The organism is Paenibacillus sp. FSL R7-0216 (genome assembly GCF_037969915.1).
Taxonomy (GTDB): domain Bacteria; phylum Bacillota; class Bacilli; order Paenibacillales; family Paenibacillaceae; genus Fontibacillus; species Fontibacillus rhizolycopersici.
The window spans coordinates 1,045,109-1,967,854 of the sequence record NZ_CP150222.1 but is presented as its reverse complement, the minus strand read 5'-3'; the positions used below and the strand labels follow the sequence as shown (position 1 = coordinate 1,967,854).

The 922,746-nt window shown below is 53.1% G+C and carries 845 protein-coding genes, 10 tRNA genes, 1 other RNA gene, 4 pseudogenes, 7 riboswitches and 1 other annotated feature (2 of these 868 only partly in view); of the genes and pseudogenes, 252 read left to right on the top strand and 608 right to left on the bottom strand.

From position 1 onward, the window contains the following. Positions 1-102, top strand: the 3' portion of a protein-coding gene (locus MKZ15_RS08730; protein ID WP_339821255.1) for an alpha-glucosidase/alpha-galactosidase. It extends 1,197 nt beyond the left edge of the window; the window shows 102 of its 1,299 coding nt (coding positions 1,198-1,299); its start codon lies off the left edge, out of view; its stop codon occupies positions 100-102. A gap of 14 nt (positions 103-116) precedes the next feature. Here the strand turns inward: MKZ15_RS08730 and MKZ15_RS08725 are convergent, their stop codons facing one another. From MKZ15_RS08725 to MKZ15_RS08700, 6 genes are all read right to left on the bottom strand, one after another. Then, the gene (locus MKZ15_RS08725) at positions 117-941 is read right to left on the bottom strand and encodes a carbohydrate ABC transporter permease (protein ID WP_339822364.1); all 825 of its coding nucleotides are present in this window, start codon (positions 939-941) and stop codon (positions 117-119) included. Then, positions 934-1,824: a sugar ABC transporter permease gene (locus tag MKZ15_RS08720; RefSeq protein ID WP_193415370.1), complete on the bottom strand. Its 891-nt coding sequence runs from the start codon at positions 1,822-1,824 to the stop codon at positions 934-936. The genes MKZ15_RS08725 and MKZ15_RS08720 overlap by 8 nt, the downstream gene beginning before the upstream one ends. Next, positions 1,824-3,176: an extracellular solute-binding protein gene (locus MKZ15_RS08715; protein ID WP_339821253.1), complete on the bottom strand. Its 1,353-nt coding sequence runs from the start codon at positions 3,174-3,176 to the stop codon at positions 1,824-1,826. Before MKZ15_RS08715 ends, MKZ15_RS08720 begins: the two co-directional genes overlap by 1 nt. A 191-nt stretch (positions 3,177-3,367) precedes the next feature. Next, positions 3,368-5,158: a sensor histidine kinase gene (locus MKZ15_RS08710; protein WP_213621867.1), complete on the bottom strand. Its 1,791-nt coding sequence runs from the start codon at positions 5,156-5,158 to the stop codon at positions 3,368-3,370. A gap of 3 nt (positions 5,159-5,161) precedes the next feature. Next, positions 5,162-6,730 (bottom strand): response regulator transcription factor, encoded by a 1,569-nt coding sequence (locus MKZ15_RS08705; RefSeq protein WP_339821250.1) that lies wholly within the window; start codon positions 6,728-6,730, stop codon positions 5,162-5,164. Positions 6,731-6,820: 90 nt separating this feature from the next. Then, positions 6,821-7,723, bottom strand: a complete 903-nt coding sequence (locus MKZ15_RS08700; protein WP_339821248.1) for a GNAT family N-acetyltransferase — start codon at positions 7,721-7,723, stop codon at positions 6,821-6,823. 80 nt (positions 7,724-7,803) lie between these two features. Between MKZ15_RS08700 and MKZ15_RS08695 the strand changes: the two genes are divergently transcribed. After that, entirely contained in the window at positions 7,804-8,763 is a 960-nt protein-coding gene (locus tag MKZ15_RS08695; protein WP_339821246.1) for a hypothetical protein, read from the top strand. Here the strand turns inward: MKZ15_RS08695 and MKZ15_RS08690 are convergent. Next, positions 8,746-8,943 carry a hypothetical protein gene (locus MKZ15_RS08690; protein ID WP_339821244.1) on the bottom strand — a complete coding sequence of 66 codons (198 nt, stop codon included), beginning with the start codon at positions 8,941-8,943 and terminating at the stop codon, positions 8,746-8,748. The genes MKZ15_RS08695 and MKZ15_RS08690 overlap by 18 nt on opposite strands. Before the next feature lie 123 nt (positions 8,944-9,066). Between MKZ15_RS08690 and MKZ15_RS08685 the strand changes: the two genes are divergently transcribed. Next, entirely contained in the window at positions 9,067-9,852 is a 786-nt protein-coding gene (locus MKZ15_RS08685) for a lipase family protein (protein WP_339821242.1), read from the top strand. Positions 9,853-9,916: 64 nt separating this feature from the next. Here MKZ15_RS08685 and MKZ15_RS08680 read toward each other — a convergent pair whose 3' ends face one another. The 13 genes from MKZ15_RS08680 to MKZ15_RS08620 all read right to left on the bottom strand — a co-directional run bounded on the left by MKZ15_RS08680 (position 9,917) and on the right by MKZ15_RS08620 (position 26,878). Beyond that, positions 9,917-11,971, bottom strand: a complete 2,055-nt coding sequence (locus MKZ15_RS08680; protein WP_339821240.1) for a serine hydrolase domain-containing protein — start codon at positions 11,969-11,971, stop codon at positions 9,917-9,919. A 96-nt stretch (positions 11,972-12,067) separates the two neighbouring features. Then, on the bottom strand, positions 12,068-13,348 hold the full coding sequence (locus tag MKZ15_RS08675; protein ID WP_339821238.1) for an ATP-binding protein: 1,281 nt from the start codon (positions 13,346-13,348) through the stop codon (positions 12,068-12,070). After that, entirely contained in the window at positions 13,345-14,088 is a 744-nt protein-coding gene (locus MKZ15_RS08670; protein WP_213621873.1) for a LytTR family DNA-binding domain-containing protein, read from the bottom strand. The genes MKZ15_RS08675 and MKZ15_RS08670 overlap by 4 nt, the downstream gene beginning before the upstream one ends. A gap of 322 nt (positions 14,089-14,410) precedes the next feature. Further along, entirely contained in the window at positions 14,411-15,298 is an 888-nt protein-coding gene (locus MKZ15_RS08665; RefSeq protein ID WP_339821235.1) for a class I SAM-dependent methyltransferase, read from the bottom strand. 22 nt (positions 15,299-15,320) lie between these two features. Then, positions 15,321-16,772, bottom strand: coding sequence for an MDR family MFS transporter (locus MKZ15_RS08660; protein WP_339821234.1), 1,452 nt, complete (start codon positions 16,770-16,772; stop codon positions 15,321-15,323). Between the two features lie 398 nt (positions 16,773-17,170). Continuing rightward, positions 17,171-17,258 (bottom strand) — tRNA-Leu (locus MKZ15_RS08655). 89 nt (positions 17,259-17,347) lie between these two features. After that, a complete protein-coding gene (locus MKZ15_RS08650; protein WP_339821232.1) occupies positions 17,348-18,964 on the bottom strand; it encodes a cellulase family glycosylhydrolase in 1,617 nt (538 codons plus the stop codon). A gap of 143 nt (positions 18,965-19,107) precedes the next feature. Further along, positions 19,108-20,481, bottom strand: coding sequence for a glycoside hydrolase family 28 protein (locus tag MKZ15_RS08645; protein ID WP_339821230.1), 1,374 nt, complete (start codon positions 20,479-20,481; stop codon positions 19,108-19,110). Beyond that, positions 20,468-21,595: a glycoside hydrolase family 88 protein gene (locus MKZ15_RS08640; RefSeq protein ID WP_339821228.1), complete on the bottom strand. Its 1,128-nt coding sequence runs from the start codon at positions 21,593-21,595 to the stop codon at positions 20,468-20,470. Before MKZ15_RS08640 ends, MKZ15_RS08645 begins: the two co-directional genes overlap by 14 nt. 59 nt (positions 21,596-21,654) lie before the next feature. Next, complete coding sequence (locus tag MKZ15_RS08635; protein WP_155605081.1) at positions 21,655-22,530, bottom strand: carbohydrate ABC transporter permease; 876 nt, start codon at positions 22,528-22,530, stop codon at positions 21,655-21,657. Next, complete coding sequence (locus MKZ15_RS08630) at positions 22,530-23,498, bottom strand: sugar ABC transporter permease (protein WP_339821226.1); 969 nt, start codon at positions 23,496-23,498, stop codon at positions 22,530-22,532. The genes MKZ15_RS08635 and MKZ15_RS08630 overlap by 1 nt, the downstream gene beginning before the upstream one ends. A gap of 196 nt (positions 23,499-23,694) precedes the next feature. After that, entirely contained in the window at positions 23,695-25,251 is a 1,557-nt protein-coding gene (locus tag MKZ15_RS08625) for an extracellular solute-binding protein (protein WP_339821224.1), read from the bottom strand. A 118-nt stretch (positions 25,252-25,369) separates the two neighbouring features. Next, entirely contained in the window at positions 25,370-26,878 is a 1,509-nt protein-coding gene (locus MKZ15_RS08620; protein WP_339821222.1) for an extracellular solute-binding protein, read from the bottom strand. 134 nt (positions 26,879-27,012) lie between these two features. Between MKZ15_RS08620 and MKZ15_RS08615 the strand changes: the two genes are divergently transcribed. Further along, the gene (locus tag MKZ15_RS08615) at positions 27,013-29,355 is read left to right on the top strand and encodes a helix-turn-helix domain-containing protein (protein ID WP_339821220.1); all 2,343 of its coding nucleotides are present in this window, start codon (positions 27,013-27,015) and stop codon (positions 29,353-29,355) included. 124 nt (positions 29,356-29,479) lie between these two features. On the opposite strand, the gene MKZ15_RS08610 is transcribed toward MKZ15_RS08615, so the two are convergent. The 4 genes from MKZ15_RS08610 to MKZ15_RS08595 form a co-directional block, all read right to left on the bottom strand. Further along, the gene (locus MKZ15_RS08610; RefSeq protein ID WP_193415019.1) at positions 29,480-30,514 is read right to left on the bottom strand and encodes a zinc-binding alcohol dehydrogenase family protein; all 1,035 of its coding nucleotides are present in this window, start codon (positions 30,512-30,514) and stop codon (positions 29,480-29,482) included. A 116-nt stretch (positions 30,515-30,630) separates the two neighbouring features. Beyond that, complete coding sequence (locus tag MKZ15_RS08605; protein ID WP_213621883.1) at positions 30,631-31,590, bottom strand: LacI family DNA-binding transcriptional regulator; 960 nt, start codon at positions 31,588-31,590, stop codon at positions 30,631-30,633. Next, complete coding sequence (locus MKZ15_RS08600) at positions 31,587-32,924, bottom strand: alpha/beta hydrolase-fold protein (protein ID WP_339821217.1); 1,338 nt, start codon at positions 32,922-32,924, stop codon at positions 31,587-31,589. Before MKZ15_RS08600 ends, MKZ15_RS08605 begins: the two co-directional genes overlap by 4 nt. Before the next feature lie 161 nt (positions 32,925-33,085). After that, a tRNA-Leu gene (locus MKZ15_RS08595) sits at positions 33,086-33,170 on the bottom strand. A gap of 162 nt (positions 33,171-33,332) precedes the next feature. Between MKZ15_RS08595 and MKZ15_RS08590 the strand changes: the two genes are divergently transcribed. Further along, a complete protein-coding gene (locus MKZ15_RS08590; protein WP_339821215.1) occupies positions 33,333-33,788 on the top strand; it encodes a hypothetical protein in 456 nt (151 codons plus the stop codon). On the opposite strand, the gene MKZ15_RS08585 is transcribed toward MKZ15_RS08590, so the two are convergent. The 4 genes from MKZ15_RS08585 to xpt form a co-directional block, all read right to left on the bottom strand. Then, positions 33,782-34,126: a carboxymuconolactone decarboxylase family protein gene (locus MKZ15_RS08585; protein ID WP_155605073.1), complete on the bottom strand. Its 345-nt coding sequence runs from the start codon at positions 34,124-34,126 to the stop codon at positions 33,782-33,784. The two genes, MKZ15_RS08590 and MKZ15_RS08585, sit on opposite strands and share 7 nt — an antisense overlap. Before the next feature lie 66 nt (positions 34,127-34,192). Beyond that, the gene (locus tag MKZ15_RS08580; protein WP_339821213.1) at positions 34,193-34,408 is read right to left on the bottom strand and encodes a hypothetical protein; all 216 of its coding nucleotides are present in this window, start codon (positions 34,406-34,408) and stop codon (positions 34,193-34,195) included. A 189-nt stretch (positions 34,409-34,597) separates the two neighbouring features. Beyond that, complete coding sequence (locus MKZ15_RS08575) at positions 34,598-34,930, bottom strand: hypothetical protein (RefSeq protein WP_155605071.1); 333 nt, start codon at positions 34,928-34,930, stop codon at positions 34,598-34,600. Positions 34,931-35,031: 101 nt separating this feature from the next. After that, on the bottom strand, positions 35,032-35,604 hold the full coding sequence (gene xpt / locus MKZ15_RS08570; protein ID WP_155605070.1) for a xanthine phosphoribosyltransferase: 573 nt from the start codon (positions 35,602-35,604) through the stop codon (positions 35,032-35,034). 1,150 nt (positions 35,605-36,754) lie between these two features. Between xpt and MKZ15_RS08565 the strand changes: the two genes are divergently transcribed. Further along, complete coding sequence (locus tag MKZ15_RS08565) at positions 36,755-37,801, top strand: hypothetical protein (protein ID WP_339821211.1); 1,047 nt, start codon at positions 36,755-36,757, stop codon at positions 37,799-37,801. Between the two features lie 44 nt (positions 37,802-37,845). Here MKZ15_RS08565 and MKZ15_RS08560 read toward each other — a convergent pair whose 3' ends face one another. The 3 genes from MKZ15_RS08560 to MKZ15_RS08550 are packed head-to-tail and all read right to left on the bottom strand — an operon-like array spanning position 37,846 to position 43,530. Beyond that, on the bottom strand, positions 37,846-41,043 hold the full coding sequence (locus tag MKZ15_RS08560; protein WP_339821210.1) for an AAA family ATPase: 3,198 nt from the start codon (positions 41,041-41,043) through the stop codon (positions 37,846-37,848). Next, entirely contained in the window at positions 41,040-42,389 is a 1,350-nt protein-coding gene (locus tag MKZ15_RS08555; protein WP_213621888.1) for a DNA repair exonuclease, read from the bottom strand. The genes MKZ15_RS08560 and MKZ15_RS08555 overlap by 4 nt, the downstream gene beginning before the upstream one ends. A 19-nt stretch (positions 42,390-42,408) precedes the next feature. Then, positions 42,409-43,530 carry a glycosyltransferase family 4 protein gene (locus MKZ15_RS08550; protein ID WP_155605066.1) on the bottom strand — a complete coding sequence of 374 codons (1,122 nt, stop codon included), beginning with the start codon at positions 43,528-43,530 and terminating at the stop codon, positions 42,409-42,411. Between the two features lie 166 nt (positions 43,531-43,696). Between MKZ15_RS08550 and MKZ15_RS08545 the strand changes: the two genes are divergently transcribed. From MKZ15_RS08545 to MKZ15_RS08530, 4 genes are all read left to right on the top strand, one after another. After that, positions 43,697-45,130: an RsmB/NOP family class I SAM-dependent RNA methyltransferase gene (locus tag MKZ15_RS08545; protein ID WP_339821208.1), complete on the top strand. Its 1,434-nt coding sequence runs from the start codon at positions 43,697-43,699 to the stop codon at positions 45,128-45,130. 119 nt (positions 45,131-45,249) lie between these two features. Further along, the gene (locus tag MKZ15_RS08540) at positions 45,250-45,345 is read left to right on the top strand and encodes a sporulation protein YjcZ (protein ID WP_193415011.1); all 96 of its coding nucleotides are present in this window, start codon (positions 45,250-45,252) and stop codon (positions 45,343-45,345) included. A gap of 141 nt (positions 45,346-45,486) precedes the next feature. Next, positions 45,487-46,071 (top strand): metalloregulator ArsR/SmtB family transcription factor, encoded by a 585-nt coding sequence (locus tag MKZ15_RS08535; RefSeq protein ID WP_155605064.1) that lies wholly within the window; start codon positions 45,487-45,489, stop codon positions 46,069-46,071. Positions 46,072-46,213: 142 nt separating this feature from the next. Then, positions 46,214-47,497 (top strand): MFS transporter, encoded by a 1,284-nt coding sequence (locus tag MKZ15_RS08530; protein WP_339821205.1) that lies wholly within the window; start codon positions 46,214-46,216, stop codon positions 47,495-47,497. Here MKZ15_RS08530 and MKZ15_RS08525 read toward each other — a convergent pair. The 6 genes from MKZ15_RS08525 to MKZ15_RS08500 form a co-directional block, all read right to left on the bottom strand. Further along, positions 47,489-48,304, bottom strand: a complete 816-nt coding sequence (locus tag MKZ15_RS08525; protein ID WP_155605062.1) for a Cof-type HAD-IIB family hydrolase — start codon at positions 48,302-48,304, stop codon at positions 47,489-47,491. The genes MKZ15_RS08530 and MKZ15_RS08525 overlap by 9 nt on opposite strands. 514 nt (positions 48,305-48,818) lie before the next feature. After that, entirely contained in the window at positions 48,819-49,592 is a 774-nt protein-coding gene (locus MKZ15_RS08520; RefSeq protein WP_339821203.1) for a pseudouridine synthase, read from the bottom strand. A 1-nt stretch (position 49,593) separates the two neighbouring features. Continuing rightward, entirely contained in the window at positions 49,594-51,135 is a 1,542-nt protein-coding gene (locus MKZ15_RS08515; protein ID WP_339821201.1) for an RsmB/NOP family class I SAM-dependent RNA methyltransferase, read from the bottom strand. Between the two features lie 94 nt (positions 51,136-51,229). Continuing rightward, on the bottom strand, positions 51,230-51,712 hold the full coding sequence (locus MKZ15_RS08510) for a DUF309 domain-containing protein (RefSeq protein ID WP_213621893.1): 483 nt from the start codon (positions 51,710-51,712) through the stop codon (positions 51,230-51,232). Next, positions 51,702-52,517, bottom strand: coding sequence for a GTP pyrophosphokinase family protein (locus MKZ15_RS08505; RefSeq protein WP_193415006.1), 816 nt, complete (start codon positions 52,515-52,517; stop codon positions 51,702-51,704). The genes MKZ15_RS08510 and MKZ15_RS08505 overlap by 11 nt, the downstream gene beginning before the upstream one ends. 49 nt (positions 52,518-52,566) lie before the next feature. Continuing rightward, positions 52,567-53,661, bottom strand: coding sequence for a quinone-dependent dihydroorotate dehydrogenase (locus MKZ15_RS08500; protein ID WP_213621894.1), 1,095 nt, complete (start codon positions 53,659-53,661; stop codon positions 52,567-52,569). A gap of 196 nt (positions 53,662-53,857) precedes the next feature. Here MKZ15_RS08500 and MKZ15_RS08495 point away from each other — a divergent pair, with 196 nt between their 5' ends. After that, the gene (locus MKZ15_RS08495) at positions 53,858-53,989 is read left to right on the top strand and encodes a hypothetical protein (RefSeq protein WP_272491417.1); all 132 of its coding nucleotides are present in this window, start codon (positions 53,858-53,860) and stop codon (positions 53,987-53,989) included. Position 53,990: 1 nt separating this feature from the next. On the opposite strand, the gene MKZ15_RS08490 is transcribed toward MKZ15_RS08495, so the two are convergent. Continuing rightward, positions 53,991-55,430 (bottom strand): L,D-transpeptidase family protein, encoded by a 1,440-nt coding sequence (locus MKZ15_RS08490; protein ID WP_339821195.1) that lies wholly within the window; start codon positions 55,428-55,430, stop codon positions 53,991-53,993. A 378-nt stretch (positions 55,431-55,808) separates the two neighbouring features. Here MKZ15_RS08490 and MKZ15_RS08485 point away from each other — a divergent pair, with 378 nt between their 5' ends. Further along, complete coding sequence (locus MKZ15_RS08485; RefSeq protein ID WP_339821193.1) at positions 55,809-56,717, top strand: IS1595 family transposase; 909 nt, start codon at positions 55,809-55,811, stop codon at positions 56,715-56,717. 339 nt (positions 56,718-57,056) lie between these two features. On the opposite strand, the gene MKZ15_RS08480 is transcribed toward MKZ15_RS08485, so the two are convergent. The 3 genes from MKZ15_RS08480 to MKZ15_RS08470 all read right to left on the bottom strand — a co-directional run bounded on the left by MKZ15_RS08480 (position 57,057) and on the right by MKZ15_RS08470 (position 59,636). Next, positions 57,057-57,797: a Bax inhibitor-1/YccA family protein gene (locus MKZ15_RS08480; protein ID WP_155605055.1), complete on the bottom strand. Its 741-nt coding sequence runs from the start codon at positions 57,795-57,797 to the stop codon at positions 57,057-57,059. Between the two features lie 141 nt (positions 57,798-57,938). Beyond that, complete coding sequence (locus tag MKZ15_RS08475) at positions 57,939-58,181, bottom strand: ferredoxin (RefSeq protein WP_155605054.1); 243 nt, start codon at positions 58,179-58,181, stop codon at positions 57,939-57,941. Between the two features lie 138 nt (positions 58,182-58,319). Continuing rightward, on the bottom strand, positions 58,320-59,636 hold the full coding sequence (locus tag MKZ15_RS08470) for a DNA polymerase IV (protein ID WP_339821190.1): 1,317 nt from the start codon (positions 59,634-59,636) through the stop codon (positions 58,320-58,322). 199 nt (positions 59,637-59,835) lie between these two features. Between MKZ15_RS08470 and cimA the strand changes: the two genes are divergently transcribed. Further along, a complete protein-coding gene (cimA, locus tag MKZ15_RS08465) occupies positions 59,836-61,455 on the top strand; it encodes a citramalate synthase (RefSeq protein WP_193415001.1) in 1,620 nt (539 codons plus the stop codon). A gap of 71 nt (positions 61,456-61,526) precedes the next feature. On the opposite strand, the gene MKZ15_RS08460 is transcribed toward cimA, so the two are convergent. Then, complete coding sequence (locus tag MKZ15_RS08460) at positions 61,527-62,105, bottom strand: TlpA disulfide reductase family protein (RefSeq protein ID WP_339821188.1); 579 nt, start codon at positions 62,103-62,105, stop codon at positions 61,527-61,529. A 141-nt stretch (positions 62,106-62,246) separates the two neighbouring features. Here MKZ15_RS08460 and MKZ15_RS08455 point away from each other — a divergent pair, with 141 nt between their 5' ends. After that, positions 62,247-62,711, top strand: a complete 465-nt coding sequence (locus tag MKZ15_RS08455; protein WP_193414999.1) for a Mov34/MPN/PAD-1 family protein — start codon at positions 62,247-62,249, stop codon at positions 62,709-62,711. A 23-nt stretch (positions 62,712-62,734) separates the two neighbouring features. Here the strand turns inward: MKZ15_RS08455 and MKZ15_RS08450 are convergent, their stop codons facing one another. Genes MKZ15_RS08450 through MKZ15_RS08440 form a run of 3 tightly spaced genes read right to left on the bottom strand, consistent with a single transcriptional unit; the run spans position 62,735 to position 65,986 of the window. Further along, positions 62,735-63,472, bottom strand: a complete 738-nt coding sequence (locus tag MKZ15_RS08450; protein WP_339821185.1) for an exonuclease domain-containing protein — start codon at positions 63,470-63,472, stop codon at positions 62,735-62,737. Next, the gene (locus MKZ15_RS08445; RefSeq protein WP_339821183.1) at positions 63,469-64,560 is read right to left on the bottom strand and encodes a DUF294 nucleotidyltransferase-like domain-containing protein; all 1,092 of its coding nucleotides are present in this window, start codon (positions 64,558-64,560) and stop codon (positions 63,469-63,471) included. Before MKZ15_RS08445 ends, MKZ15_RS08450 begins: the two co-directional genes overlap by 4 nt. A 25-nt stretch (positions 64,561-64,585) precedes the next feature. Then, entirely contained in the window at positions 64,586-65,986 is a 1,401-nt protein-coding gene (locus MKZ15_RS08440) for an ammonium transporter (protein ID WP_155605047.1), read from the bottom strand. 276 nt (positions 65,987-66,262) lie between these two features. Here MKZ15_RS08440 and MKZ15_RS08435 point away from each other — a divergent pair, with 276 nt between their 5' ends. After that, the gene (locus MKZ15_RS08435) at positions 66,263-66,703 is read left to right on the top strand and encodes a MerR family transcriptional regulator (protein ID WP_193415369.1); all 441 of its coding nucleotides are present in this window, start codon (positions 66,263-66,265) and stop codon (positions 66,701-66,703) included. 63 nt (positions 66,704-66,766) lie between these two features. Then, a complete protein-coding gene (locus tag MKZ15_RS08430; RefSeq protein ID WP_155605045.1) occupies positions 66,767-67,447 on the top strand; it encodes a zinc metallopeptidase in 681 nt (226 codons plus the stop codon). Between the two features lie 109 nt (positions 67,448-67,556). On the opposite strand, the gene MKZ15_RS08425 is transcribed toward MKZ15_RS08430, so the two are convergent. Both MKZ15_RS08425 and MKZ15_RS08420 read right to left on the bottom strand, forming a co-directional pair. Continuing rightward, positions 67,557-68,468 (bottom strand): LysR family transcriptional regulator, encoded by a 912-nt coding sequence (locus MKZ15_RS08425; protein ID WP_193414996.1) that lies wholly within the window; start codon positions 68,466-68,468, stop codon positions 67,557-67,559. A 72-nt stretch (positions 68,469-68,540) separates the two neighbouring features. After that, positions 68,541-69,155: a rhomboid family intramembrane serine protease gene (locus tag MKZ15_RS08420; RefSeq protein ID WP_339821181.1), complete on the bottom strand. Its 615-nt coding sequence runs from the start codon at positions 69,153-69,155 to the stop codon at positions 68,541-68,543. Between the two features lie 107 nt (positions 69,156-69,262). Here MKZ15_RS08420 and tpx point away from each other — a divergent pair, with 107 nt between their 5' ends. Further along, positions 69,263-69,784, top strand: coding sequence for a thiol peroxidase (tpx, locus tag MKZ15_RS08415; RefSeq protein ID WP_213621902.1), 522 nt, complete (start codon positions 69,263-69,265; stop codon positions 69,782-69,784). 74 nt (positions 69,785-69,858) lie between these two features. Here tpx and MKZ15_RS08410 read toward each other — a convergent pair whose 3' ends face one another. From MKZ15_RS08410 to MKZ15_RS08400, 3 genes are all read right to left on the bottom strand, one after another. Beyond that, positions 69,859-70,257: a DUF1499 domain-containing protein gene (locus MKZ15_RS08410; RefSeq protein WP_155605041.1), complete on the bottom strand. Its 399-nt coding sequence runs from the start codon at positions 70,255-70,257 to the stop codon at positions 69,859-69,861. 179 nt (positions 70,258-70,436) lie between these two features. Continuing rightward, a non-coding RNA gene (ssrS, locus tag MKZ15_RS08405) (6S RNA) lies at positions 70,437-70,626 on the bottom strand. Between the two features lie 76 nt (positions 70,627-70,702). Next, complete coding sequence (locus MKZ15_RS08400) at positions 70,703-71,509, bottom strand: DUF624 domain-containing protein (protein ID WP_155605040.1); 807 nt, start codon at positions 71,507-71,509, stop codon at positions 70,703-70,705. Positions 71,510-71,696: 187 nt separating this feature from the next. On the opposite strand from MKZ15_RS08400, the gene MKZ15_RS08395 reads away from it, so the two are divergent. Next, positions 71,697-71,798 (top strand): sporulation protein YjcZ, encoded by a 102-nt coding sequence (locus MKZ15_RS08395; RefSeq protein ID WP_082691542.1) that lies wholly within the window; start codon positions 71,697-71,699, stop codon positions 71,796-71,798. Positions 71,799-71,864: 66 nt separating this feature from the next. On the opposite strand, the gene MKZ15_RS08390 is transcribed toward MKZ15_RS08395, so the two are convergent. Then, positions 71,865-73,454, bottom strand: coding sequence for a DEAD/DEAH box helicase (locus MKZ15_RS08390; protein ID WP_339821177.1), 1,590 nt, complete (start codon positions 73,452-73,454; stop codon positions 71,865-71,867). A gap of 270 nt (positions 73,455-73,724) precedes the next feature. On the opposite strand from MKZ15_RS08390, the gene MKZ15_RS08385 reads away from it, so the two are divergent. The 4 genes from MKZ15_RS08385 to MKZ15_RS08370 all read left to right on the top strand — a co-directional run bounded on the left by MKZ15_RS08385 (position 73,725) and on the right by MKZ15_RS08370 (position 77,769). Beyond that, positions 73,725-74,552, top strand: a complete 828-nt coding sequence (locus MKZ15_RS08385; RefSeq protein WP_193414993.1) for a YitT family protein — start codon at positions 73,725-73,727, stop codon at positions 74,550-74,552. A gap of 183 nt (positions 74,553-74,735) precedes the next feature. Next, on the top strand, positions 74,736-74,930 hold the full coding sequence (locus MKZ15_RS08380; RefSeq protein WP_155605250.1) for a hypothetical protein: 195 nt from the start codon (positions 74,736-74,738) through the stop codon (positions 74,928-74,930). Positions 74,931-75,111: 181 nt separating this feature from the next. After that, entirely contained in the window at positions 75,112-76,299 is a 1,188-nt protein-coding gene (locus MKZ15_RS08375; RefSeq protein WP_193414992.1) for a putative glycoside hydrolase, read from the top strand. 96 nt (positions 76,300-76,395) lie between these two features. Further along, positions 76,396-77,769 (top strand): MATE family efflux transporter, encoded by a 1,374-nt coding sequence (locus MKZ15_RS08370; RefSeq protein ID WP_213621905.1) that lies wholly within the window; start codon positions 76,396-76,398, stop codon positions 77,767-77,769. Between the two features lie 45 nt (positions 77,770-77,814). On the opposite strand, the gene MKZ15_RS08365 is transcribed toward MKZ15_RS08370, so the two are convergent. The 4 genes from MKZ15_RS08365 to MKZ15_RS08350 form a co-directional block, all read right to left on the bottom strand. Further along, complete coding sequence (locus MKZ15_RS08365) at positions 77,815-78,030, bottom strand: DUF3906 family protein (RefSeq protein ID WP_339821172.1); 216 nt, start codon at positions 78,028-78,030, stop codon at positions 77,815-77,817. 213 nt (positions 78,031-78,243) lie between these two features. Next, complete coding sequence (pfkA, locus tag MKZ15_RS08360) at positions 78,244-79,215, bottom strand: 6-phosphofructokinase (RefSeq protein WP_155605035.1); 972 nt, start codon at positions 79,213-79,215, stop codon at positions 78,244-78,246. Positions 79,216-79,266: 51 nt separating this feature from the next. After that, entirely contained in the window at positions 79,267-80,346 is a 1,080-nt protein-coding gene (locus MKZ15_RS08355; RefSeq protein WP_155605034.1) for a tetraprenyl-beta-curcumene synthase family protein, read from the bottom strand. Positions 80,347-80,438: 92 nt separating this feature from the next. Further along, entirely contained in the window at positions 80,439-80,756 is a 318-nt protein-coding gene (locus MKZ15_RS08350) for a hypothetical protein (protein ID WP_155605033.1), read from the bottom strand. 159 nt (positions 80,757-80,915) lie between these two features. Between MKZ15_RS08350 and MKZ15_RS08345 the strand changes: the two genes are divergently transcribed. Continuing rightward, on the top strand, positions 80,916-82,109 hold the full coding sequence (locus MKZ15_RS08345; RefSeq protein ID WP_213621907.1) for an MFS transporter: 1,194 nt from the start codon (positions 80,916-80,918) through the stop codon (positions 82,107-82,109). Between the two features lie 409 nt (positions 82,110-82,518). Next, positions 82,519-83,166 carry a nitroreductase family protein gene (locus tag MKZ15_RS08340; protein ID WP_339821169.1) on the top strand — a complete coding sequence of 216 codons (648 nt, stop codon included), beginning with the start codon at positions 82,519-82,521 and terminating at the stop codon, positions 83,164-83,166. A 63-nt stretch (positions 83,167-83,229) separates the two neighbouring features. On the opposite strand, the gene MKZ15_RS08335 is transcribed toward MKZ15_RS08340, so the two are convergent. The 4 genes from MKZ15_RS08335 to MKZ15_RS08320 all read right to left on the bottom strand — a co-directional run bounded on the left by MKZ15_RS08335 (position 83,230) and on the right by MKZ15_RS08320 (position 85,935). Next, complete coding sequence (locus MKZ15_RS08335) at positions 83,230-84,117, bottom strand: prenyltransferase/squalene oxidase repeat-containing protein (protein WP_339821167.1); 888 nt, start codon at positions 84,115-84,117, stop codon at positions 83,230-83,232. Between the two features lie 21 nt (positions 84,118-84,138). Continuing rightward, positions 84,139-84,561 (bottom strand): VOC family protein, encoded by a 423-nt coding sequence (locus tag MKZ15_RS08330; protein ID WP_213622106.1) that lies wholly within the window; start codon positions 84,559-84,561, stop codon positions 84,139-84,141. Beyond that, the gene (locus tag MKZ15_RS08325) at positions 84,551-85,570 is read right to left on the bottom strand and encodes a WYL domain-containing protein (protein WP_339821164.1); all 1,020 of its coding nucleotides are present in this window, start codon (positions 85,568-85,570) and stop codon (positions 84,551-84,553) included. Before MKZ15_RS08325 ends, MKZ15_RS08330 begins: the two co-directional genes overlap by 11 nt. A gap of 167 nt (positions 85,571-85,737) precedes the next feature. After that, positions 85,738-85,935 carry a cold shock domain-containing protein gene (locus MKZ15_RS08320; protein WP_018750471.1) on the bottom strand — a complete coding sequence of 66 codons (198 nt, stop codon included), beginning with the start codon at positions 85,933-85,935 and terminating at the stop codon, positions 85,738-85,740. Between the two features lie 237 nt (positions 85,936-86,172). Here MKZ15_RS08320 and MKZ15_RS08315 point away from each other — a divergent pair, with 237 nt between their 5' ends. The 6 genes from MKZ15_RS08315 to MKZ15_RS08290 all read left to right on the top strand — a co-directional run bounded on the left by MKZ15_RS08315 (position 86,173) and on the right by MKZ15_RS08290 (position 90,956). After that, positions 86,173-86,406: a hypothetical protein gene (locus MKZ15_RS08315; protein WP_155605027.1), complete on the top strand. Its 234-nt coding sequence runs from the start codon at positions 86,173-86,175 to the stop codon at positions 86,404-86,406. Positions 86,407-86,449: 43 nt separating this feature from the next. Then, complete coding sequence (locus MKZ15_RS08310; RefSeq protein WP_193415408.1) at positions 86,450-86,623, top strand: hypothetical protein; 174 nt, start codon at positions 86,450-86,452, stop codon at positions 86,621-86,623. Between the two features lie 249 nt (positions 86,624-86,872). Then, positions 86,873-88,663 (top strand): oligoendopeptidase F, encoded by a 1,791-nt coding sequence (gene pepF / locus MKZ15_RS08305; protein WP_213622107.1) that lies wholly within the window; start codon positions 86,873-86,875, stop codon positions 88,661-88,663. An 81-nt stretch (positions 88,664-88,744) separates the two neighbouring features. Then, complete coding sequence (locus MKZ15_RS08300; RefSeq protein WP_339821161.1) at positions 88,745-89,116, top strand: lipopolysaccharide assembly protein LapA domain-containing protein; 372 nt, start codon at positions 88,745-88,747, stop codon at positions 89,114-89,116. A 45-nt stretch (positions 89,117-89,161) separates the two neighbouring features. After that, positions 89,162-90,199 (top strand): M42 family metallopeptidase, encoded by a 1,038-nt coding sequence (locus MKZ15_RS08295; RefSeq protein WP_339821160.1) that lies wholly within the window; start codon positions 89,162-89,164, stop codon positions 90,197-90,199. After that, positions 90,186-90,956 (top strand): hypothetical protein, encoded by a 771-nt coding sequence (locus tag MKZ15_RS08290; RefSeq protein WP_339821158.1) that lies wholly within the window; start codon positions 90,186-90,188, stop codon positions 90,954-90,956. Before MKZ15_RS08295 ends, MKZ15_RS08290 begins: the two co-directional genes overlap by 14 nt. A gap of 382 nt (positions 90,957-91,338) precedes the next feature. Here MKZ15_RS08290 and MKZ15_RS08285 read toward each other — a convergent pair whose 3' ends face one another. The 6 genes from MKZ15_RS08285 to MKZ15_RS08260 form a co-directional block, all read right to left on the bottom strand. Further along, positions 91,339-92,667: a helix-turn-helix transcriptional regulator gene (locus tag MKZ15_RS08285; protein WP_239483667.1), complete on the bottom strand. Its 1,329-nt coding sequence runs from the start codon at positions 92,665-92,667 to the stop codon at positions 91,339-91,341. 199 nt (positions 92,668-92,866) lie between these two features. Further along, complete coding sequence (locus MKZ15_RS08280; RefSeq protein ID WP_339821156.1) at positions 92,867-93,616, bottom strand: ABC transporter permease; 750 nt, start codon at positions 93,614-93,616, stop codon at positions 92,867-92,869. Then, positions 93,617-94,378, bottom strand: a complete 762-nt coding sequence (locus tag MKZ15_RS08275; protein ID WP_213622108.1) for an ATP-binding cassette domain-containing protein — start codon at positions 94,376-94,378, stop codon at positions 93,617-93,619. It lies immediately after the preceding gene. A 142-nt stretch (positions 94,379-94,520) separates the two neighbouring features. Continuing rightward, the gene (locus MKZ15_RS08270) at positions 94,521-94,841 is read right to left on the bottom strand and encodes a PadR family transcriptional regulator (RefSeq protein WP_213621914.1); all 321 of its coding nucleotides are present in this window, start codon (positions 94,839-94,841) and stop codon (positions 94,521-94,523) included. Between the two features lie 18 nt (positions 94,842-94,859). Further along, the gene (locus MKZ15_RS08265; RefSeq protein ID WP_155605019.1) at positions 94,860-95,207 is read right to left on the bottom strand and encodes a DUF1048 domain-containing protein; all 348 of its coding nucleotides are present in this window, start codon (positions 95,205-95,207) and stop codon (positions 94,860-94,862) included. A gap of 10 nt (positions 95,208-95,217) precedes the next feature. Beyond that, the gene (locus tag MKZ15_RS08260) at positions 95,218-95,565 is read right to left on the bottom strand and encodes a DUF1048 domain-containing protein (RefSeq protein ID WP_339821153.1); all 348 of its coding nucleotides are present in this window, start codon (positions 95,563-95,565) and stop codon (positions 95,218-95,220) included. A 337-nt stretch (positions 95,566-95,902) separates the two neighbouring features. Between MKZ15_RS08260 and MKZ15_RS08255 the strand changes: the two genes are divergently transcribed. Both MKZ15_RS08255 and MKZ15_RS08250 read left to right on the top strand, forming a co-directional pair. Continuing rightward, on the top strand, positions 95,903-96,376 hold the full coding sequence (locus MKZ15_RS08255; protein WP_339822357.1) for a MarR family winged helix-turn-helix transcriptional regulator: 474 nt from the start codon (positions 95,903-95,905) through the stop codon (positions 96,374-96,376). Next, a complete protein-coding gene (locus tag MKZ15_RS08250; protein WP_339821151.1) occupies positions 96,354-100,565 on the top strand; it encodes an acyl-CoA dehydratase activase-related protein in 4,212 nt (1,403 codons plus the stop codon). The genes MKZ15_RS08255 and MKZ15_RS08250 overlap by 23 nt, the downstream gene beginning before the upstream one ends. Before the next feature lie 240 nt (positions 100,566-100,805). Here the strand turns inward: MKZ15_RS08250 and MKZ15_RS08245 are convergent, their stop codons facing one another. The 9 genes from MKZ15_RS08245 to hemE form a co-directional block, all read right to left on the bottom strand. Continuing rightward, positions 100,806-102,134, bottom strand: a complete 1,329-nt coding sequence (locus MKZ15_RS08245; RefSeq protein ID WP_339822355.1) for an MATE family efflux transporter — start codon at positions 102,132-102,134, stop codon at positions 100,806-100,808. A 391-nt stretch (positions 102,135-102,525) separates the two neighbouring features. Further along, positions 102,526-104,496 carry an ABC-F family ATP-binding cassette domain-containing protein gene (locus MKZ15_RS08240; protein ID WP_339821149.1) on the bottom strand — a complete coding sequence of 657 codons (1,971 nt, stop codon included), beginning with the start codon at positions 104,494-104,496 and terminating at the stop codon, positions 102,526-102,528. 15 nt (positions 104,497-104,511) lie between these two features. Continuing rightward, on the bottom strand, positions 104,512-105,345 hold the full coding sequence (locus MKZ15_RS08235; RefSeq protein ID WP_339821147.1) for a DUF92 domain-containing protein: 834 nt from the start codon (positions 105,343-105,345) through the stop codon (positions 104,512-104,514). Further along, positions 105,342-105,983 carry a fumarylacetoacetate hydrolase family protein gene (locus tag MKZ15_RS08230; RefSeq protein ID WP_339821145.1) on the bottom strand — a complete coding sequence of 214 codons (642 nt, stop codon included), beginning with the start codon at positions 105,981-105,983 and terminating at the stop codon, positions 105,342-105,344. The genes MKZ15_RS08235 and MKZ15_RS08230 overlap by 4 nt, the downstream gene beginning before the upstream one ends. Next, positions 105,964-106,764, bottom strand: coding sequence for a glycerophosphodiester phosphodiesterase family protein (locus MKZ15_RS08225; RefSeq protein WP_339821143.1), 801 nt, complete (start codon positions 106,762-106,764; stop codon positions 105,964-105,966). The genes MKZ15_RS08230 and MKZ15_RS08225 overlap by 20 nt, the downstream gene beginning before the upstream one ends. A gap of 36 nt (positions 106,765-106,800) precedes the next feature. Then, complete coding sequence (locus tag MKZ15_RS08220; protein WP_339821142.1) at positions 106,801-108,222, bottom strand: CapA family protein; 1,422 nt, start codon at positions 108,220-108,222, stop codon at positions 106,801-106,803. Between the two features lie 220 nt (positions 108,223-108,442). Further along, on the bottom strand, positions 108,443-109,867 hold the full coding sequence (gene hemG, locus MKZ15_RS08215) for a protoporphyrinogen oxidase (protein WP_155605011.1): 1,425 nt from the start codon (positions 109,865-109,867) through the stop codon (positions 108,443-108,445). 6 nt (positions 109,868-109,873) lie between these two features. Further along, positions 109,874-110,815 carry a ferrochelatase gene (hemH, locus tag MKZ15_RS08210; RefSeq protein ID WP_213621922.1) on the bottom strand — a complete coding sequence of 314 codons (942 nt, stop codon included), beginning with the start codon at positions 110,813-110,815 and terminating at the stop codon, positions 109,874-109,876. Between the two features lie 56 nt (positions 110,816-110,871). Next, positions 110,872-111,933, bottom strand: a complete 1,062-nt coding sequence (gene hemE / locus MKZ15_RS08205) for a uroporphyrinogen decarboxylase (protein ID WP_339821138.1) — start codon at positions 111,931-111,933, stop codon at positions 110,872-110,874. Positions 111,934-112,191: 258 nt separating this feature from the next. On the opposite strand from hemE, the gene MKZ15_RS08200 reads away from it, so the two are divergent. After that, positions 112,192-113,409, top strand: a complete 1,218-nt coding sequence (locus MKZ15_RS08200; RefSeq protein WP_155605009.1) for an MFS transporter — start codon at positions 112,192-112,194, stop codon at positions 113,407-113,409. A 120-nt stretch (positions 113,410-113,529) separates the two neighbouring features. On the opposite strand, the gene MKZ15_RS08195 is transcribed toward MKZ15_RS08200, so the two are convergent. Beyond that, positions 113,530-114,696, bottom strand: coding sequence for a DHHA1 domain-containing protein (locus tag MKZ15_RS08195; protein WP_213621924.1), 1,167 nt, complete (start codon positions 114,694-114,696; stop codon positions 113,530-113,532). Between the two features lie 168 nt (positions 114,697-114,864). Between MKZ15_RS08195 and shc the strand changes: the two genes are divergently transcribed. From shc to MKZ15_RS08180, 3 genes are all read left to right on the top strand, one after another. Next, positions 114,865-116,808, top strand: coding sequence for a squalene--hopene cyclase (gene shc, locus MKZ15_RS08190; protein WP_339821134.1), 1,944 nt, complete (start codon positions 114,865-114,867; stop codon positions 116,806-116,808). A gap of 279 nt (positions 116,809-117,087) precedes the next feature. Continuing rightward, the gene (locus MKZ15_RS08185) at positions 117,088-117,756 is read left to right on the top strand and encodes a DUF559 domain-containing protein (protein ID WP_339822352.1); all 669 of its coding nucleotides are present in this window, start codon (positions 117,088-117,090) and stop codon (positions 117,754-117,756) included. A 330-nt stretch (positions 117,757-118,086) separates the two neighbouring features. Continuing rightward, a complete protein-coding gene (locus tag MKZ15_RS08180) occupies positions 118,087-118,587 on the top strand; it encodes a GNAT family N-acetyltransferase (RefSeq protein WP_193418400.1) in 501 nt (166 codons plus the stop codon). 42 nt (positions 118,588-118,629) lie between these two features. Here the strand turns inward: MKZ15_RS08180 and MKZ15_RS08175 are convergent, their stop codons facing one another. After that, on the bottom strand, positions 118,630-119,952 hold the full coding sequence (locus MKZ15_RS08175) for an amino acid permease (RefSeq protein ID WP_339821131.1): 1,323 nt from the start codon (positions 119,950-119,952) through the stop codon (positions 118,630-118,632). 270 nt (positions 119,953-120,222) lie between these two features. Between MKZ15_RS08175 and MKZ15_RS08170 the strand changes: the two genes are divergently transcribed. Then, positions 120,223-120,936, top strand: a complete 714-nt coding sequence (locus tag MKZ15_RS08170) for a cupin domain-containing protein (protein ID WP_193418404.1) — start codon at positions 120,223-120,225, stop codon at positions 120,934-120,936. 66 nt (positions 120,937-121,002) lie between these two features. On the opposite strand, the gene pfkB is transcribed toward MKZ15_RS08170, so the two are convergent. The 3 genes from pfkB to MKZ15_RS08155 form a co-directional block, all read right to left on the bottom strand. Beyond that, on the bottom strand, positions 121,003-121,923 hold the full coding sequence (gene pfkB, locus MKZ15_RS08165; protein WP_339821130.1) for a 1-phosphofructokinase: 921 nt from the start codon (positions 121,921-121,923) through the stop codon (positions 121,003-121,005). A gap of 4 nt (positions 121,924-121,927) precedes the next feature. After that, on the bottom strand, positions 121,928-122,677 hold the full coding sequence (locus MKZ15_RS08160; protein ID WP_339822349.1) for a DeoR/GlpR family DNA-binding transcription regulator: 750 nt from the start codon (positions 122,675-122,677) through the stop codon (positions 121,928-121,930). Positions 122,678-122,826: 149 nt separating this feature from the next. After that, entirely contained in the window at positions 122,827-123,423 is a 597-nt protein-coding gene (locus MKZ15_RS08155) for a TetR/AcrR family transcriptional regulator (RefSeq protein ID WP_155605003.1), read from the bottom strand. 322 nt (positions 123,424-123,745) lie between these two features. Here MKZ15_RS08155 and MKZ15_RS08150 point away from each other — a divergent pair, with 322 nt between their 5' ends. Next, positions 123,746-124,627 (top strand): ABC transporter ATP-binding protein, encoded by an 882-nt coding sequence (locus MKZ15_RS08150; protein WP_339821128.1) that lies wholly within the window; start codon positions 123,746-123,748, stop codon positions 124,625-124,627. 23 nt (positions 124,628-124,650) lie between these two features. Then, the gene (locus MKZ15_RS08145; protein ID WP_339821126.1) at positions 124,651-126,264 is read left to right on the top strand and encodes a tetronasin resistance protein; all 1,614 of its coding nucleotides are present in this window, start codon (positions 124,651-124,653) and stop codon (positions 126,262-126,264) included. 53 nt (positions 126,265-126,317) lie between these two features. Here MKZ15_RS08145 and MKZ15_RS08140 read toward each other — a convergent pair whose 3' ends face one another. Continuing rightward, a complete protein-coding gene (locus MKZ15_RS08140) occupies positions 126,318-126,947 on the bottom strand; it encodes an O-methyltransferase (protein WP_193418414.1) in 630 nt (209 codons plus the stop codon). A 134-nt stretch (positions 126,948-127,081) separates the two neighbouring features. Here MKZ15_RS08140 and MKZ15_RS08135 point away from each other — a divergent pair, with 134 nt between their 5' ends. After that, complete coding sequence (locus MKZ15_RS08135) at positions 127,082-128,227, top strand: class I SAM-dependent RNA methyltransferase (protein ID WP_155604999.1); 1,146 nt, start codon at positions 127,082-127,084, stop codon at positions 128,225-128,227. A gap of 71 nt (positions 128,228-128,298) precedes the next feature. Beyond that, positions 128,299-130,347: an LTA synthase family protein gene (locus MKZ15_RS08130; RefSeq protein ID WP_339821124.1), complete on the top strand. Its 2,049-nt coding sequence runs from the start codon at positions 128,299-128,301 to the stop codon at positions 130,345-130,347. Here MKZ15_RS08130 and MKZ15_RS08125 read toward each other — a convergent pair. The 17 genes from MKZ15_RS08125 to MKZ15_RS08045 form a co-directional block, all read right to left on the bottom strand. Further along, positions 130,329-131,351, bottom strand: a complete 1,023-nt coding sequence (locus MKZ15_RS08125; protein WP_193418417.1) for a LacI family DNA-binding transcriptional regulator — start codon at positions 131,349-131,351, stop codon at positions 130,329-130,331. The two genes, MKZ15_RS08130 and MKZ15_RS08125, sit on opposite strands and share 19 nt — an antisense overlap. A 122-nt stretch (positions 131,352-131,473) precedes the next feature. Then, complete coding sequence (locus tag MKZ15_RS08120) at positions 131,474-132,583, bottom strand: glycoside hydrolase family 172 protein (RefSeq protein WP_339821123.1); 1,110 nt, start codon at positions 132,581-132,583, stop codon at positions 131,474-131,476. A 54-nt stretch (positions 132,584-132,637) separates the two neighbouring features. Beyond that, positions 132,638-133,555 (bottom strand): ribokinase, encoded by a 918-nt coding sequence (gene rbsK, locus MKZ15_RS08115; RefSeq protein WP_339821122.1) that lies wholly within the window; start codon positions 133,553-133,555, stop codon positions 132,638-132,640. A 14-nt stretch (positions 133,556-133,569) separates the two neighbouring features. Further along, positions 133,570-134,181, bottom strand: a complete 612-nt coding sequence (locus MKZ15_RS08110) for an SIS domain-containing protein (protein ID WP_213621936.1) — start codon at positions 134,179-134,181, stop codon at positions 133,570-133,572. A gap of 290 nt (positions 134,182-134,471) precedes the next feature. Then, positions 134,472-135,284 carry a carbohydrate ABC transporter permease gene (locus MKZ15_RS08105; RefSeq protein ID WP_213621937.1) on the bottom strand — a complete coding sequence of 271 codons (813 nt, stop codon included), beginning with the start codon at positions 135,282-135,284 and terminating at the stop codon, positions 134,472-134,474. Between the two features lie 13 nt (positions 135,285-135,297). Next, complete coding sequence (locus MKZ15_RS08100; RefSeq protein WP_213621938.1) at positions 135,298-136,185, bottom strand: sugar ABC transporter permease; 888 nt, start codon at positions 136,183-136,185, stop codon at positions 135,298-135,300. Between the two features lie 91 nt (positions 136,186-136,276). Further along, the gene (locus MKZ15_RS08095) at positions 136,277-137,593 is read right to left on the bottom strand and encodes a sugar ABC transporter substrate-binding protein (RefSeq protein ID WP_193418426.1); all 1,317 of its coding nucleotides are present in this window, start codon (positions 137,591-137,593) and stop codon (positions 136,277-136,279) included. An 89-nt stretch (positions 137,594-137,682) separates the two neighbouring features. Further along, a complete protein-coding gene (locus tag MKZ15_RS08090) occupies positions 137,683-139,011 on the bottom strand; it encodes an extracellular solute-binding protein (protein WP_339821118.1) in 1,329 nt (442 codons plus the stop codon). Then, positions 139,001-140,587 (bottom strand): response regulator, encoded by a 1,587-nt coding sequence (locus MKZ15_RS08085; RefSeq protein ID WP_339821116.1) that lies wholly within the window; start codon positions 140,585-140,587, stop codon positions 139,001-139,003. Before MKZ15_RS08085 ends, MKZ15_RS08090 begins: the two co-directional genes overlap by 11 nt. 39 nt (positions 140,588-140,626) lie before the next feature. Beyond that, positions 140,627-142,399 (bottom strand): sensor histidine kinase, encoded by a 1,773-nt coding sequence (locus MKZ15_RS08080; RefSeq protein WP_193418429.1) that lies wholly within the window; start codon positions 142,397-142,399, stop codon positions 140,627-140,629. Positions 142,400-142,562: 163 nt separating this feature from the next. Beyond that, positions 142,563-144,569: a hypothetical protein gene (locus MKZ15_RS08075; RefSeq protein ID WP_339821114.1), complete on the bottom strand. Its 2,007-nt coding sequence runs from the start codon at positions 144,567-144,569 to the stop codon at positions 142,563-142,565. A 22-nt stretch (positions 144,570-144,591) separates the two neighbouring features. Next, positions 144,592-145,674, bottom strand: a complete 1,083-nt coding sequence (locus tag MKZ15_RS08070) for a glycoside hydrolase family 172 protein (protein WP_339821112.1) — start codon at positions 145,672-145,674, stop codon at positions 144,592-144,594. Between the two features lie 447 nt (positions 145,675-146,121). Beyond that, positions 146,122-148,371, bottom strand: coding sequence for a DUF6259 domain-containing protein (locus tag MKZ15_RS08065; RefSeq protein ID WP_339821110.1), 2,250 nt, complete (start codon positions 148,369-148,371; stop codon positions 146,122-146,124). Positions 148,372-148,395: 24 nt separating this feature from the next. Continuing rightward, the gene (locus MKZ15_RS08060) at positions 148,396-149,223 is read right to left on the bottom strand and encodes a carbohydrate ABC transporter permease (RefSeq protein WP_193418435.1); all 828 of its coding nucleotides are present in this window, start codon (positions 149,221-149,223) and stop codon (positions 148,396-148,398) included. Between the two features lie 29 nt (positions 149,224-149,252). Further along, positions 149,253-150,140 carry a sugar ABC transporter permease gene (locus tag MKZ15_RS08055; protein WP_339821108.1) on the bottom strand — a complete coding sequence of 296 codons (888 nt, stop codon included), beginning with the start codon at positions 150,138-150,140 and terminating at the stop codon, positions 149,253-149,255. A 2-nt stretch (positions 150,141-150,142) separates the two neighbouring features. Continuing rightward, the gene (locus MKZ15_RS08050) at positions 150,143-151,567 is read right to left on the bottom strand and encodes a sugar ABC transporter substrate-binding protein (protein ID WP_339821106.1); all 1,425 of its coding nucleotides are present in this window, start codon (positions 151,565-151,567) and stop codon (positions 150,143-150,145) included. Positions 151,568-151,652: 85 nt separating this feature from the next. Continuing rightward, positions 151,653-152,786 (bottom strand): DUF4185 domain-containing protein, encoded by a 1,134-nt coding sequence (locus MKZ15_RS08045; protein ID WP_339821104.1) that lies wholly within the window; start codon positions 152,784-152,786, stop codon positions 151,653-151,655. Between the two features lie 387 nt (positions 152,787-153,173). Here MKZ15_RS08045 and MKZ15_RS08040 point away from each other — a divergent pair, with 387 nt between their 5' ends. After that, complete coding sequence (locus tag MKZ15_RS08040) at positions 153,174-154,073, top strand: AraC family transcriptional regulator (protein WP_193418441.1); 900 nt, start codon at positions 153,174-153,176, stop codon at positions 154,071-154,073. A 77-nt stretch (positions 154,074-154,150) separates the two neighbouring features. Here the strand turns inward: MKZ15_RS08040 and MKZ15_RS08035 are convergent, their stop codons facing one another. The 5 genes from MKZ15_RS08035 to MKZ15_RS08015 form a co-directional block, all read right to left on the bottom strand. After that, positions 154,151-155,116 (bottom strand): acetylxylan esterase, encoded by a 966-nt coding sequence (locus MKZ15_RS08035; RefSeq protein WP_193418443.1) that lies wholly within the window; start codon positions 155,114-155,116, stop codon positions 154,151-154,153. Between the two features lie 120 nt (positions 155,117-155,236). Beyond that, complete coding sequence (locus MKZ15_RS08030) at positions 155,237-155,467, bottom strand: DUF1450 domain-containing protein (protein ID WP_155604996.1); 231 nt, start codon at positions 155,465-155,467, stop codon at positions 155,237-155,239. 31 nt (positions 155,468-155,498) lie between these two features. Continuing rightward, positions 155,499-155,801, bottom strand: a complete 303-nt coding sequence (locus MKZ15_RS08025) for an iron-sulfur cluster assembly accessory protein (protein ID WP_155604995.1) — start codon at positions 155,799-155,801, stop codon at positions 155,499-155,501. 82 nt (positions 155,802-155,883) lie between these two features. Next, the gene (locus MKZ15_RS08020) at positions 155,884-156,123 is read right to left on the bottom strand and encodes a hypothetical protein (RefSeq protein WP_155604994.1); all 240 of its coding nucleotides are present in this window, start codon (positions 156,121-156,123) and stop codon (positions 155,884-155,886) included. A gap of 129 nt (positions 156,124-156,252) precedes the next feature. Continuing rightward, positions 156,253-156,876, bottom strand: a complete 624-nt coding sequence (locus tag MKZ15_RS08015; protein WP_155604993.1) for a TraX family protein — start codon at positions 156,874-156,876, stop codon at positions 156,253-156,255. Positions 156,877-156,997: 121 nt separating this feature from the next. Between MKZ15_RS08015 and MKZ15_RS08010 the strand changes: the two genes are divergently transcribed. Continuing rightward, positions 156,998-157,909 carry a diacylglycerol kinase family protein gene (locus MKZ15_RS08010; protein ID WP_339821100.1) on the top strand — a complete coding sequence of 304 codons (912 nt, stop codon included), beginning with the start codon at positions 156,998-157,000 and terminating at the stop codon, positions 157,907-157,909. Positions 157,910-157,980: 71 nt separating this feature from the next. Here MKZ15_RS08010 and racE read toward each other — a convergent pair whose 3' ends face one another. From racE to MKZ15_RS07990, 4 genes are all read right to left on the bottom strand, one after another. Next, complete coding sequence (gene racE / locus MKZ15_RS08005; protein WP_155604991.1) at positions 157,981-158,799, bottom strand: glutamate racemase; 819 nt, start codon at positions 158,797-158,799, stop codon at positions 157,981-157,983. A gap of 175 nt (positions 158,800-158,974) precedes the next feature. Then, entirely contained in the window at positions 158,975-159,409 is a 435-nt protein-coding gene (locus MKZ15_RS08000) for a YtxH domain-containing protein (protein WP_193418449.1), read from the bottom strand. A 120-nt stretch (positions 159,410-159,529) separates the two neighbouring features. Then, positions 159,530-159,949: a HepT-like ribonuclease domain-containing protein gene (locus tag MKZ15_RS07995; RefSeq protein ID WP_339821098.1), complete on the bottom strand. Its 420-nt coding sequence runs from the start codon at positions 159,947-159,949 to the stop codon at positions 159,530-159,532. A 24-nt stretch (positions 159,950-159,973) separates the two neighbouring features. After that, a complete protein-coding gene (locus MKZ15_RS07990) occupies positions 159,974-160,261 on the bottom strand; it encodes a Dabb family protein (protein WP_155604990.1) in 288 nt (95 codons plus the stop codon). A gap of 164 nt (positions 160,262-160,425) precedes the next feature. Between MKZ15_RS07990 and MKZ15_RS07985 the strand changes: the two genes are divergently transcribed. Together MKZ15_RS07985 and MKZ15_RS07980 are read left to right on the top strand one after the other, a co-directional pair. Beyond that, positions 160,426-160,734 carry a hypothetical protein gene (locus tag MKZ15_RS07985; protein WP_193418453.1) on the top strand — a complete coding sequence of 103 codons (309 nt, stop codon included), beginning with the start codon at positions 160,426-160,428 and terminating at the stop codon, positions 160,732-160,734. 126 nt (positions 160,735-160,860) lie between these two features. After that, positions 160,861-160,936, top strand: a tRNA-Ala gene (locus MKZ15_RS07980). 121 nt (positions 160,937-161,057) lie between these two features. On the opposite strand, the gene MKZ15_RS07975 is transcribed toward MKZ15_RS07980, so the two are convergent. Then, positions 161,058-161,765: a MerR family DNA-binding transcriptional regulator gene (locus tag MKZ15_RS07975; protein ID WP_339821095.1), complete on the bottom strand. Its 708-nt coding sequence runs from the start codon at positions 161,763-161,765 to the stop codon at positions 161,058-161,060. A 138-nt stretch (positions 161,766-161,903) separates the two neighbouring features. Between MKZ15_RS07975 and MKZ15_RS07970 the strand changes: the two genes are divergently transcribed. The 3 genes from MKZ15_RS07970 to MKZ15_RS07960 are packed head-to-tail and all read left to right on the top strand — an operon-like array spanning position 161,904 to position 163,531. After that, on the top strand, positions 161,904-162,398 hold the full coding sequence (locus MKZ15_RS07970; RefSeq protein ID WP_339821093.1) for a DUF6022 family protein: 495 nt from the start codon (positions 161,904-161,906) through the stop codon (positions 162,396-162,398). Between the two features lie 21 nt (positions 162,399-162,419). Beyond that, positions 162,420-163,058, top strand: a complete 639-nt coding sequence (gene vat(I), locus MKZ15_RS07965) for a streptogramin A O-acetyltransferase Vat(I) (protein WP_339821091.1) — start codon at positions 162,420-162,422, stop codon at positions 163,056-163,058. Positions 163,059-163,117: 59 nt separating this feature from the next. Next, the gene (locus MKZ15_RS07960) at positions 163,118-163,531 is read left to right on the top strand and encodes a DoxX family protein (protein WP_306433124.1); all 414 of its coding nucleotides are present in this window, start codon (positions 163,118-163,120) and stop codon (positions 163,529-163,531) included. A gap of 139 nt (positions 163,532-163,670) precedes the next feature. Here MKZ15_RS07960 and MKZ15_RS07955 read toward each other — a convergent pair whose 3' ends face one another. The 3 genes from MKZ15_RS07955 to MKZ15_RS07945 all read right to left on the bottom strand — a co-directional run bounded on the left by MKZ15_RS07955 (position 163,671) and on the right by MKZ15_RS07945 (position 166,597). Beyond that, entirely contained in the window at positions 163,671-164,579 is a 909-nt protein-coding gene (locus tag MKZ15_RS07955; protein WP_339821088.1) for a VOC family protein, read from the bottom strand. A gap of 620 nt (positions 164,580-165,199) precedes the next feature. Beyond that, positions 165,200-165,856 (bottom strand): transcriptional regulator, encoded by a 657-nt coding sequence (locus MKZ15_RS07950; RefSeq protein WP_155604984.1) that lies wholly within the window; start codon positions 165,854-165,856, stop codon positions 165,200-165,202. Positions 165,857-166,018: 162 nt separating this feature from the next. After that, positions 166,019-166,597, bottom strand: coding sequence for a TetR/AcrR family transcriptional regulator (locus MKZ15_RS07945; protein WP_339821086.1), 579 nt, complete (start codon positions 166,595-166,597; stop codon positions 166,019-166,021). Positions 166,598-166,761: 164 nt separating this feature from the next. Between MKZ15_RS07945 and MKZ15_RS07940 the strand changes: the two genes are divergently transcribed. Then, positions 166,762-168,006, top strand: a complete 1,245-nt coding sequence (locus MKZ15_RS07940; RefSeq protein ID WP_339821084.1) for an MFS transporter — start codon at positions 166,762-166,764, stop codon at positions 168,004-168,006. 194 nt (positions 168,007-168,200) lie between these two features. Here the strand turns inward: MKZ15_RS07940 and MKZ15_RS07935 are convergent, their stop codons facing one another. The 4 genes from MKZ15_RS07935 to MKZ15_RS07920 all read right to left on the bottom strand — a co-directional run bounded on the left by MKZ15_RS07935 (position 168,201) and on the right by MKZ15_RS07920 (position 172,226). Beyond that, on the bottom strand, positions 168,201-169,313 hold the full coding sequence (locus MKZ15_RS07935) for an endospore germination permease (RefSeq protein WP_339821083.1): 1,113 nt from the start codon (positions 169,311-169,313) through the stop codon (positions 168,201-168,203). 11 nt (positions 169,314-169,324) lie between these two features. After that, positions 169,325-169,495 (bottom strand): hypothetical protein, encoded by a 171-nt coding sequence (locus tag MKZ15_RS07930; RefSeq protein ID WP_193418468.1) that lies wholly within the window; start codon positions 169,493-169,495, stop codon positions 169,325-169,327. Positions 169,496-169,560: 65 nt separating this feature from the next. After that, a complete protein-coding gene (locus MKZ15_RS07925; protein WP_193418470.1) occupies positions 169,561-170,778 on the bottom strand; it encodes a Ger(x)C family spore germination protein in 1,218 nt (405 codons plus the stop codon). A 20-nt stretch (positions 170,779-170,798) separates the two neighbouring features. Beyond that, positions 170,799-172,226 (bottom strand): spore germination protein, encoded by a 1,428-nt coding sequence (locus MKZ15_RS07920; protein WP_339821079.1) that lies wholly within the window; start codon positions 172,224-172,226, stop codon positions 170,799-170,801. 128 nt (positions 172,227-172,354) lie between these two features. Then, positions 172,355-172,575 (top strand) — a binding site (T-box leader). Positions 172,576-172,618: 43 nt separating this feature from the next. Here MKZ15_RS07920 and argS point away from each other — a divergent pair. After that, positions 172,619-174,487 (top strand): arginine--tRNA ligase, encoded by a 1,869-nt coding sequence (argS, locus tag MKZ15_RS07915; protein WP_339821077.1) that lies wholly within the window; start codon positions 172,619-172,621, stop codon positions 174,485-174,487. A gap of 105 nt (positions 174,488-174,592) precedes the next feature. Here argS and MKZ15_RS07910 read toward each other — a convergent pair whose 3' ends face one another. From MKZ15_RS07910 to MKZ15_RS07895, 4 genes are read right to left on the bottom strand one after another with little or no spacing between them, the layout of a single operon-like run. Beyond that, positions 174,593-175,387 carry an ABC transporter permease subunit gene (locus MKZ15_RS07910; protein WP_339821075.1) on the bottom strand — a complete coding sequence of 265 codons (795 nt, stop codon included), beginning with the start codon at positions 175,385-175,387 and terminating at the stop codon, positions 174,593-174,595. A gap of 38 nt (positions 175,388-175,425) precedes the next feature. Then, complete coding sequence (locus tag MKZ15_RS07905) at positions 175,426-176,229, bottom strand: ABC transporter permease subunit (protein ID WP_339821074.1); 804 nt, start codon at positions 176,227-176,229, stop codon at positions 175,426-175,428. Positions 176,230-176,234: 5 nt separating this feature from the next. After that, complete coding sequence (locus MKZ15_RS07900; protein WP_339821072.1) at positions 176,235-177,116, bottom strand: ABC transporter ATP-binding protein; 882 nt, start codon at positions 177,114-177,116, stop codon at positions 176,235-176,237. A gap of 34 nt (positions 177,117-177,150) precedes the next feature. Further along, positions 177,151-177,765, bottom strand: a complete 615-nt coding sequence (locus tag MKZ15_RS07895) for a TetR/AcrR family transcriptional regulator (RefSeq protein ID WP_213621954.1) — start codon at positions 177,763-177,765, stop codon at positions 177,151-177,153. 216 nt (positions 177,766-177,981) lie between these two features. Here MKZ15_RS07895 and MKZ15_RS07890 point away from each other — a divergent pair, with 216 nt between their 5' ends. From MKZ15_RS07890 to MKZ15_RS07880, 3 genes are read left to right on the top strand one after another with little or no spacing between them, the layout of a single operon-like run. Further along, positions 177,982-179,361, top strand: a complete 1,380-nt coding sequence (locus MKZ15_RS07890) for an ABC transporter substrate-binding protein (RefSeq protein ID WP_155604974.1) — start codon at positions 177,982-177,984, stop codon at positions 179,359-179,361. After that, a complete protein-coding gene (locus MKZ15_RS07885) occupies positions 179,358-180,245 on the top strand; it encodes a sugar ABC transporter permease (RefSeq protein ID WP_193419098.1) in 888 nt (295 codons plus the stop codon). The genes MKZ15_RS07890 and MKZ15_RS07885 overlap by 4 nt, the downstream gene beginning before the upstream one ends. 23 nt (positions 180,246-180,268) lie before the next feature. Next, on the top strand, positions 180,269-181,102 hold the full coding sequence (locus MKZ15_RS07880) for a carbohydrate ABC transporter permease (RefSeq protein ID WP_155604972.1): 834 nt from the start codon (positions 180,269-180,271) through the stop codon (positions 181,100-181,102). A gap of 15 nt (positions 181,103-181,117) precedes the next feature. Here MKZ15_RS07880 and MKZ15_RS07875 read toward each other — a convergent pair whose 3' ends face one another. The 3 genes from MKZ15_RS07875 to MKZ15_RS07865 form a co-directional block, all read right to left on the bottom strand. Further along, a complete protein-coding gene (locus MKZ15_RS07875) occupies positions 181,118-182,113 on the bottom strand; it encodes a YafY family protein (RefSeq protein ID WP_155604971.1) in 996 nt (331 codons plus the stop codon). A 54-nt stretch (positions 182,114-182,167) separates the two neighbouring features. After that, positions 182,168-182,665, bottom strand: a complete 498-nt coding sequence (locus tag MKZ15_RS07870) for a DinB family protein (protein ID WP_339821068.1) — start codon at positions 182,663-182,665, stop codon at positions 182,168-182,170. 128 nt (positions 182,666-182,793) lie between these two features. Next, a complete protein-coding gene (locus MKZ15_RS07865) occupies positions 182,794-182,913 on the bottom strand; it encodes a sporulation protein YjcZ (RefSeq protein WP_193419096.1) in 120 nt (39 codons plus the stop codon). A gap of 205 nt (positions 182,914-183,118) precedes the next feature. On the opposite strand from MKZ15_RS07865, the gene MKZ15_RS07860 reads away from it, so the two are divergent. Further along, positions 183,119-183,376 carry a hypothetical protein gene (locus MKZ15_RS07860; RefSeq protein ID WP_244868363.1) on the top strand — a complete coding sequence of 86 codons (258 nt, stop codon included), beginning with the start codon at positions 183,119-183,121 and terminating at the stop codon, positions 183,374-183,376. A 37-nt stretch (positions 183,377-183,413) separates the two neighbouring features. Here MKZ15_RS07860 and MKZ15_RS07855 read toward each other — a convergent pair whose 3' ends face one another. From MKZ15_RS07855 to nrdR, 6 genes are all read right to left on the bottom strand, one after another. Then, positions 183,414-184,037, bottom strand: coding sequence for a DedA family protein (locus tag MKZ15_RS07855; protein ID WP_155604968.1), 624 nt, complete (start codon positions 184,035-184,037; stop codon positions 183,414-183,416). A gap of 219 nt (positions 184,038-184,256) precedes the next feature. Further along, positions 184,257-185,015 carry a phosphate ABC transporter ATP-binding protein PstB gene (pstB, locus tag MKZ15_RS07850; RefSeq protein WP_193419092.1) on the bottom strand — a complete coding sequence of 253 codons (759 nt, stop codon included), beginning with the start codon at positions 185,013-185,015 and terminating at the stop codon, positions 184,257-184,259. Positions 185,016-185,029: 14 nt separating this feature from the next. Then, entirely contained in the window at positions 185,030-185,917 is an 888-nt protein-coding gene (gene pstA, locus MKZ15_RS07845; protein WP_193419090.1) for a phosphate ABC transporter permease PstA, read from the bottom strand. Further along, positions 185,914-186,816: a phosphate ABC transporter permease subunit PstC gene (pstC, locus tag MKZ15_RS07840; RefSeq protein WP_339821065.1), complete on the bottom strand. Its 903-nt coding sequence runs from the start codon at positions 186,814-186,816 to the stop codon at positions 185,914-185,916. Before pstC ends, pstA begins: the two co-directional genes overlap by 4 nt. A gap of 87 nt (positions 186,817-186,903) precedes the next feature. Then, positions 186,904-187,863, bottom strand: coding sequence for a phosphate ABC transporter substrate-binding protein (locus MKZ15_RS07835; protein WP_339821063.1), 960 nt, complete (start codon positions 187,861-187,863; stop codon positions 186,904-186,906). A 187-nt stretch (positions 187,864-188,050) separates the two neighbouring features. Further along, a complete protein-coding gene (gene nrdR, locus MKZ15_RS07830; RefSeq protein WP_068786490.1) occupies positions 188,051-188,521 on the bottom strand; it encodes a transcriptional regulator NrdR in 471 nt (156 codons plus the stop codon). Positions 188,522-188,657: 136 nt separating this feature from the next. On the opposite strand from nrdR, the gene MKZ15_RS07825 reads away from it, so the two are divergent. After that, positions 188,658-188,879, top strand: a complete 222-nt coding sequence (locus MKZ15_RS07825) for an alpha/beta-type small acid-soluble spore protein (RefSeq protein WP_059046046.1) — start codon at positions 188,658-188,660, stop codon at positions 188,877-188,879. A 73-nt stretch (positions 188,880-188,952) separates the two neighbouring features. Here the strand turns inward: MKZ15_RS07825 and MKZ15_RS07820 are convergent, their stop codons facing one another. From MKZ15_RS07820 to MKZ15_RS07775, 10 genes are all read right to left on the bottom strand, one after another. Further along, a complete protein-coding gene (locus MKZ15_RS07820; protein WP_155604963.1) occupies positions 188,953-189,516 on the bottom strand; it encodes a lytic transglycosylase domain-containing protein in 564 nt (187 codons plus the stop codon). Then, a complete protein-coding gene (gene coaE / locus MKZ15_RS07815; RefSeq protein WP_339821060.1) occupies positions 189,513-190,109 on the bottom strand; it encodes a dephospho-CoA kinase in 597 nt (198 codons plus the stop codon). Before coaE ends, MKZ15_RS07820 begins: the two co-directional genes overlap by 4 nt. Before the next feature lie 38 nt (positions 190,110-190,147). Beyond that, positions 190,148-191,026, bottom strand: a complete 879-nt coding sequence (gene mutM / locus MKZ15_RS07810) for a DNA-formamidopyrimidine glycosylase (RefSeq protein WP_155604961.1) — start codon at positions 191,024-191,026, stop codon at positions 190,148-190,150. 37 nt (positions 191,027-191,063) lie between these two features. Then, complete coding sequence (gene polA / locus MKZ15_RS07805; protein WP_339821059.1) at positions 191,064-193,721, bottom strand: DNA polymerase I; 2,658 nt, start codon at positions 193,719-193,721, stop codon at positions 191,064-191,066. Between the two features lie 148 nt (positions 193,722-193,869). Then, positions 193,870-194,529 (bottom strand): phosphate signaling complex protein PhoU, encoded by a 660-nt coding sequence (gene phoU / locus MKZ15_RS07800; RefSeq protein WP_155604959.1) that lies wholly within the window; start codon positions 194,527-194,529, stop codon positions 193,870-193,872. 18 nt (positions 194,530-194,547) lie between these two features. Continuing rightward, positions 194,548-195,303 (bottom strand): phosphate ABC transporter ATP-binding protein PstB, encoded by a 756-nt coding sequence (pstB, locus tag MKZ15_RS07795; protein ID WP_155604958.1) that lies wholly within the window; start codon positions 195,301-195,303, stop codon positions 194,548-194,550. Positions 195,304-195,540: 237 nt separating this feature from the next. Continuing rightward, entirely contained in the window at positions 195,541-196,758 is a 1,218-nt protein-coding gene (locus MKZ15_RS07790; RefSeq protein ID WP_339821056.1) for a methyl-accepting chemotaxis protein, read from the bottom strand. A gap of 122 nt (positions 196,759-196,880) precedes the next feature. Continuing rightward, a complete protein-coding gene (locus MKZ15_RS07785) occupies positions 196,881-197,606 on the bottom strand; it encodes a response regulator transcription factor (RefSeq protein WP_155604957.1) in 726 nt (241 codons plus the stop codon). A gap of 148 nt (positions 197,607-197,754) precedes the next feature. Then, entirely contained in the window at positions 197,755-199,551 is a 1,797-nt protein-coding gene (locus MKZ15_RS07780; RefSeq protein WP_193419083.1) for an ATP-binding protein, read from the bottom strand. Between the two features lie 2 nt (positions 199,552-199,553). Next, positions 199,554-201,104 (bottom strand): fumarate hydratase, encoded by a 1,551-nt coding sequence (locus MKZ15_RS07775; RefSeq protein ID WP_339821054.1) that lies wholly within the window; start codon positions 201,102-201,104, stop codon positions 199,554-199,556. 141 nt (positions 201,105-201,245) lie between these two features. On the opposite strand from MKZ15_RS07775, the gene yfbR reads away from it, so the two are divergent. Then, positions 201,246-201,866: a 5'-deoxynucleotidase gene (yfbR, locus tag MKZ15_RS07770; protein WP_193419079.1), complete on the top strand. Its 621-nt coding sequence runs from the start codon at positions 201,246-201,248 to the stop codon at positions 201,864-201,866. Positions 201,867-201,955: 89 nt separating this feature from the next. Here the strand turns inward: yfbR and MKZ15_RS07765 are convergent, their stop codons facing one another. Continuing rightward, positions 201,956-202,825: an SDR family oxidoreductase gene (locus MKZ15_RS07765; RefSeq protein ID WP_339821051.1), complete on the bottom strand. Its 870-nt coding sequence runs from the start codon at positions 202,823-202,825 to the stop codon at positions 201,956-201,958. Between the two features lie 101 nt (positions 202,826-202,926). Next, on the bottom strand, positions 202,927-203,811 hold the full coding sequence (locus tag MKZ15_RS07760) for a glycosyltransferase family 2 protein (protein ID WP_193419075.1): 885 nt from the start codon (positions 203,809-203,811) through the stop codon (positions 202,927-202,929). A 162-nt stretch (positions 203,812-203,973) separates the two neighbouring features. On the opposite strand from MKZ15_RS07760, the gene MKZ15_RS07755 reads away from it, so the two are divergent. Further along, positions 203,974-204,327 carry a helix-turn-helix transcriptional regulator gene (locus MKZ15_RS07755; RefSeq protein ID WP_155604951.1) on the top strand — a complete coding sequence of 118 codons (354 nt, stop codon included), beginning with the start codon at positions 203,974-203,976 and terminating at the stop codon, positions 204,325-204,327. An 86-nt stretch (positions 204,328-204,413) separates the two neighbouring features. On the opposite strand, the gene MKZ15_RS07750 is transcribed toward MKZ15_RS07755, so the two are convergent. From MKZ15_RS07750 to citZ, 3 genes are all read right to left on the bottom strand, one after another. Next, the gene (locus MKZ15_RS07750) at positions 204,414-204,839 is read right to left on the bottom strand and encodes a hypothetical protein (protein ID WP_155604950.1); all 426 of its coding nucleotides are present in this window, start codon (positions 204,837-204,839) and stop codon (positions 204,414-204,416) included. An 808-nt stretch (positions 204,840-205,647) separates the two neighbouring features. Further along, positions 205,648-206,943 carry an NADP-dependent isocitrate dehydrogenase gene (gene icd, locus MKZ15_RS07745; protein WP_339821049.1) on the bottom strand — a complete coding sequence of 432 codons (1,296 nt, stop codon included), beginning with the start codon at positions 206,941-206,943 and terminating at the stop codon, positions 205,648-205,650. Positions 206,944-207,029: 86 nt separating this feature from the next. After that, positions 207,030-208,142: a citrate synthase gene (gene citZ / locus MKZ15_RS07740; RefSeq protein WP_155604948.1), complete on the bottom strand. Its 1,113-nt coding sequence runs from the start codon at positions 208,140-208,142 to the stop codon at positions 207,030-207,032. Between the two features lie 350 nt (positions 208,143-208,492). Between citZ and ytvI the strand changes: the two genes are divergently transcribed. Continuing rightward, positions 208,493-209,611, top strand: coding sequence for a sporulation integral membrane protein YtvI (ytvI, locus tag MKZ15_RS07735; RefSeq protein WP_339821047.1), 1,119 nt, complete (start codon positions 208,493-208,495; stop codon positions 209,609-209,611). Between the two features lie 51 nt (positions 209,612-209,662). Here ytvI and MKZ15_RS07730 read toward each other — a convergent pair whose 3' ends face one another. The 8 genes from MKZ15_RS07730 to MKZ15_RS07695 all read right to left on the bottom strand — a co-directional run bounded on the left by MKZ15_RS07730 (position 209,663) and on the right by MKZ15_RS07695 (position 219,689). Then, positions 209,663-210,055 (bottom strand): FxsA family protein, encoded by a 393-nt coding sequence (locus MKZ15_RS07730; protein WP_339821045.1) that lies wholly within the window; start codon positions 210,053-210,055, stop codon positions 209,663-209,665. 65 nt (positions 210,056-210,120) lie between these two features. Further along, positions 210,121-210,540, bottom strand: coding sequence for a thioesterase family protein (locus tag MKZ15_RS07725; protein ID WP_193418182.1), 420 nt, complete (start codon positions 210,538-210,540; stop codon positions 210,121-210,123). A gap of 129 nt (positions 210,541-210,669) precedes the next feature. Then, the gene (gene pyk / locus MKZ15_RS07720; protein ID WP_155604945.1) at positions 210,670-212,091 is read right to left on the bottom strand and encodes a pyruvate kinase; all 1,422 of its coding nucleotides are present in this window, start codon (positions 212,089-212,091) and stop codon (positions 210,670-210,672) included. Between the two features lie 247 nt (positions 212,092-212,338). Beyond that, positions 212,339-213,424: an acetyl-CoA carboxylase carboxyltransferase subunit alpha gene (locus MKZ15_RS07715; protein WP_213621966.1), complete on the bottom strand. Its 1,086-nt coding sequence runs from the start codon at positions 213,422-213,424 to the stop codon at positions 212,339-212,341. Further along, positions 213,425-214,318 (bottom strand): acetyl-CoA carboxylase, carboxyltransferase subunit beta, encoded by an 894-nt coding sequence (gene accD, locus MKZ15_RS07710; RefSeq protein ID WP_193418186.1) that lies wholly within the window; start codon positions 214,316-214,318, stop codon positions 213,425-213,427. A 119-nt stretch (positions 214,319-214,437) separates the two neighbouring features. Further along, on the bottom strand, positions 214,438-214,626 hold the full coding sequence (locus tag MKZ15_RS07705; protein ID WP_036624401.1) for a hypothetical protein: 189 nt from the start codon (positions 214,624-214,626) through the stop codon (positions 214,438-214,440). A 203-nt stretch (positions 214,627-214,829) separates the two neighbouring features. Beyond that, positions 214,830-215,324: a phosphatidylglycerophosphatase A gene (locus MKZ15_RS07700; protein ID WP_155604943.1), complete on the bottom strand. Its 495-nt coding sequence runs from the start codon at positions 215,322-215,324 to the stop codon at positions 214,830-214,832. Between the two features lie 582 nt (positions 215,325-215,906). After that, positions 215,907-219,689, bottom strand: coding sequence for a DNA polymerase III subunit alpha (locus tag MKZ15_RS07695; protein WP_339821038.1), 3,783 nt, complete (start codon positions 219,687-219,689; stop codon positions 215,907-215,909). A gap of 159 nt (positions 219,690-219,848) precedes the next feature. Between MKZ15_RS07695 and MKZ15_RS07690 the strand changes: the two genes are divergently transcribed. From MKZ15_RS07690 to MKZ15_RS07680, 3 genes are all read left to right on the top strand, one after another. Beyond that, the gene (locus MKZ15_RS07690; RefSeq protein WP_059046083.1) at positions 219,849-220,178 is read left to right on the top strand and encodes a YtrH family sporulation protein; all 330 of its coding nucleotides are present in this window, start codon (positions 219,849-219,851) and stop codon (positions 220,176-220,178) included. Beyond that, positions 220,175-220,675 carry a hypothetical protein gene (locus MKZ15_RS07685; protein ID WP_155607179.1) on the top strand — a complete coding sequence of 167 codons (501 nt, stop codon included), beginning with the start codon at positions 220,175-220,177 and terminating at the stop codon, positions 220,673-220,675. The genes MKZ15_RS07690 and MKZ15_RS07685 overlap by 4 nt, the downstream gene beginning before the upstream one ends. 220 nt (positions 220,676-220,895) lie before the next feature. Continuing rightward, on the top strand, positions 220,896-221,195 hold the full coding sequence (locus MKZ15_RS07680) for a YtpI family protein (RefSeq protein WP_155607178.1): 300 nt from the start codon (positions 220,896-220,898) through the stop codon (positions 221,193-221,195). A 56-nt stretch (positions 221,196-221,251) separates the two neighbouring features. Here the strand turns inward: MKZ15_RS07680 and MKZ15_RS07675 are convergent, their stop codons facing one another. Next, entirely contained in the window at positions 221,252-222,586 is a 1,335-nt protein-coding gene (locus MKZ15_RS07675) for a DRTGG domain-containing protein (protein ID WP_155607177.1), read from the bottom strand. 52 nt (positions 222,587-222,638) lie between these two features. Next, positions 222,639-223,361 (bottom strand): YwiC-like family protein, encoded by a 723-nt coding sequence (locus tag MKZ15_RS07670; protein WP_213621968.1) that lies wholly within the window; start codon positions 223,359-223,361, stop codon positions 222,639-222,641. A gap of 228 nt (positions 223,362-223,589) precedes the next feature. Between MKZ15_RS07670 and MKZ15_RS07665 the strand changes: the two genes are divergently transcribed. The 3 genes from MKZ15_RS07665 to MKZ15_RS07655 are packed head-to-tail and all read left to right on the top strand — an operon-like array spanning position 223,590 to position 224,437. Further along, entirely contained in the window at positions 223,590-223,823 is a 234-nt protein-coding gene (locus tag MKZ15_RS07665; protein WP_155607176.1) for a DUF2249 domain-containing protein, read from the top strand. 17 nt (positions 223,824-223,840) lie between these two features. Beyond that, complete coding sequence (locus MKZ15_RS07660) at positions 223,841-224,200, top strand: hypothetical protein (protein WP_155607175.1); 360 nt, start codon at positions 223,841-223,843, stop codon at positions 224,198-224,200. Then, on the top strand, positions 224,201-224,437 hold the full coding sequence (locus MKZ15_RS07655; protein ID WP_155607174.1) for a DUF2249 domain-containing protein: 237 nt from the start codon (positions 224,201-224,203) through the stop codon (positions 224,435-224,437). A 72-nt stretch (positions 224,438-224,509) separates the two neighbouring features. On the opposite strand, the gene MKZ15_RS07650 is transcribed toward MKZ15_RS07655, so the two are convergent. After that, a complete protein-coding gene (locus tag MKZ15_RS07650) occupies positions 224,510-225,616 on the bottom strand; it encodes a TIGR04053 family radical SAM/SPASM domain-containing protein (protein WP_155607173.1) in 1,107 nt (368 codons plus the stop codon). Continuing rightward, the gene (hemG, locus tag MKZ15_RS07645) at positions 225,607-227,046 is read right to left on the bottom strand and encodes a protoporphyrinogen oxidase (RefSeq protein WP_339821032.1); all 1,440 of its coding nucleotides are present in this window, start codon (positions 227,044-227,046) and stop codon (positions 225,607-225,609) included. Before hemG (MKZ15_RS07645) ends, MKZ15_RS07650 begins: the two co-directional genes overlap by 10 nt. A gap of 173 nt (positions 227,047-227,219) precedes the next feature. On the opposite strand from hemG (MKZ15_RS07645), the gene ilvB (MKZ15_RS07640) reads away from it, so the two are divergent. After that, positions 227,220-228,938: a biosynthetic-type acetolactate synthase large subunit gene (gene ilvB, locus MKZ15_RS07640; protein ID WP_339821031.1), complete on the top strand. Its 1,719-nt coding sequence runs from the start codon at positions 227,220-227,222 to the stop codon at positions 228,936-228,938. Positions 228,939-229,047: 109 nt separating this feature from the next. On the opposite strand, the gene MKZ15_RS07635 is transcribed toward ilvB (MKZ15_RS07640), so the two are convergent. The 3 genes from MKZ15_RS07635 to MKZ15_RS07625 all read right to left on the bottom strand — a co-directional run bounded on the left by MKZ15_RS07635 (position 229,048) and on the right by MKZ15_RS07625 (position 231,425). Then, entirely contained in the window at positions 229,048-229,341 is a 294-nt protein-coding gene (locus tag MKZ15_RS07635; protein ID WP_193418199.1) for a hypothetical protein, read from the bottom strand. Between the two features lie 138 nt (positions 229,342-229,479). Next, positions 229,480-229,824, bottom strand: coding sequence for a YlbF family regulator (locus tag MKZ15_RS07630; RefSeq protein WP_155607169.1), 345 nt, complete (start codon positions 229,822-229,824; stop codon positions 229,480-229,482). Positions 229,825-230,261: 437 nt separating this feature from the next. Beyond that, complete coding sequence (locus tag MKZ15_RS07625) at positions 230,262-231,425, bottom strand: DUF445 family protein (RefSeq protein WP_193418201.1); 1,164 nt, start codon at positions 231,423-231,425, stop codon at positions 230,262-230,264. A 240-nt stretch (positions 231,426-231,665) separates the two neighbouring features. Between MKZ15_RS07625 and MKZ15_RS07620 the strand changes: the two genes are divergently transcribed. From MKZ15_RS07620 to MKZ15_RS07595, 6 genes are read left to right on the top strand one after another with little or no spacing between them, the layout of a single operon-like run. Next, positions 231,666-233,033, top strand: coding sequence for a YheC/YheD family protein (locus MKZ15_RS07620; RefSeq protein WP_193418203.1), 1,368 nt, complete (start codon positions 231,666-231,668; stop codon positions 233,031-233,033). 38 nt (positions 233,034-233,071) lie between these two features. Then, positions 233,072-234,184: a YheC/YheD family protein gene (locus MKZ15_RS07615; protein ID WP_339821029.1), complete on the top strand. Its 1,113-nt coding sequence runs from the start codon at positions 233,072-233,074 to the stop codon at positions 234,182-234,184. Between the two features lie 23 nt (positions 234,185-234,207). Next, on the top strand, positions 234,208-235,584 hold the full coding sequence (locus MKZ15_RS07610; protein WP_155607165.1) for a YheC/YheD family protein: 1,377 nt from the start codon (positions 234,208-234,210) through the stop codon (positions 235,582-235,584). Continuing rightward, positions 235,581-236,705 (top strand): YheC/YheD family protein, encoded by a 1,125-nt coding sequence (locus MKZ15_RS07605; RefSeq protein WP_193418207.1) that lies wholly within the window; start codon positions 235,581-235,583, stop codon positions 236,703-236,705. The genes MKZ15_RS07610 and MKZ15_RS07605 overlap by 4 nt, the downstream gene beginning before the upstream one ends. A gap of 37 nt (positions 236,706-236,742) precedes the next feature. Continuing rightward, positions 236,743-237,297, top strand: a complete 555-nt coding sequence (locus MKZ15_RS07600) for a GNAT family N-acetyltransferase (protein WP_193418209.1) — start codon at positions 236,743-236,745, stop codon at positions 237,295-237,297. Continuing rightward, positions 237,254-238,363, top strand: a complete 1,110-nt coding sequence (locus tag MKZ15_RS07595) for a YheC/YheD family protein (RefSeq protein WP_193418211.1) — start codon at positions 237,254-237,256, stop codon at positions 238,361-238,363. Before MKZ15_RS07600 ends, MKZ15_RS07595 begins: the two co-directional genes overlap by 44 nt. A gap of 41 nt (positions 238,364-238,404) precedes the next feature. Here the strand turns inward: MKZ15_RS07595 and MKZ15_RS07590 are convergent, their stop codons facing one another. The 9 genes from MKZ15_RS07590 to MKZ15_RS07550 all read right to left on the bottom strand — a co-directional run bounded on the left by MKZ15_RS07590 (position 238,405) and on the right by MKZ15_RS07550 (position 247,466). Next, the gene (locus MKZ15_RS07590; protein WP_339821026.1) at positions 238,405-239,100 is read right to left on the bottom strand and encodes an HAD family hydrolase; all 696 of its coding nucleotides are present in this window, start codon (positions 239,098-239,100) and stop codon (positions 238,405-238,407) included. Positions 239,101-239,173: 73 nt separating this feature from the next. Then, positions 239,174-240,271, bottom strand: a complete 1,098-nt coding sequence (locus MKZ15_RS07585) for an endospore germination permease (protein ID WP_339821024.1) — start codon at positions 240,269-240,271, stop codon at positions 239,174-239,176. A gap of 21 nt (positions 240,272-240,292) precedes the next feature. Continuing rightward, on the bottom strand, positions 240,293-240,502 hold the full coding sequence (locus MKZ15_RS07580; RefSeq protein ID WP_193418214.1) for a hypothetical protein: 210 nt from the start codon (positions 240,500-240,502) through the stop codon (positions 240,293-240,295). Beyond that, on the bottom strand, positions 240,502-241,668 hold the full coding sequence (locus MKZ15_RS07575; protein WP_339821022.1) for a Ger(x)C family spore germination protein: 1,167 nt from the start codon (positions 241,666-241,668) through the stop codon (positions 240,502-240,504). The genes MKZ15_RS07580 and MKZ15_RS07575 overlap by 1 nt, the downstream gene beginning before the upstream one ends. A 6-nt stretch (positions 241,669-241,674) precedes the next feature. Next, the gene (locus tag MKZ15_RS07570) at positions 241,675-243,153 is read right to left on the bottom strand and encodes a spore germination protein (RefSeq protein ID WP_213621974.1); all 1,479 of its coding nucleotides are present in this window, start codon (positions 243,151-243,153) and stop codon (positions 241,675-241,677) included. A gap of 285 nt (positions 243,154-243,438) precedes the next feature. After that, on the bottom strand, positions 243,439-244,533 hold the full coding sequence (locus MKZ15_RS07565) for a GIY-YIG nuclease family protein (RefSeq protein WP_339821020.1): 1,095 nt from the start codon (positions 244,531-244,533) through the stop codon (positions 243,439-243,441). Then, positions 244,530-245,078, bottom strand: coding sequence for a phosphodiesterase (gene yfcE / locus MKZ15_RS07560; protein ID WP_155607155.1), 549 nt, complete (start codon positions 245,076-245,078; stop codon positions 244,530-244,532). Before yfcE ends, MKZ15_RS07565 begins: the two co-directional genes overlap by 4 nt. 73 nt (positions 245,079-245,151) lie before the next feature. Further along, positions 245,152-246,234 (bottom strand): FAD:protein FMN transferase, encoded by a 1,083-nt coding sequence (locus tag MKZ15_RS07555; RefSeq protein ID WP_193418218.1) that lies wholly within the window; start codon positions 246,232-246,234, stop codon positions 245,152-245,154. A 335-nt stretch (positions 246,235-246,569) separates the two neighbouring features. Then, positions 246,570-247,466, bottom strand: coding sequence for a LysR family transcriptional regulator (locus MKZ15_RS07550; protein ID WP_193418231.1), 897 nt, complete (start codon positions 247,464-247,466; stop codon positions 246,570-246,572). 130 nt (positions 247,467-247,596) lie between these two features. On the opposite strand from MKZ15_RS07550, the gene MKZ15_RS07545 reads away from it, so the two are divergent. Together MKZ15_RS07545 and MKZ15_RS07540 are read left to right on the top strand one after the other, a co-directional pair. Next, positions 247,597-249,075, top strand: coding sequence for a carboxylesterase family protein (locus tag MKZ15_RS07545; RefSeq protein WP_339822347.1), 1,479 nt, complete (start codon positions 247,597-247,599; stop codon positions 249,073-249,075). Next, positions 249,075-249,842, top strand: a complete 768-nt coding sequence (locus MKZ15_RS07540) for a sulfite exporter TauE/SafE family protein (RefSeq protein WP_339822344.1) — start codon at positions 249,075-249,077, stop codon at positions 249,840-249,842. The genes MKZ15_RS07545 and MKZ15_RS07540 overlap by 1 nt, the downstream gene beginning before the upstream one ends. 69 nt (positions 249,843-249,911) lie before the next feature. Here MKZ15_RS07540 and MKZ15_RS07535 read toward each other — a convergent pair whose 3' ends face one another. The 21 genes from MKZ15_RS07535 to MKZ15_RS07435 all read right to left on the bottom strand — a co-directional run bounded on the left by MKZ15_RS07535 (position 249,912) and on the right by MKZ15_RS07435 (position 269,970). Continuing rightward, positions 249,912-250,460 (bottom strand): CueP family metal-binding protein, encoded by a 549-nt coding sequence (locus tag MKZ15_RS07535; protein ID WP_213621978.1) that lies wholly within the window; start codon positions 250,458-250,460, stop codon positions 249,912-249,914. An 86-nt stretch (positions 250,461-250,546) separates the two neighbouring features. Then, entirely contained in the window at positions 250,547-250,768 is a 222-nt protein-coding gene (locus MKZ15_RS07530) for a hypothetical protein (protein ID WP_339821016.1), read from the bottom strand. Between the two features lie 117 nt (positions 250,769-250,885). After that, on the bottom strand, positions 250,886-251,695 hold the full coding sequence (locus MKZ15_RS07525; RefSeq protein WP_155607137.1) for an alpha/beta hydrolase family protein: 810 nt from the start codon (positions 251,693-251,695) through the stop codon (positions 250,886-250,888). A gap of 31 nt (positions 251,696-251,726) precedes the next feature. Continuing rightward, positions 251,727-253,190 carry a sucrose phosphorylase gene (gene gtfA, locus MKZ15_RS07520; protein WP_339821014.1) on the bottom strand — a complete coding sequence of 488 codons (1,464 nt, stop codon included), beginning with the start codon at positions 253,188-253,190 and terminating at the stop codon, positions 251,727-251,729. A gap of 13 nt (positions 253,191-253,203) precedes the next feature. Beyond that, a complete protein-coding gene (locus tag MKZ15_RS07515; RefSeq protein WP_213621981.1) occupies positions 253,204-254,160 on the bottom strand; it encodes a sugar kinase in 957 nt (318 codons plus the stop codon). 24 nt (positions 254,161-254,184) lie between these two features. Continuing rightward, positions 254,185-255,117: an alpha/beta hydrolase gene (locus tag MKZ15_RS07510; protein WP_213622116.1), complete on the bottom strand. Its 933-nt coding sequence runs from the start codon at positions 255,115-255,117 to the stop codon at positions 254,185-254,187. A 9-nt stretch (positions 255,118-255,126) separates the two neighbouring features. After that, positions 255,127-256,602 carry a serine hydrolase gene (locus tag MKZ15_RS07505; protein WP_339821012.1) on the bottom strand — a complete coding sequence of 492 codons (1,476 nt, stop codon included), beginning with the start codon at positions 256,600-256,602 and terminating at the stop codon, positions 255,127-255,129. Positions 256,603-256,730: 128 nt separating this feature from the next. Further along, positions 256,731-257,720, bottom strand: a complete 990-nt coding sequence (locus MKZ15_RS07500; protein WP_193418255.1) for a LacI family DNA-binding transcriptional regulator — start codon at positions 257,718-257,720, stop codon at positions 256,731-256,733. 76 nt (positions 257,721-257,796) lie between these two features. Continuing rightward, positions 257,797-258,621, bottom strand: coding sequence for a carbohydrate ABC transporter permease (locus tag MKZ15_RS07495; RefSeq protein WP_155607132.1), 825 nt, complete (start codon positions 258,619-258,621; stop codon positions 257,797-257,799). Continuing rightward, positions 258,621-259,502 (bottom strand): sugar ABC transporter permease, encoded by an 882-nt coding sequence (locus MKZ15_RS07490; RefSeq protein ID WP_155607131.1) that lies wholly within the window; start codon positions 259,500-259,502, stop codon positions 258,621-258,623. Before MKZ15_RS07490 ends, MKZ15_RS07495 begins: the two co-directional genes overlap by 1 nt. 102 nt (positions 259,503-259,604) lie before the next feature. Next, positions 259,605-260,972, bottom strand: a complete 1,368-nt coding sequence (locus MKZ15_RS07485) for an ABC transporter substrate-binding protein (protein ID WP_239484018.1) — start codon at positions 260,970-260,972, stop codon at positions 259,605-259,607. 206 nt (positions 260,973-261,178) lie between these two features. Further along, positions 261,179-262,267 carry an AI-2E family transporter gene (locus MKZ15_RS07480; protein ID WP_339821008.1) on the bottom strand — a complete coding sequence of 363 codons (1,089 nt, stop codon included), beginning with the start codon at positions 262,265-262,267 and terminating at the stop codon, positions 261,179-261,181. 136 nt (positions 262,268-262,403) lie between these two features. Next, on the bottom strand, positions 262,404-262,601 hold the full coding sequence (locus tag MKZ15_RS07475) for a hypothetical protein (RefSeq protein ID WP_239484017.1): 198 nt from the start codon (positions 262,599-262,601) through the stop codon (positions 262,404-262,406). A gap of 41 nt (positions 262,602-262,642) precedes the next feature. Further along, the gene (locus MKZ15_RS07470) at positions 262,643-263,212 is read right to left on the bottom strand and encodes a manganese catalase family protein (RefSeq protein ID WP_009227053.1); all 570 of its coding nucleotides are present in this window, start codon (positions 263,210-263,212) and stop codon (positions 262,643-262,645) included. A gap of 51 nt (positions 263,213-263,263) precedes the next feature. Beyond that, positions 263,264-263,542, bottom strand: coding sequence for a spore coat protein CotJB (locus MKZ15_RS07465; RefSeq protein ID WP_155607128.1), 279 nt, complete (start codon positions 263,540-263,542; stop codon positions 263,264-263,266). A 4-nt stretch (positions 263,543-263,546) separates the two neighbouring features. Then, a complete protein-coding gene (locus tag MKZ15_RS07460; RefSeq protein WP_155607127.1) occupies positions 263,547-263,765 on the bottom strand; it encodes a spore coat associated protein CotJA in 219 nt (72 codons plus the stop codon). A gap of 184 nt (positions 263,766-263,949) precedes the next feature. After that, the gene (locus MKZ15_RS07455; protein WP_155607126.1) at positions 263,950-265,314 is read right to left on the bottom strand and encodes a hemolysin family protein; all 1,365 of its coding nucleotides are present in this window, start codon (positions 265,312-265,314) and stop codon (positions 263,950-263,952) included. Positions 265,315-265,347: 33 nt separating this feature from the next. Further along, complete coding sequence (gene yfkAB / locus MKZ15_RS07450; protein WP_339822341.1) at positions 265,348-266,487, bottom strand: radical SAM/CxCxxxxC motif protein YfkAB; 1,140 nt, start codon at positions 266,485-266,487, stop codon at positions 265,348-265,350. Next, positions 266,487-267,587: an HD-GYP domain-containing protein gene (locus tag MKZ15_RS07445; protein ID WP_339821006.1), complete on the bottom strand. Its 1,101-nt coding sequence runs from the start codon at positions 267,585-267,587 to the stop codon at positions 266,487-266,489. The genes yfkAB and MKZ15_RS07445 overlap by 1 nt, the downstream gene beginning before the upstream one ends. Before the next feature lie 84 nt (positions 267,588-267,671). Beyond that, positions 267,672-268,499, bottom strand: coding sequence for an undecaprenyl-diphosphate phosphatase (locus MKZ15_RS07440; RefSeq protein WP_155607123.1), 828 nt, complete (start codon positions 268,497-268,499; stop codon positions 267,672-267,674). 37 nt (positions 268,500-268,536) lie between these two features. Next, entirely contained in the window at positions 268,537-269,970 is a 1,434-nt protein-coding gene (locus MKZ15_RS07435; RefSeq protein WP_339821004.1) for a bifunctional UDP-sugar hydrolase/5'-nucleotidase, read from the bottom strand. Between the two features lie 137 nt (positions 269,971-270,107). On the opposite strand from MKZ15_RS07435, the gene MKZ15_RS07430 reads away from it, so the two are divergent. The 3 genes from MKZ15_RS07430 (at position 270,108) to MKZ15_RS07420 (ending at position 272,474) form a co-directional block, all read left to right on the top strand. Beyond that, complete coding sequence (locus MKZ15_RS07430) at positions 270,108-270,860, top strand: molybdenum cofactor biosynthesis protein MoaE (protein WP_213621984.1); 753 nt, start codon at positions 270,108-270,110, stop codon at positions 270,858-270,860. A gap of 81 nt (positions 270,861-270,941) precedes the next feature. After that, positions 270,942-271,973 (top strand): HD-GYP domain-containing protein, encoded by a 1,032-nt coding sequence (locus tag MKZ15_RS07425; RefSeq protein WP_193418265.1) that lies wholly within the window; start codon positions 270,942-270,944, stop codon positions 271,971-271,973. 162 nt (positions 271,974-272,135) lie between these two features. Next, positions 272,136-272,474 (top strand): L,D-transpeptidase, encoded by a 339-nt coding sequence (locus tag MKZ15_RS07420; RefSeq protein WP_193418268.1) that lies wholly within the window; start codon positions 272,136-272,138, stop codon positions 272,472-272,474. 126 nt (positions 272,475-272,600) lie between these two features. Here the strand turns inward: MKZ15_RS07420 and sufB are convergent, their stop codons facing one another. The 6 genes from sufB to MKZ15_RS07390 form a co-directional block, all read right to left on the bottom strand. Next, on the bottom strand, positions 272,601-273,998 hold the full coding sequence (gene sufB / locus MKZ15_RS07415) for a Fe-S cluster assembly protein SufB (protein WP_339821002.1): 1,398 nt from the start codon (positions 273,996-273,998) through the stop codon (positions 272,601-272,603). Positions 273,999-274,020: 22 nt separating this feature from the next. Then, positions 274,021-274,443 carry a Fe-S cluster assembly sulfur transfer protein SufU gene (gene sufU, locus MKZ15_RS07410; protein WP_155607189.1) on the bottom strand — a complete coding sequence of 141 codons (423 nt, stop codon included), beginning with the start codon at positions 274,441-274,443 and terminating at the stop codon, positions 274,021-274,023. Continuing rightward, complete coding sequence (locus tag MKZ15_RS07405) at positions 274,443-275,657, bottom strand: cysteine desulfurase (RefSeq protein WP_339822338.1); 1,215 nt, start codon at positions 275,655-275,657, stop codon at positions 274,443-274,445. Before MKZ15_RS07405 ends, sufU begins: the two co-directional genes overlap by 1 nt. Positions 275,658-275,659: 2 nt before the next feature. Continuing rightward, a complete protein-coding gene (sufD, locus tag MKZ15_RS07400) occupies positions 275,660-276,961 on the bottom strand; it encodes a Fe-S cluster assembly protein SufD (RefSeq protein ID WP_339821000.1) in 1,302 nt (433 codons plus the stop codon). Positions 276,962-276,980: 19 nt separating this feature from the next. Continuing rightward, positions 276,981-277,763 (bottom strand): Fe-S cluster assembly ATPase SufC, encoded by a 783-nt coding sequence (gene sufC / locus MKZ15_RS07395; protein ID WP_213621989.1) that lies wholly within the window; start codon positions 277,761-277,763, stop codon positions 276,981-276,983. A gap of 311 nt (positions 277,764-278,074) precedes the next feature. Continuing rightward, the gene (locus MKZ15_RS07390) at positions 278,075-278,548 is read right to left on the bottom strand and encodes a DNA starvation/stationary phase protection protein (protein WP_213621990.1); all 474 of its coding nucleotides are present in this window, start codon (positions 278,546-278,548) and stop codon (positions 278,075-278,077) included. A gap of 249 nt (positions 278,549-278,797) precedes the next feature. Between MKZ15_RS07390 and MKZ15_RS07385 the strand changes: the two genes are divergently transcribed. Beyond that, positions 278,798-279,349, top strand: coding sequence for a hypothetical protein (locus MKZ15_RS07385; protein ID WP_155607113.1), 552 nt, complete (start codon positions 278,798-278,800; stop codon positions 279,347-279,349). Between the two features lie 92 nt (positions 279,350-279,441). Here MKZ15_RS07385 and MKZ15_RS07380 read toward each other — a convergent pair whose 3' ends face one another. Further along, positions 279,442-279,879, bottom strand: coding sequence for a DUF423 domain-containing protein (locus MKZ15_RS07380; protein ID WP_239484060.1), 438 nt, complete (start codon positions 279,877-279,879; stop codon positions 279,442-279,444). A gap of 128 nt (positions 279,880-280,007) precedes the next feature. Here MKZ15_RS07380 and MKZ15_RS07375 point away from each other — a divergent pair, with 128 nt between their 5' ends. From MKZ15_RS07375 to MKZ15_RS07365, 3 genes are all read left to right on the top strand, one after another. After that, positions 280,008-280,421 carry a hypothetical protein gene (locus MKZ15_RS07375; RefSeq protein WP_155607112.1) on the top strand — a complete coding sequence of 138 codons (414 nt, stop codon included), beginning with the start codon at positions 280,008-280,010 and terminating at the stop codon, positions 280,419-280,421. Between the two features lie 158 nt (positions 280,422-280,579). Next, a complete protein-coding gene (locus tag MKZ15_RS07370; RefSeq protein ID WP_339820996.1) occupies positions 280,580-281,440 on the top strand; it encodes a DegV family protein in 861 nt (286 codons plus the stop codon). A gap of 38 nt (positions 281,441-281,478) precedes the next feature. Continuing rightward, positions 281,479-282,333, top strand: a complete 855-nt coding sequence (locus MKZ15_RS07365; RefSeq protein WP_339820994.1) for a DegV family protein — start codon at positions 281,479-281,481, stop codon at positions 282,331-282,333. Positions 282,334-282,414: 81 nt separating this feature from the next. Here MKZ15_RS07365 and narI read toward each other — a convergent pair whose 3' ends face one another. Genes narI through MKZ15_RS07330 form a run of 7 tightly spaced genes read right to left on the bottom strand, consistent with a single transcriptional unit; the run spans position 282,415 to position 290,014 of the window. Next, positions 282,415-283,104, bottom strand: a complete 690-nt coding sequence (gene narI, locus MKZ15_RS07360; RefSeq protein WP_155607109.1) for a respiratory nitrate reductase subunit gamma — start codon at positions 283,102-283,104, stop codon at positions 282,415-282,417. 20 nt (positions 283,105-283,124) lie between these two features. Beyond that, positions 283,125-283,787, bottom strand: a complete 663-nt coding sequence (gene narJ, locus MKZ15_RS07355) for a nitrate reductase molybdenum cofactor assembly chaperone (RefSeq protein WP_339820991.1) — start codon at positions 283,785-283,787, stop codon at positions 283,125-283,127. Positions 283,788-283,793: 6 nt separating this feature from the next. Next, a complete protein-coding gene (gene narH / locus MKZ15_RS07350; RefSeq protein WP_339820990.1) occupies positions 283,794-285,293 on the bottom strand; it encodes a nitrate reductase subunit beta in 1,500 nt (499 codons plus the stop codon). After that, positions 285,283-288,966: a nitrate reductase subunit alpha gene (locus tag MKZ15_RS07345; protein WP_339820988.1), complete on the bottom strand. Its 3,684-nt coding sequence runs from the start codon at positions 288,964-288,966 to the stop codon at positions 285,283-285,285. The genes narH and MKZ15_RS07345 overlap by 11 nt, the downstream gene beginning before the upstream one ends. Further along, complete coding sequence (locus MKZ15_RS07340) at positions 288,967-289,251, bottom strand: hypothetical protein (protein ID WP_155607107.1); 285 nt, start codon at positions 289,249-289,251, stop codon at positions 288,967-288,969. A 6-nt stretch (positions 289,252-289,257) separates the two neighbouring features. Further along, positions 289,258-289,581, bottom strand: a complete 324-nt coding sequence (locus MKZ15_RS07335) for a hypothetical protein (RefSeq protein ID WP_339820985.1) — start codon at positions 289,579-289,581, stop codon at positions 289,258-289,260. Further along, on the bottom strand, positions 289,535-290,014 hold the full coding sequence (locus tag MKZ15_RS07330; protein ID WP_339820983.1) for a hemerythrin domain-containing protein: 480 nt from the start codon (positions 290,012-290,014) through the stop codon (positions 289,535-289,537). The genes MKZ15_RS07335 and MKZ15_RS07330 overlap by 47 nt, the downstream gene beginning before the upstream one ends. Positions 290,015-290,381: 367 nt before the next feature. Here MKZ15_RS07330 and yhbH point away from each other — a divergent pair, with 367 nt between their 5' ends. Together yhbH and MKZ15_RS07320 are read left to right on the top strand one after the other, a co-directional pair. Beyond that, complete coding sequence (gene yhbH, locus MKZ15_RS07325; RefSeq protein ID WP_339820982.1) at positions 290,382-291,551, top strand: sporulation protein YhbH; 1,170 nt, start codon at positions 290,382-290,384, stop codon at positions 291,549-291,551. Further along, entirely contained in the window at positions 291,548-292,987 is a 1,440-nt protein-coding gene (locus MKZ15_RS07320; RefSeq protein ID WP_155607103.1) for a SpoVR family protein, read from the top strand. The genes yhbH and MKZ15_RS07320 overlap by 4 nt, the downstream gene beginning before the upstream one ends. Before the next feature lies 1 nt (position 292,988). On the opposite strand, the gene MKZ15_RS07315 is transcribed toward MKZ15_RS07320, so the two are convergent. The 3 genes from MKZ15_RS07315 to MKZ15_RS07305 all read right to left on the bottom strand — a co-directional run bounded on the left by MKZ15_RS07315 (position 292,989) and on the right by MKZ15_RS07305 (position 296,059). After that, the gene (locus MKZ15_RS07315) at positions 292,989-293,492 is read right to left on the bottom strand and encodes a hypothetical protein (RefSeq protein ID WP_339820980.1); all 504 of its coding nucleotides are present in this window, start codon (positions 293,490-293,492) and stop codon (positions 292,989-292,991) included. Between the two features lie 120 nt (positions 293,493-293,612). Continuing rightward, positions 293,613-293,939, bottom strand: a complete 327-nt coding sequence (locus MKZ15_RS07310; protein WP_339820978.1) for a hypothetical protein — start codon at positions 293,937-293,939, stop codon at positions 293,613-293,615. A 224-nt stretch (positions 293,940-294,163) separates the two neighbouring features. Continuing rightward, a complete protein-coding gene (locus tag MKZ15_RS07305) occupies positions 294,164-296,059 on the bottom strand; it encodes a PrkA family serine protein kinase (RefSeq protein ID WP_155607100.1) in 1,896 nt (631 codons plus the stop codon). Between the two features lie 229 nt (positions 296,060-296,288). Between MKZ15_RS07305 and MKZ15_RS07300 the strand changes: the two genes are divergently transcribed. Beyond that, positions 296,289-297,047 (top strand): DUF2161 family putative PD-(D/E)XK-type phosphodiesterase, encoded by a 759-nt coding sequence (locus MKZ15_RS07300; protein ID WP_339820975.1) that lies wholly within the window; start codon positions 296,289-296,291, stop codon positions 297,045-297,047. Between the two features lie 62 nt (positions 297,048-297,109). Here the strand turns inward: MKZ15_RS07300 and MKZ15_RS07295 are convergent, their stop codons facing one another. Together MKZ15_RS07295 and MKZ15_RS07290 are read right to left on the bottom strand one after the other, a co-directional pair. After that, positions 297,110-297,250 (bottom strand): hypothetical protein, encoded by a 141-nt coding sequence (locus tag MKZ15_RS07295; RefSeq protein WP_155607098.1) that lies wholly within the window; start codon positions 297,248-297,250, stop codon positions 297,110-297,112. A gap of 34 nt (positions 297,251-297,284) precedes the next feature. After that, complete coding sequence (locus tag MKZ15_RS07290) at positions 297,285-298,655, bottom strand: aminotransferase class I/II-fold pyridoxal phosphate-dependent enzyme (protein WP_339820973.1); 1,371 nt, start codon at positions 298,653-298,655, stop codon at positions 297,285-297,287. 198 nt (positions 298,656-298,853) lie between these two features. Between MKZ15_RS07290 and MKZ15_RS07285 the strand changes: the two genes are divergently transcribed. Together MKZ15_RS07285 and MKZ15_RS07280 are read left to right on the top strand one after the other, a co-directional pair. Further along, positions 298,854-299,264 (top strand): hypothetical protein, encoded by a 411-nt coding sequence (locus MKZ15_RS07285; protein ID WP_339820971.1) that lies wholly within the window; start codon positions 298,854-298,856, stop codon positions 299,262-299,264. Continuing rightward, positions 299,261-300,328 carry a phosphodiester glycosidase family protein gene (locus MKZ15_RS07280; protein ID WP_193418311.1) on the top strand — a complete coding sequence of 356 codons (1,068 nt, stop codon included), beginning with the start codon at positions 299,261-299,263 and terminating at the stop codon, positions 300,326-300,328. Before MKZ15_RS07285 ends, MKZ15_RS07280 begins: the two co-directional genes overlap by 4 nt. Positions 300,329-301,303: 975 nt before the next feature. On the opposite strand, the gene MKZ15_RS07275 is transcribed toward MKZ15_RS07280, so the two are convergent. From MKZ15_RS07275 to MKZ15_RS07250, 6 genes and pseudogenes are all read right to left on the bottom strand, one after another. Next, positions 301,304-301,549 (bottom strand): AbrB/MazE/SpoVT family DNA-binding domain-containing protein, encoded by a 246-nt coding sequence (locus MKZ15_RS07275; protein WP_155607094.1) that lies wholly within the window; start codon positions 301,547-301,549, stop codon positions 301,304-301,306. Positions 301,550-301,640: 91 nt separating this feature from the next. Then, positions 301,641-301,934 (bottom strand): annotated as a pseudogene (locus MKZ15_RS07270) (DapH/DapD/GlmU-related protein); the annotation flags it as partial. Positions 301,935-301,960: 26 nt separating this feature from the next. Next, positions 301,961-302,425: a tRNA (uridine(34)/cytosine(34)/5-carboxymethylaminomethyluridine(34)-2'-O)-methyltransferase TrmL gene (gene trmL, locus MKZ15_RS07265; RefSeq protein ID WP_155607093.1), complete on the bottom strand. Its 465-nt coding sequence runs from the start codon at positions 302,423-302,425 to the stop codon at positions 301,961-301,963. A 168-nt stretch (positions 302,426-302,593) separates the two neighbouring features. Continuing rightward, complete coding sequence (gene serC / locus MKZ15_RS07260) at positions 302,594-303,682, bottom strand: 3-phosphoserine/phosphohydroxythreonine transaminase (protein ID WP_339820967.1); 1,089 nt, start codon at positions 303,680-303,682, stop codon at positions 302,594-302,596. Positions 303,683-303,844: 162 nt separating this feature from the next. Continuing rightward, entirely contained in the window at positions 303,845-304,729 is an 885-nt protein-coding gene (locus MKZ15_RS07255; RefSeq protein WP_339820965.1) for a hypothetical protein, read from the bottom strand. 20 nt (positions 304,730-304,749) lie between these two features. Beyond that, entirely contained in the window at positions 304,750-307,479 is a 2,730-nt protein-coding gene (locus tag MKZ15_RS07250) for a cellobiose phosphorylase (protein ID WP_339820964.1), read from the bottom strand. Positions 307,480-307,733: 254 nt separating this feature from the next. Between MKZ15_RS07250 and MKZ15_RS07245 the strand changes: the two genes are divergently transcribed. Continuing rightward, positions 307,734-308,750, top strand: a complete 1,017-nt coding sequence (locus tag MKZ15_RS07245) for a LacI family DNA-binding transcriptional regulator (protein ID WP_213622003.1) — start codon at positions 307,734-307,736, stop codon at positions 308,748-308,750. Positions 308,751-308,821: 71 nt separating this feature from the next. Here MKZ15_RS07245 and glnA read toward each other — a convergent pair whose 3' ends face one another. The 18 genes from glnA to metA all read right to left on the bottom strand — a co-directional run bounded on the left by glnA (position 308,822) and on the right by metA (position 329,979). Next, positions 308,822-310,246 carry a type I glutamate--ammonia ligase gene (gene glnA / locus MKZ15_RS07240; RefSeq protein ID WP_193418319.1) on the bottom strand — a complete coding sequence of 475 codons (1,425 nt, stop codon included), beginning with the start codon at positions 310,244-310,246 and terminating at the stop codon, positions 308,822-308,824. A gap of 228 nt (positions 310,247-310,474) precedes the next feature. Beyond that, positions 310,475-311,518, bottom strand: coding sequence for a 3-deoxy-7-phosphoheptulonate synthase (gene aroF, locus MKZ15_RS07235; RefSeq protein ID WP_339820960.1), 1,044 nt, complete (start codon positions 311,516-311,518; stop codon positions 310,475-310,477). Between the two features lie 413 nt (positions 311,519-311,931). Next, a complete protein-coding gene (locus MKZ15_RS07230) occupies positions 311,932-312,612 on the bottom strand; it encodes a CAP domain-containing protein (protein ID WP_339820959.1) in 681 nt (226 codons plus the stop codon). A gap of 157 nt (positions 312,613-312,769) precedes the next feature. After that, positions 312,770-313,729 (bottom strand): 4-hydroxy-3-methylbut-2-enyl diphosphate reductase, encoded by a 960-nt coding sequence (locus MKZ15_RS07225; protein ID WP_339820957.1) that lies wholly within the window; start codon positions 313,727-313,729, stop codon positions 312,770-312,772. Between the two features lie 65 nt (positions 313,730-313,794). Then, positions 313,795-315,252 carry a HAMP domain-containing sensor histidine kinase gene (locus MKZ15_RS07220; RefSeq protein ID WP_155607084.1) on the bottom strand — a complete coding sequence of 486 codons (1,458 nt, stop codon included), beginning with the start codon at positions 315,250-315,252 and terminating at the stop codon, positions 313,795-313,797. A gap of 2 nt (positions 315,253-315,254) precedes the next feature. Continuing rightward, positions 315,255-315,944: a response regulator transcription factor gene (locus MKZ15_RS07215; RefSeq protein WP_193418325.1), complete on the bottom strand. Its 690-nt coding sequence runs from the start codon at positions 315,942-315,944 to the stop codon at positions 315,255-315,257. A gap of 151 nt (positions 315,945-316,095) precedes the next feature. After that, the gene (locus tag MKZ15_RS07210; RefSeq protein WP_339820955.1) at positions 316,096-317,721 is read right to left on the bottom strand and encodes a trypsin-like peptidase domain-containing protein; all 1,626 of its coding nucleotides are present in this window, start codon (positions 317,719-317,721) and stop codon (positions 316,096-316,098) included. A gap of 127 nt (positions 317,722-317,848) precedes the next feature. Further along, complete coding sequence (locus MKZ15_RS07205; RefSeq protein WP_155607082.1) at positions 317,849-318,502, bottom strand: response regulator transcription factor; 654 nt, start codon at positions 318,500-318,502, stop codon at positions 317,849-317,851. Next, entirely contained in the window at positions 318,499-319,542 is a 1,044-nt protein-coding gene (locus tag MKZ15_RS07200; protein WP_339820953.1) for a sensor histidine kinase, read from the bottom strand. The genes MKZ15_RS07205 and MKZ15_RS07200 overlap by 4 nt, the downstream gene beginning before the upstream one ends. Positions 319,543-319,546: 4 nt before the next feature. After that, positions 319,547-320,506 carry a cell wall-active antibiotics response protein LiaF gene (gene liaF / locus MKZ15_RS07195; protein ID WP_339820951.1) on the bottom strand — a complete coding sequence of 320 codons (960 nt, stop codon included), beginning with the start codon at positions 320,504-320,506 and terminating at the stop codon, positions 319,547-319,549. A gap of 167 nt (positions 320,507-320,673) precedes the next feature. Continuing rightward, entirely contained in the window at positions 320,674-320,823 is a 150-nt protein-coding gene (locus MKZ15_RS07190) for a hypothetical protein (protein WP_016312938.1), read from the bottom strand. Positions 320,824-320,952: 129 nt separating this feature from the next. Continuing rightward, complete coding sequence (locus tag MKZ15_RS07185; RefSeq protein WP_244868369.1) at positions 320,953-321,639, bottom strand: 3D domain-containing protein; 687 nt, start codon at positions 321,637-321,639, stop codon at positions 320,953-320,955. 328 nt (positions 321,640-321,967) lie between these two features. After that, positions 321,968-323,905: a threonine--tRNA ligase gene (gene thrS, locus MKZ15_RS07180; protein WP_193418333.1), complete on the bottom strand. Its 1,938-nt coding sequence runs from the start codon at positions 323,903-323,905 to the stop codon at positions 321,968-321,970. Between the two features lie 445 nt (positions 323,906-324,350). After that, positions 324,351-325,259: a putative sporulation protein YtxC gene (locus MKZ15_RS07175; protein WP_193418335.1), complete on the bottom strand. Its 909-nt coding sequence runs from the start codon at positions 325,257-325,259 to the stop codon at positions 324,351-324,353. A gap of 116 nt (positions 325,260-325,375) precedes the next feature. After that, positions 325,376-326,512, bottom strand: a complete 1,137-nt coding sequence (mqnC, locus tag MKZ15_RS07170) for a cyclic dehypoxanthinyl futalosine synthase (RefSeq protein ID WP_193418337.1) — start codon at positions 326,510-326,512, stop codon at positions 325,376-325,378. A gap of 164 nt (positions 326,513-326,676) precedes the next feature. After that, entirely contained in the window at positions 326,677-327,840 is a 1,164-nt protein-coding gene (locus tag MKZ15_RS07165; protein WP_155607076.1) for an aminotransferase class I/II-fold pyridoxal phosphate-dependent enzyme, read from the bottom strand. Further along, the gene (locus tag MKZ15_RS07160; RefSeq protein ID WP_193418341.1) at positions 327,837-329,054 is read right to left on the bottom strand and encodes an aminotransferase class I/II-fold pyridoxal phosphate-dependent enzyme; all 1,218 of its coding nucleotides are present in this window, start codon (positions 329,052-329,054) and stop codon (positions 327,837-327,839) included. The genes MKZ15_RS07165 and MKZ15_RS07160 overlap by 4 nt, the downstream gene beginning before the upstream one ends. Further along, positions 329,044-329,979 (bottom strand): homoserine O-succinyltransferase, encoded by a 936-nt coding sequence (metA, locus tag MKZ15_RS07155; protein ID WP_155607074.1) that lies wholly within the window; start codon positions 329,977-329,979, stop codon positions 329,044-329,046. The genes MKZ15_RS07160 and metA overlap by 11 nt, the downstream gene beginning before the upstream one ends. A gap of 118 nt (positions 329,980-330,097) precedes the next feature. Next, positions 330,098-330,231: riboswitch (SAM riboswitch) on the bottom strand. Between the two features lie 487 nt (positions 330,232-330,718). Between metA and corA the strand changes: the two genes are divergently transcribed. Further along, positions 330,719-331,654, top strand: a complete 936-nt coding sequence (gene corA, locus MKZ15_RS07150; RefSeq protein ID WP_155607073.1) for a magnesium/cobalt transporter CorA — start codon at positions 330,719-330,721, stop codon at positions 331,652-331,654. Positions 331,655-332,105: 451 nt separating this feature from the next. Here the strand turns inward: corA and MKZ15_RS07145 are convergent, their stop codons facing one another. After that, entirely contained in the window at positions 332,106-333,110 is a 1,005-nt protein-coding gene (locus tag MKZ15_RS07145; RefSeq protein WP_339820945.1) for an HRDC domain-containing protein, read from the bottom strand. Positions 333,111-333,348: 238 nt separating this feature from the next. On the opposite strand from MKZ15_RS07145, the gene MKZ15_RS07140 reads away from it, so the two are divergent. Beyond that, entirely contained in the window at positions 333,349-333,651 is a 303-nt protein-coding gene (locus tag MKZ15_RS07140; protein WP_155607071.1) for a DUF3055 domain-containing protein, read from the top strand. A 203-nt stretch (positions 333,652-333,854) separates the two neighbouring features. Here the strand turns inward: MKZ15_RS07140 and MKZ15_RS07135 are convergent, their stop codons facing one another. The 9 genes from MKZ15_RS07135 to MKZ15_RS07095 form a co-directional block, all read right to left on the bottom strand. Beyond that, entirely contained in the window at positions 333,855-334,736 is an 882-nt protein-coding gene (locus MKZ15_RS07135; RefSeq protein ID WP_339822334.1) for a 5'-3' exonuclease H3TH domain-containing protein, read from the bottom strand. Between the two features lie 37 nt (positions 334,737-334,773). Continuing rightward, positions 334,774-335,136 carry an arsenate reductase family protein gene (locus tag MKZ15_RS07130; RefSeq protein ID WP_339820943.1) on the bottom strand — a complete coding sequence of 121 codons (363 nt, stop codon included), beginning with the start codon at positions 335,134-335,136 and terminating at the stop codon, positions 334,774-334,776. Between the two features lie 13 nt (positions 335,137-335,149). Continuing rightward, complete coding sequence (locus MKZ15_RS07125) at positions 335,150-336,133, bottom strand: RluA family pseudouridine synthase (RefSeq protein WP_339820941.1); 984 nt, start codon at positions 336,131-336,133, stop codon at positions 335,150-335,152. After that, positions 336,130-336,696 carry a cob(I)yrinic acid a,c-diamide adenosyltransferase gene (locus tag MKZ15_RS07120; RefSeq protein WP_155607069.1) on the bottom strand — a complete coding sequence of 189 codons (567 nt, stop codon included), beginning with the start codon at positions 336,694-336,696 and terminating at the stop codon, positions 336,130-336,132. Before MKZ15_RS07120 ends, MKZ15_RS07125 begins: the two co-directional genes overlap by 4 nt. Positions 336,697-336,823: 127 nt before the next feature. Next, complete coding sequence (locus tag MKZ15_RS07115) at positions 336,824-337,042, bottom strand: aspartyl-phosphate phosphatase Spo0E family protein (protein ID WP_193418380.1); 219 nt, start codon at positions 337,040-337,042, stop codon at positions 336,824-336,826. Between the two features lie 198 nt (positions 337,043-337,240). Beyond that, positions 337,241-338,449: an aminotransferase class I/II-fold pyridoxal phosphate-dependent enzyme gene (locus tag MKZ15_RS07110; protein ID WP_339820938.1), complete on the bottom strand. Its 1,209-nt coding sequence runs from the start codon at positions 338,447-338,449 to the stop codon at positions 337,241-337,243. A gap of 13 nt (positions 338,450-338,462) precedes the next feature. Beyond that, the gene (locus MKZ15_RS07105; RefSeq protein ID WP_155607067.1) at positions 338,463-338,963 is read right to left on the bottom strand and encodes an Lrp/AsnC family transcriptional regulator; all 501 of its coding nucleotides are present in this window, start codon (positions 338,961-338,963) and stop codon (positions 338,463-338,465) included. Between the two features lie 147 nt (positions 338,964-339,110). After that, positions 339,111-339,497 (bottom strand): spore coat protein, encoded by a 387-nt coding sequence (locus MKZ15_RS07100; protein WP_339820936.1) that lies wholly within the window; start codon positions 339,495-339,497, stop codon positions 339,111-339,113. Between the two features lie 27 nt (positions 339,498-339,524). Beyond that, a complete protein-coding gene (locus MKZ15_RS07095) occupies positions 339,525-339,758 on the bottom strand; it encodes a hypothetical protein (protein ID WP_339820934.1) in 234 nt (77 codons plus the stop codon). A 185-nt stretch (positions 339,759-339,943) separates the two neighbouring features. Between MKZ15_RS07095 and MKZ15_RS07090 the strand changes: the two genes are divergently transcribed. Beyond that, positions 339,944-341,185, top strand: coding sequence for an FAD-dependent oxidoreductase (locus MKZ15_RS07090; protein ID WP_339820932.1), 1,242 nt, complete (start codon positions 339,944-339,946; stop codon positions 341,183-341,185). Positions 341,186-341,190: 5 nt separating this feature from the next. On the opposite strand, the gene MKZ15_RS07085 is transcribed toward MKZ15_RS07090, so the two are convergent. From MKZ15_RS07085 to MKZ15_RS07070, 4 genes are all read right to left on the bottom strand, one after another. After that, positions 341,191-342,393, bottom strand: coding sequence for an MFS transporter (locus MKZ15_RS07085; protein WP_339820931.1), 1,203 nt, complete (start codon positions 342,391-342,393; stop codon positions 341,191-341,193). A gap of 171 nt (positions 342,394-342,564) precedes the next feature. Continuing rightward, positions 342,565-343,155: a hypothetical protein gene (locus MKZ15_RS07080; RefSeq protein WP_339820928.1), complete on the bottom strand. Its 591-nt coding sequence runs from the start codon at positions 343,153-343,155 to the stop codon at positions 342,565-342,567. Positions 343,156-343,293: 138 nt separating this feature from the next. Then, a complete protein-coding gene (locus MKZ15_RS07075; RefSeq protein ID WP_155607061.1) occupies positions 343,294-343,710 on the bottom strand; it encodes a DUF350 domain-containing protein in 417 nt (138 codons plus the stop codon). A 36-nt stretch (positions 343,711-343,746) separates the two neighbouring features. Further along, the gene (locus tag MKZ15_RS07070; RefSeq protein WP_155607060.1) at positions 343,747-346,113 is read right to left on the bottom strand and encodes an endonuclease MutS2; all 2,367 of its coding nucleotides are present in this window, start codon (positions 346,111-346,113) and stop codon (positions 343,747-343,749) included. 154 nt (positions 346,114-346,267) lie between these two features. On the opposite strand from MKZ15_RS07070, the gene MKZ15_RS07065 reads away from it, so the two are divergent. Both MKZ15_RS07065 and MKZ15_RS07060 read left to right on the top strand, forming a co-directional pair. Continuing rightward, entirely contained in the window at positions 346,268-346,630 is a 363-nt protein-coding gene (locus MKZ15_RS07065) for a phage holin family protein (protein WP_155607059.1), read from the top strand. Positions 346,631-346,851: 221 nt separating this feature from the next. Then, positions 346,852-347,238, top strand: a complete 387-nt coding sequence (locus MKZ15_RS07060; protein WP_339820924.1) for a cytochrome C oxidase subunit II — start codon at positions 346,852-346,854, stop codon at positions 347,236-347,238. A 75-nt stretch (positions 347,239-347,313) separates the two neighbouring features. On the opposite strand, the gene zapA is transcribed toward MKZ15_RS07060, so the two are convergent. The 3 genes from zapA to pheS form a co-directional block, all read right to left on the bottom strand. Then, positions 347,314-348,861 (bottom strand): cell division protein ZapA, encoded by a 1,548-nt coding sequence (gene zapA, locus MKZ15_RS07055; protein ID WP_339820922.1) that lies wholly within the window; start codon positions 348,859-348,861, stop codon positions 347,314-347,316. Between the two features lie 115 nt (positions 348,862-348,976). Continuing rightward, entirely contained in the window at positions 348,977-351,418 is a 2,442-nt protein-coding gene (pheT, locus tag MKZ15_RS07050; protein ID WP_339820919.1) for a phenylalanine--tRNA ligase subunit beta, read from the bottom strand. A gap of 29 nt (positions 351,419-351,447) precedes the next feature. Beyond that, entirely contained in the window at positions 351,448-352,482 is a 1,035-nt protein-coding gene (pheS, locus tag MKZ15_RS07045) for a phenylalanine--tRNA ligase subunit alpha (RefSeq protein WP_155607055.1), read from the bottom strand. Positions 352,483-352,962: 480 nt separating this feature from the next. Between pheS and MKZ15_RS07040 the strand changes: the two genes are divergently transcribed. Continuing rightward, the gene (locus MKZ15_RS07040; RefSeq protein WP_155607054.1) at positions 352,963-353,169 is read left to right on the top strand and encodes a YwbE family protein; all 207 of its coding nucleotides are present in this window, start codon (positions 352,963-352,965) and stop codon (positions 353,167-353,169) included. A 17-nt stretch (positions 353,170-353,186) separates the two neighbouring features. Here the strand turns inward: MKZ15_RS07040 and MKZ15_RS07035 are convergent, their stop codons facing one another. The 9 genes from MKZ15_RS07035 to MKZ15_RS06995 form a co-directional block, all read right to left on the bottom strand. Further along, entirely contained in the window at positions 353,187-353,819 is a 633-nt protein-coding gene (locus MKZ15_RS07035) for a GyrI-like domain-containing protein (RefSeq protein WP_339822330.1), read from the bottom strand. Between the two features lie 13 nt (positions 353,820-353,832). Then, on the bottom strand, positions 353,833-354,114 hold the full coding sequence (locus MKZ15_RS07030; protein ID WP_239484046.1) for a zinc ribbon domain-containing protein: 282 nt from the start codon (positions 354,112-354,114) through the stop codon (positions 353,833-353,835). A 65-nt stretch (positions 354,115-354,179) separates the two neighbouring features. Further along, on the bottom strand, positions 354,180-355,094 hold the full coding sequence (locus MKZ15_RS07025; RefSeq protein WP_239484053.1) for a YafY family protein: 915 nt from the start codon (positions 355,092-355,094) through the stop codon (positions 354,180-354,182). A 115-nt stretch (positions 355,095-355,209) separates the two neighbouring features. Then, a complete protein-coding gene (locus tag MKZ15_RS07020) occupies positions 355,210-355,749 on the bottom strand; it encodes a DoxX family protein (RefSeq protein ID WP_339820914.1) in 540 nt (179 codons plus the stop codon). A 205-nt stretch (positions 355,750-355,954) separates the two neighbouring features. Further along, a tRNA-Gly gene (locus tag MKZ15_RS07015) sits at positions 355,955-356,028 on the bottom strand. A 34-nt stretch (positions 356,029-356,062) separates the two neighbouring features. Then, positions 356,063-356,136, bottom strand: a tRNA-Pro gene (locus MKZ15_RS07010). Positions 356,137-356,264: 128 nt separating this feature from the next. Further along, the gene (locus MKZ15_RS07005) at positions 356,265-357,809 is read right to left on the bottom strand and encodes an EAL domain-containing protein (protein WP_339820912.1); all 1,545 of its coding nucleotides are present in this window, start codon (positions 357,807-357,809) and stop codon (positions 356,265-356,267) included. A 38-nt stretch (positions 357,810-357,847) separates the two neighbouring features. Continuing rightward, positions 357,848-358,366 (bottom strand): MASE3 domain-containing protein, encoded by a 519-nt coding sequence (locus MKZ15_RS07000; RefSeq protein WP_339820909.1) that lies wholly within the window; start codon positions 358,364-358,366, stop codon positions 357,848-357,850. A gap of 136 nt (positions 358,367-358,502) precedes the next feature. Beyond that, on the bottom strand, positions 358,503-359,468 hold the full coding sequence (locus tag MKZ15_RS06995) for an aldolase catalytic domain-containing protein (RefSeq protein WP_155607516.1): 966 nt from the start codon (positions 359,466-359,468) through the stop codon (positions 358,503-358,505). Positions 359,469-360,112: 644 nt separating this feature from the next. Between MKZ15_RS06995 and MKZ15_RS06990 the strand changes: the two genes are divergently transcribed. From MKZ15_RS06990 to MKZ15_RS06980, 3 genes are read left to right on the top strand one after another with little or no spacing between them, the layout of a single operon-like run. Further along, a complete protein-coding gene (locus MKZ15_RS06990) occupies positions 360,113-360,355 on the top strand; it encodes a FeoA family protein (protein WP_155607517.1) in 243 nt (80 codons plus the stop codon). Further along, positions 360,352-362,382, top strand: coding sequence for a ferrous iron transport protein B (feoB, locus tag MKZ15_RS06985; RefSeq protein ID WP_155607518.1), 2,031 nt, complete (start codon positions 360,352-360,354; stop codon positions 362,380-362,382). The genes MKZ15_RS06990 and feoB overlap by 4 nt, the downstream gene beginning before the upstream one ends. A gap of 31 nt (positions 362,383-362,413) precedes the next feature. Beyond that, positions 362,414-362,602, top strand: a complete 189-nt coding sequence (locus MKZ15_RS06980) for a FeoB-associated Cys-rich membrane protein (RefSeq protein WP_193415810.1) — start codon at positions 362,414-362,416, stop codon at positions 362,600-362,602. 2 nt (positions 362,603-362,604) lie between these two features. Here the strand turns inward: MKZ15_RS06980 and MKZ15_RS06975 are convergent, their stop codons facing one another. From MKZ15_RS06975 to ilvB (MKZ15_RS06945), 7 genes are all read right to left on the bottom strand, one after another. Next, a complete protein-coding gene (locus MKZ15_RS06975) occupies positions 362,605-363,711 on the bottom strand; it encodes an ATP-binding protein (RefSeq protein ID WP_155607520.1) in 1,107 nt (368 codons plus the stop codon). Positions 363,712-364,009: 298 nt separating this feature from the next. After that, positions 364,010-364,420 carry a hypothetical protein gene (locus MKZ15_RS06970; protein WP_155607521.1) on the bottom strand — a complete coding sequence of 137 codons (411 nt, stop codon included), beginning with the start codon at positions 364,418-364,420 and terminating at the stop codon, positions 364,010-364,012. A 265-nt stretch (positions 364,421-364,685) separates the two neighbouring features. Next, the gene (leuB, locus tag MKZ15_RS06965) at positions 364,686-365,765 is read right to left on the bottom strand and encodes a 3-isopropylmalate dehydrogenase (RefSeq protein ID WP_339820902.1); all 1,080 of its coding nucleotides are present in this window, start codon (positions 365,763-365,765) and stop codon (positions 364,686-364,688) included. 166 nt (positions 365,766-365,931) lie between these two features. Further along, entirely contained in the window at positions 365,932-367,464 is a 1,533-nt protein-coding gene (locus tag MKZ15_RS06960) for a 2-isopropylmalate synthase (protein WP_339820900.1), read from the bottom strand. Between the two features lie 109 nt (positions 367,465-367,573). Then, positions 367,574-368,566 (bottom strand): ketol-acid reductoisomerase, encoded by a 993-nt coding sequence (gene ilvC, locus MKZ15_RS06955; protein WP_155607524.1) that lies wholly within the window; start codon positions 368,564-368,566, stop codon positions 367,574-367,576. A gap of 218 nt (positions 368,567-368,784) precedes the next feature. Beyond that, complete coding sequence (gene ilvN / locus MKZ15_RS06950; RefSeq protein WP_339820898.1) at positions 368,785-369,273, bottom strand: acetolactate synthase small subunit; 489 nt, start codon at positions 369,271-369,273, stop codon at positions 368,785-368,787. Further along, complete coding sequence (gene ilvB, locus MKZ15_RS06945) at positions 369,270-371,015, bottom strand: biosynthetic-type acetolactate synthase large subunit (protein ID WP_155607525.1); 1,746 nt, start codon at positions 371,013-371,015, stop codon at positions 369,270-369,272. Before ilvB (MKZ15_RS06945) ends, ilvN begins: the two co-directional genes overlap by 4 nt. Before the next feature lie 696 nt (positions 371,016-371,711). Between ilvB (MKZ15_RS06945) and MKZ15_RS06940 the strand changes: the two genes are divergently transcribed. Then, a complete protein-coding gene (locus MKZ15_RS06940) occupies positions 371,712-372,167 on the top strand; it encodes a GNAT family N-acetyltransferase (RefSeq protein WP_155607526.1) in 456 nt (151 codons plus the stop codon). 5 nt (positions 372,168-372,172) lie between these two features. On the opposite strand, the gene MKZ15_RS06935 is transcribed toward MKZ15_RS06940, so the two are convergent. The 9 genes from MKZ15_RS06935 to MKZ15_RS06895 form a co-directional block, all read right to left on the bottom strand. After that, the gene (locus tag MKZ15_RS06935) at positions 372,173-372,472 is read right to left on the bottom strand and encodes a hypothetical protein (protein ID WP_339820895.1); all 300 of its coding nucleotides are present in this window, start codon (positions 372,470-372,472) and stop codon (positions 372,173-372,175) included. A gap of 209 nt (positions 372,473-372,681) precedes the next feature. Beyond that, positions 372,682-373,641, bottom strand: coding sequence for an ABC transporter permease (locus MKZ15_RS06930; protein ID WP_339820893.1), 960 nt, complete (start codon positions 373,639-373,641; stop codon positions 372,682-372,684). 1 nt (position 373,642) lies between these two features. Beyond that, positions 373,643-374,716 (bottom strand): ABC transporter permease, encoded by a 1,074-nt coding sequence (locus MKZ15_RS06925; RefSeq protein ID WP_193415415.1) that lies wholly within the window; start codon positions 374,714-374,716, stop codon positions 373,643-373,645. Next, positions 374,709-376,247, bottom strand: coding sequence for an ABC transporter ATP-binding protein (locus MKZ15_RS06920; RefSeq protein WP_339820890.1), 1,539 nt, complete (start codon positions 376,245-376,247; stop codon positions 374,709-374,711). The genes MKZ15_RS06925 and MKZ15_RS06920 overlap by 8 nt, the downstream gene beginning before the upstream one ends. 127 nt (positions 376,248-376,374) lie before the next feature. Beyond that, positions 376,375-377,463, bottom strand: a complete 1,089-nt coding sequence (locus MKZ15_RS06915) for a BMP family ABC transporter substrate-binding protein (RefSeq protein WP_193415417.1) — start codon at positions 377,461-377,463, stop codon at positions 376,375-376,377. 516 nt (positions 377,464-377,979) lie between these two features. Then, positions 377,980-378,339, bottom strand: coding sequence for a 50S ribosomal protein L20 (rplT, locus tag MKZ15_RS06910; protein WP_193415418.1), 360 nt, complete (start codon positions 378,337-378,339; stop codon positions 377,980-377,982). 43 nt (positions 378,340-378,382) lie between these two features. Beyond that, complete coding sequence (gene rpmI, locus MKZ15_RS06905; protein WP_059046389.1) at positions 378,383-378,583, bottom strand: 50S ribosomal protein L35; 201 nt, start codon at positions 378,581-378,583, stop codon at positions 378,383-378,385. Positions 378,584-378,670: 87 nt separating this feature from the next. After that, positions 378,671-379,165, bottom strand: a complete 495-nt coding sequence (infC, locus tag MKZ15_RS06900) for a translation initiation factor IF-3 (protein WP_155607533.1) — start codon at positions 379,163-379,165, stop codon at positions 378,671-378,673. 631 nt (positions 379,166-379,796) lie between these two features. After that, positions 379,797-381,038, bottom strand: a complete 1,242-nt coding sequence (locus MKZ15_RS06895) for a glycosyltransferase family 2 protein (RefSeq protein ID WP_155607534.1) — start codon at positions 381,036-381,038, stop codon at positions 379,797-379,799. Between the two features lie 613 nt (positions 381,039-381,651). Between MKZ15_RS06895 and MKZ15_RS06890 the strand changes: the two genes are divergently transcribed. After that, complete coding sequence (locus tag MKZ15_RS06890; protein WP_155607535.1) at positions 381,652-382,179, top strand: phosphatase PAP2 family protein; 528 nt, start codon at positions 381,652-381,654, stop codon at positions 382,177-382,179. Between the two features lie 49 nt (positions 382,180-382,228). Continuing rightward, complete coding sequence (locus MKZ15_RS06885; RefSeq protein WP_193415419.1) at positions 382,229-383,368, top strand: glycosyltransferase; 1,140 nt, start codon at positions 382,229-382,231, stop codon at positions 383,366-383,368. Between the two features lie 71 nt (positions 383,369-383,439). On the opposite strand, the gene trmB is transcribed toward MKZ15_RS06885, so the two are convergent. Beyond that, a complete protein-coding gene (gene trmB / locus MKZ15_RS06880; protein ID WP_155607537.1) occupies positions 383,440-384,150 on the bottom strand; it encodes a tRNA (guanosine(46)-N7)-methyltransferase TrmB in 711 nt (236 codons plus the stop codon). A 333-nt stretch (positions 384,151-384,483) separates the two neighbouring features. On the opposite strand from trmB, the gene MKZ15_RS06875 reads away from it, so the two are divergent. The 4 genes from MKZ15_RS06875 to MKZ15_RS06860 all read left to right on the top strand — a co-directional run bounded on the left by MKZ15_RS06875 (position 384,484) and on the right by MKZ15_RS06860 (position 387,666). Further along, positions 384,484-385,437, top strand: a complete 954-nt coding sequence (locus tag MKZ15_RS06875; RefSeq protein WP_155607538.1) for a TIGR01212 family radical SAM protein — start codon at positions 384,484-384,486, stop codon at positions 385,435-385,437. A gap of 6 nt (positions 385,438-385,443) precedes the next feature. Then, complete coding sequence (locus MKZ15_RS06870; RefSeq protein ID WP_213622026.1) at positions 385,444-386,025, top strand: class I SAM-dependent methyltransferase; 582 nt, start codon at positions 385,444-385,446, stop codon at positions 386,023-386,025. Positions 386,026-386,054: 29 nt separating this feature from the next. Beyond that, positions 386,055-386,453 carry a VOC family protein gene (locus tag MKZ15_RS06865; protein ID WP_339820878.1) on the top strand — a complete coding sequence of 133 codons (399 nt, stop codon included), beginning with the start codon at positions 386,055-386,057 and terminating at the stop codon, positions 386,451-386,453. 262 nt (positions 386,454-386,715) lie between these two features. Beyond that, positions 386,716-387,666 carry an alpha/beta hydrolase gene (locus MKZ15_RS06860; protein ID WP_213622027.1) on the top strand — a complete coding sequence of 317 codons (951 nt, stop codon included), beginning with the start codon at positions 386,716-386,718 and terminating at the stop codon, positions 387,664-387,666. Between the two features lie 77 nt (positions 387,667-387,743). On the opposite strand, the gene MKZ15_RS06855 is transcribed toward MKZ15_RS06860, so the two are convergent. The 6 genes from MKZ15_RS06855 to recQ form a co-directional block, all read right to left on the bottom strand. Beyond that, on the bottom strand, positions 387,744-389,693 hold the full coding sequence (locus MKZ15_RS06855; RefSeq protein ID WP_339820874.1) for an ABC transporter permease: 1,950 nt from the start codon (positions 389,691-389,693) through the stop codon (positions 387,744-387,746). Continuing rightward, complete coding sequence (locus MKZ15_RS06850) at positions 389,668-390,438, bottom strand: ABC transporter ATP-binding protein (protein ID WP_155607543.1); 771 nt, start codon at positions 390,436-390,438, stop codon at positions 389,668-389,670. Before MKZ15_RS06850 ends, MKZ15_RS06855 begins: the two co-directional genes overlap by 26 nt. Positions 390,439-390,650: 212 nt before the next feature. Then, a complete protein-coding gene (locus tag MKZ15_RS06845; protein WP_339820871.1) occupies positions 390,651-391,658 on the bottom strand; it encodes a sensor histidine kinase in 1,008 nt (335 codons plus the stop codon). Beyond that, entirely contained in the window at positions 391,655-392,371 is a 717-nt protein-coding gene (locus MKZ15_RS06840; RefSeq protein WP_155607545.1) for a response regulator transcription factor, read from the bottom strand. Before MKZ15_RS06840 ends, MKZ15_RS06845 begins: the two co-directional genes overlap by 4 nt. Positions 392,372-392,386: 15 nt before the next feature. Then, on the bottom strand, positions 392,387-394,198 hold the full coding sequence (locus tag MKZ15_RS06835; RefSeq protein WP_339820868.1) for a B12-binding domain-containing radical SAM protein: 1,812 nt from the start codon (positions 394,196-394,198) through the stop codon (positions 392,387-392,389). Positions 394,199-394,210: 12 nt separating this feature from the next. Next, complete coding sequence (gene recQ / locus MKZ15_RS06830; protein WP_339820866.1) at positions 394,211-396,043, bottom strand: DNA helicase RecQ; 1,833 nt, start codon at positions 396,041-396,043, stop codon at positions 394,211-394,213. Positions 396,044-396,228: 185 nt separating this feature from the next. Here recQ and MKZ15_RS06825 point away from each other — a divergent pair, with 185 nt between their 5' ends. The 6 genes from MKZ15_RS06825 to MKZ15_RS06800 all read left to right on the top strand — a co-directional run bounded on the left by MKZ15_RS06825 (position 396,229) and on the right by MKZ15_RS06800 (position 402,690). Then, complete coding sequence (locus tag MKZ15_RS06825; protein WP_339820865.1) at positions 396,229-397,923, top strand: spore germination protein; 1,695 nt, start codon at positions 396,229-396,231, stop codon at positions 397,921-397,923. After that, the gene (locus tag MKZ15_RS06820; RefSeq protein ID WP_167521262.1) at positions 397,871-398,968 is read left to right on the top strand and encodes an endospore germination permease; all 1,098 of its coding nucleotides are present in this window, start codon (positions 397,871-397,873) and stop codon (positions 398,966-398,968) included. The genes MKZ15_RS06825 and MKZ15_RS06820 overlap by 53 nt, the downstream gene beginning before the upstream one ends. Next, positions 398,961-400,184 carry a Ger(x)C family spore germination protein gene (locus MKZ15_RS06815; RefSeq protein WP_339820863.1) on the top strand — a complete coding sequence of 408 codons (1,224 nt, stop codon included), beginning with the start codon at positions 398,961-398,963 and terminating at the stop codon, positions 400,182-400,184. The genes MKZ15_RS06820 and MKZ15_RS06815 overlap by 8 nt, the downstream gene beginning before the upstream one ends. A gap of 12 nt (positions 400,185-400,196) precedes the next feature. Then, on the top strand, positions 400,197-400,382 hold the full coding sequence (locus tag MKZ15_RS06810; protein ID WP_193415428.1) for a CLC_0170 family protein: 186 nt from the start codon (positions 400,197-400,199) through the stop codon (positions 400,380-400,382). Between the two features lie 93 nt (positions 400,383-400,475). Then, on the top strand, positions 400,476-401,921 hold the full coding sequence (gene rlmD / locus MKZ15_RS06805; RefSeq protein WP_339820861.1) for a 23S rRNA (uracil(1939)-C(5))-methyltransferase RlmD: 1,446 nt from the start codon (positions 400,476-400,478) through the stop codon (positions 401,919-401,921). A gap of 19 nt (positions 401,922-401,940) precedes the next feature. Then, positions 401,941-402,690, top strand: a complete 750-nt coding sequence (locus tag MKZ15_RS06800) for a GNAT family N-acetyltransferase (RefSeq protein WP_155607552.1) — start codon at positions 401,941-401,943, stop codon at positions 402,688-402,690. Positions 402,691-402,721: 31 nt separating this feature from the next. On the opposite strand, the gene MKZ15_RS06795 is transcribed toward MKZ15_RS06800, so the two are convergent. Continuing rightward, the gene (locus MKZ15_RS06795) at positions 402,722-403,756 is read right to left on the bottom strand and encodes an ATP-binding protein (protein ID WP_339820859.1); all 1,035 of its coding nucleotides are present in this window, start codon (positions 403,754-403,756) and stop codon (positions 402,722-402,724) included. Then, positions 403,753-404,463: a response regulator transcription factor gene (locus MKZ15_RS06790; protein WP_339820857.1), complete on the bottom strand. Its 711-nt coding sequence runs from the start codon at positions 404,461-404,463 to the stop codon at positions 403,753-403,755. The genes MKZ15_RS06795 and MKZ15_RS06790 overlap by 4 nt, the downstream gene beginning before the upstream one ends. A gap of 182 nt (positions 404,464-404,645) precedes the next feature. Between MKZ15_RS06790 and MKZ15_RS06785 the strand changes: the two genes are divergently transcribed. The 5 genes from MKZ15_RS06785 (at position 404,646) to MKZ15_RS06765 (ending at position 408,894) form a co-directional block, all read left to right on the top strand. Next, positions 404,646-404,930: a thioredoxin family protein gene (locus MKZ15_RS06785; RefSeq protein ID WP_193415813.1), complete on the top strand. Its 285-nt coding sequence runs from the start codon at positions 404,646-404,648 to the stop codon at positions 404,928-404,930. Then, positions 404,930-405,622 carry a cytochrome c biogenesis CcdA family protein gene (locus MKZ15_RS06780; RefSeq protein ID WP_155607556.1) on the top strand — a complete coding sequence of 231 codons (693 nt, stop codon included), beginning with the start codon at positions 404,930-404,932 and terminating at the stop codon, positions 405,620-405,622. The genes MKZ15_RS06785 and MKZ15_RS06780 overlap by 1 nt, the downstream gene beginning before the upstream one ends. Before the next feature lie 185 nt (positions 405,623-405,807). Then, complete coding sequence (locus MKZ15_RS06775; RefSeq protein WP_155607557.1) at positions 405,808-406,977, top strand: DUF4317 domain-containing protein; 1,170 nt, start codon at positions 405,808-405,810, stop codon at positions 406,975-406,977. Between the two features lie 33 nt (positions 406,978-407,010). Continuing rightward, positions 407,011-407,577, top strand: a complete 567-nt coding sequence (locus tag MKZ15_RS06770) for a DUF4256 domain-containing protein (protein WP_339820854.1) — start codon at positions 407,011-407,013, stop codon at positions 407,575-407,577. Between the two features lie 417 nt (positions 407,578-407,994). After that, on the top strand, positions 407,995-408,894 hold the full coding sequence (locus MKZ15_RS06765; protein WP_339820852.1) for a hypothetical protein: 900 nt from the start codon (positions 407,995-407,997) through the stop codon (positions 408,892-408,894). 46 nt (positions 408,895-408,940) lie between these two features. Here MKZ15_RS06765 and MKZ15_RS06760 read toward each other — a convergent pair whose 3' ends face one another. Then, positions 408,941-409,441, bottom strand: a complete 501-nt coding sequence (locus MKZ15_RS06760; protein WP_155607560.1) for a CarD family transcriptional regulator — start codon at positions 409,439-409,441, stop codon at positions 408,941-408,943. A gap of 149 nt (positions 409,442-409,590) precedes the next feature. Here MKZ15_RS06760 and MKZ15_RS06755 point away from each other — a divergent pair, with 149 nt between their 5' ends. Then, positions 409,591-410,031, top strand: coding sequence for a winged helix DNA-binding protein (locus tag MKZ15_RS06755; RefSeq protein WP_244868371.1), 441 nt, complete (start codon positions 409,591-409,593; stop codon positions 410,029-410,031). A gap of 40 nt (positions 410,032-410,071) precedes the next feature. Here the strand turns inward: MKZ15_RS06755 and MKZ15_RS06750 are convergent, their stop codons facing one another. Next, entirely contained in the window at positions 410,072-410,449 is a 378-nt protein-coding gene (locus MKZ15_RS06750) for a hypothetical protein (RefSeq protein WP_339820847.1), read from the bottom strand. A gap of 137 nt (positions 410,450-410,586) precedes the next feature. After that, on the bottom strand, positions 410,587-411,465 hold the full coding sequence (locus MKZ15_RS06745) for a LysR family transcriptional regulator (RefSeq protein ID WP_339820845.1): 879 nt from the start codon (positions 411,463-411,465) through the stop codon (positions 410,587-410,589). Between the two features lie 185 nt (positions 411,466-411,650). On the opposite strand from MKZ15_RS06745, the gene zwf reads away from it, so the two are divergent. The 3 genes from zwf to gndA all read left to right on the top strand — a co-directional run bounded on the left by zwf (position 411,651) and on the right by gndA (position 415,557). Further along, positions 411,651-413,183, top strand: coding sequence for a glucose-6-phosphate dehydrogenase (gene zwf, locus MKZ15_RS06740; protein ID WP_339820844.1), 1,533 nt, complete (start codon positions 411,651-411,653; stop codon positions 413,181-413,183). A 67-nt stretch (positions 413,184-413,250) separates the two neighbouring features. Further along, on the top strand, positions 413,251-413,913 hold the full coding sequence (gene fsa, locus MKZ15_RS06735; RefSeq protein ID WP_339820843.1) for a fructose-6-phosphate aldolase: 663 nt from the start codon (positions 413,251-413,253) through the stop codon (positions 413,911-413,913). 231 nt (positions 413,914-414,144) lie between these two features. Next, a complete protein-coding gene (gene gndA / locus MKZ15_RS06730; protein ID WP_155607565.1) occupies positions 414,145-415,557 on the top strand; it encodes an NADP-dependent phosphogluconate dehydrogenase in 1,413 nt (470 codons plus the stop codon). 44 nt (positions 415,558-415,601) lie between these two features. Here the strand turns inward: gndA and MKZ15_RS06725 are convergent, their stop codons facing one another. Then, complete coding sequence (locus MKZ15_RS06725) at positions 415,602-417,011, bottom strand: MDR family MFS transporter (protein ID WP_339820840.1); 1,410 nt, start codon at positions 417,009-417,011, stop codon at positions 415,602-415,604. Positions 417,012-417,181: 170 nt separating this feature from the next. After that, positions 417,182-417,649, bottom strand: coding sequence for a MarR family transcriptional regulator (locus MKZ15_RS06720; RefSeq protein ID WP_155607567.1), 468 nt, complete (start codon positions 417,647-417,649; stop codon positions 417,182-417,184). 161 nt (positions 417,650-417,810) lie between these two features. On the opposite strand from MKZ15_RS06720, the gene MKZ15_RS06715 reads away from it, so the two are divergent. After that, entirely contained in the window at positions 417,811-418,494 is a 684-nt protein-coding gene (locus MKZ15_RS06715; protein WP_155607568.1) for a uracil-DNA glycosylase, read from the top strand. A gap of 1 nt (position 418,495) precedes the next feature. Further along, on the top strand, positions 418,496-419,026 hold the full coding sequence (locus MKZ15_RS06710) for a CDP-alcohol phosphatidyltransferase family protein (protein ID WP_339820837.1): 531 nt from the start codon (positions 418,496-418,498) through the stop codon (positions 419,024-419,026). A gap of 49 nt (positions 419,027-419,075) precedes the next feature. On the opposite strand, the gene MKZ15_RS06705 is transcribed toward MKZ15_RS06710, so the two are convergent. After that, entirely contained in the window at positions 419,076-419,639 is a 564-nt protein-coding gene (locus MKZ15_RS06705; RefSeq protein WP_213622045.1) for a DUF1697 domain-containing protein, read from the bottom strand. Positions 419,640-419,655: 16 nt separating this feature from the next. Beyond that, positions 419,656-420,807 (bottom strand): MFS transporter, encoded by a 1,152-nt coding sequence (locus tag MKZ15_RS06700; RefSeq protein WP_339820834.1) that lies wholly within the window; start codon positions 420,805-420,807, stop codon positions 419,656-419,658. Between the two features lie 184 nt (positions 420,808-420,991). Here MKZ15_RS06700 and MKZ15_RS06695 point away from each other — a divergent pair, with 184 nt between their 5' ends. Beyond that, the gene (locus MKZ15_RS06695; RefSeq protein ID WP_339820833.1) at positions 420,992-421,669 is read left to right on the top strand and encodes a LysM peptidoglycan-binding domain-containing protein; all 678 of its coding nucleotides are present in this window, start codon (positions 420,992-420,994) and stop codon (positions 421,667-421,669) included. A 67-nt stretch (positions 421,670-421,736) separates the two neighbouring features. Here MKZ15_RS06695 and MKZ15_RS06690 read toward each other — a convergent pair whose 3' ends face one another. From MKZ15_RS06690 to MKZ15_RS06680, 3 genes are all read right to left on the bottom strand, one after another. Further along, entirely contained in the window at positions 421,737-422,480 is a 744-nt protein-coding gene (locus MKZ15_RS06690; RefSeq protein WP_339820831.1) for an amino acid ABC transporter ATP-binding protein, read from the bottom strand. A gap of 18 nt (positions 422,481-422,498) precedes the next feature. Beyond that, positions 422,499-423,212 (bottom strand): amino acid ABC transporter permease, encoded by a 714-nt coding sequence (locus MKZ15_RS06685; RefSeq protein ID WP_193415447.1) that lies wholly within the window; start codon positions 423,210-423,212, stop codon positions 422,499-422,501. A gap of 77 nt (positions 423,213-423,289) precedes the next feature. Next, the gene (locus MKZ15_RS06680) at positions 423,290-424,108 is read right to left on the bottom strand and encodes a transporter substrate-binding domain-containing protein (RefSeq protein WP_339820828.1); all 819 of its coding nucleotides are present in this window, start codon (positions 424,106-424,108) and stop codon (positions 423,290-423,292) included. Between the two features lie 116 nt (positions 424,109-424,224). Beyond that, a riboswitch (Lysine riboswitch) is annotated at positions 424,225-424,407 on the bottom strand. A gap of 193 nt (positions 424,408-424,600) precedes the next feature. On the opposite strand from MKZ15_RS06680, the gene MKZ15_RS06675 reads away from it, so the two are divergent. Together MKZ15_RS06675 and speD are read left to right on the top strand one after the other, a co-directional pair. After that, the gene (locus MKZ15_RS06675) at positions 424,601-424,906 is read left to right on the top strand and encodes a DUF2087 domain-containing protein (protein ID WP_339820826.1); all 306 of its coding nucleotides are present in this window, start codon (positions 424,601-424,603) and stop codon (positions 424,904-424,906) included. Positions 424,907-424,977: 71 nt separating this feature from the next. Next, positions 424,978-425,805 carry an adenosylmethionine decarboxylase gene (gene speD / locus MKZ15_RS06670; protein ID WP_339820825.1) on the top strand — a complete coding sequence of 276 codons (828 nt, stop codon included), beginning with the start codon at positions 424,978-424,980 and terminating at the stop codon, positions 425,803-425,805. A gap of 79 nt (positions 425,806-425,884) precedes the next feature. On the opposite strand, the gene MKZ15_RS06665 is transcribed toward speD, so the two are convergent. From MKZ15_RS06665 to MKZ15_RS06645, 5 genes are all read right to left on the bottom strand, one after another. Beyond that, entirely contained in the window at positions 425,885-426,976 is a 1,092-nt protein-coding gene (locus MKZ15_RS06665) for a metal ABC transporter substrate-binding protein (protein WP_339820822.1), read from the bottom strand. Positions 426,977-426,991: 15 nt separating this feature from the next. After that, positions 426,992-427,894 (bottom strand): metal ABC transporter permease, encoded by a 903-nt coding sequence (locus MKZ15_RS06660; RefSeq protein ID WP_193415450.1) that lies wholly within the window; start codon positions 427,892-427,894, stop codon positions 426,992-426,994. Beyond that, positions 427,840-428,547, bottom strand: coding sequence for a metal ABC transporter ATP-binding protein (locus tag MKZ15_RS06655; RefSeq protein ID WP_339820820.1), 708 nt, complete (start codon positions 428,545-428,547; stop codon positions 427,840-427,842). Before MKZ15_RS06655 ends, MKZ15_RS06660 begins: the two co-directional genes overlap by 55 nt. Before the next feature lie 77 nt (positions 428,548-428,624). Then, on the bottom strand, positions 428,625-428,774 hold the full coding sequence (gene rpmG, locus MKZ15_RS06650; RefSeq protein ID WP_059046469.1) for a 50S ribosomal protein L33: 150 nt from the start codon (positions 428,772-428,774) through the stop codon (positions 428,625-428,627). Between the two features lie 25 nt (positions 428,775-428,799). Beyond that, a complete protein-coding gene (locus MKZ15_RS06645; RefSeq protein ID WP_339820818.1) occupies positions 428,800-430,020 on the bottom strand; it encodes a GTP-binding protein in 1,221 nt (406 codons plus the stop codon). 228 nt (positions 430,021-430,248) lie between these two features. Between MKZ15_RS06645 and MKZ15_RS06640 the strand changes: the two genes are divergently transcribed. Together MKZ15_RS06640 and MKZ15_RS06635 are read left to right on the top strand one after the other, a co-directional pair. After that, on the top strand, positions 430,249-431,256 hold the full coding sequence (locus MKZ15_RS06640) for a permease (protein ID WP_339820816.1): 1,008 nt from the start codon (positions 430,249-430,251) through the stop codon (positions 431,254-431,256). Positions 431,257-431,313: 57 nt separating this feature from the next. Next, positions 431,314-432,204: a TIGR03943 family protein gene (locus MKZ15_RS06635; protein WP_339820814.1), complete on the top strand. Its 891-nt coding sequence runs from the start codon at positions 431,314-431,316 to the stop codon at positions 432,202-432,204. A gap of 36 nt (positions 432,205-432,240) precedes the next feature. Here the strand turns inward: MKZ15_RS06635 and MKZ15_RS06630 are convergent, their stop codons facing one another. Beyond that, the gene (locus tag MKZ15_RS06630; protein WP_193415454.1) at positions 432,241-432,648 is read right to left on the bottom strand and encodes a NusG domain II-containing protein; all 408 of its coding nucleotides are present in this window, start codon (positions 432,646-432,648) and stop codon (positions 432,241-432,243) included. Positions 432,649-432,757: 109 nt separating this feature from the next. On the opposite strand from MKZ15_RS06630, the gene MKZ15_RS06625 reads away from it, so the two are divergent. Then, the gene (locus MKZ15_RS06625) at positions 432,758-433,810 is read left to right on the top strand and encodes a GTP-binding protein (protein ID WP_339820810.1); all 1,053 of its coding nucleotides are present in this window, start codon (positions 432,758-432,760) and stop codon (positions 433,808-433,810) included. 98 nt (positions 433,811-433,908) lie between these two features. Beyond that, positions 433,909-434,403, top strand: coding sequence for a flavodoxin domain-containing protein (locus tag MKZ15_RS06620; protein ID WP_167521265.1), 495 nt, complete (start codon positions 433,909-433,911; stop codon positions 434,401-434,403). 83 nt (positions 434,404-434,486) lie between these two features. Here MKZ15_RS06620 and MKZ15_RS06615 read toward each other — a convergent pair whose 3' ends face one another. Both MKZ15_RS06615 and MKZ15_RS06610 read right to left on the bottom strand, forming a co-directional pair. After that, on the bottom strand, positions 434,487-435,518 hold the full coding sequence (locus MKZ15_RS06615; protein WP_339820807.1) for an ABC transporter substrate-binding protein: 1,032 nt from the start codon (positions 435,516-435,518) through the stop codon (positions 434,487-434,489). 158 nt (positions 435,519-435,676) lie between these two features. Beyond that, entirely contained in the window at positions 435,677-437,191 is a 1,515-nt protein-coding gene (locus MKZ15_RS06610; protein ID WP_155607588.1) for a copper amine oxidase N-terminal domain-containing protein, read from the bottom strand. A gap of 217 nt (positions 437,192-437,408) precedes the next feature. After that, a riboswitch (PreQ1 riboswitch) is annotated at positions 437,409-437,452 on the top strand. Between the two features lie 197 nt (positions 437,453-437,649). On the opposite strand from MKZ15_RS06610, the gene queC reads away from it, so the two are divergent. The 5 genes from queC to MKZ15_RS06585 all read left to right on the top strand — a co-directional run bounded on the left by queC (position 437,650) and on the right by MKZ15_RS06585 (position 441,991). Next, positions 437,650-438,318 (top strand): 7-cyano-7-deazaguanine synthase QueC, encoded by a 669-nt coding sequence (gene queC, locus MKZ15_RS06605; RefSeq protein ID WP_339820804.1) that lies wholly within the window; start codon positions 437,650-437,652, stop codon positions 438,316-438,318. Further along, complete coding sequence (queD, locus tag MKZ15_RS06600; RefSeq protein WP_193415459.1) at positions 438,315-438,809, top strand: 6-carboxytetrahydropterin synthase QueD; 495 nt, start codon at positions 438,315-438,317, stop codon at positions 438,807-438,809. The genes queC and queD overlap by 4 nt, the downstream gene beginning before the upstream one ends. After that, entirely contained in the window at positions 438,802-439,611 is an 810-nt protein-coding gene (queE, locus tag MKZ15_RS06595; protein WP_339820801.1) for a 7-carboxy-7-deazaguanine synthase QueE, read from the top strand. Before queD ends, queE begins: the two co-directional genes overlap by 8 nt. Positions 439,612-440,464: 853 nt before the next feature. Then, the gene (gene queF, locus MKZ15_RS06590) at positions 440,465-440,962 is read left to right on the top strand and encodes a preQ(1) synthase (protein ID WP_193415461.1); all 498 of its coding nucleotides are present in this window, start codon (positions 440,465-440,467) and stop codon (positions 440,960-440,962) included. 54 nt (positions 440,963-441,016) lie between these two features. After that, entirely contained in the window at positions 441,017-441,991 is a 975-nt protein-coding gene (locus MKZ15_RS06585; RefSeq protein WP_339820799.1) for a D-glycerate dehydrogenase, read from the top strand. 142 nt (positions 441,992-442,133) lie between these two features. Here MKZ15_RS06585 and MKZ15_RS06580 read toward each other — a convergent pair whose 3' ends face one another. After that, positions 442,134-442,715 carry a PadR family transcriptional regulator gene (locus tag MKZ15_RS06580; RefSeq protein ID WP_213622060.1) on the bottom strand — a complete coding sequence of 194 codons (582 nt, stop codon included), beginning with the start codon at positions 442,713-442,715 and terminating at the stop codon, positions 442,134-442,136. A 6-nt stretch (positions 442,716-442,721) separates the two neighbouring features. Next, positions 442,722-444,242, bottom strand: coding sequence for an MDR family MFS transporter (locus MKZ15_RS06575; RefSeq protein WP_272491395.1), 1,521 nt, complete (start codon positions 444,240-444,242; stop codon positions 442,722-442,724). Positions 444,243-444,388: 146 nt separating this feature from the next. Here MKZ15_RS06575 and MKZ15_RS06570 point away from each other — a divergent pair, with 146 nt between their 5' ends. Together MKZ15_RS06570 and MKZ15_RS06565 are read left to right on the top strand one after the other, a co-directional pair. Then, positions 444,389-445,474 (top strand): Xaa-Pro peptidase family protein, encoded by a 1,086-nt coding sequence (locus tag MKZ15_RS06570; RefSeq protein ID WP_213622061.1) that lies wholly within the window; start codon positions 444,389-444,391, stop codon positions 445,472-445,474. Between the two features lie 266 nt (positions 445,475-445,740). Beyond that, on the top strand, positions 445,741-447,432 hold the full coding sequence (locus MKZ15_RS06565) for a HAMP domain-containing methyl-accepting chemotaxis protein (RefSeq protein ID WP_339820796.1): 1,692 nt from the start codon (positions 445,741-445,743) through the stop codon (positions 447,430-447,432). 74 nt (positions 447,433-447,506) lie between these two features. Here the strand turns inward: MKZ15_RS06565 and MKZ15_RS06560 are convergent, their stop codons facing one another. From MKZ15_RS06560 to MKZ15_RS06520, 9 genes are all read right to left on the bottom strand, one after another. After that, positions 447,507-448,658, bottom strand: coding sequence for a KamA family radical SAM protein (locus MKZ15_RS06560; RefSeq protein WP_193415465.1), 1,152 nt, complete (start codon positions 448,656-448,658; stop codon positions 447,507-447,509). A gap of 167 nt (positions 448,659-448,825) precedes the next feature. Further along, positions 448,826-448,968, bottom strand: a riboswitch (cyclic di-AMP (ydaO/yuaA leader). Positions 448,969-448,991: 23 nt separating this feature from the next. After that, complete coding sequence (locus MKZ15_RS06555; RefSeq protein ID WP_339822323.1) at positions 448,992-450,569, bottom strand: cobyric acid synthase; 1,578 nt, start codon at positions 450,567-450,569, stop codon at positions 448,992-448,994. A gap of 259 nt (positions 450,570-450,828) precedes the next feature. Then, positions 450,829-451,683 (bottom strand): adenosylcobinamide-GDP ribazoletransferase, encoded by an 855-nt coding sequence (gene cobS / locus MKZ15_RS06550; RefSeq protein WP_213622063.1) that lies wholly within the window; start codon positions 451,681-451,683, stop codon positions 450,829-450,831. Then, positions 451,680-452,273 (bottom strand): bifunctional adenosylcobinamide kinase/adenosylcobinamide-phosphate guanylyltransferase, encoded by a 594-nt coding sequence (cobU, locus tag MKZ15_RS06545; protein WP_213622064.1) that lies wholly within the window; start codon positions 452,271-452,273, stop codon positions 451,680-451,682. The genes cobS and cobU overlap by 4 nt, the downstream gene beginning before the upstream one ends. Next, positions 452,270-453,358 (bottom strand): nicotinate-nucleotide--dimethylbenzimidazole phosphoribosyltransferase, encoded by a 1,089-nt coding sequence (gene cobT, locus MKZ15_RS06540; protein ID WP_339820791.1) that lies wholly within the window; start codon positions 453,356-453,358, stop codon positions 452,270-452,272. Before cobT ends, cobU begins: the two co-directional genes overlap by 4 nt. Before the next feature lie 78 nt (positions 453,359-453,436). Next, complete coding sequence (locus MKZ15_RS06535) at positions 453,437-454,225, bottom strand: ABC transporter ATP-binding protein (RefSeq protein WP_339820790.1); 789 nt, start codon at positions 454,223-454,225, stop codon at positions 453,437-453,439. After that, a complete protein-coding gene (locus tag MKZ15_RS06530) occupies positions 454,222-455,271 on the bottom strand; it encodes an iron ABC transporter permease (protein WP_155607600.1) in 1,050 nt (349 codons plus the stop codon). Before MKZ15_RS06530 ends, MKZ15_RS06535 begins: the two co-directional genes overlap by 4 nt. Then, complete coding sequence (locus tag MKZ15_RS06525; RefSeq protein ID WP_213622067.1) at positions 455,268-456,275, bottom strand: ABC transporter substrate-binding protein; 1,008 nt, start codon at positions 456,273-456,275, stop codon at positions 455,268-455,270. The genes MKZ15_RS06530 and MKZ15_RS06525 overlap by 4 nt, the downstream gene beginning before the upstream one ends. Positions 456,276-456,516: 241 nt before the next feature. Further along, positions 456,517-456,700: riboswitch (cobalamin riboswitch) on the bottom strand. A 114-nt stretch (positions 456,701-456,814) separates the two neighbouring features. After that, entirely contained in the window at positions 456,815-458,392 is a 1,578-nt protein-coding gene (locus tag MKZ15_RS06520) for a methyl-accepting chemotaxis protein (RefSeq protein WP_339820788.1), read from the bottom strand. Positions 458,393-458,650: 258 nt separating this feature from the next. Here MKZ15_RS06520 and MKZ15_RS06515 point away from each other — a divergent pair, with 258 nt between their 5' ends. Continuing rightward, complete coding sequence (locus MKZ15_RS06515; RefSeq protein ID WP_213622069.1) at positions 458,651-459,439, top strand: nucleotidyltransferase domain-containing protein; 789 nt, start codon at positions 458,651-458,653, stop codon at positions 459,437-459,439. A gap of 94 nt (positions 459,440-459,533) precedes the next feature. Here the strand turns inward: MKZ15_RS06515 and MKZ15_RS06510 are convergent, their stop codons facing one another. The 13 genes from MKZ15_RS06510 to MKZ15_RS06450 form a co-directional block, all read right to left on the bottom strand. Further along, positions 459,534-460,415, bottom strand: coding sequence for a methyltransferase domain-containing protein (locus MKZ15_RS06510; RefSeq protein ID WP_213622070.1), 882 nt, complete (start codon positions 460,413-460,415; stop codon positions 459,534-459,536). A gap of 135 nt (positions 460,416-460,550) precedes the next feature. After that, complete coding sequence (locus MKZ15_RS06505) at positions 460,551-461,321, bottom strand: TIGR03915 family putative DNA repair protein (RefSeq protein WP_213622071.1); 771 nt, start codon at positions 461,319-461,321, stop codon at positions 460,551-460,553. Next, a complete protein-coding gene (locus tag MKZ15_RS06500) occupies positions 461,306-462,631 on the bottom strand; it encodes a putative DNA modification/repair radical SAM protein (protein ID WP_155607605.1) in 1,326 nt (441 codons plus the stop codon). The genes MKZ15_RS06505 and MKZ15_RS06500 overlap by 16 nt, the downstream gene beginning before the upstream one ends. 344 nt (positions 462,632-462,975) lie before the next feature. Further along, positions 462,976-464,196 (bottom strand): response regulator, encoded by a 1,221-nt coding sequence (locus MKZ15_RS06495; protein ID WP_339820782.1) that lies wholly within the window; start codon positions 464,194-464,196, stop codon positions 462,976-462,978. After that, the gene (locus MKZ15_RS06490; protein WP_155607607.1) at positions 464,196-465,965 is read right to left on the bottom strand and encodes a sensor histidine kinase; all 1,770 of its coding nucleotides are present in this window, start codon (positions 465,963-465,965) and stop codon (positions 464,196-464,198) included. The genes MKZ15_RS06495 and MKZ15_RS06490 overlap by 1 nt, the downstream gene beginning before the upstream one ends. 78 nt (positions 465,966-466,043) lie before the next feature. Next, positions 466,044-466,868 (bottom strand): carbohydrate ABC transporter permease, encoded by an 825-nt coding sequence (locus tag MKZ15_RS06485; RefSeq protein ID WP_155607608.1) that lies wholly within the window; start codon positions 466,866-466,868, stop codon positions 466,044-466,046. 17 nt (positions 466,869-466,885) lie between these two features. Next, positions 466,886-467,776, bottom strand: coding sequence for a sugar ABC transporter permease (locus MKZ15_RS06480; protein ID WP_155607609.1), 891 nt, complete (start codon positions 467,774-467,776; stop codon positions 466,886-466,888). Between the two features lie 118 nt (positions 467,777-467,894). After that, a complete protein-coding gene (locus MKZ15_RS06475) occupies positions 467,895-469,250 on the bottom strand; it encodes an extracellular solute-binding protein (RefSeq protein ID WP_155607610.1) in 1,356 nt (451 codons plus the stop codon). A gap of 597 nt (positions 469,251-469,847) precedes the next feature. Next, positions 469,848-470,783, bottom strand: a complete 936-nt coding sequence (locus MKZ15_RS06470) for an LLM class flavin-dependent oxidoreductase (RefSeq protein WP_339820779.1) — start codon at positions 470,781-470,783, stop codon at positions 469,848-469,850. Further along, entirely contained in the window at positions 470,776-471,507 is a 732-nt protein-coding gene (locus MKZ15_RS06465; RefSeq protein ID WP_193415477.1) for a histidine phosphatase family protein, read from the bottom strand. The genes MKZ15_RS06470 and MKZ15_RS06465 overlap by 8 nt, the downstream gene beginning before the upstream one ends. Positions 471,508-471,596: 89 nt before the next feature. Then, positions 471,597-472,565: an adenosylcobinamide-phosphate synthase CbiB gene (gene cbiB / locus MKZ15_RS06460; protein ID WP_213623529.1), complete on the bottom strand. Its 969-nt coding sequence runs from the start codon at positions 472,563-472,565 to the stop codon at positions 471,597-471,599. Next, on the bottom strand, positions 472,565-473,308 hold the full coding sequence (locus tag MKZ15_RS06455) for an adenosylcobinamide amidohydrolase (RefSeq protein WP_339820777.1): 744 nt from the start codon (positions 473,306-473,308) through the stop codon (positions 472,565-472,567). The genes cbiB and MKZ15_RS06455 overlap by 1 nt, the downstream gene beginning before the upstream one ends. Before the next feature lie 130 nt (positions 473,309-473,438). Continuing rightward, complete coding sequence (locus MKZ15_RS06450) at positions 473,439-474,533, bottom strand: threonine-phosphate decarboxylase (RefSeq protein ID WP_339820775.1); 1,095 nt, start codon at positions 474,531-474,533, stop codon at positions 473,439-473,441. A gap of 258 nt (positions 474,534-474,791) precedes the next feature. On the opposite strand from MKZ15_RS06450, the gene MKZ15_RS06445 reads away from it, so the two are divergent. Genes MKZ15_RS06445 through MKZ15_RS06435 form a run of 3 tightly spaced genes read left to right on the top strand, consistent with a single transcriptional unit; the run spans position 474,792 to position 477,554 of the window. After that, positions 474,792-475,796 (top strand): lipoate--protein ligase, encoded by a 1,005-nt coding sequence (locus tag MKZ15_RS06445; RefSeq protein ID WP_155606527.1) that lies wholly within the window; start codon positions 474,792-474,794, stop codon positions 475,794-475,796. Between the two features lie 31 nt (positions 475,797-475,827). Next, positions 475,828-476,721: a DMT family transporter gene (locus MKZ15_RS06440; RefSeq protein WP_339822320.1), complete on the top strand. Its 894-nt coding sequence runs from the start codon at positions 475,828-475,830 to the stop codon at positions 476,719-476,721. 29 nt (positions 476,722-476,750) lie between these two features. After that, positions 476,751-477,554 (top strand): Cof-type HAD-IIB family hydrolase, encoded by an 804-nt coding sequence (locus MKZ15_RS06435; RefSeq protein WP_193415481.1) that lies wholly within the window; start codon positions 476,751-476,753, stop codon positions 477,552-477,554. 433 nt (positions 477,555-477,987) lie between these two features. On the opposite strand, the gene MKZ15_RS06430 is transcribed toward MKZ15_RS06435, so the two are convergent. The 3 genes from MKZ15_RS06430 to MKZ15_RS06420 all read right to left on the bottom strand — a co-directional run bounded on the left by MKZ15_RS06430 (position 477,988) and on the right by MKZ15_RS06420 (position 480,399). Beyond that, the gene (locus MKZ15_RS06430) at positions 477,988-478,773 is read right to left on the bottom strand and encodes an MBL fold metallo-hydrolase (protein WP_339820772.1); all 786 of its coding nucleotides are present in this window, start codon (positions 478,771-478,773) and stop codon (positions 477,988-477,990) included. 107 nt (positions 478,774-478,880) lie between these two features. Further along, positions 478,881-479,813: an anti-sigma factor gene (locus tag MKZ15_RS06425; protein WP_339820771.1), complete on the bottom strand. Its 933-nt coding sequence runs from the start codon at positions 479,811-479,813 to the stop codon at positions 478,881-478,883. Further along, positions 479,791-480,399 carry a sigma-70 family RNA polymerase sigma factor gene (locus MKZ15_RS06420; RefSeq protein ID WP_339820769.1) on the bottom strand — a complete coding sequence of 203 codons (609 nt, stop codon included), beginning with the start codon at positions 480,397-480,399 and terminating at the stop codon, positions 479,791-479,793. Before MKZ15_RS06420 ends, MKZ15_RS06425 begins: the two co-directional genes overlap by 23 nt. Before the next feature lie 157 nt (positions 480,400-480,556). Between MKZ15_RS06420 and MKZ15_RS06415 the strand changes: the two genes are divergently transcribed. From MKZ15_RS06415 to MKZ15_RS06405, 3 genes are read left to right on the top strand one after another with little or no spacing between them, the layout of a single operon-like run. After that, a complete protein-coding gene (locus MKZ15_RS06415; RefSeq protein ID WP_155606521.1) occupies positions 480,557-481,714 on the top strand; it encodes an NEW3 domain-containing protein in 1,158 nt (385 codons plus the stop codon). A 3-nt stretch (positions 481,715-481,717) separates the two neighbouring features. Beyond that, entirely contained in the window at positions 481,718-482,737 is a 1,020-nt protein-coding gene (locus MKZ15_RS06410; RefSeq protein ID WP_339820765.1) for an ABC transporter ATP-binding protein, read from the top strand. Then, entirely contained in the window at positions 482,734-483,831 is a 1,098-nt protein-coding gene (locus MKZ15_RS06405; protein ID WP_339820763.1) for an ABC transporter permease, read from the top strand. Before MKZ15_RS06410 ends, MKZ15_RS06405 begins: the two co-directional genes overlap by 4 nt. Before the next feature lie 278 nt (positions 483,832-484,109). On the opposite strand, the gene cysA is transcribed toward MKZ15_RS06405, so the two are convergent. The 4 genes from cysA to MKZ15_RS06385 all read right to left on the bottom strand — a co-directional run bounded on the left by cysA (position 484,110) and on the right by MKZ15_RS06385 (position 488,166). After that, on the bottom strand, positions 484,110-485,174 hold the full coding sequence (gene cysA, locus MKZ15_RS06400; protein WP_339820760.1) for a sulfate ABC transporter ATP-binding protein: 1,065 nt from the start codon (positions 485,172-485,174) through the stop codon (positions 484,110-484,112). 294 nt (positions 485,175-485,468) lie between these two features. Beyond that, positions 485,469-486,065 (bottom strand): TetR/AcrR family transcriptional regulator, encoded by a 597-nt coding sequence (locus tag MKZ15_RS06395; RefSeq protein WP_339820758.1) that lies wholly within the window; start codon positions 486,063-486,065, stop codon positions 485,469-485,471. 5 nt (positions 486,066-486,070) lie between these two features. Continuing rightward, positions 486,071-486,703 (bottom strand): YigZ family protein, encoded by a 633-nt coding sequence (locus MKZ15_RS06390; RefSeq protein ID WP_155606512.1) that lies wholly within the window; start codon positions 486,701-486,703, stop codon positions 486,071-486,073. Positions 486,704-486,810: 107 nt separating this feature from the next. Continuing rightward, entirely contained in the window at positions 486,811-488,166 is a 1,356-nt protein-coding gene (locus MKZ15_RS06385) for a glucose-6-phosphate isomerase (protein WP_155606511.1), read from the bottom strand. A gap of 226 nt (positions 488,167-488,392) precedes the next feature. Here MKZ15_RS06385 and MKZ15_RS06380 point away from each other — a divergent pair, with 226 nt between their 5' ends. Further along, the gene (locus MKZ15_RS06380) at positions 488,393-489,280 is read left to right on the top strand and encodes an NAD(P)-dependent oxidoreductase (protein WP_339820756.1); all 888 of its coding nucleotides are present in this window, start codon (positions 488,393-488,395) and stop codon (positions 489,278-489,280) included. A 77-nt stretch (positions 489,281-489,357) separates the two neighbouring features. Here MKZ15_RS06380 and MKZ15_RS06375 read toward each other — a convergent pair whose 3' ends face one another. Beyond that, positions 489,358-489,681 carry a pyrimidine/purine nucleoside phosphorylase gene (locus MKZ15_RS06375; protein ID WP_213623410.1) on the bottom strand — a complete coding sequence of 108 codons (324 nt, stop codon included), beginning with the start codon at positions 489,679-489,681 and terminating at the stop codon, positions 489,358-489,360. A 102-nt stretch (positions 489,682-489,783) separates the two neighbouring features. Beyond that, on the bottom strand, positions 489,784-491,808 hold the full coding sequence (tkt, locus tag MKZ15_RS06370; protein ID WP_339820752.1) for a transketolase: 2,025 nt from the start codon (positions 491,806-491,808) through the stop codon (positions 489,784-489,786). Between the two features lie 293 nt (positions 491,809-492,101). Here tkt and MKZ15_RS06365 point away from each other — a divergent pair, with 293 nt between their 5' ends. Beyond that, the gene (locus MKZ15_RS06365; protein WP_213623411.1) at positions 492,102-492,449 is read left to right on the top strand and encodes a RidA family protein; all 348 of its coding nucleotides are present in this window, start codon (positions 492,102-492,104) and stop codon (positions 492,447-492,449) included. A 79-nt stretch (positions 492,450-492,528) separates the two neighbouring features. On the opposite strand, the gene purU is transcribed toward MKZ15_RS06365, so the two are convergent. Beyond that, the gene (purU, locus tag MKZ15_RS06360) at positions 492,529-493,428 is read right to left on the bottom strand and encodes a formyltetrahydrofolate deformylase (protein WP_339820749.1); all 900 of its coding nucleotides are present in this window, start codon (positions 493,426-493,428) and stop codon (positions 492,529-492,531) included. Positions 493,429-493,465: 37 nt separating this feature from the next. Next, positions 493,466-494,581 (bottom strand): deoxyribonuclease IV, encoded by a 1,116-nt coding sequence (locus MKZ15_RS06355; RefSeq protein ID WP_339820747.1) that lies wholly within the window; start codon positions 494,579-494,581, stop codon positions 493,466-493,468. Between the two features lie 185 nt (positions 494,582-494,766). Here MKZ15_RS06355 and MKZ15_RS06350 point away from each other — a divergent pair, with 185 nt between their 5' ends. Next, positions 494,767-495,231 carry a DUF2621 domain-containing protein gene (locus MKZ15_RS06350; RefSeq protein ID WP_155606556.1) on the top strand — a complete coding sequence of 155 codons (465 nt, stop codon included), beginning with the start codon at positions 494,767-494,769 and terminating at the stop codon, positions 495,229-495,231. Between the two features lie 82 nt (positions 495,232-495,313). Further along, positions 495,314-496,240 (top strand): TIGR01777 family oxidoreductase, encoded by a 927-nt coding sequence (locus tag MKZ15_RS06345; protein ID WP_339820746.1) that lies wholly within the window; start codon positions 495,314-495,316, stop codon positions 496,238-496,240. Positions 496,241-496,306: 66 nt separating this feature from the next. On the opposite strand, the gene MKZ15_RS06340 is transcribed toward MKZ15_RS06345, so the two are convergent. The 17 genes and pseudogenes from MKZ15_RS06340 to MKZ15_RS06260 all read right to left on the bottom strand — a co-directional run bounded on the left by MKZ15_RS06340 (position 496,307) and on the right by MKZ15_RS06260 (position 512,756). Further along, the gene (locus tag MKZ15_RS06340) at positions 496,307-497,341 is read right to left on the bottom strand and encodes an iron ABC transporter permease (protein ID WP_339820744.1); all 1,035 of its coding nucleotides are present in this window, start codon (positions 497,339-497,341) and stop codon (positions 496,307-496,309) included. Then, positions 497,338-498,375: an iron ABC transporter permease gene (locus tag MKZ15_RS06335; protein WP_240908708.1), complete on the bottom strand. Its 1,038-nt coding sequence runs from the start codon at positions 498,373-498,375 to the stop codon at positions 497,338-497,340. The genes MKZ15_RS06340 and MKZ15_RS06335 overlap by 4 nt, the downstream gene beginning before the upstream one ends. Before the next feature lie 172 nt (positions 498,376-498,547). Next, positions 498,548-500,170, bottom strand: a complete 1,623-nt coding sequence (locus tag MKZ15_RS06330) for a DUF6382 domain-containing protein (protein WP_339820743.1) — start codon at positions 500,168-500,170, stop codon at positions 498,548-498,550. 20 nt (positions 500,171-500,190) lie between these two features. Continuing rightward, positions 500,191-500,667, bottom strand: coding sequence for an A24 family peptidase (locus MKZ15_RS06325; protein WP_239483498.1), 477 nt, complete (start codon positions 500,665-500,667; stop codon positions 500,191-500,193). Positions 500,668-500,713: 46 nt separating this feature from the next. Next, entirely contained in the window at positions 500,714-501,706 is a 993-nt protein-coding gene (locus tag MKZ15_RS06320) for a pilus assembly protein (RefSeq protein ID WP_339820741.1), read from the bottom strand. Positions 501,707-501,758: 52 nt separating this feature from the next. Continuing rightward, entirely contained in the window at positions 501,759-503,993 is a 2,235-nt protein-coding gene (locus MKZ15_RS06315; protein ID WP_339820738.1) for a hypothetical protein, read from the bottom strand. A gap of 12 nt (positions 503,994-504,005) precedes the next feature. After that, positions 504,006-504,674 carry a TadE family protein gene (locus MKZ15_RS06310; RefSeq protein WP_155606498.1) on the bottom strand — a complete coding sequence of 223 codons (669 nt, stop codon included), beginning with the start codon at positions 504,672-504,674 and terminating at the stop codon, positions 504,006-504,008. Positions 504,675-504,676: 2 nt separating this feature from the next. Beyond that, positions 504,677-504,871, bottom strand: coding sequence for a Flp1 family type IVb pilin (locus MKZ15_RS06305; RefSeq protein ID WP_155606497.1), 195 nt, complete (start codon positions 504,869-504,871; stop codon positions 504,677-504,679). A gap of 23 nt (positions 504,872-504,894) precedes the next feature. Further along, complete coding sequence (locus tag MKZ15_RS06300; protein ID WP_155606496.1) at positions 504,895-505,770, bottom strand: type II secretion system F family protein; 876 nt, start codon at positions 505,768-505,770, stop codon at positions 504,895-504,897. Between the two features lie 17 nt (positions 505,771-505,787). Beyond that, positions 505,788-506,477 carry a type II secretion system F family protein gene (locus MKZ15_RS06295; protein ID WP_240908705.1) on the bottom strand — a complete coding sequence of 230 codons (690 nt, stop codon included), beginning with the start codon at positions 506,475-506,477 and terminating at the stop codon, positions 505,788-505,790. Positions 506,478-506,624: 147 nt separating this feature from the next. Next, positions 506,625-507,005: pseudogene (locus MKZ15_RS06290) on the bottom strand (ATPase, T2SS/T4P/T4SS family); the annotation flags it as partial. Positions 507,006-507,048: 43 nt separating this feature from the next. Continuing rightward, positions 507,049-508,776 (bottom strand): recombinase family protein, encoded by a 1,728-nt coding sequence (locus tag MKZ15_RS06285; protein WP_339820730.1) that lies wholly within the window; start codon positions 508,774-508,776, stop codon positions 507,049-507,051. Positions 508,777-509,079: 303 nt separating this feature from the next. Next, a complete protein-coding gene (locus MKZ15_RS06280) occupies positions 509,080-509,403 on the bottom strand; it encodes a hypothetical protein (protein ID WP_339820727.1) in 324 nt (107 codons plus the stop codon). A 40-nt stretch (positions 509,404-509,443) separates the two neighbouring features. Beyond that, complete coding sequence (locus MKZ15_RS06275) at positions 509,444-510,001, bottom strand: GIY-YIG nuclease family protein (RefSeq protein ID WP_339820725.1); 558 nt, start codon at positions 509,999-510,001, stop codon at positions 509,444-509,446. Between the two features lie 493 nt (positions 510,002-510,494). Then, entirely contained in the window at positions 510,495-511,076 is a 582-nt protein-coding gene (locus MKZ15_RS06270) for a recombinase family protein (RefSeq protein WP_339820721.1), read from the bottom strand. A 371-nt stretch (positions 511,077-511,447) separates the two neighbouring features. Beyond that, on the bottom strand, positions 511,448-512,080 hold the full coding sequence (locus tag MKZ15_RS06265; protein ID WP_339820718.1) for a hypothetical protein: 633 nt from the start codon (positions 512,078-512,080) through the stop codon (positions 511,448-511,450). A gap of 70 nt (positions 512,081-512,150) precedes the next feature. Then, positions 512,151-512,756 carry a hypothetical protein gene (locus MKZ15_RS06260; RefSeq protein WP_339820715.1) on the bottom strand — a complete coding sequence of 202 codons (606 nt, stop codon included), beginning with the start codon at positions 512,754-512,756 and terminating at the stop codon, positions 512,151-512,153. Between the two features lie 842 nt (positions 512,757-513,598). Here MKZ15_RS06260 and MKZ15_RS06255 point away from each other — a divergent pair. Continuing rightward, positions 513,599-514,639, top strand: coding sequence for an MBL fold metallo-hydrolase (locus MKZ15_RS06255; protein WP_339820713.1), 1,041 nt, complete (start codon positions 513,599-513,601; stop codon positions 514,637-514,639). A 766-nt stretch (positions 514,640-515,405) separates the two neighbouring features. Here MKZ15_RS06255 and MKZ15_RS06250 read toward each other — a convergent pair. The 4 genes from MKZ15_RS06250 to MKZ15_RS06235 form a co-directional block, all read right to left on the bottom strand. Further along, positions 515,406-516,026: a hypothetical protein gene (locus MKZ15_RS06250; protein WP_339820709.1), complete on the bottom strand. Its 621-nt coding sequence runs from the start codon at positions 516,024-516,026 to the stop codon at positions 515,406-515,408. Positions 516,027-516,139: 113 nt separating this feature from the next. Then, a complete protein-coding gene (locus tag MKZ15_RS06245; protein WP_339820706.1) occupies positions 516,140-517,099 on the bottom strand; it encodes a hypothetical protein in 960 nt (319 codons plus the stop codon). Between the two features lie 98 nt (positions 517,100-517,197). Then, on the bottom strand, positions 517,198-518,043 hold the full coding sequence (locus MKZ15_RS06240; RefSeq protein WP_339820703.1) for a hypothetical protein: 846 nt from the start codon (positions 518,041-518,043) through the stop codon (positions 517,198-517,200). A gap of 168 nt (positions 518,044-518,211) precedes the next feature. Further along, a complete protein-coding gene (locus MKZ15_RS06235) occupies positions 518,212-518,925 on the bottom strand; it encodes a helix-turn-helix transcriptional regulator (RefSeq protein WP_339820700.1) in 714 nt (237 codons plus the stop codon). A gap of 377 nt (positions 518,926-519,302) precedes the next feature. On the opposite strand from MKZ15_RS06235, the gene MKZ15_RS06230 reads away from it, so the two are divergent. Further along, positions 519,303-519,509, top strand: coding sequence for a hypothetical protein (locus MKZ15_RS06230; RefSeq protein WP_339820697.1), 207 nt, complete (start codon positions 519,303-519,305; stop codon positions 519,507-519,509). Positions 519,510-519,801: 292 nt separating this feature from the next. Here MKZ15_RS06230 and MKZ15_RS06225 read toward each other — a convergent pair whose 3' ends face one another. Further along, positions 519,802-520,197, bottom strand: coding sequence for a hypothetical protein (locus MKZ15_RS06225; RefSeq protein ID WP_339820694.1), 396 nt, complete (start codon positions 520,195-520,197; stop codon positions 519,802-519,804). A gap of 163 nt (positions 520,198-520,360) precedes the next feature. Between MKZ15_RS06225 and MKZ15_RS06220 the strand changes: the two genes are divergently transcribed. Both MKZ15_RS06220 and MKZ15_RS06215 read left to right on the top strand, forming a co-directional pair. Beyond that, on the top strand, positions 520,361-520,567 hold the full coding sequence (locus MKZ15_RS06220; RefSeq protein WP_339820691.1) for a helix-turn-helix transcriptional regulator: 207 nt from the start codon (positions 520,361-520,363) through the stop codon (positions 520,565-520,567). A 120-nt stretch (positions 520,568-520,687) separates the two neighbouring features. Continuing rightward, positions 520,688-521,365 (top strand): hypothetical protein, encoded by a 678-nt coding sequence (locus MKZ15_RS06215; protein WP_339820689.1) that lies wholly within the window; start codon positions 520,688-520,690, stop codon positions 521,363-521,365. A 63-nt stretch (positions 521,366-521,428) separates the two neighbouring features. Here the strand turns inward: MKZ15_RS06215 and MKZ15_RS06210 are convergent, their stop codons facing one another. The 15 genes and pseudogenes from MKZ15_RS06210 to MKZ15_RS06140 form a co-directional block, all read right to left on the bottom strand. Next, positions 521,429-522,055 (bottom strand): hypothetical protein, encoded by a 627-nt coding sequence (locus MKZ15_RS06210; RefSeq protein ID WP_339820686.1) that lies wholly within the window; start codon positions 522,053-522,055, stop codon positions 521,429-521,431. Positions 522,056-522,076: 21 nt separating this feature from the next. Continuing rightward, on the bottom strand, positions 522,077-522,451 hold the full coding sequence (locus tag MKZ15_RS06205) for a hypothetical protein (protein WP_339820683.1): 375 nt from the start codon (positions 522,449-522,451) through the stop codon (positions 522,077-522,079). A 295-nt stretch (positions 522,452-522,746) separates the two neighbouring features. After that, positions 522,747-523,124, bottom strand: a complete 378-nt coding sequence (locus tag MKZ15_RS06200) for a helix-turn-helix transcriptional regulator (RefSeq protein WP_339820680.1) — start codon at positions 523,122-523,124, stop codon at positions 522,747-522,749. A gap of 176 nt (positions 523,125-523,300) precedes the next feature. Further along, complete coding sequence (locus MKZ15_RS06195) at positions 523,301-523,441, bottom strand: hypothetical protein (RefSeq protein ID WP_339820678.1); 141 nt, start codon at positions 523,439-523,441, stop codon at positions 523,301-523,303. A gap of 135 nt (positions 523,442-523,576) precedes the next feature. Then, positions 523,577-524,083, bottom strand: a complete 507-nt coding sequence (locus tag MKZ15_RS06190; RefSeq protein WP_339820676.1) for a hypothetical protein — start codon at positions 524,081-524,083, stop codon at positions 523,577-523,579. 519 nt (positions 524,084-524,602) lie between these two features. Continuing rightward, on the bottom strand, positions 524,603-525,382 hold the full coding sequence (locus tag MKZ15_RS06185) for a UPF0489 family protein (RefSeq protein WP_339820674.1): 780 nt from the start codon (positions 525,380-525,382) through the stop codon (positions 524,603-524,605). Positions 525,383-525,423: 41 nt separating this feature from the next. Continuing rightward, entirely contained in the window at positions 525,424-525,885 is a 462-nt protein-coding gene (locus MKZ15_RS06180) for a hypothetical protein (protein WP_339820671.1), read from the bottom strand. A 29-nt stretch (positions 525,886-525,914) separates the two neighbouring features. Beyond that, positions 525,915-526,367, bottom strand: coding sequence for a hypothetical protein (locus MKZ15_RS06175; RefSeq protein ID WP_339820669.1), 453 nt, complete (start codon positions 526,365-526,367; stop codon positions 525,915-525,917). A 26-nt stretch (positions 526,368-526,393) separates the two neighbouring features. Then, positions 526,394-526,702, bottom strand: coding sequence for a hypothetical protein (locus MKZ15_RS06170; protein ID WP_339820666.1), 309 nt, complete (start codon positions 526,700-526,702; stop codon positions 526,394-526,396). Positions 526,703-527,272: 570 nt separating this feature from the next. Next, positions 527,273-528,124 (bottom strand): annotated as a pseudogene (locus tag MKZ15_RS06165) (ATPase, T2SS/T4P/T4SS family); the annotation flags it as partial. Between the two features lie 3 nt (positions 528,125-528,127). Then, positions 528,128-529,270: a hypothetical protein gene (locus tag MKZ15_RS06160; RefSeq protein ID WP_339820663.1), complete on the bottom strand. Its 1,143-nt coding sequence runs from the start codon at positions 529,268-529,270 to the stop codon at positions 528,128-528,130. Between the two features lie 165 nt (positions 529,271-529,435). Next, complete coding sequence (locus MKZ15_RS06155) at positions 529,436-529,861, bottom strand: thiol-disulfide oxidoreductase DCC family protein (protein ID WP_339820660.1); 426 nt, start codon at positions 529,859-529,861, stop codon at positions 529,436-529,438. 105 nt (positions 529,862-529,966) lie between these two features. Further along, a complete protein-coding gene (locus tag MKZ15_RS06150; protein WP_155606492.1) occupies positions 529,967-530,245 on the bottom strand; it encodes a hypothetical protein in 279 nt (92 codons plus the stop codon). Between the two features lie 252 nt (positions 530,246-530,497). After that, positions 530,498-530,580 (bottom strand) — tRNA-Leu (locus MKZ15_RS06145). A 59-nt stretch (positions 530,581-530,639) separates the two neighbouring features. Then, positions 530,640-531,002 carry a helix-turn-helix transcriptional regulator gene (locus MKZ15_RS06140; protein ID WP_239483494.1) on the bottom strand — a complete coding sequence of 121 codons (363 nt, stop codon included), beginning with the start codon at positions 531,000-531,002 and terminating at the stop codon, positions 530,640-530,642. 204 nt (positions 531,003-531,206) lie between these two features. On the opposite strand from MKZ15_RS06140, the gene MKZ15_RS06135 reads away from it, so the two are divergent. Next, positions 531,207-531,839 carry a PAS domain-containing protein gene (locus MKZ15_RS06135; protein WP_339820657.1) on the top strand — a complete coding sequence of 211 codons (633 nt, stop codon included), beginning with the start codon at positions 531,207-531,209 and terminating at the stop codon, positions 531,837-531,839. An 11-nt stretch (positions 531,840-531,850) separates the two neighbouring features. Here MKZ15_RS06135 and MKZ15_RS06130 read toward each other — a convergent pair whose 3' ends face one another. Then, positions 531,851-532,606 carry an AzlC family ABC transporter permease gene (locus tag MKZ15_RS06130; protein WP_339820654.1) on the bottom strand — a complete coding sequence of 252 codons (756 nt, stop codon included), beginning with the start codon at positions 532,604-532,606 and terminating at the stop codon, positions 531,851-531,853. A gap of 38 nt (positions 532,607-532,644) precedes the next feature. Further along, positions 532,645-532,965: an AzlD domain-containing protein gene (locus MKZ15_RS06125; RefSeq protein WP_336244866.1), complete on the bottom strand. Its 321-nt coding sequence runs from the start codon at positions 532,963-532,965 to the stop codon at positions 532,645-532,647. A 93-nt stretch (positions 532,966-533,058) separates the two neighbouring features. On the opposite strand from MKZ15_RS06125, the gene MKZ15_RS06120 reads away from it, so the two are divergent. Further along, entirely contained in the window at positions 533,059-533,910 is an 852-nt protein-coding gene (locus MKZ15_RS06120; RefSeq protein WP_193415507.1) for an HAD family hydrolase, read from the top strand. A 67-nt stretch (positions 533,911-533,977) separates the two neighbouring features. Here the strand turns inward: MKZ15_RS06120 and MKZ15_RS06115 are convergent. From MKZ15_RS06115 to MKZ15_RS06100, 4 genes are all read right to left on the bottom strand, one after another. After that, positions 533,978-534,060 (bottom strand) — tRNA-Leu (locus MKZ15_RS06115). Between the two features lie 29 nt (positions 534,061-534,089). Beyond that, positions 534,090-534,164, bottom strand: a tRNA-Glu gene (locus MKZ15_RS06110). A gap of 187 nt (positions 534,165-534,351) precedes the next feature. Beyond that, a tRNA-Ser gene (locus tag MKZ15_RS06105) sits at positions 534,352-534,440 on the bottom strand. A gap of 10 nt (positions 534,441-534,450) precedes the next feature. Next, a tRNA-Asn gene (locus tag MKZ15_RS06100) sits at positions 534,451-534,526 on the bottom strand. 242 nt (positions 534,527-534,768) lie between these two features. Here MKZ15_RS06100 and MKZ15_RS06095 point away from each other — a divergent pair. Beyond that, on the top strand, positions 534,769-536,040 hold the full coding sequence (locus tag MKZ15_RS06095) for an MFS transporter (RefSeq protein WP_193415508.1): 1,272 nt from the start codon (positions 534,769-534,771) through the stop codon (positions 536,038-536,040). Between the two features lie 90 nt (positions 536,041-536,130). Then, a complete protein-coding gene (locus tag MKZ15_RS06090) occupies positions 536,131-536,688 on the top strand; it encodes a helix-turn-helix domain-containing protein (protein WP_193415509.1) in 558 nt (185 codons plus the stop codon). A gap of 238 nt (positions 536,689-536,926) precedes the next feature. On the opposite strand, the gene MKZ15_RS06085 is transcribed toward MKZ15_RS06090, so the two are convergent. Beyond that, positions 536,927-537,397: a SprT family protein gene (locus tag MKZ15_RS06085; protein ID WP_155606486.1), complete on the bottom strand. Its 471-nt coding sequence runs from the start codon at positions 537,395-537,397 to the stop codon at positions 536,927-536,929. A 120-nt stretch (positions 537,398-537,517) separates the two neighbouring features. Between MKZ15_RS06085 and MKZ15_RS06080 the strand changes: the two genes are divergently transcribed. Both MKZ15_RS06080 and cmpA read left to right on the top strand, forming a co-directional pair. Then, positions 537,518-537,868 (top strand): hydrolase/acyltransferase, encoded by a 351-nt coding sequence (locus tag MKZ15_RS06080; protein ID WP_193415510.1) that lies wholly within the window; start codon positions 537,518-537,520, stop codon positions 537,866-537,868. A gap of 953 nt (positions 537,869-538,821) precedes the next feature. Next, the gene (gene cmpA, locus MKZ15_RS06075) at positions 538,822-538,962 is read left to right on the top strand and encodes a cortex morphogenetic protein CmpA (protein ID WP_155606484.1); all 141 of its coding nucleotides are present in this window, start codon (positions 538,822-538,824) and stop codon (positions 538,960-538,962) included. A 99-nt stretch (positions 538,963-539,061) separates the two neighbouring features. Here the strand turns inward: cmpA and MKZ15_RS06070 are convergent, their stop codons facing one another. The 4 genes from MKZ15_RS06070 to MKZ15_RS06055 all read right to left on the bottom strand — a co-directional run bounded on the left by MKZ15_RS06070 (position 539,062) and on the right by MKZ15_RS06055 (position 545,493). Further along, positions 539,062-540,543 carry a hypothetical protein gene (locus MKZ15_RS06070; protein ID WP_339820648.1) on the bottom strand — a complete coding sequence of 494 codons (1,482 nt, stop codon included), beginning with the start codon at positions 540,541-540,543 and terminating at the stop codon, positions 539,062-539,064. A gap of 42 nt (positions 540,544-540,585) precedes the next feature. Further along, the gene (locus MKZ15_RS06065) at positions 540,586-542,409 is read right to left on the bottom strand and encodes a FecR domain-containing protein (protein WP_339820647.1); all 1,824 of its coding nucleotides are present in this window, start codon (positions 542,407-542,409) and stop codon (positions 540,586-540,588) included. Beyond that, the gene (locus tag MKZ15_RS06060; RefSeq protein WP_213623427.1) at positions 542,406-544,184 is read right to left on the bottom strand and encodes an adenylate/guanylate cyclase domain-containing protein; all 1,779 of its coding nucleotides are present in this window, start codon (positions 544,182-544,184) and stop codon (positions 542,406-542,408) included. Before MKZ15_RS06060 ends, MKZ15_RS06065 begins: the two co-directional genes overlap by 4 nt. Before the next feature lie 154 nt (positions 544,185-544,338). Continuing rightward, on the bottom strand, positions 544,339-545,493 hold the full coding sequence (locus MKZ15_RS06055) for an HD domain-containing phosphohydrolase (RefSeq protein WP_213623428.1): 1,155 nt from the start codon (positions 545,491-545,493) through the stop codon (positions 544,339-544,341). 240 nt (positions 545,494-545,733) lie between these two features. Between MKZ15_RS06055 and MKZ15_RS06050 the strand changes: the two genes are divergently transcribed. Next, positions 545,734-546,417 (top strand): Crp/Fnr family transcriptional regulator, encoded by a 684-nt coding sequence (locus MKZ15_RS06050; RefSeq protein ID WP_155606483.1) that lies wholly within the window; start codon positions 545,734-545,736, stop codon positions 546,415-546,417. Between the two features lie 80 nt (positions 546,418-546,497). Here the strand turns inward: MKZ15_RS06050 and MKZ15_RS06045 are convergent, their stop codons facing one another. Together MKZ15_RS06045 and MKZ15_RS06040 are read right to left on the bottom strand one after the other, a co-directional pair. Then, a complete protein-coding gene (locus MKZ15_RS06045) occupies positions 546,498-548,732 on the bottom strand; it encodes a Tex family protein (RefSeq protein WP_339820644.1) in 2,235 nt (744 codons plus the stop codon). A gap of 148 nt (positions 548,733-548,880) precedes the next feature. Continuing rightward, on the bottom strand, positions 548,881-549,237 hold the full coding sequence (locus tag MKZ15_RS06040) for a DUF4190 domain-containing protein (RefSeq protein ID WP_155606481.1): 357 nt from the start codon (positions 549,235-549,237) through the stop codon (positions 548,881-548,883). A 236-nt stretch (positions 549,238-549,473) separates the two neighbouring features. Here MKZ15_RS06040 and MKZ15_RS06035 point away from each other — a divergent pair, with 236 nt between their 5' ends. The 6 genes from MKZ15_RS06035 to MKZ15_RS06010 all read left to right on the top strand — a co-directional run bounded on the left by MKZ15_RS06035 (position 549,474) and on the right by MKZ15_RS06010 (position 555,546). Continuing rightward, a complete protein-coding gene (locus MKZ15_RS06035) occupies positions 549,474-550,904 on the top strand; it encodes an efflux RND transporter periplasmic adaptor subunit (RefSeq protein WP_339820641.1) in 1,431 nt (476 codons plus the stop codon). After that, positions 550,904-551,605, top strand: coding sequence for an ABC transporter ATP-binding protein (locus tag MKZ15_RS06030; protein ID WP_193415517.1), 702 nt, complete (start codon positions 550,904-550,906; stop codon positions 551,603-551,605). Before MKZ15_RS06035 ends, MKZ15_RS06030 begins: the two co-directional genes overlap by 1 nt. Further along, positions 551,602-552,774, top strand: coding sequence for an ABC transporter permease (locus MKZ15_RS06025; RefSeq protein WP_339820638.1), 1,173 nt, complete (start codon positions 551,602-551,604; stop codon positions 552,772-552,774). Before MKZ15_RS06030 ends, MKZ15_RS06025 begins: the two co-directional genes overlap by 4 nt. A 100-nt stretch (positions 552,775-552,874) precedes the next feature. After that, a complete protein-coding gene (locus tag MKZ15_RS06020; RefSeq protein ID WP_213623431.1) occupies positions 552,875-553,924 on the top strand; it encodes an ATP-binding cassette domain-containing protein in 1,050 nt (349 codons plus the stop codon). 4 nt (positions 553,925-553,928) lie between these two features. Next, positions 553,929-554,732 (top strand): ABC-2 family transporter protein, encoded by an 804-nt coding sequence (locus MKZ15_RS06015; protein ID WP_339820630.1) that lies wholly within the window; start codon positions 553,929-553,931, stop codon positions 554,730-554,732. 4 nt (positions 554,733-554,736) lie between these two features. Then, positions 554,737-555,546 carry an ABC-2 family transporter protein gene (locus MKZ15_RS06010; protein WP_213623433.1) on the top strand — a complete coding sequence of 270 codons (810 nt, stop codon included), beginning with the start codon at positions 554,737-554,739 and terminating at the stop codon, positions 555,544-555,546. 79 nt (positions 555,547-555,625) lie between these two features. Here MKZ15_RS06010 and MKZ15_RS06005 read toward each other — a convergent pair whose 3' ends face one another. The 5 genes from MKZ15_RS06005 to MKZ15_RS05985 all read right to left on the bottom strand — a co-directional run bounded on the left by MKZ15_RS06005 (position 555,626) and on the right by MKZ15_RS05985 (position 559,486). Next, positions 555,626-555,913: a hypothetical protein gene (locus MKZ15_RS06005; protein ID WP_339820626.1), complete on the bottom strand. Its 288-nt coding sequence runs from the start codon at positions 555,911-555,913 to the stop codon at positions 555,626-555,628. 171 nt (positions 555,914-556,084) lie between these two features. Then, positions 556,085-556,435 carry a type II toxin-antitoxin system PemK/MazF family toxin gene (locus MKZ15_RS06000; protein WP_059046614.1) on the bottom strand — a complete coding sequence of 117 codons (351 nt, stop codon included), beginning with the start codon at positions 556,433-556,435 and terminating at the stop codon, positions 556,085-556,087. Positions 556,436-556,438: 3 nt separating this feature from the next. Further along, on the bottom strand, positions 556,439-556,720 hold the full coding sequence (locus MKZ15_RS05995) for a ribbon-helix-helix protein, CopG family (protein ID WP_018750966.1): 282 nt from the start codon (positions 556,718-556,720) through the stop codon (positions 556,439-556,441). Positions 556,721-556,966: 246 nt separating this feature from the next. Further along, complete coding sequence (gene alr / locus MKZ15_RS05990) at positions 556,967-558,148, bottom strand: alanine racemase (protein ID WP_193415522.1); 1,182 nt, start codon at positions 558,146-558,148, stop codon at positions 556,967-556,969. Between the two features lie 216 nt (positions 558,149-558,364). Next, a complete protein-coding gene (locus MKZ15_RS05985) occupies positions 558,365-559,486 on the bottom strand; it encodes an outer membrane lipoprotein carrier protein LolA (RefSeq protein WP_193415523.1) in 1,122 nt (373 codons plus the stop codon). Between the two features lie 239 nt (positions 559,487-559,725). Between MKZ15_RS05985 and MKZ15_RS05980 the strand changes: the two genes are divergently transcribed. From MKZ15_RS05980 to MKZ15_RS05965, 4 genes are read left to right on the top strand one after another with little or no spacing between them, the layout of a single operon-like run. Continuing rightward, the gene (locus MKZ15_RS05980; RefSeq protein WP_155606475.1) at positions 559,726-560,163 is read left to right on the top strand and encodes a LytTR family DNA-binding domain-containing protein; all 438 of its coding nucleotides are present in this window, start codon (positions 559,726-559,728) and stop codon (positions 560,161-560,163) included. Positions 560,164-560,175: 12 nt separating this feature from the next. Next, positions 560,176-560,583: a DUF3021 family protein gene (locus MKZ15_RS05975; protein ID WP_155606474.1), complete on the top strand. Its 408-nt coding sequence runs from the start codon at positions 560,176-560,178 to the stop codon at positions 560,581-560,583. 23 nt (positions 560,584-560,606) lie between these two features. Beyond that, positions 560,607-561,524: an ABC transporter ATP-binding protein gene (locus MKZ15_RS05970; RefSeq protein ID WP_339820617.1), complete on the top strand. Its 918-nt coding sequence runs from the start codon at positions 560,607-560,609 to the stop codon at positions 561,522-561,524. Beyond that, on the top strand, positions 561,524-562,378 hold the full coding sequence (locus MKZ15_RS05965) for an ABC transporter permease (protein WP_213623440.1): 855 nt from the start codon (positions 561,524-561,526) through the stop codon (positions 562,376-562,378). The genes MKZ15_RS05970 and MKZ15_RS05965 overlap by 1 nt, the downstream gene beginning before the upstream one ends. A gap of 115 nt (positions 562,379-562,493) precedes the next feature. On the opposite strand, the gene MKZ15_RS05960 is transcribed toward MKZ15_RS05965, so the two are convergent. The 6 genes from MKZ15_RS05960 to MKZ15_RS05935 all read right to left on the bottom strand — a co-directional run bounded on the left by MKZ15_RS05960 (position 562,494) and on the right by MKZ15_RS05935 (position 570,330). Further along, entirely contained in the window at positions 562,494-563,744 is a 1,251-nt protein-coding gene (locus MKZ15_RS05960; protein ID WP_339820615.1) for an MFS transporter, read from the bottom strand. Positions 563,745-563,850: 106 nt separating this feature from the next. After that, positions 563,851-565,647 (bottom strand): sensor histidine kinase, encoded by a 1,797-nt coding sequence (locus tag MKZ15_RS05955; RefSeq protein ID WP_339822316.1) that lies wholly within the window; start codon positions 565,645-565,647, stop codon positions 563,851-563,853. A 9-nt stretch (positions 565,648-565,656) separates the two neighbouring features. Next, complete coding sequence (locus MKZ15_RS05950; RefSeq protein WP_155606470.1) at positions 565,657-566,496, bottom strand: response regulator; 840 nt, start codon at positions 566,494-566,496, stop codon at positions 565,657-565,659. A gap of 185 nt (positions 566,497-566,681) precedes the next feature. Beyond that, entirely contained in the window at positions 566,682-568,373 is a 1,692-nt protein-coding gene (locus MKZ15_RS05945; RefSeq protein ID WP_339820612.1) for an extracellular solute-binding protein, read from the bottom strand. 69 nt (positions 568,374-568,442) lie between these two features. Next, positions 568,443-569,336 carry a carbohydrate ABC transporter permease gene (locus tag MKZ15_RS05940; RefSeq protein WP_155606468.1) on the bottom strand — a complete coding sequence of 298 codons (894 nt, stop codon included), beginning with the start codon at positions 569,334-569,336 and terminating at the stop codon, positions 568,443-568,445. A gap of 19 nt (positions 569,337-569,355) precedes the next feature. Next, positions 569,356-570,330: an ABC transporter permease subunit gene (locus MKZ15_RS05935; protein ID WP_193415530.1), complete on the bottom strand. Its 975-nt coding sequence runs from the start codon at positions 570,328-570,330 to the stop codon at positions 569,356-569,358. A 208-nt stretch (positions 570,331-570,538) separates the two neighbouring features. On the opposite strand from MKZ15_RS05935, the gene MKZ15_RS05930 reads away from it, so the two are divergent. Together MKZ15_RS05930 and MKZ15_RS05925 are read left to right on the top strand one after the other, a co-directional pair. Next, positions 570,539-571,891 (top strand): amino acid permease, encoded by a 1,353-nt coding sequence (locus MKZ15_RS05930; protein WP_339820608.1) that lies wholly within the window; start codon positions 570,539-570,541, stop codon positions 571,889-571,891. A 107-nt stretch (positions 571,892-571,998) separates the two neighbouring features. Beyond that, positions 571,999-574,362 (top strand): alpha/beta hydrolase, encoded by a 2,364-nt coding sequence (locus MKZ15_RS05925; protein ID WP_339820605.1) that lies wholly within the window; start codon positions 571,999-572,001, stop codon positions 574,360-574,362. Positions 574,363-574,439: 77 nt separating this feature from the next. Here the strand turns inward: MKZ15_RS05925 and MKZ15_RS05920 are convergent, their stop codons facing one another. After that, positions 574,440-574,994: a GbsR/MarR family transcriptional regulator gene (locus MKZ15_RS05920; protein ID WP_339820603.1), complete on the bottom strand. Its 555-nt coding sequence runs from the start codon at positions 574,992-574,994 to the stop codon at positions 574,440-574,442. 349 nt (positions 574,995-575,343) lie between these two features. On the opposite strand from MKZ15_RS05920, the gene MKZ15_RS05915 reads away from it, so the two are divergent. From MKZ15_RS05915 to MKZ15_RS05905, 3 genes are read left to right on the top strand one after another with little or no spacing between them, the layout of a single operon-like run. Further along, a complete protein-coding gene (locus MKZ15_RS05915) occupies positions 575,344-576,591 on the top strand; it encodes a glycine betaine/L-proline ABC transporter ATP-binding protein (RefSeq protein WP_339820601.1) in 1,248 nt (415 codons plus the stop codon). Continuing rightward, positions 576,551-577,396, top strand: a complete 846-nt coding sequence (locus MKZ15_RS05910; RefSeq protein ID WP_155606462.1) for a proline/glycine betaine ABC transporter permease — start codon at positions 576,551-576,553, stop codon at positions 577,394-577,396. The genes MKZ15_RS05915 and MKZ15_RS05910 overlap by 41 nt, the downstream gene beginning before the upstream one ends. A gap of 7 nt (positions 577,397-577,403) precedes the next feature. Continuing rightward, positions 577,404-578,351, top strand: coding sequence for a glycine betaine ABC transporter substrate-binding protein (locus tag MKZ15_RS05905; protein WP_155606551.1), 948 nt, complete (start codon positions 577,404-577,406; stop codon positions 578,349-578,351). A 632-nt stretch (positions 578,352-578,983) separates the two neighbouring features. Here MKZ15_RS05905 and MKZ15_RS05900 read toward each other — a convergent pair. Then, complete coding sequence (locus MKZ15_RS05900) at positions 578,984-580,309, bottom strand: glycosyltransferase (protein WP_339820599.1); 1,326 nt, start codon at positions 580,307-580,309, stop codon at positions 578,984-578,986. A gap of 137 nt (positions 580,310-580,446) precedes the next feature. Here MKZ15_RS05900 and MKZ15_RS05895 point away from each other — a divergent pair, with 137 nt between their 5' ends. Next, positions 580,447-580,626, top strand: a complete 180-nt coding sequence (locus tag MKZ15_RS05895; RefSeq protein WP_155606460.1) for a YjfB family protein — start codon at positions 580,447-580,449, stop codon at positions 580,624-580,626. Here the strand turns inward: MKZ15_RS05895 and MKZ15_RS05890 are convergent. The 3 genes from MKZ15_RS05890 to MKZ15_RS05880 all read right to left on the bottom strand — a co-directional run bounded on the left by MKZ15_RS05890 (position 580,623) and on the right by MKZ15_RS05880 (position 583,106). Beyond that, positions 580,623-581,060 carry an ASCH domain-containing protein gene (locus MKZ15_RS05890; protein ID WP_339820595.1) on the bottom strand — a complete coding sequence of 146 codons (438 nt, stop codon included), beginning with the start codon at positions 581,058-581,060 and terminating at the stop codon, positions 580,623-580,625. The genes MKZ15_RS05895 and MKZ15_RS05890 overlap by 4 nt on opposite strands. Positions 581,061-581,094: 34 nt before the next feature. After that, positions 581,095-581,883, bottom strand: coding sequence for a patatin-like phospholipase family protein (locus MKZ15_RS05885; RefSeq protein ID WP_339820591.1), 789 nt, complete (start codon positions 581,881-581,883; stop codon positions 581,095-581,097). A gap of 140 nt (positions 581,884-582,023) precedes the next feature. Continuing rightward, complete coding sequence (locus MKZ15_RS05880; RefSeq protein WP_339820588.1) at positions 582,024-583,106, bottom strand: DUF3298 domain-containing protein; 1,083 nt, start codon at positions 583,104-583,106, stop codon at positions 582,024-582,026. A gap of 241 nt (positions 583,107-583,347) precedes the next feature. Between MKZ15_RS05880 and MKZ15_RS05875 the strand changes: the two genes are divergently transcribed. Further along, positions 583,348-584,019, top strand: coding sequence for an SOS response-associated peptidase (locus MKZ15_RS05875; protein WP_339820586.1), 672 nt, complete (start codon positions 583,348-583,350; stop codon positions 584,017-584,019). A gap of 104 nt (positions 584,020-584,123) precedes the next feature. Here MKZ15_RS05875 and MKZ15_RS05870 read toward each other — a convergent pair whose 3' ends face one another. Together MKZ15_RS05870 and MKZ15_RS05865 are read right to left on the bottom strand one after the other, a co-directional pair. Further along, positions 584,124-584,396, bottom strand: a complete 273-nt coding sequence (locus MKZ15_RS05870; RefSeq protein WP_155606455.1) for a DUF6171 family protein — start codon at positions 584,394-584,396, stop codon at positions 584,124-584,126. Between the two features lie 6 nt (positions 584,397-584,402). Further along, positions 584,403-585,899, bottom strand: coding sequence for an alpha-N-arabinofuranosidase (locus MKZ15_RS05865; protein ID WP_339820584.1), 1,497 nt, complete (start codon positions 585,897-585,899; stop codon positions 584,403-584,405). A gap of 186 nt (positions 585,900-586,085) precedes the next feature. Here MKZ15_RS05865 and MKZ15_RS05860 point away from each other — a divergent pair, with 186 nt between their 5' ends. Further along, a complete protein-coding gene (locus MKZ15_RS05860; protein ID WP_339820581.1) occupies positions 586,086-587,018 on the top strand; it encodes an ArsR family transcriptional regulator in 933 nt (310 codons plus the stop codon). Between the two features lie 100 nt (positions 587,019-587,118). On the opposite strand, the gene MKZ15_RS05855 is transcribed toward MKZ15_RS05860, so the two are convergent. The 6 genes from MKZ15_RS05855 to MKZ15_RS05830 all read right to left on the bottom strand — a co-directional run bounded on the left by MKZ15_RS05855 (position 587,119) and on the right by MKZ15_RS05830 (position 595,264). Then, positions 587,119-588,261: a glycoside hydrolase family 88 protein gene (locus MKZ15_RS05855; RefSeq protein ID WP_193415542.1), complete on the bottom strand. Its 1,143-nt coding sequence runs from the start codon at positions 588,259-588,261 to the stop codon at positions 587,119-587,121. Between the two features lie 31 nt (positions 588,262-588,292). Further along, on the bottom strand, positions 588,293-590,116 hold the full coding sequence (locus MKZ15_RS05850; protein ID WP_339820577.1) for a heparinase II/III family protein: 1,824 nt from the start codon (positions 590,114-590,116) through the stop codon (positions 588,293-588,295). Between the two features lie 40 nt (positions 590,117-590,156). Then, the gene (locus MKZ15_RS05845) at positions 590,157-591,995 is read right to left on the bottom strand and encodes a DUF2264 domain-containing protein (RefSeq protein ID WP_339820574.1); all 1,839 of its coding nucleotides are present in this window, start codon (positions 591,993-591,995) and stop codon (positions 590,157-590,159) included. Between the two features lie 28 nt (positions 591,996-592,023). After that, a complete protein-coding gene (locus MKZ15_RS05840) occupies positions 592,024-592,863 on the bottom strand; it encodes a carbohydrate ABC transporter permease (protein WP_155606450.1) in 840 nt (279 codons plus the stop codon). Between the two features lie 12 nt (positions 592,864-592,875). Further along, positions 592,876-593,814, bottom strand: coding sequence for a sugar ABC transporter permease (locus tag MKZ15_RS05835; RefSeq protein ID WP_193415545.1), 939 nt, complete (start codon positions 593,812-593,814; stop codon positions 592,876-592,878). 106 nt (positions 593,815-593,920) lie between these two features. Next, positions 593,921-595,264, bottom strand: a complete 1,344-nt coding sequence (locus tag MKZ15_RS05830) for a sugar ABC transporter substrate-binding protein (protein WP_193415836.1) — start codon at positions 595,262-595,264, stop codon at positions 593,921-593,923. Between the two features lie 277 nt (positions 595,265-595,541). Between MKZ15_RS05830 and MKZ15_RS05825 the strand changes: the two genes are divergently transcribed. Next, positions 595,542-597,317 carry a sensor histidine kinase gene (locus tag MKZ15_RS05825; protein WP_339820572.1) on the top strand — a complete coding sequence of 592 codons (1,776 nt, stop codon included), beginning with the start codon at positions 595,542-595,544 and terminating at the stop codon, positions 597,315-597,317. Positions 597,318-597,369: 52 nt separating this feature from the next. After that, positions 597,370-598,992, top strand: a complete 1,623-nt coding sequence (locus MKZ15_RS05820) for a response regulator (protein ID WP_339820569.1) — start codon at positions 597,370-597,372, stop codon at positions 598,990-598,992. Here MKZ15_RS05820 and MKZ15_RS05815 read toward each other — a convergent pair whose 3' ends face one another. After that, positions 598,993-599,964: an ABC transporter permease gene (locus MKZ15_RS05815; RefSeq protein ID WP_155606447.1), complete on the bottom strand. Its 972-nt coding sequence runs from the start codon at positions 599,962-599,964 to the stop codon at positions 598,993-598,995. 374 nt (positions 599,965-600,338) lie between these two features. Between MKZ15_RS05815 and MKZ15_RS05810 the strand changes: the two genes are divergently transcribed. Next, complete coding sequence (locus MKZ15_RS05810) at positions 600,339-603,719, top strand: S-layer homology domain-containing protein (protein ID WP_213623471.1); 3,381 nt, start codon at positions 600,339-600,341, stop codon at positions 603,717-603,719. A 366-nt stretch (positions 603,720-604,085) separates the two neighbouring features. On the opposite strand, the gene MKZ15_RS05805 is transcribed toward MKZ15_RS05810, so the two are convergent. The 7 genes from MKZ15_RS05805 to MKZ15_RS05775 all read right to left on the bottom strand — a co-directional run bounded on the left by MKZ15_RS05805 (position 604,086) and on the right by MKZ15_RS05775 (position 613,151). Next, a complete protein-coding gene (locus MKZ15_RS05805; protein ID WP_339820566.1) occupies positions 604,086-608,930 on the bottom strand; it encodes an S-layer homology domain-containing protein in 4,845 nt (1,614 codons plus the stop codon). Positions 608,931-609,491: 561 nt separating this feature from the next. Further along, positions 609,492-609,809 (bottom strand): hypothetical protein, encoded by a 318-nt coding sequence (locus MKZ15_RS05800; RefSeq protein WP_339820563.1) that lies wholly within the window; start codon positions 609,807-609,809, stop codon positions 609,492-609,494. Between the two features lie 80 nt (positions 609,810-609,889). Next, positions 609,890-610,504 (bottom strand): replication-relaxation family protein, encoded by a 615-nt coding sequence (locus tag MKZ15_RS05795; protein ID WP_339820560.1) that lies wholly within the window; start codon positions 610,502-610,504, stop codon positions 609,890-609,892. A 101-nt stretch (positions 610,505-610,605) separates the two neighbouring features. Beyond that, a complete protein-coding gene (locus MKZ15_RS05790) occupies positions 610,606-611,841 on the bottom strand; it encodes an FtsK/SpoIIIE domain-containing protein (protein WP_339820557.1) in 1,236 nt (411 codons plus the stop codon). 95 nt (positions 611,842-611,936) lie between these two features. Then, positions 611,937-612,158, bottom strand: a complete 222-nt coding sequence (locus tag MKZ15_RS05785; protein ID WP_339820554.1) for a hypothetical protein — start codon at positions 612,156-612,158, stop codon at positions 611,937-611,939. Next, complete coding sequence (locus MKZ15_RS05780) at positions 612,155-612,364, bottom strand: hypothetical protein (protein ID WP_339820553.1); 210 nt, start codon at positions 612,362-612,364, stop codon at positions 612,155-612,157. The genes MKZ15_RS05785 and MKZ15_RS05780 overlap by 4 nt, the downstream gene beginning before the upstream one ends. Then, positions 612,357-613,151, bottom strand: a complete 795-nt coding sequence (locus tag MKZ15_RS05775) for a ParM/StbA family protein (protein ID WP_339820552.1) — start codon at positions 613,149-613,151, stop codon at positions 612,357-612,359. Before MKZ15_RS05775 ends, MKZ15_RS05780 begins: the two co-directional genes overlap by 8 nt. Positions 613,152-613,332: 181 nt before the next feature. On the opposite strand from MKZ15_RS05775, the gene MKZ15_RS05770 reads away from it, so the two are divergent. Next, on the top strand, positions 613,333-613,557 hold the full coding sequence (locus tag MKZ15_RS05770; RefSeq protein WP_339820550.1) for a helix-turn-helix transcriptional regulator: 225 nt from the start codon (positions 613,333-613,335) through the stop codon (positions 613,555-613,557). A gap of 50 nt (positions 613,558-613,607) precedes the next feature. Here the strand turns inward: MKZ15_RS05770 and MKZ15_RS05765 are convergent, their stop codons facing one another. After that, positions 613,608-613,823 carry a hypothetical protein gene (locus MKZ15_RS05765; protein ID WP_339820548.1) on the bottom strand — a complete coding sequence of 72 codons (216 nt, stop codon included), beginning with the start codon at positions 613,821-613,823 and terminating at the stop codon, positions 613,608-613,610. A 134-nt stretch (positions 613,824-613,957) separates the two neighbouring features. Here MKZ15_RS05765 and MKZ15_RS05760 point away from each other — a divergent pair, with 134 nt between their 5' ends. Further along, positions 613,958-614,221: a hypothetical protein gene (locus MKZ15_RS05760; protein WP_339820546.1), complete on the top strand. Its 264-nt coding sequence runs from the start codon at positions 613,958-613,960 to the stop codon at positions 614,219-614,221. A 114-nt stretch (positions 614,222-614,335) separates the two neighbouring features. On the opposite strand, the gene MKZ15_RS05755 is transcribed toward MKZ15_RS05760, so the two are convergent. The 6 genes from MKZ15_RS05755 to MKZ15_RS05730 all read right to left on the bottom strand — a co-directional run bounded on the left by MKZ15_RS05755 (position 614,336) and on the right by MKZ15_RS05730 (position 617,756). Further along, complete coding sequence (locus tag MKZ15_RS05755; RefSeq protein WP_339820543.1) at positions 614,336-614,539, bottom strand: hypothetical protein; 204 nt, start codon at positions 614,537-614,539, stop codon at positions 614,336-614,338. A 137-nt stretch (positions 614,540-614,676) separates the two neighbouring features. Continuing rightward, positions 614,677-614,967 carry a hypothetical protein gene (locus MKZ15_RS05750; protein ID WP_339820540.1) on the bottom strand — a complete coding sequence of 97 codons (291 nt, stop codon included), beginning with the start codon at positions 614,965-614,967 and terminating at the stop codon, positions 614,677-614,679. Continuing rightward, positions 614,967-615,125, bottom strand: coding sequence for a hypothetical protein (locus MKZ15_RS05745; protein ID WP_339820538.1), 159 nt, complete (start codon positions 615,123-615,125; stop codon positions 614,967-614,969). Before MKZ15_RS05745 ends, MKZ15_RS05750 begins: the two co-directional genes overlap by 1 nt. 69 nt (positions 615,126-615,194) lie before the next feature. Continuing rightward, a complete protein-coding gene (locus MKZ15_RS05740) occupies positions 615,195-615,881 on the bottom strand; it encodes a replication protein (RefSeq protein ID WP_339820536.1) in 687 nt (228 codons plus the stop codon). Positions 615,882-616,199: 318 nt separating this feature from the next. Then, positions 616,200-616,523: a hypothetical protein gene (locus MKZ15_RS05735; protein WP_339820534.1), complete on the bottom strand. Its 324-nt coding sequence runs from the start codon at positions 616,521-616,523 to the stop codon at positions 616,200-616,202. Between the two features lie 765 nt (positions 616,524-617,288). Next, positions 617,289-617,756, bottom strand: a complete 468-nt coding sequence (locus tag MKZ15_RS05730) for a hypothetical protein (RefSeq protein WP_339820532.1) — start codon at positions 617,754-617,756, stop codon at positions 617,289-617,291. A gap of 92 nt (positions 617,757-617,848) precedes the next feature. Here MKZ15_RS05730 and MKZ15_RS05725 point away from each other — a divergent pair, with 92 nt between their 5' ends. Continuing rightward, entirely contained in the window at positions 617,849-617,983 is a 135-nt protein-coding gene (locus MKZ15_RS05725; protein ID WP_339820531.1) for a hypothetical protein, read from the top strand. 136 nt (positions 617,984-618,119) lie between these two features. Here the strand turns inward: MKZ15_RS05725 and MKZ15_RS05720 are convergent, their stop codons facing one another. Continuing rightward, positions 618,120-618,638, bottom strand: coding sequence for a hypothetical protein (locus tag MKZ15_RS05720; protein WP_339820530.1), 519 nt, complete (start codon positions 618,636-618,638; stop codon positions 618,120-618,122). Between the two features lie 92 nt (positions 618,639-618,730). On the opposite strand from MKZ15_RS05720, the gene MKZ15_RS05715 reads away from it, so the two are divergent. Further along, a complete protein-coding gene (locus MKZ15_RS05715; protein ID WP_339820528.1) occupies positions 618,731-618,868 on the top strand; it encodes a hypothetical protein in 138 nt (45 codons plus the stop codon). Here the strand turns inward: MKZ15_RS05715 and MKZ15_RS05710 are convergent. The 17 genes from MKZ15_RS05710 to MKZ15_RS05630 all read right to left on the bottom strand — a co-directional run bounded on the left by MKZ15_RS05710 (position 618,855) and on the right by MKZ15_RS05630 (position 628,768). Next, positions 618,855-619,169 carry a hypothetical protein gene (locus MKZ15_RS05710; RefSeq protein ID WP_339820526.1) on the bottom strand — a complete coding sequence of 105 codons (315 nt, stop codon included), beginning with the start codon at positions 619,167-619,169 and terminating at the stop codon, positions 618,855-618,857. The two genes, MKZ15_RS05715 and MKZ15_RS05710, sit on opposite strands and share 14 nt — an antisense overlap. Before the next feature lie 94 nt (positions 619,170-619,263). Beyond that, positions 619,264-619,668: a hypothetical protein gene (locus MKZ15_RS05705; protein WP_339820523.1), complete on the bottom strand. Its 405-nt coding sequence runs from the start codon at positions 619,666-619,668 to the stop codon at positions 619,264-619,266. 97 nt (positions 619,669-619,765) lie between these two features. After that, positions 619,766-621,676: a phage tail tape measure protein gene (locus tag MKZ15_RS05700; RefSeq protein WP_339820521.1), complete on the bottom strand. Its 1,911-nt coding sequence runs from the start codon at positions 621,674-621,676 to the stop codon at positions 619,766-619,768. Positions 621,677-621,701: 25 nt separating this feature from the next. Continuing rightward, a complete protein-coding gene (locus MKZ15_RS05695) occupies positions 621,702-622,247 on the bottom strand; it encodes a hypothetical protein (protein WP_339820519.1) in 546 nt (181 codons plus the stop codon). A gap of 491 nt (positions 622,248-622,738) precedes the next feature. Continuing rightward, positions 622,739-623,659, bottom strand: coding sequence for a hypothetical protein (locus tag MKZ15_RS05690; protein WP_339820517.1), 921 nt, complete (start codon positions 623,657-623,659; stop codon positions 622,739-622,741). A 19-nt stretch (positions 623,660-623,678) separates the two neighbouring features. After that, positions 623,679-623,912 (bottom strand): hypothetical protein, encoded by a 234-nt coding sequence (locus tag MKZ15_RS05685; protein ID WP_339820515.1) that lies wholly within the window; start codon positions 623,910-623,912, stop codon positions 623,679-623,681. Positions 623,913-624,114: 202 nt separating this feature from the next. Further along, on the bottom strand, positions 624,115-624,318 hold the full coding sequence (locus MKZ15_RS05680; RefSeq protein WP_339820513.1) for a hypothetical protein: 204 nt from the start codon (positions 624,316-624,318) through the stop codon (positions 624,115-624,117). 16 nt (positions 624,319-624,334) lie between these two features. Continuing rightward, the gene (locus tag MKZ15_RS05675) at positions 624,335-624,508 is read right to left on the bottom strand and encodes a hypothetical protein (RefSeq protein WP_339820511.1); all 174 of its coding nucleotides are present in this window, start codon (positions 624,506-624,508) and stop codon (positions 624,335-624,337) included. Then, positions 624,495-624,980, bottom strand: a complete 486-nt coding sequence (locus MKZ15_RS05670) for a hypothetical protein (RefSeq protein WP_339820509.1) — start codon at positions 624,978-624,980, stop codon at positions 624,495-624,497. Before MKZ15_RS05670 ends, MKZ15_RS05675 begins: the two co-directional genes overlap by 14 nt. A gap of 147 nt (positions 624,981-625,127) precedes the next feature. Next, positions 625,128-625,328, bottom strand: a complete 201-nt coding sequence (locus MKZ15_RS05665; protein WP_339820507.1) for a hypothetical protein — start codon at positions 625,326-625,328, stop codon at positions 625,128-625,130. Between the two features lie 22 nt (positions 625,329-625,350). Continuing rightward, the gene (locus tag MKZ15_RS05660; RefSeq protein ID WP_339820504.1) at positions 625,351-625,821 is read right to left on the bottom strand and encodes a hypothetical protein; all 471 of its coding nucleotides are present in this window, start codon (positions 625,819-625,821) and stop codon (positions 625,351-625,353) included. 25 nt (positions 625,822-625,846) lie between these two features. Beyond that, complete coding sequence (locus MKZ15_RS05655) at positions 625,847-626,182, bottom strand: hypothetical protein (RefSeq protein WP_339820503.1); 336 nt, start codon at positions 626,180-626,182, stop codon at positions 625,847-625,849. Positions 626,183-626,543: 361 nt separating this feature from the next. Beyond that, positions 626,544-626,939, bottom strand: coding sequence for a hypothetical protein (locus MKZ15_RS05650; protein WP_339820502.1), 396 nt, complete (start codon positions 626,937-626,939; stop codon positions 626,544-626,546). A gap of 268 nt (positions 626,940-627,207) precedes the next feature. Continuing rightward, positions 627,208-627,477, bottom strand: coding sequence for a hypothetical protein (locus tag MKZ15_RS05645; protein WP_339820500.1), 270 nt, complete (start codon positions 627,475-627,477; stop codon positions 627,208-627,210). After that, on the bottom strand, positions 627,474-627,686 hold the full coding sequence (locus MKZ15_RS05640; RefSeq protein WP_339820498.1) for an AlpA family phage regulatory protein: 213 nt from the start codon (positions 627,684-627,686) through the stop codon (positions 627,474-627,476). Before MKZ15_RS05640 ends, MKZ15_RS05645 begins: the two co-directional genes overlap by 4 nt. A 460-nt stretch (positions 627,687-628,146) precedes the next feature. Then, a complete protein-coding gene (locus MKZ15_RS05635) occupies positions 628,147-628,467 on the bottom strand; it encodes a hypothetical protein (protein ID WP_339820497.1) in 321 nt (106 codons plus the stop codon). Positions 628,468-628,534: 67 nt separating this feature from the next. After that, positions 628,535-628,768: a helix-turn-helix transcriptional regulator gene (locus tag MKZ15_RS05630; protein ID WP_339820496.1), complete on the bottom strand. Its 234-nt coding sequence runs from the start codon at positions 628,766-628,768 to the stop codon at positions 628,535-628,537. Positions 628,769-628,917: 149 nt separating this feature from the next. Here MKZ15_RS05630 and MKZ15_RS05625 point away from each other — a divergent pair, with 149 nt between their 5' ends. Together MKZ15_RS05625 and MKZ15_RS05620 are read left to right on the top strand one after the other, a co-directional pair. Beyond that, positions 628,918-629,793, top strand: coding sequence for a helix-turn-helix transcriptional regulator (locus tag MKZ15_RS05625; protein WP_339820494.1), 876 nt, complete (start codon positions 628,918-628,920; stop codon positions 629,791-629,793). A gap of 346 nt (positions 629,794-630,139) precedes the next feature. Beyond that, complete coding sequence (locus tag MKZ15_RS05620) at positions 630,140-631,363, top strand: tyrosine-type recombinase/integrase (protein ID WP_339820491.1); 1,224 nt, start codon at positions 630,140-630,142, stop codon at positions 631,361-631,363. A gap of 86 nt (positions 631,364-631,449) precedes the next feature. On the opposite strand, the gene groL is transcribed toward MKZ15_RS05620, so the two are convergent. The 7 genes from groL to MKZ15_RS05585 form a co-directional block, all read right to left on the bottom strand. Next, positions 631,450-633,069, bottom strand: a complete 1,620-nt coding sequence (groL, locus tag MKZ15_RS05615; RefSeq protein ID WP_193415549.1) for a chaperonin GroEL — start codon at positions 633,067-633,069, stop codon at positions 631,450-631,452. A gap of 60 nt (positions 633,070-633,129) precedes the next feature. Next, positions 633,130-633,411: a co-chaperone GroES gene (groES, locus tag MKZ15_RS05610; RefSeq protein WP_155606444.1), complete on the bottom strand. Its 282-nt coding sequence runs from the start codon at positions 633,409-633,411 to the stop codon at positions 633,130-633,132. Positions 633,412-633,713: 302 nt separating this feature from the next. Beyond that, positions 633,714-634,472: a twin-arginine translocase subunit TatC gene (gene tatC / locus MKZ15_RS05605; protein WP_155606548.1), complete on the bottom strand. Its 759-nt coding sequence runs from the start codon at positions 634,470-634,472 to the stop codon at positions 633,714-633,716. 106 nt (positions 634,473-634,578) lie between these two features. Further along, complete coding sequence (locus MKZ15_RS05600) at positions 634,579-634,800, bottom strand: twin-arginine translocase TatA/TatE family subunit (protein ID WP_193415837.1); 222 nt, start codon at positions 634,798-634,800, stop codon at positions 634,579-634,581. A gap of 160 nt (positions 634,801-634,960) precedes the next feature. After that, positions 634,961-635,446 carry a MogA/MoaB family molybdenum cofactor biosynthesis protein gene (locus tag MKZ15_RS05595; RefSeq protein ID WP_009226288.1) on the bottom strand — a complete coding sequence of 162 codons (486 nt, stop codon included), beginning with the start codon at positions 635,444-635,446 and terminating at the stop codon, positions 634,961-634,963. 133 nt (positions 635,447-635,579) lie between these two features. Then, positions 635,580-636,044: a cyclic pyranopterin monophosphate synthase MoaC gene (gene moaC / locus MKZ15_RS05590; RefSeq protein WP_339820488.1), complete on the bottom strand. Its 465-nt coding sequence runs from the start codon at positions 636,042-636,044 to the stop codon at positions 635,580-635,582. Beyond that, positions 636,031-636,711 carry a 5-formyltetrahydrofolate cyclo-ligase gene (locus MKZ15_RS05585; RefSeq protein ID WP_339820485.1) on the bottom strand — a complete coding sequence of 227 codons (681 nt, stop codon included), beginning with the start codon at positions 636,709-636,711 and terminating at the stop codon, positions 636,031-636,033. The genes moaC and MKZ15_RS05585 overlap by 14 nt, the downstream gene beginning before the upstream one ends. 263 nt (positions 636,712-636,974) lie before the next feature. On the opposite strand from MKZ15_RS05585, the gene MKZ15_RS05580 reads away from it, so the two are divergent. Then, positions 636,975-638,942, top strand: a complete 1,968-nt coding sequence (locus MKZ15_RS05580) for an ABC-F family ATP-binding cassette domain-containing protein (protein WP_339820483.1) — start codon at positions 636,975-636,977, stop codon at positions 638,940-638,942. A 327-nt stretch (positions 638,943-639,269) separates the two neighbouring features. On the opposite strand, the gene MKZ15_RS05575 is transcribed toward MKZ15_RS05580, so the two are convergent. Continuing rightward, the gene (locus MKZ15_RS05575; RefSeq protein WP_339820481.1) at positions 639,270-639,587 is read right to left on the bottom strand and encodes a YciI family protein; all 318 of its coding nucleotides are present in this window, start codon (positions 639,585-639,587) and stop codon (positions 639,270-639,272) included. A gap of 196 nt (positions 639,588-639,783) precedes the next feature. Here MKZ15_RS05575 and MKZ15_RS05570 point away from each other — a divergent pair, with 196 nt between their 5' ends. After that, entirely contained in the window at positions 639,784-640,665 is an 882-nt protein-coding gene (locus tag MKZ15_RS05570) for a hypothetical protein (protein WP_339820479.1), read from the top strand. Between the two features lie 6 nt (positions 640,666-640,671). Here MKZ15_RS05570 and MKZ15_RS05565 read toward each other — a convergent pair whose 3' ends face one another. Both MKZ15_RS05565 and MKZ15_RS05560 read right to left on the bottom strand, forming a co-directional pair. Next, entirely contained in the window at positions 640,672-641,193 is a 522-nt protein-coding gene (locus tag MKZ15_RS05565) for a hypothetical protein (protein ID WP_339820476.1), read from the bottom strand. 12 nt (positions 641,194-641,205) lie between these two features. Then, entirely contained in the window at positions 641,206-641,685 is a 480-nt protein-coding gene (locus MKZ15_RS05560) for a hypothetical protein (protein WP_155606437.1), read from the bottom strand. A gap of 228 nt (positions 641,686-641,913) precedes the next feature. On the opposite strand from MKZ15_RS05560, the gene cysK reads away from it, so the two are divergent. From cysK to MKZ15_RS05545, 3 genes are read left to right on the top strand one after another with little or no spacing between them, the layout of a single operon-like run. Then, complete coding sequence (cysK, locus tag MKZ15_RS05555; RefSeq protein WP_339820473.1) at positions 641,914-642,858, top strand: cysteine synthase A; 945 nt, start codon at positions 641,914-641,916, stop codon at positions 642,856-642,858. 44 nt (positions 642,859-642,902) lie between these two features. Then, positions 642,903-643,253, top strand: coding sequence for a rhodanese-like domain-containing protein (locus MKZ15_RS05550; protein ID WP_155606435.1), 351 nt, complete (start codon positions 642,903-642,905; stop codon positions 643,251-643,253). Between the two features lie 21 nt (positions 643,254-643,274). Further along, positions 643,275-643,850 (top strand): dihydrofolate reductase family protein, encoded by a 576-nt coding sequence (locus tag MKZ15_RS05545; RefSeq protein WP_339820469.1) that lies wholly within the window; start codon positions 643,275-643,277, stop codon positions 643,848-643,850. Here the strand turns inward: MKZ15_RS05545 and MKZ15_RS05540 are convergent. From MKZ15_RS05540 to MKZ15_RS05525, 4 genes are all read right to left on the bottom strand, one after another. Then, positions 643,835-644,659 (bottom strand): AAC(3) family N-acetyltransferase, encoded by an 825-nt coding sequence (locus tag MKZ15_RS05540; protein WP_339820467.1) that lies wholly within the window; start codon positions 644,657-644,659, stop codon positions 643,835-643,837. The genes MKZ15_RS05545 and MKZ15_RS05540 overlap by 16 nt on opposite strands. A gap of 25 nt (positions 644,660-644,684) precedes the next feature. Continuing rightward, a complete protein-coding gene (locus tag MKZ15_RS05535; RefSeq protein ID WP_339820466.1) occupies positions 644,685-645,233 on the bottom strand; it encodes a pyridoxamine 5'-phosphate oxidase family protein in 549 nt (182 codons plus the stop codon). A 42-nt stretch (positions 645,234-645,275) separates the two neighbouring features. Beyond that, positions 645,276-645,689, bottom strand: coding sequence for a DUF6157 family protein (locus MKZ15_RS05530; RefSeq protein ID WP_339820464.1), 414 nt, complete (start codon positions 645,687-645,689; stop codon positions 645,276-645,278). A gap of 349 nt (positions 645,690-646,038) precedes the next feature. Continuing rightward, a complete protein-coding gene (locus tag MKZ15_RS05525) occupies positions 646,039-647,133 on the bottom strand; it encodes a ParM/StbA family protein (RefSeq protein ID WP_155606431.1) in 1,095 nt (364 codons plus the stop codon). A gap of 222 nt (positions 647,134-647,355) precedes the next feature. Here MKZ15_RS05525 and MKZ15_RS05520 point away from each other — a divergent pair, with 222 nt between their 5' ends. Continuing rightward, complete coding sequence (locus tag MKZ15_RS05520) at positions 647,356-648,375, top strand: peptidoglycan DD-metalloendopeptidase family protein (RefSeq protein WP_339820461.1); 1,020 nt, start codon at positions 647,356-647,358, stop codon at positions 648,373-648,375. 3 nt (positions 648,376-648,378) lie between these two features. Continuing rightward, positions 648,379-648,855 carry a polymer-forming cytoskeletal protein gene (locus MKZ15_RS05515; RefSeq protein ID WP_155606429.1) on the top strand — a complete coding sequence of 159 codons (477 nt, stop codon included), beginning with the start codon at positions 648,379-648,381 and terminating at the stop codon, positions 648,853-648,855. A 75-nt stretch (positions 648,856-648,930) separates the two neighbouring features. Here the strand turns inward: MKZ15_RS05515 and tsaD are convergent, their stop codons facing one another. The 4 genes from tsaD to tsaE are packed head-to-tail and all read right to left on the bottom strand — an operon-like array spanning position 648,931 to position 651,808. After that, entirely contained in the window at positions 648,931-649,971 is a 1,041-nt protein-coding gene (tsaD, locus tag MKZ15_RS05510; RefSeq protein ID WP_339820459.1) for a tRNA (adenosine(37)-N6)-threonylcarbamoyltransferase complex transferase subunit TsaD, read from the bottom strand. Then, positions 649,965-650,432, bottom strand: a complete 468-nt coding sequence (gene rimI, locus MKZ15_RS05505) for a ribosomal protein S18-alanine N-acetyltransferase (protein ID WP_155606428.1) — start codon at positions 650,430-650,432, stop codon at positions 649,965-649,967. Before rimI ends, tsaD begins: the two co-directional genes overlap by 7 nt. A gap of 45 nt (positions 650,433-650,477) precedes the next feature. Continuing rightward, positions 650,478-651,311: a tRNA (adenosine(37)-N6)-threonylcarbamoyltransferase complex dimerization subunit type 1 TsaB gene (gene tsaB / locus MKZ15_RS05500; protein WP_339820456.1), complete on the bottom strand. Its 834-nt coding sequence runs from the start codon at positions 651,309-651,311 to the stop codon at positions 650,478-650,480. 2 nt (positions 651,312-651,313) lie between these two features. Continuing rightward, the gene (gene tsaE, locus MKZ15_RS05495; protein WP_193415839.1) at positions 651,314-651,808 is read right to left on the bottom strand and encodes a tRNA (adenosine(37)-N6)-threonylcarbamoyltransferase complex ATPase subunit type 1 TsaE; all 495 of its coding nucleotides are present in this window, start codon (positions 651,806-651,808) and stop codon (positions 651,314-651,316) included. A gap of 443 nt (positions 651,809-652,251) precedes the next feature. Here tsaE and MKZ15_RS05490 point away from each other — a divergent pair, with 443 nt between their 5' ends. After that, positions 652,252-653,202: a Ku protein gene (locus MKZ15_RS05490; protein ID WP_339820453.1), complete on the top strand. Its 951-nt coding sequence runs from the start codon at positions 652,252-652,254 to the stop codon at positions 653,200-653,202. 88 nt (positions 653,203-653,290) lie between these two features. Here MKZ15_RS05490 and MKZ15_RS05485 read toward each other — a convergent pair whose 3' ends face one another. Next, positions 653,291-654,238 (bottom strand): DNA ligase, encoded by a 948-nt coding sequence (locus tag MKZ15_RS05485; RefSeq protein ID WP_339820450.1) that lies wholly within the window; start codon positions 654,236-654,238, stop codon positions 653,291-653,293. A gap of 166 nt (positions 654,239-654,404) precedes the next feature. Here MKZ15_RS05485 and ligD point away from each other — a divergent pair, with 166 nt between their 5' ends. Further along, positions 654,405-655,304, top strand: coding sequence for a non-homologous end-joining DNA ligase (gene ligD, locus MKZ15_RS05480; protein ID WP_339820448.1), 900 nt, complete (start codon positions 654,405-654,407; stop codon positions 655,302-655,304). A 10-nt stretch (positions 655,305-655,314) separates the two neighbouring features. Here the strand turns inward: ligD and cls are convergent, their stop codons facing one another. Next, positions 655,315-656,745: a cardiolipin synthase gene (cls, locus tag MKZ15_RS05475; RefSeq protein ID WP_339820446.1), complete on the bottom strand. Its 1,431-nt coding sequence runs from the start codon at positions 656,743-656,745 to the stop codon at positions 655,315-655,317. Positions 656,746-656,925: 180 nt separating this feature from the next. On the opposite strand from cls, the gene MKZ15_RS05470 reads away from it, so the two are divergent. Both MKZ15_RS05470 and MKZ15_RS05465 read left to right on the top strand, forming a co-directional pair. After that, on the top strand, positions 656,926-657,924 hold the full coding sequence (locus MKZ15_RS05470) for a M23 family metallopeptidase (protein ID WP_155606422.1): 999 nt from the start codon (positions 656,926-656,928) through the stop codon (positions 657,922-657,924). Positions 657,925-657,956: 32 nt separating this feature from the next. Then, positions 657,957-658,376, top strand: coding sequence for a polymer-forming cytoskeletal protein (locus MKZ15_RS05465; protein ID WP_155606544.1), 420 nt, complete (start codon positions 657,957-657,959; stop codon positions 658,374-658,376). Between the two features lie 66 nt (positions 658,377-658,442). Here the strand turns inward: MKZ15_RS05465 and MKZ15_RS05460 are convergent, their stop codons facing one another. From MKZ15_RS05460 to MKZ15_RS05430, 7 genes are all read right to left on the bottom strand, one after another. Then, entirely contained in the window at positions 658,443-659,219 is a 777-nt protein-coding gene (locus MKZ15_RS05460; protein ID WP_339820441.1) for a DUF2705 family protein, read from the bottom strand. After that, positions 659,212-660,120 carry an ABC transporter ATP-binding protein gene (locus tag MKZ15_RS05455; protein WP_193415841.1) on the bottom strand — a complete coding sequence of 303 codons (909 nt, stop codon included), beginning with the start codon at positions 660,118-660,120 and terminating at the stop codon, positions 659,212-659,214. Before MKZ15_RS05455 ends, MKZ15_RS05460 begins: the two co-directional genes overlap by 8 nt. A 256-nt stretch (positions 660,121-660,376) precedes the next feature. After that, the gene (locus MKZ15_RS05450; protein ID WP_339820439.1) at positions 660,377-662,212 is read right to left on the bottom strand and encodes an ABC transporter ATP-binding protein; all 1,836 of its coding nucleotides are present in this window, start codon (positions 662,210-662,212) and stop codon (positions 660,377-660,379) included. Further along, positions 662,209-663,978 carry an ABC transporter ATP-binding protein gene (locus MKZ15_RS05445; RefSeq protein WP_339822310.1) on the bottom strand — a complete coding sequence of 590 codons (1,770 nt, stop codon included), beginning with the start codon at positions 663,976-663,978 and terminating at the stop codon, positions 662,209-662,211. The genes MKZ15_RS05450 and MKZ15_RS05445 overlap by 4 nt, the downstream gene beginning before the upstream one ends. Before the next feature lie 188 nt (positions 663,979-664,166). After that, positions 664,167-668,765 carry a glutamate synthase large subunit gene (gltB, locus tag MKZ15_RS05440; protein WP_339822307.1) on the bottom strand — a complete coding sequence of 1,533 codons (4,599 nt, stop codon included), beginning with the start codon at positions 668,763-668,765 and terminating at the stop codon, positions 664,167-664,169. Positions 668,766-669,267: 502 nt separating this feature from the next. Then, positions 669,268-671,457, bottom strand: a complete 2,190-nt coding sequence (locus MKZ15_RS05435; protein ID WP_339820438.1) for a YhgE/Pip domain-containing protein — start codon at positions 671,455-671,457, stop codon at positions 669,268-669,270. A gap of 53 nt (positions 671,458-671,510) precedes the next feature. Beyond that, on the bottom strand, positions 671,511-672,098 hold the full coding sequence (locus MKZ15_RS05430; protein ID WP_155606417.1) for a TetR/AcrR family transcriptional regulator: 588 nt from the start codon (positions 672,096-672,098) through the stop codon (positions 671,511-671,513). 307 nt (positions 672,099-672,405) lie between these two features. Between MKZ15_RS05430 and MKZ15_RS05425 the strand changes: the two genes are divergently transcribed. Next, positions 672,406-673,587, top strand: coding sequence for a glycosyltransferase (locus MKZ15_RS05425; protein WP_339820435.1), 1,182 nt, complete (start codon positions 672,406-672,408; stop codon positions 673,585-673,587). Here MKZ15_RS05425 and thpR read toward each other — a convergent pair. After that, positions 673,584-674,153, bottom strand: coding sequence for an RNA 2',3'-cyclic phosphodiesterase (thpR, locus tag MKZ15_RS05420; protein WP_339820432.1), 570 nt, complete (start codon positions 674,151-674,153; stop codon positions 673,584-673,586). The two genes, MKZ15_RS05425 and thpR, sit on opposite strands and share 4 nt — an antisense overlap. Positions 674,154-674,309: 156 nt before the next feature. Between thpR and MKZ15_RS05415 the strand changes: the two genes are divergently transcribed. Then, the gene (locus MKZ15_RS05415) at positions 674,310-676,007 is read left to right on the top strand and encodes a methyl-accepting chemotaxis protein (protein ID WP_339820430.1); all 1,698 of its coding nucleotides are present in this window, start codon (positions 674,310-674,312) and stop codon (positions 676,005-676,007) included. A gap of 75 nt (positions 676,008-676,082) precedes the next feature. On the opposite strand, the gene MKZ15_RS05410 is transcribed toward MKZ15_RS05415, so the two are convergent. Further along, positions 676,083-676,547, bottom strand: a complete 465-nt coding sequence (locus MKZ15_RS05410) for a DNA starvation/stationary phase protection protein (RefSeq protein ID WP_155606413.1) — start codon at positions 676,545-676,547, stop codon at positions 676,083-676,085. 254 nt (positions 676,548-676,801) lie between these two features. Beyond that, complete coding sequence (locus MKZ15_RS05405; RefSeq protein WP_155606412.1) at positions 676,802-677,185, bottom strand: DivIVA domain-containing protein; 384 nt, start codon at positions 677,183-677,185, stop codon at positions 676,802-676,804. A 201-nt stretch (positions 677,186-677,386) separates the two neighbouring features. Between MKZ15_RS05405 and MKZ15_RS05400 the strand changes: the two genes are divergently transcribed. Beyond that, complete coding sequence (locus MKZ15_RS05400; protein WP_193415846.1) at positions 677,387-678,346, top strand: MraY family glycosyltransferase; 960 nt, start codon at positions 677,387-677,389, stop codon at positions 678,344-678,346. 121 nt (positions 678,347-678,467) lie between these two features. On the opposite strand, the gene MKZ15_RS05395 is transcribed toward MKZ15_RS05400, so the two are convergent. Continuing rightward, positions 678,468-678,680 (bottom strand): twin-arginine translocase TatA/TatE family subunit, encoded by a 213-nt coding sequence (locus MKZ15_RS05395; RefSeq protein ID WP_193415574.1) that lies wholly within the window; start codon positions 678,678-678,680, stop codon positions 678,468-678,470. A 177-nt stretch (positions 678,681-678,857) separates the two neighbouring features. Between MKZ15_RS05395 and ytaF the strand changes: the two genes are divergently transcribed. From ytaF to MKZ15_RS05380, 3 genes are all read left to right on the top strand, one after another. Beyond that, a complete protein-coding gene (gene ytaF, locus MKZ15_RS05390; RefSeq protein WP_155606409.1) occupies positions 678,858-679,472 on the top strand; it encodes a sporulation membrane protein YtaF in 615 nt (204 codons plus the stop codon). A gap of 70 nt (positions 679,473-679,542) precedes the next feature. Then, entirely contained in the window at positions 679,543-680,484 is a 942-nt protein-coding gene (locus MKZ15_RS05385; RefSeq protein ID WP_339820425.1) for a hypothetical protein, read from the top strand. A 64-nt stretch (positions 680,485-680,548) separates the two neighbouring features. After that, positions 680,549-680,791, top strand: a complete 243-nt coding sequence (locus MKZ15_RS05380) for an NHLP leader peptide family RiPP precursor (RefSeq protein WP_155606408.1) — start codon at positions 680,549-680,551, stop codon at positions 680,789-680,791. 83 nt (positions 680,792-680,874) lie between these two features. On the opposite strand, the gene MKZ15_RS05375 is transcribed toward MKZ15_RS05380, so the two are convergent. The 8 genes from MKZ15_RS05375 to MKZ15_RS05340 form a co-directional block, all read right to left on the bottom strand. Then, complete coding sequence (locus MKZ15_RS05375; RefSeq protein ID WP_239483485.1) at positions 680,875-682,614, bottom strand: sensor histidine kinase; 1,740 nt, start codon at positions 682,612-682,614, stop codon at positions 680,875-680,877. Between the two features lie 410 nt (positions 682,615-683,024). After that, positions 683,025-684,341, bottom strand: a complete 1,317-nt coding sequence (locus MKZ15_RS05370) for an MFS transporter (RefSeq protein ID WP_213623496.1) — start codon at positions 684,339-684,341, stop codon at positions 683,025-683,027. Positions 684,342-684,430: 89 nt separating this feature from the next. Next, positions 684,431-685,582, bottom strand: coding sequence for a winged helix-turn-helix domain-containing protein (locus MKZ15_RS05365; protein ID WP_339820420.1), 1,152 nt, complete (start codon positions 685,580-685,582; stop codon positions 684,431-684,433). Positions 685,583-685,712: 130 nt separating this feature from the next. After that, positions 685,713-688,940 (bottom strand): cellobiose phosphorylase, encoded by a 3,228-nt coding sequence (locus tag MKZ15_RS05360; RefSeq protein WP_339820418.1) that lies wholly within the window; start codon positions 688,938-688,940, stop codon positions 685,713-685,715. Positions 688,941-688,972: 32 nt separating this feature from the next. Further along, positions 688,973-690,316, bottom strand: coding sequence for a glycoside hydrolase family 30 protein (locus MKZ15_RS05355; RefSeq protein WP_339820417.1), 1,344 nt, complete (start codon positions 690,314-690,316; stop codon positions 688,973-688,975). Positions 690,317-690,475: 159 nt separating this feature from the next. Beyond that, positions 690,476-691,480 carry a LacI family DNA-binding transcriptional regulator gene (locus MKZ15_RS05350; protein ID WP_339822303.1) on the bottom strand — a complete coding sequence of 335 codons (1,005 nt, stop codon included), beginning with the start codon at positions 691,478-691,480 and terminating at the stop codon, positions 690,476-690,478. A gap of 186 nt (positions 691,481-691,666) precedes the next feature. Beyond that, complete coding sequence (locus MKZ15_RS05345; protein WP_339820413.1) at positions 691,667-693,880, bottom strand: FecR domain-containing protein; 2,214 nt, start codon at positions 693,878-693,880, stop codon at positions 691,667-691,669. Between the two features lie 12 nt (positions 693,881-693,892). Further along, entirely contained in the window at positions 693,893-695,515 is a 1,623-nt protein-coding gene (locus MKZ15_RS05340) for a stalk domain-containing protein (protein ID WP_339820411.1), read from the bottom strand. Positions 695,516-695,706: 191 nt separating this feature from the next. On the opposite strand from MKZ15_RS05340, the gene MKZ15_RS05335 reads away from it, so the two are divergent. Further along, positions 695,707-696,006 (top strand): hypothetical protein, encoded by a 300-nt coding sequence (locus MKZ15_RS05335; protein ID WP_339820409.1) that lies wholly within the window; start codon positions 695,707-695,709, stop codon positions 696,004-696,006. A 65-nt stretch (positions 696,007-696,071) separates the two neighbouring features. Here MKZ15_RS05335 and MKZ15_RS05330 read toward each other — a convergent pair whose 3' ends face one another. Together MKZ15_RS05330 and MKZ15_RS05325 are read right to left on the bottom strand one after the other, a co-directional pair. After that, entirely contained in the window at positions 696,072-698,051 is a 1,980-nt protein-coding gene (locus MKZ15_RS05330) for a methyl-accepting chemotaxis protein (RefSeq protein WP_339820407.1), read from the bottom strand. A gap of 27 nt (positions 698,052-698,078) precedes the next feature. Then, positions 698,079-699,197, bottom strand: coding sequence for a diguanylate cyclase (locus tag MKZ15_RS05325; protein WP_339820406.1), 1,119 nt, complete (start codon positions 699,195-699,197; stop codon positions 698,079-698,081). Between the two features lie 201 nt (positions 699,198-699,398). Here MKZ15_RS05325 and MKZ15_RS05320 point away from each other — a divergent pair, with 201 nt between their 5' ends. Both MKZ15_RS05320 and MKZ15_RS05315 read left to right on the top strand, forming a co-directional pair. Then, positions 699,399-700,157 (top strand): threonine/serine exporter family protein, encoded by a 759-nt coding sequence (locus MKZ15_RS05320; protein ID WP_213623504.1) that lies wholly within the window; start codon positions 699,399-699,401, stop codon positions 700,155-700,157. Continuing rightward, positions 700,154-700,645 (top strand): threonine/serine exporter family protein, encoded by a 492-nt coding sequence (locus tag MKZ15_RS05315; protein ID WP_339822300.1) that lies wholly within the window; start codon positions 700,154-700,156, stop codon positions 700,643-700,645. The genes MKZ15_RS05320 and MKZ15_RS05315 overlap by 4 nt, the downstream gene beginning before the upstream one ends. A gap of 18 nt (positions 700,646-700,663) precedes the next feature. Here MKZ15_RS05315 and MKZ15_RS05310 read toward each other — a convergent pair whose 3' ends face one another. Further along, on the bottom strand, positions 700,664-701,524 hold the full coding sequence (locus tag MKZ15_RS05310; RefSeq protein ID WP_213623505.1) for a GNAT family N-acetyltransferase: 861 nt from the start codon (positions 701,522-701,524) through the stop codon (positions 700,664-700,666). A gap of 198 nt (positions 701,525-701,722) precedes the next feature. Here MKZ15_RS05310 and MKZ15_RS05305 point away from each other — a divergent pair, with 198 nt between their 5' ends. Further along, entirely contained in the window at positions 701,723-702,646 is a 924-nt protein-coding gene (locus MKZ15_RS05305) for an AEC family transporter (protein ID WP_155606395.1), read from the top strand. 53 nt (positions 702,647-702,699) lie between these two features. Here the strand turns inward: MKZ15_RS05305 and MKZ15_RS05300 are convergent, their stop codons facing one another. The 3 genes from MKZ15_RS05300 to MKZ15_RS05290 form a co-directional block, all read right to left on the bottom strand. Next, positions 702,700-704,031: an extracellular solute-binding protein gene (locus tag MKZ15_RS05300; protein ID WP_155606394.1), complete on the bottom strand. Its 1,332-nt coding sequence runs from the start codon at positions 704,029-704,031 to the stop codon at positions 702,700-702,702. A 130-nt stretch (positions 704,032-704,161) separates the two neighbouring features. Next, the gene (locus tag MKZ15_RS05295) at positions 704,162-704,959 is read right to left on the bottom strand and encodes a response regulator (protein ID WP_155606393.1); all 798 of its coding nucleotides are present in this window, start codon (positions 704,957-704,959) and stop codon (positions 704,162-704,164) included. Beyond that, on the bottom strand, positions 704,956-706,716 hold the full coding sequence (locus tag MKZ15_RS05290) for a sensor histidine kinase (protein ID WP_244868523.1): 1,761 nt from the start codon (positions 706,714-706,716) through the stop codon (positions 704,956-704,958). The genes MKZ15_RS05295 and MKZ15_RS05290 overlap by 4 nt, the downstream gene beginning before the upstream one ends. A 205-nt stretch (positions 706,717-706,921) precedes the next feature. On the opposite strand from MKZ15_RS05290, the gene MKZ15_RS05285 reads away from it, so the two are divergent. The 4 genes from MKZ15_RS05285 (at position 706,922) to MKZ15_RS05270 (ending at position 711,469) form a co-directional block, all read left to right on the top strand. Further along, positions 706,922-707,653: an HAD family hydrolase gene (locus MKZ15_RS05285; protein ID WP_339820398.1), complete on the top strand. Its 732-nt coding sequence runs from the start codon at positions 706,922-706,924 to the stop codon at positions 707,651-707,653. A gap of 135 nt (positions 707,654-707,788) precedes the next feature. Next, the gene (locus MKZ15_RS05280) at positions 707,789-709,282 is read left to right on the top strand and encodes a spore germination protein (RefSeq protein ID WP_339820395.1); all 1,494 of its coding nucleotides are present in this window, start codon (positions 707,789-707,791) and stop codon (positions 709,280-709,282) included. An 8-nt stretch (positions 709,283-709,290) separates the two neighbouring features. Then, a complete protein-coding gene (locus tag MKZ15_RS05275; protein ID WP_339820393.1) occupies positions 709,291-710,373 on the top strand; it encodes a GerAB/ArcD/ProY family transporter in 1,083 nt (360 codons plus the stop codon). Further along, entirely contained in the window at positions 710,366-711,469 is a 1,104-nt protein-coding gene (locus MKZ15_RS05270; RefSeq protein ID WP_339820390.1) for a Ger(x)C family spore germination protein, read from the top strand. Before MKZ15_RS05275 ends, MKZ15_RS05270 begins: the two co-directional genes overlap by 8 nt. Positions 711,470-711,487: 18 nt before the next feature. Here the strand turns inward: MKZ15_RS05270 and MKZ15_RS05265 are convergent, their stop codons facing one another. Together MKZ15_RS05265 and MKZ15_RS05260 are read right to left on the bottom strand one after the other, a co-directional pair. Next, positions 711,488-713,512, bottom strand: coding sequence for a translation factor GTPase family protein (locus MKZ15_RS05265; RefSeq protein ID WP_339820389.1), 2,025 nt, complete (start codon positions 713,510-713,512; stop codon positions 711,488-711,490). Then, positions 713,509-714,729 (bottom strand): SGNH/GDSL hydrolase family protein, encoded by a 1,221-nt coding sequence (locus tag MKZ15_RS05260; protein ID WP_339820387.1) that lies wholly within the window; start codon positions 714,727-714,729, stop codon positions 713,509-713,511. Before MKZ15_RS05260 ends, MKZ15_RS05265 begins: the two co-directional genes overlap by 4 nt. A 96-nt stretch (positions 714,730-714,825) precedes the next feature. Here MKZ15_RS05260 and MKZ15_RS05255 point away from each other — a divergent pair, with 96 nt between their 5' ends. Further along, a complete protein-coding gene (locus MKZ15_RS05255; RefSeq protein WP_339820385.1) occupies positions 714,826-716,631 on the top strand; it encodes a stalk domain-containing protein in 1,806 nt (601 codons plus the stop codon). An 82-nt stretch (positions 716,632-716,713) separates the two neighbouring features. Here MKZ15_RS05255 and MKZ15_RS05250 read toward each other — a convergent pair whose 3' ends face one another. The 3 genes from MKZ15_RS05250 to MKZ15_RS05240 all read right to left on the bottom strand — a co-directional run bounded on the left by MKZ15_RS05250 (position 716,714) and on the right by MKZ15_RS05240 (position 719,021). Continuing rightward, positions 716,714-717,463 carry an amino acid ABC transporter ATP-binding protein gene (locus tag MKZ15_RS05250; protein WP_339820383.1) on the bottom strand — a complete coding sequence of 250 codons (750 nt, stop codon included), beginning with the start codon at positions 717,461-717,463 and terminating at the stop codon, positions 716,714-716,716. A gap of 12 nt (positions 717,464-717,475) precedes the next feature. Further along, positions 717,476-718,135, bottom strand: coding sequence for an amino acid ABC transporter permease (locus tag MKZ15_RS05245; protein ID WP_155606385.1), 660 nt, complete (start codon positions 718,133-718,135; stop codon positions 717,476-717,478). A gap of 100 nt (positions 718,136-718,235) precedes the next feature. Then, a complete protein-coding gene (locus tag MKZ15_RS05240) occupies positions 718,236-719,021 on the bottom strand; it encodes an amino acid ABC transporter substrate-binding protein (RefSeq protein WP_339820379.1) in 786 nt (261 codons plus the stop codon). A gap of 370 nt (positions 719,022-719,391) precedes the next feature. Between MKZ15_RS05240 and MKZ15_RS05235 the strand changes: the two genes are divergently transcribed. Next, positions 719,392-721,047 (top strand): glycoside hydrolase family 9 protein, encoded by a 1,656-nt coding sequence (locus tag MKZ15_RS05235; protein WP_339820377.1) that lies wholly within the window; start codon positions 719,392-719,394, stop codon positions 721,045-721,047. A 916-nt stretch (positions 721,048-721,963) separates the two neighbouring features. Here MKZ15_RS05235 and MKZ15_RS05230 read toward each other — a convergent pair. Both MKZ15_RS05230 and MKZ15_RS05225 read right to left on the bottom strand, forming a co-directional pair. Next, a complete protein-coding gene (locus MKZ15_RS05230; protein WP_339820374.1) occupies positions 721,964-723,655 on the bottom strand; it encodes an alpha/beta fold hydrolase in 1,692 nt (563 codons plus the stop codon). Between the two features lie 27 nt (positions 723,656-723,682). Continuing rightward, entirely contained in the window at positions 723,683-724,609 is a 927-nt protein-coding gene (locus MKZ15_RS05225) for an AraC family transcriptional regulator (protein WP_213623512.1), read from the bottom strand. A gap of 169 nt (positions 724,610-724,778) precedes the next feature. Here MKZ15_RS05225 and MKZ15_RS05220 point away from each other — a divergent pair, with 169 nt between their 5' ends. Continuing rightward, positions 724,779-726,914: a glycoside hydrolase family 52 protein gene (locus tag MKZ15_RS05220; protein WP_339820369.1), complete on the top strand. Its 2,136-nt coding sequence runs from the start codon at positions 724,779-724,781 to the stop codon at positions 726,912-726,914. Positions 726,915-727,010: 96 nt separating this feature from the next. Here the strand turns inward: MKZ15_RS05220 and MKZ15_RS05215 are convergent, their stop codons facing one another. From MKZ15_RS05215 to MKZ15_RS05195, 5 genes are all read right to left on the bottom strand, one after another. Further along, the gene (locus MKZ15_RS05215; RefSeq protein ID WP_155606380.1) at positions 727,011-728,024 is read right to left on the bottom strand and encodes a DMT family transporter; all 1,014 of its coding nucleotides are present in this window, start codon (positions 728,022-728,024) and stop codon (positions 727,011-727,013) included. A gap of 131 nt (positions 728,025-728,155) precedes the next feature. Continuing rightward, a riboswitch (FMN riboswitch) is annotated at positions 728,156-728,309 on the bottom strand. A 106-nt stretch (positions 728,310-728,415) separates the two neighbouring features. Then, a complete protein-coding gene (locus tag MKZ15_RS05210; RefSeq protein WP_339820366.1) occupies positions 728,416-729,702 on the bottom strand; it encodes a glycoside hydrolase family 18 protein in 1,287 nt (428 codons plus the stop codon). A 69-nt stretch (positions 729,703-729,771) separates the two neighbouring features. After that, the gene (locus MKZ15_RS05205; protein WP_339820363.1) at positions 729,772-730,647 is read right to left on the bottom strand and encodes a MetQ/NlpA family ABC transporter substrate-binding protein; all 876 of its coding nucleotides are present in this window, start codon (positions 730,645-730,647) and stop codon (positions 729,772-729,774) included. A 17-nt stretch (positions 730,648-730,664) separates the two neighbouring features. Beyond that, positions 730,665-731,336, bottom strand: a complete 672-nt coding sequence (locus tag MKZ15_RS05200; RefSeq protein WP_339822297.1) for a methionine ABC transporter permease — start codon at positions 731,334-731,336, stop codon at positions 730,665-730,667. Positions 731,337-731,347: 11 nt separating this feature from the next. Next, on the bottom strand, positions 731,348-732,112 hold the full coding sequence (locus MKZ15_RS05195; protein ID WP_339822294.1) for an ATP-binding cassette domain-containing protein: 765 nt from the start codon (positions 732,110-732,112) through the stop codon (positions 731,348-731,350). A 437-nt stretch (positions 732,113-732,549) separates the two neighbouring features. On the opposite strand from MKZ15_RS05195, the gene MKZ15_RS05190 reads away from it, so the two are divergent. Beyond that, positions 732,550-733,440, top strand: a complete 891-nt coding sequence (locus MKZ15_RS05190; protein ID WP_339820360.1) for a collagen-like protein — start codon at positions 732,550-732,552, stop codon at positions 733,438-733,440. Between the two features lie 165 nt (positions 733,441-733,605). Here the strand turns inward: MKZ15_RS05190 and MKZ15_RS05185 are convergent, their stop codons facing one another. The 4 genes from MKZ15_RS05185 to MKZ15_RS05170 all read right to left on the bottom strand — a co-directional run bounded on the left by MKZ15_RS05185 (position 733,606) and on the right by MKZ15_RS05170 (position 737,368). After that, positions 733,606-734,505, bottom strand: a complete 900-nt coding sequence (locus tag MKZ15_RS05185) for a nucleotidyltransferase domain-containing protein (protein WP_339820358.1) — start codon at positions 734,503-734,505, stop codon at positions 733,606-733,608. Positions 734,506-734,548: 43 nt separating this feature from the next. Further along, positions 734,549-735,313 (bottom strand): SDR family oxidoreductase, encoded by a 765-nt coding sequence (locus MKZ15_RS05180; protein ID WP_213623544.1) that lies wholly within the window; start codon positions 735,311-735,313, stop codon positions 734,549-734,551. Positions 735,314-735,481: 168 nt separating this feature from the next. Beyond that, entirely contained in the window at positions 735,482-736,816 is a 1,335-nt protein-coding gene (locus tag MKZ15_RS05175; RefSeq protein ID WP_339820356.1) for an S-layer homology domain-containing protein, read from the bottom strand. 213 nt (positions 736,817-737,029) lie between these two features. Next, a complete protein-coding gene (locus MKZ15_RS05170) occupies positions 737,030-737,368 on the bottom strand; it encodes a helix-turn-helix domain-containing protein (RefSeq protein ID WP_155606375.1) in 339 nt (112 codons plus the stop codon). Between the two features lie 139 nt (positions 737,369-737,507). Here MKZ15_RS05170 and MKZ15_RS05165 point away from each other — a divergent pair, with 139 nt between their 5' ends. After that, positions 737,508-738,914, top strand: a complete 1,407-nt coding sequence (locus MKZ15_RS05165; RefSeq protein WP_339820353.1) for an MFS transporter — start codon at positions 737,508-737,510, stop codon at positions 738,912-738,914. A 94-nt stretch (positions 738,915-739,008) separates the two neighbouring features. On the opposite strand, the gene MKZ15_RS05160 is transcribed toward MKZ15_RS05165, so the two are convergent. The 6 genes from MKZ15_RS05160 to sdaAB all read right to left on the bottom strand — a co-directional run bounded on the left by MKZ15_RS05160 (position 739,009) and on the right by sdaAB (position 745,903). Further along, complete coding sequence (locus MKZ15_RS05160; RefSeq protein WP_339820351.1) at positions 739,009-741,543, bottom strand: FtsX-like permease family protein; 2,535 nt, start codon at positions 741,541-741,543, stop codon at positions 739,009-739,011. Next, positions 741,530-742,243 (bottom strand): ABC transporter ATP-binding protein, encoded by a 714-nt coding sequence (locus MKZ15_RS05155; protein ID WP_155606372.1) that lies wholly within the window; start codon positions 742,241-742,243, stop codon positions 741,530-741,532. The genes MKZ15_RS05160 and MKZ15_RS05155 overlap by 14 nt, the downstream gene beginning before the upstream one ends. Positions 742,244-742,365: 122 nt before the next feature. Next, complete coding sequence (locus tag MKZ15_RS05150) at positions 742,366-743,490, bottom strand: HAMP domain-containing sensor histidine kinase (RefSeq protein WP_339820348.1); 1,125 nt, start codon at positions 743,488-743,490, stop codon at positions 742,366-742,368. Continuing rightward, positions 743,487-744,176, bottom strand: coding sequence for a response regulator transcription factor (locus MKZ15_RS05145; protein WP_155606370.1), 690 nt, complete (start codon positions 744,174-744,176; stop codon positions 743,487-743,489). Before MKZ15_RS05145 ends, MKZ15_RS05150 begins: the two co-directional genes overlap by 4 nt. A 157-nt stretch (positions 744,177-744,333) precedes the next feature. Continuing rightward, a complete protein-coding gene (sdaAA, locus tag MKZ15_RS05140; protein WP_339820345.1) occupies positions 744,334-745,215 on the bottom strand; it encodes an L-serine ammonia-lyase, iron-sulfur-dependent, subunit alpha in 882 nt (293 codons plus the stop codon). A gap of 16 nt (positions 745,216-745,231) precedes the next feature. After that, positions 745,232-745,903 carry an L-serine ammonia-lyase, iron-sulfur-dependent subunit beta gene (gene sdaAB / locus MKZ15_RS05135; RefSeq protein WP_213623519.1) on the bottom strand — a complete coding sequence of 224 codons (672 nt, stop codon included), beginning with the start codon at positions 745,901-745,903 and terminating at the stop codon, positions 745,232-745,234. Positions 745,904-746,086: 183 nt separating this feature from the next. Beyond that, positions 746,087-746,213, bottom strand: a riboswitch (glycine riboswitch). A gap of 499 nt (positions 746,214-746,712) precedes the next feature. Here sdaAB and MKZ15_RS05130 point away from each other — a divergent pair. Further along, positions 746,713-752,172 carry a S8 family serine peptidase gene (locus tag MKZ15_RS05130; RefSeq protein WP_213623520.1) on the top strand — a complete coding sequence of 1,820 codons (5,460 nt, stop codon included), beginning with the start codon at positions 746,713-746,715 and terminating at the stop codon, positions 752,170-752,172. Positions 752,173-752,234: 62 nt separating this feature from the next. Here MKZ15_RS05130 and MKZ15_RS05125 read toward each other — a convergent pair whose 3' ends face one another. From MKZ15_RS05125 to MKZ15_RS05060, 14 genes are all read right to left on the bottom strand, one after another. Beyond that, entirely contained in the window at positions 752,235-752,360 is a 126-nt protein-coding gene (locus tag MKZ15_RS05125; protein ID WP_272491392.1) for a hypothetical protein, read from the bottom strand. A 307-nt stretch (positions 752,361-752,667) separates the two neighbouring features. Further along, a complete protein-coding gene (locus tag MKZ15_RS05120; protein WP_155606365.1) occupies positions 752,668-753,651 on the bottom strand; it encodes an ATP-binding cassette domain-containing protein in 984 nt (327 codons plus the stop codon). Positions 753,652-753,667: 16 nt separating this feature from the next. Beyond that, positions 753,668-754,477 carry an ABC-2 family transporter protein gene (locus MKZ15_RS05115; RefSeq protein ID WP_193415609.1) on the bottom strand — a complete coding sequence of 270 codons (810 nt, stop codon included), beginning with the start codon at positions 754,475-754,477 and terminating at the stop codon, positions 753,668-753,670. Continuing rightward, a complete protein-coding gene (locus MKZ15_RS05110) occupies positions 754,474-755,262 on the bottom strand; it encodes an ABC-2 family transporter protein (protein WP_339820337.1) in 789 nt (262 codons plus the stop codon). Before MKZ15_RS05110 ends, MKZ15_RS05115 begins: the two co-directional genes overlap by 4 nt. A 454-nt stretch (positions 755,263-755,716) precedes the next feature. Next, complete coding sequence (locus MKZ15_RS05105; RefSeq protein WP_339820335.1) at positions 755,717-757,825, bottom strand: alpha-galactosidase; 2,109 nt, start codon at positions 757,823-757,825, stop codon at positions 755,717-755,719. A 7-nt stretch (positions 757,826-757,832) separates the two neighbouring features. Continuing rightward, positions 757,833-759,902 (bottom strand): alpha-galactosidase, encoded by a 2,070-nt coding sequence (locus MKZ15_RS05100; protein WP_339820333.1) that lies wholly within the window; start codon positions 759,900-759,902, stop codon positions 757,833-757,835. A gap of 106 nt (positions 759,903-760,008) precedes the next feature. After that, positions 760,009-761,601: a response regulator gene (locus MKZ15_RS05095; RefSeq protein ID WP_339820331.1), complete on the bottom strand. Its 1,593-nt coding sequence runs from the start codon at positions 761,599-761,601 to the stop codon at positions 760,009-760,011. A gap of 6 nt (positions 761,602-761,607) precedes the next feature. Next, entirely contained in the window at positions 761,608-763,437 is a 1,830-nt protein-coding gene (locus MKZ15_RS05090) for a sensor histidine kinase (RefSeq protein ID WP_244868527.1), read from the bottom strand. 227 nt (positions 763,438-763,664) lie between these two features. Continuing rightward, complete coding sequence (locus MKZ15_RS05085; RefSeq protein ID WP_339820327.1) at positions 763,665-765,353, bottom strand: hypothetical protein; 1,689 nt, start codon at positions 765,351-765,353, stop codon at positions 763,665-763,667. Between the two features lie 86 nt (positions 765,354-765,439). Then, on the bottom strand, positions 765,440-766,336 hold the full coding sequence (locus tag MKZ15_RS05080; RefSeq protein WP_213623526.1) for a carbohydrate ABC transporter permease: 897 nt from the start codon (positions 766,334-766,336) through the stop codon (positions 765,440-765,442). 3 nt (positions 766,337-766,339) lie between these two features. Then, positions 766,340-767,233: an ABC transporter permease subunit gene (locus MKZ15_RS05075; protein ID WP_244868528.1), complete on the bottom strand. Its 894-nt coding sequence runs from the start codon at positions 767,231-767,233 to the stop codon at positions 766,340-766,342. Between the two features lie 557 nt (positions 767,234-767,790). Further along, entirely contained in the window at positions 767,791-769,398 is a 1,608-nt protein-coding gene (locus tag MKZ15_RS05070) for an ABC transporter substrate-binding protein (RefSeq protein WP_213623545.1), read from the bottom strand. 180 nt (positions 769,399-769,578) lie between these two features. Then, positions 769,579-771,405, bottom strand: coding sequence for a sensor histidine kinase (locus MKZ15_RS05065; protein WP_339820325.1), 1,827 nt, complete (start codon positions 771,403-771,405; stop codon positions 769,579-769,581). Continuing rightward, on the bottom strand, positions 771,383-772,948 hold the full coding sequence (locus MKZ15_RS05060) for a response regulator (RefSeq protein ID WP_339820324.1): 1,566 nt from the start codon (positions 772,946-772,948) through the stop codon (positions 771,383-771,385). Before MKZ15_RS05060 ends, MKZ15_RS05065 begins: the two co-directional genes overlap by 23 nt. Positions 772,949-773,198: 250 nt before the next feature. Between MKZ15_RS05060 and MKZ15_RS05055 the strand changes: the two genes are divergently transcribed. Further along, positions 773,199-774,170, top strand: a complete 972-nt coding sequence (locus MKZ15_RS05055) for an ABC transporter permease subunit (RefSeq protein ID WP_155606356.1) — start codon at positions 773,199-773,201, stop codon at positions 774,168-774,170. Positions 774,171-774,191: 21 nt separating this feature from the next. Next, positions 774,192-775,085, top strand: a complete 894-nt coding sequence (locus MKZ15_RS05050; RefSeq protein ID WP_155606355.1) for a carbohydrate ABC transporter permease — start codon at positions 774,192-774,194, stop codon at positions 775,083-775,085. 451 nt (positions 775,086-775,536) lie between these two features. Here the strand turns inward: MKZ15_RS05050 and MKZ15_RS05045 are convergent, their stop codons facing one another. The 4 genes from MKZ15_RS05045 to MKZ15_RS05030 form a co-directional block, all read right to left on the bottom strand. Beyond that, positions 775,537-776,025: a low molecular weight protein-tyrosine-phosphatase gene (locus tag MKZ15_RS05045; RefSeq protein WP_155608570.1), complete on the bottom strand. Its 489-nt coding sequence runs from the start codon at positions 776,023-776,025 to the stop codon at positions 775,537-775,539. Positions 776,026-776,136: 111 nt separating this feature from the next. After that, positions 776,137-777,012: an AraC family transcriptional regulator gene (locus tag MKZ15_RS05040; RefSeq protein ID WP_339820319.1), complete on the bottom strand. Its 876-nt coding sequence runs from the start codon at positions 777,010-777,012 to the stop codon at positions 776,137-776,139. A gap of 233 nt (positions 777,013-777,245) precedes the next feature. After that, positions 777,246-780,389: a discoidin domain-containing protein gene (locus tag MKZ15_RS05035; RefSeq protein ID WP_339820317.1), complete on the bottom strand. Its 3,144-nt coding sequence runs from the start codon at positions 780,387-780,389 to the stop codon at positions 777,246-777,248. A gap of 237 nt (positions 780,390-780,626) precedes the next feature. After that, positions 780,627-781,454: an AraC family transcriptional regulator gene (locus MKZ15_RS05030; RefSeq protein WP_193415621.1), complete on the bottom strand. Its 828-nt coding sequence runs from the start codon at positions 781,452-781,454 to the stop codon at positions 780,627-780,629. Positions 781,455-781,695: 241 nt separating this feature from the next. On the opposite strand from MKZ15_RS05030, the gene MKZ15_RS05025 reads away from it, so the two are divergent. The 4 genes from MKZ15_RS05025 (at position 781,696) to MKZ15_RS05010 (ending at position 786,001) form a co-directional block, all read left to right on the top strand. After that, positions 781,696-782,859, top strand: a complete 1,164-nt coding sequence (locus MKZ15_RS05025) for a Gfo/Idh/MocA family oxidoreductase (protein WP_339820313.1) — start codon at positions 781,696-781,698, stop codon at positions 782,857-782,859. A 130-nt stretch (positions 782,860-782,989) separates the two neighbouring features. Next, entirely contained in the window at positions 782,990-783,838 is an 849-nt protein-coding gene (locus MKZ15_RS05020) for a sugar phosphate isomerase/epimerase family protein (RefSeq protein WP_339820310.1), read from the top strand. Positions 783,839-783,849: 11 nt separating this feature from the next. After that, a complete protein-coding gene (locus MKZ15_RS05015) occupies positions 783,850-784,956 on the top strand; it encodes a Gfo/Idh/MocA family oxidoreductase (RefSeq protein WP_339822290.1) in 1,107 nt (368 codons plus the stop codon). Between the two features lie 19 nt (positions 784,957-784,975). After that, entirely contained in the window at positions 784,976-786,001 is a 1,026-nt protein-coding gene (locus MKZ15_RS05010) for a Gfo/Idh/MocA family oxidoreductase (RefSeq protein WP_339820307.1), read from the top strand. A gap of 140 nt (positions 786,002-786,141) precedes the next feature. Here the strand turns inward: MKZ15_RS05010 and MKZ15_RS05005 are convergent, their stop codons facing one another. The 8 genes from MKZ15_RS05005 to MKZ15_RS04970 all read right to left on the bottom strand — a co-directional run bounded on the left by MKZ15_RS05005 (position 786,142) and on the right by MKZ15_RS04970 (position 796,370). After that, complete coding sequence (locus tag MKZ15_RS05005) at positions 786,142-786,333, bottom strand: hypothetical protein (protein WP_155608576.1); 192 nt, start codon at positions 786,331-786,333, stop codon at positions 786,142-786,144. Between the two features lie 223 nt (positions 786,334-786,556). After that, positions 786,557-787,534 carry an aldo/keto reductase gene (locus MKZ15_RS05000; protein WP_339820304.1) on the bottom strand — a complete coding sequence of 326 codons (978 nt, stop codon included), beginning with the start codon at positions 787,532-787,534 and terminating at the stop codon, positions 786,557-786,559. Positions 787,535-787,619: 85 nt separating this feature from the next. Then, positions 787,620-790,025 carry a glycosyl hydrolase family 65 protein gene (locus tag MKZ15_RS04995; RefSeq protein ID WP_339820301.1) on the bottom strand — a complete coding sequence of 802 codons (2,406 nt, stop codon included), beginning with the start codon at positions 790,023-790,025 and terminating at the stop codon, positions 787,620-787,622. Continuing rightward, the gene (locus MKZ15_RS04990; RefSeq protein WP_155608579.1) at positions 790,022-791,134 is read right to left on the bottom strand and encodes a carbohydrate ABC transporter permease; all 1,113 of its coding nucleotides are present in this window, start codon (positions 791,132-791,134) and stop codon (positions 790,022-790,024) included. The genes MKZ15_RS04995 and MKZ15_RS04990 overlap by 4 nt, the downstream gene beginning before the upstream one ends. Continuing rightward, the gene (locus tag MKZ15_RS04985; RefSeq protein ID WP_155608606.1) at positions 791,134-792,216 is read right to left on the bottom strand and encodes a sugar ABC transporter permease; all 1,083 of its coding nucleotides are present in this window, start codon (positions 792,214-792,216) and stop codon (positions 791,134-791,136) included. Before MKZ15_RS04985 ends, MKZ15_RS04990 begins: the two co-directional genes overlap by 1 nt. Positions 792,217-792,367: 151 nt before the next feature. Next, positions 792,368-793,786: an ABC transporter substrate-binding protein gene (locus MKZ15_RS04980; protein WP_193415628.1), complete on the bottom strand. Its 1,419-nt coding sequence runs from the start codon at positions 793,784-793,786 to the stop codon at positions 792,368-792,370. Between the two features lie 324 nt (positions 793,787-794,110). Beyond that, positions 794,111-795,142 carry a LacI family DNA-binding transcriptional regulator gene (locus tag MKZ15_RS04975; RefSeq protein ID WP_339820299.1) on the bottom strand — a complete coding sequence of 344 codons (1,032 nt, stop codon included), beginning with the start codon at positions 795,140-795,142 and terminating at the stop codon, positions 794,111-794,113. A gap of 532 nt (positions 795,143-795,674) precedes the next feature. Then, entirely contained in the window at positions 795,675-796,370 is a 696-nt protein-coding gene (locus MKZ15_RS04970; protein WP_339820297.1) for a DUF6273 domain-containing protein, read from the bottom strand. A 165-nt stretch (positions 796,371-796,535) separates the two neighbouring features. Between MKZ15_RS04970 and MKZ15_RS04965 the strand changes: the two genes are divergently transcribed. From MKZ15_RS04965 to MKZ15_RS04955, 3 genes are read left to right on the top strand one after another with little or no spacing between them, the layout of a single operon-like run. Then, positions 796,536-796,892, top strand: a complete 357-nt coding sequence (locus MKZ15_RS04965) for a PadR family transcriptional regulator (RefSeq protein WP_155608583.1) — start codon at positions 796,536-796,538, stop codon at positions 796,890-796,892. After that, positions 796,889-797,563, top strand: a complete 675-nt coding sequence (locus tag MKZ15_RS04960; protein WP_339820294.1) for a permease prefix domain 1-containing protein — start codon at positions 796,889-796,891, stop codon at positions 797,561-797,563. The genes MKZ15_RS04965 and MKZ15_RS04960 overlap by 4 nt, the downstream gene beginning before the upstream one ends. After that, positions 797,560-798,150: a DUF4825 domain-containing protein gene (locus MKZ15_RS04955; protein ID WP_213623915.1), complete on the top strand. Its 591-nt coding sequence runs from the start codon at positions 797,560-797,562 to the stop codon at positions 798,148-798,150. Before MKZ15_RS04960 ends, MKZ15_RS04955 begins: the two co-directional genes overlap by 4 nt. A gap of 149 nt (positions 798,151-798,299) precedes the next feature. On the opposite strand, the gene MKZ15_RS04950 is transcribed toward MKZ15_RS04955, so the two are convergent. Further along, positions 798,300-798,524, bottom strand: a complete 225-nt coding sequence (locus tag MKZ15_RS04950) for a hypothetical protein (protein ID WP_339820292.1) — start codon at positions 798,522-798,524, stop codon at positions 798,300-798,302. After that, positions 798,473-798,817 (bottom strand): DUF1492 domain-containing protein, encoded by a 345-nt coding sequence (locus MKZ15_RS04945; RefSeq protein ID WP_068787158.1) that lies wholly within the window; start codon positions 798,815-798,817, stop codon positions 798,473-798,475. Before MKZ15_RS04945 ends, MKZ15_RS04950 begins: the two co-directional genes overlap by 52 nt. 179 nt (positions 798,818-798,996) lie before the next feature. Here MKZ15_RS04945 and MKZ15_RS04940 point away from each other — a divergent pair, with 179 nt between their 5' ends. Then, positions 798,997-799,221: a hypothetical protein gene (locus MKZ15_RS04940; protein ID WP_155608587.1), complete on the top strand. Its 225-nt coding sequence runs from the start codon at positions 798,997-798,999 to the stop codon at positions 799,219-799,221. A 186-nt stretch (positions 799,222-799,407) separates the two neighbouring features. On the opposite strand, the gene MKZ15_RS04935 is transcribed toward MKZ15_RS04940, so the two are convergent. The 7 genes from MKZ15_RS04935 to MKZ15_RS04905 form a co-directional block, all read right to left on the bottom strand. Continuing rightward, the gene (locus tag MKZ15_RS04935; RefSeq protein WP_339820287.1) at positions 799,408-800,445 is read right to left on the bottom strand and encodes a glycoside hydrolase family 18 protein; all 1,038 of its coding nucleotides are present in this window, start codon (positions 800,443-800,445) and stop codon (positions 799,408-799,410) included. Between the two features lie 67 nt (positions 800,446-800,512). Next, positions 800,513-803,152: a transglutaminase domain-containing protein gene (locus MKZ15_RS04930; protein WP_339820284.1), complete on the bottom strand. Its 2,640-nt coding sequence runs from the start codon at positions 803,150-803,152 to the stop codon at positions 800,513-800,515. After that, complete coding sequence (locus tag MKZ15_RS04925; RefSeq protein WP_193415637.1) at positions 803,153-804,208, bottom strand: carbohydrate-binding family 9-like protein; 1,056 nt, start codon at positions 804,206-804,208, stop codon at positions 803,153-803,155. It abuts the gene before it with no gap. A 271-nt stretch (positions 804,209-804,479) separates the two neighbouring features. Beyond that, positions 804,480-805,925: an alpha-L-fucosidase gene (locus MKZ15_RS04920; protein WP_339820281.1), complete on the bottom strand. Its 1,446-nt coding sequence runs from the start codon at positions 805,923-805,925 to the stop codon at positions 804,480-804,482. Positions 805,926-805,991: 66 nt separating this feature from the next. Next, positions 805,992-807,638 carry an extracellular solute-binding protein gene (locus MKZ15_RS04915; RefSeq protein WP_155608592.1) on the bottom strand — a complete coding sequence of 549 codons (1,647 nt, stop codon included), beginning with the start codon at positions 807,636-807,638 and terminating at the stop codon, positions 805,992-805,994. Between the two features lie 43 nt (positions 807,639-807,681). After that, complete coding sequence (locus tag MKZ15_RS04910; protein WP_339820279.1) at positions 807,682-808,587, bottom strand: carbohydrate ABC transporter permease; 906 nt, start codon at positions 808,585-808,587, stop codon at positions 807,682-807,684. 18 nt (positions 808,588-808,605) lie between these two features. Beyond that, the gene (locus MKZ15_RS04905; RefSeq protein WP_213623910.1) at positions 808,606-809,568 is read right to left on the bottom strand and encodes an ABC transporter permease subunit; all 963 of its coding nucleotides are present in this window, start codon (positions 809,566-809,568) and stop codon (positions 808,606-808,608) included. 342 nt (positions 809,569-809,910) lie between these two features. On the opposite strand from MKZ15_RS04905, the gene MKZ15_RS04900 reads away from it, so the two are divergent. Next, the gene (locus MKZ15_RS04900) at positions 809,911-812,217 is read left to right on the top strand and encodes a helix-turn-helix domain-containing protein (protein WP_339820277.1); all 2,307 of its coding nucleotides are present in this window, start codon (positions 809,911-809,913) and stop codon (positions 812,215-812,217) included. 74 nt (positions 812,218-812,291) lie between these two features. Here MKZ15_RS04900 and MKZ15_RS04895 read toward each other — a convergent pair whose 3' ends face one another. Both MKZ15_RS04895 and MKZ15_RS04890 read right to left on the bottom strand, forming a co-directional pair. After that, entirely contained in the window at positions 812,292-813,461 is a 1,170-nt protein-coding gene (locus tag MKZ15_RS04895) for an SEC-C metal-binding domain-containing protein (RefSeq protein ID WP_339820275.1), read from the bottom strand. Positions 813,462-813,483: 22 nt separating this feature from the next. Then, the gene (locus MKZ15_RS04890; protein WP_339820274.1) at positions 813,484-814,470 is read right to left on the bottom strand and encodes a Gfo/Idh/MocA family oxidoreductase; all 987 of its coding nucleotides are present in this window, start codon (positions 814,468-814,470) and stop codon (positions 813,484-813,486) included. A gap of 420 nt (positions 814,471-814,890) precedes the next feature. Here MKZ15_RS04890 and MKZ15_RS04885 point away from each other — a divergent pair, with 420 nt between their 5' ends. The 4 genes from MKZ15_RS04885 to MKZ15_RS04870 all read left to right on the top strand — a co-directional run bounded on the left by MKZ15_RS04885 (position 814,891) and on the right by MKZ15_RS04870 (position 820,004). Further along, on the top strand, positions 814,891-815,394 hold the full coding sequence (locus MKZ15_RS04885) for a hypothetical protein (RefSeq protein WP_339820273.1): 504 nt from the start codon (positions 814,891-814,893) through the stop codon (positions 815,392-815,394). Positions 815,395-815,932: 538 nt separating this feature from the next. Beyond that, positions 815,933-816,526, top strand: coding sequence for a DUF1273 domain-containing protein (locus tag MKZ15_RS04880; RefSeq protein WP_339820272.1), 594 nt, complete (start codon positions 815,933-815,935; stop codon positions 816,524-816,526). Positions 816,527-816,678: 152 nt separating this feature from the next. Then, entirely contained in the window at positions 816,679-818,295 is a 1,617-nt protein-coding gene (glgP, locus tag MKZ15_RS04875) for an alpha-glucan family phosphorylase (RefSeq protein WP_339820271.1), read from the top strand. A 458-nt stretch (positions 818,296-818,753) separates the two neighbouring features. Further along, entirely contained in the window at positions 818,754-820,004 is a 1,251-nt protein-coding gene (locus tag MKZ15_RS04870) for a phosphodiester glycosidase family protein (protein WP_339820268.1), read from the top strand. Positions 820,005-820,087: 83 nt separating this feature from the next. Here MKZ15_RS04870 and MKZ15_RS04865 read toward each other — a convergent pair whose 3' ends face one another. From MKZ15_RS04865 to MKZ15_RS04835, 7 genes are all read right to left on the bottom strand, one after another. Then, positions 820,088-821,281: a sugar ABC transporter permease gene (locus tag MKZ15_RS04865; RefSeq protein ID WP_339820265.1), complete on the bottom strand. Its 1,194-nt coding sequence runs from the start codon at positions 821,279-821,281 to the stop codon at positions 820,088-820,090. A 2-nt stretch (positions 821,282-821,283) separates the two neighbouring features. Next, the gene (locus MKZ15_RS04860; protein WP_213623903.1) at positions 821,284-822,795 is read right to left on the bottom strand and encodes a xylose ABC transporter ATP-binding protein; all 1,512 of its coding nucleotides are present in this window, start codon (positions 822,793-822,795) and stop codon (positions 821,284-821,286) included. A 95-nt stretch (positions 822,796-822,890) separates the two neighbouring features. Then, positions 822,891-823,994: a D-xylose ABC transporter substrate-binding protein gene (gene xylF / locus MKZ15_RS04855; RefSeq protein WP_193415647.1), complete on the bottom strand. Its 1,104-nt coding sequence runs from the start codon at positions 823,992-823,994 to the stop codon at positions 822,891-822,893. Between the two features lie 232 nt (positions 823,995-824,226). Then, positions 824,227-825,792 (bottom strand): helix-turn-helix domain-containing protein, encoded by a 1,566-nt coding sequence (locus MKZ15_RS04850; protein WP_193415648.1) that lies wholly within the window; start codon positions 825,790-825,792, stop codon positions 824,227-824,229. A 23-nt stretch (positions 825,793-825,815) separates the two neighbouring features. Next, on the bottom strand, positions 825,816-827,255 hold the full coding sequence (locus MKZ15_RS04845) for a sensor histidine kinase (protein ID WP_155608601.1): 1,440 nt from the start codon (positions 827,253-827,255) through the stop codon (positions 825,816-825,818). Next, positions 827,252-828,235, bottom strand: coding sequence for a sugar-binding protein (locus tag MKZ15_RS04840; RefSeq protein ID WP_244868558.1), 984 nt, complete (start codon positions 828,233-828,235; stop codon positions 827,252-827,254). The genes MKZ15_RS04845 and MKZ15_RS04840 overlap by 4 nt, the downstream gene beginning before the upstream one ends. Before the next feature lie 500 nt (positions 828,236-828,735). After that, entirely contained in the window at positions 828,736-829,719 is a 984-nt protein-coding gene (locus MKZ15_RS04835) for a Gfo/Idh/MocA family oxidoreductase (RefSeq protein ID WP_280516418.1), read from the bottom strand. A gap of 226 nt (positions 829,720-829,945) precedes the next feature. Here MKZ15_RS04835 and MKZ15_RS04830 point away from each other — a divergent pair, with 226 nt between their 5' ends. Beyond that, a complete protein-coding gene (locus MKZ15_RS04830; protein ID WP_244868557.1) occupies positions 829,946-830,704 on the top strand; it encodes an SGNH/GDSL hydrolase family protein in 759 nt (252 codons plus the stop codon). 36 nt (positions 830,705-830,740) lie between these two features. Here MKZ15_RS04830 and MKZ15_RS04825 read toward each other — a convergent pair whose 3' ends face one another. Both MKZ15_RS04825 and MKZ15_RS04820 read right to left on the bottom strand, forming a co-directional pair. Then, positions 830,741-831,247 carry a CYTH domain-containing protein gene (locus MKZ15_RS04825; protein ID WP_155608604.1) on the bottom strand — a complete coding sequence of 169 codons (507 nt, stop codon included), beginning with the start codon at positions 831,245-831,247 and terminating at the stop codon, positions 830,741-830,743. Positions 831,248-831,518: 271 nt separating this feature from the next. Next, a complete protein-coding gene (locus MKZ15_RS04820) occupies positions 831,519-832,478 on the bottom strand; it encodes an alpha/beta fold hydrolase (protein ID WP_155608297.1) in 960 nt (319 codons plus the stop codon). A 197-nt stretch (positions 832,479-832,675) separates the two neighbouring features. Here MKZ15_RS04820 and MKZ15_RS04815 point away from each other — a divergent pair, with 197 nt between their 5' ends. Together MKZ15_RS04815 and MKZ15_RS04810 are read left to right on the top strand one after the other, a co-directional pair. Then, a complete protein-coding gene (locus MKZ15_RS04815) occupies positions 832,676-833,458 on the top strand; it encodes a Cof-type HAD-IIB family hydrolase (RefSeq protein WP_339820255.1) in 783 nt (260 codons plus the stop codon). 189 nt (positions 833,459-833,647) lie between these two features. Continuing rightward, positions 833,648-834,580 (top strand): S-layer homology domain-containing protein, encoded by a 933-nt coding sequence (locus MKZ15_RS04810; RefSeq protein WP_339820253.1) that lies wholly within the window; start codon positions 833,648-833,650, stop codon positions 834,578-834,580. 77 nt (positions 834,581-834,657) lie between these two features. Here MKZ15_RS04810 and MKZ15_RS04805 read toward each other — a convergent pair whose 3' ends face one another. From MKZ15_RS04805 to MKZ15_RS04795, 3 genes are all read right to left on the bottom strand, one after another. Further along, positions 834,658-836,025, bottom strand: coding sequence for an MATE family efflux transporter (locus tag MKZ15_RS04805; RefSeq protein ID WP_339820251.1), 1,368 nt, complete (start codon positions 836,023-836,025; stop codon positions 834,658-834,660). Between the two features lie 5 nt (positions 836,026-836,030). Further along, positions 836,031-836,963, bottom strand: coding sequence for an aldo/keto reductase (locus MKZ15_RS04800; RefSeq protein ID WP_155608301.1), 933 nt, complete (start codon positions 836,961-836,963; stop codon positions 836,031-836,033). Between the two features lie 187 nt (positions 836,964-837,150). Further along, positions 837,151-839,901: a glycoside hydrolase family 2 TIM barrel-domain containing protein gene (locus MKZ15_RS04795; protein WP_339820247.1), complete on the bottom strand. Its 2,751-nt coding sequence runs from the start codon at positions 839,899-839,901 to the stop codon at positions 837,151-837,153. A gap of 197 nt (positions 839,902-840,098) precedes the next feature. On the opposite strand from MKZ15_RS04795, the gene MKZ15_RS04790 reads away from it, so the two are divergent. After that, positions 840,099-841,028 (top strand): helix-turn-helix domain-containing protein, encoded by a 930-nt coding sequence (locus MKZ15_RS04790; RefSeq protein WP_339820244.1) that lies wholly within the window; start codon positions 840,099-840,101, stop codon positions 841,026-841,028. 156 nt (positions 841,029-841,184) lie between these two features. Here the strand turns inward: MKZ15_RS04790 and alr (MKZ15_RS04785) are convergent, their stop codons facing one another. Further along, positions 841,185-842,363, bottom strand: coding sequence for an alanine racemase (gene alr, locus MKZ15_RS04785; protein ID WP_339820242.1), 1,179 nt, complete (start codon positions 842,361-842,363; stop codon positions 841,185-841,187). A gap of 67 nt (positions 842,364-842,430) precedes the next feature. Here alr (MKZ15_RS04785) and MKZ15_RS04780 point away from each other — a divergent pair, with 67 nt between their 5' ends. Continuing rightward, entirely contained in the window at positions 842,431-843,678 is a 1,248-nt protein-coding gene (locus MKZ15_RS04780) for a helix-turn-helix domain-containing protein (protein ID WP_339820240.1), read from the top strand. Positions 843,679-843,843: 165 nt separating this feature from the next. Beyond that, the gene (ald, locus tag MKZ15_RS04775; RefSeq protein WP_339820237.1) at positions 843,844-844,977 is read left to right on the top strand and encodes an alanine dehydrogenase; all 1,134 of its coding nucleotides are present in this window, start codon (positions 843,844-843,846) and stop codon (positions 844,975-844,977) included. Positions 844,978-845,054: 77 nt separating this feature from the next. Here the strand turns inward: ald and MKZ15_RS04770 are convergent, their stop codons facing one another. From MKZ15_RS04770 to MKZ15_RS04750, 5 genes are all read right to left on the bottom strand, one after another. Further along, positions 845,055-845,996 carry a D-alanine--D-alanine ligase gene (locus MKZ15_RS04770; protein WP_339820234.1) on the bottom strand — a complete coding sequence of 314 codons (942 nt, stop codon included), beginning with the start codon at positions 845,994-845,996 and terminating at the stop codon, positions 845,055-845,057. Between the two features lie 57 nt (positions 845,997-846,053). Next, the gene (locus tag MKZ15_RS04765; protein WP_339820232.1) at positions 846,054-847,535 is read right to left on the bottom strand and encodes a PLP-dependent aminotransferase family protein; all 1,482 of its coding nucleotides are present in this window, start codon (positions 847,533-847,535) and stop codon (positions 846,054-846,056) included. A gap of 111 nt (positions 847,536-847,646) precedes the next feature. Next, entirely contained in the window at positions 847,647-849,527 is a 1,881-nt protein-coding gene (gene htpG / locus MKZ15_RS04760; RefSeq protein ID WP_339820230.1) for a molecular chaperone HtpG, read from the bottom strand. A gap of 121 nt (positions 849,528-849,648) precedes the next feature. Continuing rightward, positions 849,649-850,827, bottom strand: coding sequence for a substrate-binding domain-containing protein (locus MKZ15_RS04755; protein WP_339820227.1), 1,179 nt, complete (start codon positions 850,825-850,827; stop codon positions 849,649-849,651). Then, complete coding sequence (locus MKZ15_RS04750) at positions 850,824-852,116, bottom strand: HAMP domain-containing sensor histidine kinase (protein WP_213623890.1); 1,293 nt, start codon at positions 852,114-852,116, stop codon at positions 850,824-850,826. Before MKZ15_RS04750 ends, MKZ15_RS04755 begins: the two co-directional genes overlap by 4 nt. Positions 852,117-852,317: 201 nt before the next feature. Here MKZ15_RS04750 and MKZ15_RS04745 point away from each other — a divergent pair, with 201 nt between their 5' ends. Beyond that, positions 852,318-852,974 (top strand): YitT family protein, encoded by a 657-nt coding sequence (locus tag MKZ15_RS04745; protein ID WP_339820223.1) that lies wholly within the window; start codon positions 852,318-852,320, stop codon positions 852,972-852,974. Between the two features lie 237 nt (positions 852,975-853,211). Further along, positions 853,212-854,111 (top strand): IS1595 family transposase, encoded by a 900-nt coding sequence (locus MKZ15_RS04740; RefSeq protein ID WP_339820220.1) that lies wholly within the window; start codon positions 853,212-853,214, stop codon positions 854,109-854,111. 205 nt (positions 854,112-854,316) lie between these two features. On the opposite strand, the gene MKZ15_RS04735 is transcribed toward MKZ15_RS04740, so the two are convergent. The 11 genes and pseudogenes from MKZ15_RS04735 to MKZ15_RS04685 form a co-directional block, all read right to left on the bottom strand. Further along, positions 854,317-855,567: an MFS transporter gene (locus MKZ15_RS04735; protein WP_339820218.1), complete on the bottom strand. Its 1,251-nt coding sequence runs from the start codon at positions 855,565-855,567 to the stop codon at positions 854,317-854,319. Beyond that, on the bottom strand, positions 855,564-856,859 hold the full coding sequence (locus tag MKZ15_RS04730; RefSeq protein ID WP_339820215.1) for a CehA/McbA family metallohydrolase: 1,296 nt from the start codon (positions 856,857-856,859) through the stop codon (positions 855,564-855,566). Before MKZ15_RS04730 ends, MKZ15_RS04735 begins: the two co-directional genes overlap by 4 nt. An 18-nt stretch (positions 856,860-856,877) precedes the next feature. Then, positions 856,878-857,750, bottom strand: coding sequence for a carbohydrate ABC transporter permease (locus MKZ15_RS04725; protein ID WP_155608314.1), 873 nt, complete (start codon positions 857,748-857,750; stop codon positions 856,878-856,880). Positions 857,751-857,752: 2 nt separating this feature from the next. Then, complete coding sequence (locus tag MKZ15_RS04720) at positions 857,753-858,631, bottom strand: ABC transporter permease subunit (protein WP_193415667.1); 879 nt, start codon at positions 858,629-858,631, stop codon at positions 857,753-857,755. Positions 858,632-858,657: 26 nt separating this feature from the next. Further along, positions 858,658-860,115 (bottom strand): extracellular solute-binding protein, encoded by a 1,458-nt coding sequence (locus MKZ15_RS04715; protein ID WP_339820210.1) that lies wholly within the window; start codon positions 860,113-860,115, stop codon positions 858,658-858,660. Between the two features lie 40 nt (positions 860,116-860,155). Continuing rightward, entirely contained in the window at positions 860,156-861,184 is a 1,029-nt protein-coding gene (locus MKZ15_RS04710; RefSeq protein ID WP_193415668.1) for a LacI family DNA-binding transcriptional regulator, read from the bottom strand. A gap of 218 nt (positions 861,185-861,402) precedes the next feature. Then, a pseudogene (locus MKZ15_RS04705) lies at positions 861,403-862,689 on the bottom strand (alpha-L-fucosidase). 103 nt (positions 862,690-862,792) lie between these two features. Next, positions 862,793-863,074 carry a TfoX/Sxy family protein gene (locus tag MKZ15_RS04700; RefSeq protein WP_339820208.1) on the bottom strand — a complete coding sequence of 94 codons (282 nt, stop codon included), beginning with the start codon at positions 863,072-863,074 and terminating at the stop codon, positions 862,793-862,795. Between the two features lie 2 nt (positions 863,075-863,076). Further along, positions 863,077-863,328, bottom strand: coding sequence for a zinc ribbon domain-containing protein (locus MKZ15_RS04695; RefSeq protein ID WP_213623886.1), 252 nt, complete (start codon positions 863,326-863,328; stop codon positions 863,077-863,079). A gap of 34 nt (positions 863,329-863,362) precedes the next feature. Further along, positions 863,363-864,034, bottom strand: coding sequence for a TetR/AcrR family transcriptional regulator (locus MKZ15_RS04690; protein WP_339820204.1), 672 nt, complete (start codon positions 864,032-864,034; stop codon positions 863,363-863,365). Positions 864,035-864,189: 155 nt separating this feature from the next. Beyond that, positions 864,190-866,685, bottom strand: a complete 2,496-nt coding sequence (locus MKZ15_RS04685; protein ID WP_339820202.1) for a glycoside hydrolase family 2 protein — start codon at positions 866,683-866,685, stop codon at positions 864,190-864,192. Positions 866,686-866,820: 135 nt separating this feature from the next. On the opposite strand from MKZ15_RS04685, the gene MKZ15_RS04680 reads away from it, so the two are divergent. Then, entirely contained in the window at positions 866,821-867,705 is an 885-nt protein-coding gene (locus tag MKZ15_RS04680; protein ID WP_213623883.1) for a helix-turn-helix domain-containing protein, read from the top strand. 16 nt (positions 867,706-867,721) lie between these two features. Here MKZ15_RS04680 and MKZ15_RS04675 read toward each other — a convergent pair whose 3' ends face one another. From MKZ15_RS04675 to MKZ15_RS04655, 5 genes are all read right to left on the bottom strand, one after another. Beyond that, positions 867,722-868,069: a hypothetical protein gene (locus MKZ15_RS04675; protein WP_155608322.1), complete on the bottom strand. Its 348-nt coding sequence runs from the start codon at positions 868,067-868,069 to the stop codon at positions 867,722-867,724. A gap of 93 nt (positions 868,070-868,162) precedes the next feature. Beyond that, positions 868,163-873,655 (bottom strand): S8 family serine peptidase, encoded by a 5,493-nt coding sequence (locus MKZ15_RS04670; RefSeq protein WP_339820198.1) that lies wholly within the window; start codon positions 873,653-873,655, stop codon positions 868,163-868,165. Positions 873,656-873,828: 173 nt separating this feature from the next. After that, on the bottom strand, positions 873,829-874,887 hold the full coding sequence (locus tag MKZ15_RS04665; RefSeq protein WP_193415674.1) for an NAD(P)/FAD-dependent oxidoreductase: 1,059 nt from the start codon (positions 874,885-874,887) through the stop codon (positions 873,829-873,831). A gap of 129 nt (positions 874,888-875,016) precedes the next feature. Beyond that, a complete protein-coding gene (locus tag MKZ15_RS04660) occupies positions 875,017-875,718 on the bottom strand; it encodes a PIG-L family deacetylase (RefSeq protein WP_339820196.1) in 702 nt (233 codons plus the stop codon). Next, positions 875,715-876,026, bottom strand: coding sequence for a DUF1806 family protein (locus MKZ15_RS04655; protein ID WP_155608326.1), 312 nt, complete (start codon positions 876,024-876,026; stop codon positions 875,715-875,717). The genes MKZ15_RS04660 and MKZ15_RS04655 overlap by 4 nt, the downstream gene beginning before the upstream one ends. A 186-nt stretch (positions 876,027-876,212) precedes the next feature. On the opposite strand from MKZ15_RS04655, the gene MKZ15_RS04650 reads away from it, so the two are divergent. The 3 genes from MKZ15_RS04650 (at position 876,213) to MKZ15_RS04640 (ending at position 879,015) form a co-directional block, all read left to right on the top strand. Continuing rightward, positions 876,213-876,557, top strand: coding sequence for an iron-sulfur cluster biosynthesis family protein (locus tag MKZ15_RS04650; RefSeq protein ID WP_167521286.1), 345 nt, complete (start codon positions 876,213-876,215; stop codon positions 876,555-876,557). A 243-nt stretch (positions 876,558-876,800) separates the two neighbouring features. Then, positions 876,801-877,718 carry an aldo/keto reductase family oxidoreductase gene (locus MKZ15_RS04645; RefSeq protein WP_193415676.1) on the top strand — a complete coding sequence of 306 codons (918 nt, stop codon included), beginning with the start codon at positions 876,801-876,803 and terminating at the stop codon, positions 877,716-877,718. Positions 877,719-877,809: 91 nt separating this feature from the next. Beyond that, the gene (locus MKZ15_RS04640; protein WP_339820193.1) at positions 877,810-879,015 is read left to right on the top strand and encodes an MFS transporter; all 1,206 of its coding nucleotides are present in this window, start codon (positions 877,810-877,812) and stop codon (positions 879,013-879,015) included. A gap of 191 nt (positions 879,016-879,206) precedes the next feature. Here MKZ15_RS04640 and MKZ15_RS04635 read toward each other — a convergent pair whose 3' ends face one another. Further along, positions 879,207-879,620 (bottom strand): NUDIX domain-containing protein, encoded by a 414-nt coding sequence (locus tag MKZ15_RS04635; protein WP_155608354.1) that lies wholly within the window; start codon positions 879,618-879,620, stop codon positions 879,207-879,209. A 201-nt stretch (positions 879,621-879,821) separates the two neighbouring features. On the opposite strand from MKZ15_RS04635, the gene MKZ15_RS04630 reads away from it, so the two are divergent. Beyond that, on the top strand, positions 879,822-881,729 hold the full coding sequence (locus MKZ15_RS04630) for an FAD-dependent oxidoreductase (RefSeq protein WP_339820191.1): 1,908 nt from the start codon (positions 879,822-879,824) through the stop codon (positions 881,727-881,729). 63 nt (positions 881,730-881,792) lie between these two features. On the opposite strand, the gene MKZ15_RS04625 is transcribed toward MKZ15_RS04630, so the two are convergent. Beyond that, positions 881,793-882,377 (bottom strand): TetR/AcrR family transcriptional regulator, encoded by a 585-nt coding sequence (locus MKZ15_RS04625; protein ID WP_213623878.1) that lies wholly within the window; start codon positions 882,375-882,377, stop codon positions 881,793-881,795. A 124-nt stretch (positions 882,378-882,501) separates the two neighbouring features. Beyond that, positions 882,502-884,154 carry a methyl-accepting chemotaxis protein gene (locus tag MKZ15_RS04620; RefSeq protein ID WP_239483506.1) on the bottom strand — a complete coding sequence of 551 codons (1,653 nt, stop codon included), beginning with the start codon at positions 884,152-884,154 and terminating at the stop codon, positions 882,502-882,504. 406 nt (positions 884,155-884,560) lie between these two features. On the opposite strand from MKZ15_RS04620, the gene MKZ15_RS04615 reads away from it, so the two are divergent. Together MKZ15_RS04615 and MKZ15_RS04610 are read left to right on the top strand one after the other, a co-directional pair. After that, positions 884,561-884,746, top strand: a complete 186-nt coding sequence (locus MKZ15_RS04615) for a hypothetical protein (protein ID WP_155608333.1) — start codon at positions 884,561-884,563, stop codon at positions 884,744-884,746. Between the two features lie 16 nt (positions 884,747-884,762). Continuing rightward, a complete protein-coding gene (locus tag MKZ15_RS04610; protein WP_339820188.1) occupies positions 884,763-885,011 on the top strand; it encodes a spore coat protein in 249 nt (82 codons plus the stop codon). Between the two features lie 174 nt (positions 885,012-885,185). On the opposite strand, the gene ssuE is transcribed toward MKZ15_RS04610, so the two are convergent. From ssuE to MKZ15_RS04555, 11 genes are all read right to left on the bottom strand, one after another. Beyond that, positions 885,186-885,770, bottom strand: a complete 585-nt coding sequence (ssuE, locus tag MKZ15_RS04605) for an NADPH-dependent FMN reductase (protein ID WP_339820187.1) — start codon at positions 885,768-885,770, stop codon at positions 885,186-885,188. A 20-nt stretch (positions 885,771-885,790) separates the two neighbouring features. Continuing rightward, a complete protein-coding gene (locus MKZ15_RS04600) occupies positions 885,791-887,131 on the bottom strand; it encodes an LLM class flavin-dependent oxidoreductase (protein WP_339820184.1) in 1,341 nt (446 codons plus the stop codon). A gap of 54 nt (positions 887,132-887,185) precedes the next feature. Then, positions 887,186-887,653, bottom strand: coding sequence for a DinB family protein (locus MKZ15_RS04595; RefSeq protein WP_339820182.1), 468 nt, complete (start codon positions 887,651-887,653; stop codon positions 887,186-887,188). A gap of 34 nt (positions 887,654-887,687) precedes the next feature. Continuing rightward, positions 887,688-888,851 carry an N-methyl-L-tryptophan oxidase gene (gene solA, locus MKZ15_RS04590; protein WP_339820179.1) on the bottom strand — a complete coding sequence of 388 codons (1,164 nt, stop codon included), beginning with the start codon at positions 888,849-888,851 and terminating at the stop codon, positions 887,688-887,690. Next, positions 888,848-890,047 carry an amidohydrolase gene (locus MKZ15_RS04585; protein ID WP_213623869.1) on the bottom strand — a complete coding sequence of 400 codons (1,200 nt, stop codon included), beginning with the start codon at positions 890,045-890,047 and terminating at the stop codon, positions 888,848-888,850. The genes solA and MKZ15_RS04585 overlap by 4 nt, the downstream gene beginning before the upstream one ends. 2 nt (positions 890,048-890,049) lie before the next feature. After that, a complete protein-coding gene (locus MKZ15_RS04580) occupies positions 890,050-891,066 on the bottom strand; it encodes an LLM class flavin-dependent oxidoreductase (protein ID WP_339820176.1) in 1,017 nt (338 codons plus the stop codon). 14 nt (positions 891,067-891,080) lie between these two features. Further along, positions 891,081-891,833, bottom strand: a complete 753-nt coding sequence (locus MKZ15_RS04575) for an amino acid ABC transporter ATP-binding protein (protein WP_339820173.1) — start codon at positions 891,831-891,833, stop codon at positions 891,081-891,083. After that, positions 891,830-892,540: an amino acid ABC transporter permease gene (locus MKZ15_RS04570; protein WP_339820170.1), complete on the bottom strand. Its 711-nt coding sequence runs from the start codon at positions 892,538-892,540 to the stop codon at positions 891,830-891,832. Before MKZ15_RS04570 ends, MKZ15_RS04575 begins: the two co-directional genes overlap by 4 nt. Further along, positions 892,537-893,322 carry an amino acid ABC transporter permease gene (locus MKZ15_RS04565; protein ID WP_339820168.1) on the bottom strand — a complete coding sequence of 262 codons (786 nt, stop codon included), beginning with the start codon at positions 893,320-893,322 and terminating at the stop codon, positions 892,537-892,539. The genes MKZ15_RS04570 and MKZ15_RS04565 overlap by 4 nt, the downstream gene beginning before the upstream one ends. Before the next feature lie 29 nt (positions 893,323-893,351). After that, the gene (locus MKZ15_RS04560; RefSeq protein WP_339820166.1) at positions 893,352-894,185 is read right to left on the bottom strand and encodes a transporter substrate-binding domain-containing protein; all 834 of its coding nucleotides are present in this window, start codon (positions 894,183-894,185) and stop codon (positions 893,352-893,354) included. A gap of 103 nt (positions 894,186-894,288) precedes the next feature. Beyond that, the gene (locus MKZ15_RS04555; protein WP_155608343.1) at positions 894,289-895,197 is read right to left on the bottom strand and encodes a LysR family transcriptional regulator; all 909 of its coding nucleotides are present in this window, start codon (positions 895,195-895,197) and stop codon (positions 894,289-894,291) included. Positions 895,198-895,430: 233 nt separating this feature from the next. Here MKZ15_RS04555 and MKZ15_RS04550 point away from each other — a divergent pair, with 233 nt between their 5' ends. Both MKZ15_RS04550 and MKZ15_RS04545 read left to right on the top strand, forming a co-directional pair. After that, positions 895,431-895,976 carry a GNAT family N-acetyltransferase gene (locus tag MKZ15_RS04550; RefSeq protein ID WP_155608344.1) on the top strand — a complete coding sequence of 182 codons (546 nt, stop codon included), beginning with the start codon at positions 895,431-895,433 and terminating at the stop codon, positions 895,974-895,976. Between the two features lie 141 nt (positions 895,977-896,117). Further along, positions 896,118-896,867 (top strand): GTP pyrophosphokinase family protein, encoded by a 750-nt coding sequence (locus MKZ15_RS04545; RefSeq protein ID WP_339820160.1) that lies wholly within the window; start codon positions 896,118-896,120, stop codon positions 896,865-896,867. Between the two features lie 82 nt (positions 896,868-896,949). Here the strand turns inward: MKZ15_RS04545 and MKZ15_RS04540 are convergent, their stop codons facing one another. The 3 genes from MKZ15_RS04540 to MKZ15_RS04530 form a co-directional block, all read right to left on the bottom strand. Further along, a complete protein-coding gene (locus tag MKZ15_RS04540) occupies positions 896,950-897,093 on the bottom strand; it encodes a DUF3934 family protein (RefSeq protein ID WP_155608346.1) in 144 nt (47 codons plus the stop codon). A 30-nt stretch (positions 897,094-897,123) separates the two neighbouring features. Beyond that, the gene (locus MKZ15_RS04535; RefSeq protein ID WP_339820157.1) at positions 897,124-898,362 is read right to left on the bottom strand and encodes a DEAD/DEAH box helicase; all 1,239 of its coding nucleotides are present in this window, start codon (positions 898,360-898,362) and stop codon (positions 897,124-897,126) included. A gap of 339 nt (positions 898,363-898,701) precedes the next feature. Beyond that, positions 898,702-898,860, bottom strand: coding sequence for a hypothetical protein (locus MKZ15_RS04530; RefSeq protein WP_193415694.1), 159 nt, complete (start codon positions 898,858-898,860; stop codon positions 898,702-898,704). A gap of 243 nt (positions 898,861-899,103) precedes the next feature. Here MKZ15_RS04530 and MKZ15_RS04525 point away from each other — a divergent pair, with 243 nt between their 5' ends. Then, complete coding sequence (locus MKZ15_RS04525) at positions 899,104-900,879, top strand: ABC transporter ATP-binding protein (RefSeq protein ID WP_213623859.1); 1,776 nt, start codon at positions 899,104-899,106, stop codon at positions 900,877-900,879. Further along, a complete protein-coding gene (locus MKZ15_RS04520) occupies positions 900,866-902,644 on the top strand; it encodes an ABC transporter ATP-binding protein (protein ID WP_213623858.1) in 1,779 nt (592 codons plus the stop codon). The genes MKZ15_RS04525 and MKZ15_RS04520 overlap by 14 nt, the downstream gene beginning before the upstream one ends. Before the next feature lie 82 nt (positions 902,645-902,726). On the opposite strand, the gene MKZ15_RS04515 is transcribed toward MKZ15_RS04520, so the two are convergent. After that, on the bottom strand, positions 902,727-903,227 hold the full coding sequence (locus MKZ15_RS04515) for a CarD family transcriptional regulator (protein ID WP_213623857.1): 501 nt from the start codon (positions 903,225-903,227) through the stop codon (positions 902,727-902,729). A gap of 232 nt (positions 903,228-903,459) precedes the next feature. Between MKZ15_RS04515 and MKZ15_RS04510 the strand changes: the two genes are divergently transcribed. Continuing rightward, on the top strand, positions 903,460-903,654 hold the full coding sequence (locus MKZ15_RS04510; protein ID WP_193415697.1) for a hypothetical protein: 195 nt from the start codon (positions 903,460-903,462) through the stop codon (positions 903,652-903,654). A 286-nt stretch (positions 903,655-903,940) separates the two neighbouring features. Here MKZ15_RS04510 and MKZ15_RS04505 read toward each other — a convergent pair whose 3' ends face one another. The 9 genes from MKZ15_RS04505 to MKZ15_RS04465 all read right to left on the bottom strand — a co-directional run bounded on the left by MKZ15_RS04505 (position 903,941) and on the right by MKZ15_RS04465 (position 912,773). Next, positions 903,941-904,648, bottom strand: coding sequence for a DNA alkylation repair protein (locus MKZ15_RS04505; protein WP_339820151.1), 708 nt, complete (start codon positions 904,646-904,648; stop codon positions 903,941-903,943). Between the two features lie 105 nt (positions 904,649-904,753). Then, the gene (locus tag MKZ15_RS04500) at positions 904,754-905,620 is read right to left on the bottom strand and encodes an SUMF1/EgtB/PvdO family nonheme iron enzyme (protein WP_339820149.1); all 867 of its coding nucleotides are present in this window, start codon (positions 905,618-905,620) and stop codon (positions 904,754-904,756) included. Positions 905,621-905,704: 84 nt separating this feature from the next. After that, the gene (locus MKZ15_RS04495) at positions 905,705-906,337 is read right to left on the bottom strand and encodes a glycoside hydrolase family 11 protein (protein WP_155606564.1); all 633 of its coding nucleotides are present in this window, start codon (positions 906,335-906,337) and stop codon (positions 905,705-905,707) included. A 307-nt stretch (positions 906,338-906,644) separates the two neighbouring features. Further along, positions 906,645-908,159 carry a cation acetate symporter gene (locus MKZ15_RS04490; RefSeq protein WP_193415701.1) on the bottom strand — a complete coding sequence of 505 codons (1,515 nt, stop codon included), beginning with the start codon at positions 908,157-908,159 and terminating at the stop codon, positions 906,645-906,647. Positions 908,160-908,164: 5 nt separating this feature from the next. Further along, entirely contained in the window at positions 908,165-908,506 is a 342-nt protein-coding gene (locus MKZ15_RS04485) for a DUF485 domain-containing protein (protein ID WP_193415702.1), read from the bottom strand. 97 nt (positions 908,507-908,603) lie between these two features. Further along, positions 908,604-908,861 (bottom strand): hypothetical protein, encoded by a 258-nt coding sequence (locus tag MKZ15_RS04480; protein ID WP_244868552.1) that lies wholly within the window; start codon positions 908,859-908,861, stop codon positions 908,604-908,606. Between the two features lie 14 nt (positions 908,862-908,875). Continuing rightward, entirely contained in the window at positions 908,876-909,103 is a 228-nt protein-coding gene (locus MKZ15_RS04475) for a hypothetical protein (RefSeq protein WP_339820141.1), read from the bottom strand. A 263-nt stretch (positions 909,104-909,366) separates the two neighbouring features. Continuing rightward, entirely contained in the window at positions 909,367-911,004 is a 1,638-nt protein-coding gene (locus tag MKZ15_RS04470; RefSeq protein WP_193415703.1) for an MFS transporter, read from the bottom strand. A 419-nt stretch (positions 911,005-911,423) separates the two neighbouring features. Beyond that, on the bottom strand, positions 911,424-912,773 hold the full coding sequence (locus tag MKZ15_RS04465) for a sodium-dependent transporter (RefSeq protein WP_339820137.1): 1,350 nt from the start codon (positions 912,771-912,773) through the stop codon (positions 911,424-911,426). A 167-nt stretch (positions 912,774-912,940) separates the two neighbouring features. Here MKZ15_RS04465 and MKZ15_RS04460 point away from each other — a divergent pair, with 167 nt between their 5' ends. The 4 genes from MKZ15_RS04460 (at position 912,941) to MKZ15_RS04445 (ending at position 919,362) form a co-directional block, all read left to right on the top strand. After that, positions 912,941-913,873, top strand: coding sequence for an AraC family transcriptional regulator (locus MKZ15_RS04460; RefSeq protein ID WP_339820134.1), 933 nt, complete (start codon positions 912,941-912,943; stop codon positions 913,871-913,873). 124 nt (positions 913,874-913,997) lie between these two features. Beyond that, positions 913,998-915,860 (top strand): class I mannose-6-phosphate isomerase, encoded by a 1,863-nt coding sequence (locus MKZ15_RS04455; RefSeq protein WP_339820131.1) that lies wholly within the window; start codon positions 913,998-914,000, stop codon positions 915,858-915,860. After that, positions 915,847-916,854, top strand: a complete 1,008-nt coding sequence (locus MKZ15_RS04450) for an ROK family protein (protein WP_339820128.1) — start codon at positions 915,847-915,849, stop codon at positions 916,852-916,854. The genes MKZ15_RS04455 and MKZ15_RS04450 overlap by 14 nt, the downstream gene beginning before the upstream one ends. A gap of 15 nt (positions 916,855-916,869) precedes the next feature. Further along, positions 916,870-919,362: a glycoside hydrolase gene (locus MKZ15_RS04445; protein ID WP_213623850.1), complete on the top strand. Its 2,493-nt coding sequence runs from the start codon at positions 916,870-916,872 to the stop codon at positions 919,360-919,362. A gap of 81 nt (positions 919,363-919,443) precedes the next feature. Here MKZ15_RS04445 and MKZ15_RS04440 read toward each other — a convergent pair whose 3' ends face one another. After that, a complete protein-coding gene (locus MKZ15_RS04440) occupies positions 919,444-921,582 on the bottom strand; it encodes an ATP-dependent helicase (RefSeq protein WP_213623849.1) in 2,139 nt (712 codons plus the stop codon). A gap of 161 nt (positions 921,583-921,743) precedes the next feature. After that, a protein-coding gene (locus MKZ15_RS04435) for an MDR family MFS transporter (protein WP_339820124.1) crosses the window boundary here: on the bottom strand, positions 921,744-922,746 show its 3' portion. 422 nt of this gene lie beyond the right edge of the window; the window shows 1,003 of its 1,425 coding nt (coding positions 423-1,425); its start codon lies beyond the right edge, outside the window; it ends in the stop codon at positions 921,744-921,746.

Sequence of the window (922,746 nt, the reverse complement as noted above, 5' to 3'; positions counted from 1 at the left end):
CTTGACCCCCACACTTCGGCCGAGTTGTCCATCGACGACATGGTCGCCATGTGTGATGACCTCATCGAAGCCCATGGGGATTGGCTGCCGACCTATCGCTAAACGGAAAACTTCTGCTATTTGACCGATCCGATCATCCCGGCTACGAAATGCTTCTGCATGACGAAGAAGACGACGGCCGTCGGGAGCGTCGAAATGACGATAGCCAGCATAATTAATCCGTAATCCGGAGAATAGCTGGAGCCCAACGTTGAAATCAGCAGCGGTACGGTCTGCTTCTGCGGCGTTTGCAGCACGATCAGCGGCCACATGTAATTGTTCCAGCTGCTCATGAACGTGATAATCGCCGCCGCGGCATAGGTCGTTTTCATCGTAGGCACGTATACGCGGAAGAACATCCCCAGCTCGGATAAGCCGTCGATCCGGCCTGCTTCAAGCAGCTCTTTCGGGAACATCTTCGTGCTTTGCCGGAAGAAGAAGATCAGAAACGCCGTCGTCATGGTTGGGAGCACAACCGCGGCCAGCGTTTCGATGCCAATCAAGGGAACCAGGTTGGTGATTCGACCGAACATACGGTAAAGCGGCACCATCAAGGCTGCAAAGGGCAGCATCATCGATAACAATAGCACGTTAAATACGATGTCCTTCGCCTTGCTCCGGTAGATCTCGAAACCGTAACCGGCCAGCGAAGCGATCAGCATAGCAAGTAACGTCGTGGAGACGGAGACGGTCAGCGAGTTTTTGAGCGCATTCAAAATATCAACGGAATCCAGCAAGCTGCGCAGGTTCTCCATAAAGTGGGAGCCTGGCAGCAGCTTGCCCCGGGTCACGTCTACCGATGGATTCGTGGAGCTGACGATCATCCATAGAAACGGAAAGATCGAAACAAACGCCGCTATGGTGAGGAACAGGTACATAGACAGTCGTTTCACCCTATGCATCACGATCACCTGCCACTTTAAATTGTACAATGGACAAGATGACAATCATCACCACGATGGAATAAGACACCGTTGCCGCATACCCGAAATTCGCTGCGTACTTGAAGGACAAATTATAAATGTATTGCGAGATCGTCGAGCTCGCGTTACCCGGACCCCCCTGCGTGATGTTCATTACTTCGTCGAATAGCTGCAACGTGCCAATCGTCGAGGTGATCGAAGTAAACAAAATAATCGGTTTCAAGAGCGGAATCGTGATTTGGAAAAACTGTTTGCTCGCCGACGCTCCGTCTATTTTGGCTGCTTCGTAAACCGAAGGATCGATGTTCTGGATGGCCGAAAGGTAAAAGATCATGTTATACCCCGTCCATCTCCAGGTAATCGCAATAATGATCGTAATTTTAGCCCAAAACGGATCGGTAATCCACGGAATCGGTTCCGACACAAGGTGCAATTGCAGCAGCAGCATATTGACCAGACCGTCGCCCGCAAACAGGTATTTAAAAATAACGGAATAAGCGACAAGCGAAGTGATGCAGGGCAGGAAGATCGCCGTGCGGAAAAATCCCTTCCATTTCAAATTCCGGTCATTTAACATCACGGACAAGATTAACGCCAGCAGTACCATGATCGGAACCTGTACGATCAGGTATATGAACGTATTCTTGACCGCCGTCAGAAACATCGAGTCCGTAAACAATCGCTGATAATTGCCCAGCCCGTTAAAGGTCAAGTTCGAGCCCGTACCGGTTTGCAGCGACAGAAGCAATGCCTGGATCATCGGATAGAAGTAAAACAGTGCGATCAGCACCACGGCTGCTGTCACAAACAACCAACCGACTGCGGAAGCCTTCCAGCGCAAAACAGAGCCAGTTGCTCTCATCATTGCAATTGAGATTCGGCTTGAGCCTGGGCGTCGCGGATGACGCTGTCCACGTCTTTGCCATTCAAGTAGTTCTGGATTTCAATGGCCATAATGTCATCGATTGCGTAAGTGTGCAAGCCGTAATTGACCTTAGGCACCTCTTCGGTCCATTTGGCGAAATCGGCATAAATCTTCTGACCGCCGAAGAACTCGTCGGCTTTATCGTAAGCCGCTCCGCTGGATGCAGCCTTCAGCGAGCCGATCGCGCCGATTTTCTCCAGCAGCAGGGAATATAATTCGCTATCGGAGCCAAAGGTTTCCGCCAGGAAATTCGCAGCCGCGTCCTGACCGTCCATATTCATCACATACCAGGAGCTCCCCCCTAGATTCGAGGCGTTCACCGATGCTGCGCTATTCGCCAGCTTCGGCGTCGGCACGACCGCCCATTTACCGGATTGGGAAGCCTCCGCTTTAACAGACGGCGTAATCCAGTTGCCGGTTGGGACAGACGCAACATCTCCGTTGTTAAACGCCGCCAGGAATTGGCTCCAGTCCGAATTTAATTTCACGATATTGGCGTCGAACATCGCTTTATAGGTTTCGAGGGCTTCCTTGATCACCGGATTGTCCGCCAGATTTGGCGTTTTACCGTCTTCCTTCAAGTACCACGTTCCTGCCGACTGCGCCATCACGCGGATTAGCCCGATGTCATTGGGATCTTGAGTCAGCATGTCTTTGCCCGTAACTTCCTTGACCTTCTTGCCGATTTCGATGTACTTGTTCCAATCGATATTGGTTACATCCTCCACGGTATATCCCGCTTGCTCCAGGTAATCCGTTCGCACGTAAAGCGCCGTAGCCCCGGAATCGAACGGTACGCCGTATTGTTTGCCGTTATAGCTCGTCGGTCCGATTTTGTACTCTGCGAAATCCTCCGGTTTGATGAGATCGGACATGTCGCGAAACGAATCGGGATAAGCCTGCAAGAAATTTTGGGCCCGATAATCCTCGATCAGCACGATGTTCGGCAGCCCTTTAGTCGTTCCTGAGTTCAGCCCGGTGTTCAGCTTCTGGACGATGTCGTCCTGCGCGTATTCTACGATGTTCACCTTGACGTCCGTGTGCTTCGCTTCATATCTTTCTTTGGCCAAATTTAATGCGGCGATATTAAAGTTCGGATCCCAGGCCCAAACGGTGATCTCCTGAGCGCCTTTCGAGCCGTCCCCGCCATTCCCTGCAGTCGAACCCGCAGTGTCCCCCGTACTCTCCGAGTTGCCGGAATTGCCAGCGTTTCCGGAACTCCCGGAACAAGCGGACACCACCAGCGTCAGCACTAGACTGACCATCAATAGCATCAAGCTTTTTCTCATTTCGGTTCATCCCCCTGTTATCGTGATGGGCAGCGCCTCATTAAGAAAGCGCTTCCTTTTATCGCTTTTAGGATAGCATTGCGGCGGAACGGCCCGTTAGGAATATCTTTGTGCGGTTTGGTGATTTTCTTGTCCATGTCGAGTTTACCGCAAGACGATACTGGTCTTTTTTTTGGAAAATAGGAAAATCTTTAGACCGCATCCCCGGTTACCTCAGAATCCTCAATCAGTGGAAGTACGATGCGAATTTGCGTCCCTTCTCCCTTCACGCTGGTGATCCGAACGCCGTAGGACTCCCCGTGCAGCAGCTTAATCCGGTGATTCACATTTTGAATGCCAATCCCCGTTAATAGCTGGCTGCGGTTCTTCGGATGATCGGGAACCCAGTCGTTCGGGTCAAATTCCATACCGTCCCCGTTATCCGCCACTTCGCAAACAAGGGAATGATCCGTTTTCGAAATCAGGATGTAAATCGTTCCTTCGGTTTTAACGTTAAAAGCATGAAAAAAGGCGTTTTCGATAAAGGGCTGCAGAATCAGCTTGGGCAGCTCGCACCGGATACAGTCTGGAGATACGAAATAGCTCACCTTGATCCGGTCGCCGTAACGGACTTGATTGATAAATACGTAGTTTCTCAGGTTCTCGAGCTCCTGCTCAACCGTGATCGTTTCGTTGGCATTGCTGATCGTATTTTGCAGCAGGGAAATCAACGCGTTAATCGTCTCGGCCGCGGTTTCCTTGCTGCCCTTCTGGACCAACAGCTTGATCGAGGCTAAGGTGTTGTACAGGAAATGCGGATTGATCTGCCGCTGCAGTGCGGCGAGCTCAGCGTTCCGCTGTTCCTTCTGCGTTTCTAGCAGCTTGTGAACGTAATCGTTTAGCTCGTCCAGCATGTAGTTAAACGCTTTGCTCAGCTCTTTGACTTCATAGCTGCCGCTGACCGAGATGTAGTTGCGGAAATCCTTCTTCGTGATGGTCGACATCAGCCGGACCAGACGTGTCAGCGACAGCGTTAACCGGCGGGAAATCACGAACACAAGGAGCAGCGCAGCTCCAATAATGACCAAACAGATCAACGCGACTTGGCGAATGTTGATGATTTGCCCGGCGGTGTACTGCCGATCGATCAGGTTCACGAGATACAATCGATAGGGCGGCAGGTCATTCGCCAGAATGATCGCTTCTTTGCCAAATGCCGTCCCCTTCAAGTAATCCAGCCGGTCGCGCTTCAACGTCTCGACATCCCGAAGTAACTCAGACGACTTGCTACCGATCAGCTCCGTGCGGTTGCTGGAGACGACAACGCCGGCCGGGTCAAGCACGAGCACATCGTTTCCGCTACTCGTAAAGTTGGCGAAGAACCGGCGAAATTCCGTTTCTCGAATCGCGATATACAGCATCCCATAACTAAGCCCGCCCGTACGATCCACCAACGCTTTGGAGGCGACGATAAATCGCTCCTTGCCTGCTTTACCGTCCCGCTCGTCATATTGATACAACACCCGTCGCGGCTCCGCAGCAGTATAACGGGTTAACGGATCGTCAGCAAGTTCCTGAGAAGACACCGGCCAGTAGTTCGAGTCGGTCGAGTAACTGCGCCCATTCACCCCGATGATGGTGACCGCCACATCGTAAGCCCCCAGATTGGACGCGATCTGCTCCATCTGCTCCGCCATGCGGTAATACACCTTCGACATCGCCACCGAATCCGTGTCCCCGCCGGTCAAATACGTCTTCACCGAGCCGCTTTGCGAGGCAAAGGTGACCGCGTTAACGACGGAATCGTTAAACGACTCCATCCCGGTATTGATCTGGTTCAGAACTTTCCCGTTGGTGATGCTGAACGTTTCGGCAAACAACCGCTCCGCCATGCGGATGGTGATTAGCGAGGTGAGAAGGCACACCGCGACGATGCTTACCGTCATGACGACAAAGAGCTTGGAGATGAGATGGCTGCTGCGAAACTTTTCGATTAAATTCATCCGTTATCCCCTCTTGGCGAGCTGCTGCCGGCGATATTCCCGCGGCGACAACCCCGTTTGCTTTTTGAACACTTTGGTGAAATAACTGGGATCCGAATAACCCACTTGGCTGCCGATCTCCCAAATGGGCAACACGTCGGTACGGAGTAGCTCCATCGCCTTGGCGATACGGATCCGATTTAAATATTCGCTAAACCCCTCATCGTTGTGAGTGGAGAAGTAGCTCGACAAATACGACGGATTAAAGTGAAAATGCCGGCTGAGTGAGCTTAAAGAAAGCGGCTCTCCATAGTGTTCATCGATATACTCAAGCAGCAGCTTCATGTTGCCGTCGCCGGGCAGCGGGACACGGGCCGATATCAGTGCTTCCGCTTCACTCAAGAAAGCGTGGAACGCCTGTAAAGCACCGGCTACGTCCTGCGCTTCATCAATGGCTTTAAAATAGGTGAACTTCGATGCTTCCAGCTCTTTCGCTTCGCGGTGGAGCTCCAAGGCTGCAATCGTCACGTGGAATACGGCGTTCCCCAAGAACGATTTGAACTCAAAGGGCGTTTGCCGATAACTCCCGGCCGCTTCGGCAGCGAGTCCTCGCAATCTCCCGAACGCTTCCTCCGCCTGCCCCTTCTTAATTCCAGACATCAATTCCTTCATGTCGAATGTAGGAAGCGCGGTAGCCGGGGGTAGCTCTTCTGTTTGCAGGACGGTCTTTCCAGGAAAATAAAACCGAAATTCCAACAGCTTCTGCCACTCTTCCCGGTACGCGTTCCCCAAATCGCGAAGCTCCGCAAATTCGCTGCCGATCACCCACGTCAAATCCGGCATCAGCGCTGCTTTGGCCAGCGCGTATCCGTACACAGCGTCAGTCACTTCAACTCTGTGCTGACCGGGAAAATTCAGCAACATTAACAGTTGCCTGCCTTCGGAATAGATGCGCTGAATCCGCATCGAAACGGTCAGCTCGTACAATCGGCTCTCCAATCCTGCCGCAAGACCGGATAGATACCCATCCGGTTCCCCCGCTATTTGGCTGGCATCCGTACCGGTCAGCAGAAACCGATCATACGGAAAAGCTTCGGACAGCCGTTGATCCCGTTGATCCCCCTCCTCCGATTCGTATCCGTCGATTAGACGCTCGAGCAGGCGTTCCAGTGGCAAGTCCCCGCGTTCGATTTCTCCGAGTGAAAACCCAGGAATTTTGCGAGCGGTTCTTTGCAATACCTGCAAGAGCTCCTCCGTCTCCAGCTTTGGCTTGAGGATATAGTCCGCGACACCGCTTTGGAACGTGGAACGCACATACTCGAATTCCCCAAAGCTGCTCAGCACGATCACCTCCACCTGCGGGTAGCGGGCTTTCAGCACGCGAGTCAATTCCTCCCCGTCCATCACCGGCATGACGATATCCGTAATGACGATATGAGGCGACAACGGTCCCATCATCTCCAGCGCTTCCTTGCCGTTTGCGGCCTCGCCGACAATGCGGAACCCATGCGTCTCCCAATCCAGATGGTGCTTGATCCCCTGACGCACCAACAGTTCATCATCAACAATCATTATCCGGCAGAGCTCGCTCATGTCTTTATCCCCCCAGGATCCAATCAAGTTCCGTTCGATATGTTAGCGTTTACACAAAAGAGCAAAACGGCGGTCTCCCGCCGCTTCGCATCACTGCAGATCCAGTCGGTAATTCACCGCATACTCCGCTTCTTTAAACCCTTCCTGAAGATATAACGCTTTGGCCCGTTCATTTTCCGCGTTAACGCACAGGATGACCCGGCTATATCCGATTTCCCAGCCAAACTCCATCGCCCGACGAAGCAGCAAGCGGCCGAGTCCCTTCCCTTGGTATTCAGGGAGCAGCGCGAGAGGCCCGATGTTCATGATCGGCGCATCCACGTATTCGTCGTCCGCGCAACGTACAATGCCAATCGGCCGATCCTCATGGACCAAGAACAGCATACCGCCGTTCAGATAATCCAATTCTCCGGGATACTTCGCCACCATGTCCGGCGTAATTGGCGTTTGGCTGCCCTTCAGTTGAGCAAATCCAGCATTCCGTACGACGCACCAAGCTTCCTCGTCCTCCCCAGGGCGGAACGCACGGAAGCTATAGCCTTTCGGAAGGTCATACGGCGCGGGGTTCAGCGGTTCGTTCACCAGCAGGAAAGAATATCTTTCCACCTGGAAACCAAGCTGTGAAACGATCTCCATCAGTCCGGGATTAACCGACGGCACAAAGATGAACATCTTCGCCAAGCCCTCGCCATGCTTCACGATTTCAGCAAGCAAGCGATGGTAAACGGCCTCATCCCCGGTTTCGCTGTGCAAAATGCGAAAACGCGCCTGCTGTCCCTTTCGCTGGTAAGCATCGGCGATGATCGAAGCCGCGCCGATCAGTTCCCCCTTCTCATTGACGGCTATGTAAGTGGGATGCTCCTCATGAATTTGGAACTCAGCCAAATCCTCTTCATACAAGAAGGAGTCGTCCACCTCTTGGCGATGCTTGCGACAGTATGTCTTAAAGTCCTCCATCCGCTCCGGACTTAAGGGCAAAATTCGAATGTCCATGTTTGCTCCTCCTTTTAGATCAATAGAAATTAATGATGCGCTATGCTAGGATATCGTTAATTAGGATGGAGGTGGTGTGGATGAGCCTTTCCTTTACAGAGGCTTTACACCTTAACGCGCTGGATGAATTGAAACGCATACCGAAAAGCGATTTGCATAGTCATGCCGGGCGCGGCGGCAACATTTCCTACATTGAAGCCTGGTCCGGTGCTAAAATCGAGCCCCCCGGCCGGCCTTTCGACTCTCTCCTGGATATGCAAGCCTGGTTCGAGTCCAACATCAAAATCCATTGCCGCGGCCTCCAAGGATACTTAAAACGGATCGAAGCTTCCTTCGCACAGGCGCAGGCCGACCGAATCGAGGTATTGGCACTTAGTTTCGGCCTGGATGAAATCTCCGCCTTGGGCGGGATGAAGACGTTTATGGGGATCATAGAAGAATTGCACAGATGTTTGATTCCCGGCACGTCGTTTTTCCCTGAGCTGTCATTAGGCAGGGAAAGCCGGATCGAAGATATTTTAAAAGAGATTGATGAGGTATTGGCATATCGTTGGTTTGCTTCCATCGACATTTGCAATGATGAATTCGCCCAGCCGATCCGCCATTTCAAGCCGGTCTACCGGATTGCCAAGGTAGCGGGGCTAAGGCTTAGAGCGCATGTCGGGGAGTTCGGCTCACCGGACGATGTTCGAGAAGCTGTGGAGGAGTTGGAACTGGATGAGGTTCACCACGGCATTGCGGCGGCACGATCCGTCTCCGTAATGAAATGGCTGGCTGATCATCACATCCGGTTAAATGTCTGTCCAACGAGCAACATCCTGCTATGGGTAGCGGACAGCTACGCGAGACATCCCCTGCGCAAACTTTACGATTACGGGGTTCCCGTTACCATAAACACGGATGATCTGTTGATCTTCAACCAAAGCGTCTCACAAGAATACCTGAACTTGTATCAATCTGGGCTCATGACCGCGGAGGAACTCGATTTCATCAGGGTGACCGGGTTAAGTTATGTCGGATCACTACATAAACATCATTAAGATCAACACAACTGCAAGAACACCAACGGCATACATCACGCCTAGACGTAGCCAATTCCGGCCAGTTTGTTGGGTGTAACGCGGATTTTCTTCCCGGTTGCTTTGCGATTGCCCGATTCTTATCGTCGCGATCAAAGCAAACGCCAAAATCAAAATGATGACTAGGATTAACCCTGCCATACAATCACCTTCCTAAAGAAGTCGTTGTCCCTATTATAATCAGCCTGGGCCAATCGCGCACTATAGCATCTTCTTTCTTCGCTCTTAATATATTGGAATCAGGAAGGCGAAGGGGGATGGATCATGGAATTAAACCAGGCTCAAGTCCAGCGCGCGTTGTTCTTGGCGGCGGTTTGCGGCCAGACCTACGCGCAATTCACGAATTCGGACGGTACGTTTGTCCTCCCGCCGCCTTATTCACTGTATGAGACCCTCGAAGCGAAATCCCTGATCGGCCAGTGGGAACGCTTCGGGTTTATATGGCATTCGGCGGACGAGATCGTGATCGCCTTCCGGGGCACTAGCTCAACGTCCAACTGGATTGCCGATGCCATCGCCACGCAGCAGAAGTTCAAATGGGCCAAGGATGCCGGCGCCACGCACCGGGGATTCACCGGCATTTATGCATCGGCCCGCCGCCAAATTCACTCGGCGCTGCGCCGGCTACCGGAGGATAAGACGCTATATCTAACGGGCCATAGCCTCGGAGCCGCCCTGGCAACGTTGTGTGCCATGGACATCGCCGCTAACACGCCTCGCGTGCCCATCCTGTTTACGTTCGGATCTCCTCGTGTCGGGGATCCGGATTTTGTTAACGCATTTACCCAGTACGTCCCAAACAGTTATCGGATTCACAATGAATTCGACGCCGTGACGCATATCCCCCCTACGATTTTCAAGCTGCCAAAACTAGATAAAACCTACTATTACCGCCATGTCTCCGTTTCCTACCCGCTGTATTTCGCCGACACCTCGTTATCCTCCAATCATGTCATCGACAGCTATTTCGCAGAGTTGGCTAAGCTTGATTCGGCATACGCCGATTATTTATCCTCCTTGAGCCCTTCGTTTTGCCCGAATCTGGGCTAACATCGTTGAGAACCGAAAAACCGCTAGCCGTCAATGCACGGCTAGCGGTTTTCTCTAAGAGAAATTATTGGCTCAGATGAATGCGGAACACGTCTCCGGGTTGCCCTCCAAATACGATTTTCCCTCCAGCCGGCAGTTTGAAGGCAGGCGTCTGACTAATGATCGACGAGTGAACCAGCAACCCTTGTTCGTCATATACGATGATGCCGCCGCTTCCTTCCGTTTTCACGGTCATCGTCCGCTCTGCCAAGGACGGCTGTATGTTAAACCATCTTGCCTGGCCGCTTGGTAGAATGGTGATCTTCGATTGCGCTCCGCCGTAGAGGTTAGGAATTCCATCCTCACGGATAAAGGTTTGACCATTTACATCCAAAATCTCCGCGCCACTCAACTCCGAGAATTTGAAATCAAAAGCGTCCCGGCTGTTCATATTCGGAATTTCCATAATGTTCACCGCCTGATTGGCATCCACGATTTTAGCGCCGTTGGCATAACCATGCTCAAGGTCAACATTTATCGTTTTATTGAGTATGGCCGTGGACATGTAGAACAGGGAGTTGATTTTTTCATCCAGCGCGTAGTACGTTTTGCCGTTTCTGGTCTCCCACGTCTCTTTCACTTTTTGACTCAGCGGCTGGGTTTCCAGCTTCTGATATTCGTAGGATACCATATGCATTTGGCTAAGCCCCGGGAAGTTCAAATATGCATCCAGCTTCAAATAGGTCTTGCCGTTGGTCTCCTTCACAAAGCTAACGTTGGCCGTGCCATCGCTGCTCGTAAACCGGCCGTTGCCCGTATATACATACGTTTGTGCCGGAATTAAACCGCCCATTTGGGCTGCCAATTCCATTTGCCCTTGTTGAATGACAACCTTCATTGTTTCGCCGACCATTCCGTATAATCCGGAATAAGCTTGCAGCTCCTTAGGCATTTCCATCTTAACGGGAGCCTCGAAGGTCGGAGTCGGTTGAATCTCGTCAATCAGGCCTTTTTCGTCCAAATACTCCAGCAATACCCCGGCGGCGAAGGCACTGTTATAGAACGAGCTTCCTCCCGAAGAAAGCACGGCGATCGAGATATGCTGCTCCGGCAAGACGATCATTCCGGCGTGATACACGATCGTATCGCCGCCTTTCGATAAAGCGGTGATGCCGTATTCTCCAAACGGAGCCAGCTCTACAGCATCCCAGCCCAATCCGTAGTTAAAAATATTCGTTTCTTCCTCCACCCAAATTCCGTTGCGATATTCGTGGGCTTGCATCGATTTCGACGCAGCCTTGGAAAGCAACTCCGGCCGGTCTCCCATCAGGACTTCGGCAAATTTCGTTAATTCTTCAGCAGTAGAATAGATGCCGCCCGCACCAAGCACATTGGCATTTTCCACAGGTAAAACATGATCTATTCCTGGAAAATAAGTTTTGGCCAGCTTCTCTCGGTCAAACGTATCGAGTGGCGTTTTGGTGCTTCCGAGTCCCAAAGGCTTGCTAAAATGTTGATCCAGGTAATCTGAATAGCTGACACCACTTACGCGTTCCACCAGAATCTCCAGTAGCGTAAAGCCATCATTGCAATAGACGGAATACGCGCCGGGGTCAGATTTCAGGTGATCGGACCGCAGCTTGCTCAGCAATTCGTCATGGTTTTGCGTGTCGTTATCATCAAATAACATGCTGTTCTCGTAGTGGGAACCATACAAACCCGATGAATGGTTTAACAACATCCGCGGCGTAATTTGGCGATACCTTTTGTCCGCCATTTGAAAGTCCTTGACATACATCGTGAGCGGTTGATCCAAGTCCACGAGCTTCGCATCGACCAATTGCATGGTCGCTGCGGCGACAACCATTTTGCTGACCGAGCCTATTCCGTACATCGTCTCCCGGGTGACGGGCGCACCCGTTTCCTGATTAGATGCTCCGGCGCCGTCAGATAACGTGATCGCTCCATGATCCCTAATGGCGTATTGCAGGCTGGTTACGCCATAATCCGAGATGACGGTTTGAGCCAGCGTTTGCGCTTTATCCTTTACCGGGTTAGCACTTGCCTGAACGTTTCCTTGACCCGCCGGCATGATGAGCACCAGCAACAACGTAAGGAAACCAATCATCCATTTGTTCATTTCCGATTCCTCCCTGTATCTTTATCTATTGGATACAGGTCTTATCGTACATGAAGGAAGAAGCGGATGAAGGCCACTCGTTCTGAAACGCAAATATCAATCCCCGAACGGCAGGACCACCATATTATTAAAGGACTTACTGCCCGTCTCGATGGTCATGTTGCCTCCGTATTTATCGCATATTCTGGAGATATTGGTGAGGCCGATCCCGTGAAACTCTCGATTTGGCTTCTGGCTTTGTAAACGAATCACCTCATGCTCCGTTTGGTTCTTAATCTGAATGGACAGAGCAGACTCGTCCGAGCGGATGCGAATCAGGATATAGCGATCTTCTGCGATCTTGACTTTCTTGGAAGCTTCCAAAGCGTTATCCAGCATATTGCCGAGCACGACGCAAAGGTCGTAACGATCGATGTTCAGATCCTGCGAGTAGAGACTCAGCTGTGTGTCGATTCGAATCCCATTCGCCTCGCCGATATTCAGTGCGTTTGTGACAAGGGCATCGATTACAAGATGGCCCGTATTCACTCGATGATAAGCGTCTTCGACTTTATTTAGCGTGACTCTTATATGTTCTAATGCCGCAGCCGGGTCCCCCCGCTTGATGCACTCCTCAACATACAGAAATTGCTGGTTCGTATCGTGGATGATGCGTTTGATGGATTTGAAGCTATGCACCGTTTTTTCATAGTTCGCGTCTTGGTAGTCCATCTGTCGCTGCAATTGAAAATTCTCCTGTTGGAATTGAAACTTCTCCATCATCGTGTCGAACATATAGATCACCAACACATTGAGTAACAACAGTCCGATGACCCAAATAAAGAAATGCAGGTTTTTTTCGCTAAACGCAGCCAACCTATTTACCTGATAAATGCTGAACACGGGGACGAACAGAAATAGAAGGTAGTATGAAGGCTTTAACGGATACGTTCGACGTTTGGCCATGAGTCGGATCAGCTGAACTACAACAAACATAAACGTGCAGGAGAGCAACAGAGTTTTGGCGGACGCCGAAAAGCTCGAAGGTTCAAAATTCCGAAATTCGTCCGAATTGAGGGTGTAGAAAACAAACAAAGAGAGCGAATTGACGATGGACATCAACACCGCGTACAAGACCGTATACATCAACTTGTTTTTGAGTTCAACCTGGTAGGAGTCCGCTAAACTGTAAATCAGCAATAAGGCTACACCGGAGGCGGCGCCCCACCCCATGTCGACAGTCAAATAGACCGTGCTCACCAATACGAATACGATAAAATGCACGATCCGATGCGGTTTACGAGCCGACCGCCCAAACACCGAGTCAAAATATAGGAGAAGCTGGTAACCTAGCACGAATACGATGCTGATCAGAATCGGAAGATGAAATGGAATCATAAGTTGTCCTTCATTACCTTGAATTTCGTATAGAAATCTTTCACTTCTTTGATTTTCGATCGTCCGATCGGCATTTCCAATCCGTTTGACATCTGTACGACACTCCCAGCAAATTTGTTCACATGGTTCATATTAATGATGATTGAGCGATGAATCTGCAAGAACTGACTGTCTTTTAGAGACTCCGCATACTTCGAGATCAGTCCTTTACTTTCAACAACTTGAGATACGGTTATGAACTTCAACTTGTTCTTCACTGTTAGGCTCTTGGCGGATTCAATCGCGATAATTTCATCATGCTTGAGCACCACATCTTCATAGCCGGATTGAACGATCAAGAACTTCTTCTCCTGCGCTTGAAAATAACGGCACAACCGAATGACCTTCTCCTCCAGTACCGACGGCGCGACAGGCTTGATCAAGTATTGAAAAATAAACACATCAAAGCTCTCCACCATATATTCGGGATAACTCGTCAAAAAGATGATTTGCTCATCCAGATGCTGAAGCTCCCTGATTCTCCGGGCTACGGAAATCCCGTTTATCCCGCTCATCTCCACATCCAATATGAGAATATGGAACGGCGATTTCTCCTGTTCATAATGGGACACTAACTGTTCGCCGGAGGGGAACAATTCGATTTCAAATTCGATATTGGCTTTAAACGATAAAGCCAGCAATATCTGCCGCAGTTGGTCTCGTTGCTGCTCATCATCATCGCAAACCGCTACTCGAAACATCCTGCCTCACCTCCGTTGCTTTCTTCTCATTGTTCCATTATAACGCAACGCAGGGTTTCCCTCCTCTTGCTCGCTTCTTTGCACGATTATCCCCTTCACTCAGGGAGCAGAGTAGAGTTGAGGGTTGGGGCAGAGTTGGGCTTGAGCTGGGTGGAGATCGAGGTGGAGATCATAGAACGGACGTTAATCATGCGCCATGATTCACTTACTAGCATCTGATCCAACGGGATAATCGTGCAAAGAGCGAACAAGTACGCGTATTGAGCTAACGGATGCGCGCTACACCGCTATTTCCGAGCATACTAACTAATATAGCGAGCAGTTATTGGGAACTATTCATGTTCTGATTCTGTAATCGAATCAGTACTTTGCCAAAACGTCCGCCCTCCTGAATGACTACTTTGCCGGACGGATATGCTTGATCCAAATAGTCAGCAATGATATTCCGATTCCGCTCATCTACTGGCAGACGGTGATGGCCAAGCCAAGACATCGTTTCCTGCATTGCCGTTTCTCTGGTGACCTCCTTTGTTTTCTTTTCCCATGTGATTAGCGATTCATAAGCATAACCTTTAAGATACAACAAATGCAGCAAGTATCCCATTTCCGTAGGTTTCGTATGAAAAGGCTGACCCGTGAGGAGAGGCCAAACTTCGTTCACAAGGCTATGCTCTGCAGGAATTATCGGCATACTGATATAACAGAACTTCCGAGCGCACTGGAGAACCTTCTCTACGCTCTGCCAATCATGAATGACCGGACACATCGAGACAAAGACGAGATCAAAGGCTTGGTTCCAGCCCTTGGCCTGAACATCTATATCTTCAAACTTTTCGGGAACAATCTTCACCTGATCCTCGGCGAGGTTCGAGATGTTCTTTTCGAGTAATTCTATCAGTGGAGGAGAAGTTTCTACGGCGGTTACTTGAGCTCCATGCTCCGCAAAAGGTACTGAGAATACGCCCGATGCAGCGCCAACATCCAAAATGGTGCTGGTATCAAATTGAACTCCTTGTCCTTTCAGCCAGTTCATGATTCGTTGGGTTCGTTTTCTTCCCTCATCGCTAAAAGATTGTTCGTTGAAAGTCTTGGCCTTATGGTCAAAGGATCTAGCAGGATCGATCCCGGCTCTTCTCATCATGTTTACGATGGTATCGGAATCGTCTTTCCATGCTTTTTCCCAAACGGATGCATTGTAAAAATCGTTCATGATCCTCCCTCGCTCTTTCCTTTTAGTTTATGGACTCCCCTATTTCTGCTTCCTGTTCTAGTCCCGGCGACTTCCCTTTACGAAGAAGGAGACCAAGTACAAACGCAACAAGGGCGATGACGCCGCCGAAAACAAACGCATTGTTGATGCCCGCTGCGAGCCCGTTGGCAATTTCCGCCGGAGCCTGCGGATCGCTCACCCCGCTCAAATAATGCTTTTGTCCGCCCGACATAATACTGATGTACAGAGCAGTGCCGATTGCGCCGGACACCTGCTGCAGCGTATTCAAGATCGCTGTCCCGTGCGGGTGCAGATGGTTTGGCAGTTGGTTGAGCCCCGCCGTCTGTGCGGGCATCATGACAAGCGCGGAACCAATCATCAGTGCGACGTGAACGGCGACGAGGAACCCCGTGCTCGTCGTTTCATCGAATCGGGTAAATTGCCATAATGAGATGGCAACAAGGGCCAGGCCTGGGATGATCGTTATGCGAGGTCCAAACTTATCAAACAGCTTGCCTGAAATCGGAGCCATGAGCCCATTCACAAACCCTCCAGGAAGCAGAATCAAGCCTGATTTAAATGCCGTTACCATGAGTACACCTTGCATAAATATTGGAAGCATGATCGCCGAGGAGAAAAATGTCATCATTAGCACAAGCATAAGCGCCACGATAAGCGTAAATGTCGGATACCGGAAAGCACGTAAATCCATAACAGGTTCCTTTAACAATAACTGCCTCCACACGAACAGCAATAAGGAAATAACGCCTGCAGCGATCGTCCAGACGACTGCCGGTTCCGACCAACCGTGTTCGCCGGCATTACTGAACCCATAAACGATTCCGCCGAATCCGATCGTTGATAACACGATGGATAGGAGGTCCACTCGCGGCTTGGTAACTTTCGACACATTCTTCAACACAACGGCTCCTATGATAATGGAGAGCAGCGCAAACGGTAGTACAAGGTAAAATAGCCAGCGCCATGTTAGTCCGTCAATGATTAATCCTGATATAGTTGGGCCAATTGCCGGGGCGAACATGACGACGAGCCCAAAAATGCCCATTGCACCTCCGCGCTTTTCTGGCGGATAAATGGTCATGATAACGTTCATTACAAGCGGCATCAGCATGCCGGTTCCCATTGCCTGAATGATCCGCCCGACCAGCAGCACACCGAATTCCGGCGACACCGCCGAGGTAACCGTACCGACAAGGAATAAACTCATCGCAGACAGAAATATTTGCCGGGTCGTAAACCATTGCTGCACGATTGCCGTAATCGGAACAAGCACGCCAACAACGAGCATATAGGCGGTGGAAAGCCACTGACCCGTTGCAGCAGACACACCAAACGATTTCATAAATTCAGGAAGGGCATTGCCCATTAAAGTCTCATTCAAACCGGCGACGAACATGCCGATAATCAGAGCAAACAGGATTGGGCCGCGCTTTATTTTATTTAAGTCGATCATCCTTTTTTCCCCCAAGCCTCTATATTCAGGTAACCGTGCCACACATCGAAAAGTTGTTTTTCCACAATAAATATATCCTCCATAGATCTTCAATATCCACAATTAGAATATATGAAATGCATTGCTTGAACGCCTTATCCCTGTTTCTCCCCCTCCCTCAATAACATTACAATTATAGATCTACGGTGTCCATAATAAAGGATTACATTCCTTTTTGCAATAACATTCTTTGAACTGCGCAGATTTCGATTCCACGGTCTTCGGCATAGCTGAGCCAACCTAATGCTGGCAAACAGTGTAAACATGGTTAGAAGCAACGCTTTGCAAACCACCCCAATCAAACAAAAAGCTCCTGAACCGTCACAAGGACAGGTTCAAGAGCTAGTTCATTCTTAAGGTGGTGCGGTCGAGAGGACTCGAACCTCCACGGGGGGTTAGCCCACACGGACCTGAACCGTGCGCGTCTGCCAATTCCGCCACGACCGCTTGGTGTCTAAAATCCGCGAAATCCATAACCCGTTTTTCGCGGCGACAAGATATAAAATATCATGCGCCGCGAAAAGAGTCAACCCTTTTTAGTCCACCGCGATGGAATGCAAGTCGATACGTCCACCTTGCACGCTCACAACCAGCGTGGAGGCGGCAGCCGAAGTCAACTCGGCGCTAACGCGGCGCAGATCACTGCCCGGGGAGAGCGTTATGCATGCTTTCTCCACCCCATCCTGCATGACGGTTACGAGCGCAGCCTCCTTGCAAATTAGCTCCAGCGTCGCCGTATGACCTGCATCGATGCCGCGAAAGGAGTAGGCTGCAAACTCGCCGTCTGTTAACTCCAAAGCGAGGTTCTGCCAGCCGCTGTCGAACCCAAACTTCTTCGTTTGGGGCTCGTCTACAATCGGGACGATTTTCATCCCCGTTTGGGCCCGGTACTTATAGATGTTCCCTTCCGTACGGGTTCCGCTGTAGGAGACACCTCTCCCCGGCAGTTCATCGTAATCCGTGCCGCGAACCCGGCAGCCCGGAGTACGGAACACCGCCGCCGTCACCTCCGGCCGCAGGGTGCAATTCTCTACCTTGATATTCTCCAGATAGGCATCAAGAATTTGCTGCACGCGTTCATAACTTGGCCGTGCTCCCCCTTCTGTATAAGCAAGAAACTCGTCCCAGCTCTCGGGCTTGTTCACGGTATAAGGCGATGTCGCGCGCTCCATCTTCTTCCATGGCCATAAATTGTAGCCGATTCCCAGCGACAAAGCGAGCGGATACATCGCAGCAAACCACTCCAGGTCGTTCTCCCCGGTCTCGCCCAGCCATAAGGGCAGATCCAGCACCTCGGAAAGCGCCAGGAACTCCTCATACGCCTCTTTGCCGGGCTTGCAGGCATACCGATGGAAATGAATAACCATGTTGGGGTCATAACGTTTATAAAATATGGCCGTATTCGTCGCCCAATGATGCCCCTCCACCGATAGCAGATGCCGGTTATCGATTTCCCGAATGGCGGCGATCGCTTCCTCATAAAAGGCCGCCAACCGTCGAACGAGGTAATCCTCGTGTTTTCCCTCCATCAACCCTGGTCGTACCGGCTCGTTCAGCAGGTCGTAACCACCTACGATCCAGCGATCGCAGTACCGTCGGGCGAGCTCCTTCCACAGCTCGATCCCTTTGTTCCAACTGTCTTCATCGGTGAATAAGCGAGGGAAATCATCAACCGAGTCGTCGATGTTGGCTCCGGTCTGCCCGCCGGGCGCACCGTGTAAGTCCAAGAAGGCATAAAGGCCAAATTCCTCGCACCAATCCAGGCAACGGTCGATCAGTGCAAAACCGTCCTCTTTCCAACGAATCCCCGGCTCGTCCTCCATCAGAATCCGCCAACCGAAAGGAATGCGAACCGAATTGTAGCCCTGCTCCGCCATCAGCCGAATATCCTCGCGAGTCACATAGTTTTCTCGGAAACGCTTCCAGAACTGTTCGGCATAGGAACTGCCGGCAACTTCCCGAATGACCGCTTCGATTCGCCGTGGGCGGTCAAACCGGGGGTTATGGGACAACCACATGTACCCTTCGCATAGCAGCCAATTTCCCAGCCCCCAGCCTGTGAGCAGGATCTCCTCTCCCTCGCCGTTCACGATCCTTGTTCCCTCTGCGCGGAGAAAGCCTTTCACCCGCGAGCGATCCGTTTTTTCGTGCATCGTTAGTCTCCTCCCGCTGCTTATCGGTAATCTCGATTAGATCAATGAATCGGAACCATTATAGCATCCGATTCCCTCGAGCAATCGCCGTCCCGATATTTGTGACCACGACCCGAAAAACGTGCACCTCTCCATTGTTTCGGTTATTCTGGCAACTCCCCGGGGAAGCTTGCTTCATTCGACGGGATTGTCACTCGTTCCACCAGCTTTTCCGGCTTGGCGGTCCCCTTCGAGCGGCAAGCTGTCAATTCGATGTCCTCCCCGTTCTCGATATAAAAGGCGGGACCTTCATGATTTTCGATCGCCACCTGGTTAAACCTCACGTCCTGCACATTCCCCAAGTAGAATCCTCGCCGCGCCATATCCTCAATCCCGGCCATCATTGCGGGGCGGCCGGGAATCGCGTCCTTCGCCATCGAGATTTCGATGTGATCGAAGGTAACTTCCGAAATATACCGCTCTGCTAAGCCGTATAGAAACCCAGCGGAGGCATGAACCTCACGAGCGGTGATGTCGGAGAAATGAATCCGTCGAAAATGCGGCGTCTCATCCGTGACCGGATAAGGATTTTTGTCCCACACGTATTTTTCCTTGCCGCGTGGTCCACAGAAGTAATAGAGATTCATGATAAACGGACAAATCACGTTTTCCATGACGATGTTGTTGATCCGGATGTCTTCGACGATACCGCCGCGACCGCGTCGGGACTTGAGCCGGATGCCACGGTCCGTTTGTTGGAAGACGCAATTCGAAATCGTCACGTTGCGGATATTCCCGCTCATCTCGCTCCCAATGACAACGCCGCCATGCCCATGGATCATCGTGCAATTCGTAATCGTAATGTTCTCGCAGGAAACCCGCTCCGCCGTCTCCTCGGTACCTGCCTTAATGGCGATGCAATCGTCTCCGACATCGATATGGCAATTACTGATTCGCACGTTCGAGCAGGATTCGGGATTAATCCCATCCGTATTGGGCGAATCCGCCGGATTCAGAATCGATACGTTGTCGATTGTCACATCGCGGCAACGAATCGGATTTACTGTCCAACTGGGGGAATCGACCATCGATACGTCCTTGATCGTCACCCTCCTGCAGCGGTCGAAGCTAATCAGCTTTGGACGCGGATACTGAAGCTCCTCCGGGCGGTTTCGGTGCTTCTCCCACCAAGGCTGCCCGTTCCCCTGCAGGCAGCCGCTCCCCGTTACGGATACATTCTCGAGATCCTCCCCGTAAATACAGGAGGCATGAACCTCTCTTTGAACTCCTTCCCACCTGGATTTCACCATCGGATAATCGTCCGGATTGGTGCTGAAGGATAACACCGCCCCGGGACTTAGCCTAAGCTCGACATGGCTCTTCAGGATGATCGCCCCCGTCAAGAACGTCCCGACCGGCACGACCACCGTGCCGCCCCCGGCTTCGCTTGCGGCCGCGATTGCAGCGGCGATGGCCGCGGTTGCCGGAGCTCCGCTGTCCTTCACCGCACCATAATCGGCGATATTATACATGCACATCGGCTTGATTCTCCATTCGGCTGATTAACGTTTCCATTTGCGTGCAGGCCATCACGAACGCGCCGACGCCGTGCAGATCGTTTTTTACCTTAGGGCGGGCGGCGTAATGGTCATAGTCGCCGGCAGACGTGCCAATACAGATGTCCGGCACCACCAGACGGCCTAGTTCATCCCATTCCACGACCCGGGTAAGCCCTTCATACCCCCGCATTGCGGCTTGCCCTGCTTCCTCGCCGGCAATGCCCAGCTGTACTGCTTTAGCCAGAGTATAAACAAACAGACAAGAGCCCGATGTTTCCAGCCAGTTATCCGGCCGTTCGCCTTTATCGACGACCTGATACCACAGCCCGCTCTCCTTGTGTTGATAACGGATTAGCGCGTCCACGAAACCGGACAGCGCACCCGCAAGCTCCTCTCTCCCAGGCTCCTCTGCCGGGAGCAAATCGAGAAATTGAGATACGGCCAAGCCATACCAGCCAAGGGAGCGGCTCCAAAATTCCGGAGAACAGCCGGTCTCCGGATCAGCCCACGGCATCTGCCGGCTCTCGTCCCAGGCATGGTACAGCAAGCCGGATTTTTCGTCCCGCATGTATTTCCGCATCAGCTTCTCCTGTCGGAGCACCTCCGCCCGGAGCCCCGTTTCTCCGAATGCATTCGCATATTTCAGGGAAAATACACCCGCCATATACAACCCGTCTAGCCACATTTGATACGGATATTTATCCTTATGCCAATAACCGCCCTCGGACGTGCGATTTAACGTCAGCAGCTGGTTTCTCAGCTTGTCGGCCGCAATCCGGTATTTGGCTGCCCCGGTTCGTTCGTCTAACGTGAACAGGAGCAATCCGGCCTGCACGGCATCCAGCTCATCGCGGGCGAAGTACAGGTTGCCCCGTTCATCCACCAGATCATCGACATATTGTTGAATGTACCTGATGTACTTCTCTTCCTGAGCGACCTCCCACAACTGCTCCATGCCGCACAGGAAGACACCTTGATGGTAATGCCAACGATGCGCAGGAGGCAAGCTTCCCGCGTCGGCGTAGGTGTCCATCAACGAATCGCAAGCCTTCCTCGCCCATTCGAGCGGTGTGTTCGGACCATGCATCGTCATTCCCAAGCCCCTTCCGTCTCAGAATTGGATTCCCCTCGATTGAATCCCCTTTGCCCCGTTTACCCCTTCATCGATCCCAACAATGCCCCTTTGGCAAAATGCTTCTGCAGATACGGATACACGAGCAAGATCGGCAGGGTTGCAACTACAATTACCGCCATCTTGATCGTCTGGTCCGGCGGCGGAACAGTCCCGTCCAGCTCGGCACTGTGGTCCAGTCCGCTCGCCAGCACGACGATTTGCCGCAGCAACACTTGGATCGGCCATTTCGCGCTGTCGTTAAGATACAAAATGGCCGACATGTACGTGTTCCAGTACGTTACCGCATAAAACAGCGAGATCGTAGCGATTGCAGGCATCGAGAGCGGCAAGACGATTTTGAACAGGATACCAAAATCATTGCAGCCATCAATGCGGGCGGACTCCTCCAAGCCCTCCGGAATGTTCTGGAAGAAGTTCTTGAGGATAATCATGTTAAACGCGCTGATCGAGGACGGAATAATCAGGGAGGCGAACGTATCGATCATCCCCAGTTCCTTGACGACCAGAAATGTGGGAATCAGCCCGCCGTTGAACAACATCGTGAAGACGACCAAGAAGTTGATCGTTCTCCGGCCATCGAGATCCTTGCGCGCCAGTCCGTAAGCCATCAGCGCCGTCAGCAACATGCTGAACACCGTGCCGATTAGCGTCACGCCAATCGAAACGCCCATCGCCTTAAAGATCGTATTGGTCGAGAAAATAAATCGATAAGCTTCCAGGCTCCACACTTTAGGAATCAGCACGAATTTATTGGCCGCGAGCTCGGCGTTCGTCGTAAACGAACCGGCCACGACATGAACGAAAGGCAACACCGTAATCAACGCAATGATGGCCAGCAGCGTAAAATTGAGGGCAGCGTAAATCCTGCCGCTGACAGATCGGTCCTCCACCATCAGTAAACGCCCTCCTCCCCGATTTTCTTGGATAGTTTATTCACCAGCATCACTAGAATCAGCCCGATAACGGATTTGAAGAAACCGATTGCCGTGCTGTAGCTATATTGGCCCTGCCTTAGCCCCGCGGTATACACATACGTATCGATGATCTCGGCGACTTGTCGGTTCATGGAGTTGAGCAGCAGATAGACATGCTCAAAGCCCAGATCCAGCACATGCCCGATTTTCAAAATAAACAGCGTAATAATAACGCCCCGGATCGACGGTAACGTAATATGCCACACCTGGCGCATCCGGCCGGCTCCATCCATCCGCGCCGCTTCATACAATCCCGGATCGATGGCCGCCATGCCTGCCAGATAAATGATCGTCCCCCAGCCGGCCTCCCTCCAAATGACCTGGAGGATGTACATAGGCCGAAACCACTCGGGATTCAACAGGAAATTGATTTTCTCAAGACCAAAGTACACCAGCAGCTCGTTGATGATCCCGCCGTCCATCGTCACCATCACGTAGGTAATCGATACGATGATGACCCAGGACATAAAGTGCGGCAAGTAGACGAACGTCTGGAACAACCTCTTAAAGAAGTGGCCCCTGAGCTCATTCAACATCAATGCCAGAATGATCGGTACCGGAAAGTAGATAAACAGGTTCAGCGCAAACAAGATCACCGTGTTTTTCAAAATGATCATGAAATCCGGCTCGGTAAACAGCCGTCTGAAATGCTCCAAACCGACCCATTCGCTGCCTCGGATGCCGTCATACGGCTTATAATCCTGAAAGGAAATGATCAACCCGTACATCGGGAAATATTTGAAGATGATGAAATACAGCACGCCGGGCAGTAGCATCAGGTACAGCCATTTATTTCTCCATAGTCGCTTTCGGAGAAGTCCGGTCTTCGTGCGTCTCCCGGGCGGAGTCTTCGGCGTGACGGAGGATGGAGCGGTCGCTTCACTCATACGTATCTTCCTCTCTCCAATGAGGTCCTTCAAAAAGTTCATCTTTCCATGACGAAGGAGTTCAAGACGTAGATTCGGCGTCGAATCTTGAATTCAGCCGGGCCCTCCGTTGCTCACGTACTCTAAAGTACGCTCCGCTACTCAGGCCCTAGCTTCATCCAACCTTCTTGATCCTGAAAACCTGACTTTTTGAATTTTAATTAATGGCCGCGTTATATTCCTCGATAATCTTCGAACCGCCCCGACTCTTCCATTGCTCAACCGCTTTCTCGAAGCCGGCCTTGTCGATCTGGCCGTAGATATATTGATAGGTGGCGTCCGTAATCAATTGCTGCAGTTCTACGCCTTTATCCGTAAAGGTTTGCGAATCCAGCGCCGCAGTCGGATCCGGAACGCCTACCTTCACGTTTTCCTTGATCAGCTCTTCAGCATGAATTCGGCCCGGCAGCGTATTATAGCTCTCATACATGCCATTCGTTTCGGCTTCACCGATGACGCTGTCCTTGAACGGCTTCACTTCGCGTTCGATCAATTCCTTATCGTCCGCAACCTTGGCTTTGCCTTCCACTACGGTATAATGTGTGCCTTCAATGCCCCAGTACATCAAATTAGCCACTTCCGGCGTCATCATCTTGTCGAAGAACGCAAGGATCTTCTTGAGCTCCGCTTCATCCTTGACCGCCGATTTCGGGAACAGAATGATATTGTTGTACCCCGGAATCATCCATTGAGCGAATCCACCGTCTGGTCCGGCAACCATGCTGTGCGTATCGAGTACGGCATCCGGCACGTTCTTAATCAAATCCTTATTCAGCGAATCGATATCCTGCATGGACCCGCCGATGTAGAGACCAGCCTTCCCGCTTGTAAACATATTGACGGCATCGGTTTTGCTTGTCGCCGCAAAGTCTTGGTTCATGTAGCCGTTATCCCGCAGCTTCTTGAAGAAGTCCATCGTATCGATGTACTGCGGGAACATAAATTCCGGCTGAAGCTGACCGTCCTGCTCGCCCCAGTTATTAGGCGTGCCGAACCAGGCGGATACTGTCTTGAATGCGCCGTAAACCAGTTCGTTTCGGTCGGCGAGGCCGGTCGTATCTTTTTGGCCATTGCCGTCCGGGTCTTTCTCCGTGAAGGCCTTGGCCATTTCAAACAAGTCATCGACATTGGCCGGTGCGGAAAACCCCAGCTTATCCGCCCAATCCTTGCGGTAAATAATCCCTTGACGCGCCAGCGGTCTGCCGATATAGAGGGAGTACAGCTTCCCCTCCACCTTCGTATTGTTAAGGATTTCCGGTTTCAATTTGTTAAGGTTCGGGAATTCGGTCAAGTAAGGGCCAATTTCCCAAAACTGCCCGTCCTTGATCGCTTCTTTCATTTGAATGAACGTGGTCTGGTTTTTGAGGTAGGTCACTTGGGGTAAGGAGCCTGTGGCAAACGAGGTGTTCAGCTTTTCTTCATACGTGTCCGCCGGAAAAAACTGATAGGTCAGCTTCGTGTTCGTCAGCTTCTCCAGCTCGGTTTTGATCGTATCGGGGGGTGTTTCCGACGTATTTAGCGGTAACATAATCGTGATTTCTGTCGGTTTCTCCGCCTCTACAGGCGCGTTCCCGCCGTTGTCCGTGGTGGACGCAGCAGGTTCTGTTGCCGCCGGGCTGCCGCTCTCCCTATTGTTAGCGCTTCCACAACCAGCCAGCACAACGCTAAGTGATAACAGTACAGTCAGGATGAGGATGAATGATTGTTTCTTCATACCTTTGGACCTCCCATGGTTTGGATTGCTTACCCTTCCACGGTAACCTTCCAAAGGCATAACGGAAACAATCATTTCCTCATAACGGCTACGCCAAGCGGCGGACCTGAACAAATGATTATGGGTGTGATAACGCATCCTCGAACTCGCGGATGACCGCTTGGCCGCCGCTTTGCTTCCACCGTACTATCTCTTGCCGAAAACCTTCGGCATCGATGCGCCCCAGGATGTAATGGTACGTGGCATCGCTAATGATCGTTGACAGCTCTGCGCTCTTCTCGTCGTACGTCGGCGAGCTGAGCCGGACCGTTGGATCGTCAACCAGGAACGCTTCGTTGTCTTTACTGAGCTGTTCGGCGATTTGAGTCAAATGCTCTTTTTGCGCGACATCCATCAGATTGGGGTTGCCGATATCCGCAATCATCAGCGAATAGAGCGGGTTTACCTCATTCACTCGCAACTGCGAGGTCTCCTCCGGCAAGATGACCTTCCCGTTTTCTATCTTGTAGTGCCTTCCTTCCAAGCCGTACATCATCAAATTGGCGACATCCTTATCCATCGTCCGGTCGAAAAAGCCCAGCGCGACCTTTAGATCCTGCTCCGTTGGGATCATTTTCTTGGAAAACAAATAAAGTCCGTTGAAATTAGGAATCGACCATACCTTGTAACCGTACGGACCATTAATCCGGTTGACCAGGGTGAAATCAGCGTTTGGGTTCATCGCCCGCGCCTCAATGGAGAGGCGTTGTACATCGGTCATGCTTCCGATCAATACGCCCGCCTCACCGCGAATGAACCGGTCGCGCTGCACTTCTTTGCTCGTGAGCGGGAAATCCAGATTGATCAGCTTCTCGTCGTACAGCTTTTTCACATAATTCATCGTATCCATATATTCGTCCGTCATAAATTCCGGAATGACCCGGCCGTCCTCGACTTTCCAATTGTTTGGCGTGCCGAAATAGGAGCTTAACGTCTTGAAGATGCCGTAAACCAGATCGTTCCGGTCCACGATACCTAGTGTATCCTGCTTCCCGTTGCCGTCCGGATCACCGTATGTAAATTGTCTCAACACCTCATAGAGCTCTTCAAGCGTCTGAGGTTCTTCTAAGCCGAGACGGTCCAGCCAATCCTTGCGCAAAATGAGGCCTTGCCGCGAGGACGGACGCTCGGTGTACAATCCGTAGATCTTTCCGTCAACCGCAGCCTGATCCAAAATTTCCGGATCCAGCTTGCTTAAGTTCGGAAACTCTGCCAGGTAAGGTCCGATTTCCCAGAAAACATCCGAGCGGATGGCGTTCTTGACCAGATGGTAATCGGAAAATTTCACGAAGCTGACCTTAGCTAAGGAGTTGGTCGTCAGCCCAGTCATCATTTTGTCGGTATAGACGCCCTCAGGCACCCACCTGAGATCCAGCCGAACCTCGGTCTTCTCCTCGATCTCCGCCACAATCTCCTTGGATGGCGGCTGCGGAAAATGCAGCGGCGCTAATATGGATAAAAAAGGCCGGTCCACGCTTGTCGCCTTGAGCTTCGTTTCCCGGTTCATACAACCGCCAAGCAAGCAAACGACGATCAGGAGAAGGATAAGCACGGAGAAGCCGCGCTTCCCGCTTTTTGTACTGAACATTCGTTATTGCCCCCCACATCGAAGAATAATACAAAATGATTATTGCCACACGAGATGATTATTGCTATTATTTGACAGACGCTTTACACTTGAACATAACGACTTCTCATCGATAAGGTCAGGTGCTGATTTTGGTGAAACCCTTAAGCTTCTTAAGCAAACTGATGATTTTTACGATCGCCGTGAGTACACTGCCCGTCCTGTTCATCGGTTCCTTTTCGTATTTGACCTCAACCCGTGAGATCCAAAAAAATGTCAACCAAAGCAAAATGGAGCTGATCTCTCAAATCAACTCCAATGTAGAGCGTAAATTAACGACTGTCAACCAAACCTTAAATCAAGTGGTCAACTCGACCGTACTGAAAAAGGCTCTTCAAAACCCGTTAAGTGAAAGCGATTTCAAACTATACAACGATCTGCGAAACGAAATCCGGAACATGCAGTCCTTCGATACGAAACTGGAAGATGTCGTATTGATCAACCTGCAGCAGGACTGGATGGTAAAGAATTCGGGCTTGTACCGGATGAGTGAGTATAAGGACCGCGAAGGGCTCGAACGGTTGATGAACACGCCTGACGATACCTCCTGGATTTTAACCCCGTCCTCCTGGTTTTACAGCGAGGAGAACGCCAATTCCGCGCCGTGCAGCTACAGCATCAGCCTGATCAAGAAGCTGCCGGTCGCTGGTTTGCACAAGTACGGATTGGCGCTGGCGAACATTCCGGCTTGCAGCCTGCAGGATGTCGTGGCGACCGACAGCGAGCGTCCAGACAGCGTAATCATCGTGAACGAACGCCAGCAAATCCTGATGCACCCGGATCCATCGCTCATCGGCCGGCAGTTGAAGGAATCCGGATGGGGAGATACGTCCCTGATCGCAGACGAAGCGCAGCCTGCCGGACAATTTCAGACATTCATCGGCAAGCAGGAATATTCCGCCACCTATTTGCGTTCGCAGTTGAACGGATGGGTATATCTCTCGGTGACCTCCATCGGCAGCCTTACCCGGGAGGCGGGGAAAATCGGGCTTTATACCTTCTATGTTTGCCTGTTGATGCTGATGTTGTCGATTGGTTTGGCCTGGTTCGGTTCGCGTCGAATGTATTCGCCGATCGAGCGTCTTCTGCATCTGATCGGCCGGCGGAAGACCGATATCCGACGGCGTCATGCCAATGAATTTGAGTTAATCGGCGAAGAATATCACCGTCTCTTTCAGTCCAAATCTCAGCTTGAAACAGAGGTACACCAACATATTAGACAGGTGCGTACCTTTTCTTTGATCGAAGCGTATCAAGGGCATTACACCAAACGCCAATTGCTCGAGAAACTTGAACAATACGGCTACAATGAGCAAATCGATGCCTGGCAAACGATGGCGGTGTTCACGTTGGCCCTTGATTTTACGGATGATTCGGCTTACGGAAAAAAGGACCTCAACCTGCTCCTGTTCGCCGCGCAAAATATCATTGAAGAGTTGCTTGATCCCCAAAGCCGGTTCGCTCCGGTGATCATGGATCAAACGATTGTGACGTTGATTGGAAGTCCAGACGGGGAGCCCGATTCGTTTCACCAAACCGTGTATGCCTGGACCGAGAAGCTGCAACATGAAATCCATCAGTGCCTGAAGCTGCAAGCCAGCATTGGCTTAAGCTTGCCTTTCCAGGCGATCCATAAGCTGTCCATCGCCTACCGCGAAGGGATTGAGGCGCTGAAATACCGGATTAAGCTAGGCACCGGGGTCATTATTCAATACGAGAACATCAACTCCGGAAAGCATGTGCTGAACGTAAATTACCCGACCCATAAAGAAAATGACTTATTGGACGCGATTAAGCTGGCGGAGGTGGAGAAAGCGAAAGAACTCACCGGACGGCTATTTCATTCCTTATTCGGTCAAGAGCTCTCGCCGCAAGAATATCAAATCCCCTTAACCCGCCTGCTGAATAATCTACTGGTGACGATGCAGGAAGCGGGAATTGCGTTGCATCAAATCCAGCCTACGGGCGGTTCATTGTTTGAAGAGATGCTGGGGTTACATACCAAAGCCGAAATCGAAGATTGGTACTGGACGACGGTCATCCACCCGATGATCCGTATCTTCAACAACCGGCAAAATGCCCAGTACCAGAACATCTCGGAGAAAATCATCGATTTGATCCAACACGAATACGACGCCGATCTGACCTTAGAGGCCTGTGCCGCCCGCCTTCATTACAATGCGAATTATATCAGCAGCATCTTCCGGAAAGAAACGGGGTACTCGTTCAGCGAATACCTCACGATGTACCGGTTCAAGATGGCTAAACTTTGGCTGCGCGAAACGGAAATGCCCGTCAAGGAAATCGCGGCCAAGCTCCGCTACAACAACTCGCAGAATTTCATCCGCTCCTTCCGCAAAGTGGAGGGAATGACGCCGGGGCAGTTCAGGGAGACCGCCGCAACACATTTGCCGGGTAAGGTTCGGGAAACGATCTAGGTCTCTGACAACGCTTCTTGCGCTACTCGAACACAAAACGCCGCGACTAGTCCTGCTAGGCGGCGTTTTTCATGATTATCCCGTATGCTCAGGTGATAGATTCTCTGCCCCTGGTTTGGTATATTTATTCGAAATCTTGCAGCACCACTTTACCCACCGAACGTCCCGTTTCCAGCATCGCATGGGCTTTTCGCAGATTAGCCGCATCAATCGGAGTTAGCTTTTCAGCCACCGTCGTGCGGATAATCCCCCGGTCCACCAAGCCTGCCAGCTCGTTCAGAAGCTTATGCTGCTCGATCATATCAGCCGTTCCGAACATCGGACGGGTAAACATCAGCTCCCATACGAAAGTGACGCTTTTGTCTTTCAGCATTGTCAGATCAAGTCGTTCGTCCGTCTCAACAATCGAGCAGATTTTCCCCTGCGGCGCAATCGCGTCCGCCATGTTCTTCCAGTGCTTCTCGGTACTGTTCAGGCAGAAGATATAATCTACATTCGCAAAGCCAAGTGCCTTCAACTGAGGAACGAATTCTTCGTAATGGTTGAGGATATGATCGGCGCCAAGTTCCTTTGCCCATGCTGCCGATTCCGGACGGGAGGCGGTGCCGATCACCGTAAGCCCCGCATATTTGGCCAATTGGGTCGCGATCGAGCCAACGCCGCCAGCGGCCCCGATGATCAGAATCGTTTTCCCGGAGTTAGCGTCTTCGACGGAAGAAAGGCCCAGACGGTGGAACAATCCTTCCCAAGCGGTGATCGAAGTCAAGGGCAACGCTGCTGCCTGCGCAAAGTCCAGCGTGCTCGGCTTCAGGCCGACGATCCGCTCGTCAACGAGATGGAATTCACTATTTCCGCCCGGCCGCGTGATGCTCCCGGCATAATACACTTCATCTCCTGGTTTAAAAAGCGTGCAATCCGGTCCCGTCTGCTCAACAACGCCGGCCACGTCCCAACCGAGCACTCTTGGCTTGCTTTCCGTCCGGTTCTTTGGCCCCCGTACCTTCACATCTACCGGATTGACGGAGATCGCATGAACCCGGACTAGCAAGTCTTGGCCAGTTGGCGTAGGCTTCTCGATCTCCACATCCAATAGGCTATCAGGATCATTGATGGGTAAATACTTGGTTAAACCGACTGCTTTCATCTTGTTTCCAGACATTCGATTTCCTCCTTTGGAATTCGTGGATCTTATGTCCGTAAGTATATCGTTATGGAAACCTATCCGTAAGTACGCACATTCGTGTTATATAGTATCCTTTTTTATACTTATAAAGGTTACTTTAAAGGAATAGAAATATACTCGCTGTATTCCGATCTCACCTGTTCGGGGTCCTTATCTTTCGATTCGATATAAAACTGCATGATCTCAAAAGCAGCTTCGAGCTGTCCCCGGTTCTCTTCCGAAGTGAACATACGTACACCCGGAGGCAGCAGTTCCGCACAGCCACTCGTACAAAAGGCGGTCAACTCCAGATCCAGCCCTCGGGAAACGTGAGCCACAAACGCACCAACGAATTCATTCAGTACCACCCCGCAACCGCCTTGATGCCTCGCCAAAAAATCCGGCAAGCGGTCCGCATTGTCTGCCGTCAGCACGAAGACCGATTCCTCGTTGAGCTGAGCCGCGTCAACAATGGCCTTCACCGTACCCTTGTTAGCAAGCGTATCCAACACAAGAAAGTGCCGTCCACCTCGATCGGCCGTTTGCTCTCTCCATAACTCGAACGCTTGTCGATAATCTATCACGACCTTGTGAAACAAAGGATCATCGATATGGCTATCCAGCAGCACGATCGGTACCCCGATGCTGAAGTGGATCGAGATATCCCGGAACGTTTCCTTCTTCACGCCGGCCAACAGCACCCCGTCTACTTCCCGTTGACGGATGATTTCCGGAGTTGGCTTCTCAGCGTCCATCCCCAGGACGAGCAGGTGATAGCCTGCCTGTTTGCAGAGCTCGTCCATTCGTTCGGCCAGCATGCCGTAATAGAGCTTCTTCCATAACCCGTCTTGCTCGCTGCGGCTGAAGAGCAAGGCCACCATACCGGACTTACCGCGGACAAGCGAACGTGCCGTTAGACTTGGGATATAATTCAGCTTGTCAGCGGCTTCGAGCACCCGGCAACGCGTCTCGTCCGTGATCTTCTGATTGTCCACCTTATTCAGAATATAGCTGACCGTCGCCACCGATACCTTCGCTTCACGGGCGATGTCTTTCATCGTCGTTTTTTTCACAGGAAGTCCTCCCACTCCTCCACGATGAACTGAAGGCGAACCGGCGTCGAGGTATTAAACCGTCTATTCGTATCTCTTCGTTCATGAAAACCAAAGCCCCTTGATACTTTCACAACAAATGCCATATCTCTTGGCAGCAAAAAACATCCCTGATAAAAGCCGTCCCGAACTTTCGGAATTTCGAATCCTGCATGGATTCGAGCGTCTGTCGGAGTTGTCGGCGGAACGGTCACGCTGATTTCAACCCGCACGTCATCTGGCAATTCCGGGACGATCTCGAAGCTCGTCGATCCGGTAAGGTCACGATAACGTACCGCCACCTTGGCCTTCCCTTCGATTCGCGGAGTGACCCTGCCGTTAGAGTCAACCGTTAAAACCTCCGGACGATCCACCGTATAGTCGGCTGCCAGCAAATTCATTTGGAAGCCGGTGTCGTAAGTCACCTTCGGATTCAACTGCCCTTGGAGGCCCTGCAGCCCGATTGTCCCTGTAGCAGCCAATTGCAGGTTATGAGGACGTCCAATCTCGCCGAACAGATACAACAACGGGCAATGCAACCGCCCCGCCCAATCCGCCTGGGAATGGCCGGCCGTCTCATCGAGCAAGAACATCAGATCTTCCCCTGGCTTAAAGCCGACCTCAATCAGTTCGTCGACGAATGCCCGTACATGTCGGGGCATGATTAGCCCTTCCGCTCCGCCGACATCGACCCAAACCCGCAGCTCCGCCGGCTTAACCGGGAAGGAGTGATATAGTTTTTGCTCACGAAGCGGTTCCTGTTTGTTCGTATCGCCTCCTTGTTCATTCACCACCGTATGCACCAGGAATGGCGACATGATCGCCACCTGACCAAAGACATCCGGTCTGCGAAACGCAATATGATACGAGACAATTCCGCCCGCGGACGAACCGATTAATGCGGTATGCTCCCGATCCTTCAAAGTGCGAAATCTGCCGTCGATCATCGGTTTCAATTCCTCAATGAGAAACCGTTCGTACAGCTCACCCTTGCAGGATGCGTGGAACGCTTCGCTTACGCTCGGATGCTCGTGAAAATATTCGGATGCCCGTTGATCCGAAATCGAGGAGACGGCTACGATAATCACTTCTCTCATTTGGCCTTTCCTGCTTAGCCGATCTGCCGTCAGATGCATCTCCCACGAGCCTCCCATCCCATCCGATGCAAACATATGCTGTCCGTCCTGTGCATAAAGCACCGGATACCGGCGATTCATTGCTTCTTCATAAGAAGGAGGCAAATAGACGTAAATATCCCGTTTGTTGTTCAACAGCTTGGAGTAAACGTTGGAAAGTGTGATGATTTCGGCGCTCATTCGATAACCATCCTCCTATGGGTTAATACCACTTAATCGTTTAAGTTAAGTTGATATTAGTTCAGCCTTCAACTTTTGTCAACGAGATCCGCTACGTACAAAAAACAAAAAAGCTCCTCATTCGCCGTAGGCGAATCAAGAGCTTTCTATGGATAAATCGATGCGGTCGAGAGGACTCGAACCTCCACGGGGGGTTAGCCCACACGGACCTGAACCGTGCGCGTCTGCCAATTCCGCCACGACCGCAAAATGGTTATCGTGCAAAAATCATATTTTGCAGCGACAAGATAGATCATACCATGCGCTGCATAGAGAAGTCAATGTAAAACTTTCAAGATACACCCTTGATTAAAAACACGAGCCTGGGGTATGATAAGAACATAAGTTCGCATAAAGAGGTGTTGACCTATGGCCGTTCCCGGCATTAAGGAAGAGGAACTATCCCTCATTAAGAGCGCGTTACTGCTTGGTTTTTTGCAAAAAGTGTTTCAACGCGATGCCCGAATTCTCGAACAAAGCGGGCTGCTGAAGAGCCCCGAAGCTTACGTCGACCTCATCCGCGGCGGCGAACGTCGCGTTGCGCTTGTTCTATCGGAAATACACGGTAAATTCCGCGAGCGGAACATCGAAATCGAGCGGATCCACCAGGATGAGAACGGGATTCAGGCCGAATACCGCTGCAGAGGGTACCACGGGAAGATGCGGATACTGTGGGCTGGCCTACAGAGGGAGGTGTCCTCCCGGATGCGCGCATATTTGACTGGCAGTACCCCCGCGCCTAGCTCCCCCCGGGAGCGAACAGACAAAAGGAACCTCAAGGCGATCCGCTTCCTTAAGGTTCCCTTCTCCGGAGAAATCTATTGAACTGGCGGGACGCTCAACGCTTCCTGCACCCGAGTGACGCCTTGGGATAACGCATTCCCGGCCAAGGCAGCCGAAGCGACGGCGACCGTCTCGAGAATCTCCGCATCGGTCGCCCCCTTGGACTTCGCCTCCTCGGCATGGTAGAACGTGCAAATTTCGTTGTTCGTCGAAAGCGCGACCCCAAGGGCAATCAACTGCTTCGTCTTGGCATCCAGTGTACCACTCGAGAGGCTTTCGCCGGTAAACGTATGGTACGCTTCGGTTACCTTCGGCAGGGCTTCCCCGAATCGGTTAATTTCGTCCTTGTAAGCTCGTATTTTCTCGCTGACCTGCGACATGCGAAACATCCTTTCCTAGCTATTGTACCCGCACCTATACGATGTCCCGCCCGGTCAAAAATATGCTTAATCCACCGGCGAAATCCGTGGCTCCTTCGCAGGCTGGTAAATGTAATTACGATCGAGCTTGACCACGTTGCGGTTCGGTTTGCGGATCAACACCTGCGTGTCGTCCCAAGCCACTACAATCCCCCGCACGTCGTTCTCCGGAATACCGTCGCGTACGACGCGAACCTTTTCTCCGGACAGCCGGTATTGGTCCAATGTTTCGTCTGAAATCATACGAATACGTCCACCTCCTGGATTTCATTATACAATAGTTGGGGGTTAGGTCCATTATGAGCCTGCTCCGTGCAAAAAAAGCCCCGCCGGCGAACCAGCGGGACTTTGTGATGACTTTTGGATGCCTAAAGCAACCGGTGCGGTACCGGATCTAGGTCTGGCCGCATACGGAAACCGTACAGTTCCCTCTTATCGAGAAGCATGTTCTCGGCTGTCATTCGTTTCGAACCAGAAATCAAGCACTTTCGCCGACATGACTCTCTGTTCCAAATACCCTACCTGTTGCGGACTGAACTCTTCCTTCCAGGGCACATCAAGCTCTTGGCACAGCCCGGCTATCGTCAACAATTGCGACCATGCTACATAGCGTTTGTACCAGAAAAACTGAGGATGTTCAAGCATATAGGGATAAAGGTCATCAAACTCGGTATGTTTGCAATCCAGGGCACGTTCAAAAGTAACCTTCGCTTCGGACAATTTCGAAAGAAAAAACTCCGCGTCTACTGCCAATTCTTTCCCCATTCTTTAAGCCTCCTCTCCCTAGTAATCCTCATTATAGCGAAAAAAAGGGGGCCTGCAAAGGATTAACCGAAATTTGGCTGGTTTTTCTTCATTCGTTTGTCCTAGTCAACGAATGTAATCCGGCCGCCTTCCAGAGATGCGATACGCGCCAGTGTTTCAAGCCGAATGCCTTGCTCGCGAATCGCTTGAGCGCCGGGTTGAAAGCATTTCTCGATGACGATTCCCGCTCCCACCAGTTCCGCGCCGGATCGGGCGATGATTCGGATCAATCCCCGAGCGGCGTCACCATTGGCGATAATATCGTCGATAAACAGCACTCGATCCTTCTCCCCAAGGAAATCACGCGATACCAGAATATCCGTGACGATGCCTTTCGTAAACGAGGGCACCCGCTCGCAAAGCATGTCCGGCTCGGCAAGCAACGTCTTCTTCCGCCGCGCGAACACGAGCGGCACACCCAGCTCATAAGCGGTGGCGAACGCCACGGCGATCCCCGACGACTCGACGGTGATGACGCGGGTAACCCCTTGATCGCCAAACCGTTTGGCGAATTCCTTGCCCATCTGCATCGTCAGCTGCGGATCGACCTGATGGTTAAGCAATCCGTCAAGCTTCAGCACTTGGTCTGAGACGATAACCCCTTGCTCTACGATCTTTTGTTTTAATAACTCCATGTGATTTCCTCCACAGATCAAGATCAATATTTCCGTTCAATAGTCTGTTTCAAGTGTTCCTGAGGTTTGGGTAAACATGCGGCGGAGCGGAGCGTAACGGAACGTAACGCCCTTATTTGCACATTTCCCGGATATTTCCCGCTGTAACGGAACACAGAGACCTTATTAGGCCATTTTAACGGTCAACGAGCAAGAAATCCCCCAAATAGGATCTCCTCGTTCCGTTAGCATGTGAATCCGCCTATTCTCCGGTCAATAACGTCTCTGGGTTCCGTTAGGTTGACGAACTCCATGATTCCACTTCGTGATCGAAAGACGACTTTTGGGACGACCGGTTCAATAAAGGTCCAAAAAGGCGGTTTTCGAGCATCGAGAAGGTTGGATGAAGCCAGGGACTGAGTAGCGGAGCGTAGGCAGACCTACGTGAGCAACGGAAGGCCCGGCTGAATTCAAGATTCGACGTCGAGTTAACTCCATGATTCCACTTCGTGATCGAAAGACGACTTTTTGGACGACCGGTTCAATAAAGGTCCAAAAAGGTGGCTTTCGAGCATCGAGAAGGTTGGATGAAGCTAGGGACCGAGTAGCAGAGCGTAGGCAGACCTACGTGAGCAACGGAAGGCCCGGCTGAATTCATGATTCGACGCCGAGTTAGCTCCATGATTCCACTTCGTGATCGAAAGACGACTTTTTGGACGACCGGTTCAATAAAGGTCCAAAAAGGCGGTTTTCGAGCATCGAGAAGGTTGGATGAAGCTAGGGACCGAGTAGCAGAGCGTAGGCAGACCTACGTGAGCAACGGAAGGCCCGGCTGAATTCAAGATTCGACGCCGAGTTAGCTCCATGATTCCACTTCGTGATCGAAAGACGACTTTTGGGACGACCGGTTCAATAGAGGTCCAAAAAGGTGGCTTTCGAGCATCGAGAAGGTTGGATGAAGCCAGGGACTGAGTAGCGGAGCGTAGGCAGACCTACGTGAGCAACGGAAGGCCCGGCTGAATTCAAGATTCGACGTCGAGTTAGCTCCATGATTCCACTTCGTGATCGAATGACGACTTTTTGGACGACCTCATTATTAGGTTTAAGTCATGTCCCGTTGTTGGACAACATACCCTGTACTATATATAGCACAAGAACCGGGGGGAAAACCATGAAAAATGCCGTAAAAGTTCTGCAGATCGCTTTTACCTATATCGGCACCGTCGTTGGCGCCGGTTTTGCGACGGGACAGGAAATTCTCCAGTTTTTCACCCGGTACGGCAAATGGGGCGTCTTGACGATCCTATTGTCGACAGTGCTGTTCGTATGGCTCGGAACTAAAATGATGCTGCTCGCCCGCGACATCAAAGCCGCTTCCTACGAGGACCTGAACCGCCGTCTCTTCGGCGAAAGGATTGGCCGGGCGTTGAGTTTATTCACTTTGATCGTGTTGATCGGCGTTAACAGCGTGATGCTCGCGGGTGCCGGCTCCGTCTTTATGGAGCATTTGGGGCTTCATTATCAGACAGGCCTATGGATCACCCTGATTTTCACCTATTTACTGTTGGGACGAGGGATAAACGGGGTGCTGCAGCTGAACTCCATCGTTGTGCCGATGATGTTAATCCTGTCACTTGCGATCATATCAAATACCGCCGGTACCCCGGGAGCAACCCGTTTTCTGACGATGGAGACCGACTCCGCGCTGATCGCCGCCTGGACGGCGCCGTTGATGTATGCCGCGTTCAACCTGTCGATGGCCCAAGCAGTGCTCGTGCCCATCGGCAGCCACACCGAAAGCCGTCGCGTCATTGTTCTGGGCGGCGTTCTCGGCGGTCTGGGGGTTGGTTTTATGTTAATGGCCGGTCATTTTGCTTTGTCGGCCTACATGCCGGGGATCGTACAGTATGAAATCCCGATGGGCAGCATCGCTCAGCAGCTCGGGACAACCATCCAGCTGATCTATGTCCTGCTTATTTTCATGGAAATCTTCAGTACCTTCGTCGCCGATGTTTATGGCGTGACCCTCCAGCTGCAGCAGCGGATCAAGGTGCCCCCCATGCTGATTTCGGTCACGATTTTGTTTATCTGTTATATCACCAGCCAGTTCGGCTTTAGTTCCCTACTGTCCGTGCTGTATCCTGTGTTTGGCTTGTTCAGTTTGTTATGGGCGCTGATGCTGGGCTTATATCGGCAAAAAGAAACCCCCAGAGGCTAAGCCCCGAGGGTCTTCTGGCAACCGCGGCTCCCTGTGTGTATCTCCTACATCCGCACGATGTTCGCAGCCGGTAGCAGCGTTTGAACTCGCCGGACAACATGCTCGTGGCAAGTCATCATCATAATCTGCTGGCGATCGGCAACCTTACGCAGTACCGACAAGGCCCCTTCAAGGCGGCCTTCGTCAAAGTTAACGAACAGATCGTCCAGCAATAATGGCAGCGAGCCTTGCCCCGACACGGCTTCGGACAAGGCCAGCCGCATCGCCAGGTACAGTTGTTCCGCCGTTCCCCGGCTGAGGAGCGTGCTCTCGAGCGGCCCAAGTTCCGTATGCTCGGCCATCAGCTCCTGGGTGCCCATTTTCATGACGATGCGCCGGTAAGTGCCGCCGGTCATTTCCGCAAAGTACCCCGAAGCCGCCTGAAGCACCGCTGGCTGTCGCTCTTCTTCATATACCCGGCGCGCACGGCCGATCAGCTCATGGCAAACGGCCATGACCGCATACTGATCGAGACGGTCGCTAAGGGCTGCCCGCTGTTCCTCCAACTGCTGTACGAGATCGTCCCGCCGGCAGCGGGCTGCTAAATTTTCCTGCTCCTGCAGCAGACGTCCTCGCTTCTCCTGCAGTTGCCCCAGCAACACTTCCGCTTGCTGCAAATCCTGCTCCGACATCTCCAACTGCTGCCGGAGCTCTAATTCCTCCATCGTTTGCAAAAGCCGCTCCAGCTCGGCTTGCTTGGCTTCGTCAAGTCCAGCGAACAACATCAATTCCAATTGACGCAGATCGCGTTCCAAAGCATCTCGCCGTTCCCGAGCCGCGTCCAGGCGCAGCAGTTCCTCGCCGTCTCCAGCGCCGGCTTCGGCGAGCAGAGCTTGCTCCGATTCAAGCACCTGGTACAAACGATCGTCCAAGCGCTGCCCCTCTTCCTCCAGCGGTTGCAGCTTGGCGGATAGCTGGTCCAGTCGGCTTTTCTCTTCGATGGCGCCGTTCAGCCGGGCCAATGCTTCCCGCAGAACCGTAACTGCCTGATCAGGTTTCCCTTCGCTTCCATAAGCCAAGCATTCCTGCTCAAACTGCTCGTTTTCCTGCCGCAAGGCCGCCATCTTGGCCGTCAGTCCATCGAACCGGGTTAACCCGTCCCGCCCTTGCTCCGCCAAGCGGAACACGTCCGACGCTGCCTCCGGGGATAGATCAGCGGACAATCTCCGCTCGACCAACCAGGCCTCCCACTCTCTCGCCAGCTCGTCAAAGTCCGCTTCGCGCCGGGACAACTCGCGCTGGGTAGCCGCAAGCTCGTCCTGGACTGCGGATGCCTGTTGGAGGGCGACGTCCGCCTGGCCCTCCAACGCGGCGTGGCGCTGATCCCACAGCAGCCACGCCTCCATCAGCCGGCGCAGCTGCCGCTCCTCTTCGTCCCAGTCCATCGGACCGGACGAAGGGGCGGCCCCGCTGCGCGACCGGGAAGCGGCCGCGGCGCTTTGCGGATGGCGGACGAGCCGGGACAGCAGCGCGCTAAGGCGCGCTTCCGGGCCGGCGTCGTCTCCGGCGCCGAGCGCGGCCGAACCGCGGCGCAGCCGCCGCTCGCCGGCAGGCGGCGCGCTGCGGAAGGCGGCCAGCGCCAGGGCGGCGTCCAGGCCGAGCAGCGCGGCTGCCGCGGCCACGGCGCCCCACGGCGCCTCCGCCGTGAGCCACAGAATGACGGGCAACGCCATCGTCAGCACGCCGCTCCCGGCGAGCAGCTTGCGGTACAGCGCCCGCATCTGTTCTGCGGCCAGCGCCCTGGCGTCCGCCGCTCGTTGCTCGGATGCCTGCCGGCCCGCGCCCTCCCGCCAGCGGTCCATCTCGCCGCGCAGCTCGCTCCAGAGCGCGCGGATTTCGTCCGGCTGCTGCGGGACGAGCATGGCGAACTGCCGCCGCCCCTCCGCGGCGCTGGCCTCAACCCGGGCGACCGCCGCCGCGCCGGTCTTCTCCGCGGTTGCCGCAGCTCGTTCCAGCTTGGAGCGCTCGCTCCGCAGCAGCTCCATCTCCTTGTCGTACGCGGCAAACCGCGCCGCAAACCGGCGAACGCTCTCCCGTTCGCCCACCGTTCCGGCAAAAGCGCGCAGTTCCTCCGCGCCCCATGCCGGATTAATGCTGCGCAGGCACTCGGCCAGCCGCCGCTCGAGCTGGAGCGCTTCCGCCGCCAGCTCCGCAAGCTCGCCCTGCCGGGCCTCGTAGCCCGGCAGGCGGCCGGCCAGCTGCCGCAGCGCCGGCTCCTGCGCCAGCACCGCCGCATCCGGGCGGTGCCGCGCCAGCTCCGCCTGCAGCGCCTCCCGCCGCCGGGCCCATTCGCCGCGCTCCAGCGCCAGGCGCTCACGCTCCGCTTGCAGCGCCTGCCAGCGCGCCGCCCCCTGCGCGGGGAAGCGGGCGACCGGCGGCAGCGCCGCCAGCTCCGCGCGGATGGCCTCGCGCTTCAACCAATCGGCCCGGCTGGCCGCCGCCTTCTGCAGGCGGGCGGTTTCCCGGCCCCTCGCCGTGCGGGCTGCTTCGGCTTCCGCCAGCTGCGCCGCCAGCCGCTCCAGCTCCTCCAGCACGTCGTTGTACCGCGGTAGCAACGCTTTAGCGGCCTCGGCCTCGCGCTCCAATCGCTCTACCGTTTGAAGGAGCTGGGCGATTTCCTGCGTCCGTCCGCGCGGCCGATAGAGTTTGTCCATGTCCTGGACTAGTCTTTTCTCCCCGCGCAGCACCGCAGCCCCACCGCCGATACCCGCGTGAAATAGGTATCGGCTGAGCTCCTCCGACTGCAAAGCTCCCACTTCCTGCAGCTCGGTCAACGACACGGCAAACAGCTGCTTGAACATCGCTTTCGACATGCCTCCGAGCAGTTCTCGCTGCATCTCCTCCTGCGTCGCTTCCCGCACTTCCCCGTTCGCATCGCTGCGCGTGATCCGCAGCCGATCCCCGCGTGTACCGGGTAAATTCCGACCCTCCGGCGGCTGCGCGTAACGCTCGATCAGCCAACGGGCCCCGTCATCGCCAAGGACCGTCAACGCCCCGCCATGCGCTCCGCCCCGAAGCGGCTCATAACGCTCGGCGGCCAATGCCCGAGAAGGAATGCCAAACAACAACGCTCGAACGAAACCGAGCAGCGTGCTTTTTCCCGCCTCGTTGGGACCGTACAACACCGTCACTTGACCGGGAAGCTCTACGTCCAGTCCGTTCAGGCGACCAAAGCCGCTGACCTGCATGCGTTCCAGCTTCATGAAGCCCCTCTCCCTTCTCGCGGAAACGGCGTATCCTCGTTCAGCAGGGCAGCCGCCAGTTCTTCAGCCCGTCGCAGCAGGTCCTGCTTGGCCTCCGGATCCTGCTCCTGCAGCAGCCGCCGCAGTTGACGATTGTCCGAGAGCGGTGCCAGCGCAGCACGAACTAGTTCATCCACATATTCGGGTTCCGCCGACGTTCGCTCACCCAGTCGAAATAGCTCGCCGAGGAAGCTGTCCTCCGCCATTAGGCCCTCGCGATCCAGCTCCACCCCGGTCTCGAGCTTGAAGCCTGCCGGCCAAACGATCCCTTCCCCTGGCATCAAGCCTCCCGCATCCGCCGCAGCGAAGCCGGCTTCCTCGAGCCGTCCGCTTTCCTTGCGCCGCAATTCTTGCAGCAGCTCGGCTGCTTCCGGCCCGGACTGCAGCAGCGTATGCAGCGGTCCCCGTCCGGTGAACGTGAGACGAGCCACCGTGATTCGTCCAGGCTCGGCTTCCCGCAGCTCGTCCAGCCATTCTTCTACGCTTCCCTTCCAAGCTTCTTCGGTGGTCAACCCGTCAATCGAAAGTCGGCTTTCCATCCATAGCACTTGATCAAGTCTCCGAAACGTTAACCGAGCTTCCCCGTTCTCCGCCACATCTACAAGATAACAGCCCTTCGGGCCGGTCTCCTTGAGGCTGCGACCTTGGATGTTGCCAGGGTACACCACCCACGGCGACTCGCAAAGAATCTGCCGCTTATGGATATGACCCAGCGCCCAATAGTCGTAACCCGAGGCCTCTAGATCGCGGAGCGAACACGGCGCGTAAGCGTCATGCCCCTCTTGACCGTCCACGTTTCCATGCAGCAGCCCGATGTGATAGAGCACCGAACCCGGCTCGCGCCGATACTGCAACGCCAGGTTATCATGTACTGCCGGAGTCGGATAAGAAGTCCCGGTCAGCACCGCTACCGGCTCCCCATCGTGCCGCCTTACTGCGGTGACGCTTTCCGCGCGGGGACCAAACTCATAAACATGCCCAGGCAGCGCCAATCTTAGCCGTCTACCAGATAAGGGATCATGGTTCCCCCGAATCATATAGACCGGGATGCCATGCTCCCCCAGCTTGTCCCAGCCTTCGCGCAAGCGTAGCTGCGCACGCAGTGAGGAGTCCGAAGCATCATAGATATCCCCGCTGATCACGACAAAGTCGACGGCTTCCTCAATCGCAAGCCGGACCAACCGGTCAAAGGCGGCGAAAGTGGATTCCCTCAATAACCCGCGCAGCCGATCCGGCACGCCGGACATCCCCGAAAAGGGGGTATCCAGATGCAAATCGGCCGCGTGAAGAAAACGAAAGGCTTTCATTCGTGCAACAACTCTTTCCTTATTTGAATTGCAAGTACAGCTTCTTCAATTCATGTACAACCCGGTTTAACGAGTATTGGGCTTTGGCTTTCTCCGACCCGCTGCGGGCCAGCTGATAGCGGTAATCCGGATCCATGATGACCTTCTCCAACGCTACGGCCAAAGCTTTCGAATCTTCAGGCGGGACCAGGAGACCGTTCACGCCGTCCTCGATTTGCTCGGCAATCCCGCCGATCTCCGTCCCGACGAGCGCTAGGCTGCAGAGCGCCGCTTCGGCGAACACCGAACCGAAGGCTTCCGCCCGCGACGGCAGCACAAAAATATCAAAGAATGGCATGAATTCCTCCGGATGCAGCGTGTACCCGTAAAATATCGTCTCATCATAAATGCCCAGACGCTGCGCCAGTTGCTCCAGCTCTTGGCGGATCGGACCGTCGCCGATGATATGCAGCACATAGTTATGTCCGCGTCTTTTCAACTCCGCGCAGGCCTGCAGCAACGTATCCAACCCTTTGGCAGGCACGAGGCGGCAGACGGTGACCAACTGGGCGACTTCATTATCATGGGGGATCGGCTTAAACCGTTTCTCGTCAAACCCGTTTGGAATAATGCCGATGGCTGCGGCATCGTCCACATAAGGCGTCAAGTAATCGGCAAAAGATTGCGAAACGGTATACATCCGGTCGGCGCGATGCTCCAGCTCGCGGTACAGCGAAGTAAGAAACCGGTGCTCCGGCCCGTTCTCCCGGATGCGACCGTTCAAGATGAGTTCTTTTTCATAACTAGAGTGAATGCTTTGGATGACCGGGGTTTGCGGAAACACTTCCTTCATCGCTAGTCCCGCGATCGGATGATGGGCATGGATCACATCGTAAGGCTGCTTCAACCGAAGCTTCGTCCACCACAAGTAGTCGCGATAGGTTTGAACGTATTTTTGCACGATCGGGCTCTCCCCGTACTGCTGCCAATCAAAGGTATGAAAAATAACGGGATCGCTCCCCTTCGAACGGATCCGTTTCGGCAGAGAAAATAATTCCATCTCCCAATGGGGAGGATTAAACCGGTCTTGCAGGTACGGAATCATCGACGATACGCCCCCGGGTTGTTCCGGCGGGAAAAATAAAGCCTGCAGCAGTTTCATTGAGGTTCTCCTTTGCATGTCGTTTACGATTGTGCGATAAAACCCGCTTCTTTTTCCATTATGCCATAGGCAAGAAGGAACATCCATTCCCCTTTTGAGAATAAAAAGCGATATGATAAACTGCTGAAGTGACGGATAATCCGTTTATTCGGAAGGAGCAGCAATCATGACCATTCCATCCCTGCCGGCCGCTTATCAGGAAGCGGTGACGGCCATGCTCGGCCCGGCCGAAGCGGAGGCCTTTCTCGCAAGCTATGCCGCCCCTCGCGCCTACGGACTGAGACTGAATACACTGAAAATGAACTCGTCTTCTACGGCAGCAAACAAGCTCGCGGAGCTATTTGATTTGCGTCCGGTGCCTTGGTGCGGGACGGGCTATTATTACGAAGAGTCGACCCGGCCGGGCAAACATCCCTACCATGCCGCTGGACTCTATTATATTCAAGAGCCGTCCGCGATGTCCGCCGTGGAGCTGCTGGATCCGCAGCCCGGTCAAACGGTGCTGGATCTGGCCGCCGCCCCCGGGGGAAAAACGACCCAAATCGCTGCAAAAATGGCCGGACAAGGCCTGCTGATCAGCAATGAGATCCATCCGCAGCGGGCGCGAATCCTGGCAGAGAACGTCGAGCGCCTCGGCATCCGGAACGCCGTCGTAACACAGGCAGCGCCGCCGGCACTGTCGGCCCGCTTTCCGCTCGCCTTCGATCGCATTATGCTGGACGCTCCTTGCTCGGGCGAGGGCATGTTCCGCAAGGATCCCGAGGCGATTCGCGAATGGTCGCCGGATTCGGTGGAGTTATGCGCCGCACGGCAGTGGGACATCCTGCAGGACGCCGTGGCGATGCTGAAACCCGGTGGCCGCCTTGCCTACTCTACCTGTACGTTTAATCGCCGAGAGAACGAGGATACCATCGCTCGCCTGCTGGCGGCGTATCCTTTCCTGCGTCTGATCGCCGAGAAACGAATCTGGCCGCACCGTGAGCAGGGCGAAGGCCATTACGTCGCCCTGATTGAGCGGGATAATGCGGAAAAGGACGGCACGATGGACCCCGGCAGTGCCGGACGCGCAGACACCGGACGCAACAATGTGCGCGATCGTGGACGTGCCGCCCGTGGGGGTCGCTCCGGCCCAGCGGAACGTAGCGCCGCTGCTGCCTTAGAAGGCTTCCGCGCTTGGGCGGCGGACGAGCTCCCGGCTTTCTCACTTCCCGTCGGAGGCACCCCGCTTCTGTTCGGCGAGGCGCTATACCTCCTGCCGGCTAGCGACGGCTTGGCGCTAACGGCGGAACACCTGACCGGCCTGAAGGTCCCACGCGCCGGGCTGCACCTCGGCGATGTCCGCAAAGGCCGGTTCGAGCCCGCTCATGCGCTAGCTGTGGCGCTTAACGCCGCCGAAGCCGCCCCGCGAGTATGGACGCTCGGCGAGGATTCTCCCCTCGCCGCTGCCTTCCTGCGCGGCGAGACGCTGGAGGTGCCAGCAACGTTACGCGGCTGGCACCTCGTGACCCTCGCCTGCGGCGAGGGCCAATACCCGCTGGGCTGGGGCAAAGCCAGCGGCGGACAGTTAAAGAACCACCTGCCCAAAGGCCTTCGGCATTAGGCACCCCGCCCAATCTATCCAATGTGGACATTAGTCCAGACCGCGCCCTCCCAGGCAGCATACAATACACTATCTCGTGATCAACGGGAAACCTATCCTGATGTAAGGGAGGAATAACAATGGGTGAAATCTACGGAGGAGGCTTCACTTCAACGGGAGCTATTTTGGTGCTGTTCATCTTGCTCGTTATCGTTTCCCGTACCCTTTTAGTTTAATGCCACGACATGCCTGAAAAGCGGCTGGAATCCTGCATGGATTCCACCGCTATTTTTTTTGCCTCCCTTGACAAAGGAAACCAGCGCATGGAATAATACGATCATCTAATTATACAAATATCGAATTAGTGAGGGATCAGAATGCAGCTGGACCGGTTGGTCAATTTCCACAAAGCGGTGGGCGATGTCACTCGTATCCGCATTATCGCACTGCTACAGAACGGCCCCCTCCATGGTCAGGCCCTAGCGGGGAAACTTGGGGTCACGCCGCCGACGATCACGCATCACATGACCAAGCTGCGAGAAGCCGACTTGGTGTACGAGCGCCGGGATAAGAATACGATCTATTTTTATCTGAACGAAAAAAGCCTTGCCCTTCAGGCTCAAGCGATCCTGAATATCGGCAAGGCGCTCCCAGCGGCCGAGGACAAACACGAAGAAGCGGCGCGTAAAGCCGCGGTGCTGGACAACTTCTTCAACAAGAACGGCACTTTGAAGCATCTGCCGGCCCAACGCAAGAAAAAGCTGATCGTTCTTGAACGCCTCGTCAAGGGGTTGGAACCGCACCGCAAGTATAAAGAGAAAGAAATCAACGAATACATTCTGAATTACCACGAGGATTACGCCACGATTCGCCGCGAGTTTATCATGAACCATTTCATGTACCGCGAAAATGACATTTACGAGTTGAACCCGCCGGAGCTTTGGGGTAAGAGCTCATCCTAATCGCTAGCGGATTGTGCCGGTCAAGCAATGAGGCATCGCTTATCGCCTCGTTGCCTTTTTTTGCCCACTAAATTAGATGATCATTTAATTAGATAGTTATAACACTACTGTTGTTTTCTCTGAAAAGGAGTGATCTCATCCCATGAATTCCTTACGAATCCTACGCCAGGAACCCTCTTACCGCCGTCTGTTTGCAGCCGGACTGGTCAACGGCATCGGCGACCGGTTCAGCCAAGTGGCCGTCCTCGGCTTGCTATTATCGCTGACCGGCTCAGGCCTAGCCGTCGGCATCACCTTTGCGGTCCGCCTGTTTCCATACCTCGTCTTCGGACCGCTCGGCGGACTGCTCGCCGACCGTTTCTCCAAGAAAACGATCATGATCTTCACCGATGTCATTCGTTTGTTTTTTGCGCTGACCCCGCTACTGGTCCGCAATCCTGGGGATATCTGGATCATCTATGTCAGCGCGTTTGCCTTGTCCGCAGGGGAGGCCATTTACGCCCCAGCCCGCATGTCGCTGATCCCCCGGCTTGTACGCCAAGATCACCTGCTGGCGGTGAATAGCCTGGAACAGGCTATGGTCGGTTTCGTGCTCATCGGTGGATCTGTCACGGGGGGTATCCTTGCTGCCGTAGTGGGCGGACAGGTGTCTTTCGTACTCAACGCGTTGTCCTTCCTGATCTCCGGCTTGCTGCTCCTCCGCCTTGATCCCGCCAAGCGGTCGGCAGCCGCAGAGATCAATTCCGGCAAGCTAATATACACGCCGACGCCAGCGCCGACGCTCGGGCCCCGCCAAACCGCTGTACTCCGACGGTTGCTCACTCAATCCTTCTTTTTGCGGATCATGTTGATCGCGTTCGCCGTTTGGCCGATTGGGGACGGGATATTTAACGTACTGATTAGCGTATACGCCACCGAAGTTTTCCATATGGGAGATATCGGCATCGGATTACTCTATGGAGCGCTGGGTGCTGGGATGCTGGTCGGCTCCGGACTCACCGGCAGAATGGCCCGCTATATGCGGACGGCCGCTGTCCTGACCGTGTTGATTGAAGGGGTTTTCCAAGTGATGATCAGCCAATCGCCTTCGTTTCTCCTGATCATTTTGCTGTTAGCCTTATCGGCAGTCACCACTAGCGTGGGCAACGCCTGCAACGAAACGGTTCTGATGCAGTTGATTCCAACCGAATGGCAGGGACGGTTCTTCGGCGGATTGGCCACCTTGCAAAACACCTTGATGGGTATCGCCATGCTCGCCGCCGGTTTCTTGCTTGAAGTGGTGACGCCTAGAACCTTGGGGCTCGCCGGAGGATTGTTTCTCGTCTTGCTCGGTCTCAGTGTAAGCCTCGGCTGGCTGCTGCACCGTCCGAGAACAATTGAGCACTCCTTGTCCGATACCGAGAAGAAGACCACCCTCTCACCCTGATGGAACATCTCCTAGAACATACTTTACCAGCGCTTGCCTCACGCCTTCCTCGTTGTTTGAGGCGGTCACGGCATTGGCCGCCGCTTTCACATCCAGCGGAGAATTGTCCATAGCTACGCCTAACCCGGCATAGGTGAGCATCGTTAAGTCATTATAATAATTGCCGATCGCCATGACGTTTTCGGCAGGGATTCCGCGCTTTTCTGCCAGCTTCTGCAGGGCTGCCCCTTTGGAAGCTTCTTTATGCATTAAATCGATGAAAAAGTCGCCGCTGCGCAGCATATTGAATTCCTGTGTCCATTGGCTCCAATCCGAGTACACGCGGTCCAGCTGATCCATCTCGCCGGCGACAGTGAATTTCACGATCGGTTCGCTGAAATCGGCCCAACCCGGCATATCTTCCGGTTCCATCAGAAATTTGTGGTACATGTCCAGTGCTTCCTTCGTGAGCCCTGCCGCATTTTCCACATACAGCGCAAAGGTGGTATTGACGTCAAAATGAACGTGATTCTTTCGGCAGTACTCCATATACGGCTCAAGTCCATGCGGATTCAACGCGAATTCGTGGACGATCTCCTCGGTCCGCACATCCACCGTGGCTGCCCCGTTATGGCTAATCACATAGCCCTCCAACCCAAGCTCGCGCATATAGGGAATCGAGCTCCGCGGAGCCCGGCCGGTGCATAACACGAACTCCGTGCCTTGCCCCGCGATGGCTCGAATCGTCTCGATCGTTCCCGGGGTCAACACGTGGTCGTCGGTGAGCAGCGTGCCGTCTACATCTAATGCGATCAGTTTGTATTTCATGTGTGGTCTCCTTTCTTGACTCAACCCTCCCCATCCCTCCCTTACCGTAAGGGAGGGGGCCCGAGGGCCTGCTGCCCTCTGGTCTCCCGCAAAGGGGAGGAACGTGGGAGTGCATGAGGTGCTCCTGCACGCTCTCCCCTGCGGGGATTCGCTTAAGTTGGCTCGTGGAACGCTTTTCCCCCTTCGGGTACGTCTTACTTTAGGCGTTCCCGTTCAACCTGGTAAACCGTGCTGCTCATCCCTACTTCTGTCGGCTCACCTGTGCAGGCAAACGTGCTACAAGCCGCTTGTCGCCCTACGGGCACGCTCTACTTCGGGCGCGCCTGCATGGCGGTGACTGCAACGTTCGGCCTATATCCTTCAACTTCGTGCTGTTAAGGCGCTCTCCCTTCGGGAATCGCTCACTGTTGCACAAACCGCTGGTTAGTTGGAGCTACGGCGTGCTGCTTGGCTTCATGCCAGCAAACCCGGCGCTCTCCCTTCGGGAATCGCTCACTGTTGAGCGAATCACTAGTTACCCTTTTGAAGCTCCAGTGCCTTTGTACGTGCGCAGCGACTCCAGCTCGGAGTCGGTCAGCTCGCGGAAGGCGCCGAGCGGCAGAGACTCATCGAGAAGGAGAGGCCCCATCGACAGGCGCTTCAGGTATGTGACCCGGGAACCGACGGACTCGAACATCCGCTTGACCTGGTGGAATTTCCCTTCCGAGATGGTCAGTTGGATGCGGGAGATGCGGGTTCCGTCCGCTTCGGCTCCGTGTTCCAGCACCTCTAGCTCGGCGGGTAAGGTGACGTAGCCATCGTCGAGCTCCACGCCCTCCCGGAAGCTCGCGGCTTCCGCATCGCCCACATGGCCGAGGACGACAGCCTCGTACGTTTTGGGTACATGCTTGCGGGGGGATAACAGGTCATGGGCCAGCTGACCATCGTTAGTCAGCAGCAGTAGGCCCTCTGTATCTTTGTCCAGTCGCCCGACGGGGAAAGGCGAGAATACTTGAAAATCCATCGGGAGCAAATCGAGTACGGTTTTCTCCCGCCGATCCTCCGTAGCTGAGATGACACCAGGCGGTTTATGCAGCATCAAGTAGATAAACTCCCGATAAAAAATCCGCTCCCCATCCAGCTCCACCACATCCGTTCCAGGATCACACTGGATGCCGCTGTCCTTAACGACCGCTCCGTTGATCGCGACTCGGCCTTGTTTGACGTATTTTTTGATTTCCGATCGGGTTCCATAACCGAGATTTCCCAGAATTTTATCCAACCGTTGCGTTTTCTTGCCGGCACTCATCTTACGTCCACCTCCACCCGGCGGGATATTCGTTCTTCAGCATTCCATCCTGCCATTTGCCCCAACCCAGCGAATAGCCGTCGACCGTGATCAGCACGTATCCTTTGGGGCTAGCGTTCTCCGAGCATTGAATCCTCGCCGCTTCCACCTGCAGGGTTTCTCCCTTCAGATAGCGAATTGCCTCGCCGTCTGAAGCGGACAAATCCAGCACCCTCACCGCTTCCGATGGAGACAGTGCTGTGGCCAAGGGCTGCCCTGGTATAAAACGCCCATTTTTCACGCTCCCGACGTACCAGCCAGGCCGGACAACCTTCAACCCGTCCAGACGCTCCTTGGTAAGCGGAGACAGGTAGACGTTGCCCCCAAAAAGCAGCGGTTCCCCCGGTAGTTCCGCCTCATTGAGATGCTCCCGGGAAAAAGCCCGCCAGCTCTCTAACAACTCCCTCTCGTCCACGCCTTTGGCATCGCGCCCAGTTCCCTGGCGGCCCCGGTGGCCTTGACGGGATTCCCGTTTACTGCGGGATTCCCCCTCCCATTCCGAGGGGGAATTACCCAATCCTATGGTTTCCTCCTGGGGTTGTCCTTCCCCTTGTCGCTCCAGCACGGCGAGAAAATGCCCCTCACCCTCCACCTTATGCGGCCAAAGTCGGCCGCACATGGCAGTTTGCGCAGCGACTTTCGCCGGATATATCCGGCCTTCCTCTCGCTTGGCTAGCCATTCCAGCCACTCCGGACGTCCAGGGGAGATCCGGGGATCCCACTTGAGCGGTACGACCTTAAACTCTGGATGCTCCAACAGGAAATCCGCGATCGTCGCCTCGTTCTCTTCCGGCGCAAACGTGCAGGTGGAGTATACCATTCTCCCGCCCGGCGCCAACAGAGCCGCCGCTGACTTCAAGATATCCCGTTGCATGCCGGTATACTTCCGAATCCATTCCGGTTCCCATAGCCGGGCCATATCCTCGTCTTTCCGGAACATCCCTTCCCCCGAGCAAGGTGCATCGATCAGAATTTTATCGAAAAAATTCGGGAACGCACGTGCGATTCGCTCCGGTGTCTCGCCGAGCACGACCGCGTTACGTACGCCGTACAGCTCGATATTTTTAGCCAAGGCTTTGGTCCGTTCCGCGTTAATATCATTGGTTACAAGCATGCCGCTTCCGCGCAGCTTGGCCGCGATTTGCGTCGACTTTCCTCCCGGGGCCGCACAGAGGTCGAGCACTCGCTCCCCGGGCGCCACCTCCAACAGCTCCACCGGCGCCATAGCGCTTGGCTCTTGGATGTAGTAGAGCCCGGCGTGATAATACGGATGTTTGCCCGGCTTCGTTTGCTCATCGACATAGTACCCCGTTTGACACCAGGGAATCGGCCGCAATTCGAACGGCACCGCTTTCCTGAAGGCCTCGGAATCAATTTTTAGCGTATTGACGCGGACCCCCGCAAACCGCGGATTGTCGTAAGAGGCACGGAAAGCCGCATATTCTTCTTCTCCCAACAGCTCCTGCATGCGCTCCAAAAATTCTTCTGGTGGTTGTACCGCCATGCCTGTCCCATCCATTCTTCGATTCAGTCATTTTGCTTCGTACCGCAAAACGCCCGTCTCCCCTACAATGGGGGACGGGCCGAAATCAGCCTTGTCAACGCGCTTTCCTTTGATCCAACTTTTGCTGCCTTTCCTCATGCTTCTCACCGCGCTGCGGTGTACGCCGCTGCGGATTATTCGGGGCGATGTTCTCCGATGCCACTTCCACCATGCGGACCAGTTCCGAATCTAACAAACGGATCGTCAGATCGTAAAAGGCAAAATCCCGTTTCCCCTCATCTGCTAGCTCTCTGATGTACGCCTCCGTCTCCCGCAGCAGCTTGCCAAGGTCGATGCCAAGCGACTGTTCCGGATACGGAGACAGCTGTTCTAAGGCCGAAAGCAGCATTTTCCGCCCCCCGGACAAATTGCCGCGCCGGGCATGGAACAAGCCGACAGCGATCTGAAGCAACCCTTTGTACAGCGGGTCATGTCCCCGCGCCAACCAAAGCTCCTCGAGCACCTCATGGCACTCGAAGTAATCGCGGTCTCGGTTGAAGTAAACGAGGTACGCCACAAACAGCGGCTCATAGCTCATCCCCGGGCTCCTCTACTTTTTTGTGCTGCTTGATGAGGCCTTTCACTTCGCCCATCAGTAGCTTCATCCCTTCGAAATCCTTCGTTTCCCACAGCCGGTTGAACCGCTCCTGCGCGTCAATCGCTTCGGACACAAGATGGTAAAAATACAACTGATGAATCGACGCAAGTACCGAGGAGACGATGTTGGAGTCGTCCTCGAAGCTCTTCTGCGCAACCAAAATCTCCTCGCGGATGCTGGACATTTCGTTATCGAGTACGAAGGCGGCTTCCGCGGCCTTTTTGAGCCGGCCCCGCATCTCCTCGGGCAGGCTCTCGCGATACTTGTAGTTCAACGAATGCTCGATGGTAGCCCAGAAATTCATCGCCAGCGTGCGAATCTGGATTTCGGCTAGCACCTGCTTCTGGCCAAGCGCGGTTTGCACCGGATATTCCACGATCATATGAAAGCTGCGATACCCGCTTTCTTTATAGTTGGTAATGTAGTCCTTCTCGTAAAGGACCTTAAGATCCTTGCGCATCCGAATGTACTCCGCCACCCGGCGGATATCTTCTACGAACTGACACATGATCCGGATGCCGGCGATATCTTCAATCCCGGTCTCCAGATCCTCCAGAGCCACGTTGTACCGCTTCGCCTTGTCTAGAATGCTGGATATTTTCTTGACCCTTCCGGTCACGAATTCGATTGGCGCATACTCTTCAAGTTTCTTCAGTTCGGAGCGCATCGTCTTGAATTTGACCTTTAGCTCCTCAACGGCTTGTTCATATGGAAGCAAAAATGTTCCCCAATCTCTACTGTCCATCCTTATGCCTCCTGTCTTCTATCCCCCCGGCTTGGCTTCAGCCGGCCGCTTATCGGTGGTCCGCCCCAACCGCCTCGGAAATATGGCGATAGCCGTCCCGCCGCAGCAGTTGCCGCAGTCCACGGTGCAGCTTGCGGTTAATCTCCGGGCCTTCGTAAATCAGCGCGGTGTAGATTTCAACCAAGCTGGCACCTGCCTTGATCTTGGCGTAGGCATCGTCCGCCGTGAAAATTCCGCCCGAGCCAATGATCGGCAATCGCCCGCCCGTTTGCCGATAGACCCGAGAAATGATCTCCGTCGATCGCATACCAAGCGGTTTGCCGCTCAGGCCTCCCGTTTCCTGGGCGTTCTTATGCGTGATCCCCTCTCGGGACAACGTCGTATTCGTGGCGATAAGACCCGAAACACCACTGTTTTGGATCGTATCGACCATATATTCCAGCTCATCAAAGCTGACGTCTGGCGCAATTTTGACCAGCACCGCCTTCGATTTACCGTGTCGCTCCGCCTCTTCCGCCATCCGGTCGATCACGGCGGTCAACAGCGTTGCCAGCTCGTTACCATGCTGCAATTTACGCAGGTCCGGCGTATTTGGTGAACTGATGTTTACGACGAAAAAATCAGCGTATTCGTATAATGCCGAAATGCATTTCTCATAATCGCGAAAAGCTTCTTCATTTGGCGTTGTTTTGTTCTTTCCAATATTGACGGCGACCGGAATCGGACGAAGCTTCAGCGCCTGCAAGCGCTCTGCCATCGCCTCCATCCCGCGGTTATTGAACCCCATCCGGTTGATCAGCGCCTCCTCGGGAGGCAGCCGGAACAACCGGGGACGATCGTTGCCGGGTTGGCCCAACGGCGTCACCGTGCCAACTTCCATAAATCCAAATCCGATCGCGGAAAAACCTGGCACCGCGTCAGCATTTTTATCAAGACCGGCGGCTAACCCCACCGGGGAAGGAAAATGAATACCGAATAAGTTCGTCGCCAGCTCCGGCGCCTCCGGCACGCCGTACATCCCGCGCAACATCGATGTCATTCCGGGAATAGCAGCGGCAGTATGTAATCCATTGATAACGAGATGATGGGCATCCTCCGGATCCATCCGGAAAAACACCGGTTTTCCCAATGCACGATACAACACGTTTCTCTGTTCACTCCGATCCGATGCTTTGCATGATTTTGCTATTATCAGTTTAGCCTTTTCCGTTGGAAAAGAAAAGTTAAACGGTGCGTGAACATAACAACAAGGTGATGGAATTTTATGATGAAAGCCGTTACAATAAGGGGGAATGCACCTCCATTATCGCTTCAGACTAGGTTAGAGAGGGGAAATATTCATGTCAACCAAACGCAAACCGCCTACATTCCAGCAAAAAAAGGACGAAGTCAACAAGAAAGCGCTCATCTGGTCGATTTCCATCGTAGCTGCGCTCGTCGTCGTGACTGCCGTCCTTCTGATCGTAACCTAAACTAGTCCAACCAATGGTATGTGCGGTGGGGATTGGTCTGATCCTGTCTATCGCCCAGGGCGAAACGCTCCGCCGGGACGTTTTTCAGCTTCGGTAAGATCCCCTTTCCAATCTCCACCTTCGTTCCCTTCGGGGCGAGATCGAACAGCTCCTCCACATCCTTCTTCCCCATTCGGATGCATCCCAGTGACTCATCCTTCCCGATGCTGTCCGGCTCATTTGTTCCGTGAATCGCGTAATTCGTATCCGACAGCTGCATGCCGCGGCTGCCAAACTCTCCGTTATCCCTTCCGTTCGGGTTCATCACTTTCTCGGAAATCGCAAATGTGCCCTCCGGTGTTTTGTCACCGCCCAAGCCAACCGGATAACTCCGAACTATCACATTCCCACTAACCACGGCCAGTACATGCGCTTGTGTATCGACGATAATCTCATATGGCTCGGCAAAATACGGCCGCTGCCCCGGAGCCATTCCCTCCGCGAGCACCGCTGTCTCATTTTCTTTTCCCGTCGCGGCGATACCTTTATTTTTCAGCTGCGCCAACAGCGGGCCGAACCCCTGCACCATGGTCGGATCAGTCCCCGCGATCCAATTGTCAGGATACGGCCCAGTTAGATCCTGCAGGCTGGAAGGCCAGGCTCCCTTGGCCTGCTTATAATGGGTCATCGCTGAGGCCAGCACGCCTAGCGATTCCTGCTGCGGAATCCACACCTTCGCGTGCTTCTGCAGCTCTGTTGGATCCGGCGGCGTACATTCGCAGGCCGCCGGATCATAGGCTTGGAGCGTCGTCCGACCGTCAGCCGGACTTTGCTCCAAGCCGAACACGACTGGCAGGTCGTCCGACCAGACCAGCCAGTCGCCAGCCCGCTCCATGCCAAGCGCCGCCGCATGGAGCGGGCTAAAATCGGTTTGCCGCTGCAGCGCGAGCAAACCGCCCACGGCCTCCGCCTGCGTCCCGACGGGATCGCCGGCGTAGCCGATGGCGGTGAACGCCGGCCCCGAGAAGGCCGGCGCCACCGGAGGCGCACCGCCCTCCGCCTCATCCTCGGCGAGTGGCGGCACATCGGCCGGCGTCTCTCCGAGCTCGACGCCAGCTGACGCGGGCACGATCGCCGGCCGATTCCCCGGCGCATCGGCCGAGGGAATCCACATCAGCAGCGCGATCAACAGCGCCAGGCTGAACTTGCGTAGGAACCGGCTTCGTTTCTCCCGCCGGTGCGTCTCCTGCATCAGCCCTTCCTTGTAGCCGGACAGTACCTCTTCCGGAAGCGGGATTTTGCTGGATTCAAACGCTTCGTACACGTTGCCCGCCTGAATATAGCAATAGTGGGCTTTCCCCGCTTGCCCGTTCAATTCATATTCCTTGCCCAGTAAATACCAGGCCATTTTATTGTTAGGATGGTTTTCTACATATTTTTTAAGATAAGCTGAGTTTCCCATCAGTTCCTCCATGCCAGGTAGTCGAGAAATCACCATTATTTACTTATATCGGCAGAGAGATCAGGGATTCTAACCCATTATTCGCCAATTACGCATTTTTGCGACTTAATACCTAGCGTAGGTTTAGAAGCGGGTATACGGGATTAGAGGTTATGCGGGGCGATGCGAGGCGATGCGGGGCTACGTGCCTCTGATCGCCTCTTTGCACGATTATCCCCTTCGATCAGGACGTGGTGGTGGCGAGAAAAAGAGGCTAGAGAAACTTTGTAGATAAATGATTTTTTTGGAAGAATTTTGGTTGTATTAGGAACGTATGTTTGGTATAATCAAATTAACGAACGTATGTACGTATATTAATAGTGAGGGAGGGAAGCCGACATGGAAGGTGGTCATCCGGAAACGATTCTGCCACCCCTGAACTGCTGCTGTTATACTAGTGAACAGGATTGTGTGGAGGCACTGATTGCATTGAAGTGGCCAAACGGGTACATCTGCCCACGCTGTGCTCACCCCCATTGCAGCCGTCTGACCACACGACGCATTCCTTTGTTCGAGTGCGGTAAATGCGCGTATCAAACGTCACCTCTGGTGGGTACGATTTTTGAAGGAACCCACCTGCCCTTATTAAAATGGTTCCAGGCAATGGAGTTGTTCTTGCTTCCCGACGGCATCTCGGCTATGCGGCTGAGCCGGGTGATCCACGTTACCTACAAGACCGCTTGGTTGATGCTGCACAAAATACGCCATGCCATCGGAGAGTTTGATGCTCGTGAGTTGTTGAGTGGAGACGTAAAGGTAAATAGTGACCTGTACGGATTTGATCCGTCCCGCGGCCAGCTTTTATATTCTCGTTCCTCGGCAGTCGTGGCAGGATGTACAGTAACGGATGCAGGCGAGCCTGAGCATGTCAAAATCCAACTCGTCCCGCAAAATAGAAGAGAGATCCGTAGGGCAAACCGCCGCGAACTCGCCGCCTTCATCACTGAGAATGTGGAGATTCGTACATCGGAGATACAGTCGTTTCCTATTGCCTATCGGCTGTATACACCCTTGCGGAAAGTGGTAAGAGAGGCGTGGGGATCGCTGAGAAGTACCTATGTGGCCTTAGGACGGAAGTATCTGCAAGCGTACTTGAACGAGTACACTGTGCGTAGGCGTCTACGCTTGTCTGGAGGGAAAGCGACGATGTCGCATAAGTTGCTGTGTATTTGTGTGGCGATTCCAACCATTTCATACCATCAACTGATTGCGCGTACACCGAATCCGCCCCTTGTAGCTGCAGCTTAACATATATTACAGGATTTCTTGCAGTTCTCTAAAACCTGCTTCACTGTTCCGAGGCACTATTCTTTGATAATCCTGTCTTATTTAATAGTTATTTTTTCACATAACTTTTCTCGCCCACCTAATTATCTGAGTATCTGAGTAACTGAGGCGCTCTGTTTCACTCTGCGTTTCTGCGTTTCTGCCTTTCTGCCTTTCTGCCTTCTGTATTTCTGCATCTCTGTTCCTCTTTACTTTTTCTGCCTGATCAAACGGGATAATGGTGCAAAGAGAGAGGACAGGGTAGTACGAGTTAGGCTACCGCCCTCCCCCATACCATCCTGTCCTCAAGTTAAATTATTCTTAATCGCGGCTTGCCAACTTCGCCAACAGGCGGACGAGTTCCAGATACAACCATACCAACGTCACCATCAAGCCAAAGGCGCCGTACCATTCCATATATTTCGGAGCTCCCCGCTGGGCACCGTTTTCGATAAAATCAAAGTCCAGCACCAAATTCAGCGCCGCGATAACCACGATTACCAGCGAAATACCGATGCCAATCCAATCGTTACTGTGCAGATACGGGATGTTAATGCCGAAGAATCCGAGGATAAAGCTAGCTAAATACACCAACGCAACCCCCGCGGTTGCCGCAAACACACCCAACTTGAAATTCTCCGTGGCTTTGATTAAACGCGTTTTGTAAGCCAAGAGTAACGCCAAGAATACGGCCATCGTCAACAAAGCAGCCTGAAGAATAATGCCGTTGTACAGCGTTTCGTAGGTCGCGGATATTGCGCCAAGGAACATTCCTTCCGCTATCGCATAAAGAGGAACCAGATAGGGCGACGTCCGGGGCACAAAGCTAACGATCAGAGCCAGGATCATGCCGATAATCGCACCGGCTACCGCCATGCCGCCCACGCTATAGCCGTCAAAATAAAGCATCCACGTGCTGAACGCACTACCTAGAAGGATAATCAGCGTGATAAACGCCTTGTTAACCGTACCTTCAATCGTCATTTGCTGCATCCCGGAGTACGAGTCCGGACGATCAAAGGATGAATCGCGAAGAGTAGGATTTCCGCTTCTACCGATCAAGGAATAACCACCTCGTTTGATGAATTTGTATTCAGTATTCATTCCTATGATCATATCACATTCTACTCCCAAGAAGAATAAAAAAAGAACGCCCCCGCCGAAATCGGCGTAGGGCGTTCCTTGAACCAGTTATTCCAAGGTTTAACCTTCTTTATTAAACGGCTCATCCGCAATTTTGATGGAATCCGTCGGGCAGCCGTCGCAAGCGTCCTGGAGATCGTCGTGCAAATCATCCGGAATCTCCGTTACCCCGCGATTGCCGTCTTCGCCGTAAATCACTTCGGCCAAACCCTCATCGTCATAATCGTAGATATCCGGTGCTGTCGCGCCGCAAGCGCCACAAGCGATGCAAGTGTCTTTCTCAACCCAAGTATATTTCGCCATCTCTTATCTGCCTCCTGAATAAACGGTACGAGTCCGGTGCGTTTTATATCACCATGACCAATATAATATAAATAGTTTGCAATTTCAATGCGTTTTCCGTATTATACCAATTCCAAAAGGTGATCATTCCTTGATCGTTCATTCCTCGATCGAACGAGGGCCGTCCGCATTTTCGTCACGCTCCTCGCGAAGGAAATCCGTCTGCAGCGAAGTCCCGCGAATCCGATGATTACGGATCAACGCCGACGGATCGTCAGTCAGCATGCCAGCGGTCAGAACTGCGTCTTCACCAAACTTGTCCCTTAGCATATCCATCGTACGGGTTAGCGACTCTTTTTTGGGCTGGCGTTCGTAATCGAACAAATCCAACTGCAACGCAGACTCCTCTTTGGGAACCAAATTTTGCAATGTAATCCCAAGCAGTCGTACCGGCTTGTCTTCGCTCCAATGGCGACGATACAATTCACAAGCTTCACGGTATATCTCCTCTGCCTGCTCGGTTACCGTATCCAGACTCTGCGAGCGGGTGATTGTCTTCATGTCCGGGGTGCGGATCGTAATCTGAATCGTTTGCGCCATCAGATTCTGTCGACGTAACCGACGCGCCACCTGGTCGGCGACGTTCAGCAACACTCGCTGCACGTCCTCCATCCGGCTAATATCGCGCGGAAGCGTAGTCGTATGGCCGATCGACTTGTTTTTTTCACGTTCATCATTAACCGGCGTATCGTCGATTCCGTTCGCCGCCCGCTTCATCCAGGATCCAGCCACTCCAAATCGCTCGATGAGCTTTCGTTCCTCGGCGGCCGCTAGCTGGCCAATCGTATAGATCCGCATCGACTTTAGTTTATCCGCGGTCTTCCGGCCGATGCCAAACAAGTCGCTGCACGGTTTATCCCAAAGTAACTTCGACACATCACGTATACGCAGAACGGAAATGCCATTCGGTTTTTTCATATCCGAAGCCATTTTGGCCAGCAGCTTATTCGGGGCAATGCCAACCGAGCAGGGAAGGCCTAGCTCGTGCCGAATCCGCTGCTGGATTTCGTTTGCGATCTCGAGCGGGGTGCCGAATTGTTTGGAGCCGGAGATATCCAGATAACATTCGTCGATGGAGACAGCCTGGAGCAGCGGCGTGTATTCATATGCGATATCCATGAACGCCCTGGAATATTTGCGATAGAGGTGGAAGTCCGGCTGGATAACAATAAGCTCGGGGCACTTCTTCAGACCTTGGCTGACGGTCATCCCTGTCGACACTCCTAACTTGCGTGCGGTATACGAGCAGGTGACGATCACGCCCTTTCGCAATTCCACGCTTCCGGCCACCGCTGTGGGTTGGTTCCGATATTTGTCGGGCTCTTCCGCCTCATGAACCGAGCAATAAAAAGCGTTCATATCGACATGCAAAACGACTCTTCCCCGGGCAGGGTAAAAATCAGCAGTATCTCTCACTTTCTTCCCCTCATTTATCATACGTTACTCCTAAGTTCAGCATACCCGTCCCCGGAAAGACGGTCAATATCGGCACCAACCATTTTCTCAAAAAAGCGTGTTACATTTAAAATGTAAGTGTTATAATTATTAATTAAAAACCAAACACACGGTGAGAGCTAACCACCCTCATACATTGCCAAAGGGGGATACTTCGATCATGTCAAAGCCAATATCCATCTTCGACACCACCTTGCGCGACGGTACTCAAGGCGAGGGCATCAGCCTGTCGGCGGACGACAAGCTGAAGATCGCCAGAAAGCTGGACCAGCTTGGGGTTCATTACATTGAAGGTGGAATTCCGGGCAGCAACGGGAAAGACATTGAATTTTTCAAGCGGGTCAAGGAACTGAACTTGCAGGCCAAGATCACCGCTTTTGGCAGCACGCGTCGAAAAGACAGCCTAGCTGAACACGACGCTAACCTTCACCGGATGGTGGAAGCCGGTGTTCAGGCGGCGACCCTGGTCGGAAAATCGTGGGATTTTCATGTACACACCGCCCTGCAGACGACATTGGAAGAGAACCTCGCCATGATCTTCGATTCCATCGCTTATTTGAAGCAGAAGGGGCTTGAGGTTGTTTTTGACGCTGAGCATTTCTTTGACGGGTATAAAAATAACCCTGATTACGCTCTCGCCGTCATGCGCAAAGCGGAAGAAGCCGGCGCCGACTGGTTGGTGATGTGCGATACGAACGGCGGCACGATGCCGCATGAGGTGTTCGATATCGTCAGCACGTTGTCCGGAGCGATCTCCGGCTCAAAATTGGGGATCCATACCCATAACGATTGCGAGCTAGCTGTTGCCAACTCGATCAGCGCCGTCCGCGCCGGAGCTACGCAAATTCAGGGTACGATGAACGGATACGGCGAGCGTTGCGGCAATGCCAACCTTTGCTCGATCATACCAAATCTACAACTCAAGCTTGGTTACGATGTGCTCGAGGCGGACCGGTTGAAGCAACTCACCAACACCGCCCGCTATATCAGCGAGATTGCCAACGTGCATATGCAGGTCAATCAGCCCTACGTCGGAAATGCCGCGTTCGCTCACAAAGGCGGCATCCATGTCTCCGCGATCCTTCGCGATTCGCGAACGTACGAACACATCGCTCCCGAGCTCGTGGGCAACCGTCAGCGTGTGCTCGTCTCCGAATTGGCGGGACAAAGCAACATCCTCTCCAAAGCGCAGGAGATGGGCATCGATTTCGATCCGGAAAACGAGAACACCAAGCAGGTCATCGCCAAGATCAAAGATTTGGAGCATCAAGGATATCAATTCGAAGGCGCGGACGCTTCTCTCGAATTGTTGTTGCGCCAAGCTAACGGTGATTTAAAGGAACTATTCATCTTCGAATCGTTTAAGATGCTGGTAGAGAAAACTGCCGACCGGCCAGTCGTATCCGAAGCTTTCGTCAAGCTGAAGATTGACGGGGCTAGCATCTACACCGCGGCGGAAGGCAACGGTCCGGTTAATGCGCTGGACAATGCGCTCCGTAAAGCGCTGATCACGTATTACCCGGGCTTGAAAGACATGCACCTGTCCGACTATAAGGTTCGTGTACTCGACGACAAAGACGCCACCGCTTCGAAAGTGCGCGTACTGATCGAGTCCCAGGATTTCCACAATTCCTGGAATACCGTCGGCGTCTCGAGCAACGTGATCGAAGCCAGCTGGGAAGCGCTCGTAGACAGTATTCGTTATGCTTTGCTGGGGCAAACCAAACGCGAGGGTTATGAAGAGATCCCTTCCGCCGGTCGGGGATTAGTCAACCACTAATACCAACAAACGCCATATTCATAAGAAGGCCCGAACCACCGCTATTACTTGGTGATTCGGGCCTCTTCACGCTAAATCAAGTTTTTGATTTTGGCTTCCAGTTCTTCCGGTGGAATGACTCCAACGATAATATCGCGTATGACACCCTGTTCGTCGATCAATACGTTGGTCGGGAAGGCGATACCGTTAAACATCCGATAAGCCTCTTCTTTTTCATCCAACAGCACCGGGAAGGTATAACCATATTCCTTAACGAAAGCCTTCGCCTCATCTAGCTTATCGTATAGCGTGACATTAACGGCATAAATATCCAGGGAGTCTTTATATTTCTCAGCCAGCGCCTTCAACTCAGGAGCTTCTTCCTTACACGGATCACACCAGGAAGCCCAGAAGTTCAGCAACAGCACTTTGTCCCGCTTGCCTCCAACTTCGTATGTTTTCCCATCCAGTCCCGGCAAGGAAAAGGCCGGCGCAGCCGTCCCAGGCTTAGGTGCCCCCTCCGCCGCCATAGCACTGAGGGAAGGTTCCTTCTCACTTCCCTTGGAGTCGCCGCTCAGGCTCGAAAACCAGCCGTCCTGTCCCCCACGATCTAGCAAGGCGATCGCCAGCAACACCAATAGCGCAGCCAAAATCCATCGATTACGATTCATCGTATGTCCGTCCTTTTATGCCCTCAATTGTTTTAAGATTACGTTTACCGTAAATATTGTACCCTTTTTTAACGATTTGTTACAATGGAGCGTGAAAAAGGTGAACCTTTGAAACTTAATTCATGGACAGGAGTTCGCAAAATGAATCAGTTCTGGATGTTGCCAGCGAAAATTCGGGACGAAATGCTGCGAGATGGGCTACAGCGGCACCCCGAGGAGGCTTGTGGCCTCCTGTTCGGTACGTTTGACGGCCGCCAAGGAACAATCCAACGTTACCTTTCCGTCGCCAATCACTCCAAGACTCCGCAGCACGCTTTTGAGCTCGATCCAGCCGTGTGGGTCCGAAGTTGCTTTGATCCGCAATTGATCGGGCTTTACCATACCCACCCCAGCTCACCACCACTGCCATCGCCGGAGGATCTGCGTCAACTGCCCATCTTCGCTGCCCAAATTCGCCTCTACCTGATTGGGGGCAGGGTTTCCTTCGCAAACGATAAGCCGCCCAGCGGACCGGACGGCTTCAGGATTCAAGCTTATGGGATCGATTCGAACGGCACGGGGTATACCCTTTTGCCCGTACATCAGGAAAATCAGAATGGTGAATAAGTACAAGCCGATAAGAGGTTACGTTACGTTTTACTCAAAAAAGTATACAGATCACCTAAGGTTAAGACGTTTTGTTCTCTCAACCGGTCGATTAACGCGATCCAAAGACGAGCGGTCATTTTGGAATCCTCCAATGCGTGATGACGCTGGGTAACCGGGATCCCATATACAGCCAGCCATTCGTCCAGCCCTCCCGAGATGCGGCGCTCCGGTTCCAGCTTGCGGGCAATCATCATCGTATCCAGCACCCGGTGCCCGAGATGGGCTTTAGTTGTTTTCCATAACGCCACGTCCAGGAAGGCTTTATCATGTGCACTCCCGTGCGCGACGAGCACCCGGTCATCAACAAAAGCCATGAATTCACGCAGCGCCTCCAGCAAAGTGGGGGCAGATTGGGCCATATCCGGCGTAATTCCGGTTAACTCGATAATCCGTTCGGGAATTTGGCAAGCCGGTTTAGCGAGGGAATAATACACTTCTTCGCTGATGCGCTCCCCCTCCACCTTAACCGCCCCAAAGGACAAAATTTCATCACCATAATGGTAATGAAATCCTGTCGTCTCCAAATCGAAGACTGCCGTTCTTAATTCACTCAGCGGAACGTGAAGCGTCTCGGGACGACGCTGCCCTTTGGTCAAAGAACGAACGAATGCGATTTGCTGCGCGCTGGGCGCGCCAAGCATCGAGGCGATCCTTGGCGACACTCCGCCGCCCTTGAAGGCATCCCAAAAACCACCGTTTCCCTTCATCGGTTCTTTCATAACCATTTCCTTTCCGCATACCGGTGCTGCCTTTGGAGAGTGCGGTACATGACCTTGACCGTGCTAAGTGATTCCCGCAGTTCGCGCCGGAGCTCTTTCTGTTTTAACATCTCTTGAGGCAAATAATGGGTTCCTGTCAGCAACCCGTTGTCCGTTTCCGGGGGAACAAGGGACCTAAGCCTCACCGCCGTCTCAAACGCCCGACTACAGGATTCCAGCCAACGGGTAGGAACCGCCTCAAGCTGAACCAGCTGAGAAATGCGTTCCCAAGTTGACGAGGATTCGACCCCATATTGCAAAGCCAAATAACGAACGGCATTAACAATCGGAATGTACAAGCCGTACTTGACGTCAAAATCACCGGCATGCTCGCCGCTCTGTTCCGTTATCACCTGACCCAGAATATTTAATGCTGCTTTGTGACGGACGGTATTTCGCAGGATCGCTGCCACGACATCGCGATCGTTGCCTTGATCTTCTTCCATGACGGTCTTCATCTTTTTGCGCAAAGCGGCTGTCAGCGCCGCATCACCGTTTACATGGCGCAAATCAGCGGCAATCATCAAATAGCGAACTTGTTCCCAGGCTAGAATATTTCGCCACTCTAGCAACTGTCTCTCCCACGAAACTAGGTTGCCTCGCCATAACTTATTAGACAACATGACGCTGCCAGGGCACGGAGGATAGCCGACCTGCTCAAGAATCGCTGAAAGCTTGTGGCTGAATCGTTCAAAATAGAGCTCCAACTGCTCTACGTCGCCCTCCCCGTAGATCAATCCGTTATCCTGGTCGCTCCATAAAGTCGGTTCCGCTCGACCAGCGCTTCCAAAAGCAATAAAGGCATAATGCGAAGGAGGAGGGCCGTAGCCCTCCCGGATCATCTCTTCTTCGCAGCATCGGCAAGCTTGGGTCATGACAGCATCATGCAGGTCCGAGACCTCCCGGTTCCATGCTTGAATCGGCATCGATGTCAGCTTGCCGTATAAGCGGTTCTGCTCATCGACTCGGGCCGCCTTTAGCATAGCGGGAGTCGCAGCGGACCGGATCGCGTTCAAGCTTGCGTTGTTCATGGCCGTGTCATGACTCATGGCCCCCAACTTCCTTTCCTCTCTCTTATTCGGCAGGAATGCCGGACGAAGTATTCTTGTTCAGCAAGTTCATTTGTTCTGGATAACCGTAAGTACCATGCTCGCTGATATCCAGACCCATTGTTTCTTCTTCCTCCGTGACACGTAGCCCAGTCGTCCACTTCATGATCCCTAAGACTAAGAAGGAAACAACCAGTACGAAGGCGAAAGTACCGATCACCCCAAGCAGCTGTACGCCTAATTGTCCGAAGCCGCCGCCATAGAACAAGCCAGCTTTGCCTACGCCCGTCTTCTCAGCCAATTCCGGCGTTGCGAACAAACCGGTGGAAATCGCACCCCATACCCCGGCGATCCCGTGTACGGAGAAAGCGTAAATCGGATCATCCAACCCAGCGCGTTCAAACCATCTTGCCGTAAAGAAGGTCAAAATCCCGGCAACCGCACCGATGATAATGGAAGCCCAAGCGTCAACGAAAGCACAAGAACCGGTAATTGCTACAAGAGCGGCCAGCACGCCGTTCAGCATGCTCGGAATATCCGATTTGCCCATTACCGCCCAGGAAATGAGCAGTGCGGCAACCGCACCGGCGGCTGCGGCCAGATTGGTTGTCATCAGGACATAACCAAAGAATCCATCGTTCAAAGGAGTTAATGCGCTGCCCGGGTTGAAACCGAACCAGCCGATCCACAGGATAATGACGCCGAGTACCGTCAACACTTGGTTATGGCCAGGAATGTTGTTCGGTTTCCCATCTTTATTGTATTTACCCAGACGTGGTTTAAGCAGAATAGTTGCTGCAAGAGCCGCTGTAGCACCGGTTAAGTGAACAACCGTCGAACCGGCGTAATCTTGCATCCCCAAATTGCCAAGCCAGCCGCCGCCCCATACCCAGTGAGCAACGATCGGATAAATCAGGACAATGAAGATCGTACCGAAGATGATATAAACGCTAAGTTTGGCGCGTTCCGCCATCCCGCCGCAAGCGATCGCGAGCGATACAGCCGCAAACGCCATTTGGAACAGGAACATCAAATTGAGCGGTACGCCAATTTCGGAGAATACGCTAAAGGAACCGATATCCCCTTCGCCGCCGAACAGGAACCCGGTCGTACCCAGGAAGCTGTTCCCGTCGCCGAAAGCGAAACCGAAGCCAAGCAGCCACCAAGCAAGAACGGATATTCCCAGAGTAAGGACCGTTTTGCCGGCTACGTGCCCGGCGTTCTTCATCCGAACGGTACCTGCTTCAAGTAAAGCGAAGCCGGCTTGCATAAAGAACACCAGCATGGCTGCGACGAATACGAAAAGCGAATTCAGGCCCAGCTCCAGAACCGGGGCAGTAACCTCTCCCTCCGCTGCGAATGCCGAGACCGGAAAAGCAAATGACGCGAGAAAAATGAGTCCACCATAAAGCCACTTCTTCTTCATCTTTAACACTCCCCTAATGTTAAGTTTCCTTACACAAAATGAATTGTTAAAGTGATTATAAGACGAAAGGCGCAGGAATGACAATAGTTTTTTGAAAAAAAATAGATTTACTACATACTTTCTAACATACTACGTTAGGTTTATGGTTATATCGTCTTATAGTTACTGATAAAAATAAAGCATAACGTTTGACTGTATGCTTGTTGTTAAGTATCATGAGGATAAATAAAATAAATATAGAAGCAATCTTTTGGATATGTCGGAAGAGGTGATGGAATTGGAGTAAATAAACTGTACCGGATCGGAGAATTGGCTAAAGCCGCCGACGTCAGTGAGCGGACGATCGATTATTACACGAAACTAGGGCTGATCTCCCCGGAGAAGCGCACCCAGACCAACTATCGTTTATACAGTGCTGAAACCTTGACCAGGCTTGAACGTATTAATCAAATGAAACAGGAGAAATATACGTTGGAAGAGATCCGCGAGAAGCTGGACCAATGGAACCGGGTGACTCACGAGGTACAAGTGACCGAGAAGTTGAGTTCGCTGGAGCTCCATATGCAGCAGTTGGAACGCGAGGTCAAGGAGCTGGAGCCGCTCATTTCCAGCTTACAGCCGAATCAGGCCAAACGCGCATTCGCGAATTTGTTACCGCAAAGCTTAGCCTGTATGGAAGCGATCCGGCTGTTAATGAACCACGGGCCTTTTTCCTAACCTATATTTCTAATCAACCTCTGTTTGCATCCTTGACAACTAAATCATATGGAGGAATGATTCATGTATTCAGACGTGATGCTTATCCCGATACTGATCGCATTTGGGCTCTCGCTATGGGCGCAGTTTCGGGTCAAAGGCACTTTTAACAAATGGGCAAAAGTTTCAAACCTTTATGGTTTAACTGGTCACGACGCAGCAAGACGTATGCTCGACGCCAACGGCCTCTATGATGTCCCGATCGAGCCGGTACGCGGTGCCCTGACAGACCACTATGATCCAATTCACCGTGTAGTCCGGTTGTCAGAGCCGGTATACTACGAGAGTTCCATATCCGCCGTCGCCGTCGCCTGTCACGAAGTCGGACACGCAATTCAGCACAAGCAGAAATACCCCATGCTGGTGCTTCGCCATCGGATGTTCCCGCTGGTGAACTTCGCTTCCGGAGTTGCCCCCTTCCTGCTGTTGGCCGGTTTCCTCTTTGGCGCGCTGAACTTGATCGGACTCGGGATTATCTTCTTCTCCGCCGCCGTCTTGTTCCAGATCGTCACCCTGCCGGTCGAATTTAACGCCAGCAGCCGAGCTCGAAAGGTGATGCTCGAGCAGGGCTTTATCTCTCCGAATGAATCGCGCGGAGTCGGCAAAGTGTTAAACGCCGCGGCTTTAACTTATGTGGCTGCCGCTTTGATCTCCATTCTGGAATTGCTTCGCTACATTCTGATTTTCACGAGTAACCGCGACTAATCAACTTCACGTAACAAAGGCTGCACGGTTTCCGAGTCCATCGGCTCGGAATCGTGCAGCCTTTTTTTTGTTTTCAGCCGATTCAGCAAACGTTTACATAACAATTCATTCACGGATTTGGCAGCGTATCGACCTGAAGGCCAAAGTATTCCAGCAGGAACATCCGGAACGATTGCGCCACAAGCGGCAGCTTCTCGTCGGCACGGTGAATCAATCCGATCGTGCGCGTCACCTTCGGTTCGGAGATCCGTACGCGGATCGGCTGGAGCGTAAAGCTTTGAAACAACGCCATCTCCGGCAACAAGCTAACGCCCATGCCGGCGGCAACCAATCCTCTTATCGTATCGGTTTCTTCGCCTTCGAAAGCGATTTTCGGCGTAAAACCTGCCTCCAGACAGGCATGCCAAACAATCGGTCGCAGCGAATAGCCCTTGCTGAACAAAATGAACTTCTCATCCTTGAGTTGGCTTAGCTTGATGCTTTGCTCGCCAGCCAATGGATGCCCCGGTGGAAGAATGCCTACCAAATCCTCCGTCAACACCACATTACCGGTGACTTGATCATGATTTTCTGGAAATGGAGAGATAAAAGCTAAATCAATTTCCCCGGATACGACATCGCGAATTAATGTAGGATAAGTGCCTTGTCTAAAACGAAACTTCACATTGGGATACAGCTTGCGGAACTCCGCCACTACGCTGGGAATCATATGAATCCCCAGACTGTTCGGGAATCCTAAACGGATTTCCCCCTGCTCCGGATCAAGAAATTCGTGCACCTCGCTCACGGCCCGGTCGAGATCCTTAAGAATCATCTCCACTCGGCTGCAGAACAGTTGCCCAACGGCGGTGAGATGGAGATTCCTGCCCTTCTGCATAAACAAATTAACGCCAAGCTCCTGCTCGAGCTGGTGAATTTGCCGGCTTACCGCCGATTGGGCGACGTGCAGCTCCTCGGCAGCCTGAGTCACGTGCTCTTTTCTCGCCACTTTCACAAAATACTGCAGTTGTCTTAATTCCACGAATCTGATCGCTCCATTTCGCATGTGCTCGAACCTATTCTAAATTTAATGTACCATTTACACTCTTTAGGTTCAACGCCGTTTTAACAACCGGATAATCAACCCGTAGATAAAGAAACCACCAACGAGTCCGCCGAGATGAGCTGCCAGGTTGATCTGTGGAACCAATACCGAATAGATCACGCCGATAATGAGCAGGCTGTATAGCGTTTTACGCGAGCTTTCATCCATCAGATTTCGCTGCAGTAAAGCAATGTAGAGAAATGCGCCATAGACCCCATAGACGGCGCCTGAAGCCCCTACGGAGATATGAACATCCGCACCAACCTGATAGATTCCCATGCTGATGAGGTTCCCGACGAGCCCGCTCCCCAAATAGAGCAACGCGTATCGCCACCAACCCAACAGACGCTCCAGCGGCGGCGCAAACACCAGGATCGCAAAGGAATTCGAGAACAGGTGATCAAAGCCCCGGTGCAGGAACATGGAGGAGATCAATCGCCAGCTCTCGCCGGCTAATTCCGGAATATTGGTCAACGCTCCAAACTTGAGTAGTGTATAGGGATTCGTCGATCCTCCATTCACCGCCAACACGATAAACATAATGATGTTGGCAGCCAGGAGCAAGCAGGTCACGGGATAATACCGCAGATAACTTCTCCAGTTTTCGTATCTTATGAAAATCATCGGAACCTTCCTTTACCTTGGTTTTTCCTTATGTTGGACATTTTCTTTTCAAAACGATTATAATTAAATTTGAGTGAATAAATCCATCTGTCTAGGAGGAAATGAACATGGCCCAAGAACGCGCAAATGTAGCTACATTTAAAGGCAATCCGATCACGCTGATCGGCCCGGAACTCAAAGTCGGCGATACGGCTCCCGATTTCCGCTTGAATAAAAACCTGCTTGAAGAAGCAACACTGCAGGACTACGCCGGCAAAATCAAGCTGATCAGCGTTGTACCTTCGCTCGATACGGGTGTCTGCGACGCGCAAACGCGCCGATTTAACCAAGAGGCCGCTGGCCTTGGCGAAGACGTGGTTATCCTGACCGTCAGCGCCGATCTTCCATTTGCCCAAGCCCGCTGGTGCGGTGCCGCCGGCGTTGATCGGGTGGTCACCTTGTCGGATTACAAAGACAATTCCTTCGGCAAAGCCTATGGCGTGCTGATCAAAGAGTTCGCGCTCGACATGCGTGCCGTGTTTGTACTGGATAAAGACAACAAAATCCAATACGTGGAAGTATTGAAGGAAATGACGGAGCATCCGGATTACGAAAAACCGGTAGCTGCCGTTAAAGCGCTGCTCTCTTAATTCCAGAGCCCAAACGAAAAGCGAGTAGGAGAGGATTCTCCCTGCTCGCTTTTTTTTGCGTTGCTTAACGAATTTTACAAGTTCGAGGACACTTTGTGAGCTGCCAGCTTCTTGTCCAACACCGAGAAGAGCTGGAGGATGTTGCGATAATTCGCGCCTAGGTCTCCCATCGATCCACGTGTCGCGGAATAAATATCAACCGCGCTTCGTACCGGGCCGGTGGATACGATCGATACGGTGATATCCATCACGCGCCCAAGGCTGGTCCGTTTCTCCAACGTAATCTCGCCAACGGACTGCACCTCGTGCAGAACTTTATAGCCGGGGATTTTCTTCAAAGTCGAGGAGACTTCCTCCCAGCATTTCTCTTTGGACAATGAATAATACCTGGTTTTGAGTTCGGGCACTTTCGCGCGGTCGCTGGTTCCTTCCTGGCTGCGGAAAATGCCGGTAAGTGTTCTCTTGAATGACAACGGTTCTTCCTCCTTCACGTTCCTGACCCCATTTGCATGGGTATGCGTTTTCTTAATTATTAGTTTAACATTCTTGGATGACAAACAAAAGCGAGCATGCGCATTTCGGCGCAAACAAAAAAAGCACCTTGTCCCTTTTCTTTATGAAAAGAGTACAAGGTGCCGCTCACATGTTTCATCATAGACCCGCCTATGCCGTCCGATTACATTATCTCGAACCTGCACCCGCAGGTGGGTGACCGCAGCGACGTTTTTGAAGTCCCCGCATCCAATGGATAGGGCCTTTCAGCCATGGCGCAATATAGGTCTCCCGAGATAACCGTCATTGGTTCAAAATAACAGAAATCGAAACGCACATCGCAGGACGTAAACCTATTATACGGCTTCGTTAAGCAATTGTAAACTCACCGGGCAAGGAAGATGATGGTAAAGTCAGGCCGCAAAGTCAATCCTTTTCCTTCTCCTCGCTTGTCGGCAAATCCAGGGCCAAATCCTCGTCGTCCTGTGCCGAATTGCTGACATTCGACGCATCTTCAGATTGGCGCATCCGCTCTACCTTCTCCTGTATCTTGTTGTAAGCAATATAGAAATTGTAGAACGCAACGAATGCGGTCAGGCTGCCAAAACCAAAGAAGATCAACCAGCCAAAGCGTAAGGTCAGAAACCCAAGTACGCCCGCACAAATGAGCGTGGACAAGGTTCGGAACGGCCGGAGAATGGTGAACAGGATTGCATTTTTGATCAGTTGAAACGCTCCAAGATGGTAATGTGCAACAAGCGAAAAGAAGTTAAACAAAGACAGGAACAGAATCAACAGGAAGAACAGCATCACCATGCCGATCATCTGCAGATTGTTCATCTGGTTCATGTAGACTTCATAATCCACGTACATAATCGCAAACAAAACCGTATAGAAAATGCCGCCGATCATGCTCTGCTTGTAGTTTTCCTTGTATCCTTTGAAATAGACTTTGATGATGCTCAAATCGCTTTCTCCCATCACCCATTTCCGAGTCACGGAAAATAAAGCGGCGGTTGCCGGAAACAGTGTAAACGGTGCCAATATACCCATAATCCAAATCGTCAACGTCTCCGGCTGAGGAGTCGGCGACTGCAGCACCAGCAACAGCTTCATCGCAAGTACGATCATAAACGGCGACGAACACAGCAGCCACAACAGGTTACTGCCGGCGATCCGCATAATCCATTCGGTGATTCTATAAAATCCACCCATAAAACCTTTGTATTCCAAGTAAAGATCTCCTCTCAAGCATTGTATAGTGCAATAGCTCTGCCTATATTAACTATACATGATTCGTCCAACTCGTTCCAGCGCCTAATTTGCTCTGCTTTGGGTAAGCGTCTAATCTAAGAGGGCCCCTGTGCCATAGTATATACCGTAACTTCAAAACTTCAACATCATCAAAGGAGGTTATCACTTGTCCGGTGTAGGATATGGCGGAGGTTTCTGGACCTCTACGGGTACGATTCTGGTATTGTTCATTCTGCTCGTTATCGTGAGCCGTACGATCCTTCTGTAATGAACAAAAACGAAGAAGACGGAGATTCCTCCGTCTTCTTTTTGTTGAGATTATGACAGACTCACCTTAGTTGTCGAACGAAGGGTTGTCATTGTATTTGGAAGAAGAAGGTCTGCGTTCTCCGCCCCCCGAACCGGTCCGTGGCTTGCGGTCGGAAGAACGGTAGGAGTCGCGTCCACCATCGCGGCTATAGCCTCCGCCTTTGTTGTAACCCCCGCGGCTGCCGCTTTGGGAATCGCGGCGGTAGCCCCCGCCTCCGCCTCCGCCCGTGCGGTTGCCGTAACCCGACGGCTTCCGTCCGCTGGAACGGATATCCGGATTGCGACGTTTCACGCGAATCGGTTCTTCCGGCGTCAGTTCAACATTGGTTTTCTCGTTCTTGTCCCCTGTAATCAGCTTGAATGCAGCTGCCAGCAGGTTCACCGAATCGTATTGCTCCAGCAATTGGATCGCGATGCCTTTATTTTCGTTCATTTCATTGTTCTCCACCAGCTCAATCAAACGCTCAGCAATAATGCGCTGTTTGCCTTCAATCGCTTCAGCGATGCTCGGCAGCGGCTTGCGGGCGATCTTATGGCGTGTAATCCGCTCGATAAAGCGCAGGTGATCGATTTCGCGCGGCGTCACGAAGGACCAAGCCGCCCCTTCTTTGCCGGCACGGCCGGTACGGCCGATCCGATGCACATAACTTTCCGGATCCTGCGGCAGGTCGAAGTTCACGACGTGGGTCACGCCGGATACGTCCAAACCACGTGCGGCTACGTCGGTTGCTACCAGCACGTCGATACTTCCGTCACGGAATTTACGCATCACGTTATCGCGCTGGTTCTGCGACAGGTCGCCGTGCAGACCATCGGCGGAATAGCCTTGTTTCTGCAAGGCTTCGGACAATTCGTCGACACGGCGTTTCGTCCGGCCGAACACGATCGCGAGCTCCGGCGATTCCATGTCAAGCAAACGGGTCAAAGCGTCGAATTTCTGGCGTTCTTGAACCTCGATGTACGCTTGGTCAATCAACGGGGCGCTAACTTGTTTCGGAATGACCGACACATGCTCCGGATCCTTCAGGAATTGTTGGGCTAACTTCTGGATATTCGCCGGCATCGTTGCGGAGAACAGCATGGTTTGACGCTCTTCAGGCACCAGCTTCAGGATCGATTGAATGTCCTCCATGAAGCCCATATCCAACATTTCGTCGGCTTCGTCGAGAACGACGGTTTGTACATCGTCAAGTTTAATCGTTTTCCGGTTAATGTGGTCAAGCAAACGGCCCGGTGTGCCGATAATAATTTGAGGCTTCTTCTTCAAAGCGCGAATTTGGCGTACGATGTCTTGTCCGCCGTAGATAGGAAGAGAACGCGTACCTTTAAAACGGGAGAGCTTACCGATTTCTTCGGCGACCTGAATGGCCAGCTCGCGGGTTGGCGTCATAATCAGTGCGACGATACGATCTTCTTCTTTAGGAATTTTGTTAATGAGCGGCAAGCCGAAGGCTGCGGTCTTTCCTGTCCCGGTTTGCGCCTGTCCGATCATGTCGCGCCCTGCCATAGCGATCGGGATCGATTTGGCCTGAATCGGCGTCGCTTCTTCAAATCCAAGTTCCGTAATGGCTTGCAATACTTTAGGCTCTAGGCCGAAATCTGTGAATGTGTTCAATGTATCATGCTCCTTCTATATAGTGGACATTCCACCGGCTTAACGGTATTCTTAAGTAGCGTTTAAAAGGTTGTTCAAAAAACATCTTTTGAACTTCAATTTAATCGTTTATAGGCTGTCCAATCCGCCTGTAAATTTTACATAGGTCTAGTCTGAAAACTGGAAAAGAGTACCTACTCAAGAACATCTCAAGTATTATAGCACAAAATATAAACGGAATACCAGCAAGCGGGTTGGGATACTTCCTTTATTTTCGTGAGGTGAAAGATTGTGTTTAAGGAAATTAGGAATGCAATAGTCATTGTGCTCGGGGCTGCCATGATCGCCGCGGGTTTTAATCTGTTCCTCGTACCGCTCCATTTGCTCAGCGGCGGAGTGTCCGGTTTGGCGATGCTGACCGCCTATTTTTCTCCGCTCAGCATCAGTACGATGTATCTGGCATATAACGTGCCGCTTTTAATCGCCGGATTATTCTTGCTGGGGAAACGGTTTATCGGTTTAAGCATCTTATCGGTTGCGACCACGACCTGGCTCATTGCCCTGATTCCGACACCGGACAAGCTTTTGTCATCGGATACGCTGCTCTCGGCAGTATTTGGCGGTGTGCTGGTGGGCATCGGCAGCGGCATCTCGTTCCGCGTCGGGGGCTCGTCCGGCGGATTCGACATTGTGGGTTCGATCGTAACCCGCTTTCGCGATTTTCCGGTCGGCAACGTCATTGTCGGACTTAACGGCATCGTCATTCTAGCGATGGGCTATCTGGAAGGGAATTGGGATCTGGCGTTGGCCTCGATGGTCTCCATCTATATTTCCGGCAAGGTCGTCGATCTGATCCATATCAGCCATATCAAAGTGACGTTGTTTATTATCACCGACAAAACGGAAGTGATGCTCGAGCGGCTATTGTCGCTGCCCCGCGGCGTGACATTGATCAAGACTCAGGGCGCTTTTTCCCATAAAGAAAAAGATATGCTGATGACCGTCACAACCCGTTATGAACTGGCGGAACTGCGGGAAATCATCAAACAAACCGATTCCAGCGCCTTCGTCAATATTGTGGAAACCGTCGGGGTAATGGGCTCGTTCCGCCGTCGTTAAGCGTTTTCCTGAAAGAAGCGGCCGTTTCCAATCGGCTGCTTCTTTGTTATAATAATCACAGCGGTTCCTTTGTAACTTCAAAGGGTTCAGCTTTACCCCGTATTTCACAGGCTTTTTGCTTTTCCGATTTAGGATTGATTCCGCAGTGAATGATTCTGAAAGGAAAGGGTGATGGATGTGGAAATGGAAATGGAAACGGTAAAACTGGAACAGATCGTTAAGAAGTGGTTTCCGGATATGTTGCTATTTCTGAACCAAAGGGAACTGAATTCGACGATCCTCCTCCGGGATGGCATGACCATCTTGGAACCGCAGGACGCGCTGGAGATTATTCAATTCAGCATCTGCGAGCATCAAAACCCGGCGTTTCTTCATTAAATATGTAACGCTTACAAGCACGACGGAGTCGTTTCTTTTGCTTCGGCAAAGGAAACGACTTTTTTGCGTTTTTTTCTTCTATGAATCTCTGAAACTTTTTACCAATTGTGACATTCCTGTTCCTTCTGAAGGCCGTTCTTCCGATATAATAAGTAGCGATTGCAAACAAGGGAGAGATATCATGAACATCATCTGGACACTACTACTTCTGGCCTTGAGTACAGGCAGTGGAGCAGCGCCGCAGGAGCAAGCCGCGGGGATGGAACCGGCGAACTCCATGATGGCATCCGTTACCCACACCTTCTCGGTGAATCTAGCGGAGGGGCGCCTGGACAATCCTATCAAACCATCCGATCTGAAAGAAGATCCTCAGGTCGACGCTCCCAAAGTCAAAGGCATTTATGTTACTGCATACAGTGCCGGGGGATCCCGTATGAGCCAACTGGTCGATCTCGTCGACAAGACCGAGCTGAACGCGATGGTGATCGATATCAAGGATGATCTGGGTTATATCACGTACAAGACGGATAACGCCGAGCTGAATAAATTGGGGAAACCGCAGCCATTCATCCGTGACATCGATGCATTAATGGCTCGCTTGCAGAAGCATGATATTTATCCGATCGCCCGAATCGTGGTGTTTAAGGATACGATTCTGGCCAAGAAGCATCCGGAGCTCTCGTTCCGTCACAAGGATGGATCCGTGTGGAGCAACGGCAAAGGCGACAGCTTTGTGAATCCCTACAGTAAAGAGGTTTGGGACTATAATATCGCCATCGCCAAGGAAGCGGCTAAGCTCGGCTTCAAGGAAATCCAATTTGACTACGTTCGGTTCCCCGAAGGCTTTGAGAAACGGGCGGATAGTCTGAGCTATACAAAAAGTGAGATGAGCCGCGTCGACGCCGTCTCCTCCTTCGTCAAGTATGCCAAAGATGAGCTCGAACCGTTAGGGATCCGGGTTTCGGTGGATATCTTCGGATACGCGGCATCGGTGCCAGCGGCCGAAGGAATTGGTCAGGATTTCGTGAAAATCTCCGACAATGTCGACGTGATTTGTCCGATGATCTATCCAAGCCATTACACAACCGGATGGTTTAATGCCAAGGATCCCGACAAAGCCCCTTATCAGACGATCAAGGGCGCGGTACAGGATACGCAAACAAAGCTTTCGGAGCTGGGAGAAAAGCAGCCGATTATCCGGCCTTGGATTCAGGACTTTACCGCCAGTTGGCTGGGAAGCGGACATTACATCAAATACGGCAAACATGAAGTGGAAGAACAAATCCGGGCGCTGAAGGAAATGAAGGTGGATGAGTTTCTGTTGTGGAACGCCTCCAACCGTTATACTTCCGGCGTCGCTTATGAATAATAATGCTGCAAAGCCATCAAACCCGGGCCTTTCTGCCCGGGTTTGGTTTCGCTTGAACGTAAAGTAACCCTTTGAGGATCGGAGATATGTCGGCTTATGAATCAAACATACACGTTAAAACAAAAATATGGGCAATTTTTACGCATTTTGATCCCCATCCTGGTCACCCAGGTGACGATGTCCCTGATGACCTTCTTCGATACGATGATGTCCGGCCATGCCAGTCCGGCTGACCTTGCGGGTACGGCCATCGGCTCAAGCCTTTGGATCCCGGTACAAACCGGACTTAGCGGTATCCTCATGGGCATCACGCCCATCGTTTCGCAATTGGTTGGCGGCGGTCAGAGTAACAAGGTCGGCTATCACGTCATCCAGGCAATATGGTTGTCGGTGGCCGTGAGCTTGGTCGTGCTGCTCGTCGGGGCATTCTCGATCTCTCCCCTGCTGAACACGATGGACCTGGAACCCAAGGTGCATCATGTCGCCTTCTATTTCCTAGTGGCGATTTCCACGGGAATTGTTCCGTTGTTCGGCTATATCGTACTGCGCTCGTTTATCGATGCGCTGGGACAAACCCGGATATCGATGATGATTACGCTGATCTCCCTCCCGCTAAACGTGGGCGCTGGATACTTGCTTATATTTGGACACGGCGGCTTCCCTCGTCTTGGCGGCATCGGTTCCGGAATCGCCACGGCCTTTACGTATTGGTGCATCTTTCTAATCGCTTTGTGGATCGTACATCGGCAAGAACCGTTCGCCTCATACGGCGTCTTTCGCAAGCTGCATCGCATCTCGCTGGCCAAATGGCGCGAACTGATGAAACTGGGTGTGCCGATCGGCTTCGCGATCTTCTTCGAGACGGCCGTTTTCGCCGCCGTAACGCTGCTGATGAGCCGATTCGACACGCTGACGATCGCTGCTCATCAAGCGGCGAACAATTTCGCCTCGACGCTATATATGATCCCGCTCAGCATCTGTCTGGCGCTAACGATCCTCGTCGGCTTCGAGACCGGCGCTTCCCGGCTGAAGGATGCCCGGCAATACGCGGCCCTTGGCATTGGGACTGCCGCGGCCTTGTCTTTGGCCACCGCCGTCCTGTTGCTGTTGTTCCGCCAAGGTGTCGCGCAGCTCTATTCGAGCGAACTCGAAGTCGTCTCGCTGATCAAGCACTTCCTGGTGTATGCGATCTTCTTCCAGATCTCGGATGCCATCGCCACGCCAACGCAAGGCGTGCTGCGTGGGTACAAGGACGTTAGCCCCGGCTTCTGGATCTCTCTGTTGGCCTATTGGGTCATCGGGCTGCCGTTTGGCTTCGTCCTAGCCAACTACACTCCTCAGGGCCCATACGGCTACTGGATTGGCCTCATTACCGGCCTAGCCGTAGCCGCCGTCCTGTTGCTGTATCGTCTGGTCGTGATCCAGCGTCGGTTTAGCAGCCGACAGATTCGTCCGGCGGATGCGCAATAAATGATGAGAAGCCCGTGACCGATGGAAGGTCACGGGCTTCTCTTTTTAACGCGGCATGCTGTCGGTTGCCACTACGTAGCCGGCCCCGGGCGCGATCCGTTTCTTCTCCACGATCGACAACTCCGTGACTGCGGGTGCGGGCAACACCTGCCGCTGCAAATGCCCCTCGGCTGCGGCAAATGCCTTCTCCTCTTCCTCGGAGGCGATGACGATCACGAATGCACCGGCGGAGGTTTCCGCCTCCAATCGATACAGATACATATGTACCTTCCCCCTTCATCAGCTATGCGTTCGATTGTAGCAGAAGCGGGAGGGTTCGCCTAGACTGAGCTTTTCCGCTCCGAACAAATTGATCATGTTGCCTAATTTGCAACATTTCCACCCGAAAAGGTAGAGGCTCCGCCATACTCCAGAACAACACGCCGAGCCGGGATTCCTCCCGGCTCGGCTCCTCTAACGATCTAACTCATCTATTTATTGCGACAAACGCGATGCCAGCTCGTACAGCTCCATGTTAAACGGCTTCTTCGTGCTGACAACCTTCTCGATGTCGGTCAAGATCATTTCGCCGCCAATCATGCCGCAGGCTTTGTTCGACTCGCCGGCGATCAGGCTGCGCACGGCGAAGTCGCCGAGGCGGCTGGCCAGGTTGCGGTCGAACGGCGTTGGCGATCCGCCGCGTTGGATATGACCCAACACGGTTGCACGCGGCTCCACGGAAGGCTGGCGTTGCTTGATCGCCTGCACCACGTCCTCGCCGCTGCCCACGCCTTCGGCTACGATCACGATGCTGTGGCGTTTGCCTTTTTCAAAGTTCTGCTTCATGCGGTCCGCTACTTCGTTCAGGTCAAACGGCACCTCTGGTACGAGGATCGTCTCCGCACCGGCAGCCAACCCGGCATGCAATGCGATGTCGCCGCAATGACGGCCCATCACTTCCACAACCGAAGCCCGTTCATGGGAGGACATCGTATCACGCAGCTTGTTCACTGCATCCACCACGATGCTCACCGCCGTATCGAAACCGATGGTGTAATCCGTAAAGGAGATGTCATTGTCGATGGTCCCTGGCAGCCCCATCGTTTTGATACCGAGCTTGCTCAGCTTCTCGGCACCTTGATAAGAACCGTCGCCGCCGATAACGACCAGGCCATCGATCCCGTGTTCGCGCAGAATCTCCGCGCCCCGTTGTTGGCCTTCCGGCGTTTTGAACTCCAGGCAACGTGCGGATTGGAGAATCGTCCCCCCACGTTGAATGATATCGCCGACGCTGCGGATGTCCATTTGAAAAATATCATTGTTGAGCAAACCTTGATATCCGCGTTGAATGCCGTACACTTCCAGGCCGTAGAACAACCCGCTTCGTACAACGGCGCGTAAGGCCGCGTTCATGCCCTGGGAGTCTCCTCCGCTGGTAAGGACTGCGATTTTTTTAACTGCTGACATGATAATTCCTCCTAATTCGGTTGTAAGTAAAGTTAGCATTGCTCCAGTTTTCTAAAGATGCTTGCGAATCCACAGGCTGTTAGCGAAGAAGAACAACCGCATAAGCGGGCTTCGCCGCATCAACCGTTTGGATACCTCGCGAATTTCGTCCTGCTGGCTGACCTTCGGGTCGGATAAATAGAGGGCCAGCAAGCCTTCAATGATCATCCTATGAAACGAGGAAGCGGGCAACTTCCGAATATCCTGCCGCGCTCCCTCGACGATCAACGTGATTCGGCCCAACATCGTTTCCTTGCTATCGTAGTAACTGCAAAAGTTCAAATCCCCGCCAAGCTCATCTTCCGCTTGATCGATCAGATAGTCCAACATAATATGTAGCCCGCAAACATGCGGAAAATAAGCGTCGTGGATCGTTTTTGCGCTTTTCTCGTCCAACCCGTCGTGACTTGCCGCCAAGAACAACATAAACACCCCGAGAGTTGAACCCGTCGCTGCCGCGAACTCGTTCCATCGCAATTGCGGCGCACGATACTCGTGGTTCGCCCACCAGCTTAGCAGCTTAGCCTCGCGCTCCTGCGGGTCGATGTGCTTGTACACCTGCAGATCCGTATAAAGTCCTACGAGGTCAACGATGTACGGCATCGCCGCCGGGTATCCGCGGAGCTCATCGATGTTCGCTTGGCAAGTCCCAACCAGCCGGTGCAGATAACCACCATCGTCCTGCTCCTCGCGAAGGGCATAGTAGTTCCGCAGCGCCGCATCAGGGTCTACCGCATCCAGCATACTCTGGTGCAAGAGTCGGAAATCCTCAGGGTCCTTGGAAGTGCTTCGGTCGCATAAATTGTCCAAATAATCGCTGATGGTTTGGAACGCAACGATGAGAGGGATCAATACGTGGCGCATCCGCAAGTTTGCGGCCGCATATACGGCACCGCCCTGGCAATGGAACTCTTTCGTGGCGATGCTGGCCAAAGCTTGCCGCCGCAGTTCAGGATCGGGGATCTCTTCGGCATCCTTCCTCCAACGATCCAGCTCCTGACGGACATCCGGCAAAATAAACTTATAAACCCGACTCATCAGCCGGATCGGCTCCTTCGGGAATTGGTTTCGGCTTTGCTCAAGTTCAATCAATGGCCTGCCTCCACTGCGTTGTTAAAAAACGGCCTATCTGAAAACCATTCTATATTATAATATGATCCAACTTTTAGCACAAATAAACAAAATCACAAATGCCTTTTGACGGAGGGCTCATCCTGGGTTGTCCGGTACCAAATATGCAGATCGTTAATTCGGCTGGCCAGCTCGGCGATTTCGCCGTTGAGACGACAGCTGCGCTCGAAATCGGACTCATTACTCATCTCGCCCAGCATGTGCTCAATCGACCGTTCCAGCACCATGACTTTGCTTGGAATCCGTCCGCGGATCTCTTCCCAATAGGCGATCATCGCCAGCCGTTCCTCCCGCTCGTATTCGTCAAAGGGACGCTCCAGCACCGGCACGTGAATGCCCAGGCGCTCATCGTAAACAAAACAATCCTTCATGGCGATAACCTCCTAGAGATCAGTATAAGGGTTTTACATAAACGGAGCGTAAATTTGTTGCCGCCGAACCTCTTAATTTCTGGTATACTTGCAAGCATACTAACCATAACCGCACTAAGCGCACAATGATCTGACTGCAGAAACGGAGTACAGAACCCCATGAATCGGAAAACTACGGTCAGCCCCGATATCGGATGGCTACGAGCCTTTACCTTTACAATATACGGAACAAGTGTCCTTGTTTCCTCCTATTTCCCACTATTTTACGCCCAGCTTGGATTTTCGACCAGCCAAATCGGTTTGCTATACGCCCTAGGCCCCATGATTTCGCTTGTCTCCAATTTACTGTGGAGTATAGCCAGCGACCGTTACCAAACGATTAAGAAGATCCTGCTCATCTTGCTGGTCGGCCAAATCGCGTTGACGTTTATCTTATCCGCCTCCACCTCATTTTCTATCATCATGGCGGTTATAACCGTATTTTACTTCTTCTTCTATCCGGTCTTCCCGTTGTCCGACACCATCGTGATCTCTACGGCCAAGCAGCACGGCATCCATTTCATCTCCATCCGCCTGTTTGGTTCGTTCGGATACGCCTTCTTTGCCTTACTTATCGGTTACGTTTTGACCCGGGTAGGCTCCTCAAACACGATGTGGGTATCGATCGCGATCGCCGGACTCGCGCTGGGGTTCATCCTGTTCGTGAAGGACCAGCCTACATCCGTAGCCAAGATGGACCTGTCGGGCATTTGGGCGATCCTGCGTCAAAAAGAGCTTCTTTGGTTCTTCGGCTGCGTCTTCTGCCTGGCCATCGGCATGCGGATGAACGAAGCGTTTATCTCGATCAGCCTGAAGGAGCTCGGCGCGAGCGAAAATCTCATCGGCTGGGCGATGCTCGCCTCGTCGCTGTCGGAAATCCCTGTGTTCATCTACCTCAGCTTCCATGGGGAAAAATATAAGGAACTGCCGCTCCTACTGCTAGCCAGCCTGCTGTTCGCCGTCCGGTTCCTGTTGATGGGACTAACCGGATCCGCCTACGGCATCCTCGCCATCCAGGCGATGCACGGCGTAACGTTCGGCATCTTCTATGTCACGGCCATCCGCATGCTCACCCGGCTGATCCCCGATGAATTCCGGGCGACCGGCATGGCCTTGTACACCATCGTATGGTCCAGCTTGGCCGGGCTTCTTAGCGGCACCTTCGGCGGTGTGATGTTCGAACAGCTTGGCCGCCAGCCGTTCTACCTGACCGCGATGGGCGCGGCAGCGGTCGCGTTCATCGGGTTCGGTAGCCGATATTTCCAGAAGGGGCCGGGAGCGAACAGTCCCTCGAAATTCGAACATAAGGCTTAGCTTAAGAAATGGAAAATTCGATACGATGTTGAATTATATTCGATTTTTCATATCCAATTTTCCGCTGAAGCCCATAAAAGCAATTTCTATTCGATATTTCATATAGAATTCCGACCACCGTCTTCCTTGAACACAATTTTAGATGAAATTTCATACTCATTCTGCCGAAATCGCCTGAAATGTCGACTTCTATTCGATATTTCATATACATTACTCGCTTAAGCTTTTTCGGTACCCGGATTGGTCAACTGAGTCCACGCTATGCGGATCTCCCTCCCCAAATATGGCTTTCTCATTCACCAGGCCCTACTCTAACTCTATCTCTGTTCAAAGGACATATCTTCCTATATAATAGTTACTATCAGATGATAGTACCTGGTATTAAATATGAAGAAGCAGGTGAAAACGCATGGATTTCGCTTTGTTCCGGGACATCTTAAAAACCCGCCGCAGTATCCGGGAATTTACCGAAGAAACCGTCAGCCTCGCCGATATTGAGGATCTCATCGATTGCGCCCGTTATGCGCCCAGCGACACGAATTCGCAAACCTGGGAATATATCGTCGTTAGGAACACCGATAAAATCAAACAAATCGAGGACTTCACCTGGGAGAGCCTGCATGAAACCGCAGCGCGCGCCGCGGAGCAAGGGCTGGAACGGGAAGCCAAGCTATTGGTGAAGTCATTTGGCCCTTACGCTACCGCCTTTTCCGGTGCGCCGGCGTTAATCGTGTGCTTGTCCACCCCGTACACGTCCAAGTTCCGGGAAAGAATTTTTGACCCGATTGCCTTCGTGGCTCCCGAGGTTTGGGAAGAGGAAGGACTGAAGAGCAGCTGTCTAGCCGCCCAGAACCTGATGCTCGCCGCGCATGCCAAAGGCCTGGCCACTTGCCCGATGACCGGTCCAGTGCTGCTGGCGGAAAAGAAGCTGCGCGAATTCCTCGACATCCCCGCTGACCGTGGAGTGAATATGGTGATCGCGCTGGGTCATCCGGCGATTTCGCCGAAGCCGGTGCCTCGGAAGGAAGTCGCTGATATTTTGCGGATCGTTGATTAGGCGTTAACCCCAAGAGGCTCCTTTCAGCACTCAGCTGAAAGGAGCCTCTTTTTTCTGTTGCGCTTAGGACAACCGACCGTAAGCCTTCAGTATCTTCAAATTTTCCACGGTTAGCCAGCCACGCCATTCCTGCTCGGCAGCCGGACTCGTCCCCGGGAAAGTCAGCGCCCATCCGCCATCTTCTTGCTGCGTGCTCAGCAACCAATCCAAATGCCGCTGCACCTCCTGATCCGAGACAAGCTTGGCCGCATAACTGTCCGGCGTTGGCGCGTAGTCCAGCACCTTGTGGACGTAGCCTTGAGCCAGCGGATCGGTTTCGATTCCGCTTGGACCTGTCAGCCACTCATCCAACCTAGATCGATGTGAGGCCGCCCGCTCGCGGTCAGGAACCTGCTGCAAGAAGGCGATCCACTGCGCAGCGTCGTGATAATCTCCGGGAAGCCCCTGCTCCACCTGGTTCCACAAGAAATTAATATGGCTTTGAAACCAATCCTCGCGAATGAAATCCGTTCGTTCCTTTTGCTCCAGCAACATGCCCACGATACTTCCGGTCGGGTTGATCGAAGGAACCCCGTCCTCTTCAGTGACCCACCAAGGTGCATGCGGATATCGGTTCACATTCGTCGTTGCCCGCGGCAGGCCGCCACCCGGAAGCGTGATGCTGCGCAAATATCGGATCACCCCGTCCAGCAGATCCGATCCAAAACCGCCGACCTCACGCATCACCAGCAACGCCGTTTCAGTGGCCACCGGCTGGCTGTGCGGGCCGCGCATATCCGCCTCAAGCGCATGGCCGAAGCCGCCATCCTCGTTCTGGTACGGTCGAAGCGCACCCAGCACCTCCTCCGCAGTCCCTCCATCAAAATGATAAGCAAACCGTTTGCGATCCAACAACCGGGCATTCGAATAAATGAAAGTTGCGGCCCGTTCCAACACTCCCCGTTCACTCATAACCCTCTTCCTCCTCGCCAATTAAGCTTCGAATATCCACTCGGGATTCCAGACAACCTCCCACAAATGTCCGTCCGGATCTTGAAAATACCCTGAGTACCCGCCCCAGAACGTATCATGGGGAGGAACGGTAATCTTGGCCCCTGCCGCTTCAGCTTGCTCCATGACCTGATCCACTTCCGATTTGCTCGCCACATTGTGGCCTAGCGTAAACTCCGTGGAGCTTGGAGCATGCACGATAAGGCCGGTATCATGCGCGATACTTTCCCGTTTCCACAACGCCAGCTTCAGTCCCGCCTGCAAATCGAAAAAGGCGACGGCCCCGTGCTCGAACTCCTGGCCCACGATCCCGTCGGTCGCCCAGCCGAGTCCATCCCGGTAAAATCGCAGCGCCCTTTCCAAATCCTCCACACCGATCGTCAATACCGTCATTCTAGGTTTCATCATTCTTGCTCCCTCCAGTCTTCTCGTATCCTACGTCCGTCTCACGGGCCGGAGTAACCCGGCCTGTCCGGTACAGCTCGGCCAGCTCCACAGCCCGCTGATGAAGCTCCTCGCGCAGAGCCAAAGGCTCAAGCACTTCCGCATCATGACCTAAACTGAAGAAATGCGATACGGCCCAATCCCATTCCGAGCCTGGCAGGATGCAATCGAGTCGCCATTCTTCCTCTCCTATTTGGTGCACCTCCTGGCCAAAATGCGGATCCTGCTCCGCCAGCAGTGAGCCCCGGTACGTCAGTTTTACAAGGAGTCGGAAGTCCTCCCTTGGGGCCCGTGTTAGGGGTTGCCTCTGCATGGCGGCCTCTCCCCTTCCCGCACCCGCATCCGGTGGGGGAGACGTCTCGTCGACCTCTACGAACCGGTCGACGCGGAACGTTCGCTTCTCGCCGTGTGCAAGCGACTCGGCTTCGCAATACCAGAACCCGTGCGCGGCGTACACGCGCAAAGGTTTCAGCGTCAGCTGCCGGCGATAATTCACCGAGCGATACTCCGCTCGGATCCACTGCCCGCCGGCGGCATAAGCCATCAAGGCGCTGAGGAACGGCGCCTGGGTCCCGCGCTCCGGCACCTCCATCTCCACGTGCCGGAGCAATGGAGCTATTTGCCCTAGCATCTGCTCGGGCAAAGCGGAGCGGATCTTGTCGGCGACGGTCCATTTCGCCTCGCGGAAGGGACTGCCGCTGTATTTGCCCATGCCGTCCAAGGCCAGCAGGACGGTCAGGGCCTCGCCGGCGTCAAGCTGCAGCGGCGGCAGCCGGAAGCCGTCCATGAGGCGGAAGCCGCCGCCAGGGCCTGAGAGCGCATACAACGGAATGCCGATCTCAGCCAGAGCCTGCATATCGCGGAGCACCGTCCGCTTGGACACCTCCAGCTTGTCAGCCAAGGACTGAGCCGTCTCCGGCCGCTGCTGCAACGCCATCACGATCGCCATCATCCGATCCATCCGCTTCATCGCTTACGTCCCCTCCCGTTAAATCCACTTTAACAAAGCAATGGTGACAACAGAATGTCACCCATTGTCCTATGTATACAAAAAAACACAGCCCTATAAAGAGCTGTGCCTTTCATTATCGCGCTTGGAACCAAACTATATAAGTGATCCGTTAAACGGAAGTGATCTTATAATTTGATTACGTTAGCAGCTTGAGGACCACGGTTACCGTCAGTGATTTCGAACTCAACGGCTTGGCCTTCTTCTAGAGTTTTGAATCCGTCGCCTTGAATTGCGGAGAAGTGTACGAATACGTCTTCGCCACCTTCAACTTGGATGAAGCCATAGCCTTTTTCTGCGTTAAACCATTTAACTGTACCTTTCAAATGAACAACCTCCTAAAAATAATCGTCATCTTTGACGAATACCCATATTATACTCTATGCCCAACGACAATGCAACGTGTCAGTTCGCCCAAACTTTACGGTCCAAAACCCGCGTTAGAACGTACGGTTTCATTTGCTTTCCTCGGGGGCGTGAGTTATCATTTTACATAAAATATTACCATTAATCCGCGGGTTTCATACCTGCAAACCGAAGCCAAAGATTGGAGAACGCCTGAGATGATCAAAAAGCACGAAATATACAAAAAAGACAAATGGAACATGATGACGGTAGAGGTTCAAGGCAAGTACATCGTACTCCGTGAAATTTCCGACCAGTGGGGCGAGGAGTCGCATACGTTCCTTAGCCGTCCCGCGCTCATGGATTGGGTGAAACGCCGGTTTCCCAAGGAGGAATACGCGGGTAACGAGACGGAATGGGATGATATCATGAACGCCTTTAAGCAGGTTTAACCCGTCCCTCCGGACCATTCCAGTACGAAACGGAGTATTAATTATGATGGATAGTTCCAACCTTCTTATTTTTATCATCTGCGCGTTTGCGCTAGGCGTCGTGGTTGTCCTAAACAAGGATCGCCTGCAGCCTCGCCTTCGGCGCGGCCTGGCCCTAGCCTCCGTCATTATGATCGCGGTGGCGTTTGGGCTGATGATTTACAGCTTCCTTGCCTGACAATTCCCTATATTTCCTGCAGCAGACGGCCATACTAGGAAAATGCCCAAAGCCAACTGGATCATGAGATCCAGCTTAACATCGGGCTCCCGACACGAATAAGGGAGGTTTTCCGGTATGAGACACAAGCGCACCCCACGTGCGATTCCCCTGCTGTTGACCGGTTGCCTTCTGGCAGCCGCATTCCCAGGCAGCGCCGCGATTGGTCAGCCTGCCTCATCATCTTACCCAACCCAAAGGAGGATTCCGATGAGCACCGTATTGAAACGTTCAGAGGTACCACAGGAGAATACGTGGAAGCTGCAAGATTTGTTTTCCGACCAAGCCGCTTGGGACAAATCGTACAACGATCTTAAGACGCTGAAAGACAAAGCCGCCGAATTCGAAGGCAAGCTCACCAATGCGGAGAGCATCAAAGCCGTATTCGAGCTGGAAGACGAGTTATCGTTGCAAATTGAGCGGCTTTACGTTTACGCCCATCTCAATCACGACGAGGATACAACGAACCCTACATATCAGGCCCTTGTGCAAAAAGCCAAGAAATTAAGCGTGGAAGTCAGCGAGGCCTTGTCTTTTATTACCCCGGAAATTCTGGCTTTGCCGGAGCAGGAGCTCGACAAGCTGATTCAAGATCCTGCCCTTGCGGACTACAAGTTCACCTTGCAGGAAATCAAACGCGAGAAAGCGCATGTGCTGAGCAAAACGGAAGAAGCGCTGCTCGCCCAGGTTGGCAATTTGTCGCAAGCGCCGCAGCAAATTTTTGGCATGATCAACAATGCCGATATGAAATTCCCGAAAATCAAGGACGAAAACGGGAACGAAGTAGATTTAACCCACGGCAGCTACATTCAGTTCCTGGAGAACCCCAACCGCGAAGTACGCGAGCGGGCATTCAAAGCCGTTTACGAAACCTATCGTAAGCAAAAAAATACCATCGCCTCCACGCTGAGCGCGAATGTGAATAAGAACATGTTCTATTCGCGGGTCCGCAAATACCCTTCTGTCCTGGAAATGTCCCTATATGGCGACAACATTCCGAAGGAAGTGTATACGAACCTGATCGATGCCGTCCATGAGAGCTTGCCGCTCCTGCAACGCTATATGAAGCTGCGCAAGAAGCTATTAGGCGTCGACGAACTTCATATGTATGACCTGTTCGCCCCGTTAGTCGAGGAATACAAGTGGGATATCACTTATGATGATGCGAAGAGCATGGTCGAGGAAGGCCTTCAGCCGCTGGGTGAGGATTACCTGAAGGTGCTGCGCGAGGGCTTCGAGAACCGCTGGATCGACGTGTACGAGAACGAAGGCAAACGTACCGGCGCATACAGCTGGGGCGCCTACGGCACCCATCCTTACGTGCTGCTCAACCACAAGGACAATCTGAACAGCATGTTCACGTTGGCGCATGAGATGGGCCACGCGCTGCATTCTTATTTTTCGGACGAAGCTTTGAAATACCGGGACGCTCAATACACCATCTTCCTGGCCGAGGTCGCTTCGACGACCAATGAAGCGCTGTTAATGGATTACTTATTGAAAAAATCAACCGATCCGAAGCAAAAGCTGTACCTGCTGACCTACTACGCCGATCAGTTCCGGACGACGTTATTCCGGCAAACGATGTTCGCCGAATTCGAGAAGCTCATCCACGAGCGCGCCGAAGCCGGAGAATCGCTGACGCCGCAAGAGCTGTCTGAGATTTACTACGAGTTGAACATAAAATACCACGGTAAAGACATGGTCGTTGACCAAGATATCGAAATGGAATGGGCACGTATCCCCCATTTCTATACGAGCTTTTATGTGTATAAGTACGCTACCGGTTTTTCCGCAGCGACGAGCTTCTCTAAACAAATCCTTGAAGATGGCAAGCCGGCGGTTGAGCGTTACCTCGGTTTCCTGAAGAGCGGTGGCAGTGACTACTCGATTAATATTCTGAAAAAAGCCGGTGTCGACATGTCCTCGCCGGAGCCGATCCGCGAAGCGATGAGCGTGTTCGAGAACGTCATCGAGCAAATGGAACAATTGACGAAGTAACCTAGGCTAAAGGCTTCCACAAAATCCCTTGCCCCAAGCGGACAAGGGATTTTATACTGTTCTAGAAGGAGGTGTACCCTCATGAAAATTCAATGGTCCTTGATTTTAGCTCTGATCTTCGCCTTGATTACCGCTGTGTTTGCCGTGATCAACGTCGACCCGGTCCAGGTGAATCTGCTGTTTGGCTCGGTTAGCTTCCCGCTGATTTTGCTGATTCTCGGCAGTACGCTGCTCGGCGGCATTATCGTCGGGTCGTTTGGCATATACCGCGGTTACCGGCTGCAACGCGAAGTCAAAGGCTTACATGCCAAGCTTGTACATATCCAAGAAGCAACCGGCTATGTCTTCCCGGAACCTGAGAAACCGGAACGCGGCAGGAAGAAGAGAACTGCCGAAACCGACACGGAGACCGGAAATGGTACCGAGTCGGCAGAGGATTCCAACCAGCCGTAATCTGTTATGGAGCACCACGGACTAAACCCCTGAAGGAGGTTTCCCATGAATATTCAACCAAATGAAACCTATATGTTAAATTTACTGAAAACCTTGCTGGATACGCCAAGCCCAAGCGGGTTCACGCGTGGGATCATGTCGCTGATTGAGCGTGAAGCCGAAGCGCTGGGCGTGCCTTGCAGCTTTAACGAAAAGGGCGGTGCGATCTTGACTCTGCCCGGCCGTGATTCCTCCCGGCGCATCGCCCTCAGCGCCCATGTTGATACGCTCGGCGCCATGGTGCGCGCCGTCCGCTCGAACGGGACGCTGGCAATCACATCCGTTGGCGGATTTATGATGCACAGTATCGAGAACGAATACTGCCAGATCCACACCCGCAGCGGCCAGGTCTTTACCGGCACAATCCTGTCGACCCATCCTTCCGTTCACGTGTACAGCGATGCGCGTGACTTCAAACGCGAGGAGAAGAACATGGAGGTGCGGATCGACGAGCTCGTGGAGAACAAAGACGACGTATTGAAGCTAGGCATTGCCGTTGGCGACTTCATTTCGTTTGATGCCCGTGCCGTAATGACACCCAGCGGATACATCAAGTCCCGCCATCTGGACGACAAAGCCAGCGTGGCTGCTCTGTTCGGCCTGATGGAATCGAGCCGCCGAGAAGGCTGGACGCCGCGGCACGACCTCGTCTTCCTTATCTCCAACTATGAAGAAGTTGGGCATGGCGCCTCCTGGATCCCGGACGGCGTGAATGAAATGATCGCCGTCGACATGGGCGCGATGGGCGATGATTTGAGTTGCAAAGAGACCGATGTCTCTATTTGCGCCAAGGACTCCACCGGCCCTTACGACTATGACATGACCAGCCGGTTGATCGAGCTCGCCCGAGGCCTTGGCATCCCGCATGCGGTCGATATTTATCCGCACTACGGTTCCGATGCCTCGGCAGCGTTGCACGGTGGTCACAATATTCGCGCCGCATTGATCGGGCCGGGCGTGCATGCTTCGCATGCCATGGAACGGACCCATAAACAGGCGGTCATCAATACAACCCGCCTGTTGGCCGCGTATGTGGCCGATTAATTGGCGGCGCTGGGGGATCGCCACGGCTTCGGCTGGGGCGATCTTTCTCGGTATCCTGCTGATGATCGGCTGGGGCAGCCGCTATTTGCTCCCCCATCATTATGAATATCATAAGCTTACTGCGGTGAACGGAGTCAAGCTGCATGCCTTGGTCGTCGATCCAGAACGGATTGAGCTCCGAGCGGCGGATCAACCGCTGGGGCGTTACCGTGTGTACGGCATCAACGGCGGTTTTTTTTACAACGATGCCGTATTGTCGATCGCGGTGAACAATGACCAGCCGATTCAAGGCACGGCTGGCGCTTACGGCTCCGGCTGGTACAACGCCAAATACGCCCGCGGCACGCTCGTATGGGACGGCGCCACAGGCGGCTTCTCGGTCCAGGTGGCTTCCGCCGCAGACGAGCTTTCCGTCACGGATCGCTCTTGCTATTTCGCTCAAGGCGGCGTTAGCATGAAACTACAGGATGCTGCCGGCTGGCGAGCGGCGGTTGAGGCGGAGCATCTGCCAAATCCGGATGAAGACCGGCTCCGCTCCGGACTCGCCTATGATGCGGACGGTCAGCTATGGCTGATCGTCACGCCTACGCGCTGCACGGCCGAAGCGTTCCGCAGCGCCGTCAAGGCGACGCTCGCGGACGGCCAGCTCGTCGATGGTATCTTCCTCGACGGCGACGGTTCGGCGCAGCTCAACGCTGCCGAAACCAAACTGAACGGCGATTCCCGCGATTTGCGGCAGATTATTGTGATAAGGTGAACGAAAAAAGACGCCGTGTGGCGGTGTCCTCGGTAGGTATCCTTGATGTCCCTCTTATGCTGCCTTTGCGCGATTATCCCTTTTATTCAGGGGGGACAGGGGACCGGAGTAAGGTGGGCTCTTCTCTATTTCTCGGTAATATCTGATCAAAGGGGATAATCGTGAAAAGCCCCCAAATTATATACTTCCTGATATCTTGAAAAAAACGCCTATTCGTTATAATTAAACGAATAGGCGTTTTCACTTATGTCCTCTTATGTAGATTTTTATGCGCCACCATTTTGACCAAAGGCAGTGAAAATTGGTTGATCAACATTAATCGTACCGGGAGTAGTAAAGATTAAAGAAAAAAGAACCGCTAAAACAACAACGACTTTAGATTTCATAAACTCCTTTTCACCTCACATACGATATTCTTATACTTCTCACATATATCTATTGTAGCAAACTGCCTATGATGTTCTAATAATATCATAAAATCAAGAAGTGTTTCCTTATTATTCATTTTAACTGAATTCTCAAGTCCTTGCATCAAATAATTAAACCCCAATGTGAAATCATTTTGGTGTAGATAGTAATAAGTCAGATCGTACAGAAATTGATTGTACTTATCAAGTAGAACCTGGTCTTTATACAAGTCGTTAGTTTGTTTACGGTTTATGTATGCTTCGATCTCCGAATTAAATTGAAGTAATATATGATCTACATCAATATGGTGTCGGTTAGCTGCAGACATAACGTTTGAAATCGACGATATTACTTCATCAGGATTTTCTATCATAAATGATACGTAATCGGAAAGATATTCAATTTCACCGCTCATGAGTCGATTGACATAGATATTGGCACTCGACCATTTTTGAAATAACCTTAACCAATATAGAGTATCCTCGTCCTCTTCCTGTACCCAACTTAAATCGGCATATTGATAAGTGTATTCCAAAGCTTTAGCATAGTCTTCTCTACCCTCATATACTTCTGCACACAATAATTTGGCATAAACAATGTATACAAACATCGGTCTGCTAAGGCGACGTTGCATTTCGTGAAATTCTTTTTCCGAGCGTCTGGTACTGAAATAGAGGAGGCGCGCCTTACGTTCCATCTCGAGAGCTAAAACCTCAAGCCGATCCCAATTACGAAGTGAACGGAATAAGTTAGCCAAATCCTTGAGCGCATCCAGCTGCAGAACTTCATCCAACCGATCCACATAAGGTTCGAACTGATAGGCGATTTTGAGGTTATGGGCCTGATCCGTTCCGATTCGGATCTTGAACAGGCGATACTGGCATACCGCGAGCCGCTCGGAATATTGCCTGGTTTCGCTCATCGCCACATTCTCATACAGGATTTCTGCGGCAGCGTACAGCCCTTTCTCATAAAACTCCTCCGCCAGTTCAAATAACGAGGTGGAGTACATCAAATTATCCATAAGTAAGCTAATCGTTCTTCGTATACAATCCAGCTTGTCCAGTTCGGCGCATTTGCGTAGGAAAGGGCCCACTCTCCGCCAGTCGGGATTCCTCTCCTGAAGATAATCATGAATGTAATTCTCGTAATAATGTCCTATGGGTACGCCCATGATCTCCGAAATCCGGTCCAAGTGATCCATGGTTAAGGTTCGGTTCCCGTTCAGCAAATAACTCAGCGTTCCCACGTTAATATTTAACCTCATCGAGAATTGACTCAGATTCAATTCATTGTCTTTCATAAAGGAATGAACTTCCTCCAGGATCGTCGATGTACTCATTCGTTATCACCACACATTCCTTTGATACACGAGGTCTGGAATTATATGTATAAAGTTAATATATCTTCTTTTCATACTGCGGTCAATTAACATTCTAAAGCTGATGAAATATAGAAGCCCTTGCCCTCTCCGTTTGAGGAGGGGGCAAGGGCTTGCTTGCTTACCCTAACTTGCGTTTAAATGCTCTGCTTGCAAAGATGTACGCGAGGAACATGATTCCGCAGCACCAGCCAAGCGCGATCCAAATCTCGTTCCCCACCGTACCTCCGTAGAGAAGGGTACGAACGGCATTCACGATGGAGGTGACGGGCTGGTTCTCGGCGAATGCACGGATAACTTTAGGCATGGTTTCGGTAGGAACAAAAGCCGAGCTGATAAATGGAAGGAAAATCAGCGGGTACGAGTAGGCTGTCGCTCCTTCCATCGACTTCGCGGTTAATCCGGGAATAATCGACAACCAGGTCAGCGCCAGCGTGAACAGGCCAAGAATCCCAACTACCGCAAGCCAATCCAGGAGCGGAGCGCCCGAACGGAAGCCCATCAAGAGTGCGACAAGGAACACCACCACGAGAGTTAACGCATTGGAAAAGAGCGAGGTCAACACATGAGCCCACAGCACCGATGAACGCTTGATCGGCATGGTGATGAAACGCGACATCAGCCCGCTTTTGATATCATTAAACAATCTTAAGGAAGTGTAAGCAACGCCGGAAGCGATCGCCATCAACAGGATTCCCGGCAACAAATAATTCACATAGTTGTTCGTACCTGAATCAATGGCTCCGCCAAAAACATAAGCAAACAACAGCATCATCATAATCGGCGTGATCGCGACCGTGATGATCGTATCCGGGCTGCGCAGGATGTTGCGCATTAATCGACCGAGCAATACCCCTGTTTTGTTCTTCATTTATTTCTCCTCCTTCTTGCCGATGATCGCGAGGAAGATTTCCTCCAAGCTCGGCTGCTTCTCGATATATTCTACTTTCGCCGGGGGGAACATCTCTTTGAGCTCTGTGAGCGTTCCGGTCGTAATGACCTTACCCCCATGCAGGATGGCGATTCGATCCGCCAATTGTTCGGCTTCTTCTAGGTATTGGGTCGTCAGCAAGATGGTTGTACCGCTCCCGGCGAGCTCCTTGACGGTATTCCATACCTCAATCCGAGCTTCGGGGTCAAGCCCTGTCGTCGGTTCGTCAAGAAAAATAACGGCCGGCGTACCGATCAAGCTCATGGCAATATCCAGCCTGCGTTTCATTCCCCCGGAGTATTTATCCGCCCGGAGGTTAGCGGCATCGTTTAGGCTGAATCTGGCAAGCAGACTGTCGGCAACTTGTGCCGGCTTCGGGACTCCGCGCAGCTTAGCGATCATCACCAGGTTCTCCCGACCGGTAAGCATCCCGTCTAAAGCGGCGAATTGCCCCGTCAGGCTAATGGTTTGGCGAACCGAATCCGGCTGGCGCTTCACGTCGAAGCCACTGACCGTCGCTTCACCGTCATCCGCCTTCATCAGCGTCGATAGGATGTTAACGGTTGTCGTCTTCCCCGCTCCATTGGAGCCCAGCAAGGCGAATATTTCACCCCGCTGCACCTCAAAGTCCACCCCTTTTAACACCTCCTTGTCTTGAAAAGATTTTCTAAGTCCTTTGACAGAAATCGCTGCATTCCTCATCCTTGTTCTCCTCCTATACGTTAGTATTTAGTGTGACTGGTAACCCGTATTACTTACTACCTGGTGAAAATAAAACTGAATAGCAAGGTGGCGATTCACCTAAGTTACCGGCTATTCAGTCGTGAACATCGATGGGGTGACATTAATTCGACTTCAAGGCGTTGATTTTGGACGAGACAAAATCCCACTTCTCCCAAAACATTTCAAGCTCTTGGCGGCCTGCCTCATTCAGGGTATAAAATTTCCGGGGCGGTCCCATATCCGACGGTTTCTTCTCGATGTTCACTAGGTTCTTCTTCTCCAGTCGTACGAGGATGGTGTATACCGTCCCCTCCACGACTTCGGCGAACCCCAGCTCGTTCAAGCGGCGGGTAATCTCGTACCCATAGGTTTCACGACGGCTGATGATTTCCAGCACGCAGCCTTCCAGCGAACCTTTTAGCATTTCCGTTAAATTGTCCATGATCTGCACCCTTTTACTTCATTTTTTATGGATAGACTTGTTCACGGCTTGATTGACTTTTTGGTTTACAGATTCTTGATAGACGTCGGCGTAAGTTTTGGAGTCTTTGATGAGTTCGTCGCTAAAAGCCGCAACGTCGCGGCCTGTCACTTCCAGGACCCCTCTCCCCAAGCTTGCTCCCTCTTCAAAGAGATCCACAATCCCCGAGAGTAAGTCGATCCCATCCATGAGTTCAGTTGGACCCACCTTAAACAGATATTTCTGAATCTCGTTATAGACGATTTGATAATCCTGCGGAAGTGCTTTAACCCGTGCGACGTGAGCCCGCCATTCTTTTTTGCCTTGGAGTATTTGTTGAATATTCATGTTATCCCTCCTACTTCCCTAATTTTTTGGCGACATTTCTGTTGAGCTGCTCGCGCCACTTGTCACGAAGCGACTTAGCCCCTTCTTCACCGGCCAGCGCGGAACAGAAGCCTTGGATATCGTCGCCCAGCACCTCTTGAACACGTTGACCGTCCGCCGCTGTTTCTTCAAGCCAGCTAAGCGCTCCATCCAAAATGGGCATAAGGTTGCGACCGGTGAAATCGGAGTGCTGCCAGAGATTTGATTTAATCTCCTCCCATGCCGCTTGATAATCGGGCGGCAGCTTGTGGGCACGCGCCTCAAACCCTTTAAATTCCCTTGTCATGTCGTTGCCCGTAATTTTGTCCCAAAAATTCATGACGCTCTTCTCCTTTATCTCGAAAGTTCGGGGCAATGAAAGCCCACTATTCTGTCTGACTAATATTCTGTATAACTTAGTACCTGGGAAAAAGGAACCGAATAGCTTTCTGAGTACCTCACTCCCGCTATTCAGTATTGCTTATTACAGGTACATTGTAACACCGAGTAGCAGGGGTGTCAACTGGATTTCTCAAATAAACTTTTCGCGGCTAGCGTACCCCGAATTTCCTTGTCCTTATTACATTTTTAATATTCGGGGGTTCCCACCCGGTGATATGGTTTGAATATAAAGCTTTACGGTAAAAGTTTTTTGTCTGGGGAGGGTAGGAATCGTGATGAAGGAGCATCAGGAAATGTGCATCGGAATCTGCGAGACGACATTGGATATCGCCCACAGTATGGGTCGGTTGTTTTTTAACGATGGGGAGCAGATATTGCCTAGCAAGTTTTTTATCTTACTCGCGGTTTACCGGAACGGTAAATCGACGGTAACCCAAATCGCCGAGCAGGTTGGTTTATCGTCCAGTGCCAATACGATCGCCATTAATAAAATGGTCAAGGAAGGATTGCTGGACCGGGTTCGGGATACCGTGGATAAACGCATCTGCTGGATCGATTTGACGGCGAACGGCCGCTTGGTCCTTGAAGAGATGATAACCAAGCGTAACCATCTCTTTCAAACGATCCTCGGCGATTTTCCTGAGCAACAACTGCAGGTGTTTTTGCAGTCTTTGCTGACGATTCGGGATAAATTTGCCGTAGGAATTACGGAGACGGAGGAACATCATGTTGCTGCAGATCGGACTTGATATCGGATCCACCACGGCAAAAATCGTAGCATTGCGCGAAGGGCGCATCGTGCACCGGGCGTATGTCCGCCATTATTCGGATATCCGCAACGCAGTACCGGCATTATGGCGGGAAGTCATGGAGCGCTTTCCTAACGCGGAGGCCAGCCTTTGCATCAGCGGCTCGTCCGGGCTAAAGCTGGCGGAGTTGACCGGCATTCCGTTTCTGCAGGAGGTTGTCGCCTGCACGAAGGCGATTCAACGGTTGGCACCGGAAACGGATACTGCGATCGAGCTCGGCGGCGAGGACGCCAAGATCATCTATTTGCGTGGCGGCATTGAACAGCGCATGAACAACGCCTGCGCTGGCGGAACCGGCGCGTTTATCGACCAAATGGCCGCGCTGCTGGAGACCGATCCGGCGGGGCTGGACGAATGGGCTGCCCGCTGCGAAACGATCTACCCGATCGCCTCCCGCTGCGGGGTGTTCGCCAAAACGGACGTCCAGCCGCTCCTGAACGAAGGAGCGCGTCGCGAGGATATCTCCGCCTCAATCTTTCAGAGCATCGTCACGCAGACGATCAGCGGGCTAGCCTGCGGGCGCCCGATCCGAGGCAAGGTGGCTTTTCTCGGCGGGCCGCTCACGTTCCTGCCGCAATTGCGGAAGCGTTTCATTGAAACTCTTCAGCTCGCGCCGGAAGATGTCGTGTTCCCGGACGATGCCCAATATTTCGTGGCGATCGGAGCCGCATTCCAAAGCTCCGGCCCTTCATCTCTCCTGCTCAGCGATTGGCTGGAGCGCATGGAGAATGCCGAATGGACGATTGCTCCTGACGGCGAGAACCGGCTTGCCCCCCTGTTCGCGGACGAACAGGAGTACACCGACTTCCGGAAGCGGCACGATGCGGCAAGCGCATCCCAGGCGGACTTGGCAAGCTATAGCGGTCCCTGCTTTCTCGGCATCGATGCCGGATCGACCACGACCAAGCTGGTATTGACCGGCGCTAAAGACCAAATTCTACATACGTTTTATCGTGGCAATAAAGGCAACCCGCTAGCTTCCCTAGCGGAAGCGCTGCAAGAGATGTATGCCCGGTTGCCGGAGAATGCGTATATTGCTCGCGCCTGTGTTACGGGTTACGGCGAAAGCTTGATGAAGGCCGCGTTCCGCGTGGATGCCGGCGAGGTCGAGACGGTGGCCCACTATAAAGCGGCGGCCCGCTTTATGCCGGATGTCGACTTCATTCTCGATATCGGCGGCCAGGATATGAAATGTATCAAAATCCGCGGAGGTACAATCGATAGCCTACTGCTAAATGAAGCCTGCTCGGCGGGCTGCGGTTCTTTTCTCGAGAGTTTTGCCGGGGCGCTTGGGCTGGGTATCGAAGAGTTTGCCTCCGCCGCCCTGAAGTCGGTCCATCCGGTGGATCTCGGCTCGCGGTGCACGGTGTTCATGAACTCCAAGGTTAAGCAGGTGCAGAAGGAAGGTGCGTCCCTGCCCGACCTTTCGGCTGGCCTGGCTTATTCTGTCGTAAAGAACGCACTGCAAAAAGTAATCAAAATCCGCAATCCTGAGGAGCTCGGACGGCGCATCGTCGTGCAGGGCGGAACCTTCTACAATGATGCCGTGCTGCGCGCCTTTGAACTACTTACGGGCAGGGAAGCCGTTCGCCCCGATATCGCCGGCATCATGGGCGCTTATGGTTGCGCGCTGCTAGCTCGCGAGCAATATGACGGAGTAGGTTGCAGCAGCCTGCTGCCTTGCGAAGAGCTGCATTCGTTCACCTATGAGGTCTCGCATGCCCGCTGCTCGTTATGCAGTAACTATTGTGCCATGACGATCAATCGGTTTCCCGACAAGAGCTTCCATGTCAGCGGCAACCGCTGCGAACGCGGCGCGACGCAGAAGACGTCGAAGACCGGTCTTCCCAATCTCGTCGAATCCAAATACGAGCGGATGTTCAGCTACGCCTCGCTCCCTCCGGAGCAGGCCACGCGAGGGACAGTCGGCTTACCGCGGGTGCTGAATCTGTTCGAAAACTACCCGTTTTGGCACACGTTTTTTACGCAGCTGGGGTACAGGGTTGTTCTCTCGCCGAAGTCCTCGAAAAAACTGTACGAAACCGGCATGGAGACCATTCCGTCGGAGTCCGTCTGTTATCCTGCTAAGCTGGTGCACGGCCATATTGAAAGCCTCATTCGCAGCAAAGTCGACTTCATCTTCTATCCTGCGGTCATTTATGAGAAGAAGGAAGACGCCTCGGCCGACAATCATTTCAACTGTCCGGTCGTCGCCTCGTATCCCGAGGTCATCCGGACCAATATGGACCGGTTGAGGGAGCAAGGCATTCCGTTGATAAGTCCATTCCTGAACATCGATCATGTGCCGGCTTTGAAAAAAACACTGCAAACCACGTTTCCTCGCATTCCGACAGAGGAACTGGAGGCGGCGGTTGACGCGGGGCTGCAAGAAGCAGAGCGGGCTCGCGGCGATATCCGCGCTCAAGGCGAAGCGACGCTGAAGCTGCTGGAGGAGACGGGAGCCAAAGGCGTCGTGCTCTGCGGCCACCCGTACCACAGCGATCCCGAGATCAATCACGGTATCGCCGATCTGATTGCCGGGATGGGGTTGGCGGTGTTGACGGAGGATGCGGTGTGCCATCTGGGCAGCGTCAAGCATCCCCTACCCGTCGTCAATCAATGGACGTACCATGGGCGGATGTACCGCGCGGCTTATTTCGTTAGCGGTCGGGCCGACCTGGAGCTGGTGCAGCTCACTTCGTTTGGCTGCGGGATCGATGCGATTACCGCGGATACGATTCAGGAGATCTTGGAGCGTCACCATAAGACGTTCACCCTGATTAAGATGGATGAGATCAGCAACCTAGGGGCGGCACGGATCCGGCTGCGCTCGCTGCTCGCGGCGATGAAGGAACGGGAACCGTCGCAGAATACCGCCCGGACGGTGTCCGTACCGGTTTCGCCGGCCTCTTTTACCAAAGAAATGAAAAGCGGATACACGATTCTTGCCCCGCAGCTCTCGCCGATCCATTTCGAGCTGTTCGAAACGGTATTCCGCGGGGCCGGTTACCGGCTGAAGGTGCTGGAGAAGGCCAGCAAGCATTCGACGGAGGAAGGCCTGAAGTTCGTAAACAACGACGCCTGCTATCCAGCGATCATGACGATTGGGCAAATCATGGCGGCGCTGCGCGGCGGCGACTACGATCCGGAACGAACGGCCGTCATTCTGACCCAAACCGGGGGTGGTTGCCGGGCGACGAACTATATCGCTTTGCTGCGCAAGGCGCTGAAGGAAGCGGGAATGTCGCAAATCCCGGTTATTTCGTTAAACGCGACGGGGATCGAAAGCCAGCCGGGCTTCAAGCTTAATTTAAAGCTGATCAACCGGTTAATTGCGGCAGCCTGCTACGGCGATTTGCTGATGCGGCTCTTGTACCGCTTCCGGCCATACGAGCGCAACTCTGGCGATACCGAGCTGTTGTTCCGCAAATGGATGGTACTATGCAAGCATTCCCTGCGGGAGTTCTCTTCTCAGGAATACAAGGGGAATATCCGAAGTATGGTTGCGGAGTTCGAAGCTCTTCCGCAAACGGGGGCTACCAAACCACAGGTTGGTATCGTCGGTGAAATTCTGATCAAATTCCATCCCGATGCCAATAACCGGATCGTAGAGGTGATCGAAGCCGAAGGCGGCGAAGCGGTAGTGCCCGATTTTCTCGACTTCATGTTCTATTGCTTATACAACCCGATTTATAAGGCGGATCACTTAGGGAAGAGCAAAATGTTGGGTTTCCTGAACCCGATAGTGATCCGATATATCGAAATGTACCGAAAACCGGTGAAGCAGGCGCTGGAATCCAGCCGTTGCCTCACCCCTCCGGAGAGCATCTACACGCTGGCGGAGAAAGCCGGACGCCTGCTGTCGGTCGGCAACCAAATGGGCGAAGGCTGGTTCCTTACGGCGGAAATGATGGAGTTGCTCGATCACGGCGTGAACAACATCGTTTGCATCCAGCCGTTCGCCTGCTTACCGAACCACATCACCGGCCGCGGAATGATCAAAGGGCTGAAGGAGCTATATCCGGACGCCAATATCGCGGCGATCGATTACGACGCCGGCGCCAGCGAGGTGAATCAGATCAACCGTATCAAGCTGATGATGTCGATAGCCAGCGGCGTGTTGTGCTAAGCAAGTAAAAAACCTTTAAGCCAAGACCTGCCCAGGTGGGCCGGTGTGAGGCTTAAAGGTTTTTTATGCGATAAATCGAATAGAAATCGCCGATTGGGGTATTTTTGACGACATATATATGAAATTCCGAACAGATTTAGGCTCCCGAGAGAGCAAGTGCCAGTTTCTATATGAAAAATCGAATAAAATCCGAATCTCCCGACGCAATTGGAAATTTGTATGCGAAAAATCGAATACAAGTTAGTCCTCTACCAGCCGATGCCGGTACCACTTCGTTCCGCGGAAGCGGCGCAGGAAGATGAGACCGCGGATTCCCCATTCGATGTCCATCGCCAGCCAGACGCCAACGACGCCAAACGGTAGCACCACGCCCAGAATATAGCCAAGCACGACGCGGAACAGCCACATCGACAGCATCGAGACGACCGACGTATATTTCGCATCCCCGGCGGCCCGCAGCGCCGAAGGCGTGATGAAGCTGATCGCCCACAACGGAATTTGCGCGATCGTATTGATCAGCACAATCGTGAAGATCTCATCCACGATCTCTGCCGGCGGGTGAAACAGCGATACCAGCGGATGGTACAACGGGAGAATGAGGAGTCCCATGATGACGAAGGTTGCGGAGGAGAGCCACAGGAATGAGCGCGTCAGCTTCCGGGCGTCCTCGATCTCCCGGCGACCGATGCACTGTCCCACCACGGTCACGATGGCGATCGACAGCGCGTTAGCCGGGATTTGAATCACCATCGCCAGCGATGCGCTAATCGCGTTGGCGGCAATGGCGTAAGTGCCCAGGCTGACGATAAAGATCTGCGTCAGAATTTTGCCGCCGTTAAAGAACATTTGCTCCGCGGCAAACGGCATGCCGATGGAGAGGATTTTTTTGAGCATCGTCCAGTTGACCTGAAGCATGTCCCGCAAACGTACCCTCAGCGATTCGTCCATCTTGACTAGATAATAAATGGCGCAGGCCGCGGCTAAGTATCGGGAGACATTCACTGAGATGTTCATCCCCATGATGCCCATATCCGCCAAGTTGATGAGGACAAAGTTCAGCGCCACATAGGTTAGGTTCATGATCAGCGACAGCATCAAGGAGGCTCGCGACTTCCCGATCCCCCGCAGCACCCCGCATACCGCTTCGACGATCGCAATCCCGCAAAACGACAGACTGCTGCCGATCAGATACGATTTGGCGTTCTGAAAGACATCGGCCTCCGCCGAACCGAACAACAGGTTTAAGGTGGGCGAGTGCAATGCGATGATTAGCAAACTAATGGCGAGCGCTAACAGCAGAACCGAGGACACGGAACCGGAAGAAGCCTTGGACACCATCGCGTCATTTCGGCTGCCCTTGTACTGTGCGACCACGACGGTCCCCCCAGTCGCCACAGCCACAAATACGTTGATCAGGAAAATATTCAGGGAATCGACCATATTCACTGCGCTCACCGCCGCTACGCCGGAGGAACTGATCATTGCAGTGTTAACCAGGTTCAAGCCAATGATAAACGCCTGGTCGATCAAGATCGGAATAATGAGTGCGATAATTTGCCGGTAATCCATCGATTGACCGGAGAAATGCCGATCCAAAAAGCGATGAGTTGATGCTTTCCTAGCTGCGATTACCACGATATCAACTTCTTTTTCATCAAATTTATGCAAAAGAAAGACTCTTCGCCAGGCGAAGAGTTTGCAGGTCTCGATTATATCATAAATTCATAGATTGGAGCGCTACACCCCAAAAAGTTGCATTTTGTGCAACATTTTGGAGGGTGCCGGCCGTTGCAGGGCAAAAATGCTGCATGTCGTGCAACATAATTAGCTTAAAAGCCCATCAACTCGCCCAAATGTTGTAGAAATTACAACATTTCATCCGACCAGCGGTTGTATTTGGTGCATTCAGGCTGCGGCTGAAAAAATCAGGCCTCGGACTCATCCTCACCTCAGCCGTGCTTCACAAGTTCCGCTGGGCTTCGATCTTCTCCGCCAGCTCGTTCAGATACGTCCAGCGCTCCATCAGGCGTTCCAGCTCGGCTTCCGCTTCCTGCTGCTGCTGCATTAGCTCCTGCAGACGGACGGCGTCGCTCGCGGCGGACTCCATTCCCTCGGAAATCGCCGCAAGGCGCTGTTCGGTCGCTTCGATGGTGGCATCGATCGTTTCGTATTCGCGCTGCTCGTTATAGCTGAACTTCAGCTTCTCTCCGCGACCCGGATCCCGGCTGCCGGATGGAGTTTGGGCTCCGCCGTCGCTCTGGTCAGTCCGGTCGTTGCCTTGTTTCCGGGAATCCGAGGCGGTTTGTCCACTTACATTCCCTCTCCCGACGCCACCCGCCTGCAACCGCTCCTCATATTCGCTGTAGTCGCCCACGTGCACGGCGACCACTCCGCCTCCCTCAAACGCCATGATCTTGTCTACGGTCCGGTCGAGGAAATAGCGGTCATGGGAGACGACAAACACCGCGCCGGGGAATTCATCCAAATACGCTTCCAGTACCGTCAGCGTCTGGATGTCGAGGTCGTTCGTCGGTTCGTCCAGCAGCAACACGTTTGGAGAGCCCATCAGCACGCGCAGCAGATATAACCGCCGCTTCTCTCCCCCCGACAGTTTACCGATCGGCGTCCACTGCATGTCCGGCGAGAACAGGAACCGCTCCAGCATTTGCGCCGCGGTAATCCGTGAGCCGTCCGCCGTCGTGACAACCTCCGCCTCATCCTTGATATATTCGATTACTCGCTGCTGGCTGTCCATTTCCTGATGTTCCTGGGTAAAATAACCCAGCTTCACCGTCTGCCCAAGCACGATTTCGCCGCGATCCGGCTCAATCCGTCCGGCAATCATGTTCAGCAGCGTCGATTTCCCGCTGCCGTTAGGTCCCACGATGCCGACGCGGTCCCCCGGCACCGCCGTATACGTCAGCTCCCCGATCAACACCCGGCCTTCGATCGACTTGCGCAGCCCATCGATTTCCAGGATTTTGCGGCCCAGCCGCGTGGAGGCAACCGAGATTTCGAGATTGTCGTTCTTATATTCCGTCTTCGCCGACTGCAGTTGCTCGAACCTTTCGATCCGCGCTTTTTGCTTCGTCGAGCGGGCTTTGGCTCCGCGGCGGATCCAGGCGAGCTCGGTCCGCAGCAGATTTTGCCGCTTCTGTTCGGACGCGGCTTCACGCTCCTCGCGTTCGCTCTTCAGCTCCAGGAAACGGCTGTAATTCGCCTCATAACGGAACAGCCGGCCGTGATCCAGCTCCAGCATGACGTTGCAGACGCGATCCAGAAAATAACGGTCATGCGTAATAAGCAGCAGCGCCCCGCGCCGTTTCTGCAAATAAGTCTCCAACCAGGCGACGGAATCATTGTCGATATGGTTGGTGGGCTCGTCCATGATCAGCAGCTCAGAGGGAAGGATTAACGCTGAAGCCAACGCCACGCGCTTGCGTTGGCCCCCGGACAAGCTGCCCATATTCTGGGCGAAGTCGGTGATGCCTAGCTTGGACAGAACGCTCTTGGCCTCGCTGACCAGGGTCCACGTTTGCAGTCGGTCCATCTCCTGGGACAGACGCGCCAACTCCGCTTGACGTCCGGCATCTCCCGGCTCTCGTTCCAATGCTTCCTCGGCCTCCATATAAGCCGACACGACCTGCAGCTCGGACCCGCCGCCCTGGAAGACGCCGCGCAGCACGGAAATGTCCGGGGCAAACTCCGGATTTTGCGCCAGAAACGTCACCCGGACGTCCCGATTGATCGCAACCTTGCCGGAATCGGCTTGTTCCATGCCGGCAATCACCTTCAGAAACGTAGATTTCCCTGTTCCGTTGACGCCGATCACGCCGATTTTATCGTTTTCATCCATGCCGAAGGAAGCGTCCTGAAATAGCACTTTCTCCCCATAGGTTTTCGTCAGATGTTCCACCGTCAGTATGTTCATTCGCTAACCCCTACTTTATCCTATCATCCCGATTCCCCACGCCACGAACCCGGCTGCCAGAGAACTGAGTAAATTCACCATATCATTATCCATCCAACGGTAACCCCGCAAATGGACGGTAGCTTGGTCACAATGTACCGCCACCTCGACCTCTTTGCCGCACACGGTACAGCGCTGCATGTCCTGGATGGTCGCGCCTAGCCAGGAATCGGCGAAAGCCCCAACCAATCCGGAAACCCCGCCGATCAACCCCCATTTCACCAGCGCGAACAGCGCGGGAACAACTTCGTTATACGCATCGTCTCCGGTCCACAGTCGGAGCAGCCAAGCGGCGCCGCCGATGCACGCCGCACCGGCCAGCGCTGCGGTACTCCCCAGCAGCGTCACCCCGCCCGACGTTCCCGGAGGAACCCGGCGGCCGTTTAAGATGGAACGCGGCTCGCGTTTGCTGAGCCCGCCCCATTCCGTCGCCCATGTATCCGCGGTCACCGCGGCCATCGTCCCGACGAAAAAATACGCCCACGCCGGATCTGGCCAGAACAGGTTGCCGAGACAGGCCAACATGCCCAGACCGCCGTTCGCCAACACCTGGCCGGCGTCCCGACGTCCGCTTTTGGCATAGGATTTCTCCAGCTCGGCCTTACGGTCCCCGCGAAAATGCGAGAAAGCCGAAGAGCTGACGAAAAACAACAGCAAAATACCAAACCAGAACAAATTGCCGGCCCCGTAATATACGGTCCCCATGACGAATGCGGCCAACGTGCCGGAGAGGGATAACGATTTCTTCTTGTAAGCCGCTCCAGACACGATTAGGGCGCCAAGCGCCCCAATGATCCAATCGAAATTCATTTTGCCGCCGGGCCGGAAGCTACCGTGCAGCTTCCCAGCACCTGGGAGCCATAGGACAACTCCAGCTTATCTCCTTGAACAACCGGGCCCACCCCTTCAGGCGTTCCGGTAAAAATCAAATCCCCTTCGCCCAGACCGTAATGCTCGGCGATATAATCGACGATTTGCTGCAGCGGGAAGATCATCCGACTGATGTTGCCGCGTTGCACAACCTCTCCGTTCTTGCGCAGCACAAAATCTTCGTTTGCCGTTTCCGCCGCGCCAGGGAAGGCAAGATAAGGCGTGATTGGCGCCGACTGGAGGAAACCTTTGGCCGGTGTCCACGGATTGCCCTTGTCTTTGACGATGTTCTGCACGTCGCGAAGCGTGAAGTCGATTCCAAACGCGATCACGTCCACCAATTCGTCGACCGTTATCCCCGGCTTATAATCACGGGCGATACGCAGCACTAACTCGGCTTCATAATGCACCGAACCGCGGTCCGCCGGAAGATCAAGGCCCCGGCCGTCCATCGTCGTCACCGCATGCGACGGTTTCAGGAAGATCATCGGCTCAGTTGGCACCTCGTTGCCGAGCTCCTCGGCATGTGCCCGATAATTCCGCCCAACACAATACACATTAGCGATCAATTTGTTCATCGTCATCTTCTCCTCCTGGGGATTGTGGTTTCACAATCGCATGATTCGTTTTCCCGCTACCGATCGCCTCACGCCATACATCCGGCCGGTTTGTGCAAAGCAGAATGTCGGGGTGCAGCGCCGCCGTTTTCCGCAGAGACCTCACATCGTCCATCGTCCATGCCATCACGTCGATGCCGTGCTTGAATGCTTTCTCGGCTAGCTCTGCGGTTAATGCGCGATAATGTATCGATAAAAAAGAACAATGCAACAGCTTCAGCCGCAGCAGCAAATCCTTCGGCTGCCGGTCAATAATCAGACCCGTGCGGATGCCGCGGCCAATCTCCTTGATTTTCGCCAGGATCCGCGGCTCAAACGAAGTCAGCACGACCTCGTGTTCCATATGCCGACGCTTGACGGCGGAGATCACCTTTTCCTCCAAGCCGGGGTACCTATTCCCTTCCGTCTTGATTTCCAGATTGGCGCGCAGCCGTCCGGCGATCGTGTCCAGAAACTCATCCAGGCTAGGCAAACGTTCCCCACGGTAAGCCTTAGCTTTCCAACTGCCGGCATCCAGCGCCTGCAGCTCCGCCCACGTCTTGTCCTTGACCGGCCCCCGACCGTTTGTCGTACGGTTTAAGGTAAAATCATGAATCAACAAAGGCACGCCGTCCTTTGAACATTGTACATCAACTTCGATCCAACGGACATCCTTCTGCTCCATAGCCAGTTGGACCGCGGCCATCGTGTTCTCCGGGGCGATCCCGGAGAAGCCACGATGGGCGACACATGGGTTACGCAATCTCTCGCCTCCCTCCTAACGGAAACGATCCTTTCCTTACGCGCGATGATCCGCCAGCAGCGTTAATCCGGGCTCTTTCGTCCTGCCGATCCGGGAAGTGCTCACTTCGCCATCCTCAGAAATCCGCACTCCCGGCGAGAAGCTCTGGATCTCCTTCAGTAACTGGCTTCCGTCTTGAGGGCTCATCGGCACGGGCTGGCCCAACTCGGTAAGATAAGGGATCAGCTTGAGCTTACAATCCCCGCTGCGTGTACAGGAAGCCGCAAATACCGCGGTCTCCCACGTCTTCGGGTCCTTCGATTTCGTAAAAATAAAGTTGCCCGTGCTATAGGCAATCCACTTGCCTTTGTATTGCTCCAGCCCCTGCATTACATGAGGATGGCCGCCAATGACCAGGTCAGCACCGGCATCGATAAACGCGTGGGCCAAACCCTGCTGATGTTCTTCCAGCTTGTTGGTCCGCTCTTTGCCCCAATGGGTCATGACAAGCACCAGATCGGCATTCTTGCGCGCCGCCTTAATGGCGTTCACTGCAGCTTCCGGCGCGTACGCCGAGGCGACTCCCGGTTTGTTCTTTCCGGCAACCCATCCCGGCTCCGGCACTACCCGGCTGAATCCGAACAAGGCGATCTTGATGCCTTTGCGTTCGAGATAGACCGGGGCGTAAGCTTCTTTGCTGTTCTTGCCCGCGCCGACATACAACACGTTGTGTTGCCGCAGGGCTTTCATCGTATCCTGAAGACCGGACACGCCTTGGTCCAATACATGGTTGTTCGCCAAATTGACCGCGTCCACGCCGGCCTGGGCCATCGGTCCAATCGCCTTCGGCGGCGACTTGAAGACAAAGGTCTTATCAACCGCCGGGTTTCCGCCGGAAGTCACCGGCGTCTCCAGATTCAATACGCTTAAATCGTCGTTCTGGAACAACCCCCGCACGTATTTGTACGGAGAATCGTATCCTGCTTTCTCCAGCCGCTCCTCAACCTTCCCGGAAAAAATCGTGTCCCCCGCAAAATGAATCAGCAGCTGCTCCGCATCGCCGCCATTCTCCTTGCCCGAACCAGTGCCGGATGGCGGATTGGCTATGCCAACCTCGCCTCCGTCGGGTGCATCTCCATCCCCTTCTCCGGGCGTGGTGTCCCCCGCTTCGGAGTGATCCGTACCGTTCCCTTTCTCCGTCCCCGTTGGTGCAGCACCGTCGTCCTCCGACTGTGGAATTGGCGTTTCCTCGGCACTTGAATCGCCGTCGTCCGGTACACTTTCACCCGAAACGCCGGGCAACTGCCCCGTTCCCGCCTCCGGTACAGCCTGCCCGGTTCGTTCTTCCAAATAAAAGTAAGCTCCCAGCACGAAAATTAAAGTGATGAGAGTCATGTTAAGCAGGAGCCAGATCCGGTTTTGACGCCGCCTTTTTTCCTGCTGCTTCTTTTTGTTTTTTTCCGACCTCGGTGGATACATGACGGACTCCTTTTTACTTCGATCTATCTTTTCAGTGAACCTTCGATGTCAGGTTTTGAGCACCGCCGAATCCATCTCTCTGAATACGCTTCGTGATCAAAAGCTGACCGTTTGATTTTATTATATCAGGTATCCGAAAATAAATAGAACCCCTCACCTATTTTGCGGGCAAGGGGTCAAGAAGTCCTAAGTTGGGTTGGGTCACTGAGTCGGCTCCACTTTAAGCCTGGGCGACCTTCAATTGATCGGCCATCTGCTCCGCCAGCTCCTTCGCCTGCTTGATACAGTCAGGCAGGCCGACGCCGTAAAACGCCGCCCCGGTTGCATAGACGCCAGGCAGCGATCCCTTCAGTTGGCGGGTTAACTCCGCGACCTGCTGCAGATGTCCAACCGGATACTGCGGCATCGATTTCGGCAACCGAGTAATTTCCGTGAACAACGGCCGGGCCGTGATATTCATCAACCGCTTCAGATCCCCAAGCACGAGCTCCGTTAGCTCCTCCTCGGGCAGAAATGCCTTCTCCTCATCGCCGGAACGGCCAACGTAGCAGCGCAACAGCATTTTGTCGTCCGGGCTCGTATGCAGCCACTTGATGCCGGTCCACGTGCAGGCGGTAATATTCAGGCCTTCCTTGCGCGGTACTAAGAAGCCCGAGCCATCGAACAAGCCAGTAACATCCTTGCGATCAAACGCCATAACGACGTTAGCAACGGACACGTAGTTGATCGCATCCAGCGCGGTCACATCGACATGTGGCCGGAGCAACTCCGCAGCGGCAAACGCTGGAACGGTGACGATCACATCGTCTGCCGCCAGCCCTTCGCCTGACGCAAGCACAACCTCGTACGCTTCCGGTCCCGTACGGCGGATTTCCACCGCTTCGGTCTCCAAGCGGCAATCTACATCCGACAGCGATGACACCAGTCCGTTCACCAACGTCTGCAAGCCTTTGCGGAACGTCAGGAACGCACTGCGCTTCGTGCCTGTGTGCGTTTCCACCGGCTTCTTGCCGGTCATCATACCCTTGATCAAACTTCCGTAAGCCCGCTCCACCTCTCCGAATTGCGGGAAGGTCGATTGCAAGCTGAGCTTGTAGGTATCGCCCGCATAGATCCCCGCGAGCAGCGGCTCGGTTACGTTCTGCAGCACCTCGGAACCCAGCCGGCGTTCGATAAACATACCAAGTGATTCGTCCTCCTCGCTTTGCCGCGGCGGCATCACCAGGTCCAGCATCGCCCGGGCTTTGCCGCTCCAGGAGACGAGTCCGCTGCGCAGGAAGGGGCCAAGCTCCGTCGGGATGCCTAACACCAGCCCCGAAGGCATTGGATGCAGCTTGCCTTCACTGACGATGTACGTCTTCTTGGCGTCCGGGTTCATTGAGACAAGCTCGTCTTCCAGTCCCAGCTCCTTCGCCAGATCGGTCATGGCCGTCTTGCGGGCCAGGAAAGAATCCGGACCTTTCTCAATGACGAAATGGTCTTTCTCGAGCGTTTCGATTTTACCGCCAAGGGTGTTGCCTTTTTCCAGCAGCGTAATTTGCGGGGTTAAGCCCCTCTCCGAATAGAACTTGCGAACGTAAAAGGCCGCGGACAGCCCGGTCAGCCCCCCGCCGATAATGACAACCTGACGTGAAGAATCACGCATGTCCTCTCATCTCTTTTCCCAAGATTTGATAATGACGTCGCCGAGCGCCTCCATGTATAAAGGTTCGGTGTTCAGCGATTCGATCCGTTCCAGTCGCATATCCAGTTCTTTCGCGATCGTTTTGGCTTCGATGTCCAGATCGTACAGCACTTCCAGATGGTCCGATACGAACCCGACGGGAGCGACCAGCACATCCTCCACTTGTTCTTCGCTCAAGTCTTTTAACGTATCTAAAATATCCGGCCCCAGCCACGGATCTGCCGTACGGCCCGCGCTTTGCCAGGTGAACTGCCAGTTGGTCACGCCAACTTTGTCCGCCACGGCCTGGGACGTCTCCAGCAATTGGTCGCGGTAGGGATCGCCCATTTGCAGGATCTTCTCCGGCAAGCTGTGGGCGCTGAACAGCACTCGAACCTGATCGCGCAGTGCGCCGGCTTCCTCAAATTGGTCGAGCTTGGCGGACACCCGAGCGGCAAAAGCCTCGATCAGCTTTGGATGTAAATGATAGCTCTCCACGAAGCGCATCGAAACTCCTAGCTCTTGCGCCTTCGCCTCCGCCCGCTTGACGTAACCGCCGATGCTCATGACGGAATAATGCGGTGCAAGCACGATGCCAACCGCTTCGCGGATGCCGTCCTTCGCCATTTGCGCCACGCCGTCCTCTATAAAGGGATGGGCATGCTTAAGCCCTTGATAACAAACGAACTCCGTATCTTGGCCCGCGGCCATGCGGTTCAGCGTTTCCTGCAATGCGGCGACTTGCTTGTCCGTATTGGCGCGCAGCGGAAACACTCCCCCTACGATCGCCTCATATCGGCCGACCAGCTCCTGGAGCTGTTCCGCAGTTGGGGGATGACCACGCCGGATATGCGTATAATACGCTTCGACTTGGTCCAGACTTTGCGGCGTGCCGTAAGACATCACCAACACTCCGATTTTCGATTTCACGATTCCAGTTCACCTCTAGTCGATAATTGAGTTGCACTCATATATGTGGTTTAGCATTACGCACGCGGCGTTGATTGATGCAGGATTGCTTCGGCGGAATACGCATGTACGAATTCCGTTAGCTCGCGCAACTTGTCGATGGAAGCCTCAGGAAACAAGCCGTGCCCCAAGTTAAACACAAATCCCGGGGCCGCTAGGCCGTCGTCAACAATTTTTTTAGCCTGCTGCTTAATGACCTCCATCGGCGCGGTCAAAACGTAGGGATCCAAGTTGCCCTGCATTGCGAACTTTCCATTCGTCCGACGTCGACCTTCCGCAATGGATACGCGCCAATCGAGCCCTACCGCGTCGGCAGCGATATCGGTCAACGTCGGAAGCAGCTCTCCTGAGCTTACGCCGGGAAAATAAATTTTCGGTACATCCAAATCGCGAAGTTCGGTAAAAATACGGGTGATCGTCGGGAGTACATACCGCTGAAAATCATTTGGAGCAAGTGCTCCCACCCAACTGTCAAACAATTGGAGCGCTTTACCTCCGCTTTCTACATGGGCTCGCAGATAAGCGATGACCATATCGCCCAGCTTGTCCATAAGCTTAAACCAGGTTTCCGGTTCGCCGTACATCAAAGCTTTCGTATGGATATAGCTCTTAGACGGCCGTCCTTCGATCAAATAGCTGGCGATTGTAAACGGCGCGCCGGCAAAAGTAATGAGCGGAACGTCAAGCTCCTTATCCAGAATCGCTATCGTCTCCAAAATATGCGATAAATCCTTATGGACGTCGATCGGCTTCAGTCGCTCCACATCCGCCAGCGTCCGAATCGGCTGTTCAATAACCGGCCCGATATTTTTGACAATATCAAACTCCACGCCAAGGGAAGCAACCGGATTCATGATGTCGGAATACAAAATAGCCGCATCCACACCAAGCTTGCGGACGGGCATCATGGTGATTTCTGCCGCCAGCTCCGGCTGTCGGCATATCTCTAATAAGCTGTACTTTTCTTTAATTTTCCGGTAATCAGGATCATATCTGCCCGCCTGGCGCATGTACCAAACCGGAAGACGATCCACCTCTTGCTTCCGCAGAGCCCGGATCAAACGATCGTTGTAAACCAAGCCGCACGCCTCCAATACTCGTAGAAACCATTTTGATGAAAAATCATAGCTACACTATAAACATTCTAATGTACATTATGCCCTACTTAAAAGTAAGTAACAACTATCACAACGGCCAAACGCATGGCGAACCTATGACAATCGAATGAAGATGCCATGAAGAATGCCTCAGACCAAGCATTTCCAATAGTGATATACTAGGATCACTTTGTGAAGTGAGATGCATCCTTAGACCCTGCGAAAGGAAGTGAAAGCACATTGAACACCTGGAAGGTCAATCTCATTGTGCTTTGGTTCGGACAATTTCTGGTCAATGCCGGGATGACGATGATCACGCCGTTTCTCTCGCTGTATCTAGCGCGGGATTTGCACGTGCAGGGAGAGCATGCGATCGGAATGTGGGCCGGGATGATTTTTGCCGCCAATTTCGCGACTTCGTTTATTTTTCAGCCCATCTGGGGAAAGCTTGCCGACAAATACGGTCGTAAGATCATGTTGCTGCGCTCCGGCTTCGGCATGGCCATCGTCATTACGTTGATGGGCTTCGCTACGCAACCTTGGCATCTGCTCGGCTTACGATTGCTGAACGGGACCATCTCCGGCTTTAATCCGGCCTCCGTGGCGCTGATCTCAGGCACGGCGCCGAAGGAGCGAATGGGCTTCGCGATGGGTACGATTCAGTCCGGCACCGTGGCCGGTACAATTCTGGGGCCCTTGATCGGCGGATTGATGGCGGAGTGGATTGGGTTTCGGCCGATTTTTTACATTACCGGGGTGCTGTTATTTATCGCCTCCTTGCTGGCGCTTCTGTTCGTGCGCGAGAAGTTCGACCGCGAGGAAGCGTCGCATACGCCACAGCCTTCCGTGCTGCAGGGCTTCCTGGAGCTGAACAAAACGCCTCAGCTGACCGCGTTGTTCGCCGTGACGTTCCTGCTGCAATTCGCGATGCTGAGCCCGATGTCGCTGCTGCCTTTATACGTGGAGAAGCTGCACGGACAGACCGCCGACGTGGCGTTCTGGGCCGGTTTTGTCAGCGCCGTGACGGGGATTTCGAATATGATTACCTCGCCGGTTCTCGGCAAGGTCAGCGATAAGCTGGGGGCTCACCGCATCCTGACCTTTTGTCTCATTGGAGCGGCGGCCACGCTGATCCCGCAAGCGTTCGTGCAAACGGTGTGGCAGCTGATCGCCGTTCGGTTTTTGATGGGCGTATTCATGGGGGGGCTGTTGCCAAGCGTCAATGCGCTGATCCGGTACTACACCCCGGATGGCATGGAGAGCCGGGCGTTCGGTTTTAACAGCAGCACACTGGCTCTCGGCAACATGATGGGCTCGCTGATCGGCGGGTTCCTCGCCGGGTATATCGGCATCGAAGGCCTGTTCGTCATCTCCGGCATACTGCTGCTGATCAATACGATGTGGGTCCGGCTGAAGTTGTATGCGAGACCGAAGCCGCGAATGACGGCGCCGAGGTAGCAGGAATCCCTCCAGTTATTTTCAAGCATTCGTACGCGGAAAAATGAACCGCTGTCTCCAGCGGCTCATCGTTTTATCGGACTAATACGAGAGTTCCCGCACTGACAGCGGCAATTCTCCCTATAACAACGCTTGTTTGGCAAACTCGTAAAAAGCCAGCGCCTCGGGCCGACTACCGAAGCCGGCCTGCGCCAGCTTGTCGCTGCCGCCGCCTTTTCCGCCATATGCGGCCAGATGCTCCTTGAAGAATGCGCCACAGGACACCGAATGGCTGCCGTTCTGAGCCAGCACCACCTTGTGCTCGGATTCGGTCGCCAGCAACACTGCCGCGTCACATTGCGCGGTGAGCTTCTGCGCCAGGTTCTGCAGCTCTCTTAACGTCTTGTCCGCAAAAATGTGAGCGATCCGCCCGACTTCCTGCTTGGCCAACAGCTGGCCTACCGTAATCTCGTCCATAGCTTCTTGTAATGCGTCCAATTCGGATTGCAGCCCCTTCTGCTCGTCCTCCCATTTGTCCAGACGCTCCAGGATGCCGTCCCGGCCTGTTTTCAATCTGGAGGTCACCGCCCCAAGCACTTGTTGCTGCTCCCGAAACTCGTTTAAAGCCCGGTACCCGCATTTGAAAAAGATCCGTACATGGCCCTTCTGCTTCTCGGTCTTCAGCAGCTTAATCATCCCGATCGCGCCGGTCGCCGCGACGTGCGTTCCTCCGCAACCGTTGTATTCCACGCCCTCCATCTCGACGATACGGACGCGGTCTACCGCCTTCGGCGGTTTTACCAGAGGCAGCCGCGAGGCTTCTTCTTCAGTGACAAAGTAGCCGGAAATCTTATGATTCATATAGATATGACGGTTCGCCTCGTGTTCGATGGCAGCAAGCTGCTCTGTCGATACCTCCGTCCGATCTACGTCAATCGTGCAGTAGTCCTCGCCGAGATGGAAGCTTAGCGTCATCGCCCCATGCTCTAAGCATACGGCCGACAACAGGTGTTGCCCGCTATGCTGCTGCATGTGATCAAACCGGCGGTCCCAGTCGATTTCACAGCGGACCTCCCCCTCTCCCGGGAATCGCTCTACCTTATGCAGCACTTCATCGCCTTCACTGATCACGTCAAGTACGGGAATGCCTTCAATTCGCCCCGTATCGTTCGGTTGCCCTCCCCCGTGCGGGTAAAAGGCGCTTTCTTCCAACACGACGTAAACGCCGTCCTCCCGTTCCATCTTGTCTTTGACGCGGGTTGTCCAACAGGTCAAATAAGCATCGTCAAAATAGAGTCTTGTCGTCATTGCTAACTTCCCTCTCTTTGTATCTTTCCTTAATCTCAGTAGAAGTCCATTTCTTCCCTTTACTATACCTGAACTCGGGGGTACTTCGCACCATCGTTACTGAGTTGCCGCACATGGCTCTCTTCCTCCTCTCATATAATGGGGTGAGGTGACAAGGAGGGAGCAAGGATGGCGTACAACATCGCCGATATTCGGAGAGAGATTCACCGATTGTCTGAGGAACTGATTCAGCGGCAGGAATCGGATGGCACTTGGCGGTTTTGCTTCGAAAACGGCATCACCCTTGATGCATGCACGATTATTCTGTTTCGCACGTTAAATGCGGACCGGGAGGAGCTGATCCGGCAGCTGCACGACCGCATCTTGGCCGCCCAGCAGCCGGAAGGCTGCTGGCGATGGTACCGCGACGACGATGAAGGCCACCTGTCCGCCACGGTTGAGGCGTATTATGCCCTGCTGTTCTCCGGGTACAGCCGGTCGGAGGACGAAGCGCTGCAAAAGGCGAAGCGTTACATCTTGGAACGCGGCGGCATCGGGCAGGCGAACAGCCTGCTTACAAAAGCGATCCTGGCAGCCACCGGGCAGAGGGCCTGGCCCTCGTCCTTGTCGCTGATCCCGATCGAAATCCTGTTGTTGCCCGAGTCGTTTCCGCTGAACTTCTATGATTTCTCCGGTTACTCGCGGGTTCATCTTGTTCCGCTGCTGATCATGGCCGAGCGGAACTTTCGCGCCAGGTCCATGCGGACGCCCGATTTGAGCGAGCTGTTCTCGGACGACCGCGGTCCGGAAGAAGAGGCGCTGCCGTTGTCCCGCGAGAGCCGGGAACCGCTTGAGCAGTTCCAATCGGCGTTGGGCCATTTGGTCGGTACGCCGCGGCGCATTCGTCAGGCCGCGATCCATAAAGCCGAGCAATATTTGCTCGAAAGGATCGAAAACGACGGAACGCTATACACCTATGCCAGCTGCACGGTGCTGATGGTTTTTGCTTTGCTGGCGCTTGGTTATGAGCCGCAGCACCCGGTCATCCAACGTGCCGTCGAGGGTTTAGCCAATATGAAGTTTATGTTGGACGGCGACGGCCTTGGCGAAAGCGGTTATGCCACAATCCAGAACTCCCCTTCCACGGTCTGGGATACCGCGCTGATCTCCTATGCCTTGCAGGAAGCAGGGACCCCGCCTTCCCATCCGGCCGTTCGCCGGGCCGCCGATTATTTAAGGGAACGTCAGCATCGAAAACCGGGCGATTGGCAGATTCATAATCCGGGCACCGTACCCGGGGGCTGGGGGTTCTCGGAGACGAATACATTCGTCCCCGACGTCGACGACACCACGGCCGTCCTGCGCGCCCTCCACGCCTTGCACGCTGACGATCCCGCTACCCTCGACGCGTGGAACCGCGGGCTGAATTGGGTCTGGTCGATGCAAAACGCCGACGGCGGCTGGCCGGCTTTCGAAAAAAATACCGATAAGGTCATGCTTACCTGGCTGGCCATCGAAGGGGCGAAATCGGCGGCCACCGATCCATCGGAAGCGGACCTGACCGGCCGGACGCTGGAGTACCTGGGGAATTTCGCCAAGTTGGGCGTACGTCACGATTGGGTCGCGCGTGGGGCAGACTGGCTGCTAAGCCATCAACAGGAGGACGGGTCCTGGTACGGTCGATGGGGGATCTGCTACATTTACGGTACCTGGGCGGCATTAACGGGATTAATGGCGGTAGGCATGCCCGCCGACCATCCGTCCATCGCGAATAGCGCCGAATGGCTGCGAAATATCCAGAACGCCGACGGCGGCTGGGGGGAATCCTGCCGCAGCGATCAAGCGAAGCGATACGTGCCGCTCCGCGCCAGTACGCCCTCGCAGACGGCTTGGGCGCTAGATGCGCTGATCTCGGTGCATGACCGGCCAACGCCCGAACTCGAACGCGGCGCCGCCCGTCTGATCGAACTGCTGCACGAAGACGGCTGGCCCGCCTCCTATCCGACCGGGGCCGGGCTGCCGGGGTATTTTTACGTTCACTATCATAGTTACCGGTATATCTGGCCGCTTCTGGCGCTCTCGCATTATGCGAAAAAATATGGGGACGAATCGGCGGATGATCCGATCGGCTGACGTCCGCCCGCTCCTGTTATTTTGCGGAGCACCGGGACGTTCAGGCCGCGATCCGCGGGGGATCCGGTGTCGTCCCCCCGACCTTACGACCGCATGGTCCACGACGTCGATCGGGGAGACTTCTAGTTTTGCCAATAGTTTCCGGTAGCTGTTCTGCGATATGTTCAAACCGCATCACGCGATGTATAATGGACCTAAGACGAAGAACGTCCCGATCCATGCATTTGGAACCGGGGCGTTTTCTTATTTTTTGGGAGGGATGGGTCCATGGTTTCAGAGATGGCGTTTGAAAAAGCTCATGCCGCATTTATGCAGGCGCATCTACAGTCGAGGACGGGAGAGCGCAGAGGGCGTCTGGAGCGCGGTCACCGGGAGGCGGAGAAGTTATTCTGCCGGAAAGTTTGGTGGGAGGTGCAAGGGAATTTCGATCGCCTGCATCCGGAGTATGAGGTTGTAGATTGGCGAGGGCACTCTTATTTTTGCGATTTCGTATGGTTGGCTGGACCCGTGAAGCTGGTCATCGAGATCAAAGGGTTTGGTCCGCACGTCAGGGACATGGACAGGCAAAAATACTGCAACGAGCTAAATCGGGAAACTTTTCTGACCGCGATGGGGTTTCAGGTGATTTGTTTCGCCTACGATGACGTCGCGAACCGGCCGGAATTGTGCATCACCTTGCTGCGCATGGTGCTCAATCGGTATTTGCCGGCGAATTCCCCAGCGGATGCCCAATCGATTCAAGAACGGGAGATCTTGCGACTTGCATGCATGCTGGCCCGGCCGCTGCGTCCCGTGGACGTAGAGACCCACCTGTCCCTTAACCATCGGACCGCCGTCCGTACTCTGCTATCGTTAAAGGCTAAGGGAGTTTTGACCGCAGTTTCAGGTGCGGAAGGCAAACACGTCGTAAAATACGAGTTGCATAACGACGCCGTTTATTGGTTTTGAGGGGGGAAGGGCCTACACCGGCAAAGAAAAACCTGCATAAATACAGTTTTTTGAGCGCCTTTTCTTCAAATCGAGCAAATGTCTGCAAATATACAGTTTTTTGTGGTGATTACCGCGATATTAGCCTTTCCGAGGTAAAATTCCTGCACTTTTGCAGGTTTTCGCCCTAAATCGGTAATTCCGATGAAAAAGCCTGCACTTTTGCTGCTTTTTTGGGAGTTATCCTAAAGAGTACATATACATAGGCACCCCCTCATCATAGTGATATGATGATTGTGACGATAAAGGGTTGCCTTACACTTATCTTTAGGGAAGGAAGAGGGAAACATCGTGACCGAAATCAGAGAGGCTGTACTGGAGGATTTGCCGGACCTACTGGCCATTTATAACGAGTCGGTGCTGAACTCCGCGGCCACGTTTGACTTGGAAGCACAGACGCTAAAGCAACGGAGGGTCTGGTTCGACAACCACGGCGGGCGGTTTCCGCTGATCGTGGCGACGGTGCAAGGGAAAGTGGCCGGTTATTGCTGCCTGAGCCCGTTCCGGGCGAAACCGGCATATGCCCATTCAGCCGAGCTTTCGGTGTATCTCGCCGCCGAGTTCCGCGGCCAAGGCATCGGCTCCGCCCTAACCGCCGACATTTTGCAACGCGCAGCAGCGCTTGGCTATCACACCGTCATCAGCGGGGTGGTCGGCGGCAACGAAGCCAGCCGCAAGCTGCACGAGAAGTTCGGCTTTGAATACATCGGTTGTTTCAAAGAAGTGGGACGCAAATTCGGGAAATGGTGGGACGTCCATTTCTATCAATACATAACGGGCGCCGGCCATTAAGCCGGCGCCCATCGGCAAGCCTGTTTTCGTCTAGCGAACCGCCTATTTCCGCTTCATATAGGAGTAGATCGGCAGTCCGATCAGCGTGATCCCAATCCCGATCAAGGATTGGAGCGGGCTGCTAATGATCGTGCTCCCCAGGATATATATCCCGCCTACGATCCCAACTAGCGGCGTCACAGGGAACAGCGGCACGCGATACTGCCCTTTCGGGGAGGATACATTCCTCCGCAGCAGAAACACGCCAAACACGCCCATCGTAAAGAAAATCCACAACACGAAGATCAGCAGGTCGGTTAACGTATCAAACGTCCCAGAGAAGATATAAACGACTGCCAGCACTCCTTGAAAAATCAACGCATTGGCCGGCGTCTGAAACTTCGGATGGATTTTGCGGAACACCGCGGAAAAAGGAATTTCTCCTTTCTCGCCCATAGCCTGCGGAACCCGCGCCGCCGTCATCAGGTATCCGTTTAGCGCGCCAAGCACGGAGACGATGATCCCCACGGTGATGAACATTCCCCCGCCGCTGCCGAACAAAGCTTCGGCCGCATCCGCGCCGGGAGCTTTGGAGCTGACGATCGCGTCATAAGGCAAGATTTGAAATATCGCCAGGTTAACCAACACATACACGCAGATAACGAAAATCACGCCGATGGAGATCACTTTGGGCAGCGTTTTTGCCGGATTTTTGATTTCTCCCGCCATGTTGGTCACGCCGATCCAGCCGTCGTATGCCCACAACGTCCCCAAAACTGCTACGCCAAAGCCCGCGCCGGTAGCAGCCCCATGCACCCCCGAGAATCCCGGCGACGAGCCGGTGAACAGGCCAAAGCCGATGATGCCGACGATCGGGATCAATTTGCCAACCGTAGCCAGCGTTTGAATGACGCCGCCATATTTGGTGGAGACCACGTTCATCGCTAGGATAAAAGCAAGGATTGCCACGGCGAGCAGCTTTTGCTCGAACCCGTTCATCGGGATAAAATACCCGGAATACGAGGCGAACGCGATGGCTAAAGCCGCCACGGACGCAGGATAGGAAATCACCGTTTGCACCCACCCCAGCAAGAAGCCCACCGTATTACCGTATAGTTCGCCAAGATACGTATACAAACCGCCGGATTTGGGAATTGCGGAGGCGATTTCGGCGACGGATAAGGCCGAAGCCAACGTGATGATGCCCCCCGTCACCCAAGCCAACAGACTCATCCAGGGAGATCCGGCATGGGTTAACACGATCCCCGGTTTCAGGAAGATCCCAGATCCGATAATGACGCCGACAACGATGGCAAGGGCTTCGACGAAATTCACCGTTTTACGGATAGGCCGGTGTTCTTGCCGTTCTTGTTCGATTGATTTCATAGGTCGTTCTCAATTCCTTTTGGTTGTCGTATTTTCGTAAATGGGAAGCTGGTCCGCAAATTACCGCATCATTATACTGTACCGGCCTTTCCTTAAGCAATCGATTTTTTGTGAAAAAAGGAACACAATCGCATGAAGTTTGAGGACTTCCGCTCTATCTCGTGAACCTGTGCTAATCCCCTGCTCCATCCCGTACATATAATTTCAAAGCCGAACATAAATATCAGTAGAAGTGATAGCGCCTATACGTAGGAAAGGCAGGGAACAACCATGGCGGTTTCTTACATGGATTTCACATCACCCAACGCACAGTTCTCGTTCGACGTCAACCGGAACACGACGGTCAGAAAGGACCAACGCAACTTCATCAACGAATTGTCCATCCATCAGTTAAATACGCTCGGCAATATGTCGTTTCTGGACACATACCTGGACAAAGGCAATGTCATCGAAATGCATATTCACCAAAACGCCTCCGAGCTTGTGTACTGCCTGTCGGGGGAAGTCGTCGTCTCGATCATCAACCCGTTCACCAAAGAGCTGCGGCATTATCCGAACCGTCCCGGTCAGGCGACAAGCATCCCGCAGGGGTGGTGGCACTACGATACCGCGACCATGGACGGAACGCGTTTTCTGGCGATTTTCGATCAGCCGATTCCTGAAATTATCCCCGCGTCCGATATGCTGCGGCTGACTCCGCCCGAAGCGTTCGCGCATACCTATTGCCTGGATGTCGACAAGGTCCGGGAAGCGTTCGCTCCGCTTAATCAAACGGTGATCATCGGCCCGCCGCGGGGCTGTCATCAGGAAAACCAACCAGCCCCTTTCCCTAATCCGCAACAGCAGGCTTATCCGCCGCATCCCCCTCATCCTCCCTATAACCAAGGTTATGGGCTTCGGCCATATCAACAGAGCGATGGCAATCCCCGCCGCCCGCAGGTCATCGGAAACGGTTGGGCCCATTTATACCACGATGGACCTTGAAGATAAGAAGTAGCTGAGGAAATCGAAAGAACCCCAAGCTCGGATTGGGGTTCTTGATTTTTTTCCTTATTCGACTTTAACAATGCTCACCCTCGCCCGCAATTCATCAATCAGCACACGCTCAGCCAAATCGTCGGAGAAGGCGGTTGCGCTTCCCGAAGCGACGCCGGCGCGGAACGCCTCCATCAGGTCTCCCCCCATGGCAAGCGTTCCCGAGAAGCCGGCGATCATCGAATCGCCGGCGCCCACGGAGTTGCGCACCTTGCCCGGCGGAACATTCGCATGATAAACCTCGTCGCCGGTGATTAACAGAGCCCCTTCACCAGCCATCGAAATTAATACGTGCTGCGCTCCTTCTTCAAGCAACCGGCGACCGTAAGTAATTAGCTGTTCTCGTGTTTCTATAACCACGCCAAACAGCTCGGCTAGTTCATGATGGTTCGGCTTTGCGAGCAGCGGCTGATACGCCAACGCCCGGCGCAGCGGTTCGCCCGTGGTGTCGATGACGAATTCGGCTCCTTGCAACCGGCATCTACGGATCAACTGCTCATAGAAATCGCCGGGAAGCGACGGAGGCAGGCTGCCGGCCAAGATAACGAGGTCGCCTTTCCTGAGGAGGGACAGCTTCTCCACCAAGGCATTGGCTTCTTCTCCCGTAATGGCCGGGCCCCCGCCGTTAATCTCCGTTTCCTCGCCATGCTTGAGCTTGATATTTATCCGGGTATCTCCGTCGTCGATGCGTACAAAATCGGCGTTAATCGCCTCATCCCGCAGAAATTCCTCAATGAAATCACCGGTGAATCCGCCGAGAAACCCCATGGCGGTCGTGTCCGCCCCAAGTCGCTTCAGAACGCGCGAGACATTAATGCCTTTCCCGCCGGGTAACTTCAGGTCTCGAGTCATGCGATTCAATCCGCCAAGCTGCAGGCCGTCTACTTCCACGATATAGTCGATGGAAGGATTTAGGGTGACGGTATATATCCTCATGTGTTTACCCTCCGATAAGGTTTGTCATTTCCGCGATCGGCTTGCGCCAACGTTCCGGAACTTGCTCCGCGATGAGTGCCGCCTTATCCAGTTCCATGATCTTGGAGAAGGCGACGTGCCCGATTTTACTGGAATCGGCAAGCACATAGGTTAGCGAGGAGAGCTCACTCGCACGGCGTTTCAAAGCTGCTTCCTCTGGGTCCGGCGTCGTGTAACCCGCATCAGGATGAACTCCGTTCGCCCCGAGAAAACACCGGTCAAAACGGAACCCTCCCAGGTTATCCAAGGCCAAGCTGCCGACCAGCGCTTTCGTGCGTTTCTTGGCTAAACCGCCGAGCAAATAGCTTGGAATATCGGCCTCCAGCAGCGCATCCGCCTGTGGCAAGCCGTTCGTCACGACGGTGATAGATTTCTCTTTCAGATAAGGGATCATTGCCAATGTCGTCGTTCCGGCATCTAAATAAATCGCCTCTCCGCTTCGTACAAAACCGGACGCCATCTCGGCAATCTTTTGCTTTTGGGGGAGGTTTACGGCTGATTTCTCCGCCATTCCCGGCTCAAGCCCCCCGGACAATGCTGGCAACGCCGCGCCGCCATGGACTCTCCGGAGCTGGCCTCGCTCCTCCAGATCCTGCAAATCGCGCCTCACGGTAGATTCGGACGCCTCAAGCATCGTGCAAAGCTCCTGGAGCTTGACGATGCCCTTCTCCTGCAGCAGCCGCAGAATCCGGCGATATCTCTCTTCGTTTAGCATCATTCCCCCTCCTAACTAAAAACATCGTATCATAATTTCCGCAAATATCAATCAAATACATTCATAATCGATCATTTTCAATCATTCAACTTGTCATAGCATGAAAAAAGAACCCTGTTCAATTCAGAACAGAGTCATCTTCTTCAATTCTATTGACTTGGCGCAATGCCTTTGACCAGCAGTTCCGTCCATTGGGCGGTATAAGGGAGAATCTTCGAGTAGATATGCGGGCTGGATATCCCTTCAACCAAAGCTTGGAAGTAAATCAGCAAAAATTCATCCGAATATTTCAGATCCACCTTGCCTTCTTTACGCCCGCGATGGAATAAATCCAGCATCATGCTATAGCTCTCCTTGACATATTGCTGCATGATCAACGATAAGCCGTCATCATCCTTCTTCGTAAAATAATCCATTAAATCCACATAAAATTGCTTATTGATTTTATCTAAATAATTGATTTTGTTCAGGCTCATAGCAATGATTGTTTCTTCGAAGGGCTTGTTTTCGGCCATGATGGCTCGGGCCGCATCCCCCATTCGGGTTAAAAAATACGTAAAAACCTCGTGGATCAAGTTTTCTTTGCTTCCAAAATACTTAAAAACCGTCGTTTTACCGACATTGGATTGTTTCGCGATCTCATCCATCGTTAGATTTTCAATCCCGTCATCGGAGTTCATTAAGTTAAACGCCGCTTCCAAAACTTGCTTTTTCTTCTTTTGGGTCCTCTTTTCAAAACCGTTCATTTCTCATTCCTGCTTTCCAACCGTGTTGAATTAAAAATATTTATGGTCTTCTTAGTTCATAATTTTCCTACTTATTAAGTATATACCGAATATTATGAATCATCAAACAAACCATAGTTCTAAATTTCGTTTTTTTAAATTGACTGGGTAGATAAAAAGGCTTATAACTGAATCTGTAAATGAACTTTGGTTTAAAACAAGGGGGATTATCGCAATTATATGAACTATTATCACATTATTAGTTCTTTATTATTCGAAGTTATCCTTGGTATTTAAACTGGAAAGCACGTTACTAAAACTGTGAAGAGGGAGTTTTAGTGCTATGACGGAAATTGTAAAAGTGCAGGGTTTACAAAAAAAATTCGGGAAATTCAAAGCTTTACGTGACGTGTCGTTCACGGTAAACGCCGGGGAGGTCGTCGGCTTTATCGGGCCAAACGGTGCGGGGAAATCAACCACGATTCGCACTTTGCTTGGCATCATTAATCGGGACGCCGGAGAGGCTAGCATCTTTGGCAAAGATGTTTGGAACGATAGCCTCGAGATTCATAAACGAATTTCTTATGTTCCGGGAGATGTGGCTCTTTGGGGCAGCCTCACCGGCGGCGAAATCATCGATTTATTTATTAAATTGCACGGCGGCGGAGACAAAAATAAGCGCGATTATTTGATTAAGCGTTTTGAGTTGGATCCTAAGAAGAAGGCAAAGGGCTATTCCAAAGGGAACCGGCAAAAAGTTGGCTTGATTGCGGCTTTGTCCGTCGATTCCAATTTGTATATTTTCGATGAACCGACTTCCGGTTTGGATCCGTTGATGGAAGCAGTCTTCCAAGAAGAAGTCGAGAAAATCAAACATGCGGGAAAAGCCATCTTGCTGTCCTCTCATATATTGAGCGAAGTGGAACGTCTGGCCGATAAAGTCGTGATCATCCGCCAAGGCAAAGTGGTTGAAACCGGAACATTGGACGAATTGCGTCACTTAACCCGTTCTACGGTCACGATGGTAACCGAAGGCGATTTGGCCCGGATGGCTTCCGTTAATGGGGTCCATGATTTCAAGCAAACCGGGAATCAAGCGACCTTCTCTGCGGATAATGCATTTATCAATGATATTTTGTCCGAAGCGGCAAAATTGGGCGTCAAGAAGTTCGAATCGGTGCCGCCTACGCTTGAAGACTTATTCATGCGTCATTACGAAGTCTAAGAGCGGGAACGGAGGATACGATCATGCAGGAGAAATTTGCACGTTGGGACACCTTATTTATTCAATATTTGAAACGGGATTGGAAAAAAATCGGGGTCTGGATTTTGGGGTTAGGCTTGTTTTCGGCTGCTTATATCCCGGCTTTTGAAGAAATCGGAAAAGGGCAAGGCTTGCAGGGAATGTACGAGACCTTACAAAATCCGGCGATGATTTCTATGGTTGGTCCGACACCGGTTGAGACCGCGGCGGATTACACTTTAGGTGCCATGTATGCGCACGAAATGTTGTTATTCTGCGGTTTGTTCGCGATGATTATCGCCGCTTTGCATGTGGTAAGCCACACGCGCAAAGAGGAGGATTTGGGACTTACGGAGCTTGTCCGCTCCTTCCGAGTAGGTCGACAAGCCAATTCTTTTGCGGTGACTTCCGAAGTCGTCATCATTAATATATTACTAGCTCTCGTCATTGGCGGAATCATGACCAGCTTTGGCGTAGACACGATCTCGGCCGGAGGATCCTTTTTGTTTGGCGCATCCATTGGGATGGCAGGGATCCTGGGGGCGGTGATTGCCTTGGTTATGGCGCAAATTATGCCGACCTCATCCGCCGCAACGGGAGCATCGCTCGGGATTGTAGGCTTACTTTATATTTTTCGAGCCGGAACGGATGTGTCGAACGCCGACTTCTCTATGATCAATCCGATGGGTTGGACTTATCTGACTTATCCATTTACGGAGAACAATTGGGTACCTCTCATTTTGGCCGTGGCCTTCAGCATCATTGTCGTGATCATCGCTTTTGTCCTTGAAGGCCGTCGGGATATGGGGGCCGGTTATTTACCCGAACGTGAAGGTCGGGAGTCAGCAAAAAAATCATTGCTGTCCGTCCCTGGCTTGTTTACCAAGCTGAACAAAGGCGTAATGATCAGTTGGCTGATTGCTTTCGTCGTCATGGGCGCAGCTTATGGTTCGATTTACGGAGATATGCAGACCTTCCTTGAAAGCAATGAAATCATGAGCCAAATGTTTACGATTTCCGGCGTTTCCATCGAAGAAGCCTTCACCGGGACCATTATGATGGTCATGATCGGATTGGTTTCCATTTTGCCGATTGCCATCGTGAACAAACTTTTCGCGGAGGAATCGCGGCTGCATTTAAGCCAACTTTATGCGACAAAAGTGACGCGGGCTAAGCTCTATTGGACGAATGTCATTTTGGCCATCGTTGCCGGAATCATTGGCATTTTGCTGGCTACAAGCGGACTTGGCGGAACGGCCATTTCTGCCATGGGCGACAGCTCAACGATGGATATGGGAGATTTCTTTGCCTCAAGCTATAATTTCCTGCCATCCGTGTTGTTCTTTACCGGACTTGCCGCTTTGGCTTTAGGTTGGGCGCCAAGACTTGGCAAAGCCGTTTATGCTTATCTTGGTTATTCCTTTGCTTTAAACTACTTTGGCGGCATTTTGGATTTGCCGGAATGGTTCTCGAAAACCGCGGTCCAAAGCTGGATCCCTCGGATGCCGGTAGATCCGTTCGATGCGGCAACCTTTATTTCGCTCTCGGCAATCAGCATTGCCATGATGGGAGTTGGCTATTTGGGATACCGTAAGCGGGATATGGTTGAAGGAGCATAGCCGTCAAAAAATAAGACGGGTCACTTGATTCTTGTCAAATGGCCCGTCTTTCTTTATTTCACCATCGCCAGCGCCAGTCCGTCATACGCCGGCAGCAGCGTGCTAATCAGCCGCTCGTCCCGGGCGATCGTCTCGTTGAACCTGCGCATCGCCTGTACCGACGGCCCGTTTTTGTCCTCGTTCAGGGTCCGTCCGCGCAGCAGGATATTGTCGCCGGCAATCAGCGCTCCCGGATTCGCCAGTTTGATGGCGTATTCGAGATAGTTCGGGTAATTTTCCTTGTCCGCATCGATAAAAAAGAAATCAAACCGTTCCCCCCGCTGCTCCAGGGTCTGCAAACTATCGAGCGCAGGTCCAACCATGTACCCCGCAACCTGCTCAAATCCGGCTTCGTGCAAGTTGGCCCGAGCCAGCTCGGCGTTCTCCTCCTTCAACTCCAGCGACAGGAGCCGCCCGTCCGCAGGCAATCCCCGCGCCAGACAAATGCCGCTATACCCACCCAACGCACCGATTTCCAGCACGGCTTTGGCACCGGCCAGCTTGACCAGCAGCGTCAGCAGCCGACCGTACCCCGGTGCGATCGACACGTCCCGCATCCCGCTGTCCGCGATGGATTGGGTCACCCGCTCCAGCACCTCGTCCTTGGCATATAGTTCATCACCGTATTGTTCCGGTGTCAGCATCTCGATCTTCCTTTCATCCGTTCATTCCTTGATAAGAACCGTTTGTAACTTACAGAACATTGGCCTATACTGAATTGTATGGTTTTTCCGTTATTCTCACAAGTCTATGCGAAGCTGGAGTGATTGACGTAATTATGGCTGGACCTTTGCAATTGATCGCAACCGCCCCAATGGGCCTGGAAGCCGTGGTGGCGCGCGAATTAAAAGAATTGGGTTATGAAGACACGGTCGTGGAAAACGGGAGGGTTCATTTTACCGGGGATCTGATCGACATCTGCCGATGCAACTTGTGGCTGAGAACTTCCGACCGGGTGCTCATCAAAATGGGCGAGTTTACCGCTGTTACGTTTGATGAGCTGTTCGAGGGCACCAAAGCGCTGCCTTGGCAGGACTTTATTCCGGTTGACGGGGAATTCCCCGTGGAAGGCCGTTCCCACAAATCGCAACTCAGCAGCGTACCGGCTTGCCAGGGGATCGTCAAGAAGGCGATCGTCGACAAGCTGCAGCAAGCGTATCATACGGAGTGGTTTGAAGAAACCGGACCGCGTTACGTAATTGAAGTGATTTTACTGAACGACAAAGCGTTGTTGACGCTCGACACCACCGGCCCGGCGCTGCACAAACGCGGCTACCGCAAGCACGCGACGGAAGCGCCGCTGAAGGAGACGATGGCGGCGGCGATGATCCTGCTGAGCCGTTGGAACCAAAACCCGGCGCGTCCGTTCTACGATCCCTGCTGCGGATCGGGCACGCTGCCGATCGAGGCGGCGATGATCGCCTGGAACATCGCGCCGGGCCTGCGGCGTACGTTCAACTCTGAGCGCTGGCCGGTCGTGCCGGAGGAGCTGTGGCAGCAGGCGCGCGACGAGGCGATCGACGCGGTGCGGGACGACGTGCCGCTGAACATTACCGGCAGCGATATCGATCCGGAGGCGATCGAGATCGCCAAAGCCGCTGCTAAGAGCGCCGGGTTAGCGAACGAAATCAAGTTCGCTTGCCTGCCTGCGGTGAGGGTCCAGCCGGAAGGCGATTACGGCGTGATGATGACGAATCCGCCCTACGGGGAGCGGATTGGCGAAGAGAAGGAAGTGCGCAAGCTGATCGCCCAGCTTGGGAGAGTTATGGCCGGGTTGCCGACATGGTCCTTCTTCGCGCTCACTCCGACCAAGCAGTTCGAGCACGATTTCCAGCGCAAAGCGGACAAGCGCCGCAAGCTGTTTAACGGGCGTATCGAATGCCAATATTTGCAGTACCTCGGGCCCCTTCCTCCGCGCCATTAAACGTGGAGGGAGGGTCTCTCCCTTTTTTTATACATGCAACCGCAAGCAAGGAAAGGAGCTGACACTACGTCATGCTGCGTCTGACCTCGAATCGCGGCCTCGGCAGCCGCTTTTTCGTCTATATTTGGTTTATCGCCGCGGTCTTCATGAAACTCTACGTTCTTCATGGTAACCTGCACGCCCGTTATATTGACATGAACCTGCTGGACGATCTGATAGCCATCGGTTCGATTATGCTCGTATCGTTCTGGACCTTATGGCTCCCCCCGCGTGGAAGAGAGGTCGCTTTAGGCATATTGAACGTGCTGCTCACCGTGCTAATCTTCGCCGATTTGGTCTACTATCGGTATTTCGGCGATTTTTTGACGGTACCCGTGTTGCTGCAAGCCGGACAAGTCGGGGAACTCGGCGGCAGCATCCGAGAGTTGATCTCCCCCGCCGATTTATGGCTCATCGCCGATTGGGTCGTTTGGGCCTTACTGATGCTCGCGCTTCGGTTCATGCGTGGGGGCAGCGGCCTTCGCGAGAGCCGGCTTCACGGCTCGTTGGGGGGCCGGACCTCCAGTCACGGCTTTGGCGGAGCCTCCTTCTCCCCCGTTTCCTTCGGTTCGGGAAGCCGGAGAAGCGGCGGACGCCGGTTCGGACGCCTTTTTTCCGGGATTGGCGTCTTTCTGCTCGGCTTTGTTTTGACGATGGGACCGATTCGTTTCTATACTCAGACCTGGGCCGTCGGGTTGTTCGAAAACAACTGGTGGAACGTCTCCTTATACAACGTGACCGGCTTGCTTGGATTTCACTATTATGACGCCAGCCGCTACCTCAAGGAACATCTCGGAAGCGGACAACAGGTCAACGCCGAGGAGCGGGACGAAATCCGTCAGTGGTTTAACGAGGCCAGCCAACGCCGCCAATCGGACAATGACCTGTTTGGGGCATATGCTGGGAGCAATGTCATTGTCATTCAGGCCGAGGCCTTCATGAATTTCACGATCGGTAAAACAATCGGCGGCCAAGAAATCACGCCGAATTTCAACAAACTGATGGACGAAAGCTTATATTTCTCGAACTACTATCATCAAACGGGTCAAGGACGAACTTCGGATGCAGACTTCTCCTCGAATAGCTCGCTGCACCCCCTGCCGACGGGGTCGGTCGCGGTCCGTTACCCGAATCATGCGTTCGACATGCTCCCGCAGATTCTGAAGTCGCAAGCCGGTTATACGGCTGAGGCTTATCATGCGTATGAAGGCAGCTTCTGGAATCGCAACAATATGTATCAAGCGATGGGGTATGACCGGTTCTACAGTAAAAAAGACTTCCAGCTGGACGAACCCCTGGGCTGGTCGTTGGGGGACAAATCTTTTTTTCGGCAGTCGTTAGAGGTGATGTCTCAGGAGAAGCAGCCCTTTTATTCCTTCCTGATCACATTATCCAGCCATCATCCATATTCGCTGCCGGCCTCCATACAGGAGCTGGACACCGGCGAGTTTAAAGGCACGATCTTCGGTGATTATTTGCAAGCCGTGCATTACGTGGACGCGGCGCTTGGAGAGTTCGTAGAGGGCTTGAAGCGGGAAGGACTGTGGGATCGTACGATCTTGGCATTTTACGGGGACCATGACAATTCGATCACCGACAAAGCGGGGTATGAGCAGTTCCTTGGCAAAACGCTGAGCGATTTAGACATGCACCAGATCATGAGTCAGGTGCCATTGCTCATTCATCTGCCTGACGGTGGACATGCCGGCGTCTATCCGGAACCCGCCGGACAGCTTGATCTGACGCCGTCGCTGCTGCATTTGCTGGGCATTGCCACGGATTCCTACTACATGATGGGCAATAACCTGTTTGCCTCCACCGGGCCCGACCGCCCAGCGGACCGTCTGGTCGTTCTGCGTTCCGGCGCCTTTACGGACGGCAAGCTGTACTACATTCCGTCCGCCGACAACCTGTTCACGAACGGCACCTGTTACGATTTGTCCAGCCGTACGCCTGCCGAGATCGAACCGTGCCGGGCTCCCCACGAGGAAGCCATGAAGCGCCTGCGGATCTCCGACGAAGTGATCGCTACCAATCTGATTGCGGACTTCCGCAAGGAAGATCAAGGGGTGAGGCGGTGAGAAACACTTGAATCGCGGACAACCAGCTCAGGGAGCAGTTTGACATTTTCGATGGGCTGGTTGTACCCGTTCATGCGGCGAACTAGCATTTCTGCCGCCGTCCGTCCGATTTCCTCTGCCTGGAGGGATACCGAAGTTAATTTAGGATAAGTGCGGGACGATAGGCTCAAATTATCCATTCCGGCGAGTAGCAAGTCTTCGGGGACGCGAATCTGTTTCTCTTCACAGGCCCGCAGGAAGCCGTATGCCATCAGGTCATTGGCGCAGATAATAGCCTCTGGCAGCAAATGGCTGCCGTCGAACAGGGATAGGCCAGCCAAATATCCACCTTGCTCGGTATAGTCGCTTTCTCGAATCCATTCGGCGCGCAGCGAAAGCTTTGCCTCCTGCAGTCCATCACGGTAGCCTTCGTAGCGTTCACGGCCGGTTTGTTCTTGCAAACGGCCTCCTACATACCCGATGCGGCGAATGCCTTGACTCGCGAAGTGGCGTACCACTTCTTTGATCCCCTCCTGCGTATCGACCCAGACATAATGGAAGTGATCCTTTCCAACCGGCGAAATATATTTGTTCGTTAGCACGACCGGCGCTTGGAGGCGATTCAGCAGATCGATATTTTCCTCGCAAAAATGGAAAGAGACCATGATCATGCCGTCGGCGTATTTTTCCCGCAGTAGTTGGATCGCCCGTTTCTCTTCGTCAAGCCGATTCTTCGTATCCATCAGAATCAGCAAATAACCGTACGGGTCCAGCACATCGTTGATCCCCTGGATCATATCGAAATAAAAAGGATTGCACATATCCGGAACTGTAAACAATACTTTGTTGGACACCCGCGTTTTCAGCATTTTTGCCGATTGGTCAGGGGCGTAATCCATCTCTTCTGCCGCCTGCATGACCCGCTTCCGGGTTTCTTCCTTACAGTACCCTCGGCCAGACAAGGCGCGCGATACAGTTGACGGGGAGATGCCCAGTTTTTCCGCGATATCGTAAATTGTCGCCAAATGATCATCCCATTCTATGAAATCGCTATCAACACTTACTCCTATTTTAGAATAGAACCCCTCATTGAATCAATCGACGGGTTACACAAACAAGCGGCCATCCCTACGGATGGCCGCGATGTTTATGGATTTGGGTGGGCAAATTGCTGTCGATTTGATTCCTCGTCGAACGGCAGGATGTCCGGCAGTGGCATGCGGTCTTTAACCTTCGGCATAGGCGCAAACGGCAAATGCGGCTCGGATTGGTACCAATAGGCCGTGGACGAGAGATCGTCGCTGCGGTGGTTGTTGTGCCCGTGTTCGATGGTTACTTTGATGCTTTCGTCGAACATGACCGGGTCTTGAATATGGTAACGATACACGGAAATTTTCCCGCTCCAGTTAGGTCCTCCGCCAAGTATGATGCCGTGATACGGCGTGCATACCTCCTGCTGCGGGCACCAGGCCGTATTGAAGTAATCCTCCGTTCCCGTTCCGTGCAGGGAAGGCGGCCACGACTCGCCGTCGATAAAGATCATGTCGTCGCCTTCGCCGTACCAGTTCCACTCCCGGGTCTCCCGCAGGTTGTGGATGTTCAAATTGCAGCCGACGTAATGGCCTTTGCCTTGAGCCTCCAAGAGGATGTAGTTGCCGTCCCCGGTCGTGTTTTTGCCGCCGAATTCAAATAACGCGTTGTCAATATCCTTGTCGGGAATCCCTTCCGTTGGACATTCGCGATGCCATTTGGCATGAAAGCGCAGTTCATCTGCCGGCAAGCTTTCATACTCTTCGTAATCGACATAAAAATAAAACTTGATCGTCTGCTCTGCTTCACTTTCCACGGTGATCCGCGCTCCGGAAGCAAAAGGCATCGGAAAATAGCTGATGAATGCCTTCCCGTCCTCCGGGCTCATCATCAGGCAGGCGGAGGTATAGTTTCTTGTAATCCCATGGCCGAGGCCAAAGAAATCGCCGATCGGCGCTTCCACGCTAGGTTCGGTTTCGTCGTCCCAATACATGCGCAACACGATTTTGCGCGGCAGGAACGTTTCTTCCACCGGAGCATCGGTCGCCATCGTCATCCAGACATGCTTGATGCAACCCGCACCGGGGATCCTGCAAATTTCGACGTTGTCCCCGGGTTTAATGCTGAAGTAGTCCTTGTTGCCTCCCGAGCGGTCGTAGCTGGACGCACGCTTGCTTTTGCCTTGACGCTTGCGGGAGAGACTTGACAAATTTTGCACGATCTCCATGTTGTGATCCCTGCCTTTATAAGTTTGGTCAGCCGATATCGGCTATGCAAGTTGCTAGATTCTGCTTTTGAGAAAAGCCTCCACTTCCTCACGGCGGGGCAGCGAAGGAATCGCCCCTCGCCGGGTGACGGTCAATGCGCCTACCGCGTTAGCGAACCGCACGGCTTGCGGGACCGAAGCACCGCGCAGCAACTCTACAGCCAGGGCTCCGTTAAACGAGTCGCCGGCCGCCACCGTATCGACCGGCTTCACCGGGAAGCCTTCCACGCTCGTAAAGCCATCGCGGCCGGCGATCAACGCGCCTTTTTCCGCGAGCGTCACGATGACATAACTTACTCCGCGATCCAACAGCATTTGCGCGCCTCGCCGGACGTTCTCGAGCGAATCGGCAGGTATGCCTGTCAGTAAACTCAGTTCGCTTTCGTTCGGCGTCAAATACGTAACCTTGCGCAACAGCTCATCACTCAGCGTCCGCGCCGGGGCTGGGTTCAGGATGCAAGGCACGCCATACTTCCGGGCCAGCTCCGCGGCTTGCTCAATGACGGAAATATCCATTTCCAGCTGCATTACGAGCATTTGCGCATTTCGAAGGAGCGGCTCCAGCCCCCGAGTCTCCTCCGGCGTAAACTGGAGGTTGGCTCCTGGGACGACGATAATGCGATTTTGTCCGTTGCCGTCCAGAACGATCGAACCGACGCCGGTTGGCGCATGTGCATCGGTCAAGATATGACCGATATCGATCCCCTCTCGCTCCAGCACCGTTCTCATCTCTTCGCCGAACGGGTCGTTGCCGAGCTTGCCCGCCATCGCCACTGAAGCACCGAGCCGGGCGGCCGCGACCGCCTGGTTGGCTCCTTTGCCTCCCGGGAACCGATCGAAGCTGTTGCCGATAATCGTTTCCCCGCTTTCCGGAGCCCGGTTGGCCCCGATGACGAGATCCATCATGAAGCTGCCGATCACCATAATGCCCATGCTTGCGCTCCTCCTTACGAATGGACGTCCGAACCTGTGTTTTTCCGGGACAGTTGGTCACCCAGGCTACCTCCGGGGTGAAACAGATGGAAGCTTTCCTGAGTGAAGCCTTTCACTTTGCATAATGTAACGACCAAGGCGTCGCCGACGGCCAGTTGCAGGAGGGCGCTCGTGGTCGGCGCCAGTCCGAGATGATCGGCTTCCCGCTCGTAGTTGTAGGACAAAACGGCGTTACAACGACGGCCTAGCGTGGAATTATGGTTTTTGGTGATCGCGATGCAAGGCGAGCCGATTTTTTCGATGATTCCGAGTACGTTCAACACCTCGGCCGTTTCGCCGCTATTGGACAGCAGGATCACCACATCTTTCTTTTCGATCATCCCGCTGTCGCCGTGTACCGCTTCGGCGGAATGGACGAAAAATGCTGGCGTGCCCGTACTGGATAAGGAAGCCGCGATTTTTTTGCCGATATGGCCCGACTTGCCGATCCCTGTGACGACGACCTTGCCCGTGCAGTCTTTCAGCATTTCGACGGCCTTCACATATTCTTCGTTGACGTTTTGGCTGGTCAGATAAAGCGCGTGGGCTTCGTTCTCCAGCGCCTCCCGCACCCATTGATCGATCATAGTATCTTTGCTCCTTTCAACTAACAGAATCGAAAACCTTCTCTTGCCGGTTATGGAAGGTCCCTCCCCGTAATCCGGTGCTTTGCAGCATTATCCCGTTTGTTCAGGCCTCGAAGCCGTGAATAGCACAACCCCGGGAACGAAACGATCGGGCGGAGAATCTTATTCCCTCGTGTTCCCTCGCCCCGCTTCATCTCCCTTACCCAAAGGGATAATCGTGCAAAGGAACTTACAGAAATTAGCATGGTCTCTTTAATCAAGGTTCAAAAAGCCGGGTTATCAGCACTGTCTTACTTAATGCCGGTCATTTTGATGCCTTCGACAAGATAGCGCTGCGCCATAAAGAACAACAGCAGCGTCGGCAACGCGGCGATCACCGCGGCGGCCAGCACCACGTTCCACGGCGTGTAATACCCGCCGCCGACGAGGTTGGCAAGCTGTTGCTGCACCACCCACAGCGATTCGCGCTGCGTGATGATCAGCGGCCACAAATACGCGTTCCAGTTGGCGACGAAGAACCCAATCGTCAGCGGGATAATGATCGAACGCGACAGCGGCAGCGCGATCCGGAAAAACGTTCCGGCCACCGACAAGCCTTCGATATAAGCCGCTTCCTCCAGTTCTTTCGGAAAATCGCGGTAAAACTGCCGGAACAGGAAAATCCCGTAGGCATTAAAAATCGACGGTATGATCAGTCCGGCATAAGAGTCCAGCATGCCGAAGCTCTTCGTAATCAGGTAGAGCGGGATCGTAATCACCGCAAATGGCACCATCAGCGTGCTTAACATCCAGGCGAAAATATACTTCCGCCCGGGAAAACGCAAGCGGGCTAAAGCATATCCCGACATCGCGTGAAACAGCATGGCGACGACGGTGACGGTGATGCTGACGACCAGCGAGTTGCCGATCGAACGCAGCAGATGCGTCGTTTGGATCGCTTCGGTAAAATTGCTCCACGCCAGTTCCATGGGAACCCACGTCACGTCGAGCACGTTCTCCTCCGACCGCAAGGAGCTGATCACGAGCAGGTAAATCGGAAACACCATCACCAGTCCCAACAGGACGGCAATCACATTCTGCGGCATTCGCTTCCATGTTCTCACTTGGGTCACCTCCTTAATCTTTGGCGGAAAACAGCTTCATTTGGACGAGGGACAAACAAAAGATAAGCAGGAACAGGACGAATGCCAGCGCCGACGAGTATCCCATGTTCAATAGCTGGAAGCCTTGCTTGAAAATATAGACGACGCTCACCTCCGTGCTGCTCGCCGGCCCGCCTTTGGTCATGACCATGATTTGGTCGAAGACCTGGAAAGAGCCGATCGTCGTCACGATGAGGATAAACGTATTGGTTTCTTTGAGCAGCGGAAACGTAATCCTCCGGAAAATCTGCCAGCGCGAAGCCCCGTCGATCGTGGCGGCTTCGTAATAATCCCTGGGGATTTCCTTAATCGCCGACAGGAAAATAATCATGTTATAACCGACGTTGATCCACAGCAGGATCGCAACAATGCTGTACAGCGCCTGCCCAGGAGAGCCGAGGAATTGCTGCGGCTGACCGCCAAATAACTTGATCACCTCATTAACGATACCGTTGCGCGGATCGAGCATGTACATGCCAATGATCGCGGAAATGACCGAAGTAATGGCATAAGGAATCAAAAACAACGTCCGAGCCGTCGAGACGGTTTTGCCTCTGAGCGCGTTCAGCATCACCGCCGAACCAAGCGATAGACAAAACAGCAGCGGAACGTAGACGACGGTAAACTGCAGTGTTTTTCCGACGGAGTGCCACCAGTCCGCATCCTTGGACAAGCTGACGTAGTTATCAAAGCCGATGAACTTCATCGGGTTCAACGCGTCCCAATCATGCAAGCTGACGTAGAACGCGTAAACGATCGGTAAAAAGACGAAGATGAACAAGCCCAACAGATCGGGCAACAAAAAACAGTAGGCCGTGATTCTTTCCTGCCATAATCTAGTACGCCATTTGCGCGGAATCACTTCAACCCCTCCTCCAAAGAAGATTCGGGGGAGGCGAGCAACCGGTAAGCAACACCCGCCCAGCCCCCAATCCGACATATGCCTAGTTTCTTTATTTCATTGCTTCGTTGATTTTGGCGTCGGCGTCTTTGGCGGCTTCCGCCCCTGTTTTGTTGCCGAACATGACTTGCGTCATCGCATCGCCGATCGCTTCGACGACGTCCGGGTTATACACCGGCTCCGGAATGGCCGATTCATAAATTTCGTTCGTGTACACTTGGCGCAAGCCTTTGTTGTAGATTTCCTTACCGGCTTCCACTACCGATTGGCGGGCAGGGTAAGCGAACTTCGTTTCCGTCGCCCATTTCAGCGGACGGGACGTGTCGGCGTCGGCAAAGGCCCACATGACGAACTTAGCGGCTTCCTCCAAGTTTTTGCTCTTAGCGTTCACGGCGAATTTCCAGCCTCCAGCCGTCGTTACTGATTTGCCCCCGTCAGGAATCGGCAATGGAGCGAGCTTGATCGGAACATCGCCATAGACATCCTCGATCCGGCTGACTGCCCAGGTTCCGCAAATTTGCATGGCTGCCGTCAGCTTGCCCAAATTATCGATCTCCCAAGGGCCGTACTGCAGCTTGGAAGGCGATAGTTTCTCCTGGAAGAACGTGCCCCAGAAATCGAGCGCTTTCGCCGTCTCCGGCGAATTGAACGCCGACGTCTTCCCGTCGTCCGCCAGCACCTTGCCTCCAGCTTGCCATAGGAACGGATAGAAGTTGAAGTTGAAGTAGGCGCCCTTGTCCGGAGGCAGCACGAGACCGGCCACTTTGTCCGTCGTCAGCTTACGGGCGGCTTCCAGCAGCTCATCCCACGTTTTGGGCACTTCGACGCCGGCTTGCTTCAGCATGTCTTCGTTGTAGTAAAGGCCCAGAAGCTCCATCTCGTAAGGCAAAGCCAAAATTTTGCCGTCCACCGTTACCGCATCCAGCGCGGAAGGAAGGAAGTCCTCTTTGATCCCTTCCGGGAAGTACGGCGACAAATCGGCCAGATACCCGGAATTGGAGAATTTCATGAAGTCGCCGGGGCTGATCATGTAAATGTCGGGACCATTGCCGCCGGAAAAGGCGATCGGCAGTTTCGTCGAGGTATAATCAGCTTGATTGTAGGTGGAGTATTCGATTTCCACGTTCGATTGTGAAGCGTTGTACGCTTTGACGAGATCTTGAAAATACTTCTGCTCGGCTTCGGTGTGCATATCCCAGAATTGCAGCTTGACCTTTTCCTTCGTCCCTCCGCCATTTGCGGCTGGAGCTCCGTTCGAACCGGCATTTTCCGCCTGATTGTTCGATCCGCCCGAGCCGCAGCCGGCCAGGAGAAGGAGTAAAAGCGCCATGAGAGCGGGCAAAACGATCTTCCAACGAGTCTTCTTCATCTCTTATGAATCCCCTTTCATTTGTGGTCGACTTCAGTATAGTCGCCGGGGATTCATGCTCGTAACGGGAAATAATTTCGGAGGGTGGATTATTTTTCGCTGTCCGTCAGGTTGTCGGTAATTTGCCGATAGGTGCTGGCAGCAAGATCATCGGGCAGCGCTCCACCGTACAGCAGACGCTGGAGCGAATCCGTGAAAATGCCGCTGATTTCCGCTGGATACTGTGGCTCCTGCCGCTCCGTACCGTAAATCTGCTCCGTGAACACCTGGCGCAAGCCTTTTTGGTACAATTCACCGCCCGCTTCCATAACCGATTTGCGTGGGGAATAGGCAAACTTGACCTCACTGACCCACTTCAGCGGAAGTTCCGGTTCGCCGGCAAACGCCCACATCACGAATTTCTTGGCCTCGTCCGCGTTTTTGCTGAAATGGTTCACGCCAATCTTCCACCCTCCGGCGATCGTGACCGGTTGTCCTCCGTCAGGCACGGGAAGCGGAACGACGCCGATCGGTTTGTCGGCGTAAATCGTCTCCAGCATGCGGATATTCCAGGTGCCGCTGACCTGCATCGCCGTTTCGCCGCTGGCTAGGATGCCGATGTCCGTCGTTGGGCGGGACGGGTGCATATTCAGCAGTCCCCGATCCGCCATGTCGCGGAAGAACCGGAACATCTTGTCGGCGCCGGGAGCATCCAAACCCGAGGTCCGACCGTCTTCCGACACCAAATCCGCCCCGGTCTGCCACAAAAAAGGGAGCCAGGCGAAATTTTGATACACGCTTTGGAACGTCTCCATCGTCAGCCCGCTGACGCCCGGCGACTTCAACGCCTGAGCCGCTGCTTCCAATTCCGCCCAAGTCGCCGGCGGTCGAATCCCTTTCTCGCGGAACATCGCTTCGTTGTAGTACAAGCCCAGCAGTTCCGTTTCGAACGGCACCGCGTAAATTTGCCCGCCCAGCGTTACCGATTCCAGCGCCGCATCGTTGAAATCCTGCCGGATCTCCGGCGAGAACTCCGCGGTAAGCGGCTCCAGAATCCCAGCATTCTCGAACCGCCGGATCGTTCCCGGGGATACGAAAAACACGTCCGGCCCATGCCCCGAAGCAAACGAAGCCAGCAGCTTGCTATCAGTAAAGTAGTCGTCGCTCGAGATGAAATCGACCTGGATTTCCACGTTCGGATGCTCCCGCGTATATTGCTCGCCCAGCCATTTCCAGAACTCGAACTCCTGGCCGGTATGAAAGCTCAGCAGATGCAGGACGATCCGGTCCGGGTCGGCCTGCGTGACTTCCGGATGATCCAGCAAAATATCAAGGTCCCCGCGTTCCGCCGAAGGCTGCGGCGACGGCCGGCAAGCGGCAAGCAGCAGCGTTACGGCCATGACCGGCAGCAGCCAACGCCAAATCGCCCTACTTTTCATCGTCCTCGTCCTTCCGGTAGAAAAATTGCCGATACTCTCCCGGCGTCACGCCCTCCGTTTTTTTGAACAGCCGCGAGAAGTATTTCACGTCCTGGTACCCGACCATCTCCGAAATGTTATACAGCTTCAGATCAGGGTCCATCATCAGGTTTTTCGCCTTATCCATCCGAAACTGGGTCAAATACTCGATTAACGACATCCCCATCTCCTGCTTGAAAAAGGAGCTGAAATAACTGCTGCTCATGCCTGCCTTGCCGGCCACGTCGTTCAGTGAAATATCCTGCATGTAGTGGCGATGGATAAAGCCGACCGCCGTTTCCAGCGTCCGGTTGTGCTTCTGCTGCTTTTTCCATTCCGCCTTGTCGATCGCAGCCGCCGTCAGCTCATCGACGAACCGGATGAACTCGTCGGCGGAGAAATTCACCTGAAACCATTCGTAAGGCTTAAGCTCATCTTGGAAGACCAGCGCGGTGATTCTCTGCTCGTGCACATAGCGAACGACGGAGGATAATAACTGAAGGCAATACCCGTGAAAGACCGGGTAAACGACGTTTTGCTCCAGTACCGTGCCGACGAAGCGGCGCAGCGTTTCCCGCGCCCGCGCGCCGTCTCCTTCGCGAAGCGCTAACACGAGCGCCTCGTCCAGTTCGCTCGGATAGCCGGGGGCGTTCCCGTTTCCTTCCGTGTTCGCCAATTCCCCATGCTCATGCACGAGACCGCTCCCGTAAATCCAACGGTTCAACAACGCTTCGCGCGCTTCAGCAAAGGCGTGGGGCAGCTCGGCGAATTCGCCCGCGCGGCCGCTGATCCCCACCGAAATGGAGATCCGCACCCAACGGCGAACCTCATAAATCATCGATTCATAAACGTCCCTTGGACAAGGCCCGCCGAGCAGCAGAAAATAGATTTGCGACGCGCTCGCAAACAAAAACCGGCTGCCCAGACCCTCCCGGTTTTGCAGAATTTCGTACGCGACATTCCGTACGGCAAACACCACCAGCTGACGGTCTCCCCATTGGTCTTCGGTCACCAGCTCGTCGAAATCCTCAATATCGATCGCGATGACGCAATAATTCTTGACGCCTTCGGGAAGTTGGCCGCGCAGCCGGTCCAGATGGTCGGCGGAGTCCTCGATGCCTAGCAGCCAATCCTTCCACAACTTGGCGTAGTGGAAGTCGGCGGAAATCGCCGAAGCGCCGGTTACCGGCTTGCTGATTTCTTTTTTCAAACGACCGAGCAGATCACGAACTTCATCCGGTTTCAGCGGCTTGAGCAAATAGTCGAATGCCCCGAACCGGATGGCGGTTTTGGCGTATTCGAAGTAACCGTACCCCGACAAAATGACGACCTGAACCGGATATTCCCGCAGCACGTTCAGCAAGTCCAAACCATTCATGTTCGGCATACGGATATCAGTAATCACGAGATCGGGCATATCCCTGCGCACGAGCTCCAGCGCTTCGTTTCCGTTCTTGGCTTGGCCCACGACCGTCCATTCGGCGTCCAGGGCGGGAATCAGCTTGGTGAGTCCGCTGCGGACCTTCGGCTCATCGTCGACGATCAATGCTTTATACATGTCATATCCCCCTGTTTGATTGATCTAGGTTTCGCCTTATCAAGCGATTGCCGGAATGACGATCGTAATCGTCGTTCCTTGCCCGTAAACGGAGTTGACCTGAACGCCGAACTCCGGCCCGTATTCCAGCTTCAGACGGTCGTTCAGGTTATACATCCCGATGCCGTGCACCAACCGGTCGCGAATCATTTGCAGCTTTTCCTCGGAAATCCCGATGCCGTTATCCTGGATGCGGATCAAGATGGCCCGGCCGTCCTCTTGCAGCGCCATCGACACATCAATGCGCCCGCCCGATTCCATCTCCTCCATCCCGTGTAAAATGGAGTTTTCCAGGTAGGGCTGTAGCAGCAGGCGTGGCACTTTATAGCCGTAAATGGACGGATCGACGTCAAACCCGATTTCGAACCGTTCCTCAAACCGCATCTCTTGCAAATAGGCGTAATTCCTTGCCCATTTCAGTTCCTCTTCGATCGTGACCAGCGGAGCGCCCGGCCGGATCGCGTAACGCATGATATCGCTCAGCGACGTAATCATGCCGCTGATCTCCGGCTGTTCCTTTTCGATCGCGATCCAGTTCATCGCGTCCAGCGTGTTGTAGACGAAGTGGGGATTGATCTGCGCTTGCAGCGCTTTGACCTCCGCTTCTTTTTCCTGTTCGGAGATGACCTTCACTTCGTGGATCAAGTCGTTGATCCGGCTGCTCATGCTGTTGAAAGAGCTTTGCAGCAACCCGATTTCGTCCTCCGACTGCGCCTGTAGTCGATATTCGAAATTGTCTTTCTGGATCCGTTTCATCGCCACCGCCATCTGGCGGATCGGTTTGGTGATGTAGTGGGTCGTCAGCCAGGCCAGCAGCACGAATAACAACGCGAAGACGCATAACGTAACGATAAAAAAACGCTTCAGCGAACCTGATTCTTGCCCAACGTCCGACTGTGGGATTAACGAAAAATAGTACCAGCCATTGTAGTCGGAGCGCTCCATGCCGATGCGGTAAGGCTTCCCGTTCAAGTCCTGCCGGGATAACGCGTCCCCGCTTGCGACCATCTCCTTGAAAAAGGCCTGATCCGCAAGCTTTAGCCGGTAGGCCTCGTCGTTGCCGTGCCATACGATGTTCCCGTCGCCGTCCGCGATCAAAATGACGCCCTGCGGACTCACGCTGACGCCTTTCACGATGCGATCCAGCGCGGAAATTTTGACGTTCATCATCAGCACGCCGATATTTTGCAAGGAATCCGTCACGTCTTTTACCAGCATGCCTGCCGGGATGTAGTAGGTCGAGTAGTTGAAATAGTTATTCGCGGGCATTTCGTACGTCGGCAGCCACGTAATTTGCCCCGCCCTCGCCTCGACAGCCCCCGTCCATTCGGGATGCCGCTCCAGGATCGGCCGGAACACGCCGGAGCCCTTGATGTCGGCAAAATACATCGCCCCATTCCTCGCGAGCAGGTAAATCGAGTCGATGTCCTCCTTGCCGCGCAGCGAATCGCGCAGAAACCGATTGACCTTGTCTTCGGCGTTCGGCTGGACCCCTTTCGAATTTCGGCCGTCCATCCGGCTAAGCTGCTCGATGAGCGGCCCGTTGTCGTAAATCGCGAGCATGCGGTTTTCAATCTCCGACAGCAGCTGGTCAACGTTGCTCCGGACCAGATGAAGCGACTGCAGCGCTTCGCGGTCGGCCCGCTCGGCAGCGAAATTGCTGGAGCTCCGGTAGAAAATAAATCCGGCAAACACCAGCGGCGTCAAAATAAACAGCACAAGCATCAGCATCAGCTTGTTCCGGAGTTTGGCGTTTTTGAGCCTAGTCCACATCAGGGCGTTTCTCCTCCAGTCATAAAGCGCTTACATGATGGGAATTCCAAATTGTGGGATCGATTGCAGATCTCTAACCAAAGTATACGACCCCGTTTCCGTTTCGGCAAAAGAAATCGGATTCATCCCTGAAATTCCCGGTTTCAGCCGCCCCATTCCAGCCTCAAATGTCCAATTCCGGATGATGCGCTTTGATTCGCAAGTAACTTTCCGCCGCTGCCCCGTTGCCCCAATCGAAAATCGTAAACTCGCCCATCCCGACTCCCTGCTCGTTCACCTCCCCTCCATGCCCGTAGTTTTCCATCATAAAACCGTAATCCCGTTCCCCGAAAAAAGGAAACGCTTCCTCCCATTGCGCTTTCGTCTTCGGATTTTCCGGGCAATACATCATGACGAAGGAGGCCTTAAGCGCGGCCAGCCCGCGTTCGAGATATTCGGTTCTGCCCAGCTCGCGGCCGTACTCCAGAATCAGCTCGGCGAACAGGCTTTGCCGGGAATCGTTCCATTCGCCGTCGGCGTTCATGACCCCGAATCCTCCCAATACATCGACATGCAGGTACGGGGGCTGCCAAGAGGCTTGCGTCATCAGCATTTCGTCCAGACATCGCTCCCCTGTCGCTAAATAATGCGGTTCCCCGGTACGTCGGAAGCATCCGAGAAAAGCCTCCGCCGCCCAAAACATCGATAAATTGCACTGCTTATACATATTGTTGCGCGCATACTTCCGGCCGACATGATCCTTGCCGCCAAACCCCGAGCAGGACCAGTACGTTTCGAAATCTTCCCAGCGCCCCTCGGGTACCACCTGCTCCGCGACCGCCTTCGCTGCCTGCAGCGCGGCTTGAGTATAGCGGGCCTGGCCGGTCATTTCGCCAAGCTGGAGCAAAAAAGTGACGGTAACCGCCGTTTCCGGCGAATCACGCAACGCTTCGAGCGGTTCCAGGGTATGCCAATCCAGCCAAGCGGGAAAAAAACCAAGCGCATCCTGAAGCGCGATCAACGCGTCCCCGTAACGAACGGCATAGGCCAACAACCGCGGGTCCCGCTCCAGCTCCCCGTACCACCGGAGCATCCATAGCGCCGTCCAGCTCATATCAGCGATATGATAAGGCGCCTCTTTGATCCGTCTGTCCGACAGCGGATTGCGGTCGGAATTTCCCCAATACGCAGTGTCCCAACCTTTGGAGCGGCGGACAAGCGCGCCTCCGAGTTGGACCTGCTCCATCTCCGTGGCGATCACCGACGGAAAAAAACCACCGCGCTGCGGGGCGGACAACGCCAGCTCCTTCGTCAATCTGGCCCGCCGGATCAGGTCCGAGTCATTCTGTTCCCGGCCATAACGGAACACGCCCGCTGCTGAGCGAAGCGAACTGAACCACGCCTGATTCCAGATGGAGCGGGTTTCCCGTTCGCTTGCCGGTCCGGGGAAGTTCGGGCTTTGCGTAACGTTGACGATGAACGCCGGGGCCCCTACCCGGGTCCCGTTCAGCTCGAACTCCTGCCACACCTGCCGTTCCCAATGCTCGAACGCCCAACGGTACGCGTGACACACGAACGATTCCAGCGGCGCGGTTAAGGGAGCCCCAGTCCGGTAAAGCGGCGCCCCCCACCGCTCCCAAAGGAACCGCAAGACCGTTCGCCACGGGTTGGTCAGCGCCTCCGGCGCATCGCTGACCATCAGGTAAAAGCCAACCTTCACGCTGCCTGCGGCGTAACTAGCTCCGGGCTTTCTTTCGTAAAGCACGTGTTCCTTTACCCGGCTTTCGCCCATGCCCAGCACAAGCTCGTTTCGGGAAGCGTCATTATCCATGTACCAGCGGACCTGCGTCCCTTCTCCCAGCACGTCGAGGTCGGGAATCAGCGCCAGCATCCGCCGGTTATCCCGGACGATCAACGCCGGAGAGCGGAAGCTGTGCTGATCGATCACATGGCAGTCGGTCGGGGTCAAATGGGGCGCCCAATGGAAAGAGGGGGCAAAGGCCGGTATGACCTTTACCCTCCAATCATCCTGCCGGACCGGACGATCCAGGCGAAACGTCAGCCCAAATCGGTACACGCCGGGTTCCGGCTCGCTGCCATTCACCTCCGGCTCCTTACCCCCGATGAAATCGTACGCGATTGACGCTACGAATTCCGACAGGTCCGGGCCGAGCGAGATGTTGCCTAGCATGTCATTCCCTCCTTGGATTCGCTTAAATGACTTCCAGCCCGTCGTTATCCGGTAGCTGCGGATAAGCCGCATGCGGCTCCGATTGATACCAATAGCTAACGGAGGCGATGTCGTCCTGCAGCGGTAAATACCGGCCGCCGGAACGCCAACCGAGCGCCTGAATCGTGACGCGCAGATCGCTTTCGAACCGGATCGGGTCCATCACGTGCCAGCGGTACATGCCGAAGCGTTGCTGGCTCCGATACAAGCCGTCCGGCTTAATGATCTGATGGAGACCTAAGTAAGCCGTAGAAAAGGAGGCGTATTCTCCTTTCGGCTGCTCGAAATTCCAGGCACCGCCGAAGTAATCTTCCGTGCCCGTGCCGCAAATGGTCGGATACTCCTGATCCCCGTCCATGTAGAACTTGATCTCCCCTTCGCCCCACCAACCGTTGTTGTTCACCTGCCAAGCCAGATAAGTGCCCACGTAGTGGCCTTTTCCGCGGACGCCATCCAACAGCACGTGCACGTCCTTATAGCGAAGCGGATTACTTCTTCTCCATTGGGCATGGAAATAAGCGGCATCGTCCGGGACCTCAGTCAAGGTGTAATCGATTTGATAATACAAGACGACCGACGACCCCATCCGGTTTTCGACCGTGATTTTGGCTTTTTGTCGGAACGGCATCACCCAATAGCTGTTCATCCCGCCGGCTGGGTTCACCGCTACCGGCAGCGAGTTGACGTTGCTGCGCTCGCACCAGCCGTTGCAGAAGAAATCGCCCAGTGGCGTTTCCACGCTCGGCTCGCTCTCGCCGTCCCAGTACATCCGTAAAATCAGATGTCGCCAGCTGTCCGGGAAGCAGGTCAGCCAAATATGCTGAATCGCTCCCGGCCCGTCAATGTCCGCTACCGTAAAGGTCTGCCCCGGCGCGATGTTCACCGACGGCGATATTTTCCAGCCCTGGCCGAGGTCGCGGGCGCATTCCGCCCCCGTGCCTTCGGTGGCCATGCCGCCTTGGCCTTTGGTGCCGGTAAAATTCTCAGCGCTGATCGAGCGCGTCTTCGCCGGCGACATCCGGTACAAGTTGCCTAATCCTAGATCTAGTCCGTTAAATGGGTTCATGGTCATCTCTCTCCTTGTTAGATGTTGTTCATTCGAAAATAGCGGAACTTTAGGGTCTTATTTCCCGAAGTTGCCCCTTCTCATTACCAATAGGGGAACTTTTGGGCCTTATTTTTCAATTCTTCCCTATACTTTTCACTTGCCGCCGTCTCTACCAGTAATCTAACGGACCCCAGAAACGCTATTGGACCGCATTTGGGCAGCTTCCAATTCTAACGGAACTAGGTAACCTTATTTCGTTCAATACCGGCGTATGAGTCACCAAAGGGGGCCAATAAGGTCTCTCGAGTCCGTTACAGCGGGAAATAGCCGGGAAATACGAAAATAAGGTCAATACGTTCCGTTACATTCGTTTCGATCCGTTGCGCCGTTGCAATTTGGTACGCTCCGTTGCGACCGTTACGAGCCGCACTTACTCGCGCCACGGATGTCTTGGCTACTTACGGTTCAGGGATGCAGCAACGCTTCCAACAAAACGACGCTACGCGGCGGGATCGTCAATTTGAGCTCCCGTGCAATCGCCTGGACGGTTTCGGATTTCCGATGCTCCGGTCCCGGCGAATACACATGGCAACGCATCTCCGTGACAAGTTCGGACACGGGAAGATCGCCCGGGCATACCGCCACCTCCCGAACTTCCTCGCCTATATTGGCGAAGAATAACCCGACGCTTTCGTCGCGGTATTTCCATACCGCATGAACGATCCTCTCCACGCTTAAGCTCCCCGCATCGTTATACTCCGGGGAACCGATCCCGTGGTTGTAGTGGAACCAATCCAACGTCACCCGGCCGGAATCTAGGGGAAGCGGCGGCAGCATTTCGCCGTAAGCGAGATACTTATTGCCCGCGCCGGTTCGCAAAGCCGCAAATAAGCCCAGGTAGTCGGCGCGCTCCTCCGCAAAAGCATACCCCCGCGGCTCGAACGCGGCGTAATGCTCGTCGCTCCCGTTCTCCACGCCGTCCAGTTCTTCCATCGGGCTGTATTCGTAATTAAGCTCGTACAGCCCACCCCACAAATACGTTCGCGCCACCGTGAAATAAAACAGGTCGCCGATTTCCGCCGTCAGCTTGCCCCAGCCGTCCAGCCTGACGGGACCGTACTCGTGGTACACGTAGGCAAACAGCGGAACCAGCTCCGCGTCCCCCGATTTCAGCAGGTCCCGGAACGGGTAACCCTCCAATGGAGCGGCCGGTTGACCGCCGGCGCGGGCCTGGTAGAAGTCGAGCACGTCCAGAACCGTCTCGTTCATCATCTCCGTGCCCATCGGCACATATCGTCCTGCCACTTGCCCCATCGCCGCTTTCGTCTCCGCATAATTGGTCCGGTAAGCCTCGTTAATCGCTTTGCCCCCGCCGACCGGGTGCCCGTGACTTACGTCAAGGCACGTCTTCAGGATGTTGTTCGCCGAAATGTCGTAGTAAATCGCATCCACGTCCGCTTCCCGTTGAAGCGCTTCGTCCCGGCGCCGATGAAACTCTCGGGTAAAGGGGGCTGCCGGACAGAGGAAAGGGAACCGGTAAGCATCGATGCTCTTTTTGTCCTCCGGAAAACGTTGGGCGGCCGCTCTGGCCCGTTCCCCGTCCGCCCCGCCGAAATTGAACAGATAATCGAATTCGAACGGAGCAAACCGATCGCCTTGCTCGCGGATACAAGCGATGTTGTCCGGGTTGAAGCGGGTCGGGAACCAGTCATCATAGCCACCGGGCACTCCCCGACCGAACGTCTGCGGCGCATTGCTCCAATCCGGACCGAGGATATGGAATAGCGGCGTCCCGATCCGCTCGCGGTACTTACGCAGCCACTTCGTCCGGTCGTAGCCGGCATTGATGCCGAACGTGGCCGCGCCCGCCTCCTCGTACAACCAGCGGAACAACTCCACATCGCCGCGGTCCCGCCGCTCCGCCAAAGTTCCTCTCGCGCACCACGGCTGTTGAACTGCCCAAGCCTTATAGAGACCGGCTGCTTCAGGCCAACCCCGGCCGCGTAGCAGCCGCATCTCCATCGCGTAAGGAACCTCGATACCTTTGCCGGCACCGATATCCTCGCAGGCGTGAATGAAGGACGCTTCCAGCCGGCCGCAATCGTTCTTGTAGAAGTTGAGCCACTTGGCATAACCCTCCGGATCCAGCGCCGCAAAATACAAACCGCCGCGTCCCTTGCCATAATAGGCAAAAAACTGCATCGCCGCGCCGGAGAAGCTCTCCGGATAAGGCATGTAGCGGAAGCCCATTCCATCCTGCCGGAAATGCTTTAACGGATTTCGGACCTGAAATCCCGTGGCAAAGCTGTGGATGACAACGTCGTCCTCGCCTCCGTCCGTGATCGCCCCGAGACCCGAAAGGATCGGATACTCCAAGCTGATGACAGGCGGTCCGTCTGCGGCGTTATCCACCCCGCAGCGAAATTCCAGCTGATCCGCATCCTCCTGCAACCGGATCGTTCCGGTAACCACCGGCCCTGCCTCGCTTTGCCAGCGGAGCAGGCACTCCCGATATCCCTCACCTTGCCGGACTTCGTAAGTAAATCCGCGAAACCCGCCCGAAGTACCGGCTTCGGTCTCCAGCCGAAAGACGTCGTCCCCGAGGCGTCCCGCTTCGACGTATTCCCGTCCATTTGAAGGATCGCGCAGGGAAACGATCGCGCCGTTCTCCTCTCTGAGTCCCACGTACAGATGGGAGTTTTCCAATTCGATCACTCAAACTTCCTCCTTTCGCCGTCGTTACTTCAACCCGGAAATTTTGATGCCGCGAATAATGTATTTCTGGAAGATCAGGAAGAGCACGATCGTCGGCACGGCCGCCAGGCTCGATCCGGCCATCAGCATCCCCATCTCCGTCCCGCGCTCCGAGCGGAAGGTGGCCAGATACTGCATGATTTGAAACAGGTTGACGTTCGTAACCGTCATCGTCGGCCAAACGAAGGAGTTCCAGTAACCTAGATACGAGCCGATGCCGACGATAACGAACACCGGATACGACATCGGCAAGAAGATATGCGTGAAAATTTTGAAGCGTCCCGCTCCGTCGATCAAAGCCGCTTCCTCCAGCGCCAGCGGAATATTGAGGTAAAACTGGCGAATGAAAAACATGTGTCCGGCAGAAGCAACGCCCGGCAGCACGAGTACCGCCAGCGTATCCAGCATCTGCAGCTTGGTCACGACGATAAACGAAGTCACCAGAATCGCCATGCCGGGGATGAACATCGTCATGATGACGTACACCCATAGCACCCGCTTGAAGCGGAACTCCAGACGGGCGAACACATAAGCGGCAGAGGCGTTAATCGCCAGGCTTAACGCGGCGAATAACACCGCCCCGCCGAACGTAATGATCATCGATTTGAGAAACATGTTGTCCTGCAGTATGGAGATGTAATTGCCGACCAACCACCGCTCCGGGAAAAACCGGAACGGCGTGGACAGCACCTCCGTTTTGGCCTTGAATCCGGCGATCGCCATCCACAGCAAAGGAAACAATGCGATACAGGCGACCAGAATGCCGGCGGCATGCAGGACGATTTTGCCGAACAACGCTTTGTTGTTATTCATCGTCTCTTAGTCCTCCATCCGGGTTGAATTTAACCGTCCACCGCTTTATCCGAATTCAGCACCTTGAAGATGATCGCAGAGATGCTGCCCAGCACGAGGAACAACAGCAGCGCCGAAGCGATGGAGTGACCTACGAGCACGTCGTTCCGGAAATGGTTGAAAATGTACAGGTTCGGCGTTTGCGTCTCGTTGAGCGGTCCGCCGCCGGTCATGACGAGTGGCAGCTCGAACTGCTGAACGGCCCCGGTGAAGCCGGTGATCAGCAGGTACAAAATGACGTTTTTCAGCAGCGGCAGCGTTATCCGCAGCATTTTCGTCAGCCCGCCGGCTCCTTCCAGTTCGGCCGCTTCGTAGTAGCTCTCCGGGATGTCAAGCAATCCGGCCAGCATGATCAGTGTCGTAATTCCGAAGCCGAGCCATACGACCGGCACCGCGAGGCTCGCGAGCGCCGTCCGGATGTCGGCAATCCAAGCCAACTTCTCCAGCCCGAACAACCCGAGCAGGTAATTAGCCAAGCCGGCGTCGTAATCGTAAATAAACGCGAAGACGATCGAGGCGATGATGCCGGAGATGATCGTCGGAATGTAGATCGACGTTTTCACGAACCCGGACCAGCGTCTTCCCATGCCTTTGATCACGTGAGCGAACAGGAAGGCCAGCACCAGTTGGGCCGGAACGACCATCAGCGAGAAGCGAAGGCCGATCAGGATCGACTTCGTAAACAGCGGATCGGTCAATACGTTCGCGAAATTGCGGAACCCGACGTAAACCGAATCCTGATAAAAACTCCAATCGTAGAAGCTGACCTGGATGGCATACGCGAACGGGATAATGACGAATACGGTGAGCAGCGCCAGAATCGGCAGCAGCATCGCGTACGCCACTTTGTTCTCATAACGATGCTTGGAGCGATGCATCCTTATTCACCGCCGTTAGCTCTCGGGTTCGTCCCTGCCAGCTTCTGCTTCTCGATGAAATTGTTGATTTCTTTCTCCGCGGTCGCGAGCGCCTTATCGACGTCCTCGCCTTTCATGGCCTTTTCGATCGCAGTGGCAAAGAACATGCTGATGTCCCAAGGATACACCGGCTCCGCTTCGGAATAAGGCACGATTTTCTCGGAAATCAGCTTGCGCCACTCGTCGTTTTTCGCGTCTGGATCCTGGTTCATCGCTTCGTCTACCGATTTGCGCGGCGAGAATTTGGAGAATTGGCTCGTTCTGAAGAAGTCGATCATAATATTCGGATCGCCGGCCAACAGCCAGCCGATATATTCCGCAGCCGCTTCGGGATGTTTGGACTTACCGTCGACGACCAGCGTCCAGCCGCCCAGTGTAGCGGTCGTTTTGGTCTGATCTCCGTCGATCGAAGGCATCGGGGCGACGCCAATATTGTCCAACATGTTTTTGTATTCGTTGCGGAACAAGCCGATCGACCACGATCCACTGATCTGCATTGCGGTCTTCCCTTGCCCGAACGGCGCCGCATCCGCGTAACCGGCCAATTGCTGCTTCGGCATGATCCCTTCCTGGTACAGCGTCTTGTAGAAGTTCAGCAGCTCCTTGTAGCCGTCGACCATGACATCCGCTTTGGACCAGTCGTCCGTGATCGGAAGATGCCCGGCTGCGTTATATTGCAGGCCCCAACTCGACCATCCGAGGTCACCGGCGGTTTGGGCCGTCGATAAGCCGTACACGCCGTTTTTGGTGAGTTTCTTTCCATAATCGATCAACTCGGCCCACGTCACCGGCGGCTTAGCCGGATCCAGCCCGGCGGCTTCGAATAAATCTTTCCGGTAATACAACACCGCCGAAGGCTCAACCAGCATCGGATAAGCATAATACTTCCCCTCCACCGTGACGAAACCCTTGACATTGTCGTGCAGGTCATCGATCAAGCTAGGGTCCAGATAGTCGTTCAGCGGCAAGATCTGGCTTTGCTTCGCCGACGGCGCGAGATTGCTGTAGTTCATCGTCATCACGTCGGGCGCCTTGCCGGCCGCTTGCGCCGCTTTCAGCTTTTGCGCCCAGGCGTCTCCCGGCACGATCGTCAGCTTGACTTCGATATCGTCATGTGTCTTGTTGAATTCGTCCGTCCATTTCTTGAACCAGGCATCGGTCGTCTCCTCGAACTTATTAGCCCAAAACTCGATCTTGACCTTCTCCTTCGGAGCCGCGTTATCGCCGGTCGTCGTTTCCTCGGCGGCGTTTCCTCCAGCCGTTTCCGCATTTCCACCCGAAGCGGCATTCCCGCCGTTCCCCGCACCCCCGCAGCCGGTTACGAGCATGGCTACGATCAGCAGCAATCCCAATGTCCACGACAATCCTTTCAAACGACGCTGTTTCATTTGGTTAACCTCCCTTTTTTATTCGGCAAAACTTCTATTTAAACGCCTTCAGGCGCTTAAACCTTAGCGGAACACCCTTATGGGCTCAATCGCCGGGGCCGGATTCTTCCAGCGTGGCTTTGAACCAGAACACGTTATACGGATCCCAAAGCGATAAGGTAAAATAGATCGTCCGCCCGTCGTCCGCAAGAAACCGGTCATTCATGAAAGGCGCGTACAATCCCGGATAATCGGCAGCCGGAACCAAATCAAGCGCGTCACCCCACGGCCCCCAGGGGGTTAAGCCTTCCCGGAGGACGACGCCCTGGCCTTCCTTCAAATAAGTCATCAGCCACCGCTCCACCCCGGGGTTCCAGATCACGGACAGCTCCCCGACGGTGTCGTCCACCACGAGCTTGGCTTGGTCCATGTCCTTGCTCCATCTCGGTTCTCCTTGTTCGTCCTCGCCCGCAAAATATTCGTAGCTGCTGAGGTCCTCGAGGTTTTGTTCCTTGACCCGCATCAGCTTAACGCCGCCGAAACGGCCCGACGGGATCGTCCAGAAATAGATTTCTGCTTCCTCGCCGTCCCCGGTCTTGAACGGGCTCACCTGGATAAACCCGCTGTCTCCCGGCCACTGGAGCCCTTCCACGACCGACCAATGCTCCCCGCCGTCTTCCGATTTAGCCACTCCGGAGTGATTGACATCCCATGTTCCGGGATCCCCCCAATGTTGGACCGACATATAGTAAAGGTACATGGCTTTGTTTGCGGCCAAACCATGCGTAGGGATCACGGTCATCTCGTCGTAATCGAGCTTCTTCGACGGGATCAGTTCTTTGGCCAGCCCGACCTCATCCGTAATCATCCCGTCGAACGTGATCCCGTCGGTCGGATCGGTGTCCGAGCTGTAGGCCATGACGTTGGATCTCCAAAAGCTGCCGCCCCCTCCCGTCATCCCATCCGGCCTTTCGCCAAACGTATCGCCGAAGACGAAGTAGGTTTGATCCCCCATCGTGAACATCGAACCTAAATCGGTTCCGTAAACGGCGTACCGAACCGTAGGGTTCAGCGAATCCTTGCCGGTCAGCTGGGCGATTTGCTGCAGATTGGCAGTGTTCTTTAAAATAAACGTTTCCCCCACGGGCGCCGTCGTCCGAGGGATTCCAGACGGCTCCTTGCCGCAGGAAGCGGTCAATAGGAGCATCGCGGAGAGCAACATCAACGACAAGCTGCGCAACGGTATTCATCCCCTTATCGTCGTCCCCTTAGGGCGCTTGAAAATGGCTTTCTCGCTATTCTGCAATCGATTGCAGATTGTGGAAACATGCTCCTTCGCCTGGGCGAAATCGTTGGCTTCGCTTCCACCACGTTAAGCCCCCTTTCGATTCGGTTTTAACCATGATATATTGAAAGCGATTACATATTTGAATTTTACATGATCCTCCCGCCTAGTTCTATGTTGGGATTTGTGATTTTTTATCCATTCTTGCTATTGTGTCCCAATCAAGATCTCATCTCTAGCAGCGACCCTATCAAATTGCGGAAATTCTATATATGATTAGAAGATCATTTAGTTTCCATGGATGGAGGATTTGTTTCCAATCTTGCTACACAGGAGGAACGGATGGACAATCAGCCAATGACGCTTCAGGACTTGATTCATCGTTTATCGCCCAACGTTCGGAGAGCCTGGAATCACCGGGTCGACGAGATGACGCTGGCGCCTCGCATCATTTTTGACTACGAACTGCTGTATATGGAAAAGGGGGAGCTCACCATCCGCGTGGAGAACGAAACGTTCGTCGCCGAGCCCGGGGATATTCTGCTGTTCAAACCAGGACTGGAGCATGCGTTCGTGGAATCGCGGGGAGAGTGCTGGATGCCGCACATTCATTTTGACGTGCTGTATTACGAGGATTTTGAACAGGTGCCGATCAATTTCAAAAATCGCAGCGAATGCACCGAAGAAGAGTTGGCTTGGCTCCGCCCCGACATCCTGGGGAGGGCCTTCGGATTTCCCAACGTCCTGCGCATCGGCAACCATGCCGAGGTGCACAAAACGCTGATGCAGATCATTCATGCCTACGAACGGCGCGACGCCGACTATCCGTTAATGCAGAAATCGCTGGTGCTGCGCATTCTTTATTTGTTGCAGAAAGGGCTGAAGGCGAACGACAATGCGCATCTTGTCATGCACCAACGCGCGATGGAACGGGCGGTCACCTATATCATGGAGCATTACAACGAGACGGTCCCGCTGGAGACGTTGTCCAAGATCGCTTGCCTCAGCTTATTCCATTTCTCCCGCATCTTCAAGCAGACGTTCGACCTAACGCCCCATCAGTTCCAAATCCGCTACCGGATCGAGAAGTCGAAGGAACTAATGATGTTTAACCGCTTGTCCTTGTCCACGATCGCCGAAAAGGTCGGTTACAGTAATGTATACTCCTTCAGCAAAGCGTTCAAACAGACCGAGGGTATGTCCCCCCGCCAGTTCATGCGCACGAATTCAAAATCGACCTAAGCCAGACTGGCCGCCCGGCAAGTCGTACGCCAGGCAGCCCGAGATGGATTGGAGGCGAAAACATCGTCCCACACCACTTAAGGACGCAAATGCTCGCGCAAGAAGGCATAGGCTTTCAAACGATGCTCGTCGGGCCCTTCCTCGTGCCCCATGAACGGGTAAAGCAGCAGCTCCTTGCCCGCTGCGGGGTTACGGTTGTAGGCGGCAGCGATTGTTTCCGGCCAGCAGATCAAATCCTTGAAGCCCGCCGAGTATAGCACGGGAACCTTGATTTTCTCGGCTAAATTCAAATTGTCGAAATAACTCAGCGTCGTAAGTACCTGCTCCAACGCTCCCGGAGTTCGGGCTACGAACTCGGCGATTTCCGAGACAGAACCGGTCGAATTCATCAACGCGAATTCCAGGTGGCACAAGTTCGGGACATTGGCGACGGCCACGCGGGGAACTTCGCTTAGCGCCGCCATCTGTAACGCTAACCCTCCGCCTTGGCTCGTTCCATACACCCCGATCCGCTCCGCATCAATCTCGGGTTGAGCGCTCACCCATTGCAGTGCTTTCCAGGCGTCAATCGTCATGGCCAATCCGTAGAAGTTCTCCGGTTCCAGCACCCCTTGAGTCATCCAACCTTTGATAGTACCTCGGGCAGAGGACAGATGATTCCCCGTTTCTCCGGTCTGTCCCCGTGTATCCACTGCAAAAACAGCATAGCCCATCTGCAGCCAAATCGCATAATTCTCCGGATTTCCCCGGTGACATTGGTACCCTTGGTAAATCACCAGACAGGCGTGCTTACGCCCTTGCCTTTCCGTACCCTTTGGGACCAAATACCAACCGTGCAGCGGCGTATCGTCGTACCCTTCAAACTGCACGCGCTCCGCGTCAACCCCCTGCATAAACGTGGCAACTGACTCCCGACGGTCGTGCAGCGGCTTGGCCACAACCCGTTCCAGGGTCCGGCTCCAAAACTCGTCAAAGTCCTCCCTGGCCGTACCCTCCGCCCGATAACGTGCCACATCCGCCATGCGTTCCTGAATCGCTCCCATGATCCGCCTCCTTTTGTGATGGATTAAATAGGCTGGTTTTATTCTACCAAAAAAATCCGCACCCGAGACATGGATCGTTAGATCGCCTCGAGTAGCGGATTTTTACGTCTGTTTATTCCATCATTTCGGTTTCTTCACAAACGGTGCAGCCTTCTCCAGCACCTCGTCTTCTGTCGGTGCGCTGACGTATCTGCCGTTAATATATACGAACGCTCTTTTGCCGCACGGACCGCAATACGATTTGCAGCCGACTTTGATCTCGGCGTCCGGCGCGAGCTTTTGCAGCTTCGGTACAAACGTCTTCATGCGGATATGATTGCATTTATCGCAAATCCGAATATCGTTAGCCATGCCTGGTCCCTTCTTTATCGTTAGCTAAAGCTTAGTGATCCCCGTGATTGCCTTTGGATGGGTTGGTGATAACGAAACCTTCCTCCGGGAAATACAAGTAATCGATCTTCACGCCGTCAAGTAACGGATCGGTACCTTCCACGATCACATCGATCTCCTTGTCGGTTTTGACGATTTGGTCGGCGTCGGCCGGCTTGGCCAAATCCAGTCCGTAGTGGGCATGGTCGCCGTGAGAATGGGTGATGAATACCTTCAACACCATTCCTTGGTTCTCTTCCTTCGCCAGTTCCTTTTGTATCACTTTCGCCGCATTGCGGGTAATTTTGACGTTCATATGATCTCTCCTATCGCACAAAAATATCTTCCTCTAACATTCCTATTGTAAAGAAACGCCGCCCAACAAGCAAGGCCAAACGCTAAGCCTTTGGGATTTTACGCTCCGCCCGGGTGACGAACCAATCCATCAACAGCATCGTCACGGCCATGTCGTCGATGGGAATCCACGGAAGCACATCCGGCAGAACCCAATAGAGCAGCGCCGGTACGACCAACAACAACTTGTCGGTAAACGGTATTTCACCCGAAGTCAACAGCGGGAGAGTCCGACGAAAAATATGGGACCAATGACGAAGCGACCACCAGCTTTTCCATTTCATCTCCATCCCTCCCTGTCATCAGCTAGTCATTTCTATCCCCTTTAAGATACCCTATTTTAACATGTTTCATGGCACAAAAAAATCCGGGTCATCCCCGGATCCTTCTTTCGTATTCCCTGGCTCCAACGGTTACAACAGGTACACAAGCAAAGCCAATACCACCAAATGCGCAGGATAGAAAGCCCTCCATACCCATCGGGGAAGCCGCCAGGTTTCGAGTTTTCGCCACAATCCCGGTCCATATGCAATCACGATCGTTGGCAGAATGCTGGCCAATTGAATCACCCATCCATAGGCGAACAAGTAGACAAGGTTCAAAAGCAGGTGCATCGTCACTGCTTTACCCTGTTCGGCATATTTGAAAATCAGGACTAACAGCAGCCCATACGCTCCGTAATCAAACGGAAGCACTTCCATCATTACGCAGACGCCGGCGATGATCACTGCGGATAGCGGTCCCGGTTTGGCTGCATCAAGCATACGTATAACCAAGGAGGAGACAAACAAGGTGGCCACAACGTTTAACCCGTTCGTATCGAAAGCCAATTGATAAGGAATTTGCGATAAGACAGCGAGCAGAAACAAACGAAGTGCGTATTTCCGGTAATTGGAGGTATGCACATGACCCTGGACAAGCGCATAGGCATAGATTGGAAAGGCAATCCGCCCGATAATACGCCACAGCACTTCTCCGGGAAAAAACAGCAGCCCGACATGGTCGATCAGCATGGTGATCATGGCGATCAGTTGCATGGCCTACACTCCTTTCGTCCATCCAAGAGGTTTACAAAAATTTTGATTTTCATTTATTCAAAACTTCAGTAGACTGAAATTACGCCGCTATGGCGCTTCCAACATAGATAGGGGAGTCATCATGTATTTGTTTATCGTGAATCCAAATGCAGGCAATGGCGAAGGCCGCCGAGTTTGGAACAAAATCAGTAAACTGCTGCGCCGACGGGGGATCCCTTACGAGCATGCCTTTACGGACAGCCGCGAGCAAGCGCATACATTTCTTCGGGGCCGATTGTCCGGCCAGGAGACTTGGAAAGCGGTGGGCGTCGTTGGCGGTGATGGCACGATCCATAGCCTGCTGCCTTCGCTGCGACACTCCGGTGTACCGTTAGCCGTATTCTCGGCTGGCTCGGGCAATGATACCGCCCGTGGATTTGGGATCCCGCGTCGTCCGCGTGCCGCGCTCGAGGTGATGCTACGCGGACGATCGGTTACAGCCGATTTGATTACCGTCGAGGATCGCAGCACCTTAACCGCACTGGCCGTGGGCTTCGACGCCGAGGTGGCCCGGAACGTGAACCAGAGCCGCTACAAGAAAATATGCAATGCCCTTGGACTCGGCAGACTGGCATATATTATCGGCATCTTTCATACCCTTCTCACTTTCCGTCCGGGTCCATTGAATATTGACTGTGATGGGATTGCTTATCATTTCGAGTCAGCCTGGCTGACGGCCGTCAACAATGTGGACAGCTATGGCGGCGGACTGTCCATCTGTCCTGACGCCAAGCCGGATGACGGCGTTCTCGATCTCTGTATCGTGCATGATTGCTCGAAATTGAAACTGCTGCTATTGTTTCCCACCGTATTATTCGGTGCTCATACCAAGTTTTCGTTCGTCACGATGCTGAGAGGCCGGAACATTACGGTGTCCAGCCCGATCCCGCGCCTAGCCCTGGGGGACGGTGAAGATGTTGCCGCCACGCCGCTTAACGCATCGGCGGATCCGGGTGCCATTCAAATTCTGCGGCCCGTGCCGGAAATGAGCTAACACGTCCGGTCTGTGGTCAAAAAAACCTTTGGACGGGGCAAAGGACCACCCGCCAAAGGTTTTTTTATGGCTTACCCCGCCGGGCTGGACACCTGCCATACGACCGGTGTCAGCTCGATTTGCTCGCCCAGCCACTGGCGGGCGATCTTACGAAACAATTCCGCATCCCCGCTGCAGAAGAACTGGTGTACGGGTACCCGGTTGCCTCGAGCCAAACAACCGCGCTGATGTAGCACGGTACTGATCTCCCTTGCGGTTTCATCCGCTGAACTGATTAACTTCACTTTATTCCCCATCACCTGTTGGATGGGATCTTTTAGAAAAGGATAATGAGTACAGCCAAGGATTAGACAATCGATAGGGTGTTCCTTCATTCCCCGGAGCGACTGCTGTACCACTTGCAGCGCTTCTTTCGTTTCATATAACCCATGCTCAACTAGGGGAACAAACTCGGGACAAGCCTCACTGATGATTTCGGTTTGCGGATTAAGCTCTCGCAATGCAGCGGTATACGCCCCGCTTCGGATCGTCCCCAATGTTCCGATCACACCGATTTTACCGGTTTGGGTGGCGCTGATGGCTGCTCTTGCCCCGGGGTGGATCACGCCGATCACGGGGATATCCACTTTCGCTTTAATGAAATCGAGCGCGGCCGCCGTTGCCGTATTACAGGCGATTACGATCAATTTAGGTTGAAATTGAATCAAATAATCGACGATTTGCTCGGTAAACAAGCGGACTTCTTCAGGCGATCTAGGACCGTAGGGAGCTCGGGCCGTATCTCCGAAATAAATGATCTTTTCTCTGGGAAGCTGTCTCATGACTTCCTTGCAGACGGTGAGGCCTCCCACTCCCGAGTCTAGTATAGCGATGGCTTGCTGCACGAACATACCGCATCCTTCATGTTTTAGTTTAATTCCCTCTCGTTAATTTATGACTCCGTTCTGCAAAGGGTACCTAAATCTTAACTCAATTTGCAGTGTGGAACAAGAAATCCTACTATGATGGGAAAAAAAGGAAAAAGACCCGGAGCGGGCCTTTTTCGGGTGATCGTGTACGTACGAGTTATTTGTCTTCTTCGCTTTCGCTGGTTGCTGCCGCTTCTGAAGTTGCGACTTCCAGCACGTCGGCCTCAGTCGTTTCTTCCCCCGCTACAACGCCGAGGACCACCGTCTCCTCATCGGCCACGGACTCCTCATCCGCTGCAAATTCAGAGACTTGAGCCATGTTCTCTTCCTCTGCATCCTTCGCAGGCAGACGGCTTTGAATTTCGCTGATCAAGCCTCCCGCCGCTTCCTTCACCTTACCTACTAGAACGGTGCTCTGCTCCGACACCTTACCGGCAACCTCTTGTGTCTTCTCGCCAACCTGACGAGCACCGTCGGCAATATCCTTGCGTAGTTCTTTCCCGGCTTTGGGAGCAAACAGCAGCGCCGTTACCGCACCGGCAACCGTACCGATGGCAGCACCCCATAACCAACCCTTATTTCCTTTGCTCACGACTCATCTCTCCTTTTCGGCATCTCTCCGCGAATGCCTATATCGATAATGCATTATAAGCAGCGACGGCCCGTCTGGTCACACCTGTATAGAATTATTTTTGGGCTTGTCCAAACCGGATCAAACACCTTCCTGATCAAGGTACTTCAGCACTTTTGCCGAGAAATCCTGCAAGACGTCGGGCAGTCGCTCCCTCAACCCGATCACCTCCTGCCGGTCCCAAGCGAAATAATCCTGCACTAGCGGTTTCCGCAGACGAACCAACTCAATCAGCGTGGCATGCAGCGTGGCACCTATCACTTTCTCGTCCAGCAGGATGTCTACGATATCTTCATAACTGCTCGCATCGCGCATGATGAAGCCGTCGATCAAATAGCTGCCCACATCCGTTACGATCTCGATGGCTAAATGCAGCGCTCGTTCTTCGGCATACCGCCCCAACAAGGTCGAAGCGGACAACGCGGATTCATGTAACGCCTGCAGCAATTCCGGTAGCAGCACCAGCCTGCGTTCGATTTGTTCCCGGTTTACATAATACACGGGTATTCCCTCCTCCGGCCCAACCTAGAATTCGAAATCGACCGCAACCTGGCTTTCACGTACCTCGTTCATGTGCTCAATGACTTTTTTATGCTCCGGATGAACCTGGTAACCGTCCAAATCAGCGAGCGAGTCAAAGGTTGCAATTAACGCAATGTCATAGGAACGAGGGGAACGGATCACATCCGTGCCCACCTCCAGGCTTCTCAGTTGCTCCACTTTGCCCTGCAAGCCACGCAGCACCTCAACCGTACGTCCAACACTCTCCGGCGACGCATCTTTCAGTTTGAACAAGACGATATGTTTGATCATGGATGAATCCTCTCCTCACGTAACTTTTCAGTATCTATTTTCAGCATAACATAAAGGATACCCGCCGGAAAGTAAGCCCCACCCGAACTCTATCAAACTATTTTCATATGATATATTGTCTCTTTGACTAGAGATGAAGTCTGATTGAAAAGAGGTGAAATGGATTGACGATCCTGCGTTTTCTGCTGCACGAACCGCTGCGAAGGCGAATTCGCCTGCTGCAAGCCGAGCTTGAGCTGCTGGCCAGCCGGGTGGAGCATCTGGAGCAAGCGCTCGAGGCTGCCTCCTTTCCGGATTCCGATACCCGCCAGCGGATTGAATCCTCGATCGGTCTTCGCATCACGATCGAGACGGCCGGATCCGATATTAACGGCACACTTGTCGCGGTTCGCCCAGATGCATTGGAGTTGATCGATGAATCGGGGCGACAAGTTATCGCACCGACCGCAAAAATCACGGCGATGAAGGTGTAAGCGATAGTGTTATGCCGGGTTCCCTTTCCGGCAACCCTTAGTTGCCGGAAATTGGGGGGCCGCATTTTTTTGCAATGGGATATTGACAGCCCGGCCGCATTTTAATAAAATGAAATAGTCGCTCACGGGGCCTTAGCTCAGCTGGGAGAGCGCATCGCTGGCAGCGATGAGGTCAGGGGTTCGATCCCCCTAGGCTCCACCATACATAAAGTCTAACAGCTCATTTGGAGCTGTTTTTTTATTTATACCACGTGTCAAAAGACGCCTCGGATCCTGATCTCCAATCAGGTTTTCCTGGGGCGTTTTTGTATCTGACTTCCTCACTACGTGCGAAGATCTTCCATTTCAATCACCTCGTACAACCGGCTAAGTGCTTTCACCTGAGCCAGAAGCGTCTTGTTTAAATGAGCGGACATCTGATGGGCATATGTTAAAAACTCCTCGACCTGATGGGAATTTATTCTTTTCAGCGAACGTCTAAGCGCTACGGTTTCCTCCGAATAAACGCAGCTTTGCAACACCTGCATCAACCTGATTTTGAATAGAAGCACCCCGTCGTATAAGCGATATCCGTTCGCGGGATTTCGTTCTACCGTAAGAACCCCTTCCTTTTCCCAATATCGAATCGTTGATTTAGGGACTCCCGTTTTAAGGGAGGCTTCATAAATATTGAAAAGTTGTTCCCGGTCAAATTCTTTAGTTCCGTCGATATAAAGCTCCAATTCGCGTATGAGTCCGGCTAATCTCTCTCTTTTTTCGTAGAGAATGATTTCCTTTTCCCTAACGATCCAGAGTGCGATGTCCCATTCGTTTTTTTGCAGGTGGATGAGTACGGTTGTGGTTACTTCCATTCCAAATGCAACAGACATCGCTTGGATGCATGCCAAATAAGCTTCATGCCACTCTGTATAGATGCGATATCCATTGGCTGAACGCGCAGAAGGAGGGATTAACCCTTTCGCTTCATAATTCCGCAATGTACTGGCGCTGATATGAAACTTATCCGCAGTTTTTCGAGGACGCAAAGTCACGGCTTCACCTCTTAACATTCATAGACTTATAAGGTTTTAAGTTAATCATGCAGTGATTTCAGCACTTAATTATGCTTAACCTTTCAATTTGCTTCTATGTTATACAATGGCTTTAAACAAAACAAGGAGGAGATGTAGATGAACCCGCAAGATCTACCCCTTTTCTACCCCGACATGTCGATCGAGGAGATTGGCGAAGAAGGGAATCGGTATATCGGCACCGTATGGAAGTCTCTTTATGACTCAATGCATGAGGAGCTAACGAAGGCTTTTCTCGAAATCGAGGATGCGGCATATGCGCTATATTTAAACCAACTGATGCCGCCGTTGTTCAATCGCTTAATGGAGACCGGGTTCGAGGTTATAGCCCCTGTGGAAGATGATGATTTCGTCATCGGTCAATGCTTGATTTTCAGAAATTCCCTTGAAAAGTGGGGCTCCGAGGAGAACAGATCGAGAATATTCTGGAACGTTATCCATCGAAAGGGGACGCTTCCCCTCGGGACTTTGTTAACGGAAATTCCCCATTCCCATTTGAAATTCGACATTCCGGAAACTCCGAAGCTTTATACGTTGAGGGAGAGCGTTAAAGATCGTATTTTGCATGGAGTTCGCCACATCAAAGACAAATGAAATCGTTGCGGGAGGAAAATCATGATCACAGGCCCAAACCCTAATGTGAAATATCCGATCCCTGGAAATTCCAATCTGCAGTTTATTAAAAATACCATTACCAAGCCGAATATTATTGCTGGCGAGTACTCTTATTATGAAGCCTCCAACGGGGAAGCGTTCGATGATCAAGTCTTGTACCACTATGAAGTTATCGGAACGAAGTTGATCATCGGCAAGTTTTGCTCCATCGCTCCTGAAGTTCGATTTATGATGGATGGAGGAACCCATCGAATGGATGGATCGACGTACCCTTTTAACCTTTTCGGAAACGGGTGGGAAGCATTTACTCCTACCTTGGAGGATTTGCCGATTAAAGGGGATACGGTGGTCGGCAACGATGTTTGGATCGGCAGACACGCGACCATTATGCCTGGAGTAAAAATTGGCGACGGGGCCATCATTGCCGCCGAATCCGTCGTCGTTAAAGATGTGGACCCCTATACGATCGTCGGCGGCAATCCTGCTAAGGAAATTCGCAAACGCTTTGCGCCTGAAGTCATCCAAGCGTTGCTGGACATCCGATGGTGGGATGCCGACATTCAGGTCATTAATTCCTATATCGGCGCCATCGTCAGCGGGGATATCGAAACGTTAAACAAGATGAAATACGCTCCATAAACTCTACATGAAGGAGGGAAATTCCAATAGCGCCACTTATCGCATTAGTAACGTCCTTCGTGATATTCCGTTCGGTCGGTTTGCTAGGTTGGACCTACTTTGATAGTTGGCACTCCTCGCTGCAAGCCGCAGTCGTTGTCATGTTGTTGCTTGCGGCTTCTGCTCATTGGGGAAAGAGGCGCCAGGATCTCAACCGTATGGTTCCTCCCAGCTTTCCCAACGCCGCTTGGGTGGTATCCGCAACAGGGGTTCTGGAAATCGCGGGGGCTATCGGAATCCTGATTCCCTCCCTTTCTCTCCTTGCCTCCATTTGCTTGGTTTTATTGTTAATCGCCATGTTTCCCGCCAATATTTATGCGGCAAACCAAGGGATAACCATCGGCGGACAGCCCGTACCGAAGTTGGGGGTACGCAGCTTGCTGCAGATTGTATTTATCGCAGCCATCCTCTTATCCTCACCGATCTTTGGGTAGTGAGACGGGGAATGGCTCCGTTAGGAAGAAAGAGGTTGATCCGTAGGGATCAGCCTCTTTCTTGAGATGTACTGTGGGTTCGCAAGCTGCTGTTCAAGGCTTAAAGCTCATAGTAATTACCGCGCCTTTACCATAGCGTTTACTTTCCCTCAAAAGCCCGTTGCAACTCCGCAAGGTCAAACTTCTTCATTTTCAAAAAGGCCTGCGTCACGCGATTGCGTTGCTCCAATGTTCCCTGGTTCATCATCTCGTCCAAGTCGGAAGAAGAGATTTGCCACGAGACGCCGAACCGATCCTTGAGCCAACCGCATTGTTCAGCCTCGGGAACGGCAGAAAGATTTTCCCAATAATGATCGATTTCCTCCTGCGTTTCGCAGTTTACCATGAGAGAAATCGCTTCGTTAAAGTTGAACCCATGGTCATACGCGCTGTCCATCGCTGCGAACCAGGCGTTCTCCAACCTAAAATCAGAGAACATCACCGCCCCCTCTTGGTCCGGTTCTTGGCCGGGGCCATACTTGACGATCGTGCCCGGTTTCGCATTCCGGAATACGGAAAGATACAATCCACGTGCTTCTTCCGCCTTGCCACAGTTATCCCCTATGAACATCATGGACGGAACAATCGCTGGACGCGGCTCCCCCTCCGGATTTGTTAACATCAACTGCCATGTGAACCCATACTTGTCCTGAATCCAGCCATACCACTCGCTGAAAGGGTATCGATCCAACGGCATAAGCGCAGTCCCGCCGTCAGACAGCTTGTTCCACACCTCATCAAGCATCTCTCTGGCGTTAGGGTCTCTGGAGGGGTCGAAATTGACGATGCACGAAATAGAAGGATTCGGTTGGAAGAACGGGCCTGCTGAGATCGCCATAAATGGAAACCCCCAAACCGTGAACGAAACCAACTCCGAATCACCCGAAGGGGTATCGTATATCGTCGTAGCACCCGTGATTCGGGAATCCGGAAATACAGAGCAATAGAACTCCGCCGCTTCTTTCGCCTCTTTGTCGAACCATAGATGCAAGGTGATGGATGAACTCATCTTTTTCCTCCTTTGCATGAATAAGGTTATTCTTCTTCATTCTAGCACAGTTTATTCTCCTTGGCCTATGGTTGCTAGTGGGGCCTGGGGGCCAACGTTTGCTTACGTATGCCTACGTTATCTTACGATTGCTTACGATTGCTTACGATTGCTTACGTTGGCCTCCTTTTACCCCCGGGTGTCTGCGGATGCCAACTATTAAGCCCATCCATCTAGTTCATATGCATCTAGCTCATCCATCTAGCCCATTCTACAATCCGCTAACGCTTGCCACTGATCTTATTTGCTCCAAAAATGGCACTTTACAATTCTAACGCTTACTACAGAGCCTATTCCCCTATTTCACTCCCATTTTTCTCGATTTTCGCGTTAATAGAGTGTCTCATCGTCGCTAGAATTTTTCCGAGACCAAATTTGCCGAGATAACGTGGCTCACAAGCGTTAGAGTTAGCAAGAGGGGGGCAGCTCGCATCAGCGTAGAGTAGCATCACCATTAGAGTAACATCACCATTAGAGTAACACCTGCATTAAAATTAGAGTTAGCATTAGCTTTAGCACCGGAAGTTGAGTTAGAGCTAGCCTTAGCCTAAGATCTCTCCTGCCATCCGTACTCCTTGCCCCTAACGGGCATTCGGAAGCCGGAACGTACGATACCGTTGTCTACCGTCCACGACTTCCAGCATCTTTCGGTCATACATAGCATGTAGAATGGCTCGTGTATGTTGCTTGGATAGAACGAGATGATCCGCAAGCTCTGCCGGAGTAAAGGGACGCAACAGTCGTCTGGCAAACCTCAAGGTTTCAGCTTCTGCCCAATGAAGGTCGGAAGAGGATATGGCATTGGACAGAAACTTGCCGACGAAGGATAGGACCAGCTGCTTGCAGACTCCCGGGTCTTCCCGAATGGATAGATAGGCAATCGGAAGGAACAACCAATCGTCTAGCGCCAGCAGAGCTTGCTTCATACACAAATCCTTAAACCGACCGGCTTCGATATCCCGAGCATGGCTTCGATAATCCTGAATCTCGATACAGCCTTTGGCGTTGCCCGGCCTATAGGCTAAATCGAGGTAGCGGAAGCCATTATTAAAGTCGCGAACCTCATACTCAGGATAGAGATCGTTGAAATTTCCGATGGCGGGATACCAAATGAATCGCAGAAAATCCGTGGTCCCCCGGCTCAATCCCTTTTGCAGAAACTCCCTCCTTCTCGGATTGGTTTCCTCATCGATCTGTCGTTCCAACCACTCCAAATAAACATCATCGAACTCACTCATCATTCACACTCCCTTTCTGAATCAACAAAAAAACCGCCTAGATCCCTCCTTGCTCCAAGAGCAAGTCTGATCCAAGCGGTATGTGCTTCATACCAAAACATTCACTATGGGAAATAATGTATCATAAGGAAGGGAAGTCTTCAAGCAGGACATTTCCCGATTTTATCTCGCGGCAAGTCCCTCCAAACATAACTTCACCAAATTTTCAACGTAGCTTTCATCCAACCCATCGCTGAGGATCAAGAGTCTATAAAAGATCGGTCCATAGATTTGATCCAGGCATAACTCAAGATCGAGTTGGTCCTTCAATTCTCCGCGTCGGATTCCCCGTTCAATAATCTGGCTTGCCTCAATCCGCCGGGGCTGAAAGTACCTAGAGCGATAAGTCTCAGCCAATCCGACATTAACCTGTCCCTCCCCAACCAGTTCCTTAATCACACTTCCTTCCCGGCTGGTCATAAACTGAACCAATCTCGTGACATGGATGATCAGGTCCTGGGATACCGAACCCGTATCTGGTACCGGAATTTTAGCCGTAGATGCCGATAGGAACCCATCCATAACTACTGCAGCTTTGTTGGGCCACCACTTATAGATCGTGGCTTTGCTGACTCCGGCCCGCTCCGCAATTTTCTCCACCGTGACTGATCCAAAGCCTTGTTCCAGCAACAATTCATAGGAAGCCGCAAGAATGGCGTTTTGCGTTTCCAGATTGCGCGGACGTCCTCTTTTGGTGTTCACTTGAACCTACTCCTTTACCGCAAAAAAACTATACGTTCATTATACTAAATATTCATCCTAGATCGAAAATATTTTTATTTACAAAACGATACGTTCAGTTTATTATTTGTTTATCAATAATTAGTGAACGATACGTTCAGTTTATTATTCAAGGAGGAGTTTTTATGATCATGGCGCACCAAACCCCTGAAAGAAAGCCGATTTCAAGCTGGATATTATTCTTGTTAGCCGCCGCTTGCGGACTTATCGTTGCCAATCTATATTATTCTCAAACTTTGATCGGACCGATCAGTGCCGCCACGGGGTTAACATCTGGGGCATCCGGATTCATTGTCACTTTAACGCAAATTGGGTATGTGTTAGGTCTGTTGTTTATCGTTCCGCTCAGCGACATCGTAGAAAACCGTCGTCTTGTGACCCTATTCCTGATCGTAGCGTTCTGCGCCTTGTTGACGGCATCCTTTGCAGTGAGTGCTCCCCTGTTCCTCGCTGCTTCCTTGTTTATCGGTCTGGGATCCGTGGTAGCCCAAATCCTTGTCCCCTATGCGACTTATTTGGCATCTGGACCCAATCAGGGCCGGGTGGTGGGAAATGTCATGAGCGGACTCTTGCTCGGAATCATGTTCGCCCGCCCTGTGGCCAGCTTCATTGCCGGCCTTTGGAAGTGGCAGGCGGTATTCGCCTTGTCTGCCGCAGCTATCGCACTTTTAACGATTGTATTGCACCGGGTACTTCCCGAACGCAAGCCGGAGCCCATCTTAAGTTACGGTAAGTTGATCATTTCTTTGGGAACTCTATTGAAACAAACGCCAATCCTCCGTCGCCGGGCCGCTTATCAAGCTTGTCTGTTTGGCGTTTTCAGTCTCTTTTGGACCGTGGTTCCACTCTATTTGGCGGACGAATTCGGCATGACGCAGCAAGGGATCGCCTGGTTCGCGTTGGCCGGCGTAGGAGGCGCAATTGCCGCACCGATTGCGGGCAGACTCGCAGATAAAGGCTGGACCAAGTTCTTGACGGGATTGGCCATGACCGTTGCCGCCTTCGCTTTTGTTATGACACATCTTGTTCCCGGTCATTCGATGACCTCCCTCGCCCTGCTCGTTGTTGCTGCGATTCTGCTGGACATGGCCGTTTCGGGAAATTTAGTCCTTGGACAGCGGGCAGTATATTCCCTTGGCAATGAAGCCAAGGGACGTCTCAACGGATTATTTATGGCTATCTTTTTCATTGGAGGAGCTGTTGGGTCGTCCGTTGGCGGCTGGTCTTATGCCCGTGGCGGCTGGAGTTTCACCTCCCTGATCGGCGTTATCGTACCACTGCTGGCTCTGGCTTACTTTTTTACTGAGAGTAGAGCCAGCCTCAAGGTGGGCTCCGCTCCTCGCTCCACGGATAGAAGGCCGCAAGAATGACCCAAGTTCCAAATTCGACGTTTAGGAGAGTGGCTGTACTCCAGAGTAGCTAATCATGCCGTTCGACAACAAGAGTCGTACCTCTTGCACACAAGCCTTCGTCTCTTTAACAGAGACGGAGGTTTATTTTTATTTTACGAAGAAGGGAATCCCATACGTTTGTTATTCACGTAAGTTGCTCCATCCACTCCCCCCTATCGTTCCTCCGGCACATTCCCTTCATATGACCTTAGCCTCACTTTCCCTATGATCCAAAATAGAATCGGAAGTGCGATTCCGAAGATCATGGCGTACATTGGCCAAACCTGCATAAACTCGATCAGAAAGGCCATATTGGGCCAGATCATGCCGGAGAAAACGATGGCGATCAGTACCAGCGGAATAATCAACGTATCCTTGCTCCTTAATGCGAAGGCTTCGGACAGTCCTTGAATGGATACCTGCAACAAAAAAACCAGGCGGAAAAAGATCGAAGTGTACCAAAAAATCGTAATTACAATCTCGAATCGTTGAAAAAAATCGCCGATCGCGATCGTTCGTACCACGAAATAACTGGCAAACGTCAAATTGGCCATGACCCCCTCGCTGAGCGCCGCCGTGGTTATTAGCATCATAAGCAAGTACATGGTGCCGCTAAGGGCGGAACCCAAACAGACCGCCTTTCTCCAATTTACGGATTCGGGAATATGCGGAACTAGAAATAGAAACAAGACGGTTTCCAAGTAAGGAAAAGCTAACAACGGGAAGGAGCCTAGCAGTATCGGCTTCCAGCCATACTCCAGGAAAGGGGCTAGATTATGCCAATGGGTCTCGGACAACAGCGAGAGGGCAACCAACAAAAAAATCGCAGGCAGGAACAAGAATAAAATTTCCGAACTACGACCAATCGTTGGCACTCCCGACCTTAGGGCAAATACGACAGCAACAAGCATCAGCGCCAACAGAACGTAAGGAGGCGTTAACGGCATAACTGACGTCGTGATAAAATCGCTTAAATTTCGCAACGTGAAAATAAAGATTAAGTAAGGAAACAGAAAAACAAACAAGATCGACAGTACGGAGCCCGAGGTGTTGCCGAACAAACGACGAAGGTATTGGACAAATGAGTTCCCTCGCATTTGCCCGGTAAGTGCCGTCAGCAACGGGACGAGCAGATATTGAATACCTATGGCCACCACGACGCAGAGCCATGCATCGTGTCCCGCAACTGTGGCAAGACCCGATGGAATGAGGAGATAAGCGCTACCGATTTGATACATCGCCATCCACAATGCAAATTGCCGTACGGTTAAACCACGGTTGTTCATTCCGATACCCCTCAAGATAATAAATTGGCGAGCAGCTTGCCTGCCGGTCCGAATAAGGCTTGAATCGCCAGCGTTGGTGACGGAACTTGAATGTTAAGCAATTGAAGAACCAGGAGGACGATGCCTACACACAGGAATGCCGCATGCACCACGATGTCCTTGAAATATTTTTTACGGTACATCCTACGGTATTCCCAGATCGATATAGCCACAGACGCGAATAAAATGGCGTAAAGCACGTTTTTCCTCACTCCTGTTTATTCTGCTTCATCCCGAAGGGACTGATGATTTTCCCGTTTCGCTGTATTTCCATATTCACGCTCACGGTAACATCCATTTCTTGAAACCGCCTGTCCCAATCGCCTTTCCATTCGTGCCATTTTGCCGGATAAGCCCGATGAAAAGCTTCGCCGAACCCAAAGATGTCCGCGCCCAGCGATTGCGCTTTCTGTATTCCAAGATTTAAGGTGTCCACAAACTGGTCTGCAGCTAGTTTCTGTAGCTTCAACAGGTCATCTTCTTTCTTGAGATCGATGTTATTGCAGCCCATCTCGTGAATATTGCTGACGATTTTGATCGAAGCCTCAAGGACCGGATTGTCGTTGACGACCCTTGGTTGAAGATTCGCGTTCGCATCAATGATTTCCAGCGTATATTGGAAGTTCGAATCCGGACAATCGATTTTATTAACACTGCTGACCACATGATTCGTCAAATAGTTATAGGCTCGACTTTCCGATTCATTCATCCACCCAACCAGGTGATCCTCCTGAAAAACACCTATGCCGCTATAATAATAGTTCGCATGCTGCGTGGATTTCTTTACATTATCCATCGTTTGCGCCCTATCGATCTGACTGCCCAGCTGTAATCCGGTAATAACAGGTTCGATCCCGTCCTTGCTTAAACTCTCCAGGAAATCCTTAGCCCGGCTGTATACTGTCGGGGCCCAGCTTTTGTAGGACAACTTTAATGCCTTATGCATATCCAGGGCAGGAAGAAGTTCCGTGGAGGTCACGAAGGATAACGCGTCTTTTGCCGTATGGTCCCTGACAATAACCAGGTCAAAGACAGGCCGTATTTCATAGTCGCGCAGCAGCCAGTCCATCGGCTCATTAATCCCTTGCTTGGCCGTGGCCTCATCCAAGAACAAAATTTGCAGATGGGACGTATATAATTTCCGTGATGACATGCCCGCCGTTTTTCGCAAGGCCTCACTGATGGATTCCGCACGTACCGAAAGTATGGACGTAGGCGTACGATCGGACGATCGGGTCCGTGACATCTGATTGGGATCAACGACCTGGAAGCTGACCTCATAATGGTGATCATCCATTTTATCGATCCCGATGGCTAACACGATAGAGAGTTCATTTAATTCATTGTGGTTCCAACAACCTGAGAGCAGCACGATCAACGCGAGGGATATGGGGAAGAGAACAAATCGTTTTCCCTGACGACACACGGGGATCATCTCCTTGGTTTCTACGGTCCTTTGGTTCCAGAATGATAGGGGAAACGGAGAATGGCATCCGCTTGCTTTCGCGACTTGAAGGGGGCGAAGGGCGATAAATAAGGAATGCCAAAGGAGTGGAGCCCGCTTAAATGCACGACAAGCATGATAAAAGCGACAGTCAACCCATAAATTCCAAGAGTTGATGCGATCGCCATGAACCCGAAACGCAGCATCCGGATCGGGATCGACATGGAATACGACGGAATGGCGAAACTGGAAATCGCAGTTATTGCAACCACAACAACCATGACGGTAGAAACGATGCCCGCTTCGACTGCGGCTTGTCCAATCACGATCGAACCGACGATGGACACGGCTTGTCCAATCGTTCTCGGCATCCGTAGCCCGGCTTCCCGCAAGATTTCAAACACCACTTCCATGATCAGCGCTTCGAGGAAGGCCGGAAACGGGACCCCTTCACGTTGTGCCATCAAATTCAATAACAACACCGTAGGAATTAAATCCTGATGATAGGTAGTCAACGCGATATACAGGGCAGGAGCTAATAAGCAAATCAACAGGCATAAATAGCGCAGTAACCGGGTAACGCTCCCGTATAGATACGATTGATAATTATCCTCGGCGGATTGAAGAAAATCGACGAACAAGGTTGGTGCTAGGAGAACGAATGGGGTTCCGTCAATAAAGAGGGCAATTCGGCCTTCCAATACACCCGCCGCGATCGTATCAGGACGATCCGTGTTGTACATCATAGGGAAAATCGTAAGCGTATTGTCCTTGTTCAGCGTTTCCTCGATGTACTCGCCCTCCAGAACACGATCAACCCGGAGGTTGCTCAGTCTATTAATAAGTTCACTCACGAGCTGTTGATCCGCTAATCCGTGCATGTACATAAGAGCTAAATCCGTTTTGGTTTTACCGCCTGCCTGAATCGAATGTACGCGAACCCTTGCATCCTTCACCCTGTGACGTACCAAGGAGGTATTCGTGCGTATCGCCTCCGTAAATGAGTCCTGAGGCCCTCGGATAATCGGATGCGCCTTCGATTCGGCAATCGCACGTTCCTCTAACCCGGGAACCGAAACTAGCACGCCTTCGGCATACCCATCGATGAGGATCAATGCTTGGCCAGATAACAATCCGTCACACGTATCCTCATAAGTGGTCACTGAGCTAAGGCTACCTACGTTTAAGACCGTATCCTTGAGCCGTGATGGCGTCGCCTTCTCGTCGGAAGAGGCTTCCAGAATCGGACGTATCACATCCTGTTGCAAGCGTTGACTGTCGATTAACCCTTCGATATAAACTATAGCGACTTGCGTATGCCCGGATGGCAAAAGCTGGCGAAACACAACATCCGAACTGTTACCAAGAAGTTCACGAAGTCCTTCCAGGTTTTTTTGCAACGTTTCGAAGAACTCGACCGTTTGATGCATGTTCGCTAGCCCCTTTGTTCTGGTGAAGTAGTAAAAGTATTACCATTTTTTTCATCTCCTACTCGGGCCGGAAGGAGCATTCGAGGGTTGACTTTCGGAAAATGCCGGATATACTATTACAAAATAACCCAAATTCGACGATTGGGAGAGTAGCTGTTGGTTCTAGTCCTAGCGAGCCGGGAGGGTGGAAGCCGGTACAGGGCATACAGCGAAGCGGACCCATGAGAATGGTTGCTGAACGTATACGAGGTAGGCAACCACGGCAAACAGGCCGTTATCCCTAGAGTGGTTAAACATGGAGTTTAACAACAAGAGTGGTACCGCGAGCGCGCAAGCCTTCGTCTCTTTGAATGAGACGGAGGCTTATTTTATTTCCTATGGAGGGGAATCCCATGAACAGTAGGTGGATGAAAAAACACATTGAAGCATCCGTGCAGCGCGTTTCAGCAAGGCTTGGGCATATCTCCGATGAGCTTCCGAATGTTGTCATCGAGCGCCCCGCTCGTCCGGAACACGGTGATTATTCGACGAACATCGCGATGCAACTGGCCCGGACGCTGCGTCTGCCGCCGCTGCAAATCGCTGCGCTTCTGAAAAACGAGCTGGAGGAGTCGGGCCGGATAGAAGGTCTGTTGCACCGGATCGAAACCGCACCGCCGGGGTTTCTGAACTTCCATATCGATTGGAACGTATGGGTTCGCAAGGACTTTCGCCTCTCAGATGCGGGCGGAGGAAAAGTCGTTATTGAGCATACCTCCATCAATCCGAACAAATCGGCTCACATCGGTCACCTGAGGAACGCCTGTATCGGTGACTCGTTGGCACGATTGTTGAAAAAAGCCGGGTATCGGGTTGAGGTTCATAATTATATTGACGATTTGGGTAATCAATTAGCCGATACCGTCGTGGGGCTGCTGAACGTCAATCATCAAGCGGAGCATCTGAGGTTCGGCGATTACTGCTGGGAACTTTATGCTCGTACAAACAAGGAATACGAGCAAAATCCCGCGCTTCTGAAGCAAAGAACTCGAGTGCTACGGGCGTTGGAAGACGGGGACGGAAATGTGGCTTGGATCGGTATACTTACGGCGGAGCGCATCGTTTGTGAGCATCTGGAAGAAATGAAGTCTTTCGGGATTGATTACGACTTGCTGGTGTGGGAGAGCCGTATCGTCCGGGAAGGGTTTTGGGATTCGGCCTTTCGGTTGCTTCAGCAAACCGAGCAGTTTCAAAGGGAAACGTCCGGGAAGCTGGAAGGCTGCTGGGTGCTGAAACAGCCGGTGCCCGATTCAGAAGCGGAGCCCGATACCGAACATCAAGCCGATAAGGTTCTCGTTCGGTCTAATGGAATTTTGACCTACACAGCCAAGGATATCGCGTACCATCTCTGGAAGTTCGGTTTGCTGACGAACGATTTTCGGTATAAAGGGTTTGCGGATGGGCTATGGTCCACGCATGCAGAAGGGATCGCCGCCGATTACGGCAAAGCAGACCTCGTGGTGAACGTGATCGACCGCAGGCAGGAGTACCCGCAGGCGATGGTAAAGCAAGCACTGGAGGTCCTGGGATTTGAAGCTTCGGCGAAGAACCTGCGCCACGTCGGCTATGGCGTTGTTTCACTAAGCCCTGGTGCGGCAAGGGATTTGAGTATCGACACCTCCGACGGCAAAACCGCATACGCCATGTCCGGACGACAAGGAATCGGTATCAAAGTGTCCGATTTGCTGTGCCTCATGGAAGCGCAAATCGAAAGCAAGCGCTCCGATCCCGAGGGGTTGTCCAGCCGCTTGATCGCGGCTGCAGCAATCCGTTACTACTTACTGCGGTTCGCATTACCTACCGAAGTGGTGTTTGATATTCAACAGGCTACGGAGACGACAGGCAATACCGGCGTATATCTGATGTACGCCCATGCCAGAGCCGCTGGCATCCTGACCAAAGCCCAAGCAAACGGGCTCCTGCGAAGGGAGTCGCTCCCGGAAGACTTCACCCCGTTGGAACGGGCTGAACATGCCTTGCTTAGGCAGATCGCGGCTTGGCCGGATACGCTGAGTGCGGCTTGCGAGGAACTGTCCCCTACGCCGATCTGCCATTTTGCCTATGAGCTCGCCACCTTGTTTAATCATTTTTATACGGCTTGTCCAATTCTGAAGGCCGAGCCGAATCGGCAACCGTTCCGGCTATGGCTCACTGCCAATTTTAAGAATACAATTGCCGATGTACTGGATGTGATAGGGTTGCCGGCCCCGGATCGCATGTAAACGGCAAGAACATCGGCGAAACGGACCAACCGATCCCGAAGCGGCGCGGCCGATTATCCGGCCGCGCCGCTTCATGGGCAGAGGTCTGCCTCTGCCGTGCAACGTTTAAACGTTTAATTCTCTTTTGCGATATGCCGAATAAGTGGCAAAGACCAGCACCGCCACCAAAATGACGGATAGAGCGGCAATCCCTGCATGAATCCCTTCTCCCTTTACGATGCGTTCATAGCTGAAGTACTTAAAGGGAGAGAGCACGTTTAAAGCATCCAGTTCGTCTGTCAAGTCGGTGATTTTGGAAATGACGAAGCATCCCAGCAGGATCCCTGTGGCAATGGAGCCCGCAGTTTTAGGCCGTTTCAACAAGGCTGAAAGTGCCGTTCCCATCGATAGGAAGATGAACTGAACCAGCAACAAGCTGGTCATGAATTGCAGGATTTCCCCTGTGATGGCCTCTCCTTTATTGTAGGCGGAGACCATCACGAGCGAGGAGACCAGGGTGACGAGATTCAGAATCACCACTTGGACCAAAGCGGCCAGCAGTTTGGCCGTAATGACGTTTCCCCGCGACACCGGCTTCGCCATAAGGAATTCGACCGTTTTATCCCGTTCCTCTTTGGCGATGATCCCGCTCCCCAGCAGCACCGCATGAATAGCCACTGTCAGCTCGATATACAAAAATAACATGGCAAAGAATCCGCTCATTTGCGTGACATCAAACGACCCGATTCCAAGCAACGCCTTCATCGTTTGCGGTAAGGCATCAAATACCTCGCTGCTCGCGCCGCCGGCAGAATAGGCCGAATACTTGCTCATCCCGCTGACGACCAGCAAGAACAGGCACACGCCCCAGATGATCAGGCCCTTCCGGTGCGCCTTGAGTTCCCTTCTGAATATATTCATCGCAACTCCTCCGTTCGATCGAGTCCAAAGCGCAGTTTTTAGCTGACGGCATGGATATCTTTTTTCAGGTATACCGCGTAACTCAACGCCATCGCAACCACAACAATAACGGAGCCGGCGATTAGGTAAGGCGTCTCGTAACCGGCATGGGCCAGAATGTAGGAAGGCTCGAAATATTTAAAGGGCGAGACAAAACGTAAAACCTCTTTGTCCTCCCCGGTCGCGAGCAAGGCGCCAATCAAATATAATCCGAACACAACGCCCAGCGATAACGGAAGGACGCTCCGGAGTTTGGTAAAAAACACGGAGGACGCCATGCCGATCGCCAGGAACATGAGCTGAACAAAAAGTAGAGTCAAATTGATCATCAAAAATAGCTTTTGGCTGAAATCCTCTATTTTGACTCCGTTAGCGATAAGCGACGTTGCCGCGTAGAAGACGATATCCATCGCCGCCAAGATCAGCAAAGCTGCCAACAGTTTGGAGTTGACGACTTGCGCTCGCGACACGGGTTTGACCAGTAGAAAATCCGCTGTTCTCTCCCTCGACTCCTTGGTCAGAATCGATACACCAAGGTTCATTGCCTGGATCGCACCACATAAAGCGATAAAGGAGAAAATCATGGAATATAGCCCCAAGATCGAGGTGACCGTATCCAAATCAATGCCCAGCATGGCCTGAACGGATTCCGGGTAACTGCCGAGCAGCTTTTTGAAATCCAACGCATCGCTCGCTACGCTGGGATAAATGGACAAGTAGAGCGCAGCCAAGGCGATCATTGCGCAGGTCCAAACAATCGCCGATTTCCTCATTGATTTCAGTTCATGCAGTACCATATTCATGGCAGCTATTCCTCCTTCACATAGTAATGCATGAAGATTTCCTCCAAATCAGGCTCCACGATAGAGATGTTGGTCAGTTCAACCTCGGCAATTCTTTGCATCATCGCGTTAAGGTTGCCTTTGAAGATGAAGCTGGCCGCAGAGCTTTTCAACTCAAGATTACTGACACCGTCCATTTGGAAAGCAGTCGGATCGATCGCGAACTTTGCCTCCAAGCTAACTTTCTTGTAACTGTTGTCCTGCAGGTCGCTTATCTTCTCTTGTTTGATGATCCGCCCTTCCTTAATGAAGGCGACGCGGCTGCACATCTTCTGCACTTCACTGAGGATATGGGACGAGAAAAATACGGTCGCCCCTTTCCGGTACTCCTCCGCGACCAGTTCAAAAAAGGTCTGCTGCATCAGCGGATCCAGCCCGCTGGTTGGCTCGTCGAGAATAATGAGTTTCGGCTCATGAAGCAGCCCCTGCACAATTCCAACCTTCTTTTTATTCCCGAAGGATAGGTCGTCGATTTTCTTCTTCAGATCCAAGTCCATTCGCTCTGCCAGTTCCTTGATTCGTTTAGTGCAATCCTTCTTGTAAAAGCTTGCGGAATAGTTGAGTAAGTCGATCACGCGCATGCCATCATAATAAAAGACTTCCGAAGGCAGATATCCGAGCTCCCTGCGGATCTCGGGGTGTTGAATGCAGCTCTTGCCAAACAGGGTTGCACTGCCGCTTGTCGGGTAAATGAGTCCTAACAGTGTCCGAATCGTCGTCGACTTCCCAGCCCCATTGGGACCGATAAAGCCGAAGATCTCCCCCTCTTCTACCTGCAGGTTTACGTCGGTAATGCCTCTCGAATTCCCATATTTCTTTGTGAGGTTTTTCACTTCAATCACGCTCATGGTACGCCCTCCTTCTCGAATAAACCGCCGCCACTTACAAATACTCCGGCCGATAAAACTGCGCTTTCAGCATGTCGATGCTACGGAAAAACTCCCTTGCAATGACCTCGATATCTATTTTGTTCCCCCTGGACATCTGACTGGTAAACCCCTCCGCCATCCAGGTCAGCATGTTCATGAGAAGCTGCAGATCGATACCTTCCTTAAACTTCGATTCATCCACACCGGACAAGGCGATCCGATTCCGGATGTCCTCCCCTTTGGCCAAAATCGCCGTAATGTCCTGCCGCACTTCCTCATTCGTTTCGAAATACACACTGGTCAAAAAAGACAGCACTGCCGCATGCCTCCCGATTACAGACACTTTAATGTTCGTGGCTTGCTTAATCCTTTCGAAGAAATCCGTCAGTGTTTCATCGAACTTCGCATTGATTTCGTTCATCACTAAATCGCTGCAGTAGTTGATCAAATAGAGATACAACGCTTTCTTCGTGCCGAAATAATGGAAGACCATCGCCTTAGAAATCCCGGCCTCCGCGGCGATGTCGTTCATCGACGTCTTCTTGTACCCGTTGGTACCGAAACACGCTAAAGCCGCATCGATAATGCCATGTTGTTTTTCCAAGGGCAAACTCCAAAATTTCTCCATATCTTCACCTCCCGTGCACCATAAACCGAATCGGTCGATAAGATCATACTGCCATAAACCGATTCGGTCAATAGTTTTTCGAGGCGATTCCTGAATAAATCTTTCTATCGATAAGTATGTTTTACTGGAAGGCATGAAAGCGGATACAACGTAATGTCTTTCACAACCTGAGAGGAGCCAAACCCAAAGAGGATACGAAAACAGGGAGGGAACAACATGTCATTCATGAAAAAGAGAAGTTGGGCCATCGCTTCCGTTTTGTTGTGCACGGCCTTGGGCGGGACACTGCTAGCCGGGTGTTCCGGGTCCGGTGACAAGTCGGGCAGTTCCGGAAAAACAACGATTACCGTGACGTACCGGGATGACGGAGCCGGAGAGAAAGGCTCGCTGTATCGTTGGCTAACGGAAATTGCCGCTGATTATCCAAATAAGGAGGTCGAGATCAAACCGGCGCCGATCCAAGCATCGGAAGGTGATTATTTTGCCAAGATTGCCTTGGCCTTAAAGTCCAAAGATACTGCGCCGGATATCGTAACAGAGGATACGTTTATCCTCAATTCCGACGCCAGTGCCGGCTATCTGGAACCGCTGGACGAACGGTTGAAGGGCTGGGAGGACTGGACGAACGGTTCGTTCATCGAGGCGATGAAGAAGGGCGTAACCGCCAGCGACGGCAAGGTGTACGGAGTACCGTATAATACCGACTCACGCGGGCTTTGGTACAACAAGCAAATCTTCAAGCAGGTGGGCCTCCCCGAGGATTGGACACCGAAGAACTGGGAGGAAGTGCTTGATGCGGCTCGCACAGTGAAGGAGAAGGCGCCGGACATCGTTCCAATCTGGATGAACATGGGAAAGGCGACCGGGGAAGCCACGTCCATGCAAACGTACGAAATGCTCTTGTATGGTACGGGCGAACGGCTGTATGACGATGCAAGCGGCAAATGGATCATTCAAAGCCAAGGGATCTTGGATGCGTTAGGGTTTGTTGAAACCGTGAACAAGGAGAAGCTTGGACCTCCGCTCTCCAAAGTCCTGAACGGGCAGGCCGGCAACACCGCTTCCCGCGAATATTTGCCACAGGGCAAGCTAGCCATCTCCCTCGACGGCTCCTGGATCACGGGAAACTATCTTGATTCCGGAGCATCCCCTTGGCCGGAATACAAGGATGTGTTAGGCTTTGCCCCCATGCCAACCAGCCAAGGCCAGGCACCGGGTTCCATCACCCTTGCCGGAGGCTGGGCCTTGTCCATTCCAAGCAACGCCAAGCATAAAGACGAAGCCTGGGAGTTTATCAAATATGCGCTAAATAAGGAAAACAGCCAAAAGCTGGTTACCGCTTCGGGTAATATTACCGTCCGGGCCGATGTCGCCAAGGATCCGGGGTACACAAAAATGCCGTTTAACGAGATCGCTACGGAATACTTACAGAACGCCGAGTTCCGCCCGGCGCAGGACAAATACCCGGAGGTATCGACGCAAATCCAAACGATGGTTGAGTCGGTTGCCACAGGTACTTCCCCTTCGGATGCAGCCCAAAAGTATGCCCAGGACGTGACCCGCATCGTAGGTGAGAACGGAGTCATCCAAAAATGAGCAGCATGGCGGCGGAAGGTTACTCCAGAAAACGAAATTCGTACGCATGGCTGTATTTCATGCTCCCTTCGATTGCAATCATGCTGGTATTTTTTATCTATCCGGTCTTTCTGACCTTCTTTTACTCGTTTACGAACCTCGCCTTAACGGGGGAATCCGCCAGAGAACTGAAATTCGTCGGTTTCGACAACTATCTCCACATGTTCAAAGACCCGACGGTTAAGATCAGCATATGGAATACGCTCGTCTTTCTGTTTGGCTCGGCGGTCATCGGGCAGCAGGTGCTGGGCTTTCTCATCGCCCTGCTTATGAAGCATAAGAATAAGACGTTCCGCCGGGTCATCGGCACGATTGTCCTGGCCGGTTGGGTCACCCCGGAGATCGTCTGCGCATTGTGCTTGTACAGCTTCTTCGGTGACGAAGGCACGCTGAACTCGATCATCACCTCGCTGGGAATTCCAGCCGTTACTTGGCTGTATACCGTTCCGATGCTGACCATCATCCTCGCCAACATTTGGCACGGCACGGCCTTCTCGATGCTGGTCTTTCAAGCGGCGTTGGACGATGTACCAAGCGAGGTGGAAGAAGCCGCGGTTGTTGACGGCGCCTCACGGTGGCAGGTCCTGACTCGGATCATTATCCCCTACATCAAGGAGACCTTTACCACCAACATGATGCTGGTCACGCTGCAGACATTGGGCGTCTTCGGGTTAATCTACGCCATGACCGGCGGGGGGCCGGGTACATCCACGACCACGCTGCCAATCTTTATGTACAACCAAGCCTTCGTGAACTATCAACTCGGGTACGGCACCGCGATCTCCTTACTGCTTCTGTTAATCGGGATCGTGCTCAGCTTGTTCTATACCCGCTCGTTGAAATAGTCCAAGTGCAAGGAGACTTCGTTATGAGCGCAAAACAACGGAAAATCATCTACCGAATCATGCCCTATGCGATCCTCACCTTCATCGGGATCTGCTTCGTCTTGCCTTTGTTATGGGTCGCGGTTGCTTCCGTCGACGCCAATGCAATGCAAACACTGAAGCTGCCGAAGGCGGTGACGGCGGACAATTACATCGAGGTCATCACCAGCCGCGAGAACCAGCGCGCATTCCTGATTGGCTTGATCATGTCGCTGGGGCAGGCGGTGCTTGTCGTCATCTTGGCGCTGCTCGCTGCCTATCCGTTGTCCCGGTACCAGATGAAGTACAAGAAGCCGTTTATGCTGACCATCTTGTTCATGACTTCTCTGCCGATCACCGCGGTAATGGTCCCGGTTTATCAGCTGTTCCTTAGCCTGAAGTTATATGACCAGATCTTCGGCGTGATCCTGTTTTATGTGGCTTCTTCCATGCCTTACGGCATATGGATGCTGAAGAACTTCATGGACTCCGTCCCACTGGATATGGAGGAAGCGGCTTGGGTAGACGGGGCCTCCGTGTTTATGGGGATCCGTAAGGTTGTTGCGCCACTGATGGTCCCGGGGATCTGTACGGTGGCGATCTTCACCTTCTCAGGCAGCTGGGGGAATTTCTTCGTCCCTTACATTTTGCTGCAAAATCCGGAAAACTTCCCGGCTTCCCTAAAGCTGTACCAGTTCTTTGGTCAATACGGGATGATTGAATACGGCAATCTCGCCGCTTTCTCCATTATGTACGCAATCCCGTCCATTGTGCTGTACATCTTATCCCAACGATTTATGTCCAAGGGGTTCGGTTTGCAAGGGGGAACGAAAGGGTGATGCGCGGACCTTTGCTTACCCTTCCTTGCCTTCTGTGCTACGCACCTGCATCTGTTGATAATGTTCAGCCATCGTCTGGCTGACTTCCGCCATGCGTTTGATCAAGACGTCAGGTTCCATGATCGTTAGAGCTTTCCCATACGGTAGCAAGTAATAAGGCACATAGGTGAGCAAGGAGGCGCTTTCCATCCGGAAAACCGCCTCCTCTTCGTTTCGCTGAACTAAGGTGTGACCAAACATCCAGTGACGCTGCAGCTCGTTTAAGGCTCGTTCGTGGCCTTGGATTCTCACCGTGAGTAAGGAGGCATCCTCCAACGACTCCGGCAACAAATTCCCTAACAAGAACGCTTTGGCGGAAAAATGGGACGGCCGTTCGAACCGCTCCTCGCTACGTTCCAATCGTTTGATCCGGTCGACCCGAAAACTGCGAAGCCGCTGCCGCAACCGACAGTAGCCGACAGTATACCAGCTCCCCTTCCAGTGTACGATGCCGTAAGGATCGAACACACGGTCGACGGCGGCCTCATCTTTACCTCCCCGGTACGCCATCTCCAGCGAACAGCCTTCAGCCGACGCCAGTTCCAGAGTTTGCAGGAAGGACTGCTCCCTTTCATCCACCGGCGGATAGATCACCGACATGCCGCGACCGTGGCGTTCGATTTGCTCCAGCTGTTCTTCGTTCGTGTACAGCTTCAGCTTGTCCACCGCGCGGATTAACGCCTCACTAAACGGATATCCGGCTTCCCGGGCAAAAATCGAAGCATGCACCAGCGCCTTCTGCTCCTCCGCGTCAAACATCAGCGGTGATTCCGCAAATCGGCCGAGAATCCGGTAACCGCCGCCCGGCCCGGCATCGGCCACAATTGGCACGCCGCTGGCACAGAGCGAGTCGATGCATCGGTACACAGTACGGATATGAACCTCCAGCTCGTCGGCCAGCTGACGGGCGGTCATCTTCCGGCCAGACCGAAGGAGCCATAGAATCGACAACATATGATCCGCTTTGGACATGCGCATCACCCTTTCCGGTGAAATGTTGCTTCTATTTTAACCGCACTGACCGCTTTAGGCCAGCGGCTCCATTCCTTGTTCGATCCAGGACTCGTAAGTCGGTCCGTAGACATCGGGTAGACGAAGTCCGGCCTGACGCATCAATACGGTCATTTGTCCCCGATGGTGCGCTTGATGCATGAGTGTAAACCGGAGTGAGGCTCCGTTCGGCCACGGTTCACCCGCGATTTCCGTCGTTGCCAGCAGCTGTTCGTCCGTCCACTCAGATCGGACCGCCTCGATGAGAGCCTCGCTGATGCGATGGTACTCCTCCGCAATCTCTGCCGCTGATGCAGGAACATGCTCACCGCCAGCCGGGCCAGCGAAATTCAAACCGCAATGGGTCATGTAATGGATCGATCCAACCAAGTGCCAAGCAATCTGCCCTAAAGTTCTGCGTCCTTCCACAATCGGCTGGGATAATGATGCATCGGTTAGCGCTTCCATGATGCGTTCCTTCAATTTACTCTCCTCCGTCCAGGCTTCAATAAACTCTTCGATTTTGACAAACATCTTGTTTCCTCCCGCAAAATATAGTTTTGACTTGAGTATAGCGGGGAAACACTGACAGTTACGGTCAGTGTTATAAAAAAAACAAAGGCCCCGCTGCAGCAGGGCCTTTGTGGAGGTGTACGCCTCAATTATACGATAAGCGCTCTGGAAACGATGACCAACAGGATGAACAGAACCAGGATTGTACCCGTAGAAGTCCAGAAACCACCGTAACCTACGTTGCCTACGCCATTTTCATATCCCGACATTGATTTTTCCCTCCTTTTTAAATATAGAACATCATATTACGACCTGCTTGCGAACGATCGGGACATTCGCGGAGTTCAGCAAAAATGGGTTTATCATGCCAGATTGTCTAAATAACCTGAGCTTCAGATCCGGTCCATTGCAGCCGCCTAATCACGACTTTTGCTCATTGCATATGATGAAACAAGTCAATCTTAAAAGCAGGTGGTGTTCTTGGGAGGAAAAAAAAGACGTCAGTACCAAAGACTCCAAGACAATGATATCTCCTCGGATGACCTGGCGATTATCGGAGCCGGGTTCACCGTGCTCGGGGATTTTTTCGATTTGCTCTCCCTGTTAAAGCTGAAGGAAGAAAAAGCAGGGAACGGCAGCGGCACATCCAGCAGCGATACCGAGGAAACGCTGATTGACGAATTCATGCTGCTCCGAAGCAAACCCGAAAATAAAAAAAGTCGAAAGAAATAACAAGGGCGCAGGATCAACATCCTGCGCCTTTTGGGTATTACCGGGATAGTTTGGCTATCTTCAGCCTCCATCGCCGCCACTTCATATACACGAGCAGCACGAGCAGCGCCCCCAACCCCATAAAAAAATACTTCAAATATTTCTCAACCAGGTCGATGGCGACCTGCCACTGTTCGCCAAACACAAATCCAATGCTCACAAAAGTAACGACCCAAAGAGCTGCCCCGGTGTAAGCATACAAAGCGAAGGTTCGAAATGGGATGCGGATAATACCGACGAAATAACCGAAAAACTGTCTAACACCAGGCACGAAGAAACTGATCAACAGCATCTTGTTGCCATATTTCTCATAGACTCGTCTTGTTTTGTCCAAATGCGAAGGTTTTACCAGAATCCACTTTCCGTACCGTTCGATCAGCGGCGCGCCAACCCGGTGTCCGATCCAATAGGTGATGGTCACTCCGATCACCGCCCCTGCGTATCCGGCCAGCACAGCCGGCAGAAAATCAAGGAGGCCCTTATAAGCCAAATATCCGGTATAGGTCAATGTCGTTTGACCCGGCGGTAGCGGCAGCGCGATAAAATCGATGGGAAGTCCGAGCAGCAGGACAAAATAGCCGTATTGCTCAAACATCCTTTCTATCCAATCCAGCACGTTCATGATCTAATCTCCTTTAGTCATTCCAGGCGCTGCCAACGCCACTTGTGTCCTTTCTTCCATGTTATCAGTATATACGGAGATTTTCCAATCTAAAAGGGACCCCGGACGGGGCGAACCCCCGCCCCGGGTCCGGTATTGTCCCCGAAAACGAGAAGAAGGCCAGACCGGAAAGGGAGTCCCCGGTTTGACCTGTTTGTTTGGTGAATCCAGCAGCCGGGCTTAACCGAACCGACCGGAAATATAATCGTCCGTCCGTTTCTCGGACGGATTGGTGAAGATCTTGCTCGTATCGTCATACTCGACCAATTCCCCCATCAGGAAGAAAGCCGTCTTCTCTGACACTCGAGCCGCTTGTTGCATGTTGTGCGTCACGATGATGATGCAATAATCCTTCTTCAGATCAGCAATCAATTCTTCGATTTTGGCACTGGACACCGGATCCAGGGCTGAAGCCGGTTCATCCATCAGGATGATGCTCGGACTAACCGCTATCGAACGGGCAATGCAGAGGCGCTGCTGTTGGCCGCCGGATAAAGCTAAGGCGGAGGTATGCAGTCGATCTTTCGTCTCGTTCCATAGCGCCGCTTTGATAAGCGATTCCTCGACGATTTGATCCAGCTTCTTCTTATTCCGGATCCCGTGGTAACGCGGCCCGAAAGCGATATTTTCATAAATGGACTTATGGAACGGGTTCGGACGCTGCCAGACCATGCCGATCTTTTGCCGCAGCAGCACGACATCCGTCTTCGGAGCATTGATATTGTCTTCCCCGATCCAGATTTCTCCCGTGATCTTTGCTCCGCTGATGAGGTCATTCATCCGGTTTAAGCTGCGCAGAAAGGTGGATTTACCGCAGCCGGAAGGACCGATCAATGCGGTAACTTGCCGGGAGGCAAAATCAAGCGATATATTCTTAACGGCTTGCTTCTCTCCGTAAAAAACACTTAAGTCTTTCGTTGATAATTCGATATTAGGCACTTGGCTTCGTCCTCCTATTTCGTCGCCGTAAATTTCTTGAGCATCACGCGTCCGAGCCAGCGGGCCAGCAAGTTAAATGCCAGCACGGTCAATATCAGTACGGCCGAAGCGCCGGCGGCGATTTCGGGTGCGTCCGGTGCCAAACCTTCGGAATTGATCTTCCAGATATGAACGGCCAGCGTTTCCGCCGGACGGAACGGATTTAGCGGTGACGTCGGACTAAGCGGATTCCAGTTGCTAAAGTCAAGCCGCGGACTGCTCATGCCGGCGGTGAACAGCAGCGCCGCAGCTTCGCCAAACACGCGACCTGCAGCCAGAATGGTCCCGGTCAGGATAATCGGCGTAGCGATCGGGAGCATGACCGATTGGATCGTTTTCCATTTGGACAAGCCCAACGCCAAACTGGCTTCCTTCTGAGCCTGCGGCACGCTGGCTAATCCCTGCTCCGTGATCCGCACCATCAGCGGCAGATTGAAAATCGTTAAAGCCAATGCACCCGAGAACAGGGAAAACCCAAATCCGAATACATTTACGAGTACGAGCAGACCGAACAAACCAACGACGATCGACGGAAAAGAGGATAACACTTCCACGATCAAACGGATAAAATCGGTGATTTTCCCCGGTTTGGCATATTCGCTCATATAGATCCCTGCCCCGATACCTAGCGGTACGGTGATGATCATCGTTAAGACCAGAAGGAATAAAGAGTTGAATAATTGCGGGCCGATCCCGCCGCCTTCCTTAATCGTTTCGGGCGGTGACGTAAGAAAGTCGAAGCTGATATGCCCCAACCCCCGAACTAAAATAAAGCCGAGTAAACCCGCCATAATGAGAACGATCAATCCGGCCAAAGCGACAATGACGGCCGTTGCGATTTTGTCTACAGTTTTTGCGCTCATCGTTTTGCTCTCCTTTCCAGCCACCGGACGATAAAGACGAATATGAACGTCATTAGCATCAAGATCAGCGCCAGCGTCCAAAGGACATTGTTTTGCGTCGATCCCATCACCGTATTCCCCATACTCAGCGTAATCACGCTGGTCAAGGTGGAGGTGGATTCAAAGAGAGAACGCGGAATATGCGGCGCATTCCCGATGACCATCTGTACCGCCAGGGCTTCCCCGAAAGCCCGGGCCATGCCCAATACGACCCCAGTTAATAAAGCCGGCATGGTTGTCGGCAAGACGGTCCGATACAAGGTTTGCCAGCGCGTTGCGCCGAGTGCGTAAGAACCTTCTTTCAAACCGGGAGGCAGAGCAGCTAGCGCATCGGTGGCAATCGAAGTTATCGTTGGCAAGATCATAATCGACAACACGGTCGCTCCGGCCAAGATACCAAGACCTTGTCCCGGGAAAACATCCCGGTAGAAAGGCACGATGACGCTGAGCCCCACAAAACCATATACAACGGAAGGGATCCCAGCCAGCAATTCGATGACCGGCTGCAGATATTTCTTCCCGAACTTTGGCATAATTTCGACCATAAATAAAGCTGCGCAAATGCCGAGCGGGGCCGCGATCAACGCCGCCAAAATCGAGGTGCCGAATGAGCCCAAAATAAACGGAAGGGCACCGAATACCGGAGGTTCCCCATCCGGTTTCCAGTTCGTACTGCCGAATATTTCGCGAAATGCGATCCCGTCTTGAAAAAAGGTGCTTAACCCCTTGGTTGCTACGTAATAAACCATCGAGAAGATGGTGACGACCAGCAATACGATACAAAACGAAGCGTAAATTTTGCCGGTCCATTCCTCGACGATATGCGGTTGTATTTTTTTTCTTCCGCCGGACTGAGCCATGAAACCTCTCCCTTTAATAACAGCACAGAAAGAGGCAGAACAGTCCGCCTCTTGCCGCGCCGATATGATGTTATCGAGTCCTATTGGTTACTTCTGTGTGATCTTGCCATCCACATCGCGTTGAACTTGCATTTTGCTTGCCGGAATATAACCAAGCTCTACAACGTCGCCGTTGTCGCCTTGTACGTCAGGGGAAACCATGAAGTCCAGGAACGCTTTAACAACTTCGTTTGGCTCGCCTTTGGTGTACATGTGCTCATAGGCCCATACCGGATAAGTTCCGTTTGCTACGTTCTCTTCTGTAGCTTCAACGCCTTCGTATTTCACAACTTTGACGGAATCGTCAAGGTAGGACAAGGCAAGGTAACCAATCGCCCCCGGCGTTTCGCCGACAAGCTTCTTAACCGTACCGGAGGAATCCTCTTGGATCGAACCTTGCAGGTCTTCCGTTTTTGTGCCCAAAGCATATTTCTCGAACGTTGCGCGAGTCCCGGAGCTCGAAGGACGGTTGACGATTTGAATCGCTTGATCGGGACCGCCAAGGTCTTTCCAGTTCGTGACTTTACCCGTGAAAATTTGTACCAGTTGGTCTTTTGTCAAATTGTCGATGGTGATATCCGGATTCACGACGGCAGCCATCGCCACGACTGCAACTTGATGGTCAACCAGTTCGCTGGCTTGAGCAGCTTCCAGTTTCTCTTCCGCGAAAACGTCGGAGTTCCCGATGTCCGCCTGTCCTCCGGAGACCTGCGTCAGACCCGTGCCGCTGCCTCCACCTTGAACTTGTATAGAAACTTTAGGATTTTGATCCATGAATTTTTTCGATACTTGGTCTACCAAAGGTTGCAATGCCGAGGAACCTACCGCCAGGATCGACCCGGAAAGTTCCGACGTTGCTGCGTTGCCGCCGTTGTTCGCGGATGCTTCATCCGTAGTGCCGCCGTTCGTTCCAGCCGTGTTGTTTTGTGCCGCGTTGTTGTTTTGACCACATGCCGCCAGCGTCAAGCTCAACACCAATGTCAAAACCAATAGCATACTCTTTTTCATTGTCTTAGGTATCCCCCTTATGTGTTTTACAATTTGATTATAGAAAGCGAAGATCAATCCTGTGTTTTCGTTTTGTAAACTTTGTGTAAAATGATGAGACATACCTCCTCTAGTTCTGATTATTCTGTGCAAAATATAAAAAAAACACTCTCGCGCTTAGCAGCGAAGAGTGCTTTAGTAAAAGAAACTATTCCGTGACCCCCGTATTTTTGGAGAGCAGGCCCTTCAGTTCTTTCATAAACATATTGATATCTTTAAATTGACGGTAAACCGAAGCGAACCGGACATAGGCCACCTCGTCCACCGGATATAACTGCTCCATGACTAATTCGCCAATCCCCCGGCTTTCAACCTCTGCGTTGGCCGAATGGCGCAGGGAACGTTCCACCTCGGAGACGATCGATTCCAGCTGCTCAACGGAAACCGGGCGTTTCTCGCAGGCTCGGATCAAGCCTCTCAGCATTTTCTCCCGACTAAATTCCTCGCGACTTCCATCCTTCTTAATCACGATCAGCGGCATTTCCTCCACCATTTCAAACGTTGTAAACCGACGACTGCATTTCTCGCACTCGCGGCGACGACGGATCGAGCGGTTCTCGTTAGCCGGCCTTGAATCCAGCACTTTCGTCCCTAAATAATCGCAATACGGACATTTCAAGCTAGAACACCTCCCCTCTAAATGCCGTAATGACGGCCTTTTTTACTTAATGGCAATAAATTACTTTAGATTCATCGGATTGAAGTTGATAGTCCGGCACATAATACTGTTACCAACCACAAGGAGGTGAACAATCATGGCCCAAAATAATAACTCTTCGAACGACCTGGTGGTTAGACAAGCTTCCGGAGCTTTGGATCAAATGAAATATGAAATTGCTCAGGAACTTGGCATCTCTTTCCCACAAGACGGATATGCTGGTAACCTGACCTCTTACGAAAACGGTTCGATCGGTGGTTTCATTACGAAACGTTTGGTGACCTTGGCTGAACAACAGCTGGCAGGTCAATTCAAATAATCCGATCACCAAAGGAAGCATTGACTGGCAATTAGCCGGTCAATGCTTTCTTTATATTTTCGCAATAATCCACCTAAAACTCGTCGTAAATCTTCACATACTGCTTGTAATAATGCGAGACCCGCTGAACGTAATGCCTAGTTTCGCCAAACGGAATATTCTGTGCCGTCTCCAGCCGGCCATCCCATCGTCCGCTCTTCAGCCAGTTCTTTACATTCGTCGGCCCGGCATTATAGGCGGCGATCATAGCGATCGGGTTGCCTTCGAATTGCTCGGATAACGACCCCAGGTACCACGTGCCGATCCGGATATTCGTTTCGGTCTCGTTGCGGATGTCCTCTAACGTCGTATCGGGCAGCTTCGCTTTGGAGATGACCCACTCCGCCGTATCCGGCATAATCTGCATAATTCCAAGCGCACCTTTTCGGGACTCCGCCCCCGATTTGTAATTGGTCTCCACCTTGATAATCGCCGCAACGATAAACGGATCGAGACCGTTGTTTTTGGCATGCAGACGAATTTCTTCTTTATAATAAATCGGATAAAATAACGAAAGCCAGGTGGAATTTAAAAAGATGAGGCCCGTGAAGCCAATAAACAGGAGAAGCAGAACCCTCTTTTTGCGAAGCCACCTCATTTTAGCCCCTTATCCCGCCAAAAGACGTCAATCTGCCGCTTTGTCTCGTCTAGTCCACCGCTGTTATCAATCAAAATATCCGCCCTCTCCTTCTTTACTTCGATGTCCATCTGGGCGCTTAAACGCTGTTCGGCCGCTTCCCGAGATAACCCGTCCCTCTGGATTAATCGAGACATTTGAAGCTCCCGGGGTACGTATACGACCATAATTTCTTCATATAACGGATCGAGACCCGATTCGTAAAGCAAAGGGATATCCGCCACCACCAGTCTGTGCGGATCCTCTTGTTCCAGCTCGTCCAGACGCCGCTTCATTTCGGAACGGATGGCGGGATGCGTCAACGCCTCCAACGCCTTACGCTCCTCCGGATGAGAGAAGACGATTTCGCCGAGCTTTTTGCGGTTGAGCGTTCCATCGGGGTGAAGCACCCCTTGTCCAAAGCGTTCGCGGACGGCCGCCAGCACTGGATAGCCCGGCTCCATAATCTCCCTGGCGATCAAATCCGCATCAAGCACAGCGGCGCCAAGGTTGGCTAGCATGCGGGAAACCGTGCTTTTCCCGGTGGCGATGCCTCCGGTGAGTCCGATGTTCATTCCCAATACACCTCACTGTTTTGACTTGGAGCTTCGACCTAAATTTCATCTATCGTTTGTTTAGCGCCTCGCGTCTTATGACTTGTCCGGTATGCAGGCTGACATTTCGGGCAATAATGCGTTCCCCGTCCCCCTACAACGGTCTTCACCACCGGCTGTCCGCAATTTAGGCAAGGCTCCCCTTGTCGGCCGTACATCCGCAAGGAATGTTGGAACATTCCCATCTCTCCCTGTCCATTGACATAGGACTTGATGGAGGATCCTCCAGCTTCCACCGCTTCTGTCAGCGTATCTATGATAGCGGTGTGAAGTCGCTCCATCTGCCGCTTGGTTAGCTTGTCCGCCGGATGTTCCGGGTGGATTCCCGCCCGGAACAGGGCTTCATCCACATAGATATTCCCCAGACCCACAATGTATTCCTGGTTTAGCAGCGCAGGCTTGATCTTGGTAGACCGCCTGGATATCACCTCTTGAAAAGCCTTTGCCGTAAAAGAGGCCTCCAAAGGCTCCAACCCCAGTTTGGCCAAAGGCTTCTGCGCAAATTCCTCTCCGGGCAAGAACAAATGCATGGTACCGAACTGGCGCACGTCCTTGTAACGGAGTTCGGATCCATCTGTAAACCGGAAAATCACATGCGTATGCTTCTCCACCTCATCGCCGGTCTGATAAACGCCGTATCGCCCTTCCATCCGCAAATGGGAGACGAGTACCAGCCCATCCATGATGATGCGCAGAAATTTCCCGCGGCGGCCAATCTCTAATATCGTATGTCCGGCGAGCTCGACTTCAAACCGCTGGATATCATCCGGCCGTTGGATGATTCGCGGCAAGGAGACGTGGACGCTTTGGATCGTTTTCCCGACGATCAATTGGGTCAAGGTCCGTCGGACCGTCTCGACCTCCGGCAATTCCGGCATATCCTCTCACCTCATTCTAAGTTGTAATCCCAAGAACCTACTTCGCTTCGTACCAATTTAATCCGCTGGACACTTCGGCCTTAAGCGGCACGGAGAGCTCTAACGCTTTCCCCATCGTCTCCGGCACGAGCTTGCTCATGATCTCCAACTCTTCCGGCGGTACCTCGAAAACCAATTCGTCATGGACCTGAAGCAGCATACGGCTCTTGAGCCCGTGCTTGTGCAGTTCCTCGTCCATCCGCACCATTGCCAGCTTGATGATGTCCGCCGCGGAGCCTTGAATCGGTGTGTTCATGGCCGTACGCTCAGCGAAGGAGCGCAGGTTGAAGTTCGACGCGTTGATCTCTGGCAGATAACGGCGACGCTCCAACAGCGTTTTGACGTAACCGTCGCGCTTCGCTTCCTTCACGATGTCGTCCATATAACGTCGGACGCCTTGGAAGGCGTCGAAATATTGATCGATGAACCGGGCGGCTTCCTTCCGCGTAATGTTCAGGTTCTGGGACAAGCCATAGTCGCTGATCCCGTAGACAATCCCGAAATTGACGGCTTTGGCCGAACGGCGCATATTGGAGTCAACCTGGTCCGGTCCAACGCCAAACACATCCATTGCCGTCTTGGTGTGGATATCCATATCGTGCAGGAACGCTTCCTGGAGCCCCGGATCACCAGAAATATGCGCTAATACACGAAGCTCAATTTGCGAGTAATCCGCCGCCAGAATAAACCAACCTTCCTCTGAAGGAACAAAAACTTTGCGGATTTTGCGGCCCTCCTCGAGGCGGATCGGGATGTTCTGCAAGTTTGGATATTGGCTGCTCAGGCGTCCGGTTGCGGCGATCGTCTGCCGGAAATACGTATGCACCTTACCTGTTTTCGGCGAGATTTCCTTCAGCAGGCCCTCGACGTAAGTCGATTGAAGCTTGGCCAGTTGGCGGTATTCCAGAATAAACTGCACGATTTCATGGTAAGGCGCTAGCTTCTCCAACACTTCCGCATCCGTCGAATAACCGGTTTTGGTTTTCTTGATCACCGGCAACCCCAGCTTATCAAATAGGATTTCTCCTAATTGCTTTGTTGAATTGATATTGAATTCCAGACCGGCGATTTCATAAATTCGCGTTACCAATTTATTGATCTGGGCTTCAAATTCCACGCCGAGCTCTTTCAAGGCCTCCTTATTGACGGCGATGCCTTGCTTCTCCATGTCGGCCAAAATCCGGGATAACGGCATTTCCAGTTCGTAGAACAGCCGCTCCATTTCATATTTCTCGAGCTCCTGCCGCTGTAGCGGCAGAATGCGCAGCAGGGCGTCCGACTTGCGGGCCAGATGGCGGCTTAACGCGTCCGGCTCCGGCACCTTAAATTTGGCGCCTTTGCCGTATACCTCATCGTCGCCGGGCACCGCCGGCAACTGGTATTTCGCCGCCAGGCCGCTGATCGTCTGGTCGCTTTCCGTCGGATCAAGCAAATAGGCGGCCAGTTGCACGTCATGTTCAGCTCCGGCAAACGCGACACCTTGCCAGAACAGCACCAAGTCCGCCCGGTGCAGATCGTAACCCCGCTTTGGCACGTGCTCATCCGCCAACCAGGCGCGCACTTCCGCTGCCGCCCCCTCTTGTAACACGTCAAACGGCAGGAAATAATGACGGCTGGCGGTGGACAACACCATGCCCATCATTGTAGCTTGATGCGGATTGTCCCCGTAGGATTCCACAATGATCCCTTCGATGTTCGCCAGATCGGCGTTCAGCTCGGACAGGTTCTCCAGGTTAACCGCGGTGACCTCAATCTCAACCATCTCCGCGGGAGCCGCTCCCTCTGGATTCCCTCCACCGGCAAAGGACATCCGCTCGAGCAGCGACTTAAACTCCAGCTTGCGCAGCATCGGAACGGCCGATTCCTCCTGGATGCCGTCAAACTTCATCTCCTCCCAAGAGCGTTCAACCGGAACCTCGCGGAAAATGGTGGCCAGCTGTTTGCTCATGCGGGCGTCCTCTGCGTGGTTCACCAAATTTTCCTTCATTTTCCCTTTCAATTCATCGGTATGGGCCAGTACTTCCTCCACAGAACCGAACTGGTGCAGCAATTTCAGGGCTGTCTTCTCCCCAATCCCCGGCACCCCCGGGATATTGTCGGAGGTATCGCCCATCAGCCCTTTCAAATCGATGATTTGCAGCGGCTTAAGCCCGTATCTCTCCTCGATTTGCTGCGGATCATAAGGTTCGACCTCACTGACACCTTTGCGCGTTAATGCCACTTTAACCCGATCGCTGACGACTTGCAGCATATCCTTATCTCCGGTCACAACGAGTACTTCTTGACCGGCTTCCTCGGCCCGTTTGCTCAAGGTGCCGATAATATCATCGGCTTCGTACCCGGCCAATTCGAACCAGGCGATGCCGAAGCTCTCCAGGAGCTCGCGCATCAATGGAAACTGCTCGGACAGCTCAGACGGGGTTTTGTCGCGTCCGCCTTTGTACTCCTGGTAGCCTTCGTGGCGGAAGGTCACTTTCCCCGCATCAAAGGCCACCAGCATATGCGTGGGGCGCTCTTCTTGGATCAACCGCAGCAGCATGTTCGTAAAACCGTAAACGGCATTCGTATGCAAGCCGCTGGAATTCGTGAGCGGCGGCATGGCAAAAAATGCCCGGTAAATAATGCTGTTCCCATCTATAAGTATCAATTTTTCCATACGACACCTCGTCCACAGTTTTCTACCTTTTCTTATGATAACACAGGGGCCTTCCCGATAACACCAAAGCTCGCCTTGGAAAAGAAAAACCGGCCGCCGCTCGCACAATTTCGCGAGCGGCGGCCGGTTGACCGCGGGGGAGCAGGAATTATTCGTTTAGGTCCGGACGATGGCCGGTCACCAGGTAAACGGCGCTTTCGCCAATATTTGTCGCATGATCGGCGATTCGTTCGATATACCGACCCACCAGCGTCAGCAACATCGCTTGCTGGAGAGATTCCGGATTAGAGATCATAAACGCATACAGCTCATGGATCATTTGGCTGTACAAGTGATCGACTTCATCATCATCCTTCGCCATTTTATAGGCTAAATCGGTATTCTCGTCCAAATACGATTGCAGCGATTCCCGCAGCATCAGAATAACAAGCTCGGACATTTTCGGAATATCGATCAACGGCTTGATAAGTGTCTGACCTTCCAGCCGCGTAGTGACCTTGGCAATATCGATGGCCAAGTCGCCCATCCGCTCTAAATCGCTGGAAATTTTAAACGCTACGATGATCCGGCGCAGATCCTTGGCCACCGGCTGCTGGGTCACGATCAGACGCGAGCCGATCTCCATGACCTGCTCTTCCATTCGGTTCAGCTCCGCATCGCGCTTCACGATCTCTTTCGCTTTGGCCGAGTCCAAAGCCTGCAGGGCGCTGATGGCCTCCGCCAAAGCGTGCTCGACATGCTCGCCCATTTGTCTCAGCAGTTGCCGCAAATCCTCCAGGTTCTGATCAAATTCCTTTCTTTGAATCATCTTGCTGCAGCCTCCTTATTATCCGAAACGACCGGAAATGTAATCTTCAGTGCGTGGATCCTGCGGCGTGGAGAAGAGCTTCTGCGTATCGTCCGCCTCTACGATCTCCCCGTTGAGGAAGAACACGGTCCGGCCCGAAATACGCGCCGCCTGATGCATGTTATGCGTCACCATGACAATCGTATAACTATCTTTTAATTGCTGCACCAGTTCCTCAATCTTGAGGGTGGAAATCGGGTCCAGCGCTGAAGTGGCTTCATCCATCAACAGAATATCGGGCTGTACGGCAATGGCTCGGGCAATGCAAAGACGCTGCTGTTGCCCGCCGGACAAGCTGAGAGCCGACCGTTTCAGGAAATCCTTGACCTCGTCCCACAGCACGGCCTGACGAAGACTCCGTTCCACGATTTCATCCAAAGCCGCTTTGTTCTTGATGCCGTGCAGCCGTGGGCCATAGGCGACATTGTCATATATCGATTTTGGAAAAGGATTCGGCTGTTGAAACACCATGCCCACCCGTTTGCGCAAGGCCTCCACCTGGACATCGTCGCCGTAAATGTCACTGCCGGCGATTTGCACGGTGCCTTCGATCCGTGTCCCAGGAATCATGTCGTTCATCCGGTTCAAGGTGCGTAAGAGCGTTGACTTCCCGCAGCCGGAAGGCCCGATGAAAGCGGTGATCGCCTTTTCCGGAATATCCAGAGAAACGTCCTTAAGCGCATGGAATCGGTCATAATACAAATTCAACTTTTGAATCCGGATAATGTTATCCATCTCAGTTCTCCTTCACAAATAAACATCTTTGCCCCGGCCTCAGGGCTTATGCCAGATTGACCGAGGAAATGGCGGGCAAACTTGAAGCACGGTACCCGCCTTCCCAGCGAGCCCGTGCCGGCGTTTCAGCTATTGATTTAGTATGCTCGAATGAGGAATTATTCCATGTAAAACAGTTTCATTTTAGCGCACTTATGTAAAAGTACATGAGTCTAATTGTAAACGTAGTGTAAAATCTTACGAAAGTGAGGCCAACTGCCGCAGCTCGCCTAACACGGTTCTCGTGCGACTGGCTGCCGTTTCCGAGGAACGGAACATCTCTTGGCCGCGCTCCTCTACGGTTCGGGCTGAATCCACCAGCGCTTGAAACGTCCCATCCGCGTTGCCCACTCTACCGTGGCTTTCCGCCATTTCTCCCGCAGTGGAGGAAGCGGTGGACGCCGTTTGCTGAATTAACCGGTTCACAATACCTAGCGTTAACCCGATTTCTTCGGAAAAGCTCTTCGTCTGCAAGGCAAGCTTGCGAACCTCGGAAGCCACAACCGCAAACCCTCGTCCATGTTCCCCGGCATGAGCCGCTTCGATCGAGGCATTCATGGCCAGCATGCCGCTTTGGTCCGCCAGGCTGCGGATATGATCAGCGACCGATGAGATTTGTTTCGTCCGTTCCAACAGCTCCGCCATTTGTTTCTCTTGGGAGCGAGTCATGTCTAGCACACGGGCGAACGACGCCTTGACCGCTTCCAACTCATGACGTCCTTCCGCCGACAATCCGTTCATCCGTTCCGATTCCAGCAGGCTTCGCTTCGCCGACTCCGTCACTTCAGCAATCGAGCGTTCGATCTGTACAATCCGATCGCGGCTCTCAAGGACCGCCGCCTGCCTGGCTTCGTCCGCTTCCCGCTGCAAATGCCGGGACATCTGCATCAAATCCTGAACTGTCAGGATTCCGTAATATTTCCCCTGATCGGTTAAGATCAAACCATCGTAGAAAGAGGCCCCCTCCCGTCCTAACGCTTGATCCAACAGTTCCCCGGCCGGTGTATTCAACTCGCAGATTAACGGTTCCCGCTGGGCAAAACGAAGCGCCGATACCTCATAAAATAGATCCGCAGCAAACCGACCGGCCAAATGGCGAAAGAAACGATCTCGCATCAACAGCCCGATCGGCTTGTGATCATCATCACAAACCACGATACATGGAAGCTCAGGTTGCCTCTGGAACTGCCCCAACACATCTCGGCAGGAAACCTCCGATCCGATCACCGGAACCCTATGGCTGTATGAGTGAACCTGTACCGCCGCAACCGCCACACCTTCCGTCGAGCGACCGTCTGAGCGGCCGTCTTCCATCAGCAACGATTCCCCGTTATCCCCGCCTTCGACGTTCGCCGCCAAGTTCTCTGTCTCTTCAATTGCAGCACGCTCCAATACTGCGATGGCCTGATTTTCCAACCTGAACCACTCCCCCGTATTTATACGTTACGCACGATCTACTAGAATCATAGAGGGAGAGTGTTAGTACATTGTTTTCGGGACTTTTGTCCTATGTAAAAAAAAGAACGTCCATCACGAAATTACATGATGGACGCTTTCTTCTTATTGACAACCAGTTTGTATCCGACGCCGCGGATGGAATCGATATGCACCGACTGCGGATCCAGTTCGAGCTTCTTGCGCAGCGAGCTGACGTGCACATCCACGGTCCGCTGCCCTCCGATATAATCGAAGCCCCATACGGCATTCATCAGATCGTCCCGGGTCATCACCACGCCGGGCTTGCGAGCCAAGTATAGCAGCACCTCGAACTCCTTTGGCCGGAGCGTGATCGCTTCCCCGTTCAACGTGACTTCGTATTTCTCCGGATAAATCGTCAAGGCGCCCAACGCGATTTGAGAGTTCTCCTGCTGGACCGGTTTGTCGCGTTCCTCCTGACCTGTCGATCGGCGGAGAACGGCGGCGACGCGAGCTAGTAGCTCAGCCACGCCAAACGGTTTCGTGATGTAATCATCGGCGCCGGACTTCAGGCCCTGCACGACTTCCTCCTCCGCATTTTTTGCGGTCAGGATAATCACCGGCGTCATCACGCCTTCGCTTCGCAGCTTCGACATGATTTCGAAACCGTTCATGCCCGGCAGCATCAAATCGAGCAATATCAAATCAAATTCTTGCTGCAGTGCGGTTTCATAACCGGTCTGCCCATGATCCTCTACGACAACTTCATAGCCTTCGCTCGTCAGATTGTAAGACAAAAGCCGGGATAACGTCGGTTCATCTTCGATAACCAATAGACGTTGTGTCATAGTACCCCCCATTTATTCGCGGTACAAGTTCATGCTTTGAACCAATATCACTTTGATGACAAGCCCAGCATATCACGGCATTGTTAACGCGGTGTAAAGTTTTTCAAAAAACAGTTTACACTTTATTGGTATGTTCCCAGGACCGATCTTAATCATCCAAGGCATGCATCAAGGGGAGTTCCAAAATAAACGTCGTTCCTTCACCGACTTTGCTCTCTACGCGGATAGTGCCGTGATGCAGTTCCACGAGGTGTTTGACGATGGACAGGCCCAGACCCGTGCCGCCCGAGCTGCGGGATCGCGCCTTATCGACCCGATAGAAGCGTTCGAAAATCCGCGGCAGATCCTTCTTAGGAATGCCGATCCCCGTATCGCTAACCGTAAACCGGACCCTCTCCTCGTCTCCGCCTTCGCCAACTATGATTGCCGATACGCGTACTTTTCCGCCTTCCAGCGAATAGCTGATCGCATTGGACAGCAAATTCATGAAGATTTGCCGCAGGCGATCCTCATCCGCCTCGATGAACAGATGCTCCGGAACGTCATGCGACATCGAGATTGACTTTTTGCCGGCTGCCGGAAGAAGGACTTCATACACGCTGTCGAACAGCTCTTTCAACTGCACCGGGGCGTATTCCAGCGGCACTCGCTTCGATTCGATTTTGGACAGCTCGAGAATGTCGCCAATTAATCGGTTTAACCGGTCTCCTTCGTCATAGATGATCTGCAGGAATGAGCGCGCGGTTTCCTCGTCCTTCACCCCGCCAGCCATCAGCGTTTCGGCAAAGCCTTTAACCGCCGCGATCGGCGTCTTTAACTCGTGGGACACGTTGGCGACGAATTCGCTACGTATCCGTTCCAGCTTCCGAATTTCGGTGACATCCTGTAACAGGAACAACATGCCGCGGTAGTTACCGTTGTCTTCAAACATCGGCACGCTGTCGAACAGCAGGATTTTTTCCTCGGGATCGTAGACGTTCCGTTCCTCCTGAACTGCTTCCTTGCGGGCAATGCCTTCTTCCATAAATTTGATGAACTCATAGTTTCGTTTGAGCACCTGATACGATTTGCCGAGCAGCAGCTCGCCTTTCATATGCAATATCCGTTCCGCTTCCCGGTTAATTAAGGCAATGCGCTCCGCAGCATCCACCATCAGAATGCCGCCGGTCATGTTCGCGAGCACGCTCTGCATCAAGTCCTCGTTATCCCGGATCCGCTTGAGCTGTTGCTGCAGGCTGTCTGCCATGCCGTTGATGGCAAGGCCCAATTGACCGATTTCGTCCTTGCGGGCCAGCTTGACCCTGGCGTCGTAATCGAATCCGGAGATGCGATGGGCGACGCGGGTGATCTGCTCCAGCGGCTTAGTCAACCCGGCGGCCACTCGGTAACTTACTAGACCCGCTATGAGGAATAGGATAAGCAGTCCGCCGAACATCCAGATCCACCCTTGGGCAAGCCCCTTCTCCACGGCTGCCAAACTCATCGAAAGGCGGATATAACCGTCAAAATCACCGACCGTTACGCGATGCGCTACGTACAGCATATTTTCCCCGATCGTATCGCTGTACCGGATCGCACTGCCCACGTTCCCGCCTACGGCAGACTCGATTTCCTGCCGGTGGGCATGGTTATCCATTCGCTCCGGGTCGGACTCGGAGTCGCCGACGACGATACCGTTCAACGTAATGAACGTGACCCGGGAATCGGTCAGCTCTTTTAGCTGTTTCGCCTTTCGTTCGTAATAAGCGCTGGCCTCGGAATTCCCTTCCACGGGAACAAAATCGAAAGTCGCCTCAAGCAGATTAATTTCCCGGGCCATATTATCTTCCAAAGCCCGGATATGCGAGTTCTTAAACATCTGGGCCATCGTGATGCCGGCCGCCAGCATCGAGAGCCCGAGTAGAATCATTAGGATGAGTGTTAGGCGCGAGCGAAAGGTCTTCATGTTTATTTGAACACCGGATCCTTAAAGGCAGCCAGCTTCATCAATGAGTCCTGCTCAACGCCTTCATGTAGGCTGTCCCCATGCGAATCCATCGTTACGATTGCAGCGAAGCCTTCAACCTCCAGATGCCACATGGCTTCCGGAACTCCAAACTCCATAAAGTCGACGCCGTTGACCTTCTTGATGCATTCCGCATAGTACTGTGCCGCACCGCCAATCGCGTTCAAATACACGCCGCCATGCTCTTTCAAAGCAGCCAGCGTCTTAGGGCCCATCCCCCCCTTACCGATGACTGCGCGAATGCCGAACTTCTTCATGATATCCCCTTGATACGGTTCCTCGCGAATGCTCGTCGTTGGTCCGGCCGCCTTCACGTGCCAGCCTTCGTTGTCCTTCAGCATCACCGGCCCGCAGTGGTAAATGACCGCTCCATTCAAATCCAACGGGGCGTCATGATCCATTAAGTGTTTGTGCAGCGCATCTCGGCCGGTATGCATTTCTCCGTTAATAACTACAACGTCGCCAACCCGAAGGCTGCGAATTTGCTCCTCCGTCACCGGTGTTTGCAGCACGACTTCCCGGTTGGCGGGGGCCTGAGTTTCCTCGGATGCCGCGCCCGTTTCGGCTGTCTCAAGATCTCCTACCGGTACTTCGCTTCCGCGCTCATAGAGCCATCCCCGAATGGCGCCGGTAGAAGGATCGATGTCCACACCCTGGCGGCGGAACGCCCAGCAGTTGTATGCAACCGACACAAAGAAGCTGGCCGGAAGCCGATTTATCGCTCCGATCTTACAGCCCAGCAAAGTCACTTCTCCGCCGAATCCCATCGTGCCAATTCCCAACTGATTGGCCGTATCCATAATATACTGTTCCAGCCGGTCCAAATCCGGATTCGGGTTGACGTCATCAAGCGGACGGAATAGCTGTTGTTTGGCTAGCTCGTACCCCGTTGTGCGGTCGCCGCCGATGCCGACTCCAAGAAACCCTGCACTGCAGCCCTGCCCTTGTGCCTGATAAACGGCATGCAAAATGCATTTGCGGATCCCGTCGAGATCTCGCCCCGCACGGCCTAACCCTTCCAATTCGGTCGGCAGGCTGTACTGTATATTTTTATTCTCGCATCCGCCGCCTTTCAAGATCAGTCGGATGTCGATCGTGTCTTTCTCCCATTGTTCGAAATGAATGACCGGCGTTCCTGGGCCCAAATTATCACCGCTGTTCTCTCCCGTTAAGGAATCTACGGAATTCGAACGCAGCTTGCCTTCCTTGGTCGTCCGCTGCACCGCGGCGTAAATCGCCTTCTTCATCTCAATCTGATTCGCCCCTACCGGCGTATGCACCACAAAGGTCAACATTCCGGTATCCTGACATATCGGCGAAACCTGTTCCTCCGCCATACGGATGTTCTGCGCGATAGTCGACATGGCCAGACCGGCCCGCGTCGCTCGGTTTTCCAGGGCCCGCCCCCGGTTTACCGCACGTCGTACGTCGCCCGGTAACCTTGTTGAAGCTTCCACAATTAATTCGTATACGCTTTCTTCAAACTGGTGCATGATCCATGAATCCCCTCTCCCTGTCATCTTGTGTAAACCATAACCCTATCGCATTCTTCAGATTTATAATAACATAAGAACTAGTTTAGGTTGACAATTTGTGTCCAAAATCCACTTCGATAAAAGCGAGGTTTCTCACTGATGAGCTACCCTTTCTCTGCTTATCTATACCGCCTGCGTTCGATTCATCGATGGAGCCTGATGCGCAGCACCGCCCCCGATAATGTGGCTGAGCATTCGTTTCATGTCGCGTTGCTGACTCATCTGCTATGCGAAATTGGGAACGCCCGGTTCGAACGGAGCTTAAATGCGGAACGCGCCGCAACGTTAGCGTTGTTCCATGATGCAACCGAGGTGTTCACCGGCGACATCCCAACACCGGTCAAGCATCATAATCCACGGCTTCTGTCCAACTTCCGCGAAATGGAGGCTATCGCTGCGGAACGTTTGCTCTCCATGGTCCCGCCGGAACTCCAGAACGTTTATACTCCGTTGTTATCGCCGGGACAAGCGGAGGGCTCATCCGAAGATGCCGCTTTAATGGTGTATGTCAAAGCAGCGGACAGCCTGGACGCCTATTTGAAATGCGCCTGGGAGCTGACGACCGGCAATCGTGAATTCGCCGTTGCCAAAACGCAGCTTCTAGATAAGCTGCAGCGGTTGCAGCTCCCGGAAATCACATATTTTCTAGAACATTTGGCGCCCAGCTTTGAAATGACGCTTGATGAGTTATCTGAGACGGAGCAGCACGAGAGCGATTAGATGTTTCAGAGATAGAAGAACCCCCAAGCTTGCTCGGCACTGCCGAAAAGCTTGGGGGTTCTTTGTTGGAGTCCGTTTCGATCCCATGGTTAACCGTTAACGATCTCTCCACCGTTGATGTGCAAGACCTGACCACTCATATACGAAGAATCGTCCGAGGCCAGAAATACGTAAGCCGGTGCCAGTTCCTCCGGTTGACCGGGGCGTTGCATCGGCGTTGTTCCCCCGAATTCGGACACTTGCTTCTCATTGAAGGTTGATGGAATCAGCGGAGTCCAAATCGGGCCGGGTGCCACCGCATTCACCCGAACGCCTTTGCTTCCGACCACATTCATCGACAAAGCCCGCGTGAAGCTAACGATAGCCCCTTTCGTTGCTGAGTAGTCAATCAGCTGCGGGTTACCCTTATAGGCCGTTACCGAGGCCGTATTGATAATCGAGCTTCCTTTGCGCAAATGCGGCATCGCCGCCTTGGTCGAGTAGAACATGGAGAAAATGTTCGTCCGGAACGTCTTCTCCAGTTGAGCAGCCGTAATCGCCGTAATGTCCGGCTGCGGATGCTGTTCGGCTGCGTTATTGACCAGGATGTCGAGGCGCCCTAACTCCTGCACCGTTTGCTGCACCGCCTGCTCGGCAAAGGCCTCATCGCCGATGTCGCCAGCGATCAGTAAGCATTTGCGTCCTTCCTGCTCGACTTCCTGACGGGTCACCTCCGCGTCATCATGCTCATTCAAATACATAATTGCGACATCGGCTCCCTCTTTCGCGTAGGCTACGGCGACGGCCCGACCGATCCCGCTGTCACCACCGGTGATCAGCGCTACTTTGCCCATCAACTTGCCCGCAGCCTTATAATCTCCCTCATATACCGGGCGCGGGTGCATCTCCGCTTCAACGCCGGGTTGATGGTTTTGATGTTGGGGCGGTAAGGTCTGCTTTGCTTGTCCGTTTCCTGCCATTGCTGCATCCTCCTTCGGGTAATCCGTGAATTAGGTGCGATGGCACCTGAACGTTCCCTTCCCCTAATAGGATGACCTTGACGCCTCGGCTTATCCCTCTTCTATTTCCATTGGATCCCGAATCGTTCGGTAAACCACCTCACATCATGTTTGCGAAGAGAGTCATTTTTCTCCCTCCGTGCCAAAGTCAACTCGCTCAGCTTCGCATCAGTTATCGGCTCTCCTTCATACGCGCAGCGCACCAGTTCTCTGCAAGCTGAGACTCCTTCGTCATCGAAATGTAAATAGGCAAGGCTCATCAAGTCCTTTCCCCATTGATCCCCGCTGTTGTCATAAGGGAAATTCTGCCGAAACACTTGAATGAGTGTCACCTCCGGCACGTAGCGACAGCTCCCACCCTGCAGCCATAACCTCAAGGAAAACTCCGCCGTTTCCAGATCCTTGCCGATAAAACCGTCTTCCATCCCGCCCATGTCCCGAAAAGTATCCCGTCGAACAGCAAAGCATTCCCAAGACATCCAGGGGATCTCGTTCTCACCCGCGAACCGAATCGGATACCCGCGAACCGATCCCACCACCCCTCCGACATTCCTCCCTTTCGGAGCAGGGGAGTGCTTACCCATCTCAAAGGCTGGCGACACGCCCTCAGCTTGTCCACGCATCAACGGTGCCAGTAACCGTTCCATCCATCCGTCATCATAATATAAATGTGACCCGCAAAAAATCAGAACTTCTCCAGTGGCATAAGCAGCCCCGAGATTGCGTGCCGAAATTCCCGGATCACCCTTTACTCGCTTAAAAGGTCGGTCGAATCGGTAGCTCATCAAAAAGTCACAACACCCGTCAACCGAACCTTCGTCAACGATAATGACTTCATAAGGCAGTGTTGATTGCGACACTTTTAAAGATTCCATCGTGGTATACAAATCGATCCCATTGTTCTTGACCGTAATGATGATTGAAACGGAAGTAGATTCGGAAGACATACTAGATCTCCTTAAAATTGGTTATATTTAATAATTGAACCATTTCAGTAAATCCTATGATTCCATAATAACCCAATTCGTACTTGCAGTAAATACAAACAAAACCTGTAGTTTATTATCTTTCATTCGGCTTCTCACTAAGGTAAATACAGGAGGGGTGTTATGGATTACGAGGCATTGGGGAAAAGGCTGCGTCAAGAACGGCATAAAATGCACTTGACCCAGGAAAAACTCGCCGAACGCATCGAAGTTTCGGACGCATACATAGGGCAAATCGAACGGGGAGAGCGTAGCTTGTCCCTGGAAACACTCGTCAAACTGGCGAATCAATTAGGCGTTACCGTTGATTATTTACTTCACGATTCGATTGTGATCAGTGATGACCATTTTATGGACCAGATCCAACAGATCGTCATGAACCGGTCGCCGAAAGAGAAACAACTGGCGCTCGATATTATGAAATTAATGTTTACCCATTTGGACGATTTAAAAAAAGAGGATACCAATCTTTCCTAGTAAGAGACTAGCGCTGCTTTGCCGCGCACAGCATGAAAAAGACCTGTCGGCTTTAATGCCGACAGGTCTTTTGGCTTATGTCTGAATCAAATAATGGTACTGTACACCATGAAGAAAACGATCAGCAATACTGCAACGGACAATAGGGCGCTTAATGTGCGCAGTTTCCCTTCTTCCGCTGTTACGGTTTTATTCTGGCGAATCCCTTCCTGCGCCAAACGCAGCGGTTTAGCCAAGATACCGCTAAACGCTCCAATCGCCAAATACAAGATGACGATCACAATCATCCAAGGCACGGAGTAATCGCCTTGACCAATCAGGTAGCCGCCCGTCAGCAATTGGATGATGAGCCCGATTTGGGCATATCGGTTCAAAGAGATCACGGCTGATACCGTTCCTTCCTGAGCCGCGAGCGACAACTTGCCGATTCGGCCGAGCACAAACGGCAGGACCAGATAGAAGCCGAGCGCCAGTGCGCCGATAATATGTAGGAATAACATGACTTGGTACATTAACATAACCGTCCTTTCTGCGTCAATTACATTTATTATAATCTATTATAACTTTGGATGGAAATAAAAGAAACGTCTGTTGGGGCGAGGCAAGTAAATTGTGATAAGGACCGGGGGCAACGCTAGGAAATGTTCCTACGATCGCTGTTGCTCGCGGGTTTCTTGATCTTACAAATTCATGCGAGGTTGAAACCCGCTCACAAAGGCGAACGCTCCGCTTCTTCGGAATCATTTCCCGCTTATGCCCTCTCCCTTATCACGATTGAAGAGCAACGCCCGCCCCGAACAGACTCGGGCAGGGCAGAGGAAACAACTGGATAAGGACCGAGGGCAACGCTAGGAAATGTTCCTACGATCGCTGTTGCTCACGGGTTTCTTGATCTTACAAATTCATGCGAGGTTGAAACCCGCTCACAAAGGCGAACGCTCCGCTTCTTCGGAATCATTTCCCGCTTATGCCCTATCCCTTATCACGATTGAAGAGCAAAGCCCGCCCCGAACAAACTCGGGCAGGCAGAGGAAACAACTAGATAAGGACCGGGGGCAACGCTAGGAAATGTTCCTACGATCGCTGTTGCTCGCGGGTTTCTTGATCTTACAAATTCATGCGAGGTTGAAACCCGCTCACAAAGGCGAACGCTCCGCTTCTTCGGAATCATTTCCCGCTTATGCCCTATCCCTTATCACGATTGAAGAGCAAAGCCCGCCCCGAACAAACTCGGGCAGGGCAAAAAAGACCCTCCCTATGAACGCTAGGGAGGGTTAATGTTAACGGAGGTTGCATATCCAAAAGGTTAGAATTAGCTAATTACATGTTTTTGATGACATGGTCGGCAAACTCGGAGCATTTCACTTCCGTTGCCCCATCCATCAAACGGGCGAAGTCGTAAGTGACTGTTTTATTGTTGATTGAAGTTTCCAGACCCTTATAGATCAGGTCCGCCGCTTCTTGCCAGCCCAGATGCTCCAGCATCATAACGCCGGATAAGATAACGGAGCCCGGATTTACCACGTCAAGGTCAGCGTACTTCGGCGCCGTACCATGCGTTGCTTCGAAAATGGCATGCCCCGTTACGTAGTTGATGTTGGCGCCCGGCGCAATACCGATGCCGCCAACTTGCGCTGCCAAAGCGTCGGACAGGTAGTCGCCGTTCAAGTTCAACGTAGCGATAACTTCGAAATCCGTTGGCCGCGTCAACACTTGCTGCAGTGCGATATCGGCAATCGCATCCTTGATGATGATTTTGCCTTCGGCTTCCGCCGCCTTTTGTGCTTGGTTTGCTGCGTCAGCGCCGGATTGATCCTTGATCCGGTCGTATTCGGCCCATGTGAAGACTTTATCGCCGAATTCCGCTTCCGCGACCTCATAACCCCAGTTCTTGAAAGCACCTTCGGTAAACTTCATGATATTGCCCTTGTGCACTAAAGTGACGCTCTTACGGCTATGTTTGATCGCATATTCGACCGCGGCGCGGACGAGGCGTTTCGAACCTTCTTCTGAAACCGGCTTAATGCCAATCCCGGATGTTTCTGGGAAGCGAATTTTGTTGACGCCCATTTCATTTTGCAAGAATGCCAGGACTTTCTTAACTTCCTCGGAGCCTTCTTTATACTCGATGCCGGCATAGATGTCTTCGGTATTCTCACGGAAAATCACCATATCCACGAGTTCCGGACGTTTAACAGGAGAAGGCACACCTTCGAAATAACGAACTGGACGAAGGCAGACGTACAGGTCTAACTCCTGGCGGAGCGCTACGTTTAGCGAACGGATGCCACCGCCGATCGGCGTAGTCAATGGTCCTTTGATGGCCACAATATATTCGCGAATCGCGGTCAGCGTATCAGCTGGCAGCCATTCCCCGTATGTATTGTAGGCCTTCTCGCCGGCAAACACCTCGTACCAGGCAATTTTCTTTTCCCCGCCGTAGGCTTTGTCCACGGCGGCATCCAATACGCGTTTCGAGGCTTTCCAAATATCGCGGCCCGTACCGTCACCTTCGATAAAAGGAATTACAGGATGGTTAGGCACCTGAAGCTTCCCATCCCGAATCGTAATTTTCTCGCCTTCAGTAGGAAGATCGAACTTTTCCAGTTTCAACATTTTAACGGTTTCCTCCTTCAGTCTGTTTGCTGCATCTCACGGTCTCCATTTTACCACAATGTTCCTTGGAGCTCCCGCATGGCTGCTTATCTTAATTCAATGGGAACGTATTTCTGATTGGTGACGCCCGTATATTCCGCACGCGGACGAATCAAGCGGTTATCTTCCAACTGTTCCAAAATATGCGCCGTCCATCCGGACAACCGGCTGATCGCAAAAATCGGTGTAAACAGGTCGCGCGGAATGCCCAGCATCGTGTAGACGGAAGCGGAATAGAAGTCAACGTTGGGCTTCAGCCCTTTTTGACCTGTGACAAGTTGCTCCACTTTAACGGAAATATCATACAACGTGGAGTCGCCTTTAAGAATGCTCAACTGACGCGACATATTCTGCAGATGTTTCGCGCGTGGATCGCCGTTTTTGTAAACACGGTGACCAAAGCCCATGATTTTCTCCTTGCCTGCCAGCTTCTTCTGAATGTAGGGCTCCGCTTGCTCCAACGTGCCGATCTCAGCCAGCATATTCATCACCGCTTCATTCGCACCGCCGTGAAGGGGTCCCTTCAAGGTGCCGATCGCCGAGGTAACCCCGGAGTAGATATCGGACAACGTCGCAATCGTCACGCGGGCCGAGAACGTCGACGCGTTCAGCTCATGGTCAGCATGCAGAACTAACGCTTGATCCAAGGCGCGAACCGCAATCGGATCCGGTTCTAAGCCGGTTAGCATATACAAGAAGTTGTGCGCGATCGATACGTCCTTCAGCGGGGCGATCGGTTCCTGGCCTTCCCGAATTCGGGCAAACGCAGCAATCAGGGTCGGAATTTGAGTCTGGAGCTTAATCGCCTTCAATTGGTTGTTTTCTCGGGAGTTGTCATTGGCGTTCTCATCATACAAAGCAAGAGCCGATACGGCAGTACGAAGCACTGCCATCGTGTTGGCAGTCTGCGGATACAGCTTCATCTGTTTCAGCACCGCATCAGGAACCGCGGCATAATCGCTTAATTGCCGCTGCAAGCGTTCCAGTTCAGCTTGATTGGGCAATTTGCCGTACCATAACAAATAAGCCGTTTCTTCAAAACTCGCACGTTCCGCCAAATCATCGATATTAATACCACGATAGGCGAGTACGCCATCATGAATGGAGCTGATCGAAGAGGTTGCCGCAACAATGCCTTCCAGGCCTTTCGTAGCTGTCATGAACCATCTCTCCTTTGTTAACATTTTGTGAGCAAACAAGCCCCTGAAAACATTTTCAAATTGAAAGTTTTAAATTTTCGAAGTCATGCAATACCGGGCCTATAATTGCAGAAATATTGCTCCACTGCTTACTTCTTCATCATACTGGATTTCCGAAAACATGGGAACCGCTTCAGCACTGCCGGGTACATTAAATGATTTTATCACAACAATAAAGAAATTTTGTAAACGATTGCAGTTGTGCAATGAATTATATCACATTATTCGAAAGATGTTTGAGGCGGAATACTCGCGGCGGACAAATAATAGAGTAGAACTAGGACATGTATTGGGAAAAGGGGAAATGCCACATGGATCACGTGATCGTCAAGCGCGTGCTGCGCGGCAGCTGGATATGCGTCGTCCTCATCAGCTCCATCTTGGCCGTCTACTGGCTGCTCCCGCTGGTTTATCCGTTCTTGATCGCCTGGCTGATCTCCTATGCGATGCATCCGTTTGTCCTGTGGCTCCAAAAGAGTCTACGGGTACCAAAGTGGCTGGCTGTAACGCTCTCGCTGCTCATTTACTTTGGAAGTGCAGGGATTATTGTGTCCGCGGCGCTAACGCGCCTCGTTAAAGAGTTAATCCATTTGGCCGAATCCTTCGATTTGCGCATTGCCGAGTGGAGAAACCTGTTTGTTTCATGGACGCAAAGCGAGGGCATCCAATCGATCATTACCGAGATCAACCGATTTATCGCCGATAACCCCGGTTACGAAAATACCATCCATAAAAACATCGACAACACCGCCGAAAGAGTTGGATCCTTTGTTTCTCATTTCGTCAATAATGTGCTGGAAACGATCGTCACCTTGCTCTCCTCCCTCCCCAATTTAGGGGTCATTCTCGGCGTGATCCTATTGGCTACCTTTTTTATCAGCAGCCACTGGGAGCGCGATATGCGGTTCTTGGCTAACTCCATACCTACACCGTTTCGCAAAACCGTAGGCGCGATTTGGCGCGACCTGCAGCGAGCTCTCTCAGGTTATCTGCGCGCCCAATTCATCATGATTTCCATCACCGCGTTTATCGTATTACTCGGCTTACTTATTTTGGGCGTCGATTCCGCCTTTACCTACGCCCTGCTGATTGGACTTGTCGATTTATTACCTTATCTAGGCGTCGGAACGATCATGATTCCTTGGCTGATTTATGCCTTCGCCACGGGCGACGTCACGCTGGGGATCGGACTTTCCGTGTTGTACGGGGTCATCCTGCTAGCCCGCCAACTGATTGAACCTAAGGTACTGGCCAGTAGCGTTGGACTGGATCCCTTGCCCACGTTGATCGCGATGTTCGTCGGCCTCAAGCTGTTTGGCGTGTTAGGACTGATCATCGGCCCGGTTACGTTGGTCATTCTAGGTGCCGCCGTCCGTGCCGGTGTCGTCCGTGATTTGCGAAACTATATTGTACACGGCCGTTTTAGATAAAAAAAGGGCATCCCGTCTTCCAAGACGAGATGCCTTTCTAAAATAAATCCGTTAACGGCGGAAATACGTGATCGTTCCGTCTTTCATCTTCTTGCTGACCCATTTCATGAGCGGGATCCGATACAGCACACGCGTTAGCGGGAACACCATCGTAAAACCGATGAGATCGGTAATGAAGCCGGGGATCAGCAGCAGGATCCCGCCGGCAAACACGCATAATCCATCCAGGACCATTCGCCCCGGAATTTGTCCGCCGCTCATTTGGGCTTTGGCATCCGCCAACACTTTACGCCCTTCAAATTGCATCATCAACCCGCCGAGCACGGACGTTGCCAGCGTCAGAAAGATCGTTTTACCGACACCCAACCTCTCGCCGACGTACATATACCCCAAAAATTCTACGATCGGAATCAACACAATGAGAGCGGCTATCCATTTACGCATATCAGGACTCCTTTATCACATTCCTGTACTTGTATTTTACCGCCTCCACGCCGGATAATCAAAATTTACGATTTTCGGGCTTCCTCCAGCGCCGCATACCATTCCGGAAATACCTTCTTGAACTGAACCGGTTTGAAGTTCTCGCGGCGAACCACATAGTGGGAAGAAGAACCTTCTACGCAAAGCGTGCCTTCCCCATTGTACACCTCATAACCATAAGCGGTTTTGACGCCGCTGTTCTCGATGACCCGTGTCTTGAGCAACACGGTTTCCCCATAACGGATTCCGCGTTTGTATTCTACCTTCATTTCGTGAACGGGAGAAATATATCCGGCCTGCTCCATCTTGACATAATCAAAGCCAAGATTTCGGCTCAACTGCAGCCTCCCCAGCTCGAACCATTCCAGGTAATGGGCGTGGTAAATAATCCCCATCATATCGAATTCCGAATATTTCGGCTCAATCACCACTTCGCATACGTACACTCGATTCGCTCCTTTCCGGGTTTCCCGCCAATCTATCGCATGATGGTTTTGCGGCAAAAAAAGCAATGGTCCCGAGCGGGCCCCATTGCCTTTTGTTGTGACGATAAGTCAATCTATTTATTCCTACGACTACTTGCGGATTTGCCCGATTTTCACCAGGTTGGTCGAACCGGAACGTCCGAGTGGTACCCCAGCCGTAATCACGACGAGGTCGCCTTCCTTCACGAGTCCGGAATCTAGGCCGCCCTTCATCGCTTTATCGAACATTTCGTCCGTCGTGCTGGCCGTATCGCCTTTCACCGGCGTTACGCCCCAGTTCAGGGCCAGACGGCGCAAGGTTTGATCTTCGGTCGTCACGGCGATGATCGGTGCTTTCGGACGGTATTTGGAGACCATCCGTGCCGTATAACCGGTTTCCGTCGAAGTAATGATCGCTTTGGCATTCAGCTCCAATGCCGAGTTGGCAACCGCTTGGCTGATCGCTTCAGTAACCGTCGTTTGTTGTGCATTACTTTGTTTAACGAAGATTTCACGGTATTCCAAAGCGGATTCCGCTTTCTCGGCGATGCGGGACATCGTCAATACCGATTCCACCGGATATTTCCCGGCAGCCGTTTCGCCGGACAACATGATCGCATCGGTACCGTCGAAGATGGCGTTCGCCACGTCACTTGCTTCGGCGCGAGTAGGTCTAGGGTTGCGTTGCATCGAATCAAGCATTTGCGTCGCCGTGATCACCGGTTTCCCTACGCGGTTACATTTCTCGATCATACGTTTTTGTACGAGAGGCACATCTTCCGCTGGAATTTCTACACCGAGGTCACCGCGGGCAACCATCAGGCCGTCGGAAACTTCCAAGATTTCATCGAGGTTGTCAACGCCTTGTTGGTTTTCGATTTTAGAAATGATTTGGATATGAGCTGCGTTGTGTTTCTCCAGCAATTGACGAATTTCAAGCACGTCGCTCGCTTTACGAACGAAGGAAGCGGCAATAAAATCGATGCCTTGCTCGATCCCGAACTTGATGTCGTTAGCGTCTTTCTCGGTGATGCCTGGCAGGGAAATGTTTACGCCTGGAACGTTAACGCCTTTTTTGCTCTTAATGGTACCGCCATTGACGATACGGCATTTGATTTCCGTACCTTGAATCTCGACGACCGTCAAACCAATCAGACCGTCGTCAATCAGAATCGTCGAACCGACTTCCACGTCTCCAGGAAGTTCTTTGTACGTAATGGAGATCCGTTCCTTGTCGCCGAGAATTTCTTCGGTCGTCAAGGTTAGGAATTCGTCCTGTACCAGCTCGATCGGTTCTTCTTTCAGCTTACCGGTACGGATTTCAGGACCTTTGGTGTCCAACAGTATGGCGATAGATTTCCCCAGCTCTGCACTCGCTTGACGGATCGTCTTGATCCGGTTACCATGCTCCTCAAAATCACCGTGGGAGAAGTTCAAGCGAGACACGTTCATTCCGGCCATAATCAGCTTCTTGATGTTTTCTAACGATTCACTGGAAGGACCGATAGTACATACGATTTTTGTTTTGCGCATTTGGGTTTCCTCCGTTTAAAATAGTTCTCTCTATATAATCTTTTCCAACAACTAAATTTACTACAGTTTTGTCGATTTGTATAGGAAGTTTATCATATTGTAACGAACATTCCTTCAAAGCATGCAAAGTTACTCGATTCACGCATCTCATCTTGGTGCCTAAATTTGCATTATTCCCTGAGTACAGCGAAAATAACCTTGCCGTAGGTCCCCATAGGTTCCACCCGTAAGGTTATCGCTTTGGATCTTAACTTTTCTCGGCGGTATGGGCCTCAGAGGCAGCTGCCGATTCGCCAGACGCATCCACAGGAGCCTCATCCTCGATCACGCCAGCAACTTCAGCCACGCTATCCGATGTGGCCGGAGCCTCCGTCTTGCTGGCCACTTGAAACTCGCCGATTTTGCGGAATTTCCGGTATCGATCTTCCACGAGTTCATCCGGATGCAAGTTGGATAGTTCCTCCAGGTGTTGGAGCAGCGATTCTTTGATGGCTTCCGCGGTCGATTCGTAATCCCGGTGTGCTCCACCACGCGGCTCGGGAACGATCTGTTCGATCACCCCCATCTCCAACAGGTCTTGAGCGGTAATCTTCATCGCTTCCGCCGCCTGATCGGCCTTGGAAGCATCCTTCCAGAGAATGGAGGCCGCTCCGTTCGGCGAAATGACGGAGTAAATCGCATTCTCCAGCATCAGCACGCGGTTACCTACGCCAAGTGCAAGCGCCCCCCCACTGCCGCCTTCACCGATGACCACGCAAATCACGGGAACCCGCAGCATCGACATATCCCGCAAATTGCGAGCGATCGCTTCCGATTGCCCGCGCTCCTCTGCCGTAATTCCCGGATAAGCGCCTTTTGTGTCAATAAATGTAATGATTGGGCGCCGGAACTTGTCCGCTTGCTGCATGAGCCGCAGCGCCTTGCGGAATCCTTCCGGATGCGCGCTGCCGAAGAAGCGGGCAATATTGTCCTTCGTATCCTTCCCCCGCTGTTGTCCGATCACCGTGACCGGCATTCCGCCAAGCTTGGCCAATCCCCCAACAACGGCAAGATCGTCGCCAAATACCCGGTCCCCGTGGAGCTCAATGAAGTCCTCAAAGATCAGGCCGATCATATCGAGTGACGTCGGGCGTTGATGATGCCGGGCCAGATGCATTTTTTGCGAAGGGGAGATGTTGTTGTAGATCTCTTCCTCCAGTTGCCGATAGCGCTCTTCCAGACGTGCAATTTCTTCTGTAAAATCGATGCCCTTCTCGCTGCCAAACTGCTCCAGTTCCAAAATCTTCTCGCGCAGCTTCACGAGAGGCGTCTCAAAAGGCAATTCGCCTGCCATTTATGCTCCTCCCTTCACGCCGTGCAAATCTAGCAACTTCGCTAGCGTCGACTTCATGTCCTTCCGATGAACGACAAGATCGAGCTGACCGTGTTGCAGGTTGAACTCGGCCGTCTGGAAATCGTCTGGAAGCTTCTGACGGATCGTCTGCTCGATGACGATTCTTCCGGCAAATCCGAATACGGCACCGGGCTCGGCCACAATAATGTCGCCAAGCATGGCAAAGCTAGCCGATACGCCGCCCGTCGTTGGGTCCGTAATGACCGAGATGAATAGTCCGCCATGTTCGCTTAATCTAGCCAACGCAGCGCTCGTCTTGGCCATCTGCATCAAACTGAGGATGCTCTCTTGCATCCGCGCTCCACCCGATGTTGAGAAAATGATCATTGGCAGGCGTTTCTCCGTAGCCGCTTCAATCGCTCGCGTAATTTTCTCCCCGACAACCGAACCCATGCTCCCAGAGAAAAAATCAAAGCTCATCACGGCAACCACGGCAGGAAAGCCCTGAATTGTCCCCTCGCCGGTGACGACCGCTTCGCGTAGACCCGACTTCAGGGTTTGCTGCTCCAACTTGCTGGCGTAGCCCGGGAATTCTAAAGGATCCACGGAAACGAGATCCGCATCATATTCCGTAAAGCTACCTTCATCGAAGGTATAGCGAATCCGCTCCAGCGCGTTTAAGCGCATATGATGTCCGCAAGCCGGGCACACCATATAATTCTTCTCCAGCTCTTTACTGTACTGAATCGCGCCGCAACGGCCGCATTTATTCATCAGACCTTCCGGAATTTCGCGTTTCGGACGATCCGCCTGCGGCGTGCCCTCTTCGCTGCCAGTTCGTCCGGAAGGAATGGTCGCGTACTTCCTCTTCTTCTGAAACAAATCTTTGAACACAACTACACCTCTTCAGCCGTTTATTTATCGTGGCAGATCCAAAAGTCTATAAAGCCCAGTCGACCCTATGAACCCGCACTTCCAGGCCTTATCTGCAACTAGGAATCTCGAATCCCCTGCTAAGGATGCAAAATCGAATTCAACACTTCTTGCACTTCTTCCAATTCCCCGGAAGGAACCAGAATCTCAAACTGCTGTTTGGATAAATTAACAGGACGTGTTTGGACGAGAAAGCCTTCTTCGGTGAGTTTCGTCTTGATCATATCCGCAACTTTTGCGGTAGGCGCGATATACATAACAGTCCACATGCCCTTTTCAAAGCCCCCTAACCTAATCTTTGAGCCCGTATAATAGAGTAATGATAACATAATTTTCAAATTTCCCGCAACAAAAGGAAAACCGCGCCGTAAGCGGCCCGGTGCAGGGAATTGCCGCAGGGCCCGGCGCTTCTTGTAGAAGGAGCGCGGGCCTATCGGCGGGGGCTGGGCGCTGTTTTCTTTTTCTTTTTCGCTTAAGAGGAACTAGGAGGGTAGGTAGCGGCTTGCTCGTGCTTATGGGCAATTCGGGCGGAGGCGGCGGCCGCGAGACCCGCAACCAAGTCGTCGAGAAAGACGTGAATGGAATCCCCGCGATGATTCAACTTCCCGATGATTTCCGGTTTGACCTTGTCCAAATAACCAAAGCTTGTAAGTCCGATCATCCCGAACACGCTCGTAATGCCCAGCGCCATCGTCTCATCCACCCCGTACAGCGGCTCGTCGGCCTCCATGATGGCTTGCAGCGGTTCCGGAAGCTGCTTCTGCTCAGCCAGCTCGTCGAGGGCAATCCCGGTGAATAAAGTATATTGGACTTCTCTTTTTTGCAGTACGGCCTTCACGCTCTCCAAACATTGGTCCAATGTCAGATCATCATGATACGCGGTTTGCAGCGCATGAACAATTTGAGCAATATCCTCTAGCTTCACTCCGCGGCGCAGCAGTTGCGCTTCCGCCAATTCATAAGACATACGCATCTTCCTCCCCTGATTCCGAGTACAACGCCGCTGCCTGTTTAGATTCGATGCCTGACGCGCTGCCGGAATCCGCTCTCGGGCGTTCTTGCCCGGTTCTTGGTTTTTCGTGTTTCTAAGTGTATGCACGATCCTTCGAAAATGTTCGTTCAAACTTGTCCGGAACCAAATGCAGTGATCCCCTGGGCTATGTTTAAGTAGGCCGATCGACAATTGTTGGCGGAGGAATATGTGGATAATGGAGGTGTTGGTCGCTGGCGCTAGCGGAAGGGGCCGATCGCTGGTGCTGACGGATGGTACTGATCGCTAGCGCTAGCGAACGTGTGGATCATCGAGCTCTAACGGACCGTAGCGACGCTATTTGACTATTTCCCGGTTATTTCCCAACGTAACGGACTCCACAGCCCTTATTGGGCACGATTCGGGAAAGAGCGGGCGGTTTGCGGGGAAATAACGTCTCTCAGGTCCGTTATTTTGACTAGTCCGACGTATCCAAAGAAATAACGTCGCTGGAGTCCGTTACAGCCATAAAAAAACCGGTCCTGCAACAAGTGCAGAACCGGTTAGGCATGGCGCAAATCATCTAATCTTGACCGTGTCGGAGCCAAGCATCCGCTCCATTTCTTCGATCAAGGCGGGCGAAGGCTTGATGCTGTAGCGCTCCGTCAAGGCCAGCAGCTTACCGGTGCTTTCGTAGAAGAGCACCGTCGCGACCGGGCCGGGATGCTGTTCCAGCAGCAGCTTGAGCCGCTCGAGCAGGCGCGCGTTCTCCGCCGCGGCCGTGATCTTGATGAAGACGCGCTGCGCCGGCGTCTTCTCCTGCTCGCGCCGCGCGCCCGGCGCAGGCGCGGATGGCGGCGCCGCCGCGGCCGGCGCAGGCGCGGATGGCGGCGCCGCCGCGGCCGAAGCGGCCGGCCGTGCGGCGGCGCCTGGGCCTGCGGCGCTGGCGGGACGTTGCCCGCCCGCAGCGCCCGCAGGCGCTCTCTCGGCCGCGCGAGGCCCCGCGGCCGCACCGCGTGCGCCGCCTTTGCCACCGGCAGCGGCGGCGCCTGCCCCGCGCCCGCGCGCCAAGCCGCGGCGCAGCTGGGCCAGGCTTTGCTCGCTCAGCGGTGCCACCTCGTCGGCCAGCAGCTTGAAGCCTTCGTCCTGCTGCTGGACGACGCCGCGCAGCGCGAGCAAAGCCCCTTTACTGACGTGGGCGGCCGAGCGCCGCCACACTTCAGGGAACAACACGACCTCGCAGCGTTCGATCTGGTCTTCCAGCTCCATGAACGCCATCGCTTTGCCCTGCTTGGTCGTGATCGTCTTCACGGACACGACCATCCCCGCCACGACCGCGCGGGACTCATCAGGCGCTTCGGCCAAGTCCATTAGCCGTTCTACGCCGTCTCCCTCCAGAAGAGCATCGAAATCATCCAGCGGATGGCCGGACAAATACAGCCCCAGCAGCTCACGCTCCAGGTCCAGCTGCTGCCCGGCCGTAAACTTCGGCACGTCCGGATATTCGATATCCCAATTTGGCGACTCTACAAAATCAAACAGTTGAATCTGCAAATCATCCCGTTCTTTCCGCCATTTCAGCGCCGCTTCGACTGTCTCGTCCAGCATTGCCAGCAATTGCGCGCGATGACCCGGCAAGGCATCAAACGCCCCGCCTTGAATCAGCGACTCGATCACCCGCTTATTGCAGGTCCGCAAATCCACCCGCCGGCAAAAATCGAGCAAGCTGTCGAACGGACGCTCTTTCCGTTCTTTCAAAATACTTTCGATCGCCTGGGTCCCGACGTTTTTGATCGCGGCCAGGCCAAAGCGGATCACGCCGAGGCTCGGAGCCTCCGGTTTGGCGGCACCGTCCTGCGAACCGCCGCCGACCTCTACGACCTCAGCGGATCCAACGCTTGCCCCCGCCTGCGGCGTAAACAGCACATTGCTCTCGTTCACATCCGGCGGAAGCACGACGATGCCCATCCGACGGCATTCCACAATGTATTCCGCTACCTTCCGATGGCTGCCGGTCACGGCGGTCAGCATCGACGCCATAAACTGCACCGGGTAGTGCGACTTGAGGTACGCTGTTTGGAAGGCCAGCACGCCATAAGCAGCCGCATGGGCGCGGGGAAAGCCGTAGTCGGCAAATCGGACGATCATGTCGTATACCGCGTTCGCCTCGGCTTCACTATAGCCCTGCGCCACGCTGCCGACGACGAAATGGCTTCGCTGCTCGTCGAGCACCTCGCGTTTTTTCTTGGACACCGCCCGACGCAGCAAATCGGCTTCACCCAGCGAAAAGCCCGCCATTTTGGAAGCGATCTGCATGATTTGCTCCTGGTACACGATGATGCCGTACGTATCTTTCAGGATCGGCTCAAGATCCCGGTGCGGATATTCCACGCCGATCTGCCCATGCTTGCTGGCGATAAATTTGGGGATGAACTCCATGGGACCCGGACGGTACAGCGCATTGACGGAAATGATGTCCTCGAATGCCGACGGCTTGAGCTCCTTCAGCACCCGCCGCATGCCCGTGGACTCCAGCTGGAACACGCCGGTCGTCTCTCCGCGGCCCAGCATCTCGTACGTTGCCGGATCGTCGTCCGGAACAAGCCGGAAATCGGGTGCGCTGCCCGCCTGCTCCTGGACCCAGTTCATGCAACGCTCGATAATGGACAAGGTGCGCAGCCCCAGAAAATCCATTTTAAGCAGGCCGATCGCTTCCAGGTTCTCCATGGAGTATTGCGTAAGCGCCGTACGCTCGCTGCCCGCCTGCAGCGGGACGGCATCGGTCAACGGGTCTCGCGAAATCACAACACCGGCGGCGTGAGTCGAGGCGTGCCGCGGCATGCCTTCCACTTTTTTCGCCATATCCAGCAGCCCCTTGACCCGCTCGGACCCGTCATACATCGCTTTCAGGTCCGGGCTTTCCTTCAGTGCACGTTCAATGGTCATCCCTAGGTGTCCCGGAATCAGCTTCGCCACTTTATCCACTTCACCAAAAGGCACATTCAGCGCCCGCCCCACGTCGCGGACCGCCGCGCGAGCCGCCATCGTCCCGAAGGTAATAATCTGGGCGACATGCTCTGCCCCGTATTTTTCGACCACATATGCAATGACCTCATCCCGCCGCTCATCGCTGAAGTCGATATCGATATCCGGCATCGTCACCCGCTCCGGGTTCAAAAACCGTTCGAAAAACAGTTTGTATTTGATCGGATCCACATCGGTGATTCGCAGCACGTAAGCGACCAAGCTGCCCGCGGAGGATCCCCGGCCCGGTCCGGTCGCGATCCCATTACGGTGAGCAAACGCGATAAAATCCCATACGATCAAGAAATAATCGGAGAAGCCCATATTGGCAATCGTCTCCAGCTCGTAACGCAGCCGCTGTTCCAGCTTCTCCCGCTCTGCCGGATCTTGCCAAATGTCCAGTTGACCATAACGTTCAACCAATCCTTGCTCACACAACTCCGCCAGGTAACTTCCCGCGGTTTGTCCCTCCGGAATCGGACGGTATGCCGGTAAAATATGCCGGTCAAACTCCAGCTCCAACTCGCAGGAATCGGCAATTTTCGCCGTATTGGCATACGCCTCCGGCAAATGGGGAAACAGCAAGGCCATTTCCGCGGCAGTTTTCAGATAAAGCTGATTGGTATGCATTTTAAGCCGGTCTTCGTCATCCACCGTTTTACCCGTACCCACGCAAATGAGCACGTCCTGCACCTCTGCGTCCTGTTGGCTCAAGTAATGTGCGTCATTGGTGACCACAAGCTGCGCCCCGATTTCCCCGGCCAATTGGACGAGTTGCGGATTCACTTTCTTCTGCTCGGGGATGCCATGGTCCTGAAGCTCCAGGTAAAAATCCTCGCCAAACGCCGCCTGATACCGGAGTGCGGCTTTTTTCGCTTCCTCATAATGGCCTCTCAGCAGATGGAAAGGGACCTCTCCGCCTAAACAGGCACTAAGACAGACCAGGCCTTCACGATGCCGTTCGAGCGCGTCCCAGTCGATTCGCGGCTTGTAATGGAAGCCCTCAAGGTGACCAATGGAGCTGAGCCTCATCAAGTTGCGGTACCCCGTCTCATTTTTGGCCAGCAAAATCAAGTGATGAATCGGCTGGTCCTGCCGGCTTCCCCGTTCCTTGCGCGAGCCTGCCGTAAAATACACCTCGCAGCCGATGATCGGCTTGATGCCGTGCTTTTTACACAATTTATAAAAAGGAACCGCGCCGTACATGACCCCGTGATCCGTCAGCGCCAGCGCCTTCATGCCGGAGGCCGCGGCCTTGGCAACGAGGTCCTCGAGCCGGGCGGCCCCGTCCAGCAAGCTGTATTCACTATGTACGTGCAAATGAACAAAGCTGTCCATGCGATCCCTTCCTTTCGGATTTATTTCACAAACTAAGCCAAATCAGGTTCAACCGTCGACTTTTGAACTACCTTTATTGAATATTTTATCATACATGGCTAGGCCTCGCCCATAGACTGGTAGAAAGACCGGACAAACCTCGGAAAGGGGCAAACGCGCATGAGTACGTTTTTGACCAAAGCGGTGATGGATTTCTTTATCGCCTTCGGGATCGTGGTGGGGGGCGCCATGGTGGGCGGCATCGGTGCCGTCGTTTCACTCCAACCGCCAACGCACACGATGCTGGACATCGCCGACCGCATTAAAATATGGGCGCTCGCCGCTGCCGTAGGCGGCACGATCGACCCGATGCGGGTCATCGAGAGCAATTTTTTTGACGGGAACCTGTCTCCGGCCATCAAACAAATCTTGTACCTGCTGTTTGCCTTTCTCGGTGCGCATATGGGTTCGGAGCTGGTGCGTTGGATGTGCGGGGGAGGCCGAGGATGACCGAAGAGGCGAAACAGCCGAAGCTTACGGGCTTCCGCAGGTTTATGCAGTTTACCGCTGTGTTTATCCTCGGCATGGTCATGGGCAGCATCGTCTACAACGTGATCTATCAGACAAGCTACAATTTGCTTTGGATCCAGAACAAGGATCTCACGATCCAGCTGCATCAGGCAGAAGAGGATATCCGGACATTAAAAAAATACAACAACCGCTCGACCGTCATCAAAGAGATTAAGGTTCGCGTGGAGGAACGAGATCCCCCGCTCGATTCGCTCGCGGTTAAAGAGGTGGCCGAGCAGCTTCATAACGAGTTGGAGGTGCTGCGGGGCCGCAATATTTTCGATATCGACTCCGATGCCAAAATGGCCCGAACGCTGTTGAACCGCAAAATCTATGTCGTGCGCGATAAGGAGTATAGTATTCAGATCAAAACGATGTTGGTGAGCGATGGGGTGCTGCAGGTTTGGGTGGATATGAGGCCCTATATTCGTCTCTAGCAAATCATGCTAAAATAGAGGTAATCTTGGATTCACCATTTTATATGATTTTTCATATAGAAATGGGCCAAAATTGTTAAAAAGACCAATTCTATATGAAATTTCATATAGAATATAGATATTTTGGCTTTTGAGCGCGAATATATATGATTTTTCGAACACAATCCTGCGGGGAGGCTATCCCCCTAACATTATGTTTATAAAGGAGCTAGTTGAATCAATGATCCAAACCATCCAATACGTTCTTTACGCTATCCTGATCATCTGCTGCGTGGGCTCGGTCTTCTTCAGCTTCAAGTCGCGGCGTTCGCTCGATCCGCAAACGCGGGGGATGGCGGCCGCCAAAATGAACATCTTTATGGGCGTGATGCTGATCATTCTGGCCCTCATTCAAATGTTCATGTTTAGCGGTTCGACGCTGCGGGTTGTCATCGGCGCCGTGTTTATGGTGCTGGGGGCATTCAACATTTTTGCCGGCATCCGCAACCACGGCTTGTATGCAAGGCAGAAACAGGGATAACCTCGGCCGCTCCGCCGTTAGCTATCCCCGTCCCCTGTCGCTTACCTATCCCAACCTCACGCGTGGTCGATCGACTGCAACGTCATGACCGCCTTGGAGATGAGGGAGTCCTGATACGTCAACATGATCTCCAGCTTACAAGCCCGGCGGCTCATCTCCAGCAGCACAGGAGTGATGACGATCGGGTTTTCAATTTGCACCGGACGCACGAAATAGGTGGTGATATTGTCGACGACAAAGTCGCCGCCGCTGGTGTCCTTGGCCGCGCGAAGCCCCGCCTGGGTCATTAGCGAAGTCAGAACCCCGTGCGAAATCGTCCCCAAATCGGTGGACATCTGCGGCGTAATCATTCCGCGGAAAAATAACTTCCCCTCTTCGTCCCGCTCCTCGGCAAACCCATTCCACATCAAATGCTCAAACGTTTCGCCTAGCTGCGGCTGATTGCGCACGTCCCGCATGGCCTGCAGCACCTCACGACGCGTCACCGACGAGACCAGCTTCCGATTGCGGTCGACAACGGGCAAGAAATCGATTCCTTCCCATACCATGATTTGCGCGGCGGAAGCCAGCGATGTCTGCAGGCCGACGGTAATCGGATGGCGAGTCATACATTTCTCGATGGACTGGTCGCCGCTAAGCTCCTCGACATTCTTTCGGCTGACGATCCCGATGACCCGATTCCATTCATCCACAACCGGAAAATGCTGATTTCCCGTCTCCAATGACAACTGGTCAAAATCGGAAATGTTGCTCGTCGCCTTCAGCATATTCACCCGCGGCTTGCGGCTGACGATGTCTTCCACGAGCATGATTTTCTTCTTGATCAAGCGGTCAAACAACGCGCGGTTAATCATGGAAGCGACGGTAAACGTATCATGACGCGATGAAATGATCGGCAAAGACAGCTTGTCCGCCAAAGCCTTGACCTCGCGGCTCGTCCCGAAACCCCCGGTGATCAGCACGCCGGCGCCTTGCTCCAGGGCCAGCGAATGGGCATTGTCGCGGTTCCCGATAATCAACAGGCTGCCGGCGTCGATGTATCTGGCCATGGCATCGATTTTCATCGCACCGATGACGTATTTGTTCAGCGTTTTGTCCAAACCTTCCCCACCGCCGAGTACATGGCCCTCCACGATGTCCACCACGTCGCCAAAGGTTAACTGGTCGGAGATGTTCCGCGGCTTCTTCTCTACGCGAACGGTGCCGATCCGCTCCTTCGTAATGACGATCCCCAGGTTCTCCGCTTCCTTTACCGCCCGGTAAGCGGTGCCTTCGCTGACGCTCAGCGTTTTGGCCAGCTTGCGTACGGATATTTTCGTCCCGATCTTCAGTCCTTCGATATGCTGGAGCAGCTGTTCGTGTTTTGTGACGCTTTCCTCCGGTCCCTCCAACTGTTATACCCCCCTGCCCGAATCTGTACTATTCTGTATTCATTATACACCTTCAAGCGTAGGTCATCCAGACGGCGGCAAGAACGATAACAGAATAGACAATTTCCAGCATACCGGACGGTTTCGCGGTGATTCCTGTCCGTGGGAACCAGACCGCCCGTGCCAGCAATACCACTGCAGCCAGTCCCAATGCCGGAGACAGAAGCCAGAGCCCCAGAAGCGCCAGGACCAGATGGTAGGCTACGGAATAGGCATAGAATCGCTTGTTGTTCCGTTCGCGGATAATCGTTTTTACATAAAAGGCGGTTCCGATGAAGTACGCCGTGCTGATCAGGAACAATTCCATAGCCAGCCGGAGATCGGTCCCTCCTCCAAGTTTGTAGGAGATAAATACCATCAGGCTGAATTGCACGATAGCGGCAATATCGTTCAGCAAAGCGCGTTCTCGCTTTCGCTTGGCATAGAGGGCATTAATCGCAAACAGCGGAACGAAGAGGAGCGCCATTAGCAGAACGATGGGACGGAACAGAACCAAAGCGGCCGCCGCAGGGACTAACAGCGCACCATAGAACAGCACCGGTTTGCGGAAGCGGGCCGCTTTTCCCGTCCGAATCCACTGCAACAGGGGAAACATCAGCAAATAGATCAGAAGCCAGCAAACAAACAACAGTCCGTGAATCGCCCCGGGGGTAGAGGCGAGCATCCCGAACAGAAACGGAACGACCAGCATCGCCCAGGCTCCGTGCTGATTGGGAATATAATCTCGGATTCGCACGTCATTGGTTCCTCCTTCATCTTCGAGTAAAGCCTAAATTACGGACATTATAATCAGTTGGCCTAAGCATCCCAGTGACAGGAATCACTGGAACCATGGCGTCTTCCGGACAAATCCAAACAGAAATTTTCACCGGCAATTGACTTGTGACTGATATCACAATCATTCTGCTTCCCGTTGATATAATGAGGTCGAATCGTTAAATTTTTAACTTTAGGAGGACTTCACATGAGTCAATTCAAAGCTACTGTCAACGCTACCGAATATCCGCCGCAGCTCAAGCATAAGACGATTTTTGCCGCTTACAATTCCTTGGAGCCGGGGGAAGCCATGCTGCTGATCAACGACCATGACCCGGTGCCGCTCCGTTTTCAGTTCGAAGCGATGCATCCCGGCGGTTTTACTTGGGAGTACATTGAGCAAGGGCCCGAGATGTTCCAGGTGAAAATCGGTAAAAATTAAAGCAGGGGGAATGCCCTATGGCTACGATTACGGTTATCGATGACAAGACGATCCAAATCGCCGTGGAACTGGAGGATGCCTTGCGCATGATTCAGGAAGCGGAGAGCAACCTCGAGCGGTACGCGGGTGAGATCCTCACGATCGCCGAGAAAATGCCGGAATTTCAATACACGTATTTCTGTTTCTACGCCTATGACACCGCCACCTTGTTTGAAAAAATGTTAGGGATCGATCCGAAGCAGTATTTGTCCTTCTCGCTGGATGCGCCGGACTCGTTCTTCTATACCCTTTACGGCGGCATGAAAGGACTTAGCGGTGCGGCACGGCTGTGCCAAGCGTTTGCAACCGAACGGACCGACGTGGAGGTGAATGTGTAAATGGCAGACCGCATTGTTGAACTCGACGTTCGCCCGTTTCTTCGCCGAGGCGAGGAACCGTTCAGTGTGATCATGGACACGGTCGGGAAGCTGGAAAAGGGCGAGACTTTCGTTCTGCACGCCACCATGAATCCCGTCCCGCTTCTAAAGGTGCTTGAAGGTAAGGGCTACAGCCATGCTTCCGAGCAATTGGCTGAGGATCATTGGAAAGTGACATTTGAACCTCTTCCATCCTAATGCCCATCCGTTGGATTTACAAGAATGAAAAGGAGGCCGATCGGCCTCCTTTTTTGCATTGCGTGATTTTGCTCACGGTTGATCGTGACTGTTGTAGCCCCGAGGAATGTAGGAGCAGTACGGATCGCTTTCCAAATAATCGCCGGTTACCGCATAGGCCCTTGCCCTGGAGCCGCCGCATAGCTCCTTGAATTCGCAGGCTCCGCACTTGCCCTTAAGCAAGGATTTATCTCTTAACTGCTGCAAAATCGGCGAATTTCGATAGATTTCCACCAACGAAGTATCTCGGACATTTCCGCAATTCACCGGCAGAAAACCACTCGGATACACCTCGCCAATATGGCTGATAAATACGAATCCGTCTCCGTCGTTTACGCCTTTAGGCGATCGGCCGAGTACATCCTTTCGTTTGGGCGTTGCCGAGCCCCCCTCTACGGAAGCGGCGATTCGCCTCTGCTGCTGCATGAATACCCGGCGGTAATGGGGCGCTTCCGTCGCTTTAATGCCGTAAGGCATCTCCCGTTGCAGGTTCGCCAGCCAAATCATCACCTGCTCATGCTCTTCCGGTGTAATCATGTCTTTCGTCATTCCCCGCCCCGTTGGTACAAGGAAGAACACGCTCCAGAGCACCGCCCCCATCCCTTTGACCGTTTCCGCAATTCGCGGCAGATCGTTCAGGTTATAACGGGACACCGTCGTGTTGATCTGAATCGGAATCTCCAGCTGTTGTAAATAACCGATCCCTCTGGTCGTCATCTCGAATGAACCCGGTGTGCCGCGGAAATGGTCATGGATCTCCGCCGTCGAGCCGTCTAGGCTAAACGCCCAGCGAGAAAGACCAACCTCCTTGGCTTTGCTTACGGCGGAGAAGGTAACCCTCGGCGTGGCACTTGGGGTCATGGAAACGGGCAATCCCTTCTCATGGATCGCATACCGCGCCAGGTCAAACAAATCCGGTCGCATGAGCGGGTCTCCCCCCGTAAATACAAAAAGCGGATCGTCCATTTCCGCGATTTCGTCGATAAGCTTCTTGCCTTCTTCGAAGGTCAGCTGTCTGGGATCGGGGTGATATTGAGCTTCCGCCCGGCAGTGCAGACATTTCAGCGCACAGGCTCTCGTCACTTCCCAAATGACGATAAAGGGATTCACGTTATAATCTTTATGCTGAATCAGTTGCATTTCGATTCATCTCCCAACCAAGTTAACACCGCTTCCGCCGCTTCCTTCCCTTGACGAATGCAATCGGGGATCCCCACTCCGCCATACCCCGCTCCGCACACCATAACGCCGGGCATCACCTGCTCCAATTCGGCACGAAGCTCCTTCAGATGCTCCACATGACCAACCGGGTACTGCGGCATCGACTCCGGCAAAGCCGACATTTCGCAAAAGAGCGGTTCGGCTTCGATCCCCATCAGATCCTTAAGTTCAGCAGCCACGCGTCGACGGATCTCCGTCTCCGGCAGCTTCGTCCAGGCCTGGTCTCCCAAGCGGCCGATATACGCACGGAGCAGCACGCGTCCTTCCGGTGCCGTGTGCAGCCACTTGGAGGACGTCCACGTAATTGCCGTAACCATCCGCCCTTCCCCGCGCGGAATCAACACGCCGGAACCGTCCAAATCATGCTGGATCTCTTGTCGCCGGTAGGCAAAAGCCAGATTCGCGACCGAGACGTAACGGATCTTTTCCAAATAGGCCGCTGTTCGAACCTGATCCTGAAGTAGCCGGGCCGAGGCATAGGCCGGGGTTGCCAGGATGACGGCGTCCGCCTCCAAACGTTCGCCCCCAGATAGCTCCAATTCGTAGCGTCCCGCTTTCTTACTCATCCCGTCTACCGCTTGTCCCGTTATGACCTGCTCGCCTTGAAGCGCAGCGGCTAAACCGTACGTAAGCACGTTCAATCCGCCCTCCAGCGTCAAAAACATGCTGTTATGCCCCCCCTTAGGCATTTCCTCTCGCGGCTTGGGGGAAGGTTGTTTTTTGCTCGCCAAGAGACCGAGAATCAAACTACGATGTTTACGCTCCATCTCCATAAACTGGGGGAACGTTGCTTCCAGGCTAAGCTCCGCCGTATCCCCGGCATAGATGCCAGCTAGCAGCGGCTCGGTCAGGTTCTCCAGCACTTCACGCCCCAACCGTCGGTGAATGAAGCCGCCAAGCGATTCATCCCCGCCGCCGCGTCTGGCTGGTAGCACGAGGTCTAACGCGGCGCGCAGCTTGCCGGCCGGCGACAGCAGGCCGGTCTTCACCAATGGCCACATTTGCGTAGGAATACCGAGCATCAGCCCTGGCGGCATCGGGTGAAAGCGGCCATGATGCACAATGTAGTTCTTTTTGGCTAGCGGATTCGTTCCCACCAGCAAATGCTCTAAACCCAATTCCTTCGTCAACTCCAAAACAACGGTTTTCCGCGCGATGAATGAATCGGGGCCTTGCTCTATCGTAAAACCGTCCCGACGCAAGGTGCGAATGTTCCCGCCTAGCCGGTCCGTTTGCTCTATAATCGTTATTCCGGCGTCGATCCCCCGTTCGCGAAGCCACTTCCGGGCGTAATAAGCCGCGCTCAACCCGGAAATCCCCCCGCCGACCACCGCAATGTTTCTGCTCATGATTAGGTTTGCCCTCCTTTGAGCGGCGTGACTCTCCTGCGAGTCCAACCGTCTCATCATTGAATTCCTAGTAATCGTAACCCCTTGATCCGCGCCGTTTTATGACTGGAATCACTCCAAATGCAAACCCCTCGCGATAAAATGGTCAAAATTCCACCGGGAGGTAAGTTTAAATGAACAACATCCATGAAACCAAGTTACCCACCGCCAAAAACGGAGCGGAGCTGCTGATCGAGTGCTTGCGTGCGGAACAGGTCGACACGATCTTCGGATATCCCGGCGGTGCGGTCATTCCGATCTACGATGCGCTGTACGATTGCCTAGAAATCCATCATATTCTAACCCGGCATGAGCAAGCCGCCGTGCATGCGGCGGACGGATATGCCCGAGTCACGGGACAGGCCGGGGTCGCGCTCGTCACCTCCGGGCCAGGGGCGACAAATGCGGTCACGGGTATCGCTAACGCCTATATGGACTCGGTCCCGATGGTTGTGCTGACGGGTCAGGTTTCCACCGACCTGATCGGTCGGGACAGCTTCCAGGAGGTCAATATTTACGGAATGACGATGGACGTGACCAAACATAATTATTCCGTGATGGACATCCGCGATTTGCCTCGAATCGTCAAAGAGGCTTTCCATCTCGCGGTCACCGGGAGACCTGGGCCTGTGCTTATCGATCTGCCCAAAAACATCATGACCGCCCGTACAGACCAAAGGCCCGCCATCGAAGTTCATATTCGCGGATACGAACCCCAATCCGAGATCAGCGAAGAGGCCGTGCGGCTCATTGCCGGCAAGATCGAGTCCTCCCGCCGCCCGGTCCTCGTGGTAGGCGGCGGCGCAGCGGCATCCGGCGCCGCCGAGCAGCTGCGCCAGCTAGCGGAAACTGCGCAAATCCCGGTTGCCACTACGCTGATGGGCATCGGCGCCTTCCCGTCCCGCCATCCGCTCTATCTCGGGATGCTGGGAATGCACGGCACCTATGCCGCGAACCGAGCGGTCCATCATGCGGATTTGCTGATTTGCCTCGGCACGCGGTTAAACGATCGGTTATCCGGCAATGCGAAATCGTTCGCCCCTAACGCCTGGAAGATTCATGTGGACATCGATGATGCCGAGCTGGACAAGAACATTCCAGTGGAGCTTAAGCTCTGCGGGGATATCGGAAAGTTGCTACGGAGGTTGAACGCTTACGTGAAAGGGCCCGAGAAGACCGATTGGCCGGAGGAAACGGCCGGATGGCAGAGGAAGGTGCCGCATTATAGCGATGAGGCTGCAGGATCGTTGAATCCACAGGAGGTCATTCGGCTGATCGATAAGCATACCCAAGGTAACGCGGTGGTGGCAACCGATGTCGGGCAGCATCAAATCTGGACCGCCCATCACTACCGGTTCTCCCGCCCCCGATCCTTCCTCACTTCGGGAGGTTTAGGTACGATGGGCTTCGGCTTCCCGGCTGCGATTGGCGCGGCCATTGCCCTGGGCGGGCCCGCCGCCCCGCCGGTCGTCTGCATCACTGGGGACGGCAGCTTCCAAATGAATCTGCAGGAGATGATGACGGCCGTCGATTACGGCTTGCCGGTCAAAATCGCCATCCTAAACAATGGCTATTTGGGGATGGTCCGGCAATGGCAGCAGTTGTTCTATGAACGACGATATTCCTCCGTGCACATCACATCCCCCGATTTTGTCGCTTTTGCCGGCGCATACGGGGTTCCCGGGCTCCGGGCGCAGACGCCGGAAGAAGCCGATGCGATCATCCAACAGGCGATGGCCCTCCCCGGCCCCGTTCTGATGGAATTTAATGTTCGGGAAGAGCAAAACGTGTATCCGATGGTTCCGCCGGGAGCAGGCAACGATCAAATGCTGACCGGCGACGGCGAGAATTAGTGCCCCCGGCAAGTACAAACGTAAAAAGGGACTGTCCTGGAAGAATGGTGATCTTCCAAGACAGTCCCTGTCCATTTTCTGGCCAGCCGTCAGTTCCGTTGCCTGCCACTTATGCATTTTCGCCGCGTTTGCCGTCCTCCTGCCATTGGAGCTCCCATTCACGGTATTTCGCCCGCCGGATTCGATCCAGCTCGCGTTGCTTCTCCTCCCCTACGCCTAAGAGGAAATGCAGGTGCGCCCCGATCACGAGGAACGCAAACCCTGCCCACACCGCGCCAAACAGCGACACCCAACCAGCTCCAGGTTCAAAAGAAATCATAGGCAGCGCATATATGAGCATCGCCAATGCCAGAATCAGATAAACGACATGCTTCCATTTGCTTGGTTTTTTTACGGTTTTCATCTTCCGCAGCTCCTTTATTTCATAGATTACGAGATATGAGATTCGGTTCGTTGTACCTTGTCTCTTCTATCTCTATGAACGGAGCTGAAGGAATATGATAGAAACTTGCAAATGGAGGATACGAACGGAAACGGGGATTTAGATCCCCGAGCCGTACAAGTGAGCTAGACTATCCGTAATAATTTTGTTGACGTCCTGAATGATCACACTTAGGCGACGTTCGGCGTCAAACAAACGACGGATATTAAGGTTCAAGCTCAGCACCTCGAACTGTTTCTCCATCCGTTCCATTTCTTCCTGCGACGGCATTTCTCCAGTCATCATTCGTTGCTGCACTTCATTTTGGCGAACCCGGAATTCATCCAGCATCCGTTTGCTCTCGGGATCAGCATCCACCAGCTTCATCGCGGCTGTAATTTCGTTAACCTCTGGGCTATCCTTCAAGGCAGCCGCCAGTTCATGCGCTTTGTCGTAAATGTTCATTGATAAACCTCCAAATTTTATTTTAGGGTATAAGCAGCCTTAGGGCAGGCCTGCTCCGTACTATATTGGGCGAACGATGTAACACCCTGGGCTAATGTCGCAACAACAACAACAACAACAACAACTACTACTACTACTACTTACGCTAACGCTGATCAGGATGCTTATTTGCCCAATAATCAAGGGTTTCCACATGTAACGCGGATCAGACACCTTATTGGGTTGGAACGACCCCCGTTTTATGCAAAAATCGGGAAATAAGCCTTACAGCAAGCGTTAGAATTTTCTTTTCCTCTTTTCGGCTCAAATCGCGTTCCTCATAAGCGTTAGACAAAAGATTCGTTGTTGTTACATTGTCACTACTACTACGCACGCGCCATGGCAAGCCCGATCTTGCAGCCCGGGCGGTTCAACAGGCAGTTTTCCGCCCTATCCCCCTATCCCATCCACAGCATCAGCAGCGACTGGAATAAACCGATAATTCCGCCAAGCAATACGCCGAGCCAGGTAATGGCGCGAAATTCCTTGCCCGAGACGCTGAGGATAACCTCCTCCAGGCGTTCCACCGGAAATTTCTGCACCTGCTCCTCGACGAGGCCCGGCAAATCAACCGCCTGCATCGCCGCGGGAATTCCCTTGGCGATGAGGCGCAGCAGCCGCTCCGTCAGCACCGGAACCATCGCGATGACCTGCGTTTTCCACGGTTCGATCAACGAGCGGAGCGGCAGATTCTCCGCCTGCTCCAGCCACCGTTCCAGCGGCAGCTGCTCCAGCTTGCCGCCTAACCAATGAAGCGCCTCCTCGCCGGTCAAAGCGGCTAACAGTTCCGCCACCGGCTTCTCGCCGTACAGCTCCAGACGGGATTCGATCGCCCGGGCCGTTTTGCTCACGGCCTCTTCGCCGCGCAGCGCTTGAACGAGCGCCGGGGTCATTTTTTGCACCAATTTATCCTCATCCATAAAGATCGCGGCCATCGTACCGAGGAATCCGCCCGCCTTGTCCATCATCCCTGCCGCCATTCTCGACAGCATTCGCTGTCCGCTGGCAGACAACAGTTCCTCCTCAACAACGCCCAATAATGCTCCGGCCAGCGCGGCGCTCCAGGCCTTACGGTTCTCTTCGGACCATCCGGGAACAAGCCGCTTTAGCGGCAGCTCCCCCAGTTCCGAATGTTCCCACAGTCGAGTCAAACCCCGCATGGCCGTTTCTCTAACCCCGGTCGCCAAGCGAGTTTTCAGCGCTTCATATTCCGCCTCGCTCCATACGCGCATCGCGGCTTGCCGCAGCGTCGACTCGCTGGAGCCTAGGCGTTCAACGATGCCGCGCAAGGCGTTATCCGCCTTGCTCCGGAACTCTGGGCGCTGCACCGTTTCCTGCAGCCCTTCGGCTGTCACGAGATACTCCGCCACGACCTGACCAAGTGACTCGGCGATATCATCGCGGCGTTTCGGAATGAGTCCCGGCGTAAAGGGGACGTGAAACTTACCAATATGTATGGGGTTGCGCGGATGGAACAGCATTTTAATCGCAAAGTGATTGGTGACACCGCCAACAAAAGCTGCCACTGTAACGCTTACCAACACGTAAAGCCAATCGGGCATCCTTCCTCCACCTTCTTTCTCTTAGGCTGCCGCCCTAACTATCTCCCGCGAAATCCGCCCTCGGACCGCGCCCGGCAAGGAAAAGGACGGTTCATCCCTTCGCCTTAGGGCCGCCGAAAACGGGCATAGGTTAATCACCAAGGATTCTATGTCCTCATATGATGCATTACACGCATTTAACGCAGATGATCTTTACTTGCATCCAAGACTCTAGCTTAGCTTGGAAGGAGATCCGCATTCATGCCCTCCAAAAAAATTACGGTACAAATCATGAGTCCGGGCATTCTTGAAGACGACATTCTCGTGCTTGGAGACATGCTGATCAAACAATGGAAAATCCCGACGCATCTTCCGCTTCTGCTCACCTTCGGATCATTCCGGCACCGCGTCAAAGTTATTCCTTTATCCAGATCCGACGGAGTTCGCATGAGTTCCAGTCTAGCAAGCAAAATGGGGATCCCGCCGCGATCGTCGCTGCGTCTCATCTACCGGCCGCATTCCTCCACCCTTCAATTGGGTCCGCTGCTAGGCATACTGCTCAGCCAGGACTTCCCCGGCAATCCGGAAAGGCCGTTTGGCCAGATGACCTTGTTCTGTAAGGAGCTCGTTAACGCCTGCTCGCGCCAAGGGGTTTTCGTTTACTTCTTCACGCCTAAACACATCGGCACAAGCACAGGTCAGGTCTCGGGCTGGGTCTATGGCAACGGGTGGAAGCAAACCCATCTGCCTGCCGCAGACGTCTTCTATAACCGGCTGAATTCGCGGAAATTGGAGAATAAACCTAGCGTACAGCATTTTATGAAAGAAGTAAAATCCCGCTACGGGAGCCATTTTTTCAACGAAAAATATCTCGACAAAACCGAAGTGTTCGACGCCCTGGGTCGAGACACTTCCGTGCAGCGCTACTTGCCGGAATCCCATCTGTTCCGTAATTACGCCATGCTGAAAGCAATGTGCGCCAAATATCCGGTCGTCTTCCTGAAACCGATTAAAGGAAGCCTAGGCAAGGGGATCATCCGCATTTCGCGGCTCGAAGGCGGAGCCTTTCAGACGTTAACCGCCCAGGTTGGCGGCACGCGGCGGCAGGTTTACCCGAATCTCAACAAAGTATTTACATCGCTCTCCGGCAAAATGAAGGCGACCCGCTACCAGATCCAGCAGGGGCTTCATTTGATCGAGGTGGATCATCGGCCGGTGGATTTTCGTGCGCTGGTTCAGAAGAACATCTCCGGCAAATGGAACACGACCTCCATTGTGGCACGGATTGCCGGAAGTCAGCATTTCGTCTCCAACCTGGCCCGCGGCGGTACCCTCAGCACGGTGAAAGACGCGATCGCCCGCAGTTCGCTGCCGCAAGGGGTTAAAGGTAAAGTCGCCGCGAAGCTGAAGAAAGCGGCCCTGGATATCGCCCAGAGTGTCGATGCGCAAATTCCGGCCCACTTTGGGGAGTTCGGTATCGATTTGGCCGTAGAAACAAGCGGCCGGGTGTGGCTGCTGGAGGTCAACTCCAAGCCATCCAAAAATGACAACACCCCAATGGGCGAAGGCAAAATTCGACCTTCGGTTAAGCAAGTGATTGAATACACCCGTTATTTGTCCGGCTTTTAAACGTAACCCTTAGGGCCTCTTGGAAGGAGGGATTCCGCATGAACAAGACACCACAAGGGACCATTGGGATCCTAGTCGCCGAAAGCGACGGGCCATATCCATTCGCGGAAGCCGCGTTCTGTCGCAGATTATGCCATATCGGTGAAAAGCAGGGCCTCTCTGTAATGGTCTTCTGCTTAGGCTGGATCGCATCAGGGAATGCCGTTGGCATTCCGTCCTACACCTTTGAACATGGGACCTGGATTCGCAAATGGTCCCCCAGGCCGGACATTATTTACGACCGCTGCCTAACCCATGACCGCAAACAACAGCTGCGCAAGCATCGCCTGCTCGAGCGGTTGGCCACCGAGCATCCCTTCGTCTACCTGGCCCGAGGGCTCGCGGGCAAATGGGTGGTCTACCAAGCCCTGCTCGAATGTCCGGAGGTCGCCGAGCATTTGCCAGAGACGGTGCTTTATCAAGGGCAGGTCCAGCTGGACAAATGGCTGCAAACCCATGACGGTGAAGCGTTCTTGAAACCTCGTAACGGAACGCATGGAAAACGGACGATGCATGTCAAATGGCTTCCGCCCCGCGATGAAGTCAGGGTGATGGGCCGGAGCGGACGAAATACGATGTTTCGGCGCCGTTTTCTCACCAAACAAGCCGGGCTCGATTGGGTTGACCGATTTACCGGAAGACGCCCCTTCCTGATTCAGCCGTATTTGCAGCTGAACAGCTCAGAAGGCGAGCCATTTGACGTGCGTGTCCTCATGCAGAAGAATGCCAAAGGCGAATGGAGCTTGACGGGGATGGCGGCACGCGTCGGTCGTAAAGATTCGCTTACCTCCAATCTGCATGGAGGGGGTACTGCCCACCGGGCGCTGCCTTTTCTCATCCGAGAACTCGGAGACCAGGGCGGCAAAGCCGCTGAAGCAGCGATCCGCAAATTGTCACTCTTGATTCCGGCCTATCTGGAGACCCGTTTCGGCAGGCTGGCGGAACTGGGCCTTGACTTCGGCGTAGACCGCCAAGGCTGCGTTTGGGTGCTGGAGGTCAACTCCAAACCGGGGCGCTCCTCGTTCTTTCGGATCGGCGATCCGGAAACCGCCAGAAGGTCGCTGGAGAATCCGATTGGCTATGCCCGCTATTTACTGCTGAGCAAACCCTGATCACTTTTAGGAGGATAAAATCCATGAGTTTGACTTTTTGCAACGTCCATTTCACGCAAGCCCCCGAACGGGTGGTTTACGTGTCAGGGGCTCTAATGAAGAATCTGAAGCTGTCCGGAAAAAAGTCGCTGCATCTAAGACTCGGCGGAGAACGCGTTCCCGCCACCATCAAACGAATTAATAAAGCGGGAAAACATCTCTATCTGGCCAGCGGCGTACGCAGAGGCATCAAGATCCCCAAGCCCGGCGGCGTCTACCTCCGAAGCCTTCAAGAGGGGGAAGTGCAGATCGGCCCGCTCATCGGCGTCTTGTCCGATGGCCCGGTGTCCTCGCAGACCAATCCGTTCGGTTCACGCACCGGTTTCATTAAACAACTGCTCAGGCAGGGAAGCAAGATCTCTTATATTTTTGCGTTCACCCCGCGGGACATCCATTGGGAGGACGATACCGTGACCGGGTACTTTCTAAACGAGGCCGGCCGATTCACACGGAAACGGGTGCCGCTGCCCGACGTTGTATACAATCGTCTTCCCAGCCGCCGTGCCGAAACAACAAGCTCGATCAATCAGCTGCGGGAACGGTTCGTTCGCCGGAAGATCCCTTTTTTCAATTGGAGCTTCTTCAATAAATCCGATATCTACCGCTTGCTGGAGAAAGACACCAGTGTCGTCCGCTACGTTCCCGAGTCGATCATGAGCCCGACGCCCGAGCAAATTAAGGAGATGCTGGATAGGCACTCCCTCGTTTATTACAAGCCAAACAGCGGCAGCCTTGGCAATGGGATCTACCGCCTTTCCTATATCCCGAGAAGCGGTTACTACGCCAGGTATCGGAAAAACGGACGCAACGCCTTGCTGCGCTTCTCTTCCTTCGCCAGCTTGATGCGTACGCTGCAAGCCAGACACGGCCGGGCGCTCCGCGGTTACGTGGCCCAGCAGGGCATTCGCCTGATCGAAATCGACAGCTGTCCAATCGATTTCCGGTTCCACATGCATAAGAATGGGAGAAACCAATGGGTCGTCGTTGGGATCGGGGCGAAAAAAGCCGGCAAAGGCAGCGTCACGACTCACTTGAAGAACGGGGGCTCCCTGCTTACACCGGATCAAGCGCTCAGCAGAGCGTTTGGGGCGCGCGCCGATGAAGTGCTACGGAACGCCAAGTCCGTTGCGATCACGCTAGCCGAAGCGATCGAATCCCATCAACAGCATCTGATCGGCGAGATTGGTTTTGATATCGGGATCGACCGGGAGGAGAAGATATGGATGTTCGAAGCCAACGCCAAGCCGGGGCGTTCGATCTTCAAGCACCCTTCGCTCCGGGCGGAAGGGAAGGCGTCGGTGGACCATATCTTGGATCATTGTCTCTACTTGAGCAAATTCCGGAGGAGGGATGGCTCATGAGCAATCCGCTCTTGAGCGAGAAGAAGCCGGTCGTCGCCGTGTTAACGGTGGATGATAACGACAAGCTGTTCCGCGGAAACCGCAGCAACTTCAGGGATCTCGTCAAAACCGGGCAGGAGCTGGAATATCCCGTTTATGTCGTAACGGCCAAAGACTTGAAGCTTGGCTCCAAACGTGTTCAAGGCTATTTTTTCCATCCGGAGGACAAAGCGTGGAAGAAACAATGGTTCCCCTTGCCCGATGTCATCTACAACCGCATTCCGCTGCGGGAGGATGAGAAGAAACCGGAGGTGCGCCGTAAAATCGACGAGGTGATCCAGCACGAGTCCATCCATCTCTTTAATCCCTTCTTTTTCAATAAGCGGCGCTTATTTGAATGGCTGAAGAAAGGTCGGTCTACCAAGACGCTTGTGCCGGATACGAAGAAAATGATAGGTCCCAAAACCCTGGCCGCTATGCTGGAGAAATTCGGTAGCCTATACCTTAAGCCGGAAAGCGGCAAAGCCGGCAAGGGCATTATGCTGTTGCGGCTGGATGCCAACGATATCAAGCCATACCGTCTCACGATTCAAGGAAAACGACGCCGAAACGTCGTATATAAGACCGCCAAGCTCCCCCTGTTATGGAGAAGAATCAAGAAGGAGGCCGGCGATACACCGTACATCATGCAGGAAAGCATTGAACTGACGTCCTTTCGGGGCCGCCACTTCGACATGCGCGTGCTCGTGCAAAAAAACGGCAAAGGCATCTGGATGGTGACCGGGATTGGCGCTCGTCTGGCCGGGCCGAAACGGATTACGACTCATGTCCCTCAAGGCGGCAGCATCGAGGATCCGGAAAAGATGCTTCTGCCGGCTTTCGGGCCCGAGATGACGGCACTCCTCCTAAGTCGGATCAAATCCAGTGCCCTCTTGATCGCCAAGCAGATCGAGAAGGAATCCAGCTACCTGCTCGGAGAAATGTCCATGGATTTAGGGGTCGACACAGACGGCCGTCTTTGGTTCTTTGAAGCGAACGCCAAGCCGATGAAGTTTGATGAGCCGCATATCCGCAAAAAATCGCTGGAGCGGATTTTCCAATATAGCCAATATTTGTCCCGCCAGCCGAAATCCAAAGCGTAAACGTGAAAAAATTCTACCTTATAGGAGGTCGGTAGTGGTGGAGATTAGAGCCGTGACGCGGGAAGCCGGAGTCCCTTGGGAGCTGCAGCACGGCGAAATACTGGCTTTCGTTCGCAAATACGGCTCTGGCCGCATCTCGCCCTCCGTCCTCCGGCGGCTTCTCCGGCTGACGCCCAGCGATCTTGACCGACCCGGTTGCTCCCTGTTCGTCGCTCGGATCCGGGCGGAGGACGGGGAGCGGTTAGCCGGCATTTCTTGCACTGCGGATTACGGCCGCAAGCTATGCGTGGTTGTCGTGCACCCGTTGTACCGGGGCCGGGGGATCGGCGCGAAGCTGCTTCAGGCCCAGTTGACCCGACTGAAGCAACTAAGCTGCAGGGTTTCGCTAAGCCAGGTCCCGGAGCTGCGCTTGTGCTTTCGTGCTGGGTTGTACGCTTCCGATCTGATTCGGGACCCGAGCGGCAAAACGCTGCTCCTCCTGGAGTCGCGGCCCATTTCCCCAGAGCATAGAGAACCGTCCGCCCATTACAGCAAGGAAGGTGATATCGTTGTCACACCCCGTCCTGGGCATCCTGACCTTGTACCTCAATGATAAGAAGCAGTTGGAGGAACGGCATATCTACCAGCGCATGATCACGGAGGGACAAAAAATCGGCCTGGACATTTTCGTGTTCACCCCGATGGACGTTTTCGATCAGAAAAAACAGATTTTTGCTCTCGAGTATAACCCGAAAGCCAAGAAATGGTTCCGTAAATGGCGCAGCTTCCCGGATTTGATCTTCGATCGTTGCCGGATTCAACGCAGCAAACGGTTCGAACAGCTGCTGCGGTTCCGGGCCCGTTACAGTCATTTAACCTTTCTCAACCGGCCGTTACGGAATAAATGGACGATATATCAAACCTTGTCCCGCAAAAGCCGATTCCGATCCAACCAGCCGGAGACCGTGTTATTTCAAAGCAGCAGCGACGTGATGGGCCTGCTGAAGAAGTATTCCGCCGTTTATGTCAAGCCGATTAACGGTACTGGCGGCCGTGGTATTCTGCGGGTTGAGCGACTGGACGGCGATCAGTTCCTGATCCAGGGACGACGTCAGAACCGGAGCATCATCGCTCCCCAGAAAATTCACAAATCCCGTCTGAGCGCCTTCCTGCTGGGTTGGAAGGGGAGCGGCCGCTTCATCGCCCAGCAAGGTATTCAGATCAAGCTGCCGAACGGCCGCGTCCACGATTACCGGATGCTCGTGCAGAAGAACGGCCAAGGCAATTGGGAGATGACCGGTTGTGCCGGCCGCGTAGGACCTCCCCGCAGCGTGACTTCCAATCTGCATGGCGGGGGCCATGCAGTGGCCATGAATACCCTGCTGAAGCAATGGATCCCAAGCGAGGAACGGCGTCAAGAGGTTCGCCGATCGGCCGAGAAGCTCAGTCTCGAGGTCGCAGCCTACCTGGAGGATACCTTTGGCGCCTTGTGCGAGCTTGCGCTTGACTTGGCGATCAACCGCCATGGCCAAATTTACTTGCTTGAGGTGAACCCCAAGCCCGCCCGCGAGGTGTTCAATCAATCGGGTGATTCGCAAGCGTACCGCGCAGCGATCGTGAAACCGCTGGAATACGCGCTGTGGCTGCATAAGCAAAAAGTCGCTTCCCCCTCCAATTAGGAGGGAAAGCGGCTTTTTTTACGTATCTCAACAACCCAAGTTTATGCTTCCCCCGCCTGATCGTAAAGGGATATCAGCTCGTCAAAGGAGCCGATCAGGACGTCGGAACCAGCCAGTTCGCTGCCATCGCCGAATCCGGCATAGGCACAGCCGATCACCGTTAGCCCGTTCCGCTTGCCGGCTTCAACGTCCGAAGAGCGGTCGCCGACCATCCAGGCGTGGGAGACACCGTGCCGATCCATAAGCAGCTTGACCAAAGCAACTTTCGTTGCCGTTTGGTATTCGCCTGCACTGAATATCCCTTCGAACAGCGGCAAGATCCGATGCGCTTCGGCAACGCCTTTGACGTAATGCTCCAGCCCGTTGCTGGCAACAAACAGCCGTACACCACGCCGCTTCAACTCCTGCAGTGTTTCCTGCACTTGTGGATACAACTCCGTGTTTAGTTGTTGTAACCCTTCCAGTTCAAATTCCAAAAGCAGATCATCGGCACGGCGATGCACGGCTTCGCTTTGGTTTGGGAGAACTCGGCGCCATATATCCGGCAGCAGCATTCCCAAGCAGCCTAAGATCAGCTCTTCCGGCGGCGTTTCCCCGGAATAAAGTCCTTCCTCCCGCAGCTGTTCAAACACCTTATGAAAAACCGGAATCAACAGCGTTTCCGTTTTGAATAGCGTTCCATCCATGTCAAAAATCATCGCTTCTGGCTTAGGAAATTCGTCTGTCCTTCTCTCCATCCCCACATTCCTTCCGTATGTATGATATAGCCCCATGATATGTCAAAGCGGCATCCCTTGTAAACCGAAGTCGTTATCCGGACTTCGCCCGGCGGGCCGACCGCACTTTGATCTCAGCAATCAGCAGCAAAAGCACGGGGAACACAACCTGAAATGGAAATGCGTAAAAAGGGTATATTTTTGTGGCGAAAAACTCCATATCCATAATATTGTCGAACAAAGAATAGGCCAAATACGTGGTCAGGAGACCCGTTTGAAGGACCACGCTACGATAACTGCTCAGGCGAAACAACTTCGCGATGCCTTGGCTTGCGGCCAACAAGCATACGCTGAACTTTACGAAGACGCAAATCACGAAGATAATGGCTACCGTACCTTCGATGCGCTGAATAAAATCCCCGACGTTAATCCGTCCTATGGCCGCATAGGAGGGGAAATACACGTTGCTCATCGTATAGGTCCCCAAGACGAAGATGTTACGTAACGAAATGAACAGGATCAAGGCTCCGCCGATCAATAACCCGAAGAGGAAAATGCGAACAAACGACTTGCGGTCCCTCACTCCGCCAAAAATGGCGGTTAACAAAAAGGCTTCGGCAAACGGGAACGAAAAGGTGGAGAAGGCACCTTCCCAAACCGGCCCCCAGTTATGATCCAAGATCGGAAGGACGTTATTGAACTCCATTCTTCCGATGGTGAGGAACAACACGAGCAAAATCGTCACCGTGCAAATGTTAAAGAGCAGCCGCACACTTCGTCCCAACGTTTCAATGCCGTGCAGCACGACGAACACGCTGAGCGCGCACACGAACAGCATCGGTACGAGCATCGGTGTTTCCGGCATCGCTTCGGACGTCATGAATTCCCCATAATTTCTGAGCACCAACGAAGCCAAATGAACGGCATACCAAACGTACAGCAGGATGAACAAGTTCCCCAGGACTTTGCCGAACACGTTCTGGCAAATGTCGAATAGATTTTGCCCGGGATATAGCGTGAGCAGTCTAGCGGAAATCAGAGCGACCGGGATAGCCAGGCCGATCGCGATCAGAATAGCGATCCAAGAGTCTCTTTTGGCCTGCCCAGCCGCTCCCAGGATCATCGTACTCCCCATGATGAACAGGATCAAAATCGTTCTGGCTTCGCCGCCGGTAACCATTTCCTTGTTCATTGCGAATTCCCACCCCCCGTGTTATAGACCGAATAGCAAACCCACCAATTGTTCGATCGCCTGCGTCGGACTCGGCAGCTTAGCGCCTGTGGCCAGTACCAGAGCTGCCGCGAAGGACGGCAGACCCATGACGCTGCTGATGACAAAATCCTTTTTATATCCGTTTTTGTAGGTTTGGACTTGATCCAACAACACGATGAAGGCATAAGCGATGATCGTAAGCAGGATCACTACTCTTCACCCCCTGTCTTGATCGGTTTTCTAATCGATGCCGTGCCTTTAATATCAACCTTGGCTTGTACGGACACCTTCAACCTGGAAAATTTCTCGTCCCAATCGGGTTCAAGCGACTTCCATACCTTCGGCATCTTCTTATGAATCCGGTCACCAAAGCCGAAGATATCCTGTTTATACCGCTTTTGCGCAATTTCGATCACGTTCTCCATTTCTTTGACCAATATGTCCTCCGCCATTCTCTCGATTTCTGCTTGCCCCTTTGCCGTATAGTAGTCGACATTTTCTTGCACCTCGTCAACCGCCGTAACCGTATGGGTTTTAACCCGGATTTCGACCTGACCGTCCACCAGCACCGGTTCCACTTTGGTTTTGCTCTTAAAAATCTCCAAAGAAATTCCTGGTGGCCGGTTGTACCCGCCCAGCGTCAGAATTCCCCCTTTAATTTCGTCCCGAAGAAACAAAACGAACTTGGTATCGTGGGCATTCATCCTTCCCAGCATCTTGTCGATATCGAAAACGGCCGATCCGCGGATGGAAGCCGTCTTGGCCCCCTTATTCTCCGAAGAATAAACCATCGGCAAGATACTGCTGATGCCGGGGGTATTGATCGTATCCGCGAAATCAAAGATCTCTGTCGTGGGGGAGTTCGATACGCTTGTTTCATTTTTCAGGATATCATCGATCCTGTAAGATAGCGGTTCGCCCGATTTGCCATCGCTGGTGAGCACTTCCTCGGCCGTCTTCTCTCCGGACACCAGAATATGGATATCCGCCCGTGTTTCCGTATCCCTGACATACCAGTCGATAATTTTCGCTGCCCCGTCCCGTGCGATTTCCTCGCTTAAAATGATCGACTTGGCATGAGCCCAATATAATCGGCTACCGGACTCCGTAATCATTCTGCGAACGATTTCAAACATCGTCTTTCCGGATAAACTGATCCGGGACGAACCGACGCTCATCGCGTCCTGCCCCCCCGAGCCGTCGACTACCTCGACGGTCAGTTTGATTTGGCCGTCTTCTACTCCTTTATCGATGGCAATCCCGGCGACGGTCGTCAATTTATCGACTTCCCGGTAATTCCAGCAGCCGGATAACGTGAAAACCGTGAGGCTGCACAGCATGACGGCCAACCGTCTTACGCGTGCTCTCTTATCCATCTAGCGTTACCTCATGACTTTCCGAATCCGCTGTTTGGCCTGCGCCAGGGGAGCCCCGACCTTTTCTCCCCACCAAGGAAGCCGGATCACCGTATCCCTGATGTCGGACTCCTTGAAAGAACCCACCGTCAGCATGTAAGACACCCCGAAGCTACGCAGGCTCATCAAATGAATGACCAATCCGATCATTCCGAACAAGTAACCGTAAAGCCCCATAAAGGAGGACAAAACCAGCAGCATGAAACGCGTAGATATCGAGGCTGCTTTCATCTTAACGTTAAGCAGCGTTGTAATGCCGGTAATCCCAACGACGATGACCATGGGGGCACTCACGACTCTCGCATCGACCGCGGCTTGTCCCAAGACCAATGCGCCCACGATGCTGACCGCCTGGCCGATCGAATTCGGAATTCGGGTCCCCGCCTCCCGCAGGATTTCGAAGACGACTAGCATGACAAAACATTCCGCCACCGTCGGCAAAGGCACGGATTGCCTTGCCGCGGAAATGCTGAGCAATAGCGGCGTGGGCATCATTTCTTGGTTGTAGGTGACCAAAGAGACGTAAATAGCCGGGACGCTGACGGCCAAAAACTCGCCGAGAAACCGAATCATCCGGTTGAACGAACCAAAAAAGTAATTGCTGTAATAGTCCTCGCTCACTTGAAAATACTCCACGAATAGAAAAGGAACCGTCAGCACAAACGGGCTTCCGTCCACCAACACGGCAATGCGTCCCTCCAAAATCTTGCCAGCCAGGGCGTCGGGACGTTCCGTATTGCCCACCGTTTCGAACGGCGTCAAGGTGTGATCGCGAATCAATTCTTGCAGTTGCCCGGAATCCAATAAGGCGTCGATCTCCAGACGTTCCAACCGTTTGATAAGCTGGTGCAAAATCTTTTTGGAAACGACATCCTCGACATAACAAAGGCAAACCGATGTGTTGGTCGTTTTCCCGATCTCCAGAAATTCAAATTTCAGATTCTGGCTTCTCACTCTTCGCCGGATGAGAGACAAATTGATGATCAGCGATTCGGTGAACCCTTCCCTTGGTCCGATCACCGACTTTTCCGTGCCCGGTTCCGACACAGCCCGAGTTTGCCACCCCCGCGTCCCAACGATCAGGGCCTGATCATGCCCCTGAAGCAGAAGAACCGTATTGCCGCTCAGAAGTTCATTCAGGATTACATTCATATCATCCGATAAACTGAGTTCGCTGACCTCGATAATGCCATCCATCAACTGCTGCATGAAAGGAATATCATCGGATTCCTTGGATGTCTGGAAGCTTAAGATCGGCCGAATGATGAAGTTGCTTAACGTCTCGGTGCTTACCATGCCTTCAATATGAATGAGGCAGCCGGAAAAGGACTTAACTGAAGGATGCTGGAATGTGCGGAACTTGATGGTGGAATCCCCGGGAAATAATCGTTTGATCAACGCGATGTTTTCATCGATTGATGGGTACAGGCTTTCCTGGATCGGCAAACCATTCCCTCCTCGCTTTATAGCATGTGGATATGTTATTCCCAAAATGGGTAAATTCTATCAGCTGATCCGTTTGAATTTTGGAAAAAAAACAGCAGGGTCGCTAAACGCTCCCTGCCGCCTTCATTTGATCTTCGGGCATCTGGCTGTTGATTGATCAGCCAAAAAGCCTCCCAGGCGCCCCCGACCTTGTCGCGGTTAGCCACCAGTCCCGCCCCGTTGTCTATCTCTAACTTAAACAATTAATGTAAACGCTGTCAATAAAAAGTTAGTTTCATAGATTCTTCAAATTAAAATTATCTCTTCCAGCATATGCGCAATCTGAGTCGAGTCGTTGGTCTCTATCCATGTCTGCGGAATCGACCTATGCCTGCAATCGCTGCTATGCAAATAACGGTAGATAATTCGGTCTTCGTCGATTTCATCGCGACTTGACTTACCGGCCAAAGGGAGTCCCGCTTTGCCGAAGCAGGCAAGCGCCTTATCGGCAAGTTCCTTGGACAAAGCCGTATGTGTGGCTTCGGACAGACCAAATTTCTGGCTATAGAGAATTTGATTCCTCCGCAACAAGAAGCATTTGGCTTCCTGCTCATTCAAATGCTCCAGCACCACAAGGTTCCGGTTCTGCTCAGCGAAATCGGCGATCTCCTCCTGTTTGGCAAACAGATCGATGGCGTTCAACGCATCTCTAACTTTAGCCGCTGCTTCAAAATCAAACCGGTCGGAAGCCTCCTGCATCCGCAGTTCCAACTCCTCCCGCAGGCCGGAATCAGTTCCGTCCAGCAGCGCAGTAATTCGAGTAAGGCTACGATTGTTGATCTCGATCGCTTCCCCACCCAAGCAGGCTCCGAGACATAAACCAAGCGAATGGTTCAAGCAGGGGGTCCCGATGCTGGAGGAACTGCTGCGGCTGCAGGCGATATGCAACGCTTCACGGAGGCTACGGACCGCCTGCTCCACGGTATGCCGACTAGCCGTGTAAGGCCCGTAGACATGGCGAAGCCCCGGATCCTCTGGCTCATCCGCGACTTCCAAGCCCCAAATTCTCTCATTGTCCCGGATGGCTATATACGTATAACCCTGCGGGCTTTTCATTTTCTTGTTATACATCGGTTTCAACTCGCGAATCAGCCTGCACTCCAACATCAAAGCTTCGAATTCAGTGTCGGTGAGTCGGATCTCCAAGTCTTTGATGTTATGCACCAGTCTCTCCACCTTCTTGGAGCGGTTGCGAGAGATGTGGAAATAAGAGCGAACCCGTTGCTGCAGGTTTTTGGACTTACCGACATAAATCACGTTTCCCGCCGCATCCTTCATCAAATAAACCCCCGGTGAAGCTGGGAGCGTCCGCAGCTGATGTTCTATTCGTTCGTTTATCATGGAGCGAATGCAATCCGTTTTACGGTCTCACCGGCGAAATCCTTAACAAGAAACGTTCCCGCCTCCAAAATGCCATAAGAATTCGGGAAATTCTCTTTCGGCAAAGCGATGGATCCCGGGTTCAACACATAAACGCCATCCTTGCGGTCGGCCACCGGGATATGGGTATGCCCCTGAATAAATACGTCGCCGGGCGCCAGCGGCGGAAGCTGCTCCATGTTAAATCCATGCCCGTGGGTGACGTAAATTCGGCGCCCTTCGAAGAAGAGCATGGCGTAATCTGCCATCATCGGAAATTCTAACAGCATTTGGTCTACTTCAGCATCGCAGTTCCCGCGCACGGCGATGATGTGATGCTTATGCCCGTTAAGCGTTGCCGCGACCCGTTTCGGATCGTAACCCTCCGGCAGTGGATTCCTTGGCCCGTGGTACAAAAAATCCCCTAACATGATGATTTGATCAGGCCGCTCTTCTTCCACTTTTGCCATCGCCCGATCCAGCCAAGCGCTCGACCCGTGGATATCCGAAATCAACATCAGTTTCATAGGAACCAACTCCTTGTCCAATTCGTTCTAGTATAATAGAAAGACGCTCAATCGCTTGAACGTCTCTAGCGTGCTATTCTTCGACTAGCGTATATTGCCCGTCCGTCACTTTAAAAGTATCCTTGAGTCCCGATGTGACGTAAATTTTATTGTCCTTCGTGATGAACATCGCTTCCGTCTCATCGTTCAAGTCCTCGATATACTTCAAGCCTTCCGTAAGACCCATCACATAAACGAAAGTCGACAGCGCGTCGGCATCCGTTGCATTATCCGCCAGAATCGTCACGCTCTTCAGATTGTTTTGCGACGGTACCCCAGTTCTCGGATCAAGAATGTGATGATACATCACACCGTCCTCGATGAAATATCGTTCATAAATCCCGGAGGTATCGATCACCTGATCGCTTAAGCGAATCGTGCCCATGGTTGTGCCGCGCGAGCTGTCAGGATCCTGAAGGCCCACGTTCCAGCTGTCTCCATTGGGCTTGTTCCCGATAACGATGATGCTGCTACCGCCAAGGTCGACAAGCGCGCTCTTCACGCCTTCCGCCCGTAAATAAGCGGCGACCTCGTCCGCCGCGTAACCTTTCCCGATGCCGCCGAGATCCAGAACCATCCCCGGCCGTTTCAGAAACACGGTGCTTTTGGCCTCGTCCACGACGACATCCTTATAACCGACCAGGCTGAGTTCCCGCTGCAAATCCTCCGGCGCCGGGACATGGGCCCCTTCATGCCCGATATCCCATAGATCAACCAAACCGCCGACGGTGGGATCGAATAGCCCGTCCGTCTCTTTGGCGTAGTCGAGTGAACGTTCCAGAACCTTCATCGTATCCTCTGATACCTCAACCGCCTGTTTGCCGGCTTCCTGATTCACTTTGTAGAGTTGGCTCGTTTCTAACGTACGACTTAGCTCGATATCCAAGGTTTTCAGCATGTTGTCGATATGGTCCAGATGCTCCTCCGCCTTGGGGTCATCAAACAATTTGATGTTAACCACCGTATCAAAAATATAATATTGTTTCGAAACCGGCTCCCCGGCCGTAGGATTCTCCTTCGTTCCCGTGTTCCCCCCGCAGCCGGAAAGAATTGTCATCAGCATCGCCGTCAAGCTTAGGATCACGGCTCTTGTACGCCATTTCTGTGCTCGTTGCATCGTTTCACCTCATTTGAAATTCCACGCATCTAGTGGTTAACATATCGTATTGTATAATTTACACAACCGATTAGTCCAGTAAGTACATCACGATTAGGGTTTGGAGGTGCTTGGGGTACGGATGCAAACGAAATAGAAGTGAGAGTCCTCTCGCTTCCAGCATTATCCGGTAAGTAAACGTGAAATGATCGGTGGCAAATCCGATAACGATTCCGGGAGATTGGCGTCGCGCCGCTCGACTATCGGAAGGAGAACCGGTAGAAGACGCGGGGACCGCTGTAGTTAGCGGTATCCCTAAAATGAAGCGCAAAATAGGGTTGTCCCGTAGACATCCCTCATTCGTAATCCATCCTTCCCGATACGGCCAACCTCGCGAAATACTGGATGGTAAAATCGCGGAACTGGACCGCGATCTGCTTCAGGTACCGATCCTTTGGCCAGGACAGGGAAATCGATCGTTTGCACCAGCTTTCTTCGAGTCGTAGCAGCCTGACGTCCGGCCCGGTAGATCCGCTCCAAGTGATCGCCGGCAGGAACGCAACGCCCTGTCCCGCACGAATCAATCCTCGTACAGTAGCCGGATCATCGCTCTCGAACCGAATTCGAGGTGTAAACCCGGCCAACCGGCAGAAGGCATCCGTCGTTTCGCGCAAAGACTTGCCGGAAGGTAGCATAATGAAGCGATCCTCCCTTAACTCACTTAAGCGAACTCGTTCCCGGTGTGCGAGAGGATGATCGGCGGGAACCGCAACGAGAATATCCTCTTCGAGCAAGGAGACGGCCTCCGTCCCAGGGGGCGGCACCGCCCCGTCCGAGAGGCATAGATCGAAGTTCGTTCGAGGGTCCAGCGGTGATGCATGCTGCAGCAAGTTGAATTGGGCATTTGGACATTCCGTACGAAAAGCGGCCAGTATGCCCGGAAGCAAATGCGAGGATACCCGAACATCCAGCGTGACCATAGGAGAAGCGGATCCGTTGGTATCCCGCAGTCGCTGCTCGCCATCCTCCAGCGCTTCCAACGCGAGATCCACATGCTGGAGGAACATCCTGCCTTTTTCGTTCAGGCGGATCGTCTTGCGCTCCCGCAGAAACAGCTCGGTCCCTAGCTCGGCTTCCAGCGCCGCAATCATCTTGCTGAGCGCCGGTTGCGAAATATGCAAGCTGTGGGCGGCTTTCGTCATATGCTCCATGCGGGCCACCGTCTGAAAATACTTCAGTTGCAACAACTCCACGCGGAATGTCCCCCTTATTTCATAACCTATAGGTTATGATCTTTATATTCAAATATATATTATGGTTCATGAAATCAAGCAAGATATAATAATCACAACATCGATAGAACAGGAGACGATCATCTTGATTGTGCAGACGTTGTCAGGCAAAGTCGAGGGCTTGAAAATGGAGGGAGCCTACGTATTCCGAGGCATTCCCTATGCCTCAAGTGCGGGGGGATCGCGAAGATTTAAACCGCCGACCCCTCCGCTTCCGTGGGAAGGCGTTAAACGATGCGACCGATTCGGCGCTATCGCACCTCAGAATCCGGCTCAGGAGGGGATCCTGTCGGAACTGGCGCAGTCCGAGGATTGCCTAAACTTGAACGTATGGACGCCGGAAGACTTGAGCAATGGACCAAAGCCCGTCATGGTCTATGTCCACGGCGGGGGATTCGTTGGGGGAACCGGGGCAGAATGCGACGGTCTCAGATTCGCATCCGAAGAGGGCATCGTCTATGTGTCGATCAACTATCGGCTGGGTGCGTTAGGTTTCTTGAATTTAAGAGAGTTACTAGGTGAGGAATACGCGACTTCGGGCAATAATGGAATGCTCGATATTGTCGCTGCTTTGCAGTGGGTTCAGCACAATATCGCCGCCTTTGGCGGCGACCCTTCACGCGTCACCGTCATAGGAAATTCAGCAGGGGCCAAATGCGTGGCGTCCCTTTATCTCATGCCGAAAGCACATGGCCTGTTTCACCGTGCGATTGCGCAGAGCGGAGCAACGCAAGCGGTTCGGGATCCGCAGACCGCGGACGTGACAACTCGGAGGTTGCTGGAGAAGCTGGGACTGTCCCCGGCAAACTCGCGCCGTTTGCTCGAGCTTCCCGCAGAGAAGCTGATTGAAGCGCAATCGGCTGTAGGCTTTGATACCTCGCATGGCTTGCATATGTTCGGTCCCGTGGCCGACGGCCTTGTGATCCCTCAGGATCTGCTGGCGACCCTTAAGCACAGTCAAGGGCTGCCACCGCTCTTGATCGGGTTCAACGAGGAGGAGGCAGCGATCTTTATTCAGAATGATCCGCGGCTTCAGTCCCCGCATCTGGAGGTACTTGAAGGATTCTTCGGGAAGAATGCCGACGCCGTGTGGAACGCTTATCAGCATTACAGCAAATCCATGTCCCCTGACGTTGCTTGGACCCGAACCTTAACGGAGCACTTGTATGGCATCGGGGCGATACAGTTCGCGGAGGCCGTATCCTTCTCCGGTGCACCGGTTTGGATGTATCGGCTTCGATGCGGCGGCAGGCTGGGGGCGATCCACGGATATGAAGGCAGCTTGATTCAAGCGGCACTGGCCGCAGGCGACTCCGGCTTCATGACTACGCCGTCTTTCGATGACCCCTATGCTGTGACGCCTGAAATGAAAGAACTTGCGCGAGGGATGAGGGCAGCCTGGAGCGCATTTATCCGGAGCGGAAATCCGAACACCGAGCTTTTACCGGCTTGGCCTGTCTACGGGGAAGAGCTTGCTACCATGGTGCTGGACCTGGCTAGTTCCGTGCGTAGGGACTTACCGGTCCCGGTCGGGGCTCTTGTCCCCCACCAGGTTTGGAGGATGGATTGATCCCGCTCGTTGAAGTTGCCCTGGTCATGGTGGCGCTCGGCTTCCTCCTCGGCTTCGTAGGGGCAGGCGGATCGGGATTTATCATCTCGATTCTTACCGTCGTTTTCGGTTACCCGATTCATACGGCGCTAGGTACTGCGCTGGCCGCCATGTTCTTCTCGTCCTTCTCCGGTTCGATCAGTCATTACCGCGAAGGAAATATGGCGTTGCGTTCCGGGGTGATCGTCGGCTTGACCGGTGCGGCAGGGGCATGGATTAGCTCGGGCTGGTCGTCTCTGATCCCCGAAGATCGTCTGGGGTATCTGACTTCCGGCATGCTGTTTGCTTCCGGATTGGCCTTGTGGTTTCGAATGGTATACGTTTCCCGACGCCCGAAAGCGCCCGACGATACGACGCTCGTCACAGTCAAAGGCGTTCGGTTCTGGTTGCTAGCGCCGCTCATCGGCTTGATTACCGGCTCCTTATCGGGATTGTTCGGCATCGGGTCGACGCCTTTTATTCAACTGGGACTTATGCTTCTCCTGGGAATGTCGATGCGGTACGCTGCCGGCACAACGATGCTGGTCATTATGCCGATTGCCCTCGCCGGAGGGGCCGGCTACTTCACCATCGGTTACCTGGATGTTCATTTACTCCTCGCGGTTGTGATCGGAACGATGTCCGGCGCTTATGTCGGAGCCAAGTTCACGAGACGTGTGCCTGTTGTCTGGCTAAAAACCTTCATGGTACTCACCCCTATGATGGGCGGCGCGATCCTCTTATTGTAGCTGCCGGTCTTTGCCGACCCCAAAAACGGATCCTCTGATGAGGGTCCGTCGTTTTTGAGGTGGTTCAGATTAGCTGAGTTGCAACGTCGTGATACACGTTTGATCCCCATCAAACGTGGAGATTTCCGACTCGGCCGTCTTCCCGTCATAGCTAACCTGAACAAGATAAGTTTGCTCGCGCGGCAACCACAAGTCGATAAATCCGTTAGCCTGGGACGTCATTTTTTGGTCCAATACGGTATTTCCGTTCGCATCGGTGACATTCACTTGGAACTCCTGCTCGCTCATTTCGCCGCGGCATCCGGTCAAGCTGTGGATCTCGCAAGGATGCGTTTGGTTCACGTAAGGCGCAATCGAGACGAAAAATTCGTCCTTCGGCAGATCATATGTCTTCGAATCCGCCGTATCGCCGTCCACGATCAGTTGGCTCGAAGTAATCGATGCGGACTTGGCGCTTAATTTTCCAACGCTGTAGTCCTGGACCATCTGCTTGATGCTCTGAGCGTCTATAGCATTCGATTCTTTTTGCTTATCGGCTTGTCCTGCGATCAGAAAATAACTTCCCAGCGCGGCAACCGCAATGACTCCGATTGCCGTCAAGATGGTTTTCCGTTTCATGCCTGGCACCCTTTCGCACTAGCTTGGTTTCTTCGATACAATCGAACAACCCGATTATAGCATAGGTTCCGGGTGCCTTCATTCATTTAAAGATATTGGAAAGGTTCCTTGGCGTCCACGAAAGAGACCGGGGTACCGCCCACCAGCGGTTGCAGCCAATCTGCCATATGCTTCAGGGTACGAACCACTTCCAGCGAATAGATGTTGCTGAGCAATAATACCGTAAACAAAATGGCCAGAATGAGCGTGAATGGAACGAAAAACCTGAATACGATGCTCTTTCCAGTAAACAATCCTCCGGCCTTCATCAAGCATCCTCTTCCTTTATCTGGGCGATGGTTCGAATAAGGGATGCCCCCGAAGAGGAAGCAAACCGGCCGACAGGCCGCAGCTCTCTTCAGGGGCATATGAAGCAGAAGACGATTTTAGGTGACCGAATCTGGATCGGTGACAGCCCACTCTATGGCCGGGCCGATATACTCATTCCAGAAATTCCAGTCATGCGTCCCGGCGCTTTCCTTATAGCGATGAGGAATTTCCTCTTGAGTTAAATAATCATGGAACCGCCGGTTTACGTCAAGCAAAAAGTCCTCGTTCCCGCATGCCATGTAAATCTCCGGAATATGCGCGCCTTGTTCCTTCAATTGCTTAGCTAGCGCTTCCGGATCCTTGTCGCTTCCGAGAAGCTGATTCAGGTCCCCGAAAACGCGCTTGTAGTAATTATAGTCAGCGATGGCATCCTGATAGCCCGGGGACAACCCGGCGATGGTGTACGGAATGAGCGCGGAGGAAAGCGCGATGATCCGGCCAAACTGGTCGGCATATTTCAGACCGTTCCGAATCGCTCCGTACCCGCCCATGGAAAGTCCTCCGATAAACGTATCCTTTCGGTCTGCGGATAACGGGAACATCAGGCGTGTGAATTGGATCAGTTCCCTCCCAAGGAATTCCCCGTATAGCTGACTCTTGTCCTCATCGTCAAGGTAGAAATGGTTTTCCCCCGAAGGCATAAATACGGCGATTTTGTACTTATCGGAGAGTTCCCGGATGCGGGAGAAATGGATCCAATCCGTATGATTTCCGGAATACCCGTGCAACAGATACAACGCCTTTAAGGGCTTGGCCTCCTCCACGGGTTGACCCGGAATCGGCGGCGTGTCCAAGGGAACCAGCGCGCTGAGTGCGACTTCCCTTCTCAACGATCGAGAGAAAAATTGGATCTGTAACATGGCCATGTTGTTATTCCTCCTTGTTTTTTTGAAGAAATCAAATCCGATATTCGGTCAATAGACCGTGCTCGTCGATGTATTCGATCACCGATTGGTTCGTATTCAAATCTACGATAAGCAAACAGCTCTTGTTTTGCTGGCTCCAGCGCATGCGAATTTCATTGTCCGTCGATCCCGGCACCTGGAACTCTCCGTCAAACGCCGGATAGGTGTTGCGGAAACGAATCAACTGCAGCAGCCGCTGTACAGCTTCTTCCCCCAACGCCAGATCCATCTCCTCTACGGTATAATTATGACGGTTAATCTCCCTGCCTTCCCCCGTCTCCTTCACGCGGTCCATGTCGTTCGCTCCCGCAAACAATCCCGTATAATAGACCTGAGGAATCCCGGGAGTGAAGAATTGAATCGCTCTCGCGGCAAGATAGGCATCATCGTCTTCCCCTAGCGCGCTATAGTAGGTACAACGGATCTGGTGAACGTCAAAACCATCCTCCGCCTTATGCTCGTCGGACAGAATCAGACTGAGATTCGCGCCTCTTTGCACACAGATCTCCACGAGGTTTCGCGCTGATTTGGTGTCGATCAGCTCATCCAGGTCCGGCTTGACCGGGATCCCGTCATGGCAATCCAGCATGGTAAATTGCTTATGCGGCCGAATGTTCAAATAATGGGTAAGCTCTGCGGCATTCTTCGTAAGAAGCGCTTCAAGAATACGATAAGGCAAGATGAAATCGTAAATCCAGAAGCCGCGCTCCGCCAGTTTGAATTGCGTCGAGTAATGCGCATGAACTTCCGGCAACAGCTCGATGTCGAGCGAATCCGCCAACGCTTTGATCTCGTCGAGAAACTCGTAGATGTCCGGCTCTACGAAGAAACAGCTGGTTCCCAGCTTCTTAATGACATATCCAACCGCGTCCAGTCTAACGATCTTGACGTTCTGCTGCTTGAAATTCTCAAAGAAGGCGCGTAGGAGCTGACGTGTCTGCGGTGAACGAATGTCCAAATCGATTTGCTCCGACGGGTCCGTCTTGCCAAATGTGGTCCACACTCGTTCCTGTTTGCCGCCGGCTTCAAAGGTCGAGTAAGGCAAAGGGCGGCGGAGAAACATTTTGTCGATATCCTCCTGAACCGGCTCCCCATTCTCCCATACTTTATCCAGCGTAAGAAATAAATCGGCATACTCGGACGACCGGCCCTTCACCAGGAAGTCCTGAAAATAGGGCGATTGCCTGGAAATATGATTCACCATCAAGTCGACCAAGACATCGAACTTCTCCCCGATTGCTCGAATGTCCTCCCACGTTCCGAAGCCGGGTTCAATCTCCAGATACGTTAGCGGCGCAAAACCGCGATCTCCGGAGGAGGGGAAAGGGGGCAGGATATGAACGCCGCCCGCAAAGATATCGGAGAAATGCTTCGTCAGCATTTCGCTTAACGTCCGGAGGTTCCCACCCATGGAATCGGGATAGGTGATCAATTGAACTTTATTTTTCAGCGACATGCTTTAAGTCCTCCTATAATCCAAACTGAGCTTTAATGACTTCAAGCTTCGGCAAGTCGACCACAGCACCTAAGTGTTTCAATTTGTAAGCACTCACGGCAAAACCTAAATTCAACGATTCCCTGACGGTGAAATTCTGAAGCAAGGCGGCATAAAATCCGGACCAGAACGCATCCCCGGCTCCCGTTGTATCTACAACCTCAGTAGCGAGTGTCGAGAAGCTGACCGTCTCATTGCCATTCGATACGATCGCCCCTTGTTTCCCGAGCGTCATAATAACCAGCTTAGCACCCAAATCTAAGAATCGGTCGATCTGCTTAAACGGATCCGCCATACCGAACAACCGCTCCGCGTCATCCTCTGAAGGCTTCACGATATCTACTTTAGGGATGATCGATTTCACGTATTCCACACCGTCTTCGCCAGGCTGCCATATCATCCGGTGATAGTTGGGGTCGAAACCGATCAACAACCCCCGCTTCCGGGCCTCCTCCATCACTCGCTCGATGACGCGCCGAGAGGGCTCCCGTGAGATCGGCCAACACGAGAAATGAACCGCTTTGGATTGTTCCAGGGCTTGCCCCAACTTTGCATCATAAGTTAGGCGATAATCAGCATCCCGATAGAAGATCGGGATCGGCGAAGCTTGACTCTTCGTCAGCACGACCAGGCTGGTCGCCGCATCCACTCGCTGAATTCCATCCGTATTCATGCCGGCGGCTTCCAAGCGCTGGGTCAAATACGTACCCAGGCCATCTTGTCCAACGGCGGAGACAACCCGGGAGCGAATTCCCAGCTTGCTGGCATTCATCGCGATGTTCGAGGGAGAGCCGCCGGGAAACCGGGTATATCCGTCTCCCCGGGATTCCTCTCCGTATTCATTGGCTATCATGTCCACGAGCAGTTCGCCGATGGTCAAGAGATCATTGGGCGCAGCTTCAAACGTGAATCTATCTTCAAGATGTATCATGCTAGTTCCTCCCTGAGTTCCGTGTTAGCGCCGGAAAGCCCTTGCCAGAGCATTTAGGTAACCGTCCTTGGCGCGCTTGCTTACTTCCGCTTCGGGCACCGAATGCTCAAAAGCGTGGTAACCTCCCGGATACAGCTGGAATTCCACGTCAACGCCGTCCTGGGCCAGACGTTTCACATAATCCAGCGTCTCGTCCCGGAACGGGTCCAACTGGCCGACACAGGTATAAGTCGGAGGGAGACCCGCCAGGCTCTGAGCCCGGCTTGGCGCGGCATAAGGAGAGATCTCCCCGTTTGCATGCTCGCCTAGATACATCTTCCAAGCGGCCTGATTATTCGCTCGATTCCACACGGCCGGATAGGTGATCTCATAGCTGGACGGGGTGACGTTACGGTCATCGATCATCGGGTAAAGCGGCATTTGAAAACAGATCGCAGGACCGCTGCGATCGCGTGCCAAGAGTGCTAACGCTGCCGTCAACCCTCCTCCGGCGCTTGGCCCGCCGATGGCGATTCGCTGAACGTCAATGCCAAGCTCGGCCGCATTCCCGGCGATCCAGACTAGCGCAGCATATCCGTCTTCAATTCCCGCAGGATACGGATGCTCCGGAGCCAGGCGGTAATCCGGTGAGAAGACGATGCAGCCCGCGGCTTCCACGAAACTTTGGCAGATTCCATCATCCACGCCGGGATCGCCAAGCACATAACCCCCGCCGTGCAGCCACAGCAAGGCGGGGAGGGCTTCCTCGCCTTGCTCCGCCGGCTCGTATACCCGCAATAACATGGATTGCCCATCCGCACCTGGAATTTGACGATCTAGGATCCGTACGTGTTGGGATCGAGGCGCATCGTTCGGAGGAATCATCCGAGCCTTCGCCAGGTCTTCCGGCAATCGAAAGGGCGGATTCAACGTTAACCCCTGCTTCAACTCTGGAGCTACTCTATCTATAAAGTTCATCTTCATCTCTCATTTCTCCTCAACGCCGCTAAATTCGTGTTTCAAAGGGATAAAGCTTAAATGCTCATGCTGCAGGCTTGCGCCGTTCCCTTGGAATTGAAAAGCTAGCCGGTCGTAATGCGGGGAATCGGGAGGGTAGACATAAATTTCAAATCGGCTGCGATCTAACCACACGCCTCGAACCGCTGCTTTATCGCCTCCCCGGTGATTAACATGCCATTCCCCGATGCCGGCGATCAACTGATGCTCCCCTCGATGATCCCTCCATTGGAAGACGCAGCGATTCTCCGTAAACGTCAATCCGATCCGCTGCACACCTTGTTCATTGCTTTGGATCGAATAACGCTTCTGGGGGGGATCCCAAGGCAAACTCTCCAAGCCGCCTTGTTCTCCAAGCTCCAGCGAGTTCAGTTTGCTAGCAAGACGGTCATTTGCGATCGAATCTGATGCCAGGCAAGGTTCATTCATAGAAGGCAGTAAATGCCGCCAGATGGCGTCCATCACCCCCTGCATATCCGGTAAGCCGCCATTTATCGCGATGACGGCGTCCTGATCGGGCAGGACGATGCAATACTGGCCAAATGCCCCATCTCCCCGATAGGCGTTATGGCGGCATCTCCAGAACTGGTATCCATAGCCCTGGATCCAGTCGATATTGATCGGCTGCCCTTCCGGGTTCGCAATCGGCCTGTTATCGACCTGGCGCGAGCCGGCTTGTTCGATCCATTCGGAAGCGATCAGCCTCTGCCCGTTCCATTCGCCCTTGTTCAGAAGAAGTTGGCCGAACTTGGCGATGTCTTCGGTGCATAGCTTGAGACCCCATCCCCCTGTATTTTCGCCGTGAGGCGCTTCCTCCCATGACAGCCGGTCGATCCCTAAAGGCACAAACAGGCGAGGTTGTAAATAGTCAACCAGACGGCTTCCCGTAACCCGCTCCACGATCGCTCCCAACACATGGCTTGCTCCGCTGTTGTATAGGAAATGAGTACCGGGAGCCTTGGTAACGGGATGCTCCATGAACCCTCTTACATAGTCGCGGTCGCTTCGGTCGCCCACTCGTGCTTCCGTTGTATGCTGCAGGAAGTCCGGGGTAGCTCCAAATCGAGCCGTGTCGGTCTCATGCCCCGTTGTCATCGTCAATAAATGCCGAATGCTCATATCTCTAATATTTTCGCGAATCGCGCCGTGATCCATCTCCGGAAAATACGCAAGAACCCGTTGATCTAAAGAGAGTCTGCCCTCTTGGACGGCAAACCCCGCCGCGAGCGAAGTAAAGCTCTTGGTCAGCGAGTAGACGGCATGGGGAATCTCCGGATGATACGGTTTCCACCATCCTTCGGCCAGAACATGGCCGTGCCGCAATAACATGAATCCGTGAAGTTCCAGCTTTCGCTGCTCGATCTCCTCTAGGAAAGACAAGATCGCTGAGGAAGATACGCCGTAGCGTTCCGGAATACTTCGCGGTAATGAATTCGTGACTGTCATAGGAGTTTCCTTTCCTGTGCAGATAATATGATAACCGGTTGACACATCGGATGAAATAAAAGCCGCTATCGCAATGGGCGGCTTCATCTTGAATGTTAACTTCTTGCAGAAGATCATGCCTCGCCTGATCAAGTCGTCTCCCGTTCAATCAAATGTACGGGGAACGAATTCACTTTGGGCACTTCCTCCCCTTCCAATTGCTTGGCGACCAACTCGATGGTGCGTTCACCCATCTCACGGATCGGTTGCCGGATGGTGGTTAGCTGCGGCGAAACCAACGTAGCCACTTTAACATCATCGTAGCCGATGATTTTAATGTCATTAGGAATGTTCTTATTTAATTGACGGCAAGCTTGAATCGCCTCGGCCGCGATGACGTCGCTGCTGGCAAAAATCCCGTCAACTTGTGGATGTTCGCTCAAGAAACGAACCACCTCGCTCGGATTACTAGGCTGATCGTCGTCCGTAATTTCCAGTTGCAGATGAATCGGGTTTAGGCCGGCGGCGGCTAATTCCTCATCATACCCTTGCGCTCTCGCATTGGCTAATAAGGCCCCATGATGCGGTCCGCCGATGCCGCGATAAATGTAGACGGGATGGTGGCAGCCCTTGTCGATGAACAACTTGGCGGCGAGCTTCCCTCCGAGGAAATTATCGGAAGTGACGAACGGAATATCTTCAGCCACCGTGCGGTCAAAAGAAACGATGGGCAAATTCAAATTCAAATAATGCTTAATATCCAACACCGAGCTGCCCATGATAATGGCGTCTACCTGATTTTTCTTTAGCATTTCGATATATTTTCGCTCTTTGGCAATATTTCGATTCGAGTTGCAGAGCAGCAGCTTATACCCTTTCTGATCGGCATAATACTCTAAGTAATAAGCCAATTCGCTGAAAAAAGGATGGGAAACCGCTGGAATTATCAACCCGATCATATTCGATTTTCTGCGAAACAAGGCGCGCGCCATTTCATTGGGCTGATAGTTTAACTCTTTCATTACCTGATGCACTTTATCTCGCGTCTTCTCGCTGATATATCCCCGATTATTTAGTACACGGGAGACCGTGGTTACGGAAACCCCCGCTCTTTCCGCAACATCCTCTATTCTGGGCATGAAATCCCACCTTGCCGTTTTTATTAACAATTATAACCGGTTTTTTTCGTTTTTTCAGCCAGGGATTGCCATTCGCCTATTTCAAGGCCCCTTCTGTAATCCCCTTAATGATCTGCTTCTGAAGGAACAGGTAAAGCACCAATACCGGGATGACGGTCATGATCAATCCGGCCATCAGCGGCGCAAAGTCCACGGAATAAGAAGAGAAGAAGTTGAACGTGGAGAGCGGCAATGTCCGGTGCGCCGGAGATAGCAGGACCAAGCTGGGAAGCAGGTAATCGTTCCAGATCCACAGGATGTCCAGGACGATCAACGTGACGAATACGGGCTTCAGCAAAGGCAATACGATTTGGAAGAACGTCCGCAGCCGGGAGCTCCCTTCAATAAATGCGGATTCCTCTAATTCAAAGGGAACGCCTTTGATGAAACCGTGGAACGTGAACACGCCAAACGGTACGCCAAAACCCAAATACATAAACAATAAGGTCACTTTCGAATCTAACAGGTCCATATTTCCGTACAGCATGACCAGCGGAATCATAAGCACCTGAAATGGAAGCGTGAGTGAAGCTAACATCACAAAGAAAATGAATGCGTTCACCTTCCATTTGAATCGGACAAACAAATATCCTGTCATCGACGAGAAGATCAGAATGATAAAGACCGCCACGACCGTGATGATCAGGGAGTTCAAAAAGCCGTGTAAGAAATCCATTTTACCAATCGCGCTCGAATAATTCCCAAAGTGGAATTGGGTCGGCAGGGATAACGGATTTTCGACGAACTTCTGGGTGGTCTTGAACGAATTCATGACAATTAACAGAAATGGCGTCAGAAAGATAAGCAGGAAAATGTAAAGAAGCGCCGTTTTAACCCCTGTGGCTATTGATCGTGCCTTCATTACGATTCCACCTCCAGTTTCTTGAGTAGGTAAGATTGGGTCAACGCAATGATGGCGACCACCGCAAACAACACCACCGCTTCCGCTTGGCCTATCCCGTACTGGTTGGACAGAAAGGCCTTTTGCACAATATGATAAGTCGCCAACTCGGTGGAGTTAAACGGCCCCCCCTTGGTTAAGGCCAAGTTGATATCGTAGGTTAAGAAGGAACGCGAGATGGAGATAAAGATACAGATGATGGTGGCCGGGATAGATAGTGGAAGAATGATCTTCCGAATGACCGCCGACCGACCGGCACCGTCAATATTTGCAGCCTCCAGCACATCTCCCGGTACGCCGGAAAAACCGGCAATGTAAATAATCATCAGATAACCGATCAATTGCCAGGCCGTCGCGATCACCAGCGCCCAAAAGGCGGTATTCGTGTCTGTCAGCCAGGAAGTCGAGAATAAGGACCAGCCATATTTATTGCCTAGATAAGGGAGCACCTGGGAGAATAACGTTTGCCACAAGTAACCTAGGACAATCCCGCCGATCAGATTTGGCGTAAAGAAGCCGGTTCGCAGCCATTGCTCCCCCTTGGCACCGGAAGTCAATGCCAGCGCAATGAAGAACGCCGCCCCGTTGGCAATCAAGACCGTAAAGAACACATACTTCAGCGTAAACCAGAGCTGGCCCAGAAACACTTTGTCACTAAACACTTCGTAGTAATTTGCAAATCCAATGAGCTCACTATTGGCCGTTCGAACATCCCAATTCGTAAACGTCAGATACAAGCCGACGAGAAAAGGAATCACGACGACGGCGGCGAAAGCAAAAATGGAGGGCCCGCCGAACAGCAGGAACGTTCCGGCATTGGATAATACGTTTTTCTTCTTCATGTTGCCGCCCCTTTAAGTAAACCGTTTATTTTTGACCGATAAATGAGGCGGGCCGAGGCTAGGCCCCTTCCCGCCCGTTCTTGTGTCCAATCCAACGACTTGTTATTTTCTTCCTTGATATTCCCAATATTCCTGAACCTCGTCCGCAAGGCCTTTGCGATCGACTTTATCGACGAGGTACTTTTGCATCGCCGCTCCAGTCTTTGCCCAGTAATCCTGCGGCAGGTAATTGATCACGCCGATATTCATCACTTTACCTTGATCGACATATTGAGATACCGCATCGGAGATGATGTTGCTGCCCTTCACTTTGACATCCTTATATGGCATGGACAATCCCATCTGCGAAATGATCGCTTCTTGTCCCTGATCGCTTGTGACCATCCATTCGATAAACGCCTTAGCCGCTTCTTGTTGCTCCGGCGTCGATCCCGCGTTATCGATGGCAAACAATTTTGGTTCACTGTATGCGATTTGGCTGTTGCCGTAGTCGTCCGGATTGTTGCTGATCGGAACCGGAATCACGCCGAATTCCTGATCGCGTCCTTCAAGCGGTCCAACTACCGCCCAGGTCCAATCCCCCATGAAGTAGAAGGCGGCATCGCCTTTAGCGAAATCTGCACTGTCTTTGTTGTAGTCCGCCACGAGCGGGTCACTCTTCCGGGCGTTATATTTTTTCAACAAGTCAAAGGTATCCATCAGGCCATTAAATTGCGGGTTATCCATCAATTTAACTTCGCCACTCTGTAGGGACTCCATGAATTTCCGGTTGTCCTCGACATTAGCGGACTGCAAGGAGTAGGCCAGCCCCAAATAATGCGACCCAAGCGACCAATCTGCTCCATGGATCATAACCGGTGCTTTGCCTGCCGCTTCAATCTTTTGGAACAACGCTTCTAGATCATCGCGGGTTTTGATGGAAGCCGGGTCAAAGGCGCCCCCGATCGCTTCCTCAACCGCCCGTTTGTTGTAAAGCAATCCGTAGCCTTGCGCCGTCCATGGAATGCCGAGGAATTTTCCATCCAGCAGCGCCCCATCTACAGCACCGGGTTTGGTCAGCCCTTCATATTTGGCCTTCTCCGATTCCAAGTCCAAGAAGGAATCTTTATACTGCAAAATAGTTCCTGCATCGAGATTGGCGATGGTTGCCGGATTGCCGGAAGCTAATAGAGATTGGAACTTCTCGATTTGCGCCCCGCCGATCGGCGTAGGAATGAGTTCAACGGTAACGTTCGGGTGAAGCTCATGATACGTTTGGAACAGCTTCTCGAATACTTCATTCACTTCAGCCGATGTGTTAAAGAAGGTTAGCTTGACTTCCTTTTCCGTTTGTTCCGTTGGTTCTCCGCCCTGATTGTTTGTCGCGGCTGGAGTATTGCTGCTTGCGTCGTTGCCCTTCGAACATGCCGCTAATAGAGAAAGCAACAAAACCAGGCATAACGTCATTTTAAACCCTTTCAATTTGTTCAAGATCCTTCCCCCTAGTCATCGTTTTGTATGCGCATTCAGGTTCTGCGCATCTTTATGATAACCGGTTGACATAAAATATGTCAACCGGTTATCATAAATTGTTTTTTTAGTCCCCCTTCATTACAACCCTCCTCACTCCCGCCCTAATAAAGAACCGGCCTAAGCGATATTACCATCACCTAGGCGGTATCATTAAGCTTCGTTCCTTACAACGTTTCCCACTGTGACCTTAGAAACAGCTTATAGAGCCGCTTCCAGGCGATTTTGATCAGCATGTAGACCGGGATGACGACCAGCATGCCAATAATGCCGAACCAATTCCCGCTTCCCAACACAAGCAGGATCGTCGTCACCGGATGGATGTCCAACTTCTTGCCAAACACGTAGGGAGAGATGACATTATCCTGAATCTGCTGCGCCACCAAAATAATGACCAAAGCCCATATGCCGGTAGATGGGGATTCAATGAGGCCGATAATGACAATTGGAATAGCGGAGATGATCGCCCCGAACAATGGGATGAAATTCAGAATCACCGCAATCGTTGTCAACAACAACGCATACGGCAGCCCGATGATTAAGAAGCCGATAAACATCAGCACGCCTAACGCTGCGTTCACGATCACTCGGCCGATAATATAATCGTTTAGCGCTTTGTCCATGTCACTGGCAGCACGATACACTTCCCGCCGATAGCGGATCGGCGAGAGTTTTACTACGCTGCGTTTGAAGCGATGTCCTTCCTTCAGCATATAATAGAGCAGGATCGGGAACGTAAATAACACGATCGCAAATTGGGATAGGAAAGAGAAGAAACCACTTAGGTAATTCGTCAGGAATGAGATCCCCTTGCTTAAATATTCCGTGAAATTCGTGGCTAATCCGGAATCCGATGGAATAATCGACGCGAGGAAAGGCGTTTCTCCCCACTCCTTCAGTTGCGCATCCAGCAGATTCACAAATTGGGGAATATTTTGTACTAAATTGACCAATTGGGTTTGCAACAACGGCCATACCCCGGCAATAAATCCAATGGCCAAAATCGCCATAATGACAAATACAATCAGGATGGCGAATCCCCGCTTGATCTTATGCTGTTCCATGTACTGGACCACGGGGCGGAGCAAATAGTAAAAAAATCCGGCCAACATTAGCGGAATCATAATAGCTCCGATTACGGCCTGCATGGGAAGGAAAAAAGGCCTCACCAACGAAAACACATAAACGATGACCAGTAGAATCAATACAAACTTCGCTCCACGGGTCCATCTTTCCAGCAAGTTCATTCTCATCATCACCTAACTTTATATATTCGTGTGCATAAATAAGTTCTCATTCTATATTATTGGTTTTCGATCCAAAAATAAAATAGGAGCTAAGCGGCATCCTGCCGTTTCGCTCCTATAGGTTAGCCTCGCTTTGATTTGTACTTCAGCTTACCCGCTGACCCGCCGCATCAATTCTTGCCTGTGAGGCGCTATCGCATTTCTTGCAAACTTTTAGTTGTTGTCCCGTACTCGTGTTTTTGGTATACAGCAGCTTGATGCGTGTGCTTCCGCACACCGGACACGTTCCGCGGCTGCGCGACGGCAGGTGCCAGAGCGATTTTCCACGTTTATTTTTGGCCATAACCTATCACCTTCAACGATAGAATGAGTTCATTTCAACAATTAGAAGAATTTCTTATGCTCCCGATCCTCTTTCAGGATCTCCACCGCTTCGCGGAATCGCAAGCTGTGCACGATCTCGCGCTCGCGAAGGAACTTCAGACTGTCCTGGATATCGACGTCGTCGGTCATGTCGATGAGCCACTGGTATGTAGCCCGCGCCTTCTCCTCGGCCGCGATGTCCTCGTACAGGTCGGCGATCGGATCTCCTTTAGCCTGGATGTACGTCGCCGTAAACGGTACTCCGCCCGCGTTCTCGTAAAAGAGCGCCTTATCGTGGTTCACGTAATACGGATCCATACCCGCTGCCTTCAACATCTCCGGCGTGGCATCTTTGGTCAGCTTATAGACCATGGTTGCGATCATCTCGAGATGGGCGAATTCTTCCGTCCCAATATCGTTCAAAAGCCCGATCACCTTGTCGGGGATCGTATACCTTTGATTCAAATAACGCAGCGCCGCCGCCAACTCGCCGTCCGCGCCGCCGTACTGCTCAATCAGCAGTTTGGCCATCCGCGGATCGCATTTGCTGACGCGAACCGGGTATTGCAGCTTTTTCTCATACACCCACATATCGCCTATTTAACCTCCTTTAGCTTCCCATCACGGATTGAAGGCAGGTTGCTACACCTGCCAAGGCCAAGGGCTCTGCGACCATTCCCACGGGAATTTTGAATAGGCTCGCCCGAAATTTTGTAGCGGTCCGTACAGCTGCTGAAAATGGTTCGCATGTTGCGTCCGTTCCTGGGTCAGCTGATTAAACTGCTGAATTGCCGCCAGATCGTCCGGATGCGTATCGAGATACAAATTCAGCTCCACCAGCGCAAAATCAAGTGCCTGCAGCTTCTCAAGCTTCTCGTAATACTCCTGATCGAACGGTTGATTGTTGGGATTTGTCGTCATGGGATCACCGTCCTTTTCCCCATTTGGATTCATAAGGACTGAACAAAGCCGGCCATAATGTGCCGTGTCTTAAGGCGTCCATCGGGCTAAACTGCGGTAGATTCGGGGGCTGGAAGTGGATAAACAGCTGCGGAGGGGTGCTGTAGGTTTTGTGCGTAATCGGCGGACATGGGTCGAATGGGCCTATAAAAGGGGTCCACACACGTTCCTGAGGATGGCTCAAAGAAACTTCCTCCTTCTTCAAACATGGTCATGCAGGCGGATTCGCCAATTTTTCCCTGCATCCTACCACTAACATATGACAATCGCCCAAATAATGAACCGGAGGAGGCGCAATTTCACAAAAAAATAACGCCGTCCCCCTAACCGGGAGTTGCGGCGTTATGGATCAACGGAACTTGTCCGCCTTATTCTTCTTCGATTTCTTCATCCGGCTCCTCGACTACGAGGCGGATCACTTTGACGCGCGTGATGCGCAAACGGCTGGCTTCCTCGACTTCGAATAAGAAGCGGTCGAGCTGCTTTCTTTTCCCTTTCGCCGGGGTTCCTTCCAATTCCTTAAACAACCAGCCTCCGATCGAATCCACTTCCTCGTCTTCGATTTCGCTACCGACGAGGTCGTTCACCTCTTCGATCCGCAAGCGTCCGTCTACTGAATAGACTTCATCTGATAACTTCTCGATCTCCGAACGTTCGTCCTCGAACTCATCATGGAGATCGCCGACGATTTCCTCGAGAATCTCCTCGGCCGTTAACAAGCCGGCTGTTCCGCCATATTCGTCGACGACCAGCGTCACCTGAGAGTGCTTTTTCTGCATCAAGCGAAGCACCTGACTGATTTCCATGGACTCCGGTACATTCAGGATCGGACGGACCATTTCCTCCAAACGAAGCGGTTTCTCCGGATCAGGCAGCAGCAGGTCGGTAATATGGACGAACCCGATGATCTGATCTTTATCCTCGACCGCAACCGGGTAGCGAGAATGCTTCGTGTTCGCCACAATCTTCATGTTATCTTCCCAGCCGAGATTCGTGTACAAGCAGTCCATATCCGTCCGCGGCAGCATCACCTCACGAGCCAGCATATCGGAAAAATCGAAAATATTGTCTACGAGCTTCATCTCGTCTTTGTCGATAACGCCGCTCTTGGCACTTTGATCCATTAGAATGCGAATTTCTTCCTCGGAATGGGCCGCTTCGCCTTCGCCGGCCGGTTCGATGCCAATCAGCCGTAACATGCTGTTCGCCGCCGTATTCAGTAGCCAGATTACCGGAAGGAATATCCGGTAGAACATCAGCAGCGGCCACGAGAGCCATAGCGACGCCGCTTCCGACTTTTGAATCGCCAATGATTTCGGCGCCAGTTCGCCCATCACGATATGTAAAAAGGTAATAATCGCGAAGCCAACCGCAACCGAGATCGTCGAGATCAGCGTTGGGTCCGTCGCGCCCATCTTATGCATCAGCGGTTCGATTAACAACTCGGACACCGCCGGTTCTCCAACCCATCCTAATCCCAACGAAGCTAGGGTGATGCCCAGCTGCGTCGCCGACAGGTAAGTATCCAACCGCTTATTGACCTTCAGCGCATAATTCGCCCGTCGGTTACCTTCCCGAGCCAACTGGGTAAGCCGAGATTGGCGAACCTTAACGAGCGAAAACTCGGCAGCCACGAAAAACCCGTTCAAGAAGACGAGAATAAGGACGAGCAGCAGATTCCAGACCAGCTTGCCTATTTCAATTTCGGTATGACCATCGGGTGACACAGGCATGCAATACGCCTCTTTCCTATATTAGTTCTACCTTTATAAAGTAGCTGCTTTGCGCGTTTTAAAATTCGTATCCGGATAATACATGTCCGCAACCAGTAGGTTCGGCCCGCAGCAACCGGCTGCGTCACAGTGACAATTCACCTTCTGGTTCAGAGGATGTTCCGTCACCCAGCGGCCGAAAATATCATCCAACCGTCCTTCCCGCACATTACCGAAAGCCGGGATGGCGGCAAAATCCGTGACGTATACCTCCCCGGTGAACATATTCACATTCACGCGATTGCGTCCGTCCGGGTCATTGCGAACCGTCACATTCGGCTCTCTCCGCAAACGACGCAGCAGTTGCAAGTCCTCCTCATTCCCGTTGCAAGCAAAGAACGGCAGTGTACCGAACAGCATCCAGAGCGCTGGATCTCGTTCGTCCAACAGCGAGTGGATCGCCGCCCGCATATCGCCAAGTGCCAATACCGGCAGCCCTTCGGCAAAATCGGCCGCATACATCGGATGAACCTCATGCCTTTGGCAGCCCATCTCGACGATCATCCGGTGAATGTCCGGCAGCTTCTTGTGCGTGCGGTAATTAATCATCGACTCGGCGGAGATGAACATGCCCGCTTCGCTGAGCCTACGTGTATTCTCCATCATCGTATCGAACATTTGGTAGGCGACTTCCGGCTTGACCGGGTGCCCGCTGCGAGCGAATCCGATCTCATGGAAATCGTGCCCGCTTGTATAGTTGAACGAGATATGCATGACATCCAAATAAGGAAGCAGCTTCTCGTAACGTTCGTAGTCCAACGTGAGATTGGAATTGATTTGCGTGCGGATTCCCCGTGCCTTGGCATATTTCAGCAACGGGATGATTTTCTCCTCCACGGTTTGGCGACGGAACGTCGGCTCGCCGCCGGTGATGCTGATCGTCTGTAAATACTCGACTTCATCAAGGGACTTTAATATGAGCGGCAGAGGCAGCTGCTCAGGCTCCTTCAGCACAAGGCTATCACCTACCGCACAGTGCTCGCACCGCATATTACACAGATTCGTCACCGTCAACTCCACGCTAGTTAATACGTGGCGTCCGTAATCACGAAGCGATCGGATCGGATCCCACGGATCATAGCTTGGGCTGATCGGACTTCTGGTCCTATCCATCGTTTTTGTCTGTTTATTCATCATTCACCTACCACCATTTCCATTCCGTCCACTTCCGCAATCACGATGGAGAGCTGGGCGGACAAATCTACTTCGTAAGGCGATCGGATATCCTCGCCTCGCGGGTCCGTCAGAACCCGAACAACCGGCCGCTGCGGCATATGACCGGGTATCTTCGATACCACGCCCGTCTCGCCCGTACTTAATCTAACGGTCATCCCAATCGGATAGATCGCGACCCGGTCGCGAAACAGCTCCAGCTTCGGCTTCTCGTACCAATGCCCGCAACCGGTATACAGCACCTCCAGCGCTTGATGCGGCAGCATCGCATTGCGATAAACCCGGTGCGTCGTCATCGCGTCGTAAGCATCCGTAATCGCGATCCAGCGAGCGTATTCGTGAATATCGTTGCCGCGAATACCTCTAGGATACCCGCTGCCGTCCATTTTCTCATGGTGCTGGTACGCGCAATGCGCCGACAACAAAGGGATCCCTGGCTCATCTTTCAACATTTTAAATCCAAGGTCCGGATGCCGCTTGATCAATGCAAACTCCTCATCTGTTAGCCGCGACGGTTTAGTCAGCAGCTCAAGGGGGAGCTTGGTTTTTCCGATATCGTGCAATAAGGCACCCAGGCCCAGTACGGTCAATTCGTCTTTCGTATACCCGTGGAGTTGCCCAAGCAGCAGCGTATACACGCAAACGTTCAGGGAATGACGAACCAAATAATGATCCATGCTGTTCATGTTCATCATCATGATCATGGTATCGTCACGGGCGCTAAGATCGTCTAGAATCGATTCGATCAAACCGGAGAACGTTTTGCCTAGATAAGGGTACGATACGTTCTTCACATTCGGTGCGGCCCATTTACGGAAGTTCGTCCGGATTTCGCCGAGCGCGCGGCGTCGCGTTTCTTCTTCTATCATTTCAGGGATCACCAGATCGTCCGTGCGGGGGTCGGCCACGTAAATAAAATCCAAACCGTGGGATTGCAGCCTGCGTATGATCGCATCGGACAATACCGCATTTTCGGACAACAGAATGATCCCGTCCTCATTATAAATCTTTTTCCCTAATTTCATTCCAGCCTGCAGCGAGGCGACTGGGATTAACCGCATGACTTCCACTTCCGTCTCTGTAAGGTTTCTTTATGTATCTGGAATCAGCGGTCGATACCGAACACCACTTACTTTTGAAGCGGGTTAACGCATGATGAAGATCCAGAACAACGCAGCTAAAATAAAACGATAGTACGCAAAATGACGAAGCTGCACCTTTTGGATGAGTTTCAAAAACGCCAGTACGACCACATAAGCTACCACGAAAGCAACCACAAATCCAATAAGAAAATAGCCGATCGTATCGGACGTTAAATACCGGTAGGAATCCAACATTTCATAACCCGAAACCGCGCACATGATCGGAATCGCGATCAGGAACGAGAAGTCGGCCGCCGCTTTATAGCTGGCGCCGCTGAGCATCCCCCCAGCGATCGTCGAACCGGACCGGGAGAAGCCGGGCCACAACACGGAAATACACTGATACACACCGATCAGCAAGGCTTGCTTATAGGTTAACTGGTCCATTTCCTGGGCGGTGATCGTCGCTTTATTCTTATTGAACCACTCGGCGAAGATCATGAAGATACCACCAACTACCAGCGCCCACAACACCGTCTGAGAACTGAACAGGCTTTTGATGTAATCGCGGAAGAAAAAACCGACGCCGAGCGCCGGCACGATCCCGAGTAGAATATGAATCAAATTGAGGCGGCCTCTCGGAGCATTCCGGTCGACCACCGTTACTTTTTTGCTCAATCCGAGAAGATTCAAAATCCGCTCCCGGTAGACCCAGGCCATCGCCAGAATGGCACCTAACTGGATGACGATTTCAAAGGTTTTCATTTCCGGCGACTGATCGTCGTATCCCATCAGCTTGGCCGTTAAAATCATGTGCCCTGTGGACGAAACAGGGATAAACTCGGTTAACCCTTCTACTATGGCTAAAATAATCGAGACAATTAGACTCATTTGTTCCTCCTGATCGAGTGTGACTTTGCGCTATAGCTTATTCTACTTTTTTCCACCGGGATTGAAAACAGGATTCCACTGCGCCGGCGGTTTGCAATTCGATGCGGAGCAGGTCGCGCAAAAATTCAGGAAGCATGTAGCGCTTCTCCGTTCCCCGCTTCAACCGTTCGTAACCAACGCCAAACGTAAACATATCCAGCGTGCCGACGAGATAGGTTTGCTCTTCCCGCAATGGCTCGCCTGCCACACTAGCCTGGATGATCCGTTTGTATGGCGGAGCAGAGGGATCGTATTCAATCTCCAAGCCGTCGACGCATATGCCGCCTAGTACCTTCCCCCGAAAGCCAAATCCCATAATGGATTTGCCCATCTTCTCCTCGAGCAGCGACTCCTCCAGGCTGACCAAAATATCTTCGCCGGACAACCGCATCGTACAGGGATTGATCGGTGAAGGGCAACGCTCGTGCAGCATTCCCTCGCTGATCTCGCCGGCCGGCAGGCTCGCAAGCAACTGCCCGCTGTTAACCAGAGAGAACTCGCTGCCCGTATGGCGGCGAACCGCCTGAGCTAGCAGATTGCCAAACGGGGATTCGGCTTCATACGATACCGGCAACTCCCGATCCGTCACGACAACGGTACGATTCAGCCGAACCATAGCAGCTTCCCGCTGTGAGGCGATGGCTGACTCGACCTGCTCCTTCTTGGGTCCCTCCACTACCGGAAGACAAATTCCGTCCATTCTAAAACGGCCGGTAATGGAATCCCGACGAACGACAACCTTCCCCAGGTAATTGCCGAATTTACCCGCTGCCGTTACCATCGTTGATCCGATTTGCAGCGGCTCCTCCAGCAAGTGATGCGTATGGCCGCCGATGATCAAGTCGATGCCCGGTATCTTCTCCGCCAGTTGCCGATCCATCGGAAGCCCTAAATGAGACATGACGATGACGAGATCAACCTCGCTCCGCAGCATTCCTACATCTCTTGCAATCGTGTCCAGCGGGTTGAGTGATTCCAGGCCAAGCAGCTCATAGAACTCGGCAAATGCGGCCGTCGCCGCCACTAGTCCGATCTTGAAGCCCTCTTTATGCACTACCAGCCGGCTTCGCATCCATGCCGGCGGTTGTCCGGACCGTAACTCTACAATATTGCCGCAGACTACGGAGCTATGCAAGCTGGCATAGGCCTGGCTTAGCAATTCCGGCGTAAAGGTCAGCCCTTCATTATTGCCGATCGTGATGGCATCGTACCCCGTCAGGTTCAGCACGTCCACATTAACCTGTCCCAAGGTCCCTTCGGTTTCGATCGCCGCCCGGTCCATATGGTCGCCGATATCGAGAAGGAGTGTGGTGGCCGGTGATTCGGCCCGCAATTCATCCATCATCGCCGCAATGCGCCCCATCGTTTCGAAATGGCTATGGATATCGTTGGTGTATAGTATCGTTAACGTTTCCTGGTTCGTTTCCGGCATCAAGAACTGCCTCCTTGCTCTCTCAATCTATTCGGCCTATTCTAAATTTTAGAGTTCATTGTGTATTATATACCTTAAAATTGATCGTTGTCTTGTTATAATGTATATTACATACAAACCATTCCGAGGAGACTCCTATGAATATTCAAATCGCCCTTTTTGCTGGATTGGCAGACCGAATCGGCACGTCCAGTCTTAGCTTTGCCTACTCGCATCCTGAACGGCCTCTCACCGCCGCTTCATTAAAGGAAGCACTGGCGGAAACCTATCCCTCGGCGGCAAATCTCATCTCCGCTTCTTTCGTCGCCGTGAATCAGGAGTATGCCGCCGGCGATACGCCGATCACCGAGGCAGACGAAGTCGCGTTGATCCCGCCGGTTTCCGGCGGGGAACCCACGTCCGAGCTTGCATCGGGCGGGGCTGACGCGGACCTGTTTATCATCACCGATGAACCTCTGTCCGTGGAGGAGATCACGGCCAAGGTCATCGCCCCCGATCACGGAGCGGCGTTGACGTTCACCGGGACGACCCGGGAATGGACGCAAGGACAGCGCACCGTCCATCTCGAATACGAAGCCTACGTCCCGATGGCCCTAACCAAACTGCGTCAGATCGGTGTTGAGATCGCCGAACGCTGGCCGGGCACGCGCTGCGCCATCAGCCACCGGATCGGTCATGTGGACATCGCCGAGATCAGTGTGGTCATCGCCATATCGGCACCTCACCGGGCCGGATGTTACGAGGCCAGCCGTTATGCGATTGAGCGTCTGAAGCAAATCGTACCGATCTGGAAGAAGGAGATTTGGGAAGACGGCTCCGAGTGGAAGGGCCATGGACTTGGGCCTTGGGACCCTCGCGTTCCAGGAGAACACCTCCTTTCGGATGATTGACATCTAACAAAATTCATTGTCAGTCCAATTATTTCCTGATATGATTAAGGAAAATTGGAAGATTATGAGGTGTCATCGTCCTTGAAAGTACATATTATGGAACTCAGTCCAGGCGACCGTCTCCAACATGACGTATTTAATCATTTCGGCGTTTTCGTTTTGCAGCAAGGCTGCGAGTTGACCAGTGATGCTATCGTCAAATTGATGCAGCACGGAATTGACTATGTTGATATCGAGCCGCAAACCCTTCACGCCGAGTTCCCTACAGATCCTGCCTTCCGTGCCAAGCCTTATTTAAACGAAGCCGTAGACGGATTTGAGGAATTGTTCTTGGAAGCGCTAACTAGCGGGAGTATCGATGAAGCGAAGGTCGATCGGCTCTTAGAGCCTATGATTTCCGAACTCGATACCCAGAAGGACGTTGTCTCCTTGCTGCTGATGATCGGCGACGATGACAATTATACCTACCATCATTCCATGCAAGTCGGCATGCTCTGCTATTATATCGCTTCCTGGATGGGGTATACCAAAGAAGAAGCCTATAAAGCCGGGAAGGCCGGCTATTTGATCGATATCGGCAAAAGCAAGATACCGCAAAACATCCTGACTAAACCCGGCAAGCTGACGCCGGAGGAGTTTGAGGAAGTAAAGCGCCATACCGAATACGGCCATGAGATCATTCTCAGCTCGACCGGGGACGAGCTCTCCGCGCTGGTGGCGCTGCAGCATCACGAACGGGAAGATGGCAGCGGTTATCCGCATGGCCTGCGCGATAAACAAATTCACCCGTTGGCCAAAATCGCCGCCGTGGCAGACGTGTACTCCGCGATGACCTCTAACCGCGTGTACCGCTCGAAGCAAGAGCTTCTGTCGGTCTTGCGCGAGCTCAACAGCCTTAGCTTCGGCAGGCTGAGCCCGGAACCTACGCAAGCGCTAATTCGCCACCTGCTGCCCAACTTCATTGGCAAGAAAGTCATGCTGAATTCCGGCGAGTTAGGTTCCATCGTCATGACCAACCAAACGGACTTCTTCCGGCCGCTCGTCAAAACCGACTCCAGGTTCGTCGACCTGTCCAAAGAGCGCGAAACTTCGATCGAAGAAGTTTATTTATAATCCTGGCATGATTACCGGGTCCGAAAGGGCCCGTTTTTTTATATCGTTCACCGGTCCGTGACAGCAACCACTCCCACACAGCCCGACTCCCTCCGCCTTCGCCCAGCCACCCCCTGCATATGGGTCATACACTAGCAATAAAACGGAAGGCTGGTGCAGATCATGCCGAATTACCGCATTATCGTTGATTTATCGGATCGAATGCTCTATTTGCTGGACAATAACATCGTCGTCCGCGGATTTCCGGTCGGAATCGGAAAAATGCTCACGCAAACCCCTGAAGGATCGTATACGATCGTCAACAAAGCCCCGAACCCCGGTGGGCCGTTTGGAGCCTATTGGATGGGCTTGTCCAGGCCCCATTACGGGATCCACGGAACCAACGACCCTTCCTCCATCGGCAAGGAAGTATCACACGGCTGTATCCGCATGTACAACACGGATGTCGTCGAATTGGCCCGGATCGTACCGATCGGGACGAGTGTAACGATCCGGAAATAGGCCGGATTCAGTCCGAAGTAAGCGATTCTCTCACTCCTCTTTACTTCCCAATTTGAGAAAAGTGCTGGAGACGTAAAAAGCTCGCCAACCCTTAAAGGTTGGCGAGCTTTCCCCTTGCGTTCAATCTTACCCGATACTGCCTTCCATTTCGAACTTGATCAAGCGGTTCATTTCCACCGCATATTCCATCGGCAGCTCTTTCGTGAACGGCTCGATAAAGCCCATGACGATCATTTGCGTTGCTTCTTCCTCGGTCAGGCCGCGGCTCATCAGATAGAAGAGTTGCTCCTCCGATACTTTCGATACGGTCGCTTCATGCTCCAGCGTGATGTTGTCGTTCATGATCTCATTGTAAGGGATCGTATCCGAAGTCGACTCGTTATCGAGAATCAGCGTATCGCATTTGATGTTCGATTTCGCGCCTTCCGCCTGACGACCAAAGGATGCGAGACCACGGTAAGTGACCTTACCGCCATGTTTGGAGATCGACTTCGACACGATCGTCGACGTCGTATCCGGCGCCAGGTGAATCATCTTCGCACCGGCGTCCTGAAGCTGGCCTTTGCCGGCAACAGCGATGGACAGCACGCTACCTTTCGCGCCGCGGCCTTTCAGGATAACGGCCGGATATTTCATCGTCAGCTTGGAACCGATGTTCCCATCGACCCATTCCATGTTGGCGTTCTCTTCGGCTACCGCACGTTTTGTAACCAGGTTATAGATATTTGGTGCCCAGTTTTGGATCGTCGTGTAACGGACACGCGCGTCCTTCTTCACGATGATTTCAACGACCGCGCTATGCAGCGAGTTCGTGCTGTAGATCGGCGCCGTACAACCTTCGGTATAATGTACGAAGCTGCCCTCGTCGGCGACGATCAGCGTCCGTTCGAACTGCCCCATGTTCTCCGAGTTGATCCGGAAATAAGCCTGCAGAGGCACTTCACACTTCACGCCCTTCGGTACGTAAATGAAGCTGCCGCCGGACCACACCGCGCTGTTCAGAGCCGCGAACTTGTTGTCCGCCGCAGGAACCACCGTTCCGAAATACTCCTTGAATAGTTCCGGATATTCACGCAAGGCGGAATCCGTATCCATGAAGATGACGCCCTGATCTTCCAGATCCTTCTGAATGCTGTGGTATACGACCTCTGATTCGTATTGGGCGGAGACGCCAGCCAGGAACTTCTGCTCAGCCTCTGGAATCCCCAGCTTATCAAAGGTTTCCTTGATTTCCGTCGGAACCTCTTCCCACGTTTTGCCTTGTTTCTCAGAAGGTCTAACATAATATTGAATATCGTTAAAATCTAGCTCGCTCAAGTCACCGCCCCAGTTAGGCATTGGCATCTTCTCGAACTGCTCGAGCGATTTCAGGCGGAAATTAAGCATCCAATCAGGCTCGCCTTTGATCCGGGAGATCTCCGTCACGATTTCGCGGGTTAAGCCTTTCCCCGATTGAAAGATCGACTTGTGCTCATCCCGGAAGCCGTATTTATACTCTTCCATTTCCGGTGCTTTCTTGGCCATGTTCGGCTACCTCCTTAGGGGATTAGTTATCCGCTTGGATTCCTTTTTTCAGCGCGTTCCAAGCTAACGTAGCGCATTTGATGCGGGCAGGAAATTTATTAACGCCAGATAAGGCCTCAAGATCTTCATAATCGTCAAAGTCCACCGACTCGCCAATCATCAACCGGGAGAACCGTCCGGCCAGGTCCATCGCTTCATCGAAAGTCCGGCCCTTGACGGCTTCCGTCATCATCGAAGCCGACGACATGCTGATGGAGCAGCCTTCCCCAGTAAAACGGGCGTCCTTGACGACGTTATCTTCCACAATGAGCTGCAAGGAAATACGGTCGCCGCAAGTCGGATTGTTCAAATCCACCGTCAGCGCGCCTTCCTCAAACTTCCCGCGGTTGCGCGGGTTCTTATAATGATCCATTATGACTCGGCGGTACAGATCGTCCAGTTGCATCACCCAAAATACTCCTTTGTTTGGATTAAAGCTTCCGCCAGTCGGTCGATATCCTGTTCCGTATTGTACAAATACAGGCTGGCTCTGGCCGTTGCGCTCGCTTCAAGCCAGCGCATAAGCGGCTGGCAGCAGTGATGGCCCGCCCGGATGGCGATGCCGGAAGCATCAAGCACGGTTGCAACGTCATGCGGATGAATATCCTGCAGATTGAAGGTAATCAAGCCCACTTCGCGCTCACGCGGTCCGTATAGAGTCAGCCCTTCAATTTCAGACAGGCGGTTCATCGCATAACCGGCGAGTTTAGCCTCATGCCGGTGAATTTCCTCAAGCCCGATACCTTCCAGGAAATCAATGGCCGCCGCCAGCCCAACTGCGCCAGCGATGATAGGCGTCCCACCTTCGAATTTCCACGGAAGCTCCTTCCAGCTTGATTCATACAGCCCAACATCGTCGATCATTTCCCCGCCGTATTCAATCGGCTCCATGGATTCCAGCAGTTGCTTCTTCCCATATAGTACCCCAATTCCAGTAGGCGCGCACATCTTGTGGCCGGAATAGGCATAAAAATCCGCGTCCAGATCCTGTACGTTGACCTTCATGTGCGGGGTGCTTTGGGCGCCGTCGACGACCATAACTGCCCCATGCCGATGAGCGATGGCCGCGAGCTCCTTGATCGGATTCACGACGCCAAGAACGTTGGAAACGTAGGCCGTTGCCACAATCTTCGTCTTCGCGGTGATCGTCTTCTCCGCATCCGCCAGATCGATATGACCGTCCGGTTGCAGCGGAATGTATTTCAATACTGCTTTCTTCTTTAATGCTAGCTGTTGCCATGGAATGAGATTACTATGATGCTCCATCGGAGTAATGACGATTTCGTCCCCTTCACCGACAGCTGCCGCCCCGTAAGAGGAAGCGACCAGATTCAACGCCGTAGTGGTACCGCGGGTAAAGATGATCTCTTCCCGGCGCGCTGCACCGATGAATCGAGCTACCTTCTCGCGTGCGTTCTCGTAAGCATCGGTCGCCCGGCTGCCCAGCGTGTGAACGCCGCGATGCACATTCGCATTATCCCATTCGTAATAATGCTTGATTGCTTCAATTACGACAGCCGGCTTCTGTGAAGAAGCCGCACTGTCGAGATATACGAGCGGATGCCCGTTGACTTCCTGCTGCAAAATCGGGAATTGTTTCTTGAGCTCTTCGGCGTGAATGCTCATTGTCCCAACTTCCTTTCCACCAGGCCCTGCAGTTGCTTCTGCAGCTGTTCCAACGGAATATCCGATACGACAGGAGCGAGGAAGCCATAGATGACTAGACGCTCCGCATCTGCACGGGAAATCCCACGGGACATCAAATAATAGATTTGCTCCGGATTGACTTGCCCTACGGAAGCCGCATGTCCTGCCGTGACGTCATCCTCGTCAATCAGCAGAATCGGGTTCGCGTCTCCACGCGCTTTCGGGCTTAGCATCAGCACTTTCTCGGTTTGCTGACCATCCGCTTTAGTGGCGCCTTTCTCAATCTTTGTAATGCCGTTGATGATAGCGGTCGCCTCTTCCCGAATGACTGCACGGGTGATCATTTGGCTGGTCGAGCTCTTGCCGTAATGGACTGCCTTCGTCGTGTAGTTCAACCGTTGTTTCCCCGAACCGACGGCGATCACCTTAGCATCAGAGGTCGAACCGTTCCCTTTCAAGATGGACAGCGTTTCGCTCGCTGAATCGCCGCTGTTCATTTCTCCGATAATCCATTCGATGCTTCCGTCGTTTTCGACTATGGCGCGGCGGTACGTCATATCTGTCGCTTGCTCGCCCAAATGGTGAACCGTGGCAAATTGAACCTTGGCACCCGGTTTTACCACCACTTCGGCCGCACCGTTATGCACAATGTTTCCATTCAAGTCCACAGAAATATAGTTATCCACGTAGGTCACTCGGCTGTTCGTATCCGCTACGATCAATACGTGCGGCGCAAACGCAGCTCCCGCATTGTCCAACAGGAAAATGCTCTGCAGCGGCGTATCAATCACCACGTTCTTCGGAATATATAGGAATACGCCGCCGTTCCACAATGCTGCATGCAAAGCGGACAAACGGTTTTCGTCCGGCTTTACGACACTGTGAAGGTGCGCCTTTACGAGGTCGCCATGCTCACGTACTGCCGTTTCCAAATCCGTGAAGATGACCCCTTGGCTAGCCAATTCCGGTGCCAGACGAGTAAATACCGTATCTGCATTACGCTGAACAAGCAAATTGCTCTGCTCCGTCAAATCGACTAGCGATTGAATGCTGTTGGGAAGCTGCTGCGGATTTGTGTCGTGGGTCTGATCAAGCTTTCCAAAATTCGTTAAATCCCAGCGGTCAATCCGCGTCTTCTCCAATTTAGGCAGTTCCAGTTCCGTCGCCAGCTGCAGCGCCTTCGACCGGCTGTCCGTCAGCCAGGCCGGTTCGCCGCGCTTCGCGGAAAGTTGTTTCAATTGCTCCGCTTCTACCGGAAGTACGGTTTGTGTCGTCATTCTCTACTCCTCCTTCCGATTAGGCTTCTTGACCAACCGTTTCGTCCACAATGCCCAGCTCTTCCTTGACCCAATCATAACCTTCGGCCTCCAGGCGTTCGGCTAGCTCAGGACCGCCGGATTTCACGATGCGACCTTGCATCATGACGTGAACGAAGTCCGGTTTGATATAGTTTAACAAGCGTTGGTAGTGGGTAATAATCAGGAAACCACGGTCTTCGCTGCGCATGGAGTTCACCCCATTGGCTACGATCCGCAAGGCGTCGATGTCGAGACCAGAGTCGATTTCATCCAAAACAACGATCTTCGGATCCAGCAGCAGCATTTGCAAAATCTCATTCCGTTTCTTCTCGCCGCCGGAGAAACCTTCATTCAAATAACGGTGCGCAAACTCTGGATTCATCTCCAGCACTTTCATTTGGCCTTCCATTTGGCGAATGAATTTAATCAGGGAAATCTCGTTCCCTTCGTCGCGGCGGGCATTAATTGCACTACGCAAGAAGTCCGAGTTCGTCACGCCTGCGATTTCACTAGGATATTGCATCGCCAGGAATAGACCTGCGCGTGCGCGCTCGTCAACGGCCATCTCCAACACGTCTTCACCGTTCAGCGTCACTTTACCGTCCGTCACTTCAAACTTCGGATGGCCCATTAGCGCAGATGCCAGCGTACTTTTCCCGGTCCCGTTAGGTCCCATGATAGCGTGGATTTCCCCGCCTTTTATCTCAAGATTGATCCCTTTCAGGATCTCCTTCTCCTCGATTGTCGCCTTAAGTCCCTCAACTACAAAATGCGTTGCCATGTAACTGCTCCTTCCATCCACAAATATTAACGTTATTTGCTCAGGGACGCCGCCCTTGTTGTTGCCATTATATCATAACAATTATCACATTAGAATGATTCTAAGTGATTCTCATTGATTCTCATTTCCATTCTAACCTACTTTATTGGCATAAGCAACGTATGCCAGCGGATATAAACCCGTATGCTATACTCTTTGTCACAGACAAGTCGAAATTCCCATTGTTACCCAAAGTAAAAGGACCCGGCCCTTGCTTACGGCCAAGCCCTTGTGGAAATGCCTCACTTGTATGAACTTGTAACAAAGCAGGGTTAACCCAAATAGGCCCGGAGCATCCACATCTGCTTCTCAAGACTGCCAACGTAGCCGGTCAACAGATCGCTGGTGGCATGATCCTCGGCCTTGTCAGCCAGCGCAATCCCTTCGTTGTACGCCTCGGTCAAGGTTGCTAAATCCTCAAGCACGTGCTGCACCATTGCCTGCGGCTCCTCCTTACCGCCCGCCTCCTGGATGGTGGCAAGTTCCAAGTACTCCTTCAGCGTTGCTGCCGGGTTCCATTTTAGCGTCAGCATCCGTTCAGCGACGGCATCCATTTGCTCAGAAACTTCATTATATAATTCTTCAAATTTGGCATGCAGTCGAAAAAAATCGCTCCCTTTCACATACCAATGATAGTTGTGCAATTTCACATAAAGCACATTCAAGTTGGCGACCTGTTCGTTCAACAGTTGCTCCAGGCTCGATTTCTTCGTTTTTCCTGTAGATTTCGTTTCCGAATTGGCCATCCTCATCCCCTGCTTTCTATATAGAATAAGATGTCATTATCTTACCCGAATTCAAGTTAAGCGAAACAGAAAGATGGTGGACATCCAGTTTACGTTCCGCTTGTTTGCTGCGGCAAACGCTTTCTTTCGGTTTCCAGCAATGCTCAGTGTTTTTTTCATGAATTTGGACTATGATTGTTGTATTAGTGGTGCTATGATTATTTGGGTATTTTCAACATAAAAGGATAACACGCAATATTTGGGGGAATTATGGACAATCACACTGGTCAACATCATGAGGAAGAATTGGGTTACTTGTTCAACGTCGAAATTCTGATCAAGGGCACGACGAACCCGTTGGCATTGCAAGCGCTGCTGAAGCTGCTAAACGGCAGCTCAGACATCATAGATTTCCGCATTAATTCCGGAATAGAGTTGGGACAAATCATTGAATCGACCTTAGCTTCCCGCAAGCAGTCCCGTATTGATAAAGCCAGAGTCGCCTCAACCAAGAATAGCGCCAAACAGACGCCACAGCCTCCGGCTGCGGCCGAGAAGAAGAAAAACGAACCGGCTGCCCCGGCTTCAGGAAACTTCAAAGATATTGCGGCCAGCGAGGAATTCCAGGCTTGGATTCAAGGCTACATCACCGGGAACAAGTTGGTCCGGCTGTATGTCAACCGAAACGGGAAGCGAACGAGCATTCCCTGCCGAATTCTGAATTTCCTTCCGGAAACCTACGCTCTAAACGTATACCACGTCGACGAGAAGCAGGTCTATACGTTAAAACTGAGCGAAGTCATCGACTTTCTGGATACTTAAACGGTTCACTGGATCATGTCAAAGGGCTGACGTTTCCTGCCAAGCAGGATTCGCCAGCCCTTTTGATTCGATACTCAAATCAGGCGGGTTTTTTAAGCCCCCGCCCGAGAAGTACCCTTCCAGGCCTCAAGTGCGAGCAGCAACCAACCTCCCAGAAAAGCTACGCCGCCAAGCGGCGTCACCGGACCAAGCCATCGGAAGTCCAATGTGGATAGCCCGTATAAACTGCCCGAAAATAGAATCACACCGATCAGAAACAATCTTCCGCTCCACAACAGGCGCCGGGATTCTCCCCATTTTCCGGAAAACAAAGCGGCCACAAGCATCGCAATGCCATGGATCATCTGGTAATGAACCCCGGTCTCGAAAGTCCCTATGGCCGACTCGCCGATCCGTTCCTTCAGGATATGAGCGCCGAAAGCTCCAAACGCCACGGCTAGAAGCATGACAATGGCACCGATTCCCGCATATTTTCGCTGCACGATCGCATTTCGCCCCTCTCTGAGTATGTCCACCGTTTTCATGTCCATCATACCGCAGAGCTTCGTCTATTTTCCACTGCAATCCCTCCTCCCCAAAAATGTCCTTGCAATTTTCGGAAGGATATTTAAAGATGTTCTTGAATAGGTTTACATTACCGTATTAAAGGAGTTTTCAAATGGATTATCGCCAATCAGAGCAAGAACCCGTATCCTCTTACAATGCGCCTTTTGAGCCCGCCTATCGGATGAAGTTCTCCGGACCAGGCATCGCTTCATTCGTACTCAGCTTACTTGCCGTAATCGGCTATATCGTATCGCTAGCGCTGATTACGTCCACGGTACTAGAGATCATGGACCAGCCAGCAAACGTGATCGCTGAAGACCTGCTGCAGCGAACCGGCGCTTTGCTCGGCATTTTACTGTTTCTCGTATCCGGTTTGCTGGACCTGATCGCACTGATTTTGGGCATTATCGGCCTAGCGGTCAAAAACCGACGTAAAGTGTTTGCGATTTTAGGCACGATTTTCTCAGCGTTATCTTTGTTGATGCTCATCATGTTGTTCGTTTTGGGCAGCCTTACCGCCCCGTAATAATGGCGGCTTGATGCCGCCGTTTCAAGCCCCAAGCCTCGCGGGTACGGTGACGCGGACTTGGGGCTTTTCCTAGTCTCGTTCTTTTTGTTAGAATAGTGAGAAGTTGCTTTTTTCATCTACTAAGAATTCGTATCAACTAACCAAGGAGACTGCTTATGTCTAATGTGAAAATTTTCGCGGATAGTACCTCGGACCTTCCAGCCGGTTGGGCCGAACGGCATGAGATCGGACTGGTCCCGCTTTGCGTCGTATTCGGTGATGAGACTTTTCGGGACGGCATCGACATTACCCCGCCCGATATCTATCGCCGGGTGGAGGCCGAGGGAAATCTGCCTAAGACAACGGCTCCGTCCCCGAAAGACTTTATGGATGCCTTTGGCCCTTATATCGATCAAGGACGGGACATCGTGTATATCAGCTTGTCCTCCAAGCTCTCGTCCACTTACCAGAACGCGCAAATCGCTGCCGCGGAATTTCCCGAGGGCCGGATCCATGTCGTTGATTCCCTTACCCTATGCAGCGGTATTGGATTGCTCGTTATGAAGGCCGTGCAGCTTGCCGAGAAGGGCTTTGAAGCCGCGGAAATCGCCGGACAAATCGCCGCGATGCGCCCTCAGGTGGAGACCCAATTCGTTATCGATACGCTGGAATATTTGTATAAAGGCGGACGCTGCTCCGGGATGCAAAATTTCATCGGCAGTCTGCTGCAAATCCGGCCGGTGCTGAAGCTTGTGGACGGAAACATCATCCCGGCTTACAAGGTCCGGGGCCGCAAGGAGAAAGCCGTGCAGCAAATGCTCGACAACGCCCTGGCCGATAAGGATAAAATGGATCAGGATTTAATCCTGGTCGCTCATACCCTTGCCGAGGAAGAAGCGCAGCGGCTGGCCGTCATCCTGCGGGAACAGACCGGTGCGCGCAAAGTCGCCATTGCGGAAGCTGGTTGCGTCATATCGAGCCACTGCGGACCGCACACGGTCGCAATCATGTATACAAGAAAACAACCGGCTTCCTAAGTCCCATAGATAACCAATGAACTTTTAGGAGGATTCATATGGGTTCCATCAAAATTTTTGCGGACAGTACCTGCGATCTCCCCGCGGATTGGATTACGCAGTACGACATCGGCATCGTGCCGCTGTACGTCACGTTCTCGGAACAGACTTATAAGGATGGCGTCGATTTGACGGTGCCTGAGCTGTACCGGAAAGTCGACGAAACGGGCAAGCTGCCGAAGACGGCAGCACCTTCCCCTGCGGACTTTATACAGGCGTTTACGCCTTTTGCCCAGGAAGGCCAGAGAATCCTATATATCAGCTTGTCTTCGGAACTATCCTCGACTTACCAGAACGCGCTGATCGCCGCAGAGGAGTTTACCGAAGGTACGGTTACCGTGTTTGATTCCCTGAACTTATCGACTGGCATCGGTCTTCAGGTCATGAAAGCCGTCGGGGCTGCGTCGGAGGGAAAGAGTGTGGAAGAAATCGTTCGCTTGCTGACCACCGTACGTTCGCAGGTCGAGACCGAATTTGTTATCGATTCGCTGGACTATCTCTATAAAGGCGGACGCTGCTCCGGGATGCAAAACATCGTCGGCAGCCTGCTGAGAATACGCCCCGTCATTAAGGTTGAGGACGGAAAAATGACCCCGGCTTACAAGATCCGCGGAAGCCGCGAAAAAGCGTTAGATCAGCTTCTAAACAACGCGCTTAGCCGCCTGCCCGAGATGGATAACGACCTTATCTTCGTCACCCATTCCTTGGCGGACGAAGACGCAATCATGCTGAAGGAAGCGTTGGAGGCCAAAACAAACGCCCGACTCGTCGCGGTATCTAATGCCGGTTGCGTCATTTCCAGCCACTGCGGCGCCAAAACGATCGGCATCTTATATACGAAGAAGCTCGCCTAACGAACGCACTAGGAGAAAAGGGAAGGCAAGGGACATTCGCCCCTCGCCTTCCCTTTCTTGCGCTTACGGCTAACAACACCCTTATCGCCGCTTATAGCTCACCCGCGAACGGTACTGCTGCGGGGCGCGTGCCGGATAGCGTACCGGCAGAGAGAACATATGCACCAGCTTCGTGAACGGGATCGAGGCGAACAGCAGAAAGGCCGTCAACACATGCAACTGAAACAACAGCGGCACCGTATCCATCAGATGATAATCGGGATGGAACGCAAGCAGGCTGCGGAACCAAGGGCCGATCGTCGTACGATATTCATAAGCCACCACGGTCGTATTGTAAACGATTGTCATATACGTCCCGTTGGCAGCGACGATCAGCAGCAGGACGACGGCGAAGTAATCGGCAAAGCCGGCATGGGCCCGAACGCGCCGGTTCAGGATTTTGCGAATCAATAGCAGGACGAGCCCTAATACCACCATAAGGCCTGCCAGCCCGCCGCCGACGATCGCGAAGAAATGATACGTTTCATCGTGAACGCCTAGGGCGTGATAAACGCTTCGCGGGATCAACACACCCATCACATGGCCAACGAAAGCGAAGACGATGCCGTAATGAAACACCGTCGACCCGACCCGCAGCCATTTTTTCTCGAAAATTTCCGTCGAGGGAGCCGCCCAGCTCGCCTGCCGGAAGGCAAACCGGTACAGCAAACCGAGAATCAACACCGTCAATGCGATGTAGGGATAGACTACCCACCAGAATAATCCGGTCATTGCGGTTTTCCTCCATTCATTCAGTTGCACATTTTGAATTGCGTCGGATCCGTCCCCGTGCGGGCTGTCCCATCCATTCCGTAAAGGATCGGGTAAGGAAGTTCGTCCAGGTCGGCTTGCTCCCGCTTTGCTTCCAATCGGCGGATGTCCTCTTCCGAGGGCTCGCCGAATACCTCTTCCATCAGGTAGGCGAACACCTCACGGTAAGGGCTGTCCTCTGGGAGATGATCGGCAACGCGCTTCGTCGCCACGGCCAGCCGCAGATCCAGCGCCCGTACGTGGACATGATCCGGGCGCATCGCCAGCAGCTCGTAAAGCAGCGGCATATAATCGGCCAGTTCGCCAGCCGCCGCCACAAATCCGGCATCGCCGATAATGTGCTGCAACAGAATCAATGCAGCCCCCCGTTCGCGGCTGTCTCCAAGCTCGTGCGCGGTGAGATAAAGCCCGGTTTTTTCCTTCCAATCAAAGGTCCAGACGTACTGCTCTCGCAGCTCCCGGAGGGGGAGGGACTGCAAAGGCCGAATTGCCGTTTCCAATCGGCTCCTCAACGTAAGATCCTCCACTTCCGATACCGCCTCAGCCGTCTCCCTCAGGATCTCCGGATAAACGTCGTCAGGGTATCCAAGCAATTTGGCGGCGACGGCCAATCCGATGCGTTTTGCTTCCATGGCTTCCACCATATCGATCTATTCCCCCTTGGCAAAATACTGCGACATAAAGCCATCCTCCGGTGTAATTCCCTCCAGGCTGCAAGCGCCTTGGCGATAATGTAATCCGGCTTCCCCGATCATTTCCCGCCGCGCGGTCGGAATGACAAACCGTTCGTTATGCTTGGCGACGGCAAACAAACGGGCCATCTCCTCGATTTCCTCAACGGTTGTTCCCGCTTCCTCCAGCAATCGGCTGCGTCTCAGCTCGTCCAACCCTCCGACGGCGCGATCGCGCATCATTACGCGCATGGCCGTCATTTTCAACAAAACCTTCCGAACTACTTTCGTATCCCCCGCCGTCAGTAAGGAAGCCAAATATTCCACCGGAATCCGCATTTGATCCACCGCCGGGATATACATGTCCGTCTGCAGCTCATCTTCCTCGATGTGGTTCATGATCGGGCTGAGCGGCGGCACGTACCAAACCATCGGCAGCGTCCGGTATTCGGGATGAAGCGGGAGCGCGACCTTCCATTTCATCGCCATTTTATAAATAGGTGAACGCTGAGCGGCATCGATCCACGCATCCGTGATTCCCGTTCTTCTCGCTTCCTTAATGACTTCGGGATCGTTAGGATCGAGGAATACGCCCAACTGCGCTTCATATAGCTCCTGCGGATCCTCCACGGCTGCGGCGGCTTTGACCCGGTCCGCATCATACATCACAACACCGATGTAACGGATCCGTCCGACACACGTCTCGGAGCAGATCGTCGAGAGTCCGGCCTCCGTGCGCGGATAGCAGAAATTGCACTTCTCCGCCTTATGCGTGTTCCAGTTGTAATACACCTTGTGGTAAGGGCAACCGTTCATGCAAAACCGCCAGCCGCGGCAGGCTTCCTGGTCGACGAGCACGATGCCGTCCTCGTCCCTCTTGTAAAGAGCACCGGACGGACAAGAGGCAACGCAAGACGGATTGAGACAATGCTCGCAAATCCGTGGGAGGTACATCATAAACGTCTTCTCGTATTCTAACGCGATGTGCTCTTGCAGCTTCTTCACGTTAGGGTCCATCGGGACGATTTCGCTGCCCCCGGCCAGATCATCGTCCCAGTTGGGGCCCCATGTCGGCTTGTCCATGTATTCGCCCGTAATCATGGATACCGGCCGTCCGACCGGCAAGTTCTTGCGTTTCGGGCTATGGAGCAGGCTGTCGTAATCGTACGTCCAAGGCTCGTAGAAGCTGTCCAGATCGGCCATATCCGGATTGTAAAAAATATTCGCCAGCTTCGCGATCGGCCCACCGGCCCGCAGCGACAGCTTGCCGCCGCGCAGTACCCAGCCGCCCTTGTATTTGCGCGAATCTTCCCATTCCTTCGGATATCCCGGTCCCGGCCGGGTCTCCACGTTGTTGTACCACATATACTCCGTGCCGGGGCGGTTGGTCCAGGTGTTCTTACAGGTGACCGAGCAGGTATGGCAGCCGATGCACTTGTCGAGGTTCATCACCATCGCGACCTGTGTTTTAATCCTCAAGCCAATTTACCTCCTTCAGCGGACGGATGATCGTCATCGTATCCCGTTGATTTCCTGTCGGCCCGTAATAATTGAAGCCGTAACTGAGCTGCGCGTAGCCGCCGATCATATGCGTCGGCTTGAGCGTAATACGGGTCACGCTGTTGTGCGTGCCGCCCCGCTGCTTGGTGATTGAGGTGCCGGGCACGCCAAGCGTACGGTCTTGGGCGTGGTACATATAAGCGATTCCCTCGGGAATCCGGTACGTCAGCACCGCCCGCGCCGCCACGACCCCATTCCGGTTATATACCTCGATCCAGTCGTTGTCCTTTATGCCGATCGAGGCTCCATCCTTCTCGTTTAGCCATACGACCTGCCAGCCGCGGAACAACGTTGACATCTGGTTCGTATCAGTAAACATCGTATGGATGCCCCACTTCTGGTGGGGGGTCAAATAACGGATCGTCAGCGATTTCCCGTTCCCCGGCACCTCCCGTTCCCCCTTGAGGAAAGGAACATGTTCTAGCGGCGGCAAATACAACGGCAGTGCCTCCCCGAAATCAAGGATCATTTCATGATCGAGATAGAAGCTTTGCCGACCGGTTAACGTCCGCCACGGAATGTTGTATTCAGTGTTCAACGTAAACGGGGAATACCGGCGGTTGTCCTTCTCGAGCCCGCTCCAAACGGGTGCAGAAATGGCTTGGCGCGGCTGGGCCGTGATATCGAACAAGGTAAAAGCTTCCTCTTCCCTTGGTTTGGCGATGTCCGCAAGCTGCTTCCCCGTCTTCTTCTCCATGTCGCGCCAACCTTCGACCGCACGTTCTCCGTTCGTCGCCCCCGACATTAACAGGATGGCTTCGATCGCTTGGCGATCATCGTACAAATCCGGCTGGCCTTTGCCAATGCCCTCCCGTTTGGAGATCCCCAACCGTTCCTTCAGCTGCTTATACACCCGTTCACCCGGGATCTTGACCGCTTTGGAACTATACCCCTTCTCGATGTTCGGACCCAACGTGATCATCTTCCCATAGACATTCGGGTAGTCGCGCTTGACGATGAGGAAATGCGGCATGCTCTTGCCGGGAATCGCTTCAATTTCTCCTTTCCGCCAATCCTTGATCTTCCCGTGCACCTGAGCTACTTCATCCGGGCTGTCATGCCCGAGCGGCGTCATCATGACGTCCTCACAAGCGGGAAGATGCTTCTCGGCCAACTCCGAGAACGTCTTGGCGATTTCACGGAAAGCATCCCAATCGCTTTTACTCTGCCATGGAGGAGAGATCGCCGGGTTAAACGGGTGGATAAACGGATGCATGTCCGTGCTGCTCAGATCATGCTTCTCGTACCAGGTCGCCGCAGGCAACACGATGTCCGAGAACAGTCCGGAGCTCGTCATACGGAAGTCCAAGCTGACGAAGAGATCGGTCTTGCCCTCCGGCGGCATATCGTCGGTGTGCACGTCCTTCGGTCGCCAGGACTGGGATGGGTCGGTTAAGACCTGGTTGTCGGCACCGATCAGATGCTTGGCGAAATACTCATGTCCCTTGCCGCTGTCGCCCAGCAGATTGGAACGCCAGTTAAAGAACACGTGCGGGAAGTTACGTGGATCGTTCGGATGCTCGATCGCAAAGTCCAGCTCGCCGTCCTTGACCATTCGAGCAACCTCCTGGACGGCTTCCCGGTCATCCGTCAGGCCCTTCTCGCGCAACTGCTTCGCCACTTCCAGCGAGTTCTGGCTGAACTGCGGGAACGACGGCAGCCAGCCGAGCCTTGCGGCCATCGCATTGACGTCGGCCGGGTGCTGTTTGCTATAGCGGCCTCCCCATGGCGTAACCTGCTCTTCGTTTACCGGAGCTTCGTACCGGAACTGCTCTGTGGCGAAATAAAAAAACGACGTGCCGTTTTGCAGCCGAGGCGGACGAATCCAGTCGCCGGCAAAGGCGATTTGCTGCCAGCCTTCCAGCGGCCGCACCTTTTCCTGGCCGACATAGTGAGCCCAGCCGCCGCCGTTCACCCCCTGCGCGCCGGTTAATAACACCAGGTTCAAGATGGCACGGTAGATTTGGTCGCTATGGTACCAATGGTTGGTCCCCCCGCCCATCGCGATCATCGAACGGCCCCCCGTCTTGGCGGCATTGTCGGCGAACTCACGCGCGACCTGAATACAATGCGATTTCTTCACCCCGGTAATCGCTTCTTGCCAGGCCGGCGTATACGGCTTCTTATCATCGTAGTCGGTTGGATAGTCGCCGGGCAGCCCCCGAGGAACGCCGACATGAGCCATCATTAGGTCGTATACGGTCGCCACCTTCAGGGTCTCGCCTGACGGGGTTTGCAGGTGCTTGACCGGCACGCCTCGCTGCACGGTTTGCCCTTCTTGTTCCGCGAAATAAGGAAAATCGACCAGAGCAACCTCATCCGCGCCCCCAAGAAAACTCAGCTGCGGATCGATGCGTGTGCCGTCCGGCTTGTCCAGATCCAGATTCCATCGGCTGTCTTGATCCCAGCGGAAGCCTTCGCTGCCATTTGGCACTTCCGGTTTCCCTGTAGCGGCGTCCCAGAGCACCGTCTTCCAATCGGCCAGCTCCTGGTCGTCGCCGAGATCCGCCGCGCGCAGGAACCGATCCGAGCGGAAGCTTCCGTTCCCCTCTTTCAAGAGGACGAGGAAGGGAAGGTCGGTAAATTTTTTCACATACTCCTTGAAATAAAGGGTCTCTTGATCGACGTAAAATTCCTTCAGAATGACATGCGTCATGGCCATGGCCAGCGCGGCGTCCGTGCCTACTCTAGCCGGCAGCCAGATATCGGCAAATTTCTCGTATTCCGAATAATCCGGACTCACGCCGACGACCTTGGTCCCGTTGTAGCGGGCCTCCACCATAAAATGAGCGTCAGGGGAACGGGTCTGCGGGATGTTAGTGCCCCAAATAATAAAGTATTTCGTATTGTACCAATCTCCGCTCTCCGGCACATCCGTCTGATCCCCCCACACCTGCGGGGAAGCCGGCGGGAGATCGGCATACCAGTCATAGAAGCTCAGTATCGTTCCGCCGATCAGCGAGAGGAACCGAGTTCCTGCCGCATAGCTGACCATCGACATTGCCGGAATCGGGCTGAAGCCAACCACGCGGTCAGGCCCGTACTGGCGGATCGTATGAATGGTTGCAGCCGCGATCATTTGGCAGGCGACATCCCAATCCGCGCGAACGAAACCACCCTTGCCCCGCGCCTTAACATAGCGGGCGCGTTTCTTCGGATCGTCCACGATATTCTTCCAGGCGATCACCGGATCCTTAACGGCCGCCATCTCCTCGCGCCACATCTCGTATAGATCCCCGCGGATGTACGGGTACTTCACCCGCAGTGGGCTGTAAGTGTACCAGGAGAAGCTGGCCCCCCGCGGGCAACCCCGCGGTTCGTATTCCGGAAAGTCCGCGCCCGTCGTTGGGTAATCGGTCTTCTGCGTCTCCCACGTAATGATGCCATCCTTCACGAACACGTTCCAGCTGCAGGAGCCCGTGCAGTTGACACCATGTGTGGAGCGAACGACCTTGTCATGCTGCCACCGGCCGCGATACAAGCTCTCCCAATCCCGGCCGCGGGGGCTTTCCTCGGTCCAGCCGTCATTGATGCGCTCCCCGCGCCGCAAATATTTCAAAGACTCGAACAGCTTGTTCTGCTTATCGCCCACTTAACTATCTCCCTTCTGATCAAATGCCGTTTGCGAAACCGGATTAAACCGCTCACCGGTCAGCTTGAACGCGCCCTCTCCGGCGCGCAGCTCTTCTGCGAACACGCTCCAGACGGGGGCATTGCAGGCGGCCAGGATCAAGCGCTGCAGCTCGTCCGGTTGATGGATGGAAGCGATCTTCGCCTCGACATCGGCCTCCGGCACTCCGAATCGCATCTGCAGCACCGCAAGCAGATCTTCCCGGTCCTGTCTAACGATTAACTCAAGCTCGCGTGCTTCCTCCAACTTCCGTCAACTCCTTTTATAGTAATCCGCGATCAATGCCTGTTTGACTCGTTCGGCGGCTTCCCGCAGGAATCCCCTGATTCGTTCGTCATCGTGCTCAATCCAATCCCAAGGAATCACGCCGCTTTCCAGACGTTCAAACCGCTCGCCGTAGCGCACGCGAACGGCAACGCCCCGTTCATGGAGCTGCGCTCCCGCCTTGACGTCATAAGGGTGCAAACCCAAGCGCGCGAGCTCGTCCGTCAAACGGGAGTAAAGCCGCGGCTCAGCCGCGCGGAGCGGTTTATCCGGCAGCAAATCCGCCAATTTCGGGGCCGGAAGATGCGTCATGACGTACCGCCTCCATTTCTTTTTCCACCATGTCTTCTTCATACCGGTTATGCAGCTGGTCAACCAGGATTAGCGCTTGAAAGCGGTAGACCACTTGATCCCCGACCTCTCCCCGCTCCAAGCAATCCCTAATTTCGGCCACCAGTTCCCGCAGCAGTTGATGATCCCGGGTTAAAGCGGTGATGACATCCTTCAGCTGCGGCTTCAGTTCGAGCGCCTCGACGTACAGCCCTTCTTCCTCGCTCTGTGCGTGTTGAAGCGTGCGCGATTCCCAATGCTCCACGGCGATCCAGGCGATATCCAGCGCCTTCTCCGTTTCACCTCGGCTCAAACAGCGCGCGAGCAGCTCCGTGAGTTCCTTGGCCTCTTCCAACACCGCTTCATGAATCAATGCATGGCTGTCCACATTTCTTAAGGAGGGTCCCGATCTCATGTTTTCACACCCCTTTTATGGCTAATTTTTACTAGGGTTCGCTTTAAAATTCCGAATTATACCACTTTTTGGGCAGAAAAAAGCCCGAAGCCTCGCTTTAACGCAAGGCTCCCGGCAATATCATGCATGCATATTCAAAGTAACGTTCCTCCCATGAATCCGTTCGGTCAGCGGCCGAAGCACATATCCCGGCTTCTTAAACCCTTCTAACTTCGATTCGGCTTAACGGGAGCCTCCGCTTTTTTCCAACTTTAATGTTTCCAAACCGGCGTAAGCTCCCTCACATATCGCCCCTCCCCGTGAATATACTTTATTTACATCCACAAATATAGCGTTCCGGGAAATCCCGATATGGAGGTGTTCATCTATGCCAACGCCTGATCGATATAACTTTGTCGTCTCCAAAGAGGATTGGTCGCTGCATCGCAAAGGGTATCAGGATCAACAGCGTCACCAGGAGAAAGTGCGGGAGGTCATCAAGCAGAATCTGCCTGACCTCGTCACCGAAGAAAATATCATTATGTCGGACGGCAAGCAGATCATTAAGGTTCCCCTCCGCAATTTGGAAGAGTACCGCTTTATCCATAACTACCAAAAACATAAGCATGTCGGCCAAGGTGACGGAAGCAGCGAAGTAGGGGATGTGCTTGGCCAGGACAGTCCCAAGGACAACGGAAAAGGCGGGAAAGGCGGCAAGGCCGGCGATCAACCTGGCTATGATTACGTGGAGGCCGAGATCAGCATCGAAGAGTTGGAGGATATGCTGTTCGATGAGATGGAACTGCCCTACATCCAGGAGAAAGACAAAGAAGAAATGGAAACCGAATCGATTCGTTTTAACGATATCCGCAAAAAAGGCCTGATGTCCAACATCGATAAGAAACGTACCATTCTGGAGAACTTGCGCCGGAACGCAACTGCCGGCACCCCTGGCATCCACGGCATTTCGCCGGATGATCTCCGCTACAAAACGTGGGAGGAGATCATTGTTCCCCGCTCCAACGCGGTCATTCTGGCGATGATGGATACGTCGGGTTCGATGGGCGCATTCGAGAAATACTGCGCACGCAGCTTCTTCTTCTGGATGACCCGGTTTTTGCGGCGTCAGTACGAGAAGGTGGAGATCGTCTTTCTGGCGCATCATACCGAAGCGAAGGAGGTCAGCGAAGAGGAGTTTTTCAGCCGGGGGGAAAGCGGCGGCACCATCTGCTCTTCGGTTTATCAAAAAGCGCTGGAGATCATCGATTCCCGTTATTCGCCGTCCAGCTACAATATCTATCCGTTCCACTTCTCCGACGGCGATAACCTGACCTCCGACAACGAGCGCTGCGTCAAGCTGATCGGTGAACTGATGAAGCGCAGCAACCTGTTTGGGTACGGGGAGGTCAACCAGTACAACCGCGGCAGCACCTTGATGTCCGCTTACCGGACGATCAAGCAGGAGAAATTCATGTATTACGTCATTAAGGAAAAGGGCGAGGTTTATAACGCGTTAAAGCGGTTTTTCCACAAGCGCGAAGGGGGTGCGGCCAGTTGAGCAGCGAAATGGAACAGCTCGAATACGCCATCGCGGAAATCATGGAAATCGCCGACTCCTTCGGGCTTGATTATTATCCGATGCGGTACGAAATTTGCCCCGCCGATATCATCTATACGTTTGGCGCCTACGGCATGCCAACCCGCTTCTCGCACTGGAGCTTCGGCAAAACATTTAACAAGATGAAGATGCAATACGATTTTGGATTAAGCAAAATCTACGAGCTCGTCATCAACTCGAACCCGTGTTACGCCTTTTTGTTGGAAGGCAATTCGCTGATCCAGAACAAACTGATCGTTGCCCACGTGCTGGCACATTGCGATTTCTTCAAAAACAACATGCGATTCTCCGCGACCAACCGGGATATGGTGGAGAGCATGTCTGCGACCGCCGAGCGAATCAGCCGATATGAATTGGCTTATGGCGCGAGTACCGTGGAAAGCTTTATCGACGCCGTGCTCGCGGTCCAGGAGCATGTAGACCCGCAGTTGATCAAGCCAATGCGGTACGACAAACGCCGACAAATGGAGGAGAAGCTTCGCCGGGCCAAGGACGGACGGTATGGGCAGGTGAAGGAGGGCGCCTACGACGATCTGTGGTCGCTGGACGAGAATCCGAGCGGACGCTCGGCGGAAGCCAAAGAAAAAGCCGTCCAATTTCCGCCCGAGCCGGAGAAAGATCTCGTTTGGTTTATACAGGAATACTCGGAAGCGCTGGAGGATTGGCAGCGGGATATCATGAGCATGCTGCGCGAAGAAATGTTGTATTTCTGGCCGCAGATGGAAACGAAGATCATGAACGAGGGCTGGGCTTCCTACTGGCATCAGCGCATTATCCGCGAACTCGACCTCACCAGCGACGAAACGGTCGAATTCGCCAAGCTGAACTCCTCGGTCGTCCAGCCGTCGCGGCAAAGCTTGAACCCGTATTACCTCGGGCTCAAGATCTTCGAGGACATCGAACGCCGCTGGGATCACCCGACCGAAGAGGAACGCCGCCGCTTTGGCCGCGAGCCCGGGCAAGGCCGGGAGAAAATCTTCGAAGTGCGCGAGCTCGACTCCGACACTTCGTTCCTCCGCAGCTATTTGACCAAAGAACTCGTCCGCGACCTGGATTTGTACATTTTCGAGAAGCAAGGCCCGGAGTGGAAAATCACCGACAAAACCTGGGAGCATATCCGCGACCAGCTGGTCGCCTCCCGCGTGAACGGAGGCTCCCCGTACATCGTCGTCCAGGACGGCGACTACCTGCGCTCCGGCGAGCTGCTGCTGAAGCATCAGTATGAGGGGCTTGAGCTGGACCTGAAATACCTGGAGCACACGCTCCCCCACGTTTACAAGCTGTGGGGCCGCCCCGTACACCTGGAGACGGTGGTGGAAGAGAAGCGCGCGATGTTCTCCTATGACGGGCAGAAGCATGTGAGGAAGATGATTTGAGTTAGATCACCTTCAGGCTGAAATAGAAATCACTTTGACCTTGATCCAGGAACCATTCGCAATGGATGCGGTACAGGTAGATACCTGTCACTTGAGGAACCTTATAAGGGTCATTGAGGGCTCCGCCTTCCGGGTCCGTCCCCGTTAGCGTGAATTCCTTGATGCCCTCTGGAGCCTCGGTATCGATCGGAGCGCCTCCCGGAACAACGGCTGCCTTTAGTTCGGGGAGGCTGGCATCCACGCTGACGCAGCTGCCTTCGCTGCTAAGGACTGGCGAGCACCAAGAGTAACTGGCCCGGGCAACCTCGATGGCGGTTCCTTGTACGGTAACGGTGGGCGAGGGTGGGGTGCCTGCGATGACCCATTTGGAATGAATGGTTTGCTGGATGTCAGATGGATCCACAGGCTCGTTCTGCCGTAAGCCAACCGAATAACCCGCCCAGAAGGTACACGCTACTATCGCAAGTGCAACTACGGTTAACATGAGTTTGTTACCCTTTTCCATGGAATCCTCCCGCATTTGTTTCTTATAATAACGTTGCCGTTGAGTTGGATGTTTCAATTCAAAAGTAGAGCCGCCTCGATCCTATCGATCAGGCGGCTCTTGTTCTGCATGCGGAACCCGTCAGGACAGCAAAGCGATGACCAGCAGTTCGTAAAGCACCAGCGTCAAGATCATCTCATCGCTTGGACTTGGGCCCCAGAAGGGTGCGCCAAAGGCCCGCTGGCCCCCGTGCCGTGGAACGGCCAAATGCATCATCCCGCCTTGGCAGCTGACGATCCGGCCGACATGCACATGACCGTCCATCGTCTCAATACGGACTCTTTGATTGACATGCTGACGGCAGATACCTTGCACTCGGTCGCGGATCGATCGCAAATGCTGCGCGGATTGCGGGTCCGCCTGATAAACGATGCGTTGTTGAGGGTGCCCCCATGGTTGAACACTCATTCGTTATTCGCCTCCAAGGTTTCAAGTTCAAGTTATCGTATGCGGATACCTAGAGGGCGGTGAGGCGGGACGATGGGGAAATCGGAATTCGAACGGCCTTCTCGCTCCAAATTAACGGTAGAAAATCCAGTTAAACTCGACACGTCGGTTGGAGACGCGCTGGGCATAGCAAATAACGCAAAAAAAGGGGAGGGTTTCCCCTCCACCTTAACTTTTTCAACTTATTACCGGTTTAACAAACTGCCCACATATCGCAGCAGCTCGTTGGCGCAAACCGGGCAGTAGCCATGCTCGTCGATCAGCCGCTTGCTGACCTCGTTGATGCGTTTGAGTTGGTTTTCGTCCGGCGTTTTGGTCGAGGTCGTGATCTTCACGATGTCCTTGAGATCGGCGAACAGCTTCTTCTCGATCGCTTCCCGCAGCCGGTCGTGGTGATTATATTCGAATTTCCGCCCTTTGCGCGAGTACGCGGAGATGCGGATCAGGATTTCCTCTCTGAACGCCTTTTTGGCGTTTTCCGAGATGCCGATTTGCTCTTCGATCGAGCGCATCAGCCGCTCGTCGGGATCCATCTCCTCATCGGTGAGCGGATCGCGGATTTTCGTCCAGTTGCAGAACGCCTCGATATTGTCGAGGTAGTTCTCGAACAAGGTGCGCGCCGATTCCTCGAACGAGTAAACGAACGCTTTTTGTACTTCTTTTTTGGCGAGCTCATCATATTCCTTACGGGCAATGCTGATAAAGTTCAGGTAGCGCTCGCGTTCTTCCTTCGTGATCGAAGCATGCTGGTCCAGGCCGTCCTTAATGGCCCGCAAAATATCCAAGGCGCCCATGCAATGCAAATCCTGCTTGATTAGCGCGCTGGAAATCCGGTTGATGACATACCGCGGATCGACGCCGGACATGCCCTCCTCCAGGTACTCGTTTTGCAGCTCCTTCAAATCGGCGTCTTTGTAGCCCTCGACCTCTTCGCCGTCGTAGAGGCGCATTTTTTTCACCAGATCGACGCCTTGCTTCTTCGTCTCCTTCAACCGGGTCAAGATGGAGAAGATCGCTGCCGCCCTCAGGGCATGCGGGGCAATATGGATGTGACTCATATCGCTTTGGCCGATCAGCTTGGCGTAAATTTTCTCCTCTTGCGACACCTTGAGGTTATAGGGAATCGGCATGACGATCATCCGCGACTGCAACGCTTCGTTTTTCTTATTCGCGATAAAAGATTTATACTCCGCTTCGTTGGTATGCGCGATGATCAGCTCATCCGCCGAGATCAACGCGAACCGCCCCGCCTTGAAATTCCCCTCCTGCGTCAGAGACAGCAGGTTCCACAGAAACTTCTCATCACATTTCAACATTTCCTGGAACTCCATCAGACCGCGGTTGGCTTTGTTCAGCTCGCCGTCAAAGCGGTACGCCCTTGGATCGGATTCCGACCCGTATTCCGTGATCGTGGAAAAATCGATGCTGCCGGTTAAATCGGCGATATCCTGCGACTTCGGATCCGACGGGCTGAATGTGCCGATCCCAATGCGGTCGTCTTCGGACAAGAGCACCCGCTCGACCTTGACGTTCTCGATGTCGCCGCCGTATTCCGTCTTCAGCCTCATTTGGCAAATCGGGCATAAATTGCCTTCGATCCGGACACCCAGCGTTCGTTCCACGTCCGGACGGAGCTCATGCGGAACCAGGTGAAGCGGGTCCTCATGCATCGGGCAACCCGCGATCGCGTACACCGCCCCTTTATCGGTCCGAGAAAACTTCTCGAGTCCGCGCTTCAGCAGCGTAACCAGCGTCGATTTGCCCCCGCTCACCGGTCCCATCAGCAGCAAGATCCGCTTGCGCACGTCGAGCCGGCGGGCGGCGGAGTGAAAGTACTCCTCGACCAGCTTTTCGACGGCCCGATCGAGCCCGAAGATTTCTTGTTCAAAAAATTTATACCTTTTCCTGCCATCATCCTCTTCTATGCCATAGGACTTAATCATTTCATAAACCCGGGCATGGGCGGTCATCGCCGGCGAAGGGTCTTTGGCCAACAGTTCGACATAATCTTTAAATGTGCCGCTCCACGACAAGGAGTCGCTTTCCGCCCGGTAAGCCGCTAAACGCTCAAAAATGTCCATGTTAGGTACCTCCTGTACTCCCGCTTTGGGGGTTCTCCCGCGTCCCCGATCTTTAGAACTTGCCTGACCAGTGTATGGAGCTTCCACGATAAAAAGTGTATTACATACCTATGCGCGTGAATGGGAGAAGTTGACCTTTTTTCCGACGAAAATATTCGGATGGAAAAAGTAGGAATTGAGGTTTGTGATATACTTTTTACATGATCATGGGAAGGAAAAGGGGATCGTCATGGCGGTACAGCATGAGACGGAATTGTACGCTCCGCTGAAGGCTTTTTTTGAGGAGCGCGGATATGTGATCAAGAGCGAGGTGCGGCATTGCGACCTGGTTGGCGTTCGGCCGGGCAGCGATGAACCGCTGATCGTGGAAATGAAAAAGACGTTTAATCTTCCCCTGCTGCTGCAGGGTTTGGAACGCCAGCGCCTCAGCCCCGAGGTGTATTTGGCTGTAGAACGGAATCGCGCCAAAAAAGGGGCGCACAACCAGCGTTGGAGCGAAATCACGCTGCTTTGCCGCCGGCTGGGGCTGGGACTGATCGCGGTTACTCGGTATAAAACAAAACCCGCTTTCGTGGAGATCCTGTGTGCGCCGGGGAACGAGGCCTTGTACACGCCGGGGCCGAAAGTGGTCAAACGCCGGGCGGAGAAGCTGCTGCATGAGTTCCACGAACGAAGCGGCGACTACAACGTTGGCGGCAGCACCGGCACCAAGCTGGTGACGGCCTACCGCGAACGGGCGCTGCGCATCGCGCTCGCCATCGAGGAGGGCGGCGGCGAGATGTCGCCGAAGGACGCGCGTGACCGCAGCGGCGTCGGCACGGCCGCCGCGATCCTGCAGCGCGATTACTACGGCTGGTTCCGCCGCGTCGTCCGCGGGCGCTACGCGCTGACGCCGGACGGCGCAGAGGGGCTGCGTCAGTATGCCCACGTCGTCGACGGGTGGCGCCGGGTAGCGGCGACCGCGGAGCGGGAAGGGGAGCGCCTCTAGGAACTGGCGGGATGGTGATACGCTGGTCTATCCTAGACCCATGGAATTAATCCTTGGCCCGCTCAGCTCTGATCTTTATCCCGTTGATCTTTAGGTTCCGGGATTTGATTCAGACCTCTCATGAATAACAGATACACATAGACGGCCAGACCCAGGCCTGCCATAAACAGAACGAATTTCCCTATTGCCCATAACGTCGCCATCGTTCTACCTCCCTTATTGCGATTCGGGCAGCCTTCATTCGTCCACGGAGCGCGCCGTGAACTCGGCGAGGGCGGCGGTGAGACGCGCCAGCCCCTCGCGCAGCCGCGCCGGTTCGTGCGCGGCGACGGTGAGCCGGATGAAGCGATCATCCGGCTCTTTGGCATAGCACAGCGTCCCCGGCAGGAACGCTGTGTCTTCCAGCAGCGAAGCGCGCAGCAGCGCTTCGCTGGAGACCCCGGCGGGCAGGCGCAGCCAGAGGTACAGCCCGCCGCCGGGGTCTTCTACGCAGGCGCCGCGCCAAGCGGGCGCCTGCAGCAGCTCCAGCGCGAGCGCGCGCCGCGCGGCATACGCCGCCGCAGCCTCGGCGGCGGCGGCGCTCCCGCGCCCCGGCGGCTGGGCGAGCCAGGCGTGGAGCCGCCCGGCTCGCTCGGCCACGGCCGCCCCCGCGGCGCTGGAGCTGCCCAGCGATGGAACGCGGCGCAGCCGTTCCATCGTTTTCGCATCGCCGCGCAGCCAGGCCAGCGGCAGCTGCGGCGTCAGCGTCCGTTCCAGAGAGCCGAGGCTGACGATCTCGGCTCCCCATAGGCCCGCTTGCTGGCGCAGCACATCCAGCGACGTCGTGTCCCCTTGTCCCCCGTTTTCTTTCAGATCCTTGGATAGGTCCTCTACTTCTGTTCCCGCCATCTCCTTAGCCGTACCTTCACACTCTGTCCCCGCCGTCTGCTCCAGTAAATCCTTGCTTCCCTTCTCTTCCCTATCGGTTACCGGATCTCCCACTTCGGCGAAGGGCACCAAGCTCGCCGTATCATCCATAACGATCGGCAGGCCCAGCCACTCGCTGAGCTCCAGCAGTGCCAGCTTGCGCTGCCGGCTCCACACCCGGCCGGACGGGTTCGAGTAATGCGGCGTTACATACGCCATAGCCGGGCGCCCCCCGGCCGCCTCGCATTTCCGCCGCAGGTCGTCCGGCAGCATGCCATCCCGGTCGCAGTCCACCGGGACCGCCCGGATGCCGCGGCGGCGCATCAGCTCCAGCGCCTCCGGTGCAGCCGGCGTCTCAACGAGCACCGTGCCGCCGCCGGGAACCAACGCCCGCAGCAGCAGGTCAAGCGCCCCATCGGCGCTTTCGGCCAGTATCCATTGCTGCGGTTCCTTGCTAATGCCTTCGGCTTCTTCGTATGCCGAAGCCAACCAATCCAGCAGCGTGCGAATCCCCCTGCGCTCCGCCGGCTCCCCCTCTTGCCCATTGTTGTCCACGCTATATTCCCGATCCAGGCGTGCTCCGACTCCGTTCCCATGCGGCCCAGCCAGCGAAATCAGGTTCCCTTCCCGCAACCGATCTTCGATTTCCCGGGCGAAAGCCGGCGGCAGTCGGCGCTTCAACATATCCAGACCCGTATCCACAAGCACACCCCGCTTTCATCTTGTATAAGCGATTGTACCTCAGGACAAATTTCCCAGACAATGGGGACTTAACTGCGCGTCATGCCTGATTTTGACGAATCATTGGCAAATCTATCATTTTTGCGAACCTAGTGTCGTCATGATAGAATGAAAACTGCATCATGACAACTTTTAATATTACTTATGAGGTGATTTACCATGTCTTACTCTACGGAACCTGCAACCGTCACCGAAACGAGTCGCAGCAGGAAGTCACGGCGGCCTTCCGTAGCCATGATCTTGTTGATTTGGGTCCTATTGATCGGCGCCGGGGTTACCGCGGCCTACATGTATAGCAATCATTTGAAGCAATCGATGATCGACCAGTTGGACATCAAATGGCAAAATGAAGCCGAACAAATGAAGGCGGATTATACAGCTCAGCTAACGGCTTTGTCCGGCGAGGTGAAGGATTTGCAAAGCAAGGTGGAAGCGTTCAACGAATTGCTTGAATTCACGAAAGACAACAGCAGCGAAAAAACGGATAACAGCAACAAATTGTATTCGCAATTGAGCGAGGTCAAGCAGCAGCTAGCCGCGCTTCAGAAGAAAATGGACCTGCTCAAATGATTACGCCGGTCAAACAAATCAACCGTTTTTTTCTGCTGACTACCGGCCCGTTGATCGGAATGCTGATTGCACTCTTCATCAGCGGAGCCGCCATCGAATGGAACCGAGCTCCCCATCCCATCACGCATGACGCTGAAGTTTTCCAAACCACGGCTTCGATTTTGGAAGGATTAACCAAGGCGGAGAAAGATGCCAAAACGACGATCTCCTCCATCCGCCAAACGGCCGAACTTTACCAGAAAACAACCCAAACGATGAGCACCATCGTCAAAACGGCAAAAACGACGGCAACTCGTCCTGAATCCATTTATAACCGACGTATTACGTCCAAGTTAGGTTCCCCCTTTGAGACCATTCAAAGTGACATGATTCGCATCGAATTGTACAAGGTTAACCCTGGCACTTATCGAGGGTATGCGATGAAGATCCGACTCAAGTCGCCGGACGCCATGAAAATGACGTTAGGGAAGGACCGTGTGGGTGGGGCGGAGACGACGAAGCAAGCCGTGCAGCGACATGGCGCGGTCGCTGGTATTAATGCCGGTGGATTTGCAGATTCCCGCGGGGAACGCTACCCTTTGAGCACCACGATCATGAACGGTCAGTACGTTAACGGCTTCGAGCCGACATATAAGGATTTGTTTTTTGTTGGAATGAATCGGTCGGGCCAACTGGTCGGCGGCAAGTTTCAGAGCAAGGCGAGCCTCGACAAGCTGCAGCCCAAGTTCGGCGCCTCCTTCGTGCCGATCCTGCTGCAGAACGGTGTGAAACTCCCGATCCCCCAAAAATGGAAGACGTCCCCGCTGCGCGCACCGCGTACGGTGATCGGGAATTACAAGGATGATCAGTTGCTTGTGCTAGTTGTCGACGGCGATAACGAAAAGGGACGTTCCGGTGCTACACTGGAAGAATTGCAGAACAAGCTGTGGAAGATGGGGGTACAGGATGCCTATAATTTGGACGGGGGTGGCTCTTCTACCCTGGTCGTCAATGGCCGAGTGATCAATAAACCATCTGATGGCGCACTTCGCCCAGTGCCCACTCATTTCTTGTTTTTCAAATAAGCATTGCGCCTCCACGCGATCGATTTGTCTATGAAATATTTCACATTTTGGATTTATTTTTGGGCCATCGCCGGGTATAATAGGATAAGGAGTACAACGTGGAGGTGTTCGGCTTTGTCATTCTCTTTAACGTTCTGGATTATTACTATCGTTTTGGCTATGTTTTTGTGCGGGATTTTGACTGCAGCCTATAACGAAGATAAAACCAAAGGCCTTTAATAGGTTAGTCAAAAAGGCGGCTTCCCATCACGAAGTAGTTCAATGAAGAAGGCTCGGCGTCGAATCTTAGGATTCAGCCGGGCCTTCTGTTGCTCTCGTAGCTCCTAGCTACGCTCCGCTACTCCGTCCCTAAGCTTCTTCCAACCTTCTCGATGCTGAAAACCCTCCCTTTTGACTTTAGATTGAACCGGTTAGTCAAAAAGGCGGCTTCCCATCACGAAGTAGTTCAATGAAGAAGGCTCGGCGTCGAATCTTAGGATTCAGCCGGGCCTTCCGTTGCTCTCGTAGCCCCTAGCTACGCTCCGCTACTCCGTCCCTAAGCTAACGGACACCAGAGATGCTATTACACGCATTTTGGGATCCGCCAAACTCTAACGGACCCAGGAGACCTTATTTCGCACAAAAAGGGCTCAAACGCCGCTCGAAGGTGCCGATAAGGTCTCTGGAGTCCGTTACAGCGGGAAATAACCGGGAAATCGGCAAATAAGGTCGCTACGGTCCGTTAGCGCTGACTGCGGCTCTGCTGCATTCAACCTCGAGGCCCTCAACAAAGACGATCTGCCACAGTCGGTGGCATCTTCCACTAGAATCATTCTGCGACGCATCGGCCACTAACCATCATCCTCCCCTGCGCTTAGCGCATGCGTCAGACAGAAATCGACGCAAGCCGACAAAATAAATAAACTTCCCGCGAGGGAAGCTTATTTATTGTTGTGCTCTGGTGCTGCTAAACGTATCAAACGTCCTGAAATGGATCTAGGACAGTTGGCTCATTTCGACCAGGCATTGATTGCAAATGGAACGCTCTTTGAAATCGCTCACGCCTTCCATCGATCCGCAGAAAACACATTTCGGCCGGTAACGCTCCAAAATGATGTGATCCCCTTGCACCAAAATCTCGACGGGATCTCCCTCGTTCATTTGATATCTCTTGCGAAGCGACTTGGGTAACACGATTCTCCCGAGTTGATCCACTTTACGGACCACACCAGCAGGTTTCATAAAATTGTACACCTCTCCTGAAAAATAGTTATGTAAAAATAGAACCAAATACCTAATCTATTATATTTCGCTATTTTTTTCAGGATTCCTGCTACATTTCCACGTTTTTAATTATTTTCGCAGGATTGCCCCCAACAACGGCTCCATTGGGCACATCTTTCGTCACGACCGCACCCGCGGAAATTACCGCGTTATCACCGATGGTTACCCCGGGAACGATCACGGCCCGACCGCCAATCCATACGTTGTTACCGATGTTCACCGGTTTGCCATATTTGGCCCCGGAGTTGCGTTCAGCCGGATCCAGCGGATGGGTTGCGGTATAAATGTGTACCCTTGGCGCCATAAAGCATTATTCCCCGATCCGCACCTCGCACACGTCCAAGGTCCTCTCTCTTTCGTCACTAAAACTTACTGCATCCCCGGAAAATCAAGCTGCCGCAGTGCCTCGTACACAATGATAGCCGCAGAGTTCGACAAATTGAGCGATCGGACCTTGTCGGTCATCGGCATGCGCATGACCGTTTCGGGATGGGCGGCCAAAATTTCAGGTGCCAAGCCTTTGGTTTCTTTACCAAACACGAAGAAATCTCCGTCCTGGAACTGAAAATCCGTATAACGCTTGTCCGCCTTTGTTGTAGCAAAGAAGAACCGGCTACCCGCATACTTCTCCTCTACTTCCTGAAAAGAATCGTGGTATTCGATATGCACCGCATACCAATAATCCAAACCAGCCCGCTTCATCGTAGCGTCGTCTGTCCGAAAACCAAGCGGACGCACCAGGTGCAGATGGATGCCCGTCGCTGCGCAGGTTCTGGCGATATTTCCCGTATTGGCCGGAATCTCCGGCTCCACCAGCACAATATGTAAGGCCATGATGATCGAACTCCTCGTCCTAAATAATAAAATCGGCCCATCAGAGACCGTACTTGTTTCATTATAGCAAATTTTGTCCGCAAAAAACCTCCAACCCTCACCTAGCAACAGGCGGGTTTGGAGGTTGCGGCGTAACGGAGCGTTCCGAGGGAAGCCCTGCTATACACTTTATCCGTGCGTTTTTTGAAATTGATTCATGAAATCGACAAGCGCTTGAATATTCGCCTTCGGTACCGCGTTGTAAATCGATGCGCGCAGGCCGCCAACGCTGCGATGGCCTTTGAGCCCAACGAAGCCTTCCTTCTCGGATTCCTTCACGAACAGTTTCTCCAGCTCCTCGCTCGCGAGACGGAAAGTGACATTCATCGTCGAACGGCTTTCTGGACGTACGCAACCCCGGTAGAATCCGCCGCTTCCATCAATCGCTAGATACAGCACATCAGCTTTATCTTGGTTCTTCTTCTCGATGCCTTCAAGCGCCCCTTGCTCTTCGATCCATTTCAGCACTTCATTCACCATATAAATCGAGAAGGATGGCGGAGTATTGTACAGCGAGTTGTTCTCGGCATGCGTATCGTACCGGAACATCGTCGGCAGATGTTTCGGCGACTCGCGCAGCAGCTCCTCGCGGGCGATCACCACGGTTACCCCCGATGGTCCCAGATTCTTCTGTGCGCCGGCATAAACCATTCCGAACTGGGTCAAATCAAACGGACGGCACAAAATATCGCTGGACATATCCGCGATCAGCGGAATGCTGCCGGTGTCCGGGAAATCGCGGAACTGCGTGCCTTCTATCGTTTCATTCGAGGTTACATGCAGATAAGCGGTGTTATCCGGCAGACGTAGGCTGCTGACGTCCGGGAGCGACATGTACTTGTCTTCTTCCGAGGAGGCCGCTACGAATGTTTCACCGATGAGTTTAGCTTCTTTTAACGCTTTCGTAGCCCAACTGCCCGATTTCACGTATCCAGCCGTCTTGCCTTCCGTAAGCAGGTTCATCGGCAGCATGGCGAATTGAGTGGAAGCCCCGCCCTGCAGGAACAACACCTGATAACCGGATGGAGTGCCGAACAGCTTCAGCAGCCGGCTGGCCGCTTCATTATGGACCGCTTCATAAACGGCGCCCCGATGAGACATCTCCATAATCGACATGCCTGTCCCGTGAAAATCAACAAACTCCGCCTGCGCCCGTTCCAGGACCTCCAGCGGCAACGCGGCTGGGCCCGCGTTAAAGTTATAAGCTCTGTTACTCATTTCTCCCCATCCCTTCCCTTTACAATCCATGTCTGGTTTCGAATATAATTAACGATTATCATAGCAACTATTCGATCTCCCAGCAAGCCGTTATTTCGCAAAAATTCACTATTTTGCAGAATTGACACATTAACGCTTCATTAAGGGAAAGGAGTAATGGGTTTATTCAACGCTAAATTCATAGATCCGTGTCCAGCTTTGTCGTTCTCCCGGCGCCACATGAACCGCGAAGAACATTTCCGGGGAAATGACATGTCCGTGTCCCCAAACGGCAGCCGAGCTTAACGGAAGCTTGCTCAACTCGCGTACGGTCAGGCCACTGGGATGGTGCGTCAATTCCCACAACCACGGAACCTCACGTCCGTCAAAATGGTCCATCCGGAAATAAAAATCCTTCTCCGGACGCCGCTCCCAGGTTACGTGATCCCCTTTAAACTCTAAGCCCTCTAGCGTCTCTGGTTCGTCGCTCCAAATTTTCGGAACAAACGGCAGCTTCAGCACGTAATCCGACCCAACCGCATATCCATCGATACCTAAAAAGTTATGACTGTATTCGTCAGTCAAAATCGTTCGGTTTCCAGTGTTCTCCACTGTATAGGTGACAAACAACTGGTTACCCGAAATTTCAATATTCTTGAGCATGCGCACGGCATATCCCCGGCATTCTGCCGGTTGGGTCGTAAAGCAGATCTGCTGCGCACTCTTTTGCTCTATTTCCGTCTCAAACCGTCTGCAGGCATATTCCCGGTAGAACCGGTATTCCGCTTCGTCCGGTCGGGTCAGCAAACCCACGCCCAGCTTGGGAAAAAGCTCGCCTACACGGGCATCCTCATACCCGATCGCTTCTTTAATGCCAAATTCGCTGCACAACCCGATCCCGCCTGTACCTGTACCCGGCGTCAGGCTTTCCGGCACGCAGAACTGGTGCCGTCCGTTCAGCTCGATACCGGTAATAATTCCGGACCCGTCGAACCGGGTCCCGCGGTACGCTTCGCCGAGTTCGGCAATTTTCACGCTCAATCGGTCGTTTTGTAAATGATAAGCCATCGACAATTCCTTCCTATCCGTTACGCTTTCAGCGTAATTTCTATGCGGTGAACGACTCCTTCCGGCAGTGTCTCGATCGCCTGACGCGGAATGAGGCAGACCTCACGATGAGAGGGGCAATCCAGCGCCTTGTCGTTTAAGGCAACTTCTCCGATTCGATACTGTCCATATTCGGTATGCTGCAGGTTTCGGTAAACGATCTGCAGTTTCCGACCGGCGAAACTGGTGATCACGGAAGCTTCTCCTTCCGCATCGAATTGCTCCAAAGTCAACTTCGGCTCCAGACGCAGATCACCGTAATCGCCTTTCACCCCGTATACTTCTGTCAACAGCGTCAACAGCAGCCAGCTAGCCGATCCCGTTAAATAAGTATACATGCCGCGGCCCCGTTCGTTAATATATTCCGGAACCCCTGGATACATCCGGCTCCGTTCGAAATCGGCGGACAAGCGGTAGACGGAATCCAGCACCTGCTTGCCGGCCTGAACAAATCCGCGTTTATACAGCGCGTTGGCGTACATCACGGTCATGTGACTGAACATCGCCCCGTTTTCTTTATGGCCGAAGGCAAATCCGAACGCCCGCCCCAGGTTTTGTTGGATTTCGCCAAACCGTGAGTTCAGGCGGTAACCGATTTGCTCATCCTTGAGGTACCGATCAACCGCAGCCGTGATTTTTCCGACTTGCTCCTCCGTCGCAATGCCGCCCATGATCGTAAACACTTGACCGGTTAACGTCATGCGTACACCGTTTGGATGATCTCCTTCCACCCGCACGGCATCGTTGTTGTAATATCCGTTAAACCACTCGAACCCTTCCTCGCTGCGAATCCATTCCTGCTTCCGCAAATGTCCAAACGCCCAATCCGCTTTCCGCCGAAGGTCCTCGGACACCTGTTGAACGTTTAACTTCCGCTTCCGCCCGCTGACGGCCGGGACAACAGAATCGAAGTAACGGTCCAGCAACTCCTGTTTAGCAGGGATACTCTCATAGTCGACTGGCGTTTCTAGGCTATCCAACAAAACGGCGATTTCTTCGGCGATCTCAATCGTGTCCGTTCCGCCTGGCGCATGTTCCAATCGTGCGATCAACTCGGAAAGTTCTCGCAAATTGCTGGCGTAGAACGCCGTAAAAGCGACGCTCTCCCCGCGTGCCGGTGCCAAATCAAGGCCGTCGTTCCAGTCCGCACCTTCCAGCTTAATATTGCCGTGTTCCCCAACGTTAAAGAACGGCACGATATTTTGGAGGAGGATATGCTCTAAAATGGTCCCTTCGTAAATGCGTCCGTCGTCCGAGTGCAATTTGTTTCCCTGATCCGGTGTCCAAGTGAGATCGCGCTCCCGGCATCGTTTGGTGAAAACGTCGCGAAAATACGTCTGCGGTTTCAGCAAGAATCTCAGATCCCCGCTTTGGTGGATGTATAACAGCGTTGTCAACAGCGGCCAGGCACCATGATCCATCCATACCCGTGGAATATTGTTGCGGTCGGCGATAAATTCACCCGGCTTTGCACCGATAATTGTCGCGTTGCTGCCGTCGATCCGAACACCGGCATAGTTATTGTAGAGTAAATGGCCAACTTCGTCCGGCTCCATAACCAGCAATGCCAAACAGTCTTGCCACAAATCTCGCCAGCCCCGTCCGCCGCGTCCATAGTCGTGATACGGGAGGAAAGAATTCCCGTACATGCGTCTCAAAATGGGCTGGAGCGTGACCCATTTCATCCAGAGATCCTGTTGTTCGTCTCCGGATTGGAAGGAGAGCGTATCCAGCTTACCTAACCAATAGGATTGGTTTTGCTCCAGCAACTCGTTGAATCGCTGCTCTGACAAATACTCTGCGGCAACACGCTTGGTATCCATACGGTCGTCGGCGATGATCATGGCTACAATATAGGACACCGATGCTCCCGGCGCCAGCCGGACCGTGTCGAACCGCAACGCGCCAACCGCCTCGTATCCCTCTGCAACAGCCCCCGCTTCGACGTCCGGGCGGCGATTGGCGACCACGGCCTGCGGCCAGTCCAAGGCCCCGCCTTCGCCGATGAAATCCTCGGTTACCGGGAAGAAGCCGACTGGGGCTTTACCGTCCTGCGTCGCACCAAAAACGCCGTAAGTTGTTTGGTTGACACGATGCCCGCGCTCATCGAAAGACAGCGACGGTTGAACCTCAACGCCGTGGACGGAGGTATAAATCCGGTGAAGCAAGGACGTGACATGCCGGTGATCTCGCAGGTCGTCCGCCGAACGCGCATACAGCGGAATCGCGGCAGTTGGCGTGAATATGAGTTCCGTGTTACCTGTATTGGTCAGCCGAACCTTCATCAGTTCGATTTTGTCGTCCGTCACGGGTACGAAGCTGGTCGTTTCTGCCCGTAGGTTCAGAAGGTTATTCTCCCGGGTCAACTTATGCCACAAGAACCCTGCCTCCAGCGAGGAATGCTCGTTCTTCTCCGAAAACAACGCGGCGTTTTGCCGCGCCGAGTTTCCGGTAGCGGACCAAGCCCCGTACCCTTCGAGGTAGACCCAAAAATTCCGCGCCGCTTTGGAGTTATGCAGGCTCTCCACCGAGATCGGCTCCAGCAGAAACGAATTATGCCCCGTTGTCGATTGCCCATGCAGGGTTGGAGACACCGAGGACATCATTCCGGCTTCGTTCACCAAAGGAAAATACAAATAACTGCTCAACTCGGGCTGTTCAAGCCGAAACACGCCCTCTTTCCCCTGAAATTTCCAACCACTTGTCGCCATAAAGCTACTTCCTTTCCATATTGTATTGGCATATTCCGAAAATTTTCGGCCACTCAAACCATTATTGTGATAAAAACCAATTCCAGGACAAATACCCGAAACCGGTTTCGGTAACTCCATTATCCTTGCTATCCTCCAGTTTGTAAAGGGTTTCAACTCTTGATTTCCGATGAGTTATTGACGATGACGTGAAAGATCGGTATGCTAGGTTCACGAAAATATTTTCGCTAGAGAGAAACGGAAGGCTGAAGCGTATGAATATGAAACAGATTGCAGAATTAGCCGGCGTATCGGTGGCTACCGTGTCCAAGATCGTCCACAATTACAGCGATATTTCAGAGGAAACTCGAGCCAAGGTGCTTGAGGTCATGCGGCAAACCGGGTATGTTCCCGCCCACACGGCAAAGACACTGGCGCAGAAGCAAACCCCGATCATCGGAATCGTCTTCGCCGGGAGACGGCATGCGGATTTTGCCCATCCTTTTTTTGCGGAGGTATTAAACGCATTTCAGAAGCAGGTGGGGTTGTTCGGCTACGACTTGCTGTTTCTTAACCCCGATCATAAGAGCAGCGGAAACGCCGATTATTTAACGCGTTGCCGACAGTATCGGACGGCTGGATGTTTTATCGTCAGCGGGCAAGAGGTGGGTACCGAGATCCGTGCGCTGGATCAGAGCGAAATTCCTTGCATCGGCATCGACATCCCGTTGCACGGGCGAAGCTCTGGCTATCTCATGTCCGATCATGCCAACATGTCGGCAAAAGCGGTGGAGCATTTCTATCTGCTGGGTTATCGGGAGCTTGGGTACATCGGCAGCACGGTCGAGTCCGATATCTCCAGGGAGCGGGAGCAGGGATATCGAAATGCCCTGGAGAGCTACGGACTCCCCCTCCGTGAGGAATGGTTCGCAGGCGGCGACAGCTTCTATGAAGCCAGCGGTTACGAGGCCATGACCCGCATGATCCAGGCCGGCTCTTTGCCTAAGGCGATTTTTGCAGCCTCGGATTTGCTGGCCATCGGCGCTTTGCGAGCGCTGAGAGAACACGGGCAGCGTGTTCCTGAGGAGGTTGCCTTAATCGGCTGCGATGATATTGAAGCCTGCCGTTACGTAAGTCCTTCCCTTACGACCATTCGTCAAAACAAGGAGAAGTTAGGTCGTCTAGCCGCTTCTTTGCTCTTCGATCTGATTCACAACCAGTCGGTAGCCAGCTCCGTTGTCGTTGAGCCTGAGCTGGTTGTGCGGGATTCATGCGGAAGCAGGAGCGCTTAAGTAGATCGTGAATTCAAAAAAACTCCCCATCCGTTGGATGGGGAGTTTGTCGTATGATAGCTAATTCAGCTTTACAGATCGTAATAAAGGCCAAATTCGTAAGGATGTACTCGCACGGCGACAGCTCTCGCTTCGGCGCGCTTCAACTCTACAAAGTTGTCGATGAACGCCTTCGTGAATACACCGCCTTGGGTCAGGAACTCATAATCGTTTTCCAAAGCGCTTAGCGCTTCGTCCAAGGAACCCGGAACACTGCGAATCGTCGCTTTCTCTTCATCGGACAATTCATAGATGTTCTTGTCGAACGGTCCGTAACCCAGTTTGACCGGATCGATTTTGTTCTTGATGCCGTCAAGGCCTGCCATCAGCATGGCAGAGAAGGCCAGGTACGGGTTCGCCGTGGAGTCCGGGGTACGGAACTCAATGCGGCAGCCCTTTGGTGTTACCGCGGCTACCGGGATCCGGACGGCAGCTGAGCGATTCCCCTTCGAGTAAACCAGGTTTACCGGAGCCTCGAAGCCAGGAACCAAGCGTTTAAACGAGTTCGTGCTTGGATTCGTAAACGCAATGATCGCTGGAGCGTGGTACAGGATGCCGCCGATATAGTTCAAGGCGATTTCGCTCAGGTTTGCGTAAGCCCCTTTGTCGTAGAACAGCGGAGTGTCGCCGTTGAAGATGGATTGATGCACGTGCATCCCGCTACCGTTGTCGCCAAACAGGGGTTTCGGCATAAACGTTGCCGTTTTCCCGAACTGAGCGGCGGTGTTGTGCACGATATACTTGTAAACCATCAGGTTATCCGCGGTTTTCAACAGCGTATCGAAGCGGAAGTTGATTTCCGCTTGACCGGAAGTCGCTACTTCGTGGTGATGACGCTCCACGCGGATGCCGGCTTCTTCAAGCAAACGGCACATTTCGCTCCGGATATCCTGTTGCTTGTCGGTTGGCGCTACAGGTACGTAGCCGCCTTTGACCGGTACTTTATAACCCAGGTTGCCGCCTTCTTCCGAACGCCCCGTATTCCATGCCGCTTCCTCGGAATCTACCGAGTAGTACGTTTTGTTCATGCCACTTTCAAAGCGGACATCGTCGAAAATAAAGAACTCGGATTCCGGGGCAAAGAATGCCGCCGTGCCCACGCCGCTTTGCTTCAGGTATTCTTCTGCACGCACTGCAATGCTGCGTGGATCACGCTCATATCGGTCGCCATCCGGCGTATAAATGTCGCAAAATACGTTCAACGTCGGATGCGCGGTAAACGGATCGACGAATACGGAACCATGGTCCGGCATCATGACCATGTCGGATTCTTCAATGCCGCGGAACCCGGGGATCGAAGATCCGTCGAAAGCTACGCCGTTCACGAAAGTTTCCTCATTCACTTCTTTAGCCGGAAGGGTAATATGATGTGCCCGTCCCGATAGATCAACAAAACGGAAGTCTACCCACTCAATTTGCTTTTCCTTGATTGTTTTTAAAACGATCTCTGCTGACATACTCTTTCCTCCCCAAATCACGAACATTAAATCTTATTTTTGCGATTAACGTTCATCCTTTAGTATGATTATGTCGTCATTATAGGACTGTGGGGGCGAAGTCGTCAATACTTATGTAAGGTATTTTTACATCCGAAATAAGGTATTATTACGCATAGTACAAATTTATCTACAAAAAGTATAAAAGCCCACTCGCCGCAGGGCGAATGGACTTTAAGTCATTCTATGTTACACGTGAAGTGCGGCCTTCGGGGTATCAAAGCGTTTCCCTACCAGTGGGGCCAATTTCTCCAAATCTTGCAATAAAGCGGCGAATTGGTCAGGGAACAAAGACTGTACGCCGTCACCGGTCATCGAGTTGTCCGGATCGGTGTGCATCTCGATGATCAGACCGTCTGCCCCGGCGGCCACGGAGGCCTTCGTCATCGGTTCCACGAGCTCACGACGGCCCGTGCCATGGCTCGGATCGGAAATGACCGGCAGATGGCTTAAGCCCTGGAGCACCGGAATCGCGGACAGATCCAGCGTATTACGGGTGTAGGTTTCGAATGTTCGGATCCCGCGTTCGCACAGCATCACGTTCGGGTTCCCTCCCGCCAGGATGTATTCCGCCGCGTTCAGGAACTCATCGTAGGTGGCGCTGAAGCCTCGTTTGAGTAATACCGGCTTGTTGCAGGTGCCCAGCTTGCGCAGCAAATCAAAGTTCTGCATATTGCGTGTTCCAACCTGCAAAATATCGGCGTATTCGGCGCAAACATCGACGTACTCCGGCGTCATCACCTCAGTAATGGTCAGGAGGCCATGCTTCTTGCCCGCTTCCGCCATCATGACAAGGCCTTCCACGCCAACGCCTTGGAAGCTGTACGGACCGGTACGGGGCTTAAACGCCCCTCCCCGCAATACTTGCCCGCCTGCCGCCTTCACCAAACGAGCGATTTCGTCGATTTGTTCCGGCGATTCTACTGCGCAAGGGCCGCCCATAACAACCAGCTCGCCGCCGCCGATCTTGACATCACCGATAGAAATGACCGTATCTTCCGGATGAAAATCTCGGCTAGCCAATTTATAGGACTTCGAAATCTTAATGACATTCTCGACGTCCTTCATTTGGCGAAGATGTTCGGCGAGCTTCGGTTCGATCAGGCCGATCAAACCGATGACGGTACGATCCTTCCCGCGGGAAACATGGGTCTGCACTCCTTCCTTCTCAATCACGGCGATAATTTTCTGAACGCGCTCCTCAGGGGTTTGGTTTGATGTAATAACGATCATTCCGATTCCATCCTTTCTTAATAAGACGATTGTATGCAGGCTAAAAACCATTATTCGAACGTACAGGCACTATTTCGCTTGTACGCTTGTGTGCTTTTAAGCTTTTATTCACTAAAGTAACTATAGCTGAATTTGTCTCTCCCGTCAACCCCAATGGTTATAGGCTAGTGCTTAAATGACGCAACGCTCGGTCCATCACGCCTTGTCCGGACGTTTGCATGAATATCCCGTTAAGTCAGATCGTAGATGGCAGGTTACTTAGTTGGAAACACACCCCCTACCTTACTCCTGAACAAAAGGGATGATGGCGAAACGGACCGTACAAACATTGACCCCCGCCTTTTCTATACAGCGAACAAATAAAAAAAGACCGGAGAATCGTGCTCCCCGGCCTTTCCTGTTTATGAAGCTATTTATCTCCCAACAAACTCCTGTGCCCAATATCCGTTATAATAGCCGACACCGATCAGATTGTAATTGGCGTTCAAGATATTGGCGCGGTGGCCTTCGCTGTTCATCCAGGCGTTGACGACCTCAGTTGGCGTCTTCTGCCCCATCGCGATATTCTCGCCCGCATAACCGAATTGAATGCCGAACTTCTTCATCATGTCAAACGGCGAACCATAGGTTGGAGAGGTATGGCTAAAATAGTTATTATCGCTCATATCCTTCGCTTTAGCCCAAGCCATATTGTTTAACTCTGCATTACCTGTGAGCGGCTTGAGGCCCTGTTTCGCACGCTCCTGATTCACCAGGGTAATAACCTGAGTAGCAAATTGCGACTTGTCGGTCGTTGCGCTTTGCGTAGTTCCTTGTGTCGTTCCTTGTGTCGTCCCGGTTTGCGCTTTGTTGCCTGTCGTGCCTTGGCTGCCGCTTTGTACCGGTTGCTGAGGTTGATAGTATTGATACCATGGAATCGTATAATAATTCGTCCAAGTGTTCGCGCCATAGGTTGTATAAGTCTTATAGGTTGAATAAGTTTTATAAGTCGTCGTATTCGAGGCTGCCGAGGCCGAAGCCGGTACAACGATTGCTGCGGCTAACATTGCGGTTAGTCCACCCGTCACCAAACGTTTCAGTCGATTCGATTTCATCCTGTCATCTCCTTGTTGTAGTTGATAGGTTAGTTACATTTTTGTAACCTTTCTACAACGAGTATAACATGAATCGAATCGTAGGGGACCCCGCAAATGTTGGTAAATGGACGAAAACCGCGGCACAGCGCGGTTCCCCCCCCATGAATCTATGCTTTTATTCCTCTTTACTTTTAGCTCCGACTTTAACTGGAGGCAATAATTTCGCTAGATTAACCGTTCGGATGATATCCCAGGTTGTCGGTTCTTCCGGGTCATATTGCTCAAGATAATGAATAACTTCCTTCGTAATTGGCGTTGGCGTCGACGCGCCTGATGTCACCGCTACTTTGCCGATGCCATCCAACCACTCGCGCTTGAGCTCCGTAACGTCTGCGATCCGGTACGCTGTAACTCCAGCGATCTCTTCCGATACCTGGGCTAACCGGTTAGAGTTGTTGCTCCGGGGATCGCCGACGACGATCACGAGGTCCGCCTGACTAGCTTGTTCCGCTACTGCCTGCTGGCGCATCTGGGTCGCTAGGCAAATCTCGTTGTGCACCTCTGCACCTGGATACTTCTCCAGCAGTTTTTTCATAATATGCTTAATATCCCACTGACTCATCGTCGTTTGGTTGGTGATTACGATTCTGTCAGCGGAGAGGTTTAGTTGCTCGATCTCCTCTTCTTTCTCGATCAGATGCACCTTGCCTGGCGCAACGCCTACCGCGCCTTCCGGCTCGGGATGCCCTTTCTTCCCGATATAGATCACCTCATACCCTTCGGCAACCTTCTCTTCGATGAGTACATGGGTTTTGGTGACGTCCGGGCAAGTGGCATCCACTGTTGTTAGCCCTTTGTCACGGGCCAGCTTACGGACCTCCGGAGATACCCCATGCGCAGTAAAGATGACTGTCCCGCTCTCCACCTTGCTCAAAATATCCAGGCGATTCGGGCCGTCCAGCGTAATAATCCCTTCATCCTCGAAAGAATTCGTGACATGGCTGTTGTGCACAATCATGCCGAGTATATATATCGGCCGCGGCAGATCGAGGTTCTTAGCCGCCTGCCGGGCCAGAACCATCGCGTCCACGACACCGTAGCAGTAACCGCGCGGCGAAATTTTAATCACTTCCATGAATCGTATCCCTGCTTTCTCGTCCCCCAGTTTTCCCTGACGGAGGGGAGCCTCTCTATTATAAACTATTCCGGGAGGGCGTTAAAGATCGCGGGAAGCCAGATGATGAAAGTCGTCCCTTCGCCTCGCTTGGTTAACACTTCCACGGACCCCTCATGCTCGTCGATAATCCATTTGGCAATCGATAATCCCAGTCCGGTTCCCTGAATGACTCCGCGGGACGGGTCGGCCCGATAGAAGCGTTCAAAAATATGAGGGACTTCGCTTCGGTCCATCCCGATACCCGTATCGGCGATGCGAATGCCAATCTGCCCTGCCGATTGAACGGCATCGATCGTGACGCTACCCTGTTCGGTATATTTGAACGCATTTTCAATAAAAATAAACAGCATCTGCTGCAGATAATCCTTGCTGCCAACAACCGACACACCCTCCAGCGCCTGTAAATCGCCCTGGATCCACTCCGCTTTTCGCGGCAAGAAGTGCGCCCGGCGGGCCACCTCCTCCACGACCGGAGCCAGCAGCAGCGGCTCCTTCGTTAACGTTTGCCCGGCATCCGCCCGGGCCAGCGACAGCATATCGTTCACCAACCGGCTCATGCGCTCAGACTCGGCAGCGATGTCGCTCACCGCCTCCAGCGAAAAGCTGCGTACCTGTTCCTCTTCACCGGGATCACGCCGAGCTTCATCCTGCGTCCACATTCGCTTCAATAAGTCAACGTTGCCGCGAATCGTCGTGAGCGGCGTTCGCAGTTCGTGGGAGGCATCCGATACGAACCGGCGCTGGGTCGAATAAGCTTCATCCAATTCTTTATAGAAGCCTTCGGTACGTGCCAGCATGTTGTTGACAGTGCCGATTAATTGACCGATTTCATCGTTGGGCCCTTCGTAATCAATCCTTACGCTCAAGTCGTTTCCGGTCTGAATCCCGTTTGCCGCCTCAATGACCTTTCCGATCGGTGCCATCGATTTACGCGCCAGAAAGAGGCCAAGTGAGCTGGCGGCCAGAATCGTGATGATCGAGCCGAATAACAAGACCGTGCTCATTCGGTTCATCAACTTATCTTCTGCGCCGGTATAGGCCGCTAGTTGAATTAAGCCGATCAAATTGTTATCGAGCGTAATCGGAAGCTGATACAGCAAGAAAGACTGATTATACAGCTGAACCTTCTTGAAGCCCGCGATCTTGCTCAACGATCCGGCGTCAGGAACGGGAAACTTCATGTTCCAACTCAGCAGATTTTGCGAATACCGCGTGTTTCCATCCGTATAATTGTGGATCTGCACAAACAGTTGGGCATCCTCTAACCGGTTCGCCTGCATCGGATCCAGATACAAATCCAGTCCCTGGGTGATGCTGTAGCTTTGGGAGTTTTTGATACGATTGGCCTGATCCTCCAACCGGTTCTTCACTTCCATATAGGTGTTGTATCGAACAAAGGCATAGATCGAAGCGCTGAACAAGATCAGCGTAACGGCCAAAATCCCGGTATACCATGCAGTTAGCCGCAGCCGGATCGACATGCTTAAGCCTCTCCTCTCAGGATGTAACCGGCCCCGCGGATCGTCTGAATGATACGCTTGCCGCCGTGCTCCTCCGTTTTTTGCCGAAGCATGGCAATATAAACCTCCAGCACGTTCGACTCCCCGCTATAGTCGTAACCCCAAATCTTATCCATGATTAGATCGCGGGTCAGCAGCCGTTTCGGATTTTGCAGGAACAGATGGAGCAGCTCGAACTCCTTGGCCGTTAGCTCCAAACGCTGCCCCGCCCGCGTGACCTCGCGGGAATCGAGATCCATGACGATGTCCTCAAAAATGAGGCGCTGGTTGCCCGCGTCTCCCGCCGAATCCTTGCGCCGGAGCAATGCTCGAACCCGGGCTAGCAGCTCCTCCAGGGCAAACGGCTTGACGAGATAATCGTCCGCACCCAGATCCAGACCCTTCACCCGGTTCTCGACCTCATCCTTCGCGGTCAACATTAGAACCGGAACAGTGCTTCCGCCTTCGCGCAATCGCCGGCATACTTCGAACCCGTCTACTTTAGGCATCATGACGTCTAAAATGATCAGATCCGGGTCGGCACTCATCATCATCGACAATCCTTCCGCCCCATTTTGGGCCGTATAAACGTCATACCCCTCGAACGCCAGGCCGCGTCGCAGCATCGACGTGATTTTCTCATCATCATCTATGACCAAAATTGCCGATCTCACGAACAATCTCTCCTTTGCCTTGCGCTTGCCTCAGGCAAGCACCACTGTCTCCATTGTACCAAAACGGATATCCCACCCGCATCCGGGTACCAAAAAAGGCGGCAGGCTCTATTCCTGCCGCCTTCGCCGCCCTGGTTACTTCCCGTGCGTATTAGTTCACGTTAGAGAACTCATTTTTGTCGCCAACCGTGACCTCGAGGTCGAGGTTCTTCCCGTCGCGCACGATGTTCATCGTCACTTTCGTTCCCACCTGTTGCTTCTGGATGAATTCAATCAATTTCTCCTTGGTGGCAAATTTGGTGCCGTTCGCCCCAGTGATGATATCGTAAGGTCGAAGGTCGGCATTGTAAGCCGGCGATTTAAAGACGATGTCCGTGACGATCGAACCTTCCTTCACGTCGGTTTGCATTTGCTTCGCCACTTCTTCCGTCATTGTCATCAAGGTAGCTCCGATGAACGGTACCGGTTTTTGCGGAATTTTCTCATTGTTCTTCAACTTGTCGAGCACTTCGCTGATTGTACTGGTTGGAATCGCAAACCCGATACCCTGTGAATCCGAGCTGACGGCCACGTTAATCCCGATCACTTCGCCGTTCAGATTCAATAGCGGGCCGCCCGAGTTGCCGGGATTGATCGAAGCGTCCGTTTGCAGTAAATGCTCATACTCACGGTTTTTCTCGCCATTCTCGCCGGCAATCGTGATGTCGCGTTCCTTCGCGCTTAATACGCCAGCCGTAACCGTATGGTCAAAGCCCTGCGGATTGCCGATCGCTACCATCCATTCCCCGACTTGCGTGTTATCGGAGTTGCCGAGCGGAATCGACGGGAAGTTGCTGTCGCCTTCGATTTTCAGGACAGCCAGGTCAAGCTCATAACTCTTACCTAGCACCTTAGCTTCATAAGGTTTTTCTGTCCCTTGCACCGTGACCTGCACCACATCGGCATTATGAACGACGTGCTCATTGGTTAGAATGTAACCCGTTTTATCGAAAATAAACCCGGACCCAATCCCCGTCGGTACCAGTTGGCTCGAACCGGAGGAAGAACCGTTACTTCCGTCCTCGCTGCCGTTGTTCCCGCCAGAGCCAAACGCATCATCGCCGAAGAAATAGCGGTAGAACGGATCGCTGCTGTACGGATTGTTGCTGTTTTGCTTGCTGGCATCCGTCAATGTTTCGATTTTGACGACGGCCGGTCCGGCTTGGCTGACGACTTTGGTCACTTCTCCGGAATCCGTTACCGGGTACAACGCGGTTGTCGCTTTGCCCGTCGATTCGACGCCGCCGCTATTCGACGCGCTTCCCGATGCTGGCACCGATGCGGAAGCCGCCTGATCCGACGTAAACAGATTGGCGCGGTCCGCAAAGACCATAGCTCCGGTCATGATCAACATACCGGCCAATACACCGGCAATCACCGAACGTACCGAAGATTTTTTCGTCGGTTTGCTATTGTATTGCCAATTGCTGCTTTTTGCCGCCGGCAAGTTGTTGCGCCCGTCCCCACTAGAGCCGTTCGTAGGTTCAACCGTGCTGCGAATCACATCGTAGGAAGAAGGAAACGGTTTAAGCGGCTGCGGTTTCGTCACTTCCACCTCTTCAGGCTGGCTGCGTTCGTAGTCTGCACCTTGGCCTGGTTCCTCGTTTGTTTTTCCATAGGATTGAAAAGGTCCGTAAGAGTAATAATAGGAAGAGCCTGACTCCGAAGATTCCTGACGCTTCGAATCGTTTGCGTCTTCGTCAAAGGGTTGGCCCGATTTGTTCTTTTGATTGTCCATGGTATGATTGACCTCCTTCCCCTGCGTGATTCAGGGGTAACTTGTTTTCTTGTTTTTATTCTGTACCAGAAACCTTAAACGTACATTAAAAACAATTAAAAAGGAGATAAAAGCTAGAGTTCCCCTATTAACGCGTCACCCAGCCTTGTCGGTGTGCATAAATTGCCAGCTGTGTACGGTCTTCCAGTTCACATTTCATCAGCAGGTTGCTGACATGGGTTTTGACCGTTTTGATGCTGATATGCAGCTCCTCGGCAATATCCTTGTTACTTTTGCCCTCGGCAATCAAAAGCAAGACTTCCTTCTCCCGCTCGGTCATTCCCGAGTCATCACCTTTTACGGTTCGTTGTCTGAGGCCTCGCGTGAGCGCCTGGGCGACGTCGCCCGTCATCACCGGCATCCCACGGAAAGCGCCTTGAAGCGCATAAATCAGTTCTTCGGCGGAGACCGTTTTGAGCACGTAACTGACCGCACCGGCTTCAACTGCCTGGACCACGAGATCATCCTCTAAAAAGCTGGTCAAAATCACGATTTTCATGCCCGGAAACCGACTCAACACTTCCTTAGTCGCTTCCGCCCCGTTCATGTTCGGCATCATCAAGTCCATCAGAATGATATCCGGCGGCCCCTCCGGAAGCCCGCGTTCCAGGACTTCCACCGCCTCGCGTCCGTCTCCGGCTTCACCGATCACCTCGAACCCCGGATCCAGCATTAAATATGTCTTTAATCCCATTCGCACCATGTCATGGTCGTCGACGATCATCACCTTGATTTTGCTCATTCGCGGCTTCCCCCTTTACCTTCCTCGAACTTCGGAATATGCACCCGAATCGTCGTTCCCGCCCCCGGCTTACTGATGATTTCCGCGTTGCCGCCTAGTTTCTCGGCTCGCTCCTTCATCGTCGTTAAACCGTAAGAACCCTGCTTCTGGTACGTGCTGCTGAAGCCTTGTCCGTCATCGCTGATGCTGAGCACAACTTGGCGTGGGCCTTCCCGCAACGACAAGCTAACCATGCCGGCTCCGGCATGCTTCACGATATTTGCCATCGCTTCCTGGATGATCAGGAACAGCTGATGCTCCTTCGCTTCCGACATGTCCCCTTGGATATCCATGTCCTTGATCCCCTTTAGCCCATTTTGCCGGCAATAATCGGGAAACCATTGATCCAATGCCTCCGCTAAGGATTTGCCCACTAGCTCCATCGGGCGCAATTGGGCGATCAATGCCCGCATCTGTTTCTGTGCGGTATTCGACATCTGAATCAGTTGATTCAGTACCGTTTCCGCCTGGGCCGCGTTAACCTCCAGCACCTTTGGCAAGGACGAAGCCGCCATATGTATGGCGAACAACTGCTGACTGACGGTATCGTGCAGATCGCGGGCGAGCCGTCTGCGCTCCTCAAGCACCGCTTTTTCCGTCGCCTGCTCCTTCTCGATAACCTCCTGCTCGCCAAGCTGTTGCAGGAGCTGCATCTTTTTCTCCATCGCATCAATCATGTTATTGAATTCCTGGTATAACCCGTTAAACGTCTGGTCTGCCGTCTCCGGCATCCGTACCGATAAATTGCCTTTGGCCACTTGGAGCATGTTCAAGTGCAAATGATCGATCTTCCCCTGAATGCGCCGACCGGCAATATACCCGATAATCAGCGCCAAAACGACGATGCCCGCCATATCGTAAATCCACACCCAGGGATCGCTGACAACGATCACCCCGGTATTGGTTCCGATATAGAAGGCAACCGCCGTTAGGCTGCCGGTAAGCAAAAAGTAGCACAGCAACTCCCACTTCGTATTCTTCAATATCCGCTGCACGATCATGGGATCAACCTACCATGTTTACTTTGACGTCACCTACAAATACGCTGACGATCAGCTTAACCCGCTTGTTTGCTTCGCCGTAATACGGAGATTCGGCCGTGACGCTGCTCATAAATCCGCCTTGCTTCTGCGTCAATACTTTCAGGTCGCCGATGAACGCACTTGAGGTGGCCACGATGCCGATATCCATATCTTCAGGGACGAACACCTTAACGTCGCCAATGAATGACGATACGTTAATTTTCGTTTCGCCGTACGGAATTTGCGCCTTGGTCAAGTCGATGATCGTATCGCCGATAAAATGTGAGATATTCATCGGTTTCAACTGAAAATAGTCCTGGCCCAAATGCACGTCGCCAATAAATCCCGACTTTTGAATCACGGATCCATGATCTCCCGGAACGCTTCCCCCGTGATACGGGTTAAATTTCGGGTGTTCATAATACGACTTCTCCTGTTTTGCCTGCTGCTCCCGCTCCTTCTCTTTCTCCTTCTCCATCGAACCGAAAATCGAATCGAGTGGCGACTCCATCTCCGGATGGAACGTTGGCGGAGGAGGCGGCGGATCAAGCGGCGGCATCGGAGGAGGTGGATAATCCTCATGCCGCTTCCGTCGGTGCGGATCGCGTGGTTTGAACAATACGTATAACCCGCCGATGATCAGCATCATCGGGAAGAAGAATCGGAAAAATTCACCTGGACTTAAATCGATCAAATTCAAGTTGCGGCCCAGGAAATAACCGCCGATTAGAATTAATATGGCACTGCCGATAAAGTTACCGCCCCGCAAGCCGCTGTTGCTGAGGTTCACCAATCCCCCCAGAATTAAAAACACGGGCCAGTACGTAGAGAACATCTCGCCGATGCTGAAATCGGTCACACCGAGCTGGTTCAGAAGAAAAACCCCCCCGATACCAATCAGCACCATCCCGCCTATAAACCTACCAAATAAGCCGTTTCTCATGTCGTTACCTCCAATGGACTGCCTCTTTCTAATGTCAGTTTACCTGAAGCCAGAGCTGATGAACAGCGGCGCGGGATGGAAAGGGAGCTCGGTCCCGAGACCGAGGCGTTTGGAGATATATGTAAAAAAGCGTCCCTGAGGGACGCTCTTTGCGCTTCACGCTATCATTATTGTTGTTTGTTCACAGGAGTCGTTGCATTGCGAGAAGCTTTCGCTTTCTGAGCAACGGTAGCCGTGCTTTCCTCAGCAAATTCCTCATTAAACTTCTCATTAGGTGTTTTGTAACCTGGAGAAGCGGCTTTCTTTTGATTTGCCATGAATTTCACCTCCCTCTCGCATACGCCGAATCGTGAATCACCGGCGTTTCACGTGGCCCTCTCGTTGTTGACCACGAAGCTTATTATGCGAACCGGGAAGGCGAATTATGCGAAGGGTTAAACCGAACTTCAAATCGCCTTTTCCCACAGGTTTTCGGGAATTTCCTTGCTCACTTCCATCACTTTGCCAAGCTCCCGCAGCATCGCTTCGGTCAACTTGCCGTCTCCTTTACGGACCACCTGTACCTCGACCTCTTTTTTCCCCCACTCCTTATAAACCTGCTTAATGGTGTCAAAATAAAGATCGATTTTGTGGCCGCGAATTGCCGAGCCTTTATCGGCGACGACTCCGTAACCGTATCCGGGGATATAAAGGATGGTGCCGAGCGGAAAGATCTTCAAATCGGCGGCGATCGTCGAGACGGTGTCTTTGTTCCGTCTCACCTTCACGCCCGAATAAGTTATGCCGTATTGCGGATGGCTTGGCTTTTTGCCGGTTGACTCGTAACCGGCCGTATAACCGGTCGCTAAGACTTTGACGGTTTCGACTTTCTTGCGTTCAGGCTGGGCCTGTTTATGTTCCGGGTTCATAACGTTGACCCGCTGATATTGGGTTTGCCGTGCAGCCCTTTCTGCCTGCATTTGCTGCAACTGCTTAAGGTCCAACCATTCAGCTAAATTCCGGGCTTGCCGGTTCGCGTTTAAGTGTTGCGAATGAATGCCGCTGGCTGGCAGATCCGCTGCCATCGTAAAAACAAGCAGTCCTGCAAGCAAACAGCGTTTGCTTATCTTTTGCCAGAAATGAAATTGGCGCATGAGAAAACCTCCCCCTTATCCGAAAGGTTTTCCACATCCGCCCAATTCTATACCTATTGGCTTTCCAGCACGAAGTTAACTCGAGAAGCGGGGGTCGGCGTCGAATCTTGAATTCAGCTGCGCTCTCCGTTGCTCACGTAGCCTCCAGCTACGCTCCGCTACTCGATCCCATCTTCATCCAACCTTCTTGGTGCTGAAAAGCCAAAGTAGCAAGCAGCACGAAGTTCCATCGAGGAGGCTTACTCTGCATCGCTCACGTGCAAAATGTTGCATAAAAGGCAACATTTGCTCCGCAGCGGAGCACGGGATTTATAGCGTCGCGCGCCAACTAAATCACGTGATTACGAATTTCTTCCTGCAACTGAGCGACCACTTCATCCACCGGTTTAGCGCCAAGATCGCCCTCGCCACGCTTACGCACGGAGACGGTGCCGGCACTTTGCTCGCTTTCGCCGACGACGAACATGTACGGCAGCTTCTCGAGTTGAGCTTCACGGATTTTATAGCCGAGCTTCTCGTTGCGCAGATCGCTTTCGGCGCGAATGCCGGCAGCGCGCAGCTTGTCTTCCACTTGACGTGCATAGGCGTCGAAGTTGCCGGAAACCGGAATCACCTTCGCCTGAACCGGAGCCAGCCACAGCGGCAAGTTACCCGCGAAGTTCTCGAGCAGGAAGGCGGTGAAGCGTTCCATTGTGCCGAGGATCCCGCGGTGTAATACGACCGGACGGTGTTTTGCGCCGTCGTCGCCGACATATTCCAACTCGAAGCGTTCCGGCAACAAGAAGTCGATCTGAACGGTCGACAGCGTTTCTTCTTTGCCCAGCGCCGTTTTAATCTGCACGTCAAGCTTCGGTCCGTAGAACGCCGCTTCGCCTTCCGCTTCGAAGAACGGCAGACCCGCTTCCTCTACAACTTCGCGGAGAATCCGCTGTGCTTTATTCCACATCTCATCGTTTTGGTAGTATTTCTCCGTATCCTGCGGATCGCGATAAGACAACCGGAACCGATACTCATGTATGCCGAAGTCATTGTAAACCTGCTTGATCAGCTCCAGCACACGCGTAAATTCTTCCTTGATTTGATCGAAGCGGCAGAAGATATGGGCATCGTTTAATGTCATGGAACGAACGCGGTGCAAGCCAGTCAAGGCGCCGGACATTTCGTAGCGATGCTGCATTCCTAGCTCGGCGATCCGGATCGGCAGATCCCGGTAGCTTCTCATATCGCTTTTATATACCATCATATGGTGCGGGCAGTTCATCGGACGAAGAATAAATTCTTCCGTATCAATTGCCATTTTAGGGAAAATATCATCCTGATAATGATCCCAGTGTCCCGACGTCTTGTACAAATCCACATTACCAAGCACTGGCGTGTATACATGCTGATAACCCAAACGTTCCTCGATATCAACGATATAACGTTCCAGCGTCCGGCGAACCGTAGCTCCCTTTGGCAGCCAGATCGGCAAACCTTGACCTACCAGGTTATTGAACGTGAAAATATTCAGTTCCTTACCCAGCTTACGGTGGTCACGCTTCTTGGCTTCTTCCAACATATGCAGATGCTCATCCAGATCGGCTTTCTTCATAAACGCGGTACCGTAAATCCGCTGCAGCATTTTGTTGTTGCTATTGCCGCGCCAGTATGCGCCTGCCACGTTCAAGAGCTTAAATACTTTAATCTTCCCGGTGGAGGGCACATGAGGCCCGCGGCACAAGTCGAAAAATTCGCCTTGATCATAAATCGAAATGACGCTATCCTCCGGCAAATCGCGAATGAGCTCCAACTTGTACGGATCGCCTAGCTCGGTAAAGATCGCCACCGCTTCCTCGCGGCTCACTTCCCGGCGGGTAATCGGCAGGTTTTCGCCGATGATGCGTTCCATTTCTTTTTCGATCTTTTGCAGATCTTCCGGATTCAGCGGGTGTTCCAGATCCATGTCATAGTAGAATCCGTCTTCGATCACCGGACCGATCCCCAGCTTCACTTCCTTGTTGCCAAACAGGCGCTTCACCGCTTGAGCCATCAAGTGGGCGCTGCTATGGCGCATGACTTCCAGGCCGTCCTGGGAATCCCCCGTAATAATCTCAACTTTGGCGCCATCCACCAGCTTCGCGTTCAAATCAACCGTAACGCCGTTGATCTTCCCGGCCAACGCATTTTTGCGCAAACCACTGCTGATTGAAGCCGCCACATCCTCCAAGCTGCTGCCTTCCGCATACTCCCGAACCGAACCGTCCGGCAAAATAACCGATACTGCCACTTTTTGTTCCTCCCTAGTCAAAATGTTGTTGGATTTACCGGTGCGGACAAATCAAAAAACGCCCGTCCCGGAAAGGGACGAGCGTCATATACCCGTGGTTCCACCCTCATTCGGCCTCTCCGCAACACCAACAGCGCATTGCATTCGGATATGACCCTTAATTCGGCATTCGATAACGGGAATGAACCGGTATTCCCTACTTCATGAAGGTTCGGGAATACAGCTACAAAGGGGTAAACCAAAAGCGAAACCGAAGGGAATTCCAGCCAAGTTCCCTTTCTCTGTACGGCTCAGGCCATCTGGCTCATGTCTTTGTCAACGCTATTAAGGTTGTTCAATAATCAGCTTTGGATCACGAAGCTCATCCTGATACGAATTCGACTTCGAATCTTTAACTTGCAAGTAATTATAATGCTAACCTTTCGAGCCGTCAAGAAACCAAAGCTTATCTGCCTTGATCCAGGCGGCGAAACTCCTGATGGAATGGCTTGCAATGCGGACAAAGCAAACACAACTCCACACGCTCTCCGAAAATCCGCGAGATGGTCGTAATCACCTGAGCATCGGGGTCCTGCGTATGAATCAGGATTTTATCCGGGGACAAGGAGATCAAGGTGCTGACGATCACGTCTTCCATCTGCATCTCCTGATCGGCTATCCGGGCAACGACCCCGCCGGAAGCTGGTACGTGGACCGGTGTAAACTGCTCGTTCAAAATCGCGAATTCATGGCCCTGCTTATGCATCAAATGAACCAATGGCGTTAAGGGCTCCTGAAAATATACGAAATACTGCAGCAGCCCAATAAACTCTTCATACTGCTTATCAAGCAAGTATTCATCCACGGCAAAATCCACGATTTCCCGCAGCTTGTCCTCGTATGTCTTAAGGCGAAACAAGGCGAATCCATCCAGATGAAGATCGGAGGAAGCCTGCATATACCCGCGAAGCGCCTTTTGGACCAACGCTTTTCGTTCCTCTCGCGAGCCCCCGGTTTCCGTGCCCTCCGCCAGCATCCGGTTCACCATCTGCTGCACCTGAAGCGCTTCTTCCCGGGATTCGAAGCTGTAGTCCCGTTTCATGACTCGAGCAGCCAACTCTTCTTCCTTCACGTCCACGAGGTATTCCGCGAATTCGAGCGATAACAGATCGATCAGTTGTTCCGGGTGATCTTGTCCGCCGTCCTTATCCGACCGACCAACTATGACAGCCTCCAGCATTCCGCCTCCAGCCGCTTGAAAAGTAAGCTGAAACTCGCGGTTATGTAAGCTGTTAACGGCATCTTGTATCATGCTTTTGAACCGTTCCTCCGATTCGGCGGAACCGCATTTAACGCGTACGGTAAAAAAATCCATGAACCTGGCCCCCTTCCGCTTCCTTCTCCAAGTATATGGTGGGAAGGAAACGGATATACGGGAACCGTTCATGGAATGAAAGGTAGTTCTTCCAATAAATTGCCAACAAAATCCTGTTAGTTTTGCATAATAAAATCGCGTTCGACCGTAGCTTCTTCGTCGAAGACACGCAAAATTTCATATTTCGTATTGCGCTGAGCCGGGATTTTACCTGCCGCGCGAATGATGGAGAGAATCGATTCGATATTGACCTTATGCGTCGCTCCGGCGGACGATACGACGTTCTCCTCGATCATCGTGCTGCCGAAGTCGTTGCAGCCGTACTGCAGCGACAGCTTGCCGACTTCCGGTCCCATGGTCACCCAGGAGGATTGCAAGTTCTTGATGTTATCCAATACAATTCGGCTGATCGCCACGGTTTTTAAATAAGATTCCGGCGTCTGGCGTTCGGCTTTCAGATTCGTATTATCCGGTTGGAAAGTCCATGGAATGAAAGCCAGGAACCCTTCCGAGGCATAGCCGTTTTGGATGCATTCATCTTGCGCTTCACGCACGCGCAGCAAATGAAGCGCCCGCTCTTCCATCGACTCGCCGAACCCGATAACCATCGTGGCCGTCGTGTTCATGCCGATTTTGTGCGCGGTTTGCATTACATCCATCCAGTCTCTCCAGGAACCTTTCAGTCGACTGATTTTCCGGCGTGTCCGATCGTCCAGGATCTCCGCTCCGCCGCCCGGCAGCGAATCGAGGCCCGCCGCGTGAATTTCGCGTACCACTTCCTCCAGCGAAAGACCTTCCGACACTTCCTTCATTTTCATAATCTCCGCAGGAGAAAACGAGTGCATCGTAATGTCCGGGAACCGCTGCTTGATTGCTTTAAGCAAGTTCGTATAATAGCTAAATGGCAGGTTAGGGTTCGTCCCGCCCTGCATCAGAATTTCCGTTCCGCCTACATCGATCGTTTCCTGAATTTTTTGGAAAATCACTTCGTCCGGAAGCACATATCCCTCATCCGAACCCGGTTGGCGGTAAAAAGCACAGAACCGACAGTATACGTCGCATACGTTGGTATAGTTGACATTTCGCCCGATGACGAACGTCGTAATCGGTTCGGGATGCTTGCGCTCCATCAGAATGTTCGCGGTATGTCCCATCTTCTCGACTTCATCGGACTCGTACAGCCGTATGGTATCTTCCAGATCGAGGCGTCCACCCTGCAGCGCCTTGTTTAATATATCGTCGATTGCAGTCATAATCACTGCCTCCTTAGAACAATAAATGAATACCTAAGAATACCTGAAAATTGAAATGATAGTTCAATCGTAACACAGGTACGCCCAGAAAAACAGCACCCGATTTGCAGGTACAAATGACAAAAGGCCGCAAATGCGGCCCGAGTTGATTCAGGTAGAAATCATTAACTATTCCGAAGCGCCTCGTCCAAATCGGCGAGCAAATCGTCGATATCCTCGAGTCCGACGGAGAAACGCAGCAGACCGTCGGTAATGCCCCGTTCCGCGCGAACCTCCGGCGGCATCGAGGCGTGTGACATCATTGCCGGATAGGAGAGGATGCTCTCGACTGCGCCTAAGCTGACTGCGACGAGCGGCAGCTTCACGAGGTTCAGCAAACGCTTCGCCCGCTCGCCCGAGCCGACGTCGAAGGAGACGACCGCGCCATAGCCGGTCGATTGCTTCTCCTGGACCTCGCGGCCAGGATGGTTCGCTAGGCCGGGGTAGAACACCGCGTCGATATCGCCGCGGCGGCTCAGCCAATCAGCCAGCTTGCGGGCGCTGATCTCACTATGCGCCATCCGGGCTCCCAGCGTTTTCATGCCGCGCATCAGCAGCCATGAATCTTGCGCACCCAGGACGGTGCCCAGTCCGTTCTGCACGTATTTCAGCTGACGGGCCAACTCGTCCGTCCGCGCCACCGCTAAACCGGCCAGCACGTCGCTGTGACCGCCAAGGAATTTGGTCGCGCTATGCAGGACGATATCCGTTCCAAGCTCGATCGGGCGCTGATAATACGGCGTCATAAACGTATTGTCCACGATGCTGAGCAATCCCTTTTCCCGCGCCCAGGCGGAGATTTCCGCGATGTCAGTGATTTTCAGCGTTGGGTTGGAAGGCGTCTCCATATAAACAGCTTTCGTATTGGCTTTTAATGCGGCCTTCACCAACTCCGGCTGCGTCATGTCCACAAACGTCGTCTCTATATTCATCCGAGTCAAAATATTCGACAGCAACCGGTATGTACCCCCGTACACATCTTCCGTCACGATAATATGGTCGCCGGCAGAGAGCAGCATCAGCGTCGTTGAAATGGCCGCCATCCCACTTGCGAAGGCAAAGCCCTGCACCCCGCCTTCCAGCACCGCAATATAATCCTCAAGCGCTTGCCGCGTCGGATTGCCGGAACGGCTATAATCATGCTGCGGCGGATTAAAAATATCGTGGTGATGAAACGTCGACGCCTGATAGATCGGTACGCTGGATGCGCCCGTCGCTTCGTCTACCTCACTGCCGAAATGGATTAGCTTCGTTTCGAATTTGTTTTCCCGTTTCTCCTGCCCGCTCATGCGCCTTGTCCCCCTTCGACTTCCTGTCGCGCCGCTTCCAGTGCTCCGCTCAAGTCGGCGATCAAATCATCAACATGCTCGATACCAACAGAGAATCGCAGCAACCGGTCGTCCACGCCAACCGCTTTTCGAATCTCCTCGGGAATGTCCGCATGCGTCTGGACCGCCGGATACGTCATGAGCGACTCCACGCCGCCAAGACTTTCAGCGAACGCGATCAAGTTCAGATGGCGCAGCACCGGCTCCACGTAACGGGCATCCGTGACCTTAAAGGCAAAAATCCCCGTGTTCCCGCTCGATTGCTTCCGTTGCGTCGCGTACCCCGGATGATCTTCCAAGCCCGGGTGAAACACTTCCGCTACCTGCGGATGCGACTGCAGGAATTTCGCGATGGCGAGTGCATTGCTTTCATGCCGTTCCATCCGAAGCGCCAATGTCTTCATTCCACGCATCAATTGGTAGGAATCGGAGGGGCTTAGTACCGCGCCAATCGAATTGTGCAGGATCGCCATTTCCTGCGACAGTTCTTCCCCTTTCGTTACGATCAATCCGGCCAGGACATCGTTATGGCCACCTAAATATTTCGTCGCGCTGTGCACAACGATATCCGCGCCAAGCTCGATCGGCCGCTGAAAATACGGGGTCATCAGCGTATTATCTACGACCGTTAGCAACCCGTGGGTGCGCGCCCATTTCGATACCGCTTCAAGATCGGTGATCATCATCAACGGATTGGTTGGCGTTTCGATGATCACCGCTTTCGTGTTGACTTGGCGGGTCTTTTCCAGCGCATCTAAATCATTCGTATCGACATAAGAAGCGGTTACGCCATATTTGGACATGATCCGCTCCAGCAAACGGTAGGTCCCCCCATAGAGATCCAACGACACGATGAGGTGATCCCCTTGCGAAAACAACGTAAACACCGTCTGCAGCGCCGCCATTCCAGAACTACAGGCAAACCCCGCGTCACCGGATTCCAGGGTGGCCGCCGCGTCTTCCAGCACTTTGCGGGTAGGGCTCTTCGTTCGAGCGTAGTCAAACCCCGTGCTTTGCCCAAGGCGCGGGTGGCGAAACGCCGTTGCTTGATAAATCGGGTAGTTCACCGCACCCGTAACCGGTTCCTCCATCGATCCGATTTGCGCCAGTCTGCTCTCGATCCGCCATTCCTTGTTCTGCTCCCCCACCTGCAACCCCTCCACTTTAGATCTCATATACAAAGTCGGCCGTTAGATCGATATCGTACGGCGTTTCTTGATACACATAGTAGTTTAGCCAATTGGAAAATAATAAGTTTGCATGGGCCCGCCAGGAAGAACGCGGCGCTCGGGTCGGATCGTCATTCGGATAATAATTCACCGGCAACTCGATCTCCATGCCTTTGGCAACATCTCGATCATATTCCCATTTCAACGATTCCGGATCGTATTCCGAATGGCCGGTTACGAAAATATGTCTACCATCCCGAGTGGCCACCAAATAAATTCCGGCTTCGTCCGATTCCGCCAGAATTTGCAACTCCGGCACCCGATCGATGTCCGACCGCTCTACGTCGGTATGGCGGGAATGCGGCACCTGGAACACTTCATCAAACCCTCGCAGAAGCTTCACCTTCGGATCGTTTACCGTGTGGGAGAATACGCCAAAGCATTTTTTCGCGAGCGGTACTTTACGAACCCCGTAATGGTAATATAAGCCTGCCTGCGAGCCCCAACAGATATGCATGGTCGAGGTCACATGGGTTTTGGTCCATTCGAAGATTTCCTTCAGCTCTTCCCAATAATTCACTTCTTCGAAGTCCAGCTGTTCCACGGGGGCTCCGGTCACGATCATGCCGTCAAAGCGGCGGTTCCGGATCTCGTCGAACGTTTTGTAGAACATCTCCAAATGCTCAGCTGGCGTATTCTTCGAGGTGTGGGAACTGGGGTGGAGCAGGACGATTTCAACCTGGAGCGGCGTATTTCCAAGTAAACGAAGGATTTGCGATTCCGTCGTTTCTTTGGTTGGCATCAGGTTGAGAATGGCAATCCGCAAAGGACGGATATCCTGATGATAAGCGCGGCTCTCATCCATAACAAAGATGTTTTCGCTGGCCAGTACATCCTTTGCCGGCAAATGATCCGGTACTTTAATCGGCATGTGGTTTCACTCCTTTTATCGTAGCGTCATTAAGAAATCAACATCCGTTTGAGGGGCCATGTAAACAGAATGACCTCTCTCACGGGGAGAAAGGTCATTACGTATCCGGTATGCGCCTCTCTCATCTCTCAGAAGCCGCTCAGCGTTCGAAGCTGACAGTTCTGCAAGAATTAGCACCGCTGCGATTTTTTAGGAAAATCGCCGGTTGCCGGGTATCATCGGGCTAGTCCCTCCACCTGCTCTTGATAAGATTTCGCTATATTTAGTTTAGTTAAGGACCTCGGCTTCGCGCCTACTCCTTGACATTCACTTTAAAGGATCTGGCGGCATTCCGTCAAGAACCTGAGAGAAAAATCACACGAATATTCATGGACCGCTTTGAACCGGCTCACATAGTATACTTTTGGGTTGAAACATTTCATTCGCTGGCGTTATACTAGACAAGTGCCTTTAGGCCCAGACGGCCCTAGGGTTTGACGAATGTTCAAACAACCTGAAAATAGCGAGGTGAAACCGAGAATGGAAGGCGACCCGAGTCCGCAGAGGACAACCCAGGAATACCAATCGCATAGGAAACCGACCCGCTGGATGCCTGCGGAACGCTTAGGGCACTTTCTTTTCCCGGTGTTTGCATAAACGCCTTTTTCATCGTTCCGGGCAAGCCACGGTTGGTCCCTTTCCTATGCTTCAACCAAGAGCATCCCAGGCCGGCAGGCCCGGGGAAAGGGAGTGAAAGCTTATGAAAATCCGTCATGTCCAAGCCGGCGTATTTACCCCTGTAGAAGATGTGGAACTGACGACCACCGCTCCGGAAGAAGGCTTCTACTGGATCGATGCCGACGTCGATGATCTCGCCCTGCTGCAGCCCTTATTTTCGCTGCACGATCTGGCTGTAGAAGACTGCTTGAGCGAGGAAGAACAACGTCCGAAGATCGAAACCTACGATAACCACTATTTTATCGTGGTGAACAGCATTCGGTATGATGATGAAGAAATTTTTCTGCGCGCGTTAAACCTCTTTTTGGGACGGCATTATATCATTACGGTTACTAAGCAAAAAATTAACGAGCTTCGCGCCGTGAAGCCGATTCTGTGGGAACAGGAGGTCAGCGAGCCCGACCGGTTCCTGTACCTGCTGGTCGACCTGGTGGTCGATAACTACTTTACCGTCGGCGACCGGATCGAAGTAAAGATCGAGAAGCTGGAAGAAGATATCCTGATGCATACCAAACGTTCGCATCTGAACGAAATCATCGGGCTGCGAAGCGAAATCCTGTGGCTGAAGAAAGTGCTTGGGCCGCAGAAGGAAGTCATCAACATTCTGAACAAGAAAGACCTCCGGCTGATCGACGACCAGTTGCAAAAATATTTCAGCGACATTTACGAAAACGCCGTGAAGATCTCCGAGAACTTCGATACGTTCCGCGAGCTCGTCGGCAACTTACGCGAGGCCTACCAGGCCGCCATCGCTAACCGAGCCAACGAAATCATGCGCGTGTTTACCGCGATTACAACGATCTTCATCCCGTTAACTCTGATTACCGGCATCTACGGTATGAACTTCGACCATATGCCGGAGCTGCATTCGCAGTACGGCTACTTTATCGTCCTCGGCATCATGCTTGCCTTGGGTTTAGGGATGTTTTATATATTCCGGAAAAGGGATTGGATTTAGAGGAACGTACACATTTGAACCATGAGGCCAACTTGGACGATAAGTCCTCGTTGGCCTTTTTCGATGGATGAGTGGACGTATCTGAACTGTAAAAGTCCAGTTATTTCGCCACAAAATACTCAGATTGTGCCTTTCAGCTGCAAAAATGCAGTTGATTTCGGGATAAATATGTATTTTTCCTTATATCCCCCACAAATGAACTGCATTTTTGCAGTTCATTTGTGTTTTAGCGGCAAAAACGGCCGAACGAACTGCACTTTTACAGTTCATTCGGCCGAAGGAGGGCTCAACCCTCCGGCTGAAGCTCGAGTAGGTCCTCAGACAGTTGCCTTTACTGCCTTTACTGCCTTTACTGCCTTTACTACCTTTACCGTCTCTACTGCTATACTCCGTTCTTACTGTTCCAGCTACTTTTACTGCTGTTACTGGCGTTACTGCTGTTTCCGCCGTTTTACCCCGCGTGCCGAGCGCTCTCCCGCTGGCGGCGGTACCGGATGCGAATCAGGCGCAATCGTTCATATAACGTATCGAGACTGCTGCCTTCTGCGGCTTCGGTCCCGTACACTTTGTGCAAGACCGGCTTCAGGAGTGCATCACCCAGCTCTTCGTAAGCATGCCAAACGGCCTGTTGCTCAGCTTCAGACATCTCTTCTAGCTCTGCGCTCACCAAATCATCGGTGTTGTAGCCTTCCTTCTCCAAATTCTCCAGTAACTCGACCGCATCCCGCCGCTCAATGCCCGTCCGCATGCAAATATCCTCCACCTTTAGCCCTTCCGCCAACGCCTCCAGCGCAGCCCGTCGGATGCTGAACTTCTCCATCTCGGCCCGGTATTTGACTTCCTTCTGTTTATACAGCCAGGTACGGAATACCTCGCCATCAATCTCCTGCTCGACCCAATCCAGCGGGAACGTCCGCTTCCGCTCCACCGCTTTCGTGATTTCGAGCAGCTCAGCGCCGTATTCGCCGGCTTTGTTCTCCCCGACACCCGGCAACTGTAGCAGTTCATCCGCCGTTTGCGGCAAAAATACGCTGATCATCCGCAACAATCGGTTGCTGGCAATCAGATAAGGCGCTTTGCGTTCCGCTGAAGCTTTCTTCCGGCGCCATGCCGTCAATTCGTTGTAAACCGGCTCGTTACCGTTTAACTCGCTATAGCAAAACAGCTTCTGCGCCACCATGCCGCGCCCGGTCACCCCTTCCTTCTCATCCCAAATGCCTTCCATCACGGGGCGAAATCCCTCGCCCAGCTTAGCGGCTAATCGATGGCGATAAACATGCAGCATCTCCGACCAGGATGACCCTTCATACCACAGATCTTCACTCTGGCCGTCAGCCAACAGCTCATTCCAGCCCATCCGCCAAATGCCTTCCTCCTCTCCAATCCACACCTGCGCCCCCTGGATCATGGCCCCGCTATCCTTCTTCTCCAAACTGTTTAAAAATACGATTCGCATCAACCTGTCGCCTCCTTAAAATTTCAGCTACGAAGGAGTATCTTACATGAACCGCAAACGCAAAAAAGCACCTCTTCCGCGAATTTCGCAAAAGAGGTGCTTCCCCCAAACGTAACCTGTTATCCCTAATAATACCATGTTTAACCAAGCTGTCAATGCGGATTTTTTCATTGTCCCATCGCTTCACGTTTTCCGGTATAATAGCGAGAGACATTCCCAATTCAAGGAGGCATACAGAATGAGCGACCCGCATCAAGAACTCGATTTCCTGTCCGACAGCACCGAAAGCACCTCGACCCGATTCGTTACCTTTATCGGAGGATCCCTGAAACGCTTTGACCTCGCGGTCACGACCACCAATCGTTTTTATGGCAAGAAGCTGGTCACCGACCTGCATAACGGACGCACGGCCATTCTTGGCACCGACGATTTGGACGAGGAAGGTTACCTCGAGCATATTTATAACCTGACCGAAGAGGAAGGTTCCGAGCTGCGCACGTTCCTATATCAAGTCCTGGGAGAGCCGTACTTCACCGATTAAAGGGATGAATTCAAGATTCGATGTCAAAAAAACTTCTCGAATCACTTCCGTGAAACCGGCTTTTCAGCACCGAGAAGGTTGGATGAAGCTAGGGACTGAGTAGCGGAGCGTAGCTGGAGGCTACGTGAGCAACGGAAGGCCCGGCTGAATTCAAGATTCGATGCCGAATCCGCTTCCTGATTCACTTCGTGATCAAAAGTCGGTTATACAACGCCCATCCAGGCGCTGACGCTGGCCATCTCCAACTCCTCGAACTTAGAGACCACTTGCGCTGCGTTCAACTCGAGCCGGCAGGCTTCTACCGCACACTCCAATTCGATGTCGCAGCGGATGGTGGCTAATTGCCGGGAGAGATGCAGCATGTCGAGATCGGCTTCGATTTTGGCGCGGATCGATTTGGAGAGCTGATCCAGGTTGGCCAGGATCCCTTCCACCGAGCCGTGCTCCTGCACCAGCTTCAGGGCTGTTTTCTCGCCGATGCCACGCACGCCCGGATAGTTGTCGCTCGTATCCCCCATCAAGCCCTTCAGATCTACGATCTGTCCGGGCGTTAACTGCTTCTCCTCCATCAAGGCCTCCGGCGTATACACCATGTAATTGCCGTGGCCTTTCTTCATGATGATCACGCTCGTCCGGTCACTGACCAGCTGCAGCATGTCGTGATCGCCCGTCAGCACCAGCACGTCCATCTCCTGACCAAAACGGGAAGACAACGTCCCGATACAATCATCCGCCTCGAAGCCCGGCGAGCTGACATTCGGAATGCCCAAGCTGTCCATCACCTCGCGGATCATCGAAAACTGCGGGATCAACTCCTCCGGGGCATCCGAACGATTGCCCTTATAGTCGGAGAATTGCTCCGTCCGGAACGTTTTGCTTCCCAAATCCCAGCAGCAGGCGATATGCGTCGGCCCAAACTTCTGTACGGCATCCCAAAAATACCGCATAAACCCATACACCGCATTGGTTGGAACGCCCGCCTTCGTACGGCGGATATACCCCGTGGCAGCCGAAGCGTAAAAAGCACGGAACATCAGCGCCATGCCGTCCACCAGCAGAATCGTATCTTTACTGCTTTGCACCAAATTCACGATAATCCCAAGCCACCTTTCTCTTCAGAATTTATTTGCTCCAAACCTGCTCGTAGGTTTCTTCCTTGTACCCGACGGTCACATTTTTGCCATCAGTCACGATCGGGCGTTTAATCAGCATCCCGTTCGAGGACAGCAGCGCAAGCTGTTCTTCCCGCGTCATCCCCGCCAGCTTGTCCTTCAAGCCTAATTCCTTGTAAACCTCGCCGCTGGTATTAAAAAACTTCTTCAATTCCAACCCGCTCTGCTTCACCAAATCATCCAATTCAGAGGCGCTAGGCGGCGTTTCCTTGATATGATGTAACTCCAATTCATGCCCTTTGGACTGTAGCGATTTAATCGCATTTCGGCAAGTCCCGCATGGCGGATAATGATATACAGTCAACTTGCTCACGTTGGTATTCCTCCTAATCATTTGCAGAAAAAAATAATCTGTCTCCGCGCAGAAGCTCCTCGAGCTTCCGCATATCCGCGGGCAGCTTCGACTCAAAGGTCAACGCTTCACCGGTAAGCGGATGGCGAAAGCCTAGCTCCGAGGCATGCAGCGCCTGCCGTCCGATGGCTCCGTCTAAACGTGCGATCGCCTCGCGCGCAGGCTCCGGCAGTTCTGCGAGGCCCGGCAGCCCGTAGAATTTATCGCCGATCAGCGGATGGCCGATCGACGTCATATGCACGCGGATCTGATGCGTCCGACCGGTGCCGAGGCGTAGCTCAGCCCGTGCTCCCTCCGCATACGCTTCCGCCACCTTATAATAGGTCAGCGCCGGATAACCCGACGGGGTCACGATCCGGCGATGAGGTTCCTCCGGATCGCGGTCAATCGGACCGTCGATCATCCCTTCCGGCACCGACGGACAGCCATGCACCAGTGCCGTATATTTCTTGGTTACCTCACCGGCGATCAACTGCTCGGAAATATGTTGGTGCACATACGCATTTTTGGCAATGGCGATCAAGCCGCTTGTCTCCTGATCCAGCCGATGCACCGGACGAAACCGGAACTTCGCGCCTTTCTCCTGCCAATAGTGCACGACGCCGTTCGCCAGCGTACCCGTATAGTGGCCATGCGTTGGATGCACGATCACTCCTGCCGCCTTATCCACAATGAGCAGCGCTTCGTCTTCATACACGATGTCAAACGGGATCGGCTCTGGCAGGATATCGGTGGACGTTTCCTTCTCCAGCGATACGCTCACTGTGTCTCCGGCTTTGACCGGAACGCTGATGAATACCCGCTCCCCATTCAGCATCACTCCGCGCTCCGTCAACTTAATCCGGGACAGCAGCTTCCGAGATACGCCTAACCGGCGCTGGAGTACGGTTTTGACCGTCCACCCTTCTTCCGTGGCAGGCACTTGATATTCAATCGGATCATAATACTCGGATCTCACTTGTTGCCAAACACCTTCCCGCTCCGCACGTATTCGATATCCGCAACCTTGGCACGGTGATTGGCGTTACGGGCCGCTGCGAAGAAATAGTCCGATAAGCGATTCAGATATTTCAGTACCTCGGCATTGATCTCCTTGCTCTTACCCAACGTGACCACCCCCCGTTCCGCGCGGCGACATACCGTTCGACAAATGTGAAGGACCGCAGCCAACGGTGTTCCGCCCGGCAAAATAAACTTCTCCAGCGGCGGATTCTCCAACTCATACCGATCGATCCAGGCCTCCAATTGCTCCGCCAACTCCGACGTGACCTTATAGCGGCTTTCCGACAACTTCACGTACGCAAGATCGGAGCCGCAGTCGAACAATTCCTGTTGAATTTGCAGTAGCTGCTCGTGAAGCTCACCAAAGGTTTCCTCGTCCGACAAACAGACCGCTTGGCCAACAAAACTATTGAGCTCATCGATCGTACCGTAAGCCTCCACCTGCGCATCGTCTTTAGTCACTCTACCGCCGATGACCGAGGTCTGACCCTGATCACCGGAGCGCGTATATATCGACATTCAAATTCCTCCCCGTGGCATACTCTCGTACCATCTTACCATAAATCGCAGCCCGGCTGGTCATGGAACTACTGGAACCGCAAAAGGGGACCCGCATGCGGGTCCCCTTCCAAGTGATAAAGACAGGTTATCGTCTATTTGATTTTGGATTGGATTTCATCGTTTTCATGAATTCATTGATCTTTAGGTCCAATAAGCTGCTGATTTCAATCACAATATCCGATGTAAAGGATTTTTCCTGCAGGAAGAGCCGTTCCATCTTGCTGCGCAGCAAGTGAATTTCGTCCTCCAGCGTTACGGCTTGCGGTGAATGCGGCCGATCCTCTTGATCCATCCATGGGTGCATGTCGCGGCCTTCAGCGATTAGAGCATTATCGTATGGCAAGTTGTACTCACCGCGCAAAAGAAATCCCTCCCTGAGAAACTAAAACCTTCTTCCAAAATCAAATTATACCATGTATATAAAACTTAAATCAATTAGAAAATGAAAGAAATGTTAATTAACTCCAAATTCCGAGGGTTTTCGAGTTTTATCGTCAGCGAATCAGCCTTGTTTCAATTTATGGACAAATTGCTCCATACGATTAAGGGCTTCGTTCAGTTGGTTCACTCCCGTCGCATAGGAGCAGCGAAGGAAACCTTCCCCGCCGGCGCCGAAGACGTTGCCCGGAACCGCTGCGACCTTGGCCTCAAGCAGTAAACGTTGGGCGAATTCCTCCGAGCTCAGTCCCGTTGAGGCGATGCTCGGGAAAGCGTAGAACGCCCCTTGCGGTTCATGGCATTCGAGCCCGATATCGCGCAAGCCCTGGACGATCAACCGACGGCGCTGGTTATAGGACTCTACCATCTGGTCTTTATCCGGAAGCCCGTTCTTAAGCGCTTCGAGTGCGGCGACTTGCCCCATAACCGGAGCGCACATCACCGTGTATTGGTGAATTTTCAGCATCGCATAGATCAGATCAGGATGGCCGCAGGCATACCCCATTCTCCAACCGGTCATGGCAAATGCCTTGGAAAAACCGTTGACGAGAATCGTCCGGTCTCTCATCCCCGGAATCGAAGCGAAGCAGACATGCTTCTGCCCGTAGGTTAGTTCCGAATAGATTTCGTCCGAAATGACGATTAGATCATGCTCCTCCACGAGTTTGGCGATCGGCAGCCAATCCTCGTAGGTCATAATACCGCCTGTCGGGTTGCTCGGATAATTTAAAATAAGAACCTTCGACTTGGGCGTGATTTTCGCCTTAAGGTCTTCAGCTTGCAGCTTGAATTCGTGGCGGGCATAAGTCTCGATTTCAACCGGCACTCCTCCCCCGATCGAAGCGATCGGCGAATAGGAGATATAGCAAGGCACCGGAACGAGAATTTCGTCGCCCGGTTCGATCAACGCCCGCAGCGCAAGATCGATCGCCTCGCTGCCGCCAACCGTAACGAGAATTTCATCTTTGGGATTGTATTTCACGTGATAACTCGTATCCAAGTATTCGGCGATCGCTTCCCGAAGCTCAGGCGTTCCCGCGTTTGACGTGTAGCTCGTATATCCGCGTTCCAGCGAGTACACGCAGGCCTCCCGCACATGCCATGGCGTAATAAAATCCGGTTCTCCTACGCCTAACGTGATAATATCCTTGCTTCCGCTTGCCAGGTCGAAGAAACGGCGGATGCCGGAGGGTTGAATCTCCCGGACCCGCGGGGCCAAATACGACGTCATCGTTTTATCCGGTTGCTCAGTACGCTGTGATTGAATGCTCATAACATAACTTCCTTTACGGAGATATCAACAAACGGCGATCTTCCTCGGGATCCTCGAAAATGATACCGTCCTGCTTGTATTTTTTCAAAATAAAATGAGTTTTCGTCGACAACACCGACTCCAGGGTGGACAATTTGTCGGAGACGAAGCTCGCTACTTCCTTCAGGTTGCGGCCTTCCACTTCCACCAGCAGATCGTACGCGCCGGACATTAGAAATACCGATTTGACTTGGGGAAACAGGTATACCCGCTCCGCGATCGCTTCAAAGCCGCGCCCGCGTTCGGGCGTAATTTGCACTTCGATCAACGCCGTGACCTTCTCGTCATCCAGCTTGCTGGAATTCACCACCGTCGCGTATTTGACGATCACATGGTCCTCTTCCAATTCCCGGATCGCTTCCGCCACTTCTTCCGAAGACACGCCTAGAAGTGTCGCCAATAAGTTCGCATCCCGGCGGGCGTCCTCTTTGAGGAGGTCCAGCAGTTTGAGCTTCAATTCGCTTAGTTGTTTCATCCCTCATCCTCCAGCGATGCTTCCACAAGCCCCTGAAATCCAAGGGGCCTGCAGAACAAATTTAATACTTATATTACATGAATTTTGTGCGTCTGCATAGAAAAACCGTCCACTCCAGGTGAGCTTTGGGAATGGACGGTTCTGCGGTTAAATATAGTAGGGCGCCTGCACATTAGGCCGATGCGCTTCCACGTTAGCCGGATGCGCATGGGGCGTCCATCGGGAAGTTCGGCGCTCGGTAAACTGACGCAGTTCCTGCTGTTTATATTCCGCTTCCTGCAGCTTACTGTCCAATATTTGACGTGGCGCTGGAGCTGGTGCCGTATAGATCCCCTGATGTTTCATCAACTCATATAGCGTCCCTTGCAATCTCAAGGTGCTATTCGTCAACTCCGTAAACAGCTGCCGGACGGCTGGACACGAAGACTCCGTTGTTGCTGTTGTGTATTCCCGGACCGTACGCCGTAAATCGGCCAAGATAGATTTCAACAAATCGTTCTGAGGTAGAAGCTCTTGATTGTCCGTCTGATTCATCGGGCTGTTCCTCCTAAAGACAAGTGGTTAATGGTTTGGCGTCGGAGCCACCATTTGATGTTGTCGCAGCGAATCCGTCAATTGGTGGAGATGATGCTCATGTACGCGAATGTGCTCCAGCATCGCCTGCTCGATTTCAAAGTTTTGCGAAACGGCAGCGGCTGCCGCACAGAGCTTGCTTAACATTTCCTCATTAGAGATCGAATCGGCGATATAGTCCAGTTCTTTCATCGACAACGGTTGCATCTGAGAGTACATCATCGGGTTTCCCTCCTGGTGAATGATCCTACTTTCGGTATTATGCCCTGCCGCTGTGAGGATATGTTTTAGATGAAAACCTGACTTTTTGAACATGCGCTTATAGAGGGAGGATTCGCCGTTTTTAGTTCATGGCGGTTGGATATAATGATGGAATCCCTAACGATTGAAAGGATGAACCGGCATCAATGAAACTTCATACCGGCAAACTTTTTTGGCCTTCTACGCTGCCTGTTGTGGCTGAATATCCCGTGCTTGACTGTGATCTTCACTGCGAAGTGCTCATTGTGGGTGGCGGTGTCAGCGGTGCGCTCTGCGCTCACTTACTGGCAGAGCGAGGAATCGATGCGATCCTGGTGGAACGGGATCGGATCGCCGAAGGAAGCACGATGGCTAGCACGGGCTTACTGCAATATGCCAGTGACAAAACACTGGCTTCGATGATCCGAACCTTTGGAGAGGAACCGGCCGTTCATTTTTACCGGCTCGGCCAAACGGCTCTGGAACGGTTAAAGGAGATCTCCAACAGACTTGAAGGCTCAGCACGTTTGACGGAACGCAGCAGCCTTTACTTGGCGAGCTCCGAGCAGGACGTTAAAGCGCTTCGGGAGGAATGCGTCACGTTGCAACGCTTCGGGCTTCCCGCTATATGGTGGTCGGCTGCCGATCTCGAGGAAAGATTTCCGTTTCGTTACCCCGGTGCGATATACGCGGGAGGAGATGCGGAGATGAACCCCTATGCCTTCGTTCATGGCTTGGTGCAGAAGGCGGCACAGCTAGGGGTGAGAATTTTTGAACGGAGCAACATGAACGGCAGCGAGCGAACTGAAGGCGGACGGATCCTCTGCCGCTGCGGCAAAGGGAGGGTGACGGCTAGGCACGTCATTTGGGCAACCGGTTATGAGACCCAACAATTTAAGAAGGAGAGTGGCGCTCATTTACGCGCCTCTTACGTGACCGTTACGGAGCCGTCGGCTTCTCTGAACGGTTGGTTCGAACGGTGCCTGATCTGGGAGACGGCCAGACCGTATCTCTATATGAGGACAACAACCGACGGACGGATCATCGCCGGCGGGCTGGATGAGCTTCTGCCTGGCGGTAAGCTGCCAGAGGGTCGAGAGATCCGTCAATGCGAAAGGCTGCTGACAGAGATTCATCGGCGGTTCCCGGATCAGGAGGGCTTGACCGCTCGCTTTGGCTGGGGCGCCGTATTCGGGGAATCCCGGGACGGCCTTCCTTTTATCGGGCCACACCCGAATTATCCGAACTTTTATTTTCTGGAGGGTTACGGCGGAAACGGGACGGTCTGCAGCATGATCGCAGCGGAGATGATCGTGGATGAACTGACCGGAATCCGGCGGGAGGACATGGCCATGTTTTCGCTAATGCGAAGTTCGAAACCCAAGCCCGTGCCTGCACGGCTGCAGTAGGTCCTTTAGGCGGCCTTAGTCCCCCGTTTTAACAGCCGACGCAAGGCTAACCAGCTTAGCACCGGCGTAGCTCCCAAAGCGAACATTAGCCAGGTGATCGTTGGCATTCGCGGAATCATGGAATAGACGGTAATAAACAACAACGTGCCCCCCAAACGGCCAACGGTCATGCTAAGCTCGCGCAACACGATCAGCTCAACCCGCCCCTCGACGCTTTCTGGACTATTGCCAATCAAGTCGAAGACCGAGGAGATGACCGGTATCAGGTAAAGCGGCAAAAACAATGACGTCCCTACCCCCATCACCATGAGGGTGGTGTAATTGACTTTCCAGAGCAACGGAATGATCACCACGGTGATCAGTAAGGCTCCGACCAACATCCCGTGGTAGCGTGCACGGATCTTCAACCATTTCCCCACCGCCCAGAAGCTGACCAGAGAAACCAAGGATGTGACTAGGGAAAATTGCCCGATCCGCCACTCTGCCGAAGTACTGATAAAGATCAGCAGATTGATCAGGAATGAAAACACGCCCTCGCGTAAACCATGAGCTGCCGAGGCCGGAGCAGCCTGGCGCCAGGGGCTGCCCTTCTTCATGTAATGGACCGGGGCTAACCAGCTGTATGGCCCGCCTGTTTTTCTTTTTTTCAACCAAAAGCTCAGCAGGATCCCAACCCCATAAACAATCAAAGAAATCGTGAAGATGAGTCGGTATCCGGCTTCACCCTGTTTCATGGAGATGAGCCAACCGGATACCCACGGGCCGAAGATCCCGATCACCGAACCCAGAATTCCTACCCAGCCATTAAATCGATCCCGAGTCTCGACATCGGTGACTTCGAAATAAACGACGTTGAAGGACAACCAAAACAATCCCGAACCGGTCCCGAACAATAAACCAAGCGGCCATATGTAGTCCACTGTCTGCTTGCCTGTCCAAAGCACCAGCAAATAGAAGATGCCTGAAACGATGATCCCGAGCCGCAGAAAGATCATTTTATCGCGTTCCTTCACCCATTTCCCGGCAATCCAGAAGACAAGTCCCAGTGCCAGCTGTTGGCTGAACGTAAACCAAGCGATCAAGTTAAAATCCGGTTTGACTTTCCAGATGTAGACGTTCAGGAACGTGCCCGACAAGGCGCCGGCAAGCACGAACAGACCGTTCACTGCCAACAGCAGGATGGATTGGCTGTTCAGCTGTTTTTTCATGAATTTGCTCCCCCGCCAAACTTCGAGTTTCCCCCTGTAAGAGGTTGTGCAACTGTAAGATACCCAAAAATGGCCGAAGCATGAGACGTTCCCGGGAAGCCCGAGGACCCTTGGAAGCCAAAAAGCCCCGTCCGTAAAGGACAGGGCGTATCACTGCCAATTATTTATAGCTTACTCATTGTCTTCCTCGCCGGAGATGGTGCGGATCATGGCGATCCGAGAGGCTTCATTCAAAAACCGGCTGACGTGGAAGCAGGCGGAGCATACATATACGTTCATCTCAGCATCCTCCGATAGGAGCGGGCGGTCGCCTCCGGCTGGGATAGCTGTTACAAACCCACCATCCAGCGCGGTCAATTTCTGCTTCCCGGCATAAACCATATATTCCCGACAATGCGGGCATTCGGGTACCTCATCCTGTCCGTCAAGCAGCTTCTCGACGCCGGTTTCGTACTTCAGCAAATCCCCGCCTGAAGCCGTAAACGCCTCGATTCGGCGGACGGCGCCTAGATGCACTTCCCCTTCTTCCTCCCAAAGCGAATCGCTATCCATTTCCTCGTCATCTTCGTCGTGACGATGCTTCCGATCTTGAAAGGGATGATCATTCTCCTCGTCCTCGAACTCATCATCCTGGCCAAGCGAGATGTTGACCGTCCGATAGCCCTTCAATTCGTTCTGGCAGTGAGGACACTCCTCCTCCGGCCCCAGCTCTTCGTCCCAAACGATTTCCGTTTGGCACCATGGGCAAATCGTCGTTTCCATACCATGTTCGTCCTTTCGTTATCAAAATATTAAGCATTCCACAAATAAATAATGCCCGCGGCCAAAAACAGAATAGAGGCGATAAATAACACCTTGACCAGGTTTTTCACGTCGTTTCTACTCCTTCAGTTTAGATCCCTAACCGATACAAGCGCCGATCAAAAAAGACACCGCCACCGAAACGGCCATGGCGATAAAACCGACGCTCGAGTTACCCGCCGCGATTTCTTCGTCGATGCGGAATACCGGCGTTAAGAACTCGAATAACAAATAGGCAGCAAACAGCAGCAAGGCACCGACCGATGACCAAATCATGAAATCGTAGATGGACGGATGTGCCGCCGCATAACGGATGATGTTGGCTAACCCGAATATTTTGCCGCCGGTTGCCAGCGATGCGGCCATGTTGCCGCGCTTGATCTCCTGCCAACAACGGTACCTTGCAAACAGTTCGAAGCAGGAAAGAAACACAATCAATTCCAACACCGCTACGGAAAAATATCCGATCATCAGCCCCAGCGGTTGCTCCAAGAGCGGATCAATGCTTTCCTTCATAGCGCCCTCTCCCCTTTGCCATGAGGCTATACGTTCTTACTTCAGCTCGGCTACCGTCACACCGGTACCGCCTTCTCCGTAATTCCCTAGGCGATAGCTCTTGATATGCTTATGCTTGCGAAGATAATCGGAGATCCCCGTCCGCAAGATCCCTGTACCTTTCCCATGTATGATATAAATTTGGCCTAAATTACTTAAGTAAGCTTCGTCGATGAAGCGGTCGACCTCGATTAACGCCTCCTCCAGGTTGGCTCCGCGTAAATCCAGCTCGCTGCGAACGTTCTCGTCGCGCGTACGCTTGACGTTGGCTACCGTCCGTTGGACCGGCTTGCTGGCCGGGGCCGCAGCGATCAGCTCCATGTCGTCCAGGCTCACCTTCATCTTCATGATGCCGAGCTGCACAACCGCTTCTTTGCTGCCGGAAAGCTCCACGACGTGGCCTTTCTGATTCAAGCTGTACACCATCACCTCGTCGCCCGATTCGATCTGACGCGGCGGTTTCGCGGCCTTGCGTGCTGCCCCGGCTTTCTTGCGACGTTGCGGCTCGGCTTCATCCAGCTCCTTACGGGCAGCGATCAACTTATGCTCCTTAACGGCCGCCCCTTCCTCCAGCGCCAGTCGACGCAGATCCGCGATGATCCGCTCTGCCTCCTGCCGTGCCTTGGCGATGATCGCCGATGCTTCCTCCTCCGCTTTCTCGAGGCGTTTATCCCGCTGCTGCTCCAGCTTCTCCAGCTCCGTCTCGTGACGTTTGCGGAGCTCTTCCATTTCCCGCCGCAGCTGCTCGGCCGTTTCCCGCTCCTGCTCCGCACCGAGGCGGTTCTGCTCCAGCGAGGCGATCATATTCTCGACGCGCATATCCTCTTCGGTCACTTCGCCGCGGGCATACTCCAGGATTCGCTCCGACAGGCCCAGCCGCTCAGCAATGGCGAACGCATTGCTTCGTCCGGGAACTCCTACCAACAGGCGGTAGGTCGGACTTAACGTTGCAACGTCGAACTCCATGCTGGCGTTGATGACGCCTTTCCGTTCGTAGGCATAGGCTTTCAATTCGCTGAAATGGGTCGTCGCGACCATCCGGCTGCCAAGCGAATGGATATGCTCCAGAATCGCGATGGCGAGCGCCGATCCTTCGGCCGGGTCGGTGCCCGCGCCAAGTTCATCCAGCAATACAAGGCTCTTAGGCGTCATCCGGCTCAAAATCGAGATGATGTTCGTCATATGGCTGGAAAACGTACTCAAGCTCTGTTCGATGCTTTGCTCATCCCCGATATCGGCGTAAATCGCGTCAAATACGCAAAGCTGACTGCCGTCTTCGGCGGGAACGAACAACCCGGACATCGCCATCAGGCTAAGCAGACCGATCGTTTTCAAGGTGACGGTCTTCCCGCCGGTGTTCGGACCAGTTACGATAATCGTCGTGTATTGATTCCCCAGCTCTACGTCGATGGGTACGACCTGTTCCGCCGGAATCAGCGGATGACGGCCCTTCTTCAACTTGAGGTAGCCGCGGTCGTTCATGCGCGGAAGCGTTCCCTTCAACTCCCGGGCCAGTCGGGCTTTGGCGAAGACAAAATCCAGTTGGCCCAGCACGTCGCCGTCATACAACAGTAGTTCGGCTTGCTCGCCGACGAGGGCGGTAAGCTTCTGCAAGATAACCTCGATTTCGCGTTCCTCGCGCAGCCGCGTCTCGCGCAGCTTATTGTTCATCGCCACGATCGATTCCGGCTCAATGAACAATGTAGCGCCAGATCCGGATTGGTCATGCACGATCCCGCCGAAATGGGCGCGGTATTCCGCTTTGACAGGAATCACGAAGCGGTCGCCGCGAATCGTAATCAGTTGATCTTGCAGCATCTTCGATACTGACGACGAACGAATCATCGCGTCAAGCTTCTCCCGGATCCGCACTTCCCCGCCCCGCAGCTCACGGCGGATGCTGGCGAGTTCAGAACTAGCCGAATCCAGCACCTCCGCGCTTTCATCAATGCAGCGTTTGATCGCGTCTTCCAAAGGCTTCTGTTCGCTTAAAGTATCGCTTAAGTTGAACAGCAGCGGGACTTCGTGCTCTTCATGCATCGAAGCGATATACCGTTTGATCCGGCGCGCCCCTTCCAACGTGGTCGCAATGCCTAGCAGCTCGTGCGGATTCAGCGTCCCGCCGATCCGTGCCCGTTTGACCGCCGGAGTGATGTCTACAATCCCGCCGAATCCGGGCGCGCCTTTGAGGCGATCCACCTTAAAAGCTTCGTCGGTGGCTTGCAGCAGCCGCTTAACGTCTTCCAAATCGGTGACGGGCTGCAGCGCTTCCGCCGTTTTTTTCCCGAGCGCCGTTTGGGAATAGGCTGTCAATTGATCTATAATTTTTCGATATTCCATGGTTTTAAAAATTTTCTCGTCCAAGTACGTTCACAACTCCCCTCGGGCTATGATCTCATTATAACGAAACCATTCATTTTTCGCCATTTGCCCCACCGGACACATAAGAATGCGAGTCGCGGAACATGCTAATTGCGTATAGCCAAACGTACTTACTTCTAAAAGGAGGCTATGTACCATGCATTTTCTGGGACACGTCGTGCGATTCATCGTCTCCGCCCTGGTTCTGCTGGTTGTGGGGTGGCTTGTACCGCAATTCAGCGTCGGCGGATTCGGCAGCGCTTTGCTGCTCGCCTTGGTCATCGCCCTGTTAGGCTGGGCCATTGAGGGCATTTTCGGAACGAGGGTTACCCCGTTCGGGCGTGGAATTGTCGGTTTCCTTACGAGTGCGCTCGTGATCTGGCTCGCCCAGTTCATCATTTCCGGCGTATCCGTGTCCGTTATCGGCGCTTTGCTTGCCGCATTGGTGATCGGGATTATCGACCTGTTCATCCCTGTGGCAACACCCTTTGACGCAGGTAAAGACAAAGCTAACCGTTAATGGCGGTGCTCCAGGCAAGAGGCCTTTCTTTCGCAGATACAACCCTGCGGAGGAACGGTCTCTTTCTCATTGACACGGACACGAAACCATTTGACGGCGGGTTGCTCACGACAACTGTTCTTGCGGAAGTTCAACAATTCTTCAAACCTTGGGTATTCCTCCCTCCGCAAAATACGGTATGCTATTCTTAAAATTGTCACAAATATACTGTATCGCGAGGGATGATTGTGAAAAAAAGCATAGCCATCGTCGCAAGTTCCGTATTATTGCTTCTTGTTACCGCTTGCAGCAGCGGGAATGCGACGGAGTCCGGCGGGTCTACTGCCGAAAGTAATCTCAAACCGGAAGCCGAATTGGTTATCGAAGCCAGCAATTATCAATTTGATCAAACCGAATACCATTTAAAGAAAGATGTTCCGGTTAAAATCGTCTTTAAGAATGCCTCAGGCAATCATGGTGTCCTCATTCCGGGCCTGAAGGTGCAGCTCGACCGCAAGAACGACTCCGCCGTGATCGTCCCCACCGAAACGGGCGAATTCGAAATGTCCTGCTCCGTGATGTGCGGCTCCGGCCACAGCGGCATGATTTCTAAAATTATCGTCGAATAAGCGAATCACTCAAGCAACAAGAGCCCTCGGCGCCTGCCGAGGGCTCTTGTGCATGAAGCGATCCTTGAACCATGTTTACGATGGATCCTGTTCAAGCAATTCAATCCATTCGTTATATTCCGATTGGAGCTTCGCATAATCGTCCTTCAGGCGTCGATATTCCTCGTCCCGCTCAGCCTGCTGCTCCTGCTCTTTCTCCCGTTCGAGCTGTAGGAGACGGAATTGATGGGAAATCAGCTCATAGCTGTCCGTGACCTCCTGCAGTTGCTCCGCTAATCGGCGTTTATCTTCCTCGATGGCCTCTACATCGCCGGCCATCGTCAATACCCGTTCGCTGCCGGCTGCGCTTTCCTGTTGCCATTCTTCCAGCTGCCGCTGGAGCTCGGCTTCCTTCTCGCGCCAGGAGCTGAGCTCGCGTTCGGCCGAAGCCCACTGCTTCCGCCACTCCTGTTCCCGCTTCTCCGCTGCCTCGCGGTAGCGATCCAGCTCGGCTTCCAACTCAGCAACCGTCTTGCGACCGTCTTCGAGCTCCTGCAATCGCAGAGTCAACTCGTCCCGTTCTTGCTCCAGCTGCCGCTTCTCTTCTCCGGCGGTCTCTACCGCAAGACGGGCTTGTTCCCGCTCATCGGAGGCCCGCTCCAATCGGGAACGCAACGAATCCAGCTCAGCGGCCAATGCGTTGGCCCGGTCTCGCTCGGCCTGTAGCTCCCCTCTTGCTTCCTCCAGCCGGCTTGCTTCGACTGCCTGCTGCTCGGCGAGCCGTTCGCTCTTGTCGGCGGCCTCGAGCAAGCTGATTTCCACGCGACTTAATTCCTCGTTGCGTTTCTCGGCCAGCTTCTGCCACGACTTCTCGTTCTGCTGCGCCGCAGATACATCGGCCCGGAGCTTATCCTCCCGCTCCTTGGCTTCCTGAAGCTTCTGCTGCAGCTGCTTCGTCTCCGCTTCCGCGGTCTGGAGCGAACCCTGAAGCTGCTTCGTCTGCTCCTGAAGTTTGCCGCTTTGCTGCAGCGCCCGCTGCTCGGCCGCCTTGGCGTCTTGCTCCCGCCGCTGCAACTCGCTCACCTGCTTCTGCAGCTTAGCGGCTTCCTCCTTCTCCTTCGCCGTCTGTTGCTCGACCTGGCGCAGTTTGGTCTGGAGCTGCGAGTTGCTGCCACGCTGCTCCGTCAATTGGCGCTCCAGCTCCTGCAACCGGGTACGCAGCTTGCGGGATTCCTCCTCCTGCCCCAGCAAAGAAGCTTCCAGCTTTTCCGTTTGTCCAGCAAGCTCGCGTTTTTCGTTCTTTAGCTGTTGCTGTTCCTCCTGCAATGCCTTATACATGTTTTCCTGTTTCGCATGTAAATCCTGCAGGACGGAATTTTCCTGAAGCAGCACCGTTTTTTCCTGTTTGGCGTTCTGCAAATCGTTCTGCAGCTGGTCCACCCGGATCGCTTCCTCGGCCATGCGCACTGCCGCCAGTACGGCTAGCCGCGGCGTGTCCAAATGGGGGTAGGCCTGGGAGATGCTGCGCATATGTTCATCCACGCGGCGCGCCACCTGTTTCATATACTCCGAGCTGCTGCCGACGATTTTATAGGAAGTTCCGTAGATTTCCACGTTTACGCTAATTCGGCCTTGGTTATTCAACGCTATGTGCCTCCTTCGGTCCTGTGTGTCGTCTCTAAGATGCTGAAAATTACACGAAAGTCACATCGAATCGGTCGTCTTTCAAATGATTCGATGTGACTTCGCGTAATTCCTGCTATTTTCTAAGCTCAGCCGCAAAAGTTTGCGACAATCCATCGACCACCCGGTCGTGAACCGCTGCCACTTCTTCGTCTGTCAGCGTCCGTTCCATGTGACGATACACGAGCGATAAAGCCACGCTCTTCTTCCCTTCGCCTAATTTGGATCCGGTAAACACATCGAATACCTCCACCGACTCCAGCAGCTCGCCCGCCGTTTCGCGGATCACCCCGATCAACGAACCCGATTCCACTTCAGAGCCGACGACGACGGCGATGTCGCGCTGCATTGCCGGATAACGTGGCAGCTCTTGATAGACGTAAGCTTCGCCGGCATAACGGTACAGCGGTTCAAGCCGGAGCTCTGCAACATAGGTATCGTCGAGATCCATCTCACGCTGCAGCTCCGGATGAAGCTGACCCAGCGTCCCGATACGCTCCTTCCCGGCTGTCCCGTTCAAGAAGACCGAAGCCGAACGGCCCGGATGGTAGCCTTGCGGTCGATCCGCTTCAAACGAAACTCGATCAGCTAAGCCGAGGTATTGGAGCAGGCTCTCCAGCGTGCCTTTGAGGTCAAAGAAATCGACTTTCTCCGCCGGTGCATTCCATCGTTTCTCCGCCCGATCGCCTGTCAGCAGCAAAGAAAGCACAGGCAGCTCGCTTGGCTGTTGGGTCAGTTTCTCTTCCGAAGTCCCAAAAACACCGCCGATTTCAAACAACGCCAGATTGTCCTGCTTGCGGTTGCGATTATAGACAGCGATGTCGATCATCCCCGGAAGGAGGCTGCCGCGCAGCACGCTGCGGTCCTCGCTCATCGGCATGGCCAATCGGATTTCCCGATCCCCTTCACCTAGTTGCGGGAAGCTCGCGCTCGCACCTTCACGGATGAAGGAGTAGCCCATCACTTCCTGCCATCCGCCATGTCCGAGCAGACCGCGAATGGTACGGCGCAACGCCTGCGGCTTCGTATAGCCGCCGACCGTTGTGACTCCTTCGATCATCGTCGTCGGAATGTTGTCGTAGCCGTACAGCCGAGCCACCTCTTCGATCAAATCAACGTCGCGCGTAATATCGCCACGGCGTGTCGGCACGCGAACCTCGATCACCTCTTCGGAGCCTGCGCTTTCGAAGCGAAGTCGGGTCAAAATGGCTTTGGCTTCCAGCGAGGAGATGCTCGTGCCCAGGTAATCGTTCAGCTTTGCAAGGGATAGGGCGATGACCTTCTCTTCTGGCTCGCGATGAACGACTTCCACGATTCCTTGGGCCACATGGCCTCCGGCATGGGCAGCCATCAGCGCAGCCGCACGATCCAGTGCCGGGAGAACGGCCGCCGGATCCACCTCTTTCTCGAATCGCTGCGAAGCCTCCGAGCGAAGCCCCAATATCCGCGATGTTCTGCGGACGCTCCCACCGGCGAATTTCGCCGATTCCAGCACGATATTGACCGTTTGATCCGTCACTTCCGTATCCAGTCCGCCCATCACGCCGGCCAAAGCAACCGGACGATCCTCACCGTCTACGATCAACAAGGCGCCTGCTTCCAACTCACGCTCCTGGCCGTCCAGCGTCACCAGCTTCTCGCCGGCTTTAGCCTGGCGTACACCGAGCGTACCGCCCGCAATCTTGTCGGCATCGAACGCGTGCAGCGGTTGCCCATACTCGAGCATCACGTAGTTCGTGATGTCGACGATGTTGCTGATCGGACGAATCCCCGCCGCCATCAGCCGATTTTGCATCCAAAGCGGCGAAGGGCCGATCTTCACGCCAGCGATGTAGCGCACCGCATAACGACTGCACAGTTCAGGCGCGTCAATCTTCACTTGAATCCGCTCCTTGGCCGATTCGCCTGAGCCAGCAAGCTCCGGCTGCGGCAGCTTCACGTCGCGGCTCAAAATCGCCCCAACTTCATAAGCGGCCCCGAGCATGCTCAAGCAGTCGGAACGGTTCGGCGTGAGGTCAAAGTCCAGCACCTTGTCGTCCAAACCCAGCAGGCCAGTGATCGGTGCGCCGATCTCCGCGTCCTCGGGCAACACGAGAATGCCCTCCTGCTGTTCCTTCGGCAACAGCTTGTCGTTCATACCAAGCTCCTTGGCCGAACAGATCATCCCTTGCGACAAAACGCCGCGCAGCTTGGCTTTCTTGATTTCCAGCCCGCCCGGCAGCTTCGCGCCAACCAGAGCTACGGGGACCTTCTGGCCAGCGGCTACGTTCTTCGCGCCGCAAACGATTTGCAGCTCTTCCTCCTGCCCGGCGTCGACAAGGCAAATGTTCAGCTTGTCGGCATCAGGATGCTTCTCTTTGCTCTTTACAAAACCAATCACGACATTGGTGACGCCTTGATTACGGTTCTCGATCGAATCGATTTCGATCCCGGAACGGGTGATTTGCTCAGCCAGCTCTTCAATGTTAACCCCGTCCAGGGAAATATAGTCGGACAACCATTCGGTTGATACTTTCATTGTCAGTTCCCTTCCCTCTTTACGATAAATTAAACTCTGGCAAACTGCTGCAGGAAACGCAGATCGTTATTGTAGAAGTAGCGGATATCGTCGACGCCGTACTTCAGCATGGCGATCCGTTCTACGCCCATCCCAAACGCGAAGCCGCTGTATTCCTCGGGATCGTAGCCGCTCATCTCCAGCACGCGCGGATGCACCATCCCGCTGCCGAGAATCTCCAGCCAGCCGGACTGTTTGCACACCCGGCAGCCGTCGCCGCCGCATTTCATGCATGTCACGTCAACTTCGACGCTTGGCTCGGTGAACGGGAAGAAGCTTGGACGCAGACGGATTTGTGTGTTTGGTCCGAACATTTTGCGTGTGAACTCCAATAAGGTACCCTTCAGGTCGCTCATCCGGATTCTTTTCCCAACAACCAGCCCTTCGATTTGATGGAACTGGAACGAGTGGGTCGCATCGTCGTCGTCCCGCCGGAATACGCGTCCCGGGCAAATAATCTTGACCGGCACCTCGCCTTGCATCGCTTCCATCGTCCGTACCTGCACCGGTGACGTTTGCGTGCGCATCAACAGCTCCTCTGTCAGGTAGAAAGAGTCCTGCATATCGCGGGCCGGATGGTCCTTCGGCAAATTCAGCGCTTCGAAATTGTGGTAGTCGGTTTCCACCTCGGGGCCTTCCGCAATCCGATAACCCATGCCGATGAAAATATCCTCGATCTCCTGGATCACCTGGTTGAGTGGATGAATGCTCCCTTGCTTGAGCGGACGGCCGGGCAGCGTCACGTCCACTTTCTCGGCAGCCAGCCGCGCTTCGGTCTCTTGACGCTGGAAGAAGGACTGCTTCTCTTCGATCACCGCTTCGATGGCGCCTCTTACCTCATTACCTACTTGGCCGATCACCGGACGCTCCTCCGCGCTTAAAGCTCCCATCCCGCGCAGAATTTCGGTCAACGCACCCTTTTTGCCCAAATATTTGACCCGCAGGTCGTTCAAATGCCCAGCGTCCGTTGTTCCCGCCAGCTCTTTGAGCGCCTCTGCTTTAAGTGCTTCAAGACGTTCTTTCATGAATAGCTCCTCCTAAAAATGTTATGCCTTTAAAGACAAAATAAAAAGGCCTTCTCTCCCGTAAGGGACGAAAAGACCGTGGTACCACCCTTGTTAGCGCGCCGCATAACCTTCCTCAGCTTCAAGGCACATAGATTGTACGCCGCTCTCACTTGAACGAAATAACGGCTCGTAACCGGTATCCCCTAATGTGCCGACCAGCCCGATAAACCTTGCGGCGTTACCGTTTGCAGCGACAGTTCAAGGAACTGCTCCGAAGCGAACTTCAGCAGCACCGTCTCCCTAGCGACGCTCTCAATCTTTGGCGTCCCTTCCCTGTTGGTCGGTTCTCTGCTTACTCTTCTTCATCAACGCATTTCATGTCATAATTATCTGCTATTATATGCTAAACCGGCTGCCGTTGGCAAGCCGCCGTGAAATTATGGTATCTTAAAGAGGTTATTTGGATCATCAACCTAAACGCCAAGGAGGAACACACTTATGAACGGCAACGAACGAAAGAACATCGCGCCTGGCCTCACCGTGGACATCGTATTAAAAAAAGATCAGCCCACCGGCAAGCTGACCCGCGGCGTGGTCAAGGATATCCTGACCAATTCCGCTACCCATCCGCATGGCATCAAGGTCCGGTTGCAGGACGGTCAGGTGGGCCGGGTGAAAACCATCCTCCCGGGCCAAACCGAATAGGCAAGGCGGCGATAAAGCTATAGCCGCTTTACCGGATGCCTCAGCACGGTTTTCAGCTTCTCCGGCGCGGTTTTACGCGGGTCCGACAAATAGATTTCGTGATGTTTGCGAAGGTCATTGAAATTCTCGGTTAAACCATTCGCCTCAAGAAACGAAGTCATCCGGGCCACCGATTCCGGTTCGGTCTTAAAAGGGCCGATATGCATCATTTGGACGCAAAGCCCCTCCTCGAAGACGGCTAATCTTACGTCATTCAAATCGAGCTCGGGTTTCTTCTTTGCCGTCCGTTCCTTCACCCGGTAAAGCAGTTCCTCAGTAACAAAATCGGGCTGCCGGATCATCGAGGTCCAAACCCACTTGTCCCGATTCGGATCAAACCCGACCTCTTCCGAATCCCATAATCCCTCCAGCGGAGGAACGACATATTCGAAGTATCCGGTCGGCTTGTCTTCTCCCATTTTGCTCATTTTGATTCCATACGATAAGGTGTATAACTTCTGCACAGCCAATGGATAGCTCTCTCCATCGGGATCACCTTTACCGTCCACCATGAGGAACCGCATCGGCGGCACCTCAACCAATACCGGATCTGTCCCCGGTAGATACAGGTCCTTGTATTTCTTTTTGAAATCCAGCTTATCTACCATGATCCCACGCTCCATCCTAGTCTTGCTTCCAGCGCTTCAGCGTCGGGAACCAAGCCAACATAGTCTCCTTAGCCTTGGCTTTATCCGCAAACATGCCGGAATCCCCGCCATACTTCAAGCATTGCTCTATCATTTCCTCCATCGTGACCTCGCTCGTAAACTGTCCACCGTCATAGCAATAAACGCAATACTCCTGATGTTTGCTGCCATCCCCGTTTGTTCCCAGCAATTCTTCGTTCGAGAGCGGCATCCCGCAGCTTTGGCAGAACGTTTCGTTCCCCATCTGATTCATATTCATAATCAATCCCTCCTTCTTAAGATGCCCTCATTGTAGCAAGGTGAATTTGACATCTGTCTGTCATATTAAGAAGGATCGGAATACATTTCGGCTATTTTCTTTGCTTTGCTTCCTAAAATATCCCGGATATGTGACGGTGAGAGGACTTTAACGTCCTCGCCAAAAGACAGCAGATAGCCATATACCCAATCATCCTCCGGGTAGCTGGCCGTAACGAGGTAATGGCCGTCCTCCTGCTTGCGAATGCGGGTCCGCTCAAACTCATCAAAGATTCTGTATGCTAGATGCGGCGGAAACAAGAGCTCAAGGTCGACATAGGTGAAATGATCGTCCGACGCGGCGATATCCACAGGCATTAGTTGAATATCCCGCCGGAGTTCATACAACCTATCGGTGGTCTCAAGCTCCTCAATCCGGCTGATTTTAAACGTGCGTAATTCCCGGCTCTGCAGGCAATAGCACTGCAAGTACCACGAGCGGTTCTTAAACTGCAGCTTCATCGGCTCGACTTGCCGCTCCGTCCGCTTGCCGTAAGAGCTATAGTAAACGAATTTCACAACCCTCTGCTCCAGAATGGCCGTCTTCAACTGTCCAAATTTGCTGCGCTCCACCTCCCCACTGTTCCAGCCGGAGAAATCGACGTCGATCCAATGGACCTCGTCCTTTCGAAAAAGAGTGCTCAATTTGGACAACACCTGGCTCGTTTGCAGGGCGTTCGTCGCTTCCAGGCTCTGCAGACCAAACAGGATTTCCTTCTGTTCGTCTTCGGACAGCAGCGATTTATTTAGCACAAAGTCGGGCAGCAAGCCGATTCCTCCGCCTTTTCCTTTGCTGGCGTATACCGGGATGCCCGCACCGCTTAACGTATCGATGTCGCGGTAGATCGTACGGGTGGATACTTCGAACCGCTGCGCCAGTTCGGCGGCGGTCATCGTTTTGCGCTCCAGCAACAAATATACGATCTGGAACAGCCGGTTCATCTGCACGTGTACCCTCTCCTTTGAAATCAGTATACCCGAGAAATGAGACATATCAATGTCATATTAACAAAAAGAAGAGCTCTCAAGGAGAGCCCTTCTGATTGGTTACTGTTCGTTACGCCGTGCGTTTTACGTTCAGCGGTTGTTTAGGCGCCGGGGTTTGCGTACCGGCATCGTCTTTCTTATGGAACAGCTTGCGGAGGTAAGGAAGTACGTAGGTGTCGAGGCCGATTTTGCCGGCGTTGGCGGCGGCGACGAGGACCAGTACTTCAAGAATCAACATTTGCGCGTTGGTGCTTACCGTACCCGAGAAGAGGAACGCGGCGTTCATCACGAAGCCCATCAACGCGGCGAAGGTGGTGAAGGTACCGAGAATGAGCCCGATGCCGACCAGGAATTCGCCGTAAGGCACCATCACGTTGAAGAGGTCGACGTTCGGCAGGGCGAAGTGTTGCAGGAAGGTCGCCCACCAGCCTTGCACGGCGGGATGGTCACCGGTGCTGTTCGCAATCGCTCCGGTCAGGAAGCCTGCGGCGTCGAAGCCGCCGGTCAGTTTATGATAGCCGGCTTCGATCCATTGATAGCCGAGGTAAACGCGGATGACGGTCAAGAGCCACATTGCCACTTTGTTTGTTCTAAGGAAATTGTTAAACATGATTCCCACTCCTTTGGTTTGTCGTTCGATTTTGTTTTTCGGATGATCATCTTTGATGTCTTTATTATATGTGATTTTTTTCACTATATATGTGATTTAAATCACATATATTAAAAATTGTGTATTTAAATTTTGAGGGACCTCTATTTCTTCTTTAATACGCAAAAAAATCCTTACCAGAGTAAGGATTTCGACTTCTTCATTATGGAGCGGGTGATGGGAATCGAACCCACGCTACCAGCTTGGAAGGCTGGAGTTCTACCATTGAACTACACCCGCATATGACCTGCTATAGATTAAGAATCATGAAAGATCGGGACGACACGATTCGAACATGCGACCCCCTGGTCCCAAACCAGGTGCTCTACCAAGCTGAGCTACGTCCCGATGTAAATGCAGGCCCCTTTTGGGAAGGCAAAAATTAATATACCACGTTTCGGGAGGCGAAGCAAGCGGGAATTCCTGGAAACCTTCTGAGGAATCTATTCCGCGAAGCCCTACAAGACAAAAAAACCTTAGCCGGCAAGCCGGCTAAGGAACTCGCTTTCCAGCACGCCGGCAGGTACCGGCTTGCTAAACAGATATCCTTGTCCTTCGTGGCATCGCTGGAGCTTGAGGAACTCCAACTGCTCCTCGTTCTCCACGCCTTCAGCCGTCACTTTCAGCTTTAAGTGATGAGCCATGGTGGTAATGGTGGAGACGATGGCCGCGTCATTCCCGTCGTACATGACTTCTTTTACGAAGGCACGGTCGATTTTCAAGCGGTCGATCGGCAGGCTTTTCAAATAATAAAGGGAACTATAGCCTGTGCCAAAATCATCGATACTGATATGTATTCCCAAACGCTTCAAGCGATGAAGCTGATCCAGGGCGGTTTCAATATCGTACGTCATACTTTCCGTTACTTCAAGCTCCAGGTAACGAGGGTCTAACCCGACCTCGCGTAAGATCGCGTCCACGTGCTCAGCCAAATTATATTGCCGGAACTGTCGCATCGATAAGTTGACGGATACGCAAACCGGTTCAAAGCCGTCCAACTGCCATTTTTTATTGTGCAGACAAGCCGTTTTCAGCACCCATTCTCCGAGCGGAACGATGAGGCCGCTCTCCTCGGCTAGCGGTATGAATTCGCTTGGCGGCAAAAGCCCCCGCTTCGGATGGTTCCAACGGACCAGCGCCTCCATCCCGACCATTTTGCCTGTATTCAAACTGATCTGCGGCTGAAACTCCAGGAAGAACTCCTCCCGCTCCAGCGCCTTACGCATATCGTTCTCCAATTCCACCTTGGATTGGGTACGTTGCTTCATGGCCGCATGATACCGCATAAAGTCCACGCCTTGTTCCTTGGCATGATGAACTGCCATATCCGCATATTGAATCATCTGGTTCACCGAATCCCCGTCATCCGGGAATACGGATAAGCCCATGCTTAGTGAAATATGATATTCAGTATCATCGATCAGCACCGCCGGATCTACAGAAGCTAACAGCTCCTTGGCCCGCTCCTCGGCCGCCGCATCATCCGGCAGTTCTGGAAAGATCACGGCAAATTCGTCTTCGCCCATTCGGTACACTCGCCGCTGCGTTCCCCCTAGCGCCGACAATCGACTTCCCAGCTCGGTCAACAGCTTATCTCCCGCACTGTAGCCCAAGGAATCGTTAATCGCCTTAAACCGGTCAATATTAATCACCGCAACGCCGGTACAAGCTTGAGAAAACGCAAGCAATTCGCCCAACTGCTCTTTCATTTGCCGCAGGTTCGGCAGACCGGTTAAATCATCGTGGTAAGCCATATGCTTCATTTGGGCTTCCGCCAGCTGCTTGCCGCGCATCGGCTCTTCAATCGTCAGCCGGTAGACGCCTTTAAGGACGAAATAATAAGAAATGCTCATAAACCATTGGCCCGCCGCCTGCGCCAAATCTCCGCCCTGCCCCGGTGGGGAGGTCAGAAGAACATGCCCCATCGCCATGAACAACAGCGCTCGGGTTACCGTCATAATTGCCGGCGGACGCTCTGATCGATGCCGGTATAGGACCGCTATAGCGGCGATGATGTACAATAACGGAATACCAGCTCGCAGGATGAACTGCCCAATCTCTAGATTGAACAGCGAGGGAGGCTGCTTTGGTACCGGTTTAATCCCAACAACCCCACCAGGGTTAACAGGCCTGCTCCCGTAAACATGACGATTTTCTGGCGTCCGTTCACCTGCTGATCCTCCGTGGCAAAAATCCGCAGCATCCCGAGCGCCCCCAGCGTATGTGAGATCGCCAAAAACCAGGTCGCCAGGCTTCCGCCCGGTTTAAAGCCGAGCAGCATGATGTCACCGTACGAAGCGGCGTACAGAATATCCAAGATCCCGATCATTGTAAATAAAACGGCCGTGTATAGCCGCTGCTTGGAAAGTTTGTCGATGAACAGAATCCATCCCTGTGCAAATATGGCAAACGAAACAGCCAGGCACATCAAACCGGCCAGGAGATGCATCGTTTGAATGAGCGTGTCCGTTCCTGGCGGAAAATCGTTCCCCGCCGACAGCCGGACCACCCCGACCATTGCCGCCAACCCGATTACCCCTTGGATGATTGTCGTTTGTTCCTCTGCCCTAATCCTCAATGCGTATCAACCTCCGGAGGTAAGTTCTGTCTTCCGTCATGAAACTACTAATTCAACATATTCCGCTTATTTCCTGCCTTTTCCCCAAATTTGTCGATGAAAAAAGAAGCCCGGCGAGGCGCCGGGCTTAATATCCTTATTTTTTTGTCCGATTTACCGTCGTCTCAGGCGTCGTCAGCTTATCGTAAAAATCGACGGCCTTATCCTTGTCCTCTGATGCCCGAAGCGCCATCGCGGAGCGTGGATGCTCGTCAAGCGTCCCGGTGATCATGTATGGGATCAAATACCCCCACTCCTCTTTTTCACGAAGCGGAATCAGCAGTTCTTCCAAAACTTCCAGAATAGGGCGCAACTTGTAACTCGTGTTCTTCAGATGAGTTACAAGCAATTCGGTTGGGCAGTTGCCGGCCGCGCGCCCCATGCCGTACACGGAAGCGTCCAGCAGCTCTACTCCGTGATCGGCAGCCACCAGCGTATTGGAGAACGCCAGCTGCATGTTGTTATGGGTATGCACACCTAAGCGTTTACCCGGAAGATGAGTTTTGAACTTATTGACCAAATACTCCATGTCTTTATAGTCGAGACTTCCGTACGAATCGACGATGTAGACAACGTCAACGACGCTCTCCTTAATCATCTCGAACGCTTCCAGCAGCTCGTTCTCCATTACATTAGACAACGCCATAATGTTCAGCGTGGTCTCGTAACCTCGGTCATGGAACAATTGAACCAATTGCAATGCCTTATCAACATCTTTAATGTAGCAAGCGACCCGAATCAAATCGAGCAAGCTTTCGCTGCGCGGTAAAATATCGTTTTCATCCACCCGACCGATGTCGACCAGCGCGGATAGTTTCGTCGTTCCTTTTTGAGGAATTACCTTGCGCAGGAAATCGTCGTCCAGAAACCGCCAAGGGCCGGCTTCATCAGCGCCTTTCAGCAGCTTGGGCGAGTTTTTGTAGCCGATTTCCATATAATCCACGCCTGCCTCGTTTAAGCCTGCGTACAATTTTTGGACAAATTCTACGCTGAAGTCCCAGTTATTCACCAGTCCTCCGTCACGTATGGTGCAATCGACGATTTTGCATTGGTTGGCTTTCATACCCGCATATTCCTCTCCATCGTTTTACTATCCATCTTACTAAAGGTTGTTCGAAAAGTCATCTTTGAATCACGAAGTAGATCAAGAAGTTTGTCGGCATCGAATCTTGAATTCAGCCGGGATTTCCGTTGCTCACGTAGGTTCGCCTACGCTCCGCTACTCAATCCCTACCTTCATCCAACCTTCTCGGTGCTTCAAACCTGACTTTTCGATCTTTCATTATATCGGTTGTTCGAAAAGTCATCTTTGAATCACGAAGTAGATCAAGAAGTTTGTCGGCATCGAATCTTGAATTCAGCCGGGATTTCCGTTGCTCACGTAGGTTCGCCTACGCTCCGCTACTCAATCCCTACCTTCATCCAACCTTCTCGGTGCTTCAAACCTGACTTTTCGATCTTTCATTATATCGGTTGTTCGAAAAGTCATCTTTGAATCACGAAGTGTAGTTTAAAGATGCATAATCGGCATAGAATCGATATGAAGTAAATCACAGTGCAGTTTGCCTGTGCATGATATATTACATTTGAATTCAATTGAGATTGATTCTCAATACCAGTCGTTCAACTAGAACTTAAAGCCGTCTTCGGCTTACATACATGACGTTACAAATGATCCATTTGATCAGGATAAGGAGAGAAAATCCCATGACAACCTGTCGATGCTGCCTGCTTGGATTGAAGCCCGGAACCTCTTGTGCCATCACGCAAATCGGAAATATGGACCCTGTCCTGAAACGGCGCCTCGCCGATCTCGGGATTCGAGAGGGGACTCACGTAGTAGTGAAGCGTTACTGCCTCTGGGGCGGTCCGGTCACTTTGGAATGCGCCGGTCAACTACTGGGCATCCGCCAGAAGGAAGCCGCACATATCGAGGTGGCGGTCTCATGAACAATGCTGCTTTGATCGGGAACCCGAATACCGGGAAAACCTCGCTCTTTAACACCTTAACCAGCTCCTACGAATATGTCGGCAACTGGGCTGGCGTGACGGTTGAGAAAAAGGTGGGGCAACTGCGAGGAAAAGCCGGCCAACTGACCGATCTGCCCGGAATCTACACCCTCCGCCCCCTCTCCCGTGACGAAGGCGTTGCGGCGGAATACTTGGCTGTGGAGTCCCCTTCGGTGCTGGTGAACATCGTTGACGCCTCAAATCTGGAACGCAACCTTTATCTGACGCTGCAACTTCTCGAATATGGTAAACCGGTGATCATTGGGCTAAATATGATCGATGTCGCCAAAGCTAGCGGGCTTCAGGTCGATCCGGAGAAGCTGTCAGCCCGGCTCGGAACTCCGGTTCTCCCCCTGATCGCCCGCACAGGGAAAGGCAGCAAAGAGCTATTGCGGGCGATTGAACAACAGCATCCCGGAGAGGCGGACGTCCCGCATTTTGCCATTCATTATGGCGAAGCGATCGAACGGGCCATCCGCGACATCTCCCGGGAGCTTGCCGCCGGCTGGGAGCAAGGGCGACCGGGCTTGCGCTGGATCGCCTTACAGGTGCTTGAAGATAATCCAGCGGTGATCGCTGTGCTCCCGCCTCAGACCAATCTGAACAAGCTGAAGGCGATCCGGGCTGAAGCGGAGAAGCAGTTGGGTGCAGACGGGTTCGACTCTTCCGTAGAAGAGCACATCCGCACCGTCCGTATCGAGCGCATTCAAGCAATCTGCAGCGAGGCGGTCGACGCCTCCCAGAAGAAACCCCATACGATGACCGAACGCATCGATCGTATCGTCACCCATCCGGTTCTCGGTATCCCGATGTTTATGGCCTTCATGTTTCTTACCTTCCAGCTCACGTTCGACTGGCTCGGCAACCCGCTCTCGGACCTGCTCGACGGTTTCATAACCGGACCGCTGACTGGCGGCGCGGAGAGTCTGCTGACGAATGTAGGGGCTTCAAGCTTCACGCATGCGCTAATCATCGACGGTATCATCGGCGGTGTCGGCGGCGTGTTGGTATTTATCCCGCAGATTTTCATTATGTTCCTGATCATCTCTTTCATCGAGGACTCCGGTTATATGGCCCGGATCACCGTCATGATGGATAAACTGATGGAAATCGTCGGCTTAAACGGCAAAGCGTTAATCCCGTTTATCTTAGGCTTCGGCTGCAACGTCCCGGCCGTCATGGCTTCTCGCAGCATCGAGCAGCCAAAGGAGCGGATGTTGACCATGCTGCTGATTCCGCTGATGTCCTGCTCTGCGCGGCTGCCGGTTTACGCTTTGTTTGCCGGTATCTTTTTCGCCGAGTCGCAAGGACTGATCGTCTTTTCCTTGTATATGCTTGGCATCGTGCTGGCGCTTGTGCTGGCCAAAGTCTTCTCGCTGTTCCTGTTTAAAAACGAACGTTCCTTTTTTATGGTAGAACTCCCGCCTTACCGTATGCCGCAAAGCGTAACCCTGTTCCGCAGTACCTGGGAGAAAGGCAAAGGCTTCCTGCGCAAAGCCGGTACCTTCATTCTTGGCGGTTCGGTGCTGATATGGCTGCTTACGTACCTCGGTCCGGGCGGTGTGGCGGATAATATGGATGACAGCTTCCTGGCTGCGATCGGCGGTTTGTTCTCGTCTGTCTTGCAGCCGTTAGGCTTCGGCACCTGGCAATCCGGAGCCGCTTTAATTACCGGTTTTATGGCCAAAGAGGTCGTGGTGTCGACCATGAACATCATCTACCATGCGCCGGATATGACCGGCCTGCAAGGCCAAATTGCCGCATCCTTCACAGGGCTTCAGGCCTACAGCTTTATGGCCTTCGTTCTGCTCTACACCCCGTGCCTTGCGACGGTGGGCGTCCTTCGCAAAGAAACGGCTTCTTGGAAATGGACGTTCTTTTCAATCGCCTATTCGTTGACGCTTGCCTATCTCGTATCCCTTCTCATTTATCAAGTCGGATTGCGACTAGGTTTTGGTCTGGCTTAAGGAATGGATCTGAAAACGAAAGGAGCAATCCATCATGATCGATATTGTGATCGTCGCCGCCATTTTCGGCTACGCTGCCTTTGCGTTATACCGCGGCTTCAAGAAAAGCAAAAAAGGCGCCTGCGCCTCCTGCTCACTGCAGAAATCCTGTTCTGCGGCTTGCGAAAGTCACGCGGCGTCCTCTTCGGTTTCTCCGGCCAAGGGCCCTCAAAATGAATAAAACTACAAGGCCAGCGGGAGCGAGATGACAAAGATCGTTCCCGCTCCTTTTAAGCTATCCACGGATATATTTCCTCGATGATTCCGGATGATTCGGTAACTCACCGATAATCCCAATCCGGTTCCCTTCTCCTTCGTCGTAAAAAATGGATCAAACAATCGGCTTAGCATTCCCTTGTCCATCCCGCCGCCGTTATCCTGCACCGAGATATTCACCGATTTGCCTTCCATCTCCGCACGGACATCAATCACCCCTTGGTGGTCACCGCCTACCTCGGCGATCGCGTCCATGGCATTCTTGATAATGTTCAGCAGCACCTGCTTAATTTGCTTGACATCGATGGAAACAAGCAACTCCTCCATCGGCTCGTGAAGGATCATTTGGCACCCCTTCATCAGCGCCTCGCTTTCCGTGAGGAGAACGACCTCTTTCAGCAGAGAAGAAACGCTGACCGTCGATTTCTGCGGGGCGGATGGCTTCGATGAATTGAGAAATTCGTGAATAATGTCGTTGGCCCGGTCGATTTCCGTCAAAATAATTCGAGCGTACTCATCTTTGCCCAACTGGAGCAAATGAGGCCGAAGCAGCTGAATGAACCCGCGGATGGCGGTAAGCGGATTCCGAATTTCATGGGCAATCGCCGCCGAGATCTTCCCGAGCATCGCCAGCTTATCGTTCTGATAGGCCGTTTGTTCGATCCGCTTGAAATCGGAAACGTCCTTGACGCTCAGCAGAAAGTCTCCATCCATTTGATCCCCGTACGTGACCGTGATGAGCCAATGCCGGCCGTATTCGTCGATTAACTCATGGTACTTTTTTCGGTGAAAAATCGTCTCCCGGTAAATACGCAAAATCTTGCGCTTCTTAAATTGGTTGAGATGTGGATGCCGCAGCATCTGAAGCAAGTTACAGCCGATCAGGGATTGGCGTGGCATTTCGAGCAGCTTGGCCATCTGTACATTGATAAAGGTCAGAACCCCATCGCTGTCAAACAGCATAATTCCGCTGTCCAGGTGTTGGAGTACGTTCTCATACTTGTTTTTAACGAGTTGGGTCGATTGGTATGCTTTGACGGACTGGAGCAATGTCTCTTGAAATTCACTCAACAAGTGTGGTTCCCCCTTTACTCAAATGATCATACGATCACTACCTAGAAGAACTTACCCTGACTCGGCGCGTTTCACTCAACTTTCGATGCGATCTATGGCTTATTCGTACAAAGACGATGGATGCATGTCCACAAAACAGATCAGATAAGTCAAAAGCCACCTGTTTCAATCATAGTCAAGTTTTCCAAATACCGTCAATCAGAGATACTGTCGAAAAAAGTTGGATGAACGCAAAACGACTACCATAGTCCTAAAAAAGTAAAAATAGCCTCCCTTCCGGAAGACTATTTCTGTTCATTCAACTATTGTTGTGTTGAAGCCGAGCTCTACGTCGGCTCATGACCGCCAGCCTTTTTTTGAGCTCCTCCGTCCATTTCTCATCGCCGATTTGTTTGGCTACGGACAGAAGGTCCAAGGAAATATCGATTTGGCTTTGCACGATCACCAGGGGATCTTCATCCTCCCGATTGACGCAGTTCCCAAAAATGGACTCATCGTCTTCCATCACAAAATCCTGAAAATCAATTTCCGAAACTCCGTCGCCATGCGCGTATTCCGCTAGAATTTCGTATTCATTCTCCACTTTATAATGAACCTCAACCCGATGGCACACCGGGCAAAACAACAGGGGTACATTATGTACCTGCGTACGATAATGCTTTAAAGTCCCCTTTGTTCCCAGCATGCTGGCTCCGCAGCAAAAACTCATTCCCCTTCACCCTTTCTCGCGTTCGGTTCATTAACGCCTCCCTGCCCTCCCAGGCCGGGATTTCAACTAATTTATTCGTGAGGCTTGCTTCAAATTCCTGCGTACAGAATGTAAATCCTGGGATTCCAGCCACTCCCCTACAGGCGTTGCTACTGGGCAAAAAACCCCCGATTTGAGCTTTGCTCAAATCGGGGGTCCATCTTCTTATCTTTATCACATGGTAACATCGGCCATCTTCAAAGTCAATTTTCTTGCTCGCTGTGCATTACTTCTTGATTGCAGCAACGATCAAATCGCCCATTTCCTTCGTACCGACCGCTTGGCTCTTGTCGACGGCGATATCGCCGGTGCGGTGACCGGCATTCAGTACGTCGGCAACAGCGGCTTCGATCGCGTCAGCGGCATCCGCATAACCGAAGGTCATACGGAACATCAACGCTACGGACAAGATTGTCGCGATCGGGTTAGCCAGATTCTGACCGGCGATGTCCGGCGCGGAACCGTGAACGGGCTCGTATAACCCGAAGCTGCCTTCACCCAGGGAAGCCGAGGACAGCATTCCGATCGAGCCGGTAAGCATAGCCGCTTCGTCGCTCAGAATGTCGCCAAACATGTTCTCCGTCACGATGACGTCGAAGCTGGCCGGACGGCGGAGCAGCTGCATCGCGCAGTTATCGACAAGGACGTGCTCCAGTTCTACATCCGGATAATCCGGTGCGACCCGGTTCACAACTTCGCGCCACAACCGTGAGGTCTCCAACACGTTGGCTTTATCGACCGAAGCCAGCTTCTTGCGGCGCTTCTGAGCGATCTCAAACGCTTGGCGAACGATACGTTCGACTTCGCTGACGTTGTACGCGCACGTATCAACGGCTTCCTGACCTTGCTCCGTATCGCGGCGGTACTTCTCGCCGAAATAAATGCCGCCGGTCAGCTCGCGCACGACGATGAGATCCGTACCTTCAAGCACTTCCGGTTTAAGCGTTGAAGCATCCTTGAGACAGTCGAACACGACCGCCGGACGCAGGTTCGAGAACAGGCCTAGCGCTTTACGGATGCCCAGCAATCCGGTCTCCGGGCGTAGTTCCTTCGGATTGTTGTCCCATTTCGGACCGCCTACGGCCCCGAGCAATACGGCGTCGGCCTTTTGGCACACCTCCAGCGTTTCTTGTGGAAGTGGTGTCCCCTTCTCGTCGATAGCGATGCCGCCGAACAATGCATGTTCCGTTTCAAACTTGTACCCGAACAGCTCCTCCGTCCGTTTCAACACTTTCTCCGCTTCGGCTACCACTTCCGGTCCGATGCCGTCGCCCGCGATCACCGCGATTTTTTTGACTTCTGCCATTGCTTCCAGCTCCCTTTCGTGAACATCCTCTTCTTCTGTTGTAACACACCGGGTTAGGATAAACAAAGATATAGAATCTATTAAGGTCATAGGTATTAACTATAAGCAGGCAAAAAAACAGCGGAGCTGAATGAATCAGCTCCGCCGCAGCCGTCTCCCGGTTCGGTTATGCCCGAATCGCAGAGTTCGAGTTTCTCTTCTCAATCAACCGGTTGAGGGCATCGACATAAGCGCGAGCACTCGCTTCCAAGATGTCGGTGCTGACGCCGCGGCCCTGCACGGATACGCCGTTTTGAGTCAACACGACGTGGACTTCCCCTTGGGCGTCCTTACCATGGCTCACCGATTTGATCGAGTAATCGGCCAGTTTGACCTCTTCGCCGGAAGCCAGGTCAATCGCGTTATAAATCGCGTCAACCGAACCGTTGCCTTCGGCTTCCTTCTCGATAATATCGCCAGCAAGCGTGACCAGACGGATCTTCGCCGCTGGGGTCGCCTCGTTGCCGTAAGAGACGAAAATCGTCTCGAGACGGAATTCCTCCGGCGTGTCGATCAGCTTCAGCTCGACGATCGCCAGCAGGTCCTCGTCGGTGACTTCCTTCTTCTTGTCGGCCAGCGCTTTGAACTTGGCAAAAGCTTCGTTCAAACGCTCGTCATCCAGCGTATATCCCATATCCACCAGCTTCTCGCGGAAGGCATGACGACCGGAATGCTTACCCAGCACGAGCTTGCTCTCCTTGAGCCCGATCGTTTCCGGCGACATGATTTCGTAAGTCGTTTTCTCCTTCAGCATGCCGTCTTGGTGGATACCTGATTCATGAGCAAAAGCATTCGCGCCAACGATCGCCTTGTTCCCCGGCACCACCATCCCGGTCAAGCGGCTGACCAGCCGGCTCGTACGGGCGATTTCCGTCAGCTCGAGCGACGTTTTTGCACCAAAGAAGTCGAAGCGCGTTTCCAGCGCCAACGCCACTTCCTCCAGCGCGGTGTTGCCGGCCCGTTCTCCGATTCCGTTGATCGTCCCTTCGATTTGGTCGGCGCCGCCTAAGATCGCAGCCAGCGAGTTCGCAGTCGCCAGACCCAGATCATCGTGGCAATGGGCGCTAAGCTGGATCTTCTCGATGCCGGGCACCTTCTCCTTCAGCGTACGGAAGATGTTGCCATACTCCTCGGGATATAAATATCCGACCGTGTCCGGAATATTCACTACCGATGCGCCTTCACGAATCGCCATTGCCGTCATTTCGCACAGGAAATCCAATTCGGTTCGACCCGCATCCTCGCAGGAGAATTCGATCTTCGAAAAATACTTGCGGGCATACCGCAACGCGGCCTGCGCCGTTTCCAGCACCTGATCTTTGTCCATCTTCAATTTATATTTCCGGTGAATCGGACTCGTAGCCAGGAACAAATGAATGCAAGGATCCTCGGCCCCTTGCAGCGCTTCACGGACCGCATCGATATCCTGCGTACGCGAGCGCGACAAGCCGATCACCGTCGACTTCTTCACCGCACGCGCTACGGCATTTACCGCGGCCAAATCCCCGGGCGAAGCTGCGGGAAAACCCGCTTCGATTCGGTCGACCCCAAGCTTCTCCAGCTGATAGGCGATCTCCAGCTTTTCGCGAGTATTCAGGTTGACTCCAGGGGATTGCTCACCATCCCGAAGCGTCGTATCGAAAATGTAGATTTTGCGCATTCCAAGCACCTCCTCCGAAAAGCTCCAATGCGGCTCACACAAAGGGGCGGCCGCATTGGGTATTCAGGTTCATTCTTATCTTACGTTGGGTCTTATCAACGATATGCCGTTATTTCTTGATCCAGTGCATCAAGCCGCGAAGCTCTCTGCCGACCACTTCGATCGGATGGTTTGCTTCATTGCGGCGAGTTGCCGTGAGGAACGCACGGTTCGATTGGTTCTCCAAGATGAAGTCGCGAGCGAATTTCCCTTGTTGGATATCGGAAAGCACAGCTTTCATCGCTTTCTTGGTTTCTTCTGTCACAACGCGAGGCCCTGTTACATAGTCTCCATACTCCGCTGTATTGGAAATGGAGTCACGCATCGTTGCCATGCCGCCTTCATAGATCAAGTCAACGATCAGCTTCATCTCGTGCAAGCACTCGAAGTATGCCATTTCAGGAGCATAACCCGCTTCAACCAGCGTTTCGAAGCCGGCTTTGATCAGGGCGGTTACGCCGCCGCACAATACAGCTTGTTCACCGAACAAATCAGTTTCGGTTTCTTCACGGAACGAGGTTTCGATAACCCCTGCACGTGTACAGCCAATCCCTTTTGCGTAAGCGAGGCCGATTTCTTTCGCTTTGCCGGTAGCATCTTGATGGATAGCAATCAGACCAGGAACGCCAAAGCCTTCCACATACGTACGGCGAACCATGTGACCCGGCGACTTCGGAGCAACGAGCAATACGTCGTTGTCCGGGGATGGAACGATTTGACCAAAATGCACGTTAAAGCCATGGGCGAACAACAATGCAGCGCCTTTTTTCAGGTTAGGCGCGATTTCGCTGTTGTAAACCGCAGCTTGAGTCTCGTCCGGCATCAGGATTTGCACGACATCTGCACGTTTGGTCGCTTCCGCAACGGACAATACTTCGAAGCCGTCTTCCTTCGCTTTGTTGAAGGATTTGCCTTCCCGCAGGCCGACAACGACATTCAGTCCGCTTTCGCGCAGGTTTTGCGCATGGGCATGTCCTTGGCTGCCGTAACCGATGATCGCGATCGTTTTTCCTTTCAATACGCTGAGTTCTGCATCTTGTTCATAGTACAAAGTAACTGCCATTTCTTATGCCCTCCTAAGATTTGCGGGACAGTCAAGCTGTGCCCTTAATTAAAATAAGTATGGTTTCCTCCGCCTGTGACGAGCGGGTGTTTCAATGGACCGACGCCTTGAAGCGATAAAGTGGCATCTTGACAAATCGATCCCCTCAAACACCCGCCCGTTGTCTGGCGGAGGGGTGAAGCCGCGGGTAGCGGCAAATTACGTAACAGTTTGAGCGCTTAAGCGTTCCCGCGAATCATGGCGGTAACGCCGGTACGCGAGAGCTCCCGGATGCCGTAAGGACGAAGCAGCTCGATCATGGCGTCGATTTTCTCGGTATCGCCGACGACTTGGATCATCATGGTGTTCGTCCCGATGTCGACGACCGCGGCGCGGAACGTTTCAACGACGCCCATGATTTCCGGGCGCTCCGCCGGCTCGGACTTGACCTTGATCAGCGCAAGCTCGCGAGCGACCATCGGTCTGGAGCTAAGATTGACGACTTTGATGACATCGATCAGTTTATACAGCTGTTTTTCGATTTGCTCGAGCGTTTTGTCATCGCCTTGGGTGACGATGATCATCCGGGACAAGCCTTCTTCCTCGGATTGGCCCACCGTAATGCTTTCGATATTGTAGCCGCGCCGGCCAAACAGGCCGGCAACGCGCTGGAGAACCCCTGGCTGGTCGTTAACTAATACGGAAATCGCATGGTTTTTCATCATCATTCACTGTCCCCCATCAGCATTTGATCAATGGTGGAACCTTGGGTAACCATCGGATATACGTTTTCCTCTTTGCTGACCACGAATTCCACCAGAACCGGTCCCGGTGTGTCGAGCGCTTCCTGCCATGCACGTCTGGCTTCTTCCTTGTTCGTTGCCCGTAGACCCTTCACGCCATAGGCTTCGGCCAACTTGACGAAATCCGGACTGCCTTCAAGATTGATATGGCTGTAACGGTTGTCATAGATCAATTCCTGCCATTGACGGACCATACCGAGCACTTGGTTGTTGATCACGACGACTTTGACCGGGATCTTGTTGATGGCACAGATCGCCAGCTCCTGGGCACACATCTGCATGCCGCCGTCCCCATTAATCGAGATGACTAACCGGTCGGGATGCCCCATCTGCGCGCCGATCGCCGAAGGGAATCCGAAGCCCATCGTACCGAGGCCGCCCGAGGTAATCCAGGATCGAGGCTGGTTAAATTTGTAATACTGCGCCGCCCACATTTGATGCTGGCCAACGTCGGTCGTGACGATCGCCTCTCCGCCTGTCGTGTCATTGAGCAACTCGATCACCCACTGCGGTTTCAGAACGGTATCCGAATCGATGTATCTTAGCGGCTTCTCGATTTTGGAACGTTGGATTTGCGCTCTCCATGCATCCGCTTTGTCCGCCCGCGAAACGATCGGGTTCAGCATCTCCAGCACGGTTTTCACATCGCCAACGATCGGAATGTCTGCATGAACGTTCTTGCCGATTTCCGCCGGGTCGATGTCGATGTGCACGATTTTGGCCTTCGGCGCAAACCCGTCCAGTTTGCCGGTTACCCGGTCGTCGAACCGTGCCCCGATGTTGATCAGCAAATCGGATTGCTGAATCGATTGGTTCGCCGTATAGGTGCCGTGCATACCGGGCATTCCCATCCACAGCTCGTGGCCGCTTGGGAAAGCACCCAAGCCGAGCAGCGTTGTCGTAATCGGAATTTGCGTCTTGTTCACAAATTCGAACAGCTGCTCATGTCCGCCGGAGTAAACCACGCCGCCGCCGGCGATAATGACCGGACGTTCGGCTTCCTGAATGGCCGCTGCCAATTTGTCCAGCTGCAGTCGATTCGGCACCACCGTCGGATTGTAGCCGCGCAGGTTGATGGTCTGGGAAGGCTCGAACAAAGCCTTGTTCGCGGACACGTCCTTCGGAATGTCGATCAGGACCGGACCTTTCCGACCGGTGTTCGCAATGTGGAACGCTTCGTGGATAACACGAGGCAGATCCTCAACATTCCGAACAAGATAACTGTGTTTTGTGATCGGCATCGTGATGCCGGTAATATCTGCCTCTTGGAACGCATCGGTTCCGATCAGGCTGGAAACGACGTTCCCCGTAATGATAACGAGCGGAACGGAATCCATAAACGCCGTGGCGATCCCCGTCACCGTGTTGGTCGCTCCCGGTCCGGAGGTGGCGATACATACGCCGACTTTGCCAGTGGCTCGGGCGTACCCGTCCGCCGCGTGGATGGCGCCCTGCTCATGTCGGGTCAGCAGGTGGTGGAAATCGGTAAATCCGTACAACGCGTCATAAATGTACAACACCGCTCCGCCCGGATAACCAAAGACGCACTCGACACCTTCCAAAAGCAAGCTGCGAAGCAGGATATCCGAACCTGTAATGACTTCCGGTTTCATCCATTTTTCTCGTAATTGTTCTGTGGACCGCGTTTCTGGAATTTGCGCGCTCATCAGTCATCCTCCTTATCATAGGTTGTTTAAAAGTCAACTTTTGATCACGATGTAACTCATGAAGCGGATTCGACATCGAATCTTGAATTCAGCCGGTCGCTCCGTTGCTCACGTAGCCTCCAGCTACGCTCCGCTACTCCCTCCCTAGCTTCATCCAACCTTCTCGGTGCTGAAAAGCTGACTTTTGAAACTCTTATTTAACCAAAAAAACCTTCCGCCCGCCGGAACAGTTTCCTGCTCCGAGGGACGAAAGGTTTGATCCTCCGTGGTACCACCCATTTTCACTTAGCACCTCGCAGTGCCAAGCCTTGACGAGTAAAAGCGTGACCCGCCTTACTCGTGGTCCGTAACGAGGACCAAACGATTTCCCCTAATAAGCTTTAAACGCAAGCGCCACCGCGGATGGCTTGCAGCTTTTCAGGGAAACAGCTCCGAGGTGAGCTCGCAGTTAAGGGATTTTGGTGGTGGTCTCAGCAAATCCACCCACTCTCTGAGCAAAGAGCCCTTAAAGCTTCGTCCTCTTCATCGCCGATGCAAGATATGTCTTAAAATGTTTAGAAACATTATATGATTAGTTTACACCACGAGTCAATACCCTAAAGAATTAAAGTTTCTGACAGGAACCCTTCCCCTCCTCCTTCTCATATGATAAAAGATAGCGCCTAAAATTATGCACGGTTAGGAGGAGATTCGCGCATGATTCGATACAGAAGGCCGAAACAGGACGATCCCATCATCCACGATTTGATCCGCGGAGAGCTTGTCCCCTTCTCCCATCTGCCTCCACAGGACATCGAGGCCGTCTTCAAGGATATCCCGCTGCGTCTGTCGCGTGGCGTCTCGCTGGTGGCTTCCCCTACCTACGAAGCGGATCCGGTAGCTTTTATTCATTTTCTCATTCACGGCGATTTGTTATATATTGACATGATGGCGGTAGCGTCGGCTCATCAGCGGCAACGCCACGGTAAAACACTGATGGCGCATGCAGAAAATTTTGCCGTCTCCCGCGGTTGTCTGCGCGCAAAAGTAATGGTGGACCGGGACAACACCCGAGCCCACCTATTTTACCGTAAGTTGGGGTACCGAACTCAGCGTTACGTCCCGCTATCCCAATGTTATGAGCTGGAAAAAAGGCTGCCCAGCCGCAATTAGCCGTTTTACCAGAAATAGGGGTAAGGGTAGCCTCCGCCATAGGGGACTCCGCCACCATAGGGGACGCCACCGTACGGAACCCCGCCAAAGGCGTACGGAGCGGTGCCGATCGCCAGCAGATCGAACAAAACAAGCGGGATGATCGCTTTGGTTCTGACTTTTTTACCGGGGGCCTGGCGAACAATCAAACGATTGCCGCTGATTTTCACCAGTTTGCCTGTAACAACCGTACCGTCTTTTTTATAAGCCGTGATCGACTTGCCCAGCCATTTCTCGGCTTCTTTTCTCGTAACCGTTCTGCCCATCCTAATTCCTCCTGTCAGGTTAGATCGTATAGCCGCGAAAAACCGCTCTGGCCGAACCGTTTGAATCGGCTATTTTGTGTACACCCCTAACCTATTCACTCGTCCCTATCCTTGCTTACACCATCGCCTTGTCTTCCAACAATCGGGCTTCTCCCCCTAAATAAAACAAAAAAAAGGATGCTGCCCATGCAGCATCCTTTTGCTTCATTCTAACGTTTCCCCGGATCGTAAGGCGTACCTAACGCCGCCGGCGCTGAGGAACGTCCCACCGCTCCAACGAGGACGATAATCGTCAGTACGTAAGGGATCATGAAGATAAATTCCTGAGGAATACTTCTCGACCATTCAAACAACTGTACGTAGTTGCGAATCGCCTGCGAGAAACCAAAGAACATCGCCGCGCCGAAAGCGCCCAGCGGATTCCATTTGCCGAAGATCATCGCCGCGATGGCAATAAAGCCCTGGCCGGAAATCGTATTATGGGCAAACGTACTAGTTGTCGTCAGTGTGATCGTTGCGCCGCCGATGCCCCCGAGAATACCGCTGAGAAGCACCCCGATGTAGCGCATTTTCGTCACGTTCACGCCCAGCGTGTCCGCCGCGCTTGGATGCTCACCGACGGAACGCAGACGTAATCCGAACGGGGTCTTAAACAGAACAAAATAAATGACAACGACGAGGATCAATGCCAAATACGTCGTTGGATACGAGTTAAAGAAGCCCTCCCCGATAATCGGGATGTCGCGCAGAATTGGGATCGGGACTTTATGGAATACCGTAACGAGCGGCGTTTCGGCTGCCCCTTCAAACAGCAATTTGACGATGTATACGGTCAAACCCGCTGCCAAAAAGTTGATGACGATCCCGCTGATCGTCTGATCCGCCTTAAACGTGATCGTAGCAACGGCATGGATCAAAGCGCCAAGTGCCCCCATAACCATGGCTGCAATCACCCCGACCCACGGCGAGAAGGCGCCCATGCCCGCTTCCTGGGCATAATAAGTCCCTACGCCGGCGGCGAACGCGCCGAATATCATTAACCCTTCCAGACCGATGTTAACGACGCCGGAACGCTCGGAGAAAATGCCGCCAAGCGCCGTAAAGATCAACGCCGTTGAGAACACGAGTGTGGAGTTCAGCAATTGACCAAGTAGTGTAAGTACGTCCATCTTACGACACCTTCTCTTTCTTGCGCTTCAGGTAAAACGGCTTCAGTACGATTCTTACGATGCCCTGAGCGGCAATGAAGAATATGATCGAGCCAATCACGATCTTGATCAACTCCGGAGGTACCCCGGCACTAAAGCTCATCCCGGCCGAGCCATAGGTCAGCACGCCGTACAGGATCGATCCAAGCACCACACCAAACGGATGGTTCATGCCGAGCAGCGCAACCGCGATGCCGTCAAATCCGTATCCCGGTGAGGCGGCGAAGACCGATTGATAATGGAACACGCCCAACACCTCGAAGGTGCCGGCCAAGCCAGCAAACACGCCGCTGATGAACATTGCTTTCACGATGTTGCGGCTGACGTTCATCCCGGCATATTCCGCCGCATTCGGGTTCAAACCGACGGAACGCATTTCGTAACCTTGCTTCGTTTTCCAAAGGTAAACAAAGAAGAATACCGCCGTCAGAAGGGCGATGATCGTTCCCCAGTGGATCCGGGCATTATTGAATACGTCGTTCAGGAAGGTCATCGAGGCCGATGCGGCGATGTCCTCGGAACGGTTTTGGCCCTTCAACAGGTAGAAATTGCGGATGACGTAATTCGATAAATATAACGCCGTCCAGTTCAGCATGATCGTTGTAATAACTTCATTGATGCCCCGTTTGGCTTTCAGGTAACCTGCAATGCCAGCCCAGAGTCCGCCGCCGATCCCCCCCGCAATCACTGCCAGAGGAACCAGGAGGCCGGATGGTAGCCCCGAGAACGACAACGATACCGCCGTTGCCGCCGTCATCCCGATCAAGACCTGGCCGTCTGCACCGATGTTAAACATCCCGGAGCGGAATGCAAACGCAACTGCCAAACCGGTAAACATGAGCGGTGTAATTTGCCGGATCGTTTCACCGAAGTCATAGGGATTGCCTACAACCCGCTGCAAAAGTGCGCTATAGGCGACGATCGGATTGTATCCCCCGATCAGCATAACCACTGCGCCAACCAACAAACCAAGCACGATGGCAACCAGCGGAAGAATGACGCTGTCTAATGTAAATATTTTTCGCAATTTATCCAACGCTTTGACCTCCCCGTTCCAGGCTTCCCGCCATCATTAGGCCAAGCTCTTGATCGTTGGTTTCCTGTGGTAGCACTTCACCGACGATCCGTCCTTCATAAATGACGGCGATCCGATCGGACACGTTCATAATTTCATCCAGCTCGAAGGAGATCAGCAATACCGCTTTGCCTTGGTCTCGCTGCGCAATCAGTTGCTTATGAACGAATTCGATAGCCCCAACGTCTAGTCCCCGCGTTGGCTGGGCAGCGATTAACAGATCCGGGTTCTTATCTATTTCCCGCGCAATAATCGCCTTCTGTTGATTCCCCCCGGACAGCGAACGCGCCTTCGTTTCCACGCTTGGCGTACGCACGTCAAACGCCTCGACTAACTGCTTGGCATGCTCGTCGATCGCCCGCTGGTTCAACAGGCCGCCCTTGCTGTACGGCGCTTGGTAATACGTCTCCAGCACCATATTCTCGCTGACGGAGAAATCGAGCACCAAACCATGCTTGTGCCGGTCCTCAGGGATGTGCGACAAACCGCTCTCGATGATCTTTCGCGCCGGCAAATTCGTAATTTCCTTACCCGATAGCTGGATCGACCCGGATTCGATTTTGCGCAGCCCCGTGATCGCTTCGATCAATTCGCTTTGCCCGTTACCGTCAACCCCGGCGATACCAACGATTTCTCCGGCACGCACCTCTAGATTGAGTCCGTTCAGAACATGGAGGCCATGCTTGTCCTTGGTTTTCAAATCGCTTAGCTTCAAGACAGGTTGTCCGATTTGAGGTTCTTGTTTATCCACCTTGAAGGAGACGCCACGGCCAACCATTTTCTCAGCCAGCTCTTGCGGGTTCGTCTGATTCGTCTCTACGGTATCGATCACTTTGCCGCGGCGAATAATCGTAACTCGATCCGAAATCTCCATGATTTCCTTCAGCTTATGGGTAATCAAAATGATGGATTTGCCTTCCGCCACCAACCGTCTCATGATGGCCATCAGTTCCTCGATTTCTTGAGGCGTGAGCACGGCGGTCGGCTCGTCAAATATAAGGATATCCGCGCCGCGGAACAGAATTTTCATAATCTCGACCCGCTGCTGCATCCCGACGGAAATATCGTGGATTTTCGAGTTGGGGTCCACTTGAAGACCATACTGCTCCGACAATTTCGCCACCTGGGCGGACGCCGATTTATAGTCGATATTAAGTCCCTTTTTCGGTTCCATGCCAAGAATGATATTCTCGGTAACCGTAAAAGGCTGTACTAGCTTGAAATGCTGGTGAACCATACCGATGCCTAGCTTGATTGCCTTGTTCGGATTGTCGATTGTCACCGGTTGGCCGTCCATCTCAATCGAGCCTTCATCCGGCTGATAGAGGCCAAACAAAATGTTCATCAACGTTGATTTGCCCGCACCGTTCTCGCCGAGCAGGGCATGAATTTCGCCCTTTCGTAAGGTTAGGCTGATGGAGTCGTTGGCGACTACACCGGGAAAACGTTTTGTGATTTGCTTCAACTCGACTACGGGAGCTTCAGCGCTCATGAAACCACCCTCACCATTATGGGATTAACGCAAGCAACAAGGCCAGTTGATCCACTGGCCTTGCCTGCTTGAATGACTCTATTATATTCTACTGTCCATACGGACGTAAACGTCTCCGCTTGCTTTCTTACTCGGCAGGTACCGTAACTTCGCCGTTAACGATTTTTTGCTTGAATTCTTCCACTTTGTCCAAGATTTCTTGGCTCACGTTTGGATTCTTTTCAGGCAAGCCTACGCCGTCTTCTTTCAGCGTCAGGTTTGTTACTTGACCGCCTTTGAACGTACCGTCGATCACTTGTTGAGTTACGTTCTTAACGGCAACGTCAACGCGTTTCATCATCGAAGTCAATGTCACTTCATCGCCGAATTCGAGCGATTGGTCTTTGTCGACGCCGATAACCCACAATTTGTTAGCGCCGCCGGCTTGGTTGCGCGCAGTTGCTTCGTTAAATACGCCGTTCCCCGTTTGACCTGCAGCTGGGAAAATGATGTCGGCGCCATCGTTGAACAATTGGCTTGCCAAAGACTTACCAACGTCTGGTTTGTCATAAGCACCAGCATAGGTAACCGTAACTTTTGCGTCCGGGTTAACCGCAGCTACGCCTGCTTGAAAACCAACTTCAAAGCGTTTAATAACCGGGCTTTCCATCCCACCGATGAAGCCGATTTTATTTGTTTTTGTCGTCAGACCGGCTACCACGCCGACCAGGAATGAACCTTCATTTTCGGCAAAAGTAACGGACTCTACGTTTGGAGCGTCAACAACGTTGTCGATGATCGCCATTTTCACATTCGGATTCGCGTCAGCAACTTGTTTCGTTGCATCGCCCAAGTCGAAACCGATCGACCAAGTCAAGTCGTAACCGCCTTGCACAAATTGAGTCAGGTTAGGAACGTAGTCGGAGCTTTGGGAACTTTGCAGATATTTGTTCTGGATCCCTTGTTCCTTGTTCATGGCTACGAGTGCTTCCCATGCGGATTGGTTGAAGGATTTGTCGTTTACGCCGCCTACGTCGGTTACGAGACCGATCTTAAACTTCGATGCATCGGTAGCCGTGTTTCCGCCGTTACCCGCTTGCGTGTTGTCGGTCGTGTTGCCGGCATTTCCGGTATTGGCGTTTCCACCGTTGTTCGCTGCATTGTTGTTGCCGCATCCCGCCAAAACGAGAGTAAATGCGAGCACCATGAGTAAAGATAGCTTGAAGGCTTTGTTCATTGCGGTTAATCCCCCTTAATATTTTGTGAGCCTTGTCTAAGTTGACCACACAGACCGATTATACCTGTAAAATATGCTAAAATCCATACTTTTAATAACCTTGGGTTAAATAATTTTCGTCTTTATTTTGAATAAAACGCTTACTTTCGACAAATTTATCATTCAATGTTCGCTTCATGTAAAGTAATTCCGTAAACACTGCTATTCACGAACATTCAAGAGAGATCCCAACGAAAATATCGGCATTTTCCCAAGATCACATGGATATCCGGATATGTCGTGCGGCTTAGATATAGCATTCCTAATTTCCCACATTTCCATGCCTCATTAGCCGAACTTCTGGAAATGTCCAACAGCCCCGTTTGATTCATCCCCACGAATTTCCAGTGAAAATCGATTTTGAAAGCACCTCTGGCCGAATCCGCTGACTTCGCTTATGTATCCGGGTTACCCCGGCATCCCCAAAAAAAGCGCCGTCCCGGAATCAACCGGAAACAGCGCCTTAATCATTTGAACTTAAGCGTTGATTTTTTCTTTAGCTACGGCAGCCAAAGAATTAAAAGCATTCAGATCGTTAACCGCGAGGTCAGCCAGCATTTTGCGGTTGATGTTCACTTCAGCAAGCTTCAGACCATGCATCATTTTGCTGTAGGACAAACCGTTCATACGAGCTGCTGCATTGATCCGGACGATCCACAGTCTGCGGAAGTCGCGTTTTTTCGTGCGACGATCCCGGTATGCGTACAGCAAGGATTTCATTACTTGCTCGTTAGCAGTTTTGAAAATACGGTGTTTCGAACCAAAATAACCTTTAGCCAGCTTCAATACTTTTTTATGACGACGACGAACGACGAATCCGCCTTTAACTCTTGCCATTTAAAAAACCTCCCAAAAAGTTGTGTTAATTGTTTCTCGGTAATTACTTCAAGTTTGCCAGTTGTTGCTTCATGCGGCTCACGTCACCTGCGTAAGCAACAGGGCTGTTGGCCAAAACACGTTTTGCACGTTTCGACTTATGGGACAGCAAGTGATTGCGGTTCGCTTTGTAGCGTCTTACTTTACCGGATCCGGTAATTTTGAAGCGGCCTTTCAGGCTGCTGTGGGTTTTCATTTTAGGCATTGTACTTCCCCCTCAAAGGATTATGAACGTAAGCTTTCTCTTCCGAGTCATTCCGCAAACGAAACGATCATATATAGAAGCAAACGCTTAGTTTTTCGGTGCCAAAATCATGATCATGCTGCGCCCTTCCAGCTTCGGAAGGCGTTCAATGGTAGAGATTTCCGCGACCTCTTCTTTGACGCGGTCGAGAATCTTCTTCCCGATGTCGGCGTGGGTAATTTCCCGTCCGCGGAAGCGAACCGAGCATTTTACCTTGTCGCCTTCTTTCAAAAATTTGATCACATTGCGAAGTTTCGTCTGGTAGTCGTGTTCCTCGATGTTCGCGCGGAACCATACTTCCTTGATGTCCACAATCTTCTGATTCTTGCGAGCTTCCTTCTCTTTCTTCTGCTGCTCGTAACGGAACTTGCCATAGTCCATAATCCGGCATACCGGCGGCTTGGCAGTCGGCGCAACGTTCACCAAATCCAGATTCAGGTCGATCGCCATCTGCAGCGCTTCGCGCAACGGCGTAATCCCGATTTGTTCACCTTCGGCACCCACCAGACGGACCTCTTTCGCACGAATCTCATCATTGATCAAATGTTCCTTACTGATAATTCTCCACCTCCAAATGGTCTTAAGTAATGACTTGGACCGGTACTCACACACATAAAAAGGATGCAGGTCCTCACCCGCATCCCTCATTGATCGTCGTTAGTCTTCATGAACATTCCATTCATAAATCAACGGATCAAGACCAGCCAACACGTACGTCGGTCAGGTGAGAAGCCGGGGCCTCTGCTTGCAATCCAAAAACTTTCTTGCAACCTCAAATACTATATCATGTGCCTTGCGCCAAGTCAAGGGTACCTTTCAAATCAAAAGTTAAAAACCGGCTTTTCAGCACCGAGAAGGTTGGATGAAGCAGGGACCGAGTAGCGCAGCGTAGGTGAGCCTACGTGAGCACACGGAGGGCCCGGCTGAATTCAAGATTCGACGCCGAGCCCGCTTCGTTAGCTTATACTTCGTGATCTGCCGCCAGGGGTTTGACCTACCCTTTCAAATCAAAAGTTAAAAACCGGCTTTTCAGCACCGAGAAGGTTGGATGAAGCAGAGACCGAGTAGCGCAGCGTAGGTGAGCCTACGTGAGCACACGGAGGGCCCGGCTGAATTCAAGATTCGACGCCGAGCCCGCTTCGTTAGCTTATACTTCGTGATCAAAAGCTGGTTTTTAACTTACCTTGTTGCTTTGGACTTCTTCTAGGCGAACAACGCGCGTATGCTGCGTATGACTCCATTGCTTGTTGTTTTGCGTGAAGAACGCATAGAACGTGATCGGCCACCAGGAAATCAAGTAAATCGGGAACAGGATCAGGTAAGCATACACCTTCTTGGACTTTACCTTCTCAAGGAACATCGCCATCAGGAAAATAAAGACATTCGCGACGATCGCCACGTAGGACACCCACATCGGCAGGTAGCCGTACAGCGTATCGAAGTGCGGTCCGCGAAGCAGCGACTGGTCAACCCAGATGAATGCTGTCAGCAGGAACGTCAGCAGCACGATGTATACGTTAGCGCCGTAGAGCGCCATGTCCAGCTTCACCATGCTCCGTTCTTTAATACTCTTCCAGAGCAGCGGGAAGAAGTAACGGCGAGCAACGGTGAAGTGTCCTTGCATCCAGCGAAGGCGCTGGCGAGCCGACGCTTTAAACGTCAACGGCTTCTCGTCAAACAGCTTGGCGTCATAGTTAAATACCGGGTACACACCGCGTTCGACGCAGCGCATGGTGAACTCCAGGTCTTCGACCAGGCTGGTCGCGCCCCAGCCGATTTCCTTGAGCAACTCAGTTTCGAAGCACATCCCCGTGCCCCCGAGGAAATTTGCCATCTTCAGGTTTGTTCGGGACAGCTGCCACAGACGGTTGCAATACCAGTAGGAAATCCCGTAAGAGGCGGTAATCCATGAATCCTCCGGATTCTTCGTGTCGATGTAGCCTTGAATCACCCGGGCGCCAGAGCAAAGATCGTTATTCATTTCGCGCAAGAAATCCGGATGAGCCAGGTTGTCGGCGTCGAACATGACGACCGCGTCATATTGGCGCGGCATTTTCCACAATTGCTTCAGCATCCATTCGATGGCGTAGCCTTTCCCGCGCAAATTCGGATTGCTGCGCACGCAAGCGTTCATGCCGTGGCTCCGGACGATGCTCGCGGTATTATCGGTGCAGTTATCGCAAATGACAAACACGTCGTATAATTCTTTCGGATAGTTAAGCTGCTTCAAATTCTCCATCAACGCCCCGACTACTCTTTCCTCGTTATGCGCCGCGACCAACACGGCAAAGGATTTGCTCGGTGCGTGTTGAACTTTGTTTTTCTTCCTGTACATGCCAAATAAAGCCAAACCAAATTGATACACCCCTACCACTGCAAGCACAACCTGCAGCGAGATCAAGATGACATCTAACATGATTTCTTGCCCCCTTTTTCTCCGATGATTTGTTTTTTTTATTTACTTCGGAGTTTTTTTGTTGTTTATGACCCTTTCATTCTTCTTGCGTTTTCTCACTGATACGATTACCGGCTCTTTTTTTAAACCATTACGATTTTCCATGAGTTGACTGCTTTTGTCAAAACCACTATGACCCCGTCGTCGCTCAAATACCTCGAAGTCCGGCAATTTTGGCATACGGGACCACCGCATCCTGCTTTCAGGTACGGTTACATCTTATTTTCATCACTTTTGGCATTTTTTATTTCTATTTTCTTCTTTTTTTTAACGACCCGGCTGACGACGCATTGGCATTACATCTACATAAACGTGATAACCCAGCAAAAAGTTTACAATTCTGCACCCTTTTTTTTAAACTTATTTGCTATGATTTGAATCATTGTACAGGGGCAAGGGACGGAAAGTCAAAAAAGAGCACGGCCTGCAACCCAAAAAACGTCCTTGAAAAGGCCATGGATTAAAAATATGATAAGTCTAACTTGAAAATGCCATGCTATTTGAAACGGGCAGCCCTTGGACAGGCAGTTCTCGGGCGGTAAGAATGCGGTCAAACATCGTGCGGAGGGATTTCATGATTCGTTTATTCCATAAGCTTCAACAACTCGACCAGCAGCTCTTTGTAGGGATCAACGGCCGCTTGCATCGCAGCTTCCTGAATTTTTGGCTGTACCATTTAACCCATTTAGGTGGAGCCTGGTTTACCATTCTCTCATCCTTGTTCATTTGGTTGGCCGCTCCGCAGCCGTGGAGCCGAATCGGCTTGCAATCCTGCGTTGCGCTTGCAATTAGTCATCTTCCGGTAGCGCTGGTGAAAAAGACCTATCCGCGTCTCCGGCCCTACTTAACGCTGCCAGGCACGAACACTTTCCGAAATCCGCTGACGGACCACTCGTTTCCATCCGGTCATACAACAGCGATTTTTTCCGTCACCGTGCCGTTTATGGCGGCTGCTCCTGGACTCATATTGGTGCTTTTACCGGTGGCTCTGCTCGTCGCGGTATCGCGTATTTATTTAGGTCTGCATTATCCATCGGACACCCTGGCAGGAGCCGTGATTGGCTCCTCCGTAGCGCTCGGAACGGTTGCAATATGGGCTTAAAGGGGATATTGTAGACAGTAGGAAAACCTTGCAGGAAAAGGTGAAACCAGTGCAAAAACAGAGAGTCTTGCTTTTATCCGAGGGGTTTGGAGCCGGTCATACACAAGCGGCCTACGCGCTCTCCAGCAGTTTACGAAAGATCGCGCCAAACGTGCAGACGAAAGTCCTAGAGCTTGGCAGTTTTTTAAACCCTAGAGTGGCGCCGATCATCATTACCGCTTACAAAAAAACGGTGTCCTCGCAACCTCGGCTTATCCGTATGATGTATCGCAGTAACTATAAAAAGTCTTTGAACCGATTGACGACGCTGGCTCTTCATCGGATTTTTTATACGCGTACGATTCAAATCATCCGTCAGCTTCATCCTGACGTCATCGTCTGTACCCATCCGATTCCCAGCGCGGTCATCTCACGTCTGAAGCGGCTGGGCATGCTGGACGTCCCGCTTTGCACCGTGATTACCGATTACGATGTACACGGCGCCTGGGTCAGCCGAGAAGTGAATTGTTTCCTCGTCTCTACCGATCAAGTGCAGAGGAAATTGTTGGAGCGCGGTGTAGACAAGAACAAAATTCTAATTACCGGCATTCCGGTTCACCCCAACTTCTGGGAGCGCCACCACAAGGAGGATATCCGGCTGCAGTTCGGCTTGAAGGATATGCCTACGGTACTCGTCATGGGTGGGGGCTGGGGTTTTATGAAGGATGAGGCGGTTAATTCGCTACTCGCTTTGTACCGAGAGCAAATCCAGATCATCTTCTGTTTTGGCAGCAATGAGAAGTCGCTGGAGAAGATGAAGAAGGACCCCCGGTTCATACATCCGAATATTCACCTGCTTGGGTTCACAAAGGAAATCGACAAGCTGATGGAAGTTTCCGACTTGCTGATAACCAAACCCGGCGGCATGACCTGCTCCGAAGGGCTGGCCAAAGGCATCCCCATGTTGTTTCACAAGCCCCTTCCCGGACAGGAAGAGGAAAATTCACATTATTTTACGCAACAGGGATGGGGAACCCCTATCAATTCGTTGGACGACATTACCAATTGGGTCAAACGGTTGACCGAACAGTACGACGATGTCGTTCGCAAGCGGGAAGAGGTCTTGAATCATATTGCCCTATTCCGGCCGATGCAGAGTGCCCAAGCTATTATCGATCTTCTTGCAAATACGAATTTCATCCGAAAATAACCGGCCTGAAGGAACGGCCAGTCGCAAAAAAAGCGGAGCTAAGGATATCCATCCTGCTCCGCTTTTGTTCGCTATTCAAACATCTCCATCTTCCGCTCCTGGTACCGCCGCACTGCCGCTTCGCCGACCATGACCTCGCAGCGGTAAATCGGCATCCCTTGTCCAACGAATTTGCTCTCATACTCCGTCATGACATGGGCCTCGTTGATCCCGCCTTCATGCAAGCTGAGCGAGATGTCATTCATCTGCAGTCCCACAGCAGCGAAGGCATTCAGCGAGAATTCAAACAGCACGCGCGAATCCGTCTTGAAGTGAATTTCGCCGTTCTCATTCAGAAGCTGGCGGTACTTGTCCAGAAAACGCGGATGGGTCAGCCGCCGACGCCAATGCTTCTTCTTCGGCCAAGGATCGCTGAAATTCAAATAAATGCGTTCCACTTCCCCCGGCGCAAAAAACTCTTCGATCATCTCGATGTTGCCGAGCGCCAGACGAACGGTTTCCGGCTCCTTCGCTCCCTGCTCATCCCACTTCGCACGGACCTTCTCGCTAGCCCGTCGGATCAGCTCGTCGTACATATCCATACCGATGAAATTCACGTCCGGATATTTCACGCTCATGCCGCTGATGAACTGGCCTTTGCCCATGCCAAGCTCGATGTGGATCGGCCGACCGTTACCGAACACCTCCGCCCAACGCCCTTTATATTCCCGAGGATTCAGGACAACCAGCTCCTGCTGTTGTTCCAAATTTTCCCGTATTCCTTTTCTACCGCGTAAACGCATGTTATTCCTCCGCTTTCTTGTTATCCATTCCTTGCAATATTGTGCCGAAGATCGCCGAAAATGTAAAGCGCGCAATGAAAAAGGAACCAACCGTTCGCCGGGGAGACGAGACGAGTGATTCCTTTTTCGATATATTTTGGAATTGGGGTCCAACGAATTTGATACTTTCAAAATAACATATTCCGAAACCTGCCGCAAGGAATCAGGCAAGCACACTTCCCCTTTTTGCGCGAAATTTGATACAATGAATCCAGTGGAAGCGGCGTACGGACGCGGCTTTCGCCGTTGTATAAATATGCATAAATTATTTTGTGACAAAATGAAGGAGCCGCAATGAGTACACTGATGACGGACACTCCTACTTGGTGGGGAGACAAAAGATTTCATACATGGAATACCGAGATGCGACGCGAGTTCGGGGACAAAGTATTTAAGGTCATGCTGGATGCCGGATTCACTTGTCCCAACCGGGACGGTTCGATCGCGAAAGGGGGCTGCACGTTCTGCAGCGCCCGGGGATCGGGCGACTTCGCCGGGAGCCGCAGAGACGATCTGGTCACACAATTTGCCACGATCCGCGACCGGCAGCATCAGAAATGGCCGCATGCCAAATATATCGGGTACTTCCAGGCCTATACGAATACTTATGCGCCGGTGGAGGTCCTTCGTGAATATTACGAGGCGATCCTTGAGCAACCGGGGGTCGTCGGCTTATCCATCGCCACGCGGCCGGATTGCCTGCCCGACGATGTCGTCGATTATTTGGCCGAGCTCAATGAGCGGACCTACCTTTGGGTGGAGATGGGCCTTCAAACGATCCACGAATCGACGTCTACGCTGATCAACCGGGCGCATGATACGCAGTGCTACCTCGATGCGGTGGAGAAGCTGCGCAAACGAGGCATTCGCGTCTGCACGCATATCATTTACGGACTGCCACAGGAAACGCACGAAATGATGCTTGAAACCGGCCGCGCTGTAGCGAACATGGATGTGCAGGGGATCAAGATCCATCTGCTCCATCTGATGCGCAAAACGCCGATGGTCAAGCAATATGAGGCGGGGTTGCTGCGATTTCTGGAACAGGACGAATACATCAAGCTGATCGTGGATACGCTGGAATTTCTACCGCCAGAAATGATTGTCCACCGGCTAACCGGGGATGCTCCACGCGACCTGCTGGTCGGACCGATGTGGAGCCTTAAGAAATGGGAAGTGCTGAACGCCATCGACGCCGAGCTGAAGCGCCGCGATTCCTGGCAAGGCAAGTATTGGAGAGGACGCTGATAGGCTATGGGCTTTCTCTCCGTATTAAGCTTCGCACATAAACTGGCGAGCGAACGGCTTGCGCCTGGTGACGCCGCGGTCGACGCCACGGCGGGCACGGGCGCGGACACCCTGTTCCTGGCCAAGGCCTGCGGACCGAAGGGGCGGGTATTCGCTTTCGATATCCAGCCGCAGGCGCTGGCTCTCACGCAGGCCAGGCTGGACAAGGAGCCGGCGGACTCCATCGCTGCCGTGTCCCTGCTCCAGGCCAGCCACGCGGACATGGCGGCCGTGCTGCCGTCCGACGTACACGGCCGATTGGGCGCCGTCATGTTTAACCTCGGCTATCTTCCTGCCGAGGGCGCCGATCCAGCGCTGATCACGCTGCCGGACAGCACGCTGCCGGCCCTGGAGGCCGGCCTCGCCCTGCTGCGGCCGCGCGGGATCCTGACCGCCGTTCTCTACCCCGGCCATCCCGGAGGTGACGCCGAAGCGGCGGCAGTAGAAGCATGGGCGGCGCTACTCCCTGCTTCCGCCGGGCAAGCAATTCTCTACCGTCAGCCGCAAAGGTCGGCTGCGCCGTATTTGATCGCTGTCGAGAAGAAATAACAAACCATCAATCATTGGGGGTCATCGATTTGGGGATTCGCAAAATCGAGCATATCGGAATCCGCGTTTCGGCGCTGGAGGATTCCATTGAATTTTATGAACGAATTATCGGCATGAAGCTGCTATCCACGATCGGCGAGGTGGGTGAATCGCTGCGTTTGGCCTTCCTGACCTTTCCGGGGCAGGAGTCGGTCGAAGTGGAACTCGTATATATTCGTGAAGGCGAAGATTTGCCGAATGAAGGCAAAGTCAATCACATCGCCTTTACGGCCAGCGATATTGAGGAGGAGTATGACCGTATTTCCGCTCTGGGCCTGTCGGGACTGGATCCGGACATTCGCAGTTTGCCCAACGGCTGCCGTTTCTTCTTCTTTAACGGCCCCGATGGCGAGCGGATCGAATTGTTCCAACCGGCGTTCCTAGCTTGATCTCCTCTATTAGTGCAAGTTCAAAAAGTCAGGTTTTCAGGACCGAGAAGGTTGGATGAAGCTAGGGAGTGAGTAGCGGAGCGTACGTTTTGGGTACGTGAGCAACTGAAATGTTTCCGTAGGAAACATGCATCGGAAGCATAAGCTTGGGACCGGCTGAATTCAAGATTCGATGTCGAATCCACTTCACATGCTCTGCTTCGTCATGGAAAGATGACTTAGTGAACAACCTTTATTAAAATCAAGGAAAGAAGGGCTGTGCGTGGAAGAGCATACGTTTACCTTCGACAATGACACCGGCCATCCTGTCTTCGTGTACCGCTGGAGTTCTGACGATTCCGAGGCGCCGCTGCGGGGCGTGCTGCAAATCGCTCACGGCATGGCGGAGACCGCCAAGCGCTACGAACGTCTGGCGCGGGTGCTGACCGCCCATGGCTTCATCGTGTATGCGAACGACCACCGTGGCCACGGCCGCACCGCCGGGAGTCCGGAGGAACTGGGCTGGCCGGGCAAGCAAGGTTTTACCGGCATGGCGGAGGATATCACCGGGCTCTCCGCCATCATCCGCCGGGAGCACCCGGACCTGCCTCTGTTTCTGCTCGGTCACAGCATGGGCTCCTTCTTGACTCAGAAGGTCATGTACCGAACGCCTGAGCCTTACGCCGGATTTATTCTCTCGGGGACGAACGGTCCTCGAGGCCTACTTGGCATCGGCCGTACCTTGGCCCGAGTCCAAGCCCTGCTGCAAGGCGACAGCCATCCCAGCCTGCTGATGAACGCGGTGACTTTCGGCAGCTTTAATCGGAACTTTCTTCCGGCGCGAACGCCGTTCGATTGGCTCTCCCGAGACGATGAGGAGGTCGATAAATACATAGCGGACCCGCACTGCGGCTTCTTGTGCAGTGCCGGCTTCTTTTACGGGTTCTTCGGCCTCTTGCAGGAGATCCACCGCCCGGAGAAGATGCGCTCCATCCCCAAGGAGAAGCCCATCTATATCTTCGGAGGCGATCTGGATCCGGTCGGCCGGAACGGCGACGGAATACGGCGACTGGCCGAGTTATACGACCGACTGGGTCTCAAAGAAGTCTCGGTCAAGCTATATCCCGGCGGTCGTCACGAAATGCTGAATGAAGTCAACCGCGACGAAGTGATGTCGGATGTGCTGGGTTGGCTGGAGAGCCACATGCCGCTGGCGGCATCCCCCGCAAAATAAACTATAAAGCGAGCATGCAAACCGGAGCCTCCCTTACGGAGAGGATACCGACAGCAAGCTCGCTTTTTGATTCTACATTATACCATTACGCGTTTTAATTGCACCACATAACGCGAGCGAACTACGACATAATACAGTAGCTGCGCCGCCAGGAAAGCACCGGTGGCCGTCAGTACCGGAACCGTGACATCCCCTAGCAGGAATCTAGCCCCTAACAAAGAGAGGACAACCATCGTCTGAATCCCTGAGATGACCACCGGGATGAAGAAGAGCAAGGCGATTTGCAGGCTGGAGGAATAACGCATTTCACGGTCTCCCAGCCCGATCTTCGACAACGAATGGTACATCCGCCGGTCCTGGTTCAATTCGCTGTACAGCTTGAAATACAGGAAGCTGGCAGAGGACACTGAGAAAATGGCGGCGATGAAAATCCCAACAAAGCTCAGCATCGAGAGCTGTTCTCGAGTTTCCGCGTAGGATCGGCCACGCGAGCTCATATAATTATCGGTCACCTTGTTTTCAAGGCGATTCATCATCCCATGAAACAGCCTCTTCCCGATGACGATCTCCGGATCTTGGAGACGAGGCGCCCCTTTGTGCTGCCAACTTGGAACGTAAATCTCGATATCACGGTACAGACGATTCTGATTTTCTTCCGTTAAGCCGTTCTTGAGTTCCGTAAAATCAGCGTCGGACAACACGACAACCGAGGTGTAGCTATTGGAGCCGATTAACGGAACCTCATTGGGCAACAGCTCGAGCTCCATGGGCTCCTCCAAAATCGAAAGAGTTAACGGGATAGTTTTCCCCTTCAGCATACGCTCTGCGGCGGATCCTTCCATGGCATGCGCGACGGATTGCCCTTTGCCGATCTCGGGCAACATCTCCTTGCCTAACAACGCTGCGGCTTTGTTATATTCCGAACGCGAATAAACTTTCACATAGGATTCCATTGTACCGAGGTAACCCGAGAACGATTCCTGCTCGATGGTTTCATAACGAATCCCTTGTTCAGACAGCTGTTGATCGATCCAGGCCACATCCGCTTCCACGAATTCTTCTTCATAGATGCCGTACGAGAAGGCAAATGGATCCCCCTCGTATATCCGTTCATTTTGGGCCTGGGCTGCCAGTATGACGCCAACGCTCATGCACGCCAGCGAGATGGCGACGGTAACCATAAACAACATCCGCGCATTATCTTTGATTTTATAGGCCATTTCGGACACCCAAAGCAAACGAGTTCCGCGCCACAACAGGCGGCGACTGCGTCTTAGTAGTCGAATGAGCGCCACCGTCACTTGGGTATAGAAAAAGTAGGTCCCCCAGATCCCCGTTGCAGCCGCCATCATCACTTTGGGGAAGTCCAGGCCTTCGCCGCCCTTCAGGAGCAGCACCGCGCTCGCCAGCAACGCGACGCCAAGCAGCGCCAGCACCCAGGAAACGCGCGGTTCCGTCTTCGGCTTGCTGCTTCCGCCAAGCAGTTCAATAACCTGATTTTTCCGGAAGAAAACCAGCGTAAAAACCGACAACACGGCAAACAAGACCAGAAACGCGATCGCCGTGAACCCCATCGCCTTCCAAGGCATGTAGAAGGGCAGCCGGTTCATCCCCGTCACCTTCACACTCAGCAGCAGGAATAGCTTGGAAAGCAGCAGCCCCCCGGCCAAGCCCGCAACGATGGACCCTATGCCAATGATCAGGTTTTCGAGAAACACAAGCCGGTTGATCGAGCCGGTGGTCGCCCCCAGCAGTGACAGCACACCAAACTCCTTACTGCGCGCCTTCAAGAAACTACCGATTGAAAATAACACGAACAGAATAGAAAACACGAAAATGATATATTCCGCGACTTCCATCCCGATACTCGTCATCCGTCCCATTTCGCTCTGGGCTATACCCGGGTGAAAAATGAACATCGCATAAGTAAAAAAGATCATGACCATAAAAGCGCTGCTCAGGAAATAAGCGAAGTAAGCCCGAGCATTACGTCTGACATTGTTAAACGCGAATTGAAGAAAGTTCATGCGCGTTCCCTCCCAAATACGACAGCATATCGATGATCTTTTGGAAAAAAGCCTGCCTGCTGTCGCCCCGGTGAATTTCGTTTGTCAGTCTGCCGTCCTTGATAAACACGACCCGATCGCAATAGCTCGCTGCCAGCGGATCATGGCTGACCAGCATCATCGTGGTGCCTTCGGTACGGTTCAAGGTCTCCAGCAACTCCATGACGTTGCGGGATGCATTCGAATCGAGCGAGCCCGTTGGTTCGTCAGCCAGCAGCAACGACGGCGAAGAGATCATCGCCCGTGCAATCGCGGCTCGCTGCCGCTGACCCCCGGAGATTTCGTAGGTTCGTTTGCCTAGAATGTCCGTAATCCCCAACCGATGTGCGATGGCTTGCAGCTTCTGCTCCATTTCCCGGAAAGGACGGGAATCCAGCGTTAAGGGAAGGACGATATTTTCCGCAACGGTGAGCGTATCCAGCAGATTGAAATCCTGGAACACGAACCCCAGCTCGCGTCGGCGAAAGGCGGCAAGCTCCTTCCGTTTCAAGCCATGCGGATTTTTCCCGTTGATTCGCACCTCTCCCGAGCTGGGCGAATCAATGGTCGAGACCAGATTGAGCAGCGTCGTTTTCCCGCTGCCGGAGGGTCCCATGATTCCGACGAATTCGCCTTTCTCAATCGTCAGCTCTATGTCCTGCAGCGCGCGCGTCGCAATTTTTCCCGGGTATACCTTGTTTAATCCCTGGACCTTGAGTATTTCCATTTGTGTCTAATCCCCTTTCGCGGAGCCTTCGGCAAGCTCGTCTTGCGTTGTTGCCGCGGCCCGGGTGGTTATGGTTATACTCTAACCTATCGCCGGGATGCCAGCCATCGATGGATCTTAATCCAATCTTAAATGTTTGTAAGGTTATGTTCGGGCAAAAAAAACAGCGGTTCGCTGACCTTGAAGAAACCGATCAACGTTACCCCTGTGCTCTATAACGGTCGCTGTCGCTCAAACAGCAGGCTTATAGTCGTTCCTTGTCCCGGCGTGGACGCAAGCTCTACGCGATGCCCCAGACGGCTGCACACCTCATGGACCAAATAGAGGCCCATCCCGGTCGATTCGCTGTACTGCCGCCCGCGTTGTCCCGTGTAGTAAGGTTCGAAGACGCGGCGGATATCTTCTTTCAGAATGCCGATACCGTAATCGCGAACATCGAGCACCGTCTTTTTGCCGCGAGCGTATGCGGTAAACTCTACCTTCTCCCCCACTCCGGCGGAATAATTTACCGCGTTCGTGATCAATTGGCCGAGCACAAACATCAGCCACTTCTTGTCGGTATACACCTCAAGCTCCTCAGCGATGCGAATGTCCGGGTACACTCCCTTACGGATAAACAGCTTGCGGTGGTCGGCTACGGCCTCATTCACCACATCCAAAAGCCGAACCGGTGCCACGTGAAAATCATGCTCGAATTCTTCCAGCCGAGAGGTGTACAATGCCATCTCCAGCCCTTTGCGCAATCGGTCAAGCTCCTCCTGAATGCTGTCGAGCACGGATTCCGGTAGCGTCTCTTTCTCGCGTTCATTCTCCAGCGTGAGCTGAATGACCGAGATCGGCGTCTTCATCTGGTGAACCCAACGGCCCGAAAACGCTAATTGCTGCTCGCGTTGCTTGCCGTAGCGATAGAGTTCTGACTCGTATAACCGGTACCCCGATTCGAGCAGTTCATGCAAAGCCAGAGCAAGCGGGGTATCCCCCGCCGGCTGCAGCAACTCCTCCAGTGTCTGCGGCGGCTCCATCATCCGCCGGTACACCTCCCGGTTGCTAACGTACCGGTAGATCAAGTAAAGCAGCAGCAACGTAAAGCTTAGCAGGAGGGCATAACCGGCAATTTCGGCCTGGCGGGTCCCGGCCAACCAGTATAGGAAAGGAACCAGCAGAATCTGCGGCACGAGAAACAGCAGCAGCGGGACATGCTCCTTCCAAAACAGCCTCATTCCGAAATCACCCCGGCTTCGGCATGTCCATTCGCTTGAAACAGATACCCTGCCCCGCGTACCGTCTCCACTGCTTCCTCCATGCCTAACTCCTTCAGCTTTTTGCGGATGCGGGTTACATATACGTTTAACGTGTTATCGTCGATAAAATGATGGCCCTGCCACATCAGATCCAGCAGCTTCTCGCGACTGACGACCCGGCCCGCCTTTTGCAGGAGCGCTTCCAAGAGCACCGCTTCCTTCTGCGTCAGCAGCACGTTCGTTTTTCCATTCGTCACGGTAAACCGTTCAGGGTAAAGGATCAGCCCCGCCGCACTTACGGTCCGCTCTTCCTGTTTGGCGGAATAATCGCCATAAGCCCGCCGCAAGTGGCTGCGGATCTTAGCCATGACGACCTCGTAGGAAAATGGCTTGGTGATGTAGTCGTCAGCACCGTTATCGAGCGCCATAACCTGATCCATCCCGCTGTCGCGCGCCGACAGGAACAGGATCGGGCAGGTGGACAAGCCACGGATTTGACGGCACCAGTAAAAGCCGTCGAACTTCGGCAGGTTGACGTCCAGCAGCACCATATCGGCGGCAGATTCCCGAAACTCGTCCAGCACCCGACCGAAGTCGTTCACACGCAACGCGCGGTAACCATATTTCTCGATATGCCCGGATAACATCCCGGCCATTTTGGCGTCGTCTTCGACGATCAGGATCGTAAACATCCTTCAGTCCACTCCTCACTTGGCCAGGGTACGATGCCCCGGGGACCAGGCACTTAAAGGCGCTTGGATGAACACCGGTTGCTCATCCGGCTCCTGCTGGTAGAGAACGACCAACAGCGTTCCTTGCGGCGTCCCTTCTGCGGTTCCCGGCCCGGAAGAATTCTCCGCGTCTCCCCTGGTCAGCACATCGCTCAGCGAGAACGGCAGTTCCTCCATGCAGGCGTATTTCTGCAAGTCGCGTTCGTCCAGGCCGTATGCCGCGAATCGTTCGGACAAGGCGCCCGGCGTCTCGGCCAGCGCCCGGAAATAATCGCTGCGCCGGTCTTTGTCCATCCGGTCTTCCCACCATATTTTCCGCGGCTTGTACTTATGTCCCAGCAGGTAGTCGAGCTTCATCAACCCCAACACCACCTCCGGTTCTTTCAAGGCGCGTTGGCCTAAAAATTCATGAAGCCGGGTGAACAAGTCCTCCAATTGATGACCGATGCGCTGCCAGCCTTGTTCCTCCCAATAATCGCCGAACCCTTGGAAGAAGTCGAACGGCGAGTCAAATTCACGGGTGACCAGGTATTCCAGCGTATGGTCCATCCGGTGCGCATTCCAATATTTCTCCAGCACATCCTCTAGCCGCTTCAGCCGGATCACGTCCGTAAACGGAAGCACATCGTTACCCAGGATTTCATAAGGCGCGTGGTCCATAAAAACGTAGTTGTATTTGGCGGCGTCGTTTCGCAACCCGGTACCGCGCAGCATCTTCAGGAAGCCGAGCTGTAGCTCCTCGGGACGCATGGCGAACACGTCGTTAAACGTCTTGCGGAACGTAGCGTAATCCTCTTCCGGCAGTCCGGCGATCAAGTCGAGATGCTGGTCGATTTTGCCGCTCTCCTTGATTTTGGTCACGGTCCGGGTTAACTTGGTGAAATTCTGGCGGCGCTTCACCAGCTCGTTGGTCGGATCATTCGTCGACTGCACGCCGATCTCGAACCGGAAGATGCCGGGCGGCGCGTTCTCCGCCAAATAGTCCAATACCTCCGGCCGCATGATATCCGCCGTGATCTCGAACTGGAATACGCAGCCCTGATGGTTATTAATGAGAAATTCGAACATCTCCATCGCATAGCTGCGGTTGATGTTAAAGGTACGGTCAAGGAATTTAATGATCTTCGCGCCATGCTCGATCAGATAAAGAATGTCCGCCTTCACCCGTTCAATATCGTAATACCGCACCCCCACCTCGATGCTCGAGAGGCAAAACTGGCAACTGAACGGGCAGCCGCGGCTTGTCTCGAAGTAGACGATCCGTTTGCCAAGGTTCGGGATATCCTCGGGGAACCGATGCGGCGAAGGCAGCGTGTTCAAATCGGACTTGGGCCGGCCTGGATTCAAAACGATCTCTTCCCCTTTGCGGTAGGCTGCGCCAAAAACGAAGTGGAACTTTCGTTCTCCGGACAGCTCTTGCAGCAGATGGTGGAACGTCTCCTCGCCATCCCCCATCACGATAAAGTCGACCTCCGGGGCGCGTTCCATCCAATATTCCGTGTCATAGCTGACCTCGGGTCCGCCCAATACGATCTTCACTTCCGGCAGCACTTTTTTGAGTAATGCGACTAGCTTGATCGTCTCCTCGATGTTCCAGATGTAGCAGGAGAAGCCAATCACATCGGGTTTGCGGCCAAACAAGTCCGCTACGACGTTCATGACCGGGTCCTTGATCGTGTATTCCGCCAAATCAATGTCGAACTCGTTGCCGCTGTAGGCCTTAAGCAGCCGGATGGCCAGCGAGGTATGGATAAATTTTGCGTTAAGCGTCGCCAATATGACTTTCACAAGTTCACAACCCTATTCCATATTTTGAAAAAACTCCAGAAACGGCTTTCCATATTTGCGGTACTTCACTTCACCGACCCCTTTAATTCTCAGCATATCCGCTTCGTGGGTCGGACAGACGACACTCATCTCGCGCAGCGTCGCATCGTTGAAAATAATGTAGGATGGCACATGCTCTTTCTCGGCCAAATCCCGACGGATCAGGCGCAGTTGCTCGAACACCGTCTCATTGACGGCAGACGGACCTTCGTCGTACCCACGGCGCCGTGAACCGGAAGACGATTTGGATGGAGCCGAGGGCTCCGGGGCGCGCATCATGACTTGATGGCGACTCTTCAACACCTCAACCGCCAGCGGTTGCAACCGTACGACCGGGTACTGCCCTTCCGACAAAGCTAAATAGCCTTCCGCAATAAATACGTTGATCAGCTCGGAGATCTCCTTCTCCGTGCGCGTGCGTAGCATCCCGTATGTAGGCAACGCATCAAAGCCATACTGCAACACTTTCTTGTTCTGCGAGCCCTTCAGTACGGAAGCGACAAGCGAAACCCCAAATCGTTCTCGCATCCGGTGAATGCAGGAGAAGACGATTTGCGCGTCGCGAGTCATGTCGACGAGTTCCCGTTCGTCCCGGCAGGAGCTGCAGATACCGCAAGGCTTATGGTCGTGGGCTTCGCCGAAGTAATCCAGCATCGCCCAGCGCAGGCAGCTAGTTTGGTAGCAATATTCGATCATCTGCTGCAGCTTGCGGTATTCGTTGCGTTTGCGATCCCCTTCTTGGGGATTTTGCTCGATCAGGAATTTCTGCGTCATGATGTCCTGCGGACTGAACAGCAGGATACATTCGCTGGGCTCGCCGTCCCGGCCTGCCCGACCGGCTTCCTGTACGTAAGCTTCCATGTTCTTCGGCATATTGTAGTGGATGACATAACGAACGTTCGATTTGTCGATCCCCATCCCGAAAGCGTTCGTTGCGACCATCACGCGAATGTCGTCATAGAGAAAAGCCTCCTGGCTCTCCTCCCGCTCCTTATCGGACAAGCCGGCATGGTAACGGCCGGCAGGGATCCCGGCGCGGCGCAGCCGTTCGTACAAGTCGTCGACCTCCTTGCGGGTCGCGGCATAAACGATGCCAGGCTGGTGGGCATGCGTATTCGCGTAATTCAGGACGAATTCGCGCTTGTTCTCGCCGCGCAGCACCGACATCGCCAGATTATCCCGGCCGAGGCCGGTGACGAATACGGCCGGATCCGCAAGACGAAGCAGGCGGACCATGTCGTCCATGACTTCCGGCGTTGCCGTAGCCGTAAAGGCGGCCAAAATCGGACGTTGCAGCAGCGACTCGACAAACGGGGAGACCGCCAGATAGCTTGTCCGGAAGTCATGGCCCCACTGCGAGACGCAGTGCGCCTCGTCGACGGCAACGCAAGAGATGGTCAACCCGCTCATTTCCTCGCGGAACCAGTCCAGCTCCAGTCGTTCCGGGGCCACATACAGCAGCTTGATCTCGCCGCGGCGAGCCGCCCGGATGCGGTCGTTCACTTCCTTGCCCGACAACGTACTGTTGATGTAGGCCGCAGAGACGCCCATCGCCGTGAGCGCATCCACCTGGTCCTTCATCAACGAGATCAACGGCGACACGACCAACGTTAGACCTGGCAGCATCAAGGCCGGGATCTGGTAGCAGATCGATTTCCCGCCGCCCGTTGGCATGATGCCCAAGGTATCCGCACCGGTCAGTACGCTCTCGACGATCCGCCGCTGCCCTTCGCGGAAATCGGGATACCCGTAATATTTCTGCAGCAGCTGCTGCGCATGTTCCATTGTCAGTACATCCGTGCTCATTTTACCATTTCTCCTAACTTCCCATTAGGCCGTCGTCCTCCCGGATTCCGGGACAGACCGGCTTTATGCACTCTTAAGTTTACCGGGGTTTAGGGAAATGGGCAACCGCTGCAGCGGGTACATAAACTTTTCCAAAAAGACCAACACTCTCTATTAATAATGTGCTAAGACCGGAGGCGGCAGATATGCTGGATTGGAAAGCCAACTACGAAGCATTCAAGAAAAAACATCCCTCCCATCCAACTGAATCTCTAGCTTCCTCAGACACTCCCGCCGGCATGGATAGCGGGCCTAGGCAGCTTGAGGCCGATCTGGACGACAATCTGAGCTCGATTCAGAACCGAATGAGAAACTCTACGGATTTGGTTGTCCGCCGAGTGAAGATCATGAGCAAACACAACGCCGCTTTGTTATTCGTCTCGTCCTTGACGGATTCAAAGTTGATACAGGAAGGGATTGTTGCTCCTTTACAAGCTCCGCCCCTTGCCTTTGAGCCAGGGATGGAGGGGGACCCGCTTCGCCAGGTGGACCTGTTTGATCTGGTGTATCAGGAGCGGGTGCACGCCAACCTGGGTCAGCGAAGCTCCGAATGGAACGTTCTTTTGGATCAGCTCATGAAAGGGCAGACGTTGTTGTTCATCGACGGTCATGCCGAAGCGGTGACCTTCGATACCCGGTTGGTTGAGAAGCGGGCGATCGAGCAGCCTCAAACCGAGCAGGTGATCCGCGGCTCGCGGGATGGATTTATCGAGCAGTTGGAGACAAACTTGTCGCTCATCCGTTATCGACTGCAATCCGTCGATCTGGTGATCGAAACCGGCGAGTTGGGCGCCCGCACTAAATCGAAGACGGCCGTCTGCTACATCGCTGGAATTGCCAATCCGGAATTGGTGAGCGAGGTCATGCGACGTCTGTCCAAAATCGATATCGACGGCATCATCGACGCCGGTTACATTGAACAGTTTATCGAGGATCAGCCGATTTCGCCGTTTCCGCAAATCCAAAACACGGAACGGTCGGACAAAACAGTGGCCGCCTTATTGGAAGGCAGGGTGGCTATTCTGGTGGACGGTTCCTCCTTCGCGTTAATTGTCCCATCTTTGTTCGACCAATACTTCCAAACGATTGACGACTATTCCGAACGGTTTATGATCGCCAGCTTGCTGCGATTCGTCAGATTAATCGCCCTGCTCTTTTCCGTTTTTTTTCCGTCATTATACGTCTCCGTCATCTCCTACAATCCCGAGCTCTTGCCAACCGATTTTGCCGTGGCGATCTCCGGCGGACGCGCAGGGGTTCCCTTCCCCGCCATGCTGGAGGTGCTGATTATGGAAGCTTCGATGGAGATCTTGAGAGAAGCGACGATTCGCCTGCCGCAAATGATCGGCGGCGCGTTGTCGATCGTTGGCGTTCTGGTGATCGGACAAGCAGCCGTTTCCGCCGGCCTGTCGAGCCCGATCACCGTGGTGATCGTGGCCCTGACGACGATTGGCTCCTTTGCAACCCCCGCCTATAATGCGGCGATCGCCATGCGAATGCTGCGTTTCCCGCTTATCGTGCTGGCCGGCTTATTCGGATTGTACGGCGTCGTGTTAGGCAGCATTTTCATCATCAATCATATGTTGTACCTGGAATCGTTTGGTGTGCCATTCCTGCAGTCCATCCTGGCCAAGAAACGGGCGGGGTTCACGGATACCTTGATCCGGGCTCCCCTGTGGTGGATGGGGAAACGTCCGAGTTACCTTCATGCCCTGGATGATACGCGGCGCGCTGAAGGCACGTTCCAAGCGAATATCGATAAGATTTTTGACCCGGAGGGAAAAGCCGATGCAAAAAGCCCAGAAAATCAGCACGACTCAGCTGGCCATCGTCATCAGTAGCACGATATTTGGCCCCTACGTTCTGAGTTTCCCGAAAACGATCGCTGAATCGGCCGATAGCGCCGCTCCGCTTATGACCGTTGCGGGCACCTGCTGCGCCATCTTCAGCCTGTTCGTGTATACCCGGATCAGCCAAAGATTCAGTAATCAGACACTGTTTAGTTACAGCCAGACGGTGATTGGAAAGATCCCTGCCCTGCTCGGCAACCTTCTTGTGTTCGCCTGCTTCTTCATCACCTCGGCGATGTTGTTCCGCCAGTTTGGCGAAGTATTGTCTACGGTCGTCTTCCGAAGAACTCCCATCGAGATAAGTATCCTGATGATCTTGATCCTGGTCGCCTTATCCTGCCGAAGGGATACGGTGAAATTCACCTATATACACCTGTTCTATTGGCCGTTTGTCGTCTTGCCCTTCCTCTTTGTCATCATGATGTCGATGAAATCTGTGCATCTCTTAAATTGGCTTCCCCTACTAGGCAATGATTCCATCAACGGGTTGCCGGCTTTGCTATCTCCGGCCTCCCTCTATTTGGGCTCCTTCATCATCACGATTATGCTTCCAATTACAGAGAAACCACGTCACGCGATGAAGGCGGCAATGCTGGGCATTGCCGTCAGCGCCAGTTTATACCTGCTGTTGGTCTTATCCACGATCGGGATTTACGGGGTTCAGGAGACCCTCCAATTGTTATATCCCACCCTGGAAATGGCGCGCTCGATTGCGATTGGCGGTGATGTCATAGAACGTTTGGATGCGATTTTTATTATTATGTGGGTGATTAATGTTTACACGACCATGTTCTCCAACTATTATCTAACTTCGCTCTCCCTAAGCCATATGCTTCGGATCCAGGATCACCGTCTTGCAACTACCCTGTTAATCCCTATATTGTTTGCCGTCTCCCTGCTCCCACAGGATCAACTCCAACTGTACAAATTTTCTCGAATCGCTGACGGGGCCGGGTATCTCTTCCTGACCGGCTACGCTCTTCTTCTGTGGATCGTAGCTGTGATCAGACGGAAGGGCGGGCAGCAACATGGGTAAAATACGGGCGCGTTGGGTATTGGGCTTGCTGAGCATGACTCTGGCGCTTCATTTGACCGGCTGCTGGGATCAGGTCGAAATTGAAAACCGGGCCCTGGTACTTGGCCTGGCCATCGATGAGGCTCCTCCCGATACTGCGAAGCTGGAACCCGTCGTTTCCCATCAGAAGAACGAACCCTTGCCGAAGAAGATGCTCCGGGTGACCGCCCAAATCGCAGTCCCCGGTCGAGTTCCCCTCGGTCCAAGCAACGGCGGCGCGGGAAGCGGCGGCGACGGAGAAAGCCCGGTGTGGGTCGTTCAAGTGTATGGGCATAGTCTGGACGAGGCATTGAACAATCTGCAGCAGCAAATCGCCGATCCCCGTTACCTTATTCATTTGCGGGTGATCGTGATAAGCAAGGGCATCGCTAGGGAAGGGCTGGACGAACTAAACGATTATTTGCGCCGGAATCCGGAGGTCCGCCGCCGCACGTGGCTGCTCGTCTCCGAGTCCGAAGCGGCGGAACTTATGAAGGTAGCTCCCCCGCTGGAGCGCGTGCCTACGCTATATCTTCAGGCTATGGTCGAGAAGTCCATCCTGATGGGGAAATTCCCGGCGAATTATATAGGCGAGTTTTGGGTCGAAGAGTCGAACTGGGGGCAGGACGGATACCTGCCTTACATCGCAATCCAAGGCAAGGAGAATGTTCTCATTAAGGGTTTGGCTTACTTCAGCGGAGGTCGACTTGCCGGAACCGGCACGGCCGTTGATATCGGAGCCTATATGGCAGTCAAAGGGTACAATCCCGGAGGTTATTCCGCTTTGATTCGAGTACCCGACCTCGGTTACGCCATGATTAAGATCACGGAACGGCATGCGAAAACCGATGTCCGCATCGTTGACGGTAAACCCCAAGTGAATCTCAAGATTCACGTAGAAGGGATTCTGGACGAGCATTTTGATTCAGGACGGAATGTCAGCTCTGAAACGGACATCGACGTCATCGAAGAAGCGTTTGAAGAGGATGCGACGAAATTACTCCAAAAGTTCTGCCGCCAAACGCAGCGCCACCGTTCCGACATTTTTGGCTTTGGCGAATATGTGAGGGCCTATCATCCTGGATTCTGGAAGAGCAACATCCGTCAAAAAAGCGATTGGGAACAAATGTATGCGGATATTCCAATATCCATTAAACTAGCCCTTTCGATCCGTCGAACCGGCCTAAAAGCAAAATAGGAGGTGTTTGGGATGTTTCGTGTCCTCGCTTTTACCGCTGCCCTATTTCTATTCTCCGGACTCGTCCTGCTTCTGGTGGATCATAGGGTATATAAGGTCCGGCAGATGCAAAAGGAACAAAAGGTTGCGAGGTTCTTCGGATGGGTCCAACTCTCCTTGGCAAGCGTTAGTTTGCTGATCAGCTTAATCATGCAGTAGGAACCTATCCCACGGGCGGGTGATGGTGCCGTTAAGGTTCGCATGGTATATTGAGTCTAGTACAAACTTCAGTAGGATGGAGAATCAGGATTGATGAAAGAACGCAATTACTCCGGCAACCGCTCGGACAAAAAAAAGCAGTCACGACCAATGCCGTCAATCGCTAAACGGGAGCAGGCCGATGAGGTACGCTCCGGCGACCGCATTGTCGTTACGATCAAGCGGCTGGGGATTAACGGCGAAGGCGTCGGCTATTACCGACGGAAGGCCGTTTTCGTCGAAGGCGGAATTCCCGGCGAGGTCATTAAAGCGGAAGTCACCCGCGTTGAGAACAAATATATCGCCGCCGCGATCCGGGAGATCGAGAAGCGTTCTCCACACCGGGTTGACGCACCATGCCCGGTATTCGGCATCTGCGGCGGCTGCCAAATCCAGCATATGTCCTATGAGGGCCAGCTGGCTGGCAAGGAAGAGATCATCCGCGAGGCGTTTGCGCGTTACGCCGGCCTGCAGGATGTGCGCCTGAAACCCATGCTGGGAATGGATCACCCTTGGGGTTACCGCAACAAGGCACAGCTTCAATTAGGTATGGCCCAGGAAGGGATGATCGCCGGCTTGTATGCTGCCGATTCCCACAAACTAATCGACATTACCGGCTGCCCGATCCAGCACCCGAAGGTAAACGAAGTGGTAGACAAGACGCGGAACGTGCTGGAAAGACTAGGTATTCCGGTGTACAAGGAGAAAGGCAATCAAGGGCTCGTCCGCACCCTTGTCGTCCGCGTTGGATTTCAATCTGGGCAGCTGCAGGTCACGCTCGTGACCGCCAGCGACAAGCTGCCGCGCCGGGACGAATTGATTAAGGAACTGCGGCTGGCTATGCCGGAACTAACCAGCATTGCGATGAATGTGAACCCGAAGAACACCTCGCTCGTATTTGGGAATCGGACGGAAATCCTGTGGGGAGCGGACGGCATTCAGGAATCGCTTGGCGACCTGGAATTCACCTTATCCCCCCGCGCCTTCTTCCAGCTGAATCCGCTGCAGACGGTCAAGTTGTACGAATCCGTGCGTGCGGCCGCTGGATTAACGGGCCGGGAAACGGTCGTCGACGCATACTGCGGCACTGGCACGATCGGCCTGTGGCTTGCGCCTTACGCGAAGGAAGTTCGCGGGATCGAATCAATCCCCGAGGCGGTGGAGGATGCCAAAGCCAATGCCGCTTGCAACGGGCGAAATAACACGGCGTTTTACGCGGGTTACGCCGAGGAATTGCTCCCCCGCTGGGTGAAATCCGGATTTACACCGGACGTGATCGTCGCCGACCCACCGCGCACCGGTCTTGATCCCCGCTTCCTTGAAGCGGTTTTAAAGACCAAGCCCAAGCGTTTCGTCTATGTCTCCTGCAACCCTTCCACTCTGGCGAAGGATTGCAAGGCGCTGCTGGACGGCGGTTACGCGCTCGAATGGGTGCAACCGGTGGACATGTTCCCGCAGACGAGTCATGTGGAGACGGTTGTTTTGATGTCAAAAAAATAAATGACGGAGGCATGAAGGCATGCTGGAGGAGTTTATTCATTTAACGCAGGATAACCTCGTAGATGAGCATTTATGTTGCATCATCAGAAGCAAGAAACCTCACCCCGGTGTTGAAGCGAAACGAGCATGGCTTGCCGAGCGATTGAAGGAAGGTCATGTGTTTAGAAAGTTAAACGCTAAGGGATGCTGTTTTATTGAGTATTCGCCATTAAAGTCAGCGTGGACTCCCGTGGTAGGCCATAATTATTATTATATTTATTGCTTATGGGTCTCCGGTGATTTTAAAGGAAAAGGTTACGCGAAAGCCTTGATGGATTACTGCATTTTAGATGCAAAGGAAAAAGGGATGTCCGGCGTTTGTATGCTTGGCGCAAAAAAGCAGAAGAACTGGCTTTCCAACCAGTCCTTTGCTAAAAAGTACGGGTTCGAATCGGTGGACTCTACCGAAGACGGATATGAATTATTGGCACTTTCCTTTGATGGAACCCTACCCAGGTTTACGGATAAAGCAAGAAAACAGCAGATCGAAAATCAGGAACTGACGATTTATTACAGCATGCAGTGTCCGTTTATTCACCAGAAGATTGAAGATATCAAGCAGTACTGCAATGATCATAAGGTGACAGTATCCATGATTCCGGTTGACTCATTAGAAAAAGCAAAGGACTTGCCCGGTGTATTTAATAACTGGGGGGCATTTTATAAAGGAAAGTTTCTAACCGTGAACCTGCTTGATGTGGGGACGCTTGACAAGATATTGAAGAGCTAGCCCATGGACGAATTGCCCCGTATGTTTCGGTTTAGCCCCGAAGCAACGTAACCTTAAATACGCTTCCCAGTTCGGAAGATGCCTCCAGCTCAACGGTCCCCTGGAAGAAGGAGAGCAGATGGCGGACGATCGACAGGCCTAGGCCGGCGCCGCCATGCCTGCGCGCCCGTGACGAGTCGAGGCGATAAAACCGTTCATATATCAACTCCCTGGACTCCAGGGGAATCCCCTTCCCGGTGTCCGACACCCGAACCACAACCTGTTCATCCTCTTCCGTGACCTGCAGGGTAACGCTCCCATTAGGCCGATTATACCGAATGGCATTATCCAGCAAGTTACGGAATACGAGGAATAAGAAGTTCTCCTCCCCCTTCACCAGGGCCGTACAGGGCTCCATCAAATGAAGCGTCACCCCGTGTTTGTCAGCCATCGGTTCCATAAAGGAAATCACATCTCGAAGAATGTCCGCAAGCCCCACTACTTGATGCTCCCGCTCGTCCCGATCATTCGTCCCGTCCGCCAGCAGCAGCAAATCTTCCGTTAAGGATTCCAGCCGCGCAAGCGTCCGTTCCGTGGTCTCCCTGTACTCTCTCCATTCGTCCGGATCGATACTCCGGCTATCCCCGGCCACTTCCAGATTCGTGCGTAGGATGGAAAGCGGGGTTCTTAACTCATGTGCGGCCGCCGAAACAAACCTGACCTGCTGGTTAAACGAATGCTCCAACCCATCCAGCATCGTATTAAAGGTAATCCCCAGCTTCTTTAATTCATCATGGAGCTCATCGATCTCCAGCCGTTTATGCAGGGTGGAAGCGGTAATGCCAGCCGAGGTTTCGCTCATCCGTTTTACGGGTTTCAAGATGATCACGGCGAGCCATTGCGCGCTAAGCACCATCCCCGTGAGAACAACCAACAAGCTGATGATTCGCCCCTGCATCTCCGGTACAATTCGAGTCGTAGAGAAGAAAGTTTCTATCGATACATATAGCGTAATTAAGATGGCCAGAAAAAGAATTTCGAACAGCGTTAATCTGAGACGTAGCGAAAGTCGATTCCCTCTTCTCATTTTAATTCCTCTTTCTTTGCAGTTGTGCCCGCCCATTTGTATCCATGACCTTGAACCGTCTGAATATACCTCTCCCCAGCCTCCGGATCATGGTGCGAGAGCTTTCTTCGCAGCGAGTTGATATGAACCCGGACCGTAGAAGTCAAGGGATCGGCATGGATATCCCAAACATGCTCCAGAAGCCTTTCCGACGAAATGACCTCACCGGGATGCAGCATCAGATATTCAAGCAGACCAAATTCTTTTCGCGTTAATGAAATCCGTTCCTCCCCATACCAAACTTCTTTCCTATTCGTATCAAGGGTCAGCCCCTCGTATTGTAAAACCGGGCTTTTCACGGACGAGCTCCGGCGAAGCAGCGCCCGGATGCGGGCAAGCAATTCATTAAACACAAACGGTTTGCGGAGATAGTCATCCGCCCCGGAATCCAACCCTTCTTCCACCTCATCTGGGTGGCTGCGTGCGGTCAGCATGAGGATAAGCACATCGGGATGGTGCGAGGATCGGCGAATTTGCTGGCAAAGCGAAATACCGTCGAGCTCTGGAAGATTGATGTCGAGAATCACCACATCGTACTCATTCGTATCCGCCATCTCCCAGCCGATCAGCCCGTCCAGCGCCATGTCCACGGCATACCCTTCCCGCTTTAATCCCTTGGCTAATGCACGGGATAGATCCTCCTCATCTTCAACAATAAGGATTCGCATTACACCGCCCCTTTCTTCAATGACAATACCATATCATACCCGTTTTCGGGATGCGAGCAAGTCCTGGGGTTTGTGGCAGCTCCACTTAACAAGGATTTAACAGCCCGGTCTTTATAATCAAAAACAAATCTTCCTGAAACGGGGAGAATGGTTCACAGCACGAAGTAAAGGAGGAGGTCCATCTGTTAATTGAAGTAGTATCCGCTGGACCGGGGTGTTCCATTTGTCAGAAAGCGATCAAGCTGGTCAAGCAAGTGGCGGAAGAATTTCCACAAATCGTGATCCAGGAATTACATGTCGTTGATCAGTTTGAACGTCTTCAGGAGCTGAACCTATTTAGCGCCGGGGCGATTCTGATCAATGGAAAAGCGGAATTTGTTACTTTACCCACATTCACCAAGCTTCGCGAACGTGTCGCTGAACTGCTTCGTCACGAAAATCATCCACAAGATCAAAGGAGTCACTAATGGAAAATTTATATCATTTTACGATCTCGGGCGGTATTTCCGCCTCGACCTACATCCTGGTGTTCATTGTTGGCATCGTGAGCGCGGTGTTAGCCTGCTATTTACCCGTACTTGCGATGTTTGGAGGATATGTCCAAAAAGGGGCCTCCGGCAGTAAAAGAAAAGCCCTGGCTATTGCATTTAACTTTATCTTAGGCATGGGGGTCACTTCGTTGTTGGCGGGTTTCATTTTCGCCCTGCTTGGCCAGCAGTTTCTTCCCTTTATCGAGAAATATCACTTGCTGACCTGGATCCCGCCGCTCTTTGACATCTTGGCAGGTCTGCAGCTGTTAGGAGTTATTTCATTCGCGATGCCTGCCTTCCAGAAGCCGATGAGCCGGCCGGATAAACAGCCTGGCCTGTTGGCTGCTTTCAAGCTGGGGATTCCATATGGACTTGTCATTTCGCCCTGTGCGATCCCGATCTTTTTCGCGTTGATCAGCTATATTGCTCTTCAAGGCAGTCCGCTTCACGGCGCGTTGCTCATGACGACGTACTCCCTGGGCAAAGGCGTGATTCTCGCATTGGTTGCGGTCTTCTCCATTTCCGTTCTCAGCAAGCTGTCCAAATGGGGCGGGCCGATCAAAAAGATCGCCGGCTACTTCTCCATCGCACTTGGGATCATCTTGCTGATTGTGGGGTTCATGAAGTAATTACATCATAGAAGGAAGACACGCGTCTGTTCTTCGGTTCATTCACACGGATCCAACCTGCAATAGAGTTTTGGCCTCGGCCGCTCCTCTTTGACAGTTTGGATCTTTTTCGTTTTGGCGGATCATGACAGGTGACGAGCATTGTAGTACAATGCAAATATTGATTTTTGCAAAGGGGAATCGCCTTGATCAAGAAAGAAGTCGCTTATATCCGTAAACAGTTCAAGTTGGATCATGAAAGACTTAGTATTTACGACATTCTTAACGTCTATATTATGAAGGAAACGAATGAAATCTATCATTTTGAACGCACGCCGTTCGAACTCTTGGAGCGGGAGAAGCAGGAGCTGCATATGGGCAATTTCAAGAAGCTGCTGGCCGGTGAATTGGATCAGAAGCTGTTCGAGTTAAAGTTCCAGGAGCAGCCGGAAACGGACAAGCCCTCTCAGCCGCTTCTCCATCAAGCTCTGGTTACCGGTGATGCCGAGGAGTGGCATGATTTGATGCTTCTTCTGGTGGAGAAAATGTTGGAGGATACGAAGTATGAGCGGGATACGGTGATCACCTTCGTTCGCGGACAATACTACAAGCCAACCAAGGAACGTAACGAGGAAGCCGAGGAAAGCGAAAACGATGAGATGTTCGCGAATCCGTTTATTCTATGCAGTATCAATTCCACGGAACCGCAACGAAAAACACTGATGTTCGATTATATTGAACGCGAATTCAAATACAATGTCATCGTTGATCCGATCATCAAGCTGCGTACGCCGGAGCAAGGCTTCTTCTACCCTAGCGTAACGGACGGTTTCTCCGATGTGAATCGGGTGCTGTATTGCGCGGGCAAAGTCAACGATCCGAATCAGCATTTTATCGATCAGGTTCTGAATGCCGAGAAGACCGTAACCGCGTTAGAAGAGAGAGCCATCTTCGAGGATATCGTCAAGGAAATTGCCGGGGATCAGCTGGACGCCTCCACGATTGCGAGCGTCTACGAGGAAATTCAGCAGGTCATCGAAACCCACGAAGAGGAAGAACCTCCGAAGCTGGATTATAAAGATGTCGAGCGCGTGCTGACCGCCAGCGGCGTGGAGAACGTTACCACGGAAAGGGTTGAGCTTGCCTACCAAACGGTTATCGATGACAAGAATTATGAGATCAAAGCGAGCAGCGTCGTGCCGAAGTTTACATCGAAATCAATCAAGATCGATACGAAGGTCGCCACGATTTCGGTCAGCCCGCAGGATTTAAGATACGTGAAACAAGTCAATTATCATGGTAAACGTTGCATCTTGATCGAGGTCGATGAAGATGCGGTGATCGAAGGATTTACGCTTAATACCGAAGAATTATAAGGATTAAGCTTATAAAGCAAAGGAGGCTTCATGATGACGAATGAACAAACGGACTTGCTGCACGAGCAACGCGAGGAACTGCTCCAAGCCCTGAAGGCCCGATTCGAGAAAAATTTGAGTCGACACCCCGAGTTGGAATGGGCTCATGTACAAGCCAAGCTGGAGGCTCAGCCGAAGAAGCTGTGGTCGCTCCATGAAATGGAACGGACCGGCGGCGAACCGGACGTAATCGGGTATGACGAGCTGACGGATGAATTTGTATTTGTAGACTGCTCGGCGGAAACGCCTAAGGGTCGCAGAAGCATCTGTTACGACCATGAAGCACTGGAGTCGAGAAAACAGCACAAGCCGGAAGACAGCGCGATGAATATGGCGGAAGCCATGGGCGTTGAGCTGTTAACGGAAGAACAATATCGGGGGTTGCAAAAGCTTGGGAACTTCGATCTGAAGACATCCAGTTGGGTGAAAACCCCTGCTCCGATCCGAAAGCTTGGCGGCGCCCTCTTCTGCGACCGCCGCTACGATACGGTCTTTGTGTACCACAATGGAGCGGACTCCTACTACGGCGCCAGAGGGTTCCGCGGGGCTTTAAGGGTTTGAAATACCCGGAGATAAACACAAATGGGACAAGGCTTTTTCAGGTTGGGATGGAGACCTACACAATCCGGATTGATTGCTGATATCGATGGGCCGTCCTATTTTTAATAACTCCCAAACCGCAATGCTCCTTAACGCTTGTCAGCAACGCTATTAGGCCCAAAATGGGGGGATTCCCAATGTAACGCTTATGGTAGAGCTTATTTGCCTGTTTCTCCTCGTAAAAGAGGCGTTTTTGCCCAAATAAGCTCGCTGGTAAGCGTTAGAGCTGACATCCCCCTTATTTGGCATCAATAAGCATTGAGGCAAGCGTTAGCCTGGGGTTGTACGAATAGGACCTTGGATTGAAAAGAAGCCATTCGAATGGTACCCTGTCCATATTGACCAATCAACAATAGTTCGTGGAAACAGGTGAGCCCTTTGCCAGAACAACAACAACCAACACAGGAACAACAGAAACAAATCCGCCAAGACAATCACAAAGTATTCGCATTACTGAGCAGTTATTTGAACCATGCACCCGATCTCATCCATGAGGCGGAGGTCGAAGAGATTGTCCAAAGCGGCGTGTCGGTCGAATACGCCTTCAAGCTGATTCTTGCTGCCAAGTTCGGGCTAGATATCGTCGATAGTGACGAGGATAAGGCGCTATTTAACGCGTATTTCCACCCCATGATTCATCTGCTCGACGTTGGGGAATACGAACAAAACCCCTTTTATCGGAATATCCGCCTCCCCGAAGTGCGCATCGGCGGTAGCGAGCTCACATACAAATGCTATAAGCCGTATGAAGGTTTTGTCTGCAATGACATCCTCCAGACTTCGGAAGGACGCCAGTTTCCGCAAATCGGTATCTTTCCCGCTGAATTCAAATATCCGGCGGTTCTGGAACAGGGCCGCGTCTGGATGACGCTGACACCAAACGAAATCGAGACGATGAAGGTACCCGTCGCGGAGGCTTTTGGGAGCGTCCTTACGTTTGGTCTTGGCCTTGGCTACTATGCTTATATGGTTTCGGAGAAAGACAACGTGGACAGCGTGACGATTGTGGAAATCAATGAGGACGTTATCCGTTTGTTTAAGCAGCATATTCTGCCCCAGTTCAAGCAGGCCGGGAAAATTCAGATCATTCATGCGGATGCTTTCGAGTTTGCCCGCACACGGTTGTCCCAGGATGCTTACGATTACGTGTTCACCGATTTATGGCATGACGTTTCCGATGGGATCGAATTGTATTTGAAGATGAAGCTCATTGAACAACAGTATCCGGAGACAAGGTTCTCGTATTGGATCGAAAAGTCGATTCAATGTTATTTATAAGGCAAAGAAGAGAGGTGCGGCTTGCACCTCTCTTCTTCTATTATATTTATAAGTTCACGGCAACCTTCTCATGCACTTCGCTTATCACGTCTTCGTAAGTGATATTCAAGGCAATGGCTAGCTCTTTGAACAGGACGTTCTGAATTCCGAGCAACAGTTGATGATCCTGGTTGCCCAATTTCTTATGATTCAGCTCAGCTAGTTGTTTCTTACGCATCAACGTACTGGCGACTTGTACGATATCCTCCCGGTTGCCCGTTTTAACGATCGCAGTATAGCTGTGATGCCGTTCATTATTATTATCAATCCATTGGATGCCCGGTGCCTGAAACGAATCCAATATCGTCTTGGCCTCCTCCGGACCCATCAATTTCTGCATCAGCACCGACGCATTATCGACCGGAGTGCTAATTTTCAAGGTCTCGTTGCCGAGCGGATGCAGCTCATAATAAGACTTGGAAACGCCGGCTAGCGATTTGACGCAAACGTCGTCGATGCGGCAAACGCCATGCACCGAATAAATGATCAAATCCCCCTCATGAAACATGGTCGTGATCCCGCCTCTCTATTTTTGTCAACTAAGTTGACTATTATCAATATACCTGTTTTTCGACAAAATGTCAACCAAATTGACAATTTACGGATGCTTTTGTATAGTGTAGGGAAATAGGAACGTGAATGGAATGGAGGAACGGAGTGTACCTTGAATTCGAGGAATTGAATCTGATCGACCTGATCAGCGAACGCCATGTCCAGCTTCGCTCCATCTGCGAGCAGTTGTGGAACGACCGTCATGATATCTACATTTCCAATTCAGAGTGGTTTATTATGGCAAGGATTTATAAGAGAAATCCGACCATCTCTCAGGTGACCAGGCAGGTGGACATTTCACGGCAGGCTACCCACAAATTCATCAAGAGTTTGGAATCAAAAGGATGGGTCGAGATCACCAAAGCTCAGAACAATAAGAAGGAGAAATGTCTCAAATTAACGTCGCTAGGCGAGAGCAGTTATGAGAAGAACGCCTTGATTAAGGCATCGCTGGAGCAAAAAATCATGGATGCTCTCGGAGCCGATCAGGTCGCCTTGTTGAAACAGCTGCTCCAAGCGGATTGGGGTACCTTGAATGAGGCGTGAAAAACGGAGGAAGGAGGGGTACGCCCCCTCCTTCCTTTTTTTACATCCCAATAAACACGTTACGGCTGAAAGGGCCCCAATTGGCTCCGCCATACCCGGTCATGCCTTCCACACTGACGAAGCAAGGCAGAACGATATGAGTGACACCGGTCAATGCCCGCTCCCTGAATGTGATGACAAATCGTGTGTTCGTATTATCCGCTGACGTAATCATCGCAGCTTCTGGCCTGATCGCGTTTGCCGCAGTCAGCGCCTCCCCCATCCCTAGGCTAGCCGCTCCGCCTGCTCCTTTATTACTACGGATCCAATAGTTCGAGATCCGTGTTGCCGATCCAAAATCGGCTCGCTGATCGTATACCAGGAGAACTTGGTTGGCTGCGATTTGTCTCACCTCCGTTAACACGGGGTGAGGTACCATTTGCCGGGCTTCTTGATAGATGTATCGAGTTATCCTCCCACAGGAAAAATAGTCAAACACCTATTTCATCCTATGCTGGAGAAATCTCGCGGGTCCCCCGAAAAAAAGAATTTATGTGAAGCTTCTTAAACTTTGACTTAACGGAATTCCTCGATGAATTTCTGGGCCGCACTCGTGAGCGGCATATTCCGCATATTCATAATCCCCACTTGCGACGGCGGCAATTCCACGTCCAGCCGGATTTCAAACAACGACCCTTCCTCCAGCTCCTTCGACACGAATTCCCGAGCTACATAGGAGACTCCCAGTCCTTTGCGGGCCAATTCGATCAGCAGATCGACACTGCCCACTTCGATTTCCGGCTTAAGCTCGTAACCGTACTCGTGGAACAACTCGGTGATCGCCATGCGAGCCCGGCTATTCCGCGAGAACAAGACGAGCGGATGCTCCAGCAGTGTATCCAGCGGGATCACTTTATCCTTGAGATCGGCGTACGCGCAGCCGGCCACGAAGCAATCTTGCAGTAGAATCCCTTCCCGCACCTCGATATGAGAATCAACGATCGGCATCCGGGCGACGCCAAGATCGATCTTCCCCTCCTTTAAGTAACCCATGATTTCCGGCGTCGTACCGTGAAGCAGCTGAATCCCAACGTCAGGATATCGTTGGTGAAACTCTTCTATATACGGAAGCAAGTAATGCTTGAATAACGAGTCGCTGCCGCCGATCCGGAGCACACCGGTATCGAGGTTTTTGAGCTCAGCCATTTTTTTCTCCGCGAGGGAGATAAGAATTTGCGATTGCTCGATATAGGAGTACAAGAGCGCGCCTTCTTGCGTTAGAGACACCCCCTTGGAGTTGCGGTAGAACAACGTGAGGCCAAAGCTCTCTTCCAGCTGCTTAATGGCATGGCTTACGCTCGGCTGCGTCAGAAACAAGGCATTGGCTGCCTGAGTCAGACTGCCGGTTTTGGCCGCCCAATAAAAGACTTTATATAATTCATAATTATTTGTCATAAATGCAGTCTATAGCTCCTGTCAAATATATTAATTTCACCTATGGCGATATTCGTATTATAGTGGAGTCAGTCAAAATAATCCATAGCTTAGAGATGGGATTTAGGCGGTTACCCCGGAATCAAGACCGAGGCGCCTCCCAAGAACACATAGATGAAAAGCTATGCCGAGAGGAGAGAACCTGGATGGATGCCAATACGTTTGTATTGTTTGGGGCAACCGGGGATTTGGCAAAACGCAAAATTTACCCTGCCCTGTTTAACTTGTTTTTGGATGGAAAGCTGCCGGATGTTTTTTCCGTGATTGGCTTGGGCCGCAGAGAATGGTCCGACGAGACCTTTAAGGCAAACATCGAGCGGTCTCTGCACAGCTTTTCGCGACGGGATGCCAGCAACGCGGAGGCCGTGAACCAATTCCTCGGCTTCTTCCGCTATCATGTGCTGAACGTCGACCGTAAGGAAGATTATCAAAGCCTGCTGCAACGGGTCGAGGAAGGCGAACGAACCGCAGGGATTGCCCCAAACCGATTGTTTTATTTGTCGGTAGGTCCGGAACTGTTCGAAACGATCGCCGCCCATATTCAGGATAGCGGGCTTGGCGATACGAAAGGCTGGAAACGCCTTGTGATCGAAAAACCGTTTGGCCGCGATTTGCAATCTGCTCGGGATTTCAACGCGCAGCTCAGCAAAGCTTTTACCGAAGAGGAAATTTTCCGCATCGACCACTACCTCGGCAAGCCGATGGTACAGAAGCTCCAGCTGCTGCAACAGACGAACCCGGTGCTTCAGGCTTCCTGGAACAAGCGTTATATTGCTAGCGTGCAAATTACGGCCAGCGAAACGGTCGGCGTCGAAGAAAGAGCCGGCTATTACGATCATTCCGGCGCGTTGCGCGACATGTTCCAAAATCATATGCTGCAACTGTTGATGATGTTGGCCGGACACCTGCCAAAAGGCGATGATTCGGAGCAAGTGCGTAACAAGAAGAAACACGTCATGCAATCCTTAGAGCCGCTGCCGCGCCAGGACGTCGCAACCCAGGTGGTCCGCGGTCAGTATGCGAGCGGGTCGATTCAAGGGAAGCCGGTCGTTGGCTACAAGGACGAAGCCGGAATCCCGCAGGATTCCCATAACGACACGTTTATCGCTGCCAAGCTGCAAATCGAAGATGATTTCTGGCGGGGGATTCCGTTTTATATCCGCACCGGCAAACGCATGAAGGAGAAAGCGACGCGGATCGTCATTGAATTCCGGGAGCCGGTTAAGCAAATTGCTGCGTCCAACAACGGCGGCGCCCCGAACTTGCTGGTGTTCGAAATCAGCCCGAATGAAGGCATTTACCTGCGCCTGAATACGGAAGGCGAAGCGCAACAGCAGGATCTCACGAAGGTCCTGATCGGATCTCACAAGAGCGGTAGCGATGTGCCAGAGGCTTACGAGAACCTGATTTATGACGCGCTCCGCGGCGATTCTTCCTTCTTCGCCCATTGGGACGAAGTCGAGTTGTCCTGGAAATGGGTGCAGCCGATCCTTGACGCCTATGCGGCGAATGAGGTTCCATTACATGCCTACCCGGCAGGCAGTTTTGGTCCGAAGGCCGCGCATGAACTGTTGGCTAAAGACGGTTTCGAGTGGTGGTTCGATCAAGAAAGCGAAGCCGCATCTACAGAAGTTCAGACAGTTACACCGTCGGCGAGGGAAGCCTTGTCCATCAAATAACGGGGGATGAACGTGCTTTTCACCCCGATATCTCAAATCTATATTTTACAAATTGGAGGGATTTGCGATGAAGTTTTTTGTAGACACAGCCAATCTGGAAGACATCAAAAAGGCCCATAAAATCGGCGTCTTGTCCGGGGTGACAACCAACCCTTCCCTGGTAGCCAAGGAAGGCGTCAAGTTCGAAGACCGCATCGCCGAAATCCTGCAAGCCGTTTCCGACGTGGAATCCGTTTCGGCTGAAGTGACACCGGATGCGCTCACGGCCGAAGAGATGATTGCCCAAGCGGACGAATTGATCAAAATCAATAACCATGACCTGCGCATCACGATTAAGCTTCCGATGACATTGGCAGGACTCGAAGCGACCAAGTACCTGGCTCAAAAAGGCGTCAAGACCAACGTTACCTTGATCTTCACGGTCAATCAGGCCCTGCTCGCCGCCCGCGCCGGTGCCACGTACGTATCGCCATTTCTCGGCCGCTTAGACGATATTTCAGAAGATGGCGTGCTATTGGTTGCAAAAATAGCGGAGTTGTTCCGGGTTCATGGCTTGGACACGCAAATCATCGCGGCCTCCGTTCGTCACCCGGACCACGTCACCCGCGTAGCGTTAGCTGGGGCGCATATCGCCACGATTCCGTTTGGCGTCATCGAGCAGCTGGCTAAACACCCGCTTACGGATCAAGGGCTAGAGAAGTTCGCTGCCGACTGGAAAAAATCCTTATAAGCGGTAATTCGAAAGTCGTCTTTTGATCACAAAGCAAGTCATGAAGTGGATTCAGCATCGAATCTAGAATTCAGCCGGGCCCTCTGGTGCTCACGTAGGTTCTACCTATGCTCCGCTCCTCGGTCCCTAGCTTCTTCCAACCTTCTCGGTGCTGAAAACTGACTTTTGAACTCGCATTTTAATTTTATATAGTAAGAAAATATTCGCGGATAGGTTTGGAGGAAAATTCGAATGAAGAAACAACAAATTGGCGTCGTCGGCCTGGCCGTCATGGGCAAGAACCTCGCCTTAAATATCGAAAGCAACGGCTTCTCCGTTGCCTTGTACAACCGCTCTTCTGAGAAAACCAAAGAGCTGCTGGAGGAAGCGCCGGGTAAAAATTTCGTCGGCACCTACAACATTGAGGAATTCGTACAAGCGCTCGAAACGCCCCGTAAAATTTTGATTATGGTGAAAGCCGGCAAACCAACCGACGACACGATTAACCAGCTCGTCCCTTATCTCGAAAAGGGCGACATTTTGATCGACGGCGGGAACGCGCACTTCCCGGATACGCAGCGCAGAAATAAATTGCTGGAGTCCCAAGGCATCCGCTATATCGGCGCCGGCGTGTCCGGCGGCGAAGAAGGCGCGCTGAAGGGACCGGCGATCATGCCCGGCGGGCAACGCGACGCTTACGAGCTGGTTGAGCCGATTCTGACGGCCATTTCGGCCAAAGTAAACGGCGATCCCTGCTCCACCTACATCGGTCCGGACGGTGCTGGCCACTACGTGAAGATGGTTCATAACGGGATCGAATACGGCGATATGCAATTGATTGGCGAAGCCTACCAACTGTTGAAGGACGTGCTCGGACTTGGCGTGGACGAACTGCATGATATATTCACCGAGTGGAATAACGGCGAGCTGGACAGCTACCTGATCGAAATCACCGCCGACATCTTCGGCAAAAAAGATCCCGCCACCGGCCAACCGATGGTGGACGTCATTCTCGATGCCGCCGGCCAGAAAGGCACCGGCAAATGGACCAGCCAAAGCGCCCTTGATCTCGGCGTGCCGCTGTCCATCATCACCGAGTCGGTGTTCGCACGCTTCATCTCCGCGATGAAGGCGGAACGCGTTGCTGCGAGTAAACGACTGAGCGGTCCAGCCGCCACGCCGTACACCGGCGACAAACAAGCGTTCATCGAAGCCGTTCGCAAGGCGTTGTACGCCAGCAAAATCGCGTCGTACGCCCAAGGCTTCGCGCAGATGCGACTGGCTTCCGAGGAATATGGCTGGGACTTGAACTATGGCGCCATCGCCATGATCTTCCGCGGCGGCTGCATCATCCGCGCCCGCTTCCTGCAGAACATCAAGAACGCTTATGATCGCGATCCGGAGCTTAGAAACCTGCTGCTGGACGATTACTTCAAGGATGTTGTGGAGAACTATCAAGACGCCTGGAGACAAGTCATTGCCACCGCCGTCACCCGCGGCATTCCGGTACCGGCCTTCTCCTCCGCCCTGGCGTACTACGACAGCTATCGTTCCGAGCGGTTGCCGGCCAATCTGCTGCAAGCGCAGCGCGACTACTTCGGCGCTCATACGTTCGAACGCGTTGACCAGGAAGGAACGTTCCATTTTCAATGGTTCGATAAATAATATTGAAAAAACAAGAAGCCGCGAGGATTCATCTCGCGGCTTCTTTATGCGTTTCTTTTATGGGTGAGGAATAAGCCCGGGATAAAGATAAGGATGAGGATGAGGGCTGAAACGAGAAATCCTGCGTGGTATCCTTTCAAACCATTTGCGATGGTTGGCTGTACCCCTTGGACCACCGTCGCAACCACAGTCGCGATCACGGCGGAACCAAAACTTGCGCCCAAGTTCTCAATGATGTTGATCCCAACGCCTGCTTCCGGGAGCTGATGATCGTCCAGTCCCGTATACGCGTCACTCGTCAACGGGAGATTAATCCCCCCAACGCTGGTCCCCCGAATAAATAGGACGAGGGATATCCAAACCATGCTGGTTCGATCGGTGATGAAAATCAGCGGAATGGACCCGATCAGCGAAAGAACCAGGCTGACCATGACCACGTATTTCGCGCCGATCCGATCGATCATTTTACCGATCAAAGGCCGGGTCACAAGCATTCCGACGCCTTGGGGAATTAACGCAAGCGCCGCTTCAATCGCCGTGAAGTGTCGGAAGTTTTGGAAGAACAAAGGCAAGATCAACATCGGCCCCATGATGGCCATATTCGCCAAAAATAATCCGACGCTGGATGCCAGATAATTTCGATGCGTAAACAAGTTTAGCGGAAGCACGGTTTGATTCCTTCTAAATCGGTTATAGGCGAGATACATGACAGCTAAGGCAAGGCCGATGCCCACCCAAATCAAGGTTTCGTGATTATGAAACGAAGCATGTTCCGCTGCTTTCGTAATTCCATAAATGAAAGCCGCACTCATCAGAGACAAACAAACGATCCCAAATCCATCCAGCTTACTCTCTTTGTTGAACGGTTCAAAGTCCGGGATCCGTCTGATCATCAGCGGTGCGGCAATGAGAACAACCAATACATTGATGAAGAAAATCCACTGCCATGATGCGCCCTGAACGATAAAGCCTCCGATGACAGGACCCAAAATTGGACCAAAGATCATCGGCGTGCTGACGATGGCCATCACTCTCCCCAAATAATTCGGACCCGCGGTTTTAACCAGAAGCGTGAACATCAGTGTAGTAATGATCCCGGCGCTAAATCCTTGCAGTAAGCGAAAAAAAATGAAACTGGAGATATTCCAGCTTAGGCCCACTAGAACGGATATGATGCCAAACGCAGCAACTGCTCCGATAAAGATCTTCTTTCCATTAAAATGGTTCATCAGCCAACCGGACACCGGGACCGCCATCGCAAGAGCCAGCACATAACCTGTAATGGCCCATTGAATGATATCCAATGTCGTATGAAAATCCTTGTTGAGGATGTCGATTGCAATATTCACCATCGTCGAGTCCAGCATAGGGGCAATGGCGCCAAGCGCAATCGCCCAGGCCGCTATCAGGATTTCTCTAGGCAGCTCTCTTTCTTTAGCTTTTGCTTTCTCCATGGGATTCTCCTTTCAGAAGTCAATGTGTATTTTGTTTCCTTGTCAACAAAATAGTAACGCAAATATGGTTTCCTTGTCAACCAAATAGTCGAAACAAAAAAGACAGCCCTTCAAAAAGAATGGGCTGCCTGTGATTTGCCATGTACTAGCACCTTTTGATTCCAACTCATTTATTTCAGATCGATCCCTTGCTTCTTGATCTCCGCGTCCAAATGCCGACTATACTGTTCCATAAAAATTAGCATTTGATCATATTGTTCCTCGGTGACCTGCTCAAATACAGATTGATCCCGCTCTTGAAACTCCTTATGCAGCTCCTCGTGAATGTCATAAATCTCTTGACCCTGCTCGGTCAGTTTAAAGTAGATCTCTTTCTTGTTGTCCGGCTTCTGGTAGCTTTCGATCAGGCCCTTCTCCATGAGCTTCTTCGTGAGCTTCGTAATCGCACCTTTCGTCATATAAAGTGATTCGGCAATTCGGGTTACGTTAGGATCCGCATGCTTTCCAATCGATTCAATACAATGGACTTCAGAAGGCTTAACCCCTTTCAGACGGTCTTCCATCTTCATCTTATTAAGCCAGACCATCTTGTTGAATACGTTTCTGAAATCCAGGATGACCTGCTCCTGCTTACTCATCGCCAATCCTCCCGCCCGTTGATGCATTACCCCTATTATAGTGAATTTCTGCTGGATGTTCCATTAGATTGACCCCCCATCGGTTCCACATCCGAAAGAAGGAACTCGGTCGACCGATGTCGAAGCCTACTTTAGCAAACTAGACCTGAGGTGATTTCCGCTTGACGATTCTTCAAAACGATTGGGCCCCGTTTCTGGAGCCCGAATTCGAGAAACCGTATTATTCGCAGCTGCGCCAGTTTCTGGCGAACGAATATCGCACCAAAACGATTTATCCCGATATGTATGATATTTTCAACGCATTGCATTATACCTCCTTCGCCGACACCAAGGTAGTAATCCTCGGCCAGGACCCTTATCATGGACCCGGACAGGCTCATGGGCTCAGCTTCTCCGTGAAGCCGGGTATCAAAGCCCCACCATCCCTGCAGAATATGTTCAAGGAGCTGCGGGACGATTTGGGTTGCCGTATCCCCAACAATGGATATCTGGTTCCATGGGCAAAGCAGGGCGTGTTGTTGCTCAACACGGTACTGACCGTGCAGGCCGATTCCCCCAATTCCCACAAGGGCATGGGCTGGGAGGTGTTCACCGACAAGGTGATCGAAACGCTGAACCAGAAGCGGGAACCGATCGTATTTCTACTTTGGGGCAGCCATGCGCAGAAAAAAGCGGCGCTGATCACCAACCGTGAGCATCATTTGATCAAGTCGCCACACCCCAGTCCGTTGTCCGCCCATCGGGGATTCTTGGGCAGCAAGCCCTTTTCGCGGGCTAATCAATTTTTACGCTCCAAAGGATGGGCTGAAATCGATTGGCAGCTTCCCGATCTAGCGGAGGGCTAAGATGAAGCATTTGGTCAATGGCCTGACCCTAAGCCGCATGGTCCTGTCTTGTATCATGATCTTCGTACTGAACCAACCCACGGTATTTATCATCATCTATACGATTGCCGGGATTACCGATGTGCTGGACGGAAGGATTGCGCGCCGAACGAATACGGCCAGCTCCATAGGGGCCAAGCTGGATTCAATGGCGGACCTGCTGATGTTCGGGGTGGTGACCTTCGCGCTCATCCGGTGGGCGGGAGAAGGAATGAGGTTCGTATGGCCGTATCTCGCCGGTGCCATTGCCATTCGAGTGGCATCCGCAGGTTATGCGGTCTGTAAATTTCGCACCGTTGCGATGATCCATACCTGGGGCAATAAAATCACCGGGTTGCTCGTTTTCGCCGCCCCTTGGCTCATGCTCGCGAAGGGCAACCATCCGTGGATTCTTATCGTTTTGTGCATCGTCTCCGCGGCGAGCGCCACGGAAGAACTGCTGATTCACCTGACCTCGAGGGAGCTTGACCTAAACCGCAAAAGCTGGTTTTGAGCGGGGACGGCTACGGGCAAGCAAAGCCAGATTGACGGATATCGCGCAGTTAATTCAGCGTTTCCATGCCTTCGGCCAGGGAGAGCAGCTTGCCCACCGTTTTCCAGTTGCGCACCGTAGCATAGGCATCCAATTTCTGCAGGTTCGCCGCCAGCTTGGAATTCCGAACGCTTTCTTTAAACAACAAGTAAACCTCCCTGCCCGATGTTCGAAACAGCTCCTGTTCGTTGGCATAGGCCGCAAAACGCTTCAGCGCTTCGGCGGTCGGCTCGCTCCGCAAAAAGGCAACATACAGGCACTCCCCTGTCGATGCCGCTTCCGCCGCAGCGATCTCTTCTGGCGTGAACGGACAACCTTCCGCCGTCGCTCGCAATTCTGACGCCGTGCGAAGCACGACCGGGATATCCAGGCCAAAATCCCGGCGGATCACTTCCTCCATCCGCAAGCCCAGCGCCCCTTCTTCTTCCGAAGCAAACAGGATATTGCCGCTTTGGATATAGGTCTGTACCTCGCTAAACCCCTGTTCGGTTAGTGAACGCTTGAGCTCCGCCATTTTGATGATATTTTTGCCGCCGACGTTAATGCCCCGCAGCAGCGCGATATGGATGGTCATGATCATCGCCTCCTATTTATTGGTCTTGAAGTGCGGACGCCTCTCGGTGCCCTCTTCTCATCAGTATAAAACTATACAGACAGCCGGTTAGCGACAGTCCGGTCATAATCCAATAAAGGGCACGGCCTCCCCAATGGTCAAAGACGAACCCGCCCGCAAACGAAGCGACAATCCCCGAAATCCCAAAGAACACAATCGCCAAAATCGTCTGTCCGGTAGCACGCCAGGCCTCCGGCACGATCGAATACAATTGCTGCATCGCCGCGGTATAAAAAAACACGAAGGTCACCCCTTGAAGCAGTTGCAGCAAAACAATCATCCCTGCCTGATCCGCGATGGCAGTCAACCCGAAACGCAGCACGTAAAACACGCCTGCCAAAGCAATCAGCTTCAACTCGTTTCCCCGTTTAAGAAACCGGTGAACCACGGCGAAACCTAAAAACTCCACCATCGTCATGACAAACCAGGTTGTTCCGACAAGCGAAAAACTCCCGCCCAAATCCCGGATATAAATCCCGATATACGTGTCGTTGATGCGATGCGGCAGCGCTAGTAGGAAGATCAGCAACAGGAAGAATACCGTCGATCGTTGTCCCAAAAAAGCTTTGAGCTCGCCAAGTTTCAATGGTTTCGTGCTTGCCTCCACATCCTCCAGCGTAAATCCGATGAGCCAGGTGGTCACGCCGTATCCAAGAAATACCCAGGCAAAGCCGGATGGCCCCGTCCAATCCGTCAATTGACCGATGGCAAACGAAGCCGTCGCATACCCGAGCGCTCCGAACATCTTAATCGAACCATAGTTCACCTTCCGTCTTAACGCGGATTGAAAGTTCAAGCTTTCCACCAGCGAGTCGGTTGGCATAAAGAAGAAATACATCAAGCCGACCAAGGGAACGAGCGCCCAGGGAGAAACCGCCCGAAACAACACAAAACCGACGACGGCCGAGATCGCCAGCGTCAGCAGTAGGATCTGGGTGATCGATTTTTTCCGGTCGCTGACCACGCCCCAAAACGGCTGGGAGAATAACCCGATGAACCCGCCCGTCCCGATCATCAGTCCGATCTCCGTCTCGGGAAGTCCGAGATTGGACAGATACACCGGAAGGAAGGACAGAAAGATCGCGAACAGTGAAAAATAACTGAAATTGAATAAACGTAGCTTGAACATGAGACTTTCATCCATTCCCTTCTATGGCGGAAGAGCCGCACCTTGAGTTAGCGGCACTCCATTTTACTATACACTAACCCTAAGTCCTAAACCTAGGCTCGTCCAAAACGGAGATTCCGGTAACCGACGCCCAGGCGCCGCATACGGTATAGGAAAACCGCCTACACGAAAGGGGAACGTTCCATTGTTTAATTATAATTACCGGCAATGCCCCGCAGAGCACTATCCTTATACCGTTCAGCCCGGAGACACGCTGAACTTGATTGCCTTTCGACTGGAATCCAGCGTGATGCGTATCCTTACCACGAATCCTGGACTTGACCCAAACAACCTGCAAATCGGCCAGGTCATCTGCATTCCCTCCTGCCCGCCGAATCATGTCTCCCGGATCATTGAGCGCGGCGATACGTTGTATCAGATCGCTCAAGATTACGGCGTCAGCGTCGCCAGTATCCTGGAAGCGAACCCGGGAGTAGACCCGAACTCGCTACGGGTGGGACAACGGCTCTGCATCCCGCAGTTTGGCGGCGCTCCCGACGTGACCGGCCTGCGGGAAACGATCACCGCAATGCAAAGCGACATTAATATGCTAAAAGCGGATAACAACGTACAGCAAACCCATGAAAGCAACTATGGATCGTCCACACAGACAACCCGTGTCACTAGTGTGACCCCCCGCGAAATTCGGTTCGAGGTCGCGCCGGTGACGTTTGCCGGCGCTTTCCGCGGTCACTTCACCGCTGGACGGCGTTACCCTTACTACCAGGATGCCTCCATGGGCGGGAGACGCACGATCACCGTCAAAGATAATTTTGGGGTGTGGCATTCCTTCAATTATAGGGAACAGACACCCCAAGCCTGAGGTAGAGAAATCAGGGCAAAAAAGGCGGAGCCCAAATATTCATCCAGGTTCCGCCTTTCCCGTATATTTATCCTTCTCGATTTAACGTCCGCTTCAAGAACTCTCTCGTTCGCTCCTGTTTCGGATCATTGAAGATCTGTTCCGGCGTCCCCTCTTCGGCAATAACGCCTTGATCCATAAACACGACGCGGTCCGACACCTCTCTGGCGAATTCCATCTCATGGGTCACGACGATCATGGTGAGCCCCGAATAAGCCAATTCCTTCATGACCTTGAGCACCTCGCCCACCATCTCGGGATCCAGCGCCGAGGTCGGCTCGTCGAACAGCAGCACGTCCGGGTCCATGGATAAAGCGCGGGCGATGGCCACCCGCTGCTTTTGCCCGCCGGAGAGCTGCTTTGGCTTCGCATGAATGTATTGCTCCATCCCCACGTTCCGCAAATATTTCATCGCGGTCTCGGTCGCCTCTTCCTTGGAGCGCTTCAGCACCTTAACTTGTCCCACGACGCAGTTGCTGAGCGCATCATGATTGTTGAACAGGTTGAACTGCTGAAAGACCATTCCTAAATGCCGGCGGTACGACGAGACCTTATGCGAATCATCGAGGATGTTGTTGCCGTTGTAAATAATCTCCCCGCCGCTGGGCTTCTCCAGCAGATTAATGCACCGGAGCAGCGTCGACTTGCCGGAGCCGGAGGAGCCGATGATGCTAACGACCTCCCCTTTACTGACCGACAGATTGATATCTTTGAGCACCTCGTTAGCGCCGAAAAATTTGCTCAAATGCCGAATTTCGATGACCTTTTCCATCTTCACTCCTGCTTTCTGCTAGCGCTGCAGCGTATAGCTTTCGGGGCCGTCCAGCCTTTTCTCGATACGCTGTAATATCTTCGTTACGGTCAACGTCATGACCAAATACAAAATACTTGCAACAAAAAACGATTCGAAGAACCGGAAGTTGTTGCCGGCGATCGATTTGGTCATAAAGAACAGTTCCGATACGGAAATGACGTTCAAAACCGAGGTATCTTTGATGTTGATGATAAACTGATTGCCCGTTGCCGGCAAAATATGGCGGATGACCTGCGGCAGCACCACGTTCCGCATCGTCTGCCAATGGGTCATCCCGATCGCATGAGCGGCTTCGAACTGCCCTTTGTCTACCGAATAAACGCCGCCCCGGACGATTTCGGCCATATAGGCCCCCGTATTGATCGAGACGATAAAAATCGCCGCGAACGTCCGGTCCATATCATAGTTGAACAGCAGGGACGACCCGTAGAAAATCGCCATGGCCTGGACGATCATCGGCGTGCCCCGGAAGCATTCGATGTACACGGTGAGCAAACCGTTTACGATCTTGAACAGCAGCCGTTTGAAGCCGCGCTCCGGCAGCGGAACCGTGCGGATCACGCCGGCCAGGAGGCCAATCGCCGCGCCGACCATCGTGCCGATCAAAGAGATATATAAAGTTACCGCCGCTCCGCGCAGGAACATGGGCCAGTTGTCGGAGACGATTCGAATAATCCACTCGTAAGTCATTTTGTTTCCTCCCGCAAGATCACCATAAAACCGACTGCAGTCCCGCTGCAGCCGGCTTTATGATCACCGTGCTTTATTTAGTTCGCTGCAGGTTGATTCTTGATGGCGTCGTTCATGATTGCGGCCCGCTCGTCTTCGGAGATGCCAGCCAGGATCTCATTAATTTTCTCCGTCAGGTCGCTGCCTTTCTCCAATCCAACGGCGATAGCAGTGTCATCATCCGAGGTGGTGAAGCCTTCCGTGAATTCAACATAAGCGAAATTCTCGTTAGCTGCCGCGGCGCTGACGCCTTCCGGAAGCTCCGAGACGTAACCGTCAATGGCCCCCGATTCCAGGGCGACGCGCATCGCTGGGAAATCGTCCATGGCCGGTTGCTTATTGACTCCGTTAATTTGGTCGATAACCGAGTAATGGAATGTATTCAACTGAGCCGTGATTTTCGCGCCGCTGAAATCCTGGATCGAGGTAGCTCCCTCATAGGAGCCCCCTTTCTTCACCACCATAACGAGGTTCGATTTATAGTAGTTATCCGAGAAATCTATCGATTCCTTGCGTTCCGCCGTCGGAGACATCCCCGCGATAATGGCGTCGATCTTGCCGGACGTCAGCGCCGGAACCAGACCATTCCATTCCGTCTTCACGATGACCAGCTTCTTGCCGAGGCCGTCCGCGATTTTCTTGGCGATTTCCACGTCGTAGCCGCCTGCGTATTCCGTGCTACCGTCAATCGGAACCCCGCCGTTGGCCTCACCGTTTTGCGTCCAGTTAAACGGGGCATAACCCGCTTCAAGCCCTACTTTAAACGTATTGTCGTCTTTGCTGCCAGAGTTGCAGCCCGCCAGGACAAGCATTGCCGACAGCAGCATCAGGATGGATAAAGACCAAGTTTTTCTCATTTTTCTTCACTCTCCATGCAAATAATAGATGAATAACAGAAACAAAAAAACGGCTTCGGGTATACTCCGAGGCCGTTTGATGGGTTCATTTCCGTCCTGACACCCACTTCTCCCCTCGACGAGATAGCGCAACTTGATAGATCGGGTAATCTACCAAGACAGTCCTGCAGTTCTTAACTGCAGACCCAGCAGCATACAGTGAGCCTGTATCCCGCTTCGGCGACATTTCCTTCTTCCCGGCTTCTTCGCTTGCTCAAGCTCCTCCGAAAACTGTTAAATATCGCGCCTCTACCTCACCATGAAGAACGTGAGGTCTGATTCAATTGTGTTTGTAGGATACAATATCAACTCTATTCTGTCAAACTAACATAGGGTGGGAATCATAGGAAAGGAGCGCTTGTTTGACAGTCAAGGGATCATCGTTTATCATCTAATTAAATGATCATCTAATTAGATTTATGGCTAATTCACAATTCATGAGGAGGTACCAATATGACCACCCCACGCACGCTTTTGCCGGAGAACGTCCTCCGCAACTTTTTCACAAATTCAGGGAGACTCAAGAACCTGCCAGCCCAGCTCAAGAAGAAATTAATCGTTCTGGAGCATTTGGTTTCCGGTCTCGAGCACGGACGAAACTACACCGAACCTGAAATTAATGCGTACATCCAGCAATTTGACGAGGATTACGCCACGATTCGCCGCGAATGGATCATCCACCGGTTCATGAGCCGGGAGCTGGAGGTCTATACCTTGAACCCGCCGGAGCAATGGTCCAGATGGGATGCGCTGTCTTAGGCATGACGTTTTTTTTCCAGAAGAAAAGGGAATAACCAATAGGGTATACCTATGCTAAGGGGGATTCCCTGATGAAGTTGACGCCGGAGCAGCGCATTCAGCTGCATGAGTTCAACAATCTGACCAAAACGTTAAGCTTCAATATGTACGATGTTTGCTACACCCGGACCAAAGGGGAACGCGAAGCTTATATCGCCTATATCGACGACCAGTACAATTCCGACCGCCTGACGAAAATCCTCAGCACCGTTTCCGAAATTATCGGCGCTCATATTTTGAATATCGCGAACCAGGATTACGTTCCGCAGGGAGCCAGCGTGACCATGTTGATTTCCGAAGGCCCCGTAGTGGAGGTGCCCACCGAGTCGTTTGACGAATCGCCCGGGCCGCTGCCGGACTCCGTCGTAATGCAGCTCGACAAAAGCCATATCACCGTGCACACGTACCCCGAATACGATCCGAACGAAAGCATCAGCACGTTCCGTGCCGACATCGACGTGTCGACCTGCGGGGAGATCTCGCCGTTAAAGGCGCTGAATTACTTGATCCACTCCTTCGAAGCGGACATTATGACGATCGATTACCGGGTTCGCGGATTTACCCGGGACATCAACGGCCACAAGCTGTTCATCGACCATGACATCAGTTCGATCCAGAACTACATTCCCGACGAAGTAATCGAGCAATATCAGATGATCGACGTCAATGTGTACCCGGAGCATATTTTCCATACGAAGTGCAAGCTGAAGCAGTTTGACCTCAACAACTATTTGTTCGGGTATACAAAGGACGAGCTGACCCCCGAGGAGCAGAAGAAGATTACCGCGATGCTCGTGACCGAGATGGATGAAATCTTCTATGGCAAAAATATCGCCTCCGGATCCCTGGAGGACAGCTAAAAGAAGTAAAGCAGCCCTCGCCGCAATTCGGCTGGGGCTGCTTTGTGATTTCATAGCGAATCTCGGGCGTATTGTTACTTTACTCGTTTAACGCCGCCTTCAAGGCATCGAGATTCTGGCGCATCAGCGACAGATAGTCTTCCCCAGCCGTCTCGTCTTCGGCCGTTAGCCCTTCGATCGGGTTAAGCACGGCCGTCTTCGCCCCGATTTCCCGGGCAATCGTTTCGGCTACTTTGGAAGAGACCAGCGTCTCGAAGAAAATCGTCTTCACTTGATGCTCCTTGGCGAACTTCACGATCTCCGTCATCTGCTCTGCCGACGGCTCCTGATCAGGGGCCAAGCCGGCAATCGGCACCTGGGTCAGCCCATACTCCCGGGCCAAGTAACCAAATGCGGCATGCTGCGTGATAAAGTCCTTACGTTTGGCGTTCGCCAATCCCTCGACAAACTCCTGATTCAGCTGTTCGAGCTGGTCGGCGTAAGCGTCCGCGTTTTGCTTGTAGTCGGCAGCATGCTCGGGGTCCGCCTGAGCCAAGGCAGCCTCGATGCGACGGACCTCCTGGACCGCTAACGCCGGAGACAACCAAACATGAGGATCCAGCCCGCCGTGGTCGTGGTCGTGGTCATGGTCGTGATTGTGAGCTGCTTCCCCTGAGTCGGCCTCGGACTCCGCGGCATGCTCATCTCCGTCGGCCTGTTCCTCTTCCTGCCCGTGCTCCTCCTCTTCTCCGCCTTCCATCAAGGTGATCCCCTCGCTGGCTTCTACGATTTCCGGCTTGCCGCTGGCGGACGATGCCTCTACCTGTTCCAGCCAACTTTCCATCCCGGCCCCGTTCACGATCAGCAGATCGGATTCGGCCAGCTTCCGGATATCCTGGGGGCTAGGCTCCCAGTCATGAGGTTCCATGCCACCGGGTACCAGCAGTTCGACCGTCGCAAAATCGCCGGCGACTTGTTTCGTAAATTCGTAGATCGGGTAAAAGCTCGTTTGGATCCGTAATGGATGTTCCCCATTTACCGTTCCTCCGCTGCCTGCCGCATTCCCTGCGGAATTCGTTGAATTAGCCGCATTTCCACCGGCCTGTTGTCCGCCCCCGCCGCAACCGGCGATCGTCAGCATTAAGCTCAGGCCGACCGCGGCGGCGGCCCGTTTCGCAATTCGCAAATTCATCCTCATCTCTCTCCCTTATTCCATCGTTAATCTCTCGCCGTCCTTGGACGGCAACGTCATACTTTCCTCTGTGTCCCGCGCAGTCCGCTTCGCGCTACGGCCGCTCCTTCGGACGACCCGGCCTCGGACCTTCTGCCCCGCGATGCCGATCAATAGAATCAGCAGCAAAATCAACGCGATCGTCCCGCCGGGCGGCATATCCAGGTAATATGAAGCGGTTAACCCGCTGAAAATCCCCGTTAGGCCTGCGGCGACCGAAATGGCAATCGCTGCGGCAAACCCGCGGGCCAGCCGCAGCGCAAGCGATGCCGGCAGGACGATCAGCGAGGACACCAGCAGCACGCCGACGACCGGGATCGCCGCCGCCACTGCCATCCCGGTAAACACCGCGAAGGAGAACGACAGCCACTTCACCGAAACCCCGCCGATTCGGGCGGTTTCTTCGTCAAAGGTCAGGCTGTACAGCGGTCTCCGCAGCACGGCGAAATACGCGGCACCAACCAAGGCAACGCCGGCCATCAACGCCAGCTGGGTGTCGCTCACCGCTACGATTGAGCCGAACAAGTACGCGCTGAAACTTTGGCTCAGGCTGCTACGCAAGCTCATCAGCACGACGGCGAGCGCCAAGCCCGAGGTCATGACGATGGCGACCGGCATCTCGCTGTATGCCCGGTAGCTCTGGCGCAACTGCTCGATCAGCAGTCCGCCAAGGATGGCGGCGGCGAAGCCCGCGACGGCCGGGTTCCACCCCAGCACGGCTCCCAGGGCCACGCCGGCCAGCGAGACGTGGGACAACGTATCGGCCAGCAGCGCCTGGCGCCGCAGCATCAGGTAGACGCCGATCACCGGAGCGATGCTTCCGATCAAAGCGCCTGCCCAAAACGCACGCTGCATGAATGCGTAGTCAAACATTGCCATTCCTCACTTTCCTGTTGCTCCAGGGAAATCAGGCGGTCCAGATACGCCTCCGCCTCCTCCGGGCCGTGAGTTACCATGATGACCGTCAGGCAATGCTGGTCCGCCATATGCCGCAGCAGCCGATAAAATCCTTGCCGGCTTTGCCGGTCCATGCCCGTCGTCGGTTCGTCCAGAACCAGCACCCGGGGTTGCCCGGCCAAGGCCCGGGCGATGCAGATGCGCTGCTTTTGTCCGCCCGACAGCTCCCCAATTCTTCGGTGGCGGTGCTCCCACATCCCCACCTGCTTCAAGCTGCGTTCGACGAGCTGCCGCTCCTCCGCGCCAAACCGCCGAAACAGGCCGAGCTTGGGATAGCACCCCGACTTCACCAGCTCCAGTACCCGGCTTGGAAACCCGCTGTTAAACGCGGCAACTTGCTGCGGGACGTAACCCACGTTCAGCCGGCCGTCGATCAGCGCTTCTTCGTTGATTCGCACGCTCCCGCTCCACGGTTTCAGCAGACCAAGCAGCAGCTTAAGCAGCGTCGTTTTGGCCGCGCCGTTCGGCCCGGTAATGCCAATAAACTCGCCAACCCCGATTTCGAGAGACACTCCGTCGATCACCGGCTTTGTACTATAACCAAACACGACGTTTTCCATCGTTGATAAAATCATGGTACCTCTCTTCTTTAAAGCGTAATTATTACGATTAACAAAGACGACAAATCGCCCCTCAACGGTTCGAGGCTTTATTAACGCGTCTCCCGATGAATCGTATATTTGCGCAGCCGCGGTGAATACTTCCGCAGCTCCAGCCGCTCGGGGTGCGTCTTCTTATTCTTTGTCGTCGTATAGTTGCGATCTCCGCACTCCGTGCAGGCCAGCGTAACCACTACTCGCATGTCTTCCCCTCCTTGTCTTTGGCATTTATCCGGCGTCGGCCGATTCTTCCGCCGAAATCCACGGCAGCGGATTCGGGAAGGCCGCCCAGTCCAATTGCATTTCTTCGTCGCTTAACAGGCAAGCGTCGAGCTCCCGTTCGATCCCGGAGCGGTCCATTTCGATCCCGATAAACACCAGTTCGTTGATCCGGTCGCCCCAAGCCTCGTCCCACCTGCGCCGCAATTCGGGCTCTTCGGCAAAGAGCTCCTCACGCTGCCAATCGGGCAGCGAGGCCAGCCAATAACCAGCCGGACCAAATTGGATCGACGGCCCTGCCTGACTTAAATTCGCCGCCATGTCCGCATCCGTCGCGATCCAAGCCAAACCTTTGGCCCGCACCACTTCCTCCGGCCATTCGCTCATAAATCGCGCCAACCGCTCCGGGTGGAACGGCCGTCTCCGCCGGTACACGAACGAACCGATGCCGTATTCCTCCGTCTCCGGCGTATGGCTTTCCTGCTGCAGCTCCTGGATCCAACCGGCCGACTGGCTGGCTTGTTCGAAATCGAACAACCCCGTATTCAGGATTTCCTGCGGTTCCACGCGACCCATGGTTGAGCGAATCAGCTTGGCGGTAGGCTGCAGCTTGCGCAAAACTCCTTCCAGCTCGATCAGCTCTTTCTCCTCAACCAGGTCGCATTTGTTCAGAATCAGGATGTCGCACGTCTCGATTTGGTCGATCAACAGATCGACGACGTCGCGGGTATCCCCCTCCCCCGCTTGCTGCCCGCGTTCCAGGAGTGTATCGCCGGAGGAAAAGTCATGCCAGAACCGGTAAGCGTCCACCACCGTCACCAGGCAGTCCAACTTGGCGATCTTCGTCAAATCGATTCCCGACTCCTCATCCGCATAAGTAAACGTTTGGGCGATCGGCACCGGTTCGCTGATGCCCGTCGACTCAATCAATATGTAATCGAATCGCCCCTCTGCCGCCAGCATCTGAACCTCTTTCAGCAAATCATCGCGAAGCGTGCAGCAGATACAGCCGTTCGACAACTCCACCAGCCTCTCCTCCGTGCGTGAGAGGCTTCCGCCGGCGCTGATCAACTCCGCGTCGATGTTTATCTCGCTCATGTCATTCACGATCACCGCTACCTTCAGGCCCTGGCGATTGCTCAGGACATGGTTGAGCAACGTCGTTTTACCCGAACCCAAATATCCGCATAGCACCGTAACCGGAACTTTGCGCGTTGGTTGTTCATTCAATTGGTTTCATCCCCTTTCTTGATCAAGGCCGAACATCTCATCCGTCACATCTTTAGCTTAATCGTAATTATTACGATTAATAATCCATACTATATCTTCCTTCGTTGGGCTTTGTCAACTGTAAATGCGTCTATCCGGACTAATCTATTAGCCCGGTTCTGAATTACCATGGAAAATAATAGATATGATACTGCGTTGGTTACCTAAAATGCCCATAAGGAGTTTGCCATGCATAAACATGCTCTCACCCGGATGCTGCCGATTCTTGTGCCGGCCGCTTTCGCGCTCGCCTGCCTGACGGTCATGTACCCGTCCTTGATTCGGCAGGTCCCGCTCGACGAGCTGCAAACGTTCAAAATCAACTTTCTCGGCATCTTCCTGGAGGCCCTGCCTTTCGTGCTGGTCGGAGCGTTGCTCTCCTCGCTGCTGCATCTGTTCGTCTCCGAGAACACGCTGCGCCGCTTCATGCCGAAGCATCCCGTTCCAGGCATCCTGTTCGCCTGCCTGCTCGGGTTGATCTTCCCGGTATGCGAATGCGGGATGATTCCCCTTATCCGCCGGATGATTCAGAAAGGAATGCCCGTTTACATCGCTGTCGTCTTTATTTTGTCCGGGCCGATCCTGAATCCGGTCGTGTTCGGAGCGACCTACATGGCCTTCCGCCTGTACCCCGAGATGGTGTACGCCCGGATGGGACTGGCCTTCGCCGTCGCTGCCGCCATCGGGGCGATCGTCTACCTGACCTGGAAGGACAATCCCTTAAAGCATGTCCTGTCCGCCGGTGCGGACGCGGGAAGCGAACCCCATTCCCCCGCGCATGGGGGCGGCAAGCTGGCCGCCGTGTTCGTACATGCCGCGGACGAAGTGTTCGAGATGGGCAAATATTTGCTGATCGGCTGCATTCTGACCGCAGGCATCCAATCGTTCGTCGCCCATGAACAGCTCGCGGATATCGGCGGCGGCCCGGTCAGCAGCTACCTCTTCATGATGGGTTTCGCGTTCCTGCTGTCGCTTTGCTCGACGTCCGACGCGTTCGTGGCTTCCGCCTTTTTGCCGACCTTCTCCGGCGGTTCGCTGCTTGCTTTTCTTGTATTCGGGCCGATGCTTGATTTCAAAAACCTGCTGATGCTGCTCTCCGTGTTCCGCACGAAATTCGTCCTGTACATCTCTTTCCTGATCTTTACCCTCGTGTTCACGGGGGCGGCGTTAACCGGCACGCTTTGGCTGAATCCGTAGCCTTAGAGACACACCCCCATCTCGATCGATCGCACCTGAAAGGAGATTGTTAGCTGCATGAACCATCCTCGACTCATTCGCCGGCATTATTTGGCCAGATCGCTGATCCTGCTTGGATTGGCTCTGTTCATCGCCCATCTGGCCCGGTCGGGAGCCCTGTATTATTATATCGGCCCCCGCATGGAGCCGTTGATTCGATTCTGCCCGATTCCGCTCGCCGTCATGGCGGTATGTCTTGCCTACCAGGCGCTGTTCCAGCCGTCTTCCGCCCTCTGCGACTGCGAGCGCCCGCTTTCCGTATCCAGATGGAAGAACGGAACGGTATACGGCTTATTTCTGCTCCCGCTGCTACTCGGGACCTTGCTTCCCGATCAGGCTCTCGGTAGCTCGGCGGCAGCCAAAAAAGGGATGAGCCTAACCTCTCCCTTGCTCGCCTCTGAACGGTTAGAAGAACTCTTCCGGGCGCCAGACCCCTATAACGTTGAATTCGCCGAATTGGCCAAGCGGCTTTACCCGCAGGCTGTCGTCGAGGTGAAACCGGAAATCTTCTCCGAAACGATCGGGGCGATCGAATTGTTTGCGGAAGAATTCCGCGGCAAAAAAGTCAAGCTGAGTGGATTCGTTTACCAGGAACCGGGGCGCCAGGACGGGCAAGGCAACGCGGGGGAACTGATCCTTGGGCGGTTTCTCGTCCTGTGCTGTACCGCGGATTCGGCCCCGTTTGGCCTCATAGTGACCTCTGATCAACCGCTCGAAGGATTAGCTAAAGATACTTGGCTTGAAGTAGAAGGAGTCATCGAACCGCAAATTCGCCAGGGTAAAGCGATCATTACCGTTAAGGCGGAGCGTATTTGGGAAATTCCAAGGCCCCAAACGCCCTACGTCTACCCAAGCGAGGATTCGGTGAAAGCGTGGGAGAACCTGTCGGAGGCGGAACCGGCAAAATAACCGGCGGATAACGAGGCCTGGAGGAGAGGACAAAGTTTAGCGGACATAAGCATCTACGCCGTTTTCTTCCGGGCTTGGAGTACCGCTGCGAACCACCTCCACGTACACGCGGTTCGGCACGCAGATGATCGTTTCCCCAGGCCGGGAGATGAAGCCCATCTGCATGGAGATTTTTTTCGGACAATCGGCATAGACCATTTGGATTCCCCCGTCAAAAACTTTTAAGGTATTGTGGCCGTATTCGCTGTGGATCTCGATCGTCTCCTCCCCACCGCCAAGGGGCACGCTGCGGAACGATTCGCCGTCTACTTTGATTTCGGCGCGAAGCGTGGCCGGATCAACCGTCTCTCGGCTCTCCAACGCCTGGCGCAGGAGGAGCCACGCCGAACCCAACAATACCAGAAACACGATCAGCAGAACGTCGCCCCGCTTCATTTTAAGCATATTCATCCATCCTGTCCTATGCATTAAACGTAATGTTTACGAATAAGTATATCTTAAAAACTAGTCTTTTCTTTGTCAATGACCCATTCCGAAAGGAGAAATTTGCCCGATGAATATGGCGATGAAAATACCGGTAGTCGTCCTCAGCGGTTTTCTAGGCAGCGGCAAAACGACCCTGCTGATCAAGCTGCTGGAGGAGGCGGTCGCACGTGGGCTTAAGCCTGGTGTTCTAATGAACGAGTTGGGAAAAAGGGATATTGACGGTGAGCTGATCTCTCGCTCCACTTCTACCCGATTTCCGTTGGAGAAGATGCTGGACGGCTGCATCTGTTGCACCAAAAAAGACGAAATCCAAGCCGCCCTGACCGGTCTGCTTCAACAGGACCCTGACCTGTTGCTGCTGGAGCTCACCGGGGTGGCGAACCCTGAGGAAATCGTCGAACAGTTGGCCGAGCCCGGTCTTCTGTCCAAGCTGTACCTTCACCGTGTCATCACCCTCGTCGATGCTGAACATGCCTTGGAGTATAACAGTCTCTTCGCTTCGGACAAACAACTCGTTCGTACGCTGCGCAGCCAGCTGTCCGCCGCCGATGATCTGATCATTAACAAGACCGATCTCATCCCGCCGGTTCACAGCGGCAAAGTCACCGAAATGGTCCGCAAATATAATGCCGAGGGCCAGGTTCATTACGCCGTCAACGCCAATATCCCACTCGCCTCCCTCTTCTCGACGATCCGACCGGTATCGCGCCGCTTACCGCAGGTTACCGCTGCCGCAGGGAGTTCCTCGTGGGGAAGCCGTTCCCCGTTTCAGATCGTCCAGCCGCACCAGCACCTACCAGCTACTCCCACTTCAGCGTCCGGTGGGGAGGCTCCCACCTCCTACAGCCGCATCAACACCATCAGTTTGCCGGTCCGCGAACCGTTGCAAATCCCCGCATCCAAGCTGGAGCGTTTCATCAAGAAGTGGAACCCCGGCCTGCTTCGGGCCAAAGGTTACGTGCGTTTCTCCCAACTGAAGAAATCAGCCTACCTGATGCAATATTCCGGCAAGCGGTTCAACTGGGAAGCGATGGATTATGACGGACCGCTGTATCTCGTGCTGATCGGTTATCGTCTTCCCGAGCCATTGATCGCCGAGGAATGGGCAATGCTCCGTTGATTATTGCAGCCTTTATATGACCGATGTCGCATCATCACCTAAACATTTCCAGATACAATAGAGAGGATATCGAAATCGGTCGAATGGGAGGGTACGTGATGAGCACACTCATCGTTTATGCAGGAAAATACGGCACAACGGAAAAGTGCGTCAAAACCTTGGCAACCAAGATCAACGACCCCGTGGAAATCCTTAATTTACGGCAGGAAGCCGTCCCCGATCTGACAGAGTTCGACAGCGTCATCGTTGGAGGATCGATTTACTTTGGTCAACTTCAGCAGGCCTGCCGGCAATTTTGCCGCGATCATTCCACCGAACTCATGCGAAAGAAGTTAGGCTTGTTTATCTGCTGCGGAACCTTTGAGAAAACCGAAGACTTCCTAGACGCCTCCTTTCCGGCGGACCTGCTGGAGCACGCTACGGTCAAAGCCGGATTCGGCGGCGAACTCAGCCTCAAACAAATGAGTCTGTTCGACCGGTTCGTGGCAAGAATGGTCTCGCGTGCAGCACGAAAGGAAGGGCGGGCGCTTCCAGCGATCCGCTGGGATGAAGTCGAGCAATTCTCAGCGGCGATCAATCGGCAGGTAGTGTAAGACTATAACGCCGATGCAAGATGCAAAAAGGCCGTTCCTCCACGTCATGGTTTGACGCGGGGAACGGCCTCTTTATTAACCTGTTATTTTTGATTTTGGCTGACGACGAGATTCACGAGAATATCAAGCTGTTTCTCCAGATTCAGTCCGTCCACCATCCAGAACTCTTTATAGTTCAGCAGATACACGTGGTTTTTTTGAACCGCAGGGATATTTTTCCACACCGGTCCATTCATCACTTCTTCAGCACGTTCCTTCCCGCCATCCGGCTCATACACCGTCAGGAACATGTGATCCGCGGCATATTCCGGAACAACCTCCAAGGAAATGTCCGCGCCCGTGGTCGAGAATACTTCTTTCTCGATCTTCTCCTGTGGCTTTAGACCAAACATTTCATACAGGTTATACCCGGCATCCCGGGTTTTCGGCCATACCCAGAAATTTTTTGCCCAGATCGAATAGGTTCCGACGGTTTCATTCGGACCGATGACCTCGCTAAGCTTGGCTTTAGCGTCTTCGGCTTTTTGCTTGTACCGGGTTATGAATTCCTCCGCTTGCTGTTCGCGACCCAGCATCTCGCCGACCGTCTTCACTTCCTCCAGCGGATCGATGCCTTCCCAGCCCGCTGTCGCGAGCGTTACGACCGGAGCGATTTTTTTCAATTGCTCCACGATATCGGCCGGCGTGTAAGTCGGCACAATGATCAGGTCAGGTTGAAGCTCCAGCACCTTCTCGACCGAGATATCTCCGACGTTTTCTACGCCCTCCAGCTCCTTGCTCAACAGCACCGAATTTTCCAATGCGAGCGAGCCGGCACCGATCGGCTTCACGCCCAGAGCAAGCAGGTCACCCAGGTGCGTAACCGACACGATCCGCTCTGGATTCGTTGGAATTTCCACCTCTTGCCCGGTGAAGTCCTTGTAGATTTTCGTAGCAGCTTGTCCTTCAGCGGTATCGTTCGCTCCGTTGCCGGATTGCGTATTGCCCGTTGCGTCGTTGTTCGACGCGGTCGCATCATTTGCCGAGTTGCCGCCATTTTGGCCGCACGCCGCGAGGACGACCGTCAGCATCAAGACCGCCGCCAAAGTGAGAAAACGGTGTTTGTAAACCTTCATTTGTAGTGTTCCCCCAATTTCCATTGATAATGATTATCATTATACATAGACTGGGTCAAATAATCAAATCTTCCCCCAAAAAATAAAGGATCTTCCCAAGCCATCACCCAAATGGCTTGGAAAGATCCCGTATATGTTGCGGCTGCCAGATTACTTGCTTACTCTCTTACGATCGTAATCCAACCGTCCGCATCGAAGCTCACCGTTGCTCCAAGCGCTTCCGTCAGGAAACGCAACGGTACATAGGTTGAGCCGTCCTTGTGCACAAAAGCGGGCTGGCTGAGCTGAACAACCTTGCCGTCCACCGTCGCTTGTTTCGAGCCGACCTTCAGGACGATCTCCTTGCCTGTAAGGTCATCGATCACGATCAGTTGGCCGGAGCCCGGTGTCCATTTCACTTCAGCGTCAAATTGCTCGGACAAATAGCGTAGCGGCACGAAGGACGTACCGTTCTTCGTGATGACTCCGTAGTAATCGCTTTGAGTATCCAGTACAACCTGTTTATGACTCAGTTGGAAGTCTTCCTTGAGCAATTTGTACAGCGGCGCGACATCCTTAAAGTTGCGTAATATTTGCCCCGGGGTTGGTTCTGTTTCAATCACGTCGATGACACCCTCACGCATATCCACTTGATCCGCAGTTACCGTCCCGCCGATGTTCCACATTTCACTGTCGCTACGCACCTTGATCCCAGAGATCGGAAGATCCTCGGAAGCCGGAAGCGCTACGTTCAATTCCATCGTTTGCTTGCGGATGTTCAGCTTGCCGTCGAAATAAAGATCCAGCTTCAGCACCGTATCTTTCCCGAACACGGTCGCAAGCTCCGGCGTATCGGCGAACAAACCGGCTACCTCTTCGTCATAAGAGGCAAGCAGTTCTTCAATCCCTTGCTGAAGCTCCTTGTACAATTCGTCCACGGCTTGCTTCTTCGTTTCCTCCGCCAGCTCCGGCGTGAGTTCCGCATCCTCCGGAAGGTCTTCCAGCGTACCCAGGAACGGCGTCAGCAAATCGTAGTAACCCGCGATCAAATCCTTAAGTCCTTGCTCATCCTTCACCGCACTGGCAAGAAACGGCTTAATCAACCCGAATAACTCATCGCCGCGCACTTCCGCATGAAGGTTGGTCAAGCTCAGCGTTTCCCCGTTCACCTGCGAGGAGGTTTGCTTCACGGTCAGGACCGAAGGATTGGGGAAATGCTTCAGAACGAATTCCGCCAGTTTGACGGAAAGCTCCTGCGCTCCGGCTTCCATAGAGCTCATATCCGCTAGGCCGGGAATGGTGGCCGTCTGCTGGGATATGTATAACGGCTGCTTCGCGCCTTCAACCTGCAGCGCAATGCCCTTATCGTCCATGGCGAAGAGGAATGGAATCTTCTCCCCCTTCAATCCGACAGAGCCTTTCATCGAAAGATGTTTGGTATCCTGCACCTTCGCGCTGTCGATATTCAGGGAGAATGAATTAATGAGATCAATTGCTTTTTGATCTTCTGCAGTCAGCTTTGCCGATGCAGCCGGAATAACCTCGACGGTAACCGTCTGCTTCGACTCGCTACTCGTTGTCTTCACGCTGCTTGCCAGCGCTTTGGCCACGTCAAACCCGCCGACCGCCTGGCATCCTGTTAGCGCTACCAGTAGCAGCGCCAGTGGAATGGCCAGCCATTTAATTTTTCGCATGCTATACCCTCCTTTAGTTAATCTCTTCCATTATCGGTTAGTTCCGCTGGTTTGTGAACCAATAATTCCTTCTTTTCGTTAAAAAATCGTTGATGTGACCGCCTGTCTTCTCTTCCTTTACGAACAAAATATGCTATAATGGGCTTTGTGCCTGGGGCCTTAATCCCAAGCGCTTATGAATTGAAGAAGAAGTCCATGCTCTCCCCCATTGGGGCGCATGGGAGAGGTTCGAGAACTCCCTCTATAAAAAACTATAAGTGCCCAGCCTAGATTTGGCGGGTTCTTTCGTGCCTGCATACTCGTTTGCTTATTCGCACCGAGGCGCAGCGCTAAGGAACGCCCTGTCGGTCGAACGGGCTTGTTTTTTTGTGACCAGTTCAAGAACTCTCTTTCTTCTACCAATGAGCCGGAAAGCCACGATTTCCCGCTTCACTATTCAAGAAGACGGAGGGTTTTTTATGCTTAAAAATGAAAAAGCGGTTGTAGTGTTCAGCGGTGGTCAAGACAGCACCACCTGCCTGTTCTGGGCCATTCAGCAGTTCGGCGAGGTTGAAGCCGTGACCTTTGACTATGGCCAACGCCATAAGTTGGAAATCGACTGCGCGAGATCCATTACCACCGAGCTGGGGATCAAGCACACCGTGCTGGACATGAGCTTGCTCGGCCAATTAACTCAAAATGCTTTGACTCGAAGCGACATCGCAATCGAGCACCAGGAAGGCGAGTTGCCCAGCACGTTTGTGGACGGCCGCAATCATCTCTTCCTTAGCTTTGCCGCCGTGTTGGCTAAAGGCGTAGGCGCCAAGCATATCGTCACCGGTGTCTGCGAGACAGACTTCAGCGGATATCCCGATTGCCGCGACGCGTTCGTCAAATCGCTGAACGTGACGCTGAACCTGGCTATGGATTACGAGTTTGTGATTCATACCCCTCTCATGTGGATTGATAAGGCGGAGACCTGGAAACTGGCCGATGAGCTTGGAGCCTTCGAGTTCGTCCGCGAACGGACGTTGACCTGCTATAACGGCGTCATCGGCGACGGTTGCGGCGAATGCCCGGCCTGTAAGCTGAGAAAGGCCGGACTGGATAAATACTTGCTGGAGCGCCAGGAGGCGGATATGAAATGAACCGAACACCGGGAGAATTCCGCATCGTCGAAGCACTTCAGAAGCTGGGCCAGGACATCGGCCGGGACCAGCTGCGTTACCACCGCCGCCGGGTGCTGGTCAGCAAGGAGTTCACTTTTGATGCGGCACACCATTTACATGCTTATGACGGTAAATGCAAAAACTTGCACGGCCACACCTACAAAGTGGTGTTCGGTATCAGCGGTCGGCCGGACGAAATCGGCATGACTGTTGATTTTGGCACGATCAAGGAGATCTGGAAGAACGAAATTGAAGGGTACCTGGACCACCGTTACATTAATGAAACACTGCCGCCGATGAATACGACCGCCGAGAATATGGTGGTATGGCTGTTCGAGAAGATGGAGGAGGCGTTGCAATCCGAAGCCTACCGGAATCCGGTGCTTGAAGGCCGGACGGAGTTCGTCCGCCTCTACGAGACGCCGACCAGCTACGCCGAAGCAAGACGGGAGTGGATGCGGGATGAGTAAAGAGAATTCTGCTTCTGCACAGCTCGTTGCACCAGTGTTATCCGTGTTTGATCAAGAAACTAAGGATACCCGCCAGCTGCCGATCCCCGTCCTGGAAATTTTCGGCCCCACTGTTCAAGGCGAAGGCATGGTCATCGGGCAAAAGACGATGTTCGTCCGCACCGCCGGCTGCGACTACCGCTGCGTTTGGTGCGACTCGGCCTTTACCTGGGACGGTAGCGCGAAGGACATGATCCGCCGCCTGACCCCGGCCGAGATTCTCGGCGAGCTGCGCGAAATTGGCGGCAACCGATTCGCCCACGTCACCTTGTCCGGCGGCAACCCTGCCCTTCTGCCGCAGCTCGCCGGCCTGGTCGAGCTGCTCCACGCCGAAGGCATCGCCGTCGCGGTCGAAACCCAAGGCTCGCGCTGGCAGGACTGGCTGGCTGCGGTCGACCAGGTGACGTTGTCGCCGAAGCCGCCTAGCTCGGGCATGGACACCGACTGGGATGTGCTGGACGACATCGTCGCTAAGCTGTCGGCCCGGCCTCACCCGCTCGCCGTCAGCCTGAAGGTCGTCGTGTTTGATGACAACGACCTGGATTATGCGAAGCAAGTGCACAGCCGATATCCCGCTGTACCGATGTACGTGCAGGTCGGCAACCCGGACGTGAAGCGGATGGACATCCAGGAACATGCGTCCGACCTGCTGCACCGCTATGAGGCGCTGATCGACAAAGTGGTCGCCACGCCGGACCTGAACGACGTTCGGGTGTTGCCGCAGCTGCACGCCCTCGTCTGGGGCAACAAACGCGGCGTGTAGCGATAGTTCAAAAATCAGCCTTGGATCACGAAGCGGTTCCGAGGTGGACGGAGCGACGTCGAATCTTGCATTCAGCCGAGACCTCCGTTGCTCACGTAGCCTCATGCTACGCTGCGCTACTCCGTCTCTAGCTTCATCCAACCTTCTCGGTGCTCCAAACCCGATTTTTGAACCTTTATTGAGGCGGTAGTTCAAAAATCGGCCTTGGATCACGAAGGGGTTCGAGGAGGCGGTGGCGGAGGCGAATCTTAAATTCAGCCGAGACCTCCGTCCACTCACGTAGCCTCATGCTACTTAGTCTCGGGAAACGCTGGCTTCCGCCCCGCCTTCTCGCGGCTAACGGACCCCAGAGACGTTATTGGAGGCTCCAAGGGCATTTTCCGATTCTAACGGACTGAGGAGACCTTATTTCAAAGAAACGCAGCAAATCGGCTGCGATTATGACCCAATAAGGTCACTGGAGTCCGTTACAGCGGGAAATGACCGGGAAATAGGCAAATAAGGGCTGTACGGTCCGTTAGAACCCTTCGTTCGTCGAGCAAGCCGCCTTCTCACGGCTAACGGACCCCAGAGACGTTATTTGAGGCTCCGAGGGCATTTTCAGATTCTAATGGACTGAGGAGACCTTATTTCAAAGAAACGCAGCAAATCGGCTGCGATTATGACCCAATAAGGTCACTGGAGTCCGTTACAGCGGGAAATGACCGGGAAATAGGCAAATAAGGGCTGTACGGTCCGTTAGAACCAGCCATCAAACGTTTTGCGCACTAAACACAGAACGGAAGCGCTAATTGCAAAGCACACGAAGCGACGCTAGAAACACGAAATGAATATATTAAAAGGAGGGCCTCCCATGGCCGGAAGAAACCGCGAAGAAATGCAGGACGTCACGCTGCTGGGCAACCAGGGTGTGAAATATCCTTTTGACTATGCGCCTGAGGTACTGGAGAGCTTTGATAATAAGCACCCGTACCGCGATTATTTTGTAAAGTTCAACTGTCCGGAATTCACCAGCCTATGCCCGATCACCGGGCAGCCTGACTTCGCCACCATCTATATCAGCTACATTCCCGACATCAAAATGGTGGAAAGCAAGTCGCTCAAGCTGTATTTGTTCAGTTTCCGCAATCATGGTGATTTCCACGAGGACTGCGTCAACATCATCATGAACGATCTGATCAAACTCATGGAGCCTAAGTATATCGAGGTTTGGGGCAAATTCACACCGCGCGGCGGCATTTCCATCGATCCCTACTGCAACTACGGCCGTCCCGGCACCAAATATGAAGCGATGGCTGAACATCGCCTGATGAATCACGACATGTATCCGGAGAAGATCGATAACCGCTGATCAATCCCTTGGCTTGAATCATTCAGACCTTCCCATTCGAGAGAGGAGTACATCATGAAACCGAAAGTGTTTATCTCCCGGCCGATTCCCCCGGAAGTCGAAAGCTACCTTGCCGAGCATTGCGAAGTCCGCAAATGGCAGGGAGACGGGCCAATGAGCCGTGCCGATCTGCTAGCCAGTTTGAGCGACGCCGAAGGCCTGTTAACCGCGGACCGCAGTATCAATCAGGAACTGCTGGACCATGCGCCAAAATTGAAAGTCGTCAGCAATATCAGCGTGGGCTACAACAACTTTGATCTGGATGCGATGAAGGCCCGCGGCGTGATGGGTACCAACACGTCAGCCGTCCTGAACGACACGGTCGCCGATCTCATCTTTGCCTTAATGCTGGACGTTGCCCGCCGAATATCCGAGTTGGACAAATACGTCAAGGCCGGGCTATGGAAACGCGGCGATGGCCAAAACCTGTTTGGCCTGGACGTCCACCATAAGAAGCTGGGTATCATCGGGATGGGTGAAATCGGCGAAGCCGTTGCCCACCGGGGGCAATTTGGCTTCGGAATGGATGTGTTGTACCACAACCGCAGCCGCAAGCCTGAGGCTGAAGCCAAGCTGGGCGCCGTTTATCGCTCCTTGGACGAATTGCTGCAGGAAGCGGATTTCATCGTGCTGATCACGCCGCTCACGCCGGAAACGCGAAAGCTGATCGGTGCGCGTGAATTTGCCTTAATGAAGCCGACGGCCGTATTCGTTAACGCCTCGAGAGGGGCTACCGTTGATGAACAGGCGATGACCGCCGCTTTACAGAACGGACAAATTTACGGTGCGGGACTTGATGTGTTTGAGAAAGAGCCCATCGATCCGGACCATCCGTTGCTGAAGTTGCCCAACGTCGTGACCTTGCCGCATATCGGTTCAGCGACGGACCAGACCCGCCGGCAGATGGCGATGCGAGCTGCTGAGAACCTGGTTGCCGCACTTGAAGGACGGACACCGCCAAGTCTGGTCAAGGAACTGCGGCCTGACTGACCAAGCCTAAGGCAGTCCATCGCAGGCTCATAGGCTTAACCCAGCAGGACCACTTCCTGATGAACCCTCTCCTCCTCGAACAAACTAAAGAAACTCCCCGAATCCCGTAAGCGAAAATCGCCTGTGGGATTCGGGGAGTTTCTTATTCTTCATCGTTCAACAAATCGGCCGGGTCCCTGTCGCCCAATCGCCCAGCTTTGGCATCCGCATATAGCCGGCGCAGCCAGGAAAGCTCCGTTTGGGCGTGCTCGTAACGGCCGGCCATCAGATGCAGCACGCTTCGCGGAACGATCCCGCGATGCTCTTCGTAGACCTGGTAGCTTAAATTCACCTGATGTTCCGCTTCCCGAATGCGAGCCTGCAGCAAGGCAACGATCTTGTCACGATCCCCGTGTCTAGCGAATACCAAGGCGACATGCAGCGGATGATAACCGGACACTTCCTCTTTAAAACGGTCGACCAGCAGCTTGTGAAAATACCCCCGGCCTTCGTCCGTAATCCGGTACACCTTCTTGTCCGGACGTCCATCGGTCTGGATCGTCTCCACCGCTTCGATATATGCTTCTTTGGCTAACTGGTCGACCGCGTAATACAGCGATCCAATTTTAAAGTTGCCGTGATGGTCGAGGAATCGATCCCGGATGCGAATCAGCATTTCGTAAGGATGTTGGTCTTCCTCGAGCAGCAGACCCAGAATGCAGAGGCGGATAGCCAAACCCTTCATGCTCGCTTACCCCTGCTGGTTCGATGGCTTGACTGCCGCACGCTCAATCCGGTCCTTTGGCATCGCGATCACGACCAAGACCGCGCAGACAGTCGGAACCAGTGCCCACATAAAAGTGTGGGCGATCGAAGAGGACAACGCCTCGGTGATTTTATCCAAAATCTCTGGGGGAATCAGCGCCCTTTTCTCCGGACTTAGCGCCTCTCGGGTATCCCCGAAATTCGCCCCGCCTTGTCCCATCCCGGCAAACGCGTCCGTCATCGCACCCGACATCAAGTTGCGCTGCACGATGCCAAAGATCGTAATCCCCAGCGTCATCCCCAGGGAACGGAGGAACGAGTTCGTTGACGTCGCCGCTCCACGCTGCCGCATGTCGAAATGATGTACGGACGCCATGCTAAGCACCGAGAAGGAGAATCCTACGCCAAAGCCCGTTAGAATACTGTATACCGTAAGCAGTAAACGAGACGTATCGTTTGTCAGCGTGCTTAACGCAAAAATCCCACCGACGAAGCAAACGACCGACAAGGCCATCACCGTGCGGTAAGGAATGCGGGAAGCCATCATCCCGCCCAGCATGCTTCCGATCACCGAGCCGATCATCATCGGCATCAGAATAATGCCGGAGTTGGTCGCCGAACCGCCGTATACCCCTTGCACGAAGATCGGGATGTACACCGTAGCGACGATAAATACACTCCCGTAAAATAAAGCCAGCAAACAGCTAGTCGCATAAAGCCGGTTTTTGAACATATCAAATGAAATAATCGGCTCCTGCGCTTTCGTTTCGAGCCGCAAGAACGCAACGAAGAGCACGGCAAATCCCGCGAACAAGCCCAGGATAACGCCAGAATTCCACGCGAATTTCTCACCGCCCAGCTCCAACGCAAACATCAGGCACACCACTGCTCCGACCAAGGTAAACGCCCCGCCCCAGTCGATCTGCTGCTTCGCGTGTGTGAGCGACTCCTTATAGTAGATGATAATCATCACCAGAGATACGATCCCAATCGGCACGTTGATGTAAAATACCCAATGCCAGCTCAGCGCATCCGTGATGAAGGCACCCAGCAGCGGGCCGAAAATACTGGACGTACCAAATACAGCGCCCATCAGTCCGGTCATTTTCCCACGCTTCTCCACTGGGAAGATGTCATAAATGATCGTAAACGCAATCGGCATCAGCGCGCCCCCGCCGATCCCTTGGATCGCCCGGAAGATGCTGAGTTGCACAATACTGCCGGCAAGTCCGCATAGTATAGATCCAAGCAGGAACATCACGATGCCAAACAGGAAGAAGCGCTTCCGACCGTACATATCCGACAGCTTGCCGAAAATCGGCGTCCCCGCCATGACCGTGACCATGTAGGCTGAAGTCACCCAAACGAACTGCTCCATCCCGCCGAGATCGGCAACAATTGTCCCCATCGCCGTCGTGACAATCGTGTTGTCCATCGCCGACATTAAAATCGCGAGCATCAATCCGACTAGGATGAGGCGCGTATGATCTTTCTTTTCTGCAACCAATATTTTCTCTCCTTCGTTCTTATTCAAATTTGAATATATGACCTCTTTCTATTTTATTGAAAATATCTAAAAAGTAAACATTTTGATAAAATTTCGCTTTGTCCTATAATGAAACAAGAGATCGAACGAAAGGAAGTTTTTTCAAAATGAATGAAAAATGGACCGAATTAGAACGCAAAATGCGCGAATCCGGCGTTAGCACGCTGCTAATTACAGATCCGAAGCATGTGTATTACCTAACGGGCTTTTTGAGTAATCCGCATGAACGCTTTCTCGGCGCCGTCCTCCAAGCTGGAAGCGAGCCCTTCCTAGTTGTCCCGGCACTCGATGAGGAAGCGGCCCGCAAAGCGGCTGACCTTACGGAAATTCTCACTCACGGCGATACGGATGATCCTTATGCTCTCCTTAGCCAGCGGCTGACTGGCGCGCTTGGAACGATCGGCTTCGAGAAAGAGCAGGTATCCGTGGCTAACTTTGAGCGCATGCAGGAGAAGCTTACGTTCTCCAGATATATGGATGTAGGACCTTGGCTCCGAGATATGCGGGTACGTAAAAGCTCGGGAGAGGTCGGCAAAATCAAGCATGCCGTACATTTGATCGAACAGGTGCTCAGCGAATCGCTCCGGAAAGTGAAGGAAGGCGTGAGCGAAAGCGAACTCGTCGCCGAAGTGGAGTATCAAATCCGCAAGCTTGGCGCGGACGGCCCTTCCTTTGACTCGATGGTGTTGTCCGGTGAAAAGACGGCCCTACCGCACGGGGTTCCCGGCGATCGGTTGATCCGACGCGGCGATTTGCTTATGTTTGACATCGGCGTTTATGCGGACGGCTACGCTTCGGATATCACCCGTACCTTCGGAGTCGGCGAGCTCTCCGGCGAACTGGTACGCATTTATGAGACTGTGCTTGCCGCCAACAAAGCGGCGATCGCCGCCATCAAGCCAGGCGTCACCTTCGCCTCCATCGATCGCGCCGCCCGCGAAGTCATCGAAGCCGCCGGCTATGGTCCTTATTTTATCCACCGGCTTGGGCATGGGCTCGGGATCGACGTTCACGAGTTCCCTTCCGTTCATGGGGAGAATGAATTTTTGCTGGCGGAGGGCCACGTCTTTACCGTTGAACCGGGGGTTTATGTGCCAGGACTCGGAGGAGTTCGCATCGAAGATGATGTTCTGGTTACCGCAATTGGCGTGGAAGTGCTAACGGCATATCCCAAGCAGTTAACTTACATCTAACACAGAATGTCATCTTATTTCATTAAGAAACCTTGCGGTCGCGAATGTGCCGCAAGGTTCTTTTTTTCCTTTTTTTCCGATAGATTTAGTACATTATTCATGAAAATTATTGCGAAAACCAAAAAAAGTACGACTTTTCCGTTTTCAAAGGACATTTTTTCCTATAAAATGATTCTTATGAACCATTGGTTAAAAAAAGAGAAACCCCAGGTTCGGTCACATGCATCGATAAAATCCATTATTTAAGGGGAACGGAGAGGATTTTCGTGTTCAAGGTCATTAATCGCTCCATTAGCCGCAGACTTATGAGTACCTATGCGGTGATCATTGTCGTATCATCTCTTTTGTTTAGCGTCAGCTTTTATAACATTTCAATGGGGATCATTAATCAAAATGTGCTGCCGCAGTTCGACAAGGTGCTGCAGACCAGTACACAGGATATCTTCAAGCGGCTGGATACGACCCAAGCCCTGCAATTACTTAGCGGGAAAGATAATTCACGTTTTACGGTGGAGACGTATTTGACGAAAAGTGCCAAGGACTTTAATTTGAGCACTGCTTATCTGCTCCAGATTCAAGAGGATGGCGCTGCCGTTTTGGCCGCGAACGAGAATTCCGGCATGAAACCGGGTGACAAGTTGGATCTCCAACCGGCCATGTCCGAGGCATCTAAAGGCGGGGTACAAATCAGCGAGTTATATTCCGACCAATTCGGCTCGCACAAAACAGCCTTTATCGCGATCCCCGGCAGCAAAGCGATGTTGGCCGTAGGCCTTGACGCCACCTTCATCGATCAGAAGAAGGACCAGATTTTATACATATGTATCGGTATCACCCTGCTCGTCATTATCGCGGGAATGGCGGCGGCATACTTTGTCAGCGCGCGAATCACAAAACCGATCAAGAAACTGGTGGCGATTACGGAAAAAATGGCCGGCGGCGATTTCCGCCAAACGGTCGAGGTGAAGGGAAATGACGAAGTTGCCCAACTAGCCGGCAGTTTCCTGACAATGACCAATCAGCTTAAGGACATGTTCGCCGCTGTCATGGAAACGTCTCACGCGGTCGTAGGCGGCTCGGAAGACTTGTCCCGATCGGTTATAACGTTTGAGGATTTGATCTCGCGTTCGGGTGCGGCCACTCGGGAAATCGAGACTGGCAGCATCACGATTGCCTCCGCCGCAGCTGAAAACGCCCGGGCGATGGAAGAAATTTCGCAAGGCGTGCAGCATATCGCCGCTTCGTCCGGCGAAGTCACCGAACGGATCGGACAAGCTGCCGATGAAGCTGGCACCGGCAATACGTTGGCCCAGACGGCCGTGATGCAAATGCAGAACGTGGAAGATGCAGCCAATCGGACGCTCGAGCATATTCGCACGTTAAACGATCGCTCCGAATCGATTTCGAACGTTGTAGGAACGATTACCGAAATCACGAAGCAAATCAATATTTTGGCCCTCAACGCAGCGATCGAAGCCGCACGGGCCGGCGAGCACGGGAAAGGATTTGCTGTCGTAGCGGAGGAAGTTCGCAAGCTGGCCGAGCAATCCCGCCTGGCGATGGAGGAAATCGGGGAGAATCTGCTCAGCATTCGAGAAGAATCGGAAAATTCCGTCAGCGCGATGCAGCGCGCTAGCGAGGAAATCGTCTCCGGGACCGAGCGCGTGAAGCAAGCCGGACAAGCCTTCGAACAATTGACGGAACTCATTCAGAACGTCAACTTGACGATCCAATCCGTTTCGGCATCCACGCAGGAGGTGTCCGCCGGAACCGAGGAAGTGACCGCTTCCGTTGAAGAGTCGGCGAATATTACCGCTAAATCGTTGGCCAATATGGAGCAAATCGCCGAATATTCGCAGCAGCAGCTCAGTGAAATGGAAAGCCACGCCCGAACAGTTCGTTCGCTGCATGAACAGGCGTTGTCGCTGCAAGAATCGATTGCGAAATTCCGGATTTAACCGGAGTTTAGAGAAAAAAAACGTACCCTTACTGCCTCCCTTTTACGGAGCCGGCGGTCAGGGTACGTTTTGTTTTACCCGGTAACGGACATTTCGTTGAAGGAGACGGCTTCGTCTTGCCTCCGCTCCGGTTTCCTCCAGTAGGCTTCGTTGCCCGGCAGGTCATCGAACCAAGCAGCCTCGTCCGGACAAGGCAAAATCATGAACTTGCCGTAATCATGGTCTCGCGACTGATGATATTTGAGATAAGCCTGGCCGTCTTCGATTGCGAGGATTTCGATTTTTCCCGAAGAGTGACTCATCGACAAGCGCACGCGCTTGCCCAGGCCCGAAGTGCGGGCCTTCGCTTCCTCAACCAGCTGGTACGCCCGTTTCAGCGGAATGACAAAATCGGCGTTTCCAGCTACTGGCCGGTTGATGAAGAAATAGTAGGGTGTGACGCCTGCCCAGGACAACCGATCCAGCAATTCGCCAAGCACGGCCGCATCGTCGTTAATGCCTTTGAGGATCGGCGTTTGATTGACCACAATAGCCCCGGCGTCGTGCAACGCCTGAAAGCCTCGTTTGGCCTCAGGGGTCATTTCGCGCGGATGATTGATATGCGCCATAACATAAATACGTTGGTCTACGGTGGAGAATTCCCTGATCAGATCCAGCAGCTCCGGATCTTCATAAATGCGCATGGGATTAAAAACGGGGATTTTCGAGCCGAGGCGGATGATTTTCACATGTTCAATGGCTCGCAGCTGTTCGAGTATAGTACGCAGCTTCCTCGTAGCCAGGATCAGGCTGTCACCGCCGGTCAATAAGACGTTGTTGATCTCGGGATGCTGAGCGATGTACTCGATGCCGGGCGTCACATCCGACATCGCCTCCTTCACATCGTTGCGGAACAAGCGTTTGCGGAAGCAATAGCGGCAGTAGGAGCCGCAAACCTCGGAGACGATCAACAGAGCGGTCGTCCGGTATTTGTGCTGACAGCCGGGAACCGCATAGTTCGTCGCCTCGTCGGAAGCGTCCCAACGCCCGTATTCCTTAAGCTCTCCCGTATTCGGGATCACCAGCTTGCGGATCGGGTCTTCCGGATCGTTCCAGTCGATCAGATTCAAATAGTAATCATTTACCCGAAAGACGAATTTGTCCGTAATCGGTTTCAATTCCTGACGCTCCTGTTCGGACAATTCGCTCACCTTGGCGATGTCGGTGATGTACTTCGGATTTGCCATAATCATCTCCTCCTTAAATGGGATCGATGCGTAAAGAAGTAGCGGTAGCGGGAAACCTTGCAGTGAATGCGAGTACTCCGCCGAATGCTCGGGTCATATCCCTTGAGAAGCACAAAAAGACCCCGCTCAAATAAACAGGGTCATTAGTTGATGACTGAACATATTTAAGATGACCCATCCACTGCAAACGAGGTTAGCTGACGGGCTCGGGAAAGATGGTTCCCTACGTTAAAACTAGCAACGATTCGCCCCAAAAAATGGTTCCCCCGCTTTTCGACTTTACTCATCGAAAATTAAGCGTACTATCATGCTACCTTAGAATCGCCTGATTTGTCAAAGCTTACCTTCTTCCGCGCTCGGCCGAATTCCGGAAATTTCGTAGACCAGGTCCATCCGCAAATGGCAGCGGACTACATCAGCCAGCCGGTTGAAGGCTTCTTCCTTCCGCGAGAAGGACGCAAAAGTGGTGCCCAAAGGTTCCAGTCCTTTGCTTGTACGAAGCCCATCCAGCCAGGCGCGCCGCCAGGTATCATTGTGGAACAAACCGTGCAGATACGTTCCGAACACTCTCCCGTCGGCTCGGACTGCGCCTTCCGGATGTGGGGCGTCCTCCGCTCCCCCCTGCGTGGGCTCCATCCCTTCGGCTTGTAACATAAACAAAGGACTGATGTCCCGAAGGAATTGGGTCTCGCCAGCATGGATCTCATAGCCTTCTATCGGCAATCGACGATCCGAAGGATGCAGCAGAACTGGCAGGTTGTCTATCGTTTGGCCATAAACGCGAACGGTCCTTTTGCCCGGAATGAAGGTTGTTGTTAAAGGTAGCAAACCAATTCCTATCGCCGTTCTCACTTGTCCGGATTCTACCGCGTCTGGATCATGCAATTGCTCTCCCAGCATTTGATACCCACCACAAATGCCGACAAGCTGGGCTTGGGTATTCCCTTCGATCAAACTGCAAATTGCTCCCTCCAGCCCTTGCTCCCGCAGAAATGTTAAATCCCCGATCGTATCCTTGGTTCCCGGTAAAATCACGGCATCCGGATGTCCAAGTTCCGAAGGTTTACTCACGTAACGCAGTGACACATCCGGTTCGGCAGCCAAAGGTGCGAAATCGGTAAAATTAGAAATTCGCGGGTAACGAATGACCGCGATATCCAGCACCTTACCGGCAGCCTTCTCTGAGCGGGAAACATAAGTATCCATAACAACGGAATCCTCCGCTTCAATATCCAGATCAGGCAGAAACGGGAGCACGCCTAACACAGGAATCCCGGTCCGCTGCTCCAGCCAATCCAGCCCGGGCTGCAGCAGGGACAAGTCGCCGCGGAACTTGTTGATCATGAACCCTTTGACTCGAGCTCGTTCGTGCGGCTCCAGCAGCTCCAACGTGCCGACGAGAAAGGCAAATACGCCGCCACGGTCGATATCGCCTACCAAAATGACCGGAGCATCCGCCCACTCAGCCAAATTCATATTGACGATATCCCGCTGCTTCAGGTTGATTTCCGCCGGGCTGCCAGCCCCCTCCATGACGACGATGCCGTGCTTCTCGCGCAGCCTTCCAAGCGCTTCCACCACCAGCGATTTGGCATGGGGCAGGAACTCCTCGCGATAGTCCGATGCGCTGAGATGCCGGTAAGGACGCCCGTGAACGACGATTTGCGAATGCATCTCACCCGTTGGCTTGATTAACACCGGATTCATGTCCGTGGTGGCGTCGATCCCGCAAGCCTCCGCCTGGATTCCTTGCGCCCGACCGATTTCGAATCCGTCTGGTGTAACATAGGAGTTCAGAGCCATATTCTGCGACTTAAACGGAGCTGGATGAAGCCCGTCCTGCGCGAAAATACGGCATAATGCCGTCACGATGACGCTTTTACCCACGTCCGATGCCGTGCCTTGGATCATCAGCAACGCGCTGGCCGGAGCCGGGGCATCAGAATCTGCGCCAGTAACTTCAAACTCGTCAAGCCTTTTGTTCACTTTAGCCTCCACTCCTTTCCGAATCGTGAGATTTGTTCCTCTGCAGGCTGCTTTGCACGATTATCCCTTTCATTAAGGGTGGGGGCCCTTGTATTGTTATCGTTATTAGCACCCTGAGCCTAAGGGATAATGGTGCAAAACCTCGGTTGGGACACGGACTTGCTATGACATTAACATCTAGGCCTTACCGCAAAATCAACACGGCGAGCAGAAGCAGGACAGCCTCCAGCCCTTCACCAAGCGCACCGTATGTATCCCCAGTCAAACCGCCCAGTTTGGCACTGATCCGACGGGCCGCCCAGGTGCCCGCTGCCCAGGCAATCAAAGGCGCCGCAACGATATATAATAGCGAGCGAAGCAATGCGGTTTCGTCAGCTCCGCTCAGCGACAGGAGCAGGGTTAGCAGCAGCACCATGACCGTAAGCGTAACCGCCATCATAGTGCCTCCCCAGGCATCCCGCTCACCAAAGCCGTGAAACTGCGCGGCTAATCCCTCACCTTGCCGAGCCTTCGGCCATCGAAACATCGCCCGGCTCATAAACCAGCGGCTCCATAAAGGGGCCATCAGCAACGCGAGCCCCGTTGTCAGCCTATCTCCTTGGAGGAGGGGTGCCAACAACGAGGCCTTAAATAAGAGCAAGAGAACACACGCCAACACGCCCATTGCGCCAACCCGGCTGTCTTTCATAATCTCTAGCATCTTCTCGCGTGGCCGGTAGCTCAGCAATCCGTCAGCCGTATCCATCCAACCGTCCAGATGCAGCCCTCCGGTTAACCAGACCCAAAGGATTAAGGCGAGTATGGCTGCCGGAAGCGGCGGAAGCAGCCAGGCGGCGAGCCAGCCCCCTACCCAGACGGCGACGCCGATCGCCGCTCCCACAAGCGGATAATAAGTGGTGCTGCGTCGCAACAGGTCCGGCGTAAATTCCAGTTCGGCCCGAACCGGGAAGCGGGACAGGAATTGGAATGCGGCCAGCAACGGTTGCAGGACGCCGGACTTGGCACTCCGGGGATTAATATCGCGTTTCGATTCGGTCATAAGCGATACTCCCGGCTTTTCAATTCGATGGGGATTCCGGCAGTGACCAGAAAGACCTGATCCGAAATTGACGCTATTGTCCGGTTCAGCAGCCCTGCCCAATCCCGGTATTGCCGACCTAACGGATACTCGGGTACGATGCCGCTGCCCACCTCGTTGGTCACCATCACCAGCGTACCGGGGAAGGCTTCGATTGCGGCGATCAGCTGCTCGATTTCTCGCGCCAGCACGCTGTCGGAGGTATCCTGTCCATCGCCTGCGCCCAGGAGCACGTTCGACAGCCACAGGGTCAGACAGTCGACCAGCACGATCGGGCTAGCGACCTCCGATGCCGATTTCTCTCCTGTTATAACGGGCTGCTCACTCAGCTCGTACAGCAGATTGGCCAGACCAAGCGGCGCTTCATGTGTTGTCCAGGCAAACCCGCTTTGCTCCCGCTGGAGACGGTGCAGGTTGATCCGGGCTTTCATCTCATCGTCAAACGCTTGCGCCGTCGCAACATACCCGGCCGATTTTGCCTGTTTCATCACCCAGCGTTCGGCGAACGTACTTTTGCCGCTGCGGGCGCCGCCGGTCACCAGGATCTTCATCGTGCGATCTCCCCGTTATCCCCGCCATGCCCGCCATCTGCGACACCTGCGCTCTCAAACGTCGCCATCTCGGCCACGATGCGGCAAGCCGCGTCGATGAGATGCAGCGCAAGCACGCCGCCCGTGCCTTCACCCAGCCGCATGTCCAACTCCAGCATCGGGTTCAGCCCGAGCTCCTGCAGGAGCGCGCGGTGTCCCTGCTCGTGAGAGACGTGCGAAGCGATCAGAAACCCGGCTGACTCCGGCTTCATGCGCACCGCGAGCAACGCAGCGACGGTCGAAATAAATCCGTCGATCACAACCGGGCAGCGCTGGGCGGCGGCCCCCAGGATAACGCCGGTTAATCCCGCGATTTCAAGTCCGCCCACCTTAGCCAGCACATCCAGCGGATCGTCCGCATTGGGGCGATTTGCTTCCAGCGCCCGCTCCACGACGGCGATCTTATGCCGCAGCCGTTCATCGTTGACTCCGGTCCCGCGTCCAACGCTTTGCTGCGGCACAACTCCAGTCAGACTGCTCATGATCGCAGCGCTAGCTGTGGTGTTGCCGATGCCCATCTCCCCGGTAACGAACAGTCGAACGCCTTGGGATACCGCGTCATCGACGACTTGAGCCCCCACTCGGATAGCGGCTTCGGCTTCTTCTCGGCTCATCGCCGGTCCATTGGCCATGTTCCCGGTTCCGTAACGCAGCTTCCGCTGAACAAGAGACGGATGCGACAACTCTGCATTAACCCCGATATCCACGCAAACGACGTCAGCCGAAGCTTGACGCGCCAGCACATTCACCGCCGCACCTCCAGCCAAAAAGTTGTGTACCATCTGCGGAGTCACTTCGACCGGAAATGCGCTGACCCCTTCCTCACAGACGCCGTGATCCGCCGCCATGACGATCACTGAACGTTTCCGGAACGCGGGTTGGACCTCTCCCGTAATGCCCGCCAACTTCACGGCCAATCCTTCCAGCTTCCCGAGACTCCCCGGAGGTTTCGTCAAACGGTCCACATGGGCGCGGGCCGCCGCCATCGCGACTTCGTCCAGCGGGGTTATCGCTTGTGTCAGTTGTCCTATTGAATCGTATCCCATCATGCATTCCCCTTTCATCATTACGCATCTTACGCATCAGCGTTCTTGCACTTCTCACGCCGCCATAGCAGCCGGTACTCACGACCGTTCTCGACGCAGCAGCAGCTGCGGAACGTTTGAATCCGGATGAGGCACTTGATGTGCCTGAACCCCAAACACCCCGGCGACTAGCTCCGGCGACAAAATATTCTCCGGCGCCCCCTGATCCACAATCCGACCTCCGCTCATGACAAGAAGATGGCTGCAAAACAACGCAGCCAAATTCAGATCATGCATGACCGAAACGACAGTTAGCCCCGCTTCTCGCTGCCAATCAGCGACCATCTCCATAAACTGCATCTGGTAGCGCAAGTCCAAATAGGTCGTTGGTTCATCAAGCAGCACCAGCTCGGGCTGCTGGGCCATCACTTTCCCGAGCGCTACCCGCTGCCGCTGCCCCCCGCTCAGCACGCCCAACGGACGATGCTCGAGCTCCTTCAAGTCAAGGCGCTCCATAATGCCGTCGATGAGGCGGCGGCCGGCCTCCGCCCCACCTATCTCCCTGCCGCGCCAATCCTGATGGGCGAATCGGCCCATCTCTACGACCTCGCGAACCGTGAACGCGACGGACGGAAGCCCGTCCTGTTGGAGAACGGCGACTTTACGCGACAGTTCCTTGCGGGAGTAGGCCGTCAACGGACGCCCCTCCAGCGCAATCGCGCCGGAATCCGGTTGTTCCACACCTGAGATTAGGTTCAGGAGGGTCGTTTTGCCGCTGCCGTTTGGACCGATCAATCCCCAAAACTCGCCGCGGCCGACCCGCCAATCCACTTCGTTCAGCACTTCGAGGCGACCAAACGCCTTCGCAACTCCCCGCACCTCGATCAACGCAGCTCCTCCTCTCTCTGCTTTTTCTTCCGGTACAGCAGATACCCAAAGAAAGGCGCTCCCACAAACGCGGTGACGATGCCCAGCGGAATTTCTGTAGGGGCCAGCAGAGAGCGGGCGGCCAGGTCGCTCCACATCATGAATATCCCCCCACCTAGCGCGGACAGCGGGATGATTAGGCGGTAATTCGGTCCGGTGATCAGTCGGATCATATGCGGAACGACCAGACCTACGAATCCGATCACCCCGGACACCGACACCGCAGCTGCCGTCATCAGCGTGGCGACGAGCAACACGGCCAGTTTGGTCCGTTCCACAGCCATCCCGGAGTGGGAAGCCTGACGTTCACCAAGAGCCAGCAGGTTCAAATGCTTGGCCCGGCTCCACAGGAACAGGGCCCCCACCAGCAAATACGGCAAAAGGATGGCCGTATACGACCATCCGCGCAAGCTCAAACTGCCCATCGTCCAATAATAAATCTCATTGATCGTTTTTTTCGACATCGCCGTTAAAAAGGACACGACCGCCCCTAGAAAAGACTGCATCACGACGCCGGACAAGACCAGGCTTTCGATGGGCAGCTTCCCGTTCTCCCGGGCCAGCCAGATCACGATCCATAACGTAACCGCCCCGGTCACGAAGGCGATCATAGGCAACGTAAAGATGCCAAGCAACGAAAACTGCCATCCGAAAAAAATCAGCACAGCCGCACCGATCGCCGAACCTGACGATACCCCTAACGTAAAGGGATCCGCCAGCGGGTTGCGCAGCACGCCTTGAAAGCCTGCGCCCGCCACGGCGAGCGAAGCGCCAACCAACATCCCGAGCAGCACGCGAGGCAAGCGAACCTGCACGACGATTTGCTCTGCCGCAGCGCCCCAGTCCGGCGTAATCAAGCGGCCAAGACCCGGGAGCCGATGCAGCAGGATGGCCGCAATATCCCCTGCCGGAACATAGACAGAGCCAATGCCGATGCAGAACAGCAACGTCACCGCTAGCAGAACGAGTCCCGCCGCCCCATATCCGGCTAATCTGCCGCGCGTCATGGCTGGATCAAATCCGGATGAATCGCTTTGGCGACTTCGATTAGCCCTTGTGTCACGCGAGGACCTGTACGACTAAGCAGATTATCGTCCATAGCAATGATCCGATTCTCCTTCACAGCCGATATTTGGTCCCAGCCGGAACGGCCTTTGATGATGTCAGCCAACGTCTTGTTGTTCTCGTCAATTACGCTTTTTGCATACAAAATGACATCCGGGTTCGCTTGAATAATCTGCTCTTCATTAATCTCGGACCATCCCTCAACCTCGGAAGCAACGTTGATGCCGCCCGATAACGTGATCATTTCATCCATAAATTCACCTTTACCGACTGTCCAGCCTGGGGAAAACTCGATGTACACCTTTTTCTTCTGATCCTCGCTCAGCGAACCCACCGCATCAGTAACGGTTTGGACCTCCTGCTTCATCTTCCCGACCACTTCGTCCGCTTCGGCCTGGTGATTCGTGATTTTGCCAATCGTTTGGATATGCTCCATAACCGCATCGATCGTTTTCGGATTGGATTGGAACACTTGAAGTCCCATATCCGTCAGGCTTTTGACCGTCGCCTCATCAATGAGACTAGCTGCCAAAATGAGATCCGGCTGCGCCGCCACGATCGCTTCAACGTTCACCTGGAATCCGCCCATCCGCGGTTTGTCCTTCACCGCTTCCGGATAGTCGTCCAAATCGGATACGCCGGCGACTTGTTCATTAAGCCCAAGAGCAAACAGCACTTCCGTCTCTGACGGCGCCAGCGAAACGATTCGTTCCGGCGCTGCGTCAAACGTGAACTCCTTGCCGGTGGAATCCGTTACGGTATAGGGATAAGTCGTCTCCTGTGCGGCTGGTTGATTCGCTTCAGCATTTGTTCCCGCGTTTTGCGTCTGCTGCGTCGCCTCCGCAACGTTCCCCGTTCCTTGATTCACTGCGTTGTTACCGCAGGCAGCCAGCACCAGCAGCAAGGCCAACAAGCCCAAGCTTGCGATTCGTTTCCAGTTCTTCATCTCCAAATCTCCCCTTTTTGTTCATTCCAGTTGGTAAAGAATCGCCTCGTGCTTCAGCGGTACGTTGTGCAGCCGGATTTCAAGTCCAGCCGAACACCATCCCGGCAACAAAGAAAAACCCCTATCCTAGCGGATGGGGTTACGTCTACAAAGTCATGCCGCGCGCCGACGAAGTGGAGAGCTCCACAGTCTGGCGCCAAGCCATGATACTCTTGGCAGAACGTTATCCTTTCCTCGAAGGACCGTCTTGATTTCCCGTGGCAGGTCTCCTGACTTCCAGGTATCGACGAAAGCTCGCCTTCCCATCTCCCTAGCGGGCGACAGTGGCATCGTGAGCTCGTCCCTGTTTACAGTGGCGGGACCGTGCCGGATTTGCACCGGCTTCCCTTTTAACCCGAAGCGGCACGGCGTTCTTCACCGCTGCTTCAGGACCTACGGGCACAATTTGTACGCTTGTCTTAAGGCTTTCTTCTCTATTGGATTATAGGGGAAAAGCGGGAAACTGACAATATCTAATCCGCTTCGTCATGTCTTCGACTTCACTCCAGAGACAAATCCGCTCCCAGGACGCCAATCGCTTCGCCGTCCCGACGGATGGGCACGGCAAGCGTCATGCACCGCCGTTTCGTAATCGCTGAGATATACGCCTCGGAGACGACCGTTTCCCCGGCAAAAGCACGGCGGAACCATTCCCGACCTTTGGCGTTCAGCAAACCAGCCTCCGGGATGGACACGACAAAGGATCCGTCCTCACGGTTTGACCAAGCTGCTTCAAGTCCCGGTTCCGCGGCCAATAGCTCCTCCAGAGCGGCTCGGTGTCCAGCCGGTTCCATCGCCAGGAACCGCGGCTGATCGGCTGCCTTAAGCAGCTTCCGGGCATAGGCCTGTCCCAACGCCACCGCTTCCTCACCTCCGGCGGCCAAATCCGTCCCCGAATGCACGGAGTTAAGCGAAACCATCAGTTCGCCTTGCGCCCGGTCGAGCCCCACGACTACGGTCTGCAGCTTGGAAATATGCTCCCGTTCAGACTCCATTCGAGACAGCGCCCCCTCCACATGGATGATGCTTCGATTCAGTGCTTCATGCACCTCACCCAGCATGGCTTCCATGTTACGCGTCAGCTCGGCTTGCTCCCGGCTTCGCTGCCCTGTCTCGGCAACCAGTCCATTCACTCCGGCCACTTCCTCCGCGATGAAACGAATATCCTCACCCATTCGCTTCATCAGGGAAATGCCCTCCAGCGCCGAGTCCCGGCCGCCTTTCAGCGTGGACTTCACGCGGTCCACATCCGCGGCAATCTGCCGGAACAACGGAGCAGAGCGGCTGATCGCTTCGGTGCTTTGGTCCGCCAGCTGACGCATACGTACGGCTACCACGTCGAAACCTTTGCCTTGAGCCCCCAAACGGGCCGCTTCAATGGATGCGTTCAGCGCCAGCAAAGCCACCTCCCCGGCGATCTCTTCCAAACTCCGGTACAGCGCGCCCAACTTCCGCGTATTCCCCTCCAATTCCTCCATCGGCCCGGCAATCGATTCCTGGGAATCGGCCAACGAACGGATCGTGCCATCCGCCGCTTCAAGCGCCCCAGCCATGCGCACCGCTTCGGCCCGGGTGTGCTCGCTGCGGCTTAGGAGATGCTCTGCGGCGTCATGGATTTGGGAAGCCGATGCGGCAACCTCCTCCATCGCAGCGAGGCTCTCCTGCACCTGTTCCAGTGAGCGCTCGCTGCTGTGCTTTAGCTTCAAATCCTCCGCCGCCGCCGTGTCGGCCAACCTGTGCAGTTGCTCAAGGCTCCCGCCTACTTCGCCGACCGCCGCCTGCAACCGATCCGCCGCCACCAGCGACTCATTGAAGACCGTTGTCCAATCGTTCTCCTTCCGCACGGGTTCATCCGCACTCGCCGCAACGGACTTGCCTCCCAGCAGTCCCCACCACGGCGCAGTCCCCCGGCCGGTTCCCGACGGCAGCAGGGAATAACCCAAGCAGAGGAGCGTCAATAGCGCAAGAGCCGTGATATACCATGGCGTCTTCGCTACTACCGCACAAACTGCGAGAAGAACTGCCAATCCCACGCCAAGCCAAACGGCGTTTCTTCCTAACCAACGAAGTTGATTCATGTCCCCACCCCTATGTGTAAACTTTGCTAACATTATAAAATAGGACTGGAGTCATAAAAAGGAAAAAGTTAGGAGTTTCGAGACAGGGTGCAAATAATCGACGGATTTCTATAAAGAGAACGTTCATTTTAAGAACGTTGTGTCTGGCGTACCCGATTTATTTCTGGTAAATTGATCAATGATTTGCGGCATACTCAATATATATGATATTTTATAATAATACCCTTTTGATGGGTCACAATCTAAGGAGTGCTTATCATGAAGTTACCTTTACACAATCAATTCATACAGGAAGCCATTGAGTATGTGAGTCAAGATCAACGAATAATAGGTCTTCTCGCAGGTGGATCCATGATGTACGGGGAAATGGATGAGTATAGTGATCTGGACTTAATCATTGTGTACAATTCTGCTTTTCGAAGCGAGATCATGGAACAACGCCACTCAATTGCCGAAAGACTGGGTAACTTACTTTCAGCATTTACAGGCGAACACGTCGGAGAACCTAGATTGCTTATATGTTTATATGGCCCACCTCCTCTTCATGTGGACCTGAAATTTGTCCAACTGGATGAGCTCGGATCCCGAATTGAGAATCCTTTGATTCTTTGGGAGAGAGGTGCTGCTATAACATCTATCATTAGTAAAACAAGTCCGTCTTTCCCAATCCCTCATCCTCAATGGATTGAAGACCGTTTCTGGGTATGGGTGCATTACTGCGCTACAAAATTAGGAAGAGGCGAATTGTTCGAATTAATCGATACTATAACATTTATGCGGAATGCAGTGTTGGGGCCGCTGGTACTCATTAACAACGGCCATCTCCCGAGAGGAGTTCGAAAGCTAGAAAAACACGCGCTCGAGGAAGTAGAAGAATTAAAAGGAACCATTCCCATCCACAGCTTTGAGAGTTGCTACCTCGCTCTAAAAAATACAATCAAAATGTATCAACGGCTACGTCAAGTTTCGGAAATTTCACCGAGGAGCGAAGCGGAACGCATCACAATTGAGTTTCTTGAAGGAATATATTCAGAACGATCCCAATGATAGAGCCCCCCACTATGGGTAGTGGGGGGCTTTACAGTGCAAATCGGAGGCAACAATACTATCAAACGGAATCTAAAAAATATAACGCATTACGTTACTTTTCTCTTGTAACCCCCCAAACCTGCCGAACGAAATGGCCTTTGCTAACGGCGCAGTGGTCCGTAACAATCAATCTCGCTTCAGCAATATCTTGCTCCAGCGGCTCGGTGGAGACGATCACCGCTCTTGTCGAGATTCGCTTTACGCTTTCCAGCATCCGCCGTCGCTCCGTGGCGGTTAGTACCGAACACAAATTGTAAGGAAGGTCGACGATCGCGGCATCGTACGCCCCGTCCAGCTCATTTAAATCTCCGATCTCCACGATTCCTGTATCGTCATAGCCAAAGTGACGTAGATTGCTTCTTGCTCCGCGAATCGCCACAGGATTGATGTCCCTGCCAACGATGTCAATCCCCATCGACATCGCTTCGATCAGCACATTGCCCATCCCGCAGCACGGGTCGATGGCTCGCTTACCTTCCGGGTTGGGCACGGCGATATTGACCAGCGCCCGAGCCACCACCGTCGTTAACCCGGTGGAGTAGTTATGCGGCTTCTCCTTGTGCGCAAGCCAGACCGGGTCCGAGATTCGGCATATCCCCAGCACCCAGTCGTCCTGCCGCGCCAGCACACCCAAGGTTACCTCTGGATCACGCATCTCCGCGATGCCGCGAACTTGGGCACCGATCCGGCGCTCCGCCTCGCGCTCCCCTTCATACGTTTGCCGCCGTCCGTTTTTGAGATATCGGACCTTGAAGGTGCATCCCTCCAAATCCAGCAACGATGCCAGCTCGCCAAGCTCATCCAGTGTAGGCGCAGCAAACAAAACATCTAACCGCAGCTGCACGAACGGGCTGCGATTGGGCGGCAGCCGGAGCGGGCTTTCCAAATAAGCGTCTCCCTCTGAAGCCTGCCCGAACAGGGCGCGCTGCTCCATCAGACAGAGCTCCCGCTCGCTCTCATGGCTGGCAAAAGGATAAATATATGTGATGGGGGATGATTTCAAATTGTAGCTTGGATTCAATCTAGCGACATCCTCTCTTGTCCTTATCTCCCCATTGTACCAGAATGTTCAATCATCCCGCATTTCGGTCAACTGCGCCCAGTATCGCTTGGGCATATGCGACATTTGTGCCCGAGGATTCAGCCGTTCCCGGATCGCCACGGTGTCGTAAAATTGCTTCCACAACCGGCGGTATACCCGTTCCTGCTCCCCCACCTCCGGCAAGACGAGCTCATCGAGATCCACGATCTCCGTCCGCTCCGGAGTCGCCTCCTTCGGGCGATGGATCAGCGCCTGGCGATGAGTTTGATCGTAGATCAGAAACGCCTCATGCCGATAACGGTTGCTAAAGTGCGGGGCTAAGATCGGCAACACGCGGTTCTTGGGTTCAATCACCGAAACGAGCACATCGCCGTATACCGAGAAGCGGACAAACCCCATCAAAGCGTGACTTTCCGTATTCAAATGTCTTACCGCTTTGCGAAGCCGATGCACCGTAGTCTCGGTCAGCATATCCATAGCTGCACGCCCATGCCAGAATCCGAGCCGCAGGAAGCGATAGATTAACAAATCCTTCTGCGGCTCGCAAGTCAAGAACCCGCGGCGGACGAGCTCCTGAGCCTCCGGCGAGATGCTCCGCCCGATGGCGCTGTAGACCCGGGACGCTTTCTCAGGTGAGGTCTCCACCCACCTCGACTCAAATAACGTCACCTGCGGGTCGTCGTCAGCGCGGAGATCAACCAGTTCTTCCTTGCGTTCATAGCTTTCGAACACACAGGTTAGCAGACCGTCGAAGCTCCCATCATAAGCGTAAGCCGCTTCCTTTATCCAAGCAGCCATGCTCCGAGCTCCCTTCCTGCCGTCCCCGCCAACTCCTCGTCGGAGAACAGCGACAGCTGCTCCACCTTCGGCTGCGGCAGGAACATGTCGATTTCCTTGCGAGACAACAAGGATCTTAGAATCGTGCTTTCGTTCACCTTCAGTCCTTCCAGCCGACGTCCAGAACATGTGAGGAAGTATTGCGCCCGCTTCAACACGACCCCTAGCTTCTTCAAGCCATGAAAATCAAGCCGCCCTGTTCGCCGCGCAGCCACGATCCGTTTAGCGCTTCGTATTCCGATCCCCGGGACGCGCAGCAGCGTTTCATAAGGAGCCGTATTGACTTCCACCGGAAAACGATCGATATGCTGGACTGCCCAATGGCATTTCGGATCCATGAATAAATTAAAATTTGGCGTGCGTTCCTCGAGCAGCTCCTTGGCTTCAAAGCCGTAGAACCGCAGCAGCCAGTCCGCCTGGTACAAGCGGTGTTCCCGCAGCAGAGGCGGCTTGGTATCCAGCGACGGCAGCAGTGTATGCTCCGCCACCGGTGTGTAGGCGGAATAATACACCCGCTTCAGCTCATATTTGCGATACAGCGCCTCCGTCAGGTTGAGGATGCTGAGATCGCTGTCCGGCGTAGCCCCGATGATAAGCTGCGTACTTTGCCCGCCGGGCACAAACCGGGGGGCGTGACGGTATTTCACGAGATCGGTACCGTTCTCGCGGATGCCCTGACGGATGGCGCGCATCGGCTTCAGGATCGCCTCCTTGCTCTTATCCGGCGCAAGCTGAAGCAAGCTGTGCTGCGACGGCAGCTCGATGTTTACGCTCATCCGGTCCGCAAGCAGCCCAAGCCGGGCTATCAGCGCCGGATCGGCACCGGGTATCGCCTTCACGTGAATATAGCCGCCGAACCCGTAGTGGTTCCGCAGCAGCTCCAACGTCCGGATCAGTTGCTCTGTCGTATAATCCGGGCTGCGCATGATCCCGGAGCTGAGGAACAAGCCCTCGATGTAGTTGCGGCGGTAGAAATGCATCGTCAGCTCCGCCAGCTCCTCCGGCGTGAATGCAGCGCGGCGCGTGTCGTTAGATCGGCGGTTAACGCAATATTTGCAATCATAAATGCAGGCGTTTGTCATCAGCAGCTTGAGCAACGAAATGCAACGTCCGTCGGCGGCAAAGCTGTGACAAATGCCGCAAGCGACGGTGTTTCCTACCGTCCGGCTGTCGCCGTTCGCCCCGCTTCCCCGTTCAACCCCGCTGGAAGAACACGATACATCATATTTGGCCGAATCCGTCAAGATGGTCAGCTTGTCATATAGATTCATTCCTGCAGCCTCCCTTTTGGCTGCATTATATTACGAACATACGTTCTCGTCAATGAACTTCCTCTCACGACTAGTATGAGGAAAAACCTGCAATTGTGCAGGCTTTTGCCGCCAAAGGTCCCCTAAAAAGCAAAAAACCTGCAAAAGTGCAGGTTTTTGCGGCCAACTGGCCGATTTCCATCTATGACACGAAAAAAACTGTATTTTACAGGCTTTTTCTCCAGGACAGTCTATTCCGCGAAAAAAGATGTAAAATTGCAGGTTTTTGGTCAAGAGCACGAAAGCAGCAGTCCCGACAGTCCGAGTAATCCCAGTAATCCCGGCAGTCCCGGCAATCCCGTTTGTCACTTCACCTGCGACTCCTTCATCCCGCCGCTAGCCAGCAAAATATTAATGTTCTGCTGCTGCCGGTACTCATTGGGCGTCACGTTATATTTCTTGCGGAACATCTGCGTAAAATGCCGCATGTCCTGATAGCCGATGTATTCGGCGATTTCCGCGACCTTCAGCTTCGGGTTCAGCAGGAGTTGCTTCGCTTGCTCCAGCCGGAGCGAGGTCACGTACTCCTTGTAGCCAAGCCCGACCTTCTGCTTGAACAGCTGACTGAAATAGGCCGAGTTCAGGTAGACGATGGAGGCGACCTTTTCCAGGGAGAGATCCTCGTTGTAGTGCTCCTTGATGTACTGCAAGGCAACATCGATTGCCTTCTCCCCGCTGCCCTTCGCTGGATCCAGCAAGGTGACCGGCGAATCGGAGGCCTGCTTCATGCGCATGACCACCTGCGGCACCATCTTGAAATCGTTGTTCAGACCTGAATGGACGATCTGAAAAGGCACCTTCAAATAGTGCTTCATATGTGCCTTCACTTCGTCTTGAAACTGTCCGATTCGTTCCGGATCCCGCGGCGTAATCAGTCCCAGCAGACTTTGCCGGTCGTAGCTGACAACAAACCCCCGTCCATGGCGTTCAATCAACTCGGAGAGCACATTTTCCACGATGAAATGCTCCAGCCGCACGCTTTTGTCCCCGGCATCCATCTGGACCATCATCAAATAAAAGCTGAGATAGTCCTCCATAAACGGTGTCAGATCCAGATTGCCAATATCCAGGCCTGAGGCCAGCCGCTGGAACATGCCTTCGCGCAAATATTTCAAATTCGCCTTCAAGAGCTCCTCTTCCTTGATCAGCTCGCTTTCCTCGCGGATTTCCGCCGCCAGGGTACTGATGATTTCCTGCAGCCGGGTTTTCCCGATCGGCTTGAGAAGATAATCGCGGGCCCCCAACCGCACCGCTTCCTGGGCGTAGGCAAACTCGCTGTGGGCCGAGATAACCACCCACTTCACGTAGGGAAACTTGCGTTTGGAAATCCGCATGAATTCCAGCCCGTTCATCCCCGGCATCAAAATATCCGTTAGGACGATGTCGAAACGCTGCTCTCCCATCAGTTTAACCGCCTCTTCTGCTCCTTCCGCCAAATACACCGCATATTCCGGGGAGATCCGCTTAATCGTCCGTTTGATCCCTTCGCGAATCGCCCGTTCGTCGTCGGCTATCAGAATATTCACTATGAAACGTCTCCTTCCATTGGAAGCGGCAGCACGACGGCCACCTTGGTTCCTTCATCGGGAATGCTCTCGATCTCCAGACCGTAACGTTCACCAAACATATGCTGGATGCGGCGATGCAGGTTTTGCAGCCCGATGCCGCTGCTGCCCGTGCCGGACTCCCTCGGGATTTGCCGGTTCAACGACTGCTTCAGCCAAGCCAGCCGCTCGCCATTCATCCCATTCCCGTTGTCCTCCACGACGATCTTTAATACGTCCCCGACCTCCTGCGTATATAGCTTAAGCACGCCTTGGCGTTTCAAGGACTCGAGCCCGTATTTTACGGCGTTTTCGATGATCGGCTGAACGGTCATTTTCGGCAGGCGGATCCCCATCCAACGCTCGTCAACCGACGTTTCCACCCGCAGCCGGCCCTCCAGCCGGATCAGGATGATCGTCAAATAATGGTGGATCTGCTCCAGCTCTTCGCGCAGCGTAACCTTGGCTCCATCTTTCCACTCGCTGCTGTAGCGGAACATCGAAGACAGCGATAAGACGAGCTCGCCTAACCGATCGTTCTCCTTCTCATCCAGCAGCCAGTAAATCATATCCAGTGTGTTATACAAAAAATGCGGGTTCACCTGAGACTGCAGCGCATGCAGCTCGGCATTCTTCTCGCTGACCGAAGAGACCTTGACCCTTTCGATCAGCTCCTCGATCCGGCTAACCATCCGGTTAAAGGAGGCGACAAGAATGTTGATCTCCTGGTAAGAGGACACGTTCACCATCCCGCGGAAATTCCCGATCTCTACCTGTTTCATCTCACGAATCAGCTTCTTCAGCGGATTGGCGATCGTCCGCGATACGAGGCTGGCGACGACGGCGGAGACGATGATCAGGATCGAGATAACGATCAGTAAATACCGTTTGGTCTCCACCAGCTCCACGTTCAAATCCTGGCGCGGCGTCACGCTGACGACCGACCAGTCGGAGAAAGGCAGCCGGGAGGCCACGGTAATGCCGGAATCTTTCTGCTCCACCACCATATTACGGGATCCCTCCAGCTTGGGGAGGTTCGGCAACACCGGTGCCGGCTCGGTCAGCGACGAGACGACCTGACCCTGCTGATTCATCAGATAGACCTCGCTATGCTCGCCCAGCTTCAAATTATCTAGGGCATCCAGCACAGGCCCGGGGTTCACCTCAAAGAGAGCAATCCCGATCGGCTTGTGTTCATTCAAATCGTAAATTTGCCGGCCAAAAGCGAACACCGGACTGTCTTCGTTCATATCAATCAGCGAATGGGCATAAACGCCTAGCCACACCAATTTCCCCGACGAATCGCGGAGTTGGTGATACCATTCTTCCTTCGGATAGTCCGAATCGAGCACATTCATCGAGTTGCCGTAATTATAGATTTTCCCCCGGTTGGTGATGACATGGATGCCCACCAGATCGTCGCGCGAATAAAAAATCGCCCCAATGATATTCGTAATCGATTGCTCATTGATATAGGCTATCGCCGGTTCGTCGGTTTTCTCGTTCAACAGGCGGATCATTTCGAAATTGTTCGTGATCGACTTGGACAAGCTGTCGTACCCTTCGTAAAGCAGGCTGAACAACCCGGCGGTCTGGGCCACGTTTTTTTGCGACAGGTCGCTGATTTTCTCGTGATATTGCTCGGTAGTCCGGTTATAGTAAAGCAGGCTGACGATCAACAAAATGCCCGACATGCAAAAAAGAAACAGCAAAAACAACCGATGGTTGATGGAATGAAAGCCGTTTCGCAACTGTTTTCCCCCTCCCATCCTCGTGTCCTGCTGCTCCTCCATTATAAGTCCGCTTCCCTATTTTGCAAGATAATCCCTTTAACCTTTGACGGCCCCTGCAACCATCCCTTTCGTAATCTGGTTCGACAGGAAGAAATAGATCAGAATGACCGGCAGTGCGCCCATGACGAGGAAAGCGCCGATCGCCCCGTAGTTGACGGAATATTGGCTGACGAACGTATATACCCCAAAGGGTAAGGTCTTTAGCTTCTCTGAAGAGATAAACGTCGCGGCCAAAATATATTCGTTCCAGATCGTGATAAAGGTAAGGATACACACCGTCATCATCGGCGGCACGGACACGGGAATAATGATGCTGCGGAAGATCCGGTAAATGCTCGCCCCGTCGATAAAAGCCGACTCCTCGATTTCCGCCGGGATGCTCTTCATGAACCCGCTGAGAATAAAGACGGCGATCGGGGTGGAGAAAGCGATATACGGCAATATGAGCGACAGATGGGTATTCAGAATATCGACGTTTTTGAAAATCACCATCAGCGGCAACAGCGTGGCCTGCATCGGGATCATCATCCCCATCAGAAAGACGGTCATGACCAAGCCGCCGTACTTCCAGCGGAAACGTGAAATCGCGTACGCCACCATCGAGCTCAGGAGGATGACGCAGATCATGGTGATCGCGGTGACCATCACGCTGTTCGATAAATATTTCAAATAGCTGCCGGACTCGTAAGCATCTTTGTAATTATGCCACTGCAGCGCCTTCGGCAAGGCGAAGAAGCTCCCGCTCATGATCTCCTCATTCGTCTTCAAGGAATACAGCAGCAGCCACAACAGCGGGTACAGCTGAGTAACAACCGGAATCGCAAAGAGCAGATACACGATTCCCTTTTTGATTTTGCGCATGGACCTCGCCTCCTTGGCTAGCTGTATTTTTTCTCGAGCTTGTTGAAGATGGAATTGATGATCGCCGTACATACAAGGCACAACAGAACCAGGAACGTGGCAATCGCGCTGCCGTACCCGTACTTCAAGGACAGGAACGAGCTGTTGTACATATGCGTGGAGATGACGTCGGTAGCATGCGCCGGACCGCCGGCCGTCATGACCATCACGAGGTCAAACGCCTGCAGGGAGCCGATAAACGCCAAGACGATCGATATTTTAAAAATCGGGACGATTAGCGGCATCGTGATGTAACGATCTGCTTTGAAGCCTTCCGCCCCGTCGATTTTCGCGGCTTCATAAATTTCGTCCGGAATGTTCTGCACCCCGGTGTATTGGATCAACAGGTGGTAGCCGAAATACTGCCACAACGACACGAAGTACAAGCTGAACATGGCGATCTTCGGCTCGGTCAGCCAGTTATGCGTCCAACTGTCCAATCCGAGGGCAATGAGCACGCCGTTCAACATCCCGCCCATCGAGGTCGGGTTATAGATGGTTTTCCAGAGTTGTCCGATAATAACGACCGATAAAATCACCGGCGTAAAATAAATCGACGCCAGCGTATTTCCCTTCTTCAAATAACGGCTGAGCAAAATGGCGAAAAACAAGCAAAGCGGAATTTCCAACATGGAAGCTACCGCATAAAGCAACGTTCTCCTGACCGACGGCCAGAAGACTGGATCGTTCCAGAACATGTCGCGGAAGTTGGATAACCCCGTAAATTTCGCAGTGGTGATCCCGTCCCAATTCAATAAACTGGTCCCAAACGATACGACAATGGGAACAAACACCAGGCACACATACAACAACAGACAAGGCAATACGAAGACGGCTATTGTGCGTGCAGGCACTTTCAGTACTTTCATCTCTCCGCCCCCCAATAGAAATGCGATGCGAAGAAGCGCTCTGGCACGTATGCTCATAAGGCTGCTTCGCATCGATGGAAAGGTAACTTTTTAGTTTTTATACGGTAGGGTTAGTTCATTATTGCTTATTGGCTTCGAAGGCGGTTTGATGTTCTTTGGCTACTTGAGCGGATTCCACTTTCTGTACAAACAGGTTTTGGATGCTGCTCAGGTGGACTTGCGCGGTTGCCGGATTCATCGTGTTGTCAAACGCCAGGTCGCCGCCCTTCACTTGGTTGAACAATTCAGCCACGTTGATGGCGAGGTCGGAGTAACCGGCTGCTTTCAGGTCGCCGTCGACTTTTTGGCCGAGACCTACGGCGTTTTTGTTCTCAAATTGCTTCTTCGGGAAGTTCAGCGTAAAGAAGTTCAAGAAGTCCTTTGTTTCCTGCAAATGCTCGCTGTTCGCCGATACCGCAAACGCGCTGCCCGGTGCGAGCATGAACTCGTTTGGATCGCCCTTGCCGTTCACAGTCGGGAATTGGAATGCGCCGACCTTGCCAGCTACAGACGAAGCATCGATGGCGCCGGTTTCCCAGGATCCGATCACCCACATCGCCGCTTGACCGGATTTGAAGATGTTGCCGCCCGCCGTTGCGTCAATGGAGGTTGCGCCGTCCGGGAACGCGCCGGCTTGCACCAGCTCTTGGAACTTGTCGACGGCTTCGATGAAGGCCGGATCTTCAAACGTCTTCTTGCCGTCCATCACGTCTTGCAGGAAACCAGGGCCGCCGTTCGTACGAAGCAGGATGTTCATGAACAGGAACGAACCGGTCCAGGAATCCTTCTCGCCGATCGCCAGCGGCGTGATGCCTTTTTCTTTGAAGATCTTCACGTCAGCCAGGAACTCATCGAACGTTTCCGGTGTTTTGGTGATGCCGGCTTGCTCGAACAGTTCCTTATTGTAATAAACCACTTCGATATTGTTGCCGTCCGGCAGGGCATACACGTTGCCGTCAAAGCTGTAGTAATCAAGCAATCCCGCTTGATACGTGTCCTTCAGGCCGTTTTGGTCCAGCATGTCGTTGAGCGGCGCCAGCAGGCCGGCGTCCACGAACGGTTTCATTTGCGCCGCCGGGTTCACGATCGTGATGTCCGGAACTTCTTTGGATGCGGCTTGCGTTTTGAGCTTGATTTTTTGCTGGTCGGTATTCAGCGTGTCGAGTTCGATATGGATGTTGGGATGCGCCGTTTCGTACTCTTCAACCAGCGCATGGATCGTTTTATAGGACGGAGTAGCCGGGTCTGGATAAATGTTCTGGAACGTGATAGTGATCTTCTCGCCGCCGCTCCCGCTCTTCGCCCCGTTTCCGGCCGGCTCGTTCGCCGCTGCATTGTTCTTCGCCGCGTTGCCTCCGCATGCCGACAAGCTCAGCGCCAGCACGGCGGTTAAAGCGATTGCCGAAGTTCTCTTCCATAGCTTCTTATTGACCATTGAATCATGCCCCCTGTGTTTAGGATAAAACCATTATTTCGCCTTTAAGCGCTTTCAACAAGGCGCGAACTTTGGATATCCGGTTGATTTTTTTTAGGAATGTAGAATTTCCCCTGTTTCCTTGGAATTGGGAATAGGGGTGGAGCGGGATGCGCAGCGCAGGGCGAGGGCGTGGATGCAGCAGGACGTGGTAGGGCGCGGGGGGTGCGGGGGGCGTGGTGGGTGCGGGGGGATCGGTAGATGCGGTGGGCGTGGGGGGCATGGGGGGGCGCGGTGGGCGTGGTAGGTGCGGTAGGTGCGGTAGGTGCGGTGGTGGGCCCGGTGGGTGCGGTAGGATCGGGAGCCCCGGGGGAAGTGCGACTAATGTTGCATGTTGTACAACACCCACAGCAATTAGGTGTTCTGCTGCAAAAATGTTGCATTTTCTGCAACATTACTAGCCGGCATGGGACTGCCGCCCTCAAAATGTTGCATTTTGTACAACATTTCACAGCAAATCGGGCGCTCTGTCGCAAAAATGCTGCACTTTCTGCAACATTATAGCTAGAACCCCGGTGGATCAGGGTAAAATGTTGTACATTCTGCAACATTTCAACATCAGCACGGATCGGCAAGAAGCCGATAGGAACGCAACCGCTCCTCGTAATCGGGGATCGGCGAGACGATCAAAAACTCGTCGTTAAGACACTCGCGTTGCATGTTCTGCAGCTGTTCGCGGACCTGATGCCCTGTCCCGACAAGCCCTTGGAAAGGCGAACCTCCGCGGGCGAGGAATCCTTCGGCCGCCTTCGCCGCTAGGGTCTCCGCCTGCTCTTTCGTCTCTGCACAAATGACACTAACGGCAAGTATCGTCGTTGGCTGGGCTTGGTGCAAGGAAGGGCGGAAGGTTTCACGATAGGTCCGCAGGATCTCTCCCCCATCGCTTTCACTCATAAATTGACCGAAGACGTAACCCGTTCCGAGTTCGGCCGCATAACATGCGCTTTTGACATTAGTGCCAAGCATCCATAGATCTAGCGGAAGATGGGGAATTGGCCGAGCAGTAACGGGATGATCGTCGTAGCGATAACGATCCGCAAGCAAGTCAGAGAGATCCTTCGCTAGCTGCGGATAACGAGCTACCCGTTCCAGAAAATTACCGCTTAACGCCATCGCCGCATGCGCCTCCCCGCCGGGAGCTCTCCCGATCCCAAGATCGATACGCCCCGGATAGAGGGCCGCAAGGAGCCGGAAGTTTTCCGCTACCTTCAGCGGGCTATAATGCGGCAGCAATACGGCGCCTGATCCAAGACGGATCCGGCGGGTAGCCGCTCCGATCGCTGACAGTAGCACCTCTGGCGCCGCACTGGCCAGACCCTCCATATCGTGATGTTCCGCCGTCCAGTACCGCAGATATCCCAGTTCTTCCGCTTGCCGGGCCAACCGGATGGCTTGTTCAAGTGCCGCTTCCGCCTGAGTCCCCGGGAGCTTCGGAACCAAATCCAGCACGCTAAGCTTTAGCCTTAGCTTCAGCTTCATCTCAGAATCATTCATCGTACGCCTCCTTCTCCACCTCAGGTTCCCCTTCCTCTCGAAAGTACAAACGTTTCACGCCGCCCGGCCCAACCCGGGTGTCCCAGAAACTCAAATTCGGTTGAAGCAGTGAACAGATCAATGAGATAACCCCGCCATGGGTGACGATGAGCAAACGGGTGGGTTCAAGCGGCTGTGATGCGGTTAGCGGCAAAGACGGATATAATCGAACCGCTGACGGCGGGAATGTCTCCCGCAATCGGACGTTTGCCAAACTGCCAAAGCTGGAGTTGGAGTTGGAGATAGAGTCGGATCCCGCTAACGCTTCCGTCCTCGTTAAGAATTCCCCGCACACCCCCGACACACGTGCCTCAAAAGCCTGCCATGATTCGCCGTCAGGTGGCGTTGCGGCTTGCGGATCGTCGATCCAGGTACGGTAACGCTCGTTGTCCTTGAGCATCTCATACGTCTGGCCCTCCCACCGGCCGAAATTCATTTCCCGCAGGCGGGGGTCCTGCTGCGCGCCGTCCAGTAAGTCTGGACGGGCCCAGGCTAACGTTTCGCGGCAGCGCCTTAAATCACTGACATACACCGCCGCGAAATCGACCCCCGCCAGTTCCCGGCGCAGCTCGGCCAAGCCCGATGCTTCACCCGGCAGCAGGGGGAGATCACTATGCCCTTGATACCGGCGTTCGGCGTTCCAGGCCGTGAGGCCATGACGAACCAGCCACCATTCCACGTTCATTCACGTTCACCTCCCAGGCCATTCCCCTCCAAAGTTAAGTTCAAGCTCAAGGCCCGCCGCTAATTCACGAATCGAGTCTCCCATTCCGATTAAATCCATGTCCAATTGCCGGTGATCGCAATCCATATCCCCGTTCCTACGATTACCATCGCATTCGCCGCCCAGAACATCAGTTTCGCCGTCTTCGCTACGTCCTCGGGAACCAGCTCTCGGGTCTTGTCGCCCATATAGGCGCGGAACGAGACGACGCTGTGGTAGGAGTTCTCCCCGCCAAGGCGTACGCCTAGAGCCCCGGCCACCGCCGCTTCCGGGTAGCCGCTGTTCGGGCTCGGATGCTTGGCGGCATCGCGGCGTACCATTCGCCAGACGCCGCGGGCATCCAACCGCAAGGCCCATGCTGCGACGTAGAGCAGCAGCGCCGTCAACCGGGCGGGGATGTAATTGGCGATATCGTCCAACCGGGCGGAAGCCCAGCCGAGATCGATGTATTTGTCGTTCTTATAGCCGACCATCGAATCGAGGGTGTTCACCGCCCGGTATGCCATCGCCAGCGGGGCACCGCCCAGCAGGCCATAAACAAGCGGCGACACGACGGCGTCGACGATGTTCTCGGCGACGGTTTCGACGGCGCCGCGCGTGATCTCCGGCGCATCCAGGTGCGCCGTGTCGCGTCCGACGATCATGCCGAGCGCGCGGCGGGCGGCGGGCAGGTCACCGCGCAGCAGGTGCCCGGCCACGTCCATCCCAGCCATGCGCAAGCCTTTGGCGGCGATCGTCGTCCAGATGAGGGCGGCCTCCACCGCGGCCGCCAGCCACGGGCTGACCTGGGCCAGCAAGCGCAGCAGCGCCCAGGTCAAGACAAAGCTGCCGCCGGCGACGACCAGCGGCAGCAGCACCCCCGCCGCCCGATAGCGGCGGGGCGGAACGAGGCGGCGGATGGCCGCCTCGAGCGCGGCGATCGCCTTGCCCATCCCCACCACCGGGTGGGGAAGCCAGCGCGGATCGCCGAGCAGCCGGTCGAGCGCATACGCGACCGGCAACACCCACCACGCCGCCATCATCGGCGTGCTCCCGCGCCTGCGGCCGCTGCGCGCAGCGACGCGCCTACGGCGGCGTACACCAGGCGGCCCACCGTGCCGCCCAGGTCCGTCGCGGTGCCCGCGTAAGCGTGCAGCAGCGGCCAGTCGACCCGCTGACTCACGCCAAGCGCGACCGCGTCGGTCGTGGTGCCGGTGGCCGCAAGCCCGTTCTCGGCGTCCAGCACGCCGAGATCGCCCAGCGCGGCCGTCTTCGCCTCCGTCGCCGTCATCACGGCGTTGACCATCGCCGCCGGCGTCAGCCGTCCGTCCACGGCCAGCAGCACATTAATCGTTCCCGGTGTCCACGAGGCCGGGAACGTCGTCCGCCGAACGCCGGCCCGCGCGGCATTCGAAGCTCCCGCCGTCGCGCAGCAGAAGACGACGAAATCGCCTCCCCGCTCCTCCGCCACCGCCGCGTAGCGCATCGGCACCGCCGTCAGCAGCCCGGCCGTTCCTTCAGACGGATAACCCCACTGCCCCAGCAGATCCGCGATATCCCGCGCTGGGTCATCGCAGCGGTAATGCCGGTCTACGTAGATGTTGACCATTCGGCTAAGCTTGCCGAAGCCGCCGCCATACACCGCGCTGCTCAGCCCGTCCATCTCCTGCGGGGCTTCCAGCAACAAATGGCGCTCCCCGTATTCCAGCTTCAAGCCAGGCCAGGCTTCAGATGCATAAACCTTGCCCGGGTTCGCCTCCATAAAAGGCATCTCGATCGTCATTCTTCCCTTCCTCCCAAATCCACGTCTTGCGCAATCGCAAACGATACTCGTTCAATTCATCCCTACCGTCAGGAATTCACAGGAATCCCAATCATCCCGTTCCTCTTGAATTCTCCTCACCGCTTCTCCCCTACAACGCTTCCCCCATCACCGCTTCCAGCTCCCGCAGCAGTTTGCCGCAGGCCGGTTCGTCCTTCACCGCCAGCCGAATGTCCCGCTCCGTCAGCCCCGGGTACATCGCGCAGCTGCGCACCAGCACGCCGCGCCGTCCGAGCGCGGTCTGTATCGATTCGGCCGTCCACGGCTCCGGTACCCGGACAAGCAGGAAGTTCGCTTCCCCCGGCCAGGTTCTGCAACCCAGTCGCATCAACTCACCCACCAGCCGATCGCGTTGTTGCTTCACCAATCCCATAGTCTCTCGTTCGTACGAAACGTCCGCCCCCAAGCAAAACTCGCCCGCCAGCAGTGCCAACGAATTGACGCTCCAGGTCACCTGCTTGTCCCGCATGCGCCGGGCCGTCTCCGGATGCGCGATCGCAAATCCGAGCCGGAGGCCCGGGATCGCGTAAAACTTCGTCATCGACCGGATCAGGATGAGATGCGGATATTCCCCCAGTTCCGGCAGCAACGTTCGGCGCTCCGGTTCCGGGATAAAGTCGATAAACGCTTCATCTATCACCACGTACGTGCCGTATCGCTCTCCTGCCGCGGCGAACCGCCGCAGCTCGTCCATCCCGTATTGCACCCCGTTCGGGTTGTTGGGTTGCCCGATGAACGTCAAATTCGTTTCACGAATCAGCCCTTCAATCTCCTCCGGCGCCGCCTTAAACGCCCGCTCCTCTGTCCCGAACACCGACATCACCTCGGCGCCAAACTGTTCCGAAAGGGTGCGGTATTCGGAGAAGCAAGGCTCTACTATCCCGACCTTCTCCGGGGCAAGTCCAAGCAGCGCCAACGCCATATTTTCCGCCGCCCCGTTGCCGACGACTAATGCATCCCCCTCCACTTGAAGGCGGGCTGCCAACTGCATCACCAGCTTGCGATGTCCGGGATCCGGATAACGCACAATGCCCGGCAGCGCCTCCCGAAGGGCATCCAGCAACCCCGGCGGCGGCCCCAGCGGATTAATGTTCGCGCTAAAATCCGTCCATTCTCCCGCCGCCACGCCGTACCGGGCCGAAGCCGTCACCAGGTCGCCGCCGTGGCCGTAAACTTCCAACTCCATGACTGATCCCTCTTTCCTTATGCTCCTTGCATCCATGCACGTTATTCTTTTCTCTCCAAAAAAGTTCAGGTGTCCCCATTATCTGTTCCCGGTCACCTTCCGTCAATAAGGAAGCTATTCGGTTCTTTTTCACCAAATATCCCTGCTCCCTCTTTGGTTTCGACATCAATTGGTTTACAATAAATTCATATGCGTGTAAGACTACATACCGGGGCCTGAGATTCAGGCGTCCGGCCGCAAATAGGAGGATGGAGAACCATGCTGTTTATTGATAACGAAGGCATTACCGATGCATCCGTCAATTTGGCCATCGAAGAATATGCCCTGAGACATTTGCCGCTGGAGGACGACAGCTATTTGCTGTTCTATATCAACGCCCCTTCCATCATTATCGGCAAGCACCAGAACACCATCGAGGAGATCAATCAGGAATACGTCAAGGAGAACGGCGTGCAAGTCGTGCGACGGCTTTCCGGAGGTGGCGCGGTATACCACGACCTCGGGAATTTGAACTTCAGCTTCATTACCAAGGACGACGGTGAGTCTTTCCACAACTTCCGCAAGTTTACCGAGCCGGTGGTGCAGGCATTGAAATCGCTGGGTGTGAATGCGGAGATGACCGGACGCAACGACCTTCAGGTCGGGGAGCAAAAGATTTCCGGCAATGCCCAATTCGCCACGCGAGGCCGCATGTTCAGCCACGGCACGTTGATGTTTAACCTAAACCTGGACAACGTACAGGCTTCGCTGCATGCCAATCCGGAGAAGTTCAAATCGAAAAGTACCAAATCCGTACGCAGCCGGGTCGCCAACATCATCGACTTTCTGGACCGCAAAATGACAATTGAGGAATTCCGCGCCGAGTTGCTGCGGCATATTTTTGGCATGGAGCCGAACGCCGTGCCTCAATATAAATTGACGGAAGCAGACTGGGCGAAGATCCATGAGATTTCCGCTCAGCGCTATAAAAACTGGGATTGGAATTACGGTTTGTCGCCGGAGAGCAACGTGAAGCATGCCAAGAAATTTCCGGTCGGCATCATCGATCTGCGCATGAACATCAAAGACGGGCACATTCAAGACATCAAGATTTACGGGGACTTCTTTGGCGTCGGCGACGTGGCGGATATCGAGGACAAGCTGAGAGGCGTGAAATACGAGGATTCGGCTGTGCGAGAAGCTTTAGCTGGCATTGAGGTGAAGCACTACTTCGGCAATCTGGAGCTGGACGACTTTATCGGACTGGTATTCCTTGAAGAATAACGAACCTGCCCTATCTTTGAAAAAGCCCGCCATAAACCGGACCCGACTGGCCGATATGGGCCTGTTGTTCGTCGCGTTCATGTGGGGCTGTACCTTCTTGATCGTTCAGCATGCGGTGCGGGTGCTCCCGCCCCTGGCCTTTAACGCCATCCGCTTTATCGGGGCGGCGCTGCTGCTCGCTTTGATCATCGCCGTGTTTTATCGGCAGGAATGGAAGCAATTATCCTGGAGTATGGCGGGACATGCGGCGCTGCTTGGTTTGTTCCTGTTCCTCGGCTATTCGTTTCAAACGGTCGGCTTGCTGTATACCTCCACCTCGAACGCAGGGTTCATTACAGGATTGTCCGTCGTCATCGTGCCTTTTTTGTCATTTTGGCTGCTGAAGCATCGCATCTCCCGGTTCACCTGGATAAGCGCGTTGCTGGCCGCCGCCGGACTCTATCTGCTAGCGTTCGCCGGTACCCAGGGTCTGGCTTTGAATCGCGGCGATGCCCTCGTGTTCTTATGCGCCATTGCCTTTGGGCTGCATGTCGCCTACACCGGCGTGTTTGCTCCCCGTTATCCGGCGCTTCCTTTAGCATCGCTGCAAATGTTGGTCGTCGGCGTTCTCAGCGCGGCTGGATCGCTGCTGTTTGAACGTTCGGCTTCTTGGACCGAAACGGCCGGTCAACTGATGCAGCCGGAGGTATGGCTTGCGCTACTCGTCTCGATCGGGCCGACCAGTGCGTTCGCGTTTTGGATTCAGATGGTAGCTCAGAAGTTTACCAGCCCTTCCCGGGTCGCCGTCATTTTCGCCATGGAGCCGGTGTTCGCCGCGGCGACCGGCGTGCTCTTCGGAGGCGAACGGCTTGGTTTGGCGGCAGGGATCGGCTGTATGTGCATTTTAGGCGGTATGTTGCTCGCGGAATTGAAATCCGCCGGTTAGAGAGAGATCATTCCAAAAGGAGAGAAACCATGTATAAACTGATTGCCATCGATATCGATGATACCTTAATTAATGACGACAAAGAGGTTACTCCTGCAACGCAGCAGGCGTTGGAGCAAGCGGTGTCCAAGGGGGTAGTCGTCACCCTGGCAACCGGCCGCGCCTACGCTTCGGCCCAAGCGATCGCCCGTCAGACCGGGCTGAACGTGCCGATTATTACGTACCAGGGAGCGCTGGTCAAAAATCTGATGGACGAAAAAGTGCTCTACGAGCGTTACGTCCCGATGGAAGCGGCGCGCCAACTGTTTGAATACTGCATCGAGCGCAACCTGCACCTGCAAACGTACATCGACGACAAGTTGTACGCCCGCGAGGAGAACCAGAAGCTTATCGACTATACCACGCTAAACCGGACGCGGTATTACGTGGAGCCGGATTTCGCCAAGCTGGTGGCCCAGCCAACGCCGAAAATGCTGATCATCGACGAGCCTGATTACCTGGACCAAATCGCGCCGGAGCTGCGCGAATTGCTGGGGGACGGCGTTCATATCACCAAGTCCAAGCCGAATTTCCTGGAAATCATGCATGCGGAAGGCACGAAAGGCCATGCCTTGCGTTTCCTGGCGGCCCATTTCGGCTGCGACTTGTCGCAAACGATCGCCATCGGCGATTCGTGGAACGACCATGAGATGCTGGAGGCTGCTGGCCTGGGCGTAGCGATGGGCAATGCCATCCCGGCATTGAAGGACATCGCCGACTTCGTCACCCTGAGCAACAACGAGGACGGCGTGAAGCACGTGATCGATCAGTTTGTGTTAAATGCAAAAAACTAACTGGATTCCTCCAGTTAGTTTTTTTTTAGCTGAAATTTCGTTTATCATTTGCTGCAAAACGCCCAAAACTCGAAATCTATTCGGTTTTTCATATAGATTCAGGGCTTTTGCGCCCGATTGGGGCGAATAAGCATGAAATTTCATATACATTTGGTCCAAGTGACCTGACGTGGGTGAAATGTATTCGAATTTTCGCATACATTCGGCAGAAAGTATCGGTAGCGGGTAAATTGTATTCGAATTTTCGCATACATTAACCTCATGCCTACAGGGAACGGAGCTCGGAAGACATCCCATCGGCCCCCGCTTCGGAACGGCTCGGATATCCGCTCGAACAACCATTCGGAAATCTCCCTAAACATCTGCTCGAACATCCGTTTGAACATCCGCTCGAACATCTGTTCGGACATTCCCCCGGACGCCCACTCCGCCATCACTCCTCCGTCCGCAGCGGTACCCTCATCCCCGTCGCAGCAAACGCCACGCCCTCCGGCAATCCATAATCGCGCCGAAGGTCGAGGTCGTGCGACAGGTGCGTAAACACCGTTCGTGTCGGTCGAACTTCGTTCAAGAGCTCGAGCGCTTCCTTTACATCATACACCGACCGGGTCGCGAACTCCGCCAACTCATGATAAAAGCTCGTGCCCAGTACCAACAGATCTAGACCACGCAACGGCTCCTTTTGCTCCTCCGGTAAAGCGATCGAATCGGAGCAATAGGCCCAGGCGAAGCAGCCTTTCTCCAGTCGGTACGCATACGAAAATCCGTTCTTGCCGTGGAACACCTTCCACGCGCGGATCTGCCACCCGGCCAGCCGGGTCCCCTCGCTGCCAACGGCATGCAGATCTAAATGACCGCCTAGCCACGGATATTGCCGAAGGATCGTGTCCAGCACCTCCTGCGGCGCGTGCAGCTGTCCCCGTCTCCCCAGCCAACGGCAAGCATCCGCCCATTCAGGCAGTCCGCCGATATGGTCGAAATGGGCGTGCGTAACTAGAATTTGCTCTGCAAAACGTTGTCCTCTACGTTCCATGCCGGTCCGCCAATCCGGGCCGCAGTCAATCAGGAAGCTGCCTTCATCACCTTCTACCGCGACTAAAGCGCGATATCTCCGATTCACGCCGCTGGTGCTTCGCGCTTCCGCGCAAACCTCACAATCACAATACACCCTTGGAACCCCCATCGCATCCCCGGTGCCGATAAACTCGAGCTGATCCATATTGAAACGTCTCCCTCCTGACGAGCCACTTGTCTATTTTTTACGAAATCTCCCGCCATCGAGACCACTCTGTCTTGAGGGTTGACTACGTCTTATGTGCACAATACTTATCGTCCCAGCAAATCCAACGAGATGGAATTCGAGTCCTTATACATGTCCGGCGAACCAGATATCGGCTCGATCGTCAGCTCCAAATCGTCATTGACATTCAGCGTCTTGTCCTTGACGTAGAGATGTGCCCGATTCGCATGATATTGCAGCAATCCCAGGCTGTCGCGCGCGCCTTCCTTCACGATCCAGACGCGAATGGTATGACCTTTGTCCGGGACCAACCCGCCAACCAGCATGAGCATTTCCCGGGTGGCGGCGTTGTACCACACCCTCCCGTTTTCCGGCTCCAAACGGCCCATGGCGATCGGATAAGAGATCGTATCCGGCTTGGACAGGACCGATAGGGCTTCCGGCTCGTACGTTTGCACATAACGGTCCCAACCTGCTTCGGGTTGGTTCAGATGATCCAAAGCGTATCCCAGGCCCATCAGCACCATCAGGGCTGCGGCCAGTGACACGGTCCACTTCCAGCGTACCGATAGCAAGCGTAACGCCCGACGTCGCCACCCGACTCCTCTCACCCGGCGACGCAGGCTGCGCCGAATTCGTTCAGAAGGAAGGGCATCTGCCCACGGGTCAATACGCTGAGTGGAAGAAGTGACAGCCTGCTCCTGGAGGTGCGGTTGCACTCGCACTGGCAGCACCGGCATGACTAGCGCCGGCTTCGGGTCTCCGCTAACGGATATCCCTGGCATGTCCGTCTGTGATGCGTCAACGCCAACAATCCCCAGGACGTCCTCCCAATACGTTTTCTGCCCCAGACAGATCGCACAGGTGTCCAAATGCTTCGCCATTTCAGAGCGTTTCGTCTCCGCCATTGTCCCCAGCAGCCAATCGATCCACTCCTGCTCGGTATACATCCGAACACATACGCCGTCGTGCTCCGCCCCGTTGATTTTGCGAGCATTATCGCCGGTTTGCCCGTTCATGCTCGTTCCCTCCTTCCAGCGATTCTCCCCAACCCTGCTTCTCCAACTGCTTGCGCAAATGATTCAGGCCATATCGCACCCAGGACTTCACGGTACCGATTGGCACGCTCCAGGCCTCCGCCATCTCGCGCTGGGTCTGCAGGGCGAAATAGGAACCCACGATCGCCCTCTTCTGTGGTTCCGGCAGGGTGTAAATCGCCGTGCGGAGCGCCTCCCGCTCCAGTCGCGACAAGGCTTCGCTCTCGCCGGAGCCGTCTTCGTCCACCGCATCCCGGAGCAGCGCCTCGTCGCCTGGATACTCCAGCCGCGCTTTACGCCGCAAGCGGTCCAGGCTGCGGCTCCGGGTCATGACCGCCAGCCAAGCCCTGATCGAACCGCGTGACGGATCATAGTCCTGTCCGCGTCGCAGCACTTCCAGAAACACCTCATGGCAAATATCTTCGGCCTCCATCCGCTCCCCAACCAGACGGCCGGCCACCTGCATGACAAAAGGAGAATAACAGGCGTAAAACGCATCAAATGCCGACACCGAACCTTCGCACATTTCGCGCAGACGCCAGGTCATCTCTTCATTTTGCAGGTCCATGTTTGTCCCTCCCGCAAAATTTCTCCTCTTCTTACCTCCCGTTTTACCAAAAATGGTTTCGCTTGAAAACCCCAATTTTTTTTGCTTGGAATAAATCCAAGGCGTTGTTTCGTGCGTACCCTTGATGAACATCAATATTTCATAGGGGGTACAAGAGATGCTTCAAACCTTTCGAAAAGCAGCGTTCCTGCTGCTCATTGTGATCACGGCCGTAGGCGGTGCTCTATCCGGGGTTGGCAGAGCCTCGGCGGCCGGTTCGTTGGAACTTTACTCACCTTACTTAGAGTGGTCCGCAGCGCCGGGCGAATCCGTATCGTATACGATCGATCTCGTCAATCATGGCGGAAGCACGGCATCGGCCAACCTCTCTTTAGATTCGCAAAGCAAGGACTGGAAATACGAATTGACCGCGGGCGGCCGCGAGGTCTCGCGCCTGGCGGTAAAGGCCGGAGAGACCCAAACCTTCAACCTCGACCTCGACGTACCGCTGCAAGTCAACAAAGGCCGGTACGTATTCAATCTCAAAGCGGACGATGTCACATTGCCGCTCGTCGTCAACGTTTCGGAGCAGGGCACCTTCAAAACCGAGTTAACCTTGGACCAGGCTAATATGGAAGGCCATTCCGACTCCACTTTCACGTACAGCGCGGTGCTGCGCAACCGGACGACGCAAAAACAGACCTATGCCTTCAGCGCACAAGCCGAGCAAGGCTGGGACGTCCGCTTTAAAGCCGACGGCAACAGCGTAACTTCGGTCGAAGTCGAACCCAATGCCGAGAAGACGATTACAATTGAGGTGAAGCCGCCTGAACAAATCAAAGCCGGCAAGTACGAAATTCCGATTGCAGCTACAAGCGGCGATTCAACCGCCAACGCCAAGATTGAAGCGGTCGTGACGGGAACGTACGATATGAAATTTTCCACGACGGATGATCGGCTTAGCACTGACGTGGGGGCGGGTTCCGAACGCAAGCTGACCTTCGTGGTCCAAAATACCGGTTCCGCCGAGCTGCAGGATCTCTCCTTCTCTTCGTCCGCGCCGACGGATTGGGAAGTGTCCTTCGAGCCTTCGTCGATCACATCGATCGCGCCGGGCGAGAGCAAGCAGGTTCAGGCCACGATCAAGTCGAGCAAGAAATCGCTCCCCGGAGACTACGTGGTCAGTCTGACCGCCTCCTCCGCGAACAAAAGCGCGAACGCCGATCTGCGGGTGACCGTGAAATCGTCCGTATTATGGGGATGGGTGGGGGTTCTCATCATACTGGCGGTTTGTGGCGGCATCTATTACCTGTTCCGGAAATACGGGAGAAGATAATCCATGGTTACTGAGACCGGTATACGTATGACACCCACCCCATCGGCCAACGGCGAACGTCCGGTCGTCGAGCTGGTGCAGTTGACCAAGAAATACGGCGAGGCCACAGCTGTCGATCATCTGAATTTGAGCATCGCTCGCGGGGAGATTTTCGGATTGCTTGGTCCCAACGGCGCAGGGAAAACCACAACGATCCTGATGATGCTCGGGCTGACCGAACCGACCTCGGGGCATGCACGGATCTGCGGATTCGATCCGACGCGCGAGGCGCTTAAGGTTAAGCGGAAGGTTGGTTATCTGCCTGATGACGTCGGGTTCTATGAGGACCGGACGGCACTGGATAATCTCATGTACACGGCACGGCTCAACGGCGTATCGGAGCAAGAGGCCCTCCAGCGCGCCAAAGCCCTTCTGGAGAAAACCGGACTTGCGGACAACGCCGGTAAAAAGGTCGGGGCGTTCTCCCGCGGGATGCGGCAGCGTCTGGGACTGGCCGACGTGCTCATCAAAAACCCGGAAGTCATCATTCTCGACGAGCCTACGCTCGGGATCGACCCCGAAGGGGTACGGGAGCTGCTCGCCCTCATCTCCTCGCTGAGCCGCGACGAGAAATTGACGGTACTGCTATCCTCGCACCACCTGCATCAGGTCCAGCAAATTTGCGACCGCGTCGGTTTGTTCGTCGAAGGCCGTCTGATCGCCGCCGGCGACATCCGCTCCTTATCCAAGCAGTTGGACGCGGACGGCAACGTCTACGTCGAGGTTGGCGCCAAAGGTTGGACGGAGGAGTTGGCCCTGCACATCGCCGGTTTGGAAGGCGTCCGCGGCATCCGCTACCCGGTTCAAGGCGACGACGCGCTTGAGCGGGGCGTGACCGCAACCGTGGTATGCGAGCGTGACCTGACTGCCCAAATTGCCGATGCCGTCATTCACGGGGATGCGGAGCTTGTGTACATCCGCCGGAAGGAGTACGGGCTTGACGATATCTATCATCGTTATTTCGAAAGAAGGGGTGAGCAATGATGCAGCCAAACAAAGCGGCCGACGGCCGTTCGCCGAAGGAACTGCTGCGCCTGAACGAATGGCGGGAGCGCGCAAGAAGACAGTGGGCGGAACTGCGTCCCGCCGGCGAAGCTGATCCGCCCCGGGAACGCTCGTTTTCCTCCTTTTGGGTCATGGTGCAGAAGGAAATCGGCGATCATCTGAGCAGTTGGCGGTTCGGGATCCTGATGGGCATTATCGTGCTGGCTTGTATAGGCTCGATTTATTCGGCCGTCACGGCCATTCGATCGGGCGGCAGCGCGGCTGACGGAGGGGCGGGAGATACGTTCCTGTTCCTGAAAATGTATACTCTAACCAGCTCGGCGCTGGCGGTACCCTCCTTCTCTACATTCCTGTCCTGGCTAGGACCGCTGATCGGCATCACGCTCGGCTTCGACACCGTCAATTCCGAACGGAACAAAGGGACGTTAGGCCGCCTTCTGTCGCAGCCGATTTACCGCGACGATTTTCTGAAAGCCAAGTTCGTCTCGGCTTTGGCGATGATCGCCGTCGTCGTGTTTTCACTGGGCCTGCTCGTGATGGGGCTTGGCTTGTTTACGATCGGCTACCCGCCAACGCCGGAGGAGTTTGCCCGCATCTTCATCTTTTTGCTGATAGCGGTGGTATACATCGGCTTCTGGTTATGCCTGTCGATCCTGTTCTCGATCCGCTTCCGGCAGGCAGCGACGTCGGCGCTGTCGTCCATTGCCATTTGGCTGTTCTTTACGATCTTCTACAGCATGATCATCAACATGATCGACAGCGCGACGGCCGTCTCCCAGATGGCGACGCCGGATGCGCAGCTGCGGCAAATGAACCTCGTGCTGACGCTGAACCGCCTGTCTCCGACGGAGCTGTTCTCGGAGACGATCTCGACGATGCTTTCCCCCGGAGTCCGCGCATTGGGGCCGCTGACAATGGACCAGCTCGTGGGTGCAATCGCCAGCCCTTTGTCGCTGGGCCAAAGCCTGCTGCTGATCTGGCCGCAGCTGACCGGACTGCTCGCCGCCACGATGATCTGCTTTGGCCTGTCCTACGTCCTGTTCATGCGCCAGGAAGTGCGGTCGAGAGCCTAACCGAAATCGTACGCAAAGAAGCCGCTGAATATTTCAGCGGCTTCTTTATTTATTCTCACCCAAATAGTGGTGCTTTTGGGCCTTATTTTTCACTTTACGCCCCTTCTTGGGGAAATAAGGCCATTTTGGGGTCTTATTTCTCCCGAATGGCCCGTAGATGGGACATTTCGAGCTTATCGCCACAAAATAAGGCCATTTTTTACCGCTATTGGTTGGGCGAGGCTCCCATTCAGTGAAATAAGGGTATAAAATACCCTTATTTCCATCCACCACCCCAGTTAGATGATCACACTAAGTGGTTCGCGCTTCAGCGGATTCTCGAGGATCCAGCTCCGCTTTTGGTCGAAGAGATAAGCGCGGTGGACGAGCACGCGAACCTCCTGACCCGCCTTCAACGTTTCTTTCTCCAGGGAGCGGAACGTCGTTAGGGTATGCCCCCCGACCTCCACCTCCACCAGCCATTCGCTGCCGCGGAAATGCAGGTGCTTCACGACGCCTGGGGCAGTCGCGGATAACAATGTAAATTCGTGATCGGTGCCTACTTCGATGTATTCCGGACGGATCAAGGCTTTCGTCTCCGGCCCTCCGCTTTCCTCCTCGAAGCCTTTCAGGTCGGCGGCACGTTCCACCAGCGTCGATTGCCCGATAAACGAAGCCACGAACGGGGTTCCCGGCTCCTTGTAGATATCCCAAGGCGTCCCTTTTTGCTCCAGCCGTCCCTGATTAATAATCATGATTTCGTCAGCCACCTCAATCGCTTCATCCTGGTCATGAGTGACGAAAATCGAGGTGATCCCTACCCGCTCGATCAACTCGCGCAGCCACGAACGCAGCTCCTGGCGGATCTTGGCATCGATCGCGGCAAAGGGCTCATCCAGCAGCAACAACTGCGGCTGCGGAGCCAAAGCGCGGGCAAAGGCAACCCGTTGGCGCTGCCCCCCCGACAGTTGATGCGGATAGCGGTTCTCGAATCCCCGCAGCCCGGTCAGCTCGACCAGCTCCATGACCCGCGCTCGCGTGTCCGCCTTTGACACCTTCTTCACTTGCAGGCCGAAGGCAATATTATCGAATACCGTCATATGCTTAAAGAGAGCGTAACTTTGGAAAACAAAGCCGATTCCGCGATCCTGCGGTGCCAGCTCGTTAACCCGCTGCCCATGGAATAGAATCTCCCCGCCATCCGGCTGCTCCAGGCCCGCTAGCATGCGAAGTATCGACGTTTTGCCGCCCCCGCTAGGCCCCAGCAAACCGATCAATTGACCCTTTTCGATGCCAAAACTGACATTTTGGACGGCATGGAAGCTGCCAAAATGCTTATCCAAATTCCGCACTTCTACATGCATGCAAAACCACACATCCCTTCCGGTTTCCAAAGAACTGAATTATTAAATATTCAGATGAATTTACTTGGATTTGTTTATTAAGAATAGATTACCAAACCGCAAGCATTCCGTCAATCTGAAAAAAAGCAGTAGCCAAGCGGTTTGAGCGGTTTTTTTGCTATACCCTGAACAAAAACCGGCCTTCCCCGAATCTGTTTTCTACAGGGGATGGACCGGTTTTGTCAATTAGTGTTATAAAGTGTTGATGCTATGATGGTGTAATTGGATAAAGCGAGAAGTGAAAACAAAAACGCCCTATGACGTTATGCGGTAAATGCTGTGGCTTAACATTTTGACGTGCGCGACAGCGGCCGGCTTAATCTCTTCAAAGGTCAGCCGATCCTGGATGTAGTAAGAGATAAATCCATGCATACCCAAAAACATGCTGAGCGGAAGAGACGGATTGTTCTCCAGCGGATGCCTCTCCTCCTGCAAAAAACTGCGGATGATGGACTCGAACATATTGAAGCATTTGGCCTGTTCGCTGCGACAGTACGTCAATATTTCCTCATCCCTGAGCATAAACATGATTTCGTATTGGTGCGGATGCTCCAAGCCGAATTTGATGAATTCCAGCATGAGTTGCTCTGCTTTGGTCAGCCCGTCGGTAGGCGGCCGTTTGGTCACCTGCTCGCACAGATGGGTCAACGACTCGAAATCTTTCACCACGATGGCATAAAACAACTCGGCTTTTTCCTTGAAGTGATAATAAAGCGAGCCGTGACTGTATCCCAAATGCTGACCGATGCTCCTCATGGAAATCCCGCGGTACCCTTTGGTAATGAACAAGTGCCGGGCCGCTTCCATAATTCTTTCTCTCGACAACTCCTGATCAACTGCTCTTCTTGCCATAGGCATTATTCCCCTTCAATAAAATAAACCTTTTCACCTTCCGTCATCACGGCCTGCCCTCCCGTCAAATCGGTCATCCAATCCATAAAGGCTTGCGCCTCCGGATGATGCGGCAGACAGCATAGTGTCACCTTATCCGCAAACCCCGTATCTCCCGTACGGATGCCGCGGTTACGCAATTCATTCTCCACTTTACCTAGCCAAGTGTAATCCAGCTCCACGAATACTTGCTGATGAAGCACACGGGAAATGGCTTCCCCTGCTTCAATCGCTGCGACGGCTCCGTCAGTATATGCCCGGATGAGACCGCCCGCCCCCAGCATAATCCCTCCGAAATACCGGGTTACGACGATGGCGACGTTCTTGAGGCCCTGATTTTTGATCACCTCCAAAATCGGCTTACCGGCAGTTCCGCTCGGCTCCCCGTCGTCCGATTGCTTTTGGATTTCATCCCGTTCCCCGATCATGTACGCGGAACAGTTGTGCGTGGCGTTCCAGTGCTTCTTCTTGATCTCCTCAATAAACTGAAGCGCATCGGCTTCGGTTTCCACCGGTTTCACGTGCCCGATAAACCGTGATTTCTTGATGACGATTTCTTGTTCTCCGGCTTGCCTAACCGTCTTGTACTTTTCCAGCATATGAGACCATCCTTATGAATGTGCCAAGAAGCAGCTCCTCCGGCATCTTCCGGCGAACTGCTTCCTGACATTCTAACTTCAACGCATTTACTACTACCTGGCCTTACTTATTCGGAAAGACGGGCTTCCAGTTCGGCCTTTTCCTTCTCGTAACCCGGCTTGCCAAGCAGTGCGAACATGTTCTTCTTGTACGCTTCGACACCCGGTTGGTCAAATGGATTGACGCCCAGCAGGTAACCACTGATACCGCAGGCTTTTTCAAAGAAATAAACCAGGTAACCAAACGAATATGGCGTCATGTCCGGCACATTCACGACCAGGTTAGGTACATGGCCATCGGTATGTGCCAGCAGCGTGCCTTGGAACGCTTTCTTGTTGACGAAATCAAGCGTTTTGCCGGACAGGAAGTTCAAACCATCCAGATCGGCCGGATCGGATTCAATCGTGATGTGGCTAGGCACCTCAGTCACTTGAATCACCGTTTCGAAGATGTTCCGGTTGCCCTCTTGGATGAATTGACCCATGGAGTGCAGATCGGTGGAGAAATCAACCGAAGCCGGATAGATCCCTTTGTAATCCTTGCCTTCGCTTTCGCCGTACAGCTGTTTCCACCATTCCGATACGTAGTGCAGGGAAGGCTCGTAGTTGACGAGGATTTCCGTCACTTTGCCTTTGCGGTACAACGCGTTACGTACGGCTGCATATTGGTAGCTGGCGTTCTCGGCGAGGTTCGGGTTGCTGAATTCCTTCGACGCATCGGCTGCGCCTTGCATCATTTCTTCAATATTAATACCGGCAGTCGCAATCGGCAACAGGCCAACTGCGGTCAGAACGGAATAACGTCCGCCAACGTCGTCCGGAATGACGAACGTTTCGTAGCCTTCTTCGGTGGACAGCTTCTTGAGCGCCCCTTTGGCTTTGTCGGTCGTTGCGTAAATGCGCTTACGCGCTTCTTCCTTGCCGTATTTCTTCTCCAGCGCAGCGCGGAAAATGCGGAAAGCGATCGCCGGTTCCGTTGTCGTCCCCGATTTGGAGATGACGTTCACCGAAAAATCCTTGCCTTCAATCAGTTCAAGCAGGTGATTCACGTAAGTCGAGCTGATGTTGTTACCGGCAAAATAAATTTCCGGCGTCTTGCGCTTGTCCTTCGGCAACAGGTTATAGAACGAATGGGACAGCGATTCGATCGCCGCGCGCGCGCCCAAGTAGGATCCGCCGATGCCGATGACGATTAGGACATCGGAATCGCTTTGGATTTTGGCTGCCGCTTTCTGGATGCGGGCAAACTCTTCTTTATCATAGTCGGTCGGCAAGTTGATCCAACCCAAGAAGTCGGAACCTGCCCCGGTACCTTTATGTAGCTGCTCATGAGCCGTGCGAATCGGCTCCGCAAAATAATCGACCTCATGCTGCCCAACGAATTGCAGGGCTTTGCTGTAGTCAAACGTCACTTTTTTGGACATTGCTGAAACTCTCCTCCGTCTAATATTTATCACACTGACCTATCCAAGAGGAAACGTTCAAAAGCTGCTGTCTGGTAAAAAAAGCCGGTCTGAACGCCGCCTCAAACAACTTAAAACTAGGATACTGTAAATTCCCGGCAATGACAAGGGCACAATATACAGGTTTCCACGCGCCGTGCTAAAATAATTAAATGATGTTCAATTCTTTTGGAAGATGGTGACGAACTTGAAAAAAATCGGATTTATCGGCCTCGGGACGATGGGTGCGCCTATGGCATCCAACCTGCTGAAAGCAGGTTATCCTGTGACCGTGTTTAACCGGACCGCATCCAAAGCAGCGCCCCTTGCCGAGCAGGGAGCTTCCGTGGCACCTTCGCCGAAGGAAACCGCCGTGTGGGCGGACGTCGTAATCACGATGGTCAGCAACGATGAGTCCATCGCCGAAGTATACGAAGGCGAGAATGGCGTATTGGCCGGAATCCGGCCCGGGACCACCGTCATCGACTGTTCGACGATCTCGCCGGCACTCGTCAAACGCCTAGCCGCACAGATTGCTGAGCTTGGAGGCACGTTCCTCGACGCCCCAGTGACCGGCAGCTCGCCGGCCGCAATCGACGGCACCCTCGTATTTATGGTCGGCGGTTCTGCAGAGACTTTAGCGCAAGTGATGGAATTGTTCGACACGATGGGCAAAAAAGTGCTGCACATGGGCGACAACGGCAGCGGTGCCGTCGCTAAGCTGGCCCATAACACGATTGTCGGCATCAACAACCTGGCGCTGGCGGAAGGGTTTGCCATCGCCGCCAAATCGGGTCTGCCAGCAGACCGCTTCCTAGAACTCGTGCAGCTGGGTTCCGCCGGCAGCAAAGCTGCGGAGCTGAAGGGACGCAAAATCATCGAGCACGATTTCACGAATCAGTTCTCGCTTGCCTTAATGCTGAAGGATCTGAAGCTCGCGTCTGCGCTGACCGACGGCTCGGGCATTCCGGCGCCGATGCTGAGTCTGGCTAAGAGCCTGTTCCAATCTGGCCAAACCCAAGGCTTCGGCGAGGAGGACCTCTCCTCCGTCGTCAAGCTGTATGAAGCTTGGATTGGCAAACAAATCGGCGAATAAGCCTTCAGATTATGAAATAAAGGCAGGTACAGCGACATGGAATCGCTGATACCTGCCTTTTTGATTAGCTATGAGGCTTAAGCTCCTGCCCCATAAGAGCAGCAGTAGTCGGTGACGCTGCGCACCTCCAGCTTGAAGGAAGACTTGGCAGGAACGGTGAACGTTCCGCGCCCGCTGATTTCCCGCCACAGCGTTTCGCCGGGAAGCAGCACTTTTAGGTCTCCGGACAAAATGTCCATCACTTCCAGCGAGTCCGTGCCGAACTCATATTCCCCCGGGAGCATGATTCCCAGTGTCAGTTTGCTTCCGTCCGGAAGCCAAACGGTCCGGCTCGTAACTTTGCCGTCAAAATAGATGTTGGCTTGCTTCTCTACGGTTACATTTTGCAGTTTCTCTGTCACGTTCCCCTCTCCCTTCTTCCCCTCTAAGCGGTTGTTCAAAAAGTCGTCTTTTAATCACTTTCTCGGTGCTGAAAATCCGACTTTTTGAACTCCTATTCTTATTTATTTCAATTGGGCTTTCACGTGGTTAACCACGTTTTCTACCGTGAAGCCATACTCTTCGATGACCTTGTCGCCAGGTGCGGAAGCCCCGAATTTATCGATGCCGATGACCGAGCCTTTCTCGCCGACAAAACGATCCCATCCGAACGGATGCGCCATTTCTACAGCAACGCGGGCTTTAACGTCCGGCAGGATAACGGAGTCTTTGTAAGCCTGATCCTGTTTATCAAACAGATCCACGCTCGGCAAGCTGATGACGCGAACCTGGATGCCTTCTTCGGCCAAAGCGGCTTGCGCTTTAACCGCGAGTTGGACTTCCGAACCCGTAGCGATGATTTGCGCAACCGGTTTGCCGTCCTTCGCGTCGGCTACGACGTAACCGCCACGTTTGATCCCTTCGCGAGCCGCTTCCGCCGTTTTCTCCAGGATCGGCAGGTTTTGACGAGTCAGCACCAGGACGACCGGATTCGATTTGTTCTCTACCGCATAAGCCCAAGCCGCCGACGTTTCATTGCCGTCCGCCGGACGGATGACCGTCAAGCCTGGGATGATTCGCAGGGAAGCGAGCTGTTCGATAGGTTCGTGAGTAGGGCCGTCTTCGCCGACCGCGATGCTGTCATGTGTCAGCACGTAAGTCACCGGCAACTTCATCAGCGCGGACAAACGCACTGCCGGACGCAAGTAGTCAGTGAACACGAAGAACGTGCCGCCGAACACTTTCAGACCGCCATGCAACATGATGCCGTTCATGGCAGCAGCCATACCGAACTCGCGAACGCCGAAGTACAGGTTGCGGCCATCGCGGGTTTCCGGTGTATACATCGCCAGATCGTTCAAATGTGTCATTGTCGAGCTTTCCAGGTCGGCGGAGCCGCCCAGCAGCTGCGGTACGTTTGGAGCAAGTCCGTTGAGCGCGTTACCGGAAGCTACGCGCGTGGAGACCGCTTTGTCTGTTGCGCTGTACTTAGGCAGCTTCGCATCCCAACCGGATGGCAGATCGCCGGCAATCGCTTGCTCGAATTGAGCGGCCAACTCCGGATATTGTGATTGATATTGCTTAAACGTTTCTTGCCAAGCTTGATAAGTGGCAATTCCACGTTCTTTAACTTTGGCAAAATGCTCGCGTACTTCTTGCGGAACATAGAAATCTTCTTCATAAACCCATTTGTAATTCTCTTTGGTCAGCTTCGCTTCTTCAGCGCCCAGCGGGGAGCCGTGGGTACCGCCATGGCCGCCTTTGCCTTGCTTGTTCGGGCTTCCGTAACCGATCACTGTCTTCACTTCGATCAGCGTTGGACGTTCAGTGTCGCCTTTCGCTTCTTCGAGCGCCGCTTCGATGGCCGCCAGATCGTTGCCGTCTTCCACACGCAGCGTTTGCCAGCCGTAAGCTTCGAAACGTTGACGCACGTTCTCCGAGAAGCTGAGATTCAGCTTGCCGTCCAGCGAGATGTCGTTGGAGTCATAGAGGAAAATCAATTTGCCAAGCTTCAAGTGACCGGCGAGCGATGCCGCTTCACTGGCCACGCCCTCCATCAGGTCGCCGTCGCCGCAGATGCCGTACGTATAGTGATCGATCACTTTCAGATTGCCTTTATTGTAAGTCGCAGCCAGTTGGGTTTCTGCAAGCGCCATCCCTACTGCCATCGCCAAACCTTGACCAAGCGGGCCGGTTGTCGCATCCACACCAGCGGTATGACCAAACTCCGGATGACCCGGCGTTTTACTGCCCCATTGGCGGAATTGTTTAATTTCTTCCATCGGGAGGTCGTACCCGGACAAGTGCAGTAAGCTGTACAGCAGCATGGAGCCATGGCCGGCGGACAAGACGAAACGGTCGCGGTTGATCCAGGTTGGTTCGTCCGGATTATGGTTCATCGTTTTGGCAAATAGTTGATATCCCATTGGGGCGGAACCCATCGGCATGCCAGGATGGCCGGATTTCGCTTTCTCGATCGCGTCGATCGCCAGTGTACGAATGGTAGTGATCGAGAGTTTGTCGATCGTGTTGTTGTCTGAAAGTGACATTCGTGTTTCCTCCTTCATTATGAAAAGATCGTTGAAAACCATGAAACATTTAACGCTCCGTTTACAAAACAATCATTTTGAAAAAATCATTTTGACTTTATCTATTGTAGCACTTCCTACTCCCCTTTTCCATACCATTATTCCCAACCATTCCCCTGTAAATGAGCTTTTTTCGTGTTGCTCCTGCCCCGTTCATAATTCCCTTGCTTTTTAGGAACATATGTTCTATACTATGTGAAAACATTCACCTCTAGATCCGGCATAAATCCTTATCTATTAGGAGGCTAAAGATCATGATTACCCGTATTCCAACTCCGTTTAGCTATTCTTCCGCCGTTACGGCCGGCGACTATGTCTTTCTCGGTCTGCACCGAGGTTTTGGCGACGACTTCACCGCGCAAATCCACGATGTCTTCACCCAACTGAAATCCACCTTATCCGCGTGCGGATGCCCGCTGGAACGGTTGGTGAAAGTGAATGTGTATCTCAAGCATATTCAGGATCTGCCTGAGATGGAGAAGGTATTTTTCGAGTACTTTGAGCAAAACCATTGTCCGGCGCGCATGACCTCCACCACTGAATTCATCGATACCGATTGTCTTCTAATGATTGACGGGATCGCCTACCGGGGAGAGGAATAACGTAAAAACCGGCATCATGACGAGCTGACACGCTGCCCATGATGCCGGTTTTGTTATCCAAATCTCATGAATGAGGCCGTTAGTTGAAAACGACCGTCTTGTTCTGGTGGACCAAAATCCGGTCCTCGATATGCCATTTTACAGCCCGGGCTAACACAACCCGCTCGATGGTCCGACCGATTCGTTTCAGTTCGTTCACGTCGTCACGGTGGCTTACACGCTGCACGTCCTGCTCGATGATCGGTCCACCGTCCAGTTCCTCAGTCACGTAATGCGCGGTGGCGCCGATGATCTTGACCCCGCGGTCATAAGCTTGAGCATACGGCTTACCTCCCACAAACGCCGGCAGGAACGAGTGGTGAATGTTGATCAGGCGGGTGCGGTACGGCTCGATCAGCGCCGGGGAGACAATTTGCATGTATCTCGCCAATACGATTAAATCGACGTTGCCTCCGACGATCTCCAACTGCTTTTGCTCGGCTTCGCGTTTCGTCTCTGGCGTCACCGGAATGTGGTGGTACGGAATCCCAAACGATTCGACGTATTCCTTCATATCCGGATGATTGCTAACGACCATGGAGATTTCCGCATCCAGGTCCCCTGCTTGCCATTGCCAAAGCAGCTCGACCAGGCAATGATCCTCCTTGGATACGAAGATCGCCAGCTTCTTCTTGCGGCTCAGCTGATAGATGTTCCACTGCATCCGGAACTGCGAGGCGATCGCTTCAAAATCGCTCCTCAGCGCCGCAATCCGCCCGTCCAATCCATCCAAATCGAATTCGACCCGCATAAAAAACATGCCGCCCTCCGGGTCCATCGTATACTGGTCCGACTGCACGATATTCGCCCCATGCTCGTGCAGGAAGCGGGATACCGCGGCAACGATCCCCGGCCCGTCCGGGCAGGAGATCAACATGCGCGCACGGTTGCTCTCATAAGGTTTGACGGGTTGTCCGCCCGTTTTGATATGCGTATCCATTGTTCTTCCATTCCCCTTGCCACAAATGATGTCTTCGTTATTTACCCGCGCCGGCAAACCAGGCCACCAGGCGTTGGTTCACCTGCTCTTCCGTCAGCTCTGGGAACAGGCTGGCTTCCATCGCGAGGTCGTACAGCCGCTCCATCGGCTCGCGCGGATCGGCCTTCTTCGCTTTGGCATCGTTCTTGAGCAGATTCCACGTATCCAGCACGAAGGAACGGGCCCCGATGTCCTGCTTGGCAAAAAAGTCGGCCAAACGCTCCACATCGCTCAGGAACGATTCACCAAACCGTTCGCCGACGTTCCCGCGCAGCAGCGCGATCTCAACTTCGTACATCGGGCGTTGAGTTTTCGCTTCCTTCCCGACCCAAGGCGTCTCCAGAATGAACGGTCGGCCTTGCAGCGCCTCATGATGGACGATGCGGTGGATCGCATCGAAGCCAATCCAGCCGGAGCCGATCGGCGTATGGCGGTCTTTTGCCGCGCCAACCGGGTTTTTGCTGTCATTGATATGAACGACTTCAATCCGCTTTAATCCGATCGTATCGTCGAATTTCTTCAGGACGCCGTCCAGATCATTTACGATATCATAGCCGGCGTCATGGATGTGACAGGTATCAAGGCAGATGGTTAAGCGCTCGTTGTGTTGGACTTTCTCGATAATCTGCGCGATTTCCTCGAAGCTGCGACCGATCTCCGTCCCTTTGCCGGCCATGGTTTCCAGCGCGATGCAAACGTCGGTTTCACTCGTTCCGTTCAGCACTTCGTTAAGGCCTTCCGCAATGCGATTCACCCCGTACTCCGCATCCTTGTCCGTAAAAGCGCCGGGATGAAGCACGATGTTACGTACGCCAAGCGCATGGGTACGACGGATTTCCTCCTGCAGGAAATCCACGGCAAGCTGGTACGTGTTCGATTTGTAAGAACCTAGATTGATAATGTAAGGCGCATGGACGACGATTTCGTCGATACTGGCTTGTTTCATCGCCGCTTGGCCTTCTTCAATATTCATCGATTCGATCGGTTTACGCCGCGTATTTTGCGGTGCCCCGGTGTATATCATGAAGGAGCTGGAGCCGTAGGTTACCGCCTCGGCCGTTGCGCTAAGCAGGCCCTTGTCCGAGAACGATACATGGGAACCAATTTTCAGCAAGGTATTTTCCCCCTTTTGGACATTAAATCGCTAAACAAACCTATTTTAGCTTGAATGCTGAAATAAATAAAGAAATAAGGTATAATTTTAGCAGATTATCTCAGTTTTGAAAGATTCAATTTCTACTATCATAATATCCGAATTTTTAGCGAAAAGCGAAATCCGTTCCGAGGTGATGAATCGTGCTGCAATCTACCGTTTACATACTAACCGCCCAAGGCCCGAATCGCTGGTTTATGAACAGCATCGCGTTTTGGGGTTTCGTGCTGCTTGGCATGATGGCGATCGGCGGCTTCTTTATGTTCCGCAAATTTTTGAAGGTACTCCCGAAGGCTGACGGCATGTCGAAGCTGGACTGGCAGAACCATTGGGTCGAGCAGAGCCGCCACCTATGGACGGACGAAGCCAAAGCGTTCCTCGACCGGTTGGTCGAGCCTGTACCGGGACCGTTCCGGGACATCGCCAAGCATTCGATCGCCGCGGAGATCGGCAAAATTGCGCTGCAGGAGGAAGCCTCCGAGGTCACGCAGGAGCACTGCATCCGCGGTTACATCGTAGCCACGCCAAAACGCGACAACAAGTTCCTTGTTAAGTTTCTGGAAAATAATCAGATCGATTATCAACCCTATCGGCATTTAATGAACAAATAAGCGCATATGCACAAATTCACATCCGGCTCCTTGTCTTGCACTAGGCAGCCGGATTTTTACGTAGAGGAGGATTCAGGAAAACATGAAAACGGTGATCTTCGGGGGCTCGGGGTTTATCGGCCGGGCGCTGGCCAAGTTTTGGCTGAGCCAAGGACACGAGGTAATGATTGTCACGCGTGGTGGTACCGGGGGAAAGCGCTGGCTGCAGGAGGCTGCTGCTTCCGACGCTTTGCTGACCTCCACAACGTGGTTGGAATTGGAGAGAAATCCTGTGCTACTGGAAGGTGTTTCAACCATCGTGAATCTGGCCGGAGCTACACTGAATCAGCGTTGGTCGAAACCGACCAAGCAGCGGATTCTAGAGTCCCGCCTGGAGTCCACCCGAGCGGTTGCCCGCGCCGTTGAGCGAATGAAACTAAAACCTGAGGTTGTTGTACAAGGTTCCGCAGTTGGTATTTATGGTACTTCGCACTCAGAAGCGTTTGACGAGAGCTCGGCTATACCATCACCTCCCCCCGATTTTCTCGCCGAGGTGACAGCGGCTTGGGAGGAGACGGCAGACCGGGAATTCCGCGGAGTCCGCGTAGTCAAGCTGCGCACCGGAGTCGTACTCGGGCAAGGCGGCGGCGCATATCCGTTGATGCGCCTCCCCTATCAGCTTGGCATCGGAGGAAGTATCGGCAGCGGCAAGCAATGGGTCCCTTGGATTCATATTCAGGATATGGTGAGGCTGATTGATTACTGTGTCACTCATCCGGAAGTTCGCGGCCCGGTGAACGCAGTGAGCCCGCATCCGGTGACGAACCTTGATTTCGGGCGCACCGTATGCCGCGTGCATCGCCGTCCCTTCTGGCTTCCGCTGCCTGCGGCGGTGCTCCGAGCCGCGTTAGGCGAGATGTCGCTCCTGCTGCTCGAGGGGCAGCAGGTCATTCCCCGCGCGTTGCTAGAGGCTGGATTCACCTTCACTTATCCTGATTTAGAATCGGCGGTCGCCGATCTGAAGTCCTAAAATGACAACGGCCCGAAGACTGGAATTCCAGTCTCCGGGCCGTTGTCATTATCAACATTCAGGCGTTTACATCCGCGACTTCGTGAGCAAATACAAGAAATAAGGCGCACCGATAATAGCTACTACAATCCCGGTTGGGATCTCAGCCGGCTGAAGCACCCAGCGGCCTAGTGTATCGCCTAGGATAACAAGCAAACCACCAGCCAGCGCGGAGGCAGGGAGTAAATACTCATGCTTGGGTCCAACCAGCCGGCGGGCCAAGTGCGGCGCGATCAGCCCCACGAAGGAGATGCCTCCGCCCACGGCGACGCAGGCGCCGGTCAAACCAACCGCGGCAGCCAAGAGCCCCAGACGGGATCGCTCCAATGGAGTGCCGAGACCCGTCGCGGTTTGATCTCCCAGATTGAGCACATTCAGCGCGCGCGACTTCAAGAACACGTAAGGAAGCAGTACGATCAGCCAAGGCAGCAGCGCCAGTACGTACTTCCACGACGTTCCCCAAATACTGCCGACCAGCCAGATTTGCAGCATCTGAAAATTCTCCGGACGCAAGCGCAACTGCAGAACGATCATCGCGGCATTGATGCCGGCAGCAACCGCAATCCCAACCAACACCATTCGGATGGGGAGCAAACCGTAATTTTTTTTGAAGGAGAGTACGTAAATCAAGGTCGCTGCCCCGGCCGCTCCAAGAAAAGCCAGGACCGGCATCATATAGACGGGGGCGCTTGTCGTCGTCGGATAAAACGAAATAAACAGCGTTACCGCAAGGCCAGCTCCGGCATTGATTCCAAGCACCCCGGGATCGGCGAGCGGGTTACGGGAGATGCCTTGGAAGATACAGCCGGCAACCGCCATCCCCATTCCGATCAGCACGGAAATCACGATGCGCGGCAACCGGAATTCGAATAAAATCAGCTCTTGTTTATCTGTCCCAATGCCAACCAGGGTCCTAAACACATCGAGCGGCGACAGACGGATGTACCCGGTATTCATGCTAAAGATGAATACGGCAAGGATCAATAGCGCAAAGACGGTCATGACGATATAAGCTTTACGGGCTTTCTGCCGCAAATGCATAGGGGCTTCGACTCGGTTCATTCCAATCCCCCCTTCTGCTTCATGGCGAGATACAGGAAGAACGGCACCCCGATGACGGCAATCAAAGCGCCAATCGGCGTTTCATGCGGTGGATGAACCATCCGCGCCAAAATATCTGCAAATACCATCAATAAACTGCCAAGCAGGGCCGAGGACGGGATCACCCAACGGTAATCAACGCCAACTAAAAAGCGAGCCACGTGAGGTACCAGTAGGCCAACGAACCCAATCGCACCGACAATCGAAACCGCACTGCCGGCTAGAACCAACACGATGAGCATGCCAAGCGCCTTAATCAAGCGTGTTCTTTGGCCCAAGCCGGTCGCCACCTCTTCGCCGAGGCTGAGCAGAGTAATTGATTTCGACAGCAGCAAAGCGCAGAACAACCCGGCGAACACCCAAGGTGAGACCAGTTTGATTTGCAGCCAATTCGCACCGGCAATCGCGCCAGCGTACCAGAATGCAAGATCCTGTCCAATATTGAAGTAAATCGCAATCCCCTCGCTGATTGCGGTCAGCAGCATACTGACGGCAGCCCCTGCCAACGTCAGTCGAACCGGAGACATGCCTCCCTTGGACATGGAGCCGATGCCGAATACGAGTCCGGCACCCAGCCCGGCTCCGATAAACGAATAAAACATCGTTAGCAGGAATGAGGTGCCTGGCATCAACGCAAAGCTAATGGCCAGCGCCAGCCCTGCGCCGGAGTTAAGTCCCAATAAGCCGGAATCAGCCATCGGGTTGCGTGTCATCCCCTGCATAATGGACCCGGCTACCGCAAGCGCCGCGCCGATTAATGCAGCCGCCAAAGCCCGCGGGAGCCGCAGCTCCATAATAATTTGATGCTGAGTTTGCTCCGCCTGAAAGTGGAACAGCGCATCCCAGACGGTAGTGAGGTGAATATCTGCCGCCCCAACGGAAATCGAAAGGCAAATGGCAAACAGCAGCAGCACGGCACCGCCGAATAAAATCAAAGTTGCCGCAAGCGGGCGTGAACGGTAGCGTGGTTTGGTAGATTGGGTTATTGCCGACATGTCGAGAACCATCCTTTAATCAATTTTGCCGAAAAATAAGAGCATGAAATATGTAATTGAGAATCATTCTCGTTCATTATACCCGCTTTTCCGGTGAGAATCTACGGCCATTTCAAATTTGGTCCATGACTTTCCGGTCAAGCGTGGGCGATAATCCCCTAAACCTCCTTGCTCAAGAAACCTCCGCACCGAATTTAAAGCTCGTCTCCGCTAAATAAAACGTGTCGTCCGCCTGCAAAGGATATTCTTTATATGGAGCCACATTCTCCCCGTTTAACCGAGTCCCATTCTTCGATCCTAGATCCTTGAGTAAACAGCCGCGCGAAGTGACCAAAATCTCCACATGGGCACGGGAAACGCCTGCGGTATTCTCCACATATTGAACGATCTCTTCGGAGCGCCCGATTACGAAGCTTCCTGGGGTCAACGGAATCCGCTCTGACACGCCACCGCCCTCCTCGAAACGATCTAAATAATAGTGCGGGCTGCGACCGTTCAACGATCGATCTTGTCCCTGCAGCATGGACCGGCTCAGCAGCACTGTAGGGGGAGACCCCCCCACTTCGGGTTCAGATTCACTCGCTGCTTCCGCGGATTCCGGCATCTCATACGAAAGCTCAGTCCGCGGCACGAACGACTCCACCGAGGACCTGGCTGGAAAAACGCCAGAAGACTCTAAAGCTTCAATATTTCTATTGTAGAATGAAGAGCCCGATGGTCGTTCTGCGGATAATCCCAGAAGTCCCGATACTCCTAGCGCCTCAGGGGCTTCCTCCAACACTGTTCCTTCCGCTTCTTCTTCCACTGCCGCGTAACTGCGCAGCTTTCGCCATAGAACAAATCCGGCAGCCCCTAAAAGTACGGTAACCGCTATGCTTAGCGATAACCCGAATGCTCCGGGTCGATCAAAATAGAGAAGCTTCCAACACAACGCATCCACAAGCAGCACCCCGAGCACAAGGTAAGTCGGTTTGATCTGCATTTCACTCGGCGATGCCTTCTCGTCGAGTCCCGCCCATTCTTCCCGTTTAACGTTTACATCGTTAACGGCACTGCCTGCCCAAGTTCCCGATTCCGCAGGCTCCCGTAACGGTAGATATTCCCTAACTACGGCAGAACGAGGAAATGACGGAGAAGGCTCCGAAAGCCTTGGCAACGGCTCCTTTACTGTCGTTGATGTTCTCCTTGCCTCCGCATTGCTTTCCGGCTTGATATCCGGTTCGTCCGACAACAAACGCAACAGCATTTTTTTAAGTTCTTCCAAAGAAAAAAGCTCATCCCCACATAACCGAATCAACTGCGGGATTCCATCCCCTTCGACATGTTTGACGCAAGTGAGCAGTCGGGTCATCAATGATAACAGCATCTGGGACAGCGGGAGAGCGGCCGGCATCTCCTTCCAAGGAACATAAGTAAAATACAGCGACCCGCTGGATAGCGGCTCCTCCACAAAAATATGCGTCTCATCGAGCAAAAAACCGGATGGGGACAACATATACCTCTTGCTATCTTCCAGCACAGCAACCACTTGGAGCAGCAAACCGTAAAACTCCGGCATGCCGATTTTGTCGCTGCGTAAGCACTGAGACAGCATTCTTTTTCCCGTAATGTCATAGTGCAAACTGATTTGATAATCAACCTCGCGAATGTCGAGCCGCAGCAGGTTCGGCACGGTCACCGATGCCAGCATGGCGCGCTGGACGCGATTCAATTGTTCAGGCTTCAGCCCTTCTTTAGCCTCAAGAATCATGTAGGTTCCGCCGTCCCTAACAAAATCGGCAACTAACTCTGGCATGGCACGCCCCTCCTCGCACGTCACATATAGTAGATCGCCAGTATCGCCCCCGGCAGCACGGCTAACATAAACGGAAACTGCAATTGGCCTTTGGCGGCAATCTGAATGGGGAGCGTACTTCGCAGGGCGGCTGCCCCAAGGACGCTACCGGTGATGCGACGCAGACGAACCCCAGTCTCACGACGCCAAATCAAGATGATTAAGCCGATGCACCCTGCAGCCAAAATCGAATACATCATCGTCGATAGAGCGAAAGCGATTCCCATCCAGGCCCCAATTCCTGCAAACAGCTTGACATCGCCTCCTCCAACCGCACGCAGTAAATACAGTGCAAACATCAGACCAAATCCAGATGCAGCCCCGGCAACAGCGAACCAAGCACCAATCCAGCCCTCCATCAAAAGGTGATAGGACAGTCCGGACCAGATTCCCGTTATCGTGATGATATTAGGAATTTTCATCGTTCTCAAATCCGTGACGAAAGCCGCAAGTAACATCAATAAACAACTCCCTAACTCAACCATCAGCCCTTGCACTTCCTTCCTATTCCGAATGCGGACTTGCCACCTCGAACCCGGCTGTCGTGCGCAAGCCCTCTCCCGTTTCAATCACGAAACTCCACGTCCCCGGCGTAGTGTTTCCCCCAACCAACCAGGTCCAAGCAATCCTGCCTTGATCATCCGCAGTCGCTTCCCCTAAATATTTCGCCTGGCTAACCCCGCTTTTATAATAGATGGTCAGCTTGGCGCTAGTCCCGGGAGCAACCTGGGCAACGATCGTCGCCCGATGTCCGGCATACGCCGGGTCTGGCTTGGAGACCACAACCGCCGCTTCCCCGGTTTGGCCGTCTCCGCTTCCAGCCCCCGAATCCAGTTCACCGGTATCGCCGATCCAAAGACGCTCTTCCGCCCTCGTTTGCAGTACCATCCGCCGCCCGGAAAACGGGACCTTCAGCGGAAGCTCGTAACTCACCTCTAGTCCGAAATAAGGCTGCTTGCCCGTCTTCAAGTCTGGAACCGTGACACGATTGACATGCAAGCGTTCTTCCTCCAGCAAGGTCCCTTGCAGGAACGGGCGTAACATCGGTTTAACCAACGGGTCCAAAACAGCTTCCACCGCATTCGTCTTTAACTCTTGCAGCGGTTCGTCGCCTTTACGCGCAGCATCGGTTATCCATGTCGATAGAGGGGCCGGCAGTTTTGCCGCATATTGTCCCGCCCATTCCTCAAGCGACAGGGACGGCATTCGCCAAGAGAACGGGCTGTTTCCCGAAACCGTTCCCTTATTGCGGGAACCCCCCGCTCCATTCAAAGGAGCGGTTCCCTGACCCGTCTCCCCGACCGGTGTCTGCGTTTCTTGCTGCCCGCTGCTCTGCGCCTCGACCGCAATCGCCACCGGATAGATATGTGCGGAGATTTGTTTGACAGCATTCGCTGCCGCCGCATGCAATTGTCCGGATAGCAGCGTCATATGGACAAGGAAAATGAACCAGAATACGACCAACACGAAGACGGGAGCGATCAAAGCAGCCTCCAACGTGATACTTCCTAATGACCCCTTTTCCCGGAAGCGTTGTGCCTTCGATCCTTCAATATGAGAAGTCCGCTTGTTTGGCAGCATAGTACCGGCTTCCTTCCACGTTTCCTTTCAATACGCCGACCTTACCCAACGTTTTACATACCCCGGGCAAAAACCATAAAGGCATTGCCACCGTCACTTTCCCTTTGACATAGGTGGCTCGCTCCGCCGGATCGATCCCGGTATTCAATGATATAACGGCAAGCATTCGCGACAACCGCTGTTCGCTGCGGCCATGCAGCAGCAGAAACAACCGGAGATGATCCCGATAAGTCAGATCAACCTTAAGGTAGTCGCTTAACTGGATTTTCCCGTCCCGGGTTAATGCGATCATATCCTGCAAGGCATGCTGCGCTCCGTACAGCAGGGCTGCGGCAAACACCAGTAAAGGATTCCCTTTGGCCGCGTTCTTGCTGAAGCCCTCCATTGTCCGAATGGCCAGACGCATTGCAAAAATCTCTCCAAACGCGGCAGCGACATTCCCTCCCGGATTATGCATACCGTACAAAATATACTCGACCTCTTGGCTCTCCGGCGCGAATTGCTCGCGGATCACTTCAAGCTTGTCCGCTTGGCCTTTGCCCTCTAGCAAACCGTTCAAGGCGCTGACATCCAGGAAGTGAAAATAACTCGCAACGTACTCCATTTGAAATACGGAGTCCGACATCCCTCCCATCAGTCCTGCCAAACCGCCGTACAATCCGTCCATCCTTCCCATGGAGGCTTGTCCCGCCTCACTTGGATCATCGTTCAAGGCGGCCGAGGCAGACCCGTCTCCAGAGGTGGAACGGTTTAACGATCGATTGGCTTCCATCTTCACCTCTAGTTGATCGAATTTGGCCTGGTGCTCTTTCAATCCGTTTTTGAGCTGTTCGATTTCACGGATCCAGCCGGCTGCCTCCTTCAGCTTGGCGCTTGCTGCCTTCTCTGTCGCCTTCCGCTCCTTATCGGAGGACCGGTGACTGTCCAGCCGACGAGCGCTCGCATCCAGCACATTGGCTGAACCCGGAGTGACGAATTGCCGGAGATAGGCATCGCATGCCTCAGCCGTGCTATTCACGCCCGAAGCGAAAGATGTAGACGAAGCCGTCGCCGATAATACAGATTCGCTTTGCGCTAGGAGCGAGGTTCCGGTGTTCCGGAGTCCGGCGAACGCCGCCGACTGCCGATCGATATCCGCGGTCAGGCCGGCAAACGTCTCCTCGGATAGCAGCAGGGATCCGGCTTGGCTCCGGATATTGGCGATGACGTCGCCGTCGCCGACCGGACCGGAACTGCCACCGCGGGTGCTCGTCCCGGCTGACACTTCGTTATAACCCGTTTGCTCCGGGCGCTTTTCCGCCTCTTCAATCGTTTGCCGCATCTGATCATTGATCCGCCGCGCTTCCTCCAGCAGGGCCCTAGCCTCTGGCAGGCGTGAGGCATGGTTCTGCTCTGCAAGCCGTTGATCGCGGTCCAGTTTAGCAAACATCCCGCTGGTTGTTGAACGGTAGCGGCTGATTTCCGCCGTATACATCCGATCCTCGGGTTCCTTACCCGCATCCGCCTCGACTTGGCTCACATAAGCGGGATAATTCGCCGCAGCGTCGGGCAGCGTGGAGATATCGCCGTTCCAGGCTTCCCCGTGGGTCCCGCCGCTTCCCACTGACAGTACTTCCGCATAAGGCCCTACTGCATTGGCCGCTTGCCGCTGCTTCTCCAGAAGTTCATCCAGCTTGGCTTCCCTCTGGTCGTAAAGCTTCTGTAATTTTCCCAGCAAATCCACCGTATTCGAAGCTTCCTTCATCACTCCGGCCATCGGTTTAAAGCGATTCAACAGCTCTATAGTTACGTCGATCGGTGCCCGGTATTTCATTTGTTCGCGGATTTGTTGCTCGAACACGGGATAGGTTCCGATGGGACGCAAAAATTCGACAGAAGAAGAATCTAATTGGGCTCCCAGCAAAGGTAACCCCTCGCTACGTCCGACCAGTTCGAGCTGGTCCTGAAGCACCTTTGCCATAATGTAGTTCCCGTCGGTTTGCCCATATGCAAATAGGCCGTACCGTTCGGCCAGTTCCCGGTCGTAAGCGGACAGGACGGACCTCGAAGCCGCATGCGTCAAAGCTTCTGCTTTGGCCTGCAGGGCGAACATTCTGGCAAAATCGATAAACAGGGCGACAAATGCGAATACCGCGGCAAATATCACGATAAAAAATACCGTAACCGCTCCTTGCTCCGAGCGTTTCCGTTGGAACACCGCCATCCTCCTTTCCCATCATCGCGATGATTTACCAAACAGCTTCAGCGCCTCCTGCGCCTCCTGCTTATCCATCCCCCCTTGCCCCCTACCGCTTCGGAATTTCTCGCCGTAATAGCTCGCAAGCTCCACCGTCCGGATCCATTCCACCGGTTCGACGACATAGGCCTCCGCACGCCCGCTCTGGTTGACATCGCCAATCCAGCCCTCCAATGGAGCCAGCGGAACCAGCCGTTCTAAAGCTACGCTTACTTTACGCATGAGCAGCCGGTTGTCGTAGCGCATCTCCCCGCTAAGGCCCTTAGGCACTTCAGCTCCTGTCCGACTTAGCTTCCGAACCGGGAGCGACTGCCCTGCCTCTCGATCTTCCGCCGGCAAATTCAGCTTGGCGGTCCCGCCTTCGCCGTTCCAGTCAAATACAGCCTGCAGCATACCGTCATCCCCTAGGCGCCAATAGAGGGGATCGTACTCCCCTTCGTCAAAGGCGCCAGTCAAACTGTCCTGATGGCTATTCTCCCAGTTGTAAGCCGTTCGCTCCGCTGCAACGGTGGCAGCCTGACCCAAAAGCACATGTTGATACAGGTAGAGGCAGAAGAACAGGAGAATGAGCACCGTGTAAAAAACCATCGGAAGCACCAATGAGGCTTCGATCGTAAAGCCCCCGCGTTGATCCCGCCATAGGCCCACAATTACTCTCCGTCCATGAAGTCTTCGGTCTTTGACTTGGCTTTCCCAAGCAAGCTCTCGACGATGTCTCTCAACTGATCTCGGAAAATCACTGCAATTATGACGATCACCGCGATAATTAAGATCATTTCTAGCATTCCCAGCCCTTCTTCATTGCGCCATGCCCCTTTGATTTCCTTGCGAAATGCAGTCAACATGTTGATTCCTCCTCTGCTCGAATTCACAAATTCATAATCATAAACGCCGGTGCGCCCACCAGAATCAGTACCGCCATAAACAGCAGCACCATGGGGAAAACCAGCTTGGACGATGCCTGCTCGCCCAGCGTTTTGCCGACGGCTTTGCGTTTCTCCCAGAGCGAATGGGACAAATCTCGCAACGCCAGTGCAAAATCTTCTCCGCCGCGGCGGTAGTTTAAGAGAACCGCCGTAGCAAACGCGGAGACCTCCTGAATACCGCAACGTTTGCTGAAACCTTCCAACGCTTGCTGAAACGAATCGCCCCCTTCCCATTCCTTTTGCATTTGTAGCAGCTCCCTGTATAAAGGATGGTTGGCTTGCTCCCGCTTGCGCTCCAGACATAGCTTAATCGCTTGCTGAACCGTTGAGCCTGCGCCAACCAGCAACACGATCTTGTTCAGCAACTCGGGCAGTTCAAGCAGAACGAGCTGCTCTCGTCGTTGTACCTTGCGATGGAGGTCGTTAATCAGCGCCATCGGCATCAACACGGCTAACAGACCCCCGATCAGCAAACCGCTGGCACCGCCGCTCAGCAAGGTCATCAAGCACCCGAAGATGAGAAATAGATAACCGTACGTGAGCGCTTCTGCCAACAACAACAAGGTCATTTCACCGCTGCGCCGATTCCCGCAGATTTTCTGCACGGCACGCTGAACCTTAAAAAAAAAGCGTGGAAGTCGCTGGGACACTTTGATCCGCTCCAAGAGCAGCAGCATCGGCGGCGATAGGCGCACGAGCCTTAACCCTTCCATGGTTAATCCCTCATAACTGCGGTAAAGTAACCGGGACTTCCAATAGGCATATAGCCAGCTTCCGCCTATGGCGGCCAGCAGCAATCCCGCGACCAGCAGGTACATTGGCAAAGGCCCCTCCTCTATAGCCGAATATCGATGATCTTTAACATCAGCCAAGCACAAACTGCATACAACAGCAAAGCCAGTCCCGAGATCAACAATCCGACTCCCTGATGCAGCGGAAGCATATAGTCCGGGGAGGTCATCTGCATAAACAATAAGAACAAAATGGGGGCCGCCAGCATTGCCTTGGCTTCGAACCGTTTTTGGGCAATCATCACGCCAATTTCCTGACTGATTTCCAGCTTCTCGCCGATGAGGTTCGAGGTGCGTCGGACAACTTCAACCAAATCTCCGCCTGAACGCTTGCAGGTCGTAAATACATCCGCAAAGTTGTCGATATCCTCCAGTGCGGCCCGACGGCTGAAATCGAGTAGCGCTTCCTCGACCGGCTGTCCGTAATCCATACGTGCGCAGATGATCGCAAGCTCTCGCATGACATCGTTGTCCCCATCGGGATATAGAAGCTTTAAATCGTCGATCGCTTCGCGAAAGCCGTTCTCTACCGAACGACCAGAGGCCAAAGACGAAGATAACGAATATAATGCCTGCTTAAAATGCAGGCTCAGGTTCTCCCTTCTCCGGCGCAGTAAGTAGCTGCTCCAATATTTCGGCGCATACACGCCGCAAAGCGATAAGAGAAACGCCAGCGGGACCACCCGGAAGAAGACATAACCCAAGGCATAGAACGCAGCTCCTCCAACCAACATACAAATGCCCCTTTGCTGTGCAGACAATGGATATACTCGATAATCCGCTAGTTTCGCCGGATTATCGGCAGCAATGAATCCAACCCTCCATTTCTGCAGATTTGCCCGCCTTTTTAGCAACGAAAACCCTCCCATCCTAACTCTGCATTAATTGAAAGGCATACCCGCCATGCGCAGCTTGTCCGTATGTATTAACCCTGTATCGCTGCTTTGCAGCTTGCCAACGATTCGACCGTTTTGTTCCCCTTCTTCCCAAAAAGTAAATAAGGGCTGAAGTACCACCTCCCCTTCCTGCAGACCAACGACCTCGGAAATTTCCGTTACTCGGCGCGAGCGATCGCGCAGACGCGACAAATGCACGAAAACGTCGATGGACGAGGCGATTTGCTGCCGAACGACCGGAAGCGGTAATTCGGCTCCGCTCAGCACCATCGTTTCCAGCCGACTGATCATATCCGCAGTGCTGTTGGCATGCCCGGTAGAAAGACTGCCGTCATGGCCGGTATTCATCGCCTGTGATATATCTACAAAAAGGTTTCAACGTAAACAAAAAAATAAGAGGTTTATCCTCTTATTTGTAATTGGCAATATACTCTTGAGAATGCGCTTCTTCCCAAGTCATTGTCTCTGCTAGTCTTTCTTCTTCCTCAACCTCTTTCTTAAAACCTTCATTGTTTTCTAGAATAGCCAACTGATTATCTCCAAGTAACTTCCAGTCAATGAATCTATCCAATTCGCCATCTTCATATGTTGCAACCGTAACTTTATCAACAAATTTTCTTAAGGTTATGTTATCTAAATTATCTAAATCTAAATTTTTTAACTCTTGAAGATACGACTTATATTGAAAATGCAACTCCTCAATTTCCTTATTTATACTTTCAAATCGTGTAAGCTCACTCGTTAGTTTTTGTTTTTCGGCAATAATTGTATTATTACGCATTTCATATTCTTCGTCACTTATGATGCCCTTAGATAAAATCCGAAAATTAGTTTCCTTCTCAACTTCAAGTTCAATTAGCCTTTGCTTATGTGATTCTGATATTGATACAAAATCAACTGAATGATATTTATTTTCAAGTAATTTCTCGAAATAAAAATCATCAGATGAAGGTGATTTTATTCGATCCCTAAACTCTTCACGAACCCAATTTAATAATTCTTCTTCTCGTTGAAGATTCCTGTATTTACACACTTCTTGCCCATACAACTCATGATTGCGGCAGTAATAATAGTGGTGTGTTTGCTTAGATGTTTTTTGAACTTTTTTTCTTAAGCTTCCTCCACAATTCCCACATTTTAATAAGTTACTGAAAAGATGCGCTGTTGAGAATCTAGAGTCTACTCCTTTCTTCATATTTTTCACTTTTGGTCTAGAATCTTTTTCAATCTGTACTAATTTGAAAGTTTCATCTGAGATAATTCTTAGTGATTCATCATCTACTTTTATTTGTTTATCCTCTGGAATTTTTTCGATAAGTCCCAAATTAATGTTTGATCTTCTGGTTCTATGCAAAGTGGTGTGCCCTGTATAGATACTGTTCATCAAAATTCCGTGAATATGACTACCTGTCCAAGTTCCTCCGCGCTTAGAAGGAATTTTTTTGACCACTTCCAAATACTTGGCTATCTTGTTAACTCCCCATCCTCTTAAATATAACTCAAAAATTTCTATAACAATCTCACTTTCTACTGGGTTAACAACAAGCCTACCCTTCATGTACTTATCTAATTCGGAGTTACTTCCCATTTTATAAATGTTATATCCATAAGGCTCTCTGCCTGCCCAAACTCCTTTTTTTGCTGCTTCTTTTTTTGCCCACTGAACACTGTCACTTTTTGATCTGGATTCTTCTTCTGCTAGAGTTGCGAATAGTTGAATTCTAATTTTATCTGGGCCATTGAGAGAGTAAGCTTTTATATCCTCAAACCAAACGCCTACACCATACTTTTCTAATTCATCAATTGTCGTAAGCATATCCTTAACATTTCTTCCAAATCTGCTAACGGATTTAGTGAGTATCGTTTTGAACATACCACGCTTAGCGTCACTAATCATCTGCTGATATGCTCTACGATACTTTTTAGATTTTGCACCTGAAAAACCCTCATCAATATATCCATGCCTCGGTTCATCCTCTTGGTTTCTTCTACAGAATATGCCGCTTTCAGCAATAATCAATTTCTTTTCCTTAGCATATGCAATCAGACCATCTGTTTGCGTTTTAATTGAATTAGCTTGTTCATCTTTATCGGATGATACACGACAATAATATGTACATAAGTTATTTAAAGACAACACTTAACCCCCATTTATAAACATTACGAAATCTATTATAAGGTAACTTTAACATGATAGAAGCCAAGATGAAAGGTGCCATTGTTCCTTTTACTATCGTTAGATGAAGTATTAAATGTATCGGTAGGGGATAAATTGGATTCCTTAAGGAAGATTGAAAGTTCGGGATCACTGAAACCTGATTGTTGGATTTCTAATTTAAGGCGTTCTAAATTTGTCATTATGATTGCTCCTTTAGGTATATTTGGCAAAAGAAAAAGCCACTTCATACTGAAGTGACAACTAATTGAATTGGAATTATATCTAATTATTATATTGGTCAATGAAAGCAATACCTTTTTTCATTCTTGATATTAAATACTCTTTAAAGTCTGGTTCATGTCCACTGTTTTGATATCTGACAATATTATTATGCATTTGCATATCAATAAAATCTAAACATTCTTCGATTAATGGCAGATAGATTAGTTCAATATTATTTTCAATCGAAAGCACTATATATTCGGTTGTAGTATGTAAATCAAAATAATCATAACTTTCAATACCTTTTATTGTTTCAGGATCATCAAAATACAGTTTCCAGCATTTTAAAGAATTATCAACGTGTCTTAACTCATTATCAATCAAGTAATAATACCCTAACTGCCCATAGGCTTTACGATAATTGTTACTTACTTGCACTCTTTTTAAAATAATTCATTGCCATATTTTTATCTTTTTTACAACCATCTCCCGACATATGCATACTGCCTAATCGAAAATCTGCATATCCACTATTAAATGAAGATGCTTTTTTATACAAAGAATAGGCTTGGTTGAAATCTTCTAAAAATCCATCATAACCAAAATAATATCCATCGGCTTCTTTAACAATACTGTCAATTATATCATTGTGGGAATTATTAATAATCATGGGTTGTTCATAATCTTCATGTTGTTCCGGTATCTCTAAGTTCTGAATAAAAGTAATTGCCTCATGAGGTTGCATACTGAAAAATTCTCTATTTTCATTCAATCTCTTTTTTGCTAAGTGTTCATGGACTAATTTTTCTGCTAAATGACAATCAGCATAGTATTTTTTATAAAGAAGAACAAAGGGTGTAGGTACTCCAGTAGCACCTGACAACTCAGTGACTCTATTCTCTGGATCTCGTGTTGTCATTCCTATTTTGACTAAATCAGGAAAAGACTGATTATATAAGACATATACATACCCTTGATTCATTTCCACAATCCCCCCCAAACCAAATATTTCCTATTATTTTATCATTATCGACAATATAGGTCTATGAGATCAGAGAAAAAATAGGTTAGTGGTCAAGGAGAACTATACAACTGTTCGTGACTTCTGGGTACCCCTTATCTTTTTACTTAAAATCTCTCCTAAACACTTAACCTAGTGCTTAAGCTCTGTTACTTATCTTGTTGTTAATTAATTATGAAATCCAAGTACATATGGTTAAGGTAAGATAATTGTATAGTAAAAGCGATGTAAGTAAATTTCATTGAGTAATATGTATAAGTTTTAGCATAGAAATGAATACGATACGTAGATCAATCGTATAAAGGTAGATATTACAAGGAAAACAAAAATTTTAAGTTGAGTCTAGTGATGGAAGGCTACAGCGACTTCTGGAAAGACTCATAATTTTCAACTTTTAAATATCCCCCCCCATCCTTTCCCTTAATAAAAATCAAAAAAGCCCTGATTCTAGGGCCTAGAGTTTTACATGTGAGTTTTCCAATGACATCTTACGACGTTTAACTTCACGTATAAGTGTTGATTTACTTATACGAGTCAAAGCAGCTACCTCATTATAAGAATTAGTGTCTAGCAGGCTTATTGCATGATCCATCTGTTTAGATGTGTACGACCTTGGACGTCCTTCAGTAAACCCTTCCTTCAGTCGTGCAATCGCCTTCCCTTCCTGTGTACGCTCAACAATCATGTCACGTTCAAACTCAGCAAATCCACTGAATATAGTTAGGATTAAACGCCCTGTGACTGTATCCTCAATCATTCCCATATTAAGCACGTGTATCTTTATACCTCTATGGAACAGTTCTTTTACAGTTATGATTGCATCCACAGTTGAACGAGCAAAACGGTCGAGCTTCGTTACAACAAGAGTGTCACCTTCTTCTAACTCTGCAAGTAAACGTGTGAATTCTGGTCGATCTTTTTTAGTCCCTGTAAATTTTTCAGAGTAAATTATTTCTGCTCCATTTTCTTTCAGTTGAGCAATCTGAGCATTTAAATCTTGACCTACTGTAGAAACACGTGCATAGCCAAAAATCATATTTAAATCCCCTTTGATTTTGAATATATGTTATGACACCGTTTGATATCTTAATTTTACGTTACTCACCTACCGGTGTCAATACTTTTAAGTTATGATACTAAAAAGTCAGTACAGTGTGTATATGTCTATTTTTAAAAAGAAATCGTAATCTATAAAAATCAAAATAACATAACATCTATCAACCTGGAAATGCTATTGCAAAATAACAAAATAAAAGAACCTTTATAAAGTAAAGGTTCTTCGGATAACAAAATACACAGAAACAAAATTATATATTGGTTTCAGATTATAAATTAAAGCCTATTCAGTATAATAATCAACTTACAGCAAACGCTGGATTTTATGTATAGTCTTAAATTAGATCAACACTATACATTGGGAGAATAGTTAATATATTTTTCTCCATCCCATCTTTTATATGCTAGATCGCCAAATTCAGATACTTTTATTCTGTCTAGTAAGCTCATTACATCGCTTTTCTTATTATGATCAATTCTGTGTATCTGATGATATATTATTGTCCAAGAAAGAATAGCGTCATCCCAATTAACACTTTCCTTGTCGAACAGAAGAATATACTTCGGAGGTTTGATCTTACTATTTCTTTGATTCATACTCTTTATTTTTTGTGATATTTTTTGTTTATTTGTACCACAAGCAGATACAATCAGAAAAATATCATTTTTATAACCCATAGTGAGTATTGAATTAAGTCCTTCTGCCACCTCTCCCCATTGTAAAAAATCCGAACCAAAAACCACTCCTTCATCGTTCCCATGCGAACTAATATGGATACAGAGTGGTTCTTTCGGTGTTCGGTTATTTCCTTCATCCATCGATGATATGTAGTCACATGTATCAATAAATTCACGATGTGATCTAATTAGAAACGAATATACTTCATGTCCCATTGCATGACAAATATACTTTAAAGGTTCTGCTTCTGACCTGTTCTCAAGTAAGTCCTTGGGATTAGGTGATTCAATAATGAATACTCGCATGACTTCCACTCCTCTGCTTTATATAAACTAACTTTCATTTCAACAAGAAATTTAATTGTTTTCATAGCCTCTAAGTTCTTTTTTCTTCCTCGTATCTCATTTCACCAAAGATTTCAGCCATCATATCCTGGTATTCTTCAACAGTTATTTCGTATCTTGCGCTTTCAAAATCTTCAGAGAAATCATCTATGTGCTTTATCAAAAAGTCAACACTCATCTCATACCCCAATTGTAATTTTCTTAAAAGTTCAAGCATCTCTTCTTCAGAAATATTGACTTCGTAGTGCATGAATTTATTTCTGATTCCGTTCAGATAATAAAGTATTATTTCCAAATCTTCAGAAATTGAATAATCACAAAGATATTTTAATCTATCGATACTTTCAATAAGAGTGACTGTTCGTAAATTGGGATTAATCTCAAAAACATTTACACTACTGTTGGTTTTATTTTTTTTCTTCGCAGAAATGAACTTATCTATATCAGAAAAAATCAAGTATTCCTTGTTTTTCTTGAGAATGTACTTGAAGAGGATTTCTATTCCATGATTAAATGATAAAACAGCATCTTTTAGATTATGTTCTAAACCTTGCTGTATCTCGGGAAGTTTATTCATTGTCAAATACGCTGATTTAAGTGAATCAATACCATTTGACAGTAGATCAATCTTAATCAAATAATCTCACTCCTATGTTTGATTGAAACACATATTTTAATAAGATATCTTAAATAAACTACCTGTGAGTAGAACTTACTTCAACACATAACTAGAAATAATATTCAACCCTTCTCGTACTGAGCAAGCAGTTCGTCCTCACTCTGCAAACTCTTAGACATCCATAATTCTTTAGATTCCAGATCTATTACCTAAGTCTTGCATTTCTATTCTCATGTTACTATACGATTGAATGGAAATCATCCTATGGTGCATTTACTCTTTATCACGCTGGACGGTAAAAAGGCAGCTCAGATAAGAAATTCACCAGATATATATTCACCATAATCGCTCCTATTCCCCTCTTGTCTAACTACTATACAACTATACTTATATAGTAGTTAGGAGCATACCAGGGGGCTACATTTTCACCTAGAAATGACATATTTTTCCTATAAAATCGCCTAGCACATCTTTCTCCACACTCTACTTATTTATCCCCCTTCACTCCACCTACTCCATCAATCCACCTTATTTTCACCATTTTTCAATCGTAATCGCAATCGTAATCCCCTTATGTTATCTACAGTTTTTCACTCTTCTCCTCCCCGATTTTCTCCTTCAAACAACAAAAAAATCGCTCCAACCCTTACCACTACTGGGTTCTTGCGATTACAATCTTCCGATACACAATTTTCGTCCTATCTTCACCTTCATTTTTACTCATTTTCCTATATTTTATCTACACTTTTACGATTAATCGTCCAATCGCTGCATATTTTCAGTATAATTAAATCGAACTTACTCGAACTTACTAACTTACCTTACATACCAAATTACTTAATCAATAAGGGGGATACTTTATGAACACAACTAAAAAAACATTAACTATCATCCTATCCATTGTCCTAACCATATCACTCACATCGTCATCCTTTGCAGCTCCATCAAAATCACTTCAAGTCCACTTCATTGACGTTGGGCAAGGTGCATCTCAACTCATAATCTCTCCTTCAGGTAAAACAATGCTCATTGATGCCGGTAACAACGACCAGGAAGATGATATCGTTGCTTATCTCACCAAACAGAAGATCAATAAAATTGATGTCCTAGTTGGTACTCACCCTGACGCTGATCACATTGGTGGTTTAGATGCTGTAATTGACAATTTTGATATTGGAACGATCTACATGCCTAAAGTACAGGCTAACACCGAGACATTTAAGGATGTTCTCTTATCCATCCAAAACAAAAGTCTTAAAGTTAATACGGCTAAATCAGGAATACTCATTGACCTGGACAAATCACTCACGGTGAAAATGATCGCTCCAGTCAGTACATATGACGAATCCAACAATATGAGCGCTGTAATCAGAATATCGTATGGTAGTACATCATTTCTTTTAACCGGTGATGCTGAACAGGAAAGTGAAAACGACATTATTAACTCTAAAGCAACACTTAAATCAGATGTTCTACTCGTTGGTCATCACGGATCTAATTCATCAACATCTCAAAAATTCCTGAACACCGTAAATCCAAAGTATGCTGTTATTCAAGTGGGTAAAAATTCATATGGTCATCCAACTGATATAACCCTTAAGAAACTTTCGTCTAAGAAAATCACTATCTATCGCAATGATAAGCAAGGTGATATTATCTTTACCTCTGACGGTAAGACAATCAATGTCTCGACAGAGAAAACTTCAACCACAACAAATAAACCAACTACAGACACAAAGAAGCCGTCTACAACAACTAAGACAACAACAACCACTAATACAAACGTAACATATAAGAATTGCTCTGAAGTTAAAGCAGCAGGTAAAGCACCACTGTACAAAGGAGATCCAGGTTACAGCACAAAACTTGATCGAGATAAAGATGGAGTGGCATGTGAATAGTAAATAAACACTACAGTCCCGTTTCGCTTGAGATGGGACTTTTTCCAATCATCAATTCTAAGATAAAAATCATAGATAATAATCAATGAATTGTCACCATACACTTCTTACCCTACCAAATACCCTACTTCACATATACACATCTAAATTTCATTATAATTAATCGGCAAATCTGACCTTAGAAATCAAATCATCACATCTATTCCACCAACTGTTGCATCTAACACCAAAATACACCCATCTTCACAAATCATATAAAGGTGCATTACACAATAATCACTAACATCGAATCTAAGCTAAAATTCGTTTATTATTTATCATAGATTCCAACCTCAACGATTCAGCTAAGGTATTTCATCGTCCCAAACACATAGTCATTAAATTCATAATAAATTAATAAGCAAATTTCAGATCAACGATCACATCATAATTATCTGGAAATTTCATAACAATATTCAAATCAAAACCTTCTCACATACTAAATCACAAATTCAATTTCAACTTTCAAATTTCAACAAACAACAAACAAAGCGAACATCAACAAAAAGGGGAAGCGAATCTTTTCCGCGCCCCCCTATTAAATACTGGTTCTAAATAGTCTATATTTCTACTGTCTATACTATATATTTATTACGTGCAAAAAATGCAGCATAAATTGCACTTCAAACTGGGAATTTTTGCACTTCAAACTGGGAATTTTTGCACCTCTAGTGGGAATTTTTGCACTTAATGAAAAACGGCGTAATATCAAGACAAAAAAACGAGACTAAAGAAGATTCTCTAGTCTCACGTCATAATGGTTACTGTACCTTTCCCAATTCATGTTTCCGTCTTTATCATACTCAACTCTAACTTTGTGTTCTGTAATGTCGAGCAATTTAGCTTTCTTTAATTCTTTGTTGTACTGAACAATTGATCTAATCGATATACCTGTGTCGCGTTGTATTGCTTCTTGAGATGCGTAACAGAATTGATTCATTGTTTCAGATCTAACTATAAAACTCTCATAATAGTATAAAAGTCTAATCCCGATAAAACCAATAACCTCTACTCTTGATAATAACTTTGTTGGAAGTTGTGTGAACGGCTTATTGAATAGAACCTTATTCAGCATTACTTCACTTAACTTCTTTCTATGTATTACAACATCATTTATTATGTATTTCTGTTTATGCAGTTTTGCTAGAGATTTCTTCAATGTTCTGTTGTCATTAATATCTAAGGCTCTTTTTATAACATTGAAATCCATCTCAAACATATTATCCTTGCTACCCGACAAGTAGTACGCATACTTCAAACTAAGCAATATACAAAAATCCAATGCACTTATATTCGGATCTCTTATAATGCTATCTGGTACTTGAATCCATGAAATACCATTACTCATCGTTTGTATCATCCTTTGTTTCTTTAAGCATCAAACACAGATGAGTATTTCTCCTTTTACTTTCCACCTTCCTAATGGCATAGTTTATTGTTTCAGCCGCATACGTTATTACCTTATTCAAATAAATATTCTCCTCCGGTTATCTTAATTTTGCCTTGAGATTTTATTTCAATATCTCCATTGTGCATCATCCGAATTAAAGATCCGTTATCGTGAGCTATAATAATATCGCCAGTTTCTGTGCTTAGTTCTACACCATTATCTTGAAAAATCAGCCGTCTTTCTTGTGCTGAGTTGTTATTATTATAAATAAAGCTCCAGAGACCATTGGGTTTACTTATTTTTGCGACACCAGATTTATTACTACCATCATTGTTAAGGATGAGTCCATCACCTAATCCCTGCTCCATGGGTGGGGTGAACTTATTAAATCTTTTAATATGCTTAACGTCTGGAATCGGGGCAGATTTATTTACTATACCATCATCTGTAAAAGCCATGTAATTTAGTGAGCCTCCACATGCCTCATCTGCTGCTTTCGAAAAAGCATCTAGGAATGTATCAAAAACGTTGACTTTCTTTGTGTTCGTATTATTTAACAGATTAAATAAAATCGGCTGGGCAACATGCATCCCAACACCTATCGCGAAGACATACACTTCATTGGTAGCTGCTCGAACTAAGTATGGCTCAAAGTTATTCTCATTATCAAAGTAAACGACGCTCCATAGTCCATCTATCTGCATTGGTATGACCAATTGTAAAGTATGTTTAAAATCCTTTATCGTAGGATTTAATTCAATGTGCTTAGAGTATACATTTTCTAAAATTTTTATAATTGTTTCCATATGCAAATTTTCTGTATTTAACTCAAATAATTTACTCGCTACCTCCTTGCTCATTTCCGTTTCACCAGAACAGTAAAACACAAATCCGTTACCGTTATCATATAATTTAGTCATATCATCTGATACTTGATATTTTTCTCCGTTAATAATGGTACACGTCCTAGTATCTGCTGCCATGGCGATCTGTCTGTTTCCATTAAAGAAAGCTGCACAAAATAAACTCATTAATAAAATTATCCTCTCTTATTTTTGGAGGGAAGGGAAAAGGTGTTTCCCCTCTCCCTTATATGTATTAAAAGTAGTAGTAACGATACATGTATTTATTATGTATTGATATTAATATCCTTTAGTAAAATTTTCATTTGAGGAAAAATAAAAGGAAGCCCAACATAATATTCCACTCCATTTTGATCTGTTAATGTTCCAATAGGAATCGACGCTCTATACCATTTTTCTTCGTTAGCATCATCGTACTCCTCTATCTCCTTTAACCCCAATGTCACTTGTTCGGATTGCACTAAGTAAGTTTTTCCGTTACTTCTATACAATCTTCCTTTATCACTAGAAAATGATAAACCTAGCGATTCAACTGCCTCTTTTTTACTGGAATACTTCTTATACTTTTTATCTGTTCGTAGGTTAAATGAATCAGTTAAGTCTACCTCAAAAACGTAATGTGGCTTAGATAAAGCCTTTTTAGCGTTGTCACCATGACTGAGCACCTGAATATTAAATAAACGATAACCTATTGTTGGATCTTCGTTTATTCGGTCTATAGTTGGTCTAGACGATAATTTTTGCTCATCTCTTAGATAAACCTTACTCATCTCACACCATTGTAACCATATATCAGGTCTTTTCATTATTACTTCTGAACATGCATCTATAACGTTACTCCAATCACAGTAAACACCATCATAGACCCCTTGCCCATATTTGCAACTGTTAATCCTTGATTCCATTGAATTATAAAGTAGTTGAGCCGCAAACTCGTCTTCCTCTTTTATTAATCCACTTTCAATAGCATTTAATACGAATAATATTGATCTTGGTTTGTCGTTTTGTTCTCCATATTTAGCTAACCATTTCTGTAGTTCGGTTGGCGGTAATGCGAAGGGTCTTCCTAGTTTTGGTTTAGATATATAACAGACATCTCCTTTATTATGCAATTCACGTTTAAACTTTAAATTCTTTACACTCTATCATTTATTCATTACCTTATCCCTTTTCATTTTGTGTTTATAATTTGCCTCGTCGATATATATTATTGCATCTCCATCACCTCCTTAATATCCCAATTATTAATCCTAGATATAAAGAGTTCAAATTCTACCCTGTCATTCAACATTATTAAAAAATGAATCATCTTCTTCTCTTCTCAATTTAGTATCTTCACCAAGATAATTGAATTTGATTAGCAGTGCCTCAAGCTCTAAAGTGAATTCACTCTCATCCCTTGTTCCATATGCTAATTTATTCCTCTTATCTAGTAGATAAACTAATTTTGTGATTGCACTGATCTCTAATATACTTTCTTTTGGCTTAATACCTTCACTGTCTAACTCAATATAATCATCTTTTTCCAACATAGAACAAATGTCATTCAACAAACTGAAATGCCTATCAAAAATAAACTCTCCTGAAAATCCTTCATTGTAAAGAACCGCCTTTATCCTCAATAGAAGTTTTTGAATTGCTAGTTCCTCATATTTTGATCTTAGTTCATTTTCATGAGGATTGTAGTCCCTCATTATTTCATAAGCGTTACCATCCTCATAAATAATCTCAGGTACAGATATCGTATCCCTTTTTGAAATCCTATTTAAATACTCAATATCAATTTCAATCTTCTCGGACTCTGTTAGTTCTTTTTGAAAAAATTCTCTCTTCAATTTAAACAAATTCTCAAGTTCGTCCAGTTTTGTTTGCGATATCTTTCTTTTTCCTCTTATCCAATCGCTTACAGTTTGAGGCTTAATATCCAATCTTTTGGCAAGTGCTGAATAATTTCCATTAAACAATTTGACTATGTATTCAAGACCAATAGACAATTTTATTCCTCCTTCAGCTCCACTAGATCAAATATAACATCGACTTAATATTAAGTCAATGTTAAACGACTTATTATTAAGTCAAACTGAATTTTCGTAGATCCTAACACAATTATTCCCCTTCTAGCAACACAGCAACTAGTAAAAAGGTAACCACAAGGAAATAAGTATTAGTAAAGGGGTAAAATATTTTATGCTTGAGCTTGATTCACCTACTTTTAGAATTTGATTTTAGTCAACCCTTAGGTTAAAATGTAATGGGAAAGTGGGACGGATTAACCGCCCCTTTTTGGGTAAATGCTTTCTAGTTGTGGCGCTTAGCCTTGGCGTAGGCTTTGCGCTTTTTCTTTTATTCTAATATTGTTGAGGTGTTAATCATGAAACTAGTCCCAGGACAAAAAGTAGTAGCCGGAGGAATTGAATATACATATGACATCGATGAACACGGAAGAGACACTTTAAAAACATACGATGAAGAGTTTAAAGTCTGGGGAACTCTAATTTTTTCTGAGGAAGATACGGACGCTGAAGTAAAGCTGATCGAGGCATTATCTAAAGAGTATATTAGTAAAATGACTCAATAATATACTTTTAGCTAACTTCTGTCTTCATCAAGGTGAGTATTATGTTTTACCCTTGGCGCTTAGTCTTTCGTGGAGACTTGGCGCTTTTTCTTTTTGCGCTTCTTCTTATGAAACAAGTTTGCGCTTCTCCCTTCTCAATTGTGTAAGCTCCATTCTAATCTCCATTCTCCTTTCTAGCGTAGTTCCCCTATATGAAGCTTCCTTTACGAGACGTCTCACTTTATACCCAATATCCTTGATTGGACCACCAGTGGAAACGTAATATACTTTGACAGAATAGATTGAATTTTTGTTAAGCATAAAGCAATGCCCCCATCAATTTAACATTAGGTAGCTGCTGCTTGATCATAAATAAATCGGTAATGTTAGCACTCGATTGTTTGAAACGTCCTAACTTAGCACAGTTGACCGGTTCCATAAAAAGATGCTGCAGCGCCTCCTTTGTATCCATCTGCAGTAATTCATCTAATGTCTTTTGTGGATAGTGATAGTTGCCGATTTCGTTGGCCAGTTTCATCATTTTTAACGTTTTTTTAGGATCACTCCATAGTGCCCTATTTGCAAACTCCCTGACGAATTGTTCACAATCCCGCTCTGTCTTGAGAAAGTGTTCCAGACTTTCGATGATAATTGTTGCTTTCCGGCTAACCTTGGACGAGTTTAAAAAACCGTTGATTAATTTTGTCATTTTGATTACCTCCGAATTTTATTTTTGCATAGGAAAATAAAAGGAAACGTGTATACATTTCCACAAAGAAATTGTATTATATAAATATACGCCTATGCGTTTATCTGTTAATCATATAATAAACGCATGGGCGTATAATGTCAAATACTTTTTTGGAGGCATTATGAAAGTCAAAATCAAGCTAAAACAAGCAATGAAAGAAAAGGGTATAACTCAAATGCAGTTGTCCGAAATAGCAAATGTTCGCCAGGCAGCTATTTCTGAATTATGTAGAAATGCGAGAACTGAAATAAACCTTGATATGCTTAGCAGGATAGCGGAAGCATTAGAAATAAAGGATATTTCACAACTACTAGAATTTGAGGAATAATCAACTTTTTAGACAAGAAAAACTATAATATTGCTAATAGTCTCTTCTACTAACTGACAGTTTTTTTATGACCTATCATTTACTATCTATCATATATCAATAAGATGGGTGGTAAGCTTAATGCATAGTAGATATATTCGAATTCTCGATACTATTATTGAGTTAAAGGAACTTGAAGATGGTAGAAAAGTAGCTGTCTATTTAGATACCGGCAAAGAAGAAGAGTGGGGGGTTGACGAAAAAGGATTTTTTCTTAAGAGTTATAACGATAAAACAAAAATGACAGTTACAAAGCGTTTTTCAGAGAATAGTGATAATCTTGAACTTAGAGCCTTCTTAGTTAAATGGTTCATTAATGAACACTACCGAAAAGTAACGGGAGATTATCCATGCTCCAGCCTACTAGATGCAGAATATAGTCGGTTTTTATTGGATAAAGTTTATATAAGAATTTACAGTACCAATGGGGAATTTGACAATTACATTTCTTATAATGAAATTTATTTCTGTGGAGATCTTGGAGAAACTACTTTTATTAAAACAAAGTATTTCGATTATGAATCCAACTCGAAATTTATTGATATAGTTTCCCAAGCAAGAAAAAATGGTTTGAAAAATTTCCAAAGAGTAAGTATTGATGCATTTGTAAATCTAAATTTTGTCTCTTCGTTTGATGAATCAATAATTTCATTTTTCGATATATCAACACAATTTAGAGTTGATTCAAATTATTTAGTTCCATTTACAATTAAGCTTAATAATATAAGAAAACAAAACAATGAAGCCCATTCCGATTGATGGAATGGACTATATTGATTAAATCAGCTTTTTATCTTTAAAAAAGAACGATTCCATCTATTGTTATTGCAGATTTTTGATCATCTCTGCATATTGCGATTCAAAACCTGGAAACTTATAAATAATGTCAAAGTTAGCGGTATCCTTCAATAAAGTTAGTCGATGAATTTCTCCTCCGATTCCAACTCTAATATCACTATTATCGTCTTCTGCTTTTTGCTTCTGCATTATCTTAATAAATGCATCGTCAACACCATTTTTTTCAATTTCTTTATAGAAATTTATATCCACTTTTGGTTTCATTGCAGCACAATATTCATATTCCTCTAATTCAAAATTCTTGTCACTTCTAAAGACAAATCCTCTGAATCCTTTTCTATCTTCGGAATATCCAAATTGATAGATGGTGGTAGTTACTTCCTTTGGATTTTCACTATTTAATTCTTGAAGGTTTTCTTGTGTTATAGTACTTAAATAATCGATGTCTTTCGCTACAACATATCTTTCTATTCTCTTGTACCAGCGCAAGATAAGGTCTAAATTCCCTGTCCCACACATAACAGACCTTAAATGCAACAAAGGAAATATTTTAGAAACATATTTTAATGGTTTTCTACTATCTGATAATGAAAGTGTATCCATTGCAATAAAAACAGCATCTTGAGTAAACAAGAAATTTAAAGCAGTCATATTTTTCCTCCTAAAAAACAGTCATTTTATCGCATATATCTTAACAGACAAAATACAGCTAAGATCATAAATAGCTATCTCATTGAATTCATTTAACTCCAATCCCTTAAACCCCTTTGACAAAGTGTATTCCTTAAATTTTGACCTAAAAGTATAATCATGACTCGATTCAGTTGATGGAGTAAAGGTTGATACTGATAAAAAATCGTCTTTTAAAATACATTTTTCATCTACTTCAACTGCCAAGATATGTCTTCCGTATTCTGCGCATTTATCAAAATCTCTAGACAGATAAATTGCTTTCCCCAGCGATCCTTTTGTTAGATAATCAAGCGAAAATCCTTGTTTGATTATTGATGCTGCATTATCAGATGAAGTCCCGTGGAATAATCTCATTTATTGCCAAACCCCTTTTGAGTTTATCATTTTCTCCCTTCCATCAACACAATCCACAGATATAAATACAACTAAACTTATAATTTTCCATAGAGGATATGACCTTTTTTCTCCTCATCTTCTCCAAATACAACTTCATTAGGCCAGTTTAATGAATCTCCTTTTCTCTTTCAGTCAACCATATTTAGTTTAGGGCGTATACCATTTCTACGTTTTCATATTTCAACTTACTAATCCCAACGTTTGTACTCCACCTAATTAAGGAAATGTATGTACTGTCATACTTCACCATATATTAATCTATGAATAACCGTATCAGTTTAACTAACCTTTGCTTTTGATTTCTCGTCAGTGTTCTTCCATTGTAGGTAATTAACACTTCTATAAATGATTCTTCTGATAAATCAATTTTATTATTGTTAAGATTATTCTTTGCTCGACCTAGAATCCAATCAGCCGAAACCTTGTATAAATCACAGAGAAGTTTAAGCGTATTTAAGTTTGGTTCGGCTCGACCTGACTCATATCCACTTAAAGTTTTATTGTTTACACCTACACGATTCATAACGTCTATTTGCGATAAACTAGCTCTCTCTCTCGCCAACTTCAGGCGTTCTGCCACAGTAAAATCCATATATATCGAATTAATAGTATTAGGCTCACTCTGATTCAAAACTAATCAACTCCGTTGGTATCAACTTCATCAACATTCACATAGCGAATAACCTTTTTCGTAATTATATATAACTTCAACTCTAAGAGATAAATGTTTCAAAGTCCTCGTACTGTTTTGGATAAATATCGGCTTTTTCCTGCTAACTTGTTCTCATCAACATAATTACCAATCTTTTAATACAATTCTCGGTAATCTACAAATTCATCTAACAACTCAATGGACTTTTCCATGCCAAGCTGCTTTTCCAGTTTAAAGTAAAGTTCATTCTCTAGTTTTTGATAGTCCATAGGTACTTTGAAAAGCTCTTTATTCATTAGTATCATCTCCTAATCAATAGTCCGACAGTTTAATCATTACTCTGCATTTGCAACGTTTGTTCTGTTTCTTAACCTTCACTACACTTTGACACTTGGGACATACTACTTTGTCCATCAAACCTGCTTTCCCCCTTAAGTTCGATAGTAAATCCCCTTCTTATATTCCTCTAAGGCAAACTCTAGTGCTGCAATTTCTTCTATAAGCCTATATCTTTTTTCATCGCCCTTGTATTGCCTAATACTACGATTTAATTCTGAAATCTTTTCTTCTTCTAGTCGAATATGCTCTTTCTCTTCGTCAGTCATTTTACTCTTATCTATGTAAGCAATAACTTCCGCTGTGATCTCTTTAATACCAAGTTCATTACTAATTATTGCTCGATGATTACCACCGCTTCCAACGACATAACCACCTTCTGGACGAAGAACTAAACTTATGCCCCTTGGGTTTATATCCTTCCAACCCATATTTATTATCTTATTTCTCAAATATATCAAGTCGTTTTCTTCGAGTTTACGCGACAATCCGATGATTTCGGTGGGATCAACTGTAATAATGCCCAATTCCACAGATATGTAATTGTTGCTATTTTGAATACGATCAATTTCTTGATCAGAATCAAGCCACTTTTTACTCATTGGTTGTTGAACCTCACTTCTTCATGACAGTCATATTTCATGTTGACTTTTGACATTGAAATCCCTCATACTTCGGAAAGCAATGGAGTACCGACTCAATTAGATTTAGTGTGGATACTCCTAGCCCTTCATCTATCTCTATGTCAACTCGCTCAACATTGTTTTTATCCAGTTTCCCACGGTTAAATTTGTAAGCGAATAATGATTCATTGTTGTATCTAATAAGATGGACTTCGCAAGATTACTATTTGAGCTTTCTGGATTATAGTGTTGACTATAGAATCTTTCTTTACTGTTTCTTCCGGCTTTACCTATCTTTAATATTTGTCTTGATACTTATAGGTATAAACAAACATCTTAGCGTCAATAAATTTACAGGAATGTGGTTTATCTCGATCTATAACTCTAATCTGATCGTCGATTGGGTTAATACCTACCTTACTGAGCATTTAATTAAGAAGGGCTTAACTTTAGTTACAATATCCATTAAATCACCTTCCTATGAAAGATTCGTTTTCATTACCATCTTGGTATTTTATTAATATCTATATCCATTACATTAAGCACGTCTTCTAACAAAGCTTTTGCTTTCTCATATCCTCCACAATAAATAGGAGATATTGCAATTGTTATTATATCCCATGGATAGAGTTCAACGAGTCTTTGGGTAAATGTTCTCACCTTATCAGACGACAAAAGAATCGGGTCAAGTATGTCATCCACTGTATTAAAAACATCAACATCCAAGTCAAGTATTGCCGATCTATTCCCAACCTTATTAGCAAATAAGTCTTTATCGTATGCTTCAAGAAAATCTTCGATTTCCCTAAACCGCTCATGTTTATAACTAAATCCTGAAGGTAGCGCAGAAATAATCAACCTATTCATCTGGTTTTTATCGTCTTTCATGAGGTCTTCATATGAAACAACATCATCTCTATAATTAGACACATAAATAACTTCCTCAATTGTTTTTCGGGCCAGTGCCGCCCAAATAAAATTATCAATTCTCATAAGATAGGACTCCGATGTTTGTCCAGTGCTATAGTCATGTCCTTGGCAAACTTTCAGTATTTCCTCTTTTGTCTCTGCTCCGAGTAAATTCTTAACTAACACTCCATCGGGAACATCATCAAGATGGGCATCAACATGGACTACAATCGATTGATTACTTATCCGTTTTTCAAGTCTTGCAATTTCCCAAGAAGCAAATGCCCAGTTGTGATCTCTCATTATGTAGATCCTTTTATCATCAGTATGAACTTTCCAATTAATGTTCTTTCTCCATTCTTCGCTCATTGAGATTCATCAACTCCTTATGAAATGCTAATTTCATTTGCTTATTCATTTTTTCTTTTCTTATCAACGAAACTTTGAAGTGCGTGAAGAACTTTTTCTGCTTCAGCTAGTGTCAAATATGCATTATATTCGTCATATCTTAGATTGTTGGAAGGCGACACAGCAAATTTCTCTAGGTTAAACATTTCATTTTTATCATGATATGCTTCTAAAATAGAAGTTCTATCTTCAATTAGCACATAATCTTCAATACCTTGGCGCTTTATTGTAAATTCATCCAAACGCTGTTTTCTTTTTTCTCCAAATGTCTCTTCTTCTCTACGATTGATGTAATCATTGATTTCACTACCAACAAAACCAAGTAAAGAGTTACTGATTTCTGTGTCATATTCATTAATAATTATTACACGCTCATTATTTTGGTCATAAACGATCTTCCATTCATGCTTCAGCAGTTCATTTATTTGTTTCTTATATAAAATACTCTTGCTAAACTTCCCCATAAATTGTCGCTCCTAATGAAAGACTCATTTTATCTAAATGCAATATTAAGTATAGGTTTTAATTCTTGAATTAATTGTTTTTCAAGTTCAACAACCTTATTAGTTTCATCATGATTGAATATCTCAAAAGCAAATAGGAAGTTATCCTTAATATATTCTACTGAATCGACACCCGCTTTTAACGAAAATATGCGAGAAACATTTTTTCGAAAAGCAGATTTGTCAATAACCAATTTATTATTATGATAAATAGGATTGTTCAGTTGAAAATGATCCATCTTAGTGAATTTATCCGGTCTACTTTCTAAATATTTGGGATTTAAGTGTTGCGACCAAATGCGCTTTCTCAGTCCGCCCCTTCCAATTGCTTTTCCTATGTATGCTAACTCAAGGATGTCTTTTTTAAACCACGCATACAATCCAATAGATATTGGAATATCATTTCTAGATATTAATTTCGGGTCATATTTTATAGCCCACATAAGCACACACCTCATGATTTAAGTATCTAGAGAGTTTTCAAGTCGCTCAAATCTACTCTACCGATCCGATTATTGTCCTCGAACTTTACTTTAGCTTTTATAGGGTTTTTCAATTCATCAAACACAAATTCAACGATTTCACAGGTTCGATCCCTATGCTTCATTTTCAAGGGGTTGTCGGGGATGACGGTGTAATAGTCACCAATTCTCAAGATTATCTCGCTATCAAGTTGTCCTTCCTTTAACCTTTTAAGTATGTAACCAGGCAGGCTCGGATTATATTTCAACTCATCATAAGAAGCAGCGTTTCGATTTTTCTTCGTGACGATCTCCATCTTTCTCACTCCGCTCTAGATAAAAGTACTTTTTTGTAACTTTCTTTCACAATCACATTTACCGTTAAAGTAAAGTAGCGTTGCATCATGAATCACTACTCGATGTCCTTTAACAGGAAAACAAGAAAAAAGATCAACAAGTTTGAGGTAATCAACTCTGTCGAAAACATAGTCTGGTTTATCAAACTTACGGTGTAACTCTTGTCGTATCGATTCTTTACTTTTATCGTATCTCCTGATTTCCGATAGACTAGCCTGAATATTGTTACATAAATAGCACATAAAAATCACCTTCTCACCATAAATTTCCTTAAACTTCCCCGATGGTTAAATCTGGAACCATATTACCTTCATAATACTCTAATGTCTTCCACCAATACCACACATTATTCTATGAATCTTATTTGCTATGTCACTCAGGAAATAATCGCGTTGTTTAACGTCCCTAGTAGGCCTTCTAAGCGATGAATACGGCTAGCTTAATAGTTTTATGTAGCTTCATATAAAAATCAAAATTAGAGTCATTTGAATTGAGCTAATAAATAATTACCTTTAACTAAATATGTCGTGCAGCATGTCCAGTGCCTCAGCTCCACGCACCTCACCGACGACAATTCGGTTGGGCCGCATCCGCAGCGAGGATCGAATCAAATCGCGGACGGTAATTTCACCCTTCCCTTCCGTATTCGCATTCCGGGTTTCGAGCGATACTAGATTCGGTACCGTGACGATCTGCAACTCGGCCGAATCCTCAATCGTGATCACCCTCTCATCGGACGGAATAAACTGGGACAAAGCGTTCAAAAATGTCGTCTTTCCTGAGCCCGTTCCACCGCTGATAAAGATGTTATATTTGCTTCGAACAAGCCGTTGCAGCAGCTCCGCCGCTTCCTCGCTAAGCGAACCAATCGAGACTAATTGCTCCATCGTTAGCGGTCGTTCCGGAAATTTGCGAATCGTCATCGTCGGTCCCTTTAAGGCGACAGGCGGCAGAACAATATTGACCCGCGACCCGTCCCGAAGCCGAGCATCAACGATCGGCGACGATTCATTCACCATCCGATTAACGCCAGATACGATCGTTTGGATGATGTCTTCCAAGCGTTCCCGGGATTCGAAGCGGACAGGAATCCGCCTAACCTGCCCCTCCCGTTCAACGAATATCTCCTCATGGCTGTTAATCATAATTTCCGTGACGCCGCGATCCTCAACGAGCGGTTGAAGGACGTCGAGTCCTCGAAACGAATCGTACAGCCTGCGCACCCATTTCCGCTTCTCAGCCGCGGTCGCTCCGCTCAAACGCCGGTCATCAAGCACGCGCCGCTCGATAAAGTCGAGCAGCTGGTCGTCGTTCAAGACGGAGGTGACGTCCAGTCCCTGGCGGATTTCACTGCGCAGCGCCGCAAAGTCCGCTTCCTCCATCACTTATCCCTCCAGCGCCAGCGTGATTGGCCCCTCGCCATGGAGTTCGCTGCATAGCCGAATCATATCGCGTTGATAAAGAGGGGAGTACAGCAAATCCCCTTGGCGGTTGCCTTGACTCCAGGCGGGAATGTGGGATAACGTTGCCTGAATTTTCAAATCCGGCCTTGGCAAATCCACCGACCGCTTCCCCGTATAACGATTTAGTACAAACCGGGCTTTCCCCAGCAGCGACCGGTAACAATCTGGACGGGTGCGTTCAAGATGAGCCAGCCAGCCCCCGGTTTTGCGCATCACTCCCCAGTCGTCCGTGACGATCCATACAACACGATCAGCCCGCTCCAGGACCGCTTCCGTACGGCCGTCCGGAAAGGAATCCATATCCACGATCACCGAGTCGTACAAACCGCTGCCTGCGATGTACTCGAGTAACTCCGACGTATCCTTGCGTTCCATTTCCAGCAGCTCGTTGAGATTGTCCGGGGGAGCAAGCGTGTCCCCTTGCAGGACGGGATGCCTGTAGGCGTAAGCAGATATCGGAAACCGCGGCGGCTCCCGCCGGTCATCCGCCGCCTTCAGATCGTACAACAGCCGGGCCAACCCCGCCTGCCCCTCTCGTAAGCTCTGTCCGGCATGGGTCAGTTCACTGCCGATCGTCTCCAGGTTGAGGTAAAACACCTTTCCCCCTTCCGTCGCCAGCTGCCGAGCCAAATGAAGCGCAACCGTCGTCTTGCCGCAGCCGCCAACGGTAGAGTAAACCCCGATGACGATTGGCCGTCCGCGGGAAGGCATCGATGTCCCAAAGCCTCCTCGAACAAGCTCGACAACCGAAGAAAGCAACTGATGCAGCGGTTGATACTTCTCAATACAAAGGCCGTTGGCTCCCGTGAGATTGCCGTCTTCCCCCAGCTGAATGCAGCAGAGTCCAGGCCGCTTCAGCGGATCAACCGCCTCAAGAAATGTCGCATCCCCCAATATTGCGTCGATGTCCCCGCCGGACTCCAACACATATTGGGCAAATGCCTCTTTTCGGCTAAATGCCGTCACCACCAAACGCCGATCAAACTCGCTTGCATGCACATACCGCAGAAACGGGTCGATATACTCCTCTTCTTGCACGGCCAGCACCAATTTAATCGGAACCATGATCCACCCTCCTTCTTCAATGGAACGAAAACAAAAAAGCACCGCCCAAAACCCGAATGAAAATCGGATCATGGACGGTGCTACCGTTCCCGTATTCCTTAAATTTACAGTAAGAATATCACAAATATGGATCGCAGACAAGATTTTTTTATAGATTCAACGCCTCTACCCGTCCTCCAAAAACCGCTCCTTCAGCTCACGGGTCGGAACCAGGCAGGCCTCGTCCTTCCCAAACCAGCGGTAACGATGCTTCGCGACGAATTGATATGCCGCATCCCGAAGGCCTCGCGGGACGATGATCAGCACATATAGCAGCGGCCAGGGATACCGTAAACCTCTGGCTATACGCAGTGCCGCCGCCGAGCGGGTATAGGGAGTCCCGTGTTCAATCAAAACGACGCTGTCCAGCGCTTCCTCACGTGCCCCCGCTGCTCTCAGCAACCGGCTGCCGGCCGGCGATTGCAAGGAAGCAAAGCGGAATCGCCCTACCGGGTCACGCTTGATGATAAACTTGACGGCTCCTTGGCATAAATGACAAACCCCATCGAATAAGATGACGTGCCCTTTCCATTCATTTGGCCCCTCAGACACGCTCTAGCCCCCTCTCCTTGCGGCTTCGACGCTGCTCCTAAATGATATATAAGAAAAAAGCACGGGAAATATCCCGTGCTTGCCGTCGCCAGATGGCAAAAGCGATTACTTGGACGAAAGCTTGTCGAGCCACTGTCCTTCTACCATTTGACGGTTAATTTCACCCGAAAATTTCTCCATGCATTGGCAAATGAAGTCTTTACGGCAGACCGGGCAAGGTGTCTTTTGCAGCCTGCTGACGTTGGTTAACCGCCATTCGGGATTACGGTGGTAAAACACGCGGCACGCCGTACCGTCGGCCATATTCACGATAAACTCATACAACCCGTCCTTATCGTTGCTGCCGGCCTTGGTTACATTTACAACATTCGGTCTGTAGGACATGTTATCACCCATATTATCAAATTTCTTTCCAGAGCGAAGCTCTTTTAGTACTTAGTCATATTAAATAATTTTTATCAGCATGTCAACTTGAAAACCCGCCCAAACGGCCTGATCCGGCGCATATTGTGCAAGATGTCTATTAGAATGTGCAAATCTTCCCCGCCCCATACACCCAGACTACGAAAAACAACTTTGCATAACCAAAAAAGAACCTCCCGGAGTTTCCGAGAAGTTCTTTATCGGCTTCAATGATGCGGTCGAGAGGACTCGAACCTCCACGGGCGTACGCCCACTACCCCCTCAAGATAGCGTGTCTGCCATTCCACCACGACCGCGATTCTAAAAGACGAACATGAATTATTATATCTTCGTAGTCATGAAAAGTAAAGTGGAATTATTTGTCCCTCCGCCCGGCCTTCAGCCTCCGGTAACGGGTAAACTCGATGTACTCCCGCACGAAAGCCCGCTCTGATTCAGTCAATGAGCTCGCAAACAAATTCCAATCTTTTTCGATGGAGACATATTCCGTTCTTTGGTCTTGCACCAATTCGGCCTGTTTCTCTCTTCCGGTCATGAGCCAGTCCAGGCTGACATCAAAAAACGCGGCGATTTCAATCAATTTATTCGTACTCGGCGTGGACTTGCCGCGCTTCCAGTCCCCGAGATTTCCTGTACTGATCCCAAGTTCTAGGCAAAAGGCTTTTTTAGTCATACCGGCGTTTTTGATCAGCAATTCGATACGTTCGTAAATCGACAACTTCTCTCCAACCTTCCTAACAAACATTAATGACGCAATTAAGTTATTTTTCCGTTGTAGAACGACGCATATGCGTATATAATAGAGTAAGATACCGCGATACTATTCCATGAGGCTAACATACGCCTATATCTTAACACAGGGCCGACAAGTACTTAATAGGTCGGAAGACTGCCCTTATTTCATGACAGGAGCGCACCCGCCGTGAAAGAGAACCCGCGTTGGAAAGAACCCTATCATTCGTTAAATCAAAGCGTTGCGATCCTAGACCCTAACGGAACGATCGTCTCCGTCAATCGGACCTGGGCCAATCGAGCCTCTCAACTTGGCGTTGCTCCCGAATGGGGGCGGCCCGGTTTGAATCTATTTCAGTTTTTTCAGCATGGCCCCCATCATCTTACTTATTTTAACGTCCGCCAGCTGCTGGAGCAATTTTCGCGTATTTTAAATGGGGATACCAAGATATTTGCCTTTGAATTCAAGGCCCCAACCACCGAAGAGGAACTATGGTATCTTGCCGAAATGACCCCTTATGCCGAAGAGGCATCCGCCCCTCCCCATGGAATCGTGATCACCTGCACCGACATCACCCGAATGAAACGTCAGGAAATTCAAATGCAGCATGATTTGGCTCATATTCGAACGCTCCGGGGGCTGTTGCCGATTTGCGCCGTATGCAAGAAAATTAAAGACGAAAGCGAAATGTGGAGCACCATCGAAGCCTACCTTATTAAGCATACCCACGCCGAATTTACCCATGATATTTGTCCGGATTGCATTCGAGCACTATACCCCAAATATTCTTCGATCCTGGATCTGCCGCCCCAGTCGGAATAACCTGCTCACACTTAACGTATCGTTCTTTCTACTTTGGCTTTGGTCGGGGCGGGATTCATCCGCCCCTTTCTCACTCGGCTGATCTGCTGCCCTAACGTAGCACCGACCAAGCCTCCGGCGATCAGGCCGACACCCCCAAGCTGGAGTAACGCCGCCAAGGTAGCGAGCACTGCCCCGCATCCCGCGGCGGCCATAAACGGCAGCGTGCGTTTCCCCCCGGCAAGCAGGGCGATGAAGAGTGCCGGCAGCGCGAAAGTTAACACCTCAGCCAGCTCTGCGGTAACAAAACCGCCCAGCCCAGTGCCCGCTGCTGTACCTGCCACCCATGATCCATAAATGGCCATAGCGAAAGTAATATAATAGGAAGGCGATATGATGTCCCCTTGCGCTGCCCGGCTCGAAGTCACTGCAAACCCTTCGTCCGTAAGACCCATCGCCGCCAGCCACTTCCCGGATTCCCGCCAATTCGCCAAATAAGGCCCCATCGTCGCACCATACAGAACATGACGCATGCTTAACAGGAGGAGTGTCGTGATAATTGTAACGGGGGCTGCGGCCGAGGCGAACATGCCTAGCAACATAAACTGAGCTCCTCCCGAGAAAATCCACACCGAGCTGAACACGGTGATTCCTCCCTGTAACCCTCCCGCTGCAGCGAGCACGCCGTAAGTCATGGACAACGGAAAATAAGCTAACATGATCGGGAACGCATCCCGCAAAGCCAGTTGGATTTCTTCTCTTTGATACGACCGATTCATTCGGTTCATGAACGCCATTCCCTTCCCTCTAATGGGTACTTTTCCATCTACCCTAACCAGGTAAGAAAGCCGGCATAAAACAAGACGCCGGCAGCCACGGTTAATAGAAGCCGTCGTGACCACCAGGCAATAATCATCGTAGGAATTGCTGCAAACAGCATCGAATTATCCACTAGCGGAATCCACTTCCCGTCTTTGAGCAGCAGAAGCGGTCCAATCAGCGCGCCTAGCACGGCAGGAGACACATAGGACAACCATTCTTTCGTCGATTCAGACCATCGGACACGGCTCCCTAATACTAAAGAACCTGCCCGCAATAAATAAGTTCCTGCTCCAATCAGAATAATAATCCAAAGCTGGGTTGCCACGTCTTGATCTCTCCTTGACCTGAAATGCATTTCATAATCTATACTCTAGAAAAACAGACAACACCCCCAACGATGGGCTAGGAGGAAACTACCATGAAATTGATTGCCGTGGATTTGGACGGAACATTGCTCACCTCGGACAGCCGCCCGAGTCCCCAAGGCTTGGACGCCATTTCGCATGCGGTAAGCCAGGGCCATACTGTAACGCTCTGCACCGGGAGAGCTAGCTTTGACGCCCGACATTTAACCGGAGAGCTGTGGATCCCGATCATTGCTTCGAATGGAGCGGAAGTTTTCGACTCGAAAGGAAAGCTGCTGCGGGAAACGCCAATTGACCCAAGCGCTGCCGCGGAGGCCATTCGTTATCTATTGAAGCAAAATGTGTATTTCGAAATCTTTTGCCCGGAAGCCATTTATTCGCCTTCCGACGGCGAGCAGAAACTGCTGGCTGAAATGGATATTCTCGTTAGCGCGAATCCGGAGGTCGATCGGGATCAGCTCTGGGAGAGCGCCAAAATCCAGTTCGTCCAATTTGGTTTCCGGGGAATCGACCAACCGCTACTATTGCTTGAGCAGGGCCGTCCAATATATAAACTCTTGGTTTATACCTTCAACGCAGACAGGCTGAACGAAATTACGGAGCATTTCAACGAGCAACCGCAGGTGCATACCACTTCCTCTGCCAACCACATCGTTGAGGTTATCGCGAAGGAAACCGATAAAGGAAGCGCCTTGCAATTCCTCGCAGGCCAGTTGGGAGTGGACATGTCCGATACCGTTGTCATCGGAGACAGCTACAATGACATCTCGATGTTTGAAACCGCAGGAACCAAAATTGCGATGGGCAATGCGGTGGAAGAGATCAAGCGTCTGTCCACGATGACCACCCGATCCAATAACGATCATGGGGTCGCCTACGCCATTCGATCCTTGCTCGAAATCTAGCCCCTTGCTCACGGCTGCAGGTATGAAGAAAGAACCTTGCTAACCGCAAGGTTCTTTCTTACTGGGATGCGGTCGAGAGGACTCGAACCTCCACGGGCGTACGCCCACTACCCCCTCAAGATAGCGTGTCTGCCATTCCACCACGACCGCATATTCAATTTGAAAATCCTAAAATCGAATGGTGACCCGTAGGGGATTCGAACCCCTGTTACCTCCGTGAAAGGGAGGTGTCTTAACCCCTTGACCAACGGGCCACAATCTAACCGTCGCTTTGAGGCAGCGACAAAAATGAGTATATCAAAAAGAGATGCACCTTGCAACCCTTAAATTATTGACATAAGCTTACAAATCCTGCCATTCTCTTTCATCTACTATTGGCTTTAATCGCCAGAAATCCCTCCGGATCACCGGAGGGATTTCTACATTCACAATTATACTCAACGGAGAGAGAGGGATTCGAACCCTCGCACCGCTTACGCAGTCTAACCCCTTAGCAGAGGGTCCCCTTATAGCCACTTGGGTATCTCTCCAAGAATGAAATGGCTCCCCGAACAGGACTCGAACCTGTGACAACTCGATTAACAGTCGAGTGCTCTACCAACTGAGCTATCGGGGAACAGTCTTAAATAACGAGAACATGAATTAATTTATCACGCTTCCGCGGCAAAGTCAAGATTCATAGCGCTTTCGAGCCCCTTCCTTCTTTCCCCAATCCTTTTAGGTGTAAGGGAAATCGCAAATGGAACTCACAAGGACAAGCCAAACAAAAAAAGGGTTGCATTCTGTTGGAAATTCAATAAAATAAACATAACGTTAAATAAATTTTAACGTATGATTATTTTTAAAGGATGGGTGCTCATGAGTCAAGAAGTGCGGGTCAAAAGTCAACCATTTCCCGGGTTTAGAGGACTGGCGGTTTACAAATCGTTTATGTATCTTCTGCTGGCCCGTGTGATTTCCCGATTTGGGGATTCCGTCGATTCCATTGCTTACAGTTGGATGGTATACATGCTCACCGGCTCCAAGCTGTTGATGGGTACTTTGTTTGCGCTCAATTTCATACCGAACATAGCCTTCAGTTTTTTTGCAGGAACGCTGGTGGACCGCTGGTCCAAACGAAAGGTCGTCGCCATTACTTATCTGGGACGCGGCCTGATCGTTTGCTTCACGGCTTTGCTCTATTGGCAAGGCTGGCTTGTCCCATGGCATCTTTATGTGTTGACGCTACTCACCTCAACGCTGGAATGCTTCGCATCTCCTGCCGAACTGGCCCTAGTTCCCCAATTGCTGCCTAAGGAAAAACTGCTAAGCGGCAATTCCTTTAGCACCTCCGCCTCTCGGGCGGCTGAATTAGCGGGAATGGCGGCCGTTGGCGGCATCATTGCAAGCTTTGGAATCTCCGCGGCCATCCTGATCGACGGGCTTACTTTCACCATCGCCGCTGCTTTCATCCTGCTGATCCGAGCGCCCCGACAGACTTCGCCTGAACCTCATCATAACGCCGCGGAAAGCAAAAGCTCCTTCTTTCAGGAACTAAAAGCAGGGTTGCTGTATCTCAAATCCAATAAGCTGCTCATTACCATCGTCATGGCTGCGGCCTTCGTTAACTTCTGCTTATCGCCGTTTAACGTGCTGAATGTCGTCTACGTGGATGAAATCTTAGGTTCGGGCCCTGTCGGCTTAAGCTTAATGGGGATTAGCTTGGTCTGCGGAACCATTGTCAGCGGATTATGGATAGGCAAAAGAGGTGCTGCCTATAAAAAAAGCCGACTCATCTTAACCGGATATCTGCTGCTTGGCCTCAATTATGCGCTGATGTACTTACCTGCGGTCCTACCGATTCAACCGCTGGCCATGGCCACGTTGTTCAGCTTTGGGATAGGTCTGTCCGTCTCGTTATGCAGCACGCCTTCTACCACCTATTTTATGGAAACGGTGCCGAAGGAGCTCCTTGGCCGCGTGGGGGCGCTTTACGGAATGGTGTGTACTTGTGCGATACCCGCGGGGAGTGCCCTCGCCGGTATCCTGGGGGAATGGGTGCAAGTCCACCTGCTGTATGTGAGTTTTGGTATTCTCTTGCTGGTTCCCGTTTTTATGTTGATGAAACAGCGAAATTTCATGGAGATCTGATCCGATCATGCTTTGCGCAATTTATAGGCCCGAGCTATACTTAAAATAAGTGACGGTCAACCGTCTTATGTTCGGGTAGGGGGCTTACAGGTGAACGAGGCGAAGGAATTGAAAACGCTGGAGGACATTCGGATCTATTCCGACCCATATCGTCTTCAAATCCTGGATACATTCAAGCAATTGAATCGTCCAGCGACGATGAAGGAAGTGGCGGATACGATGGGCGAAGTTCCGGCTAAAGTCTATTATCATGCCAAAAAGCTAGAGAGTATCGGTCTCTTGCAGCTCGTGGACACCAAGGTTATTAATGGCATCACCGCGAAATATTATGAACCTTTTGAGGGCGCCATTCATATTAAGAAGAGCTACTTCGACGATTCGCTCAAGCAGGTCGCTTTAACAGAAACCGAGAAGCTGTTGAGCAATTTATACGACGAAAGTAAGAAACGTTTTTTGAAATCCTCTCGCTCCGATACGTCTTCCGGGCAGTTAAGCAACGATCACGTGTATTTGACTCCGCAGGAAGTTGAGGAATTTCAAGCGTGGATCACGGCGTTTCTAAAAAAACACCAGTCCAAAACAACCGAGGATAGTAAGCAATACGAAATATTTACGACCATAGCAAAAAGCAGCGAAACCGAGGACTGAAAATAAAAAGAACCATCGTCTCCGTAAGGGGAAGCGTGGTTCTTATATTTTTGCCGATGAAGTTGTTCCTGCTTCGTTTTCGTCTTTCGGGTTCGCAGATCTTGAAACGCAAACGGGCTGCGGCTGAGTTCCGGGCTGCGTTTTCCTTCGCGGATGAGCTTTTGCCGCTGCTTCTTGGCTTGGGATTGAGCCATCTTCAATCACTCCTTATGTCGTTTGATCTAAGTATAACACATCCTTAGCCGCCGGATAACGTATATAGGCGCAGTCGGCCGGCGCATTTCCCGCAGCGGTACCGGTTCGGATCGACGCGGCGTTTCCGCAGATACTCCATCCCGCAATCCGCGCACACCAGCTTGTAGCGGTGCGGTAAGACCTTCCGTTGCTTGCTCCCGGGTAAAGAATGGCAGTACCGGCTGCCGCCGACTTTTTGAAGCAGGGCCTTAAAGTCCGCGTCGCGATGCTGATACCCTCGTCCCGCCAAATGCAGGTGGTAGTGGCATAATTCATGCTTGATGATGCGCTCGACTTCCTCCTCTCCGTAGGTGACGAGCTGAGCGGGATTAATTTCGATATGATGGCTTTTCATAAAATAGCGGCCCCCTGTCGTTCGGAGCCGGCTGTTAAACCGGGCTTGGTGCCGGAAAGGCACGCCGAAGGAACGCAGCGAGATTTGCTCGATCCAGGCTTGCAGCTGCTCATCCGTCATCGTCCTCTCCCCTTCCTGTTGTCGTGAGTGCTAGAAATCTGCTAGATTCATTACTTGAATTTTAACTTCTCCTTACGCTACACTGTCAAGTAGGATGGATAGAAAAGGAGAATCGCAAGCATGTCCCTAATGAGATACGTTATTTTGCAGCAAGGCCCGGATCTAGTTTTCGTAGAAATGCCCCGCGACTATGCCTACCAGCTCAGCGCTTTGAATCTGCGGCTGAACAAGGAAATCGATAAATTGACGGCCTCTGAGATTCCGTCGCTGCCGCGTGCAATTGCCGAATGCGACCAGCTCGATCTCCTGCAGGAATCGTTGCAGACCACGAGCGGTCTGGATTATATCAACGGACTGGAGTCCGCTTTTTCCGCAATCCGCGAGGAAAACTACCCCCTGATCTCGCTGCTCACCGAAATCCGCGCCCTCCAGGCTCAGCTCGAGCAATGGTACGAGGAAGAAGGCGCGTAGATTCGTTTCGTACCGCTTAATAGATCCAACCCAAGCCGACTGGACTAGCTGCTCATTGCGATGAGGGCCGTTCAGCCGGCTATTTATGTTGTGAGATTCCGGCATCCCCATCCCCATCCCCGATGGTGTAGCTTTGCTCCTCGTAGATCTAACGTCGTCCCGATGAGGCAACGTTGCTCCTCGCGAGCCTACGTCGTTCCTCGCGAGCCTACGTCGCTCTAACGGAACGTAGAGACCTTATTCGCTCATTTCCCGACGATTTCCCGCTGTAACGGAACGAAATGACCTTATTCAACCAATTGGGCAGCCATTTCTCTGCTTTTGCCGTAAATAAGGTCTCCTCGTTCCGTTAGAATCGGAGCATGCCCCGTTTCGGGCAAATAGCGTCTCTGAGTTCCGTTAGAGTCGCGTGAGCAGCGGAGGGCCCGGCTGAATTCAAGATTCGACGCTGAATCACCACCTCCGATCCCGCTTCGTGATCAAACGCCGGAATCTTAGTTTCCGTTTCAATGAAGACTAAAATGCAGGCTTTTCAGCACCGAGAAGGTTGCGTAAACCCGAAGAAGGAGGAGCGCAGTGTAGGTGGAGCCTACATGAGCACCGTACTTCGAGGGTGAGCGCAAGATTCGACGCCGAATCCGCTCCTCCGATTCCCCTTCGTGATCAAAAGCCGGAATTTTAGTTTCTGTTTCAATGAAGACTAAAATGCAGGCTTTTCAGCACCGAGAAGGTTGAATGAAGCTAGGGACTGAGCAGCGCAGCGTAGGTATAACCTACGTGAGCAGCGGAGGGCCCGGCTGAATTCAAGATTCGACGCCGAATCAGCTCCTCCGATTCCCGCTTCGTGATCAAACGCCGGAATTTTAGTTTCCGTTTTATGGGGGACTTGCACGGATTGGGGAAATGCCCCATACCCTAACCATACCAATGGGTTACCGGAGGAGGGGATACGCTTGCCGAACTGGCTCAGCAATCAGATCATGCGTGCCTTTAACAAGAGAGATCGTCGTCAGATTCGTCTGCTCAACGATTGTTGGTTTTTTTACTACAGTCGCCGAAACAGCCACACTGACAACACCAACCCGATGCAATAACGGCTGATCCAAAACACAAGGGGCGGCTCCACAGCGGCATGAACGGCCAACTTTGGAACAGCCCCGTATTCTCGTTATATGTTAGATTTGAATTCCGCTTTAGTCACTGCCAATCACCAGCGCATGAAACTCCTCGTCCCAAACGACGAGATAATCGAGCGCATCGATTAGAAACCGGGACTCCACGTAGAACTTCCCGCCGATCCGCAGCACACCTGACCGCCGGGCTGAAAACGCCACTTGCCACGTCCCTTTTTTAAGAGAGAGCTCCTCCCGATCTTCAGACCACGTCACCTGTGCGCCCCACGCTTCAAACAACTCCCGCACCGGTAAATAGATGTGCTCCTGTCGAGTGATAGGTTGCGCAGCTCCTGAAAATCGGACAAGCTGGCCGTCAAACCATACCTGAAGCTGGTCCCGGGCGGGCTCTAGATCGACGGTATCCAGCAAATCAACGTCGCTGCGCAGTACGGGCAGCGCATCTGCACTCACCTGAACCTTCCGAACCACACCGCCGATGGCATCACTCATGTAAAGATCTCCGGAGCGATAGGTGAGCCCGTAAGGCTGCGCAAGCCTTCCTGTCGTCAACGATCCTGCGGGTTGCTCCGTCAAGTTGCCGGTTACTGGGATTAACGCCTCTGCTTTGCCGAAATCCAATGTTACTACACGTCCGGTAGGCGTAATGGCGCGTATTCGATGGTTCAGTCGATCGGCCACATAGAGGACCCCATCCCCATAGGCCAATCCCGTCGGATGGTTAAACCGGGCCTGCTCCCGTTCACCGTTGCGATAGCCGCCGCTCAAGTAACCGGTGTCGCGATCGGGCTGCCCCGGTACCCCGGCATAGGTCACCACCCCCTCCGCCCGAATATGGCGGATGACCTGGTTGCCGCTGTCGGCGACATATAGCCCGTTATCTCCCCAGGCCAGTCCAAGCGGCTCGTTAAACCGGGCCGACGAACGGGCTCCGTCCGTATAGCCGCCCTTCTCCCCTGGTTGCCCAGCCCACGTACTCACCGTACCATCCGGAGCAATTCGGCGTATCACGTGATTAAGCGTATCCGCCACGTATAGATTTCCTTCCCCATCCAGCGCGATTCCTGTCGGATTGTGAAATTGCGCTTCCTTCGCTGCTCCGTCACGATACCCCGCTTCGCCGGTTCCGGCAAAAGTATATACTGTGCCGTTTTTGATTTTGCGGATGACCTGATTGTCCGGATCGCTGACATAAACGGTTCCTCGGTCGTCACTAGTAAGAAAAGCCGGACGTTTAAACAAGGCTTGGCCAATCGAACCATCCCTGTACCCTCCATTCTCCGTCTCCGTCGCCAAACCGGTGTAGGCTGTCCAAGCGGTTCCGTCCCATGCCAAAATCCGTTTGGCACCCGCGTCGGCGGCCAGCAGCGTTCCATCGGAAGCAAAGGCAAGGCCCGTCGGCTCAATCATCTTATCCGTAACGCTAGAAGCCAGCGCCCACCCTACCGGGATGGGGCTTAATACACTACCAGACAACCCAATCAAGAGCCCCGCGCTCAACAACGCAGTTCGAACACTGAATCGCACGGCCTTCATTAACATGTCTAACCTCCTCCCGATCTAACTTGCAAACAATCCATATCTTTAATTCTCAACCGTAATCTTGATTACCGCATGATCCAAGACATCCAGATACTCAAATGGGATCTGAAGAAGATACTCTCCCGGATCCAACGTATTCAAGAAAGCTTGTCTCAACGTGAACCGCAGCTGCGAACCCTCATTCTCCGCGCTGAAGTCCTGTAGCGGCATCAAGATTTGTGGTTGCGCGCCCATCGGATCGGACAGCACCGTATCATAATCGTCGTCCGGTCCAAACGCATCTCCGAGGCCGTTTACGAGCCAGACGAGATCCCCGGGCTGCGATTTGCTGTAGGTCACTTGTTCGCGGTCCGCATGCGGTTTCACCTCGGATGAGAGCTCGATAAGCTGCTGCAAATCACCGGTATTCGGGTTACGGAGTAATCCATCCTGAATATAGAAGGTGATCTCCGATTTAAGCTCGAGGAATCCATCCAGCTTAATGATCAGACGGTTTCCTTCGATACTCAAGCCGGATGCATCAATTGGACGAGGATGATCCGGATCGTAGGCTACCGCATTAGTTAATGTAATCGCCGATTCTACCGGATCAGGCGCCCCAGCCCCCGTATTAAATTCGATTGGCATCGTAAACGGGATGGAGAGGGTGGACAAATCCCAAACCAAGGAGTAAGGCTCATTCCCTATCCGTTCCATATCCACCTCTGGCGGTTGAGGCAAGCGGGCATGCAGCTCAATCATCGGCAGATGAAACCCAGAGGCAAAAAACAGCTTCAGCCCCAAAGATTCGATCCCGTCCTCAATGCCCTGCATATAAGAAGCCCGGATAACCAATACCGTCTGATCGGAATTGGATCCCGCCGCCACCACGTAATCTGCGCCTTCCACCAGGTCCGTTTCTGTGTCGGCCCGCATCACCCTCGTAATCCGATCTCCGTACAGCTTCAACACGATGCTAACATCGATGCGCCGTTCCGGATCCTGTTCAAATTGCGGCACGGAAATGACCGTGGGGTTAGTTGGAGCTGGGTCATGCCCACCGCTCGAATTACCGGAGGGAGTCAATGATCCCGGTGAGCCAACACCTTCATCTTCAAACCGAATGACCGCAGTAGCTGCAGTTCTCCCGCCCTGCCGGTCGCTGAGCTCCTCTTCCGTTTTCCGTTCGATGGTTCGCTGCAACAATTCCAGCACCTCGGGCAAGGTCCCCCCGGCTGATTTCAGATCTTCATAATGCTGCTCCAAAACAAACAGCGGAAGATCTCCCCAATCAAGCGCTTCGACCGCTCCGGTGCCATCAGCCGTCCGCCGAAGCTGCTCCCCAGGGCGAACCGTGACCTCGGCAGTCGCCTCTGCCAAGATTGCTCTTCTTACCGCAACACGGCCTTCTAGGACGCCAACGTAGGTCTGTGCCTGTGCATATCCGACGATAAACTCTGTACCCATTACGCCCATCACGGTGGTTGGCGTTTTGATTTCAAAACGTGAATCTTCGGTCAGCTTCTTCTTCACTTTGATCAATACGCTGCCCTTTTGGAGAGATAAGCTCGTCTTTCCCTCCATCGCCTTGGCGCTTTTCACCAATTCATGAATCATCAGCTTCGTATCCGGTCCAATGTATACCAGCTTGTCGCTGTCCAACTCCAGCTCAACGCGTCCTTCCTCGCCGGTGAGCAGTACGTCGCCTTCGGTTACAGCCATATTTTTCACGGCCTTGAACTTCTTCTCGCCGCCCTTGTTCACCACGGCACTGCCGGAGACGTCCAGAATTTTCCCCATTTTCTTCGTGTCCTTTGCCATCGCCGCCCCCGGCGATAGCAGCGTCACTGCCAGCACCAGAGACAGCACGATCCTGATGAATTTCAAAGTAAACCCTCCACTTCGTAAGCCACAATTTCCTGCTCTTTACCTTTGAGTTGATAGAAGCCGGATCTTGAGACGGCCACTCTTCCTTCAATCTGCACATAAACGGCCTCGCTGAGCAAAATCCGTCCCGGCTTAGCCCGACTTTCCAACCGTGCCGCCGTGTTCACCGTATCTCCGATTGCAGTATAATCCATCCGTTTCCGCGAACCGATGTTCCCAAATACCGCCGGCCCTGTATGGATGCCTATGCCAAACGAAATCTCACGGTTCAGCCTCGCTTTCCACTTGCTTTCCAGCTCCGCTGCACCTTTCTGGATTGCTAATGCCGCCTGTACGGCTTTGAAGGCATGATCCTCCTGTTCCAGCGGCGCATTAAATATGGCCATTGCAGCATCCCCGATAAACTTGTCCAACGTTCCTTCGTACCTAAATATGCAGCGCGCTGCCAAATCCAGATACTCGTTGACGACCGAAACGATCTCCTCCGGTTCTGATGACTCGGATAAGGACGTAAATCCACGGATGTCAACGAACATCACCGTCAACGTGCGACGGACACCCCCAAGCTTTAAGCCATCCCTTCCGGCCGATAAAATCTGGTTGACCACTTGCGGGGCCACATATCGTCCAAAAATCTCGGTCACTCTCCGCCGCTCCGTCCATTCGTAAAAATAGCGCAACAGCAGCGCCGCTAAATAGAATGCACCCAGGAATATCAGCGGATAACCGATGGAAATCAGCAGACCTTTGTCATAAAGCCATCTCCCGCCAGCAAGCAACAGGGCAGTCAATACGGCAAGCATCAGCAGTGAATAAGCGGGATGTACCAGACGAAAGAAAACATAGGCAGCGGCACCCATGACAAGCAGCAGCAATGCATTCCAATGCCATTCCACCGTTTTCTTATCGTTGTTCTCTAACAGGGCTTGTACGATATTGGCGTGAATCTCCACGCCGTACATAGGGGTATGATGATCCAGAGGAGTGACGTAGTTGTCTTGGAGGGAAGCTGTATACGGCCCGATCATCACGATCTTGTCAGCAAAATAATCGGCGGGAATATCACCTCGCAACACGGAGGCATAGGAAAACATCTCATATTGTCCAGGAATGCCGGTAAACGGGACGACAAACCGCCCGAATTCGTCTACTGGCGGCGATTCGAGGGGTCTCATTCCTCCGGACGGATTTCGATCCTGCACATGCGTGGCATACAACCGGTAAATCTCCCACGCCATATGGTTAACCGCTCGGCCTTTATACTCGAAACGAAGCAGGGAACGACGTACGATCTGATCCTGATCGGCCATCACATTAATATGTCCTACGGCAGCGGCTGCCTCACGCAAAGCGTCAAACGGGTCAGCTAGCGTCAAAGCCTGGACCACCCCCCGCTTCTGAAAAGGCGGAAAGGTGCCATAGGTAGGCAGAACAACATTTCCAGCCTTCGAAACCGCCTCAACCCACGCCGCATCTTCGCCAGGTGACGAAGACGGCACCTGAAAGGTCAAGTCAAACGCGACAACGGCCGGATGTCCGGACGATATTCGATCCAACAGCTCGGCATGAACGCTACGCGGCCAAGGCCATTGTCCAAGTGAGCGTATACTTTCATCATCAATACCGATCAGGACGATTCTCGAGTCGGCGAATCCCTGCCTCTGGTAAACCCGGTCCTCTACCCATGAATCCAAACTGCTTGGGTATCCCCGATAAACTAGAAACAAGGCGATGCCGATCAGCACGCCCCAAACGGTAAACAATCTGCGCCTCACACATTCACTTCCCGATTGATTGTCATGGTTCCAATTTAAGAATAACACAACTTTTGTCCTAGTCTTCGATTTTTTTGGATAAATCTCCTCCGATCTTCAAGCCTGCCCGGAAATGGAAAGCCAGCGAATCCGGTTCGCTGGCTCGGTAATGCGATTAGGAATGCAATTCTTCGCAAGAATGCAGCACGACGACATCCCGCTTCATCGATAAGTCCAGTTCATACGGGGAGCGTACTCGGGTACCGTCCGCCTCCCGAAGGATGCGTACGACCGGGCGATGTGCGAAGCCATTGGCATTGGACGCAACCTCCGCGATCTGACCATTGCTCAGCTTGATGAGCGTAGAGACCGGGAACAAGGAAATATGCTTGACGAATTGCTTGACGAGCTCTGCATCGAAATACCGCCCCCCGGCCCCGAACAAAAACTCGATCGCCTCGTTTTCCGTATAGGCCTGCCGATGATATCGCGGCGAAGTCAAAGCATCAAAGACGTCGGCCATCGCCACCATCTGCGCCATTTCGGGGATTTCTCCACCCGACATCCGGACAGGGTATCCGCTGCCGTCGTAACGCTCGTGGTGCAGCAAGGCGCATTTAGCCGATTCGGTCGAAACCCCGTCAAGCGCCATCATGATACGATAGCCTTCGATTGCATGGTTCTCCAGCGTCTTCCGCTCTTCCTGAGACAGTCTCCGTTTTGCGCGGATTAATGATCGCGGCATGCGAGTCATGCCAATATCGAACAAGAGCCCCCCCACCGTCAGGTCCAGCAGCCTGGCGTTATCGAACTGGCGGGAAACCCCCAGCATGGCGGTCAGCTTCGCCACATTCAATGAATGATCAAAGAGCCGCCGATCGCATTGAAGCATCAACGCCAGTTGGTCGATCAGCTTGGCATGCGAGGAAATATCGCAGATCATGCCGCGAAACAACCGCTTGAATCGTTCCTCGATCAAGGGCGTCGAAAGCCGGCCCTCTATATTTTCCGGTAACGTTAACGCCACTAATTCCTCCATCGCTTGTTTTCGAACCCGCGGATCCGGGACGTCCGTGCCGTCCATTGCATCCGCAGCTAATGCAGCGGCCCCACCTGACAACGAGATGAAATGATTCTCCTCAAATTCAGTCCTAGCCTGCCCCGGAACCTCCCGCACAAAAACCGAGGTAATGCCAAGCTCCTTAATCCGCTTAATGTAAGCCTCCGTAAACATCGTGCCTTCCTCCAGTATCGATAAGCCCGTACGGCTCAGTACGGCTCTTCCCAGAACGTCGCCCGGCTTCAACAACTCCACACGTATCGATTTCATACTCCAACCCCCTATATTTCTACCTTCTCCGATCCGATATTTCGAGATGGAAGGAAAACTGTCGAATCATCGCGAATGTAATGCTTAGGGACTACTTTATCAGGATAAAATCCAAAATTTTGTAGCCCAAGCTACAAAATATGAAAAAAGTCACTGTTTTTCGTGTTTCGATCCCGAAACCCTGCTACAAGAAATGGGTCTTTCGGTCCGACGCCATTTTTGACCAAAGGAGGCAAGCTGATGAACGATTTCGAACTCATCCGACGTTTTCCGTATTTCGAGCATTTGGATCCCGTGGATCTTGCCAAAATGGCGCCGCTGTTCATCACTCGGGAATACGATAAAGGGACTACGATTTTTTGGGAAGAGGAGGAAGGGGACGAGCTGTACCTGATCCAATCCGGCCTCATCCATATTTATCGAAACGACGAGAATCGGGAAATTATCTTATCGGTGTTGAGTGAAGGGGATTTCTTTGGGGAGATGGCATTGCTGGAGAGCGTGCAGTTGCGATCCGCTTCGGCGCGGACGATTGAGAAATCGCTCCTTTATGTGTTGAAACGGCGGGATTTCATCGGCTTGCTGCAGCAAAACCCGCTGATTTCCTTAAAAATCCTGGAGACGACGCTCGGACGCCTGCGGAAGGCGAATGAGTTGATTATGGACTTGACATTGCTGGATGCCCGTACCCGGATTGTGCGAACGCTGCTGCGCTTGATGGAGCAGCACGGCACACCGAAATCGGACGGCATTCTCATTGCCTTTAAGCTAACGCACCAGCAGCTTGCCGACATGTCCGGCACCGTACGCGAAACGGTGACCAAGGTGATGCTGGATCTGCAGTACAGCGAACTGATCCGGGTTGACAAGAAAATGATCCTCGTCCTCGCGCCGGACAAGCTCCGGCAATCCGCCGGACTCTAGAGCTTGGGAACGTATCGCAAAAAAGAGCCGAAGCCGCGAAACATTTCGCGGCTTCGGCTCTCTTTTTTTACTACCTTACATTACTGTGCCTTCACTTCGGCAGGGCCTCGCATCGTCAAACCAACCCGCCCCTTCTTGATATCCACGTTCAGCACCCAAACGGTCACATTGTCGCCGACGGAAACGACATCCATCGGATGCTTTACGTACCCGTTGCTCAACTGGGAGATATGCACAAGCCCATCGTTTTTGATCCCGATATCAACGAAAGCACCAAAATCGATGACATTACGTACGGTTCCCTGCAGCTCCATGCCCGGGACCAAGTCCTCGATCTTCAGCACGTCGGTACGGAAGATCGGCAGCGGCAGCTCCTCGCGTGGATCGCGTCCTGGGCGCTGCAGGCTTTCGAGAATGTCGCGCAGCGTTGGGACGCCAACCTCGAGGCGAGGCGCCAGCTCGCCGGGATCCAGCCCAGCCAGCTTCTCATTCAGCTCCTTGGAGCCCAACTGATTCAAAGAAACGCCCAGCTCCGCAAACAGTCGGGTCACCACGTCATAAGATTCCGGGTGAATCGGCGTCTTATCGAGCGGATGCTCCCCTCCGTCAATCCGCAGGAAGCCGACGCACTGCTCGAACGTTTTGGCGCCGAGCCGCGGCACCTTCTGCAGCTGTTTGCGGCTCTTGAAACGCCCGTTCTCTTCGCGGAATTTAACAATGTTCTTCGCCGTAGTCGCGTTAACGCCGGACACGTAGGACAAGAGCGCCGGGGAAGCGGTATTCACGTCCACACCGACGTGGTTTACAGCCGATTCCACGACGTTCTTCAAGCTTTCGTCAAGATGCTTCTGGGAGACGTCATGTTGGTATTGCCCAACACCAATCGCCTTCGGCTCAATCTTGACCAGCTCTGCCAGCGGATCTTGTAGCCGCCGCGCGATGGAAGCCGCGCTCCGCTCCGCGACGTCCAGATCCGGAAATTCCTCCTGCGCCAGCTTGGAGGCGGAATAGACGCTCGCCCCCGCTTCGTTGACGATCAGGTACGCCAGCTCACGGTCCTTGCCCTTGCGTTCGGCGATGACCTCGGCAACGAACTGTTCGGTCTCCCGCGAAGCGGTGCCGTTGCCAATCACGATCAGCTCGACGCCGTATTTGTCGATCAGCTCGTGGAACTTGGCCGCCGCCTCCCGTTTCTTGTTGTTCGGCGGCGTCGGGTAAGTGACCGCCACCTCCAGCAGTTTGCCGGTGTCGTCGACAACGGCGAGCTTACAGCCGGTCCGGTAGGCCGGGTCAACACCAAGCACGTTCTTACCTCGAACCGGCGGCTGCAGCAGCAAGCTGCGCAGATTGCCGGCGAAGATCGATATCGCCTGGGCTTCGGCTTTCTCCGTCAGCTCGCCGCGCACCTCCCGCTCGATCGACGGGGCGATCAGGCGTTTATAAGCATCGTCGATCACCGCGCGCAGCACGTCCTCCGTCGCGGAACGCCCGCGGATGACCTGGCCGGCGATGTAGCGGCAAATCGCTTCGGCGTCCACTTCCAGCGATACCTTCAGCACGTTCTCCCGCTCGCCGCGGTTCATGGCGAGGATGCGGTGGGACGGCATTTTTTTCGCGGCCTCCCGGTAGTTGTAATACATCTCGTAGACGGATTCCTCTTCCGGCGTCTTCGCCTCGGACACCATCAGCCCGTGATCCATCGTATATTTGCGGACCCAAGCCCGAATGACGGCTTCGTCTGCCACTTGTTCGGCCACGATATCCATCGCGCCTTGCAGCGCCTCCTCGGCCGTATCCACACCGTTTTCGATCCCGGCAGCCGCCGTGAACTTCGCCGCTTCCCCCAACGGATCGCCCTGCTTCGGCTGCGACAACAGCCATTCCGTCAGCGGCTCCAGCCCTTTCTCCTTAGCCACGCTCGCCCGGGTTTTCCGCTTTTGACGGTATGGTCGATACAAGTCCTCCACTTCCTGCAGCTTTACCGCCTTCCCGATAGCCGCCGCCAACTCGTCCGTCAGTTTCCCCTGCTCGTCGATGATTCGAATGACTTCCCGTTTCCGCTCCTCTAGATTGCGGAGATATTGCGTCCGCTCCTCGATGTCGCGTAGCTGGTTCTCGTCGAGTTCTCCGGTCATTTCTTTCCGGTAACGAGCGATAAACGGAATCGTGTTGCCTTCGTCCAATAGCCCGATCGTCGTTCGTACCTGCTTCAGCGATAATCCCAGCTCCTTGGCGATTTGAACGATGATCCGCTCCTGTTCCCCCGTGTCGGCCGTACCTTGTACCGCTGTTCCGTTCGTCTCCGTTTGCGCCATGGCAGAATCCCTCTTTCATTCAAAAAATTGCGATTGTTTCTATTATCACAAACTTTGCACGCCTTTTCCAGCGTGTCCGGGCGATCACCTCCGGGGAAAAACAAAGAAACACCGCGCCTTAAGGCAGCGGTGCTTAGTTACGGGCAATTTAAAACGTGCTGTACGTCGAATCAAACGTTGTGGCATATACCAGAACCGCGATGATCGCGATCACGATAATGATGCCGTACAACACCGTGCCAACGATGCCGCAAACGAGGCCGGCGACACTAAGTCCCTTGCCCTGCTCGCCCGTGCGTTTGATCTCTTTGAACGACAGGCTGGAGAATACAATAGCGACGATCCCCAGAATAAAGCCTACATAAGGAATGACGATCGATAAAATGCCCAACACCAGCGACACGATCGACTTTCCGTTCGTTTTTGCCGGCGCCGGCGGTGCCGACGGCGGATACTGACTGAAGGTGGAATAGGAATAAGGCGTTTCAGACGGACGTTGATCCATGAAAAAAGGTTCCTCCCCGGAAAATGTTACATTTATTGTACTTGATCGTAGCAGATGACGCCATGATATATTTTTTCGCAAACCCCGGCTTTATCAAAAATCCATTCAGAAAACTTTCAGCTAGACTTCAGGTTGGCCTCATCTTCATCCCTTAAAATAGGTTCGACTTGTTGAGTGTAAAGGGCCGTACAAGCCCCGACGCTTGTTGGCGGAATACATAGGTTGGAGGGATTCGATTGAAGAAGAAGTGGTTATGGATCGGGATTGGAGCCGGGGGCATTATCGCGATCGCCCTGATTTTGATCTTAACGATTCCGAACAAACCGAAGCAAGCAGCGACACCCGTTCAGAATACGACGCGGGTCAGCAAAGGCGACATTACGGTCAGCGTCTCCGGTTCGGGTTCTACCGTCTCTACGGAGAGCGAAAGCGTCCGCACGAAAGACGAAGGCAAAGTCAGTGAGGTTCGCGTAAAGGCGGGAGATATCGTAAAAAAAGGACAGGTGCTGCTTACTTTTGAAGGCACCGATAACTCCGATAACCTCAAAGCGCAGCAATCCTCCTTGGAGTCGCAACAATTGGACCTAGTCGATTTGCAGGAGCAGTTTAAGCGTCAGGTGCAGGAAGGAGCCGATGAACAGACGCTGAACGCCACGAAAAAGTCGATCACCAAACAGGAGCTGAACATCGGCAACACCGAAACGGAGATTGCCAAGCAGAAGGAGGATATGGTGCCCCCTGACCCGTTAACCTCGCCGATCGACGGCACCGTCACGGCTGTCAATATCACGGCTGGCGAACAGGCCAAAACCGGTGCCGAACTATTCGTCATTAACGATTACCAGAAGCTGAGCGTCAAGATTCAAGTCGATGAACTGGATATCCCTAGCGTCAAGGAGGGGATGAAGGCGACCGTACAGGTCGATGCCCTTCCGGATCAGACCTTTGAAGGCACTGTCTCCGACATCGCCGACGAAGGGACTGCCTCAGGCGGCGTATCGTTATTTGACGTCACGATTGCACTAAACGATTCCGAGGGCGTGCGGGTAGGCATGTCGGCGGAAGCGACGATTATCACCGAGGAAAAACAGGACGTTTTGACCCTGCCGATCGAGGCGGTTCAGCAGCGGGGCGGCCGGTACGTAGTCTTGTTAGCGGGAACCGAAGCCGGCACAGAGAGCGCAGCCGCGGGTGTGGCGAACCCGGCCGAGGGTGCGACCGGCGCCGGTCGGACGGGCCAGCCCGGGGCCGCACTGGACGCCGAAGGAACGCCGCCGCAAACCGGTTCCGGCACCCGAAGCAGCGGTGCCTCGGAGGCCCCGGCGAACCGCCAGGGCCGGGGCACCGGAGCAAACGGAGCCGCCGGGAGGACCGGTGGCATGGGAGGTCGCATGCAAGTCGTAGAGGTCGGCGCGCATAACGAAACGTTAATCGAAATCGTCAGCGGATTAACTGAAGGCCAGGAGGTCATCATTCCTACGGTGATCAGCAACTCCTCCGGTTCCGCCAACCAGCAGCAGCAGACAAGAATCCAGGGCGGATTTGGTGGAGAAAGTGGATTTAGCGGCGGTAGCGGCGCTGGGTTCGGCGGAGGTGCGGAGCCCGGCGGAGGCGGGTCTGCCCCCACCGGCGGCGGAGGTGGATTTGGCGGCGGAGGTGGCAGATAATGGCCCTAGCACATCCCCCGCTGATTGACGTGCAGAACCTTGGCCATGGTTATCGCATGGCCGGTGAAATGATGACCGTGTTAAGCGAGATCAGCTTCCAGGTCGGGCACGGCGAATTCGTGGCCATTATCGGTCCGTCCGGCTCCGGCAAATCCACGCTAATGAACATGCTGGGCTGCCTGGACGTAGCGAACGAAGGCACTTATCTGCTCGACGGACAGGACGTTCGCAAGCTATCCGATAATAAGCTGGCGACGATTCGCAACGAGAAGATCGGGTTCATTTTTCAGCAGTTTAATCTGCTGCCCAAATTAACCGCCTACGAAAATGTCGAGCTCCCGTTAATCTACCGCAATGTTCCGCATAAGGAGCGGAAAAGATCCGTCGAGGAGTCGCTCCGTCTCGTCGGCTTGGACGACCGGATGCACCACCGCCCGTCCGAATTGTCGGGCGGGCAGCAACAGCGGGTGGCGATCGCCCGAGCGATCGCCGGCGCGCCGCCGATGCTCCTTGCGGATGAACCGACCGGGGCGCTCGACAGCAAAACCGGCGTCGAGGTGATGGATAAAATGAAGGAACTGAACGCGCTGGGCCATACGATCATCATCATCACCCATGACCTCTCCATCGCCGAGCAAGCCAAACGGCTCATTCGGATTCAGGATGGACGGATTGTCGAAGATCGGGGGAACCCGGCATGAACCTGCTGCAAAGCGTCAAAATGGCCTGGAAGAGCATCGCAGGCGCTAAGATCCGTTCTTTTCTCACCATGCTTGGCATCATCATCGGCGTCTCTTCCGTGATTACGCTCGTCTCTGTGGGGCAAGGCACGACGTCGCAAATTACCGATCAGCTTGAAGGTCTGGGAACCGATCTGCTCACGGTAAATATCATGGGCCGGGGCAGCGCAACCTCGCTCTCTTTCGAGGAGGCGATGGCTTTGGGAGACCTCGATGGAGTGAAAGCCGTATCGCCCGTGATCAGCGGCTCCGTCACCGCCAAGAAAGGGACAACCAACGATACCCTATCGATTGAGGGCATTGCCCCTTCCTACGAGGAGGTTCAGGATTTCCACGTCCAAGCCGGTCGTTACATCATCGATATGGACAACGAATTCCGCATGAAGGTGGCATTGATCGGCACGGAAGCAGCCAGCACTTACTTCGGTACCGACAACCCGGTCGGACAAACGATTCAGCTTAACGGGAGCAGCTTCACCATCGTTGGTTTGCTGGAGTCGAAGGGCTCGAGCTTGACCGCATCCAACGACAATAAGCTGTTGATTCCGATCGCCACGGCGGAGCGCTTTCTGCAAAGCCGCGGCGTGCGTTCGATTACGGTCCAGGTGCAGGACACCAAGGAAATCGATACGGTCAAAACCTCGCTGGAAGCTGACTTGGACAAGAAGTTCCAGAACGCCGACAACGCCTACAGCATCTTTAACTCTCAAGAAATGCTTGATACGTTGAACTCGACGACCCAGATGCTGTCACTGGCTCTCGGCGGCATCGCCGGCATCTCACTGCTTGTCGGCGGCATCGGGATCATGAATATCATGCTTGTGTCTGTAAGCGAGCGTACACGAGAAATTGGCGTACGCAAAGCGATCGGCGCCAAGAAACGCGACATCTTGATGCAGTTCATGGTCGAATCGACGGCGCTCAGCGGCTTCGGCGGTTTAATCGGAATCGCGTTGGGCTACGGCGCCTGCGCATTGATTGGACACTACTCAGCTTTGACGACAACCGTCTCCTTTCCGATCGTCCTCATCGCTTTTGGCTTCTCCTTGTTCATCGGCGTCGTCTTCGGGATGATTCCGGCCAACAAGGCGGCCAAGCTTCGCCCGATTTACGCGTTGCGCACCGAATAAGCGAAGAAAATAGCGAAAGAATACAATATTTTAGGTTAGAAAAGTAAGGAAATTATGCTATATATTAAAATAGAATTCGAGGGGGAAGGAAGAGAAAACATTGAGTTTAATTGAGACAAGAGGACTGCGGAAAGTGTTCCGGCAGGCGGTCAAAGACCCAGGACTGTCTGGTGCGGTGAAGCATTTGTTTACCCAACGGTACAAGGATAAATGTGCCGTTGAAGGGATCGATCTGAGCATCGAGGAAGGGGAGAGCGTTGCTTACGTCGGCCCTAACGGCGCGGGAAAATCGACAACGATCAAAATGCTCAGCGGCGTGCTCGTTCCTTCCGACGGCGAGATCACGGTTGACGGGCTGGTCCCCTACAAGCAAAGGATGGAGAATGCCCAACGGATCGGGGCGGTCTTTGGCCAGCGAACGCAGCTTTGGTGGGACATCCCGGTCCGGGAATCGCTGGCATTGCTGAGAGATATCTATCAGGTTCCGACTACGGTGTTCAAGAAAAATATGGATGCTTTTTCGGAACTGCTTGGGATGGAGGACTATCTTCACCTATCGGCCCGCAAGCTGTCGCTTGGGCAAAGGATGCGTGCCGATTTGGCCGCCGCCCTGCTGCATGATCCGAAGATCGTCTACCTCGACGAGCCGACGATCGGGCTCGATGTTGCGGTGAAGCATCGGATTCGTGATTTTATCAAAGAGATGAACCGGGAGAAAGGAACTACGATCCTTCTGACCACACATGACCTTGGCGATATTGAGGATTTATGCGAGCGTCTGGTCATCATTGATCAGGGCAGAATCATATACGACGGCAAATTGCAAGAAGTGAAAGACGCATTTGCCCAGGAGCGTACCCTACATATCCAATTAAGCTCGCCTTTGTCGGATGCGGAGAGCTTGTTTCGGGACTTGCCGGAAGTAAGCGTCAAACGGACAAACGACGGCTCGGAGGCTGCGTTTTCATTATCGATCCGTTTTAACCGTTTTCGCAGCACGGCCAGCGATATCGTCAAACGGGTCATGAGCCATGCGGAGGTTATCGATTTTCGCATCGATGAGCCCAGTATCGAAGAAATCATCCGCCGCGTTTATGATGGACAGCTGGATGCGGCGGAGTTGGCCGCTGCCGGGAAGGGAAGTGCTTAATCCTATGGCACCGGCCTTCAAGAAATATATCACACTTGCACTTTGTTCCATGCAAAACACACTGGCTTACCGGCTCTCATTCATCTTAAATTTCTTATCCGGCTTTATCGGGTTAATTGCAATGTACTTTCTCTGGCAGGCCGTTTATATCGGCAGGGATCAGCTCTCCGGCTTTACATGGGAGCAGATGCAAGCTTACTTGCTGGTCACGTTCTTCGTAAACTCGATGCTGTCCTATTACTCCGAATCGAGTATTACAAATAAAATCATCGACGGCAGCGTGATGATGGACCTGCTGCGTCCGATCCAATTCCAAAAAGCCAGACTCGCGGAGACCCTTGGCTCCTGTGTGTTGGAAGGGCTGTTGAGCTGCATCCTGATTGGACTTGCGGCGATATTCACCTTCGGCATTACCTTGCCGCATGACGTTTGGACTCTTACGCTGTTTGCCTTAAGCCTGCTTTCCTCCATTCTGTTGAAATTTTGTATCGTCTATTTGTCTGCTTTGCTCTGCTTTTGGACCACCAGCGGTTTCGGCATTTATTGGGCCAGAGTCTCCATTACCAACCTGCTATCCGGCGCGCTCGTGCCGCTGGCATTCTTTCCGGGCTGGCTGCAATCCTTCGCCATGGTACTGCCTTTCCAGGGGATTGTGAACACGCCGGTCATGATCGGCCTCGGGATGAGGGGGAGCTTCGAAGCGCTGGAACTGATCGCAATACAGCTGGGCTGGATCGTCTTGCTCTGGCTGTTAGGCAAGATGCTGTGGTCCCGGGCCATCCGGCAAATTACGATTCACGGAGGATAAGGTCATGAAAATCAGAAATACGCCTTGGCGGATTTTATATCTATACTGGCGGCTTTACAGCCAGCAGCTTAAGGCGATGATGGAATACTCTGCAGACTTCTATATCATGGTGGGATCCGCGGCGCTGACCCAAATCACCGGCTTTTTATTCCTGTGGGTGGTGTTCTCCCGCATCCCGGATATTCAAGGCTGGGGGCTGTGGGAAGTAGCTTTTATGTACGCCGCGATTTATGTGTCGGAGGGCGTCGGGTCGCTGTTTTTCGAAGGTACCTGGCGGATGCTGCGGCTGATCAATATGGGAGAGCTGGATCGTTATCTCGTTCGGCCGGTTCCGCTTGTGCTGCAAATTTTCTGCACGGGAATCGGGATGAACGGACTTGGCAACATTGTGATCGGCGGGAGTATTATCGTCATGTCGTTAACTCGTATGGATATCGCTTGGAGCGCGCAACATGTGGCTATGGCTTTCCTGCTTTTCGTTTCCGCAATGACGACTCGGGTCGCCATCAATCTGGCGGCAAACTGCTCGGGTTTCTGGATTCGCAGCAGCGGGAACGCCTTCCCGATCATGATCCACAATCTCGGCGAGTTCGCCAAATATCCGATCACCATTTTTTCACAAGGCCTGCAGCTTTTTATTTCGCTTGTCGTGCCGTTTGCGTTCGTCAGCTTCTTTCCGGCGGCCGCCATATTCAGCAAGGCTCCCTGGAGTTACTGGGGTTGGCTCGGCCCGCTGGTCGCTGTCTATTTCGTCTTCCTAGCCCTGCTGATTTTACGTATCGGACTTACGAAATACGAAAGTGTGGGGAACTAAAAACAGGCATTGCCTCCCTTGCTCATGCAAGGAAGCAATGCCTATCAAATTCCTTGGAGCCTCCTCTTCTCGTTGACGCTCAGCTCACCCCGTACACCGATGCCATGCAATCCACGAACATTCGGTTGTACTCCTGCCGGGTCAGGTCCTTGTTACACTGGATATCGCGACCCAGGAACTGGTACCAGGTGATCTCGACCTGATCCTTCTTATACAGGAACCGGCCGTTCGCAAGCGAAAACTTGTCGTTTTCGAAAGATGCTACATTTTCGTAATCCAGCTTGCTGCCTTGCTGCTGCGCCACGAATGTCGCCAACAAAATCAACATTTTAAAGGGATCGTCATAGATTTCATATTGAGCGTTCAAACGGCAACCTCTCCTTTATCCGTGATTACTCTCATCGTACTCGAATTGCCTCCGATCGAAATAGCAAAATCATAAGATTCTTTTATCAAAATTATCGGCAAAACAAAAAACGCCCCGGAGCAAAGTCCAGAGCGTTTGAAGCAATCTGAAAACGCATTAGTTAAAGAAAACTCAAAAATCGATTAAACCGAGACTGATGAGCAGCGAATCATTCACTTTCTTCATCGTCTCATCGTCCAAATGCGTAATTTTATCCGTTAATCTTTGTTTGTCGATCGTTCGAATTTGCTCCAGCAAGATGACGGAATCCCTATCAAATCCGTGCGTAGCCGCGTCAATCTCAACATGGGTTGGCAATTTCGCCTTTTGGATTTGCGCCGTAATAGCGGCAACAATAGCCGTTGGGCTGAATCGATTTCCGATATCATTCTGGATGATAAGCACCGGTCTGACCCCACCCTGCTCTGATCCTACCACAGGAGAGAGGTCTGCAAAAAAAACGTCGCCGCGCTTTACGATCAATGTTTACACCCCGCTTACTAGGCGGTCCAGAGTGATGTCTGCATCTTCTTCCGCGTGGAACGCTTCGGAGGCCATGGACAAATTGATTTTTGCCATCTCCATATAGCCGCGCTGCATCGATTCCCGGATGAATCGTTTCTTCCGCTCGTTCAGATACAGCTTCATGGCCTGCCTGATCAACTCGCTGCGGTTGGAATTCTCCATCGCGACGATTCCATCGACTTCCTGCAAAAGATGATCCGGCAAACTGATCATAATTCTTTTGGTGTTGTGCATATTGGCCATCTTAAAACTTCCACCCCCAAAACCTACTCGACCCTGTTTCCTGATATCAGTATAGCATTATTCAAGGAAATTTATACAAAAGAAATATATGCCGATAGTATATCAAGTATGCTGCATTTCATTATAAACAAAAACGCTCGTGCCGTACATACCTGATCATTTCCATGTTTAGTATTCGATAGACTCGGCATAAATTCCTTCCCTCAGGAAAAAGTTTTGTAGAATTTTGTCTGCCGCTCCATTCTGTCACAGCAGCGGGTTTAGCAATACGTCAGGTTCACCCTTCCGTCTGTATACCCGGGGCACTCGGTGGGCCAGCATGCAGATCAACTCGTAATGGATCGTTCCCATGGCGGAAGCCAGCTCCCCGGCGGTAATTTCCTCGCCGGCTTGCCGGCCGATGAGTACAACCTCTTCGCCGGCTTGAATTTCTTCGGCTTCCTCAGCCAAAGCTTGAAGCGATACCATACATTGGTCCATACAAATAACGCCTGCTACAGGAACGCGGCGGCCGCGTATCAGTACTTGTGCTTTGCCGTTCAGCAATCGCGAATATCCATCGGCATACCCGATCGGGAGGGTGGCAATGCGCTCCTCCTGCTGGGTGACGTATTTCGCTCCATAGCTGATGGCGGAATGAGGCGGCAGCGTCTTAACCCGTACCGTTTCGGTTTTCAAAGATAAAACCGGGGTGAGCCGCACTTGATCGCGGCGGACCTCGTCGGACGGATACAAGCCGTACAAAGCGATGCCGATGCGAACCATTTGTACTGACAGTTCCGGCATATCGATGGCGATTGCGCTGTTCCCCGTATGTATGATCGGGATACGAATTTCATGTTCCCGCAGCGCGTCCACCACACCCTGAAACCGGCGAAATTGTTCCAATGTATAGCTTTTGTCTTCCTCGTCCGCCGTGGAATAATGAGTGAACAGGCCTTCCACTTCCACCTGCGGCGCTTGCGTGGCCTTGCGTATGAAGGCGACCGCTTCTTCTCCGGGCAGCAGTCCGACGCGGCCCATGCCGGAATCGATCTTGATATGGACTTTCAGCTTGTGCGGGAATTCGTCGGGATGCAGCGCTTCGATCGCCTCCAGCACTTCCATGCTGAATACGTTCAGCGTGATATCTTGCTCCCACGCGGCGCGAACCCCGTGGGGCGGCGTATACCCGAGCACCAGAATCGGCAGCTTTACACCGGCTTTCCGGAGCTCCAGCGCTTCATCCAGGAACGCGACGCTGAGGTAATCCGCGCCGATCCGTTCCAACTCCTTCGCTACGAGCACGGCGCCGTGCCCATAAGCATTAGCTTTCACACATGCCAGCATTTTCATGTCCGCCGGTTGTCTTCTTCGCAATTCCTCGAAATTGCTGCGCAGCGCGTCCAAATCAATTTCCGCACGGGTAGGTCGATACATCACTTGCACTTTCGGGTCACCTTCTCCAAAGATTGAGAGTTCAAATATCTGAGCAATAACCTAATGGTAATGTTCATGGATGCGACTGTCAATTCTGCAAAAGAACCCAATTGCGAAAGAAGGGCCGTTTTCAGTTACAACCTCGCTATAGAATAAAGAAGCGAATCGTCGGGGCCGGTGGGAGAAGTCTCCCGCCGGCGCAGCCGCAATCCGCCTGTTCTGACTTTATTTACCGGTTTGGTCCTGCATCGATGCGGCGACTTTAACCATTTCGGTCACCGGCAAATTCTCGCTGGTAATCCGGAATTCCAGCCCGTCCACGGTCCAGGTGAGGGTCCGCAGCGCATCGCCGGTCAGAAGTCCCCACGTAAAGCCCATGTCGACCAGTTCGCCCGGTACGAGCGAAGCGGTGCGGTCCGGGGAACGCGTCTCCGATAGCGTAAATTGATATGTACCATCATAACGCAGCATGACGGTCGTGCGATCGGCACCTTCCACGGCTTTGTCATCCTGGTACAAGACACCTTCCGGCAGATAAGTCGGGATAATCACGCCAAAAGGTTCGGTTAAAGCCGGTGTAGCCGGAGTTTTCGCGCCATCCGCTTCGCTGGACGCGGCATCGCCGTTAGCGCCTGCGCCCTCCTCAGTTGGCGTCTTCTCCACGAGCATGCCGTTCTCATCGACTTCCAGCAGCGTGCCTTGAGAATCCTGAGCCGCCGTATCCAGATTGTGCTGCATGTCAAACGAGTTCTTGTCGAACTTGGCATCGAAGTCGAATTTATCGAATTTCACTTCGACGACGACTTTCGCCTCGGCATCGGATACCTGCACTTGCTTCGGCGCATAGTCATCTTTGGCCAGCCAGATTTTTTGCCGCACTAAGGCATGGGTGTTGTAATTGGCCGCGACTTCGAAGATGTAGTTCTCCTTATCGCTTTCGAATTGCCGCGAACTGTCGCTCAAAATGCTGCGAGCCAGCGTTTGGTACAGATACACCTGACCTTGGTTCTCCGGCCAGTCGCTTTGGAAGCGGAAGCTCTTGTTCAGGCTTGGCGTCAGTACGAACACTCCTTGTTCATTGCGGAGCACGATTTGCGTGACGTCCTTCTGTGCATTCGTGAGTGCGATCCGGTAGAACGACGGGTTTTGATACCAAACTTCCACCTTGTACTCCTGAGGCTTGTCACCCGTATAAAGCGTCATCGTGCCTGAACCTTGATAACTCTCCAACTGGGCAACCACTTTGTCCAAATCCTTGACGACGCCATCGGCGTCCTTTTTCCCGCATGCAGCCAGCACGAAGCTTAAGGCTATCACGATGGTCAGCATCCACGTGAAACGGCGCATGAGATCATCCCCTCTGCAGTTTGATTTCCTAAACTGATACATGTCTATGAGGGAACTTGGCCGATTATGCAGACTAGCCCCAGCAGGGCGAAGACAAGTTGCCGAATGCAGGTTACCCTGCCGCAAATGCAGTTTACCGATTACGGTATTGCGTATGCAAAAAACAGCGTGCTATGGTTAACTCACCAACTCATTTCACAGCGGATGTGACTTACCCCGAACCCCGAGGAGTGAATCCTTTGAAATTGATTATTGAACAATCCCTCGACCACGAGGACGTAGAAATTACGATCAAATGCCAGCTGATCGACGCCGATTTGGAGAAATTGATCGCCCAGATACGGCTGTATGGTTTTTCCATCATGGGCAAAAAGGACGGTGCCGTCCATCCCCTGCGACCGGAAGATATCTTCTACTTCGAATCGATCGACGACAAGACTTTTGCTTATTGCGAGAAGGACGTCTACGATTGCAGCCTGAAGCTTTACGAGCTGGAGCAGCAGCTAGCTAAAGCCGATTTCGTTCGGATCAGCAAAAGCTGCATTATGAATATTGCGAAGTTATCCAGCGTGAGAGCCCTAATTAACGGGCGTTTCGAGGCTCGCCTCCAAAACGGGGAGAAGCTGGTCATTAATCGCCATTACGTGCAGGGATTTAAGGAAAAATTCAATTTTTAGGAGGGCTGAAGGATGACCCAATTTAAAACCTACTTCACGATCGATTGCATCTCGTTTACGTTCGTTATTTTGATTTTCTCAGGTTTGTCACTGCTGGATCTGCTCCCTTCCTTAACGACCCTGATTGCCTTGCAGATTTTTGCTATGACGACATGCATCACCTTCTTAATGACGCTTACCGATCGCATCCCCTGGAAGAGCCTGTGGCCATCCATCCTTGTTGATATCGTGACCGTGTTGTTTTCGGTATTTGCCATCGGGTGGCTATTTCACGTATTTCCGATGGATTGGCCCAATTTCGCAGTAATCAGCGGCATGTCGGTGGTGGTATATTTTGCCGTATACGGCGTTCTGATCATCAAGGACCGCGTGGATGCGGATAAAATTAATCAGCAGATTCAATCCAAACATAACAAATAGTTGAAGTCGGAGGGGAATAACCCATGGGTAATATCATTGAGGTCACCGGCCTAAAGAAATCATTTGGTTCGCTGGAGGCCGTGAAGAAAGTGGATTTTACAGTGAAGGAAGGAAGTTTGTTTGCTTTTCTGGGTCCTAACGGAGCAGGTAAATCAACGACGATCGACATCATATCCACCCAACTTCAGCAGGACGCCGGCGAGGTGATCATCGACGGGTATCGCTTGGGACAGGACGATGACCGGATTCGTTCTTCCATCGGGATCGTGTTCCAGGACAGCCTGCTGGATCCACTGCTTACGGTCGAGGAAAATTTGCAGATCCGGGGCCGATTCTACGGTCGGTCTCGTTCGGAACTCCAAGCGGCGATCGAAGTCGCGGCAGAGACTGCGGGTGTCTTCGAATTTCTAAAGCGTCCCTACGGTAAGCTGTCCGGCGGGCAGCGTCGGCGGGCAGACATCGCACGGGCGTTAATCCATACGCCAAAAGTGCTGTTTCTGGATGAGCCAACAACCGGATTGGATCCGCAAACGCGCAAGAGAGTGTGGGAAATGGTCCTCAAGCTGCAGCGAGAACAGGGCATGACGGTATTCCTGACCACCCATTATATGGAGGAAGCCGCTCAAGCCGACTACATCACGATCATCGACCATGGCGAAGTGTTGGCTCAAGGTACGCCGCTGGAACTTAAGAACCGGTATGCTTCGGACATGCTGAGAATTAAGCCAGCGGATGACGGCAAGTTGACTGCCCTGCTAGAGGAATTGGGCCTTGCCTTCGAACGGGATGCCGCAGGTATCTACCGTATTGCGCTAAATTCTACCCTAGAAGCGCTCGGGATCCTAGACCGGTGCCGGGACAATATCGCCAACCTGGAAATCGTCAACGGAACGATGGACGACGTCTTTATTAACCTGACGGGAACGGAGGTCAGAAGCTGATGTTAAGCATCGCAAACCGAAATTTGAAAATCTTTTTTAGGGACCGCGCCGCCGTATTGTTTTCCTTGCTGGCCGTGTTCATCATTCTCGGACTCTATGTCGTCTTCCTTGGCGACACCATCGCAAACAGTCTGCCGGTGATCGAAGGGGCGTCTGTTCTGATTAATAGTTGGGTACTGGCCGGAATCCTGGCCGTCACCTCCGTTACCTCAACCATGGGGGCTTTCGGAATCATGGTCGAAGACCGCTCGCGTAAGATCCTCAAGGATTTTACGACTTCTCCCCTCCGCAGAAGCCGGCTAACCGGCGGTTATATTCTCAGCGCTTGCTCCGTGGGCGTCATCATGAGCGTAGTCACGTTTATCCTTGGGGAGTTGTACATCCTGATGCTGGACGGGGAGTTACTGCCGCTGCTCAGTATCCTGAAGGTGCTTGGACTCATCGTGTTATCCGTGCTCGCCAGCAGCTCGATCGTCTTCTTCATCACCACGTTCCTGCGCAGTCAGAACGCCTTCTCGGCAGCCAGCACGGTGATCGGGACGCTGATCGGTTTCCTAACCGGCATCTACGTGCCGATGGGCAGCCTGCCCGAGGCGGTGCAATGGGTCATTAAGATTTTCCCGATCTCCCATGCCGGGGTGCTGATTCGTAGCGTCATGCTGGAACATCCGATGGAAGTGTCCTTCAACGGGGCACCCGCTGAGGCACTGACGGAGTTCACGGAAAGTATGGGCGTCATCTATCATTTTGGCTCCTACCAGGTCGAGTCCTGGTTAAGCATCGTCATTTTGCTGGCGACTACAGTGTTGTTCTTCGGCTTGTCCTTACTGAGTTTGTCGCGTAAAAGCAAATAAAACAAAGGACCGGACCGGGCGTGAATCGCCCGATCCGGTTATTTGGTGTGCCCTGACTTAGCTATTGTTGATGAACCCTATTAACGGTAGAAAATCCAATGGGTTGATTACCTTATCAACCCGACACCCCCGCCTGCGCCTCCCCATTCCCAGCCGCCGCTTCTCGCGCGGTTAAATGGCGTTTCGCCAGCAGCAGGAACGGCACGCCGAATGCGGCCGTCAATGCGATGATCCCAAAGATGATCAGGGATTCTGGGGCACCGAAGGCATCCAATAGGAAGCCGCCCAGCAGCGGCGCGAGCACATTGCCTAATTGGTTAAAGCCAAACATGCCGAAATACGTACCGCGCAGCGATGCCGGGGCAATGCGGTCGACCAGCACGTCAGTCATCGTAAACATCAGCACCTCGCCGATCGTAAAGATGACGACGCCTAGCAGGAACGCCCAGATCGCGTGAACCGAGCCGAACAGCAGCAGGCTGCCGGAGACGAACAAATTACCCGCAATCAGCGGCACAACCGGCGTGAAGCGGCCGGCGAACTTGACGATCGGGAACTGTACCACCAGGACGACAACCGCGTTCAGTGACAGCATGTAGCCAAACAGCTTGGCCCCGTCCTGGATACTTGGCGTCATCTCTAAGTATTGCGCTAACGTCGAGCTGAAATGTCCGTACCCAAGCACGCAGAAAATCATACCGACCAGCACATACAAGAAGGTCCGGTCCTGTCCGGTCACCTGCATCGCGCCCTTCAGGGACAGGCGCTCGCCCGCTCCATGACCCGCGGTTCCGATCTCCTTATGCAGCATAAACTGGAATACCAAAACCAGCCCGTACACCAGATAGACGAGACCGGCGAAATAGAACGCAATTCCCGAATCTGAAGCCCCCATTTGCAAACCTAGGATCGGCCCGACGACAACGCCAAGATTAATCGCTGCGTAACGCAGATTAAATACCAGCATCTTGCTTTCCTGTGGCGTGATATCAGCCAACAATGCCCGGGAGGTCGGTTCGAACAACGCACGGCACAATCCGTTTAAGGCATTCATAATAAAAAAGAGCCACACTTGATTCGCCAAGCCAAAGCCGATGAACACGAGCACCCAGCCGAAAATGGAAATGTACAGCACCCTCTTGCGTCCAATGACGTCCGAGATATACCCTCCGTAAAAGCTGGCGAACACCCCGATCAGCGAGCTGACCGCAACGACGATCCCAGTTTCGGACGGGGACGCTCCAAGGGACTTGATGAGATAGATGGATAAGAACGGAATGCTCATGGACGAAGCCATACGTCCAAAAATGGTCCCCACGATGATGGTCCACGATAAAGGGTGAATATTTCTGAGATGTGCGTTCATACGGTTTTCGCCTTCTTTGTTCACGAGTTGTACAAAACTATCTCCCTATTAAACCCGCGAAGTAAATAATTGTCAAGGCTTGACAGGCTCCGTGATGCCTGACATTTCAAAGACCCGCGAATCCCCCTGGATCCCCCCCGACTGAAGGGATTGCCGGGAACCGGATCAACACTGTCGTGCCGATCCCGGGACGGCTAAACATCTTCACCCCATACTCCGTGCCGAAATGCAACTGAATGCGGCTATGTACGTTGCGTATGCCAAACCCGGCCTCCGCCCCGGGTGCCGAGTCGAAAATTTGCCGAAGCCGATCTTGCGGCATGCCGATCCCATCGTCGATGATTTTGAAGCAAACTTCCCGCCCTTTCGCATAACCTTGAACCCGGACGTGAATCGGATCGCCGAACCAGGCATGCTCCAACACGTTTTCGATAAACGGCTGCAGGACTAGCTTGACCGTGGACAAAGATAGGATCGCCTGGTCGACCTCGAAACCAAAGGACACCGCCTCCCCGAATTTCGTTCGCTGGATATTGATGTAAGCCTCCGCCTGGGCCAGCTCGCTGCGAATCGGAATGATGGTCCGCCCGTCGCTAAGCGACAAGCGATAGAACTTCGCCAGATCAAGCACCATGCGCTGCAGCTTGTCAATCTCCCCGAACTTGGCGAGCCGGCTGATCGAGGACAGCGTATTATAGAGGAAATGCGGGTTGATCTGCGCCTGCAGCGTCTCCAGTTCGGCTTCCTTCTTCTCCAATTGGGACAGATAGACCTGCTCAATCAGCCGTTCGATATTGTGCCCCATCTCGTTTAGGGCAGAGGCGATCTGGGAAAACTCATCTTTCCCCCGGTAGCGCATCCGTTTATGGAGATCCCCTTCGCGGAAGGCATTCAGAACCGACACGATTTTCGTTACCCGGATCGAAAAATAACGGGAAATGAACATCCCGGCAAACGTAAACACGATCAAGCACAACACGCAGATCAGGGTCACGAACCAACGTACCTTCGTCGAGTCCTGTTCCATGATCGTAAGCGGAACCCGGGCCGTAAGTACCCATCCCGGACCTGCGACCTCCTCGCGAATCGTTAAAAACTCTGCCGATTCCCCCCGACTTCCGGCAACGCCGGTCTCTTCGATCCCGCCGGATTCGTATAACGTCTTCCCCGCCCCATCTTGAATCAGCAATTGGCTGCCCTCGCCGATTTTTCGGTAGTCCAGTGCTTCGAACAACTCGCCGCTTCGCACGCTCAGTCGCAAGAAGCCGATTACCTGCAAATCGAGCGGCTTATCGCTGTCGACCAGCCGGCGCAGCAGCGAAATTCGGCCATACTCCATGTCCCTCTCTACCTCGCGCCAAACAAGCGTTTCTCCGTATTCCTCTTCCGGAAACTCCAGAACCCACGGTTTGTCCTGAATCCTCTGAAGATGATAGATGTTGTATTGCCCCTCGAGCGCATCCGGGTTCTCTTGTAGGAATGAACCGTGATACACTTCGGGCAGCGTATCGTTCTCAAGGAACACGTACATGGCCAAATTCAAACCGGTCGCATTCATGGCGATATGGAGCTTCGGTTGGAGTACCGTTGTCGTGCGTTCATAGCTGCTCCAGCCTTCCTCATAGCTGCGGAGTTGCCTCACCAGTGTATAGTCATGGTATAGCATGGAGGAAACGCGCTCCACATCCGCCATTTTGTATTCCATGTTATCGCGGATTTGCAACAGCGTGCCTTGAATAGTGCTGCGGGTTTGCTTGCGGATGGATTCCTGATAAAGAGTGTGGGAGAAATAACCGATGGCGAGCACCGGAATCAGGATAAAAACAAGGTAGGTCAGCATCAGCTTGTAGCCGAACGGTAGGTAACGGGGCGACCGGTTTGGCGAAACGCGGAGAATCTTCATCAAGGCGACTCACTCCCGTTTACGAAATTCCATCGGCGTCATCCCGAAAGTTTCCTTAAATTGCCGGCTGAAATAAGGCATATAGCGATACCCGACCTGACCGGCGACCTCATAGATTTTCACCTTGGGGTCCCTTAGCAGCTCACGCGCCCGCTTCATCCGAAGCTCGGTCAGCATTTCGCTGAAGCCTTGGCCGGTTTCTTCTTTAAAGAGGTGTCCCAAATAATTGGGGGAAAAAGCAAACTGCTGGGCGATTTGCTTCAAAGTGAGGTTCTCGTGGAGACGCGCCTGCATGGTGGCCACGATTTCCTTGATCAACCGGCTGCTGCCTGGCATGTTCCTCAGGTCCGATGGGTCCGAAGGCTCCGGTTCGGCGAGCCGATCACGGGCGTCCTTTGACTCTCTGCCGTCTTGTGCTCCCAAAGCTTGCATCATTTGAAGGAACTGTTCCTCCGTGCGTTTGCGATTCGCCTCGTACTCAAGCTCAAGGGTGATTTGCCGCAACGAAGCGACCAGCTCTTCATCGTCCATCGGTTTCAGCACATAGCTGCATGCCTTCAACGAAAGCGCTTGCTTTACAAAGTGGAAATCCTGGTGCCCGCTGACGAACACGACGCGGACGTCCGGCTTTCGATCCAGCGCTCGCCGCGCCAGCTCCAGTCCCGACATATTCGGCATATTGACGTCTGTCACCAGAATATCGACGGACTGCCGTTCCATCAGCTCACAGGCCGAGAAGCCGTTGCTTACGGCGCCTACGACCTCCATCCCCAGCTCGGACCAGGGAATAAACGTCCTCATGCCCTCCAGGTCGAGATGCTCGTCATCGGCAAGCAATACCTTATACAAGATCGTCTGCCCCCTTTTCCCCTTGCGGAAGTTCGGTGTATCCCTAAGTATACCCGTCCCCCTCGGCGGTTGAGAACGGAGAAAATCCTCTAATAACAGCAGGCGTTTACGGATGTTCGGCGCGATGCAAGAAAGGGGAGCCCGAAAAAAACGGGTCCCCTCTTCGTATGTCCTGCTTCCTCGCCCTAGTTGCCCTGGATCATCTTCAAGTTTTCATGCCAGCGCTGAGTGTAATAATCCAGCAGCTTCTCGAACCCGATGGACATCGTATCGTCATGCGCTTTGTCCAGAATCGCCAGCGCCTCCTCATCTGTCTTCGCGTACAGGGCTTGAGCTCTCGCTTTCTGCCAAATGTCTTTGCCGCTTTGGAAGGTGATTCCCTCCTCTGTATCCGGCAGCGGGAACAAGTTGATAAACTCGGTCGCATCCCCTTGGGTTTTCCACGTGATTTCATACTGCCAATAGGTCGACCAGTTTCGCTCGTTCTCCGGCAGCGTTGCTTCGAATTTCCCCTTGATGTCGTCGACGTATACGGTATTGCCGACCCACATTAACGGGTCCATCTTCGCTTGGTAGTCCGCGAGCTTCTCTTTGTCCTTCGTATAGTTCTCCGTAAACTTCGGCGTGATGCCGTCGGCTTCACGTCCCTGCCAGAACTCGCCCTCGACACCCCACATCTGCAAGGTCATCCCTTCCGGACCGGTCCACCAATCCAGGAAAGCGAAGATCGCCTCCGGATCTTTGGCGCCGGTCGTGATCACAGCGGCGTTCCAGCCAAGCATATTATAGGTGCCGGGATACGTTTTGTTTTTGTCCAGCCCTTCCTTGTGGATCGGCCAGATCATGATGTAGCCGGCGTCCGGATCCTTCTGGGTTAAAGCCGCATGGGCCTGCATTGCATATAAGGTCGGGTTAGAGGAAGTATATACCGCCACTCGGCCGTTCATCAGCTTCTCCTGCACCTGATCCCGCGTTTGCGTCATTGCATCCTGCGTCATCAGCTTCTCGCGGAACAGCTTCGCCGCGTACACCACCGATTCACGGTAAGCCTCATCCTTATAAATCGAAGTCATCTTATCCCCGCTCGGAACGGCAAAATAACGCGGAAAGCTTAAATTGTTCTCTTTAAACGCGGAGTAGATTTGATCCAGGCCGTGGCCTTCGCTGGCCAGATCCGTCTCCAGCGGAATCACGTCCGGATATTTCTCCTTCACGAGCTTTAAGTAGGCGTACAAATCATCGGTCGTTTCCAGCTTGGGCGAGCCCAGCTCCGTATAAATCTTCTTGTTCACGACCCACCCGGCATTGCCGTTCGGACGGTTCGTATACCAGTTCGGGAACTGGTACAACTTGCCGTCGGGGGATCGCAGCATATTCAGCGCTTTCGGATCCAGCCACTTCTTCAGATTCGGATACTTCTCGATGTAATCATCCAAGGGGACCAGCAGCCCTGCTTCACGCAACCGCTCGACATCGGCTCCCCGCTCGCCCCAAATCACGTCCGGCAAATCTCCCGAGGCGATCATCGTATTCAGCTTTTGAACCGTATTTCCGCCGTTCGGGATTTCCGTGATGTTCACCTTCTTGTTCTCCTTGACCCAGGTGGTGGTCTCATCGGCGCCCCATTTCGGCATGGTGTACCAATCGTAGTTGCCGTATAACGTAAATTCCAGCGGCTCCTTGCCAAGCTCGTAAAGCTGCGGTTCAGCAGATTCGGCTTGGTTGTTCTTCGCACTGCCGCTGTTCTCCTTCGGCGCCTCGGCGGTATTGCCGCCATTTCCGTTGTTCCCCCCGCCGCCGGAGCATCCCGCGATAAACAAGGCGATCACCAGGAAAATAACCATCATTCGGCTTAACCGTATTCCCCTCTTTTGCATGCGACTGTTATCCCCTTTCTACTTACATTTTTATGTTCAAAGCAAAACCATTTGCTCCAAACCCCATGGCTACTCCTTCAAGGAACCCACCAGAACCCCTTTGACAAAATACTTCTGCACGAATGGATACACCAGGACGATCGGGAGCGTTGCCACCATCATCGTTGCCATCGAGAGCGATTTGCTGGTGACGGTTTTGGCCTGCGCCATATGGGCCTGCGCCGCTGCGTCCAAATTGGCCGTCTGCTCGGAGACGATATTGGAAGCAAGAATTTGCTTGAGAATGGTCTGAATCGGCAGCAGCTCCTCCTTCGAAATGTAGATGCTGGCCACAAACCACTCGTTCCAGTGTCCAACTGCCGTAAACAGCGACAGCGTTGCGATAACCGGACCCGACAACGGCAACACAATGCGGAACAGGGTGCCCCAATTCCCGCAGCCATCGATCTTGGCCGATTCCTCTAACCCTTGGGGTAGCCCCTGGAAGAAGGTACGGAAGATGATCATGTTCCACACCCCGATCAGCGAAGGAATAATATAAACCCAAAACGAGTTGAACATCCCTAAGTTACGAATGAGCAGAAAGGTCGGAATCAACCCGCCGGAAAAATACATCGTAAAGATACATATCAGCATGTAATACTTACGTCCCATCAGCTCACGTTTCGTCATTCCGTAGGAGAAGATCGCGGTTGCCAAGATCGCACTGACCGTCCCGACGACGGTCCGGAGTACGGAGATGACGAAACCCGACATTAACCGTTCGTCCTGAAAGACGACCTCGTAATTTTCCATGGTGAAGGCCCGCGGCCAGAGAGTAACCCCGCCTTTAGCGGTATCCAACCCCTCATTCAGCGAGATCGCAATGGCATTCAGGAACGGATATAACGTGGAGAGAGCAAAGACGATTAAGAAGACATAGATGAAAGCAACCATGACCCGGTCACCTCTGCTGCTAAACATCGCGAACACCTCCTCCTGATTACCATAAGCTGTTGCCGGATTTGCGGGCCACATAGTTGGCGATGGTCAACAACCCGACGCTGACGACCGCTTTGAATAATCCGACGGCGGTAGCGTAGGAATATCGGTAGTTGTTGATCCCGACCCTGATCACATACGTATCGATCACGTCAGACACATCCCGCAGCGCCGGGTTCACGGCCAACACGAGGATATCCTCGAAGCCGGCGCTCAGCAAATTGCCGATCGCCAATATCATAAAGATCGAGATCACCGGCATGATGGATGGAAGCGTTATCAAATAAATCTGCTTGAAGCGGCTGGCTCCGTCAATCGAAGCCGCCTCATACGTATTCGGGTCCACCCCGGCAATCGCCGCCAGGTAGACGATGGAACCGAAGCCGATTTCCTTCCACACGTTGGTCGTAATCAGGATGCTCCAGAAATACTCGGGCAGGGACAGGAAGTTGATCGGTTCCTGAATGGTACCGAGCCGCTCCAGCAACAGGTTTAAGCTGCCATTATCCGTTGCGAGCAGCGAGGCGACCAGTCCGCCGAGAATGACCCAGGACATAAAATGCGGTAAATACGTAATGGTCTGCACCACTCTTTTGAAAGCCATTTTCCGCACTTCGTTCAGCATTAGAGCCAACAGGATCGGCGCAGGAAAACCGATGCAGAACTTCAGCAAGCTGATCACAATCGTATTGCGCATCACCGTATAGAAATCCGGCGATTGAAAGAAGTAGGCGAAGTGCTTCCAGCCCACCCACGGACTACCGGTAAAGCTGTGTCCGATCTTGTAATCCTGAAAGGCGATCAGGACGCCGTACATCGGAATGTAGCTGAACACGAATATGAGCGCGAGCGCCGGGAGTACCATAAGCTGCAGGTCGATTTGCCGAATAAAACGCGCGAACCCGTTGTTCCTCCTCTTGTAAGGCACGCGCGGCATGGCGGGTTGCATTTCCTGATCGACGGATAGCCGGGCCATACGCTTCCCCCCTTTTCGCTTTATTCATCTTGTGAGTTATTGTATATTGGCCCCAGGCGCTTGCCTACCTGACCAATCAACGAAATGTGATAATAATCAATCGGCTATGATTTCATTTCCTCTGCCTGGGGAATTAGTGTAATATAAGTCCGTATTGCATTTAAGGGCATTTCGAGGATTTAACTTATGTTTAGGGGGCTTTATTTACGTGAAATCCGAATCTTCTACGCTGCAGAAAAAATTGCTGCCCCGCCATATCAGCTTCATGGCTATGGGCGGTGTCATCGGCACCGGCATCTTTAAAGGCAGTGCCGAGACCGTCAGCTTGGCGGGTCCTGGCGTGATCTTCTCCTACGTCTTCGCCGGCCTGCTGCTGCTTGTCGTCATGGGCGCGATTGCCGAAATGGCCACCGTGTATCCCGGCCGAAACATGAAGGACTTCATCCGCGAGGCGTTTGGGGAGCGTATCTCCTTCATCTTGGGTTGGCTGTATTGTTTCATGTGGCTAGCTGTTTGCGTGATTGAAGTGATCGCTGCCGGCAGCTTCCTGCAGTTCTGGCTGCCGGACGTGCCGCTGTGGGTGCTCAGCCTGGCCAGCGCCATCTTTATCCTCGCCATCAATATGATGAGCGTAGGTGGTTACGGTGAATTTGAATTTTGGCTGGCTGGGGTCAAGATCGCGATGATTATTGTGTTTATCTTGCTTGGTGCGGCTATGTTGTTTGGCTTCATCCCGGGTGCGGAAGCCCCGTTCCCGCGCAATTACATCGATTACGGCGGCTTTTTTCCGAATGGATGGACGGCAATCTTCTCGGCGCTGCTGGTCGTCATGTTCTCCTACGGCGGCTCCGAGCTAATCGGCCTCACCTTGTCGGAGGCCAAGGACGCTGAAAAGGTACTCCCCCGGGTGGTCAAAAACTTTATTTTGCGCGTGGTGCTGTTTTATACCTTGCCGATCTTGATCATTTGCGGACTTATTCCGTGGAATAGCCTTAGCGAGCAGACCAGCCCGTTCGTGCAAGTGCTGACGTCGGCAGGGCTGCAAGGCGCGGCGCATTTAATGAACTTCATCCTGATTACGGCCGTCTTGTCCGCAGCCAATTCCGGCATTTACGGTGCTACTCGGATGCTCCATTCGATGGCCACCGGCGGCGAGGCGCCGGCCAAGTTGGCGCGGATTTCGTCCAAGGGCGTGCCGATCAACAGCTTGATTCTTAGCGGGATTGTCCTGATCCTGGGCTCCATGCTCGCCGTTCTCAATCAAGCGGGATTGTTCCGCCTACTGATGGCCGTGCCCGGCTTTGTCGTCCTGCTCGTGTGGATTACGATCTGCTTGTCCCAGCTGAAGCTTCGTCGGCGTTATCCGACTGTGCCTAGCTTTAAAGTTTGGGGATTTCCTTATCTAACGGTGCTGGCCGTCATCGGTTTAGCGGTCATTGCCCTGCTGTTCCTGTTCGACGCGCAGAACCGCATCAGCATCGGCGTATGCCTCGCCGTACTGGTTCTGTTGATCGGATGGTCGACCGTCCGATTCCGCACGCGCCCAAGCCAGAGAGACTAGCAGCCTAGTAGTTCAAAAGCTCGGACCCTGCATTCCCCTGTTCCTCCCGTTCCCCTGCCCATGTTACAATGAAGGCAGAGGAGAGATTACAACTATTGGGGGAGACCATGGAACTTCAGGTTGTTACGGAACTAGTGTTGCGCAAGCCAAAACGGCGTCACCGGATCGCTCGCCGCATCCGGAATGCCTACCAATACGATACCGCCTACTGGCGATCCGCCGTTGCCGGCCCCTGGGGGGCCGGCATGTTCGCGTTTGGTCTGTTGGCGCTGGGCATGCCGACCGGGCTCGGAACCGCGGTCGACTTACTCCTGTTTCTGCTGGCGGGAACGCTCGCGCTTTACCTGATTGCTCACCTCACTACACTGCTGATAGCCTTGATCGGCTTGCCGATCCCCCGGCTGTTTACGGGGGCGGTCTTGTTTGATTACGCCGCCTCCTTCCTGATTTTCTACTATAACGAAGTATCCCTAGCCGCAGCTGCGATGGTGGCTGCGGTAATCAGCTTGGCGGGGATCGCCGCCGGACTGATGGCAGGAATGCTTGCCAGCCGGCGCCTCCGGCTTCGTCATAAAGCGGCGATCACCCTGACGGCGGTGTTGCTCGTTGCGGCGGCTGCGATCTGGTCTTTTGCTCCGGGGACGGGCAACGACTCCACCGTGCCCGCATTCCAAGGCGTGCAAAGCGCCGGGTTGTTGCAGGAAGCCGGCGAGGCTGGGGACGGCGGCAGACTATTGGCCGATCAGCCGGATAACCCCGCCGAACCCGGGCCCTATGCTGTGTCGACCTTTACGTACGGTAGCGGGAACGACACTTGGCAACCCGAATACGGTGAATCGGTTGACGTTACGTCCCAGGCGGTGGATGCTTCAGCTTATATCAAGAAGTGGTCGGTCTACCGAACCGCTTATTGGGGATTTAATCAACGTGCATTACCGCTGAACGGCAGAGTCTGGATGCCCGCTATGGCGGAAGGGAAGGACTCTACTGAAAGTCCTTCCCACTTTCCGATCGTCCTCATCGTTCACGGGAATCACTTAATGGAAGACTTCTCCGACGACGGCTACGCTTATCTCGGGAAACTGCTGGCCAGCCGTGGGTTCATTGCCGTCTCGGTTGATGAGAATTTCCTGAATTACTCCGTATGGACAGGGATTCCCGACAACGATATGAAAGTCCGGGCCTGGGTCTTGCTCAAGCATCTGCAGCAAATCGGCGATTTTGCCAACGAGCCCGGCAACCCGTTGTACGGCAAAGTCGACTTTGCCCGCATCGGCCTAGCTGGCCATTCTCGAGGGGGGCAGGCGGTGGCGATGGCCGCCGATTATAAGGATTGGTTCGGGAGTGATACGGAGTTGATTCAGAGCCTCGCCTCGTACCAAATCGAGGCCGTAGCCGCCATAGCGCCTACCGACAGGAAAGTAGACGGCAAGGTCACTCAGTTGAAGGATGTCAGTTATTTAACGCTCCAAGGCGCCCGGGACGGCGACGTTAGCGACTTTGACGGAGACCGGCAGTACATGCGAACGAGTTATTCATCGGGCGAGGAGCGGTTCAAGGCTTCTCTGTACATCGGGGATGCCAATCACAGCCAATTCAACAGCAGTTGGGGCGGCCGCGACGTCAGCTATCCGAAGGGCATCCTGCTTAGCCGGGACGGAATGTTGTCGCCGGCCGAACAGCGAAGCATCGCCAAGGTGTACCTTTCGGCATTCTTCGAAGAGACGCTGCGTGGCGGGGAGTCAGGGAACGACGGCCAATCGGGCCGGTACCTCCCGTTACTGCAGGATTATCGCGTCGGTCTGGACTGGCTCCCAGACACGGCTTACTACAACCGGTTTGAGAGCGGTTCGTTTACGGCCTGGGCCCGCTACGATGAGGATTCGAACCGGGCGACGCTGCCCGGTGGCGGGAAAGCGGCAGCCCGTGGATTATCCTGGAGAGAAGAGGATGCGAAGAACCGGCAAAAAGGCGTCAAGCCCTCCCGCGGGATCGTCCTGGAGCGCCGGCTGAGCGGAAACGAGCCGTCCACTTACGCGCTAAGCTGGAAGCAAGGCGCTCCCCTACCAGCTAGCGGTAGGCTGGAGGGGCTCGCGTTCTCGCTAACCGACCGCAGCTTTGAGCTGGAAGACGATACGCCGGATGCGCCCTTGGCTGCGGGGGCCGTCACGGTTGAGGTAGAGCTCATTGACGGAAACGGCACCTCCGTCCGCCTGCCTCTGACGAGATTCATGGAAGCCGAACCGTTGCCAATCACGTCGTTTACGATCCACCCTTGGCTGGACCGCCACCTATCGGACGGGAAATACAAGCATCCGACGGAAGCGGTATATCAAACGTACCGGCTGGCGATGGAAGACTTCATTGCAGCCAATCCGGATTTCGACCCGGATACTGGAATCCTAGAGTTTGCCTTTCAACTCAGCGGCGGCTCCGCCAAGCTGATGCTCGACGATATCGGAGCCTACTGACACGCAAAAAACGCTTATTCCCAACGGCCACCTAATGGCGTCGTTGGAATAAGCGTTTCTTTTTTTGATCATGAACGTTATTCGGTTTCTTTCGGGACCAGCTGGTAGATCTCTCCGCTTTCCATCGTATCGATGAGACGATCCAGCCATTCGTAATACTTCACCGTTTCCTTCATCTTGCGGACGTCTTCCTCCAACACCCTGCGAAGCGGCCCCTCCGCCTCTTCCGTCATCGCTTTGGTCAATTCCTCGATCGAGCGGCGTAACACCAGGATATTGCCTTCCACCGCTTTTCTCCATTTTATTGCGAAAAAGTCCGTAAACGTTTGGTACCAGTCGTATTCCACTTCATATAAGTCCTTGCGGGAGCCTTTCTCCCACACTTTATTGACCATTTTGAGATCCAGCAGGGTGCGAACTCCCGTACTCATGCTGGTTTTGCTCATTTTCATTTCCATGCCCATCTCATCAAGCGTCATCGGTTTGTCGGCAAAGAATAATAACCCGTACAAGTGCCCTGTCGATAAGGAGACCCCGTACAAATCCATGTTTCGTCCGATCGCCTCGATCACTCGCTTGCGTACCTTCATTAATAATGCCTGTTGCTCATCGGTGAGCTGGTCCAAGCTCATGCTTGCAACCTCCTATTCATTTGCAAAAAAACTCTCCGGCTGTAGCGCGTTTAACCCGTAAACCTTAAATCACCACGCGGCTCAACGCTTATTCTATCTTAAGAAAGTCAAGACCAAATGTAAAGAAGCAGCCTAGGGAGCATTTGGGAGGATTATGGAGTTATCCGGAAGATCTTTACGTTCAGTTTTTTCTGTACGTTCCTTACGTACGGTTTTCGACTTTGCGTTCTTGACAAGAGGTTTGTTAAGCTTACATCACGGATTGATGCGATACGGTCTCGCTCGGCCATTTTCTAGCAGTGAGCTGATATCGAAGGGGGAACTGAAGATTTAGAAAAGGAGTGAATCTATGAATCAGCCATTATTGCAAGTACGTGAAGTCAGTAAGTTATTTGGCCCTCATCCAGAGCAGGGCATTCCCTTATTAAAACAAGGTTACACCAAAGAGCGTCTACTCAAAGACAAAGGGGTTACGGTCGGCGTCGGGCAGGTCAGCTTGGACATCCGAGAAGGTGAAATTTTCGTCATCATGGGCTTGTCCGGGAGCGGCAAATCGACGTTGGTTCGCATGCTCAATCGGCTAATTGAACCGACGGCCGGAGAAATCCTGCTGCATGGCCGGGACCTCCGTAAAATGAACAAAAGCGAGTTGCGCGAGGTGCGGCGTAAATCGATTAGCATGGTGTTTCAGAAGTTCGCCTTGTTCCCACACCGAACCGTCCTGCAGAACGTGGAATACGGACTGGAAATCCAGAAGGTTGCAAAAAAAGAGCGTCGCGACAAAGCGATGCAAGCGCTGGAGCTTGTCGGCTTGAAGGGCTGGGAGCTCAAAATGCCCGATCAGCTAAGCGGCGGTATGCAGCAACGGGTCGGCCTGGCCCGCGCGCTGGCCAATGACCCGGAAATCCTGTTGATGGACGAAGCGTTCAGCGCACTCGATCCGCTCATTCGCCGTGACATGCAAGATGAACTGCTAGAACTGCAGGAGAAGATGAAGAAAACCATCGTCTTCATTACGCATGATCTGGATGAGGCCCTGCGCCTCGGCGATCGGATTGCCTTGATGAAAGACGGGGCGCTCGTCCAGATCGGTACGCCGGAGGAAATGTTGATGAACCCGGCCAACCGCTATGTGGAACGATTTATCGAGGATGTGGATTTGTCCAAGGTGCTGACTGCGGCCCGCGTGATGCGCCGGCCGGAGACGGTCACCTTGGATCGGGGGCCACGTGTTGCCCTCGAATTAATGCGCGAACGTGCGATCTCTAACCTGTTCGTCATCGGTCGGGGCAAACAGCTGCTCGGTGTTATTACGGCTGAGGATGCCTCCCGCGCCGCGAAATCCGGTGTGGGACTCGAGGAGATTCTGATCACGGACGGCCCCCGCGTAGCTCCGGACACGGTACTGAGTGATCTGTTTGAGGTCACTAGCTCGTCCAGGGTTCCGCTTGCGGTCGTTGACGAGCAAGAGCGGTTGCTTGGCGTGATCGTACGCGGCGCCGTGTTGGGTGCCCTCGCCGGAGAGAGCCATCATGAATCCAAGGAGGTGAGCCCAAATGAAGTCCATACCGAAATTGCCGTTAGCCGAGTGGATTGAATCGCTGGTGGACGGAATGGAACGGACGCTCGGCGGATTTTTCGACGGATTGTCCATGGCGATCGAAACGATCGTTGATTTTTTCGCAGGATTGTTTCTGCTGCCGCATCCCCTGCTGTTTATCGTCATCATCGGAATCATTGCTTATTTGATCGGAAAATGGCAGTTGGCCCTATTCACCGTCATCGGGTTCCTTCTGATCGATAACCTCGGTTATTGGGACGAAACCATGAGTACGTTAGGTCTGGTTATCACGTCCGGGCTGATTTCAATCCTGCTTGGGATTCCAATCGGCATTTGGAGCGCCTACAGCAAGCTAGTCCATCGGATCGTTTCGCCGCTGCTGGATTTCATGCAGACGATGCCGGCATTCGTCTATCTGCTGCCGGCCGTGACTTTCTTTAGCCTAGGTGTCGTTCCCGGGGTGATCGCTTCGGTGATTTTCGCCATCCCGCCAACGATCCGGCTCACTTATCTTGGCATCAAGCAAGTGTCCGGCGAGCTGACGGAAGCGGCCAACGCCTTCGGCTCCACGTCCTGGCAGAAGCTGTTCAAGGTGGAGCTTCCGCTTGCCATGCCTACGCTGATGGCCGGGGTGAACCAAACGATCATGTTGTCGTTGTCAATGGTGGTCATCGCCTCCATGATCGGAGCGCAAGGTATCGGGGCTACCGTCTATCGAGCAGTCACCCAGTTGAAAATCGGGCAAGGGTTTGAGGCCGGTCTGGCCGTGGTCGTCTTGGCCATCGTGCTCGACCGCTTTACACAAAATTTGTTTAAATCCAAATCACAAAGGGGAGATTAAGATGAAAATGAAGTTGAAGACGACGAGGAAACTGATGGTGTTGGCAGGTCTGGTTGGGATGTTGGTACTCTCCGCATGCGGACAAGCGAACAATTCCGCCGCAGGGGGCGGTAGCAACGCACCTGACGCGTCGGCGAACGGGGCAGGCAACTCCACTGCCGTCGCGATTGGCGAGCAAGTCGACTACGAAATCATCGGGATCGACCCCGGCGCGGGGATCATGAAAGCGACAAACCAAGCAATCGAAACCTACGGCTTGGCGGACTGGAAGCTGATCGAAGGCTCCGGTGCGGCGATGACGGCAATGTTAGATAAGGCGATCAAAGCCGAAGAACCGATCATTATCACCGGCTGGACGCCGCACTGGATGTTCGCCAAATACGATCTGAAATATTTGGAGGACCCGCAGAAGGTTTACGGCGAAGCCGAGGAAATCCACACGGTGGCTCGGAAAGGCCTGAAGGAAGATCATCCGACCGCTTATGAATTCCTTGACCGTTTTGAATGGACTTCGGATGAAATGGGAGCGATTATGACCGCGATCCAGGAAGGTCAGGATCCGGCTGAAGCCGCCAAAGCCTGGGCAGAGGCCAACACGGACCGCGTTGACAGCTGGACCGAAGGCTTGACGCCGGTGGACGGCGACAAACTCAAGTTGAGCTACGTCGCTTGGGATTCCGAGATCGCCAGCACAAACCTGCTGGAATACGTGCTGGAGAGCAAGCTGGGTTATGATGTTGAGTCCCTCCAGGTCGAAGCCGGCCCGATGTGGACCGGCGTCGCCAGCGGGGACGTCGATGCGACCGCAGCCGCTTGGCTGCCACTCACCCATGCGGATTACTGGGACAAATACGGCGATCAACTCGATGACCTCGGCGCGAACATGACCGGCGTCAAAACCGGCCTGGTCGTCCCGGCTTACGTGAATATTGGCTCGATCGAGGATTTGAAGTAAGGAAGTCACGATCCTCTCTTCCTAACGGAACCCAGAGACCTTATTCCCCCATTTCCCGGTGATTTCCCGCTGTAACGGAACCCAGAGACCTTATTCGGCTCTAATGCCCGCAAATTAGCTGCTTTTATCCGAAATAAGGTCTTCTAGTTCCGTTATCCGCGCTGAACATCTATAAAGTGTGAAATAGCGTCTCCTGGTTCCGTTAGCACTTTTAAGAGTGAGCAACGGAGCGACCGGCTGAATTCAAGATTCGACGTCGAATAGGCTACATCGACTTGCCTCGTGATCGGAAGATGACTTTTTGAACTACCGTTTCAATGAAGGTTCAAAAAGTTAGGTTTCGAGCACCGAGAAGCTTGAATGAAGTTAGGGAGTGAGTAGCGGAGCGTACGTTTTGGGTACATGAGCAACGGAGCGACCGGCTGAATTCAAGATTCGACGTCGAATAGGCTACATCGACTTGCCTCGTGATCGGAAGATGACTTTTGGAACACCCTTGCGTAACAGGAAGAAGCCACCCCGGGCAGAGGTGGCTTCTTCACGTATATATCAATTAAGAAGAGGGAGTATCTAAAGAATAGCATCGGTTCCTTAAAGGAACATTACAGAAACCTGAAGATCAGCTTAAAATTTTATTTCCAAATCCGTTTTCGCTGCAGCGCCTCCTGCACGTACCCATAAACGGAGACCGGGCTCATCACCATTTGATAGAGCAGCACATAGGCAATAAAGCCAAACAGGTTTTTGCGGATCCGCAGGTTGAGCGAGCGGAACACCTGACTTTGATACCGATACAAAATGAAGTTTTGGATAAACGTTAGCGGCAGCACCAGCAACGTTGCCGGCCCAACGATCCAGAAGATGCCGAAAAAGGCGAGTACCAAACCCGGCAGCCAACAGAAGGTGTACACCAAATCCAAATACGGCATCAGCAAATTGCAACCGGTCAAATATTTGGCATAAATGGACGGTTGGTTCCACGGCTTCAACATTTTCAGAGCTTCGATCATCCCCCGAGCCCAACGGCTCCTCTGCCTGACGAGATGACGGAACGATTCCGGAACGTCTGTAAAAGCGACCGCCAACGGTTCAAAATACACGCGCCAACGCCGGGCCAAGAATTTCCATGTCAGCACGATGTCCTCGCCGATCGCATCCGGCCAACCCTCCACGGCGCGCACGGCATCGGTTTTATAGAGGGAAAAAGCCCCTTGCGCTACCAACGTTCCCTGGAACATTCCCTGCAACCTTTTAATGCTGGCAATCCCGAGAAAATAATCCCATTCCTGCAGCTTGGCCCAGAAATTATGGCGGCTGTTACGGGCAAGCACCGCTCCCGCAACTGCGCAGATATCCGGTGGCGCCGACTCCATGCGGGACACGATATGCTTGACAGCCAGATTGTGCAGCAGCGTGTCTGCATCCAGCGTGATCATTAACTCGGTCTCCACCAAAGTTAGAGCCGTGTTAAGCGCATGGTTTTTGCCTGGCGTTTTCTCCTCGATCACGAGCAGGTCCAGACCAAGCTCCCTACCGGCAGCCTTGGCCCGCTCCGCCGTTTGATCCGAGCTATTGTTATCGATCACGATGACCTTCATCGGTCCCGAATACTCTTGAGCGGCTAGATACGCAAGCGTGGTCCTGATCCCACGCTCTTCATTATGACAAGCGATCAGCACAGTCACCGGCTGTTTGGGGGAGCCCCCCGGAAGCGGAGGTTGTCGGTCTAGCAACAGGCTGACGATCATAAAAGCGTTCATGTATCCGGGAATATACGAGATTCCCGCGATGATCAGAACCGCTGCAGGAAGCGTCACAAACCTCGCAAAATCTTGCAGCCACGGCATCGATACCCCTATGGAAAAGAGCATCCACAGACCTGCCGCCACATGGCTGATCCAAAATTTCTGATTCACCGATATGTAAATTCGTTTGGGATCGTCGTAGCTGCGATTCATGATGTTCTCCCTTATGTGAAAACGTTAGATTATGCCCATTATACGCGGTGGTTTCAACCCTGTAAATCATTCGACTCCTTGGGAAATTTATCATTTGTCACCGAACAGCCGATACAAAATGGAGAGGAGGTGACATTATGGATATTGCAGCAACGTCCGTAGCCATGAGCCAAAGCGCGCTTTCCCAAGCCGTTGGGATCCGTGTGTTGAGCATGGCCAAAGACCAGGCCGAAATCCAAGGTCAAAATCTCGTGCAAATGATGTCTCAAAGCCAAGCTCACCCGACGCTCGGGAAGAACTTGGATATCAAAGTTTAACTGTCCCAGTTCCATAGTCCTTGTTTGCCGAGGGCAGGAATCGGCTCGAGAAGCGGACGCAGCTCGGTCAGTTCCCAGGCGTACCGGCCCGGCGCAAAGTCGCCGAACCGGTATTCCTGCCCTGCGGCTTCCAATCGTCTTTCACCTCCACCCAGCCAGGCAGTCTCCCCGCTGTTGCTCAACACGGATAGACATTCATTCAACCGGCAAACGGCTACGATCGCACCGACTGGCAGTTGATCCGCAGACGAGTATCCGTGCGCTAGTAAAAGCGACCGAATCGGTTCTGTCTCGCAAGCCTTCCGATCCATTTTCTTACCGGCATGTATACCAAGCTCACCGCGATAATTCGTTCTCCAGCTCCTCGTTTCCAACCGCTTGGCCCCTATTGCAATCAGTGTCGCCCAAGGTTGTCGGATCGTGATGCAGCGCATGATCTCCCCCCACTTCGATTTTTCATCTGAACGTTTAGTACTTCACCCGCCTTACCTCCGCCTTCAGCTCATCCATCATTAACTCAGCTGCTTCCTCTCCAGCTTTGATGCAATCGGTCATTTTGGAGAAGTCGAACGCGGACACATGCCCCACGTCCGGCCGGATGACGATATCGGCAAGCCGCAGGCTGGTATGTTTGCGCTCCGCGGTCATCAGACTATAGGAGCGGTAAACAACCTCGATCATGTTGCGGGGCGGTTTCTTCTCATGTTCTCGGGTCACATCAACCGCAATAATCAACCCTACGTCCTTCCGCTTCAACTCCTGAACAGGCAAATTGTTCAACACCCCGCCGTCAACCAGCAGTTGATTCCCCCGTACTAACGGAGCAAACACCCCGGGAAACGCCGTCGTTGCCCGCAGCGCGGTCCCCAAGTCGCCTCGATCCAGGATGACCTGCTGACCCTGCATCAAATCGACGGCAACGGCCTTGAATCGGATGGGAAAATCCTCGATCTTCAGCTCATCCTTGCCATGCTGCTTCAATAATTCGTTGACCGTGTGATAGATTTTATTTCCGCCGATCAGACCCCGGTGGCGGATTCCTAAGTCCATCAGCCGGTATTTCGGCGTGTGGTACAGCAAATCCTCAATGTCCCCCGCCGGAATGCCAGCCGCATATAAGCCCCCAATCGCACCGCCCATACTGGTGCCTACGATCGTGTCCACTGGAATCCCATGCCGCTCAAATGCCTTCAGCACACCCAAATGAGCGAGTCCACGTACGGCCCCGCCGCCTAATACCAACCCCACTTGTTCCATGGCCATCTCCCCGTCAGCCGTTCCTTATTACTAAAATACATATTCTTCAGCTTGGCGGAAGTTCCTCCTCTCCCAAACAAAGCGCCCCGAATCGACGATGGCAACATCGACCCGGGGCGGACCAGAGCAAGTCATTCAACTTATTGGAAGGCGGCGTAAGGAATCGTGAATTCCGGCATCCCCGCCGCATAAGGCGTATATTCATATTGGGTAAAGTAGATGACGACCCCGTTCCGGTTCAAGAAGAAATCGCGGTCCGCTTCGATCGAAGTAAACGGATGAAGCAGCTCCAGCTTACGCTCTTTGATTTGCTCTTTAATTGTACTGTTAATAATCGAAACGTAATTGGCGTTATTGTTCGCCGCCTCTTTCAAGGTCAACACTTTACCGGTAGACAAATCAAACGTGTACGGAACGCGGGCTGTCGTCCCATGCGCGCCTCCAAGATCCACGTAATAATCCACATAGAGGCTTAACCGGCCTTTTTCGTTATAAGTCACTGTGAAGCGTCCGTCAACGCTGGGCTGACGTACCGACGCGTTCGGGTCGTTGTCGAGAATCCGGCCGTTTTCCTCCGCGGCCAGGCCGATTTCCTTCGCTCCTGCAGCAACGTGCTTATCAGCTTCTTCTTTGAGGAAGGTATTGATCTTCTGTTGGACTCCGCTATCTGCCAATCCGGAAAGGACCGGATAATACACCAACAGCGATTTTCCGTCCCCGTCCGCTCCAATCTCTTTAGCGCCAATTTTCACGTCATTCTCTTGAACGGCTTGAAGAGCAATAAGCTTTGTGGAGGAATCATAACCTACGATATACCCCATTTGTTCGAGAATGAAGCGCATCGGCAAATAGGTCGTATTATCCTGGACCACAAGCTGTGGCCCCCAAAGGATCTGCTCATTTAACTTAAAGGAGGTTGCGTTCAGATTGATCTCCAGCACCCGGTTTTTGCCGGTGACTTTCGCCACCTGCGTTGCTTTGTCGAAGCCGATGCCAAGCCCCAGACCATTACTCAAATCACGCAGCGCAATATACGTAGTGCCATGTAGGTTGATGGTTTTGATCGTTTTTTTGGCGCCTTCTATGCTGAACGCTTGAGGAGACACTGTATATTTGGCTTTGGCCGCAGCTTCTGCCTGCTGCCCCGGTAATGATATGGCCAATGGAGCCGCCATAAGTGCTGCAGCAAGGGTATAAATCATCCATTTATTGCGTTTATTCATCGTAAGTGATTCCTTTCCGGTGGGCTCACCTGAAACTAAGTATCACTGAAAAAACGAAATCGGGGTTAAAAAAGTTGCATGTTGTGATGGGTGGCCAAACTCGATTTTCGAACGAAATGAACTGCACTTTTGCAGTTGACTAACCTTAACGTACTCGGTGACCTTAGTGGGGCTGGTATGCCCACGAACAAATCGATTACAATGTTAACAACAATACATCGATACGATGGAGGGTTCCCCTATGTGCGGGCGATTTACGATTACACTTCCCCTGGACGAGCTGATTGTCAGGTATCTGATTTTTGAAAATCGGCTGGCGAAATTCGCTCCGAACTATAACGTAGCGCCGATGCAATTCATCCCCGCTATCATTTCGGGCAAGCAGGGCAACCGTCTCGGCGAGCTGCGATGGGGGCTGGTTCCATCCTGGGCCAAAGAGGACAAGATCGGCGGCAGCATGATCAACGCCCGGGCCGAATCGCTAACGGAGAAAGCGGCGTTTCGCAAGCTGCTCACGTCCCGGCGTTGTCTTATCCCGGCCGACGGCTTCTACGAATGGCAGCAGCGGGAAGGCGGCAAGCAGCCGTTCCGGATCGTCATGAAAGACGAGAGCCTCTTCTCCTTTGCGGGGTTGTATGATATTTGGAGCGATCCGCACGGAAACAAGCTGGCGACCTGCACCATCATCACCACGGAACCCAATTCGCTTATGGCTGAAATCCACACCCGGATGCCTGCCATCCTTCGTCCGGAGCACGAAGCCGAGTGGCTGGCGCGAGAGCATGCAGACGCCGCTTCTTTACTTAGGCTTCTTCAGCCCTACGAAGCAGCGAAGATGCGAGCTTATCCGGTATCTACGGCCGTCGGAAACGTGAGGAACAATTCCAAGGAACTGCTGGAAGCGGTCAAATAGTCGGATAGAATCGATCTTACTCCCGAAAAAAAGGGCTTCGCCTTACGCGCAAGCTGATCTACCCTGCTGCGTAAAAGACGAAGCCCTATTCGCTGTTCAATCCTTCAATCGTGGTTACTCGCCCACATTCCGCCGCCCGGCAGCGGACAAGTCCGCTCCTTCAACCAGGCGACTACCGGGATGATGCAGCCGCAGGCCGTACAAGTCATCCCGTCCATCAGCTTGGGGCAATCACCGCAAACGCGCAGCCTTTCCTGATATTGCTCCTCGCTTACTCTTCGTTCCGGCGCAAACGCCGTCGTCTTCAGCAGGCGCTGGATCTGCTCATCCGTGACCCGATAATCGTCTCGGCATGCTTTGCACGAGGTATCCGCCATCAGAGGTTAACCCCTCGTCACCAATTCGAGTGTCGTCACCGACATCGCCGGCAGGTTAACCGTCAGCTTGCCGCCATCCAGCTGAAACGACTCGAATGGCTGTGGCTTCACCGCGTCCGGTTGGTCGAACGTATTATGGGCGTCGATCGAATGGCCGGTCAACGTCGAACCCGTCGCCGTCAAGCTGCCGCTGTCCAACCCCCGAACGTCGATCGTCACCTGCGCTTCCGCCTGATGCTGCAGATTACAGAAGCTGAGATGGATCTTCCCTTGCGTATCGCGCGATGCCGTGGCGGTCACCGCCGGGATTTCCCCGCCGTCCAGCTTGTAGCTGCCTGTATCCAGCGACAGATCCAGCATCTCGGCATCCTGATGAACCTTATACATATCAAATACATGATACGTTGGCGTCAGGAGCATCTTCTCGCCTTCCGTCAGGATCACGGCTTGGAGCACGTTGACGGTCTGGGCGATATTTGCCATGCGTACGCGCTGGTTATGCTTGTGGAAGATGTTCAGCGTAAGCCCGGCGACGAGCGCGTCGCGCATCGTATTTTGCTGATACAGGAATCCTGGGTTGGTTCCCGGCTCCACGTTGTACCAGGTCCCCCATTCATCTACGATCAGCCCTACCCGACCTTCCGGATCGTATTTATCCATGATCGTACGGTGGCGGGTAATCAAGTCGTCCATCCGAAGCGCTTTTTGCAGCGTGGTAAACCAGGCTTGCTCGTCGAACCCGGTTGCCGGCCCTTTATCCTGCCAGTTATCGGTTGGCAGTGTGTAGTAATGCAATGTGATGGAATCCATGAACCGTCCAGCTTCCCGCATCAGGACGTCCATCCAGTTGTAATCGTCGGAGTTCGGACCGCAGGCGATCCGGTGAATTCGGTTGTCGTCATAATTGCGTACGTAGGTCTGGTACCGGCGGTACTCATCGGCATAATATTCCGGACGCATGTTACCGCCGCAGCCCCAATTCTCGTTGCCGACGCCGAAGTAAGTGACCTTCCAAGGCTTCCTGCGCCCGTTTTGTGTCCGAAGCTCCGCCATCGGCGACACACCGCCAAAGGTCAAATATTCAACCCACTCGGACATCTCCTGGACCGTCCCGCTGCCGAGATTACCGTTAATATAAGGCTCACAGCCCAGCTGTCGGCACAGCTCCATGAACTCATGGGTCCCGAAATGGTTATTCTCCACCACGCCGCCCCAATGGGTGTTAACCATCCGTTTGCGTGTTTCCTTTGGTCCGATGCCGTCTTTCCAGTGATATTCGTCAGCAAAGCAACCCCCAGGCCAACGGAGTACGGGAATCCGAATCTGCTTAAGCGCTTCCACAACATCGTTACGGATTCCATTCGTATTCGGGATCGGCGAATCCTCACCCACCCATATGCCCTCATAAATACAACGACCCAAATGCTCGGAGAAATGTCCATAAATATTGCGGTTAATCGTTCCTTTGCCGGAATCGGCGTTCAGCACACCTCGTAGTGACATCCGTTGCTTCACTCCTTAGTTAATATATTTATTAATTAAATAACCATATCACTAATATTATAGGCGGCCCTCCGCCGGTTCGTCAAACGATTTTCGAGCAAGAATAGAACCCTGTCCATGCTTGCTAAACAAATGACTTTTCGTTAATATAATGGTTAATTAAACTTCGGTTAAGGTGGGGAAACCGTGAAACTCGATTTAACTGAAAAATCACTTCCGGTCTATGAGGCGCTTGCGAGCCCGGTTCGTCTGCGCATTCTGCGGCTGTTGGCCAACCGCCCAATGAACATTAAGGAATTGGCCGCAGCGGTCGGGTTATCCAGCGCGATCATGACCATGCATGTGCGCAAGCTGTCCGAATGCGGACTGGTCGTCACGCAAATGGCGCCCGGCAAGAGCGGTCTGCAGAAGATTTGTTCGCTTGCCGTCACTAGCGCGGATATTCACTTTCCGGTACAGGCAACCACCGAGCGCAAGAGCTACCGGGTCGAAATCCCGGTGGGACATTACTCCGACTTTCACATCGAGCCAACCTGCGGCATTGCGACGACCGCCAAGATCATCGGCAGCTTTGATGATCCCCGGTATTTTTGGGATCCAGAACGGATCGATGCAGCCATCCTTTGGTTTGGCACAGGATTTATCGAATACAAGACACCTAATTATCTGCTATCCAGTCAAGAACCGGAGGAGTTAGTCTTCACGATGGAGCTCGCATCCGAAGCCCCGGGAACCAGGGATGATTATCCTTCCGATATTACGTTCACCCTGAACGGGATGCAGCTCGGCACCTGGACGAGTCCCGGCGACTATGGGGATCAGCTCGGCAAATATACTCCTGATTGGTGGCCAAGGCAGGCGAATCAATATGGACTGTTAAAACGGCTGCGCATTACGGGCGACGGGACGTATATGGACGGCTTGAAAATGTCAGACATCACTTTTCGTGACATCGACATCAGGCAGAAGCAATGGACATTCCGCTTGTCCGTTGAGCCGGACGCCCGCTACCCTGGCGGTTTGACTCTGTTCGGTAAAGGATTCGGCAATTACGGCGAGCATCCGAGCGCGGAAGTGTTTTACGTGGAGAGGCAAGATAAAGGGAATTACGCGCAGTAAAAACAACAAAACGGGGCTGCCCCAAAGCCATAACGTATGGCTAATGGAGCTGCCCCTTTTCATTGGGAATCGATCACGGGAGCTACCGCTGCCCCCCCCACTATTCCCAATACGACGCCCCGCCGTCCTTCAGCCGGGCGAGGCCTTCCGCAAAGAAGTAATCGCCGTAAATCAGCGGGACGTCGATGTTCGTTCCCTGCGGGTAATTGCTCGTACCGTGCAGGATCAGGCCTTCCTCCGACGGGTCGTCCCAGGCGCCGTAGTTGTCGTACAGCGATTTGAGGATGCGTTCGCCCCCCTCGCGGTACTTCGCTGCAGCCGCATTTGCACCTTCCCTGCCAAGCTTCTCTGCCAGCAGCAACAGACCGCTGGCCGCGCAGGAACCGGCGGACGAGTCCCGCAGATCGCGTATCTCTAACGGCGCGCGAAAATCCCAGGCCGGCACCTGATCGTCCGGCAACTGGCTAAGGAAGAAGTCAGCCGCCCGTTGCGCGGCGGACAGGTATTCCGGCTTCCCCGTATGGTGGAAGCCCAGCGTCAAGCCGTAAATCGCCCAAGCGGCACCGCGCGACCACGCCGACTCCGGCGCATATCCTTGCCCGCCTTGCGGCCCCACCACCTCGCCTGTGGCCGGATCAAAGACCACGATGTGATAAACCGAACCGTCTTCGCGGATAAACTGCTCAAGCACCGTATCCAAATGCGCTTCGGCCACATGGGCGAAGCGGGGGTCACCGCTTTCTCGGGACGCCCAGAATAACAGCGGCATGTTCATGCAGCAGTCGATGATTGCCCACCCTTCATTCCGCTCGCCTTCCTTCCACGGGTTCCAGGCCCGAATGTAACGCCCCTTCAGATTAAAGCGCGCCGCCAAATAGTTTGCGGCCTTCAGCGCCCGAATCCGCGAAACGTCGCTCCCCGTCAGCTTATAAGAAGCGATGCTGGTCAGCGTCCACATAAACCCCAGATCGTGGTCCAGCCTTACATAACCGTCCAGCACCGCATCCAGCTTGGCCTCGCATTCTTGCGCCAACGCCTTCAATTCCTCTCTTCCGCTTCCCTCATACAGCACCCACAGCAGTCCCGGCCAAAATCCCGCGGTCCACCAAGCCGGCTCGGCCAAATCATAAACCCCGCCCTGACTTGCGTGTGGAAACCCGGAACCGATTCTTGCCGTATTCCGCAGCGTTTTGTCCAACGTCTTCGACCAAGCTTCTTCTACCCATGCTCTCCCGTTCCCCATAAGACTTCAGTTCCTCCTCCATTCCCACTTCCTACAACGTGACAAAATTAAAAAGAAAATCGATACCAAGATCCGCTTCCGTGCGCCGCACCCGAAAATCCAGTGCGTACCAGACCGTATCCTTCCCGTAATGATCGCGGTACGTCCGTTCCTCAACCTCGGCCTCCAGCCGCTTCGGATCATAATGCAGCTCCAGCATCAGCTCAGCGCGGGCGAAGCGCAGCACTCCCGCCTCGGTGACCTCCGGCCGAACCGGGGACACGAACCGTTCCGTCAGACGCTCCGGTGCTTCCGCAAACCGGAATTCATCCCGGAGCGACAGGCTGGGCAGGTCTGTTTTATTCCAAACCCACCTTCTCTCGAACGCCCGCAGATTTCCGTCCTCGTAAGCCCCGGACAATTCCAACTCCAAACGGCATACTTCCTCTGAAGTCTCGCATCGAACCACTGTAGCGGATCTCTCCGTTCCCTCTTGCTGATAACGCCCGTCGATGATCGGGACGGAATGCCCTTGCGAGCCGTTACAATCATACTCATACCTAGCCTCGCCAAAATAATCCCGCGTATATTCCCCGCACCCGAGATCGGACAAGAAAAACGCGCCCCTGCCCGCCAGCATGAAATGGCCCAGATCGTTATGGTTATGCGATTCGCCGTTATGCCCGCCCTTCGCGGCAAAACCAAACGTCCCTCCCGCGGCAGTAAACCGCGAGATCAGCCAGCCGGCATCCTCGAACACAAAGTCGCCGTCCTTCCACTCCGCTGCCCCTTCTACGGCGCGGTCCCGCCAGATCAGGTTGCGCAGCGCCGGAGCCCACCGGCTGCAATGATCCTCGCGGTAATCCGCATGAAGCGAGGCGGGCGGGGCTTCCACCTCCGCATACCGCGCCGCGAGGTAATGCGACAGCCCGGGATGGACGCTGCCGTACGGCTGCGTGTCGGAGAAATTGGCGACCAGGCGGCCGCCCATAAAGCTTTTTTGCTGGAAACCGGCAATTCGCCGAACCTTATCCTCGCGGAACCAGTCCCGCTGGCCCCCGGTTCGCTTCAGCAGCAAATCCGCGTAATAAGCAAAATAACCAAAACCATAATTCCAGTATCCCAGCCCTTCCGGACAAGCCCCGTCCTCACCGAAGCCCTGCAAATAGAAGGACATACTGCGCTCGATCTTCTCCAGAATTCGGGCCAGACGGGCGTGATCCCGCTTCTCTTCCATCAACAGTAGCGCTGCCGAACCTATCGAACCGGCGCAAACGGCCGACCAGTTGTTCGTCAGCTCCTCCCAATGGAAAGGCCCCTTCTCGAGAAAAGGGCGAAACAACCGCTCATCCACCAGTTCGGCAATCCGCACGCGCAGCAGTTCCGGCAACCTGCCGCCCAGCAGCAGGGACAACTCAGCCAGCGCAAACCCGGTCTCCGCCGAGAACAGGTCAATCGTCTCCGAGACCGGACGGTTTGCATCCACGTGCGCGGGAAGACACCAGGTGAACTCGCTGCTGATCGCCCAGATCGCATCCCACAGCGCGGCCTCGTATGTCTCCGACTCCGGTTCGAGCAGTGACAGAAAGGCAAAGGTGTTCAGACGCCGCCTCTTCTCGAAATAAACCCGCTCATACTCCAGCCGTGACCCCTGCACGGCAAACAAGGAAAACAGCGAATAAGTCAGCTCTTCCGACGGGCTGCATAACAGCCTCTCCCCCTCGGTCCGGATCACATTGACCTCGGTCTGGGCGTCCCGATCCACGCGCAGCGACTTCCAGAATGCAGTCCCGCCTTCACCCTCCGGATAATAATCGTCTGCCCTTAAGGGGGGCAGACCCTCAGTCAGCTTCTCCCATTCTTCGTGTTCTGTCATCGACTCTCCTCCTTCCGCCGCAGCCTGAAGACGGCGCGGATTACCCCAGCTCGATCCGTACCTCATTCCCTTGGCAGGTCTTCAAGACGATGTCCCGCTCCCGAATCACGAGGTTCAACGATTCAGGCGATATCGGCTGCCAGGAAACGCCCGGTGTCGGATCCCCGTAAATGGCCGACGCAAGCACATGAACTCCCGGCTTCAAGGAAGCGTGGAGCGTCGGAAGAATGGTGCGTGGATGCAGGATATTCGTGTTGGCGTTCGGGCGGATGAGTTCAGCCGTCTCGTAGCCAAGCAGGCTCTGCGCGCCGCTTGCTCCATAAGGACTTGCCGCCCCCGCCGCCGTCCGGTCTGCTTCCGTCCACTCCATCAGCTCCGTTTCCACCCCTAACGCGAATCCGCCTTCCGCAGCGTCGAGCGGACGCCCGTTCACAATCCGGTGAATCCGTACATGCCAGGGGAGTCCTGCCACGATCCAGGTGCGCACCTCCACGTCGGACCAAGGCTTCCATAACGCGTACAGCACGTTATCCTGAATCGACATATCCAGGTTACGGCGTCTGACCCGATACAGATTCTCCCCGCGTTCGCTAAGCGCAAGCACGGAGTCGAACGCGCCTTGGGCCAGGCCCCATTCCGCACGTGGAACGCTAAACCCGAACCCGGTCGAATAGACGAACTTCTCGTATTTGGCCGAAGTATGGGTATGCTCGTTCGTACCGCGATGGCCGCTGTTGAAGGCCGCTACGTGACCGGACTGGTTATCGCGGGCCAGCACAAGATGCGCCGGACGCTGCACCGACAACGCCGGAAGCTCCGGCAGCGGCAGCTCTTCCGCCGTCCAGAACGGATGATCCTCCGGCAACGCCAGGGGCAGGAACGCCTTAAGCGCCCAATACGGCGAGCCAGGCGAATTGTAGTTCTCCGCCATCACCAGATTCGGATAGGCGTAACCTACCGTAAGGAGCCCGTCAGAGCTCCGAATCGGCTGATTTAACCACCAGCGTAAGTTGCGCAATACAAGCCCCTTCAGCACACCGGCCGGGAACCCCTCCACGCCAGCGTAGGCAAGCGCGCTCCAGAAGGCGGATTGAGCGAAACGATATGCGAGGCTTCGCCCGTACGGCAACGCAGCGCCATCCGGCGCGAACCAAGCCAGAAAATCGCATGCGAACGCTGCGGCGCGTTCCTTGAACAATTGAGATCGTAGAGGATCTTCCTCTTCCATCAAGCGTGCATAGAGCAGCCCATAATAGTGGAACGCAAAGGGGACGTAATAGTCGCTGTGTCCCCCGATCCCGTCGCTGTACCAACCGTCCTCCAGATAAAATGCATCCAGTCGGTCCAAATTCCGCTCCAGCTGCACCGCATCGTAGGGCAAGCCGGCCTTGCGGAAACCTATATTCACCAGGACGTTAAAGAACAGCCAATTGCAGTCGTAACAAGGATGCTGATTCATTTGATTCAACCAGCGGTGCAGCCGGTCACGTTCCGCCGGGCGTAGCGGTTCCCAGATATGCTCCGGGATCAGCGCCAGCGCGTACCCAAAGACCGCCATCTCCACCAGCCGCTGATCATAATCGCCGACTTCGCCCCAATATTCTTCATGCTCCGGATTTGTACCTGAGCGAATGCCGTCCAGGACGATCTCCCAAAGCTCACTGGAACCTCCGCCAGCCAGCAGAGGAACCAAGCCCCACAGTACACGGGAGAACCCTTCCATCTCCGCCACCGTCGCCGGGTAAGACACGCCGGTTCGGCCAAGCGCCAACCGAGCGCCGCCTTGGCTATAGAACGGCCGGAGGGGGCTCACCAGTTGCTCCAAAGCTTTTACCATATCGCTTCGTGTTTGGAGCGGATGATCGAAAGTCACGTTCATTTCGTCAACTCCTTTTTACCCGTGATGATTACCCCTTGATGCCGGACGAGGCTACGCCCTGCACGAAGTACTTCTGCAGCGCCAAGAACACAATCAGCACCGGGATGATCGATACGACGCTGGCCGCCATGATCAAGCCGTATTCGGCGGAATATTGCGTGATGAACATCCGCAGGCCGATTTGGATCGTCTTTAACTCCGTTTTGGTCAAGTAAATCATCGGACCGAGAAAGTCGTTCCAGGTATTCACGAACGTGAAAATCGTAAGTGTCGACAACGCCGGTTTGGAGAGCGGGAGCATGATTTTTCCCCAGATTCCATATTCGCTGAGTCCATCAATCCGTGCCGCTTCGCACAGCTCATCGGGAATACTCTGGTAGAACTGACGCATCAAGAAGACACCAAACGCCGAGAAGGCTTGCAGAAAAATGATCGCGAGATGGGTGTTGTTCAGCCCCATAGAACGCATCATGATAAACTGCGGAACCATATAAGCCTGCCACGGAATGGCGATCGTTGCGATATAACCGAGAAACAGCAGGTTTCTCCCCTTGAACCGCAGCTTCGAGAAAGCATATGCGGCAAAACTGGAAGTCAGCAGCTGAAGTACCGTGACAATAACGGACAACTTCGCCGTGTTGTATATAAATCGGCCGAGCGGAATCCGCGTCCAAATCTCCGCATAATTGAGCCAGCGGGGAGCGTCCGGGATCCAATGCATCGGAAACGAAAAGACGTCCTTGTTCAGTTTAAGCGAGGACGACAGCATCCACGCGTAAGGAACGAGCATACACAGAATGACCACCGCGAGGATCAGGTACGCAAAAATTTTAGCGACGGTTTTGGCTTGTTTGTTGGCTCTTGTCATTTTTGCATCCTCCTATTGTCCGTACTTCTTCTCGCCCTGGAACTGGATCAAGGTAATGCCCAAAACAAGCAGGAACAGCACAATCGCCATGGCGCTGGCGTACCCGTAATCCAGAGAGCGGAACGCGGTGTTGTAGATTTGATAGACAAGTACCCGGGTCGAGTTGTTCAACTGATTGTCGGCACCGGCGAACAGGTTGATAAAGATGTCGTATACCTTAAACGAGTTGATGACCAGAATCATCAGTACGAAGAACGTTGTTGGCGCCAGCTGCGGGATCGTCACGTTGCGGAATCTCTTCCATGGACCGGCTCCGTCCAGCTCGGCGGCTTCGTAAAGCTCGGGATTTACTCCCTGCAGCCCCGCCAAATAAATCACCATGTAATACCCCATATTTTTCCACACTGTAAAAAGAACTACCGTAAACATGGCCCAATCCTTATCCGCGGCCCAGCGGGGTAAATCCTCGATCGGAACCCCGGTGATCGCGTGCAGGATATTGTTGACCGGCCCCATCGTCGGACTGAACACGAAATTCCATACAGCCGCTACCGCCACCAGCGAGGCGACGTAGGGGAAGAAGAACACGGTCCGCATAAAGTTGCGCCCGCGCAGCTTCTGATTCAGCAGGATCGCTAGTCCGAGCGCGCATACCATCGTGACCGGCACGACGCCGGCGGTATAAATAATCGTATTCCAAAACGCTTTGTGGAAGGTGCTGTCCTGAAGAAGCCGGGCGAAATTGTGCAGCCCCACGAACTCCATCGGATTGGCGCCATCCCATTTTACGAAAGCGAGAACAAATGCATAAATCATCGGTACCAGCGTAAATACGGCAAAGCCGATAAAATTGGGGGCAATGAAGCTGTACGCCACCAAATGATCCTTCACGTTTTTGGACATCGCGTTTCTTTTTACCATTTCGTTACCTAACACGGGTTCATTCTGCATGATTTCTCCTCCAAACCTGCTTGCTTGTGCTAGAGAATTCGGAAAAAAGAGGCGGGCTCTCAAGCCCGCCCCCGGCAGCACTGAAACTTCATACGAGTTGATCGAATTAGTTGCCTAGCGCCTCTTGTACCCGTTTCTCCATATCCGCTATACCTTCGTCAATGGTGGCATTCTTCGTCATAATGTTATCGTGCGCTTCGTTCAGGATGACTTCGATATCTGCGCTCTTCTCATGTAGCGGCATTTCCAGGTAGGTTCTATCTGTCGTCAGAGCCGCTTTGCTGTTCTCGTCCGATGGGAAGCCATCAATGGAAGCGATGGAGTTAACAACCTCATCGTTTTTGATCGCCGGAATCGTCCCCGTGGATGCGATCACGGATGCGCCTTCTTCTCCGGTGACAAATTTCAGGAAGTCCAGAGCGGCTTCTTTGTTGGCGGACTTTTGGTTCACCGCCAACGAGGTAATCGTCCCCAGCGTCGTACCGGCTTTCACGCCGTCCGGATGCGGGTATTTCACGATCCCCCAATTCGTAGCTTGGGACTCGCCGCTTTTCACTTTGTCGATTTGCGTGGCGATAAACCAACTGCCCATGTTCATCATGGCGACGGAGTTATTGTAGAATACGCCGGAATAGTGCGTGCTGGAGGTCTTCAGCGTTGCGTAATCCATCACAATCCCGTCGTCTTGCTCTTTCAAGATCCGTTCGTAAACCGGTTTCAAGAACGCGTATTTCCCGTCAACGATGGTGTTCTTCCCATCCAGGATGCCAAACAGTTGTACCGCGCTGCGCCAGGTGTGGTAGTGAGCGCCGTATACTTTCTCCGAGCCGCTGCCGGACGTCATTTTTCTGGCCAACTCATCATATTGATCCAGCGTCATATCGTTTGTAGGATAAGGAACGCCGGCTTTATCAAACAAATCCTTGTTATAGTAGACAATCCAGAAGTCACTGCGGAAAGGCAGCGCGTACACGTCACCGTTCACTTGAATTTGCTCCACGGTTCCGCCGTATAGGGATGTATCGATGCCATTGGAGTCAATGTAACTCTTCAACGGTTCCAGATGGTTCTGCTTCACCAGGTTGGCATAGCCCGGAATATCCTTGATGGTCAAAATATCCAGGTCCGCGCCACCGGAGAGCTGCGTGCTGAGCATCGTCATATAGTCGGTAGAGCCCAGGTCGACATATTCGATCGTTACGTTCGGATGATCTTTCTTATAAGCGTCGATCAATGGCTGATAATAAGCCGTTGCCTCCCAGTCCCATAATGCCCATTTCAGCGTGACGGGTTCGTCGCTTTTCTCATTGGAAACGCTTGCAGAATTGTTCGTTTGAGGCTCTGCTGCAGGCGTTTTGCCCGAGTTTCCGTTATTTCCGGAACATCCTGCGAGCAGACCTACGAGGAGAACTGCTGCCAAGGTAAAGCCGAATACTTTCTTTCGTCTCATGTTCAAACCCCTTTTCCTCCTGTATTGAACTTCCGGATCGGCATCGCCAAATCCTTAGGTTCATGGTAACGAAATCTCAAATGAAAGGGCATACATTTTTACGTTCTTTTCCTACACTTTTCTATTCGCTTCTTCAATAAACGGGCGGAAAGCTGTAAAATCATACTCAAAAGATGTAAAAATGGTTGTTTATGATCCATGCCGCTGTCTGTGCAGCCAAGTCATGTTATTGTAATTTATATCGGTTTATCCCGGCAGGGATCTTACTTCGGACGAGGTGATCGACACGAGCGCAAGAAAAGCCACCATCAAAAGCCGCATCATCTTGATCATGACCTTGTTTGCCTTGCTGATCGCGGGGATGCTCTCCTTTTTCAGCTATGAGTTGATCTCGTATTTCCAACGCAAAACGACGATCCAGGCGACGGAATTCAATCTGCAGCTCGTTTCTCACATCATCGACCAGGATCTCAACAATTTATCTGCCTTGGCCTTGGCCAGCAGTACGAACTCCCCTACCAATAACCTGATTCAAGACTATTTTGTCTCGCCGAACGCCAGCCCCAAGGACGGGCTGAACGTCTTCGCCTCCATGCAGGAGGACTTCCGGGTCAACCGGTCCAACAGCTATGTGCGTCGTCTGATTATCACTGACACCCAAGCAAAATTTATTCAAGTCGACAATTCTGGAAGCGCTTCAGTTCCACTGAGTATCCATAATATCAACCAACTGCCCGGGCTTTCCGCCGACGCGAAGGAAGCGTGGGAACGAGTCGTTCAGGATCCGTTTTCCCGTTCAAGCGGCATTCCGATCGTATTACCGATTTACGGAGATCGGGCCGCACGCATCGGAACCGTATACCTTCTGGCCAACACCTCGGTCATTACCGATAAGCTGAAGGGATATGGCCTGCCGGAGGGCTCGGAATTGCTGGTCACACTTGGCAACCAGAAATATCGGATCGAAGGGGACACCGTTCAGCCTCTCTCCAGTCCTTACACCCTGCTTCCTTATGAGAAAAATGAAGCCACCGGAGCTCTCACCCAGCTGGCGTGGATGGAGCAGGACGGGAAGCGCCGCATTTCCGTGTCTTATCCGGTGAAGGAAGGGGTCCTCCTATCTCAGACGCTGGACGAGAAGCAATTCGCTCCGCAGTTGAACGCTTGGCTGCTATTGATGATCGGCGTATCTCTGCTGGTCATTGCGTTAAGCGGCTTTATTACCCTTTACCTCACCCGGACGATCAGCCTGCCAGTAGAGAAATTGCGAAAGCGGATCGACAAGATCGCCCAAGGCAATTTCCTCATCGACCGGAATATCGAATGGAACAGCGAGCTGGGCGATGTGGGACGAGGCATCAACCGATTGTCCCATGATATCCTGACCCTGATGGATTCCCGCGTGGCGGATGAGAAGCAGAAGCAGGAGCTGGAATACCGGATGCTGCAAAGCCAGATCAGTCCTCATTTCCTCTATAACACGCTGAACTCGATTAAATGGATGGCCACGCTCCAGAACGCCACGGGGATCGCAGAAATGACCACCTCCTTGTCCAGGCTGCTTCGCAGTATCGCCAAGGATCACCGCAAGCTGGTTCCCCTGCGGGAAGAGCTCAGCTTAATGGACGATTATTTCCTCATCCAGAAATATCGCTACGGCAACACGATTACGATGGAACAGAAGCTGGAAGACGAGGAGTTATTGTCCGGTCTGATTCCCCGCTTTACCCTGCAGCCGCTGGTGGAAAATGCGATTTTCCACGGGATTGAGCCTAAGGGGCGAGGAGAAATTGCCGTTACTGTAGCCAAAAGCGGTGTAAACGACATTCGGATCACAATTGAGGATAACGGGGTCGGGATGAATGAGGCGCAGATCGCCTCCATCTTGTCCCAGCAGGAACCCGGATCGAAAGGCCTGTTTGAAAATGTTGGACTGCGCAGCGTACATGATCGTCTGCGCTTGACCTTTGGGGAGCGTTACGGCCTATCCATCGAAAGCGAGCTGGGCCAATATACAAGCATGAACCTGTTATTGCCTTACCGGAAGATGTGAACATCCGTGTTTCAGTCTATCGCGAACGTAAACCACGCAAGGAAGTGATGGGATGATTAAACTACTGATCGCCGATGACGAGGCTCTGGTCTGCATCGGCCTGCAGTCCATGCTTAAATGGGAGGAGTATCAGATTGAAGTTGTCGGCATCGCCCATAACGGGGCTCAAGCCGAGGAGATGATCGAGTCTTTGCGTCCCGACCTTGTCATCACCGACATTAAAATGCCGGTCAAAACCGGTTTACAGGTCGCCGAATCCGTTCGCCATAAATATGGCCGGATCCCGTTGTTTATCTTTCTAACGAGCTACGAAGAATTCGAATATGCGCGCAGCGCGATTCACTTGCAGGCGGCGGATTACCTGGTCAAGCTGGAGCTGACGCCGCAGACGCTGGCCGAATCCGTACGGAAGGCCGTGACCCTACTGGAAGATTACAAGACCGTGGAGAGCTACCCCAATATGCTCTATCGCAGCAATTTGCATGCCCTTCGCGACAAATTCTTTATCCGGCTGTTTAACCAGCTGTTCGAGAACAAAAACCAGTTTCTCCTGCAAAGAGATGATCTCGAGCTGGATTTATCGGCTCCCGCCTATCTAGTCTGCACCTGTCGGATTCAGGGGCCGGAAAGTGTCCCTCCGCGCGGGGATAAGCTGGTCGCCTTATGCTCCAGCACGGTGCAGATGGCCAAGGACACGCTCGCCTCGGCACGGCCTTGCTTCGTCACTAGCCTGGATCTGCGGAACTTCGCGATTGTACTGCCCGTTTCCGATAAAGACCCGCAGCACTGGATGCCGGAGGTCGAAGGCCAACTTCACGATATGGCCGCGGTACTCCATGCCTATTTCAACGTGAATATCATCGGCGCCGCCGGTTACGCCGTGGATGACCCTTATCTGCTGCACGAGAGCTACCTGGCTGCCCGCCGGGCGTTGCCGATGGCGCTCGAACGGCAATCCTTCGTCTTCTTTGCCCAGAGCAGCGCAGCCGAGCTTGCTCCTTCGGGTGAAGACGATGCGGCCTCCCGCTCGGAGATTCGCCGTGCTTTTGAGGAGCTCGATATCGGCGCCTTATACGCGATGATCACGAATCTCATCGATCGATATGAAGGCAGATCCGAGCTGCTGGTTCCAGCCACCGATGCGGCCTGCAACATCTTGTATATGGCAACCTCATTGCTGGCGGATGGTGAAAACGTGGTCGAGCAAATTTTCGAGAACGAGCCGGAGGGCTACCGCGCGATTTATAAGAAGCAAACGACCCAAGGCGTAATCGATTGGCTTGTCCAATTTCGGGACGGGTGCTGCGAAATTCTGTCTTCGCGTAAACAGAGCTACAAGGAGCAAATCGTTCGGAACGTTCAGGATTACGTCAAACGGAATCTGAGCAGCAAGCTGTCCCTTAACCAGGTTGCCGATGTGTTCAACTTTAGCCCAAACTACCTCAGCCATCTGTTCTCCAAGACCGCCAAAATCAATTTCGTGGAATATGTGACGGAAACCAAAATCGCGGCGGCCAAGGAAATGATGGTTCGCGGTGAAGGACGGATTTATGAGATCTCGCAAAAGCTGGGGTATGAAAGTGCCTTCTATTTCAGCAAAGTGTTCAAAAAAGTGGAGGGAATCTCGCCGCGGGAGTTCATGCAGCGCAAAGACAGCTCGATTCCTTCCGGCTGATCAACGCCGCAGGATGCCTTTTCGGTGAATTTTCACGCGAGGATCCACGATCGTGTAGAGCAAGTCCGCCAGGAAGTTGGTGACCACCACAAATGCGGAGATAATCAAGATGCTCATGAGCAACACGGGATAATTCCGGCTTTGCGCGGAGCTCACCGCCAAGCTTCCAAGACCGTTCCAGTTAAATACATTCTCTACCACGGCTGCGCCGGAAATTAGAACCGGCAGGTCCAACATGAGGATCGTGATCATGGGGATCAAGGCCATTCTCAATGCATGTCGATAGGTGACTCTTCGTTCCGATAGTCCTTTGGCGCGGGCCAAGTTTAGAAATTCGGAAGGCAGTACCTCGATCATGCTGGTACGGATCATTTTTAAGTAGTATGCAATGAGGCCGATCGTTATCGTGGTTACCGGGAGAACCATGTGGTAGAGGAGGTCGCCCAACTCCCCGGTTTTGTTCGGGGTATGCATGCTGCTTGGCGGGAACCAAAACAATTGGAAGGCAAAGATGTTCTGCAGCCAGTGCCCCAGCACAAATACAGGAATGGAGTACCCGATCAGGCTCAGGATGAGACCCAGCTTGTCGGAGAGTCCGTCCTGCCTTTTGCTGTTATAGATCCCCCATGGGATAGCGATCAGTAGGGCAATGATCAATGATGTGCTTAACAAGGTGAAACTGTTCCATACATATTTCCAAATGTAGTGATTAATCGGTGTGCGGTAATAATCCAGACCAAAGTTCCCATGCAGGAGATCGTTGATCCACCGGATATATTGCTGATAAATCGGGAGATCCAGTCCAAACAGATGCTTCTGCTCGTTTGCCATTTGGATCTGCTCTTCCGTCATCCCTATGCTTAATGACCAGAAGTTCCCCGGCATCAAACGCATGATACAAAAGCACACGCTCATCACGATAAACAATACAATTAACGAATGAATCCCACGACGGATCAGATAGGTCCACATCTTCGTCCTCCTCCTGATGGAATAAAATTTTTATTCATTCTATCACAGATCGAGAACACCGTAAGCTGGAAACTGAAAATTAAATTGTTAAATTTTCATAAAGTTTCATAGGATGTAAGGAAATAGAGAGCTGTCCTTCGGCTATTCAGGTTGGTAATCTTCTCTATTGGTGAGACGATCAAAGAAAAGGCCCCCTCCGTTTAGCAGTTCACTTATCCCTCCAGCGCTTATGATTTTTCGAAAAATATCCAAGCAAGTTCAATCTCGAACGCTAATTTAAAGATTTCTTTAGGTTTCGTTGATGACAAACTCTAAATGATAAAATGCAGGGAGGGATTTTCGACATCATTCATCATTCTATAGGGGGAAATGTTATGAAAGTGCGAGTGCTTTGTATATTGTTAACACTTCTGCTGAGCCTGCCCTTCCCTGCTGCCTATGCAGCAAGTAAGGGTGCCACATCAGACGTCCAAGGGCATTGGGCGGAGAAACAGCTTGAGAATTGGATCGGCAAAGGTCTGATACAGGGTTATGGGGATGGTTCATTCAAGCCGGACGGCACCATTACAAGAGCAGAATTCATGGCTCTAGTGAACCGCTCTTTTGGGCTTACTGACATGGCAGAAGTAACCGTTAAAGATGTGGATTCGACTAGATGGGAATATGAGCAGGTCGCGATCGCTAAGCATGCGGGGTATATTAGCGGCTATAGCGATGGCACGATGAGAACGGGCAATAAGGTTACACGCCAGGAAGCGGCTGTGATGCTCGCCAAGCTGCTGAAGCTGGACACGTCTGCGGGTGCCGATCTGAGCAAATTTGCGGACGCTGCTCGAATCCCCGCTTGGAGCAAGCCTAGTATTGGCGCAGTCGTTGCGAAAGGGATATATGGCGGTTATAACAACGGTACGATCGGATTCGATAAAGCCTTGACACGTGCGGAGACGATCGTTATGTTTGATCGCGCGCTGGGCGTCAAAGTCGCAGCAGCCTATGATCAGGCAGGCCTATACGGACCTGCAACCGGACATGAGACGATCATCGGCGACGTTCTTCTCAATGCTAGCGGTGTGTCGCTAAGGAACGTGACCATTAAAGGAGATTTGACCTTCGGCGAGGGAATTGGCGAAGGCGAAGCGATGATTCTGGACGTTAAAGTAGATGGAGACACTTTCATCCGCGGTGGGGGCACCCATTCGATCTATATCGTGGAATCGACGCTTGGTGAGATTGAAGTGAATAAGTCCTCTGGCGATGTGAGAGTGGCCATAGATGATCAGAGTCAGATAGATCATATTATTACGTACAGCAACACAACTATAGAATCAACAACGGCTACTCAAGCGAAGGCTGCAGTTGCACCACAAATCGCTAAGCAGCCGGGAGTCAAAGTATTAGCGGCCACTCAAAGGCCTATAGCGCCTACAGCGCCTCCTGTGGGCTCGAAATCTGCTGTTTGGAATGAGTATTTTGATCAAATACGTCAATACCAAGAAGATTTACTAGCATACACTTTGTATATGTCAAGTCTACCTGATGTAACGAGTGCAGGAAACAATACAACAACTTCAGTAATCGGTAATGTACTCAATGCGACTAATACGGGAAACAATACGCAACTGAATGTAACAGGGTCAGTCAATACCCTTGTGATTTCCGGGGGCAACTCACAATTGAATGTAGGTGGGGGAGTTGGCAGCCTTACGGATTCCGGAAGCAATTCGAGTATCGGGATAAAGGATTTCGCAGGGAGCGTTAACCTTCTTGGGAACTCAGCACAATTGAGTGTTGGAGGCAATTCCAGCAATATTATTGTTTCCGGGAACAATAACACGATCACAAGTGGCGGTTTGATCGGGAACCTCTCCGTCGGTGGAAATTCATCGGGCAATCAGTTGGGTTTCGTCGACACGAACGGCATTATGAAGCTCACTCCATTAGAAAGGGCATCCTTATTATCGGCAATTAGCCCCAGCAATCCGCCTGTAACGGTTACTCCTATTCCTAATGCTACTCCTACTCCCACGACGCCTGCTACGAATACGACTCTCTCCATCGTGCAGGCAAAGGCAGTAGGTGCAAAGAAGATTGAAGTGAAGTTCAATAAGAGCATCGACCCAGCATCGATTCGTCTATCCGTCTCAAAGAATGGCTCTCCTATAGCATTTCAAGCCGTCCCAGATCATGAGACGAAAGTCTATACCTTGACCCTCGCTGAGAAATTGACGGAGGGAACATACAGCGTGACCGCAAGCTACACCAATTCGTCAACAGTCATCGGTTCAAAGGAGCTAGCTGTAGAGAACGAGAAAATGATTTATATTACTTTTGCTAATTCTTCGGATACGGTTGCCAAAGGGACTCAGATCGGCGTTGAGGTGGTGGCTAAAAATCAGTACGGTGAGTCGATGCCAAATCTGTCCGGATTTGAAGTAAGCAGTACTGTTCCCGTTGAAATTGCAGCGGGGCGACCGATTGTTGTTGTGGATACTTCGTCCCAGTCCTTGCAAACGGGTATTTCCATTATTCCGATTACAGTAAGAACTACGGATAACCAACTCACAGCCACTAAAGATTTCAGACTCGGAACTGCTCCCCTTACCTCAAAAGCAGAGTTCAGAGGTTCACTCCGCGGCATAGACGGGCAAGAAGTGTCCCGAGCGGATTGGTCGCGTACTTATCATATGAACTTCGATCTCTATGATCAATACGGCCATATGCTGCTATATCCCTTGTCATCCGGAGTGGGTACTGTTCTTAACCCTTCTTCGGCCAGTATCTCCGTCGGAGCGTTGGGCAGGGCACCTGCCGGAGAGCCCGGTACTTTCTCGCTGCCGATCACGTTGAATCCGTCCGGACCGGAGGAAGGCAAAGATTATACCTTCACGATATTCGTAGGCTCGGTATCCGCCAGTCAGACCTTCCATGTGGTCGAATGGTCGACTTCGCCACTAGATTTAATCAATGAAGCATCGGAATCGGGCACATGGACAGGGATTACTGCGGATACGTTTACTGCTGCAGGTGTAACAGGGGTTACGTCGTCTAACCTAGCTGCTGTTATAGATGCAATTAAAGCAGAAGACAGTACTACTTGGACCGTTAGTGAGCTCCAGGATATGGTTGATGCTGTGAACAATGAGCCTAACAAGCTAGCAGCGCTAAACGCGATTAATGAAGCTGCAGCTACGAAGATCTGGGCAGACATTAGCGCTGATACCTTTACCACTGCAGGTGTAACTGGTGTTACGTCGTCTAACCTTGAAGCTGTTAAGGATGCGCTGGACGAAGACAATAATGCATCATGGACGGTTGCGGAGCTTCAAGCCATTGTCGATTCAATTCTATCCCTGGCTTTAATTAATTCTTCAATGGGCTCTGGCGATTGGACCGGCATCGCGGTAGAAACCTTTAATAAAGCTGGAATGAACCGCGTTACACAAGAGAACCTCATTAGTATCATGATCGCACTTGAGTACGGCTACACAGGGGCTAGGACTTCCACTGAGCTTCGAGGCGATATCAACGCAATTATAGATTCGATTCAAATTTCACTTGAAGATATCAATAAGGCATCGGATTCTGGAAATTGGGAGCTGGTTACCGACGACCAGCTCAGCATGATTGGCGTGTGGGGCGTCAATGGCGACAATTACATGGCCATCACTGACGAGCTTAAAAAGGATGTAGGACGCGTTTGGACCATTGTTGAGCTTCAAGTCGCGATCAATCACATTCTTGAAAACTTACAATAAGAAAAGGCGTAGGAAATCGAACTATCTGTACAGATTTGTGGGAGTGGATTTCCGAGGATCAGCTCAGCATGATGGGATTGGGAGAAGTTTTGCTTAGCAAGCGCCACAAATCATCGAGGATGACAAGCACTACACGAAGCCTGTTCATGTAACATAAATGCGGCGCAAGGGCTCACACCCCTGCGCCGCATTTTTCTGTCGTTTCTTTCGGTTGAGGCTCGTTAGTGGGTCTTACAGCTTATACGCTGGTATCATTACGTACTTCGCCAAAGAGTAGCGGCGAAACCACCAGAGACATTATTACAAAAAAGCCACTTTCGTTTGCGGTACCCATGCACCGTCAAGGAAAGTGGCTGATGTCAAATACTAGATTAACTCAGACTTCTGAAGAAGTCGTTGAATGATGAGCGCTACTTCTGCTCGTGTGATGAATGCCTGCGATGCAAGCTGTGAGCCGCCTTTACCTGTAATGATTTCAGCCTGCAACACAGCTGCAACACTGTCCCTCGCCCACAACGACACTTGTTTCGCATCGTCAAAGGATTGCAGCAGCTTGTTCGAATCCCGAGCAGAAAGTTGATCGCTAAGTCCTGTCACTTCCATCGCTCTTGCGACCACGGCCATCGCTTGCTCACGTGTGATTTGCTGGTGTGGACGGAAGGTTCCGTCCACGTAACCACTGATCAGTTCGTAATCAAGAGCCGTTAACACTGCACCACTATACCAATCCGATGAACGTACATCAGAGAAAGGCGTTACCCCTCTATTCTCTTTGAGCCCCATTGCTCGTACAACAATCGCCGCAAACTCTGCACGAGAGATCGCTTGATTCGGATTGTACAGATCAGCACCGATTCCACTAACCACCAAACGTGATCCCATTTCATTCACAGCTTTCTCTGACCAATGACCAGCTACATCCTTGAACGCCACTGGATTCGAGATGAGAGCGTATATGCTGTTTGTCAAACTATGAATCGTTGCATAATACTTGCCGTTTATTCGTTCGATTATGGTAGGGACATGTCGAACCGTTCCATCCGGATCAATCACAACCCCTGTTGTGATCTTATCCGGGTCAACACCATCTGGAATGGCTAACGTTCTCTTTACATAAGCGCTAAACTTGGAAACATCAACGGTCGCATTATCGTAACTGCCCCTGACTGAGAAGTTCAACGGAGGCAGTACGAGTGTGTACTCTCCCTGATTTACCGCATTCTCCACGATCTTCAATTGTTCCTCTGTAGGTTCGGATATTTCAATTTCAATTCGAATATCCTGAAGTTCCACGTCTCGTCCGATCTGCTCAGAGATGGCATCAATATGAATTTGCAGTGCAGGAAGTGTGTAAGACGCCTTCTCTGTACGAATCTCAATTGTCCCCTGCTTGACTTCCATATCCTTAATCATCTGTCCATTCAGTACACCAATCGCCACAGCAGAGGGATCGCTAAACGGAACGGTAATGACAGGACGATTACCTTCCGCCTGAAGGCGATCTCCTAGCTTCTTCGGGTTAAGTGCTACCGTCATGATCTTACGACCATTCTGCACAGTGGTAGATGCAATTCCAGCGTTCTCTGGCTTGCCGTTAACAAGTACTACCACTTCCGTTGTTGAACGAGTAGGCATACTCGGCACTTGTGGTACCACCACGTTGTCACCGCTTGGGGGCGATTGCGGAGATGACCCAGGCAACGTAACCGCTCCACTCGTAATTTCCGGCAATGTGTCAGTCTGGAATGCCAACCGAGCACCTGTTACCTGTGACGCATTCGTTGCTCCCAGATCACTGAATGTCGCTACACCTGCACTTGCGGTTACGGTAGTCGTACCCGTCAGCGTCCAATCGCCCGTATCTTTCTTTACCACGGTTACTGGGGTGTTGTTATCCCCAGTTCTGATGTTCCCGTATGCATCGACAAGCGCCACCTTCGGCTGCTGTGAGAACTGCCCGCCATTAGACGCAGGCGCTGTAATATCCTGCGTAAGTTTCATCGCCGACACGCTGCCCACGCTTGGCGTAACCGTAAGCGTGTTCGTCTCAGGGGTCACTACCCCAGTAATGCTGAATCCAATGTTCTGCTCGTCAGCCATGTGTAGAACCAAGACTGGCGTAGCCACGCCATTAGTGAAGCTTACGCTGATCGTCTGTGATGCACTACTTAACTTCGTTCCATTAAAGCTGCCATATGATCCGTTAGGTGCTAGCTCTACGCCAGAGATTGTTACGTTACGCGCCCCGTTGAAATTCGTGTCCATATTCCCGAGCGCATCGTACACGTTTAGCGTCACGGTATTGTCTGCACCTGCAACAGGTGCCAGCGTTGCTGCCGAAGCAGTTACATTTAGCGGTAGTTTAATGATCCCTGCATCAACCGCTTGGTTCACTTCCCCAGTCGCCAGTGAAAACACCGATGTCTTCCCGGTTGCTGGATCGGCATCGGAATCAATTTCCCGATCAGCACCTGCCGTTTTCACCGCAAATCCGTATCCAGCCGGCAATTCAAAGTGAACTTGATAATGACCTGGGTCGAGATTCGGGAATAAGTAAGCACCCGCCTGTCCAGAGAAATCATTCGCTGTAATTGTTTCTGCCAGCTTGATTTCATGTTCATCGTACAGCTCGACTGTAACGCCATTCAGCCCTGTCTCTCCTGCATCCCGCAACCCGTTCTCATTCACATCGTTCCAGACGAGATCCCCGATCGATGCTTTCGACGAGCTCATAGTTTTCATTCCGACCTTATTAGGCTCTGCCGGTAAAAGGGACTGCCCTGATACATTTTTCATGTGATAAGCAAATGAATTCCAAGCGATCTCGCCGCTGGTTGGCGCCCCGACTGGCGCTCTCATCGCCCATTCCAAAGTCGTCCTATTCAGGGGATCGATCACATAATCGGGATCAAATTTCATCTTGATGGCCGTTACCGATGTCGGATCAGCAGGAAGACTCGCTGTCCAGATGCCATTATCCGCTCCTGTAGTCGTATCCATCATGATGCCAGACGTTGTCGAGTAGTACACCGTTACAAAATCTGGTGCAGTGACCGCTCCCATAAGCACGGGACCCCACGTGCTTCCACGCGGGATACTACCATTAAGAACAGCAGCATCGCCAATGCGCGGGAACGGATTGACGATGGTGAGCTCCTTCATTGCGACATTGCCGATATTTTCGATTTCCAAACGGTACAACGCTTGTCCGCCGGGAGTCGTTGTTCCCGACGTTTCCGTCCAGCTTGCATCGAGCTCTCCCTTTACCCACATCCGAGATTGAAGAGCGGTGCTTGGGGTCACGGTCATGCTGCTCGTTTCTTCAACACGGTAAATCCCATCCGCAGGTGTATTAGCAGGTATTTTGCGATTACTATACTTAACGTCATTCAAGTAATCTCGTGAAGCTACACCAAACGTATTCTTTACGATCTGGGCTGCTGTTCCCGACTTTATCTTCGCATTAAACTGGATATTTACAGTTTCGCCGATGAGCAGTCCTCCCGGGTTACTATCATCCCAGCTCCAGGTCAATTTCGTTTCACCCGAAGGTTGAGGCTCTGCTGTGAACGTTGGATCAAGTGAAAGACCTGCTGGTTTAACAAACCTCCACGAATCTGGCGCGTATTCCAACTCGGCTGGCAACATATTATAGATGACAGGGTTATCCAACCTCTTAGAGCTTCGCTGAGCGTCATTCTTAACCGATAGGGTATAAGTGACCGTATCGCCAGGAACTGCGCTTGTTTGACTAACCGCATTCTGCAGCTCAAGCAGCGGACGAGGGTTTACGAGGCTGGTCGAGCTAGTATTATATGATGTCTTTTCATCTCCGTTAAAGACATAATAAAATACAGGCTTCCATTCAATGGTCTCGCTTGAATTTGCGGGCACAGGAAAATCTGAATCAACCAAATACGTAAACACAAAATTGCTCTTTTGGCTCCATTCAACTGGTAAATTCCCGAATCTAACCTGTATGCCTTTGATATTTCCAAGTGCTGTCGCGTCATAAGTATTGGAAGTGCTTGCATCTCGCTTCTCCCAGAGATACCAATCACCCGCTGCAGGGTTTTCATCTAACGTATAATACAAGTCATAATCCGATATACCTGAGAAAAGGGCTGATGTGAACGACTGCAGTTCCAGTCTAGTTGGTGTCCCCTGCAACGTTTGAGTAGGCATCATGAACTCCAATACTCCATAATCCAGCGGGAGATTTGCTTTGTTGGATAAGCCAGAGAGATTCAGCGTTATGGTTTGGCCAGGTGATCTTTCTAGATCGTTGGTAGTGAGATGAAACGAAGTTTTTCCATCAACTGGCGATGTTTCGAAACCATGCGTGTAATTGGCACTTATTGTCACTGGAGTTTTACCAAGAGGCGTAGCAGTCATATCTGCATCTAAAGATACTACTGTCGCGTCCAGGGATCCAGGATAATTGACGACAAGCTTGAGCTTCTTTTCATCCCGAAGGCCGTCGATTAAATTCCAGAATACGGTATTACCTGCACCGAGAGTTCCGCCATTGTCAGCACTAATGAAGACTGCACCGTTATCTAAACTTGCTGTAACGACGATATCTCTTATGTCTAGCAATCCGTTCCCGTTTCCAATATCGGGTTTCACGACTATTTCATAATGCACATTGGAACCTTTATAAGGATCGGGAATTGGAAAAGTTCTTTCGATGCTAATACTCCAAGGTGCGGATCCTTGGGAGGTCACCGTCGCTACATTAGATTCCATTGAAACTGGAGTGCCGTTTTCAGTTGCCGTAAATACGGCTTGCGCGGTCACCGCTGTGCTATCGGGCGTAACGTAATTCTCAAACTTCCCTTTTACAACAAGTTGGCCAGTTGTACCTGCAGGCAGAACTCCGTTTCTAAATTGAAACGTGACCTCCTTTCTTCCCGGAAAATAAGTTGAGTCGGTAACTGTACTCGTCGTATTCGAACTGTCTGTTTTCCCCGTGTACGTTACCCCTTCCGGGACAATAAATGAAATTCTAGGATCCGTATAGTTGCCTATCGTTGATGAGGCAGAATAGTTAATGAGATAGCTGAATTCTTCACCCGAAGCAACTTCGGACTCGTTCGTAGATAAAGTCATCACAATCCCCTCTATGGGTGATGCGAACGATCTTGTACCGGGAGCGAAGGTTTGTGCGCATACAATCAAAGCCAACAATACTACCACGATCTTCTTCAAAACGGTTCCCCCTTCTTAACCTACACCTTCAGAAACATACAGGATTCTATAAAATATCCTCTACTATATCATGGTAGATCGACCCATCTGTTCAATGTAAAGAAAACTTTAAGTTCGTATTTGCAATCCATTTTTGTAGTAAAAATACTCTCAGCTAAGACATTGAAAAAAGAGGCTTCTCACAAAGTTCGAATCGAACTCGTGAAAAGCCTATTATTAATTCGATATAAGGTTTTGCTGTCTACGTAGAGGAACTTCCATATTCAACAAAAATAGCGGCGCAAGGGCTCACACCCCTACGCCGCAATTAGTAGAGGCCCCCTCTCGGGGTCCTCTAAACCTAATATAAATTTGCTGATGTACTTCTTACATCATGCCGCCCATGCTTTTGGGCGGTTTTTTGATTCCCCAAGGTATTGAGAAGTCCGGTAAATCAAGGATTTCAGTCTTTTACTTCCGCTAAAAAACACCGTGTAAAAATGCCTACGTGGGGAAATGTGTGGGGAATGTGGGGAAGCAAATATGCGCATCAAGCAAGCATAAAACAACATACTCTGATCTTTAGTCCTTCCCCTCCATCCACTCAAAAAACGAATGTTTTGGAATCTTTATTAGTCTCCCTACCCTGACCCACGGAAATGGTTTTGGATCGGCATTAAGTAGCTCGTATGTGTTCTTTTGACTAATCCCGAGAACCATTTCGATATCTTTGGGGGAAAGCATATTGGGAAGCTGTAACCACTCCTCAGGAAAGGCCTTATAATTTTGATTAGCCCTTAGTTCATACAGATAATATAGAACTGAGTTTATTTCTTCGTTCATATACGCTTGCAAGTCCTTGATACGTAGTTCCAATTGTTCAAATTGATATTCCTTCATCCGCTACAGCTCCTAAATAACAGTTTGCTTCGAATATTCAGCAATTTAACTAAAAACATCCCACATAAGTTCCTCACATTTCATCGTTGATGAAATGTTATCCTGTTTAGCAGATCGTGGGCTGACGCCGATTGCAAGACCCTAATCGGTCTTTGCCCAATCGAATATTTATTAACCCCTACCACCCACACATAAGGGAACATTTTTTTCCCCGCAGGCTGCCATGGTTCCCGCTCCCACTCCCCGCCGACATAATATTCCTCATATCGGTTAAGCTTTTCAGTCATGACCTTTTCTGTGTACTGCGTCCGCTGGATCTCGATGAACCATGGAGCACCCTTCCAGATCGCAAATATATCCGGCTCAGGAAACCCTTTCCCGCCGAGCTTCGGCTCCACCTGGAATACTCTTGGCGCCTCGAACCTGCGGAGCTGCTTGTAGAAGTCGGCTATGGCCAGGAAATGGTTGATCTTTTGCGAATCGGGCTTGATCGACCTATCCGCGGGGAAATAGATGTACTTCCGGCGCTCCGCCGAACACTTCACCAGGCCATCCCGCCGCAGCCGCTTGAGGACGATGTTGGTCTGCGTGATCGGATGCTTGACGTGGCTAAAGTGCAACTCGGCAATATCATCCCGCGAAAGGCACCGGAAACGCTCCAGGTCGGCCACGATGGCTTTGTCGCGAGCGTTCATGTGCCGTCATCTCCCGCAGCGGGAGCAACGTGAGCCACTATGCTCCGTCGTAGTCCTGCACAATCCGCAGTAAGCCATATACCATCTGATCAGTCTCCGCATCATAATACCCCCAATTCGATATAGTCGTCGTTCTCTGGCATTGCCGGGGCCTCCTCTGTTGCCTTTGTGATAGATGGGGAATGCTCCCTCTTGTAACCTTCCAGCAGCTCCCGCGCCGCATCCAGCTCCAGCATCGGCCCTTGCACATACCTGCAGCCATCAAGTTTTAACACCATACGTCCCTTTTCGCTCTGCTTGATCCCCGCAGCCTCGCCGCTACCGATCGTGATCCGGCTGTTGATCTCGTCGGCATGCCGAAAGGCCATGCGCACCGTCAGGTTGTTTTTGAGCTTACCATCCAGGACGTCCGCATCAGGCCGCTGCATGGACAGGATGAGGTAAAAGCCCAACGCCCTTCCAATCGTGCTGATCTCCTCGATGCCATCCATGATGTCCCTATCCTTTTTAAGGAGCGCCACCTCATCCACCGCGAGTACAATATAGGGCGGTCGATCCCATGCTGGCAAGTCATCAACGTGGGCTACACCATACCGGTCCAACTGGTCGCCTCGCCGCCTCATCTCCCGACGGAGCTGGAGGACGATACGATGCAGACCGGACGCATCCATCACGACGTCACGGGCGATTCCACGAAACAGGTGAAACTCCGAACGCTTCATGTCGGCGCAATACAGTTCGATCTCTGGCACCGCCCGGATCAGGGTGGTAAGGATGGAGCGTAGCGCCACAGACTTCCCGCTGCCGGTCTCCCCGGCCACCAGTAAATGCGGGTGATCAACCATATCATAGGCCACGTCACCAGAGCGCGTACGGCCCACGTATACGGGCAGACGCATGCCCCGCGTGTGTTCGTCCACTTGCACCGGATCATACGCAAACGGGGCGACAGCTGAGCTGTACACACGCAAAACAAACGTCCGGGCATCCTCGCCGGGTTGCAGCTCCGCACCGGGGCCGAAAAACTGCCGAAATAACCAATCGTTTTTATCTATGGCTGCCGGGTCCATCCCTGCGGGTAGCACAAACGCCGCCTCTGTACGGTCGAGGTACATCGTCACACGCTTGATCAGCGGGTAATTACGCAGCTCCCGCCCCTTATACCCCGCGAACTTGTAGTAAAGCCCACCAGTCCGGAAGAGCGTCATGAGCTGCCGGCGGATGACCTGGTCCGGCATGCCCCGCCACAGCCCCCACGCGGCCAGTCCGCAGCCGCCCGCCCCGGCTATTTTTAACAGCTGAGCGGCTCCCGCTATCGTCACTTCGCTCATCAACATTTGCTCCGCTCCTAACACTTTGGATTTTTGGCTTACCAACACGCTCTTTAGCCTGTATTACAAATGCAGCACTACATATGCAGTTACATAAGCAATTACATATGCACATGAAGGTCAAATAGCCGACCGGCCAGGTGCATCGCATCCCAAAAATGATACAGTCCGATGCAAATATAGACGATCGTGCTCACGATCCGGACGTAAATGACCCTCCCGCCGTGGCCACTGCGCTCGATCTTGCGCTCGATAGCATGCGACACCAACCCCGCCGCTAAGAACTGAACCACCGGCACCATACTTGCGCCAAAGATCATCATATAAACCCCTCCAGTTCGAAATTATCGCGCGAAACTTCATTGACCACTGCCGCCACCCCGCGAGCCCCGCCGTCAATATCCCGCTGGACAAGGCGCTTGATATACCCCGATTGGTTTGGCCGCTGCCGTACGTGCTCATATTGCTGCAGCTGGTCCGGATCGAGCACGTTAAATGCTACCTGGACGATCTTGATCTGCTTACCCATACAACCGCCTCGCGATCTGATAAAATGAGCGGACGTTTGCGGTGACTGGGTCCTGCATCGGCCGTGCCGCTGGGAAGTACCTCCGGATGTGCTCGGTCAGCACCTCAGCCCCACCGCCGCAGATGTATACGTTGTCCCCCGCTTTCCACCCGCTGGCCATGGCGCGGAGTGCAATCTGCCGCCCGAAGTCCGCTGGCTGGCTGGATCGCAGCGTCTCCAGCCCGCTGCCGAGGGTAAAACTTCCCCGATCATTAAACCGTCGATCGATCACTGTCCCGAAATTGACCGTACCGCTGCCGATATCGATTACCCGAATTATGCCTCCCCCGGTCACCAACAGGCCCGCCGTGACCCCCTCCGCGGCCACCTCGCAGCGGCGTATGACAATCACCTTACGCCGACCGTTGACTGTCAGCTCGTGCCGTCCGCGCAGCATCTCCTTGATTGCGTCCTTCTCAGCCACCGTGTGCATGCTGATCGGCTGTCCAACGACGATATTGTGGTCCACGTCATCGCCAAATTGATGGAGTGCGAGCAGGATCCGCAGCCGCGCATCCGGATGTGCTTTCGTCTCCCCTTTCTGGCTGGCCGCGCGCTCGCTCTCATGCAGCGCGAGCGTCCCAGCAAAACCTCGCTGTCCGTCATACTCAAACTCGTAGTCGTAATCCCCGTGTACCTGCCGGATATTCCGTTCCCTGTACTCTCCGATCAAGGAGGGGAAGGAGCGGAGCTGTCGGCCGTCAAAAAACTTGGTTTGGTGATTCCCGGCATCGATCGCCGCGAACATGTGCATCACCTCTCTGGTTGCATAACTCGTTACGTAACTGGGCTGGCGCCGAAGCCCTTGGTTCCGTATCTGGTTCTATATCTACTGCCCGGGGCTTGAACAAAATTCACAAAAGTTTGTGAAAGGTTCGTATAAATTTGCGAAGCTTGGACAAAATGAACATCGAGGGAGGAGATCAAATATGTGGGGATTAGGAAAAAAAAGAAGTCTTTTAGGGAAGTGGCTTGATAAATCTGGTTATAATCAAGAGGATTTGGTTAAGATCTCAAAGGTTAGCCGAAACACAATCAGTAAAGCATGCTCAGATCCAGATTACATCCCTTCGCCGCAAGTAGCTAAAAAAATATTAAAAGCCCTTCGGGAGGTCGATCCCTCCGTCCGGGCTGATCAGTTTTGGGAATTGTAACCATCACGTCTAAAAAGCGCGTGTGGGTAGGATTTTAACTTTTACCTTGCTTACTCACGACTCTCTCGTGCAGTTCTTTGCGAAATAAGTATCTCTTCGGATACGTACTTATCTAATACCTCGTCTAAATTTTTCGCTATAACGCCGTTTCTGTGAAAAACACCCTCAATGGTGTTCTTCAGTAATGATCGAAAAATAGCCCTCGTTTGCTCAGGAGTGCCAGCATAAACAACTTCAATTTCAACCTTGTTTTTCTTTTTGACCACTTGATTTACACCCACTTGAAATAATATAGATTAGAGGAGATGTCTCCACCCAAAATCTGACTATGATTTTAGTTCATCATTATCACCTAAGTATTAGCGCTTATTCTTGGGGAAATGCAGGAAGTCAGTTCCTGATGTCGAAATATGATGCTGGGAGAAAAGGAAGGAGTAGTGCTATGAGTGTTCGAGAAATCTTAGATCGACATAACGTTATGGATTATAGCGGGTGGGTTGAGGATAACTGTCCTGCATGCGGTAAAGAATTTATTTGGCGACATGATCCGAATCTCAAGCATGGCGGTGCTGTTCTGGGTTATGAACGAAAAGAGCTTACTTGCCCTGATTGTAAGACTGAATTTAAATTATCCAAATCAGTAGAAGCCGATTATTACTGGTAATTTTGAGTCGCTCATTCGAGCGGCTTTTTATTTTGGAGGAAAATGAGGTGGCCACACATCGAGTCAATAAAACAGACAAGACAGCGCCACCGTTCACCGGAGCCTATACCCTTATTATAATTCTTCTATCTCTTCCTCTTTATCAGGCAGCACAATTACGTCCAATTCCATGCCGTATTTGCTCTTAGCATACTCTTTAATCTTCTCGGCTAGCCAAGGATATGCGTCCATTTCACCATCAACTTCGGTATATGTAAATTTCCTCCCATAGCCAATGGATTTCGCAATATTGGTTCCTTCCGTTTTCTTTTTGGCCATTATCTCACCTCAACTTCCGTTTTTTGATTCATTTCAGCGAAACGCCTTTTTCCGCGCTTAATTCGAAGCGAAAAACAAAAACGCCACCATATCCGCAACTCCGAAGTGGAAGCGGAAGGAAATTTTGAAATATTAATCTAGCGGAAACTCGGGCTCGCGAGCACCCGCAGTGCTCTTGCACCCCCAGAAGGACCCGTGACCGACAGAATCGGTCCGTATCTTTGCTTTGATGTGTTCCGCCTGTATTCGGTCGCATCTCCAGTCGAACGCTCTACGGTGCCATTCTGTGCGTCTGGTGACGTGCATTGTTTTCTCCTTAAACCTTCACAAACAGCAGCAGCAACAAACATTCCGACAAAGGGGTTATTAGCTCCACATCGTTCTACCAAATCGTCATACAGCGTCTTGGCATCAATTTCCTTTTCCATCACTCATCCTCCTTTACGACCACTGCAAACCCTTCCTTCACCATGTACTCCATCTCCAAATCGAGGATGGTTAGGATATCATCTCGATTAACGATGATCCCTTTTTCCACCAGCCTATCGAATATAAACTCCACCAACTCTTGCTCATTGACTTCCATGTTCTTTCACCCTTTCTCTGAAATATAAAAAGGTCACCCGTTTGGATGACCCTGAATTGCCGTATTCGGTTAAAACTGATCGTGTATTCCTACATCGAACCTTCTATGCGAAGCATACAGGAAGGGAATAATGTTACCGTCGTTCTTTGATGATAAATGATTGAAATGATCAATAACCTGTTCTTCCCAATCTTCTACATCAACCCCCCATGAGGATATATGCTCTATTTGGGTTATGATCCACTCATGCTGTTCCGCACTGATCTTCATATGATTTTTCTTCATATAACGTTTGAAATACTTCAAGTAGATATCTATAAATATATGCTCCTCTTTTACCAAAAGGATGTTATATTTTTCTTTCTTTTCTTTATTTACTTCTTTCTTTATATGGGGGACTGGTGAGTCCTCTATTTGGAGGTCTAACGAGTCCTCTATATAGGGGTCTATTGAGTCCTCGTTTTTTTTGGTAATTTGACGGTTGACCCGTAAAAACCGGCGCTTCCCTTCGACTCGAACTGAGATTAGGCCGACATCAATCATTCGGTTCAACTCCCTTCTGACCTGCCGCTTATCGCATTGGGTGAGCTCGGCCAGGAAGTCGAGGGATAGCCAGCGCTCTCGCTGCCGGTATCCATACGTGTGGCGAATCACCGCATGCAGGATCCGGAACTGAGTCATATTCAGGTCGGCCGTCATCAGGTAGTCCATCAGCCAATGCGGCACCTGTACAAAATTCTCTTTTGATTCAGCCATCACACATCGTCCATCCCCCCATTTCCACGCGCTTTACTTCAAACTCATACCTAGAAAATATAAACCAACAAGTCCCGTCGCCCCAACCAGAAGGCCCAGAGCCTTCCCCCTAATCTTGAGGAGTTTTAGAATTACAGCAACCGCTAAGGACGGTAGAAAAATGTACAATCCGACCAGTTTTATGAAATCCATGGCCAGCGAATTCATAGTATTATCACTCGGGATTACTTCCACGTTGTTTCACCTCCCATAGTCGATTAAATTCGACATTTGGGAGTATTATCCTTTTTGGCAAAAGAAAAAGCACCGGTTGGGGTGCTAGAAAAGCAACAAATGTTTACGATAGAATTCTTCTAATCCGAATAATAGTAGATCAAACGTCGATTTTTCCTTAATATCCTTATTCGTTGCTTCCTCAATTAATGGAGCTAGTTTTTTTGCGGCTAGCTGATCAATTCCCGATAGTTTAGAACAGGCCCTGATTGTGAGTTGTTTTAATATATCGGCAGCAGTGGATGAATGATACTCATTAGCATTTTTTATGTGTTCCGCTAACATAACATCCTCACCCAAGAATTTTAAATAAATCTTGTTGATGTTATAGAAACGTTCTTTATCTTTATCACTTAAAACAACATACATTGATATCACCTCCCGCATCATAATTTCGACACCGAGTGCCAGCTTCCTTCATTTCCCAAAAGAAAAGCACCTCTAGATTACTACCGATTACGCCCTAACAGTTTTTTGCCTATCGGTAAACCTTGTGGGCTTCTTACTAGTTCCAATAGTATTTTACAGCGTTCACATTCACACAATAAATATGTATTCCCGAAAATATCTTTTCTATCTACTCCAAGGGATTTCAATTCTCTCCCACAGTCGCAGTACATCAAATCCCCTCCTCACTTAATTTATAATGTACAAGTGATAAATTATTCCTTATTGGAGACAGGTGTTTATGTGTAATATGAACAAGAAGACGGAACTGCACCTTACAGTAACGGCCTTGGCTGGCTACCCGAACCAGCTCCGGTGATGACCTCGAGCTTTCTTGCGTCTACCTATTCAAAAACGAGCAGCGGGACTCGAACCTGCACCAGTAGTTGGAAGGCTACGGCGCCACCTCACTCCCCTCCGTTTGATCAAACTGCAAAAGAAAAAGCCGCTTCAATGAGCGACTTAATTTAATGCCCCATATATCCGGACGATTATAAGAAACAGAAATAGAAGCAGAACAAAGCACCCACAACCATCAGGGCCGCCCCTCTTCCTTCCCTTAGCAAAGTTATTCGCAGCCTCCCTTGCTATTCGCCTAACCGAGTGATTAAATGGTGTTCTCATATCCCACGCTCCTAGCCCCTTATTTCAACACCAGGAGCCAACTTCCTGCATTTCTCAAACCACTCAAAAATCTTGCTTATTCTGTTGCGTTATTTCATCAATGATTTCACGACACTTGCCACGCATTACTTCCGTATAGAAAGTTAGTTTATCTTCGTACTCCATGTAATAATCATGGTTTCGAGGCTTCGCTGAGTATTCTTTACTAATGTCAGAGAGCCCTCTAATGGTCTCAGTAATTAATGCGACCAACCTTTTATCCGTTTCAATCGCCTCCGGAAGATACTCGCGAAGTTGATAGTTAAATTGGACGACGTTTTTAAAAAGTTCACTGTACTGATAACTATCGGTTGCAAAGTAAGTCCAAGCAGAGTTTAGATACTCACTTATTTTCAAGCTAAGCTCATAAGTCTTTCTGTGCTTTGAAGGTTTTTCAGCCTCCCTTTGCTTATGAACTTGCCAAATAGCAATGAGGTATGCACCTAAAACACCAACAATACTACCAACAAATCCGCCCCAGTCAAACTCCATATCCAACCCCCGCATGAATATTTCTCATCGCGATAATTCGACGTATTGACTGGAAATCCTGCAAAGATCTTGCCCCTCGGCGGCCATCCAGCTTGTTGCTTCTGCAGTACAACGACGTGCTGGGAGGAGTGGCTGCGCAGTTGGCCGAAGGTGAGGCAGCTTGTACGGCACTGATTCGAGAGACGGTTCGACTGCAGAAGACTGTAGCGCTCCAACTGGAAGGGTAACTGGCCCCATTGCCTGCGCAGCATCACCCCGACTTGGCACACGGAGAACCCGGGCCTGCGCCGGAACGATCGGCGAACGAGATTTGGGTCATGGTTTGACGGACAATGAAATAAAACTATTGCAGAGTTAATGGTGCTAATACTCATCATAATTTTGAATAATATATTTACCAAAGAAAGCTAAGGAAGCAGAAAGAATAACTACTGTCGAAATGATTATTGGTATCTGGTAATTTATAGGCTCAATTTCAAATACTGCGTAATATCCTATTAAATTTAAATATATTGCACAAGATATAATAGAATAAACGGGTAATTTACTCTGAACCCATTCCTTTCTTATACCCCTCAGGATAGGCGCGTTACTTTGTTTATTCCAATAGGTCGCAAAGATAATTAGACTGAGTAAATAGACAATAAATAACACAATTACGACTCCAGCACTAATTACTTGAATAATTAATAAAATTGACTTCCATTCGTTAAAATCAAATTTCTTAGAGAAGAAAGATAAAGTTTTAAGGAAATCTTTATTGATTCCAGGCATGTTATGTTTCACATATCCTAGTATTAATACAACAAAAGATGAAAAAACTAATACCTTTGAAATGCTAAGATTCTTTAATTCTTTTAAGTTCCCAATTAGGTCAAACAATATTTATTCCCTCCTTCACATCACATTTCGACAGCAGGAAGGTATTTCCTCCTTTGGTGTCGAAAGTCCTAGTTAGAAAGGAGGTGATTTGAATGCCAACAACAGGTGAAAAACCAGGTAAAGGTTCTTACCAATGCAAAAAATGCGGGCAGATTGTTGTTCTTGACGATCATAGCGATACTTTGCCACCATGTCCAAAATGTTCCGGGACAGAATTTAGAAAAGTTTAGTTTGGATAAAATCTTGTATGGCTGCTTCTTCGTAACCAAACAACTTACCTAAAATCCAGTGGTCATACACCGTACTCGGAGCCTGTGGAGAATTTTTTATGATCTCTAAGATATGGGGATACCGATACACCCAGAATGTAAGCCAACCATCAGATAACTGCTCTATATGAGTCAGTAAATCACCTTCTTGTTCCACAATTTTGAAGGCATCCTCTAAGTACTTTTCTTGGAGAGGGATTGAAGCCGCAGGCTTTCCTCTTTTTACAAGCTGACAATATGTTATAAGTTCCTCTCTGTTCATTTCATTCACCTCGGTATCTTACTATTCTCAGGAAAAAAAATTATACCCCACCGGCCGAGGCCAGCAGGGTACGAAAATACTGACTACCGCAACGTCATGCAAAGCTCACCCTTTGCTGTTGTTTCTTGAGCGCCCGCAGCCGCTTCTCAAGGTCATCATTCGACGCAGCTGCGATTCTCTTCGCATCCTGCTCAGTCGCTGTTCCGCTCACGTAAATCTTAGGTGAGTTCGTGATTTGAATTGTGACGCCCGCGGATTCCGGTTTACCTGATGGAGTCCGGGACTGCAGCATGCTGTCCAGTTTCGAGAGCGGCAGGATAGCTTCGTCCTCGCGTCCCTCGCCGACCATGGCAAACGTGGGTCCGGTCGCAACCCCGCCATTGGCGAGCAAAGGAATCTGCGGTAAATCGAATCCCAGCGTCTTGCCACCGATTCCTGGTACCCAGTCGGGCACGTTCACGCTGATCGATCCGATGCTTTTAAATGCTTGGTTAATCAAGCCGATAATCGCGTTGATCGGAACCTTGAGGATTGATCCGAGCGTCGAGAATATACCGCTGAAGATGCTCTTAACACCTTCCCAAGCTTTTGCCCAGTTACCAGAGAAAACGCCTGTGATGAAGTCCAGTACACCGCCAAGAGTGGTAATCAGGCCATTGAACACCCCGGAGACAGAGTGAATCGCAGCGAGAACAACCGCTTTTGATGATCGGGAATGCGAAGTTAAACACCCCGACCAGGGCATTTATGATCGGCTTGATGAAGTTGAACAGGGCCGAAATGGTTTGTCCGATCTTAGCCGCAACGTTCAGGAATGTTGGAAGCATTGCGGAGAAGGCGCGGGAGATAGCCGGAGCCACATCATGGGCGATGAAGCCAAAGACCTTCGAAAGGATCGGCCAGAGCTTTTGCTGAATATAGATGCCAACAGGCAATAGTGCTTTCCACACCTTAGCAAAACCCGTCCAAATGGTCACCGCTACTTTTGCAGATACTGGAATAAGTTGCTTGAATATGCTTCCTATCGAGCTGAATACCGACTTGACCGTTGGCCAAAGATCTACGAGAGCCCCGCCCCATTCCTGAGCCATCTCTTGCATCTCACCGAATAGGCCGGCCATACCACCCTTTAAATCACCGCCGCTAAACATATCGCCAAAGGTTTTCCCTATCCCATCCGCGAGCGGCCCAACCACTTTCAAAAGTGACCTGAATGCGCGACTCACAAAACCGATGGCACCGCGGAGAGTATCTCCCCAGCGTTTTGCCTGATCGCTAGAAAACCAAGTAATGAGCCGACCTGTGAAGTCAGTTGCAGCGAGTGCCACTTTTTGGATCAGTGGTAACGTTGGCCGTAACGCGACGATTTGAAGGTTCTCCATAGCTCCTTTAAATTGCTCGATCGCAGCCTTTGCATTATTCATTTTGTCTGTAGCAACACTTATAGCTGTCGGACCATTCGCAAGCTGGTCTGTGAACTTTTTAACGCCCGAGGCACCTTCCGAATACAAGATATTCCCTGCCCGAATAGCGTCGGAGCCGAACATTGTTTGTAAAGCCAGATCCCGCTGTTGTGCTGTTAATCCAGATAAAGACTTTCTAAGTGTACTAGCAATATTTTCGAGTGACTGAACATTCCCCGTAGTATCGAAAAATGCGTTTGATCCATCTTCAGTAACAATTCCAAGCTTCTCAAACAGAGCAACTTGTTCTTTTGTTGTGGGCTGTAAATTTGAGAGCATAGTTTTGAAACTGGTTCCTGCATCAGCTGCTTGGAGACCGTTGTTCGTGAAAATACCAATGGCTGATGCGGTATCCCTGAATGACATACCAAGCCCACTTGAGACAGAACCAGCTGCCGCAATCCCGAACCGAAGATCACTTACACCTGTAGCAGCTGCATTCGCAGTACCGGCGAGAATGTCCGCGGCCTGTGCCGCGCTCATACCATCTTTTCTGAAACTGTTCATTGCAATAGACATGACTGAAGCTGCATCAGCTACCTCGATTTCACCGGCACTTGCTAAATTTAAAGAGGCCTCGAGCCCACCGCCCATAACATCTTGAACGCTCATGCCTGCCTTAACCAGTTCCTCCATACCCTGTCCTGCCTCGAGTGCGGAGTATTTTGTCTTAGCTCCCATGGCAAGTGCAAGATCCTGCATCTTCGAATAGCTCTCTGTCCCTTTCGCAATGGACTTATCTAGCGATGCTACACTATCCATCTGAGCCTCAAAATCCATAGCCTTATTTATTGAATTGGCGACAGCCGAAATGCCACCGATCGCTACTGAAGTAGCAGAAGCTGCAGCAACAACTTTTTTTAGAGAGCCGGAGAATAATCCAGCTCCTTTTGATACTTTCTGAAAATCAGAGCTGGCCCGAACCTTCTCAATCTGATTACGCAATTCTTTTGCGTTACGATTTGCTTCTCCAAAGGCCTTGGTAAAGGTGGGATGTAGCTTTCCGCCGAGTTCAAATATTGTTTCATATGTTTTACCTGCCAATTTTTTCACCTCACTTTCTTAAGAACTAGGTATTTGCACTGTAGAATTCCGGAAAGAAGTCACTAAAAGACAAAGAGGAGCTTGTCTGATGATTAATTGCCGATGTTACGTACTCGACATCTTCCTTTGACAAATAGGGCGACAACAGATTATCAGGATCGCGCAATACAGCGGCAATCTTACTAACAAGAAGTTCGACCTGAAATACATCATTCATCATATGTTCCCAATACTTTAGCTCATTGAGCTTCTGATCAATTGCATGCGTTACGTTCACGGTCAATTTCCGAACCTGTTTTTGGGTTTTAGCGAATTTCCTTTTTCTCGGAGAATGAGAAAACGTCTGTTCCAAATCCTTTGTATCTTTAGCGGCTTCTACGACAAGATCAATCATGTAACGGCCATGTACCTTTGAAGTAATCACAGTGTGAATCAGGGCATCCAAAAAAATTTCCTTTTGCTTGGCCTGATCCTGATCGTTAGAATTCATTGCCGATTGACTGGACTTCATAAATTTCTGAGTTACCAAACGGATCCTTTCAAGTGCTTTTGCACGCTCAATTGAATCCATACCTCCCACCCCCTCGCATTTAAATTACTTTCGCTTTTTGCTTCTACTTACTTTCACTTTTTTAAAGAACGAGCCTAAATTAATTGCAGACATCAATTCGAAGCAATTTTCTCGACTTCCCGGACCGCCCTGATAATAACAGAAAGCGAAAGTAAGTTTGAAAATTATAATCTAGGTCCTTCCCGGGCTCGCGAGCACCCGCAGTCATCCTAGACCGCCAGAAGGACCCGTGACAATGTGTAATTCCTTATGAACGCTTGTAAGTATAGGCCGATCGCGATTTGTGACGTTCTTCAAGTTGTTTTCTGCCTCTGAAATAATAATGATGACCGGGTCCATCATTTAAATTAGCCTTGTTCTTGGCCTTCCATTGCTGAAAGCTTTTGCGAGATATGTCCTTTTGTTCAGACGTCCAAGCCATGAATCTCACCTCTTATCGGGATCCAGAATAGGTTAACTTCTATCCGATGAAGAAACTGTATCCTTCGCGGTTAACCTAGTTCCTTACCATCTTCATCCGGAAGGATATACTGGATCTCATGCATACTATTGCTTCTCTGTTCGGAGGATATAATTGTTGCAGTTGGATGGTCGTTTATCCAGCGCTCTGCAGCTTCCTTTGGATTCGGACTTTGAACCTTAACGGTCCGGATCTTGTTCCGATCGACTTTGCCAAATAGTTTCCCAAGGAATCCACCGTTAGATTGCTCCTTAGATTCAGCCGTCTGCTTCGGTTTCAAATCCTCGTCAGTAACAAGTTGCCCGGTCTTTGCATAGCGCTCAACCCATTGAGGAAGTTTCCCAAATTGGTAAGCATCGGTAAGTTCCCTCTCGCTTGGCGCTACACATTTGTCGGTAACTGGTGAATAATACAGGCTGTGATATTCTTTTAACAAAGGTTTCTCTGGAACACCAAGACGAGTTGTTTGATTGTTGTAATCACGCCCTGCAATTCTTTCAACTTGATTTAATGCCCGGAGTAATTCTTGAGCCTTTTGGTACTTTTCATGGCCTTTCTGAATTTCAAGCGTAAGCTTTGCGCGGTGCTCCCGGGCAGCGTTAAATATTCCTTGGATTTCGCTGTTAAGCTTCTGGCTTTCACGTTCCCAGCCCTTTTTCACCTTTTCGAGCATACCCTCGAGCTTTTCGGATTTCCCGTCCCGAACCATCCGCAAGCGCTCTTCGGCAACTTGAATTTCACTGGCCAGTTCATCATCTCGCATCTTGGCTTTGTTCAGTTCTGCGGTGGTGTAGGATTTCACGCCGGCACTATCATCAACCATCATTTTTTTGTATGTCGCTGCGGCTTTGGCATGCTCGACTTTCTTTTGTTCAATCTCGTGCGAAAGCTCCTCGATCCGGGCGTCTATTTTAGCCTCAGCCTGTTTAAATTCCTCGATTTCTTTGAACATTGTGCCATCTCCTCAAATTTCAGATATTGCCATTACGGCGGGCTATGATCTTACTGGCCTCGGCAACCATTGCATCGACCATTTTTTGTTCTTCAATCCGGGCGTAAACAATTCGCAGAGCGGCTGCTTCAGCGGATTCACCAGAAGCAATTGCGGCATCAATAATATGGCTGTTTTCAGGAGTTCGAATTGACTCCAAGTCTCTAAGGCGTTGCGCCTCAGTTTTAGTGGAAATATCAAAGTTTTTACTCATTGTATTGTCATCCTTTCTTATTTGGGGTTAGTGAGAGACAGCCTGTGAACTTGAAACATAATCGAGTCGGCGGTGGTCTCGCCACTTCTCCTGAATCAGGGATAGTCAACCTTCTCATTCCTCTCGACAATTAATTTCATATAACAGATAGGAATTTCCTATAAGCCGAATACGTCTGTTCCTTCCATAGCCGGTGCATTGTTTATGCCCTCCCAACAGCCCTCCTAAAGAATCCCGGTTCCATTTCCAATGCCTTCTCCACATCATTCAGTTCAATGGAGCCCGGTCCCTCTGGATTATCCGGATTCGTAGTGATGCAGGAACGAAACACGCAAGTTACCTCCTGGCGGCTACGCCCGGTCTTTACAGCAAGAGCGTCAATCAGTTGCGATATCAGATCTTCCATGGCTATGGTCATCTCCTTAATCCAGACTGTTCAGAAATTCTTCGATTTCCGTGGTATCGGCGCCAAGCTCTCGCATGCCTTCGAGCAATGCTTCAACCTTGATGGCCGATCCATCTTCCGTGTAATACCGGGATGCCGGGCCGGGGAGAGTGGTTTTACGACCAGAGGAAAGGATATTAGTTGTTTTCATGGCCATCACCTTGGAATTTTACTGTTCGCAGAAGACCCGCACGAACACGCCCTGATTCTTCAAGCCTGTCTTCGTAAACCTCAAGAATCCAGCCGTTGTCCAAATCTTTGTTGATACTCTGGAACTTGGATTGTGCAACTTCATCCGAATCAAGGCTCAAGTCAATTACAATCTCCTTACGCTCCCGGCATGCCAGCAATCGATCATGTGCCTTCTTAATATCCTGCAGCAACAGGCGGTAAATTTCCGGCTGTTCCTCTTTTATGAAGCTCAGAATTTCAGAAGCGATTGGAACAATGATTTCATAGACATCCTCCGGATCGTGAGGGGCTTCAAGCGCAGCCTCCAATATTGGAGCAAAGTAAGGCTCGTAGATTTCGCCACTGTTGCTGAAGGGGATCATATAGTCCACAAAGGTTTTTTCTCCTGCATCTGCAATAATTGGGGCAATCAGTTTTCTTAATTTACTCATGCTAATCTTCCTTTCCTCGGTATAAGATTTTAACTTGCATATGGGGTTGGACTTGAAGAGAGTGAAGGCCCCTGCTTCTTCTATTTCAAGTTCCAAATAATCACACGGTGCTGCAGGAGGCTCCGTTCCCTCCATAGCCGGGCCAGATCATTCAGTGACATCTGGAATTCTCCCTTTCTGCGCCGGATTGGCATCTTTCTGGCGAGCTGTCAGGATTGAAACTCCGGACCAAGGATCGTCGTATTTGCGGCCCGTACGCTTGCAAAATTCGCGTTTGGCTAGCGTGCTGTTCTTGGCTTCAATAAGCTTGCGCTCCCGTTCCCAGCGGACTCCGACTTCGTATAGCATTGATGCTGCGCCTCCTTATGGATTACTCGGAAGGAAATCCGACCACGACCCTGTAGGTTCCATCAGGCTCGGCGGCGTACTCTTTAACCACGGTGCGGGTATAAGCCAAATCATCCAACAGGCGTTTTAAGGTGCCTGAAAACTCCGGATCCTGGGGTTTGAGTTCATACTGCCGGGCCGCCGCTTTATCCGGGTTGGGATGCTCACAAAGCTGCTGCCAGGCATCCCGCAGGGCCGTCACCAGTTGGAGATAGATTTTCTTGTCGTCCAGTTGCACGGCTTCCGAAATGATCTCTCGAGCGATCGGCGCCAGGTAATCCAAAGCTTCAACCCAGTCGGTTTGAGGGTGGAGCGCCGCGGCGAGCATTTCCCCGATTTCCGGAGTGAACAGCTCACCCATGCCGGCTTGATCCTCTAAGTATTGGGTGAAAGGGATCTCCTGGTGCGTTTCCTGATCAATGATTTTTGGAGCTACTTCGCTAATTTTTTTCATGGGTATCATCCTTTTCTTTTTGAATTTAAAAGTTTGAACTTAGTTGACCACAGACTTTTTTCTCTGCGGCATCAAACAATCCGAACTCGGCAGCGATTTTTTGAAGTCCACGAAGGCGAACTTTCGCGTAATGGCCCTCGGATATCATCAGATCCCGATAAATCTCATAGTGCCGGACATAATCAGCTTCCTTGTCCAGATACTTGCGGTTAATGATCTCTCGCTCTAATGCCGGCATCCTCTCAACAAGGTCCTTAATCCGCTTGACCTCATCGGTATGGCGCTCGAGTACCAGCATTAGATTGATCTCTCGTAGAAACGAAACGACACGTTTTTCGGTATTTTTATCAAGTGATGGCATTTTTGAGCCCTCCTGTGGTAGAATTGAGGATGTCGAGACCGCTTCCTACCTGTTGGGAAGCTTTTTTTATGCCAATCGAGGCCAAATTTTTTCACCCCCTCTTTTCTTGCCTCTTTTAAACCAAGACAAGACCTGAAACAAAAAACCTAGGTATGGCTATATATATAAAGGTCCCCCATTTTTAGGGGTAGTGGAGGAAAAATCAAAAATCGCCCGCAATCCCATGCCTGACAAGTAGTAGAGCGTTTTTTTCTACCCTCATTTTTAGGGGTAGTACTTCACTCAAAATTGCCCCAATCTTGAATTGATACCCCCATTTTCATGGGTAGACTACCCTCATTTTTGGGGGAGCCAAAAAAATTTAACGTTTCCTTTTCCGCTTAGGTCTTGGTGTAACAATGAACTTGTCGGTACCGTAATACTTCCACTGGTCACTGAAGCCATAGATCGTTGCTGTTCTTGTCGTCCATCCACTTTTTATTACTTTGATGAACCCCAGGTCGTTCAATTGATCCAATGATTTAGAAAAAGTCTGTTCAGTCATGAGCTGCTCGCCCTCAGCATATGTAAAGCTGATGTTGTACTCATTGTCATAATTGAATTTGGCTTTCATGTGGATATACAAAGCGATAGAGTGAACGGAAAGCTCTTTCCATGCCTTCGATTCCATCATGCTGAGAGTAATTCTTAAATGTCTCCCTTTCGTACTGGTTCCTTCGAAAGGTTTGAATCCGTAATCTTTCTTTTTGCGTGGCATTCACCTCACCTTCTTGCATTTGCATATTCATCCATGATCCGAAGACACTCGTCCATCTCGATCCTCCCATGTTGGAAGGCAACCATTGCATTGATGAACTTCGTATTATCTTCATTCTGAGAAAGCGGCCAACCGAAAATAACCCAAATTTCGTCCGTAATCTCATCAATGCAGTTTTCAATGGGTTCGGATTCGAGGTTTCGGGTTAAGTTGACGAGTCGCTTCGTTGCTTCAAGGATTGTCCGAACAGATTTTCTAGCTATCTCATTCATCCCGAACTCACCGCCACTCCCGACATTAAACTCATGAAATCATGCGTTTCAATGGAGCCGGAGCAATAATCCGCCAGGGTAAGGTACATCGGGCCGGTAGCGGCTGGATCAATGCCGTTAATTTCGAAAAGTACCGCGGCAACTCGCTCAATCAACTCGTCAGTTATGACCAGCTTTATGCCGACTCCCTCAAGTTCGGTGGCCTTATTTGTGAGGTCCAGAATGAGTTGCAGCAAGCGAAGAGTTATAATCCGTTTGGTATTCACTCCCCCTCCCTCCCACTCATAGCTGGCACCTGCTGCTTACTATCAAGCCAAGCAAAGAATTGATCCCGGTACACCAACTTCCGTTCATTCAATTTGATTAGTGGAAAATCAGGACTTTTCATAAGTTCATATACGGTGGTTTTTGAAAGGCCGGTAACCTTAATCACGTCTTTAGCCTGCAAAATTAGCGGCAAATCATTGCGTTCCATATCGGTCCCTCCTTCTATGAGAATATAAGTGCTAATTCATAACTTCCAAGTCACGTTTCGCGTGTCTTTGTTGCATTCTCAACCTAGCGGCTTCCTTTTGCTTGGAGCTCATATTTGTAACTCTCTCGTTAGCGAAAATGACCTGACTGCCCTTAAGCTCCCACTTGGCTGCCGTAACCTTCCCCTCTGTAATCTCCTCCCATAATGGGTCAGCAATTTTCCGAAGCTTCGTCATATGCCGTGGAACACAGGTGTATATCGACCATGTGTTGGTCACATAGTCATAGACTGCGGTTGTCTCGCGCTCTTCTGATGTGTACATGCGCTATCTCCCTTTCTTATCTGAATTTCATAACGATTAAGTAGCATTTTCCAAAGCCACAATGTTTAGGAATACAATTGAGCTGGTAACCATAAGGCATTAAATTTAAAACTTCGTAGTCACGAATTCGTGATGAAATTAATAGGGCGACTTGCGGTAGTACTCGGGTGCTTCCTCCAGCGAAACCATGTCAAATCGGTTGTGTATTGCCCGGACCAGCCGCTGAATGTCGTTTTCACTGAATCCGGCACGTTCGGCGGCCGCAATCACATAACCTAACGCCGATTGGTTCGACCAGGCTTGGAAATTGCCCGTCGATTCAGTACCAACCGAATATGCCCGGTTTAATAGTTGCTCTACGTCGTCCAGCAGCTTAATTTCTTGGGGCGTCACTCCATTCGGAAAATGCTTCTTTTCCAGTTCGATCCGGTGCTTGGTGCATGTGAGTTCAAGGCTCACGGGGTTGCCTCCTTTCATTTGGGATATGTTGGCTTATGCTGTTTTCAAAGATCGTATACTCCATTGCTTACTTTCCTGCAGGCTGCGGTGCCTTGATGATCATGAAGATGTCATCGAAGGTGACTTCGAGCGCATCGCAAATGCGTTTGGCAATACGTGGGCTAGGATTGCGATCGCCATTACATATCTGCAATGCAGTGACTTGTCCTATACCAGCAGCTTCCGCAAATGCTTTCTTCGAGAACCCTTTTCGAATAAGTAGTTCTTCAAAGCTTACTAGGTCCTTTAGTTTAATTTTCATATAATCACCACCTTGTGTATCGCGATACACATAAGATATCACATTATGTGTAGTTTGTGCAACATAATTCTTAAATAAAATACCATTTGTGTTTCGCGCGTGAAACACTTATCATACAAATAGATGAAACATAACGGGAGGATAATGAAATGAATCAATTTGAGTTTGGTGAATACTTCAAAAAACATCGCATAAAAAGTGGTTATTCAAGCCAAAGAAAATTAGCTTTAGATAGTGGGATCAGCAATGGGACTATAGCGAGGATTGAATCAGGAACTCAGAAAGTATCCATCGATACTATCAGAGTATTGTCTAAATACTTAAAATCCACGACATACGGTGACTTGCTCGAAAAACTTGAATACTTTGACGGACTATCGGAGGAAAAGAAAGAGCAATTGAAGGAATCATATGATGATCGATTCAGATTTACTGAAGAATTCCGCAACCTTATCCATAAATTAGCTCCTACAGGTTTTTTTTCTGAAGAGATAGTAAGTGACATTAAAAAGCGATTAGAGGGATACGTTGACGATGATTTTAAGTACACACCTAAGGAATTAATCGAACTGATGTATGAGATTGGTGACGCATCCGACATGCTTGATTTTTATGAGATATTTAAAGACATTGCCAAGAGGCACAATCTTCTCCCCTTTATTACGCAAGACGAGGAAGAATTAAAAGCGGAAAAACAACTTCGAGAAATGAGCAAGGAAATTTCAGAGCTTTTTATTAAGAGAGGAATTGTTACACGGTTTGATCAAGATCAATACATTAAAGATCGTATCGGAGAATTAAACACTAAGAACATGAAAAAACTGATTCAACTTTTGAAAATGGAAACTGCAGAGTTGGAATATCTTGATTTTGATGGTAACTTCGAGAACGGCAAATCTCTTGAGATCATTACATTTTTTCAAAATGAAGGTGCTTCATTTCGTTACTGTGGTCGCCTATTAGACCATTCTGATGTACAGCGAATATTAATCATGTTAGCCACGTTATTTCCTCACAATAAATAATTTAATCTACGGGAGATATCATGAGAGAGAAAAAGAAGGCGTACATCTTTCACTTCCATTACGTGGAAAGCTGAGTTGGATAAATTCTTTATAAAGCAAGGAGTTGTTTGCCACAATCTTGATGAAATATTATACATCAAGTAATTCTAACGAGATTGGAGCAGAAGCACGGTTATTATCCGGCGTCTTACCGTCTTTTTAGACGGGACAAGCTGCAGGTGACCGGCATAACGACCAGCACAACCCTCTGAGCACCAAGGCTTTAAGGGCGGTAGTGACCGGCGGAGTGACCAGCAGAAGAACCAAATCTATCAATTTGATTTTTTACTAAAGGAGATGATTGAACATGCCATATTTCAGGAAGCGAGGCTGTAAATGTGAAGAAGGAAAAAAATGTACATGTGGGGCGACCTGGTCCGTAACAGTAGACATTGGCCGGGATCCTGTCACCAATAAGCGAAAGCAGAAGGAACTAAGTGGTTTTATAACAAAACTCGATGCTAAAAACGCCGCCGCCGCATTAATCACAGAATTCCAGCAAGGGACATACGTTCAAGAAAAGAACATTACCTTCAAAGAATTCGTGAAAACATGGTTGGAATCGTACAGCTCCACCGTGAAAATCAGCTCAGTCCGAGTTCGTAAGCATGAGTCCGGCCGGCTAATGAAATATTTTGAGAACATGAAAATGAAGGATATTACTAAAAAGATGTATCAGGATGCCCTGAATGATTTACAGAAGACGGATGAAACAAAGAAAGGACTGGCCTTTAACACTTTATCAGGTGTTCATTCTACAGGAAGAATGATATTCAGTAAGGCAGTTGAGCTTGACATCATAAAAAACGACCCAACTCAATACGCCAAGCTGCAGCGTCCGCAGAAAACAGTTGAGGAAATTGAGCAAGAAGAAGAGGTTGCGAAGTACCTCGAGAAGGAAGAACTGGCCAAGTTCCTTGACACTATCCGGGAGCACGGGCTCGATCAGGATTACGTCATATTCCTCATACTCGCTTACAGCGGGATGCGAGCGGGAGAGCTTTGTGCCCTAAGATGGTCTGACCTCGATTCGGACGAGCATACAATCAGCATTACAAAAACTTACTACAATCCGTCCAATCGAACGCGGGAGTACCAACTGCTCACACCCAAGACCAAAGCATCAAGACGTAAGATCGATATGGATCCAATGGTGTTTAAGGAGCTTCAGAAGCACCGTAAGAAGCAGAAAGAAATTATGATGGAATATCGAACCACCTACCATGACGGTGATTTTGTAATTGCCAAAACTGATGCCCTAAATGCGGGATATCCGGAATTCATCAAAACTATAGAAAACCGGATGCGCCGGCTGCTGAAGATTTCGGGACTTAATGAAAAGCTGACCCCTCACTCCCTGCGACATACTCATACTTCCCTGCTGGCAGAGGCCGGGGTAGGATTGACCGAGATCATGGAACGGCTCGGTCATAAAGATGATGATACAACCCGGAATGTATACATGCATGTTACCAAAACAATGAAAAAAGAAGCTTCCCAAAAGTTCGCTGAACTCATGAGAAGCCTCTAAACATGTTACCTTATGTGGGGAAAATGTGGGGAAATGGCCTTCCCCACATTCAAAAACCCTTAAATATCAAGGCTTAGAAGCCTGTTTTACATCATGCCGCCCATGCCGCCCATGTCAGGCATAGCTGGTTTTTCCGGTTCTGGTTTGTCGGCGATCACCGCTTCGGTGGTCAGGAACAAGCCAGCAACGGATGCTGCATGTTGCAATGCGGAACGAGTAACTTTCGCTGGGTCAACGATCCCTGCTTCGATCATGTTCACCCATTCGCCGGTAGCGGCATTGTAGCCGACGCCAACTTTTTCTTTTTTCAGGCGATCCACGATAACGGAGCCTTCTTCGCCAGCGTTTGCAGCGATCGTGCGTACCGGTTCTTCCAGGGCACGAAGCACGATGTTAACGCCGGTTTTTTCGTCGCCGGTTGCTTCAACCGCAGCTACAGCGCCATATACGTTCACGAGGGCAACGCCGCCGCCGGATACGATACCTTCTTCAACGGCTGCACGCGTTGCGTTCAGCGCGTCTTCGATGCGCAGTTTGCGTTCTTTCAATTCAGTCTCGGTTGCCGCACCAACTTTGATAACCGCTACGCCGCCAGCCAGTTTAGCCAGACGTTCTTGCAGTTTCTCTTTGTCGAACTCGGAAGTGGTTTCTTCCAGTTGAGCACGGATTTGGTTCACGCGAGCCGTAATGTCGCCTTTGTCACCGCTGCCGTCCACGATCGTTGTGTTTTCTTTCGTAACGATCACTTGACGTGCGTTACCCAGTTGATCCACCGTTGTGCTCTTCAGGTCAAGGCCGAGCTTCTCGGTGATCACTTGGCCGCCGGTCAGAGCCGCGATATCTTGAAGCATTGCTTCGCGACGGTCGCCGAAGCCAGGAGCCTTAACTGCTACCGCGTTGAACGTGCCGCGCAGTTTGTTCACGATCAGCATCGCTTGCGCTTCGCCCTCGATATCTTCAGCAATGATAAGCAGCGGTCTGGATTGTTGGACGATCTTCTCCAGAAGCGGCAGGATTTCTTGCGTGCTGCTGATCTTCTTGTCGGTGATCAGGATATATGGGTTATCGAGTACGGCTTCCATTTTGTCCGTATCGGTAATCATGTAAGGAGATACATAACCGCGGTCGAATTGCATCCCTTCAACCACTTCGAGCTCGGTGGCAAAACCACGGGATTCTTCAACAGTGATAACGCCGTCCTTGCCGACTTTCTCCATCGCTTCAGCGATCAATTCGCCGACTTCTTCGTCCGCAGCAGAGATCGCGGCAACTTGAGCGATCGATTGCTTGCCTTCGATGGCTTTGGAGATGTCTTTCAGTTCAGCCACTGCAGCGCGAACCGCTTTGTCGATCCCTTTGCGCAGGCCGATTGGGCTAGCACCTGCAGTCACGTTCTTCAAACCTTCGCGGATCAGCGCTTGCGCCAGAACCGTTGCCGTCGTCGTACCGTCACCGGCTACGTCGTTGGTTTTCGTTGCTACTTCTTTAACGAGCTGGGCGCCCATGTTTTCAAAAGCGTTCTCCAATTCGATTTCTTTCGCGATCGTCACACCGTCATTCGTGATCAGCGGGCTGCCGAATTTCTTCTCCAGCACGACGTTGCGGCCTTTCGGACCGAGTGTTACTTTAACTGCGTTTGCCAAAGCGTCAACCCCGCGAAGCATAGCGTGGCGGGCTTCTTCACTGAATTTAATGTCTTTTGCCATTGTTCAATTACCTCCCATATAGATGTGTGTAGGATTGTTCGTTCGATACCCTTCGGCGGTTTAGCCGAGGATCGCGTGGATGTCGCTTTCTTTCATAATCAAATATTCTTTGCCTTCGTATTTCACTTCGGTGCCTGCATATTTGGAGAAAAGAACGCGGTCGCCTTCCTTTACTTCCAATGGAACGCGGACGCCATCTTTCAAAGTACCGCTGCCAACAGCGATGACTTTACCTTCCTGCGGTTTCTCTTTGGCCGTGTCTGGAAGCACGATACCAAATGCCGTTGTCTCCTCTTGCTCGATCGGTTGCACGAGAACGCGTTCACCTAAAGGTTTGATCATGAAAAAACAGCCTCCTTTAAATATGTGGTGTTATGGGTAGATGTTTGTCATATGTATTAGCACTCGATCTACTCAAGTGCTAACAACCACTTTTATATTACTCAAGTTGCGAGTAGATTTCAAGTTCCTTTGTACAAATTTTTTTCTTTGTTTCATAGGGCTTCACCCACGCCCTTCCCATTTTATCCTTGCACTTGGATAAATATTCCGCTGGTCACGGACAGGGCCCCTTCACCCAACCAAGCCCAGGTCCAGCGGGCAAAAGAAAAACGCACCCCGCTTACGCGAAGGTGCGTTCCCCCTCATTTATACTTTTCCGCCCGTTCCGCATCCGCCGCTTGCTGCTTTGCATATACCCGCTTGGACAGGAACACGCTGAGCTCATAAAGCAGGACCAGTGGGACGAGCACCAGGAAGGCAGAAAAGAAATCCGCCGGCGTAATCATCACCGACACGACCACCAGCGCGAAATACGCTGCCCGGCGCATCTTCTTAAGCCGAAGCGGGTTCAATATCCGCAGTTGCGTCAGAAACAAAATGACTAGCGGCAGCTCAAACAATAACGAAATCGGCAGCACGATATTGGTCAGAAACTTGAAATAGTCGGCCATCCCGTAGGTCTCGACAAGTCCCAACTGCTTGTTCAACGAGCCTGTAAACGTCATGGCCAGCGGGAATACCACGTAATACCCGAAAGCCAAGCCCGCTAGGAAGAAGACGAACACGTACGGAATATACCTTGCGGTCGCTTTACGTTCCTGGGCCTTCAGACCGGGGCTCACAAACGCCCAAACCTGATAAAGCGTAAACGGCAGTGTAATCCCGAGTGCGACCAGCATGGCGATTTTCATGTAAACGCCAACGCCGTCCCAGAACGAAAAAGCGTTGAGTTCGATGGCCACGCCGGAAATAGCGTTCTTCGTCACATAGTGGTAAATCGGATCGACCACGAAAAAGGCCGCCACCAGCACCGCGACGAACACGACGCCAACAACCACTAATCGCCGCCGCAACTCCGTCAAATGATCCACGAGACTTTGCGCATTGTCTTTCTCCGACATCTCCTGTTCTCCTTCCCCATCAAGCTTCCCTTCAAATCTCAAACAAAATCCCTCCGCGAAGGAAGGGATCAGGTTACGCCTATGTAACTGGATCTACCGTTTCCGTTTATTCAGGAAGACGGCGGTCGTCCGGTTTGGGGCCTTCTACCTGCGGTTGCGGTGCAGTTTCCGTTCTTCTGACTTCCGGTTGATCGTCTACGATATCCCGGGTTGCCTCTTTGAATTCACGAAACGTGCGGCCAACAGCCCGCCCCAGATCAGGCAATTTATTCGGACCAAACAGCAGCAACGCCGCGATGACGATCAACAAAAATCCGCCTGCGCCCATGGTTGATTCTCCTTTCGTTACGGCAAATAAATAGACAGCGATCATCCGAACCGATACATTCACTCGCCCACATCATACCATAATGAATATCACAGTTACAGTCTATTTATTTAACAACTTAACAAAGAAACAGAGAATAAGGCCCGATAATGAAGGTTCATTATAAACGAAATTGTCCCGTGACCATCAGTAACGCTTCCGGCAACTGGTCCATGATCGCCGCCAAATTTTCGTGCACGCCTTTAGGTGTTCCCGGCAAATTCACGATCAGCGTACGTCCACGAATGCCCACGATCCCCCGAAATAGCATGGCTGCAGGGTTCTTCTGCATCAACCGGTACCGCATCGCCTCCGCCATGCCCGGCACTTCGCGTTCGATGACCCGGCGGGTCGCTTCCGGTGTCACGTCACGAATCGCTAGCTCCGTCCCCCCCGTAGTTAACACCAAATCGGCGTGAAAATAATCGGTCATTTCAATCAATGCGGCGATAATTTCATCCGGTTCATCGGGGACGATCCGGTATTCCACGATTTCGCCGCCCAATTCCTCCTCCACCAGCTCACGGATTACTTGGGCGCTCGTATCTTCACGTTCTCCCCTGGCTCCTTTGTCGCTGGCGGTAAGGATCGCTGTTTTCCAAACCATGAAGTCACCCTCCTCATCCATATAGGAACTCCCTGCGGAGTCCAACGTAATGCCGGATCATGTCGATTCATGCTGAAATCAACTTTAAACTGCCATCTATATCTATATCAAAATCTAGTAGCCGCCGCAAATGTCATGAACGCACGTAATCCCCGCTTTTGCCGCCCGACTTTGACCGCAGCTGCGTCGGACCAATCACCATGTCCTTTTGCAACGCCTTGCACATGTCGTACACGGTCAGCGCGGCGGCGGACACCGCGGTGAGCGCCTCCATTTCAACGCCCGTTTTGCCTTCTGTCTTCACTGTCGCCTCGATGTATAGCTCGTCCTGTCCGTTGTCGCCAAACGTGATGTTAACGCCCGTCAACGCCAGCGGATGGCACATCGGAATCCAATCGGAGGTTCGTTTAGCTCCTTGGATTCCCGCAACCTGGGCCACGGCTAGCACATCGCCTTTGCCGACCCGCCCTTCTTTAATGGCCTCAAGGGTTGACGGCAGCATGGTGACCTTCGTCTCCGCTACGGCCACGCGAACGGTCGCCGATTTCCCGGAAATGTCCACCATACGGGCTCGGCCTTGTTCGTTAAAATGCGTCATTCCTTGACCCGATTCCGAGGTTGTCAAGCTTATCACTACTTTCCTTCATATATATCGTTTCTTTTGCCGTTAACAACAGGTCTAGCCGGAAATCATGCGGTTCCATCGGGATTGCCCCCTCCGGCAGGATCAACTCCTGAAGGACGAGGGCAGCCAGGACGACCTGATCGGTACCGCCACTCAGGCGGCTCAACTCATCGATTAGGCGATCGTAATACCCTGCTCCAAATCCGATCCGCCCCCCGTTCCGATCAAAGGCCAGCCCCGGAACGACAATGACGTCGATTTCGGGATAGCGCTCAGGTGGCCAAACGGCCGTATGCCCCGCGGGCTCCCGGATCCCCCATGTACCGGGAACGAGGTCCTCCGTCCCGGAAATCTCGTGCAAGGAAAGGCTGCGCTCCGGTCCGATCCTCGGCGTGAGCAACCGGTCCCCCTGGGCCAGGCCGTTAGCCAGCAATGGCCAAGTATCCGGTTCATCTCGGAAAGCCACGTAGCAGAACAAGTTCAGCTTCCCGCCTCGCCGCGCCCGCAGGGGGCTTAGCACCTCACGTTCGGCTATACGGCCGGCGGCCAGAGATTGCTCCAAACGAGATCCCTCCGGAATTTGGGCGCGAACCTTCAGCATTCGCTGGCGCAGCTCTTTTTTGGCATCCATAAACTCCATGCCGTTCTCCCCTTCCGCTCCCGTCACACGATGACCGGTCTTCCACTAGCAACATAGCCGATCCGGCTGTTCTCTCCCTTAGTGTATCATTGTTATATGAAAATGAAAACCAAAGCACCCGGTTTGCAAAACGCGGTCTTCCAAGCATTCAGCGATGCAATTCGCTTGGGTTTCATGTACACTGAAGGTACGAGTTTCAACGAACTAATGCTTTCCCCATCATGAACAGAATGCAAATCTTTTTTTGGAGGATCGAATTCGCTATGCTGCTTCAAGCTTCGAACATTACGAAATTATACGGCGTAATCCCCGTGCTGGAGGGGATCAACCTGCAGGTGCTCGAACGGGACCGGATCGGCCTCGTGGGCGTCAACGGCGCGGGTAAATCGACGTTTTTGCAGATTTTGGCTGGAGAACTATCCCACGATGGAGGACAAATTTTCAAAGCCAAGGAGACTACGATCGGTTACCTCGCGCAAAATAGCGGATTACAATCGGACCGCACCCTCTGGGAAGAGATGCTTGCCGTGTTTGCCCCGTTGATCGAAACGGAACGCGAACTGCGCCGGATGGAAGAGCAGATCGCGGATCCGGAGTTAGCCCGGGACGAGAAAGCGCACCAGGAGTTGCTCGACCGTTATGCGCTTAAATCCGACTGGTTCAAAGATCATGGCGGTTATGAAATGGAGACCCGCATCCGCATGGTGCTGCACGGTATGGGATTTGGCGATTTTGCGCCGGACACCCCCATCGCAACGTTAAGCGGCGGACAGAAAACCCGGCTTGCGCTTGCCCGTATTTTGCTGCAGGCACCGGACCTGCTGATGCTGGACGAACCAACCAACCATCTTGACATCGAAACATTAACCTGGCTCGAGGATTATTTGCGCAATTATTCCGGAGCCTTGCTGGTCGTCTCGCATGACCGTTACTTCCTCGACCGGCTTGTCACAGCGATTGTAGAGATCGAACGACATCAATCCCGCCGTTATACGGGGAACTACAGCCGTTTCATCGAGCTGAAAGCGGCGGAATACGAAAGCCAATTGAAGCAATACGAGAAACAGCAGGATGAAATCGCCCGAATGGAGGCGTTTATTCAGAAGAACATCGTCCGTGCGTCCACGACGAAACGGGCGCAAAGCCGTCGGAAGGCGTTGGAGAAGATGGATGTTCTCGACCGGCCGCTTGGCGACCTGAAACGGGCGACCTTCTCCTTCGAGGCCGAGGTTATGACGGGTAAGGAAGTGCTGCACGTCAATGGCCTTACCTACACGTTTGCGGATAAACCCAAACCGTTATTCCAAAACGTCAACTTCGATCTATACCGCGGCGAAACCGTAGCCTTGATCGGCCCGAACGGGATCGGAAAATCGACGCTGCTGAAAATGCTGACCGGCGATTTGCGACCATCGGATGGAACGATTTCTTGGGGCGCCAAGGTCAAGGTCGGTTACTACGACCAAGAGCAAACGCATTTGAATGCCGCCAACACGGTGCTTGAGGAAGTCTGGGGTGCCTATCCCCACATTGAGGAAGCGCGTATTCGCAGTGTACTGGGCAATTTCCTGTTCAGCGGCGAGGACGTGCTCAAGAAGGTCGCGGCGTTAAGCGGCGGTGAGAAAGCCCGGGTCGCCTTAGCCAAGCTAATGCTGCAAAAAGCCAACGTGTTGATCCTGGACGAACCAACCAACCATTTGGACCTATTCAGCAAAGAAGTCCTGGAGTCCGCTCTGATTGAATACGATGGAACGCTGCTGTTCATCTCCCATGACCGTTACTTTCTGAACAAGATGGCGGAGCGTATCGTTGAACTTCATCCGTATGGTGCGGATCATTTCCTGGGTAATTATGACGATTATTTAGCCAAAAAGCAGGAGCTTGCCGAACTCGCTACCGAGCAGGCGAACGCTGAGGCAGCCAAGTCGAACGCAAACTCGACCAACAAGCCGTCCGAACCGGAGTCCTCGACAGCTAAATCCGGTGCCGCTTCCTATGAAGCCGATAAACAGGCGAAACGCGAGGAGCGGAACCGACAACGCCGGTTGGAGCAACTGGAGGAATTGATCTCCGTGCTCGAGGACGAAATTGCCCGACTGGAATCGGAACTGACCCTTCCCGAGGTCTATCAGGACTACACCGCAGTCCAAGAGCGGCAGGACGGGATCGACCGCCGGAAAGAACAGTTATCCACGGCCTATGAGGAATGGGAATCCTTGGCTGAAAGATAAAATTCACAAAATATTTTGATCCTTACCCCATTTTTTTCACCTTGGTTATACACAGCGTTATCCCCATTATGCAGAAAATATTCGACCTAAAAACGGCCCGCGGGGCCGTTTTTTTCCGGGGAAATCGTCGGTTTTTGTCAAAACCCTGTTTTATCCACCAACTTGTCCACATTATCCACAGTTTTCTGAAAACATGAGACTCGTTTTCTTCGATCTTGCTTCATAGGTTGGTACGCAAGCTTTCATCAACTTTTCATCAAGATAGCCAACAAGCTGTGGATAACCTTGTCCACAACTTGACAAAACCTTCGTCTTAGGTCCAACTCCTCAACCCATCCCTAAATGCTGATTTTCTTCACAGGAAATCGCCCAGGTTCGAAGCTCATAGTTCTCCGCTCCCGATTTCACGAACGGATCGCGTTCCGCGATTTTCCTTGCTTCCTCCAGACTGTCCGCTTGGATAATGACCATCCCGCCCTTATAATCGAGTAAAGGCCCGCATATCACAAGTTGACCGTTTCGGTCCAGTTCTCTTAGGTGAGCAACGTGTTCGCGGATTAATTCCTCTTCCAATCGTCGGCCCGGATTTAGGGAAAGCAGGATCACGTACCTCTTGAATTCTTCAAAAGAGGGGGCTCCACTCATAGTTAATTCCTCCTTCATCTAGTCTGATGCTTACTTCCCAATTTCCTGCCATTTTGCATGTGCGCTCGCCCCGAGCCCCTGAAACCATCCGAAATGCCTATTGCCCTGCCCTTTTTAAAATCATTATGATCTCTATAGAACTGCGGCCAAAAAAACACATAGGCCGTCAAATATTCACCGAAAAGGAGAGAATGGAATGAAATTTGTCAAAGCCGCTTCAATCGCCGTACTAGGCGTCAGCCTCGTCTTTGTAGGAGGATGCCAAATGTTCGGCTCTTCTAAGGGCGCTTCATCCACGACATCCCCTTTTACGGAGTCCAAGCTGCCCGGAGGGGGTCTAGCCCTCCCGCAGAACGAACGAATCCATTTGTCTACCGATAATCAATGGATCGAAAAAGAAGGGCATTTATCCGACCTGATCCGCCTGCAGTGGACGGGGGACCGCGCCAAACCCGCGATCGCTTGGGCCGATGAGCAAGGGAAGGACAAAACGGCGATCATCTCGCATGATAAAGCGAACAATCCCGAACAGCATGATCATAAGCATATTTCGATCGAAACGACGATGTCACCCACCGGAGAGAATAAGGATCAACTGTTTACCCGTTTGGAAATCCCTTACGATACCGACGTCGCCGAGATTCGCACCCACTCTTCCAATTTTAACGTCATGGACGGTATTTTGCGCGTAGCCGGCGAAGGTAATCGGGACGTGCAGTTGGCCAACATCGGCAAGGATAACGCCACCTCCCCGCTTTGGAGTCTACGTGCCAACAGCGCCGAGCTCAAGGGAAGCAATGCCGGGGCCGATTTTAACGTGATCCGTTACTCGGATGAAGGAGAAGTGCTCGACAGTGCCCTGACAATCAAACGGGATCATGGACAAGTTGGCATCGGTACGGAGGATCCGCAAAGCGCGCTGGACATCAATGGAGACGGAATTCGTATCCGCGAGTCCCGCACGCCGGCTTCTTCCAAAGCTCCCGGAAATCCCGGCGACATCGCCTGGGACGAAAACTATGTTTATGTCTGCGTAGCCAAAGACACCTGGAAACGAACGGAGTTGTCCAATTGGTGACCTTGCTCAATGATCGGCGGCTACGATACGTATGCCCGCATCTGCCTGGATTTCCGTCTTCACTCGGCCCTTGGCATTGTTACCTACAAATTTGATGCGGTACGTTCCCGGGCTAACCTTCAGCTCCATCTTGCCTTCGCTAGTTCCTTCGGCAAGCGTCGTCACCTCGCGATCCGGTCCGATCGCCACCAGCTTGAATCGGCCGCCGTCGATCTCTTGCTGATGGATGAAATTCACCTTGCCCTTCGCCGAGGCGTGGATGAACCAAATCGTTTCCATCCCGTAGAAAGAGGAGAAGGACACCGTGTTCGACTCGTTGCTCGTATCGCCTACCCGCTTCACATAGGTGAAGGTGTCGCCTTCCTGGGCCAGCTCCGCTTCGTCGTCGTAAAGCTGCTTTTGCCTTTCCGTAGCCAGACTGCAGCCCCCAAAAATGGCCAGCAGCATCACAGCGCACAGAAGGCCGAGAAGCAGCCGTATTCCGCCGGGCAGCCGCGTAGAGTTGCCCGGCATCCTTTGATTACGCATATTTCTCCCCTCCTAGGCGTTGTCCGTAAATGACTTTCGATAAAATCCTGTGACCGAAGGCAGTATGGTTAACGCTTGGATCGCCAAGCCCCAAGCCGTATAAACCAAATGTACGACCGAAGAGCTGCCGAGAATGTAGATTTGGACCGAAAGCCAGACGATTAATCCAAAGCCGATATAAAGGGAAAAGGCCCAAGACCAATGCCGGTCTTTAAATGGGTTCAGTTTCTCTCCTAAACCCCAATTCCATTTCCATACGAGAGCCGTCGTGACCGTAAGGGGCAACACGCCAAAGGCCATCAGAAGGATCACCCCCGGAATCAAATAATTCGGGAACAGCGGGATCTGCATCAACTCTGTCGGCATCCCCAACAAGGCGCCTGACGGATCTAGCATCAACGCTCCACCGCCGAATACAGCACCGATTCCGAGTAACCCCTGCAATCCTATCAATAACAAACTTGCCACCGGTTTATCTACCGTTCCCCCCATTTGTACACCCCTTTTGCGTCTTTCTATTTGTGATTCAATTCACCCATTCACAAAAAAAAAAGAAGATGGGGCCTATTTCGGCTCATCTTCGTTGTTACTGCTACTTTATCATAGGATGCCCGGGTTGGAAACGGTTAAATGTCGAATAAACGGCGTGGCTTGAAAAAATAAGAGGTTCCCGAGTAGAATAGATAAAAACTTAAAATTTAAGAGAGAGGGCTCAGCCATATGAATCGTAAAGCGGTCCGAAGCATTACAGACCTGATTGGCGAAACCCCGGCCGTCAAGTTAAACAAACTGGTCTCCAACGAGGAGGCGGACGTATACGTCAAGCTGGAGTTTGCCAATCCGAGCGGAAGCGTTAAGGATCGAGCCGCTGCCCACATGCTCGCAAAGGCAGAACAGGCCGGTTTGATTGCTCCGGGGGCTACGATCATCGAGCCGACGAGCGGGAATACGGGCATCGGGCTGGCGATGAACGCCGCGGCCAAAGGGTATCGGATTATCCTCGTCATGCCGGACAACATGACGAAAGAGCGAATCGCCCTGCTGCAAGCTTACGGGGCCGAGGTCGTGCTGACGCCGGCTGCGGAGCGCATGCCCGGCGCAATCGCCAAAGCCCGGGAGCTGCTGGACCAAATCCCCGGCAGTTTTATGCCGCAGCAGTTTCAAAACCCTGCCAACCCGGAAATTCACCGGCTCACGACAGGGCCAGAAATCATGCGGCAAATGGATGGCCGGCTCGACGGGTTCGTAGCCACGGCAGGCACGGGCGGCACCATCACCGGAACCGGCGAGTATCTGCGGGGCGTATTGCCGAACATCCATATCACCGTCGTCGAGCCGCAAGGCTCCCCCGTCCTCTCCGGAGGGGTACCCGGCCCGCATAAGTTGGTCGGTACCAGCCCGGGTTTTATCCCACCGATCCTAAATACCGCGGTCTATGATGAAATCGTCCAGGTCAGCGATGCGGATGCGCTGGATACGACACGGCGATTAGCGGCACTAGAAGGCCTATTGGTCGGACCTTCGTCCGGGGCCTCGGTTTGGGCGGCGATTCGTTTAGCCCGGCACTTAGGCCCTGGGCGCCGCGTTTTGTGCATCGCTCCGGACACCGGGGAGAGGTATCTTAGCATGGGCATCTTCGATGAGCCCGCACGCGTAGAAGAATAAGTAGATGAAACAAACCATTTTATCGGGAAAAGAGGAATGAATTTATGCCCCAACTAATCGGAGGCATCTCCCACTTCGACAAAGCGGAGTTGCACGCCATCCTTCAGGATCCTGCCAGCGACATCGTCGTCATCGATGTCCGTGAGCCGTTTGAATACGAAGCTGCGCATATTCCAGGGGTCCCCCTGATTCCGATGGGTGAAATCCCCTACCGGCTGGAAGAACTCGACCCGGAGCAGGAATACGTGTTGGTCTGCCGAAGCGGCTCCCGCAGTTACGAAGTCGCCCGTTACCTACAGGCACAGGGCTTCACGCGGATCCACAATTTTCTCGGCGGCATGCTTGGCTGGGACCTCGAGGTGACGTCCGGGCTGGAAGAAGATGCATCCCATTAAGAAAACAAAGGAGAGCAGAAGATGAGAAAACTCGTTCTATTTCTACACGCATCGCTTGACGGTTTTGTGGAAGGTCCTAACGGAGAAATGGATATTGGCTGGGTTTCCTACGATACGGATCTCGAGAGACACGCGAAAGAAATTCTGAGTACGGCCGATACGGTTATTTGGGGCCGCGGTACTTATCAGATGATGCACAGTTACTGGCCGTCCGTGCCTTCAAACCCGTCAGCTTCGCAGCATGAACGGGATCATGCCGAGTGGATCGATAAGACAGAGAAAATCGTTTTTTCCACTACGCTGGAGAACGTCGATTGGAATAACTCCAGACTTGTGAACAAAGATATCGAGAATGAAATCCGTCACCTCAAACAGCAGCCTGGTAAGGACATGGTCATTCTCGGCAGTCCTAGGTTAGCGCACCACTTTATGCAGCTTGACTTAATAGATGAGTATAAAATTACCGTATCCCCTGTCCTGATCGGAAAAGGTTTGCCCTTATTCCAAGGTCTCAAGGAGAAGATTAACCTTAAGCTCATCGAAAACAAGACCTTTGACTCTGGAGCCATCGGTCTCGTATATCAGACGGTAAGATGATCTTGCCGCTTACGGTGGCGTTCCAACCATCCTACGGCATAATCAACCAATTCTCGTTGGGGCATCAGCAAGGCGGTTGCCCCGGCGATTTGTCCCTGTTTCACCATGCCGGTTTCCCGTGCGAAATCGGCACCGAGCTGAACAAAATCCTCCGAATCGTATTCGAGCTCGGCAAATTCCACCCACTGTCTTTCCCCATTCACCTGCATCGGCGCCTTTGCCGTGTAAATTTCATTGCTCTGATTGTCCATCCGACACTCCGCCAAATGGATCGACGTATTGTTCCCGTGACCTACGCCAAGCAGCAAAACATCTCCTTGCAGCTCGTAAATTCGCGCAAGCGGAGAACGCTCGCCTAGCCCGAATTCCAGGCCGTGATTCGCCGTAATGTTCTCGGCCTCGCGGCCTCTGGCTGCAAACGACACTTGCGGATGTCCGCTGCGCAAGGTGCCCTTTTGCTTGCGGAACGTGTCCGGAATCACGCCCATGTACCATAACGACGTCAGCTCGGGATCATAAACCGGCATCTGCTCGCGAATGGTGTCCCACCATTCCTTGGGTACCGGCGGATTTTGCCATCTGGCCGGGTCTCCAACGTCGCCCGAATGGGTGGGCATTACCAAGGTCCCTTCCTCCCCCAACGCTGCCTCTAGAGCCAGGACAACCGCCGCTGGGCCGCCGCACACCCATTTCCCCAGCGCTTTAAAAGACGAATGGACAAGCAGTGTCGACCCTTCTCGAACCCCTAGAGCCGCTAAGTCTGACCGCAATGTTTCTACCGTGTACAATTCCCCTTGAATTTCTTCCATTATGCTTCGATCTCCCCTACTTTCTCTAGTCTGCAAACGACGACGGTAAGCCGTCCAGGCTTACGGCGTTTTTCTGGCGACGATATTCCTCCAGGCCGGAAGATCCTTTGGTTTCAGCCCATTTGACCAAGGTTTCGCGATCCCCGTCATAGCTGAACAGCGGTACGCCGTAGCCGCAGGATGTCTGCACCCCGTAAACAGAGACAAGAACGATTTGGCGCGCCCCGCTCAGCTTGGGAAACAAGCCTTCGAGTCGCTCCCAATCCGCCGATCCCGGCAGAATCACTTGGCCTTTCCCATACAGGCGCAGGATCAAAGGCTGCCCTTCGAAAGCGGCGAACATGATCGTGATCCGTCCGTTCTCCTCGAGATGGGCTGCCGTTTCATTCCCGCTGCCTGTCAAATCCAGGTAAGCGACCTCGTTTGGCGAAAGGATCCGCAGCGAATCATACCCTTTGGGCGACAGATTGACATGCCCTTCTGCGCTAAGTGGTGCCGAACCAACAAAAAAGAGATGCTGCCGACGAATAAATGCCTCATGCTCCGGCAGCATCGAATCGAACATTTTCCCCATGTCTACCCCTCCCATCTATAAATGCAGCCAACGGTGCCGTCCTTACTTCCGGCTGTTTCTCATCGCGTTCAGCAGTTGGACATCGGTTGAAGCGGTAAACCGCTGATAATCCGGCGAGTCCATGCCGTAGATAGCGATTTTCCCCTGTTCGTCATAATGCACGCCCCATCCATACTTCTTGGAAAGGACCGAGGCCCGCAAGCAGGGGTGCGGTTTGCTGAACAACTCCTCCCAGAGTTCCTGCCTTCGCTCCTGCACAACTTCCTTCGGAATTTGCTTATGGCGAATATGTACCTCGAACAGCAGTTCCTCGTGATTGTACCGGTACGGAGCTTGCGAGAGCAGCTCGTATTGGATCATGTGCGCAGGTTTCGCAGGTCTCGTCGACACCGGCTCGATGCCACGATCTGCAGGACAATCGGGCGATACGCGAATAAACGTATTTTTGTAGCTCACGGCCCCCGGCCTCCTTCGCTTTTTTTCCTTATTATACCTGAATCTTCAAATTTAAAGAATATGATCCTTCTTCGTCAATTGTATTCGGTTTTTCGCATACAAAACGGTGCTGAAGCCCAAAAATCCGAAATCTATTCGATATTTCATACAGAATCTAGGCTTACGCTTTCCTGATGGGCAAATAGATATGAAATTTCATATACATTCCGTTAATAACGCCGAAATCGCCCCATTGTATTCGGTTTTTCGCATCCATTTCTGCCTGTGGGCCTCCGGTATCCAGGAGATGAACATCTAAACTCATAAAAAAACCGGCGGTGCATGCACCGCCGGAACAATTACTTGAATCTTACGCCGGGTTCGGCTGTTGGCCGGCCTTATTCTTGGCCAGCTTCAAGTAACCCTGCACGTTCAGAATCTCGCTATTCTCTTCAAACCGCAAACGCATGGGGCCGGCCGCATCGATCAAGTACGATTTCAACGCCGCGGCGCCGCCGCCAAGCACATAAAAGCATTCGATGTCCGGGTACTTCTTCCACCGCTTGCGAATCAGATCAACCAACTTCTGCGCGGCTCGGCTGAAATACATATCGACAATCGGCCGAATATCCGCTTGTCCTTCACCTACACGCTGGATGACGAATTCGCGATTCCGGATGCGTCCAATCAGCTTCGTACGGCTCGGGAAGCGGTAGCCGAACTGGTCCTCTATATCGCGGATAATCGAATCCAGATAGGTTGCAAGTCCGAACTGCTCCCCTGTACTGAACTGGTTGTCGATATTCATCCGCTTCACGACCGGGAAATCCGTTGTCAAAGCGCCGATTTCGCAAATGCCGATACAGCCGTTATGGAGTTCTTCGTTTCGCACCTGGAGCGTATCGTTCGTCGCCAAATGGAACAGCGCCGCCGCGCCTTCCACCGACACGATCGTACGGCGGATCTGAAGGCGTACCGTGCGCCCGCGCAGCTCCGGCGTGGACAGGAACGTCACTTCGTGCTCGCCGGTCAGCCGCTCCTCGAACGCTTGATGAAAGGCAACGTAAGAACGGACCGGAAGTCCTGTCCCGATTATGTATTCAGCCTCTTCGATCCCGGTTCCCGCCGTCGGATAAGTTTGTCCAGACAGGGCTGCATAAGCCAGCGCCGTCAGCGCCACGACCAGGGACTGATCGCTGGTGGCTTTGTTGTCCGTCTCTTCCAACTCGGAATTGTCTTGATCCTCCATCGCCAGCAAGCCTACGAAATACCGCTGGTTATTTCTCTTTAATTTAGGGCTATAGACCCGAACATCCAGCGCCTTCAGCGGAGAGTCTTCCTCTTGCAGCACATGTCTATCATATCCGGGAGAAACGATACTCGGAATAATGATCGGTCGTTGTGAACCGTCAACCACTACCTTAACGCTGTCGTTGCCAACGTCGATTCCGGCAATTCTGATCATAATAACCTCCTTACATTAGGAAAGAAGACACTTTTCCAATTATTTCTCATTTCGCTTCCCTTCGACAAATTCCTGCTTTAGGAGTGAAAATAGTTACAAAATTTTTTTAAATGAAAAAGGGATTTGCCACATTTTGCCGAAATAGTTGTATTGGCAAGTCGCAAGGAATGACCTTGGTCCTACATAATGGCATATTCAACCCAAGAAGATCAGGAGGAAGTCATGAAGATCAGATTCAAAAAAAACGTGAACCGGCGCTACACGCTGCTGATCGTGCCGGAAGGCACCAGCCCTGTGTTCCGCTTTAAATTCCGCTTGTTCTATTTATTGGCCATCCTGGTCACCGCGGTGGTGCTGCTCAGCTCCGTGTTGGTTTTGTATGCCGTCAACCGCACGCATACGAGCCGGATTGGGACGCTCGAAGCGCAGCTATCCGATTCTTCCGACCAGTTCAGGAACACCGTCGTCAATAAAGAACAGGAAATCGACCGGCTCTTAAACGAGCTGATGGAGTTATCCAAGAAGTCGAAGACCATTGAGACGAAGATGAGCGAGCTGGAGCAACTGGAAGCCGAGCTTAAATCGATTACGGACGGCGGATCGACAAAAGCAAAAGACAAAACCGCAGCGGCGGGCAAAGAAGCAGCGATGGACTCCCTCGCTTCCGAAGGTGGAGTTGGCGGAGAATCGATCCCACTCACCGAACAGGATGTGGCAAAGCTGGTCAAAGAGACGAAGGAGAGCATCACCACCTCGCTGACGGAGATGCCCGAATTGCAGCAACGGCTGGAGCAAACGAAAATTTCGATCCAGGAATATAAAGCGTTGATGGCCATCTTGCCGACCTTTTGGCCCGCCGATTCCGTCAGAGTCACCTCCGAGTATGGTGAACGAGAAGACCCTTTTAACGGGCGTTTGACCATGCACGCCGGAATGGATATCGGGGGAAGCATCGGCGATCCTGTCTATGCGGCAGCGAACGGTAAGGTCGTCGATACCGGATACAATAGCGCACGCGGGAACTTTATCACGATTTCGCATCCTTCGGGATTGAAAACGAACTATATGCATTTGAGCAAAATCCTAACCAAGGTTGGCGCCACCGTTAAGCAAGGCGATACCATCGCAGAGCTGGGCTCCACCGGGCGTAGCACCGGTCCTCATCTACACATCAAAGTCGTGAAGAACGGCAGTACGGTCGACCCGGCCAAATACCTTAGAAAACCCGGAGAGGAAGAGTAATTCATGAAATTAAGGAATAACGCGAAACCTGTTAAGCTGGACCCGAACACCACCGACACTTTGATCGGGGAAGGCAGCATTTTTGAAGGGAAAATTCGCTCGGACGCCGGCGTGCGCATCGAAGGACAAATTACCGGCGATATCGAATGCGAAGGCGACGTGACCGTTGGGGAGAAAGGTGTGGTCCATTCCAACATCCTGGCCCGTAACATCATTATCGCCGGCACCGTGAACGGCAACGTGCAGGCCAAGCTCAAGCTGTCCATCACCTCCAAAGGCAAGCTGTACGGCAACATGGTTGCTTCCTCTCTCTCCATTGAGGAGGGCAGCGTATTCGAAGGTACCAGTAAGATGGGCGGCTCGGACAAGCCCAATCCCGCTGTAATGAAGGAAACGGCGGCTGCGGTTGACCCCGAGCAAACGCCTCCTGCCAAGAACAACGCGAAGTCGGAAAACGATGCGGTTTATAAAACGTGGTAACGCGAACCCATCGAATAATAAAAGGCCGGACAATTTGTCCGGCCTTTTGCTTGGGGCGGTCGCCTCAATATTGAATTAGCTTGGCCTAACAGACCAGCCTTCCAGCGAAAGCGAAGGCTCGGCTTTTAGCTCCAGGCTGGAAAACTCACCGTTCTTCCACTTCAGGTAAGCGGCTGCGCCAATCATCGCGGCGTTATCGGTGCAGTATTTCAACGGTGGGATCAGCAGGGCAATCCCCTCGCGATCACAGCGTTCGGCAAGCGCAGCCCGTAACCCCCGATTGGCAGCTACGCCGCCGCAAAGCAACAGCTGCCGCGCACCGGTGGCACGAACAGCGCGAATCGCTTTCTCCACGAGCACCTCGATCACCGATTCCTGGAACCCGCGGGCAATGGCCGGCTGGTAGCCGTCCTCGCCGCGCATCTTGTGCTGGTTCACCGCATTCAGTACGGCTGACTTGAGGCCGCTCAAGCTGAAGTCGTAAGAGTCCGGCTCCAGCCACGCCCGCGGCAGCTCCTCTGCTTCCTCCGCCTCCGCAGCCAGCTTGTCCACGAAGGGCCCCCCCGGATAAGGGAAGCCAAGCGCCCGGGCGACCTTGTCATAGGCTTCGCCAACGGCATCGTCGCGCGTCCGGCCGAGCAGGCGAAAGCTGCCCTCCTGCTCCATCAGCACCAGCTCCGTATGACCGCCCGAGACGACCAACGCCATGGACGGGTATAACATCTCCGCCTCCAAACGATTGGCGTAGATATGACCGGCGATATGATGAACGCCAATCAGCGGCTTGTCCAGCGCGAAGGCAAGGCTCTTGGCGGCCATAATCCCGACGAGCAGCGCGCCAACCAAGCCGGGGCCTTCCGTCACGGCGATTGCCGACAGCGATTGCGGCGGGATCCCCGCCTCCTGGACCGCCTCCTCCAGCATTCGCGTAATGCTCTCCACATGCTTGCGTGAAGCGACCTCCGGCACGACACCGCCGAACGCCCGGTGTGTTTCGATCTGGCTGGCGATCAGGTTGGACAGCACCTCCGTCCCGTTCTTCACCACGGACGCCGAGGTTTCGTCGCAACTCGTTTCAACCGCCAATATATATACATCCTGCTCTTGCTTTACCACAAACTTTCGCTTCCTTCCCCGGTCTCCGACTGCGATCCTGGCAGCTCGCACCACATTATGATTGCATCTTCATGATTATCGGAATAATACCCTTTGCGCACGCCCGCCGGGGCAAAGCCCATTTTCTCATATAGCGCGCGGGCGACCCCGTTGGACACCCGCACCTCCAGCGTCATCCGAACCATCCCCAGCTCCACCGCCCAGTCCATCATCCGGCGCAGCAGCTTCTCCCCGAGATGACGTCCGCGGTAAGCGGTTCGAACCGCGATGTTCGTGATGTGGGCCTCGTCGAGGATCGTCCACATCCCGGCGTACCCAATCGGTTCGCCGTGAATTTCCATGATTTGATAACGGGCAAAATGATTATGGGTCAACTCGTTGCGAAAGGCTTCCTCGCTCCATGGAAGCGAAAACGACTCATGTTCGATGACCATGACGTCTGGAAGGTCCGCGAGCCTCATGTTACGAAATACGATCTCTTGTTCCAGCTTCGCCGCCCCCTCGCCTTACACGTTCCGCAGCCGTTTGGCTTCGGCTTCAGCCAGCTGCGTATAATTCGGCTCCAGCGCATGGACCTCGTCCGCCGGCAGCCACGTGCGCGCCATGCCGGCGATTCCCATCCAAGCGCCTTCCAGCTCGTAAGGCACGAGCTGAACAAGCTCGCCGAAGGCGGCGATCAGCGGCGCGATCGCCGCTTCGTGCTTCTCGGTCTCGCCCACGAACCAGAGGCGGGCCGGCCGTTCGTCCGGCGGCAGCTGTTCCAGCTGCCGCTGGAGCTCGTCGGCCCACCCGTCCATGAGCCGGATCGCGTCGGGTTCGAGACGCTCCGGCAATCCGCCCGGCGCGGGTACGCCGAACAGCGCCGTATAGGCCTGGCCGCGCCGCGCATCGATCAGCGGCGCGATCCAGTGGCCGCCGGCGGTGGCGCGGCGGCCTTCTTCGCCCCGCCGCGCGGCGAGCTCGCCCAGCGCGGCGGCGTCTTGCCCGCTGGCGCCGGCCCAGCCGCCCAGCGCCAAAGCGGCCAGGCTCGAGACGCCGTAAACCGGAAGCCGTAACGACCACGCCAAAGTCTTGGCGGTCGTGACGGCAATCCGGATCCCGGTGTAGGAGCCTGGCCCAATCCCGACGGCGATTCCATCTAAATCCTGCTTGGCGAGCCCTACCGCCTCCAGGCAATCCCCAATCGCCGTCACCAAATATGCCGAATGGTTCCGTTCGGCATGGATATTTCGTTCGGCCAGCACGCGGCCGCCCTCCGTTACCGCCACCGCCAGCGAGGACGTGGCGGTGTCAAACGCCAACAGCCGCTGCGGTGGCCGTATGTTTTCGTATTCGTTCATCTTCAGGATACTCCATTCTCTTTCAGGGCCGACACCCATGCTTCATAGGTTCCGCCCTGACCCTTGATATGCATCCGCCGTCCAATCGCTGACACCGTCTCTACGTAGATGCGCAGCACGTCTTGCGGAAGCAGCTCCTCAATCAAACTCGCCCACTCCACCAAGGTGACGCCATCTCCGTAGAAATACTCGTCCAGCCCCAGCTCATCGGCCTCATCCAACGACAGCCGGTAGACATCCATATGGTAAAAAGGCAACCTGCCCTCATACTCCTTGATCAAAGTAAACGTCGGACTGTTCACCGTGTCCCTCACGCCGAGGTGCTTCGCAAACAGCTGAGAGAACGCCGTTTTGCCCGCGCCGAGATCCCCGTCCAAGGCGATCACGGTTCCCGGCAGCGCCAGCTTCGCTAATGCGGCCGCCAACTGCTCCGTCCCTTGTAGATCCTCGGCTTCGTAAACCCATTGCGCAGGGGGGTTACCCTTGTTATCCTTCACACTCACTCTAGCTTACCACCTTTATCGCGACTCCAACAAAATCATCCGTCAGACACCTAAGTTTCGCTAACGGACCGAGCTGACCTTATTCGCTCCATTTCCGAACATTTCCCGTGCTAACGGACTCAGGAGACGTTATTCCGCCCTTCCGGCAGAAAAAACACCCCAAAACAAGCGAATAAGGTCTTTCCGGTCCGTTAACGGCCGGAACTTCACACATGCAGACAAATAACGTCCCTGATGTCCGTTACGTCCGTGTTACTTCCACGGTCACTGCTAGGCACTGTCCTCATTATATCGGTCCGCCGCACCCCCCGCAACCGCAGAACGCAGGAACGAACGGGGATGATGTCGAGCATAAATAGAAACCACTTTTATAACCATACTACGAATAGGCGAATCTATAGCGAGTATCCGACGGAAAGAAGAAAGGGGTTTAATCCATGCATACGGTCTGGAAGGGGGCGATCAGCTTTGGGCTGGTCCATGTCCCGGTCAAAATGTTTTCGGCCACCGAAGACAAAGACATCTCCATGAAATACATTCATCAGGTTTGCGGCAGTCCAATTTCGTACGTGCGGCGATGCCCGGCTTGCGAGGTGGACGTGAACTGGGAGGGGATCTCGCGGGGATACGAATACGAGAAGGGCAAGTATGTACTATTCGAAAAAGACGAGCTGGAGCAGCTCTCCGCCCACGCCGAAAAAACGATCAACATCATCGATTTCGTGGATTTGAAGGAGATCGATCCGATTTATTTTCAAAAAACGTACTATCTGTCGCCGGACCAGGCAGGCGGAAACGCCTATCAACTCTTGATGGAAGCGATGCGCCAATCGGGCAAAATCGGCATCGCCAAAATTGCCATCCGCTCCAAAAGCAGCTTGGCTGCCATCCGCGTGATGGAAGGATGCCTCGCGATCGAAACGATTTTCTACCCGGACGAAATCCGGCCGATATCGCAAGTGCCCAATCTGCCGGAGAACCTTCAGGTGAACGATAAGGAGCTAACGATGGCGAAAATGCTGATCGAGCAGCTGTCCACCCCGTTCGAGCCGGAGAAATACACCGACGATTACCGTGAGGGACTGCTGCACTTGATCGAGCAAAAAGTGGCCGGCGAGGAAATCAGTTTGGCTCCGGCCAAGCCGGAGACCAACGTCATCGACCTGATGGCGGCGTTGCAGGCCAGCATCGAAGCCGTCAAGCCGGTCGCTACCGATCCGGGTCCCGCGGCCGCCACACCGGCGAAGCGTACGCGCAAGCCGGCGGCCAAAAAAGCGAAGGCCGAGCCCGAAGCCGCTCCGGCACCAGATGCCGGGACCGCTACGCCAACCGTTGCGGTCAAGCCGAAGCCCAAGCGGCGCACTGCCGCCAAGCCGGAGGCGAAGTAGGGGGACGCGCCGAGCTTGTCTGTGCCGGGTCGTACCGCGCCATACCACGCCGCTGTACCTCGTCCCACTGGCCCTTCCGCCGCCTCTCCTACATGCTTTGCCCCATGTCGCACGCCTCGGGCGGGACATTCGCCCATCCCTGGATAATGGGGTGGCGCATCGTCCCGCCGGGCGTCCATTCCAGGAACTGAATCTTTACAGTGAGGGCCGGCTGAATCCAGACGGCCCCTTTCATGCGTTCAGGGACGTTCGCGAACGGCCGTTTAGGCACGATCAGCGGCTTCACGTTCTCCGTCAGGTCGCGCCAGTCGGACCCCTTCCATTTCCCGCTGCCGGCATGACCAATATAGATGAACCGTCCCTCCGGATCGTACAATCCCAGCAAAATCGCGTTCACCCCGCCGTCCCGGTACGTCACACCGCCGATGGCCGCGTAGAGATCACGGGCCAGCTTCTTTTTGACCCAGCGAGCATCCTTCCCTCCGATTGCATAAGCGCTGTCCAGCCGTTTCGAAACGATCCCTTCCCAGCCCCGCTCCTGCATCAAACCAAACAAGAGCTCCCCGTCCGCCACGTTAGGCACAAGCTGCACCCGTTCGGAGGGGATCACGATCTCTTGCAGCAGCTGCTGGCGATTCATGAGCGGCTCCGTGTTCACCCATTTGCCGTCATGATGCAAGATGTCAAATATCATGTAAATCGCCGGAATCCGCCTGGACGCAAAGCGGATCTCTTGCTCCCGTCGCAGGCTGTCGCGGCGCATGATTTCGTGGAACGACGGCTTCCCGCCCGAGAGCGCGATCATTTCGCCGTCGAGAATAACCGAACCCGCGCGGCAGTAGGCGCTCGTATCCTGGAACTCCGGATATTGGAGGGACCGGTCATTCCCCTTCCGATTGATCAGCTTGACCTCGCGGCCGTCGTTGTACGTGAGCATCCGCACTCCGTCCCACTTGACCTGGGCCACCCATTCTTCCCCTTGCGGGATTGTATCGCTGCGAATCGGTTCAAACGGCGCGACCGGTTTCCATTCCATGTGGCTCACAAGCCTCCTCTTTTAACTCCAACGTCCAACCTTTCTCCCCAAGTTTGCCCTCGGCCCTCGGGAACCATTCCGCTAACCCCTCCATTCGCTCATAGTTTCCAGGCCCCTAGGCAAGCCTAACCTCAAACCCCAATCGATCCGGAAAGGAGGATCTGCCATGCCGCGAACAATCAAAGGGACCATCTCCGTTGAAGGCGAAGAGGTCCCCGTCTCCAACCCCGACAAGCTGCTCTGGCCCGAAGTTGGCATCACGAAGCTGATGTATTTGGAGAAGCTTGCCGAGCTTTCACCCTACCTGTTGAAATCCTGCCGCAACCGTTTGCTGACGACCATTCGTTATCCGGGCGGCATCCACGGCAAGTTTTTTTACCAGAAAAACGCACCTGATCCGCTGCCCCCATACGTCCGCACGGCGGTCTATGAGAACATCAACTATGTCGTGTTGGACCGACTGCCCGTGCTGCTGTGGCTCGGGAACCTCGCCTGCATCGAATTCCATCCCTCCCTGCATTATGTCGGGGAGCCGTTGCCGTGCGAATGGATGATCGATCTCGATCCCACGTTGGAGGACGAACCGCGGATTATGGAGGCTGCCGCTAGGGTCGGCGATATCTTGACGTCGCTGGGTTTGCAATCCGTGCCGAAGACGTCCGGTGCCACCGGCGTGCAGATCATCGTACCGATCGAATACGGCGTGACCTTTGACGAGCTGCGTTCCATCGGCCATTTCGTCGCGAGGTACGTGACCGAGAAGCATCCGAATTTATTTACCATCGAGAGGCTGAAGAAGGATCGCGGCGACAAAATCTATTTCGATTATTTGCAGCATTACGGCGGCAAAACGTTGGCAGCTCCGTATACTCCGCGAGCCCGTGCAGCCGCCAGCGTCTCGACCCCGCTCACCTGGGACGAAGTGCGGCTGAATCCTAAGCCCGCCGATTTCAATCTGCTGAATATCGGACGCCGGCTGAAGGAACGCGGGGATTTGCTGGAAACCGTGCCCCCGCAATCCTTGAAGCTGATTTTGCAGCATTTGAAAGCCCCAGTCCGCGCCTAGTGCCTGTCCATTATAAGAGCGGGGACAACAGCCGGGCCAACAGCTCCAGCCCTTTTTGCCACCGCGAGCGCTCCGCGAATGCCTCCGGCAGGATCGGCACCGAATCGGCCAGATCTTGCTGGAAGTCGCGCTCCAGTCGTGCGATCGTATCCGGATCAAACAACAAGGCGGTCATTTCAAAGTTGTAGAAGAAGCTGCGCATGTCCATGTTCGCCGTCCCCACGGAAGCGAGCAGGCCGTCAATGATCATCACCTTGGCATGTATAAAGCCCTTCGTATACTGAACAAACTTAACCCCGGCCTGCAGCAGCTCTTCGACATAGGATAACGAAGCCAGCTTGACCAAGCGGCTGTCCGAATGATAAGGCATGATGACGATCACTTCGACCCCGCTCAGCGCCGCTGTTTTGAGCGCCAAATGGACGCTGGGATCCGGAATAAAATAGGGCGAAGCGATCCATATCCGGCGCTTCGCCACCGCGATAGAATTAAAGCACATTTCTTGGATCAGGTTACGTGTCCGATTGGGGCCGCTGGTCAGGATCTGCACCTGCTCCCGTCCAGGCCCTTCGTGGGCCGGAAACAAAGCGGGGTCTCCGAGATCTTCACCCGAAGCTAGCAACCAATCCTCCAGAAAGGCGATCTGCAGAGAATGGACCGAATCGCCTTCCAACTGCAGATGCGTGTCGCGCCAATACCCCATTTTTTCATAGAGGCCTAGATAGTCGTCGCCAACGTTTAATCCCCCCACGAACCCGATCCGTCCATCTACCACGACGATTTTGCGATGATTGCGATAGTTTACCCGGCGATTCCGCACAGCCACTCGGGGCGGCAGAAAGAAATAAACCTCCACGCCGGCATCCTTCAACCGTTTGACGAATGCAGGCTCTAGCTTGATGCTCCCCAGCCCGTCGCAGATCATCCGCACCTTGACCCCTTCCCGAGCTTTGCGAATCATCACCTCTGCAAAGGCCGATCCGATCATGTCGCTGCGAAAGATGTAAAATTCAAGATGGATATGATCACGCGCCTGCTCCATCCGTTCCAGTATCGCGCCAAAAGCCTTCTCTCCGGAGGAGTACACTTCCGTCCGGTTTCCGCCCGTAATCGGGTTGGCCCCATGATGCGTCAGCAGCCGGTAAAGCCGCTCTTGATGAACAAACTCGGGGTTCCTCATCCCCTCCAAGGTTTCCACGGTCGCCGACTGGGAGCGCAACTGGTCTCGGAGGCTTTGGAACAGAACCGGCCCCCGATGCAGCAGCCTCTTGCGCTTCTTATATTCGCGAGCCATGAGATAGTAGAGAACAGGCCCCAAAGGGGGACATAAGAATAAAATGAACATCCAAGCAATGGCTTTACCGGGATTGCGGAATTCAAGCAGCAGAATCAAAGCGATATGTACGATAAAAAGAAGCAAAATGCCGATCAACCAGATCATGACGTCCACCCTCCCCTGCCATCATCATTAACCATCCGGGCGGCGGTTTATTCATTTGTTCATTCCGATTCAAGGGCAGGAGCCTTCATTTATATCAGACAGGACCCGATTTTTGACATGATTTAAGAATCATAGGAATAGATAAGATATAGAACCAACGAAGCGTAGGGAGGGGATGCCATGAAGAGCGTAAGCTTACCGAATCCCAATCGGATGACGTTGCTTGTCCTTCGGGATGCCGGCCGGCCCGTCAAACAGGTGCAAGTGTCCAAGCCGCTTGTGGTTGCCGTGCCTTTGCTGGCACTGCTGTCCATTTCCGGACTGATTATCAGCCTGCAGGTTCATTCGGATCAAACCGTTTCCCGCCTGGAAAGTAAGCTAGAGCAGCAAACCCTGGCTTTCGAAGCGGTGGTAACCAACAAAGACGAGGCGATTCAGCGCTTGCAGAACGAAGTGATTGCCTTGTCTAGCCAATCGAAGGATATGAAGGACCGAATGGAACGTGTAGCCGAACTCGAAGCGGAGCTTCAGAAATTTATCGATAAATACGGAGACGGCGATGCGAAGAACCTGGGCAAGCTGTCTTCGCTGTCCTGGGACGAATCGTTGAACGCGCTTGGAGACAGCGGCGTCGGCGGCGAGTTCATTGCGGTCCATGAGAACGAAATCGAGGCGCTTGCTGCGGACACGCGGAACGATTTTGCCGCGATGAACGACATGCTCGACGAGATGGAGAAGAATGTGCCGCTCACGCTAAAAAAAGCGAAGCAGACGCAAAATTCCCTCTCCGGTACCCCCTCGGAATGGCCCACGTTATCCACGCGGCTGACCTCCAATTTCGGTTACCGCACCGATCCCTTCACCGGTCGGGCGGCCTTCCACGCGGGGATCGACATCGCCGGAAAAGTAGGCGACTCCGTTTATGCCGCGGCCGCAGGTAAGGTTGTTACCGCCAAACGGGACGGCTCCCACGGCAAATACATCGTGATCGAGCATCCGGGCGGCCTGCAAAGCTGGTACATGCATCTGAGCGATATCGACGTCTCCGTCGGTGACGAGGTGAAGAAAGGCGAAAGCATCGGCAATCTGGGCAATACCGGACGCAGCACCGGGCCCCACCTGCATTTCGAGATCGTCAAAGGCGGCAAAGCGATCGATCCGATGCCTTATTTGAAGTAATTCAAACTTGGAAAAGGAGGACGATGACAGCGATGTTCAAAGACAACAAAAAAGCCCCCCGCCCGACCGACACCCTGATCGGCCAAGGCAGCCTGGTAGAAGGCAGGCTGGAATGCAAGTCCAATTTGCGCGTGGAGGGCCAGATCCATGGCGAAATCGAATGCCAAGGCCAGGTCATCATCGGCGAAACGGGAGAAGCCATGTCTAACATTAAAGGAGCCGAGGTGATCGTCGCTGGCAAAGTCGTCGGAGATGTTTCTACGACGGGCAAATTGACGATTACGGCGAGCGGCCAGGTCGACGGCAACGTGGAGGTTGCCAAGCTGATTATCGTCGAAGGCGGCCTGCTGAACGGGTCGAGCAAGATGGATCGAATCGCGCCCGTCCCCACGCCATCGGCCTCTTCCGGCAAGGGAAAGATGAAGAAGTCCGCACGCCCCGAAGCGGGGTGAGGCGAAATAACGCAAAATAAAGTTCCCGCCTGACGAGGCAAACGGGAACTTTATTTTTTGCGTTTTTTAGGCTGCAACATCCCTTTTCTTGAACACCAGCCAGGCGATCGCCAGGAACAGCAGCACATACGCCGCCAGTACCGCAGCGGAAAAACCTAACGTCATGCCGGCTGGACCCATCTGCCCGCCGCGGTATTGCCCCAGATCCATGTTGGCGAACAGCAGGTATTTCGCCCAAGGATAGCGGACGGGGTTAAACAACATCGTAAAGATGTTGCCCGCGAATAGAATAAAGATCGACAGCCCAATGGCGATGCCGCTGGAGCGAAACACCGTCGACAGCATAAAGGAAAACGCCGCGATGACCAGCAGGTCAATATAGCTGTAGAGCAGGCTTTCCAAAATCCGACCTAACGGACTTTCTCCCGGCAGGAAGATTTGCGACGGCACATTCGGGAAAATCAGGAACGCGACCGCCAGGGCGGAAGCGAAAAAGACCGCACTCATGGCCAGCGTAAATAGCAGGACGGCCGCCAGCTTGGACAACAGGACCTTCGTGCGCGTCCACGGGCGGATCAGCAGCAGCTTGATCGTCCCCCAGGTGAACTCGCCGGCCACAATGTCGGCGGCTACGACCGCCGCATAGATGCTGACGAGATAGTACAAGAAGCTCAGTTGATCCAGGGCATCCCAGGCGCTCATGCGGCGGCTGCCCCCATCGAGCGAAAACAACACCCCAAACAGAATCGTCAGCAGGACAAGCAGCCCGAACATAATCCAGGTGCGGACCCGCCGGTAGATTTTCATGTTTTCGTTTTGGATCAGCGCGAGAAAATTATTCAATGTCCTTCCCTCCCGTCAGCTCCAAGAATTGATCTTCCAGGGAACGCGTCACGGCCTGGATGGCGTAGACGTCGATGCCTGCCATAACCAGCTTCGTGTTGATCCCCGCCGCGGCTTCCCGGTCGGCGGATACAATCAACTGGCTGCCTTCAATGCGTCCGGCGCCAACGAGCTCCGCCGCACGCCGCGGATCGCTCACCTCGAAGGCCGTCTCCCGCTCACGGCCTTCTCCCGCCTCTGGATGCAGGGACTTGACGTCCACGAGCCGTCCCTGCTGGATCACCGCGACCGTGTCGCACATCAGTTCCATTTCCGACAGCAAATGGCTGGAGACGAACACGGTCGTGCCTTCCTCCCGCGCCAGCACCCGCAAATAATCGCGGAGCTCGCGGATGCCCTGCGGGTCGAGCCCATTGGTCGGCTCGTCCAGCACCAGCAGCTTCGGCCGATGCAGAATGGCCTGCGCGACCCCAAGTCGTTGGCGCATGCCCAGCGAATACGTTTTGACTTTGTCATGGATACGGTTCTGCATGCCTACCCGCTCGACCGCTTCCCATATCCGTTGCTTCGTCACCCCCGGGGACATGCGAGCGTAATGCAGTAAATTCTGATACCCGGTCAAGAACTTGTACATCTCCGGATTCTCCACGATTGCGCCGACATGCGAAATCGCCTCTTCAAATCGGTCCTTGATACTCGCCCCTTCAATGAGAATGTCGCCTTCCGAAATGGACATCAATCCGACCATCATCCGAATCGTTGTCGTTTTCCCGGCCCCATTCGGCCCCAGGAATCCATACACTTGCCCTCTCGGGATGTCCAGCGTTAATCGGTCGATCAGCGTCTTGCTGCCGATGCGCTTGCTGACGTCCCGCATGCGCACGACCGGTTCCTGCGTCATCTCCATGGATACTCCAACTCCCTCTTCGTTCTGTATCCCGTTAAGTCAGGATAATTTATCCTATTCTACCATAAGGCGCTGGTCTGCTAAAGCCTCGGCGAGTGATGTTGAAGTGACGGAGGGCTGATGGAGGCGATAGCGATAACAAAATAGCAAACATGAATACGCCCTCGCTTTCGCTGAGGACGTATTAGATTAGGTCTACGACTGGAGAAACGCCGCAGCAATTGCCTGCGGCTTGTTGCCGATGCCCGGTTCACGACTCGCCGGCCTGGGACTCCTCGCCATACCATAGTTGGCGGAAGCTGGCGCTAGAGGCGAGCAACTGCTCCGCCGTGCCTTCGGCTTCAATCGTGCCGTCCTGCAGCACGATGATATGGTCCGCGTGCGAGAGCGCGGCCTTGCGGTGCGACACCACGAGGCAGGTCGCCTGGCCTCGGGTCTGGAACAACCGCTCCCACAGCTTACGTTCGGTTTCGACGTCGAGCGCGCTCGACAGGTCGTCGAACACGTACAGCTGCGCCTCGCGCACGAGCATCCGGGCGGCCGCGGTCCGCTGGACCTGGCCGCCGGAGAGCTTGACCCCGCGCGGCCCGACCATCGTGTCGAGGCCGTGCGCCAGGTGCGCCACGTCGTCTTCCAGCACGGCGACGTGCAGCGCCTGCGTCAGGCTGTCCCCGCTCTCGGGCAGCCCGAGCAGAATGTTGTTCCGCAGCTTGTCGCTGTATAGGCGCGGGATCTGCGCTGTATACGCGCTTTGCGGCGGAACGAAGAAGTCCGCCGGCGTGCGGACGGGTCGGCCGTTCCAGCGGATCTCGCCGCCTTCCGCCGGCAGCAGGCCAAGCAGCGCCCGCAGCAGCGTGGTCTTGCCGGAACCGATCATGCCGGTGACGACGGTAAATGAGCCACGCGGAAGGCGCAGGCTGACGTTCTCGATCCCCCGGCCGGTCTCCGGATAGCGGTAGGTCAGGCCATTCGCCTCCAGCAGCTGCAGCGGATCCACCGGAAGGCTGCTCGTGTGTCCCGGCTGCACCAATTCAGAGGAGTCGGGCGTGGCCGGAGAAGCCGTCATCGTGTCGCCAGCATCTGCCTCCTTGCGCTTTCCGATGCCAATATACGCCGGAAGCGTCAATAGCTTGGCCGGAGCGCCCTGAAGCATTTGCTTCAAGCGGGTAAAGCTAATCGCCATCTGCTTATAAAACGTCATGAAGTTGCCGACGTTCGAAATCAATTGGGTGACGAAGGTTAAGTAGTAGATGAACAACGACAAGTCCCCGACGGAAAACGATCCGCTGCGCATCTTGTAGCCGGCCAACACCAGGATTAAGCCGGTTCCGAGGTTGACGGAGTTCGTAAACACAGAGGACAGCGATTCGGTGATCAGCTTGTCTTTGACCATCATCTTCCGGCGCTCGTCGCTTAGGCGTTCAAACCGGTGCACGATCCGCCCTTCCGCCCCGGCAACTTGGATCGCCTGAACATTCGCGAACATTTCGCTGATCGAGCCGGTAACCTTAGCCGTTGCGGCGCGGCTGGCTGCCCGGTATTTCTGGATGCGCGCCGTCGCGATTTGCGCCGCCGTAACGACCAGAATCAGAGGTACAAAAACGAAGAACGTCAGCTCAGCATCGATTGAAATCAAGATCGAACTCGATACGGCGACAAAACCGATCAAACCAAACATATCGACCGACCAGCTCATCGCTTCCTCGGTTTGGTCCACATCGTCGCGGAAATTACTAATCGCTTCTCCCGGCGAACAGGGAATCGCTTTGGCGCCAGGCTCCTTAAGCACGTGGGCCAACATATTCCGCCGAAGCAGCATGCTGATCCGAAAGCGGTAGCCCCCGTCCGTCCAGCAACCTACGGCGATCAGCATGATACGCGCCAGCGCCACGCCGACAAACAGCGCCATCAGCCCCTCGACTCCGTACGGGAAGTCGGCGTTGCCTTCCAAATCATCGAAGAATGCCTTCGTAATCAGCCCCGGAAGCAAGGGAACCATATGGATGACCATCCAGGAGAACAGGTTCGCGAAATAATAGGCCGGCCGATACAAAAGCAGCCTCCAGAAAAAATGCCGCGTACTCATGCCAATACCTCCTCCAGTCCAACGGACAGCATCCGACTGAACCGCGACCCCGGATCCGCGGCCAGATCGACGCGCGGCCCATATTCCACGATTCGGCCGTTCTCCAGAATGAGGATCTGGTCGGCGCGTTGTACGGTCGATAAACGGTGCGCGATCATGATGCAGGTCCGTGATTCCAGCAGTTGGTTGATGGCCGTCTCGATCCGGTTTTCAGTCAAAGGGTCGAGACGCGAGCTGGCTTCGTCCAGGATGACCAGCCCCGGGTTGGTCAGGAACACCCGGGCAAACGCGAGCAGTTGCGCTTCCCCTGCCGACAGGCTGCCTCCCCCCGAGGCGAGCACCGTGTCCAACCCGTCCGGCAAGGCGGCGTACCACTCTTGCAGCCCCAATTCCTTCAGCACGTCGATGATATCCTCGTCCTGAATGCTTTCATCAAACAATGCCAGGTTATCGCGTACGGTGCCTTCCATAATCTCGATGTTTTGCGTCACCATTGCTACCCCACTGCGCAGCTCCTGCAGCTTACAGTTGCGGATGTCGATTCCGGACAGCTCGATCTTGCCCTGCTGAGGATCGTAGAAGCGCAGCAACAGCCGGGCAAGCGTTGATTTGCCGCTGCCGGTGCGCCCCAGCAGACCCAGCGTTTCCCCCGGCTTCAGCATTAGATCGAGCTCATGCAGCGTCGGGTCTCCGTCCTCCTCATAAGCAAACGTCATCCGGTCGAATTTCACGGATAGCGGTCCTTGAGGTAAAGGAGCGCCCGGGCCGTCGGTAATCCGTGGTTTCGTGTTCAACAGTTCGCGGACGCGGATTAGGCTGGCATCGGCTTTTTGTAAATCGTCTAGTTGGGTACGAATCTTCTCGATCGGCTGGGCCAGCAGTTCTGTATAGTAAAAGACGAGGTAAATCGAACCGATCGTCAACTCTCCCCGTCTCCATAACCAAGCGCAGACCAGAAAGGCGGCAGCGTTGCCCAGTGCAAACACCAGGATGGTCGTCCCCCACATCATGCCAAAGCCCAGCGAAGCGCGAATGCGCACCGGCAGCATCCGCCGGGCCATCGCGTAGAAACGCTCCAGCACATAGCCGGCGGCCCCGTTGGCCCGGGTATCTTCCGTGCCTTCCAGCTGTTCGCCGATAAACCCGTAAAGCTCCGCATTTTGCGCCCGCCATTTGGTCCAGACGGGAACGGTAAACTGACGTATTTTGCGGATGATAAAGATCGCGCCGACGACGAACAAGCTCATCGCTAAGCCAATCCAGACGCTTTCACGAAATAGTAGCACCAGGATCCCCGTCATCAGCAGCAAATTGCCGAGCAGGTGGATTAAGAAGCTAGAGAAGAAATTGGCCAGCGCATTGACGTCGCCGTCCACCCTTTCGATCAACGCACCGGAGGTGTTCGATTTGTGAAATGACATATCGAGCGACAAGCAATGTCTGACGAGGTCCGCTCTCAGCTTGTTGGTTGTGGTCCAGCCCAGGTTCTCGCTGTAGTAGGACGCACAGACTGAAACCAACTGCTGCGCGAGGGAAAAGCCGATGAAGAGTCCAGCCGCAATATACAAGGGCCTGAGACTTCCTTCCCCCTGAGCGGTATCGATAAAATAACGAATGACCTGCGGGTTGATCAACTGCAAGGCGATCGAGATCAACAGCAACGCGGTCATTGCGATCAGCAGCTTACGCTGCGTAAACACGTATTTCTCCAGCATTTCACGGTAATGCCCTAGCGGCTTAGTCCTTCGTTGTTTACCGCCTTTCATTGCATAAGTTTGTTCTGCCAAGGGACGACCTCTCCTCTCGCATCCGCTTACTCCTATTCTCCAAATCATTTTATACAAAAAACATATGTTCGCACAATGGAATTCTTTATTTTCCTATGCAAAAATCCGCCCCGCTGTCTTAACAAGACAAACGGGGCGGTTCTCACCTTCTTGAGGTTACATTCAATTTAATTATTGCCGGCTCGAGCCAACTCGCGCGCGTTTGCTTCAAAGGCAGCCAGCAGCGCGGCCTCACCTTTCAGGCCTTCATCCTCAACTTTGCGGATCTGCTCGAGCATCCGCTTATAGTCCTTCGGAATGACGCGGACGAACTTCGGCAGGTACTCGTTCCACCGGTCCAACACACGGCGTCCCACCGAACTGTCCGTGTAGAGGATATGACGGCTGATTAACGTCCGCAGTTGATCCGCTTCCGCCGGATCTTCCACCGCTTCCAGCAACACCATTTCCAGGTTGCAGCGGCTGGCGAAGTCTCCGCTCTCGTCAAGCACGTAAGCGATCCCGCCCGACATCCCGGCGGCAAAGTTCCGACCTGTTCCCCCAAGGACGACGACGCGTCCGCCGGTCATATACTCACAGCCGTGGTCGCCGACGCCTTCAACAACGACGTTGGCGCCGGAGTTCCGAACGGCAAACCGTTCCCCGGCAATACCGCGGATGTATGCCTCTCCGCTCGTCGCACCGTAGAACGACGTATTGCCGATAATAATGTTCTCCTCAGCGGCAAACGTGGCGCGCGGCGACGGCTTCACGATCACCTTGCCGCCGGACAGCCCTTTCCCGGTGTAGTCGTTGGCATCGCCGTCAACGGTGAGCGTCATGCCCTTCGGTACGAACGCCCCAAAGCTTTGGCCAGCCGAGCCCTCGAAATGGAACGTGATCGTATCCTCTGGCAGTCCTTGTTGTCCATAACGGCGGGTAACTTCGCTGCCCACGATCGTCCCGGTCGCCCGGTTCACGTTGCAGATTGGAAGCCGAGCGCTGACGGCCTCTCCCTGCTCCAACGCGGGTAAGGCCAACCGCATCAGTTGCGTCATATCGAGCGTCTCCTCCAGCCCATGGTTCTGCTGTTTCGTGCAGTAGCGGCTGCTGCCTTCCTGCAGCTCCGGCATATGCAGCAGCGAGCTGAGATCAATGCCTTGCTTCTTCCAGTGATCGACCGCCTTAACCGAATCCAAGCAGTCAGTGCGTCCGATCATCTCTTCCAGGGTACGGAAGCCCAGCTCGGCCATCCATTCGCGCAAATCCTCGGCCACGAAAGTCATAAAGTTGACGACGTGCTGCGGATCCCCGGTGAAGTTCTTGCGCAGCTCCGGATTTTGCGTCGCAACGCCAACCGGGCACGTATCGAGATGGCAGACGCGCATCATGATACAGCCAACCGCCACCAAAGGTGCGGTCGAGAAGCCATACTCTTCGGCACCGAGCAGTACGGCAACCGCAAGGTCGCGGCCGTTCAAAATCTTGCCGTCTGTTTCCAGTACGACGCGGTCACGCAGGTTATTCAACATCAGCGTTTGATGCGTTTCGGCCAGCCCCAGCTCCCAAGGCAGACCCGCGTGGCGGATCGAGCTTTGCGGCGAGGCCCCGGTTCCCCCATCGTAACCGCTGACCAGAATGACATCGGCACGGCCTTTGGCCACGCCGGCGGCAATGGTTCCGACACCGGCTTCCGAGACCAGCTTCACATTGATGCGGGCCCGTGGATTAGCATTCTTCAGATCATAGATCAGCTCCGCCAAGTCTTCGATCGAATAGATGTCATGGTGCGGCGGCGGCGAGATCAGGCCGACACCCGGCGTCGATCCGCGCACTTCCGCCACCCAAGGATACACCTTGCGGCCTGGCAGTTGGCCGCCTTCGCCCGGCTTAGCCCCCTGGGCCATTTTGATCTGGATTTCGTCGGCATTCACCAAATAGTTGGACGTAACGCCAAAGCGCCCCGAAGCAACCTGCTTGATCGCGCTACGGCGCAGATCGCCGTTCGCGTCCGGCACATAGCGCGCGGGATCTTCGCCGCCTTCGCCGGTGTTGCTCTTCCCGCCGATCCGGTTCATCGCAATCGCGATCGTCTCGTGCGCTTCCTTACTGATCGAACCAAAGGACATGGCCCCTGTCTTGAAACGGCGCATGATCGATGCCGCCGATTCCACTTCTTCCAGCGGAACTTTCGGTCCGACCGGTTTTAGCTCCAGCAAGGAACGCAAGGTCAAATGCTTCTTATTCTCCCCCTGCACCAGTGCGGCGAACTTCTTATACAGCGGGTAGTCGCCCGTCCGGACTGCCTGTTGAAGCAAATGCACCGTCTGTGGGTTGAACAGATGCTCTTCCCCGCCGCTGCGCCATTGATATTCCCCGATGGAATCCAGCACCTTGTCGCTGCCGTCTTTATCGGTGAACGCCCGGTAATGATGGGCCAGCGTCTCGGCCGCCACTTCCTTCAAGCCGATGCCCCCAATCCGCGACGGCGTCCAGGTGAAATAACGGTCTACGAACGAGGGTTCCAGGCCAACCGCTTCGAAAATTTGCGCCCCACGGTACGATTGGATCGTTGAAATCCCCATTTTGGACAACGTTTTGACGACCCCTTTGGTAGCCGCCTTGATGAAGTTGTACACCGCTTTGTCATGCGAAACTCCCTGCAGCATACGTTGACCGATCATATCCTTCAGCGTCTCGAACGCAAGATACGGATTCACCGCACTAACGCCATAGCCGAGCAGTAACGCGAAATGATGCACCTCGCGTGGTTCGCCCGACTCCAGCAGCAGGCTAACCTTGGTCCGCGTCTCCTCACGGATGAGATGATGATGCAGGCAGGACACCGCAAGCAGTGCCGGAATGGCCGCGTTCTCCGCATCCGCATCACGGTCGGACAAGATTAGTATATTGTGGCCTTTGGCAATAACTCGATCCGCCGCTTCGCATAATGTATCCAGCGCTTTGCGCAGCCCCTCCGCCCCTTCAGCGGCCGGGAACAGGATCGGAATCGTGATCGCCTTGAAGCCTGGCCGATGCAGATGGCGGATCTTCGCGAAATCCTCATTGGACAAAATTGGCGAATCCAGCCGGATTTGCCGACAGCTCTCCGGTTCCGGCTGAAGCAGGTTGCGCTCCGGCCCGATCGTTGTTGCGGTTGAGGTGACCAACTCCTCGCGGATCGCATCGATCGGCGGGTTCGTGACCTGTGCGAACATCTGCTTGAAGTAGTTGTACAACCGCTGGGGCTGCTCCGACAATACGGCGAGCGGCGCGTCATAGCCCATCGAAGCGATATTTTCCTGACCCGTTAAGGCCATCGGTTCAAGCACTTTCCGAAGATCTTCATACGTATAGCCAAACGCCATTTGGCGTCGCGCAATGTCTTCATGGCTTTCCAGCGGCAGCTCTTTGGCTTCCGGCAGGTCTTCCAGCTCGACGAGGTGCTCATTCAACCATTCGCGGTACGGATTCTCGCGAGCGATCGCCGATTTCACTTCCTCATCGGAAATGATTCTTCCTTCCCTCGTATCGACTAGCAGCATCCGCCCTGGACGCAGACGGTCCTTGTAAAGCACATCCTCCGCGGGAATATCGAGGACGCCGACCTCCGAGGAGAGGACGATCAGATCGTCCTTCGTCACGTAATAACGCGACGGACGTAAGCCGTTCCGGTCCAGGATGGCTCCAATCTGGATCCCGTCGGTAAAGCCCATCGCCGCAGGCCCGTCCCATGGTTCCATCATCGTGCTGTGATATTCGTAGAACGCCTTTTTATCCGGGTCAATATCCTCCCGGCCGTCCCACGGTTCAGGCACCATCATCATGGCCACATGCGGCAAGGAGCGTCCACTTAGATACAAGAACTCAAAGGTGTTGTCGAACATTGCGGTATCTGAACCGTCCGGATTGATAATCGGCTTAACCTTCTCCAAATCGGTTCCAAATGCCTCACTCTTAAACATTGACTGACGAGCATGCATCCAGTTCACGTTGCCGCGCAGCGTGTTGATCTCGCCATTGTGAATCATAAAGCGGTACGGGTGCGCCCGCTCCCAGCTTGGGAACGTATTCGTGCTGAAGCGTGAATGCACCATCGCGATCGCCGATTCCAGTGCCTCGTCCCGCAAATCCAAGTAAAACTGCCCCACTTGCTCTGTCGTCAGCATCCCCTTGTACACGACCTTGCGGCAAGACAGGCTGGATACGTAAAAGGCATCCCCATGTTCTCCGCCGCTGTAGCGGATCGCAAGTTCAGCCCGGCGACGGATCACATAGAGCTTGCGTTCAAAGTCCAAATCGTCCTGGAGATCCGCGGAACGCCCGATGAATACCTGACGAACGAACGGCTTCGCCGCTTTGGCCGAATGCCCCAGCGTCTCGTCGCTAGTAGGCACCGTCCGGAAACCGAGGACCCGTTGCCCTTCCGCTTCGGCGATCCGCACGAGCTCCTCCTCCTGTTTGGCCCGAGCCGCTTCGTCATGGGGCAGGAACAGCATGCCAACGCCATACTGTCCCGCATCCGGCAAAGAGAATCCAAGTGTTGTCGCTTCGGCGGCAAAAAAACGGTGCGGGATTTGCAGTAAAATACCTGCTCCATCCCCCGAGTTTGGTTCGCTGCCTTGACCCCCCCGGTGTTCCATATTCGCTAGCATGGTCAGCGCCTGGCTGACGATATCATGGGAGGCTTTCCCTTTGATATGGGCCACGAAGCCCATGCCGCAAGCGTCCTTTTCGAAAGCGGGATCATAAAGTCCTTGCTTGGGAGGTATAACGGTATGTTTCATCATCTGACGCAACCTTTCTATTTAGAGGTAGTTCAAACATCATAAGCGAATATATATAGATCATTCTTCATGCCACGACACAGTGCCGGATAAGCCCGGATCAATCTTTCTTACTATTCTAACGGAAAATGTCACGTCTGTTTTTGCATTATATTCTCTTTATTTTGCACTATTGATTAGAACTTTCAGGCCATGACAGGGCGATTTTGCCTCGAAAGCGTCACCAAATGAAGCCGGATTGTTGTCCTGCTTGGCTGTTTGCACCTTTATCCCTTTCATTAAGGGGGGAGACGTAAAATCCTGTGAAGGGAAAACATTGATTTATCCCCCTCGCGTGTTCTCCCCTCCAGGGAGGACGGTGACCCTGTGTCCTGATCATTCGGGATAATCGTGGAAGCGTTCGATAAAGACCATCAACCTGACGGCAGCGCGTGCCCAATGCAAAAAAGATCCGCCCACCGGATATCCGGAGAGCGGATCTTTTATTTCGATATAATTACGATTAATGCGATTGGACGCTCAGATTGGCTTCGGGACTAACGTCCGTGCTGCGTTCATGGCGCATGAAGTACACCAGCGTAATCGCCAGGAATACGACGCCAAACGCGGCCAGCAAGCCGATGTTCTCCCAAGCAATCGGCATATCGCCGGTTGAGATGACCGCTTTGAAGCCTTTGACGCTGTACGTCATCGGCAGGATCGGGTTGAAGGCTTTCATCCAGTTCGGAATCAATTCGAGCGGGAATGTCCCGGCGCTGGTCGTCAGTTGGAAGATCAGCATGAGGATAGCCAAGAACCGTCCCGGGTTCTCCAACCAGGTCACCAGCGCTTGAATGATGAACATGTAACACAAGCTGGTGATAAAGGCGAACAAATAGAAGAGCGGAACACTCTTCACCTCAAGCCCCAGTCCGTACAAGACCAGGACGACGGCCAGTAGGGACTGAATAAGGCTCATCCCTGCAAAAGCCATCGAACGGCTCACGAATCGGTTCCAGCCGCTGGCTTCCGCCACCGAGGTTCCCCGTACCGGTACGACCAGCGTCGAAATCAACGCCCCGACGAACAGACCGAGCGACAGGAAGTATGGAGCAAAGCCGGTTCCGTAGTTTGGCACTTCGTTGACCTTCTGCTCGTTGATTTCAATCGGCTCAGCATACATGTTCACAAGCGCGTCGGTTTTCTTCACGCCGGACGTTTGTTCTGCCGCATCGGTCAGCTTCGAAGCCAACTCGCCCGAACCTTCCGTCAGTTGATCCATGCCGTTCTTCAACTCGCCGGCACCTGCGTCCAACTGCTTGGAGCCGTCAGCCAACGTGCCTACGCCACCGGACAATTGCTCGACGCCGCCAAGCAATTGTTTCGCGCCAGCGCTAAGTTGTCCGGCACCGCTCGCGAGCTTCTGTCCACCGGCCTTCGCTTCCGAAAGCTTGCTGCCAAACAGTTCAAGGCCGCTTGCCAACTGCTCTTGTCCTGCATTCAACCGCGTCGCGCCTTGCAGCAGTTGCTCTTGGCCCGCCGCCAATTGTTGACTGCCTTGGGCCAGTTGTTGCTGGGCGCTATGCAGGTTTTGGCTGCCTTGCAGCAGCTGTTGGTTGCCTTGGTGCAGCTGTTCACTGCCTTGGGCCACTGCCTTGCTGGCCGCGACCAGCTGTTGCACCGCAGCGCTCTTCGCTAGTTCTGGATTCGATTGGGCGAGCTGCTCCAGGCCTTGCGCAACGCTGTTAGCGCCCGCAGCCACTTTCGCGCTGCCTTGAACCGACGATTCTAAACCGGTCTGCAGTTGGGCGCTGCCTTGCTCGGACGCTTCTAGGCCAGCTTGCAGCTTCTTCGCGCCTTCAAGTGACGACTGAAGCCCTGCTTGCAGCTGCGTACCGCCTTGATGCGCCTCTTTGGCCCCATTCTCCAACTGCTGATTTGCCGCTTCCAACTGCGTCAAACCGCTAGCCAAGCCGCTGGCCCCGGTTTTGACCTCATTGATGCCTTGGTACAGTGACTGCGTGCCTTTCTCCAACGGTGCAACGCCATTCTCCAGTTTCATCGTGCCATCAACCAGTTTGGCTAGATTCTCCTTCAGCTTCTTCGTGCCGTCGTCAAGCTTGGCCGCCCCATCGTTCAGGGTGCTGGCACCGCTGCCGGCGTCGCTGAGTCCGCCGGAAATCTTCTCCACTTGGTCGAACAAGGTTTCCGTATAAGCTTCCGTCACCTTGGCGGAAACTTTCGATTTGATTTCCTTGACTGCCGTGCCGCCGATTTGCGCTGCGAGGAAGTTATAGCCCTCATTCGGTTCGAAGATCAGCTGTGCCGGCGTTGGATTCTCATCCATCAGCGTGGTCGCTTGCGACGAGAAATTGTCCGGAATCACGATGGTCATGTAGTAGTCGTTGTTCTTCATTCCGGTTTCCGCTTGCTCGTGAGTGACGAATTCCCACCGAAAATCGTCGCTTTTCTTCAGCTCGGTTACGAGATCCTCACCGGCTTTGAGTTCTTTTCCCTCGTACTGTGCCCCTTGGTCTTCGTTCACCACCGCAACCGGCAGCTCGTTCATCTTCCCGTATGGATCCCAGAAGGCCGTCAGGAACATGCCGCTGTACAGAACGGGAATGAACAGCACAACAAGAATCGGGATGAACACTTTAGGATTCTTGAAGGTGGCTCCCATATCCTTGAAAAATACGCTTAATGATTTCATTTTTGCTTTCTCTCCCCTTGGTGGCTTCTTTCTCTAATAGTTGATCGGTTCCTTTATGCTCTCGCCGGCAGAAGTAAGCCTCCTGCTAGAAAGTCGCGGATAAACTCCTTGATTTGTTCTTTACTTAAAGGCTCATTGTTTTTGTTCCAGTCCGATGTTATCGCGATATACAGCTTAAACACGACAAAAGCGACCAGCTTAGGATCAAACGGGCGAATCTCCTCCCGTCTGGCGGCCCGAGACAGATGACGCTCCAGATACTCCAGAATCGCGTTCTCGATCTGCTCCAAACCCTCCCGGGCCTTCGGAGTTCCGAAATCGCGCACCTCTTGGGATAACTTGATTAGGAGCTCATGCTCGCTGCGGAATTCCAGCAGCGCATCCATCGCTCGGTGCAAGTTCTCGAAGAAAGTCTTCTCCTCGTCAATCTCCGGTTCGATGACCCGCTTCATTTCCGTGATGACGGAACGCAAAATTTCATCGAACAGCTCCTCCTTGTTCGTGAAGAAGGTGTAGATCGTTCCTTTGGCCACATTTGCAATTTTCGCCACATGGTCCATCGTCGTTGCTTTGTAGCCGAATAAAGCAAAGGACTTCTCTGCCGCTTCGATTACGAGTTTACGGCGATCTACCACAGCCATCCTTGTCACCTCCCTGCGTTGGAATTGTCGATTCTCATTATATCGGCCGAAAATGACTAAAATTCAATTCCGGTCATTTGGTCATTCCCTACTTTACTCCTCCCGTATCCGAAATGCAAGCTGTTTTTTCAGTTTTTTTCATTTGTTTTCATTTGCTTGTCCCACGCCTCGACTCCCCCTGCCGTCCCCCCGACCTAAGTCCAGTCGGCTCACCCGTCCGGAGCCTCTTTAATCCAGCATATAAACAACATAAACTTAGTATCAGAGGCAATGAAACGGAACTATCTTGGAAGCAGGTGAAATGAAGATGCGAAAAAGAAGAGTGTTGATCTTATCGGAAGGCTTCGGAAGCGGGCATACACAAGCCGGACATGCGCTGGCAGCAGGGCTAAAACGAATGGATCCGCAAATCCGGACGAAGGTGTTGGAGTTAGGTTCGTTTTTGAATCCAACCGTGGCGCCATTGATTCTCTCCGCCTATCGGATGACGGTAAATACCAGCCCCGCGTTAGTTGGCTTATTTTATAAACACAAGTACGAGAAACCGGTAAGCCGGTTTACCCGTTTGGCTCTGCACAAAATGTTCTATCAGCACGCAGCCGACGTCATCGCGCAGCTTCAGCCCGACCTGATCGTTTGCACGCATCCGATCCCGAGCGCCATCGTTTCCTACCTTAAGCTGGCCGCCGGCCTGGACGTGCCGCTTTGCACGCTGATCACAGACTATGATGCCCACGGCTCCTGGATGAGTCCCGGCGTGGACCAGTATCTCGTCTCCGCGCCCGAAGTCAAGGCACTGCTCGTCCAGCGCGGCGTGGCTCCTTACAAGATACAGGCCACGGGCATTCCCGTGCACCCGGATTTTTGGAGCAAGCAAGAGAAGGCGTCCGCCCGGGAGGATTTGGGGTTGAAAAATATGCCGACCGCCCTCGTGATGGGTGGCGGGTGGGGATTGCTGTTTAGTGAGGAGCTATTAGCGAAACTGGCTGCCTGGCGCGAGAAAATCCAGATCGTCTACTGCATGGGCAGTAACGAGAAGCTCGCCGCGAAACTGCGAGCCCACCCCGCTCTTCAGCACCCGAATATCAAGGTGATCGGATTTACGCGGGAGATCGGCAAATGGATGGACGCCTCCGATCTTCTCATTACGAAACCTGGCGGAATGACCTGTACCGAGGGGATGGCCAAAGGCATTCCGATGTTGTTCTTCGAATCGATCCCCGGCCAGGAGGAAAAGAACCGCGAATATTTTGTTAAGCGTGGGTTTGGCGCCGAGCTGGATTCTCCGAACGTTTTGGACGTCTGGTTTGAAGCCATCTGTGACCGGCACGCCGCAGGCGGCCGGACCGTGCCGGAATCGGCAGCGCGGCAAAGCGGCTATCGGCCTGACCTTTGCGCGGGAGCCGTCATCAACTTGCTCCGTCCGATCGTCGCCCCGGCCCGCGTACGTCTGCAAACGGCCGGCCCTGCTGAACAGCGGGCCAACTAACCCAACTCCGCCGTCCCGACCACTTCGTACATCGGGCGCTCATGCATATGCGTCCGATAGATGACCAACCGATCAGCCGTCCAGTGGCCGAAATCCGCTGATAAGGCCTGCAGACTCTGCGGGTCTATTTGGGTTTCCTCCCGAAACTTCCGAGCCAGCGTAATATGCGGGCTGAATCGCCGTTCTTCCGGCTCAAAGCCGAGAGAACGATTCTCCGAAGTAACCTTGCTATGCAGGCTTTCCAGCTCGGTTCCCTCTCCGCGTACGCCGGCCCAAAGCACGCTGGGACTTGACGGCCGTCCAAAGGTGCCGATCCCCATCGCTTGCAAGCCAAATGGAATCGCCCCCTTTGCCGCCCGCTCGATTGAAGCTGTTAATTCATCCAGACGTTTCGGCGAAGTGTCACCCAGAAACTGAACAGTAATGTGATAGTCCCCGGCATGCACCCATTTTTTGAATGGAAGGAATGCCTTTTGCTCTCTACACCATGCCTCGAGTTTTTGTTTTACCTCCAGTGGAAGGGGCACCGCGATAAACAATCTCCATTTTTCATCATTTCCTGACATCGATTGTCACCTACTGTGATATTTTTCTCAATTTATTCATTTTTTTCGACAAATTGAAGTGCGATTGATTACATCCCGCAAATCTATTCTCTATATAATGTGTCTTAGTGCTACTTACATATACAGTCATCAAGCCTTATTGACGGGAGATGGAATATGAGCTTTGCACAAAAAATTACCTCTGTACTGATTGGACTTCTTATCCTGATCGGTTCGCTGATCGGGTTATTTGGGTATCAGATGACGTACCGCCAGGTGGAAAAGTCCGTCGGAATCGAAACCGTGGGCTGTGCCAATATCACGACCGGGCTCGTCGATCCAGAAGCGATCGCACAGCTCGCTGAAGGAGACCGTACCAGCCTTGCGGAGCTCGAAAAGCGGCTAAACTGGACGGTCGAACATAAACCGCTATTCAAAGAAGTGTTCCTGATGTCACTCGACGGTACCATTCTCGCCGCCGATCAGAACCTCCAAAGCCGGGAATACAAAGCCGGAGATGCTTTTTATTTCAGCGCGCAGGATAGGGACATGATTCTCCAGATGAAACATTCCGTATATACGAAGGTGTATTCTTATGACGGTGTGAAGCTGCTTAGCGGCTATGGTCCCATCTACAAAAATCACGATCCGAATCAAGAGATCGTCGGATTAATGGTCATCAACTTTGACGCGTCCATCATTGGGGAACGAACGCGCGACATCCTGCTCCTTCCGTTCCTCATCGGAGGGGGCGTCCTGCTTGCCGCGGTTATATTCGTGTATTTCTTTATCCACCGAATGATTCGTCCGCTCGAAACGCTATCCCGGCATGTGGAACAAGTGGCTAACGGAGATTTGACCGTTCAGACGCACCTTCTTAGCAGCCAAGACGAGATCGGCAAATTGACGCGCAATTTCGCGATGATGGTTGGCAGCTTGCGACAGTTGATCACCGAAGTCAACGATACATCGATGCAGGTCGCTTCCTCCTCGCAGGAGCTATCTGCCAGCGCACAACAAACCGGGAAGGCTAGCGAGCAAACTGTGGGGATCACATTGTCTCTTGCCGAAGGCGCAGAACTGCAGCAGCAAAACCTGGAATCCGGGTCGGCGATGCTTCGCGCGATGTCCGAACAGATCAAGCATATCGCACGTCATGCCGAAGGGGTCTCTGAATCAGCCGAGCAGGTCTCCGCTGCATCCAACCACGGAGGACAGGCTATTGAGTTAGGCGTGAAGCAGATGGCGACGATGGAAGCCCAAATCGTTCACCTCTCCGCAATCATCGAAGAGCTGGGCACCCATTCCAAAGAGGTGCAGAGTATACTCGATATTATGACCGATATTGCAGCCGAGACGAATTTGCTTGCGTTAAACGCTTCGATTGAAGCGGCCCGAGCTGGAGAATACGGCAGCGGATTTGCCGTCGTTGCTTCCTCGGTCCGTAAACTGGCTGAGCGTTCCGCCGTTTCGGCGCAGCAAATTGCCGAACTCATCGCCCATATCGTCAGACGGGTGGAACTCACCGGAGAAGCGATGGATGTGACCGTACGCGAAACGAAACGCAGCTCCGAGCTGGTGCGAAGCGCCGGAGCCTCCTTTGCAGACATCCAAACCTCAGCACAGTACACCGCGGAGTCGATTGCCGATGTCAGTGAAGGCGTTCGCCACTTGTCCGATCACTCGCAAAGACTGGTGCAATCCATTGAAGAAATTGTTCGTTTTGCGGGCGATACGGCAATCAGCGCACAGAACATGTCGGCAGCCTCCGAGGAGCAATTGGCCGCCATGCAGGAGGTTGACGCTTCAGCCAGCTTCCTTTCCGGCTTGTCGGACAAGCTACACACCTTGATCGAACGCTTCAAAGTGATTTGACCCAACAATAGCAAAAAGACCTTGCCCAACAAGCCTTCATTCGCTTGGGCAAGGTCTTTCTATAACCATCAAGTCTTATTTGCCAAGATAAGCATTCAGCATCCAGCGGTGTTTCTCGAGCGCGGATACAATGCCGAGCAGCAGGTCACTGGTCGCTTCGTCTTCCGATCTTGCCGCTGCTTCCATGCCATCCTTCAGTTCGCTGCCCAATTTCTCAAAATCAGCGATCACGGCAGCCACCATCTCATCCGCGGACTCCTTGCCGCTCGCTTCGGAAATGCTGGCAAGTGCAAGTGATTCGCGCAGGGTTGCCACGGGTGTGCCGCCAATTGCCAACAGGCGTTCGGCGATATCGTCGATATAACCTGCCGTTTCGTTGTAGAAGGATTCAAATTTCTCATGGAGCGTAAAGAAGTTCGGGCCTTTCACGAACCAGTGGAAATTGTGCAGTTTCGTGTACATTACCGTCCAGTTTGCGATTTGCAGGTTCAGTTGTTTTTGCAGTTCTTGATCCGCTTGTGTCATTGTTTGGTTTGCCATCGTTATTTCCTCCATTCACCATATCAAAATTTGAAGTGCAATCCGTCTAATGGGTCTCCTGATTGAAATGCTTTAAATTTAGACTAAATCTAAATCTTGTTTATATCATACCACTCCGCTTTCAGAGATGCAACCACTTGCTTCATGAACATCACATGAAATTCCAAAAACCATCAGGTCTATTCTGTACCTCTTTCATCCTTGATATGCAAAGGACCGAACCGGAAAAAATCGTCCGATTCGGTCCTTTGGTATTATCTTTCGCTGCGGATATGCAGCTTAAACTGCTCCAAGCTTCTTTCCATTTGGCGAATGCCATCCTCCACCAGTCTGCGGTCCACCGCATTCTCCAGATCAAACTGTGGTTTGCGGGCAGCCATCGCCTTCTTTTCCTCTTCCCAATAGGCTTGCCGACGCTGGATTTCTTTATATTTGTCCAGCAGATCGGTAATGATATCGTAGAAGCGCTCGTAATCGACGATAATGTCATCCAGGAATCGGTCGACTTCCTCCTTATCGTAGCCCCGCATCTTGGCGTCGAAATCTTTTTCATGAATGGAGAGCGCATCCAGTTTGATCCCTAGTTGCCGAAACAGGCTTTTTTGATCTTCCAGTTTGCGCGCGTATTCGTCTTGCATTCCAAATCCCTCCGTACCTGCCTAAAAAGGTTATAAAACGCGTTTTCCTTGCAAAAGCAATCGTATCTTTTATAATGTACCACATTTTTGGCCTTCCGTTCATCTTCACGGTATGCAGCGAGTGATACAAGTATTCGACAATGTCCGAATTTCTTTCTATAATAGTCATTAGCTGAGTCTAACATCTGGTGGTGAGTAACGATTTTATACTTATTAACTTTTTTGTTATCGTTTCTGATTGTGTATTTTCTGATTCCGCCGCTCGGTAAGCTGGCTTTCCGCCTCGATTTCGTGGACAAACCCCGTGCGGACGTCGAGCGCAAAATCCATCGCCAGCCGATCCCGCTAACGGCAAGCTATGCCATATTTGCCGGGTTCTTCGCCTCGTATCTGTTGTTTACGCGCAACTTCTCCTGGGAGACAGGCGCGTTGTTTGCTGGCGGCGTGCTGCTGCTGGCCATCGGTACGATCGATGACTGGTACAAGACAAAAGGCAAGGATTTCCCCGCGCTGCCCAAGCTGATCGTGCAAGTATCTGCGGCTGTCTTGGTTTATGCGGCAGGTATCACCTTTAGCGGCTTCGTTAATCCATTTAGCGGCGACTACGTCCTGCTTCCCGCATGGCTCCAGTTCGTATTGACCATCCTGTGGATCTTTGGGGTCACTACGGTGATCAACTTCTCTGACGGATTGGATGGCTTGGCCGGGGGATTGTCCGCCATTTCTGCAGTAACGCTGTTTGTGGTGGCGTTGACCAAAGGACAAACCAACTCCGCCATGCTATCGATCGCCCTCATCGGGGTGACGCTTGCTTACCTGCGGTATAACAAGCCGCCGGCGAAAGTATTTATGGGGGATGCCGGAGCGACCTTCCTTGGGTTTATGCTGGCAGTGATCGCACTGGACGGTGCCTTTAAACAAGCGACGATCTTGTCTTTGTTTATCCCGGTGCTCGCCCTCGGCGTACCGATATTCGATAATCTGTTCGTTGTCATCAAACGGATGCTGCAGGGGAAATCGCCTTATGTGGCGGATGCCAGCCAAGTGCATTACCGGCTGCTCCGGGCAGGGCTAAATCAGAAGCAGGTCGTCATGTTCCTGTACCTCATCAGTACTTGTCTGGGACTATCCTCCATCATTCTTCTCCTGCTCCAGGTATAACGATCGGCACTTAAACCGTTCAAGCAACAAACGCGTGCTCGGGTTTCTTCCCGTAGGCACGCGTTTTTTTGCTTTGGAACCTCAAAAAAAAAGACCCCCGAAGGCGTCCTATCTACTGGCGTTAAGAAGATTTATTCGTTTCCGCGGCTGGTTGTATTTCCGCGGCTTGCGGCTTCTCGTCTTCGAGGATATCTCCGCGTGCGCCTCTCTTAAATTCCTTGAGCATCGTGCCGAAACTACGGCCCAGTTCCGGAAGCTTGCTGGGACCAAATAGTAAAAGCGCCGCGATCACTAGAAGCAACAGATGGGACGGACGCAACAAATTTTCAAGCACATTTATCACTCCCAAACATTATCTTTGTGGTCATTATACTACTTTATTGGAGGTAATGGAAACCCTTTATCGCCAGTATCGGCTTTATCTGCGGACAAGAGGATCGCTCGCCCCATAAACCAATTCCCTTCTCTGGGCATATGCTGTGTCATCATGTATTGCAAAGGAGCGAACATCATGGGTTCTTACAGTCTGTTGGCTGTCATCGCCATTGGACTCGCGTCCAACCTGGATAATGCGGGAGTCGGAATTGCCTACGGGGTACGCAAAATCCGCATTCCATGGTACTCCAATCTGGCCATCGCCATCATCTCTTTTTTGGCCACTCTGGTGTCGGGTTTTTTCGGAAGCTGGTTATCCTCGTGGATCCATCCCTGGATCGGGCAATTATTGGGAACGGTCGTGATCGTTGGTGTGGGCGTTTGGGTATTGCTGCAGCCGTTTCTGGAGAAGAAGATCACTTCCGTTCAGGAGGAGGATGTGAATCCGCTGACCCGCCTGCTGCGCAATCCTGAAGAAGCGGACAAGGACAGCTCCAAATCCATCAGCTTGGGGGAATCCGTTGTTCTCGGGATTGCTTTGGCCATGAATGCGTTAGCCGGTGGTTTCAACGCCGGAATTACCCATCTGAACGTTTGGTATACCTCGATATCCGTCGGTTTGTTCAGCTACTTGCTGCTGGCTGCATGCGCTGGCTTTGGCGAGAAGGTCGCCGCGGAGAAGTTCGGAAACCGGGCCACCGTCATCTCCGGATTGTTGTTAATCCTGATCGGCATTCATCAACTCTTCTGACAACCTACCTTATCTACAAATTCTCCTATATAATGAAGAGGATGGTGCCAGAAAAAGGAGGTCATCCTACGTGAATTGGTTAACCCGCTTTGAGCAGGATTTAGGTATAGCATTCGATGATGCAGAACACCTCTTATCAGAGCTGCCGGAGGAATTCCGGAACCAGGCAATCAACTACCTGGAAAGATTTCGCATCTTAAACAAAGCGGGATCTACAAACTATATTTGCTACTTGTTAGCGTATTGGCTGCAAGAGGCCTCAAATTCCAAACTAGAAGATTGCCGACGTCTTACCGTAGCCATGATTTTCGTAATGATGTATTATCATCTGATCGACGAGGTCATGGACGATCCGGAAGTGAGCGATAAACGGAAACTACCGCTAGCGAATCTGCTACAATTTGAGTTTTGGAAGATTTACAGCAGTTACTATCCGGCAGCATCTCCATTCTGGCATAGTTACCGCAAGTATACTGCTGAATGGGCAGAGGCGGTGGCACTTGAGAACCAAAACGACTTTTTCCAGGAGGACCCCGTACGGATTGCCCACAAGGCTTCTCCGGTGAAGTTGACGGTAGCCGGCATTCTGATCCTGAACGGCCAAGAAGCCCGGTTGCCTGCATTCGAAAAGGCGGTTGACGTTGTATTAGTTACGTTGCAAATGTTGGATGACTGGGAGGATTGGGAGAAGGATCTCCGCGAAGGCAGCTATAATGCGCTTATTTCCGAAGTGCAACGCGAGCTGCAAATTCCCCGGGACCGTAGACCGAATCAGGAGGAGATCAAACACGCTTTATTTGTGCGGGACATTCTTTTCTCCTATGCCGAGCGAACAGATCATAACGCAGCCGTACTCGATCAGACCGCACCGACCCTTACACATTTGATAGACTTTCACGAGTATCTCCGACAGAGTCTCAAGCAGGGGGCACAAAGCCTGAGAGAAGAGAGAGAACTGTTGGCTCAGGGTGGTTTATTGTATTGGCTGTCGAAAAATCAAACACACGCCTAGCGTTATGTCGAATAACATGTTATAGTAATAGGGAAATTATACTATTTTTAGAAAGGGTGATCTTATGACATCAGGAGCTCTCCTTCAATCGCAAGTCGTTGAGAAAGCATGGCAAGACCCAAGCTTTAAAGCTAAGTTGCTCGCCGACCCCAAAGCTGCTATCCAGGAGGCACTGGGTGTAATTCTCCCGGATCACATCAAAATCAAAACCGTGGAAGAAAGCTCTGACGAGTTCTACGTTGTACTTCCACCTCAGCCGGAAAAAGCAGTGAAAAGTGAAGTAAAACCAGCTGGAGCTTGGTTCTAACCTTTGAAGACGACCTCAACATCGCGAAGAGGTTAAAGCCGAAGGGCAGGACACGAGGAGCAATGGAACCGGACAACTTCCTCCTATTTGGAGGAAGGAAACCGGATGACCGCTTCCGTTCCTGCCCCTTTTTTACTGGTAAAATGGATCTCGCCGTTCATCACTTCGATGATTCGAAATGTCACCATCAACCCCAAACCGGTCCCCTTCGTTTTGTTTGAGAAGTAAGGTTCACCTAGCCGGGCCAGCACGTCTTCATCCATCCCTTCCCCGTCATCTTTAATATGAATGACCACTTGGTTATCTTTCTCGTAACTCCAGATTTGGATATCCCCTTCGCCTTTCAGCGCTTCAATGCTGTTCTTGATAATGTTGATGAAAGCTTGTTTGAATTTGGACGAATTCCCTTTTACGTAAAGATCTTTGGGGATATGCGTCGTAATTTTCCCGCCTTGCAAATTGGCGAGCGGAACCAGAATGCCCTCAATATGAATAAACTCATCAAGCACGTTCAATTCCGTAATTTTTCCGCCTTCCGGCTTTGCAAAGGTCAGGAAGTCCGTAATAATCGCAGAGGCGCGATCAAGCTCCTCCAAAGCCATACTTAGATATACTTTATCGGCTTGCTGCTGCTTCTCGACTAGCAACTGTAAAAATCCACGAGTGACCTGCAAGGGGTTGCGCACCTCATGGGCTACAGAAGCGGCAAGCTCACTTATGATCTCCATCTTCTCCGAACGCTGCAGCTCATTGTTGAACATCTCTAATTGCTTGGAATACTCTACTACCTGTTCGTGGTTTGCGACAAATCTCCGGCTTAGAATAATGATCAACGAGCCGAGGAAGCCGATAATTCCCAACTTCCATAAGAATAGAGTATAATACCCGTCATTATAGTAATACCAAAGCAACTCACCTACGCAGAGGAAAGCAAAAATTAAGAACCCGCATAATAGAATGACGGCTTCTTTGTTCCCCTTAATCACATTGATCGTTAAAGTCCCTGCCAGAATGATGAATTGGGCCACCATGATATAGCCCATGAATTGAACGGTAACGATGGTGTAAAGTGTATTGAACATGTCGGGTGAAATCTCATTTAGGATCAACATAAAGGCGCAAAGAATCGAATACGCAAACACAACTTTGCGCGAACGTCTTATCAAGCCTTTATATCCTGAACCGAAGGTTTGTTCAAAGAAATAAGTAAGCGCCGGAAGCAAACTAAACAAGGCCAAGTCAAACAATACCATAAGTAGCCTACCCGCGATCACAAAGTCAAACAGCCAATAGACAAACGACGTGTACGTGAGCACAAGCAGTCCGCTGGAAAAGATGACTCCGCATAACGAAAACCACATGGGGATATGTACATGCTTTAAGAAAAGCGCGCAGATGAGCATGATTGCAGCGATAAAAATCAATGTACTTCCCAATACGAGGTCCGGAACGTTATCCCTAACGAATTTTTTCATCAAACCTTGATAATCGCCGATTTTGATTGGAGCAAACAGGCCGATTTTATACGTCGCCGAGGTTGACCCAATATAGACGGTTTGCTTGGAGTTCTCCGCAGTGATCGGAATGACAATATTGTTGATGGCATAATTGAATAACCGATTGGATTCGTAAACGCGTTTCCCGTTAATCATGACGATCACATGACTTGCATTAATCTTATCGATAAACATAATTTGGGAATTATCTGACAATTCGGGGAGCTGAAACTTGATCCATTGGGACATCCCATTACGGGGCTTCTCTGGGATCACCTCATCTGCTTTCACATCTGTCCAGCCATCCAGCGACTTTACGTTATCCATACTCGTTTCTGGATCGAATCGATCCGTCCATGTGATTTGCCAATGATCTATTTGAATGGTATCTGACCCAGGATCATCGTAACCTTTAAATAAAAAGAAGCAAAGCGTAGCCAAGAGCAGTAGGAAAAACACAATAACGCTTTTTGTCAAAGCCTTCATATAACACCTCTGCAGTTATGATTAAGAGAAAGCCTGTTGTTGAATTTCTAGAACAATACATCATTCGATACAATTACCGCAAAAACCTTCAATTATATGGAAATAGTGATAAATATTTTTAAGATTCGGGCACCACAGTTATTTTACCGTGTCTAAGTTGTTTTATCTATGAATAGTTTGCATTTTCTATCAAAAAAAACGCAGGAGCCATCTCCTGCGTTTCATCTCGTTAACCTTTCAGACGGACAGATCTATACTCCCTCCGTCGTTCGTTTCACATCGTTTCGCACAACGGACGCTGCTTCCGCCCGCCACAGTACTTTCCCCAGCGCAAGCACCAACAAGCCAAGCGCTCCGATTACTCCACCTAAATATACAAAAGTCGTCCCCGGTCCAATCCTTTCCACCAGAAGTCCACCGAACAACGGGGCTACGAACATCACAGCTCCCAAGAGAGAGGTTTGGATACCAAAGACACGGCCGACCATGGCCGATGGCGTTTCTTTTTGCAGGCAGTAATTGAAGGTTACGACCACCAATCCATTGCCGACGCCTAATCCGAATCCCAACAACAGGATGGGAACTGCCGCACTCCCCGCGGGGAGCAAGCCCAGACCGCCGACAGCTATACCTATCAACCCGTATCCGGCGCCGAATTTCCAAGCGTAACCTGCTGCCCCTCTATTCCAGCGGTTAAGCACTGCAATCACCAACACGGCCCCAATCCCCGCCGCGGCTACCATCCAACTGAGATAAGCCTCCTTCAGAGGGGCAATTTCCCGAAACAGGCTGGTGAATTGAAAATCGATCATTTGGATGGCTGTCGTCGCGACAAAACCAAACAGCAGAGTTACCATTAATACCCGGGTTTTCAGGATAAACCTTAAGCCTTCGATCCACATGGTACGCAAGGATGTATCGACAGCAGTTTCCGGAGAGGAGGAAGAACTAGCTAGATTTAGTCCTACCTTCTTGAATTCAACTTCCGCCTTTTTGATCGTGAGCAGAATCAACAATGAAGACAAACGAAAGCAAGCATTCAGCAGGATGCACCACTCTGGTGTTAATAAGGCCAGTGCAAAGCCGCCGAGCAGCGGACCGGCGATCTTGGAGCCCTGGTTGACGAAGCCATTCAACGAGGTTGCTTGAAATAGCTGGTCTTCCCGAACGATGCTGCGCGTCAACGCTTGTTGAGCGGGAATCATGAACGTTGAGAGGGTTGCTCTCAGTGTCAGCACCGGAAGCAACCAGAGCATATTCGGAGCCAGCAGAATCAGCAAGGTCAGCGCGGCTGTCAGCAAATCGCAAAGGCGCATCAACTTCAACTGGTTGATTCGGTCCGCGACCACGCCCGCAAGGGAACCGAGCAGGACACTAGGTAGAGCGTTGGTTACGGGAATCAGCGCCAGCATGAGCGGCCCGGCTTCCCAGCGGTATCCCACCAGCACCTGGATGGCCAGCATATCGAACCAATCACCAAATGTCGCCGCTGTGTAGGCTGTATAGATACGTGTGAATATCTTGTTACGAAGCAAGCTGGCAACCCCGGCTTGTACATTGCCCGTCATTTACACTCCCCCAAATAAAGCTAGTTTCGAATGACCTAAGCTCAATGTAACGGAGGAATGTCAGAGAATCATCAGAGCGATTGCACAGATCAACCTAACTCGCCGCGGATAACGGCTTCGAGCGCGTCCGACAACCGGGTTACCCCTATCCGATCCAGTTCCATGTCAAATAATGCCTTGTATTTTCGATCCAACGCTAATGGGGGAGGGAACAGGATAAAATAATTAACGATTCGGTACAAGGAAAGTAAGCGTAGCGGCACGAAGCCAGACCGTTCCAGTACAGCCAGCCCTTCATCCAGTAGTTTTTCCGCTCCCGTCCCTTCCCCTCTCCGCTGCAGCCATAATCCTTTTACCACTTTATAGCTGCCAATCTCTCTTAAAAAGGGTTTCTCGGTTAACATCCCATTTTCTATGGCATCCGCCAACGTCTCGATTTTGCGCTCCGGTGATCCTGCCACCAGATGAGCCAACAGCTCAGCGATCGCGGTTTGCGGGATGAAGTTGTCGTAACTCAACTCCGCGATGATGCGATAGCTAAGGCGTAAGCGTTCCACCGCTTTTATCGGCTCACCGGCCAGGGTATAAATATCCAGGAACGTCAGAATCTCCATCTCCATGTGATGAGGGGGCGGCAGCAATTCCAGGGCAAGCATACGCTCGCATACTGGCAAGGCACGCTCCGGACTTCCCGACAGGCAGAAGAACAGCAGCAAGTAATACAAGCGGTCCCGCAAAGGAGCATCGTTCTTATTCAAGAGCCCGTCCAGATCGCCTTGCACAAACGGGATGTATACCGCGTAGAACGGATCCAGTTTATAGCCAAGCACATCCTGCTGGCGTGCCAGCGTCAGCATCGAGCGCCCTTGGCCGTAGAGTTGATATTTGCCGAGCAGAGCTCGCATGGTCTCATGCAGCTCCGGGTCTGCTAGGGTTGGAATGGTTCCCTCCGAATGATCGGAAATCGGGAGCACCAGGTTGTAGCCTAAGCCCCGAATCGTCCTGATCTCCAGCCCGTGGATAGGCTTTAGCTTCTTGCGAAGCCGATAGATATGGTCGTCCACCGTACGCTCGACCGGGTATTCCAGCGGCCACACCTTGTCCAGCAACTGCTCTCGGCTGAATGTCCGACCGGCGTTGCGGTGCAAGAACTGAAACAGCGCGAACTCCTTCGGCAACAACTCAACCGTAAGGCCCTCTGCGGTAACTTCGTATCGTTCGCTGTTGATTTCCATATGCATCGGTGTTCCTTCCTTCCCCGCAAATGTTCCCCATATTATAACATCTACGCGCAAAAAAAGACTCCGGACAAACGCCAGGCATCGCTGCCTGGCACCCGTCTGGAGTAAATTTCCTCGCTTTTCGTTTCTGTTAAGCCAACTCCGCTTCGATCCGCCGCACGGTACCGTTGCGGATCTCTTCGGCCAGCAAACCCTCGATAGCGGAGCCGTCGACGACTTGCTCCGTCCCATCCTGCTTCTGCACCGACAACCGACGGATTACCGCCGCATCAGAGCCGAAGGTGTCTTTCTTCTGCGGATTCCGATATACGACCTCCGTCGTACCCAAGAAGCGGAATGACACTTCACCCCGCTCGTCAAAGAGCCATCCCGGCAGGAGGGGTTGGAGCGTAAGCCGAAGCTTGCCTTCGTGCATGCGGAAGACTCGTTTCCCGGCCATCATCATCATCCACATGCTGAGGAACTCGGCGGTGGATCCGCTGAGCCGAGCGACATAACCGCGACCATGGGTATCCGGATCCGGGTTCACGCTCGTGGCGATAAAGGACGAGTTCTCCAACGTACTGCGGCCATATACGGCTGGATCGAGGAACGGAATCAACGAGGCGCGAAGCTCCGCGAAGAACTCCTCCGTCAAGCCGCTCTTGAGCAGCGCCAGCAAATACTTGTAGCTCATATGCAGGAAGACTGATTCCCGCTCCAGCCACCCCGCTGTAAAGGCGCGAATCCGTCCGATTTCATGGGTTTCCGCATCCAGACTAACCGAGGTTTTGTACATTTGAAGCCGGGTGTCGAACAGGTCGCTGCGGCGGATTTGCTCGTACGTCCGCTTAGCTTCGCCCTGATCCTCTACCGTCTTCAACCAACGGGCTGGACCTTCCAGGAAATGCGGCAGCGGCCGAACGGTAAATTTCTTCACCACCGCCTTGGGCAAGCCGTAACTGCTGATGACCGGCGCGCCTTGAGCATCCGTCACCGGCTCAAATTCCACCGCTTCGAAGGCGAAATACGTTGGCGTCACGCCGTCGCCCAGCCGGATGGCTTCCTGAATGCCGCGCTCGATTTGCTCCAACATCCGAGACGCCAGGCTTCCGATCGCACTTAACGGTAGACGGACTTCCGTCCCGCTGATCCCGAAACGAATGGCTTCCCGGTACTTCTCGCGGGCAGCGGCCACCCGGTCCCAATAACCAAATGGCTCCAAACTCCCCGCCAAACGGACTTCCAGCAGATCGCTCACTTCACCAAGCAAAGCGGCGAGCTCTTCCGGCACAGACACTTCATGGCCATCGTCGCCAGCTTCGGCACAAGCCTCCTGAACGAACCGCAGAAGCCGCTTCAACTCGAACGTCTCACTCATTCCCGAGCCAAACAGTCCAGGCAGTCCATTCATTGCATCGTTCCAGCCTGGTTTATTCGCCTCCATCTCTACGCCCATTCCGAAGGGATCCAGCGTGGCGAACTTGATCAATCCCAGAGACAACAGCTTTACGAACAAGGTGGTGCGATAGATTTCTCCGTTGCCATACCCCGTTTTGAGCCAGTTGGTGCTCTTCAGCGTCAGCCCTTGCTTCGCCATCTTCTCTTCATCATGGACCAACGAGCCGTATTGGCGAACGTGACCGCCGCTCAGTACGTACTTCTCACTGCGCGGCAGTACCCGGGCCGGACTGTCGAAGAACGTGTATTCCTGCTCCCCGAACAACAACCGCTCTTTACGATCCGGGAAAATATTCAGATAACTGTCGATCAGGTCCATATTGTAGGTCCAGTGATCCGACCAATAACCTTCGCCGAAGGAAGCTTCGATTTGCTGCTCGGCGAGAGATAACACGCCGGTCAACAGCTCATTCTCCCCAACAAGAAGCTGAGCACCGCGGTTGATGATCAGCGAGATCACCTTTCCCGGGGTAAAAGAACCCAGACAAAGCGCCGCGAGTTCATCCCGGTGATCAACTACCGCCTTCTGCAGGAAGGCAGACAGCTCGTTGGCCCGCTCCGCAGGGACCCGGAACGTCGTCCCTTCTACGCCAAGCGGATTGTAACCATCGGCTTGAATCAGGCTGAAAAACGTGCGGATATTAAACGTCCCCACCCGCGGATTGAAATAGACATCGCTTCGCCGGTTTTGGTTGGCGTCACGGAAGTTGCCGTTGCCCTGTGAATAATATTCCGGGGCGATGGAGAAGAAATTGTAGTCCCGCTCCAGATCTCCGTGTTTACGGGAATACAGATGAACCACAAACCCTTCCCGGCCGTTCTCGAAGATAAACGGATATCCGCCGCGCAGGAAATTGTCCAGATAGCTTTGTCGGCAATAAGCGTCAAACAGCGGCAGGGCTGTCTTCGTAGCGATGTCAGCGGTGAGCTCGTCGGTCAGTTGACCGGCTTCCGCATTTTTACGGGCGATGTAGTCTGGGCTGGCGATGTCAGCGGCTTTGGTATTCAGCCGTTCGACGCTGTCGATATGCCCGATCAAGGTATAGATGTGCCGGCTTTCTCCTGGGGCCAACTCGGCGGTCAAGGCCGAAAAACCACAAGGAACCTTGTTGGTGCAATACTGCGGCTCTGCGGTTAACGTGGACAGCGGCTGCTCGGCAAAGCGGTCCGGATAAGCCAGCGAAGTATTGTCGCCAAAAATGACGGCAAAGTCGGCGATCGTCTTCAGCAGTTTGCCGTCCTCGCCGAAGGTCAAGTAAAAATGGCCGCTTTGCACCTCGCTCACTTCAGCCTCATCATGCGTGCTGGAGCGGACCCGGTAAAACGGAATCCCCTTTTCCAGATTGTCGACCTCCATCCAGCTGCGCAGAAGATTGCCGATCTCCTTATAACCAGCGTTCTCCACCCCGTAAGGCAGAATCTCCGGCATGCCATCCAACATTTCCAGTTGCAACGGTGCCCCGGAAATATTCGTGATCTCCACTTGGCGCACCAAGGCTGCATAATCGTCGTTAGGCATTTGAAAATATCGAACCTTCACCCGAAGCCCCTGGGCTTCGTTGGTTTCCTCAATCGTCAGCTCATTCGCTAGAATGTGCATGCGGCGAACGGCGGAAGGGTCGGGGAAGGCGCTTTGGAAGGGCTCGTAGATCCCCGTTTTTCCAGCGGCCTTGATGAACGTCCGGAAGCCCTTCATCGCTACCGATTGGTACGTAATGCTCGCCGGGGAGAATTCCATGATCGGGCTGTTTTTATCCCGGATCCCGAAACTGCAAACCGCCTGTCCCCGGTTGACGTAAAATGTCCACATCGGAATCCCCTTCAGGCCGGCAAGTCCGGGGAGGAAGCTCGAGAACGGCTTCGCCCGGTCAAATTGTTCAATGACGAACGCATTTTCCTCAAAAGCATATTTAGGCATAGGGCGTATCCCTCCGTTAAGTAAAATTAGGTTTAAGCTTGGATGATGTACGTTGCGATCGAATGGGCTGGCAGCGTTTCGCTGGCGGCTTCACCGCCCAGTTCCAAAGCAAACGGCTGCGCTACATCGCTTTCGTTCTGCACAACCACCGCGAAGCTGCCGTCCGGATTGCGGAACGCCGTAGCCAGCAAGGATGGAATTTCGGTATCCATTCCGATGCGAACAGCCCCAGGTTGGATATATTTACTGAAATGGCCAATGTAGTAATAAGAACTGTTGTAATGAACCGTATCGGCCTTCGTATCGGCGATAATCGGCGCGTCGCATAGGTTGCCCACATGGTTCGGGCCTCCCGTTTCGTCAAGCACTAGGTTCCAATCCAGGAAGCCTTCGTTCCAATTGTTTAGGTCACCGATGATATTGCGGCCATAACGTTCGCCGGTAAACCATGCGCCAAGCTTCACGCCGCCTTCCTGACAGCCTTCCGTAAACAGGAGGTGCTTGTCGGGGAACAGTTCATGCACTTTGCCAACGTTCTCGAACGCCTCGCTGACATACCAGTGGAAGCCGGTTCCCCAAACGTACTGGGCCGCCTCGGGATCGCTCAGGACGGCGGAGGCCCGCTCGATCATAATATCCCGGTTGTGGTCCCAGATCAGGATGTTGACGTCTGCCAGCCCTTCCTGATGCATCGTCGGCCCCAGGTGATCGCGAACGAAATCGCGCTCTTCCTCGCCGCTGTAAATACAGGAATCCCAGGTTTGCACCGCCGCCGGTTCGTTCTGTACCGAGATCCCCCAGATGGGAATTCCCGCTTCGCGGTAAGCTTTAATGAACTTCGTATAGTATTTCGACCAAGCCTCGCGGTATTCCGGCTTTAGCTGGCCGCCGTGGTTCATGTCCCCGTTCGTCTTCATCCAGGCCGGCGGGCTCCAAGGAGAGGCTAGCATGGTGATGTCCTTCCCAGCCGTTTTCGCCGCATCATGAATCAGCGGAATCACCCACTTGTGATCACGGGAGATATCGAACGTCTTCAGCTCAACATCGCCGTCTTCGATGTACGTGTAGTTTTCGAGTGCGAAGTCGCAGCTATGGATGTGCACGCGACCTAAGGTATACCCCAGCCCCTCTTGCGGATCGAAATACCGGCGGATGACTTCATCTCGTTTCTGCGGACTGATCCGGGATAACGTATAAGCGGTCGCTTCCGTAAAAGCTCCGCCGAAACCCATCACGGTTTGGAAGGTTTGCTCCGGCAGGACCTTCAACCTCTGCCCCGCTCCGACACCCGCACCGGATTGAACCTCCAGTTCCCCTTGGGGCTGCAGACGGTCAGCAGAATCGCGTGAAGTGAGTACCTTTAACCATTTTGCCATCGTGAATCCTCTCCTTGAGTTTCAAAATTAGCGTCCCTGAAATCGATTACATTTCATAAAGGAACAGTGTCGGCGGAATGAGCTGAGCCATCAACTTTCGAAGTATGACGGGCATCGAAACCGGTTTCGATATCTTGTAAAAAAATAGAGGCAAGCCAGCTACAGCGATCGGCAAGACTCTCGAACGACCAGCTCCACCGGGATAACGCCCTTTTGCACGTCTTCCCCGCCTTCTATCGAATAGATTAACATGTCAGCCGCCCTGCTGCCAAGTACATATGTATTTTGTCGTACCGTCGTTAAGGCCGGCGTTAAAAATTTCGACATTTCAATGTCGTCGAAGCCGACCAACGAGATGTCCTCAGGAACGCGTAGTCCATGCCGTTTCATCGCCATCATGGCCCCGACCGCTAAATTATCGCCGGCCGCAAATACAGCCGTTGGACGTTCGTCCGCTTTCAAGAGTTCTTCCATCGCTCTGCTGCCGCTCTCTATGGTGTAATCGTAGCTCCCTTGCACGACATGCTGCGGGTTGATCGTGAGTCCTAGCTCCTCCATCGCCTGTATATAGCCGTTTAACCGCTGTTCTCCGGCGAACGTTGGACCGCCGCCGATATGTGCGATTTTCCGGTGGCCGATGGAATGCAAATAGGATACAGCCTGCCGCACACCTTCCGCATTATCCGAGTACACGGTACTCTTGACGGTAGACTTCTGATCTAGCAGTACGCATGGGATTTTAGACTCCAGCAGCTCTTGGAAATAGGGATCGGATGCATCCGGCAAGACCACCACCACACCGTCGATGCCACGGATCTTGCAATGCTCCAGATAGCCACTTCGCTTGCCGCCGATATCCTTGGAAATAAACATCAAGTCATAACCCTTGGAGGTGGCAACTTGCTTGAAGCCCTCGATGACGCCGCCGAAATAGGGATGCAGGATACCCGCGCCGGAAGGCTCGATAAACAGCACGCCAATCATCCAAGACCGTTTGGTTGTCAGCGAACGCGCGTGAGCATTCGGCACATAACCAAGTTCATCGGCTGCGTCCAGGATTTTACGGCGCGTCTTCTCACTGACGTCGGAGTATCCGTTAAACACCTTGGATACCGTGGTCGGCGAAAAGCCGGTAAATTGCGCGATATCGTAGATCGTAATCAACATCTCATCTCCTCTGCCCCGGTCCAAGCAAGCGGCTCGTACCAGGATTCACAGGCCATTGTAGCCGCTGGTTTACCGGAAGTCAACCGGATTCTGCAAAGCGCTTGAATAACCGACCCGATGCTTGCGTCAAAAAAATCGCAAGGCCCGGGTGATTTCCCTGAACCTTGCGATTGGAGGTTGCGTTTACAGTGTCCCAACAATCAACTGAACATTTTTATCTTCGCTAAAGGGATACGGATCCAACCCATCGGCCGGAGGATAAACCCAGCTTAACCCGATCTCATACGTTCCAGGTTCGGCTGCATAGGGCTCCCATGCCAGCGTTAAATCACTGCCCGCTGCCAACAGTGCGGCTAAAACGCCTGCTTCACCTGTCAGGTAAGCCGTTCCATTCCCGTCAACGATCCCCGAGGCAACCGGCGCACCGTTATGATAAAGTGTGACCGGTACGTCAGCATACGGAGCTTCACCGTATATCGTAGCCTTCAACGCCAGTCGATACGATGGTTGGATATTCTCACCTTTGGCGCTAAACGCATAAGTCAGTTGTTCCTCTGGAGCCAGATTTACCGATGACTCTCCGCCCGTAAAGCCGATCGTCGGCTTTTCGGACACCTTAAACTGGAACGATTGTTTGCCTAATGAAACCAGAGTATCCCCCTCATTTTGGAAAGCCTCTGCGGTAACGGTATAATTGCCGATTTGCCCCCAGTTAGCCGATATAACGGCCGGCCAACCGTCGCCTAAGGCTCCAATGCCGTAACCCGCATCCTCCTCGGAAGGAAGCCACGCCTCTCCACAGCTCGCCGCCGTCGACGTTCCGCATGCCTCTAGGTTCAGCTCGGTCGGCGGCAACGAATCATATTCGAAGTCGTAACCGATCGCGGCATATACCGCCTCCGGCACATTCGAGCTAAGCGTTACTTTGACCTTAAGCTTGTCCGACTTCGGCTCCACTCCCTCTTTTAGCGTCAGGCCGAAAGCCAAGGTGTGCTGTACACCCAACGGTACGGACGTTTCATCGGCGTACCGCCAGTTCAAAGTAAACGATGCCGGGGGTTCCGGATTTGGATTTGGATTCGATGGCGCTGAAGTCCCGCCGCTCGGCGCCGTCGGTTCTGCAGGCGCCGGAGACGGAGGAGTGGAACCCCCTCGCTGGATCTTTTCTTGCTCCAGCTTCCGCTTATCGGCCAAGAATTGTTCCCGATCCTGCGGTGGGAGTTGATTCGTGAATTGCTCCTGTGCCCTGGCACGGGCTTCCTCTTGTGCCTTCCGGTTCTCCTCCTGCAGCTTTGCTTGTTGCTCTAGAATGCGTTGAATCAGTGCCTGGTGCGCATTCTGTTTCTCCAGTTGCTGTCGATTCAATTCCTCCTGCTTTTCCTTGAGCAGTTGTTCCATTTTCGCGAGTTCTGGATTTACCCCAGCCGTTGGATCCAGCGGTTGAACCTTGTCCAAATCGATTTTCCCGTTCCCTCCCAGGGAGCGGTTGGCCTCGTCAATCAACTGCTGCACTTGCCCGGAAGACAGCTTTTGTTGTTTTACGGCTTCTTGCGCCAGGTTCCCGACCAGGTTGGACAAATTCTGGCTTATCTTGTTGAGATCAGCTAACTGCTGCGCGAGATTCGGGTTTGCAGGCTGCTTAGGCGTATTCGCCTGTTCTTCAAAACTCTTTTTCGTTTGCTCGTTTTCCTGCTGAATTTTCTCAGCGTTTTTGAGCAGGCTTTCGATGACTCCGGGCGGCGCGTTTTGGATCAGGCGGGTCGGATCGACCACACTGGGTCCGCCGGGTTCACTGCCCCCAAGATAGATTTGCTGCGCTGGATAGATGATGATTGGAGGCTGCTGGTTAAGAGATCCCCCAGAAGCAGGTCTTGAACTACCTGTGCTCACCGCCCCCGCAACCACGCTTAAGCTGCTCGCTCCCGTGACCGGGTCCGTTACAACCAGAAAGTGAGTTCCTTTTACGTCCAAGGTATGATTCCCGTTCACCACCTGGAACGTATCCGGCTTCCCGTGCAAGTCGGTCACGGCAAAATAGGCCATACCGGAAAGCATCGTCAGCTTTGTTGTTTTCCCCTGCGGTCCGCCGGCCAGGCGGCTGATGTCCAGCAAGCTATACTCCCCAAGATTCACTTCATCTCCGGTATCTTTGATCCGCAGCTGCGCGCCGCCTTGACCGACGATGAGCCGATCCCCTTGCTGCAGGGTCATCCCCTCAAACGCATCATACTGTAAGCTTGATCCAGCGGGCTGAACCTTGGCCTCCCCCTGTAAGGCTACAATGACGGCGGTTCGCACGCCGATCTCTGACGCTGCAACCATAGCTGATTGGCCAATGGCCATCCAGATCAGTAACGCAGCGATCCCCCCGCATAGGTTTCTTATCCATTTGTTCATGTCCTTCACCTCCTATTTATCCCTCATGATGGCCAGTCGAGCTTCCGACAGCCAAGTGATTTCCTTATTCAACAAGGTACCGGCATCCCGCAATGGGATATACACTTTGCCGCCGCTGACATAAGGAGCGGCGGCCAAAGTGAACTGTGATACCTCTCCCGTCGAGCTGTCGGTAACCGTCACTTCAGAATTTCCGGTACTTAAAGATAAGGATCGCCCCTCTCCTTGGATGACAATGCCCCCCGCTGAATTTAAGGCGATAGTGTAACCTGCGGCCTCCGCGAGAAGACGAAGGGGAACATCCAATCGACCTTGCTTGAGAATGAGTTGCTCCTCCCTTGCCAACCAGCGTTGCTCGAACAATAATGCCGGTCCCTTAAAGTCCACAGCTGAATCTGGTAACCGATAGGGATGCAGCATACGGACTTGCCGATTCATCGCGTCAGCTACCCAAACTTCACCGGTATCCCCATCAACCACAACATCCACCGGCAATGAAAGGTGCGCGTTAGCCTCCGTATGCCCCGTGTTGCCCGGCGCTCCATCCCGGTTGCCGACCAGCGTCGAGACTGTCTGATGTTGAAGCAACCGGATCGCATGATTCAAGGAGTCGGCGATCAGCAACCCTTCTTTCGTCCAGGCGAGACCGGCTGGCCCATTAAACCGCGCTGCCGCCGCATCGCCATCCTGATAACCACCAGCTGCCAGCAGAGCCTGCTCCGATGCCGAATTCATTGATTCGGGCACTTTACCGGCCACCGTCGTTACCGTCTTCGTTGTAAAATCGATATAGCGAATGAGATGATTCCCGCGATCGCTGACATACAGATTCCCTTGATCATCTAGGGCTAATCCGGACGGTTCGTTAAACCGTGCCTGCGACAAACGGCCGTCAAGGTAATCCCCTGCGCGAACGACGAGTCCCGGATACACCTCGACGACGCGTTCCGAAGTTGCGTTCAGCGTGGTGACCTCACCGTCCGGGGTGATTCTGCGAATGGCATGATTCAGCGTATCCGCCACGTAAACCGTCCCGTCTCCGGTGACCGCGATATCCTGAGGCGAGTGAAACCGGGCTTTCTCCCCTTTGCCGTCTCGAAACCCTAAGATACCGTCACCGGCCAGGGTATGCACCTGCCCGTCCGAGGTGATCTTTCGAATGGCATGATTGCCCGCATCTGCAACATAGATATTCCCGGATGCGTCCATTGCCAGCCCTGATGGAGCCCGGAACGCAGATTCCCCTAATGGACCGTCAAGGAACCCGCCGATCGGTTCATTCCATTCATCCAGCTTTGCCGGGAAAGGAAGACCCGCAAAGGTGCTCACGACCCCGTCTTTGATTTGCCGGATCACCTGATTGGCCGTATCGGCCACCAATAAACTTCCGTCAGGTAATCGCAGAAGACCTCCGGGAGTTCGAAAATCAGCCTCCCCCAATGCTCCTTCCGTCCACCCTGCTTGTCCTGTCCCGGCATAAACGTCCACCTGCAGCAAAGGTCTGCCGGCATCGTTGACAAGTCCGCCGGACCAAGCCGCCGAAGCTGGCGTTTGTACAGCGACAACACCACTCAACCCGAGAAGGGCTGCCAGCAGCAACCTCCCTTTAAGTTTCATGTACCTTTTATTTTGCAATCGACTCTCCCCTTATCCTTTAGTTCCTGAACAGCCCGACAAATTCTCCAACAACCAACTATGATATTTATCACACAGTTATAATATCGGAAATTTCTTCCTCTGTATAATATTTTACAGTCGAATTCCGAGGTTTTTTTTGGGGTACACTTTTGGAGATTCGCAATTTCCAGGAAAGGAGACCGTTCGTCATGGACGTATTAGATGACAGAACCTCTGCCGACTTCGAATATGAGCGGTACGAGCTACTTAAGGAGTATCGCCCCGAGAACGACATCCCCAGCGATGATCTGCTGCCTCACGATACACAGGTCGCTCAAGGAATCAGTGAGGAAGAGACCGCGGCAGTAGGACAAGAGGCTCCGCTTCCCGATGTGCCGGATGCGGACGTGATCCAGAAAGACAGTCCCATTGATCCTGTCGCTCCCGATCCGGATGTCATGCACGGTACCGATTTGCTCAACGGTTTTGACGGTGACGAAACCGAATAGATCCTTACGAAAAAAAGAAGCCTCCCGCGCCCGATTGCGCGGAAGGCTTTTCAAATTGAAAACCATTAGTCCTTATACACTTTAAACTTACCAACCAGGGTTTGCAGTTGCTCAGCCATCCGGCTTAAATCGGCCGAGGACGAAGCGATCTCTTCTACGGAAGCAAGCTGTTCCTCCGCTGCGGCCGATATCGTTTGCGTGTTGCCGGCCGTCTCCTCGGAGAGGTGGCGAATTCGTTCAATCGACTCTCGTGCCGCTCCGGTTTCTTCCGTCACTTCCTGCATGGTCCCGGCAGCCGTTTCAATCGCTCCCGCCGCTTCCACAACCGAACGGCTAATGGCAACAAACGATTGACCGGATAAATCAACGGCCTCCCTACCTTCCGACACTTTGGACTGAACGTCTTCCATCGTGGTCGCCGCCCGATTCATTTCCTCCCGGATCTGAGCGATTAAATCGCGGATTTGGTCTGCGGATTGCCCAGAGCCCTCGGCCAGCTTCCGAATCTCGCCGGCAACTACCGCGAATCCGCGCCCTTCCTCGCCGGCTCGGGACGCCTCGATCGCCGCGTTCAACGACAACATGTTCGTCTTCTGAGCGACCCCTGCCATCAATGCGGCAATGCCGCCGATTTGCTCTGCACGCTGATGCAGCGAACGGATCACGGATGCCAACTCCGCAACCGTCTCTTCGACACCGCGGATCTTCTCTTCAGCGCCAGCCACTAGTTCTGTACCTTGCTGGGCGGAGTCCGCCGTCCCCGACATCGTCCGGGTAATGAGCTGCATGTTGCCGGAAACGTATTCCACTTGCCGGGCCATCGCATCCACGCTGGCTGCACCGCTTTCCACGCTGTTCAGCTGCTGCTCGCTACCGACAGCAACATCCTGGATGGCCACCGTCACGTGTTCGATCGCTTTCGTCGTCTGTTCGGATCCGGCGGATAGCTGCTCGGCCGATGCCGAGACATTCTCGGTCATTTCTCGAACCCCTTCGATCATCACTCGCAAATTATCGACCATCAACTGGAAATTAGCGGCCAGTTCGCCGATTTCATCGCGCTTGAAGCCATCCAGCTTCTCCGTTAGATCGCCTTGACCGAGGATCGCGGTTGCTCGCTTTAATCTGCGGATCGGAACGAGGACCGAACGGATATTAAAGATGATTAGAATGGCTCCTCCAGCTAGCGACAGCAATACAACAAAGATCGCGGTATTGCGGATTTTCACCGTTTCGCGCGACACCTCGCTTTGACTCATCGTCCCACCGATCCGCCAACCGGTTAATTCATTCTTGTGGATCGCCATCTTATATTTCTGGCCGTTCATGACGTAATCAAACGTTCCTCCGTCCTCCGTAAACATCTGGGACACGTAACTGTCTTTCGCCTCTTCGCCGACGCCGCCTGCCGGATTTACGACCGTCTTCTTGGTATTGTCGAGAATCAGGATATATCCCTCTTCTCCCACTTTCATGTTCGTCATTTTCGAAATGCCGGATAAGTTCAAGTCGAGGGCAATGACTCCCTTTCCATCCTTAAGTATCTTAGAAATGGAAACGACCGGACTTCCGTCAACGGACAAATAAACCGGGGAAACGACCGCATTGGGGGTCTTCAGCGCCTGCACATACCAATCCCGTACTCTCGGGTCGAAGTCAGGCGGCAGTTCCTGGTCCACCCCAAGCAATGTTCCCCCTTTACTTGTGCCGACATAAATATTTAACACATCCTTATGTAAGGCCAGGTATTGATTCAGTCGGTTTTTCACCGCCGTTCCCCCCGACGCTAACTCCGCATCGACTGTCGGCGTGTCCAATTGGCCGGCAAAATAATCCAGATCGGACGTCATGTTCTCAAAATTGCTTGTAATCACCGTATCTGCGGTGTCCACACTCTCTTGCGCACTGGACATCAGTTCCGCTTCAATCCCGTTGCTCGCCGTCAAATAGGTCGTACCGGCGATAATCAGGCTGGGGATCAGCAAAACAGCGGCAAACGAAAAAATAAGCTTTTGACGAATGGAAAATGAAAATTTACGAAGCATGATAGTCCTCCCCAATAATGTTTACCCTCACGGAAAACGGTAGATGCTTTTTTGAATCGTCTCTTCATAAAACAGGTCCGCGGCACGATACACTCGGTTTCGGCCCGCTTCCTTCGCTTGATAGAGCGCCTGATCCGCCTTGACGATCAGTTCCTCCTCATGTTCGTTGGGGTACGTCGCACTCCCCGCCGAAATGGTCAGCCTAAGCTCGCCTCCATCCGGTAGAAGGAAAACGTGGTTCTCCACGTTACTGCGCAAGCGCTCGGCAATCATCTTGATCTGTTCGGCATCGCAACGATCGACCAGGATCACGAACTCCTCTCCGCCCTTACGAGCAATGTGATCGCCTGGCCGGAACGTTTCCCTCATGACATCGGCGATCTGCAGCAGGACCGCGTCACCTGCCAGGTGGCCGTACCTATCGTTAACCTGCTTGAAATGGTCGATGTCGACGAAGAGCAGAGTGAACGGAATTTTGTCGCGCTGGGCGGCGGCGATCTTATGCTCCATTTTTACTTCGAACGCTCGGGAATTGTATAGGCTCGTCAAAAAGTCGCGGTTCGCCGCTTCCCTCATCATGCGTATGGAATCGTCCTTATTGCGCAAATAACGAAGCATGGAAAACGTAAACATCCCAGCAAGTATGAACAGAGGAAAATAGAGCCCAATCGCCTTGAATGGAAGTCCATTGCTTAGAATCGAAATTAGGATCACGGTACTCGAAGCGCTTAGAGCTAAAGTGAGGATCAGGCGCTCCATCGTCGTTTTCCGCCCGCGCAGGAACATGAGTCCGATCAGAAACGTCACGGGCGCATTGATTGCGGCAATCACGGAATGCATCCCGAAACCATACAGGAACAGCAAACGGTAGATCGCGATAAATAAGGTGGTGATGACGCCCGAAATCCCCCCTCCCATGTAGACAGAAATCAAGATTGGCAGTTGTCTGAAATCGGCCACGGCATGCCCGGAGATAGGGAAGTTGTAATACATCAGCACCACGCCCAGCAATCCCAGCGAGCTGCCAAGAAGAATTCGGGTACACAGCGCCGTCTCCAGGCGGTCGGGCATTTTGTTCTTGATCATATATCCAAAAAAGATCACCGTCGTTAGCAGCGTAAAATTGTTGAATAAGCTTTGCAGCATCGAATGTCCCTCTCTGATGTATGGTGCAATGGTAAGTAGTGCTAGCATAACATAATAGAAGGGCAAAAATAAGATATTTTTGCTAATTTTCGATTATATTCGACATATTGTGACATGTTATGTCGAACGTCCTGTCGAATCGATTTCTCTGCCCTTCCCAACGTGATATAATGGCGTCAGATTCATGAAAGGGTGACGGTGATGGACAGCGCGGCTGCGTTCCAAGGAGAGGAGCCTGTACGGGTATGCCTATTGGCGGGAAAAATCATGCTGCAAAGCGGTGCGGAAACGTACCGTGTGGAAGATACGATGACCCGAATGGCCGATGCGCTGGGGCTCTCCGGCTCGCATAGTTATGTGACGCCGACGGGGATCGTCTTTCAATCGGGCGACGCGGAATCAGCCAAGTTGATCCGTATCGTGGAGCGGACAACCGATCTGCAGAAGGTATCCGCGGTGAACGATATTTCCCGGAAGCTGGGCAGCGGAAATTTGACGGCCGCCGAGGCGTATGCCTTGCTGCTCGGGATCGAGACGGTGAAGCACGCTTATCCGATGCCACTGCAAATCGCGGCTGCAGCCTTGTCGAGCGGCTGCTTCACGCTGATGTTCCGCGGGTCATTAACCGATTTTTTGCCCGGCTTGATGTGCGGCGGCTTGGGGTTTGCCGCATACTTGCTTTTCCACCGGCTGGTGAAGGTGAAATTCTTCGCTGAATTTACTGCGGCGCTGCTGATCGGGCTGCTCGCTTTAGGTTTCGTGCAAATCAGCTTGGGCCGGGAGCTGGATAAGATCATTATCGGTTCCGTGATGCCCCTGGTGCCGGGTCTTCTGATTACGAATGCGGTCAGGGACTTGATGGCAGGTCATCTCGTATCCGGGTTGTCGCGCGGGGCGGAAGCCTTTCTCACCGCCTTTGCCATCGGAGCCGGGATCGCCGTCGTATTTACCGTGATATAACTAGAGCCAGAAGGAGACGAAGCGATCCCATGTATCTATTCGTTCATCTGCTTGCCAGCTTCATTGCTTCAGGAGCCTTTGGCATCCTCTTTAATGCCCCGAAACGTACGTTGCTTCAATGCGGCCTGTCCGGTATGGTCGGCTGGATGGTCTACATCCTGCTGGAGTCGCAGATGGGAGGCGTATTTGCGACCGTTGCTGCGACTTTTCTGGTTGGTGCCCTAAGCCAGCTGTTTGCCCGGATCTACAAGAAACCCGTCATTATCTTTAGTGTGGCCGGCATCATTCCATTGGTCCCCGGCGGTCTGGCGTATGACGCCATGCGTCGATTCGTGGAGAACCAATACGACTTGGCTGTCGAGCTCGCCGCCAAAGCTTTTCTTCTATCCGGTTCGATCGCAATCGGTCTCGTTTTGTCCGAAGTGCTGGGCCAGCTCCTGATTCGTCGTGTTCCGCGGCGGCGTCTGCGCAGGCGGGCGGAAAAATAAGAAATCGGCGCCGACCGCTTAATGCGGCAGCGCCGATTTCATCCAGAACGAGTTCATATATACAAGCTCAAATCCGCATTTCAACATGTTCCCATGGCTGGCCGTAGCAAACTCGACATCGGTATAAACCCGATTCAGTCCTCGTTCCGACGCCATTCGCAGCCGGTGATAGATCAATGCCGTTTGCACGCCTCTGCTCCGATGATCCGGGAAGGTAAAGTCGTTGGCTAAATACCCGGTATCGCCGCGAATAAATAAAGATCCCATCCCTGCAGGCTCTCCGCCGACGTAGGCGACGAAATTGTGAAAATCGTCCCGGTAAAAATAGCGACTTTTCGACTGTACCCTTACCTCATCCAGCTCGGTACCATCACCGCCACGCGACAGCTCAATCAATCGGATAAAAGAAACAGCCTCGTGCTCGTCAGAGACGCGGGAGATCTCGATTTCTGCGCGGGAGGGCGGCCTTCCCGTTTGACCTACCTCCAAGTCTTCCCCAAAGCGTTCATGCTTGAGAAAAGCGAGCTGCAGCCTCGGTATGAACCCCTGCATTGCCAAAGCCTCCGCCACCTCGCTGGTTTGCCGGTCCGGGCTCATATCAAAGCATGGGTCGATGCCTGCTGCCGCATAATGTTCGAGGATTGCGGATAGCCGCTCCAAATCCGACGGTCCAAAGCCGATCACCCGATTATAATAGCTCGACTGCGGGGACAGCTCGTCCGTCAGCAGCGTCGTCTCACCGGTTTGTGTTACCGTCAGGCGGGATTCCGCCAAATACAAGGAACGCTCATGATTGAATTGAGTCAGTTCCCTCTCCAGGTTAATCATCCGCTCCACATCGCCAAGGACGAGATGATCTTGCTTTGAGGTTTTTTTCATGGCTTTCGCTCCTTTTCTGTACTTCATTCAATGATTGTATCTTCACGAGTCTCGCTTCATCCTGTTATGCATTGTAACACACCTGGTTGCTTCGGCATTTTGCGTCTTCAATGCTTCGGCGGACGTGATATAATAACAAGCGACTGCCTGCCTGCGGGTATCCATATATGCGAATGAGAAAGAAGTGAACAACAAGAGATGATCGGCGATATTATTTTGGACGTCGTTTTGCCCATTTTTGTTTTGATTGGACTAGGCGCACTCATGCAGCGCGCCTTTAAGCTTGATTTGTACACACTGGCCAAGATCAATTTCTACTTCGTGACGCCCGCGGTCGTATTCGTCAGCATGTACGAATCGGAAATGTCGGCGGAACTGCTGGGCAGCGTTACGGGATTTTACGTTTTGTACGTCCTGCTGCTCTATGGGGTCAGCTTGTTCGTCAGCCGGCGCCTGAAGTTTGGACCGGGCATGCGGGCCGCCTTCACCAACAGTCTGATCCTCGACAACTCCGGCAATTATGGACTGCCGATCAATCAATTAGCCTTTAAGGGAGATCCGTTGGCCGCCTCGGTTCAAGCGCTGGTCATGACCTTTCAGAGCTTAGTCACGTTCACTTACGGAGTGATGTCCGTTTCGCGGGCTAAATCCGGCGGCACGCTGAAAGCTGCCCTGATCGGATTTCTGAAGATGCCCGTGCCTTACGCCTTGGTGTTAGGGATGGCGCTGCACATGCTCAAGTGGCCGCTTCCTTATTTCGTAGCAAAACCACTAGGTTATATCGCCGACTCGATGGTCGCCATCGCTTTGCTGACGCTAGGCGCTCAAATCATCAAATATCCACTGCGTCTCGACCGAATCGATGTTTACGTCAGCGTAGCCCTGCGCCTGCTGATCGGACCGGCCATCGGGTTCGCGTTGGTCTGGGCGCTTGGCCTTAAGGGAATCCCAGCTCAAGCCCTGCTGATCGCATCCGGCATGCCTACCGGCGTGAACAGCACGATTCTTGCTGAAGAATACGACAATGAACCGGATTTCGCCTCGCAAACCGTACTGATCTCCACGCTGCTAAACATTATCACGATGACAGCCCTGATCTCCATATCCCAATACGTTGGATAACACCAAAGAACCTTCCGCGAAATGAAGCGGAAGGTTCTTGTTTTGCGACGCGATTAATCGCCTTGCTGCAGCGCGGCTTCGTGCTCTTTCACGAATTGTTCCGGTGTCACCGCTTTGCCGAACAGGGCCTGAATCATGTTCAGGTGTGTTTGCGCCGCGTTCCATTTCATTTGCACGTCGGCAAACAGCGTCAGGTTGCTGGCGTGGTTCAACTCATCCAGTAAATCGATGTAGAGCTGCGGCAAGTCCGAGGACGACGTGTCCACCTTTGTCGCCGGAATAACCCCTGCCGTGCTAACCGACTCGGCACCCCACTTGCTGATGAAATACTCCACGAATTGCTTCGCTTCGTCTTTGACTTTAGAGTTTTCTGCGACGAATAGGCCAACGCCAGGCCCGCCTACCCAGCTATTAATGTCGCCTTTGCCGCCAGCGAAGGTCGGGAATTTAAAGAAGCCGACTTTGTCTTTGAACTCCTGGGGCACGTCCGGGTTGCTCGTGAAGTTAGGAACCTCCCAAGTGCCCGCCAGGAACATGGCCGCTTGTTCACGCATAAACACGGATTTGCCTTCTTCATTGGACAAACCGTTGAAACCTTTGTTAAACGCGTTCATATCCACCAGCCTTTGAATTTCGGCAGCCGCTTGAATCAACGCCGGATCCTCGAAAGTGCCGGAACGGTCGATCGCCTTCTTCAACGTTTCCGGTCCGCCGAGGCGGTCAGCCAGGTACATATACCAAATCGATCCCGTCCAGCGGTCTCTGTTCCCCAGTGCAACGGGGGTTACTCCTTTGCTGTTCAGCGTACGGACCACGTTCAAAAATTGATCGTAGGTTTGCGGCACTTCCAAATGGTATTCTTTAAAAATGGCTTTATTATAATATATCGGCGAAATGTTCAGCTCGATCGGCAAGCCGTAGGTTCTCCCTTGTACAGCGTAAGCGTCGGTTGCGCCCGGAACGAATTGATCCTTTAAACCACGGTCCAGCAAATCGTCCAGCGGAGCGAACAGGTCGCCTTTCACGTAAGGATCCATGAAGCCGGCAGCCCAAGTGACACCTACGTCGGGAAGCTCGTTCGCGGCGGACAAAATTTTCAATTTATTCTTATATTGCTCGTTCTCCATCACTTCCTGTTGAATCGTTACATTCGGATGTTCGGAATGATACTGGTCGATGATTTCATTCACCAGCTTATTTTGCTGCGGAGAAGCGCCCACTGGCCACAGATGCATAAATTGAATCGTCACCTGCTCGCCCGCTGCCGATGCCGCTTGGCCTTCCGTCGTGCCGCCGCCCGCTGTCTTATCCCCTGTGCAGCCTGCGAGTCCTAACAGCAGGAGCAGCGAAATCAACACAATGGACGTAGTTTTATGATTGGACATGCCTTTATCCCCCTAGATATCACGGTTCTTCTTGTAACCGTTTCATCCTAAGTTTATCACGTTGATGATTCCGCTTCCATCTCCCGTGGATGGCGGGAACCCGTTCACGGCAGACCTGGTCGAAACCGCCCTACGCGTTCTCCTCCGTCTCTTTCGTCTGGCTGCGGTATTTACTGGGACTCATCCCTTCGTAGCCTTTGAATACCTTGATGAAGTATTTATCGCTCTGATAGCCCACGCGTTCCGCGATCTCCCCAACGGACAGCGTGGTCCGCAGCAGCAGTTCTTTGGCGCGGAGCACCCGCAGTCGGCTGATATATTCGCTGAAGGTCAGTTCCGTCTGCTCTTTGAACAACACGCTGAAGTAGCTGGGATTCAAATGCAGCCGATCGGCAACTTGCCGCATCGTGATGGGCTCATGCAAATGTTCGTCCAGGAAGCTAAGCGCCTCGCGCACCTGCGGTGTGTACTGGGTATCCGTCTCTTTCGTCTCCAACAGCCGAGGATCGACCAGCTTCTCCATCGTTTCGATCCGGTGTCGGTCGTCCTCCACTAGAAGCGCCTGCTCCACGGCTTGGACCAGCTTATGCTTGTCCACCGGCTTCAGCAAATAATTGACGACTCCCAGTTGCATCGCCTTTTGCGCATATTCGAACTCCGCGTATCCCGATATGATGATGGCGACCGGCTTGAATTGTTTGTGGCGCTGCTGCATTTCAATCAGTTCCAGACCGCTAATGCCGGGCATGCGGATATCCGTAATCAGCAGATGTGCGACATGATCCTCGAGCCATGCCAGCGCAGCTTGCCCGCTATCCGCCCATTCGATTTTGTATCGTCCGGCAGACCAGGCTTCCAGCGTTTTCGTAAAACCTTGTCTCGTTCTTGGTTCATCCTCAACCACAAGAATCGTTTTTGTCTGCTTCATACCGTTCCCCCGTATTCACTAGGTATATCAAAGCTTACGGACGTTCCTTCACCCGGATGGCTCGTCACTTGAAGCCCGTGTTTATCTCCATGTTCTCCGTCAAAATATAATCTCAGCCGTCGCTGCACATTGACGATCCCGACCCCCATACCTTTGGAGGAAATAGAGGGTCCTCCTTCCATTGCCCGCAACAAGCCGAGCAGCGTCTCCTCGTCCATCCCGGGACCGTTATCGCGCACGGTAATTTTCACATACCCCTCCCGCTCCGACGGCTCGACGCTTACGCTGACTTTGCCCTGACCCATTTGCTTTTCAACCCCGTGCAAAATCGCATTTTCCACCAACGGCTGAATCAGCAACTTCGGAATTTTGACATGACGGAATTCACCGGCGTCGATAGACCAGGTTAACCGTTCCGCAAGGCGGATATCCATCAGTTGCAGATAGCGCTCCACATGCTCAAGCTCGTCCTCCATCGTCACCCATTCGTCCTGATTCGGGCTGCTGATGATGTACCGGAACAAGCTGGACATACCTACGACCAGATTCGCTAACTCTTCTTCGCCTTTCTCCTCCAGCGACCAATAGAAGGCCTCCAGCGTATTAAACAGGAAATGCGGGTTGATTTGCGCTTGAAGCGCCTTTAGCTCGGTTCGGCTTTGCAGGAGCTCCTTCTCGTAAACGACGCGGATCAATTCGTTCATATTGTCGACCATTTGGTTGTACGAATTGTTCAACTCGTTGATTTCCAAGGTCTTCGAGAACATCGGATTGCGCTGCAGTACCCCAAACCTCGCGCCGCGCATCGCTTTGATCAGCCGGAAGATCGGTCGGGTGATCATCGTGGACAGCGACAGCGACATAATCAGGAATAAGAGGATCCCAATCGCTCCCGAGGCCACAACCGCCGTTCGCAGCGCAGAAATCCCGCTAGTCACATAGTTGATCGGCGTGAAGAAGACGAGCGTCCAGCCGGTTGCTTTGGAGGCTTGCTTGACCTCAATAAAATCTTGACCGCCGATCGTGATATTTTTCCCCACGTTGCCGAGCAGTTCCTTCAGGTTTAAATCCTCTGCGGGAAAGCTGAAATTCGTCGCGACCGGCCGTTGATTTCCATCGACCAGCAGAATGTATTCCCCGCCATCCCCGCCGATCTGTTCATGAATTTGAAAATAAGTTCGATCGATCCGCACCATTAAATATCCCCCGGACGAAAACCAACGGTCAAGCAAACTGACCCGTCGCAACGCCAGTACGGTAGAGGGGTCGCGCGGATCAACGCCGATCCATACGAGCGCCCCTTTCCCCCAATTCGCCGCATTAATCCATTGCGAGTCAATCGTGTCGATCAATTGGGTTTCATTCAGCGGAAACAAACGGCGGTAATCATTCGTGTATAACTCCAGGGATTTAATACCGGTTACATAGGCTTGATAATCACTAAACAAAGGCAACAGCGATTGACGCGAACTGAACGGCGTCTCCTGTCCTTGCACTTCGGCCAGCAACAGCTGCTGTACGTATTCATCGGTGGCGACCTGAGTCGTCAGCGTGTTGATTTGGGCGATCAGCGCATCCAGGCGCCCGTTGGCCTGCAGGGCGGTTTGGCTGATATGCTTCTCGGCATTGGTCTCCAGCAGCGCGGACACCCGAGAATACGTCAATACGCTGGCGATCCCCAGAACAAAAATCATCAGCAGCATAAAACTGATGAAAATTTGATTTCTTAAAGTAAACCATCGCTTCGGTTTTTTCACGTCCGGTCCTAACCTTTCCGTCCAAAGTGTACAACCTTATCCCATCATATAACGAATCGGCCGGATGAAACTATGTATTTTTCGAACCTGTCACGTATAATGAGAAGGCAGCGGTACCCGCAGCAAGTAACAATACATAAGCATTTTAAAGGAAAAGACCGAGGTTTTCTACTTCGGTGCCTAGAGGGAGAAGAAGATCAATACAATGAGGCCAATTACAGCAAACCACGCGGTTTTTTTCGACGTCGACGATACGTTATACGACCATCTGCAGCCTTTTCGCGAAGCGCTGGAAGAGACACTAGACACTGGGCAGGACTTCCCGTATGAACCTGCCTATCACCGGATGCGCTACTACAGCGACTATCTTTCTGCCGAGGCCGGCGGCACGCCAACGCATGGTCAGGTGCTCGCATCGATGCGGACCGAGCGCTTCATACGTTCGCTGGGGGAGTTCGACCTCGCGCTCACAGCCGAGCAAGCCGAAGCGGTCCAGGCCGCTTACCTGAATCGTCAATTTGATATTCGCCCGTTCCCCGGCGCGTTCGATCTGATCGGCAAGCTGCAGGAGTTAGGTGTCGTCGTCGGGGTGATTACAAACGGGCCGCCGGATCACCAATGGCGAAAAATTCGAGCGCTGGGAGTAGATCGGCTGATCCCCGCCGAGCTGGTGTTCATTTCGGGTGCGTTAGGCTTGACCAAACCGGACGTACGACTGTTTGAACTTATCGCCGGGAAGCTGGGCAAGACTGCGGAACAGTGTTGTTACATCGGAGATTCCTGGCGCAACGACGTCGTTGGAGCCGCCGGTGCCGGCTGGCGCGCGATATGGTTTAACCATCGCGGCGTCCGGCCGGAGGCGGACCCGCACCTCCCTCATACCCCGGTTACGAACTATGTCGAGCTTGCCCGGTTGCTGCTGGACGAATTCAAATAAAATGAATTCAATGAATGCTGCCTTTCTTGCAGCATTCATTTTTTTTCAAATCCGTTTCCTGGCTCTCCCCCCCTGCATAGTTCTTCCAATGCTACGCACAATAGAGGAAAATACCTCAGCTGGAGGAGTTACGCCTTGTTCTCCCGATTGATGAAATCCATCCTGACGATGGCCAGACAAAAACCACAGCAGCAAACGTCCCATGTTTCCGAACCCCAGGCTCCCGGCCCGTTGTCGCTAAATCGCGTGCTGGATGAGTTCCAAGGGTGCTCCGATCTTTCGCATCGAACTTATCCGATGATCCAAGCCGATATCCTTTTCTTCGATCACCTGGTCGACAAACAGAAGTTCATCAACAATGTGATCATTCCGTTGGAAAACATTAGCCGGGAAGAACTGGGCGGGCTTCTGCATCAATCCCAATTCAAGCTTGAGGACGAAACTACGAAGGTCGTGCGCGGCATTTTGGATGGGGATGCCGCCTTGTTCGTGCCGCAAGGGGTTTACTTGATTTCCGTTTACGGTCCCGAAAAGCGGGCCATTGAATCTTCGCAGACGGAATCCACGATTGTCGGCCCGCATGACTCCTTTAACGAATCACTCGATACCAACCTGTCTATCATCCGCCGGAGGGTGAAGAGCAGTCGGTTAAAAGCCAAACAATTCGAGGTAGGAGAAATTTTCAAGACCAAGGTGTCTTTGCTGTACCTCGATGAAATCGCCAATATGGACTTCGTCAACCGGATGTCAGAACGGATTCAAAGCATCGAATACAGTGGGGTTTTCGACGGTAGCATGTTGTTGCAATTGATTGAGGATTTCCCATCCACGATCTTCCCGCTGTTCCTGACTTCGGAGCGTCCCGACGTCGCCGTTTCCAAGCTGAACGAAGGCCGGGTGGTCGTCATTATGGACCAAAGCCCGTCGGTGATCGTGGGACCCACGACGGTATTCGAGTTCTTCTCCTCGCCCGACGATTATTACAGCCGCTGGGCGGTTGGCACATCTCTTCGGCTCCTCCGGTATATTGCCTTTGTGCTTACGTTGACGTTGACTTCGATGTACGTGTCCATCACAACGTACCATTACGAGATGATCCCGATAAATTTGCTGGCTTCGATGTCTGAATCGCGCAGCCGCGTGCCTTTCCCTCCGGTTCTGGAAGCCTTGTTAATGGAAACTACGCTGGAATTGCTGCGAGAAGCCGGCGCTCGCCTGCCGTCCAAAATCGGGCAAACCATCGGGATCGTTGGCGGGATTGTCATCGGCACCGCTGCGGTGGATGCCGGGTTTACCAGTAACATCCTGATTATCGCCGTAGCGATGTCCGCCATCGCTTCCTTTGTCATTCCCAGCTATACGATGAGCGGTTCGATTCGGCTCATTCGGTTTGCTCTCATCATCTTGTCGGGGATGCTCGGAAACTTTGGCTTCATCTTCGGGTTAGGCCTGGTGATCATCCATCTGTCCAAACTGACCAGCCTCGGAGCGCCGTACACCCTCCCGCTCGCACCGATCAAACCAAGCGACTGGAAGGATACTTTTATCCGGGGGCCTTTCTGGATGTTCTCCAAGCGACCAAAGCAATCCCGCAGCCCTAACGAAACCACCAACAAAATGAAGAAATAGGTGACCCCATGGATCGGGAAAAACTGAATCGCTTCCACATCGCTCTTATGGTGTTCAACACCCAAAGCGGGATTATCCTGTTCACTTTGCCGCGGATCACGGCACATTACATGGGTACCAATGGATGGCTCATGCTCATCCCGATGTTCCTGCTCGTGACGTTAAACATCATGCTGATATCCGCCGTGTACCGAATGGGCGGGGGGAAATCCGTCTTTGAGATTCTTGGTGCTTCGCTGCCGCGGTTCATTTTGGTTCCGCTGTATTTGCTGCTATGGGGATTGTTCAGCATGATCGGCTGCCTAGTCGTCAAACAATATGCATTGATCTATCAAATGCTCATATTTCCGTCGACCTCGGACATGATTCTCAAAATCTACGTGGATGTGCTGCTGTTCCTCTACGTCACCAAGGGGATCTACACCATGTCTAAGGCGAATGTCATCTTCTCGTTGCTGTTGCTGCTGCAAGTTCCGCTCGCCTTTTTCTTCGTCAAGGACTTCGATCTGTCGCGGTTGACTTCCTTTCTGTTTCGGGAGGGAGCGGATATGAAAGAAGGCTTGCTCCGGATATATGGCGCGTATCTGGGGTACGAGTTAAGCCTGTTTCTGTTTCCCTATGCGGAAAACAACAAAAGATGGTTAAAATACGTTCATCTCGGAAACGGAATCACCATGTTCGTTTACTTGCTGGTCACGTTCTTGGCTTACGGCTTCTTTAGCCATAGAGCGCTTCTCCATTCTTCCTTTCCGATCCTCGACATGTATGCCTATTTACGGTTCCCGTTTGTCGAGCGGATCCAGAATTTCCTATTCAGCCTGTTCATGTTCTCGATCGTGCATACGGCGGGCATGTACTATTGGTCAAGCCAAGCGGTGATGTCCCAGATCTTTCGCCGAATCCCCTGGAAAGTGATCGTGTTTTTGTCTATGGTTGCGACGATCTCCGTTGGGATGATTCCTAAGTCCTTAATCAAGGTAGAGTCCTGGTTCCGTTATTTAACGATGGCACAGCTGGGCTTCTCCTTCGGGTTCCCCTTGCTGCTGATCCTACTGCTCTTGCTGCAAAGGAGGTTCAAGAAACATGCATAGACGCCTATTTCTGGCCGCGACTCTTTGCCTTATTCTCGCGGGCTGCAATCAGGATCAGCGCATCCTGGAACGGATCGGCTACATTGAAACCGCCGCTTTTGACGCTGCCCCTCAGGACAAGATCAAAGCCACGATCAGTATGCCGCTGGTCACGCAATTTGCCAGAGACGGGAAAACGACAGATGAATTGCTGGAGACGATCTCCACCAGCCCCAAGGATGCCAAAGCGGCGTTGTCCTTGCGAACAAGCCGAATCATCGTCAGCGGACAGATCCGTACGTTTATGTACGGCGAAGCATTGGCCCGTCAAGGTATTTGGAAGGATATGGATACATTTCTCCGCGATCCGAGCATCTCGTTTCGAACCGCCATGGCCGTCGTCGAAGGCGAAGCGGGAGCCATTATCAGCCAGGAATATCCTCGCCATACCAAAACGGCCAACTACATCAACAAGCTGCTGCAAAAAGAATTTAACAAGCAATCGGTGCCCCGGACTGCCTTGTATCAATTTACCCGCGATTATTACGACGACGGGATGGATCCGATCGCCATCATGGTCAAGGAACAGAAGAAGGACATCACCATCAGCGGCATCGCCACATTCCGGGACGACAAGATGATCGACAAGCTGCCCTGGAAGGATGTTTACCTGTTTTCGCTCCTGTACCAAGATCTGTCGCAAGGCGAATTCAGCCTAACGTCGGAGGATCCCAACTTGAAGGCCATCTCCTTCCGGGCCGTCCGAAGCAAACGCCGGATCAAGGTCTCGAAAGGCCCGTCCGGCGAATACGAAGCGGATATTTACCTGAAGGTTGAAGGGGGGGTGGATGAATACCTTGGTAACCTAAAATTAAGTACTTCCGAACGGGCCAAGGTCGAAAAGCTGGTTAGTGAACACATCGTCATGGAATCACTGCGGATCATCAAGACGTTGCAGCAGAATCGCACGGACAGCTTGGGGCTGGGAAAATATGTGCGAAACAAAATGAGCTATGAGGAATGGAAAGGGACCGACTGGCGTGAACGATACAGCCAAATGCCGGTCCGCGTCCATTGTTCCTTCTACATGAAAAATTTCGGAGCTTATTTCGACTAAGGCGTATGGCATGTCGGCTTAGCCTTGCAGCGCTTTCCGCACGCTGAGGATATACTTCGCCTGGTCCAGCGGATTAACGCCCCTCCGGGTCCGTTCGGCCTGAACGTCCGACGGGCACGGTTCATAGCCGGCGAAGGAGGAAGCAAACGTACTCCGTCCCTTCGTATATGAGCTCAGTTCAATCGGGTAATGAAGCGACGTCGAGAGCGGTACATGCCCTTCGATTAACACGCGCTCCCCTTGTAGCTGCGGCGGCTCGAAGCGACCGCGCATCTGCACGAGATCATTCATCACCCGGCCGGCGTTCTCTTCGGGAACGACTAACCGGACATGCAAGATCGGCTCCAGCAGCATCGTGCCGACATTCGCCAGTCCGTCCATGATTCCCATTGGCGTAGCGACGGCAAAATCAAGGGGATGGGTATGCCAAACATGATGCTGACCATAGGTCAGCGTGACTTTCAGATCGGTAACCTCCCAGCCATACAGCCCTTGTTGCAGAGCCTCGGGAACGCGGCGAGCGACCTCATTCTGATATTGCGGCAGCAAATCTTCGTCCCGCACGTACACTTCATAGATCAAACCGCTCCCCCGTGGGCCAGGTTCGATCTTAAACCGCAGGATCGCCCAGCAAGGCTTCGGCATCGTGTAAGCGATATAGCCCTCACCCGCCTGCTTAGGTGTTTCTTTATAAATAACCGATGGCTTGCCGAAGGTCACCTTCAGTCCGTAACGCGTTGCCATTACGCTGCTTAGGACCTCCAGCTGGATCGGGCCCATCACCTTCACGTGCAGCTCCCGCTCCTCTTGCAGCCATTGCAAGTCCAGCAGCGGATCTTCGTCGGACAGCTCCTGTAAGGCATCTGCCACGGCCCGGTAATCCGCCTCGTTGGCCGGGTGCGCCCGCACGGTAAGCAACGGGACCGCCAGCTTGGCTTCGGCAGGGACCGCCTCCGGCCGCCCCAGCACGTCGCCGATGCGGACATGGGACAAGCCGCAGACGGCAGCAATGTCCCCCGCCCGCAGCACGCCGATATCCTCGGACCGGGTACCGTCGATTTTACGAATCTGCGTCACCTTCTCGCTCAGGTTCTGCGTGTGGTTCAACACGGCATCGCGATTGTGGAGGCTGCCTTCATAAAGTCGTACATACGCCATCCGTCCCATCGTCTTGTCGCGTTCGATCTTGAAGACGACGCCGGACAACGGGGCCTCCGGATCACCTCCAGCCGTAGGGAAATAGCGTAGCATCGCATCCAGCAGCGGAGCGATGCCGATTCCCTTGGCCGCCGCCCCGTACAACAGCGGGTACATCCGGGCAGACCGGGCTAACTCCTCCGCACATCGCGCCCAACGTTCCTCCGCAACGTTCTCTCCGCTAACGTACGACTCGAGCAGCGCGTCATCGCGCTCGGCTAAGAACTCGATCAAACGACTCCGGGCCGATGCGTATGCTTCCAGGCCGCCTGCCTCGGCAGCGGCTTCCTCCAAATCGGTCTGCCACAAATCCACTGCTCCGCTGTAATCCTGCCAAGCCCCAAGCGGATGTTGGACAGGAACGATGTCCGGAGACAGATAATTGCGTGCCTGAGCGAGCACCGCATCGGGATCCGCGCCAACGCGGTCCATCTTGTTGATGAACAAGAGCGTGGGAATCTGCAGCTTCTTAAGCGCGTTCCAAATCATTTCCGTCTGCGCCTGAACGCCTTCTACCGCGGAGAGAACCAGCACCGCGCAATCCAGCACGCGCAGCGACCGCTCCACTTCGGACAGAAAATCGACATGGCCCGGCGTATCGATCAAATTGACCTGCGTGCCCTTCCAGGTGAGCGTCGTCATGGCCGCGCGCACAGAAATGCCGCGCTGACGCTCCACTTCCAGCGAATCGGTAAGCGCCGTGCCGTCATCCACGCTGCCCAGCATGCGAATCCGTCCGCTTTCGTACAAAATATGCTCAGTCGTCGTTGTCTTTCCGGCGTCGACATGGGCGAAAATCCCCACGTTCAGACGAACCGGTTCGATACTCTCCGTTATCCCGCTCATCGTTCACCGAAATACCACGCTAAGAACGCATCGGCAACCACCTTGCCGGCCGCTCCATTCGGATGAGGGTCGTCCGCCGAGCTCATGAACTCTCGGCGCAGGCGATGCTCGAGCGGTGCGGGCTGGGACAGTAAAGCCGCCATATCAAACACGCGGTCTACGCCCGGAAGCGAGGCAGAGCGGATTTGTTCGTTAACGTAACGCCATACCTGCTCCCGCTCTTCGCTGAAGTTAAAGGGCGGTACGGTGAACAGGATGATTTCCGCGGAGGGGTCGTTTTGACGTAATACGGTGATGATGGTGTTCAGATCGGCTAACAACTGCTCGGAAGTGCGTGCTCCGATGTCGATATCGTTCACCCCAAGCGCCAAAACGATCTGCGTACCCGTCCCCGGAACTTGGCCGAGCTTTACCTTGCTCAGCCAAGCGCCCTCCGCCGCGGCATCGTAGGCCCTCGCCCAGCCGGAACCCAGATTCCACGCGGCATAATCGCTCCCCAGTCCATCGGCAATCCGCGCCGCCCAATACTCGTAACCGTCCCTGCGGGTTCTCACGCCTTGCGTAATCGAATCGCCTAGGAATACCAAACGTTGCCGCACCGGTTTGGCGCTGGCGATTAACGCAGGCATCACCAGCAAATTTTCCGAAAGGGAAAAGCCTTCGGCATCTGACGCATCAGCGCGTACGCCCGGCGCGTCATAAGCCGTGACCAGCATCTGCTCGGTATTGTACGGCACCGTTTTGCCACCCGCATCGGTAGAAATCGTCCAAGTAAACGCCAGCAAATGCCCTTCTGGCAGGTCCAGCTTGACCGGATCGCTCCAGAACTTCTCCCCGGGGGCAACGGATCGGGCCCCGCTGCCTCCGTCAAACGTGACGCGTACCTGCGGGTTAGGCTCGACGGAACCGTCCGGCGCCGTGCCTCCGTCCGCAACGTAAGCGGCTTCGATCCGCCACTGTCCACCGAGGGCTCCGCCGCGGGCAACCGACCCGGTATCCCAGGTAGAGTCAATCGCGTTACTATGCCAGAATCGGAGCTCCAGCTTTCCATGTTCTCTTAACTTCACATAGGTCCGATAAGTATGCGTGAACTTGTCCGGACGCTCCATAATATAGTTGCATGCCGCCGATACGACGGTGGCAGAAGCGTACTGATTCATCATCTGTTTATCCTCCATCCTGCCTGATGTAAACGACTTCTTTTTTGATTCTACCATGGGGAGTCCCTCCGAAAACAGAAACTTTTGCGACTGTGGAAGCGTCTAGTTGCTATAGAACTTATTGGGATTTGTCATGGAAGGGAGCGTTTCGATTTGAAAAAGAAATTCATCCTGCTGCTTTTGACGGCCTGCCTTGGGCTAGGAACAGCCGGAGTTCATGCCGCGGAGGCGGCTGACCCCGTAAGAAACGGCAGCCAATCGCTGGAGGAAGCGTTCAGCGAGCTGGCGATCATTCCTTTTGATTATCAAGGAAAAGCGTTCATTCAAGGCCGCAAGACGGATGTTGGTGGGGATTACGAAGTCGTTCAACGAAACGGACGTGTCCTCGTGCCCATTCGTTTGATGGGATATCTGGCCGAGCATACGACTCATGCGGATCAAGGGTATTGGGATGTCGTCTGGAACGCGAAGACGCCAAACGATGTGCTTCTTCAGAACCTCCCGCTAAAGAGAACGGTAAAGTTCAAGGTCAACAGCACGACAATGCTCATTAACGGCAAATCGGTGAAGCTCGATGTTCCGCCGCAAAAGATCGGCGGCCGGGTCATGCTGCCCCTAAGGGACGCCGCAACGGCGCTTGGCAAACAGATCGATTGGCTGGATGGGCTGATTCTGATCGGAGATGCGGCACTTGACCTGAAACACCCGCAAACGCTGGCGACCAAAGATTCCATCCGAACGCAGCTGACTGATCGGCGCAAACGGATCGATTACGAGAACGTATCTACCCCACTGACCCAATTCGGAACCGATGTGTATTACCTAAAAACGGTTTACCGGAACAACGGCGCTTCCTTGGATGAACAGCTTTTCCGGCAAACGGAAGGGAACAAGGCAACTCGGATTCAAGTTCCCGGTAAGCCGGTGTTTCATTCGGGCAAACGGATTGGCGATGTTTTCTATTACGTGTCCACGGTAAACAATCAAGCTTACCTTTACGCCTATGACCTGGGAAAACAACAGCCGCAGCAAATCGCCGCGCTGGGAGACTGGCGGCCCGAGGACGGATGGCTGACGGATGTGCGTAAGTTGGATAACGATTTATTCGTTAACCTCCATGTTGGGGATTTGACGATGGGGCGTGACACGCTATATCAGGTGAAGAATGGGACATTGCAGGAGATATTGTCGGCCAAGGACCTGGTTGGCCTCGCTAGTGACCAAGGGGCTTTGTATTATACGGATTTCCGTTTTATGAGCGGATTTGCGGACAACTTGAACCGACTCGACCTAAACACTGGGGAGGAGTCGTTGCTCGGAGAGCCCGGATATGCCTATGGCGTGGTCCGATCCGTCGAGGATAACGGCGGAATCGGGTTTAAGTCCGATCCCACGCTGCCGCTGAAGGACGGTGCGCTCTTCGCGATTGGCTTCAATGATAGCGATTCGAAGGATCCTAACGCCTTATACCGGATTGACATAACCGGCCGGACGCACAACAAGCTGGCCACGGACGTAAGTCGATTCTGGCTGATCGGCGAAGGAATTTATTATCTGGATGATCGCTCGGGTCGCTTGATGCATACAGGGTTGGATGGCGGAGAGAGCGCTGTCGCCGTGTCGTCCCGGAAAATTGCCCAAATCCGTATGTACGGGAACGTATTCTATTATACGACCGCCAATGGCAAAGGGATGGATTTATACCGGTTTGACCCGGCCGCAGGGCAGGAGAAGAAGCTGGCCTCTCTAGCGGCCGGAGCGTCGTCTGAAACAACCTTTGAAATCAACAAGTCCGGCGCCTATTACGTATCCTACGGCTACGAGCCCGGTATCTATCACATCGCTGCCGATGGCAAGCAACGCCGTTTAACCAAAGACGACGTTGACCAGACCTTATTAACCGACACTGGCATGCTCTATACGCTGGTTTACAAAACAGGGGTTTACTCGGTGAAATAAATATCAGTAACAGCAGAAAACGGCGGCAGTCCCAGAACTTCACCAACGAAGTCTGAGGCTGCCGCCGCATTGAATTTATACGTTACAGTACCCGCTGCAAAAAAGACCGGGTCCGCTCATGCTGCGGAGCTCCAAACAACTGCTCCGGACGACCTGACTCGATAATCTCGCCGTCCGCCATAAACATCACGCGGTCGGCCACCTCCCGCGCAAAGCCCATCTCATGCGTGACGACGATCATCGTCATCCGCTCTTCGGCGAGCTGCTTCATGACCTGCAGCACCTCGCCCGTCAGTTCGGGATCGAGCGCCGAGGTTGGCTCGTCGAACAGCAGGATCTCCGGACTCATCATCAACGCCCGGGCGATGGCGACCCGCTGTTTTTGCCCGCCGGACAGGTTGGAGGGATAAACATCGGCTTTGTCCGATAGCCCCACCTTCTCCAGCAACTCCGAGGCATTGGCACGGATGTCCGTGGCTGGCAATCCCTTGACCAGCTTGGGAGCGAGCTCCAGGTTGCCTCGTACCGTAAGGTGCGGAAACAGGTTGAAATGCTGGAACACCATGCCCATGCGGGCAGTGATTCCCTTGAGCTTGGCGCTGCCGGCATACCATCCGTCCTTCGCCAGCGTCTCGCCGCCGATGCGGATGCTGCCCCCGTCGATTTCCTCAAGATGAGCCAATGCGCGCAGCATCGTGCTTTTGCCAGACCCGGACGGTCCGATTACCGCCAGCACCTCACTAGCAGCGACGGAAAAGGTGACGTCCTTCAACACCTCCAGGTCGTCAAACGATTTTCGTAAATGCTCGACTTCTACGATTGCTTGATCCATAACTCCAGCCCTCTACTCGAATTTGAACTTCCGCTCCAGTGCCTTGAACAGCACGGTAAGCACCAACGTCATCAACAGATACAGCACGCCCGCAAGCACGAACGGCATGATCGTAAAATCCCGGTTGACCGCCGTTTGCGCAAAATGCAGCAGTTCGGGTACGGCGACCGCATAAAGCAGCGCTGTATCCTTGACCAACGTGATCGACTCGTTGGAGACGGCAGGCAGCGCGATTCGCAGCATTTGCGGCAGCACGATCCGCGTCGTCGTCTGCCAGCGGCTGAGGCCCAGCACTTTCGCCGCCTCGTATTGGCCTTTGTCTATCGCCAGCAGACCGCCGCGGAAGATCTCCGCGAAGTAGGCTGCGTAATTCAGCGTAAAAGCCAAGCAGGCGGCCGCGAATCGGTCCATGACGAGATACTCGCCAATGACCGGAATCACCGGCAGCCCGAAGCAGACGAACAGCATTTGCAGCAACAGCGGCGTGCCGCGCATGACATAAATGTACGCGCCGGCAAACCAAGCGACCGGTTTGATTCGGCTGCGAACCATAAAGGTAAAGGCAAATCCCAGCGGAATCGACGTCACAATCGCCAGCACAAACAGCAGAATCGTGGTTTCCATCCCTTCCAGCATCGGCCCCAGGATACTCAATAAATACTCCATACTCATGGTCGTTCTCCTCGATTTATACTTGTACCATGCCCCGCGGGCTAGCCGCAGCCAGCAAAAAACCGGATTCCGAAGCAATCCGGTTTGAGCGGGTTCGTTTCTACTTCAGCACTTTATCTTCGCCGAACCATTTCTGCGAAATTTCGGACGCGGTACCGTCCTGGTTCAGTTCATCAAGCGCCTGCTGCAACTTGTTGAGCAGCTCTTCGTTGCCTTTCTTCACGCCGATGCCGTATTCTTCAGGCGCCAGCGATTCGTCCAGCAGCTTAAACGTCCCTTCTTCTTTGGACATATAATATCTCGCCACGACCTCGTCGATGACAACCGCGTCAAGACGCTTCGTCTTGAGATCGCTGAGCGCCAGCACGTTGTCCGGAAATTCGGAAACGGTTTTGATCTCGCTCTTGATCGGTGCCGCGTTAAGCGCGTCCGCCGCGGAGGACAATGACTGCAGTCCCACCGCTTTGCCAGCCAGATCGCTTAATTGGGCGATTTCCGAATCGGCTAGCGTGACAACCACCTGGCTATTTTTCAAGTAAGGCTTCGTGAACAATACCTTACCTTGACGTTCTTCCGTAATCGTATATCCGTTCCAGATCAAATCGATCCGACCGCTATTCAGTTCGGATTCCTTAGCCGACCAGTCGATGGGCTGGAAGGTGGCCTCCTTTCCCATTTTCTCCGCTGCCGCTTTGGCATAATCAATGTCGAAGCCCACAATTTCGTTCTTTTCGTCGCGGAAGCCCATCGGTGCGAATTTATCGTCAATCCCGATCACCAGCTTGTTGTCATCTTTCCCGGCTCCCGAGCCCGAACAACCGGCCAGCATCGTCAATACCAGAGCCATCACAAGACCCATCATGATCATTTTTTGGTTCGTTTTCATCTGTCTCTCTCCCCCTGAAGTTGACCTCTGTGTACGCTTCATTTGTGCTCTTTCCTGTGTTTGCTTCGACAGAAGGCCTTACGCTTTAGTTCGCTAATACGTTATCAGACTATCATGATACCATACTACCAAAAAAGAGTCGATAGGATCCCTGTCGTTTGTCAGAATCTCCCGGTTATTGTGACAGATCTCCGAACGATCCGATAACGATAAAATTATAACGATCGATCATTAAATTTCGAGTCTTGTTATTCGAATCGGAACATGCAAGGATAGAAGAGTGAGCTAGAGGTAGGGTTAGTAATTCGCGAAACGAAGAAATGCCTATTTTTGAAAACGTTTACTTTAACGATCGAAAAGAGGGATACGCATGAACCAAACATCCAACACCCCTGTACCACTGCGTCGAAGCATCTCTGTCAATCAGCTCGGCTACCCGGCCGAAGCCGCTAAATCCTTTGTTTACGCCGGCTCGGGCGGTGAATTCGAAATGATCGATACCGTCTCAGGAGAAGTGGTTTACCGGAGCGCAACCGGTCCTGCGCAGCAGGATGAAGCATCGGGGACAACGGTCTGCCGGGGCGATTTCGGGGAACTAAGAACACCGGGAACTTACCGGGTTAGCCTGAACGGCGAAAGCTCGGCAGCGTTTGTGATCGCCGGCAATCCCTATGCCGACTTGCAACAGGACTTGCTGAAGGCATTTTATTATTTACGTTGCGGCATGGAGCTGGAGGAGAGCATCGCCGGCCCCTGGAAGCATCACGCTTGCCATACTTCCGAGGGCATCGTGTACGATGATCCTTCCCTCCGCCTGGACAGCCGAGGCGGTTGGCACGATGCCGGCGATTATGGGAAATACACCGGCCCGGGAGCCAAAGCGGTTACCGACTTGCTGTTAGCTTACGAGGGGAACCCCAAGGCGTTTCAACGGCCGATTCCGTTGCCGGAAAGCGATGATCGGATACCGGATGTGTTGCACGAATGCCGGTACGAGCTGGAATGGTTGTTTAAAATGCAGGACCCGCGCTCGGGCGGCGCCTTTCACAAGTTGACGACGAAGCAATTCCCTCCGCTCGACATCATGCCTGAAGATGACCGGGACGACCTTTACTTTCTGCCCGTCTCCGCCACCGCTACCGCCTGTCTAGCCGGCGTGATGGCGATGGCAGCGCGGGTCTATCGACCGTTTGACGAAGCTTTTGCTACGCGCTGCCTGCAAACGGCCGAACGCGCTTGGGCTTGGCTGGACCAAACGCCGCCTCATCCGGACGGTCCCGGCTTCAAGAATCCGGCCGATGTCGGCACGGGCGAATACGGGGATGCAAGCGACTTGGACGAACGGTATTGGGCCGCAGCCGAACTCTTCCGTACGACCGGCGAAGGGAAATATCACGAAGCATTCCGCGGGCTAGCTGCCCTCCCCTTCGCCAAATACGAGCTGGGCTGGACCAATATGAGCGGCTATGGGACAATCGCATACCTGTTCGGCGCGGAGGCAGGTGCCGATACAGATCCCGCATTGCGCACCGCGTTACAGGAAGGGCTGCTCGCGGAAGCCAAACGATTAGCCGACCGTTGTGCAGAAGACGGTTATCTCACCTCCCTGCGCCCGGAGGATTATATCTGGGGCAGCAACATGGTGCTGATGAATAACGCGATGCTCCTCCTGATCGCCAACCGCCTTGGCGGTGAGGAACGTTACCGGGAGCTGGCGCTCGAGCATATTCACTATCTCCTGGGCCGCAACGTACTGGATCTCAGCTACGTGTCCGGCTTTGGCGACCGCTCGGTCAACCATCTGCATTATCGCCCGTCTGTAGCGGACGACGTGGAAGCGTCCGTTCCCGGCCTCGTGTCCGGGGGACCGAACCGCAACCTGAACGACGACTATATGCAGGAGCATCTGCAAGGACTGCCTCCGGCACAATGCTTCGTCGACCATGAGCTAAGCTATGCCGGCAATGAAGTGACGATCTATTGGAACTCGCCGGCCGTGTTCGCCGTATCGCAGTTTGTAAAGTAACTTTTCTCGGATCAAAGGACGCCGCGGGGAATGCGCCTGCGTGCGTCCTTTTTCAGTGGCTCAACCAGTTGTGGTCGGTACCGTTGCCCCTCCATCCGTCCTCGTTCGCGTCCTGGAGTAGCGTGGGCGTCGGCGAGAGTATGCGCGAACTTGGGGGTATTAGGTTAGGACGTTCGTTCATTGGGATTATATATGAAATTTCGAATATAATTGCCGGATTCACGCTCAAATAGGGAGTTATATATGAAATTTCATACAGATTGGGCTGTTGGGGAGCCGAATGCGGAGATTATATATGATATTTCGAACATAACTGCTCATTCCATCATCAAACCTCGAATTCTATATGAACTTTCATATAGAATGTCCTGTTAAAAGGTTAGCTGCAGCAGCGAACTGTTATGTAGATCTAAGTTTTGCGCAAAAAGACCGGGGTGCGATCCAGCTAACCCATCCAGGCGTACGTGAGAAGCCACTAATTCCCCCCAACGTGCAGCGCAAACGAAATACTAGATACATGCTGGAAATGGTGTGTTGCAAATCATGAGTTACTAGTTACCCGTTCGCAAATTTCGAGATCCGGGTTGTGCGTTATGAGTTATGAGTTATGAGTTATGAGTTATGAGTTATGAGTTATGAGTTATGAGTTGCGAGTTGCGAGTTGCGAGTTGTGAGTTGCGAGTTGTGAGTTGCGAGTTGTGAGTTGTGTGCTACGAGTTGTGAGCTACGAGTTGTGAGCTACGAGTGTGATGATCCAAGGTACGGGCTACAAGTTACAAGCTTTGGGCTGCCAGCTACCGGCTACCGGCCATAAACCCGCTTACTCCTTCCACGCCCCTCTTCCTCATCCGTACTTCCCCACCGCTTAACGCAACGAACCACCGTCCAAATCGCATCAGACGGTGGTTCACGGTTGTTATCGGCTGTGGTTCGCAGCCGCTGTGAGGACAAACTCCACGATGGGCGTGATGTCGGGCAAGCTGTGCGGGTGATGCCCGCCACCCGGCTTGAGGATCGCCGTCACCGCGCCGCCATGGGCTTGGTAGACGCGCTCCAGCACCGCGCCGTTCTCCTCGAACGGCACGTCGAGGTCGGCGTCGCCGGAGACGAGCAGCACCGGCACGCCGGCGCGGGCCGGCGCGACCAGCCCCGCCAGCAGGCGCTCCGTCTCCTCGCCGGCAAGCCGGGCGACGTCCGCCGGAGAAGACGCGGCTTGGGCGATGCCGTACGCCGCCAAGCAGTCGCGCCACTCCTCCGGCGCGCCCCGACCCGCCCCCTGGCCCCCCGGCCAACTGCGGATGTCCACCACCGGCGCGTCGAGGTACAACGCCGCGACGCGATCCGGGTACAGCGCGGCGTACCGCAGCGCGTACAGGCCGCCCCGGCTGAAGCCGAACAACACCGGCTTCAGGGTGAGCCCGTATTTCGCGGCCACCTCGGCGCGAAAGGCTTCCATCTGCCCGGCAGCGTACGGGCAGCCGTAAAGATGGCTCAGCCAGCAATAGGCGAGATGCCAGCCTTGCTCGAGCAGGGCGAGGTCGGCGTCCGCGAACGCGCCGAAGAACTCGCTCCGCCACACCCACGGCCGACCAGGCGCGGCATCCTGCGGAGCGACCACCACGCATTCGCGGCCGCCGAAGTAAAAGTCGGTGCGCGCAAAGCCCATCCATTCGCTCACCTCAGCACTCTCCGCGCCGCCCTCCTCCAAGGCGGCCCGCTTGATCGCCGGCAGCAACGCCTCAGCCTGCAGCAACGCCTCCGCGAGCGGCGGCGTCTCCATCTTGTTCGGGTTCGTATGCCCGACATGCTCCCGCCATGCCGCATTCAGCACGGCTCGGCGCTCGCCGACGAGCCGGATGAACGCGCCGTCTCCGCCATCCGCCCAATCTGGCATCCGCTCCAGCTCCAGATGGAACACACGGCTCAGAATCGTCCGAGCGATCACCCAATGCCCGTCTTCGTTCGGGTGGATGCCATCGCCGTAGCGATAGCCGGGGTCCGCCTCCCTCCGAGCGCGAATCAATTCGCCAAGCGGACCGCGGAGATCCACGACCGTCAGCCCTTCGGCCTCGCCGTACTCGCGCACCCAGTCCCCATAACGGTCCAAGACGGCGTTATAATCGATGAAAGGACGCTCAAACGAGTAGTCGTCCATTCCTCCCGGCAATGCCTCCCCGCCGGCTGAAGCAACGTCAAACGGCGGCGGCGTCATCAGGATGACGCGGGCTCCCTCGCCGCGCACCCGGTCCACGGCCCGGCGCACTCCGTCGCGATAAGCTTCAAAACGCTGCTCTCCAAGCGGATGGTAGATGCCGTCGTTCATTCCGTAGCAAATAAACGCCCAATCCGGCTGCACTTCCGCCAAGGCGCGCTCCAAACGCTCGTGCACGCAGGGCCGGGGAAACGGATGATCCGCTTCGCTGGTTCCTGCCGCGGTTTCACTGCTGACCCCCAGATTGATCCACTCCAGCCGGTGTTCCGGCAGATGCTTCAAGAAAAATGCCTCTAAATTACGGATGTACGTTCCGTTCTCCGTAATGCTGTCGCCAAAAAAGACGATCCGCTTACGGAGCGGCAACGCCAATAAGTCAGCGCTTTCAACTGTCACTGCAGCCAACCCCTTTCATAATAAGAGTTAAATGTGAAACCTAGCTCGAAACTTGCCAGGCGATTCCCCAGTCCAGCGCTTAAACTGCCGGCTGAAATGCGCGATATCCTTGTAACCGAGACGCATGGAGACGGCTTCCACCGAGAGTTCCGGCTCCATCAACAGGAGCTTGGCCTTCTTCAGCTTTAGCGCCGATAAGTACTGGCGCGGCGACATCCCGTAGACGCTGCGGAAAATCCGGTTGCAGGAGGACGCGCTATAGCCGAGTCCGGCGGTAACCGCCGCAACGGTTTCGCGTGTCCGATCCCCATCGACCCCGTCGCCATCGCCGTCGCCGCCGATACCCTCGCCCGTTATCGCGTTTACAGCCTCCGACTCGTCAACGCTGCGTTCCAAGCCGGCGGCAATCTCTGCCGCGATCCGGTTCATCCGGCTGCCCGGAGCGCCGACTTCCCGTTCTGCCAGCCCTTCGCTCAGGCCGGCGAACAGCTCGAACACCGCGGACAAAGCCCGCATCTTGTCCGCCAGCTTAGCGCCCGCCCCGTGCGAGGTCAACGCGATCAGCTTATCCAGGCTTGGCCGGATGATCTCGGCCAGCGGGCTGTCCGCCGCATGCAAGAGCTCCTCGCCGCGGCACAGCAGCTCGCGAAGCACGGGTTCGTCGACATTAAAATGCAGACAATAATACGTCATCGACTCCGTCCCCAGCGTCCGGCTTTCGTGCACGTCCTCGGGGCGCAGCAGCAGGAAATCGCCGGGCTGCTGTACGTACCGTTTGCCGCCCACGATCATCTCCTGACTGCCCGCCAGCAGCAGGTTCACTTCGAACAGCGGATGGCTGTGCCGCGGGTACGACCACGCGCTCGTCACCGTCCGCAGATGCGCGGCAAAGAGCTTAAACGTCGAATCCATATCCGGCAGCATATATTCCGTAACCTGATGCTCTCTAACCACCCTCGTCCCTCCGTTTCGCTGCTTTTGGTCCCCCCTCGCCGTGGTCCCCCCTCGCCGTCTTTGAACGTTTTGGATAAATCAATCGACGGTTTGGATATGGGCGTTCCCCCAAAGCCTTGATATAATCAAACTAGCACAACCGCAACCAATTGAACAGGAGGTAATCAACTTGGGTAAAAATATATTTTTCAACGCGCATCACTCCCCGATGGGAGCCTTCGCCAGCTTTACGTTAGGACATCCCGGCCAAAGCGGCGGATTCGACCTCGAACTGGGCAGCCCGCCTAAGCAGAACATTTACATCGGCTTGCAGGACGACGGGCAAGACCATTACCGGGCCCTGCCGTTCTTCGGCGAAGGTCTGGATGAGCGGGACCGTTATACGACGGAAGAGAGCGGCGACGAGTCCAGCGAGCAGCATTCCGTTCAGAAAAAAGAAAGCGGTCTCATCGAACCGTTCGGCCGCAGCGAGATTGTCCGCCGATTCGGTGCGGCGATCGACGAATGGCAAGCCGGCGATTTGACGTTCCGCCTGATCTCGCCGTTTGAAGGCGTGCCCGACCCTGAGACGGCGACCGAAGATCAGCTGCGCTTCGCGCTCATGCCGGCCGTGCTGGCCGAAATCACGGTCGACAACACGCGGGGAACCTCGGCCCGGAAAGCCTTCTTCGGTTTGCAGAACATCGATCCGTTCAGCGCGATCCGACGCTTGGAGGATGTGACCGACGGCCGGATCTGCGGCGTCGGCCAGGGCCGCCATACCGCGATTGCAGCGAACGACCCGCGGATTACAAGCGCCGGATTCTTCAAGATGGAATCCATCCTGAAGCCAAAGGTTCCGGAGAACCTCCGTTTTGGTCTCGGGCCAGTGGGCGCGCTGCTCATGGATACCCCCGCCGGCGAGAAAGCTACCTACCGCTTTGCGCTCTGTTTCTATCGCGCCGGTTACGTCACCACCGGGATGGACGCGTCCTACTATTACACGCGGTATTTCGCCAATATCGAGGACGTAGCCGATTATGCACTGGCTGAGTTCGACCGTAAGCTGGAGGTTGCGCAGAAAGCCGAGACGCTTGTCTACGACTCGAAGTTGACCGAGGACCAGAAGTTTATGCTCGCGCACGCGATCCGTAGCTATTACGGTTCCACCGAGCTGCTGGAGCAGGACGGCAAGCCGCTTTGGGTCGTGAACGAAGGCGAATACCGGATGATGAATACGTTCGATTTGCTGGTCGACCAGTTGTTTTTTGAGCTGAAAATGAACCCGTGGACGGTCAAAAACGAGCTGGATCTCTACACCAGCCGCTACAGTTATCGGGACACGGTACGTCTTCCCGGAGATGCGACCGAATATCCCGGCGGCATCAGCTTCACGCACGACATGGGCGTCGCCAACACGTTCTCCCGACCGGGCTATTCGGTTTACGAGCTGCATGCCATTGACGATTGCTTCTCCCATATGACCCATGAGCAGCTCGTCAACTGGGTATTGAGCGCCACGGTTTACGTCCAGCAAACGAATGACCGCGAATGGCTGGATCGCAACCTGCCGATCCTGGAGCAATGTCTGGAAAGTATGGTGAATCGCGATCATCCGGACCCAGCTAAACGGACCGGCGTCATGGGCCTTGACAGTTCCCGCACGATGGGCGGTGCCGAAATCACCACTTACGACAGCTTGGATGTCTCGCTGGGTCAAGCGCGGAACAACATTTATTTGGCTGGCAAGAGCTGGGCAGCTTACGTCGCGATGGAAAAGCTACTGCGAGCAAACGGACGCGAGGCGGCGGCCGAACTGGCCGGACGGCAAGCAGAGCGGTGTGCCGGGACGATCACCGCGCATCTGCTGCCAGGCGGCTACATTCCGGCGGTCATCCAGGAAAATAACGACTCCAAGATTATCCCGGCGATCGAGGGTCTGATCTTCCCGCTGTACACTGGATGCGAAGAAGCGCTGGATCCGAACGGCCGGTTCGGCGAATATATTCGGGCATTGTCCACGCACCTGAACACGGTGTTGCAACCCGGTATCTGCCTGTTCGAAGACGGTGGGTGGAAGCTGTCCTCGACGAGCAACAATTCCTGGCTCAGCAAAATTTATCTGTGTCAATTCATCGCCCGCCGGATCCTAGGCCTGGCCTGGGATGAACGGGGCCAAGCGGCCGACGCCGCGCATGTCGCCTGGCTGACCTCCGAGAAGAACGCCTTCTGGAGCTGGAGCGATCAGATGATGGCCGGCGTAATCTGCGGCAGCCGGTATTATCCGCGCGGCGTGACGGCGATTTTGTGGCTGGACGAGAACTAAACGATCACGGCCAAGCGAGCTGAATAAAGCGAAAAAAAGCGAGGTTTCCGAACCCAGTTAAGGGCGGAAACCTCGCTTCTTTTTATAAGCGAAAGGTTATTGCTTGGCTCCCTGGCGGGAGATCAGGAACAACGTGCCCCAAATCAGAACGAATCCGCACACCTGGGCGGGTGTAATCATCTGCTGGAAGGCAATCCAGTTGATTAGAACCCCGACCATCGGGAAGCTGAGTTCGGCTAATGTGGCGACCGAAGCCTTCGTTGTCGTCAGCCCCTTGTAGTATACAAGCAGGCTGAGCAGTCCCGGCAGCAGCGCTTGTCCCAGCATGTTGAGCGAAAGCGCGGCAATTTGTGAGGTACCGGCAGGCAGGTTCCAGGCGGCCCCTTCGTTCCAGGTGATGGCCAGCAGCAGCGGCAGCGCCAATACAAACCGCAGCGACGTCACCGTCTCATACTTCATATGCCCAACCATCATCCGGCCCATCACGGTGGATCCGCCCCACAACGCGGCCGCGCCCAGCGACAGCAAGCTGCCCACCTGCACAAAGTCGCTCCAATGCCCGATTGGCATCGTAAATCCGAAGGTCAGCAAATACGTTCCGAGCAGCGCAATGACCAAGAAGCCGAAGAAGAACCGAGGCAGCTTCTCCTTGAGCAGCAATCCGGCCAACAGGATGGCAAACAGCGGTTGCATCTTCTGCAGCAGCAGCACAGCGTTCAGATCGCCGTTCGACAGCGCCATCGTAAACAGAATCGTGGCGATGGCGGAACCGCCCCAGGAAATGAAGAGCAGCGCGCCCCCTTGCTTCCAGCCCAGCCCTTTCAGCTCGGTGCGGTTGTTCCATAAGACAGGTATGGCAATGAGCGCTATAATAAGGTGCTCAATGAGTACAATTTGAGCCGACGTCAGCGACTCCAGCAAGATGACTCGAAATAACGGGTCAACGCCCCACAGCGCCGCCCCCAAAACAACGAGCCAAAACCCGCTTCGCGATTTGCGTGCCTCTGCCTTCGCAGACGATTGCTGAACCTGGCCGGATGTCCCCGTAAGCGCCCCCGCGCCCGCCCCAGCCTGAATCCCGAGTCCGCCGCTAACATTTGCTTTTTCCATGGTGTTTGTCCCCTTCTTGAATAGAGGGTCTAAGTAGAAAACCCCCGCATCGACCTTCGTAAAGGTTTGCGGGGGCTGACCAAATAAGCCTGTCAGGAACCGTACCGGTCCCTGGATCAAACTATAGCTTTATTGATCTTCTCCCATCCGGACTTTACCGTCGGCCTTGGAATTACACCAAGTCAGTCGCGTGCGGCCGAAGCCACAAGCGAGTCGCGGGCTGCAGTTTCTGCAATCAGAAACCTCACCGCCGGTTAGGAATTTCACCTTACCCCGAAGATCTCTATTCATTTAAATTTTGATTACTTAACTTGTTTATATCATAACGCAGGATTTTCGGGAACTCTGTTACAAAAATCACAAGGTCCTCTCACGTCCGAAAAATTAGGTTCTACCCTCTTTTGACCACATCGAAGTTGTTCTCGATCAGCAGCCAATTTTGCGGAAAACTCAAGCCCAGCTTCCAATAGCTCATCCCGCGCAGCCCCAGCTCCTTGATCAAATTAAACTTGGCTTGGATTGAGCGGGCATCCTCAAACCATACTTCATGTTCCCGTCCTTCCCCATCCCAATAATGATAAAACGGAGCCTGATCCCGGTCGCTGTATTGAATCGCGACGCCGTGGCGCGCCGCAATTTGGATCGCTTGCTGGGGACTAACCGCCCGCGCGACGCTTCCTTGCACGAAGGGCAGCGTCCAATCGTAGCCATACAGATTTTGCCCCATCATGATTTTGGAGCCGGGCATTTCGGTCAACGCGTATTCGATCACACGACGGACCGGACCGATCGGGGATACCGCCTGGGCTGGTCCCCCGCTGTAGCCCCACTCATAGGTCATGATCACAACGAAGTCGGCGATTTCCCCGTGCGCCCGATAATCATGCGCTTCATACCACAGCCCCTGTTGGCCGGCGCTTGTCTTGGGCGCCAGAGCAGTGGACATCAGCCAACCCTGTTGCGCAAAACGCGCTTTGGCTTTTCGCAGAAAAGCGTTGTAGGCTTCCCGGTCGGCCGGCCGCAAGAACTCGAAATCGAAATGGATATCCCGAAAACCGTAATTGCTTGCCGTCGTAACGATATTGTCCAGAAAACGGTCCTGGATCGGGATATCGTTCAGCAAAATCCGGCCTAACTCATCGCTAAATTGATCGTTCTCCTGATTCGTGATCACCATCATCAGCACGACCCGGTTCGCCCGGGCGATTTCCGGAAACTGATTGAGCGGCGGCTCCTTGAGCGAACCATCCCGCTGCGCCTGAAAGCTAAATGGAGCCAGGTACGTCAGGTGCTGCGCCACTTCGCGCGCGCTTCGCTCCAGCGCTGGAGCAACCGTCCCCCCGCGCGGCTCAACGTAGGCGTTAAACTCGGCGCTTCTACGCGGGCGCGGCGGGATATATAACCGAAATCCGATCGACAGGGGTTGATCCGCGGCAATGGCGTTGACACGAGCCAGCTCTTGATAACTTAACCCAAATCGCTGCGCGATCGACCATAGGCTGTCCCCGGACCGAACCCAGTAATAGCTGCCGACAATCGGGATAACCAAGGTTTGTCCAACCACAAGCTGTTCCGGGTTCGGCAGTTCGTTGGCTTCGACGATATCCTCATAAGGTACGCCATAAGCATCCGCGATGCTGTACGACGTTTGGCCCGGCTGGACAGGATGAATCTGCATCTGCTCCCCTCCTTCATATGGATCATGTTATCACCATCCTATGAAGGAGCCAGTTTGACCTATTCCCCGTCAGAACGCCGGAAGGGCAATCTCGTTGTAATTGTCTTCAAGGAATTTTTTGACTTCCGGACTGGAAATCGCCTTCGCCAGCTTCTGGATCGGTTCCGAATCCTGATTGTCCTGGCGGGCGACCAAGGTGATCGCAAAAGCCGATTCCACGGTTTCTGTCAGCAAAGCGTCTTTCTTCGGCGTAAGACCCAGCGGGCTGGCATAAGCCGGAGTCATCAGCACCAAATCGGCGTCATCCAACATCCGCGCCAGCATCAGTAGATCAACTTCTTCGAATTTGTAGTTGTGGCTATTTTCTACGATATCACCCACGGTAGCATGGATGCCCACGCCTTCCTTCAGTTTGATCACGCCGGCCTTATCCAGCATATCTAGCGATCGTCCCCCGTTCGTCGCGTCGTTTGCGATCACGATGGTCGCGCCGTCCGGCAATTCTTCCATCGATTTATAGCGTTTGGAGTAAGCTCCGTACACGGCATGATAAACCGGCTGAACCGGGACGAGGTTGGCGTTTTTATTCTTATTGTATTCTTCCATCCAAGGCACGTGCTGGAAGAAGTTCGCATCGACTTCTTTGTTCGCTAGCGCGTCGTTAGGCTGAATATTGTCGGACAACACGACGATCTCCAAGTTGATACCTTCCTCTTTGAGCTGCGGTTTAATGAGTTCAAGGATGTCGGTCATCGGCGGAATCAAAGACGCGACCTTTAACGTTGTCATTTCCGTCGTCTCGGACTCGGCCGCGGCCGGTGCGCCTACGCCTGTCTCCGCATTCCCGGTGTTTGAAGCGTTCGAAGCGTTGCCATTATTGCCGCATGCGCTTAATACCAATATCAGCAGGACCAGCGTCATCATCCATTTACCTGTCTTTATCATGATTTCTCCCTCCGTTATTAGCGTTTATCCAACCAACGGGACAACGCATTTCCTATAAATTGAATTCCTTGCACCAGAACAATCATCAGCAGGATCACCGCGGCCATCAGCTCGGTTTCGAACCGCTGATAACCGTAGCGGATGGCAAAATCACCTACGCCGCCGCCGCCAACCACGCCCATCACCGTGGAATAAGAAATAAAGCTGATCGTCGAGGAAGTCAGACCCAACACCAGGCCGGACCGGGCTTCCACATATAGAAACTTCGCCACAATCTGAAGCTTCGACGCCCCCATGGACCGCGCCGATTCGATTACGCCTCGCGGCACCTCGAGTAGCGATTGCTCGACAAACCGCGCATAAATCGCAATCGCAACGACCGCAAGCGGGATGGAGGCCGCCAGCGTCCCGATCGCCGTACCGACGATGAGACGGGTGAGCGGAATCATAAACACCACCAGCAGCAGGAACGGAAAGGAACGAATGACATTAACCGCTCCGTTCAACAGGCCATACCCCAGGCGGTGTTCATAAAGCTGGCCTTTGCCGGTTAGATACAAGGCGGTTCCCGTAGGCAAACCGAGGAGAATGGCAGCGAGCAGCGCGATCCCAACCATGGCGAACGTCTCGCCGACCGCTTCGCCAATTTGGCTGCGATACTGGATGAAGTTGTCCCACATCAAGGTCATATCAAACACCCTCACACCTCCGTCCCGCCAAGCAGCAGTTCCCGGTAAGAAGCGCTGTAGCCAGCGATACCGGAGGTTCCGGCCTCCGCCTCGTTTCGTTCGAGCGTAAACGCATCGATCAACCGGCCGTCCTCCATCACAGAAACCCCTTGACAGATGCTGCGGACCACGTCCATCTCATGCGTGACGATCACGATCGTCACTCCCAGCGTCCGATGGATATGCAGCAGCACTTCCAGAATCTCCGCAGTCGTCTTCGGGTCCAGCGAGGAGGTCGGCTCGTCGCAGAGCAGGATGTCCGGCCGACTGGCCAACGCCCTGGCGATGGCCACTCGCTGCTTCTGCCCACCGCTAAGGGAAGCCGGGTATTGGCCGGCCTTATCCTCCAGACCGACAAAACGCAGGCATTCCCGTACACGGTTAAGGCGCTCCCTCCGGTGCAAACCGGCAAGTTCCAACGGCACGGAAACATTGCCGCTGACCGTGCGATTATTCAGCAGATGAAACTGCTGAAAAATCATGCCGATCGAACGCCGCACTTCACGCCGCGTGGTCTCGGGGAGCGCAGTAAGCTCCTGGCCCAGTACCGTCACGGTTCCCTGATCCGGCAGCTCCAAGGCGTTCATCATTCGCAGCAGCGTCGATTTACCGGCTCCGCTGGGACCGATGATACCGTGGATGGTGCCTTGCGGAACCCGCAGGGATACATCGCGCACCGCCTCGAATCGTCCGTTCTGCAAGCTGTAGGTTTTGCTGACATGCTCCAAAGTGATGATAAGCGTCTCCCCCTTTCGGGTTGCTTCTGTATTACTTATTTTAAAGTCCTGTTTCATCGAGCTTTCACCAGTTGATTATAGACTATTAATTGCGCTGTGTCACTAATTCTTATTGATTATTATAAAACCAAGGGCAATCCTTCCACGCAATCTTCGTAAACGTGCTGGGGGGAGAAAACAAATCTATGGGCGGGAAAATCAATACCATTGTTTGCCGGGAGATGTCGAACGGAAATAGGAGAGGGCTTGTCCTAGCTTGGCTTAGAAGCTAGTAATTACAGTAAGCGGGAAAGTGTTTTCAGAGAGTTGGGGGCTTCCATTCCTTGGGGTTTAGGCAAAAACCGCTTTCTGCGCATAGAGGTCAATCGTCCAAACATTCTGCCGAATAGACAATACACTAAGGTTGAATCAACATTATTGGAGGTGTAACGACTTAGATGGGAATGAACGAAAGCAAGCATTGCAAACCACGCAAGCACCGTAAACTTCGGAAACTGCACAAAGGCCACAAAATCCACAAACGCCACTTCCACCATGTAAAAGGAAAAAAGACTAAGATCATCAAAATCAAGGTAAAGCCAAACATTAAAGTGCAAGCCCCGCAAGGGCCGATGGGAATTCAAGGCGTCTCGGGTCAACAAGGCATTCCGGGCCCGCAGGGAGTTCCCGGTCCTGCCGGACCCGTCGGACCTATCGGACCCGTAGGGCCCGTAGGGCCGGTCGGACCCCAGGGATTGCGAGGTCTAACCGGCGAAACCGGACCGGCAGGACCGCAGGGCTTACCTGGACCGCAAGGACCCGCAGGGCCGGCAGGACCCGCTGGAGGGCCTCCTGGACCTCCCGGACCGGCAGGACCCGCAGGGCCGGCAGGGCCAGCAGGAGCAGTAGGACCCGCAGGGCCAACAGGACCCGCGGGACCCGCGGGAGGCATCTCCGACTTTTTAAGTATTTATCGCGTTAACCCCGGTCCTGGAACCGATACGGTGCCTGGCAATACCGCCATTACGTTCAACGGGCTCTTGGCAAACTCCGGCGGAGCGTTTATCTTCACGCCCCCATCCTCTACAGTAACCATCACGGAAGCAGGAGCGTATTTGGTCAACTTTACGGTCCACAATCAGGGAGATGCAGCTTTCAACCTGACCATTAATGGTGCTCCGATCACGCCGGCCCCATTTACCGGAAATGGCGGCGGCCCTACCTCGGCAGAGGTCATCGTTAGCATCCCGACCGTACCGGCAACCCTTCAAATCGTAAATGCAAGTGCCACACCTGTTCAGTTGCATAATCAGTTAAACTCGACCTTAACGATTTTGAAATTGGCATAATTCCTTTCGTTCCATCGATTATATCGGCCTGCCCTGGATTTGGCAGGTCTTTTTTCTATTATCGTATTCGGACCTCTTGCTGAATGTGCAGGGATATCGGTCCTATCAGCTATTGAACTACGAGACAGAGTTTCCTTATTGAGATAGGTAGGGTGAGTTCCAGGCCTATGAAACGCTCGGGCCTTCTGAGAAATGGCCCCCCCAAACCTCCTGCAGTACAGATCGAAACAATTCATCCAGCCTGTCGTGCAGCTTATCCTTGCTCCGGTTTCGGGATTCCAGCCCCGGAGCAAGCCGCTCAAAATAAGCCACGCGCTCGGTCAAATATTCGTCCAACCGGGGAAGGCGGGGCTCCGGTTCCGGTTTGGCCCTGCTTTTCTTACGCGTCAGTAGCAATCCGATCTCCTCCCGGAGCCCGCCGCCGCTTACGTCCGGCAGTGCCGCCTCGACGAGCTTCTCGATGTCCATCGGCGGCGGCGTTCCGCGGCGCTCGATCCAAGCGCAGGCCAGCAACGGCCGGAGGACGTAAAAGTAGGCCTTGGGCGCGGCCTTCTCGCCTCTCAGCTCCGTCCGCAGGTTGCGCTTCGCCATATGCAAATAATGGTGGATGGCCGCCTTGGCGGAGAAGGCGTGCGGCGTCAGGGCCTGCAGCCGTTCCAGAAACCGAAAGGCTTCGGCGTAGACGATCGGCGAAGCCAGCCACTCGAATAAGGCCGGATTGCCTTTGCCGAGCAGCGACAACGCCTTGCGCAGATCCCAACCGGCCAGGTCAAGACCGCCGGCGTTCCCCGGCTGAGCCGGCACGGAACCCTCCTCTCCAGAGTGGGCAACCTCCGTGCCGATGCCGATTAGGCGCTCGATGACGTCTCTTTTGTCCTTGATCGACAAATACCACTCCACCGGCCGCACGTAAATGAACCTCACGTCGTAATCGCTGGCGGCTGACGCGTACGCCCAGGCTCGGCTGCCCGCTTCGCAAGCGTATAAAATCCGCACCCGTTCCGTTTTCTCCACCTGCCGCAATTGGCTCAAGATCAACGATGGATCGTCTTCCGTATGCTCCATCCGCGCTATCTCCTTTCTCGCCCGACCTAGCCGGATCCCTCGCCTAGATCGCCGGCATCACATTGCCGCCGCTGACCGGGAGGTAAGCCCCCGTGATAAATCCGGCCAACTCCGAAGCCAGGAACGCAACCGCATTGGCGATATCCTGGTCTTCGCCTCGGCGTTTCAAAGGAACCCCTGCGATATAGGCCGCATCATTTCGATCCGCAAGTTCGCGGTCACGGTCGCTGATCGTCCAGCCTGGAGCTACCTGATTGACGGTGATCCCGTGTTCTCCTACCTCCTTAGCCAGGACGCGGTATACGCCGTCCATGCCTCTTTTTCCCGCCGTATAGGCCGATTGGTTAGGGAAATTCTGCATGGCGCATTCGGTATTGATCCCGATGAACCGCCCCGATCCTTTGCCGATCATCGCCGGAATAAACGCCTTGGCTAGAAACACGCTCTGCAGCACGCAAGATTCGAACTGGCTCACGTAATCCTCCGCCGGTTGTTCCAGAACCGAGGTCCAGTTATATTGCACAACCGCATTGGCTACCACGATATCCGGATCGCCTAGCTCCGCCGCCACCTTCGCTTGCATGGCTCTAATCTCCGCTTCCTTCGTAATGTCGCCCCGCACGGTGATGGCCGTTCCGCCGGCCGCGGTAATCTCCCGCTGTAATTCCTGCGCTTTGGCCTCATTATGGACATAGTGAATGGCCACCTTCGCTCCGCAAGCCGACAACGTCCTTGTCATGACCCGGCCCAATTGGCCGGTCGCTCCGGTAATGAGCGCGATTTTCCCCGATAGATCGATATGAAGCATCATTACGTTACCTCCTTGAACTTGGTGTCCCCCGCTTGGACCTTCATCGGGCATTACTCCCATTCTACCTTCCGGCTACTGGAAAAGCGAACCGCAAAAAGGCCCAGCAAAGGAGAAACCTCTCCTTGGCCAGGCCCTTTGCGGTCGTGAATGTAGGGCAGCGACAGATTACTGTGATTTGGCCGCAATCGAGAACACGACGGTCTTGGCGTTGTTATCGACCAGCACGCTCACCGAGAAATCCCCGACCGTTGCCTGCTTGTCGGCCAGCGGTCTGCCGGCTTCTACTTCAGCGCAAATCGCGTCAAACCAGCGGCGAAACGCGATAGCGTCGTAGGAAAACAGTTGATTGGCAAACAACTCGATCGATTCCGTGTTACGAGCTAAGGTTCCTTCCCGAAGCCGAACGGTGATGCCATAGGTGTTGTACGTCGGATCGAGCCAAATCGCCGCTTCCTCCGCCGCCGTCCCGCTGGAGGAGCCGCCCCCTCCTGCCGCCGTCGCCTGCTGCACTGCCGCCTTCTCCTTCTCGTCCTTGAACAGGCGCAGCGTTGTATCAAACAAATCGTAGTTGGTACCGCGCAGCTGACCGGCCTTCCGTAAGGTATCATAGGCATCCCACATCCGTTTGTCGGGGAAAGCGACGATTCTTTGCCCCCCACTGGCGGTTGGGACGAGCCGTTGCAGCTTTCCTTCCTCCGGTTGAATCGGGATTCGCTTGGTTTTGTCGGTCAAACGGTTAAGCAAGACCAGCGCCTCGGCCCGCGATACAGTTCGTCCGACACCGAAATTTCCGTCCGGGTATCCCTGCATGATCCCCTTGATCAACGATTCGGCGATAAACTTCTGCTGGCGGTCGCTTGCGCTGGTCAAATCCCCATAGGACGTAGCCACCGTCCTGCCAAACTGTTCATCCTCCAAAAATTCGGTTTCCTGCAGCGTGTAATAGATCACTTCCGCCACATTTTCCCGGGTCATCCCGGTTTGGAAATCGTTGTAACGGCTCTTGTTCAAAAAATTCAAATCGCTCGCCACATCGATATACGGCTTGGCCCAATAGCCCGTCATCGCCGGTTTGAAGTCGTAGTAACGATAATCCTGCTTCAGGATCGTTCGATTCTCTTCGCTCAGGGATTCGAGGAAAGACGCCCGCCAAGTGCGTTCCAGGTTCGGATGCTGCTCGCTGTAGGACAAGATCAACATCTTGATGAACTGATCCACCTGCACCGGTTCGTTAGGTCGGAAGGTCCCGTCCGGGTAACCGTTCAGAATTCCCTGTGTAACCATTGACTCGATTTCCTTCTGCGCCCAATGTCCGCGAATATCTTTAAAACCAGCGGGATCTCCGGTTACAGCAGCTGCCCCCGCTGTGGACGGACCTATGAGTACATCCGCCGGCCCGTATCCCCCGGCTAAGCCGAATAACAAGACAGTCAGCAAGCAAAACGCCGCCCCTTGACGCCGTCTCCGTTTGAAGATGCGCTTCCAAATCTTTCTGATCATTACTACAGCCTCCCAAGTCTTGACACATGATGCGTTATGTACTGCACACGCAAATACGCTGCCACTACTCAGAAAACCATAATTCAGGCCGGATGTGAATAGGCCGAACGACAGCCGGAATTTCGGCATGGCCGCGCGGCTTCGCCTGCGCCAAACGAACCGGCAATAAGGCCCGGAGCAGGGCTCCGGGCCTGGGTAAACCTTAGATCCTCATTACTCGGATATGGTGCTTTTATCCTTCTCGCCGGATTTCTCGTAAGCCTGGAGGATCGAATCAAGCAAACCCGGAAAGCGGTATTCCAAATCTTCCTCCCGCACCGACATAAACCGCTGCGTGCCTTGGATGCGGGTAAACACGACACCGGCTTCCCGCAGCGCCCGGACATGATGCGACAACGTCGATTTGGCGATCGGAACCTCGAAATAGTTGCACGGCCGTTCGCCGCTGCGGCGCATTTCAGCCACGACACTGAGCCGAATGGGATCACTCAAAGCGTACAGCACAGAAGACAACTGAATGTCGTCCCGGTCAGGATGATATAGAACTTTCATTAGGAAAACTCCTTTATATTAGAAATTCGTGGTGAATTTATATTTCCCTAATTGCATCATAAGCCATGGCATGCTATATTTCAATTGTTCGATAATATTCGAACATTAAAACAAAGAAAGAGTGGGTGAAATCAATACCATGCGTACCGCCTCCACCGAAACCATCCATCCCGTGACGCCGGCGAATCCGCCTTCCGCGATTAGAGAGGGATTGTTAACGGCGTTGCTCTCCATTGCCGTCGTGTTAGTTATCATGAATACGGCGATGTTTAACCTGGCGTTGCCGGACGTCACCGAAGACTTCCGCTTGTCGGCTGCCGTCACATCCCTGATCGTCACCGGCTACTCGATCATGTTCGCCATCTCTTCCATCACGTTCAGCCGGCTTTCCGATTTCCTGCCGATTCGGCGCTTGCTGGCGATTGGACTTACGACACTGGGAATCGCCGCCATAGCCGGGTTGTTTAGCCCGAGCTTCTGGGTTCTTCTTGCGGTCCGTGTCGTTCAGGCCTCTGGAGCTGGAGCGGTTGTCTCTCTATCCTTGGTTACCTTATCCCGTTACGTGCCCATCGAGCGGCGCGGCAAAGCGATGGCTTTGATCATGTCGGCCGTATCGTTAGGTCTTGGCCTTGGCCCTGTCGCCGGCGGCGCGATTGTCGAATACTTCGGCTGGAGATACTTGTTTGTCGTCACGGCGTTAACCTTGTTGCTGGTGCCGCTCTTTCTACGGCACATTCCAAGAGAACAACCGGTTCGCGGCGCATTCGACACCCTCGGCGCGATATTCGTAGCCGTCGGCACGACCGGGTTGCTGCTATTTTTGACGGAGCATTCCTGGATGGCGCTGGCGTTTGGCGTTGCTGCGCTGGCCCTGTTCGTCTGGCGGATTCGCACCGCTTCCGATCCGTTCGTCTCGCCTGCGTTGTTTCGCAACGGGTCGTACCTGGCTTTGTCGATCGTCGGCATCGCTTCGTATTTGTGCAGCTTCGCCACATTGTTCCTACTGCCGCAAATCTTGGTGCACCGCTTCGGATTAACCGCTAGCCATGCCGGGCTAATCATCTTCCCGGGCTCGATCTTGGCGATGGTAGCTTCTCGCAAAGTCGGCTCTGTCATCGACCGTCACGGCAACGGCGCGATCTTGCGGTATGTTCCGCTGCTCGTGCTGAGCTCCATGGTCCTATTCGCCTTGTTCAGCGGGCAATCCTGGCTAGCCATCCTATTCATCTATATGCTGATTAGCTTAGGTTTTACAATGCTCTCGAGCAGCGTATCGAACGAAATTTCCCGTATTCTGCCGGCATCCCAGGTGGGTTCAGGGATGGGGCTCTTCCAGTTGCTGCAGTTTTTCAGCGGGGCCTTTAGCGTCGCTATGGCCTCCAGCGCTATGGAATGGCAGCACGGTCTATCGTTATCCGCCGCTTACTCCAACATTTTCTGGGGTCTGATGGTGATGGCGTTGCTCGCTCTCGGTTCGTCATTCGTCTATTTGCGTAGCGTTGCTTTACAAGGAAGCCCGCGGCAAGGTCCCTCTGTTGAACTGTAACCCGGTTGAGCATAGCGAAACCCCTGGAGCACGTTCGGAACGTATGGCGTCCGACCCACCCCAGGGGTCTTGCTATTCCCGGCCATCCGGGGATTTATTCGGCTTCCCGTAATCTAGCCACAATCGTGGCATGCGACAACCTGCGGTAAGAAGCTAGTGTCACGATCAATGCCATCAAGATGAGCAGTGTAATCAGGCTTGCGATCGGTAAAGGACTCATCCGGAAATCCGTAAACGCCATACCGTCCGCAATCCCTTTGGCAACCAGGTACGTCAAGCCCATCCCTGCCGTTCCCACGATCAAGCTGGTAAGCAATACGCTGTAGAGGCCTTCCAACACAAGCATCGCTCTTAATTGTCTCCGGGTCATGCCAATGCTCTCTAAAATAGCGAATTCGCCTCGTCTTGACCACATGCCTGTGATCACCGTATTGATGTAATTGAGGATTCCGATCAGGCCAATCACTAAGCTCAAGCTGTAGCCGATCATTTGAAAAATCCGAATAAACCCTTGCATCTCCTTCTTATAATCCTCCCGTGATTTGACGACTAGGCTGGGATGGGATGCCGTAAAGGATTTCACCGCCGATTCGACTTCACCAAGTTTAGCCGGATCGACGTGAAGGGTCACAGACAATAGAATCGGGTCTTTCACTGACTTTACGAACTCATCCGCCGGCCAAAACACCTTAAAACCTCCAACGGTGTAGTATTGGGTTCCCGCCGCATAAAGCGCATCCGAACCTAACACCGCCATCACCTTGTAACTCTTGTTCATCCCGTCGAACCGGATGGATTCGCCTGGCTGATAATAACGAGCATATTGATCGGACCCCAACAATGCTTCCGTTACAAGCACATAATCACCGGTGTCGAACTTGTTCCGGTCAAACGTCCCGGCGACGATATCCTTCGGATCGATCACCTCGTACCACCCCGGATCGAGTCCATGGAACTGCAGATCGACAGCTTTATTTTCCTTAATCCAGGCAATCGGGGACTCCTCGGGGGCTTCCGTCGTTGATAGAGGCTCAATCACTCGCTGAATCTTCTCGTTCAGTGGAAACGAAGCCTTGCGGAAATATACTTTGTCCATGCTAGCGACCCCGTCGATTTGCTTTAACTTCCGCGAGAACTCCTCCGTTAACGCGGCGTCATCCGGAGCAGGAACATCTCCTCGCCCGCCGACGTCTTCCTTGATTACGAAATCCCCCGTAATAAAACTGTTCAAATATTTATTGACGCTGAACGAAGAAATAACGGTGAAGATGACACTGAACAAGATGATGCTTAATGACAAAGAGGCCAGCATGAGCAGCAGTTTCCTTTTGGATCGGAACAAATTGGCGAAGGCCATACGTGAGAGCTTGGCCCCATACGACGAACGTTTCAGCTTTCGGCCAAGACTCCGGTTCTCGTTCCCGGCGATACCGGAAAATTTCACCGCTTCGACCGGGGAAATTCGCGACGCGGTGCGACCCGGTTTGCTGGCAGCGATCCGTACCGTCAGATAGGCAAAGAGCGCCGCCCCGATAAAGATCAAAGGGTTGCCAGAGCTCACCGTCTCCTCCGCCACTTCGCTGGAGAATCCGCTCATCAGCGGCATCAGACCTACACCGATTCCGTACCCCAACGCCAAACCAATGGGAAGGCCCACCAGATAAAGACGATTCGCTTGCATGGAAACGACGCGTTTCAATTGACGTGGTGTTGTTCCGATCGTCTTTAAGAGACCATAAAACTTGATATCCCGTACCACGGAGATATGAAAAATATTGTAAATTAACAGATATCCGCTGATCATAATGATCAGAATGAGCACAAGAAACGGAATGACATTGGCCGGATCTTCCTCTAGGCCAACGCTGCTATACGCCCAATTTACCCCGTACGGGGCATCCACTCCGGTATCTGACAGCACCTTTTGCAGCTTCTTCTCAATGCCGAAGGAATGATCGAACATCACGTCCAGCCGAATCGTATTGACGTAACTGCCCGTTTTCCGGGTCTGCATCGGATCGATCCGGGATAGATGCTGTTGGACGAAAGCCTCCGAGACGAATGCCATCCCCGCCATCGATAAATTCCGGTCCGCCGGAAAAACCCCCGACACCACAAACTCCTCCGTAACCGCTTGCCCGTCTATATCGAGTTCCAGCCGCACCTTGGCTCCCACTTCATGAGGCACTCCGAGCAAATCCAGCACCCAGGTACTCGTTGCGATCCCTTTCTCTTCCGTTGGCAAACTGCCTTTCTCGAATCGGATGAAGCTGTGCTTCGCCTCGTTCTCGTCGATTTGATCGATTTCCAGCGCCGTACCGCGAAATACGTCGCTCGTCGCACGGCCAACCAGTACGGATTGGCCATACTCTTTGATCGACGGGTGCTGCCGGATCTTCTCCGCCTCTGCGGGAGTCAAGTATTTAAAGCTGCCGTGATAGTCGCCGCCGGCCGTCTTCATTTTGGTCAACTGCATCGATTCGTTGATACTGAACGCCATCGTAAACACCGAAGTGAGCAGCAGCGTCGTCAGGATGATGGCACTGACGATCATTGCGTTACGCGGCAGATTTGCCTTCAAGCTTCGGTTGACGATGGTTGTGATTCCTGTTCGTTTATTCGTGGTCATTCGACGCCCCCGCCCCTCTTCCGGCACGGTTGGAGCGGCTGACGATTTGGCCGTCCTCGATCCGCACGATTCGATCCGCGGTGAGCGCGATCTCTTCATTGTGCGTAATCATCACGATCGTCTGGTGGAATCGTTCGCTCATCTGCTTCAGCAGAACCATCACTTCCTGGCTTGTTTTACTGTCCAGGTTGCCGGTCGGCTCGTCCGCCAAAACAATGGAAGGCTTGGTGGCCAGCGCCCGGGCAATCGCCACCCGTTGCTGCTGTCCGCCAGACAGATTCGCTGGCAAATGGTACATCTTATCGGACAGCCCAAGCGCACCGATCACCTGCTCCACATGCTCCCGATCTACGCGAGCCCCGTCCAACTCGATGGGCAACACGATATTTTCGTATACATTCAAGATGGGAATCAGATTGTAGCTTTGAAATACAAAGCCGACTGAACGTCGCCGAAAAATCGTCATCTTCTCGTCATTCATGGCATAAATATCGTTTCCGTCCACATGCACCTTGCCTTCGGTGGGACGGTCCAACCCGCCCAGCAGGTGGAGCAGCGTGCTTTTTCCGCTGCCGCTTGTGCCAACGATCGCAACGAATTCGCCTTTATCCACGCTTAGCGTGATCCCATTCAGCGCCTGGACGGCGTTAGACCCTAGGCCATACGTTTTCTTTAACTCTTCAACTTGCAGGATCGGCATACCGGTTTCTACCTCCCAACAAAAAATCCTGTACCTTATTCGTACAGGACTTACTGTAGCAAACGAATCTTTCGTTCGGATGTCCGAAAAATAACAAGATCGACATAATCCATCACTTTCACTTATAGGCTAGGTAAAAATAAAGAGAATACCGAACCCTCGCCTAGCTTGGACGACACCTTAAGGTACCCGCCCTGCGCCGTGATAATCTCCCGGGCCAGATACAGGCCGATTCCGACGCCTTCCTGCTGGGCCGCTTGCTTGCTACGATAGAAACGCTTGAAGATATCGTTCCATTCTTCCTCCGCGATCCCCATGCCCTGATCAGCAACATCGATGCGAACGAACATTTCGCCCGCCAGCGCCGAAATATTCAGGCCGCTCCCAGCGGCGCTGTATTTGACTGCATTTTCCAGCAGGTTAAACAACGCTTCGCCCGTCCATTTCGGATCGTGCCGTGCCGAGATAACCGGGTCACAGTTAATTGCGATTGGGATCCCTTTGCGCTCAGCGGTTGCGTAAACCTGAGAGACCGCTTGCGTAATCGTTGGAATCAGCGGCGATATGATTGTTTGCAGAGCGATCACCCCCGCCTCGAGCCGGGACATTTTGACCAAGGACCCGATCAGCCAATCCAGCTTGGCGGCCTGCGCCTTGATCTGAGCCGCATACTGGCGGGCCTCTTCACCCAAATCCGGGACTTCTTCCAGCAGTTCCCCGTATAGCATAATGCCGGATAGCGGCGTTTTCGTTTGATGTGAAATATCGGAGAGAAGCGTCTGAAGTTGGCCCCGCTCCGCTTCGACCTCCTCTTCGCGCGCCCGGGCCAGCTCGACATAACGGATCACCTTGTTCTCGAGCGCGGAAAGCTCCGTCTCTTCATAACCGGTGAGCCGCTGTTGACCCGCGATCGCGGTATCCACGATCTCATATGCTGCACGGATGGCGTTTGCGGACCTGGCCCGCAACGTCCAGGCGAATGAACCGGCTATGAGGAGCAACGCCGCCGCGAAAACGATGGGGATCCAAATCGGCGGGGTAAACACTTCCCCCGCCCATACCCAGGAAGCCAGCGGATAGCCCAGCACGAACAGGACAAACAGCGCACCGTAGGCTACGTAAACCCAATCGAAGGCCAACCCATTCCAGCGCGGTGAACCGGTCAGTCCATCCGTCCGCGGAGGAATGTGACGTGCTGCGAACTTGGCAAGTCCGTGCTCTCCGTTAGTCGCTCCATCGGTTGTCATGTCTGCACCCCCGCATCGGCCCAAAGGTATCCCAAGCCGTAAACCGTCTTGATATATTGGGGCGCAGCGGGATCCTCCTCGATTTTAGTCCGCAATCGCTTGATCGTGACGGTCAGCGCATTTTCATCCACAAATTCGGAATCTTGCCCCCATACGAGATAAATCAACTGCTCCCGGGGCAGGACTTGTCCCCGGTGGTTCACGAGCGCTTTCAGCAGCTTTTGTTCCGTCACACTAAGCGAGATGGCCGCGCCTTCCTTGCGGTAATCCATTTTTCCAAAGTCAAACGCGAGAGAACCGATGTTCACTTTATCCTCGCGGCTGGGGTCGCAGCGCCGAAGCACAGCCATCACCCGAGACCGCAGCACCATTAGGCTGAACGGTTTCGTGATGTAGTCATCCCCTCCCATCTCGAAGCCCATCACGATATCGGACTCCATATCGTTCGCGGTCAGGAAGATGACTGGCACCCGAGAAGCTTCCCTAAGCTTGGCGCAAAAGTCCAGGCCGCTTCCGTCCGGCAGCCTGACGTCGAGCAGCACCAGATCGATCCCGCCGGCCGCAAACCTTTCTTCCGCCCCCGCCAGATCATAGGCCTGCTCCACGGCGACTCCGTCCCTCGCCAATGTCAATGCGATCCCTTTGTTTAAGCCCACATCATCTTCAACAATCAGAATGCTCGTCATGATTCCGTACTTCCTTTCCTTCCGGTCATTCCTACAAGCAAATTATACATGAACGTAACCTCGGGTAAATCGTTTAACTATGACATAGATCCAACAGAAAGCGCCGCAACCCGATTTGCAGGCCGCGGCGCTTGGATTTAGAAAGACAGGTGACATTTTACTTCTTACGACTCCGCAGCTCCTTCATAATTTTGCGACCGGTTGGCGTTTGTGCCAGCCCGCCTTGCGCGGTTTCGCGGTGGCGGCTGGGCATCGCCGACCCGACCTCCAGCATCACGTCGATGACTTCGTCCGATGGGATTGCGCTGCGTACGCCGGCCAACGCCATATCGGCGGCTGCCAGTGCGTTTACCGCGCCGAAGCCGTTGCGTACGATGCAGGGAATCTCCACCAAGCCGCCGACGGGATCGCAGATCAAGCCCAGCGTGTTCTTGAGCGCGAGGCCGACGGCGTGCACCGCCTGCTCCGGCGTCCCGCCGCGCAACTCGACCATCGCCCCGGCTGCCATTCCGATCGCCGAACCAATTTCGGCTTGGCAGCCGCCTTCCGCGCCGGAAATAAACGAGTTGTTGGCGATCACGTAGCCGATGGCCCCGGCGCTGAACAACCCGCGCACGAGGTGCTCATCTTCCCAGCCGAAGCGCTCCTGGGCGCTGACGAACACGCCCGGGATGATGCCGCAGGAGCCCGCCGTCGGCGTAGCGACGATTCGCCCCATCGAGGCGTTAACCTCCGACACCGCCAGCGCATAGGCCATGGCCTGGCAAGCGATGTCGCCGACGGAGGCCTCACCACGGCTTCGATAGGTCTCGACTCGTTTGGCATCGCCGCCCGTCAGACCGCTTGTGGAGACGATGTCCTCCGTCAGCCCCTTGCTTACCGCCGATTTCATGATTTGATAGTATTCGCCCATGGCGGCCAGGATCTCGGCCTCCGATTGCCCGCTCTCCGCCGCCTGATCCTGGATCATGATGCCGGATATCGTTTGGGATTCCCGCTCGCACAACCCCACCAGTTCCCGCAAATTTCTAAAACGCATCCTGCCCACTCCTTTCTTATCTCGTTAGATCGATATAAGCAACCTGGTTGACATGCTCCAGCGACTCAATCGCCTTCATCAGTTCCGATGGGATCGGCGAGTCGGCTTCCACCACGGTCAATGCTTCGCCGGTGCGTCCTTTCCGATCGGTAATGATGTAGCCGATATTCACGTACTCCCGGCTGAACAAGGCGGTAATGCCCGCCAGAACTCCTTGGCGATCGGCATGGGATACGACCAGGGTCGGCAGCTCGCCCGAGCTCTTCACCTCAAAACCGTCGATGCTGCGGATGACGATCGTCCCACCCCCGATGGAAGCGCCCGTCACCTCCGTATGCCGGCCGTCTTGGCCGGTTAGTTTTATTTTTACCGTATTCGGATGAGCTCCCGGCTGTACTCCTGTGGTAAAGGACACCTCGACCCCTTGCTCTTCGGCGTCCTGCAGCGAATGACGAATTCGCTCGTCGTCCGTGCGGTAATCGAGGATGCCGCCAACAACGGCCAAATCGGTACCGTGTCCGCTGTACGTTTCGGCAAAAGAGCCGTAGAAGCAAATCGCCGCTTCCGCCGGCACGCTTCCAAACAGCTGACGGGCAAATCGTCCAATCCTCACCGCCCCGGCCGTATGTGAGCTGGAGGGCCCGATCATCGCGGGACCGATAATGGAGAACACGTTTTTGAATCGCATGGATTAATCTCTCCCTTGTTTACATTCAAGATGACCAAGCCGCCTATCACGAAAAAGAGACAGAACAAAAAGGCCGCTGCCCTTCTGCTCTGTCCCCGTTACCTGAAAGTTTAATGTTCCCGGAGAACCATTGGCCCGGGATCCATGTACCTCTTGGGTGGCTGATCGCTCTCTCCAGAGTGGCGTCCGATCATGGTCCTTGTACCTGAGAGATTCGGTTGCCGATTGCAGGACCGGCCCTTTGCTCCTTCGGTGCCGCTCCTCGGCTTACCCTAGCGGTACGCCCAGCGGACTCTCCCATCATCCTCATTCGCCTGTATGAATTGTATTAATGTAAAACGAAGTTAGCAAGATGTCAAGATAACTCACATAACGTTGCGTATTTCGTCAATCTATTTTAGTCATATTTTCCTATTTTTATGTGAAAATATGGTTATTTTTCATATGCAACCACTTGTATCCTTAATTTTACAGATATATACTATCCCCAACAACTCCAGATTTTACCTTATTTTATGAATTGTTGAAAATAAGGTGCACTCCGCGTCAACTTTCCTTCACATCAGGATCACTTGGATTTCCGTTACGCCTCTCACTCCGCATCCGGCTTCAACTACAACTTCTCATCCACCATGGTGTACCCGCATTTGCATCAACCACTTTGATGAAGGAGGTGATGAACAAAGGGACGTTTGCTCTTGCTTGATCCGTTTTCAGGCATAACGTGTCCGGACCTTGCTGAACGTTGCTCCGGGCGGCCGCCAAAGGATGTCTGCTGCACTTAAAACCTCATAAAGGGAGTGAAGAAGTTGATAAGTCTCAAGAGATTTCGCACATCTTTCTCGCTTGGCATGTCGATCCTTCTAGCGTTGACCCTCGTTCCCGCAGCCTCTGCCGACAGCAGTGGAGTTTCGGGAAAAACCAGCCTGAAATCGACCGCGCCTCACGTGGCTGAAGCCAAAATCGACGCCAAATTGCAGACTCAGTTTAAGCAGGACGACTTCGTCACCTACCTTGTCAAACTCAAAGAACAAACCGATACGGCCTCGGTCGCCAAACTGGCTCTCCAGAAAGCCACGCTGGAGAAAGCCACACCTTCCGCCGCGAAGCTTTCCGCTCGAACCTCCGTCGTCAGCGCGCTTCGCGAAACCGCCTCCCGCAGCCAATTCGCATTGGAGGATTACTTGCAGAAAGCCCAGCAATCCGGAGACGTAAAAGACTACCAAAGCTACTTTATCGTAAATGCCATGGCGGTGACAAGTACAAAAGAGGTACTGGAGCAAATCGCCCTTTTTCCTGAAGTGGAGAAGATCCTTCCGAATGAAGAGCGTCACTTGCAAAAGGTCGAAATCCATAAAGAATCGGCAATGCAACCTGCCGTAGAGGCACCATCCGTAAAACCGGCTGACGGTAAGTCGTCACCGCTGGACGGTGCAAGCAAGGACCCCTCCACCGTCACGCCTAGCAGCGTCGAATGGAATATCGCTCAAGTCAATGCCCCCGAGGTTTGGAACATGGGCATCGACGGGACAGGCATCGTCGTCGCCAACCTCGATACCGGCGTCGAGCTGAACCACCCGGCCTTGAGAAGCAAATGGCGTGGATTTGATGCCTCGGGCAATATCGTCGACCCCGAGCTTAGCTGGTATGATCCGCATAGCCATGCTTCACTGCCGACGGATGGCCACGGCCACGGCACGCACACCATGGGAACGATGGTCGGTTCGGAGCCGGACGGCTCGAATCAGATTGGGGTCGCGCCGGGAGCCAAATGGATCGCGGTCCGCATCTTTAACCCCTCCACCACGGACGCGATCATCCTCGATGGCGGCCAGTGGCTGCTGGCCCCGGTGGATGCCGAAGGAAATCTCCATCCGGAGCTCGCTCCCGATGTCGTCAACAACTCCTGGGGCGGCGGACCTGGCATCGACGAATGGTTCCGCCCGATCGTGCAGGCTTGGCGAAGCGCGCAGATTTTCCCCGAGTTTTCGGCGGGCAACGTTGATGAATTCAACCCGGGCGGCCCCGGTTCCGTAGCCGCACCGGCCAACTATCCCGAGGCATTCGCCACCGGCGCCACGGACATTAGCGGGAATTTGGCCGACTTCTCGTTGCGGGGCCCCTCGCCTTACGATGAAGTTAAACCGGAGGTTTCCGCACCGGGCGTGAACATCCGCTCCTCCGTTCCAGGCGGAGTCTATGAGGGCGGCTGGGACGGCACCTCGATGGCAGGTCCGCATACGACGGCGATCGCCGCGCTGCTGCTGCAGGCGAACCACTCCCTCACGGTAGACCAACTGGAGGATATCCTGACCAGCACGGCCACGCCTCGGACGGATAGCGAATATCCCACCTCGCCCAACAATGGGTACGGGAGCGGGATCGTCAATGCGCTGGACGCCGTCGGCTCCGTCCTGCAAGGGGTCGGAACCGTCTCCGGGCGCGTAGTCACCTCCGGAGAGGACCTGGACGAGCCAACCTTGGAACATGCGCCGCCTACTTTAGTATATGAAGGCTTCGACGCGACGCTTTCCGCACGCGTCAGCGACGATGTCGCCGTCACATCGGTCGAGTTTTACGCCAAGGAAGCAGGAACCAGCCATTATTTATACCTTCCGGCCAAACGGGTTTCCGGAAACGAGAAGGACGGTGTATATGAAGCCACCGTACCCGCCTTCCTAATCGGGACGGCTGGACTCGAATATTACATTCGGGTGAACGACTTCGGCAACAACGGGTTTGACAGCAAGCCGTACGCCGTCACGGTGTCGGCCGGCATCGCGCCCGGGTATCTCCAGGATTTCGAGACGGAGACCACCGGGTTCCAGTCTGGCGGTACCGGGAACACCTGGGCCTGGGGAACGCCGGTTAGCGGACCGGGCAGTGCCTATTCCGGCGACAAGGTGTATGCCAGCAATTTGACCGGAAGTTACGCCTCCGGCGCCGATTCTTATCTGCTGACACCGCCGATCGATTTAACGGATAGTCCGCGTGGGGCGCTGCTTTCTTTTAAACATTGGTATGACCTGGAAGCAGGGCGCGATTTCGGCACGGTGTACATCGCTTCCTTGGATTCCGACTACGCCTTCGTACCGCTGGCGGAATTCACCGGCACGAGCGGGGGCTGGAAAACGCAATACCTGGACCTGCGCGACTATGCCGGTCAGCAGATTTACTTGCAGTTCGGACTGAGCAGCGACGGCTCCGTGCAGAAGGCTGGCTGGTACTTGGACGACCTGTCCCTGCAAACACCTGACGCCATCGCACCTGCGGCACCGACCGATCTGACCGGCTCCGTCAACTTTGCCGGAAGCGCCGAATTGTCCTGGTCACCGTCTGTCGATGAAGACGTGAAGTTGTACACCGTCTATCGCTCGACCACTTCGGGATCCGGTTATGCGGCCATCGGAACTACCTCGCAAACGGAATTTACCGATACGGCAACCGAGACCGATCATACCTACTATTACGTGGTTACCGCTACGGATTACAGCGACAATGAAAGCGCCAAGTCCAATGAGCTGGAGCTGGCGGTCGTGCGTCCGGCGACGGTATTCAGCGACAACTTCGACGGCAGCAGCGACAATGGTTGGACGCACAGCGGGACGAGGGACGAATGGGAACGCGGCACTCCTGCAGAACCTGGACCGGCCAGCGCGGTCTCGACGCCAAACGTCTGGGGGACCGACCTCGACAACAACTATGAGAATGGAGCAAGCGCCTCCCTCGTCTCTCCGACGATCGATTTGAGCGCCATCAATAATGCCACGCTGCTGTTTGATCAGTGGTTCGAAATCGAAACCAATTACGATAACGGCTATGTGGAGATCAGCTCCGACGGCGGGAACACGTGGAACGAGCTGGGCAAATTTTCGCACAGCACCAACGGCAAGCAATGGAGCTCGGTTTATTACAATCTCGATGCTTACGCCGGAGAACAAGTCAATGTGCGGTTCCGATTAACGACGGACGGCAGCGTCGTGAAAGCCGGCTGGTATATCGACAACGTTCAGGTGCTTAGCGCGAATACGCCGGAATCTCTGGTCACAAAAAACGTGCTTGGCGAAGCAGGCACGAAAACGGACAAGGTGGTGAAATCCGGACCTGCCTTTAAACTGACCCGTATGAGCAAGACCGAATACGAACAGCTCGTGAAGTCCGCGAAGCCTGCCGGAGACATCGGCATTAGCAGCTTGCCGGCCAGTGCTACCGTAACGGTGCTGGAAACCGGACGTTCGGTGAAAACCGATCCCGCCACCGGACGGTACAGCTTGAACCATGTCGCCGGAGATTATACGCTGAAAGCGGAAGCCTACGGATATTATCCGCAAACGGCGAATGTTACCGTTGCCGATCAGACAAATGCCAAAGTGAACTTTCATCTGCAGCCGATTCCGAAAGGAACCCTCGGCGGGACGATTACCGACGAACGCACCGGAGAGCCGATTTCTGGCGCTACAATCATGGTGCTTGAAGACGCGACGATCGCCCCTCAAACGACTGGAGCCGACGGCAGCTTCTCGTTCGAGGTGCTGGAAGGGACCTATACGTTGTCGGTCAGAGCGGCCGACTATTACGGGAATACGCGAACCGTTACGGTACCGCCGAACGGAACGGCCGACGGCTCGTTAGCCCTCAAGCCTTTCGTGGGCTTGCCGGGCGAAATCGCCTACGATGATGGCACGGCGGAGAATGCCTGGGCCTTCAACGCGGCCAACAATGCGTGGGCTGTACGCATGACGCCGGACGCCGGCGCGGCGCAAGTCACCGGCGCGTCGATCCGATTCTGGAACACCGAATGGCCGGTTCCTGGCGGAACTGCCTTCCAATATGCCGTTTATGATGCATCGGGACCGGGCGGGGCACCGGGGCGGCAATTAGCCGGTCCTTATGACGGCACCGCGCTGCGCAACGACCAATGGACCGTGCTCGAATTGCCGGAGCCGGTCACCGTCGAAGGCGACTTCTATATCGTGTATATACAAACCTTGGCCGGAACGAGCGCTCCGGGAGTAGCCACCGACGAAACCAGCCCGAACGCCCATCGCAGCTGGAATCGGATCAGCGGAACATGGGCCTTGACGGACGAAGAAGAAGGCAATTACATGATTCGCGCCACCGTGCGCTATCCGGTCAACGCGCCGATGATTACGTCTCCGTCGGACGGGGCTTACACGAATCAATCCACCTTCACCGTCACCGGAACTTCGCCGGCCAACAATGCCGACGTTAAAGTCTACAACGGCACGGAGCTCGCGGGAGAAACCACGGTCGAGAACGGACAATTCAGCCTGCCGATCGAACTTCACGATGGAGCCAACGCCTTGTCCGCCGAAGTGATCATGAACGGGAAAACAACCGACCGTTCTCTGCCAGTCACGATTACGCTGGACACCACCGTTCCAGATCTGGATGTCGTTTCGCCGGCAGATGGCTTCCGCACCAATTCGGAGGTGCTGAATGTGACGGGTTCGGCGCTCGATGAGTTCCTGAGCAAGCTGACCGTGAACGGACAAGAGGTACCGCTGGAAGGCGGCGGCGCATTTGCGTACCGCTTGCTGATCAATGCGGGAGAGAATCTGGTTACCGTTACTGCTTCGGACCTCGCTGGGAACGAAACGACGGTCACCCGGACCGTCTACGTGGATACCGAGCTGCCGGAGATCGCCAATCTGTCGCCGGCAGAGGACGTCCATCTGACAGCGGGAGAAGCGTTGACGGTATCCTTCGACAGCGTCCCGGGACTTGCGGCTTCGTTCCGCATCGAATTGCCGCTGTCGTTATCCGGCGGCACGAGCAGCGGTATTCCACTCACGGAAACGACGCCGGGACATTATGAGGGAACGTATACGACGCCCGCATCGCTTGTCCTGGAAGGCGGCCTGATCGTGGTGACGGTTCGGGACACGGCAGGGAACCTCGGCGACTTCCAGGCACCGGGCCGCTTGTTCGTTAGCGCGCCGGGCGAAGATCCCGGGGAAGATCCTGGGGAGGAACCTGGAAACACCCCGAACGTTCCGCCGGTAGCCGTGATCGATGCCGTAGAGCGTGCGGCCAAGAATAAGCAGATCGACTTTGACGGATCGGCCTCTTCGGACGCCGACGGCCATATCGTCCGCTATAGCTGGTCGTTCAGCGACGGCGGCACGGAGCTCGGCCCCAAAGTCAATCACCGTTTCTCCGCCGCCGGGGGTTACACCGTCACCTTGACGGTGACCGATGACGACGGCGCCGTAAGCACGGTGGTTCACAAAATCGTGATCCGGTAACTTTCGGACTCAAAGCAAATCAGCCCCAAGCGGTTTACGCCGCTTGGGGCTGATTTTTTTAACTAGGAAGGTATATTGACCTGCTCTTTCCAATTCTCTCGCTCAGGATCAACAGCCAGTTCATGCAGGCGCCCTTTGGCCTCCATCAATTTTTCACGAAACCCTTCACTTTCCCATACGGTAGACAATGACGTCCCTCCCTGGTTTTTAGCGTAAGGTCCATTCTCGCTCGCTGTAGATTTGGATACACCCTTCCGAAAGACTTTTCAAAAAGCGGCTTCTCACGCTTTGCATCAACAGCTCCATTTCGACTTCCGAACGTGCAGGTTTTAAAGAAACCGAAGTCCGGATGATCTCCGTTTGCTTCCGTCGGCTTGCCGAGCGAATCATTTCCGATATGTCCACCTGTCGCATCATCCATCCCGCCTTGTTCGCCGCTTCATCTGATAAGTTACCTATTAGCCTATCGCACATCAAAAAACAACCACACCGGCGTTAGGAAGCCGAGAAGCTGCGGATCACCTCTTCAAACGCCGGCTCGGCCATGTCAACGTCATCGATGTCGCCCCAATCGCTAAGCACCCGGATGATCTCCATCGTCCCGATCTCATGCCGGTTCGCTTCGACAACTACGGTGTCTTCCTCGGTGCCCGTCACCCGAAACGGCAGTCTCCCCGCCTCCGCCTCCTCCGGTACCCGGAACGGTCCGCGGAACTTGACGCGAATCACCGTCGGCAAGCCGATCTGTTCCCGCAGTGCCGGGATCGTGCCGTCATAGGTCAGCCTGCCTTGATCGATGACCATCACGCGGTTGCAGAGTTGCTCGATGTCGTCCATGTCGTGGGTCGTGAGCAGGATCGTTTTGCCGAAATCGCGGTTGAGCTTCAGCAAAAACTGCCGGATATTCCGCTTGGCATGCACATCCAGGCCGATCGTCGGCTCGTCCAGGAACAGCAGTTCCGGGTCATGCAGCATTGCCGCCGCGATGTCAGCCCGCATCCGTTGACCCAGGGACAGCTTGCGGACCGGGGTTAACCAGAACTCGTGCAGATCCAGCAACTCACCGAATTGGTCCAGGCGCTGCGCCTTCTCGGCACTGCTGACGCCATACATCTCCGCGAGAATATCGTAGGAATCCTTCACCGGTAAATCCCACCACAGCTGGCTGCGCTGCCCGAAAACCACGCCTAGTTGACGCACGGCCTGCCGCCGATCCCGGTGCGGGTTGACGCCGCCGACCCTCACCTCCCCGGAGGTCGGGTGCAGAATACCGGTGAGCATTTTAATCGTCGTCGATTTGCCCGCCCCGTTAGGCCCGATATATCCGACGAACTCCCCGCGCTCGACCTGGAAGCTGATCCCGCACACCGCCTCCTTCAACCGATATTCCCGCGAAAACAACGTGCGGAGTCCGGAAAATCTCCCTTCGCGTACGACAGGCGTCTTGAAATCCTTCGTTAAGTTATGAACTTCAATCATCTTCGTCCCCCTCCCCTTAGCTTCCCGTACTCTGGTACTTCGTGATGCCAAAACGCCAAAACCGCAGGCTGGCGAATAAGCAGATGGCCGCTATACCAGCCGTTGCCGCGAGCACCCACGGTCCCAAGTCGCCGCGCAACAGGTACAACGACGGCACGTAGTTGACGAATCCGACCGGAATGGCGAACAACAGCAGCGAAGACATCCATTTCGGATACAAGGTCAGCGGATATTGCGCCGCAGTGCGGGCCGCATCTTCCGTTATGTTCTGCAGCTCGACGATCCGGGTGGTCCAGAAGCCCAGCGTAGCAGTAGCCAGCCCGATCGAGAACAGGATGACCGCCCCCGTCAGGATGATGAACAACGTCGCGATCCCAGCGGTCCAACCGACTTGTCCGCTACGCATCATCGCTCCGAGCGCCCAGCTCAGAATGAACCCGCCCTGCAGCAGCTCGGCGGGCATCAGCCGGAACTTCTGCGGCATTAACGCGAACAGTACCGGAATCGGCCGGGTAAGCAACTGGTCGAGCTCACCGCCGACGAGGTATTTTTCCAGATGGTGCACTTCGTCGGCAAACGTGCGGTAGATCGTCTTTGATAATGTCATCACCGCGAACAGGTACCCAATCTCGTACACCGACCACCCTCGGATCGCGCCGAACCGGTCCAACACGATCGCGACCATCAGAAATTCGGAGATTTGAACCAACGCAGCCAGCAAGGTGCCGACAACAAAGTTGAATTTGTATTGCATTCGGCTGCGGATGGTGGTGCGAACGAGCAGCCCGTAGAGTCTTAGCCAGGAGCGTAATTTTGCTGGGTTCATCCTCCTTGCACCTCCACCTTTCGCCGCATCAGCCGGGTAGCCAAGAGGCATAGCAACGTCATCAAGGCGCACCAAAATACCGTTCCCCATAACGCGAAGACGCTACCGTTTCCAAGATATAACGTTGTCGGTACATACAGCAAATAAGGGTACGGCGTAAGCCAAGCAAAGGATTCGAGCCAGCCGGGGAGCCATTCCAGCGGTATAAAGAAGCCGGCGAGCAAATTGACCAGCGCGTGATGCCCCCAATACAACCAGGACGACTCGGTGGTCCATAAAGCGCTGATCCCGATGAGATAATTGATGCAAATGGATAAGTAGGAGGCTCCAAGCAAGCCGGCGACGGTGAACAGTACGGCGATTCCATCGCCCGGAACCGGTAAGGAGAAGACGAAAAAATACAGGAGATAAATCGGGAAGGATTTGTACACGAGCTGGTAGGCGATTTGCCCCCATTCCTTGGACATCATGTGGGTGAACAGGTGAATGGGCCGCATCAGATCCAGGGCAATTTGCCCGGTCCTGACGGATTGCGGAATACCAAGGCCGTTCGTGATGAAGCTGGTGACCCAGAGGGCGGACTGCGTAAAGGCGATGTAAGCGACCATGCCTTGCGTTCCGTAGGTTCCCAGCGAGTGGTCCCGGCCCAGCCCGATCCAGATGCACGCGTACATGAAGCCGAACATGGCGCTTGCGATATTATGCACCAGGTGGGCTCCGCGGTACTGCACATTGCGGGCGTAGGCTTTGGAAGCCAGGGTGAAATAAAGCCCAGGGTTAAACATTTGACACCTCCGATAAGCATGTTTAGAGCGAATAGAATCGCTCTCCCGGACGGATATCCCGTCCACTTCAGTCAAGGCGAATATAAGAAAGAAGGCCACTAGCATACCGCAATAATTCGAGTGTGGCAAGGAAATTTTTCCTGCCGGTATCATTCTCTCCTTGCCCACCACAATCCTGGATGCAAGATGACACCCAGCCAAGAACAGGCAACGAATATATGCGAAAATTCGAATAGAATGGAACGTTTCTGGCAATTTCAACGAAATGTAGATGAAATTTCATATACATTCTCGCCTCATCAGGTCTTAGGCACAGAATCTGTATGAAAAATCGAATAGAATGAATCATTTTTGCCGCCGTCCGCATTATGTATATGATAAAACGAACACATTTCAACGCAAATAACCCCAGCCTATCCTCACAGTAGGCTGGGGTTATCCGTAAACAACAACGCTACGCTTCGCGGATCCGGTACAGCAGGCTGTCGAAGTCGCCGCGCAGCGGGAGCTCCAGCCCGATTTGCATCAGGCTCCGGCCGCTTCGGGTGCCGGGCAGCCCTTCGATCGCGTAGGATTTGTCCGGCATGAGCCCTTGCAGGCGCAAACGCGGCAGACGATCGCCAAGTCGTTGCGAATGCAGGAACGCCAGCAGCACGCTTTCCCCGCGACTTTCGTCCACGTACTGGACCGCGGTTACGCCCAGGTGACCCAGCGAATCCAGCCGATACTGGTCGCCGAACTGCACCAGCGGACGGATCGCTTTGTATTGCCGGACGAATCCGGCCGCCTCTTCGAGCTCCGCATCGCTCCAATGATTCAGGTTCGCGCCGATGCCCAGCGTCCCCATCATCGCGCTGTGGAACCGGTACGGCAGCGACAGAACGCGGCGGTTCATCCCGGTGGGCGACTCGGTCACCCAGCAGGTCATCATCTTCGGCGCGTACACATAGGAGAAGCCCTCCTGGATGCTCAGCCGATCAAACGCATCGGTGTTATCGCTCGGCCAGGCCTGGTCGGCATAACGGAAGATGCCAAGATCGATCCGCGAGCCCCCGCCGGCACAGGTCTCGAATTCCACGTGCGGAAAGCGGCGGCGCAGCTCGGCCCAGATCTCATACAGGCTCTGCACATGGCGAATCCAGATCTCCTTCTGGCGGTTCAGCGGATGGTCCTTCATCCCCGGCTCGGTCACCGTCCGGTTCATGTCCCATTTGATGAACTTGATCTGATGCTGACTAAGCAGGTCGGTCATGAACTCCAGGATATAGCTTTTCACCTCCGGCTTGGAGATGTTTAAGAGTAGCTGATTGCGCAGCTCCGTCCGGCCTCGAGTCGGAAAATGATACACCCAATCCGGATGGCTCCGGTACAAGTCGCTGTCCGGATTCACCGCTTCGGGCTCCACCCAGATCCCGAACTCCATGCCAAGTTCATGCACCCGTTCGATCAGTTCGCCAAGCCCGTTCGGGAACTTCTCCCGGTTGACGACCCAATCGCCGAGTCCGGCGCGGTCGTGGTTACGCGCCCCGAACCAGCCGTCGTCAACGACGAACAACTCGACGCCCAGCTTGGCCGCGCGCTCCGCCAGGGCCATTTGGTCCTGCGCGTTCACATCGAAATACGTCGCTTCCCAAGAGTTGTACAGCACCTTGCGCGGCTCTCGGCTCGGCAACACATCATCGTGTTGATAGCGGTGCAACTGCCGGCTCATCCCGCCGAACCCGGCGGTGCTGTAACCACCGATGAATGCAGGTGCCTCGAACGATTCGCCGGGGCCAAGCTGCCACGTGCTGTCGAAGTCGTGGATGCCGCCGGTCACGCGAACGTGACCAAACGCGGTTTGTTCAGCGACGATCTTCCAGTTACCGCTCCACGCCAGTGCCCCAAACCAGACGTCGCCTCGTTCCTCCGTCGCCGTCCCATCCTCGACGGCAAACCATGGATTGGCATGGCCGTCGGTAAAGCCGCGCCGCGATTCCAGCACCTTTTTCCCCTCGGATAGGAAGGTACGACGTAGTTGAAATTCGCCTGCCCATTTACCGGTAACATGCGTGAACCGGTAGTCCCGTAACACCGGCATCGTCCAGGCCGCCGACTGGATCGTCTCCAGCAGCACCGGCGCGTCGCCTAAATTCACGAAGCTAACAGTTCGTTCCAGCACGTCGTGCTCAGAAATCGCCGCGTAGCTCAAACGGACCTCCAACGGGTACACTTCGTCCCGAAACGTGAGGGTCAGCGTTTCTTTCCCGCTCTGCCGATCCACCAGATACCCGGTATATTGCGGACAGAAATCACGCACCCCGTCGGGCCAAGTCACTTTCAGCGACGGCTCGACATACCCGACGCCGCCCCAGAAGCTGTACTCCTCCGCTTCCCGTTCGATTTCCGCGTCGAAGGAGCTGTGCCCCCGCGTCCCGAGCAGCGGCAACGCCTCCGACGGATCAATAGGCGCTCCCCAGTACAAATGCTGGAGCCGCCCCTTCTCGTTTAAGCCAAACACATAGGAGCTGCCATTCGTTTGTAAGGCGAATAATCGGTTTAGTTCATCTACCCAAATAGCCATGTTCTGATCACCGTCCGCTGAGTTTAAGTATTTTGGCTTCCGCCGGCTCCAGGTCAACGACCAATTCGCCTATGGTTTCCTGCTCCGTGCCTTCCCACAAATCGACCACCTGATATCGCGTGTTCGGATCAAGCCCCGCCCGCGACAGAGATACGGTCTTCCGTGCTGCTGTCGTCCCGTCAAAGTTAAACACCGCGATATACAGCGCTTCGCCGGGAGCATCCGACACGAACACATCGGCCGCCCGGTCGCCGAACCCCCACTCCAACGGCCGGAAAGTTCGTCCCATGCGCGCCACGTCCATCACCGCGCGGTTGCCGAGCCAGGCTCTGGCGCGCTCCGCCGCCCCTTCCTTGCGGAAGTCGTCGCCAAGCAGCAGTAACGTTCCGGCGAGGGTCGCCGCTGTCAACCGGCTTCGCCCTTCCTGGTAGCTCGTTGCTTCCTGGTTAAAGCTTTTGAACAGCACCGTGTGGTCCGGGTCGTTGAAACGATAAAGCGAATCGTTCATCCACCAGCCATAGGTCAGCGAATTCAGCAAATATTCGGTATCGCCGATTTGTCCGAACACGTCGCAGGAAATGCGGCGGCTGTGAGCAAAGGCGTACGGAAAGAGCGGCGCGATCGACAGATTGATGAAGAACGGCCGTCCCGCCGCCTCCGGCGACAGCTTCGCTGCCAAATAAGATAAGCCGTGGCGGTATGCGGCAATTCCGGTCGTGATGGCCGGGTCTTCATGCTTCCCTTCCAGCGCCCCATGCGCCATGAAGTCCAGCTTGATATATTCGAAGCCTTCGCGGATCACCTTCTCCGTAAACCAGTCAATGCGCCGCAAAGCCCCGGGATGTGTCGGATCGATCGCCAGACCGCCGGCGATGTCCGCCACGATCTCCCCCTCCGCGTCGCGGAGCAGAATCTCGCCATAGGTATACTTGCCGTCCGTACCCTCCACTTCGCGGCCGAATTGCTCCGGTCCGCCCCAGAATGCAAACGGCGTCCAATACGTGCCCGGCTTGTGCCCGTTTGCCCGCACCCGGCGCAACGCATCGGCCATTTCCTCCGCCGTCAGCCGGTCCCAGAACGCGTCGAAATTGATATAAAGCGCACCGTCGCTCTCAAACCCCAAAGGCTGTACCTCGCGTTTCAAAAAATCACTCGTCGATACATACAACTCGTAATCCAACGTGCTCATCGCCGCCGACCAGCTGTTCCAGCCAAAAGGCACGCCGCCCTCCCATTTCAGCGGTGGTTCGACCGCCGCGTTGGCTCGGCCGTACGCCTCCACCCCCTCGCGGTAGTCGTCGTAATACCCGGCGAATACGAGCGGGGATGCGACCCGGGGGCCGTGAACATAACCGTGCGGCTGCGTATCGCGCGTCATCTCGCTTGTCGCCCCGGCATACAGCTCGAAGTCGTCCAGCTTGTCAGGTTGTTCGCTTCGAATTCGGATGCCGGTCTTCCACACGTCATGGGATACTGAACCGGTCACGAACCCCTGTCGGCTCCCCGGATAGAAGAGCGCTGCCGCTTCGTAGCTTTCCGTCTCCCAAGGCAGCGCCTTGGCGATGTAGCGTACCCATTTATCGTTGTCGTAAGGGATGCGAAGGGCATGCAGCTGGTCCTCCCCGAATAGCCCGTTACCAGAGTCTTTTTCGATCTCCAGCTTAGCGGACTTCATCACCGCAATCCGGTTCAGCTTCATATCATCCTCGCCGACCACAACGACCCGGATCAAAAAGAACGGCTGCTGCTCATAAAGATAAAAATGTTGTTCTACCTCCGGCAATCCGGGTTTTTCATGCCGAACCACAACCTGAACACCTTGGCCGAAACGATCGTTCAGCTCCTTCGGCTCCCCGTACGCCTGATGGCTCTCGTACATACCGGTATGGTATTCCCGGCCCTGCCACCGGAATGCGCTATGGATCCCGCTCCAGCTACATGCGCCGCGGCAGCTAAACGCGAATTCGCCTACTGCCAGATCAAAGGTTAATTGGGCGAGCCCGTTCTCCAAACGCAATTGCGTATCCGAATCCGCCGCAAAGCGGACTTTTGCCGAGATCGATCCATCCATGGTCATCCAACTCCACTCCTTCTCCGCCTATTCGCCCTCATTATAAGATCGAACTCCAGAGGGTTCTATAGAGCGATGTTCCGATCGATAACGGGAAATGACTTTTTTGGGATCACCGGTAATCCCGGTATTCCTGAGGCGTGCAGCCGACCAGCTTCTTAAACAAGTACGTAAAATACGCCGAGGTCTGGATGCCTACGCGATCGGCCACCTCGTAAACCTTGATGCTCGGGTCGCACAGCAGTTCTTTCGCTTGCCGAATGCGGGTTTCCTGGACGTATTCCGAAATCGTCTTGCCCATTTCCTTCTTGAACAACACGCTCAAATAGCTGGCGTTCAAATTGAACCGCTCGCCAAGCTGTTTAACCGTCCAGTTGTCCTGCACCCGTTCGTCGATAAACGCGGCTACCTTCCGGATCAAATGGCGCTGCTGGTTCATCCGTTCCTGCGCCTCCACCGTCATATACCGATCCACGCACTCCATCAGAAATTCGATGATTTGTTCCGCGCTGCTGCAATCCAGCATTTGGCGCCAAAGCACGATATTCGTTTCCTGGTCTGCCTCGCCGCCCCGCCGAAGCGTTCGGATCAACTCGCTGAGGAAGCTCATGCCGATGGCCTGTACGTAGGAAAAAGAAGGCTGTCCTGACAGCAGGTCAATTACCCGGTTCATCTTTTCCCGGACGGCGGCAGCATCTCCCCCCTCCATTTGCCGGATGGCTTCCGGAATCCACTGCTCCCGTAGACGGTAATCATCGAACGCGCCGGCATCCGGCGTTTCTCCTCTCACGATTTGCCCATCCGCAATCAAGCGAGCCTGGGCCATACGGAACCTGATCTCCTTATAGCGATCGGGAAGTTCCTTCCAGTGGCTTACCGTCGGACTGCAGCCTATCGTTACGGTCGAGTCATGCTGCTCCTGCAAAATAACCTGAACGAACCTCAGCTGCTTCTCGATCCGCGCTTTGTCCTCTGCCGACGGGTCCAGCTGTAAAGCGGCGATTTCATCGGGAGACGTTTGCGCCAGCCAAACTGAACCGAACCCGGACAAGGCGACGTCGACCGTCTGGCGGAACAAGGCCGACAGCACGACCCGCTCCTCGGCCCGTTGTTTCAACGACAAGAAATGGTCCAGACTGAACACAAACAGGCGTAATTCACGAACCGCCGCAGGCAGCACCATCAAGCCGTCCCAGGAAGCTTCCATATCTTCCCCGGGGACAAGTCCAGCCAGCAGATCGCTGAGGACGCGTTCCCGGACCAGGCGCTGGCTGCCGGACACTTTTCGCTTCAAATCCTCAGTCTGCTCGGCCAGCCTGCGCATGTTCTCCAGCGTTTCCCGCATCGTCGTTAAACGGTTTGACACTTCTTCCAGCTTCAATGGCTTGAGCACGTACCCTTGCGCCCCGACATGGATGGCGTCCTGTACGAACTCGAATTCGTTGTATCCGCTGATCATCAGCACTTGAAGCCGGGGAAGCAGCTCTTTCGCCCGGGCAACCAGCTCGATGCCGTTCATGCCGGGCATGGCGACGTCGGAAATCAGGACGTCAAATGCCGTTTGGCGAATCGCGTCCAAGGCCTCCTCGCCCGATTCTCCCGTCTGCGGCTCCTCATACCCGAGCTCCCGCCACTGGATGTAGCGCACCAAACCCTGAATGTTCGATGGCTCGTCATCCACGATCAGTACCTTCAGCAATTCCATGTCTTCTCAGCCCCTTCTTCGGATGATGGGCGGCTCGGTACATGCCGGAAACCGGATCGTTGCCCGCGTCCAGTCTCCCGCCTCACTGTCCAGCTTCAATGCCGCTTCCTCGCCAAAATATAACGCCAATCGCTCCCGGATGTTCGCCGTCCCGAACCCGTTCCCGCTGCCAAGGTAAGTCCCTGCCTCCAACGCGGCCAGCACCTCCGGCGCGATTCCTTGGCCGTTATCGACCACCGACATGGCAACGCTGTCGCCGTTCCGCCATACGGCGATGCGAATTGCCCCATCCCCTCTTCGTGTTATGGCCCCATGTGCGTAACAGTTCTCTACGATCGGTTGAAGCAAGGTTTTTAGCGTATACAAGGAGAGTACCTGCTCCTCGATGTCCCATTCGAGCCGGACCCGCTCCGGATACCGCAGCTGCTGTACCTCCAGATACGCCTTCACATGCTCCAATTCCTCGCGAATCGGAATCACCGCGACCTGGTTGTTTAACGTCTGTCGGTAGAAGGTACTCAACGCGTCAATGATACGGACCTGCTCTTCGTCTTGCGCGTCCAGCGCACGCCAGCGGAGCAGACTCAAGGAATTGTAGATAAAATGCGGATTGATCTGCGCCTGCATCGCCTTAAAGGCTTGCTCCCTCTCCAGCAAACTCGAGGTTCGGATGTCTTCAACCAAACCTCCGAGCCGCTCCGACATGGAATTGAACATCAGCTCCAGATCGCCAAGTTCATCCTGTACCTTGTTACGGATCGTTACGTCGAATTCGCCGCGCGATAGATCGTACATCCGATGCCCCAGCCGTCGGATACGCCGGACGACGTTATTGATAATCGTCGTAATCAGGAACATGGAGAGCACCAGCAGGAGGATCGCCGTCCCGGCGATCAACGCCAACAGGGTGATGCTCCTGCCGTCCATATACTTCATCTGCGTTAAGGCGACGACATACCAACCGGAGGTGAGAGGTTCAAGCGTTACGAGCTGTTTAGTCCCGGTCAGGTCATAAACGGCGGCCGCGGCCGGATCTTCCTTGTCGATCTCTCCACTCCTCCTCCCCTCGATCCCATCGTCCCCCTCCGGCCAGCCCGACGCCAGAACGCGACGGCCAATCTTGTCCTGTTCGGTCGTGGCCAATATGCGTTTTTCGTCATCCACAATGTACAAACTTCCGTCCTCGGCAAAAGGGTGCTTCAGCAAATTGCCGAACACAACGTTATAGTCCAGCAAGATATACACCATGCCAAGCGGCTCCCCAGCGCTGTTTAAAATTTTGCTCGTCAACACGATCCGGCCGGGATGTTCCGGCGCCGTGCTCCAGAACAGGAGCGTAGAGGAAGCCATCGTCTTCTCGTACCAGTCCCATTCGTCCAGTCCGGACAGAAGCCGATGCTGCGGCCGCCACAAGAGCCGTCCGTCCTCCACCAAGGTATCGTTGGTATGATAAATGCGAAAATCTATGATCCCCGGCAAATACTTACTCGTCAGCATGAAATTGCGATCCAGATAATCGACGGTATCAATAATCTGTGTCATGTCCGCATATTCCCGCCCAAGCCGGGCGATCAGCTCACTATCGGTCGCCGTGCGAATCGCCAGCAGGTCGTAGCTTTTCTTGCTGTAATCAACGTTGATTGCGGTCTGCTTGATCGATTCGTCAACGGTCGCCACGTAATTTTCGTGAAAGCTGCGCACAACCACTCCCATTGTGATGCCGCCGAGGATCAAGCTGGGCACCAGCAAAATCAGGCCGTACATAACGAAGATTTTCCTTCGGAGGTTCATCCCCCGGGTAAAGCGGATTACGCGGTTCTCCAGCCATACTCTCACGCTTGCTGCTCCTTCCCCTTATATCAAGAGTGGACCTTTTACTTTGCCGCTGCTTACACGAATTCAGAGAAGTAACGACCTCTTTGGGCCGGGCGGAGAAATAACTGCATGTAGGCAGTTATTCTTCAGAACCCTCATAACAGCAAAAACAGGGCTGCCCCCGATCCTTGTAAAGATCGGGGCAACCTTGTTTCAGAGCGGTCGACACCGCTGCATAACGCCTGGTGTTAGCCGTTTTGTTCCTCGGCCTTCAGCTGTTCCTGCCATTCGGTCTTCAGCTCGCTCCAGTGAGCACGTTTCTCCAACGCGGCCTGGAACTCGTTCCATGCCTCTTCGAAAGCGGCTTCGTCCTTGGCCATGATCAGCTTGGCTTTATATTCGGTTTTGACGGCATCCAGCTCCGGCAAATATTTCTCCCATAAGCCTCCCGCCTTCGCTTTGACCCGGTCATACGGCTCCGCGACGCGGATCGTGCCCATTTTGCCGATTTTCTCGGTGAAATCGATCGTCTTCAGACGGCCCTTTGGCTCGGTCAAATTGTAGTTCCACCACGGGTACCATTCGTTGCTGTAGGAGGAAGTCATATATAGTTCTGGCGTGGTGCTGACCTTCTTCGCCTGATCTCCCGAGTCGTGCAGGGTCTGGTATTCTGCGTCCGTGTACTCCCACTTGCCCAGCGGACCGTCAACCCAGTCCCAGAACACGCCGGCCGGACCTTCGTTAACCACTTGCTGCTGCTCCGGTTTCGGCTGCAGGGTGTAATCGAAGAACTTGAGGATGGCGTCCAGGTTTTTCGTCTTTTTGCTAATGTAGACGTCATTTCCCGGGAACGGATTGATAATCTGGTTATACCCGAGCTGGCTTACGCCCTCGACCTGAGGATACGGAATCGTCTCATAATACCAGGCCGGCTCCGTCGGACCGTCGAGGACTTCCCACAGCTGGGCGTCCATATTAAAGAAACCGCCGGTATTCATCGCAATGCGCCCGGTTTTGTTTTTTTCCTTGTAGCGTTCCTTCTTGTCGGTCATCACTTCATGGTCCAAGAGACCTTCGCGGTACATCCGGTTCATCCATTGATAAGCCGCCTTGTACTGCGGGTCGTCGTAGATAAAGACGTACTCGCCGCCTTTCTTCTCCACAGGGATGACGCCGCCGGCCGCTGTCGTGGTCACGCCGAAGGTGCTCAGGATGACGTTCTCGTCGCTGGCCTCAGACAGGAAGCTAAGCGGGATCAGCTTGTTGCCGTTCGCATCCTTTTGCTCGGCAGCGAGCTTCAAATATTTCTCCACGCCGTCCAGCGTTTTTAGATCGTCCATCGTCATGCCGGTCTTCTCCAGGACATCAGTGCGAACGAACCAGCCACCGGAGGCCCACCCCGGCCATGGATCTTCCGGATGCTGGTCAAACCAGGTCGGAATCGACCAAATATGGCCCTCCTCATCCTTCATGGGCTCCAGATATTCCTTCGGAATCGAGGCAAGGCCTGGATATTTGTCCGGCATGTCGAAGTATTGCTCCAGAGGCAAGATCGTATTGGAGCGGATCATGGCGTTATCGACGATATCACCGCGGCCGAAGATCGCCGCATCCTCGAAGCCGCCCGTGTTCAGCTTCAGGTTAAGCGCCGTCATGGCATCGCCCTGCGTTGATTCCAACTGAAGATCGATGAACGGCTCATGCTCGCGCCAGTAATTTTGCACCATGCTGTTGTTGTTGATCATGGCGGTCCAGCCGAGCCATAGCTTAAAAGTCGAGGTGTCTTCGCTTGTTGCGGCATTCCCGCCTTCGGAGCTGTTGGTTTCTGCGCCGCCTCCGTTTCCCCCGCCGCCGGAACAAGCTGCCAAGGCAATCATGAACGCCGCAAGCGTGGCTGCCATCCATCTTCGAATCCAAGTTTTCCGTGAATTCAACATCGTTTCCCCCTTCATTTTTTGATTCAACGTGTGTGATTTCATCCAGTTGCTTGATTCTGCCGATCCCTGATGTTTATGAGGTAACATCACCCCTTGACGGAGCCGATGAGTACTCCCTTAACGAAATACTTCTGCAAAAACGGATAAACACAAAGGATCGGAATCGCGCTGACCATCACGGTCGCCATCTTGATCGACATCAGCGTCACGTTGGACAGCTGGGTGCCGCGGGCAAGCGATTCGATGTTGTTGTTCGAGCCTAGCACCGTCGAGATATTTTGTGCCGACAATAGCTGCTGGAGGAAGGTTTGCACCGGAATCAGGTTTTGGTCCGTGACGAAAAACGCCCCTGCAAACCAGTCGTTCCAATGGCCGACGGCCGTAAACAAGGCGAGTGCGGCCAACATCGGCTTCGATAACGGCAAGATGACCGACAACAGCACGCGGATCGGATTAGCTCCGTCAATCTCCGCGGATTCCACAAGCGCGGCCGGAATACCCTGAATGAACTTCAGCATGACGAACATGTTCCAGGCCGAAAACGCCCCGGGGACGATATAGACCCAAAACGTGTTTAGCAAATGCAGCTCGTTCAGTTGGATGTAAAACGGGATCAACCCGCCGCTGAATAACATCGTGATCAGCACATAGGTCAACAGGACGCCCCGAAGCGGCATTCGCTCGTAGGACAGTCCAAATGCGGCAAGCAGCGTCACTAACAGTCCGGCCAACGTACCGATAAGGGTTCGGGTGACCGTGATCAGGTAGGCATGCCGAATGACGACGTTGCCCAATACGATCTCGTAATTCGCCCAGGTGAACTGCCTAGGCCACAGATACACCCCGCCTTTGGCTGCGTCGCTGCCAACGTTGAGCGAAATCGACAGCATATACATGAAGGGGTAGATGACCGAAGCGCACAGGAGCAGCATCAGGAAGACGATGACGGCTTGGCTGATTTTTTCGCCCTTGGAAGTTTGCATCGTTTACCACAGCCCCTCTCCGTTAGCTTTTCTGGACAGCTGGTTCGTGCCGATCACCAGGATCAGGCTTAGCAAAGAGGATAACATCCCGACGGCGGTCGCCATCCCGAAATACCCCTGCTGCAAGCCGCTTCGCAAAATGTACGTATCCAGCACGTCCGCGACCGGCTGGTTGGCCGGATTCATCAGCGGGTAGATCTGATCCATCCCAACGGCGATCAAGCTTGGCATGCTGAGGATCAGCACGATCGAAATGGTGGGCATCATTCCCGGCAGCGTAATGTGCCGCATCTGCGCCCATTTCCCCGCTCCCTCCACCTTGGCCGCTTCATACAGCTGCGGATCGATGGTCGTAATGGCGGCCAAGTATAGAATCGTGTTCCATCCGACTTCTTTCCATAAACTGCTTGTGACGATCATCGGGCGGAACCACTGCGTCGATCCCAGGAAGAAGACCGGGTCGCCGCCCAGGTTCGCGATCAGCTGGTTCACCAGTCCGCCATCCAGCGTCAGGAAGGACTGCAAAATGTACGCAACGACGATCCAGGAGAAAAAATGCGGCAAATAGCTGACGGATTGGACGAACCGCTTGAAGCCGTTATGCCGCAGCTCGTTGATCAACAGCGCCAGCAGGATGGGCGCCGGAAACCCGAACACGAATTTCAGGACGGCGATGTACACCGTGTTCCGCACCACCAGCCAAAATTGATCGTCCTGCAGAAACGCAAAATTCTCTAGCCCCACCCAAGGGCTGTTCCATATCGTCGTGCCGATTTGAAACTCCTTAAACGCCACCTGGATGCCCGCCATCGGCACATAGCTGAACAGGAACAGTAAGACGACAGCGGGCAGAACCATAAGATACTGCCAGCGGTATTTTGCAAGTTTGGTAAGCACCGTATCACCTCTTGGGGTTCATTATAAGTCCACCATGTAAGCGGAACCATATAGCAACGGTTGGATTTCTGTCGTTCTGATTGGAAGGTGGAGCGACTTAGTCATCATGTAGTTCCCCAAACCCAAAGGCACGATTTTTGTGGATAGACGAAGGTGCGTAAGGTGCAAATAGTGTGGAAGAAATGCGTTGTGATGCTTCGGTGTGAATGGTGCCATTGTGTGCGGTCGATGCGGGTAATACGAGCCAATGTTGCAATTCCTGCAACATTTTGGGCTCACCTGGAGCCCTAAGGCGTAAAATGTTGCATTTAGTGCAACATTTCATGGCAATTTGGGCCTTCTGCTCCAAAAATGCTGAACTTTATGCAGCATTTTAACTAGAACGCCCGTGGTCCCGATTAGAATGTTGCACAAACTGCAACATTTGCGCTTGTCGCAGGTTTGTGGCGGGGGTGGCAGGGGTGGAGGGGGTACGTAGGCACCTACTTCCCAAAAAAACGCGAGCCCGCGGAGGACCCCATCGTCCCCCGCGACTCGCGTCGCTCTGCCCTACTGCTCTATTCCCACAATTTCATGCGCTCTTCGTAGTTCTTGTTGTAGACTTCCTCCAGTTTCGGCAAGCCGGCGGCATCCACCTGCTTCATCATGGTGTCGTACAAGGCGACCAACTCCTGCTCGCTTGGAGCCAGGGCCATCTTCAGGAAGAACTCGTTAATCGTTTCGTTAACCTTCGTCTCCATGATCGCTTCCGGCGTACCGCCGGCCGGGCCAAGGCTGTCGTAAGGAGCCGTGTCGAACGACGTGTCCGCGAGGTTCTTGATCGCGAGGTCGGTCGTCGGATCGTTCATGCCGCGGCCGATCAGGTCATACGGCGTACCGTCGGAGCCCGGTCCGTTCTTGATCGTCCAGGTCCATTTGCGGATCCCGGTCGTGCGGGAAGCTTCCGCCCAATCCTTCTTGAAGGCGTCCAATACTTCCTGATGCGGCACATGCTTGCCGTCCTTCATGTCCCAATGCTCGCCTTCCACGCCCCACATCATCAAATATTGCCCTTCTTCGCTGGCGAGAAAATCAAGGAACTTGATCGTGCGTACCGGATCCTTGTTCGTTTTGCTGATGGTAATGCCGTCCCAACCGAGCGAACTCTTTGGCCCGTAAGACGTTTGGTCCGGTCCAACACCCGGCGCCAGCACTTTATATTGGTAGAACTGTCTCTCCTCCGCCTTAGCCGGGTCCGGGGCATCCGCCTTCAGCAAACCATTGGATGTCCCTACGTTCCAGCCCGCGTCGGCTGTGGCGAAGATATTCCCTGCCCCCAGCTTCTGCTCATATTGCTTCGTCTTCATCGTCACCCACTCTTTGTCGAGCAAACCTTGACGATACAGGGAATTCATATATTTCATCATGTCCAGGTACCGTGGATCGCGGATATCCTTCAGCAGCTTGCCGTCTTTCTCGTAAAACGGCATAATGCCAAACATCCCTTTGAACGTCCCGGTCACGCCGCTCATGTTCTCGCCGTTCAGCGTCATCGGGATGGTTTCCTTGCCGTCGATCGTCGGGTATTTCTCCTTAAACGCCTTCAGCAGGTTCTCGAACTCTTCAGCCGTAAACGGCTCGCCGTTGTTCACCTTATCTCCGACGCCCAGCTCCTTCATCAAATCCATCCGCATCAGGAAGCCGAACACCGGATACTGCTCCAGCCCGTACCAGTTGGCCAAATAGTAGTTCTTCCCGTCCATGCTGCGCGTCTTCTTCAGCGTATCTCCGTACATCTTCTTGATGTTCGGTCCGTACTTCTCGATCAAGTCATCCAACGGAATAACGGCTCCCGAGGAAATATACTTGTTCATGATGTCGCTGCCGCGGCTCATCAACACGATGTCCGGCAAGTCGTTACTCGCCAGCATCAGGTTCAGCTTCTCCGCCGGATTCCCGGTCGGCTGTTGGATCTCTACCGTCACGCCGGTTTTTTCTGTAATCGCTTTCGCTACCGGGTTTGTAAAAGGATCCCCCGTGTTCTGGTCAAACAACGTTAACGTGATCGGCGACTTATCATCCGCCGGTGCCTCCCCGTTCGTTCCTCCGTTCGCCGCGGGCGAATTCCCCCCGGCCGACGGGGCGTTCCCGGACCCGCAGCCTGCAAGCAGGGCGAGGATCATCATAGAGGATACCATGAATAGCAGCTTCTTCTTCATTCGCGTAAACCCCTCTCTTGTGCTTTTGCGCTTGGACCTCAAGCTCACCTCAATTGTAAAAAGCGCCATCCTGTTTATCCATAACGCAATGTTACTATTCATAGTGGAAAACGACTTTCATCGATTCGGCCGGTATTTAGCCCACGCTTAGCCCATATTCAGCCGGGTTTCGAGATCTGACGCGTTCGGATTCAGCGGCAGGCGGATCGTGACATTCGTCCCGATTCCGAGCCGGCTGAAGATTTCCACGCCATAGTGTTCTCCATAGGCCAGCTTGATTCGGTCGTCTACGTTTTTGATGCCATAGCCGGATTGATTGCTGGCTTTGCTGAACGCTTCCTCCAGCCGCTCGCGGGTCATCCCCTGCCCATCGTCGATCACCTGCAGCAGGAGATCGTCACCCTCCCCCTTCAGCCTAACGATGATGTGGATGCCGGCTTCGTTCCAAATCGCATGGTTGATGCAGTTCTCGATAAACGGCTGCAGGATCAGCTTGATGACCGTCCGGTTAAACAACGACTCGTCCAGATCATAATGCATGTGCAGCATCCCGCGGAACCGAATCTCCTGGATCGAAACGTAATTTTTGACCAGTTGGATTTCCTGTTCCAAGAGGACCACCCTTTTCCCTTTGTTCAGCGAGATCCGATAATACTTCGACAAATGGCTGACCATTTGGTAGACCTGCGTGCTGCCCTCCTTCAAGGCGAGCGAGGAAATCGAAGACAATGTGTTATACAGAAAATGCGGGTTAATCTGTGCCTGCAGCGTCGTCAACTCCGAATCCTTCACGGCGATTTCCTTGACGTACACCTCGTCGATCAGCTCCTGGATTCGAGTGGTCATCTTCTGAAAGGCGTACGACAGCTGCCCGATTTCATCGTTGCCCATCGGTTTGCGTTTGACCTGGAAATTCCCCCGCTCCACCTTGCGAATTTGCTGCAGCAGCACCTCGATCCGCTTCGTAATCACCTTGGCCGTAAAGAAAATCAGCAGCGCAGCCACCGCAATCACGGTTACGGAAATCCAGACAATCCGCTTCGTCGCCTTATTCGTATTGGCCAACAACTCGTCATAAGGAACGGTAATGACCGTCGTCCAACCATTACTTAGCTTCTTGTACGTAAAAAAGCGTTCCTGACCGTCGATCCGCGTGTCAAACTTTCCGCCGGACAGCGTCAGATCGGCTTGAATCGGATAGACGTCAAACAACTGTCGCCCCTTCATCGCGGTATCTCCGGAGCTGATGACACGTCCGTCGCTGTCGATGATGTAGACGCTCTTATTGACGTTTTCTTTTTCGATCAGGGAATAGATTTCCTTGTCGTCGATGTTAATCGTCAGGATGCCGTAAGGATGCATCAAGCTGAAGTAACTGAGTGAGCGAGCAAGCGTAACGTAGGACGCCCCTGTCTGCGGATCGTCGATATGAGTGTATACCGGGCTCCCCGCCGCATTCAGCGCTTGTTGCTTCACCGTGTCCGGCAGCTCCTCGGTGTATTTGATGTACTGCTTATCGGAATATAACGTCTTGTTATCGATGTAAATCGTGATGCCTTGAATATTGGCGTTGGAGATCAACATGGAAGACATCGTACGATTGATATACTGGAACGCATCCAGATAATAAAAAGCTTGTTCGTAATCATTGGACAAAAAATTCCGCAGCTGCGCGTCCATATAAAGAATATTCGTCAGTTGCTCATAGTACCCCAGCCGGTTTTCGAGATTCGTATTAATCTGATTCAGCGTGCCGCTTAACGAAGCATATGTCTGCTCGGTGATCGTGTCCCGCGTGGAGGTATAGGAATAATAAATGAGCACGGAGCACGGAATGAAGGATACGAGCAGGAAAATAATAAACAGCTTGTTGCGCAGCCGCAAATTGGCGAACCAATGCTGCCTGAACAAAGAGATCCGCCGCATGACGGGGCTTCTGCCGTCCGTCTCCCTATAGATTTTTTCGATATTCATTGGGCGTGACTCCTTGGTTTTTCAGGAATAAGGATATGAAATAGGACGTGCTCTCATAGCCGATTTTCTGGGCAATATCCTGCACTTTCAGCGACGGATCAGCTAACATCTCCTTGGATTTCTCCAAGCGGATCCGCGTCAGGTAATCATGGATCGTCATACCGGTTTTATCCCGGAAAATGGACCGCAAATAGTTCGGCGACAGATAAACCTGGCTGGATAAGCTTTGAATCGTGATCGGCTCGTGAAACGTCTGGTCGATGATCTGGCAAACTTGTTGCACAAGCCTCGCGTTTTTGTCCGTGGATCGCTCCATCAGCAGCTCCAGATAATGCGCGGCTGCCCGCCGGATGGCTGCCTCAATCTCCTCCAGCGTCTGGCAATCGTAAATGGATTGGTAGAGGGTTGCGCGCTTGACCGGTTCAGCGTAGCCTTGCAGGCTAGGGCTGTGAAGCCGTTCCTCCAGGCGGGCCAGCAGATCAATCCCCCACTCGTACACGAGCGGCTTGTCGATCCGCAGCTGACGCACATTCGTGAGAAATTCGCCCAGAATTCCTTCTGCATCTTCGCCTCGGAGCTGCTGCAGCGCCTCCATCCACTCCTGCTCAGGGAAGGGGGGCAGTGAGTCATAGGGATACCCCGGTTTGACATCCCCGGCATAAATGATCTGTCCCGGACCAAGATAGAACCTTTCGTCCCGCAGGCTACGCGCCCGCTCATACAGCCGGGAGATGCCGGCTGGCCCGGTCTCTTCACTGTCAATGGCCAGCGTCACCGACAGCCCCAGCAATCCCCGAATCGTCTGTTGCAGGGTGCCCCACTGCTCATGCGTAACCCCCGGCTGGCTTCCGGGCTCAGCCTCGATAAAGATCGCAAGCTCGCCTTCTTGAAGTGCGGCGACCACGGCGTCCTTGCGAACGGCGTGGAAATACTCCTCCGCCACCTCCGGCAGGCGGGAGATTGCCGCTCCCCCCGTGTCAGACGTCTCCCCGCCGGTGAAGCGGTCTACGCTGCAGAGCGCCAGCGTGTAGGTACCGGCGACTTCCCGCCGTTCCAGCTTACCGAGCGCGGCGGCGAGCTGCAACCGTCGAACGGCGTCTTTTTCATGGAGCAGTTCCTTCAACAATTTGGCTTTGGTCATCTGGATCGATTTATATTTTAAACGCACCTCTTCACACTTCTGCTTCACTCGCCCCATCACCCCGGTGATTTCCTCCAGGTCCAGCGGCTTAAGCAAATAGCCAACCGCGCCGACGTGCAATGCGGATTTGACATAATTGAACTCGTCATGACCGGTCAAAAAAACGATCTGCATCCAGTCGTAGTATTCGCTGACCCACTTTGCCAGCTCCAGGCCGTCCATCAGCGGCATCTGTACGTCCGTCAGCACGATGTCGGGTTGAATGGCATGGATTTTCTCCTGAGCGTCCTTCCCGTTGATACCGACACCGGCCACGTAAATCCCCATATCCTCCCAACGGATGAAGTCCCGCATCATCTCCAATTCCAATTCCTCGTCGTCCACCAGAAAAATGCTGTACATGTCCGCAAGCCCCCTTCTTATGCAGCCTTTCCGAATCTAATAACCGTAAGGTTAGGCAGTTCCTTGAACTGCCTCCTCTTTGATTATAGCGCTTACATGCAGGCGAACTGAATCCTCCTTTCGCATGAAAGTTATTTTCAAGCATGATTCGATACATTGCTTTATCGACATTGAATTTTCGGGGGTCTTATAATTTTTTTAAGCCGTAAAGCTGAATGCCACGACTAAGAAACCAATGCGAGGTGCCGCTATGCAAACCGACTTGAATCTACGCGAAGGTACGGAACTGAAAATTCCGCGCCGCAAATTATGGCCCGTCTTTAAACAGCAAAAATATCTGTTCCTCTTGATGCTGCCGGCGCTCATCTGGGCGATCCTGTTCGCCTATACTCCCATGGCCGGATTGTATATGTCGTTCGTCAACTACCAGCCCACGCTCGGCCGATTCTGGTACAGCCTGTTCCACAGCGAATTCGTTGGGCTGCAGTGGTTCCGTTACTTTTTCAATAACGGCGATTTCCTAATCATCCTGCGCAACACTTTGGCTTCGACGTTGATCACTCTTCTGTTCTCGTTTCCGATGCCGATCCTGATCGCGCTGGCGATTAACGAAATCAAAAACGTCCAATTCAAAAAAATCGTACAGACGTCATCGTATTTACCGTATTTCATCTCCTGGGTCATCGCGGCCAACATTATCGTGACGTTGCTGTCCTCGGACGGGGCGGTGAACGCGCTATTGAAGTTTTTTCACATCACGAATGAGAGCATCTTGTTCCTGCAGAACGGCAAGTATTTCTGGTGGATCGTCGCGCTGGGCAACACGTGGAAGGATATGGGCTACAGCTCGATTATGTATTTGGCAGCCATCTCTTCAATCAACCCGGAATTGTACGAGGCGGCCAAGGTGGATGGGGCTAACCGGTTTAAGCAGATTCGTTTTATCACGCTCCCGCATCTAAAGCCCACGATCGTCATTCTGCTGATTCTAGCTATGGGCGGCATTCTGAACGCCGGGTTCGACCAGCACTTCCTGCTGGGGAACGATCTGACGAAGGACTACTCGGACGTGCTATCGACCTACTCGTTCCGCTACGGGATCCAGAACGGCATGTTCTCGTACGCTGCCGCCGTGGGCATGTTCAGCTCGGTTGTCGCCTTTATCATCGTGGTGATCGTCAACAAGATCGCGAAAAAAATCAACGGCCAGTCCTTGTTCTAAACCTGGCATGGAGGAAACGGCATGAAAAACCATAAAACGATTACCGAGCATCTGTTTGACACTGCTCTATACCTGTTCCTGTCGGGCATCTTTCTCGTCACGTTCTATCCATTCTGGAACATTCTCATCATCTCGCTGAACGACGCCACGGACTCGCTGCGAGGTAATCTGTATTTCTGGCCGCGGGAGTTTACGTTTGCCAGCTACGTCACGATTTTCCGAAACCCGGAAATCTGGAGCGCACTGCAGGTGACGGCACTGCGGACGGTGATCGGGACCGCGGTGTCGATCATCTGTATCTCCATGCTGGCCTACACCTTAAGCAAACGTTATTTGCTCGGCTGGAAGTATTTCTCGTTTTTCTTCGTATTTACGATGTATTTCGGCGGCGGCCTGATTCCGACGTATATGGTCATCAAGGCGCTGGGGTTAATCGATTCGTTCTGGGTGTTTATCTTCCCGGGCTTGATCGGCGTGTTCCTGATGATCCTCGTGCGGACCTTCATCGAGCAGCTCCCCGGCGAAATTGAAGAATCGGCCAAAATCGACGGCGCGAACGACCTGCAGATCTTCGTCCGCATCGTTCTCCCGCTGTGCGTGCCCGTGCTGGCGACGATCGGCTTGTTCCTGGCCATCGGCCATTGGAATTCCTGGTACGATTCCTACATCTATACGTATAAACCGGAGCTTAAGACGCTGCAGGCGGTCCTGGTTAAAATCCTGAACCAATTCCAGACCGGCGCGATGATGACCGATGCCCAGCAGATGGCGCAAAACGCTAAACGCATCCCGGTATCCAGCGAAAGCATCCGGATGGCGGTCACGATGGTCGCGACCCTTCCAATCATCATGGTGTACCCGTTTGTGCAAAAGTACTTCGTCAAAGGAATCATGATGGGTGCGATCAAAAGTTAATGTGTGGGAATGAAGAAACCCGTCGCGGCGAATGCCGGACGGGTTATTTGTTGTGGGGGGAAGCTGTGTGCATGCGTGCTTACGTGCGTATGCTTGCTTGCTGGTAACTCGCGAGTGTGAGCGGGCGGACGTTCCTCCACCCGTCGCCGAAGGGGCAAAATGTTGCATTTTGTGCATCATTTTGCGCTCGCTGGGCGGGTTGAGGGGGAATTGTTGCATTTTATGCAACATTTCTGGCCCCAGTCGCCGTGATGCGGTGGGAATGTTGCAGTTTTGGCAACATTTCAGCCGTTTCGGCGGTTATGCCCGCGAAAATGTTGCACTTTTCACAACATTTCGCCTCGGTCGGACAGCCGCTGCACGTATCTAGCAGCCAAGCACCACCCGCCTAGTTCACCTGGCTAGTTAACTAAGGCCAGCTTCGTTTTGCTCAGGCAGGCCAAATTCAAGCTTAGCCCAGCGCTTTTTCCCGCTGAATCAGCTCCAGCAAAGCTCCGCAGCCCTGCTGCACCAGGCCGTAGACCTCTTCGAAATTCCCTGTGTAATACGGATCGGGAACCTCCTTCAACTGCGATTCCGACACGAGGTCCAGCAACTTCACGATCTGAGCATCGGTCTTAAGAGCCAGCGCCTTCAAATCGCGTTCATTTTGGTTATCCATCGCGATGATATAATCGAATTTGTCAAAATCATCCTGCGCCACCTGTCGCGCTTGCAATCCCTCATAGGAAATGCCGTACTGGTCCAAAATGCGGCGCGTACCGTGATGCGGCGGATTTCCCGTATGCCAATTGCCGGTTCCCGCCGAATCGATCACAAACTGTTCGCTTAATCCCGCTTCGGTAACCCGATGCCGAAAGACGGCTTCCGCCATGGGCGAACGGCAAATGTTCCCCAGGCATACAAACAAAACTCCCACTTTGCGTTTGTCGTTATCCATGGTTCTCCCTCTTCCTTCCTATAAGCGATCTACACTCTCTTAGCAGATCGTACTATAGGCGGTCCAAAAAGTCATCTTTGGTCCACGGTAAGCCGGAGAACAACCGAAGCTTCAGGCTTTGCGCGCCACCGGAATCCAGATTTCGCTTCGGTAGTTAGGCAGCGACGTGTCCGGACTCTCGTTCCACAAAAGTTCAGGACCTTCGGCCAATTCGTAATGTGCGGACGGGAACCACTCCGAATATATCCGTCCCCATACGTTCTGCAGCGTCTCCGGGAACGGGCCGACCGCGGTAAATACCGCCCACGTCGAAGCCGCTACCTCTAACGAAGCGTAGCCTTCTGGGCAAGCGTGTGTTGTAGCCACGCCGAGGTAATGGTCCAGCTCCCCTTGCTCCTCCATGCGCCCCTCCGAGAAGTTGGCCGACGCACTGATCATCCCGGCGGGTTCGAGGTTGGACAACCCCTTCAGCCTAGCAATCCTCTCCGGGGTTAAGCTTTGCGCCATTTCCGCAATATGCGGGTTAACCCCCTGAAATTGGATCGGCACCCGTTTGTGCAGGCCGACGATCCGAAAAGTTTCCTTCTCCACGATCCGATAATTCATTTCGTTTCCTCCTTGTATGGTGAGTTGGAAGGTCATCCGAGGATAGGCTTTGAGCGGTGCTCCCGGATCTCTTGCTTCCGACGGCGTGATTCCATGCAGGCCTTGGAATGCCCGGGTAAAGGCATCGGCGGAACCGTAACCGTATTGGATCGCAACGTCGATGACCCGCACCGGTCCCTGCTGCAGCTCGAAGGCAGCCAGCGTCAGCCGCCGACGGCGGATATATTCCGACAGCGGGATCCCGGCCAGGAACGAAAACATCCGCTTGAAATGGTATTCCGAGCAAACGGCGATCCGGGCGACTTCCTCATAATCGATTTCGTCCGTCAAATTCCGCTCGATGTAGTTCAAAGCCTCGTTCATATTTTTCAGCACATCCATCGTTAGCACCTCCTCTGGTTCCCAGCATAACAAGAGTCCTTCGGCCCCATCCGACTTTCCGCGCACCGGTTTTGCGGGGGGGTCCAGACCAGGCTGGCGAAATGAGTTTGGTACCAGTATAACGAATCAAAAGGAACGCCGAAAGTTTCAGCCAATCGCTCGCACGAATCCGAACAAAACAAACAAAGGGAAGGCCACCGGCCTTCCCTCCAATGCTACGGATATAGCCATCCTTATGGCGTTTCCGTCAAGATTTCTTCCGTCGTCCCCATCCCCTCATCCGCCCAATCCGCGGACGTATACAACGTGAAGATCAGATCCCGATTCGCTTCCGCGAACCAGGTTAACCCGCCGTCCGTGGACAACTTCGCTTCCCCGCGCGCATAAGGATCGGCGTCGCTGTAAGCAAACCCATAGTTGTTGTCCGTACTTGGCGTATAGTCCGAGCCGGGCGACTTCAGAATGAGACCATACGTTTTGCTCGTATCCAGTCCTTTGAGCTGTGGGTAAATCGAATATGGCGAGATCGAACCCGTGATGTTGTAAGCCGGAAGCGAAGCCGTAAACAGCTTCTCTACCGGTTGGCCCTGATCGTCCAGCACGACCAGCTCGAAGTAATAAGCGTCCTTCGGTACCTCATTGCGATAACTCTCATAAATGTAGACATCCAGCTTAGGCAAATCCGCATGCTCTAAAGTGAAGGTCTGCATCCGCTGAATTCCCGCCCGCACGTCGGAGTAATTAGCGTATCCCAGATCGCTGTCATCCTGGTCGATGCGGCTGCCTCCCTCTCCGAGCGCGTAATAGGCTTCCAACTCATAGATTGAAGGCACGCCATAGTTCGTATTCAGATAGAGTCTCAGCTTGGTTGTCGTAATCTCTGGAAACTTCAACGTCCGGTTGTCGCCTAGCGTAAATCCTTTCGTGATGTTCCGGTATGCCGAGCCGTCCCAATATTGCAGCGTATAATGGGCCGTTTTGAAATACGGATCGCGGAACTCCTTTACGACAACCTGGTTCATCTTCGTTTCCGTGCCAAAATCGATTTCCGCCCATTGATCGTTCTGTTGTCCGTCAGCCGCATTCCAGCGCGTCGTGGGATCGCCGTCGGTCAACTTATCCGCCTCGTAGCCGGGATCGCCCCAAGTCGAGGAGACGTTGACAGGCTTCCCTAACGCCAGATTCATCGGTAACGGATCGGCAGGTGCCGGTTTTCCTGAACCCACGATTTGAATGATCGCTGAGCCTTTCGCTTCCAGCGGATACGTTAACGCTCCCTGCGCCGTGCCAAGCGATCGCCCGCTGTAGAGCTCGGTCAGCCGGTATTTTTTGTTGGGTTTGAGGCCCAGATCGGCCAATTCGACCTGGATGTCCTGGGCCTGGTTCGTCCAGTTGGACAGCCCGACTACCAGGTTGTCTTTCCCCTGCGTCAGCACAGTAACAGCAGGGGAATGCGCCTCATGATGGTAAAAGTCTGTCATCTGCAGCGGTTTCGCCGCCTGCCCTTTTTTCACCAGATCAAGCAGCTCCTCATTGTGCAGCCAAGCCAACCGGTCCTCGTCGATGAAAGGCAAGTTATCGCCGATCAGGTAATGGCCCCCGCCCAACGTCACCGCGGTATTTAACAACTTGGCATCCTGCTGACTGAACTTGTACCAGAACCCTTGGATCACGTATTGCGGAATGATCATGTCCGGGTCGTTGTATTCGTAGATCGTACCGTTCGTCCACCACGAAGCGGCGGTATTAAACGCCTGCCGCTCAATGCCGGAGTAGCTGGCTACGCCAAGCGACGTGTCGCAGGCCGCCCGCCGACCATGGGCAAACGCGGCCGGCAGCAGCGGCGCGATCGACTCGTTGATGTAAATCGGGCGATCCGCCGCCAACACCGCATCGCGGATGATGCCCATCCCGATCCGGTAGTTCTGCATTCCATTCACCCAAGGATCGTAATGCTGGCCTTCGTACATGCCCATATCGATAAAATCCAGCTTAATGTAATCGTAGCCCCAGCGGATGTAATCGTCGATGTTCCGCTTCACGATTTGCTGTGCCACCGGATGGCTGAGGTCCAGCGCATAGGTGTTCAGATAGGTTTTGATCAGGTTCCCCTGCTCGTCCTTCAGACAAATGTCGCGATGAGTCAAGCCCGTGCCTTCGATCGGCAAATCGAGCCATTCCTCATAAATCGTAAACGGCGTCGAATATCCGCCCGCCTTGAGCCCTTTGGCATGCACGTAGTCGATGAACTTGGTGATCGATTGTTCAAAGGGCAGTCCGCTTTCCGCTTGAAAACCGCCATCCAGATTGAAATAGTCATACCCCTGCGGCTTCAAATGCTCCGCTACGTAATCGACCATTGCGTACATGGCCTCCGCAGTAGCATAGCGATCATGCGAGTAGAAGGTGTTATAACCCATCGGCACGTCGCCGTCCCACTTCATATAAGGCTCCCCCTGGTTATAGACGGTGCCGTATTCCTCCAAGCCATGCTGGTAATCGTCATAATACCCGAGGAAAAACAGATCGGAGGACACCGTTGTTCCGCTATGACTTCCCCCCCAGTTGTACAGGGAAAATTCGGTCAACGGACCGTTTGGAATTTCCGCTTCGCCGAGCTTTTGGCTGCTTTTCCAATTCTGGACGGTGGCCGCACCGCCAACAAAGCCATGTTTATTCTCGTTATCAAATACCGCCGCGACCCAATGGCTGATCCCGTTGAAGTCGTCCCACGTCAGCTGCTCGCCGGCGAAGCGGTCGGCTCCGTTTTGGCTTTTGCCGAAATCGTCGACCGGCGCGACCCCGAAATCGAAATTGTTCGAATATGGCGCCGTAAAGATCTTCTTCGCATCGCCCGCCCCGATCTCGATCCGCTGTGCGTCCATGGGCGTCAGCTCCTCCACGGTCAGCCCGTCCGCCCGCTGCACCTGCATGTCAGTGAGCACGAATGAAACCTTAGGGTACAAGTAAAAGTTCAAATCGATTTGCTCGCCGGTTTCCAACTGGCTGTGAATCGTCAGCTTACGCCCGTTTTTGCCATAGTTGTCCGGTTTCAGTTTGGTCCACTCGGCCGAACTTTCCACGGCATCCCGGGTTGAGCGGGTTTCGCCGCCCTTCTCCCGGAAGCTCGCCTCGAACTGCGGCACGACCGGCAGTCCGTCCCACGACAAGCTGCCGGTCCCTTGCGCCAAATCGAAAACCAACGAGTGCCTTCCGTTCGACGCCTGAACGATGTTGCCGTTTCGGGCATAAGCCCCGGCTTCTTCCTCCGCCTGTACAGCCTGCGCGGATCCCAAAGGTCCGGAGAAAGCGAGTGTACCGGCTAACCAAAGAATGCATGCGAGCGTCGTCTTCCCTGTCCGTAAACGTCTTTTCACCTTTACGCCTCCCTCAATCTTGAATGGGTGGAACCTCGGTTTACGATGCCAGAACTGGATGTATTTTCTATCCTCATTCTAAAAACGGCCCTGTCCCACAGCTATACCGCATTGTAATGATTCATGCAGGAAAACGCCTTACATTCAAATTTGGCACAAAAAAGCCCGCTCCCTGCGCATATAGGCGTGGGGTGCGGGCGGTGCGGCTGAGATCAGTTGGCGTTCATACGGTGCAGGCTACCTTGTGCAAGCCCGGTACGCGGTAGGGGAGATCCCGGCATGGCTCTTGAACTGGCGGGAAAAATGGGCCAACTGCATGCCCAGCCGATCAGCAATGTCGGCGATGCTGTCGTCGGTGAAGGTCAGCAGCCGCTTGGCTTCCTCCATCCGTTTGCGCTGTACGTAATGCATGGGGGTGACGCCCATGATTTTTTTGAAATAAGGAATAAAATAATTCGGATGCAAATGGACGATGTCGGCCAGCGTTTCGATTTCAATCGGCCCGTACAGATGCTCTTGGATGTATTTCAGCACGCCGCTCAGCTTGTTCCGTTCCGTAAACTGCATATAGTCCTTCAAATAATCGCGGTATCCCCCCTCCTCCAGGCAGCAGGCGAGCAGGTTCAGGAGACAAGCCTGCATGCGCAGCCCGGCAAAAGGGCCGCCAGACTGAAACTGGCGGATCATCTCGTCGAAGGTCGCACGGACGTACTCCAGATTGCCGGCATCGCTGATAAACAACTTGCTTCCGGCATGAAACAGCGGCCATTCCCCTATTTGGGCGTCGAAATGACAGAAATAACGCGTATAGGGATCATCCGGGTTCGTAGACGTCGTCTGGCTTGTCCCTGCCGGCATGATCATAAGTTGGCCCGGTCGAGGATAATAGGTCTCCCCGTTGATGATCACCGAGCCTTCCCCTTCCGCGATAAAATAAAGCCGGTTGAAGCTAGGAGCCAGCTCCGTCCGGTTCCAGCCGGGAAAGCCACTTCGCAGCTGGGCATGCGTCACCGTCACGGTCAAGCTCTCGGGCAGCCGCCCGGCGAGCAGATCCATCTCATTCATCGTTTCCCATTCCCTTTGTTGGAGTGTAAGCCCTTCCACTTTCAAGGTTTCTGATCTCATTGTAGCATTCGCATTTATCGAATACACCTTAATTTTGCGCAAAACCGTCTTAATCCGTGCCCTTCTCAACCCTTTCGATTCAAGCTAAGCTAAGAGCGACAGGACTACATAAAAGCGGACAGGATATTTAGTTTGAGGTTCAAAGAAGGTTACCTCTAAGGGAAAGGCAGGGAGCATTTAAATGGATAAACTACGTTTCGCCATTATCGGCATCGGCAATATGGGCACATCCCATGCGTTGAACCTCTGCGGCGAGATCCAGGGTGCGGAGCTGACCGCCGTATGCGACACCAACCCCGAGCGCCTGAAGTGGGCGAAGGAACATTTGCCGGAGACGGTGCAGACTTTTGACACGCCGGAAGCGTTGTTCGCTTCGCGGGCGATGGATGCCGTGCTGATCGCCACGACGCATTACGATCACCCGACGCTGGCGGTGCAGGCTTTTGAGAGCGGTTACCATGTACTCGTGGAGAAGCCGGCCGGCGTGTTCACCAAAGCGGTCCGCGAGATGAACGAAGCGGCCGCGAAGTCCGGCAAGCAGTTTGGTATCATGTACAATCAGCGGACCAATCCGCTGTACGCCAAGCTGCGCGACCTCGTATTGTCTGGAGAGCTGGGGGCGATCCGCCGCACGAACTGGATCATCACGAACTGGTATCGTTCGCAGAGCTACTACGACTCCGGCGGCTGGCGTGCCACCTGGGCCGGAGAAGGCGGCGGCGTGCTGCTGAATCAGGACCCGCACCAACTCGATTTGTGGCAGTGGACGACCGGGATGATGCCGAAGCGGGTCCGCGCGTTTTGCCACTTCGGCAAATACCGCAACATCGAGGTGGAAGACGACGTGACCGCGTACGTAGAATACGAAAACGGCGCCACCGGGCTATTCGTCACCACGACCGGCGAAGCGCCGGGCACGAACCGCTTCGAGTTGTCCGGCGACAACGGCAGAATCGTCGTGGAAGACGGCAAGCTCACGTTCTGGCGGCTGCGGGTGCCCGAGCCGCAGTTCAACGCGGAATATACCGGCGGCTTTGGCCAGCCGGAATGCTGGAAATGCGACATCCCGGTGAGCGGCGGCGACGGACCGCAGCATAAGGGGATTTTGCAGAACTTCACGAACGCGCTGCTGCGCGGCGAGAAGCTGCTCGCCCCAGGCGAGGAAGGCATCCGCGGCCTGACGATTTCCAACGCCATGCACCTGTCGGCCTGGACCGACGATTGGGTAGACCTCCCGCTGGATGAGGAGCTATTCTACGCCAAGCTGCAGGAGAAGATTCAAGCCTCCTCGTTCCGCAAGGACGGCGGCAGCGGCAAGGTGCTCGACGTGTCGGGGACACATTGAGCATTCGGGAGATAAGAGTCTATCATTGCCGCGGCCGAAGAATAGAGTGATTTTTTCACCTTATTTGAGACATACGCTGGGGAATGCTAGCCCCCTCCTCCAATTCCGTAACAAAAAGGAGCGATAACCCATGAAATTGTCCGTATTTACCGTATCCACCCCGGATTTGACGCCGGAGGAGTTGGTACAGGCCGCAAGGGAAGCCGGTCTCCACGGTGTGGAGTGGCGTTTCAAGGAAATCCCTGCCGAGGCAACTGGTGAGAAGCCATCGTATTGGCGCAACAATTTGTGCTCGATCGATCCGTCTTCAACAGAAGAACAGCTGCTTCGCTTCAAGCGCATCACCGAAGCTGAGGGGCTTGAGATGGCAGGCATCGCGCCGTATCTAAATTCGCTGGACCTCGAAGAGACGGAGCGGGTATTCGCCGTCGCCCGCCTGCTGGGTGCGAAGACGATCCGCGTAGGCGCGGCCGGATATGACGGCTCGACGCCCTATCCCGAGTTGTACGACAAAACGGTGCGTTACCTGAAAGAAGCTGAGCGTTTGGCCAAACAATACGGCGTCAAAGGCGTCGTGGAAACACACCATCTGACGATTGCGCCAAGCGCCGGCCTCGCCCATCGACTGGTCAGCCACTGCGATCCCGATCAGATCGGCGTGCTGTATGATCCGGGCAATATGGTGCACGAAGGTTACGAGCAGTTCAAAATGGGACTCCAGTTGCTCGGGCCCTATCTCGCTCATGTCCACGTCAAAAACGCCGCCTGGTCGCAAACCGGGACGTTCGAGGACGGCAGCGCGGCTTGGCGTTGCGAATGGTCGCCGCTAGCGAACGGCGTGATCGACTACAGCCGGCTGCTCCAGGACCTGAAGTCCGTTGGCTACGACGGCTACCTTGGCATTGAGGACTTCAGCGGCCATTACGGTTCGAAAGAGATGCTCCGCAAGTTTGCCGAGTTTATCCACGAAAGGATGTAAGGCCGATGACGATGGATAAACAACAGCAGCCCTCTTATCAAGCGAAGGACGGGATGAACTATGCGCCTAAGGGGCGTCCGAATGCGGTCGTGAAGCCCGGCGAATTTGCATTTGCCGCGGCGGCTCTGGACCACGGGCATATTTACGGAATGGCAGGCGGGCTAATTGAAGCCGGAGCGACCTTGAAGTGGGTTTACGATCCCGACCCGGCGAAAGTGCAGGCGTTTGTGGAGCAGTACCCGCAAGCGATCCGGGCAGACAGCCTTGAGCAGGTGCTCGCCGATCCCGAGGTACGGCTCGTCGCTGCTGCGGCGGTTCCGTCGGAGCGGGGACCACTGGGTCTCAAGGTGATGGACGCCGGGAAGGATTATTTTACCGACAAGACGCCGTTCACCCACCTGGATCAGCTCGAAACCGCACGCCGGAAGGCTCGCGAAACCGGCCGCAAATATATGGTGTATTACAGCGAACGCTTGCATGTAGAATCCGCCGTGTATGCCGGCCAACTCGTTCAGCAAGGGGCGATCGGACGCGTGCTGCAGGTAACCGGGTTTGGTCCGCATCGGCTGAATGCAGGTTCGCGGCCGGAGTGGTTTTTTCAGAAGGAGAAATACGGCGGCATTCTCTGCGACATCGGCAGCCACCAAATCGAGCAGTTCCTGTATTATACGGGGTGCCGGGACGCCCAGGTGTTGCACAGCAAAGTAGCCAACTACCATCATCCCGAATACCCCGAGCTAGAGGATTACGGCGACGCAACGCTGGTTGGCGATAACGGAGCGACCCAGTATTTCCGCGTTGACTGGTTTACGCCGGACGGCCTCAGCACCTGGGGAGACGGGCGGACGTTCATTCTGGGCACCGAAGGGTATATCGAGCTGCGCAAATACATCGATCTTGCCCGGGACGCGGACGGCGATCATGTCTACCTGGTGAATCAGGACGGCGAGCAGCATTTTGCCGTGCGCGGTCAGGTCGGTTATCCGTTCTTTGGCGAATTAATCCTGGATTGCCTGAACCGCACAGAGAACGCGATGACGCAAGAGCACGCCTTCAAAGCCGCGGAGCTTTGCCTGAAAGCCCAGCAACAGGCGCTACAAATCACCACATCTTACTAGGACGGGAAGGGACCTTACGATGCAAGAACCGATAGGCGCAGCCATCGTCGGCTGCGGAGCGATTTTCCCGCTGCATGCCGGGGCTGTGCAGCAGTTGGACGGCGTGAAGCTGAAAGTCGTCGTCGACAGCGATGCCTCCAAAGCAGAGCAGGCAGCTGCGGAATATGCCTGCGAAGCGGCGAGCGATTACCAGACCTTACTGGAACGCGATGACATTCAAGTCGTTCATTTATGTACGCCCCACCACCTGCATGCGGAGATGGCAACGCGTCTGCTACGGGCCGGAAAGCACGTGCTCACAGAGAAGCCGCTCGCGCATCACCTAAAGGCAGCGGAGGATTTGCTTGCGGAAGCGCGCCGCAACGAAGCGCAGCTTGGCGTCGTTTTTCAGAATCGATATAACGCCTCGTCCCAGAAGATCCGCGAATTCCTGGATTCGAAAACGCTGGGTCAGCTCCTCTGCCTCAAAGGTATCGTCACCTGGCACCGAGACGAGGCTTATTATACCGACAGCCCATGGCGAGGACGCTGGGAGACCGAAGGCGGCGGCGTATTGATTAACCAGGCGATCCATACGCTCGATCTCCTGCAATGGTTCGGCGGTGAAGTCGTCTCCGTACAAGGAAGCGTCACCGCCGATGCCCTTGGCGACGTGATCGAGGTGGAGGATACGGCGCATGCCAGCTTCCGGTTTGCGGACGGCGTCCGCGGGTTGTTTTACGCCACCAATGCGTATTTGGCCAACTCCCCTGTTGAACTGGAGCTGGTGTTTGAAGGCGGCACGCTGCATCAGCGGGGCGACTGCCTGTATTTAATTCAGGACGGCCTAGAAAGCCTGATCTCCGAGCCGCCGGTCAGCCTCGACGACGCGGGAAGAATCATCGGCAAATCTTACTGGGGCTCAAGCCACCGGTTATTAATCGCCGATTTTTACGACCACATCCGGACAGGAACGCGCTTTGCGATGAATGGCGAAGAAGGCCTCAAAACGCTGCGGCTCATCGCAGAACTGTATCGTTCCTCCCGGACGCGAGACTCCAGATAAGAACAGGCAACCAGAACAAGGGACTGGGAACTAAGACTTAGACAAACGAAAATGGAATATCGATGCATAGAGAGTAGACCGTTTCTTACGAGGGGCGGTCTATCTTGTATCGGGGGACTTACTGGAGGGTACGACCGAGGTTAACGCAGTTTTCGCATCCTAGCGAGGATGGAAATCAGTACCGAATTCATACCTATGGGTACCTTAGACCGCTCGTTCCTTGGTTTCTCCTTCTCCCAAAGCCGGAATTGCCGGGCCATCCTGCATCGGTCCAGCTCCTTGCGAAGATCCCGGATATGCTGTTTGGCAACGTCCAAATCGTTCATATACATCACGCTCCCACCTCCTTTCCATTTTCAAGTTAATCATCACCATATTTGGATCATGATTTCCTTCTTTATCCTTTCCTATCATAACGCCAAGGTTGCGGCCGCGTAAGGGTACAAAACACCTTAAGTTCTTTTTTCCCTCTTCCTCCCCGCAAAAAAAAAAGCGGCCACCTTTGTTTTATGCAAAGGGGTCGCTTTTGTTCACGGCGTTCCTCACGCTTATGGTTTATTGATAGAAATTGCGGATCCAGCGGTGGGATTTCAGCTTGGCTACCTGTTCGGCGCTTAAGCCGCGGCCGTCGCCAACCGGCATGTTGCGCTCAACGTTGCGAACCGTTCGCATTCCCGGGATGACCGTCGATACCGCCGGGTGACTCAGGACGTAACGCAGCGCGATTTCCGGCATCTCCTCCAGCGAAACTCCCAGCTCAGCGGCGATCTTTTGCACCCGATTGTACACTTCCTGCTTCCGGTCGTCGCGGAAATAGTGATTACGGAAGTCGCCTTCCTCGAATGTGGTCTCCGGCGTTACTTTGCCCGTCAATCCGCCTTCGTCCAACGCAACCCGGACGATCACGCCAACATGGTGCTTCTCACAGGCTGGCAGCAGTTGGTCCTCCGGACTTTGATCGAAAAGGTTATAGATGACTTGAACGGTATCCACGACCCCGGTTTCGATCAGCTTGATCGCATTTTCCGGCTGATGGTCGTTGATGGAGACGCCAAAATGGCGGATTTTCCCCTGTTCCTTCAGCTTTTGTATGCCTTCCAACCAAGAGCCCTGGCCCACCCACTCATCGGACCAGACGTGGAACTGCTGCACATCGATCGTCTCCAGGCCGAGATGACCGAGGCTCCGCTCCGTGCAGGCAATCACATGCTCGGCGGTAAACGTTTCGTCAGCCGGTACACCGGCGCGAGCGGGCCATTGGCCGTTTTTCGGCGGAATTTTGGTGGCCACGTAAATGTCCTTCCCCTGTGCCTTCTGCTCGCGAACGACCTGTCCCACCAGCTTCTCGCTGTGGCCATCCCCGTACCCGAGGGCGGTATCGATAAAGTTAAGGCCCAGCTCAATGGAGCGGCGCAGCGCTTGCAGCGACTCGTCGTCGCTGGCTCCAACCCATCCGGATTTGCCGATCCCCCAAGCCCCGTAGCCAATTTCGGAAATCCGCAGCCCGGTTCGGCCCAGCGTTCTGTAATTCATCGTTCTTCCTCCTGTCGCGTCCAAAATGGTCCTACGCCCCCATTATACGCCCGCCGGACAGGCTCCCGCAAAAGGGACGCGCACCCTAGTTAGCCAGGTGGCTGTCGGCTGGTTCGCGATCCGCCGCTAACTCACGTCGGACGGGTTCACCCGGGCGAATCACAAGGCGTTCTCCGTCGTGCCGAATCTCCAGGCCCTCCCCTTCTCGAAGCGTATAGACGACCTGCTCCTTGTCAAAAAACACCTCAAGAAGTCGCCCCCGGTGCATCACCTTAAACCGGCAGCTCTCCCATTGCGGAGGTAGTACCGGACGGAAACCCAACACGCCGTTGCTGTCGAGCCGCATTCCACCAAACCCGTTCACGACCGCCATCCACGAGCCTGCCATTGCCGCGGTATGCAATCCGTCCTTGGCATTGCCGTTCACGTCGTCCAAATCCATCCGCACCGTCCGGCTGAAATAGTCGTAAGCGTCCTCCAACTCGCCGATTTCAGCAGCGATGATGCTGTGGATACATGGGGACAGCGAGGAATCATGCGTCGTCAGCGGTTCGTAATACCGGTAGTTGCGGATTTTCTCCTCCCGCGAAAACTGCTCGCCTAGCAAAAACAACGCCAACACCAGATCGGCTTGCTTCAACACCTGATGACGGTAGATGACAAGCGGATGGTAGTGCAGCAGCAACGGATAGTTTTCCGGCGGCGTGTCGGCGAAATCCCATTTCCGCTTGGACAAGAACGTATCGTCCTGCGCGTAGATCCCCAATTCCTCGTCATACGGGACGTACATCTTGTCCGCCGCCTGCTGCCAACCAAGGATTTCCCCTTCCGTGAGACCGATCTTCCGCTCAAGCCGGGCGAAATCCGAAGAGTACCGCTCGCGCAGCACCCCCGCAGTCTCGCAGGCATACCGAAGGTGTTCGCGGGCCATAAGGTTCGTGTAGACGTTGTTGTTCACAACCGCCGTGTATTCGTCCGGACCAGTCACCCCGTCGATGCAAAAAGCACCGCCACGGGCCGGATTGTAATGGCCGAGGTCCACCCAGAACCGGGACGTCTCGAACAAGATCTCCGCGCCCTGCTGCACGAGAAACACCTCGTCTCCCGTCGCCTGGACGTATTGGCGGATGCCGTAGGCGATGTCGGCGTTGATATGGGCCTGCGCGGTGCCCGCCGGGAAATAGGCGGAGTTCTCCTCGCCGCCAATCGTCCGCCACGGGTACAGCGCGCCCCGCTGCGACATCACCTTCGCCCGCTGCCGCGCCTGCTCCAACGTGCGGTAGCGGAATTCCAGCAAGGCCCGGCCGATCTCCGGCGTCGTGAAAGTAAAGAAGGGCAGTACGTACATTTCGGTGTCCCAGAAATAATGCCCTTCATACCCTTCGCCGGTGAGACCCTTGGCGGCCATGCTGGTCCGCCCGTCGCGTCCGGCCGACTGCAGCAGGCCAAACGCGTTAAACCGCAGCCCCTGCTGGAGCGCGGGATCGCCTTTGATCTCCACGTCGGCGCGGCTCCAGAACGCGTCCAGATAAGCATGCTGCTCCTCGGCCAGCCCGTCGAAGCCGCGGCTTTCGGCCATCTGCAGCACTTCCGTGCTTCGCATCTGCAGCTCTTCCTCCCGGGTATCTCGGGAGGTGTGAGTGCTGATAAATTTGCTCAGCGAAACGGTGTCCCCCCGGCGCAGCGCCACGTCGTACTGCACCGACAACCGCTGCCTGTCGTGCTTCTCCGACAGGCTATACGAGGCGGACGGCGGCAACGCCAGCCGGTGGCTCATCGCCGTCAGCAGCGCGAAGCGGCTATGCCGCGTGCGCTGCTTCAGCCAGCCGCCGCCGCGCCCGTCGCTCCCCGCCCCCTCCAACAGGAGGCTGGGCTCCGTGCGGCGTGCCCCGAGGCGCGGATCTCCGCCCCGGTCCGGCGCATCTGCCTCGGCGATGTCCCCGTCCATCGCCGAGCAGATCGACACGGTGCCGTCGAAGTTCAGCGCCGTCACCTCGTAGTGGATCGCCGCCAGATGCCGATGGGTCAACGACACCAGGCGGCGGATATGAATCAGCACGCGGTGTCCGGCTGGGGATTCCCATTCAACCAACCGGTGCAACACACCGCTTTGCATATGCAGCACTCTTTTATAGAATCGCACATGCCCCCGGTTCAAATGAAAGGTCTCGCCCTCGAGTGTCAGCTTGATGACCCCGGCATCCGTCACGTTTAGCATCGCTTGGCCCTCGGACGGAAACCCATACGCCCCTTCGGGATAAAGGATCGGCGCGGTATCGTAGAACCCGTTCACATAACAGCCGCGCACCGAGATTCCTTCCTGCCCGTGGTACCCCTCCTCAAAATGACCGCGCATCCCGATGTACCCGTTACCCAAGGCAAACAAGCTCTCCTTGCGCTGATTGTCCTTCTCATCGTACGCATCCTCGACCAGGCTCCATTCCCGCGGGGAATGCAGTGTCGCCGGGTGCTCCTCAGACCGTTTGTTCATCCTTTCACCGAGCCTCCCATCAGCCCTCTGACAAAGTACTTCTGCAAGAGGAAAAAGATCGTGAGCGGCATCAGCATGGAGATAAACGCCGCCGACGTAAGCAGATGCCAGTCGTTTCCTCTCGATCCGACGAGGTCGGCTATTTTCATCGACATCACCTGCACGCTTGGCTGGTTGCCGATGAAGATCAGCGATACCAGATAATCGTTCCATACCCACAGGAACTGGAAGATGCCGATCGAAGCCAGTGCCGGTACGGACAACGGCAGGATCAACCGGGAGAAGATCGTAAAGTGACTCGCCCCGTCAATGAAAGCCGATTCGAACAAATCCTTCGGCAACTGGCTGATGAAGTTATACATAAAATACGTCACGAGCGGTAAGCCGAAGGCGGTATGGGCCAACCAAATGCCCAGGTAGCTGCCGTTCAGGCCCAATGCAGTGTAATCCTTCAGCACCGGGATGAGCGCGACCTGCAGCGGAATGACCAGCATCGCGATGATCACCACGAACAGCGTTTTGCGCCCGGGGAACCGCAGCCAGGCAAACGCGTAGGCGGCAAACGAAGCGATCAGCACCGGGATGACCGTCGCCGGTACGGCGATCGTCAGCGTGTTCCAGAACGCCTGGGACAACCCAGTCCCCTTCTGAATCGATTCGCTGCCGTCAGCCAGCTTCAGCTTGTATTCTTTTCCGGACAGCACGTTCTTGTAGTTCTCCAGCGTCAGCGCCGGCTTAAACTCCCAGCCCTGCTCCTGCACGTTTAGTGTGCGGGCCCGGCGATTCTCCCAGATCAGCCGTTGGTCATCGCTGAGAACCCCGGCTTTCAGCTCGTCGTCGTTGAAGGTTTGCCCATTCACCTCAATCGGCTCGCGCAGATCGATATCTTTCGACAGCTGAATCGTCTCCGCATTCGTCCATTCCCGGTGGGGAAACACGTTCCACCAACCGGTATGCAGAATATCCGACGCTGGCCGGAAGGAGGAGATCAATAATCCCAGCGTAGGAATGAGCCATAATAAGCAGATGACGCCCAGTACGAGATTGACGATCGTTTTGCCGCGTTTGCGTTTGGTTCCTGTGGTACGTGGCTGATTCGTGCCCGCCATTAGAATCCCCCCTGCTTGCGGATCTGCCGCAGATTAAAGAAGATGACCGGCAGCACGGCAATCAGCAGGACGATCGCCAGCGTGGAGCCGTATCCGAAATTGCGGTACATAAAGAACTGCCGGTAAAACTGCGTAGCTACCACTTCCGTCCCGTATTGTCCGCCGGTCATGACCATAACAACGTCGAAGATTTTTAGCGTAAACACGATGATCGTCGTCGTCACCGTCAGGATCGTTGCGGAGATAAACGGAATGATGATACGGAAGAAGATTTTGATTTCACCGGCCCCGTCCACACGCGCCGCTTCCAGAATATCGTCCGGGACGCCTTTAATCGCCGCGGAGAAAATCACCATGGCGAACCCGGTTTGCATCCAGATCAGAATCAGAATGAGAAACAGATTATTCCACGGCTGCAGCATGCTGGTCCAGGCCTGTGCTTCTCCGCCCAGGGCAACGACGATGGCGTTAAGTAAGCCGATCTGCTGGTCACCGGGCTGATAATAGTACACAAACTTCCAGATCACCCCCGCCGCCACAAACGAGATGGCCATGGGCATAAAGATGATCGACTTGGCGATCTTCTCATAGCTGCTGCGATCGGCGAGGATTGCAATCAGCAGCCCGAACCCAACGCAAGCCAGCGTGCCGAGGAACACCCATAGCAGGTTGTTGCGCAGTGCCGTCCCCATCAGCTTATCGGTGAAAATCGCCGCATAGTTGGCTAGCCCCACAAACTTCTCCGAGGAGGCGTTAAAGAAGCTGAGATAGAGCGTCCGAACGGCGGGCAGAACAAGGAGCCATCCTAGCAAGATGACCGCTGGGCCGATGAAGATAAACGGCAGCACCTTCCGCCGGACCTGTTCCGGATATTGCTCCACCGCCAAGTTAAACGTATAAAAAAGAAAATATACGCCGAGCACGCCCCATAGGACCGCGCATACCGCGGTCAACAGCGGATTCAGCGTCGAGTCGCGGAAGAAACGGAATATCAATCCGTGTCCGGCGGCATTGGCGAGCAAAATGACCAGGGTGAAGAGCACGGCCCTCAGGCTGACGGTTCGCTTGGCCTCTGAACTCATCATGACCCCTCCTAAAAGTTTGGTGAGCGTAATTTTCTGAATAACCGGTTGGATTCATAACTAAGAGGGGCGGTGTACCGGAACCCACGTTTCGGTTCGCGCGCCCCTCCAGCGGTGCAGTATTATGGCATGTCTTGCGACCTAGCTAAATTCAGTTCTTCCAGCCTTCCTGAATTTGCGCCAGCGCTTCATCCAGCGTAGCCGTGCCGCTCACGTAGTCGGTCATTCCCTTCCAGAAGGTGCCGGCACCCACTTTACCCGGCATCAGGTCAGAACCGTCGAATCGCAGCGTGGAAGCCTCTTGCACGAGCTTCGCCATGCGGCGATCCGCCTCAGAGGTATACCAGTCAAGCGAAGCGTCGTTCATCGGCGCAATGACGCCGCCGGATTGTACCCAAGATTTAATCGATTCGCCGGTCGTGAAGAACTCCATGACGGCACGAACTTCAGGGCGATCGTTGAACATCGAGTAGATATCGCCGGCGACAAGCACCGGTTTGCCATATTGCTCATCAATCGGCGGAAGGTAGAACCAGTCGTAGTCTTCATCGATTTTCGCCGTTTCCGGGAAGAAGCTGGTGATGAAGTTAGCTTGACGGTGCAGCCACACCTTCGGCGGATTGTCGAACATCGGGGCCGGCGAATCGCCAAAGGCCGTGGTCACGATCGACTTCGTTCCGCCATACACATAATCCGGGTTCATCCAGATTTCCGACATCTTTTCCACCGCGTGCTTCACTTCAGGGGAAGTAAATGGCAGTTCCCCGCTAACCCACTTATCATAATTCTCCGGCGATGTCGTGCGGAGCATGATGTCTTCGACCCAGTCGGTAGCCGGCCAGCCTGTTGCCGCGCCGCTTTCGATCCCGATGCCCCAAGCGGTGTCGCCGTCCTTAGCGATTTGTTCCGTCAGCGCCATCAGCTCATCCCAGGTTTGCGGAATGGTGTAGCCCGCTTCCTCAAACTGTTTCTTCGGATACCACACCAAGCTCTTCACGTTGCTGCGGTTCCATACGCCCGCCATGATTTTACCGTCCTTGCCGTCCATCGTCGCCATGTCGAGCCAACTTTGATTGTAATTGGCCTTCAGCTTCTCCTGATCGAGAATGCCGGTAAGGTCAATGACCTTGCCGGTTTTGGCTACGGCAGCCAGCAATCCCGGCTGCGGGAAGTCGGCGATATCGGGTGCGTTACCGCCGTCCACGCGGACGTTGATGGTCGCCTCAAACTCCTTAGAGCCTTCGTATTGGATATCGATGCCCGTCTTTTCCTCGAAATCCTTGATACTGGTCTCGAATTTCACCTGGTCGGCGTCCACGAATGGCCCGAACATCGTTACCTTGGTGCCTTTATATTCGCCTTTCAACGCGAGCTCCAGCGGCGAGCCGGTGGCTGCGGCGTCATTCGTAGCGGTGCCTTCATTCGTATTCTGCTCCGTAGTTCCGGTGTTGGCCGGGGCCGCCGGTTCGTTATTTGCCGCATTGTTCCCTCCGCCGCAAGCGCTGAGGAGAAGCGTAAACGATAATCCGCTAACAAGCAGTAAAGAAGTCCATTTTGATCTTTTATTCATTGACCCTACATCCCCTTCGATATGTTGTATGAGAAACCATCTGAAGGTCTGGCTGACAATGGAACGCTATTCGGCAAATCACCTCCTTGAAAAGCACTTCAACAGTCGTATGAATGAAGCTCCCCCTGAATCCGTTTTCATTTTGGTATAAGTGTATGACCTGCCCAACTGGAATGTTCCGTTTTTTTGAAAAGCTTTTCAAAAAGTTATTGGTAACTTTGTTGATTGCGTAGTTCGTAGTGGTGTTCGTGTAAGTAGTGATCGTGTAGGTGGTGTTTGATCGTGGTGCGTTCATGTGGATTGGGTTCAAGTTGGTACACATTGTTAAATCGTGGTTGCTCTTTCTCGCGACGATTCGCGGACGATGAGTTTGTGTTGGAGGACTTCTCGGGGCACCGTTACACTGCCGGTTGTCAGCAGCTCATGCAGCTTCTCCGCCGCACGGTGGCCCAGGTCATAGATGGGTTGAGATATCGTTGTCAGTTTTGGAATGTACATGCCGGCCATGCGGTGGTTGTCGAAACCAACGACGGACACTTGCCCCGGCACAAGAATGTGCCGATCCCGAAGGTACGAAATGGTCCCCATGGCAAATTCATCGGCGACGCAGAACACGGCGGTCAGTGGAGGATGCTCGGTAAACAGCTCGTGTGCAGCCTGATACGCATGTTCGAAATAGTGACTGGCAAATTTCACATTGGCGATGTTGGACATCAGCCCGTATTCCGTCATGGCTCGGACAAACCCCGCGTAACGCGGCGGTCCGGAAATCGAGTTCTCGTGATTGAAACCGATCATCCCGATTTGGCGATGCCCAAGCTCGATCAGGTAAACGGCCGCGTCGTAAGCTGCCGCCTCGTCGTCGACTTCAACGCAAGGGATCTCGTATTCATCCGAATGGGAGGACACCATGACAAAGGGGATCCGGCAGCCCACCAGCTTCTCGTAATACTCCGGAAACATTTTGTCGCTGGCAAACACAATACCGTCCACCTGCTTCTCATGAAACGCGTCGATATAGGATAACATCCGTTCCTTATCGCGGTCCGTGTTGCAGATCATCAGGCTATAACCCAGCTTGTTGCAGGCATCCTGCATTCCCCGGATCATTCCGGCGTAGTACATATTTTCGATGTCGGGGATCAATAGCCCCAGGGTAAAAGATTTCTTGTAAATCAGTCCGCGGGCGAACGCATTCGGCTGATAGCTCAGCTCCTCAATCGCCGCCAGCACCCGTTGCCGCTTACTCTCAACCACACTTGCCGGCGCGTTCATCACGCGCGAAACCGTGCTTATGGAGACACCTGCTTTATTGGCAACATCGCGTATCGTTGGTTTGTTTTTGTTTTTGTTCATGTCGGCATCCTCGGTTTGAAAAGCTTTTCAATGCGATTATAACAAGGGGTATTTTGGAATACAAGAGTTTTTTTGAAGCGCTTACAAATTTATGGTTCATAGGGCCATTTGCCGTCTTTTCACCATTATCCCTTTGGCTCCGGTTTCGCGTAACAGATTGTCCCTAGGTGTTCGGTTACGCATCAACGTATATCCAATTGAGATCCGTTTCAGATCAACAACTATCCCTTTGCATCCGGTTTCGGCGTTAACGTTGTCCTGTGACTCGACTCGATTTACACCTCATGATGCTGCACCGAGGTTCTAACGGAACCAGATGACGCTAATGTCCATTTCCCGCGCTATTTCCCAACCTAACGGAACCAGAAGACGTTATTTGGCTCAAAAGGGGTCTAGTAGGCTTGGTTTACGTCAAATAACGTCTCTACGTTCCGTTAGATTTTCGAACAACTAGTTTCCCGCCAAATAAGGGCTCTACGTTCCGTTAGAAACGGATCACATGGGACTCTGCAGCAACAGATCGATATTATCGTCACAATCCTGGTGTGCCTCCCTCTAATATCTTTAACCTGATCGCCGGCCGCACGCCATCTCGCGCCAGACTGACATTGGCATAGCTGCGGATGCTGTGCCCGGGACCGATAAAATGGGCGCGTGATGACTTATTGCCCCGCGTGCGCAACCACCACCAGGAACAGCCCTCCTCCTTGCCGTTTCGCAGAACGTAATTGTCTTTCTCGCCCTTGTCGTAGACATAGAGACTGCAGCCGTCGGGCTTCTTCAACTTCGCGTAGTCCGTCCCCGCGGCGGTTAACCACGTTTTGCCGAGGGCCGCGGTGAACGCTTTGATCTCTGCCACGCTTAGCAGAAACACTTTGTCCTCCGTATCCGGACTCCCCTCTCCATGATCCGAACAAGGCGTAAGCTTGATGAGATCCTGTTCCTCTAGGCTAAAAGCAGCAGGATAGAACTCCTCGTTCAACCACTGCCGCAAATCACAATCTCGCCACGTTACCTCTGCGGCATCGCGCCACGAAATATCTGCGCTTTTTCCGTGATATCGCTTGCACTCCAAGATCTCCTCGCTTAGGAGAAACAATTCGCTGCCCGTGTTCTCAAGAACCCGCCATACAATGGGTTGGACTTCCCCGTCAGCGGATTGCGGGTACGAACCGAAAGTCAGGCGTTCCCCAGGCTTAATGGTCGGATTCGCTATTCCCTTTGACAAGTTAACTCTCTCCATCACGCTAACTCCCCCTTCATCCTCAGTCTACCTATCTTACAACATGTTGCCGGGGGATCCGCAACTCTATCTCTCTTTGGGTGCACCGCGACCAACTACCTTGACACACATAGTAATATGTTTTACATTGTTCTCTGAAGAGGTGAACGCATGAACGATAGCGCCATCAGCCGGGATTTGATCCGCGGCCATATTGATACGATTATTCTCCGGGTGCTGCTGGAGGGCGATAACTACGGTTATGAGATCATGAAATCCATCTCCGTCATCAGCCAGGACCGCTACGAATTGAAGGAGCCGTCGCTCTACACCAGCCTAAAGCGATTGGAAGCTCAACAGCTAATTGAGTCCTATTGGGGCGAAGACCGCAGTATGGGCGGACGGCGCAAATATTACCATATCACCCTTGCAGGAACTGAAGTGTACAAAGCTAATTTGTCGGCATGGAAAACATCCCGCGAAATCATTGATGTCTTAATCGAGAAACAGGAGGGATCCCCATCGTGAATCCGCTGCAAAAACACGTGGATCGTTTATTCGCCGGATACCCGGCAACCGGACGCATTCGCGAGCTGAAGGAGGAAATCCTCGGCAATCTGGAAGCCAAAGCCGCCGATTACATGGCCGGCGGAATGGAGTACGAACAAGCCGTCCAGGCCGCCACGGCCAGCTTATCCCGTATCGACGGGCTGATTGACGAGAGCCCGCAGATCTATGTGAACCGCTATCGGCTGGATCTTCTGCAAAAAACACTGTTTTTTACGCTGATATTGTGGATACTCACTATTCCTTTACGCATGATTGAACGCACGCCGCTCAGTTTTTTGTTCTTGGTCCTCGTCCTGCTGCTCGGAATCCTATATCTGGTCCTGAACTCCGTCTGGCGCGGCCGTGCACTTGAAGTTACGGCTCCGCGCAACCTCCATGTTGCCCGGAGACGAAGCCGGATGGTTTGGCTATTATGGGGCCTGTTCATTCTCGTCACCCTCTTGGCCATTACTGCCCTGCGATTCGGCAGCAACATCTGGTTTGGCCATCAGGTAAAAATCGGCGGTCCTTACCAGTTTGCCGTACTTGGCATTCAATACGCCAAGCCTTTTCTGACGATCTTGATTCCCTTGGCGTTCCAGGCAAGCACCACGCTGATCTCGAAACACGAGGCGGGTGAATTGGAATGACGGCCCAACGCTTCAGACGTTGGAACATCGGAATACTCGCATTGCTCCTCGCGGGACTGGTCTGCTTTGGGGTAGTAGAAGGTGTGGCGCTACCGCGCCAGGATCAGCGCGAAGCTCAGTATACCGCTGACCAGAACAGTCCGATAACCCATGATATTGCCCGAACCGCTCATTACGCGACGCCCTACATGGGCGACGCCTCTAAAGTAACCGGCCTGTTCCGTTCGCTTCCGCTCGGCTCGATTCGCTCCTTTGCGCTGGATCCGGACGTATTTACCGTACAAGTGAATCTGGATTCTTCAACGCCGTTGGCGGATCGGGATCGCGACCCTGCATATCTATACAGCGCGACCGCTGCATTCGCTTATGTCGATAACCTTGAGGCCGTCATTTTCAACGAAGGAGCCGTTGCGTACCGCGTAACTCGGGAAGATCTGCTGACCTGGTACGGTGTCGATGGGTTTTCCGCATTCACCCGTGACGCCGCTGTTTGGAAAACAGCGGTGCAAAGCAAGCTCGAGGATGCGGAGTATGCAGGGCGCGCTTTCCAAGAACTGTTCCACAATACGCAGGTTCTGTCCGATTAACGCTGTTAACCTTTATCGCTTTCGGCAGGTGAAGCCTTTTTCCGCACTCATCTATAAGGGAAATCCGGGAAACTGAATAACAACCGATTTGATAAAAAAAGTCGGTCAGGAGAAAACCTCCTGGCCGACTTTCGTTCGCGTGTGTGTCACTATTCCTCCTCCCACCTCTTGATCATCTCCAGAAACTCGAGAATGATGTCGGAAACGGCGTCCTCTTCGGACATATGGATAAACTTGCTTATATGCATAATATCGCCTTTAAACAGCTCAATTAACTTTAACGTCGATTCGGGATCGTTTTCCCTGGCCTTTTGGAGCAAAATCAGGAACTCATCATCATCCGGGACAACTCTTTGATCATCTTTCGTTTCCATTTGTTCACCCCTTGCTGACTCATATTCAACTCGCGGGCGACTTCCCTCTCCGTTTTGTCCTGCAAGTATATCTTGGAGATGATCGTTTTTCCCGTCGTGGAAGGAAGCGCATTGATCAGCTGTCTCACAACGATTTTATTATCAGAAGATGAGGTGAAGCAGGTTACGGCCGGCTCGACTCCATTGAATGAACATTCCCGTTTTCTTACGACTCTCGCTCTGTATTGGACCCTCCATGCGATTCGATAAACTTCTTTCCGGTATTGCTCGTACACGGTATGTTGTTCCTTCAAAACTACCTCCCCCTTTCATATTCATCTTCTATGTATAGGGAATTTTCAAGGGGGTTTTCACAACCATTTTTATATAAGTAATTATGATTATAACATTTTTTCTATTTTTTGGTTATACCTAGGCAAACTTTTTTTCCCCATATAGTGAAGGGCCCAAAAAATTCAAGGAGGTAACAATTATGCAGGTTGCGGATATTGTGTCGTTGGTTGCCAATGTAGGTTTTCCGGTCACGCTTTGTTTCATTTTGATCAAATATGTGCTGCAAACCGTCGGCGATAAACTGGGCAAAATCGAGACTTCTCTGCAGGCCCTCTCCGAGGAGGTGCAGCGTCTGGACGCCATTCTGGATGAAGACCGGCCACCCTCCGGTTCCCCCGTCATCAAAGAAACTAGGAAACTGTGAAAATTCCCTAACGGGAGGTTGTACCGCAGGATCAGGCGAAAAACGCCCCTATTTATATCTATGGCGAGCCCGGCACATTTAGAACATTTGATGTCAGAAAAAAAGCCCCATGCTCCGCTATCCCTTTGACTCCGGGGATTTGGCGATCCATGAGGCTTTTATTATTCCGCAGTTGGGAGCTCACGCTTACGGCTTGGTGAGCCCTTGGTGCAGTGCATCCAGCAGCCGGAGCGTCCGGTCGCAGCCATACTCCCAGAACATCACCCCAGCCAGCTCTTGCTCCTTGACGTATTCGCATTTGCAGCGAATGGAAGTTTCGTCATCGTAAGAGATAAACGTTTGGCCATCGAAGAGATACGGCGCTTGGGCCTCGTCATCCCAGTAACGGACAAATCCGTTACGATCGATATACTCGGCGGTCAGCGCTGTAAAGTCCGGGCCGTACCCACCGGGGCCGGGGGACATTTGATACAATCCGCGATTGACGTTCGGAACGTCCTTCCACATGCGCGAATAGAACGCCGCGCCGATGACGATTTTCTCCTTCGGCACCCCGGCTCGGACAAACAGGTTAACCGATGCGTCAACGCTGATGCGAAACAGATCGCCTGTCCCTGTGTACAGATTGGTGTGGTGACCGGTCAACGTCTGGAACCCGCCTCGCATGTCGTACGTCATCAACTGGACGAAATCGAGGTAACGCTGCACCTCGGCCATTTCCGTGCCGTCGATATAGTATTGGTCCGCGCCCGCCGCGATCGTCAGCCCATAATGGCGGCCGTCTCGCTCGCCTTGCCGATCCAACGCTTCCCTCATCGTGCGCAGCAGCAACGTGAAATTCACCTTATCCTTCGGACTGGCAGCAATGCCTGCCTCGGCATAACAAGGGTACTCCCAATCCAGGTCGATCCCGTCAAGCGCATGCTCCGCTACAGCTCGGACTGCTGACTCGGCCATCGCCTGCCGGCCGGCTTCCGTCGAAGCGGCTTCCGAGAAGCCGCCGGCACTCCAGCCGCCTACGGAGAGCAGGACCGTCAATCCGGGATGTTCCCCTTTCATTTCGGGCAGCAGCCCCAGGTTCTGCAGATGCCCGGTTTCGATTCGATCTTCTCTCACATGTCCAAAGGCGATATTCATATGGGTCAGCTTCATCAAATCTTCCTTCGTCAGTTCAGGGAGATGGCGGTCGCTGACATATCCCGCCACCACATAGTTCAGGCTCATTTGGGCGCTCCTTCCTTTGCTTGCGCGGCCATCGGAATCAGCGGCAAGCCTGTCATCCATTTGTCGACTATAGCTCGCTTAACACTTGCAACGCTTCTTTGCCGCTGCCTGGTTTATAACCGGATTGCATGTAGCGGATGTTTCCCTCGCGATCCAGCGCAAATAAGTGTGGGAAGCCCCCGCCCCCTAGTTGGATACCGGCAGCGGTCAAATCTTTCAACGCCGCGTAGCCGGGGTCGCTTACGAATACCGTGCCGCCCGGCAAACTGGCTGTAGGGAGGGCAGGGGCGGCCAGAGCCGGCTTGCCATCGTCGCTGCCGAGAACAAAGATCACTGGGATGCCAAGGACATCAAACGTTTCCGCGAGTTCTCCCGTTTCGCGCAGCAGATGCTTCGACGGCTCCCGATCCGGCTCCAACCAAGCGATCATCGCGCCGCGTTCTCCTCCGCTAAGCGCACTGAGCGTTGTCTTGGTCCCATCCGCTCGCCATAGCGGCGTTTGCGGATCGGGGGTCCCGTACACGGGGATATGCTGCGACGGAGCCGGAAAGCTTAGCGTGACCTGTGTCTCCGTCTGCTCGTCAACCCGGCAGTACGTCAGCCGCCCTAGGACCGTGCCGTCTTTCAACCGCACGCCGGTCGTGATTCGGTATTCTCCCGGCTCCACCTCGAAAGCCGTATCGTACACATCGGTTTTGCCATGTGGATACAGCAGTGTTTTGTAGTAACCCCCCTCAAGCCGAGCGAGGGTGAAGTTCTCCATGTACGAAGCGACCGGCTCATCGGTTCGGCCTTCCGCTTCGCGGCGCAGGCGCAGCATGCCAATACGACGGAGTGCCTCTTCCTCCGTATCTGCCTCTTCCCGAACCGGCCCGACTGGGGCGTCCACCCACGTTCCGCCCGCGTTATACTGCGGTTTCTGCTCACTGGGATGCAGCCTTGCCGGAATGCCCAAGCTCCGGCATAAGGCGACGAACAAGATGTCCAGCGAGCCTTTGTCGGCGACCCGCAGTTGGAACGTGCCCAGCGGCCCCGCTTTCCCACGCAGGTTCCCCGGCCCTTCGCGCAGATCCCAGCCTTCATTCAGAAGCCTTGCAATCCGGGATGGATCTTCTTGATAGAAGGCCACCTCCGCTTCGGTAAAGCGGGCCTGCAGCTCCTTCCGATAGGGGCCGATCATTTCAAACAACACCCGCGGGCACATGACATACGGCACGAACAGCTCCCGGCCGTAGGAATCCTTCCATGGCAGCGATCCGGCCAAGTGGTCGTCCAGCGTCTCCCGCATCGTATCGGTCAAATCCTTCTCCCGTAGGCTCTCGAGCAAAAGCAGCGGCCACTCTCCGTGTTCTGGGACGCGCTCCTCCAGGAAAGCGGCGATCTCCCGGCCATTGCCGCGGGCAGGCTCCAGCACCTTCCACAACCGCTCCGCCGGTAACCCGAGCTGGGCCGCGAGCTGCTCGGCTTCCGCCTCCGTCAGGAACGTCTCCTCGTAAGCCCGGCGCAAAGCGGCCCCTTCGGCCACCCGCTGTTCATGTCGCCGTAGCAGTTCCGCGGAGAGCGGTTCTGATTCCGGCCCATCCAGCTCCGGAGGGGGCACCATTTCGAAGTCTTCGGTTCCGATCGGCTGATCCGATATCGCTCCGTTTAGTACGACCTCGAACCGGTCTCCATCAGCGATCCGGATCTTTCGCTGACCCCAGGCCTCATTCCGTACGGCCCGGACGATCAGATCGCCGTAACCGGTCGTGAATCGAGCTTCGCCCTGGTCATCCGTCACCAGCTCGGCCAGCGGGAACAGCTCGGCATAGTTATACAGCTGGAACTGCACCCTCGCTCCTGCCGCCGGCGTGCCGTCCGCCTCTCTCACCTCCACGGCAATCGTCCGGGTTGGCGCATAATTCGCCAGCAGGTTTAGCTCCGCATACGGTCCACCCTTCACGGTGATTTCCTCCGGGCCGGGATAGGTCGCCGGGACGCGGGTGTGCACCAGCATCGCCCGGCGCGCCGGACCGCTGAACCAGCCTTGGTCCAAGCGGGCTTCCGGCTCGCATGCGCCGATGTAATGCCACTTGCCGTCGGCCCAAGCTTCGACCCAGGCATGGTTATCGTCGCAGTGCGCCCAACGCGGCGTATAGCATTGCCGCGCCGGAATGCCGATGCTGCGCAGCGCCGCGACCGCCAGCGTCGACTCCTCGCCGCAACGACCCCGCGCGTTCCGGATCATGCCAAGCGGCGACAAGGTGCGCAAGTCGCTGCCGATGTAGGTGGCTTTTTCATGGCACCAATAATTCGCCTCAAGAATCGCCTCCGCCATCGAACATCCCGCCGTCCGCGGTCCCAGCTCCGCATAAATCACCTCGCGAAACTTTTCGATGTTCTCGGTGTTCACCCGGCACGGCAACACGAAATGCAAGAAGAGAGGATCGGGAACCCGGTCGCCCCAAGGCACCCGCTTTCGAACCGCCAACGCCTGGCGGACATGAGCCAAGAACAGCGATCCGTCGTAATCGGCCAAATCGTTCAGTGGCATATGCACATACAGGAATTTCAGGGCCCATGTCTCTTCCGTAGTCAGTGGGCCGTCAAATACCCCAAACAGCGCCTTCTCCCGGCCTCGGGCCAGCGTTCGAATCTCCGCAAACCTGCGTTCAATCTGCTCCAGCTCCTGTTCGCTCAGCGAAAACGCCGGTGTCTCTACGCTCATCTACGATCGCTCCTTCCACAGTTTTCCGTCTTCCCGAATCATGAAAATCCCGTTCCCGTCAGAGGTGGTCGCGGATATCTCAAATCTCCCGCCTGCCGCCTCGACCTTTGGCCGGATGCGAAACGTATTCATTTCTTCCGCGGTGACGAGTTCAGCAAGCTCCGCAGTAAACCGCCCGCAGCGGGCATAATAGCTGCGCTGCCGGTAATATAACCGCCGAAGCTCCCATTTGACGTATTCATCCTGCGGCAGCGGGAACCCGGCGGATCCCCCGCCCGCATCGGCGCTTTCATCCGCAAATACGACATAACCCCACAATTCGGGGTAATGCATGTTTACGATCCCTTGCGGAGACCAGACCCAGTTGTCCTCGGGATAAGGGTTCCCGGTCGCAGGGTTGACTTGCTTGACGTACCGCCCATCCTGCACCTCCACCTGCCATTCCACCCGGGAGAAGTTTACCCTCCAGAATTCGCCCGGCACCGGTGGCCGCCCCTCCGGCGCGCATTCGCGCAGCGAAGCCCATGGCATCGCAATCTCTACGCTCCATAGACGGTTCTTCGCGGCAGGATGGTTTAGCTCCCCGTCTATATACACCGCGGTGCGTAATCCGCGAATATCCCAGCCGTTTACCGGCGGGCCGCCGTCACGGTACGGCTTGACCAGCAGCAAATCCCAAACGGTATTCAGCGCGTTGATTTCAAATTCGTAGTACAGATGGCTGTCGCCGTCCGGATCAATGAAAATCTCGAAATCGTTGTCATGAAAAATCACCGAGTCCCGTTCCGTCAGCGTCCCCCAAATTTCATCCTCCTCCATTTCGGCAGCCACGTAGAAATGCTCGTCATCCCATAGCATTTTCGCCCGCGTCCGTTTCCTTGGCTTGGGCCGCAGGTCCCCTTCGATGTCGACGAAGTCGTCGGTCCATGCGGCGGCATCCCAGAACGGCTTATCGATCCGCCCGTCCAAGACGAGCGGCCCGGCGACGGCCCGTTTGCAGACATACGTTTTCGGGGCGAACTCGATCACCGGTTCAGGCACTTCGCTGAAATTCACTGTCGTTTTCTCTCCTTTCCTGATTGAGGTAAAGTTCGCCAACCGGTCCTTGAGCTAACGCTAACGGACCCCAGCGCCGTTATTTTGCCGATAAGCTCTGTTTTCAAAATCTAACGGACCCAGTTGACCTTATTTGGCGTTTTCGAGCAGTAATCCGGACTATTCCGAGTCAATAACGGCTCTCCAGTCCGTTAAATGGCAAATTGACATCTTTTCCGGAAAATAAGGTCTTTCAGGTCCGTTACGCACTTGTCATTGAGGCCCCCCGCCCTCACCGGATGCGCAGCACCCAAGCGATCGGCGTCTCCTCCTGCCGCACAGCGTCCGGCAGGCGAACCGCTACCCCGCCTTCCGGCGACGGGCGGAAATCCAACCCCTCGGCTCCGCCAACGAGGTCGATCCGGCCGATGCCGGAAGCGGGAAGCGGCAGCAGCAAGTCCCCCGCCGTTGCTTCAGCGTCCTCTTGAAGCAGCACTAACGCGTATCTTGTGTCCCCTTTGCGCGTGAAGAAGCTATTCCCTGAAGCGTACGGCTCACAGATCCGCGTTCCGTAAATCGCTTCGCCGTAAACCTTCAGCCACTCGCCTAGCCCCTTCATCCGCTCGAGCGCCGGTCTCGGCAGCCGGCCGTCCGGCTGCGGCCCGACGTTCAGCGCCAGATTGCCGCCTTTGGCGACGATTTCGACGAGCAGGTGGACCAGCTCGCGGACGGACTTGTAGCTGTCGCTATAGCTGAACGAGAACGAGTGTCCCATCGTGATGCAGCTCTCCCAAGGGACGGTGAGCGGCCGCTCCGGCACCGTTTGCTCCGGCGTGATGAGGTTCTCGTACGGCCCGCCAACCGTGCGGTCCGCCGTCAACAGCCACGGCTGGATCTGCCGTGCCTTCTCCACTACCTCGCCAAGCCGGATGTCTTGATCGCGGCGGGCGTTTACCCACCCGGCGTCCAGCCACAGCATGTCGATGCGGCCGTACCTCGTCATCAGCTCCATGATTTGCTCATGGGTGAACTGAACGAACCGCTCCCAGAGCCAAGGGTATTGCTTCGGATCGTACGAGGGCCCGCGCCACATGCGGCTGCCTCGTTCCATGCCCGGCGCCCAATAATAAGGCGTATGCCAGTCCGCCTTGGAGAAATAAGCGGAGATCGCCAACCCTTCGGCACGGAACGCATCGAACAAGTCCCGGCAGATGTCCGCATAACGGTGCGTATGGAACGGACAGTCCGGTCCGGTGATCCGGTAGTCAGTCGTATGCGTATCCCACATGCAAAAGCCGTCATGGTGTTTTGTCGTAAACGTCAAATATTTGAAGCCGCCCTCAGCCGCGGCGTTCGCCCATAATTCCGGCTGGAAGCGAATCGGATGAAACGTACGGTTCAAATCAAAATATTCCTGTTTGAAGCGTTCCATGTCTTCCGTCCAGTCGATGTCGTTCCGGGACCAATCCCCGTCCTCGTCGCTGAGCGCCCAGGATTCTACCAGTCCAAGCTGGGAGTAAGGCCCCCAGTGCATCATCAGGCCCAGCTTCTGATCCTGGAACCATTCCAAACGTTCCAAGATCACCAGGTCCTCCGGCTTCACCCAATTTCGTTCGCTGCTGTAATTGTGTACGCCTTGCTCCACCGCCGGTTCAGCCGCAAAAGGCGCCTCGGTGGGCGCCTCGGTCTGCGGCTCGGCCGATGGCTCCAGGTTCGTCGCGGATTTCTCCTCGCTCATGGATGCCTCCTTATCTCGGTCCGAAAATGTAAGTTAACGGTTCAAGGTTTATCTTCCTTAGGTTTCTTAGCTTCCTTGATTCCAACGGTCATAGGCGGCTTGATATACTTCGGCGACGCGATCGCTGCCCATTTTCTTCAGTTGGCTGACGTATTTATCCCAGTTCTCGAGCGGCTCTTGGCCGGTCACGAACTTCGCCTCCATTTGCGTCACATACGTCTTCAGGTCGGACAGCAAGGCGGAAACCTCGGATTGTTCATCGGTCGTCAAGAAAGCGTTCGGGAACGGCGGCTTGCCGATCGGAGCTAACTTGGTTTGCGTTTGCTGATCAATCCATTCGTCGAATTCGCTTTTCAACCCGTTTGTCAATTCTTTCAGATTGACGCCCGGCGTCAAAATACCGTAGTTTGGCGTAATGGTTCCGCGATAATCCTCACGTTCCTTGCCGCCAGGTACCGGAAGCCATTCCTTAACCTTGTTTTCTTTATCCTTGTACTGCCACAGCAGTCCTTCCGGACCTTGGGTCCACAAGGTGGCCCCTTCATAGCTGTATTGATAGTCGATCCAGCGCATCGTGGCTTCCGGACTCGGGTTGCTCTTCGTAATCGCGAACGTCCCGTTAGCGGACATGCCCGGATGTTTGCCGTACACCGGCGTACCGGCAATTTCGCTGGCCACCGGCGTCATCAGCGGATGTTCGTTGTTTGGCTCCCCGCCAAGCGTGAAGTAAGGATGATAATCACTAAACAAGGCAACCTGGTTGTTTTTACCCTTTGCTTTCTTCTGGTCGTCGGTTTGAGAGAACGTCTCATGGTCCAACAACTCATCCTTCCACAAGCGGTTCATAAAGGTCAGATAACCCTTATATCCTTCCTCTTGCGGCGAATAGTGGACTTTGCCGTCCTTGTCGGCGTAGATGACCGTGTCATACATTCCCCAGAATCCGAGGAAGAACATTCGCAGATCGTCCAACTTGACGGAGGAAAGCGGAATTTCGTCGGCTTTGCCGTTGCCATTCGGGTCTTCTTCCTTAACGCGCTTCAAGTACGTGTACAACTCTTCCGTCGTCTTCGGCTCCTCCGCGTTCAACGCCTTCAGGAACTTACCGTTATACCACATCGGGCCGCGGTACCATACCGCCGCGGTATCGATGAACGGCAGGGCATAAATATGTCCGTCCGTAGTCGTGATATTCTTGCGTACATCTGGATTCTCATCGAGGATCTTCTTCAAGTTAGGCGCGTAGTTGTCAATCAGATCCTCCAGAGGAATCAGAATTCCTTGGCTGCCGTAGGTGACTTGCTCCGCTGGAGTAATGTCTGCTGCGTACAGCATGTCCGGCAGGTCGCCGCTGGCGAAGACCAGGTTTTTCTTCGTACTGAAGCTATCGATCGGCGAGGTTTGAAACTCTACTTTGATCCCCGACAGCTTCTCCATCTCTTGAATGACGGGCATCGTGTTCCAGTCCGCCATTCCCGCGTCGGGAGCGAACATCGTCAACGTAAGCGGCTCATCGACAATCGGAAAGCCATCTTTCTTTACGCCTCCGGTATTCTCGGAATTGGAAGCGTTCGTGCCCGAGTTTGCCTCGCCTCCCGAATTGCCTGCCGTGTTGCCGCCCGCCGTATTGCCGGATGAACCGCAGGCCGCCAGCAACGAGGCCAGCAGGAGCAAGCTCAAGGCTAACGCTCCGCGTCTTTTCAGCTTCTGCATGAATGAATCCTCCTTTTGAATAGGTTATTGATGTATGGCAAGATCATCCCTTAACGGAACCGATCATGACACCTTGCACAAAATAGCGTTGCAGGAAAGGATACACCACAATGACCGGCAGTGTGGCCACGATAATGACCGCGTATTTGACCAGCGCGGCCACTTCCGCCCGGTTATTCAGCGCCGTCGCCGTAGCGGCATCGATGGAGCCGGTTTGCGACGACATCTCCTGCAGGACGAGAATTTGCCGGAGTACGAGCTGCAGCGGATATTTCGCATGGTCGTTCAGGTAAATCATCGCGGAGAAGTAGCTGTTCCAGTGCCCGACTCCAAAGAACAAGGCCATGACCGCGATAATCGAAGTCGACAGCGGCAGGATGATGCGGAAAAACAGCCGGAAATTGCTGCAGCCATCGATTTCCGCTGCCTCCTGCAGCTCCTTCGGAATCGTCGATTGGAAATACGTCCGGCAAACGATGAGATTCCAGACGGAGGTAGCCCCCGGCAAAATCAGGGCCCACATGCTGTTCACTAAGCCCAGATCCTTGATCAGCAAATAGGTTGGCACCAGCCCGCCGCTGAAGAACATCGTGACCATGAAGATCCCCATGAACAAGTTCCGTCCAACAAAGTCTTTGCGGCTGAGCGCGTAAGCGGCCGGGATCGTCACCGCCAGATTGACCATCGTACCCAGCACCGTATATAGGATCGTGTTCCCGTAGCCGGTCCAGATTTGCGGATCTCGGAACACCCGCTGATACCCCTCAAAGGTGAGGCCCATCGGCCATAACCACATCTCCCCGGAAGCGACGTATTTCGGGGTGCTGATCGAGGCGCTGATGATATACAGAATCGGGTAAGCGACGACGACCAGCGCTAGTAACAGAAACACATAGTTGCAAGCCAGAAATAGCCGATCCCGCCGCGTTTCTTTAATTGCCGATATCACGTTCCCCACTCCTTTCTTCTACCATAGGCTGTTTTCGCTGGTGCGACGGACGATCTGGTTGACGGTAATGAGCAGAATCGCGTTCACGACGGAATTGAATAAGCCAACCGCCGTGGAGAAGCTGTACTGCGCATCCAACAAGCCTGATCGGTATACGAATGTTGAGATGACGTCGGAGGATTCCATGTTCAGCGGGTTTTGCAGCAGCAGGATTTTCTCAAATCCCACGCCGAGCAGGCTGCCCATATTCAGAATCATCAGGATCGTGATCGTTGGCAGAATCGCCGGTATATTGATGTAACGGATCCGCTGCAGGCGTGAAGCCCCATCGAGGATAGCCGCTTCGTGTAATCCCGGATCAACGCCGGTCAGCGCCGCTAAGTAAATGATCGTCCCCCAGCCGGTCCCCTGCCACACGTCGGAGAATACATATACCGTTTTAAACCAGCGCGGGTCAGTCAGAAAATCGGGCGGCGTGAAACCAAACGCTTCGATCACATTGACGATCATGCCCGTTGAAGGCGTCAGGAACGTAATGATCATCCCGGCCATGACAACCATCGATATAAAATGCGGCGCATAGGTCACGGTCTGTACCGTCCGTTTAAAGAAGCCGTCTTTCACCTCATTAAAAGCCAAGGCCAGGATAATCGGGAGCGGGAACCCTACGACCAGCCCGTAAAGACTGATGCCCAGCGTGTTCCACAGCAGATCCCAGAAATAATAGGAATTAAAGAATCGGACGAAGTGGTCGAAGCCTACCCACGGACTTCCCAGAACCCCGTTTACAGGTATGAAGTTTTTGAATGCGATTTGGATCCCGTACATCGGAACGTAACTAAAGATCAGAACGCTTAATAAAGCCGGAGCGATAAAAATGTACAACTGCCAATTCCGGAGGATTTTTGTCCTGAGTTTCCTTTTCGTAGCGAACGGGGTAATCGGCCTGGTGTCAAGAACGGTTGGCGCGCTTTTCTGCATCAAACAACTCCTCCTTTTTTTCTGAAGTGTACCGGAGCTCCCCCACCCTCGTAAATATGTCATTTTGCTTTACGTTAACAAAGCGGAGAGGCAAATTTAACAAATCGGACGATTTTTGTGTCATTAAAGTTGACATGTCCTTGTCCCGAGGCAGCGGCGGCGATGTGTATTTTTTTACTGACAATACCCCGAACTACGGCAACAACGGGCGGCAGACAAGCCTCGATAAGCAAAAATAACATGCTCTTTCCCGATGAACCGCTACTTTCTTCCCTTGCGTTATCCGGGAATCTCCTTTACATTTTAGATAAAAAAATAGAGCGGACAGGGGGCAGACGCAAAGTGAAGCTGAATTATTTCAAGTCTAAACTTTTTCAAAAATACACCTGGTCTTACTTGTTCATGCTGCTGGTTCCACTTGCATTGTTATCGGTCTTCATCTATAACAGCGCGGTCCGCAATCTCCGCTCCGAAATCGAACAATCTCATTTAAATCAGTTGTCCCAGGCCCGAACGATCGTCGACACCCATGTCAAACAACTAAGCGATATTGCCTCGCGGGTTGCTTACGACGTTCAACTGGCCCGCTACCGCGTACACGACCCGTATTACAGCCTGGAAGCGATCAATGCACTCAAAAATTACAAAGCGACCAGCCCGATCATCGGGGAGATGTTCCTGTACTTCCATGGGGATGAGAAGATTTATTCCACCGCAGGAATGACCAGCTTGGACGTGTTTCACGAGCATTATCATTTTCTGGACTGGGAGGGTCCGAAGCTGGTCCAGGATCTAAACTCCGTCAAGTATCCCGTCATCCAACCTACTGAGATGCTCAATCAAAATGGAAACATGCGGCAATCGGTCCTGGCCTACCTCGTGCCCATCACCCCGAACAATCCGAATCCGCATGGAACATTAATGTACTTGATTCGGAAATCAGAATTGACCGGGCTGATTGATACCATTCTCGGTAACTACGAAGGGTCATCCTATATTTTCGATAACAACGGTCGCGTAATGGCCTCCAAAAACAACCAAGAACAACCGCTTCAGGGAACGGACCTAGAAAAATTGTTTACGCTTTCAACAGGAATCCACAGCATCGATTTAGGCGGGGTATCGCATTCGGTCGTCTCGGTCAAGTCGGACATGAACGGCTGGGAATACGTTACCTTGATGCCAAGCGCACAGTTTCTGGGCAGCGTGCTACACCTTCGAAGCTTGATGATCTTGCTCTTGACCGTGCTGGTGGTCGTCGGAACCGCGGCCGCCTTGATCTTGGCCCGGCGACAGTTCCATCCCATCCACGATCTCCTCGAGTTCGCCGATTCCAAGTCGAAGTCTGGCCGGCCAGCCGCGGAACCTCGCAAATCCGGCAACGAATTGGACCGCATCCGCACGGCGCTGCAGGAATACAGCTCGCGTGCCGATTTGCAGGAGCCGTACGCGCGCAATCATTTTCTATTGATGCTGCTGAAATACGGAAATGCTCGCAGCCTGGTACCGCAGCTTTTGCATTCGCTGGAAATCGACCTGACCAAAGCTCAATATTTCGCCATGGTCATCGGCCGGGATGAGGAATCGAAGAGTCGGTTGGACAGTCATGATTGGCAGGCAATGATCGGCCGCCTTACGGCGGCGGAGGTTCCCGAATACGGAGCGCGCCTGTACAGCGTCGAGCTTCCCAAGCCGGGGCAGATCGCGTTAATCGTCGGCTTCGATAAGGTCGGTTCCTGGTCCGGGCCCGATCAGTTCCGCCGGATCGTGCATCGCATCCACGACAACTTGTTGGAGCGGTTCCGCATCGACCCTATGATCGGTGTGGGTACTTATTACAACGATCCCGACCAGTTGAACCAATCGTTCATCGAGGCCTGCTCCGCCTTCGAGTCTCGGATGTTTGCCGGACACGGCAGCATCACGTTCTTCGAGAAGCTGTCTCATACACCGGGAGAAACGTCATGGGTGCCGAAAAACGAGTTGCTGAAGTTATCCCAAAGCTTAAAACAAGGCAGTTATGAGGTCGCGGCCCAAACGATCGGCGAGGCAATGAATGTGTTACAGGGTCCGGACTTGACCGTCGAGATGAAGCGCTGCATCAGCTTTGACATCTTGAACGCCATCCTGCGCACGGGGATGGAGATGGGCATTCGCGATTGGACGCCCGATATTCCCGGATCCGATGCGTTTAATTCTTTGCAGGAGCTGGAGCGCCACTTCCTCCGCCTCGCTTCTCGCATCTGTGAGCTTGCCCTGCAGAACGAACGTAAGGAAGAGCATTCCCTGATGGATCGGATCGTCGCTTATATCGACAGCAACTTCATGGATCATGCTCTAAGCCTGGAGGCGATCTCTTGCAAATATTCGATTTCGGTATCCTATTTCAGCCGCTCTTTCAAGGATCAGATGGGCATCAACTTCGTTCAGTACATCTGGCAGAAGAGAATGATGGCGGTGATGAACGACCTGACCTCCACCAACGATCCGCTCAAGGACATCATCCAGCGAGTTGGTTATCTCGACACCCCGAACTTCATTCGCAAGTTCAAGAAGGAAACCGGCCTGACCCCGGGCCAATACCGTAAGCTCTTTTCCCAAGCGGAATCAAGCGATCCGCCAATGTCAGATTCGGCTGATGTCGGGTAGTCGTTACTGAATGCCAAAAAAGGCCGCCTAAGCTTTGTAGCGCTTAGACGGCCTTTTTGTTGATATCACTAAGTTTACTTACCGCAGCATTTTTTGTATTTCAAACCGCTTCCGCATGGGCAAGGTTCGTTGCGGCCGATTTTGTTGGATCGGACCTGCTGAACGATATGTCCTCGTATGGAGGGCGTCGCCGGTTGATTGCCGGACATCTCCTGCATCTGGCGCAGCTCGTCCAGCGTATGTCCGGCGTTAGACCACATCCGGGTATGGTCGTATACGTCGGTGATAAGAGCGACGGTTTGCTGTGCCTGTTGTTGGGACGTAAAATCCAGATCCCGTCTCTCAAACTCGTAGAGAAGATCCTGCAGCGAGGCTTCCATCGAGCAACTGAGCTGAATGTCATCGACCAAATACTCCGCGCTTTCCGGATCCAGGCGGAATTCCTTGGTAACGAATTCCCGCAGCGCCGTGAGCTGCGAGGTGATCTCAAAATAATCGTGATCCGCATATTTGAACAGCTCTTGCTGGTCCGGTACGAAATTAGGTTTCCCTTGCACCTTGTCTACGAGGTCCTCAAACTCTTTGTCTTCCATGTCCAACGATGCGATATATCCCTTCCGCAGCTCGAAATACTGATCCGTCCGCTGAAGAAAACTTTCAAGCTGTTGCAGCAATTCCTCTTCCGAGATGGATTCGCCGCCGTTCTGGGCATTGATGATTTCTACCAGCTTGGCCGGCGCGATGATTCCGTACAAATTGATCGCAGACATCAGGTAGTTATAGAGTTGATGGCTCCTTTGCAACGCTTTGCGGAATGACGGCTGGTCCAGCTTCCGGATGGCGGACTTTACTTCGTCTGGGATCACCAAATACAGCTGATTATTCTCAAAGAAGGTAAACAGCAAGCCGCGATCCAGGAAATAATAGTAATACCCGAAGGGAGTCGCGTTGCTGGGTTGATAGGAACCGTCCAGCAACGAACCGAACAGCTCCCATTCCTTGGGCCGGCTATTGAGGAAGGCCGCTTGGAGCGTCTCCGAGTCCTCCATGCCTGCCTGCACGGCGGCAATGAGCTCCTCCTTCTTCATCTTGGAACGTCCGGAGATGTTGTAGACCGAGGCTAACGCAGCCAGCCTGGTTTTGGTGAGGCTTGGAAGGATATCTGCCAAACGCTGCATCCGCTCGCCAATGATGGCGTGCTTAATATTATTTTCTTCCAGCAATTGATGGGTATCATCGATCATTTGAAACTACTCCTTCTTGATTTCATTCGAACGGATATTTCAGACCCCACTGCCCGCGAATTTGATCCATCAGGCGCAGGATGGCCAGCGATTCATCCAGCGGGATGTCGCTGCTTTCGGTCAAACCGGCTTGCAGGGCCCGGCCAACAGCCTCGGCTTCATAAGCATAACCCTTAAAGGTCCGGTCATCGCTGACCGTCTCGGGCTCTTCCCCGTCGACGTACAACGTAGCTGTGGTCGCGTTAAGGAACCCAGGCACGTAAATCTTACCGTTCGTCCCATGGATATACGCGTCGTTGCCGATCGCCAGTCGTACGGCACCATTCAAGGAGGCGGTTGCCCCGTTCCCGTAAGTCAACAACACGGAGAAGTGTTCGTCAACCCCCGTTTCCCCGAGGTGTGCCGTGCTTTGAACGCTTTGCGGATACGGACCCAGCACCATGGACGCGAACGAAATCGGGTAGATGCCGGCATCCAGCAATGCCCCGCCGCCAAGTTCCGGATTGAGCAGTCGCCCGGACGGATTCCACCCCGCATCGAAGCCGAAATCGGCTTTCACCAGTCGAACTTCGCCAATCCGTCCGGCCGCCAGCCATTCCCGCACACGGTGAATGACCGGCAGGAACCGCGTCCACATCGCTTCCATCAGGAACAGCTTGCGTTCGCGCGCATAGGCAACCAGCTCTTCCAGTTCGGCGGAATTGACCGTAAACGGCTTCTCACACAGAACCGCTTTCCCTGCCCGCAGCGCGGTCATGACGTTGTCCTTGTGGTAAGGATGCGGTGTGGCTACATAAACGGCGTCCACCTCCGGGTCAGCCACCAGCTCCTCATAGCTTCCATACGCCTTGGGAATCCCGAACTTCTTGGCAAACGCCCCGGCTTTCTCCAAGTTTCTCGACCCGATGGCATACGCTTCGCCGTTACTGGCGGATGCCAGGTCCCCCGCAAACGACTCGGCAATCCCGCCGGCCGCCATGATTCCCCACTTGATTGTCGCCTCTCCCATTGATCCTTCCTCCTTCGACGCGATCCTTACTTAGGCTAATTATACCTTTTTGCGGTGGATGAGGAAACGGAACGTATTGGAGTAGGGCTTCTCCCACTGAAGACGGAGGAAATGTTGCACTTTCTGCAGGATTTCATTCCCACTCCAGGCTAACAAGGATGAAATGTTGCAAAAACTGCAGCATTTCGAAAATACAAAACCCAGAAACCCCAAAAATGCTGCAGTCTGTGCAACATTTTCGAGCTAAACGGTCGGAACCCCGCAAATTTATCGCACAAAGTGCAACATTTGGAGTCAATCCCGAATTAACGGCCACATGCGCGCTCTGGTCTTGCCCGCCGATATGATATAATCGATAAGCGCGGGACGAGCCTTAACCATCGAATCCCGCAAATTTGCGAGTTTGAGAGGTTGGGCAACATGCTGACGTTTGAGCAGAAATTGGAAGTCTTCAAATCATTTCCCGAGCTGGAGCAAAGAAACGTTTCTCTGGGCCGGGTCAATTTTCACTATGAAGGCAGCGCTTATGACAAAAAAACTGTCGTTTACCACCTGCACCCGAATGGGAACGGGTATGTTTACGCCGGATTGTTAGACGGTTATGAGACGGATGATAAAGGGTTCGTCAACATCCGGGAACTGGCGGAGCCGGTGCTGCGCCAACTGGTCCGGGAGACGATTAACGCAATGTCCGTCCGGGAGGGCGAAGCCCCCGCTTCACGCCCTGAAGCAACGGAGGCCCCCAACCGAAGCACGTCGCCCGGCGGCGTCTGGACGAATAGCAAAGGCGAAAAGCTGACGCTCAAATACGAAGACGACTTGTGGTATATATACTCCGGCCTGAGCCTGGAGATGGCCTTCGATACCCGTGAGGAGGCCGGCGAATATTTGGCGGAGGAAGGTTTTTCCCCACTAAAAGGGTGACCCGTTCCCCGTGCACCAATGAATAACCAAAACGACCATGCCTTACTGGGCATGGTTTTTTTATTCTGCCAAAAAAATAAATAAAATGTTCAATAAATTGTTTGATTTTTGACACAAAATGTTCAATAATTAAGTCAGACACAAATTGTTCACAATTTGTTTGGCCAGTGAAAAGTAAAGGAGCGAATCCTCATGTGGCAACCGGAGAAATTGAAAGGCAACGCTTTTCTGTGGATTGTTGGGCTAGGCACGTTTTATGCGGTGTTCTACACGGTATTTACTCTTCTCTCGATTCACGGTCAATAAGCCGCACATTGTTGTAACCGCTGCCATGGGCTTCGGGCGCTCACGTCCGTTCCCGCGACATGCCGATAACCATACCTTTGTTCTAAGTCATATCTACCGCCTAGCCGATGGAGCTCCTCTCCCGCGCGAAGCGGTGTTTTTATTTTTGCCGGAGAGGAAAGGCAAGGTATAATAATAGAGGACATGGCCATGATCGGCCGGCTTCATCCACTGAACTTAAGGAGTTTTCCACTTGAAAAATCTGCTCATCACCGGTTATCGCGCCCATGAACTCGGCATTTACAACCAGAAGCACCCCGGCATCTCCTATATTCGCCAAGCCATTGCTAATCGCCTTGTCCCCTTGCTGGAAGAGGGGCTGGAGTGGGTCATCACTCCCGGCCAATACGGCGTGGATCTATGGGCATGCGAAGCGGTGTTTGATTTAAAGAAGCGGTATCCGCAGTTGAAATGCTCGATCATCACCGCCTATAGCCAACAAGAGGAGAAATGGAGCGACGAGAAAAAGGACTACTATACGCAAATTCTCCGTCAGGTCGACCACTATGCGGCGGCCAGTAAAGAGGCTTACATCGGACCTTGGCAATTCACAGGCAGGGACGAGCTGCTGTTCCGCAAGACCGACGGGATCCTGCTCGTCTATGACGAGGACGCGGGCGAGGCCAGCCCGAAATTTTTCAAAGAACGCACTTTGAAGAAGCAGGCCCAGGACGGCTACCTGTACATCAATATCGGCTCAGAAGAAATTCAGGCAATCGCTAACGAGGAGCAGGAGCGGGCTTACCTCGACAGCGACATCCGCCCGGATGAATCGGATCTGTCTTAACCTTCTCGTGGTCTATATTCCCTTCCCCATTCTCCCAATCTTCCGCATGAAATCCCCCCTTTTGTCACCTTCCGCCCGCCTCCAGACTACACTGTTAGCAGAAAATCGCTTTCAGCACAGCAAGAGGTTTGCATAGCAAAGGAGGTATTCCCATGAGCGAAAGGCAGCTCCCTACCGTTGCTTATTTCAGCATGGAGTACGGTCTTCATTCCGATTTTAAAATGTATGCCGGAGGACTTGGCATTCTGGCCGGCGATTTCATCAAAGGAGCCAAAGACATTGGCGCACCGCTCGTCGGTATCGGCATCAAGTGGAAGCAAGGTTATACCGACCAGCGAATCGGCGAGGATGGACGGCCTTACGATACGTTTATCGATCACGATTATGATTTTCTCGAGGATACCGGCGTGACGGTCACGGTGACGATAAAAAACGCCGAGGTTTCCTGCAAAGTATGGAAAACGGAAAAGTTCGGAAACAATCCGCTCTATCTGCTGGACACAGACCTTCCGGAGAGCGACAATGGTTGGATCACCGCACGCTTATACGGCGGCGGCTTTGGCGAGGAGCGCATTGCCCAGGAAATTGTGCTGGGTATCGGGGGGGTTAAGGCGCTTCGCGCGCTGGGCATCCCGGTGGAGGTTTATCATTTCAACGAAGGGCACGCCGCCTTGGCCGCCACGGAGCTGATCCGCGAGAAAATGCAGGCCGGACTCACCTTCGAATCGGCCTGGCGGGACACCCGCGAAACGGTCGTCTTTACGACCCATACGCCGGTCAAGGAAGGCAACGAAGCCCATGCGCTGGATCTGCTTGCGGCAATGTCCGCCTTTAACGGGTTGACCCGCGACCATATGGAGCGGATCGGCGGCAACCCGTTTAACATGACCGTCGCCGGTCTGCGGCTTGCGCGCCGCGCGAACGCCGTTGCCGCCCTGCATGCGGAGACCGCAGGCCGCATGTGGAAGAACGTGGCCGGACGGGCGGAGATCATCGGGATCACGAACGCGATCCACCTGCCGACCTGGGCCGATGCGCGGATGCTCCGCGCTTATGATGAAGGCGGCGATGTATGGGCCGCGCATATGGAACTCAAGCGCGAGCTGATCGATTTGGTCCGCGAGCGCTCGGGAGCCGCGCTGGATCCGGACCGGCTGCTGATCGGGTTCTCGCGCCGTGCCGCGCCGTATAAACGGAGCGATCTGATCTTCTCCCGGCCGGACCTGATCGGCCCCTACCTCGAATCCGGCCGGATTCAACTCGTGTTCTCGGGCAAAGCCCATCCGAACGACGATACCGGCAAACAGATCGTCAGCAACCTGGTGGCGATGATGAAGCAGTACCCCGGCAGCGTCGTGTTTCTGGAGAACTACGACATGATGATTGGAGCCAAGCTGACCCGCGGTGCGGACGTTTGGTTGAACAATCCGCGCCGGCCGCTGGAAGCGAGCGGCACCTCGGGGATGAAAGCCGCCGTCAACGGCGTGCTGAACTGCTCGGTCCTCGACGGCTGGTGGCCGGAGGCCTGCCTAGACGGCGAGAACGGCTGGCAAATCGGCGGCGGCTTCGAGTCGGCCGATCCGGGCGAGCTCGACCGGCACGACGGCGAAGCGCTCTACGACACGCTGCTGAAGCGGGTCGTGCCGACCTACTACGAGGATCGCCCCCGCTGGGTGCAGATGATGCGGCGCAGCATCGAAACGACCCGCGAGGCGTTCTCGACGCAGCGGATGCTGGAGGAGTATTACCGGAGGCTGTATATGCGGTAAACGTGACGGCGGATGATCTGCGGTGCGAGGGGCCTGCCCTTGCACCGTAGTTTTTTTGCGGATCCGGCTGTACTTCTCACGTACCATTGATCTATGGCGTAATGCAGCCCCACTCCCCCACCCCTTCGCACCATTGATCTATGGCGTAATGCTGCCCCCCTCCCCTCGCACCATTGATCTATGGCGTAATGCAGCCCCCCTCCCCCCACCCCTTCGCACTAAATGTATTCGAAAAATCGAATACATTTCAGCGTTTCCGACGGTTTCAAGGGAATCTATATGAAATTTCATATAGATTTGCACACCAGCAAGAGTTCTACCCGGAATCTATATGAAAAATCGTATAGAATGCGGATTTTTTGCCGCCAGCCCCACTTTGTATATGAAAAATCGAATACATTTCCGATATTACATAAAGAAACAAACCTCACAACCCTACATAGAAGGAGAAAACCATCTTGATGAACCGAACTAGAAGTACTAGAACTAAAACCGAAACTGAAACTGGAACTGGAACTTCTCTGCGCAGCCTCGCGAAACGCCTGCTCGCTCTAGGGCTTGCCCTGGTCTGCCTGATCCCCGCCGGCAGCAGCCTAGCCCCCGCTCCGGCGTCCGCCGCAGCCACGGCAGCGCCCGCCAAGAACGTCGTCCTGCTGGATGCCGCCAGCGGACATGCCTTCGTGCCCAGCCGGGCCTTAAACGGACTGGATGGCATCCAGATCCAGTGGGATGCGTCCCGGCAGCAATTGACGCTCGCGCAGGGCGAAGCCACCACCGCGATCTTGCGGGTCGGCTCCGCCAAAGCCGAGGTGAACGGCGAGCCGATCACCTTGACCGATGCGCCGTTCACCGAAGCCGGCGCGACCTACGTGCCGCTGCAGTTCGTCAGCGCCACGTTCCAACTCCCGGCGGAATGGGACAAAACCGCCGGCGCGGTCAGCCTCGGCCAAGGCGATGCCCGCTTGACCCTGCCGTACGCAAACCGCGGCACGGCCAGCACCGCCGGCGCCGGGAAAGCGATCGTCAGCGAGCGCAAGACGTTTAAGGTCGGCGGACGCTCCTTCTCCGTGCAGATGGTCACCATCTCGCTGATGGATCCGAAGGTCCGCCTGAAGGTCGCGCTCGCCGGGGACACCGTCGGGAAGGTCGAGGAGCTGAGTGGCCTCGCCAAACGCCATAAGGCCGTCGTCGCCGTCAACGGCACATTCTTCAACGCTTACACGAATGACGCGCACAAAGCCCCTTACGGCTACATCGTCAGCGGCGGCGAGCTGAAAATGAAAGCCTCCGGCGACAAGCGCACCCTTTTCACCTATGACTCGAATCTCTTGGCGCGGTTGATTCCCGGCGCGGACTTCAACGATGCCTTTGGCGCAGGCACGATGGAGGGAGCGCTCCAAGCCGGGCCGCGCCTTGTGGTCAATGGAAAAGTCGCGATTGACGTCAAGGCGGAAGGCTTCAAGGATCCGAAAATCCTTACCGGAGGCGGTGCCCGCAGCGCCTTAGGTCTCACGCGTGACCATAAGCTGATCCTGCTGACTTCCGGCGGCGCTACGATTCCGCAGCTCGCGGAAATCATGAAGCAGGCCGGCGCGTACCAGGCGATGAACCTCGATGGCGGCGCCTCTAGCGGTCTTTATTACAACGGCAAATACCTGACCCCGCCGGGCCGCAAAATCAGCAACGCGCTGATCGTCACCTATCAATAAAAAGCAAAACGGCACTTCCAAGGAGTTCCCCCTCAACAGGGGCCTAGCTCCAAAGAAGTGCCGTTTGTTTTCATACAAACTTCTTATCTCAACCCTTTGCGCCGATTCGAAATGTCCAGCCAAACAGCAAAGACGAGGATCGAACCTTTAACCACATATTGCCAGAACGACTCCAGCCCCATCAGCGACATCCCGTTATCGAGCGAAGTCATAACGAGCGCGCCGATCAAGGCGCCAAGCACCGTACCCGCGCCGCCCATCAGCGACGTTCCGCCGATGACGCAGGCCGCGATGGCGTCCATTTCCGCCATGTTCCCGGCGGTAATTGTCGCCGAGGCGAGACGCGACGTCAGGACGATCGAAGCGATCGAGGCGAGCAAGCCGCTGAGCAGGAAGACGCTCATCGTTTTGCGGCGGATGTTGATGCCGGATAGACGGGCCGCTTCCAGGTTGCCGCCGATTGCGTAAATGTGCCGGCCGAAGGTCGTTTTCGTGGACAGGAAGAAGAAAATGGCGGCCAACGCGATGACGAAGATGATCGGGAAAGGAATCCCCTTATAGGCATTCATGACGAGCACGAAGGCGACGACCAGCAGAGAGAGCGCGGCCATCTTGATCACGTCCACGGCGAACGGCGCCACTTCGAAGCCGTATTTCTGCCGGGAACGGCGTTTGCGGAGCGTGCTCCAAACAATCAGGCCGATGGCTAACACGCCGAGGGTAATGCCGAAGCCTTGGGCAAAATACGCATTCCCAAGCAGCGCAAGCACCTTGTCCGAGACCGGAATCGTCATCGATTCGGTCACGCCCATGAGCGTGCCACGGAATACCAGCATGCCCCCCAGCGTCACGATAAAGGCGGGAATCATTTTATAAGCAACCAGCCAGCCCTGCAGCAAACCGAGTACGGCACCGGCCGCCAGTGTACCGATAATGACGACAATCGCCGGCAGCTCCAGCCAATTGCTGAAAATCGCGGCAATCCCGCCGGTCAATCCCACGATCGAACCGACCGACAGGTCGATGTGTCCTGCGACGATGACCAGCACCATGCCGATCGCCAGAATCGAGGTCACGGACATTTGCGTAAAGAGATTAGACAGGTTCCGCGCCGTCAAAAATGTCGGGTCGAGCAGGCCGAACAGTACCCAGATCAGCACCAGTGCTCCCACCATCGTGTAGGCACGCACGTCCATTTTGCCGAACAGGCTGCCCCATAGCGTCGTTTTTACGGCCGAGCCGTCCGTTTGTTTTCCGATTTCCTTTTGAAGCTCCATGATTATTTCCCTCCCGTAGCGGCTTGCATGATATTTTCTTGGGTCGCCTCGCGCCAGTCGAATTCCCGGACGAATTTGCCTTCGCTCATCACCAGAATCCGGTCGCTCATGCCGAGCACCTCCGGAAGCTCCGAGGAGATCATGATGATGGCCACGCCCTGATCGACCAGTTGATTCATCAGATGATAAATCTCGTATTTCGCCCCGACATCAATGCCGCGAGTCGGTTCGTCCATGATAAGGATTTTCGGGTCGGACATCAGCCATTTGCCGACGACGACCTTCTGCTGGTTACCACCGGACAATGTGCCGACAGGGGTTTCCAGAGATGCGGTTTTCGTCTTCAAATCATGCACATACTTGAGGCCCCAGCGAATTTCCTCGTTGTCGTTAATCACGCCTAGCTTCGAAACTTTGGCCATGGTGGCCATCGTCGTATTCGTCTTGACATCCATTCCCATAACTAGCCCTTGGCGTTTGCGATCCTCGCTGACGAGGGCAAGCCCGGCGCGGATGGCGTCGGCGACGGAGCGGATACGCACCGGTTTGCCGTCAACGAAGACCTCCCCCGTCGCCCGTCCGCCGTAAGCGCCGAACAGGCTGCTGACGAGCTCGGTCCGACCAGCGCCCATCAAACCGGCAATGCCAAGAATTTCGCCTTTCCGAACCTGGAAATTGACGTCCTTGATCACCTTCTGGTTTCGCTTCTCCGGATGCCACACATTATAATTCTTAACTTCCAGCACGGTATCCGACGGGCGATGCTCCACCCGCGGGTATCGTTCGGTCAACTCCCGTCCTACCATCAGCGACACGACTTGGTCGTCATTGGTGTCCTTGCGTTCCAGCGTCGCCACCGTATGCCCATCGCGAAGCACCGTAATCGAGTCGGCCAGAGCAAACACCTCCGGCATTTTGTGCGAGATATAAACGCAAGACACCCCTTCGCTGCGCAGTTGGTTCAGGATGCCCATGAGAATCGCCACTTCGCTTTCCGTCAAAGCGGCCGTCGGTTCATCCAGGATCAAGATCTGCGTATGCTTGGACAGCGCCTTGGCGATCTCCACCAGCTGCTGCTGGCCGATGCCGAGACTCCCGATTTTCGTGTCCGGGGAAATTTGGAGTCCGACCCGCTTCAGCCACTGGGCTGCATTGTGGTACAGCTCATCCCATTGGATCACGCCGCGTTTCGTCGGTTCCGCCCCGAGGAAAATGTTCTCGCCCACCGTCATCTCCTTTACGAGCGCCAGTTCTTGGTGAATGATGGCGATGCCGGCTTTTTCCGCATCGGTAATGTTGTGGAACTGTTTCTTCTCGCCGCCGATGACGATGTCTCCGCTATACGTGCCGGCTGGATACAGACCGCTCAGCACTTTCATCAGCGTTGACTTGCCCGCCCCGTTCTCGCCGCAGAGCGCGTGGATTTCCCCTTTGCGCACCTTAAAGTTCACGCGGTCGAGGGCTTTTACGCCCGGAAACTCTTTGCTGATATTCACCATTTCCAATACATGCATAGGCTTAGCTCTCCTTCTTTAGCCTAAGGATCGGCGGAAAGCGCGAAACCAAGGAACGCCGAACGCTCCCTGGTTTTCGCCGCTTCTGCCCTGATTTATTGCTTAGGCCATTGATCCTTCGGCACGTTTTTGTACACGTCTTCCAGCTTGTGGAACCCATCTTCGATCACAACGTTCAGGCTGTTCTTGTCGACCGGAATCGGATCGAGCAACACGGAAGGCACGTCGATCTTGCCGTTATTAACGGTCTTGTCGGCTTTGACTTCCTCGCCTTTAGCAGCCGAGACAGCCATTTCCGCAGCCGTGGTAGCGATCGATTTGATCGGTTTGTACACGGTCATCAGCTGGGTGCCTTCGGCGATCCGTTGAACGGCGGCCAAGTCTGCATCCTGCCCGGATACCGGGATCTTGCCGGCCATGCCTTGGGCAGTCAACGCCTGGATGACCCCGCCGGCCGTGCCGTCGTTCGCGGCGACTACGCCTTGTACGTCATTGTTGTTGGCGGTCAGCGCGTTTTCCATGTTCTTCAGCGCTTCTTCCGGCTTCCAGTCTTTGGAGAACTGGTCATAAACGATCTTGATGTCGCCTTTCTCCTCCAGTGGTTTCAGCACGCTCATGGCGCCTTCTTTAAACATGTGCGCGTTGTTGTCAGTGTCCGCGCCGCCGATGTAAACGATATTGCCCTTCGGTGCCGCTTCCATGACGGCGCGGGCTTGGAACTCGCCGACCCGGACGTTATCGAAGGAGATGTAGTAGTCGACATCCGAGTTTTTAATCAGTCGGTCATACGCGATCACTTTGATGCCCTCTTTATGCGCTTTTTCCACGATCGGCGCGGTTGCTTCGGCATTGTGCGCAATAACCACCAACACATCGACGCCTTGCGAAATCAATTGTTCCGCTTGGCTCAGCTGCGTAGCATCGTCACCGTTGGCCGCAAGCACCTTCACTTCGCCGCCGAGCTCTTCGACTTTGGCGGTGAATAGATCCCGGTCCTTCTGCCACCGCTCTTCCTTCAGGGTATCCATCGACATCCCGATGACGATTTTGTCGTCCTTGCCTCCAGCCGCGCTGCCCGTATTGTCCTTCGTGCTCCCGCTGTTTGAGCTGCCGTCCGATACAACCCCGCAGCCTGCCAGGGAGGAAGCCAATAAAATGGCCGCCAAGCTTAACCGTACAAAATGACTGTGTTTTTTCACTATGCCTACGCCCCTTCTTTACATAATCGTTTATTGATTGCGCTTACAAAATTATCTTAGCACCGCCCTCATCCCTACGGTCCGGTCAAAGCCTGCACTTCTTTGCGCTGTGCCTGCACTCCCTTGCTGCGGGATGTAAAGGCTTTCATTCCCGCTGCTTTCACTGGATTTTTTTGTGTAGAAAAAACAAAAAAGTCCTTGTCTGGGACAAGGACTTAAAGACCGGACAGGCTCATTCGGTTTGCTGGCGATACTCGCTGGGGGTGATGCCGACGGATTTTTTGAACACCCGGCTGAAGTAATTCGGGTCCTTGTAGCCCACCTCGTAACAAATCTCCTTCAAGCTTAAGGAGCGCTCGGCAATCAACCGCTTCGCCTCCTCGATCCGCAAGCGAGTTAAGTAATCACTGAAATTCTCTCCCGTTTGCAGCTTGAACAATTTGCTGAAATAATACGGACTGAGATTGACGTATTCCGCCGTTTGCTCCATCGAGATCTCTTCCTTGAATCGCTGGCTGACGAACAAGATGGCCCGCTGCAGCACATGCGAGCGGCTGCGTTCTTTCCGCTCCCGCAGTCCGTCGATCCAGCCGCCAAGCCGGCGCAACGCGCTCGCGCGCAGCGATGCCGGATCTTCGCAGGCGCTTAAGTCCTCGATTAAATCCGGGCCATCTCCCGCTTCAACGCCGCGGCTCAAATACAGGAGCAAACCAATCACGTCGCCGCGCAGGCGCGGATAATGCCGCGGCTCGGCCGCCTCCAGGCGTTCAAACAGCTGGGCGAAGCGTTCGGTGACTTCGGGCTTGTCGTGCCGCAGCAGCGCATCGAGCAGCTTCTTCTCCTCGTCCAGAGGGATCGCCGGACGGCCGGAGCTTTCGGCGATATCATCGTAATGCCGGACGCTGACGATATCCTGTTCGTCCGCGCAGACGCGCACGGCTTCCCGGTAGGAGCGGCTCAACCCGTCCCAGCCCTCGCGAATCGAACCGATGCCAACCGAGATCGGCAGCCCGAACCGCTCCTCAACCTGGCTGCGCAGCCGCTCGCCCCATTCCAGCGCGATGACCCGCTGCGTATAACCCGGTCGTCCCGGCGGAAACGGAACAAACAACGCCATCTGGTGCCCGACTACCGGGCTGACAATACAGGACAACCCCGGCTTCACCCATTGCTTGACGGCGTCGTAAATCTCCTTCTTGGCCACTTGGAAACTGGCCCATTCCTTCGGCGTGTGCTTCGCGAACGACAACACCATCGCGTACCCCTTGCGCCACTGGAGGTTCAGCATCCCCGCCAATTGGTCGGCTTCGACCTCCTGCGCATATTCCAGCATCAACATCAATGATAGCTCGTTCTCTGCCAGCGGCAGCAACTGCGACAACTTCTCCTGTAGCGCCAATTGCTCATCCCGGACACGCTTCGCCTCCTCGGTTTCGGCGATCAGACCCTTTAGCACGTCCAGCACCTCTTCCCGCCGCGCCGGCTTCAGCAAATAATTCCGTACGCCAAGTGCCAACCCTTCCTTCGCATAGGCGAAATAATCATGCGCCGTAATCATCACAACCTTCGCTCCCGGCTGCCGCGCCATAATTTCCCGCACCGCCTCCAGGCCTTGGATCCCCGGCATTTTGATATCCATAAAGATAAAATCCGGCCGCCCTTCCTCCGCCAACTGGATCGCCCGTCGCCCGTTCTCTGCATGAAGAAAACGGAACATATCCGGCATCGCATGACCGATCATCAATTCCAGGCCTTCCCGCTCCAAAGCTTCGTCGTCCGCAATCAACAAAGTATACACCTTGGTTTCCCCCGTTCCCCGTTCTATTCCATGCTCGTGCGAAGAGGCAGAGTAAACCTGACGGCCGTTCCGGCCCCTTCTTCGCTGTCGATGGCGATGCGTTCCTGCCCGTCAAAAAATAAATGCAGCCGCTTGAACACATTATGCGTGCCCAGACCCGTCGATTGCCCTTTGCCGCCGAACCGCGGCGCGTCCCCGCGCACCGATTGCAGCAGCGTATTCACCGTTTCACGGCTCATGCCGACGCCGTTGTCGCGGATTTCGATCTCGACCTTGTCCTCCCCGCCGAGTCGGATCACCAGCTCCAGCACGGCCCCTTCTTCCATCTGCTCAATCCCGTGCACGAAGGCGTTCTCCAATATCGGCTGCAGGGTCAAGCAAGGAATCCTCCCGTCCAACGCGCGCTCGTCGATGTTGATCACGAAAGCGATCCGATCGCGGAACCGCGCCTTCTGGATGTTCATGTATTCGGTGACATGGGCCACCTCCTCGCGAAGCGGTACCGCCTGGTCCAGCTTCTGCAAATTGTAACGAAGCAGACGCGACACGGAAACGGCAAGATCGCTGGTTTTGGCAGCCCCTTCGAGATAAGCCAGCTTGGAAATGGAATTCAGCGTATTGAAGAGAAAATGTGGATTGATCTGGCTTTGCAGCGTCTTCAACTCCAGCTCCTTGACCAGCCGGTCTTTCTCCAGATTGTTAATGTTCTCGGCCATCAGTTGCTGGATGTTATCGATCATCCCGTTAAACGCGCGGCACAAAATGCTGATCTCATCGTTGCTGTCGCTTTCCGGCGCTTTGGTGTCCATCCGACCCTTGGAAATCTGTTTAGCAGTCGCGACCAGCCGGCGGATCGGATTCGTGATGCTGCGCGACAGCCAGATGGCAAGCAGGATACTGAAGGCCGCCGCGGTCACCACCAGCAAAATGCCCAACTTGTTCAGCTCGCCGGTTGTATACATCATCTCTTCGTAGATCGGCTTGTACTGCTCCAGTTCCAAATCGACCAGCTCCTGCGCCTCCTCGCGGATAAAGCGCTGAGTCTGCTCCGCTTCGATATAGGCCCCGGCCATCGTATCGGAATCCTCATAGCTGATCTTCTCGATCATCGCCTCGGCCTGCTCCAGGAACGTATCGATGAGGTTGCGGTAATTGGCTAGGGCCAGATCGCTCCCACCGATCGTTCGAAGCCCGTCCAGATCGGACCTCAAGGTTTTGACGGCGTTCAAGTGCTTGACCACTTCAGGCAAGCTTTCAGTATCCATCTGCATGATGAAGCGGTTCATCGACCGCATATTCTCCCCTACTTCATAGGAGATTTCTTTATACAGCAAAATGCGCTTCATCATCAGATGATAGCTTTCCTGCACGTTCTTTCCGCTTTGGAATAGAAAGAAGGACACCGAGCTCATGACCAGCACCAGCAGCGGAATGAACAGAAACAGCTTGCGGCGGATGCTCATAAGCTCTCCCCCTCCTCCACATTTCGTGCATCCAGCACTTTCACTTCCGTGAAGTACTTCTTCTTCAGCGGTTTTCCTTTGAAGTGCTCATAGAGCAGTCGAACGGCTGTATCCCCCATCAAAAAAGGCTGCTGCGCGACCGTCGCCTCGATCTCGCCCTTGCGAATTGCCTCCAGCGTTTCCTTCTGATTGTCGAAGCCGATGATCGTCAAGTCATTGCGGTTTTTGGCGGCCTGCAGGACGCCGAGGGCGTCGGTCGCGCTCGTGCCGACCATAATGTTGATCTCCGGATGCTTCCGGAGCATATTGGCTGCCTGCTGGATTGCCTCCATATGAGAGATGTTCGAGCTGCGGACGTCGACAATCTCAAGCCCCTCATGCTCGGCGACGATTCTTTTCAGCCCGTCCAATCGCTGCAGTTGGTTCGCGGCCTGATCGCTGCCGATGATCACGCCGATCTTCCCGGTACCGCCGGTCGTCTCCACGACAAGACGGCCCAGACGTTCGCCGGCGGCCAAATTGTCGGTGCCGACATAAGCCAGCCGCTTGCTATCCGGTGCGTCGGTGTCGATCGTCACGACGGGAATCCCGCGTCGGACCGCCTTGTCGATCACCGGAGTGAACCGCTCTTCGTTCAGTCCCTGCACGATAATCGCGTCGACGCGGGCGGCGATCGCTTTTTCCAATAGGTTCAGTTGCTCTTCCATGTTGTTGCGCACCGGCCCCGTAAACTCGATGTCGATGCCGTATTTCTCCGCCGCCTCCGCCGCGCCTTTCTCCACCATTTCCCAATAAGGATGGTAACGCTCCTGCTCGATCAATACGATATGATAACGCGACTCGCCGCTCGCGGGCTGCCCTTGCAGCTCCTTGACGATGCTGCCGATTTTCCCGGAATAGCGGGCAAAGCCGATAAACAAATAGACCAAAACGACGATGCAGATCATCATGCCGGCCAGCCATTTCTTGTCCTTGATCATCCTGTTCACCTCTTCGATTATCCTATCTCAAGGGTGTAAACGGTTGCAATGAGAAATTTAGGCAGGTTCCAGGATATGGCAAAATTTATGATATGCTCTTGGGGCCGCTTTGCACGATTATCCCTTTCGTTCAGGGGCGTCCATCGTTCAGGTGCGTGCATGGCATGGCGCGAAGTTTGATGGTACGAAGATGGCAGAGTGCGAAGTATGCATGGCGCGAAAATTGCATGGTACGAAGATGGCTGGTTGCGAAGTTTGCATAGTGTGGTGATGGGATGGTGCAGGATGTCAAGGAATCAGGCCCCCCCAAGCTAGCCTGCTTCGTTCCAACCTGAGCGAAGGGGATAATGGTGCAAAGCGCCGCAAAAGGACCATCACCAGCCCCCTCGCTTTGCCTCAGGCCGAACGATCAAAAGCAAAAACCCAACCCGGAATCATCCGGCTTGGGTCCTCGGGAATCGGGTCGCTGCTTGATCTTGATCGGACGAAGCACCGACACCTTAAGCTTCATCCGCCGCGTACCGCAGCCCGAACTGGCGTCTGGCTTCCTCCATCAGTTCGGCGACAGCCAGCGAACGCGTATGCGTATTGATCTGGCTCTCCCGCTGTCCGTTTTTAACCAGGTCGATAAACTCCATAGCCTCGTAATACATCGACTCCTGCGGCTGGGAGCGCGTCAACTCCTCCGTCGTCCCGTCGCGGTACAGGATTTTTGCCTCATAAGGCTGGTTGATCCGATCGATCACGATCGTCCCGTTCTCCCCCTGGATTTCCGTCGGCAAATAGGAATCGGTAATTTTCGAATACATGATCACGCCGTCCATATCCGGGTACCGCACGATCAGGCTGCCCTCTCCATCCACGCCCGAGGACAACATCACGGCGGAGGCTTGCACGGATTCCGGTTTACCGAAGAGCGTCACCATCGGGTAGATGCAGTAGATGCCGAGATCCATCAAGGCACCGTTAGAAAACGCGGGGTTAAAAGCGTTCAATACCTTGCCTTGCTTAAACGCGTCAAACCGCGAAGAATACTGGCAGTAACTTGAAAAATAACGCCGTACCCGGCCGATTTTGTACAAATTGTCATGGACCGCCCGGAAATTCGGCATCAGCGTGGATTTGAGCGCCTCCATCAGCAGCACGTCGTTGCGGCGCGCCGCTTCGATCATCCGCCGGATTTCCGCTGCGTTCGAGGCCATCGGCTTCTCGCATAACACATGCTTGCCGTGATCCATCAGCAGGATCGCCTGCTCGGCGTGTAATGAATTCGGGCTGGCGATGTAGGCGGCATCAATGTCGGAGCTGGATGCCAGGGCCTCCAAGTCGGTATATACCTGAGGATCGCCGAACTTGGCGGCAAATTCCTTGCCCTTCTGCTCGGTCCGGGAGTAAACCGCCGTTAAGGCAAATTGCTCCGTTTCCAAAGCCGCCTGAATAAAACGCTCCGTAATCCAGTTCGTTCCAATCGTGGCGAAACGTATCAAAGTGATTTCCTCCCTTTGTTATGGTCGCTTTACCCGTATTCTCTCATTCCCTGTCACCCTTGTCCACTTTCGAACGCTAAAACAAATTCGTTCCGATTAGGAACAACTTACTTGCACTAGGCGCGAAAACTAATCTACAATAGATGTAACGAAATGAAACGTCATGAATTCCATTCATTATACCTGGAAACCTTAAGTTTCGAGGCCTGAGAGAGGTGAGACTGTGATCTACGACAGCAAGTTTTTTTCCAAAAATGAAATCAAGTACATGGTCAGCGGGGACTCCATCTCCAAAGGCGTCATTTATGACGAACAACGCCATAAATACGTCATACTGGAGAACAATTACGTTTCGCTCTTACAGCAGAAACTGAAGGGCGCGGTACACAATACCGCCCGTTTCGGCAACACGTTAATGAAGGGGCTCACGAACCTCAAGAAGGACGTAGAGAAGGATAAGCCCCACATCGTGCTGATCGAATACGGCGGCAACGACTGCGATTTCAACTGGAACGAGATTGCTGAACGTCCAGACGGAGAACACAGCCCGAAAACCGACTTTAATCTGTTCGAAAAAATGCTGACGGAAGCGATCCAATTCGTTAAGAGCCAGCAGATCGTCCCGGTCCTGATGAGCTTGCCGCCGCTGAACGCCGACAAGTATTTTCAATGGGTCAGCCGTAACGACCCGGAGGCGGAGAAGAATATCCTGAAATGGCTTGGAAGTGTCACGAAGATTTATTGGTGGCAGGAACGCTACAATTCGACGATCCTGAAGGTCTCGGAGATGACCAAAACCAAATTCATCGACGTGCGCGGCGCGTTTCTGGAGCATCCCGATTATACGAAATTTCTTTGCTCGGACGGCATTCACCCGAACGAAGACGGCCACCGGATCATCTGCGACAAGGTACTTGAGTTCATTCGCAATAACTACCGCTTCCTGCTGCGCGACGGCAACGGCGGATTGGCGCTGGAATAGACGATACCCTGCATGAAACGAAGAGACCTGAGGACTTCAGGTCTCTTTTTTGCTGCGCTGCAAATCGCTCCACACCTTCTTGTTGCTGTATCGCTTGTCGGTGCTGATGTCCGGCCCGAACCAGTCCGGGGCCACAAAAGCCCGTGCTTCCTCTTCCGATCCGAATTCGACTTCCAGCACGATAAAATCGATCTGGTCGTAGACGTCGATTTCCACCGTAAGCTTGTCCCATTCGGCCGTCACCCGCCGTTTGGTCAGAGGAACCGCCTGATGAACCCCGGTGATCTGGGCGTACATTCCCTCCGAAATGGATACCTCCACTTCTTCCCGGGACAAGCCGAACCCTCGTTTGAACGTATGCGTATATTGAATCTCTCCGGTACGCAAATCCTCGATTCTGCGAACCCGCAGCTCCTGATCCTCATGAAGGGCCAAATAAGTCTGGTCGATCGCATGTTCCGACCGGACAATAAGCTCTCCCTTCCGAATCAAATGCTCCGGATACGCCGGCAGCAGAAACTTGCGTTCAATTTCCAGCGCCAACGGAACAACCCCCTCGCTTTTCTTTTCAGTAAAACTTTCAGTTGTCATTCATACTGGATTCAGTCGTCCCAGCTACAATGAGCTACATCATCCATTATACGAGTACATACCTAGGGGGACAATCACGTGAAAATCGATCACACCGCGGACCAGTTGTCGCGGATGGCGCAAAAGCTGCAGGACATGACCTCCGGCTTCACGGTGTAGTCCTTACTTTATCACGAAAGCGGAAAGCCGCCCAAGGAGTCGCAGACTCCTGGACGGCTTTTTCTTACAAACCAAGCATAAACTGGACGATCTTATCGGGCATGCCCGGCAATCCTTCGTGACCGAAGTCCGGGAAGATCTCCAGCTTCTTCGGCGAGGAAATCGCGTTGTAGGCTGCAAATTGGGTGGATGGCGGACAAATCTCATCCATCAATCCAACCCCCATCAGCACTTCGGCTTGAATGCGGCTCGCCAGATGATGCACGTCGATATATCCCAGCTTGGCGAACAGCTCTTCCTCCCGCTCATGCTGCGGATCAAAGCGGCGGAAATACAGCCGCAGCTCCTCGTAAGCGTTCCGGGCCAAGTCCATCTCCCACACCCGACGGTAGTCGGACAGGAATGGATAGACTGGGGCCGCCCGGCGAACACGCGGCTCGAGCGCGGCGCAGGCCAACGTGATCCCGCCGCCTTGCGACCAACCGGTCACGCCAACGCGGTTCTCGTCCACCTCCGACAGGTCCATGACGATGCCCGTCAGTTGCACGGCATCCAGGAAAATATGGCGGAACAGCATGTTTTGCGGATCGCCGTCCACCCCGCGGATGATATGCCCTTGCAGCGTATTTCCGATCGTCCCGCCGACGTCTTCCGACTTACCTCCCTGTCCGCGGCAATCCATGGCGAACACGTGGAAGCCCAGCGAAGCATATCCCAGCTTCTCGCTCCAGTCGCCGGAATTCGCGGAATAGCCGTGAAACAGGACTACGGCCGGGGCGGGGCCTTCGAATTTCGCCGGACGCACATATTGGGCGTGAATGCGCGCTCCCTTGACTCCGGTAAAATAAAGATGATAACATTCCACGCCCGGCAGCTGATAATCGGCCTTTTCGATACGTACCTGCGGATCAACGGCACGCATCTCGCGCAGCGCGACTTCCCAGTAAGCATCGAAATCCGGAAGCTTCGGATTGATTCCCCTGTACTTGCGTAATTCGTCCAAAGGCATGTCGATAACCGGCATTGATCTCTTCCTCTCCACAATAGGGTTTGATTTCACCGTCCGGCTTGACTGCAACCGCAGTCGCCGGGCCATCGCTCACAGTATAGCTTGACAACGCTTTCTGTACAAGAGGAACGGAGGATTATGACCGGCTTGCGCCCGCATGTTAGACTATTTTTATAGATAAATAAAATTACGAACGGATAGGAGCTTTTCAAATGAACAACAACTACAAAATCGTCTTTTTCGATATCGACGGCACCCTGGTGAACGAGGACAAGCAGGTGCCTGAGGATACGATCAAGGCCATCGCCGAATTGAAAGCGAACGGCATCGAGCCGGTCATTGCGACCGGGCGGGCGCCGTACTTTTTTGAACCGATCGCGAAGCTGCTGCACATCGAATCCTTCGTCAGTCTGAACGGCGCTTACGTCGTATACCAGGGGGAGCCGCTGTACCAGCGCACTCTGCCCCCGCAAAGTCTCCGTAAGCTGGTTGAACTAGCTGGACGCCATCAGCATCCGCTCGTGTTTCAGGGACATGAACGTTACTACGCCAATACCGATGCTCACCCGTTTATCGTCGAGTCCATCGATTCCTTAAAGGTAGAGCATCCGGGATTCGATCCCGAATTCTGGAGCAAGGCCCCGGTGTTTCAAGCGTTCTTGCACTGTGAAGAGCAGGATGAGTCTCTGTATGAGGGGCAGTTCGACGATCTGCGCCTGATCCGCTGGCACCCGAAAGCCATGGACGTGACGATCCGCGGCGGGTCTAAAGCCGTTGGTATCGCGGCTATGCTGGAGCGCCTTGGCATCCCCCTTTCCGAGGCCGTAGCTTTCGGCGACGGTTTGAACGACAAGGAAATGCTGCAGGAGGTTGGACTTGGCATCGCCATGGGCAATTCCCATCCGGACTTGCTGCCTTTCGCCAATTACGTCACCGCCTCCGTGGATGAAGGCGGGATTCGCCAAGGGTTGCGCCACGCAGGGTTGATTTCCTAAGGATCTCGCAAAAAATTGAAGATCAAGTGAAACATCTCTAACACTTCCTGCGTCAAAGGGTTAAATCAAACCGTATCCGGGAGGAGGGAATTGACACTTAGGCCTCGCCTCGTCGGGCGCTGCTGAACAGTGAAGCAACCCGGCGGATATGTTGCGTTAACTAACTATGGTTCCAGGAGGGAATTGCGAATGAAAACGAAAAAAACGTTATCCAAATTTCCGAAGCTGACGCTGCTGATGGTGATTGTATTCACCCTGATGTTCGGCGGCACCGCATCGGCCTTTAATGATATTAAGGGCGACAAGGAGCAGAAAGCGATCGAACACCTCGAGAAACGGGGGATCATTAAAGGAGATTTCCACGGCCGCTACTATCCGGCCCAGAAACTGACCGGCGCTTCCGCCGTCTCCCTGATCGTTCAAACGCTGGACCTGAACTTCGATACCATCCGGTTCATCAAAATGCCAAAAGCCAGCGATTATTACACCAAGGTTAACGATAACGCCTGGTATGCCGAAGCTTTCGTCATCGCGAACTACTATGGGCTGGACATTCCCAAGGACATCAATCCGGCCGCTAAAGTGACGAAGGAGCAGTTCAGCCACTGGCTGTTCAAAGGACTGAGCACCAAGGGCGATTACATGTGGACGATGCAATATTTGAACATCAATGATGAGAAACAAATCAACAAAGATTATATGAACAGCATCCAGTCTCTTCTTCAGGCCAAAATCGTCACGTTGGATAAAAAGGGGAATTTCGGACCGAAGCAACCGGTCTCCCGCAGCGAAGCCGCCGGCATGCTTGACCGGACCTTGCAGTTTATTGAGGACCGTCAACCCGTTGAAAACCCGGTTCCCGGAAGCCTATACGACTTCGGGATGAATACAGACAAAATCTCGAACGACATCACGAAAGTGTCGATTACCGCGATGGCGCCGCACCCAGGGTACGGCCTGGAAGTTTCGAGTATCACATTCAAAGACGGGAAAGCCATTATCGACTATCGCGTTGTGGCACCTCAACCCGGACAATTTTACCCGCAGGTTATTTCTGAAGTGACGGCCGTTACGTATATCCCGGCGGGCTACCAACCGGTGCTCGGCGCACAATCGAAATAATTCGCTTTAAACGAGAAAAGAATGGACCCAAGGACCGGCAACTGCCGGACTCTCGCGGTCCATTCTTTTTTTTGTGTTCATCCTTGGGGTTCTGGTGTTCCAAACGTCCGAATCCAGCGATATCGGTTCACCTTTACAACGGCTACGAAGCATTTCAGAATTTGGTCGGATTTGAGGCAAATAAACGTCAATAACGGCGAAAGCCCAAACACGGCGGCGCACAGGAAAGCCGAGGGCAGCACGATCAACCACATGAAAATGAAGTCGTTGTACAACACAAATCTCGTATCTCCCCCGCTTCGCACGATTCCCGTCAGCGCCGGCATTTGGTAGGCTGTGCCTACCGCCGTGATCGAAAGTACCGTCATAAATTGGAGAGCCAGTGCCTTGGATTCAGGGGATATGGCATAGAAGTCCAGCACCACATCCTTGATCAAAAAGAGAACCACGCCCGTCCCCAAACCAATGATCAAGTAAAGCACCTGCAGCGTCTGGGCGTAAGGCTTGATTTTCTCCGGATGTCCGGCACCAATCGTTTTTCCGATAATGACGGCCGTCGCACTGGCGGAAGCATACGTCACGACCGAGACGATTTGAAAGACCGTCGTTGCGATGCTGTTTGCGGCAATCGCCGCTTCCCCCATATGTCCCAAAATTCCGGACTGCACCGCCATAGCCAGTCCCCAGAGCGCATTGGACATCAGGATCGGCGAGCCGACGCTGACGTATTGTTTAAACGTTACCCGATCAAAGTGGAAGAAATCCCGCAGCGCAAAATTGATTTTCCGATCCACTCGTTTCAGATACACCAATACGATCGCTAGCTCGATGATTCGGGCCGTTAACGTCGCCGCCGCGGAGCCGCGGACGCCCCATGCGGGGAAGCCGAAATGCCCGTAAATCAGCAAATAGTTCAGGCAGACGTTGATGATTAACGTCGACAGAGAGAGAATAAATCCGACTCTGACCGTTTCTACGCTGCGTAAAGAAGCCAACAGTAGATTGGTCGCCGCAAAAAAGAGATACGAGAAGCCGATGATTCGTAAATACTTGGCCCCTTCGGCGATGACGCTGTCCTCGTTCGTGAACAAGGACAGACACCCATGAGGGAACAAGAACACGGCCAGCCAAAGTACCAAGGCAAGAGCTAGTGCGAGGCGCATTCCGATGCTGGCAACCCTCTTGATGGTTGTCATGTCCCGAGCCCCCCAGGCTCGCGACGACAGAATTACCACGCCCTCGCCTACGCCCATGACGAGCATCTGCAACAGGAATTGGAGCTGATTCGCAAGGGCTACCCCGGATAAAGCCGATTCGCTGTATCCGCCAAGCATGATATTATCCGATAAGTTCACGCCAAAGGAAATGACATTTTGCAGCGCAATGATCCAGGTGAGTCTGAAAAAACTGCGGTAAAATGCTTGATCCTGCACCATAAACTTCATTCAGGTTACCAGCCCAATGATTTGAAACGGATCTCTCGTTCCCATAGGTCCTGTAATTGTCTCAGCGCCGCTTCAGGCAGCTCCGCATCACTGGCAGCCACATTCTCACGAAGCTGAGCGCTATTCCGAACGCCGGGAATGACCGTCGCGACTTCCGGGTATGCCAAAATAAAACGCAGCGCTGCCATCGTCATCGTCGTTTGCTCATCCTCCAAAAAGCGAATCTGCTCCACCAATTTCGCGCGGGTCTGAATGACCTCCGGGGACCAGCGGCTGCGAACACCCGAGAACGAGCTGGTACCCTGATATTTACCCGACAACCAGCCGGAATCAAGCGGTACCTTGATGATCAATGCAACCTCCTTCTCCTTCGCCAACTGGAACGCCTGCGCCGTTTCCTGATAAAAGATGTTAAACATCACTTCCATAACACCCGGGCGAGCGTGCTCCAACACTTCAAGCATCTCACGGCTAGAATCGACCGACACGCCGTACGCCAGGATTTTGCCTTCTGCCTTAAGATCCTCCATCACCTGATAGTGGCCATATTTGCCGTCCAGGTGGTCGAACGGGGGGTTGTGGATCAATACGGAGTCGACATAATCAGTCTGCAGCCGCATTAAGCTGCGTTCGATCGAATTTCGAATTTGGGCCGCCGAATAATCCGTTCCTTCCGGGGAATGGCCAAATTTCGTATTGATGACCGCTTTCTCGCGTTTTCTTTCCAGGGCTTTGCCGAGCAACACCTCGCTTTTGCCTTGACCATAATTGGGAGCGGTATCAAAAAAGTTGACTCCGAGGTCCAGCGCTTCATGCACCAGACGGACAGCCTCCTCGTCCTCCATCGACGCCCAATCCTGCTTATTGCCGAGCTGCCAAGCGCCAAAGCCGATTTCCGACACCTGCTTGCCGGTCGTCCCATACCTTCTGTACTTCATCCTCTCACGCTCCTGCGATGTTTGGATTTAAATTTATCAGATCTCATGCCCAATTCTAGACCGATTGGGCAATGCGTGCAAGAGAATATCGACGTAACGGTATGGCGCATGTCGCTCGTCTCATACGCAAAAGACCGTCCGGGAATAAACGGACGGTCTCTCGCCTTACGGGGAATGAATCTGCGGATTAGTGGCAGCGTACCTGAATGTCCAGCGGATAGCGCCCGGCGTTCCGGCCGTACAGCGCCAGCCCGCCTTCCCCGGCACGCAGCTCCAGCCGGAAATGGCGGCTGCGATCCAGTTTGGCGGCGATGCGCCCAGGTACCTTGATGCGGCAGAGATACCCGTACGAACCGGCCTCGTCCAAGCGGTTGTCCACCGGCTGGTAATGCCAAGACAATATACCGCGGGCATCCGCCGGATCGTCGGGGAGGTGCACGCTTCCGACAGGCTCGCCGTCGATGCAAACCGTCACCTTGGATTCATGGCGGATTTCATCCGTCATGTAGTAGGTGTTCGGGTTGTATTCGACGTCGGCGGAAGCCCCGTGCATGTAGCCGATCCCGTGATCTTGCGTTTTGACGCCTTCGAGGTTGCGGGCGAGCACCCTTTTGGCGCCGGCTTCGAAGGCGATTTCGATGTCGCCGATCAGCGCATGCTCCTCCCGGTCCGGCAACCGAACCTCATACGTGAAGGCGCCCGCGCCCGCCCCGCTCGCCTTCGCTCCTAGAATTGACTCCCATTGCAGCGCAAACGTCTGTTGCGCAAAGCCGCCCACCGGAACGCTTACTGTACGCACACCGTGGGGGTCAGAAACGGTGGCACTGCCGCGCACGTCGAACGCAGCAAAGTTGCGCGACACCGTCTCGCCTCCCTCGGCGACCAGCCGCAAGGCCAGCACCGCAACGGCGTCCTGCTTAGGCATCGCGATCTCGAGCGGAGCCAGCTCCGCCGCGCCGTAATCCTCCCAGGCGATCGCACGCTCGCCGCGGTCCGCCACGACGCGGATGCCAAGGTCGTCGTACCACAGCTCCCAAACAAGTTGGAGCGTGCGGCCGTGGTACCGGTCTGAGAAGCTGGAGCCAAGCAGGGGCACGGACACCTTCGCCCCGGTGTCGACCGTTTGCGATGGAGGCGCATCGATGACAATCCAATCCGGCGAATGCAGGTCGGTAAGCGACATACCCGGCACGAAACCGCCGTAACCGAAGTCTTTTTCCGTTCCGTCCAGCCGGTAATACCCGTTGAATTCGTTTGTCACGTCCCGAAACTCCGTGAACACGAAACCGCACATTTTATCATGACGGCGGAATTCGTTCAGCATGTAATGGTAATGCCAGGCCAGGTCGCTATCCCCCGCACTGTGCTCGATGCCCCATACATTGCCGCATTCGCTGTTCATCAGGGGCGCGTCCGTCTGCGTTCGCCCGCCGATATAGTTAAACGTCGACCCCGGATACGTGTTGGCCACCACATTGCCGATATGTTCACGCACCTTCTCGTACCCGTTCACGTAAAAATGCCACGTGTTCAAGTCCGTTTCGACATGGTCCCAGTTGCAGGCGGAATTATCCTCCACGAGGCGCGTCGGATCCGTCTCTTTGGCCCAGCGGTAAATCCCTTGAACCCACTGCTGGGTCTCGGGCAAATAATTCATGTTGCCCCATTCATCCCCGGTCAAGCTGCCGGCCGCTTTCCCCGATTTTAACCCCCACGTTTCGTTGAACATGATCCAGGCAAAAATCGACGGGTGATTGTAGTCCCGCTCGATGACCTCGCGCGCTTCGCTTTCGTAGGATGTCCGAGCTTTCGCGTCCGGCGCGCCCCAGAAGCAGGGCATATCCTGCATGATGAGCAGCCCCAGCTTATCCGCCCAATACAACTTGCGGGGTTCTTCCGGTTTGATGTGAATCCGGGCAAAGTTAAGCCCGAGTCGCTTCATCAGGTAAATTTCGTCCCTCATGTCCTCGTCGGTCGGATAGGTGAAATACCCGGTCGGGTGAAACGATTGGTCCAGCGCGCCATTCAGGTAAATCGGCTTTCCGTTCAACGTGATCCAGCGGTAATCCCGCTGCCCGAATCGGGCGGTGCCGATTTCTCGAATGCCGAAATATGTGGCGATCGTGTCTTCCTCGGAGGCAACCGTCAGCCGCAGTTCCCCCTCATACAAGTGCGGCGTTTCCGGACTCCACAGCCGGGGCTCCGCCACCTTAAACGAGAGGTGGACCTTATTCTCGCCTGCGACCAGCGTCAATTCTTCCGTATGCTCTACGGTCCCGTCCTGAAACCGCAGGGCGAGCTTAGCCGCGGAAGCTTCCTTGGCTATGATGCGGGCCGTCACTTCAACCTGGCCGTCGAGACACGTGTGGAACTTCGCATTCTGCACGTAGGTTTGCGGCCGCGCTTCCAGCCAGACCGGCTGCCAAATGCCGCGAATCTCGCCGTACCCCTGCTTGCCGCGTGCCTGATCGTCTCCGTCTGCATCCTCCGCGCGAACCAGGATCGTATTCTCCCCCTCCGCGTTCCAACAGTCCGTCACTTCAAACTCGAAATTGCCATATCCGCCTCGGTGCGATCCGGCATGGAAACCGTTGACCCAAACGTCGCACTGATAATCCACGGCCCCAAAATGGAGGAAAATCCGCGACCTGGACGCTTCCGGCCGCCAGATGACGGTTCGCCGGTACCAGCCGACGCCGGCTTCGTTGTTACCAATGCCGGACAACGGGCTAGACCAGGAAAACGGCACCTCGATCCGTTCCGAAAAATCCTTTGCTTCTCCATCCTCCCGGGACGTGCCGGGCCCTACGGCGATCGGCTCGAACTGGAACGACCAGGTCCCGTTCAGATTAAGCCAATCCGCACGCTGCCAATCCGGCCGGGGATGCTCCGGGCGTGGAATTGCGGTCGCTCCGGTCGTTAACGATGGTTTCGTCATCAAGTTTGCACACCTTTCCTTTTCAACTGGAACATGATTATTCGGATCATTTCGCCCCCATGATAGCACATATATTATATAATCACAATGTATATTATAAATTTACAATATAACGTTTTTGAGGTACACTGGCTACAGGTTTGATGCCGATACGTGTTTTGACTTTTTGACTACCGTTCGAAGAAAGGAATATTTAGATGAGTGAACCGTACCGTCAGGACACCCAACGCTATCCGGCCTCCCGGATTCTCGACGTGGCCAAAGCGTTGTCCGGGGACGTCCGCGTCCGCATCCTCGAAGCGTTGGGCAGGCAGCCGATGAGCATCAGCCAGTTGGCTGAATCGCTTGGCGTCGCCCAGCCGACCATTTCCATCAACGTACAGATCCTGGAGCAGGCTGAACTGATCGTCTCTTCCCCCGGGGCCAACCGGGAGAAAATCTGCTCGGTTACCTGCCGCTCCATTCTCCTGGAACTCCCGACCCAGCCGGGAGAAGGGCTCCATCATGTAGAAGAAATTCATATGCCCATCGGCATGTATTCCATCTGCTCGGTAAGCCCGCCATGCGGCATGGTCGGGCGCGATGCAGGCCTGATCGGCTCTCAGGATGATCCGAGGGCGTTTTACATGCCGGAGCGGACCGAGGCCGCGCTGTTATGGTTCGCCGAGGCAGGGTACGTCGAATACTACTTTGCCAATCCGCTGCCGCCAAGCGTAGAGCTGGAGGAGCTCTGCATCCGGGCGGAGGTTTGTTCCGAGGCCCCGGGGTTCCGGGAAGATTGGCCTTCCGACATTACGGTCAGCGTGAACGGCATGCCGGTTGGCACCTGGACCAGTCCTGGTGATTTTGGCGAGCGCCAGGGCAAGCTGACGTCCGAGAAGTGGAAAGGCGGCACCCAGTACGGACAGCTTACCGAATGGCGAGTGACCCCGAAAGGCAGCTTCGTCAACGGCGTTTCCGCCGGGCCTACCGCGATCTCCGGACTGGGCTTGGCGTTCAACGAGCCGATCCGCGTCCGCTTCGAGGTTCGCGAGGATGCCGCCAACCCACGCGGGCTAAACCTTTTCGGCAGCGGCTTTGGCGATTACCCGCAGGACATCGTGTTATCATTCACTCGCCGAACCTGATCATTTCCCATCGCAAAACCCCTACTCTGATTGTTAGAGCAGGGGTTTTGTGTTAGGTAATATAACATACACGGGGTATGTCGCGAAAAACCGAGGAAATTCCTCTTTACGCAACCCAAAACTTGGATTATGATACCAAAGTCATGGTACCTATTATCACATGAATTGTGGAGCGTCGGGGTAAACGCGCGGCACTCTTGAACCGATCAAACAAACGACTTCGTAATTGATCGTCCCCATCCAGGCGGCCACTTCGTCGATTGAAATCGACGCCTCCGCTCCATTTTCGCCGAAGATCACGACCTCGTCGCCCGCGCGGACGTTATCCGCTTCGGTCACGTCCAGCATCGCCTGATCCATGCAGATCCGGCCGATGATCGGGACCCGCTGCCGGCGCACCAACGCGCAACCGCGATTGGACAGCGCCCGCGACAGGCCGTCGGCATACCCCACCGGAATGGTGGCGATGATTCGTTCCTTTGCCGCCCGGTACGTCCGGCCGTAGCCGACGGTGCGGCCCGGTTCGATCCGCTGGAGCGAGGCGATTTTCGACTTCAGCTGCATCGCCTGCCGCAGCGGATATTCCGGCAGCTGCAGCAGCGCGGAAGGATATAACCCGTACAACGCGATCCCCACCCGGATCATGTCGAGATGCATCCACGGAAAGCGCATGGCCGCGGCGCTATTGCAGCAATGCTTGATCGGGATGTGCAGGCCGACGGCTTCCAAAGCGTCGATGCAGGCTTCGAACCGTGCGAATTGTTCCAAGGTAAACGCCGGATCGGGACCGTCCGCATCGGCAAAATGCGTAAACAAACCTTCCAGCACGACAAAGGGCGAGGCGGCCGCGGCTTGTGCGGCCATCCCGGTCACCGCTTCGGCGGAAGGCAAGCCGATCCGGGTCATCCCGGTATCGTATTTCAAATGAATGCGGGCCTCGCGCCCTTGTTTTCTCGCGCAAGCGATCGCTTCCCGCAGCACGTCCTCGGTATACACCGTGAGGGTAACCCCGTACCGGACGGCCATTTCCACCCCATGCGGTGGCGTGTAGCCGAGCACGAGAATAGGCTGTGATATGCCGGCGGCCCGAAGCTGCAGCGCTTCGTCGACGAGGGCAACGCCCAGGTATTCGGCGCCTGCGCGGATCGCGGCTTGCGCCGCCTGTACGGCTCCATGCCCATACCCGTTTGCCTTGACCACGGCCATCACCCTGCAGCCCTCGGCTGCCTGTTTACGAAACAGGCCCGCGTTATGGGCAATCGCATCCAGCGATACTTCCGCCCAGGTATCGCGGTAACCGGTGGATGAGTAGATCCTCGTTTGCGTTGTCGTCATCGCGTTTAACCTCTTTCCGTTATCGATTGATGATTTTGAAAATATCCATGTATCGGAGGTGCCCCCCATGCGAGAAGATCAGGACGACCCATTCGAACCTTACTCCGACAATCTGGAACTGCTCGCGGAAAAAATCAGCGAAGCGCTGGGCCGTCCGGTCACGATCGAAGACGCGAACCACCGCCTGGTCGCCTACAGCTCGCACGTGCCGGAGACCGACGCGGCGAGGCTGGCCACCATCGTCGGCCGCCGCGTGCCCGATCAAGTCATCGGCAGCTTGTGGCGGGACGGCGTCATTCCCCGCCTGCTGGACAGCGAAACGCCGATCCGCATCGCCGCGATTAGCGAGGTGGGGCTGAGCGAACGGGTCGCGACCACCATCCGCTCGGGCACTCGGGTTGTCGGGTTCATATGGGTGCTGGAGACCGAAAAGCCCTTTTCGGACCGGGAAATGGCCTTGTTAATGAAAGCGGCCCGAGCCGCCCGCACGAAAATGGCGCAATGGCAGCTCCAGCGCCATAAAGAAGACGAGGCGCATCGGGATTTTTTCTGGCAGCTGCTGACCGGGCACCTAACCAATGAAGCCCTCATCCGGGATAAGGCCCACCGGATCGGAATCGCTCTCCCCCTGCAATTCCATGTGGTCATCCTGCAGTTTGCCGCCGAAGTTAAGGAACCCTGGCAGCAACAGGCGCTGGAGAAATTCGCCTCCATCTGCAGCAACAGCCGGGTCGTGCTGCGAGCCGTCGATAAAAATCAAGTGATCCTGCTGTGCGCCCCGATCGTGGCGGGCTCCATGGAGGGAATCGCAGGCCAACTCCAACTTCTCCAGCGGAACTTGCGTTCCTTTTTCAAAGTGGATTATGACGGACTGGCCAGCGGTTGTCTCTATAGCGAATATGGACGACTGGAGGACAGCTACCGCGAGGCGTTGCTCCTGCTTCAGGTGAAACGGCGGTTCCCCTCGGAAACGGGTGACTTGGCAATGTACGGCGATCTCGGTTACTATCGCTATCTGCCGCTTATCTGGCAGGAAACGCGGAAGCGAAGCAACGTTAACGCCCCGCTGGCCAGGTTGCGTACGTACGATTCGGAGCATCACAGCGAGCTGCTGCATACGCTGGAAGTTTTTTTGACGTATGACAGCAATGCCAAGACGGCCGCCGATGCGCTGCACATTCATGCGAATACGTTGAATTACCGGCTGAAACGAATCGCCGAAATCGGCCGGATTGACCTGGCCAGCATGGAGCAAAAAGTAACGTTGTACCTGGACCTGAAAGCCGAGCGTTTCGGCGACAGCCGCGATTTGTGAAATTTCACAAACACGGCGGTTTTTTTTCTTCGATCTCCACAAACAAAACCTGCCGTTCCTGTCCTATACTGATGTCAAATCCATTGACAGGTTTAGCCGATTTCTGGACAAAATAGGCTTTATGCCGGAATCGTCGTCAGCAAAATTGACGGAGGAGGAAACATCATGATCGTTGGAGTGCCGAAAGAAATCAAAAACAATGAAAACCGGGTGGCCCTGACCCCTTCGGGCGTCTACTCGCTGGTGAACGTGGGACATCAGGTGTTGATCGAGACGAACGCCGGGGCCGGCAGCGGCTTTGAAGATACGGAATACGCGGCCGCCGGGGCCAAGGTGATCGTGGGCGCGGCGGATGCTTGGTCCGCCGACCTGGTGATGAAGGTAAAGGAACCGCAGCCGTCGGAGTATGGCTTTTTCCGACAAGGCTTGATCCTGTTTACGTATTTGCATTTGGCTCCGGAGCCGGAGCTGACCCAGGCGCTAAAGGACCATGGCGTCACGGCCATCGCTTACGAAACGGTCGAAGTGAACAAAACGCTGCCGCTGTTAACGCCGATGAGCGAAGTCGCCGGGCGGATGTCGGTGCAAATCGGGGCGCAGTTTCTGGAGAAGCCGCAGGGTGGCAAAGGCATCCTGCTGGGCGGTGTGCCTGGCGTCAAGCGCGGTAAGGTGACGATCATCGGCGGAGGCGTCGTCGGGACGAATGCGGCCCGGGTAGCCATCGGCCTGGGCGCCGACGTGACGATCATCGATCTGAACGCGGATCGTCTGCGGCAGTTGGAAGACATCTTCGGCGCAAGCGTACAGACGTTGATGTCCAATCCGCAGCACATCGCCGAGGCGGTTGGCGAATCCGACCTGGTGATCGGTGCGGTGTTGATCCCCGGCGCCAAAGCGCCGAAGCTAGTCACGGAAAGCATGGTGAAGGCAATGCGTCCCGGCTCGGTCGTGGTGGACGTAGCCATCGACCAAGGCGGCATTTTCGAGACGGTCGACCGGATCACCACCCACTCCGATCCGACTTACGTGAAGCATGGCGTCGTCCACTATGCCGTGGCGAACATGCCGGGCGCGGTGCCGCGCACCTCGACGCTGGCGCTGGCCAATGCCACGCTGCCTTACGCGCTGGAGATCGCCTCGAAGGGTCTTTACGCGGCGCTTAGCGAACGAGCCGCGCTGCGCAAAGGGGTCAACGTCGCCGGCGGCGCGATTACGTACGCCTCCGTCGCACGAGACCTGCACTTCGAGTACGTCCCCGTCGAGCAGGTGCTGGAGCTGGCCGGGAACCCCGCCAACTAGGCGACCTTCGCAGCAGCTTGCTTGATCCAAGAGATCCGTTCCTTTGCGGCGGGTCTCTTTTTGTGTCGGCAGCGCGTCTATAAAGAATGAAGGGCAGGAACACCGCTGCCCCGCTCGACCAGCGACAGCTCGATGATCCGGTCGAGCAGTTCGCCGTAACTCATACCGGCGGCTGCGGCGCTGCGGGGAAGCAAGCTGTTCGCCGTCATCCCCGGCAGCGTATTCACCTCAAGCACGTAAGGGATGCCGTCTTGGAGGATCATATCGACTCGGGCATACACACGGCATTGCAGCACCCGATAGCAGGCCAGCGCCGACTCCCGGACCCGCGTTTCTACGTCGGACGGCAAGGTTATCGGCCGCTCCTCCGCCCCGCCGTCGCTGTATTTGGCTTCGTAGTCGAACCACTCCGCCCCATTGGCCTGGATGCCCAACACCGGAAGCAGCTCCCCATCCAGGATTGGACAGGTGATCTCTTGGCCGTTTACCAGGGACTCGACGATCACGGACGCGTCCCAACGGAACGCCTCCGTAAGCACGCCGCGCAACAACTCCGGCCGGTCGACGCGCTGTACGCCAATGCTGGAGCCTCCCGCATTCGGCTTGACGAAGAGGGGATACGCGAGTCCCGCCACCTCGTTTTCCCACGATCCGTCGGCCAATCTAGCCCGGTCCAGATAGGCCCAGTCCGCCGTAATCACGCCTTCGGCCCTTAGCAGCCGCTTCGTCAGGTTCTTATCCATGCACAAGCTGCTGGATAATACGCCGCTGCCGGAGTAGGGAATCCCTAGCGTCTCCAGCACGCCCTGCACCGTACCATCCTCGCCAAATGCACCATGCAGCGCAAGCAAAGCGAAGTCGATACCCCGCACCCGGTCGATTAATTCCTCCCGTCTCGTCACGTCAATCGGCACCACATCATACTTGTTTGGATTCAGCCGCCCCACGATTTCCTTCCCCGTCATCAGCGAAACCTCGCGTTCCGAGGAGACGCCGCCCATAATTACCCCTACTTTCATCCGATTCCTCTCCTTCAACCGTTGTTTAAGTCCAAGCCGCAAACAAGCGATCCGCAGCTAATTCTGATCCCCTAGCAGCTTCGCGGCCATTTCGCCGATCAAGCGAATTCCCCTCTCGATGTCCTCCTCTGACACGCGCGAGAAACCGATCCGCATCGTGTTCCTTCCCCTGCCGTCCACGTAAAACATATCTCCGGGCGTAAACAACACGCCCTGATTCGCGCAAAGCTCCAGCAACTCCCACGTATCGAACCCGTCCGGAAACTCCAGGAACAAATGCAAGCCCCCGCTGCCTGACAGCCGGGAATACGGCACCTCCCGTTCGCAGCAGGCTTTCGTCCATTCGTATTTTCGCCGGTATTCGGTCCGGGCCCGTTTCAAATATTTCTCCAGGTTGCCGTTCAGCAAATATTGATACAGCAGTGATTGGTCCAGCGTCGAAGTATGAATGCTGCGCGCCCGCTTGACGCTCTCCAGCACCTCGATCAGCTCCCGGTCCGCCAACACCCAACCGACGCGAATGCCCGGGAACAACACCTTGGAGAAGCTCCCCAGGTACACCACCCCATTCCCCTGCCCTGCCATCGCGATCAAAGGAGCAACATGGGAACCAGAGTACCTCAACTCCTCATTAAAGCCGTCCTCAATGATCGGTACGCGGTAGCGGCCAAGCAGCTCCAGCAGGGCCAGCCGTTTCTCGGCGGACGTCACGATGCCGGTCGGATTGTGGTAGGACGGCACCAGAAACGCGCCGTCGAACGCATGTTTGTTGAGTTCCCGTTCCAGTGCAGCCAAGTCCAGGCCGTCCGGTTCCATCGGAATCCCGGAGATCTCGAACCCGTGCCGCCGCAAATTTTTGATTGCAGTCTGGTGCGTCGGATTTTCGCATAGCATGCGCCCGCCCGATCCGTCGTCCCTTCCGATTGCCGACAGGACGATGTCCAGCCCTTCGGTAAATCCACTGGTGATCAGCATATCCTTGCCCGTTAGATCCACGCCTTTGTGTTCCATATATTTAAGCAAATATTCAATGAGCGGTTTATATCCTTTGGCGTAACCATAGTTCAACAGGACCCGGCCTTCCACGGCCATCCGATCCAAAAAAGCGCGTTTTACATTCTCCAGATCAAACAGCTGTTCGTCAGGGGCGATGCTCGTAAACAATATCTTGCCTTTACCCGCCCGCAGGCCGGGCCTGCCGCGTTTCATATGGTCGAGCTCCACGGACAGCCGGGCTTGCCGGTTCATTCGTTCATGCCAATCCATTCGCCAGGCCGGGATGGCATGTGCCCCTGGTGTGGACACCTCGGCCACGAAGCTCCCCTTTCCCGTAACCGCGTATGCAAGTCCTTCGTCGGTTAATGCCTCGTAAGCGGCAATGATGCTGCCCCGGCTAACCCCTAGCAGCTCGGCCAGCTCCCGTGTCGACGGAAGCCGTTGACCCGCCTGCAAAGCCCCTTGCATCATCAGACGTTTGATATAATTTTTCACCTGCACATACACCGGCGCCTCGGCCACGAGTTTGAAATCATTAAACACTACTTATCGCCCCCACCCTCATGATGGCACATTCCAAGCCAAAAACAAAAGAACCACCCTCTCGCCTTTTTCGCAAGAAGGTGGTTCCCATCCTCTCGGGCCCCTGCCCGCTTACAGCATCACTTTACAAATGTCGTTCGTAAACTCAACCGGGTCGCTGACCGGCAATCCTTCGATCAAGAGCGCCTGATTGTACAACAGGTTCGTGTACAAAGCCAGCTTCTCCTTATCGATGTCGTAGGCTTTCTTCAGCGACTGGAACACGTCATGGTTCACGTTGAGCTCCAGCACCTTGTCCGCCTTAACCGACTGTCCGTCCGCGCCAGGCATCGCATTCAGCACTTTTTCCATCTCGATCGTCAGCTCGCCTTCCGTCGATAGGCAGACCGGATGCGATTTCAGGCGTTTGGATGCTTTGACTTCCTTCACCTTGCCCGCCAGCAATTCCTTCATCGCCGCGAACAATTCCTTGTTCTCGTCCGCATCGGCCTTGTCTTCGGAAGCCTCGGCTTCGATCCCCAAGTCGCCGCTCGACACCGACTTGAATTCCTTGTCCTTGTATTTCATGATCATCTTGATCGCAAACTCGTCGATGTCGTCGGTGAAGTACAGAATCTCGTACCCTTTATCAAGCACCAGCTCGGTTTGCGGCAGCTTCTCCAGACGTTCCACCGATTCGCCGGCGGCATAGTAAATATACTTTTGGTCCTCCGGCATGCGGGAGACGTATTCATCTAGCGTGACAAGCTTCTTTTCCTTAGACGAAGTGAACAGCAGCAGATCCTGAAGCACGTCCTTGTTCATCCCATAGTCGTTGTACACGCCAAACTTCAGTTGACGGCCAAACGAAGCGTAAAACTTCTCGTATTTGTCGCGCCCATCCTTGAGCAGCGTCTGCAATTGGCTCTTGATCTTGCTCTGAATATTTTTCGCGATCGCCTTCAACTGACGGTCATGCTGCAGCATTTCCCGCGAAATGTTAAGCGAGAGATCCTCGGAATCCACCATCCCTTTGACGAAGCTGAAATAGTCCGGCAGCAGGTCGGCGCATTTGTTCATGATCAGCACGCCGTTTGAATACAGCTCCAGCCCTTTTTCGTATTCCTTGGTGTAATAGTCAAACGGCGTCGTCTCCGGAATGTACAAAATCGCATTGTACACGACCGCGCCATCCGCCTTGATATGGATATGCGATACCGGTTTGTCGAATCCGTAACGTTTTTCCATATAAAAGTTCTCATAATCCTCGTCCGTCAGCTCGGATTTGTTCTTGCGCCAGATCGGCACCATGCTGTTCACGGTCTGCTCTTCCGTATACGACTCGTATTCGCCTTCGCTGCCTTCCTTCGGCCGGCTGCTCGTGACGTCCATTTTGATCGGGTAACGGATGAAATCGGAATATTTCTTCACGATCGACTTCAGCCGGTATTCCTCGAGGTATTCGTCGTATTGATCGTCTTCGGTGTTCTCTTTGATCTGCAAAATAATGTCTGTGCCGACCTCCGCCTTCTCGCACGACTCAATCGTATATCCGTCAGCCCCCCGGGACTCCCACTTATAGGCTTCATCCGAGCCCAGCGCCCGGCTGATGACGGTAACCACGTCCGCGACCATGAACGCGGAATAGAAGCCAACGCCAAACTGCCCGATGATGTTGTGGCCATCCTTCAGCTCATTCTCGTTCTTGAATGCAAACGAGCCGCTGTTGGCGATAATGCCGAGGTTGTTCTCCATCTCGTCCTTCGTCATCCCAATACCGGTATCGGAAATAACCAAGGTACGGGTTGCCTTGTCCGCCTTGATCTTGATAAAGTAATCGTCCTTGTTAAATGCCAACTGATCATCGGTTAACGCCCGGTAATAAATTTTATCGATGGCATCGCTGGCGTTTGAAACCAGCTCGCGCAGGAAAATCTCCCGCTGCGTATAAATCGAGTTGATCATCATTTCCAGCAATCTTTTCGATTCGGCTTTAAACTGCTTTTTCGCCATGAAACAAATCTCCTTTCGCTGCATGGGGTAACTTGTCTAACAATATATTAGCACTCTGGGGGACAGAGTGCTAATTCCTATTTTTTAGTTTATCGATCCAGAATTCGAGTGTCAATATGTTCTAGGGAAAGAGGGGGGTATACCCGGTTTGCTCCACTAAAGACTGACCTTGTGGCGACAAAATCCAATCGATCAGCTTCTCCACATTCGGATTGTCGCTGCCTGCCGTTACCGCGTAGAACTCCGCTGCTAACGGGTATTCTCCGCTGGCGATCGTCGCCCGCTCCGGCTTCACGCCGTCAATACTCAGCAGGCGGATATTCCCGTTTCGCACCATCTCGGTAGCATAAAACAGAAAGGTGTAGCCGAGCGCGTTTTTGTAATTGCGGTAATCCGCGGTCCGCGAAATGATGCCGCCCATCCCGGATTCGACATCCTCCTTGGGAGGTTTGGCCAGCTCCCGGCCGTCCATCACCCGGACCAGCATCGATTGACTTCCGCTATCCTCCGGCCGCTGAAACGCTCGGATGCTCCCCCCGCCACCCCCCACTTCGCTCCAGCGGGTGATTTCTCCCGAGTAGATCCCGCGAATCTGCTCCGTCGTCAATCCGGACACCGGATTGGAGGCGTTGACAAAAAAAACGAACGCTTCACGGCCAATAGGGGTGAACTTCAATTCCTTGCCTTGCTTGCGGGCGGCAGCCTTTTGACCCTCTGACGGCGCAGCGACAAAGATGATATCCGCTTGGCCTTCGATGAGATTCTTATAAGCTACGGGCGTTGTATTCACCATGACTTCACTTTGATAAAGATCGTATTCTTGGCGCGGATACACCGCCTGCGCAAACGCGGCATACAGCGGATAAAGTGCCGTTGCCCCGTCCATCCGCGGCAGATCCTTCGTCAATGTCAAATCCGACGGTTCCGGCAGCAATGCCAGCTTGCCTGTATCCCCGAACGGGCGGTACGGCTCCATGTTCACTTCCTGGTCGCTGACGACCGGAATCCGGTGATGATACGCCTCGCGGATCTCGTAACCCGCCGTCGTCAAGCCTCCCAAGACGACGATTGCAAGCATCGATATATACAACTTGCGCCGGTGACGTGCTGGCAAGAACAAGAAGAAGGCCAGAAATAGGACCCCTACAGCTGTCGCGATCAGCACCAGTGGCGCGTAGAATATCGCGCCGCCCGAAATAGAAACGATTAATCCGGCAAAAAATCCGAGAAATACAAACACCCCGGATAATAATACGAACAACACGATTTTCACCACAAGTTCTCCGCCTTGCCTGCTCATGCTTCAACCGCCTCCCTTGCTTCTTCCACGTCTCGGGTATAAATCGGCAATTGGATCGTAAACTTCGTCCCCGCGCCGGGTTCGCTTTGTACGCTCACCGTTCCCCCGAAGGAGAGAATGGCTTGGTAGGAGAAGGTCATGCCGAGTCCCGTTCCGGAGGATTTGGTGGAAAAATAGACCGAACCCAGCCGTTTGGCCTGCTCCTCGGTCATGCCGATTCCGTTATCCTGGATGGTTAACGTGACCTTGCGAGCTGCGATCTGCAGCCGCAAAGTAACCCTGCCGCGGGCATGCGGCACTTCGGCGCACGCTTCAACGGCATTTTTGATAAAATTTACGAGCACTTGCTTCATTTTATCGGGATTGGCGAGAATCCACACCGGCTCCGGAGGATGGCTGATTTCGAGCAGCACGTTGTGCATGTTAGCATACGGGCTCATGACATCCTTCGTGATCCGCAGCAACTCCTCAAGGTTGGTAGGCTCCTGCTTATCGCCAATCGGCTTGGAAATGGCTAGATACTCGGACAGAATGTATTCCGTCCGGGCAATTTCACTCATGCAGATTTCAATGTAGCGCTCAATCCGCCCGCGGTCCGTTACGCCATCGCGAATCAGCGTAAGAAATCCCTTCACCGCCGTCAGTGGATTCCGTACTTCATGGACCAGCGAAGCCGCAACGTGGCTGATGGCCCGTACCCGCTCATTTTGCGCATAGCTAATGAACAACTCCTTATCGGTGACCGCTTTTCTGAACAGAGTAATCAGCAGCCAGCAGCCAACCAGGTTCTGCATCGGAATGACTAATAAGTGAAAGCTCAAGTTACGGATGACCGATTGCGGATTCTCCAGATAAACGAACAACAGAGGCGTTACGGAGAAGAACACACCAGCCAGTAATAAAACCAGTGATTTCCGTTCGGACTTCCGGTAAATACGGTAAAGCAGGTAAGAACCCGGGAACGTCACCAACATGATCACCATCGCAATAAACGTACCGTCGCCCCCGATATATAAACGGAACAGAACAAATTCCGCCAAGAGAGCGAACCCCGTCTGCAAGCCTCCAAAGATCAAACCAAAAAACATGATAGTATACCTAATGTCGTAAAAATAGCCGCTGACCACGCTAGCCCCGAAAGTCATGGAAATGAACAAACAAATCATGCTAGTGATCGCAATAAATTTTTGCGTGTAATTCTTGGACTGATCACGATAATACACGCTATACATGACAAACGGCATATGGGCAAAGAAGAGCTGAAGAATAATATCTTTCAGAATGGTCATGCGCGCTCCCCCTTCATCGGCTGATTGGGTTTCACCCTGTTATGTATATCCCTTTTATTCCATATTTCACCCCATAAACCCTTTTTCTCCGGCAACAAAACATGGATCGCGGATGTGTCTTTGGCATGCCTGCCTGTTTAGGCGCATAGGCTGTACAAGCAGGACTAGCCTGCCATTCCATCTTCCTGAAGGATGATTTAAGTGTCGACAAATCGCGCCCCGGTCCGGGCTTATTTTCTACGCCGTTTATGGCAAAAGAGTTCCCATATCTTTGCAGGCTCCTTAATTCAAGGCTTCGCCATGGGAGTATTCCTGTTTCCCCATTCGATCCCCTCCGGCGGTGGCGCAGGGATTGCCGTGCTGCTCAACTACTGGTTCGGGATGCCAATGAGCCTTGGCTTATGGCTGACCAATATCTCCTTTCTTCTCTTCGCCGTCCATTACTTGGGGCGGATCAGCGCAATCGGGACCATCATGGTCATCACGGTGACCTCGGTATCCGTTAATTATTTTGACGTTTACTTCCATAGCCCCTTTGCCAACGTATGGATTAACTTGTTCATTGGTTCTCTCTTTCTAGGTATCGGCATTTCCATCCTGTTTCGAGAACGGGTGACGAACGGCGGAATCGGCTTCGTCGCGCTCGCCATTGCCAAGCAGAAGAGGATCAACCCTGGATCTGCGTTGTTTTGGATGAACGGCGGCATTTTTCTTCTGACGGCTATCGTTATCGATTGGAAAATCATCATTCAAGCCTTACTCTGCCAATGGTTGTCCACTCGAATCGTCAAATGGCTGCATACCCCTTCGGTCATCGGGAAGCGCCCCTTATATTTCATGGCCTGGCGCAGGAAATGAGGTCGAGGACTCTGCCACTCCGCCTCTCCGCCTCCCGGTCCTCCACTCCTACCTTTGCTCCCCCTTTGCATGATTATCCCTATCGATCAGGGCACCAAGGATGGCGGGGATTAGAAAAAAGAAAAGAAGAGGGATTATTACCCTGATTTTTAACTTGAAATAAGAACACATGTTTGGTATAATTTAACTAAGGATGGGAACGTATGTACGCATAAATTAATGGAGGGGGACGTCAATATGGAGGTTAATACAGGAATCATTGTTCAACCATTACACCGTTATAATCGTGAGCAGGACTGTATGGAGGCGCTGATCGCGATGAAGTGGCCGAACGGCTTTGTCTGCCCGAGATGTGCCTACACGCGTTGCAGCCAATTGACCTCCCGGCGTATCCCCCTATTCGAGTGCGGAAAGTGCGCGCATCAAACTTCGGCTTTGGTTGGCACCATTTTTGAAGGAACGCGCCTTCCACTGTTGAAGTGGTTTCACGCCCTGGAATTGTTCCTGCTCCCGGATGGGATCTCTGCAATGCGGTTGCACCGGGTCATTCGGGTTACTTACAAGACCGCTTGGTTGATGCTGCACAAAATACGCCATGCCGTTGGCGAATTCGACGCCCGCGAGCTATTGAGCGGGGATGTGAAGGTGAATAGCGATACATATGGTTACGATCCATCCCGGTGTAAGCTTTCCCAACCCCATGCCTCGGCTGTTATAGCTGGCTGTACGGTGACGGAGTCGGGGGAGCCGGAACAGGTCAAAATCCAGCTAATCCCTCATAAGCGTGGAAGGGAAAATAGGGCAACCCGTCATGAACTCACCGCTTTCATCAATGATCATGTGGATGCCCGTATATCCGAAGTGCATTCGTTTCCTCTGGCCTTTCAACTGTATTCACCCTTGCGGAAAGTAGTCAGAGAAGCATGGGTGTCTTTGAAGAGTACATATATAGCCTTGGGACCAAAGCATTTGCAGGCGTATTTGAACGAGTATACCTTACGCCGCCGACTGTACTTGCTCGGTGCGAGAGAGGTGATGCACGAGAAATTGCTATGCCTGTGTGTGGCAATTCCGGCAATTCCTTATTCTCAACTGATCATGCATCATCCGATCCGCCCTCTTTCCGCTGTAGCCTGATATATAGCACCATGTCAACAGCGGGGATGGCTAATTGCCTTTCAACTTCCTTATCAGCTACCTAATTTCTGAAGTTATCATCCATCGGCGGCAGCTTCTTTGCTCCCTGTCAGTTAGCTCGATTACTCTTAGCCTGATCGTACGGGATAATCATGCAAAGGGGTGCACAGAGGGGATTGGGGAGGGGGCACATAGGATCTATCTTCTATTTTTCTATCACCTTCCCTTGGTCCTTCATCGCTCGCCGGATAAAAAGGAGCGGCAGCAGGCCCATCGCAATAACGACAACGAGGAACAACGATAAACTTGTCTCCAGCCCTTCTGTTCCTCGCCGATAGATTCCGAATAGCAGCGCAACGCCGGAGATTCGCCCGGCGCTTAGTGCCATTTCTCGCCAAACCATCAGCTCGATACGAAGACGACCACCCTGGTCCCATCGGCTGACCGCATTAAAGGTTAGCGTATTAAACGGCGTGTCGAAGAACGGCCGGGCGACCGCGCTGATCACGCCGTACAATAACAGCGTCCAGGCCGCCAGATGCGCGGTGATCCCGAGCAGGGACACCCCCATCAACAGAGCGCCGAGGACGAGGTAACGCCAACGGTAACGATCGCGGCCGAAGCGGCCGATCAGGTAGAAGCTGGCGACGGAGAGCAACGTTGTGGCAAAAGCAAACCGGCCGGTGGCGTTCTCGCTGCCGGTCGCGAGGAACACCCAGAGCCAAATCGCGATCGTCAGTACACCGTCGCGGAAGGCTACGCCAACAAAAGCGCAGCTCAGGTGGCGCCACTCTCGATGTCGCAGCACCCCAAACAGGCTGCGCCATTCAAAAACGCCGGCAGCGGCCTGTTTCGGCAGCAACAGCGCCGCCCCCAGCGACAGCGCGAAGCACAGCAGGCTGGCAAGGAATACGGCGGCGTAGCCAGCCATCGACGGCAGGGATTCGACCAGCGCACCGGCGATCAGCGGCCCGGCCATGCCCGTCAGCGCGCCAGCCGCGCCGTTGATGCCGTTGAACCAGTTGCGGTTACCCGCTTCGGTCACGTCGATGGATAAGACGTTCATCGACATCCAGTAGAAGCCCTGGCCGATCCCGTACATCAGTCCGAGCGGCAACAGGAACTGCGGCGATTCGCTTCCCGACAAGAGAACGACGACGTAGAACAGCATTTGCACCACGCTGCCGATCCACAGCGGTTTCGTGCGGTCCACGCGCTTGCTGAGCCAGCCGGCTGCTACGAATGCCGGCAGCCAAACCAAATACGAAGCCAGGTTGAACAGCAGCGTTTGCGACATATCATTCGTCAATTTGTACCAGTATACATTGATAAAGATGTTGGACAAGGCGTTCCCTAACGCGTTCAGCGCGTTGACCGATAACAGCGCCTTGGCAGGACGGTCCAACATTGTCGTATTGCCGGATACGTGATGGGGATCCGTGATCGCCGGCTTCATACGGACTCGCCTACGGTTCCCTGCGCGATATAGACCGGATTGGTCAGGCAAGTCATGACCTCAAGGTCCCACTCGAGCAAGTATCGCCGCGCTTCCACACGGTAAAACAACCGATCCGCTGGCATTCGGCAAACGAGGTTTCGCTCGCCCCCCTCCACGGTCCATTCCTGCTCCAGGCCGTGGTTCGACCATAGGCTAACGCGATCTCCCTGTGCACCGCGAATCGTGATCAACAGCTCTACATCGTCCCGTCCGGGCGCTGCCTCCAGTTCATCGCCTACGCCGACCCCGTCGGCCGTCAACGTGATGAAGGCATCGTCGGGCCCCATAGACAGCACCACCGCACCACGCCTTACGGCGTCAAGCACTGCCGCAACCGTCTCCTCAGCGACGTATACATGCGCCGTTGGCACTCCGTGCCGGACGAACGGATCGTCTCGGTGCGTATCGCTGCCGCCGACAGCCACGATGCGCTGGCCTTCGGCAAGGCGCTGCTGCCACCAGGCCACCGCCGTTTCGTTGAGCTCCCGCCACGGCCCGTTCCACACCTCAATCGCATCGAAAGGTACGTCGAAGCCAAGCTCCCATGGGCAGTCCGGGCAGAACGGGTGATTCAGCGAGACTAGCGCGCCTTTCTCTTGTGCTTGCCGGAGCTCCTTGGCCGCTGCTTCCGGAGTCAACACGCGGAAATCTGTCAACGCGTCCGGATGCCCGAGCAGGTTGGCATGGCCTTTATAGCTAGTCATCTCCACGCCGGGGATCAGCAGCAACGTTTCCTCCTGCGCCACTGAAAAGCGATTTTGCGAAGCGGTGTTGTGATCGGTGAGCGCAAGGAAATCGAGTCCTTTCTCCCGGCAGGAGGCCAGTGCCTCGCTGACTGTATAGCTTCCGTCACTGTGAACGGTATGGGCGTGCAAGTCGCCTTTAAGCCAATGCGGATGCTTTAAAGTAATCGTGATTTCAACCTCTACCAGTATCCCTTCGTCAGGGACCCGATAGGCACCTAGCAGCACCGCCCATTCTCCTGGATGGATGGGTCCGGCCAAATAACCGGGGGTTGCTTTTTCTAAACCTATCTGAAAACCGTTCCGCGCCCCGCCGCTCCAACCGATGATCCGGTCCGGTGAACGCAAGCCGAGGTCGACCACGGAACGATCGTTTTTTTCGTAGCGATATTGAACTTCGATGGACTCCGCCTCTTCCGGAACGGAAAAGGCGACCTCCGGATAACTCCGTTCTTGCTCTTGAACAAGCTGAATTTGAACTTGGTGCTCCAACCGATTCTTTGCCATAACCTAGCAGCATCCTTTCTATTCCTTGCTAGCTCCCAACATGATGCCCTTCATGAAAAACCGCTGCACAAACGGGTATACCGCAATCAGCGGGAGAATCGCGATCACGATGCCGGCCATCTTTACGTTGGTCGTCACCAGATAATTGCTCGACACGCTGCTCGTATCGATGATGATCGACTTCAGCGCGACCTGCAGCGTATACTTCATGCTGTCGTTAATGAAAATGAGCGGTGCCGTAAACATGTTCCAGCGTCCGACAAACTCAAACAGCGACACGGTGGCAAGTCCAGGCGCGGCCAAACGCAAATAAATTCTAGCGAAAATCCAGAAGTCTCCTGCCCCATCGATTCGGCCGGCTTCGGCAATCTCGTAAGGGATGCCCATGAAGAAGTTCCGCATCAGCAGGATCGAAAACCCGGACACCAACCCGGACAACACCAGTACCGTCAGCGTATTAATTAAATGAAAATCCTTATTTACCACGTACAGCGGAATCAGCACCGCTTCCTGCGGAATCATCATCGTTAGCAGAATAAACGTGATCATCCCCTTCTTTCCCGGCACATGCGGATGGATTAATACATACCCTGCCAGCGAAGACAGCAGTACGTGCAGGATCGTTCCGACTACGGTAACGATCGCGCTGTTCAGGAACGGCCGCCATAGGTCAAGGCTCTCCCAAATCGTCCTGTAGCCCTCCGCGCTGAACTCCGCCGGAAACAGCACGATATCCGGCTGCATCGAGGCAAGCCCCGACGAAAACGACAAAGCTAGCACGTTGAGAAAAGGAACGACCATCACAAGCATCATCAGCAGCAGAAAAAGCAGATTTATCGCGTCAAACCATTTATTTTTCCAACCCAAACGTTCGAAGCGTTCGCTCCCCATCGTTATCCCACCTCGTCAAATCGGGTTAATTTGCGCACGACCAACGTCAGCGCCAGGGTGAACAGCAGTACTAGAAAGCTGGCGGCTGCGGCTACGCCGACCTGCATGTTCATGATCCCTTTTTCAAACGTATACACCATCAATACATCGACATCCGGAGCGGTAGATGGATTGCGCAGCACAAATACCTGATCAAAGATCCGCAACACGCCCATCGTATTCAGCAGCAAAACAACCTTCATCGTTCCCAGTAACTGGGGCAGCGTTACGTAACGAACCTGCTGCCAGCGGGATGCCCCATCCATGCGCGCCGCTTCGTAGAGAGACGGATTAATCGTCACGATCCCGGCCATGAACAAGATACAGTTATAGCCCATGTCCTTCCAGGTCGCCACGAGGATCATCACCAAGCGGGCCCAAAATGACTCAGCCAGAAAATGAATCGGCGGCATGCCTGCCCAGCGCTGCAGCAATAGATTAACCAGCCCGGTATCGGGAGACAGCAGGAAAATCCAAATTCCCCCGACGATCACCCAGGACAGTAAATGAGGAATGTAGAGCACCATTTGGGCTGTTTTTTTGAAACGGGCATGCAGCACTTCGTTTAAGGACAACGCTAGCACCAGAGGAGCGACAAAACCGAAAGCCAGGATGCCTCCCCCGATCACCAGTGTGTTCGTCAGCGACTTCCAGAAGAACGGGTCATGCCAGACCTGCGAATAATTCGCAAGCCCGGCATATGGACCGTCCCCCATGAGTCGATAATCCTGAAAGCTGACCTGCAGCCCTTTAACGAGCGGATAATAACCATAGATGAGAAAATAGATGGCTACCGGGATCATCATGAGATATAAAGCTGCATGTTTTCGAAGAGCTTTCATGGTTATCGTCACATCCTATCTTTGGCCTATTCGTCGATGAGATTAGCTGCTTTCAGTTCCTTCTGCATTTGGCTCACCGCATCAGCCGCCGTCATTTCTCCGGACATGGCCTTCAGGGCGTAATTCTGCACGATTTTCTCTGCGTCGGCCCACTCCGGCAAGGACAGCTCCAAAGTGGCGTACTGCTTGACCAGATCCTGCGCTTCTTGAACCCCCGGCAGCTTGCCGAACGGCGGCTTCACGGTTTCGTTGTACCAGAACGGTACGCCGTGGTCCATGTTATGCTCTTTGCCAGTCGCAGTCAGTGTGTACTGGTCGCCGTCCTTCGTGTAATCATCGCCTTCGATCCCCAGGCTGCCCAACGTAATTCCCGCTTCGGTGTGCCAAAACTCCAAGAACTTCTTCGCCGCATCCGGGTGCTCGGCATTCACCGGCATCATCCAGTAGTCCGGATCCCCGCGGCGCATCAGCAGGCTGCCATCCGGTCCTGTTGCACTGGCCAAAGCTTTGGCCTCAAACGTGGTGTTCGGGTCGGCTTCCTTCCGCGTGCTGTTGAACATCCCGACCCAGGCATCCCAATACGTGACCATGCCGACGCGGTCGGTCAGGAACAGGTTGCGCATCTTGCCCGTATCGTTCGTGACGAAGTTCGGGTCCATGATGCCTTCCTTAGTCAGCTTGGCAAACCATTCGTACATCGGGATTGCCGCATCCGACGCATACGGAATCGTCCGTTTTCCGTCCTTCAGCACGTAACGATATTTCAACCCGGCCGCGCTCATGAAGCCTTGAATATCATACAGGCCGGAGGTGCTAAGCCCGTATGTATCGGCTTTGCCGTTACCGTCCGGGTCCTGCTCCTTGAACGCCTTCAGCACGTTATAATAGTCGTCAAGCGTTTTGGGCTCCTGCAGGTTCAGCTTGTCCAGCCAGTCCTTGCGGACGATCGGCATCGTACCGCCTTGAAACTTGGAGAATACGGCGTAGATGTTACCGTCTTGACCTTTCAGTTGATCCCATTCCGCGGATGGAACGACGCTTGGATCTGACAATTGGCTCGAACCTTGCACGAAATCCGTTAAGTTAGTCAGCGCGCCTTGTTCGACGAAGCTGTTCAGCTTGCCGAGGTCGCTGCCTTCGATGAGGTCGTATTTCTCACCGGAACCTAGCGCTGTCAGCACCTTTTGGTCATAGTCGCTGGCCGGGCGCTCAATTGTCACGTCGATACCCGTTAACCGTTTGATTTCCTGCTCAAATTTGGCGTTCTCCTCCGGCGTTTTTCCGCCTACGTTGGCGGACAAGATGCGCAGCTTCATGTCCCCTGCCGGCGTTTCCGATGGCGCTCCGGTTGAAGCGCTGTTTTGCGTTTCGTTCGTCCCGCCATTCGCCGAGGTACCGTTATTAGGTGTATTTCCGCCGCAGGCCGACAACAGCATCGAACCAATCGCCAGCAGCGCCATGAGATGAGTCGCTTTCCTTTTCACTGGATGATTTCCTCCTTGGTTTCTCTTCTAGATTCCTATCCTATCCTAGGGTTGATGCGCAGGAGCCACGTACCACGATCTCTGCCGGAATTAGCGTTCGTTTGGCGAGACGCTTGCCGGTTTCGAGCTGCTCCAGCAAAAGCAGCATGGACTCCTGTCCCAGTTGGTCGGCATGAAGCCGAACCCCGGTGAGGGGCGGTGAAAATTCCTGCGCCAAAGGGCTGTCGTAAGCGAAGGACAACACGGACAGTTGCTCCGGTATGCTTAGGCCAAGCCGCTCCGCGGCCTGGTACACGCCTAGCGCCATCGAGTCGGTGTCGGCAAGAACCGCTGTGATGCCGGGATCCGCACGCAGTTGGGCCAACACCGTATCGCAGCCAAACGTCATCGACGAGGTGATGCCGTCTGGCTTGTGTACGATCATATCCCTCGGAGGCGTTAAGCCTGCCTGCTCAAACGCATTCAGGTAGCCTTGTCCGCGGTCAACCGCCACGGTACGGTTCGCCGGAGCATTCAGAAACAGGATGCGACGGTGCCCAAGCGACATCAGGTACTGTGTCGCTTTCGCAGCGATACCGACATTATCGTTGTCGACATAACAGACACGGGACTCGTCCTCCTCCGACGGACGACCGATGACAACGATGGGAAGGTCCCGCTGTAAGCAATCCTCAATTCGGGAATCGCCGATCACCGCATCAAGGATAATCTCGCCGTCCACCGGATCGGAGGCGATGTGTTCCACCTGATTTTTGTAGGTGGAAGACACGTTGTTGATTAACAGGCGATACCCTTGCTCATAACATACGGGCAGCACCCCGTTGAGCAGCGAATACTGAAACTGGTTCAGCTTCGCCTTCTGCTCGCCTCGCATATTCAGGCCGACGATGCGCGTCGTTTTGTTCACCAGACTACGGGCCCAGTAGTTTGGCCGGTAATTCAGCTCTTTTGCCACCCGGAGAACCTCTGCCGTCACTTCCTTGCTGATCGGGCGTTTTTTGCTGAACACACTGGATACCGTGCTCTTTGATACCCCCGCCGCCTTTGCCACATCATCAATCGTTGCCAAGGTCACTCGATCCTCTCTACAATTCGTACTAGTACGAACCTAGATTAAACCGGTTTTGTTAAAACCGTTTCGTCTTCCCGTCTGAAGTTTGTAAAATTGCAGGGCTTCGGACCGCAAAACCGGTTTAACTGAAATGGATAAATTGCGCAAAAAAAAAAAAACGGCCAATCGGCCGTTTTTCATCGATAGAATATGAATGTGTCTCGCAATCTCTAACTCTAATTATGGGTGACAACGGCGCCGGATCCGCCGTACATTTCGATGGGCTCGGCAAACTCCAGCTTCAGGACAGTGACCTGCGCATGGCAATCCTCCGGCGTCATATATATCCACGTCGTACCCGGAATGTTAAACCAAGGCACACCGCCATGGATGTCATAGTTCAGCTCCTTGCCCGTATGGAGGACGGTGATTTTGCGGATTGGATTGCATAATCCCTTTAAGCAGACGCTTTCCTTCGGATCATCGTAAACGAATAGATACAACGTCCTCCGGTCTTTGCTGAGCGTGCTTCCGCCTAACCAATACCGGGTCATGATCCCCTCGGCGGTTCCATACACCGCTTCTTCGTGCGTTCGAATCCAATCGCCCAATCCAAGCAGGATATCGACTTGTCTCGAATCGATCGTCCCGTCCTCGCGGGGACCGATATTGAGCAGCATGTTGCCGCCCATGGAAATACAGTCGCAGAACATCCGGATCATTTGGTTTAACGATTTATAGTTGTGGTCCTTCGGTTGATAACCCTAAGACGTATTGATCGTCGTGCAGAACTCCCAAGGTCCTTCGGGTCTTGTGATCGGCAGCCCTTGCTCCGGCGTTTTGTAGTCTCCATGGCCGGCTAGGCGCGAATTGAAGATGAGATCCGGGTTAAAGGAGCGAAGATAAGTTTTAAACTCCGGCAATCCCCACTGCTCCGCGCTGCGTTCCCAGTCTCCGTCGAACCAGAGTAAATCAACTGCGCCGTACCTCGTTAAAATCTCCTTCAGCTGATTCCGATTGAACTCTAGGAAGCTCTGCCATCTCTCCTCGTCCTGGATGCCGTCCAGCGGCTCCGAGAAACGGTTAACCTGGTTCAAATCCTCAGGCACGACTCCGCTTGGATACACGCTAGGGTAGTCCGGATGCGACCAGTCGATCAGCGAATAGTACATGCCAAGCCGAATTCCCCGTTTCTTGATCGCTTCGGCATACTCCTTAACGATGTCGCGTTCGGCCGGCGTTCGCTTCACCACGCTCAAGCCGCTGTATTGAGTATCAAACAGCGCTACGCCATCATGATGTTTCGTCGTTAACACCGCGTATTTGGCCCCGGACCGCTCGATCAATTCGGCCCACTGGTCCGCATCGAACCGGGACGCCGTAAAACCGTCCAGCTGCTTCATGTATTCCTCATACGAGATCACGCCATTATGGAAAGACCAGGATTCCGAAACGCCATCGACCGCGTAGATTCCGTAATGAATAAAAATTCCCAGCTTGGCATCTTCAAACCATGGCCGCATCGTCATGCCCCCTAATGTTATTTTTCTCTCTAACGATAGGCTTTGGGGGTTTGAACGGTAAATATGTTGTTTTTACGATAGGTATGTCGTTTTTGGAAAGTGCTTACTGGTTTACCTTTGCAAAGAATGCCTTGAGCTCGCTTTTAACCTCCGCATCCATATGATGCCAGCGTATGCCCCGAATGGCTCCTTCCAACGCATAAAGCATGTTCAGGCATGCCGTAGGATCTTGAAGCTTAATTCTTACAAAGGCTTCTTTGCTGCCCATCGCATAAAGCTGATCCGGCGTGTTCAGTCCGGCTTGCCGCAAATTACGCGTAATTACCGTACTGATATTAGGGAGGTCCTGAAGTTGAAGTTGCCGTTTTAAAGTACCCATTCCCATCCCTACCCTTCCCGTAGTTGCTCCTGCCAAGCCGGCAGCCGCGCCATCAGGCTTCGAGCGGTGGACCTGGCCGCCTGAGCGTCCAGCCCTTGAGTACGAACCATAAAGTCGGTCATAGATTTCAACTTCTCCTCCAACGACTGCATCGTACCATCTGGTCTCGCGCAGTGTACGCAGTAATCCTTATTCGTGTCGCTTAAGGCGAACTCGGACGGCTCTTGCATGGGCATGCCGCAGGCAATACAACTTTTCATCTTAAACACTCCTTTTTAGTTTGACTAGGTACCCTTATCCCCGAGGCGCAAGCAAACTTAGATAATGCTCCAGCAGTTCCTCCCCGTAACGTTCCAATACAGAGCCCTCCGGTGCAAATAGATCGTCGTTCGCCAAATAGTAATGGAGCAAACCGATCCAGGTATTGAACAGCAAATGAAGCGGCATGGTCCGGATCAAACCAGCCCGTATCTCCCGTTCGGCAGCGGCGCAGAGATGATGGGATACAACTGACTGGATTGCAGTCAAGATATGCCGCGATTCGTCCGGCAGCATCCGGCTTTCCCTGACCAGCCGGGCATAAAAAGCCTCTCCTTCCCGCAGCCCCGCCAAATGAGCCTGCAGCACCTCGCGCAGGCTGCTTCCCTGGGAAGCCAGCTCATGCAACCGGGCGGTCGTCTGTGCGCTAAACGCCTCGATCACTGCATTCAAGAGCGCCTCCTGCGTGGCGAAATGGGCAAATATCGTGCCGTGCGACACTCCCGCCTCCCGAGCTACATCCGCGGTACGAGTGGCTATCAATCCTTCCCGGGCATACAGCGACAACGCCGTATCGATTAACCGCTGACGGGTCTGTTCCTTTTGCTGCTGGCGCTGCGATTTAACCTTCTCCCCGCTCCCCTTGAATTCCAAGGCAATCCCCCTCTCCATTCCGTCCGTTGTTGAAGGCCCGTATACTCTGTTCATGAAGTATTTCTCCGTTCACAAATTATTGAGTTGAAACTCATTGAGTTTAAACTCAATATAAATCTATTGAGTTGAATTGTCAACTTTTGGTTTTACTTCTCCAAAACGCAAAAAGAGTGTTCCCATAAGGAACACCCCCACCTGTCTTCTGCAGGTTAAATATCGAACACGCTGCGAACGGTGAGTCGCTCTCGCAGCTCGGCTAGCTCCGCCGGGCGACTCATTGCCGATTTGAGGACGGTAACCGTCTTCTGTGCCCCGGCCGACAAATCGAAATAGTTATCGCTGAAAATCGCGTCCAGCTCCGTAACATCCAGCTCTACGAACCGAGCATACGCTTCTGAGGTTAGCGTTATCGTAAAGCGATCTTCTGCCTCCGTGATCACGGCTTGGATGCCCGGGTCAACGAACCCGAAGTGCTTTGGTTTCACGAACAGGACCGTGCTGCCGCTTACGATCTCGCCGTCTTCGACCCAAGCATATTCGAGGTAGGTCTCCCGCAGCTTCGCTTTGGTGTCCAGCTCTCCGGTAAAATCAAGCTGTTCCAGCTCCTTGCTGGTAAACGATGGAATTTCCGCCATCCGCTCTCCTTGCCGGAGCACTTCGGAACGCGCATTCCGCAGCGTCCAGACCAGATGGCCTTTCGCGGTCCGCTTGCTTTCGTTGGATACGTGCAACGCAACCCGCGTTCCTTCCTCGCAGGCGGATGCCAACACGGGGGCGAAGAAGCGCTTGGCCTCGTACTGCAACGCCTTCCATCGCCCGTAGTAGTCGATGCTCGACCAGGAGGCCACCGGCCAGATATCGTTGAGCTGCCAGTACAGCGCTCCCATACAGCGGCCCCGGTAACGCCGCCAATGCTCGACCCCGCAGCGCATCCCTTCAGCTTGGATCAGCTGGGAGGCATACAGCAGGGACGAGAAATCCTTCGGATAACGGTACGTCTCCCCGATGTAGTAGAGGATTTTTTCGTTCCCTGTCCCGTTTTTTTGGTGGGATTCCATCACATACGAGAAGATGTTCCGGTCTTCAGGCAGCGTAAACGTCTCCACCGTCTTAAGCGACGGGAATGACTGCAGGCCGAACTCCGACATGTAACGCGGGTATAGCGTGCGGTAGGCGGTGAAAGGCTTTTTGCCGTGCCACACATCCCAATAATGCATGTCTCCGTAATTCTCGTCATTTGGCTTATCGAAGCTCCCCTTCGAGGACGGCGAAGCCCGCCAGTAGAACGTGTTCGGATCAATTTCCTTCGCGATCTCCGGCAGTAACACCTCATACATCTTGATGTAGTCCGCTTGCAGCTGCAGCGAGGTTTGCTCCGCCCAATTCCACTCGTCCCAAGCCAGCTCCTGTTCGTTATTCCCGCACCACAGCCCCAGCGAGGCGTGATGGCGCAGCCGCTTCATGTTGTCGATCGTCTCCTGCGTAATGTTCTCCTTGAATTCTTCGGTCAGCTCATAAACGCCGCACGCATACATGTGGTCCTGCCAAACGACAATCCCAAATTCATCGCATAGGTCGTAAAAATAATCCTCCGGATAATGCCCTCCGCCCCAAACGCGAATCGTATTAAAGTTGGCTTCGGCACAGCTGCGAATCAGCTGCTCCGTGCGCTCTCGGCTACGGCGCGGGAAGATGTTGTCCTCCGGAATATAATCCGCCCCCATGGAAAAGAACGGGATCCCGTTCACGACAAACTGGAACGATTCGCCCCATTCGTCTTCTTCCTGCAGCACCGTCAGGGTGCGCAGTCCAATGCGCAGCTCGCGCCGGTCCAGTTCTCGACCCTGCTCACTCACTACGACCTCGACCTCATATAGTGGTTGCTCGCCGAGCCCATTTGGCCACCACAATTCCGGATTTGGAATCTCCACCGGGATGTGTTGCTCCTGGAGAGTACCGTCCGGCCCCACCGTTAACGGCTCGTTTCGTTCCAGGACGCCGGTTTCAACCACGTTACCCGATGGGCTGGTCACACGTACCCTGATGCCCCGATTCCCTTCCGCCCAGCTGTCCGTCCGTACGCGCACGTCCAAACTGACCTTACCGGGTTCATGGGTTTGCGTGACGTACACGTCCTCGATCCGGGCGCGATCGTAACCCCGGACGGTCATCTTCCTCCAAATCCCGAGGTCGGGCAGCTGCGGTCCCCAATCCCAGCCGAACATCGAGTGCGCCTTGCGTAGATGCGATATGCCCGGTACAGCATCGGCGCAACCGATCAGCGGACGTTCCGCCTGTTTGCGCAGCACATATTCGACCGGCGATCGCAAGATCACGTAAATGTGATTTTCCCCAAGGGTCAGCAGCGACTTCATGTCTACCTCGTACGTGCGATGCATGTTGTCGGCGTTTAGAATCGCTGTCCCGTTCAGGTACACCTCGGCCAGCGTGTCCAGCCCTTCGCAAAGCAGCACTACCCGGTCATGGTCCAGCGCAGACTCGTCCACAAGGAACGTCCGTTCATATTCGTAATCATATTTGGATAACTCAAGCACTTCGTACTCCTGATCACGGTAATACGGATCCGGCATTTGCCCGGCATTCAATAAATCGTAATAAACCGAACCCGGCACCGTCCCTGGGCTCCATTCGGTCTGGTCCAGCCGTTTCATCCGCCAAGCTCCGCCCAAATCGACAAGCAGCATCGTTTTGCCTCCTCATGTACTTTTTTATCCTGACTATGGTTTGATTGTACTAAAGAGGATGGCTAGTTTCTTGTATTGTGTTCACCCAAGTCATGTGCTATTTTAACATCAACTTATCATGGCGAGGTGTCATCCATGTTGAAATATACCGAGGAAAACTACATCGATCCGGAGGTGCCGGTCAACCCCTTTTGGGTGGAAAGCTTGTCCCAAGTATCGCCGGAGCATACTCATGATTTTTTCGAATTTTTCGTGATCGAGGACGGGAGTTGCCGCCATGTCGTTAATGGAGAGACCCAATGGCTGCGAGCAGGCTGCCTCGTATTTATAAGACCGGAAGATGTACATAAATATGAGCGGAACGGGGAGGAGGATTGCCGGTTTTACAATGTCCCCTGCCGCCATCGTTTGGTCAGCGAAGCGCTGGCCTATTTAGGGGAAGCGGAGATGACCGAACAGCTGCTGCAGTCGCCCACCCCCCGGGTCGCCATGCTGTCGCAAACGGAGGTCGGCGAATTCGTCGCCTTGTTCGAACGCATCAAGCTGTTGTCCAGCATCGATAAGCAGAAAGCTCGCATCGCTCTCAAAAGCGGGCTTATCGACCTTCTGACCCGCTACTTCTTCAACCCGGACCCGGTAAAGCAGGCGGAATTCCCACTGTGGCTGGAGTACGCCCTCGGCAAAATGCAGCTAAAAGACAACCTCCACCGCGGGTTACCCGCCCTGTATGAATTGTCGGGAAGGAGCGTTGGCCACGTGAACCGCGCCTTCCGGCAGTATTTGCAGCAGACCCCAACGGAATATCTCAATCAGCTCAAGCTGAATATCGCTCGCAATCTGTTGCTAACCACAGAGCTGCGCGTTGTGGAAATCGCTCTGGAGTGCGGGTTCGAGAATGTCAGCCATTTTTATCATCAGTTCAAAAAATGGTACCGCCAAGCTCCGCTGGACCTGCGCCGGAGTCGCCAAGCCGCCCCTAGGCCGACAGCCGGTCCCGGGGCAACGCGACAGCCGGAATAATTCCGGCTTTGCGCCGCTACTTTTTGTCCACCTGCACCAATGTGACTTGTTTGACGGAGAACGTCCCTGCCAGCTTGTCCTCGGGGATCACGTTCAGCTTCAAGAGTCCGGCTACCTTTTGCGCGTCCGCTTTGGAAATCAACCGCCATACTTCGGGATCCGGTAGCGCTTCGTAGAGTTTATGATCATCGTACTCCTTTCGTTCCTGATGGATCGTTCTGACCCGATAGCCGTCCACGTCCAGTTCCGAGATACCTTGCTCCCGAAAATGATCCAAAATATCCCCGCGCAAAGCGGCGAGCTCCTGCTCCGTTTCTTTCTGCAGCTGCTTCAGTTCATAATAGCGATGCACTTTCTGATCCATTTAACCACGCTCCTTCAGTGAGTTCGAAACCTACCTGATGTATATGAAAACCGCCGTCGGCATCATGCGCGCCAACGGCGGTTCGAAAGAAACTTATTTCGTAAAGTCCTTGAAGATCCGGTAAACGACGACGGCTGCTTCAGCTCGGGTCGTCGGCAATTCGGCTTCGAAGCGGTTCCCCGCTTTGCCTTTCATGATGCCAAGGCCCGTGACTTTGGCTACCGCCTCGGCGGACCAGGCCGGAATGTGGGCTTGATCGGCAAAGCCGGCAAGCTCCCCGGCTGCCCCCACAGATTGGCCCAATGCCTCCAGCGCCTTGGACAAGACCACTGCCATTTCGCCGCGGGTAATCGGGCGGTCCGGCGCGAAGATACCGCTGGCGTAACCGCTGATCAGACCTCGGGAAGTCGCAATTTTCACGGCCTCCTCGTACCAGCTTCCGGCAGGAACGTCACTGAAGGAAACCGCGCTAGCCGCATTGGGATCAGCCTTCAGCTCCAACGCCCGTACCAGCATGGATACGAATTCAGCGCGGGTCACTTGCGTTTCGGGATGGAAGCTGCCGTCCAGCGAACCGGCGAGAATGTCTTTCGAGGCCAGGATTTCGATGGCATCCACTGCCCATGCGTACTTCTCGGAAGTCACATCGATAAAGCTAACGTTTTTGGCCAGATAGATGTACCGGCTAAAGCCATACAGGCTGGCGACCACCTTACCGTCTTTCAATCGCCCAAAGAACGGGGTCAATTCTCCTTTGTCCCCCAGCTTGAACAAGCTGATCTTTTCCCCTTTAATCGCCCCGGGGTTCAATGCCGTAAGCGGAATCGCCGCTTCGGCCGGCTTGTTGAGCGTGACAGGTTCCAACGGTTTCCCGTCCTTCGTTAAAACATGAATGTCATAGTAGATGCCAAACGATTGAATGCCCTCCGCTAGCTTCAAGCCTTCCAGCAGCTTCTTCGTCTCCTCATCAGTCGCCGGCGTGACTTGGACGTAAGCGGCCTCCGGTGAAGTAATTGCGCCTGCGGGAATCGTCAGCGTAAACCCGTTCGGCAGCTTCACGACCGTAGGCTCGCCTGCCTTGATGGCCACGGCATCCTTAGGGATAACCGGTGAAGCTGGTGGAGCTGGCGTCGTTGTTGGCGTAGAAGTGGAACCGCCGCTGCTCGATCCTCCACCACCGCTGCCACCGCCATTACCTCCTCCGCCTCCGTTATTAGGCGGGTCTGCCGCAGTGACCGTGACGATCACGTGTTCCGCCAAACCTTGGTAGGTCACCTCGATGGAGGTTGAGCCGGCTTTCACAGCCGTGACTAAACCTGTACTTGAAACGGTAGCAATCTGCGGATTTTTCGATTCGTAAACCGCATCCGTCACGGTGGATTCTGTGCCTTCCACATCCTTATACGTAACCGTTAACTGACCACTGGTTCCGGCTTTCAAGGACAGGGAAGCTGGCATGACGGTCAACGACGGTTCTCCTGGTTCTTCATTGCTGGTGACGGTCACGGAGACGAATTTGGTGAGGCCTTCATGTTCAACCTCGATCGTCGTCGTTCCGGCCACCAGGCCCGTCACGTTCCCCGCATTCACTTCTGCGATCGTCGGTTCCGCTACACGATAAGCGGCGGCAGCCGTTACATCGCTTTCTGTTCCGTCTACCGCTTTATAGGTAACGGCGAGCGCTTGGCTCTCGCCTACTTGAAGTGTCAGCGTTCCTGGGCTCACTAGAAGTTCCGCCTGCTCTTCCCCACCTTCAGGGATGACGGTCACGGTTACGGTTCTTGAGAAACCTCCGTACACAACCTCAATCGTTGTCGTACCTTCCGCTACCCCGGTCACGTTGCCGTTGGTAACTGTTGCGATCAAAGGATCCGCTACGCGATATTCCGCTGTTTCCGTTACATCGCTTTCCGTTCCGTCTATCGCTTTATAGGTGACCGCGAGCGCTTGGCTCTCACCCGCTTGTAGCGTCAGACTTTCCGGGTTCACCCGAAGATCCGCCTGCTCTTCGCCACCTTCAGGGGTGACCGTGACGGCAACGGTTTTCGTCAGGCCTTCGTGCTCGACCTCAATCGTCGTCGTGCCTGCGGCAAGGCCCGTCACGTTCCCAGCATTCACTTCCGCTACAGTCGGATCCGCTACGCGATATCCCGCTGTTTGCGTAACATCGCTTTCTGTTCCGTCTACCGTCTTATAGGTGACGGCGAGCGCTTGGCTCTCGCCGGCTTGAAGTGTCAGCGTTTCCGGGCTCACTCGAAGCTCTGGCTGCTCTTCGCCGCCTTCGGCGGTCACCGTGACAGTAACGGCTTTCGTCAGGCCTTCATGCTCGACCTCAATTGTCGTCGTGCCTGCCGTAAGGCCCGTCACGATTCCAGCATTCACTTCCGCAATCGCCGGCTCAGTTACATGATAAACCGCTGCTGCCGTTACATCGCTTTCCGTTCCGTCCGCCGCTTTATACGTTACGGCCAGCGCCTGGCTCTCGCCCGCTTGAAGCGTCAGATTCTCAGGATTTATGAGCAATGCCGGTTCCACAGCGTGGTTATATCTAACGACATGAGCCGGATCCCAATACCCATTCCCGGCCAAGTCATAGACGTAAACCTCGTAATAATTGTCTCCTGGTAAAACCGGAACATCGATTTTGAAGTTCCCTTGATTATCGATAGTTCCTATGCTCGTTTCGATATCGCCGTCGGCATTTTCAAACATTGCCTCAACGCCAATCACAACGTCCATATCCAGTCCGCCGGCGGTGACCAGATAATTGATCAGCATATCCTCCGTAACCTCGCCGTAAATGACCCCGGTCTGACCAGAGCTCTTCACTTTCAATGCCGGCTCGTTAAGCTTGGATACCGGTGCTGAGGTGTCGACGTAGAAGACGTATCTTGAGTCTTCCGAAGGAACCGACTCAAATTTGGACAGTCCGGTATAAGGGACCAATAAGTATTCGCTATCGGGAAGCGCGATTTCCTCATCGAATTCTCCGTAGATAATTCCGTCCCATCCGCGCAACGTATAGCTTCCCGGATCAATGCCCGTATCTTCTTCAGCTACCACGCCCAGCCAATTCCCGTTCATATCATGCACTTCCAACGAGAAATACTCGGCATATTCGTTCACCGTAAACGAGATATCCGTGGTATCAAACAGCTCATCGTCGTTCGGCGAAATTGGGTTGTTCGACAGTTCTACGTCCGTCACAACATCCTGCTGCGGTGTATCGCCGACATAAACCGCTACCGGCAGTTTGATCTCATGTCCGGTCGTCGTTTCCGTCAAGATGACTTCGCCTTCGTATCGCTGGTTTGCCGCTTCTTCCGGCACCGCAACCTCGACGTCGAAGCCGGTTTCCCCGCCCGCGCTTACCGCTGCTTTAGAAGCAGACAGTGTCAGGTCTATCGGTGAATTCCCATACCACTGCGAGCTAATTGCGTAATTCGAGGACTCGCCGGCAATATCTTTGACGATCACATGTTGTTCGGCAGAGAAGCCGTTACCGACGTACCCAAACGACAAGCTGCCCGTATAAAAAGTTTCCGGGGCCTCTCCATCAACGTAAGGCGTCGAATCCTCCACCATCGCTACCGCTTTGGCCTCGAGCACCTGATCCAGCGCGATCCGTCCGGCTCCCTGATCCATATGCGTATAGCGGTCACCGTTTCGATCGTTTAACTTCACAGTATTATTCATGAATAACGACTTGATTTCATAAGGCGTCAAGTTTGGATATTTCTGCTCTACAAGTGCCGCCGCGCCCGTAACATGCGGTGCGGCCATGCTGGTGCCGTTTTGGGCGGCATACCAATCCTCATATTCCGGTACGCTGGAGCGGATGCTCATCCCCGGCGCGGAAATATCTGGTTTGATGTCATATCCCGGTTTGGCCGGTCCACGCGAGCTGAATCCTGCCATAATATCTTCTTCTATCGTCGAACTGAACTCGGCGGACAACTCCTGCGCTTGCAGAGCGGTCCGAATTCGTTCTCCATAAGCCCCGGAAAGGGCGTACACCGGGATGTTAATCTCCACGTTCCCCAACGTCCCGCTTTCCAATGCTTCTGGCGCATTGTTAAACACAATTGCAGCCACGGCGCCTGAAGCTTGGGCGTTCAGGGCTTTATCCGCAAAGGAGATTTCGCCGCGTTTGATGAAGGCAATTTTACCGGTTAAATCCTTACCCGTATAATCTCCCGGCTTGCCTAACCCGACATCGACCAGCGGGTAAGAATCCGTCAAATTCTCGATTCCCGCGGACTTATCGAACGTCTCCATAAAGAAGCCTTCCTCGCCCATCGCCGCAATCTGCATGATCGGCGTGACGAGCGGCGGCTTGGAGGCGCCGACGGTAATTGCTAACTCCGAAGTGCCCGGATCACTAACGGTAGCAGACCCAGGTCCGGAGTTGCCACTGGAGACGACGGCCACAACGCCCGCTTTCATCGCATTGTTGACCGCAATCGAATCGGCGGAGCGCTGGTTATTGGTCTCCGAACCCAGCGACAAGTTAATGACGTCCATGCCGTCCTCCACGGCCCGCTCGATTCCGGCGATCACGTCCTCCGTCGAACCGCTGCCGTAAGGCCCCAACACCTTATAAGCGTAAACCTCCGCTTCCGGCGCAACCCCTTTAACGCCAGCCAGATCGTCCTTACCGATGCCGCGTCCGGCTACGATGCCCGACACATGGCTGCCGTGCGAGGTATAGTAAGGTCTACCGTCTGAGTTGAATTCGGGTTGTCCCGAACTCAAGAAATCATCGTAAGTCGTTTCATAGGGATCATTATCCTCGTTGACGAAGTCATATCCCCAATATCCGTCAGGAATGGCTTCCGCCAAATCCGGATGGTCCTTGGCTGCGCCGGTATCGATCACGCCGACCTTAATGCCTTGGCCTTCGGTCCCTTCCTCCCAGAACGACCCGCTGCCGATGAATGACACGCTGTCCAACGGTGCGGCCGGAACCTCTTCTGCCTCGGTTGCATAAACCGTCTCATTCGGGTATATCGCCTTGACGCCCGGAAGCTTCAGCAGGCTTTCCACCTCGTTAGCGGGAATCGTCAACGAATAGCCATTGAAAATATGTTCGTATTCGCGGTGAATGTTCGCCTTCAGCTTACTAACCGCTTGCGTCTTGAACGTTTGCTGTTGCAAATCGATCGCTTTTCTGTGGGAGCTCAGCGACTGGCTCGAACGCGCTTTGCTCTGCGAAACTTCAAACACCTTCAAAGGTGCTTCCTGCAGCTCGACGATCACCGTCGTTGGTTCGCTGCCATCCGTAAGCGGCACGAAGTTTTGGGGCTGAACCGCAGACACCTCGGCATCCCGGCGCTCCAGAGTTAATCCGTTGTCCACAGCGGAGGACTGCCCGGAAACTTGCCGTTTCTCTCTACCGCTGAGCTGAACCTTCGCGGCCTGATCCCGCAGCACTTCCTGGGTCACGACATCTTGATTCAGCCGGGGAATGCCTTCCCTCCTTCCGTCGGCTCCCGCCAAAGCGCCGCCTTCCGCTCCCGCCATCGGCAGCAGCAGCGTAAACGCCAGGATGAAGCTTAAGATTCCTGCGACGACTCTCTTGCTCAAACTCTCATCTCCCTCACCATTCATAGTTTTCAAGGAGCCTATACAAGCTGATACCTTTATATCTATTGGTGAGGTTTCAATATATTCCCATTCTCATGGTAAGAAAGCATAATAAGGATAAAAAAATACGCCCACCCATTTAAGGTAAGCGCATCCATATCAAGTAGATTCGGTCAATCTGCCAGTGCGGCAAACAGCTGCTTCTTCAGTTCCCGATTTTTCTCCACGAAGAGATCATTATGCGAAGAGACCATCCCGTAAGCCTCTGCCTCGGGGGTGATATACTGTTTGGCCCGGTTTACGGCATTGGCTGCATCCTGGAAAGCCCCGGCGATCAAATGCAGCTTGCCCTCATAAGCCAAGATATCCCCGGCTGCAAAAATCCCCTCCACCGAAGTTTCGCTCAGAGGAGTTCCGGCGACCCCGTATTCGTTAGCCATGTTCATCTGAATTTCGCTATTGTCCAGCAACGCTTTATCCCGTTCATATCCATGACTCACGACGACCTCATCGATTTCCAGTTCGACGATGGAGCCATCCTCATGATTTTGAATCCAGACGCTGTGGATCGTCTCCCCGCCCTTAGCCCCGGTCAATTTCACAATCGACGTGTTCAGCAGGCAAGCCACATTATTCCTCAACAGCTTCGATATCTCTGCCTCGTGGCCTTTCAGCGCTTCCTTACGATAAGTCAAATACACTTTCTTCGCAATCGGAGCCAGCTCGTTCGCCCAATCGATTGCCGTGTTCCCTCCGCCTGAAATCAGCACGGTTTTCCCTTTGAACCGGCCCAGCGATTTCACCGTATAATGGAGGTTCGTCACTTCAAACCGTTCGGCCCCTTCGATTTCGAGCTTCGTGGGTTTCAGGATCCCGCCTCCAATGGCAAGGATGATCGTCTTGGAATAATGTACGGTGCCCGATGCGGTGTGCAGTGAGAACGTACGATCTGCGTTTTGAGAAATCGACGTCACCTTCTCCCCAAGCACGACTTCCGGCTGGAACGTCAATCCCTGCTGGATCAACTGTTGAATCAGCTGTTCCCCGGTAACCGGCGTCAGGCCGCCGATGTCCCAGATCATTTTCTCCGGATATACATTCACCTTGCCGCCGAGAAAAGGCTGATATTCGATCAGCTTCGTTCTCATCTCGCGCAAGCCGCTGTAGAAGGCGGAATATAAACCTGCAGGTCCTCCTCCGATAATCGTGACATCAAACACGGTTTGTTCCATCGTCGCAACCTCTCCTTTTGCTCACATAAGGAAGTGAAATTTCACTAGGATGGAACCATCGTATCATATCTAATTGAGAATGAAAATCATTATTATTGGAAAAATGCACCTGGAACCGTCGATTCGATCTTAACTAAAAAGCGAATCCTTCTCCGGCTGCGACTGGCTGCCGCGGATAAAATATTCATAGCGGCCAAAGTTCCGCAGCGCTTTGTCATCCCGTTGCCATACCCATTCCATCAGCTCCGATTGGCAGCGGTGAGCGCGGAAGGCAGCCAGCTTAGCCTTCAAATGCTCTTGTACATCCACGCGGGCGATGTCGCCTGCGGTATAGCCGTACTTGTCCGGCTGCAGCATCATGTCACCGAAGGAAACAAAATACAGCGCACCTTGCTTATACCGGCGAAACGCTGCCGTCGTCGCTTTACCGATCGCGCAGTGGTCCGGGTGTCCACCCAATGTCTCGTGGAACGTGAGTACCACTTCGGGCTGGAGCTCCCTCATCAGTTCCTCGATCCGTCCGATGAGCAGTTCCTCGTTGATGAACTCGACCGTTTTATCGCGGATATCGAGAAACTTCAATTCGTATACGCCCAAATGGTCACACGCCTGACGCAGCTCGATTTCGCGAGCTGCCGCCAACGTCTCCCGGTTTAAATAGGGCGGATTCCCCATCCGCCGCCCCATTTCGCCGCGGGTTGCACTCACCACCGTGACCTCCACACCTTCGGCGGCGTATTTGGCTAACGTACCTCCGCAAATAAACGACTCGTCGTCAGGATGGGCAAACACCGCCAGCAGCTTGCGTCCCATAGTATGTTGTGTATTCATTCCGGAAACGGCTCCCTTCCCAAATGCAGTGCAACGTCCATACGTCCCTTGTCGTCAAAGCCCTCTAGCAGGAGACGTCCTTGATCGTCAAGCTCTAAATGGGTCAGCCCTTCGATGCGCAGCCAACCCTGGCCGTCAAATCGCAATGCCGCCCGGTAAGGTCCTTCCCCGGCAATAAAGGCATCGGTCAGGTTCACCTTGAAATTACGGACAAACAGATACGATGTAGCTTCACTATGCAGATACACGTCCGATCCGACAAAAGCATTCAGCAGATCTTCCGCATGTTTCTTCTCAATGAGATTCATGTGGGCACGCAGTCCTTTTCGTTGTAATTTTGGCTATCGAAATCACAGTAACTATTATACGCTCAGGGTCTGGTTGCACAAGTGACTTTTCCCCGGTTGACAACCCCCTTTAAATTGATTATTATTAAATTGTAAACAATATAATTTTATGAAATTTAAAATACAAACTAAAGGATGTGTGTCGGAATGAGAGTAGACATGACGAATGATACGAAAGTGAAGCTGCAACAAACTCTGGGCGACCGGCCTGGATACTTCAAGCTGATCGGTGAATCGGAAGGGTGCAGCGCAGCCGGCGTTTATTCGCTGCATCTGATCAGCGAGCCGCTCCCCACCGACATCGCGTTTGAATCGGGCGGCTTCACCTTCTTGGTGGATCGCCAGCAGGAAATTTTGTTCGATGACGTGATGCGGTTGCTTGCCCATGACCCCTTCCCAACTTATCGTTTAAGCAGCGATTCGATGTTATACAGCAACAATGTCGTGCTGAAAGACAAACGCGTCGCCGCTCCTAGCGAAACCGTTCGCTAACTCTAAGATGTTCCTATTCCTTTCCGCTTTCGGCTGCCGGGATTCATGACCCGGCGGCCTTTTGGCTATTCTCCCCGGGCTCTTTCTTCCGCTCTTGAAACCATCGTCCTTCTATGTCACAATGATGGGGGCATCCAGGCACCCATAACGTCCAGTCCGTATGGATTGTTGCTTCTATCCGATTACATAGCTGCCCGGGTGACCCGTTCATCTATACCTATTCAACTGAGGAGGATCCGACTAATGAAGACCATCAAGCTGGGAACAAGCACGCTGGAAGTCCCCGTCATCGCCGTCGGCTGCATGCGCATCAACTCGCTGGACAAAGCCGGTGCGGAACGTTTCGTACAAACCGCGTTGGAAGAAGGCGCTAATTTCTTCGACCATGCGGATATATATGGAGGCGGCTCCTGCGAGGAGATTTTCGCCGATGCGATCCACATGAACCCGGAGATTCGGGAGAAAATCATCCTGCAATCGAAATGCGGCATCCGCCAAGGCTCCTTCGACTTCTCGAAAGAGCACATTTTGTCCTCGGTGGACGGCATTTTAAAACGCCTGAACACCGAATATCTTGACGTGCTGCTGCTGCATCGTCCGGATGCCCTCGTAGAGCCCGAGGAAGTTGCCGAAGCGTTCGACCAATTGCATACCGCGGGCAAAGTACGTCATTTTGGCGTATCCAACCAGAACCCGATGCAAATCCAACTGCTGCAAAAATACGTTAAACAGCCGATCGTCGCGAATCAGCTTCAGCTGAGCATCACGAACACCACGATGATTTCGGCCGGCATTAACGTAAACATGGAAAATGAAGCCGCCGTCAACCGCGACGGCAGCGTGCTGGACTTCTGCCGTTTGAACGACATCACGATCCAACCTTGGTCGCCGTTCCAATACGGATTCTTCGAGGGAGTCTTCCTCGGCAACGAGAAGTTCCCTGAGCTGAATCAGAAGATTGACGAAATCGCCGCGAAATACGGCGTTACGAACACAACCATTGCCATCGCGTGGCTGCTGCGCCACCCGGCCCAAATGCAGCCGGTGATCGGGACGATGAACATCGATCGTTTGAAGGACTGCATCCAAGCCGGCGAGATCCGCTTGACCCGCGAAGAGTGGTACGAAATTTACCGCGCTGCGGGCAACATTTTGCCATAAGCCAAGTCGTCCCTACGCGAAACAACCTAAGCCCTGTTTCTTACGGACTTAGGTTGTTTTTTTGCCAAAATTCCCGAAAGGAGGCGTTCCTATGCCATCCGGAAGCACACCGATCCGGTTGAGTCGGTTTCTGGTGTTGACCCTGGCCGTCACCGCCGGCATCGCCGTGGCGAATCTTTATTATATCCAGCCGCTGCTGGCGGAAATCGCCGCCGCGTTTCATGTCACGCAAGCCCAGGTGGGTTATGCCGCCACCTTGACCCAGGTCGGATATGCGCTGGGGATGCTGATGATCCTGCCGCTGGCCGATATCCGCGAGAAGAAATCGCTGATCCTGTTCATGCTCCTCTGCTCCGCCGGCGCCTTGTTATTTCTGGCGTTTGCCTGGAACAGCGCCGTGCTAAGCATCGCTTCCTTCGCCGTTGGCTTCACTTCCATTGTGCCTCAACTGATCGTACCGCTCGCTGCGCAGCTGGCCGACCCGAAGGAACGCGGCCGAATCATCGGCACCGTCATGAGCGGACTCTTAATCGGGATTCTCGTCTCCCGGACCTTCAGCGGACTCGTAGGCAAATACCTTGGCTGGCCGTCCGTCTATTTCATCGCCTCCGGACTCATGATCCTTCTGGCTGGCTTCCTGACGTTTCGTCTACCCAAATCCCCGTCCACGGCATCGGCGGGTTACGGGGATTTGTTCCGCTCGATGGCGTCGCTTATCAAAGATCTACCGCTACTCCGAGAGGCGTCGCTGAACGGCGGCATGATGTTCGCCGCGTTTAGCGTGTTCTGGACGACGCTGTCGTTCCTGCTGGCCGAACCCCGCTTTGGGCTAGGCCCTGACGCGGCCGGTCTGTTCGGGCTCATCGGCGTCGTCGGGGCTCTGGCCGCTCCGGTTGCCGGGCGGATGGCCGACCGGCGCAGCCCGCGCTTCACCATTGGCATCGGCATGGGCGCGGTCATCCTCGCCTACGTCTGCCTGCTGGGCTTCGGCTACATCCTGGCGGGGCTGGTTGTCGGCGTGATCCTGCTTGATCTCGGCGTCCAATCGACGCAAATCTCCAACCAGGCCCGCATCCACGCCATCAGCGACGAAGCCCGCAACCGCATCAATACGATTTACATGGTTTCGTATTTCGTCGGCGGTGCCCTCGGCTCCTGGGTCGGCTCGTTCAGCTATGCCCATTTCGGCTGGACCGGCGTGTGCATCGCCGGCCTGCTAACGCAGCTCATCGCCGTTTATGCGCAGGTACGCGGGCGGCGGCGCGAGCTGGGCAGTAGATCGGAAGCACCGGCCTAATGGAATCTAGGAACCTTATTGCCCCATTTTCCGGTGATATTTCGTCCTAAGGGAACGCAAAGACCCTATTTCGCTCTAAATCACGTCCATGCAGGTGATTTGGAGGAAATAAGGTCTTCCACTTCCGTTAGGACTCCCATCATGCGAAATGGGGCTAAATAAGGTCGCTGAGTTCCGTTACTAGTCCCAGCCTACTCCCTTCTCTGTAGCGCCTCAATTGCTGCCGCGGTGAAACTGGCCAGCTTGTCCGGCAAACGATTCAAAGGGAACCACTCCATCGCGCCGATAGCTCCCCCTTCCTCCATATTCCGAAGCTCGCCACCGACAACCACCGCTTCGAATATCACCGAAACCCAGTGCTCCATCTTTTCCGGCCGAATCGTCTCCGCCGTACACAATAGCCCCGTTACCTCGATATCGAGGTTTACCTCTTCCTTGATTTCCCGCACGACACCATGCTCCATCGTTTCGTACAAATCGATTTTTCCACCGGGGATGCTCCAAGTGTCCTTTTCCGGTTCCCGATTGCGCAGCACCATCAGGATCTCCCCCTGGTCGTTCCGAATCACTGCACCTACCCCCAACCGTGGGACGGCAGTTTCCATTGTTTTCATGCGTTTCTCCACCTCTCAACAGTACACACCCAAGTAGATTACCGGGTTCTATTATAAAGTAAAAACCTTTTGCTTATTTTGTGAATTATTTCACTTTAATGTGCGAGGAATCGCGCTATTCTGATACTGACCACGGTCACTGACTTCGGTCATCGAACGCGGACAAATCAAGATTGAAGGGGAGTTTGGGCTATGAAATCTTGGATTAAGTCGGTAACAGCGGGCTTATTAGGCCTAGCGCTGGTCCTCGGCGGCGCACAAATCGGTAGCAAAGCTGTCAGCGATGTCAATGCCGCAGCGGCACAAGGTGCAAGCAGCAAGACGGGCACCGCAACGGAAAAAGGCTTTGGCGGAGATGTCAAAGTGACCTTAACCGTCGACGGCAAGAAAATCACCAATGTAACGATTCAAGCGGACAAGGAAACGCCGGAAGTCGGAGGCGCGGCCGCGAAGAAGCTGCAGGAGCAAATAGTAGCTAAGCAAAACGTTGAACTGGACGCTATCGCCGGTGCATCCCACACCTCGGCCGCCGTAATGGCCGCCGCTAAAGCGGCGCTGGCGCAAACCGGCCTGAAGCCTTCTGATTTGCAAACGGTTACGACGGGCGGCAAGGTACATACCGCTACGGCGGACGTCGTCGTCGTTGGCGGCGGCACATCGGGAACGGCCGCTGCACTGGCCGCAGTTCAAAACGGCGCGAAGGTGATCGTGCTGGAGAAAACCTCCGCGATGGGCGGTCTCTTAAACTACGCGATGGGCATCGCCGGTACGGAAACCTCCCTGCAAAAGAAAGCCGGAGAAACCGTAACGACCGAATACCTATTTAACTATCTGGAGAAATACAACCATTACCGCAGCAATGCCCCGCTGCTCAAGGCCGTTCTCAACAAATCGGGCAGTACGATTGATTGGCTGCAGGCCAACGGCATCGGATTGCGGCTGAGCCTTGGGGTCAACCAGAAGCTGCACGTCGATTCGCCAAAGACGTATCACCTGTGGACGAACGCGAAAGCAGACTTTGCCAAGCTGCATGAACGGATGCAAAAAGAACTCGGTGTCGACGTCCGCTTCAACACGACCGGACAGTCGTTGATCACCGATGCGAAAGGCCGCGTCACCGGCGTCACCGCCACCATGGAGGACGGCAGCACCCTGAAGGTGACGGCGAAGAACGTCATCCTGGCCAGCGGCGGATTCGGGGCCAATGAAGAGATGTTCAAAGAGAAAACGAAGGTGAATTATTATAACTATTACGGGTGGGGGAACAAAGGCGAAGGCGTGAAAATGGCCTGGGCGATCGGTGCTGACGAAATCGGCAGCGGCGTGATCCAAATCCACCTGGGCGACCTGTCGGGGACCAAAGGGATCTTCGAAAACTACAACGGCCGTCCGACCTTTACCGTTAAAGACCTTCCGCTGTTCTGGGTGAACAAAGAAGGCACCCGGTTCGTGGACGAAGGGGTCGTGTATGACAACGTGCTGTGGGGGAATGCCGCTTACTCCGTGGGCGGCGAATATTTTGCCGTGATTGACCAAGCTACCGTGGACAAGCTGACCAAAGAGGGTAGCAGTTTGTGCGGCGCTTATCAAGTCAATGGGGACGGCTTATTTGCCCAAGGGCGCAACGACGTTACCAAGCTGAAGACTGCACCAATTAAAGATTTGCAATCTGATCTTGAAACATTCGCCAAAGACGGCGTTGTCGCCATCGGCAAAACGCTAGACGATTTGGCTGCCAAAACCGGCATGAACGCAGCGAAACTGAAATCGTCGGCACAAACCTACAACCAAGCCGTAGCAGCTAAAAAGGATACATTGTATTACAAGGACCCGGCTTACCTTCAATATAAGATTGAAAAAGGTCCGTTCTACGCCATCCGCGTCAGCGGTTCGACCTATGGGTCAATCGGCGGCGTACGCGTTAATGAAGACCTGCAGGCTTTGACCGCAGAAGGTAAAGTCATTCCTGGCCTTTATGCGGTTGGCAACGATGCTGGTGGTTTGTATGACAACAGCTACCCGGATGTGGAAGGCTTAACGATGGCCTTTGCCGTCAACTCCGGCCGAATTGCCGGTGAACATGCGGCCTCCCACAAATAGCAAGGATACAAGCAAAACAACCCGTTCCTCCGCGATACTGCGGGGAAACGGGTTGTTGTTATTTCATGAACGGATCGCATTCATCATAAATTCGAAATAATCTATGCCTTCCTGCATCAAGTCGTAACATTCGCTGTCGGCGATCCAATAGCGGACTAAACCGAGATTGCCGTCCGACCAGTAATGGCCGATTTTCTCCGGATTCAGCTCCTTGCGGAAAGCCTCCTGCTCTTGCCCCAGGCGGATATAACGCTCAATAAAGCTGTTATGCAAGTCGGACACGTCTCCGCTGGAGAACTGAATCGTATGGATGATTTTGAAGATCTCCCGCGACATGGCCGGCCCGCATTCCATGACCGTTTGGAAATACATCCGGGTATACTCCCGAAGTTGCGGCTCTGCCGGCTGCGTAACATCAACTTCCAGACCGTGGAACAAACGGACGTTAATGTCCTTCAGAATTTCGATTGCAATCTCGCTCTTGGAGCTGAAATGGGTATAGAATGAACCCTTGGCCACCTCGCTCTTCTGGCAAATCTGCGAGATCGTGACCTCGTCGTATCCATAGGCCGTAATCAACTCAATCGAATTCCGCAAAATTTTCTCTTTGGTGAGCAGCGATTGCTGCTCCCTTTTTTTCAATCCCATGAGCTTGCCCCTCATTATCGATGATCATCCTACCCGCAACTTATCGTTCTACAACTCTTGTACCAGTGTAACGGATGTTTTGCTTGGGAGGCAAGTTCAGCACACTTCAGGCAGCGGTTTCGAATTAGAACTTAAATTGTCCCACCAAACCATTCAAATCGTCGGCGATTTCCTTCATCTCCCCGGTCGAAGCGGACACCTGCTCCATGCTAGCCAGCTGCTGCTCAGTGGAAGCGGAGATTTCCTCGGTAGCCGCAGTGGATTCCTGCGCGATGGAAGAGATGCTTTCGATGGTGCCGATCACTTCGTTTTTGTCGTGATTGACTTGAGTGATGCCGTCTATCAGTTCCTGCATCCCTGCGATCATATGATGAATCGTCTGGTCGATTTGCCGGAACGCCTTCCCGGTTTCCTGCGACACCTCACTTGTGCGGGTAATCACCTCGGCACCTTGCTGCATAAACTCTCGGGTTTTCGCAACCGCGGCGGCCACTTCCCGAACCATCTCCTCGATCCCTTGCACCGAACCCGTCGTTTGTTCGGCCAGCTTGCGGATCTGCTCCGCCACGACCGCGAACCCACGTCCTTGTTCTCCGGCTCTGGCGCTTTCAATCATAGCGTTCAGCGCCAACAGATTGGTTTGCTCGGAGATCGCCTTGATCACGGTCGTGACCTGAGTGATCGCTTCCGATTTATCGCTGAGATCGTTGACCTGCTCTTCGATATTGATGGTTACTTCCGCGTTTTCGCGGATCGCCTTCTGCAAATGCTTCATGCTGGTCATGGTTGTTTGGTTCGCTTCTTGGGTTTCCTCGATGCTGGTCTTCATCTCATCTGCCCGCCCGGTGAGCGAAATGATCTCCTCCGCCAATCGATTTAACCGCTCCAACCCTTCCTGTGCGTTTAACGCCAGGTCTCCCGACCCCGCCGCCAGCGCATCCGTCGCGGTCGAAATTTCTTTTGCCGCCTGCGAGCTCTCCCCGATCATAACCGAAAGCTGCTGCGAACCGGACGTGACCTGACCCGCGCGAAGCTGGATGTTCTCCATCATCCCGCCCAGCTTGCTGCGCATATGCGCCAAATCTGCCGCCATTCTCCCGATCTCATCCTCACTATCATGTACGAACTCCTCCGAGAAATCCCCGGCGGCATAGCTTTTGATACGCTTGGACATCATCGTGATCGGCCGGATCATCCGGCGTCCCATGAACAAGCCCAAGGCAACCGCTAACAGTAGAATTGCAAGTGAAATAAAGATCGTCTCTTTCAGTGCTTCCCGGATCTGACCATACATGCTTTCCAGCGAGATCCCCACATTTAGTGCGCCGGAGAGCTCCTTGCTGTATGTAAAATCTGTCGAGATGTTATAAACCTTCTCCCCGCCGGCCGTTTCCAAGATACTGCCTTGGGTCTCCTGATTGGAAACCACGGTGGTTAAATCCGTGTTCGTTGATGTTGCCGAGGCCGAAGCCGTAGCGTCCGTCGCCTCAGCATCGTTCCCTTCCTGGGTCCGGCTATTGTCGGACACGATTAAATTCCCCTTCGCATCGGAGAGGGAGATATACACGATGTTGCCTTTTCCCTCCTCTTTGATCGTCTGGAATACCTTCTGAAGTTGGCCCATGTCCAGCAGCTCGTTGCTAACGATCTCGCGTTTGATATTCGTTACGAGGGTGGTCCCGTCACTTCTCATTTGGCTGGTCATCGATCTTTGCACCTCATAATAAGACACCAAAGTGAAGGAAACGGCGCATACTACCATTAGCAACACGATCATTCCCACCAATTTGCCGATTAGCGAACGAAATCTGAATCTCTTGAACCATCGGAATGGATTTCCTAGCCTGAACATTATAATTCCACCTTTGATATTATTTTCACATAGAGGACGACTTCAACAACGCTTGCATAATTGTCAATTAATACAAATGAGGTTATCTTCCTAATTTTAACCAAAATGAATAATATCACAGTGACTATTTTAATAGTTCATATGGCACGGAATAGAGGACCTAAGTCCTGCGTGTAAAAATTACAAATCCTAGGGAACCCGGCTAACCCAATGGCCGTCACCAATTATTCACCACCCTGACCTTTTTTTTCGGGGATCACGAGCTTATTGCATATTTGTCCCGGTTTCGCAGACAATAACCAGCGAATACCAAATGAAAGGAGCAGATCACATGTCCCAAATCAACCAACAGGAGCTGCAGAGCCTGCGGCACCTGATCGGCGCACATGAAACGGCACATCAAAAAATGCTCACCTACGCGCAGCAGTCCGTCGATCCGCAGGTCAAAGCCTACTTTCAAAAATCGGCCCAAGACGCGATGAACACCAAGCAACAGCTGATGTCATTTTTGAATTAGGGAGGAACATTAGACAATGATGCAAGATAAAGAAATGGTGAACGACGCGTTGTCCATGGTCAAGAGCAGCTTGACTACTTACAGCAGCGTCATTTCGGAGTGCGCCAATCTCCAGCTGAGATCCACCATTCAACAAATCCGGGACAATTGCGAAAAATCCCAATACGAGCTGTTCCAACTGGCCGAGTCCAAAGGTTTCTACCAGCCGGCGATGATGGCGGACACTCAGGAAGTACAGCAAGTGAAGTCGCAGCTTGGCAGCTGAAGAGGAGTCCCCCTGCAGAAGCACGACAAGTAGCAAAAAGCTTCCTCGCATCTTTTTGATGCAGGAAGCTTTTTTACGGTTTTTATCTCCTTAGGGCGAAAGGAGGGGACAAGCCACAGATGTATGCGAAAAATCGAATACAAATCGGTAGTACGAGTACTCCATCTCATCAAATTAACCTAGCCCCACTACTTGCCCCTGCTTCTGCTCCTTTGCCGCCAGCTGGTCTCGGGCCAGTTCTCGGTTCAACTCAGCAACCGCCTCGTCCAGCCGCTCACGGAGCTGCTCCTCAAGCGCGTAACCTCCGGCGTTCTCCAAACGGCTTACCCACTGATCTACGGCGAACACGCCGCTGAGGATATGCGTCCCGCCAAGTGCCGCGACCACCGGTTTCAGTGCATAGTCCACCGCCAGAAAATGGGCGATTGTCCCGCCGATAAAGAGTGGCAGTACCACTTTGCCCTGCAGCCCTTTTTGCGGGATTAAGTCCAGGATCGTCTTTAGTGCGCCTGAGTAGGCTGCTTTGTAGACTGGGCTCGCGATGACGACGGCATCCGCCGATTCGACGGCAGCGAGCGCCGCCTTTATGGCCGGGCTACCGAAGTTAGCCCGCAGCAAATCCTCCGCCGGCAGTTCCGCAGCCGAAATCCAATCGATGGCACTGCCCGTTTGGATCAGTCGTTCCTGCACGTAATCCGTTAATCCAAACAACCGCGAACCTGGGTTTGGGCTCCCTGCAATAATGGTCACTCCAGACATAACTCTCTCCCTCCTTTCCCTTAAGCCTTAGCTACCGCTTTTTGGCGCTCCAACGTATACCGGTTCTCCGGAACCGGCAAGCCTAGGTTTCCGCGCAGCGTATCGCTTTCGTAATCCGTCCGGAACAGGCCGCGCTCCTGCAAAATCGGAACAACCAGATCGACGAATTCTTCTAGGCCGTTCGGAACGGCGGAGGCAATCATGAATCCGTCGGCAGCCTCTCCTTCGAACCAGGCCTGAATGCGGTCCGCGACCTGTTCCGGCGTACCGATGAAGCCGCCGCGCGGCGTTGCAGCCTGCAGCGCCACTTGTCGCAGCGTCAGCCCTTTTTCCTTGGCGTCTTTTTTGATTTTGTCCGTGCCGCTTTGGAAGCTGTTTTTGCCCAAATCGCCGAGTTCCGGAAACGGCTCGTCAAGTGGGTATTGGGAGAAGTCGTGGTGCTCGAAGAACCGTCCCAAATAATCCAAGGCATTCTCAATCGTCACCAGGCTGGCGACCTCTTGATACTTGCGCTCCGCCTCCTCCGGCGTGCGGCCAAGGATCGGGCTGATGCCCGGGAAGATCAAGACTTCGTCCGGATTGCGTCCGAACGAAGCGGCGCGGGACTTCACGTCTTGATAAAAGGCTTGCGCGTCCTCAATCGTTTCATGTCCCGTGAACACGGAGTCCGCATGCTTTGCCGCATAATTTTTGCCGACCTCAGAGGAGCCTGCCTGGAAGATTACCGGCTGCCCCTGCTTGGAACGGGCAATATTGAGCGGCCCCTTCACCGAGAAGAATTCCCCGACATGATTGAGCGTGTGCATTTTGTCCGGATCGAAAAACACCCCTGTCTCCTTATTCCGTACGAAAGCGTCATCCTCCCACGAATCCCACAGGCCGCGGGCAACCTCCAGAAACTCGGTGGCAATCCGGTAACGTTTGTCATGATCCGGATGCTCTTTCTTCCCATAGTTGAGTGCGGAGCCTTCCAAGGGGGAAGTCACGATATTCCAGCCTGCACGGCCGCCGCTAATCCGATCCAGGGAGGCGAACTGACGGGAGACGGTGAACGGCTCGCTGTACGAAGTGGATAACGTCCCGACCAGGCCGACATGCTTACTGACCGCAGCCAGGGCGCTAAGGAGCGTTAACGGCTCAAAACGATTCAAGAAATGGGGGATCGATTTCTCCGTGATATATAAACCGTCTGCGATAAACACCAGATCGAATTTGCCCGCCTCCGCTTTTTGCACCCAATGTTTGTAGACGTCAATATTGATGCTGGCATCAGGTTGCACCTCCGGATGTCGCCACAAAGAGGTCCCTCCACCTACCCCGTGCAGTAACGCGCCCAATTTGAGTTGTTTTTGCTTTGCCATCATTTCGTTCCTCCTTATCGATTTGATATAACTTACTTTGTTTCTTCCCCTGGCTTAGGCGACTTCAGCTGCTTGTTTGATCCGATTAATTTGCTCCAAGTGGCGCTGCACGTGGCGGGTAAAACCCTCCACGATATCCGTAATGGCGACGGTTTCCCCTTTGGCATTCACTCCGGTTTTCTTCAGGTCGGCCGAATCCAAGCGGCTGAGCAGCAGACTGTTGTACAGCAGGAGCGCATGGAAAGCCTGCAACACATCGGCTACGTTACCCGAGTTGGCATATTGGCCGCTGACCCAGGCATCTTGGTTAAAAGCCGGCAGCCGGGCCTCCGTCCCCGCCAGAATATCCCGGATCCGGAAGGAGATGACGATGCTGTGATCCACCAAATGGGACAACACCTCCAGTACGCTCCAGCTCTCCGGCTTCGGCTTCCATACCGTCTGTTCCTCGCTCAGGCCATCGATCGCCGAGACGAGTTGCCCGTGCGTATTCAAAAATGCTTCAAAATTGACTTGGGTCATTCGATCCCCTCCGATTCAAAATCAAGCTTCCTCCCTACTCCCCCAATGGGGCTGGCTGAACGAAACGATCGAGCGCAAAAGGCCGCAGGGAGTAACCGGCCTTCCCATCTCCTATTAAGTCCGCGAGCAGTTCCCCGACTACGCTGGCAAATTTGAAGCCGTGTCCGGAAAATCCGCCCGCCACCCAAACCTGCGGGTGTTCCGGGTGCCGGTCGATGATGAAGTCCTCGTCCGGCGTCAGCTCGTATTTGCAGGCCGCACCTTGCCTCAGGCGGCCAGCCGCCCCCGGGAAGTAAGCCTCGAGCACACGGCGCAGATCATCCTCATCCTCCGGATGGGCGCCGAACGGAGCCAATGTCTCTCCCGGTGCCCAAGGAAGACCTCCGTCGTGGCGGCCAATCTTCAGGCCGGCTCCACTGATGCTCGGAAATCCGTAGTATCCGCCTTCCGGCGTCCCCAGCGTAAACCCCGGAAACCGTCCCGCGTCAAAACCAGGTCCGGAGGTTTCGAACCATCCGACCCCCTTGCGTACAGCGCGAATGGGGAGGTCGACGAATGGAGCCAACGTGCTGAACCACGCTCCGGCAGCAAGCAGAACGGCCCCCGCGTGGAACTTGTCGTCCGCCGTATATACCGTAACGCCGCCTTCTCCGCCGTGCACTTTCACCTCTCGAACGATGGAGTACGGTAGCAGCTCCGCACCTTGCCTCAAAGCCAGCTTGCGGTACGCCTCGATGCATCGCTCGCTGTACAAATACCCGGCGTCCGGTTCGTACATCGCCTCAAACGAATCCGGAATCGTCAACTCCGGCCAGCGCGCGCGGATTTCCGCCGCGTCCAGCCATTCAGTGCGGACGCCCAGCGCCCCCGATTGCGCGATTCGCGGCTTGAAGGAATACAGCCCGCGATCTGCAAGATTTAACACGCCGGACGGCTCCAGCAGACGGGTCCCGGTTTGCTCCTCCACGTCATTCCATAACCGATGAGCTCGAATTGCCAATTCCGTATACAAGGGATCTCCGCTGTAGGCATGCCGGATCAGTCGGGGCTCGCCGTGATGGCTGCCCTCCCGGTGCGGAGGATCAAAGGCGTCGATCAGCAGCGTCCGGAGACCCTTGCGGGCCAGATAATAACCGGCGCTCATCCCCATGGAGCCCGCGCCGACGACAATGACGTCATAAGAGGCGTGCGTACTCATCGGGATGCACCTTCCCTCCGGCCGTCCTCCTGATCCAGACCGTTCAGAGCCAGCTCCGCCAGCTTCACGAAGAAGCCAATGCTTACCGGAATGGCCCGCTCATCAAGATTGAAGGCCGGGTGATGCCATTCCCGCGGTCCATCCGTCCCCATGAAGACGAAGAGACCGGGAATTTTCCGCTGATAGAAGGAAAAATCCTCTCCCGCAGGCGACGGAACCGGCGTAACGGCCCGGTACCCAGACGCCTCCGCCGCTGCCAGCCCGAGCTCCGCCAGCGCAGCGTCGTTTAACACGGGCGGCGGCCCTTCGATCCAGCGGACAGCGGCCGTTGTGCCAAACGCAGCCGCCACTCCCTGAACAACTTCTTCGAAACGCTCCAGTACCCGCCGCCGCACCTCCTCGTCGAAGGTCCGGATCGTTCCCTCCAGCAGCGCCGATTCGGGGACGACGTTCCAGGCTGTGCCGCTATGCAGCCTCGTGACGCTGATGACGGCACTTTCCAAGGAGCCGACATTCCGGCTGATGATTGTTTGCAGCGCCGTCACGAGATGCGCGGCGGTGACGATCGGATCGTTGCCGGCTTCCGGCACGGCTGCATGGGTCCCCCGCCCGGCGATCTCAACGACAAAGCCGTCGGCGGCGGCCATCAGCGGACCGCTCTTGATCCCGATCGTCCCGACGGGAAGATCCGGCTTATTGTGCATGCCGAAGATAGCCTGCACCCCTATCAAGGCGCCGCTGTCGATGACCTGGCGCGCACCTTTGGCTTTCTCCTCGGCCGGCTGGAAGATCAGCCGGACCGTGCCCTTCAGTTGCGACTCTCGGGCTTTAAGCGCATGCGCCGTGCCGATCAGGGCGGCGGTATGGAAATCATGCCCGCAGGCATGCATCTTGCCGGGATGCGTCGAGGCAAACGGGAGCCCTGTCTCCTCCTGAATCGGCAGCGCGTCGATGTCCGCCCGAAGCGCGATGACCGGCCCCTCCTGGAGTCCGCCAACCTCCGCGACCAGCCCCGTCGCCAGCGGAACGTCCAGGATCCGGATGTCCGCTTCCTCCAGCCATCCACGGATACGGCGGGTCGTCTCGATTTCCTCGTTCGACAGCTCCGGGTACCGGTGCAGCTCACGGCGAATCTCCACGAACCGTTCTGCCGCTATCCCGGACGTCCCTTGAATCGTAAAAATATCGTTGGTCATGGTTACGCCTCTGCCTTCACTTCGACCAAAGCGTCGTGAAGCAGTTCAAAAGAGCGGACGCGCTTCTCAAAAGGGCTGATATTGCTGGTCACGATCATTTCCTCGATGCCCGTGTCCCGCTGCAACGCCAATAGCTGCTCACGGACAACTTCCTTGGTGCCTTTGACAATCCAGGGATCCTGCTCCTCAATCGTATAAGACTCTCCCGCTTGGCGGCCAAACTCTTCCGCTTGCTCCCGCGTTCCGAGCGTCACCGTTCTGCCACTGTCCAGCCGCACCTTCACGACCTTCTGCTTGCCGGCAAGTTCGGCAGCTTCCGCTTCGGATTCGGCGACGACGAGGGACAACGCCAGGATGACTTGAGGCTCCGAACCGTGCGACGTATCAAAGCTCTGTCGGTATGTTTGGATTGCCTGGAGCGCGATCGCCGGATCCCCGTTAATGAACAGGGAAAATACATAAGGCAAGCCAAGCCCTGCTGCGACTTCCGCACTGTCCACGCTTGCTCCGAGCACGTAAAGCTCGGGGGCCTGCGCCGGGTGAGGGGCAGCGCGCAATCCGGCCAACGGATGATCCGCCTCCAGACGGTCCTGCACGTATTTGCGCAGCTCTACGATTTTGTCCGTTAACGAAGCCGACTCTCGCGAACCTTGCTGCAAGGCCTGCGTGCTCTTCGGCAATCCTCCGGGGGCCCGGCCGACGCCAAGGTCCACCCGCCCCGGCTCCAGAGAAGCCAACACGTTAAAGTTCTCCGCCACTTTGTATGGACTGTAATGCTGCAGCATCACGCCGCCGGAGCCGATGCGGATCGTGTTCGTTTTGGCTAAAAGGTAGGAGATCAGCACCTCCGGCGAGGAACCGGCCACCTGCTCCGAATCATGATGCTCCGACACCCAAAACCGCCGGAACCCCAACTCCTCGGCTTTTCGGGCCAGTGCAACGGTATGCGCAAACGCCTGCTCCGCCGTTTCCCCCGGGTAAATCGGGCTTTGATCCAACACGCTTATCGTTAGTCCCATCTCTCTTTCGCCTCCTAAATGCTATAGCTGAGCTCGGGGGTAATTCGTTTCAGGAACTGCTTCGTCCGTTCTTCGCGTGGATGGTACAGCAGCTCCGTCGGACTCCCCTCCTCGACGATCACGCCGCCGTCCATGAACACGGCATGGTTGGCCACGTCCCGGGCAAACCCCATCTCATGGGTTACGACGATCATCGTAATCCCTTCTCTGGCGATCTTGCGAATGACCTCCAGTACTTCGCCGACAAGCTCGGGATCCAGGGCCGACGTAGGTTCGTCGAAAAGAATCACCTCCGGCTCCAAGGCCAGTGCCCGGGCAATACCCACCCGTTGCTGCTGCCCTCCCGACAACTGGCTCGGATAGGCGTCCAGCTTGCTGGCCAGGCCAACTTTCTCCAACAGCTCAATGCTACGGGCTTTGGCTTCTTCCTTCGGTATTTTTTTGACGATGACTAGACCTTCCATCACGTTCTCCAGCGCAGTCTTATGCTTAAACAAGTTATATTGTTGAAACACCATCGCCGACTTTTGGCGGAGGGCATGGATGTCTTTCTTCGTCGCCCGGTTGCAGCTCAGTTGGAAGTCACCGATCGCAATCTCGCCGCCGCTGGGTTTCTCCAGGTAGTTGATGCATCGCAGAAGCGTTGTTTTGCCGGAACCACTCGGACCCAAAATGACTACGACATCGCCTTGGTTCACCGTCAGATCAATCGACTTTAACACCTGCTGGCGCCCAAAGGACTTAGAAATGTGACGAAGCTGAATCATGCCACTCCCCCTCGATTGTAGATTTGGATTCGTTTCTCGATCCGGGCAGTCAGACGTTCAATCAAGACGGTTAGCCCCCAGAATATCAAAGCCGCCGCCAAATAGGCTTCAAAAAACTTCCAGTTGGTCGAGGCGACGATTTGCGCTTTGGCGTTAATATCCACGACGGAGACGGTAAAAGCGAGCGTCGAGCCGTGCAGCATCCCGATCGCCAAGTTCGACAGGTTCGGGAGGCTGACCGCCAGAGCCTGAGGGAACACGATCCGCCGCAGCGCCTGAAACGTCGTCATCCCGACGGAATAAGCCGCCTCGATCTGCCCGCGGTTCACCGCCAGCAACCCCGAGCGGACCACCTCGGACATATAAGCTCCGGCCGTGATGGAGAATGAAATGAAGGCAAAAGCGATCATCGGAATGGAGGCGGATTTGAACCCCCAGCCGAACCAACCGGACAAGCCGTCAAGGATTACCGGCAAACCGAAGTAAATCAGCAATAAATGCGTCAGCATCGGTGTTCCGCGAATAAAGGTGACATAAGCGGTCGAAAGCTGACCCAACACAGGCACCCGATACAGCCGGAACAACGCGGTGATCACCCCGATCACAAAGCCGACCGAGACGGATACGGCGGTAATCAGCAACGTGGTAGGAATCGCTGACAACAGATGAAGGAACGCTGTCCAGATGAACGAGGGGTCGATTTTCATAGTTTTGCGCCTCCCTTCTCCGCGCCGATTCCGGCGAACATGCCACGGATCGATGGCTTCCGCTCGATGCGAAATCTTCTTCTCTCCGCCCCATCCGGCTGCTCATGCTTCAGCAAACGCCGTTCGGCTGCCCGCAGCAGCTTCTCCAGCGTGAAGCTCACGACCAGATAAATGAACGCCAGAGCCAGATACGCTTCAATAAAATGCTGGGTAAGCGCGCCTAGCGTCTGTGCCTTACCGGTTAACTCCATGACGCCGAGCGTAAACGCCAGCGAAGTATCCTTCAACAAGGCAATCACCATATTGGAAAATACCGGCACCGCAACCGCCAGCGCCTGCGGTAATACGATTCTTGTGAACGCCTGAAGCCCCTTCATCCCGATGGCATAAGCCGCTTCGACCTGCCCCCGGTCCACGGCCATAACCGAAGCGCGGATCGTCTCCGACATAAAGGCTCCGGTGTGCAAGCCGTAGGTCAAAATGACGAAGAACAACACGGGGGCGCGGGAGATATCCAAGTGGGCGAACTTCAACAACTCCGGCAAGCCATAGTAGAACAGGAACAATTGGATCAAAATCGGCGTCCCTCTGAAAAAAGAAACGTAAACCTTCGAAAACGGATCCAACACCGGGATCCTGTAAAGCCTGGGGAGTGCAATCAGAAATCCGATAACAATCCCCGTCAGCAATGATCCGCCCACAATCAGCAAGGTCACGCCCAGCGTCGACCACAGCTTCGAAAAGGCGCCGATCACGAAAGAAAAATCAAACGGTGCCCCCATGGATTCTCCCTCCTTTCCCGTCTTGTTGATTAGTTATCGGAAGTAAAGTCTTCTCCGAGCCATTCCTTGCTCAGCTTGCCTAACGTGCCATCGGCCTTCAATTCCTTGATGGCGCCGTCGATAGCATCAGCGAGCTTCTGTTCCTCCGGATCGTCCTTCCGGAATACAAAGAGGATATCCGCCTCGGACAGGTCCTCCCCGGTCGTCTTTAATTTCCCTTGAGGATCGATTAACGAAAGCGAGAAGTCCGCCCCTAATGTGGCATCTACGCGGCCCGACGTGATTTGGCTGACCGTATCGTTTGCCGCACCGCTTTGATAAACGATTTCGATCGCATTGTTATTTTCTTTATTGTAGTTCTCCAGGATTTGCGCTTCCGCGCTGGTTGCCCCTGTCAGCACCTTTTTCCCCTTCAGATCGTCCAGGGAATGAATCGTATCGTTGTCTTTCGCGACGATGATTTTGTTTCTCCAGTGAGCGTAAGGCTCCTTGTTGAACAGGTACTTCTCGGTCCGCTCCGGATTCTTCTCCATTTCGTGGGCGACAAAATCAATCTTCTTCGTCTCCAGACTTAGCAACAGGTTGGAAAACTCCTGGGTCTGGAACTCGAATTCATATTCTGCCAGACGGTTATCGATTTCGCGAACAAGTTCAACGTCAAACCCGGTTAACTTCCCGTTCTCGTCGATAAAGCATACCTTTGGAAAACCCGTGCCCGTACCCACGATGATTTTCTTAACTTCCCCCGAAGCTGCGCTCGCCGCCGCGTCCTTCGATTCCGTCCCACCGGACGACCCAGCTCCGCATCCTACCAACACTCCCGTTAACACAAGCACGACCGCGGCACTTAACCATCTCTTCATGTCCCTAACCCCTTCCCTATTCCCCATTTTCTTAGTTTTACAATCCCTATAAGTTTAGTCAGGATTATGTTGACACTACTTTACTGTGATTTTTGTTACGCGTCTAATCGAGTTTTTCTATGGGTACATGCAAATCGTTGATGGGAGGAACACCTAGTTCCAATAAAGCGTCCATAAAGATGTTGTTTTCGCCGCTGAGGGAAATCAGGTGGGTTTGCAAGGAGACGCCTGCCGTCTCGAGGATGTCTACCGGGACGAGACTTCCCTCCTGCACTTCTTGTCTGGCAGACAAACCGGGAAGAAAGCAAATCCCGGCCCGGCTTAACACGAGTTTCTTGGCGGTCTCGGCATTGTCGACTTGAAACAGGATGTTCGGCGGCTGCTCCAGACTTTCGAAGGCGCGGTGAATCCGCATCCAGTCGAGGGAACCGCACTCGAAGAATATGAGGGGTTCCCGCCGGATGTCACGGATGGATACACTTTCGGCCGCGGCAAGCGGGTGATCCTTATAGACGTAAAGTCGGATGGGGTCATTATAGAAGGGATAGGATTGAAAGGCCGGGCTCATTTGCTTGCGCGCGAAAGCCAGGTTGATTTCCTTGGTCATCAGCTTCGCTGCAAGGACGTCCGTCGGGCCGGTTGTCACTTTGAAGTTGATCAACGGAAAGCGTTGATGCAGGAGCATAAGCAAATGCGGCATCAAGTAATTGGACACAGATACGGTGCTGCCGATCCGAAGCTCCTCGGGGGTACCCGGCTGGGAGTGAAGATGATGTTTCCCCTTTTGATATGTCTGGAGGATTTGCTGGGCGTAAGGAAGGAATTGTTTGCCTTTGTCCGTCAATTGAATCTGTTTCCCCAAGCGATCGAACAATCGGGTATCCAGCTCCCGTTCGAGCGATTGAATTCGCGCGGTTACCGTCGGCTGCGAAAGAAACAGCACCTCCGCAGCTTTGTTGAAGCTGCCGTAATGATTAATGTAAACAAACGCCTCGATATGATCGATGTTCAAAAAGACCCCTCCCTTTGCTCCTATATATCACACTATACCAATATATATAGATGGTTTTATTGAAATTATCCTTTATCTTAGGGAGCCCGCTACTTTTTGTCAATCCTCGGATATAGAAGTTTTTAATGGATGCGTAAATATTTTTATATTCCGATGCGCTTAGTAGGTATTTGGATTATACTAAGTTCACCTGATGGATGAATGAATTACCTCGATAAGGGAGTGTTGGAAAAATGAGCCGATTAGAGCAGGAAGTAAAGATTCGGGATGCCCGCGACGAAGAACGCGTACAAATTGCCAACGTGATGCTGGAAGCTTATCGGCAATATGCATTTGACATGCCCCATGAACGGTGGGAGGAGTATCAGGAGAACATACGGAGCTCCGTGTACGGCAATGGCCCCCACGCCCGACTCGTGGCGGAGCTTGGCGGAGACATTGTCGGCAGTTTGCAGCTTTTCCTAACCTCGGAGGCAGCTTATGGTAGGTCGGATCTTGGCATCGATTCGCCTATAATCCGACTGCTTGCCGTATCGCCTTACGCCCGTAGACGCGGCATCGCCAAGCTGCTCCTACGCGAGGCCGCCCGCAGATCCCTTCAACTGGGTGCCCGCACCTTGTATTTACATACGTCAGACATGATGGCTGCCGCAGTGAAGCTGTATGAAAGCCTGGGATTCGAACGGGCTTACGAAGCGGATACATCCAATGGAGCCACCCTTGTTAAATCCTACAAGATCCAATTGACGGACGCGCTGCCATTGCTGCAAACGACGTAATATGGAAGACGGACGACTCCGTACCGCTAAGGCATGTTCTCATGGGATCTATTCCCCTTTCTGGCTTCCGGCCTGTCCCCTAAGCTATAATGGAAATGGAATCATGATGAGAACTAAAGATAAAGGACGGAGTACCCCCAAATGATTAATAATTCTTTTGTGAACCCCTTGGAACAAATGAAAGCATTGCAGAAGACGCTGACCCGATTTATGATGATGTACAAATTTGCTCTTCACGAGGTGGAGACGAAAATCGAAATCCTACAGGAGGAGTTTCAGCTTCTCCACGACTATAATCCGATCGAACACACGAAATCGAGAATCAAATCTCCGGAGAGCATCATGAAGAAGCTGTACCGTAAGGGCGGCGCCACCTCTCTGGAGGACATTAAGCGAAACATCCAAGATATCGCCGGCATCCGAATCACCTGCTCGTTCATCTCGGACATTTACCGGATCAGCGATATGCTGCGAGCTCAGAAGGATCTCAATATCCTCTCCGTGAAGGATTACATCAAAGATCCCAAACCCAACGGGTACAAAAGCCTGCATCTGCTGGTTGAAGTGCCGGTGTTCATGTCCGACGGCGAGGAGCTGGTTTGTGTCGAAATCCAAATCCGCACGATCGCCATGGATTTCTGGGCCAGCCTGGAGCACAAGATTTTCTACAAATATAATGAGTCGGTGCCGGACCGGCTGTTGGAAGATCTCAAGAATGCTGCCGACACCGCCTATGAGCTGGATCTGAAAATGGAGCAGCTCCAACAAGAGATGGAAGAAATCAAGCACGCGCATCAAGCCGAAGCCGCCGAGGACTTCCAGCTTCTCATCAACAACAAGAAGTTCAATATTCCGGAAAACCTGCTGAAGTTGTTGTCGGGCGGAGAATAACCCTCGTCCCTTTATTATGAAAAGAGCTTCCCAGCCGAAATTTCGGCAGGAAGCTCTTTTCTTTATGATGATGATTTGTAGCTTACTTTGATTCTGCTGGTCCCTTTTTATCCGCTTTACTCGTATAAGGTTTAGGAGCGCTTTTCGCTCTCCGCTCACTCGCTTGCCAGCGATTCCAACCCTTCTTGTCCGTTCCTCTACCCGTGCCGCCTTTCCCTTTGGCCATGTCATCACTCCGCTACAGTTGGTATACCTATTATCCTTTTACTTTTACCTTTTGTTTAACCCTTTCCATTTCCTTGCCTTTGTTTCTAGGTGCCCGCACAGGCTGTGCTTCTTTTGGGGTTGGTGCGGTCTGCGTCATCGGGTAAGGATGGTCCTTGATGACGGGGATCCGTTTGCCAATCAACTTCTCGATATCGGCCAAGTAAGGCTTCTCGTCGAAATCGCATAACGAAATGGCAACGCCGCTTTGTCCCGCCCGGCCTGTCCGCCCGATCCGATGAACGTACGTTTCGGGGATGTTCGGCAGCTCATAGTTGATCACATGGGACAGCTCGTCGATGTCGATCCCTCGTGCCGCAATGTCGGTCGCCACCAGGACACGTAAGGTACGGTTCTTGAAATTTTGCAACGCTGTCTGCCGGGCGCCTTGCGACTTGTCGCCATGGATGGCTTTCGCGCTGACCTGCGCTTTGGCCAAGTGGCGTACCAGCCGGTCCGCCCCATGCTTGGTCCGCGTAAAGACGATAGCGGATTCGATGGATGAGTCCTTCAAGAGGTGTAGCAGCAAGTCTTTCTTGTTGCTCTTATCCACAAAATACAAACGTTGCCCAATGGCGTCCACTGTGGAGGATACCGGCGTTATCGTTACTTTTACGGGGTTTCGCAATATGGAATCAGCCATCTGCGCGATCGCGCCGGGCATGGTTGCGGAGAAGAGCAAGGTCTGCCGCTGGGATGGCGTTTTGGCGATGATTTTTTTGACGTCGTGAATAAAGCCCATATCCAGCATCCGGTCAGCCTCATCCAGGATCAGCATCTCCACGTCCTTCAAATCCACCAGCTTCTGCTGGATCAGATCGTTCAGCCGGCCGGGGGTGGCGACCAGAATATCTACGCCCTTCTGCAGCGCGATCTCCTGCGGCTTCTGGGACACGCCGCCGAAGATGACGGCGCATTTTAGAGGCAAATTCTTGCCATATGCGCAAAAGTTCTCGTAGATCTGCAGGGCCAGCTCCCGGGTTGGCGTGATCACTAGCGCCCGGATGTTGCGGCGGCTAGGCATAGGCGTATGGTTCTTATGGAGCAATTGCAGTGTAGGAATAGCAAATGCGGCGGTCTTCCCTGTGCCGGTTTGCGCGCAGCCCAGCAGGTCTTTGCCGCTCAGAATAGGCGGAATGGCTTGTTGTTGAATCGGCGTAGGTGCCGTATAGTTCTCGTGTTCCAATGCTTTTAATATCGAAGGGATCAAGTTCAGTTCTGTAAATTGCATAATAACTCCTTGCCGAAATCACTAATTTCGGCGGCCAGAGCTTCAGGTCACCGATCATATCAATATAACACGGCGCGGGTCACCCGGCAAATTCGGACTCTCGAGATAGCGATACCTGCCACCGGACGATCAAGCGCTAAATATATGCGAAAAACCGAATAGATTTCATGATTTCCGGCGATTTCAACCAATTATATATGAAATTTCATACACATTTGTCCATCCTGATGGCGTTTGCCCAGAATCTATATGAAAATTCGAATAGAAATCCAAATTTCGGCCGTCAGTACCATTTTATATATGAAAAACCGAATACAATTTCATATTGTCGAACCGAGCTCACCACGAGAAAAATACGGGGACTTCCGCCGATTGGAAACTAGAAGGCCGGATCGGGTCCAAATCGGGTGGAATCCGAAGTGCCACGTCCAATATCCTCTGCTTTCCATCGACTTCTTCGCGGATTTCTTCCATTAAATGGCCAAGTCCTTCGACCATCGCGGTCCCTCCTTCACATTTTCCTCAATCTGCCTTTAAAAACCTCGATATCCACTTCATATTCTAAAGATTTTACCGAAATAAAAGCAAAGGGGCGATCCCTTCGAGAAAACGCAAACATACGTCACAACAAGCTGGAATACGCGGGTTTTACCTGTGGGTGGTTGTGGTATAATCACGATGATTTGCGAAAACGGATTGCCATCCGGCAGCTTGCAAGAACAAACAGAAACGGGTGATCAGATGTTCGAACTCAAATGGCTATGGCAGAATTTGGAGGGCAACCGGGCCAGGTACATTACGGCGCTAGTGCTTTCCGTCGTGGGCTCTTCGCTCATGATTATCAATCCATACATAGGCCAACGCATTGTCGACACGTTTATCACGGGTGAGAATGCGGCACAAAATCTAACGCAGGAACGAGGACTGCTCATCATGCTCTGTATGGGCATGATCGGTTTTTCCTTACTACGCACGGGGCTTGCTTATCTAACAACGATGCAATACGAGCAGGCTTCGCAAAATATGTTGTACAAAGTCCGCATCTACCTGTACAACAAAATCCAAGGCCAGGATATGGAATATTACGACCATAACCGGACCGGGGACTTGATGACCAAGATGACCGGGGACCTGGACATGGTTCGCCACTCCATGGCGTGGATCATCAAGACGATTATCGAGTCGGTCACGATCTTCCTTGCGGCCGTCATTTATTTCTTCACGATCGATGCCGTGTTGACGTTGTGGCTGCTGGTTTTGGCACCTCCGATCTTCGTCGTGGCTTACATTTTCGCGAAGAAGGTCCGTCCGATGTACATCGACTTGCGCGAGCGGTTGTCTCAGCTGAACACGACCACCCAGGAGAATATCTCGGGGAACCGTGTCGTTAAAGCCTTTGCCCGCGAGGAATACGAAATCGAGAAGTTTACGGACAAGAACATCCACTTCTCCCAAGCCAACAAAAAAGCTGCGCTCGTGTGGCTGGACTACTTCCCTTATCTGGAGACGTTCGCGCAGGCGTTTAACGTCATTTTGATGCTGGCCGGCGGCTACTTCGTGATGCAGGGACGAATTACCTTTGGGGAATTCTCCGCGTTCTCCGCGCTGATCTGGGCGATTTCTAACCCGATGCGCAATATCGGTATTATCATTAATGATATTCAACGTTTCTTCGCGAGCTTAAGCAAAATCGTGGAAATTTACTACGCGAAACCAAACATTGTGAACGAACACAAGGCTACCGAGAAACGTCGTTATGAAGGACAAATCGATTTCGATCACGTCCGCTTCAAATATGACGGCGGCGAAGTGCTTCACGATATTAGCTTCTCAGTTAAACCCGGCGAAACCGTCGCGATCATGGGCTCCACCGGATCGGGTAAAACGTCCCTCGTGAATCTGATCCCGCGTTTCTACGATGTATCCGGCGGGCAAGTATTGGTTGACGGCGTCGACGTACGCAAGCTGGAGCTCGACGAGCTCCGCAGCAACATCGGCATCGCAACCCAGGATGTGCTGCTCTTCTCCGATACGATTGACGGGAATATCGCGTATGGTGATCCCGAGTTACCGGAGGAACAAACGGTCGAGTATGCTCGGTTGGCTGCGGCGCATGATTTTATCACGAAGATGCCGGAAGGGTATGATACGATCGTCGGAGAACGTGGTGTCGGCTTGTCCGGCGGGCAGAAGCAGCGGATTGCGCTATCCCGGGCCCTTGCCGTGCGTCGGCCGATCTTGATCCTCGACGATACCACGTCTGCGGTTGACCTCGAAACCGAGGAGCATATTCAGAAGAGCTTGCGCGAGCTAGACTTCCCGTGCACGAAGCTGATCATTGCCCAGCGCGTGTCCACGACGGCCGAAGCCGACCGCATTCTGATCCTGGACGGCGGTCGCCTGATCGAGGAAGGCACCCATGCCGAATTGCTAGCCAAGCGCGGCTATTATTACGAGGTCTTTATGCTTCAAAACGAAGGTATCGGAAGGAAGGTGAGCGCTCATGGCCAGGAATAAATTCGATGTCGATGAAAACCTGGAGTCTCCCTTTGACATCAAGCATTTCAGGCGAGCCATGGTTTATATCCGGAAACAGCAGAAGCCGATGATCTTGGCGTTTGTGCTGAGCGCCTTGTCAGCTGCAATCGCGCTGTCGGCGCCTCTCATTATTCAACACGTCGTCGACGTGACGATTCCGGAGAAAGCCTTCGGCGCATTGATCTGGTGGTCCTTGCTCATGCTGCTCACGATCGTGGTCAGCGTCGAGCTGGCGACCATTCGCTCCCGGATTATGACCCGGGTCGGGCAGGATATCATCTTCGATATCCGCACGGATTTGTTCAAGCATCTGCAGAATCTGCCGTTTAAATATTACGACGACCGCCCTCAAGGGAAAATCCTGATCCGTGTCGTCAACTACGTCAACGCCGTATCGGACGTCTTGTCCAACGGGATCATCAACTTCATTCTGGAAATCGTCAACCTGATCTTTATCGCCGCCTTTATGTTCGCGGTGGATGTGCGGTTGTCTCTGGTCACTTTGGCCGGTTTGCCGGTGTTCCTCGGCGTCATGCTGCTGATCAAAACCCGGCAGCGCCGGGCATGGCAGGCGGTTTCGAACAAAAGCTCCAATATGAACGCCTATTTGCAGGAAAGCATCAGCGGGATTGGCGTCACGCAGATTTTCTCCCGCGAGAAGCATAACGAAGGCATCTTCACTCGTCTGGCCGGGAACTACCGCAAGGAATGGATGCGGGCACTGCGTTACAACGCTCTGATCCCGTTCACCGTCGACAATCTGGCGACGATCGTGACGACGCTCATCTATTTGGTCGGTTTGCTTGCGATGGGGCCGCAAGGCGTGACCTTTGGGGTCATCCTTGCAATGAGCAGCTATGCAGCCCGGTTCTGGCAGCCAATCCTCAACCTGTCGCAATTGTACAACAACTTTATTAACGCCGTTGCTTACCTTGAGCGGATCTTCGAAACGCTGGATGAGCCAGTGACGGTCAGCGACGTACCGGAGGCGAAGGAACTTCCGTCGGTGAAGGGTAACGTCAAGTTCAACGACGTGACGTTTGCCTACGATCCAGGCCTTAACATTCTGGAGCACCTGAACTTCGACGTGAAGGCCGGGGAGAGCATCGCCCTCGTCGGTCCGACGGGTGCGGGCAAAACCACGGTCGTCAACCTGATCTCGCGCTTCTATAACTTGACCGACGGCGAGATCCTGATCGATGGTCACGATATCTCGCAGGTGACGCTGAAGTCGCTGCGCAGCCAGATGGGGATCATGCTGCAAGACAGCTTTATTTTCTCCGGCACGATCATGGATAATATCCGTTACGGCAAGCTGGATGCCACGGAAGAGGAGATTATCGCCGCAGCCAAAACGGTCTGTGCCGACGATTTCATTCGCGAGTTCGAGGAAGGTTACCAAACCGAGGTTAACGAACGCGGCTCGAAGTTATCCCAAGGACAGCGCCAGCTCATCTCGTTCGCCCGGACCCTGCTGGCCGATCCGCGCATCCTGATCCTGGACGAAGCAACCTCCTCGATCGATGCCAAGACGGAGCGCCTGCTCCAGCAAGGCTTGAACGAGCTGCTGAAGGGACGCACCTCGTTCATCATCGCGCACCGGCTGTCGACCGTGAAGAACTGCGACCGCATTATGTACGTGTCTGACAAAGGGATCGCCGAGTCCGGTTCGCATGATGAGCTGATGGCGAAGAAGGGTTTGTACTACCGCTTGTATACGGCGCAGAAGATGGAAGCTGTGTAATTACGCAAAGAAAGGCAATTCCGAAGCCCTATTCAGGGCTACCGGAATTGCCTTTTGTTTATTCCCGGATGACATCCATCCGTTATTCGTATTGGCCGATTCGGTTTTCGATATATTCTTCAACCTCTTCTTTGGGAATGTCCAAGGCGATCGCCAACTCGCCGTGCAAATTCTCAGAAGCCGAGCTCAATAGCCGTTCGTCCGATTGCCGCAGCTTTTTGCCTAAACCGTGTTGCTCTCTTTTTTTGTGCACCATCGCTTTGATGACCTTGATCCACTCCACGTAATCGCCTGTGCCGATCGCTTGCTTGCAGCTGGCTTCCCGGGCTTTATCGTTGCTGATCCAGGTCACGTCAATGCTTGGAATTCGGGAGATCAGACGCTCTGATTCTTCTCGCGAAATGATGCTGCGCATGATCACCTTGAAATTGTCGACCGGCGTATAAATCGTAGTTCCTTTAAGATAAATCGGGTTGAGCAGATAATACTTGCGGTCCCCCTCCACTCCCGGCGGCGTGCAAATGTCTTTAATTTGGCAGACCCCATTGCTTCCGTAGATCACATACTCATTTACCGCAAACATATGCCTTCCTCCTTTAGTCTTCTGATGAGAAACCTTGAATCTGGACCCTAAAATATAAAAACACCGCCCACTCTATCTGAGTGAAACGGTGTCCGAGAACTCGCCGTTTGGTTATTTATCACCCTAAGGATGTACCTATAATTCCATTATAGACTAAATAACGGGGTTCATGTCATTTATTTAGGAAATACTAAATTTTATTCGATAATCCCTTAGGAGGTTAGGTGTACCGATGAGCGAAAACGAGAACGCCAAACAGCAGCTGAAACGAGCAAAGGCCAAGGATTCCACCGATGAAGGCCGAAAAGGCGCCTTCATGACGAAGGACGCCTGGAACCAAGACGGCAACCCCGCCGCAGCGGTGGACGAATTCGGCCCGGAGATGAGACCGGAGGATCCGCCGACGTTGAATGGGAAGCCGGATTAACTCGGCTGTCAGCTTGAATTTTCTCGGAGCATGGAGTTACAAGGTGAGATGAATCTATATGATTTTTCGAATTCATTTTGCCGGAATCGTCGGAGTTGGCGGATTGTATTCGATTTTTCATACAGAATCTTGGATTCGAACCGGATCAAGCATAAATCTGTATGATATTTCGAATACAATCGTTCAAAAACGGTGAAACCAGCGGATTCTATTCGAAATTTCATATAGAATGTACCCAACGGCGGTACGCGTTATATAGCTTGTAGCTTGTCGTTCCCACTCCGCATCAACAACGCACATACTTCCGCTTAAATCCAAGCTGTCCGCGATCCAGCGATTTTTGGATCGTTTCCGTGGCGTTCAGGAAGGTGTTTTTCTTATTCTCCCGTTTCATCTCTACCGGACCGACCGCCTTGGCGGCCTCGACCGCTTGCGCGTGGAGCGGCATATACGAAATCCCGACGGTGTAAATAAAGTTGTTCATCGCGGATTTCGTTCGTTCGGGCGCCTCGTGGATCGTGTTCTTCACCGTTTCTAGCATACCTGCGAGTTTGCTCTCGGCAAATTTGCTGTCCGGCTGGCTCCCCAATAGCCAGCAATAACAGCTCCAACCCGCCGACATTCTTAGCTCGTCCCCACTGGCGATCCACTTGTCGGCAACCTCCTGCGCAATATCCGTCTCCGCCAAAGTAACAGCCACCACATAATCCGATAGCATATAAAAGTAGGCGCCCTCGATCCATCGCTCGAAATCCGCGTGCGTCATCGCTTTCGGATCGGCAATGATCCCCGCAAAATACATCGCATCATAGTTTCCCGTCGCATAAAGCTGTTCGGCCAAAGGCTGATTGATTTTGATTTGCCGGAATAACGGTTTCATATCTCCAGTCGCTACGCCAAACAGCGGCTCCCGCGCGCCGTTAGACATGTACATTTTCTTGAGACGCTCCTTACCAAGCGCTTCTAGCTCCTGCATTACGGTTTCCAGATTCATCGTTGGGCCAGCTCCCTTCATCCCGCATGGATTCTTTCGTCTAGCTTACTACGTTAGGAGGGCTAGATTCAAATCCCTGACCGGGTTGTTGAGCGTCCTGCCGTATTATTTGCTGCGTGCCAAACGGAACCCTTGATCCGGACCAAAGCCGTTCGCTTCAAACTTCCCGCGAAACGACACCTCACTGCTGCGAATATCGCCGATCCAACCGCCACCTTTGACCACTCGAAAGGAACCGCGATCCTCTCTCCGGCTCACATCGTCCCCGTACCAATCCCAGCACCATTCCCTCACATTGCCGGACATATCGTAAAGCCCCAGCTCATTGGGCTTCTTGCCACCGACAGGCTTGGGTTGACCATGATTGCTCTCGATGATCGGCCAGTTCCAGTCTCCGGTCAGGTATTTATCCCCGACGTTCCGCCAATACCAAGCCACATCGTCCGCGCGGGAGCTTCCGCTGTATTTGAAACTTTTGCTCTCTTGACCGCCGCCAGCCGCATATTCCCACTCCGCCTCTGTTGGTAGTCGGTACCCGTTCGCCTCCGCATTAATCGTGACGAGCCATTTCAGTTGATCGTTATCGCTTTGATTATTCGGGTCTATCTTGCTCTTATCTATATGGTAAAAAGGTGTCAATCCCTCTTGTATGCTACGCTGATTGCAATACTCGATCACGTCGTACCAACTGACCATTTCCACTGGTAAATCGTTGCCTTGAATTTGGGATGGGTTACTCCCCATCACTTCCGTCCATTCCTTTTGGGTGATTTCATATTTCCCGATATAAAAATCCTCTAGCGATACGCTCGAACCGTAGTAGTTGGAAAGGGGGTTCATCACCTGCCCGCCTTTGACCAGCACGAAGCGATCCTTCAGCCGATCTGATTGTCCTGAGCCAACCTGCGAGCAGGCCGTGATCAGCACAAACATCGAGAGAAACAGAAACAGATACATCCATCGCTTCCTCATGGGTAACTCTCCTTTGATTGAAAGATCGACAAGGCCGCCGGCGGACACCGAACGGCCTTCTCACAAAGTTCAGCGATTAACCGGTTACCACACCGTCACGTTGGAGCTTCCGCTACTTTGATAGCCTTCCGTCGCCAGAACCTGGTAGGACCAGCTGCTTCCCAGATTCATGCCTTTGCTCTTCCAAGCATTCACATGATTGCTGAAAGTGATGGCAACGTTACTGCCGGTTGGTCTTTTGGATTGCCGAACGCTCCAGAATTGTTGGAACGTCTGCGTACCGTCGATCGAAGGCGCATTGTAACGCATCGTCGTATAAATATCGTAGGTGCCTCCGTCACTGGTCACCGTACCTTTATAAGTGCCGGTCGGTCGGTACGTGCCCCAGCTGTCCACAACGTAATACTCGATCAATGAGTTTCTGGTCCATCCGTAAAGCGTCAAATATCCGTTACCCGAAGGAGCCCATACACCGGCGTTATAGTTGATCGTCCGATTCGGCGAACCTACATTCCAGCCTTTGCCGACCACGAAGTTCCCGGTATTGTACCAATTGACGCTGTAATTGCCCCCAGACCCGTTTACCGCATTCACCGTCCCGCCGCCGTCTGTCCAATTTTGCCAATAATCCGTCGCTGCATTTGAGGTCGCCCCAAACAAACCGAAACTCATCGAAGCTGTCAGGAGTAAAGTCAACATCTTTCTTTTCAATTTCATGATCAATTCCTCCTCAGAACTCTATTTTTTTAAAAAAACCGTTCCTTCTCCCTGCTTCATACCGAGATGCGTCTTTGCTGTTGTGGGGCACCACCTACCTTGTGTCATAATCTAGAAACATTTAACTATCACCCCCTTTACTAGAAAATTATAGAAGGTAAGCGCATACATTTCACTTCGCAAAATAAAGGTTTTATCTTCTTTTTTACATAGATTGATAGAATCAAGCGATTTGGAAAGTAAAAAACGACCCCAACGGAGTCGTCTTGTGGATAGGGATCAGCTTTCATATGGAAGTTGCCGTGCATTAAACTCCGGTGTTTGCCTTAACGAGAACCTCGGCGTATTTCGCCTCGTCCTTGCTTGGGGAAAGGAGCGTGCCGACAAATGCGGCAAGGAAGCCCAGTGGGATCGAGATAATCCCCGGATTCGTCATCGGAAAAATCGCTGTTCCGGTCAAAATCGCCTTGCCCGGTTCCGGATCCCATACGTTCGGGCTCAGTGCCACGAGAATAACCGTACTGAGCAAGCCGACCAGCATGCCGGAGATCGCCCCCGTGCGGTTGAATCTACGCCAGAACACGGTGAACAGAATGATCGGCAGGTTGGCGCTTGCCGCGACGGCAAAAGCCAAGGAGACGAGGAAAGCCACATTCATCTTCTGGGCGAACAGGGCTAGCACGATCGAGATGATCGATACGCCGATCGAAGCCCAGCGGGCCATGCGCAGCTGTTCCCGTTCGGTCGCGTTGCCGCGGCGGACGATTTGTCCGTAGAAATCGTGTGCGAAGGCCGACGCCGCCGACAGAACGAGACCGGTGACAACGGCTAAGATTGTGGCGAAGGCCACCGCCGAGATAAACGCGAAGAGGAAATCGCCGCCAAGCGCCTTAGCCAGGAGCGGAGCGGCCATATTTCCGGCCTTGTCGACGGCCGTGATCTCCTCCGTACCGACGAACGCCGCAGCCCCGAAGCCAAGGAAGATCGTCATGACGTAGAAGATGCCAATGATCCAGGTGGCGTAGACCACGGAGCTGCGTGCCGTGCGGGCGTCCTTGACCGTAAAGAATCGGGTTAGAATATGCGGCAGCCCGGCAGTGCCCAGCACCAATGCCAAGTTGAGCGATATCGTTTCTAGCGGCACTTTGTACTTGTTGCCCGGGTTCAGATAGTTCTCCATTAATGGGGTTGCCGTTTTCATCTGCTCGAACATGCCGGTCAGGCTGAAATCGAACTTCGCGAAGACCATCAGCGAGATGACAAAAGTGCCACCCATCAGCAAAACCGCCTTGGTGATTTGTACCCAACTCGTGGCATGCATCCCGCCGAATACGACATAGACGGTCATCAACACGCCAACGATCAGCACCGAGGTGACGAAATCGAGGCCCAGCAGGAGCTTGATCAGCGCCCCCGCTCCAACGAGCTGCGCAATCATGTAGAAGATCGAGATGGCAATCGTATTCAGGGCTGCGAAGCCGCGCACTTCTTTATTCGCAAAACGGGCCGCAATCATGTCGGCAACCGTATATTTACCCAAGTTGCGGAGCGGCTCGGCAACCAGGTACAGCACGACGAGGTACGCAACGAGAAACCCGATGCTGTAGAAGAAGCCGTCGAAGCCGACCAAGGCGATGGACCCGGCGATGCCCAGAAATGACGCCGCAGACATATAATCGCCAGCGATGGCCGTCCCATTCTGCCAGCCCTTCAGCCCGCCGCCCGCCGTGTAAAATTCGCTGGTGTTGTTTGTTTTTTTCGCGGCAAAATAGGTAATGACCAGCGTCAACAGCACAATCGTGCAAAATAAAGTGAACGCCATAATCGTTACGCCCCCATTTCCCGCCGGATATCATCCACCAACCGGTCAAACTGCCTTGCAACGCGCGAGTATAGGATACAGAGCGCCCACGTCATCACAAACTGAGCGAACGCGAACATCCACGCCCAGGAAATCGGGCCGATCGCCGGTCGATTCAGCACCTCCGAATACGAGGTCATGATCGGGAGCGCAAAGTAAAACAGCAGAAAAAATACAGTTAACGGGATAATGAACTTTTTCTTGCGGGAGATCAGCGTTTTGAACTTGGCGGAATGCCACACCTCGGTGTAGCTTTTTCCTTTCGCGCTTTTTGCGCCCTTTGTGCTTTTTGCGCCTTTCGCACCCATACCTTCCCCTCCAATCATGAACTTTGAAGAACACCCATTATATGTAAGCGCTTCGAACTCATTTTATGCAGGATTCGGCTTGCTAAACGTTCAAATTTTAACCTTCCGACTTTTTCATATATTGATCATAGAGCTGCTCAAACGTATCGTAGCGGTTCACTCCTCTTCCCACTCTGTGGTGTTCCTCCAGATAATCCTCCATCACCCGCAGAAATTGACCTTTCACCCCATCCAGATGATCGGCATCAAAATAGGCCATGAGCACGTACTTAGGAGTTCCAATCAACTGTGTCATTTCATCCAGGAAACTCTGCGCCCCCATTGCCGCATGAAAGGCGTAGGATTTGTCTTTCATCCCCGTACTGGCAATCATCTTGTTGCGGTAGTTGCACCACAACTCCTCGTATGTCCCCGATCCGTGTTATTGATGACGATCAGGTCCAGGTCGCTTTTCTCATGATAATCGCCTGTGCGAAACGAATCTGTCACCCCAATGATGGCAATATCCTCTGAGAAATCCCGCTGGGCACGTTCAATCACCATACGGATGATGTTCTCATTCTTCTCGAGCAGTTGTTGCCTCTTAAGATCCTCCATGACTCTACCTCCTGACCGTCCGGCCTTTGTCCTACAAGCCCCTGTCTAATTTCATTGTAGAGACGGATCGCGTCAAGTTGTATTCCGAGTTTCATTATAGAAAAGAAATACGGGGTGTTGCCGCACCTAACTTTGCGGTTCGTTTCAAGTGTTCTCAACCGATTGGCCTCCGCTAAAAAACGATAAAAAAGACACCTGCATTCTTGCTCAGGTGTCTTCAAGCATTCAAAGTTGGGTTTTGTTTCTGCTTATAACGTTTCTGCTTATAACGTCTCTTCTTTTACTTCCCCGCCTTGCAAGCTCTTTTTTCTTAAAGGGATCAAGATAATCGCACCGACGATGATGCCTATCCCCAATATGGCCGCAGTCCAATAAAGTCCGCCAAACCCCGTCTGGGCGGCCATCTTCGTTACCTCAGTCACGCTGTCAGCAAGCACTTGCTTCAGCGTAGGATCCTGGATCGCTTGAAGCATCTCGGAAAGCTGACCTTCCGACACGCCAGAGGATCCTGAGGCCATCTGCTGCCCGATCTGCGCAAGTTCTGCCTGTGCGTCGGCTGACAACGTGACGCTAGCCAGATTTTGTTGCAAAATGCCTGGGAACTTCTCAGCAAACAGTGTACCCATATTGTTGAACGCGCGGGCGATAAATCCAGCATAGATCGCCGGGGCCAATGTCATCCCGATTTGGCGGAGCAGCGACAAGGAGGCTAGGGCCGAACCCTTATCCTTCTTCAAGCCTTCCGTTGCCAAAATGTTGAGCGGCGCCCCCAGAATGACCCCAATGCCGACGCCAGCGATGGCACTGGCTACGATAAATTGCCATCTGGTTTCAAGCCATAATGGGAAGAGCATAAAACCGATAGCTGCGATCACTCCGGACATAATCACTGTAAATACCGGACCTCGTTTGGAAACTAGTATACCGCCTAACCCTGCTCCTAATCCGGCAGCCACCGCCAGCGGCGTCATCCAATACCCCGAGTTTTCGGCCGAAATACCAAGCACTTGCTCGGTAAAGGACGGGATATAGATCATCGCAGCCAGCAGACCGCCCGATAAGGTACCGATCAGCAGGACCATCAGGTATCTGGGCTGCTTGATCAGACGAATGGGCAGGATTGGATCACCGGATCGATCCCGTTCCATTTTCCCTTCAAAGAACAGCAGTATCGTAAACAGCACAACCCCGCCAAGCAAATATCCCCACACATTCGGGCGCGTCAGACTTTCCGCAAAATTAATGTCGATGTTCGTAAGTCCTAGCATCAGGGACAAGATGCCCAGCGATAAAATGATCGTACCGATGAGGTCAAGCCGTCCTGGCGACGGATCCGACGATTCCTCTAGCTTCCGCAGCCCCAATAGAAACAGCACAATGGCGATCGGGACGTTGATCAAGAACAACACATGCCATTTCCCCGTTAAATCCAGAAGCAAGCTGCCGATATTCGGTCCAAGAACGGCAGCAACCCCGTTCATGGCGCCAAGCAAGCCTAAATATTTAGCTTGTTTGTCCGGCTCAACCGTACTCAAGATATGTGAGCTGCCGATAATGAAAATCCCGCCGCCTCCTAAGGCCTGCACGACGCGAGCAAATAAATAAAAGCCAAAGGAAGGGCTAAGCGCAACCAATAAAGAGCCTAATCCAAACAGAGCAATTTCGATAATAAATAGTTTCTTGCGACCATAGCGGTCCGACAATTTCCCTACGATTGGCAAGCTGATCGCGAGGCCCAACGTGTAAATCGTAATCCCCCATGCGCCCCAGTTGGCGGACACGTCAAAAGAACGGTTGATCGTCGTAAGCGCTGCGCTGATAATCCCGTTATCAAGCTGCGCCATAAATACGCCAACCGAAAACAATAAAATCGCCCAAAACTGCGATGAGCGTTTTGCCATAACAATTCCTCCATCTTGAGCCAGATTTTCATTAATATATAAAGCCATAACAGAACCGAAGCGCCTATAAACATAATTATAGTGTAGGTCAAGCCATTTATGTAACTTCCCCAATGCAGCAGATCCGACACCAACGGACGGAAATAAGAGATAGTGATCGGACTGATTTCACCGATCCACAGCAGTAATATGCCCGAAATCGTAGCCCGGATAACCCCGGTGCGAAAATACTCTTTTCACCACCGTTAGCTTACCTAATCTCATATATAGAATCGGTCCTAACACGCTAGACGCCAAGGTTGTGACAATAAAGATGCTAAACTCTAGTTAGCAATTTCTTATCGCATTTCCGCGATTCTTCGCATAGGCTCGACGAGCCAAAAAGGGACGCTTTGAACGCGCCCCCTCTGCTTGATTTCCTAAAACTTAATAATCCCGGTGGTATGGAGTAGAACCAGAAATACGAGAACCGGTGCAATATAGCGAACCATAAACAGCCATACCCGGAACCAGCCCGCCTTGAGCCCAGCGGCTTCCGCAGCATTCTTCCAGAAGTATCCCGCAAACACCGTGGTAATCAAACCACCAAGCGGCAACAAAATATTCGAGGTCATGAAATCAAGCCAGTCAAAGAAGCTCTTCCCACCCATATCCGTGAATACCGGAACGGCTCCAAAGGAGAACACCGACGGGAGCCCGATCAACAAAACCAGAACGCTGATGATCGTCACGGATTTTCCACGGCCCCAGCCCCAACGATCCATTACGTAAGTTACTGGGACTTCAAGCAGCGATACCGAAGACGTCAATGCCGCGATCGCCAGCAGGATGAAGAACAGCCCGCCAAAGAAAGCTCCCAGCGGCATGGCCGAAAACGCGGCAGGAAGCGCAATGAAGACCAGAGACGGCCCCGCATCAGACTCCAACCCAAAAGAGGCGGTCGTCGGGAAAATAATCAGCCCCGCAATAAACGCGTAAATCAAATCACCCGCTCCAATCGCCAGGGTAGCCGGACCGAGGGATTGGCGCTTGTCGACATAAGCCCCGTAGGTAAGCAAAATCCCCATGCCAAGTGACAGCGAGAAAAAGGCATGTCCCAGCGCAACCAATGCCGCTTCCGGACTTAATTTTGAGAAATCCGGCTGAAGGAAGAAGGATACGCCCGCACCAGCTCCCGGTAAGGTTAAAGCCCGAATCATCAAAATGATCAAAAGCACGATCAGGCCCGGAATCAGCACTTTATTAAATTTCTCGATGCCGCCGGAGATTCCTTTACCCACTACGATCCCGGTGATCAATACGGCCACGGCCTGCCATACCAGCGGCATGTAGCCTTCAGTAAACGAGCTGAATTGTCCAGCGTAGTCGGAGTTCGCAAACAGATTTCCGCTGAAGGACTGTATAGCATAGTGTAGTGTCCACCCGGCCACGATGACATAAAAGCTCAGAATCAGAAAAGGTGCGATGACTTGCAGCAAACCGAGAAGGCCAAAAGCTTTAGGGCCGCCAGCTTTGACAAAAGACGTGGACGCGCTGCCTCTACCTGCTCGCCCGATGGCCAGCTCCGCCAAAAGCAAAGGCAAGCCAATCAAAATCAAACAGATGATAAACAGTAGGAAGAATGCGGCTCCACCGTTCTCCCCCGTAATATATGGGAATTTCCACATATTCCCCAGCCCCACGGAACTGCCGATGGCGGCCAAGATAAAACCGGTAGAAGAGAAGCGTTCATTCCGTCCTTGGTCTAGGTTGTTTTGTGATGGTTTCATGGTGATCCCCCATTTTTTATATATTCATCTATTATAATCAAAAACCGTGACAGAGGGGTATGAAGTTTCTCTTGTTAATGATCCTTCAATATAAGGGATTTATCGTTTACACTAAGGCAAAGGCCTACCATTCATATCAGATCATACAACCGGGGAGGAATCCTCTGATGAGCATAGAACCGTTATCCTTCATCCCGTCGTTTCGACGGGCCAATTCCGTCATGAACCGAACGCTAAGCAGTCTCAAACAGCCGGATATGGCCGTTCAGATCCACTATTGGGGCTTTATGCCCCGCCATTTCGACAATACGGAGCATAAGCATTCATTCTTCGAAGCTTGTTACGTGTTAACAGGATCCGGCTTCTACCTCGAAGAACATACGAAGTTCCCGCTTCAAACCGGGACCCTGTTTCTGTCCAGACCGGGAATCCCGCACCGGATTTTGAGCAAGGAAGGGCTGGCGTTGTGTTACGTCGCCTTCGATCCGGAGGAATCGGCTTGCAGCGAACTTTATACCGCCGCTTTCGAGCTGCTTGCCAAACAGGGAATCCCTGTGCTTCAAGAAGGGACCGACCAAACGCCTGGACTACTCTGGCGCTCTCTCTTATCCCTGTTTGCTTCGTCTGCCGCCGGCGCAAATTACCCGCCGCCCATGCTGCACAGCTTGGCGGAGTCCCTGATCTTGTCCATCCTTACCGCCCACGGCCCCGGCTTCGATCATGAGACGGGCGGTACGGACAAGAATGACGAAGGCGCCTTCATGGTTCATCAGGCCGAATTGTTTATCATGGATAACCTGAGCGAGACTCTATCCCTAGAACGGGTTGCCGGTCACCTGCACATCACAACACGCCATTTGACGAGGTTGTTCCGCAACTACGGGCACCAATCCTTTGTGCATTACGTACAGGAGCAGCGCGTACAAAAAGCCAAGAACCTCATCTTGAACACAGACCTTCAGCTTAAACAGATTGCCGCTTTGTGCGGATTTGAATCCATACACTATTTCACGCGCGTATTCACGACCAAGCTTGGCGTAACCCCTGCTCGCTTCCGGCGCTCGCAATTTACCGAAGGACGGTACGATTCCGATTTATAACCTGTCGCTAGAATCGATGTCCTGATCGTACAAAAACACTTCCTCTTTTTATAAAGACGGATTCTCCCTTCTGCTTCTACAATAGGACCGTAAGCTGATCCGAAGAAGGGAGGATCCATCCATCTTGAACCCTGTACCGGCTTTTCAAAAATATCCTATCAATAACTTACACTTCCGAGACAGCCCCGTGTTCATGCAGCGGGGTACGAGCTCCTGGTGTTCATTCATTCTATCCGCTTATCAAGAAACTGCAGGCACTTTCTATATCACGCTTGACGGGACTCACGGAGCTGATTTCTCCGCCTTGCTGGAACCCCTGCGGCAAGCTTGTGAAAAGGAAGGTATTCCTTTCTCAAGCGATTTCACAGCGAAATATGTGAAGCCTGAAGGGGAACTGCGTTCGGAAATGGCGGCTTACCTGACGGATAACCGGGCATTTGGCTATAAAGCAAACGATATCCGTCCTATGCGATATTTTCGGAACGATGCCAAGGCATTCCTGGAGAAAAAAGCACTTGAACATGCACCGGGTGGCGGGATATATGTTCTCTACGGACCAGGAGCCGCTCTTCTTGCCGGAAAGGAACCCGATCTCGCTTTCTTTGCCGACTATTCCCGTGAAAACCAACAGTTGCGTCATGCCCAGCGGATGGGTAGCTTTGGCTTCGGCGAATCGGAAGACAAAGTCGAGACCTACAAGCACTGCCTGTTCCTGGAATGGCCCGTATGGGAGCCCTATCGCCAAGACTGGCTGACACTGAATGGAGGGCATCCGAATAAGAAGGCTTGCTACTATATGGACTTGAATCGTCCTGATGCTCCAGTATGGCTGCCGGTCGTAGCATTAAAGAGCGTACTCCGAGAAGCGGCGAAGCAGCCGTTCCGGGTGAAGCCGTTTTTTGCTCCCGGCATCTGGGGAGGGCAATATTTGAAGAAGTTGTGCGACCTTCCGGAGGAATGGGCGAACTGCGCCTGGAGCTTCGAACCGATCGCTCCCGAGAATACGCTTCTTTTCGAAGTACAGGGGATGCCCTTGGAAGTACCGTTCACCCTTCTTATGGAGGAAGCCCCCTACGATATTTTGGGAGAGCGTAATGTAGGGCTGTTCGGCAATTATTTTCCCATCCGGTTCGACTACTTGGATACGATGCAAGGTGGGGAATTATCGCTCCAGGTCCACCCGCTACAAGCGTATGTGGAATCTACATTCAACGAGCATATGACGCAGCAGGAATCCTATTACATCATGCGAAATGCACCGGGGGCCAAGGTTTATCTTGGATTAAAGGAAGGCGTCACCGGCGAGAAGCTGCTCGAAGCCGTGGAACACACCCACTCGACAAGAGAACCGCTCACGTTGTCTTCCTATGCGAACGAATACGAATCGGAGAAGGGCAATTTGTACCTCATTCCTCCGGGAACAGTGCACTGCTCCGGTAGAGACAATCTGGTTCTGGAGATTTCCTCAACCACCTGGTGGTTCACTTTCAAAATCTATGATTACCTGCGCCTGGATGCGGATGGCAAGCCACGTCCCATGAATCTCGAACACGCACGGCATAATATCAACGATGCCATGGACACCTCCGCCGTCGAAGGCGGTTTGATCGCTCGGCCGATTGTTGTTAGCAGACAGGGCCGGAGCACGGAAGAATTACTGGGGCAACGCGGCGATCTTCTGTTCCAGGTCAGCAGGCTGTCCCTGCAGAATACCTGGCACGCGGATACCCGTGGCGAATTTGTCATGTACAATCTGGTGGATGGCGAACGTGTCCGTCTTGTACCGGCGGACAACGAAGCCGCAGCGGTTGAATGGGGATATGCCGAAGCTTATATCGTACCGGCCAGCGTAGGCGAATACCGTCTGGAGAACCTCTCCGATTCCCCGTGTACGCTTATAGCCGCTAGAGTAAATCCGGAATGGAGCCTTCCTCTCCTTCCGCCAACCTGGAATCCGAGCAAAGAGGCCTCCCATGAACTTCAGTAACGGACCGGACCTCGAAGCGGGAGCCCCTACCCTGATCACGCTGACGCTCGATGCCGGAGGAACCGTCCTAAAGGGGGCACTTCTCGTTAACGGGGAGATCGTACCCGATTCGTTCATGAGCCGACCATCCGAATCCCAGGGGTCTGCATCCAACACGATCGCCAGCTTTGCCGGAGTATGCCTTCATTTGCTAAGCTACTATACCGCAGCTTACGGACCTTTGCGTAATAACGATAAAATCCGGATCGGATTTGCCTTTCCCGGTCCGTTCAATTATGAGGAAGGCGTCGCGCTTCTTCAAGGGATCGGCAAATATGAAGCCCTGTATAAGCTGTCCGTTCGGGACCTGCTTCGTGAGAAATTGCATCAACTCTCTTCCCATACACCAGGCATCCTGACCGATTTGCTCGCCTCAGCCGAAATCCGGTTCGGGAATGACGCCCACCTATTCGGACTCGGAGTCGGCCTCCGTTTCCCGTCGGAACGACTGATCTGCCTCACGCTTGGAACCGGCTTGGGCTCCGCTTTTGTCGAGAACGGACAACTCGCCTCCTCCGCCGATGGAGTTCCGTTGAACGGCATGCTGTTCGCCGAACCTTATCGGGAGGCGATCGTTGACGACTATTTTGGGAGAAGAGGGATTCTTGGGATGGCGAAGGAGCGGGGACTCCTTGTGGAGAACACCGATGTCGCGGATCTGGCGGAGGCAGCTAAACACGGAGACAAAGAAACTCTGGAATTATTCCATGAATACGGCAGACGGCTGGGAGAGATGCTTTTGCCTTATGTTGCTGCTTTCAAGCCCGATCGCATTATTCTCGGGGGACAGATCTCCAACAGCTTCCCGCTCTGGGATGATGACTTTCAGCAATCTCTTGGCGAGTTCACGCTTCCGGTTATCCAGTTGCAGGATGGGATCACCGACGTATTTAAAGGCATTCATCGGCTATTCGAAAATACGGATGGACATCCGTCCGCCTCACTTCAAAACTAGGAGGTTATCTCAAATATGCACCATCTCAGCAAAAACGAACCTAAACCCGCCCGTCCCTGGACCCTCTTTGTCATCCACCATTCCCACACGGATATCGGCTATACGGAGCGTCAGGAGAGAATCGAACAGTACCATGCCGATTTTATCCGCCAAGCCCTGAAGATTACGGAAGCCGCCCACCGCGGGGAACGCCCGGAGTGGAAATCCTTCCGATGGACATGCGAAACGTTCTGGGCCGTGGAAAGATTTCTGGAGAGCGCTTCGGCCGAGGAGAAGGAAGCCTTCCAGCAGGCTGTGACCCGAGGGAATATCGAGCTGTCGGGAACTTACCTGAACATGACCGAGCTGCCCGACTTTGACCTCCTGCTTCGGAACCACAGCAAAGCCCAACAGTTCGCTAAATCGTTCGGACACCGGATCGACAGCGCCATGACGGCTGATATCAATGGATACGGCTGGGGTTATGCCGCAAGCCTGCTGCAAAACAACATCGAGCATCTATTCTCCTGTATCCACACGCATCACGGCATGTACCCGCTCGGTCGCAAGCAAACCCCGTTCTGGTGGGAAACGCCGGACGGCGTCAAGCTGCTCGTCTGGAACGGAGAGCACTACATGTTCGGCAATGAGCTGGGATTCTGTCCGGACGCGTTGGGAAAATATATCATCAAGGACGAAATCCAGCATTTCCTGATGGAGCCGGAGCCTCGTCATGACGAGATCGCATCCTTACGGATTCACCGTTATCTGTGGAATCTGGAGCAGGAGCAGTATCCCTATTCTTTCGTTCCGATCATGGTCTCCGGCCTGGGGACGGACAATGCTTCCCCGAATGCGGATATCGCGGAATGGATTGCGAAGTGGAACGAACAACACGGCGACCGCATTACGATCAAGATGGCTACGCTTTCCGAGTTCTTCGCAACGTTGAAACAGGAAGATCTGTCTTCTCTCCCAATACATCGGGGCGATTGGCCAGACTGGTGGACCGACGGCGTTGCCTCCACGGCGATGCACACCCAAATTTACCGCGATGCCCAGCGGACGCTGCGGAAAGTAAAAAAACTCGATCCAAACCATGAAGCAGCAAGTCTCGCCGACATTGACGAAGCGTCGCAGGCGCTAACGATGTACGCCGAACATACGTGGGGATATCATTCCTCCGTATATGAGCCTTGGCATCCGCAAGTACAGATGCTTGAAGTTCGTAAGCAGTCTTATGCGGCTGAAGCCAGCAAGTTGGCTTACCGTGCCTTGGATAAAGCGTTGATCGCTCGAAAAGGAGCTCTCCTGGCTCCCAAACGCCCGCTGCGATATGAGATCATAAATACGGAGCCCGCCAAAGCAACGCTTCTGGTGACGATTCCGCTGGATGGATGGGAAACCGTGCTACTGCAAAAGGAGTTCCTACTCATCGATGAATCAACGGGGCAAGCCATACCGTACCAGCTGTCCTCTACGCAAGCCATCGTCACCGAACTGACGCTGTTGCCAGGCGAGTCCCGCACGCTCCATCTTCATCCGGTCGATAACGCGGGACTCTACGCCGATTCGAATAAGATCGTGACGGCCCGGAATACCGAACCGATCCCCTGCGAAGGAGTCTACGATATCTGGTCTGCCTCTTCAGCCAAGCATCCGATCCATATTGGAGACGAATTCGTGGAATCCGACACGATGCGGATCGAATGGAGAATCAAAGAAGGAATCACGGCATGGATCGATAAAACCCTTTCCGCCGATTTGCTGGTCATGAACCGCAAGCATGCGCCATTCACTCCGGTATACGAAGTGACTCCTGCACAGGATGAACATAATCCTTCACAGATCTGTTCAACACGGTCACGTATGGGCCGGAATCGGAAAGGGGTAAATGTTCAGCGAGACAGCGGCCGCCTGACCAAGGTGAAGGTGCTGGACAATGGGCCTCTGTACGCGCTTGTGGAGCTGGTGTATGAAGTAAAAGGACTCAGCTATTACGCCCTACATCTTAAAATGTTCGCCAATCAGCCTCGGGTTGAAGTATCCGTCCGCTTCCATAAGGACAGCGTATGGCTCCCGGAGAACGTTTATGTAGCCCTCCCCTTCTCGCTGGGACCGGAAGCAGAGCTTTACGTGGAGAAAGCCGGCTGTCTCGTTCGCCCATGGAAGGATCAGCTTCCCGGCTCCTGCCTGGATTACACCGCGGTACAGGAAGGTTTGTTCTGGCACTCGGCCAAAGATCAGGGAGCTCTTGCTCTGTCCATGACGGATACCCCATTACTGCAGCTGGGTACTCTGGAACATGTGCCACGGAAGCTTCATACGATGCAATCCGAGGACAGCCGTCCCAGCACGTATGCTTGGATTCTGACCAACTATTGGGAAACCAATTTCAAAGCCACGCTGGGCGGTTTCTATGAATTCCGCTATGCGCTTGAACGCCTGCATCAGGTTGATCCGCAAGAGACGGTGGGATCCCTTCACGCCTCTACCGGACAATTCACCGTTCACCGCATTCAATCGTAGCAACTTCAATAGAGACCGTCCCCTCACCGACAAAAAGGGCGTCCCGAGGTCAACCGACCTTCGGACGCCCTATATGTCATGTCATCCTTTTTCCCGTTCCAACAACCCCATTTCAAGGCAAGTTCTCGTCGATAAGGCCTTTTCTTCCGCTTCGAACCGGATATGAATACGTTCATCCGTCACCTTCACGATAACACCTGCTCCAAAGGCCCTGTGGTGAACCGTTTCCCCAACGATGAGTTCGTTTTCCGTACGGATCGCATTCGGATTGATCGGGGGCTTAACGGCAGCTGGATGCGATGTTGCAGGTTTCTTCGGAGGATCCTGAATATTCCTCACCGCCGTCATAAACCGTGACTCTGTCATTTCCGCCCCATCCCGTTTCTTATAAGTGATCAACTCCAAATGCTGCTTCGCCCGGGTCATCCCCACATAAAATAATCGAGTAGCCTCCTCCATCATCGCCGTGTTCCCTTTATCGTCCTTGGAAGGAAGAACCCCCTCCACAAGGTCGATCATATACACTCTTTCGAATTCCAAGCCCTTCGAACTGTGCATCGTGGAGAAGGTGACGGCCTTCTGTCCCCTCCTCGATCTTGAGGTTTTCAACGCAGACTCCAAGTACTTTAACCTGCTGGCAAACTCCTCCATCGTCGTTAACCCCGCCGCAATTTCCTCCAGCGTGTTCAGGATGCCGATCAGGTATTCCTTACGGAACCCAAGCCGCTCGCACATCTTCTCTAGGGCTTTCTCATAACCCAGCCGATCTCGAATGACCTGTATGGAAGGCAGGGGCGGCATCCCCTTCATTTCCTGAAATGTTTCCTTGCACATCTGCAGCTGCTTTACTTGATAGTCCTGCAGCTGTACTCGATTCAGCAAATTATCGAATACCGATTCGTCATTCCGGATCTCAAGCAAGGCCGCCATCTGCTGCTTGCTAATGTATCCATTGAATTTCAGATGAATCTTCTCCAAAATATCGGGACGTTTATCCGTGAACGTCATCCGCATGAAATTAAGGATATCCTCAACCACCCAATGGGAAAAGAACCGATTATCCGCGTCTTTCATATAAAAAGGAATGCCGACCCGATCGAATTCGTTCATTAAAGCGATGGACGACGAGTTATTTCGATAAAGTACGGCTACCTCTGAAAGGTCCTCGAGTTGTTGAATCTCCTGCACTAGATATTTGGCCTGGTTGCCGTAATCGTCCAAACCCCGCATTTCGATAGGCTTGTATGGAGGATTCTTCGTAAACATGTTCTTGTTGTAGCGGTCCTTATTTCGCTGGATAAACGTGTTGGCTACTTCCACGATCTCCTTGGACGAACGGTAATTTTGCTCCATGTACAAAGTCACCGCATCCGGATACACTTGCTTGAAGTTCAATAAATACATGGGGTCCGCCCCTCGCCAGCTGTAGAGACTTTGATCATCGTCGGCGACGACACATAAATTGTGATGCCTGTGCACCAGCTTCTCGATAATCGCATGCTGAACCCTAGACGTATCTTGACTCTCATCCGTAAGAACGTAATCGTAGCGCTCCTGATATTTGCGAAGCAAACTTTCCTCCCTCGCCAAGATCTGCTCGCAAACCACCAGCATGTCGTCATAATCAAGGAGCAACATCCGAGCTCCGGATTGCTTGAAGAGTTCGTATTCCCGTAGAATCCGTTCGGCATGGGGCACATCGACTTTCACCGTGGGCCACTGCTCGGACGGAATCATTTTATTTTTGATAAAGCTAATGTAAGTGGTGAGCTCATCTAGCTGGTCATCCGTGATGTTCTCTCCGCTAATCGCCTTAAAGAGATTCCGCAAAATAATCTTCTTATGCAAAGGTTGTTGTTCCGAAACTATGGTTTCTAGCTCGGCAGAGTTAACTTCCCCTTCAATGATTTGAAATGGAGTCTGGATCACGCGGAAATGCTCCCGCACCACCTCGTAAGCCAAGCTATGGATCGTAGAGAAATCAACGGGCGCGAGATGTGGATAAAAAGATTGAAATCGCTCCTTCATATCGCTTGCCGATGCTCGGCTAAAGGTCACGGCTTTGATCCTTCCAGGGGGAACCCTCTTCTCCTCGATCAGGTATCCGATCCGCTTAATGATCGTCGTTGTCTTCCCCGATCCAGGGGAAGCTAACAAAAGCAAAGGTCCTTCGGTATGAAGGACCGCTTGCTTCTGAATTCTATTTAATTCCATGCTCATGATGACTGACCCTTTCGAACGTTCATAGATAGATAGCTTTCAAGCTCCTCCGGTCATTATACCCTTCGATCAGGTACGGAACAACCGTTACGTGCCTGCCTTTGGCCTGAATATGGAAACCTCTGTTCTGATCAAGAGCGTCTCCGGGTATCCTCTGGCGTTTAACTCTGGGTTGCTCTTTTATTAGGCAAGAAGGCGATAAACAGAAGGGATAGGATCGTAAACCCCACGGACCACATAAAGGTGTGATGATAAGCCGTATTCAGCATGGTGATATCACGAGTGGATCCGGTTTTGATTTGATTTTGCAAAATGACGGCAAAAACAGAAGCGCCAAAAGCGCCTCCAATTTGCTGGAGAATCCGGGTAGCGCTGCTGGCATGCGGAATCAACTCTTGGGCTAATCCCTCGTAGGCGGTTGCCATTATAGGGAGCATAAGGCCTCCAAGTCCTCCGCCACGAACAATCAGGGATACTGCGAGCAGAACCTCGCTGGTGTCGGCTGCACCCAAGGCAAAGGGGAGGGTTCCGAGTAATGTCAGGAGAGTACCGCAGAGCACCACCCAACGTGAGCCGATGGTATCGGTTAGCTTCCCTGCTAGTGAACGCGTCAATAACATCCCTATGCCTTGAGGGATCAATAATAACCCTGAAGCAAGCACACTCTCTCCGCGTACCTGTTGATAGTAGAGAGGTAATAATAACATACCTGCATAAGTGGAGAGTCCCGATATAAACAGAAGGCAGGAGGACGCCGTAAAGGACTTGCTCTTAAATATCCGTAGGTCGATGAGAGGATGATGAGATTTTCTTAACCCATACAAACCGAAGGCCATCAGAAATAGAAGTCCAGTAATCATCGGAACAAGGACGGAGCTTTGAGAGAACCCCTGCTCCGAGCTGACTTTGGTTAGCCCAAAAATCATCAACACGAGACCAGGAGACAATAACAATAATCCAGGCAGATCCAGCTTTTGAGGTTGATTGGCGGCATCGTCTTTGGGCAAACCCCTAACGGCAAGGAATAACGCAATCAAGCAAACCGGAATATTCACATAAAAAATCCAACGCCAATTCAGATCGTGGATTATCATCCCGCCTAAAACGGGGCCGAGAATCGGACCGATCAGAACCGGTAAACCCACAATCGCCATTAACCTGCCT

Coding starts and splice junctions, on each gene's coding strand:
- MKZ15_RS08725 (WP_339822364.1), bottom strand. CDS start 941: ATGCATAGGGTGAAACGACTGTCTATGTACCTGTTCCTCACCATAGCG.
- MKZ15_RS08720 (WP_193415370.1), bottom strand. CDS start 1,824: ATGAGAGCAACTGGCTCTGTTTTGCGCTGGAAGGCTTCCGCAGTCGGT.
- MKZ15_RS08715 (WP_339821253.1), bottom strand. CDS start 3,176: ATGAGAAAAAGCTTGATGCTATTGATGGTCAGTCTAGTGCTGACGCTG.
- MKZ15_RS08710 (WP_213621867.1), bottom strand. CDS start 5,158: ATGAATTTAATCGAAAAGTTTCGCAGCAGCCATCTCATCTCCAAGCTC.
- MKZ15_RS08705 (WP_339821250.1), bottom strand. CDS start 6,730: ATGAGCGAGCTCTGCCGGATAATGATTGTTGATGATGAACTGTTGGTG.
- MKZ15_RS08700 (WP_339821248.1), bottom strand. CDS start 7,723: ATGGACATTCGAATTTTGCCCTTAAGTCCGGAGCGGATGGAGGACTTT.
- MKZ15_RS08695 (WP_339821246.1), top strand. CDS start 7,804: ATGAGCCTTTCCTTTACAGAGGCTTTACACCTTAACGCGCTGGATGAA.
- MKZ15_RS08690 (WP_339821244.1), bottom strand. CDS start 8,943: ATGGCAGGGTTAATCCTAGTCATCATTTTGATTTTGGCGTTTGCTTTG.
- MKZ15_RS08685 (WP_339821242.1), top strand. CDS start 9,067: ATGGAATTAAACCAGGCTCAAGTCCAGCGCGCGTTGTTCTTGGCGGCG.
- MKZ15_RS08680 (WP_339821240.1), bottom strand. CDS start 11,971: ATGAACAAATGGATGATTGGTTTCCTTACGTTGTTGCTGGTGCTCATC.
- MKZ15_RS08675 (WP_339821238.1), bottom strand. CDS start 13,348: ATGATTCCATTTCATCTTCCGATTCTGATCAGCATCGTATTCGTGCTA.
- MKZ15_RS08670 (WP_213621873.1), bottom strand. CDS start 14,088: ATGTTTCGAGTAGCGGTTTGCGATGATGATGAGCAGCAACGAGACCAA.
- MKZ15_RS08665 (WP_339821235.1), bottom strand. CDS start 15,298: ATGAACGATTTTTACAATGCATCCGTTTGGGAAAAAGCATGGAAAGAC.
- MKZ15_RS08660 (WP_339821234.1), bottom strand. CDS start 16,772: ATGATCGACTTAAATAAAATAAAGCGCGGCCCAATCCTGTTTGCTCTG.
- MKZ15_RS08650 (WP_339821232.1), bottom strand. CDS start 18,964: ATGCACGAAAAAACGGATCGCTCGCGGGTGAAAGGCTTTCTCCGCGCA.
- MKZ15_RS08645 (WP_339821230.1), bottom strand. CDS start 20,481: ATGTGCATGTATAATATCGCCGATTATGGTGCGGTGAAGGACAGCGGA.
- MKZ15_RS08640 (WP_339821228.1), bottom strand. CDS start 21,595: ATGACGATGCATGGTCCGAACACACCGCTCGAATGGGCGAGGAAGGCT.
- MKZ15_RS08635 (WP_155605081.1), bottom strand. CDS start 22,530: ATGGTGGAGGACCGATCTGTCAGCGGCAGGATTTACGCTGCCCTCAAT.
- MKZ15_RS08630 (WP_339821226.1), bottom strand. CDS start 23,498: ATGAGTGAAGCGACCGCTCCATCCTCCGTCACGCCGAAGACTCCGCCC.
- MKZ15_RS08625 (WP_339821224.1), bottom strand. CDS start 25,251: ATGAAGAAACAATCATTCATCCTCATCCTGACTGTACTGTTATCACTT.
- MKZ15_RS08620 (WP_339821222.1), bottom strand. CDS start 26,878: ATGTTCAGTACAAAAAGCGGGAAGCGCGGCTTCTCCGTGCTTATCCTT.
- MKZ15_RS08610 (WP_193415019.1), bottom strand. CDS start 30,514: ATGTCTGGAAACAAGATGAAAGCAGTCGGTTTAACCAAGTATTTACCC.
- MKZ15_RS08600 (WP_339821217.1), bottom strand. CDS start 32,924: ATGAGCGCCGAAATCATCACACTTTCCAACGTTTACTCCAAGCTGTTG.
- MKZ15_RS08590 (WP_339821215.1), top strand. CDS start 33,333: ATGGCCGTTCCCGGCATTAAGGAAGAGGAACTATCCCTCATTAAGAGC.
- MKZ15_RS08585 (WP_155605073.1), bottom strand. CDS start 34,126: ATGTCGCAGGTCAGCGAGAAAATACGAGCTTACAAGGACGAAATTAAC.
- MKZ15_RS08580 (WP_339821213.1), bottom strand. CDS start 34,408: ATGATTTCAGACGAAACATTGGACCAATACCGGCTGTCCGGAGAAAAG.
- MKZ15_RS08575 (WP_155605071.1), bottom strand. CDS start 34,930: ATGGGGAAAGAATTGGCAGTAGACGCGGAGTTTTTTCTTTCGAAATTG.
- xpt (WP_155605070.1), bottom strand. CDS start 35,604: ATGGAGTTATTAAAACAAAAGATCGTAGAGCAAGGGGTTATCGTCTCA.
- MKZ15_RS08565 (WP_339821211.1), top strand. CDS start 36,755: ATGAAAAATGCCGTAAAAGTTCTGCAGATCGCTTTTACCTATATCGGC.
- MKZ15_RS08560 (WP_339821210.1), bottom strand. CDS start 41,043: ATGAAGCTGGAACGCATGCAGGTCAGCGGCTTTGGTCGCCTGAACGGA.
- MKZ15_RS08555 (WP_213621888.1), bottom strand. CDS start 42,389: ATGAAAGCCTTTCGTTTTCTTCACGCGGCCGATTTGCATCTGGATACC.
- MKZ15_RS08550 (WP_155605066.1), bottom strand. CDS start 43,530: ATGAAACTGCTGCAGGCTTTATTTTTCCCGCCGGAACAACCCGGGGGC.
- MKZ15_RS08545 (WP_339821208.1), top strand. CDS start 43,697: ATGACCATTCCATCCCTGCCGGCCGCTTATCAGGAAGCGGTGACGGCC.
- MKZ15_RS08540 (WP_193415011.1), top strand. CDS start 45,250: ATGGGTGAAATCTACGGAGGAGGCTTCACTTCAACGGGAGCTATTTTG.
- MKZ15_RS08535 (WP_155605064.1), top strand. CDS start 45,487: ATGCAGCTGGACCGGTTGGTCAATTTCCACAAAGCGGTGGGCGATGTC.
- MKZ15_RS08530 (WP_339821205.1), top strand. CDS start 46,214: ATGAATTCCTTACGAATCCTACGCCAGGAACCCTCTTACCGCCGTCTG.
- MKZ15_RS08525 (WP_155605062.1), bottom strand. CDS start 48,304: ATGAAATACAAACTGATCGCATTAGATGTAGACGGCACGCTGCTCACC.
- MKZ15_RS08520 (WP_339821203.1), bottom strand. CDS start 49,592: ATGAGTGCCGGCAAGAAAACGCAACGGTTGGATAAAATTCTGGGAAAT.
- MKZ15_RS08515 (WP_339821201.1), bottom strand. CDS start 51,135: ATGGCGGTACAACCACCAGAAGAATTTTTGGAGCGCATGCAGGAGCTG.
- MKZ15_RS08510 (WP_213621893.1), bottom strand. CDS start 51,712: ATGAGCTATGAGCCGCTGTTTGTGGCGTACCTCGTTTACTTCAACCGA.
- MKZ15_RS08505 (WP_193415006.1), bottom strand. CDS start 52,517: ATGGACAGTAGAGATTGGGGAACATTTTTGCTTCCATATGAACAAGCC.
- MKZ15_RS08495 (WP_272491417.1), top strand. CDS start 53,858: ATGTCAACCAAACGCAAACCGCCTACATTCCAGCAAAAAAAGGACGAA.
- MKZ15_RS08490 (WP_339821195.1), bottom strand. CDS start 55,430: ATGGGAAACTCAGCTTATCTTAAAAAATATGTAGAAAACCATCCTAAC.
- MKZ15_RS08485 (WP_339821193.1), top strand. CDS start 55,809: ATGGAAGGTGGTCATCCGGAAACGATTCTGCCACCCCTGAACTGCTGC.
- MKZ15_RS08475 (WP_155605054.1), bottom strand. CDS start 58,181: ATGGCGAAATATACTTGGGTTGAGAAAGACACTTGCATCGCTTGTGGC.
- cimA (WP_193415001.1), top strand. CDS start 59,836: ATGTCAAAGCCAATATCCATCTTCGACACCACCTTGCGCGACGGTACT.
- MKZ15_RS08460 (WP_339821188.1), bottom strand. CDS start 62,105: ATGAATCGTAATCGATGGATTTTGGCTGCGCTATTGGTGTTGCTGGCG.
- MKZ15_RS08455 (WP_193414999.1), top strand. CDS start 62,247: ATGAATCAGTTCTGGATGTTGCCAGCGAAAATTCGGGACGAAATGCTG.
- MKZ15_RS08450 (WP_339821185.1), bottom strand. CDS start 63,472: ATGAAAGAACCGATGAAGGGAAACGGTGGTTTTTGGGATGCCTTCAAG.
- MKZ15_RS08445 (WP_339821183.1), bottom strand. CDS start 64,560: ATGAGTCATGACACGGCCATGAACAACGCAAGCTTGAACGCGATCCGG.
- MKZ15_RS08440 (WP_155605047.1), bottom strand. CDS start 65,986: ATGAAGAAGAAGTGGCTTTATGGTGGACTCATTTTTCTCGCGTCATTT.
- MKZ15_RS08430 (WP_155605045.1), top strand. CDS start 66,767: ATGTATTCAGACGTGATGCTTATCCCGATACTGATCGCATTTGGGCTC.
- MKZ15_RS08420 (WP_339821181.1), bottom strand. CDS start 69,155: ATGATTTTCATAAGATACGAAAACTGGAGAAGTTATCTGCGGTATTAT.
- tpx (WP_213621902.1), top strand. CDS start 69,263: ATGGCCCAAGAACGCGCAAATGTAGCTACATTTAAAGGCAATCCGATC.
- MKZ15_RS08380 (WP_155605250.1), top strand. CDS start 74,736: ATGGAAATGGAAACGGTAAAACTGGAACAGATCGTTAAGAAGTGGTTT.
- MKZ15_RS08375 (WP_193414992.1), top strand. CDS start 75,112: ATGAACATCATCTGGACACTACTACTTCTGGCCTTGAGTACAGGCAGT.
- MKZ15_RS08370 (WP_213621905.1), top strand. CDS start 76,396: ATGAATCAAACATACACGTTAAAACAAAAATATGGGCAATTTTTACGC.
- MKZ15_RS08365 (WP_339821172.1), bottom strand. CDS start 78,030: ATGTATCTGTATCGATTGGAGGCGGAAACCTCCGCCGGTGCATTCGTG.
- pfkA (WP_155605035.1), bottom strand. CDS start 79,215: ATGTCAGCAGTTAAAAAAATCGCAGTCCTTACCAGCGGAGGAGACTCC.
- MKZ15_RS08350 (WP_155605033.1), bottom strand. CDS start 80,756: ATGAAGGATTGTTTTGTTTACGATGAGCGCCTGGGCATTCACGTGCCG.
- MKZ15_RS08345 (WP_213621907.1), top strand. CDS start 80,916: ATGAATCGGAAAACTACGGTCAGCCCCGATATCGGATGGCTACGAGCC.
- MKZ15_RS08340 (WP_339821169.1), top strand. CDS start 82,519: ATGGATTTCGCTTTGTTCCGGGACATCTTAAAAACCCGCCGCAGTATC.
- MKZ15_RS08335 (WP_339821167.1), bottom strand. CDS start 84,117: ATGAGTGAACGGGGAGTGTTGGAACGGGCCGCAACTTTCATTTATTCG.
- MKZ15_RS08330 (WP_213622106.1), bottom strand. CDS start 84,561: ATGAAACCTAGAATGACGGTATTGACGATCGGTGTGGAGGATTTGGAA.
- MKZ15_RS08325 (WP_339821164.1), bottom strand. CDS start 85,570: ATGAAGCGGATGGATCGGATGATGGCGATCGTGATGGCGTTGCAGCAG.
- MKZ15_RS08315 (WP_155605027.1), top strand. CDS start 86,173: ATGATCAAAAAGCACGAAATATACAAAAAAGACAAATGGAACATGATG.
- MKZ15_RS08310 (WP_193415408.1), top strand. CDS start 86,450: ATGATGGATAGTTCCAACCTTCTTATTTTTATCATCTGCGCGTTTGCG.
- pepF (WP_213622107.1), top strand. CDS start 86,873: ATGAGCACCGTATTGAAACGTTCAGAGGTACCACAGGAGAATACGTGG.
- MKZ15_RS08300 (WP_339821161.1), top strand. CDS start 88,745: ATGAAAATTCAATGGTCCTTGATTTTAGCTCTGATCTTCGCCTTGATT.
- MKZ15_RS08295 (WP_339821160.1), top strand. CDS start 89,162: ATGAATATTCAACCAAATGAAACCTATATGTTAAATTTACTGAAAACC.
- MKZ15_RS08290 (WP_339821158.1), top strand. CDS start 90,186: ATGTGGCCGATTAATTGGCGGCGCTGGGGGATCGCCACGGCTTCGGCT.
- MKZ15_RS08285 (WP_239483667.1), bottom strand. CDS start 92,667: ATGAAAGACAATGAATTGAATCTGAGTCAATTCTCGATGAGGTTAAAT.
- MKZ15_RS08280 (WP_339821156.1), bottom strand. CDS start 93,616: ATGAAGAACAAAACAGGGGTATTGCTCGGTCGATTAATGCGCAACATC.
- MKZ15_RS08275 (WP_213622108.1), bottom strand. CDS start 94,378: ATGAGGAATGCAGCGATTTCTGTCAAAGGACTTAGAAAATCTTTTCAA.
- MKZ15_RS08270 (WP_213621914.1), bottom strand. CDS start 94,841: ATGGACAATTTAACGGAAATGCTAAAAGGTTCGCTGGAAGGCTGCGTG.
- MKZ15_RS08265 (WP_155605019.1), bottom strand. CDS start 95,207: ATGAATATTCAACAAATACTCCAAGGCAAAAAAGAATGGCGGGCTCAC.
- MKZ15_RS08260 (WP_339821153.1), bottom strand. CDS start 95,565: ATGAATTTTTGGGACAAAATTACGGGCAACGACATGACAAGGGAATTT.
- MKZ15_RS08255 (WP_339822357.1), top strand. CDS start 95,903: ATGAAGGAGCATCAGGAAATGTGCATCGGAATCTGCGAGACGACATTG.
- MKZ15_RS08250 (WP_339821151.1), top strand. CDS start 96,354: ATGTTGCTGCAGATCGGACTTGATATCGGATCCACCACGGCAAAAATC.
- MKZ15_RS08245 (WP_339822355.1), bottom strand. CDS start 102,134: ATGGATTACCGGCAAATTATCGCACTCATTATTCCGATCTTGATCGAC.
- MKZ15_RS08240 (WP_339821149.1), bottom strand. CDS start 104,496: ATGAACATACTGACGGTGGAACATCTGACGAAAACCTATGGGGAGAAA.
- MKZ15_RS08235 (WP_339821147.1), bottom strand. CDS start 105,345: ATGAATTTCGATTGGATCATTGGGGCGCTTGGCGCCCTAATCGTGTCT.
- MKZ15_RS08230 (WP_339821145.1), bottom strand. CDS start 105,983: ATGAACAAATTGATCGCTAATGTGTATTGTGTTGGGCGGAATTATCGG.
- MKZ15_RS08220 (WP_339821142.1), bottom strand. CDS start 108,222: ATGTATCCACCGAGGTCGGAAAAAAACAAAAAGAAGCAGCAGGAAAAA.
- hemG (WP_155605011.1), bottom strand. CDS start 109,867: ATGCGTGATTCTTCACGTCAGGTTGTCATTATCGGCGGGGGGCTGACC.
- MKZ15_RS08195 (WP_213621924.1), bottom strand. CDS start 114,696: ATGACGACAAGACTCTATTTTGACGATGCTTATTTGACCTGTTGGACA.
- shc (WP_339821134.1), top strand. CDS start 114,865: ATGGCGTACAACATCGCCGATATTCGGAGAGAGATTCACCGATTGTCT.
- MKZ15_RS08185 (WP_339822352.1), top strand. CDS start 117,088: ATGGCGTTTGAAAAAGCTCATGCCGCATTTATGCAGGCGCATCTACAG.
- MKZ15_RS08175 (WP_339821131.1), bottom strand. CDS start 119,952: ATGAAATCAATCGAACAAGAACGGCAAGAACACCGGCCTATCCGTAAA.
- MKZ15_RS08170 (WP_193418404.1), top strand. CDS start 120,223: ATGGCGGTTTCTTACATGGATTTCACATCACCCAACGCACAGTTCTCG.
- pfkB (WP_339821130.1), bottom strand. CDS start 121,923: ATGAGGATATATACCGTCACCCTAAATCCTTCCATCGACTATATCGTG.
- MKZ15_RS08160 (WP_339822349.1), bottom strand. CDS start 122,677: ATGCTAAACGAAGAGAGATATCGCCGGATTCTGCGGCTGCTGCAGGAG.
- MKZ15_RS08155 (WP_155605003.1), bottom strand. CDS start 123,423: ATGAACGGTTTTGAAAAGAGGACCCAAAAGAAGAAAAAGCAAGTTTTG.
- MKZ15_RS08150 (WP_339821128.1), top strand. CDS start 123,746: ATGACGGAAATTGTAAAAGTGCAGGGTTTACAAAAAAAATTCGGGAAA.
- MKZ15_RS08145 (WP_339821126.1), top strand. CDS start 124,651: ATGCAGGAGAAATTTGCACGTTGGGACACCTTATTTATTCAATATTTG.
- MKZ15_RS08140 (WP_193418414.1), bottom strand. CDS start 126,947: ATGCTGACACCGGAACAATACGGTGATGAACTATATGCCAAGGACGAG.
- MKZ15_RS08135 (WP_155604999.1), top strand. CDS start 127,082: ATGGCTGGACCTTTGCAATTGATCGCAACCGCCCCAATGGGCCTGGAA.
- MKZ15_RS08130 (WP_339821124.1), top strand. CDS start 128,299: ATGCTGCGTCTGACCTCGAATCGCGGCCTCGGCAGCCGCTTTTTCGTC.
- MKZ15_RS08120 (WP_339821123.1), bottom strand. CDS start 132,583: ATGGAGATCGTGCAAAATTTGTCAAGTCTCTCCCGCAAGCGTCAAGGC.
- rbsK (WP_339821122.1), bottom strand. CDS start 133,555: ATGGGCATTATGGTGATCGGCAGCTTCATGATGGATCTCGTCATCGGG.
- MKZ15_RS08110 (WP_213621936.1), bottom strand. CDS start 134,181: ATGATCGATCAATGGGTGCGGGAGGCGCTGGAGAACGAAGCCCACGCG.
- MKZ15_RS08095 (WP_193418426.1), bottom strand. CDS start 137,593: ATGAAGAAGACTCGTTGGAAGATCGTTTTGCCCGCTCTCATGGCGCTT.
- MKZ15_RS08090 (WP_339821118.1), bottom strand. CDS start 139,011: ATGAAAAGTAGGGCGATTTGGCGTTGGCTGCTGCCGGTCATGGCCGTA.
- MKZ15_RS08085 (WP_339821116.1), bottom strand. CDS start 140,587: ATGTATAAAGCATTGATCGTCGACGATGAGCCGAAGGTCCGCAGCGGA.
- MKZ15_RS08080 (WP_193418429.1), bottom strand. CDS start 142,399: ATGTGGACTAGGCTCAAAAACGCCAAACTCCGGAACAAGCTGATGCTG.
- MKZ15_RS08075 (WP_339821114.1), bottom strand. CDS start 144,569: ATGCTAGGCAACATCTCGCTCGGCCCGGACCTGTCGGAATTCGTAGCG.
- MKZ15_RS08070 (WP_339821112.1), bottom strand. CDS start 145,674: ATGAACCCATTTAACGGACTAGATCTAGGATTAGGCAACTTGTACCGG.
- MKZ15_RS08060 (WP_193418435.1), bottom strand. CDS start 149,223: ATGAATAACAACAAAGCGTTGTTCGGCAAAATCGTCCTGCATGCCGCC.
- MKZ15_RS08055 (WP_339821108.1), bottom strand. CDS start 150,140: ATGCATCGCTCCAAGCATCGTTATGAGAACAAAGTGGCGTACGCGATG.
- MKZ15_RS08050 (WP_339821106.1), bottom strand. CDS start 151,567: ATGAAACAGCGTCGTTTGAAAGGATTGTCGTGGACATTGGGATTGCTG.
- MKZ15_RS08040 (WP_193418441.1), top strand. CDS start 153,174: ATGGACAATCAGCCAATGACGCTTCAGGACTTGATTCATCGTTTATCG.
- MKZ15_RS08035 (WP_193418443.1), bottom strand. CDS start 155,116: ATGGGAGCGATTCAGGAACGCATGGCGGATGTGGCACGTTATCGGGCG.
- MKZ15_RS08030 (WP_155604996.1), bottom strand. CDS start 155,467: ATGGCTAACGATATTCGGATTTGCGATAAATGCAATCATATCCGCATG.
- MKZ15_RS08025 (WP_155604995.1), bottom strand. CDS start 155,801: ATGAACGTCAAAATTACCCGCAATGCGGCGAAAGTGATACAAAAGGAA.
- MKZ15_RS08020 (WP_155604994.1), bottom strand. CDS start 156,123: ATGAAATGGAAAAGCTGGTGGTCGCTTCGTCATTGGTCCCATATTTTT.
- MKZ15_RS08015 (WP_155604993.1), bottom strand. CDS start 156,876: ATGCAACTGATCGCCATGATCACCATGCTGATCGACCATGTCGGGCTG.
- MKZ15_RS08010 (WP_339821100.1), top strand. CDS start 156,998: ATGTATTTGTTTATCGTGAATCCAAATGCAGGCAATGGCGAAGGCCGC.
- racE (WP_155604991.1), bottom strand. CDS start 158,799: ATGTTCGTGCAGCAAGCCATCGCTATACTAGACTCGGGAGTGGGAGGC.
- MKZ15_RS07990 (WP_155604990.1), bottom strand. CDS start 160,261: ATGATCAAACATATCGTCTTGTTCAAACTGAAAGATGCGTCGCCGGAG.
- MKZ15_RS07970 (WP_339821093.1), top strand. CDS start 161,904: ATGAACCCGCAAGATCTACCCCTTTTCTACCCCGACATGTCGATCGAG.
- MKZ15_RS07955 (WP_339821088.1), bottom strand. CDS start 164,579: ATGAGTTCATCCATCACCTTGCATCTATGGTTCGACAAAGAGGCGAAA.
- MKZ15_RS07950 (WP_155604984.1), bottom strand. CDS start 165,856: ATGAGTGAGTTCGATGATGTTTATTTGGAGTGGTTGGAACGACAGATC.
- MKZ15_RS07940 (WP_339821084.1), top strand. CDS start 166,762: ATGATCATGGCGCACCAAACCCCTGAAAGAAAGCCGATTTCAAGCTGG.
- MKZ15_RS07935 (WP_339821083.1), bottom strand. CDS start 169,313: ATGAACAACCGTGGTTTAACCGTACGGCAATTTGCATTGTGGATGGCG.
- MKZ15_RS07930 (WP_193418468.1), bottom strand. CDS start 169,495: ATGTACCGTAAAAAATATTTCAAGGACATCGTGGTGCATGCGGCATTC.
- MKZ15_RS07920 (WP_339821079.1), bottom strand. CDS start 172,226: ATGCATCAAACGGTCGAGTTCTTCGAAACGTTGCAAAAAAACCTGGAA.
- argS (WP_339821077.1), top strand. CDS start 172,619: ATGAACAGTAGGTGGATGAAAAAACACATTGAAGCATCCGTGCAGCGC.
- MKZ15_RS07910 (WP_339821075.1), bottom strand. CDS start 175,387: ATGAATATATTCAGAAGGGAACTCAAGGCGCACCGGAAGGGCCTGATC.
- MKZ15_RS07905 (WP_339821074.1), bottom strand. CDS start 176,229: ATGAATATGGTACTGCATGAACTGAAATCAATGAGGAAATCGGCGATT.
- MKZ15_RS07900 (WP_339821072.1), bottom strand. CDS start 177,116: ATGAGCGTGATTGAAGTGAAAAACCTCACAAAGAAATATGGGAATTCG.
- MKZ15_RS07895 (WP_213621954.1), bottom strand. CDS start 177,765: ATGGAGAAATTTTGGAGTTTGCCCTTGGAAAAACAACATGGCATTATC.
- MKZ15_RS07890 (WP_155604974.1), top strand. CDS start 177,982: ATGTCATTCATGAAAAAGAGAAGTTGGGCCATCGCTTCCGTTTTGTTG.
- MKZ15_RS07885 (WP_193419098.1), top strand. CDS start 179,358: ATGAGCAGCATGGCGGCGGAAGGTTACTCCAGAAAACGAAATTCGTAC.
- MKZ15_RS07880 (WP_155604972.1), top strand. CDS start 180,269: ATGAGCGCAAAACAACGGAAAATCATCTACCGAATCATGCCCTATGCG.
- MKZ15_RS07875 (WP_155604971.1), bottom strand. CDS start 182,113: ATGTCCAAAGCGGATCATATGTTGTCGATTCTATGGCTCCTTCGGTCT.
- MKZ15_RS07870 (WP_339821068.1), bottom strand. CDS start 182,665: ATGTTTGTCAAAATCGAAGAGTTTATTGAAGCCTGGACGGAGGAGAGT.
- MKZ15_RS07865 (WP_193419096.1), bottom strand. CDS start 182,913: ATGTCGGGATATGAAAATGGCGTAGGCAACGTAGGTTACGGTGGTTTC.
- MKZ15_RS07855 (WP_155604968.1), bottom strand. CDS start 184,037: ATGAACGTGCTGGATTGGATAGAAAGGATGTTTGAGCAATACGGCTAT.
- pstA (WP_193419090.1), bottom strand. CDS start 185,917: ATGAGCGCAAAAACTGTAGACAAAATCGCAACGGCCGTCATTGTCGCT.
- pstC (WP_339821065.1), bottom strand. CDS start 186,816: ATGGCTCAGTCCGGCGGAAGAAAAAAAATACAACCGCATATCGTCGAG.
- MKZ15_RS07835 (WP_339821063.1), bottom strand. CDS start 187,863: ATGAAAAAGAGTATGCTATTGGTTTTGACATTGGTGTTGAGCTTGACG.
- MKZ15_RS07825 (WP_059046046.1), top strand. CDS start 188,658: ATGGCCCAAAATAATAACTCTTCGAACGACCTGGTGGTTAGACAAGCT.
- MKZ15_RS07820 (WP_155604963.1), bottom strand. CDS start 189,516: ATGAGGTGGCTTCGCAAAAAGAGGGTTCTGCTTCTCCTGTTTATTGGC.
- coaE (WP_339821060.1), bottom strand. CDS start 190,109: ATGAACATCGGACTCACCGGAGGCATCGCCACCGGGAAAAGCACGGTT.
- mutM (WP_155604961.1), bottom strand. CDS start 191,026: ATGCCGGAATTGCCGGAGGTCGAGACGGTCCGACGGACCTTGACCCAA.
- polA (WP_339821059.1), bottom strand. CDS start 193,721: ATGGAAAAATTGATACTTATAGATGGGAACAGCATTATTTACCGGGCA.
- phoU (WP_155604959.1), bottom strand. CDS start 194,529: ATGATTCAAAGAAAGGAATTTGATCAGAACCTGGAGGATTTGCGGCAA.
- pstB (WP_155604958.1), bottom strand. CDS start 195,303: ATGGATAACATTATCCGGATTCAAAAGTTGAATTTGTATTATGACCGA.
- MKZ15_RS07785 (WP_155604957.1), bottom strand. CDS start 197,606: ATGACACAACGTCTATTGGTTATCGAAGATGAACCGACGTTATCCCGG.
- MKZ15_RS07780 (WP_193419083.1), bottom strand. CDS start 199,551: ATGAAGACCTTTCGCTCGCGCCTAACACTCATCCTAATGATTCTACTC.
- MKZ15_RS07775 (WP_339821054.1), bottom strand. CDS start 201,104: ATGCACCAGTTTGAAGAAAGCGTATACGAATTAATTGTGGAAGCTTCA.
- yfbR (WP_193419079.1), top strand. CDS start 201,246: ATGAGCTACCCTTTCTCTGCTTATCTATACCGCCTGCGTTCGATTCAT.
- MKZ15_RS07765 (WP_339821051.1), bottom strand. CDS start 202,825: ATGGCAGGAAACGGACAAGCAAAGCAGACCTTACCGCCCCAACATCAA.
- MKZ15_RS07760 (WP_193419075.1), bottom strand. CDS start 203,811: ATGTCTTCCGAATCTACTTCCGTTTCAATCATCATTACGGTCAAGAAC.
- MKZ15_RS07755 (WP_155604951.1), top strand. CDS start 203,974: ATGGATTACGAGGCATTGGGGAAAAGGCTGCGTCAAGAACGGCATAAA.
- MKZ15_RS07750 (WP_155604950.1), bottom strand. CDS start 204,839: ATGTACCAAGTCATGTTATTCCTACATATTATCGGCGCACTGGCGCTC.
- icd (WP_339821049.1), bottom strand. CDS start 206,943: ATGTTGAAACTGGAAAAGTTCGATCTTCCTACTGAAGGCGAGAAAATT.
- citZ (WP_155604948.1), bottom strand. CDS start 208,142: ATGACAGCTACGAAAGGCCTGGAAGGCATTGTTGCGGCAACCTCTTCG.
- ytvI (WP_339821047.1), top strand. CDS start 208,493: ATGGATCACGTGATCGTCAAGCGCGTGCTGCGCGGCAGCTGGATATGC.
- MKZ15_RS07730 (WP_339821045.1), bottom strand. CDS start 210,055: ATGCGTAAATGGATAGCCGCTCTCATTGTGTTGATTCCGATCGTAGAA.
- pyk (WP_155604945.1), bottom strand. CDS start 212,091: ATGCGCAAAACAAAAATCGTATGTACTATCGGTCCTTCCAGTGAATCG.
- MKZ15_RS07715 (WP_213621966.1), bottom strand. CDS start 213,424: ATGGCAGGCGAATTGCCTTTTGAGACGCCTCTCGTGAAGCTGCGCGAG.
- MKZ15_RS07705 (WP_036624401.1), bottom strand. CDS start 214,626: ATGTGGACTGTTATGTATATCGCGCCTACCGCAAAAGTTGCGGATATG.
- MKZ15_RS07700 (WP_155604943.1), bottom strand. CDS start 215,324: ATGTCTTATGAATTGGCGGAAGCGCAACTGCTGCGCCGCGGAGTGAAG.
- MKZ15_RS07695 (WP_339821038.1), bottom strand. CDS start 219,689: ATGGACAGCTTTGTTCATTTGCACGTACATAGTGAATACAGCTTGCTG.
- MKZ15_RS07690 (WP_059046083.1), top strand. CDS start 219,849: ATGAGTACGTTTTTGACCAAAGCGGTGATGGATTTCTTTATCGCCTTC.
- MKZ15_RS07685 (WP_155607179.1), top strand. CDS start 220,175: ATGACCGAAGAGGCGAAACAGCCGAAGCTTACGGGCTTCCGCAGGTTT.
- MKZ15_RS07680 (WP_155607178.1), top strand. CDS start 220,896: ATGATCCAAACCATCCAATACGTTCTTTACGCTATCCTGATCATCTGC.
- MKZ15_RS07665 (WP_155607176.1), top strand. CDS start 223,590: ATGAGTCAATTCAAAGCTACTGTCAACGCTACCGAATATCCGCCGCAG.
- MKZ15_RS07660 (WP_155607175.1), top strand. CDS start 223,841: ATGGCTACGATTACGGTTATCGATGACAAGACGATCCAAATCGCCGTG.
- MKZ15_RS07655 (WP_155607174.1), top strand. CDS start 224,201: ATGGCAGACCGCATTGTTGAACTCGACGTTCGCCCGTTTCTTCGCCGA.
- MKZ15_RS07650 (WP_155607173.1), bottom strand. CDS start 225,616: ATGCAACTGATTCAGCATAAAGATTATAACGTGAATCCCTTTATCGTC.
- hemG (WP_339821032.1), bottom strand. CDS start 227,046: ATGAGCAGAAACATTGCGGTGGTCGGCGGGGGGATTTCCGGGTTGAGC.
- ilvB (WP_339821031.1), top strand. CDS start 227,220: ATGAACAACATCCATGAAACCAAGTTACCCACCGCCAAAAACGGAGCG.
- MKZ15_RS07635 (WP_193418199.1), bottom strand. CDS start 229,341: ATGAAAACCGTAAAAAAACCAAGCAAATGGAAGCATGTCGTTTATCTG.
- MKZ15_RS07630 (WP_155607169.1), bottom strand. CDS start 229,824: ATGAACATTTACGACAAAGCGCATGAACTGGCGGCTGCCTTGAAGGAT.
- MKZ15_RS07625 (WP_193418201.1), bottom strand. CDS start 231,425: ATGCCCGATTGGCTTTACGTGTTGGTAAGCGTTACAGTGGCAGCTTTT.
- MKZ15_RS07620 (WP_193418203.1), top strand. CDS start 231,666: ATGCCCTCCAAAAAAATTACGGTACAAATCATGAGTCCGGGCATTCTT.
- MKZ15_RS07615 (WP_339821029.1), top strand. CDS start 233,072: ATGAACAAGACACCACAAGGGACCATTGGGATCCTAGTCGCCGAAAGC.
- MKZ15_RS07610 (WP_155607165.1), top strand. CDS start 234,208: ATGAGTTTGACTTTTTGCAACGTCCATTTCACGCAAGCCCCCGAACGG.
- MKZ15_RS07605 (WP_193418207.1), top strand. CDS start 235,581: ATGAGCAATCCGCTCTTGAGCGAGAAGAAGCCGGTCGTCGCCGTGTTA.
- MKZ15_RS07590 (WP_339821026.1), bottom strand. CDS start 239,100: ATGGAGAGAAGGACAGACGAATTTCCTAAGCCAGAAGCGATGATTTTT.
- MKZ15_RS07585 (WP_339821024.1), bottom strand. CDS start 240,271: ATGAACAAGGAAATGGTTACCGGCGGCGAAGCCAGAACGATTTTGATC.
- MKZ15_RS07575 (WP_339821022.1), bottom strand. CDS start 241,668: ATGGATAAGAGAGCACGCGTAAGACGGTTGGCCGTCATGCTGTGCAGC.
- MKZ15_RS07565 (WP_339821020.1), bottom strand. CDS start 244,533: ATGATAAACGAACGAATAGAACATCAGCTGCGGACGCTCCCAGCTTCA.
- yfcE (WP_155607155.1), bottom strand. CDS start 245,078: ATGAAACTGATGTTGATTTCGGATATCCACGGGTCGAGCGCTTGGCTG.
- MKZ15_RS07555 (WP_193418218.1), bottom strand. CDS start 246,234: ATGCAACGAGCACAGAAATGGCGTACAAGAGCCGTGATCCTAAGCTTG.
- MKZ15_RS07535 (WP_213621978.1), bottom strand. CDS start 250,460: ATGAAACGGAAAACCATCTTGACGGCAATCGGAGTCATTGCGGTTGCC.
- MKZ15_RS07530 (WP_339821016.1), bottom strand. CDS start 250,768: ATGAAGGCCGGAGGATTGTTTACTGGAAAGAGCATCGTATTCAGGTTT.
- MKZ15_RS07525 (WP_155607137.1), bottom strand. CDS start 251,695: ATGGCCATGTTACAGATCCAATTTTTCTCTCGATCGTTGAGAAGGGAA.
- gtfA (WP_339821014.1), bottom strand. CDS start 253,190: ATGTCGCTGAAAAATAAAGTTCAATTGATCACCTATCCCGATTCCATG.
- MKZ15_RS07515 (WP_213621981.1), bottom strand. CDS start 254,160: ATGATACATCTTGAAGATAGATTCACGTTTGAAGCTGCGCCCAATGAT.
- MKZ15_RS07510 (WP_213622116.1), bottom strand. CDS start 255,117: ATGAACTTTATAGATAGAGTAGCTCCAGAGTTGAAGCAGGGGTTAACG.
- MKZ15_RS07505 (WP_339821012.1), bottom strand. CDS start 256,602: ATGACAGTCACGAATTCATTACCGCGAAGTATTCCGGAACGCTACGGC.
- MKZ15_RS07500 (WP_193418255.1), bottom strand. CDS start 257,720: ATGCCCAGAATAGAGGATGTTGCGGAAAGAGCGGGGGTTTCCGTAACC.
- MKZ15_RS07495 (WP_155607132.1), bottom strand. CDS start 258,621: ATGAAGGCACGATCAATAGCCACAGGGGTTAAAACGGCGCTTCTTTAC.
- MKZ15_RS07490 (WP_155607131.1), bottom strand. CDS start 259,502: ATGAAGAAGAAAAACGTATTATCCAATGCCGGAACGTTCCTGCTGTTC.
- MKZ15_RS07480 (WP_339821008.1), bottom strand. CDS start 262,267: ATGATGAGAATGAACTTGCTGGAAAGATGGACCCGTGGAGCGAAGTTT.
- MKZ15_RS07475 (WP_239484017.1), bottom strand. CDS start 262,601: ATGGCCAAAAATAAACGTGGAAAATCGCTCTGGCACCTGCCGTCGCGC.
- MKZ15_RS07470 (WP_009227053.1), bottom strand. CDS start 263,212: ATGTGGGTGTATGAGAAAAAGCTGCAATACCCGGTTCGCGTCAGCAAA.
- MKZ15_RS07465 (WP_155607128.1), bottom strand. CDS start 263,542: ATGACGACAAATCCCAACAATCAACCGTTCGATCAGGAGTATTACGAG.
- MKZ15_RS07455 (WP_155607126.1), bottom strand. CDS start 265,314: ATGCCTGTGTCACCCGATGGTCATACCGAAATTGAAATAGGCAAGCTG.
- yfkAB (WP_339822341.1), bottom strand. CDS start 266,487: ATGAATAAACAGACAAAAACGATGGATAGGACCAGAAGTCCGATCAGC.
- MKZ15_RS07445 (WP_339821006.1), bottom strand. CDS start 267,587: ATGCGGTTAATCCCAGTCGCCTCGCTGCAGGCTGGAATGAAATTAGGG.
- MKZ15_RS07440 (WP_155607123.1), bottom strand. CDS start 268,499: ATGAGTCTAATTGTCTCGATTATTTTAGCCATAGTAGAAGGGTTAACC.
- MKZ15_RS07435 (WP_339821004.1), bottom strand. CDS start 269,970: ATGCCGGAAACGAACCAGGAAACGTTAACGATACTATACACCAACGAT.
- MKZ15_RS07430 (WP_213621984.1), top strand. CDS start 270,108: ATGAATATTCAAATCGCCCTTTTTGCTGGATTGGCAGACCGAATCGGC.
- MKZ15_RS07420 (WP_193418268.1), top strand. CDS start 272,136: ATGCCGAATTACCGCATTATCGTTGATTTATCGGATCGAATGCTCTAT.
- sufB (WP_339821002.1), bottom strand. CDS start 273,998: ATGGCCAAGAAAGCACCGGAAATGGAAGAGTATAAATACGGCTTCCGG.
- sufU (WP_155607189.1), bottom strand. CDS start 274,443: ATGCAACTGGACGATCTGTACCGCCGAGTCATAATGGATCATTATAAG.
- sufD (WP_339821000.1), bottom strand. CDS start 276,961: ATGACGACACAAACCGTACTTCCGGTAGAAGCGGAGCAATTGAAACAA.
- sufC (WP_213621989.1), bottom strand. CDS start 277,763: ATGGCAACGCATTTTGTAGTTGAGGGACTTAAGGCGACAATCGAGGAG.
- MKZ15_RS07390 (WP_213621990.1), bottom strand. CDS start 278,548: ATGGCCAATTCGGAAACGAAATCTACAGGAAAAACGAAGAAATCGAGC.
- MKZ15_RS07385 (WP_155607113.1), top strand. CDS start 278,798: ATGGACAATCACACTGGTCAACATCATGAGGAAGAATTGGGTTACTTG.
- MKZ15_RS07380 (WP_239484060.1), bottom strand. CDS start 279,879: ATGGACATGAAAACGGTGGACATACTCAGAGAGGGGCGAAATGCGATC.
- MKZ15_RS07375 (WP_155607112.1), top strand. CDS start 280,008: ATGGATTATCGCCAATCAGAGCAAGAACCCGTATCCTCTTACAATGCG.
- MKZ15_RS07370 (WP_339820996.1), top strand. CDS start 280,580: ATGTCTAATGTGAAAATTTTCGCGGATAGTACCTCGGACCTTCCAGCC.
- MKZ15_RS07365 (WP_339820994.1), top strand. CDS start 281,479: ATGGGTTCCATCAAAATTTTTGCGGACAGTACCTGCGATCTCCCCGCG.
- narI (WP_155607109.1), bottom strand. CDS start 283,104: ATGACCGGATTATTCTGGTGGGTAGTCTATCCCTACATCGCATTGACG.
- narJ (WP_339820991.1), bottom strand. CDS start 283,787: ATGGTGGAAGCCATGGAAGCAAAACGCATCGGATTGGCCGTCGCCGCC.
- MKZ15_RS07335 (WP_339820985.1), bottom strand. CDS start 289,581: ATGACGCATCTTCCGGCCCCGAAATTGGCGGATTTGCTGCCGGATAAA.
- MKZ15_RS07330 (WP_339820983.1), bottom strand. CDS start 290,014: ATGAGATCGGGACCCTCCTTAAGAAATGTGGACAGCCATGCATTGATT.
- yhbH (WP_339820982.1), top strand. CDS start 290,382: ATGCCAACGCCTGATCGATATAACTTTGTCGTCTCCAAAGAGGATTGG.
- MKZ15_RS07315 (WP_339820980.1), bottom strand. CDS start 293,492: ATGGAAAAGGGTAACAAACTCATGTTAACCGTAGTTGCACTTGCGATA.
- MKZ15_RS07310 (WP_339820978.1), bottom strand. CDS start 293,939: ATGAGTGTTCAACCATGGGGGCACCCTCAACAACGCATCGTTTATCAG.
- MKZ15_RS07305 (WP_155607100.1), bottom strand. CDS start 296,059: ATGGACATTTTTGAGCGTTTAGCGGCTTACCGGGCGGAAAGCGACTCC.
- MKZ15_RS07300 (WP_339820975.1), top strand. CDS start 296,289: ATGGCGGTACAGCATGAGACGGAATTGTACGCTCCGCTGAAGGCTTTT.
- MKZ15_RS07295 (WP_155607098.1), bottom strand. CDS start 297,250: ATGGCGACGTTATGGGCAATAGGGAAATTCGTTCTGTTTATGGCAGGC.
- MKZ15_RS07285 (WP_339820971.1), top strand. CDS start 298,854: ATGTCTTACTCTACGGAACCTGCAACCGTCACCGAAACGAGTCGCAGC.
- MKZ15_RS07280 (WP_193418311.1), top strand. CDS start 299,261: ATGATTACGCCGGTCAAACAAATCAACCGTTTTTTTCTGCTGACTACC.
- MKZ15_RS07275 (WP_155607094.1), bottom strand. CDS start 301,549: ATGAAACCTGCTGGTGTGGTCCGTAAAGTGGATCAACTCGGGAGAATC.
- trmL (WP_155607093.1), bottom strand. CDS start 302,425: ATGGCCTTACATATTGTGCTGGTGGAGCCGGAGATTCCGGCCAATACG.
- serC (WP_339820967.1), bottom strand. CDS start 303,682: ATGAGTAACAGAGCTTATAACTTTAACGCGGGCCCAGCCGCGTTGCCG.
- MKZ15_RS07255 (WP_339820965.1), bottom strand. CDS start 304,729: ATGGCTTATCATTTACAAAACGACCGATTGAGCGTGAAAATTGCCGAA.
- MKZ15_RS07250 (WP_339820964.1), bottom strand. CDS start 307,479: ATGGCGACAAGTGGTTGGAAATTTCAGGGGAAAGAGGGCGTGTTTCGG.
- MKZ15_RS07245 (WP_213622003.1), top strand. CDS start 307,734: ATGAATATGAAACAGATTGCAGAATTAGCCGGCGTATCGGTGGCTACC.
- glnA (WP_193418319.1), bottom strand. CDS start 310,246: ATGTCAGCAGAGATCGTTTTAAAAACAATCAAGGAAAAGCAAATTGAG.
- aroF (WP_339820960.1), bottom strand. CDS start 311,518: ATGATCGTTATTACATCAAACCAAACCCCTGAGGAGCGCGTTCAGAAA.
- MKZ15_RS07230 (WP_339820959.1), bottom strand. CDS start 312,612: ATGAAATCGAATCGACTGAAACGTTTGGTGACGGGTGGACTAACCGCA.
- MKZ15_RS07225 (WP_339820957.1), bottom strand. CDS start 313,729: ATGGAAGTGATTAAAATTTCGCCGCGCGGTTACTGCTACGGTGTCGTG.
- MKZ15_RS07220 (WP_155607084.1), bottom strand. CDS start 315,252: ATGTCGATCCGGCTGCGGCTAACTGCATGGTATACCGGGATTTTGGCC.
- MKZ15_RS07210 (WP_339820955.1), bottom strand. CDS start 317,721: ATGGACAATCAAAAGAACAAATCGGGCCAACCCTTTGACGAAGACGCA.
- MKZ15_RS07205 (WP_155607082.1), bottom strand. CDS start 318,502: ATGAGCAAAATCAAGGTGATGATCGTCGACGACCATGACATGGTGCGA.
- MKZ15_RS07200 (WP_339820953.1), bottom strand. CDS start 319,542: ATGATCGTGCAGCGGATATTGAAGAATACGAAGTGGGAGTTGCTGTGC.
- liaF (WP_339820951.1), bottom strand. CDS start 320,506: ATGAGAAACGGCTTATTTGGTAGGTTTATAGGCGGGATGGTGCTGATT.
- MKZ15_RS07190 (WP_016312938.1), bottom strand. CDS start 320,823: ATGGCAAATCAAAAGAAAGCCGCTTCTCCAGGTTACAAAACACCTAAT.
- MKZ15_RS07185 (WP_244868369.1), bottom strand. CDS start 321,639: ATGCGCCAATTTCATTTCTGGCAAAAGATAAGCAAACGCTGTTTGCTT.
- MKZ15_RS07175 (WP_193418335.1), bottom strand. CDS start 325,259: ATGGATTTTTTTACCGTACGCGTTAAATGCGGTTCCGCCGAATCGGAG.
- mqnC (WP_193418337.1), bottom strand. CDS start 326,512: ATGACTGCAATCGACGATATATTAAACAAGGCGCTGCAGGGTGGACGC.
- MKZ15_RS07165 (WP_155607076.1), bottom strand. CDS start 327,840: ATGAGCGGGCAGGAGAAACGGGAAAACAAATTCGAAACGAAGCTAATC.
- MKZ15_RS07160 (WP_193418341.1), bottom strand. CDS start 329,054: ATGAGATCTAAAGTGGAGGGGTTGCAGGTGGGGGAGCAGAACAAGGAA.
- metA (WP_155607074.1), bottom strand. CDS start 329,979: ATGCCGATTAAAGTACCGGATCATTTGCCGGCAAAGGATGTACTGGCC.
- corA (WP_155607073.1), top strand. CDS start 330,719: ATGAAAATCCGTCATGTCCAAGCCGGCGTATTTACCCCTGTAGAAGAT.
- MKZ15_RS07145 (WP_339820945.1), bottom strand. CDS start 333,110: ATGCGAATCGTATTTTTAAACAGTTTGGAGAAGAAGGATAGCGGGGCC.
- MKZ15_RS07140 (WP_155607071.1), top strand. CDS start 333,349: ATGAGCGACCCGCATCAAGAACTCGATTTCCTGTCCGACAGCACCGAA.
- MKZ15_RS07120 (WP_155607069.1), bottom strand. CDS start 336,696: ATGTCGATATATACGCGCTCCGGTGATCAGGGTCAGACCTCGGTCATC.
- MKZ15_RS07115 (WP_193418380.1), bottom strand. CDS start 337,042: ATGCACCCATGGATGGATCAAGAGGATCGGCCGCATTCACCGCAAGCC.
- MKZ15_RS07110 (WP_339820938.1), bottom strand. CDS start 338,449: ATGAGCATTCAATCACAGCGTACTGAGCAACCGGATAAAACGATGACG.
- MKZ15_RS07105 (WP_155607067.1), bottom strand. CDS start 338,963: ATGAAACAACTAAGCGAATTGAAGCTCAAACTGCTGGACCTCCTCAAA.
- MKZ15_RS07100 (WP_339820936.1), bottom strand. CDS start 339,497: ATGAATCAGACGGACAATCAAGAGCTTCTACCTCAGAACGATTTGTTG.
- MKZ15_RS07095 (WP_339820934.1), bottom strand. CDS start 339,758: ATGATGTACTCTCAGATGCAACCGTTGTCGATGAAAGAACTGGACTAT.
- MKZ15_RS07090 (WP_339820932.1), top strand. CDS start 339,944: ATGAAACTTCATACCGGCAAACTTTTTTGGCCTTCTACGCTGCCTGTT.
- MKZ15_RS07085 (WP_339820931.1), bottom strand. CDS start 342,393: ATGAAAAAACAGCTGAACAGCCAATCCATCCTGCTGTTGGCAGTGAAC.
- MKZ15_RS07080 (WP_339820928.1), bottom strand. CDS start 343,155: ATGGAAACGACGATTTGCCCATGGTGCCAAACGGAAATCGTTTGGGAC.
- MKZ15_RS07075 (WP_155607061.1), bottom strand. CDS start 343,710: ATGAAGGAAAGCATTGATCCGCTCTTGGAGCAACCGCTGGGGCTGATG.
- MKZ15_RS07065 (WP_155607059.1), top strand. CDS start 346,268: ATGCATTTTCTGGGACACGTCGTGCGATTCATCGTCTCCGCCCTGGTT.
- MKZ15_RS07060 (WP_339820924.1), top strand. CDS start 346,852: ATGATTGTGAAAAAAAGCATAGCCATCGTCGCAAGTTCCGTATTATTG.
- pheT (WP_339820919.1), bottom strand. CDS start 351,418: ATGAAAGTATCAACCGAATGGTTGTCCGACTATATTTCCCTGGACGGG.
- pheS (WP_155607055.1), bottom strand. CDS start 352,482: ATGAAAGAACGTCTTGAAGCACTTAAAGCAGAGGCGCTCAAAGAGCTG.
- MKZ15_RS07040 (WP_155607054.1), top strand. CDS start 352,963: ATGAACGGCAACGAACGAAAGAACATCGCGCCTGGCCTCACCGTGGAC.
- MKZ15_RS07030 (WP_239484046.1), bottom strand. CDS start 354,114: ATGAATATGAATCAGATGGGGAACGAAACGTTCTGCCAAAGCTGCGGG.
- MKZ15_RS07025 (WP_239484053.1), bottom strand. CDS start 355,094: ATGAACCGGCTGTTCCAGATCGTATATTTGTTGCTGGAGCGCAAAACG.
- MKZ15_RS07020 (WP_339820914.1), bottom strand. CDS start 355,749: ATGTTTAACAATTTCCTTAGAACAAACAAAGTGGCAATGTGGCTCTTG.
- MKZ15_RS06995 (WP_155607516.1), bottom strand. CDS start 359,468: ATGAAAGCCAACCAATGCAAAATCGTCGATTGCACCATACGTGACGGA.
- MKZ15_RS06990 (WP_155607517.1), top strand. CDS start 360,113: ATGACAACCTGTCGATGCTGCCTGCTTGGATTGAAGCCCGGAACCTCT.
- feoB (WP_155607518.1), top strand. CDS start 360,352: ATGAACAATGCTGCTTTGATCGGGAACCCGAATACCGGGAAAACCTCG.
- MKZ15_RS06970 (WP_155607521.1), bottom strand. CDS start 364,420: ATGAGTTTTTGCTGCGGAGCCAGCATGCTGGGAACAAAGGGGACTTTA.
- leuB (WP_339820902.1), bottom strand. CDS start 365,765: ATGGCAGAAGTCAAAAAAATCGCGGTGATCGCGGGCGACGGCATCGGA.
- MKZ15_RS06960 (WP_339820900.1), bottom strand. CDS start 367,464: ATGCGCAAAATCTACATTTTCGATACGACGCTTCGGGATGGTGAGCAA.
- ilvC (WP_155607524.1), bottom strand. CDS start 368,566: ATGGCAGTTACTTTGTACTATGAACAAGATGCAGAACTCAGCGTATTG.
- ilvN (WP_339820898.1), bottom strand. CDS start 369,273: ATGATGATGAAAAACCATGCGATTTCCGTATTAGTTAACGACCAGCCA.
- ilvB (WP_155607525.1), bottom strand. CDS start 371,015: ATGAGCGCGCAAATTCCAGAAACGCGGTCCACAGAACAATTACGAGAA.
- MKZ15_RS06940 (WP_155607526.1), top strand. CDS start 371,712: ATGATTCGATACAGAAGGCCGAAACAGGACGATCCCATCATCCACGAT.
- MKZ15_RS06935 (WP_339820895.1), bottom strand. CDS start 372,472: ATGGGCAGAACGGTTACGAGAAAAGAAGCCGAGAAATGGCTGGGCAAG.
- MKZ15_RS06930 (WP_339820893.1), bottom strand. CDS start 373,641: ATGGACGTACTTACACTACTTGGTCAATTGCTGAACTCCACACTCGTG.
- MKZ15_RS06920 (WP_339820890.1), bottom strand. CDS start 376,247: ATGAGCGCTGAAGCTCCCGTAGTCGAGTTGAAGCAAATCACAAAACGT.
- MKZ15_RS06915 (WP_193415417.1), bottom strand. CDS start 377,463: ATGAACAAAGCCTTCAAGCTATCTTTACTCATGGTGCTCGCATTTACT.
- rplT (WP_193415418.1), bottom strand. CDS start 378,339: ATGGCAAGAGTTAAAGGCGGATTCGTCGTTCGTCGTCGTCATAAAAAA.
- rpmI (WP_059046389.1), bottom strand. CDS start 378,583: ATGCCTAAAATGAAAACCCACAGCAGCCTGAAAGGCCGCTTCAAAATT.
- MKZ15_RS06895 (WP_155607534.1), bottom strand. CDS start 381,038: ATGTTAGATGTCATCTTGATCTCGCTGCAGGTTGTGCTTGCAGTGGTA.
- MKZ15_RS06890 (WP_155607535.1), top strand. CDS start 381,652: ATGATTCGTTTATTCCATAAGCTTCAACAACTCGACCAGCAGCTCTTT.
- trmB (WP_155607537.1), bottom strand. CDS start 384,150: ATGCGTTTACGCGGTAGAAAAGGAATACGGGAAAATTTGGAACAACAG.
- MKZ15_RS06875 (WP_155607538.1), top strand. CDS start 384,484: ATGAGTACACTGATGACGGACACTCCTACTTGGTGGGGAGACAAAAGA.
- MKZ15_RS06870 (WP_213622026.1), top strand. CDS start 385,444: ATGGGCTTTCTCTCCGTATTAAGCTTCGCACATAAACTGGCGAGCGAA.
- MKZ15_RS06855 (WP_339820874.1), bottom strand. CDS start 389,693: ATGAACTTTCTTCAATTCGCGTTTAACAATGTCAGACGTAATGCTCGG.
- MKZ15_RS06850 (WP_155607543.1), bottom strand. CDS start 390,438: ATGGAAATACTCAAGGTCCAGGGATTAAACAAGGTATACCCGGGAAAA.
- MKZ15_RS06845 (WP_339820871.1), bottom strand. CDS start 391,658: ATGAGGCTGTTTTGGAAGGAGCATGTCCCGCTGCTGCTGTTTCTCGTG.
- MKZ15_RS06840 (WP_155607545.1), bottom strand. CDS start 392,371: ATGTTTACGATCCTGATCGTCGAAGACGACGCCAAAATGGCCGGGATG.
- recQ (WP_339820866.1), bottom strand. CDS start 396,043: ATGAGCACGGATGTACTGACAATGGAACATGCGCAGCAGCTGCTGCAG.
- MKZ15_RS06825 (WP_339820865.1), top strand. CDS start 396,229: ATGCTGGATTGGAAAGCCAACTACGAAGCATTCAAGAAAAAACATCCC.
- MKZ15_RS06820 (WP_167521262.1), top strand. CDS start 397,871: ATGCAAAAAGCCCAGAAAATCAGCACGACTCAGCTGGCCATCGTCATC.
- MKZ15_RS06815 (WP_339820863.1), top strand. CDS start 398,961: ATGGGTAAAATACGGGCGCGTTGGGTATTGGGCTTGCTGAGCATGACT.
- MKZ15_RS06810 (WP_193415428.1), top strand. CDS start 400,197: ATGTTTCGTGTCCTCGCTTTTACCGCTGCCCTATTTCTATTCTCCGGA.
- rlmD (WP_339820861.1), top strand. CDS start 400,476: ATGAAAGAACGCAATTACTCCGGCAACCGCTCGGACAAAAAAAAGCAG.
- MKZ15_RS06800 (WP_155607552.1), top strand. CDS start 401,941: ATGCTGGAGGAGTTTATTCATTTAACGCAGGATAACCTCGTAGATGAG.
- MKZ15_RS06795 (WP_339820859.1), bottom strand. CDS start 403,756: ATGAGAAGAGGGAATCGACTTTCGCTACGTCTCAGATTAACGCTGTTC.
- MKZ15_RS06790 (WP_339820857.1), bottom strand. CDS start 404,463: ATGCGAATCCTTATTGTTGAAGATGAGGAGGATCTATCCCGTGCATTA.
- MKZ15_RS06780 (WP_155607556.1), top strand. CDS start 404,930: ATGGAAAATTTATATCATTTTACGATCTCGGGCGGTATTTCCGCCTCG.
- MKZ15_RS06770 (WP_339820854.1), top strand. CDS start 407,011: ATGACGAATGAACAAACGGACTTGCTGCACGAGCAACGCGAGGAACTG.
- MKZ15_RS06760 (WP_155607560.1), bottom strand. CDS start 409,441: ATGTTTCATGAGGGGGATTTGATCATTTATTCGGTGCATGGCGTTTGC.
- MKZ15_RS06750 (WP_339820847.1), bottom strand. CDS start 410,449: ATGGTACCTCACCCCGTGTTAACGGAGGTGAGACAAATCGCAGCCAAC.
- MKZ15_RS06745 (WP_339820845.1), bottom strand. CDS start 411,465: ATGACAAATAATTATGAATTATATAAAGTCTTTTATTGGGCGGCCAAA.
- zwf (WP_339820844.1), top strand. CDS start 411,651: ATGGATGCCAATACGTTTGTATTGTTTGGGGCAACCGGGGATTTGGCA.
- fsa (WP_339820843.1), top strand. CDS start 413,251: ATGAAGTTTTTTGTAGACACAGCCAATCTGGAAGACATCAAAAAGGCC.
- gndA (WP_155607565.1), top strand. CDS start 414,145: ATGAAGAAACAACAAATTGGCGTCGTCGGCCTGGCCGTCATGGGCAAG.
- MKZ15_RS06725 (WP_339820840.1), bottom strand. CDS start 417,011: ATGGAGAAAGCAAAAGCTAAAGAAAGAGAGCTGCCTAGAGAAATCCTG.
- MKZ15_RS06720 (WP_155607567.1), bottom strand. CDS start 417,649: ATGAGTAAGCAGGAGCAGGTCATCCTGGATTTCAGAAACGTATTCAAC.
- MKZ15_RS06710 (WP_339820837.1), top strand. CDS start 418,496: ATGAAGCATTTGGTCAATGGCCTGACCCTAAGCCGCATGGTCCTGTCT.
- MKZ15_RS06705 (WP_213622045.1), bottom strand. CDS start 419,639: ATGACCATCCATATCGCGCTGCTGCGGGGCATTAACGTCGGCGGCAAA.
- MKZ15_RS06700 (WP_339820834.1), bottom strand. CDS start 420,807: ATGTTCAAGCTACGTTTATTCAATTTCAGTTATTTTTCACTGTTCGCG.
- MKZ15_RS06690 (WP_339820831.1), bottom strand. CDS start 422,480: ATGGAAAAGGTCATCGAAATTCGGCATTTGAGCAAATTTTTCGGCGCT.
- MKZ15_RS06685 (WP_193415447.1), bottom strand. CDS start 423,212: ATGACTTACGAGTGGATTATTCGAATCGTCTCCGACAACTGGCCCATG.
- MKZ15_RS06680 (WP_339820828.1), bottom strand. CDS start 424,108: ATGAGAAAAACTTGGTCTTTATCCATCCTGATGCTGCTGTCGGCAATG.
- MKZ15_RS06675 (WP_339820826.1), top strand. CDS start 424,601: ATGACCACCCCACGCACGCTTTTGCCGGAGAACGTCCTCCGCAACTTT.
- speD (WP_339820825.1), top strand. CDS start 424,978: ATGAAGTTGACGCCGGAGCAGCGCATTCAGCTGCATGAGTTCAACAAT.
- MKZ15_RS06665 (WP_339820822.1), bottom strand. CDS start 426,976: ATGAATTTGCGAATTGCGAAACGGGCCGCCGCCGCGGTCGGCCTGAGC.
- MKZ15_RS06660 (WP_193415450.1), bottom strand. CDS start 427,894: ATGGCAATGTTTGACTACGCATTCATGCAGCGTGCGTTTTGGGCAGGC.
- MKZ15_RS06655 (WP_339820820.1), bottom strand. CDS start 428,547: ATGATTTTATCAACGATGGAAAACGTCGTGTTTGGTTATAGTACAAAG.
- rpmG (WP_059046469.1), bottom strand. CDS start 428,774: ATGCGAGTAGTGGTTACGCTGGCCTGCACGGAGTGCGGAGATCGCAAC.
- MKZ15_RS06640 (WP_339820816.1), top strand. CDS start 430,249: ATGCATAAACATGCTCTCACCCGGATGCTGCCGATTCTTGTGCCGGCC.
- MKZ15_RS06635 (WP_339820814.1), top strand. CDS start 431,314: ATGAACCATCCTCGACTCATTCGCCGGCATTATTTGGCCAGATCGCTG.
- MKZ15_RS06630 (WP_193415454.1), bottom strand. CDS start 432,648: ATGCTTAAAATGAAGCGGGGCGACGTTCTGCTGATCGTGTTTCTGGTA.
- MKZ15_RS06625 (WP_339820810.1), top strand. CDS start 432,758: ATGAATATGGCGATGAAAATACCGGTAGTCGTCCTCAGCGGTTTTCTA.
- MKZ15_RS06620 (WP_167521265.1), top strand. CDS start 433,909: ATGAGCACACTCATCGTTTATGCAGGAAAATACGGCACAACGGAAAAG.
- MKZ15_RS06615 (WP_339820807.1), bottom strand. CDS start 435,518: ATGAAGGTTTACAAACACCGTTTTCTCACTTTGGCGGCGGTCTTGATG.
- MKZ15_RS06610 (WP_155607588.1), bottom strand. CDS start 437,191: ATGCGAAAAATTAAATGGCTGGCCATTCCACTGGCGCTGCTACTGGTA.
- queC (WP_339820804.1), top strand. CDS start 437,650: ATGCTTAAAAATGAAAAAGCGGTTGTAGTGTTCAGCGGTGGTCAAGAC.
- queD (WP_193415459.1), top strand. CDS start 438,315: ATGAACCGAACACCGGGAGAATTCCGCATCGTCGAAGCACTTCAGAAG.
- queE (WP_339820801.1), top strand. CDS start 438,802: ATGAGTAAAGAGAATTCTGCTTCTGCACAGCTCGTTGCACCAGTGTTA.
- queF (WP_193415461.1), top strand. CDS start 440,465: ATGGCCGGAAGAAACCGCGAAGAAATGCAGGACGTCACGCTGCTGGGC.
- MKZ15_RS06585 (WP_339820799.1), top strand. CDS start 441,017: ATGAAACCGAAAGTGTTTATCTCCCGGCCGATTCCCCCGGAAGTCGAA.
- MKZ15_RS06580 (WP_213622060.1), bottom strand. CDS start 442,715: ATGAAGGGTTTGGCTATCCGCCTCTGCATTCTGGGTCTGCTGCTCGAG.
- MKZ15_RS06570 (WP_213622061.1), top strand. CDS start 444,389: ATGAATGAAAAATGGACCGAATTAGAACGCAAAATGCGCGAATCCGGC.
- MKZ15_RS06560 (WP_193415465.1), bottom strand. CDS start 448,658: ATGGCAAATCCGAAGTACATCACCGACATCGCCAAGGTGAGCGAATTG.
- MKZ15_RS06555 (WP_339822323.1), bottom strand. CDS start 450,569: ATGATCCAAGGCACGGCATCGGACGTGGGTAAAAGCGTCATCGTGACG.
- cobS (WP_213622063.1), bottom strand. CDS start 451,683: ATGACCGAATCGAAACGCGATATTAATCCCCGGAGTGCCAAGTCCGGC.
- cobU (WP_213622064.1), bottom strand. CDS start 452,273: ATGAAGATCCTGGTGACCGGCGGCGCCCGCAGCGGCAAAAGTACGTTC.
- cobT (WP_339820791.1), bottom strand. CDS start 453,358: ATGGGATACGATTCAATAGGACAACTGACACAAGCGATAACCCCGCTG.
- MKZ15_RS06530 (WP_155607600.1), bottom strand. CDS start 455,271: ATGACGCGCGGCAGATTAGCCGGATATGGGGCGGCGGGACTCGTTCTG.
- MKZ15_RS06525 (WP_213622067.1), bottom strand. CDS start 456,275: ATGAAGAACTGGAAACGAATCGCAAGCTTGGGCTTGTTGGCCTTGCTG.
- MKZ15_RS06520 (WP_339820788.1), bottom strand. CDS start 458,392: ATGAATCAACTTCGTTGGTTAGGAAGAAACGCCGTTTGGCTTGGCGTG.
- MKZ15_RS06515 (WP_213622069.1), top strand. CDS start 458,651: ATGAAGTTACCTTTACACAATCAATTCATACAGGAAGCCATTGAGTAT.
- MKZ15_RS06510 (WP_213622070.1), bottom strand. CDS start 460,415: ATGGAGCAGCGCGCCCTGTTCGGGCAGGCTTCAGAGGGAGACGCTTAT.
- MKZ15_RS06505 (WP_213622071.1), bottom strand. CDS start 461,321: ATGGCTGCTTGGATAAAGGAAGCGGCTTACGCTTATGATGGGAGCTTC.
- MKZ15_RS06500 (WP_155607605.1), bottom strand. CDS start 462,631: ATGAATCTATATGACAAGCTGACCATCTTGACGGATTCGGCCAAATAT.
- MKZ15_RS06485 (WP_155607608.1), bottom strand. CDS start 466,868: ATGCGCAAAATCAAAAAGGGAATCGTGTATCTGCTCTTTGCGATTCCG.
- MKZ15_RS06480 (WP_155607609.1), bottom strand. CDS start 467,776: ATGAAAGTACTGAAAGTGCCTGCACGCACAATAGCCGTCTTCGTATTG.
- MKZ15_RS06475 (WP_155607610.1), bottom strand. CDS start 469,250: ATGGTCAATAAGAAGCTATGGAAGAGAACTTCGGCAATCGCTTTAACC.
- MKZ15_RS06470 (WP_339820779.1), bottom strand. CDS start 470,783: ATGAATGATTCTGAGATGAAGCTGAAGCTAAGGCTAAAGCTTAGCGTG.
- MKZ15_RS06465 (WP_193415477.1), bottom strand. CDS start 471,507: ATGAACGTGGAATGGTGGCTGGTTCGTCATGGCCTCACGGCCTGGAAC.
- cbiB (WP_213623529.1), bottom strand. CDS start 472,565: ATGGCGGCGTGGTGGGTGTTGCCGGTCGCGTATGCGCTCGACCGGCTG.
- MKZ15_RS06455 (WP_339820777.1), bottom strand. CDS start 473,308: ATGACGATCGAGATGCCTTTTATGGAGGCGAACCCGGGCAAGGTTTAT.
- MKZ15_RS06450 (WP_339820775.1), bottom strand. CDS start 474,533: ATGGAGTTGGAAGTTTACGGCCACGGCGGCGACCTGGTGACGGCTTCG.
- MKZ15_RS06445 (WP_155606527.1), top strand. CDS start 474,792: ATGCTGTTTATTGATAACGAAGGCATTACCGATGCATCCGTCAATTTG.
- MKZ15_RS06435 (WP_193415481.1), top strand. CDS start 476,751: ATGTATAAACTGATTGCCATCGATATCGATGATACCTTAATTAATGAC.
- MKZ15_RS06430 (WP_339820772.1), bottom strand. CDS start 478,773: ATGGATCAGCTCGAGTTTATCGGCACCGGGGATGCGATGGGGGTTCCA.
- MKZ15_RS06425 (WP_339820771.1), bottom strand. CDS start 479,813: ATGAACGGGCAAACCGGCGATAATGCTCGCAAAATCAACGGGGCGGAG.
- MKZ15_RS06420 (WP_339820769.1), bottom strand. CDS start 480,399: ATGGACCTGCAAAATGAAGAGATGACCTGGCGTCTGCGCGAAATGTGC.
- MKZ15_RS06415 (WP_155606521.1), top strand. CDS start 480,557: ATGCTTCAAACCTTTCGAAAAGCAGCGTTCCTGCTGCTCATTGTGATC.
- MKZ15_RS06410 (WP_339820765.1), top strand. CDS start 481,718: ATGGTTACTGAGACCGGTATACGTATGACACCCACCCCATCGGCCAAC.
- MKZ15_RS06405 (WP_339820763.1), top strand. CDS start 482,734: ATGATGCAGCCAAACAAAGCGGCCGACGGCCGTTCGCCGAAGGAACTG.
- cysA (WP_339820760.1), bottom strand. CDS start 485,174: ATGCATGTAGAAGTGCGGAATTTGGATAAGCATTTTGGCAGCTTCCAT.
- MKZ15_RS06395 (WP_339820758.1), bottom strand. CDS start 486,065: ATGGCAAGAAGAGCAGTTGATCAGGAGTTGTCGAGAGAAAGAATTATG.
- MKZ15_RS06390 (WP_155606512.1), bottom strand. CDS start 486,703: ATGCTGGAAAAGTACAAGACGGTTAGGCAAGCCGGAGAACAAGAAATC.
- MKZ15_RS06385 (WP_155606511.1), bottom strand. CDS start 488,166: ATGTCCAAAAAAGTGACGTTTGACTACAGCAAAGCCCTGCAATTCGTT.
- tkt (WP_339820752.1), bottom strand. CDS start 491,808: ATGTCACTTTCAGACAACAACACGATCGACAAACTCTCGATCACTACC.
- MKZ15_RS06365 (WP_213623411.1), top strand. CDS start 492,102: ATGATTACCCGTATTCCAACTCCGTTTAGCTATTCTTCCGCCGTTACG.
- purU (WP_339820749.1), bottom strand. CDS start 493,428: ATGGATACGCATATCAAAACGGGCGGACAACCCGTCAAACCTTATGAG.
- MKZ15_RS06345 (WP_339820746.1), top strand. CDS start 495,314: ATGAAAACGGTGATCTTCGGGGGCTCGGGGTTTATCGGCCGGGCGCTG.
- MKZ15_RS06340 (WP_339820744.1), bottom strand. CDS start 497,341: ATGAACCGAGTCGAAGCCCCTATGCATTTGCGGCAGAAAGCCCGTAAA.
- MKZ15_RS06335 (WP_240908708.1), bottom strand. CDS start 498,375: ATGTCGGCAATAACCCAATCTACCAAACCACGCTACCGTTCACGCCCG.
- MKZ15_RS06330 (WP_339820743.1), bottom strand. CDS start 500,170: ATGCCAGAGTTAGTTGCCGATTTTGTTAGGGACGGCGGAACCTACATG.
- MKZ15_RS06325 (WP_239483498.1), bottom strand. CDS start 500,667: ATGTTACTTGCGGCTTTCGTCACGGATTTGAGAACGATGAAAATTCCT.
- MKZ15_RS06315 (WP_339820738.1), bottom strand. CDS start 503,993: ATGGCGGTGTTCCAACGGAAACGCTCGGAGCAAGGAGCGGTTACGGTA.
- MKZ15_RS06305 (WP_155606497.1), bottom strand. CDS start 504,871: ATGTTGACTGCATTTCGCAAGGAAATCAAAGGGGCATGGCGCAATGAA.
- MKZ15_RS06300 (WP_155606496.1), bottom strand. CDS start 505,770: ATGTACCTGCTGGTCGCGGGATTGCTGCTGGCCGCCATAGGCGGAAGC.
- MKZ15_RS06295 (WP_240908705.1), bottom strand. CDS start 506,477: ATGTTGGTTGGAGGAGCTGCGTTCTATGCCTTGGGTTATGTCTTCTTC.
- MKZ15_RS06275 (WP_339820725.1), bottom strand. CDS start 510,001: ATGAATCAAGGGTATGTATATGTCTTATATAATCAGTCTTTTCCTGAT.
- MKZ15_RS06270 (WP_339820721.1), bottom strand. CDS start 511,076: ATGATTTTTGGCTATGCACGTGTTTCTACAGTAGGTCAAGATTTAAAT.
- MKZ15_RS06265 (WP_339820718.1), bottom strand. CDS start 512,080: ATGCGAGTATTCATTATTGAATCACCTAATCCCAAGGACTTACTTGAG.
- MKZ15_RS06255 (WP_339820713.1), top strand. CDS start 513,599: ATGAACACAACTAAAAAAACATTAACTATCATCCTATCCATTGTCCTA.
- MKZ15_RS06250 (WP_339820709.1), bottom strand. CDS start 516,026: ATGAGTAATGGTATTTCATGGATTCAAGTACCAGATAGCATTATAAGA.
- MKZ15_RS06245 (WP_339820706.1), bottom strand. CDS start 517,099: ATGAGTTTATTTTGTGCAGCTTTCTTTAATGGAAACAGACAGATCGCC.
- MKZ15_RS06230 (WP_339820697.1), top strand. CDS start 519,303: ATGAAACTAGTCCCAGGACAAAAAGTAGTAGCCGGAGGAATTGAATAT.
- MKZ15_RS06225 (WP_339820694.1), bottom strand. CDS start 520,197: ATGACAAAATTAATCAACGGTTTTTTAAACTCGTCCAAGGTTAGCCGG.
- MKZ15_RS06220 (WP_339820691.1), top strand. CDS start 520,361: ATGAAAGTCAAAATCAAGCTAAAACAAGCAATGAAAGAAAAGGGTATA.
- MKZ15_RS06215 (WP_339820689.1), top strand. CDS start 520,688: ATGCATAGTAGATATATTCGAATTCTCGATACTATTATTGAGTTAAAG.
- MKZ15_RS06210 (WP_339820686.1), bottom strand. CDS start 522,055: ATGACTGCTTTAAATTTCTTGTTTACTCAAGATGCTGTTTTTATTGCA.
- MKZ15_RS06205 (WP_339820683.1), bottom strand. CDS start 522,451: ATGAGATTATTCCACGGGACTTCATCTGATAATGCAGCATCAATAATC.
- MKZ15_RS06195 (WP_339820678.1), bottom strand. CDS start 523,441: ATGAATAAAGAGCTTTTCAAAGTACCTATGGACTATCAAAAACTAGAG.
- MKZ15_RS06190 (WP_339820676.1), bottom strand. CDS start 524,083: ATGAGTAAAAAGTGGCTTGATTCTGATCAAGAAATTGATCGTATTCAA.
- MKZ15_RS06185 (WP_339820674.1), bottom strand. CDS start 525,382: ATGAGCGAAGAATGGAGAAAGAACATTAATTGGAAAGTTCATACTGAT.
- MKZ15_RS06180 (WP_339820671.1), bottom strand. CDS start 525,885: ATGGGGAAGTTTAGCAAGAGTATTTTATATAAGAAACAAATAAATGAA.
- MKZ15_RS06175 (WP_339820669.1), bottom strand. CDS start 526,367: ATGTGGGCTATAAAATATGACCCGAAATTAATATCTAGAAATGATATT.
- MKZ15_RS06170 (WP_339820666.1), bottom strand. CDS start 526,702: ATGGAGATCGTCACGAAGAAAAATCGAAACGCTGCTTCTTATGATGAG.
- MKZ15_RS06160 (WP_339820663.1), bottom strand. CDS start 529,270: ATGGTTCCGATTAAATTGGTGCTGGCCGTGCAAGAAGAGGAGTATATC.
- MKZ15_RS06150 (WP_155606492.1), bottom strand. CDS start 530,245: ATGTCCTACAGACCGAATGTTGTAAATGTAACCAAGGCCGGCAGCAAC.
- MKZ15_RS06130 (WP_339820654.1), bottom strand. CDS start 532,606: ATGAACCGAATGAATCGGTCGTATCAAAGAGAAGAAATCCAACTGGCT.
- MKZ15_RS06120 (WP_193415507.1), top strand. CDS start 533,059: ATGAAATTGATTGCCGTGGATTTGGACGGAACATTGCTCACCTCGGAC.
- MKZ15_RS06095 (WP_193415508.1), top strand. CDS start 534,769: ATGAGTCAAGAAGTGCGGGTCAAAAGTCAACCATTTCCCGGGTTTAGA.
- MKZ15_RS06085 (WP_155606486.1), bottom strand. CDS start 537,397: ATGACGGATGAGCAGCTGCAAGCCTGGATCGAGCAAATCTCGCTGCGT.
- MKZ15_RS06080 (WP_193415510.1), top strand. CDS start 537,518: ATGTCCCTAATGAGATACGTTATTTTGCAGCAAGGCCCGGATCTAGTT.
- MKZ15_RS06070 (WP_339820648.1), bottom strand. CDS start 540,543: ATGTTAATGAAGGCCGTGCGATTCAGTGTTCGAACTGCGTTGTTGAGC.
- MKZ15_RS06055 (WP_213623428.1), bottom strand. CDS start 545,493: ATGAAATCGATACGTGTGGAGTTGTTGAAGCCGGGCGACGTTCTGGGA.
- MKZ15_RS06050 (WP_155606483.1), top strand. CDS start 545,734: ATGAACGATTTCGAACTCATCCGACGTTTTCCGTATTTCGAGCATTTG.
- MKZ15_RS06045 (WP_339820644.1), bottom strand. CDS start 548,732: ATGGCGCAAACGGAGACGAACGGAACAGCGGTACAAGGTACGGCCGAC.
- MKZ15_RS06040 (WP_155606481.1), bottom strand. CDS start 549,237: ATGGATCAACGTCCGTCTGAAACGCCTTATTCCTATTCCACCTTCAGT.
- MKZ15_RS06030 (WP_193415517.1), top strand. CDS start 550,904: ATGGCCCTAGCACATCCCCCGCTGATTGACGTGCAGAACCTTGGCCAT.
- MKZ15_RS06025 (WP_339820638.1), top strand. CDS start 551,602: ATGAACCTGCTGCAAAGCGTCAAAATGGCCTGGAAGAGCATCGCAGGC.
- MKZ15_RS06015 (WP_339820630.1), top strand. CDS start 553,929: ATGGCACCGGCCTTCAAGAAATATATCACACTTGCACTTTGTTCCATG.
- MKZ15_RS06010 (WP_213623433.1), top strand. CDS start 554,737: ATGAAAATCAGAAATACGCCTTGGCGGATTTTATATCTATACTGGCGG.
- MKZ15_RS05995 (WP_018750966.1), bottom strand. CDS start 556,720: ATGGCCAATATGCACAACACCAAAAGAATTATGATCAGTTTGCCGGAT.
- MKZ15_RS05985 (WP_193415523.1), bottom strand. CDS start 559,486: ATGCGCCGTTTCACGTGGATGCTGACCATCGTGATAGCCTTAAGCTTC.
- MKZ15_RS05975 (WP_155606474.1), top strand. CDS start 560,176: ATGACCCAATTTAAAACCTACTTCACGATCGATTGCATCTCGTTTACG.
- MKZ15_RS05970 (WP_339820617.1), top strand. CDS start 560,607: ATGGGTAATATCATTGAGGTCACCGGCCTAAAGAAATCATTTGGTTCG.
- MKZ15_RS05965 (WP_213623440.1), top strand. CDS start 561,524: ATGTTAAGCATCGCAAACCGAAATTTGAAAATCTTTTTTAGGGACCGC.
- MKZ15_RS05960 (WP_339820615.1), bottom strand. CDS start 563,744: ATGAACGCACATCTCAGAAATATTCACCCTTTATCGTGGACCATCATC.
- MKZ15_RS05955 (WP_339822316.1), bottom strand. CDS start 565,647: ATGAAGATTCTCCGCGTTTCGCCAAACCGGTCGCCCCGTTACCTACCG.
- MKZ15_RS05945 (WP_339820612.1), bottom strand. CDS start 568,373: ATGCAAAAGAGGGGAATACGGTTAAGCCGAATGATGGTTATTTTCCTG.
- MKZ15_RS05940 (WP_155606468.1), bottom strand. CDS start 569,336: ATGTTTAGCAGCAGAGGTGACCGGGTCATGGTTGCTTTCATCTATGTC.
- MKZ15_RS05935 (WP_193415530.1), bottom strand. CDS start 570,330: ATGGCCCGGCTATCCGTCGATCAGGAAATGCAACCCGCCATGCCGCGC.
- MKZ15_RS05925 (WP_339820605.1), top strand. CDS start 571,999: ATGGAACTTCAGGTTGTTACGGAACTAGTGTTGCGCAAGCCAAAACGG.
- MKZ15_RS05920 (WP_339820603.1), bottom strand. CDS start 574,994: ATGAGCTTGGACCAGCTCACCGATGAGCAACAGGCATTATTAATGAAG.
- MKZ15_RS05915 (WP_339820601.1), top strand. CDS start 575,344: ATGAATCAGCCATTATTGCAAGTACGTGAAGTCAGTAAGTTATTTGGC.
- MKZ15_RS05910 (WP_155606462.1), top strand. CDS start 576,551: ATGAAGTCCATACCGAAATTGCCGTTAGCCGAGTGGATTGAATCGCTG.
- MKZ15_RS05905 (WP_155606551.1), top strand. CDS start 577,404: ATGAAGTTGAAGACGACGAGGAAACTGATGGTGTTGGCAGGTCTGGTT.
- MKZ15_RS05900 (WP_339820599.1), bottom strand. CDS start 580,309: ATGAATCGCAGCTACGACGATCCCAAACGAATTTACATATCGGTGAAT.
- MKZ15_RS05895 (WP_155606460.1), top strand. CDS start 580,447: ATGGATATTGCAGCAACGTCCGTAGCCATGAGCCAAAGCGCGCTTTCC.
- MKZ15_RS05890 (WP_339820595.1), bottom strand. CDS start 581,060: ATGCGCTGCATCACGATCCGACAACCTTGGGCGACACTGATTGCAATA.
- MKZ15_RS05885 (WP_339820591.1), bottom strand. CDS start 581,883: ATGGAACAAGTGGGGTTGGTATTAGGCGGCGGGGCCGTACGTGGACTC.
- MKZ15_RS05880 (WP_339820588.1), bottom strand. CDS start 583,106: ATGAATAAACGCAATAAATGGATGATTTATACCCTTGCTGCAGCACTT.
- MKZ15_RS05875 (WP_339820586.1), top strand. CDS start 583,348: ATGTGCGGGCGATTTACGATTACACTTCCCCTGGACGAGCTGATTGTC.
- MKZ15_RS05870 (WP_155606455.1), bottom strand. CDS start 584,396: ATGGCGGATACCTCGTGCAAAGCATGCCGAGACGATTATCGGGTCACG.
- MKZ15_RS05865 (WP_339820584.1), bottom strand. CDS start 585,899: ATGTCACTACGAGGTGTGCTGAACGCCGATTCCGGCAAAGGAACGATT.
- MKZ15_RS05855 (WP_193415542.1), bottom strand. CDS start 588,261: ATGGGGAACGGGAGAGCATGGGTAGAAGAAGCTTGGTCGAAGACGTTG.
- MKZ15_RS05850 (WP_339820577.1), bottom strand. CDS start 590,116: ATGACAGAACACGAAGAATGGGAGAAGCTGACTGAGGGTCTGCCCCCC.
- MKZ15_RS05845 (WP_339820574.1), bottom strand. CDS start 591,995: ATGAACGTGACTTTCGATCATCCGCTCCAAACACGAAGCGATATGGTA.
- MKZ15_RS05840 (WP_155606450.1), bottom strand. CDS start 592,863: ATGACAAGAGCCAACAAACAAGCCAAAACCGTCGCTAAAATTTTTGCG.
- MKZ15_RS05835 (WP_193415545.1), bottom strand. CDS start 593,814: ATGCAGAATGAACCCGTGTTAGGTAACGAAATGGTAAAAAGAAACGCG.
- MKZ15_RS05830 (WP_193415836.1), bottom strand. CDS start 595,264: ATGAGACGAAAGAAAGTATTCGGCTTTACCTTGGCAGCAGTTCTCCTC.
- MKZ15_RS05820 (WP_339820569.1), top strand. CDS start 597,370: ATGATTAAACTACTGATCGCCGATGACGAGGCTCTGGTCTGCATCGGC.
- MKZ15_RS05815 (WP_155606447.1), bottom strand. CDS start 599,964: ATGTGGACCTATCTGATCCGTCGTGGGATTCATTCGTTAATTGTATTG.
- MKZ15_RS05810 (WP_213623471.1), top strand. CDS start 600,339: ATGAAAGTGCGAGTGCTTTGTATATTGTTAACACTTCTGCTGAGCCTG.
- MKZ15_RS05800 (WP_339820563.1), bottom strand. CDS start 609,809: ATGAAGGAATATCAATTTGAACAATTGGAACTACGTATCAAGGACTTG.
- MKZ15_RS05795 (WP_339820560.1), bottom strand. CDS start 610,504: ATGAACGCTCGCGACAAAGCCATCGTGGCCGACCTGGAGCGTTTCCGG.
- MKZ15_RS05790 (WP_339820557.1), bottom strand. CDS start 611,841: ATGTTGATGAGCGAAGTGACGATAGCGGGAGCCGCTCAGCTGTTAAAA.
- MKZ15_RS05785 (WP_339820554.1), bottom strand. CDS start 612,158: ATGATGATCTTTGGCGCAAGTATGGTGCCGGTGGTTCAGTTCTTAGCG.
- MKZ15_RS05780 (WP_339820553.1), bottom strand. CDS start 612,364: ATGGGTAAGCAGATCAAGATCGTCCAGGTAGCATTTAACGTGCTCGAT.
- MKZ15_RS05775 (WP_339820552.1), bottom strand. CDS start 613,151: ATGTTCGCGGCGATCGATGCCGGGAATCACCAAACCAAGTTTTTTGAC.
- MKZ15_RS05770 (WP_339820550.1), top strand. CDS start 613,333: ATGTGGGGATTAGGAAAAAAAAGAAGTCTTTTAGGGAAGTGGCTTGAT.
- MKZ15_RS05760 (WP_339820546.1), top strand. CDS start 613,958: ATGTCGAAATATGATGCTGGGAGAAAAGGAAGGAGTAGTGCTATGAGT.
- MKZ15_RS05755 (WP_339820543.1), bottom strand. CDS start 614,539: ATGGCCAAAAAGAAAACGGAAGGAACCAATATTGCGAAATCCATTGGC.
- MKZ15_RS05750 (WP_339820540.1), bottom strand. CDS start 614,967: ATGGAAAAGGAAATTGATGCCAAGACGCTGTATGACGATTTGGTAGAA.
- MKZ15_RS05745 (WP_339820538.1), bottom strand. CDS start 615,125: ATGGAAGTCAATGAGCAAGAGTTGGTGGAGTTTATATTCGATAGGCTG.
- MKZ15_RS05740 (WP_339820536.1), bottom strand. CDS start 615,881: ATGGCTGAATCAAAAGAGAATTTTGTACAGGTGCCGCATTGGCTGATG.
- MKZ15_RS05735 (WP_339820534.1), bottom strand. CDS start 616,523: ATGTATGTTGTTTTAAGTGATAAAGATAAAGAACGTTTCTATAACATC.
- MKZ15_RS05730 (WP_339820532.1), bottom strand. CDS start 617,756: ATGGAGTTTGACTGGGGCGGATTTGTTGGTAGTATTGTTGGTGTTTTA.
- MKZ15_RS05715 (WP_339820528.1), top strand. CDS start 618,731: ATGCCAACAACAGGTGAAAAACCAGGTAAAGGTTCTTACCAATGCAAA.
- MKZ15_RS05710 (WP_339820526.1), bottom strand. CDS start 619,169: ATGAACAGAGAGGAACTTATAACATATTGTCAGCTTGTAAAAAGAGGA.
- MKZ15_RS05695 (WP_339820519.1), bottom strand. CDS start 622,247: ATGGATTCAATTGAGCGTGCAAAAGCACTTGAAAGGATCCGTTTGGTA.
- MKZ15_RS05690 (WP_339820517.1), bottom strand. CDS start 623,659: ATGTTCAAAGAAATCGAGGAATTTAAACAGGCTGAGGCTAAAATAGAC.
- MKZ15_RS05685 (WP_339820515.1), bottom strand. CDS start 623,912: ATGAGTAAAAACTTTGATATTTCCACTAAAACTGAGGCGCAACGCCTT.
- MKZ15_RS05680 (WP_339820513.1), bottom strand. CDS start 624,318: ATGGAAGATCTGATATCGCAACTGATTGACGCTCTTGCTGTAAAGACC.
- MKZ15_RS05675 (WP_339820511.1), bottom strand. CDS start 624,508: ATGAAAACAACTAATATCCTTTCCTCTGGTCGTAAAACCACTCTCCCC.
- MKZ15_RS05670 (WP_339820509.1), bottom strand. CDS start 624,980: ATGAGTAAATTAAGAAAACTGATTGCCCCAATTATTGCAGATGCAGGA.
- MKZ15_RS05665 (WP_339820507.1), bottom strand. CDS start 625,328: ATGCTATACGAAGTCGGAGTCCGCTGGGAACGGGAGCGCAAGCTTATT.
- MKZ15_RS05660 (WP_339820504.1), bottom strand. CDS start 625,821: ATGAAAAAAATTAGCGAAGTAGCTCCAAAAATCATTGATCAGGAAACG.
- MKZ15_RS05655 (WP_339820503.1), bottom strand. CDS start 626,182: ATGCCATCACTTGATAAAAATACCGAAAAACGTGTCGTTTCGTTTCTA.
- MKZ15_RS05650 (WP_339820502.1), bottom strand. CDS start 626,939: ATGCCACGCAAAAAGAAAGATTACGGATTCAAACCTTTCGAAGGAACC.
- MKZ15_RS05640 (WP_339820498.1), bottom strand. CDS start 627,686: ATGGAACGCAATGATTTGCCGCTAATTTTGCAGGCTAAAGACGTGATT.
- MKZ15_RS05630 (WP_339820496.1), bottom strand. CDS start 628,768: ATGAAAATTAAACTAAAGGACCTAGTAAGCTTTGAAGAACTACTTATT.
- MKZ15_RS05625 (WP_339820494.1), top strand. CDS start 628,918: ATGAATCAATTTGAGTTTGGTGAATACTTCAAAAAACATCGCATAAAA.
- MKZ15_RS05620 (WP_339820491.1), top strand. CDS start 630,140: ATGCCATATTTCAGGAAGCGAGGCTGTAAATGTGAAGAAGGAAAAAAA.
- groL (WP_193415549.1), bottom strand. CDS start 633,069: ATGGCAAAAGACATTAAATTCAGTGAAGAAGCCCGCCACGCTATGCTT.
- groES (WP_155606444.1), bottom strand. CDS start 633,411: ATGATCAAACCTTTAGGTGAACGCGTTCTCGTGCAACCGATCGAGCAA.
- tatC (WP_155606548.1), bottom strand. CDS start 634,472: ATGTCGGAGAAAGACAATGCGCAAAGTCTCGTGGATCATTTGACGGAG.
- MKZ15_RS05600 (WP_193415837.1), bottom strand. CDS start 634,800: ATGGGCGCAGGCGGATTTTTGTTGATCGTCATCGCGGCGTTGCTGCTG.
- MKZ15_RS05595 (WP_009226288.1), bottom strand. CDS start 635,446: ATGGTTTGGAAAACAGCGATCCTTACCGCCAGCGACAAAGGAGCCAGG.
- moaC (WP_339820488.1), bottom strand. CDS start 636,044: ATGACGCATTTTAACGAACAAGGCCGAGCCCGTATGGTGGACATTTCC.
- MKZ15_RS05585 (WP_339820485.1), bottom strand. CDS start 636,711: ATGGAGTTTATGGATGCCAAAAAAGAGCTGCGCCAGCGAATGCTGAAG.
- MKZ15_RS05580 (WP_339820483.1), top strand. CDS start 636,975: ATGCTGCTTCAAGCTTCGAACATTACGAAATTATACGGCGTAATCCCC.
- MKZ15_RS05575 (WP_339820481.1), bottom strand. CDS start 639,587: ATGAGTGGAGCCCCCTCTTTTGAAGAATTCAAGAGGTACGTGATCCTG.
- MKZ15_RS05570 (WP_339820479.1), top strand. CDS start 639,784: ATGAAATTTGTCAAAGCCGCTTCAATCGCCGTACTAGGCGTCAGCCTC.
- MKZ15_RS05565 (WP_339820476.1), bottom strand. CDS start 641,193: ATGCGTAATCAAAGGATGCCGGGCAACTCTACGCGGCTGCCCGGCGGA.
- MKZ15_RS05560 (WP_155606437.1), bottom strand. CDS start 641,685: ATGGGGGGAACGGTAGATAAACCGGTGGCAAGTTTGTTATTGATAGGA.
- cysK (WP_339820473.1), top strand. CDS start 641,914: ATGAATCGTAAAGCGGTCCGAAGCATTACAGACCTGATTGGCGAAACC.
- MKZ15_RS05550 (WP_155606435.1), top strand. CDS start 642,903: ATGCCCCAACTAATCGGAGGCATCTCCCACTTCGACAAAGCGGAGTTG.
- MKZ15_RS05545 (WP_339820469.1), top strand. CDS start 643,275: ATGAGAAAACTCGTTCTATTTCTACACGCATCGCTTGACGGTTTTGTG.
- MKZ15_RS05540 (WP_339820467.1), bottom strand. CDS start 644,659: ATGGAAGAAATTCAAGGGGAATTGTACACGGTAGAAACATTGCGGTCA.
- MKZ15_RS05535 (WP_339820466.1), bottom strand. CDS start 645,233: ATGGGGAAAATGTTCGATTCGATGCTGCCGGAGCATGAGGCATTTATT.
- MKZ15_RS05525 (WP_155606431.1), bottom strand. CDS start 647,133: ATGATCAGAATTGCCGGAATCGACGTTGGCAACGACAGCGTTAAGGTA.
- MKZ15_RS05520 (WP_339820461.1), top strand. CDS start 647,356: ATGAAGATCAGATTCAAAAAAAACGTGAACCGGCGCTACACGCTGCTG.
- MKZ15_RS05515 (WP_155606429.1), top strand. CDS start 648,379: ATGAAATTAAGGAATAACGCGAAACCTGTTAAGCTGGACCCGAACACC.
- rimI (WP_155606428.1), bottom strand. CDS start 650,432: ATGAGGCTCGCGGACCTTCCAGACGTCATGGTCATCGAACATGAGTCG.
- tsaB (WP_339820456.1), bottom strand. CDS start 651,311: ATGAACGAATACGAAAACATACGGCCACCGCAGCGGCTGTTGGCGTTT.
- MKZ15_RS05490 (WP_339820453.1), top strand. CDS start 652,252: ATGCATACGGTCTGGAAGGGGGCGATCAGCTTTGGGCTGGTCCATGTC.
- MKZ15_RS05485 (WP_339820450.1), bottom strand. CDS start 654,238: ATGGAATGGAAACCGGTCGCGCCGTTTGAACCGATTCGCAGCGATACA.
- ligD (WP_339820448.1), top strand. CDS start 654,405: ATGCCGCGAACAATCAAAGGGACCATCTCCGTTGAAGGCGAAGAGGTC.
- cls (WP_339820446.1), bottom strand. CDS start 656,745: ATGATCTGGTTGATCGGCATTTTGCTTCTTTTTATCGTACATATCGCT.
- MKZ15_RS05470 (WP_155606422.1), top strand. CDS start 656,926: ATGAAGAGCGTAAGCTTACCGAATCCCAATCGGATGACGTTGCTTGTC.
- MKZ15_RS05465 (WP_155606544.1), top strand. CDS start 657,957: ATGTTCAAAGACAACAAAAAAGCCCCCCGCCCGACCGACACCCTGATC.
- MKZ15_RS05455 (WP_193415841.1), bottom strand. CDS start 660,120: ATGACGCAGGAACCGGTCGTGCGCATGCGGGACGTCAGCAAGCGCATC.
- MKZ15_RS05450 (WP_339820439.1), bottom strand. CDS start 662,212: ATGAGTACGCGGCATTTTTTCTGGAGGCTGCTTTTGTATCGGCCGGCC.
- MKZ15_RS05445 (WP_339822310.1), bottom strand. CDS start 663,978: ATGAAAGGCGGTAAACAACGAAGGACTAAGCCGCTAGGGCATTACCGT.
- gltB (WP_339822307.1), bottom strand. CDS start 668,765: ATGAAACATACCGTTATACCTCCCAAGCAAGGACTTTATGATCCCGCT.
- MKZ15_RS05435 (WP_339820438.1), bottom strand. CDS start 671,457: ATGAAATCATTAAGCGTATTTTTCAAGGATATGGGAGCCACCTTCAAG.
- MKZ15_RS05430 (WP_155606417.1), bottom strand. CDS start 672,098: ATGGCTGTGGTAGATCGCCGTAAACTCGTAATCGAAGCGGCAGAGAAG.
- MKZ15_RS05425 (WP_339820435.1), top strand. CDS start 672,406: ATGCGAAAAAGAAGAGTGTTGATCTTATCGGAAGGCTTCGGAAGCGGG.
- thpR (WP_339820432.1), bottom strand. CDS start 674,153: ATGTCAGGAAATGATGAAAAATGGAGATTGTTTATCGCGGTGCCCCTT.
- MKZ15_RS05415 (WP_339820430.1), top strand. CDS start 674,310: ATGAGCTTTGCACAAAAAATTACCTCTGTACTGATTGGACTTCTTATC.
- MKZ15_RS05410 (WP_155606413.1), bottom strand. CDS start 676,547: ATGGCAAACCAAACAATGACACAAGCGGATCAAGAACTGCAAAAACAA.
- MKZ15_RS05405 (WP_155606412.1), bottom strand. CDS start 677,185: ATGCAAGACGAATACGCGCGCAAACTGGAAGATCAAAAAAGCCTGTTT.
- ytaF (WP_155606409.1), top strand. CDS start 678,858: ATGGGTTCTTACAGTCTGTTGGCTGTCATCGCCATTGGACTCGCGTCC.
- MKZ15_RS05380 (WP_155606408.1), top strand. CDS start 680,549: ATGACATCAGGAGCTCTCCTTCAATCGCAAGTCGTTGAGAAAGCATGG.
- MKZ15_RS05375 (WP_239483485.1), bottom strand. CDS start 682,614: ATGGATAACGTAAAGTCGCTGGATGGCTGGACAGATGTGAAAGCAGAT.
- MKZ15_RS05370 (WP_213623496.1), bottom strand. CDS start 684,341: ATGACGGGCAATGTACAAGCCGGGGTTGCCAGCTTGCTTCGTAACAAG.
- MKZ15_RS05365 (WP_339820420.1), bottom strand. CDS start 685,582: ATGCATATGGAAATCAACAGCGAACGATACGAAGTTACCGCAGAGGGC.
- MKZ15_RS05360 (WP_339820418.1), bottom strand. CDS start 688,940: ATGCCTAAATATGCTTTTGAGGAAAATGCGTTCGTCATTGAACAATTT.
- MKZ15_RS05355 (WP_339820417.1), bottom strand. CDS start 690,316: ATGGCAAAATGGTTAAAGGTACTCACTTCACGCGATTCTGCTGACCGT.
- MKZ15_RS05345 (WP_339820413.1), bottom strand. CDS start 693,880: ATGAACAAATGGATAAGAAACCTATGCGGGGGGATCGCTGCGTTACTG.
- MKZ15_RS05335 (WP_339820409.1), top strand. CDS start 695,707: ATGGACGTATTAGATGACAGAACCTCTGCCGACTTCGAATATGAGCGG.
- MKZ15_RS05330 (WP_339820407.1), bottom strand. CDS start 698,051: ATGCTTCGTAAATTTTCATTTTCCATTCGTCAAAAGCTTATTTTTTCG.
- MKZ15_RS05325 (WP_339820406.1), bottom strand. CDS start 699,197: ATGCTGCAAAGCTTATTCAACAATTTTACGCTGCTAACGACGGTGATC.
- MKZ15_RS05320 (WP_213623504.1), top strand. CDS start 699,399: ATGGACAGCGCGGCTGCGTTCCAAGGAGAGGAGCCTGTACGGGTATGC.
- MKZ15_RS05310 (WP_213623505.1), bottom strand. CDS start 701,524: ATGAAAAAAACCTCAAAGCAAGATCATCTCGTCCTTGGCGATGTGGAG.
- MKZ15_RS05305 (WP_155606395.1), top strand. CDS start 701,723: ATGATCGGCGATATTATTTTGGACGTCGTTTTGCCCATTTTTGTTTTG.
- MKZ15_RS05300 (WP_155606394.1), bottom strand. CDS start 704,031: ATGTCCAATCATAAAACTACGTCCATTGTGTTGATTTCGCTGCTCCTG.
- MKZ15_RS05295 (WP_155606393.1), bottom strand. CDS start 704,959: ATGAAGCAGACAAAAACGATTCTTGTGGTTGAGGATGAACCAAGAACG.
- MKZ15_RS05285 (WP_339820398.1), top strand. CDS start 706,922: ATGAGGCCAATTACAGCAAACCACGCGGTTTTTTTCGACGTCGACGAT.
- MKZ15_RS05275 (WP_339820393.1), top strand. CDS start 709,291: ATGGATCGGGAAAAACTGAATCGCTTCCACATCGCTCTTATGGTGTTC.
- MKZ15_RS05270 (WP_339820390.1), top strand. CDS start 710,366: ATGCATAGACGCCTATTTCTGGCCGCGACTCTTTGCCTTATTCTCGCG.
- MKZ15_RS05265 (WP_339820389.1), bottom strand. CDS start 713,512: ATGAGCGGGATAACGGAGAGTATCGAACCGGTTCGTCTGAACGTGGGG.
- MKZ15_RS05260 (WP_339820387.1), bottom strand. CDS start 714,729: ATGGTAGAATCAAAAAAGAAGTCGTTTACATCAGGCAGGATGGAGGAT.
- MKZ15_RS05250 (WP_339820383.1), bottom strand. CDS start 717,463: ATGGATCAAGCAATCGTAGAAGTCGAGCATTTACGAAAATCGTTTGAC.
- MKZ15_RS05245 (WP_155606385.1), bottom strand. CDS start 718,135: ATGAGTATGGAGTATTTATTGAGTATCCTGGGGCCGATGCTGGAAGGG.
- MKZ15_RS05240 (WP_339820379.1), bottom strand. CDS start 719,021: ATGAAAACGAACCAAAAAATGATCATGATGGGTCTTGTGATGGCTCTG.
- MKZ15_RS05235 (WP_339820377.1), top strand. CDS start 719,392: ATGAACCAAACATCCAACACCCCTGTACCACTGCGTCGAAGCATCTCT.
- MKZ15_RS05215 (WP_155606380.1), bottom strand. CDS start 728,024: ATGGAAAAAGCAAATGTTAGCGGCGGACTCGGGATTCAGGCTGGGGCG.
- MKZ15_RS05210 (WP_339820366.1), bottom strand. CDS start 729,702: ATGCAGATTCATCCTGTCCAGCCGGGCCAAACGTCGTACAGCATCGCG.
- MKZ15_RS05205 (WP_339820363.1), bottom strand. CDS start 730,647: ATGATAAAGACAGGTAAATGGATGATGACGCTGGTCCTGCTGATATTG.
- MKZ15_RS05200 (WP_339822297.1), bottom strand. CDS start 731,336: ATGACCTTGATGTGGGACAACTTCATCCAGTATCGCAGCCAAATTGGC.
- MKZ15_RS05190 (WP_339820360.1), top strand. CDS start 732,550: ATGGGAATGAACGAAAGCAAGCATTGCAAACCACGCAAGCACCGTAAA.
- MKZ15_RS05185 (WP_339820358.1), bottom strand. CDS start 734,505: ATGGAGCATACGGAAGACGATCCATCGTTGATCTTGAGCCAATTGCGG.
- MKZ15_RS05180 (WP_213623544.1), bottom strand. CDS start 735,313: ATGCTTCATATCGATCTATCGGGGAAAATCGCGCTCATTACCGGAGCG.
- MKZ15_RS05175 (WP_339820356.1), bottom strand. CDS start 736,816: ATGATCAGAAAGATTTGGAAGCGCATCTTCAAACGGAGACGGCGTCAA.
- MKZ15_RS05170 (WP_155606375.1), bottom strand. CDS start 737,368: ATGAAAGTTCTATATCATCCTGACCGGGACGACATTCAGTTGTCTTCT.
- MKZ15_RS05165 (WP_339820353.1), top strand. CDS start 737,508: ATGCGTACCGCCTCCACCGAAACCATCCATCCCGTGACGCCGGCGAAT.
- MKZ15_RS05160 (WP_339820351.1), bottom strand. CDS start 741,543: ATGACCACGAATAAACGAACAGGAATCACAACCATCGTCAACCGAAGC.
- MKZ15_RS05155 (WP_155606372.1), bottom strand. CDS start 742,243: ATGCCGATCCTGCAAGTTGAAGAGTTAAAGAAAACGTATGGCCTAGGG.
- MKZ15_RS05150 (WP_339820348.1), bottom strand. CDS start 743,490: ATGACAACCGATGGAGCGACTAACGGAGAGCACGGACTTGCCAAGTTC.
- MKZ15_RS05145 (WP_155606370.1), bottom strand. CDS start 744,176: ATGACGAGCATTCTGATTGTTGAAGATGATGTGGGCTTAAACAAAGGG.
- sdaAA (WP_339820345.1), bottom strand. CDS start 745,215: ATGCGTTTTAGAAATTTGCGGGAACTGGTGGGGTTGTGCGAGCGGGAA.
- sdaAB (WP_213623519.1), bottom strand. CDS start 745,903: ATGCGATTCAAAAACGTGTTCTCCATTATCGGTCCCGCGATGATCGGG.
- MKZ15_RS05120 (WP_155606365.1), bottom strand. CDS start 753,651: ATGATTGAAGTTCATAACTTAACGAAGGATTTCAAGACGCCTGTCGTA.
- MKZ15_RS05115 (WP_193415609.1), bottom strand. CDS start 754,477: ATGAACCCAGCAAAATTACGCTCCTGGCTAAGACTCTACGGGCTGCTC.
- MKZ15_RS05110 (WP_339820337.1), bottom strand. CDS start 755,262: ATGTTTAACCCTGGGCTTTATTTCACCCTGGCTTCCAAAGCCTACGCC.
- MKZ15_RS05105 (WP_339820335.1), bottom strand. CDS start 757,825: ATGGCTATTTGGGTAGATGAACTAAACCGATTATTCGCCTTACAAACG.
- MKZ15_RS05100 (WP_339820333.1), bottom strand. CDS start 759,902: ATGACCATGGATGGATCGATCTCGGCAAAAGTCCGCTTTGCGGCGGAT.
- MKZ15_RS05095 (WP_339820331.1), bottom strand. CDS start 761,601: ATGGAATTGCTGAAGGTACTGATCGTGGATGACGAGCCATCGAACATT.
- MKZ15_RS05085 (WP_339820327.1), bottom strand. CDS start 765,353: ATGTTGAATTCACGGAAAACTTGGATTCGAAGATGGATGGCAGCCACG.
- MKZ15_RS05080 (WP_213623526.1), bottom strand. CDS start 766,336: ATGCAAACTTCCAAGGGCGAAAAAATCAGCCAAGCCGTCATCGTCTTC.
- MKZ15_RS05070 (WP_213623545.1), bottom strand. CDS start 769,398: ATGATGATCCTCGCCCTGCTTGCAGGCTGCGGGTCCGGGAACGCCCCG.
- MKZ15_RS05065 (WP_339820325.1), bottom strand. CDS start 771,405: ATGAATATCGAAAAAATCTATAGGGAGACGGACGGCAGAAGCCCCGTC.
- MKZ15_RS05060 (WP_339820324.1), bottom strand. CDS start 772,948: ATGTACAGCATTTTTCTGGTGGACGACGAGGAATTGGAATTGGAGATG.
- MKZ15_RS05055 (WP_155606356.1), top strand. CDS start 773,199: ATGCAAACCGACTTGAATCTACGCGAAGGTACGGAACTGAAAATTCCG.
- MKZ15_RS05050 (WP_155606355.1), top strand. CDS start 774,192: ATGAAAAACCATAAAACGATTACCGAGCATCTGTTTGACACTGCTCTA.
- MKZ15_RS05045 (WP_155608570.1), bottom strand. CDS start 776,025: ATGGATAACGACAAACGCAAAGTGGGAGTTTTGTTTGTATGCCTGGGG.
- MKZ15_RS05040 (WP_339820319.1), bottom strand. CDS start 777,012: ATGGATGTGCTGAAAAATATGAACGAGGCTTTGAACTACATCGAGCGG.
- MKZ15_RS05030 (WP_193415621.1), bottom strand. CDS start 781,454: ATGAATGAGATGGATCTGCTCGCCGGGCGGCTGCCCGAGAGCTTGACC.
- MKZ15_RS05025 (WP_339820313.1), top strand. CDS start 781,696: ATGGATAAACTACGTTTCGCCATTATCGGCATCGGCAATATGGGCACA.
- MKZ15_RS05020 (WP_339820310.1), top strand. CDS start 782,990: ATGAAATTGTCCGTATTTACCGTATCCACCCCGGATTTGACGCCGGAG.
- MKZ15_RS05015 (WP_339822290.1), top strand. CDS start 783,850: ATGGATAAACAACAGCAGCCCTCTTATCAAGCGAAGGACGGGATGAAC.
- MKZ15_RS05010 (WP_339820307.1), top strand. CDS start 784,976: ATGCAAGAACCGATAGGCGCAGCCATCGTCGGCTGCGGAGCGATTTTC.
- MKZ15_RS05005 (WP_155608576.1), bottom strand. CDS start 786,333: ATGTATATGAACGATTTGGACGTTGCCAAACAGCATATCCGGGATCTT.
- MKZ15_RS05000 (WP_339820304.1), bottom strand. CDS start 787,534: ATGAATTACAGAACGCTGGGCCGAACCGGGCTGCGGATTTCCGAAATT.
- MKZ15_RS04995 (WP_339820301.1), bottom strand. CDS start 790,025: ATGAACAAACGGTCTGAGGAGCACCCGGCGACACTGCATTCCCCGCGG.
- MKZ15_RS04990 (WP_155608579.1), bottom strand. CDS start 791,134: ATGGCGGGCACGAATCAGCCACGTACCACAGGAACCAAACGCAAACGC.
- MKZ15_RS04985 (WP_155608606.1), bottom strand. CDS start 792,216: ATGAGTTCAGAGGCCAAGCGAACCGTCAGCCTGAGGGCCGTGCTCTTC.
- MKZ15_RS04980 (WP_193415628.1), bottom strand. CDS start 793,786: ATGAATAAAAGATCAAAATGGACTTCTTTACTGCTTGTTAGCGGATTA.
- MKZ15_RS04975 (WP_339820299.1), bottom strand. CDS start 795,142: ATGAACAAAAACAAAAACAAACCAACGATACGCGATGTTGCCAATAAA.
- MKZ15_RS04965 (WP_155608583.1), top strand. CDS start 796,536: ATGAACGATAGCGCCATCAGCCGGGATTTGATCCGCGGCCATATTGAT.
- MKZ15_RS04955 (WP_213623915.1), top strand. CDS start 797,560: ATGACGGCCCAACGCTTCAGACGTTGGAACATCGGAATACTCGCATTG.
- MKZ15_RS04950 (WP_339820292.1), bottom strand. CDS start 798,524: ATGGAAACGAAAGATGATCAAAGAGTTGTCCCGGATGATGATGAGTTC.
- MKZ15_RS04940 (WP_155608587.1), top strand. CDS start 798,997: ATGCAGGTTGCGGATATTGTGTCGTTGGTTGCCAATGTAGGTTTTCCG.
- MKZ15_RS04935 (WP_339820287.1), bottom strand. CDS start 800,445: ATGAGCCTGAACTATGTGGTGGCGGGATATGTCAGCGACCGCCATCTC.
- MKZ15_RS04930 (WP_339820284.1), bottom strand. CDS start 803,152: ATGAGCGTAGAGACACCGGCGTTTTCGCTGAGCGAACAGGAGCTGGAG.
- MKZ15_RS04920 (WP_339820281.1), bottom strand. CDS start 805,925: ATGAGCGAGGAGAAATCCGCGACGAACCTGGAGCCATCGGCCGAGCCG.
- MKZ15_RS04915 (WP_155608592.1), bottom strand. CDS start 807,638: ATGCAGAAGCTGAAAAGACGCGGAGCGTTAGCCTTGAGCTTGCTCCTG.
- MKZ15_RS04905 (WP_213623910.1), bottom strand. CDS start 809,568: ATGCAGAAAAGCGCGCCAACCGTTCTTGACACCAGGCCGATTACCCCG.
- MKZ15_RS04895 (WP_339820275.1), bottom strand. CDS start 813,461: ATGATCGATGATACCCATCAATTGCTGGAAGAAAATAATATTAAGCAC.
- MKZ15_RS04890 (WP_339820274.1), bottom strand. CDS start 814,470: ATGGGAGAGGCGACAATCAAGTGGGGAATCATGGCGGCCGGCGGGATT.
- MKZ15_RS04885 (WP_339820273.1), top strand. CDS start 814,891: ATGCTGACGTTTGAGCAGAAATTGGAAGTCTTCAAATCATTTCCCGAG.
- glgP (WP_339820271.1), top strand. CDS start 816,679: ATGAGCGAAAGGCAGCTCCCTACCGTTGCTTATTTCAGCATGGAGTAC.
- MKZ15_RS04865 (WP_339820265.1), bottom strand. CDS start 821,281: ATGGAGCTTCAAAAGGAAATCGGAAAACAAACGGACGGCTCGGCCGTA.
- MKZ15_RS04860 (WP_213623903.1), bottom strand. CDS start 822,795: ATGCATGTATTGGAAATGGTGAATATCAGCAAAGAGTTTCCGGGCGTA.
- MKZ15_RS04845 (WP_155608601.1), bottom strand. CDS start 827,255: ATGAGCATCCGCCGCAAGCTGTTTCTGTTCATTCCGCTGCTGGTGCTG.
- MKZ15_RS04840 (WP_244868558.1), bottom strand. CDS start 828,235: ATGATCAAGGACAAGAAATGGCTGGCCGGCATGATGATCTGCATCGTC.
- MKZ15_RS04820 (WP_155608297.1), bottom strand. CDS start 832,478: ATGCCGGTTATCGACATGCCTTTGGACGAATTACGCAAGTACAGGGGA.
- MKZ15_RS04815 (WP_339820255.1), top strand. CDS start 832,676: ATGAACAACAACTACAAAATCGTCTTTTTCGATATCGACGGCACCCTG.
- MKZ15_RS04810 (WP_339820253.1), top strand. CDS start 833,648: ATGAAAACGAAAAAAACGTTATCCAAATTTCCGAAGCTGACGCTGCTG.
- MKZ15_RS04805 (WP_339820251.1), bottom strand. CDS start 836,025: ATGAAGTTTATGGTGCAGGATCAAGCATTTTACCGCAGTTTTTTCAGA.
- MKZ15_RS04800 (WP_155608301.1), bottom strand. CDS start 836,963: ATGAAGTACAGAAGGTATGGGACGACCGGCAAGCAGGTGTCGGAAATC.
- MKZ15_RS04795 (WP_339820247.1), bottom strand. CDS start 839,901: ATGACGAAACCATCGTTAACGACCGGAGCGACCGCAATTCCACGCCCG.
- MKZ15_RS04790 (WP_339820244.1), top strand. CDS start 840,099: ATGAGTGAACCGTACCGTCAGGACACCCAACGCTATCCGGCCTCCCGG.
- alr (WP_339820242.1), bottom strand. CDS start 842,363: ATGACGACAACGCAAACGAGGATCTACTCATCCACCGGTTACCGCGAT.
- MKZ15_RS04780 (WP_339820240.1), top strand. CDS start 842,431: ATGCGAGAAGATCAGGACGACCCATTCGAACCTTACTCCGACAATCTG.
- ald (WP_339820237.1), top strand. CDS start 843,844: ATGATCGTTGGAGTGCCGAAAGAAATCAAAAACAATGAAAACCGGGTG.
- MKZ15_RS04770 (WP_339820234.1), bottom strand. CDS start 845,996: ATGAAAGTAGGGGTAATTATGGGCGGCGTCTCCTCGGAACGCGAGGTT.
- htpG (WP_339820230.1), bottom strand. CDS start 849,527: ATGGCGAAAAAGCAGTTTAAAGCCGAATCGAAAAGATTGCTGGAAATG.
- MKZ15_RS04755 (WP_339820227.1), bottom strand. CDS start 850,827: ATGAGCAGGCAAGGCGGAGAACTTGTGGTGAAAATCGTGTTGTTCGTA.
- MKZ15_RS04750 (WP_213623890.1), bottom strand. CDS start 852,116: ATGACCATTCTGAAAGATATTATTCTTCAGCTCTTCTTTGCCCATATG.
- MKZ15_RS04740 (WP_339820220.1), top strand. CDS start 853,212: ATGGAGGTTAATACAGGAATCATTGTTCAACCATTACACCGTTATAAT.
- MKZ15_RS04735 (WP_339820218.1), bottom strand. CDS start 855,567: ATGAAGCCGGCGATCACGGATCCCCATCACGTATCCGGCAATACGACA.
- MKZ15_RS04730 (WP_339820215.1), bottom strand. CDS start 856,859: ATGGCAAAGAATCGGTTGGAGCACCAAGTTCAAATTCAGCTTGTTCAA.
- MKZ15_RS04725 (WP_155608314.1), bottom strand. CDS start 857,750: ATGGGGAGCGAACGCTTCGAACGTTTGGGTTGGAAAAATAAATGGTTT.
- MKZ15_RS04720 (WP_193415667.1), bottom strand. CDS start 858,631: ATGAAAGCTCTTCGAAAACATGCAGCTTTATATCTCATGATGATCCCG.
- MKZ15_RS04700 (WP_339820208.1), bottom strand. CDS start 863,074: ATGGGAATGGGTACTTTAAAACGGCAACTTCAACTTCAGGACCTCCCT.
- MKZ15_RS04695 (WP_213623886.1), bottom strand. CDS start 863,328: ATGAAAAGTTGTATTGCCTGCGGCATGCCCATGCAAGAGCCGTCCGAG.
- MKZ15_RS04690 (WP_339820204.1), bottom strand. CDS start 864,034: ATGAACAGAGTATACGGGCCTTCAACAACGGACGGAATGGAGAGGGGG.
- MKZ15_RS04685 (WP_339820202.1), bottom strand. CDS start 866,685: ATGCTGCTTGTCGATTTGGGCGGAGCTTGGCGGATGAAACGGCTGGAC.
- MKZ15_RS04680 (WP_213623883.1), top strand. CDS start 866,821: ATGTTGAAATATACCGAGGAAAACTACATCGATCCGGAGGTGCCGGTC.
- MKZ15_RS04675 (WP_155608322.1), bottom strand. CDS start 868,069: ATGGATCAGAAAGTGCATCGCTATTATGAACTGAAGCAGCTGCAGAAA.
- MKZ15_RS04665 (WP_193415674.1), bottom strand. CDS start 874,887: ATGGAACAAACCGTGTTTGATGTCACGATTATCGGAGGAGGACCTGCA.
- MKZ15_RS04660 (WP_339820196.1), bottom strand. CDS start 875,718: ATGAATACACAACATACTATGGGACGCAAGCTGCTGGCGGTGTTTGCC.
- MKZ15_RS04655 (WP_155608326.1), bottom strand. CDS start 876,026: ATGAATCTCATTGAGAAGAAACATGCGGAAGATCTGCTGAATGCTTTT.
- MKZ15_RS04650 (WP_167521286.1), top strand. CDS start 876,213: ATGAGAGTAGACATGACGAATGATACGAAAGTGAAGCTGCAACAAACT.
- MKZ15_RS04645 (WP_193415676.1), top strand. CDS start 876,801: ATGAAGACCATCAAGCTGGGAACAAGCACGCTGGAAGTCCCCGTCATC.
- MKZ15_RS04640 (WP_339820193.1), top strand. CDS start 877,810: ATGCCATCCGGAAGCACACCGATCCGGTTGAGTCGGTTTCTGGTGTTG.
- MKZ15_RS04635 (WP_155608354.1), bottom strand. CDS start 879,620: ATGGAAACTGCCGTCCCACGGTTGGGGGTAGGTGCAGTGATTCGGAAC.
- MKZ15_RS04630 (WP_339820191.1), top strand. CDS start 879,822: ATGAAATCTTGGATTAAGTCGGTAACAGCGGGCTTATTAGGCCTAGCG.
- MKZ15_RS04625 (WP_213623878.1), bottom strand. CDS start 882,377: ATGGGATTGAAAAAAAGGGAGCAGCAATCGCTGCTCACCAAAGAGAAA.
- MKZ15_RS04620 (WP_239483506.1), bottom strand. CDS start 884,154: ATGATCGTGTTGCTAATGGTAGTATGCGCCGTTTCCTTCACTTTGGTG.
- MKZ15_RS04615 (WP_155608333.1), top strand. CDS start 884,561: ATGTCCCAAATCAACCAACAGGAGCTGCAGAGCCTGCGGCACCTGATC.
- MKZ15_RS04610 (WP_339820188.1), top strand. CDS start 884,763: ATGATGCAAGATAAAGAAATGGTGAACGACGCGTTGTCCATGGTCAAG.
- ssuE (WP_339820187.1), bottom strand. CDS start 885,770: ATGTCTGGAGTGACCATTATTGCAGGGAGCCCAAACCCAGGTTCGCGG.
- MKZ15_RS04600 (WP_339820184.1), bottom strand. CDS start 887,131: ATGGCAAAGCAAAAACAACTCAAATTGGGCGCGTTACTGCACGGGGTA.
- MKZ15_RS04595 (WP_339820182.1), bottom strand. CDS start 887,653: ATGACCCAAGTCAATTTTGAAGCATTTTTGAATACGCACGGGCAACTC.
- solA (WP_339820179.1), bottom strand. CDS start 888,851: ATGAGTACGCACGCCTCTTATGACGTCATTGTCGTCGGCGCGGGCTCC.
- MKZ15_RS04585 (WP_213623869.1), bottom strand. CDS start 890,047: ATGACCAACGATATTTTTACGATTCAAGGGACGTCCGGGATAGCGGCA.
- MKZ15_RS04580 (WP_339820176.1), bottom strand. CDS start 891,066: ATGGGACTAACGATAAGCGTGTTGGATCAAAGCCCGATTTACCCGGGG.
- MKZ15_RS04575 (WP_339820173.1), bottom strand. CDS start 891,833: ATGATTCAGCTTCGTCACATTTCTAAGTCCTTTGGGCGCCAGCAGGTG.
- MKZ15_RS04570 (WP_339820170.1), bottom strand. CDS start 892,540: ATGAAAATCGACCCCTCGTTCATCTGGACAGCGTTCCTTCATCTGTTG.
- MKZ15_RS04565 (WP_339820168.1), bottom strand. CDS start 893,322: ATGGGGGCACCGTTTGATTTTTCTTTCGTGATCGGCGCCTTTTCGAAG.
- MKZ15_RS04560 (WP_339820166.1), bottom strand. CDS start 894,185: ATGAAGAGATGGTTAAGTGCCGCGGTCGTGCTTGTGTTAACGGGAGTG.
- MKZ15_RS04550 (WP_155608344.1), top strand. CDS start 895,431: ATGAGCCGATTAGAGCAGGAAGTAAAGATTCGGGATGCCCGCGACGAA.
- MKZ15_RS04545 (WP_339820160.1), top strand. CDS start 896,118: ATGATTAATAATTCTTTTGTGAACCCCTTGGAACAAATGAAAGCATTG.
- MKZ15_RS04540 (WP_155608346.1), bottom strand. CDS start 897,093: ATGGCCAAAGGGAAAGGCGGCACGGGTAGAGGAACGGACAAGAAGGGT.
- MKZ15_RS04535 (WP_339820157.1), bottom strand. CDS start 898,362: ATGCAATTTACAGAACTGAACTTGATCCCTTCGATATTAAAAGCATTG.
- MKZ15_RS04530 (WP_193415694.1), bottom strand. CDS start 898,860: ATGGTCGAAGGACTTGGCCATTTAATGGAAGAAATCCGCGAAGAAGTC.
- MKZ15_RS04525 (WP_213623859.1), top strand. CDS start 899,104: ATGTTCGAACTCAAATGGCTATGGCAGAATTTGGAGGGCAACCGGGCC.
- MKZ15_RS04520 (WP_213623858.1), top strand. CDS start 900,866: ATGGCCAGGAATAAATTCGATGTCGATGAAAACCTGGAGTCTCCCTTT.
- MKZ15_RS04515 (WP_213623857.1), bottom strand. CDS start 903,227: ATGTTTGCGGTAAATGAGTATGTGATCTACGGAAGCAATGGGGTCTGC.
- MKZ15_RS04510 (WP_193415697.1), top strand. CDS start 903,460: ATGAGCGAAAACGAGAACGCCAAACAGCAGCTGAAACGAGCAAAGGCC.
- MKZ15_RS04505 (WP_339820151.1), bottom strand. CDS start 904,648: ATGAATCTGGAAACCGTAATGCAGGAGCTAGAAGCGCTTGGTAAGGAG.
- MKZ15_RS04500 (WP_339820149.1), bottom strand. CDS start 905,620: ATGAGGAAGCGATGGATGTATCTGTTTCTGTTTCTCTCGATGTTTGTG.
- MKZ15_RS04495 (WP_155606564.1), bottom strand. CDS start 906,337: ATGAAATTGAAAAGAAAGATGTTGACTTTACTCCTGACAGCTTCGATG.
- MKZ15_RS04490 (WP_193415701.1), bottom strand. CDS start 908,159: ATGGCGTTCACTTTATTTTGCACGATTGTGCTGTTGACGCTGGTCATT.
- MKZ15_RS04485 (WP_193415702.1), bottom strand. CDS start 908,506: ATGGGTGCGAAAGGCGCAAAAAGCACAAAGGGCGCAAAAAGCGCGAAA.
- MKZ15_RS04480 (WP_244868552.1), bottom strand. CDS start 908,861: ATGAAAGACAAATCCTACGCCTTTCATGCGGCAATGGGGGCGCAGAGT.
- MKZ15_RS04475 (WP_339820141.1), bottom strand. CDS start 909,103: ATGGAGGATCTTAAGAGGCAACAACTGCTCGAGAAGAATGAGAACATC.
- MKZ15_RS04470 (WP_193415703.1), bottom strand. CDS start 911,004: ATGGCAAAACGCTCATCGCAGTTTTGGGCGATTTTATTGTTTTCGGTT.
- MKZ15_RS04465 (WP_339820137.1), bottom strand. CDS start 912,773: ATGAAACCATCACAAAACAACCTAGACCAAGGACGGAATGAACGCTTC.
- MKZ15_RS04460 (WP_339820134.1), top strand. CDS start 912,941: ATGAGCATAGAACCGTTATCCTTCATCCCGTCGTTTCGACGGGCCAAT.
- MKZ15_RS04450 (WP_339820128.1), top strand. CDS start 915,847: ATGAACTTCAGTAACGGACCGGACCTCGAAGCGGGAGCCCCTACCCTG.
- MKZ15_RS04445 (WP_213623850.1), top strand. CDS start 916,870: ATGCACCATCTCAGCAAAAACGAACCTAAACCCGCCCGTCCCTGGACC.
- MKZ15_RS04440 (WP_213623849.1), bottom strand. CDS start 921,582: ATGAGCATGGAATTAAATAGAATTCAGAAGCAAGCGGTCCTTCATACC.